The 922,746-nt window shown below is 65.4% G+C and carries 790 protein-coding genes, 33 tRNA genes, 9 pseudogenes and 8 riboswitches (1 of these 840 only partly in view); of the genes and pseudogenes, 362 read left to right on the top strand and 470 right to left on the bottom strand.

All coding sequences use genetic code 11. The features are described 5' to 3' along the window. Positions 1–291, bottom strand: the start of a protein-coding gene (locus KW830_RS04130; RefSeq protein ID WP_218332229.1) for an asparaginase. 699 nt of this gene lie to the left of the window's left edge; 291 of the gene's 990 nt are visible here — the first part of the coding sequence; the start codon lies at positions 289–291; its stop codon lies off the left edge, out of view. An 81-nt stretch (positions 292–372) separates the two neighbouring features. Between KW830_RS04130 and lexA the strand changes: the two genes are divergently transcribed. The 3 genes from lexA to pdxH all read left to right on the top strand — a co-directional run bounded on the left by lexA (position 373) and on the right by pdxH (position 2,542). Further along, a complete protein-coding gene (gene lexA / locus KW830_RS04125; RefSeq protein WP_066533294.1) occupies positions 373–1,044 on the top strand; it encodes a transcriptional repressor LexA in 672 nt (223 codons plus the stop codon). Positions 1,045–1,272: 228 nt separating this feature from the next. After that, positions 1,273–1,578, top strand: a complete 306-nt coding sequence (locus KW830_RS04120) for a hypothetical protein (protein WP_218332228.1) — start codon at positions 1,273–1,275, stop codon at positions 1,576–1,578. 301 nt (positions 1,579–1,879) lie between these two features. After that, complete coding sequence (pdxH, locus tag KW830_RS04115) at positions 1,880–2,542, top strand: pyridoxamine 5'-phosphate oxidase (protein WP_066531966.1); 663 nt, start codon at positions 1,880–1,882, stop codon at positions 2,540–2,542. A gap of 440 nt (positions 2,543–2,982) precedes the next feature. Here pdxH and KW830_RS04110 read toward each other — a convergent pair whose 3' ends face one another. Then, positions 2,983–3,933, bottom strand: a complete 951-nt coding sequence (locus KW830_RS04110) for an AEC family transporter (RefSeq protein WP_066533295.1) — start codon at positions 3,931–3,933, stop codon at positions 2,983–2,985. Between the two features lie 421 nt (positions 3,934–4,354). Between KW830_RS04110 and KW830_RS04105 the strand changes: the two genes are divergently transcribed. Both KW830_RS04105 and KW830_RS04100 read left to right on the top strand, forming a co-directional pair. Then, positions 4,355–6,511, top strand: a complete 2,157-nt coding sequence (locus KW830_RS04105; protein ID WP_218332227.1) for a TonB-dependent siderophore receptor — start codon at positions 4,355–4,357, stop codon at positions 6,509–6,511. 18 nt (positions 6,512–6,529) lie between these two features. Continuing rightward, the gene (locus KW830_RS04100; RefSeq protein WP_218332226.1) at positions 6,530–7,663 is read left to right on the top strand and encodes a PepSY domain-containing protein; all 1,134 of its coding nucleotides are present in this window, start codon (positions 6,530–6,532) and stop codon (positions 7,661–7,663) included. Between the two features lie 117 nt (positions 7,664–7,780). Here KW830_RS04100 and KW830_RS04095 read toward each other — a convergent pair whose 3' ends face one another. Then, the gene (locus tag KW830_RS04095) at positions 7,781–8,701 is read right to left on the bottom strand and encodes a LysR family transcriptional regulator (protein WP_218332225.1); all 921 of its coding nucleotides are present in this window, start codon (positions 8,699–8,701) and stop codon (positions 7,781–7,783) included. A 100-nt stretch (positions 8,702–8,801) separates the two neighbouring features. Here KW830_RS04095 and KW830_RS04090 point away from each other — a divergent pair, with 100 nt between their 5' ends. Continuing rightward, positions 8,802–9,536 (top strand): type 1 glutamine amidotransferase domain-containing protein, encoded by a 735-nt coding sequence (locus KW830_RS04090; protein WP_218332224.1) that lies wholly within the window; start codon positions 8,802–8,804, stop codon positions 9,534–9,536. A gap of 55 nt (positions 9,537–9,591) precedes the next feature. Then, positions 9,592–10,827, top strand: coding sequence for an L-dopachrome tautomerase-related protein (locus KW830_RS04085; protein ID WP_218332223.1), 1,236 nt, complete (start codon positions 9,592–9,594; stop codon positions 10,825–10,827). A gap of 85 nt (positions 10,828–10,912) precedes the next feature. Here the strand turns inward: KW830_RS04085 and KW830_RS04080 are convergent, their stop codons facing one another. The 9 genes from KW830_RS04080 to msrA (KW830_RS04040) all read right to left on the bottom strand — a co-directional run bounded on the left by KW830_RS04080 (position 10,913) and on the right by msrA (KW830_RS04040) (position 20,703). Further along, entirely contained in the window at positions 10,913–12,340 is a 1,428-nt protein-coding gene (locus KW830_RS04080; RefSeq protein WP_115594665.1) for a CsgG/HfaB family protein, read from the bottom strand. A gap of 32 nt (positions 12,341–12,372) precedes the next feature. After that, positions 12,373–13,011 (bottom strand): hypothetical protein, encoded by a 639-nt coding sequence (locus KW830_RS04075; RefSeq protein ID WP_066531995.1) that lies wholly within the window; start codon positions 13,009–13,011, stop codon positions 12,373–12,375. 52 nt (positions 13,012–13,063) lie between these two features. Continuing rightward, complete coding sequence (locus KW830_RS04070) at positions 13,064–14,203, bottom strand: hypothetical protein (protein WP_218332222.1); 1,140 nt, start codon at positions 14,201–14,203, stop codon at positions 13,064–13,066. Next, on the bottom strand, positions 14,194–15,372 hold the full coding sequence (locus KW830_RS04065; protein WP_255578062.1) for a hypothetical protein: 1,179 nt from the start codon (positions 15,370–15,372) through the stop codon (positions 14,194–14,196). The genes KW830_RS04070 and KW830_RS04065 overlap by 10 nt, the downstream gene beginning before the upstream one ends. A 626-nt stretch (positions 15,373–15,998) precedes the next feature. Further along, positions 15,999–18,221 (bottom strand): TonB-dependent receptor, encoded by a 2,223-nt coding sequence (locus tag KW830_RS04060; protein WP_218332221.1) that lies wholly within the window; start codon positions 18,219–18,221, stop codon positions 15,999–16,001. Positions 18,222–18,555: 334 nt separating this feature from the next. Next, entirely contained in the window at positions 18,556–18,987 is a 432-nt protein-coding gene (locus KW830_RS04055) for a hypothetical protein (protein WP_218332220.1), read from the bottom strand. 155 nt (positions 18,988–19,142) lie between these two features. Then, the gene (locus tag KW830_RS21520; RefSeq protein WP_370510805.1) at positions 19,143–19,322 is read right to left on the bottom strand and encodes a hypothetical protein; all 180 of its coding nucleotides are present in this window, start codon (positions 19,320–19,322) and stop codon (positions 19,143–19,145) included. A 205-nt stretch (positions 19,323–19,527) separates the two neighbouring features. Continuing rightward, positions 19,528–20,013: a transcriptional repressor gene (locus tag KW830_RS04045; protein WP_218332219.1), complete on the bottom strand. Its 486-nt coding sequence runs from the start codon at positions 20,011–20,013 to the stop codon at positions 19,528–19,530. A 153-nt stretch (positions 20,014–20,166) separates the two neighbouring features. Next, positions 20,167–20,703: a peptide-methionine (S)-S-oxide reductase MsrA gene (gene msrA, locus KW830_RS04040; protein ID WP_218332218.1), complete on the bottom strand. Its 537-nt coding sequence runs from the start codon at positions 20,701–20,703 to the stop codon at positions 20,167–20,169. Positions 20,704–20,862: 159 nt separating this feature from the next. Between msrA (KW830_RS04040) and KW830_RS04035 the strand changes: the two genes are divergently transcribed. The 6 genes from KW830_RS04035 to KW830_RS04010 all read left to right on the top strand — a co-directional run bounded on the left by KW830_RS04035 (position 20,863) and on the right by KW830_RS04010 (position 28,516). Next, positions 20,863–21,573 (top strand): TetR/AcrR family transcriptional regulator, encoded by a 711-nt coding sequence (locus KW830_RS04035; protein ID WP_066532019.1) that lies wholly within the window; start codon positions 20,863–20,865, stop codon positions 21,571–21,573. Further along, entirely contained in the window at positions 21,570–22,823 is a 1,254-nt protein-coding gene (locus KW830_RS04030; RefSeq protein WP_255578060.1) for an efflux RND transporter periplasmic adaptor subunit, read from the top strand. The genes KW830_RS04035 and KW830_RS04030 overlap by 4 nt, the downstream gene beginning before the upstream one ends. Before the next feature lie 9 nt (positions 22,824–22,832). After that, a complete protein-coding gene (locus KW830_RS04025; RefSeq protein ID WP_218332217.1) occupies positions 22,833–26,006 on the top strand; it encodes an efflux RND transporter permease subunit in 3,174 nt (1,057 codons plus the stop codon). A 47-nt stretch (positions 26,007–26,053) separates the two neighbouring features. Next, positions 26,054–26,743 (top strand): protein-L-isoaspartate O-methyltransferase, encoded by a 690-nt coding sequence (locus KW830_RS04020; protein WP_066532033.1) that lies wholly within the window; start codon positions 26,054–26,056, stop codon positions 26,741–26,743. A 14-nt stretch (positions 26,744–26,757) separates the two neighbouring features. After that, a complete protein-coding gene (locus KW830_RS04015; RefSeq protein WP_218332216.1) occupies positions 26,758–27,099 on the top strand; it encodes a rhodanese-like domain-containing protein in 342 nt (113 codons plus the stop codon). 64 nt (positions 27,100–27,163) lie between these two features. After that, complete coding sequence (locus tag KW830_RS04010) at positions 27,164–28,516, top strand: TolC family outer membrane protein (protein ID WP_218332215.1); 1,353 nt, start codon at positions 27,164–27,166, stop codon at positions 28,514–28,516. 209 nt (positions 28,517–28,725) lie between these two features. Here KW830_RS04010 and KW830_RS04005 read toward each other — a convergent pair whose 3' ends face one another. Both KW830_RS04005 and KW830_RS04000 read right to left on the bottom strand, forming a co-directional pair. Beyond that, entirely contained in the window at positions 28,726–30,045 is a 1,320-nt protein-coding gene (locus KW830_RS04005; RefSeq protein ID WP_218332214.1) for a 3-deoxy-D-manno-octulosonic acid transferase, read from the bottom strand. A gap of 48 nt (positions 30,046–30,093) precedes the next feature. Beyond that, entirely contained in the window at positions 30,094–31,482 is a 1,389-nt protein-coding gene (locus tag KW830_RS04000) for a phosphomannomutase/phosphoglucomutase (protein WP_218332213.1), read from the bottom strand. A 313-nt stretch (positions 31,483–31,795) separates the two neighbouring features. Here KW830_RS04000 and KW830_RS03995 point away from each other — a divergent pair, with 313 nt between their 5' ends. Continuing rightward, positions 31,796–34,930 carry a bifunctional diguanylate cyclase/phosphodiesterase gene (locus KW830_RS03995; protein ID WP_218332212.1) on the top strand — a complete coding sequence of 1,045 codons (3,135 nt, stop codon included), beginning with the start codon at positions 31,796–31,798 and terminating at the stop codon, positions 34,928–34,930. Positions 34,931–35,289: 359 nt separating this feature from the next. On the opposite strand, the gene KW830_RS03990 is transcribed toward KW830_RS03995, so the two are convergent. Both KW830_RS03990 and KW830_RS03985 read right to left on the bottom strand, forming a co-directional pair. Continuing rightward, positions 35,290–37,254 (bottom strand): propionate--CoA ligase, encoded by a 1,965-nt coding sequence (locus KW830_RS03990; protein ID WP_083520178.1) that lies wholly within the window; start codon positions 37,252–37,254, stop codon positions 35,290–35,292. 290 nt (positions 37,255–37,544) lie between these two features. After that, complete coding sequence (locus KW830_RS03985) at positions 37,545–38,156, bottom strand: isochorismatase family protein (protein ID WP_066532077.1); 612 nt, start codon at positions 38,154–38,156, stop codon at positions 37,545–37,547. Positions 38,157–38,428: 272 nt separating this feature from the next. On the opposite strand from KW830_RS03985, the gene KW830_RS03980 reads away from it, so the two are divergent. Then, positions 38,429–39,001: a C40 family peptidase gene (locus KW830_RS03980; protein WP_066532079.1), complete on the top strand. Its 573-nt coding sequence runs from the start codon at positions 38,429–38,431 to the stop codon at positions 38,999–39,001. Between the two features lie 61 nt (positions 39,002–39,062). On the opposite strand, the gene KW830_RS03975 is transcribed toward KW830_RS03980, so the two are convergent. The 7 genes from KW830_RS03975 to KW830_RS03945 all read right to left on the bottom strand — a co-directional run bounded on the left by KW830_RS03975 (position 39,063) and on the right by KW830_RS03945 (position 46,625). After that, on the bottom strand, positions 39,063–40,451 hold the full coding sequence (locus KW830_RS03975) for a sensor domain-containing diguanylate cyclase (protein ID WP_083520179.1): 1,389 nt from the start codon (positions 40,449–40,451) through the stop codon (positions 39,063–39,065). A 162-nt stretch (positions 40,452–40,613) separates the two neighbouring features. Next, a complete protein-coding gene (locus tag KW830_RS03970; RefSeq protein WP_066532082.1) occupies positions 40,614–41,255 on the bottom strand; it encodes a bifunctional 4-hydroxy-2-oxoglutarate aldolase/2-dehydro-3-deoxy-phosphogluconate aldolase in 642 nt (213 codons plus the stop codon). Continuing rightward, positions 41,237–43,066: a phosphogluconate dehydratase gene (gene edd / locus KW830_RS03965; RefSeq protein WP_218332211.1), complete on the bottom strand. Its 1,830-nt coding sequence runs from the start codon at positions 43,064–43,066 to the stop codon at positions 41,237–41,239. Before edd ends, KW830_RS03970 begins: the two co-directional genes overlap by 19 nt. Positions 43,067–43,163: 97 nt before the next feature. After that, a complete protein-coding gene (locus KW830_RS03960) occupies positions 43,164–44,183 on the bottom strand; it encodes a TRAP transporter substrate-binding protein (RefSeq protein WP_066533298.1) in 1,020 nt (339 codons plus the stop codon). Positions 44,184–44,231: 48 nt separating this feature from the next. Further along, positions 44,232–45,512 carry a TRAP transporter large permease gene (locus KW830_RS03955; protein ID WP_218332210.1) on the bottom strand — a complete coding sequence of 427 codons (1,281 nt, stop codon included), beginning with the start codon at positions 45,510–45,512 and terminating at the stop codon, positions 44,232–44,234. A gap of 12 nt (positions 45,513–45,524) precedes the next feature. Further along, complete coding sequence (locus tag KW830_RS03950) at positions 45,525–46,031, bottom strand: TRAP transporter small permease (protein WP_218332209.1); 507 nt, start codon at positions 46,029–46,031, stop codon at positions 45,525–45,527. A gap of 30 nt (positions 46,032–46,061) precedes the next feature. Then, positions 46,062–46,625 carry a gluconokinase gene (locus KW830_RS03945; protein ID WP_218332208.1) on the bottom strand — a complete coding sequence of 188 codons (564 nt, stop codon included), beginning with the start codon at positions 46,623–46,625 and terminating at the stop codon, positions 46,062–46,064. Positions 46,626–46,778: 153 nt separating this feature from the next. On the opposite strand from KW830_RS03945, the gene KW830_RS03940 reads away from it, so the two are divergent. After that, positions 46,779–47,897 carry a LacI family DNA-binding transcriptional regulator gene (locus KW830_RS03940; RefSeq protein WP_218332207.1) on the top strand — a complete coding sequence of 373 codons (1,119 nt, stop codon included), beginning with the start codon at positions 46,779–46,781 and terminating at the stop codon, positions 47,895–47,897. A 118-nt stretch (positions 47,898–48,015) separates the two neighbouring features. On the opposite strand, the gene KW830_RS03935 is transcribed toward KW830_RS03940, so the two are convergent. Further along, complete coding sequence (locus KW830_RS03935) at positions 48,016–48,906, bottom strand: LysR family transcriptional regulator (RefSeq protein ID WP_218332206.1); 891 nt, start codon at positions 48,904–48,906, stop codon at positions 48,016–48,018. A 104-nt stretch (positions 48,907–49,010) separates the two neighbouring features. On the opposite strand from KW830_RS03935, the gene KW830_RS03930 reads away from it, so the two are divergent. The 3 genes from KW830_RS03930 (at position 49,011) to KW830_RS03920 (ending at position 52,252) form a co-directional block, all read left to right on the top strand. Further along, positions 49,011–49,985, top strand: a complete 975-nt coding sequence (locus tag KW830_RS03930; protein WP_066532103.1) for a tripartite tricarboxylate transporter substrate binding protein — start codon at positions 49,011–49,013, stop codon at positions 49,983–49,985. A 71-nt stretch (positions 49,986–50,056) separates the two neighbouring features. Then, entirely contained in the window at positions 50,057–50,890 is an 834-nt protein-coding gene (locus KW830_RS03925; RefSeq protein WP_218332205.1) for a substrate-binding domain-containing protein, read from the top strand. 288 nt (positions 50,891–51,178) lie between these two features. Then, entirely contained in the window at positions 51,179–52,252 is a 1,074-nt protein-coding gene (locus KW830_RS03920; RefSeq protein ID WP_370626085.1) for a porin, read from the top strand. A 209-nt stretch (positions 52,253–52,461) separates the two neighbouring features. On the opposite strand, the gene rng is transcribed toward KW830_RS03920, so the two are convergent. Continuing rightward, positions 52,462–53,949, bottom strand: a complete 1,488-nt coding sequence (gene rng / locus KW830_RS03915) for a ribonuclease G (RefSeq protein ID WP_066532119.1) — start codon at positions 53,947–53,949, stop codon at positions 52,462–52,464. A gap of 95 nt (positions 53,950–54,044) precedes the next feature. Continuing rightward, the gene (locus tag KW830_RS03910; RefSeq protein WP_218332204.1) at positions 54,045–54,665 is read right to left on the bottom strand and encodes a nucleoside triphosphate pyrophosphatase; all 621 of its coding nucleotides are present in this window, start codon (positions 54,663–54,665) and stop codon (positions 54,045–54,047) included. Between the two features lie 431 nt (positions 54,666–55,096). On the opposite strand from KW830_RS03910, the gene katG reads away from it, so the two are divergent. Further along, positions 55,097–57,298 carry a catalase/peroxidase HPI gene (katG, locus tag KW830_RS03905; protein ID WP_218332203.1) on the top strand — a complete coding sequence of 734 codons (2,202 nt, stop codon included), beginning with the start codon at positions 55,097–55,099 and terminating at the stop codon, positions 57,296–57,298. Positions 57,299–57,466: 168 nt separating this feature from the next. On the opposite strand, the gene KW830_RS03900 is transcribed toward katG, so the two are convergent. The 5 genes from KW830_RS03900 to cbiT form a co-directional block, all read right to left on the bottom strand. Next, a complete protein-coding gene (locus KW830_RS03900) occupies positions 57,467–57,973 on the bottom strand; it encodes a DUF6882 domain-containing protein (RefSeq protein WP_066532136.1) in 507 nt (168 codons plus the stop codon). Between the two features lie 128 nt (positions 57,974–58,101). Next, entirely contained in the window at positions 58,102–58,896 is a 795-nt protein-coding gene (cobF, locus tag KW830_RS03895; RefSeq protein ID WP_218332202.1) for a precorrin-6A synthase (deacetylating), read from the bottom strand. Further along, positions 58,896–59,690, bottom strand: a complete 795-nt coding sequence (gene cobM / locus KW830_RS03890; protein WP_218332201.1) for a precorrin-4 C(11)-methyltransferase — start codon at positions 59,688–59,690, stop codon at positions 58,896–58,898. The genes cobF and cobM overlap by 1 nt, the downstream gene beginning before the upstream one ends. Next, positions 59,687–60,178, bottom strand: coding sequence for a cobalamin biosynthesis protein (locus tag KW830_RS03885; RefSeq protein WP_280024579.1), 492 nt, complete (start codon positions 60,176–60,178; stop codon positions 59,687–59,689). Before KW830_RS03885 ends, cobM begins: the two co-directional genes overlap by 4 nt. Then, positions 60,175–61,371, bottom strand: coding sequence for a precorrin-6Y C5,15-methyltransferase (decarboxylating) subunit CbiT (cbiT, locus tag KW830_RS03880; protein ID WP_218332199.1), 1,197 nt, complete (start codon positions 61,369–61,371; stop codon positions 60,175–60,177). Before cbiT ends, KW830_RS03885 begins: the two co-directional genes overlap by 4 nt. On the opposite strand from cbiT, the gene KW830_RS03875 reads away from it, so the two are divergent. Beyond that, a complete protein-coding gene (locus KW830_RS03875) occupies positions 61,370–62,116 on the top strand; it encodes a cobalt-precorrin-6A reductase (protein WP_218332198.1) in 747 nt (248 codons plus the stop codon). The two genes, cbiT and KW830_RS03875, sit on opposite strands and share 2 nt — an antisense overlap. 16 nt (positions 62,117–62,132) lie before the next feature. Here KW830_RS03875 and cobJ read toward each other — a convergent pair whose 3' ends face one another. From cobJ to KW830_RS03830, 9 genes are all read right to left on the bottom strand, one after another. Next, a complete protein-coding gene (gene cobJ / locus KW830_RS03870) occupies positions 62,133–62,930 on the bottom strand; it encodes a precorrin-3B C(17)-methyltransferase (RefSeq protein WP_255578059.1) in 798 nt (265 codons plus the stop codon). 16 nt (positions 62,931–62,946) lie between these two features. Next, positions 62,947–63,687, bottom strand: coding sequence for a precorrin-2 C(20)-methyltransferase (gene cobI / locus KW830_RS03865; RefSeq protein WP_066532175.1), 741 nt, complete (start codon positions 63,685–63,687; stop codon positions 62,947–62,949). A gap of 7 nt (positions 63,688–63,694) precedes the next feature. Beyond that, entirely contained in the window at positions 63,695–64,324 is a 630-nt protein-coding gene (locus tag KW830_RS03860) for a precorrin-8X methylmutase (RefSeq protein ID WP_066532182.1), read from the bottom strand. After that, positions 64,308–65,564 (bottom strand): nitrite reductase, encoded by a 1,257-nt coding sequence (locus tag KW830_RS03855; protein ID WP_255578058.1) that lies wholly within the window; start codon positions 65,562–65,564, stop codon positions 64,308–64,310. The genes KW830_RS03860 and KW830_RS03855 overlap by 17 nt, the downstream gene beginning before the upstream one ends. Positions 65,565–65,751: 187 nt before the next feature. Continuing rightward, positions 65,752–65,992, bottom strand: a riboswitch (cobalamin riboswitch). Positions 65,993–66,198: 206 nt separating this feature from the next. Next, positions 66,199–66,684 (bottom strand): VWA domain-containing protein, encoded by a 486-nt coding sequence (locus tag KW830_RS03850; RefSeq protein WP_083520229.1) that lies wholly within the window; start codon positions 66,682–66,684, stop codon positions 66,199–66,201. A gap of 176 nt (positions 66,685–66,860) precedes the next feature. Beyond that, positions 66,861–68,018: an ATP-binding protein gene (locus tag KW830_RS03845; protein ID WP_218332196.1), complete on the bottom strand. Its 1,158-nt coding sequence runs from the start codon at positions 68,016–68,018 to the stop codon at positions 66,861–66,863. Further along, positions 68,015–71,854 carry a cobaltochelatase subunit CobN gene (cobN, locus tag KW830_RS03840; protein ID WP_218332195.1) on the bottom strand — a complete coding sequence of 1,280 codons (3,840 nt, stop codon included), beginning with the start codon at positions 71,852–71,854 and terminating at the stop codon, positions 68,015–68,017. The genes KW830_RS03845 and cobN overlap by 4 nt, the downstream gene beginning before the upstream one ends. After that, positions 71,854–72,936 (bottom strand): cobalamin biosynthesis protein CobW, encoded by a 1,083-nt coding sequence (cobW, locus tag KW830_RS03835; protein WP_066533303.1) that lies wholly within the window; start codon positions 72,934–72,936, stop codon positions 71,854–71,856. Before cobW ends, cobN begins: the two co-directional genes overlap by 1 nt. A gap of 452 nt (positions 72,937–73,388) precedes the next feature. Then, positions 73,389–73,609: riboswitch (cobalamin riboswitch) on the bottom strand. After that, on the bottom strand, positions 73,607–74,191 hold the full coding sequence (locus KW830_RS03830; protein WP_255578057.1) for a GNAT family N-acetyltransferase: 585 nt from the start codon (positions 74,189–74,191) through the stop codon (positions 73,607–73,609). (Overlaps the previous riboswitch by 3 nt.) Positions 74,192–74,250: 59 nt before the next feature. Further along, positions 74,251–74,478, top strand: a riboswitch (cobalamin riboswitch). A gap of 133 nt (positions 74,479–74,611) precedes the next feature. On the opposite strand from KW830_RS03830, the gene KW830_RS03825 reads away from it, so the two are divergent. From KW830_RS03825 to KW830_RS03790, 8 genes are all read left to right on the top strand, one after another. Next, positions 74,612–75,619 (top strand): ABC transporter substrate-binding protein, encoded by a 1,008-nt coding sequence (locus tag KW830_RS03825; protein ID WP_218332194.1) that lies wholly within the window; start codon positions 74,612–74,614, stop codon positions 75,617–75,619. 87 nt (positions 75,620–75,706) lie between these two features. Beyond that, positions 75,707–76,795: an iron ABC transporter permease gene (locus tag KW830_RS03820; protein WP_218332192.1), complete on the top strand. Its 1,089-nt coding sequence runs from the start codon at positions 75,707–75,709 to the stop codon at positions 76,793–76,795. Further along, the gene (locus tag KW830_RS03815) at positions 76,792–77,619 is read left to right on the top strand and encodes an ABC transporter ATP-binding protein (protein WP_255578056.1); all 828 of its coding nucleotides are present in this window, start codon (positions 76,792–76,794) and stop codon (positions 77,617–77,619) included. Before KW830_RS03820 ends, KW830_RS03815 begins: the two co-directional genes overlap by 4 nt. Positions 77,620–77,630: 11 nt before the next feature. Beyond that, entirely contained in the window at positions 77,631–78,083 is a 453-nt protein-coding gene (locus KW830_RS03810) for a pseudoazurin (RefSeq protein ID WP_218332190.1), read from the top strand. Between the two features lie 63 nt (positions 78,084–78,146). Beyond that, positions 78,147–79,478: an OprD family outer membrane porin gene (locus tag KW830_RS03805; protein WP_218332189.1), complete on the top strand. Its 1,332-nt coding sequence runs from the start codon at positions 78,147–78,149 to the stop codon at positions 79,476–79,478. Positions 79,479–79,580: 102 nt separating this feature from the next. Then, positions 79,581–80,153 carry an antitoxin Xre-like helix-turn-helix domain-containing protein gene (locus KW830_RS03800; RefSeq protein ID WP_218332188.1) on the top strand — a complete coding sequence of 191 codons (573 nt, stop codon included), beginning with the start codon at positions 79,581–79,583 and terminating at the stop codon, positions 80,151–80,153. Continuing rightward, positions 80,146–80,637: an RES family NAD+ phosphorylase gene (locus KW830_RS03795; protein ID WP_218332187.1), complete on the top strand. Its 492-nt coding sequence runs from the start codon at positions 80,146–80,148 to the stop codon at positions 80,635–80,637. The genes KW830_RS03800 and KW830_RS03795 overlap by 8 nt, the downstream gene beginning before the upstream one ends. Positions 80,638–80,842: 205 nt before the next feature. Continuing rightward, on the top strand, positions 80,843–81,226 hold the full coding sequence (locus KW830_RS03790; RefSeq protein WP_218332186.1) for a hypothetical protein: 384 nt from the start codon (positions 80,843–80,845) through the stop codon (positions 81,224–81,226). A gap of 149 nt (positions 81,227–81,375) precedes the next feature. Here KW830_RS03790 and KW830_RS03785 read toward each other — a convergent pair whose 3' ends face one another. The 3 genes from KW830_RS03785 to KW830_RS03775 form a co-directional block, all read right to left on the bottom strand. Then, positions 81,376–82,350, bottom strand: coding sequence for a tripartite tricarboxylate transporter substrate binding protein (locus KW830_RS03785; protein WP_066533306.1), 975 nt, complete (start codon positions 82,348–82,350; stop codon positions 81,376–81,378). A gap of 240 nt (positions 82,351–82,590) precedes the next feature. After that, positions 82,591–82,857: a DUF2798 domain-containing protein gene (locus KW830_RS03780; RefSeq protein WP_218332185.1), complete on the bottom strand. Its 267-nt coding sequence runs from the start codon at positions 82,855–82,857 to the stop codon at positions 82,591–82,593. Between the two features lie 126 nt (positions 82,858–82,983). Further along, positions 82,984–83,742, bottom strand: a complete 759-nt coding sequence (locus KW830_RS03775; RefSeq protein ID WP_218332184.1) for an isochorismatase family protein — start codon at positions 83,740–83,742, stop codon at positions 82,984–82,986. A gap of 426 nt (positions 83,743–84,168) precedes the next feature. Between KW830_RS03775 and KW830_RS03770 the strand changes: the two genes are divergently transcribed. After that, the gene (locus KW830_RS03770; protein ID WP_218332182.1) at positions 84,169–85,233 is read left to right on the top strand and encodes an asparaginase; all 1,065 of its coding nucleotides are present in this window, start codon (positions 84,169–84,171) and stop codon (positions 85,231–85,233) included. A 121-nt stretch (positions 85,234–85,354) separates the two neighbouring features. On the opposite strand, the gene KW830_RS03765 is transcribed toward KW830_RS03770, so the two are convergent. Both KW830_RS03765 and KW830_RS03760 read right to left on the bottom strand, forming a co-directional pair. Then, positions 85,355–86,542 carry a M20 aminoacylase family protein gene (locus KW830_RS03765; protein ID WP_218332180.1) on the bottom strand — a complete coding sequence of 396 codons (1,188 nt, stop codon included), beginning with the start codon at positions 86,540–86,542 and terminating at the stop codon, positions 85,355–85,357. An 18-nt stretch (positions 86,543–86,560) separates the two neighbouring features. Continuing rightward, positions 86,561–87,904: a DUF3100 domain-containing protein gene (locus tag KW830_RS03760; RefSeq protein ID WP_218332178.1), complete on the bottom strand. Its 1,344-nt coding sequence runs from the start codon at positions 87,902–87,904 to the stop codon at positions 86,561–86,563. A gap of 199 nt (positions 87,905–88,103) precedes the next feature. Here KW830_RS03760 and KW830_RS03755 point away from each other — a divergent pair, with 199 nt between their 5' ends. Further along, entirely contained in the window at positions 88,104–89,018 is a 915-nt protein-coding gene (locus KW830_RS03755) for a LysR family transcriptional regulator (RefSeq protein ID WP_218332177.1), read from the top strand. A gap of 141 nt (positions 89,019–89,159) precedes the next feature. Here KW830_RS03755 and KW830_RS03750 read toward each other — a convergent pair whose 3' ends face one another. Beyond that, positions 89,160–90,233 carry an alkene reductase gene (locus KW830_RS03750; RefSeq protein ID WP_066532253.1) on the bottom strand — a complete coding sequence of 358 codons (1,074 nt, stop codon included), beginning with the start codon at positions 90,231–90,233 and terminating at the stop codon, positions 89,160–89,162. A gap of 267 nt (positions 90,234–90,500) precedes the next feature. After that, positions 90,501–91,916 carry a GntP family permease gene (locus KW830_RS03745; protein ID WP_218332175.1) on the bottom strand — a complete coding sequence of 472 codons (1,416 nt, stop codon included), beginning with the start codon at positions 91,914–91,916 and terminating at the stop codon, positions 90,501–90,503. A 348-nt stretch (positions 91,917–92,264) separates the two neighbouring features. On the opposite strand from KW830_RS03745, the gene KW830_RS03740 reads away from it, so the two are divergent. Continuing rightward, entirely contained in the window at positions 92,265–92,621 is a 357-nt protein-coding gene (locus tag KW830_RS03740) for a zinc ribbon domain-containing protein YjdM (RefSeq protein ID WP_066532258.1), read from the top strand. 100 nt (positions 92,622–92,721) lie between these two features. On the opposite strand, the gene KW830_RS03735 is transcribed toward KW830_RS03740, so the two are convergent. Further along, complete coding sequence (locus tag KW830_RS03735; RefSeq protein ID WP_218332173.1) at positions 92,722–94,368, bottom strand: carboxylesterase/lipase family protein; 1,647 nt, start codon at positions 94,366–94,368, stop codon at positions 92,722–92,724. 337 nt (positions 94,369–94,705) lie between these two features. Between KW830_RS03735 and KW830_RS03730 the strand changes: the two genes are divergently transcribed. The 3 genes from KW830_RS03730 (at position 94,706) to KW830_RS03720 (ending at position 99,044) form a co-directional block, all read left to right on the top strand. Then, positions 94,706–95,263 carry a sigma-70 family RNA polymerase sigma factor gene (locus KW830_RS03730; protein WP_370626084.1) on the top strand — a complete coding sequence of 186 codons (558 nt, stop codon included), beginning with the start codon at positions 94,706–94,708 and terminating at the stop codon, positions 95,261–95,263. An 88-nt stretch (positions 95,264–95,351) separates the two neighbouring features. Continuing rightward, positions 95,352–96,416, top strand: a complete 1,065-nt coding sequence (locus KW830_RS03725) for a FecR family protein (RefSeq protein WP_218332171.1) — start codon at positions 95,352–95,354, stop codon at positions 96,414–96,416. Positions 96,417–96,617: 201 nt separating this feature from the next. Continuing rightward, positions 96,618–99,044, top strand: coding sequence for a TonB-dependent siderophore receptor (locus KW830_RS03720; protein ID WP_218332170.1), 2,427 nt, complete (start codon positions 96,618–96,620; stop codon positions 99,042–99,044). 275 nt (positions 99,045–99,319) lie between these two features. Here KW830_RS03720 and lpdA (KW830_RS03715) read toward each other — a convergent pair whose 3' ends face one another. From lpdA (KW830_RS03715) to aceE, 3 genes are read right to left on the bottom strand one after another with little or no spacing between them, the layout of a single operon-like run. Next, positions 99,320–101,170 (bottom strand): dihydrolipoyl dehydrogenase, encoded by a 1,851-nt coding sequence (gene lpdA, locus KW830_RS03715; protein ID WP_218332169.1) that lies wholly within the window; start codon positions 101,168–101,170, stop codon positions 99,320–99,322. A 14-nt stretch (positions 101,171–101,184) separates the two neighbouring features. After that, on the bottom strand, positions 101,185–102,915 hold the full coding sequence (gene aceF, locus KW830_RS03710; protein ID WP_218332168.1) for a dihydrolipoyllysine-residue acetyltransferase: 1,731 nt from the start codon (positions 102,913–102,915) through the stop codon (positions 101,185–101,187). Between the two features lie 18 nt (positions 102,916–102,933). After that, positions 102,934–105,651, bottom strand: a complete 2,718-nt coding sequence (gene aceE / locus KW830_RS03705; protein WP_218332167.1) for a pyruvate dehydrogenase (acetyl-transferring), homodimeric type — start codon at positions 105,649–105,651, stop codon at positions 102,934–102,936. Between the two features lie 298 nt (positions 105,652–105,949). Here aceE and KW830_RS03700 point away from each other — a divergent pair, with 298 nt between their 5' ends. The 5 genes from KW830_RS03700 to KW830_RS03680 all read left to right on the top strand — a co-directional run bounded on the left by KW830_RS03700 (position 105,950) and on the right by KW830_RS03680 (position 113,293). After that, entirely contained in the window at positions 105,950–108,535 is a 2,586-nt protein-coding gene (locus KW830_RS03700) for a PAS domain S-box protein (protein ID WP_218332165.1), read from the top strand. Then, positions 108,532–109,170: a response regulator transcription factor gene (locus KW830_RS03695; RefSeq protein WP_192334065.1), complete on the top strand. Its 639-nt coding sequence runs from the start codon at positions 108,532–108,534 to the stop codon at positions 109,168–109,170. Before KW830_RS03700 ends, KW830_RS03695 begins: the two co-directional genes overlap by 4 nt. Positions 109,171–109,243: 73 nt before the next feature. Continuing rightward, a complete protein-coding gene (gene folD / locus KW830_RS03690) occupies positions 109,244–110,101 on the top strand; it encodes a bifunctional methylenetetrahydrofolate dehydrogenase/methenyltetrahydrofolate cyclohydrolase FolD (protein ID WP_218332163.1) in 858 nt (285 codons plus the stop codon). Positions 110,102–110,278: 177 nt separating this feature from the next. Further along, positions 110,279–112,327, top strand: coding sequence for a M3 family metallopeptidase (locus KW830_RS03685; protein WP_066533309.1), 2,049 nt, complete (start codon positions 110,279–110,281; stop codon positions 112,325–112,327). Positions 112,328–112,753: 426 nt separating this feature from the next. Next, the gene (locus tag KW830_RS03680; protein WP_218332161.1) at positions 112,754–113,293 is read left to right on the top strand and encodes a superoxide dismutase family protein; all 540 of its coding nucleotides are present in this window, start codon (positions 112,754–112,756) and stop codon (positions 113,291–113,293) included. A 181-nt stretch (positions 113,294–113,474) separates the two neighbouring features. Here KW830_RS03680 and rpiA read toward each other — a convergent pair whose 3' ends face one another. Further along, complete coding sequence (gene rpiA, locus KW830_RS03675) at positions 113,475–114,167, bottom strand: ribose-5-phosphate isomerase RpiA (RefSeq protein WP_218332159.1); 693 nt, start codon at positions 114,165–114,167, stop codon at positions 113,475–113,477. A 34-nt stretch (positions 114,168–114,201) separates the two neighbouring features. Between rpiA and KW830_RS03670 the strand changes: the two genes are divergently transcribed. Continuing rightward, entirely contained in the window at positions 114,202–115,260 is a 1,059-nt protein-coding gene (locus KW830_RS03670) for a quinone-dependent dihydroorotate dehydrogenase (protein WP_218332158.1), read from the top strand. A gap of 175 nt (positions 115,261–115,435) precedes the next feature. Here KW830_RS03670 and KW830_RS03665 read toward each other — a convergent pair whose 3' ends face one another. From KW830_RS03665 to KW830_RS03650, 4 genes are all read right to left on the bottom strand, one after another. Then, positions 115,436–115,789, bottom strand: coding sequence for a hypothetical protein (locus KW830_RS03665; RefSeq protein WP_272971516.1), 354 nt, complete (start codon positions 115,787–115,789; stop codon positions 115,436–115,438). Then, a complete protein-coding gene (locus KW830_RS03660) occupies positions 115,786–116,181 on the bottom strand; it encodes a phage holin family protein (protein WP_066532303.1) in 396 nt (131 codons plus the stop codon). Before KW830_RS03660 ends, KW830_RS03665 begins: the two co-directional genes overlap by 4 nt. A gap of 80 nt (positions 116,182–116,261) precedes the next feature. Further along, positions 116,262–116,573 (bottom strand): DUF883 family protein, encoded by a 312-nt coding sequence (locus KW830_RS03655; protein WP_066532311.1) that lies wholly within the window; start codon positions 116,571–116,573, stop codon positions 116,262–116,264. Positions 116,574–116,730: 157 nt separating this feature from the next. Beyond that, a complete protein-coding gene (locus tag KW830_RS03650) occupies positions 116,731–117,840 on the bottom strand; it encodes an NAD(P)/FAD-dependent oxidoreductase (protein WP_218332157.1) in 1,110 nt (369 codons plus the stop codon). 273 nt (positions 117,841–118,113) lie between these two features. Here KW830_RS03650 and KW830_RS03645 point away from each other — a divergent pair, with 273 nt between their 5' ends. Beyond that, positions 118,114–118,335: a hypothetical protein gene (locus tag KW830_RS03645; RefSeq protein ID WP_098066152.1), complete on the top strand. Its 222-nt coding sequence runs from the start codon at positions 118,114–118,116 to the stop codon at positions 118,333–118,335. Positions 118,336–118,433: 98 nt separating this feature from the next. Beyond that, positions 118,434–118,739 (top strand): helix-turn-helix domain-containing protein, encoded by a 306-nt coding sequence (locus tag KW830_RS03640; RefSeq protein ID WP_066532320.1) that lies wholly within the window; start codon positions 118,434–118,436, stop codon positions 118,737–118,739. A gap of 60 nt (positions 118,740–118,799) precedes the next feature. On the opposite strand, the gene KW830_RS03635 is transcribed toward KW830_RS03640, so the two are convergent. Next, positions 118,800–119,669 carry a fumarylacetoacetate hydrolase family protein gene (locus tag KW830_RS03635; RefSeq protein WP_218332156.1) on the bottom strand — a complete coding sequence of 290 codons (870 nt, stop codon included), beginning with the start codon at positions 119,667–119,669 and terminating at the stop codon, positions 118,800–118,802. A gap of 235 nt (positions 119,670–119,904) precedes the next feature. Here KW830_RS03635 and KW830_RS03630 point away from each other — a divergent pair, with 235 nt between their 5' ends. Then, positions 119,905–120,300 (top strand): hypothetical protein, encoded by a 396-nt coding sequence (locus KW830_RS03630; protein ID WP_066532322.1) that lies wholly within the window; start codon positions 119,905–119,907, stop codon positions 120,298–120,300. Between the two features lie 51 nt (positions 120,301–120,351). Here KW830_RS03630 and KW830_RS03625 read toward each other — a convergent pair whose 3' ends face one another. After that, entirely contained in the window at positions 120,352–121,110 is a 759-nt protein-coding gene (locus KW830_RS03625; protein WP_218332155.1) for an NAD-dependent deacylase, read from the bottom strand. Between the two features lie 78 nt (positions 121,111–121,188). Further along, the gene (gene rlmB, locus KW830_RS03620) at positions 121,189–121,947 is read right to left on the bottom strand and encodes a 23S rRNA (guanosine(2251)-2'-O)-methyltransferase RlmB (protein WP_066532330.1); all 759 of its coding nucleotides are present in this window, start codon (positions 121,945–121,947) and stop codon (positions 121,189–121,191) included. 323 nt (positions 121,948–122,270) lie between these two features. Between rlmB and sstT the strand changes: the two genes are divergently transcribed. After that, complete coding sequence (sstT, locus tag KW830_RS03615; protein ID WP_218332617.1) at positions 122,271–123,554, top strand: serine/threonine transporter SstT; 1,284 nt, start codon at positions 122,271–122,273, stop codon at positions 123,552–123,554. A gap of 70 nt (positions 123,555–123,624) precedes the next feature. On the opposite strand, the gene KW830_RS03610 is transcribed toward sstT, so the two are convergent. Then, complete coding sequence (locus KW830_RS03610; RefSeq protein WP_218332154.1) at positions 123,625–124,341, bottom strand: ABC transporter ATP-binding protein; 717 nt, start codon at positions 124,339–124,341, stop codon at positions 123,625–123,627. 22 nt (positions 124,342–124,363) lie between these two features. Here KW830_RS03610 and KW830_RS03605 point away from each other — a divergent pair, with 22 nt between their 5' ends. Further along, positions 124,364–125,020, top strand: coding sequence for an arylesterase (locus tag KW830_RS03605; protein WP_066533312.1), 657 nt, complete (start codon positions 124,364–124,366; stop codon positions 125,018–125,020). A gap of 158 nt (positions 125,021–125,178) precedes the next feature. Here the strand turns inward: KW830_RS03605 and KW830_RS03600 are convergent, their stop codons facing one another. From KW830_RS03600 to KW830_RS03590, 3 genes are all read right to left on the bottom strand, one after another. After that, positions 125,179–125,352, bottom strand: a complete 174-nt coding sequence (locus KW830_RS03600; protein ID WP_218332153.1) for a DUF1682 domain-containing protein — start codon at positions 125,350–125,352, stop codon at positions 125,179–125,181. 77 nt (positions 125,353–125,429) lie between these two features. Beyond that, entirely contained in the window at positions 125,430–126,311 is an 882-nt protein-coding gene (locus KW830_RS03595) for a DUF2189 domain-containing protein (RefSeq protein ID WP_218332151.1), read from the bottom strand. Between the two features lie 265 nt (positions 126,312–126,576). Beyond that, positions 126,577–127,281, bottom strand: a complete 705-nt coding sequence (locus KW830_RS03590) for a YebC/PmpR family DNA-binding transcriptional regulator (RefSeq protein WP_066532334.1) — start codon at positions 127,279–127,281, stop codon at positions 126,577–126,579. Between the two features lie 469 nt (positions 127,282–127,750). Here KW830_RS03590 and KW830_RS03585 point away from each other — a divergent pair, with 469 nt between their 5' ends. Then, positions 127,751–128,887, top strand: coding sequence for a PQQ-dependent sugar dehydrogenase (locus tag KW830_RS03585; RefSeq protein ID WP_218332616.1), 1,137 nt, complete (start codon positions 127,751–127,753; stop codon positions 128,885–128,887). A gap of 66 nt (positions 128,888–128,953) precedes the next feature. Here the strand turns inward: KW830_RS03585 and KW830_RS03580 are convergent, their stop codons facing one another. Continuing rightward, on the bottom strand, positions 128,954–131,425 hold the full coding sequence (locus KW830_RS03580) for a bifunctional diguanylate cyclase/phosphodiesterase (protein ID WP_255578054.1): 2,472 nt from the start codon (positions 131,423–131,425) through the stop codon (positions 128,954–128,956). A gap of 138 nt (positions 131,426–131,563) precedes the next feature. Between KW830_RS03580 and KW830_RS03575 the strand changes: the two genes are divergently transcribed. Then, the gene (locus tag KW830_RS03575) at positions 131,564–132,793 is read left to right on the top strand and encodes a nucleoside recognition domain-containing protein (protein WP_218332149.1); all 1,230 of its coding nucleotides are present in this window, start codon (positions 131,564–131,566) and stop codon (positions 132,791–132,793) included. 125 nt (positions 132,794–132,918) lie between these two features. Here KW830_RS03575 and KW830_RS03570 read toward each other — a convergent pair whose 3' ends face one another. The 7 genes from KW830_RS03570 to dnaE form a co-directional block, all read right to left on the bottom strand. Beyond that, entirely contained in the window at positions 132,919–133,569 is a 651-nt protein-coding gene (locus KW830_RS03570; RefSeq protein ID WP_218332147.1) for a DUF3617 family protein, read from the bottom strand. A 211-nt stretch (positions 133,570–133,780) separates the two neighbouring features. Further along, a complete protein-coding gene (gene sbcB, locus KW830_RS03565) occupies positions 133,781–135,235 on the bottom strand; it encodes an exodeoxyribonuclease I (protein WP_218332145.1) in 1,455 nt (484 codons plus the stop codon). A gap of 108 nt (positions 135,236–135,343) precedes the next feature. Next, a complete protein-coding gene (locus KW830_RS03560; protein WP_218332143.1) occupies positions 135,344–136,219 on the bottom strand; it encodes an NAD-dependent protein deacetylase in 876 nt (291 codons plus the stop codon). A gap of 6 nt (positions 136,220–136,225) precedes the next feature. After that, on the bottom strand, positions 136,226–137,680 hold the full coding sequence (gene cls / locus KW830_RS03555) for a cardiolipin synthase (protein WP_218332141.1): 1,455 nt from the start codon (positions 137,678–137,680) through the stop codon (positions 136,226–136,228). A gap of 213 nt (positions 137,681–137,893) precedes the next feature. Next, positions 137,894–140,233 (bottom strand): ATP-dependent Clp protease ATP-binding subunit ClpA, encoded by a 2,340-nt coding sequence (gene clpA, locus KW830_RS03550; RefSeq protein ID WP_066532370.1) that lies wholly within the window; start codon positions 140,231–140,233, stop codon positions 137,894–137,896. Positions 140,234–140,295: 62 nt separating this feature from the next. Continuing rightward, positions 140,296–140,661 carry an ATP-dependent Clp protease adapter ClpS gene (gene clpS / locus KW830_RS03545; protein WP_066532383.1) on the bottom strand — a complete coding sequence of 122 codons (366 nt, stop codon included), beginning with the start codon at positions 140,659–140,661 and terminating at the stop codon, positions 140,296–140,298. A 154-nt stretch (positions 140,662–140,815) separates the two neighbouring features. Beyond that, positions 140,816–144,352, bottom strand: coding sequence for a DNA polymerase III subunit alpha (gene dnaE / locus KW830_RS03540; RefSeq protein ID WP_218332140.1), 3,537 nt, complete (start codon positions 144,350–144,352; stop codon positions 140,816–140,818). Positions 144,353–144,517: 165 nt separating this feature from the next. Here dnaE and KW830_RS03535 point away from each other — a divergent pair, with 165 nt between their 5' ends. Continuing rightward, positions 144,518–145,312, top strand: a complete 795-nt coding sequence (locus tag KW830_RS03535) for an outer membrane protein assembly factor BamD (RefSeq protein WP_066533314.1) — start codon at positions 144,518–144,520, stop codon at positions 145,310–145,312. Positions 145,313–146,462: 1,150 nt separating this feature from the next. On the opposite strand, the gene KW830_RS03530 is transcribed toward KW830_RS03535, so the two are convergent. The 5 genes from KW830_RS03530 to zapE form a co-directional block, all read right to left on the bottom strand. Next, positions 146,463–148,118: an ATP-binding protein gene (locus KW830_RS03530; RefSeq protein ID WP_255578053.1), complete on the bottom strand. Its 1,656-nt coding sequence runs from the start codon at positions 148,116–148,118 to the stop codon at positions 146,463–146,465. Between the two features lie 13 nt (positions 148,119–148,131). Continuing rightward, positions 148,132–148,644: a HEPN domain-containing protein gene (locus tag KW830_RS03525; RefSeq protein WP_218332138.1), complete on the bottom strand. Its 513-nt coding sequence runs from the start codon at positions 148,642–148,644 to the stop codon at positions 148,132–148,134. A gap of 279 nt (positions 148,645–148,923) precedes the next feature. After that, positions 148,924–151,155 carry an ATP-dependent DNA helicase gene (locus KW830_RS03520; RefSeq protein ID WP_255578052.1) on the bottom strand — a complete coding sequence of 744 codons (2,232 nt, stop codon included), beginning with the start codon at positions 151,153–151,155 and terminating at the stop codon, positions 148,924–148,926. Positions 151,156–151,330: 175 nt separating this feature from the next. Beyond that, positions 151,331–152,050, bottom strand: coding sequence for a hypothetical protein (locus tag KW830_RS03515; RefSeq protein ID WP_218332136.1), 720 nt, complete (start codon positions 152,048–152,050; stop codon positions 151,331–151,333). A gap of 6 nt (positions 152,051–152,056) precedes the next feature. Then, positions 152,057–153,154: a cell division protein ZapE gene (zapE, locus tag KW830_RS03510; RefSeq protein ID WP_066533315.1), complete on the bottom strand. Its 1,098-nt coding sequence runs from the start codon at positions 153,152–153,154 to the stop codon at positions 152,057–152,059. Between the two features lie 314 nt (positions 153,155–153,468). Between zapE and KW830_RS03505 the strand changes: the two genes are divergently transcribed. After that, a complete protein-coding gene (locus tag KW830_RS03505; protein ID WP_218332134.1) occupies positions 153,469–154,308 on the top strand; it encodes a multidrug ABC transporter ATPase in 840 nt (279 codons plus the stop codon). A gap of 294 nt (positions 154,309–154,602) precedes the next feature. On the opposite strand, the gene lpdA (KW830_RS03500) is transcribed toward KW830_RS03505, so the two are convergent. The 3 genes from lpdA (KW830_RS03500) to KW830_RS03490 all read right to left on the bottom strand — a co-directional run bounded on the left by lpdA (KW830_RS03500) (position 154,603) and on the right by KW830_RS03490 (position 160,310). Further along, on the bottom strand, positions 154,603–156,030 hold the full coding sequence (lpdA, locus tag KW830_RS03500) for a dihydrolipoyl dehydrogenase (protein ID WP_066532398.1): 1,428 nt from the start codon (positions 156,028–156,030) through the stop codon (positions 154,603–154,605). Between the two features lie 92 nt (positions 156,031–156,122). Next, positions 156,123–157,367: a 2-oxoglutarate dehydrogenase complex dihydrolipoyllysine-residue succinyltransferase gene (odhB, locus tag KW830_RS03495; RefSeq protein ID WP_192334052.1), complete on the bottom strand. Its 1,245-nt coding sequence runs from the start codon at positions 157,365–157,367 to the stop codon at positions 156,123–156,125. Positions 157,368–157,430: 63 nt separating this feature from the next. Beyond that, positions 157,431–160,310, bottom strand: a complete 2,880-nt coding sequence (locus KW830_RS03490) for a 2-oxoglutarate dehydrogenase E1 component (protein ID WP_192334050.1) — start codon at positions 160,308–160,310, stop codon at positions 157,431–157,433. A gap of 230 nt (positions 160,311–160,540) precedes the next feature. Here KW830_RS03490 and KW830_RS03485 point away from each other — a divergent pair, with 230 nt between their 5' ends. The 12 genes from KW830_RS03485 (at position 160,541) to KW830_RS03430 (ending at position 175,918) form a co-directional block, all read left to right on the top strand. Further along, on the top strand, positions 160,541–161,602 hold the full coding sequence (locus tag KW830_RS03485; RefSeq protein ID WP_066533317.1) for an AI-2E family transporter: 1,062 nt from the start codon (positions 160,541–160,543) through the stop codon (positions 161,600–161,602). Between the two features lie 303 nt (positions 161,603–161,905). After that, positions 161,906–164,965, top strand: coding sequence for a formate dehydrogenase-N subunit alpha (gene fdnG / locus KW830_RS03480; RefSeq protein WP_115594661.1), 3,060 nt, complete (start codon positions 161,906–161,908; stop codon positions 164,963–164,965). 10 nt (positions 164,966–164,975) lie between these two features. Next, positions 164,976–165,905, top strand: coding sequence for a formate dehydrogenase subunit beta (gene fdxH, locus KW830_RS03475; protein ID WP_066532413.1), 930 nt, complete (start codon positions 164,976–164,978; stop codon positions 165,903–165,905). Continuing rightward, positions 165,902–166,528 carry a formate dehydrogenase subunit gamma gene (locus KW830_RS03470; protein ID WP_066532416.1) on the top strand — a complete coding sequence of 209 codons (627 nt, stop codon included), beginning with the start codon at positions 165,902–165,904 and terminating at the stop codon, positions 166,526–166,528. The genes fdxH and KW830_RS03470 overlap by 4 nt, the downstream gene beginning before the upstream one ends. A gap of 101 nt (positions 166,529–166,629) precedes the next feature. Continuing rightward, the gene (gene fdhE / locus KW830_RS03465; protein ID WP_066532422.1) at positions 166,630–167,604 is read left to right on the top strand and encodes a formate dehydrogenase accessory protein FdhE; all 975 of its coding nucleotides are present in this window, start codon (positions 166,630–166,632) and stop codon (positions 167,602–167,604) included. 99 nt (positions 167,605–167,703) lie between these two features. Further along, positions 167,704–169,176, top strand: coding sequence for an L-seryl-tRNA(Sec) selenium transferase (gene selA, locus KW830_RS03460; RefSeq protein WP_370626082.1), 1,473 nt, complete (start codon positions 167,704–167,706; stop codon positions 169,174–169,176). A gap of 127 nt (positions 169,177–169,303) precedes the next feature. After that, complete coding sequence (gene selB / locus KW830_RS03455; protein WP_218332132.1) at positions 169,304–171,226, top strand: selenocysteine-specific translation elongation factor; 1,923 nt, start codon at positions 169,304–169,306, stop codon at positions 171,224–171,226. A 203-nt stretch (positions 171,227–171,429) separates the two neighbouring features. Next, positions 171,430–171,525: transfer RNA gene (locus KW830_RS03450), tRNA-Sec, on the top strand. A 618-nt stretch (positions 171,526–172,143) separates the two neighbouring features. Then, positions 172,144–172,650 (top strand): hypothetical protein, encoded by a 507-nt coding sequence (locus KW830_RS03445; protein ID WP_218332130.1) that lies wholly within the window; start codon positions 172,144–172,146, stop codon positions 172,648–172,650. 449 nt (positions 172,651–173,099) lie between these two features. Continuing rightward, on the top strand, positions 173,100–173,669 hold the full coding sequence (locus KW830_RS03440) for a hypothetical protein (RefSeq protein ID WP_218332128.1): 570 nt from the start codon (positions 173,100–173,102) through the stop codon (positions 173,667–173,669). Positions 173,670–173,814: 145 nt separating this feature from the next. Further along, positions 173,815–174,234 (top strand): LexA family transcriptional regulator, encoded by a 420-nt coding sequence (locus KW830_RS03435; protein WP_218332126.1) that lies wholly within the window; start codon positions 173,815–173,817, stop codon positions 174,232–174,234. Positions 174,235–174,640: 406 nt separating this feature from the next. Continuing rightward, the gene (locus KW830_RS03430) at positions 174,641–175,918 is read left to right on the top strand and encodes a GGDEF domain-containing protein (RefSeq protein ID WP_218332124.1); all 1,278 of its coding nucleotides are present in this window, start codon (positions 174,641–174,643) and stop codon (positions 175,916–175,918) included. A 201-nt stretch (positions 175,919–176,119) separates the two neighbouring features. On the opposite strand, the gene KW830_RS03425 is transcribed toward KW830_RS03430, so the two are convergent. Beyond that, on the bottom strand, positions 176,120–176,947 hold the full coding sequence (locus KW830_RS03425) for an N-acetyltransferase (RefSeq protein WP_218332122.1): 828 nt from the start codon (positions 176,945–176,947) through the stop codon (positions 176,120–176,122). A gap of 189 nt (positions 176,948–177,136) precedes the next feature. Between KW830_RS03425 and selD the strand changes: the two genes are divergently transcribed. Together selD and KW830_RS03415 are read left to right on the top strand one after the other, a co-directional pair. Further along, complete coding sequence (selD, locus tag KW830_RS03420; protein WP_066532475.1) at positions 177,137–178,213, top strand: selenide, water dikinase SelD; 1,077 nt, start codon at positions 177,137–177,139, stop codon at positions 178,211–178,213. A gap of 239 nt (positions 178,214–178,452) precedes the next feature. Continuing rightward, positions 178,453–179,709, top strand: coding sequence for an NAD(P)/FAD-dependent oxidoreductase (locus KW830_RS03415; protein WP_370626081.1), 1,257 nt, complete (start codon positions 178,453–178,455; stop codon positions 179,707–179,709). Positions 179,710–179,850: 141 nt separating this feature from the next. Here KW830_RS03415 and KW830_RS03410 read toward each other — a convergent pair whose 3' ends face one another. Beyond that, complete coding sequence (locus KW830_RS03410) at positions 179,851–181,587, bottom strand: methyl-accepting chemotaxis protein (RefSeq protein ID WP_218332120.1); 1,737 nt, start codon at positions 181,585–181,587, stop codon at positions 179,851–179,853. A gap of 704 nt (positions 181,588–182,291) precedes the next feature. On the opposite strand from KW830_RS03410, the gene KW830_RS03405 reads away from it, so the two are divergent. Continuing rightward, the gene (locus KW830_RS03405) at positions 182,292–182,864 is read left to right on the top strand and encodes an FAD-dependent oxidoreductase (protein ID WP_218332118.1); all 573 of its coding nucleotides are present in this window, start codon (positions 182,292–182,294) and stop codon (positions 182,862–182,864) included. On the opposite strand, the gene KW830_RS03400 is transcribed toward KW830_RS03405, so the two are convergent. The 8 genes and pseudogenes from KW830_RS03400 to KW830_RS03370 all read right to left on the bottom strand — a co-directional run bounded on the left by KW830_RS03400 (position 182,848) and on the right by KW830_RS03370 (position 191,241). Next, positions 182,848–183,837, bottom strand: a complete 990-nt coding sequence (locus KW830_RS03400; protein WP_218332116.1) for a tripartite tricarboxylate transporter substrate binding protein — start codon at positions 183,835–183,837, stop codon at positions 182,848–182,850. The two genes, KW830_RS03405 and KW830_RS03400, sit on opposite strands and share 17 nt — an antisense overlap. A gap of 326 nt (positions 183,838–184,163) precedes the next feature. Further along, positions 184,164–184,374, bottom strand: a pseudogene (locus KW830_RS21245) (transposase); the annotation flags it as partial. A gap of 203 nt (positions 184,375–184,577) precedes the next feature. Continuing rightward, positions 184,578–186,302 carry a biotin carboxylase N-terminal domain-containing protein gene (locus KW830_RS03395; protein ID WP_218332610.1) on the bottom strand — a complete coding sequence of 575 codons (1,725 nt, stop codon included), beginning with the start codon at positions 186,300–186,302 and terminating at the stop codon, positions 184,578–184,580. Positions 186,303–186,314: 12 nt separating this feature from the next. Continuing rightward, on the bottom strand, positions 186,315–187,940 hold the full coding sequence (locus KW830_RS03390; protein ID WP_218332114.1) for an urea amidolyase family protein: 1,626 nt from the start codon (positions 187,938–187,940) through the stop codon (positions 186,315–186,317). A 5-nt stretch (positions 187,941–187,945) separates the two neighbouring features. Beyond that, the gene (locus KW830_RS03385; RefSeq protein WP_218332113.1) at positions 187,946–188,713 is read right to left on the bottom strand and encodes a LamB/YcsF family protein; all 768 of its coding nucleotides are present in this window, start codon (positions 188,711–188,713) and stop codon (positions 187,946–187,948) included. 180 nt (positions 188,714–188,893) lie between these two features. Then, positions 188,894–189,556, bottom strand: coding sequence for a pyroglutamyl-peptidase I (gene pcp, locus KW830_RS03380; RefSeq protein ID WP_218332112.1), 663 nt, complete (start codon positions 189,554–189,556; stop codon positions 188,894–188,896). A 15-nt stretch (positions 189,557–189,571) separates the two neighbouring features. Then, on the bottom strand, positions 189,572–190,525 hold the full coding sequence (locus KW830_RS03375) for a DUF979 domain-containing protein (protein WP_192334014.1): 954 nt from the start codon (positions 190,523–190,525) through the stop codon (positions 189,572–189,574). Continuing rightward, positions 190,522–191,241, bottom strand: a complete 720-nt coding sequence (locus KW830_RS03370) for a DUF969 domain-containing protein (protein ID WP_066532497.1) — start codon at positions 191,239–191,241, stop codon at positions 190,522–190,524. Before KW830_RS03370 ends, KW830_RS03375 begins: the two co-directional genes overlap by 4 nt. Before the next feature lie 434 nt (positions 191,242–191,675). On the opposite strand from KW830_RS03370, the gene KW830_RS03365 reads away from it, so the two are divergent. Further along, on the top strand, positions 191,676–192,236 hold the full coding sequence (locus KW830_RS03365) for a DUF4189 domain-containing protein (protein ID WP_255578160.1): 561 nt from the start codon (positions 191,676–191,678) through the stop codon (positions 192,234–192,236). Between the two features lie 91 nt (positions 192,237–192,327). On the opposite strand, the gene KW830_RS03360 is transcribed toward KW830_RS03365, so the two are convergent. The 4 genes from KW830_RS03360 to KW830_RS03345 are packed head-to-tail and all read right to left on the bottom strand — an operon-like array spanning position 192,328 to position 195,142. Continuing rightward, on the bottom strand, positions 192,328–192,804 hold the full coding sequence (locus KW830_RS03360; protein ID WP_066532503.1) for an Lrp/AsnC family transcriptional regulator: 477 nt from the start codon (positions 192,802–192,804) through the stop codon (positions 192,328–192,330). Positions 192,805–192,808: 4 nt separating this feature from the next. Continuing rightward, on the bottom strand, positions 192,809–193,618 hold the full coding sequence (locus KW830_RS03355) for an amino acid ABC transporter ATP-binding protein (protein WP_192334010.1): 810 nt from the start codon (positions 193,616–193,618) through the stop codon (positions 192,809–192,811). A gap of 3 nt (positions 193,619–193,621) precedes the next feature. Continuing rightward, positions 193,622–194,284, bottom strand: a complete 663-nt coding sequence (locus KW830_RS03350) for an amino acid ABC transporter permease (protein WP_192334008.1) — start codon at positions 194,282–194,284, stop codon at positions 193,622–193,624. A gap of 24 nt (positions 194,285–194,308) precedes the next feature. Beyond that, a complete protein-coding gene (locus KW830_RS03345) occupies positions 194,309–195,142 on the bottom strand; it encodes a transporter substrate-binding domain-containing protein (protein ID WP_066532512.1) in 834 nt (277 codons plus the stop codon). 453 nt (positions 195,143–195,595) lie between these two features. On the opposite strand from KW830_RS03345, the gene KW830_RS03340 reads away from it, so the two are divergent. Then, positions 195,596–196,327: a Crp/Fnr family transcriptional regulator gene (locus tag KW830_RS03340; RefSeq protein ID WP_172591799.1), complete on the top strand. Its 732-nt coding sequence runs from the start codon at positions 195,596–195,598 to the stop codon at positions 196,325–196,327. A 137-nt stretch (positions 196,328–196,464) separates the two neighbouring features. Here KW830_RS03340 and KW830_RS03335 read toward each other — a convergent pair whose 3' ends face one another. The 4 genes from KW830_RS03335 to KW830_RS03320 form a co-directional block, all read right to left on the bottom strand. Further along, positions 196,465–197,850 carry an HD-GYP domain-containing protein gene (locus KW830_RS03335; protein ID WP_218332110.1) on the bottom strand — a complete coding sequence of 462 codons (1,386 nt, stop codon included), beginning with the start codon at positions 197,848–197,850 and terminating at the stop codon, positions 196,465–196,467. A gap of 87 nt (positions 197,851–197,937) precedes the next feature. Beyond that, entirely contained in the window at positions 197,938–198,576 is a 639-nt protein-coding gene (locus KW830_RS03330) for a 3-oxoacid CoA-transferase subunit B (RefSeq protein ID WP_066532518.1), read from the bottom strand. A 30-nt stretch (positions 198,577–198,606) separates the two neighbouring features. Further along, on the bottom strand, positions 198,607–199,098 hold the full coding sequence (locus KW830_RS03325; protein ID WP_370626080.1) for a DUF3806 domain-containing protein: 492 nt from the start codon (positions 199,096–199,098) through the stop codon (positions 198,607–198,609). 6 nt (positions 199,099–199,104) lie between these two features. Then, entirely contained in the window at positions 199,105–199,803 is a 699-nt protein-coding gene (locus tag KW830_RS03320; RefSeq protein WP_066532529.1) for a CoA transferase subunit A, read from the bottom strand. A 74-nt stretch (positions 199,804–199,877) separates the two neighbouring features. Here KW830_RS03320 and KW830_RS03315 point away from each other — a divergent pair, with 74 nt between their 5' ends. After that, on the top strand, positions 199,878–200,420 hold the full coding sequence (locus KW830_RS03315) for a PAS and helix-turn-helix domain-containing protein (RefSeq protein ID WP_066532531.1): 543 nt from the start codon (positions 199,878–199,880) through the stop codon (positions 200,418–200,420). A gap of 77 nt (positions 200,421–200,497) precedes the next feature. Here the strand turns inward: KW830_RS03315 and KW830_RS03310 are convergent, their stop codons facing one another. The 6 genes from KW830_RS03310 to KW830_RS03285 all read right to left on the bottom strand — a co-directional run bounded on the left by KW830_RS03310 (position 200,498) and on the right by KW830_RS03285 (position 206,818). Continuing rightward, complete coding sequence (locus tag KW830_RS03310; protein ID WP_218332109.1) at positions 200,498–202,222, bottom strand: methyl-accepting chemotaxis protein; 1,725 nt, start codon at positions 202,220–202,222, stop codon at positions 200,498–200,500. Positions 202,223–202,531: 309 nt separating this feature from the next. After that, complete coding sequence (rlmH, locus tag KW830_RS03305) at positions 202,532–202,999, bottom strand: 23S rRNA (pseudouridine(1915)-N(3))-methyltransferase RlmH (RefSeq protein ID WP_066532532.1); 468 nt, start codon at positions 202,997–202,999, stop codon at positions 202,532–202,534. Further along, the gene (gene rsfS, locus KW830_RS03300; RefSeq protein WP_066532535.1) at positions 202,996–203,688 is read right to left on the bottom strand and encodes a ribosome silencing factor; all 693 of its coding nucleotides are present in this window, start codon (positions 203,686–203,688) and stop codon (positions 202,996–202,998) included. Before rsfS ends, rlmH begins: the two co-directional genes overlap by 4 nt. A 180-nt stretch (positions 203,689–203,868) precedes the next feature. Continuing rightward, positions 203,869–204,807 carry an oxygen-dependent coproporphyrinogen oxidase gene (hemF, locus tag KW830_RS03295; protein WP_218332108.1) on the bottom strand — a complete coding sequence of 313 codons (939 nt, stop codon included), beginning with the start codon at positions 204,805–204,807 and terminating at the stop codon, positions 203,869–203,871. An 11-nt stretch (positions 204,808–204,818) separates the two neighbouring features. After that, positions 204,819–206,102, bottom strand: coding sequence for a phosphoribosylamine--glycine ligase (gene purD, locus KW830_RS03290; RefSeq protein ID WP_066532540.1), 1,284 nt, complete (start codon positions 206,100–206,102; stop codon positions 204,819–204,821). Then, positions 206,099–206,818, bottom strand: a complete 720-nt coding sequence (locus KW830_RS03285) for a YebC/PmpR family DNA-binding transcriptional regulator (RefSeq protein ID WP_192334000.1) — start codon at positions 206,816–206,818, stop codon at positions 206,099–206,101. The genes purD and KW830_RS03285 overlap by 4 nt, the downstream gene beginning before the upstream one ends. Before the next feature lie 87 nt (positions 206,819–206,905). Here KW830_RS03285 and KW830_RS03280 point away from each other — a divergent pair, with 87 nt between their 5' ends. The 7 genes from KW830_RS03280 (at position 206,906) to KW830_RS03250 (ending at position 215,797) form a co-directional block, all read left to right on the top strand. Then, positions 206,906–208,441, top strand: coding sequence for a helicase HerA-like C-terminal domain-containing protein (locus KW830_RS03280; protein ID WP_218332106.1), 1,536 nt, complete (start codon positions 206,906–206,908; stop codon positions 208,439–208,441). A gap of 206 nt (positions 208,442–208,647) precedes the next feature. Beyond that, entirely contained in the window at positions 208,648–209,622 is a 975-nt protein-coding gene (locus KW830_RS03275) for a threo-3-hydroxy-L-aspartate ammonia-lyase (RefSeq protein ID WP_066532545.1), read from the top strand. A gap of 335 nt (positions 209,623–209,957) precedes the next feature. Beyond that, entirely contained in the window at positions 209,958–210,590 is a 633-nt protein-coding gene (upp, locus tag KW830_RS03270) for a uracil phosphoribosyltransferase (RefSeq protein WP_066532548.1), read from the top strand. Positions 210,591–210,789: 199 nt separating this feature from the next. Then, positions 210,790–211,971, top strand: a complete 1,182-nt coding sequence (locus KW830_RS03265; protein ID WP_192333995.1) for an imelysin family protein — start codon at positions 210,790–210,792, stop codon at positions 211,969–211,971. 66 nt (positions 211,972–212,037) lie between these two features. Beyond that, positions 212,038–213,507: a di-heme oxidoredictase family protein gene (locus tag KW830_RS03260; protein WP_098066162.1), complete on the top strand. Its 1,470-nt coding sequence runs from the start codon at positions 212,038–212,040 to the stop codon at positions 213,505–213,507. After that, entirely contained in the window at positions 213,507–214,565 is a 1,059-nt protein-coding gene (locus KW830_RS03255) for an imelysin family protein (protein ID WP_218332104.1), read from the top strand. Before KW830_RS03260 ends, KW830_RS03255 begins: the two co-directional genes overlap by 1 nt. Positions 214,566–214,567: 2 nt before the next feature. After that, positions 214,568–215,797 carry a DUF1513 domain-containing protein gene (locus KW830_RS03250; protein ID WP_218332102.1) on the top strand — a complete coding sequence of 410 codons (1,230 nt, stop codon included), beginning with the start codon at positions 214,568–214,570 and terminating at the stop codon, positions 215,795–215,797. A gap of 245 nt (positions 215,798–216,042) precedes the next feature. Here KW830_RS03250 and KW830_RS03245 read toward each other — a convergent pair whose 3' ends face one another. The 3 genes from KW830_RS03245 to KW830_RS03235 form a co-directional block, all read right to left on the bottom strand. Beyond that, complete coding sequence (locus KW830_RS03245) at positions 216,043–216,591, bottom strand: cupin domain-containing protein (RefSeq protein WP_218332100.1); 549 nt, start codon at positions 216,589–216,591, stop codon at positions 216,043–216,045. A gap of 252 nt (positions 216,592–216,843) precedes the next feature. Then, the gene (locus KW830_RS03240) at positions 216,844–217,509 is read right to left on the bottom strand and encodes a methionine ABC transporter permease (RefSeq protein WP_218332098.1); all 666 of its coding nucleotides are present in this window, start codon (positions 217,507–217,509) and stop codon (positions 216,844–216,846) included. Positions 217,510–217,512: 3 nt separating this feature from the next. Then, positions 217,513–218,571, bottom strand: coding sequence for a methionine ABC transporter ATP-binding protein (locus KW830_RS03235; protein ID WP_066532563.1), 1,059 nt, complete (start codon positions 218,569–218,571; stop codon positions 217,513–217,515). 818 nt (positions 218,572–219,389) lie between these two features. Between KW830_RS03235 and KW830_RS03230 the strand changes: the two genes are divergently transcribed. Continuing rightward, on the top strand, positions 219,390–225,092 hold the full coding sequence (locus tag KW830_RS03230) for an autotransporter domain-containing protein (protein ID WP_218332096.1): 5,703 nt from the start codon (positions 219,390–219,392) through the stop codon (positions 225,090–225,092). 123 nt (positions 225,093–225,215) lie between these two features. On the opposite strand, the gene KW830_RS03225 is transcribed toward KW830_RS03230, so the two are convergent. The 6 genes from KW830_RS03225 to mltG all read right to left on the bottom strand — a co-directional run bounded on the left by KW830_RS03225 (position 225,216) and on the right by mltG (position 230,504). Beyond that, complete coding sequence (locus KW830_RS03225; protein ID WP_218332095.1) at positions 225,216–225,683, bottom strand: pyridoxamine 5'-phosphate oxidase family protein; 468 nt, start codon at positions 225,681–225,683, stop codon at positions 225,216–225,218. A gap of 279 nt (positions 225,684–225,962) precedes the next feature. Next, entirely contained in the window at positions 225,963–226,658 is a 696-nt protein-coding gene (locus tag KW830_RS03220) for an ankyrin repeat domain-containing protein (RefSeq protein WP_225608660.1), read from the bottom strand. Next, positions 226,655–227,461, bottom strand: coding sequence for a TatD family hydrolase (locus KW830_RS03215; RefSeq protein ID WP_218332094.1), 807 nt, complete (start codon positions 227,459–227,461; stop codon positions 226,655–226,657). The genes KW830_RS03220 and KW830_RS03215 overlap by 4 nt, the downstream gene beginning before the upstream one ends. 305 nt (positions 227,462–227,766) lie before the next feature. Continuing rightward, a complete protein-coding gene (locus KW830_RS03210) occupies positions 227,767–228,792 on the bottom strand; it encodes a DNA polymerase III subunit delta' (RefSeq protein ID WP_172591798.1) in 1,026 nt (341 codons plus the stop codon). Positions 228,793–228,800: 8 nt separating this feature from the next. Next, a complete protein-coding gene (tmk, locus tag KW830_RS03205; protein ID WP_218332093.1) occupies positions 228,801–229,496 on the bottom strand; it encodes a dTMP kinase in 696 nt (231 codons plus the stop codon). A gap of 60 nt (positions 229,497–229,556) precedes the next feature. Further along, entirely contained in the window at positions 229,557–230,504 is a 948-nt protein-coding gene (gene mltG / locus KW830_RS03200; protein WP_370626098.1) for an endolytic transglycosylase MltG, read from the bottom strand. Positions 230,505–230,600: 96 nt separating this feature from the next. Between mltG and KW830_RS03195 the strand changes: the two genes are divergently transcribed. After that, positions 230,601–231,503 carry a folate-binding protein YgfZ gene (locus KW830_RS03195; protein ID WP_218332092.1) on the top strand — a complete coding sequence of 301 codons (903 nt, stop codon included), beginning with the start codon at positions 230,601–230,603 and terminating at the stop codon, positions 231,501–231,503. Positions 231,504–231,657: 154 nt separating this feature from the next. After that, a complete protein-coding gene (locus tag KW830_RS03190) occupies positions 231,658–232,353 on the top strand; it encodes a hypothetical protein (RefSeq protein WP_218332091.1) in 696 nt (231 codons plus the stop codon). A gap of 92 nt (positions 232,354–232,445) precedes the next feature. Here the strand turns inward: KW830_RS03190 and KW830_RS03185 are convergent, their stop codons facing one another. Both KW830_RS03185 and KW830_RS03180 read right to left on the bottom strand, forming a co-directional pair. Next, positions 232,446–233,300: a GNAT family N-acetyltransferase gene (locus tag KW830_RS03185; RefSeq protein ID WP_218332090.1), complete on the bottom strand. Its 855-nt coding sequence runs from the start codon at positions 233,298–233,300 to the stop codon at positions 232,446–232,448. Positions 233,301–233,341: 41 nt separating this feature from the next. Then, a complete protein-coding gene (locus KW830_RS03180) occupies positions 233,342–234,283 on the bottom strand; it encodes an alpha/beta hydrolase (protein WP_218332608.1) in 942 nt (313 codons plus the stop codon). Positions 234,284–234,608: 325 nt separating this feature from the next. On the opposite strand from KW830_RS03180, the gene KW830_RS03175 reads away from it, so the two are divergent. After that, the gene (locus KW830_RS03175) at positions 234,609–235,745 is read left to right on the top strand and encodes an iron-containing alcohol dehydrogenase (RefSeq protein ID WP_066532587.1); all 1,137 of its coding nucleotides are present in this window, start codon (positions 234,609–234,611) and stop codon (positions 235,743–235,745) included. Between the two features lie 87 nt (positions 235,746–235,832). On the opposite strand, the gene KW830_RS03170 is transcribed toward KW830_RS03175, so the two are convergent. From KW830_RS03170 to KW830_RS03155, 4 genes are all read right to left on the bottom strand, one after another. Next, entirely contained in the window at positions 235,833–238,409 is a 2,577-nt protein-coding gene (locus tag KW830_RS03170) for an AI-2E family transporter (protein ID WP_218332088.1), read from the bottom strand. 284 nt (positions 238,410–238,693) lie between these two features. Continuing rightward, a complete protein-coding gene (locus KW830_RS03165) occupies positions 238,694–239,491 on the bottom strand; it encodes an HDOD domain-containing protein (protein WP_066532589.1) in 798 nt (265 codons plus the stop codon). Between the two features lie 81 nt (positions 239,492–239,572). Beyond that, on the bottom strand, positions 239,573–240,439 hold the full coding sequence (locus tag KW830_RS03160) for a sensor histidine kinase (protein WP_218332086.1): 867 nt from the start codon (positions 240,437–240,439) through the stop codon (positions 239,573–239,575). A gap of 14 nt (positions 240,440–240,453) precedes the next feature. Continuing rightward, a complete protein-coding gene (locus KW830_RS03155) occupies positions 240,454–241,140 on the bottom strand; it encodes a response regulator transcription factor (RefSeq protein ID WP_255578050.1) in 687 nt (228 codons plus the stop codon). Between the two features lie 401 nt (positions 241,141–241,541). Here KW830_RS03155 and KW830_RS03150 point away from each other — a divergent pair, with 401 nt between their 5' ends. The 4 genes from KW830_RS03150 (at position 241,542) to KW830_RS03135 (ending at position 245,431) form a co-directional block, all read left to right on the top strand. Further along, a complete protein-coding gene (locus KW830_RS03150; RefSeq protein ID WP_066532596.1) occupies positions 241,542–242,012 on the top strand; it encodes a hypothetical protein in 471 nt (156 codons plus the stop codon). 107 nt (positions 242,013–242,119) lie between these two features. Beyond that, entirely contained in the window at positions 242,120–242,533 is a 414-nt protein-coding gene (locus KW830_RS03145; RefSeq protein ID WP_127446217.1) for a hypothetical protein, read from the top strand. 57 nt (positions 242,534–242,590) lie between these two features. Beyond that, positions 242,591–244,240, top strand: coding sequence for a DUF4384 domain-containing protein (locus tag KW830_RS03140; protein ID WP_192333976.1), 1,650 nt, complete (start codon positions 242,591–242,593; stop codon positions 244,238–244,240). Between the two features lie 9 nt (positions 244,241–244,249). Continuing rightward, positions 244,250–245,431, top strand: a complete 1,182-nt coding sequence (locus tag KW830_RS03135) for a tetratricopeptide repeat protein (RefSeq protein WP_127446218.1) — start codon at positions 244,250–244,252, stop codon at positions 245,429–245,431. Positions 245,432–245,520: 89 nt separating this feature from the next. Here KW830_RS03135 and KW830_RS03130 read toward each other — a convergent pair whose 3' ends face one another. Continuing rightward, complete coding sequence (locus KW830_RS03130) at positions 245,521–247,902, bottom strand: Tex family protein (RefSeq protein WP_218332082.1); 2,382 nt, start codon at positions 247,900–247,902, stop codon at positions 245,521–245,523. Between the two features lie 146 nt (positions 247,903–248,048). Here KW830_RS03130 and KW830_RS03125 point away from each other — a divergent pair, with 146 nt between their 5' ends. The 3 genes from KW830_RS03125 (at position 248,049) to KW830_RS03115 (ending at position 250,242) form a co-directional block, all read left to right on the top strand. Continuing rightward, a complete protein-coding gene (locus KW830_RS03125) occupies positions 248,049–248,477 on the top strand; it encodes a hypothetical protein (protein ID WP_218332080.1) in 429 nt (142 codons plus the stop codon). A 38-nt stretch (positions 248,478–248,515) separates the two neighbouring features. Next, on the top strand, positions 248,516–249,610 hold the full coding sequence (locus tag KW830_RS03120) for a DUF72 domain-containing protein (protein WP_218332078.1): 1,095 nt from the start codon (positions 248,516–248,518) through the stop codon (positions 249,608–249,610). A gap of 254 nt (positions 249,611–249,864) precedes the next feature. After that, positions 249,865–250,242, top strand: a complete 378-nt coding sequence (locus tag KW830_RS03115) for a hypothetical protein (RefSeq protein ID WP_127446219.1) — start codon at positions 249,865–249,867, stop codon at positions 250,240–250,242. 327 nt (positions 250,243–250,569) lie between these two features. Here KW830_RS03115 and KW830_RS03110 read toward each other — a convergent pair whose 3' ends face one another. Then, positions 250,570–252,948 (bottom strand): membrane-bound PQQ-dependent dehydrogenase, glucose/quinate/shikimate family, encoded by a 2,379-nt coding sequence (locus KW830_RS03110; protein WP_218332607.1) that lies wholly within the window; start codon positions 252,946–252,948, stop codon positions 250,570–250,572. A 307-nt stretch (positions 252,949–253,255) separates the two neighbouring features. Between KW830_RS03110 and KW830_RS03105 the strand changes: the two genes are divergently transcribed. Next, on the top strand, positions 253,256–253,987 hold the full coding sequence (locus tag KW830_RS03105) for a TetR/AcrR family transcriptional regulator (RefSeq protein WP_083520199.1): 732 nt from the start codon (positions 253,256–253,258) through the stop codon (positions 253,985–253,987). 167 nt (positions 253,988–254,154) lie between these two features. Here KW830_RS03105 and KW830_RS03100 read toward each other — a convergent pair whose 3' ends face one another. The 8 genes from KW830_RS03100 to KW830_RS03065 form a co-directional block, all read right to left on the bottom strand. Then, positions 254,155–255,627: an efflux transporter outer membrane subunit gene (locus KW830_RS03100; protein WP_218332076.1), complete on the bottom strand. Its 1,473-nt coding sequence runs from the start codon at positions 255,625–255,627 to the stop codon at positions 254,155–254,157. Continuing rightward, a complete protein-coding gene (locus KW830_RS03095) occupies positions 255,624–258,791 on the bottom strand; it encodes an efflux RND transporter permease subunit (RefSeq protein ID WP_066532625.1) in 3,168 nt (1,055 codons plus the stop codon). Before KW830_RS03095 ends, KW830_RS03100 begins: the two co-directional genes overlap by 4 nt. A gap of 18 nt (positions 258,792–258,809) precedes the next feature. Further along, the gene (locus tag KW830_RS03090; RefSeq protein WP_370626079.1) at positions 258,810–260,135 is read right to left on the bottom strand and encodes an efflux RND transporter periplasmic adaptor subunit; all 1,326 of its coding nucleotides are present in this window, start codon (positions 260,133–260,135) and stop codon (positions 258,810–258,812) included. A gap of 184 nt (positions 260,136–260,319) precedes the next feature. Then, complete coding sequence (locus tag KW830_RS03085; RefSeq protein ID WP_218332074.1) at positions 260,320–261,240, bottom strand: SDR family oxidoreductase; 921 nt, start codon at positions 261,238–261,240, stop codon at positions 260,320–260,322. Between the two features lie 94 nt (positions 261,241–261,334). Beyond that, positions 261,335–262,351: an NADP-dependent oxidoreductase gene (locus KW830_RS03080; RefSeq protein WP_066533330.1), complete on the bottom strand. Its 1,017-nt coding sequence runs from the start codon at positions 262,349–262,351 to the stop codon at positions 261,335–261,337. A gap of 123 nt (positions 262,352–262,474) precedes the next feature. After that, complete coding sequence (locus tag KW830_RS03075; RefSeq protein WP_066532634.1) at positions 262,475–262,912, bottom strand: PaaI family thioesterase; 438 nt, start codon at positions 262,910–262,912, stop codon at positions 262,475–262,477. 117 nt (positions 262,913–263,029) lie between these two features. After that, a complete protein-coding gene (locus KW830_RS03070) occupies positions 263,030–263,821 on the bottom strand; it encodes an SDR family oxidoreductase (protein ID WP_218332072.1) in 792 nt (263 codons plus the stop codon). Positions 263,822–264,162: 341 nt separating this feature from the next. After that, complete coding sequence (locus tag KW830_RS03065; protein WP_066532639.1) at positions 264,163–264,948, bottom strand: methylated-DNA--[protein]-cysteine S-methyltransferase; 786 nt, start codon at positions 264,946–264,948, stop codon at positions 264,163–264,165. Between the two features lie 129 nt (positions 264,949–265,077). Between KW830_RS03065 and KW830_RS03060 the strand changes: the two genes are divergently transcribed. The 3 genes from KW830_RS03060 (at position 265,078) to KW830_RS03050 (ending at position 267,587) form a co-directional block, all read left to right on the top strand. Further along, complete coding sequence (locus KW830_RS03060) at positions 265,078–265,383, top strand: hypothetical protein (RefSeq protein ID WP_066532642.1); 306 nt, start codon at positions 265,078–265,080, stop codon at positions 265,381–265,383. Positions 265,384–265,491: 108 nt separating this feature from the next. Beyond that, positions 265,492–266,514 carry a class I SAM-dependent methyltransferase gene (locus tag KW830_RS03055; protein ID WP_218332070.1) on the top strand — a complete coding sequence of 341 codons (1,023 nt, stop codon included), beginning with the start codon at positions 265,492–265,494 and terminating at the stop codon, positions 266,512–266,514. 53 nt (positions 266,515–266,567) lie between these two features. Continuing rightward, the gene (locus KW830_RS03050; RefSeq protein WP_218332068.1) at positions 266,568–267,587 is read left to right on the top strand and encodes an alpha/beta hydrolase; all 1,020 of its coding nucleotides are present in this window, start codon (positions 266,568–266,570) and stop codon (positions 267,585–267,587) included. Positions 267,588–267,709: 122 nt separating this feature from the next. Here KW830_RS03050 and KW830_RS03045 read toward each other — a convergent pair whose 3' ends face one another. Beyond that, a complete protein-coding gene (locus KW830_RS03045) occupies positions 267,710–269,320 on the bottom strand; it encodes a methyl-accepting chemotaxis protein (protein WP_218332066.1) in 1,611 nt (536 codons plus the stop codon). A gap of 411 nt (positions 269,321–269,731) precedes the next feature. On the opposite strand from KW830_RS03045, the gene KW830_RS03040 reads away from it, so the two are divergent. Beyond that, positions 269,732–270,652: a transporter substrate-binding domain-containing protein gene (locus tag KW830_RS03040; RefSeq protein ID WP_218332065.1), complete on the top strand. Its 921-nt coding sequence runs from the start codon at positions 269,732–269,734 to the stop codon at positions 270,650–270,652. 126 nt (positions 270,653–270,778) lie between these two features. On the opposite strand, the gene KW830_RS03035 is transcribed toward KW830_RS03040, so the two are convergent. The 4 genes from KW830_RS03035 to KW830_RS03020 all read right to left on the bottom strand — a co-directional run bounded on the left by KW830_RS03035 (position 270,779) and on the right by KW830_RS03020 (position 278,934). Beyond that, a complete protein-coding gene (locus KW830_RS03035) occupies positions 270,779–271,777 on the bottom strand; it encodes a tripartite tricarboxylate transporter substrate binding protein (protein WP_066532665.1) in 999 nt (332 codons plus the stop codon). A gap of 188 nt (positions 271,778–271,965) precedes the next feature. Then, entirely contained in the window at positions 271,966–274,485 is a 2,520-nt protein-coding gene (locus KW830_RS03030; RefSeq protein WP_218332605.1) for a CoA transferase, read from the bottom strand. 76 nt (positions 274,486–274,561) lie between these two features. Then, positions 274,562–277,879, bottom strand: a complete 3,318-nt coding sequence (locus tag KW830_RS03025; protein ID WP_218332064.1) for a carboxyl transferase domain-containing protein — start codon at positions 277,877–277,879, stop codon at positions 274,562–274,564. A gap of 59 nt (positions 277,880–277,938) precedes the next feature. Then, positions 277,939–278,934 carry a tripartite tricarboxylate transporter substrate binding protein gene (locus tag KW830_RS03020; RefSeq protein WP_218332063.1) on the bottom strand — a complete coding sequence of 332 codons (996 nt, stop codon included), beginning with the start codon at positions 278,932–278,934 and terminating at the stop codon, positions 277,939–277,941. A 396-nt stretch (positions 278,935–279,330) separates the two neighbouring features. On the opposite strand from KW830_RS03020, the gene KW830_RS03015 reads away from it, so the two are divergent. From KW830_RS03015 to KW830_RS03005, 3 genes are all read left to right on the top strand, one after another. Further along, positions 279,331–280,587, top strand: a complete 1,257-nt coding sequence (locus KW830_RS03015; RefSeq protein ID WP_218332062.1) for a cyanate transporter — start codon at positions 279,331–279,333, stop codon at positions 280,585–280,587. 87 nt (positions 280,588–280,674) lie between these two features. Continuing rightward, positions 280,675–281,709: a patatin-like phospholipase family protein gene (locus tag KW830_RS03010; RefSeq protein WP_218332604.1), complete on the top strand. Its 1,035-nt coding sequence runs from the start codon at positions 280,675–280,677 to the stop codon at positions 281,707–281,709. Positions 281,710–281,984: 275 nt separating this feature from the next. Next, positions 281,985–283,247, top strand: coding sequence for an MFS transporter (locus KW830_RS03005; RefSeq protein ID WP_218332061.1), 1,263 nt, complete (start codon positions 281,985–281,987; stop codon positions 283,245–283,247). A gap of 614 nt (positions 283,248–283,861) precedes the next feature. Here KW830_RS03005 and KW830_RS03000 read toward each other — a convergent pair. The 5 genes from KW830_RS03000 to KW830_RS02980 form a co-directional block, all read right to left on the bottom strand. Further along, complete coding sequence (locus tag KW830_RS03000) at positions 283,862–285,109, bottom strand: multidrug effflux MFS transporter (protein ID WP_370626078.1); 1,248 nt, start codon at positions 285,107–285,109, stop codon at positions 283,862–283,864. A gap of 268 nt (positions 285,110–285,377) precedes the next feature. Next, a complete protein-coding gene (locus tag KW830_RS02995) occupies positions 285,378–285,905 on the bottom strand; it encodes a MarR family winged helix-turn-helix transcriptional regulator (RefSeq protein ID WP_255578049.1) in 528 nt (175 codons plus the stop codon). Positions 285,906–285,980: 75 nt separating this feature from the next. Further along, positions 285,981–286,394, bottom strand: a complete 414-nt coding sequence (locus KW830_RS02990; RefSeq protein WP_218332060.1) for a VOC family protein — start codon at positions 286,392–286,394, stop codon at positions 285,981–285,983. Next, positions 286,391–287,380, bottom strand: coding sequence for an isopenicillin N synthase family oxygenase (locus KW830_RS02985; protein WP_218332059.1), 990 nt, complete (start codon positions 287,378–287,380; stop codon positions 286,391–286,393). Before KW830_RS02985 ends, KW830_RS02990 begins: the two co-directional genes overlap by 4 nt. 95 nt (positions 287,381–287,475) lie before the next feature. Further along, positions 287,476–288,498, bottom strand: a complete 1,023-nt coding sequence (locus tag KW830_RS02980; RefSeq protein WP_218332057.1) for an ABC transporter substrate-binding protein — start codon at positions 288,496–288,498, stop codon at positions 287,476–287,478. Between the two features lie 445 nt (positions 288,499–288,943). Between KW830_RS02980 and KW830_RS02975 the strand changes: the two genes are divergently transcribed. Beyond that, on the top strand, positions 288,944–290,821 hold the full coding sequence (locus KW830_RS02975; RefSeq protein WP_218332055.1) for a peptide transporter: 1,878 nt from the start codon (positions 288,944–288,946) through the stop codon (positions 290,819–290,821). Between the two features lie 30 nt (positions 290,822–290,851). Here KW830_RS02975 and KW830_RS02970 read toward each other — a convergent pair whose 3' ends face one another. The 12 genes from KW830_RS02970 to KW830_RS02915 form a co-directional block, all read right to left on the bottom strand. Then, entirely contained in the window at positions 290,852–294,613 is a 3,762-nt protein-coding gene (locus KW830_RS02970; protein ID WP_218332053.1) for an autotransporter domain-containing protein, read from the bottom strand. A 336-nt stretch (positions 294,614–294,949) separates the two neighbouring features. After that, entirely contained in the window at positions 294,950–295,867 is a 918-nt protein-coding gene (locus KW830_RS02965; RefSeq protein WP_255578048.1) for a LysR family transcriptional regulator, read from the bottom strand. 215 nt (positions 295,868–296,082) lie between these two features. Next, a complete protein-coding gene (locus tag KW830_RS02960) occupies positions 296,083–296,559 on the bottom strand; it encodes a nucleoside deaminase (RefSeq protein WP_218332051.1) in 477 nt (158 codons plus the stop codon). 233 nt (positions 296,560–296,792) lie between these two features. Continuing rightward, on the bottom strand, positions 296,793–297,377 hold the full coding sequence (locus KW830_RS02955; RefSeq protein WP_218332049.1) for a peroxidase-related enzyme: 585 nt from the start codon (positions 297,375–297,377) through the stop codon (positions 296,793–296,795). A gap of 106 nt (positions 297,378–297,483) precedes the next feature. Further along, positions 297,484–298,419 carry a hypothetical protein gene (locus KW830_RS02950; protein WP_192333952.1) on the bottom strand — a complete coding sequence of 312 codons (936 nt, stop codon included), beginning with the start codon at positions 298,417–298,419 and terminating at the stop codon, positions 297,484–297,486. 17 nt (positions 298,420–298,436) lie between these two features. After that, positions 298,437–300,383: an iron-containing redox enzyme family protein gene (locus KW830_RS02945; protein ID WP_218332047.1), complete on the bottom strand. Its 1,947-nt coding sequence runs from the start codon at positions 300,381–300,383 to the stop codon at positions 298,437–298,439. An 18-nt stretch (positions 300,384–300,401) separates the two neighbouring features. Further along, complete coding sequence (locus KW830_RS02940; RefSeq protein ID WP_218332045.1) at positions 300,402–301,337, bottom strand: fatty acid desaturase; 936 nt, start codon at positions 301,335–301,337, stop codon at positions 300,402–300,404. After that, entirely contained in the window at positions 301,338–302,114 is a 777-nt protein-coding gene (locus KW830_RS02935; protein ID WP_218332043.1) for a sterol desaturase family protein, read from the bottom strand. It abuts the gene before it with no gap. A gap of 170 nt (positions 302,115–302,284) precedes the next feature. Further along, positions 302,285–304,147 carry an acyl-CoA dehydrogenase gene (locus tag KW830_RS02930; RefSeq protein WP_192333944.1) on the bottom strand — a complete coding sequence of 621 codons (1,863 nt, stop codon included), beginning with the start codon at positions 304,145–304,147 and terminating at the stop codon, positions 302,285–302,287. A 370-nt stretch (positions 304,148–304,517) separates the two neighbouring features. After that, the gene (locus tag KW830_RS02925) at positions 304,518–305,693 is read right to left on the bottom strand and encodes an acetyl-CoA C-acyltransferase (RefSeq protein ID WP_192333942.1); all 1,176 of its coding nucleotides are present in this window, start codon (positions 305,691–305,693) and stop codon (positions 304,518–304,520) included. A 102-nt stretch (positions 305,694–305,795) separates the two neighbouring features. Further along, entirely contained in the window at positions 305,796–307,910 is a 2,115-nt protein-coding gene (locus KW830_RS02920; protein ID WP_218332041.1) for a 3-hydroxyacyl-CoA dehydrogenase NAD-binding domain-containing protein, read from the bottom strand. Positions 307,911–308,122: 212 nt separating this feature from the next. After that, a complete protein-coding gene (locus KW830_RS02915) occupies positions 308,123–309,628 on the bottom strand; it encodes a PLP-dependent aminotransferase family protein (protein WP_218332039.1) in 1,506 nt (501 codons plus the stop codon). 109 nt (positions 309,629–309,737) lie between these two features. On the opposite strand from KW830_RS02915, the gene KW830_RS02910 reads away from it, so the two are divergent. Beyond that, positions 309,738–310,373 carry a LysE family translocator gene (locus KW830_RS02910; RefSeq protein ID WP_218332037.1) on the top strand — a complete coding sequence of 212 codons (636 nt, stop codon included), beginning with the start codon at positions 309,738–309,740 and terminating at the stop codon, positions 310,371–310,373. 47 nt (positions 310,374–310,420) lie between these two features. Here the strand turns inward: KW830_RS02910 and KW830_RS02905 are convergent, their stop codons facing one another. The 8 genes from KW830_RS02905 to KW830_RS02870 form a co-directional block, all read right to left on the bottom strand. Then, positions 310,421–311,869, bottom strand: coding sequence for an MATE family efflux transporter (locus tag KW830_RS02905; protein WP_225608656.1), 1,449 nt, complete (start codon positions 311,867–311,869; stop codon positions 310,421–310,423). Further along, positions 311,866–312,462, bottom strand: coding sequence for a MarR family winged helix-turn-helix transcriptional regulator (locus KW830_RS02900; protein ID WP_218332035.1), 597 nt, complete (start codon positions 312,460–312,462; stop codon positions 311,866–311,868). The genes KW830_RS02905 and KW830_RS02900 overlap by 4 nt, the downstream gene beginning before the upstream one ends. A gap of 179 nt (positions 312,463–312,641) precedes the next feature. Next, positions 312,642–313,337 (bottom strand): ABC transporter ATP-binding protein, encoded by a 696-nt coding sequence (locus KW830_RS02895; RefSeq protein ID WP_218332033.1) that lies wholly within the window; start codon positions 313,335–313,337, stop codon positions 312,642–312,644. Between the two features lie 11 nt (positions 313,338–313,348). Then, positions 313,349–314,134: an ABC transporter ATP-binding protein gene (locus tag KW830_RS02890; RefSeq protein WP_066532753.1), complete on the bottom strand. Its 786-nt coding sequence runs from the start codon at positions 314,132–314,134 to the stop codon at positions 313,349–313,351. Then, positions 314,131–315,381, bottom strand: a complete 1,251-nt coding sequence (locus KW830_RS02885) for a branched-chain amino acid ABC transporter permease (protein WP_227657935.1) — start codon at positions 315,379–315,381, stop codon at positions 314,131–314,133. The genes KW830_RS02890 and KW830_RS02885 overlap by 4 nt, the downstream gene beginning before the upstream one ends. A 163-nt stretch (positions 315,382–315,544) precedes the next feature. Continuing rightward, positions 315,545–316,498 (bottom strand): branched-chain amino acid ABC transporter permease, encoded by a 954-nt coding sequence (locus tag KW830_RS02880; protein ID WP_066532757.1) that lies wholly within the window; start codon positions 316,496–316,498, stop codon positions 315,545–315,547. Positions 316,499–316,695: 197 nt separating this feature from the next. Next, positions 316,696–317,946: a branched-chain amino acid ABC transporter substrate-binding protein gene (locus tag KW830_RS02875; RefSeq protein ID WP_066532759.1), complete on the bottom strand. Its 1,251-nt coding sequence runs from the start codon at positions 317,944–317,946 to the stop codon at positions 316,696–316,698. A 297-nt stretch (positions 317,947–318,243) separates the two neighbouring features. Then, entirely contained in the window at positions 318,244–319,881 is a 1,638-nt protein-coding gene (locus tag KW830_RS02870; RefSeq protein WP_066532761.1) for a 3-(methylthio)propionyl-CoA ligase, read from the bottom strand. A 214-nt stretch (positions 319,882–320,095) separates the two neighbouring features. Here KW830_RS02870 and KW830_RS02865 point away from each other — a divergent pair, with 214 nt between their 5' ends. From KW830_RS02865 to KW830_RS02845, 5 genes and pseudogenes are all read left to right on the top strand, one after another. Beyond that, positions 320,096–321,703, top strand: a complete 1,608-nt coding sequence (locus KW830_RS02865) for a YdiU family protein (protein ID WP_218332029.1) — start codon at positions 320,096–320,098, stop codon at positions 321,701–321,703. Further along, positions 321,700–322,104: pseudogene (gene msrB, locus KW830_RS02860) on the top strand (peptide-methionine (R)-S-oxide reductase MsrB); the annotation flags it as partial. The gene KW830_RS02865 and the pseudogene msrB (KW830_RS02860), both read left to right, overlap by 4 nt. A gap of 351 nt (positions 322,105–322,455) precedes the next feature. Further along, positions 322,456–323,046, top strand: coding sequence for a septation protein A (locus KW830_RS02855; RefSeq protein ID WP_066532769.1), 591 nt, complete (start codon positions 322,456–322,458; stop codon positions 323,044–323,046). After that, on the top strand, positions 323,043–323,312 hold the full coding sequence (locus KW830_RS02850; RefSeq protein ID WP_066532773.1) for a BolA family transcriptional regulator: 270 nt from the start codon (positions 323,043–323,045) through the stop codon (positions 323,310–323,312). Before KW830_RS02855 ends, KW830_RS02850 begins: the two co-directional genes overlap by 4 nt. Positions 323,313–323,388: 76 nt before the next feature. Next, the gene (locus KW830_RS02845; RefSeq protein WP_218332027.1) at positions 323,389–324,174 is read left to right on the top strand and encodes a peptidylprolyl isomerase; all 786 of its coding nucleotides are present in this window, start codon (positions 323,389–323,391) and stop codon (positions 324,172–324,174) included. Between the two features lie 293 nt (positions 324,175–324,467). On the opposite strand, the gene KW830_RS02840 is transcribed toward KW830_RS02845, so the two are convergent. After that, the gene (locus tag KW830_RS02840; RefSeq protein WP_218332600.1) at positions 324,468–326,039 is read right to left on the bottom strand and encodes a fatty acid--CoA ligase; all 1,572 of its coding nucleotides are present in this window, start codon (positions 326,037–326,039) and stop codon (positions 324,468–324,470) included. Between the two features lie 179 nt (positions 326,040–326,218). Next, a riboswitch (glycine riboswitch) is annotated at positions 326,219–326,307 on the top strand. 25 nt (positions 326,308–326,332) lie between these two features. Continuing rightward, a riboswitch (glycine riboswitch) is annotated at positions 326,333–326,446 on the top strand. A 50-nt stretch (positions 326,447–326,496) separates the two neighbouring features. Between KW830_RS02840 and gcvT the strand changes: the two genes are divergently transcribed. The 12 genes from gcvT to KW830_RS02780 all read left to right on the top strand — a co-directional run bounded on the left by gcvT (position 326,497) and on the right by KW830_RS02780 (position 342,106). Then, positions 326,497–327,627 (top strand): glycine cleavage system aminomethyltransferase GcvT, encoded by a 1,131-nt coding sequence (gene gcvT, locus KW830_RS02835; protein WP_218332025.1) that lies wholly within the window; start codon positions 326,497–326,499, stop codon positions 327,625–327,627. Positions 327,628–327,794: 167 nt separating this feature from the next. Then, entirely contained in the window at positions 327,795–328,169 is a 375-nt protein-coding gene (gene gcvH, locus KW830_RS02830) for a glycine cleavage system protein GcvH (protein WP_066532777.1), read from the top strand. 49 nt (positions 328,170–328,218) lie between these two features. Beyond that, positions 328,219–331,122: an aminomethyl-transferring glycine dehydrogenase gene (gene gcvP / locus KW830_RS02825; protein WP_218332023.1), complete on the top strand. Its 2,904-nt coding sequence runs from the start codon at positions 328,219–328,221 to the stop codon at positions 331,120–331,122. Positions 331,123–331,235: 113 nt separating this feature from the next. Beyond that, positions 331,236–333,437, top strand: coding sequence for a PAS domain-containing sensor histidine kinase (locus KW830_RS02820; RefSeq protein ID WP_218332021.1), 2,202 nt, complete (start codon positions 331,236–331,238; stop codon positions 333,435–333,437). A 16-nt stretch (positions 333,438–333,453) separates the two neighbouring features. After that, on the top strand, positions 333,454–334,146 hold the full coding sequence (locus KW830_RS02815; protein ID WP_255578046.1) for an RluA family pseudouridine synthase: 693 nt from the start codon (positions 333,454–333,456) through the stop codon (positions 334,144–334,146). 490 nt (positions 334,147–334,636) lie between these two features. Further along, positions 334,637–335,758 (top strand): branched-chain amino acid ABC transporter substrate-binding protein, encoded by a 1,122-nt coding sequence (locus KW830_RS02810; RefSeq protein WP_218332019.1) that lies wholly within the window; start codon positions 334,637–334,639, stop codon positions 335,756–335,758. Between the two features lie 121 nt (positions 335,759–335,879). After that, positions 335,880–336,806 carry a high-affinity branched-chain amino acid ABC transporter permease LivH gene (gene livH, locus KW830_RS02805; RefSeq protein ID WP_218332018.1) on the top strand — a complete coding sequence of 309 codons (927 nt, stop codon included), beginning with the start codon at positions 335,880–335,882 and terminating at the stop codon, positions 336,804–336,806. Further along, on the top strand, positions 336,806–338,068 hold the full coding sequence (locus tag KW830_RS02800) for a high-affinity branched-chain amino acid ABC transporter permease LivM (RefSeq protein WP_218332016.1): 1,263 nt from the start codon (positions 336,806–336,808) through the stop codon (positions 338,066–338,068). Before livH ends, KW830_RS02800 begins: the two co-directional genes overlap by 1 nt. Further along, a complete protein-coding gene (gene livG / locus KW830_RS02795) occupies positions 338,065–338,829 on the top strand; it encodes a high-affinity branched-chain amino acid ABC transporter ATP-binding protein LivG (protein WP_218332014.1) in 765 nt (254 codons plus the stop codon). The genes KW830_RS02800 and livG overlap by 4 nt, the downstream gene beginning before the upstream one ends. Continuing rightward, positions 338,829–339,542, top strand: a complete 714-nt coding sequence (locus KW830_RS02790; protein ID WP_192333916.1) for an ABC transporter ATP-binding protein — start codon at positions 338,829–338,831, stop codon at positions 339,540–339,542. Before livG ends, KW830_RS02790 begins: the two co-directional genes overlap by 1 nt. A 200-nt stretch (positions 339,543–339,742) precedes the next feature. Further along, positions 339,743–340,504, top strand: a complete 762-nt coding sequence (locus KW830_RS02785; RefSeq protein WP_066532797.1) for an SDR family NAD(P)-dependent oxidoreductase — start codon at positions 339,743–339,745, stop codon at positions 340,502–340,504. Positions 340,505–341,119: 615 nt separating this feature from the next. Then, entirely contained in the window at positions 341,120–342,106 is a 987-nt protein-coding gene (locus KW830_RS02780; protein WP_066532800.1) for a tripartite tricarboxylate transporter substrate binding protein, read from the top strand. A 349-nt stretch (positions 342,107–342,455) separates the two neighbouring features. Here the strand turns inward: KW830_RS02780 and KW830_RS02775 are convergent, their stop codons facing one another. Both KW830_RS02775 and KW830_RS02770 read right to left on the bottom strand, forming a co-directional pair. Then, positions 342,456–342,893: a universal stress protein gene (locus KW830_RS02775; RefSeq protein WP_066532801.1), complete on the bottom strand. Its 438-nt coding sequence runs from the start codon at positions 342,891–342,893 to the stop codon at positions 342,456–342,458. Between the two features lie 103 nt (positions 342,894–342,996). Then, complete coding sequence (locus tag KW830_RS02770; RefSeq protein WP_218332012.1) at positions 342,997–343,770, bottom strand: 2OG-Fe dioxygenase family protein; 774 nt, start codon at positions 343,768–343,770, stop codon at positions 342,997–342,999. A 379-nt stretch (positions 343,771–344,149) separates the two neighbouring features. Between KW830_RS02770 and KW830_RS02765 the strand changes: the two genes are divergently transcribed. Then, complete coding sequence (locus KW830_RS02765) at positions 344,150–344,665, top strand: HugZ family protein (RefSeq protein ID WP_066532808.1); 516 nt, start codon at positions 344,150–344,152, stop codon at positions 344,663–344,665. A gap of 182 nt (positions 344,666–344,847) precedes the next feature. On the opposite strand, the gene KW830_RS02760 is transcribed toward KW830_RS02765, so the two are convergent. Beyond that, complete coding sequence (locus KW830_RS02760) at positions 344,848–346,557, bottom strand: long-chain fatty acid--CoA ligase (RefSeq protein ID WP_218332011.1); 1,710 nt, start codon at positions 346,555–346,557, stop codon at positions 344,848–344,850. A gap of 329 nt (positions 346,558–346,886) precedes the next feature. Here KW830_RS02760 and KW830_RS02755 point away from each other — a divergent pair, with 329 nt between their 5' ends. Continuing rightward, entirely contained in the window at positions 346,887–347,396 is a 510-nt protein-coding gene (locus KW830_RS02755) for a hypothetical protein (RefSeq protein WP_218332009.1), read from the top strand. Between the two features lie 30 nt (positions 347,397–347,426). Here the strand turns inward: KW830_RS02755 and KW830_RS02750 are convergent, their stop codons facing one another. The 3 genes from KW830_RS02750 to hrpA form a co-directional block, all read right to left on the bottom strand. Beyond that, positions 347,427–348,860, bottom strand: coding sequence for an MBL fold metallo-hydrolase RNA specificity domain-containing protein (locus tag KW830_RS02750; RefSeq protein ID WP_218332008.1), 1,434 nt, complete (start codon positions 348,858–348,860; stop codon positions 347,427–347,429). Between the two features lie 151 nt (positions 348,861–349,011). Continuing rightward, a complete protein-coding gene (locus KW830_RS02745; protein WP_218332007.1) occupies positions 349,012–349,539 on the bottom strand; it encodes a hypothetical protein in 528 nt (175 codons plus the stop codon). A 46-nt stretch (positions 349,540–349,585) separates the two neighbouring features. Further along, on the bottom strand, positions 349,586–353,653 hold the full coding sequence (gene hrpA / locus KW830_RS02740; protein WP_218332006.1) for an ATP-dependent RNA helicase HrpA: 4,068 nt from the start codon (positions 353,651–353,653) through the stop codon (positions 349,586–349,588). A gap of 266 nt (positions 353,654–353,919) precedes the next feature. Here hrpA and KW830_RS02735 point away from each other — a divergent pair, with 266 nt between their 5' ends. The 3 genes from KW830_RS02735 (at position 353,920) to KW830_RS02725 (ending at position 356,808) form a co-directional block, all read left to right on the top strand. After that, on the top strand, positions 353,920–355,098 hold the full coding sequence (locus KW830_RS02735) for a metallophosphoesterase (RefSeq protein ID WP_218332005.1): 1,179 nt from the start codon (positions 353,920–353,922) through the stop codon (positions 355,096–355,098). Between the two features lie 317 nt (positions 355,099–355,415). Next, on the top strand, positions 355,416–356,078 hold the full coding sequence (locus tag KW830_RS02730) for a zinc ribbon domain-containing protein (RefSeq protein ID WP_218332004.1): 663 nt from the start codon (positions 355,416–355,418) through the stop codon (positions 356,076–356,078). A 49-nt stretch (positions 356,079–356,127) separates the two neighbouring features. Beyond that, entirely contained in the window at positions 356,128–356,808 is a 681-nt protein-coding gene (locus KW830_RS02725; protein ID WP_218332003.1) for a hypothetical protein, read from the top strand. A 73-nt stretch (positions 356,809–356,881) separates the two neighbouring features. On the opposite strand, the gene KW830_RS02720 is transcribed toward KW830_RS02725, so the two are convergent. Next, entirely contained in the window at positions 356,882–357,133 is a 252-nt protein-coding gene (locus tag KW830_RS02720) for a hypothetical protein (RefSeq protein WP_218332001.1), read from the bottom strand. Positions 357,134–357,549: 416 nt separating this feature from the next. Between KW830_RS02720 and KW830_RS02715 the strand changes: the two genes are divergently transcribed. Beyond that, the gene (locus KW830_RS02715) at positions 357,550–358,809 is read left to right on the top strand and encodes an MFS transporter (RefSeq protein ID WP_218331999.1); all 1,260 of its coding nucleotides are present in this window, start codon (positions 357,550–357,552) and stop codon (positions 358,807–358,809) included. 23 nt (positions 358,810–358,832) lie between these two features. Here KW830_RS02715 and KW830_RS02710 read toward each other — a convergent pair whose 3' ends face one another. Together KW830_RS02710 and hmpA are read right to left on the bottom strand one after the other, a co-directional pair. After that, on the bottom strand, positions 358,833–359,975 hold the full coding sequence (locus tag KW830_RS02710; protein WP_218331997.1) for an HPP family protein: 1,143 nt from the start codon (positions 359,973–359,975) through the stop codon (positions 358,833–358,835). Between the two features lie 130 nt (positions 359,976–360,105). After that, on the bottom strand, positions 360,106–361,296 hold the full coding sequence (gene hmpA, locus KW830_RS02705) for an NO-inducible flavohemoprotein (RefSeq protein WP_218331995.1): 1,191 nt from the start codon (positions 361,294–361,296) through the stop codon (positions 360,106–360,108). Between the two features lie 174 nt (positions 361,297–361,470). On the opposite strand from hmpA, the gene norR reads away from it, so the two are divergent. Both norR and argA read left to right on the top strand, forming a co-directional pair. Further along, positions 361,471–363,114 (top strand): nitric oxide reductase transcriptional regulator NorR, encoded by a 1,644-nt coding sequence (gene norR / locus KW830_RS02700; protein ID WP_218331993.1) that lies wholly within the window; start codon positions 361,471–361,473, stop codon positions 363,112–363,114. 262 nt (positions 363,115–363,376) lie between these two features. After that, positions 363,377–364,723 (top strand): amino-acid N-acetyltransferase, encoded by a 1,347-nt coding sequence (argA, locus tag KW830_RS02695; protein ID WP_218331992.1) that lies wholly within the window; start codon positions 363,377–363,379, stop codon positions 364,721–364,723. A 163-nt stretch (positions 364,724–364,886) separates the two neighbouring features. Here argA and bla read toward each other — a convergent pair whose 3' ends face one another. Continuing rightward, complete coding sequence (gene bla / locus KW830_RS02690; protein WP_218331990.1) at positions 364,887–365,786, bottom strand: class A beta-lactamase; 900 nt, start codon at positions 365,784–365,786, stop codon at positions 364,887–364,889. Between the two features lie 108 nt (positions 365,787–365,894). Between bla and KW830_RS02685 the strand changes: the two genes are divergently transcribed. Next, a complete protein-coding gene (locus KW830_RS02685; RefSeq protein ID WP_066532845.1) occupies positions 365,895–366,758 on the top strand; it encodes a LysR family transcriptional regulator in 864 nt (287 codons plus the stop codon). 105 nt (positions 366,759–366,863) lie between these two features. Here KW830_RS02685 and KW830_RS02680 read toward each other — a convergent pair whose 3' ends face one another. From KW830_RS02680 to KW830_RS02670, 3 genes are all read right to left on the bottom strand, one after another. After that, positions 366,864–368,273 carry a diguanylate cyclase gene (locus KW830_RS02680; protein ID WP_218331988.1) on the bottom strand — a complete coding sequence of 470 codons (1,410 nt, stop codon included), beginning with the start codon at positions 368,271–368,273 and terminating at the stop codon, positions 366,864–366,866. A gap of 350 nt (positions 368,274–368,623) precedes the next feature. Further along, on the bottom strand, positions 368,624–369,439 hold the full coding sequence (locus KW830_RS02675; RefSeq protein ID WP_218331986.1) for an anti-sigma factor domain-containing protein: 816 nt from the start codon (positions 369,437–369,439) through the stop codon (positions 368,624–368,626). Between the two features lie 18 nt (positions 369,440–369,457). Continuing rightward, positions 369,458–370,042, bottom strand: coding sequence for a sigma-70 family RNA polymerase sigma factor (locus KW830_RS02670; RefSeq protein WP_218331985.1), 585 nt, complete (start codon positions 370,040–370,042; stop codon positions 369,458–369,460). Positions 370,043–370,746: 704 nt separating this feature from the next. On the opposite strand from KW830_RS02670, the gene KW830_RS02665 reads away from it, so the two are divergent. Both KW830_RS02665 and KW830_RS02660 read left to right on the top strand, forming a co-directional pair. After that, positions 370,747–371,301 carry a DUF3455 domain-containing protein gene (locus KW830_RS02665; RefSeq protein ID WP_066533340.1) on the top strand — a complete coding sequence of 185 codons (555 nt, stop codon included), beginning with the start codon at positions 370,747–370,749 and terminating at the stop codon, positions 371,299–371,301. 233 nt (positions 371,302–371,534) lie between these two features. Continuing rightward, positions 371,535–372,206: a glutathione S-transferase gene (locus tag KW830_RS02660; protein ID WP_218331984.1), complete on the top strand. Its 672-nt coding sequence runs from the start codon at positions 371,535–371,537 to the stop codon at positions 372,204–372,206. 65 nt (positions 372,207–372,271) lie between these two features. On the opposite strand, the gene KW830_RS02655 is transcribed toward KW830_RS02660, so the two are convergent. The 6 genes from KW830_RS02655 to KW830_RS02630 all read right to left on the bottom strand — a co-directional run bounded on the left by KW830_RS02655 (position 372,272) and on the right by KW830_RS02630 (position 377,922). Then, positions 372,272–373,087, bottom strand: a complete 816-nt coding sequence (locus KW830_RS02655) for a pseudouridine synthase (RefSeq protein WP_218331983.1) — start codon at positions 373,085–373,087, stop codon at positions 372,272–372,274. 99 nt (positions 373,088–373,186) lie between these two features. Continuing rightward, positions 373,187–373,687, bottom strand: a complete 501-nt coding sequence (locus tag KW830_RS02650; protein WP_098066403.1) for a disulfide bond formation protein B — start codon at positions 373,685–373,687, stop codon at positions 373,187–373,189. 71 nt (positions 373,688–373,758) lie between these two features. Next, the gene (locus tag KW830_RS02645) at positions 373,759–374,886 is read right to left on the bottom strand and encodes a sulfate/molybdate ABC transporter ATP-binding protein (protein WP_066532854.1); all 1,128 of its coding nucleotides are present in this window, start codon (positions 374,884–374,886) and stop codon (positions 373,759–373,761) included. 32 nt (positions 374,887–374,918) lie between these two features. Continuing rightward, positions 374,919–375,908 (bottom strand): sulfate ABC transporter permease subunit CysW, encoded by a 990-nt coding sequence (gene cysW, locus KW830_RS02640; RefSeq protein WP_225608653.1) that lies wholly within the window; start codon positions 375,906–375,908, stop codon positions 374,919–374,921. Beyond that, positions 375,905–376,804, bottom strand: a complete 900-nt coding sequence (cysT, locus tag KW830_RS02635; protein ID WP_218331982.1) for a sulfate ABC transporter permease subunit CysT — start codon at positions 376,802–376,804, stop codon at positions 375,905–375,907. Before cysT ends, cysW begins: the two co-directional genes overlap by 4 nt. A gap of 116 nt (positions 376,805–376,920) precedes the next feature. Further along, entirely contained in the window at positions 376,921–377,922 is a 1,002-nt protein-coding gene (locus KW830_RS02630) for a sulfate ABC transporter substrate-binding protein (RefSeq protein WP_066532858.1), read from the bottom strand. Between the two features lie 356 nt (positions 377,923–378,278). Here KW830_RS02630 and KW830_RS02625 point away from each other — a divergent pair, with 356 nt between their 5' ends. Further along, complete coding sequence (locus KW830_RS02625; protein WP_218331981.1) at positions 378,279–379,982, top strand: flagellinolysin; 1,704 nt, start codon at positions 378,279–378,281, stop codon at positions 379,980–379,982. A 208-nt stretch (positions 379,983–380,190) separates the two neighbouring features. On the opposite strand, the gene KW830_RS02620 is transcribed toward KW830_RS02625, so the two are convergent. Together KW830_RS02620 and KW830_RS02615 are read right to left on the bottom strand one after the other, a co-directional pair. Continuing rightward, complete coding sequence (locus KW830_RS02620) at positions 380,191–380,787, bottom strand: alpha/beta hydrolase (RefSeq protein ID WP_066532861.1); 597 nt, start codon at positions 380,785–380,787, stop codon at positions 380,191–380,193. Positions 380,788–381,016: 229 nt separating this feature from the next. Continuing rightward, positions 381,017–381,946 (bottom strand): LysR family transcriptional regulator, encoded by a 930-nt coding sequence (locus KW830_RS02615; RefSeq protein ID WP_218331980.1) that lies wholly within the window; start codon positions 381,944–381,946, stop codon positions 381,017–381,019. A 138-nt stretch (positions 381,947–382,084) separates the two neighbouring features. Here KW830_RS02615 and KW830_RS02610 point away from each other — a divergent pair, with 138 nt between their 5' ends. Then, positions 382,085–382,717, top strand: coding sequence for an FMN-dependent NADH-azoreductase (locus tag KW830_RS02610; RefSeq protein WP_218331979.1), 633 nt, complete (start codon positions 382,085–382,087; stop codon positions 382,715–382,717). Between the two features lie 126 nt (positions 382,718–382,843). Here KW830_RS02610 and KW830_RS02605 read toward each other — a convergent pair whose 3' ends face one another. From KW830_RS02605 to KW830_RS02570, 8 genes are all read right to left on the bottom strand, one after another. Further along, entirely contained in the window at positions 382,844–383,605 is a 762-nt protein-coding gene (locus KW830_RS02605) for a YdcF family protein (protein WP_066532868.1), read from the bottom strand. Between the two features lie 214 nt (positions 383,606–383,819). Beyond that, positions 383,820–384,512: an orotate phosphoribosyltransferase gene (locus tag KW830_RS02600; protein ID WP_192333892.1), complete on the bottom strand. Its 693-nt coding sequence runs from the start codon at positions 384,510–384,512 to the stop codon at positions 383,820–383,822. Beyond that, complete coding sequence (locus tag KW830_RS02595; protein ID WP_066532869.1) at positions 384,509–385,483, bottom strand: helix-turn-helix domain-containing protein; 975 nt, start codon at positions 385,481–385,483, stop codon at positions 384,509–384,511. Before KW830_RS02595 ends, KW830_RS02600 begins: the two co-directional genes overlap by 4 nt. 87 nt (positions 385,484–385,570) lie before the next feature. Beyond that, complete coding sequence (locus KW830_RS02590; RefSeq protein WP_218331977.1) at positions 385,571–386,830, bottom strand: hydantoinase/carbamoylase family amidase; 1,260 nt, start codon at positions 386,828–386,830, stop codon at positions 385,571–385,573. Positions 386,831–387,058: 228 nt separating this feature from the next. Then, the gene (locus KW830_RS02585) at positions 387,059–388,045 is read right to left on the bottom strand and encodes a TRAP transporter substrate-binding protein (RefSeq protein ID WP_218331976.1); all 987 of its coding nucleotides are present in this window, start codon (positions 388,043–388,045) and stop codon (positions 387,059–387,061) included. 854 nt (positions 388,046–388,899) lie between these two features. After that, complete coding sequence (locus KW830_RS02580; protein WP_218331975.1) at positions 388,900–390,234, bottom strand: ferric reductase-like transmembrane domain-containing protein; 1,335 nt, start codon at positions 390,232–390,234, stop codon at positions 388,900–388,902. 451 nt (positions 390,235–390,685) lie between these two features. Then, positions 390,686–391,264 (bottom strand): hypothetical protein, encoded by a 579-nt coding sequence (locus KW830_RS02575; RefSeq protein WP_218331974.1) that lies wholly within the window; start codon positions 391,262–391,264, stop codon positions 390,686–390,688. 67 nt (positions 391,265–391,331) lie between these two features. After that, positions 391,332–391,550 carry a CsbD family protein gene (locus tag KW830_RS02570; protein WP_066532883.1) on the bottom strand — a complete coding sequence of 73 codons (219 nt, stop codon included), beginning with the start codon at positions 391,548–391,550 and terminating at the stop codon, positions 391,332–391,334. A gap of 769 nt (positions 391,551–392,319) precedes the next feature. Between KW830_RS02570 and KW830_RS02565 the strand changes: the two genes are divergently transcribed. Then, complete coding sequence (locus KW830_RS02565; RefSeq protein WP_218331973.1) at positions 392,320–393,222, top strand: transglutaminase family protein; 903 nt, start codon at positions 392,320–392,322, stop codon at positions 393,220–393,222. A 485-nt stretch (positions 393,223–393,707) separates the two neighbouring features. Here KW830_RS02565 and KW830_RS02560 read toward each other — a convergent pair whose 3' ends face one another. The 4 genes from KW830_RS02560 to KW830_RS02545 all read right to left on the bottom strand — a co-directional run bounded on the left by KW830_RS02560 (position 393,708) and on the right by KW830_RS02545 (position 397,084). Then, on the bottom strand, positions 393,708–393,908 hold the full coding sequence (locus KW830_RS02560) for a hypothetical protein (RefSeq protein ID WP_218331972.1): 201 nt from the start codon (positions 393,906–393,908) through the stop codon (positions 393,708–393,710). A 143-nt stretch (positions 393,909–394,051) separates the two neighbouring features. Beyond that, positions 394,052–394,786 (bottom strand): retron Ec48 family effector membrane protein, encoded by a 735-nt coding sequence (locus KW830_RS02555; RefSeq protein WP_218331971.1) that lies wholly within the window; start codon positions 394,784–394,786, stop codon positions 394,052–394,054. Then, entirely contained in the window at positions 394,779–395,987 is a 1,209-nt protein-coding gene (locus KW830_RS02550; RefSeq protein ID WP_218331969.1) for a reverse transcriptase family protein, read from the bottom strand. Before KW830_RS02550 ends, KW830_RS02555 begins: the two co-directional genes overlap by 8 nt. Before the next feature lie 479 nt (positions 395,988–396,466). After that, on the bottom strand, positions 396,467–397,084 hold the full coding sequence (locus KW830_RS02545) for a recombinase family protein (RefSeq protein WP_218331968.1): 618 nt from the start codon (positions 397,082–397,084) through the stop codon (positions 396,467–396,469). 164 nt (positions 397,085–397,248) lie between these two features. Between KW830_RS02545 and KW830_RS02540 the strand changes: the two genes are divergently transcribed. The 3 genes from KW830_RS02540 (at position 397,249) to KW830_RS02530 (ending at position 399,635) form a co-directional block, all read left to right on the top strand. Continuing rightward, the gene (locus tag KW830_RS02540) at positions 397,249–397,635 is read left to right on the top strand and encodes a hypothetical protein (protein ID WP_218331966.1); all 387 of its coding nucleotides are present in this window, start codon (positions 397,249–397,251) and stop codon (positions 397,633–397,635) included. Positions 397,636–397,831: 196 nt separating this feature from the next. Further along, positions 397,832–398,401, top strand: coding sequence for a hypothetical protein (locus tag KW830_RS02535; RefSeq protein ID WP_218331964.1), 570 nt, complete (start codon positions 397,832–397,834; stop codon positions 398,399–398,401). A gap of 130 nt (positions 398,402–398,531) precedes the next feature. Then, on the top strand, positions 398,532–399,635 hold the full coding sequence (locus tag KW830_RS02530; protein WP_218331962.1) for a hypothetical protein: 1,104 nt from the start codon (positions 398,532–398,534) through the stop codon (positions 399,633–399,635). Here KW830_RS02530 and KW830_RS02525 read toward each other — a convergent pair. The 3 genes from KW830_RS02525 to KW830_RS02515 form a co-directional block, all read right to left on the bottom strand. Further along, positions 399,632–401,605: a site-specific integrase gene (locus KW830_RS02525; RefSeq protein ID WP_218331960.1), complete on the bottom strand. Its 1,974-nt coding sequence runs from the start codon at positions 401,603–401,605 to the stop codon at positions 399,632–399,634. The two genes, KW830_RS02530 and KW830_RS02525, sit on opposite strands and share 4 nt — an antisense overlap. Positions 401,606–401,688: 83 nt before the next feature. After that, positions 401,689–401,762 (bottom strand) — tRNA-Gly (locus tag KW830_RS02520). A gap of 66 nt (positions 401,763–401,828) precedes the next feature. After that, complete coding sequence (locus KW830_RS02515) at positions 401,829–402,746, bottom strand: pseudouridine synthase (RefSeq protein ID WP_218332598.1); 918 nt, start codon at positions 402,744–402,746, stop codon at positions 401,829–401,831. A gap of 446 nt (positions 402,747–403,192) precedes the next feature. Here KW830_RS02515 and KW830_RS02510 point away from each other — a divergent pair, with 446 nt between their 5' ends. Further along, positions 403,193–403,618: an NUDIX domain-containing protein gene (locus KW830_RS02510; protein WP_218331958.1), complete on the top strand. Its 426-nt coding sequence runs from the start codon at positions 403,193–403,195 to the stop codon at positions 403,616–403,618. Between the two features lie 611 nt (positions 403,619–404,229). After that, positions 404,230–405,351, top strand: a complete 1,122-nt coding sequence (locus tag KW830_RS02505) for an acyltransferase (protein WP_218331956.1) — start codon at positions 404,230–404,232, stop codon at positions 405,349–405,351. Here KW830_RS02505 and KW830_RS02500 read toward each other — a convergent pair. The 8 genes and pseudogenes from KW830_RS02500 to KW830_RS02465 form a co-directional block, all read right to left on the bottom strand. Next, positions 405,338–405,622 (bottom strand): annotated as a pseudogene (locus KW830_RS02500) (lysis system i-spanin subunit Rz); the annotation flags it as partial. The gene KW830_RS02505 and the pseudogene KW830_RS02500 overlap by 14 nt on opposite strands. A 12-nt stretch (positions 405,623–405,634) precedes the next feature. Beyond that, positions 405,635–405,868, bottom strand: a complete 234-nt coding sequence (locus KW830_RS02495) for a hypothetical protein (protein ID WP_218331955.1) — start codon at positions 405,866–405,868, stop codon at positions 405,635–405,637. Then, positions 405,865–406,335 carry a lysozyme gene (locus KW830_RS02490; protein ID WP_218332596.1) on the bottom strand — a complete coding sequence of 157 codons (471 nt, stop codon included), beginning with the start codon at positions 406,333–406,335 and terminating at the stop codon, positions 405,865–405,867. The genes KW830_RS02495 and KW830_RS02490 overlap by 4 nt, the downstream gene beginning before the upstream one ends. Beyond that, entirely contained in the window at positions 406,335–406,634 is a 300-nt protein-coding gene (locus KW830_RS02485) for a hypothetical protein (RefSeq protein ID WP_218331954.1), read from the bottom strand. Before KW830_RS02485 ends, KW830_RS02490 begins: the two co-directional genes overlap by 1 nt. Positions 406,635–406,692: 58 nt before the next feature. Continuing rightward, on the bottom strand, positions 406,693–406,986 hold the full coding sequence (locus tag KW830_RS02480) for a hypothetical protein (protein ID WP_218331953.1): 294 nt from the start codon (positions 406,984–406,986) through the stop codon (positions 406,693–406,695). Next, entirely contained in the window at positions 406,979–407,242 is a 264-nt protein-coding gene (locus KW830_RS02475; protein WP_218331952.1) for a hypothetical protein, read from the bottom strand. Before KW830_RS02475 ends, KW830_RS02480 begins: the two co-directional genes overlap by 8 nt. Next, complete coding sequence (locus KW830_RS02470; protein WP_218331951.1) at positions 407,239–409,533, bottom strand: hypothetical protein; 2,295 nt, start codon at positions 409,531–409,533, stop codon at positions 407,239–407,241. Before KW830_RS02470 ends, KW830_RS02475 begins: the two co-directional genes overlap by 4 nt. Positions 409,534–409,543: 10 nt before the next feature. Next, positions 409,544–410,362, bottom strand: a complete 819-nt coding sequence (locus KW830_RS02465; protein WP_218331950.1) for a hypothetical protein — start codon at positions 410,360–410,362, stop codon at positions 409,544–409,546. A gap of 37 nt (positions 410,363–410,399) precedes the next feature. Between KW830_RS02465 and KW830_RS02460 the strand changes: the two genes are divergently transcribed. From KW830_RS02460 to KW830_RS02450, 3 genes are all read left to right on the top strand, one after another. Further along, the gene (locus KW830_RS02460) at positions 410,400–410,990 is read left to right on the top strand and encodes a hypothetical protein (RefSeq protein WP_218331949.1); all 591 of its coding nucleotides are present in this window, start codon (positions 410,400–410,402) and stop codon (positions 410,988–410,990) included. Next, positions 410,953–411,228, top strand: a complete 276-nt coding sequence (locus tag KW830_RS02455; protein WP_255578045.1) for a hypothetical protein — start codon at positions 410,953–410,955, stop codon at positions 411,226–411,228. Before KW830_RS02460 ends, KW830_RS02455 begins: the two co-directional genes overlap by 38 nt. A 163-nt stretch (positions 411,229–411,391) precedes the next feature. Further along, positions 411,392–412,479, top strand: a protein-coding gene (locus KW830_RS02450; protein ID WP_218331948.1) for an IS3 family transposase whose coding sequence is annotated in 2 segments (ribosomal slippage) — positions 411,392–411,644 and positions 411,644–412,479 — 1,089 coding nt in all. Because the reading frame shifts where the segments join, the coding sequence is not laid out codon by codon here. Between the two features lie 33 nt (positions 412,480–412,512). On the opposite strand, the gene KW830_RS02445 is transcribed toward KW830_RS02450, so the two are convergent. Both KW830_RS02445 and KW830_RS02440 read right to left on the bottom strand, forming a co-directional pair. Further along, the gene (locus tag KW830_RS02445) at positions 412,513–412,590 is read right to left on the bottom strand and encodes a terminase small subunit (RefSeq protein ID WP_255578146.1); all 78 of its coding nucleotides are present in this window, start codon (positions 412,588–412,590) and stop codon (positions 412,513–412,515) included. Positions 412,591–412,744: 154 nt separating this feature from the next. Continuing rightward, on the bottom strand, positions 412,745–413,551 hold the full coding sequence (locus KW830_RS02440; RefSeq protein WP_218331947.1) for a hypothetical protein: 807 nt from the start codon (positions 413,549–413,551) through the stop codon (positions 412,745–412,747). 254 nt (positions 413,552–413,805) lie between these two features. Between KW830_RS02440 and KW830_RS02435 the strand changes: the two genes are divergently transcribed. Both KW830_RS02435 and KW830_RS02430 read left to right on the top strand, forming a co-directional pair. After that, positions 413,806–414,198, top strand: coding sequence for a MerR family transcriptional regulator (locus KW830_RS02435; protein ID WP_218331946.1), 393 nt, complete (start codon positions 413,806–413,808; stop codon positions 414,196–414,198). A gap of 61 nt (positions 414,199–414,259) precedes the next feature. Then, the gene (locus KW830_RS02430) at positions 414,260–414,847 is read left to right on the top strand and encodes an NAD(P)H-dependent oxidoreductase (protein ID WP_218331945.1); all 588 of its coding nucleotides are present in this window, start codon (positions 414,260–414,262) and stop codon (positions 414,845–414,847) included. Between the two features lie 228 nt (positions 414,848–415,075). Here KW830_RS02430 and KW830_RS02425 read toward each other — a convergent pair. The 8 genes from KW830_RS02425 to KW830_RS02390 all read right to left on the bottom strand — a co-directional run bounded on the left by KW830_RS02425 (position 415,076) and on the right by KW830_RS02390 (position 419,361). Next, a tRNA-Tyr gene (locus KW830_RS02425) sits at positions 415,076–415,161 on the bottom strand. A 417-nt stretch (positions 415,162–415,578) separates the two neighbouring features. Continuing rightward, positions 415,579–415,776, bottom strand: coding sequence for a hypothetical protein (locus KW830_RS02420; RefSeq protein ID WP_218331943.1), 198 nt, complete (start codon positions 415,774–415,776; stop codon positions 415,579–415,581). Positions 415,777–416,080: 304 nt separating this feature from the next. After that, positions 416,081–416,488, bottom strand: a complete 408-nt coding sequence (locus KW830_RS02415; RefSeq protein WP_218331941.1) for a hypothetical protein — start codon at positions 416,486–416,488, stop codon at positions 416,081–416,083. Between the two features lie 134 nt (positions 416,489–416,622). Continuing rightward, positions 416,623–417,036 carry a recombination protein NinB gene (locus tag KW830_RS02410; protein WP_218331940.1) on the bottom strand — a complete coding sequence of 138 codons (414 nt, stop codon included), beginning with the start codon at positions 417,034–417,036 and terminating at the stop codon, positions 416,623–416,625. After that, entirely contained in the window at positions 417,029–417,361 is a 333-nt protein-coding gene (locus tag KW830_RS02405) for a hypothetical protein (RefSeq protein WP_218331939.1), read from the bottom strand. The genes KW830_RS02410 and KW830_RS02405 overlap by 8 nt, the downstream gene beginning before the upstream one ends. After that, positions 417,358–418,014 carry a DUF6475 domain-containing protein gene (locus tag KW830_RS02400; protein ID WP_218331938.1) on the bottom strand — a complete coding sequence of 219 codons (657 nt, stop codon included), beginning with the start codon at positions 418,012–418,014 and terminating at the stop codon, positions 417,358–417,360. Before KW830_RS02400 ends, KW830_RS02405 begins: the two co-directional genes overlap by 4 nt. Continuing rightward, on the bottom strand, positions 418,004–419,005 hold the full coding sequence (locus tag KW830_RS02395; protein ID WP_218331937.1) for a YdaU family protein: 1,002 nt from the start codon (positions 419,003–419,005) through the stop codon (positions 418,004–418,006). Before KW830_RS02395 ends, KW830_RS02400 begins: the two co-directional genes overlap by 11 nt. 74 nt (positions 419,006–419,079) lie before the next feature. Then, entirely contained in the window at positions 419,080–419,361 is a 282-nt protein-coding gene (locus KW830_RS02390) for a YdaS family helix-turn-helix protein (RefSeq protein WP_218331936.1), read from the bottom strand. Positions 419,362–419,441: 80 nt separating this feature from the next. Between KW830_RS02390 and KW830_RS02385 the strand changes: the two genes are divergently transcribed. Further along, positions 419,442–420,059 carry a LexA family transcriptional regulator gene (locus KW830_RS02385; RefSeq protein WP_066532947.1) on the top strand — a complete coding sequence of 206 codons (618 nt, stop codon included), beginning with the start codon at positions 419,442–419,444 and terminating at the stop codon, positions 420,057–420,059. Positions 420,060–420,551: 492 nt separating this feature from the next. Here KW830_RS02385 and KW830_RS02380 read toward each other — a convergent pair whose 3' ends face one another. The 5 genes from KW830_RS02380 to KW830_RS21240 form a co-directional block, all read right to left on the bottom strand. Beyond that, positions 420,552–420,737, bottom strand: coding sequence for a hypothetical protein (locus KW830_RS02380; RefSeq protein WP_066532948.1), 186 nt, complete (start codon positions 420,735–420,737; stop codon positions 420,552–420,554). 203 nt (positions 420,738–420,940) lie between these two features. Beyond that, complete coding sequence (locus KW830_RS02375) at positions 420,941–421,192, bottom strand: RNA-binding protein (protein WP_066532949.1); 252 nt, start codon at positions 421,190–421,192, stop codon at positions 420,941–420,943. 57 nt (positions 421,193–421,249) lie between these two features. Continuing rightward, complete coding sequence (gene infA / locus KW830_RS02370) at positions 421,250–421,519, bottom strand: translation initiation factor IF-1 (protein ID WP_066532953.1); 270 nt, start codon at positions 421,517–421,519, stop codon at positions 421,250–421,252. 33 nt (positions 421,520–421,552) lie between these two features. Next, on the bottom strand, positions 421,553–421,771 hold the full coding sequence (locus KW830_RS02365) for a hypothetical protein (RefSeq protein WP_218331934.1): 219 nt from the start codon (positions 421,769–421,771) through the stop codon (positions 421,553–421,555). A 765-nt stretch (positions 421,772–422,536) separates the two neighbouring features. After that, complete coding sequence (locus tag KW830_RS21240; RefSeq protein ID WP_255503299.1) at positions 422,537–422,659, bottom strand: hypothetical protein; 123 nt, start codon at positions 422,657–422,659, stop codon at positions 422,537–422,539. 578 nt (positions 422,660–423,237) lie between these two features. Here KW830_RS21240 and KW830_RS02360 point away from each other — a divergent pair. Beyond that, positions 423,238–423,450 (top strand): hypothetical protein, encoded by a 213-nt coding sequence (locus tag KW830_RS02360; RefSeq protein WP_066532957.1) that lies wholly within the window; start codon positions 423,238–423,240, stop codon positions 423,448–423,450. Positions 423,451–424,072: 622 nt separating this feature from the next. Here KW830_RS02360 and KW830_RS02355 read toward each other — a convergent pair. After that, a complete protein-coding gene (locus KW830_RS02355) occupies positions 424,073–424,630 on the bottom strand; it encodes a DUF1003 domain-containing protein (RefSeq protein WP_218331932.1) in 558 nt (185 codons plus the stop codon). Between the two features lie 1,304 nt (positions 424,631–425,934). Here KW830_RS02355 and KW830_RS02350 point away from each other — a divergent pair. The 5 genes from KW830_RS02350 (at position 425,935) to KW830_RS02330 (ending at position 428,646) form a co-directional block, all read left to right on the top strand. After that, entirely contained in the window at positions 425,935–426,228 is a 294-nt protein-coding gene (locus tag KW830_RS02350) for a hypothetical protein (RefSeq protein WP_066532963.1), read from the top strand. Between the two features lie 271 nt (positions 426,229–426,499). Continuing rightward, positions 426,500–427,027, top strand: a complete 528-nt coding sequence (locus KW830_RS02345; protein WP_218331931.1) for a GAF domain-containing protein — start codon at positions 426,500–426,502, stop codon at positions 427,025–427,027. Between the two features lie 792 nt (positions 427,028–427,819). Next, a complete protein-coding gene (locus KW830_RS02340) occupies positions 427,820–427,966 on the top strand; it encodes a hypothetical protein (RefSeq protein WP_172591792.1) in 147 nt (48 codons plus the stop codon). Between the two features lie 360 nt (positions 427,967–428,326). Next, positions 428,327–428,494 (top strand): hypothetical protein, encoded by a 168-nt coding sequence (locus tag KW830_RS02335; protein ID WP_218331929.1) that lies wholly within the window; start codon positions 428,327–428,329, stop codon positions 428,492–428,494. Continuing rightward, complete coding sequence (locus tag KW830_RS02330; protein ID WP_218331927.1) at positions 428,491–428,646, top strand: hypothetical protein; 156 nt, start codon at positions 428,491–428,493, stop codon at positions 428,644–428,646. The genes KW830_RS02335 and KW830_RS02330 overlap by 4 nt, the downstream gene beginning before the upstream one ends. Positions 428,647–428,885: 239 nt before the next feature. On the opposite strand, the gene KW830_RS02325 is transcribed toward KW830_RS02330, so the two are convergent. Continuing rightward, positions 428,886–434,153 (bottom strand): autotransporter domain-containing protein, encoded by a 5,268-nt coding sequence (locus KW830_RS02325; RefSeq protein ID WP_218331925.1) that lies wholly within the window; start codon positions 434,151–434,153, stop codon positions 428,886–428,888. A gap of 503 nt (positions 434,154–434,656) precedes the next feature. Between KW830_RS02325 and KW830_RS02320 the strand changes: the two genes are divergently transcribed. The 3 genes from KW830_RS02320 to KW830_RS02310 all read left to right on the top strand — a co-directional run bounded on the left by KW830_RS02320 (position 434,657) and on the right by KW830_RS02310 (position 436,492). Beyond that, positions 434,657–434,977: a hypothetical protein gene (locus KW830_RS02320; protein WP_218331923.1), complete on the top strand. Its 321-nt coding sequence runs from the start codon at positions 434,657–434,659 to the stop codon at positions 434,975–434,977. A gap of 613 nt (positions 434,978–435,590) precedes the next feature. Continuing rightward, on the top strand, positions 435,591–436,109 hold the full coding sequence (locus tag KW830_RS02315) for an MgtC/SapB family protein (protein WP_066532969.1): 519 nt from the start codon (positions 435,591–435,593) through the stop codon (positions 436,107–436,109). 131 nt (positions 436,110–436,240) lie between these two features. Next, a complete protein-coding gene (locus KW830_RS02310) occupies positions 436,241–436,492 on the top strand; it encodes a hypothetical protein (RefSeq protein WP_218331921.1) in 252 nt (83 codons plus the stop codon). Positions 436,493–436,659: 167 nt separating this feature from the next. Here the strand turns inward: KW830_RS02310 and KW830_RS02305 are convergent, their stop codons facing one another. From KW830_RS02305 to tolB, 6 genes are all read right to left on the bottom strand, one after another. Beyond that, positions 436,660–436,983, bottom strand: a complete 324-nt coding sequence (locus tag KW830_RS02305) for a hypothetical protein (RefSeq protein WP_218331919.1) — start codon at positions 436,981–436,983, stop codon at positions 436,660–436,662. A 297-nt stretch (positions 436,984–437,280) separates the two neighbouring features. Beyond that, a tRNA-Lys gene (locus tag KW830_RS02300) sits at positions 437,281–437,356 on the bottom strand. Between the two features lie 62 nt (positions 437,357–437,418). Next, on the bottom strand, positions 437,419–438,252 hold the full coding sequence (locus KW830_RS02295; RefSeq protein WP_218331917.1) for a ThiF family adenylyltransferase: 834 nt from the start codon (positions 438,250–438,252) through the stop codon (positions 437,419–437,421). Next, the gene (gene ybgF / locus KW830_RS02290; protein WP_192334122.1) at positions 438,252–439,019 is read right to left on the bottom strand and encodes a tol-pal system protein YbgF; all 768 of its coding nucleotides are present in this window, start codon (positions 439,017–439,019) and stop codon (positions 438,252–438,254) included. The genes KW830_RS02295 and ybgF overlap by 1 nt, the downstream gene beginning before the upstream one ends. Before the next feature lie 2 nt (positions 439,020–439,021). Then, on the bottom strand, positions 439,022–439,552 hold the full coding sequence (gene pal, locus KW830_RS02285; RefSeq protein ID WP_066532984.1) for a peptidoglycan-associated lipoprotein Pal: 531 nt from the start codon (positions 439,550–439,552) through the stop codon (positions 439,022–439,024). Between the two features lie 53 nt (positions 439,553–439,605). Beyond that, positions 439,606–440,928 (bottom strand): Tol-Pal system beta propeller repeat protein TolB, encoded by a 1,323-nt coding sequence (tolB, locus tag KW830_RS02280; RefSeq protein WP_066532986.1) that lies wholly within the window; start codon positions 440,926–440,928, stop codon positions 439,606–439,608. Positions 440,929–441,066: 138 nt separating this feature from the next. On the opposite strand from tolB, the gene msbA reads away from it, so the two are divergent. Continuing rightward, positions 441,067–442,863: a lipid A export permease/ATP-binding protein MsbA gene (msbA, locus tag KW830_RS02275; RefSeq protein ID WP_066532988.1), complete on the top strand. Its 1,797-nt coding sequence runs from the start codon at positions 441,067–441,069 to the stop codon at positions 442,861–442,863. A gap of 410 nt (positions 442,864–443,273) precedes the next feature. Here msbA and KW830_RS02270 read toward each other — a convergent pair whose 3' ends face one another. The 3 genes from KW830_RS02270 to KW830_RS02260 all read right to left on the bottom strand — a co-directional run bounded on the left by KW830_RS02270 (position 443,274) and on the right by KW830_RS02260 (position 446,150). Then, on the bottom strand, positions 443,274–443,510 hold the full coding sequence (locus tag KW830_RS02270; protein ID WP_066532991.1) for a SlyX family protein: 237 nt from the start codon (positions 443,508–443,510) through the stop codon (positions 443,274–443,276). Further along, positions 443,503–444,699, bottom strand: a complete 1,197-nt coding sequence (locus tag KW830_RS02265) for a PLP-dependent aminotransferase family protein (RefSeq protein WP_218331915.1) — start codon at positions 444,697–444,699, stop codon at positions 443,503–443,505. The genes KW830_RS02270 and KW830_RS02265 overlap by 8 nt, the downstream gene beginning before the upstream one ends. A gap of 236 nt (positions 444,700–444,935) precedes the next feature. After that, positions 444,936–446,150, bottom strand: coding sequence for an acyltransferase family protein (locus tag KW830_RS02260; RefSeq protein ID WP_218331913.1), 1,215 nt, complete (start codon positions 446,148–446,150; stop codon positions 444,936–444,938). A 224-nt stretch (positions 446,151–446,374) separates the two neighbouring features. On the opposite strand from KW830_RS02260, the gene KW830_RS02255 reads away from it, so the two are divergent. Further along, positions 446,375–446,923, top strand: coding sequence for a hypothetical protein (locus KW830_RS02255; RefSeq protein ID WP_218331911.1), 549 nt, complete (start codon positions 446,375–446,377; stop codon positions 446,921–446,923). Between the two features lie 132 nt (positions 446,924–447,055). Here KW830_RS02255 and KW830_RS02250 read toward each other — a convergent pair whose 3' ends face one another. Then, the gene (locus KW830_RS02250) at positions 447,056–447,979 is read right to left on the bottom strand and encodes a LysR family transcriptional regulator (protein ID WP_218331909.1); all 924 of its coding nucleotides are present in this window, start codon (positions 447,977–447,979) and stop codon (positions 447,056–447,058) included. 66 nt (positions 447,980–448,045) lie between these two features. Between KW830_RS02250 and KW830_RS02245 the strand changes: the two genes are divergently transcribed. Together KW830_RS02245 and KW830_RS02240 are read left to right on the top strand one after the other, a co-directional pair. Further along, a complete protein-coding gene (locus tag KW830_RS02245) occupies positions 448,046–448,663 on the top strand; it encodes a LysE family transporter (RefSeq protein ID WP_218332594.1) in 618 nt (205 codons plus the stop codon). A gap of 238 nt (positions 448,664–448,901) precedes the next feature. Next, positions 448,902–449,291, top strand: coding sequence for a hypothetical protein (locus KW830_RS02240; protein ID WP_218331907.1), 390 nt, complete (start codon positions 448,902–448,904; stop codon positions 449,289–449,291). 8 nt (positions 449,292–449,299) lie between these two features. Here the strand turns inward: KW830_RS02240 and KW830_RS02235 are convergent, their stop codons facing one another. Next, the gene (locus tag KW830_RS02235) at positions 449,300–450,055 is read right to left on the bottom strand and encodes a hypothetical protein (protein ID WP_218331905.1); all 756 of its coding nucleotides are present in this window, start codon (positions 450,053–450,055) and stop codon (positions 449,300–449,302) included. 158 nt (positions 450,056–450,213) lie between these two features. Beyond that, the gene (locus KW830_RS02230) at positions 450,214–451,209 is read right to left on the bottom strand and encodes a DUF4917 family protein (protein ID WP_218331903.1); all 996 of its coding nucleotides are present in this window, start codon (positions 451,207–451,209) and stop codon (positions 450,214–450,216) included. Positions 451,210–451,385: 176 nt separating this feature from the next. Here KW830_RS02230 and KW830_RS02225 point away from each other — a divergent pair, with 176 nt between their 5' ends. Continuing rightward, positions 451,386–451,568 carry a phage integrase N-terminal SAM-like domain-containing protein gene (locus KW830_RS02225; RefSeq protein WP_218332593.1) on the top strand — a complete coding sequence of 61 codons (183 nt, stop codon included), beginning with the start codon at positions 451,386–451,388 and terminating at the stop codon, positions 451,566–451,568. Positions 451,569–452,031: 463 nt separating this feature from the next. Here the strand turns inward: KW830_RS02225 and KW830_RS02220 are convergent, their stop codons facing one another. From KW830_RS02220 to KW830_RS02195, 6 genes are all read right to left on the bottom strand, one after another. After that, positions 452,032–452,565, bottom strand: coding sequence for an O-acetyl-ADP-ribose deacetylase (locus KW830_RS02220; RefSeq protein ID WP_218331901.1), 534 nt, complete (start codon positions 452,563–452,565; stop codon positions 452,032–452,034). 40 nt (positions 452,566–452,605) lie between these two features. Beyond that, the gene (locus KW830_RS02215) at positions 452,606–453,106 is read right to left on the bottom strand and encodes a DUF2199 domain-containing protein (RefSeq protein WP_218331899.1); all 501 of its coding nucleotides are present in this window, start codon (positions 453,104–453,106) and stop codon (positions 452,606–452,608) included. Positions 453,107–453,308: 202 nt separating this feature from the next. Then, positions 453,309–453,578: a hypothetical protein gene (locus KW830_RS02210; RefSeq protein ID WP_218331897.1), complete on the bottom strand. Its 270-nt coding sequence runs from the start codon at positions 453,576–453,578 to the stop codon at positions 453,309–453,311. A gap of 314 nt (positions 453,579–453,892) precedes the next feature. Next, entirely contained in the window at positions 453,893–455,353 is a 1,461-nt protein-coding gene (locus tag KW830_RS02205) for an efflux transporter outer membrane subunit (RefSeq protein ID WP_255578043.1), read from the bottom strand. Then, the gene (locus KW830_RS02200) at positions 455,350–458,505 is read right to left on the bottom strand and encodes an efflux RND transporter permease subunit (RefSeq protein WP_218331895.1); all 3,156 of its coding nucleotides are present in this window, start codon (positions 458,503–458,505) and stop codon (positions 455,350–455,352) included. Before KW830_RS02200 ends, KW830_RS02205 begins: the two co-directional genes overlap by 4 nt. Positions 458,506–458,517: 12 nt before the next feature. Continuing rightward, a complete protein-coding gene (locus KW830_RS02195) occupies positions 458,518–459,810 on the bottom strand; it encodes an efflux RND transporter periplasmic adaptor subunit (RefSeq protein ID WP_218331893.1) in 1,293 nt (430 codons plus the stop codon). Positions 459,811–459,933: 123 nt separating this feature from the next. On the opposite strand from KW830_RS02195, the gene KW830_RS02190 reads away from it, so the two are divergent. The 5 genes from KW830_RS02190 (at position 459,934) to KW830_RS02170 (ending at position 466,428) form a co-directional block, all read left to right on the top strand. Continuing rightward, complete coding sequence (locus tag KW830_RS02190) at positions 459,934–461,430, top strand: ATP-binding protein (RefSeq protein ID WP_370626074.1); 1,497 nt, start codon at positions 459,934–459,936, stop codon at positions 461,428–461,430. Next, the gene (locus KW830_RS02185; protein ID WP_255578042.1) at positions 461,427–462,134 is read left to right on the top strand and encodes a response regulator; all 708 of its coding nucleotides are present in this window, start codon (positions 461,427–461,429) and stop codon (positions 462,132–462,134) included. The genes KW830_RS02190 and KW830_RS02185 overlap by 4 nt, the downstream gene beginning before the upstream one ends. 450 nt (positions 462,135–462,584) lie before the next feature. Then, the gene (locus KW830_RS02180; protein ID WP_255578041.1) at positions 462,585–464,969 is read left to right on the top strand and encodes a S1C family serine protease; all 2,385 of its coding nucleotides are present in this window, start codon (positions 462,585–462,587) and stop codon (positions 464,967–464,969) included. A 1-nt stretch (position 464,970) separates the two neighbouring features. Further along, on the top strand, positions 464,971–465,708 hold the full coding sequence (traT, locus tag KW830_RS02175; RefSeq protein ID WP_218331890.1) for a complement resistance protein TraT: 738 nt from the start codon (positions 464,971–464,973) through the stop codon (positions 465,706–465,708). Positions 465,709–465,963: 255 nt separating this feature from the next. Beyond that, on the top strand, positions 465,964–466,428 hold the full coding sequence (locus KW830_RS02170) for an NUDIX hydrolase (protein WP_218331889.1): 465 nt from the start codon (positions 465,964–465,966) through the stop codon (positions 466,426–466,428). Between the two features lie 122 nt (positions 466,429–466,550). On the opposite strand, the gene KW830_RS02165 is transcribed toward KW830_RS02170, so the two are convergent. Then, positions 466,551–466,718, bottom strand: a complete 168-nt coding sequence (locus KW830_RS02165) for a hypothetical protein (RefSeq protein WP_218331888.1) — start codon at positions 466,716–466,718, stop codon at positions 466,551–466,553. On the opposite strand from KW830_RS02165, the gene nth reads away from it, so the two are divergent. The 3 genes from nth to KW830_RS02150 all read left to right on the top strand — a co-directional run bounded on the left by nth (position 466,717) and on the right by KW830_RS02150 (position 470,048). Continuing rightward, positions 466,717–467,376, top strand: a complete 660-nt coding sequence (nth, locus tag KW830_RS02160; RefSeq protein WP_066533352.1) for an endonuclease III — start codon at positions 466,717–466,719, stop codon at positions 467,374–467,376. The genes KW830_RS02165 and nth overlap by 2 nt on opposite strands. Positions 467,377–467,658: 282 nt before the next feature. Further along, positions 467,659–469,407: a methyl-accepting chemotaxis protein gene (locus KW830_RS02155; protein WP_218331887.1), complete on the top strand. Its 1,749-nt coding sequence runs from the start codon at positions 467,659–467,661 to the stop codon at positions 469,405–469,407. A gap of 527 nt (positions 469,408–469,934) precedes the next feature. After that, entirely contained in the window at positions 469,935–470,048 is a 114-nt protein-coding gene (locus tag KW830_RS02150; RefSeq protein WP_218331886.1) for a nitronate monooxygenase, read from the top strand. A 701-nt stretch (positions 470,049–470,749) separates the two neighbouring features. On the opposite strand, the gene KW830_RS02145 is transcribed toward KW830_RS02150, so the two are convergent. Continuing rightward, on the bottom strand, positions 470,750–471,079 hold the full coding sequence (locus KW830_RS02145; protein WP_218331885.1) for a hypothetical protein: 330 nt from the start codon (positions 471,077–471,079) through the stop codon (positions 470,750–470,752). A gap of 162 nt (positions 471,080–471,241) precedes the next feature. Here KW830_RS02145 and KW830_RS02140 point away from each other — a divergent pair, with 162 nt between their 5' ends. After that, positions 471,242–471,487, top strand: coding sequence for a hypothetical protein (locus KW830_RS02140; protein ID WP_218331884.1), 246 nt, complete (start codon positions 471,242–471,244; stop codon positions 471,485–471,487). 161 nt (positions 471,488–471,648) lie between these two features. Here the strand turns inward: KW830_RS02140 and KW830_RS02135 are convergent, their stop codons facing one another. Beyond that, complete coding sequence (locus KW830_RS02135; RefSeq protein ID WP_218331882.1) at positions 471,649–472,887, bottom strand: DUF711 family protein; 1,239 nt, start codon at positions 472,885–472,887, stop codon at positions 471,649–471,651. A 109-nt stretch (positions 472,888–472,996) separates the two neighbouring features. Further along, on the bottom strand, positions 472,997–473,314 hold the full coding sequence (locus tag KW830_RS02130) for a helix-turn-helix domain-containing protein (RefSeq protein ID WP_066533055.1): 318 nt from the start codon (positions 473,312–473,314) through the stop codon (positions 472,997–472,999). A 143-nt stretch (positions 473,315–473,457) separates the two neighbouring features. Between KW830_RS02130 and gstA the strand changes: the two genes are divergently transcribed. Both gstA and KW830_RS02120 read left to right on the top strand, forming a co-directional pair. After that, complete coding sequence (gene gstA / locus KW830_RS02125; protein WP_218331880.1) at positions 473,458–474,087, top strand: glutathione transferase GstA; 630 nt, start codon at positions 473,458–473,460, stop codon at positions 474,085–474,087. Between the two features lie 165 nt (positions 474,088–474,252). Continuing rightward, positions 474,253–474,840 (top strand): dihydrofolate reductase family protein, encoded by a 588-nt coding sequence (locus KW830_RS02120; protein WP_218331878.1) that lies wholly within the window; start codon positions 474,253–474,255, stop codon positions 474,838–474,840. Positions 474,841–475,024: 184 nt separating this feature from the next. Here KW830_RS02120 and KW830_RS02115 read toward each other — a convergent pair whose 3' ends face one another. Next, positions 475,025–475,684 carry a TetR/AcrR family transcriptional regulator gene (locus KW830_RS02115; protein ID WP_218331875.1) on the bottom strand — a complete coding sequence of 220 codons (660 nt, stop codon included), beginning with the start codon at positions 475,682–475,684 and terminating at the stop codon, positions 475,025–475,027. Positions 475,685–475,810: 126 nt separating this feature from the next. Between KW830_RS02115 and KW830_RS02110 the strand changes: the two genes are divergently transcribed. Beyond that, a complete protein-coding gene (locus KW830_RS02110; protein WP_218331873.1) occupies positions 475,811–476,737 on the top strand; it encodes an NmrA family NAD(P)-binding protein in 927 nt (308 codons plus the stop codon). A gap of 325 nt (positions 476,738–477,062) precedes the next feature. On the opposite strand, the gene KW830_RS21235 is transcribed toward KW830_RS02110, so the two are convergent. Further along, complete coding sequence (locus tag KW830_RS21235) at positions 477,063–477,581, bottom strand: DUF2834 domain-containing protein (RefSeq protein WP_255578040.1); 519 nt, start codon at positions 477,579–477,581, stop codon at positions 477,063–477,065. A gap of 86 nt (positions 477,582–477,667) precedes the next feature. Then, positions 477,668–479,182 carry a PLP-dependent aminotransferase family protein gene (locus KW830_RS02100; RefSeq protein WP_218331869.1) on the bottom strand — a complete coding sequence of 505 codons (1,515 nt, stop codon included), beginning with the start codon at positions 479,180–479,182 and terminating at the stop codon, positions 477,668–477,670. Positions 479,183–479,295: 113 nt separating this feature from the next. Between KW830_RS02100 and KW830_RS02095 the strand changes: the two genes are divergently transcribed. From KW830_RS02095 to KW830_RS02085, 3 genes and pseudogenes are all read left to right on the top strand, one after another. Then, entirely contained in the window at positions 479,296–479,928 is a 633-nt protein-coding gene (locus KW830_RS02095) for an FMN-binding negative transcriptional regulator (protein ID WP_218331867.1), read from the top strand. A 63-nt stretch (positions 479,929–479,991) separates the two neighbouring features. Further along, positions 479,992–480,357, top strand: a complete 366-nt coding sequence (locus tag KW830_RS02090; RefSeq protein WP_218331865.1) for an antibiotic biosynthesis monooxygenase — start codon at positions 479,992–479,994, stop codon at positions 480,355–480,357. Positions 480,358–480,377: 20 nt separating this feature from the next. Continuing rightward, positions 480,378–480,707, top strand: a pseudogene (locus KW830_RS02085) (LysE family translocator); the annotation flags it as partial. A gap of 513 nt (positions 480,708–481,220) precedes the next feature. Here the strand turns inward: KW830_RS02085 and KW830_RS02080 are convergent. Together KW830_RS02080 and KW830_RS02075 are read right to left on the bottom strand one after the other, a co-directional pair. After that, positions 481,221–481,676 carry a GFA family protein gene (locus tag KW830_RS02080; RefSeq protein WP_218331863.1) on the bottom strand — a complete coding sequence of 152 codons (456 nt, stop codon included), beginning with the start codon at positions 481,674–481,676 and terminating at the stop codon, positions 481,221–481,223. A gap of 92 nt (positions 481,677–481,768) precedes the next feature. Continuing rightward, on the bottom strand, positions 481,769–482,248 hold the full coding sequence (locus tag KW830_RS02075) for a helix-turn-helix domain-containing protein (RefSeq protein ID WP_218331862.1): 480 nt from the start codon (positions 482,246–482,248) through the stop codon (positions 481,769–481,771). A gap of 234 nt (positions 482,249–482,482) precedes the next feature. Here KW830_RS02075 and KW830_RS02070 point away from each other — a divergent pair, with 234 nt between their 5' ends. From KW830_RS02070 to KW830_RS02050, 5 genes are all read left to right on the top strand, one after another. Beyond that, a complete protein-coding gene (locus KW830_RS02070) occupies positions 482,483–482,905 on the top strand; it encodes a hypothetical protein (protein WP_255578039.1) in 423 nt (140 codons plus the stop codon). 76 nt (positions 482,906–482,981) lie between these two features. Beyond that, positions 482,982–483,542, top strand: a complete 561-nt coding sequence (locus KW830_RS02065; protein ID WP_066533081.1) for a flavodoxin family protein — start codon at positions 482,982–482,984, stop codon at positions 483,540–483,542. A 120-nt stretch (positions 483,543–483,662) separates the two neighbouring features. Then, positions 483,663–484,187: a hypothetical protein gene (locus tag KW830_RS02060; RefSeq protein ID WP_218331861.1), complete on the top strand. Its 525-nt coding sequence runs from the start codon at positions 483,663–483,665 to the stop codon at positions 484,185–484,187. A 208-nt stretch (positions 484,188–484,395) separates the two neighbouring features. Further along, positions 484,396–484,716 (top strand): hypothetical protein, encoded by a 321-nt coding sequence (locus KW830_RS02055; protein ID WP_218331860.1) that lies wholly within the window; start codon positions 484,396–484,398, stop codon positions 484,714–484,716. A 35-nt stretch (positions 484,717–484,751) separates the two neighbouring features. Beyond that, entirely contained in the window at positions 484,752–485,303 is a 552-nt protein-coding gene (locus KW830_RS02050; RefSeq protein WP_255578038.1) for an RNA 2'-phosphotransferase, read from the top strand. 299 nt (positions 485,304–485,602) lie between these two features. Here the strand turns inward: KW830_RS02050 and KW830_RS02045 are convergent, their stop codons facing one another. From KW830_RS02045 to KW830_RS02030, 4 genes are all read right to left on the bottom strand, one after another. Next, positions 485,603–486,190, bottom strand: coding sequence for a peroxidase-related enzyme (locus KW830_RS02045; RefSeq protein ID WP_218331858.1), 588 nt, complete (start codon positions 486,188–486,190; stop codon positions 485,603–485,605). Between the two features lie 41 nt (positions 486,191–486,231). Then, positions 486,232–487,215 carry an MDR family oxidoreductase gene (locus KW830_RS02040; RefSeq protein ID WP_218331857.1) on the bottom strand — a complete coding sequence of 328 codons (984 nt, stop codon included), beginning with the start codon at positions 487,213–487,215 and terminating at the stop codon, positions 486,232–486,234. 48 nt (positions 487,216–487,263) lie between these two features. Next, on the bottom strand, positions 487,264–487,902 hold the full coding sequence (locus KW830_RS02035) for a TetR/AcrR family transcriptional regulator (RefSeq protein ID WP_218331856.1): 639 nt from the start codon (positions 487,900–487,902) through the stop codon (positions 487,264–487,266). Positions 487,903–488,023: 121 nt separating this feature from the next. Beyond that, complete coding sequence (locus KW830_RS02030) at positions 488,024–488,818, bottom strand: IclR family transcriptional regulator (RefSeq protein ID WP_218331853.1); 795 nt, start codon at positions 488,816–488,818, stop codon at positions 488,024–488,026. Positions 488,819–489,036: 218 nt separating this feature from the next. On the opposite strand from KW830_RS02030, the gene KW830_RS02025 reads away from it, so the two are divergent. The 11 genes from KW830_RS02025 to KW830_RS21515 all read left to right on the top strand — a co-directional run bounded on the left by KW830_RS02025 (position 489,037) and on the right by KW830_RS21515 (position 501,553). Then, the gene (locus KW830_RS02025; protein ID WP_218331851.1) at positions 489,037–489,294 is read left to right on the top strand and encodes a hypothetical protein; all 258 of its coding nucleotides are present in this window, start codon (positions 489,037–489,039) and stop codon (positions 489,292–489,294) included. Beyond that, the gene (locus tag KW830_RS02020; protein ID WP_255578037.1) at positions 489,291–490,337 is read left to right on the top strand and encodes an amidohydrolase; all 1,047 of its coding nucleotides are present in this window, start codon (positions 489,291–489,293) and stop codon (positions 490,335–490,337) included. The genes KW830_RS02025 and KW830_RS02020 overlap by 4 nt, the downstream gene beginning before the upstream one ends. Before the next feature lie 34 nt (positions 490,338–490,371). Next, positions 490,372–491,343, top strand: a complete 972-nt coding sequence (locus KW830_RS02015; RefSeq protein WP_218331848.1) for a tripartite tricarboxylate transporter substrate binding protein — start codon at positions 490,372–490,374, stop codon at positions 491,341–491,343. 25 nt (positions 491,344–491,368) lie between these two features. After that, positions 491,369–492,358 carry a tripartite tricarboxylate transporter substrate binding protein gene (locus KW830_RS02010; RefSeq protein WP_218331847.1) on the top strand — a complete coding sequence of 330 codons (990 nt, stop codon included), beginning with the start codon at positions 491,369–491,371 and terminating at the stop codon, positions 492,356–492,358. Between the two features lie 11 nt (positions 492,359–492,369). Then, positions 492,370–493,572 (top strand): CaiB/BaiF CoA-transferase family protein, encoded by a 1,203-nt coding sequence (locus tag KW830_RS02005; RefSeq protein WP_218331846.1) that lies wholly within the window; start codon positions 492,370–492,372, stop codon positions 493,570–493,572. Continuing rightward, positions 493,569–494,387 (top strand): citryl-CoA lyase, encoded by an 819-nt coding sequence (locus KW830_RS02000; protein WP_218331845.1) that lies wholly within the window; start codon positions 493,569–493,571, stop codon positions 494,385–494,387. The genes KW830_RS02005 and KW830_RS02000 overlap by 4 nt, the downstream gene beginning before the upstream one ends. Before the next feature lie 500 nt (positions 494,388–494,887). Next, positions 494,888–496,177: a GTPase-associated system all-helical protein GASH gene (locus KW830_RS01995; RefSeq protein WP_218331844.1), complete on the top strand. Its 1,290-nt coding sequence runs from the start codon at positions 494,888–494,890 to the stop codon at positions 496,175–496,177. Next, on the top strand, positions 496,174–497,142 hold the full coding sequence (locus KW830_RS01990) for a hypothetical protein (protein WP_218331843.1): 969 nt from the start codon (positions 496,174–496,176) through the stop codon (positions 497,140–497,142). Before KW830_RS01995 ends, KW830_RS01990 begins: the two co-directional genes overlap by 4 nt. Next, the gene (locus tag KW830_RS01985) at positions 497,135–497,974 is read left to right on the top strand and encodes a hypothetical protein (RefSeq protein WP_218331842.1); all 840 of its coding nucleotides are present in this window, start codon (positions 497,135–497,137) and stop codon (positions 497,972–497,974) included. The genes KW830_RS01990 and KW830_RS01985 overlap by 8 nt, the downstream gene beginning before the upstream one ends. Next, on the top strand, positions 497,974–500,442 hold the full coding sequence (locus KW830_RS01980; RefSeq protein ID WP_218331841.1) for an effector-associated domain EAD1-containing protein: 2,469 nt from the start codon (positions 497,974–497,976) through the stop codon (positions 500,440–500,442). Before KW830_RS01985 ends, KW830_RS01980 begins: the two co-directional genes overlap by 1 nt. Positions 500,443–500,446: 4 nt before the next feature. Continuing rightward, entirely contained in the window at positions 500,447–501,553 is a 1,107-nt protein-coding gene (locus tag KW830_RS21515; protein ID WP_218331839.1) for a caspase family protein, read from the top strand. 293 nt (positions 501,554–501,846) lie between these two features. Here the strand turns inward: KW830_RS21515 and KW830_RS01970 are convergent, their stop codons facing one another. Continuing rightward, positions 501,847–502,401: a TetR/AcrR family transcriptional regulator gene (locus KW830_RS01970; RefSeq protein ID WP_218331837.1), complete on the bottom strand. Its 555-nt coding sequence runs from the start codon at positions 502,399–502,401 to the stop codon at positions 501,847–501,849. Between the two features lie 211 nt (positions 502,402–502,612). Between KW830_RS01970 and KW830_RS01965 the strand changes: the two genes are divergently transcribed. The 4 genes from KW830_RS01965 (at position 502,613) to KW830_RS01950 (ending at position 509,448) form a co-directional block, all read left to right on the top strand. Beyond that, positions 502,613–503,815 (top strand): efflux RND transporter periplasmic adaptor subunit, encoded by a 1,203-nt coding sequence (locus KW830_RS01965; RefSeq protein WP_218331835.1) that lies wholly within the window; start codon positions 502,613–502,615, stop codon positions 503,813–503,815. Positions 503,816–503,880: 65 nt separating this feature from the next. Beyond that, positions 503,881–507,039 (top strand): efflux RND transporter permease subunit, encoded by a 3,159-nt coding sequence (locus KW830_RS01960; protein WP_218331833.1) that lies wholly within the window; start codon positions 503,881–503,883, stop codon positions 507,037–507,039. 34 nt (positions 507,040–507,073) lie between these two features. Further along, entirely contained in the window at positions 507,074–508,489 is a 1,416-nt protein-coding gene (locus tag KW830_RS01955; RefSeq protein WP_218331831.1) for an efflux transporter outer membrane subunit, read from the top strand. Between the two features lie 266 nt (positions 508,490–508,755). Then, positions 508,756–509,448, top strand: coding sequence for a pentapeptide repeat-containing protein (locus KW830_RS01950; protein WP_218331829.1), 693 nt, complete (start codon positions 508,756–508,758; stop codon positions 509,446–509,448). Between the two features lie 140 nt (positions 509,449–509,588). Here KW830_RS01950 and KW830_RS01945 read toward each other — a convergent pair whose 3' ends face one another. Both KW830_RS01945 and KW830_RS01940 read right to left on the bottom strand, forming a co-directional pair. Beyond that, on the bottom strand, positions 509,589–510,206 hold the full coding sequence (locus tag KW830_RS01945; protein ID WP_218331827.1) for a nitroreductase family protein: 618 nt from the start codon (positions 510,204–510,206) through the stop codon (positions 509,589–509,591). 128 nt (positions 510,207–510,334) lie between these two features. Next, positions 510,335–511,207 carry an EamA family transporter gene (locus tag KW830_RS01940; RefSeq protein WP_218331826.1) on the bottom strand — a complete coding sequence of 291 codons (873 nt, stop codon included), beginning with the start codon at positions 511,205–511,207 and terminating at the stop codon, positions 510,335–510,337. Between the two features lie 60 nt (positions 511,208–511,267). On the opposite strand from KW830_RS01940, the gene KW830_RS01935 reads away from it, so the two are divergent. Beyond that, positions 511,268–511,813 carry a MarR family winged helix-turn-helix transcriptional regulator gene (locus KW830_RS01935; protein WP_218331825.1) on the top strand — a complete coding sequence of 182 codons (546 nt, stop codon included), beginning with the start codon at positions 511,268–511,270 and terminating at the stop codon, positions 511,811–511,813. Positions 511,814–511,901: 88 nt separating this feature from the next. Then, complete coding sequence (locus KW830_RS01930) at positions 511,902–512,189, top strand: barstar family protein (RefSeq protein WP_218331824.1); 288 nt, start codon at positions 511,902–511,904, stop codon at positions 512,187–512,189. 246 nt (positions 512,190–512,435) lie between these two features. Here the strand turns inward: KW830_RS01930 and KW830_RS01925 are convergent, their stop codons facing one another. Together KW830_RS01925 and KW830_RS01920 are read right to left on the bottom strand one after the other, a co-directional pair. After that, positions 512,436–513,026 carry a hypothetical protein gene (locus KW830_RS01925; RefSeq protein ID WP_218331823.1) on the bottom strand — a complete coding sequence of 197 codons (591 nt, stop codon included), beginning with the start codon at positions 513,024–513,026 and terminating at the stop codon, positions 512,436–512,438. 804 nt (positions 513,027–513,830) lie between these two features. Next, positions 513,831–514,160, bottom strand: a complete 330-nt coding sequence (locus KW830_RS01920) for a hypothetical protein (RefSeq protein WP_218331822.1) — start codon at positions 514,158–514,160, stop codon at positions 513,831–513,833. 55 nt (positions 514,161–514,215) lie between these two features. Between KW830_RS01920 and KW830_RS01915 the strand changes: the two genes are divergently transcribed. The 4 genes from KW830_RS01915 (at position 514,216) to KW830_RS01900 (ending at position 516,729) form a co-directional block, all read left to right on the top strand. Continuing rightward, positions 514,216–514,353, top strand: coding sequence for a phage integrase N-terminal SAM-like domain-containing protein (locus tag KW830_RS01915; protein WP_370626072.1), 138 nt, complete (start codon positions 514,216–514,218; stop codon positions 514,351–514,353). 155 nt (positions 514,354–514,508) lie between these two features. Continuing rightward, positions 514,509–514,787 (top strand): hypothetical protein, encoded by a 279-nt coding sequence (locus tag KW830_RS01910; RefSeq protein ID WP_218331821.1) that lies wholly within the window; start codon positions 514,509–514,511, stop codon positions 514,785–514,787. A gap of 361 nt (positions 514,788–515,148) precedes the next feature. Continuing rightward, complete coding sequence (locus KW830_RS01905; protein ID WP_218331820.1) at positions 515,149–515,589, top strand: hypothetical protein; 441 nt, start codon at positions 515,149–515,151, stop codon at positions 515,587–515,589. Positions 515,590–515,820: 231 nt separating this feature from the next. Beyond that, the gene (locus tag KW830_RS01900) at positions 515,821–516,729 is read left to right on the top strand and encodes an alpha/beta hydrolase (protein WP_255578035.1); all 909 of its coding nucleotides are present in this window, start codon (positions 515,821–515,823) and stop codon (positions 516,727–516,729) included. A 268-nt stretch (positions 516,730–516,997) separates the two neighbouring features. Here KW830_RS01900 and KW830_RS01895 read toward each other — a convergent pair whose 3' ends face one another. The 3 genes from KW830_RS01895 to KW830_RS01885 form a co-directional block, all read right to left on the bottom strand. Next, positions 516,998–517,447 carry a hypothetical protein gene (locus tag KW830_RS01895; protein ID WP_218331819.1) on the bottom strand — a complete coding sequence of 150 codons (450 nt, stop codon included), beginning with the start codon at positions 517,445–517,447 and terminating at the stop codon, positions 516,998–517,000. Between the two features lie 610 nt (positions 517,448–518,057). After that, a complete protein-coding gene (locus tag KW830_RS01890; RefSeq protein WP_218331817.1) occupies positions 518,058–518,615 on the bottom strand; it encodes an HNH endonuclease in 558 nt (185 codons plus the stop codon). 65 nt (positions 518,616–518,680) lie between these two features. Continuing rightward, complete coding sequence (locus KW830_RS01885) at positions 518,681–519,247, bottom strand: hypothetical protein (RefSeq protein WP_218331816.1); 567 nt, start codon at positions 519,245–519,247, stop codon at positions 518,681–518,683. 528 nt (positions 519,248–519,775) lie between these two features. Between KW830_RS01885 and KW830_RS01880 the strand changes: the two genes are divergently transcribed. The 9 genes from KW830_RS01880 to KW830_RS01840 all read left to right on the top strand — a co-directional run bounded on the left by KW830_RS01880 (position 519,776) and on the right by KW830_RS01840 (position 527,986). Then, positions 519,776–520,441: an NAD(P)H-binding protein gene (locus tag KW830_RS01880; protein WP_218331815.1), complete on the top strand. Its 666-nt coding sequence runs from the start codon at positions 519,776–519,778 to the stop codon at positions 520,439–520,441. 464 nt (positions 520,442–520,905) lie between these two features. Next, positions 520,906–521,904 carry a LacI family DNA-binding transcriptional regulator gene (locus KW830_RS01875; RefSeq protein ID WP_218331814.1) on the top strand — a complete coding sequence of 333 codons (999 nt, stop codon included), beginning with the start codon at positions 520,906–520,908 and terminating at the stop codon, positions 521,902–521,904. A gap of 36 nt (positions 521,905–521,940) precedes the next feature. Then, the gene (locus tag KW830_RS01870; protein ID WP_218331813.1) at positions 521,941–522,954 is read left to right on the top strand and encodes an ABC transporter substrate-binding protein; all 1,014 of its coding nucleotides are present in this window, start codon (positions 521,941–521,943) and stop codon (positions 522,952–522,954) included. 18 nt (positions 522,955–522,972) lie between these two features. Beyond that, on the top strand, positions 522,973–523,806 hold the full coding sequence (locus KW830_RS01865) for an ABC transporter permease (protein ID WP_218331812.1): 834 nt from the start codon (positions 522,973–522,975) through the stop codon (positions 523,804–523,806). Positions 523,807–523,808: 2 nt separating this feature from the next. Beyond that, a complete protein-coding gene (locus KW830_RS01860) occupies positions 523,809–524,609 on the top strand; it encodes an ABC transporter permease (protein WP_218331811.1) in 801 nt (266 codons plus the stop codon). Further along, positions 524,599–525,654, top strand: coding sequence for an ABC transporter ATP-binding protein (locus KW830_RS01855; RefSeq protein ID WP_218331810.1), 1,056 nt, complete (start codon positions 524,599–524,601; stop codon positions 525,652–525,654). The genes KW830_RS01860 and KW830_RS01855 overlap by 11 nt, the downstream gene beginning before the upstream one ends. Before the next feature lie 14 nt (positions 525,655–525,668). Next, the gene (locus KW830_RS01850) at positions 525,669–526,502 is read left to right on the top strand and encodes a phosphodiesterase (protein WP_218331809.1); all 834 of its coding nucleotides are present in this window, start codon (positions 525,669–525,671) and stop codon (positions 526,500–526,502) included. Between the two features lie 818 nt (positions 526,503–527,320). Further along, positions 527,321–527,527, top strand: a complete 207-nt coding sequence (locus KW830_RS01845; protein ID WP_083520220.1) for a hypothetical protein — start codon at positions 527,321–527,323, stop codon at positions 527,525–527,527. Positions 527,528–527,638: 111 nt separating this feature from the next. Continuing rightward, positions 527,639–527,986 (top strand): RNA-binding protein, encoded by a 348-nt coding sequence (locus KW830_RS01840; RefSeq protein ID WP_083520221.1) that lies wholly within the window; start codon positions 527,639–527,641, stop codon positions 527,984–527,986. Between the two features lie 544 nt (positions 527,987–528,530). On the opposite strand, the gene KW830_RS01835 is transcribed toward KW830_RS01840, so the two are convergent. Then, positions 528,531–530,198 carry a 2-isopropylmalate synthase gene (locus KW830_RS01835; RefSeq protein ID WP_218331808.1) on the bottom strand — a complete coding sequence of 556 codons (1,668 nt, stop codon included), beginning with the start codon at positions 530,196–530,198 and terminating at the stop codon, positions 528,531–528,533. Between the two features lie 269 nt (positions 530,199–530,467). Between KW830_RS01835 and KW830_RS01830 the strand changes: the two genes are divergently transcribed. Next, on the top strand, positions 530,468–531,301 hold the full coding sequence (locus KW830_RS01830; protein ID WP_218331807.1) for a helix-turn-helix domain-containing protein: 834 nt from the start codon (positions 530,468–530,470) through the stop codon (positions 531,299–531,301). A gap of 77 nt (positions 531,302–531,378) precedes the next feature. On the opposite strand, the gene KW830_RS01825 is transcribed toward KW830_RS01830, so the two are convergent. Further along, positions 531,379–532,248 carry a LysR family transcriptional regulator gene (locus tag KW830_RS01825; protein ID WP_218331806.1) on the bottom strand — a complete coding sequence of 290 codons (870 nt, stop codon included), beginning with the start codon at positions 532,246–532,248 and terminating at the stop codon, positions 531,379–531,381. 243 nt (positions 532,249–532,491) lie between these two features. Between KW830_RS01825 and KW830_RS01820 the strand changes: the two genes are divergently transcribed. Further along, positions 532,492–533,487, top strand: a complete 996-nt coding sequence (locus KW830_RS01820; RefSeq protein WP_218332587.1) for an NAD(P)H-quinone oxidoreductase — start codon at positions 532,492–532,494, stop codon at positions 533,485–533,487. A gap of 141 nt (positions 533,488–533,628) precedes the next feature. Here KW830_RS01820 and KW830_RS01815 read toward each other — a convergent pair whose 3' ends face one another. Both KW830_RS01815 and KW830_RS01810 read right to left on the bottom strand, forming a co-directional pair. Continuing rightward, the gene (locus KW830_RS01815; RefSeq protein ID WP_218331805.1) at positions 533,629–534,048 is read right to left on the bottom strand and encodes a VOC family protein; all 420 of its coding nucleotides are present in this window, start codon (positions 534,046–534,048) and stop codon (positions 533,629–533,631) included. Positions 534,049–534,328: 280 nt separating this feature from the next. Next, positions 534,329–534,862 carry a DMT family transporter gene (locus KW830_RS01810; RefSeq protein ID WP_255578033.1) on the bottom strand — a complete coding sequence of 178 codons (534 nt, stop codon included), beginning with the start codon at positions 534,860–534,862 and terminating at the stop codon, positions 534,329–534,331. 89 nt (positions 534,863–534,951) lie between these two features. Here KW830_RS01810 and KW830_RS01805 point away from each other — a divergent pair, with 89 nt between their 5' ends. Then, positions 534,952–535,869: a LysR family transcriptional regulator gene (locus KW830_RS01805; protein WP_218331804.1), complete on the top strand. Its 918-nt coding sequence runs from the start codon at positions 534,952–534,954 to the stop codon at positions 535,867–535,869. Between the two features lie 139 nt (positions 535,870–536,008). Here the strand turns inward: KW830_RS01805 and KW830_RS01800 are convergent, their stop codons facing one another. Next, the gene (locus KW830_RS01800) at positions 536,009–536,890 is read right to left on the bottom strand and encodes a LysR family transcriptional regulator (protein ID WP_218331803.1); all 882 of its coding nucleotides are present in this window, start codon (positions 536,888–536,890) and stop codon (positions 536,009–536,011) included. A gap of 51 nt (positions 536,891–536,941) precedes the next feature. On the opposite strand from KW830_RS01800, the gene KW830_RS01795 reads away from it, so the two are divergent. After that, positions 536,942–537,880: a DMT family transporter gene (locus tag KW830_RS01795; protein WP_218331801.1), complete on the top strand. Its 939-nt coding sequence runs from the start codon at positions 536,942–536,944 to the stop codon at positions 537,878–537,880. 140 nt (positions 537,881–538,020) lie between these two features. Here KW830_RS01795 and KW830_RS01790 read toward each other — a convergent pair whose 3' ends face one another. Next, positions 538,021–538,419: a hypothetical protein gene (locus KW830_RS01790; RefSeq protein WP_218331799.1), complete on the bottom strand. Its 399-nt coding sequence runs from the start codon at positions 538,417–538,419 to the stop codon at positions 538,021–538,023. Between the two features lie 101 nt (positions 538,420–538,520). Between KW830_RS01790 and KW830_RS01785 the strand changes: the two genes are divergently transcribed. From KW830_RS01785 to KW830_RS01760, 6 genes are all read left to right on the top strand, one after another. Further along, complete coding sequence (locus tag KW830_RS01785) at positions 538,521–539,417, top strand: LysR family transcriptional regulator (RefSeq protein WP_218332585.1); 897 nt, start codon at positions 538,521–538,523, stop codon at positions 539,415–539,417. 259 nt (positions 539,418–539,676) lie between these two features. Beyond that, positions 539,677–540,219, top strand: a complete 543-nt coding sequence (locus tag KW830_RS01780; RefSeq protein WP_218331797.1) for a Chromate resistance protein ChrB — start codon at positions 539,677–539,679, stop codon at positions 540,217–540,219. Beyond that, on the top strand, positions 540,203–541,423 hold the full coding sequence (locus tag KW830_RS01775; protein WP_218331795.1) for an MFS transporter: 1,221 nt from the start codon (positions 540,203–540,205) through the stop codon (positions 541,421–541,423). Before KW830_RS01780 ends, KW830_RS01775 begins: the two co-directional genes overlap by 17 nt. Positions 541,424–541,588: 165 nt before the next feature. Further along, positions 541,589–541,897, top strand: coding sequence for a hypothetical protein (locus tag KW830_RS01770; protein ID WP_218331793.1), 309 nt, complete (start codon positions 541,589–541,591; stop codon positions 541,895–541,897). An 820-nt stretch (positions 541,898–542,717) separates the two neighbouring features. After that, a complete protein-coding gene (locus KW830_RS21510) occupies positions 542,718–543,245 on the top strand; it encodes a hypothetical protein (RefSeq protein WP_218331791.1) in 528 nt (175 codons plus the stop codon). Next, positions 543,245–543,976 carry a hypothetical protein gene (locus KW830_RS01760; RefSeq protein ID WP_218331789.1) on the top strand — a complete coding sequence of 244 codons (732 nt, stop codon included), beginning with the start codon at positions 543,245–543,247 and terminating at the stop codon, positions 543,974–543,976. The genes KW830_RS21510 and KW830_RS01760 overlap by 1 nt, the downstream gene beginning before the upstream one ends. A 1,017-nt stretch (positions 543,977–544,993) precedes the next feature. Here KW830_RS01760 and KW830_RS01755 read toward each other — a convergent pair. The 8 genes and pseudogenes from KW830_RS01755 to KW830_RS01720 all read right to left on the bottom strand — a co-directional run bounded on the left by KW830_RS01755 (position 544,994) and on the right by KW830_RS01720 (position 552,967). Continuing rightward, entirely contained in the window at positions 544,994–546,676 is a 1,683-nt protein-coding gene (locus KW830_RS01755) for a non-canonical purine NTP pyrophosphatase (protein WP_218331787.1), read from the bottom strand. Further along, a complete protein-coding gene (locus tag KW830_RS01750; protein ID WP_218331785.1) occupies positions 546,669–547,646 on the bottom strand; it encodes a hypothetical protein in 978 nt (325 codons plus the stop codon). The genes KW830_RS01755 and KW830_RS01750 overlap by 8 nt, the downstream gene beginning before the upstream one ends. Then, complete coding sequence (locus tag KW830_RS01745; RefSeq protein ID WP_218331783.1) at positions 547,643–548,398, bottom strand: hypothetical protein; 756 nt, start codon at positions 548,396–548,398, stop codon at positions 547,643–547,645. The genes KW830_RS01750 and KW830_RS01745 overlap by 4 nt, the downstream gene beginning before the upstream one ends. Then, the gene (locus KW830_RS01740) at positions 548,395–549,570 is read right to left on the bottom strand and encodes a DNA adenine methylase (RefSeq protein ID WP_218331781.1); all 1,176 of its coding nucleotides are present in this window, start codon (positions 549,568–549,570) and stop codon (positions 548,395–548,397) included. The genes KW830_RS01745 and KW830_RS01740 overlap by 4 nt, the downstream gene beginning before the upstream one ends. Before the next feature lie 332 nt (positions 549,571–549,902). Continuing rightward, the gene (locus KW830_RS01735) at positions 549,903–550,580 is read right to left on the bottom strand and encodes an alpha/beta fold hydrolase (RefSeq protein WP_255578031.1); all 678 of its coding nucleotides are present in this window, start codon (positions 550,578–550,580) and stop codon (positions 549,903–549,905) included. A gap of 200 nt (positions 550,581–550,780) precedes the next feature. Further along, a pseudogene (locus tag KW830_RS01730) lies at positions 550,781–551,254 on the bottom strand (aminotransferase class I/II-fold pyridoxal phosphate-dependent enzyme); the annotation flags it as partial. A 125-nt stretch (positions 551,255–551,379) separates the two neighbouring features. Then, complete coding sequence (locus KW830_RS01725; RefSeq protein WP_218331779.1) at positions 551,380–552,306, bottom strand: helix-turn-helix transcriptional regulator; 927 nt, start codon at positions 552,304–552,306, stop codon at positions 551,380–551,382. Positions 552,307–552,319: 13 nt separating this feature from the next. After that, positions 552,320–552,967: a YbhB/YbcL family Raf kinase inhibitor-like protein gene (locus tag KW830_RS01720; RefSeq protein ID WP_218331777.1), complete on the bottom strand. Its 648-nt coding sequence runs from the start codon at positions 552,965–552,967 to the stop codon at positions 552,320–552,322. A 397-nt stretch (positions 552,968–553,364) separates the two neighbouring features. Here KW830_RS01720 and KW830_RS01715 point away from each other — a divergent pair, with 397 nt between their 5' ends. Continuing rightward, complete coding sequence (locus tag KW830_RS01715; protein WP_218331776.1) at positions 553,365–553,775, top strand: VOC family protein; 411 nt, start codon at positions 553,365–553,367, stop codon at positions 553,773–553,775. Positions 553,776–553,957: 182 nt separating this feature from the next. On the opposite strand, the gene KW830_RS01710 is transcribed toward KW830_RS01715, so the two are convergent. Continuing rightward, a complete protein-coding gene (locus KW830_RS01710; RefSeq protein ID WP_218331775.1) occupies positions 553,958–554,890 on the bottom strand; it encodes a LysR family transcriptional regulator in 933 nt (310 codons plus the stop codon). A gap of 107 nt (positions 554,891–554,997) precedes the next feature. On the opposite strand from KW830_RS01710, the gene KW830_RS01705 reads away from it, so the two are divergent. Both KW830_RS01705 and KW830_RS01700 read left to right on the top strand, forming a co-directional pair. After that, positions 554,998–555,762: an SDR family NAD(P)-dependent oxidoreductase gene (locus tag KW830_RS01705; protein ID WP_218331774.1), complete on the top strand. Its 765-nt coding sequence runs from the start codon at positions 554,998–555,000 to the stop codon at positions 555,760–555,762. 24 nt (positions 555,763–555,786) lie between these two features. Further along, positions 555,787–556,173 (top strand): nuclear transport factor 2 family protein, encoded by a 387-nt coding sequence (locus KW830_RS01700; RefSeq protein WP_218331773.1) that lies wholly within the window; start codon positions 555,787–555,789, stop codon positions 556,171–556,173. A 317-nt stretch (positions 556,174–556,490) separates the two neighbouring features. Here the strand turns inward: KW830_RS01700 and KW830_RS01695 are convergent, their stop codons facing one another. The 9 genes from KW830_RS01695 to KW830_RS01655 all read right to left on the bottom strand — a co-directional run bounded on the left by KW830_RS01695 (position 556,491) and on the right by KW830_RS01655 (position 567,527). After that, positions 556,491–557,003, bottom strand: a complete 513-nt coding sequence (locus tag KW830_RS01695) for a CbrC family protein (RefSeq protein WP_218331772.1) — start codon at positions 557,001–557,003, stop codon at positions 556,491–556,493. Positions 557,004–557,258: 255 nt separating this feature from the next. Next, a complete protein-coding gene (locus KW830_RS01690; protein WP_218331771.1) occupies positions 557,259–558,260 on the bottom strand; it encodes an LLM class flavin-dependent oxidoreductase in 1,002 nt (333 codons plus the stop codon). Then, a complete protein-coding gene (locus KW830_RS01685; RefSeq protein WP_218331770.1) occupies positions 558,250–559,059 on the bottom strand; it encodes an ABC transporter ATP-binding protein in 810 nt (269 codons plus the stop codon). The genes KW830_RS01690 and KW830_RS01685 overlap by 11 nt, the downstream gene beginning before the upstream one ends. 14 nt (positions 559,060–559,073) lie before the next feature. Beyond that, positions 559,074–560,066: an iron ABC transporter permease gene (locus KW830_RS01680; protein WP_218331768.1), complete on the bottom strand. Its 993-nt coding sequence runs from the start codon at positions 560,064–560,066 to the stop codon at positions 559,074–559,076. After that, entirely contained in the window at positions 560,063–561,061 is a 999-nt protein-coding gene (locus KW830_RS01675; protein ID WP_218331766.1) for an ABC transporter substrate-binding protein, read from the bottom strand. The genes KW830_RS01680 and KW830_RS01675 overlap by 4 nt, the downstream gene beginning before the upstream one ends. An 11-nt stretch (positions 561,062–561,072) precedes the next feature. After that, positions 561,073–563,358, bottom strand: a complete 2,286-nt coding sequence (locus tag KW830_RS01670) for a TonB-dependent receptor (protein WP_218331764.1) — start codon at positions 563,356–563,358, stop codon at positions 561,073–561,075. Between the two features lie 127 nt (positions 563,359–563,485). Next, a riboswitch (cobalamin riboswitch) is annotated at positions 563,486–563,741 on the bottom strand. Between the two features lie 174 nt (positions 563,742–563,915). Further along, on the bottom strand, positions 563,916–565,106 hold the full coding sequence (gene zigA, locus KW830_RS01665; RefSeq protein WP_370626071.1) for a zinc metallochaperone GTPase ZigA: 1,191 nt from the start codon (positions 565,104–565,106) through the stop codon (positions 563,916–563,918). A gap of 287 nt (positions 565,107–565,393) precedes the next feature. Continuing rightward, the gene (locus KW830_RS01660; protein ID WP_218331760.1) at positions 565,394–566,368 is read right to left on the bottom strand and encodes a tripartite tricarboxylate transporter substrate binding protein; all 975 of its coding nucleotides are present in this window, start codon (positions 566,366–566,368) and stop codon (positions 565,394–565,396) included. A gap of 34 nt (positions 566,369–566,402) precedes the next feature. Beyond that, a complete protein-coding gene (locus KW830_RS01655) occupies positions 566,403–567,527 on the bottom strand; it encodes a mandelate racemase/muconate lactonizing enzyme family protein (RefSeq protein ID WP_218331758.1) in 1,125 nt (374 codons plus the stop codon). A 136-nt stretch (positions 567,528–567,663) separates the two neighbouring features. On the opposite strand from KW830_RS01655, the gene KW830_RS01650 reads away from it, so the two are divergent. Next, complete coding sequence (locus KW830_RS01650) at positions 567,664–568,548, top strand: LysR family transcriptional regulator (RefSeq protein WP_066533243.1); 885 nt, start codon at positions 567,664–567,666, stop codon at positions 568,546–568,548. A gap of 174 nt (positions 568,549–568,722) precedes the next feature. Beyond that, the gene (locus KW830_RS01645; protein ID WP_218331756.1) at positions 568,723–569,229 is read left to right on the top strand and encodes an arsenate reductase ArsC; all 507 of its coding nucleotides are present in this window, start codon (positions 568,723–568,725) and stop codon (positions 569,227–569,229) included. 215 nt (positions 569,230–569,444) lie between these two features. Here KW830_RS01645 and KW830_RS01640 read toward each other — a convergent pair whose 3' ends face one another. Then, complete coding sequence (locus tag KW830_RS01640; protein WP_218331754.1) at positions 569,445–571,886, bottom strand: membrane-bound PQQ-dependent dehydrogenase, glucose/quinate/shikimate family; 2,442 nt, start codon at positions 571,884–571,886, stop codon at positions 569,445–569,447. Between the two features lie 275 nt (positions 571,887–572,161). Between KW830_RS01640 and KW830_RS01635 the strand changes: the two genes are divergently transcribed. Genes KW830_RS01635 through KW830_RS01625 form a run of 3 tightly spaced genes read left to right on the top strand, consistent with a single transcriptional unit; the run spans position 572,162 to position 574,522 of the window. Beyond that, positions 572,162–572,833, top strand: a complete 672-nt coding sequence (locus tag KW830_RS01635; RefSeq protein WP_218331753.1) for a TetR/AcrR family transcriptional regulator — start codon at positions 572,162–572,164, stop codon at positions 572,831–572,833. Positions 572,834–572,851: 18 nt separating this feature from the next. Next, the gene (locus KW830_RS01630) at positions 572,852–573,529 is read left to right on the top strand and encodes a type 1 glutamine amidotransferase domain-containing protein (RefSeq protein WP_218331752.1); all 678 of its coding nucleotides are present in this window, start codon (positions 572,852–572,854) and stop codon (positions 573,527–573,529) included. A 15-nt stretch (positions 573,530–573,544) separates the two neighbouring features. After that, a complete protein-coding gene (locus KW830_RS01625) occupies positions 573,545–574,522 on the top strand; it encodes a zinc-binding dehydrogenase (RefSeq protein ID WP_218331751.1) in 978 nt (325 codons plus the stop codon). Positions 574,523–574,692: 170 nt separating this feature from the next. Here the strand turns inward: KW830_RS01625 and KW830_RS01620 are convergent, their stop codons facing one another. After that, positions 574,693–575,640 carry a lysozyme inhibitor LprI family protein gene (locus tag KW830_RS01620; RefSeq protein ID WP_218331750.1) on the bottom strand — a complete coding sequence of 316 codons (948 nt, stop codon included), beginning with the start codon at positions 575,638–575,640 and terminating at the stop codon, positions 574,693–574,695. Positions 575,641–576,621: 981 nt separating this feature from the next. On the opposite strand from KW830_RS01620, the gene KW830_RS01615 reads away from it, so the two are divergent. Then, the gene (locus KW830_RS01615) at positions 576,622–577,542 is read left to right on the top strand and encodes an alpha/beta fold hydrolase (RefSeq protein WP_218331749.1); all 921 of its coding nucleotides are present in this window, start codon (positions 576,622–576,624) and stop codon (positions 577,540–577,542) included. A 305-nt stretch (positions 577,543–577,847) separates the two neighbouring features. Continuing rightward, complete coding sequence (locus KW830_RS01610) at positions 577,848–578,321, top strand: cupin domain-containing protein (RefSeq protein WP_304516300.1); 474 nt, start codon at positions 577,848–577,850, stop codon at positions 578,319–578,321. Between the two features lie 161 nt (positions 578,322–578,482). Here the strand turns inward: KW830_RS01610 and KW830_RS01605 are convergent, their stop codons facing one another. After that, positions 578,483–579,376: a LysR substrate-binding domain-containing protein gene (locus tag KW830_RS01605; RefSeq protein WP_218331747.1), complete on the bottom strand. Its 894-nt coding sequence runs from the start codon at positions 579,374–579,376 to the stop codon at positions 578,483–578,485. Between the two features lie 112 nt (positions 579,377–579,488). Between KW830_RS01605 and KW830_RS01600 the strand changes: the two genes are divergently transcribed. After that, entirely contained in the window at positions 579,489–581,015 is a 1,527-nt protein-coding gene (locus KW830_RS01600) for an MFS transporter (RefSeq protein WP_218331746.1), read from the top strand. Positions 581,016–581,277: 262 nt separating this feature from the next. Here the strand turns inward: KW830_RS01600 and KW830_RS01595 are convergent, their stop codons facing one another. Next, positions 581,278–582,189 (bottom strand): LysR family transcriptional regulator, encoded by a 912-nt coding sequence (locus tag KW830_RS01595; RefSeq protein WP_218331745.1) that lies wholly within the window; start codon positions 582,187–582,189, stop codon positions 581,278–581,280. Positions 582,190–582,399: 210 nt separating this feature from the next. Here KW830_RS01595 and KW830_RS01590 point away from each other — a divergent pair, with 210 nt between their 5' ends. The 3 genes from KW830_RS01590 to KW830_RS01580 all read left to right on the top strand — a co-directional run bounded on the left by KW830_RS01590 (position 582,400) and on the right by KW830_RS01580 (position 585,244). Further along, positions 582,400–582,753 (top strand): cyclophilin-like fold protein, encoded by a 354-nt coding sequence (locus KW830_RS01590; protein WP_255578030.1) that lies wholly within the window; start codon positions 582,400–582,402, stop codon positions 582,751–582,753. A 45-nt stretch (positions 582,754–582,798) separates the two neighbouring features. After that, positions 582,799–583,914, top strand: a complete 1,116-nt coding sequence (locus KW830_RS01585; RefSeq protein WP_255578137.1) for an alpha/beta hydrolase — start codon at positions 582,799–582,801, stop codon at positions 583,912–583,914. Positions 583,915–584,035: 121 nt separating this feature from the next. Further along, on the top strand, positions 584,036–585,244 hold the full coding sequence (locus KW830_RS01580) for an MFS transporter (protein ID WP_255578029.1): 1,209 nt from the start codon (positions 584,036–584,038) through the stop codon (positions 585,242–585,244). A gap of 42 nt (positions 585,245–585,286) precedes the next feature. On the opposite strand, the pseudogene KW830_RS21215 reads toward KW830_RS01580, so the two are convergent. Beyond that, a pseudogene (locus KW830_RS21215) lies at positions 585,287–585,370 on the bottom strand (transcriptional regulator); the annotation flags it as partial. 121 nt (positions 585,371–585,491) lie between these two features. Between KW830_RS21215 and KW830_RS01575 the strand changes: the two are divergent. The 4 genes and pseudogenes from KW830_RS01575 to gorA form a co-directional block, all read left to right on the top strand. Then, positions 585,492–586,548 (top strand): annotated as a pseudogene (locus KW830_RS01575) (magnesium and cobalt transport protein CorA); the annotation flags it as partial. A gap of 18 nt (positions 586,549–586,566) precedes the next feature. Further along, entirely contained in the window at positions 586,567–586,623 is a 57-nt protein-coding gene (locus KW830_RS21505) for a hypothetical protein (protein WP_370626097.1), read from the top strand. After that, the gene (locus KW830_RS01570) at positions 586,614–586,874 is read left to right on the top strand and encodes a thioredoxin family protein (protein WP_370626096.1); all 261 of its coding nucleotides are present in this window, start codon (positions 586,614–586,616) and stop codon (positions 586,872–586,874) included. The genes KW830_RS21505 and KW830_RS01570 overlap by 10 nt, the downstream gene beginning before the upstream one ends. A gap of 76 nt (positions 586,875–586,950) precedes the next feature. Further along, a complete protein-coding gene (gene gorA / locus KW830_RS01565; RefSeq protein WP_218331739.1) occupies positions 586,951–588,306 on the top strand; it encodes a glutathione-disulfide reductase in 1,356 nt (451 codons plus the stop codon). Positions 588,307–588,647: 341 nt separating this feature from the next. On the opposite strand, the gene KW830_RS01560 is transcribed toward gorA, so the two are convergent. Beyond that, positions 588,648–589,556, bottom strand: coding sequence for a LysR family transcriptional regulator (locus KW830_RS01560; protein ID WP_192333689.1), 909 nt, complete (start codon positions 589,554–589,556; stop codon positions 588,648–588,650). A gap of 100 nt (positions 589,557–589,656) precedes the next feature. On the opposite strand from KW830_RS01560, the gene KW830_RS01555 reads away from it, so the two are divergent. Further along, positions 589,657–589,986, top strand: coding sequence for a nuclear transport factor 2 family protein (locus KW830_RS01555; protein WP_066533277.1), 330 nt, complete (start codon positions 589,657–589,659; stop codon positions 589,984–589,986). Further along, entirely contained in the window at positions 589,983–590,765 is a 783-nt protein-coding gene (locus KW830_RS01550) for an SDR family oxidoreductase (protein WP_218331736.1), read from the top strand. The genes KW830_RS01555 and KW830_RS01550 overlap by 4 nt, the downstream gene beginning before the upstream one ends. A 464-nt stretch (positions 590,766–591,229) precedes the next feature. Here KW830_RS01550 and KW830_RS01545 read toward each other — a convergent pair whose 3' ends face one another. Genes KW830_RS01545 through KW830_RS01535 form a run of 3 tightly spaced genes read right to left on the bottom strand, consistent with a single transcriptional unit; the run spans position 591,230 to position 592,998 of the window. After that, on the bottom strand, positions 591,230–592,072 hold the full coding sequence (locus KW830_RS01545) for an MBL fold metallo-hydrolase (RefSeq protein WP_218331734.1): 843 nt from the start codon (positions 592,070–592,072) through the stop codon (positions 591,230–591,232). A 34-nt stretch (positions 592,073–592,106) separates the two neighbouring features. Beyond that, the gene (locus KW830_RS01540; protein ID WP_218331732.1) at positions 592,107–592,430 is read right to left on the bottom strand and encodes a hypothetical protein; all 324 of its coding nucleotides are present in this window, start codon (positions 592,428–592,430) and stop codon (positions 592,107–592,109) included. Between the two features lie 16 nt (positions 592,431–592,446). Then, on the bottom strand, positions 592,447–592,998 hold the full coding sequence (locus tag KW830_RS01535) for a sugar ABC transporter (RefSeq protein ID WP_218331731.1): 552 nt from the start codon (positions 592,996–592,998) through the stop codon (positions 592,447–592,449). 157 nt (positions 592,999–593,155) lie between these two features. Between KW830_RS01535 and KW830_RS01530 the strand changes: the two genes are divergently transcribed. The 5 genes from KW830_RS01530 (at position 593,156) to KW830_RS01510 (ending at position 599,181) form a co-directional block, all read left to right on the top strand. Further along, the gene (locus tag KW830_RS01530) at positions 593,156–594,052 is read left to right on the top strand and encodes a LysR substrate-binding domain-containing protein (RefSeq protein ID WP_218331728.1); all 897 of its coding nucleotides are present in this window, start codon (positions 593,156–593,158) and stop codon (positions 594,050–594,052) included. Positions 594,053–594,242: 190 nt separating this feature from the next. Continuing rightward, entirely contained in the window at positions 594,243–595,334 is a 1,092-nt protein-coding gene (locus KW830_RS01525; protein WP_218331726.1) for a tripartite tricarboxylate transporter substrate-binding protein, read from the top strand. 181 nt (positions 595,335–595,515) lie between these two features. Further along, on the top strand, positions 595,516–595,989 hold the full coding sequence (locus KW830_RS01520) for an OsmC family protein (protein ID WP_218331724.1): 474 nt from the start codon (positions 595,516–595,518) through the stop codon (positions 595,987–595,989). A gap of 478 nt (positions 595,990–596,467) precedes the next feature. Then, on the top strand, positions 596,468–597,244 hold the full coding sequence (locus tag KW830_RS01515) for an SDR family oxidoreductase (protein WP_218331722.1): 777 nt from the start codon (positions 596,468–596,470) through the stop codon (positions 597,242–597,244). Positions 597,245–597,558: 314 nt separating this feature from the next. Beyond that, the gene (locus KW830_RS01510) at positions 597,559–599,181 is read left to right on the top strand and encodes a sensor domain-containing diguanylate cyclase (protein WP_218331720.1); all 1,623 of its coding nucleotides are present in this window, start codon (positions 597,559–597,561) and stop codon (positions 599,179–599,181) included. 114 nt (positions 599,182–599,295) lie between these two features. On the opposite strand, the gene KW830_RS01505 is transcribed toward KW830_RS01510, so the two are convergent. The 3 genes from KW830_RS01505 to KW830_RS01495 all read right to left on the bottom strand — a co-directional run bounded on the left by KW830_RS01505 (position 599,296) and on the right by KW830_RS01495 (position 600,974). Continuing rightward, positions 599,296–599,448 (bottom strand): hypothetical protein, encoded by a 153-nt coding sequence (locus KW830_RS01505; RefSeq protein ID WP_218331718.1) that lies wholly within the window; start codon positions 599,446–599,448, stop codon positions 599,296–599,298. After that, positions 599,445–599,600 (bottom strand): hypothetical protein, encoded by a 156-nt coding sequence (locus tag KW830_RS01500; RefSeq protein ID WP_218331716.1) that lies wholly within the window; start codon positions 599,598–599,600, stop codon positions 599,445–599,447. Before KW830_RS01500 ends, KW830_RS01505 begins: the two co-directional genes overlap by 4 nt. Before the next feature lie 450 nt (positions 599,601–600,050). Then, complete coding sequence (locus tag KW830_RS01495; protein ID WP_218331714.1) at positions 600,051–600,974, bottom strand: LysR family transcriptional regulator; 924 nt, start codon at positions 600,972–600,974, stop codon at positions 600,051–600,053. A 101-nt stretch (positions 600,975–601,075) separates the two neighbouring features. Between KW830_RS01495 and KW830_RS01490 the strand changes: the two genes are divergently transcribed. From KW830_RS01490 to leuD, 3 genes are read left to right on the top strand one after another with little or no spacing between them, the layout of a single operon-like run. Then, complete coding sequence (locus tag KW830_RS01490) at positions 601,076–602,041, top strand: tripartite tricarboxylate transporter substrate binding protein (protein WP_218331712.1); 966 nt, start codon at positions 601,076–601,078, stop codon at positions 602,039–602,041. Between the two features lie 2 nt (positions 602,042–602,043). Beyond that, the gene (leuC, locus tag KW830_RS01485; RefSeq protein ID WP_218331710.1) at positions 602,044–603,477 is read left to right on the top strand and encodes a 3-isopropylmalate dehydratase large subunit; all 1,434 of its coding nucleotides are present in this window, start codon (positions 602,044–602,046) and stop codon (positions 603,475–603,477) included. Further along, positions 603,470–604,117, top strand: a complete 648-nt coding sequence (leuD, locus tag KW830_RS01480; protein ID WP_218331708.1) for a 3-isopropylmalate dehydratase small subunit — start codon at positions 603,470–603,472, stop codon at positions 604,115–604,117. The genes leuC and leuD overlap by 8 nt, the downstream gene beginning before the upstream one ends. A gap of 250 nt (positions 604,118–604,367) precedes the next feature. On the opposite strand, the gene KW830_RS01475 is transcribed toward leuD, so the two are convergent. The 18 genes from KW830_RS01475 to folC form a co-directional block, all read right to left on the bottom strand. Beyond that, positions 604,368–607,199 (bottom strand): HD domain-containing phosphohydrolase, encoded by a 2,832-nt coding sequence (locus KW830_RS01475; protein WP_218331706.1) that lies wholly within the window; start codon positions 607,197–607,199, stop codon positions 604,368–604,370. 358 nt (positions 607,200–607,557) lie between these two features. Beyond that, positions 607,558–607,634: transfer RNA gene (locus KW830_RS01470), tRNA-Asp, on the bottom strand. A gap of 48 nt (positions 607,635–607,682) precedes the next feature. Continuing rightward, positions 607,683–607,758: transfer RNA gene (locus KW830_RS01465), tRNA-Glu, on the bottom strand. Positions 607,759–607,802: 44 nt separating this feature from the next. Next, a tRNA-Ala gene (locus KW830_RS01460) sits at positions 607,803–607,878 on the bottom strand. A gap of 9 nt (positions 607,879–607,887) precedes the next feature. After that, positions 607,888–607,964: transfer RNA gene (locus KW830_RS01455), tRNA-Asp, on the bottom strand. A 48-nt stretch (positions 607,965–608,012) separates the two neighbouring features. After that, a tRNA-Glu gene (locus KW830_RS01450) sits at positions 608,013–608,088 on the bottom strand. A 44-nt stretch (positions 608,089–608,132) separates the two neighbouring features. Then, positions 608,133–608,208 (bottom strand) — tRNA-Ala (locus tag KW830_RS01445). A gap of 9 nt (positions 608,209–608,217) precedes the next feature. Further along, positions 608,218–608,294 (bottom strand) — tRNA-Asp (locus KW830_RS01440). 48 nt (positions 608,295–608,342) lie between these two features. Beyond that, positions 608,343–608,418, bottom strand: a tRNA-Glu gene (locus KW830_RS01435). Between the two features lie 86 nt (positions 608,419–608,504). Then, a tRNA-Asp gene (locus KW830_RS01430) sits at positions 608,505–608,581 on the bottom strand. 48 nt (positions 608,582–608,629) lie between these two features. After that, positions 608,630–608,705: transfer RNA gene (locus KW830_RS01425), tRNA-Glu, on the bottom strand. A gap of 41 nt (positions 608,706–608,746) precedes the next feature. Beyond that, positions 608,747–608,822 (bottom strand) — tRNA-Ala (locus tag KW830_RS01420). 72 nt (positions 608,823–608,894) lie between these two features. Beyond that, entirely contained in the window at positions 608,895–610,301 is a 1,407-nt protein-coding gene (gene gltX / locus KW830_RS01415) for a glutamate--tRNA ligase (protein WP_218331704.1), read from the bottom strand. Then, positions 610,298–611,512 (bottom strand): O-succinylhomoserine sulfhydrylase, encoded by a 1,215-nt coding sequence (locus tag KW830_RS01410; protein ID WP_066533389.1) that lies wholly within the window; start codon positions 611,510–611,512, stop codon positions 610,298–610,300. The genes gltX and KW830_RS01410 overlap by 4 nt, the downstream gene beginning before the upstream one ends. Before the next feature lie 259 nt (positions 611,513–611,771). Continuing rightward, entirely contained in the window at positions 611,772–613,280 is a 1,509-nt protein-coding gene (gene purF, locus KW830_RS01405; RefSeq protein WP_066533392.1) for an amidophosphoribosyltransferase, read from the bottom strand. 83 nt (positions 613,281–613,363) lie between these two features. Continuing rightward, positions 613,364–613,858, bottom strand: coding sequence for a CvpA family protein (locus tag KW830_RS01400; RefSeq protein WP_066533394.1), 495 nt, complete (start codon positions 613,856–613,858; stop codon positions 613,364–613,366). A 20-nt stretch (positions 613,859–613,878) separates the two neighbouring features. Then, positions 613,879–614,781, bottom strand: a complete 903-nt coding sequence (locus KW830_RS01395) for an SPOR domain-containing protein (protein ID WP_218331702.1) — start codon at positions 614,779–614,781, stop codon at positions 613,879–613,881. A gap of 32 nt (positions 614,782–614,813) precedes the next feature. Continuing rightward, entirely contained in the window at positions 614,814–616,136 is a 1,323-nt protein-coding gene (folC, locus tag KW830_RS01390) for a bifunctional tetrahydrofolate synthase/dihydrofolate synthase (protein WP_218331701.1), read from the bottom strand. A gap of 48 nt (positions 616,137–616,184) precedes the next feature. Between folC and KW830_RS01385 the strand changes: the two genes are divergently transcribed. The 7 genes from KW830_RS01385 (at position 616,185) to KW830_RS01355 (ending at position 621,815) form a co-directional block, all read left to right on the top strand. Then, positions 616,185–616,547: an ArsC family reductase gene (locus tag KW830_RS01385; protein ID WP_066533962.1), complete on the top strand. Its 363-nt coding sequence runs from the start codon at positions 616,185–616,187 to the stop codon at positions 616,545–616,547. Between the two features lie 386 nt (positions 616,548–616,933). Further along, on the top strand, positions 616,934–617,680 hold the full coding sequence (locus KW830_RS01380) for a glycine zipper 2TM domain-containing protein (RefSeq protein ID WP_066533400.1): 747 nt from the start codon (positions 616,934–616,936) through the stop codon (positions 617,678–617,680). 203 nt (positions 617,681–617,883) lie between these two features. Further along, entirely contained in the window at positions 617,884–618,201 is a 318-nt protein-coding gene (locus tag KW830_RS01375; RefSeq protein ID WP_066533965.1) for a pyrimidine/purine nucleoside phosphorylase, read from the top strand. A gap of 134 nt (positions 618,202–618,335) precedes the next feature. Beyond that, complete coding sequence (gene argG, locus KW830_RS01370) at positions 618,336–619,673, top strand: argininosuccinate synthase (RefSeq protein ID WP_066533967.1); 1,338 nt, start codon at positions 618,336–618,338, stop codon at positions 619,671–619,673. 225 nt (positions 619,674–619,898) lie between these two features. Then, positions 619,899–620,387, top strand: a complete 489-nt coding sequence (locus KW830_RS01365) for a hypothetical protein (protein ID WP_066533403.1) — start codon at positions 619,899–619,901, stop codon at positions 620,385–620,387. A gap of 293 nt (positions 620,388–620,680) precedes the next feature. Further along, positions 620,681–620,998 carry a DUF4148 domain-containing protein gene (locus KW830_RS01360; RefSeq protein WP_066533405.1) on the top strand — a complete coding sequence of 106 codons (318 nt, stop codon included), beginning with the start codon at positions 620,681–620,683 and terminating at the stop codon, positions 620,996–620,998. Between the two features lie 121 nt (positions 620,999–621,119). Beyond that, complete coding sequence (locus KW830_RS01355; RefSeq protein ID WP_192333680.1) at positions 621,120–621,815, top strand: Crp/Fnr family transcriptional regulator; 696 nt, start codon at positions 621,120–621,122, stop codon at positions 621,813–621,815. 122 nt (positions 621,816–621,937) lie between these two features. On the opposite strand, the gene murB is transcribed toward KW830_RS01355, so the two are convergent. Next, positions 621,938–622,996 carry a UDP-N-acetylmuramate dehydrogenase gene (gene murB / locus KW830_RS01350; protein ID WP_066533413.1) on the bottom strand — a complete coding sequence of 353 codons (1,059 nt, stop codon included), beginning with the start codon at positions 622,994–622,996 and terminating at the stop codon, positions 621,938–621,940. 86 nt (positions 622,997–623,082) lie between these two features. Between murB and KW830_RS01345 the strand changes: the two genes are divergently transcribed. Continuing rightward, positions 623,083–623,568, top strand: a complete 486-nt coding sequence (locus tag KW830_RS01345; protein WP_066533969.1) for a YajQ family cyclic di-GMP-binding protein — start codon at positions 623,083–623,085, stop codon at positions 623,566–623,568. Positions 623,569–623,608: 40 nt separating this feature from the next. Here KW830_RS01345 and KW830_RS01340 read toward each other — a convergent pair whose 3' ends face one another. Genes KW830_RS01340 through KW830_RS01305 form a run of 8 tightly spaced genes read right to left on the bottom strand, consistent with a single transcriptional unit; the run spans position 623,609 to position 631,369 of the window. Beyond that, entirely contained in the window at positions 623,609–624,511 is a 903-nt protein-coding gene (locus KW830_RS01340; protein ID WP_218331700.1) for a TIGR01777 family oxidoreductase, read from the bottom strand. A gap of 32 nt (positions 624,512–624,543) precedes the next feature. After that, a complete protein-coding gene (locus KW830_RS01335; protein WP_218331699.1) occupies positions 624,544–625,242 on the bottom strand; it encodes an SDR family NAD(P)-dependent oxidoreductase in 699 nt (232 codons plus the stop codon). A gap of 20 nt (positions 625,243–625,262) precedes the next feature. Next, complete coding sequence (locus KW830_RS01330; protein ID WP_218331698.1) at positions 625,263–626,831, bottom strand: cryptochrome/photolyase family protein; 1,569 nt, start codon at positions 626,829–626,831, stop codon at positions 625,263–625,265. Then, the gene (locus KW830_RS01325; protein WP_218331697.1) at positions 626,828–628,135 is read right to left on the bottom strand and encodes a DASH family cryptochrome; all 1,308 of its coding nucleotides are present in this window, start codon (positions 628,133–628,135) and stop codon (positions 626,828–626,830) included. The genes KW830_RS01330 and KW830_RS01325 overlap by 4 nt, the downstream gene beginning before the upstream one ends. Further along, a complete protein-coding gene (locus KW830_RS01320) occupies positions 628,132–628,293 on the bottom strand; it encodes a DUF2256 domain-containing protein (RefSeq protein WP_192333671.1) in 162 nt (53 codons plus the stop codon). The genes KW830_RS01325 and KW830_RS01320 overlap by 4 nt, the downstream gene beginning before the upstream one ends. 20 nt (positions 628,294–628,313) lie before the next feature. After that, positions 628,314–629,384, bottom strand: a complete 1,071-nt coding sequence (locus tag KW830_RS01315; RefSeq protein WP_218331696.1) for an NAD(P)/FAD-dependent oxidoreductase — start codon at positions 629,382–629,384, stop codon at positions 628,314–628,316. A gap of 6 nt (positions 629,385–629,390) precedes the next feature. Beyond that, positions 629,391–629,999, bottom strand: a complete 609-nt coding sequence (locus KW830_RS01310; protein ID WP_218332581.1) for a lipocalin family protein — start codon at positions 629,997–629,999, stop codon at positions 629,391–629,393. A gap of 2 nt (positions 630,000–630,001) precedes the next feature. Further along, positions 630,002–631,369 carry a MerR family transcriptional regulator gene (locus KW830_RS01305; protein ID WP_255578027.1) on the bottom strand — a complete coding sequence of 456 codons (1,368 nt, stop codon included), beginning with the start codon at positions 631,367–631,369 and terminating at the stop codon, positions 630,002–630,004. Here KW830_RS01305 and KW830_RS01300 point away from each other — a divergent pair. Continuing rightward, positions 631,293–632,858, top strand: coding sequence for a methyl-accepting chemotaxis protein (locus KW830_RS01300; protein ID WP_218331693.1), 1,566 nt, complete (start codon positions 631,293–631,295; stop codon positions 632,856–632,858). The two genes, KW830_RS01305 and KW830_RS01300, sit on opposite strands and share 77 nt — an antisense overlap. Before the next feature lie 216 nt (positions 632,859–633,074). Further along, a complete protein-coding gene (locus tag KW830_RS01295) occupies positions 633,075–634,100 on the top strand; it encodes an HD-GYP domain-containing protein (protein ID WP_066533425.1) in 1,026 nt (341 codons plus the stop codon). A 133-nt stretch (positions 634,101–634,233) separates the two neighbouring features. Here KW830_RS01295 and def read toward each other — a convergent pair whose 3' ends face one another. Further along, positions 634,234–634,773 (bottom strand): peptide deformylase, encoded by a 540-nt coding sequence (gene def / locus KW830_RS01290; RefSeq protein ID WP_066533427.1) that lies wholly within the window; start codon positions 634,771–634,773, stop codon positions 634,234–634,236. A gap of 129 nt (positions 634,774–634,902) precedes the next feature. On the opposite strand from def, the gene KW830_RS01285 reads away from it, so the two are divergent. The 5 genes from KW830_RS01285 (at position 634,903) to KW830_RS01265 (ending at position 635,837) form a co-directional block, all read left to right on the top strand. Next, complete coding sequence (locus tag KW830_RS01285) at positions 634,903–635,319, top strand: YbaN family protein (RefSeq protein WP_370626070.1); 417 nt, start codon at positions 634,903–634,905, stop codon at positions 635,317–635,319. 84 nt (positions 635,320–635,403) lie between these two features. Continuing rightward, a tRNA-Asn gene (locus KW830_RS01280) sits at positions 635,404–635,479 on the top strand. A gap of 46 nt (positions 635,480–635,525) precedes the next feature. Continuing rightward, positions 635,526–635,601: transfer RNA gene (locus tag KW830_RS01275), tRNA-Asn, on the top strand. Between the two features lie 41 nt (positions 635,602–635,642). Beyond that, positions 635,643–635,718: transfer RNA gene (locus KW830_RS01270), tRNA-Asn, on the top strand. A gap of 43 nt (positions 635,719–635,761) precedes the next feature. After that, positions 635,762–635,837 (top strand) — tRNA-Asn (locus tag KW830_RS01265). 91 nt (positions 635,838–635,928) lie between these two features. Here the strand turns inward: KW830_RS01265 and KW830_RS01260 are convergent. Beyond that, complete coding sequence (locus tag KW830_RS01260) at positions 635,929–636,273, bottom strand: hypothetical protein (protein WP_066533432.1); 345 nt, start codon at positions 636,271–636,273, stop codon at positions 635,929–635,931. A 209-nt stretch (positions 636,274–636,482) separates the two neighbouring features. Here KW830_RS01260 and aat point away from each other — a divergent pair, with 209 nt between their 5' ends. The 3 genes from aat to KW830_RS01245 all read left to right on the top strand — a co-directional run bounded on the left by aat (position 636,483) and on the right by KW830_RS01245 (position 638,879). Beyond that, positions 636,483–637,238 carry a leucyl/phenylalanyl-tRNA--protein transferase gene (gene aat, locus KW830_RS01255; protein WP_066533433.1) on the top strand — a complete coding sequence of 252 codons (756 nt, stop codon included), beginning with the start codon at positions 636,483–636,485 and terminating at the stop codon, positions 637,236–637,238. Then, a complete protein-coding gene (locus tag KW830_RS01250) occupies positions 637,235–638,002 on the top strand; it encodes an arginyltransferase (RefSeq protein WP_192333663.1) in 768 nt (255 codons plus the stop codon). Before aat ends, KW830_RS01250 begins: the two co-directional genes overlap by 4 nt. 79 nt (positions 638,003–638,081) lie before the next feature. Continuing rightward, entirely contained in the window at positions 638,082–638,879 is a 798-nt protein-coding gene (locus KW830_RS01245) for an IclR family transcriptional regulator (RefSeq protein ID WP_066533436.1), read from the top strand. An 83-nt stretch (positions 638,880–638,962) separates the two neighbouring features. On the opposite strand, the gene KW830_RS01240 is transcribed toward KW830_RS01245, so the two are convergent. Next, the gene (locus KW830_RS01240; protein WP_218331690.1) at positions 638,963–639,670 is read right to left on the bottom strand and encodes an HAD family hydrolase; all 708 of its coding nucleotides are present in this window, start codon (positions 639,668–639,670) and stop codon (positions 638,963–638,965) included. 180 nt (positions 639,671–639,850) lie between these two features. Beyond that, positions 639,851–640,306 carry a Cd(II)/Pb(II)-responsive transcriptional regulator gene (locus KW830_RS01235; protein ID WP_098066181.1) on the bottom strand — a complete coding sequence of 152 codons (456 nt, stop codon included), beginning with the start codon at positions 640,304–640,306 and terminating at the stop codon, positions 639,851–639,853. Between the two features lie 39 nt (positions 640,307–640,345). Here KW830_RS01235 and KW830_RS01230 point away from each other — a divergent pair, with 39 nt between their 5' ends. The 11 genes from KW830_RS01230 to KW830_RS01180 all read left to right on the top strand — a co-directional run bounded on the left by KW830_RS01230 (position 640,346) and on the right by KW830_RS01180 (position 650,645). Beyond that, positions 640,346–642,466 (top strand): cation-translocating P-type ATPase, encoded by a 2,121-nt coding sequence (locus tag KW830_RS01230; protein WP_218331689.1) that lies wholly within the window; start codon positions 640,346–640,348, stop codon positions 642,464–642,466. Between the two features lie 334 nt (positions 642,467–642,800). After that, positions 642,801–643,457, top strand: a complete 657-nt coding sequence (locus tag KW830_RS01225; protein WP_066533442.1) for a YitT family protein — start codon at positions 642,801–642,803, stop codon at positions 643,455–643,457. 154 nt (positions 643,458–643,611) lie between these two features. Then, positions 643,612–643,803 (top strand): hemin uptake protein HemP, encoded by a 192-nt coding sequence (gene hemP / locus KW830_RS01220; RefSeq protein WP_192333659.1) that lies wholly within the window; start codon positions 643,612–643,614, stop codon positions 643,801–643,803. Between the two features lie 102 nt (positions 643,804–643,905). Continuing rightward, positions 643,906–644,469 (top strand): hypothetical protein, encoded by a 564-nt coding sequence (locus KW830_RS01215; RefSeq protein ID WP_218331688.1) that lies wholly within the window; start codon positions 643,906–643,908, stop codon positions 644,467–644,469. A gap of 94 nt (positions 644,470–644,563) precedes the next feature. Further along, positions 644,564–644,992 carry a hypothetical protein gene (locus KW830_RS01210; RefSeq protein WP_218331687.1) on the top strand — a complete coding sequence of 143 codons (429 nt, stop codon included), beginning with the start codon at positions 644,564–644,566 and terminating at the stop codon, positions 644,990–644,992. Beyond that, positions 644,989–646,425, top strand: a complete 1,437-nt coding sequence (locus KW830_RS01205) for a TolC family protein (protein ID WP_218331686.1) — start codon at positions 644,989–644,991, stop codon at positions 646,423–646,425. Before KW830_RS01210 ends, KW830_RS01205 begins: the two co-directional genes overlap by 4 nt. Position 646,426: 1 nt before the next feature. Beyond that, on the top strand, positions 646,427–647,818 hold the full coding sequence (locus tag KW830_RS01200) for a multicopper oxidase family protein (protein ID WP_218331685.1): 1,392 nt from the start codon (positions 646,427–646,429) through the stop codon (positions 647,816–647,818). 13 nt (positions 647,819–647,831) lie between these two features. Then, on the top strand, positions 647,832–648,341 hold the full coding sequence (locus KW830_RS01195; RefSeq protein WP_218331683.1) for a plastocyanin/azurin family copper-binding protein: 510 nt from the start codon (positions 647,832–647,834) through the stop codon (positions 648,339–648,341). Positions 648,342–648,362: 21 nt separating this feature from the next. After that, positions 648,363–648,875 (top strand): DUF411 domain-containing protein, encoded by a 513-nt coding sequence (locus KW830_RS01190; RefSeq protein ID WP_218331681.1) that lies wholly within the window; start codon positions 648,363–648,365, stop codon positions 648,873–648,875. A 17-nt stretch (positions 648,876–648,892) separates the two neighbouring features. Further along, a complete protein-coding gene (locus tag KW830_RS01185; protein ID WP_255578025.1) occupies positions 648,893–649,318 on the top strand; it encodes a copper-binding protein in 426 nt (141 codons plus the stop codon). A 178-nt stretch (positions 649,319–649,496) separates the two neighbouring features. Further along, complete coding sequence (locus KW830_RS01180; RefSeq protein ID WP_370626069.1) at positions 649,497–650,645, top strand: leucine-rich repeat-containing protein kinase family protein; 1,149 nt, start codon at positions 649,497–649,499, stop codon at positions 650,643–650,645. A gap of 147 nt (positions 650,646–650,792) precedes the next feature. On the opposite strand, the gene KW830_RS01175 is transcribed toward KW830_RS01180, so the two are convergent. From KW830_RS01175 to KW830_RS01165, 3 genes are all read right to left on the bottom strand, one after another. Beyond that, complete coding sequence (locus KW830_RS01175; protein WP_192333644.1) at positions 650,793–651,623, bottom strand: MetQ/NlpA family ABC transporter substrate-binding protein; 831 nt, start codon at positions 651,621–651,623, stop codon at positions 650,793–650,795. 360 nt (positions 651,624–651,983) lie between these two features. Next, entirely contained in the window at positions 651,984–653,015 is a 1,032-nt protein-coding gene (locus KW830_RS01170) for a porin (protein WP_192333642.1), read from the bottom strand. Positions 653,016–653,420: 405 nt separating this feature from the next. Further along, positions 653,421–654,248 (bottom strand): MetQ/NlpA family ABC transporter substrate-binding protein, encoded by an 828-nt coding sequence (locus KW830_RS01165; protein WP_066533467.1) that lies wholly within the window; start codon positions 654,246–654,248, stop codon positions 653,421–653,423. Between the two features lie 226 nt (positions 654,249–654,474). Here KW830_RS01165 and KW830_RS01160 point away from each other — a divergent pair, with 226 nt between their 5' ends. Next, positions 654,475–655,476, top strand: a complete 1,002-nt coding sequence (locus KW830_RS01160; protein WP_218332578.1) for a P1 family peptidase — start codon at positions 654,475–654,477, stop codon at positions 655,474–655,476. Positions 655,477–655,597: 121 nt separating this feature from the next. Here the strand turns inward: KW830_RS01160 and KW830_RS01155 are convergent, their stop codons facing one another. Next, a complete protein-coding gene (locus KW830_RS01155; RefSeq protein WP_083520250.1) occupies positions 655,598–656,593 on the bottom strand; it encodes a tripartite tricarboxylate transporter substrate binding protein in 996 nt (331 codons plus the stop codon). Between the two features lie 264 nt (positions 656,594–656,857). Then, entirely contained in the window at positions 656,858–658,519 is a 1,662-nt protein-coding gene (ettA, locus tag KW830_RS01150) for an energy-dependent translational throttle protein EttA (protein ID WP_218331677.1), read from the bottom strand. 263 nt (positions 658,520–658,782) lie between these two features. Between ettA and KW830_RS01145 the strand changes: the two genes are divergently transcribed. Both KW830_RS01145 and KW830_RS01140 read left to right on the top strand, forming a co-directional pair. After that, positions 658,783–660,687, top strand: coding sequence for a DEAD/DEAH box helicase (locus KW830_RS01145; protein ID WP_218331675.1), 1,905 nt, complete (start codon positions 658,783–658,785; stop codon positions 660,685–660,687). 166 nt (positions 660,688–660,853) lie between these two features. Beyond that, a complete protein-coding gene (locus KW830_RS01140) occupies positions 660,854–662,599 on the top strand; it encodes a M14 family metallopeptidase (RefSeq protein WP_218331673.1) in 1,746 nt (581 codons plus the stop codon). Positions 662,600–662,844: 245 nt separating this feature from the next. Here KW830_RS01140 and KW830_RS01135 read toward each other — a convergent pair. Both KW830_RS01135 and mntP read right to left on the bottom strand, forming a co-directional pair. After that, positions 662,845–663,534: pseudogene (locus tag KW830_RS01135) on the bottom strand (bifunctional aspartate transaminase/aspartate 4-decarboxylase); the annotation flags it as partial. A gap of 345 nt (positions 663,535–663,879) precedes the next feature. Then, positions 663,880–664,449 carry a manganese efflux pump MntP gene (mntP, locus tag KW830_RS01130; RefSeq protein ID WP_066533478.1) on the bottom strand — a complete coding sequence of 190 codons (570 nt, stop codon included), beginning with the start codon at positions 664,447–664,449 and terminating at the stop codon, positions 663,880–663,882. 599 nt (positions 664,450–665,048) lie between these two features. Here mntP and KW830_RS01125 point away from each other — a divergent pair. After that, the gene (locus tag KW830_RS01125; protein ID WP_172591785.1) at positions 665,049–665,207 is read left to right on the top strand and encodes a hypothetical protein; all 159 of its coding nucleotides are present in this window, start codon (positions 665,049–665,051) and stop codon (positions 665,205–665,207) included. Between the two features lie 337 nt (positions 665,208–665,544). Here the strand turns inward: KW830_RS01125 and KW830_RS01120 are convergent, their stop codons facing one another. Next, on the bottom strand, positions 665,545–666,105 hold the full coding sequence (locus tag KW830_RS01120) for a cysteine hydrolase family protein (protein ID WP_218331669.1): 561 nt from the start codon (positions 666,103–666,105) through the stop codon (positions 665,545–665,547). 598 nt (positions 666,106–666,703) lie between these two features. Here KW830_RS01120 and KW830_RS01115 point away from each other — a divergent pair. The 3 genes from KW830_RS01115 (at position 666,704) to KW830_RS01105 (ending at position 673,643) form a co-directional block, all read left to right on the top strand. Beyond that, on the top strand, positions 666,704–667,876 hold the full coding sequence (locus KW830_RS01115) for a two-component system response regulator (protein WP_066533480.1): 1,173 nt from the start codon (positions 666,704–666,706) through the stop codon (positions 667,874–667,876). Between the two features lie 112 nt (positions 667,877–667,988). Next, positions 667,989–672,095, top strand: coding sequence for a response regulator (locus KW830_RS01110; protein ID WP_066533482.1), 4,107 nt, complete (start codon positions 667,989–667,991; stop codon positions 672,093–672,095). A gap of 9 nt (positions 672,096–672,104) precedes the next feature. Beyond that, positions 672,105–673,643, top strand: a complete 1,539-nt coding sequence (locus tag KW830_RS01105) for a transporter substrate-binding domain-containing protein (protein ID WP_083520252.1) — start codon at positions 672,105–672,107, stop codon at positions 673,641–673,643. Between the two features lie 108 nt (positions 673,644–673,751). Here the strand turns inward: KW830_RS01105 and KW830_RS01100 are convergent, their stop codons facing one another. Both KW830_RS01100 and KW830_RS01095 read right to left on the bottom strand, forming a co-directional pair. After that, positions 673,752–674,258: a ClbS/DfsB family four-helix bundle protein gene (locus tag KW830_RS01100; protein WP_370626068.1), complete on the bottom strand. Its 507-nt coding sequence runs from the start codon at positions 674,256–674,258 to the stop codon at positions 673,752–673,754. Between the two features lie 21 nt (positions 674,259–674,279). After that, positions 674,280–674,639, bottom strand: a complete 360-nt coding sequence (locus tag KW830_RS01095; protein ID WP_218331665.1) for a hypothetical protein — start codon at positions 674,637–674,639, stop codon at positions 674,280–674,282. A gap of 322 nt (positions 674,640–674,961) precedes the next feature. Here KW830_RS01095 and KW830_RS01090 point away from each other — a divergent pair. Beyond that, positions 674,962–675,038: transfer RNA gene (locus KW830_RS01090), tRNA-Arg, on the top strand. Between the two features lie 130 nt (positions 675,039–675,168). Here the strand turns inward: KW830_RS01090 and KW830_RS01085 are convergent. The 3 genes from KW830_RS01085 to KW830_RS01075 form a co-directional block, all read right to left on the bottom strand. Next, positions 675,169–675,444: a hypothetical protein gene (locus KW830_RS01085; RefSeq protein WP_218331663.1), complete on the bottom strand. Its 276-nt coding sequence runs from the start codon at positions 675,442–675,444 to the stop codon at positions 675,169–675,171. A 161-nt stretch (positions 675,445–675,605) separates the two neighbouring features. After that, on the bottom strand, positions 675,606–676,073 hold the full coding sequence (locus KW830_RS01080; RefSeq protein ID WP_218331661.1) for a GNAT family N-acetyltransferase: 468 nt from the start codon (positions 676,071–676,073) through the stop codon (positions 675,606–675,608). A gap of 47 nt (positions 676,074–676,120) precedes the next feature. Continuing rightward, positions 676,121–676,690, bottom strand: coding sequence for an XRE family transcriptional regulator (locus KW830_RS01075; protein WP_218331659.1), 570 nt, complete (start codon positions 676,688–676,690; stop codon positions 676,121–676,123). 49 nt (positions 676,691–676,739) lie between these two features. On the opposite strand from KW830_RS01075, the gene KW830_RS01070 reads away from it, so the two are divergent. From KW830_RS01070 to arsH, 5 genes are all read left to right on the top strand, one after another. Further along, on the top strand, positions 676,740–677,645 hold the full coding sequence (locus KW830_RS01070; RefSeq protein ID WP_218331657.1) for a DMT family transporter: 906 nt from the start codon (positions 676,740–676,742) through the stop codon (positions 677,643–677,645). A 208-nt stretch (positions 677,646–677,853) separates the two neighbouring features. Beyond that, entirely contained in the window at positions 677,854–678,207 is a 354-nt protein-coding gene (locus KW830_RS01065) for a helix-turn-helix transcriptional regulator (protein WP_066533503.1), read from the top strand. A gap of 10 nt (positions 678,208–678,217) precedes the next feature. Next, the gene (locus tag KW830_RS01060) at positions 678,218–678,706 is read left to right on the top strand and encodes an arsenate reductase ArsC (protein ID WP_066533504.1); all 489 of its coding nucleotides are present in this window, start codon (positions 678,218–678,220) and stop codon (positions 678,704–678,706) included. 1 nt (position 678,707) lies between these two features. Then, positions 678,708–679,808 (top strand): ACR3 family arsenite efflux transporter, encoded by a 1,101-nt coding sequence (gene arsB / locus KW830_RS01055; RefSeq protein ID WP_255578024.1) that lies wholly within the window; start codon positions 678,708–678,710, stop codon positions 679,806–679,808. A 113-nt stretch (positions 679,809–679,921) separates the two neighbouring features. Then, complete coding sequence (gene arsH / locus KW830_RS01050; protein ID WP_218331655.1) at positions 679,922–680,704, top strand: arsenical resistance protein ArsH; 783 nt, start codon at positions 679,922–679,924, stop codon at positions 680,702–680,704. An 83-nt stretch (positions 680,705–680,787) separates the two neighbouring features. Here arsH and KW830_RS01045 read toward each other — a convergent pair whose 3' ends face one another. After that, a complete protein-coding gene (locus tag KW830_RS01045) occupies positions 680,788–682,041 on the bottom strand; it encodes an MFS transporter (protein WP_218331653.1) in 1,254 nt (417 codons plus the stop codon). 192 nt (positions 682,042–682,233) lie between these two features. Between KW830_RS01045 and KW830_RS01040 the strand changes: the two genes are divergently transcribed. Next, positions 682,234–683,172, top strand: coding sequence for a LysR substrate-binding domain-containing protein (locus tag KW830_RS01040; protein WP_218331651.1), 939 nt, complete (start codon positions 682,234–682,236; stop codon positions 683,170–683,172). A 13-nt stretch (positions 683,173–683,185) separates the two neighbouring features. Here the strand turns inward: KW830_RS01040 and KW830_RS01035 are convergent, their stop codons facing one another. Further along, complete coding sequence (locus KW830_RS01035; RefSeq protein ID WP_066533509.1) at positions 683,186–683,566, bottom strand: tautomerase family protein; 381 nt, start codon at positions 683,564–683,566, stop codon at positions 683,186–683,188. Between the two features lie 91 nt (positions 683,567–683,657). Between KW830_RS01035 and KW830_RS01030 the strand changes: the two genes are divergently transcribed. Beyond that, entirely contained in the window at positions 683,658–684,527 is an 870-nt protein-coding gene (locus KW830_RS01030) for a LysR substrate-binding domain-containing protein (protein ID WP_218331649.1), read from the top strand. 127 nt (positions 684,528–684,654) lie between these two features. Here KW830_RS01030 and KW830_RS01025 read toward each other — a convergent pair whose 3' ends face one another. Next, positions 684,655–685,290, bottom strand: coding sequence for a LysE family translocator (locus tag KW830_RS01025; protein WP_218331648.1), 636 nt, complete (start codon positions 685,288–685,290; stop codon positions 684,655–684,657). Positions 685,291–685,476: 186 nt separating this feature from the next. On the opposite strand from KW830_RS01025, the gene KW830_RS01020 reads away from it, so the two are divergent. The 4 genes from KW830_RS01020 (at position 685,477) to KW830_RS01005 (ending at position 690,919) form a co-directional block, all read left to right on the top strand. Next, the gene (locus KW830_RS01020; protein ID WP_218331646.1) at positions 685,477–686,514 is read left to right on the top strand and encodes a LysR family transcriptional regulator; all 1,038 of its coding nucleotides are present in this window, start codon (positions 685,477–685,479) and stop codon (positions 686,512–686,514) included. Positions 686,515–686,710: 196 nt separating this feature from the next. Beyond that, complete coding sequence (locus KW830_RS01015) at positions 686,711–687,235, top strand: sigma-70 family RNA polymerase sigma factor (RefSeq protein ID WP_218331644.1); 525 nt, start codon at positions 686,711–686,713, stop codon at positions 687,233–687,235. After that, a complete protein-coding gene (locus KW830_RS01010) occupies positions 687,232–688,224 on the top strand; it encodes a FecR domain-containing protein (protein WP_218331641.1) in 993 nt (330 codons plus the stop codon). Before KW830_RS01015 ends, KW830_RS01010 begins: the two co-directional genes overlap by 4 nt. Before the next feature lie 157 nt (positions 688,225–688,381). Beyond that, positions 688,382–690,919, top strand: a complete 2,538-nt coding sequence (locus tag KW830_RS01005; protein WP_218331640.1) for a TonB-dependent siderophore receptor — start codon at positions 688,382–688,384, stop codon at positions 690,917–690,919. Between the two features lie 128 nt (positions 690,920–691,047). On the opposite strand, the gene KW830_RS01000 is transcribed toward KW830_RS01005, so the two are convergent. After that, complete coding sequence (locus KW830_RS01000) at positions 691,048–691,416, bottom strand: DUF1428 domain-containing protein (protein ID WP_218331638.1); 369 nt, start codon at positions 691,414–691,416, stop codon at positions 691,048–691,050. Positions 691,417–692,072: 656 nt separating this feature from the next. Here KW830_RS01000 and KW830_RS00995 point away from each other — a divergent pair. Genes KW830_RS00995 through KW830_RS00985 form a run of 3 tightly spaced genes read left to right on the top strand, consistent with a single transcriptional unit; the run spans position 692,073 to position 696,855 of the window. Further along, positions 692,073–694,181 (top strand): hydantoinase/oxoprolinase family protein, encoded by a 2,109-nt coding sequence (locus tag KW830_RS00995; RefSeq protein ID WP_218331636.1) that lies wholly within the window; start codon positions 692,073–692,075, stop codon positions 694,179–694,181. After that, on the top strand, positions 694,178–695,833 hold the full coding sequence (locus tag KW830_RS00990) for a hydantoinase B/oxoprolinase family protein (RefSeq protein WP_218331635.1): 1,656 nt from the start codon (positions 694,178–694,180) through the stop codon (positions 695,831–695,833). Before KW830_RS00995 ends, KW830_RS00990 begins: the two co-directional genes overlap by 4 nt. A gap of 41 nt (positions 695,834–695,874) precedes the next feature. Then, the gene (locus tag KW830_RS00985; protein WP_218331634.1) at positions 695,875–696,855 is read left to right on the top strand and encodes a tripartite tricarboxylate transporter substrate binding protein; all 981 of its coding nucleotides are present in this window, start codon (positions 695,875–695,877) and stop codon (positions 696,853–696,855) included. 216 nt (positions 696,856–697,071) lie between these two features. Here the strand turns inward: KW830_RS00985 and KW830_RS00980 are convergent, their stop codons facing one another. After that, positions 697,072–697,473, bottom strand: a complete 402-nt coding sequence (locus KW830_RS00980) for a cupin domain-containing protein (RefSeq protein ID WP_218331633.1) — start codon at positions 697,471–697,473, stop codon at positions 697,072–697,074. Positions 697,474–697,521: 48 nt separating this feature from the next. Next, positions 697,522–698,400 (bottom strand): AraC family transcriptional regulator, encoded by an 879-nt coding sequence (locus KW830_RS00975; protein WP_255578023.1) that lies wholly within the window; start codon positions 698,398–698,400, stop codon positions 697,522–697,524. A gap of 279 nt (positions 698,401–698,679) precedes the next feature. Here KW830_RS00975 and KW830_RS00970 point away from each other — a divergent pair, with 279 nt between their 5' ends. From KW830_RS00970 to KW830_RS00945, 6 genes are all read left to right on the top strand, one after another. Beyond that, positions 698,680–699,381, top strand: a complete 702-nt coding sequence (locus KW830_RS00970; RefSeq protein WP_218331632.1) for an aspartate/glutamate racemase family protein — start codon at positions 698,680–698,682, stop codon at positions 699,379–699,381. Positions 699,382–699,918: 537 nt separating this feature from the next. Next, positions 699,919–700,416, top strand: coding sequence for a hypothetical protein (locus tag KW830_RS00965; RefSeq protein ID WP_218331631.1), 498 nt, complete (start codon positions 699,919–699,921; stop codon positions 700,414–700,416). A 477-nt stretch (positions 700,417–700,893) separates the two neighbouring features. Beyond that, complete coding sequence (locus KW830_RS00960) at positions 700,894–701,457, top strand: fasciclin domain-containing protein (protein WP_066533531.1); 564 nt, start codon at positions 700,894–700,896, stop codon at positions 701,455–701,457. A 311-nt stretch (positions 701,458–701,768) separates the two neighbouring features. Continuing rightward, positions 701,769–702,341, top strand: a complete 573-nt coding sequence (locus KW830_RS00955) for a DUF3455 domain-containing protein (RefSeq protein WP_218331630.1) — start codon at positions 701,769–701,771, stop codon at positions 702,339–702,341. A gap of 128 nt (positions 702,342–702,469) precedes the next feature. After that, a complete protein-coding gene (locus tag KW830_RS00950; RefSeq protein ID WP_370510804.1) occupies positions 702,470–702,994 on the top strand; it encodes a sigma-70 family RNA polymerase sigma factor in 525 nt (174 codons plus the stop codon). Beyond that, complete coding sequence (locus KW830_RS00945; RefSeq protein WP_218331628.1) at positions 702,991–703,734, top strand: anti-sigma factor domain-containing protein; 744 nt, start codon at positions 702,991–702,993, stop codon at positions 703,732–703,734. The genes KW830_RS00950 and KW830_RS00945 overlap by 4 nt, the downstream gene beginning before the upstream one ends. Positions 703,735–703,938: 204 nt before the next feature. Here the strand turns inward: KW830_RS00945 and msrA (KW830_RS00940) are convergent, their stop codons facing one another. From msrA (KW830_RS00940) to msrB (KW830_RS00930), 3 genes are read right to left on the bottom strand one after another with little or no spacing between them, the layout of a single operon-like run. Continuing rightward, complete coding sequence (gene msrA / locus KW830_RS00940) at positions 703,939–704,688, bottom strand: peptide-methionine (S)-S-oxide reductase MsrA (RefSeq protein ID WP_218331626.1); 750 nt, start codon at positions 704,686–704,688, stop codon at positions 703,939–703,941. Continuing rightward, complete coding sequence (locus tag KW830_RS00935; protein ID WP_218331624.1) at positions 704,685–706,505, bottom strand: cytochrome c biogenesis protein DipZ; 1,821 nt, start codon at positions 706,503–706,505, stop codon at positions 704,685–704,687. Before KW830_RS00935 ends, msrA (KW830_RS00940) begins: the two co-directional genes overlap by 4 nt. 27 nt (positions 706,506–706,532) lie before the next feature. Then, positions 706,533–707,048 carry a peptide-methionine (R)-S-oxide reductase MsrB gene (gene msrB, locus KW830_RS00930; protein WP_218331622.1) on the bottom strand — a complete coding sequence of 172 codons (516 nt, stop codon included), beginning with the start codon at positions 707,046–707,048 and terminating at the stop codon, positions 706,533–706,535. Positions 707,049–707,257: 209 nt separating this feature from the next. Between msrB (KW830_RS00930) and KW830_RS00925 the strand changes: the two genes are divergently transcribed. After that, on the top strand, positions 707,258–707,974 hold the full coding sequence (locus tag KW830_RS00925) for a response regulator transcription factor (protein WP_218331620.1): 717 nt from the start codon (positions 707,258–707,260) through the stop codon (positions 707,972–707,974). Further along, positions 707,971–709,458, top strand: a complete 1,488-nt coding sequence (locus KW830_RS00920; protein WP_218331618.1) for a HAMP domain-containing sensor histidine kinase — start codon at positions 707,971–707,973, stop codon at positions 709,456–709,458. The genes KW830_RS00925 and KW830_RS00920 overlap by 4 nt, the downstream gene beginning before the upstream one ends. Before the next feature lie 205 nt (positions 709,459–709,663). On the opposite strand, the gene KW830_RS00915 is transcribed toward KW830_RS00920, so the two are convergent. Beyond that, positions 709,664–726,151, bottom strand: coding sequence for an autotransporter-associated beta strand repeat-containing protein (locus KW830_RS00915; protein WP_255578022.1), 16,488 nt, complete (start codon positions 726,149–726,151; stop codon positions 709,664–709,666). Between the two features lie 156 nt (positions 726,152–726,307). Further along, a pseudogene (locus tag KW830_RS21500) lies at positions 726,308–726,439 on the bottom strand (ESPR domain-containing protein); the annotation flags it as partial. Positions 726,440–727,364: 925 nt separating this feature from the next. Here KW830_RS21500 and KW830_RS00910 point away from each other — a divergent pair. From KW830_RS00910 to KW830_RS00900, 3 genes are all read left to right on the top strand, one after another. Further along, a complete protein-coding gene (locus tag KW830_RS00910; protein WP_255578021.1) occupies positions 727,365–728,306 on the top strand; it encodes a peptidylprolyl isomerase in 942 nt (313 codons plus the stop codon). Between the two features lie 46 nt (positions 728,307–728,352). Continuing rightward, a complete protein-coding gene (locus KW830_RS00905) occupies positions 728,353–728,862 on the top strand; it encodes a YbjN domain-containing protein (protein ID WP_370626066.1) in 510 nt (169 codons plus the stop codon). Positions 728,863–729,162: 300 nt separating this feature from the next. Then, on the top strand, positions 729,163–729,564 hold the full coding sequence (locus KW830_RS00900) for a DUF1090 domain-containing protein (RefSeq protein ID WP_218331612.1): 402 nt from the start codon (positions 729,163–729,165) through the stop codon (positions 729,562–729,564). A gap of 196 nt (positions 729,565–729,760) precedes the next feature. On the opposite strand, the gene KW830_RS00895 is transcribed toward KW830_RS00900, so the two are convergent. Then, positions 729,761–730,414: a GIY-YIG nuclease family protein gene (locus KW830_RS00895; RefSeq protein ID WP_218331611.1), complete on the bottom strand. Its 654-nt coding sequence runs from the start codon at positions 730,412–730,414 to the stop codon at positions 729,761–729,763. 263 nt (positions 730,415–730,677) lie between these two features. On the opposite strand from KW830_RS00895, the gene KW830_RS00890 reads away from it, so the two are divergent. Then, a complete protein-coding gene (locus KW830_RS00890; protein WP_218331610.1) occupies positions 730,678–731,904 on the top strand; it encodes an alpha/beta hydrolase in 1,227 nt (408 codons plus the stop codon). 166 nt (positions 731,905–732,070) lie between these two features. On the opposite strand, the gene KW830_RS00885 is transcribed toward KW830_RS00890, so the two are convergent. Together KW830_RS00885 and KW830_RS00880 are read right to left on the bottom strand one after the other, a co-directional pair. Beyond that, positions 732,071–732,991, bottom strand: coding sequence for a DMT family transporter (locus KW830_RS00885; protein ID WP_218331609.1), 921 nt, complete (start codon positions 732,989–732,991; stop codon positions 732,071–732,073). Positions 732,992–733,221: 230 nt separating this feature from the next. After that, positions 733,222–734,166: a LysR family transcriptional regulator gene (locus tag KW830_RS00880; RefSeq protein WP_218331608.1), complete on the bottom strand. Its 945-nt coding sequence runs from the start codon at positions 734,164–734,166 to the stop codon at positions 733,222–733,224. A 163-nt stretch (positions 734,167–734,329) separates the two neighbouring features. On the opposite strand from KW830_RS00880, the gene KW830_RS00875 reads away from it, so the two are divergent. Further along, positions 734,330–735,247, top strand: coding sequence for an MBL fold metallo-hydrolase (locus tag KW830_RS00875; RefSeq protein ID WP_218331607.1), 918 nt, complete (start codon positions 734,330–734,332; stop codon positions 735,245–735,247). A gap of 191 nt (positions 735,248–735,438) precedes the next feature. Here KW830_RS00875 and KW830_RS00870 read toward each other — a convergent pair whose 3' ends face one another. Then, positions 735,439–735,930 carry an Lrp/AsnC family transcriptional regulator gene (locus KW830_RS00870; RefSeq protein ID WP_066533551.1) on the bottom strand — a complete coding sequence of 164 codons (492 nt, stop codon included), beginning with the start codon at positions 735,928–735,930 and terminating at the stop codon, positions 735,439–735,441. Positions 735,931–736,175: 245 nt separating this feature from the next. On the opposite strand from KW830_RS00870, the gene KW830_RS00865 reads away from it, so the two are divergent. Next, positions 736,176–737,201 (top strand): DMT family transporter, encoded by a 1,026-nt coding sequence (locus KW830_RS00865; RefSeq protein WP_218331606.1) that lies wholly within the window; start codon positions 736,176–736,178, stop codon positions 737,199–737,201. 62 nt (positions 737,202–737,263) lie between these two features. Here the strand turns inward: KW830_RS00865 and KW830_RS00860 are convergent, their stop codons facing one another. Then, complete coding sequence (locus KW830_RS00860) at positions 737,264–738,277, bottom strand: hypothetical protein (RefSeq protein ID WP_066533555.1); 1,014 nt, start codon at positions 738,275–738,277, stop codon at positions 737,264–737,266. Between the two features lie 437 nt (positions 738,278–738,714). On the opposite strand from KW830_RS00860, the gene KW830_RS00855 reads away from it, so the two are divergent. Continuing rightward, entirely contained in the window at positions 738,715–739,962 is a 1,248-nt protein-coding gene (locus KW830_RS00855) for an MFS transporter (RefSeq protein WP_218331603.1), read from the top strand. Between the two features lie 143 nt (positions 739,963–740,105). Here the strand turns inward: KW830_RS00855 and KW830_RS00850 are convergent, their stop codons facing one another. After that, positions 740,106–740,714, bottom strand: coding sequence for a TetR/AcrR family transcriptional regulator (locus KW830_RS00850; protein WP_218331601.1), 609 nt, complete (start codon positions 740,712–740,714; stop codon positions 740,106–740,108). Positions 740,715–740,865: 151 nt separating this feature from the next. Beyond that, positions 740,866–741,366 carry a flavodoxin family protein gene (locus KW830_RS00845; protein WP_218331599.1) on the bottom strand — a complete coding sequence of 167 codons (501 nt, stop codon included), beginning with the start codon at positions 741,364–741,366 and terminating at the stop codon, positions 740,866–740,868. Positions 741,367–741,745: 379 nt separating this feature from the next. Between KW830_RS00845 and KW830_RS00840 the strand changes: the two genes are divergently transcribed. Together KW830_RS00840 and KW830_RS00835 are read left to right on the top strand one after the other, a co-directional pair. Further along, complete coding sequence (locus KW830_RS00840) at positions 741,746–742,825, top strand: porin (RefSeq protein WP_218331597.1); 1,080 nt, start codon at positions 741,746–741,748, stop codon at positions 742,823–742,825. A 178-nt stretch (positions 742,826–743,003) separates the two neighbouring features. Then, a complete protein-coding gene (locus tag KW830_RS00835; RefSeq protein ID WP_066533559.1) occupies positions 743,004–743,195 on the top strand; it encodes a hypothetical protein in 192 nt (63 codons plus the stop codon). 423 nt (positions 743,196–743,618) lie between these two features. Here the strand turns inward: KW830_RS00835 and KW830_RS00830 are convergent, their stop codons facing one another. From KW830_RS00830 to KW830_RS00770, 13 genes are all read right to left on the bottom strand, one after another. Beyond that, the gene (locus tag KW830_RS00830) at positions 743,619–744,332 is read right to left on the bottom strand and encodes a hypothetical protein (protein WP_066533561.1); all 714 of its coding nucleotides are present in this window, start codon (positions 744,330–744,332) and stop codon (positions 743,619–743,621) included. Further along, entirely contained in the window at positions 744,329–745,333 is a 1,005-nt protein-coding gene (locus KW830_RS00825) for an MlaD family protein (protein WP_218331595.1), read from the bottom strand. The genes KW830_RS00830 and KW830_RS00825 overlap by 4 nt, the downstream gene beginning before the upstream one ends. Further along, positions 745,333–746,139, bottom strand: coding sequence for an ABC transporter permease (locus KW830_RS00820; RefSeq protein WP_083520267.1), 807 nt, complete (start codon positions 746,137–746,139; stop codon positions 745,333–745,335). The genes KW830_RS00825 and KW830_RS00820 overlap by 1 nt, the downstream gene beginning before the upstream one ends. 551 nt (positions 746,140–746,690) lie before the next feature. Then, positions 746,691–746,766 (bottom strand) — tRNA-His (locus tag KW830_RS00815). Between the two features lie 85 nt (positions 746,767–746,851). Continuing rightward, positions 746,852–746,927, bottom strand: a tRNA-His gene (locus KW830_RS00810). A 68-nt stretch (positions 746,928–746,995) separates the two neighbouring features. Then, positions 746,996–748,900, bottom strand: a complete 1,905-nt coding sequence (locus tag KW830_RS00805) for a peptidylprolyl isomerase (protein WP_218331593.1) — start codon at positions 748,898–748,900, stop codon at positions 746,996–746,998. A 405-nt stretch (positions 748,901–749,305) separates the two neighbouring features. Beyond that, a tRNA-Val gene (locus KW830_RS00800) sits at positions 749,306–749,381 on the bottom strand. Positions 749,382–749,397: 16 nt separating this feature from the next. Next, positions 749,398–749,670, bottom strand: a complete 273-nt coding sequence (locus KW830_RS00795) for an HU family DNA-binding protein (RefSeq protein ID WP_043387285.1) — start codon at positions 749,668–749,670, stop codon at positions 749,398–749,400. Between the two features lie 649 nt (positions 749,671–750,319). After that, positions 750,320–750,886, bottom strand: a complete 567-nt coding sequence (gene pgsA / locus KW830_RS00790) for a CDP-diacylglycerol--glycerol-3-phosphate 3-phosphatidyltransferase (protein ID WP_066533565.1) — start codon at positions 750,884–750,886, stop codon at positions 750,320–750,322. A gap of 176 nt (positions 750,887–751,062) precedes the next feature. Further along, a complete protein-coding gene (gene uvrC / locus KW830_RS00785; protein WP_218331591.1) occupies positions 751,063–753,009 on the bottom strand; it encodes an excinuclease ABC subunit UvrC in 1,947 nt (648 codons plus the stop codon). A 170-nt stretch (positions 753,010–753,179) separates the two neighbouring features. Continuing rightward, positions 753,180–754,115, bottom strand: a complete 936-nt coding sequence (locus tag KW830_RS00780; protein ID WP_255578133.1) for a tripartite tricarboxylate transporter substrate binding protein — start codon at positions 754,113–754,115, stop codon at positions 753,180–753,182. Between the two features lie 276 nt (positions 754,116–754,391). Continuing rightward, positions 754,392–755,372 carry a hydroxymethylglutaryl-CoA lyase gene (locus tag KW830_RS00775; protein WP_218331587.1) on the bottom strand — a complete coding sequence of 327 codons (981 nt, stop codon included), beginning with the start codon at positions 755,370–755,372 and terminating at the stop codon, positions 754,392–754,394. Then, positions 755,369–756,604, bottom strand: coding sequence for a CaiB/BaiF CoA-transferase family protein (locus KW830_RS00770; protein ID WP_218331586.1), 1,236 nt, complete (start codon positions 756,602–756,604; stop codon positions 755,369–755,371). The genes KW830_RS00775 and KW830_RS00770 overlap by 4 nt, the downstream gene beginning before the upstream one ends. 165 nt (positions 756,605–756,769) lie before the next feature. On the opposite strand from KW830_RS00770, the gene KW830_RS00765 reads away from it, so the two are divergent. The 3 genes from KW830_RS00765 to efp all read left to right on the top strand — a co-directional run bounded on the left by KW830_RS00765 (position 756,770) and on the right by efp (position 759,552). Continuing rightward, complete coding sequence (locus KW830_RS00765) at positions 756,770–757,675, top strand: LysR family transcriptional regulator (RefSeq protein WP_218331585.1); 906 nt, start codon at positions 756,770–756,772, stop codon at positions 757,673–757,675. 9 nt (positions 757,676–757,684) lie between these two features. After that, complete coding sequence (earP, locus tag KW830_RS00760) at positions 757,685–758,836, top strand: elongation factor P maturation arginine rhamnosyltransferase EarP (RefSeq protein WP_218331584.1); 1,152 nt, start codon at positions 757,685–757,687, stop codon at positions 758,834–758,836. A 161-nt stretch (positions 758,837–758,997) separates the two neighbouring features. Beyond that, on the top strand, positions 758,998–759,552 hold the full coding sequence (gene efp / locus KW830_RS00755; RefSeq protein ID WP_218331583.1) for an elongation factor P: 555 nt from the start codon (positions 758,998–759,000) through the stop codon (positions 759,550–759,552). A 175-nt stretch (positions 759,553–759,727) separates the two neighbouring features. On the opposite strand, the gene rimO is transcribed toward efp, so the two are convergent. From rimO to KW830_RS00735, 4 genes are all read right to left on the bottom strand, one after another. Next, entirely contained in the window at positions 759,728–761,128 is a 1,401-nt protein-coding gene (gene rimO / locus KW830_RS00750; RefSeq protein WP_218331582.1) for a 30S ribosomal protein S12 methylthiotransferase RimO, read from the bottom strand. A 196-nt stretch (positions 761,129–761,324) separates the two neighbouring features. Beyond that, positions 761,325–762,806, bottom strand: a complete 1,482-nt coding sequence (locus tag KW830_RS21455; RefSeq protein WP_218331581.1) for a methyl-accepting chemotaxis protein — start codon at positions 762,804–762,806, stop codon at positions 761,325–761,327. Between the two features lie 343 nt (positions 762,807–763,149). Further along, on the bottom strand, positions 763,150–763,668 hold the full coding sequence (gene phaR, locus KW830_RS00740; RefSeq protein WP_218331579.1) for a polyhydroxyalkanoate synthesis repressor PhaR: 519 nt from the start codon (positions 763,666–763,668) through the stop codon (positions 763,150–763,152). A gap of 315 nt (positions 763,669–763,983) precedes the next feature. Continuing rightward, positions 763,984–764,060: transfer RNA gene (locus tag KW830_RS00735), tRNA-Val, on the bottom strand. A gap of 149 nt (positions 764,061–764,209) precedes the next feature. Between KW830_RS00735 and KW830_RS00730 the strand changes: the two genes are divergently transcribed. Further along, positions 764,210–765,127 carry a Dyp-type peroxidase gene (locus KW830_RS00730; RefSeq protein ID WP_218331577.1) on the top strand — a complete coding sequence of 306 codons (918 nt, stop codon included), beginning with the start codon at positions 764,210–764,212 and terminating at the stop codon, positions 765,125–765,127. A gap of 175 nt (positions 765,128–765,302) precedes the next feature. Here KW830_RS00730 and KW830_RS00725 read toward each other — a convergent pair whose 3' ends face one another. The 5 genes from KW830_RS00725 to KW830_RS00705 form a co-directional block, all read right to left on the bottom strand. Continuing rightward, the gene (locus KW830_RS00725; RefSeq protein ID WP_066533683.1) at positions 765,303–766,568 is read right to left on the bottom strand and encodes a Zn-dependent hydrolase; all 1,266 of its coding nucleotides are present in this window, start codon (positions 766,566–766,568) and stop codon (positions 765,303–765,305) included. Positions 766,569–766,594: 26 nt separating this feature from the next. Then, positions 766,595–768,046, bottom strand: coding sequence for a dihydropyrimidinase (gene hydA, locus KW830_RS00720; RefSeq protein ID WP_218331575.1), 1,452 nt, complete (start codon positions 768,044–768,046; stop codon positions 766,595–766,597). A 71-nt stretch (positions 768,047–768,117) separates the two neighbouring features. Further along, a complete protein-coding gene (locus KW830_RS00715; protein ID WP_218331574.1) occupies positions 768,118–769,587 on the bottom strand; it encodes an NCS1 family nucleobase:cation symporter-1 in 1,470 nt (489 codons plus the stop codon). 238 nt (positions 769,588–769,825) lie between these two features. Then, positions 769,826–771,139, bottom strand: coding sequence for an NAD-dependent dihydropyrimidine dehydrogenase subunit PreA (gene preA / locus KW830_RS00710; RefSeq protein WP_066534014.1), 1,314 nt, complete (start codon positions 771,137–771,139; stop codon positions 769,826–769,828). Positions 771,140–771,173: 34 nt separating this feature from the next. After that, a complete protein-coding gene (locus KW830_RS00705; protein WP_218331573.1) occupies positions 771,174–772,541 on the bottom strand; it encodes an NAD(P)-dependent oxidoreductase in 1,368 nt (455 codons plus the stop codon). Between the two features lie 323 nt (positions 772,542–772,864). Between KW830_RS00705 and KW830_RS00700 the strand changes: the two genes are divergently transcribed. Next, positions 772,865–773,593, top strand: a complete 729-nt coding sequence (locus KW830_RS00700) for a TetR family transcriptional regulator C-terminal domain-containing protein (RefSeq protein ID WP_218331572.1) — start codon at positions 772,865–772,867, stop codon at positions 773,591–773,593. Positions 773,594–773,779: 186 nt separating this feature from the next. Beyond that, complete coding sequence (locus KW830_RS00695; protein WP_218331571.1) at positions 773,780–774,274, top strand: GNAT family N-acetyltransferase; 495 nt, start codon at positions 773,780–773,782, stop codon at positions 774,272–774,274. A gap of 131 nt (positions 774,275–774,405) precedes the next feature. On the opposite strand, the gene KW830_RS00690 is transcribed toward KW830_RS00695, so the two are convergent. The 3 genes from KW830_RS00690 to KW830_RS00680 all read right to left on the bottom strand — a co-directional run bounded on the left by KW830_RS00690 (position 774,406) and on the right by KW830_RS00680 (position 777,742). Next, a tRNA-Val gene (locus tag KW830_RS00690) sits at positions 774,406–774,482 on the bottom strand. Positions 774,483–774,516: 34 nt separating this feature from the next. Then, complete coding sequence (locus KW830_RS00685) at positions 774,517–776,694, bottom strand: bifunctional (p)ppGpp synthetase/guanosine-3',5'-bis(diphosphate) 3'-pyrophosphohydrolase (RefSeq protein WP_255578132.1); 2,178 nt, start codon at positions 776,692–776,694, stop codon at positions 774,517–774,519. 115 nt (positions 776,695–776,809) lie between these two features. After that, the gene (locus tag KW830_RS00680) at positions 776,810–777,742 is read right to left on the bottom strand and encodes an alpha/beta fold hydrolase (RefSeq protein ID WP_066533697.1); all 933 of its coding nucleotides are present in this window, start codon (positions 777,740–777,742) and stop codon (positions 776,810–776,812) included. A 67-nt stretch (positions 777,743–777,809) separates the two neighbouring features. Between KW830_RS00680 and KW830_RS00675 the strand changes: the two genes are divergently transcribed. After that, entirely contained in the window at positions 777,810–778,592 is a 783-nt protein-coding gene (locus KW830_RS00675) for a 3-hydroxybutyrate dehydrogenase (RefSeq protein WP_218331569.1), read from the top strand. Positions 778,593–778,722: 130 nt separating this feature from the next. Here the strand turns inward: KW830_RS00675 and KW830_RS00670 are convergent, their stop codons facing one another. Next, a complete protein-coding gene (locus KW830_RS00670; protein WP_218331568.1) occupies positions 778,723–779,460 on the bottom strand; it encodes an SIMPL domain-containing protein in 738 nt (245 codons plus the stop codon). Positions 779,461–779,675: 215 nt separating this feature from the next. On the opposite strand from KW830_RS00670, the gene ompR reads away from it, so the two are divergent. Together ompR and KW830_RS00660 are read left to right on the top strand one after the other, a co-directional pair. Next, positions 779,676–780,407, top strand: a complete 732-nt coding sequence (gene ompR / locus KW830_RS00665; protein ID WP_066533704.1) for a two-component system response regulator OmpR — start codon at positions 779,676–779,678, stop codon at positions 780,405–780,407. A gap of 96 nt (positions 780,408–780,503) precedes the next feature. Further along, the gene (locus tag KW830_RS00660) at positions 780,504–782,039 is read left to right on the top strand and encodes an ATP-binding protein (RefSeq protein ID WP_255578016.1); all 1,536 of its coding nucleotides are present in this window, start codon (positions 780,504–780,506) and stop codon (positions 782,037–782,039) included. Between the two features lie 99 nt (positions 782,040–782,138). Here KW830_RS00660 and ispF read toward each other — a convergent pair whose 3' ends face one another. Both ispF and KW830_RS00650 read right to left on the bottom strand, forming a co-directional pair. Continuing rightward, the gene (gene ispF, locus KW830_RS00655; protein WP_218331566.1) at positions 782,139–782,621 is read right to left on the bottom strand and encodes a 2-C-methyl-D-erythritol 2,4-cyclodiphosphate synthase; all 483 of its coding nucleotides are present in this window, start codon (positions 782,619–782,621) and stop codon (positions 782,139–782,141) included. A gap of 46 nt (positions 782,622–782,667) precedes the next feature. Beyond that, complete coding sequence (locus KW830_RS00650; RefSeq protein ID WP_066534019.1) at positions 782,668–783,486, bottom strand: 2-C-methyl-D-erythritol 4-phosphate cytidylyltransferase; 819 nt, start codon at positions 783,484–783,486, stop codon at positions 782,668–782,670. 94 nt (positions 783,487–783,580) lie between these two features. Between KW830_RS00650 and mfd the strand changes: the two genes are divergently transcribed. The 4 genes from mfd to serB all read left to right on the top strand — a co-directional run bounded on the left by mfd (position 783,581) and on the right by serB (position 789,956). Continuing rightward, complete coding sequence (gene mfd / locus KW830_RS00645; protein ID WP_218331564.1) at positions 783,581–787,072, top strand: transcription-repair coupling factor; 3,492 nt, start codon at positions 783,581–783,583, stop codon at positions 787,070–787,072. A 34-nt stretch (positions 787,073–787,106) separates the two neighbouring features. After that, positions 787,107–787,814, top strand: coding sequence for a hypothetical protein (locus KW830_RS00640; RefSeq protein ID WP_218331562.1), 708 nt, complete (start codon positions 787,107–787,109; stop codon positions 787,812–787,814). Between the two features lie 260 nt (positions 787,815–788,074). Continuing rightward, a complete protein-coding gene (locus KW830_RS00635) occupies positions 788,075–789,109 on the top strand; it encodes a tripartite tricarboxylate transporter substrate binding protein (protein WP_218331561.1) in 1,035 nt (344 codons plus the stop codon). 133 nt (positions 789,110–789,242) lie between these two features. Beyond that, positions 789,243–789,956: a phosphoserine phosphatase SerB gene (gene serB / locus KW830_RS00630; RefSeq protein WP_218331560.1), complete on the top strand. Its 714-nt coding sequence runs from the start codon at positions 789,243–789,245 to the stop codon at positions 789,954–789,956. Between the two features lie 211 nt (positions 789,957–790,167). Here serB and KW830_RS00625 read toward each other — a convergent pair whose 3' ends face one another. After that, complete coding sequence (locus KW830_RS00625; RefSeq protein WP_218331559.1) at positions 790,168–790,887, bottom strand: phosphoribosyltransferase; 720 nt, start codon at positions 790,885–790,887, stop codon at positions 790,168–790,170. A 77-nt stretch (positions 790,888–790,964) separates the two neighbouring features. Beyond that, entirely contained in the window at positions 790,965–792,041 is a 1,077-nt protein-coding gene (locus KW830_RS00620) for a BMP family ABC transporter substrate-binding protein (protein ID WP_218331558.1), read from the bottom strand. Between the two features lie 513 nt (positions 792,042–792,554). Here KW830_RS00620 and KW830_RS00615 point away from each other — a divergent pair. Next, a complete protein-coding gene (locus KW830_RS00615) occupies positions 792,555–793,043 on the top strand; it encodes an ABC transporter substrate-binding protein (protein ID WP_066533716.1) in 489 nt (162 codons plus the stop codon). A gap of 149 nt (positions 793,044–793,192) precedes the next feature. Here the strand turns inward: KW830_RS00615 and KW830_RS00610 are convergent, their stop codons facing one another. After that, a complete protein-coding gene (locus KW830_RS00610; RefSeq protein ID WP_066533718.1) occupies positions 793,193–793,429 on the bottom strand; it encodes a DUF3820 family protein in 237 nt (78 codons plus the stop codon). Then, the gene (locus KW830_RS00605; RefSeq protein WP_127446246.1) at positions 793,419–793,601 is read right to left on the bottom strand and encodes a hypothetical protein; all 183 of its coding nucleotides are present in this window, start codon (positions 793,599–793,601) and stop codon (positions 793,419–793,421) included. Before KW830_RS00605 ends, KW830_RS00610 begins: the two co-directional genes overlap by 11 nt. Positions 793,602–793,607: 6 nt before the next feature. Here KW830_RS00605 and KW830_RS00600 point away from each other — a divergent pair, with 6 nt between their 5' ends. Both KW830_RS00600 and KW830_RS00595 read left to right on the top strand, forming a co-directional pair. Continuing rightward, positions 793,608–794,393, top strand: a complete 786-nt coding sequence (locus KW830_RS00600) for a MetQ/NlpA family ABC transporter substrate-binding protein (protein WP_066533720.1) — start codon at positions 793,608–793,610, stop codon at positions 794,391–794,393. Positions 794,394–794,719: 326 nt separating this feature from the next. Next, positions 794,720–795,034 carry a hypothetical protein gene (locus tag KW830_RS00595; RefSeq protein WP_066533724.1) on the top strand — a complete coding sequence of 105 codons (315 nt, stop codon included), beginning with the start codon at positions 794,720–794,722 and terminating at the stop codon, positions 795,032–795,034. A 96-nt stretch (positions 795,035–795,130) separates the two neighbouring features. Here the strand turns inward: KW830_RS00595 and KW830_RS00590 are convergent, their stop codons facing one another. Continuing rightward, positions 795,131–795,784: a LysE/ArgO family amino acid transporter gene (locus KW830_RS00590; protein WP_218331557.1), complete on the bottom strand. Its 654-nt coding sequence runs from the start codon at positions 795,782–795,784 to the stop codon at positions 795,131–795,133. A 70-nt stretch (positions 795,785–795,854) separates the two neighbouring features. Between KW830_RS00590 and KW830_RS00585 the strand changes: the two genes are divergently transcribed. Further along, on the top strand, positions 795,855–796,772 hold the full coding sequence (locus KW830_RS00585; RefSeq protein ID WP_192333553.1) for an HTH-type transcriptional regulator ArgP: 918 nt from the start codon (positions 795,855–795,857) through the stop codon (positions 796,770–796,772). Positions 796,773–796,882: 110 nt separating this feature from the next. Here KW830_RS00585 and KW830_RS00580 read toward each other — a convergent pair whose 3' ends face one another. Then, positions 796,883–797,371 (bottom strand): DUF2721 domain-containing protein, encoded by a 489-nt coding sequence (locus KW830_RS00580; protein ID WP_066533730.1) that lies wholly within the window; start codon positions 797,369–797,371, stop codon positions 796,883–796,885. A gap of 238 nt (positions 797,372–797,609) precedes the next feature. Here KW830_RS00580 and KW830_RS00575 point away from each other — a divergent pair, with 238 nt between their 5' ends. Then, complete coding sequence (locus tag KW830_RS00575) at positions 797,610–797,750, top strand: DUF3149 domain-containing protein (RefSeq protein ID WP_172591783.1); 141 nt, start codon at positions 797,610–797,612, stop codon at positions 797,748–797,750. A gap of 107 nt (positions 797,751–797,857) precedes the next feature. Here KW830_RS00575 and KW830_RS00570 read toward each other — a convergent pair whose 3' ends face one another. The 15 genes from KW830_RS00570 to KW830_RS00500 all read right to left on the bottom strand — a co-directional run bounded on the left by KW830_RS00570 (position 797,858) and on the right by KW830_RS00500 (position 811,331). Then, a complete protein-coding gene (locus tag KW830_RS00570) occupies positions 797,858–798,856 on the bottom strand; it encodes an aldo/keto reductase (protein ID WP_218331556.1) in 999 nt (332 codons plus the stop codon). 267 nt (positions 798,857–799,123) lie between these two features. Then, positions 799,124–799,211 (bottom strand) — tRNA-Leu (locus KW830_RS00565). A 136-nt stretch (positions 799,212–799,347) separates the two neighbouring features. After that, positions 799,348–799,423 (bottom strand) — tRNA-Gly (locus KW830_RS00560). Positions 799,424–799,431: 8 nt separating this feature from the next. Next, positions 799,432–799,505, bottom strand: a tRNA-Cys gene (locus KW830_RS00555). 32 nt (positions 799,506–799,537) lie between these two features. After that, positions 799,538–799,613: transfer RNA gene (locus KW830_RS00550), tRNA-Gly, on the bottom strand. Positions 799,614–799,670: 57 nt separating this feature from the next. Continuing rightward, positions 799,671–799,746 (bottom strand) — tRNA-Gly (locus KW830_RS00545). Between the two features lie 58 nt (positions 799,747–799,804). Continuing rightward, positions 799,805–799,880: transfer RNA gene (locus tag KW830_RS00540), tRNA-Gly, on the bottom strand. Positions 799,881–799,937: 57 nt separating this feature from the next. Then, positions 799,938–800,013, bottom strand: a tRNA-Gly gene (locus KW830_RS00535). Positions 800,014–800,113: 100 nt separating this feature from the next. After that, positions 800,114–802,555, bottom strand: a complete 2,442-nt coding sequence (gene lon / locus KW830_RS00530; protein ID WP_066533734.1) for an endopeptidase La — start codon at positions 802,553–802,555, stop codon at positions 800,114–800,116. A gap of 152 nt (positions 802,556–802,707) precedes the next feature. Then, positions 802,708–803,970 (bottom strand): ATP-dependent Clp protease ATP-binding subunit ClpX, encoded by a 1,263-nt coding sequence (gene clpX, locus KW830_RS00525; protein ID WP_066533738.1) that lies wholly within the window; start codon positions 803,968–803,970, stop codon positions 802,708–802,710. Between the two features lie 100 nt (positions 803,971–804,070). Beyond that, positions 804,071–804,679, bottom strand: coding sequence for an ATP-dependent Clp endopeptidase proteolytic subunit ClpP (clpP, locus tag KW830_RS00520; protein WP_066533739.1), 609 nt, complete (start codon positions 804,677–804,679; stop codon positions 804,071–804,073). A 138-nt stretch (positions 804,680–804,817) separates the two neighbouring features. Next, positions 804,818–806,128, bottom strand: a complete 1,311-nt coding sequence (gene tig / locus KW830_RS00515) for a trigger factor (RefSeq protein WP_192333551.1) — start codon at positions 806,126–806,128, stop codon at positions 804,818–804,820. A 625-nt stretch (positions 806,129–806,753) separates the two neighbouring features. Beyond that, positions 806,754–806,840: transfer RNA gene (locus KW830_RS00510), tRNA-Leu, on the bottom strand. A 117-nt stretch (positions 806,841–806,957) separates the two neighbouring features. Further along, positions 806,958–810,122: an efflux RND transporter permease subunit gene (locus KW830_RS00505; protein ID WP_218331554.1), complete on the bottom strand. Its 3,165-nt coding sequence runs from the start codon at positions 810,120–810,122 to the stop codon at positions 806,958–806,960. Positions 810,123–810,137: 15 nt separating this feature from the next. Beyond that, on the bottom strand, positions 810,138–811,331 hold the full coding sequence (locus KW830_RS00500; RefSeq protein ID WP_218331552.1) for an efflux RND transporter periplasmic adaptor subunit: 1,194 nt from the start codon (positions 811,329–811,331) through the stop codon (positions 810,138–810,140). 82 nt (positions 811,332–811,413) lie between these two features. On the opposite strand from KW830_RS00500, the gene hpnC reads away from it, so the two are divergent. Both hpnC and KW830_RS00490 read left to right on the top strand, forming a co-directional pair. Then, on the top strand, positions 811,414–812,277 hold the full coding sequence (gene hpnC, locus KW830_RS00495) for a squalene synthase HpnC (protein WP_066534035.1): 864 nt from the start codon (positions 811,414–811,416) through the stop codon (positions 812,275–812,277). 119 nt (positions 812,278–812,396) lie between these two features. Then, positions 812,397–813,788, top strand: coding sequence for an L-serine ammonia-lyase (locus KW830_RS00490; protein ID WP_218331550.1), 1,392 nt, complete (start codon positions 812,397–812,399; stop codon positions 813,786–813,788). Between the two features lie 47 nt (positions 813,789–813,835). Here KW830_RS00490 and KW830_RS00485 read toward each other — a convergent pair whose 3' ends face one another. Continuing rightward, positions 813,836–814,066: a hypothetical protein gene (locus KW830_RS00485; RefSeq protein WP_066533824.1), complete on the bottom strand. Its 231-nt coding sequence runs from the start codon at positions 814,064–814,066 to the stop codon at positions 813,836–813,838. Between the two features lie 180 nt (positions 814,067–814,246). Beyond that, entirely contained in the window at positions 814,247–815,977 is a 1,731-nt protein-coding gene (locus KW830_RS21450; protein WP_304516299.1) for a methyl-accepting chemotaxis protein, read from the bottom strand. Positions 815,978–816,165: 188 nt separating this feature from the next. On the opposite strand from KW830_RS21450, the gene hpnD reads away from it, so the two are divergent. From hpnD to KW830_RS00465, 3 genes are all read left to right on the top strand, one after another. Beyond that, a complete protein-coding gene (gene hpnD, locus KW830_RS00475) occupies positions 816,166–817,005 on the top strand; it encodes a presqualene diphosphate synthase HpnD (RefSeq protein ID WP_218331548.1) in 840 nt (279 codons plus the stop codon). 16 nt (positions 817,006–817,021) lie between these two features. Further along, positions 817,022–818,371, top strand: a complete 1,350-nt coding sequence (hpnE, locus tag KW830_RS00470) for a hydroxysqualene dehydroxylase HpnE (protein ID WP_279999181.1) — start codon at positions 817,022–817,024, stop codon at positions 818,369–818,371. Positions 818,372–818,516: 145 nt separating this feature from the next. After that, on the top strand, positions 818,517–819,527 hold the full coding sequence (locus tag KW830_RS00465; RefSeq protein ID WP_218331547.1) for a tripartite tricarboxylate transporter substrate binding protein: 1,011 nt from the start codon (positions 818,517–818,519) through the stop codon (positions 819,525–819,527). Positions 819,528–819,673: 146 nt separating this feature from the next. Here the strand turns inward: KW830_RS00465 and KW830_RS00460 are convergent, their stop codons facing one another. From KW830_RS00460 to KW830_RS00450, 3 genes are all read right to left on the bottom strand, one after another. Next, a complete protein-coding gene (locus tag KW830_RS00460) occupies positions 819,674–819,886 on the bottom strand; it encodes a DUF2788 domain-containing protein (protein ID WP_066533829.1) in 213 nt (70 codons plus the stop codon). A gap of 12 nt (positions 819,887–819,898) precedes the next feature. After that, complete coding sequence (locus tag KW830_RS00455; RefSeq protein ID WP_115594635.1) at positions 819,899–820,759, bottom strand: DUF2189 domain-containing protein; 861 nt, start codon at positions 820,757–820,759, stop codon at positions 819,899–819,901. 68 nt (positions 820,760–820,827) lie between these two features. Then, a complete protein-coding gene (locus KW830_RS00450) occupies positions 820,828–821,532 on the bottom strand; it encodes an HAD family hydrolase (protein WP_255578015.1) in 705 nt (234 codons plus the stop codon). 204 nt (positions 821,533–821,736) lie between these two features. Between KW830_RS00450 and hemH the strand changes: the two genes are divergently transcribed. The 6 genes from hemH (at position 821,737) to KW830_RS00420 (ending at position 829,411) form a co-directional block, all read left to right on the top strand. Beyond that, positions 821,737–822,912, top strand: a complete 1,176-nt coding sequence (gene hemH, locus KW830_RS00445; protein WP_218331545.1) for a ferrochelatase — start codon at positions 821,737–821,739, stop codon at positions 822,910–822,912. A 592-nt stretch (positions 822,913–823,504) separates the two neighbouring features. Next, complete coding sequence (locus KW830_RS00440) at positions 823,505–824,743, top strand: MFS transporter (RefSeq protein ID WP_066533835.1); 1,239 nt, start codon at positions 823,505–823,507, stop codon at positions 824,741–824,743. Between the two features lie 255 nt (positions 824,744–824,998). Next, on the top strand, positions 824,999–825,943 hold the full coding sequence (locus KW830_RS00435; RefSeq protein WP_218331544.1) for a sulfurtransferase: 945 nt from the start codon (positions 824,999–825,001) through the stop codon (positions 825,941–825,943). Between the two features lie 69 nt (positions 825,944–826,012). Next, the gene (locus KW830_RS00430; protein ID WP_218331542.1) at positions 826,013–827,110 is read left to right on the top strand and encodes a YeeE/YedE thiosulfate transporter family protein; all 1,098 of its coding nucleotides are present in this window, start codon (positions 826,013–826,015) and stop codon (positions 827,108–827,110) included. Positions 827,111–827,125: 15 nt separating this feature from the next. Further along, positions 827,126–827,293 carry a hypothetical protein gene (locus KW830_RS00425; RefSeq protein WP_218331540.1) on the top strand — a complete coding sequence of 56 codons (168 nt, stop codon included), beginning with the start codon at positions 827,126–827,128 and terminating at the stop codon, positions 827,291–827,293. 450 nt (positions 827,294–827,743) lie between these two features. Next, positions 827,744–829,411: a methyl-accepting chemotaxis protein gene (locus KW830_RS00420; protein ID WP_083520283.1), complete on the top strand. Its 1,668-nt coding sequence runs from the start codon at positions 827,744–827,746 to the stop codon at positions 829,409–829,411. Positions 829,412–829,745: 334 nt separating this feature from the next. Here KW830_RS00420 and KW830_RS00415 read toward each other — a convergent pair whose 3' ends face one another. The 3 genes from KW830_RS00415 to KW830_RS00405 all read right to left on the bottom strand — a co-directional run bounded on the left by KW830_RS00415 (position 829,746) and on the right by KW830_RS00405 (position 832,937). After that, the gene (locus KW830_RS00415; RefSeq protein ID WP_218331538.1) at positions 829,746–831,269 is read right to left on the bottom strand and encodes a tripartite tricarboxylate transporter permease; all 1,524 of its coding nucleotides are present in this window, start codon (positions 831,267–831,269) and stop codon (positions 829,746–829,748) included. Continuing rightward, on the bottom strand, positions 831,269–831,838 hold the full coding sequence (locus tag KW830_RS00410; protein WP_066533843.1) for a tripartite tricarboxylate transporter TctB family protein: 570 nt from the start codon (positions 831,836–831,838) through the stop codon (positions 831,269–831,271). Before KW830_RS00410 ends, KW830_RS00415 begins: the two co-directional genes overlap by 1 nt. Positions 831,839–831,977: 139 nt before the next feature. After that, a complete protein-coding gene (locus KW830_RS00405; protein WP_066534037.1) occupies positions 831,978–832,937 on the bottom strand; it encodes a tripartite tricarboxylate transporter substrate binding protein in 960 nt (319 codons plus the stop codon). A gap of 170 nt (positions 832,938–833,107) precedes the next feature. On the opposite strand from KW830_RS00405, the gene KW830_RS00400 reads away from it, so the two are divergent. The 4 genes from KW830_RS00400 to KW830_RS00385 all read left to right on the top strand — a co-directional run bounded on the left by KW830_RS00400 (position 833,108) and on the right by KW830_RS00385 (position 836,755). Beyond that, positions 833,108–833,803 (top strand): response regulator transcription factor, encoded by a 696-nt coding sequence (locus KW830_RS00400; RefSeq protein ID WP_218331536.1) that lies wholly within the window; start codon positions 833,108–833,110, stop codon positions 833,801–833,803. Positions 833,804–833,807: 4 nt separating this feature from the next. Then, a complete protein-coding gene (locus tag KW830_RS00395; RefSeq protein WP_218331534.1) occupies positions 833,808–835,259 on the top strand; it encodes a sensor histidine kinase in 1,452 nt (483 codons plus the stop codon). 46 nt (positions 835,260–835,305) lie between these two features. Further along, entirely contained in the window at positions 835,306–835,746 is a 441-nt protein-coding gene (locus KW830_RS00390; RefSeq protein WP_218331533.1) for an RNA-binding S4 domain-containing protein, read from the top strand. 217 nt (positions 835,747–835,963) lie between these two features. Further along, a complete protein-coding gene (locus tag KW830_RS00385; RefSeq protein WP_272972237.1) occupies positions 835,964–836,755 on the top strand; it encodes a DNA/RNA non-specific endonuclease in 792 nt (263 codons plus the stop codon). A gap of 96 nt (positions 836,756–836,851) precedes the next feature. Here KW830_RS00385 and cobT read toward each other — a convergent pair whose 3' ends face one another. The 14 genes from cobT to KW830_RS00315 form a co-directional block, all read right to left on the bottom strand. Then, positions 836,852–837,931: a nicotinate-nucleotide--dimethylbenzimidazole phosphoribosyltransferase gene (cobT, locus tag KW830_RS00380; RefSeq protein ID WP_192335038.1), complete on the bottom strand. Its 1,080-nt coding sequence runs from the start codon at positions 837,929–837,931 to the stop codon at positions 836,852–836,854. 238 nt (positions 837,932–838,169) lie between these two features. Further along, complete coding sequence (locus KW830_RS00375; RefSeq protein ID WP_192335034.1) at positions 838,170–838,616, bottom strand: hypothetical protein; 447 nt, start codon at positions 838,614–838,616, stop codon at positions 838,170–838,172. A 125-nt stretch (positions 838,617–838,741) separates the two neighbouring features. After that, entirely contained in the window at positions 838,742–840,232 is a 1,491-nt protein-coding gene (locus KW830_RS00370; RefSeq protein WP_255578013.1) for a cobyric acid synthase, read from the bottom strand. 3 nt (positions 840,233–840,235) lie between these two features. Beyond that, entirely contained in the window at positions 840,236–841,240 is a 1,005-nt protein-coding gene (locus tag KW830_RS00365) for an aminotransferase class I/II-fold pyridoxal phosphate-dependent enzyme (RefSeq protein ID WP_218331531.1), read from the bottom strand. After that, the gene (gene cbiB / locus KW830_RS00360; protein ID WP_218331529.1) at positions 841,233–842,315 is read right to left on the bottom strand and encodes an adenosylcobinamide-phosphate synthase CbiB; all 1,083 of its coding nucleotides are present in this window, start codon (positions 842,313–842,315) and stop codon (positions 841,233–841,235) included. The genes KW830_RS00365 and cbiB overlap by 8 nt, the downstream gene beginning before the upstream one ends. A gap of 66 nt (positions 842,316–842,381) precedes the next feature. Then, complete coding sequence (gene bluB / locus KW830_RS00355; protein ID WP_218331527.1) at positions 842,382–843,170, bottom strand: 5,6-dimethylbenzimidazole synthase; 789 nt, start codon at positions 843,168–843,170, stop codon at positions 842,382–842,384. Positions 843,171–843,278: 108 nt separating this feature from the next. After that, positions 843,279–843,848, bottom strand: a complete 570-nt coding sequence (gene cobO, locus KW830_RS00350; protein WP_066533857.1) for a cob(I)yrinic acid a,c-diamide adenosyltransferase — start codon at positions 843,846–843,848, stop codon at positions 843,279–843,281. Positions 843,849–843,949: 101 nt separating this feature from the next. Further along, the gene (locus KW830_RS00345; RefSeq protein ID WP_218331525.1) at positions 843,950–844,627 is read right to left on the bottom strand and encodes an energy-coupling factor ABC transporter permease; all 678 of its coding nucleotides are present in this window, start codon (positions 844,625–844,627) and stop codon (positions 843,950–843,952) included. A gap of 59 nt (positions 844,628–844,686) precedes the next feature. Then, positions 844,687–845,472: an ABC transporter ATP-binding protein gene (locus KW830_RS00340; protein ID WP_218331523.1), complete on the bottom strand. Its 786-nt coding sequence runs from the start codon at positions 845,470–845,472 to the stop codon at positions 844,687–844,689. Beyond that, on the bottom strand, positions 845,472–846,521 hold the full coding sequence (locus KW830_RS00335; protein ID WP_218331521.1) for an iron ABC transporter permease: 1,050 nt from the start codon (positions 846,519–846,521) through the stop codon (positions 845,472–845,474). Before KW830_RS00335 ends, KW830_RS00340 begins: the two co-directional genes overlap by 1 nt. Beyond that, complete coding sequence (locus KW830_RS00330; protein ID WP_218332570.1) at positions 846,521–847,414, bottom strand: ABC transporter substrate-binding protein; 894 nt, start codon at positions 847,412–847,414, stop codon at positions 846,521–846,523. The genes KW830_RS00335 and KW830_RS00330 overlap by 1 nt, the downstream gene beginning before the upstream one ends. A gap of 104 nt (positions 847,415–847,518) precedes the next feature. Further along, positions 847,519–848,112: a bifunctional adenosylcobinamide kinase/adenosylcobinamide-phosphate guanylyltransferase gene (locus KW830_RS00325; RefSeq protein WP_218331519.1), complete on the bottom strand. Its 594-nt coding sequence runs from the start codon at positions 848,110–848,112 to the stop codon at positions 847,519–847,521. Between the two features lie 11 nt (positions 848,113–848,123). Next, positions 848,124–849,533, bottom strand: a complete 1,410-nt coding sequence (locus KW830_RS00320; protein WP_218331517.1) for a cobyrinate a,c-diamide synthase — start codon at positions 849,531–849,533, stop codon at positions 848,124–848,126. 25 nt (positions 849,534–849,558) lie between these two features. Further along, positions 849,559–851,433, bottom strand: coding sequence for a TonB-dependent receptor domain-containing protein (locus KW830_RS00315; protein WP_083520301.1), 1,875 nt, complete (start codon positions 851,431–851,433; stop codon positions 849,559–849,561). 66 nt (positions 851,434–851,499) lie between these two features. Continuing rightward, a riboswitch (cobalamin riboswitch) is annotated at positions 851,500–851,740 on the bottom strand. A 126-nt stretch (positions 851,741–851,866) separates the two neighbouring features. Between KW830_RS00315 and KW830_RS00310 the strand changes: the two genes are divergently transcribed. Further along, positions 851,867–852,082, top strand: coding sequence for a hypothetical protein (locus tag KW830_RS00310; protein ID WP_066533865.1), 216 nt, complete (start codon positions 851,867–851,869; stop codon positions 852,080–852,082). After that, the gene (locus tag KW830_RS00305) at positions 852,079–852,555 is read left to right on the top strand and encodes a cell division protein ZapA (protein WP_218331515.1); all 477 of its coding nucleotides are present in this window, start codon (positions 852,079–852,081) and stop codon (positions 852,553–852,555) included. Before KW830_RS00310 ends, KW830_RS00305 begins: the two co-directional genes overlap by 4 nt. Positions 852,556–852,854: 299 nt before the next feature. Here KW830_RS00305 and KW830_RS00300 read toward each other — a convergent pair whose 3' ends face one another. Genes KW830_RS00300 through hemN form a run of 4 tightly spaced genes read right to left on the bottom strand, consistent with a single transcriptional unit; the run spans position 852,855 to position 858,908 of the window. Continuing rightward, on the bottom strand, positions 852,855–855,308 hold the full coding sequence (locus tag KW830_RS00300) for an EAL domain-containing protein (RefSeq protein ID WP_218331513.1): 2,454 nt from the start codon (positions 855,306–855,308) through the stop codon (positions 852,855–852,857). Beyond that, entirely contained in the window at positions 855,305–856,747 is a 1,443-nt protein-coding gene (locus KW830_RS00295) for an HD-GYP domain-containing protein (RefSeq protein ID WP_255578010.1), read from the bottom strand. Before KW830_RS00295 ends, KW830_RS00300 begins: the two co-directional genes overlap by 4 nt. A gap of 46 nt (positions 856,748–856,793) precedes the next feature. Then, positions 856,794–857,522 carry a sulfite exporter TauE/SafE family protein gene (locus KW830_RS00290; RefSeq protein ID WP_066533870.1) on the bottom strand — a complete coding sequence of 243 codons (729 nt, stop codon included), beginning with the start codon at positions 857,520–857,522 and terminating at the stop codon, positions 856,794–856,796. Between the two features lie 3 nt (positions 857,523–857,525). Continuing rightward, positions 857,526–858,908: an oxygen-independent coproporphyrinogen III oxidase gene (gene hemN, locus KW830_RS00285; protein ID WP_066533871.1), complete on the bottom strand. Its 1,383-nt coding sequence runs from the start codon at positions 858,906–858,908 to the stop codon at positions 857,526–857,528. Positions 858,909–859,115: 207 nt separating this feature from the next. On the opposite strand from hemN, the gene fnr reads away from it, so the two are divergent. After that, positions 859,116–859,838: a fumarate/nitrate reduction transcriptional regulator Fnr gene (gene fnr, locus KW830_RS00280; protein ID WP_115594691.1), complete on the top strand. Its 723-nt coding sequence runs from the start codon at positions 859,116–859,118 to the stop codon at positions 859,836–859,838. Between the two features lie 170 nt (positions 859,839–860,008). On the opposite strand, the gene KW830_RS00275 is transcribed toward fnr, so the two are convergent. The 3 genes from KW830_RS00275 to KW830_RS00265 all read right to left on the bottom strand — a co-directional run bounded on the left by KW830_RS00275 (position 860,009) and on the right by KW830_RS00265 (position 866,917). After that, positions 860,009–860,269 (bottom strand): hypothetical protein, encoded by a 261-nt coding sequence (locus KW830_RS00275; protein ID WP_066533876.1) that lies wholly within the window; start codon positions 860,267–860,269, stop codon positions 860,009–860,011. Positions 860,270–860,441: 172 nt separating this feature from the next. Then, on the bottom strand, positions 860,442–862,985 hold the full coding sequence (locus tag KW830_RS00270) for a DUF349 domain-containing protein (protein ID WP_218331509.1): 2,544 nt from the start codon (positions 862,983–862,985) through the stop codon (positions 860,442–860,444). Positions 862,986–863,125: 140 nt separating this feature from the next. Beyond that, the gene (locus tag KW830_RS00265; protein ID WP_218331507.1) at positions 863,126–866,917 is read right to left on the bottom strand and encodes a DUF748 domain-containing protein; all 3,792 of its coding nucleotides are present in this window, start codon (positions 866,915–866,917) and stop codon (positions 863,126–863,128) included. 715 nt (positions 866,918–867,632) lie between these two features. Here KW830_RS00265 and KW830_RS00260 point away from each other — a divergent pair. From KW830_RS00260 to KW830_RS00245, 4 genes are all read left to right on the top strand, one after another. Next, positions 867,633–868,454 (top strand): lytic transglycosylase domain-containing protein, encoded by an 822-nt coding sequence (locus KW830_RS00260; protein ID WP_066533882.1) that lies wholly within the window; start codon positions 867,633–867,635, stop codon positions 868,452–868,454. 167 nt (positions 868,455–868,621) lie between these two features. Next, a riboswitch (ZMP/ZTP riboswitch) is annotated at positions 868,622–868,801 on the top strand. A gap of 34 nt (positions 868,802–868,835) precedes the next feature. Continuing rightward, positions 868,836–870,083 (top strand): serine hydroxymethyltransferase, encoded by a 1,248-nt coding sequence (gene glyA, locus KW830_RS00255; RefSeq protein ID WP_218331506.1) that lies wholly within the window; start codon positions 868,836–868,838, stop codon positions 870,081–870,083. A 27-nt stretch (positions 870,084–870,110) separates the two neighbouring features. After that, the gene (gene nrdR, locus KW830_RS00250) at positions 870,111–870,560 is read left to right on the top strand and encodes a transcriptional regulator NrdR (protein WP_066533885.1); all 450 of its coding nucleotides are present in this window, start codon (positions 870,111–870,113) and stop codon (positions 870,558–870,560) included. A 193-nt stretch (positions 870,561–870,753) separates the two neighbouring features. Beyond that, complete coding sequence (locus tag KW830_RS00245) at positions 870,754–871,728, top strand: VTT domain-containing protein (RefSeq protein WP_218331504.1); 975 nt, start codon at positions 870,754–870,756, stop codon at positions 871,726–871,728. 69 nt (positions 871,729–871,797) lie between these two features. On the opposite strand, the gene aroC is transcribed toward KW830_RS00245, so the two are convergent. Further along, entirely contained in the window at positions 871,798–872,895 is a 1,098-nt protein-coding gene (gene aroC / locus KW830_RS00240) for a chorismate synthase (protein WP_066533888.1), read from the bottom strand. 102 nt (positions 872,896–872,997) lie between these two features. Between aroC and KW830_RS21195 the strand changes: the two genes are divergently transcribed. Continuing rightward, a complete protein-coding gene (locus KW830_RS21195; protein ID WP_255578009.1) occupies positions 872,998–873,750 on the top strand; it encodes a PAS domain S-box protein in 753 nt (250 codons plus the stop codon). Further along, positions 873,689–875,230, top strand: a complete 1,542-nt coding sequence (locus KW830_RS00235; protein ID WP_255578008.1) for a bifunctional diguanylate cyclase/phosphodiesterase — start codon at positions 873,689–873,691, stop codon at positions 875,228–875,230. The genes KW830_RS21195 and KW830_RS00235 overlap by 62 nt, the downstream gene beginning before the upstream one ends. Before the next feature lie 83 nt (positions 875,231–875,313). Here KW830_RS00235 and KW830_RS00230 read toward each other — a convergent pair whose 3' ends face one another. After that, the gene (locus KW830_RS00230) at positions 875,314–875,784 is read right to left on the bottom strand and encodes a CBS domain-containing protein (RefSeq protein WP_066533890.1); all 471 of its coding nucleotides are present in this window, start codon (positions 875,782–875,784) and stop codon (positions 875,314–875,316) included. 253 nt (positions 875,785–876,037) lie between these two features. On the opposite strand from KW830_RS00230, the gene KW830_RS00225 reads away from it, so the two are divergent. From KW830_RS00225 to KW830_RS00210, 4 genes are all read left to right on the top strand, one after another. Beyond that, complete coding sequence (locus KW830_RS00225) at positions 876,038–877,336, top strand: O-acetylhomoserine aminocarboxypropyltransferase (RefSeq protein ID WP_066533892.1); 1,299 nt, start codon at positions 876,038–876,040, stop codon at positions 877,334–877,336. Further along, the gene (locus KW830_RS00220) at positions 877,336–877,758 is read left to right on the top strand and encodes a GNAT family acetyltransferase (protein WP_218331502.1); all 423 of its coding nucleotides are present in this window, start codon (positions 877,336–877,338) and stop codon (positions 877,756–877,758) included. Before KW830_RS00225 ends, KW830_RS00220 begins: the two co-directional genes overlap by 1 nt. A gap of 25 nt (positions 877,759–877,783) precedes the next feature. After that, positions 877,784–878,590 (top strand): alpha/beta fold hydrolase, encoded by an 807-nt coding sequence (locus tag KW830_RS00215; protein WP_066533895.1) that lies wholly within the window; start codon positions 877,784–877,786, stop codon positions 878,588–878,590. A gap of 105 nt (positions 878,591–878,695) precedes the next feature. Then, the gene (locus KW830_RS00210; protein ID WP_218331500.1) at positions 878,696–879,577 is read left to right on the top strand and encodes a PoNe immunity protein domain-containing protein; all 882 of its coding nucleotides are present in this window, start codon (positions 878,696–878,698) and stop codon (positions 879,575–879,577) included. A 25-nt stretch (positions 879,578–879,602) separates the two neighbouring features. Here the strand turns inward: KW830_RS00210 and KW830_RS00205 are convergent, their stop codons facing one another. Beyond that, positions 879,603–880,409 carry an alpha/beta fold hydrolase gene (locus tag KW830_RS00205; RefSeq protein WP_218331498.1) on the bottom strand — a complete coding sequence of 269 codons (807 nt, stop codon included), beginning with the start codon at positions 880,407–880,409 and terminating at the stop codon, positions 879,603–879,605. A 190-nt stretch (positions 880,410–880,599) separates the two neighbouring features. On the opposite strand from KW830_RS00205, the gene KW830_RS00200 reads away from it, so the two are divergent. Further along, the gene (locus tag KW830_RS00200) at positions 880,600–880,980 is read left to right on the top strand and encodes a DUF962 domain-containing protein (protein WP_218331497.1); all 381 of its coding nucleotides are present in this window, start codon (positions 880,600–880,602) and stop codon (positions 880,978–880,980) included. A 118-nt stretch (positions 880,981–881,098) separates the two neighbouring features. On the opposite strand, the gene KW830_RS00195 is transcribed toward KW830_RS00200, so the two are convergent. Beyond that, positions 881,099–882,454, bottom strand: a complete 1,356-nt coding sequence (locus tag KW830_RS00195; RefSeq protein ID WP_218331496.1) for a YhjD/YihY/BrkB family envelope integrity protein — start codon at positions 882,452–882,454, stop codon at positions 881,099–881,101. 21 nt (positions 882,455–882,475) lie between these two features. On the opposite strand from KW830_RS00195, the gene KW830_RS00190 reads away from it, so the two are divergent. Then, positions 882,476–882,889, top strand: a complete 414-nt coding sequence (locus tag KW830_RS00190) for a DUF2069 domain-containing protein (RefSeq protein WP_066533905.1) — start codon at positions 882,476–882,478, stop codon at positions 882,887–882,889. Between the two features lie 26 nt (positions 882,890–882,915). On the opposite strand, the gene KW830_RS00185 is transcribed toward KW830_RS00190, so the two are convergent. Beyond that, the gene (locus KW830_RS00185; RefSeq protein ID WP_218331495.1) at positions 882,916–883,863 is read right to left on the bottom strand and encodes a LysR family transcriptional regulator; all 948 of its coding nucleotides are present in this window, start codon (positions 883,861–883,863) and stop codon (positions 882,916–882,918) included. Positions 883,864–884,008: 145 nt separating this feature from the next. Between KW830_RS00185 and KW830_RS00180 the strand changes: the two genes are divergently transcribed. Next, the gene (locus KW830_RS00180) at positions 884,009–885,439 is read left to right on the top strand and encodes an FAD-binding oxidoreductase (RefSeq protein ID WP_218331494.1); all 1,431 of its coding nucleotides are present in this window, start codon (positions 884,009–884,011) and stop codon (positions 885,437–885,439) included. Positions 885,440–885,497: 58 nt separating this feature from the next. On the opposite strand, the gene KW830_RS00175 is transcribed toward KW830_RS00180, so the two are convergent. After that, the gene (locus KW830_RS00175; protein ID WP_083520302.1) at positions 885,498–886,055 is read right to left on the bottom strand and encodes a hypothetical protein; all 558 of its coding nucleotides are present in this window, start codon (positions 886,053–886,055) and stop codon (positions 885,498–885,500) included. Between the two features lie 244 nt (positions 886,056–886,299). On the opposite strand from KW830_RS00175, the gene KW830_RS00170 reads away from it, so the two are divergent. The 3 genes from KW830_RS00170 to KW830_RS00160 all read left to right on the top strand — a co-directional run bounded on the left by KW830_RS00170 (position 886,300) and on the right by KW830_RS00160 (position 889,074). After that, positions 886,300–887,127, top strand: coding sequence for a thymidylate synthase (locus KW830_RS00170; protein WP_066533908.1), 828 nt, complete (start codon positions 886,300–886,302; stop codon positions 887,125–887,127). A gap of 180 nt (positions 887,128–887,307) precedes the next feature. Beyond that, the gene (locus tag KW830_RS00165) at positions 887,308–887,811 is read left to right on the top strand and encodes a dihydrofolate reductase (protein ID WP_218332569.1); all 504 of its coding nucleotides are present in this window, start codon (positions 887,308–887,310) and stop codon (positions 887,809–887,811) included. Positions 887,812–887,994: 183 nt separating this feature from the next. Then, the gene (locus KW830_RS00160; protein ID WP_066533909.1) at positions 887,995–889,074 is read left to right on the top strand and encodes a metallophosphoesterase; all 1,080 of its coding nucleotides are present in this window, start codon (positions 887,995–887,997) and stop codon (positions 889,072–889,074) included. Positions 889,075–889,160: 86 nt separating this feature from the next. Here KW830_RS00160 and KW830_RS00155 read toward each other — a convergent pair whose 3' ends face one another. From KW830_RS00155 to KW830_RS00145, 3 genes are all read right to left on the bottom strand, one after another. Next, complete coding sequence (locus tag KW830_RS00155) at positions 889,161–889,514, bottom strand: YqcC family protein (protein WP_218331493.1); 354 nt, start codon at positions 889,512–889,514, stop codon at positions 889,161–889,163. A gap of 109 nt (positions 889,515–889,623) precedes the next feature. Next, entirely contained in the window at positions 889,624–891,387 is a 1,764-nt protein-coding gene (locus KW830_RS00150; protein ID WP_218331492.1) for a PAS domain-containing protein, read from the bottom strand. Between the two features lie 13 nt (positions 891,388–891,400). After that, complete coding sequence (locus KW830_RS00145) at positions 891,401–892,549, bottom strand: HD-GYP domain-containing protein (RefSeq protein WP_218331491.1); 1,149 nt, start codon at positions 892,547–892,549, stop codon at positions 891,401–891,403. Between the two features lie 524 nt (positions 892,550–893,073). On the opposite strand from KW830_RS00145, the gene xth reads away from it, so the two are divergent. Further along, positions 893,074–893,850 (top strand): exodeoxyribonuclease III, encoded by a 777-nt coding sequence (xth, locus tag KW830_RS00140; protein WP_066533913.1) that lies wholly within the window; start codon positions 893,074–893,076, stop codon positions 893,848–893,850. 222 nt (positions 893,851–894,072) lie between these two features. Here the strand turns inward: xth and KW830_RS00135 are convergent, their stop codons facing one another. The 26 genes from KW830_RS00135 to KW830_RS00010 all read right to left on the bottom strand — a co-directional run bounded on the left by KW830_RS00135 (position 894,073) and on the right by KW830_RS00010 (position 922,477). Further along, on the bottom strand, positions 894,073–894,990 hold the full coding sequence (locus KW830_RS00135; protein WP_218331489.1) for a hypothetical protein: 918 nt from the start codon (positions 894,988–894,990) through the stop codon (positions 894,073–894,075). A gap of 181 nt (positions 894,991–895,171) precedes the next feature. Further along, positions 895,172–896,740 (bottom strand): nitrogen regulation protein NR(I), encoded by a 1,569-nt coding sequence (ntrC, locus tag KW830_RS00130; protein ID WP_218331487.1) that lies wholly within the window; start codon positions 896,738–896,740, stop codon positions 895,172–895,174. 40 nt (positions 896,741–896,780) lie between these two features. Further along, entirely contained in the window at positions 896,781–897,851 is a 1,071-nt protein-coding gene (glnL, locus tag KW830_RS00125; RefSeq protein ID WP_066533917.1) for a nitrogen regulation protein NR(II), read from the bottom strand. A 341-nt stretch (positions 897,852–898,192) separates the two neighbouring features. Next, positions 898,193–899,608, bottom strand: a complete 1,416-nt coding sequence (gene glnA / locus KW830_RS00120; RefSeq protein ID WP_192334992.1) for a type I glutamate--ammonia ligase — start codon at positions 899,606–899,608, stop codon at positions 898,193–898,195. A 350-nt stretch (positions 899,609–899,958) separates the two neighbouring features. Beyond that, complete coding sequence (locus tag KW830_RS00115; RefSeq protein ID WP_255578006.1) at positions 899,959–900,795, bottom strand: EI24 domain-containing protein; 837 nt, start codon at positions 900,793–900,795, stop codon at positions 899,959–899,961. A 91-nt stretch (positions 900,796–900,886) separates the two neighbouring features. Continuing rightward, positions 900,887–901,873, bottom strand: coding sequence for a sterol desaturase family protein (locus tag KW830_RS00110; RefSeq protein ID WP_218331485.1), 987 nt, complete (start codon positions 901,871–901,873; stop codon positions 900,887–900,889). A 44-nt stretch (positions 901,874–901,917) separates the two neighbouring features. Continuing rightward, on the bottom strand, positions 901,918–902,766 hold the full coding sequence (locus KW830_RS00105) for a polysaccharide deacetylase family protein (protein WP_255578005.1): 849 nt from the start codon (positions 902,764–902,766) through the stop codon (positions 901,918–901,920). A gap of 26 nt (positions 902,767–902,792) precedes the next feature. Beyond that, positions 902,793–903,854, bottom strand: coding sequence for a YncE family protein (locus tag KW830_RS00100; RefSeq protein WP_255578129.1), 1,062 nt, complete (start codon positions 903,852–903,854; stop codon positions 902,793–902,795). Between the two features lie 518 nt (positions 903,855–904,372). Then, a complete protein-coding gene (locus KW830_RS00095) occupies positions 904,373–904,897 on the bottom strand; it encodes a phosphoribosyltransferase (RefSeq protein WP_066533924.1) in 525 nt (174 codons plus the stop codon). A gap of 50 nt (positions 904,898–904,947) precedes the next feature. After that, positions 904,948–906,324 (bottom strand): adenylosuccinate synthase, encoded by a 1,377-nt coding sequence (locus tag KW830_RS00090; protein WP_066533925.1) that lies wholly within the window; start codon positions 906,322–906,324, stop codon positions 904,948–904,950. Between the two features lie 29 nt (positions 906,325–906,353). Then, positions 906,354–907,508, bottom strand: coding sequence for an ATP phosphoribosyltransferase regulatory subunit (locus tag KW830_RS00085; protein ID WP_066533926.1), 1,155 nt, complete (start codon positions 907,506–907,508; stop codon positions 906,354–906,356). Between the two features lie 93 nt (positions 907,509–907,601). After that, entirely contained in the window at positions 907,602–907,793 is a 192-nt protein-coding gene (locus KW830_RS00080; RefSeq protein WP_066533927.1) for a DUF2065 domain-containing protein, read from the bottom strand. 29 nt (positions 907,794–907,822) lie between these two features. After that, the gene (gene hflC / locus KW830_RS00075; RefSeq protein ID WP_066533928.1) at positions 907,823–908,716 is read right to left on the bottom strand and encodes a protease modulator HflC; all 894 of its coding nucleotides are present in this window, start codon (positions 908,714–908,716) and stop codon (positions 907,823–907,825) included. A gap of 12 nt (positions 908,717–908,728) precedes the next feature. Then, on the bottom strand, positions 908,729–910,099 hold the full coding sequence (gene hflK, locus KW830_RS00070) for an FtsH protease activity modulator HflK (protein WP_218331483.1): 1,371 nt from the start codon (positions 910,097–910,099) through the stop codon (positions 908,729–908,731). Positions 910,100–910,168: 69 nt separating this feature from the next. Next, complete coding sequence (hflX, locus tag KW830_RS00065) at positions 910,169–911,338, bottom strand: GTPase HflX (protein ID WP_218331482.1); 1,170 nt, start codon at positions 911,336–911,338, stop codon at positions 910,169–910,171. Positions 911,339–911,410: 72 nt separating this feature from the next. Beyond that, positions 911,411–911,659: an RNA chaperone Hfq gene (hfq, locus tag KW830_RS00060; protein ID WP_066533936.1), complete on the bottom strand. Its 249-nt coding sequence runs from the start codon at positions 911,657–911,659 to the stop codon at positions 911,411–911,413. A 109-nt stretch (positions 911,660–911,768) separates the two neighbouring features. Further along, the gene (der, locus tag KW830_RS00055; RefSeq protein ID WP_066533937.1) at positions 911,769–913,103 is read right to left on the bottom strand and encodes a ribosome biogenesis GTPase Der; all 1,335 of its coding nucleotides are present in this window, start codon (positions 913,101–913,103) and stop codon (positions 911,769–911,771) included. 13 nt (positions 913,104–913,116) lie between these two features. Next, positions 913,117–914,241 (bottom strand): outer membrane protein assembly factor BamB, encoded by a 1,125-nt coding sequence (gene bamB / locus KW830_RS00050; RefSeq protein ID WP_066533945.1) that lies wholly within the window; start codon positions 914,239–914,241, stop codon positions 913,117–913,119. Positions 914,242–914,279: 38 nt separating this feature from the next. Then, positions 914,280–914,960, bottom strand: coding sequence for a tetratricopeptide repeat protein (locus KW830_RS00045; protein ID WP_218331481.1), 681 nt, complete (start codon positions 914,958–914,960; stop codon positions 914,280–914,282). A gap of 20 nt (positions 914,961–914,980) precedes the next feature. Continuing rightward, positions 914,981–916,276: a histidine--tRNA ligase gene (gene hisS, locus KW830_RS00040; RefSeq protein ID WP_218331480.1), complete on the bottom strand. Its 1,296-nt coding sequence runs from the start codon at positions 916,274–916,276 to the stop codon at positions 914,981–914,983. Between the two features lie 153 nt (positions 916,277–916,429). Beyond that, on the bottom strand, positions 916,430–917,713 hold the full coding sequence (gene ispG, locus KW830_RS00035) for a flavodoxin-dependent (E)-4-hydroxy-3-methylbut-2-enyl-diphosphate synthase (protein WP_066533952.1): 1,284 nt from the start codon (positions 917,711–917,713) through the stop codon (positions 916,430–916,432). A gap of 3 nt (positions 917,714–917,716) precedes the next feature. Continuing rightward, positions 917,717–918,724 carry a helix-turn-helix domain-containing protein gene (locus tag KW830_RS00030; protein WP_370626064.1) on the bottom strand — a complete coding sequence of 336 codons (1,008 nt, stop codon included), beginning with the start codon at positions 918,722–918,724 and terminating at the stop codon, positions 917,717–917,719. A 16-nt stretch (positions 918,725–918,740) separates the two neighbouring features. Further along, positions 918,741–918,983, bottom strand: coding sequence for a hypothetical protein (locus KW830_RS00025; RefSeq protein ID WP_218331478.1), 243 nt, complete (start codon positions 918,981–918,983; stop codon positions 918,741–918,743). Between the two features lie 387 nt (positions 918,984–919,370). After that, complete coding sequence (gene rlmN, locus KW830_RS00020; protein ID WP_066533956.1) at positions 919,371–920,495, bottom strand: 23S rRNA (adenine(2503)-C(2))-methyltransferase RlmN; 1,125 nt, start codon at positions 920,493–920,495, stop codon at positions 919,371–919,373. 90 nt (positions 920,496–920,585) lie between these two features. Further along, a complete protein-coding gene (ndk, locus tag KW830_RS00015; RefSeq protein WP_066533958.1) occupies positions 920,586–921,011 on the bottom strand; it encodes a nucleoside-diphosphate kinase in 426 nt (141 codons plus the stop codon). 101 nt (positions 921,012–921,112) lie between these two features. Beyond that, entirely contained in the window at positions 921,113–922,477 is a 1,365-nt protein-coding gene (locus KW830_RS00010; RefSeq protein ID WP_083520291.1) for a pseudouridine synthase, read from the bottom strand. A 3-nt stretch (positions 922,478–922,480) separates the two neighbouring features. Here KW830_RS00010 and KW830_RS00005 point away from each other — a divergent pair. Next, a partial coding sequence (locus KW830_RS00005) for a hypothetical protein (protein ID WP_218331477.1) occupies positions 922,481–922,746 on the top strand: 266 nt, incomplete at its 3' end.

The following is a 922,746-nucleotide window of genomic DNA, read 5'->3' as shown; positions in this document are numbered from 1 at the left end:
GGTGCCGTGGGTGATGACAATGCCCCCCACATCGGCACGCTCCAGCAATTGGCTGCAGCGCACTGCCAGCGCATGCCAGGTGGTGTGGTCCATGTCCTTGCTGTCCAGCTGGGCCACTTGTTCGGCCTGCAGTGGTGCTTTTGCAACGCGTTCCAGGTCGGGCACCGCCTGCAGCAGTTGCGCCACACCCAGCTGTGCCGGACGGTAGCCCACATGGGCCCCCGCAGAGTCCGCGACCCCGGCAATCGTGCCGCCGGTCCCCAGAATGACGATGGTTTTGCCACTTTCCACTTGCAGTCCTTTGCAAACTGGTCAAAAATACAGGTACTGGATGAACGCACAGTATTCATCCCCATTGATCGAGGAATGCCCATGGACCACCCCAAGCTCACCCCCCGGCAGCAGCAGATTCTGGATCTGATCCAGTCTGCCATCAGCCGCACTGGCGCGCCCCCAACCCGGGCCGAGATCGCCAGCACGCTGGGTTTCAAGTCGGCCAATGCCTCGGAGGAACACCTCAAGGCCCTGGCCCGCAAGGGCGTGATCGAGCTGGTCAGCGGCACTTCGCGCGGCATCCGCCTGTGCGTGGACACCGTGCGCAGCATCAACGCAGCCCGCGGCAACGTCTTTGCCCTGCCTCTGACCGCCATGCAGCCGCTGCTGCTGCCGCTGGTGGGCCGTGTCGCTGCAGGCTCGCCCATTCTGGCCCAAGAACACATCGACCAGACCTATTCGGTGGAAGCCAGCATGTTCGCCCACAAGCCCGACTACCTGCTGAAGGTGCGTGGCATGTCCATGCGGGACGCCGGCATCCTGGACGGCGACCTGCTGGCCGTGCAGTCCACCCATGAGGCCCGCAACGGCCAGATCGTCGTGGCCCGCCTGGGTGATGACGTCACCGTCAAGCGCCTGCGCCGCACCGGCTCGCAGATCGAACTGCTGCCAGAAAACCCCGACTACCCCGTCATCCAGGTCAATCCCGAGGAGCCCTTCGCCATCGAAGGTCTGGCCGTGGGCCTGATCCGCAACTCGGCGCACATGTAGCGCCCGGTCCTTCTACCGGGCTTCCCATGGCGCGCTCAGCGCTGCCACCCAGGCCCTTGACCGCGGAAGCGCCGCCCAGCCACTTCCGCCACTACCACGGTTCTGTACCGCGGCCTGCGCGGCCGCGCAGGGGCTGTTTTGCCCAGAATTTGTCTCTCCGATCAGGTGTGTGCAGCCTGAGGGAGTAGGTTTGCCCGGAAAACTGCACAACAGAAAGCGAGCTCCCCCATGCGCCTGTTCACCACTTCCAGCACCCCGGTCGGCTTTACCCTCACTGCCCCCTTGTCCATGCAGGTCCAGCGCCACCCGGGCCTGCGTGCCCATCGTGCGGCAGCGTCTGCTGGCACAAACGCAGCATCCACCGCCAGTGCCAACGACAGCCGCTATTTCAGCGTGGCCATGGACGACAAGGTGCGCGTCCTGCGTCGCGACGTGGGCGACCGCGCCCGCATGGTGCTCAGCGGTCGCATGGCCGATGTCTGCGCCGCCCTGGAACACATGAGCCGCGCCGAAACGGTGTCCTTGGCTGGCTGAGCCATGCCGCCCGGCGCCGCCATACGCGGCCCGTGTGCGGCACCAGATCCTGCACATTGCGGATTGCAGTGTCCGAACTTGCCAGGCCTGCGTGCACAAGGGGCGCAATCCCGGAACATCTGGCAGTCCGGCGGACTGCCCCCGTACTGCAGCGCATGCACCACGGCAACCGGTTTCAGGCTCGCCTACACGCCATCTCATCTGCCCCTGGACGTACCTCCCTGGTCTGCATTAGCCACAGCAGGCAGCGCACGGCCTGCACAAATACCGCACTGCTGCACGCAGGGGGCACAATGGCGGCATGAGCCAGATTTCTGCCCACATCGCCGACCTGCGCAAGAGCTACGAGCGCGCAGAACTCAATGAAGACGCATCCAAAGCGGATCCCCTGGCGCAGTTCGACCAGTGGCTGCAGGAAGCCGTGAGCGCGCAAGTGGCAGAACCCAATGCCATGACCGTGGCCACGGTAGGCAACGATCTGCGCCCCAGCACACGCATCGTGCTCATCAAGGGCTATGACGCACGCGGCATTGTCTGGTACACCAATTACGACAGCCGCAAAGGCAACGAACTGGCGGGCAACCCGTTTGCAGCACTGCAGTTCCACTGGGTGGAGCTGGAGCGCGTGGTCCGCATCGAAGGCCGGGTCGAACGCGTCAGCGACGAGGAAAGCGACACCTACTTCCACAGCCGCCCGCTGGACTCCCGCATTGGCGCCTGGGCCAGCCCGCAAAGCCAGGTCATATCCAGCCGCAGCGTGCTGGTGGCCAACGCCGCCAAATATGGCGCCCAGTTCCTGCTCAAGCCTCCGCGCCCCCCGCACTGGGGCGGCTTCCGTCTGGTGCCCGACCGCTGGGAATTCTGGCAGGGCCGCAAGAGCCGCTTGCACGACCGTTTGCGTTACCGCACCGAAAGCGGGCCAGACGACAGCCAGGTTTGGGTACGTGAACGACTTGCGCCCTGAATAGCGCTTTTTGAACGAAAACCGCTCAAGTCCCCGCAGCGTACGCCGATACAACACATATCGGTGTACGCGCCAAGTCTAGGCGGTGCGCCCAAGCCCCGGCGCTCGCGCAGCCGGGGCTTTTTCTATGTCCCAGACGCGGCCCCTGGGCTGCAGCGCATAGGCATCGCGGGACACTGGGCAGCGTCTCAGCCCCTCCCGCGCCCTTGCACCGCCAGCGGGTGCGTTGCCTTGCGCCATGTCCCACGGGCTGGCATCAGTACTGCCTGCTGGCTGTCTGCTGCATACGCCCCATACAACGCAGCAAACCCTGGAAGCCCGCTGCGACCAAGGCCATGGGAGCGAACGCGCCCCCGATATGTGTGCCCCCGATGTGTCGCAGCCTCACCAATAGCACAGCAGCCCCGCTGTGCCGCACGGTGCAGGCTCACCGCGGTGACCTAGGCCCAGCGCTGCAACACCGTCAGCACCACCGGCAGCGTGACCAGGGCCAGCGCGGTGGAAACCGCAATGCTGGCCGTGACTTCGTCCTCCCCCACTTCATAGCGCTGAGTAAACAGAAACACATTGGCGCCCACGGGCAAGGCCGCAGCCAGCGCCATGGCGGCCATCGCCGGGCCGCGCAGACCCAGCAGCCAGGCACAGCCCAGGAATACGGCGGGGTGCACCACAGTCTTCACCACGGCAATGCGCAGCGCAGCACTCAGGTTACCCCGTACCCGGCCATAGGCCAGCGTCACCCCCACCAGAAGCAGCGACATGGGGCCCAGCGCCTGCCCCATCAACTGCAGCGGCGTATCCACTACCTCGGGCACGGACAAACCGGTCTGGGCGTAGAGCACCCCGGCAATGATGGGCAGCGGAATCGGGTGCAGGATGCTGTTCTTCACCGCCTGGGCAATCGTGCGGCCCATGCCGCGCGCATCCGCTTGGCCTGCACGGCTGGCCTGGCGCGCGGCGGCCAGTTCAAAAATGATGGTGCCGCTGGTCAGCAGCACCAGGGCGTGCACCGAAATCAGGGTGAACAGCGTGACCAGACCCTGCTCGCCATAGGCCAGGCTCATCAGCGGGATACCGATCATCACCGTGTTGCTGAAGGTATTGGCCAGTGCGCGTGCTGCACCCAGCGTGGTGAAGCCCTGCACCAGCATGGTCACGGCGAACACCAGGGCCACGGCCAGAAAGTACACCCCGATGGGGGCAAAGTCCAGGTCCGTCAGCTTCACCTGCATCATGGTGCGAAACAGCAGCGCCGGCGTCAGCACATAGAACACCAGATTCGACAGATCCCGTACGGCAGCGTGGCGCACCCACTGCAGCTTGGCCAGGCAGATGCCCAGGCCAATCATCAAAATCACAGGCAACAGGGCAGAGAAAGCGGGAGAGTTCACCAAAGATTCCTGAAAAACAACGCAGCAGCGCCCTGCCGAAGACCGCCAGGACCTGCACAGCACCTTCACCGCATCCGCACAAAGCGTGCCGGCCCAGCGTTCCGCAAAGTCGCAGTCTTCCCACGGGGCACGGGGCACGGGGCACGGGCAACGCTACGGGGCTTGTGCTGCGGCCCGCATGATAGGCCACGGCAATCCCCTGCGAAGGCAGGATGCTTCGAGATCTGCAACGTTCTCGGCATCCGGGGGGGCCGCGACTTCCCCGGACAGCCACAGCGACTTTGGCGCCCTTATCGCCAAATTGCGCATCATTCCTATTTATAATCATTGTTGAGTTTTGTCACCAACCCTCTTTCTGCCGTGCCGCCGCCTGCACTGCTGACCGCAGCGGCCTGAACGCAGCCTCTCCCCCTTCTCTTTCATGTCCTCTCCCCAATCCCCCCGCACGGCCGGTGTGCGCTGTGCCGTGGCCGCTGCGGCCGCACTGGCCTGCCTGCCCGCCGCCGTCTACGCCCAATCCGCCGAACCTGTGGTGTCCACGCTGGACTCGGTCACCGTCACCGGCAACTGGCTGGACAACCCCAACCAGGAAAAGGTGCTGGAGCATGCCGGCGCCCGCACCATCGTCGACCAGCAACGCATCGAGGAAAGCGGTTCGGCCAGCGTGCGTGATGTGCTGCGCCTGGTGCCCGGCGTGCAGGTGCAAGACAGCAACGGCACGGGTGGCAGCGACGTTTCGCTGAACATCGGCGTGCGCGGCTTGACCTCGCGCCTGTCGCCCCGCGCCTATGTGCTGATGGATGGCGTGCCCGTCTCCTACGCGCCCTATGGCCAGCCCCAGCTGTCGCTGGCACCGGTATCGCTGGGCAACCTCAGCTCCGTGGACGTGATTCGCGGGGCAGGCTCGGTGCGCTTCGGCCCGCAGAATGTGGGCGGCATCATCAACTTCGTCACCCGCGCCATTCCCAAGGAATTCGAGGCCGATGCCAGCGTGGGCGCCGAGTTCTACAGCCACGGCGGCAATGTCAAGACCACGCCCAGTCTGTTTGTGGGCGGCACCAACGCGGCCGGCCTGGGCGGCGCGCTGCTGTACTCGGGCACGCACGGCAGCGGCTGGCGCGCGGGCAATGACAAGACCGACATCGACGATGTGCTGCTCAAGGGCAGCTACCGCCTGACGGGCCAGGACAACCTGAGCGCCTCGCTGCACCACTTTGAAGGCAAGGGCCGCATGCCCGGCGGCCTGACCACGGCGCAGTACGCGGCCGACCCCTTCCAGAGCACGCGCAGCTACGACCAGTTCACCGGCCGCCGTACCGACGGCTCGCTCAAGTACACCCACAACGACGGCCGCAACAACGTCGAAGTGCTGGCCTATTACGTGGATTCCTTCCGCGGCAGCTACATCGAGCAGGAAAGCGGCAGCCAGCGCCGCCTGACCGCAGCCCCCCGCAACTACAACTACCTGGGCCTGGAGCCGCGCTATTCGCGCATCTTTGAAACCGGCTCGGTGGTGCAGGAAGTCAGCGTGGGCTACCGCTACCTGAAGGAAAAGAGCTCCGAAGTGGCGCTGCGCACGGCCTACTACACGCCGGGCACCGAAGGCAATGCCATGGACCTGCCCATGAATGCCTACCAGAACAGCCATGGTGGCACCACGGCGCATGCCTTCTATATCGACGACCGCATCGATATCGGCAACTGGACCATCACGCCCGGTGTGCGCTTCGAGCGCATCCGTTCCTTCAACCACGTGAAAAACCTGGGCGCGGGCGGTGTGGTGACCAGTGCCATCACCCCCGAATCCGAGGCCGACGAATGGCTGCCCACCCTGTCCGTGCTCTACCGCATGAACGACCACTGGTCCGTGTTTGCCAACGCTGGCAAGTCCTTCGGGCCACAGCAGTATGCGCAGCTGGCACAAAGCGACCGCGGCCTGCACCCCGAATCGGCCAAGACCTATGAGATCGGCACACACTTCCAGGGCGAGCAATGGGGCGGCGAGCTGACGCTGTTCAACATCGACTTCGACAAGGAACTGCTGCTGACCCGCGTCGGCGTCGACGGCATCTGGACCGACCTGGGCGCCACCCGCCACCGCGGCCTGGAATCGGCCCTGCGCTATGACTTCGGCAAGGCCTTCCCCGCCCTCAAGGGCCTGTCCGCTGGCATGACCTACACCTACACCCAGGCCTCTTCGCAGGCCGGCGACTTTGCGGGCAAGGACCTGCCGCTGTACTCGCGCCACACGGCGTCGCTGTCGGCACGCTACAGCGTGGACCGCTGGACCTTCAACGCAGACCTGAACGCGCAGTCCAAGCAGCGCTCTCCCGGATCGGGCACGCAGTACGTGACGCAGGAAGACGCCTCTGGCCGCCTGGGCGATGTGCCAGGCTACGCCACCGTCAACCTGCGCACCGGCTACCAGATGGGCAAGGAAGCCCACAACCTGCGCCTGGCCGTGGGGATCAAGAACCTGTTCGACCGCCGCTACTACCTGCGCTCCACCGACAACAACGGTGGCAAGTATGTCGGCATGCCCCGCACGCTGTACGTGCAGGCCACGCTGCCGTTCTAAACCAGGGCCGCTGCAAGCATGACTGCACTGCGTTCTCTGTGGCTGCGGCTGCACCGCTGGCTGGCCCTGGGCCTGGGCTGGGTGCTGGTGCTGGCCGGCCTGACCGGCGCACTGCTGGTGGTGGCCCAGCCGCTGGACCGCCGGCTGCATGCCGAGCTGTTCACCGCCCCGGCACCGTCCGGCGCGGCCACGCCCACCGCCCTGGCGCCGCTGTACGCCCGGTTGCGGCAGGAGTTTGGCGACCAGACCACCGTCAGCTTCCGTCTGCCCCAGCAGCCCGGCGACAGCCTGTGGGCCACGGTGCGCGGCAGCTGGAACGGCACGCTCTACCTCAACCCCTGGACCGGGCAGGAACAAGGCCGGCGCGGCGCCACCGAGGGCTTTACCAACACCCTGTTCAAACTGCACAGCAGCCTGCTGCTGGAATCCACGGGCAAGGCCATCCTAGCCTGGGTGGCGCTGGCCTATCTGGTGCTGCTGGTCACCGGCCTGGTGCTGTGGTGGCCCCGGAATTGGGCCAACGCCTGGAGGGTGGAGCTGCGCAAGAACCTGGCCCGCTCCCTGTTCGATCTGCACCGCGTGGGCGGCGCCGCACTGGGGCTGCTGCTGGCCGTCTCCGTGGCCACCGGTGCCTACATGGCCTGGCGCCCGCTGGCCGGCGTGATCAATGCGTTCGCTGGAGCCAGCACCGTGGAGCCCCCCAAACTGCCCAAGCTCCAGACGGCAGCTGGCCCCCTACCCTCCGTGGATGCCCTGCGGGCAACGGCACAGCGCGCCTTGCCCGAAGGCCAGCTGCGCATGCTGCAGCTGCCTGCGGCGCCCACCAAACCGGTGCGCGTGCGCTTTCTGGTGCCGGGTGAACCCCATCCCAATGGCGTGAGTTCCGTCTGGATGGACCCACGCACCGGTCAGGTACTGGCGGTGCGTCGCTGGAACGAGGTGGATCCGGGCGCCGCTGCCGTGGCCGTGATCTACCCGCTGCACACCGGCGAGCTGGGCGGCTGGCTGCTGGAGACCGCCGTCGCCCTGGGCGGACTGGTGCTGGCAGGCCTGGGCATCAGCGGCCTGTGGCTGTGGTGGAAGCGCCGCCAGGCCCGACAGCGGACCCAGAAGACCCTGGCAGCGGCGCAGCGCCTGCGGTCGCAGGGCTGAGCTCACCGAGTTCAGCTCAGCCATCGCCATGGGCAGCCCGCCGCTGCCATGGTCATGCGCCCACCACAGCGACTCCCTGCAGACACGGCCATCCACGTATCCGGATGGCCATTGTCTTCAGGCCTGCCGGGCACCACCCTGCCCTTGCCCTGTCAGTTGGGCAATCAGCGCCCGCGCAGCGGCAGATTGCCGGCGGTGCGGCGCGTAAACCACCGAAAACGGCCGGCTGCGCCCGCGCAACTGGGGCAGCACTTCCGCCAGACGGCCGTCCGCGATGCGACTGTGCACAATGAAGTCATAGCTCTGGCAGATGCCCATGCCCTGCTCTGCCAGTGAAACCACCCCCAGCACATCGTCCGACACCGTGACGGCGGCCTCGGGCAGCCATTCCACATCCTCGCCCTGGGCACGGAACACCCAGGGCGCCAGCCTGCCGGTACGCGGCATCACAAAAGGCAGACAGCGGTGCTGCGGCAGATCGTCCAGCGTACGTGGCACCCCCATCTGCTGCAGATAGGCCGGCGCCGCCACCAGGCACAGCGGCGCATCCTCCAGCTTGCGCGCCACCAGACCGCTGTCCGGCAGCGGCCCCAGGCGGATCACCAGGTCAAAGCCTTCGGCTGCCAGATCCACATTGCGGTTGGTGATGTTCACCTCGATGCGCACCTGCGGGTACTGGGCCGTGAACGGCTGCAGCAGCACCGGCAGCCGGTAATGGCCAAAACTGGTGGGCACGCTGATGCGCACGCAGCCGGTCAGCGCCTCGGCGTCGCCCTGGGCGTCGCGCTCTGCATCGTCCAGCAAGGTGAAGGCCGCACGGACCTGTTCCAGATATAGGCGTCCGGTGTCCGTCAAGCTCAGACGGCGGGTGGTGCGATGCAGCAACTGCTGGCCCAGCCGCGCCTCCAGCCGCCCCACGGCACGGCTGAGCACCGAGGCCGTCGACGCCAGACTCACCGCACCCGCCGTGAACGAGCCCTGCTCGGCCACCGCCACAAAAGCCTCTACATCCGCCACATGGTCAAAGCGTCGCGCCATTCATCTTGTCTTTCAAAGAACAAATCAATTTCTTGAAAGCCAGTTTATCTCCTTGAAAGCAATCAATACAGTCCATTCCATCGTTCACCAAGGATCTGTCATGCACACCATCCCCGTCCTCACCGCCACTTCCACAGCAGCCAGCCCGGCCTCGTTCGCCGGCCGCCCGGTGCTGTTCGTGTTGACCAGCCACGCCCGCAAAGGCGACTCGGGCGAGCCCACCGGCTTTTACCTGGCCGAAGTCACCCACCCGCTGCAGCAGCTGGAAACGGCAGGCATCCCGGTGGAATTTGCGTCCATCCAGGGTGGAGAGCCACCGGTGGATGGCCTGGATCTGCAGGACAGCACCAACGCCCACGACTGGGCCGATGCGCAGTTCCGCCAAGCCATCCGCACCACCGCACGCCTGGAGGATGTGGACCCCGCGCGCTATGCGGCCATCTTCTTTGCCGGCGGCCATGGAGCGATGTGGGACTTCGCAGACAGCAGCGCCGTCCAACATGTTGCGCGCGCCATCTACGAAGCCGGCGGCGCCGTGGCCGCCGTGTGCCATGGGCCGGCAGCACTGGTCAACGTCACCCGCAGTGATGGCAGCTATCTGGTGGCCGGCAAGCAACTGGCAGCTTTCACCGACAGCGAAGAGCGCGCCGTGCAGCTCGAACAGGTCGTGCCTTTTCTGCTGGCCAGCACGCTGGTGCAGCGTGGTGCCCGGCACCTGCCTGCCGCCGACTGGCAGCCCCAGGTGGTGACCGACGGCAGCCTGGTAACTGGGCAGAACCCGCAGTCGGCCACCCGCGTGGGCCAGGCCCTGCGCGATCTCATACAGGCGCGCTGACCCCATGTCTGCCACCCACTCTCATCCGGCTCCCCCACCGCCCCGAAAGCCTTTCATGCCCCGCCACTCTCGTCTGTCGAGCACTGCCGCCGTGGCCCTGCTGCTCCACGTGTTTTCCATTGCTTCTGTCGTCCACGCCGCGGCACCGGAGCAACCACCGACCGCCACGCTGGAACGCTGGCGCAGCTACAGCGGCGTGACCTGGGAGGCGCCTGCGACTTCCCGCGCAGATGCAGCGCCCGCACCATCGCCCCATTCCGTCGGCGCACCCATTGCCGGCATCCATTTCGACGGCCAGGGCCAGGCCTTTGTCAGCACACCGCGCCTGGTATCGGCCCAGGCACCGGCCACCCTCAGCCGCCTGGACACCCGTATCACCAGCGGCCCGGCGCGTCTCACGGCCTTTCCGTCCATCTCCGCCAATGCCGTGCAGGCCGCGCCACAGCAGGCGCTGCGCAATGTGCTGGGCTTTTATGTGGACCAGCGCAACGGCTGGCTGTGGGCCCTGGACATGGGCTTTGTCGCCGGGGAAGCCCAGGCGCCCGAAGGGGCGCAGAAAGTGCTGGTCATCGACCTGGCCAGTGGCCAGACCGTGCGCCGCATTGCCCTGGATGGCGTGGCCGACCGCAGCGGCAGTTTCTTGAACGACATCGTGGTGGATGAAGCCCGGCGCGTGGCCTATATCTCCGACAGCGGGCTGCGCAGCGCGCCCCAAAACCAGGCCGCGCTGATCGTGGTGGACTTTGCCAGCGGCCAGGCCCGGCGCGTGCTGCACCGCCACCCTGCGCTGCTGCCCGAGCCCGGTGTACAGGTGTTTTCCCATGGCGAAGAAGTCTGGCCCGGCAATCCACTGCAGTTGGGCATCAACGGCATTGCGCTGTCGCCCGACCGAGCCACACTGTACTGGACCGTGACCACCGGCCGCCACGCCTACGCCATTCCCACCGCCGTGCTGCACGACACGGCCGCCACCGATGCGCAGCGCGCCGCACAGATCCAGAACCTGGGCGATGTGGGTGGCAATACCGACGGCATTGCCACCGACGCCCAGGGACTGCTCTACATCACCGATGTGACACGCAACGGTATCGTGCGCTACAACCCGCACCGCCGCAGCATGTCGCTGCTGGCGGCCGACGACGGCATCCGCTGGCCGGATACCGCCACCTTCACGCCGGGTGGCGACCTGCTCTTCACCGCCAGCAATCTGAACCAGCATTTCGCAGGCGCTGTGCAGCCCGGGCAGGAACGCTATGAGCTGTGGCGGCTGAAACTCTCGCCCCACCGTTGAACGCAAACCGCCACAGCGGCTTCTCGATCAGCCTGGCCATAAAAAAAGCGGCGCCCAGCGCCGCTTTTTACACAAGGTGATCACTTCACCATTTATCGTCTTTCTCAGCTGCCGCAGGCGCAGCGCTTGGCTTTACAGGCGGTGCTTTCGCCGGGGCAGACTGTGACTTGGTTGCCGAGGAAGATGCTGCAGCAGGTGCTGCGCTGGCAGAAACAACAGCTTGCTTGAGTTCATTGCGCACCTGCAAACCACCTTCCGGAATGCCATCCAGATCGGTACGCATATTCTCCAAATGCCCATAGGAGAGGTTTGGAGTCACACGATCAATGACCAACTCGCAGCAAGGCGACTCCATGCGTCCCAGACTTTGGCCGGTTTGCGGGTCTTTCATTTCCTTGCCTATTGCGGCCATCGCGTAGCGAGATCCTTCGCGGATGGATTGCCCGCCTTGGCTCAATACGACGTTGGTGCCGTCGCGTGCCACCACCATGACGGGGAAAGTCCGCTGCAAAATGGAGCCGACTATGGCGTTTGCGGCTTCATCGGTCATGTCTGCAAGCATCTTGTCGCCATCCACGCCGGTTCCCAAGGTGGTTGCCGCACGGTCTGGCGCAGCACCCCGCAGCGAGTCGGAGACAGTGACCTGGCGTGTGGCCACATTCACCATCTTCTGCGACAAGGACCAACCGCCCGAATAGCTCACCAACTCACGGTCGCTGGTGCGCAACTGGCGAGCGTGGCGGTTGTAGGCAAAGGTGTTGACACGGGCACTCCATACCAGATCAGCACTGGCAGCCTGGGACAGCTTCGCCAGTTCGGCGCTGGGCGCTTGTCCGCTCGCAATCATGTCCAGCTCTTGCTCGATTTCGGGGCTGAACTCACGGTCCAGCACCGCAAAGCGGCCTGTCTGCATCAAAGCATCACTGACGCGCTGGCGCAATGCGGCCGCCACCTGGGCCGATGGCACGGAACGATCCCCCATCGCCAGATGCTGCTGGCCAAATGTCACGGGACCGATCACCACCTTCAGCTTCTGCATGTCTGCAGAAGGCTTGAATTTGGCGATGCTGGCCTCGATCGTCGCCTTGTAGAGTTTGGGAGGCAGCAACGATGGCTCTTCCAGACTGACCACCTTCAGGTTCTGGATCACGCCGCCTGATTTTTGCTGAACCAGTTCGGCAAATGCATTTGCGCGCAGCGAAGCACTGTCCTGGTTCAGACTGACATCCAGGCCATATTTGGCCGTGACACTCTCTGTTTGTACAACGGCACCGTTGACTTGCAGCAAAGCCATCTTCATGGCCTCAGCCATTGCTTCGCCCGCCGTTTTGCCAAGACCCGTGGCCGTGGTACTCACACTCTCGAGTTTGCCTACATCAGGAACAGCAGGGGCAACCGAGCTGCTGGCGGGGGTGTTGGCAGAGGCCGCTGTGGCATTTGTCTCTTCAGACTTGGGGCCACAGCCGGCCACCACCATCAGGGCCGACAAGGCCCCGATGAGGTAGTAACGCATAGCTGCTTTCTTCGGGTTCCGTCGTCAGTCAATCACAGCAGGCTAGTGGCTTCTGCCGGCACCTCAATGCCATTGCTCTTGGCAAAGTCCACCGCGTTCTTCAGCGCTTTCAAGACCTCGGTCGTCGAAGTGGGGAACTTAGTCACCACGTAGCTGGCAGCGCCCAGCGAAGGCAGCTGGGTCAGAGGAGCACTCTTGAGGCCATCGCCCATGGCAGAGACATCCTTGCCCAGACCGGTGTAGCGCACCACACCCTTGGCCAGGCTCAACAGGCCCTGGGTATAAGTGGCCTTGGCTGCTGCATCCAGTGCAGGCTTTTCCGCCAGCTTGGCAGCGATGGCACCGCCGGTATCTCCCACGGCTGTGGCTGCCTTGGAAGCAGCATCCTTGTCAAAGGTCGAGCCAGACGACAGCTGTTGCGCAACGGCTTCGGCATCGGCGGCGGTGGCCTTCAGGCCCAGAGCTTCGCCCATCTTGGAGTTGGCTTTGAGCACATCCACGTTGGCTGCCACGAAATTCTTCACCAGAGTGGTTTGCTGGCCACCCAGGTCAGCAGCCGGGGCGCTGGACTTGCTGCCGCCGAAGCTGGGAATATTGAATTGTGCCGAGGCGGTGTAAGGGGTGGCCATGCCTGCGCACACCACAGCAATAGCAGTCAAGATCTTCTTCATTGCAATCTATCTCCTGAATCAAGAATCAAACAAAAATCGGGGAAAACAGAAATCAGCGCACACCCAGATTGGTGAGCTGACTGGTCAGTTCGCGCGCTGCATTGTTGGCAGCAAGCTTGAGGGCGTTGTTGCGGGCTTCGTCCTCTGTAGGGCCCACACCGGCGTACTGCACGGGGCCCACAGAAGCCAGGGTGTCGGGAATGGTCTGGCTGATATCCAGCAACTTGGCGTTGACGGTGACCGCCACACGCATCAAACCGGTGTTGCCGTCGGTGTCGGCAAGTCCAACATCCAACGTACCCAGTGCCACATAGGGAATCTGTGCGGCACGCATGCCACTGACCAGCGATGCCAAAGTGGCAGGCTTCAGATCCATGCCGGACTTGTAGTCGTTTTCCACGGTGGCCACTTTGAACTTGCCGTCCGTATATGGCTCCACCATGGCTGCTTCAGACACCTTGAATCCCGCACGGGTGAAGTTGGAGGTGAAAACCTGCGTCAAATTGGCACTGGGCAACAAACGGAAGGTCGATTCGCTGGCGCGCCGCGTCGTGCTACCGCCCGTTTCGATCGACGCTGAACGCTGAAGAGAGCCGTTCACGGAAGTCGATGTGGACGCATTGGTCTGGATCTGGCCGCGACCAAAGGACTCCCCTTCCGAGCCCTTTTCGGAAACCTGGACGTTGCCCTTCACATCGGCCTTCTGGTCTACACGCTTGTACACACGGTCGTCAAAGCTGCGGGTACTGTCCACCTGACGGGACACAAACATGAACGCCAGTGGCGACCGCGCTGCAGTGCCACCTTTGACCACGGCCGAATTCGATTTCACTGCATTGCGCAGGTTCGCCACGTTGAGCGCCACGCGCACGGCAACCGTATATTGTTTCTTGTCCTTGTTTTCTTCTTCTGCCAACACCGTCGTGTCGAGAATGTAGCGATCTGGCGCAGCCAGAATTTTGTCGCGAATCGCATCGAAGTTCTCGGCCTCGGACTGACCCGCTTCCGCGTAATAGAACTCCACCGCTTTCAGCTGTGCTGCCGAAGTGGCACGCGCTTTATCGTCTGCAGACGCCGACCACCCTTGGTAGCTCACGGTGGCTTTCCCCTTGGCCTGCTGAACCTGGGCCCAGGAACTTCCAGCAAACAAGGCAATAGATGACCAGACCAATAATTTTTTGATTACTTGCATAAATTCATCAACTTGATAGTTTTCTCGATTTGGCTGTCAATATCAGAGGCGGAAGCAGCCGTCTTTATCCATGGATTGCTTTTCCCGGCAATGGCTTCCGAAAGCTTGACAAACATTCCATTGGCAGAATCATAGTACGCGGGGAAATCGTCGACATAGGTTTGCGAAGCCGGTACCACTTTGGTTTCACCATTCTTCAACGAAGTCTGCAAGTACACGGCACCGGAAACTGGCTCATGGATCCGAATATCAGCGTACGTGCCATAGACGTAGGAAGTTCCGCCAGCACTTTGGCTGAATTTTATTTTCTTGACGTTTTTAAAATCAACTTCGATTTCGTAATCCGGCTTCGGTAGCGTGAGATTGAAAACTTCTCCGTCCATGACTTGCATGGACATCACATTCCCTACGGCATAGCCTTTGGTATATGGAACCATGGGCACTCCCACACGGGTGGAAATGGCCTCTGACACCAAATCAGCAGCCCAGGTTTCCTTGGCTCCGGGTGTCGACTTCAAGTAATCAGGCAGAACTGCGGCCATTTCGGCAGAGAGGCTGGCGCGGCTCACCTGCACATAGCGGCTCACTTGCTCTGGCAGTGTGGCGCCAGCCATTGCGCTGGCGTAACGGCCATAGATACCGGGCTTGTTGTCACTGCCCTCATAAACCAAACGCACGCGTTCCAGAATTTCCTGAGGACTGGGGTCGTGCTGGAAGTTGTCTACATAACCAAAGCTGATTGGATATGCGCGCACCACATTCATCGACTTGAAGTCGAAGAACAAGGCCTGACCACGCAGCAGAATGAAAAGCTTGCGAATATTTCCAAAATGCTCCACCGAAACAGTTTCGGAGCTCATGACCAAAGAGGCGACCAGCGCTTGATCACTTCCCTTCAAATCACCAACAGGCTGGGTGGATAAATTGAAATTCTTTGGCTTATTCACTGCAACGTACTCATACGTTCTTTTGAACAAGCTGCTTTTCGCCGCCTTCAATTGCTTGTCGTATTGCAACGAATAGGGAAACCGCTGCGTCAAACCTGCAGCCTCCCCAGCAAAAGCAACCCCTGCAAAAGCGACATCTTTTGTTTGGCCGATGGAGCTTTGCACCATGACCACCAATCCAAGTGCTACTCCCCAGCACTTGAACATCTTCAAAGCTTCCATTGATACCCCGCACTTATTTTTAGCCGCGAAGTATACATGCCCAGCTTCTCTCATACCCAATTTGGTGCAAGGAGCACGGCACCAAAAAAAAGAATCCACAAAAAATTCACATGTTTGTTAGCATTTACACTCGTTTAAATGATTGGTGAAATTGGACAAAAAATAAATTGAATTTATTCGCATAAATTGTCGCCTCCAAATCGCCTCACGACACAACACAGCGAAACTTTCCGCCGCGCTGATTCAGAAGCAGAGCGATGTCGGCGTTCATACCCACAGCATTGCCACCAGCTCCTTGCGCAGGTGCTCCACATGATCGAAGCGACATCAACAACATCATTCGATACGGCCTGCACCGCTGCAGCGCAGCTCTGCAGACGACCAACGATGGCGATCAGGTCTTCACCGCCAGCAATATGAACCCGCATTTCGCTGTTGCCGTGCAGCCCGGGCAGGAGCACTACGAACGGTGGCGCTTGCGCCTGCCAAAGGCACTGCCTGCAGGCCCCGGAACGCCACGAATACGGCCAGCCGCACCACGGCCCGGGCGCGCAGGCTGGTTCGCCACACTCACCACTCGTGACCACGGCCGCCGGCATGTGTGGCGGCCGTGGTCAGAAACAGGCTCAGAAGTCCATCTTCACGCCCAGGGTGATGTTGCGCCCCATCAGCGGCGCTGCGTCCTTGATGAAGCTGGTGTGCGCATAGGCCAGGCGGTTGGTCAGGTTGCGCCCCTGCACGAACAGCTCCAGCGGCTGGCCCTGGGGCGTGCGCAAGGTGTAGCTGATGCCCGCATGCAGCAGGCCGTAGCCCGGTGTGGGCGACTCCAGCGGCGCCACGCGCGACTGGCGGGCCGCCTGCACCCACTCCACATTGCCCTTCCAGTCTTGCCAGCTGGCATGCAGCTGGGCTCCCAGGCGGGCCGGCGGAATGCGCGGCAGGCGGGTGCCATCGGCCCGTTCGGCCCGCATGGCATCACCCCACAGACGCAGCGCCCAGGTGGCATTGAAGCGGTGGCGCAACTCGGCCTCCAGTCCGGTGAAGCGCGCATCCGCCTGGCTGTATTCCAGCAGCTGAAAGCCGTCGTGCACGTCCAGCGTGCGGCCGTAGATATAGCCATCCACTTGATGGCGGTACAGGCTCACGCCCCAGGTGGTGTCACCCGCCGTCTTGCGCAGGCCCAGATCCCAGGCGCGGGAATTTTCCCGGCCCAGCTGGCTGTTGCCGCGTTCGTAGGCGTTGGTGGCCAGGTGCACGCCGTCCGAAAACAGCTCCTCGGCCGTCGGCATGCGGCTGGCATGGGTGTAGCTCAGGCTGGCTTGCCAGCCGGGCTGGAAACGCCATACCGTACCCAGCGAGGCAGAGCTTCCGCTGTGCTCGCGCTCCTCCCCCGTTTCCAGTGCGCGGATGCGCTGGCGGTCGTGGCGCAGCGCGCCCTGCAGCGTCCAGTCGCCCACCTGGTAGCGCTCCAGCCAGAACATGCCCCAGCTGCGCGTGTCCGTGGGCTGGACCGTGGCCTCTTCCCCTTCGGTGCTGAAGCGGCGCTGGGCACTTTGCACCCCGAACACGCCACTCAAACCGGCCAGGCCAGGAATGGGCTGGTGCTCCACTTCCAGCCGCAGATCGTGGGCACGGTTGCGGAACTTGGTGGCAACTTCGCCTTCATCCAGCTCTTCGTGTCCATAGCGCGTCTGGCTGGCCGTCAACCGCACAGCAGCAATGCCGGCCACAGGATTGCGCCAGGCTCCGCGCAGGTCCCAGCGGTTGCTGCGCATATCCACCGTGGGAATGTCGGCCCCATCGCCGTGGTCATGGTCATGATCGTGGTCGTCGTGGCAATGCAGATGGTCGCCGTGTGCATGGCAGTCCACATGCTCGTGGCCGGGCAAGCCATAACGTGCCTCCTGGCGTGTGTAGGCCAGGCCCAGATAACCCTCGCTACCCACCCAACTCAGGCCCACGCTGCCGGTTTCGCCCTTGGAGAAACTGCCTCCCACGCGCGAACCACCGTCCCAACCGCGGCCCACACGGTATTCCTGGGCGTTGCGGCCCATGCCTTCCACATGCACCACCAGCGGACCCTGTCCACCAGTCAGCGCGAACGCACCGGTCTTGCCGCGGTCGGCCGAGCTGTAACGTGCCTGGGCGCTGCCCTGCACACCATTTTCCGGCACCGCCGTGGGAATCTTGCTGTCCAGCACATTCACCACCCCGCCCACGGCACCGCCGTAAAGCAAGGCGGACGGGCCGCGCAACACCTCGATCTGCTCGGCCAGCATGGAGTCGGCCATGACCGCATGGTCGGGACTGACGTTGGAAGCGTCCTGCACCGCACTGCCGCCACTGAGCACCTGCACGCGCGGTCCATCCATGCCGCGGATCACCGGTCGGCTGGCACCTGCGCCGAAATGCGTGGACTGCACGCCAGGCTCGCTGGCCAGGGTCTCACCCAATGTGGCGCTGCGGCGTGCCTCCAGGGCCTCGCCTTCCAGCACCTGGACTGGTGACGCCAGCGCTGATTGCTCCAGGGACCATGCACTCGATCGAATTTCGACTTCATGTAATGTAGATTCAATGCCAGATGCCGGCTTCGCTGCCACTGCATCGGCACCCTGTGCTGCCACGGTGGTGGGAGCAGGAGTCACTGCGCCAGCTTCTGCGAATGGCGTCTGCGCATGCGCGGCTGCGGTGCCTATCGCCAGGCACCAGCAGGCAAAGGCCACGCCGCGCAGACGGCTGCGCCCTGCTCCACGCGGTGCCTTCCAGGCGGGCTCGGCGCCATCGGGTACCGTGGTGGATGAATTGGCCCGGGATTGGGCCGGATGGGTCGATGCACTCAAAACGTTCATGGAGGAACTTTCCCTCTGCACTCCCCTGCTGCAGCGGCGCACAGCACCGTATGGGCTGCATGCGCAGACCGGCTGACCGCCGCAGTGGGAGCTTGCGCCGCCCTCCTCAGGCAGCGCTTTTCATATGGTCAGCAGTCCCATGCGCACTGAGTGCGCACAAGCTGCTCTGCTCTTGAACGGTTCTGATCCAGACGATAGGCCGGTGCGGCATGCGCGCTGCGCCATCAGCGGGCGCAAGGGGACCGCAGCCTTCCTGGGGTGCGGGACATGCGCCACAACACACCACCCACAGCAGGGACAGGCGTTGCGGATGCCTCCAGACGCACCAATCGGATCAGAAACCAGGGGGCAGGTGCATCCCGGGCGGCCCCCTGGCCAGCGGCGCCCACCAGCGCTGCTGCGCCAGGGCATGCACTGGCGCAGCCAGAGAAACCGCCGTAGCCCAGCATGCGGGCAGCCAGGAAAGAGAGGCAAGCGGCGCCTGACCATGCGCCAACTGGTCCAGCGCCTGGCAGTCCAGGCTGCCATGGTGACCGAACAGCGCCTGCACGGTGTGGCCCACCCCACCCGGGGATACCGCAGGCAGTGATGGTGCGGTCGTGGCAACGGCAGGCGCCAGGCCAGCACCAGGGATGTGCACCACCTGGTGCATCCGCGCCACCAGCGGTGCCAGGCACAACGCCAGCAGCAGCCATACTGCCAGCCAGCGGCGCAGTGACAGCGCTGCCGTGGTGCCGCCCGCGGAATGCATGGCCCGCTGGCGCATCACACTTCCTCCCGCCTGGGCTGGCGCACGGACGGAGCCCAGTGCTGATGCACCCACGCGTGCGGACCCGCAGCCCCCTTTGACAGGGAGCACGGGCATCCGGCTCGGTAGGCAAGCATGCAGTGCATCACGCAGCGTTCATTCCACCCGCAGGCTCAATGGCTGTGGCGCATGCCGCAGTTCTTGCCCAGGGCCAGGCCTTTGCAGGCCAGCTGCAACTGCTTCTGGCACTGGTCTTCGCCTTTGCCTGCTTCCAGGCATTGGGCGGCCTGGGCATGGGCACGTGCCATGGACTGGTGGCGTTCGATGTCCTCGCGCGTGTGTGCATCCAGCACCGGCTGGCCCGTGGTCGGCTTGGGCGCGGCTTCGGCCGTTACCGGCACAGGCTGTGGCGTGCGGGCGGTCGGCTGGGCCTGAACACCCACCGCCACCGTGCCGATGAGGGAAAAAACTGCGGCACAGGCCAGAAGACGGAATTGCATGGAGCTTCTTTCGGAAGAGAGGGTGGATGCCAGCGCAATGCCAGCCATGGAGCTGGACTCAGGCCGCACTGCACGGTGTACACAGGCCTTGCAGCTGCACTGCCTGCAACTGCCCCACTGCGGCCCGCTCCAGCGCGGCCGCCAGGGCCTGTACCGATGCCTGCATCGCAGGCGCGGCGTTGTCCACGGGAAGGTCCTGCGCGCAACGCAGGCAATGAAACTGTACCGGCGCGCGCGGTGCTACAGGCGCCGGCGCAGCGCTGGCCTGGGCCCGCGCTGCATCACTGCGCCATTGGAAACGGGTGATGCGGTCATCCTCCACCCGGCGCTGCAGCAGCCCGGCCTGGGTCAGCCGGTCCAGTGCGCGAAACACGGTCACCCGGTTGACGGCCACCCCCAGGCGGGCCAGCGCAGCCTCCACCTCGGCGGCCGACAGGCGGCTGGCAGCCTGGCTGCGCAGCAGCGCCACCAGCGCACGCGTGGCACGGGTGGCCCGCATGCCGGGCGGCAACGACAATTCCACGGAAGAAGCTGGGCGGGGCATGGGCACACTCAAGGCACACTGCAATTGCAGCGGGATTGCAATATTAACGCAATTCAATTGCAATACAGCGCATCACTACCGGATTTCTGCCTTCGCCTCCCGCCAAATCCTCTCCTGATGCTGCCCACTGCCAGTGGGTACGTCGAAGCCGTCTCAGTCAGGCTTCACGTAGCGGCCGAAGGTGGCCAGCAACTTGTGCACCTTGGGTGCCACCACATAGGCGCAATAGCCCTGCTGTGGATTGCGGGCGAAATAATCCTGGTGGTAGGCCTCGGCCGGCCACCAACTGCGCAGCGGCGCCACTTCCGTCACCACCGGCGCCCCGAAAGTCTTGTCCTGCCCGAATTCGCGCAGCAGATCCTGCACCACCTGCTCCTGCGCCGGCGTGGTCACATACACGCCGCTGCGGTACTGCGTGCCAACATCATTGCCCTGGCGGTTGAGTGTGGTCGGATCGTGCGTGCCAAAAAAGATCTCCAGCACCTGGCGCAGACCGATCACCTGCGGGTCGAACACCAGCTTGACGGCCTCGGCATGGCCCGTCGTGCCCTCGCACACCTGCTCGTACCGTGGATGGTCCACATGGCCGTTGGCGTAGCCGCTTTCCACATCGATCACGCCCTGCACGCGGTCGAACACGGCCTCGGTGCACCAGAAACAGCCGCCTGCCAGATAAATGGTTTCAGTCATGCCGCTGTTGTACACCAGCCTCAGCCGGCCGCCAGGCCTTGCCCTGCATCAAGTACGGATTTGCCGGCCGCCACCACCGCCACGGCAGTGTTTGACAGCGGTGCGCTGCCTTGGCTACATTAATGACCAATCAGTCATTAACTGGATCCCTACCCACCCATGCCCGACAGCAGCACCGACGCCCCACGCCGCAGCCGCCGCAAAGAAGCGCGTCCGGGTGAACTGCTGGAAGCGGCGCTGTCCCTGTTTCTGGAAAAAGGCTATGCCGCCACCCGCGTGGAGGCCGTGGCCGCCCGCGCTGGCGTGTCCAAGGGCACGCTGTTTCTGTACTTTCCCAGCAAGGAAGAACTGTTCAAGGCCGTGGTGCGCCACAGCATCAGCGGCTGCTACGCCGACTGGCAGCTGGAGCTGGACCGCTACCAGGGCAGCAGCGCCGCCCTGCTGGCCCGGGCATTCGAAGTCTGGTGGCAGCAGATCGCCAGCACCCAGGCCGGCGGCATCTGCCGCCTGATGTGGGCCGAGGCGGCACATTTTCCGGAACTGGCCGCGTTCTACCGCCACGAAGTAGATGAACCCGGCCACGCGATGCTCGAACGTATCCTGCAGCGCGGCATGGACAGCGGCGAATTTCGCCCCATGCCACTGGGTGAAGCCTTGTACCTGGTGCTGACGCCGATGACCTTTGTAATGCTGTGGCAACCCACCGGCACCCTGTGCCTGCCGATGGACCATGGGCTCACGCCGCACAGCTATCTGCTATCGCAATTTCGCAACTGCCTGCGCGGCCTGCTGCGCGAGCCGGTGGATGCAGACACCCTGCCCCTGCCCCAGCTGCATCCCACGCTACCCCTCCACACCACAGACATATGAGCTTGCTGCGCAGATCCTGGTTGCTTGGGGGCCTGATCGCCCTGGTCGTTCTGGCCCTGGGCTTCAGCGCCTGGCGGGCTGTGGTGGCCAAACGCCAGCAGCAGCAAGCCCTGCAGGCGCAGCAGCAAGCGCCCGCCGCCGTGCTGCAGGCCGGCGCAGCGGACTGGACCACGCTGCAGGTGCGCACACTGCCGCTGCAGGTCCCCGTCAGCGGCAGCCTGTCTGCGGTGGACAGCGCCCTGATCAAGAGCCGTGTGGCCGGTGCACTGCAGGACTTTACGCTGCGCGAGGGTGACAGCGTGCGCAAAGGCCAGGTGATTGCCCGCATCGATGCCACCGACAGCGAAGCCCGCTACCGCCAGGCCCGGCTCCAGGCCGATGCCGCCCAGGCGCAGGAAGCCATCCAGCTGCGCCAGCACCAGAACAACCAGGCGCTGGTGGACCGGCAGTTCATCTCGCCCACCGCCCTGGCCACCTCCGAAGCCAGCCTGCAGGCCGCCCGCGCCAACACGGCCGCAGCCCGCGCCGCAGCCGATGCCGCGCGCAAGACGCTGGACGACACCGTGCTGCGCAGCCCCATCGACGGTCAGATTGCCCACCGCTTTGCCCAGGACGGCGAACGTGTGAACGTGGAAGCCCAGGTCGCCGAGGTGGTGAACCTGTCCGCGCTGGAACTACAGGCTCCGCTGCCCCCCCAGGACTCGCTGCGGGTGCAGGTCGGCCAGACGGCCCTGCTGACGGTGGAAGGCGCCAGCACGCCAGTCACCGCCCGGGTGGTGCGCATCAGCCCCAGCGCCCAGAGCGGCAGCCGTGCCGTGCCGGTCTTCCTGCGCGTGCAGCCCGTGGCGGGCTTGCAGCTGCGCTCCGGCCTGTTTGTGCAGGGGCTGATCGCCACCGGCACGGTACAGACCCTGGCCCTGCCACTGGATGCCGTGCGCAACGACCAGCCCCAGCCCTACATCCAGACCGTGGTGAACGGCGCCGTCGCACACCAGACCGTGCAGCTGGGCGCCCAGGCCCTGCCGGAAGGGACCGACAGCACCGCGCTGTGGGTGGCCGTCCAGGGCGCCAGCGCAGGCAGTGCCGTGCTGCGCGGCAGCATGGGGCCTTTGCCGGTGGGCACCCGCGTCCAGCTGCTGCAGCAGGGCGCGGCCGGTGCGCCCATCGCCCCCGGTACACCCGGTGCGCCTGCAGCAGCCTCGGCCCCGGCTGCAGCCCCCTCCACCGCAACGACTGCGCCCGCACGCTGAAAGCCCGCCATGTGGTTCACCCGCGTCAGCCTGCGCAACCCGGTCTTCGCCACCATGGTGATGCTGGCATTTGTGGTGCTGGGACTGTTCTCCTACCAGCGGCTCGCGGTGGACCAGTTCCCGGACATTGACTTCCCGGTCGTAGTGGTCACGGTGGAATACCCCGGCGCTTCGCCCGAGATCGTCGAAACTGAAGTCACCCGCAAGATCGAGGAAGGCGTCAACACCATTGCCGGCATCAGTTCGCTCACCTCGCGCAGCTACCAGGGCCGCTCGGTGGTGATCGTCGAATTCCAGCTGTACGTGGACGGGCGCCGTGCCGCCGAAGATGTGCGCGAGAAAGTGGCCTCCGTGCGCCCCACATTGCGCGACGAGGTCAAGGAACCGCGCGTGCTGCGCTTCGACCCGGCCGACGCCGCCGTCTGGACACTGGCCGTCCTGCCCGATGGCCCCCAGCCTCCCTCTCCCGTGCAACTGACCACCTGGGCTGACCAGGTGCTGAAAAAACGCCTGGAAAACGTGCGCGGCGTGGGCGCCGTCAACCTGGTAGGCGCCACCAAGCGCGAAATCAATATCTACCTGGACCCGGCGGCACTGGACGCCTATGGCATCACCCCGTCCCAGGTGGTGTCTGCCGTGCGCAGCGAAAACCAGGACCTGCCGGTGGGCGCCATCCGCTCGCTGCAGCAGGAACGGGTGGTGCAGATCGACGCCCGCATGCGCAATCCCCAGGACTTTGCCGACCTGATCATCACCCGCAAGAACGGCGCCGCCATCCGCCTGGGCCAGGTGGCGCGCGTGAACGATGGCGCGCAGGAGCTGGAATCGCTGGCGCTCTACAACGGCCAGCGCACCCTGCTGCTCTCGGTACAGAAAGCACAGGAAGAAAACACCATTGCCGTGGTCAAGGGCCTGGACGCGGCCGTGCTGGCCATCCAGGCCGAGCTGCCGCCCGGCTTTCGCCTGGAAAAAGTCAGCGATTCGGCCCGCCCCATCCAGGTGGCCGTGGACAACGTGCGCCAGACCCTGATCGAAGGCGCCTTGCTGACGGTGCTGATCGTCTTCCTGTTCCTCAATTCCTGGCGCTCCACCGTCATCACCGGGCTGACGCTGCCGATTGCGCTGATCGGCACCTTCTTCTTCATGCACGCCTTCGGTTTCACCATCAACATGATCACGCTGATGGCGTTGTCACTGTGCGTGGGCCTGCTGATCGACGACGCCATCGTGGTGCGCGAAAACATCGTGCGCCATGTGCAGATGGGCAAGACCCCATTCCAGGCCGCGCTGGACGGCACCCAGGAGATCGGTCTGGCCGTGCTGGCCACCACCCTGTCCATCGTGGCCGTCTTCCTCCCCATCGGCTTCATGGAAGGCATCATCGGCAAGTTCTTCCACGAATTCGGCATCACCATCGTCGCAGCGGTGCTGATTTCGATGTTTGTCAGCTTCACGCTGGACCCCATGCTCTCCAGCATCTGGCACGACCCCAGCATCCACAGCGCCGGCCAGGGGCCGGACAAAAGCCTGTATGGCCGCACGCTGGGCCTTGTCACCCATGGCTTTGAGCGCGCCACCGAAGAGCTGGCCCTGCTCTACCAGCGCATCCTGGCTTGGTCGCTCGCCCACAAGCTGTGGACACTGCTGCTGGCCCTGGGCATTTTCATCGGCTCCATCCTGCTGCTGCCGCTGCTGGGCACGGAATTCGTGCCCAAGGCAGACTTTTCGGAAACCACGGTCAAGTTCAGCACCCCCCAGGGCACCTCCCTGGAAGCCACCGAGGCCCGCGCCCACCAGGTGGAGCAGGCCATCCGCGCCCTGCCCGAAGTGCGCTACACCGTCACCACCATCAACAGCGGCAATGCCCCCAGCAAGAGCGACGCCACCATCTACATCCGGCTGGTGGACCGCAAGCAGCGCAGCCGCAATGTGGAAGACATGGGCCGGACGCTGCGCCAGACGCTGCAGCAGATTCCAGGCATCACCGTCACCCATGTGGGCCTGCTGGACCCGGTGGGCGGGCAAAAGCAGATTGAGTTTTCCATCATGGGTGCCGATCTGACCGAGCTGGACCGGCTGAACCAGCAGCTGCTGCCCCAGCTGCGGCAGATTCCCGGTCTGGTGGATCTGGACAGCAGCCTCAAACCCGACCGCCCCATGGTGGACATCCAGGTGCGGCGCGATGCGGCGTCCGACCTGGGCCTGTCCGTGGGCAGCCTGGCCACCGCACTGCGCGTGCTGGTGGCCGGCGAAACCGTGGGCAACTGGCGCGCCACCAACGACGAGACCTACGACGTCAACGTCCGCATGGCACCCGATGCCCGCAGCCAGCCCAGCGACCTGGCGCGCCTGCCGTTTGCCCTGGCAGGCACCGACGGCGGCACCCAGATCGTGCGCCTGAACCAGGTGGCACAGCTGGTGGACTCCACCGGTCCGGGGCAGATCAACCGGCGCGGGCTGGCGCGCGAGGTGCAATTCACCGCCAACGTGGCGCTGCGCTCGGCAGGGGAAGTCTCGGGCGACATCCGCCGCCTGATGGGCAGCGCCGCCCTCCCGCCCGGCTACCGCTGGGAATTTGCCGGCTCCACCAAGAACATGAACGAATCCTTTGCCTATGCCCTGTCGGCACTGGCACTGGCCATCATCTTCATCTACATGATCCTGGCCAGCCAGTTCAAGAGCTTTGTGCAGCCGCTGGCGTTGATGACCTCGCTGCCGCTGACGCTGATCGGCGTGGCCCTGGCACTGCTGATGTTCCGCTCCGCCATGTCCATGTTCTCCATCATCGGCGTGGTGATGCTGATGGGCCTGGTCACCAAGAACGCCATTTTGCTGGTGGACTTTGCCATCCGCGCACGCGCCCCCCATACGGGAGAGGACGGCCAGCCCCACCCCGGCATGCCGCGCGAGCAGGCCCTGCTCACAGCCGCCCGCGTGCGCCTGCGCCCCATTCTGATGACCACGCTGGCCATGGTGTTCGGCATGGTCCCGCTGGCTTTTGCCCTGTCCGAAGGCTCGGAACAGCGCGCCCCCATGGGCCAGGCGGTGATCGGCGGGGTCATCACCTCCTCGCTGCTGACGCTGGTCGTGGTGCCGGTGATGTACTGCTACATGGACGATCTGGCGAACTGGGTGCGCCGCAAGCTGGGCAATGCCCCGGCAAACCCGGCCCAGGAACCTTAGAATCGAAGATTTTGCGATATAGCCATCCCTTGTGGAGGAGACCCCCGATGACATTGCCCTATAACCGCCCGGTTGATACCTCTGACGCCAACGCTACGGCCCGCTTCCACATGGTCCAGCAACAGATCCGCCCCTGGGTGGTGCAGGATGTGCGTGTGATCGAAGCCCTGGAAACCGTGCGCCGCGAAGACTTCGTGCCGCCGGCCTCGTACGAACTGGCCTTCATGGACGTGGAAATCCCCCTGGGCGTGGCCGGTCAGACCATGCTGTCGCCCAAGGTCGACGCCCGCATGGCCAACGACCTGGCCATCCAGGCCCACGAACGCGTGCTGGAAATCGGCACCGGTTCCGGCTACAGCGCCGCCCTGCTGGGCAAGCTGGCCAAGGAAGTGGTGACCCTGGAAATCAACCCCGAGCTGGCCGAAATGGCCCGCGAGAACCTGGAATCCGCCGGAGCCACCAACGTCACCGTGCGCGTGGCCGACGGCTCCAAGGACCTGCTGGCCGAAGGCCCGTTCGACGTGATCGTGCTCAGTGGCTCGGTGGAAGTGCTGCCCGAAGCCCTGCTGGACCACCTGAAAGACGGCGGCCGCCTGGGCGCCATCGTGGGCCAATCGCCCATGATGCGCTTCACCATCGTCAAGCGCCACGGCAACGAGCGCATCACCACCGAACCCTGGGACATGGTCGCTCCCCGTCTGTCCGGCTTTGCCACGGCAGAACGCTTCGTGTTCTGAGAAGAGTCAGACCCATGTTCACCCGCGTCTCTCCCACGCAACTGAACGACTGGCTGGCCCAGCACCCCGGGGATCCACTTCCCCTGGTGCTGGATGTGCGCGAACCCTGGGAATTCCAGACCGCGCACGTCACCGCCGAAGGTTTTGAGCTGCTGAACCTGCCCATGGGGCAGATTCCGTCGCAACTGGCCGCGCTGGATCCCGAGCGTCCCACCGCCTGCCTGTGCCACCACGGCATGCGCAGCATGCAGGTAGCGATGTTCCTGGCGCAGCACGATTTCGGGCAGGTGGCCAACATCGAAGGCGGCATCGACGCCTGGTCCCTGCAGCGCGACCCCAGCGTACCGCGCTACTGACAGACTGCCTGCCACCCGACCTGTTCGCCTTTTCCTGTCCCCCTGCCCCATCCTGAGGAGCTCCATGGTTCGCAATTTCCGGCACTCTCTGACGCACTGCGCGACCTTGGCAACCCTGCTGACGATGGGGCTGGCCGCGGCCCCTGCCGGTGCCCAAAGCCTGGTGGAAATGGTGGAACTGGCCCAGGGCTTTGATGCGCCCTGGCTGTCCAGCCGCGCCGCACTGGATGCGGCCGAACACAAGGGCGCCCAGGCCAAGTCCGGCCTGCTGCCCAGCGTGGGCGCCCAGGCCGGCGCCAACTACACCCGCACTGAGCTGCACCCCAACATTCCCGGCGTGCTGGGCAGTGCACACCAGCAAAGTGCGGCCATCCAGGCCAGCCAGCCGCTGTACCGCCCGGCCAACACCATCGCCTACCGCCAGGGTCAGCGCAATGTGGAACTGGCCCGTGCCCAGCTGGATGCCGCCACGCAGGACCTGCTGGTGCGCGTCAGTCAGGGCTACTTCGACGTGCTGGCCGCCCAGGACACGCTGACCACGGTGCAGGCCCAGAAACGCGCCGTGCGCGAGCAACTGGAATTCGCCCAGCGCAATTTCGACATCGGCGCCGCCACCATCACCGACCAGCGCGAAGCCCAGGCCCGCCACGATCTGGTGGAAGCCCAGGAAATCGCCGCCACCAACGACCTGCAGGTCAAGCGCCTGGCGCTGGAGCAGCTGGTGGGCAAAAGCCCGCTGCAGCCCCGCCCCCTGGCCCAGCCGGTGCAGCTGCCCGCCGTGCAGCCAGCCACGGTGGCGCCCTGGGTAGAGCAGGCCGAAAACGACCAGCCCCTGGTACGCCAGGCCCGCCTGGCCCTGGATATGGCCGAGCTGGAAACCCGCAAGGCCGAAACCGGCCACCTGCCCACCGTCGATCTGCAAGCCAGCTACGGCGTGCAGCGCAACCCGGATGGCACAACCACCATCCCCATCAAGAACCGCATCCACCAGGGCCAGGTGGGCGTGACGCTGAACATGCCGCTGTTCGCCGGCTTTGCCGTGCAAAACCGCGTCAAGGAAACCCTGTCGCTGGAAGAAAAAGCCCGCGCAGACCTGGACAACGCCCGCCGCCAGAGTGCCCAGGCCGCGCGCCAGGCGTTCTATGGCGTGCAATCGGGCACCGGCCAGGTCAAGGCGCTGGAAGCGGCCGTCGCCTCCAGCCAAAGCGCGCTGGAAGCCAACCAGCTCGGCTACCAGGTGGGGGTGCGCATCAATGTGGACGTGCTCAACGCCCAAAGCCAGCTCTACCAGGCCCAACGCGACCTGGCCCAGGCGCGCTACAACGTGCTGGTCGGCCAGCTCAAGCTGCGCCAGGCCGCAGGCCAGCTGCAGATGCAGGACATCCACGGCCTGAACCAGCTGATCGCCCGGCCCTGAAGACCGCAGCGGCCATAGCCGGGGCGGCCCCTGCCCCGCTGTGGTACTGGTGGCCTCCCATGCTTGTGTAAATCCAGCATCCGCCCTGCCTGTGGGTATGCCGCGTGGTTCACCACGCTAACGCAGCCTGTCAACAACGCCTTCTCGATGCGACAGTCACCCCATTAGAGAAGGCTGTGCACCGGGCTGCAGCGACTCCGTGTACACCTTCAGCCCGGCACGCCCTGGGGCCAGGCCAGCGCCAGCACGGCCTGTGCCGTGGCCTGGGCAGCGCCGCGGTGGGTGGAGGCAAAGGCCAGGGCCTGCTGCTGCATGGCCGCCAGCTGCGTGCCGTTCTGCACCAGCGCCGTGGCCTGCTGCACGGCCGCCGCCATATCTTCGACCCGTAGTGCCGCGCCGGCATTGCAGGCCTGCTCCGCCGCTTCGGCAAAGTTGAAGGTGTGCGGCCCCAGGAGCATGGGGCAGCCGCAGGCCGCCGCTTCGATCAGATTCTGACCGCCCAGGCGCTCAAAGCTCCCCCCCAGCAGACCGGCATGGGCCAGGGCGTAGTACAACGGCATCTCTCCCATGCTGTCACCCAGCCAGACATCGGCAGCGGCGGGGGACTGCGTGGCCGCCTCACCGGTCCAGCGGCTGCGGCGCGACACCGTCAGTCCTGCCTGCGCTATCAATTGCTGCACTTCGTCAAAGCGCTGGGGGTGGCGCGGCACGATCAGCCACTGCACCGGCATCCGTGCACCCTGCCCTTCGGCACGCAGGCGCTGCACGGCAGCCAGCCACAGCGCCTCTTCACCTTCGCGGCTGCTGGCCAGCAACAGCACCGGCCGTTCGCTGGCCGCGCGCCAGACATGGCCCTGCGCCAGTTGCTGGGCATCCGGCACGGTATCGAACTTCACGTTGCCAAACACCCCGCTGACCTGCACGCCCAGCTGGCGCAGGCGTGCGGCATCGTCCTCGGTCTGGGCCCAGATGGCGGCCAGTGACCGGTAGGCCGGCTGCGACAGCGCGGCCCAGCGCTGGGCGCCGGCCAGGGATTTGGCATTGAGCCGCGCATTGGCCAGGGCCACCGGCACGCCGGCTTCGCGGCAGGCAGCCAGCAGGTTCGGCCAGATCTCGGTTTCCATCAGCACCCCGGCCACCGGCTGGAACTGCCGTACAAAACGGCGCGTGGCGCCCAGGCTGTCCCAGGGCTGCCAGACCTGGATGTCGCCAGGTCGCAGCAGTTTTTTCCCTTCCGCCCGGCCGGTGGCCGTGCCATGCGTGAGCAGCAGCTTCAAGCCCGGGTGCTGGTCCCGCAGCGCCTGCAACAGAATGGCGGCAGCGCGGGTCTCCCCCAGAGAGACGGCATGCACCCACAGCCACTGGCCCAGGCCTTCGGCCCCCAGATCGGCCGGTTGGTAGTGGCCGAAGCGTTCGGGAATGGCCTCGGCATAGCCGGGTTCCTGCTGGGCGCGGCGGCGCAGCTTGCGGCGCAGCAAAGGCTGGGCCGCCCAGGTCAGGGCAGCGTACAGGGAGCGAACCAGGGTCACGGGCGGCTTTGGACGTTCAGAGACAGGACTGCGGGCACACAGCCGCCCTCAGTGGGCCGACGCGCCCAGCTGGGCATCGGGCTTGACGCGGCGCAGCAGCGCCAGCATCTCGCCTTCGATGCGGTGCAGCGCCTCCTGCGTCTGGCCTTCAAAGCGCAGCACCAGCACGGGGGTGGTGTTGCTGGCACGGATCAGGCCGAAACCATCCGGCCAGTCCACACGCAGGCCGTCGATGGTGCTGATCACCGCCGGGGCGCTGAAGGCGCTGGAAGCCAGCTGCTGCAGCTCGGCGGACAGACGGTGCGGTTCGCCCTCCTCACAGGCCACATTCAGTTCGGGGGTCGAGAAGCTGGTGGGCAGCGCATTCAGCACCGCGCTGGGGTCGGCGCTCTTGCTCAGGATCTCCAGCAGGCGTGCACCGGCGTAGGTGCCATCGTCAAAGCCGTACCAGCGCTCCTTGAAGAAAATATGGCCGCTCATCTCGCCGCCCAGGGGCGAGTCCACTTCCTTCATGCGGGCCTTGACCAGGGAGTGGCCGGTCTTCCACATCAGGGGTTCGCCGCCGGCCGCGCGGATGGCGGGCGCCAGGCGCTGCGAGCATTTCACGTCGAACAGAATCGTCCCGCCGGGCACGCGCGAGAGCACATCCTGCGCAAACAGCATCATCTGGCGGTCGGGGAAAATGGTCTGCCCGTCCTTGGTGACAATGCCCAGGCGGTCGCCGTCGCCGTCAAAGGCCAGGCCCAGTTCCGCATCGGTGTCGCGCAGCGCCTGCACCACATCGCGCAGGTTCTCGGGTTTGCTGGGGTCGGGATGGTGGTTGGGGAAATCGCCGTCCACTTCCGAGAACAGCTCCACCACCTCGCAGCCCAGCGCGCGGAAGATACCCGGGGCCGAAGCGCCGGCAATGCCGTTGCCGCTGTCCACCACCACTTTCATGGTGCGCGCCAGCTTGGCATCGCCTACGATGCGGGCGCTGTAATCGGCCAGCACATCCACATGGCGAATGCTGCCGCCAGGCTGCAGCTGCCAGGATTCGGCTTCCATGGTCCGGTGCAGGGCCTGGATCTCTTCACCGTAGATGGCACGGCCAGCCAGCACCATCTTGAAGCCATTGTAATCCTTGGGATTGTGGCTGCCGGTGACCTGGATGCCGCTTTCGCACAGCGTGGCTGCCGCAAAGTACAGCATGGGCGTGGTGCACATGCCGATATCGATCACGTGCAGACCGACATCCACCAGCCCTGCCATCAGCGCACCACTGAGCGCGGGACCGGACAGACGACCGTCACGGCCCACCGCCACGGTCTTCTGCCCCTCAGCCAGCGCGGCCATGCCGAAGGCACGGCCCAGCGCGCGGGCCACTTCCTCGTTCAGGGTACTGGGGACGATGCCCCGGATGTCATAGGCTTTGAAAATCGAAGGTGCTGCGTGCACGGTGGCGTCCTTGTATTTCGGTGCAATGTGTCCCGCCCTGTCGGCGGGCTGCCGGGGCAGTAAAGCCCGGATTGTAGGCTGCGCACCACAGCCCAGGCACCAAGCAGCTGCCTGCAGCGCACTACATTTGGTTACCTGGGGCAAGCCCCGAGGGAAACCCCACCCAGATCAATGCATGATCGCGCGTCCACACCTACAGTCGCCCGCGTGACGCCCCAGGCGGCACACCACACAGAACGACAAGGCGAATGATGCAGCAGAGGGAAGAAGGCGCGATGTACACCTGCGCGCGAACCACGCGGAAGACCCATCCATGAGCGCTTCCGACCGCAATCCACAACCCGTCCCCGCTGCCGCCGCGCGCGGAGCCTCTGCGCTGTGGACTGCCCGCGCGCTCTGGTCGCTGGCCATGGTGGCCGCCCTGCTTATCCCCTGGCTCTGGCATCTGCTGGGCCTGCCTTCCAGCCTGGGCCAAGTACTGCGTCTGCCCGCGCTGGACTGGTTGCACCTGTCCTGGCTGACGTCGCTGACACTGATGGTGTTGGCCGCCCGGCGCCTGCTGCCGGCCGCCGCTGCCCACGCCCAGCATGGCGATGCGCATGCCACCCGCATGGATGCCCTGTCGGCGGCCTACCGCATGCTGCCCGACCCGGCAGGCATCACCCGGGTGATGGACGGCCGTTTTCTGGACGTGAACCCCGCCTTCTGCCAGATGATGGGCATGCCCTGGGAACAGGTGATTGGCCGCACCAACTACGAACTGGAAATCTACGCCACCGCCCAGGAACGCCCGCGCCTGCTGGAGCACCTGAACCGCCACGGCAGCGTGGACCGCATGCCCATCTGCGTGCAAAGCGTGGCGCTGGGACGCACCGTGACCGGCCTGATCTCGGCCCGCATCCTGCCTATTGCCGGCGAAGACTGCATGATGTTTGTCTTCCGCGACACCAGCGAGGAAAAACGCACCCACGAAGAGCTGCATGCCGTCAACGGTCTGCTGCAGCAGGCGGGCCACCTGGCGCAGCTGGGCGTCTGGGAAGACACCAAGGGCTCGGGCCTGGTCTACTGGTCCGAGGTCTGCTACGACATCCATGGACTGCCCCGCAACGCGCCGCTGCCGCGGGAGTACATCAACACCTTTGTGGCGCCCGCCTGGCGCGGGCTGATGCGCGACAAGATCAAGCACTGCCTGCGCACCAAGAGCGACTGGAGCGCCGAGATCGAAATCATCCGTGCCGACGGCCGCATGGCCTGGATGCGTTCGCGCGGCGAGGTGATCCTGGACGCCCAGGGCCAAGTCACCGGCCTGCGTGGCGTGATGCAGGACATCGACGGCGCCAAGCGCATCCAGGAAAGCCTGCGCCAGTCCGAAGTGCGCTTCGAGCGCATCTTCGAGCTGGTCTCCACCCCCATGGCCCTGGCCCAGTGCCATGACGGCAGCTTCAAGACCATCAACACCGCCTGGGAAGACCTGTTCGGCTACACGCGCTACGAATGCATGGGCAAGAACGCCGAATCGCTGGGCCTGCTGCCCCCCGGGCGCTGGAAAGAGATGCCCCATGGCGACGCCGCCCACCAGGAAGCGCGCCTCACGGCCCGTGACGGCCGCCCGTTGACGGTGCTGTATTCGCTGCGCCGCACCCATTTCTTCGACGGCGACTGCTGGCTGGTGTCGGTGCTGGACATCACCGACCGCAAGGCCGAGGAAGAGCGCCTGCGCGAGAGCGAGGCCCTGATTGCGCTGACGCTGTCCGCCGCCGCACTGGGCCGCTGGGACTGGAACCTGGCCACCGGCATGATCTCGGGCGACACCCAGTGGCGGCGTCTGAACGGCATCGAACCCGACCACACGCCCACCGCCCTGGGCGAACGCATGGACCGGCACTGGACCGAACTGCTGGCCACCAGCGACATTCCCAGCATCAATGCCGAGCTGCTGCGCCACATTGAAGAACCGGGGGATGCGCCGTTTGACGCCACTTGGCGCACCTCCGAGACCGAATCCGGCCGCTGGCTGCGCAGCGTGGGCAAGATCGTCGATGTGGACGGCCATGGCCGCCCCGTGCGCATGCTGGGCGTGACCCAGGACGTGACCCACCAGCGCGAACAAACCCATGTGCTGGAGCAGATGGCCCATTTCGACGCCCTGACCGGTCTGGCCAACCGCCTGCACCTGACGGCGCGCCTGAAAGACAGCACCCGCATTGCCCGCCATGACGCCGGCCAGCTGGGCGTGGTCTATATCGACCTGGACGGCTTCAAGCCCATCAACGACCGGCTGGGCCACGATGTGGGCGACCTGCTGCTGGTGCAAGTGGCCAAGCGCCTCAAAAGCGCGCTGCGCTCCCAGGACTGTGTGGCCCGCCTGGGTGGGGATGAATTCGTCATCCTGCTCAACGGGCTGGAAAGCCGATCGCACTGCGAAGCCCTGCTGGAACGCATCATGCAGCGCCTGGCGGCCCCCTACATTCTGGGCGCGGACACGGCCCGCATCACGGCCAGCATGGGCTACACCCTCTATCCCGAGGACGATGCCGACGAAGACACGCTGCTGCGCCATGCCGACCAGGCCATGTACCAGGCCAAGCAATCGGGGCGCAACTGCGTGCGTGCCTTCGACTCCGTCACCGAACGCCAGATGCGCGCCCAGCAGGCCGATACCTTGCGCGTGCGCGAAGGGTTGGAGCGCGGCGAATTCACACTCTATCTGCAACCCAAGGTGGACATGGTGCGCAACCGCCTGGTGGGCGTGGAAGGACTGGCACGCTGGAACCACCCCACACGGGGCGTGCTGGCCCCCGGCGCCTTCTTGCCGCTGGTGGAAGGCTCTCCGCTGGACATCCCCTTTGGCGAATGGGCCGTGCGCGAGGCCATCCAGACCATTGCCCAGTTGCGCGCCCAGGGCCTGGAAGTGCCGGTCAGCGTCAACATCTCGGCAGGCCATCTGCAGCAGCCCGGGTTCGCGCACTGGCTGATCACCGAGCTGACCCTGCACCCGGAAGTTCCGGCCCGCCTGCTGGACCTGGAAATCACCGAAAGCGCGGCCTTGCAGGACATCACCCACGTGGCCAAGGAGCTGGAACAGCTGCGCGCCGTGGGCATCACCGTCTCGCTGGACGACTTTGGCACCGGCTACTGCTCGCTGACTTATCTGCGCCAGTTGCCGCTGGACACGCTCAAGATCGACCAGAGCTTTGTGCGCGACATGCTGGACGACCAGAGCAACCGCACCATCATCCAGGGCGTGGCCGGTCTGGCCGCCTCGTTCGGCTACCAGGTGATAGCCGAAGGCGTGGAAACACGGGAGCAAAGCCAGCTGCTGCAGACGATTGGCTGCGCGGTCGGCCAGGGCTACTTCTTTGCCCGCCCCATGCCGGCGGCACAGCTGCCGCAATGGCATGCGCTATGGCAGGCCAGCGCCATGGCGGCTGACACGCTGCCCGCCTGAAGCACCAGCCCCGCCTTCCTGCGCTCCCACGCGCCGAGGCCCGCCGCAGCCATTGCAGTGGCGCATGGACCGGCAAGCGGTGGCAAGACTGCGCTGCAACCGCAATTGAGAATGGCATCGTGCGCCTGCATACTGCAGAGTGGATGGCCGGCGCGCTTCCCCCACGCACAACGCGCTACGCTGGCGCCATGGACGCCAGCGGCCCCCAGCTCTCCCAGGCCGTGCCCTTTGCACGCCTGCCGGCAGAGTCCACGCACACCGCCAGCAGGTGAAGCGCGATGCGCCGGGACAAAAAAGCCCCGGGCGCAGTGCCCGGGGCTGGCAAGGCATCGCAGGCAACGCCAGAGCGCAAGCGGACTTCAGCCCTGCAGGACCAGTTCCTTGACCTGCTGCAGTGCGCCCGGGTCTTCCATGGTGGTCAGATCGCCCGGGTCGCGATTTTCGGCCACGGCCTGCAGCGCGCGGCGCAGCAGCTTGCCGCTGCGCGTCTTGGGCAAGGTGGTGACAAACAACACGCGCGACGGGCGGGCCACGGCCCCCAGCTGGCCGTCCACCTGCTTCATCACCTCGGCTTCCAGCTTGCTGCGCTGCTCAGCGGTTTCCACGCTGCGCGGGTCGCGCACCACGGCAAAGGCCATGGCAGCCTGACCCTTGAGCTTGTCGGCCACCCCCACCACGGCCACTTCGGCGATCGCCGGATGGCCGGAGATGCTCTCCTCGATCTCCCGGGTGCCCAGGCGGTGCCCGGCCACATTGATCACGTCATCGGTGCGCCCCAGAATGAAGTAATAGCCGTCGGCATCGCGGATCCCCCAGTCGAAGGTGCTGTAGACCATGCGGCCGGGAATGCTCTTCCAGTAGGTGTTCACAAAGCGCTCGTCGTCGCCCCACACGGTCTGCAGGCAGCCCGGCGGCAGCGGGCCTTCGATGGCCAGCACGCCCTTTTCGTTGGCACCGGTCAGCTCCTGGCCCGTGGCCTCATCGATCAGCTTGACGTTGTAGCCGTACACCGCCTTGCCGGGGCTGCCAAAGCGGCTGGCCTGCTTTTCCACGCCGTTGCACAGCGTCATGATGGGCCAGCCGGTCTCGGTCTGCCAGTAATTGTCCACAATGGGCACGCCGATGGCACTGCTGATCCACTGTGCCGTGGGCTCGTCCAGCGGCTCGCCGGCCAGCCACAGCGCCTGCAGGCTGGACAGGTCGTACTTGGTCAGGAAGGAAGGATCCTGCTTCTTGAGCACCCGGATGGCCGTGGGCGCCGAGAACATGTGCGTGACCTTGTACTTCTCGACAATGCTCCACCAGATACCGGCGTCCGGGCGCACCGGCAGGCCTTCGTACAGCACCGTGGCCATGCCGGCAATCAGCGGGGCGTAGATGATGTAGCTGTGCCCCACCACCCAGCCGATGTCGCTGGTGCAGAAATAGGTATCGCCCGGCTTGCCATGGAAGATGTGGTCCATGCTGGACGCCAGGGCCACGGTGTAGCCGCCGGTGTCGCGCTGCACCCCCTTGGGCTTGCCGGTGGTGCCGCTGGTGTACAGGATGTAGCTGGGGTCGGTGGACTGCACCCAGGTGCAGGGAACCTGGGCATCCAGGTGCAAGGCACGCAGCGCGGCCCAGTCGTGGTCGCGGCCGGCCTGCATCTGCATGGGGGCCAGACCGCGGTTGACCATCAGCACGGCGCCGGGCTTGTGGCTGCTCAGCTGCAGCGCCTCGTCCAGCAGCGGCTTGTAGGCCACCACACGGCCGCCGCGCGAACCGGCATCGGTGCTGACAATGACCTTGGGCTGGGCGTCGTCAATGCGCGAGGCCAGGGAACCCGAGGCAAAGCCGCCGAACACCACCGAGTGGATGGCCCCCAGGCGCACGCTGGCCAGCATGGCAAACACGGCCTCGGCCACCATGGGCATGTAGATCTGTACGCGGTCGCCCTTTTGCACGCCGAACGACTGCAGCACCGCCGCCATGCGCTGCACCTCGGCATGCAGTTCGCCATAGGTGTAGGTGCGCTCGGTATCGGTTTCGGTGGAAATGGCAATCAGCGCGGGCTGGTCCTGGAGCGCCGGAAGATGGCGGTCCAGCGCGTTGTGGCACAGATTGGTCACGCCATCGGGAAACCAGCGCGCAAACGGCGGGTTGCTGTAGTCCACCACTTCGGTGGGGGCAATTTTCCAGTCCACCAGCTTGGCCTGTTCGGCCCAGAAGGCATTGCGCTCGGAGTCGGAAATCGAGCGGGCGTGGAAATCTGCAAACGTGGTCATGGTTGTTGTCTCCTGCTTCGGATGCCGCCTGCACCAGGCGACCTGTAGTTCTGCATTCATAATTATGAGAACCCCCTCTTGCAGCCAACTGACACGCCCACCGATAGGCGCAGAAAGCCACCACCGCAGCGAATCCAGCGCGGCCCCCTGTCCGCTCCCCGCTTCCCCTGTTACTTCAGCCGGGGATAGGAGACGATCCACCATGGGTGGTCCGCGCCCCAAAACCGTACAGCCTCGGCGGCTTGCGATGCGCCCATCACCACGGACATAAAAAAACCGCCCCTCGGGGCGGTCTGGTGTGCAGGCAGCGGCGGCACCGCCGGGTCTTGGCGACTGCCCTGCGATGGGTCTTACTTGACCAGCGCCAGCATGTCCTTGAACGCCGGGTGCTCGCAGCTGCGCAGCCACTCGAATGCCACCATCTCTGTGGTCACCAGTTCGGCGCCAGCACCGGCCAAGCGGTCAAAGGCGGCATCGCGGTTGCGCTCGGTGCGCGAGCTGCAGGCATCGGTCACCACCCACACATCCATTTCTTCTTCCAGCAGCTCCAATGCGGTCTGCATCAGACAGACATGGGCTTCGCAGCCGGCGATGACAATGGTGCTGCGCTCCATCTCCGGCTGTGTCTGGACCGGCTTTTGCAGGTGCTTGGGCAGGCTGCGCGCATTGCGGCCTTGCTGGGGCTTGACGGGCGGGCGCAGCCAGTCAAGCAGGCCATCAGGCACGGCGCTGAAACTCATCTTCTGCAGCGTACGGTCGCACAGCTCCCGCACGGCAGGCACATTGCCGCCCAGGCGGCTGGGGTTTTGTTCGGTGCCGAACACCGGCACCTCCATCAGCCGTGCCAGCTGGGCCAGGCGCACGGCGTTGGCGGTGACCAGGGCGTGCTCGTGGATCACGGGCATCAGCTTCTCCTGGTAGTCCACCAGCACCAGTTGGCAGTCGTCGGCATCAAGCAGCATGGTTCTTCCTTCTTTCACTCTCTATATAGGTATGCGTATGAAGCGCTCTAGCGCTTCAGCGATGGCCCGATTGTCGCAGCTCGCCGCGCAGCGCTGCTGCAGGCGTCCCCTCCGCCGTATTCCCATGCAGATTTTGCGGGCATGCAGATTGCTTATCCCCACTGAATTTCGTGTCGATTCCAGCTTGTTTCATATCAAAAACAGATGTGCAGGCGTCGAATCATGACTTTTATGCCTGTTGGCATGCAACATTCGTGTTACCCTCTGCCCCCATGTCCAAGTGGTTGCCTGTCCTCCTACTCGCCTGTGCCGGTGTCGGCGCACACGCCGCCCCTGCCTCAGACAGTGCCAGTTCCGATGAACTGGGCCGTTTTATGTCGCAGCGCGGCTTTGTGTCGCAGATCCAGAACGCCGGCCACCAGGTCGCGGACAAGACCAGCCAGCTGCTGACCACCGCCATGGGCTTGATCGGTGTGCCTTACCGCCGTGGCGGCACCTCGGAAGACACCGGCTTCGATTGCAGCGGCTTTGTCCGTGCCATCTACCAGAAGACAGCCGGTCTGACCCTGCCCCGTCGCTCCGACGAACAGGCCGCCGCCACCGCCACCATCAAGAAACAAGACCTGAAGCCGGGCGATCTGGTGTTCTTCAACACCATGCGCCGCGCATTCAGCCATGTGGGCATCTACGTGGGCGAAGGTAAATTCATCCACGCTCCCCGCACCGGTGCATCGGTGCGCGTCGAAAGCATGGAAAGCAAGTACTGGGCAACCCGCTTCAACGGTGCCCGCCGCGTGGAAACGCAAGACAGCAACGCCGTCGCAGCCCTGGCACCGCAAAGCTGATCCGTACAGGCAGTCTGCCCGTCAGGCCTTCCCAAGAAAAAGGAGCTTCAAGCTCCTTTTTTCATGTCTGCAGCACGGGGCTGTGCGGCTGCGTACCCCTGTCCGTTGCAAGCCAGCGACCTGTACTCAACGTGTGCAGGTCTCTTCGGGCTGCACCGGAGGTGTCACGGGCTTCAGCCCCCCCGCCCTGCGCGGCCATTGTGACCCGATTGCGGCCGCGCTCCTTGGACGCATACAGCGCCGCATCAATGCGCTGCAGCAGGGACTCTTCCGCCTCGCCCAGCTGCCAGACCCCAACCCCCAGGGAAATGCTGCAATGCCCCGCATTCGGCACCGAGTACCCCTGGACGGAGCTCCGTATACGTTCGGCCAGCTCCTGCGCCATCTCCAGCGTCACATCCGGCAGGATCACCAGAAACTCCTCCCCGCCCCAGCGCACCACATAGTCCGTGCTGCGCACCGACTGCAGCAGCACCGCTGCCACACTTTTCAGCACCAGGTCGCCGGTGCGATGGCCCCAGCTGTCATTGATGCGCTTGAAATGGTCCAGGTCGCCCAGAATCACGCCAAAGCCCTGACCGGACGCCAGTGCATGCATCTGGCAATGCTGCAGTTCATACTCACCGGCATGCCGGTTCAGCAAGCCCGTCAGCTTGTCGCGTGAGGCCTGCTCGCGCAAAACCGTCTCGCGCTGCACCTGCGGCGTGATGTCTTTGGAAACCCCTACATAGTGGCTGATCTTGCCTGCGCTGTTGTGCAAGGCGGCAATGCTCTGCTCGGCGTAGTACAGGCTGCCGTTCTTGTGGCGGTTGATGAAGGTGCCGCGAAAACCCTCACCCCGCAGCAGGCAGGCTTGCAGCGCTTCATAAAACCCCGGCTCGTGCATGCCCGAGCGCAGCAGCATGGGGCTTTGCCCCAGCAGCTCGCTGCGGGCATAGCCCGTCAAGGCCTCGCAGGCCTGGTTCGCGTACACGATGGTCCATGTATCATCGGTGATCAGGATGGCGTCGTTCGATGCATTCAAGGCCTGCGCCAGCAGATTGCGCTCTTGGTCCGCCTGCACCCGCTCCGAGACATCGCGCTGTACCGAGACAAAATAGCGGATCTCTCCGGCCCCATCGCGTACCGGCGAGATGTTCCACTCCAGATGGTAGGCCTCGCCGTTCTTGCGGTAGTTGATAGCGGCCCCTTCGAAGAACAGGCCCTGCTCCAGGCAATGGCGCAGCCTGTCCAGCACCGCCCGGTCGGTCGCCGGCCCTTGCAGCATGCGCGGGGACTGGCCCAGCAGCTCAGCCTCGGAATACCCCGTCATCGCGCACAGCGCCGCATTGCAGTACACGATCACAGGTCCGCCGCCGCCGCGTTCGGCATTGGTGATCATGACGGCGTTGAACGACTGCTCCAGGGCCACTTGCAGCAGGTCGCTTTTGAAGGCGGGGAAAGTGTGCATACATCAATCACCAGACAGCTGTTGCCCAACCGGGCAGCACACTGTAAGCGCAATCCCACGCCTTGGCGATCTTTATAGCGACCGGCTGCTGCCGTCTCTGTGCAGGCGGGCGCTGCCAAGGCGCGGACAGGCAGCTCGGGCAGCTCGGGCAGCGCGGGTCGCTCAGACAGCGCGCAGAGCCACCGCCTCGCGGGCCAGCGCAGTGATGCGACTCCAGTCGCCCTGCTCCATCGCCTCCACCGGCACCAGCCAGGAGCCGCCGACGCAGACCACGTTCTTCAGTGCAAGAAACTCCCGTGCATTGCCCTGCGAAATACCGCCCGTGGGGCAAAAACGCACATCGCCAAACGGCCCCTGCCAGGCTTTGAGCATGGCCGAGCCACCTGCCTGCACGGCGGGGAAGAATTTCAGTTCGTTGAAACCATCGGCCTGGGCGGCCATGATTTCGCCGCTGGTGGCCACTCCGGGCAACAGCGGCAGCCGGAGCTCCTGGCAGGCCCGGCCCAGCGCACTGGTATAGCCCGGACTGACCGCAAAACGCGCACCCGCATTCGCACAGGCCTGCGCATCGCCCGCGCTGCGCACTGTGCCGGCGCCCACAATGGCCTCCGGCACCGCACGCGCAATCGCCTCGATGCAGGACAGGCCCTGGGGCGTGCGCAATGTGACTTCCAGCACACGCACCCCGCCCGCGACCAGGGCCTGGGCCATGGGTACGGCATGGGCCGGGTCGTTCAGCACGATGACCGGAATGACAGGGCCATCCTGCATCAGCTCCAAGGCGGTCAGTCGTTGTTGATCCATGTGCAGGCTCCCTCTTCTGCGCTGAGCGCATGGCGCCGGAATCCGGCAAACAGCTCACGGCCGAATCCCCGGCCATTGGCCTGCCGCAATGCCGGCGGCAGGGTGGCAGCGGTGCGCTGCTGCCATTGTTCTTCGCTCACCAGCACGGCCAGCGTGCCGGCCACTGCGTCCAGGCGCACCAGATCGCCGTCACGCAGGCGTGCCAGCGGACCGCCCACACAGGCTTCGGGTGAGACATGGATGGCAGCGGGCACCTTGCCCGATGCGCCGCTCATGCGGCCGTCGGTCACCAGGGCCACCTGGTAGCCCTTGCCCTGGAGCACGGCCAGCGGTGGCGTGAGCTTGTGCAGCTCGGGCATGCCGTTGGCGCGCGGCCCCTGCCAGCGCACCACGCAGACCACGTCGCGGTCCAGCTCGCCGGCCTTGAAGGCCTGCTGCAAATCGTCCTGTGAATCGAACACGCGTGCAGGCGCCTCGATCACATGGCGGTCCTCCGGCACGGCGCTGACCTTGATCACGCTACGCCCCAGGTTGCCGGACAGCAGCTTCAAGCCGCCGGTGGCACTGAACGGTGCACTGGCGGGACGCAGCACGGACAGGTCACCGGACACGGCGGCCTCGTGCCATGCCAGCTGCCCGGCCTGCACGGTGGGAATGCAGGCAAACGCCTTCAGGCCCGGCCCGCGCACGGTCAGCACATCGCCATGCATCAGCCCGGCCTGGAGCAGCTGACCAATCACATAGCCCGGCCCACCTGCGGCCTGGAACTGGTTCACATCGGCGCTGCCATTGGGATAGACGCGCGCCAGCAGCGGCACGACCGCCGACAGGTCGGAAAAATCGTCCCAGTCGATGGTGATGCCCGCCGCACGCGCCACCGCCACCCAGTGGATCAGGTGGTTGGTCGACCCGCCCGTGGCCAGCAGGGCCACCATGGCATTGACGATGCAGCGCTCGTCCACCACATGGCCGATGGGTGCAAAGCGCCGGTTCTTGGTGATGTCCAGCACCGTACGCATGGCTTCGCGGGTGAGCAGTTCACGCTGGTCATCGCCTGGGTTGATGAAGGCCGTGCCCGGCACATGCAGCCCCATGGCTTCCAGCAGCATCTGATTGCTGTTGGCGGTACCGTAGAAGGTGCAGGTACCCTCGCCGTGGTAGGCAGCCGATTCGGCAGCCAGCAACTCTTTGCGACCCACCAGGCCCTGGGCCGCCTGCTCCCGCACCTTGGCCTTGTCGCCATTGGACAGGCCTGATGTCATGGGACCCGCCGGCACGAAAACCGTCGGCAGGTGGCCAAAATGCAGGGCGCCGATCAACAGCCCCGGCACGATCTTGTCGCAGACACCCAGCATTAGCGCCGCATCGAACACATCGTGGGACAGCGCGATGGCCGCGCCCATGGCAATGGCATCCCGGCTGAACAGACTCAGCTCCATGCCCGGTGCCCCCTGGGTCACGCCATCGCACATCGCGGGCACGCCGCCCGCCACCTGGGCCGTGGCACCCAGTCTGCGGGCCTCGTCCTTAAGGACCTCCGGATAATGTGCCAGCGGCGCATGGGCCGACAGCACGTCGTTGTAGGCCGTGACGATGGCGACGTTGGGCGCCTTTTCCTCCACGATGCGGATGCGGTCACGGCCGGGAATGCCGGCAAAGGCATGGGCCACATTGGCACAGCCCATGGATTGGGCGCCTGGCGGCCTGGCGGCCATGGCGTCCACCTGTTCAAGGTAGGCGGCGCGCGACGCGGCGCTGCGCGCACGGATGCGGCGCGTGACCTGGTCGACGATGGGGTGGATAGTGCTCATGCGTGGTTCCTGCGATGCGCTCGGTGGCGCCTCTTCTCTGGTTCATGGGGCGTCCAGGACACGGCCCCCTGCCGTGTCCCGGAACACCCGGTGCGCCTTACTTGGCGGCGCGTGCCTGCTTGACGGCAGCCTGCACCTCGTCCCAGGTGCCTTGGCCCACGGTCTTGGCGATACCGGTGTTCACCGCCGTGAGCTTGTCGCGCATGCGGCCGGCTTCCGCTGCAGGCAGTTCGTTGACCTGCATGCCCTTGGCCTTGATGTCCGCCAGGGCCTTGGCCGCCTCCTCGCGGGTGTCCTTGCGCTCGAACTCGCGGCTCTTGATGGCCGCGTCCTGCAGCACCTTCTTTTCGGCGGCGCTCAGGGTGTCCCACCACTTCTTGCTGACAGTGACGATCCAGGGGCTGTAGACGTGGTTGGAGACCGTCAGGTACTTCTGCACTTCGTAGAACTTGCTGGACAGCACGGTGTTGAACGGATTTTCCTGGCCGTCAACGGCTTTGGTTTCCAGCGCCGTGAACAGCTCGGAGAACGGCAGCGGCACGGCATTGGCGCCCAGTGCTTTGAAGCTGTCGAGGAACACATTGTTCTGCATCACACGCAGCTTGACGTCGGCCAGGTCTTCCAGCTTGGCAATCGGGCGCTTGTTGTTGGTGAGATTGCGGAAACCGTTCTCCCAGTACACCAGGCCCACCATGCCCTTAGGCTCCAGCGTGGCCTTGACCTTTTCGCCCACCGGACCGTCGAGCACCACGTCAGCCTCCTTGGCGTTGCTGAACAGGAAAGGCGTGTCCCACACCGCCATCTCCGGCGACAGACCGACCAGCGTGGCCGTGGAGCCGACCATCATCTCCTGCGCCCCGCCGATCAGCGCCTGCTGCATCTGCGTGTCCGAGCCCAGCGAGGCATTGCCGATCGCCCGCACCTTCATCTTGCCACCCGTTGCTTTCTCCACCTCCTTGGCGAAGAAGCGCACGGCGCGCCCCTGGTTGGAATCATCGACCAGGCCATAGCCGAAGCGCACGATGCGCGGCTTGAAGTCCTGGGCCAGGGCCTGGCCGGTAGCGGCCAGCGTGGTGACAGCGGCCATCAGGCTGGCCAGTGCAAACGGAATACGCATGTTCATCTCCTTGGGTTATAGGTCGTTGGTGACACGGGAAAGACGTCGTCAATGCATCCAGCGCAACGGGGCCAGGATGATTTGGGGGAAAAGCACAAAAAGCACGGCCAGCAGCACGTAGACCATCAGGAACGGGTTGGTGCCTTTGATCACGGTCTCCATGCGCAACCGGCCCACACCCGCAACCACGTTCTGCACCGTGCCCACGGGCGGGGTGATCAGGCCGATACAGCCCACGTAGATGAACATGAAGCCGAAGTAGATGGGATCGATTCCGGCCTTGACCGCCAGCGGCGCACAGACGGGGCCGAAGATCAGGATGGTCGGCGTCAGGTCCATGGCGGTGCCCACCACCAGCAGGAACAGCATCATGGTGGCCATGAACAGCACCGGATTGCCCAGCAGGCCGGAGAAACTGTCTGCCAGCATATTGGGCAGGTCCGCCAGCGTGATCATGTAAGCCGTCACCGTGGCCGCGCCGCACAGGAACATCACCACGGCCGTGGTCTTGGCCGCGGCCAGGAAGACGGCGTACAGCCGGCCCCAGGTCATTTCGCGGTAGATCACCATGGACACGAACAGCGCATAGACCGCGGCCACCACGGCCGCTTCGGTGGGGGTGAACACCCCGCCCTTGAGACCACCCAGGATGATGACCGGCATCATCATGGCCCAGAAGCTCTGGGCCAAGGCCTTCAGGCGCAGCCCCCAGGGCATGCGCGGGCCCCGCGACAGGTCATATTTGCGGGCAATGGACCACCAGGCAAAGATCAGGAACAGGCCCATGATCAGACCCGGCACCACCCCGGACAGGAACAGCTTGCTGATCGAGGTGTTGGTGGTCACGCCATAGATCACAAAAGGCATGGACGGCGGGATGATGGGCGCGATGATGCCGCCCGATGCCAGCAGCCCGGCGCTGTAGCTGTCGGGGTACTTCTGGTCCCGCATCATGGGCAGCAGAATGGTGGCCAGCGCGGCGGTGTCGGCGATGGCCGAGCCGCTCATCGAGGCCAGTAACACCGCCGCGCCGATGGCCACATAACCCAGACCACCTCGGATATGGCCCACATAGGCGCGCGCCAGGTCGATGATGCGGCGCGACAGACCGCCCGCATTCATCAACTCGCCCGCCAGGATGAAGAAAGGCACGGCCAGCAGCGGAAAGTTGTCGAAACCGGCCTGCAGATTCTGCGCAAGCAACTGCGAATCGAAGAAATCCAGGTGCCACATCAGCGCCACGCCCGTGAGCACCAGCGCCTGGGCGATCGGCATGCCGATCACCATGCCGCCGATCAGCACCGCCAGAAAGATCAGGGTCACAACCATGGTGTGTACTCCTTACTCGACCGAAGTCTCGGCATGGTTGTCAGCCGGCGCACCGCGGCGCAGGTCGCGCAAGGTCACCACGATCAGGCCCACGGCCAGCACCAGGGTGGCCGCCGCGCCCAGCGCCAGCGGGTAGCCGAGCACCGTGCTGAAACTGTTCAGCCCGGCCTGGACCTGGTCCCAGGAGCCCGACAGCAGCAGGCCCATGCATGCCAGCACCAGCAGCTGCGACAGCCAGAACAGCAGCTTGCGTGCAGCGGGTCCCACGCGCGAGGTCACCAGATCGAAACCCAGGTGACTGCCTTCGAAGGCAGCGACGATGGCACCAATGGCCACCAGCCAGACAAAGAGCAGGCGCGAGATCTCCTCGTACGACACGATGCTGGTGTGAAACACATAGCGCAGCACCACATTGACGAAGACGGCAATGACCATGCCGGCCAGCGCCAGCACCATCAGCGCCTCGGCCAGCCGCTGAAGGCGCGGCTTGGGGCCGGCTGCGGGGGAATCGGTTTGCATGTGGGGTCTCCTGATGTTGTGTTTATGTTGTTAGGTGGTCAGTGCATGGGGCCGGCCCAGCCACGATTGGGTGCGTTGCACGATCTCGGTCAGCGGCAGCGTGGCATCCACGCAGAGCACGGCGCCCTCACCCTCGGGGCGCTCCAGGGTCGCAAACTGGTTGGCCACGAGTTCCGGCGAGAAAAAATGCCCGGAGCGGCCCTGCACACGCTGCAGCGCGGTGTCGTAGCCCAGGTCCAGGAAGACGAAGCCCACCGTACCGCTCGGGCCGGCATCGCGCAGGCGATCACGGTATTTGCGCTTGAGCGCCGAGCAGGTCAGCACCACACCGGGCCCGGGCGTTGCAATGGCCGAGTCCAGCAGGCGCGCCAGCGTGTCCAGCCAGCCGCTGCGGTCTTCGTCGGTCAAGGGCGTGCCGGACTGCATCTTGCGAATGCTTTCCTCGGCGTGGTAGGCATCCCCTTCATGCAGCGTCCAGCCCAGGGCATGCGCCAGCGACTGGCCCACGCTGGACTTGCCGCAGCCGGAGACCCCCATGACGACCAGCGCCTGGGGATTGCGTTCGGGTTTGGTTGTTCGGATAGCGCTATCCATGATCTTGCAAAAAAAACAGGCCAGGGCCTGCCTTGGATTTCGGTGTTTCTCTCGGCCATCTGCGGGTTTACACGCAGCAACCATGGTCTCGGGATGAATTGGTTAGCGCTATCATAACCTTCGCCCGCACAGCCTCCGACCTAGGACAATCCCTTGGCCCGACACCCTCCTCCCGCTTCACAGCCTGCCCCTCCACCCTCTTCTGCCGAGCCTGCGCGCCACCGCGCACCCTCTTCTGCCGAGCCTGCGCGCCACCGCGCACGCTCTTCCCGCGCCAGCGGCCGCGTCACACTCAGCGATGTCGCAGAAGCCGTCGGCGTCAGTCCCATGACGGTCTCGCGCGCACTGCGCGGCGAACGCCGCGTGGACCCCGCTCTGGTCGAGAAAATACGCGCTACCGCCGCGCAGATGGGCTATGTGCCAGACCCGGCAGCCCGCGCACTGGCTTCGCAAAAAAGTGCCCAGGTGCTGGTATTGGTTCCCATGCTGTCCAACACCCTGTTCGTGGACCTGATCGAGGCCGTGCACAAGGAACTGTTCGCTGCGGGCTACCACGCCCTGATCGGCGTGACCCACTACGACCGGGCCGAGGAAGAGCAGCTGTTGCGCACCTACCTGCCCATGCGCCCTGCGGGCCTGCTGCTCACCGGCTTTGACCGCAGCCCCGCCGCACGTGCACTGGTGGCCGCCAGCAAGGTGCCGTGCGTGCACCTGATGGAGTTAGGCGACGGCAGCGGCACGCCCAGCGTCGGGTTCTCACAGGCCGATGCAGGGGCCTCCATCACCCGGCACCTGGTCGAACGCGGCCACAGGCGCATCGCCTTTTGCGCCGGCCAGCTCGATGCCCGTGTGATGCAGCGGGCCACCGGCTACCGCCGTGCATTGCAGGAAGCCGGCCTGTACGACCCTTCTCTGGAACTACTCTGGCCCCGCCCCACGTCGATGGCGCTGGGCGCCGAACTGCTGGACGCCGCGCTGCGGCTGGAGCCCGCCCCTGATGCCCTGTTCTTCTGCAACGATGACATTGCCCAGGGCGCCTTGCTGGAAGCCCTGCGCCGGGGGCTGCAGGTACCGCAGCGCGTCGCCATCACCGGCTTCAATGACCTACCAGGCAGCGACCAGATGGTGCCGCCGCTGACCACCATACGCACGCCGCGCAGCCATATCGGCACCGAAGGCGCACGCATGCTGTTGAAGCTCATACGGGGTGAGCCCGTAGACCCGCCCAGCATGGATCTGGGCTACGAGCTGGTGGTACGGCAAAGCAGTTGAGGCTTAAGGCTCCAGGCTGCACGCCGTGGCTGTGGCTGCCGCCACCACCTGCTGCCCCCCGCACGGGCGCCCACCACCACGCCATTGTCCGACCCCGGCTGCCGGACAGGACGACCGTTCACAGCGCTTGAATCAGGCGCTGCCTCAGTGCGTGCGCCGCATGGCTCAGCACCCGGTCCCGCCGCTGCAGCAGACCCAGGGTACGCCACACGTCGGGCGCGGTCAGTGGCACACCGCAGATGCGCAGATGGTCCTGGCGCAAAGCCAGCTGCGGCACCACCGCCAAGCCCAGGCCGGCCTCCACCAGGGCCAGGGCGCCGGTGACGTGGTTGCATTCGTGCCAGGCCACGGGCTGTTCGGGCAGCCCGGCCATCACCTGGTCCAGCAAAAGCCTGTTGCCGCTGGTGTGGGATACGGAGATCAGCCGCTTTCCGGCCAACTCCGCCCACTCCACCTGGCTGCGATCGGCCCAGGCGTGGTCGCTCGGCGTGGCCAGCACATAGCGCTCGCGCGTCAGGGCCTCGAAGCGCAGCGCAGGCTCCTGACTGCCCGTGAAACTCAGGCCGAAGTCCGCTTCCCCGCGCAACACTGCCTCCACCACCTGCTGCGCGCTTTCGTCCACCACGCGCACCTGCACATCGGGCTGCTCCTGCGCGAAGGCCTGGAGCACGGGGGGCAGCAGACTGGTGGCAGCCGAAGGAATGCAGGCCACCGCCACACGGCCACGGCGCAGCTTCACCTGGTCGTCCAGGCGCTGCACAGCCTCATCCAGCACGGCCAATGCCCGGCGCGCCTCCTGCAGGAACTCCTGACCCACCTCCGTCAGCGCCACATGGCGGGTGGTGCGCTCCAGCAACCGAGCACCCAGCATCGACTCCAGCCGTTCCACACGCCGGCTCAAGGCAGGGGGCGAAAGGTAGAGCGCCTCGGCAGCCAGGCGGAAACTGGCCTTCTCCGCCGTGGTCACGAAGGCGAGCAATTCGCCCATCTCGAATTTAATGCTTTGCATGCAACAGTCCTTCTAAAAGTTGCAATTCACAGAATAACACCCGCTGCATACGATGGCGCCCTTGAAAACGCTGGCACCGGCCGGCATGCAATGGAGACAAAACAATGCAGCAACGCAGACTGATCGCGGGCAGCGCCCTGGCGGCCCTTTTTTCCCTGGCCGTGGGGACCGCACAGGCCCAGGTCTTCCCGCCCAAGAAGCCCGTGACCATGGTGGTCGGGTTCGCCGCCGGCGGCTCCGCCGACATCGCCGCGCGCGTCATCGCCAAGAAACTGGGCGAGAACATCGGCCAGAGTGTGGTGGTGGAGAACAAACCCGGCGCGGGTGGCAACCTGGCACATGCACAGGTCGCCAATGGCCCATCCGACGGCTCGGTACTGCTGTTTGGCTCCATCGGTCCGCTGAGCATCGCCCCGCACTTCATGAAAATCGGTTACGACCCGCTCAAGGACCTGGCCCCCATCACCATGGGCGTGAACTTCCCCAACGTGCTGGTCGTGCCGGCCAGCACGGGCATCAAGACACTGGGCGAATTTGTGGCCAAGGCCAAGCGTGAACCCGGCAAGCTCGACTTCGCCTCCACCGGTCCTGGTTCCGCCTCGCACCTGGCTGGCGAACTGCTCAACGATGTCGCCAAGATCGACACCCTGCACGTGCCCTACAAGGGTGGAGCGCCCGCCCTGCAGGACGTGTTGGGCAGCCGGGTCACCTCCTTCTATGCAGCACCGCCCACCGCCCTGCCGCATATCGAATCCGGCAAGCTGATCCCGCTGGCCACCACGGGGCTCACGCGTCCCGCCTATCTGCCCAACGTGCCTACCGTGGCCGAAAGCTTTCCAGGCTTCAACGCCACCAACTGGTATGCCTTCGTGGCGTCCGCCAAGACCCCCAAGCCCCTGCTGGACCGCTGGAACACCGAACTCGTCAAGGTGCTGAACACCCCCGAAGTACGCGACAACCTGCTCAAGCACGGCCAGACCGCCGCGCCCGGCAGCCGCGAAGAGCTGGGGCAGTTCATCGCCGCCGAGCATGCCAAGTGGGGCCGCATCATCCGCGAGCGAAAAATCACGGCCGACTGATACCCGCGCCCGGCGGCCGCCACGGCCGCCATCCGGAACCCGATACACACAAAAAATACAGGAGACACACCATGACCGCCATCGCTACCCACCACCACCCTTCTCAACTGCGCCGCCGCACCCTGGGTGCGCTGCTGGGTGCAGCCCTCTGCGCAGGCCTCGCCCTGGGCACCGCTGCGCCCGGTGCGGCGCATGCCGATGAGATCCGTGTCGTTACCTCCGGCGGCTTCTCGGCCGCCTATGACCAACTGGTGCCGCTGTACGAGCAAGCCACCGGGCACAAGGTCATCACCTCGCGCGGCGCCTCCATGGGCAACGCATCCGACTCCATTCCCAGCCGCCTGGCGCGCGGCGAGCAATTCGACGTGGTCATCCTCGCAGACGCAGCCCTGGACCAACTGGCCGCGCAGGGCAAGGTGGAAACAGGCAGCCGTGTGGACCTGGCACGTTCCATGATCGGCATGAGCGTGCGCAAGGGTACGCCCAAGCCGGACATCACCACGGTAGATGCGCTCAAACAGACCCTGCTAGACGCCAAGTCCATCGCCTACTCCGCCAGCGCCAGCGGTACCTATCTGGCCAACGAGTTGTTTCCGCGCCTGGGTGTGGCCGAGCAGATCAAGGGCAAGGCCACCCGCATCCTCAGCGAGCGCGTCGGCGCGGTCGTGCTGCGCGGCGATGCAGAGATCGGTTTCCAACAGGTCAGCGAACTGCTGCCGTTCAAGGAACTGGACTTCGTCGGCCCATTGCCCGACGAAGTCCAGCAGCGGGTGTTCTTCTCCGCAGGCGTGGCAGTCGGTGCCAGAAGCCCCGACACAGCGCGCCACCTGATCAGCTTCCTTGCGGCACCAGCAGCGGCACCCATCGTGCGCAGCACCGGCATGGAACCGGCAAAGAAGCCCTGACCACCTGAGCCCCCGCGCTGCCCCTCCTTCGTGTGCGGGAGGGACACTTTTCTCGGGACGGGACTGTGGGCAGCCCGCATCGCCCCCAGCCCGTGTCATAGGCCACGGTGACCGCACAGCGCCGTGTGCCGATCTGCACAGGCTTGCCCAGCCATTGCCTCCGCGCAGGGGCCTGCCACACCTTTCATCCGTCTCGGCATGCCGAGTTCCAGAATCCATTGCAGCAAGTCTGCAGCGGCGGGATAGACACGCCCTTGCCGTGTACCGCAGCCCGCCCCTTTCATTCCCATGTCTATGCACATCTCCACCTTGGTCCTGGCCGCCCTTGCAATGGCACCGCTGTCGGCACTTGCCCAATCCAGTCTCACGATCTACGGCATCGCAGATACCGGCGTGCGCTACACCCGCGGCCTTACCACCTCCAACGCTGCAAGTCCCTCCTCGAGCACCGCCGTTTCCAGTGGCGTCAACACCACCAGCCGTGTCGGCTTCCGTGGCCGCGAGGATCTGGGTGGTGGCATGTACGCCGTGTTCAACCTGGAGACCGGGCTGAACCTTGACACCGGCACCCCCATAAACTCCAGCAAGTTCTTTGACCGCGCGACCATCGTGGGCCTGGGCGGAGGCTGGGGTCAGGTCACGGCCGGCCGCCAGACCAACCTGCTGGCAGACGCCATCACCCCTGTCGACCCCGCCGGCATGCGCTTCGCCTCCTTCAACCCCAACATCGCCACCGCTGCACTCAGCAGCCACGGCCTGGGGTTGGAGTACGGTAGCGCGGGTACAACCACCGGCTCCTACCGGCTCGACAACTCCCTCAAATACACCGGCCGCTTCAGCGGCCTCACCGCACGCGCCATGTACAGCTTTGGCGAAACCGCACAAGGTGGCTCAGCCCGGTCCTCAACCGGTGCGGGCCTGGCCTATGGCACACCGACCTGGACGGTCTCGGGGGCCTACCAGCGCTTCAAGACAGCAGACCAGTGGGAGTTGGAGGCGGCCACCCTGGGTGCCTCCTACAAATGGGACAGCCTGCGTTTTGCACTGAACACGGCGCGCAGCGACGCCCAGACGTCTGCGACCAACGGCCGCACGGTGCAGCGCGTGCACTCTGTGGGAGTCACCTGGTCGCCCCACAGCACACTGGACCTGACGGCCGCCCTGTACCGCGTGGAGCGCGAGCGCAGTGGCCGGGTACCGGATGGCTACAACCGAGCCCTGCTGTTTGCGGAATACAAGCTCTCGCGCCGCAGCAAACTCTATGGAGAGCTGGACCGCACAAGTTGGAGCGGAGGGTTCCAGGGCCGGCAGAACAAGGACACGGCGACAGGGATCACTGCAGGGCTGATGCACAGCTTCTGAGCGCTGCGGTGGCGACAGCCCGCGTCCGAGTCCGCAATCGGGCCGGTCATTCACTGCTCGATGCAGTGCCCCCAGGAACTGCTGGCACTGCAGGCTTGCCCATCGAGCCCAGGGGGAAGATCCTGCTGCCGCTGATGCCTCGGAAAAGGGTGCGCCCCCCTTCTCCATGAGTGCACACTCCAGATGGGCCGTACCGGAGCACCCGACACTCACAGCAGCACAATGTCGTACTGCTCCTGGCCCATGCCGTTTTCGGACTGCAGCGAAATGGGCTTGCCGATGAAGTCCGACAGCCCTGCCAGATGCTGGCTTTCCTCGTCCAGGAACATGTCCACGACCTTGGCATTGGCCACGATGCGGAACTCCTTGGGATTGAACTGGCGCGCCTCGCGCAGGATTTCACGCAGCACGTCGTAGCACACGCTGCGCACGGTCTTGACGCTGCCCTTGCCCATGCACTGCGGGCAGGGCTCGCACAGCATGTGCGCCAGCGATTCGCGGGTGCGCTTGCGTGTCATCTCCACCAGGCCCAGCTGCGAGAAGCCCCCGGCCATGGTCTTGACCCGGTCACGCCCCAGCTGCTTGCGGAACTCGGCCAGCACCTCCTGCTGGTGCTCCTCGCGCACCATGTCGATGAAGTCCACGATGATGATGCCGCCCAGGTTGCGCAGACGCAGCTGGCGGGCAATGGCCTGTGCCGCTTCCAGGTTGGTCTTGAAGATCGTGTCGTCGAAATTGCGCGCACCGACAAAGCCGCCGGTGTTCACGTCGATCGTGGTCAGCGCCTCGGTCTGGTCCACGATCAGATAGCCCCCGGATTTGAGGTCCACCCGCCGGCCCAGTGCCTTGGCAATCTCCTCATCCACGGAATACAGATCGAAGATCGGCCGCTCGCCCTTGTACAGCTGCAGCTTGGGGACCGAGCTGGGCATGTACTCCTTGCCAAAGCCCATCAACGCCGCAAACTGCTCCTGCGAATCGATGCGGATGCTCTGCGTCTGCTCCCCCACCAGATCGCGCAGCACCCGCTGCAGCAGGTTCAGATCCTGGTGCAGCACCGACATGGGCGGCAGGCGCACGGACGCATCCTTGATGCGCGCCCAGGTCTTGCGCAGGTAGGCAATGTCCTCGCCCAGTTCGCCATCGCTGGCGTCTTCACCGTTGGTGCGCAGGATGAAGCCCCCGCCGCCGCCTTTTTCCTTGGTTCCCACCAGGGCCTGCAGACGGCCGCGCAGCGCATCGCGCTCTTCCGAAGGGATTTTCTGCGACACGCCAATATGGTCGTCCTGCGGCAGGAACACCAGCAGCCGCCCGGCAATGCTGATCTGGGTGGACAGGCGCGCACCCTTGGTGCCGATGGGGTCCTTGATGACCTGCACCATGATGGACTGGCCTTCGAACACCTGCTTCTCGATCGGTACCGGCGGCTCGTTCTTGCGCGCGAACATGGGCGCATCACCGTTTTCCTGGCGGTGCCACACATCGGCCACATGCAGGAAGGCGGCGCGCTCCAGGCCGATGTCGATGAAGGCGGACTGCATGCCCGGCAGCACGCGCGACACCTTGCCCAGATAGACATTGCCCACCAGGCCGCGTTCTAGCGGGCGCTCGATGTGCAACTCCTGCACCGCGCCACCTTCGATGATGGCGACCCGGGTTTCCTGGGGCGACCAGTTGATCAGAATGTCTTGTTGCATGGGGAGGTAACTTCCAGGAAATCAGAACCAGATCCGCCGCACCGGCCATGTGCCAGACGCTGCAGCCAATCTCAAACAATGCGCAGTCGTGCCGTTCAGAGCGGCCAGCCCGCCTGCCGCAGCAGCTGTGCGGTCTCGTACACCGGCAGACCCATGATGCCCGAATAGCTGCCCGCCATGTGCGCCACATGCGCGGCAGCCAGGCCCTGGATGCCGTAGCTGCCGGCCTTGCCCATGGGCTCGCCGCTGGCCACATAGGCAGCGATCTGCGCGTCCGTCATGGCCGCGAACGTGACCTGCGAAATGGACAGCGCAGCCCGCCGCTGCCCACCGTGCTGCAGCGCCACGGCAGTCAGTACCTCGTGCGTCTGGCCGGCCAGCTGGCGCAGCATCCGGTCCGCGTCGGCCGCATCAGCCGGCTTGCCCAGAATCTGCGTGCCCAGCGCCACCGTGGTGTCGGAACACAGAATCGGCGCCTGCGCCAGCTGCCGGCGCGCATGGCGTGCCACGGCAGCGTCCAGTTTCAGGCCGGTGACACGCACCACATAGTCACGCGGGGTTTCACCGGGCAGCACGGCCTCGATGGCCTCGGCATCCTCGGCCACATCGCCCTGCACATTGGGCAGCAGCAGGACATGGCGCACCCCCATCTGCTCCAGCAACTGGCTGCGGCGCGGGCTTTGCGAGGCAAGGTAGAGATAAGGCAAGGCGGTCATGGGGCTTCAAGTGAAATTGGCAGCTTCATGGCACCACAGAAGCGCAAGAAGCTATTAAATCGATAGTACCACGCAGCCGACGGCATTGCATGTCGGGATGATCCCCGCCACGCCATGCACCGCAGGGGACGCCCGGCGTGGTCCGGCCCTGCGCCCCGCTCACCCGCCTCCAGGCGGGCTGGGGCCCCTATCCCGACCTGGCCGGTGGCTTACCCCCTTCCCATCCGCCGCCACCTTGTGCAGCATCAAGCCCGGCAGAACACAAGCCGCTATGGTGGGTTTGCATTTTTTCAATCGCAACAGCCTTGTTCCTGCCATCAGCGGCACGGATAATAGACTCATTCGATAGCAAACAACTATTGAATTAACAAAGTCGATTGCTAATGCCTTTAGGTATCTGCCGTCCCAATCACGTTGAAACGGAGAACCCCATGACCACAGAATCCAAGTGCCCCTTCCATGCCGCCAACAGCGGCACCGTTGCGGAAGGTGGCGGCGCCAGCAACAAAGATTGGTGGCCCAATCAGTTGCGTGTGGACCTGCTGAACCAGCACTCCGCCAAGAGCAATCCCATGGGCGAGGACTTCCACTATGCCGACGAATTCAAGAAACTGGACTATGAAGCCGTCAAACGTGATCTGCGCACGCTGATGACCGATTCGCAGGACTGGTGGCCTGCCGACTTCGGCCACTACGGCCCGCAGTTCATCCGCATGGCCTGGCATGCCGCCGGCACCTACCGCATTCAGGACGGCCGCGGTGGTGCAGGCCGGGGCCAGCAGCGCTTTGCCCCGCTGAACAGCTGGCCCGACAACGTCAACATCGACAAGTCCCGGCGCCTGCTGTGGCCCATCAAGCAAAAGTACGGCAACAAGCTGTCCTGGGCCGACCTGATGATCCTGACCGGTAACGTCGCCCTGGAAACCATGGGCTTTCGCACCTTCGGTTTTGCCGGCGGCCGCGTAGACAGCTGGGAACCCGACCAGGACGTGTACTGGGGCGCCGAGAAGGAATGGCTGGCCACCAGCGACAAGCCCAACAGCCGCTACAGCGGTGACCGCGATCTGGAAAACCCGCTGGCCGCTGTGCAGATGGGCCTGATCTACGTGAACCCCGAAGGTCCGGACGGCAATGGTGACCCCATCTCCGCAGCCCGCGACATCCGCGACACCTTCGCCCGCATGGCGATGGACGATGAAGAAACCGTGGCCCTGATCGCCGGCGGCCATACCTTCGGCAAGACCCACGGCGCCGGCCCGGCAAGCCATGTGGGCGCAGAGCCCGAAGCCGCAGAACTGGAAGCACAAGGCCTGGGCTGGCACAGCAGCTACAAGTCAGGCACGGGCGGTGACGCCATCACCTCCGGCCTGGAAGTCACCTGGACCCAGACCCCCGCGCAGTGGAGCAACTTCTTCTTCGAAAACCTGTTCAAGTACGAATGGGTCCAGGAAAAGAGCCCGGCGGGTGCCATCCAGTGGGTCGCCAAGGACGCAGGCGATGTCATCCCCGACGCGCACGGTGGCCCCAACAAGAAGCCCACCATGCTGACCACCGACCTGTCGCTGCGCCAGGATCCCGCCTACGAAAAGATCTCGCGCCGCTTCCTGGAGAACCCGCAGGCATTCGCCGAAGCCTTTGCCCGCGCCTGGTTCAAGCTGACCCACCGCGACATGGGCCCACGTGCCCGCTACCTTGGCCCCGAAGTGCCGAAGGAAGAGCTGATCTGGCAGGACGTGATCCCCGCCGTCAAGCACCCGCTGGTGAACGACGCCGACATCGCGGCCCTGAAGTCCAAGCTGCTGGCCTCGGGCCTGACGGTATCGGAACTGGTGGGCACGGCCTGGGCTTCGGCCTCGACCTTCCGCGGCTCGGACAAGCGCGGCGGTGCCAACGGCGCCCGCATCCGCCTGGCTCCGCAAAAGGACTGGGCTGCCAACAACCCTGCGCAGCTGGCCAGGGTGCTCGGCAAGCTGGAAGAAATCCAGCGCGAGTTCAACAAGGCCGCAGACGGCGACAAGCGCATCTCGCTGGCCGACCTGATCGTGCTGGCCGGTAACGCCGGTGTCGAAAAGGCCGCAGCCGATGCCGGCGTACAGGTCACCGTCCCCTTCCACCCCGGCCGCGGCGATGCTACCGCCGAGCAGACCGATGCCGACTCGTTCAAGTACCTGGAACCCAAGGCCGACGGCTTCCGCAACCACCTGCAAGGCCCGTTCGCCGCACCGGCTGAAGCACTGCTGATCGACAAGGCCCAGTTGCTGACCTTGACGGCCCCTGAGCTGACCGTGCTGATCGGCGGCCTGCGCAGCATCAACATCAACACCGACGGCAGCAGCACCGGGGTGCTGACCCAGACCCCCGGCAAGCTGACGAACGACTTCTTCGTCAACCTGCTGGACATGGGCACGCAGTGGAAAGCCACACCGGACGGCCATTACGAAGGCGTGGACCGCAAGAGCGGCGCCCCCAAGTGGACCGGCAGCCGCGTGGACCTGGTGTTCGGCAGCAACTCCATCCTGCGCGCACTGGCCGAGGTCTATGCCGAAAAGGGCAACGAGCAGAAGTTCTACCAGGACTTCGTCGCTGCCTGGGCCAAGGTGATGGACCTGGACCGCTTTGACCTGAAGAAGTGATCTTGCCAAGAGGTGATCACGGGGTCACCCGATCCATTGATCCATTGATCGATCGATCCTGAGATCCATGAAGGCAGACCCGGCTCCCGCCGGGGCCTTGTCCGCCACGCAAAAGCGCCCTCCAGGGGCGCTTTTTTGTCCCGGTGCAGGCCGGCCGTGCCTGCAGGGTCAGTTCGGTAGTGGCGCGTCGTCCATCGGCGCCAGCTGGGCATGCAGGATGGTGAAGTACAGCGTCACATCGCCCTGCTGGTCGATGAAGGTGCCCATCGCACGCTGCAGACGGGCTGCAATGCACAGGCACTCGGTGGCTTCGGGGCGGCCGCCGGTGATGCGGGGCGTGGTCAGCAGTGCCAGGCCGTTGGCCCGGCCAAAGTCGTGCACCACTTCCAGCGCTTCGCCATGCTGCTTGGGAATCGCCTCGTTGCCCCAGCTCCACAGAAAGCTGCCCTCGGCCTCGCTGGTGGTCCCCACCAGGCACACCGTGGCCACCACCTCATGCAGCGGCCCCTGCAGCACCAGGGTGGCTGCGTCCAGGTCCCAGCGGTACTCGGGTGCCCCCACCAGGCCCAGCTTGCGCGGCCATTCGGCATTGCGCGCCACCATCATCTCCACCGCTTCACGGCTCCATGCGGCCCAGTCGGTCGGGGTCTGTTCGGTCGGGGGGACTGCACTCATTCGCTCTATCCTGCGTGTTTTCTGGAAGCCCTGGATTGTCGGCCAAGTCCCGGGCACTGCGAAAGGACGGGGTTTTCAATGCCAACGCCATTCCGCAGGCACGGCGGACCGCCCTTGCAGGCGCGGCATCAGCCTGCGGAGCGCAGCTTGTCCACCTCGCCCACCGCCACCGCGCCGTCCCTGCGCAGCAGGTAGATGTCCATGATCCAGCCGTGTTCCTGGCGCGCCTGTTGGCGCCTGCTGCTGATGACCTGCTGCATGGCGGCCAGCGGCCCCTGCAGCAGGATCTGCTGCGGCATCCCCAGATACGCCCCCCAGTAGATCACGGCGCCCGGCTCCGTCACCTGCTCGTAGGAACACTGGCCATCCAGCATCACGACCAGGGTGTCCACGCCCTGCGGCCAGCCGTTCTCGCGCAGCTGGCGGCCGGTGGTCACCAAAAAGGGCGCGCCGATGGCATTGAGCGCAATGCCATGCGCACTGCACAGCACCTGCATGGACGTGATGCCCGGCACCACCTGCACCTGCCCGGAGTCCAGACCCAGGCGGGACGCAATCCGCAGCGTGCTGTCATACAGCGCAGGATCCCCCCAGACCAGCAAGGCCACGCGGCCCGTGCCCGAGGGCAGATGGGCATGCAGGCAGTCCTGCCAGCGCCGGGCAATCGCGTCGTGCCACTCGTCCACCTGGCTGCCGTAGTCATCACCCTGCTGCCGGCGCAGCGGCATGTCGAAGTGCGCTATGCGCGCGTCACTGACGGACAGATCCTGCAGCAGCGCCAGGCGCACCTGGGCCAGCTCGGCCTTGTTGTCTTCCTTGTGCGGCAGCAGAATCAGATCGGCCCCGCGGATCGCATGTTCCGCTTCACGCGTCAGATGCCCGGGGTTGCCCGTGCCGATGCCCACCAGAAACAGCTGCAGCATCAGGCCCCCTCGGTGCCCGCCGGAAAGCGGGGCTCATCGCCGCGCGGGCGGTAACGGCGGTCGTAATCATTGGCATATAGGCGGCTCAGGCCAAAATCCTGCTGGCTCAGGGTGGGGCCCACCAGCATCAGCGCGCTGCGCTGCAGGGCATTGCTCTGTGCCGCCGCGGCCAGTTCGCCCACCCGGGTGCGCACAACCAGCTCGTCCGGCCAGGAAGCGCGCCACACAATGGCCGCCGGGCAGTCCGCGCCATAGTGCTGCAGCAGTTCCTGCTGCACCTCCTCGGCCACATGCACCGACAGGTGGATCGCCAGCACGGCGCCCGTGGCCGCAAAGGCCGCCAGCGTTTCGCCGCTGGGCATGCTCGACGCCCGGCCCGAGGTGCGCGTCAGCACCACCGACTGGCAGGACCCCGGCAAGGTCAGCTCCGCTTCCAATGCAGCCGCCACCGCACTGAAGGCCGGTACGCCGGGTGTGACGGTGTAGGGAATCTCCAGCGCCCGCAGGCTGCGCAACTGCTCGCCCATGGCCGACCAGATGCTCAGGTCGCCCGAATGCAGGCGCGCCACATCCTGCCCTTGCGCATGCGCCTGCTGCATTTCGGCCACGATCTCTTCCAGCGACAGTGGCGCCGTATTGACCAGGCGCACCCCTGGCGGGCAATGCGCCAGCAGCTCGGTCGGCACCAGCGAACCCGCATACAGGCAGACCGGGCAGGACGCCAGCAGATCGCGCCCGCGCACGGTAATCAGATCGGCAGCGCCAGGACCGGCGCCGATAAAGTGAACTGTCAAGAATGAACTCCGGTTGGGAAAGGAGGGGAAGACAGGCAGCCTGCGGCAATCGCCAGCGTGGCGCAACGGTCTTCGGAAACCAGGCGGGGCACCAGCAAACCGCCTGCGGCAGCTTTGCCCCGGGCGGGTACGGCATGGGTTTGCGCGGCATGCAGGGCCAGGGCTTCGGACACACTGCCGGTGCCAAAACGCTGCGCCACGCGCTGCGACACCGACGGTGTGGTGATGTGTGCAATCTCGGCGGCGTCCACCACCAGCCACTGCACCTGCGGCCAGCAGCCGGCCATCCAGCGCTGCAAAGCCTGCCAGGCGGGGGTGGCCAGCCGGGTCTTCAGCACCGCACAGCAAATGCCTTGTGCCGGCAGCGGCAGCGCCACCTGCTCCCAGCAGCTGGCAAACGACTGCGGCTGGGCATCGGACGTGAAGCCCCAGCCCAGGAACCAGTGGGTGGCGAGGGGCACATGCGCCCCGTGGATCGCGTGTGTCACGGGCAGCTCCATGACCACTGCACCAGCGGCCGCGCTGCATTCCAGGACTGCATGCTTCCCAGCGGCCGGGCCTCGCTCCATTGCAGCTGCAACAGCTGACCGCCATGGCTGCGGTGCAGCTCCATCAGCAAGGCCTGGGTTTCCAGCGCCACGGCATTCACCACCAGACGCCAGGGATGGTCCAGTCGCGCCCGCAGCGCCTGGAAAAGCGCCAGGGAGAAGCCGCCACCGACAAACACGGCCTGCGGCTGGGGCTGCAATGTGGCCAGCACGGCCAGGGAATCCCCCTGCACCACCTGCAATGCCACGGCATAGCGTGCGGCGTTGTGGGCAATATTGGCCACCCGCCCGGCATGCTGCTCCACACACACGGCCGTGCCACCGGCCAGACACCATTCCACGGCGACCGAACCCGATCCGGCCCCCAGGTCCCACAGGCACTCCCCCTTGCGCGGGGCCAGGGCCGCCAGCGTCATGGCCCGCACCGGGCTTTTGGTGATCTGCCCGTCATGCGCAAACGCATCGCACGCGCGGCCGGCCACCTGCGGCAGGCCCTGCCCGCCACGGGCCTCGAAGGCGGCCGCCACGGGCGCCACCACCGGCTGCTCCAGCATTTGCTGCGCCAGCTCGCTGGCCTTGCCAGTGCACACCGTCTGTGCCTCGCTGCCGGCATTCGACACCAGCCACAGGGGGCTCTCGCCCCAGTCCTGCCCGGTCAGCCAGGCGGCCAGGCGGTGCGCCGCCGGCGCATCCCGCAGCAGGCAGATGAAACGTTCGCCCTGCGCCAGCAGCGGCGTCAGAGTCTCCAGGCTGCGGGCATGCAGGCCCAGGCAATGCACCTGCTCCTGCGACCAGCCGAGCTCGCCCGAAATCCACGAAAATGTCGACGGCTGCGGATGGTTGCGCCACTCGCCGCGTTCCAGGTGCCTGGCCACCGAAGCCCCGCCGCCAAAGTGAAACGGATCCCCCGACACCAGCATGGCGACCTTCTGTTGACCGCGCAGCTGCAGCAAAGGCTCCACGCTGAACGGAACCGGCCATGCGCGGCCACGCTCCCCCACCTGGGCCAGCGCCAGATGCCGCGGGCTGCCGAACACCACCGCAGCCTGCTCCAGGTCCTGCACGGCCGCAGCGCTCAGGCTCTGCAGGCCCGAGGGATGAATCCCGATAATCGAAAGCCACGGATAGGCCATGACCCAAGTTCTCCTGTTAGGCGGCACTTTTGATGCCTACACACTGTCCACCCTGCTGCATGCAGCGGGCATTCCGGCCGTCTACTCCTACGCCGGCGCCACGCTGACGCGGCGCACCGCTCCCCTGCCCACCCGCGTGGGCGGTTTTGGCGGCGTCCAGGGCCTGGTGGATTACCTGCAGCAGCACCGCATCAGCCATGTGATCGATGCCACCCACCCGTTTGCCGCGCAGATGAGCCGCAACGCCCTGGCCGCCTGCACGGCGGCAGGCATTCCCCTGCTGTCGATGGAGCGCCCCGCCTGGTCTGCCCAGCCCCAGGACCGGTGGACACCGGTGGCCGACATGGCGGCCGCGGCCCAGGCATTGCCACCGCAGTGCCGCAATGTGTTTCTGGCCATCGGCCGCAAGCAGCTGGCCGCCTTTGCCGGCCAGGCCAGCGCACACCGCTTTGTGCTGCGGGTGGTCGACCGCCCCGAGGAGGCCCTGCCCCTGCCCGCCGCCAGTTACGAACTGGTGGTGGCGCGCGGCCCTTTTGCGCTGGCCGACGAAATCGCCCTGCTCCGGCACCATGCCGTCGACTGCATCGTCAGCAAGAACGCCGGCGGCGCCGATACCTACGCCAAGATCGAAGCCGCCCGCGCGCTGCAGATCCCCGTGGTCATGGTGGACCGCCCGCTGCTGCCCGCTCGCACGCAGTGCCAGACCCCGCAGCAGGCCATGGACTGGCTGGCCGGCCAGCGCTGAGCGGCGGGCACCGCCTTCAGCCATGCGCAGGCGCTCCATAGCTGCGCGGCGTGTAGACATGCCGGCCCACCTGACGGGTCAGGCTGTTGCCCACGATGACGACCGTGCGCATGTCCGCCATGTGCGGCGTCACCTGCTGCAACTGGCACACCCGCAGGGTCTCGTCCGGCCGGCTGACATTGCGGGCAAAGCAGATCAGGCGCTCGGGTTCGCAGTGCGCGGTCAGGACATTCAAAGCGCGCACAAAGCCCTGGGGCCGCGACTTGGAACAGGGGTTGTAGAACGCCATGGCAAAGTCGGCCTGTGCCGCAAGCCGGATCCGGCGCTCGATCACTTCGGCTGGCTTGAGGTTGTCCGACAGATTGATGGTGCAGAAATCATGGCCCAGCGGAGCACCCAATCTCGCGGCCGCCGCCAGCATGGCCGTGATGCCGGGCTGCACGTCCACCTCCACGGCCTTCCAGCGCAGCTGCTCCTGCGGGCTGGCGCCCTCCAGCACCTCGAACACGGCACTGGCCATGGCAAACACGCCAGGGTCGCCGGACGAGAGCATCAGCACCTTCCGGCCCTCGGCCGCCACATTCAGCGCCTGGCGGGCGCGGTCCAGTTCTTCCCGGTTGTCGCTGGCATGCAGGCGCAAATGCTCCAGCCCGCTCAGCCGTTCCACATAAGGAAAATAGCCAAAAGCATCGCTGGCGCCGGCAATCGACTGCCGGGCCTGCTCCGTCAGCAGCGCCGCGTCGCCGGGCCCCAGGCCCAGCACGCACAGCTGCCCCGTGATGGCGCCCTTGACCGCGTTCTGTGTGGTGTCCATGTCCATGCGGCTGCGCTCACATGTCATTGGCGGGGCGGCGGCCATTGCCGTGCACGATCACAATCGCAAAATACGGGCAGCGCTCCGGCGCATCGCGCAGCGGCATCACCTGCTCGTCGCTCATGGTTCCGTTGATCACCAGCCACGCCTGGTCCAGCTTGCCCTGCTCCGTCAGCAGCGAACGGATGCGGCCCAGATGGCGGCCGACCTTCATGATCACCAGCGCATCCGAGCGGGCCATGTGGGCGCGCAGCGGCTCGTCGGCCAAGGTGGCCGGCAGCACGCTCATCACATCGTCGCCCCAGGTCATGGGCATGCCCGTGGCATGCCAGCAGCCCACCATGCCGGGGATGCCGGGCAGCACCTCGACCGGCACCACCCCTTCCTGCTGCAGGCGCACATACAGGTGCATGAAGGAGCCGTAGAAGAACGGATCGCCCTCGCACAACACGATCACATCCTCGCCGCGCGCCAGCTCGGTCAGGCGCGCTTGCCAGCCCAGATAGAAATCCGACAGCTGCGCGACATAGCGCGGGTCGTCGTGCGGGATCTCGGTGGTCAGCGGGTACTCCATCGGGTACTCCGTGACCTCGGCGTGCAGCATGCCGTTGACCAGCTGCCGGGCCTTGCCCGGGTGGCCGCGCTTGCGGAAATACGCGACATGGCGCGCATTGCGCAGCAGACGGTCCGCCTTCACGCTCATCATGTCCGGATCACCGGGGCCCAGGCCCACGCAGATAATTTTGCCGCTGTTCATACGTTCCTCACTCCACCGACGTCGCCAGCGCATTGACTGCAGCCACCGTGATGGCCGATCCGCCCAGACGCCCCTGCACAATGGCGAAAGGAATCTGCCCCCATGCACGCAGCGCATCCTTGGACTCGGCGGCACCGACAAAGCCCACGGGGCAGCCGATGATGGCGGCCGGGCGCGGGCATGCCGGGTCCTCCAGCATGTTCAGCAGGTGGAACAGCGCGGTCGGCGCGTTGCCGATGGCCACCACCGCACCGTCCAGGTGTTCGCGCCACAGCTCCAGCGCGGCGGCACTGCGGGTATTGCCCATGGCCTGGGCCAGCCCGGGCGTGCGGGCATCCTGCAAGGTGCAGATGATGGCGTTGTCGGCAGGCAGGCGCTTGCGCGTGATGCCTTCGCTGACCATGCGCGCATCGCACAGAATCGGGGCGCCGCGCTGCAGGGCTGCTTCTGCGGCCTGCGCAAAATCTGCGGAGAAATGGATGTCCTGTGCCAGGCTCACCATGCCTGCGGCATGGATCATGCGGCAGGCCACCCGCTCCTCCAGGGGCGTGAAGCGGGCCAGATCGGCCTCGCTGCGGATGATGCGAAACGATTGCCGGTAAATCTCTTCACCGTGCATTTCATAGTGGTAGGTCATGAAGTAGTGTGGGGAGTTCTGCAGGCAGTGCCGATCCGGCCCGGTAAGGGAGCCGGACCGTTGGGCAGCCGGGCTGCCCGGCAGCGCCTGCATGGAGCCAGACCGCGTCCGGTGCGGACGTGCTGGCAAAGATCAGTGAGGTGGCATCGGACGACAGCGCGCAGAACTTGGCGCAGCCGCTGACGTGCAGATGCCCGCGCTCAGGCACATGGGGCGCCAGTTGCAGCGCCATGTCCTGGGCCGGCACATGGGCCTGCGCACAGCGCGGGCTTCCGGTGCAGGCCGACACCCGCAGGCGTGCATCCGCTGCATCGCTCATCCAGTGCCGTGCATCCAGGCGGGCCACCCGCGCCGGCGCATCCGCCGACATCAGCAGCAGCGAACGCCAGGGCGTGACGCGGATTTCCGTGTCGGCCGGCAGGCTGGCCGCCAGCGCCTGCATCGCCAGGGCATCGATGCGCCCCAGCGGAGCCCCCAGCACCCAGCCTTGCGCCAGCTGACCCGGCAGCACCGGTGCTGCAGCGGGCGGCTGCGCGCCCTGGGGCACCGCATCCTGCAATAGCGTATCCAGCGGCAAAGACGGCAGCAGCGCCTGCAGGCGAGTCGGCGGTGTACCGGAAACGGCCATCCGCGCGCGGGCGAACCAGGCGGCAATGTGGATCGCGGCATCAACCAGCTGCTGCACATCGCCAAAGCGGTACCAGTCACCGGCCTCGCCCAATGCCAGGCCATAGCCGCCGTCCGCATCCGCCCAAACCCGCAGATCAGAGGCCACGCCGCCCAGGCTGCGCGCTGCATCATCCACCAGCAAGCCGAACTTGCTGGGCAGCGCAGCCATGCCCTGGCGCTCCAGCGCACTGGGGCACAAGCGCTCCACCACCGCACGGCCCAATAGCGCGGCGAGCTGGTGGGTGCGGTCATGGACCGTGTAAAAAGGGGTGCAATGCACGGGCGGCGCCAGATCGGCATCCGCATCCGCCGGAATCAGCCGCGCCGCCACCAGCTGCGACAGCAACGCAGGCAGGTCCGCATCCGCCACCCCGCGCAGCTGCACATTGCCCAGCCGGGTCAGCTCGATCTGGGGGTGCGCCAGGGACAGTGCCAAAGCCGCCAGTGCGGCCCACTGCTCCGCGTTGATGGAGGCACAGACCGGGCGCACCCGGACAATCCATCCATCTTCCGACCGCATGGGTTTCCATGCCGTGGGACACCAGCCCTGGACCTTGATGGAATCAGCCATGGTGCGCAGCGCCCCCATCCAGAGCCGCTGCCCACACCGTCAAACCCAGAGCCTCTCGCGCCATGCTGTATCCGCAGTCGGTCAGGCCGATACCCGGGCCGGACGATTGAAACTTGCAGGGGGGATGGAAGATGGAAGCGATTGGCGGCGCGAAGATGCGAGCCCATCAAGCCACATGCACTCCCGCTGCGCCTTGTTCACGCCAGGCCGGTCTCCGGACTTACAGAGCTCAACTCGTGGAGTTGATCGCTGGACGCGCCTTCCCGCTTGCGCAGTGGCTGTCATTGCTGCAAGCAATGACGGGCGTCCCCTCTCTCTGATTACCGTTGCGGGTGCAGTGCAGGAATGGTGGCGAACCACGCACCTGCTTCTCGTTTCATTTCCTTGCGCGCAGTGCGCGGCGAAACACCTGGGATCAGCGCGAATTTTACGCGATATCTGCCCCCATCCCGCGCCCGATCCGAAAACTCCACCCCAGTATCGGCCGCCACTGATGCAACGCAGCAAATCACCGCTTTTTTCCGCCGCTCTGCGGCATGCAGCCTGCCGCAGCGGACAGCGCAGTGAGCGGCACGGTGACCAGCACAGCGGGGCTGAAAAAGCCGTGGCACGCCTGCCTGGGTGCCCACTGCACTCAGCCGGCAGTGGCAAAAAGCTCCGCCCGCACCCACTCCCCGCACCACATCGCCGCCAGCCGCTGGCACCGCCCCAGCGCCACCGCATCATTTTCAAAGTCGATGATGCAGCAACGGTCCACCCCCTCGGGGCGCACCGGCAGCGGATCAAAGCGTCCGTCCGTCAGCAGCCAGACCGTGGCCCGGGTGCCGGGCGGGCAGCGCCGCAGCGCACCCTCCACGGCGTCGACAGCGGGCTGGATCGGCGTTCCGCCACCGCCGCGCAAGGGCGCAATCCAGCCGGCATTGAAAGCCCCGGCTTTCGCCGGGGACTGCAGCCACCGTGCCTGCTCGCCCGCAAATCCGATCACCGCCATATGGTCGCGATCGCGGTAGAACTGCTCGGTCAGAGCCAGCAAGCACCCTTTGGCCCAGGCCAGCTTTTCACCGCGCAGCATGGACGCCGACAGATCCAGCAAGACCAGGTGCAGGGTCTTGCTCCCCACAGGCCGCGGGCGAAAACGCAGGTGTTCGGGCCGCAGCGCCCCGCGGCCCTTGGACGCCAGCGTGGACACCCAGTCCAGGCGCCGCCCTGCCGCCCCGTTCAGCCGGCCCTTGCGAGAGGTATTGCCACCGCGCCCCGCCTTGGCCTTTCCGGCCAGTCCCGCCACAGCGGAGCGCGTCAGGCTTTTTTTGGCAGCAAAGGCTTCAGCGACTTGACCGCCTTCATCGCCACCAGCTGGGGTGGCGGCATGGCGCCCCAGGCATCGGCCGGGGCGGCATGGTCCGGCAATGTATTCGCCGATGGTGCCGGCCCATGCCCGGACTGGCCGGACGGGGTACCTGCCCCCTGCGCCCCACCGGTTGGCGGCGGGGCTGGAGGTGGCGTCTGTTCCTCGGAACTCGGCTGCTGTTCCGGCTGCTGCGCCGGCTCACCCGACGCGGGCGGCTCAGCCGGTGCAGCCTGGGTGCGCCGGTGCGCCAGCGCCAGTTCCGCCACCGCCTGCACGTCCGCCGGCGTGACGGCACCGCGGCCGTGCAGCGCCGCATGCGCCCGCGCCGCGCGCAGCATCACCAGATCCGCCCGCACCCCTTCCACCCCGGCGTCCTGGCAGCGCTGGGCGACATCGTCGTGCACGGCATCGGTCCACGCCACAGCCGCCACGCGCTCGCGCGCCAGCTTCACCCGCTGCGCCAGATCGGATTGCGCCGCAGCGTGCTGCTCCACAAAGGCCTGCGGATCGGCATCGAAGGCCATGCGCGTCTTGACAATGGCCTTGCGCACCGCGGCACTGGGCACATTCTCCAGCCGCACGAACAACCCGAAGCGGTCCAGCAGCTGCGGCCGCAGCTGGCCCTCTTCCGGATTCATGGTCCCCACCAGGGTGATGCGCGCATCGTGCTGGTGCGACACGCCGTCGCGCTCCACCCGGTTGATGCCGCTGGCGCTCACGTCCAGCAGCAGGTCCACCAGCGCATCGGCCAGCAGGTTCACCTCATCCACATACAGGATGCCGCCATGGGCACGCGCCAGCAAGCCCGGGCGGAACACCACCGCACTGCGCTGCAGCGCGGCTTCCAGGTCCAGGGAGCCGGCCAGCTGTTCCTCCGTCGCCCCCAGCGGCAGGTTCACAAAGCGGCCGGCCGGCAGCAAGGCAGCCAGCGCCCGCGCACTGGTCGACTTGGCCGTGCCGCGCGGCCCCTCCACCAGCACGCCGCCCAGCAGCGGGTCCACGGCCGCCAACAGCAAGGCCGTCTGCAGCTGCGGCTGTCCCTCGATGGCAGTGAACGGAAAGCCCGCCGCCTGCGCGGGCGGTGCGGATTCGGTGGACGAGATCATCGCTTCTCCAACAATTGTTCAGCGGCCAGCAACTGCTGCTCCAGCAGCGCCTGGTAGTCCCCGCTGTCTTCCCACAGCCCCCGGTGGATGGCCTCCAGCAGCCGCTCGCACATGCCGTGAAAGGCCGCAGGATTGTGCTGCTGCAAAAAGTCGCGCGTGGCGGCATCCGCCACAAAGGCATCGGTCACGCGCGCGTACTGGTCGTCGCGCACCACGCGGGCCGTGGCATCAAAGGCAAACAGATAGTCCACCGTGGCCGCCACCTCGAACGCGCCTTTATAGCCATGGCGCTTGATGCCGTCGATCCACTTGGGATTGGTGACGCGGGCGCGCACCACCCGGCTGATTTCTTCCTGCAGCGTACGCATGCGCGGGGCATCCGGGTTGGCATGGTCGCCAAAGTACAGCGCCGGCTGCTGGCCGCGGAAATGCCGCACCGCCGCCGCCATGCCGCCTTGAAACTGGTAGTAATCGTCCGAATCCAGCAGGTCGTGCTCGCGGTTGTCCTGGTTGTGCACCACCAGCTCGATCTCGCTCAGGCGCTGCACAAAGCGCTCGGGCAGCGCGGTCCCGTCGTCCTTTTGCCCATAGGCATAGGCTCCCCAGTTCCGGTAGGCCGTGGCCAGGTCTTCGTCGCTGTCCCAGTTGCGGCCGTCGATCAGCCCCTGCAGACCCGCCCCATAGCTGCCGGGCTTGGCGCCGAACACGCGCAGCCCCGCCTGGTGGCGGGCCACCTCCTCGCTCAGGCCCTGGGCCTGCAGCTCGGCCGCCTCCTGCAGCACCCGTGCACGGACGGGATTGGTCCATGCATCCTCGTCTTCCAGGCTGGCCACTTTCTGCACCGCCGCGTCAAACAGGCGGATCACATTGGTGAAGGCATCCCGGAAGAAGCCGGAAACCCGCAGCGTCACGTCCACGCGCGGGCGGCCCAGCACGCTCATGGGCAGCACCTCGAAATCGCTGACCCGCCAGCTGCCATCCGCCCACTTGGGCCGCACGCCCAGCAAGGCAAAGGCCTGGGCGATATCGTCGCCCCCGGTGCGCATGGTCGCCGTTCCCCACACCGACAGGCCCAGCGCCCGCGGGTAGTCGCCATGCTCCTGGGTATAGCGCTCCACCAGCAACTGGGCGGATTTGAGCCCCAGGGTCCAGCTGGTGGGCGTCGGCACGGCGCGCGTGTCGACGGAAAAGAAATTGCGCCCCGTGGGCAGCACGTCCGGGCGGCCGCGCGAAGGCGCCCCGCTGGGACCGGCCGGCACAAAACGGCCTTCCAGTCCCCGGCACAGCTGCAAAATCTCCTGCGGGCCACAGGCCTGCAAGCGGGCACGCAGATCGTCCTGCACCCGCTGCAGCACCAGCCGGGTCTGCTCCCAGCCCGCATCCAGATCGGCGCTGGAAAGCCCGGGCTGCTCCAGCCATTGCAGCGCCAGCAGCTCCAGCCGTTCGCGGGTATCGCCCGCATGGCGCCAGGCCTGGCCATCCACCGCCTGAAGCAGCTGCGGGCGCGGCCCGGTCCAGGGCTGCTCCCAGGCCGCATCCAGCGGATCGAAAGCGGTGCCCGGCAGCAGATCGTGCGCCAAGGCGCGGATCAGGCTGTTGTTCGCCCCCTGGCCGTTGCCCACCGGGTGGCGGGCCAGTGCCAGCAGGGTGTCCCGCTCCAGGCGCCCCTGCGGGGACTGGCCGAAGACATGCAGCCCGTCGCGGATCTGGCTTTCCTTGAGCTCGCACAGATAGGCATCGGTCTTGTTCAGCAGTTGCTGCTCGTCCGCCTCGGTACGGGGCGCCGCCACCCCCAGGTCCTGGTGCAGATCGTGCTGCACGATGTGCGCCAGAATCTGCTGGCGCAGCAGCTGGGCGCGCCGGCGGTCCAGCGTCACTGCCTCGTAGTACTCGTCCACCATGCGCTCCAGGTCGCGCGTGGGGCCATAGCTCTCGGCCCGCGTCAATGGCGGCATCAGGTGGTCCACGATCACTGCCTGCGCGCGGCGCTTGGCCTGCGCCCCCTCCCCCGGGTCGTTCACGATGAAGGGGTACAGGTGGGGCATGGGCCCGAACGCCAGGTCAGGCCAGCAGGTCTGCGACAGCGCCACGCTCTTGCCCGGCAGCCATTCCAGGTTGCCGTGCTTGCCCACATGCACCATGGCATCTGCCTGCCAGGCGCTGCGCAGCCAGTGGTAGAAGGCCAGGTAGTAATGCGGCGGCACCAGATCGGGGTCGTGGTAGCTGGCCATGGGGTCCAGCTGGTAGCCACGCGCCGGCTGTATACCCACAAACACCTGGCCGCAACGCAGGCCCGCCACCATGAAGCGCCCCTGGCGCAGCATGGGGTCGGACGCGGGCGGGCCCCAGCGCTGCACCACGGCCTGCTGGTTCTCCGCCGGCAAGCTGGCAAAGAAAGCCTGGTAGCCGGCCAGATCCAGGCTCTGCTGCGCCGGCCGCACACCCCAGGAATCGGGATCGTTGGTGATGCCTTGCTGCAGCTGCTGCATCAGGGCATCGCCATCGGCGGGAATCTGGTCCAGCACATAGCCCTGCTGCTGCAGCGCCTGCAGGATGTGGATGACGGAAGCCGGCGTATCCAGCCCCACGCCATTACCCAGCCGGCCTTCCTGCGTGGGGTAGTTGGCCAGAATCAATGCCAGCCGCTTGTCGGGATTGGCTTTGCGCCGCAAACGGCACCAACGCTGCGCCAGCGCCACCACAAAATCCAGCCGCTCGGCATGGGCCTGGTACTGCACCACATCCGACTGCGTCAGCTCGCTGCGGTGCGACAGCCCTTTGAAACTGATGGCCCGCGTGATGATGCGCCCGTCCACCTCGGGCATGGCCACGTGCATGGCAATGTCCCGCGGCTGCAGCCCGTGGGCGTCGTCCAGCCAGCTTTGCTGGTTGCTGCCGGACATGATGACCTGCAGCACCGGGATATCGCCCGCCAGCGCATGGTCGCCCGGCGTTTCCAGCGACGACTGCGCAAACGACGTGGTGTTCAGAATCAGCGACACCTGGTGCGCACCGCACAGCTGGTGCAGCAAGGCCAGGCTGGTCGCATCCTTGAGCGACAGCAGCGCCAGCGGCAGCGGGTTCATGCCCTGCGCCAGCAGTTGCTGGCACAGCTGGTGAAACACCTGCGTATTGCCCGACTGCAGGTGGGCGCGGTAGAACACCACCATGACCACGGGCGCGCCGGCCTGCCACTGCCAAGGCCCGGGCTCCAGCCAGTGCGCGGCCGTCGCCGCATCGTGCGCGGGGTGGTACACCGCTGCGGACGGCAGCGGGCGCGGCGCCAGCGCCGGCTGCGCCCCTTGCAGAAAGCTGTGCCACAGATAGCGGAACATCTCGCGGGCATTGGCCACCCCGCCTTCGCGCAGATAGCGCCAGATGCTGCGGCATTGCTCCACGGAGGCCGTGCTCTTTTGCAGCAGGTTCAGGTCTTCCGTCGTATCCCCGGAAAACATCACCAGCACAATGCCGTTCTGGCGGCACACCTCGCGGATGCGCTCCGTGCCATAGGGCCAGTAGCTCTCGCCGCCCAGGTGGTCGACCACAATCACCCGGGCATGCTGCAGCACCTCGTCGACGTACAGGTCCACCGAGGCCGGCTGGCGCAGATGCATCAGATTGGCCAGCCGCACCGTCGGCAGACGCTCGCCGTCCCTCCCCGGCCCCAGGCCCTGCTGCGCGGCGCTGGCCTGCAGCTGGGCATAGGCCTCGGCCAGCAAGGCCAGCGTGGTGTCGGCTGCACTGAGCACCACCACATCGGCCGGCGACTGGCCCAGGCTGGAGACAAAGGCTTCGTCATCGACAAAGCCCCCGGGCTGGACGGCAAGCAAATGCATCAGAGCGCTCCGGCGGTCAGACCATTCAGCGCGGCACGGATGGGGTCCTCTTCCAGATCGTGGCCGATGAAGACCAGATGGGTCTTGCGCGCCTCGTCGTCGCGCCAGCGGCGGTCGAAATAGCTGTCAAAACGCTTGCCCACGCCATGCACCACCAGGCGCATGGGCTTGCCTTCCAGGGACACAAAGCCCTTGACGCGGTAGACCGTGTTCTCGGCCACGATGTCGGCCAGGCACGCCAGCAGGGCATCCCGATCCACCTCGGGCAGCTCGATCACCACGGAATCGAAGGCATCGTGGTCGTGCGCGTCGTGGTGGTGTTCCTCGCCTTCGCCATGCTCGTGGTGGCCCACCCGCTCATGGATGCTCTCTTCCGAGGCGCTGGACAGGCCCAGCACCACCCCCAGATCGATCTGGCCATGCTCGGCCGCCACGATCTTCACCTGGGCCGGCACCTCTTCCCGCACGATGGCCTCCACCTTGGCGCGGTCCTGCGCGCTGGCAAGGTCCAGCTTGCTCAGCACCACCAGGTCGGCGGAGATCAGCTGGTCTTCAAACAGCTCGTGCAGCGGGGATTCATGGTCCAGATTCGGATCCTGCTTGCGCTGGGCATCCACGGCCGCGGGGTTGGCCGCAAACTGGCCGGCGGCCGTCGCCGGCACATCCACCACCGTGATCACGGCGTCCACCGTGCAGGCGTTCTTGATTTCGGGCCAGTTGAATGCCTGCACCAAGGGCTTGGGCAGGGCCAGGCCACTGGTTTCGATCAGGATGTGGTCGATATCGTCGCGCCGCGCAATCAGCTGGCGCATGACCGGGTAGAACTCTTCCTGCACGGTGCAGCACATGCAGCCGTTGGCCAGCTCGTAGAGCTGACCGCTTTGCGGATTGGTTTCGTCTTCACAGCCGATGCCGCAGCCACGCAGGATCTCGCCGTCGATCCCCAGTTCGCCGAACTCGTTGACGATCACCGCAATGCGCCGGCCATTGGCGTTCTGCAGAATGTGGCGCAGCAGCGTGGTCTTTCCGCTGCCCAGAAAGCCGGTAACGATGGTGGCGGGGATCTTGTGGTGCGTACTCATGGTCAGAAACTCCTGTGCTCCGAAGAAAAAGAAAGCTGCGGCCTCAGCGCCCGCTGCCAGTGAAGGGGGTGCCGGCGCAGTGTGCGCGGCGTGGGCGATGTGAGGGCAGTGCAGCGGCAGGGCCCGCGACCGGCTGGCCGCCATGGCGCTCACGGCCTCGGCCGAACAACCGCTGCGGGCCACAGGTCAGGGGGTGCATGCGCCGGTCCTGCCCGGCAGGCCGTGCCATGGAGACATCCGCAGTGCAGCGCGCAGCCATGCGCACGCCCTGCACGGACGTTGGGACAGGCATGCGCCGGGCATGCCGATGTGTGAACGGTTGAACCATGCTCTCCCCGAGCCGCCACGCGACAAAAAGCATGCGGAGGGGAAGCGATGCGTGCGACAGGCCTGGGTCGCACCGCCAAAGCGGTGGAAAGGGCCAGTCAGCAAACAGCCCACACCCCGTGGCATACCACTGCAATCGAACAGGTCGGTATTCTGGCTCGCCGTCATACCGCACACACGGCCTTCCCAGGTAACGTACCCAGTGGCATCAACGTGTGGCGGTCAGGCTTACAGCAGCGGGGGCTGCGCCGGAATGCTTCCCACCCGAAGGCGAAGGTCACCGGACTTCCCGTTTCACCCGGCATGGGCATGCGCCATGCAGAGCTCCTGTTCAAAGCGCAAATTATAGGAGCGGCAGCACACCCTTCGCGCAACGGGGACAGCTAAGTGGACGCTGCAGTGGGCAGCACAGGCGGCAGCAGGCACTGCATGTGGATGGTCTGCCAGACCGGGTCGGCCTCGCGCTGCAGCACCGCAAACCCCTTGCCTTGCCAGAACTCCAGCGCCCCGGCAAAAACGGGTGGGTGTGCAGGTACAGCACCTCCACCCCGTGGGCCCGGGCGTGGGCCTGCAGCGTGGCCCACAAGGCCTGCGCCAGGCCCTGTCGCCGCCACACTGGCGCCACAAACAGGCGCACCACTTCCACCACGGCCAGCGGCCCGAAGTCCAGTTGCGCAAACCGGCCGTCGTACGGGCGGTAGGCAATGCTGCCCACCACACCCCGCTGCGCATCGTGGGCCGCCCACATCTGCCCGCCGCCGCCCCCGTACACCTGCTCGAAATGCAGCAGATCCGCCGGCGTGTCCTGGGCAGACACGCGCGCACCGAACATCTGCACGCGTGCATCGCGCAGAAAACCGTCCACCTCCTGCAGGCGCTCGACCGGCTGGATGGAAATCAGATGGGACAGGGACAAAGACAGGGTCATGCCAGCCTCGAAACCGCCATGCGCACAGGCTGCCGTGGGGGCTGCCGCTACAAAATCAGCTACATTAACCGAACTTTGGTTCCGCAAGGACATGCGCCGGCATACGCTGGCCGCATGAGGGAATCCAGTGCAGACCGCGCCCCTGGCGCTGCCTGCCAAATGGAACTGCCCCCGCAACTGTAGGCAATGAGCCCGCGACCGACACACCACTGAACGCCAGTTTGGGAAGGTGGCCGCGAGGCGCTGATCTGCCAGTCAGGAGACCTGCCAAAGCACCAACCATTCATTGCCGGCGGGGTGTCCGGGAAGTGAGCCATTTCTCGTGACTCTGTCGTTCCGGCGCCGCTGCGGCCCGCACGCACAGCGTGGGTTGTGCCTTGTCTTCCAGTGGTCCCTGCCCAACCTGGAAAGACGAGCCTGATGCTGATCCGAAGCCTTGCCTGCACCGCCCTGCTGGCCACCACCTTCACCGCCCACGCCACGGACTATCCCTTGCAGGTGCAGAACTGCGGCCACACCGTCACTTTCGACAAGGCCCCTGCTTCGGCCGTCACCATCGGCCAGGGCGGCACCGAGATGCTGTATGCGCTGGGCCTGGGCGACAAGGTGGCCGGCACGGCGCTGTGGTTCAACCCGGTGCTGCCGCAGTTCAAGGCCGTCAACGACAAGGCGCCGCGTCTGTCCGACAACATTCCCAGCTTCGAGTCGGTGATCGGCAAGCGCCCGGCACTGGTCGTGTCCCAGTTCGAATGGATGATCGGCAAGGACGGCGTGGTCGGCACCCGCGAGCAATTCCACGACCTGCGCATCGCCACTTACGCCATGCCCACCGACTGCGAGGGCAAGAACAACCTGGTGGGGTCGGACGGCACACGCACGGCCGGCTACGACGTGAAGTCCCTCTACAAGAGCATTCACCAGCTGGCCCAGATCTTTGATGTGCAGGCGCGCGGTGACAGCCTGGTCAAGGACCTCGGCACCCGCCAGGCCCAGGCCATCGCCAAGGTCAAGGCATCCAAGCTGCAAGACCTGTCGGCGGCGCTGTGGTTCTCCAGCTCCGATCTGGCGGCCGACCCGTACATGGCCGGCAAGAACGGTGTGGCCGGTTACATGATGCAGTCCATGGGCCTGCGCAATGTCGTCGGCTCCACCGAAGAATGGCCCACCGTAGGCTGGGAAACCATTGCCAAGGCCAACCCGTCCATTCTGATCATTGCCCGCATGGACCGCCGCCGCTTCCCTGCCGATGACTACCAAAAGAAGCTGGAATTCCTGAAGAAGGACCCGGTCACCCAGCACATGGATGCCGTCAAGAACCAGCGCATCGTCATTGTCGATGCGGATGCCCTGCAAGGCTCGATCCGCCAGGTCGACGGCATGGAGCAGATTGCCGAGGCCGTGCTCCGCCTGCAAGGCGCGGCCAAGTAAGAACAGCAAGCGCAACAAGCACCACAAGAGCAGCAAGAAGAAAGCTCCCCTGCCGTGCCGCCCTGCACGGCAGCCTTGCCTATTTCCATGCAAGCAGAGACTGCACTCCCTCGCGCAGACGCCGCCGGCACCGCTGGCGGCCGGCGGCGTCTGCGCACGGCCTGGGTAGCGGCTGCGGCCGCCGCCCTGCTGCTGATCGCCGTCGTGCTGGGCATCGCCATCGGCGAGACCGACATCTCCGCGCACACCGTCTTTCAGGTGCTGGCCCACCAGTTGCTGGGCCAGCCGCTGTCCGCCGTCGACCCCATCACCCAGGGCATCGTCTGGAACTACCGGCTGCCGCGGGCACTGGTAGCCGCCAGCTGCGGCGCGGGCCTGGCCATCTCCGGCGTGATCCTGCAGTCGCTGCTGCGCAATGCGCTGGCAGAGCCGTATCTGCTGGGCATCTCGGCAGGCGCCTCCACCGGGGCGGTGCTGGTCACCGTGGCCGGCCTGGGCGCCGGCGCCATCTCGATGACCACGGGCGCCTTCTTCGGCGCGGTGTGCGCCTTTGCCCTGGTCGCCCTGCTGGCCCACGCCGCCGGCAATGGCGGACTGCGCAACAGCGGGCAGATCGTGCTGGCCGGCATTGCCGGATCACAGCTCTTCAACGCCCTGACCTCGCTGGTCATCACCAAGTCCGGCAGTGCCGAACAGGCGCGCGGCATCATGTTCTGGCTGCTGGGCAGCCTCAGCGGCGTGCGCTGGCCGGATACGCTGCTGACCGCCACGGTCGCCGGTATCGGCACCCTCCTGTGCCTGCTGCATGCCCGCTCGCTGGACGCATTCACCTTCGGCAGCGAATCCGCCGCCGCACTGGGCATTCCGGTGCGCCGGGTGCAGCTGACCTTGCTGCTGGCGGCCGCGCTGATGACAGCGGTGATGGTCTCCATCGTCGGCGCCATCGGCTTTGTCGGGCTGGTGATCCCCCATGCCGCGCGGCTGATGGTTGGCGTCCGCCACCGTCGCCTGATTCCCGCCAGTGCACTGATTGGCGCGGTGTTTCTCATTGCGGCCGATGTCGTCTCGCGCACGCTGATCGCCGGCCAGGTCCTGCCCATCGGTGTCATTACCGCCCTGGTGGGCGCCCCGGTGTTTGCGCTCATCCTGCTCAAGGCCCAGGGGCGCCGGGCATGAACGCCCCCTTCATGTTCATGGCATCCACGCCCTCCACACCGCCTGCGGTGGCACTGCAGGCACGCCAGCTCGGCTGGCAGGTACAGGGCACGCCCATCGTGCAGAACGTCTCGCTGCAGGTGCACAGCGGAGAAATGCTGGGCCTGATCGGCCCCAACGGCTCGGGCAAGTCCAGCCTGCTGCGCCTGCTGTCCGGCGTGCTGCGCCCGCAAACCGGTGACGTGCTGCTGGGGGACCAGGCACTGCACCGCCTGCCACGCCGCAGCATTGCCCGCCAGCTGGCCCTGGTGGCGCAAAGCGCACACACGCAGGATGCCATCACCGTCTGGGACGCCGTGGAGCTGGGGCGCACCCCCTGGCTGTCGGCCCTGCAGCCGCTTTCGGCGCGGGACCGGGACATCGTGCACCAGGCACTGCACGCCGTCGGCCTGCAGGACAAGGCGCAGCGCACCTGGCACACCCTGTCGGGCGGCGAGCGCCAGCGTGCACACATTGCCCGGGCCCTTGCGCAGCAGCCCAGCGTGCTACTGCTGGACGAACCCACCAACCACCTGGACGTGCACCAGCAGCTGTCGCTGATGCAGCTGGTGCAGCACCTGCCCATCACCAAGGTGATTGCGCTGCATGACCTGAACCAGGCCCTGGCCTGCGACCGACTGGCGGTGATGCACCAGGGCCAGCTCGTGCACATGGGTCCGCCCGACGAAGTGCTCAGGCCAGAACTGCTGCAGACCGTCTTCCAGGTGCAGGCCCACAGCCTGACCGACCCCCTCGACGGCAGCCGCGTGCTGCGCCTGCGTCCCTTGACCACCCCCTTGCCCTGAAAGCCTTGCCCATGACCGTCTCCCTTGCTTCCCGCCTGGCCGCCCTGTGGCTGTGCTGCTGCGCCGCCAGCGGGGCCAGCGCCGAAACCTTTGAAGTCAAGATGCTCAACCGCGGGCCGCACGGCGCCATGGTCTACGAGCCCGAATTCATCCAGGCCGCCCCCGGCGACACCATCAAGTTCCTGGCGACCAGCAACGGCCACGACGCCGTCTCCATCGCCGGCATGGCTCCGGCGGGCGCCACCGCCTTTCGCGGCAAGGTCAATGAAGAGATTGCCATCACCCTGACCCAGCCGGGTCTGTACGGCATCAAGTGCCAGCCCCACTACGCCATGGGCATGGTCATGCTGGTGCGGGTGGGCGACACCCCGCTCTCCCAGCTGGTGGTACCGGAAGATGTACCGGAACAAGCCCGCCAGCGCTTTGAAGGCATTGTCTCGCGCGCTGCCGCCGCCGCCCGATAAACGCCCTCCCCGATACCCAGCGCACGCTGCGCCGGCCACCCTTCCCACCCACCCCGCCCCTCCATGCGCCGACCTACCGCCTCCCACCTTCTCAGCCTGGCCCTGCTCTGCACCACCGGCGCCGCCTGTGCCGGCGCCCAGGATGACGCCACCGGTTTCACCGAAGGCAGCAGCCTGACCCTGCTCAACCGCATGCTGTTCGAGCAGCTGGACTACCAGAAGGGCAGCAGCTTCCGCGCAGCCAGCGGTGTGCGCGGCCAGACCCAGGCCCAGGAAGCAGCCTACGGGCTGATGCTGAACTACCAGTCCGGCTATACCCGCGGCCTGGTCGGCGTGGGGCTGGACGCCCATGCCTATGGCGCCGTCAACCTGGGCACCGAGGCCGACAGTGCTCGCGCCACACCGCGCTACGTGGCCAAGGACGGGCAGGACATCCCCGACCGCTTTGGCCGTGCCGGCGGCGCCCTGAAGTTGCGCGTGTCCTCCACCGAACTGAAGCTGGGCGAGATGCGCACCAAGAACCCCATCTTCAGCTCCTCCGACACCCGCCTGCTGCCCGAAACCAACCGCGGCTGGCAGATCACCAGCAGCGACATTGCCAACGTCACGCTGCAAGCCGGGCGTTTCACCCGCTGGGCCGACCGCAATGCCCGCAGCAATGGCGGCCAGCTGCTGGCCAACTACTCCGGGGTGAATGGCGATTCCTTCAGCTTTCTGGGCGGCGCCTGGAACACCCCCATCCCCAACCTGTCGGTCAGCAGCTACTACGGCCGCTATGAGGACCACTGGAACACCTGGTACCTGGGCAGCTTCTACAAGCTGCCGCTGGCCGACCAGCGCAGCCTCTCCTTCAACCTGAATGTCTACCGCAGCGCCGACACCGGCAAGGCCCGGGCGGGCGACATCGCCACCACCACCTGGAGCCTGCTGGGCAGCTACGCCTTCGGCCCGCACAAGCTGGGACTGGGCTACCAGAAGGTCAACGGCGACAACCCCTTCGACTATGTGAACCGGGGCTCCATCTGGCTGGACAACGCCATGCAGCTGTCCGACTTCAACGGTGCACATGAAGCCTCGTGGCAGCTCCAGTACCACCTGGACCTGGGCAGCCTGCTCACCCCGGGCCTGAGCGCGGGCGTGGCCTACACCCGGGGCTCTGGCGTGGACAACCGCCGCCTCAACAGCGTCTATGCCAACTACCTGGGCTACACCGGCACCGGTGGCAAGCACTGGGAACGCGATCTGATCGTGCGCTACACCGTGCAGCAAGGCAGCGCCAAGGGCCTGTCGCTGCAGCTGCGCTATGGCGTGCACCGCACCAACAAGGCCCAGGGCGAAGCCAACATCGACCAGATCCGGTTGCAGGCGGAGATGCCGGTGGCCATCTTCAAATAAGGCAGCGCGCTGGCCCGGGTGGTCGGCCAGCGCTCCCCGCACGGCTTGCCCTTTTCTGCTCATTTGAGATAATCAAATCACCCAAATGAGCACCACCCCGCCATGACCCGCGCCACCCCAACGACCAGCCGGTCTAACAGCCCGTCCGCCAGCCGGGCATCCCCCATGCCGCCCCGCCCCGGCGCTGCGGCCCGTGTTCCGGGGCGTGCTTCCACCCGCCGCACAGGCCCTCGGGCAGGCGCTGCCACCGGCGTATATGCCGACGCGCTGGCCATGCCGGTGCAGGACCGCATTGCCGTCATCCGCCAGGGCCTGGGCGCCCAGGGCGTGTCCGACATGGCCTCGGCGCTGCAGCTCAGCGTGGACCGCACCATCCACATCCTGGGCTTTCCCAAGTCCACGGTGCTGCGCAAGATCAAGGGCGCCGACGTGCTGGACAGCGACCAGAGCGAACGCCTGTTCCAGCTGCAGCGCCTGATCGGCATGGTGCAGCAGATGGTGCAGGACTATGGCGACTCCCAGGGCTTCGACGCCGGCCAGTGGCTGGGCCAGTGGCTGGAGCAGGCCAACCCCGCGCTGGGCGGCGAGAAGCCGGCCGCCTACCTGGACACCGCTTCGGGCGTGGCGCTGGTGGAATCGCTGCTGCACCGCATGATCTCCGGCGCCTATGCCTGAGGCCGCGGCCCCACCGGTCTCGGTCTGGCGCATTGCCACCCAGGGCCCGGCCTGGAAAGCCACCGACCTGGACGGCAAAGGCATGGCCATCCACGGCGGGCGCTGGAACCGGCCTTCCGTACCCATGGTGTACTGCGCAAGCTCCGTCGCGCTGGCCTGCCTGGAGACCGTGGTGCACCTGAACGCCAGCGGCCTGCCGCTGCGCCGCTACCTGATCGAGGTACAGATTCCCGCCGCCGTGTGGGCGGCCGCCGAAACCGCCACGCCCCCGGCCCGCTGGAACGCACGCCCCGACAGCCCCAGTGCCGCCGACTACGGCTCCCGCTGGGCGCGCAGCCTGCGCAGCGCCGTGCTGCGCGTGCCCTCGGTCATCATTCCGCAGGAATTCAACTACCTGCTCAACCCCGCCCACCCGGATGCGGCGCAGATCACCGCCGTGGACCACGGGCGTTTTGTCTACGACGCACGCCTGCTGGGCCGCTAGCCCAGCTGACCACGCCGGTCACGGTCTGCCCCGGCCCGTGGCGCCCCCCTTCCACTGCCCTGGTGCTGCACAACACTTGCTTGCGCCTGTTGCATGTACAGCGCAGCGCCTGGCACCACGACGGAGCGAGATTTCCGAATGGGCCCCTGCTCTATGCGAAGCTTTACCCCGGGAGCCCCGGCCTATCCGTCAAAGGAGTCACTCCGTGCCGCGCTTGCTCACCACCAGTCTGGCCTGCCTGGGCTTGGTGGCCATCTACGGTTTTCTCGATAGTGCGGCCCCGCCGGATCTGGCGCACACCGGCAGCCAGGTGAACCAGGCCATACACCGGCTGCGTGTGCAAGTGAAGGCGCTGGACGACTCGCCGCTGTCCAGGGAAGTGGCCGCATGGGCCCGGCACGTGCCCGGCCCTCCGCCTGAGGACCTGCTGCACATCCCGGAACGGGTGGATCGGCTGCTGGCCGACCCGCAGGCCCCCAGCCGCACCTGGGCCGCATGGCAGCAGGACTACGCCGCCCTGTGCCAAGATCGGATCAACCCGCACCTGCCGCAGGCGCTGCAGTGCGGGCCTGCCCACGGGGTGCAGTAGACGCAGCGCCTGACGGTGCCGGAGCCCCGCCAGGGTTCACGCACTCTCAAACTCTCAAGCTTGTAAACCTGCAAGCCTGAAAGCATGCAATGGCCGCTTCAGCGCGCTGGCGGCGCCGAAGCAGCACATTGCTATAGAGCCAGCCCGGCTCAGGCCTGCGGGCCCAGCTTGGCCAGCGCAGCCTTTTCCTTGACGGTGGATTCCTGGGCAAACTGCTTGTAGCGCGCGCTGTCCATGTAGATGGGCAGCATCTCGAAGCGCTGCAGCATGGCCTGGTAGCTTTCCATCTCCATGGCCTGCTTGAACGCGTCGTGCAAGCGGGCCTGCACATCCTTGGGCAGACCCTTGGGCGCCACCAGGCCAAACGGCGAATACTGGGTCGTGGGCAGGCCCAGCTCAATCAGCGTGGGCGTCTTGGGCAGCGTGGGCAGGCGCTTTTCGGTCCACACATTCAGCGCCACCATGCGGCCCTGGTCCACATAGGGGATGACGGCGCTGGTATCGGCCGCCACCATCACCTCACCGGACATGGTGGCGCGCATCAGCTCGGCCGAGCCCTTGTAGGGCACATGCACCACTTCCAGGCCCAGTTGCTGGGCAATGATGGCCGAGGTCACGTGCGGCGAGGTGTAGGTGCCGGTGTTGCCAATGGTCAGCTTGCCGGGATGGGCCTTTGCCCAGGCCACCACGTCCTGCCAGCTCTTCAGGCCCGACTGGGTGCTGGCCACCATGCAGAACGCATAGCCGGTCACATTCAGGATATAGCTCAGGTCTTCCACCGGATTCCACTTCAGGCCGGTGGTGAACGGCAGGCGCATCACGCTCATCGGCAACTGGGCCAGGGTGTAGCCATCGGCCTGGGTGGACTGCAGCTGGGCCGCAGGCAGCGAGCCAGAGGCACCCGGGCGGTTTTCCACGATGACGGGCTGGCCCAGGACCTTGCTCGCGTTCTCTGCCAACTGCCGCATGGTCAGGTCGGTCGGCCCCCCGGCCGGGAACGCCACCACCAGCTTGATGGCACGGGTGGGAAAAGCCTTGCTGGCCTGGGCCAGCGACGGTGCGGTGCCCAGCCAGGAGCCGGCCACGGCCGACACGCCCGCCTGCAGAGCGGTTCTGCGCGAGATACTCATTGTCTTTGTCTTCCTAATAGTTATTTGGTGACAAAGAGTGTAGAAATCGATAGCGATTCCGCACTGACGCCTAGGCGACAAGACCTGCGTGAGCACCGGCTATCAGCACCCCAACAGTGCGTAAGGCCTCCGGCGTGCAGGCTTCCCACACCAGGAGGCAGCACGGAATGCGGCGGTTTTCGCCGTTTCGCAGCTGCCAGCAAGACGCCAGGGTGCAGAGTGCCCTGGCGATTTTCAGTGTCCGGTATGCACCGTCAGCGCCACCAGGCGCATTACAAAAGGCCGCACCACCATCACACAGCAGAACGCCACCGGCAAGGCCAGCGTATAGGCGCTCAGCACGCGGGACCAGTAGCCTGCGTCGAAACCGGTTTGCACCCCGACGATGGTGGCGCACATCAGCAACGCCATGATCATGGCCATGTAGAAGGCAAACACCACGGGGACAAAGCGGCGGTGCAGCTTCCAGCGGGACGGAGTGGGAGAGGAAGACGGTGTCATGCAGATATTGGTTGATTTAATCAATCAATTATCGCATTGAAATGTTGACTAAATCAACATTCTGCACAATTTTTACACCGTAGCAGCCATCCCTCAGCCCTGCCTCATCCCGGCATACCCTCTCCCTCAGGCCATCACCGGCTCGGTCTGCAAGGCGTCGCAAAACGCCGGCATCTGGCTGACCCAGCCAAAGAACGTCTCCACGTTGTACGCCGTGGCCTGCTGCATGCTGTCGCCCCCCAGCGCATGGGTGGCATCCTCCAGCAGCACGCTGAAGTACTCCAGGTGGAAGGCGTCGCGCAAGGTGGACTCCACGCACACATTGGTGGCAATGCCGGTCATGAACAAGGTGTTGATGCCCCGCGCACGCAGCACGCTGTCCAGCTGGCTGTGAAAGAAGCCGCTGTAGCGCACCTTGGGCACCACAATGTCTCCGGGCTGGGGCTGCATGCAGTCCATCAGCGCATAGTCCCAGCCTCCCTTGGCCAGGAAGCGGCCCGCCAGCTCGGGCTTTTTGCGCATGGTCTTGAGCGCATTGCTCTTGTACCAGTTGGGCGATCCAGGGCCGCCCGCCTCCACATAGTCGGCGTCCCAGCCGTTTTGCAGAAACACCACCAGCATGCCCGCCGCGCGCGCGGCGCTGATGGCCTGCAGGATCTTGTCGGCCGCGGCCTGCGCGCCGGCCACGCTGAAGCCGGCCTGGTCGACATAGCCGCCCACCGAGGCATAGGCGTTCTGCATGTCCACCACGATCAGCGCGGACTGCGCCGCCGCAAACGCCACCGGCTCCGGCCGCGCCGGCACCACACACGGCGCCGGGCTGCCGGCGGCGCGCGGAGCGCCCACCGGGGTAGTGGAAGTCAAAGTCACATGCTGAAGGGTCATGGCAGGCATTTACAAAGTGGAGGGAGAGATCAGCCTGCGCCGCTGCGGCCCAGGCCCCACCCTGTGCATTGCACAAAACATACCTGCGGAGGCACACGCCCACGGTGCCCCGCCACCGGCTGCGTCACCTGCAGGACACCGTTGCGATGGCCATAAAACCTGCTGGATATTCAGCCACTGCAATCGCAGACAGCTATCTAATCAGGAGCACCCTGTCGAAAACCAGGCTGCATGGCACCGCACGCCAGCCCCGCCAGACCCATGCGGCACAAGGCCCCGCCGGCTTGCCACACGCCGCGCCCCGGCGGCTGCGGGATTTCCACGAGGCCCAACTCCCCAAAACGGTGCATTGGCGTGCCAACAATGGCGGGGCCTGCTGCATGGCAGGCGCATTACAAGCCTTTACCCTCTCGGAGACACCCCCCTATGCAACGCTTTCGCCCCACTGCCATGGCCCTCGCCGTGGCGCTGTCCACCACCTTGCTGGCCGGCAACGTCCTGGCCCAGGCCAAACCCACGGTGCAGTTCATTGCCACCGGCGGCACCATCGCCATGAAGATCGACCCGGTCAAGAATGCACCGGTGCCGGCCATTTCCGGCGACGACCTGCTGGCCACCGTGCCCGATGTGGGCAAGTACGCCCAGATCCAGGTGAACAACCTCTCCAACGTGCCGTCGGACTATATGGACCCGGCGCGCTGGGTGCAGCTCAGCGCCGCCGTCCAGGCCGCGCTGGCCCGGCCCGAGGTGGCGGGCGTCATCGTCTCCCATGGCACCGACACGCTGGAGGAAACCGCCTTCTGGCTGGACCTGACCGTGCAGTCGCCCAAGCCCGTCGTGCTGATCGGTGCCCAGCGCAACGCCTCGGTGTCCGACTTTGACGGCCCGCGCAACCTGCTCAACGCCGTGCGCATTGCCGTCGACCCGCAGTCCCAGAACAAGGGCGCGATGCTGGCCATGAACAACCAGATCAATGCCGCACGCTATGTGACCAAGACGCACACCGCCAATGTGGAAACCTTCCGCTCCGGCGAATACGGGTTCCTGGGCGAGGTCTACCCCGACCGCGTGATCTACGGCAGCGCCCCCGTGCGCCGCCAGCACATCGCCATCCAGGCCCAGACCATGCCCGAAGTGGAAATCTTCCCCATGTACGGTGGCGCCAACGGTGAGGCGCTGCGCCAGGCCGTGGACCGGGGCGTCAAAGGCATCGTCATCGACGCGCTGGGCATGGGCAATATGAACGTGCCCATGCTGAACGCCGCCAAATACGCCATCAGCAAGGGCGTGCCCGTGGTGGTCACCACCCGCGTGCACAATGGGCGCGTGATGCCCAGCTACGGTTTTGAAGGCGGCGGCAAAACCTCCTTCGACGCCGGCGCCATCATGGCCGGCGACCTCAAGGCCCCCAAGGCGCGCATTCTGCTGATGCTGGCCCTGCAATCCGGCCAGGCACAGCGCGAACAGCTGCAGGCGCTGTTCGACAAGTAAGCCCCACACACGGCCATGAAAAAAGCCAGCGCACTGCGCTGGCTTTTTTTGAAGGTGCAGGGTTGTGCGGAAGGCCGCTATCACAGCCGTTCTGCAGCTCTGCTGCCCTGCCGCCTTGCGGTCAGACCGCGGCGGACGCCTGGGGCAGCTTGCCGTCGCGCAGCAGCGCACCCACCAGCTCCACCCAGTAGCGCACGCCAAGCGGCAGATTCGCGTCGTTGAAGTCGTACTTGGGGTTGTGCAGCGAGGCACTGTCTTCCCCATTGCCCAGCCAGATGTAGACACCGGGGCATTCCTGGGCCATGAAGGAGAAATCCTCCGAAGCCATGCTGGGCACCATGTCGCGGCGCACCTTGCCGTCGCCCAGCACGCTGTTCAGCACCTCGGCACAGACCTCGGCGTGCTGCGGGTTGTTGATGGTGGCCGGGTAGCTCACGCGGTAATCCAGCTTCGCTTCCAGCCCGTGCAGCGCGCAGGTCGCGTTGATGGCGTCGCGAAAACGCTGCTCGATGCGCGCGCGCTGGGCCATGTCAAAGCAGCGCACGGTGCCGCGCAGCTTGATGGCTTCGGGCATCACGTTGTAGGTGTCGCCCGCGTTGAAGCTGGTCACGCTCAACACGGCGGGCTTGTGCACCTCCTGCTCGCGGGCAATCAGCGCCGGCAGCTGGGTCACCAGCTGGCAGGCGGCCAGCAGCGCATCCTTGCCCAGGTGGGGCATGGCGGCGTGGCAGCCTTTGCCAATCAGCGTCAGGTCAAAAATGTCGAACGCCGCCATCACGGCCGTGCTGTGAACCGCCGCCGTGCCCACCGGCAGCCCCGGCCAGTTGTGCATGCTGTAGACGGCTTCCATGGGAAAGCGCTGGAACAGGCCGTCCGCAATCATGGCGCGGGCGCCGCCTTCGTTTTCTTCGGCAGGCTGGAAGATGAAGTGCACGGTACCAGCAAAGTCCGGGTGGGCCGCCAGCGTCTTGGCCGCGCCCAGCAGCATGCTGGTGTGGCCGTCGTGGCCGCAGGCGTGCATGCGGCCCGTGTGCTGCGAGGCATGCTCGCAGGTGTTCAGCTCGGTCACATGCAGCGCGTCCATATCGGCCCGCAGGCCGATGGACGGGCCCGCACCCAGCGCGCCCTGCAGCACGGCCACCACGCCGGTGCCGGCCAGGCCGGTGTGCACTTCCAGCCCGAAGCTGGTCAGCAGCTCGGCCACGCGGGCACTGGTGCGGTGCTCCTGGAAGGCGGTTTCCGGGTGGCGGTGAAAATCATGGCGCCAGGCTTGCAGCTCTTGCTGACCCGGCCATTGAATGGTTTGCATGCTCTGCTCCGGTGGTGCTTACAGCGTGTGCACAAAGGTCTGCGCGATCATCGTCGCGGCCAGGAACACGCCTGCATTGGCCAGCAGCGACACCACCACAATGCGCCAGCCCAGGCGGCGGAAAGCCGGAATGTCCTTGGCCAGCGACAGGCCGGCAAAGGTCAGCATCGGGGTGATCATGGCCAGGAAGTTGATCTTGCCGGTCAGTGCGGCCACTTCGGCCGCATACGGCGTGTGGGGGAAGGTCAGCGCCATGGCGATGAACGAGATCCAGCACACGGCAGGCAGCTTGCGCTTGGTGCCTACATAGATCAGGTCGCCCACCAGCACCGCCACGATGATGATGACCACGCCCGGCAGCGCATCCAGCACGGGAATACCGTAGCCGATGCGGTTGCCGATCAGCACCATCGCGCCCACCAGCACCCAGGAAGCCAGGCGCATGCCCAGGCCCAGCACGGGACCGTGCACCACTTCTTCCTCGGCATCGTCTGCGGCGGCCTTGGCTTCTTCCACGGCCACAGCCTTGCGGTTGCGGCCCAGCAGCGGCTCCAGCACGCGGTAGGCGTACACGGCCACGGGCAGCGAGATGAACAGCGTCAGGTAGGTGCCCACCGTGGTGGCAATCAGGTTGGCGGCAGCGGCAAAGGTGGCGATCTGGTCGCTCATCTCGGGGTGCTGTGCGGCAATGGCGCCCACGGCGGCGGCCGTCATCGAACCCGAACCCACGCCCGCGCCCATGCCCAGGGCCAGCGGATGGAAGATGTTCAGGCTGGAGACAAAGCCCGCCAGCAGCGAAATGAAGATCGCGCCGATCAGCGTGCCGGTGATGTACTCGGCCAGCACACCGCGGCCTTCGGGCGAATCCATGCCGAAACGCTCGCCGATGATGGCCAGACCCGGCTCACGGCCGATGGAGAACGTGGCGCCCACCGCCTCGCGCTTGATGCCCAGCAGCAGCGCCACCGGCATGCCCAAGGCAATGCAGCCCACCAGATTGCCCAGCTCCTGCAGCACCAGACCCCAGCCCACCTGGGCCAGCTGCGGCAGCGAACCGCCCACCAGCAGACCCAGCTTGGCGATAAACAGGAACAGCGCCGACGACAGAATCGCCGCCGACAGATGCTGGCTCTGCAGGCTGACCTGCAGCGGCGCCGGCATGCGCTTGCGCAGCAGGCCCAGCACCAGGCCGATCAGCAGCGCCCAGATCATCGGCAGCAACACCACCTTGCCCACGCCCAGGGCAATGGGCAGAGGCCCCAGCCATTCGGACAAGGCCGCAATCACCAGCGCCAGCACAAAAATCTGCACCACGCTGCCCATGTTCATTGCTGCCTTGGCTGGCCGCATCGCTGTACTCATCAATGTCTTTCTCTGCGCTGCAGCCCACGTTGTGCCGCGCAATGGATGGCTCGAAATGGCAGACCCAGCCGGCACCCCAGCCCCTGCCCATACGGGCGCCGAATATAGCAATGCGTTTATTGCATGTGGTTTTGTTTTCTGTTCTAAAAAAAAGAACATTAGTATTACCACGCATCAATCTACGCCCCTGGTGACCTCCATGCAAGCCTTCCAAGACTCCCGCGCACGCTATCTTTTTGAAGCGGTTTCCTGTGGCTCCGTGCGCGCTGCAGCCGAAAAACTGGGCATCGTGCCCTCGGCCGTCAGCCGCCAGGTCAGCCTGCTGGAAGAAGAACTGGGCCTGGCCCTGCTGGAGCGCCACCGCACCGGCGTGGTCCCCACCGAGGCCGGCCAGCTCATCCTGGACTACCACCGCCAGCAGACCGCCCACCAGCACGACATGCTGGCCAAGGTGGATGCGCTGCGCGGCCTGCACAGCGGCAGCGTCAGCGTGGTCAGCGGAGAAGGCTTTGCCCAGGAGCTGATCGACGGACCGATCCGCCAGTTCCGCCTGCAGCACCCGGGGGTCAGCGTGTCGCTGGAAATCTACGGCACCACCGAAATCATGCGCCGCGTGCGCGAGGACGAGGCCGAGATCGGCCTCGTCTACTACCCACCGGCAGACAGCCACATCACCGCCCGCGGCGCGGCGCGCCAGCCCATGCACGCCATCGTCCACCCCCAGCACCCGCTGGCCGATGTGCCGCACACCACGCTGCAGGCGCTGACACAGTGGCCCATCGCCCTGCTGCAGGGCGTCTACGGCATCCGCCAGCTGGTGGAATACGCTGAGCAGGCGGACAAGATCCGCCTCTCCCCGGCATTGACCAGCAATCTGATCAGCGTGCTGATCAGCTTTGTTGCCACCAACCAGGGCGTGACCCTGCTGCCGCCCTGCGCCATCACCACCGAACTGGCCCAGGGCCGCGTGCGCGCCGTGGCGGTGAACAGCACCCCGTTCCAGCAGGCCGAGATGCAGCTCATCACCCGCACCGGCCGCTATCTGTCACCGTCCGCCAACCGCTTTCTGCAGTACTGCATGCAGGGCATGCAGGCCTTCCACACGGGCGAATAACTGCGGCCCGCCGGAACGACAGCGACCTGTGCGGCACAAAAAAAGCCAGGCTGACAAGCCTGGCTTCGGGGTGGCACTGCACCGCTGCACTGCGGCACGCCGGGTAAGGCAACGCCGGGCGTGCAGCGGCAGTGGTCTGCCTCAGTCTGCGGTGCAGGCTTCCAGCGCCGGGTAGTCGTTGTACCCCGTGGCGTCGGGGCTGTAGATGGTGGAGGCATTCAGCGCATTCAGCGGCGCGCTCTGGGCAAAGCGGGCCGGCAGGTCCGGGTTGGCAATGAAGGTGCGGCCAAAGGCCACGGCATCGGCAGCGCCGCTGGCCAGCACGGCTTCGGCCTGCTGCTGGGTGAATCCGTCATTGGCAATGAACGTGCCCTTGAAGACCTTGCGCATGTGCTGGCCGATGGGCAGCACGCCGTCCTTGAGCTCTTCGCGCGAGAAGATGAAGCCCAGCTTGCGCGCCGCAATCTGTTCGGCCACATAGGTGAACAGCGCCACCGGGTCGCTGTCGCGCATGCTGTGCGTGTTGCTCATGGGGTTCAGGTGCACGCCAATGCGTTCGGCCGGCCATTCCTGGGCCAGCGCATCCAGCGTTTCCAGCAGAAAGCGTGCGCGGTTTTCAATGCTGCCGCCGTACTGGTCGGTGCGCTGGTTGCTGCCGTCGTGCAGGAACTGGTCGAACAGATAGCCGTTGGCGGCATGCACCTCGATGAAGTCAAAACCGGCTGCCTTGGCGTTGCGCGCGGCCTGCACAAAGTTCTGCACGATGCCGGCAATCTCGGCCGTCTCCAGCGCGCGCGGCACGGCATAGGGGCGCTTGGGGCGCAGCACATTCACCTCGCCTTCGGCGGCAATGGCGCTGGGAGCCACGGGCAGCTGGCCATCCAGCAGCTCGGGGTCCGAAATACGGCCCACATGCCACAGCTGCAATGCAATCTTGCCGCCTTCGGCGTGCACGGCCTCGGTCACCTGCTTCCAGCCTGCCACCTGCGCGTCCGACCAGATGCCCGGCGTATTGGGATAGCCCACGCCCATCGGCGTGACCGACGTGGCTTCCGTCAGGATCAGCCCCGCGCCTGCACGCTGGCGGTAGTGCGTCGCCTGCAGTGCACCCGGCGCACGGCCGTCAAAGGCACGCATGCGCGTCAGCGGGGCCATCACCACGCGGTTGGACAGAGTGACGGAGCCAATGTGGAAAGGAGTCTGGAGTGAGGTCATAAGAGCCAATCGAAAGAGGATGTCCGCCCGGCCGCAGCCGGGGAATGCATGCCAGCGGCATGCCCGGTCAACACCGCCGGACCGGGGGACATGCGGGCCGGTTTGCTGCATTGCAATAGGCGCGAACGGTTTTTCTGCACCGTTCGTTCTTTCCCTCTGTACGCCCTGCCCCCGGTGCCCCTGCTCCCCTCCTGTGCCCTTCGGCACGGAAGGCCCGGCAGGCAACGCAACCGACTTGGCAGGCCGCCCCCCTGGCATGGCACACGCTCAGAAGCTGCCTACCCAGGTGCCCAGCGCAATCACCAGCACCAGCGCCGGCAGCGGGAACAGCATGGTCACCGCCGCAATGTCGCCATAGGACTGGCGGTGGTTGAGCTTGCAGATCGCCAGCAAGGTGATGATGGCGCCGCAGTGCGGCAAGGTGTCCATGCCGCCGGCGGCCATCACCGCCACCCGGTGCAGCAGCGCGGGGCTGATGCCGGCCGCCTGGGCCATGGCCAGGTAATCAGCGCCCAGGGTCTGCAGCGCAATGCTCAGCCCGCCGGACGACGACCCGGTGATCCCCGCCAGCACATTCATGGCCACGGCCTCGGACACCAGGGGGTTGCTGGACACCTGCAGCACCGCATCGCGGATCAGCGCAAAACCGGCCAGCGATGCAATCACCGCGCCATAGCCCACTTCGGACGCCGTGTTGAACAGCGGCAGCATGAAGCCAAACACCCCCTGGTTGATGGTGTCCTTCAGGTTGTGCCACCGCCCCAGGCGCAGCAGCACCAGCGCCGTGCAGGCTGCAATCAGCGCAATCACCAGCGCCCACAGCCCCACCAGCCGGCTCGGGTCCAGCGCCGGAAAGCGCTCGGCCACAAAACCCAGGTCCATGCCCGGAAACACGCCATAGGTGAACAGCGCGTTCACGCCTATCACCAGCAGCAGCGGCAGCAGCGCCATCCACAGCGGAATCTGCGCATGGCGCGCGGCATCGGCCGCCAGTTGCTCGGGCGTCGGCGTTGCATCGGCGCCACCTTCGTCGTGCTCGCCATAGCCTTCGCCTGCGGCCTTGGCGGCGGCGGCCCGTCGGCTCAGCCACCACAGGCCGCCCGCCAGAATCAGCGCCGCAGCCAGAATCCCCAGCCCCGGTGCCGCGAACACATTGGTGCCGAAGTACGGAATCGGCATGGCGTTCTGGATGGCGGGCGATCCCGGCAAGGCCGTCATGGTGAAGGTGAACGCGCCCAGCGCAATCGTGGCCGGAATCAGGCGCTTGGGGATCTGCGCCTCTTCAAACAGATTGCGCGCAATCGGGTAGATGGCAAAAGCCACCACAAACAGCGACACCCCGCCATAGGTCAGCAGCGCGCAGGCGAGCACCACGGTCTGTATGGCGTACTTCTTGCCCAGGGTGCGCACAATCCAGTGCGCCAAGGTACTGGCCGCCCCCGAATCGGCCATCAGCCGTCCGAACAGCGCGCCCAGCAGGAACAAGGGCAGAAACTGCAGCACATAGCCGCTGAGCGCGGCCATGAAGGTGTCGGTATACAGCGGCAGCAACCAGCGCCCGTCGCCCGACAGCACCACCGCCACCGCCGCCATCAGCGGCGCCAGCAGCAGCACCGTCACGCCCCGGTAGGCCAGGAACATCAGCAGCGCCAGCGAAACGGCCACAGCCAGCACGCTCAGCATGGGCGCCCTTTCCACCAGGCCCCGGCAGCAGCGCCGGTGCGGATACGGTCAGCGGTACACGGCATGGCCTCTCCTGTCCTGCGGAAGCCGGCCATGCCAACAGCGGCACGGAACCGGCCCCAACAGGAAACAGTATGCCCGACGCATGCTGCAGTGCACAACACCACGACCGGTGCGATCGAGGCAGGGCCACCCTCCAAGCCCGCCGCCCGGGCCTCTTGCAGCCATCGCAACAATCTCGGCGCGCGCCAGCACGTCGCAGCGCCTGCCACAGCGCGCAATCCGCACTCCGGCAGTCCGCTACTGCGCGAGCCTGTACGCTCACACTTTTGTAACAACGAACGTGACATGAGCGATTCCACCCTGCCCGCCTGCCCCCAATGCGGCCTGGACCACACCTACCCCGATGGCGACCTGCTGGTCTGCCCCGACTGCGCCCATGAATGGTCGGCCCAGGCCGACGCTGCAGCCGATGAAGACAGCGGCCCGCGCGTCATCAAGGACGCCAATGGCACCCCGCTGGCCGACGGCGACAGCGTGCTGCTGGTCAAGGACCTGAAGGTGAAGGGCTCCTCCACCGTCATCAAGAAAGGCACCAAGATCAAAGGCATCCGCCTGGTCTATGACAACGGCGACCACGACGTGGACTGCAAGACCGACCAGGGTCCGTTCATCCTGAAGTCGGAATTCCTGAAGAAGGCGTAAGCCCGCCGCCTCGGCCCCTTCCGCACCTTCCCGCCCTCCGGAAGGTCCAGAAGGCGCAGGCCTGGGCCTCAATCAAGGCCGCAGGCCTGCGCGCCCGTCTTCAGTCCCGCACAAACGACACCGGGAAGCTGTACTCATACAGCGGCACCTGGGCCAAGGCCTGGCGGGCATGGGCTTCGGGGTTGCCCACCACCGTCCAGCTCTTGCCGATGCGGGCCGTGGTGCGCTGGCCGCGCTCGTAACGGCTCCAATGCTGCACGCCGGCGCGCTCGGAATTGGGGTTGCCGCTGCGGGCAAACTGCCCCCAGATGGCGCCGATGCGGTCACGCACCTGCAACTGGTCGGGGCTGTCCTGCACCAGATGGCGGGCCGCATCCAGCGTGCCAAAGATAAAAGGCACTTCGGACGTGTGCGCCGCCCCCAGCACGCCGTTGCGTGCGGGCGAAGTCCAGTCGAACGCATAGGCATGCACCGGCGCGCCGCCCAGGTCGGCCTGGCGGTCGGCAAAGGCCAGGGTGGGCAGCTTGTAGTTGTAGTCGCTGGCCACCGCAATCAAGCGCTGCGACGCGCTGCTGCCCGGGTACTGGGCCGCGTAGCTTTGCAACAGCTCCCTGGTGGCCGGACCGGACAGGCGCAGAAACTTCTGCACCCGTGCCTGCAACTGCGCTTCACTGAGCGCGAAGCTGGCCGGGTTGCCGGCCAGAAAGAACGTGGCCTCCTGCTGGGCATAACCCACCAGCACCGGCACCTGGGCCGCCAGCGGCGTGCCTGCGGGATCGTAGGGCTCCTGCGGGAACACCACGCCATCCAGCGTGGGGCGGAACTCGCTCACACCACCGGTCTTGGCCAGCAGCTTGCCATAGGCAGCCACAATCTGCTCGGCCGGCAGCTGCTGGATGCGTGCGGCATTGGCACGGTCCAGGCCCAGCTCCTGCAGCAGGCCATGGCTTGCCTGGGCCACCTTCTCGCGACTGGCCAGGCGCCACAGGCCCGAGCCGCTTTGCACAATGGCCTTGTGAAACAGGCCCTTGGCAGCAGGCGCGCCCAGCAGCGCCGTGACCTTGGCGGCGCCGCCGGACTGGCCAAAGATGGTGACATTGCCCGCATCGCCCCCAAAGCGCGCAATGTTCTCGCGCACCCAGCGCAGCGCCAGCACTTGGTCCAGCACACCCACATTGGCCGATTCCGGCGCAAAGCCCGGCGCGTCGATCAGCAGAGAACCAAACACATTCAACCGGTGGTTGATGGAGACCACCACCACATCCTGCGACTGGGCCAGGTGGCTGCCGTCAAAGCCGGGGGCCGTGCCGGCGCCGGTGGCAAAGCCGCCGCCATGCAGCCACAGCAGCACCGGGCGCTTCTTGCCGTCCAGCGCTGGGGTGAATACGGCCAGCGACAGGCTGTCTTCGCTGGTGGCCGCCGTGGGCCAGTACCAGGCGAACTCCGGCACCAGGGGCACGGCGGGCTGCGGTGCGCTGGCGCCATGCGCGGTGGCATCGCGCACACCCGCCCAGCCCTGCTTGGCCACCGGGGGGCGGAAGCGGTTGGCACCACCGGTGCTCTCGCCATACGGCACGCCCTTGAAGGCAAAGCCTTGCGCCGTGCGCAGGCCGCGCAGCTTGCCCGCCGCAGTGTCCACCACAGGCTCCTGCGTGCCCGCCGTACTGGCGCAGGCCACCAGGCCGCCGGGCAGGCTGATCACGGCACCGGCCTTCAGGCCGGACAGCAAAAACTCACGCTTGTTCATAGCACTCACACTCTCATTCCAGTCATTGCCGGGCACGGGGGTGCACCTGGTCAAGGAGCGCGACTCTAGGCGCCGGACAGCGGAACCCCAACAAAGCTTTGCGCATGAGCTCAAACGAAAAAAGCAGATCTACCGTCCCGCCGCACCAGAACGCGGCTCCGGCATGCAACGCCGCCTGCCCTCTGCCGCTGCCCCCCAGCCCACCGCCGGCTCCTCCCTGGCAACGCATCAAATGATATTGAATATCATTTACACGTATACTCGCCCCCCACGTGGTCACCGGTCGCCTCGCCCGGATGCACTGCGAAGACGCCGCCCTCCCTCCCTGATCTGCCCCGTGGTCGCACACTACTACCGAGAGTTGCTGAGGTTCCTGCAAGGAACGGTCAGAGACCGCGATACGGCGGCAGACCTGGCACAGGAAAGCTATGCCCGCGTGCTGGCCGTGCAGGAGTCGGGCGAAGCCATCGCCGAACCGCGTGCGCTGCTGTACCGCACCGCGCGCAATCTGGTCATTGACCAGTACCGCCGCAGCGAAGTGCGCGGCACCTACGCGGCAACCGAAGGCGATGCCGCCACCGACGCCGCCGACTGGACCGCTGGCCCCGAAGCGCTGGAACCAGAAGTGGCCGCCATGTCGTCCCAAACGGTCGACGCCCTGCTGGCCGCCATCGGCGAGTTGCCTTTGCGCTGCCGCGAGGCCTTCATCCTGCACAAGTTCGACGGACTGTCCCAGGCCGAAGTGGCCCGGCAGATGGGTATCTCCGTCACCATGGTGGAGCGCCATATCAAGCTGGGCATGCAGGCCTGCCGGGCCCGCCAGGAACAAATGCAGGGTGGCGGCACAGCCGCCCCTTCCACGGCTGCCACGGCCCCCCCCCGGAGTGGTCAATGAGAATGTGCGACTTCTTTGACTTTCCGGCGTTGGGTTTTGGCAGACTCGTGCGTCTACCTTTCTATGGCCCCTGGCTTTTCGCATCCGCATGACTGATCGCCCCACTGCCCAATCGCCACACAGCGACCTCGATGCCGAGGCCCTGGAGTGGTTTGCGCGCTACAGCGATGCCCCGGATGCGGCCTACGCCAACGCAGACTTCCGCCACTGGCTGGCGGAACGCCCGGACCGCGCCACCGCATTCCAGCGCTGGCAGGCCGATTGGCGCCAGCTCGATGCCCTGCCGGCCTCGGGCGTTGAACAACTGCGCCTGCAGCTGAAGAAAGACCTGGCGGAGTCGGCCCAAAAGGCCCAGGCCACAGAGCGCCCATCGTCCTGGTGGTCCGCACTGATCCCGCAGGCCATCCCGCGCGCGGCACTGTCCGCCGTGGCCATGGCGCTGGTCATCGGCAGCGGCTATATGGGCTGGGACCATTGGCAGCAGCAGCCCTTGTTTGCGCAGACCTACCAGACCGAGCGCGGGCAGCAACTGAGCGTGGAGCTGCCCGATGGCAGCCGCCTGAAGCTTGACACCGCCACACGCGTCGAAGTCAGCCTGTACCGCCAGCGCCGCGAGGTGAAGCTGCCGGAAGGACAGGCCGTGTTCGAGGTGCAAAAAGACGCCTCCAAGCCCTTCGACGTGCTGGCCGGCAGCACCCAGGTGACGGTGGTGGGCACGCGCTTTGCCGTGCGCAACACCGCAGGCAGCCCCGTGCGCGTTGCCGTAGAAGAAGGCAAGGTGCGCGTGCGCCCGCTGCCATCGGCGGGCGGCAACGCGCCCGAATCGGCGGCCGTGCTGCTAACGGCCGGCCAGCAGCTGGCCAGTGCCGATGGACATCTGGGCCCCGTGGCACCACTTGCCGCTGCCGGCATCGCCCCCTGGCGCGACGGCCGGGTCAACCTGGAAAACGTGCCGCTCTCCGCCGCTCTGGCGGAATTCGAACGCTACGCCCCCACGCACATGGTGGTGCGCGACCCGGCAGTGGGCGCGCTGCGCCTGTCTGGCACCTTCGATCCGCAGAGACTGGCCCATTTCCGCTCCGCCCTGCCCAAGGTGCTGCCCGTGCGTTTGAAGCAAAACGGGGATCTGACGGAAATCGTGGCAAGCCACTGACACCCACACACCCGCTGTGGGCACCGCCGCAGCACGGTCGCTGCACCGGGGCGGCTTTGTTGCTGCCCCGTTGCAGTCTCATTGTGAGCCAGGCCCTCCCGCCACGTTTTTAAAAAAATTTTGCGTACAGGTTGGGGTTTTGCATTGCCATGCGTCTTCCTGAGAACGATTCCTGTTTCGTGCCTTTTGGAGAAAGTTCGCATGTCCCGTTTCCGATTCCATCTTGCGCCGCTGGCAGCGGCCGTCACCCTGCTGGTGGCCACCACCGCCGCCCAGGCGCAATCGGGCAGCACGCCCGCCACACAGGCTGCACCGGTGGAAATCCAGATCACCGCGCAACCGCTGTCGCAGGCGCTGGTGGTGCTCGCACGCCAGGCCCATCTGGAATTGATGGTCCAGCCCGCCCTGGTCGAAGGCCGCACCGCCCCCGCCGTGCAAGGTCGCTTCACCGTGCCCGAAGCGCTCAATCGCCTGCTCGCAGGCAGCGGCCTGTACGCCGAAGTGGAAGGTACCTCGGTCGTGGTGCGTCGCCTGTCGCCCGGCCCGGGCGCAGCCACCCTGCCGCAGGTGACCGTCACCGCCCAGGAAGAACGCGGTGCCACCTCCGAAGGCACAAACTCCTTTGCCGCGCGTGCGGTGAGCATCAACAAAGGTGACCAGGCGCTCAAGGACATCCCCCAGTCCATCAGCGTGATCACGCACAAGCAGATCGAAGAACAGGGCATCACCGACCTCAAGCAGGCCGCCAACATCGCCACCGGCACCGTCGGCGTGACCGGTGTCGGACAAGGCATGGTGCTGGCGGCACGCGGCTTCCAGATCGACAACTGGCAGTACGACGGCGTCGCGATCCCCCGCAACATGTACTCGCTCGGCAACTGGGCTGCAGAAGGCATGGCCTTCTACGACCGGCTGGAAGTCCTGCGCGGCGCATCGGGCCTGCTGCAAGGCACGGGCAGCCCTGGCGGTGCGGTCAACCTCGTGCGCAAGCGCGGCCAGAGCGAAAAGACCGTGACGCTGACCACGCGTGCCGGTTCCTGGGACCGCTACGGCGTACAGCTGGACGTCGGTGGCCCCCTCAACGCCGAAGGCACGCTGCGCGGTCGCGCCGTGGTGGACGAAGCCCGCAGCCACTCGTTTGTCGACTACGTGAACGACCGTTCCCGGTCGCTGTATGCAGCGCTGGACTACGACATCAGCCCGGATACCACCGTGGGCCTGGGCGTGAGCCAGCTCGACAGCAAGGGACGCCCCTTCATCTACGGCGTGCCTCTGGCGGCTGACAGCCGCGATGTGGGTCTGTCCCGCTCCACGTTCACGGGCGCCTCGTGGAACCGTTCCAACCTCAAGCAGACCACGGTCTACGCCGATCTGAACCACCGCTTCAACGCGGACTGGAAGCTCAAGGTATCGGCCTTGCAGATGAACGAAACGAGCAACTCCACGCACCAGCGCATGCACGGCACCGTGGCGCCGGACGGCAGCGGAATGACCTACGCGGACTGGATCACCCACTTCGACTCCGACAAGGTCGGGCTGGACGCTTTTGTGAATGGCAGCTTCGATGCCCTGGGGCTGCGCCATGAAGTGACGCTGGGCGCCGATTACTCCAAGTACAAGTCCAGCGACAAGTACACCCGCAACTTCACGTCGGGCGGCAACCTCTTCGACATCGACCACAACCGTCCCAAGCCCACCGAGGAAAGCCTACTGGCGGCCGGTGGCCGGCAATCCGTCTCCTCCTACGACGTGCGGCAAAAAGGCATCTACGCCAGCTGGCGCGCACAACTCACCGAACCCCTGACAGCCATCGTGGGGGCCCGCGTCGCCTGGTATGACCTGTTCTACAAGGCATCGTTGTTCGACACACGCGAAGTCATGCACACCTCGGGCGAGGTCATCCCCTACTTCGGCCTGGTGTACGCCCTGAACCCCCAATGGTCGGCCTACGGCAGCTACACCAGCGTGTTCGAACCCCAGTCGGCACGCACGGCGGCAGGCAAGGTGCTGGAGCCCGTCATCGGATCGAACTACGAACTCGGCATCAAAGGCGAACTGATGGACAAGCGCCTCAACACCTCGCTCGCGGTGTTCCGCTACGACCACAAGAACCGTGCCGTCAACGACATCGCGTCCGGCTTTGAGTGCGACGGCTGGTACTGCTCCACGGCATCCGGCAAGGTCCGCAGCCAGGGCCTGGAAGCCGAGGTGAGCGGCGAGGTGCTGCGCAATCTGCAACTGATCGCAGGCTACACCTTCAACACCACCAAATTCCTGCGCGACCCCGACAACCAGGGCAAGGTCTTCAGCACCTGGACCCCCAAGCACATGCTGCGCGTCTGGGCCTCCTACCGCCATACCGGCGACTGGAACCGCCTCACCACCAGCGCCGGCTTCACCACGCAAAGCCACACGCTCGACTACGACCGCGCGAACGACATTCCCGGCTTCACCACCTGGAACATGCGATTCGCCTACCAGGCCACGCCCGAGGTCAACATCGCGATGAACCTGAACAACATCTTCGACAAACGCTACATCGTCCCTGGCTACACCGGCTACACCGGTGCCAACTACGGCGATCCGCGCAACGTCATGTTCACCGTGAAATACACCCCGCGCTTCTGACCACGCACAAAGGGAACCGGGCCGCAGGAGGGAATCCCTTCTGCGGCTTTTTTTGGCTTTTCCCAGGCGCTTGCAAGGCGCCCTCCCCACCGGTTCGCGTGCCGGGTACGCGGCACCGCCGGTACCAAAGGCACCGCACGCCAGGCACCCTGCCGCGCAGGTTCACGCCGTTGCACTCTCGCCCTCGGACAATCCAGGGCCATGTACAGACCATAAAAAAGGCAGCCCGCAGGCTGCCTTTTCTTGTCCCAGACCCTAAGGCCTGATCGCTTCGCTTACTTGCGTGCCGGTGGCACGTCGGTGCACGAACCGTGTGCCACTTCCGCCGCCATGCCGATGGACTCGCCCAGCGTGGGGTGGGGGTGGATGGTCTTGCCGATGTCCACGGTGTCCGCGCCCATTTCGATGGCCAGCGCGATTTCACCGATCATGTCGCCCGCATGCGTGCCGACCATGCCGCCGCCCAGGATGCGGCCATGGCCGTGGGCTTCGGGAGAGTCATCAAACAGCAGCTTGGTGAAGCCTTCGTCGCGGCCATTGGCAATGGCGCGTCCGGACGCAGCCCAGGGGAACAGGCCCTTCTTGACCTTGATGCCTTGCGCCTTGGCCTGGTCTTCCGTCAGACCCACCCATGCCACTTCGGGGTCGGTGTAGGCCACGCTCGGGATCACGCGGGCGTTGAAGGCGCTGGATGCCAGCTCCTTATTGCCCAGCAGTTCGCCGGCGATGACTTCGGCGGCCACATGCGCCTCGTGCACGGCCTTGTGTGCAAGCATGGGCTGGCCCACGATGTCGCCGATCGCAAAGATGTTGGGCACATTGGTGCGCATCTGGATGTCGACGTCGATGAAGCCACGGTCGGTCACGGCCACACCCGCCTTGTCGGCGCTGATCTTCTTGCCATTGGGCGTGCGGCCCACAGCTTGCAGCACCAGGTCGTAGGTCTGGGGTTCGGGCACGGTGACGCCATCCTTGGCCGGCTCGAACGTGACCTTGATGCCTTCGGGCGTTGCTTCGGCCGCCACGGTCTTGGTGTTGACCATGATGTTGTCAAAGCGCGGCGCGTTCATCTTCTGCCAGACCTTGACCAGATCGCGGTCGGCGCCCTGCATCAGGCCGTCCATCATTTCCACCACGTCCAGGCGTGCGCCCAGCGTGCTGTAGACGGTGCCCATTTCCAGGCCGATGATGCCGCCACCCAGAATCAGCATGCGCTTCGGAACCGCCTTCAGGTCCAGCGCACCGGTGGAGTCCACCACGCGCTCGTCCTTGGGCATGAAGGGCAGATGCACGGCTTGCGAGCCGGCGGCAATGATGGCGTTCTTGAACTGAACCACCTTCTTGCTGCCGGTCTTGTCCTGGCCGTCACCCGTGGTTTCTTCCACCTCGATGTGGTTGGCGCTGACAAAGTTGCCATAGCCACGCACGATAGTGACCTTGCGCATCTTGGCCATCTGGCCCAGGCCGCCGGTCAGCTTGCCGATGACCTTTTCCTTGTGGCCGCGCAGCTGGTCGATGTTCACTTCCGGAGCGGCAAACTTCACGCCCGCCACTTCCAGGTGCTTGACTTCGTCCATCACGGCTGCCACGTGCAGCAGCGCCTTGGAAGGAATGCAGCCCACGTTCAGGCACACGCCGCCCAGCGTCTTGTAACGCTCGACCAGCACCACCTTCAGGCCCAGGTCGGCCGCGCGGAACGCTGCCGAATAGCCGCCAGGGCCACCGCCCAGCACGACCACATCGCAGTCCAGATCCACCGTGCCGCCAAAGTTGGCGGCCACGGGGGCCGGTGCCGCCGCAGCGGCAGGTGCTGCCGGAGCAGGCGCCGCAGCCACAGGGGCCGCGCTCGGTGCCGGCGCAGCCGCCGGGGCTGCGGCAGCGCCCTCGCCCGCTGCTTCCAGCGCAACGATGACCGAGCCTTCTGCGACCTTGTCGCCCACCTTGACCAGCAGCGACTTGACCACGCCCGCGTGGCTGGACGGGATCTCCATGGAAGCCTTGTCGGACTCCACGGTGATCAGCGACTGGTCCACGGAGACGGTGTCACCGGGCTTGACCAGCAGTTCGATCACACCCACTTCGGCGAAATCGCCAATATTGGGGACCTTGATATCAATGGTTGCCATGTACCAGTCTCCCTTTACAGCAGGATGCGGCGGTAGTCGGCCAGCACCGCGCCCAGGTAGGCGTTGAAGCGGGCAGCGGCCGCGCCGTCGATCACGCGGTGGTCGTACGACAGGCTCAGCGGCAGCATCAGGCGGGGCACAAACTGCTTGCCGTCCCACACCGGTTGGATGCTGCCCTTGGACAGACCCAGGATGGCCACTTCCGGCGCATTCACGATGGGGGTGAAGTCGGTGCCGCCAATGCCGCCCAGCGACGAGATGGAGAAGCAGCCGCCTTGCATGTCGGCCGCGCCCAGCTTGCCGTCACGGGCCTTCTTGGCCAGTTCCGACATTTCCTGGCTGATCTGCATGATGCCCTTCTTGTCGGCATCCTTGAGCACTGGCACCACCAGGCCATTGGGCGTGTCCGCCGCAAAGCCGATGTTGTAGTACTGCTTGTAGACCAGGGTGTCGCCGTCCAGCGAGGTGTTGAACTCGGGGAACTTCTTCAGCGCCGAGACCACGGCCTTGATCACAAAGGCCAGCATGGTCACCTTGACGTCGCTCTTGGCCTTGGCGCTTTCGGCGTTGGTGCTCACGCGGAAGGCTTCCAGCTCGGTGATGTCCGCCAGGTCGTTGTTGGTGACGTGGGGAATCATCACCCAGTTGCGGTGCAGGTTCGCGCCCGAGATCTTCTTGATGCGCGACAGATCCTTGCGTTCCACGGCGCCGAACTTGGCAAAGTCCACCTTGGGCCAGGCCAGCACTTCCAGGCCGCCCACGTTGCCGCCGGACGACTTGGCCGGGGCAGCTGCCTGCTGTGCCAGCGTTTGCACGGCGCCTGCCATCACCGACTTGGTGAAGGCCTGCACGTCGTCGGCCGTGATGCGGCCCTTGTTGCCGGAACCCTTCACCTCGGCCAGCGGCACGCCCAGTTCGCGGGCGAACTTGCGCACGGAAGGCGATGCGTACGGCAGGCTGCCGGACGGTGCCACCGTGGGGTTGTGGGCAGGCACCGCCACAGGCGCAGCGGCCACGGGGGCGGCTGCGGCGGCAGGGGCCGCCTGGGCAGGTGCTGCCGCCACAGGCGCTGCCGCAGCAGGTGCGGGGGCAGCAGCCGGAGCCGCTGCAGCAGAGGCCGCAGGGGCTGCAGCGCCCTGCACCGTCATCTGGCCGACCACGTCGCCCACGTTCACGGTGTCGCCGATCTTCAGCGTCAGCGCGGTGATGGTGCCAGCGGCCGGCGACGGGATTTCCATCGATGCCTTGTCGGACTCCACGGTGAACAGCGATTGCTCGGCCGTCACGGTATCGCCCACCTTGACCAGCATCTCGATCACGGCCACATCCTTGAAGTCGCCGATATCGGGGATCTGGATGGCCAGCGTGCTGGAGGCCGCAGCCGCAGGCGCCGCAACAGGGGCTGCCTGTGCGGGTGCTGCCGGTGCCTCAGCGGCCACCGGAGTAGCAGCAGGCTGTGCCGCAGGCGCAGGCGCTGCTGCAGCGGGGGCAGGAGCGGAAGCGGCATCGGCCGTCTCCAGCACCACCACCACCGAGCCTTCGCTGATCTGGTCGCCCAGCTTCACCTTGACTTCCTTGACCACGCCAGCATGGCTGGAGGGGATCTCCATGGAGGCCTTGTCGCTCTCCACGGTCACCAGCGACTGCTCCACCTTGATGGTGTCGCCCACGTTGACCAGCACTTCGATCACGCCCACGCTGTCGAAGTCGCCGATGTCCGGAACCTTGATTTCTGTCATTGCCATTGTCTGTCTCCGGTCGTTTTAGGCGTACAGCGGGTTGATCTTGTCGGTCTTGATGCCGTACTTGGCAATGGCTTCGGCCACCTTGGTGACGGGCAGCTTGCCTTCGTCGGCCAGCGACTTGAGCGCGGCCACGACGATGTAGTGGCGGTCGATCTCGAAGTGCTCGCGCAGCTTGCGGCGGAAGTCCGAACGGCCGAAACCGTCGGTACCCAGCACCTTGAAGGTGCGGCCCTTGGGCATGTAGGGACGGATCTGCTCGGCGTAGGCCTTCATGTAGTCGGTCGACGCGATCACCGGACCTTGCGAGCCTTGCAGCTGCTGCGTCACGAACGGTACCTTGGCGGTTTCCAGCGGGTGCAGCATGTTGTGGCGCTCAGCGTCCTGGCCGTCACGGGTCAGTTCGTTGAACGACGGGCAGCTCCACACGTCGGCCGCAATGCCCCAGTCCTTTTCCAGCAGCTCTTGCGCAAAGAAGGATTCGCGCAGGATCGTGCCCGAGCCCAGCAGCTGCACGCGCTCGCCCGATTGCGGCACCTTCTGGCCGGGCTTGCACAGGTACATGCCCTTGATGATCTGCGCTTCCGTGCCGGCGGTCAGGCCGGGCATGGCGTAGTTTTCGTTCAGCAGCGTCAGGTAGTAGAAGACGTTTTCCTGGTTCTGCACCATGCGGCGCAGACCGTCCTGCATGATCACGGCCACTTCGTGTGCGAAGGTGGGGTCGTAGCTGATGCAGTTGGGGATGGTGTTGGCCAGGATGTGGCTGTGACCGTCTTCGTGCTGCAGGCCTTCGCCGTTCAGCGTGGTGCGACCCGAAGTGCCGCCCAGCAGGAAACCGCGTGCCTGCATGTCACCCGCAGCCCAGGCCAGGTCGCCAATGCGCTGGAAGCCAAACATCGAGTAGTACACATAGAACGGGATCATGATCCGGTTCGAGGTGCTGTAGCTGGTGGCCGCAGCAATCCAGCTGGCCATGCCACCGGCTTCGTTGATGCCTTCCTGCAGGATCTGGCCGGCCTTGTCTTCGCGGTAGTACATCACCTGGTCCTTGTCGACCGGGGTGTACTGCTGACCGTGCGGGTTGTAGATGCCGATCTGGCGGAACAGGCCTTCCATGCCGAAGGTACGGGCCTCGTCCACCAGGATGGGCACCACGCGGGGACCGATGTCCTTGTCGCGCAGCAGCTGCGTCAGGAAACGCACATAGGCCTGGGTGGTGGAAATCTCACGGCCTTCGGGCGTGGGCTCCAGGATGGCTTTGAAGGTGTCCAGCGCCGGGGCGGTGAACTGTTCGTCGGCCTTCACGCGGCGGTGCGGCAGGTAACCGCCCAGGGCCTTGCGGCGCTCGTGCAGGTACTTCATTTCCGGGGTGTCGTCGGCCGGCTTGTAGAACGGCAGGTCGGCGATCTGGCTGTCCGGAATGGGGATGTTGAAACGGTCGCGGAAGGCCTTGATGTCTTCGTCCGACAGCTTCTTGGTCTGGTGCACGGTGTTCTTGCCTTCACCGATTTTGCCCATGCCGAAGCCCTTGACGGTCTTGACCAGCAGCACCGTGGGTTGGCCCTTGGTGGAGTTGGCAGCGGCAAATGCAGCGTAGACCTTCTGCGAATCGTGGCCACCGCGGCGCAGGTTCCAGATCTCGTCGTCGCTCATATGCTCGACCATCTTCAGCGCGCGCGGATCGCGGCCGAAGAAGTTCTTGCGCACAAAGGCGCCGTCATTGGCCTTGAACGACTGGTAGTCCCCGTCGTTACACTCCATCATGATCTTCTTGAGGACGCCGTCCTTGTCCTTGGCCAGCAGCTCGTCCCAGCCCTTGCCCCACAGCAGCTTGATCACATTCCAGCCGGAGCCGCGGAATTCGCCTTCCAGCTCCTGGATGATCTTGCCGTTGCCGCGCACCGGGCCGTCCAGGCGCTGCAGATTGCAGTTGATGACGAACACCAGGTTGTCCAGGTTCTCACGTGCGGCCAGACCGATCGCGCCCAGGGATTCCACTTCGTCCATTTCGCCGTCGCCGCAGAACACCCAGACCTTGCGGTTTTCGGTGTTGGCAATGCCACGGGCGTGCAGGTACTTCAGGAAGCGTGCCTGGTAGATGGCCATCAGCGGGCCCAGGCCCATGGACACCGTGGGGAACTGCCAGAACTCGGGCATCAGCTTGGGGTGGGGGTAGCTGGACAGGCCCTTGCCGTCCACTTCCTGGCGGAAGTTCAGCAGCTGGTCTTCGGTGATGCGGCCTTCCAGGTAGGCGCGGGCGTAGATACCGGGCGAGACGTGGCCCTGGATGTACAGGCAGTCACCGCCGTGGTTTTCGCTCTCGGCGTGCCAGAAGTGGTTGAAGCCGGCACCGAACATATTGGCCAGCGAGGCGAAGGAGCCGATGTGGCCGCCCAGATCGCCGCCTTCCGGTGGGTGGTGGCGGTTGGCCTTAACCACCATCGCCATGGCGTTCCAGCGCATGTAGGCACGCAGACGGCCTTCCAGGTGCAGATTGCCGGGGCAGCGTGCTTCCTGCTCGGTCTCGATGGTGTTCACATAGCCGGTGGTGGCCGAGAAAGGCATGTCCACGCTGTTTTCACGGGCGTGTTCCAGCAGGTCTTCGATCAGCTTGTGGGCGTACTCGGCGCCTTCGCGGTCGATGACAGCGGAGAGCGCGTCCATCCACTCACGGGATTCCTGGGTGTCGATTTGGGGCTGGGCGTTGGCGCCGGCCTGGGGGTCGGTCTGAGCTGTCATGGTTGTCTCCTGGTCAATGGGCTACAGGGTCATTCGGGGCCTCAGAAGTCCGGTGGCGGGCTGGAGGGCTTCCGATGCAGGCGTTGTCAGAACAGCAACATCCTCGCACCAGGCACACAGCGCCCACAGGCCTTTGCGGCTTGTTAGCGGGGCGAGTGTCGCATATTTTTTTCATATTTCAAATGGTGCTTTTTGATTTCTTAATGTGAAAAAATGCTGCAATTGCACATCCCTACGCTTCCCTCTGAAACCTGCGGCGAGCACCGGGGAAGTCCCAGGATTCACCTACACTTTAGTCATGCATTCGCACCCCGATCCGTCCGCATCCGGCCCTGACTCGATTTCTCCGGGTTTCTACGAATCCGCCCCCCCCGTGCAATGGTGGCGGACTTGGTGGCGCAGCCTTTCGCCCACGCGCCAAGACCGTTTGGCGGCGCTGGCGCCCATGGCGGCCGTGGCGCTGTTCCTGGCTGCAATCCTGGTGGCTTTCTGGTATTTGCGCGCAGAAGAAGTCGACCGCGAGCAGGAAGCCCTGCGCCGCGACGTGGAATACGCCCAGCAACGCCTGCGCCTGCGCCTGCTCGAGCGCCAGGAACAAATCATGCGGCTGGCGCGCGATGCGGCCAATGCCGAAATCGGCCCGGCCGAATTCAGCAACCGCACCGAGGTACTGATCACCCAGTACCCCGAGCTGCAGTCCATCAGCTGGGCCACCATGGAGGGGCAGATCCTGGCCACCCATGCCGCCCCCACCGTCTCCAGCGAACAGCTGCGCCAGGTTGGCGAAGTGCTGCGCACCGGCGAGACGGCGGAAGCCTTCCGTGCCGTCAAGATGCAACTGCAGCCGGTCTATCTGCAGCCGCACAAAGAGGCCGGCGAGGTCAGCGCGCCCATGCTGCAGTTGCAGGTGCCACTCAACAGCTCGGGCGAATTCGGCGGCGTGATCCTGGCCGAGTATTCGGTGGACAGCCTGCTGCGCTACGGCATTCCCACCGAGGTGCTGGCCCGTTATGCACTGAGCCTGCGCGATGACCGCGGCCAGGTCCTGGCCGGCACGCCGCTGGTGGCGCCGGCGCCGCCCGCGCAGCGGATGGGCATGCGCCCCCAGGCCAACCAGTATGAAGTGGCCGTGGGGCCGGTCGGAACCTCGCTGGTGCTGCATGCCCAGGCCTACCGGGCCTCGCTGGGCATGGTGGGCAGCGCCCTGTTCTGGCTGGTGGGCACGCTCAGCGTGATGACGGCCTGGCTGCTGCTGGCCACCTGGCGCCACACGCGCCGGCGCATGCGCACCCAGGAAGCCTTGGTGGCCGAAACCAATTTCCGCCGCGCCATGGAAAACTCGGTGCTGACCGGCATGCGCGCGCTGGATCTGCACGGACGCATCACCTATGTGAATGCCGCCTTCTGCCAGATGACAGGCTGGAGCGAACAGGAGCTGGTGGGCCAGATGCCCCCCTACCCCTACTGGCCCGACACCGATTACGACACGCTGCGCGCCAAGCTGCACGATGAACTGGCGGGCAAGACCATCCACGGCGGCTTCCAAGTGCGGGTACGCCGCAAGAACGGCAGCCAGTTCGATGCACGCCTCTATGTCTCGCCGCTGATCGACGCCCATGGCCAGCACACGGGGTGGATGTCGTCCATGACCGACATCACCGAGCCCAACCGCATCCGCGACCAGCTGGCCGCCTCGCACGAGCGCTTCACCGTGGTGCTGGAAGCGCTGGACGCCTCGGTTTCCGTGGCCCCTCTGGGCAGCACCGAGGTGCTGTTTGCCAACAAGCTCTACCGCCAATGGTTCGGCTCCGACGCCGAAGGCCACCTGCGCCTGGTGGAACAGGCCGGCGTGCCCAGCGCCCGCGCCCACCAGCAAAGCAATATGGACGACGAGGACGGTCTGATGGGTCTGCCCACCGAGGAGCTGACCAGCTCGGTGGCCGGCAACGCCGAAATCTTTGTGCCCGAACTGGGCAAATGGCTGGAAGTGCGCTCGCGTTACCTCAGCTGGGTGGACGGCCGCCTGGCCCAGATGGTGATCGCCTCCGACATCACACCCCGCCGCCTGGCCGAAGAACAGAACGCCCGCCAGGCCGAGCGCGCCCAGTCCGTGAGCCGCCTGATCACCATGGGCGAGATGGCCTCCAGCGTCGCGCACGAGCTGAACCAGCCGCTGACCGCCATCAGCAACTACAGCAGCGGCATGCTCACCCGCCTGGCCAATGGTTCGCTGACCGAAGACCAGATGAAGTTCGCGCTGGAGAAAACCGCCCACCAGGCGCAGCGCGCCGGCCAGATCATCCAGCGCATCCGCTCCTTCGTGAAACGCAGCGAGCCCAACCGCGCCCAGGCCAATGTCAACGACATGGTCGAGGAATCCGTGGAGCTGGCCAACATCGAACTGCGCCGCCGCAACGTGAGCCTGACCCACCACGTCGCAGCCCGCCTGCCGGCGGTGATGGCGGACCGCATCCTGATCGAGCAGGTGCTGGTGAACCTGATGAAGAACGGGGCCGAATCCATCGACCTGTCCGACCGCCCGTCCGGAAAGCGCAGCGTCGAGTTGCAGGTGCGTCCGACCATGCAGGACGGCAAGGAAGGCGTGGAATTTGCCGTGACCGACAGCGGCAAGGGACTTCCGCCCGAAGTGCTTGATCGCTTGTTCGAAGCCTTCTTCACCACCAAGCAGGAAGGCATGGGCATGGGCCTGAATCTATGCCGCAGCATTGTGGAGTCCCATCACGGCCGGATGCGTGCGGAGAACCTCTACAATGGTTCAGAGGTCGTCGGCTGCCGGTTTTCATTCTGGCTCCCGCTGGCGTCCCCCAAGGACAGTGAGACACCCCCTCAGGCAAACAATCCAAATCCAAGGACACCTGTATGAACATGACCCCGAAAAAAGGCACCGTGTATGTAGTCGACGACGACGAGGCCGTCCGCGACTCGCTGCAATGGCTTCTCGAGGGCAAAGATTACAGAGTGCGCTGCTTTGAATCGGCCGAAGCCTTTCTGGCACGCTACGACCCGCGCGAAGTCGCCTGCCTGATCGTCGACATCCGCATGAACGGCATGACCGGCCTGGAACTGCAGGACCGCCTGCTCGAACGCAAGTCCCCCCTGCCCATCGTCTTCATCACCGGCCACGGCGACGTGCCCATGGCCGTCAACACCATGAAGAAGGGTGCACTGGACTTCATCCAGAAGCCTTTCAACGAAGACGAACTGCTGGGCACCGTGGAGCGCATGCTGGACCATGCCCGCGAAGCCTTTGCCGACCACCAGCAGGCCGCCAGCCGCGACGCGTTGCTGTCCAAGCTCACCGGCCGCGAAGCCCAGGTGCTCGAGCGCATCGTCGCCGGCCGCCTGAACAAGCAGATCGCCGACGACCTGGGCATCAGCATCAAGACGGTGGAAGCCCACCGCGCCAACATCATGGAAAAGCTCAACGCCAACACCGTGGCCGATCTGCTGAAGATTGCACTTGGCCCTACCAGTGCAACCCCCAAGGTCTCGGCGTAAAGTAATTCCTTCACCCGCAGCTGCCAGCGCTTGTGCACCAAGCCCTGGCAGCATTTTTTATTGAAGACAAGCAATGACAGCCCAACTCATCGACGGAAACGCCCTCTCCCGCCAACTGCGCACCGAAGTCGCAGCGCGCGCGGCCACGCTCAAGGCCCAGGGCACCACGCCCGGTCTGGCCGTGGTGCTGGTGGGTGACAACCCGGCGTCCCAGGTCTATGTCCGCAACAAGGTCAAGGCCTGCGAAGAGGCGGGCTTTCATTCCGTGCTGGAAAAGTACGACGCTTCCATGACCGAAGCCGAGCTGCTGGCCCGCGTCGAAGCGCTGAACAACGACCCCAGCATCCACGGCATCCTGGTGCAGCTGCCCCTGCCCAAGCACATCGACGACCACAAGGTCATCGAAACCATCTCCCCCGCCAAGGACGTGGACGGTTTCCACGTGGCCAGCGCCGGCGCACTGATGGTGGGTGAGGTCGGCTTCAAGGCCTGCACCCCCTACGGCTGCATGAAGATGCTGGAATCCATCGGCATGAAGGACCTGCGCGGCAAGCACGCCGTGGTGATCGGCCGCTCCAACATCGTGGGCAAGCCCATGGCCATGATGCTGCTGGCCGCCAACGCCACCGTCACCATCACCCACAGCGGCACCGCCGACCTGGGCGCCATGACGCGCCAGGCCGATGTGGTGGTGGCCGCCGTGGGCAAGCGCAACGTGCTGACGGCCGACATGGTCAAGCCCGGCGCCGTGGTGATCGACGTGGGCATGAACCGCAATGACGAAGGCAAGCTCTGCGGCGACGTGGACTTCGACGGCGTCAAGGAAGTGGCCGGTTTCATTACCCCCGTCCCCGGAGGTGTCGGCCCGATGACGATTACCATGTTGCTGGTCAACACCATGGAAGCGGCCGAACGCAGCGCTACCCGGTAAGCTGCCCGATGCACCTGGCCCAAGCCCCTGCCCACCCTGTGTCGCAGGGGCTTTTTGCTGGTGGGAACTTCGGTATGAAAACAGACTCTTAATTCGCTACAGTGCTGCACAAGCAGCTATCACCAAGATAGCTACCCTACACCTTGAAACATTGCCAGTTGGCACAAAATGCAAGCCATGACCAACGCCCTGCTTGAATCTTCCGGATTGCCGCGGTTTGACCGCATCACACCCGCCGATGTCGGCCCCGCCATCGACACCCTGATGCAGCAGGCCGATGCCGCACTGGAAACCGTCACCGCGCCGGACTTTCCCGCCGAGTGGAACGCCATCGCCAAGGTACTGGACGTGGCCACCGAAAAGCTGGGCATGTCCTGGGGCGCGGTCAGCCACCTCTCCAGCGTCGCCGACAGCCCCGAGCTGCGCGCCGCCTACAACGAGGCCCTGCCCAAGATCACCGAGTTCTGGACCCGCCTGGGTGCGGACGAACGCCTGTACGCCAAGTACAAGGCCATCGACACCGCCACGCTGAACGCCGAGCAGAAGAAGGCCCACGCCAACGCGCTGCGTGGCTTTGTGCTGTCGGGTGCCGAGCTGCAGGGCGCCGCCCGCGAACGCTTTGCCAAGATCCAGGAACGCGCGGCCGAACTGGGCCAGAAGTTCAGCGAGAACACGCTGGACGCCACCGACACCTGGGCCTACTACGCCACCGAAGCCGAACTCGACGGCGTGCCCGCCGACGTGGTGCAGGCCGCCCGCGCTGCCGCCCAGGCCGAGGGCAAGGACGGCTACAAGCTCACGCTGAAGATGCCCTGCTACCTGCCGGTGATGCAGTTTGCCAAGAGCAGCGCGCTGCGCGAGAAGGTCTACCGCGCCTACGTGACCCGTGCCTCCGAGCAGGCCGAAGGCGAAGCCGTGAAGTTCGACAACACGGCCATCATCAAGGAAATCCTGGCCCTGCGCCTGGAAGAAGCTCGGCTGCTGGGCTACCAGAACTTTGCCGAAGTCTCGCTGGTGCCCAAGATGGCCCAGTCGCCCCAGCAGGTGATCGGCTTCCTGCGCGACCTGGCCCACCGCGCCCGCCCGTTTGCCGAAAAGGACGTGTCCGACCTGCGTGCCTTCGCCAAGGACGAGCTGGGCATTGCCGACCCCCAGCCCTGGGACTGGACCTTCATCTCCGAAAAGCTCAAGGAAGCGCGCTACGCCTTCAGCGAGCAGGAAGTCAAACAGTACTTCACGGCCCCCAAGGTGCTGGCCGGCCTGTTCAAGATCATCGAGTCGCTGTTCGACGTCTCCATCCGCCGCGATGAAGCCGCCGTCTGGAACCCCGCCGTGCAGTTCTACCGCCTGGAGCGCGCCGGCAAGGTGGTGGGCCAGTTCTACCTGGACCAACCCGCCCGCGCCGGCAAGCGCGGCGGCGCCTGGATGGACGATGTGCGCAGCCGCTGGCTGCGCCCCGACACCGGCACCCTGCAGACGCCCGTGGCCCACATGGTCTGCAACTTCGCCGACGGCGTGGACGGCAAACCCGCCCTGCTCACGCACGATGACGTGATCACCCTGTTCCATGAATCCGGCCACGCGCTGCACCACATGCTCACCCAGGTGAACGAGAAGGACGTCTCGGGCATCAACGGCGTGGAATGGGATGCCGTGGAGCTGCCCAGCCAGTTCATGGAAAACTTCTGCTGGGAATGGGAAGTTCTGCGCCACATGACCGCCCATGTGGACACCGGCGAGCCCCTGCCCCGCGCCCTGTACGACAAGATGATTGCCGCCAAGAACTTCCAGGCCGGCATGGGCACGCTGCGCCAGATCGAGTTCTCGCTGTTCGACATGCTGCTGCACGCCGAGCACGCGCCCGACGCCGACTACTACGCCCTGCTCCAGCAGGTGCGCGACGAAGTGGCCGTGCTGCCCACCACGTCCTACAACCGCGGCACCAACACCTTCAGCCACATCTTTGCCGGCGGCTATGCGGCGGGTTACTACAGCTACAAGTGGGCCGAAGTGCTGAGCGCCGACGCCTATGCCGCCTTCGAGGAAACCCAGGGCGCCGACGGCACGGCCAGCCAGACAACCGCGCAGAAGTACCTGCACAACATCCTGGAGATGGGTGGCAGCCGCAGCGCCATGGACAACTTCAAGGGCTTCCGTGGCCGCGAACCGCAGCTCGACGCCCTGCTGCGCCACCAGGGCATGGCCGAAGTCGCCACGACGGCCTGACCCTCCGGCACTCCGCCACCAGGGCGTGCTCCCCAGCCGGGAGCGCGCCCTTTTTCATGGGTCGCACCGCAGACATCCCCGTGCGCCACTTCACCGATCGGCCCGCTGCCCTGGCTGGGCTGAGCCGGCCTCCAGCCTGCACGCCGAACACCGTCGCACACCTCCACGTCCACCGCCTCTCACCCCACCCCATTCACACCGGGTAACACCTCCGGGCCGCACCGCCTGGTGCCTGCCCTTGACTTTGAACGGCAATGCCCGTGCAATCGTGCGACGGGCCTGCCGCTCTGCGGCGCCCCCTTGATCGCCGCCTGCGTACCTGCCAGCCACGGTGCCCTGGGGCCCACGCCCCGCACCGTGCCAGCCCATGGGCGCAAGACCACCGGTTTTTGCAGATTCCGTCACCCACTACAAGGAGCGCATTCCATGTCCCTTCGCCTTTGCACCACCCTGGCCCTGATCACCACCGCCGCGCTGGCGGCCTGCTCCAGCTCACCCCATGACCCCATGGCCACCGGCGCCGTGGCCCAGGCCAGATTGCAGCCCACACAAGGCAGCAGCGTGCAAGGCATGGTGCGCTTCACCACGCAAAAGGACGGCAGCGTGCGCGTGCAAGGCTCGGTGCAAGGCCTGGCCCCCAACACCGAGCACGGTTTCCACGTGCATGAAAAAGGCGATTGCTCCGCCCCCGACGGCACCAGCGCGGGCGGCCATTTCAACCCCAACAACGTCCCCCATGCCCGCCACGGCAGCGGCCATGCCGGCGACCTGCCCAGCCTGCGCGCGGACGGCACGGGCACCGCCAGCTTCGACTTCAGCAGCCGCAGCATCACTGTGGGCCAGGGCCCCACCAACGTGGTGGGCCGCGGCGTCATCGTGCACAAGGATGCCGACGACTACATCACCCAGCCCACCGGCAATGCCGGCGCACGCCTGGCCTGCGGGGTGGTGGTGGCCACCAAGTAAACGCCCCACCTATGGCACCGTGGCCTTGTTGCGCCACTGCGCTGTGGGGATGTCCAACAGGGGCACGATCCGCTGCCCTACAAAAAAACCCGGCACCTTGCGGTCCGGGTTTTGTTTGTGCAGGCCGGGCAGATGCAGCCCTTGGGCTGCTGCCGATGCAAGCGCTGAATCAGCGGCTACATCAATAGTTGATGGTCTTCACGCCTTCGGCCGTGCCCAGCAGGCAGATGCTGGCCTTCTGGTGGGCAAACACGCCCACGGTCACCACGCCGGGCCACTGGTTCACATCGGATTCAAACGCCAGCGGATCGGCCACGCGCAGGCCGCGCACGTCCAGAATATGCTGGCCGTTGTCGGTGACCAGGGGCTGGCCGTCCTTCAGGCGTAGCGTGGCGGTACCGCCCAGGGCGGCAAAGCGGCGGGCAATCTGCTGCGCCGCCATGGGAATCACTTCCACCGGCAGCGGGAACGCACCCAGTGCGTCCACCAGCTTGGAGGCGTCGGCAATGCAGACAAAGCGCTCGGCCATGGCGGCCACGATTTTTTCGCGCGTCAGCGCCGCGCCGCCGCCCTTGACCATATAGCCGTTGCCGTCAATCTCGTCGGCGCCGTCGATGTAGACCGACAGGCTTTCGACTTCGTTGGCGTCGAACACCGTGATGCCCAGCGCCTTCAGGCGCTCCGTGCTGGCCACGGAGCTGGACACCGCGCCCTTGATCTGGTCCTTGATGGGGGCCAGCGCGTCAATGAATTTGTTGACCGTGGAGCCCGTGCCCACGCCCACGATGTCACCGGGCGTCACATAGCGCACAGCGGCCTGGCCGACCAGGGTTTTGAGTTCATCTTGGGAGAGAGGTGCAGTAGAGGTCGTCATGGGGGAAAATCCGGGTAATCCTCGAATTATCCCTATGTCCCTTATCCCCTACGCCCTAGTCCGCCCCTTCCTGTTCAACATGGACCCCGAAGCCGCCCACGACTTCACCATGAACACCCTGTCCCGTGGCCAGAACACCCCGCTGCAGGCGGTGTGGTCCAACGAAATGGTCAACGACCCGGTCACCCTGGCCGGCCTGACCTTCCCCAACCGCGTGGGCATGGCCGCAGGCCTGGACAAGAATGCGCGCTGCATCGACGCGCTGGCCGCCATGGGCTTCGGCTTTGTCGAAGTGGGCACCGTCACCCCCAAAGGCCAGCCGGGCAACCCCAAGCCGCGCATGTTCCGCATTCCGGCGGCCAAGGCCCTGGTCAACCGCCTGGGCTTCAACAACGACGGCCTCGATGCCTTCATCGCCAACGTCAAGCAGTCCACGGTGCGCCAGCAGGGCAAGTCCATGCTGCTGGGCCTGAACATCGGCAAGAACGCCGCCACCGCCATCGAAGACGCCACCAGCGACTACCTGACCTGCCTGGAAGGCGTCTACCCCCACGCCGACTACGTGACGGTGAACATCAGCTCGCCCAACACCAAGAACCTGCGCGCGCTGCAAAGCGACGAGGCACTGGACAGCCTGCTGGGCGCCATTGCCGAACGCCGCGAAGCCCTGGCCGCCGCCCAGGGCCGGCGCGTACCCATTTTTGTGAAGATCGCCCCCGACCTGGACGACGCCCAGGTGGAGGTGATTGCCGCCACGCTGCGCCGCCATGGCATGGACGGCGTGATTGCCACCAACACCACCATCAGCCGCGAAGCGGTCAAGGGCATGCCCCATGCCGAGGAAGCCGGCGGCCTCAGCGGCGCCCCGGCCTTTGAAGCCAGCAACCGCGTGATCCACCTGCTGCGCGCGGCACTGGGCAAGGACTTCCCCATCATCGGCGTGGGCGGCATCATGCGCGCCGAAGACGCCGTGGCCAAGATCCAGGCCGGCGCCGATGTGGTGCAGATCTACAGCGGCCTGATCTATGCCGGCCCCGAGCTGGTGGTGCAATCGGCCCGTGCGCTGCGCGCACTGGGCACCCAGGCCCGCTGACAACGCGCACAGGCACACACTGCCTCGCGCCCCGGCCCCTGCGTGCTCCGGCCTGCCCGGCCTAGGCGTGCCGGGCAGAAAAAAGGCCCATGGCACTATGCCATGGGCTTTTTGCATGGGAGTCGCCGCCAGCAGTCTGCTGCGGCCACCGCAACGGGCGCACCGCCCGTGAATCTCAGCGCCGCAGCTTGGCCAGCAGCGGCAGCACCGCCACGCCCACGCGCATGATCTTGCGCGGCCCCACCAGCAAGGCCGCCCCCACCAGAGCGGCCGACGCCAGCGGGTGCAGGCGGGCAAACGTCAGCACCCGGTCGATCAGCGGCGCATCGGGCGACACGGCCGACGCCTGGGCGCGCAGCGCCGCCACCTGCTGGTAGGTCGCCTTGCGGGCGGCCAACCGGTCACGCTGCTGGGCAATGCGCTGCAGCACCGCCCGCTCTTCCGGGCCGGCATGCTCCCAACGCGATTCCTTCACCAGCAGTGCCTGGGCCGGGCCGGTGACCACGGGCTTGGTCTTGGTTTCGCTCACAGCTTCTCCTTGATGCTTTGCCAGTCTTTGGCCAGTTCGGCACGGGTCTGCATGAACGGCGAGCGCGACTTGCGCAGCGCCGACAGCAGCGCCCACAGCACCCCACCCCAGGCAGCCACCCAGACAGCGGCAATCACCCAGGCCACCGTGGCACGGTCGGGGCTGTTCCAGAACTGGATCAGGATGGCCAGCGACAGCAGCACCATGGCCACCACCGTCAGCCCCCCCAGGGCAATGGCCAGCACCAGAATCGACTGCAGGCGGTTGCGCTGCAGTTTCCACTCCAGCTTGGCCAGCTCCACACGGTCTTCGGAGGCGATGGCGGCTTCGATCACGGCAGCCCGATAACGGGCGACCAGCGTATCCAGTCCCAGGGCAGACAACCAGTTCACAGTGGACGTTTCCTTTGGTGCGAGTTGGCAAAAAGGCGATGCGGGGGACCGGCCTGATGGCAGCCGGTCACCGGTTGCGCTCAGCGGCGGGCCAGCAAAAAGCCCACCAGCGCGCCCACGGCCAGCGCAGCACCGGCCACGCGCCAGGGTTCGTCGTGGGCGTAACGGTCGGCGGCGATGGCGGCGTCCTTGGCCTGGCGGGCGGCTTCCTGGGCAGCGCGCACGGCAGAGTCACGAGCGTGGCTGATGCCGTCGTCCAGGCGCTGGCGCAGCACATGGATGTCGGGCACGGCGTCCAGTTCCTTGCTGGCCAGCAGACCGCGCAGGTCGGTGACCAGCTTTTCCAGGTCGGCTTGGGCGGTGGAGACGGTATCGGAGACGGAGAACGACATAGCTAGCATCTTTCTAGTTCGACAAATAAAGCACCGGCAGCGGGCCACCGGTGGAAACGGAGGTGGAACCATCTTAACGAATGCCAAGACCCTCACCAAGCTTTGGCATAGCAGCGGGATCAATTCCCGCCAGCATTGCCGCGCCGTGGGCCCGTTTTCAGACGGCTGGCGCCAACTGCGCCACCTGTTCGGCCACGGCCAGGCAGCTGGTCAGCCCCGGCGATTCGATGCCAAACAGATTGATCAGGCCCGGCGCGGCATGCTGCTGCGGACCCTGGATGCAGAAGTCGGCCGAGGCCTCGTGCGGCCCGGAAATCTTGGGGCGGATGCCCGCATAACCGGCCACCAGGGCCCCTTCGGGCAAGGCCGGCCAGTAGCGGCGCACCTCGGCATAGAAGCCGTCACCGCGCGCGGGGTTGACCACCAGCTGGTCCGGATCGTCCACCCACTCCACATCGGGACCGAACTTGGCCTGGCCACCCATGTCCAGCGTCAGGTGCACGCCCAGGCCGGCGGCCTCGGGCACGGGGTAGATCAGGTGGCTGAAAGGCGCCCGGCCGCTGAGCACAAAGTAGTTGCCCTTGGCGTAGTACGCGGTGGGGATGTGCTCTGCAGCCAGGCCTTCAAAGCGGCGCGCCAGATCAGGCGCCCAGTAACCGGCGGCATTCACCAGCAGCGGTGTCTCCAGCTCGGTACCGTCCTGCGTGCGCACCAGCCAGTGACCGTCGTCCTGCAGCACGGCGCGCTCCACGGCAGCGTGGAACGCCACCATACCGCCGGCATTTTCCAGGTCGCCCTGCAGCGCCAGCATCAGGCCGTGGCTGTCCACAATGCCGGTGCTGGGCGAATGCAGCGCGGCCACGCATTCCAGCGCCGGCTCCAGTTCCCGGGCCTGCTCGCGTGTCAGGTGCATCAGGTCGTCCACGCCATTGGCGGCGGCCTTCTGGCGGATGGCTTCCAACTGCGGCACCTGCTCGGGCGAGGTGGCCACGATCAGCTTGCCGCAGCGCTGGTAGGCCACGCCGCGTGCATCGCAGTAGTCATACAGCATGTGCTTGCCCTGCACACACAGCTGGGCCTTGAGTGAGCCTTGCGGATAGTAGATGCCGGCGTGGATCACCTCGCTGTTGCGCGAACTGGTGCCGGTGCCAATCGCCTCGGCCTGCTCCAGCACCATCACTTCCCGTCCCTGCAAGGCCAGTGCACGCGCCACGGCCAGACCCACGACCCCCGCGCCGACCACGATACAAGCTACCCGATCCACCATTTCTGCTCCTGTTGTTGCTCTGTGTGCTGCACTGCAGCTTTGTCAGGATTGTGCGTGTTTTTTGACAGAAAGCCGCACAAAAACACCGGTGGTCTGCTCTGTTTTTTGGAGTGCGCCCAGGGGGCACCCCGGCTGCTGCGCGCAGCTTGGTGCTTTGTTGAGTTCTCGCTACAAACCGCTTTCATGGGATACAAAAGCCCATTTTTTTGCGCTTTCGCCTTGCAACAGAACTCCTACAGTCACACCCAATCGTTGATTGTCTGGGAGTTTGTTATGGATCTGTCTTTCGCCACCGCCGTTCGCAATGCCAGCAATGCCTGGGGAAACAACCGCGTCACCGATGCAGCCACCATGGCCGAGCTGACCAAGCGCCAATTCAACCAGCAGGAGCTGAACAAGGCGCTGTCCGGCCCCACTGCCGGACAAATGGCAGTGATCCAGCCCGAGCTGGCGCGCTATGGTCAGGTGGGCACGCGCCTCAACCTTTTCGCCTGAGCACTGGGGCCGCTGCATCGCTCCCGCCAGCACAGACCGGCTTTCCCCGCCTGCACTGGCAATGGCCCCACTCTTGGTTTTTTGCGAGAACCACCACCATGCCTGACAGCATTTCTTCACCGGTAACGGCCGCAGCCACACCCGATCCCCTGGTCGCCACCCTGGCACAGGCACGCAAACGGCTGCTGCTGACCCAGGCCGACCTGGCAGCCCAGGCCGGCCTGTCGCGCATGACCGTGCAGCGACTGGAAAGCAATGGACTGGACCCACGCCTGTCCACCTTGCATGAAATGGCCCGTGTGCTGGGCTATGAGCTGCTGGCCATCCCCCAGGCAGCACATGCCGACGTGCATGCCGCGCTGGCACGCCATCTGCCGCCGGCGGCCGGCCACACCGCCCCCTGATTTCTGTGCAGCGCGCCTCCGGTCTGCGCGCTCGCTCCCACGTGTTTTCGCACCGCCGCTTCAGCGGCTTTCGGTGTTCTCCCGCACCCAGGCGCGGCAGTGGATGCGCTGCTCGCCCAGCCCCTGGCCGCCCAGGCGCATCACATCGCCGTCCTGCAGAAAGCGGGGCACAGGCTTGTGCCCCAGGCCCACGCCGGCCGGCGTGCCGGTCAGCACGATGTCGCCCGGCTCCAGGGTCATGAATTCCGAGATATAGGCCAGCACCCGCGGCACCTGGAAGATGAAGTGGCTGGTGTGGCCGTCCTGCATCACCACCCCGTTGAGCTCCAGCCACAGCGCCAGGTTGTGCGGGTCTTCCACCTCGTCCGGTGTCACCAGCCAGGGGCCGACCGGCGCAAACCCATCGTGGGACTTGCCCTTGTCCCATTGCCCGCCCCGCTCCATCTGCCAGGCACGCTCGGAGATATCGTTGGCCAGCACATAACCCGCCAGGTGCTCCATGGCCCGCCACTCGGGCACATGCTGCATGCGCTGACCGATCACCAGGCCCAGCTCCACCTCCCAGTCCACCTTGTGGGCCTGGGGCGGCAGCAGCAGATCGTCTTCGGGACCGCACAGCGCAGAGGCCGCCTTGAGGAACAGCACCGGCTCTTCCGGAGGCGCCAGACCGGCTTCCCGCGCATGGTCGGCATAGTTCAGCCCCACACAGACGATCTTGCGTACCCGCCCCACCGGGCAACCCAGGCGGGGCTGCCCCGGCACCTGCGGCCACTGCTGCCAGTGCGCCTGCTGCAAGGCCTCCAGCGCCGCCGGCGCCAGGGCTTCATCCGCCCAGTCGTCGGTCCAGGCCGATGCGTCGCGCAGCACCCCCTGGGCATCCAGAAGGCCCGGTTTCTCTTGCCCAGGCGGGCCATAACGTAGCAATTTCATGGCGGTATCTTGGTTGCCGCCGGCCGCCCCATGGCCGGCTTCGCACTGCAGCATTCTTGCCCAGCCCTGATGCAACCAGGCAACTGTTTGAAGATGCAGCGCATCGCGGAACACGGATGTGGACTAGCATGTCCGATAACTGCACCAAATGTATGCTGATTTACATTTGGGTAACTTTTCTAACCGGTAGCTATACACAACAATTTCAATCAGCCCTGCCACTAACATAGTCGACATGCTGTCCACCTTTGAAACTCGCTTTTCCACGCTGCTGAAAAAGCTCGAAGCGGCCCCCAGTTGCGACAACGCGGAAGCGGCATTCACGCTGTTCCGAGATCTGTGGGTCGCCAGCAATGAGGAACACGCCAGTCCCAGCAGCGTGCTGGAATACCTGCGCAGCCGGCGCTTCTGTGCCGAACATGGCTGGCAGGGTCTGAGCACCGGCGTCTGCTACGTGGACAACAGCGAATCGCCGGATACGCGCCTGTATCTGCACCAGGACGGCAGCATCGTGATCCAGCGCCTCACGCCGGACAGCAGCACCATCCTGTTTTCCAAGCCCGGGCGCCGCAAGAAAACCGAGCAGGCGGCACCGGTGCCTGCCGACGCATCCCACGACATCGGACATTGAACCGCACGGTGCTTCGCCAGCTGGCGCCCGTGGTGCGCACCTGCCAAAGAGTCAACCCAGCAGCGCAGGCAGCACTGTGGTCGCCGGCCCCTGCAGCACGGCATCGGCCAGGCGGTCCAGTTCCGTGGACGCGGTGTTGACGATGACCACGCGCGCGCCCGCATCCCGCGCCTGAAAGACCAGGCCCGCCGCCGGGTACACCACCCCGGCCGTCCCCACCACCAGCATCAGATCACAGCCTTGGGCCGCCACTTCGGCCGCGTCCAGCGCCGCCTGGGGCAGACATTCGCCAAACCACACCACCCCGGGGCGGCGCAGATTCCCGCAATACGGACAGGCGGGCGGCTCGGTCGCCGTCAGCTGCCCGGCCTGCAAGGCCGGGGTGCACTGCGGACAACAGGCATCCAGCCATTGGTCGGCAAACAGATCGCCGTGCAAAGCCACCACATCGGGGCTGCCTGCACGCTGGTGCAGGCCATCTACGTTCTGGGTGACCAGGGTCAGCCGGCCCGGGTGCTGCGCCGCAAAGCCGGCCAGCGCATGGTGGGCGGCATTGGGCACGACGGCCGACACCAAGCCCCGCCGGTGCTGGTACCAATGCCACACGCGCGCGGGATGGGCGCGAAAACCAGGCTCGGACGCCATGTCTTCCGCACGGAACTGCGCCCAGTAGCCGGTCTGGGCGTCACGGAAAGTGGGCACGCCCGATTCCGCACTGACACCCGCGCCGGTCAGCACGCACAGCCGCCGGGACTGTGCGATCCAGTCGCGCACAGCCTCGATGGCATGGTCAGGCTCGGCAGCAGGCATGGGAGACGTCAGCAGCTGTGAAAAATCCAGAGATCCCGCCTGCTGTTCCGCCACCGGCGGGGCAGAGACGGAGGGGACTCAGGCCGGCTTGGGAATGCGCTGGCGCAGTGCCTCGTACAGGCACACGCCGCTGGCCACGGACACATTCAGGCTTTCCACCGCGCCCTGCATGGGGATGCTGACCAGCGCATCGCAGGTCTTGCGGGTGAGCTGACGCATGCCGTCGCCTTCGGCGCCCAGCACCAGGGCCGTCGGGCCGGTCAGGTCCATCTGGTAAAGGTGCTTGTCGGCATCGCCGCTGGTGCCGATCACCCAGATGCCGCGCTCCTTGAGCTCGTTGAGCGTGCGCGCCAGGTTGGTCACCATGAAATACGGCACCGTCTCGGCTGCACCGCTGGCCACCTTGGCCACCGTCGCATTGATGCCGGCCGCATGGTCCTTGGGGGCGATCACGGCGTGCACACCAGCGCCGTCGGCCACCCGCAGGCAGGCGCCCAGGTTGTGGGGATCGGTCACGCCGTCCAGCACCAGCAGCAGCGGGGCCTTGACGCCGGATTCCTCCAGATCGTCCAGCAGCTCATCCAGCGTGCGGGTGTCCCGGACCTCTTCCACGCGCGCAGCCACGCCCTGGTGGCCATGGCTGCCAGCCAGCTTGGCGATGCGCATGGCATCGGCTTCGATCAGACGGGCGCCAACCTCTTTGGCACGCTCCAGGAACTGGCGCATGCGCGCATCGCGGCGCGCGCTCTCGTAGTAGATTTCAATGATGGATTGCGGCGCGGTCTTCAGGCGCACGCCGACGGCATGGAAGCCGAAAAGCACTTTGGGGGACGACATAGGAGGGGCATTATCCGGCCAAGCCAATGTCCGAGGAGAAGACAGGCCGCTGTGGCGCGCGGTCCACACCCGGGCAGCCTGCCGCAGACCGCATCGACAGACACCGCCCGACGGCTCCGCCTCCCAAGCACCCTGCAAACGCCGGGTTTTCCCTGAAAGCCTACACTCACCCCGTGGTCGGAAGCATCTATCTTTGGGATGCGCTCCGGCAGACCCCAGGCACCGGCCTTTGAATTTTGCTGCACTGCGGCCAACTTCAAAGGCCGCTTTCATTTTGTACGCGGATGCCTTTGCCGGCGCCGCCCGGCTTTTTTTCCACCATGATGTTTCAACCCCTGCTGCACTGGCTGCGCCGCACCGGCCTGGTCACGCAAATCGTGATCGGCCTGATTCTGGGCATTGCCCTGGCGCTGCTCTGGCCGCAGGCCGCACTGTCGGTCGGCCTGCTGGGCACCCTCTTCATCTCGGCCCTCAAGGCCGTGGCACCGGTGCTGGTGCTGGTCCTGGTGATGGCGGCCATCGGCAACCACCGCCCGGGGGAAGTCACCCTGCTCAAGCCCGTGCTGTGGCTGTATCTGATGGGCACGCTGGCGGCCGCCATCGTCGGCGTGGGGGCCAGCATGCTGTTTCCCTCGGTGCTGCATTTCAAGGATGCAGCCACCGGCGTCGCCGCGCCCGGTGACATCCGCGAAGTGCTGATGGGCGTGCTGCTGAGCGCCGTGGACAACCCGGTGAATGCGGTGCTGAAGGCCAACTACATCGGCATTCTGGTGTGGGCCATCGGCCTGGGCGTGGCGCTGCGCCATGCCAGCGCCACCACGCAGAAAGTGGCATCGGATCTGGCCAACGGCGTGACCTTCATCATCCAGGCCGTGATCCGCTGCGCACCGCTGGGCATTTTTGGCCTGGTCGCCTCCACCGTGGCCACCACCGGCCTGGAAGCGCTGACCGGCTATGTCCACGTGCTGTGCGTGCTGCTGGGCTCCATGCTGTGCGTGGCCCTGGTGGTCAACCCCGCCATCGTCTGGTGGAAGATCCGCCGCAATCCCTACCCGCTGGTGCTGATGTGCCTGCGCGAAAGCGGTGTCACGGCCTTCTTCACCCGCAGCTCGGCCGCCAACATCCCCATCAACATGGCGATCGCCAAGCGCCTGAACCTGGACGAAGGCACCTACAGCGTCGCCATCCCGCTGGGCGCCACCATCAACATGGCCGGCGCGGCCATCACCATCAGCGTGCTGACCCTGGCCGCCGCCCACACCCTGGGCATTGCGGTGGACATCCCCACGGCCCTGCTGCTGTGCGTGGTGTCGGCGCTGTGCGCCTGCGGTGCATCGGGCGTGGCCGGTGGTTCCCTGCTGCTGATTCCGCTGGCCTGCAGCATGTTCGGCATCTCCAACGACATCGCCATGCAGGTGGTCGGCATTGGCTACATCATCAGCGTGCTGCAGGATTCGACCGAGACGGCACTGAACTCCTCCACCGACGTGATCTTCACCGCCGCGGTCTGCCTGTCGGAAGACGGCCGGGCACCGGCATCGACACCGGTATCCGATGCCTCGGCGGACACCGCCACGGCAGCGGATCCGGCACAGCGCCGCGCCTGAACCTTGCGGATTGGCGGGCTGCGCGCCCCCGCCACGCACGGCATCGGCCTTGCGGCCCGCCGCGCCGTGCTCAGCCCGGCTGCTCCAGCACGCCCTGCTCATCCGCCGCCACCGCGCCGGCGGCGATGGTGATGCGCCGGTCGCAGCGCGCAGCGATACCGCGGTCGTGGGTCACCAGCACCAGGGTCGTGCCCTGCTCGCGGTTCAGGGCGAACATCAGCTCCATCACCGCTTCGCCGGTCGCAAAGTCCAGGCTGCCCGTGGGCTCGTCGGCCAGCAGCACGGCCGGGCGCACCACAAAGGCCCGCGCCAGGGCCACACGCTGCTGCTCGCCGCCGGACAGCAGCTTGGGGTAGTGCTGCAGGCGCTGGCCCAGGCCCACGCGCTGCAGCATCTCGGTGGCCTGCACGCGTGCGCCGCGCACGCCGGCCAGCTCCAGCGGCAGCATCACGTTCTCCAGCGCCGTGAGATTGCCCATCAACTGGAAGCTCTGAAACACAAAGCCGATCTTCTGTACCCGCAGCGCGGCGCGTGCGTCTTCGTCCAGCGCAAACATGTCCTGGCCCTGCAGCCGCACCGTGCCGCGCGAAGGCACGTCCAGCCCCGCCAGAATCGACAGCAGGGTGCTTTTGCCCGATCCGGATGCACCCACAATGGCCACGGTCTCCCCGGGCTGCAGTGTGAAATCGATATCCCGCAGAATGTCCAGGCTGCCGGAAGAATCCGTCACGGACTTGAAGAGATGCTCTACCGCGATCAAGGGCTGCCGGGAAATCGTCTCAGTCATGAAAAAACCTCAGGAAAAAGCCATGCACCCTTTGCACCGCCACCGTCGCCACTGTATCGCGCTTGCGGGCGCCGCCGCTGCACTCTGGCTATCGCCGGCGCTGGCACAGGGCAAAACGACCGCCCGCAAGATCCTGATCCTGGGCGACTCGCTCAGCGCCGAATATGGCCTGGCACGCGGCACCGGCTGGGTCACGCTGCTGGAGCAGCGCCTGGCGCAGCAACACCCGAACGCCAGTGTGGTCAACGCCAGCATCAGCGGTGAAACCACCGCCGGCGGGCGCTCGCGCCTGCCCGCACTGCTCAAGCAGCACCAGCCGCAGATCGTGGTGATCGAGCTGGGGGGCAACGACGCGCTGCGCGGCCTGCCGCTGCAGCAGACCGAAGAGAATCTGCGCCTGATGCTGCAGGTCAGCAAGGAAAGCGGCGCCAAAGGCCTGCTGGTGGGCATGCAGATGCCCCCCAACTACGGCGCCAGCTACGGGCGTGACTTTGCCCAGATCTACACCCGGGTGGCGCAGGACACGCGCACGCCGCTGGTGCCGTTCCTCCTCAAAGGCGTGGCCGATATTCCGAATGCCGCCGCGCTGTTCCAGGCCGACCGCATCCACCCCCGTGCAGAAGCCCAGCCGCTGATGCTGGACAACGTCTGGCCCACCCTCCGAGGCCTGCTGGGCTGAACCCTGCGCCATCGGCGCGCACAACGACAAAGGCCGGGGGTGACGTCACGTCACCACCCGGCCTTTGTCCTTCACCACCCTGGGCGCGCTGGCTGCGCAGCAACGCCCACCCCACACTGCACAACGGCAGCTTCAGGCCATGGTGGAACAGCGCTCGCTCAGTTGACAGTCGGCCCTGCACCGTCACCCGAAGGTGCAGGCGCATCGCCCGCACGGGGGGCATCCGTGTCCGACTGCTTGCGCTGGGCCTTTTCGCGCAGTTTTTCTTCTTTTTTCTGCTTCTTGGCCAGCTCGCGCTGTCGTTTCTCGTATCCGTAGTTGGGTGTAGCCAATGCGTTCTTTCGTTATCAATGGAAGTTGTATGGGTGGATATTGCACCAAGTTGCCCGGCAGCGGGCCGCAGTCCATCTTAAGGCACTGCCTCCGGTGCTGGTGTTGCGGACGGTGTGTACGGTAGGGGCACCACCGCGCTGCGGTAGGCATGCCAGCTGGCGCAACCGAGCAGCGGCCCCACCAGCAGCAGCGGCAGCCCCCACAGCACCAGGAAGGACGCGCCCACCAGTGCGGCAATCAGCGCGCCCCAGACCAGCATCATGCCCAGATTGCCCAGCACCACCTGCATGCTGGTCAGGCCGGCCGTCAGCGCGTCCGTGCCCCGGTCCAGCATCATGGGCATGGACACGGCCGTGGTGCCGAACACCAGCAGCGCAAACGTGCCGCCCACCGCTGCGTACACCGCAATGAACTCCCAGTTCTCCGGCCGGAAGATGGCCTGCAGCACCCCGGTGGTGGACGGCATGCCGGTGTCGAAGAACACCGCAAACACCACCAGCGATGCCCGTCCCCACAGCAGCTCCAGCACGATCAGCACCAGCACCAGCATGCCCATGCCGCCCAGATTGCGGTCCCAGGCGGTGATGGAGCGGCCCAGATCCGGCGCCTCGCCCCGCTCCAGCCGGCGGCTGGTGTCGTACAGCCCCATGGCCAGAAACGGTCCCAGCAACAGGCAGCCGCTGGCCATGGACATCACATACTCCGGACTGGCGCTGAACACCCAGGCCAGGCACAGCGCCATGCCCCAGAAACACAGCCCGTAAAACAGCGCCACGCCCCAGGCACGCCGCACATCCCGCGCGCCGGCACCCAGCCAGCGCCACGGATCCCCCCAGCGCAGGGCCTGCAGCTGCACGGGTGGCGCCGCACCGGGCGCAGCCGCGCCGGACCGGGCCTGGCCGGGCCGTTCCTGGCCGGTCCGTTCATTGTGGGAATCCTCAGCGGGAGACAGGGGCATGGCACACCTCCTCAAGGCACAGGCCTTCCCGCACCGTCCACGGGGAATGGCCGCTGACACACAGGGCTGCCCCCACCTTAATCGGCCCGCCTTGTGTCCGCACTACGAAAAAACGCTAGTGCACGGTGCCGCACCCGCTGGATGGCATGGCGGTGCGGCCGGCCCGGGGAACCGCCCTCTGCACGGATACGCAAAGAAAAAAGGGAACCCGGCGGGCTCCCTTTCTTGGCGGTTGCCGGCTGGGCAGCCCCAGCGGCTGGCATCCTCAGTCCACCAGACCCACGAACACGTGTTGCACGTCGTCGTCGTTCTCCAGACCGGCCAGGAAGGTCTGCACTTCTTCCTGCGCTTCGGCGGACAGGCTGCCCATGCTGACGGGGTTCTTGGCCTTGTAGCCCAGCTTGGCGGACAGCACCTTGATGCCCTGGGCCGGCAGGGCCTTGGCCACGGTATCCAGGTCGGTGGTGTCGGTGATGAACAGGGTCACTCCCTCTTCTTCGCCGGCTTCAAAATCCTGGGCACCGGCTTCGATGGCGGCCATTTCCACGTCAGCGCCGCCCTCGGCTTCGCCTTCGATCATGCCCACGTGGTCAAAGTCCCAGGCCACGGCCGTCAGCTGGCCCTTGCGGAAGCACACGCGCATATTGGGGGCCGTGCGGTTGGGGTTGTCGGTCAGGCACTCGACCATCACCGGCACGCGCTGGGGGCCGTAGCCTTCGAACAGCACGCTGGAATAGTTCACCGCATCGGCGCCGGCGCCAGAGCCCTTCTTGATCGCACGGTCCAGCGTGTCCTTGGGCATGGAAGCCTTGCGGGCCGCTTCAATGGCCATGCGCAGGCGCGAATTGGAGCCGGGGTCGCCGCCGCCCAGACGGGCCGCGACGGTGATTTCCTTGACCAGTTTGCCAAACAGCTTGCCTTTGGCATCGGCGACCAGGGCCTTGCCCTTGGCTTTCCATTGCGCGCCCATGGGTGCGATTCCTTTGTATGCAGGGATGTAGAGGGGAACAACAAAGGCGCGTCCAGGAATTCCATGGCCGCGCCTTCGGTCAAGCGCCGCAGCGCTCTGTGCAGCCGACTTTATACACCCGCTGGCCCGGTGCGCGCGTGTGCTGCCGCAGCGATCCCCGGCGGCGACTCGGATTTTTTTACCGCTGCGGCCCTCCAACGCCGCCCCATCTGCCCCCCGGCGGGCGTATTCCCTGGCACGCCGCAGGCGCAATCCGCAAGGCCTCCACCGCGCGGCCGCCACAATGGGCCGACCTGCGTCCTGCGACATACCCTGTGCTTTTGGAGTGCCCATGACCCATCCCCGACCGTTTCCTTCCCCCTCTTCTCTCCCCTTTTCCCTCGCTTTTTCTGGCCCTGGTTCCCGACCGGCCTCCCGCCGGCGCCTGCTGCTGCCTGCGTTGTGCCTGGCCGGAGCCCTGGGCACCAGCATGGCGCAGGCCCAGCCCGTGGGTCCGTCCACGCCGGCGACCACACCCAGCTCGGCCGCCGCACGCGCGCTGCAGGCGGTGACCGTGGCCCAGGGACTGGAACACCCCTGGGCACTGGCCTTTTTGCCCGATGGCCGCTACCTGGTGACCGAGCGCCCCGGCCGCATGCGCGTGGTGCAAAGCGATGGCCGGCTGAATCCGCCGCTGGCCGGCGTGCCGCCCGTGGTGGCGCGCGGCCAGGGGGGGCTGCTGGACGTGGTGCTGGACAGCGGCTTTGCCCAGAACCGCCAGCTGTACTTCTGCTACAGCCAGCCCGGCACCGGCGCGGATGCCGGCAAGAACGGCACCGCCCTGGCCCGTGCCACGCTGAACGCCGACGCCACCGCCCTGCAGCAGGTACAGGTGATTTTCGAGCAGCAGCCCAAGTACGACAGCGCCCTGCACTTTGGCTGCCGCATCGTGGAGCGCATGGTGAACGGCAAGCCGGACGGCAGCCTGTTCCTGACGCTGGGCGAACGCTCCCACTACAAGGAGGAGGCACAGAACCTGCGCAGCCACCTGGGCAAGATTGTGCGCGTAGGCAAGGACGGCAGCATCCCCGCCGACAACCCCTTCGTTGGCCGCACCGATGCCCTGCCCGCCATCTGGAGCTGGGGCCACCGCAGCCCGCAGGGCGCGGTGCTGTCCCCCGACGGCCAGCTGTGGATGCACGAACACGGTCCCCAGGGCGGCGACGAAGTCAACCGCGTCCAGCCCGGCAAGAACTACGGCTGGCCGGTGATCACCTATGGCGAGAACTACGGCGGCGGCAAGATCGGCGCCGGCATCACCCGCCAGAACGGCATGGAGCAGCCGCTGCACTACTGGGTGCCGTCGATTGCCCCGTCCGGCCTGGCCTGGGTCAGCAGCAGCCGCTATGGCGCGGACTGGCAGGGCTCGCTGGTGGTGGGCGCGCTCAAGTCCCGCATGCTGGAGCGGCTGAAGTTCGACGGCGACCGTCTGGTGGCCCACGAAAAACTGCTGCCCGGCCTGGGCCAGCGCGTGCGCGATGTGCGCCAGGGCCCGGACGGCTGGCTGTATGTGCTGACCGATGCCCCGGATGGGCAGTTGCTGCGCTTGACAACGACGGCGCCGTAAGCCCGTGAAGGGGCGCGCCTGTGCCCGCCCCCTATCGGCCGCAGGCGCCGCAGGGACGGCCGGCCTTCATGCCGGCTCCAGAATGCCCTGGCGCAGCAGGCGCTGCGTCTCCTGCGCCGGCACGGGGCGGCTGAGGATGTAACCCTGGGCCGCATCGCAGCCGGCGGTCTTCAGGTAGACCAGCTGGTCGCGCAGCTCCACGCCTTCGGCCACCACCCGCATCTTCAGGTTGTGGGCCAGCGTGATGATGGACGTCACCAGCACCCCGGCCTCGGGGCTGGAGCGGATGTCGTCCACAAACGAGCGGTCCAGCTTGATGGTGTCGATGGGCAGGTGGCGGATCTGGCTCAGGCTGGAAAAACCGGTGCCGAAGTCGTCCAGGCCGATGCGCATGCCCATGCCCTCCAGCTGGTTGAGCACCCGCACCGCCAGGTCCACGGGCTCCACCAGGCAGCTTTCGGTGATTTCCAGCTCCAGGTCGCTGGCCCGCACGCCGTACTGCTGCAGATAGGTGGCCATGCGCGTGGGAAACGCCGTGTCGCGCAGCTGCAGGGCCGACACATTGACCGCAATCGGCACCGTGTCCAGCCCCTGCTGGCGCCAGGCCGCCGCCTGCTGGCAGCAGGCGCGGATCACCCAGTCCCCCAGCTCGGCGATCAGGCCGTTCTTCTCGGCCAGGGCAATGAATTCTCCGGGGTAGATCAGCCCGAAAGCCGGGTGCTGCCAGCGCACCAGGGCCTCGAAACCTTCGATGCGGCAGTCCTCCAGCCGCACCTTGGGCTGGAAATGCAGCACCAGCTGTTCACCGGCAATGGCCTGCGCCAGCTCGCGCTCCAGCTGCCAGCCGCGGTCGTCGGCCGGGTTGAGCTGGGTGTCGTAATAGGTGGCACGCCCCCGCCCCGCGCGCTTGGAGGCGTACATGGCCATGTCCGCGTGCTGGCACAGCGTGGCCACGTCATGGCCGTCGCGCGGAAAGAAGGCAATGCCGATGCTGGGGCTCAGTTGCAGGTTGTGCCCGTCCAGGCCCACATAGGGCTGGCTGAGCTGGGCCACCAGCTTGCTGGCCAGCTGGTCCATGTCGGCCAGCTGCTCCATGGCGGTGACCAGCACGGCAAACTCGTCGCCCCCCATGCGGCCGATGATGTCGCTGCCGCGCACCAGGGAACGCAGGCGCTGGGCCACGGCCTGCAGCAGCAAATCGCCCACATGGTGGCCCAGGCTGTCGTTGATCTGCTTGAAACGGTCCAGGTCCAGGTACAGCAGCGCGTAATGCTTGGGGCTGCGCCGCGCCAGCGCCAGGTGGCTGGCCACCAGCTCGTTGAACATGCGGCGGTTGTGCAGTCCCGTCAGGTGGTCGCTGCCCGCCAGCTCCAGCGCACGGATTTTTTCCTGCTCCAGCTGCTCGATCAGCGACTGGTTCTTGGCGTCCGCCACCGACAGCGCCTGGAACAGGTGGTGCTGCCGCCCCAGCACCCGGGCCAGCGCCAAGGTGGCCAGCAAGGTGATGGCCGTCAGCAGCGCCAGCAGTCCCCATGCACGCCTGCTGTTGGCGCGGTGTTCGGCCAGCAGCCGGGGCAGGTCCTGGCTGACGACCACGGTGAACGGGGTGCCGGCATTGCGCCGCCAGCTGACCAGATGCAGTTGCTGGTCGTCCAGCCGCAGCCGGCCGTGCCCCTGCACACCGGGCTGCTGGGCCAGCACCGCCTGGCGCTGACCGGGCGGCGACGCCAGCAGCGCACGGTCTTGCATGGCCGCCAGCACGCTGCCATCCGGCGCCAGCACCTGGATGAGGGTGCCCGTGTGCATGTCCGCGCCCCGGTACGGGCCCAGGAAATGCACCAGATCGATGGCCTGCAGCAAAAAGCCGCCAGGCGACGGCACCTGGCTCAGCGCATCGCCCTGCGCCGCCCAGGCCGGTGGCATGCCCAGCAGCAGGGACACGGGTCGCACGTTGGGCGTGTCGGGAACGAATTCCTTGCCCCCTGGCAACACCGGCAGCACCTGCACCTGGCGCGCGGCCGGGCTCTGCTGGCGCGCGGCACTGCGCAGCAGGGCCGGGTCCACCAGCGGCAGCTGCGCCACGCCGTCCTGTACCGGCGTGGAGCTGAGCAGGCGCTCGCCCTGCGCATCCAGCACCGCAAAGCGCAGCAAGGTGGGGTCGGCCGCCTGCATGGCCAGCAGGCGGCGGCGGGTCTGGGCCACCTCCTGCGGTGCACCGTCCAGCGCCTCCGCTGCAATCAGGGCCATCAGATGGCCTTTGTCCACCGCCTGCACCAGGCTCTCCTGCAGGCTGGCCGCCACGGCAGCCTGCTGGCTCAGGGCAGCCTCCCACAGCTGGTCCTCCTGCGACTGCAGGCGTTGGCTGGTGAACCACCAGGACAGCGCCAGCGCGGTCAGCACCAGCACCGGCGGTGCCCAGCGCAGCAGCGGCCAACCGGAAATAGCGCCCCCCACGCGGCCCAGCGCCGCGCCATAGAACCCACGGGGCCCGGCCCACAGGCGTGCGGCGGCAGGGAAAGAAGATGAAGCAGTGGTCAAGATCACAAAGGGAACGTTGCGCGTGCGCTGATTGTGAAAACTTCTTGTTACACGCCGGTGACGATCGGCAGTCCCTGTGCGCCGCGCGACAATGGCGGCGTCCAAGACCCATGACATCTGCCCTGAGGGAGAACTTCCATGCTCAACGCCCTGTGGCTGGGCTTTTTTGTGATTGCCGCCGTGGCCGCAGCCGCGCAGTGGCTGCTGGGCGGCCAGGCCCAGGTGTTTGCCAACATGGTGCAGGCGCTGTTTGCCATGGCCAAGCTGTCGGTCGAGGTGATGGTGCTGCTGTTCGGCACGCTCACACTGTGGCTGGGCTTTCTGCGCATTGCCGAACAGGCCGGCGTGGTGCAGTGGCTGGCCAAGGTGCTGGGTCCGCTGTTTGGCAAGCTGATGCCCGAAGTCCCACGCGGCCACCCGGCGCTGGGCCTGATCACGCTGAACTTTGCCGCCAACGGCCTGGGGCTGGACAACGCCGCCACGCCCATGGGGCTCAAGGCCATGCAGGAGCTGCAGACGCTCAACCCCCGGCCCGACACCGCCACCAATGCCCAGATCCTGTTCCTGGTACTCAACGCCTCGTCGCTGACGCTGCTGCCGGTCACCATCTTCATGTACCGCATGCAGCAAGGCGCTCCCGACCCCACGCTGGTGTTCCTGCCGATTCTGCTGGCCACCAGCTGCTCCACATTGGCCGGCCTGCTGGCCGTGGCCCTGGTGCAGCGCCTGCCGCTGTTCAGCCCGGTGGTGCTGGCCTATCTGCTGCCGGTGGCCCTGGGCCTGGCCGGCTTCATGGCGCTGCTGAGCACGCTGAGCGCCGCCGCGCTGGCCAGCCTGTCGGCGCTGCTGGGCAATCTGACCTTGTTCGCCCTCGTGTTGCTGTTCGTCTGCCTGGGCGCCTGGAAAAAGGTCGCCGTGTACGACAGCTTCATTGCCGGGGCCAAGGAAGGGTTTGACGTGGCCAAGGGCCTGCTGCCCTATCTGGTGGCCATGCTCTGCGCCGTGGGCGTGTTCCGAGCCTCCGGCGCGCTGGGCTATGCGCTGGACGGCATTCGCTGGGTCGTGGACGTGCTGGGCATGGACACCCGCTTTGTGGACGCCCTGCCCACGGCCCTGGTCAAGCCGTTTTCCGGCAGCGCGGCACGCGCCATGCTGATCGAGACCATGCAGACCCAGGGGGTGGACAGCTTTGCCGCCCTGGCCGCCGCCACCATCCAGGGCAGCACCGAAACCACCTTCTATGTGCTGGCCGTGTACTTTGGCGCCGTGGGCATACAGCGTGCACGCCATGCCGTGCCCTGCGCCCTGATTGCCGAGCTGGCCGGCGTGGTGGCCGCCATCGTGGTCTGCTACCGGTTCTTTGGCTGAGCCACATCACCCGCACGGGCGACCAGCCCAAGCCTCCCCCGGGCGGCAATCTTAGGACAGAGTGTGTAGAGCGTGGTGCGTGTAGAACGTGTAGTAGGTGGAGTGGGCCCCGGTGCGGCCCGCCCTTACTTGCCCCCGCCGAACAGCGAGCGCTCCTGCTGCCGCTGGCGGCCCACCTCGGCGGCATTGCCGCAGTCGGCGGCAATCCATTGGGCGGACGCGGTGATGATCAGCTGGCCCTGCGGGATCTTCAGCTCGGTGCGGGTGCTCAGCCGCTCGGGCGTGATGACCGATGCCACATGGCTGCCCTGCCCCCGTGGCTCGGTGCATTTGAGCTGGCCGCGCACAAAATCGGCACCGCGCTCCTGCAGGGTGAAGGTGCATCCCTCCTGCTGCTGGCGCTCGACCAGCCGTGCCAGCTGGATCTGGTCGGGCGGCACGCACAGCAACTGGCTGCGCCCCCGGTCCACTACCACCCCAGCGCTGCGCAGGTTGTCCTCCAGCATGCGGCGCACGCCGGGCTCCATGCCCAGCAACTGGGTTTCCAGCTGCTGGTTGATCTTCTGCATGTCCACCGTCTGCCCGCTGCTCTGGCGCAGTTGCGACTGCCGGCCTTCGAACTCCCACAGACCGGGGCGCACCGTCTGTGCCTGGACCTGTACCAGTACCCCGCCCAGGCAGACCGCCCCTGCGGCCATGCGCCATCCCGTCGCGCCAAGCGGCCGCACGGCCGTGGCCATGCGCGGCAACCACGTCAGGAACAAAGGACAGGACATGGAAACCGACTATAGAAAAGGCGGGCCTCCAAGGGAAATCCTATAAGACAAATGGCCAAACCGGCGTGGCCCTGCCCCCACACCCCGCCGCGGATGGCCCTGGACGGTTGTGAGGTTGTGGGGTGGTGGCGGCGCTGAGGGATACCCCACCCGCCTGGCACCGGGACCCAGCCTGCCCCCGGCGCACGGCGGCTGGGCACGGCCCGCCCGCTCACATTTCCGGGATGATGCTTTCGGCGTAGTCGTACAGCATGCCCAGGATCTCCTCCCCCTGCTCGCTGGCGTTTTCCGACAGATCGTCAATCTGGGCAAACATCTGCTCGGCCGTGCGGGTACCGCCCTGGCCTTCCACCAGGAAGGCCGCACGCAGCTGCTCCCAGCGGGCCTGCTCCTGCGGGTTCAGCGTCTGCGGCCAGTTGCGGGCGCGCCAGCGGAACACCAGCTCGGGCAGGCGCTTGTCGTCAAAGCCCATGCGGCTGACCGCCAGCTCCTGCGGGTTCAGGCCGCGCAGCTGGTTCAGGTGGCGGCGGTCGTTGGGGCCGACAAAGCCGTTGTACAGGTCCTGGTCCACATCCTGCGGGCCATGGCCGTCCTGGCGCTGGTACACCTGCTTCCACAGCGCACTCATGTCGGGCAGCGCGCGTGCGGCCACGGCATGTTCGATGCACTGCGCCATGTCCAGGCCCCATTGCGCGGCCATTTCGGGCGACAGCGTCTTCAGATTGCGCACCACCATCGGCGACTTGTTGATGTGGATGCTCTTGATCGGCAGGCGCTGCACGCCTTCCGGCAGATCGGCCTGGCGCGTGAACAGGCGCAGGCGAAGCTGCTCGGCGTCCAGGCTGGCCAGCTCGGACGGGTCGGCATTCAGGTCCCAGCAGATCACCTCGTTCTTGTTGGTCGGGTGCTGGGCCAGCGGCCACATCATGGCAATGCAGCCGCGCTCGGGGCGGATCATGCCGCTGACGTGCAGAAAAGGCCGGGCATCGACCTGCACGGCGGGCAGGCCCATCTCGTGCAGCACCCGGTCCTTCTTGCGCAGGGCAAAGGCAAATTCAAACAGCTTGGGCTGTGCCTGGCGGATCAGCCGCGCCAGCGCAATGGTGGCGCGCACGTCGCTGAGCGCATCGTGGGCCTGCGCGTGCAGCAGGCCGTTGGCGCGGGCCAGGTCTTCCAGCTTGAAGCTGGGGCTGCCGTCGTCCTTCTTCGGCCACTGGATGCCGTCCGGGCGCAGCGCATAGACCATGCGCACCACATCCAGCAGGTCCCAGCGGCTGCAGTCGTTCTGCCATTCCCGGGCATAGGGGTCGATCAGGTTGCGCCAGAACAGAAAGCGCGTCACCTCGTCGTCAAAGCGGATGGTGTTGTAGCCCACGCCCACGGTGCCCGGCTGGCTGAACGCGGCTTCGATGCGGTTGGCAAACTCCACCTCGGGCACGCCCTCTTCCAGGCATTGCTGGGGGGTGATGCCGGTGATCAGGCAGGACTGGGGATCGGGCAGGTAATCCGGGGCCGGCTGGCAGTAGAACATCAGCGGCTCGCCGACTTCGTTGAGCTCCATGTCGGTGCGGATGGCCGCAAACTGCGCCGGGCGGTCATAACGGGGATTGGCACCGAAGGTCTCGTAGTCGTGCCACAGAAAAGTGAGGGAAGCGGATTCAGCCATGGGGGCGAGTATGCCTGCAAGCGCAGGCGCTCCCGGCCTGCCGGGCGCTGCGCTGCACTGTGTCGGGAATCGGCCACGCCCCCGCCCCTGTCAGTGGAGTCAGCCGTGTCAGTTGCCCCCGGCCCCCAGCCCCTGGGCCAGCGCCTGCAGGGACTGCCCCACATCGGCCTGCAGCTTGGCCGCCAGCAGCGCATCAGCCCGCGTGCGCCCCTGGTTGATGGCCAGCACCGGCAGCCCCGCAGCGGCCGCCGCCTGCACAAAGCGAAAGCCCGAATACACCATCAGCGAAGAACCGGCCACCAGCACCCCGTCCACCTGGGCCAGGGTGTCCAGGCCGCGCTGCACCCGCTCGCGCGGCACGCTCTCGCCAAAGAACACCACATCGGGCTTGAGCACGCCGGTGCCGCAGTACGGACAGGGCGGAATGCGGAACTCGGCAAACGGCAGTCCGTCCAGATCGGCATCACCATCCGGCGCGGTACGGGCCTGCAGCTGCACCCAGTCGGGATTCAGGGCCTCCAGCGCCCGCTGCCAGTCGGCCCGCGCAAAGCGGTGGCCGCAGTCCATGCAGCGCACGGTGTCGATGCGGCCATGCAGGTCCAGCACCTTGCGGCTGCCTGCGGCGCTGTGCAGGCCGTCCACGTTCTGGGTCAGCAGCAGCTGCACATGGCCGGCGTCCTCCAGCGCCGCCAGCGCATGGTGGGCGGCTCCGGGCCGGGCATGGCCCATCACCCGCCAGCCCACCAGGCTGCGCGCCCAGTAGCGCTGGCGCACCAGCGTATCGCCCATGAAGGCCTGGTAGGTCACGGGCTGCGGGCGCTTCCACTGCCCGGCCTGGTCGCGGTAGTCCGGAATGCCCGCCTCCGTGCTGCAGCCTGCACCGGTAATCACCAGCCAGCGCGGGTGCTGGTGCGCCCAGTCCAGCAGCTGCGCGGGCGTCGCGGCGGGCACATCGACCGGCTGGTCTCTCAAAGCGTAGTGCATGGTGCGTTACAGCAAGGGGGAACACAGCCGCGCGGCGGAATCGAACAGCCGCTGCCAGAACGGCTGCGGCCGGGCATAGCCCACGCGGCGCGCCAGCTTCAGGTCTTCCTGGAACTGAGTGGCCAGCTTGCCGTTGAAGGCCTCGCCATAGGCAATGGCGCAGACCTCGTAGTTCAGGCGAAAGCTGCGGTTGTCGAAATTGGCCGTGCCGATGATGCCCATGAAGTCATCCACCAGCATGGTCTTGGAATGCAGCATGCTGGCCTGGTACTCGAACACCTTCACCCCGCAGCTGATCAGCTCGTCGAAATAGGACCGTGCGGCCGCCGTCACCAGCCGCGAATCGGATTTCTCGGGCACCAGCAGACAGACATCCACCCCCCGCAGCGCCGCATTGGTCAGCGCCAGCATGCTGGCTTCGGTGGGCACGAAGTACGGCGTGGTCAGCCACAGGCGCTTGGCCGCGGCATGGATGGCGGCCACATGCACGCGGTGGATGGCTTCCATGCTGCTGTCCGGGCCGGACGCCATGATCTGCACCACCTGCTTGCCCTCGGGCAGCTCGGGCAGGATGTTTTCGAAGTCACTGGGCTCGTTGCGGCGGTTGTAATCCAGCGCATAGGCCCAGTCCTCCAGAAACACGGTCTGCAGCCAGTTGACCACCGGCCCCTGCAGGCGCACATGCACATCGTGGTAAGCGTCCGGTAGGATGCGGCGGTCTTCCTCGTCGGTGATGTTAACGCCGCCGGTGTAACCGATGCAGCCGTCGATGACCACGATCTTGCGGTGGGTGCGAAAGTTGATCACCGGCCGCACGCGACGGCCCAGCTTGGTCGGGTGGAACAGGGCAAACTCCGCCCCGGCCTCTTCCAGCGGCTGGTAGTGCTGGCGCCCCAGATTCTTGGAGCCCAGCGCATCCACGAGCAGCCGCACCTTGACGCCAGCCCGGGCTTTTTCCTGGAGCAGCGCCAGCAGCGCCAGCCCCGTCTTGTCAGGCTCGAAGATGTAGTACTCCAGGTGCACATGGTGGCGGGCCGCGCGCACCGCGTCCGTGATGGAGTCGAACGTGGCCGCTCCGCCCACCAGCAGCTCCACCTCGTCGGCCGTGCTGATCGGGAAATGGGTGGACGCCGTGACCAGCTTGACCACCTGCTGCAGACGGTCCGGCGCCTGGGGCACTTTCTCGCGCAGGCGGGCAATGCTGCTGCGCGCACGCGACTTGCGCCGGCTGCGCAAGCGCCGCAGCCGCTGGCGCTTGAGCCGGCGTGGCCCCAGAAAGTAGTACACGCCAATCCCGACCACCGGGATCACCGCCATGGACAACAGCCAGCTCAGCGTGGCCACCGGCGCGCGACGCTGCAGCAAGATCCAGACCCCGACCACCACCACATACGCCGTCCAGACCACGGACAGCAGCAGCATCAGGTTGTGGTGCGTGAGGTACGACGCAATCCAATCCACACAAAGCTCCCAGGAGACAGGCGCACGGCACGCCCACAAGGCCGAAGCGGCGCAAGCAGACTGCACCGTGGCAGGCCAGAGTATGCCGACAAATCCGCAGTGCCAGTGTCAGCACCGTGCCGCCAGCCAGGCTGCACCGCCGCGCGTGCAGGCATAAAAAAACCGGCAGACCTGCTGCCGGTTTTGTAGCACGCTATACGCACTGGAGCTGCATCAATCCGCTGCAGCAGCCTCTTCCGGCTCGGCCGGCTCCGACTTGCTGCGCTCCTTCTTGGGCAGCGGAGAGATGTCCAGCTGGACATCGCCCTTGCCTTCGTTGGCGTCGGCAATCCAGTCCACCTCCAGGCGGCCACCGTCGGTCAGGCGGCCGAACAGCAGTTCGTCGGCCAGCGAGCGGCGGATGGTGTCCTGGATCAGGCGCTGCATCGGGCGGGCACCCATCAGCGGATCGAAGCCCGTCTTCGCCAGGTGCTTGCGCAAGGTGTCGGTGAACGTGACTTCCACCTTCTTCTCGGCCAGTTGCTGCTCCAGCTGCAGCAGGAACTTGTCCACCACGCGCAGGATGACCTGCTCGTCCAGCGGCTTGAAGCTCACCGTCGCATCCAGGCGGTTGCGGAACTCGGGGGTGAACAGGCGCTTGATGTCGCCCATCTCGTCCCCGGCCTGGCGCGGGTTGGTGAAGCCGATGGTGGCCTTGTTCATGGTCTCGGCGCCAGCATTGGTGGTCATGATGATGATCACGTTGCGGAAGTCGGCCTTGCGTCCGTTGTTGTCCGTCAGCGTGCCGTGGTCCATGACCTGCAGCAGCACGTTGAAGATGTCCGGGTGCGCCTTCTCGATTTCATCCAGCAGCAGCACGGAGTGCGGCTTCTTGGTGATGGCCTCGGTCAGCAGACCGCCCTGGTCATAGCCCACATAGCCGGGAGGCGCGCCGATCAGGCGGCTGACCGCATGGCGCTCCATGTACTCGGACATGTCGAAACGGATCAGGTCCACGCCCAGGATGTAGGCCAGCTGCTTGGCGGCTTCCGTCTTGCCGACCCCGGTGGGGCCGGAGAACAGGAAGGAGCCGATCGGCTTTTCCGGCTTGCCCAGACCCGAGCGGGCCATCTTGACGGCCGACGCCAGCACTTCCAGGGCCTTGTCCTGGCCGAACACCACGCTCTTGAGGTCGCGCTCCAGCGTCTGCAGCTTGCTGCGGTCGTCGTTGGAGACATTGGCCGGCGGAATGCGGGCGATCTTGGCCACGATCTCTTCGATCTCGGCGCGGCCGATGGTCTTCTTGCGCTTGCTGGCCAGCTGAATGCGCTGGGCAGCACCGGCCTCGTCGATCACATCGATCGCCTTGTCCGGCAGATGGCGGTCGTTGATGTACTTGGCCGACAGCTCGGCGGCAGCCTGCAGTGCGGCCGTGGCGTACTTCACGCCGTGGTGCTCTTCAAAGCGGCTCTTGAGGCCCTTGAGGATGTCCACGGTTTCCTGCACGGTCGGCTCGACCACATCCACCTTCTGGAAACGGCGCGACAGCGCAGCGTCTTTTTCGAAGATACCGCGGTACTCCGTGAACGTGGTCGCGCCGATGCACTTGAGCTGGCCGCTGGACAGCGCCGGCTTGAGCAGATTGGACGCATCCAGCGTGCCGCCCGATGCCGCACCGGCACCGATCAGGGTGTGGATTTCGTCAATGAACAGGATGGCGTTGGGCTTGTCCTTGAGCGACTTGAGCACGCCCTTGAGGCGCTGCTCGAAGTCCCCCCGGTACTTGGTCCCGGCCAGCAGTGCGCCCATGTCCAGCGAATAGACATTGGCTTCGGCCAGCACCTCGGGCACCGTGCCCTCGGTGATGCGCCATGCCAGGCCTTCGGCAATCGCCGTCTTGCCCACGCCAGCCTCGCCCACCAGCAGCGGGTTGTTCTTGCGGCGGCGGCACAAGATCTGGATCGTGCGCTCGACTTCGTACTCGCGCCCGATCAGTGGATCGATCTTGCCGTCCTTGGCCGCCTGGTTCAGGTTCAGCGTGTACTGCTCCAGCGGCGAGGCCTTTTCATTGCGCTCGCTGCCCATGCCCTCGTCGCCGTCCATGGGCGTGTCCGCCTTGGCGGGTTCCGGGGGTTCGCTCTTCTTGATGCCGTGGGCAATGAAATTGACCACATCCAGGCGCGTCACGCCCTGCTGGTGCAGGTAGTACACGGCATGGGAGTCTTTCTCGCCGAAGATGGCCACCAGCACGTTGGCGCCGGTCACTTCCTTCTTGCCATTGCCTGTGGACTGCACATGCATGATGGCGCGTTGGATCACCCGCTGGAAGCCCAGCGTGGGTTGTGTATCCACTTCCTCGGTGCCAGCCACCTGAGGCGTGTTGTCTTTGATGAAGTTGGTCAGCGAAGCACGCAGGTCATCGATGTTCGCAGAGCAGGCACGCAAGACTTCCGCCGCGCTGGGGTTATCCAGCAGGGCAAGCAGCAGGTGCTCCACCGTGATGAATTCGTGGCGCTGCTGACGCGCCTCGACGAATGCCATGTGCAAGCTGACTTCCAGTTCCTGGGCAATCATGTAGTGGCTCCTTTGCGCTTGCCAGTTGTGTAAATCTACTCTGAAATCGGGGCGATCGGCAGTTATTCAATAGGCTCGCTGACAGCCTGCAGCGGATGACCGGCCTTGTTGGCTGCCTGTAACACCTGTTCCACCTTGGTGGAGGCCACGTCGCGGGAATACACCCCGCACACGCCCCGACCGTCCAGGTGGATCTTGAGCATGATCTGGGTGGCCGCCTCGCGGTCTTTGCCAAAAAATTCCTGCAACACCACGATCACGAACTCCATCGGGGTGAAATCGTCGTTGAGCATCACCACCTGGTACATCGGTGGGGGGGCGACCTTCTGGGTGCGCCGCTCCAGCACGACCGAACCACCGCCCTCTTCGCGTGGAAGCTGCGGCTTGGGAGGTTGAATAGGAGGTTGTTCGGTAGCCATGGAATTCATTGTAGCGACGGCTTCGGGCGTATTTTGAGTCGCCTTCAGACCAAAAACAGAGGGACGACATGCAAGCATTTGTAGGACAGCACAAGCTCTCCTACCAACGGTGGCATGGCGTACAGATAAGGCCAATGGTAGCGCCGACAAGATGGCCGTTTTCTTACTCGTAGACGACCGTGCTGTGCCCGCTGCCAGCCTCGGCGCACCAGGCGGCCAGCGCCGCATCGCTGGGGAAGAAGCGGCTGTCATCGCCCAGCTGCAGCTCGACCAGCGCCGCGCCCAGCTCCGACTGGCAGCGCACCCCCAGGCGCACCTTCAGCCCGTGCTGGATGCTGCCGTGCTCGGTGTCCTCCCGTTTGGCGGGGAATTCACGCAGCAGGCGCTGGACATCGGGCATCTTTTCGGTGGTGCTGACCTGCAGGTAGCGGCCAAAGCGGCAGCGGGCATCTGCCAGGCCCCAGACCTTCTGCACCTTGGCACGCAAGCCGCCACTGAAGCGGTCCTGCTGCACCCGTGCCGTCAGCACCACGAACTCGTCGTCCTTGAGCAGGTCCTTGTGGGCGTTGAGCGTGGCTTCGTCCACCGATGCCTCGATCACGCCGGACTTGTCGTCCAGCTTGAACAGGCACAGCTTGCCGCGCTGGCCGTTGATCACGCGCAGATCGCTGACGATGCCCACCAGCACCTGCGGCTCGCGGCTGTCCCCCAGATCGGCCAGCGGGGTGCGCACAAAACGGCGCACCTCGGCCTCGACCTCATCGAACAGGTGGCCGGACAGGTAGAAGCCCACTGCCGTCTTTTCCAGGGTCAGGCGCTCCTTGATGCCCCAGGGCAGCACCTCGGCCAGCGGCGGCTCCTGGGTGCTGGAGCCCACGGCATCGTCGCCCATCATGTCGAACAGGCCGCCCTGGTTGGCATTGGCCAAGGTCGCATTGGCAAACTCGAACGCCGTGTCCACCGACGCCGACAGCGCCGCGCGGTTCCGGTGGATGGCATCGAACGCGCCGGCCTTGATCAGCGCTTCCAAGGTGCGCTTGTTCAGGCGCGAGCGGTCCACCCGCACACAGAAGTCGAACAGGCTGGTGAACGGGCCCTTGAGGTGGCCGTTCGGCCCCACGCCCTGGCCTTCGCGCGCCGCGATGATGGCTTCGATCGCCTGCTGGCCCGTGCCCTTGATGGCGCCCAGGCCGTAGCGGATCACCTTGTCGGTCACCGGCTCGAAGCGGTAGACGCCGCGGTTCACATCTGGCGGCTCGAAGGTCAGGCCCATCTTCAACGCATCCTCGTAGAGCACCTTGAGCTTGTCGGTGTCGTCCATTTCCACGGTCATGTTCCCGCAGAAGAACTCCGCCGTGTAGTGCACCTTGAGCCAGCCCGTGTGGTAGGCCAGCAGCGAATAGGCGGCCGCGTGCGATTTGTTGAAGCCGTAGCCCGCAAACTTCTCCATCAGGTCGAAGACCTCGTCGGCCTTGTCCTGGCTGATACCCTTCTTGGCCGCCCCCTCGCGGAAGATGCCGCGGTGCTTGACCATCTCCTCGACTTTTTTCTTGCCCATGGCGCGGCGCAGCAAGTCGGCGCCGCCGAGCGAGTAGCCGCCCAGCACCTGGGCCGTCTGCATCACCTGCTCCTGGTAGACCATGATGCCGTAGGTCTCGGCCAGCACCTGCTCCACCAGCGGGTGGGGATATTCAATCTCCTCGCGACCGTGCTTGCGGGCCACGAAGGACGGAATCAGGTCCATGGGGCCTGGACGGTACAGGGCGTTCAGCGCAATCAGGTCTTCCAGGCGCGACGGCTTGGCGTCGCGCAGCATGCCCTGCATGCCGCGGGATTCAAACTGGAAGACGGCTTCGGTCTTGCCTTCCTGGAACAGCTTGTACGTGGGGTAGTCGTCCAGCGGAATTTCTTCAAACTTGAAGTTCTCCTGCCCCTTGTGGCGCTTCATGATGAATTCGCGCGCAATCTCCAGGATGGTCAGCGTGGCCAAGCCCAAGAAGTCGAACTTCACCAGGCCGATCTGCTCCACATCGTCCTTGTCGTACATGGCCACGGCCGAGTCGCTGCCGGGCTGCTGGTACAGCGGGCAGAAGTCGGTCAACTTGCCGGGCGCAATCACCACGCCCCCGGCGTGCATGCCGATGTTGCGGCACATGCCTTCGAGCTTTTGCGCCATCTCGATCAGCATCTTCACGTCTTCTTCTTTTTCCAGACGTTCGGCCAGTGCCTGCTCATCCACCGCATAGGTGTACTTGTCGTTCTCCTTGCGCGGATTGGGCGGGTATTTCAGCGTGACGTGCAGGCCCGGCTTGTTGGGCACCAGCTTGGAGATGCCGTCGCAGAAGTTGTAGCTCAGGTCCAGCACCCGGCCCACGTCACGGATGGCCGCGCGCGCAGCCATGGTGCCGAAGGTGGCGATCTGGCTGACGGCATTGCGGCCGTAGCGGTCCTTCACGTAATCGATCACGCGGTCGCGGTTGGCCTGGCAGAAGTCCACGTCAAAGTCAGGCATGGACACGCGTTCGGGGTTCAGAAAACGTTCGAACAGCAGGTTGTAGTGGATGGGGTCCAGATCGGTGATCTTCAGCACATAGGCCACCAGCGAACCGGCCCCCGAACCACGGCCCGGCCCCACCGGGCAGCCATTGTTCTTGGCCCAGTTGATGAAGTCCGCCACGATCAGAAAGTAGCCCGGGAACCCCATCTTCAAGATGATGCCCAGCTCGAACTCCAGCCGCTCCACATACTGCGGGCGGGCCGCCTGGCGCTTGGCCTCGTTCGGGAACAGCAGCTGCAGACGCTCCTCCAGCCCCTCGTACGAGGCATGGCGGAAATAGTCTTCGGCCGGCATGCCGTTGGGTGTGGGGAAGTCCGGCAGAAAGTTCTTGCCCAGCAGCAGCGTCACGCTGCAGCGGCGGGCGATTTCCACGGTGTTTTCCAGCGCCGACGGCACATCGGCAAACAGCGCCTGCATCTCGGCGCTGCTCTTGAGGTACTGCTCCCGGGTGAAGCGCTTGTCGCGCTTGGTATTGCCCAGCACCTCGCCTTCGGCAATGCACACCCGCGCTTCATGGGATTCGAAATCGCCGGGCTTGAAAAACTGCACCGGGTGTGTGGCCACCACCGGCAGGTTCAGCCGTGCCGCCAGCTGCACGGTCTGCACCACCAGGCTCTCGTCTTCCGGGCGCCCGGCACGCTGCAGCTCCAGGTAGAAGCGGTGCGGAAACAGGCTGGCCATGCGCAGCGCTTCGCGCGCAGCCCCGTCCTTGTCGCCGCGCTGCAGGGCCTGGCCCACCGGGCCGGCATTGGCGCCGGACAGCAGGATCAGGCCCTCGCCCAGCTCCTGCAGCCATTCCCATTTGCTCAGTGCCTGGGCCTGACCGCGCGGCACATTGCCGGTCCAGCCCCTGGCCAGGATTTCCGACAGATTGTGGTAGCCCAGCTTGCTTTGCACCAGCACCAGCACACGGGGGCCGGGCGCACCGCCCTCGCCTTCCATGATCAGCTCGGCGCCCAGAATGGGCTTGACCCCTTTGCCCCGCCCGGACTTGTAGAACTTCAGCCCGCCGAACATATTGTTCAGATCGGTGATGGCCATGGCGGGCTGCCCGTCGGCAGCCGCCGCCTTGATGGCATCGTCAATACGGCAGGTCCCGTCGACGACGGAAAACTCGGTGTGCAGGCGCAGGTGAACAAACATGGACGCCATTGTAGGAAGGCCCGGCAGCCTCCACGCCGACACCGTGTCATAACCTGCGGCGAAGGGGCCCTTGGCCTGCCGCTACAATGCCTTCCAACCAGTGGCCCGCAACGGTGCCCTTGCCAGAAACTTATGTACACATTTCCTGTCCGCATGCTGTCTTCTCTGCCCCGTCACCGCCTGCCCCTGTTCGCCGCCCTGCTGGCTGCCGGCCTGCTGGCCGGATGCAATACGACCAAGGAAGACCCGACCGCCAAGTGGACGCCCGACCGCATCTACACCGAGGCCAAGGAAGAACTCAATGGCGGCGGCTACGACAAGGCCGTGCCACTGTTTGAAAAGCTGGAAGGCCGCGCTGCCGGCACCCCCCTGGCCCAGCAGGCCCAGATCGACAAGGCCTACGCGCAATACAAGGCCGGCGACAAGGCCCAGGCTATCGCCACGCTGGACCGCTTCATCAAGCTGCACCCCGCCAGCCCAGCCCTCGACTACGCGCTGTACCTCAAGGGCCTGGTCAATTTCAACGAAAACCTGGGCCTGTTCTCGTGGCTGTCGCGCCAGGACCTGTCCGAGCGTGACCAGAAGGCCGCCAAGGATTCGTTCGAAGCCTTCAACGAGCTGGTTAACCGCTTCCCTGACTCGCGCTACGCGGCCGATTCCCGCCAGCGCATGACCTATATCGTCAACTCGCTGGCACAGTACGAAGTGCATGTGGCGCGCTACTACTACTCGCGCGGCGCCTATGTGGCTGCCATTGCCCGCGCCCAGACCGCCATCACCGAATACGAAGGCGTGCCCGCCATCAAGGAAGCGCTGGAGATCCTGGTCAACTCCTACGACAAGCTGGGCATGAACCAGCTGCGCGACGACGCCAAGCGCGTGCTGGAAAGCACCTACCCTGCCACGGCCGAAACCACGGCCCAGCGCCGCAAGAGCGCGCCCTGGTGGAAGTTCTGGTAAGCCGCCGCGCCGCCACAGGCTAGCCAGCATTTCTCTGCACACCCCAAGCCCATGCCCTTGCGCATGGGCTTTTTTATTTCGCGCTGACTCTCCAAAGCGCAGTCTTAAACTGGACAGCGTAGGCACCAGATGCAACAGACTTACCTAGCACTTAGGTCAGTTAAACAGGTGCCGGCGCAATTCGCAATCTCATCCGCCATCCTCGCGGTCTGTTCGAGCTCTGACGCAAGCGAGCGCCGCCATCTCTCACTGAGAACTCACCGCCGCTTAGCCCTGCGCTTTCTGGATTAACGACCTGCAACCCGCTAGCAGCCACACCCATAGCCAGCTGTTCCAGGGTTGAAGAACAGAACCGCAAGTTCACATAGCACTACTGCATGCAGCGCCACAAGCCCAACACGCAGGAAGAACGTCGGGGTGCGATCAATATCAGCCTCATTCCCTTGATGATCCGCTTGCAATCCAGATTCGTGTACCGCTTCTAGGAAATCGCCTAGCTCCAATAGCAAACTGTTCGAGCCGCAACATCGCAGCGTCGTCTGACTCAGCATTAAGCCCAACGGCATGTCAAAACCCAGCAGCGAGGAAGCCTGCTGACGGCGGTCAGCGACACCACGCCGGGATCTGGATCTCGGCCTCCACGTGCCGCCGTCAACGAATGCCCGAACCAAGGTTCGACCAAAGAAGTAGAGCAGTTGAGGCTGAGCCGTCAAAGCCCAACGGCAGCGCATGCCAATATGCAAGGCATGCGCCATCAGTCGACGACCTGCATTGCCAATCTAGGCATTGCACCCAAGCTCGGCATGGCGCTAACGATTCACAAGACCGTGGTGGCAATGTTCATTTATACGCAAAGTACTCACCGAGGTTGACAAAGGAACACAGCCCGTTACCAATCGCCGTAACGATTCATTATAAAAACAAGGCTACTGCACAGAGAAACCGTTACCACGTGATAAAACAACCTGCGGCGTTGCATTCTGGTAGTAATGTGTATTGCAAGTTAACAGCCCACCTTCGCCATTTACAACTGGAAAGCCCCCTGCTTTTGGGTCACTAACGTCTACCAAAGTCAGTTTTCGGCCAACCTTGCAATCAGGCGTTCACCAGCTGGTCGGTAAGCCGCCAAATGTCTTTTTGCGAATACGCGTTATAAATCGTGCACAGGAAGAATAGAATCTGACAGGCGAGCCAAGTCGAGTATTGGAGCACGACGCAAGAGTGATACCAGCTTTAATACAGTATCTCCCACGCGTGCGGGCTCTGAGCTTCGAGTCCTTTTTAGAACCATATGACCTTTTTCAAAATCCAAAACGTAAAGATTTTGCTTAAGACGAGAGCCGGAATATTGACTTAGATCCAATAGATATACCTCGGACCGTTGTCCAGCATGATGCGGATCCGATAGACTCGCATTTATTAGATGGATCATTCTTAAATCTGCGAGGGCTTGCAATGCACGGTATTCGCCTTGATGTAATTCTTTATCACGAAACTCAATGCGGAAAAAAGTAATTTGCTGATCGCTTAGTAAAAATTCTCGAACAATATTTAGAGAAGCAACCAAAATGGCAGAGCGCCCTGAGGTCGCCGCAGCATCATCCTCGAGTTCCTGTTGTTTTGTCTGGCTTATAATACCGGCAGCGTTGTTCACATCTTGAACACCCACTGTTTTAGCATTCAACCGTTGCCTAGCTGTCTGAAGAGACGCGGCACAGAGTGTCAAAAAATCTCGTGGCACGCCACCAGAAGCTAGTACCAGTCTATCTACCGCCGAGGCACTCACTACGCTGCTCAATGGCAGGGCATTGCATTCTTCCGCATAACCTCGCAGAATTTTTTCGAGGAAAATTTTTGCCTTTTCTGGCTGCTCCAACGTCACGTCCAAGTTAATGATTGCGGCATCATGCCCTGTCTGAAGCCCAGTAGGTGGGTCGGGAATGAACCAACGAGTCTGGTGCTGTATACCTGCTACTTTGAGCCAGACGGGACAATCACGAGTGACTCCGTGAATGAGATCTAAGAACTTAGGAACATCGCTACTTTTTACGTAGTGAATATCATCAAGAAAAATGAAAAGCGATGAGCCAGATTGAAGACAGAATCTGGCACACACTTGTTGTAGCTGCGGCACCAAGAGCGCTACATCATCCAGTGATGCTGTATTCGGCTGAAACCATTGCTCGATCATGGCCCGCAAGAGTTTCAAGGATTCATGGCCTTGAGATGATTCGGAGCGACTAGCGTAGGTGCCGAGTATCAAGTCGCAAATCCTTAGTGCCACAGTAAGGAAAGCATGCTGTGCACCTAGCGATCGAAGCGATTGCATGTTCACCCAAAGCACGTTGGATCCTTGCAACTCCAGAACCCGCTTTGCTTCTAGCAGCAGTGCTGTTTTCCCAACTCCGCGTCTGCCGAAGATCAAATGATGCCGTGGCGATATCGCAAGGCTAAGCCGTTCCGCCACGTCTCCGATATATCGCAAGCTGGGCTGAGTTTCCGATGTACGTGAACGAGCGTTGAGCAATCGAATGAGGTCAGAGATTCGGTCGTCATGCACGCCGGATACGCGAGTATTTTCCGTTCGCTGCGAAACCGCCTTAGTTTGTCGGACAGTGACGAATCCATTATCAATTATTTCATCAATGCGCTGGGCAACGGACAGAGCAGCTTCATAATCTCTATCAACCTCAATGATTGCGATTACTTCGTTTGGAAACGTTCTAATTTGGACAGAAACTGGCTTAATTCCAGCAGCTCGAAGCTCATCTTCGATTATTTTCCGCGTTGTCGCTTCTAATGACATACAACTGTATTCTCTATGATTTCGCTTGGAGATAGGAGCGCGCCAGCTTTACCAGCATGCGAGCGTTTTGAAGCAATTCCCCGGCGGTTTCGCTGAATTCCACATCCCCCGCAGGATAGGGGTCGTAGTCTGCACGATTGCGTTCTAGTCTTGCCATCTTGAGTCTGTTCTTCCACTCGTCGCAATTAGGAAAATCTGCCGGGAGCTTTGTCGGAAGCACTGAGTGCTGCTCGTGATCGTCACCGCCGATAGAAATATACGTGGCAGCCCGAGCGGCGTGATACATCGCATAGTAAGCCCTACTTACCGTGCTTCGATTCTGAGGAAGCTTCGCTCGTGAGGCAGCGGTTGCTTGCTTGAGATGGAGATTCGCTAACTTTATGCGATCTAAAGCAACGCGCACTTGCAATTCATGAATTGTTTTGCCCGAGCGACTGGTCAACTGAGCCCCTCGGACAAATCCCTTCAGAGTCTCCTGATTGGATTTCGAAACCAACAACAGTTCATTTTCAGTGATCCTTGGCATGGGCTCGTGGGGTCAAAGTCTAGAAGAGGTTCTACGCAACAGTGTAAGCACAGCACCTCTAGATTAGCAGATACATTTTGAGATAGTAGATCCTGACCGAAGCATCTTGCCTGAAGTGCCGCCCTGGGATCGATTGCTGTCAATAGTCGACTATCGTCTGCCAGCTACGAAGACGCCGTCCTTGTTTCGTTCACGCAAACATGTGCAAAGCAGGGAAAGCAACGCCAGCTATGAAGTCATTCCCGTGCCTTGCAACATGCCCTCAGCTTGTCACTGGTTCTACATGGGCATCCGTGGTGCGAGTTGCTGAAGCGCCTGCAAGGCCTCTTTCCACGCGGCCTCCGTGCCCAGGCGGCGCATGGGCGGCAGCGCCTCGACCATGCTCCGGCCATAGCCCTTGGTACGCAGCCGGATATCGGTCACCACCAGGATGCCGCGGTCGGTTTCGGTGCGGATCAGGCGCCCGGCCCCCTGCTTCAGGGCCAGTGCCGCCTCGGGCAGCACATAGTCGGCAAACGGGTTGCGGCCCAGCTGCTCCAGCTGGCGCGAGCGCGCCTCGACCAGCGGATCGTCCGGCGGCGGAAACGGCAGCTTGTCGATCACCACCAGCTGCAGCGCATCCCCCGGAATGTCCACCCCCTCCCAGAAGGTGCTGGACGCCACCAGCACACAGCCTCGTCCGTTTACCGTGCCGGCACGAAAGCGCTCCATCAGCGCGTGCTTGGAGCCCTGCCCCTGCACCAGCACATCCATGGGCTCCAGCAGCCCAAAGCGCGCCCGCAGCTGCTGCCCGATCTGCTCCAGCGCACGCAGCGTGGTGGTCAGCACCAGGGTGCGCCCCCCCAGGGCTGCGGCACCGTCCCCGGCCAGCCGGGCCACGGCATCGCTGTGCTGCGCATCACCGGGCAGCGGAAAGCTTTCGGGCACATACAGCGCCGCCTGGTGCGCGTAATCGAACGGACTGTCCACCCGCAGCACCTGGGCGCCGTGCAGGCCACAGGGCTCGGTGAACCAGCGCAAGTCATCCCCCAGGCCCAGGGTGGCAGAGGTGAAGATCCAGGCCGTGTGGGCCGCCGCAGTGTCTGGTGCCGCCGGTGTGATCGGCGACGTCGGCGATGTGGTCGGCGGCCGGTCCGGCTGCACGGCATCGCCGCCCGGCTCCACCGATTCCGCAGCCCCCACCGGCACGGCCTCGTCCTCGTTTGCAGGCGGTTCTGCAGCAGCCGGTTCTGCAACTTCTGCCCAGGCCCCACCGGGTGCCAAGTCCGCATCGCTGAAGGCCCGCACCTCCAGCGCAGGATGGCCGGCCATCAACTGCTCGCGCACCAGGCGGGCAATGCTCAGCGGAGACTCCGTCAGCCGCAGGTGCTGGCGGCCCACGTCCAGCCAGCGCACTGCATCGTCCGGAGCCGGCCGCACAAAATGCGCCAGCCGCTGCAGCAGCAGCTGGCCGCGCTCCTGCAGGTGTACCAGGGCTGGCGCCATCTCCAGCACCCCGGCCAGCGCCTGCACCACGGCGCGCAAGGCCTGTCCCAGGTGCACCGTGGCCGCGCGCCACTGGGCGGCATCCAGGGTGTCCGGGGCCAGCCCCTGCCAGCGCAGGCGCGGCTGTGCGCTGCGGTGCGTGCTGGCAACCAGGCGCCAGTCGCGCACGGCCTGCTGCACGCGCGCGGCCAGTACCAGCCAGTCCGCCATGCCCCGGGCATGGTCGCTGGCATCCTGCATCACATCACGGGCATAGGCCAGCAGCTGGTTGCTGCTGAGCACCAGGCCGGCAAACTGGATCCCGGTTTCGTTCAGCTGGTGGGCTTCGTCGATCACCACCACCCCCGCCTGGGGCAACAGCTGCGCCATGCCGGACTCGCGCACCTCCATGTCGGCAAAGAACAGGTGGTGGTTGACCACGGCCACATCGGCCTCCAGCGCCTGCTGGCGCGCGCGGTTGACATGGCAGGCCTGCCAGTGCGCGCATTCGCGGCCCACGCAGTTGTCGCGCGTGGACGTCACCAGCGGAATCACCTGCGAATCCTCGGCCAGATCGGGCAGCTCGGCCATGTCGCCGCTGCGCGTGGAGCGCGACCAGTCCTCCACCCGCGCCACGGCACGCAGCACCTGGGCATCCAGCGGCTGCTTGCCCAGGCGCACCTGCAGCAGGCGCTGCTGGCACAGATAGCTGCTGCGCCCCTTGAGCCGTGCCATGCGCAGCGGCAGCCCCAGGCTTTGCATCAGCCGGGGCAGATCGCGCGCGAACAGCTGGTCCTGCAGCGCCTTGGTGGCCGTGGACACCACCACCCGCTTGCCGCTGAGCAGCGCCGGCACCAGGTAGGAATAGGTTTTGCCCACGCCCGTGCCGGCTTCCACCACCAGCACGCCGCAATCGACAATGGTCTGGGCCACGGCCTCGGCCATGGCAGTCTGTCCGGCGCGGGGGTGAAAATGCGGCTCCGCCCGGGCCAATGCCCCGTCGGCCGCAAACACGGCGCGCACGGCATCCATCAGGGGGGCCGTCATACCCGTGCTCTCCAACGCAGAAACAGCCCTGCGCTATGCCGTGCGGCACTGGCCAGGCGTCCCGGCAGATCCCCTTGCCCTCCCTGACGGCACCCACGCAGCAGCAGAAAGCGGTGGCTCACAGGCGCGCTCGCCGCTCTCATGCTGGAAACCGCTGCGCGCCGGCCGGTGCGGCTCAGGGCGCGCCCGGCACCGGCAAGGGTGCGCCCTTGCGGTCGGCCACGGCCTTGTCGCGGCGTGCCTTGGCCTTGGCCGCTTCTTCCCGGGTCTGCTTGGCGGCTTCCTGCGCCTTGCTGCGGCGTTCGGCCTCGGCCTGCACATGCTCGGCCTGCTGGCGTTGCTGCGACTGCGCGCGCTGCGACTGCGTCTGTGCACGCTGCTGGGCCTGCGCATCCATGGTGGCGCGGTCGTGCGCCACATCCTCCGGAGTGCGCTTGGGCGCCGGCTTGGCGGGCTGCGTCAAAGGCTGGCGCGGCGTGGCCTGTATGGCCGGTTGCTGGCGCGGCTCCTTCATCTTCTGGTCGATGCTGCGCAGGCGTTCTTCCGTCTTTTCCAGGCGCTCGGCATCGTTCAGGCGCAGCTCGCGTTCGCGCAGCGGCTTTTCCTGTTCGCGCGCCTGGCTGCGCAGCTTACTCAGGCAATCCTCCACCGCAAACTTCTGGTAGCAGGCGGCTTCCAGCGGCTTCTGGCGCTCGGCCAGGGCGCGGCGCTGCTGCTCGATGTCGTGGCGCTCGGCATCCCGCTGCTCCTTGCGGTGCTGCAGGGCGGCAGCGCGGGCCGCGTCCTCTTCCGGCAGAGGCGCGGCCGGCGCAGGCTGGGCCAGTGCGGCAGTGGCCGAAACGGCCACCACGGCAGCCAGCAGATGGGGCAGGAACATAGAAGCGCGTGTGTGCATGGTGTGTCAGGTCAGACCAGTATCAACCTCGCGCCGCTCGAGCGAGAGGAATTCCTGGGACTGCATTTCGTTCAAGCGGGACACTGTACGCGGAAATTCGTGGGCCAACGGCCCTTCGGTGTACAGCTGCTCCGGCGGCACCGCGGCCGACAGAATCAGTTTGACGCGCCGGTCGTACAGCACATCCACCAGCCAGGTAAAGCGGCGCGCAGGCGACGCCATGTTCACCGGCATGAACGGCACGTTCGACAGCAGCACAGTATGGAACTGGGTGGCAATTTCCAGGTAGTCATTCTGCGAGCGCGGTTCCATGCACAGTTCGCGGAAATCAAACCAGATCACGCCACCAGCTCGGCGCAGCGGCTTGAGCTGGCGCGACTCGATCATGAACACCGGCTTTTCTTCCGGCACTTCGGCCAGGCGCTCGAACGCTTCCTGCATGGCAGCGTCGGCCTCCGGGCCCAGCGGGCAGTGGTAGAGCTGCACCATCTCCAGCGTACGGCAGCGGTAGTCGGTGCCGTTGTCCACATTGACCACGTCCATGCGCTCGTTCAGCAGGTCGATGGCCGGCAGGATGCGGTCGCGGTGCAGGCCGCCCGGATACAGCCCATCGGGCGTGAAGTTGGACGTGGTGACAAAGCCCACGCCATTGTCGAACAGCGACACCAGCAGGCGGTACAGGATCATGGCGTCGGTGATGTCCGCCACGTGGAATTCGTCAAAGCAGATCAGCTTGTAGCGCTTGGCGATCTTGGCACCCAGCGCATCCAGCGGGTTCTGCGTGCCCTGCAGCAGGTGCAGCTCCCGGTGCACTTCGCGCATGAATTCGTGAAAGTGCAGCCGCACCTTGCGCCGGATGGGCACCGCATTGAAAAAGCAGTCCATCAGAAAGCTCTTGCCACGCCCCACCCCGCCGTACATGTACACGCCACGGGGAATTTCCGGTTTGGAAAAGATCTTCTTGATCGCGTTGGAACGCCGGGATTTGTAGGCGGCCCAATCGTCCGCACAGCGCTGCAGCGCATCCACCGCGCGCAGCTGCGCGGGGTCGGCCGTAAAGCCTTTGGCGGCCAGCTCGGCCTCGTACGCTTGTCTCACATTCACCATCTACCTCCAACTCGGATCCGAGGCTCAAGCATGCTGCTGTGCAAGGCCCAGTCGCGGAATGTATGGAGCGAGGAGGTCCCGACGCGTGGCACCACCAGGGGGCAGCGTCCGAGCAGAGTGTGCGAAAAAGTCTTTCGCCAAGGCTTGCAGGTATCATGTCGAGCCTGCGACATGCTGTCTATTCTATAGCGGCCCGCAACATGCCCTGCCGGCCTGCAGATATCTCTGCCTGCACCTTCGCCCGGCCTGCACGCCCCCGCCCGTTTCCCTTCCGTTCCCCTCCCGCACTCCAGTTGCATCCCCGCCTTCCCATGCAGTCCTTCGCTTTTCGCGCCCCTCTGCTGCGCACCCTGGGCTGCATGGCGCCCTGCCTGCTGCTGGCCACCATGGGCAGCGCCCTCTGGGCCGGCGAGCAGCCCCAGGCCTGCGCCCCCGCCACCGTCGCAGCCGTGGCGCGCTGGGCAGGTGTCCAGGGCAAACTGGTCAGCTGGGACCAGCCCGGGGGCCTGATTGCGGCAGCCAGCTGCAAGGCCATGCCCGATGCACCGGACACCACGATTGCCGCCATCGCGTTCGACAACTTGCTGGAAGGCCAGACCCGCGGCGACGGCAACAAGCTGCAGATCATCGCCCTGGTCGAAGCCGGCCAGGTCGTGGCCGCCCACCGCTCGCAGATCGAGGAGGACGCCACCACCGCCGTGGGCCGCTACGACATCGACACCGCGCGCTACCACCTGCGCCCCGGCGTGCGCGCCTTCGGCACCGTGTTCCACAGCGATGCGCTGGGCTCCCGCTGTCCCGACGCCGCTGCCGATAACGAGCTGACACTGTGGGTGCGCGAAGGCCGGCAACTGCGCCCGGTGCTCGGCACCAATCTGCGTGGCTGGGTCAACATCGTGGGCACGCCCTGCATCCTCAACGAAGAACTGAGCCGCAGCGAAGAAGCGCGCCTGACCGTCTCCGTGGAAAAGACCAGCAGCCATGGCTTTGCCGATCTGGCCCTGACCGCCCGCATCGTCCAGAGCGAAGTCCATGGCGACGCGGACGAAAAAACCAGCCAGCGCCGCGCACGCACCGTGCTGCGCTACGACGGCCACTCCTACGGCCACGACATGTTCCGCACCTTCTGGTATCCCGCAGACCTGCGCTAAGGCCTGCCGGCACGCGCCTTGCGCGGGCGCACAGGCCGTCTCTCAGGCCATCTCTCAGGCCGCCGCACCGGCCCTACGCACTTTCCCCCCCCTGCCGCCTGGCGTGACCTGCACGGCGCCCCGCCACGGAGCTGACCGCGTGCAGGCGACGCCACGCCGCAGGCTGCGTGCGTGCCCCCCTTGACCCGCTGTACCCGGTGCACGCCTACCGTACACACAAAAAAAAAGCTGCCTGCACCCTCTCGGGCACAGGCAGCGGTCTGAGCGCTCAGCCGTGCAAACGGCTCACGGCAATCAGAAGTTCAGCGTGCGCTTATCCACCGCCAGAGCCGCTTCCTTGGTGGATTCGGACAGCGAGGGGTGAGCGTGGCAGATCCGGGCGATGTCTTCGCTCGATGCCTTGAACTCCATGGCCACCACGGCTTCGGAGATCAGCTCGGACACCATCGGACCCACCATGTGCACGCCCAGAATCTCGTCGGTCTCGGCATCGGCCAGGAACTTGACCATGCCGGTCGTGTCGCCCAGTGCACGGGCACGGCCGTTCGCCAGGAACGGGAAGGTGCCAGCCTTGTACTTCACGCCTTCGGCCTTCAGTTGCTGCTCGGTGCGGCCCACCCATGCCACTTCGGGGCTGGTGTAGATCACGGAAGGCAGGGTCGCGAAGTTCACGTGACCGTGCTGGCCGGCAATGCGCTCGGCCACGGCCACGGCTTCTTCTTCCGCCTTGTGTGCCAGCATGGGGCCGCGCACCACGTCACCCACCGCCCACACGCCGGGCAGGTTGGTCTTGCAGTCGTCGTCCACCACGATGCAGCCGCGCTCGTCCAGCTGCAGGCCCACGGCTTCGGCGTTCAGGCCGATGGTGTTGGCGGTGCGGCCGATGGAGACGATCAGCTTATCCACGTCCAGCGTCTGGGCTTCGCCCTTGGCGTTGGTGTAGGCCACGCTCACGCCCTTCTTGGACGACTTGACTTCACCGATCTTCACGCCCATCTCGATCTTCAGACCCTGCTTGTCGAAAGCCTTCTTGGCTTCCTTGGCGATCTGCTCGTCCACCACAGGCAGGAAAGTGGGCATGCCTTCCAGCACGGTCACTTCGGTGCCCAGACGGCGCCAGACCGAACCCATTTCCAGGCCGATCACGCCGGCGCCGATCAGGCCCAGCTTCTTGGGGGTCTTGCCCAGGCGCAGCGCGCCGTCGTTGGACAGGATGTTTTCTTCATCGAAAGGCACGCCAGGCAGCGCGCGGGCGTTGGAGCCAGTGGCCACCACGATCTGCGCGCCAGTGATGGATTCCTCCTCCTTGCCGGCCACCTTGATCTCGTAGCCGCCTTCCACGGTGCGCACAAAGGAGCCGCGGCCGTGGAAGAAAGTGACCTTGTTCTTCTTGAACAGGTACAGGATGCCGTCGTTGTTCTGCTTCACGATGGCGTCCTTGCGGGCGATCATCTTGGGCACATCGATCTCGACCTTGCCGGTGGAGATGCCGTGGTCCGCAAAGTGCAGATTGGCATGCTCGAAATGCTCGGACGACTGCAGCAGCGCCTTGGAAGGAATGCAGCCCACGTTGGTGCAGGTACCGCCGGGGGCAGCGCCGCCGGCAGCGTTCTTCCACTCGTCGATACAGGCGACGGTCTTGCCCAGCTGGGCGGCACGGATGGCGGCGATATAGCCGCCAGGGCCGGCGCCGATCACGATAACGTCAAATTGCTTGCTCATGTCTCAAATCTCTTGTCTACAGGTGCTGAAAAAAACCCACCGTGGGCGTGTGGCCGAGGGTGGGTTTCGTCGAGGTGTGAACCCGGTGTGAATTACAGGTCGAACAGCAGGCGCGAAGGATCTTCCAGCGCTTCCTTCATGGCCACCAGACCCAGCACGGCTTCGCGACCGTCGATGATGCGGTGGTCATACGACATGGCGAAGTAGTTCATGGGGCGCACCACGACCTGGCCGTTTTCAACCACGGCACGGTCCTTCGTGGCGTGCACGCCCAGAATGGCGGACTGGGGCGGGTTGATGATGGGGGTGGACATCATCGAGCCGAAGGTGCCGCCATTGGAGATGGAGAAGGTACCGCCGGTCATGTCTTCGATGCCCAGCTTGCCGTCAGCCGCCTTCTTGCCGAATTCGGCAATCTTCTTTTCGATCTCGGCGAAGTTCATCTGGTCGGCGTTGCGCAGGATGGGCACCACCAGGCCACGGGGCGAACCCACGGCGATACCGATGTCGAAATAGCCGTGGTAGACGATGTCGTTGCCGTCCACCGAAGCGTTCAGCACCGGGTACTTCTTCAGCGCGTGCACGGCAGCCTTCACGAAGAAGGACATGAAGCCCAGCTTCACGCCGTGCTCCTTGACGAAATCGTCCTGGAACTTCTTGCGCAGGGCCATCACCGGAGCCATGTTCACTTCGTTGAACGTGGTCAGGATGGCATTGGTGGATTGCGACTGCAGCAGACGCTCGGCCACGCGGGCGCGCAGACGGGTCATGGCCACGCGCTGTTCGGGACGGCCCGACAGGTCTTCCTTCAGCGCAGGAGCAGCCACCTGGGGCAGAGCAGCCTTGGGAGCGCCGGTGGGGATGGTGGCGCCAGCCTTGATGGCGGACAGTGCGTCACCCTTGGTCACGCGGCCATCCTTGCCCGAACCGGCCACGTTGGCGGCGGACAGGTTGTTTTCGGCCAGCAGCTTGGCGGCAGCGGGCATGGCCACATCACCCTTGTTGCCGCCAGCGGCAGCAGGGGCGGCCACGGGGGCAGCAGCAGCCACGGCAGCGGCCGGAGCGGCGGCAGGCGCAGCAGCGGCACCGGCCACAGCGTCGGTGTCGATCTTGGCGATCAGTTGCTCGGCGATGACGGTGGCGCCATCACCTTGCACGATCTCGGCCAGCACGCCAGCGGCAGGTGCGGGCACTTCCAGCACCACCTTGTCGGTTTCGATCTCGATCAGGATTTCGTCCACAGCGACGGCCTCACCGGCCTTCTTCTTCCACGTCAGCATGGTCGCCTCGGCGATGGACTCGGACAGCTGGGGAACTTTGACTTCAACGATTGCCATTTTGAATTCTTTCCAAAGATGTTTTTGTGTACCCCTGCCCTGCGGGCAGGGGTCGTCCCTGTATTACTTGGTCAGGACAAAGCCCTTGAGCTTGCTGAACGCGCCTTCCACCAGAGCCTTTTGCTGCTCTTGGTGCAGGTGCGAGTAGCCCACCGCCGGCGATGCCGAGGCAGCGCGACCGGAGTAGCCCAGCTTCTGGCCTTCGACCATGTTTTCGTGGATGTTGTGCTGGATGAAGAACCAGGCGCCCTGGTTCTGTGGCTCGTCCTGGCACCACACGATGTCGGTGGCGTTGGGGAACTTCTTCAGCTCGGCAGCGAAAGCCTTGTGCGGGAAGGGATACAGCTGCTCGACGCGGATGATGGCCACGTCGTTGATTTCCTTCTCGACACGCTTCTTCACCAGGTCGTAGTACACCTTGCCCGAGCAAGCGATCACGCGCTTGACCTTGGCGGCGTTCTTCACCACGTTGGCATCCTGCTCGGCGATCACGGTCTGGAAAGCACCCTTGGTGAATTCAGACAGCGGCGACGTGGCGTCCTTGTTACGCAGCAGCGACTTGGGTGTGAAGATGACCAGCGGCTTGCGCAGCTTGCGCACCATCTGACGACGCAGCACGTGGAAGATCTGGCTGGCCGTGGTCGGCTGCACGATCTGCATGTTGGTGTCGGCAGCCAGCTGCATGAAGCGCTCCAGGCGGGCCGAGCTGTGCTCAGGTCCCTGGCCTTCGTAGCCGTGCGGCAGCATCAGGGTCAGGCCGTTGACGCGGCCCCACTTCACTTCACCGGAGGCGATGAACTGGTCGATGACCACCTGGGCGCCGTTGGCGAAGTCGCCGAACTGGGCTTCCCAGATCACCAGGGTGTTGGGATCGTTGGAGGCATAGCCGTATTCGAAGCCCAGCACTGCCTCTTCGGACAGGATGGAGTCGATCACGGTGAACGGAGCCTGGTTCTCGGCCACGTTGGCCAGCGGGATGTAGGTGCCTTCGCTCCACTTTTCACGCTTTTGGTCGTGGATCACGGCGTGGCGGTGGGTGAAGGTACCGCGGCCGCTGTCCTCGCCGGACAGGCGCACGGGATAGCCCGAAGCCACCAGCGATGCGAAAGCCATGTGCTCGCCCATGCCCCAGTCCACGTTGACCTCGCCACGGCCCATGGCGGCGCGGTCGTCATAGACCTTCTTCACCAGCGCGTGGGGGTTCACCGTTTCGGGCAGCGTGGTGATCTTCTCGGCCAGACGCTTCCATTCGGTCAGCGGGATGGCGGTGTCACCGGCATCGGTCCACTTCTGGCCCAGGAACGGGCTCCAGTCCACGGCGTACTGGCTCTTGAAGTTGGTCAGCACCACTTCCTGGGTGTGACGGCCTTCGTCCATGGCGGCGCGGTAGGCCTTGGCCATGTCGTCGCCCAGGGACTCGCCCAGACCTTGCGCAGCCAGCTTGTCTGCGTACAGCTTGCGCGTGCCGGGGTGGGCAGCGATCTTCTTGTACATCAGCGGCTGGGTCAGCGCGGGGGTGTCCTGCTCGTTGTGGCCCAGCTTGCGGAAGCAGACAATGTCCACCACCACGTCCTGCTGGAACTCCATGCGGTATTCCAGTGCCAGCTGCATGCACAGCGCCACGGCTTCGGGATCGTCACCATTCACGTGCAGCACGGGCGACTCCACCATCTTCACGATGTCCGTGCAGTAGGTGGTGGAGCCCTTGTCGCGGGGGTCGGAGGTGGTGAAACCGATCTGGTTGTTGATGATGATGTGGACCGTGCCGCCAGTGGAATAACCACGGGTCTGCATCAGCGCCAGGGTTTCCTGGTTCACGCCCTGGCCGGCAAAAGCGGCATCACCGTGCACCAGCACCGGCAGCACTTGCTTGCCGTGCGGGTCGGCGCGACGGTCCATGCGCGAACGCACCGAACCTTCGACCACGGGGTTGACGATTTCCAGGTGGGAAGGGTTGAAGGCCAGCGACAGGTGCACGGGGCCGCCTGCGGTGGACACATCGGAGCTGAAGCCCTGGTGGTACTTCACGTCACCAGCGGTCAGCTCTTCGGGAGCAGTGTGATCGAACTCGGCGAACAGGTCCTTGGGCATCTTGCCCAGGGTGTTGACCAGCACGTTCAGGCGGCCACGGTGGGCCATGCCGATCACGACTTCCTGCACGCCCGTCTGGCCGCTGGCGTTGATCAGCTCGTCCATCGCGACGATGAAGGACTCACCGCCTTCCAGCGAGAAGCGCTTCTGGCCCACGTACTTGGTGTGCAGATAGCGTTCCAGACCTTCGGCTGCCGTCAGGCGGTCCAGAATGCGCTTTTTCTTGGCAGCATCGAAGACGGGCTTGGAGCGGATGGTTTCCAGCTTCTGCTGCCACCAGCGCTTTTGCGCCTGGTCCGTGGCATACATGTACTCGACACCGATGGTGCCGCAGTAGGTTTCGCGCAGAGCGTTCATCAGCTCGCGCAAGGACATGGTTTCCTTGCCGAAGAAGGTGTTGCCCACGTTGAAAACGACTTCCTGGTCGGCATCGGTGAAGCCGTAGAACGCAGGTTCGAGTTCGGGAATGTCAGGGCGCTCGGTGCGCTTGAGCGGATCCAGATCGGCCCAGCGCTGGCCCACATTGCGGTAAGCGGCAATCAGCTGCTGCACGGCAGTGCGCTTGCGACCCAGCTCGGAATCGGCGCCGGAAGCCTGGACCACCTTGGTGCCGCCTTGCTTGGCGCGTTCAGCGAACGCATTGATCACCGGCAGGTGGGGAACGTCCTTGGCATTGGTGCCATCGGCGGCAGGCACATGCTGCAGCGCATCGAAGTATTCACGCCACGAATCCGGCACGCTGCCGGGATTGGCCAAATAGTTTTCGTACATCTCTTCGACATAGGGCGCGTTGCCGCCGAAGAGATAGGTGTTGCCTTGGTAGGCTTGGTAAACAGATGGCTGATCGCTCATATTCCGCTGACCTCCGCTTTCCTGGGGAAAGCCTTAGCTGGTTGGTAAACCTTCCGCGACACGGCTGTACCGGATGGCGGATGCGACTGTGGCTGGGGAAGGGCCTGTTGTTGCGTCCGTCATTGTGCCACCGAATGCCGCGTCGTTCCGAAAGGCGGACACAGCTTAAACGCTGCCTGCTTCGCTTACATTCCCATATCCCCTTAGTTTGCAGGCCCGCCTCCATGCACATGCGCTCGGAAAACGCCAACAAGTACACCTTTGCGCTGCTGCTGGCAGCCGTCACCCTCGGCTTCCTGACCATCCTCTGGCCTTTCGTGGGCGCGGTGTTCTGGGCCGTGGTGCTGGCCATCCTGTTCCAGCCGCTGAACCGCCGCCTGCTGGCCCGCATGCCCCGGTACCCGAACTCCGCCACCCTCCTCACCTTGCTGCTGTGCCTGCTGGTGGTGATCCTGCCGCTGATCGCCATCACCCTGTCGGTGATCCAGGAAGCCGCGTCCGTCTACCACCGCATGAGCTCGGGCCAGATGAATCTGGTCACCTATATCCAGCAGATCAAGGCCGCCTTGCCGGACTGGGCCCTGGACATCCTGGACCGGCTCAACCTCAGCACCCTGACGGAAATCCAGCAGCGCCTGGCGGTGGTGGCCGGCGAAGCCGCCAAATCCTTTGCCACCAAGGCCGTCAACCTGGGCCAGGGCACCCTGAGCTTTGTGGTGGGCTTCGGCATCATGCTGTACCTGCTGTTCTTTCTGCTGCGCGACGGCACCAAGCTGGCCCCACGCATCCGCGACGCCATTCCGCTGGACCGCGAGCACAAGACCCAGCTGCTGAGCAAGTTCACCACCGTCATCAAGGCTACCGTCAAAGGCAATCTGGCCGTAGCCGCTGCCCAGGGCGCACTGGGCGGCCTGATTTTCTGGATACTGGACATTGACGCCCCGGTGCTCTGGGGCGTGCTGATGGCCTTCCTGTCCCTGCTGCCCGCCGTGGGTGCGGGCCTGATCTGGGGCCCGGTGGCGATTTACTTCCTGGCCACCGGCAGCTGGAGCCAGGGCCTGATCCTGACCGCCTACGGCATTTTGGTCATCGGCCTGGTCGACAACATCCTGCGCCCCCTGCTGGTGGGCAAGGACACCAAGATGCCCGACTACGTGGTGCTGATCTCCACATTGGGCGGAATGTCCCTTTTTGGCCTGTCCGGTTTTGTCGTGGGCCCGGCCATTGCAGCCCTTTTCATGGCCACCTGGGATATTTACGCCCCGCCAGCCGCCGAAAATACGCCCAGATAGTTACACCTGATACGCGGGCTTATCACCGCACAGATGGAAATACCCTCTTCACCAGGCCGACCTCGGGACTTCCCTAGGTCGGCTTGTCTTTTTGTGGTCCACAGTCTTATTTGCAGCCTGGGCGTACTGGAAAGCCCAGAGCAGCAATGGAACCGGCAGCCATTCGCAGGAATACATAACCTACATAAAACACCGCGTGCAGCAATCCCGAGAAGAGTGACCGAGAACCTGAACTCCTGCGTCTTATATAAGTTGCCGGACCTAGAATGCGCCCCACAAGCGTCAAGTTAAAAAAGGTAACCCATGGTGCAATTCTCCAGACGCCAGTTCATGAAAGTGACTGGTTCGAGTCTGGCGGCATCCAGCTTGGCAGTGATGGGCTTCTCGCCCACCGCCGCCCTAGCGGAGGTCCGTCAGTTCAAGCTGGCCGCCGCCACCGTCACTCGGCAGACGTGTACGTACTGCTCGGTCGGCTGCGGCATTTTGATGTATTCCTACAGCGATGGCACCAAGAATGCCAAGCTGTCGGTCATGCACGTCGAAGGGGATCCGGACCATCCGGTGAACCGCGGCACGCTGTGCCCCAAGGGCGCATCGCTGCTGGACTTCGTGCACAGCCCCAACCGCCTCAAGTACCCCGAATACCGCGCCCCCGGCTCGACCGAGTGGAAGCGCCTATCCTGGGATGAGGCTCTGACCCGCGTCGCCAAGCTCCTCAAGGAAGACCGCGACGCCAATTTCGTTGAAAAGAACGAAAAGGGCCAGACGGTGAACCGTTGGCTCACCACCGGCATGCTGGCCGCTTCGGCCTCCAGCAACGAAGCCGGCTACGTTACGCACAAAGTGGCCCGTTCCTGGGGCCTGCTCGCACTCGATAACCAAGCACGTGTCTGACACGGCCCGACGGTGGCAGGTCTTGCCCCGACGTTTGGCCGTGGAGCGATGACGAACCATTGGGTCGACATTCGCAACGCGGACGTTATCTTGATCATGGGCGGTAATGCCGCCGAAGCACACCCCTGCGGCTTCAAGTGGGTGACCGAAGCGAAGGAGCACAACAATGCTCACTTCATGGTGGTCGATCCGCGCTTCAACCGCTCGGCATCCGTGGCCGATTTCTACGCCCCCATCCGTTCGGGCTCCGATATCGTGTTCCTGGGTGGTGTGATCAACTATCTGCTGACCAACGACCGCATCCACCACGAATATGTGAAGAACTACACGGACTTCACGTTCATCGTGCGCGAGGACTTTGCGTTCGACGAAGGCATCTTCTCGGGCTACAACCCCGAAAAGCGCACCTACGACAAGTCCACCTGGGACTATGAACTGGGTGAAGACGGCTTCGTGAAGGTCGACCCCACGCTGCAGCATCCCCGCTGCGTGTACCAGTGGCTCAAGCGCCACTACGCCAGCTACACCCCTGAGAAGGTGGAAAGCATCTGCGGCACGCCCAAGGAAAAGTTCCTGCACGTGGCAGAGAAGCTCGCCTCCACAGCGGAAGCCGGCCGTGTCGCCACCATCATGTACGCCCTGGGCTGGACACAGCACACCACCGGCGCACAGATGCTGCGTACCGGTGCCATGATCCAGCTGCTGCTGGGCAACATCGGTATCGCTGGCGGCGGCATGAACGCGCTGCGCGGCCACTCCAACATCCAGGGCCTGACGGACCTGGGCATTCTGTCTGCTTCGCTGCCAGGTTACCTGACGCTACCGAACGAAGCCGAACAGGAGTACGACAAGTACATCGCCGCGCGCACGCCCAAGGCACTGCGTCCGGGCCAGATGAACTACTGGTCGAACACGCCCAAGTTCCACGTCAGCCTGATGAAGGCGTGGTGGGGCCCTGCCGCCACGGCGGAAAACAACTGGGCGTTCGACTACCTGCCCAAGCTGGACAAGCAGTACGACATGCTGCAGGTCTTCGACCTGATGAACCAGGGCAAGATCAATGGCTACATCGCCCAGGGCTTCAACCCCCTGGCGGCGCTGGCCAACAGCAACAACGTGCGCAACGGCCTGAAGAAGCTGAAGTTCCTGGTGGTCATGGATCCCCTGACCACCGAGACTTCGGAATTCTGGAAGAACCACGGCGAATTCAACGACGTGGATTCCGCTTCCATCCAGACCGAGGTGTTCCGTCTGCCCACCACCTGCTTTGCCGAAGAAGACGGCGCTGTCGTGAGCTCTTCGCGCGTGCTGCAGTGGCACTGGAAGGCGGCCGAGCCCCCAGGAGAGGCCAAGACCGACATCGCCATCATGTCGGCCCTGCACCTGCGCCTGAAGAAGCTGTATGAGACGGAAGGCGGCAAGTTCCCCGACCCGATCACCAAGCTCTACTGGCCGTACGCACAGCCCGCACACCCGTCTTCCGAGGAAATCGCCAAGGAATACAACGGCCGTGCACTGGTCGACCTGACCGACGCCGAAGGCAAGGTCATCCGCAAGGCGGGTGAACAGCTGGCAGGCTTTGGTGAAATGCGCGACGACGGCTCCACCCTGGGTGGTTGCTGGATCTGGGCCGGCAGCTGGACGTCTTCGGGCAACCAGATGGCCCGCCGCGATAACAGCGACCCCACGGGCATCGGCAACACGCTGAACTGGGCCTGGGCCTGGCCGGCCAACCGCCGCGTGCTGTACAACCGTGCATCCTGCGACCGCGAAGGCAAGCCGTTCAACCCGAACCGCGTGCTGATCAAGTGGAATGGCAAGAACTGGGGCGGCGCCGACGTGCCCGACATGGGCCCGACCATGCCGCCCGAAACGACCAACCCGTTCATCATGAACCCCGAAGGTGTGGCACGTCTGTTCGCACGCAAGGGCATGAACGAAGGTCCGTTCCCCACCCACTACGAGGCGTTTGACAACCCGCTGGGCTACAACCCCATGTACCCGAAGAACAAGCTGGCTGTCATCAACCCTGCCATGCGCATCTTTGACTCCGTCAAGGATTCCGCCGGCACGGCTGCCGAGTACCCGCACGTGGGCACCACCTACCGCCTGACCGAGCACTTCCACTACTGGACCAAGCACGTGCACCTGAACAACATCGTTCAGCCCGAGCAGTTCGTGGAAATCGGCGAGGCGCTGGCCAAGGAGCTGGGCATCGAGACCGGCCAAAAGGTCAAGGTATCGTCCAAGCGCGGCTTCGTCAAGGCTGCGGCCGTGGTGACCAAGCGCATCAAGCCGATGCAGATCGACGGCAAGACCATCCACCACGTGGGTGTGCCTATCCACTGGGGCTTCTCGTCCCAAGGCCGCAAGGGCTACATGGCCAACAACCTGACCGCCTCGGTCGGTGACGGCAATAGCTTGACCCCTGAATCCAAGACCTTCCTCGTGAAGGTTGAGAAGGCTTAAGGAGTAGCTGATGTCTTCAACCATGTCCCTTGATATCAAGCGCCGCTCCGCGACGACCACCCCTGCCCCCAGTGCGCGCGAAACGCACAGCGGCGAGGTGGCCAAGCTGATCGACGTCTCCAAATGCATCGGCTGCAAGGCCTGCCAGACAGCCTGCATGGAGTGGAACGATCTGCGCGACGAAATCGGCACGGCAGCAGCCGGCGTCTACGACAACCCGACCGATCTGACCGATCAGTCGTGGACCGTGATGCGGTTCACCGAGTACGAGAACGAAGCGACCGGCAACCTCGAATGGCTGATCCGCAAGGACGGCTGCATGCACTGCGAAGACCCGGGCTGCCTGAAGGCCTGCCCTTCCCCCGGGGCCATCGTGCAGTACAGCAACGGCATCGTGGACTTCCAGCAGGACCAGTGCGTCGGTTGCGGCTACTGCGTCACCGGCTGCCCGTTCAACATCCCCCGCATCTCGAAGAAGGACCACAAGGCGTACAAGTGCACCCTGTGTTCTGACCGCGTGGCGGTGGGTCGCGAACCGGCCTGCGTCAAGACCTGCCCGACCGGCGCGATCATGTTTGGCACCAAGGAAGCCATGAAGGACCAGGCCGCCCACCGTGTGGTCGACCTGAAAAACCGTGGCTTCGACCAGGCAGGCCTGTACGACCCGCAAGGCGTGGGCGGCACCCACGTCATGTACGTGCTGCACCATGCGGACAAGCCCTCCCTCTACAAAGGCCTGCCGGACGATCCCAAGATCAGTCCCATGGTCGCACTGTGGAAGGGCGTGGCCAAGCCACTGGCCATGGCCGCACTGGGCGCCGCTGCCGTGGGCAGCCTGTTCCACTACATCACCAAGGGCCCGAACGACGTGTCCAAGGAACTAGAAGATGAAATGGAGCGCAAGGACGCCGAAGCGCTGAATAAGGAGTCTGGCAAATGAAACGCAATCCCCGCGACCTCGTGCGCTACAACGCATCGGAGCGCGCCAACCACTGGGTGGTCGGCATTTGCTTCATCTTGCTGGCCCTGTCCGGCCTGGCGTTCTTCCACCCGGCGTTCTTCCCGCTGACCCAGCTGTTCGGCGGGGGTCCGTGGAGCCGCATCCTGCACCCCTACATCGGGGTGGTGATGGCGCTGTTCTTCATCGTCATGGCCTGCCGTTTTGCCAAGCTCAACATCGTGGAACCCCGCGACATTGACTGGCTCAAGAACGTCAACAAGATGATCGACGGCGACGACCACGACATGCCCGAACAAGGCAAGTACAACGGCGGTCAAAAGCTGTTGTTCTGGGGCCTGGTCATCGGCATGGCGCTGATCACCATCACCGGCGTGCTGATGTGGCGCGCCTGGTGGAACCTGCCGGTGGGCGTGGTGCGTGCCGCTTCGGTGGTGCACGCCATTGCGGCCGTGTGGATGATCGGTCTGATCATCATGCACGTGTATGCGGCTATTTGGACCCGCGGCACCATCCGTGCCATGCTCTATGGCACAGTGACACGCGCCTGGGCCAAGCAGCATCACCGCGGCTGGTATCGCAAGATGACCGGCGACAACGACTAAAAAACAGGGGCACTCCTCCTCAGCCCCTCCTCATTGACGCTTGTTGACTGCCGCCGGCTGCCTTCACGGGCCGCCGGCGGCCTTCATTGAGAACCACACAAATGCAGCAACGTATCCTCCAACCCGGCGAAATCGAAGCGCTGGACAAGACCTCCTTCCCCCGCATCCTGCTGCCGCAGGTCGCCAGCCTGTTCAGCGAACGCGCGGCCCGCCTGCGCCAGCTGGCCGACGGCAACCCCATCGCCGACTACCTGCAGTTCGCCGCCAAGATCGTCGACGCCCAGCAGGCCGCCGCCAGCAGCGTGGAACTGGCCCCGCTGGACACCAGCACCATCGAACGGGCCCAGCAGCACTCCATGCCGCTGCTGCCCGCCGCCGAACATGTGGATCCCGCCTGGCACGCCGTGCTGCACAGCATGCTGGAAACCCTCTCCAGCGCCGAAGGCCTGCCCGCACCGCTGCAACCGCTGATCACCGAACTGCGCAACCTGCCGGACGCCGAGCGCAACGACATTGCCGCCAAGCTGCTGCAAAAAGAAGTGGCGGCACGCCACATCGGCATGGCGCCGTTCATCATGGCCGCGCTGCAGGTCACCTACGCCCGCCGCGCCGCTGCGCTGAACCCCGTGGACGTGCCCTACACCGACCCGGCCAGCATCTGCCCCGTCTGCGCCAGCGAACCCGTGGCCAGCGTGCTGCGCATCGGCGGCAAGGCCAACGGCCACCGCTACCTGCACTGCGGCACCTGCTGCACCGAATGGCACATGGTGCGCGTCAAGTGCTCGCACTGCGAATCCACCAAGGGCATCCACTACGAAACCATCGAAGGCAGCAAGGACGTGGTCACCGCTGAAACCTGCGATGAATGCGGCACCTACCGCAAGGTGGTCAACCAGGAGAAAGACCCGTTCGCCGAGCCGCTGGCCGACGACCTGGCCAGCCTGATGCTGGACCTGCTGATGAGCGAGCAGACCCGCTTCCAGCGCGCCAGCGCCAACCCGCTGCTGTATGTGGCGGTGGCCGAAGCGCAGGACGCAGACCAGCCCCAGGACGGGCTGATCGATCCGGCACAATAAGCCCCAGTCTGCGGCGGGAGCGCCTGACAAGGCTGCGCTCTCCCGCACACCACGCCGGGCCGCCCCGTGGCGGCCCGTTTTCATTTTCCCGACTGCACCTTGCCGAGACTGCCTGTGGCCGCACCATCCGCACCCCACGCTACCGCCCCCCTGGAACCCGCCCGCCTGCCGTCGGTAGACCGCCTGCTGCAATCGGCCGAATTGCAGTCCCTGCTGGCCGACTACGGCCGCATCGCCACCACCGACGCCGTGCGCCAGGTGCTGGAAGACCTGCGCCAGCAGCTGCGCGCCGGCACCGCGCTGGCTCCCGAAGCCGTGGCCACTGCCGCGCTGGCAGCGCAGATCGGCCGCCAGCTCGCCCAGCTGTTCGCCCCGCGCCTGCGCAGCGTCTACAACCTCACCGGCACCGTGCTGCACACCAACCTGGGCCGAGCCCTGCTGCCCCAGGCGGCGGTGGACGCCGTGGTGGAAGCGCTGACCACCCCCGCCAACCTGGAATACGACCTGGCCACCGGCGGCCGCGGCGACCGTGACGACCTGGTGGAAGCGCTGATCTGCCGCCTCACCGGCGCCGAAGCCGCCACCGTGGTCAACAACAACGCCGCCGCCGTGCTGCTGACCCTGTCCACGCTGGCATCCGGCAAGGAAGTGGTGGTCTCGCGCGGGGAGTTGGTGGAAATCGGCGGCGCCTTCCGCATCCCCGACATCATGGGCCGCGCCGGCTGCAAGCTGGTCGAGGTGGGCACCACCAACCGCACCCATGCGCGCGACTACGAAGGCGCCATCACCGCAGACACCGCCCTGCTGATGAAGGTGCACACCAGCAACTACGCCATCCAGGGCTTCACCAAGAGCGTGCCCGACACCGAAGTCACCACCATCGCCCACGCCAACGACCTGCAGATGGTGGTGGACCTGGGCAGCGGCACCCTGGTGGACCTGCGCCAGTGGGGTCTGCCCCACGAGGTGACAGTGCGCGAAACCATCGACGCCGGCGCCGACGTGGTCACCTTCAGCGGCGACAAGCTGCTGGGCGGGCCGCAGGCCGGCATCATCGTCGGCAAGAAGGAACTGATCTCCAAGATCAAAAAGCACCCCATGAAGCGCGCCCTGCGCGTAGGCAAGCTCACCCTGGCGGCGCTGGAGCCCACGCTGCGCCTGTACCTGCACCCCGAGGCCTTGGCCCAGAACCTGACCACGCTGCGCCTGTTCACCCGCCCGCAGGCCGACATGCGCGCCCAGGCCGAACAACTGGCCCCCATGCTGCAACACGCGCTGGGCGCCAGCTGGACGGTGGACACCGCCGAGCTGCACAGCCAGATCGGCAGCGGTGCCCTGCCCGTGGACAACCTGCCCAGCTGGGGCCTGCAGATCTACCCGGCCAGCGGCAAGCAGGCCGGACGCCAGCTGCAGCAGCTCGAAGCGCGCCTGCGCGCCCTGCCCCGCCCCATCATCGGGCGCCTGCACGACGACGCACTGTGGCTGGACCTGCGCTGCCTGGAAGCCGACGCCCTGGACGGTTTCATCGCCCAGTTCTTCCTGCTGCGCACCGACGGCTCGGCCCAGCCCTGACCCCCAGGCCATTCCCTACAGCGCTGCCAGCGTGCCCACGACACCATGGCACCCTGGCACCCTGTACGACCCCACATTGAGACATTGAACCAGCACCGCACAGACGGTACGGAAAGCAGAGACACCCATGATCATCGGCACCGCAGGCCATATCGACCACGGCAAGACCACCCTGGTGCGCGCCCTCACTGGCGTGGAGACCGACCGGCTGAAGGAAGAAAAAGCGCGCGGCATCTCCATTGAGCTGGGCTACGCTTACAGCCCCCTGCCCAACGGCGATGTGCTGGGCATCATCGACGTGCCGGGCCACGAAAAATTCGTCCACACCATGGCCGCCGGCGCCGTGGGCATAGACCACGCCCTGCTGGTGGTGGCGGCTGACGACGGCGTCATGCCCCAGACCATCGAACACCTGGAAATCCTGCAGCTGCTGGGCGTCAAACACGGCACCGTGGCCCTGACCAAGGCCGACCGCGTGCTGCCCGAACGGCTGGACGATGTGCGCGCCGAAATCCAGGCCATCCTGTCGGTCACCGCGCTGGCCGGCAGCCCCATCTTCCCCACCCATGCCGTCCAGGCCGACGACCCCGGCGTGGCCGCGCTGCGCGACCACTTGCATGTCCAGGCCCAGCTCATGCCCGCACGCGCGCAGGACGGGCTGTTCCGCCTGGCCGTGGACCGCGTCTTCACCCTGCCCGGCCAGGGCACCGTGGTCACCGGCACCGTGTTCAACGGCCGCGTGAACGTGGGCGATCAACTGCTGCACTCGGCCAGCGGCCAGTCGGTGCGGGTGCGCAGCATCCACGCCCAGAACCAGGCCAGCGACACCGGCGTGGCCGGCCAGCGCTGCGCCCTGAACCTGGCCGGCATCGCCAAGGAAGACATCCAGCGCGGCGACTGGATTCTGGACGGCCGCCTGCTGCAGGCCACCGACCGCATCGACATCCGCCTGCACCTGCTGGCCGAAGCCCCGCCCCTGGCGCAGTGGACGCCGGTGCATGTGCACATCGGCACCCACAAGGGCACCGCCCACGTGGCGCTGCTGCAGGACCAGCCCATCGACCCCGGCACCGAAGTGCGCGCCCAGCTGGTGCTGGATGCACCCGTGTTCGCCCTGCCCGGCGACCGCCTGATCCTGCGCAACGCCCAGGCCAGCCGCACCATCGCCGGTGGCATGGTGGTAGACCCCTATGCCCCGGCCCGCAAGCGCCGCAGCGCCGAACGCACGGCCTATCTGGATGCCCTGGAGCAGCTGGTGGCCACCGCCAGCCCCGCCGCCCTGATCGCCCAGGCCCCCCACGGCCTGCCGCTGTCGCAGCTGACCCGCCTGACCGGGCGGGCGCTGGACGGTGCTGCCCTGCCCGGCACGCTGCGCCTGCCCATGGCGGATGGCGACGCCCTGCTGCTGGATGCCGCACGCTGGCAGCCGCTGCGCGCGCGCGTGCTGGACACGCTGGAACGCTTTCACGCCAAGAACCCGGACGAGCCCGGCATCAACGCCGCCCGCCTGCGCCGCATGGCCCTGCCCGGGCTGGTGCACAACCAGCACGATGCGCTGTGGGCCGGCCTGGTGGAGGCGCTGCAGCAGGACGGCAGCATCACCGCCAGCGGCGCCTGGCTGCACCTGCCCGGCCACAGCGTGCAACTCACCGCCGCCGAGCAAACGCTGTCGGAACAGCTGCTGCCGCTGCTGCACGCCGGCCGCTACGACCCACCCTGGGTACGCGACCTGGCCGCCGACACCGGCACTGGCGAAGAAGCCGTGCGCCAGCTGCTGCGCAAGCTCGCCCGCCAGGGCCAACTGTTCCAGGTGGTCAAAGACCTGTTCTACAGCGCTGCGCGCATGGACGAGCTGGCCGACATCGTGCAGCAGCTTGCCGCCCAGGCCGCCCACGGCGAGGTCGAAGCCCGCGCCTTCCGCGACGCCACCGGCCTGGGCCGCAAACGCGCCATCCAGATCATCGAATGCTTCGACCGCCTGGGCTACACCCGCCGCGTGCGCGACGCCCACGTGCTGCGCCCCGACGCGCAATGGAACCGCAGCCGCTGACCGCACAGGGATAACGATGCGATGCGATGCGATGCGATGGGCTGGGCTGGGCTGGGCTGGGCTGGGCTAGGCTAGGCTAGGGATGAGATGGAGATAACGATGCAGGTTCCCAGCAGGGGCTGGGGCATTCCCTGTGCCCCACATCGCCACCACCTGCGCTGCACACAGGCTGTAACACGGTAGAATCGTCGCTTTCCTCCCAAGGAAGGCAATCGTGCCCGGTGGCGCGGCCGGGCTTCAAACCCGGTGAGGGGTGTCAGTCACTCCTGGGTTGGTTCGACTCCAGCTGCTTTCCGCCAGAACACCGGTTCGCGAGAACCCAAGAAGCCCCGGCCTTCACTGCTGGGGCTTTTTTCATTCTGACAGACGTATCCCTGGTTGGCTTTTGACGATCCGAAATGAGCCACCAATATCGGTACTCACACGCCGTCTTGATACCGTAGCTGGCGCTCTATTCAATGACACTGACTTAGGCAGTTGACAGCAAGTAGACGCGCATTGCGCATGAGAGGTCTCAGTTACCGGGTAGCTCAGGCGTAGACACTTGCACAGTGAGCCAAACACCGCTGGGAATCTGCACGAGCGATAGTGGTTGCCCGGATTTGTGTGTTGGATGACAGCGCTGGAAAAGCGATTGCTTTCAGCATCGACAAGGATGTGTAAGCAAACGCTGCATATACTTAGCCCCAGTACTGAATGAAAAAACAGCCACTATCAACACTTTAGGCGTGCATAAGAATGCCTTGCCTATGTGTATACATAGGCATTGACTGTCCATACTAATTCAAATACTTGCAACGGTATAGATTTAAGGCATTTCCGAATGCTGAGACATAACATCCCAACCATTCAGACGGCGTTATCAGTCTACCGCTGAATTCTAATGCCAGTTTTTCCACTGTCACAATGAGACCTATATGATTCTCCTACGTCGTTTCTTTTTTCTAGTTTTTTTCGCCTTTTCCACCACCGCATCGCAGGCCAACGGCCTCGGTCTCGATTTAATGCCAGATAAGGCAACGGCACTGGCTGGGGTTACAGTAAATGTGGTGGCACAAATGAATGGACAGAAACTAGACTACTCACCTGCAAGCCTGAAGATAATTGATCAGATCGTCCTGGGATTCCGAAAAGAAGGAAATACAATCGAATCAATGAATAAAACATTAATCATCTTCGGATGTTATGTGGGAGAAGTCATGGTCCGTAATCTCGGCTATAAATGGGACAACCCGACACAGAAAGAAATCTCTATAGGATTTGATGTAACTGGCGTTCGTGGGACGAATGATAGTTTCTCCAACCCTATTGGCAAAGTCTTTAAGCTCATGAAAAATGGACAAGAAGACAGTGTCGAACACTTCTATAGCGTCTTCTCAAAAGATCTCTCTGAAGTGGTGCCCGAAAAGGTTGGAAAAAATTGATAACTGGCCTTTTTACGAACCGGACCTCCATTCGTGGATCCAACTCTCTTCAACGTTGAGTGATCCTTTCAAGGAGCAGGCGGTGAAATTTGGGCTCCGGCTGTGGTCAAAAGTTATCCATTCGTAAAGTGAGAACGCAGCCCCCCAAAAGCGCTGGGGGCGGCACTCTTGAATGCAGACCGAGACTGAGTCTGCTTTGCCCGGCCTGGTCCACTACAGGCAGCACAAGGGCGTCCCCAGCGGCAAACCTTTTTCGCCAGAACACTGGTTCGCAAAAACCCGAAGCCCCAGCCTTCACTACTGGGGCTTTTTCATTCTGTGTGCGCTTTGGCGGTCGCTTTTTGGCGATCATCACCGCGTTACTGGCCGCAGTAAAGAAACCAAAGCTACAGATGGCAGACACAGCACCATCCAGGAAGTCACCAAGCCCAACAGACCCAGCCATTGCGGTGGACGCCAAACTGGCCGCCACCGCAATGGCCCACATGGACCAGACCAACGAAGGCGACATGCACTTCCTAGCCCGCCTGGCGCCCAAGTACGACGCCGTGGCCACTGTCAAGAAAAAGCACCTGCTGTTCATGCCCATCAACGGCACCACCATCAGCAAGGACAAAAGCCAGCACACCATCCACATCACCCGGGCCAGCGGGGACCGACACCGCTGGAGCAGCAGCACCCGTGAGGCATTTAATATGGCGTGCACGCCTGGTGGTCAGACCGCGTCAACGGCAAGCGCAAGGCCGTCATTGCAGGTGACAAGACCCACAACGTCAAAACCCAGAAGAAACCTACGCCAGCGAACAGGACGCCCTGACCACCGCCCGCGCCTGGAACGCGGCATGGCCACGTTCGAGCTGACCCTGGCCCAGGGCCGGCCAGAACTGATGCCCCAAAGCCCCGTGCGCGTGACCGATTTCAAGGAAGACATCGACGGTCAGAGCTGGCAGGTCAAAGAGGTCTGCCACACCCTCAGCGACGGCGGCCTGGGCAGCAAGGCAGGGGCAGTGAACGACTAGCCCATCATCAGCCCCGCCCTACTGATTCAGCAGCAGCCAACCCCGTCCCAAAAGCCGCAGACACACCCGGTCACCAACTGCGGCTGCATCCGTCTCACGACTCGCATATACTGTATGCATGTACAGCCATCGTTTTCTTGCCGGCATGCCCGTGCCCGCCACCATCACCGCCATGCCGCTGCCCATGCTGGCAGCGCCCGCGCGCGGCGGCCGTGCCAGTGCGGCGGAGCGCGGTGCGGTCACGCACCTCGACCTGGCCACAGAACTGGCGCAGCACCCGCAGTCCATCTTCATCCTGCGGCAGACGGGTGACAGCATGGAAGGCGCTGGCATGTTCGACGGCGACATGCTGGTGGTGGACAAACTCCTCCAGCCCGTGCACGGCGACATCGTGGTGGCCCAGGTGGATGGCGAATTCACCTGCAAGCGCCTGCATGTGCGCGACGGTCAGTTCGTTCTGCACCCGGAAAACCCGGCGTATCCGGACATCCATCCCCAGGAGGGACTGCACATTGAGATCTGGGGCGTGGTGACCAGCAGCGTCAAGCGCTTGCGCACAGCGTGAGGGCATGGGGCATGGGGCATGGGGCATGGGGCGTGCCCTGTCCGCACTGATGTTCGCGCCAGGTGACTGCCGCTTTCCGTTGCTGCCCCACAGCACCGCCATAGCCGCACACCGCACCTGCCGGGCATCCCCCGGTTCCACCACCAGCTCTACCGCCCATCCAGAAACCCTGTTCTGCATTACAAAACAGGGGTCTGCGCCATGCTGGATGCATGTCCAGACACCCGCATCCAGGGCCATTCAGAAAGCCGTCAACAGCTATCAAATACACAGCATCCTGACTTCATCTCGCCCGCATTCCACCCAGGTGCCTTGGTGGGCAATTGCCGATAGCATTTATTCGAATGCCGACAGGCTGCGCACAGAGAGGGTTCGATGTGGCGCACTGGGGGGATAGAAATAGATCATGCTGGATTTGACGACTGTGTCGATGATGATCGTTCTGTCCTCGGTCACCCTCGCTGCGCTGACGGGTTTCTGGGGCAGAAAATTCTGGAACGACGGTGGCAGCCAGCTGACACTGGGCCTGGTGCTGTTCGGCGTGGGCTTCAGCTGCCTGAGCTTCATGGGCTCCCCGCTACGGCCCCTGCTGTCCGGCATCGGCTATGTGGCGTTTGCCAGCGGCATCTGCGCCAGCATTGCCAGCCTGCACCGCTTCTACCGCATACCGCTCACCACCGCCTGGCTGTACGTGCTGCCGGTGTGCATTGCCGTGGTCTATGTGCTGTTGCTGGATCCGGCCCAGGTCGTGGCGCGCACGCGCACCGTCTGCGGCATGCTGATCCTGCACAACCTGTGGATGGCGCAGATCCTGCTGCGCCGCTACCACCATATGGGGCGCGGGGAATGGGTGTTCATGGCAGGCGTGGCGCTGCTCACCGCGGCCCTGGTGCTGCGCATGTTCTCGCCCCAGCTGTCGCTGACCGTGCTATCCCCTTCCAGCACCCGCAGCAGCTCTTCGCTGCTGCTGTCCTATGCCGTGCTGTTCATCGCCCTGCACCTCAAGGCCATCGGCTTTCTGATGATGGCCCAGGCGCGGGCAGACCAGCAGTTGCTGCGCTTTGCCAATGAAGACAGCCTCACCGGCCTGCCCAACCGCCGCACGGTCATGCAGGCCCTGCAGCACACACTGGATCTGCCCCACCACCAGCGCCGGCCCCTGGCCGTGCTGCTGATGGACCTTGACCACTTCAAGCGCGTCAACGACCAGTGCGGCCACCCGGCTGGCGACCAGGTGCTGGCCGGCATGGGGCTGATGCTGCGCCAGCAGCTGCGCCCGCTCAGTGTGGCGGGCCGCTATGGCGGGGAAGAGTTCATTGTGGTCTGCCCGGACACCACAGCCGAACAGGCCGTGCAACTGGCCAACCGCCTGTGTGAAGCCGCCTGCAACCAGTTGCGCGCCCACCATGCCAAAGGCAGCTGGCCGGTAACCATCAGCGTGGGCGTCAGCGCCCTGGCTGCCGACAGTGCAGACGTCTGCAGCACTGTGCTGCTGCACCAGGCCGACCAGGCCCTCTACCAGGCCAAGCACGCCGGGCGCGACCGGGTCTGCCTGTTCGGCGCACCCGCTGGCGACGACGCGCTGGACGGCCTGGACCTGCTGGGCCAGGGCTTGGGCCTGGGCGTGTTGCGCTTTCCGGAACGCTTTGTGCGCCCCCGCAGGGACGATACGGCCGAACGATAGACACCTTCACCTTGCCCGGCCGGCGCGCAGAAAACGCGCGAAAAACACACAGCACGCACGCGGCAAGGACACAGAAGGCACGTTCAGGAGGCACAGCCCCCCGGGTGCGCAGCGCTGCCGCGCACCGCCAGCCCCACAGCACTTCACCGATCGCTCACCGGCACCGCGTCCACACCGAAGCCGAAACTAAAGAGCCAGCTCCTAACGCTGCACCCGGTAGTGGTAGCCATAGACCGGTACAAAGCCCAGGCTGGCATACAGCTGCTCGGCCACCCGGTTGCCGCCGCGCACCTGCAGGTCCACCTGCTGCGCCCCCTGCGCCGCGGCCCATTGCAGCAGGCCGCTCACCAGTTGCCGGCCCAGGCCCTGCCCCCGGTATTCCGGCGCCACCACCACGTCGTACAGACCCGCAGCGCCACGCTCCAGCACCGCCAGGCCCCAGGCCACGCTGCGCCCGCCTTGCTCCACGGTGGCATAGGCGCAGTGCCCGCCAATGCCATCCACAATCCGCTGGTGCCAGGGCTGCTGCGGCGCCGCCAGGCCGCTGGCCTGGGCATAGCCGCCCAGCCAGGCCGGCGTGCAGCGGGGCTCCACGGGCACGGCGGGCAGCAGGCAGTCCGCTGGCGTGCCGTGGCGCAGCAAAAAACGGGAAGGCTCCACCAGGGCATAGCCGCGCGCGGCCAGCAGCGCATCGCACTGTGCATCCGCCAAGGGGGACAGCCGGAAGATGGCGGGCAGCTGCTGCCGCGCATACCAGGCTTCGATGGCCTGCAGCAAACCCTCGTCCAGCAAGGTACCGGCCTGCACTGCGTTGGCCGAATTGGCGCGCTTGGTGTAGCCACCGCTGCTGCGCAGCAGCCAGCCGTCCATGACCGCCGTGCGCACCGCCGGCCAGGCATTGAAGCTGCGCTGCTCCAGCCGCGCCACGCTGGCTGTGCCCGGCGCGGCCACCAGAGGAAGGGAACCATCGGCACCGGCTGGAACACCCGGAACAGGCGGCGCACCGGCCGCAGTGACAGAAGCATCCATGGACTAAAAAAAGCAGAAAAACGACCGCCGCAACCCTGGCTTCCTGGCCGCAGGCCCAGCTGCCGATAATAGGGGGAGTCGCCGCTGGCGCGCCGCCCCCCTCTGCCCCGCAGCATGACGGCGCCCACCGGCCCTGTTGGACCCTGCCCGCCCGGCCTGCCTGCGCCACGGGCTTTTTCACACGCTGCCATGACTGTCACCACCCCAGCCTCCACCACCGCCCCTGCCGTGCCCCGTTTGACTTCGCTGTCCCATGGCGGTGGCTGCGGCTGCAAGATCGCCCCCGGCGTGCTGTCGGAACTGCTGGCCAAGAGCAACCTGCCCAAGCAGTTCTTCCCCAATCTGCTGGTGGGCACCGAGACGGCCGACGACGCCGCCGTCTACCGCATCAACGACGAGCAGGCCATCGTCGCCACCACCGACTTCTTCATGCCCATCGTCGACGACGCTTTCGACTTTGGTCGCATCGCCGCCACCAATGCGCTGTCCGACATCTACGCCATGGGCGGCACGCCGCTGATGGCGCTGGCCATTGTGGGCATGCCCATCAATGTGCTGCCGCACGATGTGATCGCCAAGATCCTGGAAGGCGGTGAGTCCGTGTGCCGCGACGCCGGCATCCCGCTGGCCGGCGGCCACTCCATCGACTCGGTGGAACCCATCTACGGTCTGGTGGGCATCGGCATCGTCAACCCCAAGCAGATGAAGCGCAACGCCGATGCCCAGGCCGGCGACGTGCTGGTGCTGGGCAAGCCGCTGGGCGTGGGCATTCTGTCCGCTGCGCTCAAGAAGAATCTGCTCGACGACGCGGGCTACCGCGCCATGGTGGCCGCCACCACCCAGCTCAACCGCCCTGGCATGGAACTGTCCCAGCTGGCCGGCGTGCACGCCCTGACCGATGTGACCGGCTTCGGCCTGCTGGGCCACAGCCTGGAGCTGGCCCGCGGCGCAGGCCTGACCGCCCGCATCGACAGCCGCACCCTGCCCGTGCTGCCGGGCGTGGCAGACTTTGCCGCGCAAGGCGTGTTCACCGGCGCCTCCACCCGCAACTGGGCCAGCTACGGCGCCAGCGTGCAGCTGGCCAGCGGCATCAGCGATGCCCAGCGCGCCCTGCTGACCGACCCGCAAACCTCCGGCGGCCTGCTGGTGTCCTGCACCCCTGAGACCGTGCAGCAGGTGCTGGACCTGTTCGCCCGCCATGGCTTTGCCGATGCCGCCGTTGTGGGCCGCATGGAAGCCGGCGCCGCCCAGGTGGTCGTCGACTGAGCCTGCAGAACCCACCGGGCCACAGGCCAACGGGAGCCACCGCACTCCCGCACACTGGCACCTTCGGGTGCCTTTTTTGCGCCCGCAGCGCCCGCAGCCACCACCGTCGCTTTGACACGCCGTTTTGCCGATGTGACGCCGCAACACTGCCTGACTGCCCGCACGCAGGCGCACAATGGCAGACTCCTTCCGGGCAAGCCTTGCCCCCTCACCCCATCTCCCCCTCATCTGGTTGGACTATGTTGAATTCCCGCGTCGCCGTCCTGGGCGCCGGCATGGTGGGCGTTGCCACCGCCCTGGAACTGCAGCGCCTGGGCGCCCAGGTCACCCTGATCGACCGGCGCGATCCGGGCCAGGAAACCTCCTACGGCAATGCCGGCGTCATCGCCCGCAGCTCGCTGATGCCGTTCAACCACCCCGATCTGTGGAAATCGCTGCCCACGCTGCTGCGCAACAACACGGCCTCGCTGCGCTACAACACCGCGTTCATGCTGCGTAACCTGGGCTGGGGCCTGTCCTACCTGCGCCATGCCACCCACAGCGCGTTTGAGGAAACAACCACCGCGCTGGACGCGCTGATCCGCCTGTCCACCGCCGAACACCAGCGCCTGTTGGCCGAAGTGGGTGAAAGCCGGCGGCTGCGCGACAACGGCTGGCTGTTCCTCTACCGCAGCCAGGCCGCTTTCGACGCCGGCCGGCTGGGCCGCGCCACCATGGACCACTTTGGCGTGCGCACCCAGGTGCTGGATGCCCCGGCCCTGCACGCGTTGGAACCCGTGCTGCGCCCTTCCGTGTTCACCAAGGCGCTGTGGGTGCAGGACACCTATTCCGTCGACAGCCCCGGCCAGGTCACGGCCGCCTACGCCCGGGCCTTTGCCGCGCGCGGCGGCATCGTCAGCACCCGCCAGCTGCACACCCTGCAGCGCAATGGCGAAGGCTGGGATGTGCTGGACGACAGCGGCCAGGCCAGCTACTTCGACCAGGTGGTGGTGGCCCTGGGCCCGTGGAGCAAGCAGTTCATGGGCCGGCTGGGCATCCGCGTGCCCATGGCCTTCGAGCGCGGCTACCACATGCATTACGCCGCAGACCCCGCCAGCCCCGCGCGCCTGCAGCGCCCGGTGTACGACACCGGCGGCGCCTATGTGCTCTCGCCCATGGAGCAAGGCCTGCGCCTGTCCACCGGCGTGGAGCTGAACGACTGCGAGGCCGCTCCCCGCCCCGTGCAGCTGGAGCTGGCCGAAACCGCCGCCCGCCAGGCCCTGCCGCTGGGTGCACGCCTGGAAGCCGCGCCCTGGATGGGCAGCCGACCCACGCTGCCGGACTGCCGCCCCATCATCGGCGCCATGCCCGGCCGCCGCAATCTGTGGCTGGCCTTCGGCCACCAGCATGTCGGTTTTTCCACCGGCACCGGCACCGCCAAACTGCTGGGCGCGCTGATGAGCGGGCAGCCCGCTCCCATCGACGCCCACGCCTTCCGCGCCGAACGCTTCCTCTGAGCCGCCTCGTCCCACACCGCACCGCCGCAGGGCGTTCTGCCCCCCGGCCAGCACTACCGGAGAAACACCTCCAGTAGTCTTCGGAAGACGGCCAGTCTCAACATCTAAAGGTATGGAGGGCTCCGAAGCTGCTCTCCAGGGTCAAAAGCTTTCCCAATCGTTTTTGCTGCTATCCGCATCAACAAGCTGGGGCTGTTTAACAGGTGCCTTAGGGAAAGCAGAGGCTCCAATACGCGCAGGCTCCGTATTTTGATTTTTAGGCATAACCAGAGATTGCCCTGACGGCTGGGATAATGGAGCACGCACCGGATTCAGATGACTGGCTGACTGGGTGTGGTTCTCGCTCAGCGTAAAAACTGAAACTGCCTTGACGAGCTCCGCGGCCTGGTTGTTCAGTGCATTCGCGGCGGCCGCCATCTCTTCCACCAACGCCGCATTCTGCTGTGTGGCCTGGTCCATCTGTGTGACTGCTTCGCCAATTTGGTTCACGCCCGCACTTTGTTCACTGCTCGCCGCACTGATTTCACCCATGATCTCTGTGACGCTCCGTATCGCCTGAACGACTTCTGTCATGGTGACCCCGGCCTTGTCCACCAGGACGCTGCCTTGCCCTACTCGCTCCACGCTTGCAGTGATCAGTTCCTTAATTTCCTTTGCAGCGTCTGCGCTGCGCTGCGCCAGACTGCGCACTTCGCTCGCGACCACGGCAAAACCGCGCCCTTGTTCACCGGCTCGTGCGGCTTCCACGGCAGCGTTCAGGGCCAGAATATTCGTCTGGAATGCAATTCCGTCGATGACGGAAATAATGTCGGAAATCTTGGTGCTGCTGGCGTTGATGCTTTTCATCGTCTCAATGACTTCTGAGACCACCTCACCGCCTTGAGCCGCCACAGCGGATGCATTGACCGCCAGCTGGTTGGCAGCCCGTGCATTTTCTGCATTTTTCTGCACCGTGGAACCCAGCTCTTCCATGGAAGCAGCTGTTTGCTCCAACGCTGAAGCTTGTTCCTCCGTGCGTGCCGACAGATCATTGTTGCCAGAGGCAATCTGAGAGCTACCGGATGCCACGCCTTCCGCATTCTGGCGCACCAGGCTCACGGTATTTGCCAAACTCTTTTGCATCTGCTGCATGGAACGCAGCAGCTGGCCGGTTTCGTCATTGGACTCTACCGAGATGTGAGTGGAAAGATTGCCGCTGGCGATTTGATCCGAAACTGCAACAGCACGTCTTAACGGGCGGACGATCGACGCAATGATGCTTATCGCCATGAAAATGGCCGCCAGGATAGCTGCCACTGCGGCAATCAAAATATCGCGCGTGAGAGCTTCAGCACTCTCTTCAGCACGTTCACCAGCCTCTTTGGCTCTCTTATCCTGCAACACCATCTGCTCGGTGATGGCCGCTTGGTAGGCACGCTGTGCAGGTCTCAGGTCCTTCTCCAGAAACAACGTTGCTTCTGGCATCTGACCTTGCTCTACCAGCGACAAAAATTGGTTACCCGATTTCAAGAATTCTGTTCGAGTCACCTGCATTTTTTCCAGAAGAGCGATCCCTTCAGTCGAATTTATTTTTTCTTCTACTATTTTAAATTGTCTCTCAACTTCAGATCTGGCTTCGGTGATGCGATCAAGCGCGGATTTTTTAATATCGCTTGAACTGAAAATGACAAGATTGCGATTCTGAATTGCTTGTTCATTGACCTGGTCGAGAATGGTATTTAAAGCCTTGTTCAACGGTATGCGCCGCTGCAGCACGTCAGATAATTCAGCACGCTGGCTAGCTGAACGCCAGATTCCTATACCGCCTAGCGAAGCCAGGAGCAAAACCATAATACTGAAAGCTACGGCCAATCTTTGCGAGATTTTCAATTTTTTCATTTTTGATATCAAAGATATATTAATTCATCTTATGCCTATGCAAATATATTTGGATAGGCAACTGAATGAATTAGTGGTTTCCTCTTCAATGAGAAAGGGACAGCATAAATGCCAAGCCATTAAAATCCAGAATGGAAATATCAACACCAAGCCGTAATGAGTAAATTTTCAAAGGAATGACTACTTCAAATTATCAATCAATAATTTCGTAGCCAATTTCACAGCAGAAAAAGCTCCATATGCACGACAAAGTGTCGCAGGCAAATATCATTTATTTAACTTGAAGCGCGCCAGCTTCCACCAGGGATACGCAGAACGCGACAAATCTTTAGGATTTAAATTCCACGCTACCAATGGCGCCGCTTCACTGGACGTCATGCCGAATATGAAGCAACAAAGTTGACTGCTTATCTTCATAATTAATTTTTATCAAATAATTAAGCATGGCAACATAAATATCGTCACAGAAATTCGAAATCTATTCGAATAATTGGCACAATGCTTTATGCACGACTTATATTTCAATAAACAGAAATAATTACCAAGATATCAAATCGCATCTTACAAATGTATACAAATTTCATTCCCCTACATGATTGCTGTCAGCTTCTGTAAGTTTTAGAGAATCTCGCGCCCACCGCCTTGGCTCTCAGTCTTGCTAGCCGGTAGATTCCTCACTGCCAAGCCTTGTCTCTGGTTGGACCATGGTGAATTCACCCGTCGCCGTCCTGGAACTGCAGTGCCTGGGTGCCCAGGTCACCCTGATCGACCGGTGCGATCCGGGCCAGGAAACCTCCTCCGGCAATACCGGCGTCATTGCCCGCAGCGCGCTGATGCCGTTCACCCTGCGGAAGTCGCTGCCCGCGCTGCTGCGCAACAAACCAACGCCTGCTGGCCGAAGCGAGAGAAAGCCAGCGCAAGCGCGACAGCGGGTGGCTGTTCCTCTGCCGCAGCCCGGCCGCCGCAATCTGTGGCTGGCCTTCGGCCACCAGCATGTCGGCTTTTCCACCGGCACGGCCAAGCTGCTGGGCGCGCTGATGAGCGGGCAGCCCGCTCCCATCGACGCCCCCCCCCCTTCCGCGCCGAACGCTTTCTCTGAGCCACCCTGCACCGGACCGCGCCGCCGCAGGGCGTGCGCCCCCCGGGCAGCACTGCCGGAAAGACCTATCCGGGAGTCTTCGGAAAACTGCCGTTCTCAACAGCTCTCCAACAAAAAAAAACGCCTCGCAAGGAGGCGTTTTTTGCGCGGCGAGATCCCGCTCAGTTATCCAGCGTGATGTTGGCGAACTTCACCAGTTCGGCGTATTTGCCCATATCGGTGCGGATGACCTGGGCAAGGCTTTCCGTGCCAGTGGCAGGCGGCGTGCCTGCGGCTTCCAGTCGTTGGCGTATGGCGGGATCTGCCAGGCCGGCCTGCACCGCTTTTTGCAGGCTGGCGACGATATCTGCAGACAGGCCCTTGGGGGCTGCCAGCGCAAACCAGCCGCTCAGGGCATAGCCTTTGAGCGCCGGATGCTCGGCCAGCGCGGGCACGTTCTTCAGGCTGCTGATGCGCTCGGCCGTGGTGGCGCCCAGGATCTTGATCTTGCCCGATTGCACCAACGGGGCCGAAGCCATGGGCGAGAGAATCGCAAAGTCCAGATTGCCGCCGCCCAGATCGCCGGTCATCGCGGGCGATCCTTTATAGGGAATATGGACCAGGTGAACGCCGGCCGTCTTCTTGATCAGCTCGCCCGAGAAATGGGGCGTGGAGCCAATGCCAGGGCTGCCATAGCTGTACTTGCCGGGGTTGGTCTTGACCAGCTTGATGAATTCATCCATGTTCTTGACCGGCACATGGGCGCCCGCCACCCACAGATTGGGGGCCGAAGCCGTCAGTGCAATCGGTGTCAGGTCGACCGCCGGATCGTACTTTTGTGCCGCGTTGACAAACTTGGTGCCCGCCATCTCGTTGCTGGAGCCCGCCAGCAAGGTGTAGCCGTCGGGCTTGGAAGACACCACACGCTGAGCGCCCACCACACCCGCGGCGCCGGGCACATTCTCGATCACCACGGTGGTGCCCAGTTGCTTGGCCAGGATATCGCCAATCACCCGGCCCACCATATCGACCGAACCTCCGGGCGCATAGGGCACCACGATGCGAATGGGTTTGTTGGGATAGGCGGTTTGCGCATGCAGCGCGCCTCCCAGCAGGGCTGCGGTGCAGGCAAACAAGGTGCGTCGTGAGAGTGCGGCGGGGCTCAGATTCATGGCATCAATATGCAACGGGAACAAAAAGCAATCTTTCAACGATTAATAGCAGATTGCTCAACAAACATGCGAAATTGTCATTCATTCTCCCAATACAGGAATAAGGGAAAACCAGTAAGTTCGATGCAAGATTCGGGCCACGCACCGCCCTTCCCCTCACGCAGCCCCCTCTCCACCGCGTTACCAGAGCGTCTTGCGCTCCGCCCTTGCAGGGGACTGCACTCTCTTTTCCTTGTTGAACAATCTCGCATGCCTTGTCCTTGGCGCCACGGACACCGCCTGACCACGAAGGCGCACCCGCATGGCTTGGTGCAAGGCAAGCGCTACCAGACGTGACAGGCATTCCCTTCACGCAGGCGCCGCCAGCACGCCATGCCACGGCCCCTGCCCAGGGACGGGGGAGTTCTTCCCAAGGAATTCCGGTGTGCCACACGAACAGCATGCCGCTGATGGCGGCCCCATCGCCCACGCCGGGCTTGCGCGCTCCACCTTGGCGGAAGGTGGGCAGGCTGGAATCAGGGGCTGCAGGAGCTGCAGCTATTGCCACCGTGCTGTGCCAGCGGGTGGTCTATCTGTGGGAACCCACCATCAATCCATCTGCCGGCTCTGGCTCTGCACGGGCAGTGACGTTGGAAGCTCAGTGAGGCCCCATAAGGCTCAATGACGCTCTATGAGGCGCAATCACGCCCCATGCCCAAGACACGACTCACAAGCCGCGCCTTGGGCAAGGTCCACCATGGCTATCGGATGTGCGCAATCACGGCGCCCAGAGTCTGCGCAGTGCCCGGCTGCGCAGCCAGCGTGATGCGACCACTCTTGTGCGCCGCCACCTGCATCTCCATCTTCATGGCTTCCATCACGGCAATCACATCGCCTTCCTGGACTGCATCGCCATCCGCCACCTTCCAGGCGTGGAGGTTGCCCGCAATCGGCGAGCTCACGGCATCGGGATTCACCTCTTGCTGGGCGGCGGGCTGGGCGCCCGCCGAGGCCGGGGCAGACAGCCCCTGCAGCAGCATGGCGGGCAGACCCAGTTGTACGCGGCGTCCGTCTATCTCCATGGCCGTACGCACCAGGCTGGTGTCGACCACTGGCTCGGTACGGGCAGCCGCCGCCAGTGGCTCGGCAAACTCGGTCTCGATCCAGCGGGTGTGGACCTTGAAGCCGTCCGCCCCCACAAAATCAGGCTGATGGAGCACCGCCTTGTGGAAAGGCAGCACAGAGGCCACGCCCTCAATCTGGAACTCGGCCAGCGCGCGGCGCGCACGGGCCAGGGCCTGCTCGCGCGTTGCGCCGGTGACGATGAGCTTGGCCATCATGGAGTCGAAACTGCCGGGAATCACCGAGCCCGTTTCCACGCCCGAATCCAGGCGCACGCCCGGGCCGGAAGGCGGTGCAAAGCGCGTGATCAGGCCTGGCGTGGGCAGAAAGCCGCGGCCCACATCTTCGGCATTGATGCGGAACTCGATGGCATGGGCGCGTGGCGCCGGCGTCTGCGTGAAAGACAGCGGCAGACCATCGGCCACGCGCAACTGCTCCTGCACCAGATCGATGCCGGTGGTCTCTTCCGTCACCGTGTGCTCCACCTGCAGGCGGGTGTTCACCTCGAGGAAGGAAATGGCTCCATTGCCGCTGAGCAGAAACTCCACCGTCCCGGCGCTGATGTAGCCCGCTTCCGAGCAGATGGCCTTGGCTGCGCTGTGAATGCGTTCACGCTGCGCATCGCTGATAAAGGGCGCGGGCGCCTCCTCCACCAGCTTCTGGTTGCGGCGCTGCAGCGAGCAGTCGCGCGTGCCCAGCACCACCACATTGCCATGGGTGTCGGCCATGACCTGTGCCTCGATATGGCGCGGCTTGTCGAGGAATTGCTCCACAAAGCATTCGCCACGGCCAAAGGCCGTCACCGCTTCGCGCACCGCGGATGCATAGAGCTCGGCCACCTCGTCCATGCGCCAGGCGATCTTCATGCCGCGACCACCGCCGCCAAAGGCCGCCTTGATGATGATGGGCAGGCCATGCTGCTGGGCAAAGGCCAGCACTTCGTCGGCATCCTTGACGGGATCGGGCGTGCCAGCCACCAGCGGTGCGCCCACCTTGAGCGCAATCTTGCGGGCCTCGACCTTGTCACCCAGCTTGGCAATGGTGTCCGGGCGCGGGCCAATCCAGCTCAGCCCCGCGTCCAGCACGGCCTGCGCAAAGGCTTCGCTCTCCGACAGAAAGCCATAGCCAGGGTGCACGGCATCGGCCCCCGCACGCTTGGCGATCGCAATCAGCTTGGCGATGTTCAGATAGGTATCGGCGGGTTTGTCGCCATCAAGGCCATAGGCTTCATCGGCGCAGCGCGCATGCACGGCGTCGATATCGGCATTGGCATAGACGGCCACGGACTTCACACCGTAATCCGCACAGGCGCGCGCAATGCGCACGGCGATCTCGCCACGATTGGCAATCAGAACTTTGGTAATCATGGAAGGTCCTCACAAAGTGGGTGTGAGTTCTTCAAAAGAACGAACAGGGTTGAAACGAATCCAGGCCCCCACGGGGATCTGCCCCGCAAGATCCAGATGGTGAAGCGCCACACAGCCAATGACCGGGTAGCCGCCAGTCAGGGGGTGATCGGCCAGGAACAGCACGGGCTGGCCGCTGGCGGGCACCTGAATGGCACCCAGCGGCGTGCCTTCGCTGGGCAACTCGCTGCTGATGGCGCGCGTCAGGGCCTGCTCGCCAGCCAGGCGCAGACCCACGCGGTTCGACTGGGGTGTGACCTGCCAACGCTGCCCGGCCAGCAAGGCCAAGGCATCGGCAGTGAACCAGTCCGTGCGCGGGCCCAGTTCCACATCCAGCACGACTTCGCCGCCTGCGGCCGGCAGGTTCTGCACCGGCAACGCCGTATCGGCCACCATGGCCTTCTGGGCCGGTTGAACGACCAGCAGCTGGCCGCTGCGCAAGGCCGGCGGACCAACATGGGCCAGGGTGTCCGTGGAAGCGCTGCCCAGCACGGGGGCGACCTCATAGCCGCCACGCACCGCCACATAGCAGCGCGCACCGGCCGTGGGCTGGCCAATACTCAGCACGTCGCCATCCGCCAACGCGATCGCGGCATAGCGCGGCACCTGCCAGCGCTGGCCCTCCGCCGTGGTGATGCTGATGGGTGCATCCGCGCCTGTCACGGCCACCACGTTGTCTCCAACGCTCTGCAGCGACAGGCCTCCACCCACGGTTTCCAGCACCGGCACTTGGCTGGCATTGCCAACCAGGCGATTGGCGGTCTTGAACGCCGCCTGGTCCATGGCCCCCGAGGCCGAAACGCCTTGCCCGGCCTGGCCGTGGCGCCCCAGGTCCTGGAACAGCGTGAGCAGGCCCGTGGCGCGCACGCGCAATGCACTGCCCTTCAAATCGGTAGCGGCCTGCTCTTGTTCTTGCTCCGGATGGATCTCAGACACTTTGTGGTCTGGAATCGCATCCGGCAAAGCATCCGATGCGCTTTTTTGCGTGGCCGCATCGACGAACTGCACGCGATAACCGGGTTGCAGCAGTGCGGGCAGATCGCGCGCCAGATCCCACATGGCCGTATCCGTGACGCCAATAATCTGCCAGCCGCCGGGGCTGGCCTGCGGATACACGGCGCTGAAGGTGCCTGCCAGCGCCACAGCGCCCGCAGGCACCTTGGTGCGCGGCGTGGAACGACGCGGCACATTGAAGATGGCATCGCCGCCGCTGAGGTAGGCAAAGCCCGGCGCAAAGCCGGTGAAAGCCACCGACCACTCGCAGCCCGTGTGGCGGCGCACCACTTCTTCGGCCGTGATACCCAGTATCTGCGCCACCTCGGCCAGATCCTCGCCCTCATAACGCACGGGAATCTGCACCAGCACGTCCGAGCGTTGCACGCTGCCGCTCAGATCGCAGCCCGCAATGGCCTTGACCAGTTCTGCCGCCGTGATGAGATGGGGCGCGAACTGGACCAGAATGGTGCGCGCAGCCGGCACCAGCTCCTGCACGCCAGGGATGGACTTGGCCTGCAAGGCCCCCAGCAGCAGCAATGTCTGCTGCAGGTCGGCCAGCTCCACCAGAATGGCCTGGCGATGGACGGGAAGAAATCGCATGGCACTCATTCCGCAGCGCCCACAAACGAAGCAATCTGCACGCCTTCCTGCTCAAACCGCTGGCGGATGTTGCGCGCAATGGCCACCGCACCGGGGCTGTCGCCATGCACGCAGATGGAGTCAGCCTCCACACGCACCAGGCTCCCGTCCACGGCCTCGATGACACCATCGCGCACCAGGGTCAGCATGCGCTGGGCAATCAGGTTTTCGTCATGCAGCACGGCACCGGGCTCGCGGCGCGAGACCAGCGCACCCTCAGGCGTGTAGCCACGGTCGGCAAAGGCTTCCGCCACCACGCGCAAACCCGCATCGCGGGCCCAGCCAATCAGCGGGGCACCGGCCAGCGCCATCAACACCAGCTTGGGGTCGATGGCTTTGATCGCATGGATCACGTCCATGGCCTGGCGTCGATCCTGGGCAATGGTGTTGTAGAGCGCGCCGTGCGGCTTGACATACCGCACCGTGGTGCCCGCCGCCTGGGCCAGGCCTTGCAGTGCGCCGATCTGATAAATCACATCGGCCACCAGATCGGCGCTGGCCACATCCATATTGCGGCGGCCAAAGCCCGCCAGATCGCGATAGGCCACATGTGCGCCCACGACCACATTGCGCGCCTTGGCGGCCTTGAGGGTGGAGAGTATCCCCGCAGCATCGCCGGCATGAAAGCCACACGCCACGTTGGCACTGCTGACGATGTCCAGCATGGCCGCATCGTCGCCCATGCTCCAGGCGCCAAAGCTCTCGCCCAAATCGCTGTTCAAATCCATTTTCATCGTTTCTGTCCTTGTACCTGAGCCCATCAAGGGCCGGTCTTGGCGCCCTGACCTTGCCGCATCCCATCGCGCACGCCAGGCCTGCGCTACCGGGCAAAAGCCGCCTCGCGGCGAAGGCATCGCCGCCCCATCAGGAAACTGCGCAGCGGCTTAGCGGCGCAGCGGCCCAGGGGCTTTTTCTCAATGCAGCTGACCTGCGTTCTCCTGCAAGTCCTGCTCCACCGTCATCGCTGTATGGATGGCGGCACGAATGCCTTGCACCTGAAGGTCCAGCGCCATGCTGGGCATGCCGGGCTGGCGTGCGGCCTGCTGCGGCAGCGCGGGGATGTGAATAAAGCCGCCGCGCACGCCGGGGGCCGCGCGGCGCGACAGCCTGTGCATCAGGGCATAGAACACGTGGTTGCAGACAAAAGTGCCTGCCGTGTTCGATACCGAAGCCGGAATTCCCGCATCGCGCAGCTGCCGCACCATGGCCTTGATCGGCAGGGTCGAGAAATACGCCGCGGGCGCACCGGACACCACCGACTGGTCCACGGGCTGTTTGCCCGCATTGTCCGGAATGCGGGCATCGTCGATATTGATGGCCACGCGCTCCGGCGTGATGTCGCAGCGTCCACCGGCCAGGCCCAGGCTGATGATCAGCGAGGGCTGCAGGCCGGCCAATGCCTCATCCAGCGTCGCCATGGCTGCGCCAAACACGCAGGGCAGCTGCACGGCATGCACCACCCCATCCGCAATCTGCTCGCCGTCCAGCGCGCGCGCCACCTCCCACGAAGGGTTGACGCTGTCTTTATCGAAAGGCTCAAAGCCGGTCAGCAGGATTCGCTTGGCAGGGGCAGTCATGGCAACTCTCTCTTCTTATCGGAACATCAGGAAATTGAGCAGGAACACATTCACGATCAGCAGCGTGATGGCCGTGGGAACCTGCGCGCGTATCACGGCATTCTTGTCAATTTCCAGCAGTGCTGCGGGCACCAGGTTGAAGTTGGCCGCCATGGGCGTCAGCAAGGTGCCGCAGTAGCCCGACAACATGCCCACCGCCGCCATCACGGCCGGGTCGCCGTGGTAGACGCCCACCAGCACGGGCACGCCCACACCGCCCGTCATCACCGGAAAGGCCGCAAAGCCATTGCCCATGATCACGGTGAACAGCGCCATGCCGATCACATACACGGCCACGGCCACAAAACGCACATCCATGTTGATGTAGGTGGTGGTCACATACGCCACCGCCTTGCCCACGCCGGCATCCGAGAACACCAAGCCCAGCATGCCCAGCATCTGCGGCAACACCAGGGCCCAGCCCAGTGCGTCAATCAGGCGGTGCGACTCGCGCAGGCCCTGCGCGGGCGTCTCGCGTGTCATCTTGCAGGCCAGCACCAGCGCAATCACGCAGCCAATGCCCAGGCTGACCAAGGTGCTGTTCTTGGGATCGATCAAGGGCACACCGCCGAAGACCAGGTGCTTGGCCGACAGGGTACCCACCATGGTGATCAGCGGGATGGCCAGCGCCGGCACGAACAGCTTGTTGCCCAGGCGCTTGGCACTTGCCAGGTATTGCGCATCGGTGCGCGGCTGGTGCTTGCCGCCCATCACGCCACCGAAGCCTGCGATCAGCGCCATGACGACCGCGACCGCCCCCACCCAGGCGGGCGGCAGCAGATCACCGATGAGGAACACCAGCGCATACAGCGCCCAGAACAGGCCCGCCGAGAAACGGCGCGGGTTGCTGCTGTCGCGCAGCGTCATCATGGCCGTCACCGCCAGCACCAGGCCGACAAGGTAGTACAGGTATTGGATGGTGATGGTCATGCCGACTCTCCCTGGGCAACTTTCTTCTCTGCAGCAATGTCACGCGCCAGTTGCTTGTCCAGGCGGTGCAGGCGGAAGGCATGGATCGCAAATGCAGCCGTGGCGGTGGGAATGCCCCACAGCGCAACGTGGATCGGCTCAACCTCGATACCGGCCTCCTTCAGGAACGTCGTCATCAGCACGATCGCACCGAAGGCCACGAAAATGTCTTCACCAAAGAACAGGCCCACGTTGTCCGTGGCCGCCGACATGGCCCGCAGTTTCTCGCGCACCTTGCCAGACAGCTTGCCGTAGCGGTTTTCCGTCGCGCCTTCGGCCATGGGCGCCAGCAGCGGGCGCACCATCTGGGGATGACCGCCCAGGCTGGTCAAGCCGATGGCAGCGGTCAGCTGGCGCGCAGCCAGATAGACGATCAGCAGGCGGCCGGCGGTCGCCGACTTGATGGAGCTGATCCAGTTCTGCGCATGCTGGCGAAGGCCATGGCGCTCCAGCAGACCGATCACGGCCAGTGGCAGCAGGATGATCAGCGGCAGATTGCGCGTCTTGATGAAGCCAGCCCCAATGGCGGCCAGTACCTTGTCCAGCGGGAAGCCCGCGGCAAAGGCGGTGCCTATGGCGGTCACGATGACCACCAGCATGGGGTTAAAGCGCAGCGCAAAGCCCGCAATGATGATGAGCACGCCAATCAGCGGCCACAGGTTGAGATCTACAGGCATCAAGCCTCCGGGGAATCACGCCCATACCCGCTGCGCGGTGGGCCATAGGTACTACGCCAAAGGCGGGAGTCCTATCGGAATCCCGCCCAGCTCTTTCGAAAGGCTTCGCCCTCTGCATCAGAGGATGATGTCCATTCTATTGTTGAACAATCAATTGATATTGATAGGACAGACGTGATTTTTTTGCAGAACAGTCGTGCCAACACATAGTAGATACCCTTATTTTTGTCACACGCTGCGGCGTTGTTCTTCTTTGGAACGCCCTCTCCGCTCGGCAGCCGAGAACGCCCCAGCCAAGGCCGTCTCTGCAGGCAGCCATCCAGATGCAGCCCGCACCGCCGCAAGCCATGCCACCACCCCAGACTGATGCAACAGGCTTGCTGCCTTGTTTTTCCGCTGTGCTTTTACGCATAAGGAGAAACAACGTGAAGTGGATGGGCCACTGCCTGTTGGGCATGGCACTGGGCATGGGCAGCGCTGCCGCCTGGGCGGATTACACGGCGGTGGCCCTGTACGCACCCAAACAGGTAGGCGGCTGGGGCACCGGCGCCACCCAGGCCGAAGCCGAAGCCGAAGCCGCCGCCCTGGCCGTCTGCGCGCAGGCGCACACCCGCTGCGCCATCCGCTACACCGCCGCTGTGGCCGTGGCCACGAATTCGGAAATGCTGGCCAGCAGCATCAGCTACCACAGCCGTACCGAAGCCGAACGCGAAGCGCTGACAGGCTGCGGCGAGCCGGCCTGTGAAATCGCCGCCACCGTGGAGGCTCCGGGTCTGTACGCCCTGTTCACGGTGCACCAGGGCGAAGACATGGTCGGCCTGTACCTGCGCCACGGCCTGACCAGCCAGGAACAGGCCATCACCCAGGCCCAGCAGCAGTGCGAACAGCGCGACGGCCTGCGCTGCACCCTCAGCCGCTGGGGCGCCATCCGGGGCGAGCTGCCCAGCACCGGCACCCCGCGCGAAATCTACGCCGTGCAGACGGACGCGAACTGAACGAAGGCGCCCAAACAAAAAGCACCTCCAGGGAGGTGCTTTTTTCATGCGGTGGCGGCCTGGGGCCTGCAAAGGGCCCCGGCGCCGCGCCTCACTCCATCACCACCGGCGCCTGCAGCGGCGACGTGGTGCGCCGGTCGATCTTGCGGTTCAGCACCACCGAGGTATAGGTCTGCTGGATACCGTCAATCATGCCGATGCGGTCCAGCAGTGCGTCCAGCTTCTCGTTGCTTTCGCAGCGCAGGAACACCATGTAGTCGTACTGTCCGCTGACGGCGGAGACCTCTTCCACCTCGGTCAGGCGGTTGAGCGCCTGCATCACCGAAGTCGCGGTCTTGGGCTGCACCCGGATGCCGCAGTAGGCACGCACCGAAGCCTGCTCCATGCGCGGCCCCAGGCGCACGCCGTAGCCGGCGATGATGCCTTCCTGTTCCAGCCGCGCGATGCGCGCCACCACCGTGGTGCGGGCCAGGTCCATCTGGCGTGCCAGATGGGCGGTCGAAGCACGCGCATTGGTCTGCAGCAGGCGCAGCAGCTGGCGGTCGGTTTCGTCGAGTCGGTAGTCCATAGGCTCAGAGCGTAGCACCACAGGCGCTGCAATGTGGGGCGGCGTGGCTGCCCACCATCTTGCCCAGGAAGGCGCGGGTGGCTTCCTGCTGCGGGTGGTCGATGACCTGCGCCGGCGCGCCGGACTCCACCACCACGCCGTCGCGCATGAAGACCACCTGGTCCGCCACTTCGCGGGCAAAGGCAATTTCGTGCGTCACCAGCACCATGGTCATGCCCTCTTTGGCCAGCGACTGGATCACGCCCAGCACCTCGGCCACCAGCTCGGGGTCCAGCGCGGAAGTCGCCTCGTCGAACAGCATCACGCTGGGCTCCATGGCCAGCGCACGGGCAATCGCCACGCGCTGCTTCTGGCCGCCGGACATCTTCTCGGGCAGCATGTCGCAGCGCTCGGACAGGCCCACCTTGGCCAGCAGCTTGCGGGCCGTGGCTTCGGCTTCGGCCTTGGGCTTCTTGAGCACCGTGACCGGGCCTTCCATCACGTTCTGCAGCACCGTCATGTGCGGGAACAGATTGAAGTGCTGGAACACCATGCCGGTGCGGGCGCGAAAGCCCGCCAGCACCTTGTCACCCGGCAGGCAGTCGGCGCCGCCGGTGAACTCCAGCGCCTGCCCGCCCACGCGGATCTCGCCGCCATCGGGCACGGTCAGCAGGTTGATGCAGCGCAGCAAGGTGGACTTGCCCGAACCCGAAGGCCCGATCAGCGCCACCACGCTGCCGCGCGGCACATCCAGCGAGATGTTCTTGAGCACATTCAGCGTGCCGAAGGACTTGCGCAGCCCCCGGATGCTGATGGCAATATCGGAAGTGGACATGGCTCAGCCCCCCTTGGAATGTTGTTGTTCCAGGCGCTTGGCCCACAGCGTGGCCGGCAGCAGGATCACGAAATACGCCACGGCGATCAGGGTGTAGACCTCCAGCGGACGGTAGGTGTCGTGCGCAATCACCTGGCCCTGGTACAGCAGATCGGGCACCGCCAGCACCGACAGCAGCGAAGTGTTCTTCAGCTGCATGATGGACTGGCTCACCAGCGGCGGCACCATGCGCTTGAAGGCCTGGGGCAGCACCACGCGGCGCATCACCTGGCCGCGCGTCATGCCGATGGCCTGGCCGGCCTCGGTCTGGCCGATGTCGGTGGCAATCACGCCCCCACGGATAATTTCCGCATAGAAGGCGCCGCCATACAGCGACAGGCACAGCGCCGCCGCCATGGTGGCCGACATCTCGATGCCGGTCAGCACCGGCAGCGCGTAGTAGAACCACACCAGCTGCACCAGCACCGGCGTGCAGCGGAACACTTCCACATAGGCGCGCAGCGGCGCGCTGATCCACACATGGCGCGACAGCCGCCCCAGCCCGGCGAGCACACCGATGGCCAGGCCCGCCGCCACACAGATCGCGGTGAACAGCAGCGTATAGCCGATGCCGGCAATCAGCAGGCTGCGGTACTGCCACAGCGAGGCAAAGTCCCATTCGTACATTGACCTACCCTCAGCCCTGCCCGCTTAGAACTTCACCTGCTTGGGGAAGCTCTCGGGCTTCACGCCAGCCAGCTTCTCCATGTTGTGCACGATCACCTTCTGCACATCGCCCGCGGCACGGGTTTCCTTGATCCAGGCATTCACCTTGTTTTCCAGGTCCTTGTTGGCGCTCTTGCGCAGACCGATGTGCACGGTGGAAGTGCTGACCGGCTCGGGCACGAACATCTTGCCCATGTCGGGGCGCTTGGCCAGCAGCGGCTGGGCCAGCAGCACCATCAGCACCTGGCAGTCGGCACGGCCGGTCTGGATGGCCATGGTGGCCGCGCCCGAGCTTTCCAGGCGGGAGATGCTGGCCTTGGGCAAGGTCTTGGTGGCGAACTGGTCCTGGTTGGATCCCACATCCACCACGATCTTCACCTTGGGATCGTTCAGCTGCTCCCAGGTCTTGACTTCCGGATAGCCCTTCTTGCAGACCACGGTCAGCGTGTTGTTGAACAGCACATCGGAGAAGTCGATCATCTCGCGGCGCGCCGGTGTGGGGCCCATGCCGAACATCACGTCGATCTTGTTGGCCTGCAGGTCCATCACGGCATTGCCCCAGGTGGTTTCCACGCGTTCCACCTTGGCGCCCAGCTTGGTCGCCAGACCTTCGGCGAAGTCGGGACCGAAGCCCTGCCATTCATTGCGCACCAGATCCTTGTGGAAGTACGGCGTGGCGCCCGAGATCACGCCGATGCGCAGCACCTTGGTGCGCTCCACGCGCTGCAGCGTGGTTTCGTCCTGGGCCATGGCGGCCTGGGTGAGCAACAGGCTGCCGGCCACTGCCAGCGAGCGGAAAAGAGTGCGGGAGACGGTCATGGGAAATGCCTTGCGCGGCCGGGCCGCGCGTCAAAACAATCGTAGAGGGGGGAGAGGTGGGTGCAGCACCACCGCCAGGCCGCCGCACCCCAGGCCAGGGCCCCGGATGCGCGCAGCCCCACCGATGGGTGCCAAGCAGCACGCTGGGCAGTGTAGGTCCCGGCTTTGTCACCACGAGTATAAAAAGTGACAATCCGGCCAGCAAATGTCGTCACATCGTCATTTCACTGCTTTTATTTTCCCCAAACTGCTGAAATATCCGCGCATTTCTTCGATCTGCAGGGCGGCCGCGCTGAAATCCGAAGCCATCAAAAACCATAGCAACAAATACTACAGCAAAGCCATCTTCCAAGCGAAAGTACGCCAAACCACTGCGGCAATTGCGTATGCTGCAGCTGTCCGGACAAATGCCCGGCGGCCTACAATGACCGCCAAAAAGCGAGACAAGCTGCCATGCAACCCAGCCATAACGAACCTATCCTGAGCGTCACCGAGCGCGAGGCCATCAACGCCGGCCGGTGGTTTACCACCCTCTCCCCATCGCTGCGCCATGACATCCTGCGCCTGGCCACCGTCAAGCGCTTCAAGGACGGCGCGCAGATCTACGCGCGCGGCGATGCCCCGCACGACTGGTTTGCCTGCGCCAAGGGCGCGGTGCGCATGAGCTCCACCAGCCTGGCGGGGCGCCAGACCACCCTCACCTACCTGGAGCCCGGTGCCTGGTTCGGAGCCATGTCCACCTTCCTGGACGAACCCCGCACCCGCGACGCCCACGCCCACGGCGACACCACGCTGGTGTGCGTGAGCAAGGAGAGCTTTCGCACCATCCTGTCCAACCACATCGAGTTCTACGACGCCCTGCTGCGCCTGCAGGCCCAGCGCATCCGCCAGATCTACGGCCTGGTGGAAGACCTCAACACCCTGCCCCTGCGCGCACGCCTGGCCAAGCAGCTGATGCACCTGTCGCGCAGCTACGGCCTGCGCACCCACGACGATCCGCAGGAAATCCGCATCGGCCTGCAACTGGTGCAGGAAGAGCTGGCCCAACTGCTGGGCGCCTCGCGCCAGCGCGTGAACCAGGAACTCAAGCGCATGGAACGCGAAGACTGCATCCGCGTGGAACCTTCGGGCCTGGTGGTGCGCGACAGCGACGCGCTGCTGGCCATCGTCAACGAAGGCTGCTGAGGCACAGCGCCGACTGCACACCTGCTGCACGCTGGCGGCACAGCGGTGTGCGGTGCCCTGCTGCGCCGCACGCCCGTACGCCCCGGCCCCCTTCCCGTGCTGCACGCCGGCCTGGCACCGGCCTGTGCAGCCGACTTTCAGCCGAAGAACGCCGGCCGCCCGCCCGGGCGCTTGCCGGCCAGCACGGACTGGGCCTGGTTGATCCAGTCCATCACCGCCTGGGCCACCGCATCGCCCCGCTGCGCCACCTTGGGCCAGCGCCGCAGACAGGTGTGGATGAAGGTCTCCAGCTGCCACAGCGCCTCGCGGTTGATGACGGCCTGCTCGCTCAGCATGGTGGCGTCCCGCTTCATCAGGTGCAGCACGGCCATCTGCTGCTTGGGCAGCGATCCCGCCTCGGCCAGCGCGGCCTCCAGGGCGGCCACACGCACGTCCAGAAACAGCCCCGCCCGCCCGCTGGGCAGCAGCTGCCACTTCTCGGGCAGCTGGGCGCTGCGGCGCTTCCAGTGGTCGATCAGCATGGTCAGCATCACCAGGCTGTGGCGCACTTCGGCCGCCATGGGCTGCATCTCGCCTTCGGCCGCCATGCGTGGCTCTCGCTCCAGCGCCGGCTGCAGCAGCAGGTGCACATGCTCGATGAGGCGGGTATCAAAGCGCTCGCGGTTCAGGCGCAACATCAGCGACAGGCGCATGGCCGGCCGGTCGCCGGCATATTTTTCAAAGAAGGCGGCCACCACCTCGGCCACCATCAGGATGCGGCCCAGCGGTGAAATCTGCTCGCCGGTGACGTTGCGCGGGTAGCCGCTGCCGTCCATGCGCTCGTGGTGCTCCAGCACCGCCAGTTCCACGGCCGCCGGATAGGCGGCGGTGGAACGCACCACCAGCATGGCGGTGATGGAATGCACGGCCAGCTGGCGCCGCTCCTCGGGGGTCAACTTGTGCTGCGGATCGGCCCAGCTGGGCTCCATGAACAGCATGCCCACGTCGTGCAGCAAGGCAGCGGCGGCCAGCTGCGCCAGCTGGGTGTCGTCCAGCTTCTCGCGCACGCCCAGGAACACCGCCACCAGCATCATGCACAGGCTGTGCTCGTACAGCTGCGGGCGCTGGCTGCGCATCACCGTCAGCTTGAAGCAGGCCTGCGCCGGCCAGGCCATGTCGGCCAGCGGCGCCAGCAGGCGCCACTGCTGGCGCGGGCCCAGGGCCTGCATCAGCAGCCGGGGCAGCGCGGCGGATTCGCACAGCGTCATCGCCTCGGCCTCCAGCGTGGGCACATCCACCCGGTCGCGGATCTCCAGCAGATCGTCGATAGGAAGGCGCAGGCGCTCGTTCACCAGCTTGTCATACAGCACCGCGTCGATGCGCATGCCCTTGTCGGCCAGGCGCACCCCGTTGGCGGTGTAGATGGCATCGCGCAGCACCAGGTTCTGCTGCTGGCCCAGGGCCTGGATGGCACGCAGGAAATGCGCGGTTCCCTGGAGGCTGTCGGCCTCCAGTTGGGGAAAGGGATGCGATGGGAGGCTCATGCGGACCAGTACAGTTCTGTACGCCCATCATACGAAAGCCTGCACACGGCAGGCTTTCACAGCATTACGGGCGGCTTGCGCGCCGTATCACGACAGCAGCGTCACCCCGGTCTTGGACTGGATCTCCTCCAGCGTCACGCCCGGCGCCAGCTCCACCAGCTTCAGACCCTGTGGCGTCACATCCATCACGCCCAGGTCGGTGATGATGCGGTCCACCACCCCCACGCCGGTCAGCGGCAGGCTGCAGCGGGGCAGGATCTTCAGGTCGGTGGTGCCGTCCTTTTTCTTGGCCACATGTTCCATCAGCACGATCACGCGCTTGACGCCGGCCACCAAGTCCATGGCGCCGCCCATACCCTTGACCATCTTGCCGGGAATCATCCAGTTGGCCAGATCGCCCTGCTCGGAGACCTGCATGGCCCCCAGGATGGACAGATTGATCTTGCCGCCACGGATCATGGCAAAGGACTGGTCCGAGCCAAAGATGGCGGAACCGGGAATCGTGGTCACGGTCTGCTTGCCGGCGTTGATCAGGTCGGCGTCGACCTGGTCTTCCGTGGGAAACGGGCCGATGCCCAGCATGCCGTTCTCCGACTGCAGCCACACCTCCTTGTCGCCCGTGTGGTTGGCCACCAGGGTGGGGATGCCGATACCGAGGTTGACGTAGAAACCGTCTTCGAGTTCTTGGGCCGCACGTGCAGCCATCTGGTCTTGGGTCCAAGGCATAAGAGCCTCCTGAATAAATCGTGATTGACGTTATTGGTAGTCGCCGGAGTCGATCATGGGCTGCAGGTGGGAAGCCATACCATCGAGCAGTTGCACCAGATCGACCTCACGGCCGTCTTGAAGCCGTTTGAGGACCATGTCGCGCGCCCCGACCTGGATGCTGGATTCACGGTAGCGGACCACCGGGTCGGTGCCCCAGTCGTCGCTCACCATGTGCCAGTCCATGTCGTCCATTTCGCAGGTCAGCGCATCGCCCAGCACCACGCCCAGTCCGCGGGCCAGCAGCAGGTGGTCCGGCTGCACCAGGCCCCGGTCCAGCAGCGCCTGCAGCTGCACCAGGCCCGAACGGTCCATGCTCCAGTCGTTCAGCCCCAGCTCACTGGCGGCGACCTGGCACACCAGCAGGCGTTCGCGGTCCAGCTGCGCCTGCTCGTGCGCCGCCAGGGCGCGGAACACCGGCACGCTGGCCGCGGCCACCGCATCGGGTGCATCAGGCGCATCGGGCGAGTGCGACAGATCCACCACGGCTCAGGCCTCGCGCACGGTGCGCTTTTCGATGCGTTTTTCCGGATGGGCGTTGTGCACGATCCGGTTCACATAGATGCCGGGCAGGTGGATGTCGTCCGGGGCAATGTCGCCCACTTCCACCAGTTCTTCCACTTCCACAATGCAGACCTTGCCGCAGGTGGCCGCAGCCGGGTTGAAGTTGCGGGCCGTCAGGCGGAACTGCAGATTGCCGCTCTTGTCCGCGCGCCAGGCCTTGACCAGCGACACATCGGCCACGATGGCACGTTCCATCACATAGGTATCGCCGTCGAACTCGCGCAGCTCCTTGCCTTCGGCCACTTGCGTGCCCACACCGGTCTTGGTGAAGAAGGCCGGAATGCCGGCACCGCCGGCGCGCATCTTCTCGGCCAGCGTCCCCTGGGGGGTGAACTCCAGCTCCAGCTCGCCGGCCAGGTACTGGCGCTCGAACTCCTTGTTCTCGCCCACATAGCTGGCGATCATCTTCTTGATCTGGCGGGTTTCCAGCAGCTTGCCCAGGCCAAAACCGTCCACGCCGGCGTTGTTGGACGCAATGGTCAGCCCTTTGACACCGCTGTCCCGCAGCGCGTCAATCAGCGCTTCGGGAATGCCGCAAAGGCCAAAGCCCCCCACGGCGAGCAGTTGCCCATCGGCCACCACACCCTGCAGCGCAGCGGCCGCGGAAGGGTAGAGCTTTTTCATGCATGTCTCCTTGTTGTGCGATGCATTACGATACTACGTACGTAATTAAGTAGTTTTTCGTAAAGAGTTGCACCATGGAGATGGATTACAAGCTGGCGTTCGAGATGGCCCCTGTCGGGCTGGTGATCTCACGCAACCGCACCATGGTGGACTGCAACCACCAGGTCTGCGAGATGTTTGCCATCTCGCGCGAACTGATGATCGGGCAATCGTTCCAGATTCTCTATCCCAGCGCCGACGAATACGAGCGCCTGGGTGCCCGCATGGCCCCCATCCTGAACGCCAAGGGCCACTACTCCGACAACCGCATCATGAAGCGCGCCAGCGGCGAAACCTTCTGGTGCCATGTCAGCGGCCGCGCGCTGGACCGGGACGACCCCCACGCCTCCGGCATCTGGAGCTTTGAGGACCTGTCCGCCCAGCGCCCGGTGAAAGCCGAGCTGACCGGGCGCGAGCGCGAAGTGGCAGCGCGCCTGCTGGAGGGACTGACCTCCAAGGAAATCGGCAAGGCCCTGGCCATCAGCCACCGCACGGTGGAAATCTACCGTGCCCGGCTGATGCGCAAATACGGCGCCTCCACCGCCGCCGACCTGGTGCACAAGCTGGTCGCGGGCTGATACCCCGCAGCTGACCAGCGCAACGCGGCGGTGGTGCTGGTCACAACCACTGCACTCGCAGCCCCTGCAACACTCGGTCAGACTTCGGCCGGTGCCGCGATGCGGGCATGGCCGCGCGCGGGGGCACCGGTTGGCGCTGCATCCAGCGCCGCCATGCCCACCGGTGCCATCACCGGTGCCTGGCGCGGCGCAGCCACCCCACCCCATGCCACCGCATCCACGGACGCTGCGGACAGCGTGGTGCCACCGGGCATGGCAAAGCGGCGTACCGCGCCATCCAGCGCCAGCGCCTGTTCGCGCAGGGCCGACGAGGCGGCGGCAGACTCCTCCACCAGGGCCGCGTTCTGCTGGGTCATCTGCTCCAGCTCGGCCACGGAGGTGGACACCTCGCCGATCTGGCGGTCCTGCACCTCGCAGGCATGGGAGACTTCGGCAATCGTCGTGGCCACGCGCTCCACGCTGGAGACAATGGCCTGCATGGTCTGGCCGGCACGCTCCACCTGGGCGCTGCCGCTGTCGGCGCAGCGCACCGATTCGCCGGTCAGCTGCTTGATCTGCTTGGCCGCCTCGGCACTGCGCTGGGCCAGCACCCGCACTTCGCCCGCCACCACGGCAAAGCCCCGGCCCTGCTCCCCGGCACGTGCCGCTTCCACGGCGGCATTCAGCGCCAGGATATTGGTCTGGAAGGCAATCGCATCGATGGTGCCGGTGATATCGCCAATGCGGCGGGCGCTGGCGGTGATTTCCGCCATGGTCTGCACCACGCTGTCCACGGCCTGGCCGCCCTGCGCCGCCACGCTGGCGGCACTGTTGGCCTGGTCGCGGGCATGGGCGCTGGCCTGGGCGCTGTGGCGCACCTCCAGGCCCAGGTTTTCCATGGCCCGCGCGGTCTGCTCCAGGTGGCTGGCGGTCTGCTCGGTGCGCTCGCTCAGGTTGACGTTGCCGCCGGCGATCTCGCCACTGGCCACCGACACCTGGCTGGACGATTCCTGCACCTGCTGCACCAGGGTCCGCAGCGACTGCTGCATGCGGTCCATGGACAGCATCAGCTTGCCCAGCTCATCCCGCTGGCGCACCTGCACGTCCTGCGTCAGGTCGCCCTCGGCAATGCGCTGGGCCAGCGCCTGGGCATCGGCCAGCGCCCGCGTGATGTTGCGCACGCCGAAATAGGTGGTGGGCAGCAGCACGGCCACGGCCAGCAGCAGCAGGCCACCCAGCCAGAAGCTCATCTGCTTGGCGGCGTCTTCCACCGCCCGGCGGGTGAACTCCATGTCGGTGCGGGCGTTCTCGGCCGTGGTGGTCAGCACGGAATCCATTCCTTCGATGGTGCTGCGCTGGCTCTCGGCGTAGGCAGCGGCTGCCATGCTGTCCAGCAGCGCATCCTCCACCTTGCCGAAGAGCTCATCCATGGCCTTGGCGTAGTCGTTCAGGTAGGTCACGCCGGACTCCAGGTTCAGCGACATGTCCGACGGCGTGGTCGGCGACTTCTGCAGCTCTTCCAGGCGTGCGCGCAGCGCCGTCATGCCCATGTTCCAGCGCCCCCGCAGATCCTGCACCTGGGTGGTGTTGTTGGCGCTGATGATGATGTTCTTCTCCATCAGGCGCAGCTCGCCCAGGCGGTTGCGCACCTCTTCCATGTCGCTGAGCACCTGCACCTTGCTGCTGAACACCTCCTGCACCTGGCGGTGCGTGGTCTCCAGCGCCACATAGCCCAGCCCGCCCACCAGCAGCAGCATGACCAGAGAAAACAGCGTGCCCATATACAGGCGCGCACGGATGGAAAGCTTGTTGAGCCATTGCATGGATTGGTTCTCCCTCGCGTGTCATGCACCAGGGCCCTGTAGGACCGCCGGCGATTTGCATCATTCAGTAACAAGCATTAAGCAACAAGCAGGCCATGTGCGACAAGTCGATGGTCTGCATATGCTTAGAGGGTACGGGAGCAAGCGCTTTGCGCTCCATGGCGCCAACCCGAGATCGCGCTTACGCCTATTTACCGGCCCGCGCATCCGCGTTAATGCACCACAGCGGTGCAAAACAAAAAGCCCTGGCTCGGCGCACCGAAACAGGGCTGGGATCGCAGGGGGCGCGGCCTGGGCCGATGGCCAGGCTTATTCGCGGTGGTAAGGGTGGCCGGCATTGACCGACCAGGCGCGGTAGAGCTGCTCGATCAGCAGCACACGCACCATGGCATGCGGCAGGGTCAGGTCCGACAGGCGGATCTTTTCGTGGGCGCCCTGCTTGAAGGCCGGGTCCAGCCCATCCGGGCCGCCGATCACCAGGGCCACATCGTCGCCCTCCAGCTGCCAGTGCTGCAGGCGCTGGGCCAGCGCCTTGGTGGTCAGGTTGGTGCCGCGTTCGTCCAGTACCACGATGCGGGTGCCGCGCGGAATCGCGGCCTCGATGCGCTTGCGCTCGGCCGCATACAGCGTCTCTACCGTCTTCGAGCCGCGGGGCTCGGTCTTGACGGCCTTGAGCTCGACCTTCAGCTCCGGCGGAAAACGCTTGGCGTAATCGTCGTAGGCCGTCTGCGCCCAGTCGGGCACATGCTGGCCTACGGCCACGATCAGCAGCTTCATGCCTTGGCGCGGGGTGCGCGCTTGGCGGCAGGCTTGGCAGTGGTCTTGGCGGTGCGCGGCGTGCTGGGCTTGACCACCACGGTCTTGATGGGCGCAGCCGCCTTCTTGGCGGCGGGCTTCTTGGCCGCAGGCTTGGCGCCAGCAGCACCGGCAGCCGGCTTCTTGGCAGCCACGGTCTTCTTGGCGGCAGGCTTCTTCGCTGCGGGCTTGGCCTCGGCAGCGGCGGCAGCCTTGGGCTTGCCGGGCTTCTTGGCGGCCACGGCCTTCTTGGCCGGTGCGTCAGATTCCGAGCGTGCGACCGGCTTGGCCGCACCCAGCTTCAGGCGCACGGGCTTGTCGCCCCAGATTTCTTCCAGACGGTAGTACTGGCGGATGGCCGGCTGCATGATGTGCACCACGGCCTGGCCGCAATCCACAATGATCCACTCGCCGTTGTCTTCGCCTTCCTGGCGCGGCACGGGGAAACCGGCCTTCTTGACCGATTCGCGCACGCTGGAGGCCAGGGCCTTGGTCTGGCGGTTGGAGGTACCGGCGGCCACGATCACGCGCTCGAACAGCGGCGAGAGGTGCTCGGTATTGAAGACCTGAATGTCTTGCGCCTTGACGTCTTCCAGGCCATCAACGATGGCTCGCTGGAGTTTGGTCACGTCCTTCTTGGCAGCGGATTCCGATTGGGTGGTGGAGCTCATCAGGCAGTATGTGGTTGCGTTCCGGTCAATATAGCGCGGCAGCGCCGTACATGCCATGGGGTGGTTCTTGCCACGCCCACCATCCGGACTCAAAGGTTTTTTGAAGGTATTCACCAGTCCATCACGGACTGGCAGCTATCGAAATTATAGTTTTCCGGCAATAACAGCGTTGCAGGCAGATCAAATCCAGTCCCGACGGACCAAGAATTCATGCGCCAGCGCATGCTCGGGCGTGCCCGGTGCATCTTCGCGCTGGTAGCTCCAGCTGGCATGCGAGGGCATGGACAGCAGGATGGATTCGGTGCGTCCGCCCGACTGCAGGCCGAAATGCGTGCCCCGGTCCCAGACCAGGTTGAACTCCACATAACGGCCGCGGCGGTAGCGCTGGAACTCCACCTGCTGCGCGCCATGGGCCATGCCCTGGCGGCGCTCCACGATGGGCAGGTAGGCACCCAGAAAGGCATCGCCCACCGCGCGCAGCATGGCAAAGCTCTGGTCCTGGCCCAGCTCGGAAAAGTCGTCAAAGAAGATGCCGCCGATGCCGCGCTGCTCGTCACGGTGCTTCAGGTAGAAGTACTCGTCGCACCAGGTCTTGAAGCGCGGGTAGAGCTGCTCGCCAAAAGGCTGCAGCGCCGCATGGCAGGCGCGGTGAAAGTGCACCGCGTCCTCTTCAAAGCCGTAGACCGGCGTCAGGTCCATGCCGCCGCCAAACCAGCAGGTCTTGGGCTGGCCTGCATGGCCGGCCGCGATCATGCGCACATTCATGTGCACCGTCGGCACATAGGGGTTGCGCGGGTGGAACACCAGCGACACGCCCATGGCCTCGAACGGCGCCCCGGCCAGCTCCGGGCGGTGCTGGGTGGCCGAAGGCGGCAGCTGCGGGCCTTTCACATGGGAAAAGCCGCAACCCGCGCGCTCGAACACGCGGCCACCTTCCAGGATCCGGGTGACACCATCGCCCTGCAGGCGTTCTTCCGGGCCCTTGCGCCAGGCATCGGCCAGAAAACGGGCCCCGCCCTCTCCCTCCACCCCTTCCAGGGCGGTGGTGATGCGGGACTGCAGGTCCTCCAGGTAGGCACGCACGTTCTCGGGCGTGGCCGCCATGCTCGCAGTCGTCATGGACCCGCCCTTCAGTTCTTCACGGCGCGGAAGCCAATGTCGCGGCGGTACTGGGCACCATCGAAATGGATGCCACGGGCCACGTCATAGACCTTCTGCTGGGCCTGCTTGACGCTGTCGGCCAGCACCGTCACGCACAGCACGCGGCCGCCACTGGTGCGCACCTGGCCGTCGGCGTCCAGCACCGTGCCGGCGTGGAAGACCATGGCATCGTCCGCATCGGCGGGCAGGCCGCTGATGGCGTCGCCCTTGCGCGGTGCTTCGGGGTAGCCATAGGCCGCCATCACCACGCCCAGGGCGGTGCGGCGGTCCCATTCCAGTTCCACCTGGTCCAGCTTGCCGTCCACAGCCGCCAGCATGACCTCCACCAGATCGCTCTTGAGGCGCATCAGGATGGGCTGGGTCTCGGGGTCGCCCATGCGGGTGTTGAACTCCAGCGTCTTGGGGTGGCCGTTGCCGTCGATCATCAGACCGGCGTACAGGAAACCGGTGAACGGCACGCCGTCCTTTTCCATGCCGCGGATGGTGGGCAGGATGATTTCGCGCATGGCACGGGCGTGCACATCGGCCGTGACCACGGGGGCGGGCGAATAGGCGCCCATGCCCCCGGTGTTCGGGCCTTCGTCGCCGTCCTTCAGGCGCTTGTGGTCCTGGCTGGTGGCCATGGCGACCACGTTCTTGCCGTCGCACATCACGATGAACGAGGCTTCCTCGCCGGCCAGAAACTCTTCGATCACCACGCGCGCGCCGCCGTCGTTGTGCTGCACGCCGTACTTGTTGTCCACCAGCATGAAGTCCACCGCATCGTGGGCTTCCTGCAGCGACATGGCCACCACCACACCCTTGCCGGCCGCCAGGCCGTCGGCCTTGATGACGATGGGCGCACCCAGGCGGTCCACAAAGGCGTGGGCAGCCACCGGGTCGGTGAAGGTGTCGTAATCCGCCGTGGGAATGCCATGGCGGCGCATGAAGGCCTTGGAGAAGGCCTTGGAGCTTTCCAGCTGGGCAGCCGCCTTGGTGGGGCCGAACACCTTCAGGCCGTGGGCGCGGAATTCATCCACGACACCGGCGGCCAGCGGGGCCTCGGGGCCCACCACCGTCAGTGCAATCTTGTTGTCGATGGCCCAGGTCCGCAGTTGTTCCACATCGGTGATGGGTACGTTCTCGAACTTGTTGCTCAGCGCCGTGCCGCCGTTGCCGGGGGCCACGTACACCTTGCTCGCCTTGGGCGACTGCGCCAACTTCCACGCCAGCGCGTGCTCACGGCCACCGCCGCCAATCACCAGTATTTTCATAGTTCTGCGTTGTGATAGACGTCTTGAACGTCATCCAGGTCTTCGATCATGTCCAGGAGCTTTTGCATGCGCTCGGCGTCTTCGCCAGCCAGCTCAATGGTGTTTTCTGCGCGCATGGTCACTTCGGCCACTTCGGGCTTGAATCCCGCAGCCTCCAAAGCGTTGCGCACGGCTTCAAATTCACTCGGCGCGGTCAGCACCTCGATGGCGCCGTCCTCGTCGGTGATCACGTCTTCGGCACCGGCCTCCAGCGCCGCTTCCATCACTTTGTCCTCGTCCAGGCCGGGTGCAAAGATGATCTGTCCGCAGTGCTTGAATTGGAAGGCCACCGATCCCTCGGTGCCCATGTTGCCGCCGTATTTGCTGAAAGCGTGACGCACATCCGCCACAGTACGCACCCGATTGTCGGTCATCGTGTCCACGATGATGGCCGCGCCGCCAATGCCGTAGCCTTCGTAACGGATTTCTTCGTAGGTCACACCTTCCAGATTGCCGGTGGCCTTGTCGATGTTGCGCTTGATGTTGTCGGCCGGCATATTGGCGGCCTTGGCCTTGTCCACGGCCAGACGCAGGCGCGGGTTGGCCGTCAGATCGCCCCCTCCCTGGCGGGCTGCCACCATGATTTCGCGGATGATGCGCGTCCAGATCTTGCCGCGTTTCTCATCCTGGCGACCCTTGCGGTGCTGGATGTTGGCCCATTTGCTATGTCCTGCCACAGGAAATCCTTTGGTCTTGATTTAATCTATCGAATCCGATTTTACTTTTGATGCCTCACCCCACGAGGAAACCCGCATATGGCAGATATGGCAGCCCCCCTCCTGATTGCCCAGCATGGTGATATCCACTGTGACATCCTCCCCGGCCTGGCCAACCGCCACGGCCTGATCACCGGCGCAACGGGCACGGGCAAGACGGTCACCCTGCAGAAGATGGCCGAAAGCTTTGCCCAGGCCGGCGTGCCGGTGTTCATGGCCGACATCAAGGGCGACCTGGGCGGCATCAGCCAGACCGGCAGCATCGGCGACAAGCTGGCCGCCTCGCTGAAGGACCGCGGCATCGCCCTGCCCGCCCCCACGGCCTGCGCCGCGACCCTGTGGGACGTGTTCGGCCAGCAGGGCCACCCGGTGCGCGCCACCGTGTCCGACATGGGCCCGCTGCTGCTGGGCCGCATGCTGAACCTGAACGATACGCAGATGGGCGTGCTGAACATCGTCTTCAAGATCGCCGACGACAGCGGCATGCTGCTGCTGGACCTCAAGGACCTGCGCGCCATGCTCCAGCATGTGGGCGACAACGCCAAGCAGTTCACCACCGAGTACGGCAACATCAGCGCCGCCAGCGTGGGCGCCATCCAGCGCGGCCTGCTGCAGATCGAGAGCGAAGGCGGCGACCAGTTCTTCGGCGAGCCCATGCTCAACATCGAAGACCTGATGCAGACCGACGCCCGGGGCCATGGCGTGGTCAACATCCTGGCGGCCGACAAGCTGATGAACTCGCCGCGCCTGTACTCCACCTTCCTGCTGTGGATGCTGTCCGAGCTGTTCGAGCAGCTGCCCGAAATCGGCGACCCCGACAAGCCCAAGCTGGTCTTCTTCTTCGACGAGGCCCACCTGCTGTTCAACGACGCGCCCAAGGTGCTGCTGGAGCGCATCGAGCTGGTGGTGCGCCTGGTGCGTTCCAAGGGCGTGGGCGTGTACTTTGTCACCCAGAACCCGCTGGACATTCCCGACAGCGTGCTGGCCCAGCTGGGCAACCGCGTGCAGCACGCGCTGCGCGCCTTCACCCCGCGCGACCAGAAGGCCGTCAAGGCCACGGCCACCACCATGCGCCCCAACCCGGGCCTGGACATCGAAGCCGCCATCACCGAACTGGCCGTGGGTGAAGCCCTGATCAGCTTCCTGGACGAAAAAGGCCGCCCCTCCGTCACCCAGCGCGTCTACGTGGTGCCGCCGGGCAGCCAGATCGGCCCCATCACCGCCGCCCAGCGCCAGCAGCTGATGCAGCAATCGCTGGTGGCCGGCGTCTACGAAAAGGCCGTGGACCGCGAATCCGCCTATGAAGTGCTGCGCAGCCGCGCCGACTCCGCCCCCGCCGCCCCAGGCAAGCCCGGCGTGGCCGGTACGGCAGGGACTGCCGGCGCTGGCACGGCCCCGGCGGACAGCGGGATGATGGGCGAGCTCAACGACCTGCTCTTCGGCACCACCGGCCCGCGCGGCGGAAAGAAGGACGGGATTGTGCAGACCGTGGTCAAGTCCACCGCCCGCACCATGGGCACCCAGCTGGGCCGCCAGATCCTGCGCGGCGTGCTGGGCGGCATCTTCGGCGGCAAGAGCCGCTGAGCCCCGGGCTGCTGCGGTGCAGCGCCCCCGTACGCCCCCCGAATGGCCTGTGCCGCGTTCGCGCCGCCACAGGCCATTCCCATTCTCGACTCCCCTGCTACAGAGCACACCTGCGGTTTCCCTGTACGCGCCAGCCCTTGGCGAATGCGCTTTCGCAGCTATCATCTCTGTAACTGCAACATCCAGATACAGCCTGAAAGGCCGACATGAGCGTGGTCACCTTGCCCCTGCCGACGTTTGAAGATGTGGCAGACGCTGCCGAGCGTCTGAAAAACGTGGCCCACACCACACCCGTGCTGCGTTGCGGCACGGCCGATCGCCAATACCGGGCGCAGTTCTTCTTCAAGTGCGAGAACCTGCAGCGCTCCGGCTCCTTCAAGTTCCGCGGCGCCTTCAACACGCTGGCGCGCTTCACGCCCGAGCAGCGCAAGGCCGGCGTCCTCACCTTCTCTGCGGGCAACCACGCCCAGGCCATCGCCCTGTCGGCCCGCCTGCTGGACATGCCGGCACTGATTGTGATGCCCGAAGACGCTGCCGCCAGCAAGATGGCCGCCACGCGCGAGTACGGTGCCCAGGTGGTGACCTACAACCCGCGCACCGAAGACCGCCAGGCCATCAGCCGCAAGCTGGCGCTGGAACGCGGCATGACCCTGGTGCCCCCCAGCGACCATGCCGACGTGATTGCCGGCCAGGGCACCGTGGCCAAGGAACTGCTGGAGCAGGTGCCCAACCTGGACTACCTGTTTGTCTGCCTGGGCGGCGGCGGCCTGCTGGCCGGCAGCGTGCTGGCCGCGCAGGCGCTGGCACCGAACTGCCAGGTGATCGGCGTGGAGCCGGAAAACGCCAACGACGGCCAGCAGTCGCTGCGCAAGGGCGAGATCGTGGAGATCCCCTACCCCACCACCATCGCCGACGGTGCGCAGGCCCCGTCGCTGGGCAAGCTGAACTTCCCCATCATCCAGCAGGGGGTGGAAGAAATCGTCACCGTCTCCGACCTGCAGCTGATGCAGACCATGCGCTTTTTTGCCGAACGCATGAAGATCGTGGTCGAGCCCACCGGCGCCCTGGCCTTTGCCGGCGCCTGCAACGGCGGCATCTCCCTGGGCGGCAAGCGCGTGGGCGTGATCGTCAGCGGCGGCAATGTGGACCTCAAGCGCTACGCCCGCTTTCTGGCGGACTGACCCCCTGCCCCGGCCCATCCGCCGCTCCCCATGGGCTGCCGGCAGGGCACACACCACAAGCTCCTTCGGGAGCTTGTTCTTTTTTCGGCGGCCACACCACGGCCATGCCATGCCCCCACCGACCCGCGGCACTGGCACGCTCCTTGCGCCAGCGCAAACAGCCCGGCCAGCAGCCTTGTGCGGGCCGTGGACAGAAAAACCGAGCCCGCCACCCGCCTGCAAGGCCGCAGTACACTGCCTGCCGACGGCGCGTACCGCAGGTATTGCATGTACAGCATGTACGACGTGTACCGCGCCCACCCGATTTCACCGACACACAGACAAGAAGCCATTCCATGAGCCAAGTGCACCTCATCGACCACCCGCTGGTCCAACACAAACTGACCCTGATGCGCCGCAAGGAAGCGTCGACCAACAGCTTCCGCCGCATGCTGGGCGAGCTGTCCACGCTGATGGCCTACGAAATCACCCGCGACTTCCCGCTGCAGGACCTGGAAATCGAAACGCCGATGGAAAAGATGGTCGGCAAGGTCATCGACGGCAAGAAGCTGGCCCTGGTCTCCATCCTGCGCGCCGGCAACGGTTTCCTGGACGGCATGCTGAACGTGGTGCCCGGCGCCCGCATCGGCCACATCGGCCTGTACCGTGACCCCGAAACCCTGCAGCCCGTCGAGTACTACTTCAAGATGCCCGACAACATGGGCGAACGCGACGTGATCGTGGTGGACCCCATGCTGGCCACCGGCAACTCCGCCGCCGCCGCCGTGCAGCAGCTCAAGGACAAGTGCGCCCCCAAGTCCATCAAGTTCATGTGCCTGCTGGCCGCGCCGGAAGGCATCAAGACCATGCAGGCCGCCCACCCCGACGTGGACATCTACACCGCCGCCGTGGACCGCCAGCTCAACGACCACGGCTACATCCTGCCCGGCCTGGGTGACGCCGGCGACCGTATCTTCGGCACCAAGTAAGCACTGCCGTCCGGCCCTGCGGCCCGGATACCGCGGCCTTCCGCTCCAGCCTCCGCTGCCTCCGGCACCGGAGGCTTTTTCGTGGCCGATGCCGACACATGCAAGGCGAGATACCCCAGGACAGCGTGCCGATTTGCAAATAGGACACATTCTCAATGTTATTAGAATGTATCTTTTTCTTACGCTATCGACCTCTGACATGAACCACTACCTGTTCGCCGGACTGATTGCCCTGGGTGCCTCCCACATTGCGCACGCCCAGGCTCCAGCAGCCCCCCAAACCCAAGTGCAACTCAGCGTGAACCAGGTGGTGGCGCACTACAGCACGCTGGTGTCGGCCACGTACGAAGACAGCATCCGTTCGGCCCAGCAGATGCAAAAGGCCATCGACGCCTTCCTGGCCAAGCCCTCGGCCGCCACGCTGGCCACCGCACGCAAGGCCTGGCTGCACGCCCGTGAGTACTACGGCCAGACCGAAGCCTTCCGCTTCTACGGCGGCCCCATCGACGACGAGAATGGCCCCGAAGGCCGCATCAACGCCTGGCCCATGGACGAGTCCTATGTGGACTACGTGCAAGGCCAGCCCAAGGCCGGCCTGATCAACAACCGCAAGGAAGCCATCACCGCCGAGCGCCTGGCCGAGCTGAACGAGCACGACGGCGAGGAAAACATCTCCACCGGCTGGCACGCCATCGAATTCATGCTCTGGGGCCAGGACCTCAGCGCCACCGGCCCCGGCGACCGCCCCTACACCGACTTTGTCGACGGCAAGGCCCCCAACGCCGACCGCCGCCGCGCCTACCTGCGCACCGTCACCGCGCTGCTGATCAAGGACCTGCAATCCGTGGCCGCCCAATGGAAGCCCGGCGTGGCCGGCAATTTCCGCGCCGACTTCGAAAAGAACAGCAGCGACGCCGTGCGCCGCATCTTTGTGGGCCTGGGTTCGCTGTCGCGCGGCGAACTGGCCGGCGAACGCCTGGAAGTGGCCATGGCCAGCCGCGACCAGGAAGACGAACACTCCTGCTTCTCCGACAACACCCACCGCGACGCCGTGACCAACGCCATGGGCATCCAGAACGTGTGGCTGGGCAGCTACCAGCGCCTGGACGGCAAGGTCCTGCAAGGCCCCGGCCTGCGCGACTGGGTGGCCCAGCACGACCGTGGCGTGGCCGAGCAGACCACGCGCCAGATCGCCCAGTCCGTGAAGGCGGCCGAATCCATCCCGGCACCGTTCGACCAGGCCATCCAGGGTGCGCGCGACAGCGCCGCCCGCGCCACCATCCAGGCCACCATCGACAGCCTGGTGGCCCAGAGCAAGTCGCTGGTCGATGCCGCACACGCCGTGGGCATTGAACAGCTGAACCTGGTCGAACCCGAATAAGAACACCCAACCACCACCGCTGCCTGGGCCGCCCGCCGGTACGGGCAGCGGTTTTGCATTCGCCCCATGATGTTTCGCTGTCTGTCCCTCACCGCCGCGGCCTGTGCTGCGCTGCTGGCGGGCTGCTCCCTGCAGTCGCAGGATGCGCCCCCCGCAGCCGCCGCCACCCCGCCACCGGACCTGTTCGCCCCCGCACCGGCCGATGCCCTGCCCGGCGGCACCACCACCGTCTTTGCCACCGGCCGCAACGCGTTCTCGCTGCCCCTGGCCAACCTCAGCGATGAAGAGCGCACGCGCTTTGTCATCGGCAACTCCTTCTTCAAGCGCAACTGGGTGCAGGCCCCGGCCTCCACCACCGCGCGCGACGGACTGGGTCCCCACTTCCTGGCCCGCTCCTGCGGCGGCTGCCACGTGCAGGACGGCCGCGCCCAGCCCCCCGACTTCCACAACCCCCTGGCCCCGCAACCGTTTGCCGGCCTGCTGATGCGCCTGTCCGTGCCCGGCACGGACGCGCATGGCGGCCCCAAGCACGAACCGGTCTACGGCGACCAGTTCAACACCATGGGCATCAGCGGAGTGAAGGGCGAAGGCGCGGTGCGCATCCGCTACGAACACATCAACGGCCAGTTCGCCGACGGCACGCCCTACCAGCTGGAACGCCCGGTCTACGAGCTGCACGATCTGGCCTACGGCCCCATGGCCGCCGACACCATGGTCAGCCCTCGGATTGCACCCCAGGTCATCGGCCTGGGCCTGCTGGAAGCGATTCCCGCCTCCGAAATCCTGGCCAATGCCCAGGCGCAGGCCCTGACCGACGGCCCCATCAAGGGCCAGCCCAACTATGTGTGGGACGCCTATGGCCAGCGCATGATGCTGGGCCGCTTTGGCTGGAAGGCCAATGTGGCCAGCCTGGCACACCAGACGGGTGGCGCCTTCCAGGGCGACATCGGCATCACCTCGCCGCACTTCCCCCAGCAGACCTGCACCCCCACCCAGACCGACTGCCTGCAAGCCCCCCACGGCAAGGGCGGCGCAGGGGTGGAGATCGAAGAGCACGCCATCAACGATGTGATCTTCTACCAGAGCACCCTGGCACCACCGGCCCGCCGCAACACCAAGGACGCCCAGGTGCTGCAGGGCGAAAAGCTGTTCCATGCCGCCCAGTGCGCGCAGTGCCACCGCCCCAGCTACCGCACCGATGCACCGCTGTTCCCCACGCTCAGCAGCAAGGCCGTGTCCGGGCAAACCATCACGCCCTATACCGATATGCTGCTGCACGACATGGGTGACGCCCTGGCCGATGGCCGGCCCGACTTCCGCGCCAACGGCCGCCAGTGGCGCACGCCGCCGCTGTGGGGCATCGGACTGCTGGATGCCGTGAACAACCACCAGCGCCTGCTGCACGACGGCCGCGCCCGTGGCGTGCTCGAAGCCGTGCTCTGGCATGGTGGCGAAGCCCAGGATGCCCGCGACCGCGTGCTGCAGTTCAGCGCCGAGGACCGTGCCGCCCTGGTGAAATTTGTGGAGTCCCTGTAATGCCCGCCTGCCTGCCCCCTCCCTCCCGCCCACGCCTGCGCCGTGCGGCGCTCGCCATCGCCGCCAGCCTGGGCTTCTGGGCCGCGGCCCCCAGCCATGCGCTGGAAGTGGACGACCTGGCCACCATCGGCCACGCGCTCTACGGCCAGTGGTATCTGCCCCAGACCACCCAGGCCCTGGGCGCGGCGCAGGCACTGCAAGCCAGCCTGCAGGCCTACTGCGGCCAGCGCCCCGGCAAGACCGATGCCGCCCTGCTGGGCGATGCCCGCCAGCGCTTCCAGCAGGCCGCGGACGCCTGGCAGCGCGTGGCCGCCGTCAACATGGGCCCGCTGGTGGAACGCCGTACCGACCGCATGGTCAACTTCCAGCCGCTGCGCCCGGCCCGCCTGGCCGAAGCCATCCAGCAGGCCCCCAAGACCCTGGCCGACATGGAACGCATCGGCAGCCCCGGCAAAGGCTTTCCCGCACTGGAACACCTGCTGTGGACCCAGCCAGCCCCGCCCGGCAGCCCCAGCTGCAGCTATGCCGTGATGGCCGCCGCCTCGGTCACCGATGAAATCCAGGGCCTGCGCACCGCGTTCCAGACCACCGCGGCAGCCAAGCCCGATCTGCGCGTCACCGAGGAATTCCTGAACCAGTGGATTGGCGGCCTGGAGCAGCTGCGCTGGGAACGCATGGAAAAGCCGCTGCGCAGCGCCAGCACCACCTCCGGCAAGAAAAAGCCCCAGCTGATCCGCATGGACAGCGACAGCACGCTGGCCAGCTGGCGCGCCCAGTGGTCCGGCCTGCGCGATCTTGCCGTGGCCCCGGCCGGCGCGCCCGAGAACCAGGTCAGCATTGCCGGTCTGGTGGCCGCCCACTACCGCCCCCTCACCGCCGGCCGCTTTGCCAAGGCCGTGCAGGAAGTGGACAGCGCGTTTGCCGCACTTAACAGCACCGACCTGGAAAGCGTGCAAAAGCTCTCCACCGCACTCAGCGGCCTCAAGCGCTGGGTGGAAGCAGACATCGCCTCGCTGCTGCAGTTGAGCATCGGCTTTTCCGACGGCGACGGGGACTGAGCATGCCGTCCTCCTCCCCCACCCGGCGCCAGTGGCTGCAGGCGGTGGGCCTCACCAGCTTTGGCGGCTTCGGTGACCTGGCCGGCCTGAGCGGATTGGCACCGCTGGCTGCCTGGGCGACCCCCGCCGCAGCCCAGCCTGGACCGGCGGGCCCGCAGCGCCTGGCCGCCGCCTGGATGCAAGGCCACGACCTGTTTGCCGGCATCGTGCAGCTCACGCCGGATGGCGCACCGCTGCAGGTGCTGCAGTCCGAACGCATTCCCACCCGCGCCCATGGCATGACGGTGGAAGCCGACGGCGCCGTGGTCTTCACCAGCCGCCGCCCCGGCGACTGGCTGCTGCGCCTGCGCGCAGGATCGGCGCCGCAATGGGGCTGGATCGAGCCGGACCGCGCCTTCACCGGCCACGTGATCCACAGCCGGGATGGCCGCCAGCTCTACACCACCGAAACCGATCTGGAAACCGGCCAGGGCCTGATCGGCGTGCGCGATGCCGCCTCGCTGGAAAAAACCGCCGAATGGCCCACCCACGGCATGGACCCGCACCAGCTGCTGCTGGATGCCGACGGCAGCCTGGTCGTCGCCAACGGCGGCATTCCCAGCCAGATCGAGACCGGGCGGCGCAAGCTGCAGCTCACGCAGATGGACTCCTCCATCGTGCGCCTGCAGCCTGCCGCCCAGGGCGCGCTGGACGGCCAGTGGCGCCTGACCGACACCCGGCTGAGCCTGCGCCACCTGTGCTGGGGCCCGCAAGTGGCCTGGCAACCCGCACGCCGCTGGCTGGGGATTGCGCTGCAGGCCGAGCACGACGACCCCAGCACCCGCGCCCAGGCGCCGGTACTGGCCCTGTTCGACGGCCAGCAACTGCAGGTGCAGCCCTTGCCTGCCGGCACGGCGCTGGCCGGCTACGGCGGCGACATCGGCTGCGACGGCCAGCACTTTGCCGTCAGCTGCCCGCGTGCCGACCAGCTCACCTGGTGGCAGCCCCCGGCACGCGCCGGCGAACCCGTGCAATGGCACGGCAGCCGCCCGCTGCAAGGCGTGTACCCGGTGGCCAACCACAGCGTGTCCCCGCTGCTGCCCGCACCCTCCCCCGCCGGGCTGTGGACAGCCGGTGAAGCCGCCGCCACGCGCCTGGCGGATGCAGCCAGCCCCCAGCCTGCCCCCGTCCTGGGCACCACCCAGGGCCGTGTGATGGACAACCACTGGATTCCGCTGCCGGCCACGGCGTAAAGCCCGTGCAGCGCCACCAGCGGTTGCACTGCACCCGCGTTCAGTTTGCAGCTTGCGCCACACAAGCGCACCACCCCAAAACAAAAGCCGGATCCCGCAAGGCATCCGGCTTTTGATTGTGGGGGTTGTATACGCCCCGGTTCCTACAGCAGCTTGAGCCACTCCACCAGCGCATCCATCTCCGCCGTATTCAGCTGCAAAGCCTGGTGCCTGCGTACCGTGCTGAGCACATACTTCAAGCCGTATCAGGCGTCCACGGCCATCGGCCCGGCTTCGCGCGCGGTGTACTGCGCCACCCAGCCTGCGCTGTCGGTAAACAGACGCAGCGCCTTGATGCGGCGCTCCGCCGTCAGCGTGAAGCGGTGCTCTGCGCCGGCGGGCACACGCAGATAGTCGCCCGGACCCACCCGTACGGTGTGTTCGCGCCCCTGGGCATCAAAGAAGCCGAACAGCCCGGCGCCATCCACGATGTAGCGCACCTCGTCGTCGGCATGGGTGTGCGGGCGGTCAAACCGCGCCAAGGTCTCCTCCAGGCCCGGCGTGTCCGGGTGCAGCACCACCAGGTCCATGCTCTGGTAGCCATGGGCAATGCACACATCGATCAGCCCGGCGCCCAGCGCCTGCACCACCGTGGCCTTGGCGCCTTCATCCAGCGCCGTCTGGGCCAGCAAGGCCGCCAGGCCGGGCTCGGGCTGCAACGGCCGGTGCTGCCAGTCCACCCCCAGGTCGGTAACGGCGCTGCGCAGCGCAGCGGAAGCTGTCAGTCCTGCGGCAATGTTCGATGGTTCTTGCATGGCTTGTTCTCTTTTTTAAACAATGGTTCAGCATGCCGCGCCGGGGCCGCGCGGCGCTTGATGTGGCACAAGCTGTGCCGCGCCCGCCTGCTGGCACCCTGGCGCTGGATGGCGATCGCCACCAGCCAACACACCGACACACCGGTGCACCGCACAGACCGCATCAACGACCAAGAAAAAAGCCGCAGCGGCACGGTGCAGCTGCGGCTTGTGTGCATGACAGGCCCGCTCACGCGCCCGCCCTGTGCCAGATCACTTGTGGCTGATGCGGCGCACCACCCAGTCACCCAGACTCTGGATGGCTTGCACAAAGAAGATCAGGATGATCACCACGGCCAGCATGATGTCCGGCAGGAAACGCTGGTAACCATAACGGATACCCAGGTCACCCAGGCCGCCGCCGCCAATGGCGCCCGCCATGGCGGAGTAGCCAGTCAGCGACACAAAGCTGATGGTCAGGCCGGCCACGATGCCGGGCATCGCTTCGGGCAGCAGCACCTTCCAGACGATCTGGCTGGTCGACGCACCCATGGACTGTGCCGCTTCCACCAGGCCGCCATCCACTTCACGCAGCGCGGTTTCCACCAGACGGGCAATGAACGGGGCCGCCGCAATCGTCAACGGCACCACGGCCGCCCAGGTCCCGATGGACGAACCCGTGATGAAACGGGTGAACGGGATGATGGCCACCAGCAAAATAATGAACGGCGTGGAACGCACGGCATTCACAATCCAGCCCACGGTGCTGTTGAGCGCCGTGTTCTGCAGCACGCCGCCCTTGTCGGTCAGGCGCAGGAACACGCCCAGCGGAATCCCGATCAGGCCGCCCAGAATCCCCGAGATGCCGACCATGATCAGCGTCTCCCACAGCGAGTCGATGAACAACTCGATCATCATTTCCGAAAAGTTCTCGAACATCGCTTATCCCTTCACCGGCGCCGCCACGGGCACCACCTGCACCACCACACCGCTGCTGCGCAGGTGGCTGATGGCCGATTCAATCTTCACCGCCTCGCCGCTGGCATACACCGCCAGCGAACCAAAGGTCTGCTCCTGAATTTCGTCGATCTGGCCGTGCAGGATCGACAGATCCAGCCCCAGCGTGCGAATCAGGTGCGACAGAATGGGCTCATAGGCGCTCTCGCCCGCATACGACAGGCGCAGCAGCTGACCGCTGGTGCCGGCCGTCAGGCGCGCCGACAGGGCCTGCACGCGCTGCATCACGCTGGCAGGCAGCTCCTGGGGCACGATCTCGTCGATCAGGCTCTTGGTAATCGCCTGCTGCGGCTGGGTGAACACATCGATCACCGAACCCAGCTCGGCAATCCGGCCAGCGTCGATCACCGCCACGCGGTCGGCAATCTGCTTGATGACCTGCATCTGGTGGGTGATCAGCACCACCGTCACGCCCAGTTCGCGGTTCACCTTGCGCAGCAGATCCAGGATGGAACGGGTGGTTTCCGGGTCCAGCGCGCTGGTGGCTTCATCCGACAGCAGCACCTTGGGGTTGGACGCCAGTGCGCGCGCAATGCCCACGCGCTGCTTCTGCCCACCCGAGATTTGCGCCGGGTAACGGTCGGCCAGGTGGTCCAGGCCCACCAGCTTCAGCAGCGGATCGATGCGCTTCTGGATCTCGGCCTTGGACATGCCGGCCAGCTCCAGCGGCAGCGCGGCGTTGTCATACACGGTGCGCGAAGACAGCAGATTGAAATGCTGGAACACCATGCCGATCTCGCGGCGGGCTTCACGCAACTGGGAGTCGCTGAGCTTCAGCAGATCGCGGCCGCCCACGATCATCTGGCCGCTGGTGGGACGGTTGAGCAAATTGATGCAGCGCACCAGCGAGCTTTTGCCGGCGCCGCTGCGGCCGATGATGCCGAAGATCTCGCCCTGCTCGATGTGCAGGTTGATGTGTTGGAGAGCTTCGACCGGCCCCTTGGGGCCTTGGTAGGTCAGGGACAGATCCCGAATGTCGATCATGGAGTCAGCCAGGCGGCCGCAGGCACATCCGCACGCGCTTGCAGCACAGGGTTCAAGAAGGAAGTAGCGAAATGTAGCGCTCCGTTATAAGAACGCCAACTATCGAAAAATCAAGTAATAAGACATAACCGTTATAAGAGCATGTCTCGTGCAAACCCCTAATGATGCCCGAATTGCCGGTCTGTTACCGAAGGTGAACCCAAAACCTTGAGCGGCGCGCAGTGTGGGCCCTGGCCCTGGCGCTCACCGCACAGCACTGCGCATCGGCCGCAAGCGGGCATGCACGCAGACTTGCCGCCTGCAGCGTGGTGACCGCTTATGCCCAGTACAAGTGCCCGTCACCAGCACATGGCGCGCCAGGGGCTTTGCACTACCCCAGTGCCACCCACGCCAGGCGCACATGCGCCTGCCTCCCTGCTCTCTGCCGACTCCCACGCCCCTCCATTGCGGTGGAGCCACGCGCGTCCCCCCTGGCATGGCCTCCGGTATGCCATTGCAGCATTCTCAAAATACATAGCACAAGATTCCTGCAGGCGCTGCGGCGCATCCACTTACGCGGGTAAAAAATACCTGAAATCAGGGATTGCCTCACTCCTTATCTGGCACTAAATTGCATGTTTGTAAGAATTTGCTTACAAACGCAACACAATCCCCTCCCAACAGACTTCGCGCCAGAAGCATCTGGAACCTGCGTGCCTCCAAGGCTTTCGGCGCAGTGCGCCATCGCCCAGGTACAAGCGTCTTGCGGCCGCCCCAACGCTGTGCAGAACGTTGCCCTCTTCCGTTGCCGATAACGCGCTGTACAGCGCCACAACCCAATGAACCAGATCTACCGCGTCGTATTCAACGCCGTCACCGGCGCGTGGCAAGCCACCAGCGAAACCGCCCGAGGCCGCAGCAAAAGCAGCCGCAGCACCAAACGCCAGCGCCGCAGTGTCATGGCCAGCCATGCCATGGGTTTATTGCTCCTGACTGGAGTGGTGGGCAGCAACACCGCATGGGCCGCCTGCACCCCAGGCGCCCCGACCAACGGTGTCACCGTGACTTGTACCGGTAACGACCAGCAGAATTTCGGCAGTGCAGCCAGCAACCTCAACTTCAATATCGCCACGGGCAGCATCCTCAGCTCCAGCGGCAGTGGCGACCCGGTACTGCAACTGACCGGCAGCAACTACACCATCAACAACAGCGGGCAGATCTACCCGTCCAACAGTGGCCAGCAGTCGCAGTTGACCACCGGGCTCAAGGTCGGAAACAGCAGTGCCCAAAACATCGCCATCACCAACAACGCCATCGGCTGGATTTCCGGTACCAGTGCCAACCTCGGCGCCTCCATCGCTAACCTCAACGGCATGGCCCTGGATGTCCAGGCCGGCTCGGGTGGCAAGGTCACCCTCGTCAACTACGGCACCATCTTCGCCGACGCCATCACCGGGGCGAACCTGGAAGTTGCGGACATGCCCAACGTGGCAGTCTACGGCGGCGCCCAGGTCGAGATGACCAACACCAACCAGCTCTACGGCCGGGTCGCTTTCCAAGCTTCAAACGAAGGCAACATCTTCACCAACACTGGCACGCTGGCGGGCAGTCTTTCCATGGGTGCAGGCGGCGGTAACAACCGTTTTAACGCGCTTACCGGTTCGGTGGTACTAAATGGCGGAGCAACCGGCACCGGCTCAGTGACCGTCGACACCAACCCGAACCTGGTCTTCGTCAGGCCTGGTGTCGTGGATGGCGGCGCAGGCGGCTCCAACACCCTGGCCCTGCAGAATGACATCGGCGGCGGCAGCGGTACCGCCGGCTCCGGCTCGATCTCGGCAAGCAGCTACATCAACTTCAGCAACCTGCTGGTGCAGGCCGGCACATGGCAGGTGAGTGGTGCGCTGCTGACCGGCGCCACCACCAGCACCAGCCTGACCGGTGGCTCGTTGTCGGTGAACAACGACGCGGTGTTCGGCAGCGGGGACGTTAGCATCAGCGGCGCCAACCTGACTACCCACACGGCCACGGTCAATCTGGCCAACAATTTCCTGATCGGCAGCGGCGGGATGGCGCTCAGCGGCACCAACACCATCGTGCTCAACGGAGTGATCTCCGGTGCTGGGGCTGGCCGCCTGACCAAGAACAATGGCGGCATCCTGCGCATCAATGGCGTCAACACCTATGCTGGGGGTACCGCACTCAACGGCGGCACCACCGTGGTCAGCACCGACCAGGCCTTCGGCACGGGCAATATCGCCATCGGTGCCAGTGGTGCCCGGATCGATGCCTCGGGTACAGTCAACCTGGTCAACGACATCAGCCTGAGCGCGAACGGCACCTTTGGCGGCACCGGCAACCTGACCCTGTCCGGTGTCGTCAGCAACACCACCAGCCGGACACTGGCCAAGGTCGGCAGTGGCCAGTTGACCCTGGCCAACGCCAACACCTACCAGGGCGGTACAACCCTGTCGGGCGGTACTTTGGTGGTGGGTAACAGCCAGGCGCTGGGCAGTGGCTCGCTGACCGTTGCAAGTGCCTCGACACTGGCCAGCAGCCAAGCCGTGACCCTGAGCAACCAGGTCAGCCTGGCCAGCAATCTGACCGTTGCCGGCGCCAACGACCTGCGCCTCAACGGCGTTATTGACAGCACCGGCGCGTTCAAGCTGATCAAGACCGGCAGCGGCAACCTGACCCTGGCTGCAGCCAATACCTTCTCCGACGGTATCGATCTGAACAGCGGCACCCTGACGCTGGCCACCAATAGTGGCGTGCTGGGCAGCGGTACGCTGACCGTCACCGGCAACAGCCGCCTGGCGTTCGATGCGCCACTGAACACCAGCACGCCCATCGTGATCAACAGCGGTGCAACCCTGGACCTGGCGGTCAACCAGGACTTGCTGCTGTTCAACGGCATTTCTGGCGGCGGTAACCTGACCAAGACTGGCACTGCCGAAGCGACCCTGTTCCAGACCGGCACCCTCGGTGGACAGGTGGATGTGCAGGCCGGCAAGCTCACTGCCATGGCCAGCAATGCCCTGGGCAGTGGCACCCCGGTGAACATCGCCAGTGGCGCCACCCTCAGCCTGGGCGCGGACACGGCGCTCGGTGCCCTGACCGGCAGCGGCCAGTTGCAAGTCACCAGCGGGGCTATCAGCCTTGGCAACGGCAACGCCAGCTCCACCTTCTCAGGCGCCATCACCGGCAGCACCCTCTCCGGCATATCCAAGGTCGGCAGCGGCACGCTGACTCTGGCCGGCATCAATACCTTCACCAGCAACCTGGTCGTCAGCGCCGGCCGCCTGCACCTCAACAGCGGCGCCAGCCTGGCCAGCAGCCAAGTCACCGTCGCCAACGGTGCATCCTTGGGCGGTAGCGGCAGTCTGTCTGGTCATGTCACGGTGACCAGCGGCGCCACCTTGGCGCCTGGCGCCAGCAATGGCACGGGCAGCCTGACCGTCGGTTCACTGGACATGGCCCAGGGCAGCACCTTGGCTGTGGCGTTGGGGGCACCAGGTGCCAATTTCCAGACCCCTGGTCAAGGCACCAGCGTGAGTGTGACAGGCAATCTGACCCTGAATGGCATGACGCTCAGCATGACAGATGCTGGCGGCTTTGGCCCAGGGCTGTATCGCTTGTTTGACTATGGCGGGACGCTCACTACGAGCAATGGCGGCTTTGCTGCCATACCGACAAGCGCCACCATTCAGTTTCTGACTGCCGACAAAAAAATCAATCTAATCAACACACAGGGCTTCACGCTGAATTTGTGGAACGCCAATGGGCAGGCGACCAGCGCTACCATGGGTGGTGGTTCTGGCACCTGGAGCAACACGGCGGCGGCATGGACCGATGCCACAGCAAGCATCACCGCGGCCATGTCGCCCCAACCAGGCTTTGCAATTTTTGGCGGCGCGTCCGGCACGGTCACCGTAGACAGTGCTGCTGGAGCCGTCAAAGCCATCGGCCTGCAATTTGCCAGTGATGGCTACCGGTTAAATGGTGATGCACTGACCTTGGTGGCAGATGCCGGCCATGCAGTTCCGGTAGAGGTTCGCGTGGGAGATGGCAGCGGCCCAAGCAGCACATGGACAGCGACCATGGACAACGTGTTGGCTGGCACCGACGGTCTGAAGAAAACCGGTGCAGGCACTTTGGTGCTGAACGGCAGCAACACGTACAGCGGTGGCACCACCGTAGCAGCAGGCACGTTGTCGGTCAGTAGCGATAGCAACCTTGGTCACAGCTCCGGCGCGCTGACCCTTGATGGAGGCACTGTGCGAATCACTGGTACGGCCTTTGTCGACAATGGCGGCCGTAGCTGGGTACTTGGTAGCACGGGTGGTGGCATTGACATTGCCGATGCCGCAAACAGCTTCACCTTGAGCGGCGCTTTGACTGGCGCAGGCAACTTGCTCAAAACCGGCGCGGGCACGTTGACGCTAAACGGAACCAACAATTACGGCGGCACCACCACCATTGATGGCGGTAAGTTGGTAGCTTCGGTGACTAATCTGGGCAGCGGCGCCATCACCAACAATGCAGCGCTGGAGCTGAACCAAGCCAGCGATGCCACCTTGACCCAGACCATCAGCGGCAACGGCTCCTTCACCAAGACCGGCGCCGGTACGCTGACCTTGGCTGGAGCCAACACGGCGACAGGTGAGACCATCATCAGTGCAGGGGGGCTGGTCGCCTCCGTGGCCAACCTGGCCAGCGGCGCCATCACCAACAACGCGGTGCTGGAACTGAAACAGGCCAGCGATGCCACCCTGGCACAGAAAATCAGCGGTAGCGGCAGCCTGACCAAGACAGGCGCCGGCGTGTTGACCCTGACGGGCAACAGCAGCAACTACACCGGCAGCACCCTGGTTGCCAATGGCGGCCTGCTGTTGGGCAGCACCGGCAAGCTGGGTGGTACCGTGACGGTGACCAGCAGCGCCACACTGGCAGGTACGGGCAACGTGGGCAGCACGGGCTCGGTGGTCACCGTGCAAAGCGGCGCCACCATCGCGGCGGGAGATGCGTCCTCTGCCTACGGCACCCTGCGTATCGCTGGCGATCTGGTGCTGGAGCAAGGCGCCTCGTACCAGGTGCTGGCAGATCCCAATTCCTCTGCCAGCAGCCTGATCAAAGTGGCAGGCAAGGCCACGCTGGCTGGCAGTGTGCTGCATGTGGGCAATGAGTCCAATGCCACCACCGACTTCCAGGTAGGCAAGACCTACTCCATCCTGCAAGCCAGCCAGATCGAAGGGGCGTTTGGCTCCGCCATCTCCAACTTTGCCTATCTGGACACCGGCCTGGGTTACTCCGCCAACGAAGTGACACTGCAACTGCAGCGCAAATCCAGTGGTGGAGGCAACGGTGGAACAGGGGGCAATGGCGGCGGGCAGATGGAATTTGCCGATCTGGCAGAAACACGCAACCAGTCTTCCGCCGCCAACGCCATCAGCAGCCTGCCCAGCAGCCATGCGCTCTACCATTTTGTGGAGACCCTGCCTGCAGGCACACCGGCAGCCGTATTCAACAGCCTCTCGGGCGATACCCATGCCACCGTGGGCGGCAGCCTGGTGGGCCTGGGCGCTTATGCCCCCAGCGTCAGCGGCCAGCATCTGCGCAACAACATGACGGCGGGCTTGCGCCCTGGCGCTGCTGTGGCGCAAAGCGACGGTCCGCTGCCGGCATCGGCCTGGCCGTCGACCAAGGCCCTGCCCGCCTGGGCCGAGGTGGTAGGTCACTGGCAGCGTTATGACGGTGACGGCAATGCCGCGCAACTGAAGCAGCGCACCACCGGCCTGTTCCTGGGCATGGACGAGGAAGTGGGCACCAGCGGCTGGCGCCTGGGCGGTTCGCTGGGGTACACCAATGCCAGCGGCAAGGTGGCAGACCGTTCCTCCGAGTCGGATGTGAACAGCTACAGCGCGGCCGTGTACGGCGGCAAGAGCTTTGGCACCGGTACCGGCCCGCGCATCAATGTGCTGGGCGGTCTGGCTTACACCTGGCACGACATTGAGACCACACGCCGGGTGACCAGCCTGGGCCAGACCCTGAAGGCCGACTACAGCGCCCACACGGCGCAGTTGTTTGCCGAAGTGGGTTACGCCATTGGCCAGTACGACAAGGTGGGGTTTGAGCCCTTCGCAGGTGTGAGCCTGGGCCAGCAGCGCACCGGCAGCTTCCAGGAGCACGGCGGTTTTGCCGCGCTGCAGGGCCGCAGCAGCACCGACGACCTGGCCAGCACCACCTTGGGTGTGCGTGTGCACAGCGACTTCCAGCTGGCCGGCAAGGAAGGCCGCCTGCGCGCCACCGTGGGCTGGCGCCATGCGTTCGGCGATGTGACGGCCAAGAAGACCATGGCGTTTGAAGGCAGCCAGAACTTCACCGTGGCGGGCACGCCGCTGGCGCGCAACACTGCCGTGCTGGGCCTGGAGGCCGATGTGGCCCTGTCGCGCACTGCCGCTCTGGTACTGGGCTACCAGGGCGAGATGGGCAGCGGCCAGCGTGACCACTCTGCCAGCGTGAAGCTGCGCTGGGCGTTCTAAGCGCAGAGCGCATTGCGTAACAACCCCTGCCGGTGCAAACCGGCAGGGGTTTTTCATGGAGAAGCGAAAAGGGACGTGGCTTGGAAGCCGATCAGCCGATGCGGACCACGGCCAGGCCTGGGTTCACTGCGGCTGCACGCCGTAGCGCTGCATGGCGCCGGCGATCTGGCCTGCCTCGGTGGTGGTGGCGGGAAACAGGTGGTAGCTGGGCGCCACGATGGGCTGCACCGCATTGACGTCCATCAGCAGTACGGCGTGCAGCGGAAAGCGCGGCCCGAGCAGCGGGTACAAGGGCGCTGCCCAGCGTTCAAAGTCCGCATCCTGCGGGAACAGCACGCGGCCCGCGCCCTGGAGCTTGAATCCCTTCTGTGCAAAGACATCCACAAAAGACAGGCAGGCCCGGGGATTGGCTTGCACATTGCGCACAGACACCGGCGATGCAATGTGTGCCACCACCACATGGCGGTCATCCACCAGTGTCCAAATTTCTTTGGGAGAGACATTCGGTTGACCATCGGCATCCACCGTGGCCAGCCAGCACAGAACCGATGCCTTTGCCGCAGCATGCACCTCGGAAGTCAGCAGAGACATGGCGCCTTAAACACTTAGGAAGTCAGGAAGGCATCCATTCTATGCAGCCGGCGCCCCTAGCTGGCGCCCAGGATGAACTCCCCAAGACCAGGTCCGGCCAGTGAGTGCAGGAATGGGCGGGCTTGGGTGGTGCGTGGAGGATGAACAGGGTCGTCATCGGCGCGGCAAGCCGCCGTCTTGCGGTGGCGTGGCCGCTGCGTCGCGCAATCCTGCGGCCGACGTGAGCGGAGGAACCTGCGAGAGCTGTGGGCGCTGTCGAGGCTCAGGCGGCTGAGCGCCCTACCACTTGCCCTTGGCCGGCCGGTTGGCGCGCACGGCCGTGGACAGCAGCTTCACCATGAAATCGCGGTCGGAGCGGCGGGCAAAGTCCACCGCCGTCTGGCCTTGCTGGTTGCGCAGGCTCACATCGGCGCCCTCTTCCAGCAGCAGCTTGACCATGGCCTCGCTGGAATACTGGGCCGCCAGCATCAGCGGTGTGCTGCCGTTGGGCGAGGCGGCGTCGATGTAGGCGCTGTGCTCCAGCAGGTAGCTGGCAATGGCCACGCTGTGCTCCAGCCCGGCCGATGCCGCGTAGTGCAGCGGGGCCCAGCCTTCACGGTTGATGTCGGCGCCGCGCTCTACCAGCTTCTGCACCAGCTCCAGATTGCCCTTGATGGCCGCCATCATCAGCGGAGTTTCGCCCTGGCGGTTGGCCAGGTTCAGATCGATCCCCGGGGCCAGCAGAAGGGTGTCCACCACGCGCCAGGACTCCTGGCGCATGGCCAATGTCAGGCCAGTGCGGCCATACTCGTCCGGGGTGTTGGGGTTGAAGCCGCGCAGCAGCCAGGTCATCACATCGCGGTACTGGTCGCGCACGACGGCGGTGAAGAATTCGCTGGTTGCATCGGCCCGTGCCGGCAGCATGGGCAGCGCCACCAGCATGCCCCCGGCCAGCCGGGCTGCCATGCGCTGCAGCGCCTGGCGGCGGCGCATCATGCCACCACGCCGGCAAACAGCCGGTCAAAGTTGGCGCTGGTGATCCGGCCCACCTCTTCGGCACTGATGCCGCGCAACTGCGCCACCTGCTGCGCCACATAGGGCACATAGGATGGGTTGTTGGTCTTGCCCCGGTAGGGCACGGGGGCCAGATAAGGACTGTCGGTTTCGATCAGCATGCGGTCCAGCGGAACGTAGGCGGCAACATCGCGCAGATCCTGCGCGTTCTTGAACGTGAGAATGCCAGAGAACGAGATGTAATAGCCAATATCCAGTGCGGCCTTGGCGACTTCCATGGTTTCGGTGAAGCAGTGGAACACGCCGCCGGCCTGGGTGACTGAGCCATCTTCCCCCTCTTCCTTCAGGATAGCCAGGGTGTCGGCCGACGACGCGCGGGTGTGGATGACCAGCGGCTTGCGGCAGGCCTGGGCGGCGCGGATGTGGGTGCGAAAGCGCTCGCGCTGCCACTCCAGATCGGCAATCGTGCGGCCGCCCTTGCGGTCTTCCATGCCGTAGTAGTCCAGCCCGGTTTCGCCAATGCCGACCACGCGGGGCAGCGCCGCGCGCTCCAGCAGGTCCTGCACGCTGGGCTCGGTCATGTCCTCGGTGTCCGGGTGCACGCCCACGGTGCACCACAGGTTTTCGTGCCCCAGGGCCAGGGCATGCACATCGGGGAACTCTTCCATGGTGCAGGAAATGCACAGCGCCCGCGTCACCTGGGCCTGCTGCATGGCGGACAGAATCTCGGGCAGCTTGGCTTGCAGTTCGGGAAAGCTCAGGTGGCAGTGCGAATCGGTAAACATGGGGTTCCAACAGAAAGCAGGCCCGCGGCGGCAGCCGCGGGCAAAGCGCTATTTTCCACCGAGATGCGGTATGCCTGCAGGCGCGCCGCAGGCCGCCCCTTGCAACAACTCGGCAGGCATCGCCCTTGTGCCCCTGCCCTGCCGCCCTCGCTCAGGTGCACGCGGTGCGTCACGGCACAGCCCCGTGGTGACTCCGGGCGCCCGGGGTTGGCGGACAGCCCCAAGCACAAGCTCGAGCACAGCCCAGACACCACCCCGCAATCGGCCCGGTCAGCCCCCAGGGCACCAGCGGTCCGCTACAGGGCTCAGTGCCGCGCCTGCAGCACGCTGCGGGCCTGGGCTACCAGCGCTTCCAGCATCAGGCCGGCATTGAAGGGGTGTTCGGCCGTGCGCGCCTCCTGCGCCAGCGACTTGGCCCAGCGCGCCAGCACCATCTGCGACGGCGCCTTGGGCAGGTCCTGCGGCTGGAAATAGCGCGGCTGCGCACCGCTGGCCACGCTCATCAGGTCGTGGCACAGCTTCTGCAGGCTCTCCACCACCACGGGCGGCGGCATATCGGCCAGGGCCGTCACATCCCCGGCGGCCACGGCCTTGGGCAGGCGGGCCCAGGCCGCCACGTCGCGCCCGCTGCGCGACAGGGCCAGCGCATCTTCCGGCCGCCCGCCGGCGGCACGCAGCCAGGCACGGGCCGCATCCTCGGCCAGGCCCTGCTGTTGCAGCCAGGTCAGCATCTGGTCCTCCTGCGGCCAGCGCATGGTGTGCGACAGGCAGCGGCTGCGGATGGTGGGCAGCAACTGGTGCACCGCCTCGGTGGCCAGCACAAAGCGCACGTCACCGGGCGGCTCCTCCAGCGTCTTCAGCAGCGCATTGGCGGTGATGGCATTCATCCGTTCGGCCGGGTAGACCAGCACGGCCTTGCCTTTGCCGCGCGCACTGGTGCGCTGGCAGAACTCCACCGCATCGCGCATGGCATCCACACGGATGTCCTTGCTGGGCTTGCGCTTCTTGTCGTCGATCTCGGCCTGGGCCTTTTCCGGCAAGGGCCAGCCCAAGGCCAGCATGGCGGTCTCGGGCATCAGCACGCACAGGTCGGCGTGGGTGTGCACGTCAATGGCGTGGCAGCTGCCGCAGTGGCCGCAGGCGCCCTGCTCTCCAGGCTGGTCGCACAGCCAGGCCCGCACCAGGGACATACCCAGCGGGAACTGCCCCAGGCCCGAAGGCCCTTGCAGCAGCCAGGCATGGCCGCGCTGGGCCAGCAACTCGTTGCGCTGGCTGGCCAGCCAGGGGGCCAACTGCATGCCGTCCTGCACCACAGGGGTTTCTGCACTCATGCCAACGCTCATGCCAGCACTCCCGGCTGCAGCCAGCCTCGGGCCTGCAGCACATCGGCCACCTGCTGCCACACGGCCTCACGGCTGGTGTTGGCGTCAATGCGGGCAAAGCGCTGCGGCGCCGCCTCCGCGCGGCGGGCGTAGCCAGCGGCCACGGCGGCAAAAAATGCGCCGGGCTGGGCCTCGAACTTGTCGGGCACACGGGCCGTGGTCAGGCGCTCGGCAGCCACGGCCGCCGGCAGGTCGAACCAGATGGTCAGGTCCGGCTGGCGGATGGCCGCTTCCGGATGCTGCGCCCCCAGGCCTTCCAGCGCCGGCACGGCCTGCACCAGTTGTTCCAGCTGACAAAGCTTGTCCCAGTCAAAGCCGCGTCCCGCGCCCTGGTAGGCAAAGGTGGCGTCGGTGAAACGGTCGCTGATCACCACATCGCCCCGTGCCAGTGCCGGCTCGATCACCTGCACCAGGTGGTCGCGGCGGGCGGCAAAGGCCACCAGGGCCTCGGTCAGCGGGTCCATGGCGTCGTGCAGCAGCAGGGCGCGCAGCTTTTCGGCCAGCGGCGTGCCGCCGGGCTCGCGCGTGAGGGTGACGCAGCGGCCACTGTCGCGAAAGGCCTGGGCTGTGCGCTCGATGTGGCTGGACTTGCCGGCCCCATCAATGCCTTCAAAGGTGAGAAAAATGCCCTGCGGGAGCTGGGACGCTGTCATGCAAATAGCCAATCTGTGGGCGGCAGACCGCACGGGCCTGCCACCGGTTCATCGAAAAATTCAGTTCCCGCCACGCTGGTAGCGGTTGACGGCGCGGTTGTGCTCATCCAGCGTGGCACTGAAGTGGCTGCTGCCGTCGCCGCGTGCCACAAAGTACAGGGCCTTGGTGGCTGCGGGCTGCACCGCCGCCATCAGCGCGGCCTTGCCGGGCATGGCAATCGGCGTGGGCGGCAGGCCGGGGCGGGTGTAGGTGTTCCACGGCGTGTCGGTGCGCAGGTCGTTGCGGCGCAGATTGCCATCAAACTTCTCCCCCATGCCGTAGATAACGGTGGGGTCGGTCTGCAGCAGCATGCCCACGCGCAGGCGGTTCACGAACACGCCCGCAATCTGGCCCCGGTCGGCCGCGGTGCCGGTTTCCTTTTCCACAATGCTAGCCAGGATCAGCGCCTCGTCGGGCGACTTGAGCGGCAGGTCGGCCGTGCGCAGCGCCCAGACCTGGTCCAGGCGGCGATCCATGGCGTGGGCGGCACGCTTGAGCACGGCCAGGCCGCTGCTGCCCTTGGCATAGGTGTAGGTATCGGGAAAGAAGCGCCCTTCGGCGGCCACACCGGGCTTGCCCAGGGCGGTCATGATGTCTGCCTCACTCAGCGCGGCGGTGTCCTGCTTCAGGAATTCATCCTTGGCCATGGCGGCGCGCATCTGGCGGAAGGTCCAGCCTTCGACAAAGGTGATGGCGCGCAGGCTTTCCTCGCCGCGTGCCAGCTTCTGCAGCAGCTCGTACGGCGTGGTGCCCGCCGGGATTTCGTAGTTGCCCGCCTTGATCTTGCGGTCCTGGCCGGACAGGCGGAACCACGCGTACAGCAGGCGGGCATCGGTCTGGATACCGCTTTTGACCACCTCGCGGGCCACGCCGCGCGGCGTGGTACCGGGCTCGATCTCCAGCTCCGTGGTCTGCCCGTTCATGGGAAGAGGCTGGCCCAACCACCACGCAGCCACACCGGCGGCCATGACAGCCAGCAAAATCAGACACAGCAGCCCTTGGAGCAATCGACGCACAAGCCCTCACCGTCAAAAAGTAGGTAGACCGGGCATCATAATTCACCCATGACCGCTCCTTTGCAAGGCATTGCCACCCTCACCCACCTGGGCGTCATTCGCGCACAAGGTGCCGACGCCGCCAACTTTCTGCACGGCCAGCTGACCCAGGACTTCGCCCTGCTGGACACCCAGCACGCCCGCCTGGCCGCCTACTGCTCGGCCAAGGGCCGCATGCTGGCCAGCTTCATCGGCTTCAAGACCGGGCCGGAAGAAATCCTGCTGCTGTGCAGCCAGGACCTGCTGCCCGCCATGCTCAAGCGCCTGTCCATGTTTGTGCTGCGCGCCAAGTGCAAGCTCAGCGACGCCACGGCCGACTTTGCCCTGTACGGCCTGGCCGGCGACAGCGCAACCCAGGCCACGGGCAACGCCGCACCCTGGACGCTGCGCAGCGTGGACGCGGTCCATGTGGTGCAGCTGTATCCCGCTGGCGAGACCCCGCGCGCGCTGTGGGTCGCCCCGGCCGGCAGCCCCTTGCCCGCAGGCCCGGCCCTGGACAGCGCGGCCTGGCTGTGGAGCGAAGTGGCCAGCGGCATCGCCACCTTGAGCCTGCCGGTGCAGGAGCAATTCGTGCCGCAGATGCTGAACTACGAATCCGTGGGCGGCGTGAACTTTAAGAAAGGCTGCTACCCCGGCCAGGAAGTGGTGGCCCGCAGCCAGTTCCGCGGCACGCTCAAGCGCCGCGCCTACATCGTACACGCCGAACAGCCGCTTACCGTGGGCGCCGAAGTGTTTGCCGCCAGCGATGCCGAGCAGCCCGTGGGCATGGTGGTGCAGTCCGCCGCAGCCCCTGCGGGAGGATTCGATGCCATTGTCTCGCTGCAGATCGCCTCGACCGACGAAGCCCTGAACGCCGGCGGCGTGGCCCTGGCGCTGCAGCCCCTGCCCTACGAGCTGCTGGCAGACATCTGAGCCCCGGCGCGGGCTTGCTGCGCACCGCCGGGCGGCAGCAACTGCCGCCCAGGCCACCGATTCTGGCTGACACGCTTTGACAAGCGCCGCCTCCATGCGCACCCTGGCTGCCAGGGCAGACTGAAGCTGCCCCGCCTGCAGCCAAGGAGCGCGCATGCACCCCACCACGCACATCCCGCCCGCCACGCCGGTCACGCCCATTGCCCACACCGCCTGTGCGTTGCTGGCCCTGCGCACCTTCGGCCTGTACACCGACAGCCCCTTCCCCCAGCACGACTACCTGCTCGACCCCGTCTCGCTGGGTCTGGCCGGTCTGGTGGTGGCCCTGCTCACGCTGCGCTGGTGGCTGCAGGGGCCGCAGGCCATAGCGTTGTCGTCTGCACCTGCGTCTGCACCGACATCTGCGGCGCCTGCATCTGGGTCCTCCGCCACGTCGGCAGACACCGCGGCGCCAGCGCCCAGCCTGGACGCCCCGCTGGCCCAGCTGAAAACGGCCATGTTCGCCGGCTTCTGGTACCTGGGCTACCTGTTCCCGCGCCGCAAGATCGCCGCCATCCTGCAGGAAAACCACCCGGGCCAGGCCAGCACATTCGACACGCACTTCGGCCTGTACCAGGGGATTGTGCAGATCCGCCACTTTCTGCTGGCCCACGGACTGGCCCTGCTGATGGCCGCCTATGCGCTGGGCGAAGGCGAAGCATTCACCGGAGGTGCCGTGGTGCAGGCGGTAGGCCCCGGCTGGATGCTGCTGTGCTGGAGCGTGTGCATCTACAGCAGCTGCTGGCTGTTGCTGGGCGCCGGCATGGCGCTGCGCCGCCTGGTGCTGCGTTCACGGCCTCCGGCAGGCTGATTGCCGTCCCTGCAGCGCCCCCCAGGTTCCCCAACCTCCAGTGTCCCAGTCACCCACGTGCCTGGGCATCGCTGGGCCTGCCGGTGTCCGGCTTACAGCACCCGGCGCATGGTGATGTGGTCGATGCCGGCTTCGGCGTAGACCTCGCCTTCGGGTACAAATCCGGCGCGGGCGTAGAAGTTCTGGGCATGGCACTGGGCGTGCAGCACCACCTCGCGGTCGCCCCGGGTACGGGCGGCCTCGACCAGGCGGTCCAGCACCTGGCGGCCCACGCGGCTGCCGCGCAGCTCACGGGCCACCGCCATGCGACCGATGCGGCCCACGCCGGGGGCATCACTGACCAGGCGGCCAGTGCCCACCGCCTGGTTCAGGCGGTTGAACGCCACCACATGGCGACAGATGGGGTCGAACTCGTCCATCTCGATCTCGGGCGGCACGCCCTGCTCGCGCACAAAAACGTCTACCCGCAGGCGCTCAGCGGCACGGCCCAGGTCGTTCCAGCTGCCCGACTCCAGGCGCACCATATCTTCGCCGGCTTCAAACGCAGTGAGCAGATCGCGCAGCGCCTGGTGCACGGGCTGGGGCGTGCGTCCGGCGTCGGCAAACACGTACACCAGATGCAAGGTGTTCAGCAACTGGCGGCCCCGGAAGATGCCGCATTCAAACTGCAGCGAGGTGTTGCCTTGCTTGACGCAGCGTATGCCCACGTCCAGCACATCGCCCATCACGGCCGCAGCGTGGTAGGTGACTTCGGCCTTCTTCACATACAGCTCGCCGCCCAACAGGGCCCAGCTGGCTTCGTAAGGCATGGCGACCTGGCGCCAGTATTCGGTGACGGCCACGTCGGCATACATCATGTAATGCGCATTGAAGACGATTCTTTGCGCGTCCACTTCGGACCAGCGCACCACCAGACGGTGCTTGCAGCGGAAATCTTCGAGTTGCATGGCGATTCTCACAAAAAGGAAAGGGGGGAAAGTGCTGACTCTCAGTGTGCGCCCAAAGCCGCTTTCAGTGCTTTGGCCGCATCGGCCTGCGCCTGGCGGGCTTCGGGGATGGCGCGGCCCATCTTGATGAACTCGTGCGTCACGCCGCGGTAGATCTCCAGATCGACCGCCACACCGGCCATGCGCAGCTTGTCGGCATAGGCCACGCCCTCGTCCACCAGCGGGTCCAGCTCGGCCAGGCAGATGAAGGCCGGAGCTACACCGTCCACGTCCGGGGCCAGCAGCGGGGCAAAGCGCCAGTCGGCGCGGTCGGCGTCGTCGCGCACATAGTTGCTGAAGAACCAGGCAATGCCTTCCTTTTCCAGCAGCAGGCCGTGGGCAAAGGTCTCGTGCGAATCCGTGTCCTGGTGGGCGGTGGTGCCGGGGTAGATCAGCAGCTGCAGCGCCAGCGGCAGGCCCGCATCGCGCGCCAGGATGGCACAGCTGGCGGCCAGCGTGCCGCCGGCACTGTCGCCGCCCACGGCCATGCGGGAGGTGTCCAGCCCCAGCGCCGTGCCTTCGGCGGCCAGCCATTGCAGCGCATCCCAGGCATCGTTGCTGGCGGTGGGGAACTGCCATTCCGGCGCCAGGCGGTAGTTCAGCGACACCACGGCGCAGCCCGCCTGGTGGGCCAGGCTGCGGCACAGCTGGTCGTGGGTGTCGATGCTGCCCACGGTAAACCCGCCGCCGTGCAGATACATCAGCACCGGCAGCGGCCGGCCCTCGCCTACACCCTGTGCCTGCGCCTGGGGCGCATACAGGCGCACGGCCAGCAGGGCGCCGTCGCGGGCGGGAATCTGCAGCTCCTCCACCCGCGGCAGCGCGATCTTGGCGATCTCCAGCACGCCGGCACCGGCCTCATAGGCCGCGCGGGCCTGCTGGGGCGTGAGCTGGTGCATATGCGGGCGGTTGGCCCGTGCCATGCGGCGCAGCACATCGCGCATCGCAGGGGTCAGGGGGTACTGGGGCAGGAAGTCGGTGGCGTCGTTCACGGCGGACAAGGCAGTCAAGCGAGGGCAGCGCCACCACGCTTGCAGCGGCACGGCCTCCCTGAAGAGAGGGAAAGCTGTGCATCATGCAGCAAAAACACCGCCCTGGCGGGCAGACGGGTGTTGCCGCGGCGGGGGCTCCCCCTCTAACGCCCCTGCACTGTCGCGCAGTGGACGGTCTGCCCACCCGCCTGCGGGTTACAGCGCTTGGCAGCGCCCCTGCCCCGCCCTACATTGAAACGTTTTTCCATCTCTGGTTTGCTTTGGAGCGATTCCCCACATGGCTTTCATCAACTACGTCACCCAGATCCAGTTCGACTTTGGCGCCGTGAAGCTGCTGCGCCAGGAATGCGAACGCGTGGGCATCAGCAAGCCGCTGATCGTGACCGACCCTGGCGTCAAGGCGGCGGGCATCCTGCAAAAGGCCGTGGATGCGCTGGGCGACCTGCCCCACGCCGTGTTTGACCAGACCCCCAGCAACCCCACGGAAGCCGCAGTGCGCGCCGCCGCAGCCCTCTACCAGGCCCAGGGCTGCGACGGCCTGATTGCCGTCGGTGGCGGCAGCGCCATCGACTGCGCCAAGGGCGTGGCCATTGCCGCCACGCACGCAGGGCCGCTGTCCCACTACGCCACCATCGAAGGCGGCTCGCCCCGCATCACCGAACAGGTCGCCCCGCTGATTGCCGTGCCCACCACCAGCGGCACCGGCAGCGAAGTGGCGCGCGGCGCCATCATCATCGTGGACGACCACCGCAAGCTGGGCTTCCACAGCTGGCATCTGGTGCCCAAGACCGCCATCTGCGACCCCGAACTGACCTACGGCCTGCCCCCGCTGCTGACCGCCGCCACCGGCATGGACGCCATTGCCCACTGCATGGAAACCTTCATGTCCGCCGCGTTCAACCCGCCGGCCGACGGCATTGCGCTGGACGGGCTGACCCGGGGCTGGGCCCATATCGAGGCCGCCACCCGCAACGGCCAGGACGCCGAGGCGCGCCGCCAGCTGATGAGTGCCAGCATGCAGGGCGCCATGGCCTTCCAGAAAGGGCTGGGCTGCGTGCACAGTCTCAGCCACAGCCTGGGCGGCGTGAACCCGCGCCTGCACCACGGCACGCTCAACGCCATGTTCCTGCCGGCCGTGGTGCGTTTCAACGCCGCCGCCGACAGCGTGCAGCGCGAAGACCGCCTGAACCGCATGGCCCACGCCATGGGCCTGCGCAGCGGCAGCGACATTCCCGAAGCCATCCGCGACATGAACGCCCGCCTGGGCCTGCCCGCCGGCCTGGCCGCCATGGGCGTGGAGACCGGCTGGTATGCCCAGGTGATTGCCGGTGCGCTGAAAGACCACTGCCACGGCACCAACCCGCGCATCGCCTCGGCCCAGGATTACGAGGACATGCTGGCCACCTCGATGTAAACGGCCGGCGCAGGGCCGGCCGGGACCAGATGGTCCTGCGCTGGCCATCACACTGGCAACCCCAGCGCTGCCAGGTCCGCCTGCCCCCTAGCTCGTCTCACCTGTCTCACCCGCCGCACGCGGCCCGCCATCGGCCGGCGGCGATGGCGGCGGTGCCAAGGGCGGCGTACCCCCCGCACCGGGGGGCGCCGCGGCGGCGTCGGCCTGCACCGCCGCCATCACCTCCTGCGCCATCAGGCCCAGCAGCGTCAGTTCTTCCGCGCTGATGCCACGCAGCGCATCGTGCAGGATGCACAGGCTGCCCAGCACCCGGCCCTTGCCATCCACCAGCGGTACCCCGGCGTAAAAGCGCACCTGGGCGGCGGCCAGCACCGGGTTGTCGGCAAAGCGGGGGTCGCGGGCCACATCGTTCACCACTACGGGCGCATGGTCGTGCACCACATAGGAACAGATGGCCTGGTCGCGCGGCAGACCGGCCTGCTCGGGCGGCGTGCCGTCGGCCACCAGCAGCCCGCCCGGGGTGTGCACCCAGTCCCGGTCCACCAGCGAGACCTGGGCGTACTTCACGCCAAAGGCATGGGCGGCTTTCTGCGCCGCATCGTGGAACAGGCGCACCGGCGGGTGCTGCAGCAGGCCGCTGGCGTGCAGTGCCTGCAGGCGCTCCGCCTCGTCGTCGGGCAGCGCCGCGGGCACATGGCCGCCGGGCGCCGCCCCGTCGGCGGCTTCCAGCTGCTGCAGGCGCAGCACCAGCTCCTGCACGCTGGTGACCACGGCCTGCACCCCCAGGCGCTGGGCCGTGCCCTCGCCCAGCAGGTGGCTGGGGGCGTTCCACAGCGCCAGCACCACTTGGATCCGGGGCGTCTGCTGGTGCAGGCGGCGCAGCCGCCGCAGGATGAAGCGCACCTGGGCCTGGGGCTGCGGGTGCAGCACGGACAGCACCAGCCAGCGCACGTCCTGCCAGCCGGCGATTTCGGCCTGCTCGATGGCGCTGCTCAGCGGCTGTCCGGCATGGCTGGCGGCATAGCCATGCAGCGCCAGGCTGTGGGCGGCCATCTGGGCGGCCAGGGCGTCCATGTCCCAGCGTGCTCCCACACAGTGCACCCGGCCGCTGCGCGTGGCGGCGGGCGGCGGGAAGGCTTCGTACAGCTCCTCCAGCAGCTCGTCTAGGCCGGAAGACAGCCGCAGCCGGTGCTCGGCCGTGGCGACATCGGCATAGTGGTTGCTGACCAGGCGCAGCGTGGAAATGCCGCCGCTGTCGTAGAAGCCCTGCACCGCCGTGGCGCGGTCGGCAGCACGGGTGGCCGGGCTGTGCTGGCTGGATTGGGGGCGCTCCGGCACGGCCGCCTCGATGGTATGGACGGCCAGGTCCACGGCCTCTTCCACATCGTCGGCCAGCAGGCGCTGGTACAGGCGGTGGGGCAGATCCAGCAACGGCTCGCTGCCCAGCAGCACCTCCATGAACTGCAGCGACGGGATGTAGCGCCCCAGCACCAGCAGGCAGACCGTGAGCGGCGTGGACAGAATCAACCCGATGGGCCCCCACAGCGCCGTCCAGAACGTGGCGGCCAGAATGATGGACAGCGTGGACAGGCCGGTGCTGCTGCCATAGAGCCAGGGCTCGATGACGTTGTTGCTCAGAAGCTCCAGCAGCAGGATCAGGCCCAGCGTCCACAGCAGCATCTCCCAGCCCGGGGCCACGGCAAAGGCCAGCGCCAGCGGGAAGATGGCCGAGATCATGGGTCCCACATAGGGCACAAAACGCATCACCGTGGCCAGCACGCCCCACAGCACCGCCCCCGGCACACCGATGAACCACAGGCCCACGGCCATGGGAAAACCGTAGGTGACGTTGACGATGAACTGCATGCGCAGGTAGCTGCCGATGCGCTCGGACGCCTCGTCCAGCGCATCCGTGGCCACGTGCAGATTGCCCCCCATCAGCCGCAGCAAGCGGTCGCGCAGGCCATCGCGGTCCAGCAAAATCAGAATCACGAACAGCAGCACGATGCCGGCCGTGGCAATCGGGGCGCTGATCTTGGCCAGCCAGCCCAGCACCTGTTCCCAGGACCGGCCGTCCGGCCGCTGGATCTCCACCTTTTGCACCCGCTCCGGCGGGCCGGCGGCCACGGCGATCTCCTTTTCCACCGTGTCATAGGTCTTGATCGCCCCGTCCCACATGCTGGGTCCCTTGACCAGATTGCGCAGATTGCGCAGCTTCTTGCGGATCGTGCTCTGGTAGGTGGGCAGGTCGGCGCTGAGCTCGCTGACCTGGTTGGTCAGGTAGGCGCCCATGCCGCCCAGCCCGCCCAGCGCAATCGCCACCACCAGCAAGGTGGCCGCCATGCGCGGCAGCCCCCAGCGCTTGATGCGGCTGACGGCCGGGTCGAGCAGAAAACCCAGCAGCACGGCCAGAGCCAGCGGAATCAGGATGTCCCGCCCGAAATACAGGGCCGCTATCACCAGCGCGGCAATCAGCAGCCCCACCAGCAGGCGCAGCGCCGGCAACATGGCCGCCATGGCTCCCAGCGCATGGGCCGTGCCGTGCGGCAGGGCCTCCTCGTTGCGCCAGCGCGCGGCACGCGCCGCAGACGGGTCGCGCGCCATCCGGGGCGGCCCCGAGGGGGCGTCGGCGGCAGGAGATGGTGGGGGAACGTGCTCGGGCATGGGGGATTCGGCAGACAAGGAAGGTGACACTGGAATTGCACTGCGACCGGCGGGCCGCAGCTGTCAGCCGGTTGCCCGACTGTGGTCCGGCTATTTCAAGGCTTTTTGGCCGTTGACACAATCCACAGCGGCACCAGCAGCTATCACTTTAGGGGTTTGCCACATGCTGGGCGCCGATGGCCATGCCGGCAGGCTCCCGGGCTGCGGGGCTGCCTGTCGCCCGCTGGCGGGCCGGCCGCCCGCGCGCAGGCATCCCCGGCAGGGACAGCACTACAGCGTGCCGCTCAAAAACCGGAATGCATCCAGCGGGAAGTGTCCTGCTGCATCACCACATCCATGTCCAGCCCCATGGCCACCCCCACCTCGGAAGGGAAGGACAGCGCGGTGCTGCGCTCGTCCCACTGGGCGGCCTGGGTGCGGATGCGCCACACCGCCAGGTGCAGCACGCCGGCCATGGGTTCGAACTGGTCGAAGGCCAGCGGATTTTCCATGCACTGCAAGCTGTCCACCAACTCGCGCGGCAGACGCCACTGCTTGAGCAGTGCCGCCGTGGTGTGCGTGGCGCAGTGCCCCCAGTGCCGCTCCTCCATGCGCGCGCGACGCGGGTCCCAGATGTCCATGGCCTCGTCCAGCGGCGCGGTCGCCACCGACTGGGTGTGGTGCAGCATCAGTTGCCCCATGCCGTGCAGCAGCCCTGCGGCATAGGCGGCGCTGCCGTCCATGTGGGCCATGCCCGCCAGGGAGCGCGCCAGCTTGGCCGTCATCAGGCTGTACCGCCAGAACGGCTCCAGCGCCATGCCCTGCACCACCCGCACTGCCATGCCTTTCTGCGCCCCGTTCACCAGCATGCGCAGCTGCGACACCCCCAGCAAGGCCAGCGCCTGGGGGATGCCCCGCACCATGCCCGCCATCTGGTACTCCGGCGAATTGGCCAGCGCCAGCAGCTTGGCGGCCAGCACCGGGTCGCAGCCAAACAGCTGGTTGACGCGGCGCAGATTGGGCATGTCACTGAGCAGCTCGCTCAGCAGCAAGGCCACAACCCGCGGCTGGCAGGGCAAGGCAAGGTCTTCGGTGGTCTGCATGCAAAAAGTGAAGGGAAAGTGCGGACTGCGGCAAGCATAGCCGCTGTCTTTACATTTCTACACAAACTCATTGACCACAGATCAAGAAATTGCATCGGCGGGCACCACCACCCGCACGCAGGTGCCGCGGCCCGGGCTGCTCTCCAGCGCAAACTGCGCCCCGATGCGCTGGGCACGGGCCCGCATGCCGTCCACCCCCCAGCCCCGCCCGGACTGACTGCGGCCAGCGCGTGGCACGGGCGCGTCTTCCATGCCGCAGCCGTCGTCCGCCACCTCCAGGGTCCAGGAACCGACGGGCACGGGCTGCAGTTCTACGCGCAGAGAGGTCCCCTTGGAATGCTGCAAGGCATTGCTCATGGCCTCTTGCGCCAGAAAGGCCAGCTGCAGCCCTTTTTCCGCACGCGGGCTGGTGTCCGCCTCGTCCATCGGCATGTTCCACTGCATGACCATGCCACGTTCGCTCAGCAGCGGCTGCAGACGCCAGCGCATGGAGGCCAGGCGCTCGATCAGCGAGGCGTCCGCGTCGTCCAGTGCTTCCATCTCCACGCGCAGCGCAAACATGGCGTGTTCCACGGCCCGCCGCACCTGCGCCAGATTCGGCTGTGGCGTCTCCAGCAGCGCCAGCGCCCCGGACAGGTGGCTGCCTGCACCATCGTGCAGGTCCTGGGCAATGCGTTCGCGCTCGGCCCGCACTTCGGGCGAAACCCGCAGGCTGCTGCGGCGGCGCCAGCGCAACACCTTGGGCCACATCAGCCCGAACCAGGTGGCGGTGAGCAGGTGCAACACCACGATCACGGCCCAGTTCTGCCATTCGTACAGCGCATCCGGCGATGCTGCCCCCAGATGCCAGTACAGGATGGCGGCAATCTCCAGCAGCCACAGCGCCGTGCCCGCCCCCAGCATCCAGGCGGGATGGCGCTGCGACCTGCGCTGGTGACGCCGCGGCATTCCGGCTTCGGCCGCTACAGCAGCCCCTGCGTCAAGGCCGCACGCACCGCCTGCGCCCGGCTGCGCACCTGTAGCTTGCGGTAGATGTTGCGCACATGGGTGTTGACGGTCAGCAGCGCAATTTCCAGCCTTTGCGAGATTTCCTGGCTGGTATAGCCATTGGCCACGTGACGCAGGATGTCGCGCTCGCGCTCGGAGAGTTTTTCCGGCACACAGGCCTTGGCGTCGCGCTCCCCGCAGTTGCCGCGCAACCGCTGCAACAGCCGCCGTGCCAGGTGCGGCGTGATGGACGCGCCGCCATTGGCCACCTGCAGCACCGCCTGCACATAGCTGCCAAACCAGGAGTGCTTGACCAGATAGCCGGCCGCCCCCTGCTCGATCGCGCGCAGCAGCTGCGTATCCCCTTCCATCACCGAGATGATGACCGTCTCCGCCGCAGGGCGCAGCGCACGCTGCAGGCCCATCAGGTCAAAGCCAGTGCCGTCTTCCAGGTTCAGATCGGCCAGCAGCACATCGAAAGCCTCCGCCCGCATCAGGCGCCGGGCTTCCTTGACGCTGGCGGCCTGCCCGACCAGCAAAACGCGCGAATCCCCCATCAGCTCCCGCCCTACCACGCTGCGGATGTGCGCGTCGTCGTCCACCAGCAGCACACGCACCGGCTTCTCGCTCTGGCCCACCATGAAATCGGGCCACAAGGACATTTCTGCGGCACCGGCACTGCCCACCCTGAGCGTCGCAGGGTCGGAAACGTACGGAACTTCTTGCTCGGTCTGCATCGCGCTGCGCCCCCCATCACTGTCTTTCAATGCTTACATGTGGTCACTACCTATTTTTGTACCGCGTTTCCTGCCTCCCGCCTGTCAGCAGAAGCCTCGACCCCATTGCCACCGCACTCGGAAAGCGCGCGTTTTCCCGGAGGTGTGCAGACGTAGTACCCACTTACCAAATTTACGGGATTGGTTGTCAAAGCACGCAAACGGACACTTTCAACCAGGCCAGCAAGTGTTGCCAACCACGCGGACCAGCACCCACAGGCCGACCCGCAGAGATGGGCTCTGCGAGTCAACGGATGGACGTCACGAAATCTTCTAGGAGCGCAACCATGAAAAAAGTAATCGCAGTCGTTTCTCTGAGCCTGCTCGCCGCCTCTGCCTTCGCTGGCAAGCCCGGCGGCCACCCCGGCGGCCACGACGATGACAAGGACACCGGTCCCGCCATCTACCTGGACGGCAAGACCGTGCAAGTGACGTCGCTGAGCTGGAGCGCTGTCAGCAACAAGGCCTCATCCGGTGGCGATGCCCGCCAGAACATCTCGTCTAACACCGGCAACGTGAACGTGGGTGCCGCACTGACGCAGATGACGTTCGGCAAGCTGGCCTACATCGGCAACAAGGCTGAATCGGGCGGCGATGCACGCCAGAACCTGGCCACCAACGTAGGCAAGGTCGACATCGCCAAGCAACTGACCCAGGTGGTGGCGCTGAAGGGCTCGGCCGTGATGAACCACGCTTCCAGCGGCTCGTCGGCGGTGCAGAACATCTCCACCAACAACGGCTGCCAGACCTGCCAGTAAGGCCAGGCCCTGCCGCAACCCCGGTTGCGGCAGACGGCTGTCAGTGCGTGGAGCCACCACCCGGCTGACTCCACGCCCTTCCCCCTCATCGCCTCCCGGAGGTTCCCATGCCTGCTTCCCCTCTTTTGCGCAGCCTCGTGATGGCCAGCTGCCTTGGCGTGACCGGACTCACGATGGCAGCGCCTGGCGAAGACACCATCCAGTTGCAGAACCCGGTGGAACATCTGCAGCTGCCCACGGGCAGCACCACCAAGCCCCAGGGTCTGGGCAGCGATGCGGACGGCGTGCCCATGCACCTGCGCGCCAAGATCGCACGCTACGAAGCCCAGACCTTCAACGACCAGACCAGCGGCATCTACACCGATGGCGATGTGAACCGCATCGTCGGTGCACAGGCCAACCGCAAGACCTGCATCCAGGATGTGGGCAGCAACACCAATGCCACAGGCGCCACCCGCACGGGTAACGGACAGCAGCAGATCGTGGTGTTGCGTGGTGATTTGGTGAACATTTGCCGCTAAAAGCAAAGCAGCGCCCGAGCACCAGGGCGGCCACTAGGAAAACATCGAGAGGGAATCATGCGCACCACCTTCGCACCCAGGAACCTGTGTCGTCCTCGCCTGCTCGCCGTCACCAGCCTGCTCAGCGCAGCAGGCCTGCTGACAGGCTGTGCGCCCATGAATCCGGCCAAGGATGCGGGCTACCACGCGCAGGCCAACGAAATCAACCGGCCAGTCGTGCGCCCCACGCGGTCGATCTCCAGTTTCTCCGATTCGCTGATGTGCATGGACCACCTGTTCCGCGAAACCGGCATGAGCACCGTGCTGATCACCAGCAAGTCCATCCCCGACTACTCCGGCAAGATTGCCGTAGCCACCAAGGAAATGATCGTCACGGCGCTGTCGCAGATGTCGCGCGTCAGCAATGCCTTCCGCTTTGTGGACTATGAAGTCAATATCGCCCAGCAGGATACGGTGCAGAACCTGACCACCCTGCTGCTGAACAACAACCAGATCCGCCTGCAGCGCCCCGCCCTCTATGTGTCCGGCGCCGTGGCCTTTGTGGACCAGCAGGTCATCGCCAACAACGTCGACATGGGCACCTCGGCCTCCCGCCTGGAAACCGGCTACAGCCAGAGCCGCCGTTCCTCGGTCATCGGCATGGAACTGCACCTGGGGGATTTCCGCAGCCGCACCATCATTCCCGGCCTGGACTCGGCCAATGAAATCGTCATCGGCAGCGGCGGTCAGGGCCTGGACCTGTCGGGCCGCATCGGCAACTACGGCGTGCAGTTCAATGTGGGCCGTGATTACACCCAGGGCTCGGGCCCGGCCATCCGCACCCTGGTGGAGCTGGCCATGATCGAGCTGCTGGGCAAATGGGCGCGTGTCCCCTACTGGCAATGCCTGACGCTGGAACAGACCCACCCCGAATTCATGCGCCAGATGCGCGAATGGTATGAAGATGCCAGCCCGGCCACACGGGGCCAGCTGGTGCGCCGCTCCCTGCTGCGCCGCGGCTATCTGCTCACGGAGAACCCGGACGACGCAACCTTGCACACGGCACTGGCCCGCTTTCAGACCGATGAACGCATGGTCGTCACCGGCGTGGTGGACTTCCCCACCTATGAACGCAGCCTGCGCAATTTCGTCACCCTGTCGCCCGACGGCCACCTGCAGCGCATCGGCTGGGAAACGGCACCGAACAACAACACCACGGCGGCCGCCATCACCACCGACAAGCAAGGCCAGCCGCCCGAAGTGGATCTGCAGGTGGAAAACATCATGCTGGGCCGCTCCGGGTTCGAGCAGGGCGAACAGATCTTCCTGTCCGCCACCGTCTCCCGCTCCTCCTATCTGTCCTGCTACATGCGCAATGCGCGCAACGAAGTCATCCGCATCCTGCCCAATGCCACCAACAAGTCCGGCTGGGTGCCAGGCAACCAGGCGGTGCGCATTCCGGACTGGATGAGTCCCACCCCCGGTTTTGTGATGGATGCCGGCCTGCCGGGCCAGGAAACCGTGGGCTGCTTTGCCAGCGACAAGAACGTCAGCACGCAATTGCCGGCATCACTCCAGAAACCGGCCTTCCAGCCACTGCCCGGCATCACCAGCATGGAGCAGATTGCCGCGCAGATGCGTGAGGCAGCCGGGACCGGCTCCACCATCGGCCTGGCCCAGCTGCAATGGGAGGTCACGCCCAAGCGCCCCACCGCCCCCGGCAACTGAAAGACCGCCATGCGCCTTGTACCCACCGCCCATGGACAGACTGTCGGCGGCGGGGCCTGGAACACCTCCAGGCTCTGCGTGCCGCTCGGGCTGGGGCTCGCCCTGCTGTGCAGCCCTGCCTTCGCACAGCCCCGACAAAGCCCCAGCCCCACCATCACCTTCCAGGAAGCGCAGACACCGCCCCGCATCGATGCGGACCAACTGCGCGGCCGCCGCCCCGCCGTCCAGCTGGAGGCCGACCAGCTCGGCAAGTCCACTGCCATCCAGCAGCTGCAGGCACAGGCCACGGCACCGCTGCCCAAGGGCGAGCGCACCGAGGCCAGCATCCGCGCCCAGCGCGAAGCCGCCTGGCAATGGGGGCTGCTGCAACTGCACGGCCTGCACACGCCCCTGCAACCGGTACAGGCCCAGCAAAGCTTTGAGCGCGCCCAGGCACTGGGCCACCCCCTGGCAGCCGCCGGCCTGGCCTGGTGTGCCATCGATGGCTGCGGCCAGCGCCCCGAGCCCGAGGCCGCACGGCAATGGATCCAGGCACTGCGCAAAACCGCCCCGGGCCGCGCCGCCTATCTGGAATGGCTGCTGCTCGACGATGTGGCGCCGCTGGATGAGGCCGTGCCGTCCACTGCCCGGCGTGAAGGCATCAACACGGCCGGACGCAAACAGCAGCTGCTGCGCCAGGCGGCGGAAGCCGGCGATCCCAATGCCCGGGTGGAACTGGGCATGGAACTTGCCGCCCAGGGCAAGACCAATGAAGCCATGGAACAGTTCCGCAGCGCCGCCAAAAGCTCGCAAGCGGCCAAACACAATCTGAACGTGCTCAGCGACCAGAAAGGCACCTTCAAATCACGCCCGTCCGGCAACGCCGGCCAGGCCGGTGGTGCCTGGCAGACCTTCAAGCAGGCCCGGGTCTACCACCGCGGCGAAGGCGTGCCCGCCAACTACACCGAAGCGATCCGGCTGTACAAGCGCGCCTCCGACATGGGCAGCGAGCCGGCCAAGCGCATGCTGGCCCTGATCTATTCCCGCCCCACGCCCGCCGGCGGTATCGATATCGGGTGGATGCAGCAGCTCGCCTACATGGATGTCACCCAGGATGGCGCCATCCCGCTGACGGCACCGACCGCCCCCACCAGCCTGACCCGCGACCCTACCCCGCTGTGGGATTACATCGCCCCCAGGTGGCGCAACTGAACACGCCGCGTGCACCCCGGCAGCCGCGGACTGTCAGACCATGAAAAAAGCGGCCCAGTGGGCCGCTTTTTCTTTCAGAGAGCAGGGCTTTATTTCTTCAGGCCCTGCAGCTTGGCAAAGGCCGATGCCATGGCGTTCTGCTGCTCCGGCTGGTTGCCGCGCTGGGGCTGGGCATAGCCGCCGCGGTTGCCGCCGCCATAGTTGTTGCCGCGGCCTGCGCTTTCAAAGCGGTTGTCGCGGGGGCCGTCACGGCGTGCAGGTGCGGCGTCCAGCTTCATGCTCAGGCTGATGCGCTTGCGCGCCACGTCCACTTCCAGCACCTTGACCTTGACGATCTGGCCGGTCTTGACCACCTCGCGCGCATCCTCCACGAACTTGTGGCTCATCTGGCTCACATGGACCAGGCCGTCCTGGTGCACGCCCAGGTCCACAAAGGCGCCGAACTGGGCCACGTTGCTCACCGTGCCTTCCAGCGTCATGCCTTCCTTCAGGTCCTTGATGTCCTCCACCCCGTCGTTGAAGCGGGCCACCACAAAGTCGGGGCGCGGATCGCGGCCGGGCTTTTCCAGCTCACCCAGAATGTCCTTGATGGTCACGGCACCGAACTTCTCGCTGGCGAACTGCTCGGGCTTGAGGCCCTTGAGCACATCGGCGCGGCCCATGATCTGGTCCACCGGCTTGCCTGTGGCCACAATGATCTGCTCCACCACGGCATAGGTCTCGGGGTGCACGCCGGTGATGTCCAGCGGATTGTCGCCACCGCGGATGCGCAGGAAACCGGCCGCCTGCTCGAAGGTCTTGGCACCCAGGCCGGCCACCTCCATCAACTGCTTGCGGTTCTGGAACGAGCCATTGGCATCGCGCCAGCGCACCACCGACTTGGCGACCGCGCCCGACAGGCCCGAGACGCGGCTGAGCAGCGGGGCCGACGCGGTGTTCAGGTCCACGCCCACGGAGTTCACGCAGTCTTCGACCACGGCGTCCAGCTGGCGGGCCAACTCGCTCTGGTTCACATCGTGCTGGTACTGGCCCACACCGATGCTCTTGGGGTCGATCTTCACCAGCTCGGCCAGCGGATCCTGCAGGCGGCGCGCAATCGAGGCCGCGCCGCGCAGGCTCACGTCCACATCGGGCATCTCCAGCGCCGCAAACTCGCTGGCCGAATACACCGAGGCACCGGCTTCGCTGACCACCACCTTCTCAATGGCCTTGTCGGCCTTGGCGGCGATCTTGATCAGATCGGCCGCCAGCTTGTCGGTTTCGCGGCTGGCCGTGCCGTTGCCGATGGCAATCAGGTTCACGCCATGCTTTTCCACCAGGCGCGCCAGCACCGCCAGCGAACCGTCCCAGTCGCGGCGCGGCTCGTGCGGGTAGATGGTGGTGGTGTCCACCAGCTTGCCGGTGCTGTCGACCACCGCCACCTTGACGCCCGTGCGGATGCCCGGGTCCAGGCCGATCACGGTGCGCTGGCCCGCCGGGGCGGCCAGCAGCAGATCGCGCAGGTTGTCGCCAAACACCTTGATGGCCACTTTTTCCGCGTCTTCACGCAGGCGGCTGAACAGGTCGCGCTCGGTCGACAGGCTCAGCTTGACGCGCCAGGTCCAGGCCACGCACTTGCGCAGCAGGTCGTCGGACGCGCGCTTGGCATGGCTCCAGCCCAGGTGCAGGGCAATCCGGCCTTCGGCCAGGCTGGGCTGGCCGGGTTCCGGCTCCAGCGGCTGCACCAGCTTGGCTTCCAGCACTTCCAGTGCCCGGCCCCGGAACACGGCCAGCGCACGGTGCGAGGGCACGCGGCCAATGGGCTCGTCGTAGTCGAAATAGTCGCGGAACTTGGCGACCTCGGGGTCGTCCTCGTTCTTGCCCTCCACCTTCTTGGAGCGCAGCAGACCTTCCGCCCACAGCCATTCGCGCAGCTTCTGCACCAGGGTCGGGTCTTCGGCCCAGCGTTCGGACAGGATGTCACGCACCCCATCCAGCACCGCGAAGGTGGTCGAGAAATCAGGTCCAGGCTTGCCATCGTCCAGCGTGGTCGCCGGCTGGCAGAAGGCCTCGGCCTCCTTGTGCGGGTCCAGCGTGGGGTCGGCAAACAGCTTGTCGGCCAGTGGCTCGATGCCGAATTCCTTGGCAATCTGGCCCTTGGTGCGGCGCTTTTGCTTGAAAGGCAGGTAAATGTCTTCCAGCTCCTGCTTGGTCGGCGCCTGGGCAATGGCCAGACGCAGCACATCGGTCAGCTTGCCCTGCTCGTCGATGGCCTTGAGCACGGTCTCGCGGCGGTCTTCCAGCTCGCGCAGATAGGTCAGGCGCTCGTCCAGCGTGCGCAACTGGGTATCGTCCAGGCCGCCCGTGACCTCCTTGCGGTAACGCGCCACAAACGGAACCGTGGCGCCGCCGTCGAGCAGTTCCACCGCCGCGCTCACCTGCTGCGGCTTGACATTCAGTTCCTGGGCAATCTGGCCAATGATCTTTTGCATGCAATCGGGCGCCCCATGGCGCTGTAATTGGGAAACAAACGAGTGTGCCACAAGCATCCGGGCCCACCGCCGTCCCCGTGCCGCCCAGGCTGTGACCGAATGCAAATACGGATCGACGGCCTGCCGCGCCTTTCTAGAATGCAGCCATGCCCGCCCCCCGGCCGCCCTTCCAGACCCTGCAGCTGTTCCCCCTGCGCGTGCCCTGCCCGCCCGGGGCCTGCATCTGCGGGCATGCGGCGCTGCTGGAATCCGGCCAGGGCGACCACCGCATCCTGCTGCTGACGCGGGAAGAGGAAGCCAAACTTGCCGAGCGGCTGGAACAAGTCCAGACCCTGGCCGAGCTGCGCCAGCTGCAGCAGCGCATGGTCGACCAGTTGGGCCTGCAACTGCACCTCGCCCCCGGCCGCCAGGGCACGCAAGGCCTGCGCGGACTGGAGATCGAGCTCGCACCCATGCCCGGCCTGTGCCGCAAAACCCGCAAGGCCCTGCCCGAAGCCGTGCGCCGCTGCATGGAGCACCGCCCCGAGATCGCCCATGCCCTGCTGGATGAGGGCAGTCTGTTTGCGGGCTTGTGAATCCCGCTACAGTCCACAGGCCACTTCCGCAAGACGGCATGCAAGACGATCTGTTTGGCGCCCCGCCCGCGCTGCCACCCCCTTCCCCTCCAACTGCAGCGGCAGCCCCCTCGCCCGCTGCGCCTGCGGCACCCCGCAAGGCCGCGCGCGGCGTGCTGCCCGCGCCGGACGGGGAAAGCTGGCGTGCCCTGGCGGCGCAGCTGCCTGCGGGCCTGCGCATGGGCGTGTCCACCTGGTCCTACCCCGGCTGGGACGGTCTGGTGTGGGACGGCGTGTACGACGCCAGCACCCTGTCCAAAAAGGGGCTGACCGCCTATGGCCAGCATCCGCTGCTGCGCACCGTCAGCGTGGACCGCAGCTTCTGGCGCCCCCTGACCACCGAGCAGTACGCCCAGATGGCCGTGCAGGTGCCGCCGGACTTCCGCTTTCTGGTCAAGTGCCCCAATGTGGTGACCGATGCCCAGGTGCGCAGCGAAGACGGCAAGGGCCAGTCCCCCAACCCGGTGTTTCTGGCGCCGGAGCTGGCCGTGCAGCAGTTCGTCCAGCCCGCGCTGGACGGCCTGGGCGAAAAGCTGGGCGTGCTGGTGTTCCAGCTCAGCCCCCTGCCCTGGGACTGGCTGCGCCGCAGCGGCGCGCTGCTGGAGCGGCTGGCACAGATGCTGGCCGCGGTGCGCCTGGCCCTGGCCGCCCACCCGCAGGTGATTGTGGCCGTGGAAGTGCGCGACCCCGAGCTGCTGACCCCGGAGCTGGCCCGCGTGCTGAAGGCCCAGGGCTGCACCTACTGCCTGGGCCTGCACGGCAAGATGCCGCCGATCGAAGCACAGTTGCCCCTGCTGCGCGCACTGTGGCCCGGCCCCCTGGTCTGCCGCTGGAGCCTGAACCGCTGCTTCGGCGCCTACGGCTACCAGGACGCACAGAAAAAGCACGACCCCTTCAACGAAATCCGCTCCGAGGACCTGCACACCCGCAGCGTGCTGGCCACGACCATCGCCGGCATCACCGGCGCAGGCCAGCCCGCGTTCGTCACCATCAGCAACGATGCCGAAGGCTGCGCCCCACGCTCCATCGCGCTGCTGGCCCAGGCCCTGGTGGCCGGGCAGCCACAGCCGTCTCAGCCCTCTCAGTCGCCATAGCGCCACAGGCAGCACCAGAAGCAGTACCAGAAGCAGCACCCACGCCTGCTCCGTCACCTGCTCCATCGCCTGTGCCGCACTACCTACGGCGACACTGCGGGTGTGGCCCGCCACGCAGCCGGCGTCAGAACCAGCTTTGTGAGGCAGACCGGTCTCCCTCGGTGGGCCGCTTTTTTGCAACAGACTTGCCCTGCGGTAGAGCCTGAAGGCAATTGGCCATAGGATGTGTCATCACCCACCAGCGGATTGCCCACATGGAACACCACGTCAAAACCTTGAAGGGACTTTTGGGTCATCTCCAGAAAGCACTTGCCGTCAACCTCGATGGCTCCAGCGCATTCAAATACAGTGATGCCGTCATCACGGCCGACCCTGGATCCAACCACGACTACGCATCGTTCCTTCTCAAGTTCAGTTACCCGAACCTGCCGCTGATTTCGGTCACGCTTCATTTTGAGAAGGCGGAGTGCATCGAAGGCCAGTTCACCGTCAGACTCCCTGAATTGCGCATTTCATTTGGCAACTACTCGTTCGGGGCGTTTTCGGGTGCCGAGTCCGGGCTCATTCTGGCCAATGCCAACCAATTGCTGTGCGTCGTGGACGAAGCGGCCAAGGACTACTGCCGCAGTTGACAGCTGCGATAGATCGCAGATCGCAAGCAAGCCCGCACCAAGCGGGCTTTTCTTTGGCGGTCCCTGCCCCTGCCTCCTCCCGGTCCTCCCGCGCTGGCGCGCACGCGAGGGGCTCGCCATGGCCCAACGCGTCCGAGAGACTCCGGCATGGAATACGGCTGATGAAAGCGGGAGCACACAGCAAACCGCCCACCGCGAAAGACCTTCGGGGTGAGCGGCAGGGGCAAAGCAGATACAAGCACCCAGGCAGGCACGCGGCCTGCGCCTGGAACCCGCGCTGTGCGCCAGGGAACGGCCGCCATCCACCAGGGACGGCGGCCTGCAGGTTCAGGGCTTGGCCTTGGGCAGGGCGTAGCCCACCAGGTAGTCGCCCGGCTGGGTCTGCATCAGGTTGTGGCCGCCGGCGGCGATCACCACAAACTGGCGGCCGCTGTCCCTGGACACATAGGTCATGGGCGTGGCGTTGCCACCGGCAGGCAGACGGCCTTTCCACAGCACATCGCCGGTCTTCAGGTCCATGGCGCGCAGCGACTGTTCGCCGGACGCGGCCACAAACACCAGACCGCCCTTGGTGGTGATGGAGCCACCCAGGCCCGGCACCCCCATGGGGATGGGCAGGCGGGTGCGGATACCGGCCACGCCGGAATCTTCCGCCGTGCCGCTGCGGCGCTCCCAGATCACCTTCTGGGTGTTCAGGTCCACGGCCGTCACCAAGGCGAACGGCGGTGCAATGCACGGCGCACCCATGGGCGAGAGGAAAGGTTTCAGGTCAGCGGCATACGGCACGCCTTCCTGGGGCACGGCGCCACCCACCGAGGTGCCGGGCGAACCGTCGGCCGCCTTCAGGCCGCGCCGGTTGGCCTCCTCCCGGTCGATCAGCTTGAGCAGCATGGGCACGCGGTTCCAGTTGCCCACCATGATCTGGCGTTCCGGGTCAAACGACACGCTGCCCCAGTTCGATCCACCCAGCGAGCCGGGGAAGAAGAACACGGTATCGGTGCCGGCCGGGGTCATCGGACCTTCCCAGCGCGCCTTCTTGAACTGGATGCGGCACCACAGCTGGTCCAGCATGGTCATGCCCCACATGTCCTTCTCGCCCACGCCATAGGTTTCCTCGGCATCCAGGCCGGCAAACGTGGGCATGCCGGTGGAATGCGGCTGGGTCTTGGACAGGCGGGCCGGGTCTTCCACACCGCCCTGCGGCGCCGGCAACTCCTGCACGTCGAACACGGGCTTGCCGGTACGGCGGTCCAGCACAAAGTTCTGGCCGCGTTTGGTGGGCTGCACCAGCACGGGCACGGTCTCGCCCTGAATCTTCAGATCCAGCAGGCTGGGCTGGGACGCCACGTCGTAGTCCCACACGTCGTAGTGCGTGGTCTGGAAGTTCCACACCAGCTTGCCGTTGTCGGCATTGATGCCCAGCACCGAGCCGCTGAACTTGTTGTCCAGCTCGGTGCGGTGGCCCGCGTAGTAGTCGGGCGTGGCGTTGCCGGTGGGGATGTAGACCATGCCGAGCTGGTCGTCCGCACTGATCGGGCCCCAGGAATTGGGGGTGCCGCGGGTGTAGTGCTCGCCGGCGGCCGGTTCGCCGTGGAAGTCCGGCTTGCCCATGTCGAAGGCCCAGGCGAAGGCGCCGGTGGTGGCGTCGAACGCGCGGATCACGCCCGAAGGCTCGCCCGTCATCTGGCCATCCGACACCCAGCCGCCCATCACCACCTTGCCACGCACCACCTGGGGCATGGAGCTGACGTAGTAATAGCCGGGAATGATCTCGCCCATGCCCTTCTTCAGATCGACCTGGCCGTTCACGCCGAAGTCGGCGCAAGGCCGACCGGTCTTGGCATCCACGGCCAGCAGGCGCGCGTCCACGGTCGGGCCGTAGATGCGTTCCTGGCACACGCCGCCGGGCTGCGGTTCGGACAGCTTGGTGTAGGCCACACCGCGGCAGGCGGCCGAGCCGGTCACACCGCGCAGATTGACCTGGGCGTTGAAGCGCCAGCGCTCCTCACCGGTTTCGGCGTTCAGCGCCACGATGTCGTTGCGCGGCGTGCAGAAGTACAGGCTGTCGCCGATCTTCAGCGGCGTGGCTTCAAAACGGCGGTTCGGGCCTTCGCTGGGCGGATAGTCGCCGGTGCGGTAGGTCCATGCCACTTCCAGGCCCTGGACGTTGTCCGGCGTCAGCTGCTCCAGCGGCGAAAAGCGCTGGCCGCCCTGGTTGTTGCCGTAGTAGTGCCACTCGTCCGGGGGGGCTTCGCCCGCCACGGTCTGCTGGATCTCGGGCAGCGCCTGTGCGGCCTTGGTCTCGTGCTTGTCACCCCGGGCCATGCCCACCACCACCACGGCAGCCATGGCCACGGCCAGCGCGCCGGCAGCGGCCTTGCCGCCTTGGGCGGAGATGGGGCCGCGCACCACGGTGCGACGGTACAGCGGCGTCAGCAGCCACAGGCCCAGCACAAACAGCAGGGCCAGGCGCGGCAGCAGGGTCCAGAAGTCCAGACCGACTTCGGCCAGCGACCACACCAGCGTCCAGGCCAGCATCAGCGCATACAGCCAGCCGCCCAGCGCGTTGCCGCGCCAGACCAGCACGCTGCTGGCCAGCAGCGCCACGCCGGTGACCAGGTAATACCACGAGCCGCCCAGGCCCGCGAGCTGGCCGCCGCCGATGGCGAGGACCAGCCCCAGAAGAAAAAGAAGGGCCGGATAGATGCGGGCCGGGCGCTAGGCCGTGGCCCCGCCTGCCCTCGCCTGGCCTTGTTGTTGCTTTGTCATTGCTGACCTTTTGAGTGTGGATGTTCTGCCCTGCCCGCCGCTGCAGCGGCTGCAGGCCGGCGGGTGATGGCGCTTGCCCTGCCAGTTTTTGCCGGGCAGTCTTCGATAAGAGACAAGACTTGGGCGATTTTATTAAAAAGATACCGTAAGGTTAAATTTTGACACTTATGCCATCATGCGCGACCAAGAACATTTGCCTCTTTACCCACGCATGTCTAAAACGGGTATAAGCCCCCACGCTCCGATGACCGCGCGCCCTCCTGCCGCCGCACAGTCCCGCACCTGTGCCACCCCCACCGGCGATGCCGGTGGGACCCGCCGCCGCACCCCACGCGGCCCCAGCCCGCAAAAGACCGAAGCCACACGCCTGTCCATCATTGATGCGGCGTTTGCCGAATTTCTGGAACATGGCTACGCCCGGGGCACCACCGCATCGGTGGCCCGCCGCGCCGGCCTGTCCAAGGTCACGCTGTTTCGCTATTTCGACACCAAGGAAGCGCTGTTCGAAGCCGTGATGCAGCGCCACATCGCCTCGGCCACGCTGGCGCTGCAGTCCAGCCCCATGCAGGACAACGAGAGCGTGGGCGCCTTCTTGCTGCGCGCCGTAGCCCCGGCCATGGACGTGATCGACAGCAGCGGCCGCTCCGCCACCGCACGCCTGGTGATTGCCGAAGGGCTGGAATTTCCCCAGCTGGCGCAGATGTACCGGCGTACCGCCCATGAGCCGCTGGTGGCCCGCATCCGCGGCCTGGCCGAGCTGGCCCAGTCGCGTGGCGAGCTCAAGGAACCGGCCTTGCTGGACTACCCCGAGCTGCTGCTGGGCCCGCTGTGGCTGGCCATGATGAACAACACCGTGCTGCACCCGCAGATGCCGCTGGACGCCGGCCTGCTGTTCCGTCTGCAGGTGGGCCTGCTGTTTGGCAGCGCCCCGCAGCGCAGTCCTTCCGGGCGCCGCAAGGCGGCAAGCGGCGGCTGAAGCCCTGCCCCGCCGGTACGGCGTACGCAGCGCGTACACGGCATGCGCCGCATGCACAGCAACCGCCTGGCTGTGCGGCGGCCCCAAAGAAAACAGCGCCCGCAGGCGCTGTCATCAGTGTCCAAGACCCACCCTGGCCCTGAACGGACCCGGGGTGGCGCTGCGCGTCAGGACGCTGCGCCGGTGGGTGCCACGCCCGTGGCCGCAGCCCCCGGCTGCTCGCCGCCCAGCACCTTCCACAAGGTCACGCGGTTGAGCTGCTCCGACAGGCGCAGCCCGATCAGTGTCTGCTGCGCGGTGTACAGGCTGCGCTGCGCATCCAGCACCGTCAGGTAGTTGTCCACGCCCGCCTTGAAGCGCGCATCCGACAGATCGAACGCCTTTTGCGTGTTGGCCACCATGCTGGTCTGGGCCTGCAGGCGGTTGCCCCACTGGGCCCGGTCGGCCAGCACATCAGCGGTTTCCTTGAAGGCCGTCTGCACGGCCTTCTCGTACTGGCTGACGGCAATGCGCTGGTTGCTCTCGGCCACCTCGATATTGGCGCGGTTGCGGCCCCCGTCGAAGATCGGCAGCTTCACCAGCGGCACAAAGCTCCAGGTGCGGTTGCCGCTGCCGAACAGCGCATCCAGCTCGCGGCTACCCGTGCCCACGCTGGCCGTCAGGCTGATGGTGGGGAACAGCGCCGCGCGCGCCGCACCGATGTTGGCGTTCATGGCGCGCAGATTGTGTTCCGCCGCCTGGATGTCCGGGCGCTGCAGCAGCACGCTGGACGGCAGCGGCGTGGGCACCGGCAGCAAGGCCGCGCTGTCCGTACCGCCGGCCAGTGTCTGGGCCGATGGCAGCAGGTTCTGCGGCACCGGGCCGCCCACCAGCAGTTGCAGTGCATTGCGGTCGCGGTCGACCTGGGCGGTGTAGCTGGCCACATCACCCCGTGCAGTGTCCACCGTGGTCTGGTTCTGCGCCAGCACCAGGCCCGAGGTCGAGCCGATCTGGTGCATGCGCTGGGTCAGCGCAAAGGCTTTCTCGCGGCTGGCCAGCGTGTCCTGCGCCAGCTGCAGACGGGCCTGGTCGGCCGCCAGGGTCAGCCAGGCCGTGGCCACATCGGCCACCAGGCCCAGCTGCACATTGCGCTGGTTGTCCTGGCTCTGCAGAAATTGCTGCAGGGCTGCGTCGTTCAGGTTGCGGATGCGGCCCCACAGGTCCACCTCGTAGCTGGCAAAACCCAGCTGGGCGGTGTACTGCGTGGTCGTGGTGCTCGCGCCGGTGCTGCTCAGGTCGGCCGCCGTGCGCGCACGGTTGCCCTGGGCCTGGGCGGTCACGCTGGGCAGCAGATCGGCCCGGGTGATGCCGTACTGGGCACGGGCTTTCTCGATGTTCTCGATCGCCACGCACAGGTCGCGGTTGTGTGTCAGCGCCAGCGCCACCACATCCCGCAAGGGGGCCGACTGCAGCCACTGCAGGGCCTGGGCCTGTTGCAGCGCTGCCTCGCTGGCCACCACCGGGGTAGCCCTGGCCGTCACGGTGTCGGGCACGGCGCCCTGCGGCGTCTGGTAGCGCGGGGCCAGGTTGCAGCCGGCCAGCAGCGCGGTCAGTGCCGCAGCAGCCGCCACGGTCGAAGTCTTCATCATCAGGCGCTTCATGCTGCGCTCTCCTCGTTCACGGCCGGTGTGGCGTCTTGGCGCGAGCGGCTCTTGAACCAGCTGCGGACCAGCAGGAAGAACACCGGCACCAGGAAGATGCCCAGCACCGTGGATGCCACCATGCCGCCCAGCACCGCCGTGCCGATGGCATTGCGGCCGCCCGCACCGGCCCCGGTGCCGATGGCCAGCGGGATCACACCGAAACCGAAGGCCAGCGACGTCATCAGAATGGGGCGCAGGCGCAGGCGCACGGCTTCCACCGTGGCATCGAACAGTTTCTTGCCCTGTTCCTGCAGCTGCACCGCGAACTCCACGATCAGGATGGCGTTCTTCGCCGCCAGCCCCACCGTGGTCAGCAGGCCCACCTGGAAGTACACGTCATTGGTCAGGCCCCGCGTATAGGTCGCCGCCAGCGCGCCGATCACGCCCAGCGGCACGGCCAGCATCACCGACAGCGGCACCGTCCAGCTCTCGTACAGCGCGGCCAGGCACAGGAACACGAACAGGATGGAGATGGCATACAGCATGGGCGCCTGCGCACCCGACTGGCGCTCCTGCAGGGAAGCGCCCGTCCACTCGTAGGTGATGCCGGCAGGCAGCTTCTGCAAAATGGCTTCCACCGTTTCCATGGCCGTGCCCGAGCTGATACCGTGCGCCGCACGCCCTTCGAACTCGTAGGCGGGGCTGCCGTTGTAGCGCAGCAGCTGGGGCGAACCATAGGCCCAGTAGGTGCTGGAGAAGGCCCCGAACGGCACCATCTCGCCGTTCTTGTTGCGCACGGTCCACTTGGCAATGTCCTGCGGCAGCATGCGGTGCGGGGCATCGCCCATGATGTAGACACGCTTGACGCGGCCGTTGTTCAGGAAGTCGTTCACATAGGTGCCGCCCATGGCGCTGGACAGCACGCTGTTGACATCGCTGTAGGACAGGCCCAGCGCTGCTGCCTTGCGGTCGTCCACGTCCACGCGCAGCTCGGTGGCGTCTTCCAGGTTGGTGGTGCGCACCGCCGTCAGCAGCGGACTGGCCCGCATCTCGCTGAGCACCTGGTCGCGCGCCGCCAGCAAGGCCGCGTGGCCCACCGCATTCACGTCCTTGAGCATGAAGTTGTAGCCCGAGCTGGAGCCCAGACCGCGCACGGCCGGCGGCAGAATGACCTGCACACGGGCATCCCGGATGCGCGACAGGTCCTGCGTGGCCTTGTTGGCAATCGCCGCGGCCGACTGCGACGGCAAGGGGCGCGCGCTCCAGGGCTTGAGGCGGATGAAGCCGCGCGCCGAGCTCTGGTCGCCATTGAGGCCCGAGACCTGGTTGAAACTGATCACATCGGGCTGGGCGGCCAGGTAGTTGCGCACCTCGTCCAGCACCTCCTGCAGGCGGGCGTCGGACGCCCCGGCCGGCAGGTTCACGTTGACGTAGACAAAGCCCTGGTCTTCATCGGGCAGGAACGAGGTGGGCAGCTTGGCCATCAGCAGCCACACGCCCAGCAGCACCGCCAGGAAGATCAGCATCATGCGCTTGGAGCGCCCCAGGCTGAAGGCCACCGTGCGCTGGTAGCGGTTGGCAGTGGCATCGAAATGGTGGTTGAACCAGCGGAAGAACCGGTCGTTGATACCCAGCAGACCCGCCCGGATGGGACGCTCATGGGAGTCGCCATGCGAGCGGTCCGGCGCCTTGAGCAAGGTCGCGCACAGCGCCGGCGTCAGGGTCAGCGCCACGAACACCGACAGGCCCATTGCCGCCACGATGGTGATCGAGAACTGGCGGTAGATCACGCCGGTGGAGCCGCCGAAGAAGGCCATGGGCACGAACACCGCCGACAGCGTCACCCCGATGCCCACCAGGGCAGAGGTGATCTCCTTCATGGACAGGCGCGTGGCTTCCTTCGGTGAAAGCCCGGTCTCGTGCATGACCCGCTCCACGTTCTCCACCACCACAATCGCATCGTCCACCAGCAGGCCGATGGCCAGCACCATGGCGAACATGGTCAGGGTGTTGATGGAGTAGCCCGCAATCGACAGCACGCCAAAGGTGCCCAGCAGCACCACCGGCACGGCAATCGCGGGGATCAGCGTGGCGCGGAAGTTCTGCAGGAAGATGAACATCACGATCACCACCAGCACCATGGCTTCACCCAGAGCGTGCATCACCTCGTTGATCGAGGCGCGCACGAACGGGGTGGAGTCCGAGCTGACGAAGTACTCGATCCGGTTCGGGAAAAAGGGCTTGAGCTCGGCCAGCTTGGCGGCCACCGCATCCGACACCGCCATGGCGTTGGCTCCGTCGGCCAGGATGATGCCCATGCCCGCGCCGGGCATGCCGTTGAGCTTGGTCTGGATGGACAGGTTGTCGGCCCCCAGCTCCACGCGCGCCACGTCCTTCATCGTGACCACCGAGCCGTCGGTGGACGACTTGATCACGATCGCCTCGAACTCTTCCGGCGTCTTGAGCTTGGTGCGTGCCGTGATGGTGGCATTGAGCTGCTGGTTCTGCACCGCCGGCAGCGCACCGATCTGGCCGGCCGAAACCTGGGCGTTCTGCGCGTTCAGCGCCGTGACCAGGTCCGAGGGCATCAGCGCATACTTCTCCATCTTGGCCGGGTCCATCCAGATGCGCAGCGCATAATTGGTCCCGAACACGCTGATGTCGCCCACCCCTTCGATGCGGCCGATGATGTCCACCAGATTGCTGTTGATGTAGTCGCCGATGTCCACCGCGCTGATGGCTTCATCCGGCGAGTAGAAGCTGTAGGTCACCAGAAAGTCCTGGCCGCCCTTGTTGATGAACACCCCGCGGGTCTTCACCGCATCCGGCAGGCGGTTGATCGCCCCCTGGATCTTGTTCTGCACCTGCACCTGGGCCACGTCCACATTGGTGCCGGGCGCAAAGGTCAGGGTGATGCGGGCCTGCCCCGACGCATTGCTCGTCGAGCTCATGTAGAGCATGTTGTCGATGCCCTTGATCTGCTGCTCGATGATCTGCGTGACCGAGTTTTCCACGGTCTCGGCCGAGGCACCGGTGTACTGCGCGCCGATGGTCACGCGCGGCGGTGCGATGTCGGGGTACTGCTCCAGCGGCAGGGTCTTGATCGACAAGGCCCCGCCCAGCATGATGATGATGGCAATGACCCATGCAAAGATGGGCCGGTTGATGAAGAACTGAGCCATGTGCGCTGCCTCGCCGTCTTACTTGCTGGCAGGCTGGGCCGCTGGCGCGTCTGCGGCAGCTTGTACCGGGGGCTCGCCGCGCGTGCTCTTGCGGGCCGCCTTGGCCTGCATGTCCACTTCCACGGGCTTGACCTTGTCACCGGCCTTGACGCGCTGGAACCCATCCACCACCACGCGCTCGCCGGCCTTCAGACCGCTTTGCAGCAGCCACTGGCTGCCCACGGCACGGTCCAGTTCCACATCGCGTTTCTCCAGCACATCGCCTTCCTTGGCCACCAGCACGCTGGGGCGGCCGGTCAGGTCGCGCGTCACCGACTGCTGGGGCACCAGCAGCGCATCCGGCGCCAGTGCAGTGGGCAGCAGCGCCTGCACATACATGCCGGGCATCAGCAGGCCTTCGGGATTGGGCACCACGGCGCGCAAGGTCAGCGTGCCCGTGGTGTCGTTGACGATCACGCCGGCAAACGCCAGCTTGCCCTGGTGGGCGTAGTCGCTGCCGTCGTCCAGCTTGATGCGCACGGCAATCTTGTCACCGTCCACCTTGGCAAAGCGGCCGGCTTCCAGCTCCCGCTTGAGCTGCACCACATCCGCACTGGACTGGGTGAAGTCCACATACATGGGGTCCATCTGCACGATGGTGGTCAGCGCCGTGGTCTGGTTGGCCGTCACCAGCGCACCCGGGGTCACGGCAGACAGCGCAATACGCCCGCTGATGGGCGCCTCGATGCGGCTGTATTTCAGGTTGATGCGCGCCGTCTCCAGGCTGGCCTTGGCCACGGCCACATCAGACTGGGCCTGGAGCGCAGCGGCCTGGCTTTCCTCATAGGCCTGCTGGCTGATGGCGTCGATCTTCACCAGCTCTGCATTGCGGCGTGCGGTGGCGGCCAGCGTGCGCTGGCTGGCTTCTGCCTTGGCCACGGCCGCCGCGGCACTGCGCTCGGTGGCCTGCAGCGACGCCGCATCGATCTGGTACAGCGGCTGGCCCTGCTTGACCACCGCCCCTTCGGTGAACAGGCGCTTCTGGATGATGCCCGAGACCTGAGGGCGCACTTCCGCCGTCAGAAAGGCCCGGGTGCGGCCCGGCAGGCTGGCGTCCAGTTGCTGGCTCTGCGGCTGCAGGGTCACCACCCCCACCTGCACCGCCTGCTTGCCTGCGGGTGCCGCCGGTTCGCTGCCCTTGGAGCAGGCCGCCAGCAGCAGCGCCACGCCCACTGCGCACCACCACCCCCCATACGCTGCACGTTGCGGACCGTGTGAATCAGAATGGGGCACACGGGAGGCAGACGCCTGCGCTTGGTGCAGGCGTGCAGTGATGGCAGTCTTCATGGGGGAGAGGTCGATCATCAGAAAGGGGCCATTCTGGCCCCCTTATGTTTACGTTTCGTAAAGCCTACAAATGTAGGGCAATTCCTGCATGGGCGGCGGCAAAAGCTGTCGCACGCCCATGCCGCCATTGGGAGCCATCTGTCACCAGCAAGTTCCCTGCCATGGCGCAGACCGCATTCTCCCCGCGGGCCTGCGCCCTGGCTTACGCCGCCGCAGCAGCTGCGCGCAGTGCCTCGCGCAGCTGCTGCCCGACTTCGGGGCGGCCCGCGAATGCATCGGTCGGGTTGCGCAGCTGCAGGATGTCCTCCATCCGCGCCTGCACATTGCCCAGGGCATGGGGGTGGCTGAAGATGTAGAACTGCTCCTCGGCCATGGCCGCAAACACTTTCTCGGCAATGTGGGTGGCCGTGACCTTGCCCGAGCCCACGGCCTTTTGCGACATGGCCCGCGCCACCTTCTGGCTGCCGGTCAGCGTGGCATTGCTCATGTCGGCGGGGCGGTTGCGTTCGCTGTCAGCGATGCCGGTGGGCACGAAATACGGGCACAGCAGGCTGCAGTGCACCTGGTCGGTCACCAGACGCAGGTCCTGGTACAGGGTCTCGGTCAGCGCCACCACGGCGTGCTTGCTGACGTTGTAGACCGCCATGTTCGGCGGTGCCAGCATGCCCGCCATGCTGGCGGTGTTGACGATGTGGCCGCGCCACTGCGGGTCCTGGCGCGCGGCCTCCAGCATCATGGGCGTGAACAGGCGCACCCCGTGGATCACGCCCCACAGGTTCACGCCCAGAATCCACTGCCAGTCGGCCTCGGTCTGCTCCCACACCAGGCCGCCGCCGCCCACACCCGCGTTGTTGAACACGAAATGCGGCGCGCCAAAACGCTGCTTCACCTCCTGGGCCAGCGCCGCCATGGCCTCGCCGCTGGACACGTCCACGCGCCGCGCCAGCACATCGGCCGCCCCCAGCGCCTTCGCCTCGGCCGCTGCGCGCTCCAGCGCATCGGCCTGCACGTCCACCAGCACCAGCTTCATGCCGGCGCGCGCGCCGATGCGCACGCACTCCAGGCCGAAGCCGGAGCCGGCACCGGTCAGCACCGCCGTCTTGCCTTGCAGGTCTTTCAGCATCTTGTCTGTCTCCTTGTTATGGTTGTCACACGGGCGCCGAGCGCCCGGAAAAAAGGCGCCTGCCGTTGCCGGGGGCGCCTGGGGCCGGTCTGGTTCAGACCAGTTTGACCAGCTGTTTGCCGAAGTTCTTGCCCTTGAGCATGCCCAGGAAGGCTTCGGGCGCCGCCGCCAGGCCCTGCGCCACCGATTCGCGCGGGCGCAGCTTGCCCAGCTGCACCAGGTCCGACAGCTCGGCCAGGGCCTTGGGCCACATGCCCATGTGTTCGCTGACGATGAAGCCCTGCACCTTCAGGCGGTTGATCAGAATCAGCGCCGGATTGGCCATGGGCAGGGGCTGTCCGTCGTAGCCGGCAATCATCCCGCACAGGGCGATGCGGCCGAAGGCGTTCATGCGCAGCAGCACGGCGTCCAGGATATAGCCGCCCACGTTTTCAAAATAGCCGTCGATGCCGTCCGGGCAAGCCGCCTTCAGCGCCCCGGCCATGGACTTCACATCCGGGTGAGCGCGGTAGTCGATGCAGTGGTCAAACCCCAGCTCCTTGACGGCATAGGCGCATTTCTCCGGCCCGCCGGCAATGCCCACCACGCGGCACTTGCGCGCCCGGGCCAGGGCCGCGAACGCGCTGCCCACGGCGCCGGTGGCCGCGCTGACCACCAGGGTGTCGCCCTCCTTGGGCGCAATGATCTGGTCCAGGCCGTACCAGGCCGTCACCCCGGGCATCCCCACGGCGCCCAGGTAGTACGACAGCGGCACATGGGCCGTGTCCACCTTGCGCAGCATGCCCGGCGCATCGCCGTCCACCACGCTGTAGGTCTGCCAGCCGCCCATGCCAACCACGCTGTCGCCGGGCTGAAAGCGCGGGTGGCGGCTTTCCTCCACCACGCCCACGGTGCCGCCCTGCATGACCTGGCCCAGGGGCTGGGGGGCTGCATAGCTCTTGGAATCGTTCATGCGGCCGCGCATGTACGGGTCCAGGCTCAGGTAGTGGTGGCGCACCAGCACCTGGCCTGGGGCCAGGGCGGGGGTGTCGGCTTCCGTCAGGCGGAAGTTGTCGACTGTGGCTTCGCCCTGGGGGCGGTTGTCCAGCAGGATCTGCGGGTTACGGGGCATGTCATCTCCTTCGGTTGTGTTCGCTGCGTACGCGCCCATGCGGGTGCGCTGCAGCCTTTCTTACCTTGCAAAATCAACACCCCGCCGCCGCGCCGCCCCCTGGCGGGCGCCGCGCGCAGGGGTTCAGTCCGTGGCGATCACGGTGTCCTTTGTATCCTTGCTGCCCGGGCGCACGGTGCGCGGCATGTATTTGAACGTACCGGTGGCATGGCTGCACAGGCGACCTTCGCCGTCATAGACCTTGCCTTCGCAATAGGCCATGGTCTTGGTGCGGTGCAGCACCAGCCCCTTGGACACCAGCAGGCCGCGCGCCGGCTGCATGAAACTGGTCTTCATCTCGATGGTGACGCAGCCGAAGTCGTCGCTCTCCAGGCTGCGCGCCGCCACGGCCATGGTCACATCCAGCAGGGTCATGCTGGCGCCGCCATGGGTCACGCCAAAGGTGTTCAAGTGGTCGGGCTGGGCTTCGTAGCGCAGCTCGGACTCGCCGTTTTCCATCTTGTGCAGGGTGAAACCCAGATGTTCGACGAAGGGAATGGGGATGGCGCCAAAGCTCAACACAGGGAGAGTCTCCAAAAATTCGGGGGAAGTCCCCGAGCATAGCGGCGCTGGCCGCCCGCGCGGACCACATTGCTGTCACCTACGCGCTTGGACGACAGTCCCATTCCACACCGGCCGTCAGCCGCCCACCAGCGCGCTGACGCCGCCGTCCACCGCCATCCACTGGCCGGTGATGTGCTTGCCCGCCGCGCTGGCATACAGCAAGGTGATGCCCTTCAGGTCCTCATCGTCACCCAGGCGCTGCAGCGGCGCATGGCTGCTCATCTGCTCCTCGCCCAGGGTGTCGATCAGCACCTCCGCCATCTTGGTGCGGAAGAACCCCGGGCAGATGGCGTTCACCGTGATGCCGTAGCGACCCCACTCCCCGGCCAGTGCACGGGTGAAATTCAGCACCGCGCCCTTGGAGGTGTTGTAGGCAATGGTCTTCATCGCCACCGGGTTGCCGCCCAGCGCCGCGATGGACGCCAGATTGATGATGCGGCCGCTGCGGCGCGGGATCATGCTGCGCTTGGCAATCTGCTGGCTCAGCAGGAAATAGCCGCGCACATTCAGGTTCATCACCTTGTCCCAGGCGCTCAGCGGGTGGTCTTCGGCCGGAGCCCCCCAGCTGGCACCGGCGTTGTTGACCAGAATGTCCACGTGCCCCAGGCGCTGCAGGCTCTCGGTTGCCAGGCGCTCGATGTCGTCCTCGCGGGCGCAGTCGGCGGCAATCCAGCTGGCGTCAATGCCCTGGGCCTGCAGCGTGGCGGCGGCCTGCTCCAGGTCCACCGCCTTGCGCGAGCTCAGCACAATCCGGGCCCCCGCCTCGCCCAGCGCCTGGGCCATCTGCAGCCCCAGGCCGCGCGAGCCCCCGGTCACCAGGGCAGTCTTGCCCTGCAAATCGAACAATTGCTGCACGGTATGTGCCATGGTGTGTCTCCTTTTTATCCCCCTCCATACGCGCTGGCTGTGCCATGCGTTGGCGGGTGGTGGTTGTTTGCCAGGCATTGTGCAAGTGCGCTGCCAGCCCCCCTGTCACCTGTGCGCAAGCTGACAGGCACCCCCCATGGAACACGGACGCACCGCTGCGCGCGCCCGCCGGCGGCAGCCCCAAAGAAGACCAAAAGAAGACCAAAAGAAGATCGCGAGACGACCGCAAAAGGGTCGTGAATGGGCCGTAAAAGAGCCGCGGAAGAGCTGCAAAAAGGCCGCTAAAGGACGGCTAAAGGACCGCGCGGGGGTCGCGAGAAGCCGCGAAGCAGGCCGCGCGGCTATTCGAACAGCGAACGCGTGCCGCCCCAGGCTGCGCCCTCCAGCTCCAGCATGCGCAGCTTGGTCAGCGCCCCCTGCCCGCCGGAAAAACCGCCGGGCTCCCGCCCTGCAGCCAGCACGCGGTGGCAGGGCACCACGGGCGCAAACGGATTGGCCCCCAGCGCCTGCCCCACGGCCCGGGCCAGGCCGGGCCCGCCCAGATCGGCCGCCAGGTCGCCATAGGTGCGCGTCTGTCCCGGCGCAATGGCGCGTGCCAGCGCGTACACATTGCGGGCAAATTCCGGCACCCCCTGCCAGTCCAGCGCAATCTCCAGCAGATGGGGCAGCGCCTGCCTCTCGGCAGCGGTGGCGGGGAGCGGTGCCGCAGCGGGGTGGTAGCCCGCCCGCAGATCGCCCAGCACCTGGGCGTCGCCGGCGCCGGGCCAGTGCAGCGCGCTCTCCCCACCCTCGCCCTCTTCCGCCTCGCCCGCAGCGGCACGCCAGCCGGCCATCAGCTGCTGCACCCCGGCCACGGCCTGCACCGCGCACTCCGGCATCTGGGCGGCGCTGTGCGCCTGCAACCAATCCGCCTGCGGCGGCACATCGGCACCGGTCAGGCGCTGGGCCAGCTCCTGCAGCATGCGCGCCCGCGTGGACTGGCCGTCCACTTCGGGCAGCTGCAGCGCCAGCACGGCCTGGGGCTGCCAGGCCACAGCGCACACACCGATGCGGGTGGCAAACAGCGCATGGCCATAGCCAAGCGAGGCATCGGCCAGATCAACACGGAAAGCAGCAGCAGCGGACATCCCAGGCACCTCCACACGGAAGCCACCATTGTGCGCCGCTGCGATGCGGCATAAAAAACACAGACCACTGTACACAAGCACAGTGTTTAACTGTATATTTACACAGTCATCAACTCTTTTATCTGCAGCATGGACACCGCAGAAGCCTTTTTCACCGTCTCCCTGTGCGACTTTGATGGTTTGCCGGAGGCCGCTCGCGCCAAAGCCGAAGAACGCTACGCCAAGGTGCTGACCCGCCAGCTGGGCGGTTCGGACCAGGTCTGTGAAACCCTGCACTGGGTGCAGCAACTGGAAGAAGACCCGCCCGAGGAAATCACCGAAGAGGTCAAGACCGGCTTTGCCCGCTGGATGAAGGCCGTGCGCGCCGCCACCGAAGCCGGCATGCAGGGCCTGGGCGAAGGCGAAGGCTGCTACTTCGAGGTGCGCGGCGCCTGAACGCCGGGCAGCGACCGCAGCACCTGGCGCTGCGCTATTTCCGCCCGCGGCACCCTGCTGTCCTGGGCTGCATACACTGGCGGACTTTTCCGTGCTCCTGTTTTGTGTATGCAGCCCTTGCTCGACGCCATCGCCCAGATGGCCTACCCCACCGACGCCCAGCGCCTCTTCCATGGCCGTGGCGGCCGCTACCCGGGCTGTGAACAGCTGTCGCTGGACGCCTTCCCGCCCGCCCTGGTGCTGACCAGTTTTGCGCCGCTGGCCGACGAGGCCCTGGCCGCCGTGGGCGCTGCGCTGGCGCAGCGCTGGCAGCAGATCGCCCCGGCCGACCAGCCGCTGACCTGGGTCTTCCAGACCCGGGAAGCCGGCGGCAAGGGCGAGACCCGCACCATGGCCGGTGCCCTGCCCGAGCCCCATGTGGTGACCGAAAACGGCGCCCAGTACCTGCTGCACATCGGGCGCGGCCAGAACCACGGCCTGTTCCTGGACATGGCCGCCGGCCGCGACTGGGTGCGCCAGCAGGTGCTGGCCCACCCCCGGCCCGCACGCATGAAGGTGCTCAACCTGTTCGCCTACACCTGCGCGTTCTCGGTGGTGGCCAAGCTGGCCGGCGCCGGCCAGGTGCTGAACATGGACATGAGCAAGGGCGCGCTGGCCACGGGCCAGCACAACCACCAGCTCAACGGCGTCAAGGCCGGCGCCAGCTTTGCCGCGCACGACATCTTCAGCAGCTGGGGCAAGATCAACCGCAGCGGCCCCTACGACCTGATCATCGTGGACCCGCCCAGCTACCAGAAGGGCAGCTTCATCGCGACCAAGGACTACGCCCGCCTGATGCGCCGCCTGCCCGACCTGCTGGCTCCGGACGGCCAGGTGCTGCTGTGCCTGAACGCGCCCGAGCTGGGCACCGCCTTTCTGCGCGAGCAGATGAGCGAGATCGCCCCCGAGCTGCACTTCACGCAGCGCATTCCCAATCCGCCGGTGTTTGCCGATGTGGACGAGGAACGCAGCCTGAAGGTGCTGGTCTACCGCGCGCCCGGCCTGCCGGGCGCGAGTTCGGAGGCCACGGTGGCTTCGGCGGCCCCGGCCGCTGTGGTCGGTGCTGTCGGTGCCGCAGGCACTGCGGCCTGAATCCTGCAGACAGCCCCCTGTCCCGCCCCGCACGCCATCCCCCACCGAGTGCCATGACCGCTTCCACCTCTCCAGACCTTTCCGACCTTTCCGCGCTCGACCCGGCCCTGGCCCGCACCCTGCAGCGCTTTGCCCGGCTGGACGCCGACACGCCCACCCCGCAGCTGGACTACGCCGGGCGCCGCCGGCTGCTGAGCACCCTGCAGGCCCAGTTGCTGCGCAGCCCGCTGCCCGGCATGGTGCGCACCGACCATTTCGTGCCTGCACAGGGCCGTGAAATCACCGTGCGCAGCTACCAGAAAGGCAGCGCCCCCAGCCCGCAGACCCTGGTCTGGCTGCACGGCGGCGGCTGGATGGTGGGCGATCTGAACACCCACGACGACCTGTGCGAACACCTGGCGCAGTTCACCGGCCACACCGTGCTCAGCGTGCACTACCGTCGCACGCCGGAAAACCCGTTCCCGGCGCCGCTGGACGATGTGACGGCCGTGCTGCAGTGGCTGCACCGCATGCAGGGCGTGCTGCCCTTTGCCCGGGACAGCGTGCTGCTGGGCGGCGACAGCGCCGGCGCCCACCTGGCCCTGGCCTGTGCGCTGCGCCATGCGGCTGCGCCGCAGCCCGCAGACACCGCACTGTCGGCCCAGCTACATGGCCTGCTGCTGTTCTACCCGCCGATTGCGCCGGAGCAGGACCACCCCAGCATGCAGGCCTTCAGCGAAGGCTTTGGCCTGACCCGCAGCGCCATGGCCCGCTACTGGCAGGAACTGGGCGGCGCCGAAGGCGCGGATGCATGCTGCCGCCTGCCGGCCAGCTGCACCGACACCCTGCCCCGGCTGCCGCCCACCGTGGTCTGCACCGCCAGCCACGACATCCTGCGCGATGAAGGCGAAGCCTTTGCCCGCCAGCTGCAGGCGGCCGGCGTGCGCACCCGGCTGCTGCGCGCACCCGGCATGGTGCACGGCTTTGCCCGCATGCTGACCGCCAGCCCCCAGGCCCGCCAGCAGGTGGAACAGGCCTGCCATGCCCTGGCCGCGCTGCTGCAGGGCGCCACGGCCGACAGCGCAGCGGCCTGACATCGCAGCCACAGACCGGCCCAGGCTGGCGGCCAAACTCCCCACAAAAAACAACGCCCCTTTCCCAGGGGCGTTGTCGTTGGAGGACCTGTCGCCATCACCGGCGGCGGCCCTACCGGGGCCTAGCGCTCCCAGCGCGCGGTGTGCGCCAGGGCGGCCGGTGCTCGCGGCGCCGGCACGGCGGCCTGCGCCAGCCCTCCTTCATCGCTGTGCAGCTGGAACACGGCCACCGCCTGCACCAGTTGCTGGGCCTGGTTGCGCAGGCTGTCGGCAGCGGCCGCGCTTTCTTCCACCAGGGCCGCGTTCTGCTGGGTGACCTGGTCCATCTGGGTGACGGCGTCACCCACCTGGGCCACACCGCTGGCCTGTTCCTGGCTGGCGGCGCTGATCTCGTTGACGATATCGGCCACGCGGTGGATGGCGGCCACCACCTCGTCCATGGTGGCGCCGGCGCGGTCCACCTGGTCGCTGCCTTGCTGCACGCGGTCCACACTGGCCGTGATCAGGGTCTTGATTTCCTTGGCGGCCGTGGCCGAACGCTGCGCCAGCGAACGCACCTCGCTGGCCACCACGGCAAAACCACGCCCCTGCTCGCCGGCACGGGCGGCTTCCACCGCGGCATTCAGCGCCAGGATATTGGTCTGGAAGGCGATGGAGTCGATCACGCCAATGATGTCGGCAATGCGCTGGCTGGCGCCCTGGATATCGCGCATGGTGGCCACCACCTGGCCCACCACCTCGCCACCCTGCGCGGCCACGCGCGAGGCACTGGCGGCCAGTTCGCTGGCCTGGCGTGCATGGGCCGCGTTCTGCTGCACCGACGACGTCAGCTCCTCCATGGACGCCGCGGTTTCCTCCAGCGCACTGGCCTGCTGTTCGGTACGGGCCGACAGATCGTGGTTGCCGTGGGAAATCTGGGTGCTTGCCGAGGCCACGCTGTGCGCGTTCTGGCGCACGCCCTGCACCACCTGGGACAGGGCGGTCTGCATGCCGTGCAAGGCATTGAGCAGCAGCGCAATCTCGTCCCGCCCGGCGCTGGGCTGGGCCGCGGTCAGGTTGCCGTCCGCCACCGCCCGTGCCACCTGCACGGCGGCATCCAGCGGGCGCACCACCGCACGGCTGAACAGCAGGGCCGTGCCAATGCCCAGCACGCAGACCGTCAGCATCACCACCAGGCTGATCCAGATGGCGCGCGTGGCGTCCGTGCCGGCCTGCGCGGCCACGGCGGCGGCGCTGCGCTGGATCAGCGCACCGGCCTCATCCAGCAGCCGGGTCGGTTCCCGGTCGATGCCCTGCACCGCCTGGTCCCCCGCCACCGCATCCATGCCGGCGGCCTGGAAAGCCTGGTAGCCGCTGCGGTAGGCCTGGCCCATGCGCTGGTGGGCCTGGGCAAAGCCTTCCACGCGGCTGCGGCTGTCGCCGGCCGGCAGGCCCGCCAGCAGCGTGCGGGCAGCCTCCTGCACCACGGCCTCCTGCTTTACAAAGGCGCTCCAGTAGCGCGCACGCTGCGCCTCGTCCTTGCCGCGCAGCAGCACGTTCTTCCACTCCTGGGTCTGGAGCTTGAAGCTGTCGAGCATGTGGTTGACGGCACGCTCCTGGTCGGCATGCACGGCCACCGTGGTCTGGTAGGTGGTCAGGGCCTGGCGCAGCTGGGCAATGCCAAACAGCGCGGCGCCCAGCAGCACCAGCAGGGCGGCGGCAAACGCCAGGGGGAGCTTGGTGGCCAGCTTCATCGCGCGACCTCCAGACAATGCGCAGCGTGACTGCTGCCGGGGTTGCTGAACGTGTCCATCACTCACCTCTTCTCTTGGGTCCGCGGTGCCGGCCGCGCGCAGTCCCATCGAAAGGGTGGGTTGCGCGGGCCCTGCTGTTTTTTCAGATATGGCTCGGTCAGAGTGCACGCCGCTGCGTCGCCCAATCTCTGCCGGCAGGCGCACATCAGTAGCCGCACACTCCCCGGCCGGCGGCAAGGCTAAGGCCTCGCGCAAACCCTTAGCTTTCGCCAGTCTTTCGCCTGCCTTTCGGCCCACTCCGACCGCCCTTTTTCGCCACCCCGTCTGCGCGTTAAGCCCGATGGCCGCCGCCGCAGGCACATGAAATGCTTGTGCCCTTGTTGACATTCACTGCACGAGGAGCACTGTTTCATGCGTCACATGTTTTCTGCCATGGCCACCGCCTGCCTGCTGGCCCTGGGCGGCAACGCTTTTGCCCAGGAGGCCGAAACCTCCCCCACCTTCGACAAGATCAAGAGCTCCGGCAAAGTGGTGCTGGGCGTGCGCGAAAGCTCGGCCCCCATGGCCTATGCCCTGGGTTCCATGCAAAAGTACGTGGGCTACCACGTGGAGCTGTGCGAGAAGGTGCTGGACAAGATCGCCCCCAAGGCCCAGCGCGAATACATGGCGCTGACCGCGCAGAACACCCTGCCCCTGGTGCAGAACGGCACGGTGGACATCGGCTGCGGCCCCACCACCAACAACCTGGCGCGGCAAAAGCAGGTGGCGTTTGCCGTCACCACCTATGTCAGCGAGGTGCGCGCCGCCGTGCGCGCCGACTCGCCCATCAAGTCCTTCAAGGAACTGGACAACCAGACCCTGGCCGCTTCCGCCGGCACCACGGCCGTGCAGCTGCTGCGCAAATACAGCCGCGACCACAGCACCAAGTTCGACGTGCAGCTGGGCAAGGACCATTTCGAGAGCTTTCTGATGCTGGAGTCCGGCCGCGCCCAGGCTTTTGTGCTGGACGCCAACCTGCTGGCCGGCGTGATCGCCAACTCCAAGAACCCCACGGGCTACAAGATCGTCGGCGAGGTGCTGGGGGCCGAGCCCATTGCGCTGCTGTTCCGCCACGGCGACGCCCCGTTCAAGAAGGCCGTAGACGGCGCCATCGGCGAGCTGATGCAAAGCGGCGAAATGGCCAAGCTCTATGACAAATGGTTTATGCAGCCCATCCCGCCCAAGAACGCGTCGCTGAACCTGCCGCTGAGCCCCATGCTCAAGGGCCTGTTCCAGCAGCCCAACGACAAGCCCCTGGAGGCCTACCAGGACAAGGACGGCAGCGGCGCCTGAGCATCCGGCGTGGCACCGGGCAGCGTGGCGCGGAGCCATGCTGCCTGTACTTCCTTCCACCCCAGCATAAAAAAAGGTCCGCCAATGGCGGACCCAAACTTTCCCCGGTACCCCTGCGAGCGGAGTTCAGTCCAGTGACAGGCCTTCCCGCTGGATGGCGCCACCCCATTCCTGCACTTCCTTGTTGATGCGCTGGCTGAACTTGCCAGGCTCCAGCATCACCACCTCGCCCAGCGACGCCAGGGCGGCCGTGGCACGCGCATCCTGGGCCAGGCTCTTGGAGGCGTCGTACAGCTTCTGCACGATGGGCTGGGGCAGATTGGCCGGACCCAGCAGGCCCAGCCAGAAGATCACGTTGAAATTGTCATAGCCGGCCTCGGCCATGGTGGGCACATTGGGCAGCTGCTTCATGCGCTGCGGCGCCGTCACCGCCAGGGCCTTGAGCTTGCCTGCCTGGATCTGCGGCAGCGCCGCCCAGGTCTCGAACATGGTGTCCAGCTCGCCGCTCATCACCGCCATCTGCGCCTGGGCCGATCCCTTGTACGGCACATGGGTCATGCGCGTGCTGGTGCGGTTGCCCCAGGAGGTGAAGCTCAGGTGGGCGATATTGCCCGGGCCGGCCGAGCCGTAGCTGATGCGGTCCGGGTTGCGCTGGGCATAGCCGATCATGTCCTTGGGGTTCTGGATATTGTTCTTCTGCGTCCAGGCCGGGTTGGCGATCAGGATGAAGGGCGCATCCACCGCCACCGTGATGGGCGTGAAATCCTTGGCCTTGTACGGGCTCTTCTTGTAGAGCTGGGGGTTGATGGTGATGCTGCTGGAATTGGTGAACAGCAGCGTGTAGCCGTCCGCCGTGGCGCGCGCCACCTCCCCCACCCCCAGCGAGCCGTTGGCGCCGGGCTTGTTTTCCACCACCACGGGCTGGCCCAGGGTCTTGCTCAGGTGGTCGGACATGATGCGGGCCACCGTGTCGGTGATGGAGCCGGCGGGAAAGCCCACCACCATGCGGATGGGCTTGGTGGGCCAGTCGCTCTGGGCCTGCGCGGCGGTCAGCGGCAGTCCCAGGGCCAGGACGGCGGCGGCGCCCAGCTGCAGGCTGCGGCGGCGGGTGGAAATGGTTGGCATGGCGTTGTCTCCTTCTATATAGGTATGTGCTTGCCGCCAGGGCACGACCGATGCCACCGGTGCAAGTGATGCTCCTGGTACGTCTGTCGTGTCCAGGCAGCCCTGGGGCCGGGGCCTTGGTCCGCCCTGGCTCCCCGATGCGCTGCACCGCCCCGGCCTGTGCGGCCGGCGGGGTGCAGCGCCCCGTTTCAACCGCAAACTGCGGGCTTGGCCGGGCGGGCCTGCCCGCTCGGGGCAGTGTTTGCAGCGGCTTTGCCCGGTGCCTTGGCCCGGGCTTCGGTGCCGATCACGCCGCTGGCCTCCAGGGCCTGCAGCTGCTCCGGTGTCAGCTGCAGCAGCCGCTGCAGCACGGCGTGCGTGTGCTCGCCCAGCGTGGGCGCCACGCGCGGCATGGGCATGGGCCGTCCGTCCTGGCGGAAGATGGTGGTGCTGGAGATGTAGCTGCCCACATAGGGCCGCTCCACCGTGCGCCAGAACGCCCGCTGCTGCAGGTGCGGGTCCTGCAGCAGCTGGCCCAGGGTGCGCACCGCGCCGGCGGGCACGGCGGCCTGCTGCAGCGCCTGCATGGCGTCGTCGTCGCTGCGGCCCAGGGTCCACTGCGTGATGCCCGCATCCAGCTCCGCCTGGCGGGCGCGCCGGCCTGCGGCATGGGCCAGGGCCGCATCGGCGGCCCAGTCGGCCCGCCCCAGCAGCCGGCACAGGGCCTGCCACTGCGCGTCGTCCGCCACGCTGAGCACCAGCCAGGCATCGTCCCCGGCGCAGCGGTAGCAGCCATGCGGCGCGTGCACCGCGTGGCGGTTGCCCTGGCGCTCCGGCACGCTGCCGGTCAGCGACTGCTCGATCAGGAACGGCGAGGTCAGCGGCAACATGCCTTCCACCTGCGACATATTGATGTGCCGCCCCTGGCCGGTCGCCTGCTGCACCAGCAGGCCCAGCAGCAGCGCCGCCGAAGCGTTGAAGCCGCCCATGGGGTCGCCGTAGGCATAGGACGTCATGGCCGGCGGGCCGTCGGCATGGCCGGTGTACAGCGGCAGGCCGCTGGCCTGCTCCAGCGTGCCGCCGTAGGCGCGGGTATTGCTCCAGGCGTTGTCCAGGCCGAAGGCCGGCATGGACAGCATCACCACGCGCGGGTTCACCTGGCGCAGCGCCGCATAGTCCAGCCCCAGCTTGGGCAGCACCTCGGCCGAATAGTTCTCCACCACCGCATCGGCGCCATGCACCAGCTCCTTGAGCAGGCGCTTGCCTTCGGCCTGGGTCAGGTCCAGGGTGATGCCGAACTTGCCCCGGTTCATCAGGTTGAAATTCGACTTCTTCTCATACAGCCGGTCGCGGTAGAACTCTTCGGTGTAATTGGTGCCGCGCCACCAGTCCGGGTAGCTGGCGCTTTCCACCTTGATGACTTCAGCCCCCAGGTCGGCCAGCATGCGCGAGGCAAACGGCCCGGCCCAGCCCATGGTCAGGTCCACCACGCGCAGCCCGGCCAGCGGCAGCTGGCCTGCCGCCGCCGCTGCCCGCTCCGGCACGGCACGCTGCAGGCCCGCCGCGCGGTAGTGGGCACTGTCCGCCCCCAGCAGCGGCGCCCGGCCGCCCAGCAGCGGCCCGGCCGCATCCAGGCGCTGCGGCAGCACCGGCCCCTCGAACTGCGCCGCCCCCAGCTGCACCGGCACAAAGGCCTTGCGCTCGCGGTGCACCGCCTGCTCCAGCAGCTGCGCCATGGTGGGCACGATCACCGCCGGGTGCTTGTTCGCCGTCAGCAGCGCAAACCATTCCTGCGTGCTGCGCGACGGGAACACGTCTTTGAGCAATGCGTCGATCAGGTCGGCATGCGCCATGCGGTCCGGCCCGCTGAAAAAGCGCGGGTCGCTGCCCAGCTCCGGCCGGCCGATGGCATCGCACAGGCCGGCCCACTGCGCCAGCGTGTTGGTGAAGATGCCGATCCAGCCATCACTGGTCTGCAAAATGCTGGCCGGGTGCGTGGTGCAGAAACGGTTCACCCCCAGGCGCGGCGCATGGGCCTTGTCCTGCACCAGGCCGGCTTCCATCTCCACCACGCTGAAGGCGGCTTCCTGCACGCTCAGCACATAGCGGCGGCTGCCCTGGGACCGGCCCATCCAGGCGGCCACGGCCACCGTGAACGCGCCCAGCCCCGCCACGATGCCGGTGTGCACATCGTGGGGCATGTGGGGCGCGCCCTCCACCGGGCCGCTGCCGTGCACCGCACCGGCCAGCGCGCGGCAGGTGGCGTCGGTGGCCACAAAGTCCTTGTACGGGCCGCTGTCGCCAAACCAGGTGAAATCCACCCCCATGGGCGTCGGTGTGGCCGCACCGGCGGCCTGCCCCCAGGTCCACAGCGGCTGCTGCAGCGCAGCCAGGCCCTGCGCCAGCGCGCGGGCGTCCAGCACCAGATCGCAGCTGCGCGCCAGCGTGCCCAGCCAGGCCCGGTCGGCCGGCTGCGTCGCATCGGCCGCCACGCTGCGCTTGTTCGTATTCAGCCAGGCAAACAGCGCGCTTTCGGGCGCCATGCCGTCCTGCGGCGCCACCAGCGGCGGCATCTGGCGCCAGGCATCGCCCTGGGGCGGCTCCACCTTGATCACCTCGGCACCGAAATCGGCAAACAGCTTGCCGGCATAGGCCACGGCCGCGCCGCCGCCCACTTCGAGCACGCGCAGCCCTTTGAGGGCCAGCTGCGCCATGTCGGGTTCTTGCATCACGTTCTTGTCTCCTTGGGAAAGGTGGCTGCACCTTTCATCCCCGGGTGGACGGTTGCCCGCCCGGGGGCTTGCCTTACCAGGTGTCCACAAAGCGGCCGCGGGGCTTGGCTGCGTGCATGGCCGCGGCGTGGATGCCGGACACCAGCCACTTGCGCGTCTCGGCCGGGTCGATGACCGCGTCGATCTCCACATTGGCCGCCACGTTCATGGCGTGGCCGCGGGCGTACATCTGGGCCACCAGCTGGTCGTACAGCGCCTTGCGCTCGGGACCGTCGGGCACCGCCTGCAGCTCTTTCTTGAAGCCCAGCTGGATGGCGCCTTCCAGGCCCATGGGGCCGTATTCCCCGGTGGGCCAGGCCACGGTGAAGTGGCTGGCATGCCAGCCGCCGCCGGCCATGGCCATGGCGCCCAGGCCGTAGCATTTGCGCAGGGTGACCGCCAGGATGGGCATGCGCAGCTTGGCCGCCGCCACGAACATGCGCGAGACATGGCGCACCTGGGCCTTGGCTTCGATGTCCGGGCCGACCATGAAGCCGGGTGAGTCGATCAGCGAGATGATGGGCAGGCCATGGGCATCGCACAGCTGCATGAAGCGCGCGGCCTTGTCGCCGGCATCGGCGTCGATCGCGCCCCCCAGGTGGCGCGGGTTGTTGGCCATGATGCCCACCGGCTTGCCTTCGATGCGCGCCAGCGCCGTGTGGATGCCCACGCCAAAGCCTTCGCGCAGAATCAGCACGCTGCCCACGTCCGCCACGCCGTGGATGGCGGCGCGCGTGTCGTAGGCACGCAGGCGGTTTTCCGGCACCACGCTGCGCAGCGCCAGCGGATTGGGTGCCGTCCATTCGCGCGCCCGGCCCTGGAAGAAGGACAGGTACTGCTTGGCCACGGCCACGCCTTCGGCCTCGTTGTCGACCAGCACGTCGATCACGCCGTTGGCGTACTGCACCGGCGCCGGCCCCACCTCCTCGGGCTTGAAGATGCCCAGACCGCCGCCTTCGATCATGGCCGGACCCGCCAGGCCGATGTTGGACGACTTATCGGCAATGATCACGTCGCAGCAGCCCACGAAGGCGGCATTGCCCGCAAAGCAGCGGCCCGAGACAATGCCCACCACGGGCACCTCGCCGCTGAGCTGCGCGAACGCGGCAAAGGACGAAGTCTGGAAGCCCGAGATCGAGGGATAGTCCACATCGCCGGGGCGGCCACCGCCGCCTTCGCCGAACAGCACGAACGGCAGCTTGTCGCGCAGCGCCACTTCCACGATGCGGTCGGTCTTGACGTGGTTGCGCTTGCCCTGGGTGCCGGCCAGCACCGTGGCGTCATAGGCCATCACGGCGGCCCGCGCCCGCTCGGCATCGATCAGCGCGCCGTTGACATTGCCCACGCCGGTGATCAGGCCGTCGGCCGGGGTGTTGGCCACCAGGTCTTCCACGCTGCGGCGCTTGGTCTGGGCGGCAATCGCCAGCGCGCCGTACTCCACAAAGCTGCCGTCATCGTCCAGCAGATCGGCCACGTTCTCGCGGGCCGTGCGCTGGCCGCGCGAGCGGCGCCGGGCCACGGCCTCGGGGCGCTTGGCGTCCCACAGAAAAGCCTGGCGGTCGATCAGGCGCTGCAGGTCCGGGCGCACGGCCAGCGGATCCTGGGCCTGCACCTGGGCGGCGGCGTCCTCGGCCACGCCCCCCTGGGGCTGCAGCACGGCCAGAATGCGGCCCTGAGGCACAATCTCGCCCACGGTGCCGCGCACCTCCAGCACCTGGCCGGCCTGCTCGGCAGCCACCACGTGCTGCATCTTCATGGACTCGATCACCGCCACGGTCTGGCCCGCCTGCACCGTGCTGCCAGCCTCCACCAGCAGCTCGATCAGCACGCCATGGGTGATGGCGCGCACGGCCGACCAGCTGTCATTCTCCAGCGCCTCGTCTTCCACGGCTGCGGCCGGGGCGGACGTGCTGACCGCAGTCGGGCGCGGACGGGTCTTGGCACGGTCTTCGGCCTCGATGGCCTGCATGCGGGCCAGCAGGCTGTCCAGGTGTTCGGCCCAGTAGCGGGTGTGGATGTTCTGGCGTGCAAAGTCCTCGCTGCCCACCACGGCCCGCAGCAGCGGCAGATTGGTCTGCACGCCGTCGATGTGGAATTCGGCCAGCGCCCGCTCCAGGCGGCGGGCGGCATCGGCAAAACTGGCGCTGTGGCTGGTAACGATCAGCTTGGCCAGCAAGGTGTCGTAATGCGGCGAAGGCGTGTAGCCGCCGTAGCCGTGGGTGTCCACGCGCACGCCCAGGCCGCTGGGGGCGTCGAACTGCTGCAGGCAGCCCTGGGAGGGGTGGGACATACCTTTGGCGTCGGTGCTCTCGCCGTTGATGCGGGCCTGGATGGCAAAGCCCTGCACCACAGGCGGACGCTGCGGGTCCAGCCCCAACTCCTGCAGGCTGCGGCCCTGGGCAATGCCCAGCTGGGTCGCCACCAGGTCCACCCCGGTCACCTGCTCGGTCACCGTGTGCTCCACCTGCAGGCGGGGGTTGGCCTCGATGAACACCGCCGCCACCTGGTGGCCCTGGGTGTCCTCTTCCACCAGAAACTCAAACGTGCCCAGGCTGCGGTAGCCCACGCGCCGGGCCATGGTCAGTGCCGCCTGGGTGACCTGTTCGCGCAGCGCGGGCAGCAGCACCGGGCTGGGGGCAATTTCCACCAGCTTCTGAAAGCGGCGCTGCAGCGTGCAGTCGCGCTCGCCCAGGGCAATCGCCTGCTGGCCGTCGCCCACGATCTGCACCTCGATATGGCGGGCGCGCACCACCAGGCGCTCGCCATAGACCGCCTCCATGCCGAAGGCGGAACGGGCCTCGGCCTTGCAGCGCGTATACGCCTCGGCCAGCTCGGCGCGCTCGGTCACCACCCGCATGCCGCGGCCGCCGCCGCCGCCCACGGCCTTGATGACAATGCCGTTGCCGCCCTGGGCGTCGAAGAACGTGGTGATCTCCTCCAGCGTGGCATCGCCGCGCGTGGACGGCATGATGGGCACGCCGCAGGCCACCGCCAGGGCAATGGCCTGGGCCTTGTCGCCAAACTGCGCCAGCTGCTGCGGCGCGGGGCCGACAAAGGTCACGCCGGCATCGGCGCAGGCCTGGGCAAAGTCGGCCCGCTCGCTCAGAAAGCCGTAGCCTGGGTGGATGGCATCGGCCCCGGTGGCCTGCGCCGCGCCGATGATGGCCTGCACATCCAGATAGGCCGCCGGCCCGCTGGCCTGCAGCGCCACGGCTTCATCGGCCAGGTGCACATGGCTGCTGTTGGCGTCGTCCTGTGCATACACGGCCACCGAATGCAGGCCCAGATCCGCGACTGCACGGATCACCCGCACCGCAATTTCGCCCCGGTTGGCGATCAATACCTTTTTCAAAATGTCTTCCTAACTTCGCTGACTACACTGACAAGAGATACCGAGGGATGCCGCCCACGTCACAGGCGGATGTTGTTCTTGACCACGATGTCCTTGGTGACCCTGGCTTCCTCGGTCACGGACTGGGTGAATTGCGCAGCGCTCAGCCAGCCGGGGTTACCACCCTGGGCCTTGAGCTTGGCAATGAAATCGGGGTTGTTCAGGCAGGCCTGCAGCACCTGTTCGGCGTACTGCCGGGTGGTGGCGGGAACCTTCTTGGAGACGGCCACACCGCTCCAGGCGTCCATGTTGAAACCGGGCACGCTGGCTTCGATCTGGCGCACGTCCTTGAAGTCATCCGGCTTGGCGCTGCCGGCAATGCCGATGGCGCGCACCTTGCCGCCGCGCACATGGGGCGATGCGGCGGCGCCCGACTCCAGCACAAAGTCGATCTCGCCCGACATCAGGCCCATGATGCAGGGGCCGCTGCCCTTGTAAGGGGTGTGCACGGCCTGCAGGCCGGACAGGCTCTTGAGCCATTCGACACCGATGTGCTGGGGCGTGCCGATGCCGGCCGAGCCGTAGTTCAGCGAGCCGGGATTCTTCTTGTGCGCCGCCATGATGTCGTCGAAGGACTTGAAGGGCGAATCCGCCTTCACGATCAGCACCAGCGGGCTGGCACTGGCCCGCGCCAGCAGCGCCAGCTCCTGCATGGGCTCGAAGCTCATCTTCATCAGCAGCGGATTGGTGATGACCTGGCTTTGCGTCACGAACAGCCAGTTGCTGGGATCGGCCTGGCCGCGGACCACGTTGTCGGTGGCAATGTTGCCGCCGGCGCCGGGGCGGTTTTCCACGATCACCGTCAGGCCGGTGTATTCCCCCACGTAGACGGCCAGGGTGCGGGCGGTCAGGTCGGTGCCGCCCCCGGGGGGGTAGCCCACGATCAGCTTGATCGTCTTGCCTGCCAACTCCGGCGGCGCCGTGACCGCGCCCTTGGTTTGCGCCATCAGCGGCACCCACGCCATGCACAGGCCACCCACCACTGCTCTGCGCTTGAGATCTACACCCTTGCTCATCACCGTCTCCATAGCCGTCTCGTTGAAGAGACGCCATGAAATCACGCTGGGAAATGCAGCAGATCAGGGCAAACCCCGCGCTGCCGTCACACAGGCAGCAGCCTTGTCACGCAAGCGTCATACACCCCGTAGCCTAGGTGACAGGCCTGCGTGTGGCAGTCTTTACGGATAGGGTGCAGCGGCGTATAGGGCGGTGGTGCAGACACCCTGCACAGGGCGCCCGGCCGGCGATGGTGGCGGCAGGCTGCACGGCGTGCCAGGGTGCAGGACAATATGCCCCGCCAAGCCTTCATCGGGCTTACAGCTTCTACGCACTTTCCACATTTCCGCCCCTGCCGCTTTTACCGCTGTTACCGCCCCGCTGCGGTGCCGCGCCTGCCCGGCCTTGCCTGCTCCATGACCGACTCCTCCCCACCCACCGCTGCGCGCCTGCCCACCTGGCTCTGGTTGCTGGCGGTGGTGCTGATCACGCTGAACCTGCGCCCCTTTCTGACCGCCCCCGGCCCGCTGGGCCATGCCATCCAGACGGCCACCGGCATGGGGCTGCGCATGTTTTCCTGGATGACCCTGCTGCCCATGGTGCTGATGGGCGTGGGCACTTGGCTGGCCCCCGCCGCACTGCGGCGCCTGGGCCTGCGCCCGGCCATTGCCTGGGCCCTGCTGGCCATCGGCCTGGGCTGCGCGCTGCGGCTGGCCGGCGCCAACGCCTGGGTGCTGGTGGCCACGGCCGGCCTGTGCGGGGCCGGTGTGGCCCTGGTCCAGGGCATTCTGCCGGGGCTGATCAAGCGCCAGTCCCCCCACCGCATGGCGGTGATGATGGGCCTGTATTCGGCCGCCCTGATGGGGGGCGGCGCACTCAGCGCCCAGCTCTCGCCCTGGGCCATGCAGTGGGGCCTGGGCTGGCAGGCCGCCCTGGCCATGTGGGCCCTGCCCGTTCTGGTCACGCTGCCCCTGGCCTGGTGGGTGCTGGGGCGCCTGCCCGGCCTGCCGGCACCGGTGCAGACGGCGGCCGACCATGCCCAGGCCCATACGCCCGCCAATACGCCGGCCAGTGACACCGGCTGGCTGGTGCGCCGGCCGCGCACCTGGCTGCTGCTGCTGAGCTTCGGCCTGATGAATGGCGGCTACGCCAGCACCGTGGCCTGGCTGGCCCCGTTCTACCAGACCCACGGCTGGTCCGGCACCGAAAGCGGCAGCCTGCTGGCCCTGCTGTCGGTGGCCCAGGCGCTGGCGGCCCTGGCCGTGCCTGCGCTGGCCGCGCGCAGCACCGACCGCCGCCTCTGGATCATGGCCATGCTGGCCCTGCAGGTGCTGGGCTTCTCCGGCCTGGCCTGCTGGCCCGACGCGGCCCCCACCCTGAACGCCCTGGTGCTGGGCGTGGGCCTGGGCGGCTGCTTTGCCCTGTTCATGGTGGTGGCGCTGGACCACCTGCCCTCTCCCACCCAGGCCGGCGCGCTGAACGCGCTGATGCAGGGCGGCGGCTTCATCCTGGCCGCCCTGGCGCCCTGGATCGTGGCCCAGCTGCACCAGTCCAGCGGCAGCTGGACCCCGGGCTGGCTCTACCAGGCCGGCGTGGCCGCCCTGGTCGGCCTGCTGTCGGCCCGCTTCAACCCCCGCCACTACGCCCAGCGGCTGCGGGCCCCGGCAACCTGATCCCCGGCGGGGTCGGCAGGGCGCGCTGCCCGGCCGCCCGGCACCGGGGTCTATACTTTGCCGCCCATGACTGCACGTTTTCCCGGTATGCGTTTGAATGCATCTTTGCGCCTGGCGGCCTGCGTGGGCGCACTCGGTCTGGCCGCCTGCACCAGCAACCCGCCCCAACCCAGCACACCGGCCCCTGCGCCGCTGGCCTCCGCACCGGCAGCGCCGCCGGTGCGCATCGGCATTGCCCTGGGCGGCGGTGCGGCCAAGGGCTTTGCGCACATCGGCGTCATCAAGATGCTGGAAGCCAATGGCTTCACCCCCGTGGTGGTCAGCGGCACCAGTGCCGGCAGCGTGGTGGGCGCCCTGTATGCCAGCGGCATGAATGCGTTCGAGCTGCAGGAAAAGGCCGTCGCCCTGGACGAAACCAAGATCCGCGATCTGCAGCTGTCCTCCGGCGGCCTGGTGCTGGGCCAGAAGCTCGAGGACTATGTCAACGAACAGGTGGCGCGCAAGCCGCTGGACCAGCTCGCCAAGCCTTTTGTGGCCGTCTCCACGCGCCTGGAAGACGGTGAGCGCACCGTGTTTGCCCGTGGCAACACCGGCCAGGCGGTGCGTGCATCCAGCAGCATCCCTGGCGTGTTCCAGCCCGTCAGCATCGGCAAGTACCACTATGTGGACGGCGGCATCGTCAGCCCGGTGCCGGTGGACGCCGCACGCCAGCTGGGCGCGGACATCGTGGTGGCCGTGGACATCTCCAACAAGGCCCGCGGCAAGACCCCCGACAACATGCTGGGCGCGTTGAACCAGTCCATCGCCATCATGGGCCAGAAGCTGGGCCAGGCCGAGCTCTCGCGCGCCGACATCGTCATCCGCCCCAAGGTGCTGGACATCGGCGCTGCCGATTTCAGCCAGCGCGCCAACGCCATTGTGGAAGGCGAAAAGGCTGCCCTGGCCGTGATGCCGCAGCTGCGCGAACGCGTGGCCAAGCTCCAGGCCGAACGCACCAAGGCCACCCAGCTGGCCCAGCAGAAAGCGGCCGAAGCCCAGCACCTGAACTGCCTGGAACAGCGCTCGCAGATGCAGAAGCTGGCCGGCATGGCGGGCCTGGACAACTCCTGCCCCCGCCCCTGAGCCGCAAACACCGGCCTGCGCCACAGCAGGCCGGACTCCCCCTGCCGGGGGACACCCGGCGCGCGGCTGCTCCCTGCTGAACCGCCGCCCGCCACGGTAGGTGCCTGGCCGCACGGTCGCACCTGACCGACCGCACCGTACCCGCCCGCGTGCAGCCCCCCCCACTGCGCCTTGCAGCCTGGGCGACAGCACGCCGCCAGCGGGCCGCGTACCATGACCGCCTGCCCCCACTGCGCAAGCCCCTTGCGCGCGGGGCCTACGACCTCTGCTGCGCCATGACCACCTCCGCTCCCCCACCCCGCTGGTACTTTGGCTGGAACATCGTGGCAGCCGCCACCGTGCTGACCCTGCTCACCGTGGGCATGCGCCTGGGCATAGGGCCGCTGTTCCTGCCCATGGCGCAGGACCTGGGATTCAGCCGCAGCCTGCTGGCCTCCATCGTGGCCGTGGGCATGCTGTGCTATGGCCTGGCCATGCCGCTGGCCGGCTGGCTGGTGGCGCGCCACGGCACCCGTTTTGTCCTGCTGGTGGGCACCGCCATCCTGGTCACGGCCACGCTGTGGACGGTGAACACCCGCAGCCCCAGCGGCCTGTTGCTGAGCTTCGGCGTGCTGATGTCCATCGGCGCCGGCTTCACCAGCCCGGTGGCGCTGACGCCTGTCATCAGCCGCTGGTTCAACCGCCGCCGGGGTATGGCGCTGTTCTTCCTGTCCACCGGCTCCATGGCCGGCATCGCCTTCATGACGCCCGCCCTGGGCACGGCGCTGCAGCACTTCAGCTGGCAGGCCACCTTGCTGGGCTTTGCCGCCCTGTTCACCGCCATCACCGTGCCCATGGCGCTGTACATCGTCCGGGACGATGCCCCGTCCGACGGCGACGCGCCGCTGCAGCCGGCCGCCGCCCGCAGCGCGCCCGCCCATGCCCATGCCAACGCCATGGCCGGTCTGAGCCTGGGCCAGGCCATGCGCACGGCCACGTTTTTGAAAATCACGCTGGGCCTGTTCGCCTGCGGCTTCAGCATGAACCTGCTGGGCACGCACGGCATGCCCATGCTGATGGACCATGGCTTTGACGCCACCACCAGCTCACTGGGCATCGGGCTGATCGGACTGGTCGCCATTCCCAGCACCATGGTGCTGGGCCGCCTGGCCGACCGGGTGGAACGCAAAAAGCTGCTGGCGGTGATCTATCTGGTGCGGGGCCTGGGCTTTTTTGCGCTGCTGCTGGCGGGCAACCGGCTGGAGCTGTTCGGCACCTCGGTCATCGGCGGCATAGTCTGGGCCGGCAGCATTGCGCTGTCCTCGGCCATCCTGGCCGATGTGTACGGGGTGCAGAAAGTGGGCGTGCTCTATGGCTGGGCCTACCTGGGCCACCAGCTGGGCGCCATGGTCAGCTCCTGGCTGGGCGGCTGGGGGTATGAACACTTCGGCACGCACTGGCTGGCGTTCGGCCTGTCCGGCGTGCTGTTGCTGCTGGCCGCCGCCGTGGCCCTGGTGCTGCCGGCGCGCCGCACAGCGCTGCCTGCGGCTGCCGCCTGACGCGACCGCCGCCCGGGCCGCTCAGGCCCGCGCTGCGCGCTGCCGCCGTTCCGCTGCTCAGCTTCCCGTCGCGGCGAGGATGCTCCACCACAGGACCAGAGTGAACAGCGCAAAGAAGACGGGGTCGAAGCGACCGGACTCCGTCATGGGGTAGTAGCTCATGGCACCTCCTGCTGCAGACCCAGGGGGCAGCACGCCGGCAGACCACCTCGCGGCCCTCTGACGGACCACCCGGTGCGGGTTCTGGCACACCACCCCTCTCTGCAGGACAAAGTGTAACCACGCACCCGCATTCCGACAGACGGATGCAAGTAAGCATCGTTCGCGTTTGTGTGTCGGGGGCAAGGCCCCGTTCATCGGGATCGCTGCCCGGGCCCTGCAGACCGGCCTGGGGGCAGCCGTCCTGCCGCAACAGGCGTGAACGGGCTTGCACGGACGCTGCGCCGCTCCGTTTCCCGAAGCAGCCGGCCGCCGGGCATGGCCTGCAAAGCGCCTTGCGCAGAGCTTTTCTGCCCCACCCCGGGCTTGCGCCCTGCAGTGTTTTGTCACACTCCTGCCAACTTGGCGGGGCGTGCGCGGCGAGGCATGGGCGACAGGAGACGCCCTGCCGGCCTTCAGCGCGCCGGCTGCCCGCCTTGCACGGCCACCGGCTGCGCAGCGGCAAAGCGGTAGCTGGCCAGGGCCAGCCCGATGATGCAGATCTGCGTGACTGCGCAGGCCACAACCGGATTGTCGCCATAGCCCACCAGCTTGGTGCCCAGCGCGCCCATGGCCATCTGCCCGAAACCGTACAGGCCGGCGGCCGAACCCGTCAGCCACGGTACGGCAGACAGCCCGCGCGACAGCGCGGCCGGGCTGGACATGCCGGCACCCAGCGTCATCACCAGCGTCACGGCCACCAGGATGGGGCCATTCAGCCAGCCCGCCAGTTGCACCACCAGCAAGGCCAGCGCCATGCTCAGGCCGATGCCACCGCCCACATACAGAAAGCGCTCGGCCGGGTAACGCCCTGCCAGCCGCCGGGTCACCAGGGTGCCCAGGCTGGCGCCCACGATGGTGGCGGCCGCAAACCAGCCCACCATGGCAATCGGGTAGCCCAGCTGCCCGTGCACGATGTAGGGCGCCGTCGCCAGATAGGGGTACAGCGCGGTGGTGGAGCATGCGCCGCCCAGCATGAAGCCGGCAAAGCGCGGCGTGCACAGCAGGGTGCGGTAGTCCCGGGCAATGCCCGCTATGGCCAGCGGCCGGCGCTGACGGTTGGTCTCCGGCAGCATGCGCCAGGTGCACAGCACCATGGCCACGCCCATGCCCACCAGGAACAGGTAGATGGCGCGCCAGCCGAAATGCTCGGCCAGGTAGGAGCCCACGATGGGCGCCAGCCCCGGCCCCACCAGGGTCAGCAGATTCAGCAGCGCCAGGTCCTTGGTCACCCGCTCGGGCGGTGCGATGTCGCGCACAATGGCCCGGCCCAGCGTGATCCCCGCTGCGCCCCCCAGGGCCTGCACCAGCCGCGCGGCCAGCAGCCACTCCAGCGTGGGCGCGCACAGCGCCACCACGCTGGCCGACAGGTACAGCCCCAGGCCCACCAGCAAGGCCGGGCGGCGGCCCCAGGTGTCCGACACCGGGCCGTAGACCAGCTGGCCCAGCGCCAGCCCGATCACATACAGGGTGATGGTCTGCTGCATGCTGGCCGCCGGTGCGTGCAAGGCACTGCCCGCCACCGGCAGCGCCGGCACAAAGATGTGCATGGCCATGGTGCCGCTGAGCGTGACCAGCACCAGCAGCCACAGCGGCGCCGTCAGCACCGGCAGCGCGCCCGCGGGGCGGGCTACTGCAGGAGCCGCATCTGCTGCAGAGGCCACAGCTGCAGCCGGAGCGACCGGCACCACCGGGCTCACGGGCGGTGATGCCGGTGGCGATGGCGGCGATGACGGTGCTGTAGCGCCCTCCTGGCCGGGCCATGCCTTGGCGGCACCGGGCAATGGAACAGGCAAGGAAGACAGGTCAGCCGCTTCAGGCGCTGCCGTGTCCAGTGGGGAGTGGTGAACGTCCCGGGAATTCATAGCTTCTCAGCAGCAGCTTGCGCCCTGCTTTCCATGCCATGCCGGCCACCGCAGTGGCTGCACGGCGTCATAGGGTGTCAAAACGGCGGGAGATTTTTTCCAGGGCGCTGCGCAGCACCACCAGTTCCTCGGGCGTCACATCCACCAGGATGCTGCGCTCGATCTCCAGGCTGCGGGTCAGGATGCGGGCCACCGTCTTGCGCCCGCGCGGTGTCAGCGCAATGCATTTGGTGCGGCGGTCGTTGGGATCGCTGTCCCAGTCCACCAGGCCCATGCCGCGCAACTGGTCCAGCACGCGGACCAGGGACGAGGTTTCCAGCAGCAGCGCCTGCGCCAGCTCTTTCTGCCGCAACGGGCCGTCGGCCGCATGCAGCGCCAGCAGCGGTGCGCGGGTGGCGTCGGTCAGGCCCAGGTCCTTGACGCTCTGGTCCACCTGGCGGCGCCACTGGCGATACACCCCACCGATCAGGCGCCCCAGCCGGGCCCGCGCCTGCGGCGGCTCGGGCACATCGGGACCCTCATCCAGCCAGGAAGGGGCGGAGTCGGACGCCGGCGCGGTGACGGCATCCACCATGGCATGCGAATTAGTTTGCATGCCAATATTTTGCAAGAAAACAGTCTGTGCCCGCAGGCCCGGGCGCGACACCCTGCTCGCAGCAGGGCAATGCGCTCAGCCCCCGGCCGGTGCGGCCGCCACGGCGGCGCTCACCCGGAACACACGCTGCTCCGGGTCGTGCAGCACGGCCTGCCATTCCTGGTAGTAGGTGGCATACGGCGCCTTGATGACACCCCCACCCAGGGCCTGCACCTGCGCGGCAGCGGCGTCCACCGCCTGTGGGCTGTCCAGCATGAAGGTGGCATAGGCGGTGACCGGTGCGGGCGCCGCTTCGGCCGGCATGCGGTCGTCCAGGGACAGCAGGGCATAGGCCGCCTCGCTGTTGAAGCCCAGTTCCGCCTCCCCTGCATCCAGGGCGCGGTAGATGGGCGAGCGGCGCTGCGCCAGCTCAGGCAGGCCCAGCAAGGTGGCATAGAACTGCATCTGCCCTTCGGTGTCGCGGCAGAACTGGTTGACGAAGACCTTCATGCCGCCACCTCCGCGCCCGCAGGCGCATTGGTTTTCAGCTGGTAGGTCCGGCGGTACATCTCGCTCAGATGCTCCCCGGCCGTGCACGGGGCAAAGCGCGGCGCCTCACCCGCCGGCACCGTGCCGGGCACCGCTTCGATGCGGGCCATGAAGTCCGGTTCGTAGAAGAACGGAATGGAAAAGCGCGGCTGCCCGCCGGACTGGGTGTTGCGCACCCGGTGCGGATTGGAGTGGTAGAGCCCGTTGGTCCAGCGCGGAATCATGTCCCCCAGGTTCACCACAAAGCAGTCCGCCACCGGCGTGGCCGGCACCCAGCTGCCGTCGGGCATGCACACCTCCAGCCCGCCGTGCATGTCCTGGGCCAGGATGGTCAGCGCGCCCCAGTCGGTGTGCGCCCCGGCGCCAAAGGTCTGGGCATCGGCATCGGCCGGGTGCGCGGGGTAGCGCAGCATGCGCAGCGACAGCATCGGGCTGGCACTGGTCGCATCGAAGTAATCCTCCGGCAGTGCCAGCGACAGCGCCAGCAGCTGCATCAGCCGGCGCGACAGCGCCAGCAAGGCCTGGATATAGGCCTCGCACTGCGCGGGCGCCTGCGGCAGCTCCGGCGGCCACTGGTTGCCGCCATAGGTCTGGTAGCCGGCCTGCACATAGGGGTGGTCGTCCGGGTAGGCCATGCCGCAGTAGAAGCTCTCCTTCACGTCCGGGCGGGCCGACAGGTCCAGCGTCTGCGCGCCCAGCTGTTCGTAGCCGCGCTGCGTGGGCGAGTGGTGGATGGACAGGCGCTCGCGCGTCGCCTCGGGCACCGCCTCGAACAGCTGGCGCGCCAGCGCAAACTGCTGCTGCACCACCTCGGCGGCAATGCCGTGGTGGCGCACATAGAAAAAGCCCGAGCCCATGGCCGCCTGGCGCAGCTGCGCCGCCACCTCTGCGCTGCGGGGCGCGCCGGGATGCAGTGCATCCGTCAGATCCAGAATTGGAATACCCATCACAAAACCCGTATAAAAGAAAACACCAGCAGACAACATCGGCGGGCGCATGCGACGCATGCCGTGCATGCTGCCCCGCCGACAGACCCCTGCCCTTACACCGGCAGACGGCGTGCCGCGGCGGGCGGCAAAAAGGCATCGGTCCAGATCTGCGCCGTGGTCAGCGAAGACTGCAGATTGAAGGCCTCCAGGGTCTCGCTCAGCGTGGCCTGCAGGCGCTCGGGTGTGGCCGCCCCCCAGCCATGGGCCGCCGTGCCCGCCGACTTCATGCTGCCGTCGATAATCAGGCGCAGCCGCTCCAGCTCGATGGCCTCGTTCACCAGGGGCTCGCGCGCCTTCACGGCAGCCGCGCCGGCGCGGGGGTCGGCAATGGCATCCAGCCAGCCCCGGGTGGACGCCGCCACAAAGGCCTTCATCGCCCCGGCATTGGCCATGGAACGGGTGCTGGCCACCAGGCCGTTGCCGTACGACTGGATGCCGAAGTCCGCATAGCGGTAGACATCCAGCGTGGCCAGGTCCACACCGCGCGCCTTCAGGTTCAGCAGGCCGGTGAAGTAGAAATAGGCGGCGGCATCGAAGTCCCCCTTGGCAAAGCGCGTGTCGCCCACGCCCGGCTCCAGGTTCTCCCAGCGCACGCCGCTGGCGTCAAAGCCCTGGGCCTTGGCAAAGGCGGGAAACAGCTTGCGCGAGGCATTGAAGGGCTGGCCCAGAATGGTCTTGCCGGCCAGGTCGGACGCCTTGCGCACCGGGCCGCCCTTGCGGGTGATCACCGCATTCGGGTTCTGGTCGTACTGGATGGCCACCGCCTGCAGGCCCGCACCGGGGTTGCGCACCATGAACTCGATCATCGATGCCAGATCGGCCGACGCCGCATCGTAGGCACCGCTGGCCACCAGGCTGATCGCGCCAGTGGAGCCGTTGCCGGTGTCGATCACCACATCCAGACCGGCATCGCGGTAGTAGCCGCGCTGCTGGGCCAGCAGAAAACCGGCACCGGAGGCTTCCACCTTCCAGCCCAGGTTGAACTTGAAGCGGGTGGGGCTGGCCGCGCGGGCCAGGCCCAGGGCACCCAGTGCGGAACAGCCCAAGCTGGCTTGCAACAGTGAACGGCGTTTCATGGCAATACTCTCCGAGGTGTGGGGGGAAAACAATCGCAACATCCGGTCCTGAGCGAGATCAAAACACCGGCTTGGGATTCACTGTAGAGCGCCCACCCCGGTTCAGAAAGCACAGAATTTGCAGCAAGCCGCTCTCAAAAAGCGCACAGCACAAGCCTGATGCACGCCCCACGCCACCCTGGTGCAGCGGCGCACCAGCACAGGGCACTGCTGCCTGCCTCTGCCGCTCTCACACGGGAGCAAAACCACGGTACTTTCCATGCTTCCCGCGCGCAAAGATCTGGGGGTCTGCCGGCCAGTGCATTGCCTGCGAAGGCGAGCTTGCAGGCCAACATTGCCAACCCCTTTTGTGGCCTTTACCACTGCCCGTGCCAAGCGCCATCGCTGGTTCTCATGCACAAGAGACAACATAATGCCCGCTGCTCCTTGCTCCTGAGAAAGCACGATGACAGCCAGCCAAGACGATAGTTTCTCCCTGGAAAAATTCGAATACCTCTGCTATGCCCGCCAGCAGGAGCCGGGCGCACGCGAGCTGGTGCGACTGTTGGTCCTGATTGACCGCCAGTACGGCCAGCTGGCCAGAGAGTTTTCGCTCCATATCTCGCCGGCAGTCACCCAGGCAGAACTTGGGCAGCACATGCTGACCCGCGCCACCAGTGCCATATCGGCCTTGCTGTCAGACCCCGGCTTCCACATCAGCCCCAATGGCTTCGGCCAGCTCATCAACTTCCAGCGCTGGCTGGCAGCGCTCTTTGGCGCCAGTCATTTCATCAATGCCGACCACATCCTGCGCTCGCTCAACCTGTGCGGACCGCAAGCCGATGTGTTCGAGGTCACACCGCCGGACCTGGTGAAATTCTGCCTCCTCTATTCGCCCGAATCCGAGTTGCCGCTGGACGTCGGAGCACTGTGGGCGCAGAACAAGCCACTGGCCGCCGCGCTGTTCTTGGCGCTGATGTCTCCGCGCTTTCTCGGCACCCCCGCGGCCCATTCCAAACGTGAAGCATTGCTGAACTGGCTCCCCGATCGGTTGCAGGAGCTCGATTCCCTGGAAGGTCTGCCGGTGGAAGTTCTGCATGATGTCTACATGCATTGCAGCTACGCAGACCTGCCGCAGCGGCACCGCATCAAGGGCGCCATCAACCAGTTGCTATTGAAGAAGCTGCAGTCCGAAGGACTGACCGATTTGCAGCATGAGGGCAGTGGTCGAACCTATGGCAAGCCTGTAATGCTGGTGCTGCTGGAATGGTTCAATGGTGGCCACTCGATCTACCGCACCCATTCCAAGACGCTGGAGGCGGCGCGCCGCCACTTCCACCTGGTGGCCATGGGTTACGCAGCCAATATCGATGAGCTGGGCCGCGCCGTCTTCGATGAGTTCATCGTTCTCGATCAGCCGGCAGACCTGATAGGCTGCCTGCGCACCCTCCGCGAGACGGCCCAGGCGCGCCAGCCACGGGTGTTCTACATGCCCAGTGTAGGCATGTTCCCCATCACCATGTTTGCCGCCAATCTGCGTGTAGCGCCCTTGCAGGTGGCCGCCTTGGGCCATCCTGCCACCACCCATTCGCCACGTATCGACTACATCAGCGTTGAAGAGGACTTCGTGGGCGACCCCGCCTGCTTCAGCGAACCCCTGCTGCGCCTGCCTGCCGACGGCCAGCCATACCGTCCTACAGCCCTCCCCTTTGCCGTACCACAGTTGGAGCGGCGGGACCACCCCGTGGTGAATGTGGCCATTGCAGCCACTACCATGAAGCTCAATCCACGCTTTTTGACGGCCTGCCAGAAAATTGTGGAATTGTCCGCCCAGGCACCCGGGGGATCGGCCAGGGAGGTGCGCCTGCATTTCCTGATCGGGCAGGCACAAGGGTTGCTGTATCCGCAAGTGCTCCGCCTGATCCAGCGCTATGTGCCTGGCGCACAGGTCTACCCGCACCAGCCTTACCAGCAATACCTGTCGATCTTCAACCAGTGCGACATGTTCCTGTCGCCCCTGCCCTTTGGCAACACCAACGGCATCATCGACGCCTTCACCGTCGGCCTACCGGGCGTATGCAAGACCGGCCCGGAGGTATTCGAGCACATCGACGAAGGTCTGTTCCGCCGCGTCGGCCTGCCTGGCTGGACCATTGCCGCCACACTGGACGACTACATCCTGGCCGCCGTGCGCATGGCGACCAACTACGCAGCGCGCAGCGCGCTATACGCGCAACTGGCCGACCCACACGCTTTGCAGAAGCTCTTCGAGGGACGTCCCGAGTCGCTGGGCGATGCACTGGCAGCACTATGCAGCGCAGACCAGGTGCAACAAGCGTTCTGACGGCATTTTCCGGCTCCGCTGCTTGCATGTTCACCAGCTCTTGCGCACCCCCACCAGCAATGCCACACCCTTTTGCTTGCTGTTGAACTCTCCTTGCACATCCGCAAACAGCGACAACCCATTCCTCGCCTTGCCAGCCACGGTGACGCCCACAATCACGCTATCGCGTGGCAGGTCCACACCGTAGGTGGTAAAGCCTGCACCAGGCAGCCCCTGCAGTTGCGCCGTCAGGCCTTTGTTCACATCGCCGAACTCATGGGCCCAGATAGCGCGTGGCTGCACATGGATGCCATTGAACTCGAACAACGCGCGCGCCCCGAACAAGGTCTTGGTGGAGGTGGTGTTCTGTGCATCAGTCTGAAGATTCACAGCACCGGCGCCGGTTTCGGTAAAGCCATCATTGCGGTTGAGCGTTACCGACAAGCCGGCCAATGGCTGCAGGGTCCAGGTGGCCTTCGGCAGGTCATAGCTGGCTTCTCCGTAGACCGCTGCAGTCTTGCTGTCGAAGTTGGACCGGGCGGTACCGCTCCATGCTCCCACGGCCACGTTGCGCTTCATCGTATTGGCGTTGTGCGCCAGCACCAGATTCCCGTTGAAGTTCCACGGCCCCGAGGCATAGCTGACATAGGCGGCGACGGCGTTGCCGCGTGATTTGCCGGTTTCCGCATGGCTGGCACGCACATCCGAGGTACCGTGACTGAATGCAGCACCCACCAGCAGGTTGTTCTGGATACGCTTGTCGAAGCCGCCACTGACACCTCCTCCCTTGGTGTGCGTGCTGGCGGCATTGCCATCACCGTCCGTATCCTGGTCGAAGCCATAGCCACGCAGCCAGAAGCCACGCTGACCGTCGTCGACAGGAATGCTCCCCCCCAGGCTGAACTTGCCGGAGGGAGGCCCATCCGACACCGTGTTCTGCACCAGAGCGGGCATCAAATCGCCCAAACGGTCGTTGGCTGCCAGTTGCACGCCGTAAATGGACTGTGCCGTGCGGCCCACGCCAACCAACTGCAGACGCCCATTCAATTGACTGGAGAAATTGCCGGTGAAGTGCGTCCCGGTGCGCTGCAGCCCGACCAGACCCGCACCGCCCATGCTTTCGAAAGCCGTGCGCGCTTTGTCCGCCGACAGATTGTTGACGGCCGTGAGGACATCGCTCATTCCCGTGCTTACCCCTCCGGTGCCAGCACTCTGCAATGCAGTCGCGATACTGCGTTGATTGCGCGTCTGCGCCACATCGGCATAGTCGATATCGTTGCGACTCAGGCTCAGATAGACGTTGTTCGTGTCCTGTGTGAGGGCGGCATTCAGGAACGCCAATGAAGACGCAACAGTGCTATTGAAACTTCCGCTCAGAGCCTGGGCTGTCAGGATGGTGTACCGCGTATTGGCCTGATACGTGCCGCCGCTGTCCGCCAGCGCAACGACGTTACCGTTCAAGGTTGCGGTACCGGTGACAACGACCTGGTCGCTGTTCCGGGCCGCATCGGCTTCCACGCGGTACGTTGCCCCGGACTGGAAGGTGAGATCGCCGTTGACCGTCAATGTGCCAATCGAGTTGCCGGGACTGAGAAATCCGTTGGCATTGACGTTGACACTCCCGACCGTACCACTTCCACCCAATGTTCCGCCGTTGCCCACGTTGATCGTGCCGCCCAGGGTTCCATTGACACCCATTGATCCGCCGCTGATGTTGGTCACCCCGGTGAAAGCGGCGGAATTGCCAGTCAACAGCGTGTCACCAGCCAATTGGTTGATCGTGCCATTACCCGACAGCGCGGCACCCAGCGTGTAGCGTCCCCAGGCACTGCTTGCATTGTGGTTCAGGTTCAGCGTGCCGTTACCGGCGCCGAAGGCGATGTTGGACGTATTCAGAATGCCTGCGGCAGTTGCTGTGCTGCCCGCCGCCGCACCGATGTTCACGACGCCGGTGGCTCCGGCTGACGTCGCAATGGAGACCATCGATGCGCTCGCCATGGCGCCATCGGCCACCGTCAGCGTGCCATTGCCACTTGCGCCCACATGCAGGGCATTGGTTGCGGCCAGGGTGCTACCGCCACCCGTCAACAGTACGGTGCCGAAACTGCCTGCGTTATTGGCAATATAGATCCGGCCGCCCGTGACGGTCCCGCTGTCGGCCACGGTCAGCTTGCCATTGCCCAGCCGCCCCACGTTGACATCACTTGTGCTCGACCAGGTGGAGCCGCTGCCGGTGACCGTCATGTTGCCGCTTGCGCCGGCCAGATCACCCAGGATGCCTTGCACATCGCTGATGCTGCCGCCATTGGTGATGCGCACGCTGCCGTTGGCACCGTTGTTGTGGCCGACAAAGAAATCCCCCGAATTGACCCAGGCCGAACCAGCGCCATCGATCACGGCATTCGAGAAAGAACCAGACTCGGTTGCCACATAACCATCCGTGCTGGTGACCTTGCCACCGGCGCTGACGTTCAATGCTCCATTGCCAACATTGCCGACGTAGAGCACGCCATTGTTGGTCCACTGGCTGCCTACGCCACTGACATTGGCCGTGCCCGTGCTGCCGGAATTGTGGCCGACCAGCGCGCCGGCATCGGTCAATGTTCCGCCGCCGGTGATGGTCAGATTGCCGTGGCCGGTATTGCCTATGGAGGCCCGGCCGCTAGCCGTCATATTGCCGTTGTCGATGAGCAGCGCACCACGTGACCCCACGGTGACCCCCAGCTCTACCGAACTGGCCGTGGCGTTCGCCCCGCCCGTCACGCTCAGCCGCCCCTGGCCACCACCGCTGCCGCTGCCGGCATCGCCGCCGATGGTCAGATTGCCGGCCTGCAGCTGCGAACCGCCACCGCTGACCGTGACGGTGCTGTTGGACGTGCCCTGGCGGCCAATGAACGTAGCGGCACTGGTGACGTTGCCGCCGCCTCCGATGACCAGCGCGCCGTTGCCCGTGGCTCCCACATACAGCGTGGAGTTGTTGACCCACTTGCTGCCCGCGCCGCTGATATTGACCGTAGCGTTGGTGCTGCCGCCGCTGCCGATCACACCGACATTGTCGGTCAGCGTTGAGCCCTCTGAGACCGTGAGATGTGCCGCCCCTCCACTGCCGACAGTGAACGTGCCCGACGAGACCCAGTCCGAGCCACCCGACAAAGTCACATTGGCCGTCGAGCCGGAGCCATTGGCCAGCACCACTGTGGAGGTGTTGAGGGTCGAGGTGCCGTTGGCGGTAATGCTGCCGGTTGAACCATTGTCGCCGACGGTCAGGATACCGCTGGCGTTCATGACGGATCCTGCGGTCAGCGCCAGGCTGCCGTTGGCACCACTCGTATCGCCCCCCCCGATCCAGGACTGGCTCGCCAGCACGAAATGTGAGGCGGAGACGTTCAGCGTGGCCGTGCCATAGATGCCGAGATAGAGCGTGTTGACGTCCAGCAGCCCACCGCCATTGACCTCCAGGCTGCCATTGACGCTGCCAGCATTGGCCAGTACCAGCGCACTCGCCACATGCAGCGCGCCACCGCTCACCGTCAAGCGCCCATCGCTGCCGGCACCGATAAAGAGCTGGCCGGTGTTTGCCGCACCCGCAAGTTGCACGCTGTTACCGGCATCGATAATGGCGCGCGACCCGCTGGACGGAGCGCCATTGAGCCAGTTTCCGCCAACACTCCAATCGTTGTCGATAGTGCCGGTAAAGCGCGTATCTACGAACTGACCCCATGACGACGGGGATACCAACAACAGCACGGTCAATGCGCTGACTGGAAATGGTGCGGTATAGCGATTGGAAACTGGTTTGAAAAGACGTTTCATGAAGTACGTCTCCAAGAAGTGAGGGGCATATGCAAGCAGCCACCTGCGGCTTGCATACATGACAAACAAGGGGACAGCAAAGCGCGCGTACAGAAAGCCAGCGTGCCTGACGTTGACAACAGGCAGAATTAAACAGGGTGTAAAAAGTCTTGAACATCACTAGAAACCGGTATTTGGTGCCGTTTTTTGATGTTTATGACCAACCCGGCACGGTGCAACGCCGCCCTCCAAGGCGGGTTCACTGTCGCTGAGGCGTTTGCGCAAGCAGCTGCACGCTCTGAACGCTCTGAGCGCTTCCCCCCTCTCACAGAGGAGGTTCGCCACTCGGGCTAAGGCTCAGTGGCGCTCCTCCGCCCGCGCCACAGCCTCGGTCAGCAACCGCACAAAGGCATCCAGCGCCGGCGCCAGGGCGCGCCCGGCCCGCACATACACCCCCAGCTCGCTGACCAGCGCCCCCGGGGTGCGCAGCGGCACAAACACCAACTGGCCGGCGGCCAGCTCCCGCTCCAGCCCCAGCCGGGTCTGGAAGGCCACGCCCACCCCGTCACGCGCCAGGGTGCGCATCAGGTCGATGGAAGCCGACTCCAGCGGCACATGCAGCTGCCCGGCCAGCCTGTCCAGCCAGGGCTGCAGCAACCAGCGCACAGACAGCTCGGCCCCCGGCAGCAGCAAGGGGTAGGCCGCGCAGTCGGACAGGCTCACGGCGGCCCGCCCAGCCAGCGGATGCGCCGGCGTCACCACCGCCCCCAGGTCGAACCGGCCCATGGCCAGCTGGGTCAGCTCCGCATGGCGCGGCAGGGCAAAGCCCACGGCCACATCGGCCTCGCCCATGGCCACCGCCGCGGCCATGCTGGCCGAACCGCTGGAGCGGGTGGTCACCCGCACGCCCGGGTAGTGCTGTGCCATCTGGGCTAGCACCTGGGGCAGAAAGTCCGCATTCAGCCCCTCCACCGCCTGCAGGCTGACCTCGCCCCGGCGGATGCCGCGCAGCGCATCCAGCTCGCTGTCCACGCGGTGGGCGTCCTGCAGCACCACAATCACGTGGCGCGCCACCACCTCGCCCGCCGCCGTCAGCTGCAGGCCGGCAGGCAGACGCTCGAACAGCGGCGCGCCGATCTGGTCTTCCAGCTCCAGCAGCTGGCGGTTGACCGCCGACGAGGCCACATGCAGGCGCCGCGCCGCCTCACGGATGGAGCCGGCCTTGCGGATGGCATCGAAATACAGCAGTGCGCGGGCGTGCAGTCGCAGGGTCATGGTGGCAATGAGCGCACCGCCCCAGAGGGGTTCCGGGGATGGGCGCCAGGGTGACAAGGGCCTGGCATCCGTTGCAAGATCGGCGCCAGCCCGGGCCGTCGCCCTCCGGCAACCCGCAGCCCTGGCCGAATCCCCCCTCCCCCCACCCTCCCGCGTGCGAGACGCGCCAGGGTCAGGACGCAGGGCTCAGCGTTCGGACCGCAGGGCTGCGCAGTTCAGGCCTGCGCCTTGGCCTGCAGCACCTGTACGGCGGCATCGCGCTGCAGGCCGCCCTGCACCGTGACCGCCGGCGCCGCCGGGCCCAGCACCTGCGCCGCCGTGGTGGGTAGCACCGGGCCGCCCAGGGCCTGGGCAATGTCCTGGGTGGTGGCGGCATAGACCACGCGGCGCACGCCGGCCCAGAACAGCGCACCGCTGCACATGGCGCAGGGCTCGCCGCTCGCATAGACCGTGCCGCCCTGCAGCACCTGCGGGCCCAGGGCTTTCTGCACTTCCTGCACCAGCACGGTCTCGGCATGGCCCATGCAATCCTGGGCACTGACCTGGTTATTGCGCGCCACCCACAGCACCCGGCCTTGCGCATCGGTCAGCGTGGCGCCAAACGGCATGTCGCCGGCATCCAGCGCCTGGCGCGAGGCATCGATGGCCAGCGCCATGGCGTGGTGGTCGGCGGCGGAAAAATCGGTGGTCATAGAACAAACACTCCACATCACAAGCCGTGGAAGCTACCACCTTTGCGAGCGTCCCGGCAGCGATACCGGACCCAAAAAAAGGCCAACAAAAGGCCAACCCAAAGGCCAATGCAAAGCCCACAAAAGGGCAACAAGATGGCAACACAAGGGCAAGACCGGGCCGCTGCAGCGCCGGAGCCGCGCAGCGGCATACGCCGCACGACGCGGCCCCCTTGGTCCTGCGCGGGTGGTGCTCAGCGTCCCAGGCTGAAGAACTCGTCGTTGGGCCGCATGCTGGTGACATTCGCCATGCGATTGGACAGGCCGAAGAAGCTGGCAATGGCGGCAATGTCCCAGATATCGTCCTGGGTGAAGCCATGCGTCTGCAGCAGGGCAAAGTCCTCATCGCCCACGCCGTGGGCGGCCTGAGAGACCTTCATGCCAAAGTCCAGCATGGCTTTCTGGCGCGCACTGAGGTCGGCCTTGCGGTAGTTGATGGCCACCTGGTCGGCAATCAGCGGGTTCTTGGCGCGGATGCGCAAAATGGCCCCGTGCGCCACCACACAGTACTGGCACTGGTTGGCATTGCTGGTGGCCACCACAATCATCTCGCGCTCGGCCTTGGTCAGGTTGCCGGGCTTGTCCATCAGCGCATCGTGGTAGGCAAAGAAGGCGCGGAACTCGTCCGGGCGGTGCGCCAGCACCAGAAACACATTCGGAATGAAGCCGGATTTTTCCTGCACCGCCAGGATGCGCTGGCGGATGTCATCGGGCAGGTCATCGAGCTGGGGCACCGGAAAACGGCTGATGGCAGGGGCGGAAGCGGTCGGGGTGGTCACTGGGCAGGTCTCCTGGTTCTTTGCCCCAAGGGTAGCCGGCCCCGCCGGCGCAGACCAGCCCAGAACTACCCTGCCCTGCCGGCGCCCGCGCGGCGTCGGTGCAGATTCAGGGCACCGGGCCGGAGACCGTCTCCACCACGCGTTGCATGCGGGCGATCTCACGCGCCGGCACAGGCTGCTCGCCCGACGCCATGCGCATCAGCAGGCAGTGCAGCATCTCGGTGGACAGGCCGTGCAGCACCAGGCGGTGGCCGGCACGCAGCGTGGACAGCGGCACCAGCGGGTGCTTGTTGTTCAGCATCACCAGGTGCTCGGGCGTGGCCAGGATCTTGGCGCAGTAGATGGCCAGGGTCTCGTCCAGCTGCAGCGAATTGCTGGCCCGCCAGAAGTCGTGGTCGGTCAGCAGCAACTGGTAGACCGGGGTGTAGACCTCGATGGCGCTTTGCAGGTCCAGCTTGTTGAACGGCCCGCGCGGCATGTCTTCCAGCCGCAGCGTGGGCTCGGTCACCATGGTGAAATCCGGCTCGGCCACCGGCCCCAGCTCCTTGCCTTCGGCGCGCAGCGCCTGGTTCAGGCGGATCACGAAGTTGAACAGGTTCAGATCGTGCTTGAGGAACAGTTCGTCTTTGATGTCATCGATGCAGGCCGGCTCGATGGGTGCGGTCTTCACCGGCGTGGGCGCATTGGCCGCCACAAAGGCCAGGATGTGGGAGCCCAGGTGGAAGTGCCGCATGATCAGCCAGTTCGCCTCCGGCGAGACAAAGGTATTCATGCTGAAGGCCAGCACCTTGTGCAGCAGCCGGGAATGCGCCCAGCGCTTGGGCAGCACCACCTTCAGGATCTGGATGGCGATGATGCTCAGCCGCGCCAGCGGGCGCAGAAACGGCAGCAGGTACTGGCGCGAGCTGCTGCTGCAGTCCCGCAGCCACGCGGCCTTCACGGCGTCGGGCAGCGGCGTGCTCTGGTCCAGGTACAGCGCCAGCCAGGGGTCGGGGTCGCGCTCGTCCCAGGGCTGGTCCAGAAAATCCTTGTGCTTGTCCATATCGGGCTCCTGCTCTTTCACCGTGCCTGCGGCAGCACATGCTGGAACTGCATCAGGTACAGCTGGGCCGTGTGCTGCGCCGTCTGCACGATGGCCTGGGCCGCCGTGCCGTCGGCATCCAGCGCCAGCGCCATCTGCACCGCCATCAGCCAGCGCTCCAGGTGGTGCTCGTCGTTGGCACCGTGGTATTCCAGAAAGCGGAAGGCATCGGGCGGCAGCGGCAGGGCCTGGCGCAGCAGCGGCAGCAGGCTGGGCACGATGCGCTGGCCCGTGCCTTCGATGATGTAGATCGCGCCCAGCAGGCCGATGGGGTTGGGCGTGGCCGCCAGGCCGTGCAGGTAGGCGTTCAACGCCTCGCCGCCCGGGTTGCGGCGCAGCTGGCCGATGTCGGTGGCCGTGCCGCCGGCCTTCAGGTAGTCGCTGTGCAGCACCTTGAAGTCGTGCTGCTCGTCGTCGGCATGCAGATCGATCAGCCCGGCCAGCGCCGCGTACTCGCCGGTCAGCGAGGCCGCCCCTTCGCGCATCCACAGGCTGCCTTCGCGCACCTGGGGAATCCAGTGCCCCATCCAGCGCACATAGTCGGCCGTGTCCAGCTGGCGCGTGCGCATGCGCTGCAGCAGCGGCGTGCGCCAGACGCGCGAGCGGTAGTCCTGCCAGATGCTGGCCAGCTCGGTCAGCAACGGCGCCAGCGCCTGGGGCGCCGTGGCCGGATCGTGCGGCGCGGCAATGGTGGCCACATCGGGCAGCGCACCCTGGTCGGCCGAATCGGCTGCACCAGCGGCTGCGGCCTTGCGCGGCAGGGAAGCCTGGGGGGCGGCCTGCACCGGCGTGTCCGCCTCCACCTCCCACAGCATGAAGCCAGCCGTGAAACGCCCGGATTCGGGAATGAAGCACAGCACCGTGTCCCCGGCCTTCAGGCGCGCGCCCTGCTGCTGCAGAAACTCCGACAGCATGATGAAGATGGACGCCGCACCGGTGTTGCCGCGCCAGGCCAGATTGCTCCACCAGCGCTCGCGCGGAATGCCCAGCTGCGCCTTCTCCAGCAGCTCGTCCACCACGGGGATGAAACGCTCGGACGAGTAATGGCACAGGAAATGGTCGATCCCGCGCTCGGGCACCCAGCCCTGGTGGGCCAGATCGGCATATTCGTGGATGCAGACATCGAACAGGTGCGGCAGCAGGCGGATGTCCTGGCGCAGCGCCAGCGCGCCCGCGGCCTCGGCATCGCCCCAGGCGGGAAAGTCCAGGTGGCTGGTGCTGCGGTCCGGCGTCAGCCCCAGCTGCATGCAGACCGGGTAGTCGCCGGCAAAGCTGCGCTGGTGCGTCCAGCGCAGCTTCAGGCGCAGGCCCGGGGTGTGGGGCAGCGCCTGCGGCCCGCCCAGCAGCACGGCCCCCGCGCCGTCCGACAGCATCCAGCGCAGAAAGTGCGCGTCGAAATCGGTGTCATAGCCCTGGGCCGCAAAGCGCGAACGCTTGAACAGGCGCGAAGGCATCTCGCTGGCCACGGCCAGCGCCAGCGGGTGGGCACCGCCTTCCACCGCCTGGGCCGCCGCCTGCAGCGCGCCCACGCTGGCGGCGCACACGCCGTGCACGGACAGGGTCTCCATCGGCGGCGCGGCCATCTCGCCCTGGATCATGTTGGCAAAGCCCGGCATCAGCGCATCGCCCCCGGACGAGCCGCTGGACAGAAAGCCCACCTCGCCCAGCTTGCGGCCGGCCTGCGCCAGCGTGGCCTCGATGGCGGCCTGCGCCATCTGCGCGTTGCTGAACACGGTCTGCCCTGCGCCATCGATGGCGTAGTGCCGGGTCTGGATGCCGTTCTCCCCCAGGATGCGGCGCTTGAGGCGGTCGGAAATGCGGTTCAGCGGCGCCACATAGGCGTCCATCCCGGCGTTGTCCACCGGGGCGCCGGGCAGGAACATGCCGGCAGATTGCAGGTAGACATTGGAATAGGCAACAGGCATGGAAAGTTCAGTTCGGGTTCATCGAATGGATTCGGGCGGCATCAGCGGCTGCGTGCGCGCACGGCGTGCAAACAGCCCCAGCACGAACACCCGGCCCATATAGGGCAGCAACCCGCCCTCGTTCAGCGCCGGGTGCACGCGGTGGCGGTAGAGCCGCCGGTGCAGCCCCGTCAGCGCCGACCAATGGGCCTGCGGGTGTTCGTGGTGGGCCGTGTGCAGCCCGATATTGAACAGCAAGGGGTTCACCAGCCCCTCGAAATTGCGCGCGTAGTTCAGGGCGATACCGTCGGTCTTGCGCTGCGCCCTGGAAAGCGGGCGGCCGTCGGCATGGGCATGCTGCAGGTAGTTGGTGGCCAGCAGCCAATGCAGGCCATGCAGCTGCGGCACGATGACGAACAGCAGGGCCTTGCGCCAGTCCAGCAGCAGCAGGAAGGCCCAGCTGCCCAGCCACAGCAGGTACTGGCCCATGCAGTAGCGAAACGCCCCGGGCCAGTGCCGGCGCAGATTCGCCAGCCAGCGGATGAACAGCGGGTACAGCACGCACACCGCCTGCAGCGGGTGGACCAGATAGCCCCACAGGTGGTTGGTGTCGCCGCCGAACTCCGGCCGGTAGGTGCGCGCCACATCCCGCGGGCCATGGCGAAAGCGGTGGTGGTTGCCCACATGGGCGGGCCAGAACACGAAGGTGGGATGGCCTTGCAGCAGGGTCAGCACATAGTCCGTCAGCCGGTTGGCCCAGCGCCCCCGCCACATGCGCAGGTGCGTGTGGTTGTGGTGGATCACGCCCACGCCCAGCGTCAGAAACAGCGTGATGGCATACAGCCACCAGACAAAGCCATGCGTCCACTGCCAGACCACCAGGGCCGGCAGCGCCAGCAGATAGGCCACGGACTGCCAGTCGCGCCGGTGGCGCAGGCGCGGCAGAAACTGGGCCGGGGCTGCCGCTGGCGGCATTCAGTGCCGGCCCTCGGGGGTCTTCGCGGCCCCGGGGGACCCGGGGGACCGGGGGGCCGGTGCCTGCAGCTGGGTGCGCATCAGCTGGTCCATGAAGGCCAGCGCAAAACCATAGTTGCCGCGCGAACGCGCGTGGTGCAGGTGGTGGCGCCGGCTGGCCGCCAGCGGGTGGGCGTCGGACACGCGCGGGAAGAAGTCGTAATTGGAATGCCCGATCACGTTCAGCACCAGGCTGAGCACCGGCACCGCCGCCAGCGACCAGAAATAGAAGTCGTGCACCAGCATGGGCAGCAGGATGATGTTGCCCAGCATCAGCGCCTCCAGCGGGTGGAAGCTGTAGGTCGACCAGGGCGTGGTCACATAGGAGCGGTGGTGGTCCCCATGGAAGCGGACCAGGGCCTTGGCGTGCAGCAGCCGGTGGTTCAGCCAGAAGTGCACATCGTTCCAGACCATCAGCACCACGATCTCGGCCGCCACACGGGCGGCGCTGGCCGTGGGGGCCAGCTGGGCCCAGCCCAGCTGCAACAGGCCCCAGGGCACGACCATGCCGGTGCCGAAGAGCAGCACCGACAGCGCCGACTGGCGCCATTCGCGCGGCAGCTGGTCGGGCTGCAGGGCCCGCGTGTCCAGCACCTTGCCCACCTGGCGGCGCGCCAGCATGCGGGTCAGGGCCGTCATGCCCCAGCCGCCCAGCAGGTACAGCGCGCCAAAGAAGGCCAGGCCCACGGCCATCACCTGCCAGGCCGTGAGCTGGGTGAACCACAGACCGGCGTTCATGCGCCCTCCCCGCTGCCGTGGCAGGTGGCGGTTTCAGATGTATCCAGGCGTTCGTCCCTCGGCAGCATGCGGCGCATGATAACGGAGGGACTGCGCCGGCCCGCCAGATGAACAGAGTGTTACGACCTGCATCGCGCGCCGCGCCGCCTGCTCTCCCGGCGGGGCGGCCCTCAGAACGCGTCTTCGGGCAGCTCGGCGCAGGTCATGTCGCGCTGGCGCACCACCTGCAGCCAGGCGCCGATCCGGGGCAGCTCGTAGTGGAAGAAATAGCGGGCCGCGCCCATCTGCCCCGCATGGGCCGGGGCGGACAGCGCCGCATCCCGCGCCAGCACGGCCAAGGCCACGTCCAGCCACATCCAGGCCAGCACGGTGTGGCCGAAGGCCTGCATATAGGGCACGGCATTGGCCAGCGCCTCCTGCGGATTGGCCGTGGCCCAGGCGGCCTTGGTGGCCGCGCCCACATCCTGCAGGGCCTGGGCCAGCTGGTTGGCATAGCCTGCCAGCTGCGGCACCTGCAGCGCACGCTCGATGGTGGCGTTGATGGTGGCCGCCAGCAGCTGCAGGCCGGCGCCGTCCTGCATGCGCACCTTGCGGCCCAGCAGGTCCGCCGCCTGGATGCCGTGCGTGCCCTCGTGGATCATGTTCAGGCGGTTGTCGCGCCAGTACTGCTCCACCGGAAAGTCGCGCGTGTAGCCATAGCCGCCGTGGATCTGGATGGCCAGGCTGTTGGCCTCCAGGCAGAACTCGCTGGGCCAGCTCTTGCAGATCGGCGTCAGCACTTCCAGCAGCAGCTTGGCACGGGCCGCCACCTCGGGCGTGCCGGTGCGCCCGTCGTCCACCAGGCGGGCGCAGTACAGGTTCAGCGCCAGCGCGCCTTCGCCGTAGGCCTTCTGGGCCAGCAGCATGCGCTTGACGTCGGTGTGTTCGATGATGCGCACCTGCGGCCGGGTGGCGTCCTTGCCGGCTTCGCCGACCGGGCGGCCCTGCGGGCGGTTGCGGGCATAGTCCAGGCTGGCGTAGTAGCCCGCCAGGCCCAGCATGGTGGCCGCCATGCCGATGCCGATGCGCGCCTCGTTCATCATGTGGAACATGCACTTCAGGCCTTCGTGCGGCTGGCCCACCAGGTAGCCGATGGCGCCTGCACCCTGCCCGTCCAGCCCGCCGCCGCCGTCCCCGCGCACCGGGTACTTGCCTTCGCCAAAATTCAGCAGCGTGTTGGTGGTGCCGCGCCAGCCCAGCTTGTGGTTCAGGCCGGCCAGGGCCACATCGTTGCGCTCGCCGGTCAGCTGCCCCTGGGCATCCACCAGCTTCTTGGGCACGATGAACAGCGAGATGCCCTTCACCCCGGGAATCAGCTTGCCGTCCGGCCCCGGTATCTTGGCCAGCACCAGGTGGACAATGTTCTCGGTCAGCTCGTGGTCGCCGGCGCTGATCCACATCTTGTTGCCCTTGAGGCGGTAGCGCGCCCCCAGCGGATCACTCTCGAAACCGTCCCCGTCCGGCAGCGCGCGGGTGCTGATGTCGCTCAGGCTGGAGCCGGCCTGCGGCTCCGACAGGGCCATGGTGCCAGCCCAGTTGCCCTCCAGCTCATTGACGGCGAAGACCTGCTTTTGCAGCGGCGTGCCATGCACCAGCAGCAGGTTGGCGTTGGCACTGGTCAGCAGGTTGGAGCCCATGCTGACGGACGCGCAGGCAAAGAAGCTGTTGGCCGCCGCCTCCACCAGATAGGGCAGCTGCATGCCGCCCCATTCGGCGTCCTTGCCGGCTGCCAGCATGCCGGCCTCGGCATAGGCGCGGCGTGCGTCGTAGGTGCACTGGGGCAGGATCACCTTCTCGCCGTCAAAGCGCGGCTCTTCGGTGTCAACCGTGCGGTTGAAGGGCGCGTACTTCTCGCGCGCAATGCGCTCGCAAGTGTCCAGCACGGCGTCAAAGGTTTCGCGACTGTGGTCGGCGTAGCGGGTGCGGGCCGTCAGGCCCTCGCCCTGCAGCCAGTCGTAGACAAGGAACTCAAGCGTGGATCGCAGCTGGGACATGTTGTGAAGACCAAAGAGGCCGCTTGCGCCTGGGCTTACGCGCCCGCCATGCCGTGGCAACAGCCATGGCCCTGGCCATCGGCGCACTGAACGCAAGCAGCGGTGATGGAAGTTAAGGGGGATACAGCGCCCGCACCACGGGGGTCGGCACAGGGTTCACAGTAGCGGCAGCGGCGCGGTCTGCATGTCACCTGCGCGGCGCCAAACCGCCTGCCAGTCACCCAGGGGTCAGCGGGATTTCCCGCAAAGGGCGCACCGGCCCCGGGCCGCCTTGCACGCCCCGGGGGGCCGCAGTCCGTGGCAGGCTGCCACAGGCTGCGGGGAAAGCCACGGAAGCCGCATTGGCCACGAGGGCCGCAGCGGCCCGTGCTTACAGCACTTCGAAGATGCCGGCCGCGCCCATGCCGCCGCCGATGCACATGGTCACGCACACCCGCTTGGCGCCACGGCGCTTGCCTTCGATCAGCGCGTGGCCGGTCAGGCGCTGGCCCGACAGACCGTAGGGGTGGCCCACGGCGATGGCGCCGCCGTTCACATTCAGGCGGTCGGCGGGAATGCCCAGCTTGTCGCGGCAGTAGATCACCTGCACGGCAAACGCCTCGTTCAGCTCCCACAGATCGATGTCGTCCATCTTCAGGCCCAGCTTCTTGAGCACCTTGGGAATGGCAAACACCGGGCCGATGCCCATTTCATCGGGCTCGCAGCCGGCCACGGCAAAACCCAGGAAGCGGCCCAGGGGCTGCAGGCCCTTGCGGGACGCGTAGTCTTCGCTGGTCAGCACGCAAGCGCCGGCACCGTCGGAGAACTGGCTGGCATTGCCGGCCGTGATCAGGCCGCCGGGCAGCGCGCTGCGCAGGCCGCTGATGCCTTCCTTGGTCGTGCCTTCGCGGATGCCTTCGTCCTTGCTCACCGTCACCTGCTTGGTGATCAGGCCCAGGGTCTTGTCGGCCACGCCCATCACCGTGGTGATGGGGGCGATTTCGGCATCGAACAGGCCGGCCGCCTGGGCGGCCACGGCCTTTTGCTGGCTGGCGGCGCCGTACTCGTCCATGGCGTCGCGGCTGATCTGGTAGCGCTGGGCCACCTGTTCGGCCGTCTGCAGCATGTTCCAGTAGATCTCGGGCTTGAGCTTGAGCAGCGCCGGATCCTGGCTCATGTGGCGGTTGGCTTCCAGCTGCACGCAGGAGATGGACTCCAGGCCGCCGGCCACCAGCACGTCGTTTTCGCCGGCGATGATGCGCTGGGCGGCCAGGGCAATGGACTGCAGGCCCGAGGAGCAGAAGCGGTTGATGGTCAGACCGGAGGTGGTGACCGGCAGGCCGGCACGCATGGCGATCAGGCGCGCGACGTTGCCGCCGGTCGTGCCTTCGGGCAGGGAGCTGCCCATGATCACATCTTCCACCTCGGCACCGTCGATGCCGGCACGCTGCACGGCGTGCTGCACGGCGTGGCCGCCCATCGTGGGGCCATAGGTCATGTTCAAAGCGCCCTTCCAGCTTTTGCACAGCGGGGTACGGGCGGTGGAGACGATCACTGCAGAAGTCATGGATTCATCCTTTTCAGCGGGGGCTGCCACCAGGCAGGCCGCAGCGCAGGTGCGGCGGCAGGTGGCAAGGCAGCCCGGTCATTCGGTGGGGGGTGGCAGTCTTCAGGAGAAGGACTTGCCTTCGGCGGCCAGGCGGGCCAGCAGCGGCGCGGGCTGCCAGAACTTGCCGTCGTCCAGCGGGTTCTGGGCAAAGCGCTCCATGGCGCGGGCCACATTGCCCAGGCCGATCTCGTTGGCGTAGTGCATGGGGCCACCGCGGTAGATGGGGAAACCATAGCCGGTCAGGTAGACCATGTCGATGTCGCCCGACTTGCCGGCAATGCCGTCTTCCAGGATGTGGGCGCCTTCGTTGACCAGGGCGTAGACCAGGCGCTGCACGATTTCCTCGTCGGAAATCTTGCGCGGCGTGATGCCCAGTTCCTTGCGGTGGTCCTCGATCAGCTTTTCCACCAGGGCCGAGGGAATCGCATCGCGCTTGCCGGCCTGGTAGTCGTACCAGCCCGCGCCGGTCTTCTGGCCGAAGCGGCCCAGCTCGCACAACTTGTCGGCAGTGCGGCTGTACTTCATGTCGGCGCGCTCGGTGGCGCGGCGCTTGCGGATGGCCCAGCCGATGTCGTTACCGGCCAGATCGCCCATACGGAACGGGCCCATGGCAAAGCCGAACTTCTCGACCGCCTTGTCCACCTGCTGGGGCGTGGCGCCTTCGTCCAGCAGGAAACCGGCCTGGCGGCTGTACTGCTCGATCATGCGGTTGCCGATGAAGCCATCGCACACCCCGGAGACCACCGCCGTCTTCTTGATCTTCTTGGCCAGCTTCATCACCGTGGCCAGCACGTCCTTGGCCGTGGCCTTGCCGCGCACCACTTCCAGCAGCTTCATCACATTGGCGGGACTGAAGAAGTGCATGCCCACCACGTCCTGCGGGCGCTTGGTGAAGCTGGCGATCTTGTCCACGTCCAGCGTGGAGGTGTTGGACGCCAGGATGGCGCCGGGCTTGGCAACAGCGTCCAGCTGGGTGAACACCGCTTCCTTGACGCCCAGCTCCTCGAACACCGCCTCGATGATCAGGTCGCAGTCCTTCAGGTCGTCATAGGCCAGCGTGGTGGTCAGCAGCGCCATGCGCTGGGCGTACTTGTCTTCCTTGAGCTTGCCCTTCTTGACCTGGGCCTCGTAGTTCTTCTTGATCGTGGCCACGCCACGGTCCAGCGCTTCCTGCTTGGTTTCCAGAATGGTCACGGGAATGCCGGCATTCAGGAAATTCATGCTGATGCCGCCGCCCATGGTGCCGGCGCCGATCACGCCCACCTTCTGCACGTTGCGCACCGGCATGTCGGAAGGCACATCGGCAATCTTGGAGGCCGCGCGCTCGGCCATGAACAGGTGGCGCAGCGCACGGGACTCGGGGGTCCACATCAGGTTCACGAACAGCTCGCGCTCGAACAGCAGGCCGTCGGCAATCTTGCGCTTGGTGGCCGCTTCCACCGCGTCCACGCACTTGAGCGGCGCCGGGTAGTTCTTGGACATGCCGCCCACCATGTTGCGGGCAAAGCCGAAATAGGCATCGCCCAGTGGGTGCTTGCAGGGCAGATTGCGCACCAGGGGCAGCGGCTCGCTGCTGGCGGCATGGCGCTCGCCCACGTCCTGGGCCAGGGCCAGGGCCTCGGCCGCCAGGCTTTCGGCCGACGCGGATAGCTTGTCGAACAGCTTCTGGCCGGGGGCCATGGCCAGCATCTCGCTCTTGACGGTCTCCCCGCTGACGATCATGTTCAGCGCCGCCTCCACGCCCAGGGCGCGGGGCAGGCGCTGCGTGCCGCCGGCACCGGGCAGCAGACCCAGCTTGACTTCGGGCAGCGCAATGCTGGTGCCGGGGGACACGATGCGGTAGTGGCAGCCCAGGGCCAGCTCCAGACCGCCGCCCATGCAGACGGTGTGGATGGCGGCCACCACGGGCTTGGTGGACTGCTCCACGGCGGCGATCACGCTGTGCAGATTGGGCTCCTGCATCGCGCTTTCCTTGCCGAACTCCTTGATGTCCGCACCGCCGGAGAAGGCCGCGCCCGCACCGGTGATGATGATGGCCTGCACCGCGGCGTCGCCCTGGGCCTGCTTGACGCCCTCCACCACCGCACGGCGGGTGGCCAGACCCAGCCCGTTGACGGGCGGGTTGTTGAGCGTGATCACGGCCACTGCACCGTGGACCTTGTATTCAGCCGTCATGCCTGTGTCTCCTGTTTTGGAATGAAATAAAACGGTCGTTCGTTTTCCATTCTAGGAAGATGCAGGCGACAAAACCATGGCGGTCTGCCCCAGGTTTGACGCACATGGGACAGCATGCCGGCCCCGGCTTGACGCGCGTCATGCTGCCATGCAGCACGCACGCGCTTTCACGGGCGCCAACCCCGTGCAAACCCTGATCCCGGCGGGACGGATCAGCGGCGGCGTTCCTGCGCCACCAGCCGCGCCATCAGTTCCCAGGCGGGTGCATGCTGGGCCAGCGGCACCGACAGGCGCAGCATGCTGCCGGGCACCTGGCGCGGCGAAAACAGCACGCCCGGCGCCATCAGCAGCCCCTGCTCGGCCGCCCGCCGGGCCAGCAGCTCGGAATCCATACCGCAGTCGGCCCAGACGAACATGCCCGCCTGCGGCTCCTGCGGCACCTGCCAGCCCAGCGCCTCCACCCGGCGCAGGCACTGGGCGCGCGCCTTGTCCACCCGGGCGCGCAGGCGCTCCACATGGCGGCGGTACTGGCCTTCGCTGAGGATACGGTGCACCACCATCTCGCCCAGCTGCGGGGTGGTAAGACCCGCCAGCAGCTTCAGGTCCACCAGCTGCTGCAGCCGGTCCGCATGGGCCGCGATATAGCCCACGCGCAGGCTGCCCGCCAGCGTCTTGGCATAGCCGCCCACCAGCAGCACGCGCTGCAGCCGGTCCAGCGCGGCCAGGCGCACCGGCTGGCCGGGGTGGAAGTCGGCATAGGTATCGTCCTCCACCAGCTGGAAATCGTGCTCCTCCGCCACCTTCAGCAGCGCATGGGCCACGCCGGCCGACAGCGTCTGCCCCGTGGGGTTGTGCACCGCCGTGTTCAGGATGAACAGGCGCGGCTTGTGCTGGGCGGCCAGCGCCTGCAGCGCCGCAATGTCCGGCCCGCCCGGGCCGCGCGGCACGCCCACCACCTGGGCGCCCACGGCCTGCAGGCGGCCGAAGATGTGGAACCAGGCCGGATCCTCCACCAGCACCACATCGCCGGGCCGCACCATCAGGCGCACGATCAGATCCAGCCCCTGGGTCACGCCGGCCACCATCACCAGGTTGTGCTCCGGGTGCACCGGCACGTCCTGGGCCTGCAGATAGGCCGCAATCTGCTGGCGCAGCGGCCCGTAGCCCTGCGGCAGGCCGTAGCCCGACAGGCTGATGCCGGCCGAACGCCCCACGCTGCGGATGGCGGCGGTCAGCATCTCCGGCTCCAGCCACTGCGGCGGCAGCAGGCCGACACTGCCCGTGGCCTCGGGCACCGCACCCTGCTGGAACATATTGCGCAGCAGGTAGGGCGTGTCGATGGGCTGGTCCGCCGCCACGCGCATGGCCGCCTCCAGCGGCTGCTGCGGCGCGCCCAGATTGCGCAGCGCACTCACAAAGAAGCCAGCGCCGCGCCGGGAATGCACCAGGCCCAGCGCCGCCAGCCGGTCATAGGCCTGAACCACGGTGTCCCGGCTCACGCCGCTGTCCTGCGCCAGCTGGCGCACCGACGGCAGGCGCATGCCGGCGCGCAGGCCGTGGCTGCGCACCAGGCCCTCCACATGGGTCACCAGTTGCTCCACCAGGGGCACGCCGCTGCCGCGCAAGGGCTGCCAGTGCCAGGCGCTGCCGGCCTGGCGGCGCGGCGGCAGCTCCGCGTCGGCGGGAAGGCTGGAATCGGGTGCAGGCAGAAGTGTCATGGCAAAAGCAGCAGGCCAGTGTGTGAAGTGAACCGGCAAAGTGTACTGCTACTGTACCGCCAGCAGGCCGGACAATGTCCCCAGGCCACTGCCTCACTGCGGACGTACCATGGACCAACTGACCCCTACGCTGACCCTGACCACCCTGCTGCCGCTGGCGATGTTCGCCATCGTCAGCTCCATCACCCCCGGCCCCAACAATGTGATGCTGACCGCATCGGGCGCCACCTTCGGCTACCGCCGCACCCTGCCCCACATGCTGGGCATCAGCGCGGGCGGCGCCCTGATGCTGCTGCTGGTGGGCGCCGGCCTCGGCACCGCCTTCAGCACCTGGCCGCTGCTCTACACCCTGCTGCAGATCGCGGGCGGCATCTACCTGCTGTGGCTGGCCTGGAAGATCAGCCAGGCGGGCGGCATCCAGGAAGGCCGGACCCACGGCAAACCCTTCTCGTTCTGGCAGGCTGCCGCCTTCCAGTGGGTCAACCCCAAGGCCTGGATCATGACCGTGGGCATCGTCGCGGCCTACACCCCGCGCGAGAGCTTTGTCGCCAACCTGCTGCTGGCCACCCTGGTGCTGGCGATGGTGAACTTCCCCTGCATCAGCGTCTGGACCCTGTTCGGCAGCGCCGTGGGCCGGGCACTGCGCACGCCGCAGGCGCTGCGCTGGTTCAACCGCAGCATGGCCTTCTTGCTGCTGCTGTCGCTCTACCCCATTGCCCGGGAACTGTTCGCCCACGGCGCCTGAGCGGGAGCGGAACCGGAGGCACCGCCCCCGCACCCCAGTCCCTGGCCTCAGTCCCAGCGCGTGCGCCACACGGCCCAGGCCGTGCCCAGGCCATAGACCACCATGCCGGCGGTGACCACCAGGAACAGCGACTGCGCCGTCACGCCGGCCTGCTGGCTCAGCCACAGGCCCAGCCCGGCCACCACCACCAGCCGCGCCGTGCCGGCCAGCACCGGCCCCCAGATGCGGCCCGAGCCCAGCGCCGCGAAATACAGCGCCAACCCCATGCCAAAGAAGGCAAAGCCCGGCCCGGCCATGCGCAGGTACAGGTCGGCATGGTGCAGCACCTGGGCGTCGGTGGTGAAGATGCGCGACCACAGCTGCGGCCACAGCACCACCAGGGCGCCAATGCCGGTCAGGGCCACCGCCGCCACCCAGCCCGCCGCCCAGGCCACGCGCCGTGCGCGCTGCACCTGGCCGGCCCCCATGGCCATGCCCACCATGGGCACCGAAGCCACGCCCACGCCAAAGGCAATGGGAATCAGCAAAAACTCCAGCCGCTGGCCGATACCGTAGCCCGCCAGCGCCTGCGGCCCCAGCCGCGCCACCAGGCCGGTCATGATCAACGCGGTCAGCACCGACTGCACCGGCGACAGGCAGGCCAGCGCCCCCACCCGCAGAATGTCCCTGAACATCGGCCAGGACAGCTGCACCCCGCGCCAGGGGATGCGCACCCGGCTCTGGCCCCACTGCAGATAGGCCAGCAGCACCAGCACACCGCAGGCCATGGCCACGATATTGCCCACGGCCACCCCGGTCATGCCCCAGCGCGGAAACGGCCCCAGGCCCAGGCCCAGCGCACCGCCCACCGCAATCTGCAGCACCGCCACGGCAAACACCACCGAGGACGGCACGCGCATATTGCCGGTGCCACGCACCACCGAAGCCAGCGTGTTGCACAACCACACCAGCATGGCGCCGCTGAACAGCACCTGGCCGTAGCCGCTGGCGGTGTCCAGCACCTCGCCCTGCCCGCCCAGCCAGCCAAAGAACACCGGGCCGCACAGCACGAACAGCAGCGCATAGGCCAGGCCCACCCCGGCACCGATGGCAATCGCATGCAGTGCCAGGGTGCCCGCCTTGTTGCGGTCGCCCGCCCCCAGCGCCCGGCTGATGGCCGAGGACACGCCCCCGCCCATGGCGCCGTTGCTCATCATCTGCGTGAGCATGGCGAACGGGAACACCAGGGCCATGGCCGCCAGCGGCACCGTGCCCAGTTGGCCCACGTAATAGGTTTCGGCCACCCCCACCAGCACCGACATCACCAGCGCCAGCACATTCGGCACCGACAGCCGCAGCAAGGTGGGCAGGATGCGCCCGGTGAGCAGCGGCGAGCCGGCCGCCATTGCGGCAATGGCAGGCTGCGCGGCGGGGCCTGCCGCAGCATTTACAGACGTTGTCGCGGTCGTGGTCGTTGCCACTACCGGCATCGCGGTACGGGCCACCGGCGGTTTCATGGTGCCTCCTGCGCGGCGTCAGCGGCGGCCGGCGCACCGGCTGCGGGCGTACCGGCGGCGGACGTACCAACCACAGGGACACCGGCAGCGGGCGTGGCCGCCTGCAACTGCCCCAGCATGTGGTCCACCACCTGCTCCAGCTGGGCAATGGTGTCTTCGCCGCACAGTGCCCGCACCTGCTGCTGGGCCTGGCGCCAGTACTGTGCGCCAAGGCGGTGGGCCTGTTCGCCGGCCTCCGTCACCCGCACGCAGCGGCTGCGGGCGTCGACCCCGGCCACCACCTCGATCAGACCCTGCGCCTGCAGCGTCTGCAGATTGCGGGTCAGCGTGGTGCGGTCGGTGTTCAGCAGCTCCGCCAGGCGGGACACGGTCAGCGGGCCGTCCTTGGCACGGCGCGCCTGCCCCAGCAGATTGAACTGGGTGCCACGCAGGCCGCTGGGGGCCAGCATGTCGTCGTAGAACTGCGAAATCTTGCGCGACAGGCTGCGCGCCATGAAGCTGGTGCAGCGCGCACGGGGCGCCGGGGTGGCCGTGGGGGCCGACGATGGTGCCGGCGTGGCAGCGGGGGTGGAAGCAGACAGTGGGGGCGGCATGGGGTTCTCCGGCTGCAGCGCCGCCGGCCCGGGCCGGTACATGCGTGCAGCTACACGTATTCAATAAGTGTAGATGCACGTATTGCAGCGCGCTGTCCGGTGCGGGACGCCCCGGGCAGCGGCACAGGAACCGCTGCCGCGCAGAGCGTGCGCGCCGGCCGTGCCCGCTGGCCCCGGCCTCAGACCTCCAGCCACTCCTTGCGCACGCGTTCGTTGCGCAGCAGATCGGCCGGCGTGCCGTCGTAGACGATGGCGCCATGGCCCATCACCAGCGCCCGGTCCGAAATCTTCATGGCAATGGTCAGCTTCTGCTCGATCAGCAACACCGACACGCCGCGCTCGCGCAGCCGGCCCAGGTATTCGCCCACCAGCTCCACGATCTTGGGGGCCAGGCCCTCGGTGGGCTCGTCGATGATGATCAGGTCCGGGTCGCCCATCAGCGTGCGGCACAGGGTCAGCATCTGCTGCTCGCCGCCCGACATCACGCCGGCCTCGGTGTGCTGGCGCTCCTTCAGGCGCGGGAACATGGCGTACATGTCGTCAAAGCTCCAGCGGCTGCCTTTGCCCTTGCCTTTCTGGCCCAGCAGCAGGTTCTGGTGCACCGTCAGATTGGGGAACACATCGCGGCTTTCCGGCACATAGCCCAGGCCCAGGTGGGCAATCTCATAGGTCTTGCGCCCGGTCAGCGCCCGGTCCTTCCAGCGGATGTCACCCTCCCAGTCCACCAGGCCCATGATGGCCTTGGCCGTGGTGCTGCGGCCCGATCCGTTGCGCCCCAGCAGGGCCACGATCTCGCCCGGCCCCACCTGCAGGCTCACGCCGTGCAGCACATGGCTTTTGCCGTAATAGGCGTGCAGTTGGTCAATCTTCAGCATCCCGCCCCCTCTCAATGCGCGCCGGCCTGGGCATCGGCCACGCTGGAGCCCAGATAGGCTTCCTGCACCCGTGGATCGGCCCGCACCCGCTCGGGCGTGTCGAAGGCAATCACCTCGCCATAGACCACCACGGCAATCTTGTCCGCCAGACCGAACACCACGCCCATGTCGTGCTCCACCGTCAGCAGGGTGCGGCCCTCGGTCACCTCGCGGATCAGCTGGATGAAGCGGCCGGTCTCGCTGTTGCTCATGCCGGCCGTGGGTTCATCCAGCAGGATCACGCTGGCCCCGCCGGCAATCGTGATGCCGATCTCCAGCGCCCGCTGCTCGGCATAGGTCAGGTTCACGGCCAGCGTGTCGCGCCGTCGCTCCAGCCGGATCTGGGCCAGCAGTTGCTCGGCGCGCGCGTTCACATCGTCCATGCGCGACAGAAAGCGCAGAAAGCTGTAGCGGTAGCCCATGCTCCACAGCACGCTGCAGCGCAGGTTTTCGAACACGCTGAGCTTGGGGAAGATGTTGGTGATCTGGAAGCTGCGCGACAACCCGGCGCGATTGATCTCGAACGGCTGCTTGCCGTCGATGCGCTGGCCGTGCAGGTAGATCTCGCCGCTGCTGGGCGCAAAGCGCCCGCTGATCAGGTTGAACAAGGTGCTCTTGCCGGCACCGTTGGGGCCGATCACGGCCACGCGCTCGCCCGGGCGCACCGCCAGGTCGGCGCCGCAGATGATCTCGGCCTTGCCGAAGCTCTTGCGCACCGCGCGCAGCTCCAGTGCGTAGTGGGATGCCTGCTCGCTCATGCGCCCTCTCCCCGCTGGATGCGGTGTTCAATCTCTTCCTGGATCTGCCCCCAGTCCTGCACAAACTGGCGGCGCACCAGCTCGAACAGCGCCAGCCCGGTCAGCAGCACCGCCCCCGCACCCAGCCAGCTCGAGGCGCTGCGCACATCCAGCGTCATGCCCAGAAAGCGCAGCGTGTCGCCCAGCGCGGCATTGAGCTGCAGGTGGTAGATCATCTCGATCATCGCCGCCGCGCCCAGCAGCGCCGCCAGCGCCGTGCCGCCCAGCGCCAGGTAGGCGGCAACAATGCGCCCCAGCTTGCCGTACTTGGCCAGGCGCAGATTCATCATGATCAGGCTGGCAATGCCGCCCGGGGCATACATCACCATGAACAGGAAGATCAGGCCCAGGTACAGCATCCAGGCCTTGGTCAGCTCGGACAGCAGCACCATGGCCAGCACCATCAGCACCGCGCCGATGATGGGGCCGAAGAAGAAGGTCGCGCCGCCCAGGAAGGTGAACAGCAGGTAGGAGCCCGAGCGCAGCACGCTGACGCTGTCGGCCGCGGTCACGATTTCGAAATTGATCGCCGCCAGCCCGCCGCCCACACCGGCAAAGAAGCCGGCAATGACAAAGCCCATGTAGCGCACGCGCTGGGTGTTGAAGCCCACAAAGGCCACGCGCTCCGGGTTGTCGCGCACGGCGTTGAGCATGCGGCCCAGCGGCGTGCCGGTGAAGGCGAACATCGCGGCGGTGCAGATGAAGCAGTAGACCGCAATCAGGTAGTACACCTCGATGGCCGGGCCGAAGGTGATGCCCAGCAGCGGCTGGCCGTAGACCCGGTCGGTGGTGATGCCGCCCTCCCCGCCGAAGAAGCCGGGGAACATCAGCGCCATGGCCGCCACCAGCTCGCCCACCCCCAGGGTGATCATGGCAAAGGTGGTGCCGGACTTCTTGGTCGTCACCCAGCCCAGCAGCGCGGCAAAGAACATGCCGGCCAGGCCGCCCACCACCGGAATCAGCACCAGCGGCACCGGCAGGCTGCCGCCGCTGGCCAGGTTCATGGCGTGGATGGCAATGAACGAGCCCAGCCCGGTATAGACCGCATGGCCGAAGCTCAGCATGCCCCCCTGCCCCAGCAGGATGTTGTAGGACAGGCAGATGATGATGGCATACCCCATCTGGCTGAGCATGGTCAGCGCCAGGCTGCTGGTGAACACATGCGGGGCGACGATCAGCAGCAGCGCAAACACCGTCCACACCACCATGCGGCCGATGTTCAGCGGGCGAAAGCGGTACACCGCGCCCTTGCCCGGAGCGGCGGCCGCCGCTGGGACCGGCGCCTGGGCTGGCGCAGATGTCGGGGCCGGCGTCCGGTCCGCCACAGGCACGACTTCGTTCACGGCAGGGGAAGAGAGTTGGGACATGGCTTCAATCCTCCCGCGTACCCAGCAGGCCCTTGGGGCGGAAGATCAGCATCAGCACCAAGAACAGATAAGGCAGTATCGGCGCCACCTGCGCCACCGTCAGGCTGAGCACCGGCCAGCCGAAGGTCTCGGGCGTCGCCTTCAGGCCCAGCTGGGCCAACACATCGGCCCAGGAAAAATCGATCGCCACGGCAAAGGTCTGCACGATGCCGATCAGCAGCGAGGCCAGAAACGCCCCGGCCAGCGAACCCAGACCGCCGACCACCACCACCACAAAGATGATGGAGCCCACCGACATGGCCATGGCCGGCTCGGTGATGTAGGTGTTGCCGCCGATCACGCCCGCCAGCCCGGCCAGCGCGCAGCCGCCGCCAAACACCAGCATGAACACGCGCGGCACGTTGTGGCCCAGGGCCTCCACCATGTGCGGCTGTTTCAGCGCCGCCTGGATCACCAGCCCGATGCGGGTGCGCGTCAGCAGCAGCCACACGGCCACCAGCATGCACACCGCCACCAGCATCACGAACGAGCGCGACTTGGGAAACTGCGTGCCGTACAGCGTGAACAGCGGCCCCTGCAGCTGCGGCGGCAGGCCGTAGGGCACAGTGCCGCGCCCCCAGACCAGCTGCACCACTTCCAGAATCAGGTAGGACAGGCCGAAGGTGATCAGCAGCTCCGGCACATGGCCGAACTGGTGCACCCGGCGCAGACACAGCCGCTCGAACAGCGCCCCCAGGGCACCCACCAGCAGCGGTGCAATGAAAAGCGCCGGCCAGAAGCCGATTGCGCCCGAGAGGGTGTACGCAAAGTACGCGCCCAGCATGTAGAAGCTGGTGTGCGCGAAGTTGAGCACCCCCATCATGCTGAAGATCAGCGTCAGGCCCGAACTGAGCATGAACAGCAGCAGCCCGTAGCTCACGCCGTTCAGCAGGGAGATGGTGAAGAATTCCAGACTCATGGACGATCGGCCCGCGCACGCTTGACACTGACCGGCCCCGCAGGCCGGCCCCCTGTGCAGCACTGCAGCGCCTGCCGGCGCGCAGCCCTGCCCCTCTCATACCGCCCGCACGGCCTGCCCAGCCCGCCCCTTGCCAGGGGCAGCCGGGCCGCGGCGCACCGCGCACCGCAGGGGCCGTGTGGACCGTGCAGCCCCACTCAGCTGGGCCGCTTCATCTGGCAGGACGTGGGCGTGCTGGCCACATAGGGTTCGAAATATTTCACCGGCACGAAGGTGTAACCGGTGTTTTCCGAGTCTATCGGGTATTTGCCCCCGGCTTTTTCCCAGCGGCTGATGTACAGGCCCTGCTGCAGCTGGTGGTCGGTCTTGCGCATCTCCACCTCCCCGTTGAAGCTCTTGAACTTCATGCCCTCCATCACGGCGGCCACCTTCACCGGGTCGGTGCTCTTGGCCCGGGCCATGGCTTCGCTGAGCATGGCAAAGCCGTGGTAGACCGAGGCGGTGTACATATCGTCATTGAACTTGGCCTTGAAGTCCTTGACGATCTTGTTGATCGGGCCTTCGGCGTTCAGATGGCTATAGCCCACCATATAGACCTTGCCGGCCGCCGCCGCTCCCATGGCCGTGGGCGCGCCGGTGGCAATGCCGTAGTAGGTGTAGAACTTGACGTTGTTCAGGCCGGCATCGTTGGCGGCCTTGACCAGCAGCGCCAGGTCCGAGCCCCAGTTGCCGGTGATCACGCTGTCGGCACCCGACTGCTTGATCTTGGCGATGTAGGGAGAGAAATCGCGCACCTGGGCCAGCGGCGCCATGTCGTCGCCGACGATTTCCACGTCCGGGCGCTTGCGCTTGAGCATCTCCTTGGCGTACTTGCTGACCTGGTGGCCGTGGGCGTAGTTCTGGTTGATCAGGTAGACCTTCTTCACCTCGGGAAGGTCCTTCATGTAGGTGGTCAGCGCCTCCATCTTCATGGACGTGTCGGCATCCAGGCGGAAATGCCAGTAGCTGCACTTGCTGTTGGTCAGGTCCGGGTCCACGGCCGCATAGTTCAGGTAGACCACTTCCTTGCCCTTGTTGCGGGCGTTGTGCTTGTCCAGCGCATCCATGATGGCCAGCGCCGGGCCGGAGCCGTTGCCCTGCACCACATAGCGCACGCCCTGGTCCATGGCCGAGCGCAGCGCGCTGGTGGTTTCCTGCGGGCTGAGCTTGTTGTCGATGGGGACGATCTCGAACTTCACCCCGGCCGGATTGTTCTTGCTGAATTCCTCGGCCATGAACTGCCAGCTCTTCATCTGGTTGGTGCCCAGCGCCGCCATCAGGCCGGACAGCGGGTCCAGCCAGGCGATCTTCACCGTCTCGCCCTTCTGGGCGTGGGCGGGCAGACTCAGACTGGCCGTGAGGGCGGCCAGGGTCAGCGTGGCAAACGTGGTCTTCAGCGCGAACTGCATGCAGGACTCCTGTGAGGGCTACGTGGATCGGCCGGTATGTCAGCCGATGGCTTGCGCAAGCGTAGCCGGGCCGCACGGTCGTTCGCCCTGGGACTTGTACGGCAGGGATTGCCCCGGGGCCCGCAGGCCCGGCCCGCCACGCAGCAAAACGCCCGGCGCGCATGCACCCCGGGCCTGCGGGGATATCCCCCGAAACCCATGGTCCATGCGCACCAGGCGCTCTGTTTTGTGCAGCTACAGCCGCGCCGCCGGTCTGCCCCGGACGGTGCGCGGCCAGTGTGCGGCCAGCGCGGGGGCTTACAGCCCCGGCAGCTTGTAGCCGGCCAGTTGTTCGCGCAGCTTGGTCTTGAGCATCTTGCCGGTCGCCCCCAGCGGAATGGCGTCCACAAACACCACATCGTCCGGAATCTGCCACTTGGCCGTCTTGCCGTCGAAAAAGGCCAGCAGCTCCTCGCGCGAGACCTCGGCACCGGCCTTCTTCGCCACTGCCACGATGGGGCGCTCGTCCCACTTGGGATGGGGCATGCCGATGCAGGCCGCCATGGCCACCGCCGGGTGGCCCATGGCAATGTTCTCGATGTCGATGGAACTGATCCACTCCCCGCCGGACTTGATCACGTCCTTGGTGCGGTCGGTGATCTGCATATAGCCGTCGGGGTCGATGGTGGCCACGTCGCCGGTAGGGAACCAGCCGCGCCCTTCCTCGTCCTTGACCAGGGGGCTGGCACCCTTGTAGTAGGTGTCCAGAATCCACGGCCCGCGCACCAGCAGGTCGCCGCAGGCCTTGCCGTCCCAGGGCTGGTCCCGGCCGTCGCTGTCCACGATGCGCATGTCCACGCCGTAGATGGGACGGCCCTGCTTCTGCAGGATCTTGCGCTGCTGCTCCTTGGGCAGCGCCAGGTGCTTGTTCTTGAGCGTGCCCAGCGTGCCCAGCGGGCTCATCTCAGTCATGCCCCAGGCGTGCAGCACGCGCACGCCATAGGTGTCCTCGAAGGTGTCGATCATGGCCGGCGGGCAGGCCGAGCCGCCGATCACCGTGCGGTTGAGGTGGCTGAACTTCAGGCCGCCCTGCTGCATATGGGTCAGCAGCATCTGCCAGACGGTGGGCACACCGGCGGCAAAAGTGACGCCTTCGGCCTCGATCAGATCGTACAGCGACTTGCCGTCCAGCGCCGGGCCGGGGAAGACCACCTTGGCGCCGGTCAGCGCGGCCGAATACGGCAGGCCCCAGGCATTGACGTGGAACATCGGCACCACGGGCAGCACGGCATCGCGCGCCGACAGGTTCATCACATCGGGCAGCGCCGCGCCGTAGGCGTGCAGCACGCTGGAGCGGTGGCTGTACAGCACCGCCTTGGGGTTGCCGGTGGTGCCGCTGGTGTAGCACATGCTGGAAGCGGTGTTCTCGTCCAGCTGGGGCCAGCGGTAGTTCTTGGACTGGCCGGCAATCCAGGCCTCGTAGCTGACCAGGCCGGGAATGCCACTGTCGGTCGGCAGCTTGTCGGCATCGCACAGCGCCACCCACTGGCGCACCGTGGGGCACTTGGCGTGCACCGCCTGGATCAGCGGCAGGAAGGTGGTGTCGAAGCACAGCACCTGGTCTTCGGCGTGGTTGACGATCCAGGCAATCTGCTCGGGGTGCAGGCGCGGGTTGATGGTGTGCAGCACCCGGCCCGAGCCGCTGACGCCGTAGTACATCTCCATGTGGCGGTAGCCGTTCCAGGCCAGCGATGCCACGCGATCGCCGTGGGCCAGCTTCAGGCCGTCCAGCGCATTGGCCAGCTGCTTGGCGCGGGCCGTCAGGTCGCGGTAGGTGTAGCGGTGGATGTCGCCCTCCACGCGGCGCGAGACGATTTCGGCGTCGCCGTGGAAGCGGTTGGCAAATTCAATCAGCGACGAAATCAGCAGCTGCTGATCCTGCATCAAACCTTGCATACGGGGTCTACTCCTTGGATCCGGTCGGTGCCGGTGGTTTTGTTCTGGGCTCGCTGCACATCGTAGCCCAGGGCCGTTTGGGCGACTTTCCGTGCTTTCCAGCATGCCAGCCTGACACCTGGGTGACGCACGGCGCTGCGCGGCTGTGCACCAGCGCGCGCGCCGCTTGCCCCGCCGGCTGCAAGGGCAAGCGCCTGGGCCAACAATAAGCCGCATGCATGCACCAGCTTCCGCCCCTTCCGGCGCACCCGCCACCTCCGCTGCAGCCGCCGCAGCCACGGCCTGGCAACCCACCTGGAACCCCCAAGGATTTGCCAGCCTGGGCCCCGCTTTTGTGACCCGGCTGGAGCCCACGCCCCTGCCCACGCCCCAGCTGCTGGCCCACAGCCGCGACCTGGCCGCCCAGCTGGGCATACCGGCCGGCTGGTGGCAGACCGAGCAGGCCGCCCAGGTGCTGACCGGCAACCGCCTGCTGCCCGGCAGCCAACCCTATGCCACCGTCTACAGCGGCCACCAGTTCGGCGTGTGGGCCGGCCAGCTGGGCGACGGCCGTGCCATCGTATTGGGTGAGGTGCTGGGCGAGGCGCAGAAAGAAACCGTCGCAACCACCGACACCACTGACACTGCCGCTCCCTCCGTCCCCGGCTGGGAGCTGCAGCTCAAGGGCGCGGGCCGCACGCCATATTCGCGCCGGGGCGACGGGCGGGCCGTGCTGCGTTCGTCCATCCGCGAGTTTCTGTGCAGCGAAGCCATGCACGCCCTGGGCATTCCCACCACGCGCGCGCTCAGCCTGACCGGCAGCCCGGCCTCCATCTACCGCGAAGAGGTGGAAACCGCCGCCGTGGTCTGCCGCGTCGCGCCCAGCTTCATCCGCTTCGGCCACTTCGAACACTTTGCCGCACGCGGCCAGGAAGCCGAGCTGCGCCAGCTGGCCGATTACGTGATCGACCGCTACTACCCCGCCTGCCGCACCGCGCCCGGCAACCCCTACGCTGCCCTGCTGCGCACCGTGGCCGAGCGCACGGCCGAGCTGCTGGCCCACTGGCAGGCCGTGGGCTTTTGCCACGGCGTGATGAACACCGACAACATGTCCATCCTGGGCCTGACCATCGACTACGGCCCGTTCCAGTTTCTGGACGGGTTCGACCCCGACCACATCTGCAACCACAGCGACACCCAGGGCCGCTACGCCTTCCGCCAGCAGCCGCAGGTGGCGTACTGGAACCTGTTCTGCCTGGGCCAGGCGCTGCACCCGCTGATCGGTGAGGAAGACACCACCGTCGCCGCCATCGAGGCCTACCGCCCGCACTTCTCCGCCGCCTTTGCCGCGCTGATGCGCCGCAAGCTGGGCCTGCCGGCCCTGGCGCAGACCGGCACTGCCGCCACCACACCCGAAGAGGCCGACCCCGCCACGCCCGTGGTGGGCCAGCTGCTGCAGCTGCTGGCGTCGGAAAAAGTGGACTACCCCATCTTCTGGCGCCGCTTGTCCGATGCCGCCGCAACCGGGCAGTACGATGCGGTGCAGGATCTGTTGGTGGACGGCGCTGCCTGGCAGCGCTGGCTGTCCTCCTACCTGGCACTGCTGGCGGCCTCGGGCGGCGCGCCGGATGCCGCGGCCATGCAGCGGGCCAACCCCCGTTTTGTGCTGCGCAACCACCTGGGCGAAACCGCCATCCGCGCCGCCCAGGCCGGCGACACCAGCGTGCTGCAACAATTGCAGACCGTGCTGGCCGCACCGTACGACGCCCACCCGGCGCACAATGACTGGGCCGGCTTCCCGCCCGACTGGGCTTCCTCCATCTCCATCAGTTGCTCCTCATGACCTACCCCATCCAGAAGACCAGCGCCGAGTGGCAGGCCCTGCTGCAGTCCAAGCACGCCGAACCCGTGGCCTTTGAAGTCACCCGCCACGCCGCCACCGAACGCGCCTTTACCGGCAAATACGAGCAGTACTGGGCCGATGGCAGCTACCACTGCATCTGCTGCGGCGCCAAGCTGTTCGACTCCGACACCAAGTTCGACGCCGGCTGCGGCTGGCCCAGCTTCTGGAAGGCCGTACCCGGCGCCATCACCGAGATCGTGGACCGCAGCCACGGCATGGTGCGCACCGAAACCGTCTGCAGCCGCTGCGGCGCCCACCTGGGCCATGTGTTTGAAGACGGCCCGCTGCCCACCGGCCTGCGCTACTGCATGAATTCCGCCTCGCTGGACTTCCTGGGCGACGCCCCGCCCCCCAGCCCCACCGGCGTGGTCGACAACGGCAGCCAGGCGCCGGGTGAGGTGGCCGCGCCCACCTCGCCCGACGACACACCCAGTCGCACCGACGGCGGCCACCGCCAGGCCCAGGGCGGCCACAGCTAAGCAGGCGGCGAACGCACGCCCGCCCGCCGGTGTAAACGGGAGGCCGCCAGCGCCAGCAGGCCGCCCCCCCAACCCCGGTGGCGGGCCGCCTGTGGCCCCTGCCGCCCGTCCGGAACCCGCCACCCCGTCAGCAACCCTTGTCTGCGGGGTTTTTCGGATATGGCATGCTGCGTTCTTTCGCACCCGGCCCGCAGCGGCTGTCCGCACCGTTACATGAAATTTCTGCTCGATTTCTTCCCCATCATCCTGTTCTTTGTGGCCTACAAGGTCTGGGGCATCTACACCGCCACCGCGGTGGCCATCATCGCCACGGTGCTGCAGATCGGCTATCTGCGCTACAAGACCGGCAAGGTGGAACCCATGCAATGGGTCAGCCTGGGCGTGATCGTGCTGTTCGGCGGCGCCACGCTGCTCGCGCACGACGAGAATTTCATCAAGTGGAAGCCCACGGTGCTGTACTGGCTGATGGGTGGCGCCCTGCTGGTCGGCCAGCTGTTCTTCAAGAAGAACCTGCTCAAAAGCCTGATGGGCGCCCAGATGCAGCTGCCTGAAGCTGCCTGGCGCACCATGAACTGGAGCTGGACCGGATTCTTCGCCGTCATGGGCGTGCTCAACCTGTGGGTGGCCTACAACTTCGACACCGACACCTGGGTCAACTTCAAGCTGTTTGGCGGCATGGGGCTGATGCTGGTGTTCGTGCTGGCCCAGGCCGTGTACCTGAGCCGCCACATGAAGGAAGCCGGCGGCGACAACCCGGCCCTGCCCGGCGCCGACGCCCAGCAGACCCAGGACCGCCAGCCATGAGCGCCCTGCCCATCACGGCAGCCGCCCTCGAAGCGCGGCTGCGCGAAGTGCTGTCCCCGACCCAGCTCGAAGTGATCGACGAAAGCCACCAGCACGCCGGTCACGCCGGCGCCAACGGCACCGGCTTTGGCACCCATTTCCGGGTGCGCGTGGCCAGCCCGCTGTTTGACGGCAAACCGCGCGTTGCACGCCATAGGCTTGTGTATGATTCCTTGCAAGATTTCATCGACCAGGGCCTGCATGCCCTGGCGATCGAAGTGTTGTAAGCGCCAGCAACCCTCTGTTCAAGTCCCGCTGCCCTGCTGGCCGGTGGGCTCACCTATTTTCCTTTTTGGATCCCGCATGAAAAAACAGCTCTTGTCCAGCCTTGTGGCAGCCGCCCTGTTGGGCACGATGGCCTTCTCGGCAACCGCCCAGAACCTGGCCATCGTCAACGGCAAGCCTGTGCCCAAGGCGCGCGCAGACGTTCTGAAGCAGCAGTTGGAGCGCTCCGGCCGCCCCGTGCCGGCAGAAATGGATGAGCAGATCAAGGAAGAAGTGATCGCACGCGAAATCTTCCTGCAGGAAGCCGGCCGCCGCGGCCTGGCTGCTTCGCCCGAATACCGCCAGCAGATGGAACTGGCCCGCGAGACCATTCTGATCCGCGAACTGTTCGCCGACTTCCAGAAGAAGAACCCCGTCACCGACGCCGAAATCAAGGCCGAATACGACAAGTTCGCCGCTGCCAACGAAGGCAAGGAATACCACGCTGCCCACATCCTGGTGGACTCCGAAGACCGCGCCAAGGCCATCATTGCCGAAGTGAACGGCGGCAAGAAGTTCGAAGACATCGCCAAGAAGGAATCCAAGGACCCCGGATCCGGCGCCCAAGGCGGCGACCTGGGTTGGTCCAATCCCGGCAGCTACGTGCCCGAATTCAGCGAAGCCATGCTCAAGCTGAACAAGGGCGAAATGACCAGCGCCCCGGTCAAGACCCAGTTCGGCTGGCACGTGATACGCGTGATCGAAACCCGCCAGGCCCAGCTGCCTGCGCTGGACGACGTCAAGCCCCAGATCGCCCAGCAACTGGAACAGCAAAAGCTGATGCAGTTCCAGGACGGTCTGCGCGCCAAGGCCAAGGTGCAGTAAGCACCCGGCACGGTGCCGCTGACCGGTACCTGCGCCCCAAAAAAACGCGGCTTCGGCCGCGTTTTTTGATGGGGGCCTGCCGGGCAGCGATCGCCCCGCCCCTTCCTTCCGTACTTCCCGCCGGACTTCCCGGCGGACCTGCCCGCCGCCCGGGCATGTGCCCCGGTCAGAAACAGACAAGCCCCTGTCCGCGCCGTTCTCGGCGGCAGACAGGGGCTTGCCTTGGGGGCTTGCTTGAGAAGGTGACCGAGGGCTCAGCCCTGCTGCCTCAGACCCTCAACGCAGTGAGGCCCTCAGGCCGCGCACAGATCCGGCTGGCGCAGCAGATGCTTCTGGATCTTGCCGCTGGTGGTCTTGGGCAGGCTGTCGACAAAGTGGTAGCTGCGCGGGCGCTTGTAGCTGGCCAGGCGGTCGCCCTGCATCAGAAAGGCATCCAGCACTGCGGCCGTCACCACCGTGCCCGGCTTGGCGACCACATAGGCCGCCACCACCTGGCCCCAGCGCGCGTCCTTCTCGCCCACCACGGCCGCTTCCAGCACCTCGGCGTGCTCGACCAGGGCATCTTCCACCTCGCGCGGGTAGACGTTCTCCGCCCCCGAATTGATCATGTAGTCAATGCGGTCGCGGATCCACAGATAGCCATCGGCATCCAGGTGCCCCAGATCGCCGGTGTGGTACCAGCCGTGGGCCAGCGCCTTGGCATTGGCCTCCGGTCGGTTCAGGTAGCCGGCCATCATGCAGGGGCCGCGCACCAGTATCTCGCCCACTTCGCCCACCGCGCAGGCGTCGGACGGGTCGGTGGCGGCGCCGTCCTCGCGCACCCGCGCCACCACCAGATCGTGGTTCAGCGACGGCAGGCCGGCCGAGCCGGCATGGCTGAGCTGCTCATGCGGATACAGCACCGACATGCACGGCCCCATTTCGGTGGTGCCGAAGACCTGCACCAGGCCCGATCCCACCTGGCGCGTCCATTCGCGGATCAGGTGCGGCGCCATCGAGGCCCCGCCGTACTCCACCAGGCGCAGCGACGACAGATCGCGCTGCCCCAGGCTCGCGTCGTTCAGCAGCATGGTGACCATGGTCGGCGCGGCAAAGAAGAAGGTGACTTTTTCCGCCTCCACCAGACGCAGCGCATCGGCCGCATCAAAGCGGCGCTGCAGCACCTGGGTGGCGCCCACCTGCAGGCGCGGCAGAAAGCTGGTGTGCAGCTCGGCCGTGTGGTTCAGCGGGGCCACCGACAGGCCCACATCCTCGCGGCGGAACTGCATCACCTGGTGCATCATGGCGTTGTGCGCCAGCTTGCTGCGGTGGGTGTGCAGCACGCCCTTGGGGCGGCCGGTGGTGCCGCTGGTGTACATCAGGATGCAGGGCGCATCCTCGTCCACCCGCACGTCCACCGGCGTGGCGGGCTGGCCGTCCGCCAGCGCGGCCAGCTGCGCGGTGGCAAAGGCCGGTGCCGCGCCCGGATCGGCATGGATCCAGTGCTGCACCTGGGGCACCAGCAGCCTGGCCTTCTCGACCACGGCAGCGCCCTCGTCCTCGAACACCAGCGCCTTGGCACTGCCGTCCTGCAGGATGAACGCCAGCTCCTGCGCGGCCAGCCGGTAGTTGATGGGGTTGAAGATGGCACCCAGGCGCGCCGTCGCCAGCAAGGTGAACACAAAGGCCGGCGTGTTGTACAGAAAGGCCGCCACCACATCGCCCTGGCCAATGCCCAGCTGCTGCAGGCCATGGGCGTGGCGGTTCACCTCGGCATCCAGCTCGGCATAGGTCCAGGCACGGCGGCCCTGCGCGTCCGACACCACCAGCGCCTCCTTGCGCGGCAGATAGCGCGCCGGCCAGGCCAGCGTGTCGCCCAGGGTCAGCGCCGCACGCGGTGCCGGGACAGGGGCTGCGCCCGCGGGGGAAAACTGTGTGTCGACCAACTTCGTCTCCTTGAATCCATCGAAATTGGTAGACGAGTATAGGCAGCGCCTCAGATCGTTTGCATCTATGCATATGCATCCGGGTAGGCACCGCCCATCGGGCCGGATATACTGCGCGGATTCGTCAGGAGAGCGCGCCCGGCCAGCAGGCCCAGCGGCGCCGCCGAAGGCGCAGGGGCAACCCCGAACGCTCAGGCAAAAGGACTGGCAGCCGCCCGCCGCATCGACCGCGGGCGTACCTTGTTGGAGAGAGGCGCGGGTGCCGGCACCCCGTCCACCGAAGGAGCAAGCCCCACGCCTGGAAGGTGCGGGTGAATCTCTCAGGTAAAGCGGACAACAGGGCAAAGCGCAGGCGGCGCAGGCCGCCGGCATTTCTTTTGCTTTGCTCTGCGACACCATGACCGCTGACACCACCGACCTGCTGACCACCCCGCTGTACGCCCTGCACCTGGAGCTGGGGGCACGCATGGTTCCCTTTGCCGGCTACGCCATGCCGGTGCAATACCCCAGCGGCCTGATGGCCGAACACCGCCACACCCGCGACGCCGCCGGCCTGTTCGACGTCTCCCACATGGGCCAGCTGCGCCTGGTGGGTCCCGACGCCGCCGCCGCACTGGAAACCCTGCTGCCCGTCGACGTGCAGGGCCTGGGCCTGCACAAGCAGCGCTACGGCCTGCTGCTGAACGCCCAGGGCGGCATCCTGGACGACCTGATGTTCGTCAACCGCGGCGACGACCTGTTCCTCATCGTCAACGGCGCCTGCAAGGTGGCGGACATCGCCCACATCCAGCAGCACATCGGCAGCCGCTGCCAGGTCATCCCCATGCCCGAACAGGCCCTGCTGGCCCTGCAAGGCCCGCAGGCCGCCGCAGCCCTGGGCCGCCTGGCCCCCGAAGTGCTGGGCCTGGTGTTCATGACCGGCATGGCGGTGCAGATCGACGGCATTGCCTGCTACGTCACACGCAGCGGCTACACGGGCGAAGACGGCTTTGAAATCTCCGTGCCCGGCACCCAGGCCGAGGCCCTGGCCCGCAAGCTGCTGGCCCAGCCCGAGGTGGAACCCATCGGCCTGGGCGCCCGCAACTCGCTGCGCCTGGAAGCCGGCCTGTGCCTGTACGGCAACGACATGGACGACAAGACCACCCCGGTGGAAGCCGCCCTCACCTGGGCCATCCAGAAGGTGCGCCGCACCGGCGGCGCCCGCGCCGGCGGCTTTCTGGGCGCCGACACCGTGCTGGCCCAGCTGGACAACCCGGCGCTGCTGCAACGCAAGCGCGTGGGCCTGATCGCCACCGAGCGCGTGCCGGTGCGCGAGCCCGCCGTGCTCGAGAACATGGACGGCCAGCAGGTCGGCTACATCACCAGCGGCCTGCTCAGCCCCAGCCTGAACCAGCCCGTGGCCCTGGGCTATGTGCAGCCCGACTACACCGCAGAAGGCACGGAACTGTTCGCCATGGTGCGCGGCAAGCCGGTGCCCATGAAGGTGTCGGCCACCCCGTTCGTTCCGGCGCGCTACTACCGCGGCTGAACGGTCTGCGGCCAGCCCGCCTGCCGGCCCCCGGCGCCACAAAAAAGCACCGCCAAGCCCGGGTGCAGGCGCCAAGGCCGCTACAGTGCTGCCAGACCTGTCCCAAACACTGCGTGCACCGCCTGCACCAGCCCTTTTTTTCAGAAACTTACCCAACGGAGCTTCCCATGAGCATCAAGTTTTCCAAAGAGCACGAGTGGATCAACACCGCCGACACCAACGCCGCCGTGGTCGGCATCACTGTCCACGCGCAGGACGCGCTGGGCGATGTGGTGTTCGTCGACCTGCCCGCCGTGGGCACCACCTTCAATGAAGGCGAAGTGGCCGGCGTGGTCGAATCCGTCAAGGCCGCGGCCGACGTCTACATGCCCGTGAGCGGCGAGATCGTCGAAGTCAACGAAGCCCTGCGCGACGACCCCTCCCTGGCCAACAGCGACCCGCTGGGTGCCGGCTGGTTCTTCAAGGTCAAGCTGTCCGATGCATCGCAACTGGATGCCCTGATGGACAAGACCGCCTACGACAGCTTCGCGGCCGGCGCCTGACGCCCAGCCCGCAGCCGTACCGCCCCAGCTTTTGAGATAGGTCCCCTCCATGCTGATGTCTGCCCCCGCCCCTGTGGAATCGCTCCACGCCCTGGAAAACCACAGCGAATTCCTGCCCCGCCATATCGGCATCGACGCGCAGGATGAAGCGCACATGCTCAGCGTGATCGGCGAAGCCTCGCGCGCCGCGCTGATCGACTCCATCGTGCCCAAGGCCATCCGCCGCAGCCGCGCCATGCAGTTGCCGGCCGCGGTGACCGAGGCCGAGGCGCTGGCAGAGCTGAAGGCACTGGCGGGCCAGAACCGCGTGCTCAAAAGCTTCATCGGCCAGGGCTACTACGGCACCCACACGCCGGGGGTGATCCTGCGCAACATCCTGGAGAACCCGGCCTGGTACACGGCCTACACGCCCTACCAGGCCGAAATCTCCCAAGGCCGCATGGAGGCGCTGGTCAACTTCCAGACCATGGTCACCGACCTGACCGGCATGCCCATCGCCAACGCGTCCATGCTGGACGAGGCCACGGCTGCCGCCGAAGCCATGACGCTGGCCAAGCGTTCCGTCAAATCGAAGAGCAACCGCTTCGTGGTGGCGGGCGACACCCACCCGCAGACCATCGAGGTGGTGCAGACCCGCGCCGCGCCGCTGGGCATCACCGTGGTGGTGGCCAACTCCAAGGAGGAGTGGGACGCGGCACTGGCGGATGGCTTCTTCGCCGCGCTGATCCAGTACCCCGCCAGCAGCGGCTGGATCGCGGACTGGAAGGCCGATGTGCAGGCCATCCACGCCCAGCAGGCTGCGGCCATCTTCGCTACCGACCTGCTGGCCCTGACCCTGCTGACGCCGCCCGGCGAAATGGGCGCCGACATCGTGGTCGGCAGCACCCAGCGCTTTGGCATGCCCATGGGCGCGGGCGGCCCGCACGCCGCCTTCATGGCCTGCCGCGACGAATTCAAGCGCTCCCTGCCCGGCCGCCTGGTCGGCGTGAGCGTCGACGTACACGGCAAACCCGCCTACCGCCTGGCGCTGCAGACCCGCGAACAGCACATCCGCCGCGAAAAAGCCACCTCCAACATCTGTACGGCCCAGGTGCTGCCGGCGGTCATCGCCAGCATGTACGCCGTCTACCACGGCCCGCAGGGCCTGGCGCGCATCGCCCGCCGCGTGGCCCGCCTCACGGCCATCCTCAGCCGCGGCCTGACCCAGATGGGCTATTCCAGCCGCCACCACGGCACGGCCTTCGACACCATCTCGCTGCACACCCAGGGCGCCACCGATGCCATCGCCGCCCGTGCGGTCGCCCAGGGTGCGAACCTGCGCAAGGCCTGGAACGAATACCTGTGCATCAGCCTGGATGAAACCAGCACCCGCGCCGATGTGGAACTGCTCTGGAGCATCTTCGCCCAGGACGGCCAGGCCCTGCCCACGGTCGAGGCCATGGACGAAGGCGCGCCCTCGCTGATCCCCGAAGGCCTGCAGCGCCGCAGCAGCTACCTGACCCACCCGGTGTTCAACACCCACCACTCCGAAACCGCCATGCTGCGCTACATCCGCAGCCTCAGCGACAAGGACCTGGCGCTGGACCGCAGCATGATCCCGCTGGGCTCGTGCACCATGAAGCTCAACGCCACCAGCGAGATGATCCCCATCACCTGGCCGGAGTTCGCCCACATCCACCCCTTTGCCCCGGCCGACCAGTTGCAGGGCTATGCCCAGCTGGACGCCCAGCTGCGCCAGTGGCTGTGCGAAGCCACGGGCTACGCCGGCGTCAGCCTGCAGCCCAATGCCGGCAGCCAGGGCGAATACGCCGGCCTGCTGGCCATCAAGGGCTTCCACGCCGCACGCGGCGAAGCCCACCGCAATATCTGCCTGATCCCCAGCAGCGCCCACGGCACCAACCCCGCCAGCGCCCAGATGGTGGGCATGCAGGTGGTGGTCACCAAGTGCGATGACAACGGCAACGTCGATCTGGCCGACCTGCAGGCCAAGTGCGAGCAGCACAGCGCCAACCTGGCCTGCGTGATGATCACCTACCCCAGCACGCACGGCGTGTTCGAGACCCAGGTGAAGGAACTCTGCGCCCTGGTGCACCGCCACGGCGGCCGCATCTACGTGGACGGCGCCAACATGAACGCCCTGGTCGGCGTGGCCGCCCCCGGCGAATTCGGCGGCGACGTGAGCCACCTGAACCTGCACAAGACCTTCTGCATCCCCCACGGCGGTGGCGGCCCCGGCGTGGGCCCGGTCTGCGTGGTGGAAGACCTGGTGCCATTCCTGCCCGGTCACGCCGCAGGCGGCATTGCCGGCCAGGTCGGCGCGGTCAGTGCCGCCCCCCTGGGCAATGCGGCCGTGCTGCCCATCAGCTGGATGTACATCCGCATGATGGGCGCTGCAGGCCTGCAGGCCGCCACGGAAACCGCCATCCTCAGCGCCAACTACATCAGCGCCCGCCTCAAGGACCATTTCCCCACGCTGTACGCCTCGGCCAACGGCCATGTGGCGCACGAGTGCATCCTGGACCTGCGCGGCCTGAAGGACACCAGCGGCGTGATGGCCGAAGACGTGGCCAAGCGCCTGATCGACTACGGCTTCCACGCCCCGACGCTGTCCTTCCCGGTGGCCAACACGCTGATGGTGGAGCCCACCGAGAGCGAGCCGCTGGCCGAGATCGACCGTTTCATCGCCGCGATGATCGCCATCCGCGAGGAAATCCGCCAGGTCGAAGCCGGCCGCTGGGACCGCGAAGACAACCCGCTCAAGCACGCACCCCACACCGCCGAGCAGGTCGTGGGGGACAACTGGCAGCACGCCTACGGGCGCGAAACAGCGGCCTATCCGCTGCCCGCGCTGCGCCGCAGCAAGTACTGGAGCCCGGTGGGCCGCGTGGACAATGTCTATGGCGACCGAAACCTGTTCTGCAGCTGCGTGCCGCTGGACGCCTTTTCGGAGTGACTTTTCAGCGGAAATTCCACACCACCTAGGGATAGCCCTTGTAGCCGCCCCTGCGGGCGGCTTACACTGCCCCTCCCTGTGGCGTGACACACCCGCGCTGCGGCACCACTTCTATGAGCCGCCCGGACCTCTCCTTTCTGCTGCAACACGAAGATCCTGACGCCACGCAGGATCTGCTGCCCCCTGCGCCGTCGCTGGCGCCGGTCTATCCCAATCTGGACGCCTGGGAAGCCACCGAGCACAGCGCCGACGACCCGCTGGCCGCGCTGATCGCCGAGCTGCGCAACTACCAGGCCGAGCTGGAAATCCAGAACAAGGTGCTGGACTACAGCCAGGCGGTGGCAGAAAGCGCGTCCGAACGCTTCGAGGCGCTGTTTTCCAGCGTGCCGCTGCCGCTGCTGGTGATCGACGAGCACGACATCGTCATCCAGGCTAACGCCATGGCGCACAGCGCCTTCCAGTCGCCCAGCCAGGACCGGCTGCTGGCCTCCTTCATGCCCTTTGTGGTGCCCGAAGACGCCGACCGCGTGGCCCAGGCCTTTCTGGAAGCCCGCCAGCAAGGCCGCAGCGAAGTGCACGAAGTGCAGTTCTCGGTGGCCCAGGGCCATGCCATGCAGGGCGATCTGCACATCGCCTGCATCGAAATCCCCCAGCGCACCGGCCCGGCCTCGGCCCAGTTCATGTGCGCCGTGGTCGACCAGGGTCCGCTGCTGGCCGAGCGCCAGACCCTGCAGGAGCGCAACACCCAGCTGCACGCCAGCGAGCGGCGCCTGGAGGCGGTGATCAACACCTCCATGGACGCCATCATCTGCGTGGACAGCCAGCGGCGCATCACCGTCTTCAACCCCACGGCCGCCACGCTGTTCCTGTGCCCGGTGCAGGAAGCCCTGGGCAGCCGCCTGGAGCGCTTTCTGCCCGATGCGGCCTATGCGCTGGAGCTGGCCCCGCTGACCACCCAGGCGGTGCTGGGCGAGATGACCGGCCGCACCGCCAGCGGCCGCGACATCCCGGTGGAAGTCGGCATCTCGTTCGAGCGCTATGGCGAAGGCGAGACCACCACCGTCTTTGCCCGCGACCTCACCAGCCGCAAGCGCGCCGAAGCCCAGCGCGGCGAACTGGAAGTGCAGCTGCGCGAATCGCACAAGATGCAGGCCCTGGGCACCTTGGCCGGCGGCATTGCGCACGACTTCAACAACATCGTCGGCGCCATCCTGGGCAATGTGGAACTGGCCATGGCCGACTGCGCCCAGAACAGCCCGCTGCAGGAAAGCCTGCGCGAGATCGAAAAAGCCGGCAAGCGCGCCCGCGACCTGGTGCGCCAGATCCTGACCTTCAGCCGCAACCAGCCCCCCCAGCGCCGTGCCGTGCATGCCGGAGAAGTGCTGCGCGACACCGAGCGCCTGCTGCGCGTGTCCCTGCCTCCGGCCATCGAGCTGCAGACCCACGTTCACGCCCAGCTGCCCGCCTTGCTGGCCGACCCCACCCAGGTGGAGCAGGCCCTGTTCAACCTGGCCACCAATGCCATGCATGCCATCGGCGAAGTCCGGGGCATGGTGCGCATGGAGGTGGAGCTGCAGGACCCCGATCCCCGCCTGCGCGAGCGCCTGGGTCTGGCCAACAGCCCCTACATCGTCTACACCGTGCAGGACAACGGCCCGGGCATGACGCCGCAGACACTGCAGCGCATCTTCGAGCCCTTCTTCACCACCAAGCCCGTGGGCCAGGGCACCGGCCTGGGCCTGGCCGTGGTGCACGGCGTGATGCGTACCCACGGCGGCGCCGTGGATGTGCACAGCCAGCCCGGCCTGGGCAGCCGCTTTGCGCTGTACTTTCCGGTCACCGAAGGGGTGGAACTGCCGCCCGTGGTAGCCGAGCCGCCGCGCGCTTCGGTGGTCAACAAGCCGGCCGCCGGCGCCATGCTGGCCGACTGCCATGTGATGTATGTGGACGACGACGAAGCCCTGGTCTTCCTGGTCAAGCGCCTGCTCAAGCGCCGGGGCTACCGCGTCACCGGCTTCAGCGACCCGCACGAAGCCACGCAGGCCCTGCACGCCGCGCCCCAGGAATACCACCTGCTGGTGACCGACTACAACATGCCCGGCTACTGCGGCGTGGATCTGGTGCGCGCCGCGCTGCAGATCCGCCCCGACCTGCCCGTGGCCCTGGCTTCGGGCTACATCACCGCCGAGATCGAGCAACAGGCCCTGTCGGCCGGTGCCCAGGCGCTGATCCACAAGCCCAATGACGTGGAAGAGCTGTGCGCCACCGTGGACCGCCTGCTGCATGGCGCCAGCGCCGAGCCCCCAGCCTGCTGAGCACTGCCACCTGCCGATGACCGAGATGTGTGCCCAGGCCACCGCGCCGCTGCATTGCCTGTTTGAAGACCCGCACCTGCTGGTGCTGGACAAGCCCGCCGGCCTGCTGTGCGTGCCCGGGCGCGGCCCGGACAAGCAGGACTGCCTGAGCGCCCGCGCCCAGGCCCGCTGGCCCGACGCGCTGATCGTGCACCGGCTGGACATGGCCACCTCCGGCATCGTGCTGATGGCCCGCAGCCTGGACGTGCAGCGCCGCCTCAGCCTGGCCTTCGAGCAGCGCCGGGTGCACAAGAGCTATGAGGCCGTGGTCAGCGGCTCCCCGGACGCAGCGCTGCAGCAGTGGCAGGACCTGCACGCACCGATTGCCGCCGACTGGGAACGCCGCCCGCTGCGCGTGGTGGCCCCGGAAGGCAAGCCCAGCCATACGCGCTGGCAGCGGCTGGAGACCTGGCTGCAACCGGTGCAGGGGCAAGCACAAGCGCAAGAGCTGCCCGTCAGCCGCCTGCGGCTGGAGCCGGTGACCGGCCGCACCCACCAGCTGCGCCTGCACATGCAGCACCTGGGCCACCCCATGCTGGGCGACGCCCTGTACGCGCCACCGGACATTGCCGCCGCCACCCCGCGCCTGCTGCTGCATGCCTGCACGCTGGCGCTGCAGCACCCCATCACAGGGCAGGACATGCACTGGCACAGTGCAGTGCCATTCTGAGCCGCGCGCGCTTCCTGCGCCTTTCTGCCCCATCCCGCAGCCGTCCTGCGCCAGCCCTGCCCCGGGGAACCCGGGATGAACCCCAAGACCGGGCCGACACAGTTCAAACCCGGTTTGTCCCTGCGCAAAAAACCATAAGAAAAATACGCCTGTACGGCGCTCTGGAATTAAATAGCCTGCTATTCATTTCATAGACAGTAAGGGCTGACATCCGTCTGACGCAGGGTTTTCACTGCGGCGCTTGAAACCTGCACTTCAGCGCAAAAGCTTTTACAGATTTGCAATATTCCTGCAATCTTCCGCCTGCACAGCGCCCCTGCGGTGGGGGTATCAAATTTGCAGGCGCTTGCTCCATAGGCAAAAACCCTGTTGTTGCACCTACCCCGGCCGATAAGCTGTGCTCCTTGCCAATTTCCCCGCCTCGCATTTGGCATGGACATTGCAAACCCTCCGGATATCTCGACACTTCACCACAACAGAGAGGATTTTTATGCGCACTCCGTTCCGTATGCATGCCGTGGTTGCGGCACTGGGTCTTGCTGGCGCCGCGTTCCTGGGCACGGCCCACGCACAGGCCATCAAGATCGCCATGGTGATCCCCACGACCGGCCCTCTGACGCAATACGGTGACATGGTCAAGGAAGGCGCAACCACGGCCGTGGAAATGGCCAACGCCGCTGGCGGCATCAACGGCAAGAAGATCGAGCTGGTGCCGGTGGACGACGCCTGCGAACCCAAGCAAGGTCCCGTGGCCGCCAACCGCGTGGTCAACAGCAAGATCGGCTATGTGATCGGTCCCGTCTGCTCGGGCGCCTCCATCGCTGCAGCCCCCATCTACAACAACGAAGGCGTGGTCGTGGTCACCCCTTCCGCCACGTCGCCCGCGCTGACCGATGGCAAGAACTACCACTTCATCTTCCGCACCATCGGCCGTGACGACCAGCAGGGCCCTGCCGCTGCCAAGTTCATCATCAGCCAGGCCAAGCCCAAGAAGGTCGCCATCCTGCACGACAAGCAGTCGTACGGCCAGGGCATCGCCGCTTCCGTGCGCGACGACCTGAAGAAGGCCAACGTGCCCGTGGCCCTGTTCGAAGGCATCAACGCCGGCGACAGCGACTACTCCGCCGTCATCACCAAGCTCAAGGGCGCTGGCGTGGACTTCGTCTACTTCGGCGGCTACCACCCCGAAATGGGCCTGCTGCTGCGCCAGGCTGCCGAGCAAGGCCTGAAGGTCAAGATGATGGGCCCCGAAGGTGTGGGCAACCCCGAAGTCAACGCCATCGCCGGCGCCGCCGTCGAAGGCATGCTGGTGACCCTGCCGGCCGACTTCTCCGCCAACCCCAAGAACGCTGCCGTGGTCAAGGCCTTCAAGGATGCCAAGCGCAATGCGTCGGGCGCCTTCCAGCTGACCTCGTTCGCCGCCGCCCAGTCGCTGCTGGACAGCATCAAGGCCGTGGGTGACAACCCCGCCAAGGTGGCGGACCACCTGCACAAGGCCACGATCGACACCGTGATCGGCCCTGTGTCCTGGTCCAAGCAGGGTGACCTGAAGGCCTTCGACTTCCAGGTCTTCCAGTGGCACAAGGACGGCAGCAAGACGCTGGCCAAGTAAGCCGCTAGCCAGCTAGCACCACGGGGCAGGACAGCCGCACCCATCGGCGTTCCTGCCCCGTTTCTTTAACCCGGGCCTCCCGCCATCCTTGCCTGTGGCCCTCAACGGCGGAAGAGACACCATGTCTGACTTATTGCCCCAGCTGATACAGCAGCTTTTCAACGGGCTCTCTCTCGGAGCCATCTATGCCCTGATTGCCATCGGCTACACCATGGTCTACGGCATCATTGGCATGATCAATTTCGCCCATGGCGACATCTACATGATCGGGGCCTATGTCGGCCTGGTCACGCTGTCGGCCGTGGGTACGCAGGGCAGCCTGCCCATCTGGGCCGTGATCGGCCTGATGCTGGTGGTCGCCGTCATCATCACCGGCGTGTACGGCCTGGCCGTCGAACAGGTGGCCTACAAGCCCTTGCGCAACAGCCCCCGCCTGGTGGCGCTGATCTCCGCCATCGGCATGTCCATCTTCCTGCAGAACTGGGTGGCCCTGGGCCAGGGCGCGCGCGACATGGCCGTGCCCTCGCTGTTGCCCGGCGCCATCAACTTCCACATGGGTGACAACTTCGAAGTCTTCATCCCCTACGCCCGCATGCTGATCATCGTGGTGGCCGTGGTGCTGATGGTGCTGCTGACGCTGTACATCAAGCATTCCCGCATGGGCCGCGCCTCGCGCGCCTGCGCACAGGACATGCACATGGCCAGCATGCTGGGCATCAACACCAACCGCGTGATCTCGTTCACCTTTGTGCTGGGTGCCGTGCTGGCCGCTGTGGGGGGCGTGCTGATCGCGCTGGCCGTGGGCAAGCTCAACCCCTTCATCGGCTTCATCGCCGGCATCAAGGCCTTCACGGCCGCCGTGCTGGGCGGCATCGGCTCCATCCCGGGCGCCATGCTCGGCGGCGTGATCCTGGGCGTAGCCGAAACCTTTGCCGCTGCCTACATCTCGTCGGAATACAAGGACATCGTGGCCTTCGGCCTGCTGGTGCTGATCCTGCTGTTCCGCCCCACCGGCCTGCTGGGCAAACCTGAAGTGGAGAAAGTCTGATGCACCGCCTACGCCTTCAACTCGGGCCGGCGCTGCTGGCTGCCCTGGTGACCGCGCTGGTGGTCACCCCCATCTTCGGTCTGCACCTGGAACGCGCCGGCATGCGCACCACCCTGGTCCCGCAGTGGGACTACGTGCTCTGGGCCTGCGCCATCGTGTTCGTCTGGCAGCTGGTGCGCCCCGCCGTGCGCGGCGTCACCCGCACCTGGAGCCTGCCTTCGCTGCCGGCCATACCGGAGCGCCACCGCAACGGCCTGATCCTGGCCATGCTGCTGTTCGCCGTGTCCTGGCCGTTCTTTGCCGGCCGCAATGCGGTGGACATCGCCACCCTGGCCATGATCTACGTGATGCTGGGCCTGGGCCTGAACATCGTCGTGGGCTTTGCCGGCCTGCTGGACCTGGGCTTCGTGGGCTTCTATGCCGTGGGCGCCTACACCTATGCCCTGCTCTACCACTGGGCGGGCTGGAGCTTCTGGGAAGCGCTGCCGCTATCCGGCGCCATGTCGGCCCTGTTCGGCTTTGCCCTGGGCTTTCCGGTGCTGCGCCTGCGCGGCGACTACCTGGCCATCGTGACGCTGGGCTTCGGTGAAATCATCCGCCTGCTGCTGGTCAACCTGACCGACTGGACCGGCGGTCCGGACGGCATCTCCAGCATCCCCAAGCCCACGGTGATGGGCCTGCCGATGACCCGCTCGCCCCTGACCGAGGACGGCACCACCTTCCACCAGTTCTTCGGCCTGGAGTTCAACTCCATGCACATGGTGATCTTCCTGTACCTGATGGCCCTGCTGCTGGCGGTGGTGACGCTGCTCATCAGCAACCGCCTGATCCGCATGCCCATCGGCCGGGCCTGGGAAGCGCTGCGCGAAGACGAGATCGCCTGCCGCTCGCTGGGACTGAACCCCATGAAGATCAAGCTCTCGGCCTTCACGCTGGGCGCCATGTTCGCCGGCTTTGGCGGCGCCTTCTTTGCGGCGCGCCAGGGCATCGTCAACCCCGAATCCTTCACCTTCATCGAATCCGCGCTGATCCTGGCCATTGTGGTGCTGGGCGGCATGGGTTCGCAGATCGGCGTGATCGTGGCAGCCATCCTGCTGACCGTGCTGCCCGAGCTGGCCCGTGAATTCTCCGAATACCGCATGCTGATCTTTGGTCTGGTCATGATTTTGATGATGGTCTGGCGCCCGCAGGGCCTGCTGCCCATGAAGCGCCACCACGTGCAAGTGCCCCAAGCGCCCTCCGCCAAGGGAGACGCCGCATGAGCCATATCCTGGAAGTCAAGGACCTGAGCATGCGCTTCGGCGGCCTGCTGGCCGTCGACGGCGTGCAGCTGGCGCTCAAGCCCAAGGAAATCTTCGCCATCATCGGCCCCAACGGCGCCGGCAAGACCACGGTGTTCAACTGCATCAGCGGCTTCTACCAGCCCACCACCGGCCAGATCGCACTGGAGAGCCAGTCGATCGCCGGCCTGGGCAGCCACAGCGTGGCCCAGCGCGGCGTGGTGCGCACCTTCCAGAACGTGCGCCTGTTCAAGCGCATGACGGCGCTGGAAAACCTGCTGGTGGCCCAGCACCGCCGCACCAGCGCCTCGGTGCTGGGCGGGCTGTTCAACACCAAGTCCTACCGCCAGAGCGAACGCGATGCCATGGACCGCGCCCTGCACTGGCTGGACTTCATGGGCCTGCGCGAGTTCGCCAACCGCGAGGCCGGCAACCTGGCCTACGGCCACCAGCGCCGCCTGGAAATCGCCCGCTGCATGATCACCGAGCCCAAGGTGCTGATGCTGGACGAGCCCGCTGCAGGCCTGAACCCGCAGGAAAAGAAAGACCTGCAGGGCCTGATCGACCGCCTGCGTAACGAGTATGGCGTGGCCGTGCTGCTGATCGAGCACGACATGGGCCTGGTCATGGGCGTGTCCGAACGCATCATGGTGATGGAACACGGCAAGCCGATTGCCGAAGGCACGCCCGAGGAGGTGCGCAACAACGAACGGGTCATCAAGGCCTATCTGGGAGAGGCATGATGTCCAAGACCATGTTGGAGCTGGAGCACGTCTCCACGCATTACGGCGCCATCTGCGCGGTGAACCAGGTCAGCCTGAAGGTGAACCAGGGTGAGATCGTCACCCTGATCGGCAGCAACGGCGCAGGCAAGACCTCGCTGCTGATGACCGTCTGCGGCGGCCCGCGCGCCAGCAGCGGCACCATCCACTTCGAGGGCGAGGACATCACCTCCCTGTCCACCCACCACATCATGCGCCGCGGCATCGCCATCTCGCCCGAGGGGCGCCGCGTGTTCTCCGACCTCACCGTCACCGAGAACCTGCAGATGGGCGGCTTCTTTCTGAACAAGGCCGAGATCGAAGACGGCAAGGAGCATGTCTTCAAGCTCTTCCCGCGCCTGAAGGAACGCGCCAACCAGCGCTCGGGCACCATGTCCGGCGGCGAACAGCAGATGCTGGCCATCGGCCGCGCGCTGATGAGCAAGCCCCGCCTGCTGCTGCTCGACGAACCCACGCTGGGCCTGGCACCGCTGATCATTGCGCAGATCTTCGAGATCATCCAGACCATCCGCGCCGACGGTGTGACCGTGTTCCTGGTGGAGCAGAACGCCAACCGCGCGCTGCAGATTGCCGACCGCGGCTATGTGCTGGAAACCGGCAAGGTGGTGCTGGAAGACAGCGGCGAAAACCTGCTGAAGAACGACCAGGTGCGCAAGGCCTACCTGGGCGGCTGAACTAAACCCCGCCGGTCGCGCGCCACAGGCCCGGGCGGTTCGGGCAAGCCGGGCCACGCGGACAAACAGGGCAGTGCCACCATGCACTGCCCTTTTTTTGCGCCTGCCCGCCCGGCGGCCCTGGCCAGGGTGTCCCCCACCGCCGGTTTCGGCCCCTGATGTGACGCGGAGCTGCCGCCGCAGCCGCTACCATCGGCAGCATGCAAAACCGCCCCCTCACCATCCTCACCGGCGCTTCGCGCGGCATGGGCCTGGCCATGGCCGAACAGCTGCTGCAGCAAGGCCACCAGCTGATCACCATCGCCCGCCAGCGCAACGCTGCCCTGGACGATCTGGCCGCCCGCCTGGGCGTGCCGCTGCAGCAGTGGCAGCACGACCTGGCCGCCCCTGCGCAGGCTGCCGCCGCCCTGCGCGACTGGCTGCAGGCACAGGACGCCACGCAGTTCGCCAGCGCCACCCTGATCAACAACGCCGGCGTGATCCCGCCGATTGCCCCGCTGTCGCACAGCGACTGGTCGGCCGTCAGCAACGGCCTGCGCGTGGGCCTGGAAGCGCCCATGCTGCTGACCAGTGCCTTTCTGCAGGCCACCGAGCACTGGACGCAGCCGCGCAAGGTGCTGAACATCTCGTCCGGCCTGGGCCGCCGCGCCATTGCCTCGCAGGCCACCTACTGCGCCGCCAAGGCCGGCATGGACATCTTCTCCGCCTCGGTGGCACTGGACGAAGCCGCCAAGCCCCACGGCGCACGCATCTGCTCGCTGGCACCCGGTGTGATCGACACCGACATGCAGGTGCAGCTGCGCACCAGCGCCGCCACCGACTTCCCGGATGTGGAACGCTTTGCCCAGCTGCACGCCAGCGGCAGCCTGACCTCGCCCCAGGATGCGGCCGCCCGCAACCTGGCCTGGCTGGAGCGGGCCGACTTCGGCCAGCAGGTCGTGGCCGACGTGCGCCAGCCCTGAGAGTGTGGCGGCGATGGACCGGTTCGCGCCCCACGACCCAGGCCATCGCAAATAACGACACCTTCAAGCAAGGCCGCGCCCCTCACCCGGCCCGGGCCATGCCCGGCCCGGCGCCAGCGGCCAGAGCCACCACGCAGCGCGCCATGGCTAGCCAGTTATTCAGCCAGACTGCGCTTTTCTAGCGAATCCCACACCCCGCCCGGCGCGCTGCGGGCCAGCGCCGCCCACGCCCTCTGCCCGGCGTGCACCGCACCCACACGGGGCGGTGCGCATTTTGGTGCCCCGGTGCTCACCACAACGGGGAATGCCAGCTAATATGCCTGCCTTCCCCACGCAACTGCGTGCTTTGTGGGCCTTGTGGCCGCTGCTCCCGATCGGACAGATGCCACCAACCATCGCCACGCTGGCAACCCCGGCAGGCACAGCACGCATGTCCGTGGGGTCGCCCCGGCACAACCGCCTGGGCCTGAAGCTCCGAAACCCGGAGCAAACCCTCTTGATGGCGGACCCACCCTCCCCGATCATCGAAACAGCCCACTCTGTGATGGATCTGCACCTGGCCCTGTCCGGCCTGCGCAGTCCCAGTCTGACCCTTGTCACCGGAGCCTTTTTTCCATGTTTCGCCAACTGATCACCTGCACCTCCATGGCCTTGGCCCTGGGCGCCACTGCCACCCACGCATTCGCACAAGGCGGCACCCAGGACTACCCCAACAAGCCCATCCGCCTGGTGATCCCCTTCCCGCCGGGTGGTGGTACCGACATCCTCTCGCGCGTCATCGCCAACAAGCTGACCGAAGCCACCGGCTGGACCGTGGTGCCCGAGAACAAGGCCGGCGCCGGCGGCACCATCGGCATCACCGAAGCCGTGAAGTCCCAGCCCACCGGCTATGACATGGTCATGGGCCAGAAGGACAACCTGATCCTGGGCCCCTATCTGTACAAGAACCTGCCCTGGAACCCCACCAAGGACCTGACGCCGGTTGCGCACATCGCCTACACCCCGGTGATCATCGCCACCAGCGCCAACTCGCCCTACAAGACCATCGGCGACGTGATCAAGGCTGCCAAGGCCACGCCCGGCAAGATCACCTACGGCTCGCCCGGCAACGGCACCAGCATCCACATCGCCGGCCACATCTTCGAGAAGGCCGCCGGCATCCAGCTGACCCACGTACCCTACAAGGGCTCCAACCCCGCGCTGATGGACGCCATCGCCGGCAACGTGGACCTGCTGGTCTCGTCCATCCCCTCGGCCATCGGCCAGATCAAGGCCGGCAAGCTGCGCCCCCTGGCCGTGACCTCGGCCAAGCGCTCGTCCTCGCTGCCCGACGTGCCCACCATGCAGGATGCGGGCATGAAGAACTTTGACGTCAGCACCTGGTACGGCCTGTTCATGCCCGCCAACACCCCGGCCGCCATCACCCAGAAGATGAACGCCGAAGTGAACAAGCTGCTGGCCCTGCCCGAAGTGCGCGAAGCCATCCTGGCCCAGGGCGCCGAGCCCCAGGCCCTGTCCATCAAGGACTTCGACGCCATGTACAAGGCCGACTTCAGCCACTCCAAGGCCGTGGTCGAAGCCTCGGGCGCCAAGATCCAGTAAGCGCGTCCCCCGCGCTGGCGCACAAAGCCCTTGCCTTGCGGCAAGGGCTTTTTTCATGGGCAGCCGGCCGGCAGCAGACAGCCGGCGCGCAGCGGCAACGTCCTGCGGGGACGACCTGCGGGGCCACCAGACACGGTGGCACCCCACGGCATGGGCCCTCCCTGGCGCCTGCGGCATGCCGTCGCCCGCACAGCGGCTCCGCTCACGGCCACCGTGCTGCGGTGCTGCCGCACCAGCAACGCCCCCACCAACCCATGCGCTCATGCACCCATGCAAAAAGGCAGCCGAAGCTGCCTTTTGGGTTGGCTGCTGCATGGCCCAGGCCATGCAGCGCGGATGCCCCTGCGAATTACTGGCGCACCACCAGCACGGGGATGCGGGCTGCGCTCAGCACGCGCTGGGCCACGCTGCCCAGCACCAGCTTTTCCAGACCACGGCGGCCGTGCGAACCCATGACGATCAGGTCGGCGCCCACGGAGTCGGCCACACGCACAATGCCTTCGTGCACCGCGTGGCCCTCGCCCACCATGGTCTTCACGTCCACGCCGGCTTCGTCCATCTGCTTCTTCACGGCTTCCAGGGCGGTGTTGGCTTCGGCGGTGGCAGCGCTCAGGTACTGGGCCTGGCCGTAGGCGAAATCGGCGCCCACGCCGGTGAAAGGATAGGGGTCCAGCACGTAGACGGCCGTCACTTCGCTGCCAAAGGCCTTGGCCAGACCGGCGGCCTTGGCCACGGCATGCAGCGAGGTTTCAGAACCATCAACGGGAACGAGAATGTGCTTGAACATGGCAGAGAACTCCTGTTTTATTCCAATGGAAACGTTCCGGCGCGCACTGCGCGCCCTTGAAACACAGTCTGCAGCCTCGCGGCTGCGGGCGTCTTGACTTCCGTCAATCTTGAACGGATTGCAATTCCTTGTCACCCTGAAATTCACCACGGCGGCAGGTCACCACCAGGGTGTCGCGCACCCCGCCGTCCTGCAAGGGCTGGATGGGTGTGGACTCGTGGATCATGCGCGCGTCGTCCATCAGCATCAGCGACCAGGGCTCGGTCAGCGTGAAGCGCTGGCCGGCGGGGCCGTTGGCCTCGAACACGCGGGTCTCGCCGCCCTTGATGTGGGCGCGGTTCACCAGGAACACCGCCACCAGGTCCACACCGTCGCGGTGCGCGCCTTCGGGCGTGGGGCGGCCAATGCCCTGGGCCGTGTCGATGCGGAACTGATGCGCCTCCACATAGCAGGGGCCGGGCACAGGGGCAGGATCGAACAGCGCACTGGACAGCGCGGCCAGCTGCTCCACCAGCTGGTGCCACACTGGCAGCGCTACCGTGGCATCGGACATGGGGGCAAACATGCGCTGCATGCCGCCATGCAGCGCGTTGTATTCCACCGGCTGCCAGTGGGCACGGTGGGGTACCTGGCGCAGCACGCCCTGCTCCACCACAAAGCAGGAATGGCGGCGGAAGCGGTAGCGGCCGCCATCGCGCAAAAAGGCATCGGGCGGCAGGTCGGACCAGTCGGGGTCCATCTGGTGCAGCTCGCCCAGCGTGGTTCCCAGCCACAGCGCCACATCGGAAGGCTGGAGCACGGCAAAACCGTGGTCACGGATCTGCGCCACCACATGGGCAGGCGAGTGGTAAGGGGGGGCAAAGCTCAATTGGGACATGGTGGCCTACAGCTTACTCCGGCTGCAGGCCGGCTTGGAGCAGTTGCGTCAATCTGCCCGTCTTTTGCCTGCACGTGGGCGCCCCGTGTGGGACGCCGTCAGCCATCTCCAGCACCTTCTCACTGCGTTGCCCCCCCGCACCGGCGCCCGGGCTGCGCGCAGCGGAACACGGCCGTGCGCAGACGGTGTGCAGGCCATGCGCAAGCCGTCCGTGCCAGACACGCCACTCCCCGGCCCGGCCGCAGCACCCCGCACGCCCCCGCGGCACCCCACGGCGGCCCGCGCATCCCGCGGGGTCTGCGCACGCACATTGACATGGCCCCGCAGCCGCCTGCGCCGCCCTGCCTAGAATGCGCCATCGCTTTCGCTTCCCCTGACCATGGCCCACGAACCCCGTTTGATGCGCAGCCTGCGCGCCCTGCTGCACCACCACCGTACGGCGGCCCTGGCCACCCTCCAGCCGGCTGGTGACGGCACACCGGCCACGCCTTTCGTGTCGTTTGTGCCCTATGCCATCGACACCGCCCACAGCCAGTTGGTGCTGCACCTGTCGGGTCTGGCGGCCCACACGCAGCAGTTGCAGGCCCAGCCGCTGGCCAGCCTGATGGTGGTCCAGCCGGAGTCGGCCGACGCCCCGGTCCATGCGCTGGAGCGCGCCACGCTGCAGGTGCGCGCCAGCACCCCCGAGCGCGGCAGCCCCGCCTGGGACGCCGCCCGCAGCGCCTACCTGGCGCGCTTTCCCGATGTGGGCTTCATGATGGAGCTGGGCGACTTCCGCCTGGTGTGCCTGGCGCCGCTGGCCGCACGCCACATCGCCGGCTTTGGCGCCGCACGCGATGTCGCGCACGAGGAACTGCTGCAGGTGCTGCAGGCCCCGCCGCAGCCCGGGGACTGACAGCGTCCGCCGCGCACCCTGTCAGGCAGGGGCACGCGCAACGGCGCCCCTGCCCGGCCTACGCCCGTTTGGCAGCACCTCCTTCCGAACGTACCCACCATGCAAAAAGCCCGAAACCGGTTTCGGGCTTTTTTCTTTTGCGATGACAGGCTGCGGTGGCGGCACAGCGCCACCGCGCCGGGTCAGGCGTTGGCCGCTGCCGGGGCAGCGGCGGCCTCCAGCTCTTGCAGCTGGCGCCACATCACCTTACCGCTGCCGCTCTTGGGCAGAGCGTCGGCAAACTGCACAATGCGCGGCACCTTGTAGACCGCCATGTGTTCGCGGCACCACTGGACGATGTCTTCCTCGCTGACCTGACCCTTGAAGGCCTGGCGCAGCACCACCACCGCCTTCACGGTCTCGCCACGGTAGGCATCCTTGGCGGCGATCACGCAGGCTTCCTGGATGGCCGGGTGGCTGAACATCAGCGCCTCCACCTCGGCCGGCCAGACCTTGAAGCCGCTGGCATTGATCATGCGCTTGAGGCGGTCGGTCAGGAAGAAATAGCCTTCCTCGTCCATGCGCCCCAGGTCCCCGGTGCGGAAGAACTTCTTGCCGCCGATGTCCACGAACGCCGCGCGCGTGGCCTCGGGGTTGTTCCAGTAGCCCTGGAACACCTGCGGGCCGTGCACCAGGATTTCGCCGGTCTCGCCCTGGGGCATTTCCTCCAGCGTGTCGGGGTTGGCCACAAACGATTCCGTGCCCATGAAGGGAATGCCCAGGCACTGCTGCTTGGGGTGGTCATACGGGTTGTTGTGCGAGGGCGCGGCCGTCTCCGTCAGGCCGTAGCCTTCCTGGTAGGACAGGTCGAACTCGTCCTTGAGCCGCTGGGCCACGGCCTGGGGCATGGCCGCGCCGCCACCACCGATATAGACCAGGCTGCTCAGGTCGAAACTGCGGTAGTTGGGGCTGCCCATCAGGTCGATCACCATGGTGGGGATGTTGGTCCAGTGCGTCACCCGGTACTGCGAGATCAGGCGGCCCGCCACCTCGCGGTCCCAGCGCGGCAGCAGCACCATGGTGGCGCCCAGCACGATGTTGCAATGCATCATCGACACCATGCCCGTGATGTGGAACATGGGTACCACGGCCAGGGTCACGTTCTCACTGGTGCTGCCGCCCCAGACCGAGCTGGCCATGGCGTTGTGCATGATGGAGCGGTGCGTGTGCATGCAGCCCTTGGGCAGGCCGGTGGTGCCGCTGGTATAGGGCAGCACGCTCAGGTCGTCCGGTCCCACTTCCAGCGCCGGCACCGGGGCCGTGGTCGCGACCGCGTCCTTCCAGCTGCTGACGCTGCCGCCGTCCAGCGCAGGCAGGGCGCGTGTGGGCTTGAGCCAGGCTTCCCAGGCTTCGGGCATGGGTTCGCAGGCCGCGCCTTCGGGCAGGTAGTCGTTGAGCTGGGTAACCACCATGTGCGACAGGCGGTCAGCGGCCGCCAGTGCATTGCTGGCCTTGGCCAGCTCGGTCGCCAGATCGGCCGTGGTGATGGCCAGCTTCACGCCGCCATCGGTGATGTAGTGCTTGAGCTCTTCGGCCAGGTTCATGGGATTGACCGGCACCACCACCGCATTGGCGCGCTGGATGGCGAAGTGCCCGATCACCAGCTGGGCCATGTTCTGCATCAGCAGGATCACACGGTCGCCCTTGCGCACGCCCTGGGCATGCATGTGGGCGGCCAGGCGCTCGGCGGTATCGGCCATCTCGCGGTAGCTTATGCGGCGCCCGAAGAACACCAGGCCTGCCTTGTCCGGATAGCGGCGCGCGCTGATTTCCAGGTTGTCCCACAGGGAGGTGGCAGGCACAGTCAGCGCGTGGGGAAGGCGGCGAGGCCAGAAGGCGTGATGGGGACGCATGACGGAGAGATTCTTCTACGGGTTGGACACCCCATGAGACTAGGCCGCGCCAGCCCCCTCGACATTAGGACGGCACCCTAGCCCGCGTCGCTTGTGCGACCCGATCTGACCTGCACGTCAACCAAACACACCACCACCCCCTGGCGCCCGCCTGACCAGCCACTACCGGTACGCCCCACTGCCGGGCAGGCTGCTTTCCTGCCCGGCGTGTCAGCCGCGCCTGACAAAAAATGTCTTTCCAGGAAAAGAAACTTACAAAAAAACACAGGCATTGCAGCCCCCCGCTGCCGCCTGCCTACCGCCTTCCCGCCCTCGAACCAGGATCCCCCATGAGCCCCGCAGCCTTCGCCGACACCCGCCGCCCCAAGTCGACACGTGCCACCGAGCCGCTGCACCGCGAAGCCACCATTGGCCTGCTCTACCTTACCCGCTGGCCCGAGCAGCTGACACAGCTGACCGAACGCGACCGGCTGGTCCACCGCATCTGCACCCTGCTGTCCAGCAAGCCCCGTGCGTCCCACCTGATCCCCCCGCTGGTGCAAGCTCCGAAAGACGATGTGCAGGCCGCCCTGCGCGCCCTGCTGCAAACCGGCTGCATCCACATCGGCCGCAGCGCCACCGAGTCCTGCAGCGCCAGCCGCCCGCATCCCGTCCACGCTCCGGCTCCCGCCGCCACCCTGGACGAAGCCGCCTCCAGCATCCGCCCCTCGGCCACCAGCGCGCCAGCAACGCCTGTGTCGTCCGTATCGCCCCTGCACCCCGCAATGCCTGCATCGCCTGCATTGCCCACCACACCCGCCACCCGCTTAGGCAAGCTCTGGTCCCGGCTGTCGGCCTGACCGCCCACGTGCCGGCTGCGGCGCAGCCGCTTACAGCCGGTAGCTGTTGCCCAGGGCCGGAATCGTCACCTGGCCCCAGCCCGGCAGCGCCTGCAGCCGCTCGGACAGCGCGGTAGCCGACTTGGCTTCCCCATGCACCACAAACGTCTGCTTCGGCACCTGGGTGAACGCCCCGGCCCAGTCCAGCAACGCCTTCTGGTCGGCATGGGCGGAGAACCCGCCCAGGGTGTGCACCGAGGCCCGCACCGCAATGTCGTCGCCCATCAGCCGCACCCGTTTTTCCCCATCCACCAGGCGGCGGCCCAGCGACCCGGCAGCCTGGAAGCCGCAGATCAGCACCGCGCATTCCGACCGCCCCAGGTTGTTGTGCAGGTGGTGCAGCACCCGCCCGGCATCGCACATGCCGCTGGCCGACAGAATCACCGCACCGCTCTTGATGCGGTTGAGTTTGATGGAATCCTCCACATCGCTGATGAAGTGCAGCTGCCGCCACTGCGCCAGCCGCTGCGGGCTGCCCAGCAGCTGCCGAGTCTCGGCGTCAAAAGCGGCAAAGTGCTTGAGCGTGATGGCCGTGGCCGTCACCGCCATGGGCGAATCGACAAAAATCTCCATCGGCGCCAGCCGCTGCTGCGTCGCCAGCTGGGCAAAGTGGTAGAGCAGCTCTTGCGTGCGCCCCACGGCAAAGGCCGGAATCACCACATTGCCGCGCGGCACGGTGCGGTTGACCACCTCCACCAGTTCCTCCAGCGTGGAGCTGCTGTCCTTGTGCAGGCGGTCGCCGTAGGTGGATTCGATCAGCAGCACATCGGCATCGGCAATCGGCGTGGGGTCGCGCAGGATGGGCCGCCCGGGCTGGCCCAGGTCGCCGCTGGCCACCAGCTTGCGCGTGCCGCCCAGTGCGTCGCTGAGCCAGATCTCCAGGATGGCCGAGCCCAGGATGTGCCCCGCATCGCGCATGCGCACCTTCACCGCGGGGTGGGGAGAAAAGGTCTGGTTGTAGGGCTTGGCCTGCACCAGCGACACCGCCAGCTCCGCATCCTGCACGGTGTAGAGCGGCGGCTCCAGCGCCGGCTCCCGGCCGTGGCGCGGCTCCCGGGCAGCGTGCTTGCCGACCGATTGCTGGGCACGGCGCTGCTGCCGCTCGACCTCCATCATCTGGATGTGCGCACTGTCCTTGAGCAGCACATCCAGCAGATCGGCGGTGGCCGCCGTGGCATAGATGGGCCCGCGAAAGCCCCGTGCCGCCAGCTTGGGCAGCAACCCGCTGTGGTCGATGTGGGCATGGGTCAGCAGCACAAAGTCGATGCGGCGCGGGTCAAAGCCGAAGGCCTGCTGGTTGTGCTCCTGGGCGCCGTGGCCGCCCTGGGCCATGCCGCAGTCGATCAGAAAGCGGCAATCCCCCAACTCCACCAGAAAGCAGGAACCGGTAACCGTCTGCGCGGCCCCGTAAAACGTGATCTGCATCGCAACACCCCTCCCTGTGCACGCGCCCGTGCGGGCGCCCTGGACCTGGGGGCACTGCCCAGGCCATACTTGGACAAACTGTAACAGCCACGCGGACGAACGGTTGCACACCCGCCACAGCCGCGCCACCGGCGCGCTTGGACTTTGCGCTTCAGCGCCGGCGCAAGCGCCCGGCCTGCACCGCGCGGGCCACCCCTGCCCAAGCCGGGTCCGGCCGTCCCGCCACCAGGGCCTGCACATGGTCCTGCCACATCTGCGCCTGCTGCTCCACCTGGGCCTGCCAGAACTGCCGCAGCCGCGCCCTGGCGGAATGGCCGGCGCGGTAGGCATAAGGGTCCCGCCCGCCCAGCCACCCGGGCAGCAGCTGGCGCGCGTGCAAGGCTACGGCATGCCGCGTCACCGGCAGACCCTGGCTGCGCTGCAGCTGGTGCAGCAGCTCATGGGCGAACAGGCCCGCCACCGCAGCATGGTCCAGGCGCAGCGGCGCCTGCAGGCTTGCGCCGCCATAGCAGGCGCGCGGAAACGACAGCCAGCCACCGTTCAGGCACAGCGCCCGCCGCGTATCCCCCACCCGGCGCAGGCCCAGGCGCACCTGCTGCGCCAGCCAGCCCCCCTGTTGCGCACCGAAGTGCTGCAGCACAAAGCCCTGTTCAGCGGGCAGCAGGCGGCGCCAGAGCATGGGGCTTCTCATGGGGCTTCTGCGTGGTCGTGCCGCGCTCGGCGCATCAGTGCTGCAGCTGCTGCCAGACCTTGTCCAGCCGCTTGGTGCTGACCGGGTACGGCGTGCGCAGCTCCTGCGCGAAAAAGCTCACGCGCAGCTCTTCCAGCATCCAGCGGTATTCCTGCATGCGGGCGTCGACCTGGCCCTTGCGCTCGGCCACCAGGCGCCAGTAGCGCTGCTCCATGGGCTGCAGCTCCTTGAGCTTAGCGGCATCGCGGGCCGGGTCGGCGCGGTACTTGTCCAGCCGCGTGGTGATGGCCTTCAGATAGCGCGCGTAGTGGCCCAGCTGGCTCCACGGCGCCACGGCGATGAAATTCTTGGGCACCAGCTTGTGCAGCTGCTCGCCCGCATCCTTGGTGGCTTCGGGCGCATTCTTGGTGTCCTTGATCTTGCGCGCAGCGGCGGCGTACTCGGTCAGGATGGTGGCGCTCATGCGCGCCACTTCGTTGGCGATCAGGGTCAGGCGCCCCCGGCCATCCTGCACGCGCTGCTTGAAGTCGGCCTCGTTGGCCGGCAGCGGGTCCTGCAGGAATGCCCGGTCAATGGCCACGTCGATGATCTGGCCGCGCAGCTCTTCCTGCGTGCCCAGTGGCATATAGGCCACGGCCATCTTCTGCAGATCGGGAATGTTCTTTTCCAGGTACTTCAGCGCATCGCGGATCTGCAGCGCAAACAGGCGGCGCAGGCCCACGCGGTGCTTGGCGGCCGCCACCTCGGGCTCGTCGAACACCTCGATGCCGACGGCATCGCCATGGTCGATCAGCGCCGGGAAGCCTATCAGCGTGGTGCCGCCCTTCTTGATTTCCATCAGCTCGGGCAACTCGCCGAAACCCCATTCCTTGTAGCGGGTGTCATGGGCCTGCGCGGGCACGGTCTTCTCGGGCTTGCCGGCAGCGCCGCCCGCCTTGGCCGCAGCAGGTGCAGCGGGCCCACCGGCCTGGGTCGGGTGCGGCGCCTTCTGCGCGGACTCCGGCTGGCCCTGCACCACGGCGGCCACCTTCAAGGAGGCCAGCGCCTGGAACGCCCCGCGCGCCTTCACGCCCCACTCGGCCTTGAGCGCGCCCAGGTTGCGCCCCTGGCCCAGCTGGCGGCCATGCTCGTCCGTGATGCGGAAGTTCATGAACAGATGCGGGCTCAGCATATCCAGCTTGAAGTCGGCGCGCTTCACATCCAGCGAAGTCTCGTCGCGCACCTGCTTGAGCAGCACATCGATCAGCCCGCCCTGCGCCCAGCGCTCCACGCTGGTGAACAGCGTGGCCAGCCGCGCCGCGTTTTCGGGCAGCGGCACAAAGCGGCTGCGCGGGCGCTGCGGCAGGCTCTTGAGCAGGGCCTGGATCTTGTCTTTCAGCATGCCGGGCACCAGCCATTCGGCCCGCTCTTCCGACACCTGGTTCAGCACGAACAGCGGCACCGTCACCGTCACACCGTCGCGTGCATCGCCCGGGCTGTGCAGATAGGCCGCCGCGCAGTCCACCCCGCCGAGCTTGACCAGCTTGGGGAAGTTGTCGGTGGTGATGCCGGCCGCCTCGTGGCGCATCAGCTCATCCTTGGACAGGCGCAGCAGCTCGGGGTTGCCCTTGCTCTGCAGGCGGAACCAGTGGTCGAACGTGGCGCCGCTGTACACATCGCGCGGCAGCTGCTGGTCGTAGAAGGCAAAGATCAGCTCGTCGTCCACCAGCACGTCCTGGCGGCGGCTCTTGTGCTCCAGCTCCTCCACCTTGCGCATCAGCTTGAGGTTGGCAGACAGGAAATGCCATTTGGTTTCCCACTCCCCGGCCACCAGCGCCTGGCGGATGAACAGATTGCGCGCCTCGTGCGGATCGATGCGGCCGTAGCTCACGCGCCGGCCGTTGTAGACCACCAGGCCGTAGAGCGTGGCGCGCTCCAGTGCCACCACATCCGCCTGCTTCTTGCTCCAGTGCGGGTCCAGCAGCTGCTTGCGCAGCAGGTGCCCGCCCACTTCCTCCAGCCACTGCGGCTCGATCGCGGCAATGCCCCGGCCGTACAGGCGCGAGGTCTCCACCTGCTCGGCCGCCACGATCCAGCGGCCCGGCTTCTTGGACAGGTGGGCGCCGGGGTGGGGGTGGAACTTGATGCCGTGCGCACCCAGGTAGCTTTCGTTTTCCTCACCCTTGTAGCCGATGTTGCCCAGCAGGCCGGACAGCATCGACAGATGCACGGCCTCATAGCCGGCAGCCTCGTTGTTGAGCAGCCATTTCTGCTCCTTGACCACGGTGAGCAGCTGCGAATGGATGTCGCGCCACTCGCGCACGCGGCGGATGTTGACGAAGTTCTGGCGCAGCAACTGCTCCCACTGGCGGTTGCTGATCTTATGCGTGGCCTCCTGCGCCGGCTCGGCAGGGTTGAACAGCGCCAGCCGCTCCTCCACCGTGCCTTCCACCTGGGCGCCGCTGCCGCGCTGGCTCACCGGCAAAAAGGCCTGGCTGCGCGCGCTGGGCTTGGCAGCGGGCTGGTGCTGCGCCGCCATCTCGGCGCGGGTCTTGGCCACCACCTTGCCGCCACGCGCGTCCTGCAGCCATTTCCACAGCCGCAGATAGCCGGTGAACTCGCTTTTCTCGTCGTCGAACTTGGCATGCGCCTGGTCGGCCTGCTGCTGCGCTTCCATGGGCCGGTCGCGCACGTCCTGCACCGACAGCGCCGAGGCAATCACCAGCACCTCCGACAGCGCACCGCGCGCCCGCGCCTCCAGAATCATGCGGCCCACGCGCGGGTCCAGCGGCAGGCGCGACAGCTCCTTGCCCATGGCCAGCAGATTGCCGCGCTCGTCCACCGCGCCCAGTTCGGCCAGCAGCTGGTAGCCGTCGGCAATGGCACGGCCCGAAGGCGCTTCCAGGAACGGAAAATGCACCACATCGCCCAGGCCCAGTGACTTCATGCGCAGAATCACCCCGGCCAGCGAGCTGCGCAGGATTTCCGGGTCGGTGAATTTGTCGCGGCCGTTGAAGTCCACCTCGTCATACAGGCGGATGCAGATGCCGTTGGCCACCCGGCCGCAGCGGCCGGCACGCTGGTTGGCGGCGGCCTGGGAAATCGGCTCCACCAGCAGTTGCTCCACCTTGCTGCGGAAGGAATAGCGCTTCACGCGCGCCGTGCCGGCGTCGATGACATAGCGTATGCCCGGCACCGTCAGCGAGGTTTCCGCCACGTTCGTGGCCAGCACAATGCGCCGGCCCGTGTGGCCGTCGAAGATCCGGTCCTGCTCGGCCTGCGACAGGCGCGAGAACAGCGGCAGCACCTCGGCGCTGCGCAAAGTGGGCGAATGCTGCAGGTGCTTGCGCACATGGTCCGCCGCTTCGCGGATCTCGCGCTCGCCAGGCAGGAAGATCAGGATGTCCCCCCCCTTGCCGCCGGCCCACAGCTCGTCAACGCCCTCGGCAATGGCGTCGTTCAGGTCCTTGTCCTTCTCGCCCTCGAACGGTCGGTAGCGCATCTCGACCGGGTAGGTCCGGCCCGAGACCATGATCACCGGCGCAGGCCCGTCCTTGCCTTCAAAGTGCTTGGCAAAGCGGTCGGCATCGATGGTGGCCGAGGTCACCACCACCTTCAGGTCGGGGCGCTGGGGCAGGATCTGCCGCAGATAGCCCAGCAGAAAGTCGATGTTCAGGCTGCGCTCATGCGCCTCGTCGATGATCAGCGTGTCATAGGCCTTGAGCAGCGGATCGGTCTGCGTTTCGGCCAGCAGGATGCCGTCCGTCATCAGCTTGACCGAGGCGTTCTTCTGCAGCGTGTCCTGGAAACGCACCTTGTAGCCCACCACCTCGCCCAGCGGCGTGTTCAGCTCCTCGGCAATGCGCTTGGCGACCGAGCTGGCCGCAATCCGGCGCGGCTGGGTGTGGCCGATCAGGTGGCCGCGCACCACGCCCTTGTCGTCCGGCACCGCATTGATCTTGCCCCGGCCCAGCGCCAGCGCGATCTTGGGCAACTGCGTGGTCTTGCCCGAGCCCGTCTCGCCACAGACGATGATGACCTGGTGGCGGTCCATGGCCTCCATGATCTCGTCACGGCGGCTGGATACGGGGAGTTGCTCGGGGAAGGTGATCTTCAAAGACATAGGGGCGTGATTATCCCCGCGCGCGCGGCCCGCCGGCGCTGCCGCTGCAGATGGACCCACAGCAGGCTCTGCGCCCGCCCCGCAGCCAAGGCCCTGCGCGCCGGAACTAAATGGGTCACGGCATCCTCACACACAGTCGCTACCATGCGCCCAGCCGCCGCACACCCTCGCGGCCTGGCGCGTTCCGTCCCGCTGCAGCACCCTGCGGCGGGCTGCATTGACTGCCCCGCTGCCCCGGCGGCGGGCAACAGCCCTTCCCGCATTCCATGATTTTCTACTCCCTGATTCTGGTGCCCATCATCGCGCTGTGGCTGTGGTGGCCGCTGCACCGACCGGCCCGCCGCGCCTTCTGGTGGGCGCTGACGGCCACCATGGTGCTGGGCGCCCTGCCCGCGCTGCTGATCCTGGCCATGCGCCAGACCACGCTCAGCTACCAGGTGATTGCCCATCTGCAGGTAGGCAGCGGCCTGGTGCTGTCCGCCATCGTGCTGTCCATCCTGCTGGCCCTGCTGCGCGATCTGGCCTGGCTGCTGTCCTGGAAAGCCGGCTGGCGCCGCCTGGCCCAGGGCCTGCGCCAGCCGCTGTGGACCGTGGCCGGTGCGACCCTGGCCCTGCTGGTGTCCGCCTACGGCGTGCTGCAGGCGCTGAAGGTGCCCGAGGTGCGCACCCAGGAAATCACGCTGCCGCGCCTGCCCGCCGAGCTGGACGGCCTGCGCATGGCCGTGATTGCCGACATCCACGCCAGCCCGGTCAACAACGCCCGCTATGTGCAAGCCCTGGTGGACCGCACCCAGGCGGCCCGGCCCGACCTGATCGTGCTGCCCGGCGACATGGTGGACGGCGACGTCGCCACCCAGGCGGCCAACATCGCCCCGCTGGCCCAGCTGCAGGCCCCGTACGGCGTGTGGTTTGCCCCCGGCAACCACGAGTACTACAGCGGCTACAACGCCTGGGCCAAGGAATTCCGCCGCCTGGGCCTGCACTATCTGGAAAACCAGACCGAACGCCTGCAGATCCGTGGCCGCACGCTGGCCATCTCCGGCCTGGGCGACCCGGCCTATGGCCGCCTGTCCAACCAGAACGACAACCCCGCCGTGGCCGAAGGCCTGCCCCCCGACATCGCCGCAGTGCAGCAGCAGGCCCAGGGCGCCGACGTGCACCTGCTGCTGGCCCACCAGCCCAAGCCCGCCCGCGACTATGCCCAGCACGGCGTGGACCTGCAGATCGCCGGCCACACCCATGGCGGCCACATCCGGGGGCTGGACCAGCTGCTGATCGCACCGGCCAACAACGGCTATGTGCGCGGCCTGTACCAGGTCGGCCCGATGCAACTGTTTGTCAGCAGCGGCGCCGGGCTGTGGGCCGGTTTTGCCGTGCGCCTGGGCGTGCCCTCCAGCATCGACCTGCTGGTGCTGCGCAGTCCGGCTGCCACCGCCAAGCCCTGAGCCCCGGCCGGGGCGGCGGCTGCCAGGGCGGCGGCCCTCCACGCCCGGGCCGGTGCAGCCCGCCCCGACACCGGGCAAGGACGCCAGCCACGGCAGCGGCCCCGCCGCGCCGTGGATGTCAGCGCACGCTGCACGCGCTGCCGGCACTGCCAAGCCCCACGCGCCGCACACGACCCAACTCCACGGAAACCCTGTGTTTGTCGCATTTGGTTGCAGTTGGGCATGCGATGGCGCCATTTTCTGACACGAATGGCCGCCTCCATGCCGAAAAGCCAAGGGTAAGATTTCGTGCAATGGCCCCATCGCTCGCTGATCCTATGAATTGCCCTGTCTGCGGCACCTCCATACCTGCCCAAGCCAAGTTCTGCAGCCAATGCGGCTCGCCGCGCGCAGCGCCGCTGGGTTCGGTACCGCTGCGCCCACCCCGCTCGCCGCATGCGCCCAATGCCGCCACCCGCTGGCTGCTGGTCGGCGCCGCCCTGGTGGTGGCCGCTGCGGGCTGGCTGGCCTTCAAGCCCGGCATGCTGCCCACCGGCGGCAACGCGGACAGCCCGGCGGCAGACGCCCCCACGGATGCCAGCAAGGCCGCCACCCTGGTCGGCCCGCAGGGCACTGCGGGCGCTGCGGGCTCGGCCGGAACGGTGAGCCCCCCCGACCAGCCGGTCGCAGCCACCCCCACGGCAGCGCCAGGCACGCCACCGGGTACCGCGCCTGTGGCGTCCGGCGCGGCAGTGCCCGCCAGTACCGCTCCCGCTACCCCGGCACCGACCGTGGCCGCCAACCCGCCGCCCACCGCACGCCCGGCCGCCACGCCCCCCACAGCCCCCGTGGTCGCAGCCACCCCGGCGCCCGCTGCCGCGGTCAAGGCCGTGCCGGCCCCCGCCGTGTCGGGCCCGGTGGCACTGCCTCCATCCCCTTCACCGGCGGCGCCACGCCCGGCGCCCAAAGACACGCCCACACTGAATGACCTGCTGGACTGAGCTGGCGCTTTCCCGTCACACAGCCGATCTTGGACACAGGAGCCCTGCCATGCCGTATCTGAAACTGAGCCTTGTCACCGCCGCCGCCCTGGTGCTGGCGGGCTGCGCGGCGGTGGAATCCTCCACCACGTCCCTGGGCTGCATGTTCGGCCGCCTCACCCAGAACCCGCCGGCCGGTTGCGGCGCACCCGCCACCGCCACGGCGCCGGGCACGGGTGCTTCCGGCGCGGCGGCGGCGCAAGCGGGCGAGCGCTTCACCAAGCTGCAGTCCGTGCTGGACCAGGAAATCGAGCTGGCCCGTTCGGTCCAGACGGATGTGGTGTCGTCCATGCAGCACCTGCCGATCAAGCTGCGCTCCAGCGCCGGGCCGGTCAAGCTGCTGGACACGCCCATCACCGACAGCCAGTCGGGTCAGGCACGCAGCATGCGCACGCTGGAGTCCATGACGGTGCAGATGCCGCTGGCGGCCAAGGGCCGCCCGGAATACACCCAGTCCATGGCCGCGCTGAAGAACCTGGCCAACCGCCTGGCCGACAACCGGGGCCAGGCCTCCATCGTCGTGCACCAGGCCGCGGCCGATGTGCAGGCCCAGCGCGTGAACACCGCCACCGGTGTCAGCAAGACCGCCAAAGGCAGCCCGGTGAAGGTGGAAAAGATCGAGGACGCCGCGCTGGCCGCCGGCACCGAGCGCTACACCATCCAGGCCGGGCCGATCCGCGGCGGGCTGTGAGCTGCACGGGCTCCCGTACAGCCTGCACAGCCCGTACAGGCCGCGCAGCGCATGCAGCGCGTGCGGCCCAGGCCTAGCGCAGCACCCGGCTGCTCTCCACCCCCAGGCTGATCTGCGGCGGCCGGGCCGCCCGCTCCACGTCCTGGGTGCGCGGGCCTTCGTTGATCAGCACGAACAGGTAGAACAGGCCCATGCTGCCCAGGCCGCCGAACACCAGGCCGATGCTGTCCATCCACCGCCCCTCGGGCATGTGGAACACGAACAGGAACGACAGCGAAAACGCCGCCAGCACGGCGACAAACAGATAGATGATGGCTCCGTCCATGGGCCTGGCCTCCCGACAAGGGCCCTGGCACCTCGGTGTGCGGCCCTGCATGCTGCCGCCCGCCGCAGGCGGAGGCAGGGTTGAAGATGTGATCTCCCACAATCACTACCGGCGCCATCCTAGGAAGTCCGCTGCGCGCCGCTCTGATCTGGCGCAAATCCCGGGCACACCCTGGACACACCCTGATACAAACCCTAGGATGGAGGCCCACGCAGGGCGACAGACGGTATTTCGCACCGCCCTCCTGCCGGGCCGGCCGCCTGCGCTGCCCGCGCCGGACCATGGCCCATGATGAAAGCCGCCGCATGCCGTGCCCATTGCCTTGGGCAGTGCCGTGCCCCGCAGCCGCCGTGGCAGCCCCCCCGCACTGTCGGGGCCGTGCTGCACTCCGGTCTGCTCCCTTTGCTGTTTTTGCCATGTCTGCCCTGCCGCCCGCTGTCTCGCCTCCTGCCACACCTGCTGCCACACCCACTCCGCCTGCAGCACCTGCCGCACCCTCCCGCAACCTGGGCCTGCTGGTCGCCGCCCAGTCGCTGGGTGGCGCCTCGCCGCCCATCATCATTTCGCTGGGGGGGCTGGTGGGCCAGCAGCTGTCCAGCGACCCGGCCGCCGCCACGCTGCCGGTCAGCCTCTACCAGCTGGGCCTGGCCCTGTCCACCTTGCCGGCCGCGTGGCTGATGCACCGCTGCGGGCGGCGCACGGCCTATCTGCTGGGCGCCGTGATGGGCGTGCTGTCCGGCCTGGTCGCGGCCCAGGGCATCGTCCACTCCAACTTCCTGATGTTCTGCCTGGGCACGGCGCTGGCTGGTTTCTACGGCGCCTGCGTGCAGAGCTACCGCTTTGCCGCCACCGACTCGGTGAGCGAACCCAGCCGCCAGGCGCAGGCCATTTCGCGGGTGATGGTGGGCGGGCTGATCGCCGCCATCATCGGCCCACAGGTGGTGATCTGGACGCGCGACGCCCTGCCGATGACCCCGTTTGCCGGCAGCTTCTACAGCCAGGCCCTGCTGGCACTGCTGGCCCTGCCGCTGCTGCTGGGCCTGCGCCTGCCACCCCCGCCGCCCAAGGCCGTGGCCACCGGCGCCCGGCCACTGGCCCAGATCGCCCGCACGCCGCAGTTTGTCGTGGCCGCTGCGGCCGGTGTGGTGAGCTATGGCCTGATGGCCTTTCTGATGACGGCCGCCCCCATGGCCATGGTCGGCTGCGGCCACAGCGTGGGCGAGGCGGCGCTGGGCATCCAGTGGCATGTGCTGGCCATGTTTGCCCCCAGCTTCGTCACCGGCAAGCTGATTGCCCGCTACGGCAAGCGCCGCATCACGGCCCTGGGTCTGGTGCTGATCGGGGCGTCGGGCCTGATGGCCCTGGCGGGCCTGGAGCTGACCCATTTCTGGGGCTCGCTGGTGCTGCTGGGCCTGGGCTGGAACCTGGGCTTCATCGGCGCCACCGCCTTGCTGACCGAGTGCTACCGCCCCAGCGAACGCGCCAAGGTCCAGGCGCTGAACGACTTTCTGATGTTCGGCACGGTGGCCGTGGCCTCGTTCGGCTCCGGCCAGCTGCTGCACAGCGCGGGCTGGGGCGCCATCAACGCCGGCATGCTGCCACTGATTGCGCTGGTGCTGGTGTTGCTGGCCGCGTCAGGGCGTGCTGCCCGCGGCGGAGGGGCCGCGTCGGCTTAAGCCGCACTTCGGACACCGCCTCTTCAGCGCAGCAGGATGCGCATGATGTCGGTGCGGGTGATCAGCCCCGCCAGCTGGCCCTGGCGCAGCACGGCCACAAACGGCACGGTGTGCACGGCCAGGGTCTCCAGCAGCTCGGCCACCGGCGTGTCGTCCTGCACCGTCAGCGGCGCGGCCTGCATCAGATCGGCCGCGCAGGCCGGTGCCGCGGCCGGGGGCTTCTTGCCCCACAGCCGCCAGGTGCGGCGCTGGCGCCGGGCCTCGGCATCGGGCTGGCGCTGCTGCTGCCACAGCCAGTCGAACAAGGCCCCGCGCGCCACCACGCCCAGCAGGTGGCCTTGTGCGTCCACCACCGGCAGGCTCTTGATGGGGTGCTGCTGAAACTGCGCCGCCAGCTGCCCCAGGCCGTCCTGCGGGCCGCAGGTCCACAGCCTGGCACTCATCACCTGGCCGCAGCGCACGCTGCCAAAGCGCCGGGCAATGGCCTGCTCCTCGGCCGCACGCACCAGCTGGCCCAGTTCCTGGGCGGTCAGGTTGTAGTCCTGGTCAAAGCGCGCCAGCAGCGCCTGCAGATCGGCCTGGGACAGATCGTCCGACGGCAGGTGCTGGGCCTTGGCCACTGCGGCGGGCGCCGCCGGCTGCAGCGGATAGTGCTTGCCCCAGGCGCGGTGGTAGGCCACACCCAGCAGCACCAGCACCAGGGTCAGCAGACCGATGGGGGCGAAGGCATAGCTCCAGCCGTGGTGCACGCCGTGCTGGGCTTCCAGCGCCAGCAGCAGGGCCACGGCGCCGCCCGGCGGGTGCAGCGCACGCGTGATCTGCATCCAGGCAATGGCCCCGCCCACGGCGACTGCCGGCAGCAGCCAGCCCAGGGCCTGCTGCGGCCACCAGCGCACCACCAGCAAGGCCCACAGCGCCGCCACCGTGTTGCCCACCACACAGGACCAGGGCTGGGACAGCGGGCCGGTGTGCACCGCAAACACCAGCACCGCCGTCGCGCCCAGCGGCGCAAACAGGGCCCAGCTGCCCTGCCAGCCCGCCCACAGCGCCAGTTGCACCAGGGCCGCCGCCAGCAGCAGGCCCAGGCCCGCCCCCAGCCCCACCCGCAGCACATCCAGCCGCGCGGCCGGGGCCACGGCAGGCTTCCATCCATTTCCCAATTGCATCGTGTTCCAGACGAAGAAACCCGCTGCAAGAGCGGGTGCATTTCACCAAGGCCCCAGCATGCCACGCAGTGGGTAGCCGCGTGGCCGGCCGGGGTCTGTGCCGGTGTTCAGGCCAGCACGCAGACCGGTTTCAGGCCAGCGACTCGGCCGGGCCGAAGAACTCGCAGCGCGCCTGCGCATCCGGCACGCCGGCGCGTTGCAGCACCTGCTTGGCCAGGCGCATAAAGCCCACCGGCCCCAGGTAGTAGGCCTGCACATCGCGCACGGCCGGCAGCCAGCGGGTCAGCAGCGCGGCATCCGGAAGGCCCTGGGCCACTTCCACATCGGCCGCCGGGGACGGGCCGGCGTCCTGCTCGTAGCCAAAGCGCAGCCACAGCTGGGGGTGCTGCGCCGCCAGGGCCAGCAGCTCGCTGCGGAAGGCCTGCTGCTCTGGGCTGCGGGCGCAGTGGATGAAGGTGATGGGCCGGCCCGTGGGCAGCGCCTGCTGCAGCATGGCCATCAGCGGCGTGATACCCACGCCGGCGGCCATCAGCACCAGGGGCTTGGCGCTGTCGTCCAGGGTGAAGTGGCCGGCCGGCGGGAAGACCTCCAGCACATCACCGGTCTGCACCTGGTCGTGCAGGTGGCCGGAGACCACGCCCTGCGCCTCGCGCTTGACGCTGATGCGCAGGCTGCGCCCATCCGCCGCCTGGGACAGCGAATAGTTGCGGCGCTGCTCCTTGCCTTCCACCACCACGCGCAGACCGATGAACTGGCCCGGCTGGTAGGCCAGCACCGCAGCGCCGTCCTCGGGCTGCAGCGTGAAGCTGGTGATCTCCGGGGTCTCGGCCTGTTTAGCGGCCACCACAAAGCGGCGCACGCCCTTCCAGCCGCCCGGCGCCTGGGCATTGGCGTCGTAACTGGCCTTTTCGGCGCCGATCAGGATGTCCGCCAGCTGCCCGTAGGCGGCGGCCCAGGCGTCGATCACCTCGTCGGTGGCCACCTCCGCCCCCAGCACTTCGCGGATGGCCCGCAGCAGGAAGCCGCCCACAATGGGGTAGTGCTCGGGCTGCACCTGCAGCGACACATGCTTGTGGATGATCTGCGCCGGCAGATCGCCCAGGCCGGACAGATCGTCGATATGTTTGGCATACATCAGCACGCTGCGCGCCAGCGCACGCGGCTGGGCCCCCGTCTGCTGGTGCACGCTGTTGAACAGCGGCTGCACCTCGGCGCTTTCGGCCAGCATCAGCCGGTAGAAATGGGTGGTCAGGGCTTCGCCCCCGGTTTCCAGCAGGGGCACGGTGGATTTGACAATGGCGCGTTGGCGGTCGGTCAGCATGAAAAAATCACTCTCCAAAGGGATCCATGGGCAGCAGCCTCGGCGGGCCGCCCTGCATCGATAAGGGCAAACGGCATGCCAGCACGCAGGCCCTGCCGCGTCAAGCACTTACCGCCGACCATGTCTTTTTGACGCGCGTCAATTGCAGTCAATCTGACCGCATACGATGTCGCCATGACTGCCAATGCCCTGCTGCTGAACGCCTTGCTGCCCCTGGTGGCCGAACTGTCCAGCCAGCTGCCCGAAACCGAACGCTACCGCCGCCTGCTGGCCGCCCTGCGCACCGTGCTGCCGGCCGATGCCGCCGCCCTGCTGCGCTGCGAGCGCGGCGCCGACGGCAGCGACTGGCTGCGCCCGCTGGCCATCGACGGCCTCAGCCCCGACACCCTGGGCCGGCGCTTTCGCCTGCGCGAACACCCGCGCTTTGCCGCGCTGCTGGCCGCCGGCCGGGCCCTGCGCTTTCCCAGCGACAGCCCCCTGCCCGACCCCTACGACGGCCTGGTGGCCCACCACTCCGGCGCGCCGCTGCCGGTGCACGACTGCATGGGCTGCGTGCTGCAGGTGGACGGCCAGCCCTGGGGGCTGCTGACCCTGGACGCGCTGCAGCCCGGCAGCTTTGCCGGCGACGCCCCGCTGGCCGCACTCCAGGCCTTCAGCAACCTGGCCGCCGCCACCGTGGCCACGGCCGCCCGCCTGCGCCAGCTGGAGCAGTCCGTGCACAACGAACGCCAGCGGGCCGAGCATTTCCGCCGTCACGCCCCGCTGGCTGCCCCCCGGCTGCTGGGCCACAGCAGCGCCATGCGCGCGCTGCAGCGCGACATCGCCACCGTGGCCGCCAGCGATCTGGCGGTGCTCATCACCGGCGAAACCGGCGTGGGCAAGGAACTGGTGGCCCAGGCCCTGCACGCCCAGTCCACCCGGGCCGACCAGGCCTTTGTCAGCATCAACTGCGCCGCCCTTCCCGACCAGCTGGTGGAGAGCGAGCTGTTCGGCCATGTGCGCGGCGCCTTCACCGGCGCGGTGAGCGACCGGCAAGGCAAGTTCGAACAGGCCCACCAGGGCACCCTGTTCCTGGACGAGGTGGGCGAGCTGCCGCTGGCCACCCAGGCCAAGCTGCTGCGCGTGCTGCAAAGCGGCCAGATCCAGCGCCTGGGGCTGGACCGGGAACGCACGGTGGACGTGCGCATCATTGCCGCCACCAACCAGGACCTGGCCGCCGCCGTGCGCGACGGCCGCATGCGCGCCGACTTCTACCACCGCCTCAGCGTCTACCCGCTGCAGGTGCCGCCGCTGCGCGCCCGCGAAGGCGATGTGCTGGTGCTGGCCGGCTACTTTCTGGAGCGCACGCGCTCGCAGTTCGGACTGGACGGGGTGCGGCTGGAAGCCGCCGCCCAGGCCGCACTGCTGGCCCACCGCTGGCCGGGCAATGTGCGCGAGCTGGAACACTGCATCCGCCGCGCCGTGCTGCACGCCCTGCGCCGCCCGCGCCCTCCCACCACCCCGCTCGGCATCCACGCACAGGATCTGGCGCTGGTGCCCAGCTCCAAGGCGTCCACGCACCCCGGCGATCCCGCCGAGGACCCGGGCAGCCTGCTGCCTGCCGACCCGGCCGCCAGCGCCGCGGCCGATCCCACGGACACCGGTCTGCGCCAGGCCGTGGCCCGCTACGAACGGCAACTGGTGCAGCAAGCGCTGGAAGCCCATGGCTACCGCTGGGCGCCCGCCGCCCGCGCCCTGCAGCTGGACCGCGCCAATCTGCAGCGCCTGGCCAAGCGGCTGGGGCTGCACGCGCCCGGCAGCCCGCCTCCGCTGCGCTAGCCACCGCCGGTAACCGCCGCACCCACGGCCCGCTCCCCGGCCCGCGTCATAGCCCCCAAGGCCACCCCGCTGCGCCATCGCCGCAACAGACTGCCGCCTTGCCGTGAAAATTTGCCGCGACCGCGGCGCAGCGCCGCTACACTCGCGGCTGGATTGGCTCGCACTCCCCGGGATGCGGGCCTTTTGACCCTCTGAGGCCGGCAGCGCGCTGCGCATTGCCGGCGGACAGCACTCTCTCTCGCTCCCTCTGTCTGCACCCACCATGTCCACGGTTTTCAATTTCACCTTCGTTCCCTGGTTCCGGTCTGTGGCCCCGTACATCCACAAATTCCGCCACCAGACTTTCGTGGTGGGCATCACGGGCGAAGCCATCGCCGCCGGCAAGCTGCAGGGCATCGTGCAGGATCTGGCGCTGATCCAGGCCATGGGCGTGAAGATCGTGCTGGTGCACGGCTTTCGCCCGCAGGTGAATGAACAGCTGCGCCTCAAGGGCCAGGAGCCGCGCTACTACAACGGCGTGCGCGTGACCGACTCCATCGCGCTGGACTGCGCGCAAGAGGCCGCCGGCCAGCTGCGCTACGAAATCGAAGCCGCCTTCAGCCAGGGCCTGCCCAACACCCCCATGGCCGGCGCCCGCGTGCGCGTGATGTCGGGCAACTTCCTGACCGCCCGCCCGGTGGGCATCGTCGACGGGGTGGACTTCATGCACTCCGGCCTGGTGCGCAAGGTCGATGTGGAAGGCATCCGCCGCGCGCTGGAATCCGAAGCCATGGTGCTGATGTCGCCGTTTGGCTTCTCGCCCACCGGCGAGGCCTTCAACCTGAGCATGGAAGAAGTCGCCACCCGCGTGGCCTGCGAAATGAAGGCCGACAAGCTGATCTTCCTGAGCGAGGTGCCCGGCATCCGCATGAACCCGTCCGAGCCCGACAGCGAAGACAACCCCATCGACACCGAGCTGCCGCTGGCCGCCGCCCGCCAGCTGCTGGCCGAGCTGCCCCCCCCGCAGGTGCCCACCGACACCGGCTTTTACCTGCAGCACTGCGTGCGCGCCTGCGAACATGGCGTGGAACGCAGCCACATCCTGCCGTTTGCGGTGGACGGCGCGCTGCTGCTGGAAATCTATGTGCACGACGGCATCGGCACCATGGTGATCGACGAAAAGCTCGAAGAGCTGCGCGAAGCCACCATCGACGATGTGGGCGGCATCATCCAGCTGATCGAGCCGTTCGAGAAAGACGGCACCCTGGTCAAGCGCGACCGCACCGAGATCGAGCGCGACATCACCAGCTACACCGTGATCGAGCACGACGGCGTGATCTTCGGCTGCGCCGCCCTGCACCCCTATCTGGAAGCCAAGACCGCGGAAATGGCCGCCGTCACCGTCTCGCCCCAGAGCCAGGGCACGGGCGACGGCGAGAAGCTGCTCAAGCGCATCGAGCAGCGCGCCCGCGCCCTGGGCTGCACCAGCATGTTCGTGCTGACCACCCGCACCATGCACTGGTTCATCAAGCGCGGCTTCCAGCCGGTGGACCCGGAATGGCTGCCCGAGGCACGCAAGGCCAAGTACAACTGGAGCCGCAAGAGCCAGGTGCTGGTCAAGCAGCTCTAAACCGCCTCCGGCCACCCGCCCCCGGCCACCCGCCCCGCAGGGCACCTTACCCGCCTCCAAACACCAGGGCGGCAGTGGATCCGCTCCGCTGCCGCCCTGGTTTCTTTTGGGGGGGCGGCCCCGGCACACAGCCGGCAGCCGCCGCGCCTCCAACCGTAAAGGCTCAGAAACGCCGGAACCAGTGCGCCACCGCCTGGCCTACCTCGGCCAGCGCCGCATCGCGTGCGGCCGGCGCCAGCTGCGGCGTCTGCGTCAGATAGGCACTGACCACCAGCGGCTGCGGACGGTGGTGGGGCCAGACCAGCACCACATCATTGGCCGTACCGTTGTCGCCCGTTCCCGTCTTGCCGCCCACCAGCCAGCCCGGCGGCATGCCGGCGCGCAGCCGCTTGGCGCCCGTGGGGCTGGCCTTGAGCCACTGCAGCAGCTGCGCCTGGTGACCGGCATCCAGGTGCGGGCCCTTGGCCAGCGCCACCACGGCACGCGCCATGGACAGCGGTGTGGTCGTGTCGCGCTCGTCGCCCGGGGTGGCGCTGTTGAGCGCCGGCTCCAGCCGGTCCAGGCGGGTGTGCATGGTGCCCATGTCGCGCAGCCACTGGGTCAGCCCCTGCGGGCCACCCTGGCGGGCCAGCAGCAGGTTGGCGGCGGTGTTGTCGCTCAGCACCACGGTGGCTTCGCACAGCTCGGCCACCGTCAGCCCGGCGCCATCGGCATGGGCCTCGGTGGTGGGCGAATACGGCACCAGCGCGCTGCGCGGGTAGGTCACGCGCTGCTGCAGGCTGTCCAGCCCCTGCTGGTCGCGCTGCAGCATCTGGGCGGCCAGCAGCAGCTTGAAGGTGCTGCACATGGGAAAGCGCTCGCTGCCCCGGTACTGCCACTGACGACCGTTGGCGGTGTCGATCACCGCCACGCCCAGGCGCCCCCCGGTGCGGGCCTCGATCTGCGCCAGCGGGTGGGAGGCATCATCCGCCTCCAGACCCGAGTTTTTCTGCATACCTGCACACCCGGCCAACCAGGTGGCGCTCAGGGCCAGACTGCTTTGCAGCCAAATTCTTCTGTGCATAGCGTGCTCCTCTTCTTGATAACACCTGCTACCTTACCGGAGTGCGCCAACGCTGACCAACGTTAAGATGGCAGAACAAACCCTAGAAAAACTTATACCTCCACCCCCATGCACCTGCCATTGAATGCCCTGCGCGCGTTCGACAGTGCGGCCCGCCACCTGAATCTGACGCGCGCCGCCCACGAGCTGCACGTCACCCAGACCGCTGTCAGCCAGCATATCCGCAAGCTCGAAGAACAGCTGGGCACGCCGCTGTTCCGGCGTCTGCCGCGCGGTCTGGCCCTGACCGACGAAGGCCAGGCCCTGTGGCCCGTGGTGGCCGACTGCTTTGGCCGGCTGGAGCGCGCCCTGGGCCAGTTGCGCAACGACCGCCCGCGCGAGGTGCTGACCCTGGGCGTGGTGGGCACGTTCGCCGTGGGCTGGCTGCTGCCCCGGCTGGCCGACTTTGAGACCCGCCACCCGCATATCGACCTGCGCATGCAGACCCACAACAACCGCGTGGACCTGAATGCAGAAGGGCTGGACGCGGCCATCCGCTTTGGCGACGGTGCCTGGCACGGCCTGCAAGCCGATCTGCTGGTGCACGCGCCGCTGACCCCGCTGTGCGCCCCGGCCATTGCCGAGCACCTGCGCCAGCCGGGCGATCTGCGCGGCCAGACGCTGCTGCGCTCTTTTCGCACCGCGGAATGGGAGCAGTGGTGCCAGGCCGCCGAAGTGGCCACCCTGCGCGCCGCCGGCCCGCAGTTCGACAGCTCCATCGCCCTGGCCGAAGCCGCCGCCCAGGGCGCCGGCGTGGCCCTTCTGCCCCCGGCCATGTTCACCCACCTGCTGCGTGCCGGCCGGCTGGTGCAGCCGTTTGCGCTGACGGTGCCTGCCGGCGCCTACTGGTTCACCCAGCCGCGCACGCGCGCGGCATCGCCGGCGCTGGAGGACGTGCGCCAGTGGCTGCTGGCCCAGGCCCAGACGGCGTAAACCCCGCAGACCGGCACAACGCCTGCCCTCCAGACGCTCCAGCGTACCGAAGCACAACAGCACACAAGCACCAGCGCTCAGGTGTTCGGGCACTTGGGCAGTCGATCAGGCGCTCAGGCAGAAGCCATCCCGGCCATTTTCCTTGGCGCTGTACAGCGCCAGATCGGCCTTCCTCAGCAGCACGCTCAGCGTCAGCGTGTCGGTGGCATCCAGCGCCACCACGCCGATGCTGATCGTAGGGCGCAGCGTCTTGCCCTCGTCCACCTCGATAGTCAGAGCCCGGATGGCGGCGCACAACCGCTCGGCCGTCGCACTGGCTTCCTGGGCGTCGGCACCGGGCAGCAGCAGGGCAAACTCCTCCCCGCCCATGCGCCCCAGCAGCTCGTGCGGCCGCAGCGACTGCACCACCGTGCGGCTCACTGCCTGCAGCACCACATCCCCGGCCGCATGCCCATAGGTGTCGTTGACGCGCTTGAACCAGTCCAGGTCCAGCATCAGCAGGGCTACCGGTTGGCGGCCATGGGCCAGCCGCGCCAGGATGCGGTGGGCCTGCTCGCTGAAAGCCGCCCGGGTCAGCATGCCGGTCAGGTGGTCGTGGGTGGACGAATGCTCCAGCCGGGCCATGGCGTCGCCCCAGTGGTTGCGCGCACAGGCCACGGTCAGCAGGGTCACACTCAGCATGGACAGGCCCAGGCGCATGGACATGGCGGCTTCGGCGTTCTGGGAGCTGAAATCGAAGTCCTTGAGCACCAGCAGGAACACATGCCAGCTGCCGGCCAGAAAGCACAGCAGCGACACCGTGAACACCCGGTAGCTCAGCGCGCACAGCACCAGGCCGGGCAGCAGCAGCAGCGGTACCCCGGGCCCGCCGATGTACAGGCCCACGCCCATCAGCACCACCAGCACCGCCAGCGGCGCCACGGACCGCCCCCATGCCCGCTCGCCGCTGCGCCACAGGCGCCGGGCCGCGCCCAGCGGCGGCACATTCAGCAGCAGGGGAATGATCAGGCACATGTGCATCATCTCCGCACCAAACCACATCATGGCCGTGCGCTGCCAGCTGCGCTGCAGCAGGTACTGCATGGCCCCGCCCCCCAGCAGCGCACCCACGGCACTGGCGATGCACACACCCACCACCACATGGAACACCCCCACCGGCGAGCGCATCTGGACCACGCTCGCAGCATGCTGGCGCAGGTACAGCCAGCCGCAGGCGATCCCCCCCAGGTTGGCCAGCGTCAGCAGCAGCACCTTCAGAAACCAGCCTTCGCCGGCATAGCTGCCCAGCAGAAAGCCCAGCGTGGCCAGCCCCCAGCCCTGCGGCTGCGCCATGACCGGGAAGCGCACAATCAGTCCCAGCATCAGCGCATTGGACAGCCAGAAAAAAGACAGCAGACTGGGCGACTTGCTGGTGGTGGCCACCGCGCACGCCACCAGCACCGTGGCCCCCAGGACGGCATGCTCCAGTCTGAAGCCGGCCGCCACCCGATTGGCACGAATCTCGAATGCAGGCATCAACACCCCCTCGCCGGCAACTGCACCGGCCGCCATTCCATGTCGTGGTGTCCCGCATCGATGCACAAGCCACACGTAGCACTGAGAACCGGCTGTCACCCACCCCGATAGAACCACAATCTGTATCTACGTGTAATCAGATAAAACCGACAAATCGCCTGTTTCTCCCCCAAATATCGCCCGCAGGTACCCTGCACCCACCTGGCGCATGGCGGCAAAGTGCAGCCAATGTCGCACAGGGCCTGCGTCGCTGTGCGCCCTGTCGATGGACGGCACAGCGATGGACCGGGGACCGATGGACCGCGTACCGGCCCGCACCGCGCGGCGCGGCGAAGCGGCAGCTCCAGGCCTCACAGGTCCCGGCGAATCAGCGCCCCGGTGAACAGCACCGGCCCCGTAGGCCCGGTGGCGCTGGGCACGCCGCCCTTGGGCTCCAGGCTGATCGCCAGGGTTGGAACCGCCTTGACATCGGTCTCCTGCACCGCCAGCTGCGCCACCCGGCCCTCGCCCACCACGCCCAGGGAGCGCGGTGCGCCCTGCGGCGGCAGGGCCCACAGCTGCAGCGACTTGCTCTCCGCTTCCCGAAAGCCGCTGACCCGCTGCAGCACCAGCTGGTTGTGCCGGGGGTCGAAGGTCACCAGCATGGAGGCATCGGCCTTGCCGTCCGCCAGCACGGCCACATACTGAATCTGGGGGGCCGCCTGCAAGGCGGCCTGCGTGGTCTGCAGCTCGGTGCGCAGCGCCGACAGCTGCTGCTGCGTGCTCTGCTGCAGCCCGTGGTGCGTCCACAGCCCCACCGACACCGCCACCACCGTGGCCAGGCTGCCCGCCAGCGCCAGCCCGCGCCACCAGGACAGCGCCTGCCCCAGCTTCCCCACCTGGGGCGCGGCCTCAGCGGCACTGCGCTGCGCCCTCCATTGGGCCTGCTGTTGGTCGGCCAGCACCAGGTTGGCAATGCGGGTCCAGACCGCCGCGTCCGGCTGCACCGGCGTCTGCACCTCGGAAAACGCGGACCAGCGGCCCTGCCACAGCAGCGCGGCCGCCCGCACCTGGGCATGGTCGCGCGCCAGCTGCTCGAAGCGTCGGCGCGCCCCGCCGCGCAGCGTACCCAGCGCATAGGCCGCCGCCAGGCGGTCAAGCAGTTCAGGGTTGCGGGTCAGATGCATGGTGAACACTCCTCACACTCAGACATGGCGGGCCATGCACTTGCGCAATTGCTCCAGGCTGCGCCGCATCCAGGTCTTCACGGTGCCCAGCGGCAGCTTCAAGGTGCTGGCCAGCTCGCTGTGGCTCAGATCCCGCAGATAGGCCAGGCTCACCACCTGGCGCTGGGCATGCTCCAGCCGCTGCAGGCACTGGTGCAGCGCGGCCGCCTGTTCGCTGGCCTCGGCCCCCTGCTGGGGGCCCGGGGCCATCTGCTCCTGGGCGAGCGCATCGATCTCGGCCAGATCGTCGATCGCCACCTGCAGATGCAGGCGCTCGGCCCGGCGCCGGCGCAGGAAATCCAGGGCTCGGCTGCGCACCAGCAAGCCCATCCAGGCCAGCGGCGGGCTCAGCGAGGCACGGTAGGCCCCGGCATTGCGCCAGATGCCCAGAAAACTCTCCTGCAGCACATCCTCGGCCCACTCCCGGTTGCCGACGATGCGCAGCGCCAGCCCGTACAGCCGCGCAGCCGTCTGGTCGTACAGCAGCTTGAGCGCCGGTTCCTCCCGGCGGGCGACGCGGTCGAGTAAGTCCATCAGTTCGTGGTCCGGTGTAGATGCGCTCATACAGCCATTGTGCGCACAAGCACTGGCGGCATGCGGCGCTGTTGGATTGCCGCCAAGGCGGATTACCGGCCTTGCCTCTCCTCCTGTACGCAGCATCGCGACCAGTGGATGCGGCCCACGGGGGAATGTGCACACAAAATATTTTTCAAAAACCTGAATCCACGGCCTCCCCGCCTGCGTATAGCCAGTGTCGGGCACTGCCACCAGCGGCCTCCAAGCACTACCAAGTGCTCCCAAGCGCCGCCAATGGCCACCGCCCACCGTCCACAAGGAGTCACCGTGCCCCTCCACTGGTTTGCAGGCTGTCCTTCCCCCCTGGTCCCACGCTGCGGCGTTCCGGGCGCCAGCGGCGTGCGGCCCGCCACGGCGCCCGCCATGCTGCTGGGGAATGCGGCGCCGGCACAGGGCAGCGCTCCAACCCAGACCCTGGACACCTCTTCCCGCCCACAGTCCTGGGAGCCGGCACATGCCGCCGGCCCTGCCTGCCGGGACCTCCTTCCCTCTTTGGAGCGCCACGACCTCACCCAGGTCGCGCGCCATCCGGCCGCCGCTGACACCCTGCCCGCCAGGCGCACGGGTTTCAACGTTGGAACGCACCGTGCCCGCGAACGCACCGCCGTTCGGGGGCTGGCGCGCAGCAGTACCGGGGCAGCCAGCCCATTTGCCCGGTGCGTTTCTTGTCCACCTTGTTCGAGGAAATTCTCATGAAACCGCTACATGCATTCCCACTGGCCGCCGTCTGTGCCTCGGTACTGGGCCTGACCGCCTGTTCGTCCATGGGTCCCCATCCCATGTATTCGCAGTCCGCATTGCCCGCCCCCGTGCAGGTTCCGGCGGGCCACAAAGTGGCCATGGAAACCGTGGGTATCGGCCAGATCACCTATGAATGCCGCGCCAAGAAGGACATGGCCTCCGAGCACGAATGGGTGTTTGTCGGCCCCGATGCCAAGCTGCAGACCCGCAGCGGATCGGTCATCGGCAAATACTGGGGCCCGCCCGCCACCTGGGAGAACAACGACGGCTCCAAGGTCACCGCGACCCAGGTGGCCGTGGCCCCTGCCGGCATGGGCAACATCCCGCTGCAGCTGGTCAAGGCCAACCCGGCCATGGGCATGGGCGCCATGCAGGGCGTGACCTACATCCAGCGCGTGGCCACCAAGGGCGGGGTCGCACCCGCCATGGCCTGCAGCGCAGCCAACCTGGGCAGCAAGCAGGTGGTGCCCTACCAGGCCGACTATATTTTCTGGAAAGCCGCCTGACCGGGCTGCCCCGGGCGTACCTCCCCACCGCCAGCTAGGGGGTGCCCGGGGCCATCCCTGTCCATGGCGCCCTACCACTTTGGATGGGCTTGCGGAGGGCTGGCGGCAGGCTGGCAAGGTGCGGCCGCCCGCGCCAGACCTCCCGCCAAAACGCAGCGCCCCACAGGAGCGGCGCCAACCGGCTATCATCCCCGGCTTCCTGACTCGGGCCCTGTGCCCTCCCTGGCTCCTCCATGTCCACCACCTTGCCCGTTCTGTATTCCTTCCGCCGCTGCCCCTACGCCATCCGCGCCCGTCTGGCGCTGGCACATGCCGGGCTGGCCTGCGAACTGCGGGAAGTGAATCTGCGTGCCAAGCCCCAGGCGCTGTTGGATGCCTCGCCCAAGGGCACGGTGCCGGTGCTGGTGCTGGCCGACGGCACGGTGATCGACCAGAGCCTGGAAGTCATGCTGCACGCGCTGCGCAGCAACGACCCCGATGCCTGGCTGGCCCCCACCGCCGGCAGCCTGGACGACATGCTGGCCCTGATCGCCCGCAACGACGGCTTCTTCAAGCAGGCCCTGGACCGCTGCAAATACCCGGAGCGCTACAGCGCCGAGGAAGTGAACCAGGCCCAGGCCGACGCCATCACCTGGCTGGCCGCGCTGGACGACCAGCTGGCCGACACCGGCTACCTGTTCGGCCTGAACCCCAGCCTGGCCGATATGGCGCTGCGCCCCTTTGTGCGCCAGTTCGCCCGCATCGACGAGGCCCAGTGGGCCGAACAGCCCTGGCCCCACCTGCAGGACTGGCTGCAGCGCTGGATCGATTCGGCCCTGTTTGCCGAAGTGATGGAAACCTACCCCGGCTGGGTGGCCGGCACCACCGGCCCGCTGTTCAGCGCGGCCAGCGTGGAATCGGACTGAGCGCCCCGGGCCAGGCTGCGACTGCCTGCCCCCTCCTCGCCGGCGCAGGCCCTGCGCCCCTGCGCTCACTTCTTGGATGTGAACCAGCTGCCCGGCTGGCGGGTCGGCGCGGCATTGCGGCTGCGGCCGCCATTGCCATTGCCCTTCTCATTGCGCTTTCCATCCCCCGCCCGCGCACTGCCTGAATCGTTGCGACCGGCACTGCCTGCACTACGGCGGTCGCCACTGCGCGGCACGTCACGCGGGCGCTCGCCCGGGCTGCGGTAGCGCACGGCCACACCGCCGGCCGTCGTGCGGTCCGCCGGCGTGCCCGCCGCGTCCGTTCCCCAGTGGATATCTGCGCGCGCTATGGCCCTCCACTGCCCCGGCGCCAGATCCCCCAGCTCCAGGTTGGCAATGCTGCGGCGCTGCAGGCGCAGCGTGGGGTGGCCGATGGCGGCAGTCATCTTGCGCACCTGGCGGTTCTTGCCTTCCACCACGGTGATGGCCAGCCACCAGTCCTGCACGCTCTTGCGCACCCGCACCGGCGGGTCGCGCGGCGCCACCGCGGGTTGGGGGTCCAGCAGCTGCACCTCGCAGGGCAAGGTGGTGTAGTCCTCGATGCGCAGACCGGCCCGCATCTTTTCCAGCGCCGCCGCGTCGGGCAGGCGCTCCACCAGCACCCAGTAGGTCTTGGGCTTCTGGTAGCGCGGGTGCAGCAGCTGCTCGATCAGCGGCCCGTCATCGGTCAGCAGCAGCAGGCCTTCGGAGTCCTTGTCCAGCCGCCCCGCCGGGTAGACGCCGGGCGGCAGGTCGAACTCGGCCAGCGAACGGGCACCGTCCTCCGGCGTGAACTGGGACAGCACGCCATAGGGCTTGTGAAAAAGGATGTACTGGGGCATGGGGTGGAGATTGTCGCGCCAAGTGGGGCCGCTGCACGCGGCCACAAAAAAGCCCCGGCATGCCGGGGCTGTGCAGCGCGTGTCGCGTGCGGTCCGTGCTCAGCGGCGGCGCACCAGCAAGGTGGCAATCACCCCGAAGAACAGCACAAAGCAGACAAAGGACCAGTTGGCAATCGAGCCGCCCAGGAAGGTCCAGTCGATCGCCGTGCAGTCGCCCGAACCCCGGAAGATCATGGGGATGGCGCGGCTGAGGGAATAGTTTTCGATCATGCCGTAGAAATCGCGGCCGCAGCTGGCGAATTCGGGCGGGTACCACTGCAGCCAGCTCTGGCGCGCGGCCACGAAGGCGCCGAAGCCGCTGGCCAGCAGCGCCAGCACGCCCCAGCCCATCCACCAGCCCTTGTTCGGGCGCAGGCTGGCCAGGCCGGTCAGCACCGCCACCAGCACCAGCGCATAGCGCTGCACGATGCACATGGGGCACGGCTCCAGCCCCTGCACATGCTGCAGGTACATGCCAAACGCCAGCAGGGCCACACAGGCCAGGCTGATCAGGGCCAGCACGCGGCGCGGGGCCTGGCTGAGGGTATTTACAAACTGCATGTCCATCCTTGTCTGGCCAACTCCAGGCCCGGGGCCGGGCAGGCGCCCTGCCCCATGCAGGATGCCTACCCTCAGATACCGGCAGCGGCGTCCACGAACACCTTGGCGCGGCGCGGGGTGACCACCAGGGTCTCCCCTTCGCGCAGCGCCATCTCATGGAACTGCTGTGCGGGAATCTGGGCTTCGATCAGCTGATCTTCGCCACCATTGTCCGCTGCTTGGGTGCCATCGGCGGGAATAAGTTCCAGGCGTGCGATGGGGCCCACCACAATCGCGCGCGCCAGCTGCACCACGATGCCGGTGGGGCGACCCTGCAGGTCCACATTCTGCCCGGACGAATAACGCTCCACGTCCAGGTCGTGCGGGCGCACATAGGCAAAGGCGTTGGAGTTGGACGCGCCATTGGCCTCGGCACTCTCCAGCTGCAGGCCCTCGTCCAGGTAGACGCGGCCATCGCTGGCGCGGCCCTTGAACAGGTTCACATCGCCCAGGAAGCCGTAGACAAACGGGCTGGCCGGGTTGTCCCACACCTGCTGCGGCGTGCCTTCCTGTTCGATCTTGCCCTTGTTGATGACGACCACACGGTCGGCCACTTCCAACGCCTCTTCCTGGTCGTGGGTCACGAAGATGGAGGTCACATGCAGCTCGTCGTGCAGACGGCGCAGCCAGCGGCGCAGCTCCTTGCGCACCTTGGCGTCCAGCGCGCCGAACGGCTCGTCCAGCAGCAGCACCTTGGGCTCCACCGCCAGCGCGCGCGCCAGGGCGATACGTTGGCGCTGGCCGCCGGACAGCTGCGAGGGGAAGCGGTCGGCAATCCAGTCCAGCTGCACCAGCTTGAGCAGGTTCATCACCTTCTCCTTGATCTGGGCTTCGCTGGGGCGTTCGCTGCGCGGCTTCACGCGCAGGCCGAAGGCCACGTTCTCGAACACGGTCATGTGGCGGAACAGCGCGTAGTGCTGGAAGACAAAGCCCACGTTGCGGTCGCGCACATGCACGTCGGTGGTGTCAGCGCCGCTGAAATGGATGCTGCCCACATCGGGTGTTTCCAGCCCGGCGATGATGCGCAGCAGCGTGGTCTTGCCGCAGCCCGACGGGCCCAGCAGCGCGATCAGTTCGCCCGACTTGATATCGAGGCTGACATCGCGCAGGGCCTGGAAGTCGCCAAACTGCTTGCTGACATTGCGGATTTCGATGCTCATGGTGTTCTCGGATTCGGTTGCAGCGCCGGCCTTCAGGGCTGGACGGTCACGGGGGTCGGGCGCTCGGGCGGCAGCTCGGCGGCAGCCTTGCGCTGTTGTTCGGATTTCCACTCGGCCACGGTCTTGATGACCAGTGTCACCAGGGCCAGCAGCGCCAGCAGCGAGGCAGCGGCAAACGCGGCGACGGACTGGTATTCGTTGTAGAGAATTTCGACATGCAGCGGGATGGTGTTGGTCTGGCCGCGGATGTGGCCGGAGACCACCGACACCGCACCGAACTCGCCCATGGCACGGGCGTTACACAGAATCACCCCGTACAGCAGGCCCCACTTGATGTTGGGCAGCGTCACATGCCAGAAGGTCTGCCAGCCGCTGGCACCCAGCACGATGGCGGCCTGCTCCTCGTCATTGCCCTGCGCCTGCATCAGCGGGATCAGCTCCCGGGCAATGAAGGGGAAGGTCACGAACACGGTCGCCAGCACGATGCCTGGCACGGCGAAGATGATCTTGATGTCATGGGCCTGCAGCCAGGGACCGAGCCAGCCATTGGCGCCAAACACCAGCACGTACATCAGGCCCGCCACCACCGGCGAGATGGAGAACGGCAGATCGATCAGCGTGGTCAGGAAGGCCTTGCCCTTGAACTCGTACTTGGCAATGCACCAGGCCGCGGCCACGCCGAACACCAGGTTCAGCGGCACGGCAATGACGGCCGTGATCAGGGTCAACTTGATGGCCGACCAGGCATCGGGCTCGCGCAGACCGTCCAGGTAGGCGCTCCAGCCCTTGCGCAGCGCCTCGGTGAACACAGCAGCCAGCGGCAGCACCAGGAACAGGGCGATGAAGGCCAGCGCCACACCGGTCAGGATCCAGCGCACGGCGCGCGACTCGGTGGTCGTCACTTTCTCGGGCTTGGCGCCCTTCTTGGGGGCCGTCAGCCGGTAGGCCAGCAGCACCGCCACCAGGATGGCGCCCAGCACCTGGAACAGGAAATAGTGCTGTTCGTTGAAATTCAGATTCATGCGGGTGCTCCCGAATGGCGACGCTGCCAGGCCTGCAGGGCGTTGATGACCAGCAGCATGGCAAAGGAGAAGACCAGCATCACCACGGCCACGGCGGTGGCACCGGTGTAGTCGTACTGTTCGAGCTTGCCGATGATGATCAGCGGCGTGATTTCGGAGACCATGGGCATGTTGCCGGCAATGAAGATCACCGAGCCGTATTCACCCAGGGCGCGGGCAAAGGCCATGGCAAAACCGGTCAGCAAGGCCGGCGTGATGGCGGGCAGGATCACCTTGTAGAAGATCTGCCAGCGCGAGGCACCCAGGCTGGTGGCCGCCTCTTCCAGCTCCTTTTCGGAGTCTTCGAGCACAGGCTGCACCGTGCGCACCACAAAGGGCAGGCCAATGAAGATCAGCGCAATCACCACCCCGTTGGGGTTGAACGCCAGTTGGATGCCCAGCGGCTCCAGGTACTGGCCCACCCAGCCGTTGCCGGCCAGCAAGGCGGTCAGGGAGATGCCGGCCACGGCGGTGGGCAGCGCAAACGGCAGGTCCACCAGCGCATCGACAATCTTCTTGCCGGGGAACTGGTAGCGCACCAGCACCCAGGCCACCAGCAGACCGAACACCAGATTCACCAGGGCGGCCAGAAAACTGGCTCCAAAGGTCAGCCGGTAGGACGCCATCACGCGCGGGGCGGTCACGGCATCCCAGAACTGCGGCCAGGTGAGTGCAAAGGTCTTGAACAACAGGGCTGACAGCGGGATCAGCACAATGATGCTCAGGTAAAACAGCGTATAGCCCAGCGTCAGCCCGAAGCCGGGCAGAACGCGCTTGGCGCCCCCACCCCGTCGCGCCCCGGAAGGTGTGGAGGTGGTGGCGCCAGGCGCTGGGCTGGAAGGAATCGCAGCGGACATGAAGGTTCCCAAACAGCCAGAAGAATCGTTGTAGTTATCGGTCGCGCAGTGCCCACAGCATGCTCTCGGCGCTGGCAGTGCCCACCAGCCACCGGGGTGGCAGGCGGGTCCGGCGCTTACTTACCGGGGGTGTAGATCTCGTCGAACTTGCCGCCGTCGTTGAAGTGCACCTTCTGTGCCTCCGTCAGCGAGCCGAAGTACTTGCCCACCGTGAACTGCTTGAGCGGCTTGAACACGGCGGCGTGCTTCTTGAGCACCGCTTCCGAGCGGGGGCGCAGCGCATGCTTGGCCGCGATTTCCTGGGCTTCATCCGAGTACAGATAGTCCAGATAGGCCTTGGCCAGCTGGCCCGAGCCCTTCTTGGCGGCGGTGCGCTCGACCACGGCCACGGGGTTCTCCGCCACGATGGAGGACGAGGGGTAGACCGCATCCACCTTGCCCTGGCCGAATTCGCGGTCCACCGAGATCACTTCGGATTCGAAGGTGATCAGCACGTCGCCGATGTTGCGTTGCAGGAAGATGCTGGTCGCGTCGCGGCCGCCCTTGCCCAGCACGGGCACGTTCTTGTAGAGCTGCTTGACGAATTCCTGCGCCTGCGCGTCCGTGCCGCCGGCTTCACGCACCGAACCCCAGGCCGCCAGATAGGCGTAACGGCCATTGCCACCGGTCTTGGGGTTGACCACCACCACCTTCACGTCGGGGCGGGTCAGGTCCTTCCAGTCCTTGATGTTCTTGGGGTTGCCGTTGCGCACCAGGAACAGCATGGTCGAGGTGGTGGGCGATGCATCGTTGGGGAATTTCTTGGCCCAGTCCTTGGCGACCACACCGTTGGCGGCCAGGAAGTCGACGTCGGTGGTGGTGTTGAAGGTCACCACATCGGCCGCCAGACCGTCGTTCACGGCGCGCGCCTGGGCGCTGGAGCCGCCGTGCGACTGGTCGATCTTGATGTCCTTGCCGGTGGTCTTTTTGTAGTGGGCCGCGAAAGCCTGGTTGTAGTCCTTATAGAACTCACGGGCCACGTCGTACGAGACGTTCAGCAATTGGTCCTGCGCCGACGCCACGCCGCTGGCTGCCAGTGCGAGAGTGGCCAAAAGGGTCTTGAGCTTCAAAGAGGTCATGGTGTCTGCCTGCAAGAACGAACGTGTCGTTTTGTTTATGGATACAGCCATTGTGAAGACGCCTGTTTAAAACTCAAAAGAATATATTCTTTTAAATTTATCGAATTTTGAAATAAAGAGCCTATTGCGCCCACCGCCCAGGCCACAGCCACACGCCTTTCCTCATCGTTTTTCTCTATATGTCTCAATTTTTTTATAGACATGTCGAAACCCGTACAAACGTCTTTACGACTTGTTACGGTGAACCCTGAAAGGATCCGGTTGATGTCTGTGTTGTTTTTCCTCCCTTGCGGCACGCGGTACGGAAGGGCTGCGCCCTGCCGGACACCGGCCCTGCGCCGTAAACAGGGAGATGTATGGCCCTGAGCATTTCCACCAACATCGCGTCCCTGAACGCACAGCGCAGCCTCAGCCACAGCCAGGCGGGGCTGTCGACCACCATGCAGCGCCTGTCCAGCGGGCTGCGGGTCAACAGCGCCAAGGACGATGCTGCCGGCCTGGCCATTTCCGAGCGCATGTTCAGCCAGGTGCGCGGCATGCAGCAGGCCGCGCGCAATGCCAACGACGGCATCTCCATGCTGCAGACGGCAGAAGGCTCCATCAGCAAGGTCGGCGACATGCTGCAGCGCATGCGCGAACTGGCGGTGCAGTCCATCAACTTCACCAACAGCGACCAGGACCGCCAGGCCTTGCAAGGCGAGGTGGCTCAGCTCAAGCGTGAAATCGACCGCATCGGCATCAGCAGCCAGTTCAACGGCGAATACATCTTCGCGCCCAGCCGCACCAAGGTCGTCGGCTCCGGTGACCCCAGCATCGAGGCGGCGATCGACGGGCTGCAAGGCGGCTGGCTGGAAAACGCCGAAGCCATGATCAAGCAGTACTTCGGTATCGAGGCCACCGGGCAGACCATCAAGTTCGAGTTCACCGACAGCATCGATGGCGCGGGCGGCGTGGCGGCACGCGTATGGTCATCGGTCGGCGCCAGCGGGCCGGGGTCGAACATCCGCATGGAACTGGACATGGCGGACTTCACCAGCAGCACCTCGCTGGACGGTGGCAGCGGCCCGGTCTACTACGACCGCATCATCGCGCACGAGATGACGCACGCCATCATGGCCACGGGGCAAAGCTGGGGGGAGTTGCGTTCCGACACCAGCAACCTGTGGTTCATCGAGGGCGCGGCCGAGTTCATCCACGGCGGCGATGAGCGCATTGCCTCCCACCCCATCAACGACATCGTCAACGACGACCTCACGGCCTGGGGCTCCAGCAGCCTGGACTATGCCTCCGGCTACGCCGCGGTGCGGTACATGCACGAAGAGATCAAGGCCGCCGGGGGCGCCGGGATCAGCGACGTGCTCCAGGCCCTGCAAACCACGCCCGGCCTGACCCTGGATGCCGCCCTCGCGACATACAGCCACGGGGCATTCGCCGACCGTGCGGACTTCTACAGCAAGTACAACGCCGACAAGGCCGCGTTCATCGCCAGCTTCGACCTGGGCAACACCGATGTGGGCGCCGTCGGCGGCGCGGACGTCGATGGCGGCCCGGCCATGAGCCCGGAGAACGTCGTCAACAGCGTGGGCACGCACAGCGGTGAAGACGCACTGGCCGGTTTTGTCGAGGACTGGGGGGATGCCGTGAAGGGCAGCCGGGGCGACTATGGCCGCACACTGGGATTCCAGGTGGGCGCCAACTCCGGTGACTATGTCTACGCCAAGGTCGGCAGCATGAACCTGGGGGCCATGGGGCTGGAGGACCTGGACATCAGCACCGCCGCGGGCGCCACCAAGGCCTTGCGCCGCATCGACCAGGCGCTGGACTACGCCAACGGCCAGCGGACCAAGATCGGTGCCCAGATGTCGCGCTTCGACAGCATCGTGGCCCATCTGCAGACCAGCACCGAGCACCTCTCGGCCAGCCGGGGGCGCATTGTGGATGCGGACTACGCCCAGGAAACGGCGGCGCTGTCGCGCACGCTGATCCTGCAGAAGGTCGGCACGGCCATGGTGGCCCAGGCCAACCAGCGGCCCCAGTCCGTGCTGGCCCTGCTGGGCTGAGCACGCCCGGCAGCGGCGTGTGCCAAGGCCTCCATGTCCGCATGGAGGCCTTTTTTGCGTTCTGCACTCCGGCCAGCGTGCCCTGGTGTGCAGCGCCGGTATTGAAGGTGGTGCCGGTCTTCAGGGGGACGGGGTGGCGGAGTGATGGGGTAACGGGGTGATGGGGCTGACCTGCCTGCCCTCCCCCGCAGCTTTTCTGTCGCCAGGCTCAGGCCCGGGCCGACAAGGTCAGTGGCGCCAGCGCCGCCGACTGCAGGCCTTCTGCGGCCACGCGGGCATCTTCCAGCAGCGACTGCAGCAGACCCCAGCCCAGCGGCCAGTGGCCGTGGCCCGATTCCACATTGATGTGACCGGCGTTCTGCAGGCGCACAAATTCGCTGCCCCAGGCACGGGCATAGGCCCCGGCCAGACGCACCGGACAGTACGGGTCGGTATTGCTGGCCACCAGAATGCTGCGGTAGGGCAGCTGCGCATAGGGTACGGGGGCAAAGTCGGCCAGGGCGCCACGGCGTTCGGGGTCGGCGGGCGCCACCAGCAGCGCACCCTGCACCCGGGCTGCGGCCTCTTCGCCCAGGTGGGCGGTGGTGATGCAGCCCAGGCTGTGGGCGGCAATGACCACCGGTTCGGGCCGCGACAGGATCAGCCGCTCCAGGGCCTGCACCCAGGCATCCCGCCGGGGCGTGAGCCAGTCGTCCTGCACCACGCGCTCGGCCTGCGGCAGTTGCTCCTGCCACAGGGTCTGCCAGTGGCCGGGGCCGGAATCCCGCCAGCCCGGGACGATGATGATGCGTGTGTGCTGCGCCATAGCGTGTGCTCCTTGGGGCGCATTGTCGGCAGCACGGCGCACAAATCCAACGACGGATTTTTTCTTTCCATATAGGCATAAGCATCTGCCACGGCGATCGGGGCACCCGATACCTCCCCTGAAACCGGCTCAGTATGCGGGTCAGTGCCCGGGTCCCAGGCCGCGTCCGGCCCGGGTCAGCGCCCGGGTCCAAGGCCCTGTTCCACCGGATCGGCAGACCGCCGGTGGCCTAGATGAAGGCGCCGTCCTCGGCCTGCGGCGCGCTGGTGCCGGGCATGATCTCCCCCAGAAAATCCAGAAAGCTGCGCACTGCCGGCGACAGCCCGCGCCGCGACGGGAACACCGCGTGCACGATGCCGGGGTGCTGGCTCCACTGCGGCAGCAGCCGCACCAGGCGGCCGTCGTGCAGCGCATCGGTGCACATATAGTCCGGGATCACGCACATGCCCACGCCCTGCAGCGCGGCCATCTTCAGCGACAGCAGATCGTCGGCCACATAGCGCACCGGGTGCTGCACCTGCTCGCTCTGGCCGCGCGGGCCCACCAGGCTCCAGGTGCACAGGCCTTCCTGGGCCGACATGGCAATGGCCGGCAGGTCCTGCAGATCCTGGGGGTCCTGGGGCACGGACTGGCCCTGCAGCACCGAGGGGGCGGCCACCAGGATGCTGCGCGCCACATCCAGGCGCTTGACCACCATGGAGCCGCTGTCCTCCACCGTGTCCCGCACGCGCAGCGCCACATCGATGCCCTCTTCCAGCAGATTGACCGGGTGGTTGGCCACCCGCACTTCCAGCCGCACGCGCGGGTACAGGCGCAGAAACTGCGGCACGCGCTCGGCCAGCACGGTCTGCATCAGCGTCACCGGGCAGCTCACCCGCACCGTGCCGCGCGGCTCGGTCTGCACCTGGGCCACGGTGTCGGCCGCCGCCTCGGCAGCATCCCGCATGGCCTGGCAGTGGCGCAGATAGGCCTCGCCGATCTCGGTCAGCGCCAGCCGCCGCGTGGTGCGCTGCATCAGGCGCACGCCCAGCCGGGCTTCCAGCTCCGAGATGCGGCGCGACAGCCGGGACTTCGGGATGTTCAGCGCCCGGCCCGCCGCAGCAAAGCCGCCGCGCTCCACCACCTCGGCAAAGTACAGCATGTCATTGAGGTCATTCACAGCAAGGCTCCGGCTGATTGTTCCAAATACGAAACAATCTATCGCAAAAATGCAGGCTTATCAAAGATAGTGTCTGCAATCACACTCTATCCATCGCACACAAAGTGCTTCACACACCACTGGATACCAAGGAACACCATGCAACTGCTGCACATTGACTCCTCCATCAACGGTAACAACTCTGCTTCGCGCAAGCTGACGGCCCAGATCGTCGACGCCTGGAAGGCCAAGCACGCTGACACCCAGGTCAGCTACCTGGACCTGGTGGCCGAGGCCCCCAACCACTTCACCTCCGCCGCCATGGCCCCCCGCACCGGCCAGTCCGAAGGTCTGAGCGCCGAGCAAGTGACGGAAAACGCCGTGTCCGAACGCCTGGTGCAGCAATTCCTGGCTGCCGATGTGGTGGTGATCGGTGCTCCGTTCTATAACTTCAGCATCCCCACCCAGCTGAAGGCCTGGATCGACCGCCTGGCCCAGCCCGGCCGCACCTTCCGCTACACCGCCAACGGCCCCGAAGGCCTGGCCAAGGGCAAGACCGTGATCATCGCCTCCTCGCGTGGCGGCATGTACTCCACCAGCGCTGCCGCTGAAGCCATGGAACACCAGGAAAGCTACCTGAAGGTGGTGCTGGGCTTCTTCGGCATCACCGATGTGCGCATCGTCCGCGCCGAAGGCCTGGGCATGGGCCCCGATGCCGTGGCCGCCGCCTTTGCCAGCGCCACCAAGGACGTGCAGACCGTGACCACCGCCGAAGAGGCCGTCGCCGCCTGATGCACCGCACGTTTGTGCTCCCGGCGCCCTTGTGACGAGACCGCGCCTTTTTCCAGCCCCGCTCTGCGGGGCTTTTTTGTGCCTGCGTGCCAGGGCCCTACCCTAGCCGCCTGGCGGGCAGGCCCTTCAGCGCGTCACGCGGTAGGCCAGCAATCCCAGCCATTCGTGCAGCGCGACCTGCCAGCGCAGCAGGCCGTGGGCCAGCGAATACTCGGTCCACGGCGTGGTCTGCGCGGTCAGGAAGTCCACCGGGTACGGGGTGATCTGGCAGCCCGTGGCGGCAAACTCTTCCATGGCGCGCGGCATGTGCCAGGCCGATGTCACCAGCAGCCAGGGCTGCTGGCAGCGCGCGCCCAGCAAGGCGGCCACGCGCTGGGCGTTTTCGCGGGTGGTGCGGGCGCCGTTTTCCAGTTGCACGCGGCCCATGTCCAGGCCCTGCTCGGTGTAGAACTGGCCGGCCATTTCTGCTTCCGTCACCCCGGTGGTCAGCAAGCGCCCTTCACCGCCGGAAAACACCAGCTGCAGCTGGGGGTTGCGGTGCATCCAGCCCGCCGGTACGGTCATGCGTTCGGCGCTGTTCCCCAGCGGCACCTGCTGGTGGTCCAGCGCAATCGCGGGCCGCTCGAAGGAGCCTCCCAGCACAATCACGCCGGCCGCCTGGGCCAGTTGCGCTTCGGAAGGCACTGGGTACCGGTTTTCCAGCGGACGCACCAGGGCATCGGGCAGCGCCAGGAAACCCAGCAGCGCCAGCGCCGCCAGACCCGTCCACTGGAGCCTGCGCGCCAGCCGCTGCAAACGCCCCGGCAACAACAAGCTCAACAGCCACAGCAGCAGCAGCCAGAACGCCGGCTGGGTGACGGCCGACAGCAATTTGGACAGAACAAACATCTCACTCCCTCTCTTGGTAGGGAGGGATTCTGTCCCATGCAGCCCGTCCGTCGGACCTCAGGCCCCAAGGACTGCGGGCAGCAAGGCCGCGGGTTGGCCGAAGGGGCGCAGGGCCCGTGCCCTGAACATGGGCCACGCGCTCCTGGGCACAACACGGTCTCACCCCAGGCCCTGTGCGGCAGGGGCCGGTGGCCCCGGTCTTGGGAGGTGGCGCTTACTGCCCTACGCCGCCATGGGCGATCGACCATTCGGCCGGCGCCTGCAGAAACTCTTCCCAGGTCTGCAGGGCCGCGTCGCTGAACTGGCCGCGCGCGCGGGCCTGTTCCAGCACATCGCGCCAGTCGCACAGGGCGTGCACGCGCACGCCGTGCTGCTGCAGCACCGGGGCGGCCCCCAGGCAGCCGTAGTCGAACACCACGAACAGGTCTTCCACGCGGGCGCCTTCGGCGCGCAGCGCATCGATGAAGCTCAGCTTGTACTGGCCGGCGGACACCATATCGTCCACCAGCAGCACCTTGCCGCCCTGCTCCACCACGCCTTCGATCTGGCGCACCCCCACGGCACGCTTGCGCACGTACTGCAGCGGCAGGTCCATCTTCTCGGCCAGCCAGGCCGCAAAGGCGATGCCGCTGGATTCGCCGCCGGCCACGCCGCTGAGCCCCTGCAGCGCGCCCGCGTCCAGCAGGCGCTGCAGGCCTTGCTTCATCAGCTCGCGGCGGATGGTGGGGAAGGAAATCAGGCGGCTGCCGTCCATGTAGACCGGCGTGGTCCAGCCCGAAGGCAGACGGAACGGGTCGGTGGTGCGGGCGTCGACGCAGCCGGCATCCAGCAGCCAGCCGGCGGCCTGGCGGCGCAGAAACTGCTGGTTGGTCAGGGGGGAGGAAGCAGCGGAGATCGAAGTGTTCATGGTGTATCAGGGTAAGCAGTGGCCGGTGGCGAGGGCAAGGCAGTGGCCATGCGCGCCACCAGGGCGCGCAGCCGACGGGCCCCTTCGCGGCCCTTGCAGGCGGCGTTCCACAGGGTTTGGGTCATGTTTTCGTGCAAGCGCACGGCTTCGGGCGAGGTGGTGACCATGGCAATGCCGTTGCGCACATTGGGCAGCTCCCCCAGGCGGAACGGGCTGTGCAGCAGCACATGGTGCTGCGGCCCCCGCAGCAGCTGGTAGGTGGCGGACGGCATGGCGTCGTCCACCAGACCCACCTGCACCTGCCAGGGCTCGCTGTCCATCAGGTCGGCCATGCGCAGCACCTCGTCGCACGCCGCCTGCACGCGCTGGGCGCGCACGGCAGCGGGCAGATCGACGCGGCCGACCAGGCCGGTCAGCACAAAGCGCTCCAGCTCGCGCAGGCCCACCAGGCTGACGATCTGCGGCTTGCGCAGCGCAAAGTCGCGCCTGCGCTCCTGCAGCACTTCCAGCATGCGGGCGATTTCCCGGCGGCGCAGGGTCGCTTCATCCGCCAGCAGCGTGGCGGGCAGACCTTCGTACAGCATCTGCCCCAGGTGGCCCAGGTAGGCGTCGGAGGTGAGCAGCAGCGAGATCGGCTCGAAATGCGCCAGGATGCGGTCGGACTTCTCTTCCAGCTGGCGCATGCGCTCGAACAGCGCCAGCGCGCTGGCGTAGTACTCGGTCTCCACACCCAGCAGCGAGGCCATGCTGGTGCCCAGCAAGGCGGCCAGGCGCTCCAGCGTATCGATCTTGACGATCTCGCCCTTTTCCATGCGGTAGACCACCGCACGCGACACCCCCAGCTGCGCCGCCACATCGTCGGCCTGCAGGCCGGCGCCGATGCGGTAGGCACGCAGACGGTCGCCCAGACCGGCATAGTCGATGGCCGGGCGGGGACTGTCAGCGGAAAAAGGGGTGGCAGTGGCGGTCATGGAAGGTGCAGCAAATCACGGGCTGGCGCGCACTATAGCGATGCGTGGCGTGCGATGCGCAGCGTGCGGCATGCGATCGCAGTGCGTTCAGGCGGGCAGTGCCTCCAACATATCGGCCAGCACCTGCACGCCCTGCATGAAGTCGTCCATCTCCATGGCTTCGTGCGGATTGTGCGAGCCGTTCTGGTTGCGCACAAACAGCATGGCACTGGGCACGCCGCCGTTGGCAAACAGCGCGGCATCGTGGCCGGCACCGCTGGGAATGCTCTCATGGGCAATGCCGCGTGCGGCACAGGCGCGGGACAGCAGCTCGGACAGCTGGCCATCGGTGACCGCCGGGTCGCTGAGCAGGCGGCGGTCGGGCTGGAACTGCACGCCGCGTTCGCGCTCGATGGAGCGCATCTCCGCCTGCACCAGCTGGTAGAAGGCTTCCAGCGTGTCGATGCTCTTGCTGCGCGCCTCCAGGCTGAAGCTGGCATAGCCCGGCACGCGGGAGATGGAATGCTCGGCCGGGTTGGTCTGCAGCACGCCGCAGGTCACCACCAGGTCGGTGCCGCGCTCCAGCAGCGCACGCCAGTGGGTGTCCAGGCGCATGATCAGGTCGGCCACGGCAAACACCGCGTCATGGCGCAGCCAGCGCGGCACCACGCCGCTGTGCTGGGCTTCGCCCACGCAGCCAATCAGGTTGTGGCGCACATTGCCGCGGATGCCGCTGACCACGCCCAGCGGGATCTTGCGCGCCACCATCACCGGGCCCTGCTCGATGTGCAGTTCCACATAGGCGCGGATGTCGCCCGGGTTCAGCAGCTTTTCCTGGCGGGCAATGGCCTCCACATCGGCGCCGCTGGCCTGCATGCATTCGCGCAAGGTCTTGCCGTCGCCCCGGCGCTGCAGCTCCAGGTCGGACGCCGTGAGCTTGCCCCACAGCGCGCCGGAGCCCATATAGGCCTTGCCGAACCAGGCGCTTTCCTCGCCGCGAAAGCCCACCACCTTCAGCGGCACCGGCAGCTGTACGCCCGCACGGCGCGCCGCCACCTGGACCAGCAGGCCGGCCACGATGCCGGCCAGGCCGTCGTAGTTGCCGCCCTGCGGCACGGAATCCATGTGCGAGCCCACCCACACGGCCGGCACGCTCCGGGTGTCCGCCGGGTCGCTGAAGACGAGGTTGCCCGCGCGGTCGCGTGCCACCTCCAGGCCTTCGCCCCGGGCGAAGGTCTCCAGGTGCTGGGCCGCCAGGTCTTCACCAGGCCCGTAGCTGGCGCGGGTGACCCCCACGCCGTCGAAAGTCAGGGAACGGATGTCGGCGAACAGCTGCGTCGCCAGCGGCTGGAAAGTCTGCAATTCCATGGGGAGAGAGAGGGTGCGCACAGTGCGCGACCCGACAGGGGTTGCTAAGGCAACATGATAATCTCGAAAAAGATACCGAATTTGAATGACACAAACATCCGAAAGAATTCAAAATATCTTTTTTGATACAAACCGGGCGCAAAAAAGGCCTGCACGCGGCAGGCCCGGGTGGCAACAGCGCAGGCAGCACAGGCAGCGCACGCTCTGCGCGCACTGCGGCTGCGCCCCTCACTTGGTGGCGGCGATATCGTCCAGCGTCTTCTGGCCGAACTTCTTGGCGAACTGCTCGTAGGGCTTGTCCAGCGCCTTGCGGAACGCGGCGCGGTCCACGTTGTCCACCACGGCCATGCCGTGCTTGCGGGCCTCTTCCACGCCCTTCTTCTCCACTTCGTCCACAAAGGTGCGCGACGCCTTGCCGCCGATCTTGGCACCGTCGGTGAAGGCCGCCTTCTGCTGGGCGTTCAGGCCATTCCAGAAGCTGGGCGAGACCAGCAGCACCATGGGGGCGTAGACGTGGGCCGTCAGCGACAGGTGCTTTTGCACCTCCCACAGCTTGGCCGAGGTCAGCACGGAGATCGGGTTCTCCTGGCCGTCGATGGTGCCCTGCTGCAGTGCGCTGACCACTTCCGGCCAGGACATGGGCGTGGGCGAAGCGCCCAGCGCGCGGAAGGCGGTGATGTGCACCGGGTTCTCCGTCACGCGGATCTTCAGGCCCTTCATGTCGGCCACGTTCTTGACGGCGTGCTTGTTGTTGCTCAGGTGGCGGAAGCCCTGCTCACCCCAGGCCAGCGCGATCAGGCCGCGCTGCTGGAACTTGGCCAGCAGGTCGGTGCCGAACTTGCCGTCCAGCACATTGCGGGCATGGCCCAGGTCACGGAACAGGAAGGGAATGTCCACCACACCCACGTCGGCCACAAAGTTGCTCAGGGCGCCGGTGGAGACCACGGCCGCTTCCACGGTGCCCAGTTGCAGGCCTTCGATCAGCTCGCGCTCGCCGCCCAGGGCGCTGGAGGGGAAGTGCTTGAACTGGAAAGCATTGTTGGTGGCCTTCTCCACATAGCCGGACCAGCCTTGGGCGGCCGCGCCAAAGTGCGAAGCCTGGGCCAGGGCATAGCCGATCTTGACTTCCTTGCCGGCAGCGGCAGCGTTCAGGCTGGACAGGCCCAGCAAAGCTGCAGCCGAACTGGCCACCAGAGTGCGACGGGAAAAACGCATGACAGGGGATCTCCTTAGTTATAGCGACGGGACGTGCGGGGAGGATTCTAGAGAGGCCCGCCCGAAAAAGCGGACGGACGGTAGAGACTGTTTCGCTGGGCGATTACACCACTGCCACCGTTGCAGGCCATCCGGCCACGCCACGCAAACGCAGATGCCCCCCAACCCGAAGCACAGGACAGGTCGGCTGCCGCGCGCCCGCCGCAGCGCACAAATGGCACGCCGGGCGTGGGGTGCAGGCAGATAGCAGATAGCAGGTAGTAGTAGCGAGTGGTGCTGGGAGCGCCCCCTGGAGCTCCTTCATGCCCATGCCCGTGCTGTGTGCCCCGTGCCTCAGCACTCCACGGCGCGGCCGTTGCGACAAGGCTCCCGGCATGCCGCCCTCGATGCCCGCCGTACCGCCAACAGACGACCGCACCTGGCGCCGTGGCCCGCGCTGCCAGGTGAGTCCACCTTCAGCACGCGCCGACATCCCTGCTTGGCTCAGGGTTAATTGCGAATGATTCTCGTTATCTCATATACTTCATTCCAACGAGCGGCAACCTCTACTGCTGCTCGCGAGTTTCATCGTGGGGCGCCTCGCAGGCCTTCGGGTCTGCAAAGCGTTTTTGCTAGCCAGCGGTTCGCCCGGTTAGCCAAGCACTTTTTTCAAAGCACGACCGACTCCATCTCGCCAGCGCCAGCGCACCTCCCCTGCCGCGCCGCTTCGCGCGCACTTCCCCTCTTTGTCCCTGCCTGCCCGCCTGCGGCAATCCCGATGATGACCCTCTCACTGGTCCATCAGACCACCGTTGTGCTTGCATGCACGCAGCGCCATGCCCGCTCCTGCATCGGCCCGGCACCATCGCCGAAGCTCAGCGCATCTGAAACATCTCCTGGTGAAACCGTTCGGGCGGCAGGCCGTGGGCACAGAAGTCTTCGCGCAGCGCCTGGCCAAACCCTGCCGGGCCGCAGAACCAGATGCTGGCGGACCGCCACTGCGGCACCGCCGCCCGGATGCGCTCGCCGTTCAGGCGTCCATCCTGGCCGTCGACCAGCAGGTGCAGGCGCACATCCGCCGCTGCGGCATCGGCCGTCAGCTGGTCTATCGCAGCCTGCTCGTAGTCGGCCGTGGGGTGGAACAGATCCACCGTCCGGGTGTGCGGGTGGGCGGCGCGGTGCTTCAGGCGGGCCACAAAGGGCGTGATGCCAATGCCCGCACCGATCCAGATATGGTGCTGCAACCCATCCTCAAACGTGAAACAGCCATAAGGGCCTTCCACCGTGACCGGCATGCCGGGCTTCAGCCGCTCCCGCAGGCGGCTGGTGTGGTCGCCCAGCGCCTTGGTGATGAACGTGAGCCGGCCCTCTGTCGGGTTCCAGGCCGAGGCAATGGTGTAGGGGTGCGCGCCTTCCACCCGGTCCGAGGTGACAAAGGCAAACTGCCCCGCCGCATGGCCGGGCCAGCCGGCCTCCAGCGCGACCGTCGTTTGCAGCACGCGCAGCGCCGGGTACTCGGTCAGGGTCTCGATCCGGCCCTGCACCTTGCGCCCGGCACCGATCCGCCCTGCCAGGGCCAGTACCGCAGCCACGCTGCCGCCCAGCAGCAAGAGGGCCAGCACCACGCCGACCGGCTGCGTCCAGTAATCGGACTTGGTCAGCACCACGGAGTGGTAGGCCAGGGCCAGATAGGCCAGCGCCAGCACTTTGTGGGTCTTGACGAAGAGGTGGTAGGGAAAACGGTGCACCAGGGCAAGGACGATCAGCACGGCCGCCAGGTAGAAGGTCCACTCGCCCACGGATTCCGCCAGACCCCGCTGGCTGCGCAGCCAGGCTTCGATGCTGCCCATCGCCTCGGCGGCATGGGCCTTGCGAGCCGGCTTCTCCAGCCAGCCCCAGCCCACCATCCACTTGGTTCCCTTGGCCCACCACCAGTGCAGCACCGCCCACACCAGCGCGGTGATGCCCAGCCACTTGTGCAGGCGGTACATCTTGTCCAGGCCGTCCAGGTGCGGCTCCAGCCACTTCGGCCGCAATGCCAGCAGCATGGCAATGCTCATCAGGCCGATGGCCAGCACCCCGCTGTACTGCACGAACACGGTGCGAAACGAGAAATAGCTGAACGCCTCGGGGCGCAGCGTATCGGCGGCCAGCCACAGCGCGGTCAGCACCAGCAAGATGGCGACAAGAGCAAACTGGATGCGCTTCATGCATAACCTCCCTTCGGATCTGGGCAGCCCTGCCGCCATCTTAGGGACATGCCCTCCATGGCGCGTGCTTCCGCCCCACGGGCAGGCCCGCACAGGATCAACGGCACGCCCTGGCGGCTATGGCGAACCGCGTCGGCAGTGGCTGCCAACCATTGAAACCCAGAGTTTCTACCCGACTGCCGCAGTGCGAGAACGGTCTGTGACCAGGATCAAGCAGGCAGGCCTTAGCGCCTTCGCGCCCTGTCTCCAGCCGCCCACAGTCCTCTCCCGCGCGGCCATGCCACGGGAGGTGCCATCCATGGCAGAGGCCGTCAGTCCCCATACCTGTTACCTGCCCCCAGTTCCCTAGGGATGGGTCGGCGCAGCGCCAAGGCGGTCGGGGCGAACGCAACAAGGACACAAGCACAAAAAAAGGCCACCGCGGTGGCCCTGAAAACCTGTGGTTGCGCGCTTACTGGCCAAACCGGCGTTTGGCGTCCGTCACGCACTTGTCCTTGGCATCGCCGGACAGGGCGTCGCACCGCTCGGCCGCGGCCTTGTAGTCCGCTTCGCGCACGTTCTTGTCGGCCTCACGACGGACCGCAGACACATCGGCAGCCTTGGAGGTAGGGTCGGCGTTGGGCTCGTTGCGTACCTCGGCCACCTTGGCCGCTTCCAACGCCTTCACATGGGCGGCCTTGGCGTCCTTCTTGCAGACGTCCTTGGCATTGCCGGACTGGTCGTCACATTTCTCGGTGGCTACGTCATAGCCGGCATCCGCCCGGGCCTTGGCCGCCTTGTAGCGGTTGCTCTCGCTGGCATCCTTTTTGTAATCCAGCTCGGCCAGCGCCACCTTCTCGTGGCCCTTGGCTTCCTTCTCGCACACATCCTTGGCATTGCCATTCATGGTTTTGCAATGCGCCACAGCGGCTTTGTAGTCGGCACTGATACGGTCTTTTTCGGCCTTGTGCTCGGCAGGTGTCAGTGCGAATGCCGAGGTGGCCATCACGGCCGCCACGCAGGTGGCCAGGAGTTGGGGAAATTTCTGCATAGTCGGTCTCCTTGTGGGAGTGGGAGGGGCTGCCGGCTTGCCTGGCAGCCCCCGCAAGATCGGACGCTTATTCGTCCCAGCGGAAGTCGGGGTTGCGCTTTTGCCAGTCGGTCAGCTGCTGCTCAGCCACCTCCTTGGCAATGCCCTGGCGCTCCTGGAGCTTGCCCAGGAACTGATCGCGCTTGCCGGCAATGACGTCGAAGTCATCGTCGGTCAGCTTGCCCCACTGTTCCTTGATCTTCCCTTTGAACTGCTTCCAATTGCCTGCAATACGGTCTTCGTTCATATGGCCTCTTCTTGGGTTGGACGGAGAGTGGTTCCCCGTCGAAGTTGATGGCATCTACCGGTGCGGTAGGGGGAAGCCCTACTCTAAGAAGCGGAGCCCGCCCCCCTCGTCGGGCATGGGGGCACATGGCTGTGGGGGTGTACCTACCGCGTGTGGGACCTCTTGGAACGCTCCCCCAGGGGCAACCCTGTAGGACGAAACGAAGGGTTACGAGAGAAAAAATCCCGCTCCACGCCCCAAAAAAGGGCAAAGCCGAGCGCGCACTCCCCCAACTTACCCTTTCGCCAGTAGGGCCGGCCATTGCCTTGCACCGCGTGCAGGCAGACCATGGGCACTCCCTGACGCGTGCAAGGCTTGCCTATGAGTGGACAGACTCCCAATCCCAACTGGCCCAGCAAAACGGGCGCACCATCCGGTGGTGGTCGCGGCAACAACCCGCCCCCAGGCGGCGGGAAGAAGTGACGCCACTGGCCGATTCACTCCAGCCCCTTGCGAGGGGCTTTGTTGTGCCTGCCGCGCAGCACAGGAACCGCTCTGCTGCAGAGAATGGCAACACGCCTGTCGGCACGCAAAGGCCCCAAACTTCGGACCCCACACCGCGACACATGGTCTTTGCGAAGGGGCTCCGATCGGCAATGCGCACATACTGGTCCTAGTCCCGGCGCAGGTCACTGATGGCAATCCAGCCTGCTCGGCACAACCCTGCGCAAATCGGCGCATGCCGCCAGCGACAGGAATCCTTCTGCATGACAGGTTGCCGGAGACGACCATGATCAGACTCCAGCTGCAACTTGAATTGGCCTACACGGTGCTGCCACCGGGTGCCGACTTTTTCTTTTACTTCCATGCGGCGCGCACCGCCCACCAGGTGGTGCCGTATGAAAACCTCACCATCAGCCAGAGCGGCGCCACATGGGATGTGCAGCAAAGCCAGAACGTGGGCCAGCGCTGTCTGCGCCTGCATGCGCAACCCGGGCCGCTGCGCGTGCAGTACCAGGCCACTGTAGAAATCACGCACCACCTGGACGACCCGCTGCACATTGCCGAAGTGCCCGTGCACCTGCTGCCGCTGGAGGTGCTGCACTTCATCTACCCCAGCCGCTATTGCCAGTCCGATCGCCTGTCGAACTACGCGGTAGGACTGTTTGGCCAGTTGCCACAAGGCTATCTGCGTGCCCAGGCGATTTGCGACTGGGTGCGTCGGCATGTCACGTTCCGCTCCAACAGCTCCAGCGGCACCACGTCAGCCGTGGACACGCTGATAGAGCGCGTGGGCGTCTGCCGCGACTTTGCCCACCTGATGATCGCCCTGTGCCGCGCCATCAACCTGCCCGCGCGCTTTGTCACCGGTACCGACTACGGCGCCGACCCGACACTGGGCCCGCCCGACTTCCACGCCTACGTCGAGGTGTACCTGGGCGATCGCTGGTATCTGTTCGATCCCTCGGGTACAGCCGTCCCCATGGGCATGATGCGGCTGGCCACGGGGCGGGACGCCGCCGACGTCGCCTTTGCCACCATTTTTGGCGGTGTGGTCAGCGAGCCTCCCCATATTCAGGTGTGGACCGACCAGGACCCCGCACACGGTTGGGCGCAACCCGTGCACACGCTCCAGGCGCTGTCCACCGACGGGGTCACACCGGCACACGGCCAACCAGCAGTCACCAGCTAGGGCAACCAGGGCTCTGCCCCATCTGGCGGCCCCCTGTCTCTGGCTGCCCTGTGCGCATTCCGTGCACGCACCACGGCAGCGGGCTCTCTTGCCCGTCAGCGGCCCCTCGTGCGCAGCACAACCACACGGCCCCTGCAGCCGAGCCAATGAGGCAATCCGGGACATGTGGCTCAGTGCCGGCAACCCCAAGGATGAACAACGGTCAGGAGAGATAGCAGGCCAGGGCTGGCGATCCCTCGGCTCCGGCGCCATGGCGGCCGCAGAAAAAACAAAGGCCCTACAGGGCCTTGTTGAATGCATGAAAGCTGGAGCGGGTGATGGGAAGTGGCACACACTTTTGCGCCACTCTTGCAGCCCCTGTGACAGAGGTAAATCCTAGGTCAAAACGGAAGGCTTGTGTCACACCTTTGTGTCACCCCCTTGCAATAGTTGGCAAAGAAAAAGGCCGCATGAGCGGCCTTATGTGCAGGTTGGATGCAATCAGATCAGCAGGTGCTGACGGAGCTAGTCTTGTGAACGCGAGTGAAGGTGCCATCCTTGTCAAAGGCCAGCACCAGGGCATCGCCCTTGGCTCCCAGAGGGGTGCCCACAACGTGCTTCCACTGCATCAGAACTTCGCCGTCCTTATCCGTCCGGGTAGCCAGTGGCTTACCCAGCTTCTGGATCACTTCAGCCTTGGTGGTCACACCAGCCTAGAACGTGTTTACTGCGCCCTTGCCATAGGACTTCCCCACCACAGCGCAGCCCGTCACGACGAAAGCAGCCATCGAGATGGCGATGATCTTCTTGATTCTGTTCCTGCAATGCTTATTCTGCAAAGAATATTTAATCAATAATATTCTCTGGCTAGCAAATCTGGCAGTGATCCTGGCGCACAAAATGACTGACTAATACGCTGAATCAGCAAGAATAATTGCCTCTCCATTTCAAAATAATCATTTCGAGGGGCAAGATAAACTTGAATACCTGCTGGAGAAAGTTGATCCCTGATACGTTGCTGATGCTTTTTGTAATCAAAACCACCGGTCGCACCAATCTTGCACACATTATTGGAATCCTGAATAACCGAATTCAGCCCAACAATTAGGCCTCTAAATTCAGCAGAAACCGAGGTCTTCCCACTTCTCGATTGATCAAAAATAAATCCATATAACAATAGTGAATCGATTAATTGTTTAGATAGCCTATCTTTTCGCTCAATTTCCGCATCAATATATTCCCGAAATACTTTCAAATGCTCAATATGATTAGCCAGCGCTGCACTACCTGAAGAATTTATGTAGCTCAAAAGTGCCACAAATATACCCCCAATAGTCGCAATTGCCACACCAACATCAAGTGTTGCCTTGGCAACAATCAGGGATTCATCTATACTCTCAAAATAATATGAAACGCATTCCCCGGTAAAGCAGAAGTCCTTAGAAAACAATTTCTCTTCCAGAGAAGTGCTAACAAGAACCAACAAAGAAAAACCGATTCCAATAGAAAATACAAATATTAGAACTCCTCCCAAAACAACCAAGCCAAGGGATCTTCCAAGAAAATATTCTTTTATTTTATTCATACTTTCCAGAGGGTCGCATGACTATTAGCCGAGCTCTTAGCTCAGCTGCTTTCTTCGGAAAAGATCGCTTGAGGATACCCAACCTCTCCATGGCAACATAATATCTCTTATAAAACCAATATGTGCTTCTATAGTTTGGCTTTAAGAAATCAACCTCAAGCCTGTCAACTTGTCTCTCAGCTCTTTCAATATCTTTGTGAGATGGCAAAGGAAGAACACGCCGCACGCGCGCAAGAAGCTCTGAATGCTGATTGTGCTTAACACGCCCAAGCTTATTGACACGCCCCATACAGCGATTAAAGTCACGCCTATATGCACGTGATGCTCGATATCCAGGGCTATTCGCCATTAACTCAAGATTTTTTACCGCCGCACGAATATTCCGTGGCTCAGATGGCGGCAATCTAGGCTGACTAAAATCAACCCTTAGACCGTGGACAATCAAGGGCTGCATGGATGCATGCTGAATTCTAGTCTTTCCATCATTTAATGGAAGATCTGCACCATGCAGCATTTTTTCAACTTGCTTTAGCGAAAATCCAAAATCGTAATTTGCCAATTTACTGGAGATCGTTATGTCATCAACCAGCCGGGTATACACAAGCCCCTTGTGTCGCAAGCGCTTAACCAAATCGCCCTCAACGGCATGTAAGCACAAGGTTGCGATATAGCTTGAAGTCAATGCACCCTGAACAACATGCTCGCCTTTGCAGCATACATTGGCCAAAGCATCAGCCACATCCGCCGGATATTTCAAGAAGCTTTCAAATATACTAACGACTGCTTCATAATGAATATTATCGAAAAAATCCTTTATATCCACAGACAAAACGCTCTTCGCACAGCAATGCTGTCTCGCGCAATTGACGTAATCCTTATCCGATGCAGGGGATATAGAAAGGTCATCGTTTGGAATAGACCCAAAAACATGATCAGGCCAAGAAATTACATCCTGATCAGAAAAAATTCTTTTATTTATTCTTCGTTGAATTTTTCGAATTAAATGATGCGGATTGTTAATAATCCGATCAGATCCATCCTTCTTTGGAACCACCCCTGAAGTGTATCTTTGCTCAGGAGAAAGTTTCATCGCAGCAGTCAACTCTGCAACGCTAATATCCAATGCATCACAGAGATTATCGATATTAGAAATCGAGCTTAATGCTACCTTTTCAGGGTGAAGCTTAGCCGTATATGTCAAGACCACCCTCTATATTCAAAGTGGTTTGACCAACCCATAAAATAGGGTGCAGAAGGGTATGTTGCATTCATCGACAAGTCGTTGGTAACTGCCATACCCTTCATGGCCAAACCCTGCGACTAACTCTCTTCGAGGCGAAGAGGCGGACGGTGCCCCCTCCTCCCCACAAGCCAACCTGCGACAAAAGCACAAGTCAGCGTCTGGTTTACAGACTTACCCAACAACGAAAACTGTCGATTGCAGCAAACGGGCGATACACCCGCGCGATACAAGCTTACTATGCCATGCGCTTACATTTGCAATAAATTTTACATTGAGGCGATTAAGCGACACTCCTTTGCGCACTCACAATCAATGAACGTCATCACAAAGAGTTAGTTTGTGCGCACTATCAACTTCACTGACTGTGCTTAATAGAAGATTTAGACATTGACTTCAAAACCCCATGAGTCAAAGCTACGCTAGGAATTTCAGTGTGGTTAGTCTGTCGCAACAACTCGCTCACGTAACCGGCTCAGGGTGCTACGGCTGCACCCTGTAGCCTGCTGAATCTCGCTCCACTTCATACCCTTGGCCAGCATGGACACGATGGCAGCATTGCGCCCCGCATCCTCCCTGCGCCCCTTGTAGGCTCCTCCGGTCTTGGCCTTGGCGATTCCCTCTGCCTGACGACGGCGGCGGTCTGTGTAGTCCTTGCGGGCAATCGCGGCCAGCATGTCCAGCAGCATCCCGTTCACAGCGGCCAGAATGCGGGCCGTGGTTTCGTCCGTGGTGGCAATGCTCTGCCAGGACGTGGGCAAGTCCAGCGCCACGATGCGCACACCACGCACTCCAATCTCACGCTTCAGCACCTCCCAGTCCGCGTCATTCAGGCGTGACAGGCGATCCACCTGCTCAATCAGCAGCACGTCCCCCGCCTTGCAGTCCCCCAGCAGCCGAAACAGCTCAGGGCGCTTCAAGCTCGCCCCGGACTCGTTCTCCACATACCAAGCAGCCACAGCCAAGCCACGCTCTGCAGCGAAAGCCTCTAGGGCAGCACGGGCGCGGTTTGCGTCTTGTTCTTGGGTGGAGGCTCGGAGGTAGGCGCGGACAAACATACTCAGTTCGATATAGATGGTTCTTTGGAATCGGTTCGTTTTAGGTCGTCAAAGCCTATAAGCAAAACCAAGAAACAATGGTTCGCTTGAGGCATACCCAAAAAGTGTCAATACATTGTAGTTCTTATATGTGAGAGTCTTACGAAATTTGCTACAGTTTCTCCATGACTGAAAATGAAGCAAAAACACAGCGAGGCCGCAAGCCAATTGGAGGCAAGGCCATGACCGCCGCAGAGCGCATGCAACGCCGCGAGTCGAAGCTGAAAGAGCAAGGCGTGCGCACCTTCCGCATGCGTGTTGCCCCGCTCCACATGGAATGGATTGAGGCTGCCGCTGCACGGCAAGGCATCGCTGTGTCAGCTGCCCTTGGGGACGTGCTGGAGCGGGCGCTGGATCGCTATACCGGCGTCATGGCTCGCGCCAAGTTCCTGGAGGTCAACTGCGGCAACGTCGAAGCTGCCGCCGATTTCGTCAGCACTCAGCTCGTTCCCCCGCTGCCCTCATTCGATGAGCTAGCCGCCCAGTTTGGCCCTGCGCCCGCAAAAATTTGACAGGTTTTTGCACCACTTTTGCAGCGCATCGTCAGCCGACGCACGCACACCAATAGCGTCAACGCATTGAATCCAAATGGCTTTTGGCAGCGCGGTGCTGGTTGCCCCCCCTCGGACAGTCACGCACCTCCTAATAACTGCATAGATACACCTCTCCTAAAACAGTCCAAGAGACAGTCTTAGACAGACCAAGACAATGACAAAAAACACCGCGCCGGACGCCGTTGCCCAAGCCCTCAGCATGAGGGCGGCGGGCTACACAGTGACGGCCATTAGCCAGCAGCTTGGCATCGGCGTGCGAACCCTCGCACGCCTCTTCGCCAAGCATGGCACCGCCAAGGGCACAGCCCTGCCCGAAGTGATCGAGGCCAGCCGCAGCAAGCTGCTGGCCCTGATCACTTCAGACGATGCAATCCGACAGCAAGCAGCCCAGCTCCTGCAGGACGACCTTGCACACGTTCAGGCCATCCGCGAAGCGATGGCCGCAACGCTGGAGACCGTCACCGAGAAGCCTCCGACAACGCCCAAGGATGCGGCACTAACCATGCGGGCCATCGTGGCCTACTCAACGGCGCTGAAGAACACGGCGGACGTGTGGAGGCACAGCCTGCGCATGGATGAGCGTGCAGCAGACGACAAGCCTTTGCCAGAGCTGGTGATCCAAGAGCTGACCGCCGAGCAGATCGAAGAGTTGCGGCAACGCGAGTTCAATCCATACGAGGAAGCCGCACCGGCTGGAGCTGTCATAGAAATGGCAGAGTCCTGACCGAGCCAGCAGAGCGAAGTCCTAGAAAAATCGGGACTCCCTCAATACCTATCATTCAAAAAAATGGGTGCATTTTTGAAAATCGCACCCCACCAGGAAGGAGCTGCCGGATCACCACGGCGGCCTAGCGATGCATCCCGAAATCAACCTCAGCGACTTCAAGGCCACAGCCACCATCGACTGGCTGGACATAGCGGTCACGCTGGGGCGCACCACACAGTTCCAATACGTCCAAGCAGAGCTGCACGGCCTGCTTGGGCTTAGCCCATCCGATGCGGTCATTCACGTCACACCTCAAAACGTAGACAAGTGCACCGACGCAGCCACAGGCTTTGTGCTCCGGCTGCAAGAGCACCACCACGGCAACAACGCAGCCAAGATTGCCCACGTCGTGCTCGGCCTAGCTGCTCGCTTTGAATTCGCGGCACCAGCGCGGATCGCAGCGATTGAGGTTGCATTCGACCTGAAGCCGCGCCACGACCCCCAGGCGGTCTACGACGCCTACGCGTTGCTGCAGGGCGGTATCGCTGCCTATGGCGAGCACGCTCGTCAATACGCCCCTAGCGTGCGACACGGGGGCCAAGTGGTGCCACTCACCCTTGATCCCTTACTGGCCCCTCAAGGCACGCTGTATGTCGGGCACCATGATGCCAAGCACGGGCACCAACCAACACCCAAGGCCTACCGGGTCTACGCGAAGGTCACGGACAACAACGCTGCACCCCTGCCACCTGAACAGCACCGGGCGCGGGCAGAGGTGACGTTGCAGCTGGATGCGCTTGAAGAATACGGCCTCACAGACCCGCTGGCGCTGGCCTCCTACGACTTCACCAGACTGGCAGACCTGCTGCACTTCCAGCAGCTCAAGCCTGTAGAGGCCATCGTCCAGGCATCGCGCAACAAGCTAGCCACAGACCTGCGAGAGGCCATCAGCGCGATTGGCACCACCGGGCGCCCAACGTCGCCCGAAAAGCTAGCTCAGTTCCGCTGGCGCGTGAAATTTAGCCCCGTGAAGGCCGCTGCGCTTGCCAGTCTCCACAGGGGCACAGACCGCGTGATGGAGTGGCAGGGCGGGTGGCTTGGTTCTGAGGGACGAGCATTGCAGCACAGCAAGGACACCACGCCGGACGCCAAGCTGAACCGCAAGGTCAAGAGCGCCCTTCAGGCGCTTTCTCGGGGCATGGCCAGTGCGACCTACCCTCCTACACCGAAGAGGTGCGCCAGACCCCGTTAAGAGTCCTTTGCCGCAATCTTGGCCCGTGCCTTATGACGTGCAAGGTTTTCCCGCCGCTTCATGGCATCTAATAGCGCTCTCATGCCATCAGCGGTATCAAACGGGGCGATGTTAGGCAAGGCGAATCCAACCCTTGAAAGGGTGGCAATGTGCTCATCCGCCAGCCTGGACTTGATGTAGTGCAAATGGCCGGTGCTACCGACAGGGGCATGGCCCGCCAAGTCGTCGCGCATTCGATCTGGCATATCGATGCGATCACAGGCGGTTAGGAAGCTATGCCGGAAGCTGTGAAACGAAAGGCCGACACCGCGTTCAATCCCAAGCTGTTTGCCCAAAAAATGCTCATTGAACCACTGTCCGGCATATTTCCCATACCCTTTTTCCTTGTCATGCCTCAGCTCAGGGAACAGACGCACATGCCCTGCATCGCGTAAGGCAGCGACGTATTCCAAAAACCCCAAACGGATCAACCCCGGGTGCAAGGCAATGACACGCTGTGCGTTGATTGTCTTTAGCCGTTTGTCGCCGTCCGCGTCAATCTTCCCCTCGCCGTCAAGGTTGAAATCAAGATGCCATGTCCCCGCTTCGCTTTTCCTCACATCCCCAAGATAAAGCTGCGCCAACTCATTCAGCCTAGCGCCTGTATAGAGAGCGAGTAGCGGAATCCAATACTTGTATGGCGCGGTCTTTCTTTTCCCGCCAGCGGTCAGCTCACTACGTCCACTGCGCCACCAGCTCTGATTGAAAATTCGCCCAAGCATGGTGGAATCGAATAGCTGGCGCTTGTCCTGGTCTTTGACCCTCTCTGATGAACCAAGAGTGTCAACCATGCCTGCAGCCGGGTCGTCGCGCATGTAGCCGTTCTTGACCGCCCACTTAAAGGCCCCTCCGATTTTTTGGACATACCGCCCAGCACGCACCGGCCCTATCAACTCCACCTCGTCGGCCCCAGCCGCTTTTATCAGCCCCTGAATGTCCATGCCGTGATATTTCTTGCCAGGGCCACGGCACCGGTTTGAGCCATGAGGAACTCCGGCCACGCGCTCCATGTATTCACGCACCAGTTCCCGGTCAATGTCGCCCAATACGGGGTCACCCATTAACTCGACGAACAGCCCCAGCATGTGGCGGTTCTGTCCATTGGTGGATGGAGCCCAGCGGCCTTCTCTGGCCTTGTAATAAGCATCCAGCAAGGCGCTGCATGGCATGTCCCTGTGTTTGTATGCTTCGCCCATGGACACGCGCAAGGCGGCATCAGTTGCCGCGTCCTGCATTGCCTGGATCACGTCCGTGGCGGGTGCTGGTGGTCTAGCAGCGTCGCGCATCTCAGGCGTGACAGCCACCGCCAGCCGCTGCCGCACGCTCTCACAGTCGGCCCGCGTCGCCAGTAGCTCACCAACGGGAACATCCACGCCAGGCCAGTCCAGCACCACATGACGGCCCGCACTGTCCTTAAACACGCAGTCGGTGAAAATTTCGCCGCTTGTGAAGACCAGAGACTCAGGTCGCAGGGAAAGCGTCCCAAAAATGGGGCTAAGCCGCTTACCTGCCAGGCTCTCTCCCACATCAACACCGGGGCCACCATCCTCATAGCTCAGTTGCTGCACAGCGGCCCCCATCAAGCCGCCGACCTGGACGCTCAAGCCCTGTTTTCTGGCCTTGAACTGGTCGAATAGCTCCAGCACCGATAGGCCCATCTCTGGCGCAGCGTCGGCCAGCTTGACCAGCCCGCCCGATAGCAGCAGCGGACTACCCGCAATCAACTTTTCCAAATCCATACCACCACTGAGGCGGACAAATTCCGCCTTCCACTGCAATGCCGCAGCGAGCGCCAAATGGCAAGCCAAGGCGCGGTCAGTCGTGTTGAGGGATCGGCGTAACTCTTGGGTGCGGAAGTGAGGCAGTAGAGCCTCTGGCACTCGGATGCGGGCATAGTAGCGCCCGCTACTGCGGCGATAAAAATAGGCCATGTGTCACACTCTTGTGTCACAGGGCTGCCCCGAAATGGGCCATCACCGAATTATGCTATTGATAGCAACAGCTTAAGAAAACATGGAGCGGGTGATGGGAATCGAACCCACGTTATTTGCTTGGGAAGCAAGAGTCCTACCATTGAACGACACCCGCAGCGCTGCGGATTATAGGCATGGGCAACACGGCCAGAACGCGCCAGCGTGATTTTTTCTTGCGGCCTCACGCATCCGGCAAGGGCCGCAGGCTGCGCCGGCTTTCAAAGCGGCGCGGCACCCCGGTGACCGGGTCCACAAACTCCAGGCTGCGCGCCAACAGCTGTAGGGGCCGCGAGAAGTCCCCCGGCTCGGCATCGTTCACCACGGGGTACAGCGCATCCCCCCACAACCCCAGCCCCAATGACGCCATGTGCACGCGCAGTTGGTGGCGCTTGCCGCTGATGGGAGACAGGCGGTAGCGTGCCCAGTCGCCCTGGGATTCCAGCAACTCCATCTGCGTGCGGCTGTTGGCCTCCCCCGGCACCTCGTGCATGCGGATGAAGTCCCCGCTCTCGACCATGCGGCTGGCATGCTCGCGCGGGAAGACCACCTCGCTGCGCCACGGTGCCACGGCCTCATAGGTCTTGCGCACCAGCCGGTCGCGGAACAGGGCCTGGTAGGCGCCCCGGTCCGCGCGCTGCACGGAAAAAAGCACCAGGCCCGCAGTGTCCCGGTCGATGCGGTGGACCGGCGACAGATCGGGCAGACCCAGCTGCCGCTTCAGGCGCACCAGCAAGGTATTCTGCAGATAGTGCCCGCCCGGCATCACCGGCAGAAAATGCGGCTTGTCCGCCACCACGATGTGCGCATCCTGGTACAGCACCTGCGCCTCAAACGGCACCTGCGGCTCGGTGTCCACCTCGCGGTAATAGTAGATGCGCACACCCGGCAGAAAAGGCGTGTGGGCATCGATCCGCTGCCCGAACTCGCTCACCACCTCGCCCTGCGCCATGCGCCGCAACCAGTCCGCACGTGCCACCGCCGGCAGGCGCTGTACCAGATAGTCCAGCACCACGCCATCCCCGCGCGAAGGCAGCACCACACAGCTGGGCTTGATGCCAGCGCGCACAGGAAGAACTCGGGGATCGTGGGTGTTGTACATGGCCATGCGCGCGCGCAGCGCCCATCCATTCACACAGGGGAAAATGAAAAAAGCGCTGCAGCGTGTCAGCCGCAGTGCTTGTATGTGTGAAGGACTGCGGGATGCAACCACAGCACACCGGGGACGCTGCGCGGGTCTGCGCAAAATGAGGGGCCATTTTACCCGCGCAGGCAGCAGGCTACAGATAGCAGATAGCCGTTGTGCACGGGGCATCCAGGGCATAGCCCCGCAGAGGTTGCCGCCCCTGCAAGGCTGGGGCTCCGGCGCATGCATCCACACTCGGCGCCGCTGCCACCTCCCTCGATACGTCGTCAACCTGCCCTGTCGTACCAGGTGTATGCCTGCGGTCTCCAACCTCAGACCCCCGTCCTGGCCACACACCACGGTGCGCGGGGTCGTGTGCGCCGCTCTCCATCGAAGCTTGGCCCTGGATGAAAATCGTATCCATGCAATCCGTCATTTCACCACCACCCGGCAAGGCATGCCCGGTGGTCATCCGCGATCACGGCCACATCGAGATCCTGGCTTTCGAGCACCCCTTGGCAGGCCTGCAACTGGTCAAAGGCACCATCGAGCCGGGCGAGACTTCCGCTGCGGCGGCACTGCGTGAATTGCGCGAAGAAAGCGGGCTGCATGCCTCCCACGTCGCAGCGGACCTGGGCCTGTGGGCATCCGGCCACGCCAACCAGATCTGGGCATTTCATCTGTGCGAGGTGCACAACCCGCCCGACTCCTGGACCCACCGCACCTATGATGATGGCGGCCACGACTTCCGGTTCTTCTGGCACCCACTGTCGCAACCTCCCTCCGCGCAATGGCATTGGGTATACCAAAGGGCACTGCAGTACATCGCCAGCAAACTGGTCGTGTGACACCGCTGGAAGCAATATGCCAATCGCGGATACCAAGCGTGGCGAGCGTCCCCGCGCATTGAGCTTGGCAGTTGGCCTGCGGTGCACGCAGTACGACAGCGATACGCGAAATATCCACGAGGTGTGAACGGCTCCCGCCAACCCGCCAACTTCAGCCCAGAGTTGCCTCGCCCACAACCCTGATGTGACGTCTCGCTAAAGGAGCAAGCTCGCGCCCACATTCACGGCTTCGCCACCACTGACCCAAGCTGCAAGTAGCACCTGTCCATCTGCTAGCTCTGTCTAGGCTGGAATGCTATCTGGCAGCGGTGACCATGCAAGATCCAGGCGACAACTTGCCGCAGAAACCAGCGGCTGCCACACAACTACCCCTTCACGCCATCGAGCGCGGTCGTGCTGCTTCGGAGCTCAGCCCTGATCGCGCCCACCTGCGCCAGCGCGTTGTCTCCCTGCCATCGCCCTCGCGCCAGTGCTTGAGATTGCTGTTGCCTGCCTGGAATGGTGTCCAGATTGCAAATGAAATGCTACATTCCTGCACCTTAGCGGTGCAATTTAGCACATCGCCTGAAAAGAGTTTCAGCCCCAATTCTAAATAAAACAAATATTAGCGCATGTTTTTAGCAACGGATCAGACAGTCAAAATAAATACCCGATATGACTCCATCCAGGCACTGCGTGGAATCGCAGCATTGCTGGTTGTCTTCTTTCATTTCCGATCATTATTCAACCTTCCCAACTATCCTCTTGGAGATAATCTGTTTTCATATGGAGGGACAGGGGTAGCGTTATTTTTTATAATTAGCGGATTCGTCATGGGCCTTCCTGATTACAGGCCTGGATTGAATTCAATGCTTGAATTCTCTATAAAGCGGATAGCACGCATTGTTCCATTGTATTTGATAGCATCAATTGCCTGGTGCTACGTGACCATTCCTGACTTCAGATTAATATCTACTAGTCAAGACAACATAGAGTTAATTAAATCATTATTCTTCTACCCACTGTCTAATGATCATGCTCCAATGTATGGGGCAAAATTATTTGTTGGGTGGACTTTGAACTATGAGATTTTTTTCTACGGTATCGTAGCACTCAGCATATTGTTCAAATTTCCAAAATTAGTAATATTGCTTTTCTTTGGAACCACCCTGATTATTATACCTTTTTATTTTCGCGATATAACTTTATCTCCATATCTCGGCTATAAGTTCAATTCTGGCTACCTAAATATCGCCACGAATCCTATAATATGGAATTTTATTGTTGGATTTTTTATTGCAAAATTAGTGAAAATACTTCCAAAAATAAACCAAGAGCTAATTTTTTCACTATGCTTGATTTCTGGATTTTTGGTTTTTTGGCAGATGTTTTCTGGATATGGAACAGGCCACGGAATAACCCAATCCGGCGCGGGCTTCGCTGTAATGATTACAGCATTTGCATGGTATGAAAAGTACTATTCGCCCAAGATCAACAAGCATCTGGTCTATCTTGGAAATATATCTTTTTCGATATACATCTGGCATTTCATCGTACATTCATTTTTTGAAGATCTATTTCTTAGAATGGGAATGAGAAATTATCTTTATGGATTTCTTTATGGAACATCCATGGTAACAATTACCATTATTTTCTCTCGATATTCATACATATTAATAGAAGAAAAAATATCAAATTTTATAAAAAAATGGATGCTTAAGCTTGTCCAGCGTAAGCTGACTAATGGAGTTTGATGCTTTCTAACTGAATGCCTACGGCAAAACATTGCTTCACATACTCTTTCAAATAAGTCAACGCTGCGTCGTCTTCGGCGATAGCATCCCGGAGATCGAGAACACGCTCTGATACGCCTGCATCGAGCGTGATGGCGCCATCGCCCACGCCGCCGGTGGCGACATCTGTGGACCCTGGACCACCGGGTTGATCGACGTAGCAGGTGACGATGCGCACCCCGCAAGTGCCAGCGCGCACGCAATCACGCAGACGCTCTGTTTCAGCTTTTGCATTGCTTAGTTCCTAGGTGCTTTTCTTGTCGGCAGCAGCCAGCGCCAGGGCGGTCTGTCTTTCATAGGCCCGGACGGCTTCGGCTGCTGCCTGTGTTTTTGTGGCGATGTCGGTCAGCACACTGGTGTGCTCCTGGCGCAGTTGGGCCAGCGCGGCATCGGCACGCCAGCCCTGGGCCACCCAGCCGGTCCCTAAGGCTCCTGCCAGCGCCAAGGCGGCCAGAAGGACTGCGCAGTGTCCCGTCATGCCAAGCCCTCTTCGCAAAGTTGGCGCTCGGCTGCGCGTCGACGCACTAGGCCGGGCAACTGCTTGCCTCCGGCATGGGTCCAGCGGCTCAGTTCTGCGCAAGCACCCTCCATGTCCCCAGCATTAGCCTTGCGCACCAGGGTGGAGCCGCAGAATGCCCCCTCCCCCACATTAAAGGCGAACGACAGGAACGCGGCACTTTGGCCATCGGTCAGCGGTTGGCGAATGCAACCCAGCGCGTCGGCATGCCGGGCAAGGTCCTGGTACAGCATGGCTTCGCACTGCTCACGCGTGAAGGTCTGCCCCATGCGCAACTCGGGACCGGTGTGGCCGGTGCACGCCGTCGCGATGCCAATGGGGTCGCGGTACGTGAGCAGCATTGTGCCCTCATGCGTGGCCACAAAGGGCACCACCACTACGGCAGCCGCGGCGCCAATGGCCGCGATCAATTTCTGCTTGTAGTTCATCATTTCGGGTAGATCCCCCCGCGTGCAGCGTTCCATGCGGCTGTGAGCGCGACCCCCAGCGCCACGATGGCGGCCATCGGCCTGGCCAGCAGTCCCAGCCAGTGGAACACCTTGAATGCCCCCTTTATCGCGCCGAAAAACTCCAGCAGTTCCGTCAGCTGATGCTTGAGTTCATGCAGTTCCTGCCGTGTCTTGCCCAATTCCCTTTCGATTGCGGCCATGCGCTCGCTCCCCGTGTCAAAACGCTGATTGATCTGCTGCCTGGTCAGCGCCGGCAGCTCGTTTCCGAAGTCGTCCATCACCCCTCCCCGGGCGTAAAAAAACCCGCCGAAGCGAGTTCTGTGGTTTGCGTGCTGTTCAGCGTGTCATTTCAGCAATGACTGCAGCGTGACGTTCCCGCGTCAGAAATCCGCGCTGCTCCATGAATTCCAGGCCCAGCACCATTTCGGGGTCGTCGTATGTGATGTAGTCTGCGATAGTGAAACGGTCGTAAAACAGCTTCACATCCAGGTCCGTCATGGCCGCACCAGCTATAGCGCGCTGCTCTTCCGTCGTGAACAAATCAAATTTGGCCTTTCCGGTGTAGCGGGTATAAATTACTTGCACGGCTTCACCAATAGGCTTTTTGGTGTTCCAGTCAATATTACTCATTTGTAGGCACTCCAATATCCCCATCTTCGGCAATTACTGTGACATTTTTCAAAATGGTAGGGCACGCAATGGTAATTTTCAGTTCCCCGCCTTCTCGAGATATCGGTCCGATAATCCATGTACTAATTGCACTAACGCTATAGCCTTCAGGCAACGGGGAGAAATCGAAATCCTCTCCGTTGATAGTAAGCGTATCGCCTAGTTTTGATAATGCAATAGTATCAAAACGAGAATTGGGTGTAAACGTTATTTTCATGGCGTGTAACAATATCCATTAACGCAGCAGTTAAAAATAGTGATAAATTGCCCAGAGCCAGTATTGTTTATGACAGCCGATCCGACATTTACAGCAGAGGGCCAGCAGTATTTAACGAAATATTCTGAATGCGTTTGCGATGCTGTTGTATATGCAACGTCAATATATAGTGTGCCTACAAACGAAACAGGCAAAGGACAATCGAATCTGGAGTTACCAATGCCAACCGAAACGGAAAGTTGTGCCGAGTACGCGGTCAGGGTGCCATCTGCCCGGCGAATATATGAGCCGTTGGAATTACTCCCATGCTCTACTTGCCGGTCAAGCACCCAATTAGTACCATTGTATTTTGCCACCGTATCAACGTTTGTCCTGATGTATCCGGCAGGCAAAGCGGCACCTGTAATGGTGACTGCGGCAACGGCACCAATGCCGTCCATGTTTATGGTTACAGAACCCGTATTCGCGGCAGTAGCGCGGAATACCTTTGTTTGCCCACGTACCAACGCAACCTGCGGAACGGTGTTTGTCAGTGTGATTGCGTTTGCGGTGCCGCCATACGTAGCAAACGGAGCAGAGATGCTTCGAATAGTGGATTTTGCGGTTTCCGACAATTCCAGGTTACCGCCGACCCACAGATTTTTAGCCACGCCAACACCACCGGCAACATGCAGTGCACCTGTAGTCGTAGACGTAGCTTCCGTGGTGTCCGTTAGGTTGAGCCAACCGTCAATCTGGTTCTGCGTAGAACCAACGAGATGCAAACCCCACTTCACGCCATACGTTCCAGCCCCAGTATATGTGCCTCGATAGATGTACCCTGTGGCAATCGTGCCAGCAGTGTTCACCATTGCTGTGTGAACGCCTGTCGCACGAGTTAAGGTGCTGTTAACGTTGCTGTTGGACACCTGAGCCAAAACCCCAATGGATTCAGTGGTGGTTTTGGTGGCAGTCCCAGTGTGCTGGCTATTGAACCAGCCAGCGTAGGAGCCGTTTAAGGTCAGTGTCCGGGCAGAATTATCTGTGGCGTACCCCCGCACACCATACAGAAATGTGGCTTCCCCAACTCCATCGGTTGCAGAGGCACCCTCAGAAACTCCCTCCACGCCCGTGATAGCATTTGTGAACCCTGCCAATTGGGCGGCAGTGTTATTGCTGCGAACCCGGAGGTATGCGGCGCGGTGCGCGCGTGTGGCAGTAAGCGTGTCAGTGTTCGACGTGATGTCGAAATTGATACCCGCAATACTTCCATTAGCAGTGAATGTGGAGTCTGTGCAATAAATGCCTGACCCGCTACTCCAAGCGCCATTTACACCGATGCCTAATCGGTGAACGATTGCGCCATTATCAAAACGCTGTTGCGCCGTCCACGTCTGCGCCGTTGCAGTCAGAACAAATTGCCTCCATGTGCCCGTGGGAATATCTTCAAATCGCCCCGTATAGAATACAGGCTTTGCAGTGTCCCACCGCAGCGACATAAACGACCATGTATCTTGCGTCTTGCTGAAAAATCCGGGACTAAATCGCATTTCGATAGGGATATTGTCCCCATCCGCCCGATAGAATCCAGGACCCTTAGCCAAACACTGCGCGAAGAATTCCTGCAACGATGTTGCGTTGATTCTTACTGATTCGTTCTTGGTTGCCCCAGCCTCAACGCCATCCAGCTTCAGCCGCTCTGCTGGCGTCAGCAGGCGCGCAGGATCAATGGACACCGCCGACTGCGCAGCACTCTGCGCCGCCGCATTCGCCTGCTGGGCGGCCGCATTCGCCGTGGACGATGCGGCTTGCGCATCGCCCTTGGCCAGTTCTGCTGCGCTCTTGGCACTTTCTGCCGCCAGCTTGGCTTCGGCGGATGCCAGCGAAGCGCCGCGTGCTTCCTGCAATGCCTGGTTGGAATCGATCACCGCGTTCTGTGCTGCAGCAACCATGTCCGGGATGCCGGATGAATCCACCACATCCTGCGCCTGACGCGCCGCCGCCTGGGCCGCGGCAACCGCCTCGGCAATGGGGCCTGCCACCGTGATTTCCTCGGGGTCCTGCAGCAGCACCACATCGTCGTCGGTGATCGTGACACCCTCCACGGTAGTGCGCAGGCTATAGCGCCCGTTCACCGCGTAGAAATAGAAATTGCCCGAGCTGTCGGTGACCAGCGGATTCGGCGCGGCAATGGCGCCGGCGCGGTCCAGAAACAGGCTCGCCAGCTCGCCGGCCTCGTTCAGCACCGTCACGGGCACATTGCGGATCGCCGCGCCCGTGGTGCTGGTGATACTGGATTTGTACTTTTGCATCTGCCCTTCCTTATTTCACGCGCATCACATGGCAGCCGGTGGCGGCAATACCGCGCGCTTCGGTGCCGCCCTGCTTGGTCACCGACACCTCGTGCGTGTGCGATCCCGCTGCCGCCGCCGTACCGCTCACGTCGTGCGCATGTGCGCCTGCGTCCTGCAGCTTGGAATAGCGCACATAGCTGCGGTTGGTACCAATGGCGCCATAGGTGTCGGTGGCCCCGTCCGGGTTGCCCTGCCCCTCGTTGCCGGTATAGCCGTGGTTGTGGCTGCCGGCCTGGCCGGTGCTGCCACTGACCGTGTGCGAATGCGCCCCCGCCTGGGTGACCGCCGCCGCGTGGTCGTGCTCCTTGTTCTGGCTGTCCTGGATCAGCCCCGGCGCACCCGCAGACAAAGCCCCGTCACCGCGTTTGACGGCAGCGCCAAAGCTGTCCTTCTGCTTGCCGTTGTTGTCAGGCAGACGGAAGGTGGTGGCCCCGTCCCCGCTGGAAAAGCTGGCACGCTTGGCCTTGTCCGCCCACCAGTCCGCTTCCGCAACCAGCGGATAGCCACCGGTCGACACAAACTGCCACAGCGCCGGGTAATCCGCGCGCAGCAGCAGATCCCCATCCTCCGGCTTGAAATTGGCTTTGATCCTGGAACGCGCCCCGCCCCACCACATCGATCCGCCAAGGGGCATGCCAGCGGCGGCCACCTCATCGCGCAACTGCGCAATGCAGGCCGCGTGGAACCGGATGTAGTTGTTCAGGTTCGGAAAAACCGGCTCCGTGCCGGCGGGATAGTTCTCCGCCGAATTCGGCGAAAGCTCGTCTATGCTGTTGGGTACTGGCATGGATTGCCCATAAAAAAAGCCTCCACAAGGGAGGCTGGTGAATAAAAACCCGCTGCAGGCGGTTCAAGGAAGAAGCATGAAGGGCTGGAGAAAATTCTTTTACATCGTGGACAAAGGTTCCGATCTGCTTCTGATGTTCGCAGCTGTATTTATCTACTATGCTCTTGGAATTGGCCTTTTGATCAGTGGGTTTTTTCTTTTTTTCAGATGGGTTATCAGACCCACAGGTCTTCGCAGTGACTTCCCCCGCCTCATAGCCCAAATTTATGATCTGACCATTCAGTCCATCGACAAGATTACCGACTTATTCCATCAGTTCATTGAAACCATCGCCGGAATTCCGGATACCTTGCGCCAACTCAGCCTTGAAACCTTCACCCAATTCATCAGCGGGTGGCTGACCCGATCAGGATTCGCTCCCTCAACCCATGTCTCAATCATTGCCATGGCGGGCCTGACGATAATTTTCTTGATCGTGCTGCAATATTGGCCCCTAGTGCTCCGACAGGCACGCCACCCACTCACACCCCGGTGGCTTGACGCAGCCTGGGCCCGTACCGGCGGCCCACCCGTCCTTGACGTTCGCTGCCATGAGAAAAGCCTTTATCGTCGGAATTTGTTACGATAACGATACAAACACCACCTCAAGGGAGAACACTGCAATGGGAAGCTTCAGCATCTGGCACTGGTTCACTATGCTCATATTCGGACTCGTTGTCTGGCTTGCAGTGGCATGGCCCATTGCACGAATCCTGACAAGAACCGGCCATTCGAAATGGCTGGCCGTGCTGGCGTTGATCCCTGGTGTGAACTGGATTTCTCTCTGGATTTTTGCCTACAAGCCCTGGCCTCGCGAAGGCGAATAACGGTTCAAGCCGCCGTGCCAACCCAGGCCCGGCGGCGTTGGACCAATGCATATGGGCCCAGCAAAGCAGGCGGTACATGCAAACAACACCCGCCTGCCGCCGGTAATCCCCCCGCAAAACCAGCGCAGTGAGAAGTAGAAGTTTTCGAAGGAAAATTTCTACCATGAAGAAGTCCCGATTCACCGACAGCCAGATCATCGAGGCGCTCAAGCGCGTAGAGGCTGGTCTTGCCGTGCCCGAGCTGTGCCGCGAGATGGGCATCAGCACGGCCACGTTCTACAAGTGGCGCTCGAAGTTCGGTGGCATGGATGCCTCGCTAATGGCGCGTATGAAGGAGCTGGAGGAAGAGAACCGCCGGCTACGCAAGATGTACGTCGAAGAAAAGCTCAAGGCCGAAGTGGTCTCGGAGGCGCTCGCAAAAAAGTGGTGAAGCCATCTCGCCGCCGCGAGATGGCTCAAAAGGCTGTGCAGGAACGAGGCATGTCCATACGCGCGGCATGTCTGGCCTTCCAGATCAGCCAGGCTTGCTACCGATACGAAGCCAAGCACCAGGCCGAGAACGCTGAGATCGCCGACTGGCTGCTGCGCCTGACGGACAACAACCGTAACTGGGGCTTTGGGCTGTGCTTCCTGTACCTGCGCAACGTCAGAGGCTTTGCCTGGAACCACAAGCGCGTGTACCGCATCTACAGGGCGCTGGAGTTGAACCTGCGCATCAAGCCACGCAAGCGCCTGGTGCGCGAAAAGCCCCAGCCGCCATCGGTACCAGAGGCCATCAATCAGGTGTGGTCGATGGACTTCATGCACGACCAGTTGGAGGATGGCAGAAGCTTCAGGCTGCTCAACATCATCGATGACTTCAACCGCGAAGCACTGGGCATCGAGGTCGATTTCTCGCAGCCAACGCTGCGGGTGATCCGCACGCTCACACAGGTCATAGCCTGGCGTGGCAAGCCGCAGGTCATTCGCTGCGACAACGGGCCGGAGTACATCAGCGCGGCCATCGAGGCCTGGGCCAAGTCGTGGGGCATTCGCTTCGAACACATCGAACCGGGCAAGCCACAACAAAACGCCTATGTCGAACGCTTCAACCGGACGGTGCGCTACGAATGGCTCTCGCAGTACCATTGGACAGACCTTGATGAGGTCAGGCTGTACGCCACTCAATGGATGTGGATGTACAACCATGAACGCCCAAACATGGCCTTGGGCGGCATCACCCCCAAGCAGCGGTTGGCCATGGCCGCATAGCTCTACTTCTCAGAGCTCTGGTTAATGGGGGGATTACCCCGCAGCCTGAGTCGCGTTCAGGTCAATCAGGTACTCGGCCACAAAGCGCTCCTGCTTTGGGGTCAGTTCCATGTGTGTTTTCCAATAAAAAAGCCACCCGGAAGTGGCTGTGATGGTGTGGTGGCAGCGCCGATGTGCGCTGCCGTTTACGAAAGTGCGTGGTAAATCAAATAGGTGAAAAGAGGGCAACAAGTGATACGAAGGAGAGGCGGCTTCGCGGTATCAACTAATTGACCTTCATTGAGAATCGATCACCGTACGGATACTGGTCAGTATGTTCTTTGGGAACAGTGATGAAGCAACGATTTACAAGTAACTCGATACGCTCATCCGGGTCAAGCCCAGCTTCATTTCGCGTTTCTGCGGGAAGTGTCGAGAGATCGACCTCACCATCAACATTGAAGTGAAAAGTGTCACCGACATGGTAGTCGCGACGAAAATCTGTCCGCCATGATGAATTGCTACCCCAGCCATCTGCCAAATCTTGATGTGGCCGATTCTTTCTACGATAGGCCCAGTAAAGCGTGGAGCTGGCTGCGATCTCAGGGTGCATGATGCTGGAGCCCGCAGACACTGCTGCACCAGCTCGCATAAGGAGAAGCGGCCCCAGCATGAGGCATGGCCAGTGATGCTTGGTAACTTTCGGGCCTTGCGCAGGGTCTGGTGAGCACGTCAACTCAACGATTTCATGATGGAAGGGCGAATACTTCTCCGGGCGTATGACCTCCAGGCCAATGCTTTGCGAGAAGGATGCAAGTTCATCCTCTGAGATAAGCGGCCCCGGCCAATCGCTCCCATCGGCTCGGCCTTCTTGGAAAGGTAGTACCAAGAGCTCCGTCACCCGGCTTACCGCATAAAGCGACCAAAGGTCATCTTCAGACATCTTTGGGATGGATTCGCCAGACACTTTTCGGATGGATTTGAGCCATTCGATTTCTTCAGGGTTGTTTTCCAACCAAGGAACCAGCACGTCAACGAAGGTGTTCTTGCCTTCGTATTCCAACAGTTCGTGATGAAGAGAACGAAAAGACATGAATGGAAGTGCTCCAGCTATTGAACTAACAAGATCAGCATGAAACGGTTCTGCTTATCTTGAGCCAGCGTAGCATGAGGCCGTTGCCCGAGCGCATCCACCAGCAGCCAGTGTCCGAACATTGCTCGCGCCTCATCGCTGCCACCAATCCAAAGTTCTTCCGCCCCGCAAACAGTGTCCTTCACACATGCCCCGTCACCCACCCACCGACCTCGCAACAACGCGCCATCCATCCAAACACGCGGACGCCACCCATGCGCATCGGTGAACTCGCAGCCCTGACAGGCTGTACCCCCAAGGCGCTGCGGCTGTATGAAGCGCACGGCTTGCTCGGCACCGTGGCGCGCCAGGGCAGCTACCGTATTTACGGGCCGGAAGATGTGCAGCGCGTGCAGTGGATACGCCAGGCCTTGGCGCTGGGCTTTCGCCTGGCCGCGCTGCAGCCGCTGCGCACCATGGACACCCCGGCCGGCGCCGCCGCCGTCCTGGCCTTGCTGCAGACCCGGCGGCGCGCCATCGCGGATGAGCTGCAGCGTCTGCAAGCCGCCGACACCGCGCTGGCCGCTTTGGCGCTGGAACTGAGCAATTGCGACGCAGCCACCGAGTGGCCTGCGCCAGATCAACTCGGCATCCGACGCAGCGCTTGACTCTGCCCCACGGGACAAGGTGATGCTGGCGGCTTGTCTACTCAGCCCGCTTCCACCCTCCATGTCCCGCCGCATCCTCATCATCCTCGGACAACCCTCTTCCAGTAGCCTGTGTGCGGCCTTGGCCCAGGCCTATGCCGATGCGGCACGCCAATCGGGGGCCGACGTGCGCCTGCTGCAACTGGGCGACATGGCCTTCGATCCCATCCTGCACCACGGGTACCAGCGCATCCAGCCGCTGGAGCCCGATCTGCAGGCCGCACAGGCCGACATCACCTGGGCACAGCACCTGGTGTGGGTCTACCCCATCTGGTGGGGAGGCCTGCCTGCCCTGCTCAAGGGATTTCTGGACCGCATCTTCCTGCCCGGCTTCGCCTTCAAATACCGCCCCCAATCGGCCTTGTGGGACCGCCTGCTGGCGGGCCGTAGCGCGGAGTTGCTGGTGACCATGGACTCGCCGCCCTGGTACTACCGCTGGGTACAGCGCCAACCGGGCCACCGCCAGATGAAGCAGACCATTCTGGAATTCAGCGGTATCCAGCCCGTGCGCGTGCACAGCTTTGGCCCGGTGATCCGTTCCAGCGACACCACACGCGCCCGCTGGATCCAGCGCGCCCATGCCCTGGGTGCCCGTGCCGGCGCACGCTGAGCCGCGCCACAAGAATGCGCCGCCCGGCCTGCCGCACCACGTGGCACCAGAAACAGAAAAGCCCTGGCACGTGAGGCCAGGGCTTTGGAATTAGCGCCAGGGGCAAAGCAGCGTTTCAGCGGCCCGACCTGTTCCCAGCCACTGCATCTTGCCGCCGCTGTGTGACAACTTCATGGCAGTGCCGGCAAGAAAAAAGCCCCGACCATCGCTGGTCAGGGCTTTGTATGCTGGTGGATTGCCTGGGAATCGAACCTAGTTGCCTTGCGGGCGGCGGATTTACAGTCCACTGCAGTCACCAATGCTGCTCGCAATCCATGCCGTGATTCTATCATTTGAATAGCACCACATCCGTAAACAACAAAGCCCGCAGGCGAACCTTGCGGGCTTTGTGGCATCAGCGAATCCGGTCGCAGCCAACCCGGCGCAAATCGGGTTCGTTCTGTGCTGTTGCTAACGATGGACGTACGTTATCACAGTTTTTCTGGCTTCGCAAGCCATCGCAAACAAAATGTGCTGGCAGCCGCGACTGCCCTCACGACAGGCTGTAGCAGGCCAGATGCACACCCCACCAGCGCGCCGTGGCGGCCACAGCCCCAAGCGCAGCACAGGTGCCATGGCCCGCCGACGCTGGCAGCGCCCACAAAAAAGCCCCGGCAGACCCGCCAGGGCTTTGGTATGAGGGGCGGGCAATGGCTGCAGCACACCCGCTTGCACGGGCGGGCTACACAGCACTACACAAACCGCAGAAAAGACTTCAGCACCGTGGTCAGCAGACAGGCCACCCCGGAAAAATAAACCACCACCACCAGGCAGATCAGAAACACATGGCGGTGCGTGGAAACCGTCCAATGCCAGTCGTTGCGCTCCAGCCAGCCCCAGCTGACGGCGTACACACACAGAACGATGCTGGCGCCAATGACAAACAACATGGTGACCCCTCTTGCAGCGGGCACCCCGGTCCAGAGGTGCAAGGCCGCCGCGCCCATTGATTTCTGGGGCAAGCTTCACACACCGTCTCCGACAGCGTCATCAGCGCATTGCCCGTGGGGGACAAGCGGTCGGCAACACCCACCTCAACAGCTTCACCACGGCACCAGAGCCACTGGACCACACCCCAAAACACAAAAGCCCGCAGGCAAACCTGGCGGGCTTTTTGTTTGGTTGGAACCGGGGTCGCAGCCAACCCGGCGCAAACCGGGTTCGTTCCGTGCTGATGCTAACGATGCGCGTACGTTATCTGAAATCCTCCCTGCCGTCAACCGCCCGCAGGCGGTTGCACAGCATGGCGCGGCCTTCTTTCACCAGCTCGGCCAGGCGCGCCTTGCTTACCGCCGCCTGGCGGGCCGCTTTCGCTGGATTGCCGCTGTACACATACCACCAGCGGATTGCAAAGCGGTGCCGCTCCGGCAGCGCATACACCGCTTTCTCCATCAGGTGCCCGTCAATGGCATCCACCGCCAGGGTGATGGTGCCGCGCTCGCGCTCCTCTTTTTCCTTCAGGTGCCGCCACATGGGGTGCGCGGTCCAGGATGCGCCTTTGCCGGACACCCAGCGGCGCCAGTTCTGCAGCCGCTCATGGATGGCAGCGTGTTCGGGTGCAATGTGCTGGTAGTCCACATAGCCTTGGTTTGTTGTCTGCATGGGCTGTCTTCTCTTTCTTTCAGTCGCTTGAACCATCGGGTTGGATTGGCTTGGATTTGGTTGGGGGAATCAGGGTGGGTCGGGTTGGGTAGGCTTCCTGGGGGCGGGCAGCGTGCACGGTGCGCGTCGCCGGCTCATCCGCCCTCCCACAGGTCGTAAAACGTCACGCCCAGCTCGGATGCGGCATTGGCCTCCACCCGGGCGCAGAACGCGGCAAATTCGGCGGGACTCAGGCGCCTGGAGCTGGCGCCCACCACGGCGCCATCGGGCAGCTCCACCACGCCGATGAAGCGGCGCTTCAGCAGCTCGTGCCAGGTCTGCGCGTCGTACTGGCGGCCGTTGACCACCGCCTGCTGCGCAATCTGCGCCAGCACGCCCTGGCCCCAGTAGCGCCGGTTCTGGGCCCGGCTGCGCTTGCGGCGCGCCACCGTCAGCACCCAGCGGCCGGAACCCTGGAACGCCTGGGCCAGAAACGGGAACAGCTGCGCCCGGATGGCCACCCAGGCCTGCCGGCGGCTGAACAGATCGATCTCCAGTTGCTCAGACACGGGCCGCCCTCCACAGCAAAGGCGCCCAGGGGTTGCCCTGCAGGGCCTGCAGAAAAGCCGCCTGCACCCGCGGTGCCTCCAGCTGCTGGTGCGCCGGCGCGCAGCACAGCGGGTTGCCGCAGCGCTGGGTGATGCGGGCTTGCGCAGGCACCACCGTGCCTGTCAGCTCCAGCACCTGCTTTTGCACACGGCGGTTGAAGCGCACCCCGCCCTCGTGCACGCTCAGGTACGGCCGCTGGCGAATCAGCGCCCCCTGCCAGATCCAGCAGCCGCCATCGGCGCGGCAGCGCGCATGGATCTGCGCCAAGGTCACAGCGCCGCTCATGCCCGCACCTCCTGCAGGGAAGCGCCGGCCAGCAGGCGCATGGCCTGCGCAGGCAAAGTGGAAATCCGTGTCTTGCCTGCCACGCTGCCGTGCTGGATCACCGCCATGGCGCGCTGCGGGTCGCCCACCAAGGCTGGTCGCGGCAGCGGGATGCCCCGGCTGCTGTACTCATGGTCGGGCGAGCGGTCGCCCGCCAGGCGGCGCTGGTAGTCGCACTGCCCGCGCGCGGTGTAGGCGCGGTGGGCTTCCTGAAAGCGGTGCTGCAGATAGGACAGCTCCTTGGTGTCGGTGCGGCATACCTTGGGCCAGCCGCCCAGGTCTTCCACCACGGCGTGGATGGCCGGGTCGTCAAACACCACGTCGCGGTAGGCGCCCACGGCGCTCATGGCCTCGTGTACCTTGCCCCAGGCCAGCGCGGCCCGGTCGGTGCTGGTGCCCTGCAGCACCCGCACCAGGTCGGCCACCTTGGGGGCAAACTGGCCGCGCTCGGGGTCCATGGCATGGCGCTGCAGCGCGGTGGCCACCTGTTCCAGCTCGCAGCCCTGCAAAGCCCCCCACCACACAGTCAGCGTGAACGCGCTGCAGTCCTTGCCGTAGTACGCCATGGCGTCCGTCAGCAGGTCCTTGAACGCCGGCATTTCGTCAGCGCGCATGGCCGGCCCCCTGCGTCTGCATTTGCGTCTGCGTCGGTATTTGCACCTGCGCCTGGGCCTGCATCTTCCGCAGCCAGGCATCCCCCACGGCGCGGTTGCGCGCCTCCAGCGCCTCCTGCCGGTTTACCGGCTGCGCCGCCACCCGGGGCTTTTGCAGCTGGGCGCCCAGCGCCCGCGCCTCCCGCTCCTCGCGCTCCTCGCGCTCCACAATCCCCAGCGCATAGCTGAAGCTCTTGCCCGCCGCCAGGGCCTTGTGCGCGGCGTCCTCGAACTGGCCCACCCCCACCCCGGCGTTCAGCAGGGCGTTGAGCTTGGCATTGCCCGGGTTGACCAGCCCCACCCCCAGGCGCTTCATCAGCTGGCACACCGTGCCGGCCAGCGGGTGGCTGTTGTCGCCCGTGGGGCGTGGCAGCGCATGCGGTGCGGGCGGATCGACCGGGTCGGCCGGGTCGGCACGTCCGCTCGGATGGTCCGCATGGGCAGGATGGACAGGATGGCGCGGGGCCGCAGCAGGCGTCTTGGGCGGTGTGCCCCCACCCGCTGCCCCGTCGGGGGCCAGGGGGTGTTCTGGTTCCTGGTTTCTGGTTCTTGGTTCCTGGTTGCCTTGGGGCTGGGTTGCCGCCGCCACCCCGGCGCCCACCGGCGGCCAACCCTCCGGTTGGGGGTCGGTTTCCACGGCCTTCTTGGGCCGCCCGCCCTTGGCACCGTTGGCGCGGTTCTTGGCCAGCATCTGCTGGAACTGGGCAATCTCCTGGCCGCAACGCTCATGCACCCAGCCTTCGCCCGTGCGCACAAAAAAGTCCTGCAGCACGGTGTCCGGGTCCCGGGCTTCCACGCGCAGGCGCCGGGCCACCCACTGGGTGTCCAGCGGCAGGGGTTGTTCGGTGTCGTAGTACCAGTCCAGCGCGCGGCGGTAGGCCAGGTCCTCCGCATTGCTCAGGTGCATGGTCGCGCTGCGGTAGTCACCTATATGGAAGGGGTAGTAATTCATGGCCGTCCTCCTTGCGCCGCAGTGCTGCGCGCCGGTTCTGCGGCGGGGCAATCTGCCGGTGGCATGGCCGCCCCCTACCCCGCCGATCCCGGCAGCGGGCTGGTGGCCGGCCCACTGGCGGGCACGCTGCCGGGCTCGGCCAACTCCGGCCAGATCGCCTGCCAGTCATCCGGCCGCAACTCACGGCGCGTGACGGCATGGCCGCACAGCCGCTCGATCGCCGCACAATGCTCGATCGGCGTTCTGCGCCCAGGCTGCTTCCATTGCCAGACCGCGGCCTTGGTCACGCCCAGGCGGTCTGCCAGGGCTTTTTCTGAACCGGCGACTTCCGCCGCCTTCTCGATGGGATGCTTCATGCACGCAAGGCTAGTATTACTAGCCAGCAAAGACAAGCATTACTAGCCCATGAAGTATAGAAAATCTTTACTATCGCGCCATGGATATCAAAGACTGGATCAAGGCTGCCCGTAGCCACAAGGGCTGGACGCAGCAGCAGCTGGGTGAGGCCGTGGGCCGCACCAAGGCCAACGTCGGCCATTGGGAAACCGGCAAGCACGAGCCCAAGCTCGACCTGATTGAGGCCATATCCAGGGAAACCGGCTTCCCGCCCCCCGCCCTGGGGGGTGTGGAATCGAACGTGGAGCCGGCTCTAGAACTAAAAAAATCAAGGATGGTGCCGGTGACAGGGAGTGTGAAAGGTGGAGACGACGGGTATCTGGTGCAGGACCCGGTGCCGGATGGCTTTGTGGAATATTGGACGGGCGACCCCCAGGCGTACGCGCTGCGCATCAAGGGCGACTCCATGCACCCGCGCTACCGGGCCGGGGAATTTGTGGTGGTCACGCCCAGCATCGAAGCCCAGCCAGGCCGCGACGTGGTGGTCAAGCTCACCAACGGCAAATGCCTGCTCAAGCAGCTCAACTGGATGCGCGGCGACGAGGTGCAGCTGCTGAGCATCAACAACGGCTATGCCCCCATGACCATCTCCCGCGAAGAGGTGGAATGCATCTGCCGCGTCGCCGGTTCGGTGGGACCGGACTCCATGGTGTTTTAAAGGGGGATTTCACGCCGAGTGGATGGGCGCCAAGTGGGTGGGCGCCGAATGGATGGCCCCTGAATGGACAGGCCCGTGCGCAGCACCCACAGTCGGGCCCCTCTGCCATGCGTGCGGCAGCCCTGTGCCACCCCTGGCCCGGCGGCCACACAAGCCTTACCGGCCCGCTCAGCCCGCCTTGCGCGGGCTTTTTCATGTCCACAGCACCGCCCGCACCTGCCGGCGTCCTGGCAGGTGGATGCGCCGCCCTGTTGCAGCGCAGAGCGGGGCGATGCCACGCCCTCGCCCCGCCCATGGCACATCAATGTGCAGGCAAGCGCTTCAGGCCAGCCAATGCGTGGCCGCTGTACCGACCGTTGCATGGCCAATCGGACACAGGCGGTCAGGCCGGCTTCCCAGCCAGGCAGAACGGCCACCAGTCTCCCTGCCCTGCCAGCCAGCCGCGCAGGGCGTCGTCACCACCGCGCGGGCACTGCAGCCCGCTGCGCGCAGTCACTCGGTCTTGGTCCGGCCGCGGTAATCCAGGTCCTTGGCGGAATAGGTCTCACGCACGCGCCAGTCCATCTGGATCGGCCCCGCATACCCGGGTGGATAGGTGATGCGTTCTTGCGCGCGCTTGAGCTCCCATTCCTTCGGCGCCACGATGCGAGCGACGGTGCTATCTTTTTTTTTGCCCATAAGAATATCGCTTTCACTCAGATTGAAGGTCCGCGCATGCCTTGCATGCCTTCCGCGCGTTGCCGCAAGAAGGCAGTGCGGGCACCAAGGCAGCCCCTCGGCTGGCCAGTCGGCTGGCTGCGTGGCTGCATCCCAGGGGATGTGCATACGTGCAAAAGGCTCGCCCCCTTGCGGTGTGCGAGCCTTTGAGAAGACAGCCGGGCTTACTTGCGGGCGCGGGCAAGCGCCACGCCGATCATGCGCCCACCCAGGGGCTGCTCATGGAGCTTCTGGATGGCTTCTTGCGCTTCGGAGTCGGAGCCCATTTCGACAAAGCCAAAGCCGCGTGCGCGACCGGTATCCCGCTCGACAATGACCTGTGCCGAATTGACATGCCCGCAGCTTTCAAAGTGCGCGCGCAGTGCGTCGTCGGTGATGGTGTAGGCCAGATTGGTAACGTACAGATTGGATTGCATGGTGTTCTTTCAGTGACGGTCTGCATGGAAGCAGACCTGTAAAAATTCGACAAAAATCTATCGACGGGGTTTCTGTGGAGGGCGTGGGCCATTGGAGCCCGAGCGCGTCTCGATATGGCGGAACGTCACCCGCCCCTTGTTCAGGTCGTAGGGAGACATCTCCAGCGTGACCTTGTCGCCGGCCAGGACGCGGATGCGGAACTTGCGCATCTTTCCGCCGGTGTAGGCAATCAGTTGGTGACCGTTTTCCAGCGTGACACGGAAACGCGAGTCGGGCAGCACTTCGACCACACGGCCCAGCATTTCGATCAGTTCTTCTTTGGCCATGTATCTCCTTTGGATGTGGCGTAGCGGAGGGTCCTAATTCAGCCGATGGCTCTGCACCATGCTCCGTCCTTCGGACAGCGCGAAACTGGAGGCAAGCGATTCAGTGGCGAACTGGGGAATAAAGCGGAAAACGCGGTCGTATTTGCCGCGGCGTATGGAAACCGCGCCGACAAAGCCACCGCCTTCGGTGGCAATGGGAAACGGGGTGACCAGGTAGTGGCCAATCTGCTCTTTGGTTTTTTTATGCAGCATGCAGGGGATGGCACGCGAACGGGCGCATGCCACCAGCAAAAGGGGAAGAGATGCCCGGCAAGGGGCACACGAGGGGGGCAGATCCAAAACAGGGTGCGGGATCTGCGGGGGATTCGCCAGAGGGAGCGTGACCACCGCGGGCTTCATCAATGAAGGGGCGGATTCCAGCGGCCAGTGGGCGGCGTGGATGTCAGACAGGCGCTGCTGGGGCGAAAGACAGGACAGCGAGTGGGACCAGTGTACACGGCCGGGGGATCCATGCGCCAATGTCAGCACACTGGGCGCCCGCCCCATGGCGCAATCGGCCTGTGGTTCGCACGTCCAGCGCGCCAACGCACCAGGCCACCACTGCGCCACCATCCCACCGCGAACCTGTGTCACTGCCCCACCCTGGTGTGCGGCGCATGCCCACTGCACACCCACTGCACACCCGGCGACGGTGCCCGCTGCGCTGGCTGTCGCACCGCAGGCCCGCCCACCGAACGCCCACTCAAGGCCACAGACAAACGCCACAGACAAACGCATCACACAAGCACCGCAGCCCGGTGCTTGCCCATGGCCTGGGCTGCCGCATGCGGGCCCGCCACCTCCACCGCGCCAGTGGTCTGCCCCACCGGCGCGCACATGCGCATGGACCCATGGCAGCGCCCGCGCCGCTCCATCCCGGCCCCGTGCCATGCGGACGCAGCCCCCTGCCCTACACCGCCCTGTACAGCCCTTTATCGCCCTTTATCGCTCGGGACGGCACCTGCGCGCGGTGGGCGTCTACACGTTCGGCTTGTCCATGGGATCGCCCGGCAGCTCCACCGGTGGGGCATCGTCCGGCGGATCAATTGGCTCGGGCTTCGGGTCCTGGTCTTTGCTGGGGTCTTTGGGTGTTGTGGCCATGGGGTGTACCTCCTGCCGCAGGTATAGCGCCACCTCGGTTGTTCTGGCGTCAGCCTGGGCCTCAAAACGCAAAGGATAGAAATATTTTACTTTTAGGCTATTTTTACTTGACACTGAAAGACTAGCATTTCTATACTTCATCCATCGCAGCAACCCACTGCACCACACCCCAGGCCCGGTGATACACGGCCGCAGCCGACAGAACACCAAGGCGGGGGCAGCTCCCAAGGGAGCGCAGCAGGGGTTGCAGACGCGATCAAGCCAATGACGAGAGCAGCGAAGGAATCCCGGAGCTGAGCAGCCGCCGAGGTCTGCGCCTCTCCAGGCCGGGGGTGGAGGCCTGCAGCGGCCGGGAGAACCTGCAGTGCCAGCCGTCACGCGATACGGCCAAACCAGAGCGCTTTCCCCCGAGAGCGCTGTGGTTTAAGACCCTGCCCTCCCCGTGCACTGGGGCCGATGACAGTGCAGGCCACGGCGCCAATGTAAGAGTTTCCTGCAGAACGGTTTTCGGGCGGGAAAGAGAGTACCGTACAGGGATGCAATTGATCCCGATTGCTTCTGCAGGACCGGAGGTGCATATGTCGATCCTCAACAGAATCGTTGCCTTCCTAGGCAACCCCAGCACACAGCGCCCAGACACGGAAGACGACAGGTACACGGGCGATCATTTCACCTACCGTCCTGACAAAGAGGCATCGCTGGAGCCCCCGGAGTTCAGCCGGCACCCCCAGGAACTGGTGCAGGACGCCAGGGTTCCCCACCGGCGCAGAACGGCAGAGGAAGACTATTGACCGCTGCTGGCCGCGCAGGCCAGCAAGGAGTCAGCGCCATGGCTACAGCAACCGAAACGGCGTGGCCGCCGCCACTGGCCACGCCCCAAACGCAGCCGCATCCATCGCTTCCGCCACGCCCTGGCTACCCCGTCAACGACCAAGAGCCCGAACGGCAACAGGGCGACAGAGAACAAGAACCCGGAGTGAGAGAGAAGCAACAAAGCTAGTGCCTCAGCCAAGAAACCCATGCCCGCCCTGTGCGGGCATTTTTGTGGCCGCACAAGACGCCTCTCCCTGCGCGCGCCCCGTGCCACCGCTACCGCCATGGCAATGGCCGTGGTCAACAGCCAGCCACCGCGCAGCCAGCGCAGGGAATACACAGCCCCTGGGCACCCCACCCGGCAAACAGGCTCGGATCCGCACGCCCGGCGCCCCATGTCCCACGCCCAACGACACGGGCCCCTCTTTCCACGGAGATTTCAAAATGACCGCTACCGGCTAGCGTGCTGCCCGCGCACGCACCTGCTCCCGCAGGGTAAAGCGGGGCCATCAAGCAAGCCCCGAGGCTTTCTTGATGGTGCGGCTCTCCAGGTGGCCTGCACGGTCCGCCTGCATGGCCAGCAGCCAGCCGGCTCACCCTTCAGCGGCGGTCGTTCTGCTCGACCAAGACGGTCAGCAGGCGCAGTTGCTCACGCTGCAGGCCGATCAGCTCGCTCCACTGCTTTTGCTGCAGATCGTCCAGTTTTTCATGCAGCAGCATGATCTCCAGCTCCGCCTTCAGGTTGACCTCATAGTCGTGCTCGCCCCGGATGCGGTCCTTCTCGGACTGCCGGTTCTGCGACATCAGAATGATGGGCGCCTGGATGGCCGCCAGCATCGACAGCACCAGGTTCAGCAGAATGTAGGGGTAGGGATCGAACGTGTGCCCGCGCAAGACAAGCAACGCGGTGTTCAGCCCCATCCACACCAGCATCGTCAGAAAGAACAGCAGCACAAACGTCCAGGACCCGCCAAACGCCGCCACCGCATCCGCAGCGCGCTGACCCAGGCTGGGCGATGGAAGCTCCAGCTCCCGCGCCACATTGCGCGAGATGTGCTTTCTGTGGGCGATGTGCTCCGTGACCTTCCTGGCACTGGCGTCCAGCGCCCCCACGGCGCCCACGTCCAGCCGGGTCCGCAAATGCTCTTTGCTTGGCATCCTGGATGCTCCTTTATTGAAACAGCTGCAATCCGGCATCAAAGATAGACGGCTGCTGCCAGCTTGCCTAGTGGCAGTCCACACCGGCATTGGCTGCGCTACAACACCGGACACGCCCATGCTCTGGACACCTGAACACTCTCCCTCCTTGCTTCATCCGAAGTAAGTTAGCCCGCCCCGCTTCGGCCCGGCGGGCTTTTTTATGTCCATGGTGTGTGGATACGGGTCTGGATTCTGCCGGCCGCGGTGCGCACGCACAAACCGTTGTAGACGATCTGCCCGAATGACAGCAGCAGCAGCAGCAGCCGGACCGGCTCTGACCCCCAGGCCTGCACCCAGGCAATGCCCAGCTTGATTCCATCACTCCTTTCGCACCCCGTATCGCGGCGCCTGGAACGGTCCGGCATCGCCGATGCGCTGCGATTGCGCCCCCACCGGGCAGGCAGCGGTGGCATTGCACGCCAAATCCCAGTCACTGTGGCTGCGGCACGGCTCCGCGTTCGGTCGCGTCACATTGCGTCACGCCATGCGATGCAATCGCCATCCCAACCCTGCACGGGCCCTACCCAGCCAACCCTGCAGTCTGGCCGGTGCCGGGGACAGAGCATGTAACAAATACGCTCTTACATGCAGACGCATCTTCAGAAGATGTGTGGCGCGCAGCCCCTTCATGCGGCGCGCCACCAAGACCATAAAAAAGGATTGATCGCCCGCACAGCCAGTGCTGTGACCTGGACTCCCTGGCTCAACGGCGTGGCCCTTCGCTACCCGGACGGCTCTCCAGCCAATCCCAACCCCGGTCCACGGGCCGATCGCTCATGGAGACCAGGGTGGCATTGCCATCCTGGCTTCCCGTTGGGGGCGACATGCACCCCGTCAATGCCAGCACCGCCGCCGCGATCCCGGCGCGCGCCCATAAGCAATAGTTACACATCTGACAGTCCTTTCACATGAGAGGGGGCGGTCAGCTTCTGCTTCACTTGCAAGCACGTAAATGTGCTGCTTGTAAATCATGTAAACCCGGTGATTAAGGGCCGCTCAGCGAAATCCATCGCTCGCCCGCCCCACCACACCGGCACGGCAAGCTGGCGCAGCAACCTGGGACAGACGCAGGTGACTGCAGCAGCAACCGTCCTCCTGTCGGGGACACATCCAGCCCTTGCCTTCCGCATCCGTCTGCATGCCGCAAGGCAAGGCGCTCTTGCGCACACGGCCGCTGCATGTGACCGGCCTCCTATACCTACCCACACCTGCCCCGCCCGCGCACGCCGGGCGGTTTTTTTATCCTCACCACAGGAGCCCCCATGCACGCACGACTGCCGCTGCGCGCCATCCCCGCCGCTGCAGATGCCCTGCCGCCCTATGAACCCGACACGGTGCGCTTTCGGGTCACGGTCGAAGGCGTCACGTTGGACACCCTGGTCCACTACAGTGACGACTTTGACCTCTCGGTCCCCGCCATCTGGCACCGCGGCGTGAACATCGCCCCACTGCTGGAGCCCGGCATCGACGAGGCCATCCTCAACGCCTACGACGTGCACCGCCAGGCCCTGCGCCAGGATGCCCTGGTGGAACGCCATGCCGGCTTCAGCGACTGAGCAAGCCCCACCCACACAGCTCGCCCGCCCATTCCCTCTCTCACGCAACGGCCTTCTTGCCCGCTGACTCCCGCTGGCTGCACCGCCATATGAAACCCAGCCACACCATGCCGCCCCCACCCACGCCGATGCGCGCAGGAGCGATCAGACATACGGCTGTCAAGCGGTGCCGGCCAGCACCGCCGATCGGGTCCGCCCGTGTCCACGCCGAACGGCAAGCAGACTGCAGCGCAGCAGCGCGCAAAATTTCATGCCCGACAGGAGGTTGACCATGACGAACGCCACTACCGCGAACGATGCGCTTCAGACCTATACCAATATCCTGAAGGCAGACGGGCCTGCCGGCCTGGCCTTCCTCAACAAGCGTGTGCCCCACCGCTACACGGGCGTGTACCAGCTCAAGGACGGCATGCTGCGCAACCTCTACCTGTTTGACAAACAGGGCCAGCACATCCCGGCCGACATCATCGAAGTGCCGCTGCAAGACAGCTTCTGCCAGTTCGTGCTGCGCGAAAACGGCTTCTCCACCGCCAACACCTTGCGTGACCGCCGCCTGGACGGCCTGCGCTTCCAGGGGGCCCTGGGCTCCTACCACGGCCTGCCTATCCTGGACAATTACGGCGAGCTGTTCGGCACCCTCTGCCACTTCGACGTCCAGTGCCTGGCCCTGGACGATTCGGAATACGAATTCCTGCGCCAGGCCGCCCGCCTGCTACCGCGCTACATCAACACCCGCGCCCTGCGCGACGGCACCGCCAAGGTGGAACACCAGGTCAGCAGCGCCGCCCTGGTGGCCTGACCCGCAACACGGCGACGGCGACTGGGGCTGCGGCCACACCGCAGCGTTGCTGCGCTGTGCAGCCTCCCCGGCCTCTACCGCAGGTGGTCTGCAGACACCGGCCACACGCCACGGCGCAATGCGCAATCCAGCACCCGTGCTGTATGCGCGGCGGCGTCCCTGGCGGGCCGCGCGGGATAGGACGGGCGGCATGGCCCACCCACTGCGGCCCAACCACCTACCCCATCCGCATGGCCCGCTGCCCTGGCTGCCTGGCCTCCTGCACGAGCCGGCCTCGGCCCAACCCGGCGCAGGGCACCAGGCTCCGAACGCCAAGGCCGCGGCAGCATGGCGCATCAGGTTTTGGGGCATGGGAAGCTAGGTGCCGCGGCGCCATCCGCCACAGCGACGCCACACAGGACACCGCTTCACGGCACGCGCCAGGAATCGGCCAGTCCACCACCCAAAGGCCTCCGGTGTGGAATGTGTGTGGTGTGAGGCGATGTGTGCTGCGACGTTTGCGGAGCTGTGCGCACAGCGTGCCATGCACCTCATGCACTACCAACCGCAGCACTGCACCAACATCCCCTGGTGCAAGCCCACACCACATGCAGCCACAGGCAACCAGCAACCGGCAAGCACTGCACAAGGCCCGGGCCGCTGCGGACCTCACCGATTTCACCGCCCAGTCGTCGGAAAAAGTAACTCTTCGTTAACTGTCATGGTTCGTTCAAATAACTCGTCAACCATATGCGGACCGGAGACGTTCGATAAACACGACCCAGATATTGATACCAACCTTAGGAGCCCAGCATGACGCATTTTTCCGCCGCCCTCTACGAGCACCTCCAACCCCAACAGGTCATCCCCGAGATGCCTGAACCGCGCTCCCCGGAAGAAGTCATGAGCCTGTTGGCAGAGGAATTGCCCTTCGGCGAATACAGCGTTGACGCCTTCTGAGCACTCCCCCGCACCACGAACCGCCCACCGAGGCGGTTTTTTATGGGAGACCGCCATGGCACCCCCCATCCAGCTCCAGCGCCTGCCGCGCCGCAAGAAGAAGCCCGCCCTCAAGCGGGCTTTGCTGTTTCTGGCCCTGCTCATCGCCGCCGTGCTGGCCGCCACCCAGCTGTAAAGCACACCACCGCTCAAGCCTCCCTCCCAAGCCACCGCCACCAGGCGTGCCACCACAGGCAGCGCGTTCAGGGCCTTTCGCACGTCCTCAGCCCGTACGGCCAGGCAGCGCAGCAGCGCAACAACATATCGATGGTTGTGTCGGCGGCCTATCGACAGCGAATCGGCAGCACCCAGGAGCACCCCATGCACCCCATACGCTTCATCTACATCCTCAACGGCCAGCCCAGCCCCAGCACCTTCGGCACCCGCAACGCGGCCTACACCGCCGCCCTGCTGCACGCCGGCAGCGCCATGGCAGGCATCACTACCGTCGGCATACAAGCCATGGACAGTATCAAAGGTATTGCGTGAGCACCACCCCGTCACCACCCCACACCGCACCTCGCCCCTACCACCAGCCCGCTGCCTTGCGGGCTTCTCTTTTTCTGGCCCTGCTGCTGTGGCTGGCCATCAGCGCTCTCGCGCTGGCCGCGGCCGCCGCTATCGTTTTAGGCCAGAGCTGATCTGGCGCCCTACCCTATGCCCTGCCGGTACCACAACCTCGCCATCCATGCCCGAACAGGCATCGTCCAAGCCGTTCCAGGTCGATCCCTGCCCCATAGCACCCAGCATCCGCACTGCCGTCTGCCTCCCAAGCAGGCGGCACTGCACCATCAACTCTTATCCCTGCCCATAAAAAAACCCCTGTCGGTGCAAACCGGCAGGGGTTGGAGCACGGCGCGCTGCGCTGCGCGCTGTAGATTTAGAAAGCCCAGCGCAGCTTCACGCTGGCAGAGTGGTCGCGCTCGCCGCTACCCATCTCGCCCTGGTAGCCCAGTACCAGGGCGGCGCTGCGCGACAGGGCAACATCGGCCTCCAGGCCCAGCACGGCGGTATTGCGCGCCAGCGGCGTGCCGGCCACGGTGAAGTTCTGACCGCCTTCAAACGCCATGGTCTTCTTGGCCGTCACATCGCCAAAGGCATGGCGCCAGCCCACGGTGGCGCGCAGGCGGCCTTCCTTGCCGGCCAGCTGGAAGTCGCTGTGCACGCGCAGGCCCAGTGTGGTGCTGGCCAGGTCGTCGGTGCTGCTGCGGCCCTGCAGCGCGGCAAAACCACCGCGTTCCTGGAAGCTGCCGGTGCGCTGCTGGCCCAGGCTCACGGCCGCAAAAGGCTCAAACCCCACCTTGTCGTACTGGCCGATGGCGTAACCCACTTCGGCAAACAGCTGCGCCGTATGGGCGCTGTAGTCCGCCTTCAGGGTCTGGCCCAGGCTGGTCACGCGGCGCGTGGTCTCGATGTCGTGCCAGGTATAGGCCAGACCTCCCAGCACATTGATGCGCGGGCCCGTGCCTGTGCCAAAGCTCTTGCCGCCGTATACGGCTGCGCTGTAGCTGTTCACATCCGACTCGGAGGAGCGGTCTGCCACCCTGCCGTCCGCATTGGTGTAGCCCACCGATCCGCCCAGGCGCCAGCCGCTGGTGCCCACTTCCTCGTCCATGCCCAGGAACAGGCCGGTGGTGCGCTGCTTCAGCTGCGCGGCATTGCCGTCACCGTCATAACGCTGCCAGTGGCCCACCACCTCGGCCCATGCGGGCAGGGCCTTGGAAGACGGCCAGGCCGATGCCGGCAGCGGACCGTCGCTTTGTGCCACCGGGGCACCAGCACGGAAGCCCGCCGTCATGTTGTTGCGCAGATGCTGGCCGCTGACGCTGGGCGCAAAAGCACCCAGGCCCACCAGGCTGCCGCCCACGGAGCCGTGGGTATCGCCGGACAGGCTGGCAAACACCGCGGCCGGAGCCCCCGTGGCCAGGGTCTGCACGTACTTGTACAGCTGGTGGGTGCGCGGCAGGCTCTCGATGGCCGTCGCCGCAGACGCCTGGTTGGGCGTCTGTGCCTGGCTGGCAAAGGCGGTGTTGTTGCGCTCCAGGGTCAGCGTCACATCGGTGGTGGTGCCGCTGGTCTGCAGGTAGTCCAGCCCCACAGTCAAGTACGCAAAATTCGATGCAGCAGAGCCGAACGTGCCGTTGATCTGGTTCGCGTGCAGGATGGTGTAGGTCTTGCCCACCTGAAAATCGGTGCTGGCATTGGACTCAGTACCCACATGCAGCACACTCCCGGCCAGATTGGCAGTGCCTGCCACATCAATACGGCTGCTGGCGCCCGAATTCGGATCCACTTGGACGCGATAGGTCGAGCCTGCCAGGAAGTCCAGGCTGCTCACGGCCAATGTCGTGCCAGAAGCCACCTCCAGCGCAGCAGCGCTGCCTACGGTGACATTCCCTGTGCCCAATGCACTGTTGTGGGCAGCCACCAGCGTGCCGGCGTTGATGCTGGTGCCGCCACTGTAGGTATTGGCACCAGACAACGTCAGTGCTGCGGCCCCGGTCTTTCTGACCAAGCCACTGCCGCTGATGGCCTGGGCCAAGGTCGCGTCGCTGGCCTGCTTCAGTTCTAGTGCAGCATGGTTGGTGATGGCCCCGCTGGCCAGATTGGCGGCGGACGCCACCAAAGTGCCAGCGCTGATGACGGTCGTACCCGTGGAGGTGTTGGCGCCTGCCAAGGTCAGCGTGCCGGCACCGGTCTTGGTGAAGCTGCCGGCGCCGCTGATGGACTGGGTCAAGGTGCCATCGCTGGTCTGGCGCAGTTCCAACTCGGCATTGTTGGTAATGGCACCGCTGGCCAGGCTGCTGGCAGAAGCCACCAGGCGCCCCGCTGTGATCAACGTTCCACCCGTAGCGATGTTCGCACCGGTCAAGGTGACCGTGCCTGTACCGTTCTTGATGAGGTTCCCCGCGCCGCTGATCGCGCCACCCAGGGTCAGATCGTGGCTGCCCGCCAGCGTCAGATCCGCATCCAGCGCCACGGCATTGCCCAGCGCAACCGTGGTATTGCTTTGCAGCGTACCGGCACCGTGGACCTGCAGAGCGCCCGAACCCAGCGCGCTGTTGTGGCCCACCTCCAGGGTGCCGCCATCCAGGCGGGTGCCTCCGGTATAGCTGTTGTTGGCGTTGAGCACCAGGGTGCCGCTGTCCTTCTTGGCCAGGGTGGCAGTACCGGTCAGCGCCACATCCAGCGTGGCCGTGGTGCCCGGATCCACGCGGATGATCGCTTCTCCGCTGCCGTTGTTGAGCAGCTCCAGTTGCCCGCCAGCGCCGCCCGAATCAGCCACCAGGTGGTAGCCGTCGGCCGCAAACTGCATGCCTGTGGTGCCCTGTGTTCCTTCCACGGTCACAGTGCCTCCACTGCCCTGGAACACGGCAAAACTACCGTTCCACCCTTGGCTGAAGCTTCCGCCAGCGGTAGCCCAGCTCGAGTTGCTGCTGTTCCACACGCCGCTGCCACCTGTAACGCCGCCAGCGCCGGCAGTACCGCTACCGTTCCAGAAGCGCACATTGTCCTTACCGCCCACCACCAGATTGACCTGCTGGGCCACACTGGTCTGCACCTCCAGGTCAACAGCCTGTACCCCTGCAGGCAACGTCCCCAGGACCAGGCCACTGCCGGTCAAGCTGCCGCCGTAATCAAACAGGCGGTAAACCCCCAACCCGAAACCACCGGCATCGGTGATGTTGAGGGACCCGTTCAGCACCAGATTACCGGTGACGTTGGCCAGGCGACTGGTGCTAGCCACACCCAGCGCCGCATCCACGCTGGAGTTGGCGCTCAATGTCAGAGAGGATATGCCCAGCGCAGAGCCGGAAGCCAGGCTCAGGCGGCCACCATTCGCAACACTCACGCCCCCCCCCAGCACACCGCTGCCAGCCAGGGTGCCGCCACTCTGCACGGTCACGCTGCCGCTACCAAGGTTGCCGTCAACACGCAGGGTGCCGCCGCTGACCAATGTGTTGCTGGTGAGGCTGTTGTTGGTGCCTGTGAGCTGCAAGGTACCGGTGCCGACCTTTTCCAGATTGCCACCTCCACCCAAGATCCCTCCGAAAGTACTGCTGGTACCGCTGCCCACCTTCAAGGTGCCGGCTACCAGATCAACGCTGCCAGCGCCGCTGAGTGCGCCAATGGTGCCGCCATCTTGCAACTCCACCGTTGCAGCGGCGGCAATGTCGAGCTGACTGGAAGCACCCAGAGCGATCGCATTCGTACTGACCAGACGGCCACCCTGGACATCTACCGCACCGGTGAAGTCGTTGGCACCACCCAAGGTCAGGGTATTGGCCCCGGCCTTGTTCAATCCGCCCGTACCGGAAATCTTGCCCAGCAGGGTCAGGTCGTTGCTGCCGGTCAGGGTCAGGTTGCCGTTGAGCTGGATCAGGTTGGTCAGGGTCTGGGCGGTGCTGGTATCCAGCGCCCCCGTGCCACCGATACCGGCGGTGATGGTACCGCCACCGGTGGCCCCGGCATTGGCAAGAATCAGCTTGCCGGCGTTGATGTTGAGGCCGCCACCGAAGCTGTTGGCGCCGCTCAGGGTCAGGTCGGCGGTGCCGGCCTTGGTCAGTGAACCTGTGCTGCTGATCACACCGCTCAGGGTCAGGTTCGATGTACTGTTGACCGTCAGGTTGGCGCCATTGAGCGAGATGGCATTGGCCACGGTCATTGCCGACGTGGTGCTCAGCGTGCTGGCGCCGGTCACGTTCAAGGCGTTGGTGCTGTCGCCCAGGGCCGAAGCATTGCCCAGGGACAGGGTACCGGCGGTTAGGGTGGTGCCGCCGGTGTAGGTGTTGGCTCCGTTGAGAGTCAGAGTGCCGGTGCCCGTTTTGACCAGGGTACCGCTGCCGCTCAGAACGCCGTTGAGGGTCAGGCCCAGATCACTGGTCGCTGTCAGGTTGCCCGCCAGGCTGATGTTGCTGTTGACGATAGAGTTGGTACCGCTGGCGTTGCCCAGGCCACCGCCGTTAGAAGTGAGCGAGGAAACGCCGAGCAGTGCATTGGAGTCGACCCGCAACAGTCCCCCGTTCAGATTGACGCTAGGGCTGGAGGTACCTGTCTTGAACAGCTGGTTGGTCAGCGTCCAGGTGCCGCTGGAGGCTACGAGATTGTTGAAGTTGACGTATTGGGTGCCGTTGATGGTTCCCGAGCCATTGATTCCTGAGCCACCGCCAATGGCATTCATCAGGTTCAGGGTATTGCCGTTGTTGAGGGTACCGGCGTTGACCACGCCAGTTGGTGCATAGGCAATGCCCAGTCCACCAAGAACGCCCAAGTCGACACCAACCCCAGCGCCCCCGCTAAATACAGATCCCGTGACGGCATTGAAAGTGTTGGCCCCACTGCCCGCCCCCAGATTCACACTCCCAGTAACAGTCCCAGCATTGGTAAAGACGTTCCCTAGAGTGGAGGCCTGCATCGCCACGCGGCCGGTGATCGTGCCACCGGCATTGTTGGTCAGCGCATTTCTCGCACCGCCACGCAGCGCGACCACGGGGATGTCTTCTGCCAGTACAGCAGCATTGAGCAGCGGCGTGCCGCTGATCAGACCGGTGTTGTTGACGGTGGTGGTGCCGCCAGCACCGTTCTGTACCACCAAACCAACACCGCCAAGGTTCAGCAGGTTGGCCCCAAGCAGCGTCGAGGTGCCCATGATCTGGCCCGAGGCCAGGTTGTTGACCGTCACCGTGCTGCCGGCTGCGTTGCTGAGATTCAGGCCGGAAGCCAGGGAAACCAGGCCCGGCAGCAGCGAAGGGTCGATACGCCCGCCGTTGTTCACGGTGGTGCCGGTACCGATGAGCGACACCGCGTTGACTGCGTCGACAACGCCGGGATAGATCTGCGCGCCGTTCTGCACGTTGACCGTCAGGTTGCTGATCGAGGAGACCAAGCCAACCGTGATGCCGGTGCAGGAAATCGTAGGCCCGACAGTCGTGCACAGTGCATGGGCAGGGGTAGCGGCCATGCTTGCGCAGACGATGGCGATTGCGCCCGCAATGCCTCGCCAGTTCACCAACAGCCGATCGGCCGGCGACATGCCATGGCCTTCCACGGTGCTGGCAGCGGCACTGCCGCCGGGGCGTGCGGTTTCCGGTGCGGCCACCCAGGCCCCCAAGGTGGCGTTCCAAATGCTCCGATAAATGCGATTCATGCTGACGGTCCCGCAATGCGCTTGTTGTGGTCTCCCACAGGCATGGTGACGGGCACCGTCAGCACTTCTATGGGCAGGTAACATGCAATAGATAATTACAAATGTTTGCAATCTAGCGCATATGTATCCGAGTGCAAATCCCTGAATTTGGGTATTTTGATAAGCGAAGTCCATTCATGCTGGGCGTTGCAAGCGGTCACTCTTAAAATTTTTCCCTTTCAGCCTTCACACCCGCCCACCGGCACGCAACCATGGTCACAAGGCCCCACCGCAGCGTGCACACAACAAGCCAAAGAAGAGCCGCGGCATGGCTGCGGTGGCTTGTATGCTTTGGCAGGTTTCACGCGCCAGAAACATGCGCCCACCGCACGCAAGCGCCGCGTTCGCAAAGTGCAAAGTGCAGGCTGCCGATCTGCACACTATGGGTTCACCCCGACCGCTCTTGCACTGCTTGCTCTGCCTGTATGGCTTGCACGACTTGCATGCTCAACCCGAGAAACACGATGCGCCCCACCCCACCATTGCCCTGGCAATTGCTGCTGACGCTAATCCCCTCCTTGCTGCTGGCGCCGCTGTCGGCACAGGCGTCCTGCTACAAGCCATCGATGAGCTCCTATTCAGAGCCCTCCCTGCCTTCCAGGCCCTTCAAACCGTACTGCGCCGCCATCAAGACCTGCCTGCCATGGGAGGTCGACAAATACCAGCGCGAGATTGAGAACTACGTGGAAGAGCTCAAGCGCTACGTGCAGCAAGCGCACAAGGCCGCCCACGCCTACGCGGAGGACGCGGTCAAATACGCCAAGTGCGAATTGAACGAAGAGTGACGACGCCCTGCCCTGCAGCCCCCCTCCTCATCGGCACCTGTGTGATGGGAAGCGGCAGGGCCTGTTGCGGCGCCTGAAGGTGCCACGGACGGGACTGTCCCAGCCTGGCCTGGGCGGGAATGGCCTGTCCCGCACAGCCGCCCTGCATAGCACGGCTGCACAGGCAGGCAAAACCTCCGCACCGAACTGCCTCGATCTTGCATGCTTGCGGGCAAGGAGGCTTCACTGTCCTGTCATGGTATGTCTTAGCGGGCCTGCCGTCAGAGACTTGGAGGTACGCCGCACACCCGGGGTGAGGCTCCTGCACTGCCCGTCTGGGCCGCATGGCTGCGTGCAATGCAATGGCCGCCCCCATGTCCCCCACGCTCCCCCCATGCAAGGCAATTTGCTTAAAGCGCAGTTCACGCAATCCGCACATGCGCCAGATCTGCTTGCGCCCCTGTGCCCTTCCCTTACCCCCTCCCCACCAGCCCGCCCGACCCATGCCGCGTGGGCTTTGTCTTTTGGCGCCCTAGGCCTACCCCAGCATGTCTACAGCGCAACCAAAATGCCTTGGCATGCTTGCCAGCACCTTGCTTCAAGGTCGCTTGTGCGCCCATCCAAGGACCCATCCATGAATGACACGCTCCACGCCATCACCAGCACCATTGCCAGTGAGTTTTCCGATGTGCCAGACGCTGCCCAGGCCACCAGAATCGTGGTTCGCCTGTTCTTGGCCGCCGTCTTGGGCGGACTGCTTGGCTGGCAACGGGAGGCCAACGGCAAAGCCGCCGGATTGCGCACCCATATGCTGGTGGCCATGGGATCGGCATTGATCGTGCTGGTATCGCTGCAATCCGGGGTGGATACCGCGAATGCGGCACGCGTCGTACAAGGGGTCATCACGGGCGTCGGCTTTCTTGGTGCCGGAGCGATCCTGAAATCCGATGGCGAGAACGCAGCCCCCCATGTCAAAGGCCTGACCACTGCCGCCGGACTGTGGCTCACCGCCGCTATCGGTGTCTGTGCAGGACTCGGTGAAGAAGCCACCGCCGTCATCAGCACCATCTTTGCGCTCCTGATCCTGAGCGTGATTCCCATGCTCACCAAAAGCGGCCCATCCAGACAGACACCGAAATCAGACCAGCCCTGAGCAAAGGAGCAGGTCACACATCGGTCTCGCTGACAACCGAGATCACACAACCCCGACCAATCACTCCACAGACCCTTTATTAAAAGGAAACCCGTACTGGGATTTAACGGCCTGCATGTGAACGTCGTTGCATGACCGGACACACGCCTCACAACGTCCACGCCGACTCGGCCGACTTCATACGCGCCTTGGGCCCCGTGACCAAACAGGGGCTGGCTTTGAGCCAGCTGGATGCATCCAGGATTCGCGAAGGTATCGCGGCGGCCATCGGCATCAGCGATGCGAAGCTGGCCCACCAGCTGTCCAAGGCCCAACGGGCAAAAAGCCAGGCAGACATAGACGCAGAGACGACCAGGCTGATACAGGCCATGCAGTCTCACTGAACGCCCTCCCACACCACCCGCCCCGCCAGTCCCGCCAGTCCCGCCAGTCCCGCCACTTGCGGGGCTTTCTGTTTCTGCCCCGTGGCCACGCCACGCCCCAACAACCCCAGCAGCCACATCCATCCAGTGCTGCAGCGTGCTATCGGGTCTGGCGACCCGTGCGTCTGCTAACGCCCCACCAAGCCGCCGTACAGAACCAGTGACGCCAAAAGCAGTGCTGTCGCAACCACTACGGTCTTTGCGCTTCGCTGCCATACCACCGGACCCGCGTATCGGTCGGCAGCCTTCCAGGTCGCAGCCCACCATGCGAACATGAAGACGAAGAAATACACCCAGAGCATGGCTTTGAGAAACGGAACCATGGTGGCCGCGATGTACATGGCAGCAAGCCAGACGGTGAAACCACCCACACCGCCCCAGAACACAGTCCCCAGCGAATGGCTGCCAAAAAGATAGCCCGGAAGCAAACGTGAAGGACTTTGTGTGCGCATGGTACTCATTGGGTGGATGACGCAATCCAGCATACACAGGTCACACCGTTCACCGCTTTCACCACTTCCCAAACCCCGCCACTGCGGGGTTTTGCTTGTGAATGCCCGCATGACCACACCACGCTGCGACGCCGGCCGCGCCGCGCCCCAGCCGCCCGCAAACTGAGCGGCACCGGTCTCAGAAAACCGCAAGTACGCTACATCCAGCGGCATGCGCACCGGGTTTGCACATGGCACTTGCGCATGAAACATGGGCAAGAAAAAAGCCACTGTATTGCTACAGTGGCTTGTATTCTGTGGTGGGTCCTGCGAGATTCGAACTCGCGACCAACGGATTAAAAGTCCGCTGCTCTACCGACTGAGCTAAAGACCCACACGCCTTGCAAATCAAGAAGTTGTCTTGATCAGCGAAGAATTCGATTGTAGCATGAAGATTTAGGTGGTCTTGGAAGATCCGGCAGAAAGTTGCTCCAGCACCCAGCCCGCCGCGCACTGGCCGAACGTGGCGGTCACGGCCACTACGGAACCATAGCCGTGGCAGTTCAGGCTGCCATCGCCTTGCGCCAGCTGGCACGATGCATCGGGCGGTGCCACCGCCTCGCGGCTGAACACGCAGGTCACGCCCATCTTCTTGCCGTCGCGCGGCGCGCCATGCTCCTTGCGCAGGCGGTAGCGCAGCTGCGCCAGCAAGGGGTCGTGCGTGGTGGCGGACACATCGTCCACATCCACCTTGTGCGCCAGGCGCTTGCCGCCGGCGGCCCCCACCGCAATGAAGGGGTAGCGGCGCTTGCGTGCATGTACTGCCATGGCCAGCTTGGCCTTGACCTGGTCGCAGGCATCGATCACGGCATGGGCGCCTGCGGGCAGCAGCTCCAGCCAGTTCTCGGGCGTCACGAAATCTTCCACGCAGTGCACCACGCAGTGCGGGTTGATCTGTGCAATCCGCTGGCGCATGGCGTCCACCTTGGCCATGCCCACGGTGGATGTCAGCGCATGGATCTGGCGGTTGATGTTCGACTCCGCCACATTGTCCAGGTCGATCAGCGTCAAGGTGCCCACGCCGCTGCGGGCCAGCGCTTCGGCCGTCCAGGAGCCCACGCCGCCGATGCCCACCACCACCACATGGGCGGCGCGGATGCGCGCAGCGCCCTCTACCCCGTACAGCCGCTCCAGCCCGCCAAAGCGGCGCTGGAGATCGGCATCTTCCGGGGTCTCGGAAAAAGAAAGCGCCGCCGAAGACGGCAGCGCTTGTGCGAGGTTGTCGCCCATTACTTCAGTCGCGCCAGACGGTCTTTGGCCGCCACGGCGGCTTCCGAATTCGGATAGGCCTTCAGCAGGTCTTCCAGTGTCTTGCGCGCGGCCTTGGTGTCCTTCATCTCGATCTGGCAGTTCGCAATCGACAGCGTGGCTTCGGGCGCACGCTCGTGATTGGGAACCGCTGCCAGCATGGAGCGGAAGTTGGCAATCGCCTCCTTGTAGTCACGCCCGGCGTACTGCGTGTTCCCCAGCCAGAAACGGGCCGAGGGCACGTAGCCGCTCTTGGGGTAGGCGTTCACGAAAGCGGCAAAAGCCTTGCGCGCTTCAGGAAACTGGCCGCCACGGAACTGCGCCAGTGCGGCGTCGAAGTCCCGTTTCTCGGCCGGGTCGGCAGTGAACTGCTGACCATCCACCGTCACCTGAACCGGCTCGAACTGGCGCAGGCGTTCATCCACGCCTTGTGCAATGTCCTTTTGCTTGCGCTGCAGCTCCGACGCCTCACGCACCAACTGCTCGTTCTGACCGGTCAGACGTGCGACGTCCGAGCGCAAGGACTCGATCTGCTGCTGCAGATCCAGCACGCTGCGGCGCACCTGCGACATTTCGTCGCTGTGGCGCTGCTGCATGGCGTCCACGCGCTGGCGCACCTCCAGGATGGCACGGCGCGCTTCGTCGTCGGAAAAAAGGGCAGCCTGGGATGCGGTTGCAGTGATCGCCAGCAAAGCGGCGGCACACACACCACGCAGGCGCGGCAGACGGAGTTCGGAGCTAGCAGACATCATCAACGGTAGGACAGCTCAGCGCGACGGTTTTGGGCGAAGGCGTCTTCGGTGTTGCCGGTGGCAGCAGGCTTTTCCTTACCGAAGCTCACAGCTTCCATCTGGCTGTCGTTCACACCCAGCACGCCCAGTGCACGGCGCACGGCTTCGGCACGCTTTTGGCCCAGGGCCAGGTTGTATTCACGGCCGCCGCGTTCGTCGGTGTGACCTTCGATCACGACCTTGCGGTTGCCGCTTTCCTTCATGAAGCGTGCGTGGGCTTCGATCTGGGCTTGTGCGTCCGACTTGATGCTGTAGCTGTCAAAGTCGAAGTACACGATGCGGCTCACGCCCACGGGGCCTTGGCCGTTGGCCGCGGAACCGGACAGGTCCACACCAGCCACGCTGCTTTGGCCGGTGCCAGCACCGTTGGCGCCGCCAGAGGCCAGCGTACCGTTCTTGTTGGCCGAGTCATCCAGCTTCACGCCGGAGCTGCAACCAGCCATCAGGGCCACGACGGCCATTGCGAGGGAAAGACGTTTGAAATCGATCATTGGATTTTCTCCAAATATGGTTTGTTTTGAGGTTGCGAAAAAAGGTACTGATCTCAGTATTTTTGGTACGGGCCCCAATCGGGCTCTCGTATGTCTCCACTCTGACCCGCCAGTCGCGCCTTGATCTTTCCGTCGAGCGTTGTAGTCATGAGTGCTTCACGACCGCCCTGCTTGGTGGCGTAGACAATGAGTCGGCTATTCGGGGCAAAACTTGGGCTTTCATCTTCCGACGTATCGGTCACTGCCGTCACGGACCCGGATGCCAGATCCATCACATGCAGCTTGAAGCCTCCTCCCACACGCGAAATGTAGGCCAGCCATTTGCCGTCTGCGCTGACACTGGGAGAGATGTTGTAGTTGCCGCTGAAGGTCACGCGCTGCGCGCTGCCTCCGGATGCGGACACCTTGTAGACCTGGGGCGCACCGCCCCGGTCGCTGACAAAGTAAATCGTGCGGCCGTCGCTGGAGAAAGCGGGCTCGGTATCGATGCCGCTGCTTTGCATCAGGCGGCGCGGCTCTCCGCCCTGGGCGGAGATGGTGTAGAGCTGCGACGAGCCATCGCGCGTCAAGGTCACCGCCAGCGAGCTGCCGTCGGGCGACCAGGCCGGCGCACTGTTGGAGCCGCGGAAGTTGGCAATCAGCCGACGGCGGCCGGAAGCGATCTCATGCACATAGACCACCGGCTTGCGCGACTCGAACGACACATAGGCCAGCTGGCTGCCGTTGGGCGACCAGGCGGGCGAGATGATGGGTTCGTTGCTCGACAGGGCCGACTGCGCGTTTTCGCCATCGGCATCTGCCACCCACAGCACATAGCGCTTGCCGGCCTTGGTCACATAGGCGATGCGGGTCGAGAAAACGCCCTTCTCGCCGGTCAGCTTTTCATAGATGTAGTCGGCAATGCGGTGGGCCACCAGGCGCAGATCGGCCTGCGTCACGGCATAGCCCTGGCCGCCCAGGTCCTGGCCCTTGACCACATCCCACAGGCGGAAACGCACGTCATAACGGCCATCGGCCAGGCGGGTGATAGAGCCACCGGCCAGCGAATCTGCGCCCTTCTGGCGCCACACGCCCACGTCCGGGCGGGTGGTTTCATCCAGCTGCACGCCCGATGCATCCACGCTGCGGAACAGGCCGCTGCGCTCCAGGTCCGCCTTGATGATGGCGGCAATCTTTTGGGGCGCAGTGTCTTCGCCGCGGAACGCGGGCAGCGCAATAGGCAGTTGGGTCAGGCCCACCCCGGTCACTTCCACGCGGAATTGGGCGAATGCTGGCAGTGCAGAAACAGAAGCCATGGCAGCCAGAACGCTGCGGCGTGACGCCAGCGGCACCGCCGCTGTCAAAGAGGGGGTGGTTGGTGTACGTTCAATAGTCATTGTCAGCCATCAAGTGCCAGGGTTATCCCGGCCATCCAGATTGTGATGTTACACACAGAGCATGGAAGTGAAGACGGAAATGCCTGTGTCCATGTGTATCCCGCCATCATAGTACGGCCCCGTAGAATCCGCCCTCACATGCAGACACCCGACCACACCAAAATGTCAGTCCCCACCGATTTGACGCTCACTCAGCGGCTGCGCCGCATCGCACCTTATTTTGGAAACCAACGTCTTGCATGGGTTTTGGCCATCCTGGCCACCCTTGTGGGCGCGGGCACCGAGCCGCTGATTCCGGCCCTGCTCAAACCCCTGCTGGACAACGGGTTTACCGACGGCACCTTGTCGCTGTGGATGGTGCCCGTGGCCATCATCGGCGTGTTCCTGATCCGCGGCATCGCCCAGTTCGTGGGCCAGTACGCGCTGTCGCAGATTGCCAATGACGGCATGCTGCGCCTGCGCGAAGTGCTGTTCCAGCGCGTGCAGTCGGCCGATATGTCGCTGTTCGCGCGCCAGTCGTCCAGCGCGCTGTCCAACACCGTGGTGTATGAGGTGCAGACCGGCGCCACCCAGCTGGTGAACGCCTTCCTCAGCATCTCGCGCGACGGCTTCACCTTGATCGCCCTGCTGGGCTATCTGCTGTACCTGAACTGGCAGCTCACCCTGGCCGTGGCCTTTGTCGTGCCCGGCGTGGCCTGGATCATGAAGACCCTGTCCAAGCGCCTGTACCGCATCACCAAGAACAGCCAGGAAGCCACCGATTCCCTGGCCTATGTGGTGGAAGAAAACGTGCTGGCCCACCGCATGGTGCGCCTGCACGGCGCCCAGACCGCGCAGTTCAACCGCTTCTTCGACCTCAGCCGCCGGCTGCGCGGCATGGCCATCAAGTCCACCATCGCCTCGGCCGCCATGACGCCGCTGACCCAGCTGCTGGCCGCCTTCGCCCTGTCCGCCGTGATCTGCATCGCACTGTGGCAGGGCCGCACGGGCGGCGCTGGCAGCCAGGACGTGACCGTGGGCAGCTTTGTGGCCTTCATCAGCGCCATGCTGATGCTCATCGCCCCGCTGCGCCGCATGGCCAACGTGGCCAACCCCATCACCCGCGGCGTGGCCGCGCTGGAACGCGGCCTGGGCCTGCTGGACCAGAGCCAGCCCGAAAGCGGCGGCACCCTGCGCCCGGCCCCCGTCACCGGCCATTTCGAGCTGCAGAACGTGGGCGTCAGCTTCGGCCCGGACAAGGCGCCTGCGCTGGACGGCGTCAACCTCACCGTGCAGCCCGGCGAAATCGTCGCGCTGGTTGGCCCCTCCGGCGCCGGCAAGACCACGCTGGTCAATCTGCTGCCGCGTTTTCTGCAGCCCACGCAGGGCCAGATTCTGCTGGACGGCCAGCCCATCCAGGACTGGGACCTGGCCTATCTGCGCAGCCAGTTCGCCATGGTCAGCCAGGATGTGGTGATGTTCAACGACAGCGTCGCCGCCAACGTGGCCCTGGGCGCCGAAGTGGATGAAGCCCGCGTCTGGGCCAGCCTGGAAGCCGCCAACCTGGGCGACCATGTGCGCGCCATGCCCGAAGGCATCCACACCAACGTGGGCCACAACGCGGTCCAGCTGTCCGGCGGCCAGCGCCAGCGCCTGGCGATTGCACGCGCGCTGTACAAGAACGCGCCCATCCTGATCCTGGACGAAGCCACCTCGGCGCTGGACACCGAGTCCGAACGCCTCGTCCAGCAGGCCCTGCAGAACCTGATGCAAGGCCGCACCACCCTGGTCATTGCCCACCGCCTGTCCACCATCGAACACGCCGACCGCGTGGTGGTGATGGAACGCGGCCGCGTGGCCGAACAAGGCACCCACGCCGAACTGCTGGCCGCTGGCGGCCTGTATGCGCGCCTGCAGGCCCTGTCCGGCCATACGGGCCATACCAGCGGCAATTGACAGCAATTGACGGAAATTGACGGCCACTGAGGGCAGCTGACGGCAACTTGGGCCACGGCGGCAACCCAAGCCTCCCTCGAAAACTCCCTGCGCAGGCGTATCCCGCCCCATGAAAAAAGGCCCCTCGGGGCCTTTTTCTATTCCGTCAGCACACGGCTGGTGCGGCGTGCCATGCCGGCAGCGCCACCACACCCCTCTGCGCGCCCTGCACCTGACTTTCAGATACAAAAACAGCGGCCATCCGTTGTGCATGTGCCACAGCTGCTCCTGGTTTGGGAGTGCGCAGGCAGGGGGTACCGGCAGCCCCCCTGCCTTGTTCGCCCACCCACCCTCTGCCAGCAAGCCCGCCTGCGAGCCCGCCCGCAAGCAGGGATGCAGGCGGCCAGCAGAGCTGGCTGCCAGGTCGGCTGTCAGTAATGCGGCGGCAGCTCGTCGCGCAGATTGGCCATGTGCGTGGCGCCTTCGGCCGGGGCGGTCTGGCGGCGCAGATTGCGCACCTCTTCCACCAGCACATCGATCGCCTGCTGCTGGCGGTAGACGCTCACATTCAGCTGCTCCACCAGGTCTTCCATGTAGCTGAGCTTGATCTCCAGCTCCATCAGGCGCCCGTCCTGGGCCTCCTGGGCGTTGTGGTCCTGCTCAGGCATGCACTGCCTCCAGCGCGCGCTTGAGGCGCTGCACCCCTTCGCGGATGCGGGCTTCATCGGCCGTCGCAAACGACAGGCGCAGCGTGGCCGTGTCCGGGTTCTGGCTGAAGAACGGCGCGCCGGGCACAAAGGCCACGCCCTGCTCGATCGCCTGCTTGGCCAGCGCACCGGCGTCCGCGCCCTCGCCGGTCAGGCGCAGCCACAGGAACAGGCCGCCTGCGGGCGGCGTGAATTCCACCGCATCGCCCAGCTCGCTGCGCAGCGCATCCATCATCGCCTGGGCGCGGGCCGCATACACCTTGCGCACCTTGGCCAGCGCCGCCGGCATGTGGCCGGCCTTCAGGTACTGGGCCGCCGTGGCCTGGGCAAACGTGCTGGTGTGCGCATCGCTGAACTGCTTGCACATCACCGCGCGGGACAGCAGCTCGGGGTTGGCAATCAGCCAGCCAATGCGCAGGCCGGGGCTCAGCACCTTGGACAGCGAACCGCAATGCGCCAGCCACTCGCGGCTGCCCGGGACATCCTTGGACAGGGCCAGCAGGCTGGGGGGCGGAGCCGCATCAAAGTACAGATCACCGTAGGGATCGTCTTCCACCACCAGCACCTGGTACTGGGCCGCCAGCTCCAGCACGCGCTTGCGGCGCTCCAGGCTCAGGGTGGCACCGCTGGGGTTGCCAAAGGTGGGGATCAGGTACACCAGCTTGGGGCGGTGCTCCACGATCAGGCGTTCCAGCACATCTACCTGCACGCCTTGGGCATCCACCGGCGCGCTGATGACTTCCGCACCATACAGGCGGAAGCACTGGATGGTGGCCAGGAAGGTGGGGCCTTCCACAATCACCTTGTCGCCCGGGGAGATCATGGTCTTGCCCAGCAGGTCCAGCGCCTGCTGGCTGCCGGTGGTGACGATCAGCTGATCGGCCGCCACATCGGCCACGCCCTTGCTGTGCATGAAGCCGGCCAGCTGCTCGCGCAGCGGCTGGTAGCCTTCGGTGGCACCGTACTGCAAGGCGGCGCCGGGCTCTTCGGTCAGCGCGGCCTGGGCGGCGGCCTTCATGCCCTCCACATCGAACAGCGCCGCATCGGGAAAGCCACCGGCAAAGCTGACAATGCCCGGCTTGCCCAACAGCTTGAACAGCTCGCGGATGGCAGAGGTTTCGACGTTATTCAGACGCTCGGCGAATTGCATGGGGACAGACTTCCAGTCAAAAGAGGGTCGGTAGGGGAAAAAATGGGGGGCGCACTGCGCAGCGGGCATGCCCCGCCGCCACAGGCAACGGACACCATTGTCGGCCTTTCTGCCGCCGCTGCGCGCAGAGCGGCGACATATCCACGCCCGGCCGTACCCGCTGTTCAGCACCCCGCGCGTCGCCAGCGGCGATGCAGCGGCAGTCAGTAGCGGCCGGTGCAGACCCACTCCCCGGCTCAGGCCGTGGGCAGCGCTGCGCCCGGGCCCGGGGGGCGCCCATGGCGCTTGCCGTTCAACAGCAGGCCCACGGCGGTGGAGCGCACCAGCCAGTGGTAGCTGGCCAGGCTCAGCGCCGTGGTGGCCGCAATATTCACCAGCATCTTCACGCCGGCCGGCCACGGCAGGCCGAACAGCACCGCCCCGAAGCCGATGGTCATGGGCATGTGCACCAGGTACACCCAGTAGGAACTGTCGGCCAGGTAGCGCATGGCCGGGCTGTGCCGCCCCAGATGGGCCGTGAACAGACCTATCAGCGCAAAGCTCCAGCACCATGCCGCCGCGTTGTACGCCCAGGAAAAGGCCCAGCGCACACCCATGGGCAGGGTCTGGCGGGCATCGGCAGGCACCTGTTCCAGCACCCCGCCGGACGCCAGAAAACACAGCAACCCGGCCACGCCATACCAGGGCCAGCGCCGCACATAGTGCGCCAGCAGCACCTGCCGGTGGGCATACAGCGCCAGGCCGAACACATAGAACAGACCGTTGTGCGCCCACTCCATCCAGGGCGGCACAAACGCATTGCCGGGGCTGACCAGCCCCGCGCCATACTGCACGCCTATGCCCGCCAGCAGCGTGGTCAGCACGGCAATGCCCCAGGGCGTGCGCCCCAGCACCGCCAGCCACTGCCCCAGCGCGGGTGCCACCGCAGGCGCCCAGCGCTGCAGCGCCTTCTGCACCAGCGGCGTGAGCAGACTCATCCAGAGCAGCAGCCACAGAAACCACAGATGCAAGGTATTGGGCCCGGTGTGCGCCGCCATGCCGTCGGCGGCGGGCGCCAGCCCCGGGTCCAGCCCCCAGGTGCCGCGCGCCATGCGGTGCATGAACAGCATGGCCAGCACTGCGCAGGCGGCAAACAGCGGCGGCCAGAACAGCGCAAACGGCAAGGCCAGCCGGCGCAGCCGGTGCCGCACGGTGGCGGTGGCGCCTCGCTGGGCCAGCAGCAGGGCCACAAAGAACCCGGCCAGAATAAAGAACACCGGCATGCGGAACGCATGGATAAAGGCCACCAGCAGATCGGCCGCCGGCGTGGTCTGGTTGTCGCGCCAGGGCAGCAGCTGCGCCCCGGCCATGTGGATCACCGCCACATGCAGCACAATGCCCAGCCACATCATCGCGGCGCGCAGGTTGTCGAGTGCATACAGCCGGTCCTGGCTGCCGTCTGCCTGGGTCATGTGCCTGCCTCCCTGTCCTTGTAATGCGACCCACTCTAGCAGGCAGTCCCAGGCGCACCGCCACCGCCCTCCTCCAGCCACGACCTGGATCAAAAATCCCAGCCCCGGCAACCTGCGAAGGCCCCACCCAGGCCAGACAGACCTGCACGACCGTGAAGGCCGGCCCACATCGCTTGTAAGATTTGCGCCCTCAACACGCATGGGAGAACGCTCTGGTGAGACTGATGGACCACTATCTCGGCAGCTACCAATTCAGCGAGCGGCACGCCCTGGACATACCCGCCCCGCCCCATGCAGTGATGCCCGCCGTGCGCAGCTACGACGCTGGCAGCGACCCGTTTTTCCGCCAGATGATTGCCCTGCGCGAACTGCCCATGCGCGCGCTGGGCGCGCTGTCCGGCAAGAAGGTCAACCCGAGCAGCTTTGGCATGCAGAACTTCACCGTGCTGGAACAGCAGGGCGACGAGGAACTGGTGTTCGGCCTGATCGGCAAATTCTGGCAGCTGGACTACGGCCAGCACCCCTTTACCACTGCCGCCGAGTTCCTGGCGTTTGACCAGCCCGACTTCGCCAAACTGACCGTCGGCTTCCAGCTGGAACAGCTGGGCGACGACCGCACCCGGCTCATCACCGAAACCCGGGTCCACTGCCTGAGTGGTGCTGCGCACAAGAAATTCGCACCCTACTGGTATCTGATACGGCCCGTCAGCGGGCTGATCCGCCAAAGAATCCTGTCGTCCATCCGGCGCAGTGTTTTGACAGCGGCGGGTTGAGCGACAGCGGGGTGATGCACCACTTGAGGTGCGGCCTCCCCTGCCGCCCGCATCGGCTGGGTGACCGAGGGCATTCGGCCATGGGGCGCCATATCGGCGGGTCTGCCGGCCCCGGCATCGCGGGGGCGTTGGTCAGTCCATGTGCCTCAGCCATTCCAGCAGCGACGCCTGGGGGCTGTGCGCATCCAGAGCATGCGGCGAAAGCAGGCAGTAGTGCGAACCGTCTTCTACAAAGCCCAGCGGAGCAGCCAGCAAGCCGTTGTCGATATCGTCCCGCACCATGTGCCAGGAACCGATGGCAACCCCAAGGCCTGCGACCGCGGCCTGCAGGCTGAAGTAGAAGTGCTCGAAGCTTTGCCCCGTTCCCGCAGCCAAGGTCCGCCCGGTGGCAGCGGCCCAGTCCTGCCACGCACCCGGCCGGGTGCGCGTGTGCAGCAGAGGTGCTGTGGGGCCGGGCCCTGTTTTCTTACCCTTTGGGGTGCACCACGTCTTCACCTTGTCGGGGCGGCAGACCGGACCGACCCTTTCCGCAAAAAGCGGGGCCGCGTGGTAGCTCGCAGGCCATGCGAAATCGTCACGGCGTATCGCAAGGTCAATACCGCTGGCAAACGAGACCGGGCCGCCGCCAGCCACCAGATGAACGTCGATGTCCGGATGGCGTGACTGAAAGTCCGGCCACCGTGGAATGAGCCAGCGCATCAGCAGCGTGGGCTCGCAGGACAGGACCCAGCGTCGTTCCTGCCGTGCGCTGGCGCGCAGTTCGCCCACCGCATTCCGCATCAGGTTGAAGCCACCGCTGACCGCTTGCGCGAGGGTGCGCCCCGCGCCCGTCAGATACACCCGCCGGGCACGCCGTTCAAACAGGGCCACGCCCAGTTCATCTTCCAGCAGGCGCACGGCACGGCTGACCGCCCCGTGCGTCAGATGCAATTCATCGGCAGCACGGCTGAAATGCTCCAGCCGTGCCGCAGCTTCAAAGCAGCGCAGTGCCAGCAGCGAAGGTAGCCGCGAGTCATTCAATGGTGAGTCATGCTCACCATCTTTGTCAGAAAACATCGTTATTCATACGGCGCAAGCATCCATAGCATTGGTTATATCTCTAATTCTGTGGGTATCTCTGAAATGACTGAACTGATAGCTGTGATCACCATCACCTTGCTCGCCGTAGTGAGCCCTGGGCCCGACTTTGCAATGGTCACCCGCAACAGCCTGCTGCTGTCCCGGCGTGCCGGTGTGCTGACGGCGCTGGGAATCGGGCTGGGCGTGCTGGTCCATGTCACCTACACCCTGGTGGGTGTGGGCCTGCTGATCCTGCAGTCCCTGTGGCTGTTCAATGCCATCAAGTTGGCGGGCGCGGCCTACCTGGTCTACCTTGGCGTCAAGATGCTCAGATCCAGCCCGGCAGGCGAGCTGAACGCTACGCAGGCGGTACCCCTATCCGACCTTGCGGCCTTGCGCACCGGATTTCTGACCAATGCCCTGAACCCCAAGACCACCGTGTTCATCGTGAGTCTGTTCCTGCAGGTGGTGCGGCCCGACACGCCGATGGGCGTGCAAATGGGCTACGGGCTTTTCATTTCGGTGGCGCACATCGCGTGGTTTGCCTTGCTGGCGCTGTGTTTCTCGGCCGGGGCCATGCGTGCCCGTCTGCTTGGCGTGCGCCACTGGATTGACCGGGCCTTTGGCGGACTCTTGGTCGTTTTTGGAGTCATGCTGGGACTGGCCAGCGGCTCGCGGTGATGCACGCCGTGCGCAGCCAGCGACCCGCCGGTTTTTGAGAGAAACGAGGCAAGTCCCTCCCCCTGGCAACGCCTCGTCCGCAAAGACGGCACAACCACACAACAAGGTGTCGGCGGCGGCATTGGGGTATTGGAGGCACTCAGCAACCCAGTAGCATGCCAGTCTCACAGGGTGGCCACGCCCATCACCTGGGTCCACCCGGCGTTTTCGGGACACTATTTTCAGGGTCGATAGCGGTATGAAAACTGACTGGAATTTAATTCGCTCCATGATGGAGACTGCCATCAGCGCATGCGAACAAATGGAGGCCATGGGCTACAACGAATCCCATCGCCATCTGTCCATCGAAACCAGTCAGGGCCCTGTGACGGTGTTCGATTTGATGGTGAGCAGCTTCACCTATCCCGAAAGCATCCGCTATCAAATCATTCGTGAACGACACGATGCGGGTGCAGACCAACCCTATGTGCACGAGTTCTCCCGCCTGCTCGTGGCCATGGCCCAAGCTTCAACCGAGCTGGTTGGCGGGAAAGACGCCGCACTGCGTTCAGCCATAAGCTGCCGGAGACATTTAGGCAAAGCAGACATTCAACGTTTTATTCAAGCGGCGCCGAAGGCGTCCGCTTGAATCAATTGTTATGTGAAAACGTTCTCGAACATCCATTTATCAAATTGGAACTGGTTTCTTGGCTTTAAACCCAGATTAGCGGCATCGGCCAATGCTCTTTTTATTGCATAGTATGCATGATCGAAGACGTTAATTTCGAGCCACACATCATCTCTATGATCATGATGCTTTAGTCTGTTTTGATGCCAATTCCATTCGTTGAAAGCATCTTTCTTATTGCGATCTCCAGCAATATTTATTCCAGTGCTTCTGCGTGCTTGCTCAATACTCTCCCAAGTCTCTTCGGCAGCATTTTTCTTTCCATTTTGATTCAATAACCCAGAAAAAATACCGTCAGCTGCTGCCGCCAATGTGATCGAGGAAAGTCGCTTGCCGATAATAAATAGATCAATCGCATCTTCCAGTTGCGTGAGCGCCACATCGGCTTTGCTAATTTTTATGGGGTCTTCATGCCCTAATGATGGTACCGGTGAACGCTTAGGGGCTGCTTGATCCATTTTTGATAGATCGACAGAAATGCTCAACCATTTAAAGCATGACTTTATATCAGAAATAATATTATCAGTTTTTTTATTTTTTGAATTATCTGTAAAGGTGACTCCATCGCCTTCCGGGAATGCACTTACCCAATAACCAAGTTCTCGCAGCTGATTTATAGATTCATATATTTCTGACTCTAGGCCAATTGCGTTAGACGCACTCCATAACAGATTCCCCGTGTATTCATGGTGAGGCGGGAGCAATGTTGCGGGTAACTTTTCCATCAAGTTCAGCCTTTCACATAACGGCCAAGGTAAGCGGCGCCGGAGCACCAAAGGTGCGTAGGGTACCAACAAGGGCCATGAGAATGTCAAAGACATGACCCTTGCTGGCACCCGCTTGACCGACCAGGTAAGCCAATTTTCATGGCATTAAAATTGGGTTATTCGTTGTTCCAGCAGCCTTGGCTGCGCGAATCGAAGAAAAAAACATCGATATCTTGCTTCATATGCTGAGAAATGATTTGATATGTTCTATTACAGTATGCTTGATCATTTCCATAAACAGATATCGCCATTCTGGAGAGTAAGGGGTCGTAGAGTTTTCTAAGTATATGAATGTCATGCTCTCCAATAGCCCACCCATATATTGTTATGCTGTATTTCGGGGCCGGCAGCACCTCTCTGTAGACCGTTGAGAGATAGTGGCTACCCTGAATGGACCTGATTTTTTGCTCCATTGTCCCTTCGCTGACAAAAAGCGGGACGTACTCTTCGCTTTCCCACGCGGTTAACACTGACTCCAGGAGCCCTGGGCTTTTTGAGCGGAGCTTCGTTTCCTCTTCAATCTTATTTCTGCAAAAAACAAGATTTCCGTGTGGGTAGAATACCAGTGAGACTTTTTTTTCTCGCCCTATGGGCTGCTTGAAGCGTTGCCAATTGGAGTTAAATTTTCCTGAAATAAAGCAATCTTTGAAGGCATGACCGTCCTCGATGTCTAGGCCATACGTTGTAGCCCAATATGGGATGAGGTCGTAGTTTAAGGAAATTACTGTATCGAAGTTTTTTAAGTATTCGTATATTTTGGGAAGCGATTCAGAAACCTCATCATGCTCTGGGTGCACTTCTCTAACAGCCTTTATTAGGCACTCCCTGACCCTTATGTATGCTTCTTGTGTTCTTGCGTCGGCAATGCCTAACGATTTGTTTACATTGGTCGCTTGCCAAACTATTCTTAGTATGAGCTCAAAATCAGATGTGTTAAAGAAGCTAAACAATCTATTTATATCATCTGCCAATGCTTCTGACTGGGTGACATGGTCGAGCAGAGATTTATATGAAAATTTCTGACTTGTAGCCATGCTCGCCCCGTTGCCCAGAACGATTGTCCCGTTGAAATTTTCGCGGATATCCGCCCAGTTATTTATTTTGAACGTCATATGTCGTGTGAGGCCTAACGTAATGTAGACCGCACCAAGCCGCAGACCATATCTGGCACGTGCGGTCTAAATTGGCACGAAAAAAAATGGGGAAAGGGGCTTGTAGCCTTGCTTGACGACGGATGTACTGCATGAAAAAACAGAGCTGAATTTAGTCATGAAACCCGCCGCCCCTCCTGCGTTGCACGCCACACGGCTGTTGGAAGGACCGTGAGCGAATTCGTTACAAACACTATAGCCTGCGCACCGAGCAGGCCTACGTGCAAGGGGTGCGCATGTTCGTGAAATGGCGCGACTTGCGGCATCCACGAGACATGGGGGCAACTGGAAATCGAAGGTTTTTTAGCCATCATAGATGAATGACGGCTTTGGAGCTTCTAGCTGGACGGCGGCTCAAGGTCGGCTGCCGACTTTCACGGAGGCCTGTTATCAGCCCGAAGCAGCTATTCACAATTGCTGCAATGAGCGAAGATGAACCGGCTGATTGGTCCCCGTCTGACATCGCAGTACTACTCACAAAAACTCCGGCGTAACGTCGAACAATTGCACGCTGACACTCCAATTATTCGGTCGTAATCGCAAGCCACGCCAAGGCGCTCCCGGTGCCATCCAGCGTTCGCAGTACCGCCACCTTCAGCGTGCAGTCTTCATAGCCGTGCTCGTGCGTAGGCTGACAGATAACTCCAACGCCCCCTGCTATTAGCGTAGCCATCCCTTGCGCAAATGGAACTATGCCGCGTCACGATCGCTCAGTGAAATCTCTTGGGAGGCGACTTGCGGCCTCCACCGCGCGATGAGAAACAGCCAAAGGGCGCCCCCCAATCAAGTGTCCATCGGAGGCAGCGACGGATTCTTCAACACCTGCTCGTACGGCAACAGGTCCTCTGGGGAAAAACAGCAGAAGATTACCTCTGCGATCGGTGAATGCTCCGACAGGCTTTCCTGGACAGTGCTGACCGCGATGCGTGCTGCAAGATGGATTGGGTAGCCATATATGCCTGTGCTGATACTGGGAAAAGCGATAGAGACAACAGAACGCTCCTCCGCCAGCGCGATGCACCGGCGATAGCAATCCGCCAGCAATGCGGGTTCGCCACTTTTTCCGCCTTGCCACACAGGCCCTACGGTGTGGATGATGTAGTCGGCAGAAAGGCGATAGGCCTTGGTTACCTTGGCATGCCCCGTTTTGCAACCGCCAAGCAGCCGGCATTCATGGACCAGCTCTGGGCCCGCAGCACGATGGATCGCCCCATCCACCCCACCGCCGCCCAGCAGCGATGAATTTGCTGCGTTGACGATCGCTCCCACATGGAGCTTGGTGATGTCAGAGCAAATGGCGTGCAGTTGTGTGGGCATATGCGTACGGCTTCAAAAGGTGACGGCAGCTTATCTGTCTTTATCCATGCAACGCGCGCTCCACGATTTCCTGGGCCCTTGCCATGGAGATGCCATGGACCTGTTCCAGCGCCAACTGGTGCCCTTCCGATTGGATTTCAATCTCAGGCCGCTCGCCCAGCGGCATGGTGTGCACGGCAGTTTTCAGGCTGAGCGTGGATTCGTCGTAGGGCAAAGCGCTTTGCAGCCAGCCAAAGTACGGCGGCTCGGATTCACGCCCTTCCGTCTCCCACAGCTCACCCATTCTCTGGAAGTTGGCCGCGCTCAGCGATACCCAAACCAGCCAGACAAAGGAATCCGCGCCGCCCTCGACGGGAAGCACCACGCGGCCGCGCACAAAGAAATGCTCGTCATCGATGACGCATTCATCAGAGGACAGAAAGGCGCGTTCAGCACGCTCACCTTCAGGCAGCGCGTACCACAGGGCCGGCGCGTCTGCGCCCAGGCACATCGGCATTTCGGTGTGGCGTTGGCCACAGGTTCGACAATCAAATCCGCTCATGCATCAGGCCCCAGCGCTATATATCCCGCCGATCTTACGGGACCGGCAGAGCGGTGCGGGACACGTTGCGCATGCTTCTGCATGAAGCTACCCCGGGGCGCATGCCGTGCCTTGGCAACCGCCTCCGCACCAGGAAGACCCGCATGGCGGAGAGCAGGAACGCCCAGGCCGTCAGGAGCGCCGACGGAAAAGTCGGGGGGCGTCACAGCCCCTCCAATTGGCACAACTTGTCGGAGAGGCCGCCCACACTGTGAACCAGGTAGTGGGGCTTCATCTCGTCAATGATGACCGTTCCCACAAATCGCTCGAAGTCCGCATAGCTGCCGTAGCTGTTTTTTACGCTGACACTGCCACACATGGTCCATTCGCCGGGCTCCCGGCCGCGCTTGTACGTCACCTCTTCGAATTTGGCACTCGACGGGTTCTTCACCAAGAACTCCATCGCCTCCCGCAGCAAGGGCTGATTCAACATGGGCGCCTGTTGCGCCAGAGACAGAGACGAGATCGTGAGCCACACAGCCCCCACCAGCATTCGCATCGACAAGCCCCCTCAAAGTAATCCGGCGTATTAGACACGAACCACCTTTGCAGCCTGTTCTGGCGGGGAGCATCGACCACGGCCGGTCCACACAGCGTGCGCAGAGGATGGCGGCCGCCCCCTCCCGCAGCGCTGTGTGGACACCTGACCGTCGTTCACCGCGGATGCGCAGCGTGAGCGTGCCAAAGCCGCAAGCCAGCAGCCCCTCCCATGCCCCTCTGCGTAACTCCGCGGTGCCGGCCCCCAGCTCACACCGCGCCCAGCACCTTGTAGAGGGTGACCCGGTTGACCAGATCGCTGAGCTGCAGGCTGATCAGCGACTGGCGTGCGCTGTAGAGCGAACGCTGGGCATCCAGCGCCTGCAGGTAGCTGTTGACGCCGTTGCGCCAGCGCGCGTCGGACAGGTCGTAGTTGGTCTGCGCGGCCTGCACCAGGGCCTGCTGGGCATCCAGCTGCTCGGCCATGTGGCGGCGAGCGCTCAGCGCGTCGGCCACTTCGCCGAAGGCGCTCTGGATGCTTTTCTCGTACTGCGCCACATAGATGTTCTTCTGGATCTGCGCCACATCCAGCGAGGCCTTGAGCGATCCCGCATTGAAGATGGGCAGCGAGATGCTGGGCACAAACGACCAGGTGCGCGTTCCGGCATCGAACAGATTGCCCAGGGTGTCACTGCCATAGCCCGCCGATGCCGACAGCGACACCTTGGGGAAGAAGGCCGCGCGCGCCGCGCCGATGTCGGCGTTGGCGGCTTTCAGGGCATGTTCGGCCGCCATCACATCCGGGCGCTGCAGCAGCACTTCGGACGACAGCGCATCGGGCAGGCGCGCCAGCGCCACATCGCCGGTGCTGGTGGTGCGCGGCAGCAGCGCATCGGCCACGTGCGAGCCCACGGCCAGGTCCAGCGCATGGCGCGCCTGCTCCAGCGCCGTGGTGTAGCTGGCCACATCGGCGCGGGCGCTTTCCACGCTGGTCTGCACCTGGCTCACATCCACGGCGGAGGCCACGCCGAACTGGTGCTTGGCCTGCGTCAGCTCCAGCGTCTTGCGCTGGCTGGCCAGGGTCTCGCGGGCCAGCTCCAGGCGCTGCCCGTAGGCGCCCACATTCAGCCAGTTGCTCGCCACCTGGGCGATCAGGCTGATGCGGGTGCTGCGCCCGGTCTGGGCCAGGGACAGGTAGTTCTCCAGCGCCTCGTCCTTCAGGCTGCGCACGCGGCCGAACAGGTCCAGCTCCCAGCTGGTAAAGCCCACGCTCAGACCGCCGCTGCGGCTGGTCTGGCCCTGCGCCTCGCCCCCGGCCACCACCGCGCTGCGCGCATTGGTCTGGCTGGCGCTGGCCGCCACGCTGGGGAACAGGCTGGCCGACTGGATGCGGTACTGGGCCTGGGCCTTTTCCACATTCAGCAGGCTCACCCGCAGGTCCCGGCTGTGGGCCAGCGCGGCGTCGATCACCTGCTGCAGCCGCGGGTCGGTAAAGACCTGCTGCCACTGCAGCGCGGCCAGTGCGGCGGCCTGCTCCTGTGCCTGGGCACCACCCGCAGCACCATGGTCAGTAACGCCGCCTCCGACCTCGCCGCCCACGCTGGGCTGCACCGGCAAGGCCGGGCGTTCATAGACCGGCGCCATGCTGGCGCAGCCGGCCAGCGCCAGCAGCGCGGCGCAGGCCACGGCCTGCAGTGCACGCCGGGGCATGGGGTTTGCATTCACTTTCATGGGTTCACTCCCGTCTGCGTGCCGGCAGCTTGCTGCCCGGCCGCCTTGCGCTGGCCTGGCATCAGGCTGCGCACAATCACATAGAACAGCGGCACAAAGAAGATGCCGAACAGGGTCGAGGCCAGGGTACCGCCCAGCACGCCCGTGCCCAGCGAATGGCGCCCGCCCGAGCCCGCGCCCGAGCTGACCACCAGGGGCAGCACCCCCAGCATGAAGGCCAGCGAGGTCATCACAATCGGGCGCAGCCGCTGCTGCGCCGCCTGCAGCGTGGCCTGCACCAGGGGCATGCCATGCTTGTCCTGCAGCTCCTTGGCAAACTCCACAATCAGGATGCCGTTCTTGGCCGCCAGGCCGATGGTGGCCAGCAGCCCCACCTGGAAGTACACGTCGTTGGACAGCCCGCGCACCGCCGTGAACAGCAAGGCCCCGACCACGCCGATGGGCACCGCCAGCATCACCGAGAACGGGATGGACCAGCTCTCATACAAGGCAGCCAGGCACAGGAAGACGAACAGCAGCGAGATGGCATACAGCAGCGGCGCCTGCGAGCCCGATTGCTGTTCCTGGTAGGACAGGCCGGACCACGCCAGGCCAAAGCCGCCCGGCACTTCCTGCACCAGGCGCGCCATCTCCAGCATGGCCTCGCCCGAACTCACGCCCGGGGCGGCCTGGCCGCTGATTTCCATGGCCGATGTGCCGTTGAAGCGCGCCAGCGCGGCCGGGGCACTGCTCCAGCTGGTGGTGGAGAAGGCCGAGAACGGCACCATGTCCCCGTTGTTGTTGCGCACCGACCAGCGCCCCAGGTCCCCGGGCAGCATGCGGGCATCCGCCTCGCCCTGCACATAGACCTTCTTGATGCGGCCCCGGTTCACAAAGTCGTTCACATAGGTGCTGCCCAGCGCCGTGGCCAAGGTGCTGTTGATATTGCTTTGCGACAGGCTCAGCGCCCCGGCCTTGGCGTCGTCAATCTGCACATCGAAGGTGGGCGCGTCTTCCAGGCTGCCGTAGCGCACCGACTGCACCTTGTCGCTCTTGGCGGCGAGCGCCAGCAGCTGCTGGCGTGCGGCCACCAGGGCCTCGTGGCCGGCACCGCCCTGGTCCAGCAGCTGCAGGGTGAAGCCCGCGCTCTGCCCCAGCCCCGGAATGCCCGAAGGCGCCATGGCAAAGATCTGCGCGTCGCTGTACTTCTGCATCATGGCCATGGTGATGCGGTTACCGATGGACGTGGCATCGGCCTGGCGCTGGCTCCAGTCCTTAAGCCGCACAAAGGCCATGCCCGCGTTCTGCCCGGCGCCGCTGAAGCTGAAGCCGGACACCGCCATGGTGGAATCCACCTCGGGCTGCTGGCGCACATAGGCGGACACCTCGTCCATCACCTTCAGCGTCTGCTGCTGGGTGGATCCGGAAGGCAGCTTCACCTGCACAAACAGCGCGCCCTGGTCTTCTTCCGGCAGGAAGGATGTGGGCAGGCGCATGAACAGTACCGCCATCACGCCCAGCACCACGGCAAACACCGCCACCCCAGCCCAGCGGCGCCGGGTCAGCACGGCCACGCCGCGCGCATAGCTGTGGGACAGGCCGTCAAAGCGGGTGTTGAACCAGGCAAAGAAACGCCCCAGCGGGCCGCGCTGCGTGACATGGCCGCCTTTTTCAATCGGCTTGAGCATGCTGGCGCACAGCGCGGGGGTCAGCGTCATGGCCACCAGCACCGACAGCAGCATGGCCGAGGCGATGGTGATGGAGAACTGGCGGTAGATGGCCCCGGTGGAGCCACCAAAGAACGCCATGGGCAGGAACACCGCCGTCAGCACCAGCGCAATGCCCACCAGCGCGCCCGTGATCTGGCCCATGGACTTGCGCGTGGCCTCGTAGGGGGACAGGCCCTCCTCGCTCATCACCCGCTCCACGTTTTCCACCACCACAATGGCATCGTCCACCAGCAGGCCGATGGCCAGCACCATGGCGAACATGGACAGGGTGTTGATCGAATACCCCAGGCTGGCCAGCACGCCGAACGTGCCCATCAGCACCACCGGCACGGCAATGGCCGGGATCAGCGTCACGCGCCAGTTCTGCAGGAACAGGTACATGATGGCCACCACCAGCACAATGGCTTCCACCAGCGTCTGCACCACTTCCTGGATGGAGATCTTCACAAACGGTGTGGTGCTGTGTGCCACCTCGTAGTGCAGGCCGCTGGGGAAGTACGGCTGCAGTTCCTTGAGCTTGGCGTCCACCAGTTCCGACACCTTCATGGCGTTGGCACCCGATGCCAGCTCCACCCCCAGGGCGGCGGCGGGCTTGCCGTTGAACTTGCCCACCGTGGCATAGGACTGGCTGCCCAGCTCCACCCGCGCCACGTCCGACAGGCGCACCACGGCGCCCCGGCTGTCGGACTTGACCACAATGTTCTTGAACTGCTCGGGCGTCTGCAGGCGGTTGCGCGACTTGACCGTGGCGTTCAGCGCCTGGCCGTCCACCGCCGGCACCTCGCCCAGCGAGCCGGAAGACACATCGGCGTTCTGCGCCTGCAGCGCGGCGGTCACATCCGACGGCATCAGCGCATAGGTGCGCATCTTCTCGGGGTCCAGCCAGATGCGCATCGCATATTCGGCCCCCATGATCTGCACATTGCCCACGCCGTTGAGGCGGCTGATGGGGTCCTTGATGGAGGACGACATGTAGTCGGCAATGTCGGTGCCGTCCATGCTGCCGTCTTCGGAGTAGAAGGCCAGCACCATGGAGATGCTGCCCGAGGACTTGGTCACCGTCACCCCGGTGGACTGCACCGTGTCCGGCAGCTTGGACTGGGCCTGCTGCAGCTTGTTCTGCACCTGCACCTGGGCAATGTCCGGGTCGGTGCCGGAGGCAAAGGTCAGCGTGACCTGGGCCGAGCCCGAGGACGTGCTGCTGGAGTTCATGTACAGCAGGTTGTCCAGCCCGGTCATGTTCTGCTCGATCACCTGCGTGACCGAGTTTTCCGTGGTCTGCGCCGACGCACCGGTGTAGGTGGCGCGGATGGTGACCGAAGGTGGGGCGATGTCGGGGTATTGCTCCACCGGCAAGGTGGTGATGGACAGCAGACCCGACAGCGTGATGACAATGGCAATCACCCAGGCAAAAATCGGCCTGTCGATGAAGAAGCGTGACATGGAGGCTCCTTCTTATTGCGGCGTGCCGGTGGATGCGGTGGGCGCATCCGCTGCAGCGGATGCTGCAGCTGCCGTGGACGCAGCGGCCTGCGCTGCCTGCGGCGCCTTGGCATCCGTGGGCGCCGGCTGCTCCTGTGCTGCCTGCTCCGCCGGCGCGGTCTTCACCTGCTGCCCGCCCCGCACCTTGGTGGCGCCGCTGGTGATCAGTTGCTCACCCGCCTTCAGCCCGGTGGTGACCACCCACTGGTCCTTGATCGCATCACCGGTTTCAATCCGGCGCTCTTCCACCTTACCGTCCTGGCCCACCAGCTTGACCACCGGCTCCCCCTTGGTATTGCGGGTCACCGCGCTTTGCGACACCAGAATGGCCTGCTCGTTCACCGCGGCGGGCACCACCGCCTTCACATAGGTGCCAGGCAGCAGCAGGCCGTCGGGGTTGGGGACCACGGCGCGCAGCGACACATTGCCGGTGCCGGTGTCCACCGAAGTACCCACAAACTCCAGCGTGCCGCTGTCGGCCAGCTCGCTGCCGTCTTCCAAAATGATGCGCACCGCCACCTTGCCGTTGACGGCCTTCAGCGCCCCGCTGGCAATCTGCTTGCGCAGCCCCAGCAGCTGGGCGCTGGTCTGGGTCACATCCACATAGATCGGGTTCAGCTGCTGGATGGTGGTCAGCGCGGCCGTCTGGCCGGCCGTCACCAGGGCGCCGGGGGTGTAGGTGGAGGTACCGATGCGCCCGCTGATGGGCGCGGTGACCTTGGTGTAGTCCAGATTGATCTGCGCCGTCTTCACCGCCGCGCGCGCTGCCACCACGGCGGCCTCGTTCTGGCGCAGCGTGGCCAGGGCATCGTCGCCGTCCTGCTTGCTGATGGCGTCTATGCCCACCAGGTTCTGGTAGCGCTCGGCCTTGGGCTTGGCCGCCAGCACGGCGGCCTCGGCCTGCGCCAGCTGGGCCTTGGCGCTTTCCAGGCTGGCTTCATAGGTGCGCGGGTCGATCTGGTAGAGCACCTGCCCGGCCTTGACCTGCTGGCCCTCGTCGAACAGGCGCTTGAGGATGATGCCCCCTACCTGCGGGCGCACCTCGGAGACCATGTGCGCGGCGGAACGCCCTGCCAGCGACTGCTCCATCACCAGCGACTGCGCCTGGATGACCTGCACCCCGACCACGGCCTCGCCCAGGGGCGGCAGACCCTGCTGCTGGGGCTGGCAGCCGGACAGCCAGCCCGCGCTGGCCAGCGCAATGGAAACAACAGACAGGCGGCACCAGGACCGCTGGGGCGAAAAAGTGGATGCAGACAAAGCCATGGGAGATAAGACATCAATGCAGATGCCCCATGCTGGCCCGCAAATGTGCAGGAAATATGGAAGACCCGGCGCCCCTGCCTGCACCGGTCACGCCGGTTGACGCTGCCCCGGCGATGGCGCCCAATGGCGATCCCGGCTCCTACACCCACCGCCATCGCCCTGCCCCACCACCTTCCGCCACCCATCTGTCCCATGCGCATCAAGCTCAGGCTGTCCTTCAAGCTGTTTCTGGCCATTCTGGCGGCCTGCGTGCTGGTGCTGGTGGTCAACGCCGTCTTTGTGCGCATCTCCTTTGTGCGCGACTTCATGGGCTACCTCAACGAGCAAGGCGTGGCCCGCATGCAAGAGGTAATCCCCCGCATCAATGCCGCCTACGCCAGCCACGGCAACAGCTGGGAATTTGCCCGCCAGAACCCGGATGCCTGGTTTGCGCTGATGCGCCCGCCCGCCATGGGCCAGGAAATCACCGCCATCGTGCCCCCGGTGTCCGACCAGACCGGCGCCATCCTGCGCTTTGCCCTGCTGGACCGGGATGGCCACATCGTCATCGGCAACGCCAACGCCGCGGCGGCCGACGCCATACGCCTGCCGCTGCAGACCGCCCAGGGCGAGCGGGTCGGCTGGCTGGCCATGGTGCCGTTCGAAAACGCCATTGCGGCCGGCGATGTGCGCTTTTACGAAGCGCAGCTGCGCGCCCGCTGGCTCAATGGCGCGGCCTCGGTCGTGGTGGCGGCGCTGCTGGCCTGGCTGCTGACCGGCACGCTGCTGCGGCGGCTGAAGGTGATTGCCCAGTTTGTGCACCGCCTGGCCCTGGGTGACTATTCCCAGCGCCTGCCCATGCGCGACCGGGACGAGCTGGACCAGCTGGCCAGCGACATCTCGCAGCTGGCCGGCAAGCTGGAGAACATCGAACACAACCGCCGCGCCTTCATGGCCGATATCTCGCACGAGCTGCGCACGCCCCTGGCCGTGCTCAAGGCCGAGCTGGAAGCCATACAGGACGGCATACGCCCCCTGCAGGTGGACACACTGGCGCCGCTGCAAAGCGAAGTGACCCAGCTGAACAAGCTGGTGGACGACCTGCATGAGCTGGCCGTCACCCAGACCGGCGAATTCCGCTACACCTTTGAAGCGCTGGACCTGCACCGCATTGCCCAGCACTGCGCCATGACCATGCAGGCCCGCGCCCGCGACAGCGGCCTGACCCTGAGCTTCTCCAGCAACGGCCAGCCCCTGTTTATTCAGGGGGACGAATCGCGCCTGCAGCAGCTGCTGTCCAACCTGCTGGAAAACTCCATCCGCTACACCCATCCGGGCGGGCAGATCCGGTTGGCTTTGACCAGCAGCACCGGAACCGCAGGCAGCGCAGGCATGGCCGGTATGGCCGAACTCAGCATCGAAGACTCTGCCCCCGGCGTGGACGAAGCCGCGCGCCCGCACCTGTTCGAGCGCTTCTACCGCGTGGATGCCTCGCGCAACCGCAGCAGCGGCGGCAGCGGGCTGGGCCTGGCCATCTGCCGCAACATCGTCGAATCCCATGGCGGAGAGATTGTGGCGCACCCCTCCCCTCTGGGCGGTCTGCGCATCGTGATCCGCCTGCCTGCCCTGGTGTCGCCATGAATACCCCCGCCTCCCCCACCCCGGCCGCCACCGACGCCCTGGTCCTGGTCGTGGAAGACGAGCCCCGGCTGGCCGCCGTGCTCTGCGACTACCTGCGCGCCAGCGGCTACCGCTGCGAATGGATTGCGGATGGCGCCCAGGTCATGTCCGCCTATGCCCAGCGCCAGCACGACCTCATCCTGCTGGACGTGATGCTGCCCCACCGCGACGGCATCAGCCTGTGTCAGGAACTGCGTACGCACAGCCAGGTGCCCATCATCATGGTCACCGCGCGTGTCGACGAGGTGGACCGCCTGCTGGGCCTGCAGATCGGTGCCGACGACTATGTGTGCAAGCCCTTCAGCCCCCGGGAGGTCATTGCCCGCGTGGGCACCGTGCTGCGCCGCTACCGCCAGACCCCGGCGCCCCGGGCGCAGCCGCTGCAGATCGACGAACCCAACTTCCGCGCCCGCCTGCACGGGCGGGAGCTGGACCTCACCCCGGTGGAGTTCCGCCTGCTCTGCGCGCTGGCCTCCAGCCCGGTGCGCATCTGGCCGCGCGAACAGCTGCTGAACCACCTGTACCCCGACCACCGCGTCGTCATCGACCGCACCGTCGACAGCCACATCAAGAACCTGCGGCGCAAGCTGACGGAAACCGGCGGCCAGGAAGACCCCATCCGCTCGGTCTACGGCGTGGGCTACCGGCTGGACCTGGCGGTCTGATACCCACCGCCGCCGCAGCAGCCAGTGCGGCCTCGGCTGCTGCTGTGTGAAGCGGGCAACGGCACGGGAAATGGAAATGTGGCTGGAAATGGGACAGGGCTGGCTGCGTGCTGCCCTCGGCGGCCCTCCGTTTCGCTGCACCTCCGTTCCTCTACTTCCCCTGCACCCACCTGCGCCCGCCTCTGATCGCTGGAATGCCGCACTGGCAGCATCGGCCGCTTTTGGGGTCAAAACCCAAATGTCTTAAAATGTTTCCATTTGTGTACAAAATAAAGAAACTCTGAGCGGCTGTTGCTGGTGGACCAAGGCAGTGCGGGGGTGACATGGGCCGCAGCCGCAGCAAGACCGCAGCACGCGCCATCAGGGTCCACCTTGGCGAATTCTGTGCAGTCCTTTCTGGCATCGCGCGTGGGAGCACCCGCTCGGGGCAGTATCAGGAGGACCCATCGAATGCATCAGAACACGCCACGGTACTTTCACCTCGCAGCCCTGGGGCTGGCCATGAGCCTGGCCGGCTGCGTCACCACCCAAGGCGGCTCCTCTTCCCTGCTGCCCCAGCTCCAGCCCGTCAAGCTGGACCTGGCGAGCATCGGCAACTCCATCGGCGATGTGCTGAGCCCGCAGCTGCGCGAGTTCAAACGGCTGGTCAACGAGTCGAAGTTTGTCGAAGCCGATGAGTACTTCAACATGGAGGCCATCTATTTCGAGCAGCGCTACACCGGTGCCAAGCAGCCTCCCGAGGAGTTCACCAAGCTGGCCGAGTATGTCTGGCTGAAGAGCTACCAAGACAAGGCGGAGCAGGCCACCCAGGAACTCAAGGCCGTTGACAACCTGGCCAACCCTGCCAAGTGGTCGCAGGTCTCCAAGGCGCTCAAGAACGGCGAACAGGTGACCGCTTCCGTCAAGCAGAACTTTCTGTTCACCGTCGCCCAGTTCGGCGAGGCCCAGACGCAGGAGCTTGCACAGCAGATAGCACGCGTGGTCCAGCTGGCCGAGGCCAGCAAGCCCGATCTGCTCGCGGCCAAGATGGGAAGCATCCTGGCCACAGGCGAGCACAATCCCGTCTTTGTCGGCAAGGTCACCATCGACGCGAACGACTACCTGGCCTCTGACAAGTTCCAGGCCACAGCACTCGCCCATCTGGCGGCCCTCAGCGACCGCGACGCCTACCGCAAGGATGCCGTCAAGCTGACCCCGTACCTCACCGAGCCAACCCGCAGGCGCATCGACAGCGCCTATGTCGAGATGGTACGCACGCAACTGCTGGCCGATGGGCGGATCTCGCTGGAGGAAGTCTCCACGCTGGGCAGCGTGCGCGCCCCTTTCGGGGGCAGCACGGACGCCATCGCCAGCCTGGCCACCATAGGCTATGTCGACCTGACCAGCGCCAGCTTCAAAGGCCGCAACCTCTTCGACTTCGCGATCAGCTTCACCCAGGATTCAGACCTCAAGTTTGCTCCGGCCACCGAAGCGGTGTTCACCTCCGGTGATCTCTCCAGGTTCGACTACCTGTTCGTGACCGACCTGAACGCGGCCAAGGTGGCGCGCGAGTTCAAGAACAAGCGGGAGATGAAGAGCCGGATACAGACCGGGGTCTGGCAGGGGCAGAACCCCGAGTACATCGCCGCGCTGGCGGACTACCAGACGGCCATGGCCGAGTTCCAGCGTGCGCAGATCAGCAGCGCCATTCCCAAGGCCTGCGCAGCAGGCTGGGGCTGTGCGCTCCAGGGGTTTGCCGATGGCTTGTCCAACGCCACCGCCCGCCAGTCGGTCGAGCGCGCTTCCGCCCGACTGGCGGGCACCAGCCAGACAATCAGCCGGCCGGTGTATTCCGACTACACCTACCAGTCAGTCGACATCAGCACCACCAAGACCGCCGACGTCAACTACTACGTGATTGACGTCAAGCGAAAGCGCATTCTCAAAAACAGCTTCCAGATCAACGACAACGAGGTCTTCAACGTGGCCTACAACCTGCGGGACGACGATCCCGACAAGGCCAGCATTCAGCGCAATATCACGTCCGAAGCAGAAGTCACGGCCTGGGAAAAGCGCCCGGCGGCGGTGCCCATCAGCGCGCTCTTCAACGCCAAGAACCTCGGCTCGGCCACCACCACGCCGTACACGGACATCCAGGCCTTTCTCAAGACACTGAACACCCGCAGCTATGCGGCAGCGGCGCCCACCTATTCCAATGCCGGCGAGCGCAGCGCCAAGGCCGCACCGGCATCGGCACCCGCCCCCACCAGCAGCCGGTCTGCGACCAGCCAGACCATTGCCGATGCGCGCTTTGACAGCGTGCTGGTCATCGGCAACCCCAATAACGGCGGCATAGGGACCGGTTTTTATGTAACGCCCGAGCTGGTACTGACCGCCTACCACGTGGTCGAGGGCAGCTCGCTCGTCGAGATGAGCTTCTACGACGGCACCAAGACCTATGGCCGTGTGATCGACTATGACGTCCGGCTCGACCTGGCGCTGATCAAGGCCCAGCAGACGGGCAAGCCCCTGTCCATCCATTCCGGGCCGCTCAAGCTGGGCGAAACGGTCGAGGCCATCGGCCACCCCAAGGGCTACGCATTCACCATCACCCGTGGCGTCATCAGTGCCGCCCGCCGCCAGCGCAGCACCACCATTGCCTCGGACAACCTGGTCGAATTCATCCAGACCGACACCCCCATCAGCCCGGGCAACTCCGGCGGGCCTCTGCTGCTCAAGGATACAGTCATCGGTGTCAACGACTGGATCCGTGTGGACCAGGGCGCGCAAAACCTGAACTTCAGCGTCTCCTACAACGAGATCCGCTCCTACCTCGACCGCTTCAAGGGCAAATGACATGAGAGCCCGCCTGCTCCTGCCTCTGGTGTTCGTGGCCCTGGCCGGCTGTGCCAGCAGCGATTTCCGTGGTGGCAACGCATTCAAGATCGGCAGCGCCACCTCGCAGAACATCTTTGTCGACGCCAGCCAGTTCGCCAACCGGACGGTGAAAGTGCGGCTGCGCAATTCCTCGGGCGATCCCTCCATTGACGTCTCGCGCATCCGCGCTGACGTTGAATCGGGGCTGCGCGCGGCGGGCTACCAGATTGGCGAGCAGAACTTCGGCATCCTGGTCGACATCAACCTCTACTTCATGAACACCGTGGCCCAGGGCCGCCAGCGTGCCTCCAACGAGGTGGGGGCACTGCTGGGCGGTGTGGCCGGCTACGAGCTGGCCAAGCGCCCTGGCGGCATGGGAGCAGGTTCGGGCGCACTGCTGGGCGCCATTGCGGGCGCCACCCTGCAAGAGGTGCTGCGCGCCAACACCGAGTACGACACCCACCTGGTGCTGTCAGACGTCAACATCGGCGTGCTCAGGCAAGAGAACAAGAAGAAGGACTTCCTGGTCATTGGCGGCAACCGGATCGACCAGCGCGAAGAAGCCAAGGCCGACAAGGGCAATGGCACCTTCGAGTCGTTTGCCATGCGCGAAACCATCAAGGTGGCCGTCTATGCCGGCGACAAGCGCGAACACCGTGCGCAGGTGATGCACGCCATCCAGGACCGCCTGGCACGCGTGCTGTCCAACCTGATCTGAGAGCGGCCCACAAGGGTGGGGACCGGACCGTCCGGTCCGGCCACCCTGCTGCCGGGCTGTCTGGCTGGCACCGCTTGGGCGTACACCGCACAACCTTGACGGCGGCCTCGATGGGGCCTTGATAGGTGGAGCCCGGTCACTCCGCTCGCTGTCCGTTGCGGAAATCGGTCGCAGGCACCCATTCGCAGCGGCTTGCGGCGGCGAGAATTGCTTCATGGCAACAAGCAACCAAATCTGCAGGAGCGGGGGCACGCAATGGAGGTGACCCCATGGAGACCACCCCAGCACGTCAAGGTCAAGGCACTGGGACTGCACTGGCGCGACGGCAAGCTGCTGGCGGCGGAAGTGTTTGACGACCAGGGCCACCTGGTCGGCGTGCGCCCACTGGGCGGCGGTGTGGAGTTTGGCGAGCGCTGGCAGGCCGCGCTGGTGCGCGAATTCAAGGAAGAGCTGGGCGTGGACGTGCAGCTCACCGGCGCGCCGCTGGTGATGGAGAACATCTACACCCACCATGGCGCCACCGGCCACGAGGTGCTGTTCATTGGTGAAGTGCAGTTCAGCACGGACTGTTTTGCCGACCTCACCCGCATTGAATTCAACGAAGACAACGGCACGCCCTGCACCGCACGCTGGTTTGCGCTGTCAGAACTGGACCTGCCCGGCGGCCCGGCGCTCTTTCCGGCCGGGCTCAAGCACACCCTGCTCCAGGCTGCCGGATAACTGAGCAGTTGGGCAACTGAGTCACTGGGCAATGGGGTAGCTGGATAACTGGGACAGTGCCATCGCCAGAGCATGGCCCGCCAGAGCCGTCCATGCGGACCTTGGCGGGCATTGGCCGGTAGTCACGGACATGGGTGTGCGCCGGCCTGGAGTTGGAAATCGCTGAAGCAGGCCACGGCCACCGCCAAGACCAGCGCCAGGGTCAGCCCTTGCAGCAGCAGAGGCGACGGCAGCCCGGTGTCCCACCCCGTGCGCCGCCTGCCATGCTGCGCGACAATGCGCACCAGCATGAAAACCACGCAGATCGTCCCCTTCTTCCAAACCCTGCAAGCGGCCAACCCCCACCCGGAAACCGAGCTGGAATACAGCAGCGACTTCGAGCTGCTGGCCGCCGTGCTGCTGTCCGCCCAGGCCACCGATGTGGGCGTGAACAAGGCCACCCGCAAGCTCTTTCCCGTGGCCAACACCCCGCAGGCCATTCTGGATCTGGGCCTGGAAGGGCTGGAGAGCTATATCAAGACCATCGGCCTGTACCGCAGCAAGGCCAAGCACCTGATGGAGGCCTGCCAGATTCTGGTGGAGCGCTTCGGCGGCCAAGTCCCCCAGACGCGCGAAGAGCTGGAATCCCTGCCCGGCGTGGGCCGCAAGACCGCCAATGTGGTGCTGAACGTGGCCTTCGGCCAGCCCACGATGGCGGTGGACACGCACATCTTCCGCGTGAGCAACCGCACCGGGCTGGCACCAGGCAAGAACCCGCTGGAAGTGGAAAAGCAGCTGCTCAAGCGCGTTCCCGCGGAATTCGCGGTCGACTCCCACCACTGGCTGATCCTGCTAGGCCGCTATGTCTGCCAGGCCCGCACGCCCAAATGCTGGGAATGCCTGGTCACGCCCTACTGCGACTTCAAGCCCAAGACGCCCATGCCTGCCGCGAAAAAGCGCAGCAGCTGATCGCCTGCTGCACAAGGGCACAAGGGTTCCGCAGGACTGCCCAGGTTCCGGCCACCGCCGACGTGGCTGCCGCAGTGCCGGCCTGCGCTGAAGCTGCTTTCGGCCCCAGGCGGGTGCCAAGTGGTCTGTCCAGTCGCAGCCCGTCAGGTGTTCGCCAAGCGCACAGTGCCCCATCCAAGCTGCTTGTGCATCCGCAAAAAAATTTTGCAAAAACGCACTGCGCAGAGACATGGCGCTGTCTGGTGACCACAGAATGTATTTTTCAGTGCAAGGGGCTCAAGAATGAAAATTTCAACGCGATTGATATTGCTGGTGGGCGTCATGTCCATGCTGCTCCTGGGAGTCGGTCTGCTCGGCCTGCGTGGAATGGGGGGCAGCAATGACGGGCTGAGAACCGTGTACGAAGACCGGACCGTGGCCTTGGGGAAGCTGGGGCAGATCCAGAGTCTGATGATGACCAATGCCTATTTGGTCAGTGCGGCCACGCTGGATGCGAGTCCGGAGGTGGTGACCCAGCTCACCGCTTCGGTCGAAGCCAATATCGGCAGGATCACCAAGGGGTGGGATGAGTACATGGCCACCTACCTCACGCCGGAAGAGGCAGGCATTGCCAAGAAGTTTGCCGAAGCCCGTGGTAGATATGTCAAGGAGGGATTGAGGCCCGCTTTGGCAGCGTTGCGCTCCGCCGATATGCAGGAAAGCCATCGCCTGTCTACCAAGGTGCTGCCGGCGTTGTATGCGCCTGCCAAAGAGCAGGTTGATGCGCTGATCCAGCTGCAGCTTGATGTCGCCAAGTCGGAATACGACGGGGCAGTGGCGCATTACAGTTCGGTGCGCATGTATTCCACCGTGTCCATCGTGCTCGGACTGCTGTTTGCCGCCAGCGTCGGTTATTTCCTCATTACCGGGCTTGTGCGTTCGCTGAAGCAGGCCGAAGACCTTTCTCGCGCGATTGAAGCCGGGGACCTGAGCACGCCAGTGGCAATCACCGGCAAGGACGAGGTGGCGGGCCTGCTGCATACCCTGGTGGCCATGCGTGACAGCCTGATCAAAGTGGTGTCCAGCGTGCGCCAGGGCGCGGATGGCGTTGCCACGGCGAGTTCTGAAATCGCCCAGGGCAACCACGATCTCTCGGCACGCACCGAAAACCAGGCCAGCGCGCTGGAGGAAACCGCAGCGTCCATGGAAGAGCTGGACTCCACGGTCAAGCAAAACGCCGAGTCCGCCCGCCAGGCCAACCAGTTGGCCGTGAATGCCAGCCAGGTCGCGGCGCAAGGTGGCGAGGTGGTGGGGCAAGTGGTTGAAACCATGAAGGGTATCAACGAGTCCAGCCGCAAGATCGGCGACATCATCGGCGTGATCGACAGCATCGCCTTCCAGACCAATATCCTGGCCCTCAATGCCGCAGTGGAAGCCGCACGGGCTGGCGAGCAGGGACGCGGCTTTGCGGTGGTGGCCAGCGAGGTGCGTTCCCTGGCCGGGCGATCGGCCGAAGCAGCCAAAGAGATCAAGACACTGATCGGCGCCAGCGTGGAGCGGGTGGAACAAGGGACCACCCTGGTCGACAAGGCGGGAGAGACGATGACAGAGGTGGTGCAATCCATACGCCGCGTCACCGACATCATGAGTGAAATCAGTGCCGCCAGCACCGAGCAAAGCGCCGGCGTCTCGCAAGTCGGCGAAGCCGTCATGCAAATGGATCAAGTCACCCAGCAGAATGCGGCGCTGGTGGAACAGATGGCCGCTGCAGCCAACAGCCTCAGATCCCAGTCCCAGGACCTGGTGCAAGTGGTGTCCGTATTCAAGCTGGGCGATGGAGGGAGCCACGCCGCCCAGCGCCAGGCCTTGGGCGCCGCTGCGACGCCCATGCCCACCCGCACCTCAGCGCCGAAAGCAGCTCCTGCGCCACGCCCCGCTGGAAAGCCTGCCACCTTGGCAAAAAAGACTCCTGCTGCGATCGCTCCCGCCCCCGTTGCCAAAGCAGCGCCTGCAGCCGCCACGACCCATGACGATGATTGGGAAACTTTTTAACTGCTGAGGATCCCGATCCCGATCCTGCCTCCTTGCATAAAGCGCCTAAAACGCACAAGCAGCAATTGCGTGGGCCTGTGGAGACAATGCAGGGATGCACAGGGATACACGGATCGTCTTTCGCGGGTGCTGCAGGGCCATCGGTGTGGGCTCGATAGCCCTGGCCTTGCAGTCGACAGCGTGTTCAAGGCTGGTGCCCCCTCGGCCGGGGGCCATCGTGCGCATGGGCGGCGACTGCCTGGTGGCCCTGGCCCTCATGGCCTACCTGAGCTAGCAATACGGCCACGACCTGGCCACCCTGTGGGTGAATGCGCACCCGGACATCATGGGCGCAGCCCAGATGCAGAACGCACACGCCCATGTGCTGGGCATGCGCATGGGTGAAGGCGATCCCGACTTTGGCCGCCAAGTAAAACGCACCATCCGCTCACGCACGGCCGAGCCGCCTGGCCACCTTGTCTCAGGACAGCTCAAACACCCTCAGTCTCGACGATTAAATCCGCAAACTCGGCCGCCTCAGGCCCGGCATGTTGCTGGGCCAGATGGACGAAGGGATCATTTCCGTGAACACCGGCATCGACATCATCCAGTCCATCCCCAGCGTCCAGGAACTGGTCGATAGTTTGCTGGATGTGGGTTGAACCGGTCTCGCCTGCGCGGCACGAATCCACTATAAGTGGAGAGGCAGCTGACTTGCGTTCCACCGTACTCCGTCGCTCATGACCTCGACAACGGGGAAACGTCGCAGCTCCTTCCAGGATGGCTCCGTAGAAGTTTCATATTCCACAATTTCGTAATGACGTCCGCAGGTCCGCCAGCTCTGGCAAGGAGCCACGTTCGGCTCCACGTCCCACGGGATGCTTGCAAGCCGCCGCACTTCCGTCAGAGCTGCCTGAAAAGAAACAAAACCTTCACCAACGAGCTCTGCGTGAATTTCGTCTTCAATGCAAAATAAAACTGCCATTTCCTAAGTTAATTCAAAATGAACTAGCGCATAGTGCCAGAACTTACACTTTGCGGCCTCAATGTATGTGCTGACATGGTTGTTTAAAAGACAGGTACCCAAGTCGCAGATGTTGGTGCGCAGAGGTGCCTGCCATCGGCCAGACGCATTCCTTGGACATGTTGCCTCGCGCGAGGATTTCATATTTCCAGCATAGCTGCTTTGCGGCAGATCAGACCTATGCAAAAATCAAAAAGGCTTCGCCAAACCGCCCATATGGCTAGCGCTATTCGCTCGTGGGCAATGTGGAATATGAGAAGAGCTTCATTCCATTTTTTCCGAACCGCCGTATGTGTGCCTTCGGTGTGAAGGATGAGGCTACGGGACTCCTGTGTGGAATCAACGATCAGGAGCTCCTGGCAGGATATCTCTCTCCAAAGGCCAGCTAATCACTGCCTGAAAGTCCACACGCCAGATATCGATCTCAAACGGCTTACCGTCTTGATCGAGATTGAGCACCACGGAGACGGGGGTGCCATCTGCATCGTAGAAATGGCACTCCGCTGGCGATGCGCCTAGCTTGCGAGAGCTGTTGAATGGAGCGATGGAGAGGCTGCCCATTCCGCCCGACAGAAGTCGAACAATAAGTGCGCTGATTTCGAGAGATACCCCGGCTTGAGTGAACAGGTGTTGGACCAATGGGCGCTCATACTCAAAGAGGTGTCTCATGGCTGTCCAATGTAATGGCATCAGTGCCATCCCATACTCACTACTTTGGATGGGGAGCCTACGTTCGCCGAATTTTTCTATCGGCCCGGAGCTCCTTATTGGCCGCTTTGGACCGCTACACAATCTCAGAAAATCACCCAGATCGAAGATCCACTGCACCCCATGGGACGAGAGTACAAAATCAAATTTTCCGTGCCCGGCAACTACGACCCCGCTGCACTGCAGCGGAAGTTGCCCAGCCCGACCAGTAGCGCCACCGCGGCCGAAAGCTACCGCTTCGCCATCGAGCCGGACGGCTTCTATTTTGTTGACCACCTGGTGGACCGCACGGTGGCGGCCGTGGCGTTGCAATGCCTGCTGGATGAGGCGCTGGGGCTTAGCGATGCGGTGGAGCTCACCGAACCCTAGGCGGGGACCTCGCGCCGCCCGCCCTACCCTTGCTACGTCGTTGCCCCGCCTGGTCGCACCAGATGCATGGCCTGCGGCTTCACGTCTTGTCCAGGCCAGGCCGCGCCAATCTGCGGCCTATGCCGTGCCAGATCAGGCCAGGCACGACCGTGTGGGCCACTTTAAGGCAGGGCCAGCACCGCGCAGTTGCACAGGTCCGCGCTCTCAAAAGCGGTCAACTCACCGGCCTGCAGGCCGGGCACCGGGAACAGGCGCACGGTCAGCGGCTTGTTCAGGCGAAACGCCATGGTGCCGGTGTCGCGCATGACGGCGGCGATCTGGCTGGCGCTGGCATCGCCCGGCACGGGCACGGTATCCAGACCGATGCCACAGACACTGCTGTAGGTCAGCAAGGCGCGAATGTCGAAGTGGCCGTGTTGCGTGCCTTGCGCCAGACCGGTGTCTTCCGTCACGGCCAGCATCAGGCCGCTGAAGCCGATCTGCGGCATGTGCTGCACGGACTTGAACACGCGGGTCAGCAAGGCCGATGCCTCCACCGTGCCGGAGGCCCCGAAGAACGGCACCCCCAGCAGTTCATAGACCTGCACCATGGAGGCGCAGGATTTGGAGGGTGCGGCCGAGGTATCCATGCCGATGACGCGCCAGCCGGCATCCAGCGCGGTAGCGTTCACACAGGCACTGATGCGCTCCACATGGCTGGACAGTGCATCGCCCAGCGCCTGCGCGGCGCGGGCCATCCAGGCGGCATGGGGCAGGCTCTGGCGTTCTGGCTGCAGCGTGTGCAGCACATCGACCAGCAGGTCCGGCGTCTCCAGGCCCAGCACCAGACAGGCATCCAGCTCGCCACGGTGGTAGCCCGCAGGGAAATAGGGAATGCCGCTGACGCAGTTGAAATTGACGGTGAAGTTGAAATTGCCCTCGCCGCGCGGCGTGCACGCGGCGATCTCCTGCACGGCTTGCACGCTGCGCTCCAGCAGCTCGCCGCCCAGGTAGCCGGCCTCATCCAGATCGATGTTGACGCAGGCATTGCACAGGTCGCCATACGCGGCAATCAACGCGGGCAGCAGCGCGACTTCGGCGGTGGTACGCGCCTCGCCGATCGCAAAGCGGATGCGGCGGCTGCCGGTGTTCAGCTGGGCCAGCAGCTCGGTGATATGGGCCAGCCCGGCTTGCGCGCTGGCGGCGCTGCGGGTGTCCAGGTACTCACCAAACGGGTTGCTGACGATACGGATGGACTGCACCGCATAGCCTGCCTGCTCCTCCAGCGCCGTCGCCAGGCGATCACATTGGCGCTTGGCCTGCGCCAGCGCAGCGGGCCAGGTGCCGGGTTCAGGGCCCAGTGTGAGGAAGGCAGTGACAGTGCGAACGCGCACCAAGGGGTGCAGAGCAGAAGTGAGCATGGCGCCAGGGCAATCGAAGACAGCGCAGCATCTTAAGGGCTGCCTGAGCTGCCCCGATCAAGCGGGCGGCGGTGCCAATCCGGCGCCAGCCGCCTGCAAAGCCGAGGTGCTAACCCCGCTCCTTCAGCCACAGCCCGAACTCTTTCATCACAGCGACCACGGGTTTCAGGCGTTCGCCGTCCTGCGTGAGCGCGTAATCCACCCGAACGGGTGCTGTGGGCCACACCGTGCGTTGCACCAGACCAGATTCCTCCAGGGCGCGCAGGTCCAGGGTCAGCGAGCGCTGCGAAATACCGGGCATGTCCCGGCGCAATGCGTTGAACCGCTTGGGCCCGTCCACCAGGTAGGACACGATCAGCAGGCGCCACCGCCCTCCCAGCAGCCGCATGGCTTCTTCCACAGAGCAGCCACTGACACTCACTTTCATAGCACAACTTTCCAGGCGATCTTCTAGGTATCGTTTTTTAACCTATCTGCAGTTTTTTTGCCTTCTTCCAGTTTGATACCTGCCGGTGAACACTCGCGGCAGCGCCGTATGTCACGGCGTACGTCAACGATCGGAAGCCTCCCATGAAGCTGTACTACATCCCTGCAGCCTGCTCTTTGTCCCCCCACATCGTGCTCCACGAATTGGCGCTGGACTTCACCCCCATCCAGGTGAACTACAAAACACACAAGACTGCGGATGGGCGCAATTTTCTGGACCTCAACCCTTTGGGATATGCGCCGCTGCTGGAGCTGGACGATGGCAGCCTGCTGCGCGAAGGTCCGGCCATCCTACAGTACCTGGCGGACCTCCAGCCAGACGCGCAACTCGCCCCGGCACACACCAGCATGGCGCGTTACCGGCTGCAGGAGTGGCTCAATTTCCTGACCTCTGAAATCCACAAAGGCTTCATCCCCCTGCTCTACCCGGTGCAGGCCGGCAGGTATGCCACCGAGTCCGCCACGCCCAAGCTGGCGCAACGCTATGCCTGGATCAACGCGCAGCTTGCAAGCCAGGACTATCTGATGGGGCACTACACCGTGGCCGACAGCTACCTCTACGCACTCACCCAATGGGGGCAGGCCGAATGGCTGGTTCCCACCTACCAAGCCAATATCCGCTTCGATGGTCTCGAACACCTCAAGGCCTGGTACCTGCGCATGCGCGAGCGGCCTGCCGTGAGAAAAGCGCTGGACACCGAAGGCCTGAAATAACGCTGCACGCATGCGTACCTACTCACCAAGATCCAACCGGCTGAAGCCGGCACAGCGCATCCAGATGTGCTGTGCCCATGGGGCACCGGCGCCCTCTTCACCTGCCCGTGCCCCAAGCGGGCGGCATGCCGAACCGCCCCCAAACCGCTAACTACAATCTGGCGGATGAAGACCACCTACTACACCGCCACCAGCCTGGACGGCTTTCTGGCCACCGAGGACGACTCCCTGGACTGGCTGTTCTCCCTGGGCGAGCTGAATGAGTCCAGCTATCCGGAATTCATCTCCGGCGTCGGGGCCCTGGCCATGGGCTCCGCCACTTACGAGTGGATGCTGCGCAATGCGGACAAGGTGGCGGCCGAGACGGGTTCCCCATGGCCTTACACGCAGCCCACCTGGGTGTTCACCAGCCGCACCCTGCCTGCCATTGCCGGTGCCAACATTCAATTCGCCAGTGGCGATGTGCGCCCCGTCCACGCCGCCATGCGCGCGGCAGCGGGCGACCGGAACCTGTGGATCGTGGGCGGCGGCGACCTGGCCGGCCAGTTCTACGACGCCGGACTGCTGGATGAAGTCATCGTGCAGATCGGCTCTGCCACCCTCGGCACGGGCAAGCCGTTGTTCCCCCGGCAGGCACTTTACCCCGCGCTCAAGCTCCAGTCCGTGCAGCAGATGGGAAGCGGCATGGCGGAGCTGCGCTACCAGGTCCAGAACCCCGTGCAGAGCGACCCGGTTCCGGGCGCCACCGCCTGAAAAACTTCGCCAGGCTGGCGATTCACAGCCACGAATACGACCACCACGGATTCTATTTTCCAGCTTGACTGGGCTGCTGGTCATGACCGGCCGAGTTCGGCCAGGAGCAGCCGTTCGCGAACGCTACTTGGCCGACTGCTTCAAGCGGTGAGCTGACGTTAGTGGTCAGCCACGCCAAGGACGGCTATCGACCCATTGCACGCTTAGGCGTGGTGGCTTCTGTTGATGCACGTGTCCCAGTCAACATCAACATCAGCAAGTGGTCGACGACCTTAGCTAGACGCTCGGACGGAATTGGTGCACCTGCTGGTCCACCGTAATAGGCCACGAGCGCAATGACCGTGTCACCCAGGATGTCGAGCTCAACCTCGGACAAAGCCATGTAACCAGCATGAGTCGCGGTTGCAGACAGCTTGGACAGCTCTGCCCGGACGAAAGTGCTGTAACGCTCGGCTAGGGTTCGATAGAGCTCCGGGTGCAAACGCGCCATCTCCATGGTAGCGATGACGATTTCAGGGCGGTCGGTGCAGTTGCCGGCGTGATGCACCAACGCGAGAAGATCGTCCCGGAGCGACGTGCCTGGATAGCGGGGCGAGTTCAACGAGTCCAGCGTTGCAACAGCGTCGGCCACCAGATCAGCTTTTGCCGTCCAGCGCCTGTAAAGCGTTGCCTTTGATACCCCCGCATGCGCCGCTACGTCCGTCATGGTCAGGCTCTGGTATCCCTTAGTCCCCAGCAACTCCAGAGCTGCGTTGATGATGAGCTCGTCGCGGCTGGTGTCTTGATTGCGCCCGCGTTCTGCTGGCGGTAGGCGATGCGGGTGTCGGTTTTGCTGGTCGTTCATCTCCATCCAGGGTATCACAGAAATTCTAAACCATACAGTTCCGAAACTATTGCGTTTCGTATATTGTTGCATTGTTCTCCAGCGCCATCTTGGCGTTATGAGTGCTCAACAGACGAAAGGCTTCCCATGTCAAACTCCACCATCCGTCCCGTTCTGGTCACAGGCGCCACTGGCAAGCAAGGGGGCGCCGTTGTGCGTGCGCTGCTGCAGGCAGGCCACCCCGTGCGCGCTATGACACGCGATCCTTCCTCGGCCGCAGCTCAGGCGCTCAGCGCACAAGGTGTGGATGTTGTGAAGGGCGACTTCAACGATGCCGCCAGTCTGGACGCCGCGCTGGCGGGGGTGGGCGGTGTTTTCTCTATGCAGATGGGCTCACACCCTGGCGATCCGGATACCGAGGTTGTCACTGGCAAGGCTTTGATTGAGGCCGCTGGGCGTGCTGGGGTGGATACGGTGGTCCACACGTCAGTTGCCCGTGCAGGCGATCAGAAGAACTTCGTCGGCTGGGACGAAGGCCGCTGGGAGCCGCTGTACTGGAACAACAAGGCCGCTGTCATTGATATGGTCAAGGCGCAAGGCTTCCGCCACTGGGTCATCCTGAAGCCAGCCATGATCATGGAGGACATCGTGCCGCCGCAGGCGGACATGCAGTTCGCGTCGCTCCGTCAGCGCGGTCGTTTCGAGACTGCAATCGCGGCCGACTCCGGCATTGACTGGATCGCGGCGGACGACATCGGCGCGTTTGCCGCCGCCGCCTTTGCCGATCCTGCGCGTTTTAACGGCCATGAAATCGACCTGGCGGTGGAGCGCGCCACCTTGCCCGAGGTCGCCGCCAAGATGAGCGTTGCGACGGGCAAGCCGGTCTCGGCGATGACGTTGACGGACGACGAACTGCTCGACCGACCCTACGGTTCTCTGGCCACCCAGTCTGAATCGTGGAACAACGTCGAGGGATACAAGGTAGACCTCAATGCTGTGCGCAGTTGGGGCGTGCCGCTGACGACGCTAGACCAGTTCATTGCGCGCAACCGCGACAAGTTCGTAATCGGTTGAGCGCTGAAGCAGCAGGAATGGCAGAAATCTGCCGTTGGGAGCGAGCATGGCAAGCGGCTGCAATCGCTGCACAGCAGACATCTGCTGGCAAATCATGAACGGCAGCAACGGGTCGAATGCTGTCAGTGAGCAGTTCAAGCATGCCGTTCAACCCGGAGCAGAACGCCGGTCAAAGATGCCCCGGGACCTCATGCACAGCAAATTGCTACCGCGCTCATTCCCGAACCGACGCATGCGGATGCAGCGACCTGAAAGACTACCCAAAGCCAGCCGGCAACAACCGCAGTGCGCCCACGCACCGTCCGTGGACGCCACAGCACAGCCATCACTCCACACCCGCGCGCAGCCTGCCTGCCGCCAGATGCCGCTCCCGCAGCAGCAGGAACAACGGCAATGCCAGCGAAGGCCCGACGGCCAAGCAGCACAGCGGCAGCCACCACCGGGGCATGACCAGCCTGCGCCCTTCCACCACCACAAACACGGCGACCGCGATGCCCGAGACCAGCACATCCGCCCAGGCAAAGGCAGCAATATGGCTGGCGCTGGCCTGTTGCAGCAGCAGCGGCAGATCCGGGCCGTGCACGGCCAGCCAGGGCACAAACTGCGAAAGGGGCAAGGCTGCGCCCGCCAGGCAAAGAAGGAGGTAGATGGGTTGCACAGGGCGTTCTGTGTAGGCCTGACCGCGCCGGCCTGTTGACCGTACCGGAGCGCTTGCGACATGGATGCGCTGCACCCAGGTGCCCGGCCATGGTAGCCATGGCCACCGCCAAGGCCTGTGATCTGCATCACCCCACCTGCCCACCGGCTCCCTCCCTCCTTCAGCGCGCGCACTGCGTTCTGCCATGGCCTGCCCAGCCGCAGACGCGCCCATGGGCTTGCGGCCGTTGCGGCCAGTGCATGCCACGGCTGGGCTGTGCGGCCGTACACCGCTCATCCGCCCTGGCCGGGCCTGGTGCGCGCCACGGCCTCGGCCAGGCGTTGGATGCCTGCCGCGATGGTGTCCGGCTCCAGCAAGGCATAGCCCATCACCAGTCCGGCGGCGGGGTTCGCCTGGCGCTCGTCCGTGCCCGGGAGATACAGCGGGCTGATGGGGTAGACACGGACACCGCATGCGCGCGCGGCATCCACCAGCGCCGGCTCCAGGGCTGCAGGCACCTCCTTGAACCACACCACCAGGTGCAGGCCGCTGGCTGCACCTTGCACCGTGACCTGCGGGCCCAGGTGGCGCTCCAGCGCCTGCACCAGGGCATGCTGCCGTGCCTGTTGCAGACGCCGGATGCGGCGCACATGGCGGTCGTAGCTGCCGTCTTCCAGGATCCGCGCCAAGGCACGCTGCATGCCGGTTGCGCCGTGCCGGTCGCTGACGCGCCTGGCGGCCGCAAAGGTCTCGGCCAGCGCCGGCGGCAGCACCATATAGCCCAGCCGCAACTGCGGCGACAGCGTCTTGGAGAAGGTGCCGACGTGGATCACACAGCCGTGCGCGTCCAGCGACTGCAGGGTAGCTTCGGGGCGCACGGTGTAGCGGTACTCGCTGTCGTAGTCGTCCTCGATGATCCAGGCATGGTGCCGGGCCGCCCAGTCCAGCAACTGCCGGCGGCGTGCCATGGGCAAGAAGGCGCCCAGCGGGAACTGGTGGGTGGGCGTCACATAGGCCAGCTTCGCGTCGCCCGCTGCGGCCAGCTGCTGCGTGACCAGCCCCTGCGCATCGACGGGGGCAGACCACAGCCTGGCCCCGTAGGCTTCGAATGCGTGGTGGGCCATGCGGTACCCTGGGTTCTCCACGACTACCTGGTCGCCGGGATTGATGAGCAGGCGGGCGCACAGATCCAATGCCTGCTGCGAGCCGTTGACGATGAGGATCTGCTCCACCGCGCAGGTCAGCCCCCGGGACTGGCTGAGGTGCTTTTGCAGCGCACGGCGCAGTTCCAGGTTGCCGCGCGGGTCTTCGTACTCCAGCCTGGGCATGCGCTGGCGTTCCACGGCACGCAGGGCCTTCATCCAGGTCGATGTCGGGAAGTCGCGGCCCGCCAGCGGCCCGTAGACAAAATCGATCTCTCCAGGCTGCGTGGGCCGGGGGTCTGCCAGCTGCAAGGCCTGCATGTGCTGGCCGATGCGCGAGAGCCTTCCGGCCAGCCCACCCGCCGCCGTGGCGGTGACCGTTGCTGCGGCTGTGGCGGCGGCACGTGCCCGCCTGGGCGGGACCGGCGCCGCCGCACCGGCGGCCACGCGGCTGGCGGCCCCTGCGCGGCTGTCGATCAGCCCGTCGGCGGCCATCTGCTCGTACACCAGGGTCACGGTCGCCCGCGACAGCCCGCGCTCCGCAGCCAGTGCCCGGGTGGACGGCAGCACCGTCCCCGCGGCATAGGTGCCGTCCGCGATGCGGGCACGAAATTCTTCGTAGAGGGCCCGGCTCAGTCCGGTCCGTCGTTCGTTGTGCATGGCCATGGCGGTCAACTGGTCTGGTTGAATTGCTCAAAACTGGCTATTTTCCACCAGCCGCAATGGCGGCACAGTGGTGGCTTCGCGGGCGCTGCCCGCTGCAACCGCCATCAAGCGCCATGTACCTTCCCACGCAATTCACCGAACCTCGCACCGAGGAGCTTCACCGCATCGTGCGCGACAACGCGCTGGGCATGCTGGTGACCCACACCGCCAGCGGCCTGGAGGCGAACCACCTGCCCTTTCTGCTGGACACCAGTGGCGGCGGCGCCGGTGTGCTGCTGGCCCATGTGGCGCGGGCCAACCCGATCTGGCAGGAGGTGCGTGATGGCGAGCAGGTGCTGGTGGTGTTTCGGGGAGTGCAAGGCTATATCTCCCCCAACTGGTATCCCGGCAAACAGGAAACCCACCGGCGCGTGCCCACATGGAACTACGAGGTGGTGCATGCCCACGGCACCATCCACGTCCGCGACGACGAGAAGTTCGTGCGGGGAGTGGTCGGCCGCCTGACGCGGCAGCACGAGGCCGACCAGCCCGTGCCCTGGAAGATGGGGGACGCACCGTCGGACTACATGGCGCAGCAGCTGCAGCACATTGTGGGCATCGAGATCCGGCTGAGCCGGCTGGAATGCAAGCGCAAGCTCAACCAGCACCACCAGGTGCCGGACCGCGAAGGCGCCATCCGAGGGCTGGAGTCCGTGGGCCACCATGGCCTGGCGCAGGCTATGCACCACACCGCGTCCCAGCCATGAGGGCCCTGCCCCCGCCTGGTGGCGGCCAGGGCCGCCGCGCCCATGCACCGGATGGAGGGTGAGATGTACAGCGCCACCTTCACCTTCGCCCCGGGCGACTACGACGACGAATTTCACCGGCTCGACGCCATCATCGCCGACGTGGCCAAGGGTATCCCGGGCTATCTGGGCGAGGAAGCGTGGGAGAACCCTGCGGCAGGCCTGGTCTCCACGGTCTACTACTGGGAGAGCCTGGAAGCCTTGCAGCAGCTCATGCAGCACCCTGCCCACCTGGCCGCCAAGCAGCAGCAGGCGCAGTGGATCAAGGGCTACCAGGTCGTCATCGCCCAGGTGCTTCGCGCCCATGGCGACGGCGGCATTGCCCACCCGCTTTCAGCGGCAGCTGGGGCAGCAGGGGTAGCTACCGTGGCGCCCTCACACCACTCTTGAACCATCCTTAACCATCCGCCATGTCGTTGCTTGCTTTTCTCTTTGCCGCCCTGGTGCTGGCCATCACGCCGGGCCCGGGAATCGCCGATGTCGTCGCCCGCACCGTGGCCGGCGGCCGACCGGAAGGGCTGGCCTCCTGCCTGGGCACGGCGCTGGGCGGCCTGGTCCATGTACTGGCCGCGGCGTGGGGACTGTCCTTGCTCATCGCCCAATCCGCGTGGGCATTCACCCTGGTCAAGTACGTGGGCGCGGCCTATCTGGTCTATCTGGGCGTGCGCATGCTGGTGCGCCGCAGCCCGGCGGGTGCGCTGATCGACTTCGATATCGGCGTGCGGGAAGAGGTGCTGGATCCCGCCCATCTGTACAGCTGAGGCTACTGGCTCAAGCATGCATGCCGCTGCATCCAGGGGGCCGATCTGGCGCAGCGGTTTCCGGCATTCCGGCCCTCCCCCGCTATTGCCAAGGCCCTCAACGGCGACTCTGCACGAGTGCTGCAGGGCTACGCCGCGCGCATCGCCGGTGCGCAGGACCAGCACACCCTGCGGCGGCTGCCGAAAGAGGCGGCCCGCAAGCTGGTATGGGCCACCCAGGTGCTGCGCCCGTCTCAGACGGCTATTGGCCAAAGACTCTGGAGGATTACGCCAGCCACTTCGCCAGCCTGTGTCCCGGCAAGGCGGAACAGCTCGCGCTCTTTCTGGCGCATGCCCGCCCCCCCTGGGCGCCGGGCGATGTGTTCAATGCAAAGCTACTGCAGTTCACCGGCTGGATGCAGCACACCCAGCGCGCGCAGGCGTGCGCTTAGGGGCGGTCCATCGCCAGGGCCATCGGGCCGGGAGCTGGCGCTCCACCACCCGTCCACGGCGTCAGTCCCCGCCTGCCTCGGGGTTGGCCTGGTACAGGATCCAGCCGGCAACGTTCGACGCACCACCGGGCCGGTCCTTGGGATGCACCCGGCCTTCGCTCACCGGAACTTTGTCAAAGTCAAAGGGACTCATGCCTTCGATGCAGGCCACATTGATGCCGTATTGGTCCGGCGAAGAGCGGCGCTGGTGGAAGGTGTAGATGCCGCAGCGTGCGCAGAAATAGTGCTTTGCCTCGCCGGTGTTGAACTGGTACAGGGTGAGCGCATCCCGCCCTTGGGTCACGGTGAGGTCGCTCAGATTGGCGGACACCGCCACGGCACCGCGCATGCGGCAGTACGAGCAGTTGCATCGGCGGACCGTGCGCAGGCCATCGGTCAAACGCAGGGAAAAGCGCACCGTCCCGCAGTGGCACGCAGCCTGGTAGACGGGGCGTTCATCGGCATGGTTGTCGGTCATGCCGGCCATTGTCGCCGGGTTGCCCGCGTACGGCCAGGCGGCCGGTGCATCCCTGCGACAGAGCACCTGCGGCCGCGCCTTTCCCGTTCCGCTCAGAGCCGGTGCACGCGCTTTTGCAGCTCGGCCTGGCGGGCCTCTTCTGCGTCATAGGCGGCCTGTGCCGCGGCCACCGCATCCATGTTCTGCTCGGCCCAGTGCGCCAGCGCGGCCACGGTTTCCGTCAAGGTGGCCCCCAGGGCCGTCAGTGCGTATTCGACGGTGACGGGCTTGGTGGCATACACCGTGCGGGTGACCAGGCCATCGCGCTCCAGCTTGCGCAGGGTCTGGGTCAGCACTTTCTGCGTGATCTGCTTGATCTCGCGTTTGAGTCCATTGAAGCGCTGCGGGCCGGTTTCCAGGCGGTCCAGGATCAACAGCGCCCACTTGTCCGCCAGCCGCTCCAGTACCTGGCGGGTCGGGCATTTTTCTTCGTAGACGTTGTAGGCATAGCGGCCTGCATGCAGCCGCAGTGCGTCATCGGTCATAGGTTTCCTCCAGGGAATCTGGTGCCCTCCAGGTGCGTTCTTGGGCATGCACAGACAACGATGAAAAATATACCAAGTATCTGCTGAATACCTTTAAACCGATGCCCCAAGACAGCCCGCCACCGACGGGTTTGTGTGCCCAGAATCCGGATGTGTGCCCCGCCATGCAAGTGGCGGGCACATGGCGACTGGATGGGCCAGGTTCAAGGGCAGCACTACGGGTGAAGGCCGCGTTGTGCAACGCCGATGCGGTCTTTGAATCGCCATTCTGGAATCTGTCCCATGACCTTTTTTCCCAAAACCGCTGCTTCCCTGATCCTGGGCGCTGCGGCGCTGCTGTCGGCCCCCTGGGCCAGCGCCCAGACGCCCGCTACCGATCCCCATGCCGTCGCCATCGCTTCGGACAGCGAGTTCATTGCCGCCGGCAAGTCCTACTTTGTGGATTTCGGCGACCAGAAATTCCGCCTGGATTTCAAGTCCGCCCGGGAGATGGTGTTCACCTCTCCCGATGACAAGAACACCGCCAACGTACCCATCACGGTCACGCCGGTGGGTGACGGCGTCTACATGATCTATTGGTCGCGCCGCGCGGGGCAGCACGTGGTCCATGTGGACGACTTCCGCAACGGTGTGGCCTACACCAACATTTTTCTGCCCGATGGCTCTGCATCCCGCCGCAAGGGCAGTCTGGTGCAAATCCCCTGAGCCTGGCACCCCGGCTTGCGCCCGGCGCAGCCGCTTTCCCCAGCCCCATCTTCACCGCCAATCCGCAGGAGGACATATGGCAAAAACTGTAGTGGTCTATTTTTCCGGCTACGGCCACACGCAACGCATCGCTGAAGCCGTAGCACAGGGTGCACAGGCGCAACTGCTGCGCATCGACCCGGAAGGCAACCTCAGCGACGAAGCCTGGGACGCACTGGCCCAGGCCGACGCCATTGTGCTGGGCGCCCCCACCTACATGGGCTCCGCGCCCTGGCAGTTCAAGAAGTTTGCCGATGCCAGCTCCAAGGCATGGTTCACCCGCGCCTGGCAAGACAAGGTCTTCGGAGGCTTTTCCGTGAGCGCCAGCCTCAACGGTGACAAGCAGGTGACCTTGATCGGCATGCAGACACTGGCCTCCCAGCATGGCGGCATCTGGGTCAGCCTGGGCGTGCCTCCTTCCAACACCCTGGCGGCCACCCGCAACGATGTGAACAACCTGGGAGGCTCCGTGGGCCTGCTGGTGCAAGCGCCGTCGGATGCCGACGCAGCCGCCATTCCCGACGGGGACATCGCCACGGCACGCGGCTACGGGGTACGGGTGTCCCAGGTGGCGCAGCGGTTCAACCCGGGCGCTTGAGGCAGGCGGTCTGCGGGCGTGCGCAGGCCTTTTTTATTTGCGCCGGGCTGTTGACAGGTCGCTGCCAATCCGCAGAATCGCCACCCTTTTGACGATGGGAAGCCGTTCATGCAGAGGATTGTGATTTTGGGAAATGCAGGCAGCGGCAAATCCACACTGGCCCGCGCCCTGGGCGCGCGCCTGGGCCTGCCGGTGGTGCACCTGGACACCCTGTTCTGGGAGCCGGGCTGGGTGGAGGCCGATGCCGAGGTCTTCCGCGAACGGGTGCGCCACGCAGTGGCGCCCGATGCCTGGGTCTGCGAGGGCAACTACGCCCGCCGCACCTTCGATCTGCGCCTGCCCCGTGCCGATCTGGTCATCTGGCTGGACACCCCGCGTTGGACCTGCCTGCGCCGCGTGGTTGCGCGCAGCTTCAGCAAGCAGCCCCGCACCGACCTGGCCGCAGGCTGCCAGGAGCAGCACAACCGTGCGTTCCTGACGTTTCTGAAATATGTCTGGCACTATGACAACGCCAACCGCCCGGGCATCGAAGCCATGCGCCTGGCCAAGGGCCCCCAGGTGCCGGTGGTGCACCTGCGCGGCAACCGGCAAGTGGCCGCGTTCCTGAATGGGTTGCCGGTGGCTGGCGCAACGGTAGCCTGCTGACTTGGGTGTGACCGCAGAGCCCACCGCCACTCCCTGGCATGGAGAGCATGAAGCTCCAGCCACTGCGGTCGTCTGCAATGTCGGGAGAAAGGTGAAGGCTGCAGACGGCCCGAAGCTGACCTAGGGCCCCGCGCGCCCAGTCCGCCCGGCCCGCGTGCGGTGGCAGCCGCGCATGGGCACATGGGACCATGGGAAATAGAATCCCAAGATGCAAGAAACGGATTGGCTGGAACCCTGGACATCAACCACTGGCGCGAGGGACAGCTACCTGCGCACTTTCGCCGAGCAGCTGGCGCGCGAAACCAGTCCGGGCCATGCACTGCACGGGGTTCCCGTCCAGCTCATCGGCCGCGGCAATGGCGACGACGCGCTGTTCGCGTTGCTGGACGGTACCGGCCGGGTGGCCCTGGTCCACCTGGTCTGGCAAGGGCAGCAAACACCGCCCTGGCCAGCAACCGCCATCTTTGCCAGCCTGGAAGCCTGGCGAACGGAACACATGGTTCCGGAGAGCCGCGAGTGGCTGGAATAGAAGAACGTGGGAGCGATGGCATTGGAGCGATGGGTATGAGCAGCGTGGTGGAAAAGAGCAAGTTTTTGAGCCTGGTCCTTCGCCATGCACCAGAGACCATCGGGCTGTCGTTGGACAGTGCGGGGTGGGCGCAGGTTGACGCGCTTCTGGAACGCGCGAATGCCCACGGCGTGGCACTCGACCGCGCATCGCTGAGCCAGATTGTGGCCGGCAGCGACAAGCAACGGTTTGCCTTCAGCGACGACGGGCAACGCATTCGCGCCAACCAAGGCCACTCTGTTCCAGTGCAGCTTGCGCTGCCGCCCCAGGAGCCACCAAGTCGCCTGTTTCATGGCACTGCTTTGCGGTTCCTTGCGTCCATTCGCCGCCATGGCCTGCAGCCGATGCAGAGGCAGCATGTGCACCTGTCCACCAACGCGCTGACGGCAGAAGCCGTAGGCCGACGCCACGGCAAGCCCTGCGTGCTGTGGGTGGACGCGCAGGCACTGCACGCCAGCGGACAGGTCTTCTTGCGCGCCGAGAATGGCGTCTGGCTCACCACAGCGGTCGCGCCGGAGTTCATCGGCTTTCCCTCCGACGCAGTGTGACCGCCACCGCAGCGCGGGCAGGAACGGCCGCCCCGGAGGATGGCCTGGCTCGGGCGCCCAAAAAAGCGGCCACTAAGGCCGCTTTCTGTTTCCTGTTTCCTGTGCCTCTGCAGTCCGAGGCCACACCCTCTAGAGCGTGTGATGAACTTCCCGTCGAAGCCAATATCTGCGCCGCTGCCGGTCGCATGAGCACTGCAAGACCCAAAAGTGCAAGCCACCCAGAACCTGTGGCAGCCGCTCCCGCCTTGCGGCCCGTCTGCAGATACGCTCTCCAGTCGCGGAACCTGCCCCTGACCTCCTCAGCCCCGCCCCATGGCATAGAACTCCTTGTTGGGACGCATGCTGGTGACATTTGCCAGGCGGTTGGACATGCCGAAGAACGCCGACACGCCGGCGATGTCCCAGATGTCGTCCTCGGTGAAACCGTGCTGCTTCAGGGCGTCGAAATCCGCTTCACCGACCAGGTGCGCCGTGGCCGACACCTTCATGGCGAAATCCAACATCGCCTTCTGGCGGTCCGTGATGTCGGCCTTGCGATAGTTGGTAGCGACCTGATCGGCAATCAAAGGGTTCTTCGCGCGGATGCGCAAGATAGCCCCATGGGCGATCACGCAATACTGGCACTGGTTCACCGCGCTGGTGGCCACCACGATCATTTCGCGCTCGGCCTTGCTCAGGTTGCCGGGGCGTTCCATCAGCGCATCGTGGTAGGCAAAGAAGGCGCGGAACTCGTCGGGACGGTAGGCCAGGGTGAGAAAGACGTTGGGAATGAACCCTGATTTCTCCTGCACCGCCACCAGCCGCTCGCGGATGTCTGCGGGCATGTCTTCCAGTGGGGGCACAGGAAAGCGGCTGATGGCGCCAGCATGGTTTGGGGTCATGGTCATGGCTTGTCTCCAGTGGTTGTCAGGCGCTGAGGGGGAACGGGTCAGCGGTTCACATCGACAACGATGCGGCCCTTGACCCGCCCTTGCAGGAGTTCCGTCGCCAGCGGAATCACCTCGGTCAAAGGCACCTCGCGGCCGATGGTGCCCAGTTGCTTCAGATCCAGGTCCACCGCAAGCCGCGACCACGCTTCGAGCCGGTCGGCTGTGGGCCGCATGACGCTGTCGATGCCCGCCAGCGTCACGCCCCGCAGAATGAAAGGCGCCACCGTGGACGGGAAGTCCATGCCGGCGGCAAGCCCGCAGGCCGTCACCACGCCGCCGTAGCGGGTGCTGGCGCACAGATTGGCAAGGGTGTGGCTGCCCACCACGTCCACCGCCCCGGCCCAGCGTTCCTTGCCCAGCGGTTTGCCGGGTTGCGAAAACTGCGCGCGTGGCAGCACCTCTTTGGCCCCCAGGCCGACCAGGTAGTCGGTTTCATCGGTGCGCCCGGTCACCGCCACCACGGCGTAGCCCAGCTGGGACAGGATGGCGATGGCCACGCTGCCCACGCCGCCGGCGGCCCCGGTCACCACAATCTCGCCATCGCCGGGCTTCACACCGTGGCGCTCCAGGGCCATGACACAGAGCATGGCCGTGTAGCCCGCCGTGCCCAAGGACATGGCCTGCTGGGGAGTGAAACCGGCGGGCAAAGGAATCAGCCAGTCCCCATTCAGGCGCGCCATCTGCGCCAGGCCGCCCCAGTGGGTTTCACCCACCCCCCAGCCGTTGAGCAAGACCCAGTCTCCCTGCTTGAAAGCGGTATGGGACGAATGCTCCACCTGACCCACCAGGTCCACCCCCGGCACCATGGGGAACTTGCGCACCACGGGCCCTTGGCCGGTGATGGCGAGCGCATCCTTGTAGTTGAGCGTCGAATGGGAGACGCGCACCAGCACGTCACCCTCCGGCAGCAGCGACTCGTCTATGCGCTGTAGCTTCGCGTGGTAGCCACCGTCGTCTTTGCCGATCAAGATTCCACTGAACATCGCCACTCCTTCACATTTAGACTGATCGTCTATAAAAAGACCAAAAAATCAGGCCCTGGGCAGGCCCGCAGCAAAAAAACGGGCAAAGGTGTGCAGCGGCTGGGCACTTCGCTCCAGCTTGGCGCGCAGCACCGCCCCTTCCCATCCAATCCAGAATGCACAGGCCAGCTGGGCCGTATCCGCGCCGGGTGCAAGCTGGCCTTGGGCCTTGGCGGCGTCCAGGCAGGCGGCGGTGCGCCCCTCCCAGTCGCTGAAAACCTCGGTCAGCCGCTCCCGGAAGGACTCGGGCAGGCCGTTCATTTCCTGCCCCAGGTTGCCAATCAGGCAGCCCCGCTTGAAGTCGTACCGCTCCATACCGGCCACGGCATCCGCGACGAAGGCATCCAACCTTGCCAGCGGCGCAAGCGCCTCATTGCCAAAGTGGCTGTCCAGCTTGTAGGCAAAGTAGTTGGCGTAGCGTTCAATCAGCGCCAGGCCAAAGGCTTCCTTGCTGGGGAAGTAGTGATAGAACGAGCCTTTCGGCACCCGCACCCGGGCCAGGATTTCATCGATTCCGGCGGTGGCGAAACCTTTTTCGGTGAGCGTCTCCAGACCTGCACGCAGGAGCAGTTCGCGCGTGTCAACGTCCTCGACCCGGGGCCTTGGCGGCCTGCCGCGCCGCGGTTTCAGGAGTGGGTCGGTGTGCATGCGGCAAATATAGACTGGTTAGTCTATATTTTCAAGTGGCGACGGCCAGCAGCCATCCACCCTGCAAAACGGACCATCGCTTTCGGCCATCAACACCCCGTCTGCAGCCCATACGGCAGGCTCAGTCTGGCCTTGCTGCGCTGACGCTGTCCAGCTGGAGATGCTTGCCCGCAGTGAGCAAGCGGGCCGGATTTCCGCCGAAGGCAATCGTGGCGCGCACGGCCATGTCCAGCAGCGCACCCACGGCCGCATGCATGGCCTGCGGCACGCCCAGGCGCGACAGCGGCCCCGACACGGTCAACGCCCCCTTGAGTTCACCCAGGGCACCAAACACCGGCACCGATGCGGCGCAGGACTCTGCATCGCGTTCGCCATAGGAGGTGGCCCACAGGCGCTCGCGGACCGCCACCATGTCAGGCTGCAACTCGCTCTCGGTGAAGGCCAACAGCACCTTGCCCGCCGCGCCATGCCGGATGTCGAAGTCTTCCCCCACGCGGATGGAGACCCGCACCGCCCGCGCGGGCTCCACGCGGCTGACCACCAGGCGCCGCTCTGCCGCGCGCACATAGAAGGACGCGGTCTCGTTCAAGGCGGCGCTCAGCTCGGCCAGCAAAGGCTCGATCACGGAGTCCACCCGGAACGAGCGCTGGTAGATCGCGGCCAGGCGCATGGGCTGGGGGCCCACGGCATACAGACCGTCCTCCAGTTTGCGGATGAAGCCGCCATGCTCCAGCGCCACCAGCAGGCGCAGCACCGTGCTTTTGTACAGCCCCGTGCGCTTGGACAGCTCGGTCAGGGTCAGCCGGTCGTCCGCGGGGCTGAAGGCCCCCAGGATGGAGAACGCACGGTCGAGCACGGCCACCCCGCTGCTGGATTCAGCGGCGTCCGGTGCGGTCATGGGGGGTTCACTGGGCATGCGAAGGGCTCTGAGTGCGGTGTGGAGGCTGTTCTGCCTAGTAGAACATGATTTCGATTTGATTCAGATTTAGGTACTTACCCTGAATCGATTGGGCTTTCTTGGTTTTATAGTTCTTCTACACAGAACACAGTTCTACCAGATAGAACAAACAACCAGCACGCTGCACCTTGCAGATGCGCTGGCTGGATTTCAGGCAGTTGAAAGTGGAGACAGGAATGTTGCTTGCACCCGGCTACGGCACGGTCATCCCCCGCACGGTGCGGACCTTGGCGCAGCAAATGGCCGCCGTGGTGGCGCTGGCACCGGTACAGACACCGCTGCCCATGGCCCGTGTCCGTGCAGGTACCCGTGTGAACGCGTCACCGGATGCGGTCACCAGCACGGTGGGCCATGGCGCCACCCGCCTGGCGCCGGCCAGCACATGGCGGCTGGGCACGGCGATGCTGTCCGCCACAGAAGGAACGCGCCCATGAGCGCCAACTACCTTCCCGTGCGCGCAGACTGGCTGGCGCTGGGGGCGGAAACCGCCCTGGAGCCGCAGCTGCCCATCGTCGACGCCCACCACCACTTCTACGACCGCCCGGGCTGGTCGTACCTGAAGGACGACTATCTGGCGGACGCAACGTCGGGGCACCACATCCGCGCATCCGTCTACATGCAGGCGCTGACGCGCTACCGCCCCGACGGGCCCGAAGCACTGCGGCCGGTGGGCGAGACCGAATTTGTGGTGGCCACCACGCCGGCTGATCCCGTTGACTTCGCTGACCCCGCTCACTCCGCGCAACCCACCGAACCACAGATCGCCCAAGCCATCGTGGGCTACGCGGATCTGCGCCTGGGCAGCGAAGTGGCGGGCGTGCTGGAGGCGCACCAAATAGCCGGCCAGGGCCGCCTGCGTGGTGTGCGCCATCTGGCCACCTGGGATGCCGATGCCTCCCTGGCCAATCCCTTGACGGCCGCACCGCCCCACCTGCTGCGGGATGCCGGCTACCGCGCCGGTCTGGCGCAGCTGGCACAGCGCCAGCTGTCGTACGACGCCTGGCTGTTCTGGCCCCAGCTGGCCGAACTGGCCGAGGTGGCCGACGCCTTTCCGGAGCTGCCGATCATCGTGAACCACTGCGGCGGCATCGTCCGCATCGGGGCCTATGCGGACCGGGGCCCGGAGGTCTTCCACCACTGGCGCCAGGCCATGCAGGCGCTGGCACGCCGCCCCAATGTGTACGTGAAGCTGGGCGGCCTGGGCATGCGCATCAACGGATTCAGCTTCCACGAAGGCGCCCTGCCCCCCTCTTCCCAGCAACTGGCAGAGCACTGGGCGCCCTGGATGCGGGCGTGCATCGACCTTTTCGGCCCCGAACGCTGCATGTTCGAGAGCAATTTCCCCGTGGACAAGGGCTCCTACAGCTTTGTCAACGGATGGAACGCATTCAAAAGGCTGAGCCAGGATTTTTCGCCCGCAGAGCGACAACAGCTTTTTGAAGGCACGGCAAGCCGCGTGTACGGGCTGGGCCGGTAGCCGCGGCAACTACATCAACGAAGGAGACAAAACCATGGCCATTCTTTCCCGCATTGCAGGGGCGTGCGCGCTCGCCACCTTGGCGCTGGCAGCCCATGCCCAGCCTGCCTACCCCAACCAGCCCATCAAGGTCATCGTGCCGTTTCCGCCAGCGGGTGGCACCGACATCGTGACGCGCATGGTGCTGGAAAAGATCCGCCTGTCCACCGGCTGGAACCTGATTGTGGAAAACCGGCCGGGCGCCGGCGGCAACATCGGGCTGGACGGGGTGGCCAAGGCGCAACCCGACGGCTACACCTTGGGCATGGGCCAGACCGCCAACCTGGCGATCAACCCCTCGCTCTACGCCAAGATGCCGTACGACGCCGCCAAGGCCTTTGCCCCGGTGGCCACGGTGGCCGGCCAGCCCGTGGTGCTGGTGGTCAACAGCAACTCCAAGTACAAGACGCTGGCCGACCTGGTCAGCGCCGCCAAGGCCAAGCCGGAAACGCTGACCATGGCGTCGGCAGGCAACGGCACGGTGGGGCATTTGACCGGGGAAGTCTTCACACGCCAGGCCGGCATCAAGACCCTGCATGTGCCCTACAAGGGCGCAGGCCCCGCCGCCAATGACCTGCTGGGCGGCCAGGTGGATTACTACTTTGCCACGCCACAGACGGTGCTGGCGTTTCTGAAGGCCGGCAAGCTGCGCGCCCTGGCCGTCAGCGCGTCGGCGCGCCTGCCTGCGCTGCCGGACGTGCCCACCGTGGCCGAAGGCGGGTACAAGGACTTCCAGACCAGCGACTGGAAGATGCTGGTCGCCCCCGCCGGCACCCCGCCCGCCATCCTGACCAAGCTGCAGGCCGAAGTGGCCAAGGCCCTGGCCCGCCCGGACACCATCAGCATCTTGCAGGCCGAAGGCAGCACGCCCATGGGCGGCAGTTCGCAAGAGGCCGCCAAGCTGCTGGCGGCGGAGCAGAAACGCTGGACGGCCGTGGTCCGCGAAAGCAACGCCAAGCTCGACTGAACGCCACGCCATCCAGGAGAACACCATGATCTTCACCCGTGCCCTGGCAGCGGCTGCCACTGTCGCCACCGCCGTCACCACACTGTCCTTGTCTGCAGCGGCCCTTGCCCAGACGCCCGCCTACCCGACCAAGCCCATCACGGTCATCGTCCCCTATTCCGTGGGCGGCACCACCGACATCGTGGCCCGCCTGGTCACCACCCAGCTGGGCAACAGCCTGGGGCAGTCGCTGATCGCCGACAACCGCGTGGGCGGCGGCGGCCAGATCGGCTGGAGTGCGGCAGCGCGCTCGGCCCCGGACGGCTACACCCTGCTGACCACGGAGATGTCCTTCACCATTGCCCCGGGCCTGTTCCCCAAGTTGCCGTTCGATGGGCGCAAGGATTTCGCCCATGTCATCACCGCCGCCGCGGCGCCGCACGTGCTGGTCATCAACCCCAATGTGCCCGCCAAGAACGTGCAGGAGTTTGTGGCATTGGCCAAGGCCAAGCCCGGCAGCATGAATTACGGATCCGGCGGCAACGGCACCAACACCCACCTGGGCGGGGAGCTGTTCAAAAGCGCCGCCGGGGTGGAGCTGGTGCACGTGCCCTACAAAGGCGCCGGCCAGGTGCTGACCGATCTGATGGCAGGCCAGGTGCAGGCGCTGGTGACATCGCTGCCCACGGCGCTGCCGCACATCAAGTCCGGCAAGCTGCGGGCCCTGGTGGTCACCAGCGACACGCGCTCGCCGCTGCTGCCCGATGTGCCGTCCGCCAAAGAGGCCAACCTGCCCAGCTTTGTGATGGATTTCTGGGTGGGCTTTGCGGTGCGCGCAGGCACGCCGGCGCCCATCATCGACCAGCTGAACCACGCGATTGCGGCCACCCTCACCTCGGCGGACGGCAAGCGGCGGCTGGCAGAACAAGGACTGACGCCGGTGGCCAACACCCCTGCGCAGGCAGGCCAGCTGGCCGCGTCAGAAATGCAACGCTGGGCAGCCGTCATCAAGGCTGCCGGCATCAAGGCGGAATAAGGAATCCCACCATGGCTATCAAACCCCTGCACGGCATCCGCGTGCTGGATCTGACCAACGTACTGGCCGGCCCGTTCGCATGCCATCAGCTCGCCCACATGGGCGCCGATGTCATCAAGGTCGAAGCCTGCCAGGGCGGCGACTTGGCCCGGCAGCTGGGCGCAGACCCCGCGTTGAACCAGGTCCACATGGGGGTCTCCTTTCTGGCCCAGAACCCCGGCAAGCGCTCCATCACGCTGAACCTGAAGCACGCGCAGGGCAAAGAGGCGCTGCGGCGCCTGGTGCGCACGGCCGACGTGCTGGTGGAAAACTACCGCCCGGGCGTGATGCAGCGCCTGGAGCTGGGCTACGAAGACCTGCTGAAAGAAAACCCCAAGCTGATCTACTGCGCCATCTCGGGGTTCGGCCAGGACGGGCCCTTGCGGGACCTGCCCGCCTATGACCAGATCATCCAGGGCATGTCCGGCATGATGAGCATCACCGGCGCGCCAGAGAACGCGCCCTACCGCGTGGGCTACCCGGTGGCAGACACCATAGGTGGCATCACCGCAGCCTTTGCCGTGGCCAGTGCCCTGGCCGACCGCCACCGCACCCAGGGGGTGTTCATCGACGTGTCCATGCTGGAAGCCGCCATGGCCACCATGGGCTGGGCCGTCTCCAACCACCTGATCGCCGGGCGCGAGCCCCAGCCGCTGGGCAACGACAACGTGACCGCCAGCCCCTCCGGCACGTTCCGCACCGGGGACGGGCTGCTGAACATTGCCGCCAACAAGCAGGAACAGTTTGAAGCCGTCTGCCAGGTGCTGGGCCACCCGGAGTGGATCAGCGATGCGCGCTTTGCCGCCCGCCAGGGCCGTTTGCAGCACCGCGCGCAGCTCAAGGAACTGATGGAAGACGCGCTGGCCAGCCAATCCGCCCATGCCTGGTGGGCCTTGCTGAATGCGGCGGGGGTCCCCGCCGGGCCGGTCTACACCGTGCCCCAGGCACTGGACATTCCCCAGATTGCCGAGCGCGGAATGATCGGCACATTCGAGGATGTGCCGGGCGTGGGCCGCGACATCCGGGTGCTGCGCACGGGCTTCAAGCTCAACGGCGAAGCGCCGACCGTGGACACCCCGCCCCCGCAACTGGGCCAGCACACGGCCGACATCCTGGCCGAACTGGGCTATTCCCAGACCGACATTGACACCCTGGTAAAGGAGAAAGTGGTATGAGCACGCAAGACCCCCGCGTCAGCGACTGGTGGCGCACCTCCATCATCGACATGCAACCCGGCGTGATCCGCTACAGCGGCTACGCCATCGAAGACCTGATCGGCCGCGTGAACTTTGCGCAGATGATCTGGCTGATGACCCGGGGCGAGCTGCCCAGCGAAGGCCAGGGCCGGCTGCTGGATGCCGCGCTGATGTCGGCCGTGGACCATGGCCCCCAAGCGCCCAGCATTGCCATTGCCCGCATGGCCACCACCTGCGGCGTGGGCCTGAACAACGCCATGGCATCGGCCGTCAACGTGCTGGGCGATGTGCACGGCGGCGCCGGCGAACAGGCGGTAGAGATGTACCAGGAAATTGCCGCGCACCAGGCGGCAGGCGCAGACCTGGAAGCCGCCACGCGCCTGGGCCTGGACAGCGCCATCGCGCGCCACGGCAAGTTCGTGTCCGGCTTTGGCCACCGCTTTCACCCGGTTGACCCGCGCGCGCCGCGCCTGCTGCAGCTGGTGGACGAAGCCGCCCAGGCCGGCGTGGTGGACGGCAAGTTCGCCGCCATCGGCCGCGCGGTCGAGGCCGAGCTGGCCCGCCGCAAGGACGGCCGCCGCATCCCCATGAACATCGACGGCGCCACCGCCGTCATCTACGCCGAGCTGGGCTTCCCCGCCCCGCTGGCACGCGGCCTGTTCTGCCTGTCACGCTCGGTCGGCATCCTCTCCCATGCCTGGGAGCAGACCGGACAAGGCGGCCGAAACAAGGGCCCGATCCCGCGCGAGTATCTGTGGACCTATGAAGGGCCACAGCCGAGGGCGGTGCCCTGAGTTTTTCGGCAGGGCAACGCCCATAGCTTTGCAACGCGGGCCGCTGGGCGGCCGGCAGTTGGGCATTGCTGCATCAGAGCACTATGTGGATTTGGGTCCAACTTTTCTGCGCTGAAGCGAGTCGAGCGAAAGCTGTGTGCGGGGGTGACCTTCGGTTATCGCCAGTTGGCCATAAGGAGCCTTTGGCTGCGTCTTCTCCTGTGACTGCCATAGGCTGGAAGCGGTCCTTCGCAGTCCTGTGGTGGCTGACAGCTATGGACCCGAGGCAGCCCAGCGGCCAATTGATACAAAGTTCGTCTGCTTGGTCATTACGGCCTGGCGAGATCGTGCCCGAGTCCTTGCCTGCGAACAACAAGAAGCGTTTGCAGAAGCAGATTCATCACAACTAGCGAGGTCACATTGCATCCAACATGCGTGTGGCTCAGTGCCAGCGCTTCGCGGAGCTGCCAATCAGTACTGCAGTATCATCGTGCAAAAACTATGATCATCGAGGGGGGATGATGGGGACAAGCCTGCTCCAAGAATTTCTGAATTTGCGGCTTCTGGATATCGGGGCCGAGGACGCTCGCCTTGACAAGCTCGATAGCACCTGCGTCGAACTTGCCCTGTCGTACGCAACCAATCCTCAAAACGCTCTGCCACCGCTCCTCGCTGCGTGGGACCCAAATGCTGAAGCGGACCCCGCGCTGCTAGAAATTGCTACGGTCCTCCAAGGACACTGGCCAACATTCCGGGGGGCGTTTTCCGATGAACCGCTGACACTGTACCGAGCGGTGGTGCTCGAGTCGGTCATGCGGGCGATGGAATTGCAGTCCTCACTTGCAGTCGCCGTGAGCTTAGTTGCCGCCAACGTCCTCCCACAACTGAAGGTTGGACAAGAAACTCCCATCCTCAAGATTCTTGTTGGACGAGCAGAAGCCCTCACCTCTGTGCAGCTTGAACAAGCTTGGCCGCAACAGGATGGCGCGGTGACTAACCGGGCATCTATGGCTGTGCCGCCTATGAATAGCCTGAAGAAAATTGACGAGAGCACTTGGTTCGCGCAGGTAGCCGCTACGGCTGGCCCAAGTTCAAACAAAAGTGGCTTGACTCTCAACAATCCGAACCCACACTGGACGAATCAGACAGGGGGCTGGTCATATGAATTTGCTGACCGCATGGCCCCGGTACTTGCCGACGTGCATGACAAGGCCGCCGGAAGTGCGCTGCGAGTCGCTGGGACTGCTTTCAAAGCACTGGCGGATGCTGTAGCAGCTAAGCTCAACGAGTTCGTAGAAGCGGAACAGGCACGCGCCAATCAGCGAGAAGCAGCCAGTCGCCTCCTATGGTGGCGCCAAAGCCTCTACTCTGAAACTGCTAAGAAGCCGTACCGCAAACTGCCCGCGGCGCTTGTCGTCTGGCACATGGCACTGGACATCTCTGACCTCCTGCCAGAGGTGTACCCGCGTGCCGTTGAGTCACTGCTATTCGAGTCAGTGCTCGCGGTCACGGAAGCTCAGGGCGACGTCGAGCTGACTCTGAAAGAGCTGCTCCAAGTGGACGGTGCGACCTCGCAGCTGGCACAACTCCAATGGCTCATGGAGCAGCGAACGTCCGCCTCAAGGACTCTTCTGATTCAGGCGCTGGCGAACTCCTATGCCGCACGAAATCCCGAGTTGGCCAAGCTCGGGGTGGACACTGAACTCAAGATGCCGCCGGGCGATTGGGCAATTTGGCTCCTCCGTGAAATCAAAGCGCTCGAAACGCTGGCATCTCCCGGTGCGGTCAAACAGGAAGCGGAGGCGGCGTGAGCCTCAAATGTTCGCACAGCGCGTGCCTTGCCCCAGATGAGCTCGGCTGCAAGGTGGGAGAAAGCTCCTTGCAGCAGTGCAAGTATTGGCAAAGCAGCCGTGAAGTGCTGGAAAAAGCTGCGGTAGTCGAGATTGACGACAGCGCTCGGCTTCCCTGGACAGGGAATGCTATGGGCGCGGGCGACATCGGCTTCCTAGGTGGCGCAAGCCGCACACGCCTGGTAGGCGTCTTCGGGGTTGCAGAAAGTGGCAAGACTTCTCTATTGGGTGCGTGGTACCTGCTCTTGGGTCGCGGCATCGGCCCCAAGGGCATCTCTTTCGCCGGTTCACTGACTCTTGAAGGTTGGGAGAACATCGCCGGGAACCTGCGCTGGAACGCCACGCATGGACCATCGTTTCCGCCGCACACGTCCAGCGGCGCTGGCAGACATCCCGGGCTGCTGCACCTGGATCTGCAGGTCGACAGTGGCCGGCATGACCTGCTCTTTGCAGACGCGCCTGGGGAATGGTTTAGCCGTTGGTCAGTCCGCCGCGATGCGGAGGACGCCGCTGGTGCTGCCTGGCTATCAGGCGCCGCAGATGTACTCTTGGTGATTGCCGACTCCAAAGAGTTGGCTGGAGAGCGGCTAGGGACAGCTCGGGCGAATCTACTCAGTTTACTGCGAAGGGTGGGCGCTGAGCGGCATGGTCGCCCCGTGGCACTCGTCTGGACTAAGTGCGACGTTGCGGTCGGCGAGCAAATGCGTAGCGCCGTCAAGCATGCAGCCGACTTGACGCTAGGCACTTACGAGACGTTCAGTGTGAGCATGCACGCTGCCCCCGGGCAGGAGCCGTATAACTGCGGCCAAGGCCTGCTGGAATTACTCGATTGGCTTGTGCGCGTAGGTGATGTTACGTTCCCCAAGACGGTGTTGCCGAATCCGGAACAAGACTTGCTGCGTATCGTCGGAGGCGTCCATGTTTGAGGCAACCCTGAAGATTGCCGTATTCGGGAAGTCCAACGTAGGCAAGAGCCACTTTGGCGCACAGCTAATTGGGCGGCTGAATGCAGAGAGCGGGTTGTTACGGATGCGCGGTGCTGCTGCAGACCTAGGCGCCTTCGAGGAAGTGGTCCAGTCGCTCAGTAGTGGTGTACCCGGCGCCCATACTTCTGCTGGCACGTACATCGAAACACTTCTTCCTGTACAAACTGCCGACGGCACTGCAATCGATCTGAACTGGCCTGACTACGCGGGCGAGCAGGTCAGTCAACTCCTGGAGGAGCGGCGTGTTCCGGCTTCCTGGCAGGAACGGGTGGAGGCTGCCGATGGGTGGATTCTCATGGTTCGCCCCAGACACGTCCCTTTAGGCAATGACATCTTCTCCAAGCCACTCAGCGACTTGCAGGCGTCGCGATCTGGCGGCGCCGTCGAATGCTCGCCGCAGGCGCGGCTGGTGGAACTTCTGCAGATGCTGGTCTACACCTCCCGTGCACGAACCGGCAAACGAAAGCCCGCACTCGCAATACTGCTTTCGTGCTGGGACGAGCTTGAGGAGCCGCTGGGAGTCACTCCCGCCGCAGTGCTGCGCAAGAACTTGCCGATGCTGGCCGATTACGTCAGCAACAACTGGAGCGAGGAACGCCGAATCATTCTGGGGTTGTCAGCAACAGGAGTTGCGCTCTCCAAGGCGGCGCCCAATCAGGACTTTATTTACAAGGGCGCAGAAACGATGGGCTGGATTGTTGATGCTGATGGCGAACACTCCCCGGATCTGACGCTGCCTATCGCCAAGCTCGCTGTGGCAATCCAGAGCTGATGCGCATTCACAAAGCATGGTACGGCCCCAAGGGCGGGCACGCGCTGCTGTATTGCACAGACCCAGGCCTGCAGTCGACGTTCAGACAGGCTGCTTGGCTCACGGACTTACCGGGCAACGCTCCGACCGGGCTGACCTGGGCTCCCTACTTTCGCACCGCAATTCACGATGACTACTTCGTGCTGGTGCATACGCGACCCAGCCAAGCCTCAGACAGAGCGGGCATGGTCGATTCGGTGGCTGCATTCGTGCCACTGAACGAGCTACCTCAAGTTCCCGACCTGAGAGCGTTGGCTTCAAACGTGCGGGAGTCTCACGACAACCAAACACCGGCCCCCTTTGAGACGACCGCAGACGCGCAGGAGGTGACGGGCACGCCGCAGCCAATGCTTCTGAGCATCGCTGAAGCACTGATTTCGGCGGCCGCGCGGCCGGTGATGCATGTCGGACAAGAGGGTTTCGATGACATCATGATGGACCTTCTGCAACTGGTTCCAAGGCAGCTACGCAGGGAGATTCTGTTCAGCCTCAGTTTTTCTCCGGGAGAACCTGGCTCGCCATTCGCCGTGGCAACACCGCGTGAGCTGGCATCGCGCTTTGCGCCAGCGCAAGTGCTCAAGCCGTCTGAGACGGGCCCGACAACGCGTGTGGCGGCTCTTCTGAACCTGCAAGAAGGCAGGCCATTGCTGGAGTTCGTACAACAAGCCGGCTTTGACTTGCAGCCACCTGGCGCGTTTATCCTGTTGGAGCGGGCCTTCCAGCTCTGGACAGATTCGACGAGCGTAGAGAATGCAATCACCTTGGTGCGCCTTTTGGCAGCCAAGTCGTCCGATGTGCCAACAGCGCGCGAGCTTAGGGGAGCAGCACTCGGCCGGCTAATATCGACTTCGAAACAGTGGACGCCAACGGACGTTCTTGCAATGCGCAACCTGCAACTCGAGCGTTTCGAATCCGGCGCGCTGGCCCAAGCACTGCAGGATTGGATGGTGCGAAGGGTGGGCAGCATGCGTGACATGCTGCCTGAAGACCATCAGCTTCTTGCACAAGCGTCACGCGCAGCGGCGCAGCAGAATTGGTGGAACCAGCGGGCTCAAGGTGGGCTTGCGTTGGCGTGCAACGCAACGCCTGCCGCGATGAGCTCTCTCGCATGGGGCGCGATTGTGGCCTTGCCGCAAGACATCGAGCCGATTATCAGCTTCCTCTTAAAGCAAAAGTTGCTGACTGCGCTTTCGGAGAACACGCCGCCCACTTTGGCCACCGCGGTTGCCCAGAAGGTAGCGCAGGTCAGTGCAGGTCATCAAGCGTGGGAGCTTTGCGGCGCAGTTTTAGCCGCTGCATACCCCCCTGCCGAAGCACTACGCGAAGTCCTCAGGGTCGCGACGACGAAGGTCGCGCGGCGGGCTGCCATCGAACCGGCGCTCAAAAACGCAACGCCCACCGAGCTTTTGGCACTCGCAGTGAGCGAAGACCTAGAAGAGGTTACCGTCCTGGCGGCTAAGACCGTGGTGAGCCATCCCAGCCTGATTGGGGATTTCGATTGGACCTCTCCCGTCTGGTTTGACATCCTGCAGCGTGTTGTCGACAAGCGCCGCAGTGCCGTGGCTGATGTGCCCAACCGTGTAAAGGGGCTTCAGAGCATCATCACGGCGAGTTTGACTTCCGAGCGCATCTGGACTCCTCTGGTCAACATGGGCTTGGCGGACCTCTCGAAGGTGCCTAACCGAGCTGACGCTTGGGAACTCATACCCAACAAACTCCAGAGGGACACCCTCTCACTCACCGCCAAAGGCTGGATTGCCTCACTACTCGATGGCTCCGCACAAATGGCAGCACTGGAGGAACCACTAGGTGGCGAAGCGCGAAAAATGCTTCGAAGCTCCAATGTTCTGACAACGGTTGCTCAGAAACACCCCGCGCTTTTCATCAGTGTTATCAACGAGGTGCACCCGCGCAGCGACCACGACTGTGTCAGCCTGCTCGATTCCTTCGCCAGCAATGGACGATGGCTGGCACCTGCGCTAGCCGTGGCGATTGGTGCTCTTATCAGGGAGCGACTCTGGCGTTCAGCAGCTTCGCGTGCGGCGAGTTTGGCTCAAACGCGCGACGAGTTCCTTGCAGTTTGCAAAGAGTGCTTGGACGTTATGTCGTTGTGGGACAGGTTTCCATTGTCTCTGCGCGTTGGCAGGGCCTTACAGGTCCGTCAGGACGATGCCTGGAAAATTTTCGAGGAGACGCTGGCAAGGCTGTATCCCAGCGGCCCTACCGACCAAGAGGTCTGGAGCAGAAGCGGCGGGCGCAACGAGGAGCTAATTCAAGAAGGGAATGGCATCGCTCAGTGGCATCGCTGTCTCAAGCAAGTACGCTCGGGAAATGGGCCACTGCTCTCTAAGTTGCTGAACACGGCTCTTCAGGACTTCAGCAACAACTCCGTACTGCAGATTTTGCGCGACAACCGCGCGTTAGGCTAGAAACGTGAGCAAGTCTTTTCACTCGGGTCGCGCTTTCATCGTCGGAATCGGCGACTACGACAATCTTTCGGACCTGGGACTTGCTCCCGTTTACGACGCTGACGACGTCGAGAAGCTGCTGGTTAGCCCGAAGCACTGTGGTTACCCCACAGCCAACGTGCGGACTCTTCGAAATCGTGAGGCATCCCGCACTGCAATCATCGCTGGCCTCCAGGACTTGGCCGCCCAGTCTCAGCCCAATGACACAGTCGTCGTCTACTTTTCGGGCCACGGCGCGCAACGCACGGCAGGCCCAGATGTGGGGACATACCTGTGCCCGCCCGAATTCGACAGCATGCGACCGCGCGAGACAGGCATCGAAGCAGAGGAGCTTTCGGACCTGCTCCAGGGAATCAAGGCCGAGCGCCTGCTTGTCCTGATAGATGCCTGCCGCTCCGGAGCGGTGGCCCGCATCAAAGCCGAGGAAGGCGAGGATTTATTGAAGTGGGAGTTCGGCGGCCAGCGGCTTGACAAGCTCGCTGTTGGCAAAGGGCGCGTCATCATCTCTGCAAGCGAAGCACACCAGAACTCGATGATTCTTGGGCGCTACCGCAACAGCCTATTCACCCACTTTGTGCTCAAGGGGCTTCAGGGCGGCGTTGACGACCGCTCGGACGGCCTCATTCACGTCCTTGACCTTTTTCACTATGTCGCACAACAGGTCACTACCGAGCGTGGCGACCAGAACCCAGTGCTGACAACGAGGACGCAAGACAACTTCCCGGTTGCGCTGCGTAAAGGAGGTTGGCTCAAGTCCGAAGATGGGTCTGGCGACGACGCCAGGGAGCAGGAGCCTGGCAATGCGGGGATGGACCCAAAAGAAGTCGAAGACCTGATGGTGATCCTGTATCCGCAGGGCCCCACTGACCGAGAGATTTGGTCACGTGCTGATGGAGACATTGCAAGCCTACGTGCAGGCAGCACAGGGCGTGCCGCCTGGCATGCTGCACTGCGCACACTCGCCCTGGGCGGTGGCGGCGCTATCACGATGAACTCCCTCTTGAAAGAAGCAGCTGCTGAATACGGAAACAATCCTCAATTGCGCAGCCTGCTTGACGCCCGACGATCTTGAGCCCTAAGCGATAACATGAGGGAATAAAGTCAAGAGCCGCCGCATTTCAGCGACAGGGAAGATGTCGCTGAACGGGGGACAACGCCAAACCGGCGGCTACGTAGCGATCTGCTGCCCACAGCCACTGTGTGGTCGACTACTCGACGTAGTTGAAGGACAGCAACCACTCCCAGGACGAGGGAACAAGAAGGACCGCAATAGGTCGCAAGTAGGCATTACTCTTGACCCCCAGTGCTTCCCCAAAAGCTCACCCGTTGTGCCACCGCGATCTGGCTGCGCCTCCCCAGCGCCGCTTACGCCGACGCCCCCTTGAGGAACAGGGCTTCCAGCGTGGGCGCAATGCTGGCACGGGCCACACGGCCGTTACGTTCGGCGTCGACCAGGCCGCAGAACAGGCCGCCAAAGGCCTCGCTCAGGGCGGCGGCCGAGATGTCGATGCGAAACACCCCTTCGCGCTGGCCGCGCAGGAAGAAGGCGTCCATGCGGTGGGTGAACTCGTCCCACTGCGCGGCCTGGGCCGGGTTGTCCAGCGCGTCGGGCCGCCAGTAATAGATCATGAACGCCATCAGCTCGCGGTGTTCCAGCTGCGCCGCAATGAGCTTGGGCAGCACCTGGATGGGCGAGCCCTCTTCAATCTCCACCAGATCGGCCGTGGCGTGCAGCAGCGCCGTGCCGTGCGCCATCAGCCGGTCGATCAGCTCCTCCCGCGTGCGGCAGAAGCGGTAGAGCGTGGCCTTGCTGATGCCCACCAACTTGGCCAGTTCCTGCAGCGAAGCGCGGGGCTTCTGCACCAGCGCCAACGCCAGGGCGGCGAGCAAACGGTTGTCATCCGGTGCGGACACGGTCATCTCAAAGTTCCAAGGTGGTGAGGGAAAAGTCGCGGCAATAGGGGATCTGCGCCCCCAACTTTGCACACACGGGTTCAATTTTACGCCTTCCCACCCGCAATGACCTTACAAAGAATCATGTGAATCACATTTGATTCATTTGATGCAAATGAGTGATAATTTTTCCCTACCCGATTCACGGGTCCTGCACAGAACAGCATGAGGGAAGAAGATGGCGTGGAATGAACGGCGGTTGCCGGTGGCGGTGGCAGCAATGGCGGTGGCGGGCTTTTTGACGGCTTGCAGCCAGGGGCATACGGAAGCCGGAGGCCCGCCGGGCGGCCCGGCCGTGGTGGAGGTACAGGCCGCAGGCACGCGCGCCCTGTCCCTGGGTGAGGAACTGCCCGGGCGCGTGGAAGCAACCCGTGTGGCCGAAGTACGCGCCCGGGTGGCCGGCATCGTGCTGAGCAAGAACTTTGTGGAAGGCTCGGACGTGAAGGCCGGGCAGCTGTTGTTCAAGATCGACCCGGCCCCCTACCGGACGGCACTGGCCCGCGCCAAGGCCGAGCTGGCAAAAGCGGAGGCCGCAGTGGCCGATGCCGATGCCGTGGTGCGGCGCTACAGCCCGCTGGCCAAGCTGGAGGCCGTGAGCCAGCAGGAGTTCGACACCGCCCAGGCCACGCTCAAGAGCGCCCAGGCGGCCCGGCAGTCCGCCGTGGCCGATGTGGACACGGCGCAGCTGAACCTGGACTACACCAGCGTGGTGGCACCCATTGCCGGGCGTATTGGCCGGGGGCTGGTGACCGAAGGCGCCCTGGTGGGACAGAACGAGACCACGGCCATGGCCGTGATCCAGCAGCTGAACCCCGTCTACGTGGACTTCACCCAGGCCGCTGCCGAAGTGATGAAAGCCCGGGCACAGGGCGCCGGTACGGCGGCCACACGCCTGTCGGTCACCATTGAAGGCACCGACCAGACACGCGACGGCAAGCTGCTGTTTGCCAATGCCTCGGTCGACAAGACCACCGGCCAGATTGCGCTGCGCGGCGAGTTTGCCAACCCCGACGGCCTGCTGCTGCCCGGCATGTATGTGCGCGTGAAGATGGCCAACGCCGAGCCGACCCAGGCCGTGGTCGTGCCCCAGCGCGCCGTGAAGCGCGCTGCCGACGGCAAGCCGCTGGTGATGGTGCTGGGCCAGGACGGCAAGGTGGCGGCGATGCCGGTGGAGACCGGCCGCATGGTGGGCCCGGACTGGCACATCACCACCGGCCTGCAAGGGGGCGAGCGGGTGATTGTGGGCGGTGCCCCAGTCAACCCCGGCGATGCGGCCACCGCCGCCGGTGCGCCTGCGGCTGACGCCCCTGCTGCCGCTCCTGCAGCTGCGGCGGAAGCGCCCGCTGCACAGGCCGATGCCAAAGGATCTGCCGGCACCTGAGTCGTGACCCAGTCCCCGGGTTTCCGGGGCACGCGCCTGCGGGCGCTTTCAAGCACTGAGCATCCATGTCCAAATTTTTCATTGGACGGCCCAACTTTGCCTGGGTTGTCGCAATCTTCATCACGCTGGCTGGCGTGTTGTCCATCCCGTCGCTACCGGTGTCACAGTTCCCGGTGGTGGCCCCGCCGCAGATCACCGTGGCGGCTACCTACCCTGGCGCTTCGGCCAAGGACGTGTCCGAATCGGTGACCAGCATCCTCGAAGAGGAAATCAACGGCGCCAAGGGCATGCTGTACTTCGAGTCGTCCAGCTCCAATGGCTCGGCCGAGATCACGGTCACTTTCAAGCCGGGGCTGGACGCAGACCTGGCCCAGGTGGACGTGCAGAACCGGTTAAAGAAGGCCGAAGCACGCCTGCCGTCCGCCGTGACCCAGCAGGGTCTGCAGGTGGAGCAGGCCAATGCCGGCTTTCTGCTGATCTATTCGCTGCGCTACAAGGCCGAGGACAGCAGCAAGGACGTGGTCGAGCTGGCTGACTACGCGGCACGCCGCATCAACAACGAAATCCGCCGCATCCCCGGTGTGGGCAAGCTGCAGTTCTTCAGCTCCGAAGCCGCCATGCGCGTGTGGGTGGATCCGCAGAAGCTGCTGGGCTACGGCCTGTCGATTGCCGACGTCAACAGCGCCATTGCGGCGCAGAACGTGCAGGTGCCGGCGGGCAGCTTTGGCAGCCGCCCCGGCACGGCCGAGCAGGAGCTGACGGCCACCCTGGCGGTCAAGGGCATGCTGGAGTCACCCGAGGAGTTCGGCCGCATTGTGCTGCGTGCCAACACCGACGGCTCCGCCGTGCGCCTGGACGACGTGGCGCGCCTGGAAATCGGACGCCAGGACTACAGCGTGGAAAGCCGCCAGGACGGCCGCAAGGCCGTGGCCGCCGCCGTGCAGCTGGCGCCTGGCGCCAATGCGCTGCAGACCGCCGATGCGGTCAAGGCCCGACTGAACGAGCTGTCGGCCGCCTTCCCTGCCGACATCGAGCATTCCATCGCCTACGACACCTCGCTGTTTGTGAAGGTGGCCATTGAGAAGGTCATCTACACCCTGCTGGAAGCCATGGTGCTGGTGTTCCTGGTGATGCTGCTGTTCCTGCAGAACCTGCGCTACACGCTGATCCCGACCATCGTGGTGCCGGTGTGCCTGATGGGCACTTTCGCCGTGATGTCGCTGCTGGGCTTTTCCGTGAACATGATGACCATGTTCGGCATGGTGCTGGCCATCGGCATTCTGGTGGACGACGCCATTGTGGTGGTGGAAAACGTCGAGCGCATCATGACCGAGGAAGGCCTGTCTCCGGCCGCGGCCACGGTGAAGGCCATGTCCCAGGTCAGCGGCGCCATCGTCGGCATCACCCTGGTGCTGGCCGCCGTGTTCCTGCCGCTGGCGTTCATGAGTGGCTCCGTGGGAGTGATCTACCAGCAGTTCTCGCTGTCGCTGGCGGTGTCCATTCTGTTCTCGGGCTTCCTGGCCCTGACGTTCACGCCGGCGCTGTGCGCCACCCTGCTCAAGCCGGTGGCCATGGGCCACCATGACACCAAGCGCGGCTTCTTTGGCTGGTTCAACCGCAGCTTTGAACGCCTGACCGGCCGCTTCGAAGCGCTGAACCACCGCCTGCTGCGCCGCACCGGCCGCTACATGGTGATCTACGCCGCCCTGGTGGGCGTGCTGGGCTGGATGTATGTGCGCGTGCCGGAGTCGTTTGTGCCTTCGGAAGACCAGGGCTACATGATTGTGGACATGCAGCTGCCCCCCGGCGCCAGCTACGCCCGCACAGAAGCACTGGTCAAGGATGTGGAGCAGTACCTGGCGGAGCGCAAGACGCTGTCGTCGTCCTTCTCGGTGCTGGGCTTCAGCTTCTCGGGCACCGGGCAGAACGCGGCGCTGGGTTTCCCAACCTTCAAGGACTGGTCCGAGCGCAAGGGCGCAGGCGAGTCTGCGGCCGACGAGGCCGGCGCGCTGAACGCACGCTTTGCGGGCAACCCCGACGGCACGGTGATGGCGGTGACACCACCGCCCATCGAAGGCCTGGGCAATGCGGGCGGCTTTTCGCTGCGCCTGCAGGACCGTGGCGGCGTAGGCCGTGAGGTGCTGACCCAGGCCCTGGGCACGCTGCTGTACAAGGCCAACACCTCCCCGGTCATTGCCTACGCGATGATGGAAGGCCTGGCCGACGCGCCCCAGCTGCGCCTGGATGTGGACCGCGCCAAGGCGCAGGCGCTGGGCGTGGGCTTTGACACCATCAGCACCGCCTTGTCGACGGCCTTTGGCTCTGCCACCGTGAACGACTTTGCCAACGCCGGCCGCCTACAGCGGGTGGTGGTGCAGGCTGATGTGCGCGACCGCGCCACCCCGGAGAGCATCCTCACCCTGCACGTGCCCAACCGGGCCGGCGACCAGGTGCCGCTGAGCGCGTTTGTGACCGCGCAGTGGGAGAACGGCCCGGTCCAGATCTCGCGCTACAACGGTTACCAGGCCTTCAAGATCGGCGGCGACGCCCGCCCGGGATACAGCACCGGTGAGGCCATGGCCGAGCTGGAACGCATCATGAAAGAGCTGCCCGAAGGCATTGGCTACGAGTGGACCGGCCTGTCCTACCAGGAACGCTTTGCCGGTGCCCAGGCGCCCATTCTGTTTGCGCTGGCCATTCTGGTGGTGTTCCTGCTGCTGGTGGCGCTGTATGAGAGCTGGGCGATTCCCGCCTCCGTCATGCTGATCGTCCCCATCGGGGCCCTGGGCTCGGTGCTGGCCGTCACGGTGGCGGGCCTGACCAACGATGTGTACTTCAAGGTGGGGCTGATCACCGTGATCGGCCTGGCGGCGAAGAACGCCATCCTGATCGTCGAATTCGCCAAGGCGCTGCGCGAGCAAGGGCTTTCCCTGGTGGAAGCCGCCGTCACGGCCGCGCGCCTGCGCTTCCGCCCGATTGTGATGACCTCGCTGGCCTTCATCCTGGGCGTGGTACCGCTGGTGATTGCCACCGGTGCGGGCGCTGCCAGCCAGCGTTCGCTGGGTACAGGGGTGATCGGCGGCATGCTGAGCGCCACCTTGCTGGGTGTGGTGTTCGTTCCGGTCTTCTTCGTGTGGGTGCTGTCCCTGCTGGGCGACCGCAAGGGCAAGAAGCAGCAGGCTGATGCAGCCGACGGACAAACTGCCCCTGCGGCAGCGGAGTAACTAGGCAATGAACAAGCAACAGACATTTCAATCCATGCCCCTCGGGGCCCTAGCACTGGCGCTGACACTGGCCTTGGGGGGCTGCTCCCTGGCCCCGACCCTGCAAACGCCCGAAGCCCCCATTCCCTCGCAATGGGCCGGCAACGTGCCCACCGCTGCGGCCAGCGCCGCCGTGGACTGGCAGGACTTTGTGACCGATCCCACGGTGCGCAAGCTGGTGGAACAGGCGCTGCACAACAACCGCGATCTGCGGCAGACGCTGCTGAACATCGAGGTGGCGCGCGCCCAGTACCGCATCCAGCGGGCCGACCGCCTGCCGGGCCTGAACGCCCAGGCCGGCGGCACCCGCCAGCGCACCCCTGCCGACCTGTCGGCCGGCGGCGCGGCCAGCATCGGCAACACCATCCAGGCGGGGGTGGGCATCACCTCGTTCGAGCTGGACCTGTTCGGCCGCGTGAAAAGCCTGTCAGACGCTGCGCTGCAGGACTATCTGGCGACGGAGGAAGCCGGCCGTGCTGCCCAGCTCAGCCTGGTGGCCGAGGTGGTGCAGGCCTACCTGACCCGCGACAGCGCCCAGCGCCGCCTGGAGCTGACGCAGCTGACGCTGGCGGCCCGGGAACGTTCGCTGGAACTGATCGAACAGCGCCGCCGCAACGGCGCCTCCAGCGCGGTGGACTACCAGGAGGCCCTGGGCCTGACCGAGCAGGCCCGCGCCGACTTCGAGCGCAATGCGCGCGAGTTCAGCCAGGCCACCAATGCGCTGGCGCTGCTGGTGGGCGACCACCAGGCCGTCGCCGCCCTGCCGGCGTCGGCAGCCACCGGCCCGCTGGTGCTGCAGCAGCTGGTGCCGGACATGCCGGCCGCTCTGCTGACCCGCCGCCCGGACATTCTGGCGGCCGAACACCAGTTGCAGGCGCGCAACGCCAACATCGGCGCCGCGCGGGCGGCCTTCTTCCCCAGCATCTCGCTCACGGGGTTCTTCGGCAGCTCCAGCGCAGACCTGTCGCGCCTGTTTGAAGGCGGACAGCAGGCCTGGTCCTTTGCCCCACAGCTGACCTTGCCCATCTTCGATGGCGGCCGCAACCGCGCCAACCTGGACGTGGCCAAGGTCCGCAAGGACATGGCGGTGGCCAAGTACGAAGCCACCATCCAGACGGCGTTCCGGGAAGTGGCGGACGCACTGGCCGCCACGGACACCTTGCGCCGGGAAGAATCGGCCCGCCAGGCCTTGGCTGCCAGCAGCGCCGAGAGCATGCGCCTGTCCGAAGCACGCTACCGCGCCGGGGTGGACAGCCACCTGCGCTACCTGGATGCGCAGCGCAGCAACTACACCAACCAGGTGGCGCTGATCGAGGTGACCACCCAGCGCCAGACGGCCCTGGTGAGCCTGTTCCGTGCCCTGGGCGGCAGCTGGTCGGCCGCCCCCAAGGCGGATGCCGGGAACAGCTGATGGCGGTGCAGCACCCCGCTGCACGGGGTGGGATGGGTGTGGGGGTCGGGCAGCGCCCTGCCCCACTCCCCTACTGCCCCACTACCCCACAGACCCCATCCATGCAGCCTGCTGCATACAAGCTACGGCCTTCTGAAACACCGCAGGGGACCCGGCCAGGCGCCGGGTCTTTTTGCGATGACCCACGATGACGCGCGCTGGCGCACGATGGCACACCAACCCACCAGCAACGCGGTAACCTCACCGGCCCAGCCTGAACACACGATATGACCGATCTGCTGACACTGAAAGGCGGCCCGCTGGACCGCACTGACCTGCAAGCGCTGCAGCGCACCCGCGGCGGCCAGGGCGTTCGCCTGGAGGGTTGCGAATTGGACGATGCCGACCTGTCGGGCCTGGACCTGAGCGGGATGCAGTTCAACGAGTGCACGTTCTCCGGGGCCCAGCTTGAAAAGGCCGACCTGTCCCGCACCACCTGGAGCCGCTGCCGTGCGGCCTTTGCCCAGTTCGACATGGCCAACCTGACCGAAGCCCGGTTCGACGGTGGCGACTTCAACAATGCGTCATGGACGCGCGCGCGCCTGGCGGCCGCCACGTTCAGCGAGGTCAAACTGACCGGTGCGAAGTTCTACCAGGTGCAGTCTCTGGGGCTGACCCTCCAGCGCTGCCTGCTGGTGAATGCGAACTTGCGGGGCATGTCGTTTCGCAAGCTGCGCCTGGAAGGCCTGAACTTCGCGGGTGCCGACCTGGGCGGCTGCGACTTCTCTCAGGCCGTGTTTGCGGGCGGCAGCCTGCGTGATGCCAACCTCCGAAACGCCAACTTCACCTCGGCCGATGTGCGGGATGTGGAGCTTGGCAAGGTCCAGGTGGGGGACCTGCAGCACCACTTCAAAGGTGCCATCATGTCCACGGACCAGGCAGCGGCCATCGTCGCCTCTCTGGGCGTGACCGTGCTCTGACGGGGTGGCCCCTCCGCTGGGGCCGGATATTGGGGCAGAACGCCAGGGCAGCGGCCGCCCTGCCCTCTCCTGCCTCATTACCCGCCAGCGCCTCGCTAGCGCCTCGCCAACGCTCCACTGGTCGCTCGGCACGTGCCCGGTCAGACGATGGTCAGCACATCCGCCACCGGTTTGCGGGGCTTCTGGGGCCAGTTGCCAGGCTCTGGATGGCCCACCACCACGATCAGCACCGGCAGCTCCGTGCTTGCCAGGCCCAAGGCCTGCGCGACCTGTGCGGCGTCAAAGCCGCTCATGGCACACGAACCCAGGCCCATGCTTTCGGCCGCGAGCATCAGGGTCATGCCCGCCAAGGACGCGGAGCGCACGGCCTCATCCCGCTGCAGCGTGCCATTGCCCGCATGGCTGCGGTGCGCCTGCGACTGCCACGCTTCGGCCATGGCCTGCGGCATGAATCCCGCCTGCACGCTGGGCGCCAGGGCCGATGCCAGTTGGGTGTGCGCCTCCAGCGTTCCGCAGACCAGGAAGGCGGCCGAGGCATCGGCAATCTTCTGCTGCCCATAGGCCGCAGCCTGCAGGCGGGCCTTGGCCTCTGGCGAGCGGGCCACCACAAAGCGCCAGTTTTGCAGGTTGTAGGCCGACGGTGCTTTGGTGGCCAGGTCGACCAGCGAAGCGATGGTGGCATCGTCCAAAGGACGGTCGGGCTGGAAGCTGTTGACGGAAATGCGGGATGCGATGGCAGCTTGGACGGACAGGGTCATAGGGGTAACGGAAGAAAAAAGGGGTCGAGAAAAAATGATCGAAGTGATCGAGGGAGTGATCGGGAAAAAGTGATAGCGAAGGTGGTCGGATCAAAGGGGAAAAGTTGGCCGCGGCACTGCGCGCCGCTCTAGGGCCTGCGGCTTGAAGCCCATTGCACGCCGAAGACACTGGCCAGCACGACCAGCAGCCCCAGCAGCGAGGCCCCGGTCATGGACTGGGACAGCAAGGCCCAGCCCAGCACCACGGCGGTCAGCGGGCTCAACAGGCCCAGCGATGCCACGGCCACGGAAGGCAGGCGGGCCACACCGCGAAACCACAGCACATAGGCCACGAGTGCGCCCGCCCCGCTGAGGTAGGCATAGGCGGCCCATTGCGCCCCGGTCAGCGTGGGCAGCGGGGCATCCACCAGCCACGCCACCGGCGCCAGCATCAGGCCCCCCAGCACCAGTTGCCACCCGGTCATGGACAGCACAGGCAAGCCGATCTGCCAGCGCCGGGTCAACCAGACGCCCGTGGCCATGGACACCGCCCCCAGCAAGGCTGCAGCCATGCCAATCGGCTCAAACACCGTCTGCGGCGACAGCAGCAGCACGGCCATGCCGAACACACCGGCCGCAGCGCAGCACACCGCCACCACGCCCGGCGCACGACGGTCGACAGCCCAGGCCAGCAGCATGACCAGCAGCGGTTGAATCGCCCCCAGCACCGCCGCCAGACCACCCGGCAGGCGATAGGCCGCCACAAACAGCAGCGCCTGGAACACCCCGATGTTCAGCGCGCTCAACACCCACAGGCGCCACCAGTGCTGCCTGTGCGGCAGCTGCCGTGTGATCAGCAGCAGCAACAGGCCTGCGGGCAGCGCCCGGATCAGCGCGGCGGTGAAGGGTCGGTCCGGCGGCAGAAACTCGGACGTCACGATGTAGGTGGAGCCCCAGATGACAGGGGCGCATGCGGTCAGCAAAGCGTCGCGCCAGGGGTGGGGAGAAATGTCGGCAGGCATGTGTTATCTTCAAATCAAGACAATTCATTGTGCAAGTCAGTTATCTTGAAGTCAAGACAAATGAAAGACCATACGCTTTCTACGCCGCGCGATGCCGTGGACACCATCCTGGCCCAGTGGCGGCGCGAGCGCCCCGATCTGGATGTGAGCCCCATGGGCCCCATCGGGCGCATCAAACGTTGTGCGGCGCTGCTGGAGCAGCAGCTGGAAGCCGGCTTTGCGGAGTTCGACCTGAGCGTGTGGGAGTTCGACATGCTGGCTGCCCTGCGGCGGTCTGGCGCCCCTTACTGCCTCAGCCCCACGGAGCTGTTCTCCACCCTCATGGTGACATCGGGCACGATGACCCACAGACTCAAGCGCCTGGAGGCCCGGGGGTGGGTGGCACGCGTACCCAACGCCCAGGATGCGCGCAGCACCCTGGTGCAGCTCACCGCGCAAGGGCTGGCGCTGATCGAGCGCGCGGTGGAGGCGCACGTGGACAACGAACGCACGATGCTGTCGGTGGTGCCTGCGGAGGTGCTGCGCGACCTGGATGCGCAGCTGTCCCGCTTGCTGCGCGCCCTGGAGCCTTCCAGCCATGGCGCCGATGCGGCGCCGGCATCCTGAGCGGCATGGGCTCCGCAGCGGACCCCGGCCATGTGCTGGGTCTTTTTTGGGCAGGAGGCAGAATGGGACCCAAAGGAGTTCTGCACACATGGCACGCGCGCAGCAGGTGGTGGTCACTGTCGGCGATGTTTTCAAGACAGAGGAGCTGCATCAACGCCTGATGACGGCGCTGGCATTTCCGGGCTTCTACGGCCGCAACTGGGATGCCTTCTGGGACGCCATCACCGGGCTGGTGGAGATGCCCCACACGCTGCGGCTGGAGGGGTGGCAGGCACTGGAGGCACGCCTCCCCCGCGATGCCCGTGTGCTGCGCCAGTGCCTGGAGCGCATGCAGCAGCAGTTCCCCGCACTGGCAGCCCAGGTGGAATACGCGTAGCCCGGCTCACCTGCAAACGGTATGCCTGCTGGGATGGCCGGTACTGCCTGGCCTGAAGCCAACACAGGGGCGGATGCTGCGCCAACAGCGCGACGGCTGGAGCGCCCCTCCACCAGGCGATTCAGTGACGGTGGTGAGCAGGCCTGCCTGCTTTCGGCCAGAAGCAGCCAGTGGTGGCTGCTGCAAGCGAACGCTCAACGTTTGAATTCAGCAGCCGCCGAAGGGGCGGTCCGCTGGAATGAGGGTTTAGATATCACTCTCGGCATTCTGAAGAATTTGCCTTAGAGATTGCGCAAGCTGGATGTAGTTGTTCACCGCTTCAAAGTCGATCTCGAACTCTTCAGAGTGAGTTGCCTTATTCCTAAGCATCCGAAGTTCATGAAATAAGGAAATCTGCTGACCATCGAGGATTTCTAGCAACCCCAACTCACGGCCCAGTGCGGTTGGATTCAGTGGAGTCCGCAAGGACGTGACACTTGCTGAAGTCTCTCGGCGGGAAAGTCGGAGCTCGACAGCTCGCGCTGCCGAAAGTTCAACGTTCCGCCAAGCCTCGATGATTGCGGAGCGTGGAGAAACTTTGGCGAGTTCCAGCAATCTTGCTTCATCATCGCTGAACGTTCGGGCTGCTCTAGCTCCTGGAACTTTCTCCTCAACTTCCTTGCGCAGCTCCTCGACCTGCTTCGAAAACTCAGCTTCCACCGGGCCTGCCTTCACTTTCGTAAGGTCCTTCAGTTTTCCCTGAAGGTGTGGTGTGAGTCGCCACGCCGCGATTGCGGCAACCAGGGGCCAAGAAAGCGCCGTAATCACTTTGCTCCAGAAGTCGAGCCAGGGACTCACATCGCCATCGCCAACAGGTGCAGATGCATTGGGCGACGACTTGGGAGGTACTGGAGCAGAGCAGTAGACGACAACAGTCTGGCTGGGCGTCGAGTCCGCCTGAGAGCTCGCGGCATTTGCTGGCCCGCGGACAACGGTTGGGCTCTTTGGGAGAGGCTTTGGGGTGCATGCCCCTGACACTACTGGACTTGCTGTTTCAGCTGCGTCGACGGATACGCAAGCAAGCACAGTGAGTACCAACGCCAGTAGTGAGTTTTGTCGAGGGCTGATAAGGCGCATGCTTATTTTTGTGTGATGCCTAACGTGATGTATCCAGCAAAAACTTTCGAGCTAAATTGGCCCGTACGGGGTACTCTGAGCACTGGTTTCTCCTGGAAGTGGGCCGCAGCATGGTTTTGCAGGCGATTGCCTGTTTAAACATCAGGGACAAAAAACCTTGAAACCCGCAGGTGTTAACAAAGCGAACTATAGCTCGCTTTGAAGCTTGGACAGCGCACTCAAACAGCACGCTCTTGGACGGTCAGGCAGCGGGTAGCGAATGAACGGCAGCTTTTGGGTTGCATTCCCCAACGTCGACACAGGTCCCAAATCACCTGTTCGACAGAATAGTGCTAATGACGGCAACCACTGCTCAGCAGTCACTGGTCGGCGCGGCGTGAACGGCTGCAGTGGGTCGTTTTACGACATTGCACCGCTCGTGACCGACTGAGTTCGGCCATTAGCCGTCGCTGATGGAATCAAGAAGCAGACATTCAACGCCTAAGTTAAGCAGCACATCGAAGCGGCGTCGGTTTGAATGAATTGTTAGGCCGCGGCCGACGTGGCGGACTCATCAACTACGTCAAAGTCGGTGCCAAGTTGACCACGCAGCGTCTCTAGAAATTGTTGGGCCGCATTATTGAATCGGTCGCGCTCCGCGGCATCCCACGGGGATGGATCAGGCGGATACGTCCAATCAATGCTCGTGTCGAACCAGCTGCATAGGTGATAGGCAAAGCGCCACGTGTTCTCCGGAAGAGGAAGATCCCGTGTATCTATGGGGTAATCCCATTTATCCCTAGCAGCGTCATTCGCTGCCCAAAGGCAAATGCCGCTGCCGGGATCAAAGAAGAACCTGAGGATGTAAACGGACATTTTGAGTGGCCTAACGTAATGTAGAACGCACCAAGACGCAGGCCATATCTGGCGCTTGCGGTTGCTGGAGCAGGTCCGTGGGCGAATTCGCTACCAACACTATAGCCCGCGCACCGAGCAGGCCTATGTGCAATGGATGCGCCTGTTTGCGAAATGGAACGGTTTGCGGCATTTGCGAGATGGGGGGCAGTAAATAGAAATTTTTCTGTCCATGCTGGCCAATGAGTGACGGCTTTCGAGCTTCTAGCTGGATGGCAGTTCAGGGTCGCAACCTGCCTCAGGAGACGGCCACAAACAGCCTTGGTTGACGACACTCAATTCGGTCGAAACTCGACATCCACATCAACCATGAAAATTTGGCAAATCTGGCTCTTTGGTGAAGGATTTCACGTCAGAGGGATGAAGTTCAACTGCGAAATTTCGGGCTTCGTTGAGGCCGAAAGTGCCGATGCGGCGGCGAAAAAAGCGTGTGGCATTGCGACGCGGACTCACCCCGAACTGAGTCAGGCGGCAGGTTCATTTCCGCGCCCAGTAATCAACGCGAACGAAATTCAGGAATGGAGTGGTACCCATCCTCAGTCAATTGAAGTAGACCAAGTTGAACTTCATTGGATAGCCGCCACTTGACAGTTCTGGTTTGAAAGGCTGGCATGGGTCGCTAGCGGACGTCGCGGAGGCCTCTTCTCGGCCAGAATCAGCCGTTCGCGAAGGCTGCTTAGCCGCATGCCTCCAGCTGAGAGCTGACGCGGGGGTTTCAACACCGCATGTCGGCGGCGATCAACAGCCGAACTGGAGGGCCTCTGGCTGCAATCTTCCAGAATCGGCATTCCAGGATTTCCGCAGCCCATAGCCCTTGTTGGAGACCACCCCGCGCCGGCCCGGCCCATTGGCGGCGATTCACCGTGCCTTCAGGCAAAATCCAGAGGATTGGGGCAAGCTTGGCGTCAGGTCTGCCGGGAAGCCCACCTTGAAGAATGGAACAGCATCAATGGCACTGACGAAAAAGGGCGAGTTCTGGTACGGGACCACGTCCGGCGACACCCAAGCCGAGCTGCGCAGCTACAGCATTGCGAATGGCTATGAGGCCGTCCGGTTTGCATCGTCCAAATGCAATTGCGGGAGCCGGACTTTTGCGCTGCAGACGGATGAGGAAGCCGGCGTGGCAATCCGCACCTGCACCGACTGCGGGCAGGAACACCTGATGGGCGACAGCGCGGACCACATTGAAGAGGCCGCCCCCGAGGCGCACGAGTGCGTGTGCGAGAACGAGGTGTTCGAGCTGGTGTCCGGCGTCTCCGTGTACGAGGGCACACATGACGTGCGCTGGTACTACATCGCTTGCCACTGCGTGGAATGCAATCTGGTGGGGGTCTTCGCAGACTGGAAGTGTGAAGCAGGTGATGCGGCGGCCTTCCTCGCCAAGGTGTGAGCGCACTCCCCCCGCAGAGATCCTGCGCGCAAGCTTGAGCGGCCGGGGAGTGTCATGAGGTGGTGTGGTGGTAAGGCTGGCAGAAGCCCTTGGGCTGTGGGCGGAGATACCGGTCAGCAATGTGTCGCGGAGAGCGGCTCTTAGCGGTTGGTGGATGTTTCGGTTTCAGCACTAGCCCCACGTTGAAGTACACGTGTGAATCCAAAAGCCACTAAATGACGCATGGACTGCATGCCTATCTTTTCCAAGCTTTCCACACCGATGAACCGCCGCATAGGCCTCATGGGCATCGGGTCGGTCGTCGCGGCTTTGGTGTCAGGCTGTTCCGGTGCCCAGGTGCTCGACCATCTGGTGCCCCATGACACCTACCACGGCCCCACCGGCGTGTCCTACGGGCCCGATCCGCGGCATCTGCTGGATGTGTACCAGCCAGCCACGGATACCGTGCCCGGCAATGCACCGGTGGTGCTGTTTCTATACGGCGGCAACTGGACGAGCGGCGAGCGGGCCATGTATCGTTTCGTGGGCGAAGCCCTGGCAGCCAACGGCATCATCGCTGTGGTGGCCGACTATCGGCTGAGTCCCCATGTGCACTACGACGGTTTTCTGGGTGATTGTGCTTTGGCCCTGCAATGGACCTTGTCGCATGCCGCCAGCCTGGGAGGCAACCCCGAGCGGGTGATGGTGATGGGCCATTCCGCCGGGGCTTACAACGCTGCCATGCTCGCACTGGACCCGCGTTGGCTGGCGCCTTTGGACTTGACCCCTGATCGCCTGGCGGGCTGGATTGGTCTGGCCGGGCCGTACGACTTTTTGCCGATTGTCGACCCCGAGGTACAGCTTGCCTTCAGCTGGCCGCACACCCCGGCCAACTCCCAACCCATCTTCCACGCCAACGCCAAAGCTCCCCGCACCTTGCTGCTGGCCGCGCGCAACGACACCGTGGTAGATGCGCAGCGCAACACCGTCGGCCTGGCGAACCGGTTGCGGGCTGCGGGCAGCGAGGTGGAGATGCGGATCTTTGACCGCATAGGCCACGTGACGACCGTCGCAGCCCTGGCCCGCCCTCTGCGCTGGTTGGCCCCGATACTGCCGACCGTGGTAGCTTTTGTGCGCGGGGAATCACTGCCTCAGACATAAGGCGAGCGGGTACGACCGCTTTCCGGCCATTGAGCACTTGGCCACAGACCAATGGAGCCCGGCCACGCAGTGCAAGGACATGCCGGGCATGCCGTCGCCTCTATCTGCAGCACCGGTTCTGGCGGAGGCCATCCGGCCGGTGGTGACCGCTATGGCTACGGCCATGAGCCGTCGCTGATGGAATCAAGAAGCAGACATTCAACGCTTGAAATGAGCGGCCTGCCTTAGGCGGGTGCGCTCGATGGCAGGGTCAGGCGTTACGTGCGGGTCAGGTGTCATAGTCACCACTGTCCCAAGGCTCGAAGAACGCCATGTAGTTGCCCGGTTGCGCCTCAACGGCCCAGTCATCCTCTTCATCTTCGGGTGTGCGAAGAACCAAGCCAAAGGTGGTGCCGAACCTGTCGACCGAGAACGGTGCCACGCTGATTCTTTGGTACTTCACCGGCTCTATCTCGGACAAAAGCTTCTTGTGAGACGCTTGGCGCGCAGCTTCATCCATGGCATCGCGAGGGCCGAAACTGTCGATCTTGGCTTCGACAAGCGCCCCTTTCTTGTCGAACAGGTAGAGCGCAACGAATTCTTCCCCCGCTTTCCCTCTGATTGCAGGCTCAAACGGTGTCGTCAGGAAGAACTGACGACCGTCTGCCGTTTGTCCGACGAATGCCGCTGCATAGTCGTCGTGGTTGATAGCGATGAGCTTGGGTGGTTGAGTTGGCATGTTCTTTACGCCCAGGATTTGAATTCAGCGGCCGCGGGAGGCGGCCCGCTGGAATGAATGGTCAGGGCGCATTCATGGATAGCCGCTGTTTCGAAGGAGCAGCAAAACTATTGTTGATTGATAGAAGAACGAAATTCAGTCTGGCGCTTGCGGTCTAAATTGGCATGCAAAAAGAGCCGCAACAGACTTGTCGCCTGACTCGGTGGCAGGTGTTTTGAATGAAAATTCAGTACCGAATTTAGCTATGAACCCGTCGCCTCTCCTGTATTACGCACCACGCGGTTGCTGAATCAGATCCGCGATCGAATTTGTAACAAGCACTATATCCTACGCACGGAGCATGCCTACCTGCAATTGGTGCGGCTGTGTGTGCAATGGCACGGTTTGCAGCGTCGCGAGACATGGGGCTGCAGGAAGTCGAGGTTTTTCAGGGCATGTTGGCCAATGGGTGACGGCTTTCGAACTTCTAACTGTGTGGCGGCTCAGGGTCGCTAGCGGACGTCGCGGAGGTCTGTTCCCGGCCAGGAGCCGCCGCTGATGGAGTCAAGAAGCAGACATTCAACGCCTGAATTAAGCCGCGCCACGAAGCGGCGTCGGCTTGAATGAATTGTTAGACCGAGCCTCCGGACTCTTTGCGCACAAACGCTTTATCCAGCTTGCGGTACATGGTGAGAGCCTTTTCCGACTCCGACTTGATGTTGTCATAAAGAGCTTCCGCGATGACGCGGATTGCGTGCTTCTCTTGCTCGTTGAGTTCCGGATACTTGTAGCGACTCATGTGCTCAAGGATCCTTGCTTTCCTGCGCTCCGCTGTGCCGGGTGACTGTCCAGCGCAAACCTGCGTAAGGTGCTCCTGCCAGGAAACATAGCAATTCGCTTCATTGCGGCAGCGCTTGTTGCAGGTCTTGCACACCGGTACCAGGTTCCCTGGATGGTGCAACCCATACTCCGTGCGGTTAAACATGAGCAAATGTTCTATTTGAAGCTGGCCAGGTTGCTCGCAATAGGCGCACGCCCTGTTGAACTCAGAGCAGATCTGAGCCCAGGTTGCCTTGCCATAGCCAATCCCTGTATTGAACCTGCGACCGAGATAGTGCTCGCCCACGGACGTAAGGAACGACCGAACAGCGGTGTTTGCGGCGTCAGACGGGGTGTTGTAAATCGCCATAGCTCTAACGTTTGAAATAAGAGGTGGCGCCCGGCTTGCCGGGTGACGTCCTCTCGATGGAAGGGTTAGCCGTCATCTCGCACCTTCCGGACACGCTCTGACAAGTGCCGTTTGACCGCCTCACCCAACTTACCAACCTCCATCGCCGCCGCATGTGCCTCCGAAAGGCAGGAAGAACGATGGTCGACATTCTCGCCCTTCAAAGACTGATAAAGAACATTCTTAAAGTTTCCCCAAAAAATATTCATTTGACCATGCAACCTCTCCACCTCATCATGGATCGCTGGCTCGTGCAGATGGGCAAGTGCCCGCAGTTCATCAGCCTCACCACAGATCGCAAGATAGCGGTTGTCATAAGCCTCCTCCGTAGTCTTCGCTCGCCACAAGATGTCGAGGTTCGTAATGGAGAACTCGCGTTGAAGCTTACTCACCAACTTGTGCATTAGCGCAAGCCGGTTTAAAGAGTCCTGGCGATCGCGAGTCCGCTGTTCTCGGAGATGCTTGTCGGAATCCGATGTTGCAAGGAACGTTTGATTTCTCGCTTGGTTGCGCGACTGAACGTAGGCGGTCAGCGCAACCCCACCAAGCGCAGCAAGGGCGGCTACTACCGGAGCGATGGTCGATGCATCCATGACGGCTAACGTAATGTAGACCGCACCAAGCCGCAGGCCATATCTGGCGCTTGCGGTCTAAATTGGCACGCAAAAAATGCCGCAAGGGGCTTGTAGCCAGGCCTTGCGGAAGGTGCGCTGGACGAAAATACAGTACTAAATTCAGCCATGAAACCCGCCGCCTCTCCTGTGTTACGCGCCACACGGTTGTTGAATCAGATCCGCGAGCACATTTGTAACAATGCACTATAGCCTACGCACGGAGCATGCCTATGTGCAATGGCACGGTTTGCGGACTCGCGTGGCATTGGGCTGCAGGAAGTCGAGGTTTTCAGTCCATGCTCGCCAATGAGTGACGGCTTTCGAGCTGCTAGCTGGGTGGCGGCTCAGGGTCGCTAGCGGACGTCGCGAAGGTCTGTTCAAACGCCACAGGCGAAAGCCCTGCCGCCAACAAGTGACAATGATCCTTCTATCGCACGTTCCATGACTGGACCGGGCAGACACCCGACGGCGCACGCCAGTCCATGCGCCTGAACTGAGGGAAACCTTATGCACACACAACGAACCGTACTGCTGGCTGGGGCTACGGGCCTGGTCGGTGGCTTGATGATCGAAGCGCTGCTGGCCGACCCGCAGGTCACGACGGTGCATGCCTTGAGCCGCAGGGCGCTGCGTATCAGCCACCCCAAGCTGCGCGTGCATCTTGTCGACTTTCAGACGCTACCCGCGCTGCCGCAGGTGGACGAGGTGTATCTGGCACTGGGAACAACGATCAAGGTGGCAGGCAGCCAGGCCGCATTCCGCGCCGTCGACCTGGATGCCAATCTTGCGGTGGCGGTGGCAGCGGTGGCCGCCGGTGCGCGCCGCGTGGGGGTGGTCAGTGCGGCCGGTGCCGATTCCACATCGTCCGTGTTCTACAACCGCACCAAAGGTAAGCTGGAAGATGCGCTCAAGACCTTGGGCTTTGAGGGCTTGGTGATCGCGCGCCCTTCTCTGCTGCTCGACACACGAGAGCATCTGAATCAGCCTGCACGGCTGGGCGAGCGGATTGCGATTCCGGTGGCCAAGCTGCTCGCACCCATTCTGCCGGGCACCTATCGGCCCGTACATGCACGGGCAGTTGCTTTGGCACTGGTGCGCAGCGTTCCTGCTACACAAGGCATCGTGGAGCTGCCCTCTGACGCATTGATTCGGCTGGGCACCCCAGCCCCATGAGCACAGCCCGGTGAAAGCATGGGAGAGGCCTCGCTGAAGGGGTCTCCAACCTCCCCCCCCCCAGCTGGCGCGGTTGGCTGACTTGGCCTGAAAACAGGCATCTCCGGGAAGATGGCCTGATTCGCGCACGCTTCAGGCCGGCGGCTGGCGCGCAGCGGGAACGGCCCAAGAAGCCGCTGTGCGCGCCAAGCTGCCATCGACGCTATCTACTTCATCGGCACCATCGACACCACCCGCTGCCAAGTGGACTGCCCTGCTCCAACCGGTGAGCGCGGCGTCCATGGCTTTGCGCCAAGGGCCAGGCGCCTGCATCCTACCGGTCACCCGCCACTGTCGTCGCTTCGCTGCGCAGCAAGGGTGGGCGGACGCAATCGAGGCCGTGTCACAAAAGCTTCTTGAAAACATCACCCCCATGTCATGTGCGACGGGTGAAATGAAAACGTTTACAGAAAACGATTTCATTCATGAGCATTGCAGAAGTGGCGCGGCGTGCGGGGACATCGGTCGCAACGGTATCGCGGGTTTTCAACAACCCCAGCATTGTCAATGCACAGACCTGCAACACCGTTCTGCGTGCAGCGCATGAGCTGGGCTATGTGCCCAACAGCAGCGCCCGCACCTTGCGGACCCGCCGCAACAAAGTGCTGGGGGTCATGCTGCCCACCTTGGCCAATCCCGTGTTTGCCCAGTGCCTGCAAGGCATTGCGGAAGAAGCGGAAACACGTGGGTATGCCATTGTTCTGACGACGACGGAATACAACCCGGAGCGGGAGGCCGCAGCAGCGGAGCGGTTGCTGAATGCCGGGGTGGAAGGGCTGATCCTGGTGGTGTCCAACCCGGCCACCTCCCAGGTCTTGCAGCGCACCCAGCAAACGAAATTGCCTTATGTGCTGGCGTACAACCAGGCGCAGGAGCACACCTGCATCTCCGTCGACAACCATGGTGCGATTTTCCAGCTGATTGAGCGCCTGCATGCCGCAGGACACCAGCGCATTGGCATGGTCACGGGCCAGTTGCATGCCTCTGACCGTGCCCAACAGCGCTGCAAAGGCTATGTGGAGGGCATGCAGGCGCAGAACCTGTCGCCATTGCCCGTCTGGGAGCTGCCATTTGCCGAACAGGCACTGGAGCACCTGCAGCAGGACCTGATGAAGACCACCAAGCCGACGGCCCTGGTGTGCAGCAATGACGTGATTGCCATTCGCAGCATCCGCGCAGCCACGTTGGCCGGATTGCGCGTCCCCCAGGATCTGTGCGTCGTGGGGTTTGACGGCATAGGCCTGGGCCGCGACCTCACCCCCTCGCTCGCATCCATCACACAACCCAATGAGGCCATTGGCCAGCAGTGCGTGGCGCTTCTGTGCAACGCACTGACGGATGGCATTCCGCTTCTGCCTTCGCACAGCGTGCAGCTGCCATACGGCTGGCGTGCCGGGGAATCTTGCTCACCTTTGCCGCTGTGAGGCGGTGCTTTTACTTTTACCAACCGAGGAAATCTGATGTCTTTGCGTAAAGCGAACTTTCGTGCCCTGGTCGTGATGGCGGCTGCCACCACGATGTGCGGTGCCGTGCTGGCCCAAAACGCCATTTGCTACAACTGCCCTCCTGAGTGGGCGGACTGGGGCAGCCAGATCAAGGCCATCAAGGCAGATACGGGCATTACCGTCCCGCCGGACAACAAGAACTCCGGCCAATCGCTGGCGCAGCTGGTGGCCGAGAAATCCAGCCCGGTGGCAGACGTCACGTATGTGGGCGTGACGTTCGCCATCCAGGCGCAAAAGGATGGTGTGGTGACGGCCTACAAGCCCGCCACATGGAATGAGATTCCGGATGGCTTGAAGGACCCCAAGGGGGAATGGTTCACCATCCACTCCGGCACCCTGGGCTTCATGGTCAACAAGGCAGCCCTGGGCAACAAGCCTGTACCCAAGTCCTGGGCGGACCTGCTCAAGCCTGAATACAAAGGGCTGATTGCCTACCTGGACCCGTCGTCTGCGTTCGTGGGCTATGTGGGCGCCGTCGCCGTGAATGAGGCCATGGGCGGAAGCATGGACAACTTCACCCCGGCGTTGAACTATTTCAAGCAGCTCCAGAAGAACGAGCCGATTGTTCCCAAACAGACCTCGTACGCACGTCTGCTGTCGGGAGAGTTTGGCATCTTGCTGGACTACGACTTCAACGCCTACCGGGCCAAATACAAAGACCACGCGAATGTGGAATTTGTCATTCCCCAAGAGGGCACCGTGGTCATGCCCTATGTCATGAGCCTGGTCAAAAACTCTCCCAACGCTGAAAACGGCAAGAAGGTTCTGGACTACGTGCTCTCGGACAAAGGACAGTCGCTGTGGGCCAATGCCTACCTTCGCCCCGTTCGTGACGTGAAGATGCCCAAGGAAGTGGCCAGCCACTTCCTGCCGGCATCGGAATATGCACGCGCCAAGTCCGTTGACTACCGCAAGATGGCCGAGGTGCAGAAGAGCTTCTCGACACGCTATCTGCGTGAAGTGCGCTAAGGAACACGAGGCTGATTCATGACGCGCCACAGTATTTCGGGCTCTGTCTCTCCCCGTTTCCTTTTGATTGCCTGCAGTGCCCCTGCTGTGGCGTTCTTTGCCGCATTCTGGCTGCTTCCCGCCGTGATGTTGATTGCCTTGCCAGCCAGGGAGGGTTGGAAGACCTACTTCGCCACGTTCACCGATGTGCTGTATCTGCAAAGCCTGTTGCAGACCGTCGGACTGTCCCTGCTGGTCACGTTGGCCACCTTGCTCATCGGGGCCATCATGGGCATTGCCATGGCCCGCAGCCGTTTTACAGGGCGAGGCCTGCTGCTGTCATTGCTGACGCTGCCCCTGTCGTTCCCTGGGGTCATCATCGGCTTCTTCATCATTTTGGTGGGGGGCCGGCAAGGCGTGGTGGCCGATATCTCCGCCGCCCTGGGCATGGAGCGCATCACCTTTGCCTATGGATTCTGGGGATTGTTTCTGGGCTATCTGTATTTCTCGCTGCCGCGCGCCATCGCTTCGTACACGGCCGCAGCAGAAGCCATGGATGCCCACTTGGAGGAAGCCGCCCGCTCTTTGGGTGCCCGCGGCTGGGCCGTTGCACGTGATGTGTGGTGGCCGCAGCTGATGCCCACCACCATGGCTTGCAGTGCCATCGTGTTTGCCACGGCCATTGGGGCTTTTGGCACGGCCTTCACCTTGTCCAGCAAGTTTGAGGTGCTGCCCATCAGCATCTACAACGAATTCACCAACTACGCCAATTTCGCACTGGCAGCCAGCTTGTCCATCAGCCTGGGGCTGATTACCTGGCTGGTGCTCTGGCTGGCCCGACGCTTTGCAGGGCCGAATGCATCGGGGGTCTGACCATGCACCGCACTTCTCAAAAAATGCCACCACTCATGTGGGCCGTGACACTGGTCGTCACCGCCTTCATGCTGGCACCCATGCTGCTGTCCATTCTGGCGGGCGTGGTGGTCAATTACAGCCAGGGTATCTCCAGCGGCTTCACGAGGCGCTGGTTGCTTGAAGTCTGGACAGGCTATGGCAATACGGTACTCATGTCCTTGTTCATTGCATGCGCCTGCGTGGTGCTCGCATTGATTCTGGGCGTTCCGTGTGCCTATGCCCTGGCGCGCAGCCGCTCGCCCTGGGCCCGCCATTTTGAAGAGCTGCTGACGCTGCCTGTGGCCATTCCTGGTTTGGCAAGCGCCTTGGCACTGCTGCTGGCCTATGGCAGCGTCACCCACTTCCGCCAGAGCTTTGCGTTCATTCTGGTGGGCCATGTGATCTTCACCCTGCCCTTCATGGTGCGCATGGTGGGCTCTGCCTTTCGCAGGCAGGAGCTTGTTTCGCTGGAAGAAGCGGCACGTTCACTGGGGGCGTCCTTCTGCCAGCGCTTTGTCGGCATCCTCATTCCCGCCGTGCTTCCGGCCATCGTTGCCGCGTGCCTCATGGTTTTCACCTTGTCCGTCGGTGAATTCAACCTGACTTGGATGTTGCACACCCCTTTGACGCGCACCTTGCCCGTGGGTCTGGCGGACAGCTACGCCTCCATGCGCCTCGAAATTGGCTCGGCCTACACCATTATTTTTCTGATCGTCATCCTGCCTGTGATGTGGGCTCTGCAAGCGATTGGTCACGTTATTGAAAAGCACTATGGAAAATAAAAGCACCAGCATTGACATCCGCCAATGCGCCAAAACGTACGCCGACGGAACGCGTGGGCTGCAACCCACCGACCTGCATGTAGAGCCTGGAGAAGTGCTCGCGCTGCTCGGGCCTTCGGGGTGCGGCAAGACGACCTTGCTGCGCATCATTGCCGGCCTGGAGAGCGCGGATGCAGGCAGCTACATCGGCTTTGGCAGCCAGGACGTCACGCACATGCCGATCGAGCAGCGTGAGGTCGGCATGGTGTTTCAGCACTACGCCCTGTTCCCGCAGATGAGTGTCCAGGCCAATATCGGCTATGGCTTGCGCATTCGCGGCGCCTCCGCCGAGGAACAGCGCCGCACAGTCGGCGAGCTGGTGGATCTGGTGCGTCTGAACGGCCTGGAACACAAGCGCCCGGCAGAACTGTCGGGCGGTCAGCGCCAGCGTGTGGCGCTGGCGCGGGCCGTGGCCTCCAAGCCCCGCGTACTGCTGCTGGACGAGCCGCTGACGGCCTTGGATGCCAAGCTGAAGGAAACACTGCGGGATGAACTGGCCCAGCTTCTGCGGCAGTTGCGCATCACGGCAGTGCACGTCACCCACGATCAGCAAGAAGCGATGGCCATTGCAGACCGGATGGCGGTGATGAAAGCAGGACAGATTCTGCAGATCGGCGATGGGGAAAGCCTCTACCGCCATCCCTCCCATCCCTTTGTGGCCACGTTCCTGGGACGTGTGAATCAGCTGGAGCGCAGCGGCGAACTGCTCGCCCACAACCAGATCATGCTGGGCGATGTGGTGCTGCACTGCCCGGATTTCTGTGCAGGGGCTGCGCAAGTGCTGCTACGCCCGGAGGACATCGAAGTCTGCGCTGCAGGCACCGCTGGCGCCGTCACCTGTGCGGTGTCTCGCCGTGTGTTCCTGGGCGATCGCGTCCAGTTGACGCTGAACGTTGGCGGGCACAACCCCTTGATTGCCGATGTGGGCCGTGACCATGCCGCCCACGCCGGTGACCTGGTCGGCATCCAGATCGCCCACCACCACTGGATGGCCAGCCGCGTTTGATGGGGATGTTTGATATGACGACTTTGCTCCTGCAAATCACCGACCTGCATATCCGCGAACCAGGCAGGCTCACCTATCGGCGCATTGACACGGCGGACTATCTGCGCAACACGATCCAGGCGATCTTGCGATTGCCCCAGAAGCCGCACGCCATGGTGATCACAGGCGATCTCACGGACTTTGGCAGAGCGGCGGAATATGCGCACCTGCGTGAACTGCTGAGCCCGCTGGGGTCTATGCCTATCTACCTGCTGGCCGGCAACCACGACGAGCGCCACGGCCTGCGGGATGCATTTCCAGAATTTGCCTATCTGCCATCGGATGGAGAGTTTCTGCAATACGCGGTGGACATCGGTGATTTGCGGCTGCTGGCACTGGATACGGTCACGCCAGGAAAAAGCGAGGGCAGCCTGTGCGCCAAGCGCCTTGCATGGCTGGAAAATGAGCTGGCATCCTCCCAAGGTCGCCCGGTGGTGATTGCCATGCACCATCCGCCATTTCAGACACTTATTGGGCACATGGACCGCATTGGCTTGCTGCAAGATGCCCAGGAGCTGGAGGCCATCGTCAGCCGCCACCCCAATGTGGAACGTGTCATATGCGGCCACCTGCACCGCAGCATTCAGGTGGCATTCGGTGGCACGGTGGCCATGACTTCACCAGCGCCTGCACACCAGGTGTGTCTGGACCTGTCGGAGGATGCGCTTTCGGCCTGGACGCTGGAGCCCCCCGGGTTCATGCTGCATGCGCTGCCGGCGTCAGGGCGGATGGTCAGTCACACCGCATACAGCGGCGCCTTTGATGGCCCACACCCGTTCTGGGATAGCAATGGCAAGCTGATCGACTAGACCGTTTTCCTGCTGCACAGCTGATTTTTTTTCAGCAGAGTAAGCGTTCACAGGCCGGCTGCCATGTGCCACCGGCGCACAGCCAGTGACTGCGGCTCCCCCCGCCAAAACAACCGCCATTGAACTGAGACCGCCTTTCAGGGCGGCTTCACACCTCCAAGCTGTCACTCGGTCGCTGGGCATATGCCAGGCTCGAGTGACAGCTTTTGCGTTTCTGGAAGTGCCGCTACCGACCCGTTGCGGCCCTCTCCCCCTCATTACCGGCCGATTGCACGGCTGGCCCACACGGTCACCCTGGCGGGGGGAGTTATCGGTGGCGCAGGTGCGCGCCCTGGAGCCCGCCAGCCATGGCGCTGAAGCGGCACCAGCATCTTGACGCGCTTGACTGTCGGCAGCCCCTCTTGCGCTGGCATGCCATCACGGTGTGTGGAGCAGCACCACCTCCTGCGGGGCGCCGCAACGGTGGTGAACAGACCTGTCTGCAGTCGGCCAAGAGCAGACAATCGATAAGACAAGCGCTATCGCGGATAGAGCATTCGTCCATCGAAACGCAGACCATCCCAAAAAGAAAGAAAAATCCAAAAAAATAATAAAAGTTGTCTTTTTTATAAAAAAGACTTATGATAAACACCGTTGCGAAGCAGCTTCAACCAGCTTTCTCGCGACGTACTTCAGAGGTCAAAATTCCTCTGAAAAAATTTTCGCGAGGTTTCTCGCGCCGTTGGCTGTAGAGCTTCAGCCAATCGAGTTATCAAAAGCTCATGCAGGCCTCTTGGTCTGCTCTCAGATTGAACTAAATTCCACTTTCTCCTATTGCCATGGGCAAGTACTTTGTTACGCCCACATCGCTTAAGACCCATTGCGGTCGCTTCCAAGCTTCTTTCGCACTTCAGCGCACAAAGCAAAACAGCAGCTACTGCCGTATTTTTCGCTTTGACAAAACATTTGCCTCAACCGAAGCAGCAAAAATTTATGCTGTGACGCAAGGCTGGCTGCATACGTCCATGCAGCCCTCAATGAGCTGAGCTGTAGACAAGCGCTCAACTTTATCCGGTTGCTACGGACTCCCACTCCCACAGCCATATTCAAACGATGCGTCCATCATTGGCACATCACAAATAGAAAAGGCTCCTTCCATGAGCACCAAAATTTACGTGGGCAACCTGCCTTACTCCGTGACCGATTCCAGCCTGAAAAGCAACTTTGCTGAATTCGGAAGCGTTACCTCCGCCAAAGTCATGATGGATCGTGACAGCGGGCGCTCTAAAGGCTTTGCATTTGTGGAAATGGCATCTGCCGATGCGTCCCAAGCCGCTATTACTGCGCTGAATGGGATGTCCGTCGATGGTCGTTCGATCGTCGTCAACCTTGCAAAACCTCGCGAGGAAGGACGTGGATTCGGTGAAAAACGCGAATTCCGCGCCAGCTCTCGCCCGAATGTTGGCTATGGCAATGATGGCTATGGCGGTGGTTCCAGCTACTGATCTAGCAGCCACACACCACAGAAAAACGCCCCACGATTGAGGGCGTTTTTTGTACTTGGGAGTGTGCATTGCCGAGCAGGATTTATCGGCCTTTGGATGACTGCAATGGTTGCATCGATCTGCTGAATCCGCAGTCGGGAGCCGACGTTCAAGGTAGCCTGTTGTCAGCCACAGGCCTCCACCCGCACTGCTGACAGGATAGTTTCTGGCGGTGGATTCGCACGCGCCACACTGCCCTTGCCACACCGGCCCGCCACTTTGGGTTGAAGAGGCTTGCTCCACCTCAAAAGCCGCAGACAGGAACTGCGCCGCCGTAGGCACCCGCGGGCTGGAGCGCAGGGTCATGGCAATCCAGGCCTGCCATACCGGCACGCCGGCCAGGGTCAGAAAACAGCCCGCCTCCAGGCTGGAGCACACACCACCCGCGGGTTCCATGCCGGTGGTGCGCGAGCATGCCTAACTGCCTGTCTACCTGCTTTCTGCTGCTAAAAACAGCCGTAAATACTGCCCTGCACTTGCCAGTGAAAGGGCAGCATGCACCGCATCAGCCTGCGCCGTGGCCAAATCGCATGGCGGCGTTGAGCACTGCCAGCACAGAGGCTTTCACGATATTGGCATCCTTGCCCGCACCGAATCTGGAGCCCGGGACACCGGGGAAGGACGCTTCCACGATTGCGACGGCGGATGCTTCGGCACCGGTGCCCACGCTGCGCTCCTCGTAGCTGTCGATGCGGACAGGCAGGTTCAAGGCGGCCACAGTCGCCGCAATGGGGCCGTTGCCAGTGCCAATGCGGGTCTGCGGCTGGCCTTGTGCATCCAGCCACCGCAGTTCAATCCCTTGCCCCTGGGCGTCGTCAAACAGCCGGTGGCCCAGGTAGTGCATGGATGCCGCTGTCTGGTGTGGCTGCATATAGGTGGACTGGAACAAGTCCCATATCTGCTGGCTGGAGAGTTCGGCTTCGCTGCCGTCCGCCATGGCCTGCACAATCGCGCTGAATTCAATCTGCATACGCCGTGGCAGCACCATGCCATGGTCACGTTGCAGCAGGTAGGCGATCCCGCCCTTACCCGACTGGCTGTTGACCCGGACTATGCTGTCATAGGTACGCCCCAAATCCTTGGGGTCGATGGGCAGGTAAGGCACCCGCCACAAGGCATCCGGTTTTTGCGCGGCAAAGCCTTTGACAATGGCATCCTGGTGGGAGCCCGAGAACGCGGTGAACACCAGGTCGCCCACATACGGATGGCGCGGGTGGATGGGCAGCGCCGTGCATTCCTCGGCAATGCGTGCAATGCCGGAAATATCCGAAAAGTCCAGGCCTGGCGCGATGCCCTGGGTATAGAGGTTCAAGGCCAGCGTGACCACATCCAGATTGCCACTGCGTTCGCCGTTGCCAAACAGGCAGCCCTCCACCCGCTGGGCACCGGCCAGCAGCGCCTGCTCGGCGCAGGCCACGCCAGTGCCCCGGTCGTTGTGCGGGTGAACGGACAGGACGATGTGTTCACGCCGGGCCAGGTGTCTGTCCATCCATTCGATCTGGTCGGCGAAGACATTGGGCGTGGACACCTCCACGGTGGTTGGCAGATTGATGATCATGGGCCGCTGCGGCCCTGCGTCCCAGGCGGCAATGGCAGCGTTGCACACCTGCAGCGACACCTCCAGTTCTGCCATGCAAAAGGTCTCCGGCGAGTACTGCAGCACCCATTCGGTCTCCGGGTGTGCCTGGGTCAGGCGCTTGAGCAGGTGGATGTGGTGTTCCACCATCGCAATGATCTGCGGCACGTCCATGCCGAAGACGATCTCGCGAAAAGCCGGGGCGATGGCGTTGTAGAGATGGACGATCACGCGCCGGGCACCGGCCACGCTGTGCACCGTGGTGGTGATCAGGTTTTCGCGCAGCTGCGTGATGACCATGGGCGTCACGTCGGCCGGAATCAGCTGCGCATCAATCAGGTGGCGCACGATGTCGTAATCGGTCTGCGATGCCGAGGGGAAGCCGACTTCGATTTCCTTGAACCCCATCCCCACCAGTTGGTGGAACAGGCGCAGCTTGCGTTCACGGTTCATCGGCTCGAACAGGGCCTGGTTTCCGTCACGCAAGTCGGTAGAAAGCCAGATGGGCGCTTGCGCCAGCGTGCGGGATGGCCATTGGCGATCAGGCAGGTTGACAACAGGATAAGCGCGGTATTTTTGAGAGGGAATGGCCAGCATGGAAGCCTCAATGGGGGAGATGAATGTGCTGGTTTCCCTGCTCTCAGGAGCTTGGCTGCGGTCGGGATCTGGGGAAACCTGCATGCAACCATGGGCAGCCGCATGCGTGCAGACCCCGACCGGGTGTCAGGGCTAGCAGGGATAGCGGGAAGGTGTGCAAGGGGTTCACGAAGAAAGACTTGTGGGAAGCAATGCACACACTCTAGACTTCTGCCCCAAAGGCATCTATCAAAAAATTCCCATTCTTTTTATCAATTTGGACATACCCCATGGGCTTTGCTGCACACAGCCGTGGCGGCCACAGACTGGATCTGGACCCCGCACATGCCTCCCCACTGGCCGCAACCGGGGTAGTGGAGCGCTACCCCGCAGAGCATGTGGTTCCGTTCCACAGCCACCCGCGCGGACACCTGATTTACGCGTCGACAGGGGTGTTGCTGGTGCAGGCTTCGACCGGGCAATGGCTGGTGCCCCCCACCACGGCCGTATGGCTGCGCCCTTCCGTACGGCACCAGCTCAAGGCGATGACGGCCGTCACCGCCCATGGCATTTTTGTGGGCGAGCACCTGGAAGCGGGGCTGCCCCCCATCGATTGCGTGGTGCACATCTCCCCGCTGATGCGGGAACTCATCACCGCCCTGGTGCAGGTGCCCCACCAGGCGCCGTTCCAGCCGCGCGATGCACTCCTGGGTCAGTTGCTGGTGGAGGAGCTGAAAACGGTGGCGCACCTGCCGTTTCATCTGCCCTGGCCCGATGACAAGCTGATGGGCACCGTGTGTGAACACCTGGTGCGCCATCCGGCACAGGCCAGCACGGCCGAGGATCTGGCCCAACGCTATGCGATCACGTCCAAAACCCTGCACCGGCGCTTTCTGAAAAGCACGGGCATGAACCTGGGCCAGTGGCGGCAGAAGATGCGTTTGATGCAGTCCATCGAGAAGCTGCTCCAGGGCATGCCCATCACCCACGTCGCCCTGGAGAGCGGCTATGAAAGCCACAGCGCCTACTCTGTGGCATTCAAGAAGACTTTTGGATGCCCGCCATCGGAGTTTGTCGCGGCAGCATCCGGCATGCCAAAAGGTGCGCAAAGGCTGTCCGCCTAGGGTGGTGGATTCAGCCGGCGCACGCCCCCTGCCCCTGCCTCACTGTTGCGCGACCTGCGGCTTGCGGCTTGGCCGGCTTACTCCACCTCAAAGGCCGCAGACAGAAACTGCGCCGCTGCACGCACGCGGGCAGTGCGCTGCAGATCGGGGTGCATGACCTGCCAGACTTCGTAGTCGTTCGGGCGGCGGCGTTGCGGCCAGATGCGGACCAGGCCTTCGCGTTCACCCATCCACACGGGCATTTCCCCGAGGCCGATGCCGGCCGCCACCGCCTTGCGCACCAGCAGGCTGGAGCGCACGGTCATGGCAATCCGGGCCTGGCGTGCCGGCACGCCGGCCATGGTCAGAAACGGGCCCTGCTCCAGGTAGGGTGCGTAGACCACCAGGTGGTGGCCGCGCAGCTCGTCCTCCGGAACGGGTTCGCCAAAACGCGCCAGATAGGCTGGGCTGGCAAACAGGCCCACGGGCCAGGCCGCCACCCGGCACACCACCAGATCCGGGGCGTCGGGCCGGACATTGCGAAACGCGATGTCCACCTGCCGGCGGCTGAGGCTGAGCAGCTGGGTGGAGACTTCCAGGTCCACCCGGATGTTCGGCCACTGCTGCTGCAGCTGCTCCACCGCAGGCAGCAGCAGGTCGATGGCGATGGAATCGGTGCTGGTCACGCGCACCAGCCCGCCCGGGTGCTCGTCCTGCCCCTCGATCTTGGTGCGCAGCTCCAGCGCGGCGCTTTCCATGCGCCGCGCGGCGGCCAGTGCCGTTTCGCCTGCGGCGGTGAGCAGGTAGCCGTCCTTGGCGCGCAGAAACAGCTTGGCCCCCAGCTCGGATTCCAGCGCGTTCAGGCGCCGCCCGACCGTGGCCTGGTCCACCCCCAGGCTGCGCGCAGCGGCGCGCAGGGAAGGCGTGCGGGTCAGGGCAAGAAAGATGCGGGTGTCGTCCCAGTTCATGGTGATTGGCCTGCTGACTGACTGATGTTTGGCTGATATTTGACTGATGTGTGCCCGGTATTCTGCTGATGCAAATTTGCATCACTACAGAGCGAAATCGCTGCATCATAAAAGCAGGCGGGCGGCGTAACCTTCGGGGCCTCAAGATATTTTCAGCACATGCCTATGTCCACCCTTTCCGCCCCATCCACCTTGTCCCTCTCCGCCCTCCCCGCCTCGCAAGCCGTCCCACTGCCCACCACCATGCAGGCCATTGTGTTTGACGACTTTGGCGGCCCCGAAGTGCTGGTGCCCCGCGACCTGCCTATTCCCGAGGTGCGCCCGCACGACCTGCTGGTGCGCAATGCCTCCATCGGCGTGAACCGCGCCGACCTGCTGCACCGCAAGGGCGCCTACGGCCGCGCCTATTTTGGCGATGCCGACACCATGGGCCTGGAGATTGCAGGCACCGTGGAGGCTGTGGGCCCGCAGGTGCAGGGTTTCGCCGTGGGCGACCGGGTGATGGGCATTGTGGGCGGCGGCGCCTATGCGGAGCTGTCGCGCATCGACCACCGCATGGCCATGCATGTTCCCCAGGGCCTGGACCTGGTGGAGGCCGGTGCCGTGGCCGAGGTCTTTGTGACCGCGCACGAGGCGCTGTTTCACCTGGCGGGCCTGCGCGCCGGGGAATCGGTGCTGATCCATGCGGCGGCGGGGGGCGTCGGCTCGGCCGCCGTGCAGCTGGCCCATGCGGCGGGCGCCCGGGTGTTTGCCACGGCCAGCGGCGACAAGCGCGAAGCCGTTCTGGGATTTGGCGCGGATGTGTGCATCGACTACCGCAGCGAGGACTTCCAGACCGTGGTGGCCCAGGCGACCGAGGGCAAAGGTGTGGACGTGGTGATCGACTTTGTGGGTGCACCCTACCTGGAGGCCAATGTGCGGTCCCTGGCTGTGGGCGGGCGCATGGTGTGCGTAGGCCTGCTGGGTGGCGCGGCCAACGCCAGCTTGCCCATGGACGCGGTGCTGTACCGCCACCTGAAGATCTTTGGCACGGTAATGAAGTCACGCACACCCGAAGTCAAACAGGCCATGGTGCAGCGCTTTGCCAAGCAATGGCTTGCCGCCCTGGAGGCGGGCACGATCCGGCCGGTGATCGACCGCCGCTTTGCGCTGGCAGACGCCGCGCAGGCGCACCAGCACATGGAGTCCGGTGCCAATATCGGCAAGATTCTGCTGCTGCCCGCTGGCACGGAGCGCTGACGTACAGAGCCAGCACAGGCCCGGCCCAGGCCTGCCATGCCGTGGGCTGGCCGTGGACTTGCGTCGGGCCGGCCGTCAAGGCAGGTACAGCATCTGGCCGGCGATGGTGACAGCACCCCAGGGAAAGAACCTCCCCCTCAGTCACGCGGCGTTCGCCGGGCCTTTGAGTTCCACCCGGTTGTGGTCCGGATCGCTGCAGTAGAGGGAGGGCCCTGTGCCTTCGGCCCCCAGACGCTCCTCGGCTTTCTCTGCCGCTACGCCATGGCTGGCCAGATGCGCCAGCAGCGCGGCTTCGTCAAAAGGATCGATGCGCAGGCAGAAATGGTCGACGTTCCGGCGCTCGCCAGGCAAGGCGGGTCCACCGCCCGCACGCCCGAGCGGGCCTTGCACATCGACCAGATCGATCATGGATGCGCCGGCACGCAGATGGACCATGCCCAGGTCCTCGCGCCGCTTGACCAGTTCACAGCCCAGCACCTGCTGGTAGAAGCGGATGCTGCGCTCCAGGTCGCTGGCACGCAGCACGATGTGGTCGATACGCTGGATGCGGAATGGATGCATGGGAATCTCCTTTGAAAGCCTGGTGCGCTGTGGGCCGCGCGCCTTAGGGGCGTTCTCACCCCAACTCACACTGTCGCCTGGAGCCAGGGGACCCAGGTTTCATCCTGTACTTCACCCTGTGCATGATCCGGTGTGTACGCCGACTTGCCCAACCTTGTCGAGCAATATGGGAACGGGGCCGGCGAAGGTCACCCAGGGGGTGGTGTGCGCAGTGCGGCGTGGTGCGCGGTGGCTTACCCACCACGGGTCCCCAAGCGCTCCGCATGTTCTCTGTCCGCGCTCAGGAGGTGCCCAAGCCGGTGCTGGCAGGCACGGGCATGGCCACCGGCTTCACCGGCTGCTTGCTGCCCCCGCCCTGGATCAGAAACACCCCACCCAGAATCAGCAGCACGCCCAGCACACGCATGGCGTTGATGGGCCGGGGGGTCAGCCCCATCAGGCCGTAGTGGTCCACCAGCACCGCTGTGACCATTTGCCCGGCGACCACGGCCACCAGAAAGCTCCCGGCGCCCAGCTTGGGCGTCAGCACGGTGGCGCTGCCCACGTACAGCGCGCCCAGCACCCCGCCCACCCACAGCCACCAGGGGCCGTGCAGGGCGGCGCTGACATTCGGGCTGGGGGCTTTGACCGCCAGCAGCAGCGGAACGATCACGGCCACGCTGACGGTCAGCGAGGCCATGGCCCCCAACAGCGGGTGGCCCAGCGCGCGCCCCACGTTGGCATTGGCGGCGGCCTGAAAAGGCAGCACCGCACCGGCGGCCAGGGCCATGCCCAGTGCGGTCATCAAGGCCATCTTGCTGTTCATTTCGGTCATTCCTTGCATTGTTGTGAACCAGTGACTGCATGGTCACGCATCCGGTGTGTTTATGAAAATCGTTTATATGCACATGTACTATTCGCCGCATGGATGATTTACGCCGCATCGACCTGAACCTGCTGCTGGCGCTGCATGCCCTGCTGACAGAAAAACACGTGACCCGGGCCGCCTTGCGCCTGCACAAAAGCCAGCCGGCCGTGAGCCATTCGCTGGCGCAGCTGCGTGAACACTTCAACGACCCCTTGCTGGTCCGCAAAAGCGGCAAGCTGGAGCTGACGGCCCGAGGCAATGCCCTGCTGCAGCCCCTGTCGGAAGCGCTGGGCAAGCTCAACACCCTGCTGGGCACCGCCCCGTTCGACCCGCTGCAGGAGCGGCGCCGGTTCCGGCTGGCCTTGTCGGATTACGCGGCACGCCTAGTGCTGCCGGACCTGATGCGCTATGTGCGCGTACATGCGCCAGGGTTTGACTTCGCCATCAGCCAGGCCAGCCGCGACGCGATGCTGGCGCAGCTGGCCGATGGCGAGCTGGATCTGGCCTTGGGCATCTTTCCGGAGGTGCCGCAAGACATCCAGGTGCAGACCCTGTTTGAAGAGGACTTCATCTGCCTGGCCGACAAGACGGCCGTGCCGGACCAAAGCGGCCTGACCCTGGCGCAGTGGCTGGAGCGCCCCCATGTGATGGTGGCACTGCGCCCGGATGCCAACGATGAAATCGAGCGCGCTTTGGCGGCCATGGGCCTGCAACGCCGCATCACCGTGGCCCTGCCCCACTGGAGCGCCGCCGTGGAACTGCTGCCCGACACCGATCTGGTGCTGACCATTGCACGGCGTGCGGTGGGCCCGCTGCGTGCGTTCCGGCAGCTGCGGCAATTTCCGCCCCCGTTGCAGTTGCCCAAGCTGGCATACCAGCAGGCCTGGCACATCCGCAAGGACACGGACCCGGCGCTGACCTGGTTGCGGCAGGTGATGGCGGACTGCTGCACCACGGGCATGCCATCTGGCTGACTGGCTGACTGGCGGAGGGCCCGGCAGCGGCAGCGCTGCACGGCAACCGATGGCCCACCGCAGCGGCCCGTTCAGGGGGACTGCCGGGGCGACTGCATAGGCGTCAGTCAGCGCCAGTCCATCGCCAGCCCCCTCCCCCTCAGTCCATCACCCAGTGCTTGCGCGCCTTGCGGGTGGTCTCGACAAAGGCGGCAGCCGCCGGCGAGAGTTTGTCAATGCGCAGCGCCGCCAGGGCGATGGCCCGGCTGCGGCGCGGCTTCAGCGGGCGGTAGACCACGCCGTCCGGAGGGCTGGGCAGCGCCAGCCGTGCCGCAATGGTGAGCGCATTGCCCTGGGCCACAAAGCCCATCATGGAGCTGAGCTGTTCAAACCGGAACAGGGTGCGGGGCACCGCCCCCTCCTGCGCCAGAAAGGCGTCGATGTGCGGGCCGGAGCCGGCCGAGGTGCGGATAAAGGGCTGGCCATGCAGATCCATGGCGCGCACGGCGAACTTGGCGGCCAGCGGGTGGGCGGATGACAGCACGGCCACCAGTTCGTCCTCGGTCAGCGGCAAGGTGTCAAAGCGCTCGTCGGGCAGCACCACAAAGCCCAGTTCCACACGCCGCTCCAGCAGCCATTGCACCACCACCTCGTCGGTGGCTTCTTCGATCTGCACCTCCACCAGCGGGTGCGCGCTCTGGTAGCGCGCCAGCAACTGGGGCAGCAGGCGCAAGGACGAGGTGGCGCCGAACGAGGCAATGCGCAAGGTGCCCCGGGCCATGCCCTGCTCGGCATCGGCTTCCTGCTGCAGCGCCTCTTTCTGCTGCAGGATGTCATTGGCGCGGGCCAGCAGCCGGCCCCCCACCTCGGTCACCGTGGCGGCCGCCCCTTCGCGCAGGAACAGGGTGACGCCCAGCTCCGTCTCCAGCTGTTTGATGGCATGGCTGACCCCGCTTTGCGAGATGCCGAGCATCTGCGCCGCCCGGGAAAAGCTGCCCACCCGGGCCAGTGCGGCAAAGACTTCAAGCTGCGTGAAAGTCATGAGTATTTACTCATTCGACGATGAATATGAATGAGCAGATAGTACCGCGCCATGCAGACACACCGCACTTTCACACACCTTCAGTTGATCGGCATGGCCGCCCTGTGGGGCGCTTCCTGGCCCTGGGGCCGCGCCGTGGCGCAGGCCATGCCCCCGCTGGCCGCCGCCAGCCTGCGTTTCGGGCTGGCCAGCGCGGTATTGCTGCTGTGGCTGTGGCGCAGCGGCCGGCTGGGCAGCTTGCGCGCCCTGTCCACCCGCCAGTGGGGGGGGCTGACCGCCGCCGCGGCAGTGGGCGTGCTGGGCTATTCTGTGTGCTTTCTCTGGGCGCTGCAGACCGTGCCTGCGGGCAAGGCGGCCATGGTGGTGGCGCTCAACCCGGTGCTGACCCTGGTGTTTGCAGTGCTGCTGTTCCGCGAACGCTGCAACGCGGTGATGTGCCTGGGCCTGGGGCTGGCCGTGACCGGCGCGCTGTATGCCCTGGGTAGCGGCAATCCGCTGGCCCTGCTGTCGGCAGCATCCGGCGCGGGCGAATGGCTGCTGCTGGGCTGCGCCGCCTGCTGGGTGGCCTACACCCTGGTGGGCCGCACCGTGCTGACCCGGGTGGAGGCGCCGACCACCACCACGGCCACCGCCCTGCTGGGCGCGGTGCTGCTGCTGGCGTCCAGCCTGGTGCTGGAAGGCCCTTCCGGCTGGGGCAGCCTGGTACACGCCCCGGTCACGGCCTGGTACAGCCTGGTGGCGCTGGCCGTGGGCGCCACGGCGCTGGCCTATGCCTGGTACCTGCAAGGCGTGCAGGAACTGGGCGCTGGCGCCGCAGCCGCCTATATGGCACTGGTGCCGCTGTTCGGCATGCTGTTTTCCAGCGTCTGGCAGGGTGAGGCCCTCACCGCCAGCCTGCTGGGCGGGGGCGCCGCCGCCATCCTGGGCATGCTGCTGATGACCACCGGGCGCATGCGGCTGGCGGGCGCAGGACAGCAGGCCAAGGCCTGATGTGATGGGGCACCACCGCGCCCGCAATGCCCAGCCGGGCTACCGCCAGGTCCCGGGCGGCAAGCGCCCTCCTGGCCCGCCGCACGGTGCAGCGGCCATGGGCCCTGCCAGACACCGTTCATGCGCCTGTTATGCGCCTGTCATACACGCGTGGCGTTGGGCTGCAGGCGCTGGCGCGTGAGCAAGCCCACCACCATCCGGGCGCCAAAGGCCAGCGCCACCACGGCCAACGCCCCGAATCCCCAGATGGCCCAGGCCAGCACGGTCACCAGCCCCCCAAGCGCCGGCACCATGGTCAGCAGCCATTGCACCATCGGCCCGAACGAAGCCACCAGGGCCTGGAACAGTTCCACCATCTCGGGCGGCATCCAGATCTGCAGCCATGCGGGCACCAGTGCGGCGTCCACCACGGCGGTTCCGCCCGCCATCGTGCCCGCGCTGGTAATGGCCCACAGCGTGACGGCGTGCAGGCTCCAGCAGGTCAGCGACCACAGCGCCAAAAGTACAAAGGCAAGGCCCCAGGTGAGCGCAAAAAACATCCAGCTTCCTTCACAAATATCGGTCGAGCAGTATCGTTAGCTGGCACCATGCGATCTATCAGTTTTTACCGAATCAAGTATTCGGTTTTATCGATATGAGCATGCTGAACTTCCGACATCTCTATTACTTCTGGATCGTTGTCCAGGAAGGCGGCTTCTCGCGCGCGGCCGAGCGCCTGGGCATGGCGGTGCAGACCGTCAGCATGCAGGTGCGCGATCTGGAGAAAGCGCTGGGCCACCAGTTGCTCAAGCCGTCCGGCCGGGGGGTGGCGCTGACCGATGCCGGCCAGGCCGCGTTTGCCCGGGCCGACGAGGTGTTCCACCTGGGGCAACGCATCACCGATGAAGTGCGCGAAGCCGCTAGCACCGGCACCGTCAGGCTGTCCGTGGGCTTGTCTGACGGCATCTCCAAGCTGGCCGCGCATGCGCTGCTGGAGCCGGTGCTGGCCACCCCGCAGCTGCGCCTGGTGTGCCATGAGGGCGAGTTTGAGGAACTGCTCTCCGAGCTGGCCTTGCACCAGCTGGACGTGGTGCTGGCCGGCCAGGCCGCGCCGCCCAACCCAAACCGCCGCCTGCGCAGCGAGCGCATTGCCCGCTCCACCATCCAGTGGTTCGGCCCCACCTCCCTGGTGAAGAAGTCGGCGCGGGACCATTTCCCCCGCTCCCTGGAGCACCTGCCAGTGCTGTTGCCCACCTCCCATTCACCGCTGCGGGCGGCCCTGGACCAGTGGTTCCATGCCATCCACGTACGACCCCGAGTGGTGGGCGAGTTTGAGGACAGTGCCCTGCTGGCCGTGTTTGCGGCCAGAGGGCTGGGAGTGTTTCCGGTGAGCGAGCTGGGCGCCAAGGATGTCAGCCTGGTGCGCGGACTGCGCCAGCTGGGCAGCAGCCCCGACGTGGCCGAAGAGGTGCACGCCATCTGGTCCAGGCGCGGCCAGAACCATCCCTTGGTGCGGCAGCTGCTGGCCGGTGGGCAGGGGGCGGCGCCAGGGCCATGAGCTCGGCGACGGCATGGCGAGCCGATGCGACTAGGCGCGGAAGCCGTTCGCGCCGCGGTGGCCCGGGCCCAGTGGGCGCCCCACCCTGGGCATGCGGCCAATGACCGTCGTGGCGCATAGGTCGGACAGGCGCAGCACCGTAGAGCACAGCGCAGTAGGCCATGGCCTGATGGGGGCAAAGGCCGCGATCTGTCGCTTCAGCACCGAGAAGCAGAATTCATCATTAAAATGAAACGGTCGTTACTTTCACTTCAATGCGATGGATGCAATCAAGTGGCTGCTGCTGACCTACAAGGTGCCTGCCGAGCCCTCTTCCAAACGCCTGGCGCTGTGGCGCCGGCTCAAGGGCCTGGGGGCCGTGTACCTGCAGAACGGCGTATGCGTGCTGCCCAAGACCGATGAGCATGTGCGCCGCCTCAAGGTGCTGGAGAACGACATCGCCGCCATGGAGGGCGACTGCGTGCTGCTGGAAACCATTGCGCTGGACCGGCGGCAAGAGGACAAGGTGGTGAACCGCTTCAAGGCCGACCGCGACGAGCAGTACGGCGAATTGCTGGGGCGCTGCCGGGACTTCGAGACCGAGATTGCCAAGGAGATTGCAATCCAGAAGTTCACCTACGCCGAGCTGGACGAGGAAGAGACCGACCTGAAAAAACTGGAAGCCTGGTTCGACAAGATCCGCAAGCTGGACTTCTACGACGCCCCCCTAGCCGCCACCGCTGCCGAACGCCTGCGCGCCTGCAAGGCCCTGCTCGATGGCTACGCCCAGATGGTGTACGACGCCCATGAAGAAAACCGCTGAAGCGCCTGCCCCCGCTCCGCGTGGCGCCCGGGCCGTGCCCCGCAGCGTGTGGGCGCTGGGTTTTATCTCCATGTTCATGGACATCTCTTCCGAGATGATCCACGCCCTGCTGCCGCTGTACATGGTGACGGTGCTCGGCACCTCGGTGCTGGCCGTGGGCCTGATCGAAGGGCTGGCCGAAACCACGGCCTCCATCGTCAAGGTGTTTTCTGGCGCACTCAGCGACCGCTTTGGCAAGCGCAAGCTGCTGGCCGTGGTCGGCTACGGTCTGGCAGCGTTGACCAAGCCTGTGTTCCCTCTGGGCACGGGGCTGGAATGGCTGGTGGGTGCGCGGCTGGTGGACCGCATCGGCAAAGGCATCCGCGGTGCGCCACGCGACGCCCTGGTGGCCGATGTGACCCCGCCCGAACTGCGCGGCACCGCCTACGGCCTGCGGCAGACGCTAGACACCATTGGCGCCTTCACCGGCCCCTTGCTGGCCATGGTGCTGATGTGGTGGACGGCAGACAACTACCGGCTGGTCTTCTGGTTTGCGGTGCTGCCGGCCTTTGTGGCCGTGGCCGTGCTGGTGTTCTGCGTGCGCGAACCCCGGCTGCCTGTCGCACAGCGCCCACGCAAGCTGCCGCTGCGCCGCAGCGATCTGGTGGGCCTGGGGGCGGCCTACTGGTGGGTGGTGGGCATCGGCCTGGTTTTCACGCTGGCGCGCTTCAGCGAGGCGTTTCTGATTCTGCGTGCCGAATACGCCGGTCTGCCGCCGATGTGGGCACCGGCGGTGCTGGTGGTGATGGGCTTGGCCTATTCGCTGTCAGCCTACCCGGCGGGGGTGCTGTCCGACCGCATGCGCCGACTGGACCTGCTGCTGGTGGGGCTGGCTCTGCTGATTGCAGCCGATCTGGTATTGGCGTTGGTACCGGGCCTGGTGGGCCTAGCCATAGGCACCGCGCTGTGGGGCCTGCACATGGGCTTTACCCAGGGACTGTTCAACACCCTGATTGCGGACAACGCACCCGATGCGCTGCGCGGCACCGCCTTCGGCATGTACCACCTGCTGACCGGCGTGGCCCTGCTGCTGGCCAGCGTGATTGCCGGCGCGCTGTGGGATGCCGTGGGCTTTCAGGGCACGTTTGCCTTTGGTGCCGTGCTGGCATCGCTGACCGCCGCAGGGCTGTGGTCGCTGCGACGCTCCGGGCGCGCCATGCTCTGACAGGCTAACGTGGGCAAGGCGCTGTCCGATGTCGGCGAGGTGGGCCGCCTGGGCTACGGCATCGCCGTCCTGCATTTTCTGGGTCTGCTGGTAGGATGCATGGCCGTATTTTGCTACCTGAAGTAGCTGCCCGTATCCGAGACGTGCAGCCGCTATCTGCGCTCCATGGCCAACAAGACCAAGAGGTTTGCGGACGCCGACAGCGCTGGAGCCTATTACGACCGTCTGTTTGCCGTTCCGATCGATGGGCCTGATTTTGCGCCCCTTATCCAGACCGATGCCGAACTGGAAAATGTGGAGCAAGGCGCTCTGCAGGTTCACACCACCCTGCTCGGCTGCCCGGTGTGCAAGGCCCAGATGATCGAGGAAAAGGTCCAGGGCTATAACGGCCAGGACTGGAAAGACCTGCACCAGTTGCACCGCAAGGTACGTATTCCTGCGGAGGTCGATTTGGTGCCGGTGTTTCGGGGTTGAGGGCGGGAGATAGTGCGCGGGCTGCAGATGGGACGCCGCTAACAGCGTGCGCCATGACTTTGGCGGGCTACTGGGGCGTGGCTGGCCAGAGCAACGTCCTAGGCGGTAGGCTGATGAGCGCTGTTTCTGGTCAATCAAAGATCAGTCAGAAACAACTCATTGACTAGGCAATGTCTCCGCTAACCGCTTGAGGCGAACCAGAGTCATTCGCAGCCTGCAGTCTGAGCAGTTGCTTTGAGCAGCAACTATTATTCAATTGAAGGTACAAAGTATGACCGTTGCTCATCTGATACCAGTCGTCCGACAAGTGCCAACTGGTCTGGCGCGGCCAACTCGACGTAACCAGTCCACTACGATCTCCCACTTTGTAATTCTGCCCTTTAGGAACGGTCACTAAAGCTACGCTCCGTAGCAAGTCTGATCTTCATCCCTCAGTCTTACAACCATTTGGGCACCTCTTGGAACCTCTATTGCAACCAACTTGATGCGAATGCCTCCCGGCTAGTGGCTCCCATGATCAGCCAGCGCATCGAGCTCCTCAGCTTCTTCCCAGAACAAGCACTTGACGTCGGACTCCTGCCAAGGCCAAGCGGGCGGCCTCAGAGCTGCCCTGGGTGCGACAGCCGTACTGATTCCGTGGCAGCCGATAGACCCACTTGGAGGCGCTTGCCATACTGGCCTAATTAGGCGCTTTCTAGAAGTGCCCATGGAAGGGATGTAGAAGAGCAGTGCAAGGCTGATCTCGAACTGGGTCTACTGAGAAGTGATAATTCACGCTTGACAAGCGACTACGTGCAGATTTCAAAGACTGAGGACAACCGTGATCATTCCACCCAAAGCAATCTCCACAAGGAAGTGGTCATCGCCTATCTTGAATCTCTCCGAAAGAGAGCTTTTTGATCCAGAAGGTGTTGGCTTTGACCTTCGCTTGTCTGGCATCCACACCCTCCAAGGCAAAGGATCACTGTTGATCGAAACTCGGCAGACCCCCAAAGCAATCCCAATAGACCCAGATTCGGACGGTGTCTTCACCTTGGAGCCAAAGCGCTGGTATTTAGCAACAACGATGGAGAAGATGAATCTACCCGCGCACATGGCAGGCATGATATTTCCGAGAAGCACACTCTTTCGAAGCGGCGTAGAGTTACATACAAGTATCACACCGCCTGGGTACGAGGGGCCATTAACCTTTGGTCTTACCGTAAGCAACCCCGAGGGTTTTCGAATCGCACTAGGAGCACGCTTCTGCCATCTCGTGCTGATGCAGGTAAAAAAGGGCTCGACTCAATATCGTGGTCAGTGGAATCAAGGGCGTATCGACTCCCCGAACGAAGAGAGGCAAGTATAGTGAGTGTCGTACACATTAAAAATCGGGTTACTAGCGATCCGCAGTCTTTTTCCAATTACGCAGCGTCAGACAGAAGCCTACTTTGGCTTGCAAAGCATGAAAACGTAGACGCGTTCTCTATTGATCTGACAGTAGGCGATCAGTGGAGTGAGAAGTATGGCCCCACGTCCAACGAGATGCACAAAATTTCCGAAGAAGGTATGCGCATCTTAAGACACGGATCTATCGTAGTTACAGCAGCTGAAGAAATTCGAATACCACACAATATGTATGGAGTACTATTACCGACCGGCAGCTTGTTTCTCGATAAGGGTATCCTAATCGCACCTGCAAAAGTCGAGCCATCATTCTCTGGGAATCTAAAGCTTCGCTTATTCAATACCACAGCTCTCAAATACACTTTAAAAAAAGGTGAAAAGCTTGGCTCAGTCATATTTTTCTCGACTGAGACTACTCAGTTCCAATCTCCCGTCACCAAGAACAGTGTACTAGTTTCGAAGCCTACTCCATTCGTCGATCGTATTTCTCAATGGCTCGGGAGAAATGTTAATCAACTGGTCACATGGGTAGTTACTCTCTTGGGTGGCTCAATGATGGCAGCATTTTTAGTGCACTTCGTTCTGCAGCCAAATTTCCCAACAACACCCAAAACCTCCGCACCCCAATCCACCCCACCCAGTTCTCCATCGACGTCAGCAGCACCCGCGCCTTCGCAAAATAAAGCACCATGATAGTAGTATCCGATAACTTGGCCGGCATTGCCAAGTCATTTAGCATTTGCAGTGAAAATCTCATCGAAGAGTTTTCAATCCAGATTAAGTTAGATCGACAGATTCATCGCCTTCAGACACCTTCAGACAATTTATCCCCAATAAATTATGGGTCACCCATCGATCATAATTCATATTTTCGCAAATCAGAGCAAATTGCAGATAGTTTGATTCTTGGGCCGAGAGAGTGCGTACTTGCCTGTTCACAGGACATTTATACAATGCCCAAAGGCTATTTCGGTTTAATACAAACAAAGGGTAGCCTTGCCAGAATGTTTGTTTCGGCGACGGCGAATGATGGTCAAGTCGAGCCGGGATACTCGGGAAAAATTACTCTCGAGCTCATAAATCACTCGCCGTTCTCCGTAGCGCTTCGACCGGGAGCGGAAGTAGCGCAGATGTACATAATGAGATGCAGTAGCGAGGTCTCGAAGCCGTATAGTGGTCGCTATCAGGGTGCTACCGGCCCCACGATTCCAACTTTCGATTGACGCTAAACGTTCGTGCGAGAAGTAAGGTCGTTGTTGCATAAGTCAGCCGAGGCACGCGGGCGAGGTCCTACGTCCGAGCAGGACGGGGAGCGATGAGCAAGCACCCGCGGGCGAAGTTCCACACGAAGAACTGGACCTGACCTCAAACGCCGAGGCTCGCTGATAGTGTGACTTAAAGCTCTAAACCAGCCTTTCGGCCGGCGACTAACTTCGGGGGCGGCTACTAGGTAGCCACGACCGTTCTCACTAGACTCGCAGTTGAACGACCGCAAACGCTGCAAAGCTAACCTCAAAAGTCGGCTTCAGGCTGGCTCAGCCTCTAGAAGCTCTGAACGACGGCAATCGCCAACACAGTCCTTGAAGGCCGCGCCCTGATCGTCTGTAGATGTACCTCGGTGCGGCGTGGATGATCAATGCGCTGATGATTCCGCGGTAATGCTAACGTTGAGAAGACGCCGACACAGGCGGTCAGTTCGTTATCAGATGGTCAGACTTCAGGTGGAGGAAGAGCGAGCACCAGCTGCGTATTCTCGCTGCGTCCCACTCTGCGTATGCGGCTCTGACGAACTTCTGGTGCGGCATGCATTTGCATCGCACGACTGATACCAGTAGCTGACAGTCGATACTCGAGGACGCCAGTTCGTTTGCCATCTCGTTCCCGAAAGCGTAGTTCGTAATACGGATGGAACTCTTGGTTGAAGTACCGACTTACGTTGTTCTTGGACTTCACCTCATTGAATCTTCGATTCAGAGCTGCAGCAATCTCCGTCGTTGTGAGCCATTTTTCCATTGGTCGTTCGGCGAGTAACGTCCGCAGTATCAAGCCTTCAAGTTGATCTCGCTGCAGTTGCTGACGTTGCGTACGCCTTTCCTTATCGGATGTATAGACACGCAAGGCTTCCCTATATCGAGTGCGGACGGCAGCATAGAGCTCTCGCAAACTGCCCTCATTGTTTTGCCTTTCGACATTCGGCAACTCAGCAATGCCTGACACCCCCATCCGAACCTCCTGCTCGTCACGCTTCACGAATTTCTCCGGCGTGACGCCATCACGGCCTCGTTCAAGCGCGCGCTTCAATCGGATTGGGGCAGAAGCGTCCAGGTACATAAGTGCGAGTTCGATGTCAGACCCTACTTCTTGTTGGAATATTTCCACTTCTTTGGTAGAACGAAATCCCGTTATGACCGCGCCAGAGGTCCCGATTTCCCTAAGGAAGTGAGCAATAGGCTGCGCTACTATGCCCGGCTGTGTTTGGAGCGCCGCTTCCGCAAAGTTACCGATACTCACGCCTGGGTTCGGCCCATGGCGCTCCCAAAAGGCCTTGTACATGAAATCGCTGGCTTCAATGTGAAGCAATTCATACTTATCGCGCATCCAGTTCGCTGTTGTTGATTTTCCAGCGCAGCTCGGGCCGCATATGACAAAGATGGATGGATAGGTCGCAATGCCCGGAATTTGCAACTGATCGGCACCAGGCTCATCACGATTCGCTAGGAAACTAAGCTTTCCATGAAGTACCGAGGTAATTTTCTCGAAAGCGCGTGCCCGAAAATCGGAAAGGTCCGCCTCCTTGATGTCCAGCATACTGATCGGGCCGCTTGCCCCAACTGGTACAAACCATTTGTTAAACGTCTTGTCGTCTAGCCAGGGATAAACTAGGTTCGGCTGAATTTTTCGCTCACAGTCAGCTATCACTCCATGGGATTCACCTACCACAGAGAGATATCGATCAGTTGTATTCAGTAATGTTCGCCAACGCTGCGGCAAGTGCATCACAATATCCGAACGCACGATAACCTTGCGGTTATTCCCCGCGCGTTTGAGCAATGTATCCAGCTTTTCAAACGTCATGTCACGCATCCAATATTTGACATTGACGCCTGGTACCTCAGTATCCTTGCTTAAAGCTTCAATGACGACTGACGTATCTTCGAAGAAGAATGTACTGTGGTCATCTGCATTTGCGCCCTGGCGCTTGAGCCATTGCTCTAGTGCGCTTTCATAACTAAGCTTGAGTAGCTCCGACCGATCGTCGATCTTTGGCTCGTTGTAGCTGGCGTAATAAGTAGTTTCGTGGAACCCTTTAACTCGAACACCAACCTTCTCGCCCAAGTACCGAAAATGTGCGAGCTTTGACCGATTGGTCGAAAAGAAGACGACCTCAATCATGGGAGAGAATACGCCCCGTGTTGTCTGGACTGGTCCGAAACACTGCAGACGGACCATATTGGCATTCTGCAGCCGCAAATGCAACGTCAAAGTCACGGGCCCAGAAAATCAAGGCCGGACCGATGCTACTCATCGCCACAGCGTCACATCCGACCGACGCGAGATACGCAGCGCAGGTGCGAACTGTGTCTCCATAGAGGTCTATCTCGGCACGCTTCCATGCACAGCGTTGTAGGGCATTGATTGATGCACAGAAGGCATCGTAGTCGCGGGATTGGACTGCCGCCAGCGTGCCGAATATCGCGTGGTACGTAGTCTCGAAAACATCTGCGGCCGACAGCGGTAGCTGGTGCGAAAAAAACGCCTGTTCTTGCTCCGGGGAAGTTGCTGAGGCGCAGGGCGGAACAAGGACACCCATGGGCCAATCCACCATGTCGAGACGCGCCATCTCCAAGGGCAGCTCATCCACTTGATTGATGGCGTCCGACCCAACGATCGGCGCAGAATCAAAGCGTCGGCCCGCATCGAAAACGAAGCCACCCTTGAAATAACTACTCAACCCAATACCCGACGCGCCACCGCGCCCACAGTTAGCACGCAAGAACTCCGGACTCACACTCAGGCCGTTAAGCAAAAACAGCGATTCCAGGCTGGCCAGTGCCGCTGCGGTGCCAGTGCCAAACCCACCGTGTCGCGCAGGCAACTGGACGTCCTTTAGACGCAGCCCCTGCGTCAACTGCTGTTGGCTCATGAGACATTCCAAGCGCTTAGTTAACGACGCAATCTCGGCGGGGAGGTAGCCGTATGACTCCAGTGCACGCAGGTCAACAGCGGCATGGGGCGCAAAGGCGAAGGTCGAGCGCGGAGTGGTGATGCCGAAGCCCACTCCGCCATTGCGACGATAGCCTGTGGGCCCGAGATCGATCAGCGTAAGGTGTACGCGCGACGGGACGCTGACACGTACACTCATGGAGTGTTCCCCAATGGGGGCATCTGGCTCAACGGCTTAGCGGTCTTCCAAGTCTGCTCGAAATAGTTCAAATACGATGCGGCGTAGGGGCTGTGGTTGTATACATGCAATGCCGGTGTGTGCTTGCTCTCTACCCCCGGCAACAACGGGCCCACCACTAGCTCATGATCGACGCGCACAAACGCGGCGATGGGCGTGGTATCGAAATAACGAACTTCGAAGTTCGGATATATGCCAGCAATTGCCTCAAAACGCTTTCGGTTTACTGGGTATTTGTGTTGGTCGCTGGCATCTAGCCCCGCGGGAGTTGCCACGAGAATTCGCACCAACACACCTTTCTTCAGTGCTTCGATTAGCGCACGCTTCTCCCATCTCGGCGAGTTAGGATCAGCAAAGTCCACCATCAGCCGCGTCGCAGTTGACCCCAAAACATCCACCTGCGAGTGCGCCTTTTGAATGAGCTGACCAAAGTAAGCCTCCTCGTCGCGCGTTGTTAGGACGTTCTCAACACCCATGCGCCGGAAGCGATCGATGGCCTTGGCATCGGCCCAACTGAGACAAAATTGCGCGAGTGTGACGACCAAACCAGAAACTACACCAGATGCGAAGACCCACAACGGGCCTTCGTTTGCCAGAATGGCCTTGTCAGTCATGAGTATGCTGGTTGCACCAAAAGCCAGCAGTAACAGGATAGCGACAGCAACGATGGCCCATGGCATCGAAATTGAAAGCTTCTTGTTATAGAGACTCATGGTTCACCGATCAGCAATAGTTCAAAGAACTTGTTCTTGGACAACGCGCGGCCATAGGCACGGCGGGACAAACGCACGCGACTAAAGTTGTCGCTAAATAAAGCAAACAGCTCCGCCTCAGAGGGATGTTCGCCCGAGACGTAGGACATCGCGAATTTCGCCTGGCGATGTGTCTGGATCAGTGCCTCGATATTGCGTGTAAGGGCTGCCTTGTCCGTCCACTCACTGACCGTCGATGTTTGGATCCGTCGCAGACGATCACCTCCCTCAAGTAGATGAGGCCATTCCTCGTATCGTGCTAAGCCCTCGAGAAAGTGATAGCGCGACAGGTAGGAATCGGTACTCTTCGTCCGCTTGAAGTAGGGAGGATCTACGTAGACGAGGTCGTAGCCTGGGGCTATATCTTCGGCTGCTCGCCCAGCAGTTACGCTGATGCTCCCGCCCAAGCCCCGCTGCATCTGCCGCACTTCCTTGAAGGTGCTCAAGATATGCTCGGCGAAGCTTTTCTCCCAGGTAGTGCGGTTCCCAAACTGCACCTCGACCTTCGACTGGCGCAGCTTCAGGTTTGCGCGATGAAACAGGTTATAGGGACGCTTTTTGAGGCACGCTTGGAATAAGCAATGGAGGAGCAGGTCCTTGCAAGCCGGTTCAATGTTGGTGAGCGCGAGCATGAAACCGTCAAGCCACGCATTCTCCTCGTCAGTGAAGTAAAGATTGGCGAAGGTGGCGTGAATAAAGCCCTGGCACGGTTCGACCGCCTGCAAGATGGATGCGACGTCCGAAACTGAAAGCTGTACCTTCGCAGAGGAAAACAGGGCGCGCGCTGAAATTGTGTTGAACTGGAAGACGTCGTTATAGGTGACGTCCCAGCCCAATTGGGACAGCAGATGCGAGACCGCACCTGTTCCACCAAAAGCATCGAGCACAGTACGGCCTTCGAGCCCCCTAAGCTCCTCATGCAACCAATCCATTTGCCGCCGCTTACTGCCGTAATACCGCGTAGTGGGAAACGGACTCAACTGGCATAGCGCCACTCGCCCTCCCCGCGGCGGCAATCGCGCATCATCGCTGAACCGTCGCGATAACGTACTCGATGCAGGGATGATGGAAGACACCATGTCGCTGAGGACTAAGTCTTCGACCTCCCGTAGCTCGGCAAATTCGGTCTGCATTCGCATGGCCTTCCCGTATGCACCTTCCGCCGGCCATTAGTGTGAGCGCGACGCGGGTAGGCAATGGATTCCTAAGGATTAGTTATAGCTAAGAGTATTGCATAGGTCTCAATTGAAACAGCCTCCTACCAGGAGGCTTTGTCTATTTGAATGGCGGGTATGGGATGAGGACTTAACCCTCGCCTGCAAGTAGTGACCGGCAGCAATCACTGCACAGCAGACATAGGCTGGGCGACTTGGCGACAAGCGTCGCGGCCTTGTCCACTCCAAATAGGCTCCGCCACTCCACAGACAGGCCACTAGTCCACGCCTCAATAATGCTGTCCTTTGCGCTAATGCAGAAACCCCGCCAGCACGCCTTGCGTCTCGGCCGGCACCTCCATCGGGATCATGTGCCCGGCATCCAGCACTTGCAGTTGTGATCCCTGGATGCCCTGGTGCAGTTCCTGCGCTTCATCCAGGCTGCGCAGCCGGTCTTGCTGGCCGGCAATGACCAGGGTGAGACAGCGGATGTCGCCCAGGCGGTTGGTGTCGCCATCACGGCGGAGCTGGGCCTGGCGGCGGAAGGCGTCGCCGCCCAGGCGCACGCTCATGGCGTGGATGCGGTTGACCAACGCATCGTCATCCTCCCGCGCGGGCGCCAGGGATTGGCGGATGGAGCGTTTGCTCACCCCCGCAAAGGTTTGGGGTGCGGCCAGCACTGCGTCGGCCTTGCGGCGTGCCTGCAAGGTGGTATCGCCGCGCGACGAGGTGGCCATCAGCACCAGCTGCTGCACGCGGTCCGGTGCGATGCGGGCGATTTCGCGGGCCACGTAGCCGCCCATGGAGAAGCCGATGACGTCAAACACCCCGTCCGGCACCGTGCGCAGGACATGGGCTGCCATGTCTTCGATGGTGCTGGCGGTGCTGAGGTCTGCATACACCAAGGGGCCACGGGTCTGCAGATAGGGGTGGATGTCAGTCCATAAATCCTGGTCAAGCATGAAGCCAGGGATCAGAACGGTGGTCAATGGTGACTCCTGCTGTGTGTTGGAGGTGTTGTCCTATTTGCAGCTTTCGCCACTGCTACCGCTTCGGCCGTTTCTACCGCTTTCTTCGTGCTCGCCGTTTTTGCAATTCTTGCCATCTTCAGCCCGCTCTCCATCTTCGACCGCCTCGCCCTCTTCACCTTATTCACCCATCACCCTCTTCTCGCCGTTTGGGCCGTGCACTACCGGGACAGCGAGCGGCAGAACGCCTGTATGGCCTGGCAGGCCGTGTGGAGCGATGCATCGTCCAACGCATACGCCAGCCGCACATAGGGACCCAAACCGAACGCGCTGCCGTGCACGGTTGCCACACCGGCCTCGTCCAGCAGCGCGTTGACCACGTCTTCGTCACTGCCCAGCAAGGTGCCCGCCGGGGTGGTGGCGCCCATCAGCACTTCACAGGAGGCAAAGGCGTAGAACGCGCCTTGCGGCACTTGGCACTGCAGGCCGGGGGCCTGGTTGAGGGCGGCGACCACGGCATCGCGCCGGCGTTGGAATACGGCGCGTGATTGTGCAATGAAGTCCTGCGGCCCGGTCAATGCCGCCAGCGCGGCGTGCTGCGAAATGGTGCTGGCGCCCGAGGTCTGTTGGCCTTGGAGTTTTTCCATGGCCTCCACCAGCCAGCCGGGGCCGGTGCCAAAGCCGATGCGCCAGCCGGCCCGCAGCGAAGGCAAGGCTCCATATCGCAGCGCTGGCGCCTCCCGTCCCTTTCCTCTGTCTTTTCCCTCTGCGCTGCCTTGGCCCTGCTCGATCTCCCGCATCCGGTGCGATCGGCCGCAGATCAGCGCACGGCCGAAGGCAGATAGCCAAAGCGCACCTTAAAGCGTTCGGCAAAGCGGGCGCGTGACTTGTAGCCGCAGGCCTGGGCAATCTCCGGAACACTCCAGGACGTGGTTTGCACCAGCATCATGGCGTGGTGCATGCGCACGTCGATCAGCACATCCTCAAACCGGGCGCTTTCGCCCGCAAGGCGGCGGCGTAATGTGGCCTCGCTCACGGCCAGGGCTTTGCCCGCTGTCTGCGCCGTCCAGTGCTGGCTGGGTGCTTCGCCAATCAGGGCACGCAAACGCCCGGACAGCCCTGGTGCCTGTGGCGGCCTGAACACGCCCCCACGCTCGGCCAGTGCCGCTAGCAAATCCATGGCCCGGTAGCGCAGGCGCTCGTCACTGAGCTGCCCGTCTGCAGCGCTGGCCAGCAGATGCTGCAGCGAGGACGCCAGATCGGCATCCAGCGCAATCTGCTGGAAGGGTGCGCCCGCCTGCACCGCCTCCGCCCCCGTGGCACGGCCCCGGCGGAAAGCGTCCAGCAGCTTCGGCGACAGTGCTAGAAACACCGACCGAAAGCGCTGCTCCATGCCGCCGGGTGTCTTGCGCAAGTCGGCACAGGTGTTGGCATCCACCAGCAGCAAGGATGCAGGCGTATCGACACCGATGCTGTGGGTGCCGGAATCCATGTCCAGCCGCCCCGCCGCAATCAGCAGCACCGCCGCGTCCTGAAACAGGAACCGGGGCGTATGCTGCACCTGCTTCAGACACGGCTGGGCCACGGTGCACAGGCCACGCCGCCAGATGGGCGCGCCCGCAGGCAGCAGCCATGGCAGATTGCCCGCATCGGCTGCATCGGTGGCTGCCGCCAGTGGGGCTGCCGGGTGGGCTGCGTGGTGGGCTGCTTGCGGGACGGTCTGGAGAGCTGGCTGCGCAAATGCCATGGCCGACTGTTTCTTACTGCGCGCTGGTCTGCAGCGACACCGCAGGGTTCAGGCTGAAGACCCCGGTGAGGCTGGCCTGCCCCAGCACCTGGGCCGATGCCAGGGCGGCGCGCACATTCGCGCCCGTCAGCGGCCCGGTCACGGCCAGCGTGGGGGTTGCCAGCGCGTAGACGGTGAACACGTAGTGGTGCAGCAGCGTGTCGTTCCAGGGCGGGCAAGGGCCGTCGTAGCCGTGGTAGTCGCCCTTCATTTGTTCGTCCGCGGCAAACCATCCGGTGTAGTCGTTCAGACCGTGGCGCCAGCCTGCGGGTGCGGCGGGACCGGCTTTGCCCCGGGGGGTGACACCGTCCGAATGCGAGCCCGCAGCGATGTGCGTGACGTTAGCGGGAATGTCCAGCAGCAGCCAGTGAAAGAAGTCCACGCGCGGCAGGGAGAATGGAACCTCGCGGCCCTCCTGGTTCACATCGTCGCCCTTGCTGGGCACGTCCGGGTCATGGCAGACGATGACAAACGACTGCGTGCCCGCTGGCACATCGCTCCAGGCCAGATGCGGGTTGCGGTTGGACGACAAGGCCACATGGGATGCCGCATCCGGCACCGCAAACGCGAATTCACCGGGAATGGCCTGGCCGTCTTGAAAACTCTGGCTGATAAGTTGCATGGAAATCCGTCCTGCAGTGGTTTGGGCTGATGCGACATGCATCCACCGTCCTGCAGAAGTGTAGGGAGTCCAACGCACACCAAAGCACCAAATCCGATCAATCGAGGCAGCACAGGCTGTCAATTTGTATGTATTAGGTTCTGATGGGCAGTTGTTCCCCTTCGCGCATCAGCTTGCAGCATGTCTGCGGCCGGAGCTGCTGCGGGCCAGAAACAGGCCCCCCATGCATCCCTGTCAGTGAGGGCTTCCGGCTGGTGGCGGCCAGTGTCAGCCAGCCAGCCCGCGCCCTGAACGACAGCCAACGCCGTTCGCTGACACGGGTGCAGCGGGATACCCTGTTGACGTCGCTTGCCAATGCCCGAAGATGCCCTCTCCATGCAGACCTTGAAAGGCCCACATGCCCCAGAAAATCTTCGTCAACCTGCCCGTCGCTGACCTGCCAAAGGCCAAGTCCTTCTATGAAGCGATCGGCGCCGTCAACAACCCGCAGTTCACCGACGACACCGCCGCCTGCATGGTCCTCTCCGACAGCATCTACGTGATGCTGCTCACCCACCCGAAGTGGGCCACGTTCACCCAAAAACCTATCGTCGATGCGCACGCTGCCAGCGAAGTCATGCTCTGCCTGAGCGCCGACGACCGCACGGCGGTGGACAACATGGTGGCGGCCGCTTCCGCCCACGGCGGCAAGGCGGACGTGACCCCGCTGCAAGACCTCGGATTCATGTATGGACGCAGCTTCGAGGACTTGGACGGCCATATCTGGGAAATCATGTTCATGGACATGAGCCAGATGCCCCAAGGCTGACGCAAGTCGACCACAGGCAACGCCAGCGGAAGGCCCCCTCCTGGCCCTTGCCTCTGACGGTATGCACACCATCGGCCAGCAGGTGCTGATCGATACACTTGCCTGCTGGCCGGCTGCAGGCGGATTAGCCACATTCACAGGTATGCCGCGGGTGACGGCTACGCGCCTTAAGCCCCCCAGGACTATGCCGGTTCGTCGTACTGCGCGAATACCTCCGCCGCCCAGTCAGCGAAGGCCCGGATCTTGGCACTCAGCTGCCGGTTGCTGGGATAAACCAGCCGGATCGGATGCGCTGGGCGGGACCAGTCGGTCAGCACTTCCTGCAGGGTGCCGTCGGCCAAATACGGTGCTGCGGCGAAGCGGAAGGTCTGGCCAATCCCCAGGCCATGGACCAGTACGCTCAGATGGGCGGTGCTTTCGTTGACCAAGGTGGCTTCGTCTGCCTTGACCTGCACCCGTTCACCGTCCCGGTGGAATTCCAGCGCAAAGGCGCGGCCACTCAGGGACGAGAAATAGCCCGCTATCGTGTGCGCCGGCCCACCGCCCTGCGGCAGCCGGGCCAACAGGTCATCGGGGTGCCGAGGCTGTCCGTGAGCGGCCAGGTAGTCCTTGGATGCACAGGTCACCCATGCCAGATCGGCCAGGCGCCGCGCCACCAGGGTCGAATCCGGCAAGTCGCCGCCGCGGATCACGCAGTCCACGCCGTCGCTGATCAGGTCGGCCGGGCGGTCACTCACGCCCAGCTCAAGCTGCAGGTCCGGGTACCGCTGCCGGAACTGCGGCAGCGCCGGAATGAGGATGCGGTTGGCCAGCACCGATCCCACATCGACCCGCAGTCGCCCCCGCAACTGGGCATGTGCGCCGCCGGCCAACTGGTCCATGTCCTCCAGCTCGGCGATCAAGCGTTTGGCCCGCTCGTAGTAGGCCGAGCCATCGGCCGTCACGCTGACCCGGCGCGTCGTGCGCTGCAGCAGCCGCGCGCCAAGGTGCTGCTCCAGGTCCTGCACCAGCTTGGTCACGGTGGGCCTGGGGATGTTCATCGAATCGGCAGCCCGCGAAAAGCCGCCGGTTTCTGCGATGCGTACGAACACCTTCAATGCAAGCAACTGGTCCATGGCACCGATTATTCACAACCATGAATTGAGTTTCAATATTTATCCAGTTTATTCACTTATCTGAACTATCTAACCTTGAGGCTCCTTATCACTCACGGAGAAATCTCATGGTTCAGAAACTCGCAGGCAAGGTCGCTGTCGTCACGGGTGCAACCACGGGCATCGGCCTGGCCGCCGCCAAGGCCTTCGCCCAGGAAGGCGCCACGGTCTACATCACCGGCCGCCGCCAGGCAGAACTCGACGCCGCCGTGGCTGCCATCGGCCCGAAGGCCCGCGGTGTGCAGGCCGACTCCACCAAGCTCGCCGACCTGGATCGGCTCTACGCCCAGGTGCAGGACGAACAGGGGCGCCTTGACGTTCTGTATGCCAACGCCGGTGGCGGCAGCATGCTTGCGCTGGGCAGCATCACCGAGGACCATTTCGACGAGACCTTCGACCGCAACGTCAAGGGCGTGGTGTTCACGGTGCAAAAGGCACTGCCGCTGCTCGACAAGGCCACGGCGGGCGCATCGGTCATCCTGGCAGGCTCGACCACCAGCGTGCTCGGCACCGCCAACTTCAGCATCTACAGCGCCACCAAGGCAGCGGTGCGCAACCTGGCTCGCAGCTGGATCCTGGACCTCAAGGGCCGCGCCATCCGCATCAACACGCTGTCGCCTGGTCCCATCCACACGCCGGGCCTGGTGGAGCTGGCGGGACCGGGTGCCGCGCAGCAGCAGGGCCTGCTCGATTACCTGACCTCCCAGGTGCCGCTGGGCCGCATGGGCCAACCGGAAGATATCGCCAAGGTCGCCGTCTTTCTGGCGTCGGACGACTCCGCCTTTGTCAACGGGGTCGAACTGTTCGCCGACGGCGGCCAGGCCCAGGTCTGAGCGCACCACGCGCAGGAGCCCACCATGACCCAGCCCACCGCCACCGAACTGCTGCGTGCCTACCTCGACAGCATCCGTACACCCTCGACCGCCGCCGCCCTGTTCGCCGATGACGGCGTGCTGGAACTGCCTTGGATCCAGGTTCGGGCCCAAGGCCCCGAAGCCATAGGCCAGCTCGTCACCGGCCTGCTGGCCAAGGTACCGGACTTCGCCTTCAAGGACATCCGCGTCTGGATCGATACCCCCGACAGGACATTTGCCGAATATGCGGTGGAGGCGGAGGTCGCTGCCTCCGGCAAGCCCTATCGGCAGACCTATGCGGGCCTGCTCATCGCCGAGGGAGGGAAGATCAAGCTGCTGCGGGAAGCGTTGAACACCGCCGCCGCGGCCGAAGCGTTCCGCCCCTCCTGAGCCCGACCCAGGCTGAACGTGATTGCAAAGAACCTTGGTGCCGGGCGCTGTCAGCGCTGCCAGCGCTGCACCAAGGCTTGGGCGTGTGCCTTGGGCGTCTGCCGTCGTTTGAACCACATCTTCGATCGGCAGCGATCGCTGCATGGGCGTGGTTCACCAGTGGAATCCGTGCCCATGGCCCTCCCCCTCTCTGGCATCCATGCGCACGACGCTGTGACCCATGGGCATCCATCAGCCAATCACTTCGCAACGGGCTGCCGAGGACGGTGCAGGTGCATGCGCTGAATGACTAAGTCAGCCGAGGTAAAGGCCCAGGGTCAGTCCAGATCAAGCACCGCGCGATAGCGGTCACCGTTCACTTCCTTGAAGATCAGCAGGTAGGGGGAAGGCCCGACGGGCTCAGTCCAGCCGACCTCTGCGAAGGTTTCGCTGATAGCTGAGCACACTGCATCGATGGCCAGCAAGCCTTTATCTTCTCCGTAACCCAGAAACGCCATGGGCATGCCGTCCAGCACGGGCCATTCAAAGGGGTTGAAACAGGCGACCCCGGGCGTGCGCTCCAACAGTTCTTGCTCCAGCGCAGGCTCCGCGCCATCGAGTTCGATGTCGTGAAAACTGAAACCCTCTCCTTCCAGGAAAACATCCAGCCTGCCGTCCGCAATGCAGCATGCGCAAATGGTTGGACTGTCGGCACGCATGTAGATGTTGCCTCGGTACTTCCAGCCGCAGGGCTGCGCGCAGACGCCGCAGGTCTCGTCAGACGGCTCGAAAGCACGACCTTCTTGGTAGGCACCGGGGTTGAAACGGAAAAAGGGCTGTCTTTCGCTCATGGTGACTTGATTGTCACGCCGATTGCGGCGCCTTGACGCGTTGCATGCTCAGGAGCGGTCTGCTTGGTGCGCTGAAGTGGACACAGACCGGTGCCGTGAGAGCGGATACGAAAACTGAACCTGCGGTGCATTAGGAGCAGCGGCAGACCGGTTTATGCAGCCCCCTCAGCGGTCATGTGCGGGTGCGGTGTGGTCAGCGCACTTCCCTGCTGCCGCAACGTACCACCAAGTATTGCCGGATAAGCCCGCCCTCGCCTACCGCACCGCCGGCAGGACCTCTTGCGCAAACAGTTCCATGCCGGCCAAAGCGGTGGCGTTGCTCCACAGTCCGTTGGCGTTGAACACGCAGCGCAGCTGGTGGATGCCGGTGCGGGCTTCCAGCGCCTGGATCTGGGCGGTGCAGGCTTCGGGCGTGCCGTGGATGAACAGGTCGCGCAGCAGTTGCTCGCGATCGAGGGGCGGCACGTCGGCAGGAGCGATGCCGCGCTTGCCGGCGAAGTACACCCTGCGCTGGTAGTACGGGGCCCACAGCGTGTCCAGCTGGGTCTGCACTTGCGCCTCGGTGGCGCCTATGCACACGTACCGCGCCAGGGAGGAGCGGGCGCGCAGCGGCGTGCAGTCTCGCCCGGTCTGCTGGGCGACCTGCGCCAGGCGTTCCAGCTGGCCGGTTTCCGGGGGTTCCAGGCTCAGCAGCAGGGGCAGGTCTTCATTCAGCGCAAAGCCCAGGGTCTCGCTGGTGGAGCCGGCCACGTAGATCGGCGGGTGCGGGCGCTGCACGCCGGTGGACGCCAGGGTGCGCGGGGCGAATTGCCAGGGGTCCTGCGGGCCGCCCGCAATGGTCGCCCCACTCAGGCCGGCGCGGATCAGGCGGCATGCGGTCTCGAACCGCTCCCGCGTCTGCGAGGGGTCGATCTGCAGGGTCTGCAGCGACGCGGGTTCCGTACCGCGCCCCACTCCGATGTCGATGCGCCCGCCGCTCTGGTAGTCGACCTGCGCAATCTCTTCGGCCAGCATCAGGGGATGGTGCAGCGGCAGCACCAGCACCGATGTGCCCACGCGCAGCCGTTCTGTGCGGGCCAGCAAGGCGGAGGCCAGCAGCAGCGGCGACGGATACGGCCAGTGCGCGTCGGGCACGCGGAATTCGCTGAACCACACGCCGTCAAAGCCCAGCACGTCTGCACGTTCGAACAGCGCAAAAAAATCGCCGGGCTGGCCCAAGGTGGCCTCCCGGGTCCAACCCGCCAGATCAATTCGCACAGCCATCCTCCTTCTTGCGGCGCGCCCGCAGCAGGACCTGGGGCGGCGCGTCGATACGGTCAAATTCCACCTGGAACACGGCGTCCAGGGCAGGGTCGGTCAGCAGGTCCTGGGCGGCGCGGTCCTGCACCACGCGCCCGCGGTCCATGGCGATGACCCGGTCAAAATAGGCAAAGGCCAGGTCCAGGTCGTGCATGACCACCAGCACCAGCTTGTCGCGGCCTCTCTGGGCCAGTGCATCGACCAGCTCCAGCCGGTGGCGCACATCCAGGGCAGCGCCGGGCTCGTCGGCCAGCAGCACCGGCGGGTCCGTGGCCAGCACGGTGGCCAGCAGGCAGCGCGCCTGCTCGCCACCGGACAGCGAGTGCCAGCGCCGGTTGGCAAAGGCCTGCAGTCCGTGCTGCCGGAGCACACCGTCCATGTCCGCGGACGGCCCCAGGCGCATCTGCAGCAGTTCTGCCAGCGTGACATCCCAGTACGGCGAAAACCGCTGGGGCATGTAACCGATGCAGCGGGCACGCTCCGCGAAGGACAGGCGCTGCAGCGGCGCGCCGCGCCACAGCACCTGGCCCTGGCTGGGCGTCTGCAGCCCCGCCAGCATGGACAGCAATGACGATTTGCCGGCCCCGTTGGGGCCGATCAGCGCAATGGCGCCGCGTTCGGGCAGCGCCAGCGAGACCTGGTCCACCACCCTGCTGCCCCGGTGCTGCAGCACCATGCCCTGGGCGGTGAGTACGGGCTGTGCACCAGGTGTATCCGGCGCGGCAGCTGTATCCGGTAGGCCCTGTGGGTCGTGCATGGGAAACCTCGCGGTCATGACGCGCGCAGGCGCCGCGCCAGCAGGATGATGAAGAACGGGCCGCCGGCGATGGCGGTGATCAGCCCCAGCGGCACTTCCGCCGGGGGCAGCACGCTGCGCGCCAGGGCGTCGGCCACGGTGACGACGATGGCGCCCACCAGGGCGCTGGCAGGCAGCACCACGCGGTGCATGGGCCCCACCATCCAGCGTGCAATGTGCGGCGCGGCCAGCCCGACAAAGGCCACCAGCCCGCCGTAGGCCACGGCGGCCGCCACCACCAGCGAGCCCACCAGCACGGCCAGCGGAATGAAGCGCTCCGGGTTCAGGCCGAAGCCCTTGGCCACGGTGTCGCCCAGGCCCAGCAGGTCCAGGCCATGGGCCAGCGGGCGTGTGGCGACCACACAGCCCAGGGTGATGCCGGCCAGCACCAGCAGGCCGTTCCAGGACGGGGTCTGGATACCGCCCAGCACCCAGCTCATGACCACCTGCAGGCTGACGGTTTCATCGGACAGGGCCAGCATCAGGAAAGAACGCAGCGCGCCCAGCATGGCGGCCAGCGCCACGCCGGCCAGCAGCAGGCCGGCCGCATCCAGCGCGCCCGCCGCCCGGGCGACGGCCAGCACCAGCAAGGTGGAACCCCAGGCGCCGGCAAAGGCCAGCACCGGCAGCACCACGCCCTGGGGCAGGCCCATCGGAACCAGCAAGGCCACCGTGGCGCCCAGGGCTGCGCCGCCGGAGGCACCGAGCAGATAGGGTTCGGCCAGCGGGTTGCGGAACACGCCTTGGAAGATGGCCCCCGACAGGCCCAGCAGCGCGCCCACGCAGGCGGCGGCTGCCACACGCGGCAGGCGCCACTGCAGCAGCAGCCGGCTGTGCAGGGAGTCGTCGCCGCTCAGCGCGCGCCACAGCTCCGGAACGCTGGCCCACTGGTGGCCGGCGCAGGCCGCGCCCAGCAGGCACAGGGCCAGCACCAGCAGCGCGGCCCACCATGTTGTGCGTGAAGTCATATCGGGTGCAGTTGCCGGGCCAGCGATTCGATACCGTCAAAGGTGCGCGGCCCGGGGATCAGGAATTCGGAGCGGGACACGGTCCAGCAGTGGCGCTGGCGCAGGGCCCGCATGTCGCGCCAGCCGGGCTGGTGCAGCAGATCGTCCAGCCCCGCCTGGTTGCCGGCGAACAGCAGCACATCCGGGTCCGCGGCCAGCACGGCCTCGGGCGACACCTGGGCCAGCACGCCCAGCGCCGGCAGTGCGTGCTGGCAGCCGGCGCGCACCATGGCTTCGCCGGTGTAGGTGCCCGGGCGGGCCAGCAGCAGCATGCCGTTGCCCGCGCGCCCGGTGACCATCAGCGCCCGCAGGTGCGGCCGGCCGGCCACGGTGGCATCCACGGCCTGCAGCCGCGCATGCAGGGCTTGGGCCAGCGCGGCGCCGCGTTCGGGCTCGCCGCAGGCCTGGCTCACCAGGCGGATGTTGTCCAGCACCTCCTGCAGGGTGCGACTGAGCAAAACCATGATGGGCACTCCTATGCGTTCCATGGGTGCGACAAGCTGGGTGGCTGCCTGCCGCGCCGGGGTCACGATGACCAGATCCGGGCGCTGGGCCACCACGGCATCCACGGAAAATCCCAGCCGGCCGCCGACCTTGGGCAGGCCCAGCACCTCGGCCGGGTAGCGGGTGAAATCCTCGACACCGACGATGCGCTCCACCAGCCCCAGGGAGGCGACCAGTTCGGTGTTGGACGAAAAAATCGTGACGATGCGCCGGGGCGGCCGGGGCAACCAGACGGCGCGCCCCAGGGCATCCTTCAGGTGGATGCCCGAGGCCGCCTGCATGGCCTGCTCTGCAGCCCCCGCACCGGCCAGCACCGTGGGCATGGCAAGGCCGGGCAGCAAGGCGCCGCCCGCCGCCGCCACGCCCCAGCGGCGCAGCACGGCGCGCCGGGACAGTGCGTCCGGGAGTGCTTCCGTGCGTGCTTGCGGAAGGGGGCTGGCGGGCCTGTGCATGCAGCCTGGCCTCAGAAGTCGGCCTGCAGGCCGACCATCAGCTCGCGCCCGGGCATGGAGGTGCCGCAGCCGCCGTTCTGGAAGCGCGCATCCGCCAGGCAGGGCGAGCGGTCCTGCGCAATGAAGATGGGGCTGCGGTTCAGGTTGAAGACATTGTTCACCGCCGCAAACAGCTTCACGCTGCGGTTCACCCGGTAGTCGCCGCGCAGGTTCCACACCGTGAAGGCGCCCTTGCGGTGGATGTAGGTGCTGCTGGGTTCGCCCTGCGGCACCAGCAGGTTCTCTTCGGTGTCGTACCACATCGGTCCGCGCAGCAGCGCCGTGAGCTGCATGCTCCAGTCACCTGCATTGCGGTCCATGCCCTGGGCGTAGCGCATGCCGGCAGAGGCCTGGAAGCGGTACATGCGCTGCACGCGGTCGGTGTTGGCGGTGGCCGCCGCGCCCTTGTCGCGCATGTCGAAGTGGTAGTAGCCGCCCGCAAAGGCGCTGAGCGACTGGCCCGGCAGACCCAGGGCCAGCACCTGCTTGAGGTCGACGTTGGTGGTCAGCTCCAGGCCGCGCGCCACGACTTCTGCGGCGTTGTTGGCATAGTCCGAGGTGTTGGTGCTGGGGCCCCGGGACACGGTGGTGATGCGGTTGGAGATGACGTTCTGGAACAGCGCTGCATCCACCTTCCAGCCCGGCTGCGTGAAGGTGGTGCCCACTTCGATCTGGCGGCTGGTCTCGGGCTTCAGATTGGGGTTGCCGAAGGTGCGCCCGCCGCCCACGGCGGTGAAGTCGGCGGCCAGTTCGGTGGCGGTCGGCGCCCGGAAGCCGGTGGCGATGCCTGCGCGCAGGTTCCAGTCGTCGGTGGCCTTCCAGGTCGAACCCAGGGACCAGGTGTGCGTGTCGTACTTGCGCACATTGGACTGGGCAAACGCCAGGTTGGGCGTGGGATCGAACCGGGTCTCGCCCCAGGTCTTGCGCAGGCCGCCACGCAAGGTCAGGCGGTTGTCCAGCAGGGTGTGGGCGTCTTCCAGGTACAGCGCCTTGGTTTCTTCCGTCTGGTTGTTGTCGTACGGGGCCACCTGGCCCGCCGGGCCGCCGGGCATGGCCACGCGGAAGCGGTCCGAGCGCAGGTGGCTGCGTTCCCAGTCCACGCCCACCAGCAGGTCGTTGGCGGCAGACAGGCGAAAGCGCGGCTGCAGGCGGATGCCGGTGGCATCCAGCTTGCGGTCGTTGTAGTCGCGCGCCGTGCCCGGCACCGGGTTGGTGCCGCTCTTGATGACGGGGGACGCCCAGTTGAATTCGTCCTCGTCCACAAAGTGGTAGACCTGCGCCAGCCAGCTGACGGACTGGTCGGCCAGCGCACCGGTGTAGGTCAGGTCCAGCGAGCGGTTGTCGCGGTTGTCCTTGCTGTAGATGTTGGACCCGGATCCCCGGAAGCCGGCGTTGTAGATGCCGTCGGTGCGGGCCTGCAGCTCCACCCGGTTCAGGCTGTCGATCTGCAGCCCCAGGGCCGCCACCGCGCCGCGGCGCTTCCAGCCGGTGTTCTGCATGACGAAGCCGCCGTCGCCGGACTTGTAGTCATCGCGGGCGCTGGTGTTCAGGCCCACATACCAGTCCAGCATGCCGCTGGCGCCTGCCGTCTGGGCCTGGGTGCTCCAGCCGCCCCAGGAGCTGCCGGTCACCGTGACGCGGTTCAGCGGGCCGCTGGCACCAGTGCGCAGGATGATGTTGATCACCCCGCCCATGTTCTGGCTGCCGTAGACCACCGAGGCGGGGCCGCGCACGATTTCGATGCGATCCACATCCGTCAGGCTGAGCTTGGACAGATTGGCCGTGCCAGCGCGGCGGCCGTTGAGCAGCACCAGCACCTGGCCCTTGAAGTCGCGCCCCTGGCCGTCGGTGGCGGCGCCGCGCAGGTTCAGCGATGTCTGGGCTGCCGTCCATTCGCTGAGAAAGCCCACCGCATGTTCGGCCAGCAGGTCGGTGACCGAGCGGGCCGACGAGCGTTCGATCTCCTGGCGGTCAATGACCTGGGTGGTGGCGGCAATGCGGGCGCGGTCCTCGGGCCGGGCCGTGGCGGTGACGAAGACATCGCCCAGCGCCGCAGCCGGGATCGGGGCCGATGTCGATGCGGTGGCGGTGGCAGCAGTGGCGGCAGAAGCCGCGGTGTTGTCGGCCACGCCCTGGGCGTGGGCGCCCCACAGCGCGCAGCACAGCGCGGCGCCGGCGGTCACGGGCTTCAGGGCGGAAAGGGGAAAAGCGACAGGCCCGCAGAAGGGGCCCGGGGAAACACGGGAAGGGGTGCGCATGCGCGGCTCCAGATGGCCCTGCTCTCCCGCAAGGCCGATTCAAGAAAACATCCGCAGGCATGCATGCGCAGGCAGGACAGCTCGGCGCACGAACCCATCCAACCTGGACTGCGCGCTCACCCGCGGCGTCCAACAAAAGTGACAAGGCCGGTATCCGGGCTCGCGAAATGCCGACACTCCGGGACATCCGTCCTGGAACTTTCGGCCCACTCCACGCCTTCCCACGCAGTGCGCAGTGGCTTCAGGTCTTACCTGGGTGCAGAGGGTGATTCGCTTACCGTTGCGGGGGCAGCGCAGGCATTGCACTCCATGGAGCGCACCTGCTTCCCGTTTAACTCCAGTGGCCGTCAGGCCAATGCAGCACCTCGTAACAAGCATTGAAATGTATCTCAATGCAGCGAGGAATTATCGTTCAGGACACATGTCCGCAACGGACACAACACGCCGGACATATCCAGAATGCATGCCTTGGCAGCCGATGGAGCGCAGCGCTGCATAAAGGCTGCACAAAGGCGGCTCAATGGCTAAACCAGGGCTGCAGCCGGGCATGCACAGCGTCAGTCCCAGGCCGGGAACGGGTCATGAAAGCCGGTCCAGGCCTTGGGGGCCAGGGCCATTTCCTGGTCGGTCAGCAGGCAGGCATCCAGCCGCTGGCGCAGCGCGGCCTCGTCCATGCCGATGCCGATCAGCACCAGTTCCTGGCGGGCATCGCCCACGCGTTCGTCCCAGTGCTGGGTGATGGTGGCCAGCGCCTCGGGCTCGCGCGGCCACTGTTCCCGGGGCACGGCGGCCCACCAGCGCCCTGCCCTGCCATGGCGGCACACAGCCCCGGCCTGCGACCAGTTGCCCGCATAGAGGGGGCGGCTGGCCAGCCAGAAAAAGCCTTTGGAGCGTATGACCCCGGGCCATTCAGACCCCACCAGGGCGTGAAAGCGCCTGGGGTGGAACGGCCGGCGCGCGCGGTAGACAAAGCTGCCGATGCCGTATTCCTGGGTTTCCGGCGTGTGTTCGCCGCGCAGCTCTTTCAGCCAGCCCGGGGCCTTGGCCGCCTCGTCGAAGTTGAACAGCTTGGTGGACAGCACCGACGCCAGCGGCACCTTGCCGAAACTGGATTCCACGATGCGTGCACGCGGGTTCAGGGTCTTCAGGATGGCGATGAGCCGCTGGCGCTCTGCGTCGGTGATGAGGTCGGTCTTGTTGAGCACCAGCACATCGCAGAACTCGACCTGTTCGACCAGCAGGTCCACCACCTTGCGCTCGTCGCCTTCCCCCATTGACTCCCCGCGCCCCTGCAGGCTGTCCCGGGATTCGTAGTCCTTGAGGAAGTTGAAGCCGTCCACCACGGTGACCATGGTGTCCAGCACCGCAATGTCCGACAGGCAGGCGCCCGCCTCGTCGGTGAAGGTAAAGGTCTCGGCCACCGGCAGCGGCTCGGAGATGCCTGTGGACTCGATCACCAGGTAGTCAAAGCGCTTTTCCCGGGCCAGGCGGCGCACCTCCACCAGCAGGTCTTCGCGCAGGGTGCAGCAGATGCAGCCGTTGCTCATTTCGACCAGTTTTTCCTCGGTCCGGGACAGGTCGCTGCCGCCTTCGCGCACCAGCGCCGCGTCGATGTTGACCTCGGACATGTCGTTGACGATGACCGCCACGCGCAGGCCCTCGCGGTTGTGGAGGATGTGGTTGAGAAGCGTCGTCTTGCCTGCGCCCAGAAAGCCAGACAGGACGGTGACGGGGAGAAGCTTTGCCATCGCCGGTACCATGAACAAGATTTGATAATGATAACTCATTATCAAATATGAAGACAGAAAACAGCCGCAGCCGCGAACACGTCACCCCGCCCTGCTGTTGTTCAGCCACTTGCCGCACAGCGCCCTCCGGGCCCGCATGTCCCCGAAAGTGCTCGGCAGCGCAGTGCACCACCCGGCATAAAGCAAAGCCCCCGCTGTCCGAAAACAGCGGGGGCTTTGTATGTCAGCGCTACACGTAGCCGCCCGCCTACCCGCAACGGCCTGGGTGGCTGCGGCCCTACCCTGGTTCAGGCGTCCACCCGGATCCCGCGCGACTGGATGAGGTTGGCCCACTTGGCCCGCTCATCCCGCATGAAGGCCTCAAAGCGCTGCGGTGTTCCGCCGCCGTCCTCGGCCCCGAACTCTTCCAGCTTGCTCACCACATCCGGCATGGCCAGGATGCGGTTGACGTCGGCATTGATGCGAGCCACCACTTCCGCAGGCATTTTGGCGGGGCCGACCAGCCCGAACCAGATGCTGGCGTTGAAGCCGGGGTAGCCCTGTTCGGCCACGGTGGGCACATCCGGGAAGGCCTTCACGCGCTTGGTGCCGGTCTGCGCCAGCGCACGCACCTTGCCGCCCTTGATGAAGGGCGATGCGGTGGTCATGCCTTCGAACGCATAGTCGATCTGCCCGCCCAGCAAGTCCGTCATCACATTCGATGCGCCCTTGTAGGGGATGTGCAGGGCCGACACCCCGGCCGTCTGCTCGAACAGCGCCAGCGCCAGGTGCTGGGCCGATCCCGTTCCGGAGGAGCCGAAGCTGATTTCGCCGGACTTCTTCTTCAAGGCCGCCAGCAGCCCTGGCATGGAGGTGGACGACTTGGGGCTGGCCACCAGCACCTGCGGAGTCTGCCCCACCAGCGCAATCGCCGCAAAATCCCGCTCGGGCGAGAAGCCGAGCTTGGGGTTGAGCGCGGGGGCAATGCCCAGGGCGTTGATGTGGCCCATCATCAGCGTGTTCCCGTCGGCCGGGGCCTTGGCCACTTCGGCCGCCGCAATCAGGCCGGCCGCGCCGGGCTTGTTTTCCACGATGACGGGGATGCCCCACAGCGTGTTCAGCTTGTTGGCGATGATGCGCGCCAGGATATCGGTGCCGCCACCGGCCGAGAAACCGACCAGGATTTTGACCGGCCCCGCCGGGGGCTTGCCTTGGGCAAAGCCGGGCTGGGCACAGAGTGCGCCGGCTGCGGCGACCGTGGACAGAAATTGTCTGCGTTGCATGGTTTGTCTCCTTTTTTATATGAGCCGAGGGGTCTTACGCCACCTTGCTCCAGCGGCCGAACTTCGCCACCTGCGCCTCGTCGAAGTTGAAGCCAAGGCCGGGCGTCTGGTGCAGAACGACACGGCCCTTTTCCTGCGACAGCTGGCGGTCCAGCAGGCGGCGGAAGTTCAGGACCTGGTCATCCCAGAAGAATTCGACGTAGCGCGCGTTCGGCGTGGCGGCCACCAGCGGTGCGTGCACGTCGTGGAACCAGTGCGGGCACATCTGGATGCCGTAGCCGGCGGCCATGGCGGCAATGCGCTTCCACTCGGTAATGCCCCCGCACACCGCCGCATCGGTCTGCAGGATGGAGGCGGCCCCCATGTCCAGCAGGTGCTTGTGGTACCAGCGGCCATAGCCGATTTCCGCCGTGGCCACGGGGATGCGGGTGAGCTTGGCCAGGCGGGCGTGGCTTTCCACGTCGTCGGGGCTGAACGGCTCTTCGATGAAGTAGGGGTCGTACTGCTCCATGCGGCGCAGGTACTGCATGGCCTGCACGGTATCGACCCAGCCGTTGTTGCAATCCAGCATCAGCTCCACGTCGGGGCCAATGGCTTCGCGGGCGGCCTTCACGCGCGACTCTTCGCCCTGGGGCGACCAGCGACCGGTCTTCATCTTGACGGCCTGAAAGCCCAGCTCGACATAGCTGGCCATTTCCTCGCCCAGGTGCTCCGCCGTCTTGCCTTCCACGTAGTAGCCGCCGCTGGCGTAGGCGGCCACGGTGTCCAGCTCCACCGCGCCGAGGTATTTGTGCAGCGGCAGCTGGGCGGTGCGCGCGTTGAGGTCCCACAGGGCGATGTCCAGGGCGCTGAGCGCGCGCATCACCGTGCCCATGCGGCCTTGCAGCAGGGCTTCCTGGTACATCTCCTTCCACAGGCCTTCGACGGCCAGCGAGTCGCGGCCCAGCAGCACGGGGGCCAGCAGCTGCTCGACCGCCACGCGAAAGATTTCGCCTGCCGCGTTACCGACGTAGCAGAAGCCTATGCCTTCGACCCCATCGGTGCTGCGGATCTTGACCAGGCCGTAGTGGCGGTCCACCACGGTGCGGTTCGACAGGTAGGTGACTTTGTCCAGCGGCACGCGCGCGACGCAGACTTCGATGGATTGGATGGTGGGCATGCGGGCTCCTGAGGTGAGGTACGAAAAAAAGGAATGGCCTGAAGGAATGACCAAAAGGAATGGCCGCACTGTGCGCCGCATGGGGTCTACAAAAAAGATGGTGTTTGGTGGTTTAGATCACGCAAAATACGTTGTTATGGATTCGCGTTTTCTCCAGAGCTTCATTGCCGTCGTGGACTGCGGCTCGATGGCCGATGCCTCGCGCCGGCTGGACCTGCCCCCTACCACCGTGGCGCAGCAGATGCGTGCGCTGGAGGCCGATGTCGGCAGCGCACTGCTGACGCGGGTGGGCCGCACCGTGCGCCCCACCGTGGTGGGTGCGCGCATCGTGGACCAGGCCCGGGAGGTGCTGAAATCCGTGGAAAACCTGCGGTCCGTGGCCTCGGCCACCGAACTGCCGGCAGGCCCGCTGCGCCTGGGTGCCACGCCCACGGCGCTGATGGGGCTGGTTCCGCCGCTGCTGCGCCGCTGGATGCGTGCCCACCCTTCCATCCAGGTCTATATCGAACCCGGAACCTCGTCGCTGCTGCTGGACCAGGTGCTCGCCGGGAATCTGGATGCGGCCATGCTGGTGCACCCCACGTTCGCCATGCCCAAGACCTGCGAGTGGCGGCTGCTGCGCAGCGAGGCGCTGGTGCTGCTGACGCCCCAGGACATGAAGGTGCAGGACCCGCTGCTCACCGCTGCGCGCGAGCCCTTCATCCAGTACGACCGCAAGGTGGTGGCCGGCCGCATGGCCGACGAGTACCTGCGCGGCCACCACATCAAGCCCAAGGTGCGGTTTGAGCTCGATGGGATTGAGCACATCGCCCAGCTGGTGGCGGAAGGGTTTGGCGTGTCCATCCTGCCGGACTGGCCGGTCATCGGCCCTGCCGATCCCCGCATCCGCCGCTGGCCGCTGCCGGCCCCCTGCCCCTCGCGCGAAGTGGGCATGGTGTGGCAGCGCTCTTCCATCCGCTCGCCCCTGGCCGCCGCCCTGTTTGACCTGGTCGGCCCGCTGCAGTCCGGCAGGCCGGACTGAGCGTCAGCGCCGGGGCATTTGCGCCTTACGCCCTGGGCCTTGGGCGCCACCCGATGACATGGTGCAGGCCCCTGTCATCAAGCTGCAAACATTGCCCTGTCAGATGGTGCGGCGGGCGCCGGCATGTGGTATGCCTGCGCCCGCCTGTCCATTCCTGCTCCATCCCCAAGATCCATGACCGACACCACCGCCCCCCTGAATGTTCTGTTCCTGTGCACCCACAACGCGGGGCGCAGCATCCTGGCCGAGGCCTTGCTCAACGACATCGGCCAGGGGCGCTTTCACGCCTATTCGGCCGGCAGCAGCCCGCGCCCTGGCGAGCTGCCGCACCCGCTGGGCCTGCAGGTGCTGCGACGGGCCGGGGTGCCGGTCGACGGGCTGCGCAGCAAGAGCTGGGAAGAGTTTGCCGCGCCTGGTGCGCCGCACATGGACCTGATCATCACGGTGTGCGACGACGCGGCCGAGGAAGTCTGCCCGGTATGGCCGGGCCACCCCGCCACGGCCCATTGGGGCTGCCCGGACCCGGCCTCAGGCGATGCCCCGGACGAAGGCAAGCTGGAAGCCTTCCGCCAGACCCTGCACATGCTGCACCTGCGCCTGGAACTGCTGGTCAACCTGCCCACCGACAAGCTGGAAAAGGCCCGTCTGCAGGGCACGGCCCGGGACCTGTCCCACCACTGAGACGGCCCGTCTGCGCCCGCCGGGCGCTCCATGCCTGGTGCCGCCCTCCCTGACGCAGACACCCGACGCAGACACCCAACACGGACACAGGGGCACAACACCCCAGCCGGAACACCGCCCCGGATCGCCCATAAAAAAACCCCGGCACGGGCCGGGGTGGGATGGGAGCGCCCGCAAGGGCTGCGGCGCTCCACACAGGCGACTAGCGCCTTGCCTTACTTGCGGGGCAGCGCGTAGGCGATCACGTAGTCGCCACGGTCCGGCGAGTTGCGGGCGCCGCCGGCCGAGACCAGCACAAACTGCTGGCCGGTCACAGGCGACTGGTAGCTGATGGGCGTGCCCTGGCTGCCCACGGGCAGGCGGGCCTTCCACACTTCCTTGCCGGTGCCGGTTTCATAGGCGCGCAGGTAGTAGTCCTGGGTGGCGGCGATGAACACCAGGCCGCCTTGGGTGGCCAGGGTGCCACCGATGGTAGGCATGCCGATGGGGATGGGCAGGCCCATCTTGATGCCGAAGGGGCCGGTGTCCTTGACGGTACCGACCGGCACTTGCCAGGCGATCTGCTGGGTCTTGAGGTCCACCGCAGTCAGCGTGCCGAACGGCGGCTTCTGGCAGGGAATCTCCAGCGGCGACATGAAGCGCACCTTGGCGTTGATCGCGTAAGGCGTGCCGTCCAGGGGCACGGGCTTGGTGATGGCAGCGGCTTCGTTGCCGTCGGCCTTGGCGCCTGCGTCGGCCGGGTCGGCCTTGATCAGCTGCACTTCCAGGCCCACGCGCATGTCGTTGATGAACAGGTAGTTGTTCGTGGGATCGACCGACACGCCGCCCCAGTTCATGCCGCCCAGCGAGCCGGGCAGGTTCAGCGACGCATCGGTGCCCGGGGGCGTGAACAGGCCGGTGTAGCGCTTGGACTTGAACTTCACGCGGCACAGCAGCTGGTCGAACGGCGTGGCACCCCACATGTCCGATTCCTTCATGTCGGCAGCGCCGATGCTGGGCATGCCGACGGAGAAGGGCTGGGTGGGCGAGTAGGTTTCGCCTTCGATGTTGCCGGCGGGCACGGCACGTTCCTCGACCTTGGTCAGGGGCTTGCCGGTGGCGCGGTCCAGCACGAAGAGCTGGCCGGCCTTGGTGCCGAACACCATGGCCGGAGTGGTCTTGCCGCCTTCGCCAGGGAAGTCCACAAAGGACGGCTGCATGGGCACGTCAAAGTCCCACAGGTCGTCGTGCACGGTCTGGTAGACCCACTTTTCCTTGCCGGTGCTGGCATCCACGGCCAGCATGGAGGCGCCGTACTTGCGGTCCAGGGCCGTGTGCTTCACGCCCCACAGGTCCACGGCCGCGCTGCCCACGGGCATGAACACGGTGTTGGACTGGGGGTCATAGGACATAGGGGCCCAGACGTTGGGCGTGGAACGGGCGTAGGTCTTGCCTTCGGCCGGAGCGCTTTGCTGTTCGGGGTTGCCGGGGTCAAAGGCCCAGCGCAGTGCGCCGGTGACCACGTCGAAACCGCGCACCACGCCGCCAGGCATGTCGGTGCTGACGTTGTCGGCCACACGGCCGCCGATCACGATGGTCGTGCCGGCCAGCGTGGGAGCGGAGGTGGGGTAGTACTGGCCCTTGTCGGCGCCCTTGCCCATGCCGGCGCGCAGGTCCACGCGGCCGTGGGTGCCGAAGTCTTCGCAGAAGGCGCCGGTGTCGGCGTCCAGGGCGATCAGTTCGGGGGCCACGCTGTTCATCAGCACACGGCGCTGGCAGGCAGCACCGGCCGGCACGGACACGGCCTTGACGGGGGTGGCGCCGGCCACGCTGGGCTGCACCTGGGGCTGGGTGGCATCAAAGTACGCCAGACCGCGGCAACGCATCCACTTCTTCTGCTTGGCGTTGATCTCGGTCTTCCACAGTTCCTTGCCGGTAGTGGCGTCCAGGGCGATCACGTTGTTATGGGGCGTGCAGACAAAGACCTGGTTGCCGATTTGCAGGGGCGTCAGCTGGTCTTCGGCACCGCCGCCGCCGGGGCTGACGGGCACATCGCCGGTCTGGTAGGTCCAGGCCAGCTGCAGGTCCTTGACATTGCTGCGCGTGATCTGATCCAGCGCCGCAAAACGTGTGGCACCGGGGGTGCTGCCGTAGTATGCCCAGTCGGCAGGCGCCTGGCCGGGGGCCACGGGCTGCAGCACGGTGGCATCGGCCTTGGCGGACACGGAGGCGTGGGGCAGGAACATGCCGCCCACGGTGGCCAGACAGCCCAGCGCCAGCACACCCGCCACGGCGAACGATGCACCGCGCAGCGATGGCAGGGCATGGGCGCGGCGCAGCACGGGGAAGGTCAGGGCCACCAGAATGCCCAGGCCGGCCAGCAGCAGCACGCGCGAGACCAGGGGCCAGAAGTCCAGGCCGGCATCCGCCAGCGCCCAGACCACGGTGGCCACCAGGGTGGCGCCATAGATCAGCGCACCGCTGGGGCGCTGGCGCACCAGCTGCACGCCGGAGGCCACCAGGGCCACACCGCTGAGCAGGAAGTACCAGCTGCCCTTCAAGGCCACCAGCTGGTAGCCGTAGAAGGCGAAGAACAGGCCTGCCGCCAAAAGGCCCAGACCCAGAACGAGCAACCACACCTTGGCAGCCAAGGAGGGTGGCGTTTGTTGTTTTTTCATTTTTACATCCGATTGGGTGTGCAAGGCGCCGCACCGCCGTGGGTGGGACAGTGGGCGGGCCTGGGCAGTCGGCCACTCGCACAAGCTATGAGGTATCGGTCTTGATCTGCGTCAAGATCCGAGGCGGATTATTGCGCCCCCGGAAAATCATCTATTGACAAGGTGAATTCGATACGCAGAAACGCGTAGCCGCTGCCCGCCACGCACCAAAGACCCTGCCGTCATTGCTTTTGAATGAAATAGACGACCGGTCTATTTTTCATACAATGCACACCATGACACTGAGCAAGAAAGCCGAAGCGACACGCCAGCACATCCTGGACACCGGGTACCAACTGGTGCTGCACAAAGGGTTTGCGGCGCTCGGCCTGCAGGAGATCCTGAAGTCCTGCAACGTTCCCAAGGGGTCGTTCTATCACTACTTTCCGTCGAAGGAAGCCTTTGGCTGCGAGCTACTGCAGCAGTATGTCGACGGCTATGGCCGCAAGCTGGAAGGCCTGTTGGCCGCCGAGGGCAACGGCTGCGAACGGCTGATGCTCTACTGGGATGCCTGGATTGCCGCGCCCCACGATGCCGCATGCGGCTGGGCCGAGGAGTGCCTGGTGGTCAAGCTCGCCGCCGAAGTGGCCGACCTGTCGGAAGACATGCGCCGCGTGCTGGACACCGGGGTGCAGCGCCTGCTGGCACGGATTGCGGCATTGATTGATGCGGCCCGCGCAGACGCCTCCTTGCCGGCCGGCGCGCCGTCGCAGGCACTGGCCCGCGTGCTCTACCAGATGTGGCTGGGCGCCGCGCTGCTGGCCAAGCTGAGCCAGGACAAGACCTCTTTGGTGCAGGCGCGCGAGACCACCGTGCTTTTGCTGACCTGCGACGCCGCACGGGCCACCCACGCGCAGGCCGCCCACACGCGGGCCGCCCAGTCTCCCTCCCCCATCCCCCAACCCTGAACACCCAAGGAGCCACCCATGAAAGTTCTGTTTGTACTGACATCGCACGACCGTCTTGGCGACACCGGCCACAAGACCGGTTTCTGGCTGGAAGAGTTTGCCGCGCCCTACTACGTCTTCCAAGACGCCGGCGCACAGATCACGCTCGCCTCCCCCGCTGGCGGGCAGCCCCCGCTGGACCCCAAGAGCGACGCGCCGGATGCGCAGACCCCGGCCACCGAGCGCTTTCGCCGTGACCCCCAGGCGCAGGCCGCGCTGGCAGCCACCACGCCGCTGGCCCAGGTCAACGCCCAGGATTTCGATGCCGTCTTCTACCCCGGCGGCCACGGCCCCCTGTGGGACCTGGCCAACGATGCCGCATCCATTGCCTTGCTAGAAGCGTTTGAGCGCGCGGGCAAGCCGCTGGGCCTGGTCTGCCATGCGCCCGGTGCACTGATCCATGTGCATGCGGCAAACGGCCAGCCCCTGGTCAGCGGACGGCGCGTCACCGGCTTCACCAACAGCGAGGAAGCCGCTGTCGGCCTGAGCGCCGTCGTGCCCTTCCTGATCGAGGATGAGTTCACCCGCCTGGGCGGCCGCTTTGAAAAAGGCCCGGACTGGCACGAGCATGTGGTCACCGACGGCCGCCTGGTAACAGGCCAGAACCCCGCCAGCAGCGAGGGCGTGGCCAAGGCACTGCTTTCCCTGCTTGCTTGAATAAGGACATTCACCATGCGCAGCGCCATTCACACCACCTTCGGCGAACCCTCTCTTGTGCTGGAGGCTAGCGATCAGCCGGTCCCCCAGCCTGCCTCCGGCGAAGTCCGCATCAAGACCTTGCTGGCCCCCATCCACAACCATGACCTCTGGACGATTCGCGGCAGCTATGGCTACAAGCCGGTGCTGCCCGCCATTGGCGGCAGCGAGGCCGTCGGGGTGGTGGATGCCCTCGGCGAAGGCGTCGAAGGCGTCACCGTCGGGCAGCGGGTTGCGGTGGCCGGGGTCCATGGCACATGGGCGGAGTATTTTCTTGCCCCCGCCAGCCAGCTGGTGCCCATGCCCCCGGCCATACCGGATGAAGTGGCGGCCCAGCTGATCGCCATGCCCTTGAGCGCCTTGATGCTGCTGGAGTTCCTGCACGTCAGCCCCGGGCAATGGATCGTGCAGAACACCGCCAACGGTGCCGTCGGCAAAACGCTGGCCATGCTGGCCGGCGCACGCGGCATTCAGGTGCTGAACCTGGTCCGCCGCGATGAAGGCGTTCAGGAACTCACGGACCTGGGCGTGGCCCATGTGCTGTCCACGGCCCAGGCCGATTGGAAGCAGCGCGCCAGCGCCCTGCTCGGCCCCGCGCTGGCGGTGGCGGCCGTTGACTCCATCGGGGGCAAGGCCAGTGCCGCGCTGCTGGAGCTGCTGGGCGAAGGCGGCACGCTGGTGTCGTTTGGCACCATGGCCGGAGAGCCCATGCAGATCAGCTCCGGCGCCTTGATTTTCAAGCAGGCGACGGTCAAAGGCTTCTGGGGCAGCAAGGTCAGCCAAGCCATGGCGGCGGAAGACAAGCGACGGCTGCTGGGCGAGCTTTTGCAGCGCACGCTGAGCGGCGAGCTGAAGCTCCCAATCGAAGGCATCTACGATCTGGGAGACGCCGCCCAGGCCGCTGCCGCCAGCCTGCGACCGGGCCGCAAGGGCAAGATTCTGCTCAAACCCTGAAGCACGCGATGGCGCCCCAGGAGGTGGGGCCACCCGGCTTCAGATTGGGGGGCTGGGTGGCCGCCATGGGGGGGGTCTGCGACCGTCGCGGTTCGGCCAGGCGCGGACGTTGGTTGCGAGTAAAAGCGGACGCTCAACGTCCTCTCGATGGAAGGGTTAGGTTTCATCGCTCAGTCGGACATGCGCCTGTATGAGCGAAGTTCGTCCGTGCGACCTTTGACTAGCTCTGCCTCCGAGCCGGCGCGAACGGTAGGCCACATGGTTCCACCCTTCACCTCCATCGCGTCAAACTCAGCCCAAGCTGTGCAAGCCTCTTCCCAGGCGGCCTGCGCGTCATTGAAGGCCGCCAACTCATCTCCGGAAAGGCGGGCGCGCAGATCAGAGACTGCTTGCGCCATGCTCTGACGGGCCTCGGCAAGCAACTCTCCAGCCGCGACATTCATGTCGCTCTGAGTGAGCGGCGCCCCAGGATGAAGCGTCTCAGATACGAGTTCATCGGCCGCTCTCAGAAACGCGACGCAGCATTCAAAACAGCGCGCCACATCCTGGTACAGGATCTCGTGTGCCGAAGCGATCTCATGACAGATGATGTGTCGTAGCTCAAATGCTTTGGCAACACCGGCGAAGACCTCATCGGGATTTGAGAGGATCGGCCGTTCCGGCTCGCCGCGAACTTCATGATCCCATCTGTCTGAGATCATTCGCATGCGGTCCAGGAAGGATGCCCCAAGGAGGCTACTCATCGATGACTCGATATGATCGAGGCGGCTTAGCGGGACACTGTGGCCCACGAGTTCTCCGACTGTTATAGCCTTGCCGTGGATCGCTCTGACTACGGCGAAGTCAAGCTTTATCGAGGAAGCGGGGCGCTCAGCATTTGTGATGTACGGTTCGCCTGCATCAACTAGCTCTTTGATCGCCAGGCGAAAGTAGCCTTCTATGCAAGCGATCAAAGCAACAGGGAAGTAGCGTGTCAGCTCTTCGTTCTTTTGGTCGTGCTCTTTGAAGGCGCGTTCTAGTGCGAAAAGGCGGAGAGGTAGTTCGGCTATGGCTCGGCCAAACCTACGACGCTGGCGTACCTGGGCGATCTCTTCGATGATGTCGCGCGTTCTGGACATGGCTAGTGAAACCTAACGTCGAAAGTAAGCCGCCCGCCGAAGGCGGGTCGGCTTAACTGCCATGTTAGGGCTGTAATTTTCAATCCTCGAATAGCTTGAATAGGCCGTAGCCAATAGCTGTAACAACAGCAATTGGAGCTGCTGCTGTAAGTATTGCCCCTGTAGCCATGCCCCCTCCAACAACAGAGCCGATGGTTGCCATCCCGGACGAAATGGCAGCTCCTCCAGCAAGGCCCGAAGCACCAGCGGCAGAAGCGAGAGCCGCACCTGTAGTACCGGCAGTAGCCGACATGATCGTTGCAGCAGACCCACCAACTACCGCTGAGGCAGTACTCGCGGCAGTGCCCGCGGTGGCTAGAGTACCTACGGTGCCTACGACGGTGGATGCATTTGTTTTTTCAGACATTTAAATTACTCCGGTGTTAAACCGCTAACGTAATGTAGACCGCAAAAAAGCGCAGACCATATCTGGCGCTTGCGGTCTAAATTTGCACGCAAGAAATGCCGCAAGGGGCTTGCAGCCAGGCCTTGCGGCAGGTGCACTGGACGAAAATGCAGTACTAAATTCAGCCATGAAACCCACCGCCTCTCGGTGTTACGCGCCGCACGGTTGTTGAATCAGATCCCCGAGCGAATTTGTAACAAGCACTATAACCTCCGCACGGAGCATGCCTATGTGCAAGGTACGGTTTGCGACCTCGCGTGACATGGGCTTGCAGGAAGTCGAGGTTTTCAGACCATGTTGGCCAATGAGTGACGGCTTTCGAGCTTCTCGCTGGATGGCGGCTCAGGGTCGAAAGCGGAGGTCGCGGAGGTCTCTTCAGACGCCACAGGCGAAAGCCCTGCTGGCAACGAGGACGGTGCTGCTGTTGCAGAAAATCCTGTTTTAGCCAGCCATAGCTACAGCGCAGAAACAGCGCAAAGACAGCGCAGATAATGCTCAGCTTGTCCAGAACATGCCCTGACCACAGGGCCGACTTCATGCGTTTCTCCGCCCTGCTCGCAGCCTTCGGCCTCACCTCTTTACTGACCTCGGCTACGCTGGCCCAATCGACCACCGCACCACAAGGAGCCATGGTGGGCGACCGCATCTCGGTGGTGGTCCAAGGCAGCGGACCCGATATCATCCTGATTCCGGGTTTGGCATCTTCCCGCGATGTGTGGCGTGGTCTTGCCGCACGCCTGCAGCAAAGCCATCGCTTGCACCTGGTGCAGGTGGCGGGGTTTGCCGGCGCACCCGCAGCGCACCATCCGCAAGGTCTGGTGCTGGAGCCCACGGCAGCAGCCGTTGCGGAGTACATTGAACGCGAGCATCTTCAGGCTCCCGCTGTCATCGGTCACTCCCTGGGTGGTGAGGTCGCACTGATGCTGGGCGCGCGCCATCCTGAGCGGGTGTCGCGTCTGATGATCGTAGATGCATTGCCCTTCTACAGCCTGATGTTTGATCCCTCCGCAACCAGCGAGAAAGCCACACCGGGCGCGGCCACATTCCGCGCCACGTTGCTGGCGGCCACCGACGCTCAGATGGAGGCCATGCAATCCGCCGCCATCGCCCGCCTCACCAAGACCGAAGCAGCCCGCCCTTCCCTGCTCGACGCCAGCCTCCGATCAGACCGCCCCACAGTGGCACATGCCACCTACGAGCTGATGACCACCGACCTGCGCCCGGAACTCCACCGCATCACGGCGCCCGTGCATGTGGTGCACGCCTACGACACCAGCTATGGCATCCCCGCAGACCGCGTTGATGCCATGTTCCGATCCGCCTACGCGACCACGCCCCACGTCAGCTTTCAGCGCATCGATGGCAGCTACCACTTCGTCATGCTGGACCAGCCCGCAGCATTCGAGCGCGTCGTGATCGACTTTCTCCGCCCCACAACCCCTGTGAAGAGCCGCTAAAACGTAAAACGCCCCAGCAAACCGCAGGTGTGCGCTGGAGACGAGGCGCGAAGCCGCAGGCAGTACCAAAGTACGACAATGCGAAGCAACGACGTATCAAGGTGTGTGTGTGTGCGGCTCTCAGCGATAGAACCGACAAGGCTTGCGAGAGGTTCCTCCACAGGCGTTCCAACATCTGTTCCGCCTGGCCAGAAGCGGTCTCTGGCGACAGCCCACTGACGGGCGATTGACACCGTCAAAGCCAATGCGGCATTCTGGTCAGTTGGAACCGTTTCGCTCGTTGCGTGTTCATGGAGGAAACTGAATTGAATCAATCTCAGGATTTCATCGAGGCCGCCTCAGCGCCACTCCGGACAAAGCCTTCGAATTACCCGGAAACATTCGCACAAAGAATGATGGGGCGTGATAAGCGGCCCATTGGCGATGTATTTGGAATCACGCAGTTTGGCGTCAATCTAACGACTCTGCACCCAGGCGCTGTCTCTGCACTTCACCACCAGCACACGCTGCAAGACGAGTTTATTTACGTACTGGCAGGGGAAGTCACCCTCTACACGGGTACCCAGGAGCACATCCTGAAATCCGGTATGTGTGCTGGATTCAGGGCTGGCGGCCCAGCGCATCACCTTCGAAATTGCTCTGCATCCGATGCCACATACATTGAAATTGGAAGCCGGGTTGATGGTGATGCAGTGAGTTATCCCGAAGACGACCTGGTGGCCGTGATGGGGGCTGATGGGACGTGGTCCTTTGAACACAAAAATGGACAGCCGTACTGAGTTGTCCCGAACGGCTGCAATGGGCTGCATACCGGTTGCATACGGGTGAAAGCGGGTTGAAAGCGGACGCCGCTTTCCAGCGTGGATGCAGCCGGCAACGGTCGACAGAATCGGATGTCAGGGCCAGCGGGAAGTCCCGGCCAGGACCGGCCGCGGCACCATCACGCCTGCGCCGTCAGAAAGTTCCGAAGGTGGTCGATCAGCACCCGCACCTTCGGTGACAGGTGGCGGCCCGAAGGCCAGACCAGATGGAAAACCCCGCCGCCGTCGGTCTGCGCATCGAGAACCGGGAGCAGCCGCCCATCAGCGAGTGCTTTCTTGGCCAGGAAGTCTGGCATGCAGGAAATACCCAAGCCGTCGACCGTAGCCTGCAGCACCGCTTCCATGTTGTTGCAGACCAAAACGGTCTTCAGTTCAGGCGCTTCGTCAGGCGACAGGCCTGTTAACGGCCACACCTGCAGGCGGCCGGCATTGGGGTAGCGAAACCGGATGCAGGCATGGGCCCTGAGATCCTGGACGTAGCGTGGCGTGCCGTTGCGCTGCAGATAGTCCGGAGCGGCGCACAGCTGCATCCTGTACGGCGCCAGCGGCCGCGAGACCAGACTGGAATCCGCCAGGTCACCGCTGCGGATGGCGAGGTCGATGTTCTTGTCGATGAGGTCGACCAGGCGGTCGTTGAAGTCAATGTCCAGATCGACCTCGGGGTAGCGTTGGGTGAAGCTGGGCAGCGCTGGCAGCAGGAAATGGTGGCTGACGATGGGTGCGCTCAGCCTGAGATGGCCGCTGGGGCGCGCTCGCGACTCGGACAACATGGACTGTGTGTCGTGCCAGTCATCCAGCATGCGCCGGCCGCGTTCGTGCAGCAGGCGCCCTTCCTCGGTCAAGCTGATGCGCCGGGTACTGCGCTGCAGCAGCCGAACGCCCAGCTGCGCCTCCAGGCGCGCTACGGCCTTGCCAACGGCCGACGCCGACAGGCCCAGTACCTGCCCCGCAGCGACAAAGCTCCCCAGATCCACTGTTTTGACGAAGGCCGTGAGTCCATTGAATTTATCCATCCGTCAGCCCACCTATTCCAGCAATTTTTTCCGTATTCAACGGAAATATGGCCTGTTTCCATTTCATTCAGGCAAGTCTATCTTCTCCAGCTCCGCCACAGAAGACGTAGCCATGCCTCGTACAAACCATCCCGAAACCTTCTCAAGACCCGGTTGGGCCACCGCAGCCGTGTGCCTGGCGTCTGCCGCCATGCCCATGACCTTTACAGGCCCGGCGGTCGCCCTGCGGGAAATCGAGGCCCATCTGGGGGGCTCGCCGCTTGCACTCGCCTGGGTCACCAACGCCTTCATGCTGGCGTTCGGTAGCTGCCTGATGGCGGCCGGCGCCCTGGCCGACAAACACGGTCGGCGCAAGGTGTTCCTGGGGGCCATCGCCGTGTTCGTGGCCGCCTCATTGGCACTGATGGCATCGCCCAACCTGTGGGTGTTTGATGGATTGCGCGCGCTCCAGGGTATCGCCAGTGCCGGGGTGCTGGCGGCCGGTGCAGCCGCTCTGGCGCAGGAGGTGCAGGGGCAGGCGCGTGTGCGCGCTTTCAGCCTGCTCGGCACCAGCTTCGGTGCCGGGCTGACACTGGGCCCGGTGGCCGCAGGCTGGCTGACCACGGCCTTTGGCTGGCAGGCCATCTTCGTGCTGGTCATTGCCACAGCCTCCATTGCTTTCTCCATCGGCATGCGCGTATTGCGTGAGTCCCGCGACCCCGCTGCGCAGAAGCTCGATGTGCCGGGCGCGTTGGCCATCACTTCCGCGCTGACGCTGTTCACCTTTGCCATCCTGCAGGCGCCCGCGCAAGGTTGGTTGCATCCCATGACGATTTCCGCACTCTGTGGCACGGCCCTGCTGCTTGCCGCTTTCGTGTTTGTGGAGCGGCGTCATCCACGCCCACTGTTGGACCTGAGCCTGTTCCGCTATTCCCGCTTTGTCGGGGTTCAACTGCTTGCCGCCGCACCGGCATTCGGCTTTGTCGTGTTGCTGGTGCTGCTGCCCATCCGCTTCATTGGCATAGAGGGCGTTCCAGTGGCCCAGGCCGGGCTGTGGATGGCGGCCTTGTCCGCCCCGCTGGTGGTGTTGCCAGCAGTCGCTGGACGCCTGTCGCACTGGATATCTCCGGCGACCTTGTGCGCAGCCGGCTTGCTGATGGCAGCGTGCGGGCTGGTCAGCCTGTCTGTGTCCGCAGGCGGTGCTGCGGCACTGTTGCCCATGTTCGTCATCGGCGTTGGTATCAGCCTGCCGTGGGGCCTGATGGACGGTTTGGCCGTGAGTGTGGTGCCGACAGAACGCGCAGGCATGGCGACCGGCATCTTCAGCACCGTGCGCGTTGCCGGGGAAGGTTTGGCCCTGGCCATGGTGGGTGCGCTGCTCACCGCCCTGATAGCCCATGAGCTGCTGACCGCAACCCATCTCCCGTCTGACACCGCCGTTGCCGTGGCCCAGGTCCTGGTGAGTGGCAACCTGGCCGGAGCGCAGGCAGGCTGGCCTTCCATTGGCGCCGCGGAATTGATGCGGGCCTTCGAGGCCGCGTTCTCCACCTTGTTGATGGTATTGGCCGGTGGAACGGGACTGATCGCCCTCTTTGTGTTTCGCTTTTTGCGAACGCCCAATGTGCCGAGCCCTGCGAACTGCCTGGGTGAGTCTGCCTGATGTCCTGCAGAACATGGCAAAGGAGACAGCACATGGACAGAAACGGCGATCCTTCAGTGTCTGCCTGGGGGTCGATGGCTGTTCACGGTCAATCCCGCATGCATCACATGCACCACATCCACCGCCTCCTGCGGACATTGGCAGGTTCAACGCGCGGTGTGGACGGCGGTGCTGTGGAAATGGCCCCTCCCCCATCGCGCTGTTGGCGGGTGACGTATTCGTCCGCTGCCTGGGCCACTGGGGAAATCCGCATGCATCGGCGCTACCGCTTGGAGAGATGTGGCGTTGCCACCCTGAGCGCTTGAACCACCAGTGTGAATGCCGGTGATGGCTGGCGCCTGCTGGGATAGTACAAATGGTAGCCCTCGAACTTCGGGCACCAGTCTTCAAGCACACGCACCAGCCGACCATCTGCCATGTACGGACCGAGCTCTTCTTCCGGCAATAGCGTGATCCCCAGCCCGGCCACCGCCGCATCAATCTGGGGCTGGGTGGTGTTGAAGATCAACTGTCCATCCACACGGACATTCACCTGCTGACCTCGGCGCTCGAAGTCCCAGACATAAAGGCCACCGGAGCTTTGCATGCGCTGGTTGATGCACTGGTGTGCCGTGAGATCTTTGGGCGTCCTGGGAATGGGGTGGACGGCAAAGTAGCCGGGCGATGCCACCACCGCCAGGCGCATGGGCGGACCGATGGGCACGGCGATCATGTCCTTGTCAATGGTCTTGCCCAGGCGCACCCCGGCGTCGAAGCGGTCTGCCACGATGTCCCGGAAACCGTAGTTCACATCGAATTCTAGCTTGATGTCTGGATACTCCCGGAGCAACGGTGCCAGCTTGGGCAACAAGACGCTGTGCAGCACATGGTCGCCGCAGGTGATACGCACCGTGCCGGCAGGTTTGTCGCGCAATTCAGTCAAGGCGTCGAGTTCTGCCTCAATCTCATCGAAGCGGTTGCCAATGGCCTGCAGCAGCCGTTCCCCAGCAGGGGTGGACGAGACGCTGCGGGTGGTGCGAGTGAGCAAGCGGATCTGCAGGCGCTCTTCCAACGCACGGATGGTCTGGCTCAAAGCGGACTGGGTCACCCCCAGGGCAGCCGCTGCACGCGTGAAGCTGCCTTCACGCGCAACCGTGACGAAAGCCAGCAAGTCATTGAGGTTGCGCCGAGCCATAGACCGCATTCTCCCACGGGTACCAATTAGCTGGACTTATAAGCGATTTAAGAATTCATTAGATAGTCAACAGCACGTGGATTCGCAAAAATCGAGGACATGAAGCAGCCCATTCCACTCCTGCTCGCCAGTGCGCTGTGGGGACTGGCGGCTTGCGCACCGTACCTCGCTGTGGCCCAGCCGGCATCCAGCACCCCGAAGGACACGTTCATGAAAATTCGCCTGACTGTCGAAGGACAGACTGCCACGGCCACGCTGTATGACAACGCCACCGCACGCGACTTTGCATCCTTGTTGCCCCTGTCCCTCACGCTGGAGGACTACGACGTCATTGAACGGGTGTCCAGGCTGCCACGCAAGCTATCCACACAAGGCGCTCCCGAAGGGATGCAACCCATGGCCGGAGAGCTGACCCATTACGCCCCCTGGGGCAATCTGGCCATCTTCACCGAGCCGCGTTCCTATGCCCGCAGCTTGCTGCCCTTGGGCAAGGTGGATGAGGGCCTGCCGATCCTGGCGCGACCTGCCCCCTACCAGGTCCGGATCGAACGTGTCACGCCCTGAACTGGCCCCGAACGCTATCTGCAAGAAATCCCCAACATGACCAAGATGCTCAAGATGACCCAAACGAACGGCGATACCGGCCTGCCAACTGTTGCCGAGATAGACCGCCGCAGCTTGCTGAAAATGACCGGCAACGGAATCGCGGCATTTAGCTTAGCGGCGGCGGTCACAGGCCCGGCGACGGCACAACCGCAGGTCGAGCGCCAGGGAAAGTGGGACAAGACCTTCCCCCAGAGCGACAAGGTCCAGCACCAGAAGCTCACCTTCAAGACCCGCTATGGCATCACCCTGGCCGGCGATCTGTACCGGCCCCAAAATGCCCGTGGCCCGCTTGCGGCGCTGGCAATTGGCGGCCCGTTCGGCGCCGTGAAGGAGCAGTCCTCGGGCTTGTACGCGCAGACGATGGCCGAACACGGCTTTGTCACGCTGGCCTTTGACCCTTCCTACACCGGAGAAAGCAGTGGATTGCCGCGCAACGTGGCTTCACCCGACATCAACGTCGAAGATTTCAGCGCTGCGGTGGATTGCCTGGGTCTGCTGCCAGAGGTCGATCGCGAGCGCATCGGCATCATCGGCATTTGCGGCTGGGGTGGCATGGCATTAAGTGCTGCGGCCGTGGACAAACGTATCAAGGCCGTTGTGGCCAGCACCATGTACGACATGACGCGCGTCATGTCCAAGGGCTACAACGACAGCATGACCTTGGAGCAGCGCACCCGGGCTCTGGAGCAACTGGGCCAGCAACGTTGGAAGGATGTGGAGGCCGGACAACCCGCTTACCAGCCTCCCTACAACGAGCTGCACGGTGGCGAAGCACCGTTCCTGGTGGAATACCACGACTACTACCGTACCCCGCGCGGCTTCCATCCGCGCGCAGTCAACTCGGGCAACGCCTGGACGATCACGACACCGCTGCCGTTCATGAATCTGCCGATCCTGGCCCACATCAAGGAAATCTCGCCGCGCCCCATCCTCCTGGTGCACGGCGAGAAAGCGCACTCACGCTACTTCAGCGAAACCGCTTATGCGGCGGCGGCGGAGCCCAAGGAACTGATGATCATTCCAGGCGCCGTCCACACGGATTTGTATGACCGGACTGACGCGATCCCCTTCAACACACTGACCGCGTTCTTCCAGAAGAACCTGCCTGCCTCGGCGTAGCACCCGTGGAGCGGGGGCCAAGGCCTCCGCCCCCTTCACATTCACATCCACCATCGCGCATCCCCCCTGCGGATGGTGCGGCGCTGCTCCTGCTGAGCCCCCCCCAAGAGTCATCACGCCCATGGCCGTCAATCCTCCCCTGCCACCTCTACCCCCCCTGCCTACCGCGCCGCCGGCCTCCTGGAGCGCTGTCATTGCCATGTCGGTGTGCGCCTTTGTGCTGATCGCCTCGGAATTCCTGCCCGTCAGCCTGCTGTCCCCTATGGCCGCCGACCTGCATGTCACGGAGGGAATGGCTGGACAGGGGATTGCGATCTCAGGTGCTTTTGCCGTACTGACAAGCCTCTTCATCTCGCCGCTGGCTGGCAACCTCAATCGCAAGAGTTTGTTATTGGGGCTGACCGTGGCGATGGGTGTTTCCGGAGCCGTCGTCGCCATGGCGCCGAACTACGCCACCTACCTGCTGGGACGGGCACTGATCGGTGTGGTCGTCGGCGGTTTTTGGTCCATGTCGGCGGCAACCGCCATCCGGCTGGTGCCAACACCGGATGTGCCGCGCGCGCTGGCCATCGTCAATGGCGGCAATGCACTGGCCACCGTAGTGGCCGCACCGCTGGGAGCTTATCTGGGTACGGTCGTCGGCTGGCGTGGTGCCTTTTTCTCTCTGGTCCCGGTATCTCTGATCGCCTTGGCCTGGCAATGGAAGGCTCTGCCTTCCATGCCCCCTGCGGTACGCACGCACCGCATGGCGCAGGTATTTCAGGTTTTTACGCTGTTTCAGCGCCGCAGCGTCATTCTGGGAGTGATGGCCAGCAGCCTGTTGTTCATGGGCCAGTTCTCGCTTTTCACCTACGTGCGGCCATTCCTGGAGACGGTCACGGGAGTACGCAGCACCACGATTCCCCTGGTCTTGCTGGTGATCGGTGTCGCGGGCTTGGTTGGTACCGCATTCATCGGCAGACTTTTGCAGCGAGGCTTCTACCTGACGCTGACTCTCATCCCGCTGCTGATGGCGGCAACAGCCCTGGCTCTGGCGGTGTTTGGCAGTTGGACGGCTATCGTCATCGCACTGCTGGGCATATGGGGAATGATGGGAACTGCAGCGCCCGTCGGCTGGTGGGCCTGGATCGCCAAGGTCTTTCCGCACAACGCCGAAGCAGGTGGGGGTCTGTTTGTGGCGGTGGTTCAACTGTCGATTGCCTTGGGCTCCACCGTGGGAGGCCTTCTGTTCGACCACAGCGGATACCAGCACACCTTTGTGGTGAGCGCCGCCTTGCTCACGACCTGTGCCGTAATGACGCTGGTGACTTCGCGCACCGCAGCAGGCTGAATCCACAGAGCTGCTTGAGGCCAGTTCCGGGCGTTACCACGCAGCCAGCACAATGCCCGGGCCGTCGACGGCTGCCTGGAGCACCGCCGCCGAGTTGTTGATCCGCATGCCGCGTTCCGTGGCGATACCTGCGTGCGCCAGCCCGCGACCGGGCCACAAGGGCAAGATTCTGCTCAAACCCTGAAGCGCGCCATGGCGCCCTTGGAGGTGGGGCCACCCAGCTTCAGAGGGAGGCTGGGCGGCCGCCATGGGTGGGTCTGCGGCAGGCGCAGTTCGGCCCGGTGCTACCGGTGGTTGCGCCCTCACTCCCTCAATGGCGAGCAAGTTGCCGAGCGCCGAGAGGCGTTGCACGCTTTCGTCACAGCGGCATGGCACCATACGGCTTTTGGACAGCCTGGAGAGGGTGCTGATGCTGATCAACTGCGTTGCCTACGAAAAGGGATCCAAGCTGGCCGATATTCCGGTGGCGGATATCAGCGAATACATTGCGCGCCCTGGCTGCTTTGTCTGGGTGGCCTTGTCCGATGCGACGGCGGCTGAGCTGGACGAAATGCGTGAAGAGTTCGACCTGCACGAACTTGCGGTGGAGGACGCCCGCAATGGACACCAGAGACCCAAGATCGAGGAATATGGGCAATCACTTTTCGCCGTGATGCAGCTGCTGGAGCCTGATCCCGACCGACCGGGCCACTTCAATCAGGGGGAAGTGGACGTTTTTGTGGGCCCCAACTATGTCTTGTCGGTCCGCAATCGCAGCACCCAGGGTTTCCTGGGGGTGCGAGGCCGCTGCGAGAGAGAGCCCGAGCTGCTGAAGCATGGCGCGGGATTTGTGCTGTATGCACTGATGGATGCGGTGGTGGACCGTTACTTCCCCGTCATCGAGGCCTTGGAGGCCGAGCTGGACGCCGTCGAGCTGCAGATCTTCACGCACCGTGCTGCCCGCGACAACATCAAGCAGCTTTATGGTTTGAAGCAGCGCGTCAGTCAAGCACACCGTTGCGCCGCTGCTGGAGGCCGTGAGCAAACTGTACGGCGGGCGTGTGCCGCAGATATGCGCGGGCTCCCAGGAATATTTCCGCGATGTGGCGGACCACCTGGTCCGCATCAACGGGCTGATTGACGGGATGCGCGACACCATCGCAACGGCGATGCAGGTCAACCTCGCCTTGGTCGCCATCGATGAGAACGAAGTCACCAAGCGGCTGGCAGCGTGGGCCAGTATTTTTGCGATCTGCACCGCTTTCGCGGGCATCTGGGGGATGAATTTCGAGCACATGCCGGAGCTGAAGTGGCAGTACGGTTACCCCGCCGCCATACTGCTGATGGTCTGTGTCTGCAGCTATGTCTATCACCGCTTCCGCCGGGCAGGCTGGCTGTAGCCCTGGCATCGCCCTCTGCCGGCGCTTGCCGCGCCATTGCCCCGGCGCTCGATGCCATTGCGGCAGCGCGCCAGGGCAAGCTTGCGGTGTACAAGCTCCATGTGGATGAACACCCGGAGCTGTCTGCGGCCTTCCGCATCCGCAGCATTCCTGCCCTGCGCGTGTTCCAGGGCGGACAGATCGTGAAGGAATTTGGCGGCGCCATGTCCAGGCAAGCCCTGGAGCAGCAGCTGGCGGAATTTCTGCAATGAACAGCGCCATGCCAACCCCTGCGGGCGTCAACCGCCTGTACACGCAGGCTTGCGCTGCGTATTCTTGGAAGCAACTATGACCCAATACGACAAAGATCTTCTCGTTATCGGTGGCGGCTCCGGCGGTGTGCGTGCCGCGCGCATCGCGGCCCAGCATGGGGCGCGCGTCGCCATCGCTGAAAGTGCCAATTTCGGCGGCACCTGCGTCAACCGCGGCTGTGTGCCCAAGAAGCTGATGGTCTATGCCAGCCGCTTCCCCGAGCAGTTCCGCGCCAGCCAGGCCTTTGGCTGGGCGCAGGGCGAGCCGCCGCGCTTTGACTGGGCGCATTTCCTCCTGCGTAAGGACGCAGAGATCGCGCGGCTGGAAAGCATTTACGAGCGCAACTTGCAAAGCGCGGGGGTCGAGACCCTGGCCGACCATGCCGAGATCGTCGACGCGCACACGGTGCGGCTGCGCGACAGCGGCCGGGTGGTCAGCGCCGGCACCATCCTGGTTGCTACCGGGGGACGCCCATCGGTTCCGCAGTTCCCCGGCAACGAGCTGGCGATCACGTCAGACGAAGTCTTTCACCTGTCCGAGCGCCCCCAGCGGGTGCTGATCGTGGGCGGCGGCTACATTGCGGTCGAGTTTGCTGGCATCTTTGCCGGGATGGGCAGCGAAGTGACGCAGTTTGTTCGGGGTCCGCACCTGTTGCGCGGGTTCGACCAGGACATTGCGGCACTGCTCGCCACCCACATGGAGCAGCGCCATATCCAGTTGCGCTACGGACACGAAGTGCGCCGCATCGACCAGGTCGCTGGCGGGCTGCAGGTCAGCGCCAGCAATGGTGACGTGCTGGAAGTGGACGCCGTCATCCTGTGCACCGGCCGCCAGCCAAACACCTCCGGGCTGGGGCTGGCATCGACCGGGGTGGCAACCGCTGCCGATGGATCCATCATGGTGGATGACTTTGGCCGCACCAACATCGACTCCATCTATGCCATCGGCGATGTCACCAACCGCGTCAACCTGACGCCCGTGGCCATCCGGGAAGGGCATGCCTTGGCAGACCGGCTCTTCGGCGGAATGCAGGTGCCCCCGCTGAACTATGGGTTGGTGCCCACGGCCGTGTTCTCCACCCCGGAAATCGGTGTGGTAGGCATGACAGAAGCGGCCGCCCGGGCGCAGTTCCCCGCATTGCGGGTGCTCACCACCCAGTTTCGGGCGATGGGCCAGGCATTTGCCGGCTCCCAGGAGCAGGTCTTCATCAAGGTGCTGGTGGACGGCGCCACAGACCGCGTGCTGGGCATGCACCTGCTGGGCGACGGCGTGGCCGAGATGATCCAGCTGGCGGGTGTGGCCCTCACGGCCCATGCCACATGGAGCGACTTCCGTGCCACCGTGGCGCTGCACCCCACGATTGCGGAAGAGATCGTGACCCTGCGGGGCTGACCCGCGCCCTGCCTGCCCGGCCCATCCGGCGCCGTGCAGCGCCAGCGCACGGCAGGGGAGGCACGGCATGCGCCACGGACGAGGCACCCTGACCGAAAAGTGAAGGCGATGGTTGTAGCCGCCTACTGGGGCATGGTGGGTGGTCTGCGACAGTCACGGTTCGGCCAGAAAGAAGCAGCTGCTCGCAGCTGACCGCTTCCAGGAGGCCAGAACGCTCGCGTGCGACTAGCCGCCAGTAGCGGCGGGCGACAATATCGGCTGAGATGCCTACGTGCCAAGGACAGCCCCCGGCTGGCTGTTTGTCGTACCGAGGCATATCAGTCGGGGCTGCAGCCCCAACGCTATGAAGCGGGCATATCCCGATCCAGCAGGCAATCGATAAATGCTCCCAGCGCTGGCCGCGGATGCCGGCGGTTCGGGTAGTACAAGAAAAGCCCAGGCCTGCTGATGGACCAGTCGGCCAGAACTTGTACCAGTCGGCCCTGCGCAATGGCGTCGTCGATGCGGTCGTGATCGAAGGCATAGAGGATGCCAAGTCCCTGCAAGGCAGCTTCGGCTCCCAGATCGGCCTGGTTGGTCGTCAGTACCCCTGCCACGGAAACCTCAAGTCGCTTGCCCTTCTTCTCGAACTCCCAGCGATAGGGACTGCCGTCGGCGCGCAGGCGCCAGTTGATGCACGAGTGGTTGTGCAGGTCGTCGGGAGCGCGCGGCGTGCCTTTGTGCGCCAGGTATTCCGGCGAGGCCACGGCGATCATCTTCACGTCCGGCGTCAGGCGCACCGCGATCATGTCCTTCTCCAGCCGCCCGCCGACCCGGATGCCGGCGTCGAAGCGGCCGGCAACGATATCGCTCAATGCGTCATCGACCACGATATCGAGTACCACGTCGGGATGCGCCCGATGAAAGCGGGCCAGGCGGGGCGCAATGATCTGCCGCACGGCCATGCCCAGCGTATTGATGCGCAGCGTTCCTCCTGTCTGGCTTGCTGCAGCACAGGCCTGCGCGACCGCCTCGTCCATATCACGGATCAATGGAGCCATGCGCTCGTGCAATTGAGCGCCTGCGGCCGTGGGGGCCACGCTGCGCGTCGTCCGGTTCAGCAGCCGCACCCCCAGCCGCGCCTCGAGCTGGCGGATGGTCTGGCTCAACGCAGAGGGCGAAAGACCCAGGAATTCGGCAGCGCGCGCAAAGCTCGCCCGTTCGACCACGGCGACGAAGGCCTTCAGCTCGGCGAAATCAGAACCTCTCATTGTGTATTGATGACTACATAAATCAATCAGATTCTGAATTATTCACGAATACTTTCCGGAACGGCATCCTGAAAGCCTTCAAGCACAAGGCCTTCTTACCATGAGTACCCTGCACCTTCCCGATACTGTTACAGCCTATTTCGCTGCCGACCGACAAGGCGCCGATGCCGTCGCACGCTGCTTCACCATGCAAGGCGTGGTGAAGGACGAGGGCCGTACCTACACAGGCCCGGACGCCATCAAGGCATGGAAGCTCGCAGCATCTTCCGCCTATGCATACACGAGCGTGCCCCTGGCCGTGGAGCGGCACGACGGGGTCTGTCTCGTGACCTGCCGCGTGGCCGGCAATTTCCCGGGCAGCCCCATCGAGCTTCGCTATGGCTTTCGCCTTGAGCGGGGCTTGATCGCCTCGCTGGAGATCTCGGCTTGAGCTTCGATCTTCAACTGGCCGGCCTGCGTGCGCTGGTGAGTGGCGGCACCAAGGGTGTCGGCGCTGCCGTCGTGAAAGGGCTGAGCGAGGCCGGCGTCCAAGTCATCGCCACCGCACGGTCCCTGCCTCCGCATCCCATCGCAGGCGTGCGCTATCTCGCCGCAGACCTCTCAACCGCGCAGGGCGCTGCCGACGCGGCACGTTCGGTCCTGGAGCAATGGGGAGGCATTGACATCCTCGTCAACGTGCTGGGCGGCTCCAGCGCGCCGGCTGGCGGCTTTGCAGCACTGGACGACGCGCAGTGGTCCAAGGAACTGAATCAGAATCTGATGCCGGCGGTACGGCTCGACCGAGCCCTGCTGCCGGCCATGCTGGCTCAAGGCGCGGGCATCATCGTCCATGTCAGCTCGATCCAGCGCGTTTTGCCTTTGCCGGAGTCAACGATCGCCTATGCAGCGGCCAAGGCAGCCTTGTCTACCTACAGCAAGGCGCTCTCGAAGGAGGTGACGCCCAAGGGTATCCGCGTTGTGAGCGTTGCTCCGGGCTGGGTCGAAACCGAGGCTGCGGTCGCGCTGGCCGAGCGTTTAGCTGCTCAAGCCGGGACGGACTATGAGGGCGGCAAGCGAATCATCATGCAGGCGCTCGGCGGCATTCCATTGGGCAGACCGGCAAAACCGCAAGAGGTTGCCGACCTCATCACTTTCCTCGTGTCGCCGCGCGCAAGTTCGATCTCGGGGGCTGAATATCTGATCGACGGCGGCACCGTTCCGACGGTCTAGCAGCTTGCCAGACAGACGGATCCAAACCCAGGCGACAGTGGCCGGCAATGCTGCAAAACGCCGCACCCGGCCGTTCCAGCGTCAGCTCGACCCCTGCCGGCCACGGCAGGTTCTCGCGAATGTCCGGTTTTAGGACCGGATCGCGAGGGGTCAAATGTCTCCGATGGGTCGATTGCTATCCATGGTCACCTTTGCATACGCCCCATTGGCACTGGGCTGGTCCGTCACCGCCGGGCCTGTGGCACGCAGTTGATGCCTCAGCTTGAGAAGCAAAAATCTGGTCGGGGCAGCAAGGCCTCCAGCGCATCCATGCCCACGCCGTTGCGCTGTTTCAGCTTCATGAAGCGCACGGCAAAGTGCCTGCCACAGGCGGGGCCCAGGTGCTGCGCCTTGCACAGACAGCCCCTGATCCGCAGGGTCTCACTCAAGGTCTTGGGCGGCTTGCAGGGGCCGCAGGCCATGGTTCAGCTGCGGTCGTATTGCAGGCTGAAGCCGCTGCGCTCGCGCTGGATGCGGGCAAATCCCAGTTCGCCCAGGTGCATGCCGGCAATCAGCAGCTGGTCGGCACTGGCCATGTCCAGCATGCGCGAACGGGTGCTGGCAGACAGGGCAGCATCCTGGTCAAAGGCGATGGTGACATCGGGCCGCTGGATCTGGATATGGGGAAAGTGCACGATGTCCCCCCACACCAGCAGATTCTGCGCTGCCGAGGTCAACAGATAACCCGTGTGGCCTTGCGTGTGGCCCGGCAAGGGCATGGCCTGCACACCCGGGAGCACTTCTTCCGTGCCAAAGGTGCGCAGCTGCTGGTGGTAGCGTTCAAATACAGTGCGGGCGATCTGAAAATTGCCACGGGCGCGTTCGCTGGCGCGGCTGAGGTGGGCATCGTCCCGCCAGAAGTCCCATTCACTGCGGTGCACGATCAACTCGGCGTTGGGGAACACGCGCTCACCTGCTGCGTTGAGCAGCCCGCCCACATGATCGGGATGGGCGTGGGTCAACAAGATGGTGTCGATATCTTCGGGCGACACGCCCGCCAAGGCCAGGTTGTGTAGCAACAGGCCGCCCCATTGCTTGATGCCGCCGGCACCCGCATCAATGAGCACGGTGTGCCTGGCGCTGCGCAGCAGGTAGCAGTTGATGTGGATGGACTCCGGTGGCCGCTGCCCTGCGCGGCTTTGCATCTGCGTGGCGTCGGCAAGGTCGATGTTCGACAGCAGACCCAGCGGGGCCTGGAGGTAGCCATCGCTGATGGCCGTGATGTGGAAGTCACCCACGCGGTGACCGGGGAAGATGTGTTCGAGCATAGGTCTCTGCAATCTGGATCAGTAGGTCGGTAGATCAGTGGAGCGCGTGTATCTGGCCGGCGCCGTAGCCGAAGCACCGGATGCGCGCGGGAGATGCCGTGTGCTGCACGATGGATGCCTGCAGCTTCTGCATGAAGCGCTGCAGCACCTCGGGCGTGCGAAGCGGCTCCAGGCGGTACTGGACTTCCACATGTATGGGCAGCCCATGCCCTGGGCGGGCTGCGACATAGATCACATGGACGTTCTGCTGCTGCGCTGCCAGCACCCCGGTGCACAGCTGCATGCAGTCGGCAGACAGCTGTGCCAGATCAGCTTCGGACGGCATGGGCGCCGAGATATAGAAAGTCAGGTTGGGCATAAACAGCCTCACGGTCTCAGCAAGCGCCTTGGGGGGCCACGGTGCTGCGCAGCTGCTCTGTCATGGCTTCATAAGCCTGGATGTCCGGCGGCAATGTGGCCATGGCAGGGCGCTGCGCTGCAGGCAGCCTGGCCATCCAGCGTTGCGGTGGACAACCCTCCAGCGCCACCACCTCCATGGCTAGTGGGCTGAGGCCTATCTGCTGCAGGCTGCCCGGGCCCTGCGGGCTTACCAGCAACAGGTCCCCCGCCTGCAAGGCGGGTGCGACCTGCGCACAGGCATAGAGGTTGCGGTGCCAGTCCGTGATGTGCTGTTGCCAGCGTGCAAAGTTGCCGCCGCCTTTTTCCCGGTAGTCGTCGCCGGTCAGCACGCCTAGGCCATCGATGGTGTGCAGCGCCAGGTACACGGGCACCGCCACCGGCACACCTGCATCCAGCGCCTTGAAGCGCTGCGAGGTCTGAAAGCCGCCCACAGAGATCAGCGCGGGCAGTTTCTGCAGACTGTAGAAGTCATTCCATTCGGCTTCGGTCTGCGCATCGGCGTAGCTGCATTCAACGGTGTAGATCATGGTGGATTCCTTGGAGAGCGGTGGCTGCTTGCACTGGGCAATCGGTGTTTTAATTGCCATAAAGTCATGCTACCCAAAGGAATTCAGGCTATATAGCGATATAAAATCGATCTTCATTGATGTTTTGTCAAGCTGCGCTTGGAGCTTGCCTTCAGCCATGCGACGCAAGATTCCCAGCAATTCCGCCCTCCAGGCCTTTGAAGCCGCTGCACGCCACGGCAGCTTTGCGCGTGCCGCGCAGGAACTGGCGCTGACGGAAGGCGCCATCAGCCGGCAGATCGCCAGGCTGGAAGAGTTTCTGGGGATGGCGCTGTTTGAGCGCGTGGGCAACCGCGTGCGGCTGGCGCCCAGTGGCGTGCGCTATGCCGCACAGGTGGGCGAAATCCTGGATCGTCTGGAGCGGGAAAGCCAGTACCTGATGGGGCAGCCTGCAGGTGCGGCCAGCTTGCACCTGGCCGTCATTCCCACGTTCGCCACACGCTGGCTGATTCCGCGCCTTCCGCGCTTTCAGCAGGACCACCCGCATATCACCCTGCACATTGCCGAACGCATGGAGCCCTTTGTGCTGGCGGGCAGCGGCTTTGATGCGGCGCTGCATTTCGAGCACCCTGCCTGGGCGGGCATGCGCACGCACCGCTTGCTGGAAGAAGTGCTGATTCCCGTCTGCAGCCCCACGCTATTGGCCGGACACCTCCAGGATGGCGGGTTGGATGCCCTGCCCCGGCTGCACCGCATGCAGAACCCGGATGCCTGGCAGCGCTACGCCGAAGAGACGGGTATGGCGCTGACCAACCCCGCCGTGGGTTCGCGCTTTGACTTGCACGCCATGCTGATAGAGGCCGCGCTGTGCGGACTGGGCGTGGCCCTGGTGCCGCGTCTGTATGTGGAAGCGGAACTGGCGCAAGGCCGCCTGCTTGCCCCCTGGCCGCAGAGCCCGTCCGTTGCCAAGACTTTTTGTCTGGTGCTGCCGGAACCCCTGGGGCTGAGCGAAGCTCCGTTGCAGGCCTTTGTCCGCTGGCTGCTGGCGGAGGCGCAGACGGCCCGTTCTGCCTGATGCCCTCTCTGGGGATCCGGCGTCGCTATGTTCCTGATAGCAACTGTGGCGCAGCAGTGGCTTCAAAGACCCAGCGTGGGCCTGCGCCGGCAGGCAGTCACTGCAAGCGAGAGGAATAGAATTTGTCGCTTACGTCGCATGGGCTCTCGCCCATTGGCATGTATGCCATGTGCAACTGTTAGTGATCGTGATGAAAAATACTGCCCCACTTCTGGCGTCTGCTGCCGCAGCTGCCGATGCCATTTCCGCGTTGGTTTCCAACGCCTCCGTGCAGCCGCTGAATCGCCGCAAAGCCATGGGGCTGCTGCTGGCCGGTGCGGCCACAGCCCACCAGGTGCAGGCCCAGGTGCTGGCGCCCAGCACTGCGGGCGCTGCCAGCGCTGCTGGCGCCGATACCAGGTTTCCCCGCAACAAGATTGTGAAGATTGTGGTGGCCTACCCACCTGCCGGAGACACCGGCATTCTGGGCCAGTTGATTGCCGAATTGCTGAGTGCGCAATGGGGCAGCAACGTGATGGTGGAATACAAGCCCGGTGCCACCGGCATCATCGGTACGCGCGAAATCATTGCCAACGCCCCCGATGGCTATACCCTGCTGGTGGCCCCCAACTCGGTGGCCATTGCGCCGCACCTGACGCCGTCGTACGACGTGCTGAAAGACCTGACCCCCATTGCCAAACTGATTGACCAGCCCATCATTGCCGTGGTCAACAGCGCATCGGGCATTACGGATTTGCGCACCCTGGTGCAAAAAGCCAAGGCCGGTGCCCTGCCCGGTTATGCCAGCCCCGGCCACGGCTCCACCATGCACATCGTGGGTGAGCTGTTCAACCAGGTCGCAGGCATGCAGCTGCAAGAGATCCCCTACAAGGGCACCATGCCTGCCATCACCGACCTGGTGGGCGGTCAGGTGCCCCTGATGTACACCACACTCAACCCGGTGCAAAACTTCCTGAAGACAGGCCAGTTGCGCGCCATTGGCGTCATCGCACCCCAGCGGGTGTCGTTCCTGCCCCAGGTTCCCACCTTTGCCGAAAGCGGCTACCCGCAGGTGGATATCTCCACCTGGCAGGCGCTGCTGGGCCCGGCCAACATGCCAGCGGCGCTGGTGCAGCAAATCAACCACAGCGTGAACACTGCGCTGCAAACCCCCAAGGCCAAGGCCTTGCTGCAGCAATGGGCCATGCAGCCGGTGACCGAAAGCCCCCAGGCGCTGAAGCACACGCTGGAGCAGGACTACGCCCGCTACGGCAAGCTGATCAGCCAGCTGCACATTTCCTGAGGCGGGCGCCCCATTGCCTACGGGACAGGGCTTGGGACACAAAGCGCCTCCCTGCACTGTTCCCGCTCCTGTACCACTGACTGTGCCCGGCACCGAGCGCCCGGCCACGCCAGGCCCAGCCCTGCTTTCGCTGCTCTCTGTTCATTGCGCCCCACTGCGGGGCTGAGAAAGGACTTGTTCTATGGACTGCACCCTCACCTTGCTGACCGACGGCACCACGCCCTTCTTTCAGGTACAAAACTCGGGCCCCGAGCCCCTGCGCATTCGTGCCCCGGCCTTGCAGCAGGTGTCCACCACGGCGCCAGACGCTCCCGCGCCCGCTGGTGCATCCGGTACGGCTGCGCCGGTGCTGGCATCGCCGCTGGAAGTGATGCTCTCGGGCGCCACCGGCTGTTCGGCCTATGACATTAGCAATCGGCTGCAGGAGCGTGGCATCCACGTCACCGCCATGACGGTGTACACCCAGGCCGAGCGGGCGACGACGCCGCCCCGGGTCTTTACCTCGGTGCACCTGCATTACCGCATCACCGCGCCCCAGGCCGACCGCGAAGCGGTCGCCTCCGTGGTCGACATGTCGGTGCACGCACACTGCTCTGCGCTGGGCATACTCAAGCACACCGCCCAGATTGCCTACACCTTGGATCTGACGGTGTAACGCACCGCCCAGGATCAAGGGAAACCACAAGGGGCGCAATGCAGGGGGCACAGAGGGGGTCTGCCCCCACTGTGTGGGCTATGGCGTGAAGCCCCGTCGCCGCCTTCCGCCATCCATTGCCGCCACGGTCCGGCACCCGAGCGGCAGCAACCGCCGGCACCAGACCTTGCATGCGGCCTGTCTTGAACGGCCGCTTACGGCCAATTGGCCAATTGGCCAATTGACCACTTGGCCACTTCCCCACAGGAGCAGCCGCTCGATGGCGTGGTTCGACACGCACCGGCCCGCAGGGCCGCTTCAGGGTGTTGCAGCAGGCTCAGGTCGACCCGTTGCGGCCACCTGAGGTGGACCCCTCCACACCTGCCATGCCCCTCACCCGACTTCTGCGCTGTCAATTCTTAACAATTGAAATTAACAATCGAAATTTGAGTGTCGATATTCTTCAGCTTCCACATCACCTGTTTGTTGGAGAAAACTGATGACCCATCGCCATGCCATCAAAGACAAAGTTGCTCTCATCGCAGGAGGCGGCAAGAACCTGGGCGGACTGATTGCGCGCGATCTGGCGCAACAAGGTGCCAAAGCCATCGCCATTCATTACAACAGCGCAGCCAGCGAAGCCGAAGCCCTGGCCACGGTTGCGGCCGTCAAGGATCTGGGCGCCCAGGCCATTGCCGTGCGCGCCGATCTGACCAAGGCAGCGGCGGTGCAAAAGCTGTTTGCGGACACCGTTGCCGCCTTTGGCCGCCCGGATATTGCCATCAACACCGTGGGCAAGGTGCTGAAAAAACCGATGCAGGAAATTTCCGAAGCCGAGTTCGACGAGATGTCGGATGTCAACAGCAAAGCGGCCTTCTTCTTCCTGAAAGAGGCTGGCATCCATGTCAACGACCACGGCAAGGTGGTGACGCTGGTGACCTCCCTGCTCGGTGCGTTCACGCCGTTTTACGCCTCCTACGCCGGCACCAAGGCGCCTGTCGAACATTACACCCGCGCTGCCGCCAAGGAGCTGGGGGCCCGTGGCATCTCCGTCACCGCAGTGGGCCCCGGCCCCATGGACACGCCTTTTTTCTACCCTGCGGAAGGCGCAGATGCGGTGGCCTATCACAAGACGGCCGCAGCGCTGTCCGGCTTCAGCAAGACCGGGCTCACTGATATTGAGGATGTGGTTCCCTTCATTCGCCACCTCGTCAGCGACGGCTGGTGGATCACGGGTCAAACCATTTTGATCAATGGTGGCTACACCACCAAATAAGCCGGCAATCTGATCGCGCGGTGAACCCGCGGCTTGGCGGGGCTCAAAGAACTGGGGCCCCGCCAGGCCCATGTCGGCACCCCAAGCGGGCATAGCTTGACGTCAGCCAGGGATCGCCGCTTCCACGCTGGCGTGTCCTAAGCGCAGCATCGAAACAGGCCGGTGCCACGCAGCGGGAGTGCCCTGCCGCCCTGATAACCTGATGACCTTTCCTGACTGTTCGCTGGGAGGGTACTTGTTACCATTTGCTCATAACGGCCTGGAGGGTGTACGTGAGCAAGGCATTACCGCAGCAAGCCCAGCACAGACGGTCCATGCGATCCAGCGTGCGCATGGTGACGCTGGGGGTGGCGTTCGCCTGGCTGGCCTTGGTGGCCAGTATCGGGTGGTGGATGTCACAGCGAATTGTGGCGTCGGAGCTGGACCGTTTGGCGGCCAGCGCTGAATACGAAGCCAAAACCACCGCACGCATCATGGACCGGCTGTTCACCGAAATGGTGAGTGTGGCCAATATGGTGGCACGCCAGGGACTGGTGATCCAGCTCGCCACCCGCTATCGCACCGATCCGCCCGACCTGGCAGAGCTCACACGCCAACAGCGCGCAGCGCAATTCACGCAAGACCCGTTGGTGCGCAAAGTGGGCGACTTCATGAATGAGCTGTCTGGCGATCTGCGCTATGCCCGCATCTACATGAACAACATGTCGGATGACACGGTCACCGCCAGCAACTGGGCGGAGTCCGACAGCATTGTGGGAATGATCTACTCCGGTCGCCCCTATCTCGTCGACGCATTGCGTGAGGGCAATGGCCATTCCTTCGGTATCGCGCGCCTGAACAAGACGCCATCCTATTTCGTGGCAAGCCGTATTGAGAGCGAGGACGACCAGCCCCTGGGTTCCGTCACGGTCAAGTTCGATGCCCCGGATATGGTTCCCTACCTGTCAGGGAGCCACATTGCCCTGATCCTGGATCGCCAAGGTCGGGTGACCACCACATCTTCCGCGCCATTCATGCTGCGCAACGCGAGCGCGCTGCTGCCGCCTGGTTCTGCGCCGGCTGCAGCAAGGACCAACGCCTTGGACAGTGATGAGCAGCCAGGCGAGCCCCTGGATGCGCGTGCAGTGACCGGCTCGGATCAGTGGATCATTGACGGCAAGCCCTATCTGCTGCGGCATGAGCCGCTCTCCAACACCCAATACCAATTGATCACACTGGCGAGCCTGGATCACCTGCCAGCCATGCGCAGGCTGCACCTTGGGTTGGCCGGGCTGGTCGCGTCGGTGGGTCTGCTTTTCATTCTGCTCTGCGGTCACGTGATCGGACTGATGGTGGAGCGGCGGCAGGACGAGTGGTACGCGGCGAACCATGATGCATTGACCAATCTGCCCAACCGACGCAACGTGCTGGGTCACCTGGAGCAGTTGTTCGCCCAGGCCAAGAAAACGCAGCAATGGGTGGTGGTGGCTTTCGTGGATCTGGACGGGTTCAAAGCGATCAACGACAGCTATGGCCACGAGGTCGGCGACCAATTCCTGGTCGAAGTCGGTCGGCGCTTGACCATGGGCTTGCGTCAGAGTGACATGCTGGGACGGCTGGGGGGTGACGAGTTCGTCGTCATTGGACTGATCGATCCGCCAAGCCCCGCAGACCAGGACCAGGCCCTGGAGGCCATGCGCAGCCGCTTGGCCCCCCTGTTGATCGGGCGGTATGCGTTTCCGGAGTGCAGCCTCGACTATCCGGGTGCCAGCTTCGGCATTGTGAGTGTCGACCCCTCCATCAGCTCGACACAGACCGTGCTCAGGGAGGCGGATCTGCGCATGTATGCGGACAAGCAGGCCAGGCGGACGTCGCGACGGGATTCTGCAAAGGGTGACGCAGCCTGTGAAACAGGCGAACTGCCAGGGCACGATCCCCGGATGCCGCTCCCAACCTAGGTCCGGCCACCACACATTCGCCGGGCATGCCAAACTGACCCGCCGGGGGCTAGTGGGTCACTTCCGGGTGGAAATCAACAGGTTTGCTCCCTGTAGCGACCGCCTCCCATCGCATCACTTGCCCACCTTCTCGGCGAGCATTCGCAGCAGAAGCAAATAGATGATTGCGCCGGCGAGGAAGACCGGTCCGCTAACGAGCGCCTTGAGCGGCTCGTAGAAGAACGCGAACGGCACAACCCCGGCGATGTATACCCAAATCTTCTTCATTTGCGGCAAGTGCAATCATTCGTGCCACTGGCACCGGTGACTTGCTTTCCGATTGCTTTCACGCCGTGGAAGGCCACCTGCGAATCCACAACATCGGCAATGCTCGTCGCGTGAAAAGCAATGCGCGATTCAATCTTTGCGGCACGATTCATCGTCTGGGCGCGACTAAGCTGCTCGGAGAGGTTTGCTACTGCCCGCCCCGAATTCGCCGTTGTCTTTCCAACACCGAGCCACCCGGGTGCAATCGCTCCCACTGCTGCAGAAACTCCAGCGTCATAACAGTTGTAGTTCCTGACATCGAGGACATCACATCCGTTCCGATAGTTGATTGGTAGCACAGTGGCACCGCCAACTTGATTTCGCTGAATGCATCCAGCGTGAGCTTCAGAGGACCTAGCGTCAAGATGATTTCGCCAGATGGCTATGACCTTCTGCGGCGCATCGCGCCAGCGAGCTTCCAGTCCGGAATCGATTGCTGTCCACAATCAATTCCGCCCCTCCAGGCACAAGGCCGGCCATTGCGCATCCCATCACAGCCGGGCACGTGGTACCCAACGGATGCCTTAGCTTGGTAAGCCAAACTATGGCGTAACCCCAGGCGACTACCAGCAGCCCAGCAACTCCGTGCCCTTCTTGCGCATAGGCTCAAAGGCATCGACAAGTCGATCCACCATCGCCCGGACTTTTGCTGGCATGCGATTGGTTGTCTGAAAAACTGCATAGATGTCGGCCGCAGGTAGCTGCCAGTCTGTCAGAAGCGGAACAAGCCGCCCCGCTCTCACATGCTCTGCAATGTCCCACTGTGAGCGCAAAAGGATGCCTCGTCCCTCCAATGCCCAAGACAGAGCAGCACTGCCGTCGTTTGAACTCAGGTTGGAACGCACCTTGACGGTCTCCACATCGGCATTTTTTCTCAGGTGCCAGGTGCCAAAGGTCTCGTCGGCCTCGCGGATAAAAATGCAGTTTCGGCTCCCCAGGTCCCGAGGCGCCGACGGCATACCGTGCCTGGCAATGTACGACGGTGCGGCACAAAGCAGCCGCCGATTTTTGGCAAGCAAACGCGCCGTCAATCGACTGTCTGCGGCCTCGCCAAAACGGATGACCAGATCGAAGCCCTGGTCTACCAAGTTGATCGCTTTATCGGTGAGATGGAGTTGGATCTCCACTTCGCCAAATTCCTCGGTAAACCGCGACAACACAGGCGCAAGGTATGACCTTCCGAAGCCTAGCGTCGCGCCGATCCGCAGCGTACCTTGCGGCTGATGGCTGCCGCTTCCCAGCCGATGCTCCAGTCCCTGCAACTGCTCCAGGATCCGCGCACCGTCGGCAAGGTACACCTCGCCATCTGGGGTCAGGCTCAACCGCCGGGTGGTCCGGTTCAACAGCCGCACGCCCAGGCGTTCCTCCAGGGCCGCAAGCCGTCGGCTCACCACAGGCGGAGTCACGCCGAGCTCCTGCGCCGCTGCAGCCATGGTGCCAAGCTTGGCAATCAGCCCAAAGAGATGAAGATCTGAGATTGCGTCCATTGTTGTCTACAAAGCAATAAAGAATGAATTGTCAGTAATTTATTTAAATTTCATTCATTATTAGGATTACTCCTGCTACTTACAACTATCAGGAGACAACGATGAACCGCAGAGCCCTTGTGCTTTCCTTGGCAGCCTGTTTGCCACTGTCCCATGCGTTTGCGCAGAACCCATACCCCACCAAACCCATCAAGCTGGTTGTGCCATACGCTCCAGGAGGAAGTGCTGACATCGCCGCACGCCTGGTGGCCGATGAGTGGGGCAAGGCATTAGGCAATTCGATTTTCATTGAAAACAAGGGTGGTGCCGGCGGTAACTTGGGGGTGGATCAAGTGGCCAAGTCCGCACCGGACGGCTACACCATCGGTCTGCAGACTGTTTCGCTGGCCATCAATCCGGCACTGGGCACCAAGATGCCTTATGACACGTTGAAGGACCTGTCTCCCATCAGCACCGTCGCGACCTCGCAGCACGTGCTGGTCGTGAACAACGGCTTGCCTGCGAAGAGCCTGAACGAGTTGATCACGCAGCTCAAAGCCAAACCTGGCGGCATGAGCTATGGATCGGCAGGCTCTGGCAGCACCTTCCACATTGCAGCCGAGTTGTTCAAGAGCGTGGGCAACCTGGACGTGATGCACGTACCTTACCGCGGTGGAGGCCCCGCCTTGGTAGACACCATCAGCGGGCAGGTGCAAATGGCTTTTCCCGTGCTCTCCGCCGCACAGCCCCATGTTCAGGCGGGGAAGATCCGCGCTCTGGGCGTGACGGGAAAACAGCGTTCAGCACTGATGCCTGACGTCCCGACCATTGCCGAAGCAGGTTTGCCTGACTATGCATTCGAGACGTGGTTCATGGTGTTTGCGCCAGCCGGAACACCTGGCGCTGTCATCGAAAAACTCAATTCCGGCCTGCGCAGCGCACTGGCCAATCCTGCCATCAAGGCTCGGATGACTAAGGAAGGCTATGACCCCATGCCCTCCACGCCCGTGGAGGCTCGCACACGCCTGGAGCGTGAGCTGCCTCAGTGGGCCAAACTGGTCAAAGAGCGCGGCATCACCAGCGAGTAACTATGCCTCACGAAAAAACAAACACCCCACGAACGCTCTATCAAAAGCTGGTTGATAGCCACACGGTCCGCCGACTCGATGAAGACAACGTACTGCTGTACTGCGATCTGCATCTGATGAACGAGTACACCAGCCCGCAAGCCTTTGCCGGCCTGCACGAAGAAAACCGCAAGGTAGCCGTACCTGGTCAGAACGTCGCGGTGGTCAGTCACATCATCCCCACAGATGCATCCCCGATCCGGGTGATTCACGATGCCGCCTCTGCTTTGCAAGCCAGCAATCTGGCACGCAACTGCAGTTACCACGGCATTCCTTTGTTCGACACCAACGATGCCATGCAAGGCATCGAGCACGTTGTCGCACCAGAGCATGGAATGATCCGCCCTGGCATGGTCGTGATCTGTGGTGACAGTCACACCACGACCTACGGCGCGCTTGGAGCGCTCGGCTTCGGCATCGGCACTTCTGAGGTCGAGCATGTACTGGCCACGCAGACCTTGGTGTATCGCACGGCCAAGGACATGCGCATCCGCGTCGATGGAGCCTTGCCCACGGGCACCACCAGCAAAGACCTGATCCTGATGATCATCGGCCAAATAGGTGCGCAGGGCGCCCGAGGTTTTGTGGTCGAGTTCTGTGGCAGCGCCATTGAGCAACTTTCAGTCGAAGCGCGCTTCACCTTGTGCAATATGGCCGTGGAAGCCGGAGCACGAGGGGCGCTGATTGCGCCTGACCAGCTTGCATTGCAGTACGTACTCGCCAAGTGTCCAGACATCACTGGACCCGTTCAGGAGGCAGCACTGCATGCCTGGGCGCTGCTGCGCAGCGATCCTAGTTCCCGGTTCGATGTCGAACATGCCTTTGATGCCTCGCTCGTTGAACCCCACGTGACCTGGGGTACCAGTCCGGACCAGGTTGTGCCGATCTCGGGCCTCATCCCGTCCCCGGAAAGCCTGAACAGCGAAATGCGCCGCAGTGCCGAGCAAGCCTTGAGGTACACCGCCCTGCAACCAGGCGCCCCGCTGATTGGTACCCCTATCGAGCATGTATTCATCGGTTCGTGCACCAATGCTCGCATCGAGGATTTGCGCGCTGCGGCCAGCGTCGTTGCCGGCAAGCATGTGGCTCGCGGTGTACGAGCAATGGTCGTTCCGGGCTCCGGCGCCGTCAAATCGCAAGCGGAGGCCGAAGGCCTGGCCCAGATCTTCGTGGATGCCGGCTTTGAATGGCGCAAGCCAGGCTGCTCAATGTGCCTGGCCATGAACAACGATGTGCTCTTGGACGGAATCCGCTGCGCCTCCACCACCAACCGCAACTTTGAAGGCCGTCAAGGCCGCGGTGCTATCACGCATCTGATGAGTCCTGCGATGGCGGCAGCTGCAGCTGTCACCGGAAAAATTACTGATGTGAGAACCATGGAGCCAAGCCATGTCTGAAAGAAAACTGATCACCGGCCGCGCAGCTGCGGTGCGCATCGACAACCTGGACACCGACCAGATCATGCCCAAGCAGTTCCTGCGTGGCATCGACAAAGCGGGTTTATCCGAAGGTCTGCTCTATGACTTACGTTACGACAAGCACGGCCGGTTGCGCAGCGAATTTGTGCTCAACAAACCTCAGTTCGCAGAAACGAGCATCCTGATCGGGGGCTCCAACTTTGGCTGCGGATCCAGCCGTGAACATGCAGTGTGGGGGATGCTCCAGTACGGTATCCAAGCCATTGTGGCCCCTAGCTTTGGCGAGATCTTTTACTCCAATGCCATGGGCAACCGCCTGCTGCTGGTTCAGCTGCCTGTGGAGAAGATCGAGGCCATGATGAACTTGGCGGATGCGTCAGATTCTCCCCAGATGAACATCGATATCGCCAAGCGCCATGTCACCTTCGGCGGTGAGCAAGCTGACTTCGATATCTCGGCCAGACACCAGTCAATGTTCCTGCAGGGCGTGGATGTCATCGGACTGACCCTGACCTACAAGGATGACATCGAGGCCTTCCAGCGATCACACTGGGAACAGCAGCCTTGGATACACGATGTCTCCCGACGCATGAAAGAGCGGCTGACCCATCACATCTAAAGCGATGGCAACCCTCTGTGGTCTGGCTGGCAGCGATGCGGAGAAAGCCGTCATCCACCGCAATATCACCAGCGACCGCAATCTCTGCACAGCAGGCATTGACTCCCAAGGCGCTACTGACAGCAACGGGTCGATTGCGGTCCACGGCCAACTCCGAACACCCATCCCCTAGGCACTGGGCTGCCCGTTGCTGATCCCGTCACAGCCGGGCCTCTGGCACGCAACGGATGCCTTCGCTTAGAAAGCCAAACTATGACTGCGGCAGCAAGGCCTCCAGCGCATCCAGGTCCACGGTGTCGCGCTGCTCGGGCTTCATGAAGCGCACGGCAAAGGCTTCCCACAGGCGGCTGCGCAGGAAGTAGCGGAACAGGCCGTGGTCCAGGTGCTGCTCCTTGCACATGAAGGCCATGATCCGCAGGGTCTCGCTCAGGGTCTTGGGTGGTTTGTAGGGGCGGTCGGCGGCGGTCAGGGCTTCGAAGACATCGCACATCGCCATCACACGGTCCAGCACACCCAGGCGTTCGCCGGGGATGCGCCGGGGGTAGCCTTTGCCGTCCATGCGCTCGTGGTGCGTGGCGGCCAGCTCCGGCACCTGCTCCAACCCCGGCGGCCAGGGCAGGCCCTTGAGCATGATGTAGGTCTGCACCATGTGGTCGTTGATCTTGAAACGGTCCTCGTCGGTCAGCGTGCCGCGGCGGATGGCCAGGTTGTGGAGCTCGCCCAGGTTCTGCTGGTAGGACGGCAGCTTCATGTCGAAGCCGTATTTGTTGCGCGGATCGCCCGCCTCCACGGCGGGGCGGTCCTCGCCCCAGGGAATGCGGTGTTCGGGCAGGTCGGCCAGCAGGGCTTCGGTGGCGGGCAGCGACGGGGCTTCGGGCCGCAGCTGCTGCAGCTGGCGCAGTTCGGCATCGGACAAGCCCAGGCGGTCATCGAAATGGCGTTGCCAGCCTTGTGCCCCGATGGCCTGCAGCCGGGCGATGGAGTCGTCGGACAGGAATTCGCCACCCACATTGCAGGTGGCCACAAACGTGAAGTCGTCGATCAGCTGCTGCTGGCGGGCGGCCAACTGGGCGGCGTCGAGCTCGCCGCGCGCAGCCGCCAGTTCGGCGTCGCGCCACAGGATCTCGAAGCGCAGCCGCACTTCATGGATGCGGTTGCGGATGGCTTCCAGCTTGGTGGCCTTGTCGACGATGTGTTCCGGGCTGGTCACCTTGCCGCAGTCGTGCAGCCAGGCGCCCAGGCGGAAGGCATAGCGCTCGTTCTCGCTCATCTGGAAGTCGGCATACGGCCCGTCGGCCGCCGCGTGCAGGTGGTCCGCGAACGCGATGGCCATCTGCGGCACGCGCTCGCAATGGCCGCCGGTGTAGGCGCTCTTGGCGTCGATGGCGTCGGCAATCAGCTGGATGATGGCGTCGAAAAGGCGGCGCTGCGATTCCAGCAGCTGGCGGGTTTCGATGGCCACCGCCAGCATGCCCGAGAGCCGGTGCGCAAAGCGCTGGAAGGCCGCATCTTCGTGCGCGGCGTCGGCCTTGAATTCCAGCACCAGCAGGCCCTGCAGACCGCCCTGGCGGCCGCGCAGCTCCAGGTCCAGCCGGTTCACACCGCCCTGCGCACCACGGGGCCCGGCCGGCAGCGGCGGGTAGGCAAAGTGTTCCGGCAGCGGTGTGACCAGGCTGCCGGCTTCTGCGGCGCGCTGCATGCTGCCTGCCTGCGCATCCCACAGGTAGACGGCTGCGGCCTGCGATTGCGTGGCCTGCGTCAGCTGCTCCAGCACCTGCTGCAGCATGCGCTCCACCTCGGGCACTGTGGCCAGGCGCTCGGTCAGGCTCAGAAAGGCCTCGATGGTGTCGCCCATGTGCTGCATGGCCTGGGACAGCTCGCCCACCTCGCTGACACGGCTGGCCGGCAGGCGGCTGCCCGTGAAGTCGAAACGGGCGATGCGCAGGCTGCGTTCGCGCAGGCGGTTGATGCTGCGGCCTATGGCCTTGCCCGCCGCCCAGCCCAGAGGCAGCAGCAGCAGCGCCAAAATCACGGCCAGCCCGATGAAGTACAGCGCACGCTGCCGGGCCTCGGCGGTCAGCTCGTCCAGCGGCAGCATCTGCAGCAGCTCGAACACCCCACCCAGGCCGATATCGATCTGGGTGTGCAACCCCACCCATTGCCGACCATCGATGGTCAGGATCTGCGGTTTGCCGGTGTGCCGGGAGGTCTGCTGCAGGCGCAGCAGTTCGGGCTCGCCGATGGCGTCCAGCATGGGCTGGGTGTCGCGGTCGCTGCTGTTCAGGTTCACCGTGGCCGCCATCACCTGCCCGCTGCTGTGCAGCAGGGCCAGGCGCGTGCCCGGGGTGGTGCGCAGCCCCACCAGCATCTGCTCCAGGTCGTCAAAGGCCACATCAATACCGACCACGGCATCGCCCGAGGTGGCCTGCTGGCTCAAGGTGACACCCAGGCGCTGCGTGGTGGCAAAGCGGTAGGGATTGGACAGCTGGGCGGTGCCGGGATGTTCGCGCGCCAGCGCATACCAGGGGCGGGTGCGGGGATCAAACTGGTAGTCGGCCCGCTCCTGGCTTTGCTGCAGCCTGCCGTCTTCACCCAGAAAATGAAAACGGCCGACGCTGCGGCCATCGGGCTGGTGGCTGATGGTCTGCACCAGGTAGACCGCACTTTCCGGCACGTTCAGGCGCTGGCGGATGCTCGCCAGGCGCAGGGGCCGCCCCAGCAGAAAGTCTCCATTCGGGTAGGCCACATAGATGGCGGCTTCCAGCGGGTTGGCCCGCAACTCGCCCAGCAGCACATTCAGGGCTTGCAGCCGGGTGGCCTCGTCCGCCGCCAGCGGCAGACGGCCCGCGCCGATCTGGCGCAGCGCGCCCTGGGCGGGGATCAGCTGCAGGCGGATCTGTTCACGCAGCAGCAGGGTGTCGCGCACCGCGCGCTCGCCCGCATCCTGCACCAGTTGCCGGGTGGTGGCCACCCACCCCAGGCCGATCAGCAAAGCGGCCACCAGCCCCATACAGGCCATCGTCAAGGCGGCAATGTGCACGCGGATACGGAACTGCTGGGGGACAGACAGGATGCGGTTCATCAGACCGACTTTCCGCAGGTGGACGCACCTGCCATGGGCATTCAGTTTACGGTGCATCGCAGCAGACCGCGGAAGCTACATGCATGGATCGCCAGGGCTGCGTTGCAAAAAAGCAGCGGGGGCGGCCTGCAGCCCTTTGCAGCCGCCCTCTGCAGCATTCCGCACCGCGTGCCCTGCCCCCCGGCCTGCCGGGGGCGCCGTTTGATGAGGATCGCCTTGCGCCGGTGGCGGCGGGTCTGCCTGAGCCGAGCGCCTGCCCCCTTTGCTCGCGGCCCTGCCCACGCATCCGGCCCGCCCAGAAAGAGATACCGCAAAACAAAAAACCGCTGCAGCTTGCGCTGACAGCGGTTTTTAAATCTGGCGGAGTGGACGGGACTCGAACCCGCGACCCCCGGCGTGACAGGCCGGTATTCTAACCAACTGAACTACCACTCCTGGCAGGAAGCTTCGCTATTTTTTAGATAGCTACCAGCGCTTCAAACTTGGCGACCCTACGGGGATTCGAACCCCGGTACTCACCGTGAAAGGGTGATGTCCTAGGCCTCTAGACGATAGGGTCAATTCCTAGAACTTCTGGCTGTTACCAGCCAGCGTCTGATTTTTTGGTGGAGGTAAACGGGATCGAACCGATGACCTCTTGCATGCCATGCAAGCGCTCTCCCAGCTGAGCTATACCCCCAAAAATCTGTGGCGGAGTGGACGGGACTCGAACCCGCGACCCCCGGCGTGACAGGCCGGTATTCTAACCAACTGAACTACCACTCCTGGCAGGAAACTTCGCTATTTTTTAGATAGCTACCAGCGTTTCAAACTTGGCGACCCTACGGGGATTCGAACCCCGGTACTCACCGTGAAAGGGTGATGTCCTAGGCCTCTAGACGATAGGGTCAATTCCTAGAACTTCTGGCTGTTACCAGCCAGCGTCTGATTTTTTGGTGGAGGTAAACGGGATCGAACCGATGACCTCTTGCATGCCATGCAAGCGCTCTCCCAGCTGAGCTATACCCCCAAAAATCTGTGGCGGAGTGGACGGGACTCGAACCCGCGACCCCCGGCGTGACAGGCCGGTATTCTAACCAACTGAACTACCACTCCTGGCAGGAAACTTTGCTATTTTTTAGATAGCTACCAGCGTTTCAAACTTGGCGACCCTACGGGGATTCGAACCCCGGTACTCACCGTGAAAGGGTGATGTCCTAGGCCTCTAGACGATAGGGTCATACCTAGAATCTTTGCTTTTCAGCTCCGATTAAAAAAGCGCCTTCAGATTCAAAGGCGCTTTTTTAATCAAGCGACTGGCCAAACTGGCGGAGTGGACGGGACTCGAACCCGCGACCCCCGGCGTGACAGGCCGGTATTCTAACCAACTGAACTACCACTCCTGGCAGGAAACTTCGCTATTTTTTAAGTAGCTACCAGCGTTTCAAACTTGGCGACCCTACGGGGATTCGAACCCCGGTACTCACCGTGAAAGGGTGATGTCCTAGGCCTCTAGACGATAGGGTCAATTCCTAGAACTCTGACTGTTACCAGCCAGCGTCTGTTTTTGGTGGAGGTAAACGGGATCGAACCGATGACCTCTTGCATGCCATGCAAGCGCTCTCCCAGCTGAGCTATACCCCCAAAATTCTCACTCTTGACAACGCGACTTTTATTCAATCGCGTTGTGCAGAGCCTCGAATTATAGACAGGTTTTTAGCGGTTTTTCAAACGCGTAAGAATTTTTTCGCGACCGAGCAATTCCAGCACCGCATCCACCGACGGCGTGTGGGCCGTGCCCACGGTCAGCACGCGCACGGGCATGGCCAGAACGGGCATTTTTACGCCCTGGGCCTTGAGCACTTCCTTGATGGCGGCGGCGATGGCTTCCTTGGTCCATTCCACGCTCTGCATGGCGGCGGCGAAGGCATCCAGCACCGGGGTGGCGGCTTCGGTCACATGCTTGGCATAGTCTTCAGCATTGCGTTCCACACCATCCACATAGAAGACCTTGGCCCACTGGGCCAGGTCCACCAGGGTTTCGCAGCGGTCCTTGAACAGGGCCACGATGCGCACCAGGCGGTCGTCGGCCTGCAGCACGGCGGCGTCCACACCGGCCTTGACCACGAAGGGCGTGACCAGGGCGGCCAGCGCCGCATCATCCATGGCCTTCAGGTGCTGGGCATTGACCCAGCGCAGCTTGGCTTCATCGAACTGGCCGGCGCTGCGACCCAGGTGGTCCAGGTTGAACCATTCCAGGAACTGGGCGCGGCTGAAGATTTCATCGTCGCCGTGGCTCCAGCCCAGGCGGGCCAGGTAGTTCACCATGGCGTCGGGCAGATAGCCTTCGTCGCGGTACTGGGTCACGGCCTTGGCGCCGTTGCGCTTGCTCATCTTCTCGCCCTGCTCGTTCAGCACGGTGGGCAGGTGGGCGAACACGGGCACGTCGGCGCCCAGGGCTTCGAAGATGTGGATCTGGCGCGGGGTGTTGTTGACGTGGTCGTCGCCGCGGATCACGTGGGTGATGCGCATGTCCATGTCATCGACGCAGACGCAGAAGTTGTAGGTGGGCGTGCCATCGGGGCGGGCGATCACCAGATCGTCCAGCTCGGAGTTCTGGAACTCGATATGGCCCTTGCACTTGTCGTCCCAGCCCACCACGCCGTCCTTGGGGGTCTTGAAGCGCAGCACGGGCTTCACGCCTTCGGGGATGGCCGGCAGCACCTTGCCGGGCTCGGGGCGCCAGGTGCCGTCGTAGCGCGGCTTTTCCTTGGCGGCCATCTGCTTCTCGCGCAGGGCGTCCAGCTCTTCCATGCTCATGTAGCAGGGGTAGACATGGCCCTTGGCCTGCAGCGTGGCCAGCACTTCCTTGTAGCGGTCCATGCGCTGCATCTGGTAGAACGGACCTTCGTCATGGTCCAGCTGCAGCCATTGCATGCCTTCGATGATCACGTCCACCGATGCCTGGGTGGAGCGCTCCAGGTCGGTGTCTTCGATGCGCAGCACGAAGTCGCCGCCATTGGCGCGGGCAAAGGCCCAGGGGTACAGCGCCGAGCGGATGTTGCCCAGGTGGATGAAGCCGGTGGGCGAAGGGGCAAAACGGGTACGAATTTTGGTTGTCATTTCAAGGTATCCAGTCCGCGAGAAAGATCGGCCTTCAAGTCATCAAGGTGCTCGAGGCCCACGGAAATGCGAATCAGGCCCTGGCCGATGCCGGCGGCCTGGCGCTGCTCTTCGGTCAGGCGGCCGTGCGAGGTGCTGGCCGGGTGGGTGATGGTGGTCTTTACATCGCCCAGGTTGGCAGTGATGGAGCACACCTGGGTGCTGTCCACCACATGGAAGGCGTTGGCGCGCAGTTGCTCGGCGCCCTGCCCGATCACATCGAAGGCGATCACGGCGCCGCCCATGCCGTTTTGCTGGCGCATGGCCAGCGCATGCTGCGGGTGGCTGGCCAGACCGGGGTAGTACACGCGCGCCACCTTGGGGTGGGCTTCCAGCCAGGTGGCCAGCTCCAGCGCCGATGCGCTTTCGGCCTTGACGCGCAGGGCCAGCGTTTCCAGACCCTTCATCACCACCCAGGCGTTGAACGGTGCCAGGTTCAGGCCGCCGCTGCGCAGGAAGGTGCCCATGACCTTGTCCACCAGCGCCACGGTGCCACAGACGGCGCCGGCCATCACGCGACCCTGGCCGTCCAGGAACTTGGTGCCGGAGTGCACCACCACGTCGGCGCCCAGCTTGGCGGGCTGCTGCAGGATGGGCGTGGCAAAGCTGTTGTCCACGGCCAGCAGTGCGCCGTGGGCGTGGGCGATCTCGGCCAGCGCGGCAATGTCGCACAGGTCGGTCAGCGGGTTGGTGGGCGTTTCGGCAAACAGCATGCGGGTGTTGGGGCGGATGGCCGCCTTCCACTCGTCGATGTTGGTTTGCGACACAAAGCTGGTTTCCACGCCGAAGCGGGCCATTTCGGTGCCCAGCAGCTTGATGGTGGAGCCGAACATGGACTGCGAGCAGATCACGTGGTCGCCCGTCTTCAGCGCCGTCAGCGCCACCAGCAGGATGGCCGACATGCCGGTGGACGTGGCCACAGCGCATTCCGTGCCTTCCAGGGCTGCCAGGCGGCGCTCGAAGCTGGTCACCGTGGGGTTGCTGGTGCGGCTGTAGGTATAGCCTTCTTCCTGGCCGGCAAAGCGGCGCGCCGCCGTCTCGGCGTTGGGCTGCACAAAGCTGCTGGCCAGGTACAGGGCTTCGCTGTGTTCGCCCCACTGGCTGCGTTCCACGGCCTCGCGCACGGCGAGGGTCTCAGGGTGCAATCCCTGGGGCAGGGAGTGATCGGTCACGGTACTTGGTCCTTGCAGGTGGCACCGGCGGTCTTTCCTCCGCCGGTCGCGGCATGCACGCTTCCACACGAAGCGCGCTTGCACCGCATCTCAACAAAACAAAAAAATGAGCTGATTGCGCTGTCGTCACCAGACTTTTCAGCAAGAAACATTGTGAAAGTCTTGGTAATCCAGCGCAATTAGCTCATGTTTCTGAAGCTCTCGCTTCCGGACACAGTGTGCAAGGCGGCGCTGTCGCCCACCTTGCACACCGGGTGCATCAGCTTTCCTGGGCGTTGGGCAGCGACAGGCGGGAAGTGTCTTCCTGCTCTTCTTCGCCGCCGCGGTTGCGGCCTTCGTTCAGCGCCGTCACCTCGGCGCTCGAGATATCGCCGGTGATGTAGACGCCGTCGAAGCACGACGCCTCGAAGCCCTTGACCGCCGGGTTGATCTTGCCCACGGCCTGCTTCATGGCGTCCACGTCCTGATAGATCAGCGCGTCGCAGCCAATCACCTGGCGGATCTCTTCCACGGTGCGGTCGCTGGCCACCAGCTCGGAGCGGGTGGGCATGTCGATGCCGTACACATTGGGGTAGCGCACGGGAGGCGCTGCGGAAGCCAGGTAGACCTTGTTGGCGCCGGCGTCGCGTGCCATCTGCACGATTTCCTTGGAAGTGGTGCCGCGCACGATGGAGTCATCCACCAGCAGCACGTTGCGGCCCTTGAACTCGCTGCCGATGGCATTGAGCTTCTGGCGCACCGACTTCTTGCGCGCGCCCTGACCCGGCATGATGAAGGTGCGGCCCACGTAGCGGTTCTTCACAAACCCTTCGCGGTAGGGAATGCCCAGCAGCTGCGCCAGCTGCATGGCGCTGGGGCGGCTGGATTCGGGGATCGGGATGATGGCGTCGATCTCGCTGGGCGGCACCGTGGAGATCACGCGCTTGGCCAGCGTCTCGCCCATGTTCAGGCGGGCCTGGTAGACCGAGATGCCGTCCATGGTGGAGTCCGGGCGGGCCAGGTACACGTACTCGAACACGCAGGGGTGCAGCTCGCTCTTGGCGGCGCATTGCTCGCTGTGCACGGTGCCGTCGTTGCTGATGAACACGGCTTCGCCCGGCGCCACATCGCGTTCGAACTGGTGCAACGTGCCTTCCAGTGCCACGGATTCGCTGGCCAGCATGTGCGTGCCGTCCGCGCCCTTGCCGATGCACAGCGGGCGGATGCCATAGGGGTCGCGGAAGGCCAGCAGGCCGTAGCCGGCGATCAGCGCGATCACGGCGTACGAGCCCTTGAGGCGCAGGTGCACGGCACGCACGGCCTTGAAGATGTCTTCGGTCTTCAGCGGTGCGCCGCTGGAGGCACGGCCGATTTCGTGCGCCAGCACGTTCAGCAGCACTTCCGAGTCGCTCTCGGTGTTGGTGTGGCGATGGTCGGTCTCGGCCAGCTCGTTGCGCAGCTGCTTGGCGTTGGTGAGGTTGCCGTTGTGCACCATCACGATACCAAAGGGCGCGTTCACGTAGAAGGGCTGGGCCTCTTCTTCGCTGGAGGCGTTGCCCGCCGTGGGGTAGCGGACCTGGCCCAGGCCCACCGAGCCGGGCAGCGCACGCATGTTGCGGGTGCGGAACACGTCCTTCACCATGCCCTTGGCCTTGTGCATGAAGAACTTGCGTTCCTGCTGCGTGACAATGCCGGCGGCATCCTGCCCGCGGTGCTGCAGCAGCAGCAGGGCGTCATAGATCAGTTGATTCACGGGCGCGGTGCTGACCACGCCGACGATTCCACACATATTGCGTTTCCATCATGGCAGGACTGGGTCCTGCGTGTTTATGCGGGGCGGCTTGCGCTGCCCCGCGACCTTCTCAACTCTTGCTACACCGGGGCCGTCAGGTACTTGCCCAGCTCTTGCGGCAGCGACGGCACCAGCGTGCGCGCCAGATCGGCCAGCTGCGGCCCGGCCCAGGACTGGACCCACCAGTCCTGCTGGTGCAGCGGGGTGTTCACCACCACCAGCGTGACCACCAGCACCAGCACCATGCCGCGCAGCACGCCGAACAGCGCGCCCAGTGTGCGGTCGACCGGGCGCAAGCCCACGACCTCGATCAGTTTCTTGGCCAGGGCGCTCAGCAGCCCCCAGGCGAACACCGCCACCACAAAGACGGCGACAAATCCTGCGGCATAGCGCACCGTGGGGTCAAAGCCATCCACGGGCAGCCAGGCACCGACATCGCCTGCGAACAGGCGGGCAATCCAGAAGGCTGCGACCCAGCCCACCAGCGAAAACAATTCATACACCAGACCGCGCCACGCTCCCAGCATCAGGGAGGCGCAGCACACCACCAGCAAAACCGCGTCCAAGGTTGCCATGCGTCGCTATCGGCCCGCCATCAACCGGGCTGCACCGACGCCGGCAGACCCAGTCCCTTGATGCGGGATGCGGCCTTGTCCGCCTCGGCACGGCCGTTGAACGGTCCCACGCGCACACGCGTTACTTTGCCAGCGGCTGCATTCACAGTCTGGGTGTAGGCCTTCAGACCGGCACCGGCCAGCTTCTGGCGCACCTCGTTGGCCTTGTCCACATCGCCGAAGGCGCCGACCTGCACGATGAACTTGCCTTCCTGCTTGGCCGCCGCTTCGGGCTTGGCCGCAGCGGTGGATGCAGGGCGCCCTTCGAGCAGCGCACGGGCACGCTCGGCGTCGTCGTCGCGCGATTTCTTGGGTTCGGGCTTGGCCTCGACCTTGGGCTCCGGCTTGTGCTCCACCTTGGGCTCGGGCTTCTTCACCTCGGGTTTGGGCTCGGGCTTGGGTTCCGGCTTCTTCACCTCGGGCTTGGGTTCGGGTTTCGGCTCCGGCTTGGGTTCGGGCTTGGGCACCAGCTGGGGCTGCGGCGGCACCGGCACGGCCGGCGCAAACACTTCCTCGCCCGCTCCCAGGCTGTTTTCCGTGCGCACGGGCGCGGTGGGCTCAGGCGCTGGCGCGGCCGGCGCGGTGGCGCGCGGATTGGCCGCCATGGTCGTGTGCTCGCCGGGCACCACCATCGGGGCGACCTGGTTGCGATCCGGGATTTCGATGGGCACGTCCACCGCGATCGGGCGCGGCTGGGTGTCAAACAGCAGGGGGAAGCCCACCACACCGACCAGCACCAGCACCGCCGCGCCGATCAGGCGGTGGCGCGCACGGCGGCGCAGCGATTCGACGCTGTCCCCCTGTGCATTGCGGGATGAGCGCCGGGAAGATGGCTGTTCTGCCTCTTCTTTCTGGCCGGGCCAGCGGAACTTGAAAAATGCCATGGAGTGCGATGCGTGTGGGCCGTTGGAGGACGTCAGGCTTCCAGGTGCTTGGCGCCCAGTCGGGGAATGCCATGCTGCAGCACACCACCCACCGTATAGAACGAGCCAAAGACCACGATTCTATCAGCCGGCTCCGCCGCAGCGACGGCCGCCTGCAGCGCGGCCTCTGGGTTGGCGTGCAGGCTGGTACTGACTTGCCGCTGGCCGCCGGCCACCATCTGCACCGCATTCCATTTGGCCTGCAGGCTGGCGGCGGTCTCTGCCCGGGGGGTGGGCAGGTCGGTGAAGTACCAGCGATCGATCAGCGGGCCGACCTTGGCCAGCATGGGTGCCAGGTCCTTGTCCGCCATGGCGCCAAAGACCGCATGCGTGGTGGGGAAGTAGCCCATGGCATCCAGGTTGGCGGTCAGCGCCGCCACCGAATGCGGGTTGTGCGCCACGTCCAGCACCAGCGTGGGCTGGCCGGGCACGATCTGGAAGCGCCCCGGCAGCTCGACCATGGCCAGCCCGGTGCGCACCGCCTGGGCGGTGACGGGCAGGCGGTCGCGGATGGCTTCGAACGCCGCCAGCACGCCCGAGGCGTTCATCAGCTGGTTGGCACCGCGCAGCGCCGGATAGGCCAGACCCGCATAGCGGCGGCCACGGCCGGCCCAGCCCCATTGCTGCTTGTCGCCTTCGAAGTTGAAGTCGCGGCCGAAGCGCCACAGCTCGGCACCGATGGCCTCGGCATGGTCCAGCACGCTTTGCGGCGGCACCGGGTCGCTCACCACCACCGGGCGGCCGGCGCGCATGATGCCGGCCTTTTCACGGCCGATGGTCTCGCGGTCGTTGCCCAGGATAGCGGCGTGGTCGATGTCCACGCTGGTGATGATGGCGCAGTCGGTGTCGATCACGTTGGTGGCATCCAGACGGCCGCCCAGCCCCACTTCCAGGATGGCGACATCCAGCCTGGCCAGGCTGAGCATGCGCAGGATGGCCAGCGTGGTGAATTCAAAATAGGTCAGCAGCACTTCTTCGCCCTGCAGGCGGGCGGCCTCGACGGCGGCGAAGTGCGGCAGAAAGTCGTCGGCCAGCGCGATTTCGCCGTGGATGCGGCAGCGCTCCTCAAAGTGCACCAGGTGGGGCGAGGTGTAGACCCCGGGCCGATAGCCGGACTGCAGGGCCACGGCTTCCAGCATGGCACAGGTGGAGCCTTTGCCATTGGTGCCGGCCACGGTGATGACCGGGCAGTCGAAGCGCAGCTCCATGCGGCGCGCGACTTCCTGTACGCGCTCCAGGCCCATGGCGATGGATTGGGGATGAATCTGCTCGCAATGGGCGAGCCACTCGGTCAAGGTGTTCGGGGTGGTGTGCATACGAGGCTTTATTGTCGCCCACCCTCCGTATCCCTGATGATGGAGGGCATGAGTACCACGACCATTCTTTACGGCATTCCCAATTGCGACACCGTCAAAAAGGCCCGCGCCTGGCTGACCGAGCAAGGCATTGCCTATAGTTTTCACGATTTCAAGAAGCAAGGCGTGCCCGCCGACCACCTGCCGCGCTGGCTGCAGGCCGTGGGCTGGGAAAAGCTGGTCAACCGCCAGGGCACCACCTGGCGCAAGCTGGATGCGGCCGTGCAGGCCGCGGTGCAGGACGATGCCAGCGCCACCCGGCTGGTGCTGGACAACGCCAGCGTGATCAAGCGCCCCGTGGTGGAATGGGCAGACGGCCGCACCACCGTGGGCTTCAAGGCGGAAGATTGGGCTGCCGCCCTGGGCCGCTGACCAGGGTCCGGCGCCCGTGGCCCGGTGCACCCGCCCCCGGTACCGTGCGGCCGGGGCGCACGGGAACTTTGCGGGCTGCGCCCCACCCTAACGGGGGAAAGGACATGCAGGCAAAGGAGCATGCGCATGGGCATGGGTATAGCCCTGTGGGCAGCATAGACCGCCGCCGCCCGGGCGCACAGCAGCCCGGTTGCACACCCTCACACGGGCTTTGCGCAACTTTACCCCGGCCCGGGCAAGCGTTCACACACCGGGTCTAGACTGCAAGGCATGGGACAGCGCAAGCAGCGCCCATGTCAACACGGGGCTGGCGCCCTGCGTTGTAGACAGCCAAGGCAGCCGGTCTCCGGAGCGCCGTGGCACACAGATTGGACAAGGAGCATTCCATGAGGATCACACATTGGCTGACTTGGGGCACGCTGGCCGCCGCGGCAGGCCTGGCCTGCGGCACTGCCAACGCCCAGGAACGTGGCCGCGTGCTGCAATCCGTCCCCGTGGTGCAGCAGGTGGGCATACCGCAGCAGGTCTGCGGCGATGAACCCGTCTACCGCGGCCAGCAGACGTCGGGCGCCGGCGCTGTGATCGGCGCGCTGGTGGGCGGCGTCGCCGGCAATGCCCTGGGCACAGGCGGCCACTACGGCCGCCACGGCCAGTACTACGGCTCCAACCGGGGCGCCACCACGGTCATCGGCGCGGTGGCCGGCGGCCTGATCGGCAACCAGGTGGAAGGCATGAACGGCGGCACGCCGGCCTACCAGACGGTGCGCCGCTGCACCAACGAGACGGTGTACGAAAACCGCACCGTGGGCTACGACGTGACCTATGAATACGCCGGCCGCCGCTACACCGCCCGCATGGACCATGATCCCGGCCGCTGGGTGCCGGTGCAGGTACAGCCCCGCGGCAGCTACAGCAGCTCGTCGGTGACCGGCAGCGGCTTTGTCGGCCCCAGCGGCACCTACAGCTCGGCCCCGGCCGGCGTGACGGTGACCGAAAGCATCACCTACGAGGCGCCGCAATCGAACATCCCCATCGTGGTGGATGTGAATGTGGACCCGCGCTATCCGGGCTACCCCGCCTACCCTCCCTATCCGGGCCGCCCCCAGCCGCGCGGCTACGGTTACGGCTACTGAGGCGCAGGCACGGGGCGCGCAACACGCTGCGGCAGCCGCCCTTGCCCCGCCAAGACCTCCGTCAATCCCCCTGCTCATGCCCCATCCAGCCCCTGCTTTCCGGCAGGGGCTTTTTCTTGTGCGCCCCTTCGCGCCCGTCCAGCGCCACGCTGGCCTAAAATGGCCGGTTTCGACCACCTTTGTCGCACCGCGCGCATTACTCCATGAGCACCGACCAATTCTCCGGCGTCACCCTGACCACCAAGGCCAATGTCTACTTTGACGGCAAATGCGTGAGCCACAGCTTCACCCTGGCCGACGGCACCAAGAAGTCCGTCGGTGTGGTGCTGCCTGCCACGCTGACCTTTGGTACGGCCGCCGCCGAGATCATGGAATGCGTGGGCGGTGCCTGCGAGTACAAGCTGGACGGCAGCGATGAATGGAAGAAGTCCGTGGCGGGCGAGAGCTTCCACATCCCTGCGAACTCCAAGTTCGACATCCGTGTGGACGAGGCCTACCACTACATCTGCCACTACGCCTGAGCGCCGGGGGCGGCATTGCGACGCCCCTGCGATCGCCACAGCCGGTCGTTGCACCCGTTTTTGGCCGCTGGCACGCTGAGAGCCCCGAGCTCGCCGCGCGCACCAGCAGCTGTCTTTTGATTGAGAAGCACACCATGGAAACCATCCTGCAAAACGTTCCCGTCGGCCAGAAGGTCGGCATTGCCTTCTCCGGTGGCCTGGACACCTCGGCCGCCCTGCGCTGGATGAAGAACAAGGGCGCCCTGCCCTACGCCTACACCGCCAACCTGGGCCAGCCCGACGAAGAGGACTACGACGCCATCCCCCGCAAGGCGATGGAATACGGCGCCGAAAAGGCCCGCCTGATCGACTGCCGCACCCAGCTGGCCAACGAAGGCATTGCCGCCATCCAGGCCGGCGCCTTCCACATCAGCACCGGTGGCATCACCTACTTCAACACCACCCCGCTGGGCCGCGCCGTGACCGGCACCATGCTGGTGGCCGCCATGAAGGAAGACGACGTCAACATCTGGGGTGACGGTTCGACCTTCAAGGGCAATGACATCGAGCGTTTCTACCGCTACGGTCTGCTGACCAACCCGGCGCTGAAGATCTACAAGCCCTGGCTGGACAACGCCTTCATCAACGAGCTGGGCGGCCGCACCGAAATGTCGGAATTCCTGATCAAGGAAGGCTTCGGCTACAAGATGTCGGTCGAAAAGGCCTACTCCACCGACTCCAACATGCTGGGCGCCACCCACGAAGCCAAGGATCTGGAGCAGCTGAGCAGCGGCATCCGCATCGTGAACCCCATCATGGGCGTGGCGTTCTGGAAGCCGGAAGTCGAAGTGAAGGCCGAGGAAGTGTCGGTCACCTTCGAAGAAGGCCGCCCCGTGGCTCTGAACGGCCAGCGCTTTGACGACCCCGTGGCCCTGTTCCTGGAAGCCAACCGCATCGGCGGCCGCCACGGCCTGGGCATGAGCGACCAGATCGAGAACCGCATCATCGAAGCCAAGAGCCGAGGCATCTACGAAGCCCCCGGCATGGCCCTGCTGCACATCGCCTACGAGCGCCTGGTGACCGGCATCCACAACGAAGACACCATCGAGCAGTACCGAGTGAACGGCCTGAAGCTGGGCCGCCTGCTGTACCAGGGCCGCTGGTTCGACCCCCAGGCCATCATGCTGCGCGAAGCCGCACAGCGCTGGGTGGCCCGCGCCATCACCGGCACCGTGACGCTGGAGCTGCGCCGCGGCAATGACTACTCCATCCTGAACACCGAATCCTCCAACCTGACCTACGCGCCCGAGCGCCTGTCGATGGAGAAGGTGGAAGACGCGCCGTTCAGCCCGGTGGACCGCATCGGCCAGCTGACCATGCGCAACCTGGACCTGATCGACACCCGCGACAAGCTGGCCATCTACGCCAAGGCCGGCCTGCTGAGCGTGAGCAGCACCAGCGCCCTGCCCCAGCTGGGCGGCGACAAGAAGTAAGTTCTGCCAGCCCTGGTCCGAAAAATCAGGGTTTACACGGAAGCCGCTGCCCCTGCAGCGGCTTTTTTTATGAGCAGTCAGTGCCTGTGCAGCCTTGATCTCCAACAGCTTTGTCGTTGAAATGCCGCAAAACCGTACACAGGCCGCTACCAAAACGAAGAGTTACCCCGTGCACCCTGGCAGCGGCTACAGTGGCAACCAACGTAATTGCGCAAAGGAGCGCTGATGTCCCGTTCTACCCGCCGCTGGAGCCAACCGGCCCTGTTCATCCTGGCCGCTGCCCTGGCAGCCCCTGCTTTTGCCGCCGATCCGGCCCCTGCCGCTGCGCCCGCCCCGGCCGACGCTGCTGCACCGCAACAGCAACAGCAGCAAGCCCCCAAGCCCAATCCCGCCGCGGAAAAGGCACTGGGCCAACGCTTCCAGTCCATCTTTGCCGCCTTTGAAGGCAAGGCCGCCCTGCCGGACAGCAAGAGCTTCTCCGAAGAGTTCAACAAGCAGGTCACGCCCGAGCAGATGAAGGAAGTGCTGCAACAGGTGCACCAGAGCGTGGGCGCCTGCCGCGTGGCCGCCCAGATGCGCGTGCCCACCTCCTACGCCTCCGGCTACCTGCTGCAGTGCGACAAGGCTTTTGTGCCCATGGACATCGCCGTGGAAGAAAAAGCCCCTTACCGTATCCACAGCCTGCTGATCCGCCCCGGCTACTGGAAGAAGTAAGCCGCGCGCACGCTGCACGCCTGGGGCATGCAGCCGCCACCCCCGAAGCCGCCTGGCCCATGCCGGCGGCTTTTTTCATGGGCCCATGGGCGATGGCCCCGGGCTGCCGGCCCGGTATTCCGCCCAGCATTGGCTCCGGCATTTCGCCCGGCATTCTCTCCACCTGTTCCTCTGGTTCGCTTTCGCGCGAAAGTGTGCGTTTTGGCACATACACACGGGCACTGCGCGGTCGACACTGCAGCCATGCATGGAGGCCTCCCACGCATGTTGACCACCAGAACCGGAGAATCCTTATGCCATCCCCTCGCACCATCCTGACCCTGTCCCTGCTGGCCTGTGCTGCCGGCACCGCCTTTGCCGGCGGCCCTGCCGGTGAAGGCAGCGACTGGCCGCCACTGCCCCAGGGCGGCACGCCGCTGAGCCGCGCCCAGGTGCAGGCCGACACCCAGGCCGCACGCGACCATGGAACCCTGGCCATGCAGGGCGATCAGATGTACATCGCCCCCAGCGCAGCCAGCCACCTGGACCGCGCCACGGTGCGCGCCGAAGCGGCCCAGGCGCTGCGCGCCGGCCTGATCCCCAGCGGCGATGCCAGCACCTCGGTCCACTGACCCCGTGCCGGTGGCGCAGGCCGTGCAGCCCACGGCCTGCGCCACCGGCACGCCTTTGAGTCCATTCAGATCTTTCAGGTCTTTGCTTGCCTGCGCGCCCACGGCACGCGGGCTGGTCCCCATGCAGCCTTCGACCCCACGCTCCGGACTGGCCTTGCAGTCCATCGAACTGTTCCGCGGCCTCAGTCCCGCCTGCCTGCAGCACATTGCCAACCGCTGCGCATGGTGGGTGCTGGAGCCCCACACCCAGCTGCTGCAGAACCAGCAGGTGGCGTTTGTCTGCTCCGGCAGCCTGCGCATTGCCACCTATTCCGCCAACGGCAAGGAGGTGTCGTTCAGCGAACGCGGTGCGGGGTCGCACATCGGGGATATTGCCGTGCTGGAAGGCCACAGCGGCACGGCCTTCGGCACCACGCTGGAGCCCACGGTGCTGGCCACGCTGGACCGCGATGCCTTCACGGAACTGCTGCACCAGGAGCCCTTGCTGGCCCACCGGGTGATCCATTCGCTCACCGCCCGCATCCGGCGCCTGAGCGAGCGGGTGGTGCAGCTGAGCACCCTGGGCGTGCCCGCCCGCCTGCATGCCGAGCTGCTGCGCCTGTGCGAGGCCGCCGGCATCGACGCGCAGGGACAGGCCCACCTGCAGCCCCTGCCTTCGCACGCCATTCTGGCCAGCATGATCGGCGCCAATCGCGAACAGGTGACCCGCGCCCTGAATGCGCTGGCCAAACAAGGCCTGGTGCGCAAGACCGGGGCACACAGCCTGAGCGTGCTGGATGTGGCCGCGCTGCGCCGCCGGGTGATGGCCGGCGAATAAGGCGGCCGGCCCGGCCCCGGCACAGCGCCGGGCAAGGCCAGTTGGGTTGCGTTCAGCTCAGGGGCATGCCCCGCACACGGCGCGGCAGCCTGGAGATCAGGAGAGCTGGAAAGCACCCGCGCTTATACCACCACCGGCTCGGGTTCCAGCCGGATGCCGAAGCGTTCGTAGACGCTGGTCTGGATGGCGCTGGCCAGGGTCATCACCTCGCCGCCGGTCACGTTGACGCCGCCGGTGCCGCGGTTGACCAGCACCAGGGCCTGCTTGTCGTACACGCCGGCATGGCCCAAGGACTTGCCCTTCCAGCCGCAGGCATCGATCATCCAGCCGGCCGCCAGCTTGATGCTGCCGTCGTCCATGGGGTAGTGCACGATCTTGGGCTCGCGCGCCAGGATGTCGCGGCACTGGTCTTCGCTGACCGTGGGGTTCTTGAAGAAGCTGCCGGCGTTGCCGATGACGGCCGGATCGGGCAGCTTGGCACGGCGGATGGCGCAGACCCAGTCGAAGATCTGCTGCGCCGTGGGCTGTTCCACCCCTTCTTCCTGCTGGCGGCGCTGCAGGTCCAGATAGCTCAGCTCGGGCTTCCAGGGCTTGGGCAGGGCCAGGCGCACGGTGGTGATCACGGCGCAGCCCGCCAGCCCCATGCCCAGGCCGTTGCTGCTGGGCGCATGCTTGAAGACCGAGTCGCGGTAGCCGAAGGCGCACTGCCCTGCATCCAGCGAGAACACGGCGCCGCTGCGCAGGTCCACGGCGTCCAGCGAATGGAAGCGGTCCTGCAGCTCGATGCCGTAGGCACCGATGTTCTGCACCGGCGCCGCACCCACGGTGCCGGGCACCAGAGCCAGGTTTTCCAGCCCGGGATAGCCGTGGGCCACGGTCCAGGCCACCACATCGTGCCAGCGCTCGCCGGCGCCGGCTTCCACGATCCAGTGGCGCTCGGTCTCTTCCAGCAGGCGGATGCCCGGGATTTCCACCTTCACCACGACCGCGCGCACCACATCCCCGGTCAGCACGATATTGCTGCCGCCGCCCAGCACAAAACTGCGCCGTCCGCGGTAGACGGGACTGGCGGCAAAATCCTGGACATCGGCCACACTGCGCACACGCACCAGCGTGTCGGCACTGGCCACGATGCCAAAGGTGTTGCAGTCCTGCAGGGGGGTGTTTTTCTCGACTAACATCCCTGCAATTGTCGCACCGCCGCATGCCGCCCATGGCGCCGCCGGCGGATGGCCCCGTGAACCCCATTCAAGGAAAGAGTGACCCCATGCCTTCTTTTGACACCGTGCTGGAAGCCGACTTCGTCGAAGTCAAGAACGCCGTCGAAAACGCCTCCAAGGAAATTGGCACCCGTTTTGACTTCAAAGGCACATCGGCTGCCGTGGAACTGAAAGACAAGGAAATCACCATGTACGGTGATGCCGAGTTCCAGCTGCAACAGGTGGAAGACCTGCTGCGCAACAAGCTCACCAAGCGCAATGTGGACGTGCGCTTCCTGGACATCGAAAAGCCCCAGAAGGTGGGCGGCGACAAGGTCAAGCAGGTCGTCAAGATCAAGAACGGCATCGAGTCCGAGCTGGCCAAGAAGCTGCAGAAGCTGATCAAGGACAGCAAGATGAAGGTGCAGGCCTCCATCCAGGGCGAGAGCGTGCGCATCACCGGCGCCAAGCGCGACGATCTGCAGGCCGCCATGGCGCTGATCCGCAAGGACCTGGCGGACCACCCGCTGTCGTTCAACAACTTCCGCGACTGACACCCCGGTCGCTGACGGCGTCAGCGCCGGGGTGGCTGCCTCAGGGCGGGGCCAGCAACTGCCCAAGCGCTGCCGGCAGTTCCGGGTGGCGCCAGGAAAAGCCCGCTTCCCGGGCGCGCTGCGGCACCAGCCGCTGGCCGCCGAGCACCAGCACCGACATCTCCCCCAGCGCCAGACGCAGCGCCCAGGCCGGCACAGGCAGCAAGGCCGGGCGGCCCAGCGTCCGCGCAAGGATCCGGGTGAATTCGGCATTGCGCACCGCCTGCGGCGCGCAGGCGTTGTAGGGGCCGCTGCAGGTGTCACTGTGCAGCAGGTGGTCGATGAGGGCCACCTGGTCCTCGATGTGTATCCACGGCATCCACTGCCGGCCGTTGCCCAGCGTGCCCCCCAGCCCCAGCCGGAACGGGGGCAGAAGGCGCGCCAGCACGCCTGCGTGGGGCGCAAGCACGGGTGCCGTGCGCAACAGCACAACCCGCGCACCCCACTGGCGCGCGCGCTCCGCCTCCTGCTCCCACGCCATACACAGGCGGCTGCCGAAGTCCGTACGACCCGGCATGCTGTCTTCGGACAGCCATTGCTCCCCGCCGTCGCCGTACCAGCCCGTGGCAGAGCCCGAGATCAGCACCGGCGGCACCGTGGTCTGGCGCCCCATCCAGTCCACCAGGGTGCGCGTCAGGTCCACGCGGCTGCGCCACAGCAGGTCGCGCCTTGCCGCAGTCCAGCGATGGCTTGCAATGGGGGCGCCTGCCAGGTTGACGACGGCGTCCACTGGCGGTCTGCCATCCAGCGCCTCCAGCCTCGCGACGCCCTGTGCGCCGCTGCACAGCGCCGGCACCTGCTGCGGGTTGCGGCTCCAGACCCAGAGCTCATGGCCTTGGCGTTGCCAGTGCCGGCACAGGGCCTGCCCAATCAGGCCGGTGCCGCCAGTCAATAGGATACGCATGGTGTTCTCCTTGGTGGACAGTGGCGAAGACCTTACCAGGGAAGGCGCTGGCCATCGTAGGCCCAGAAGCCGCCGCTGTCTTCGGGTTGCAGGCCGTCCAGCAGCACCAGCAGGTCATGTGCGGCCTCTGCGGGCGGACGCCCGATCTGCGCCCCGCGAAACGGGGCCGACAGGGCCGAGTCCACGGTGCCGGGGTGCAGCGCGGCCAGCACGGCCTGGGGACGCGTGCGGGCGACCTCGATCGATGCGGTCTTGAGCAGCATGTTCAGCGCTGCCTTGGAGGCGCGGTAGCTGTACCAGCCACCCAGCCGGTTGTCGCCGATGCTGCCCACCTTGGCCGACAGCACTGCAAACAGGCTGCGCTCGCCGCGCGCCAGCAGGGGCGCGAAATGGGCCAGCACCAAGGCTGGGCCGATGGTGTTGGTGGCAAAGCTGGCCGCCAGGTGCACAGCGTTGAGGTCGGCCAGGCGTTTCTCGGGGCCGCCTGTCGGACCGCAGAGCATGCCGGTGGCCAGCACAATCAGGTGCCAGGGCCCGCGATGCGCCAATGCCTGCGCGGCGCTGGCGATGCTGTGCCCGGCGACCAGGTCGACCGCCGGATCGCTGCGGCGGCTGAGCGCACACACCTCGGCGCAGCGTGGATCGGCGCTCAGCTGCGCAGCCATGGCGCCGCCGATGGCACCGGAGGCTCCGATCACAATGGCACGGTAGGCAGTGGGAAGCGATTGCATGGCAGGCCTCGTGCGTGGGGTTACAGCGCATCCAGCCGCCCGCGCAGCTGACGGGCCTGCCCGCGCAGGGCCTCCTGCTGTTGCGGGGGCATCTTCTGCCACTGGCGGTACACCAGCGTCAGCCGGTGGTTGTCGCGCAAAGCGGTGCTGTGGCGGTCAAAGAAATCCCAGTACAGGGCGTTGAAGGGGCAGGCACGCGGGCCCGTCCTTTGCCGGGGGTCGTAGGCGCAGCCCCGGCAGTAGTCGGTCATGCGCTGCAGGTAGGCAGCCCCGCTGACATAGGGCTTGGTGGCAATCAGGCCGCCATCGGCGCTCTGGCTCATGCCCAGGGTGTTGGGCAGTTCCACCCACTCGAAGGCATCGATGTAGATGCCGAGGTACCAGCGGTGCAGCGCGACCGGATCCAGGCCGGCCAGCAGGGCGAAATTGCCAATCACCATCAGCCGCTGGATGTGGTGGGCATGCGCGGTCTGCAGCGACTGGCGTATGGACAGCTGCAGGCAGCGCATCCCGGTATCGCCCGTCCAGAACCAGCGCGGCAGCGGCAGGTGGTGGCCCAGAGCGTTGCGGTTCTCGTAGCCCGGCATGCATGACCAGTAGATGCCGCGCACGTACTCCCGCCAGCCCAGTATCTGGCGCACAAAGCCCTCCACCGCCGCCAGCGGGGCCTGGCCGCCGCGCCAGGCTGCTTCGGCGCGGCGGATCACTTCCAGCGGCTGCAGCATTTTCACATTCAGCGCAAACGAGAGCAGTGAATGGAAGAGGCGTGGCGCCTGGCTGGCCATGGCGTCTTCATAGTCGCCGAAGTGCGGCAGCGCCTGGGCGATGAAGGCTTCCAGGCAAGCCAGCGCCTCGGCGCGGTTCAGCGGCCAGCGCAGGGCTGCGGCCTGTGGCTGGCCCAAGCTGTCCACACCACAGCGCTGCAGCATTGCCCACAGCCCGCTGTGATCGTGTGTCGGGCGCCAGTCGGGCGGCTGCGGCGGAGTCCCCGGCCAGGGCTTGCGGTTGTCGTGGTCAAAGTTCCACCGCCCGCCTTCGGGCTGGCCGTCGGCATCCAGCAGCAGCCGGTGGCGGCGGCGCATGTGGCGGTAGAAATGCTCCATCAGCCACTGGCGGCGCCCCTGCATCAGTGCGGCCAGCTCGCCACGTGCCGTCAGAAAGTGTTCGCTGTCCACTATGTCCCAGGCCAGCGGCTGGGTGGCAGCCCAGGCCTGCAGTTGGGCATCCAGCCGCCATTCGTCGGGCTGCTGCCATTGCACGCTGCGGGCACCGTAGTGCCTGGCCAGCGCCTGCAGGTTGCCGGGGATGGACTGGCGGTTGCTGGCACTCTCCAGCGCTACATAGCGCACGCGGTGGCCGGCGGCACGCAGCTGGCGCGCAAAATCGCGCATGGCCGCAAAAATCGCCAGTATTTTTTGGGCGTGGTGCAGCACGTAGTCGGTTTCCTGGCGCACCTCCATCAGCACATAGACCACCTGCGCGTCCACCTGCTGGAACCAGCTGTGCCCGGGGTTGAGTTGGTCGCCCAGCACCAGCCGCAGGGTGCGGGCTGGCCAGGGGGCCGCGCGGGGGGATGTAGCGTGTGTCATGCTGTCCCCCACCGGCGCCGGTAGGTTCCCTGGGGATCCCAGGTGGCGGCCTGTCGCACAGGATCAAAGCGCCGGCCGCCGCGCGGGTCGGTGCCCCGGCCGGCGATGTAGAGCCAGTTGCCCTGGTTGCTGTAGACGTCATAGTCCAGTAGTTGCGCTTCGAACCATGCCGCCCCGGCACGCCAGTCGCAGCCCAGCTCATGTATGAGGTAGCTGGCTGCCACCTGGCGCAGGCGGTTGCCCAGGTAACCGGTGGCCGCCAGCTCGCGCATGGCCGCGTCCACCAGCGGCTGGCCCGTCTGTCCGGCGCACCATGCCGCAAAACGGCGGCCATCGTGCGGCGTGGCGCGCACGGGCCCCAGCCCGCGCGACCGGTACAGTGCGCGGCCGTGCTGCAGGTGCAGCAGACGGAAATAGTCGCGCCACAGCAGCTCGAACCACAGCCAGTAGCTGCCATCGCTGGCGCCGTGCATGGCCTCGAACTGCCGCAGCTGCGCCCACGCCTGCCGGGGTGAGAGCGCTCCCGTGGCCAGCCAGGGCGACCATTTGCTGGAAAAGTCCAGCCCGAGCAGACCGTTGCGCGTGCGCTTGTAGCTGTGGGGCAGATGCCGGGCCAGGTACTGCGCCAGGTGGGCCAATGCCGCCGCTTCACCGCCGTGCAGCCCGTGCTGCAGATAGGGGAACGCGCTGCGTCCATCGGCGGCAGGCACCGACCCGGCCAGCGCGGCCAGGGCCTGTGCCGGAGCATCGGTGCATTGCCCGGGCATGCCGGGTGGCCATGGCGGCAGCGCGGTGGGCGACGGCAGGGGCGCGGCAGGCTGCAGCCCGGCGCTTTCAATCGCCTGGCGAAACGCAGTGAAAACGGGGGGCAGTTGCAGTGGCGGCCAGGGCAGGTGGTCGGGATCGAGCAGGCTGCTGTGCCATACGGTCTGGACCTGCAGGCCTGCCGCACGCAGGTCGGTAACCTGCGCCTGCTCCTCGGGTGCTGCAATCTCTTCGCACACCACAGTGCGGGTGCCCACGGTCCGTGCGAGTGCCGGCAAGGCGCTGGCAGCAGGTTCGTCCAGTATCCAGAGCGGGCAGCCCAGATGCTGCAACTGCCGGCGCAGCTGCTCCACGGCGGAGGCCCACCAGGCAAGCCGGTGCGGGCCGATGCGCGCAAAGCCCCAGCGGGTGGTGGCATGCACATCGGGCAGGCACACCACGGGCAGCAGGTGTTTCGCCCCCAGGGCACACGCGCGCTGCAGCGCGCGCTGGTCGTGTAGCCTCAGGTCGCTGCGGAACCAGAGCAGCACTGTGCTCATGGCGGCGCTCCCGGCGATGGCGGCCGGTTGCGCTGGCGACGGCAGCGTTCCGAGCAGTACAGGACCGCATCCCAGACGCGGGCCCACTTTTTGCGCCATGCAAAAGGGCGCCCGCAGCGCTGGCAGCACTTTTGCGGCAGATGGGGCTTGCGGTGCATGGCGCCCTTTCGGTGGGAGCTCAGGCGGCGTGGCGCTGCCCTGCCGCATGGACGGCGCGTGCCAGGCTGCGGCCACTCAGCCAGGCTCCTTCCACGGTGCCGTTGTGCAGCCAGTCTCCGCACAGGCCCAGGCCAGACGCAGGGCTCCACCAGCAGTCCACATGCAGCGGCTGCGTGGCGTCGGCATAGCGCCAGCGGTGGGAGGTCGCCTGCACGCTGGCCGGGCTGGGGCCACCGAGCCGCGCGAAGGCCTGCAGCAGGGCTGCAGTGACCGTCTGGGCATCGTCTTCCAGGTGGGCCTCGCTCCAGCTGTGGGAGGCCTGCAGCAGCCAGGTTTCGGGGCCGCTGCGGCCGGGTTTGCTGCTGTCGCGCGCAATCCAGCGCAAGGGGCTGTGCTCGACGACGCAGCCGTCCACCGCCATGGGAACCGGCCCGGCGCAGCGCACCATGACCGACCAGCAGGGCCGCATGCGGGCGCTGCGGGCAAGCCGGGCCGCCTCGGGCGCCACGGCTTCCAGCAGAGCCACCGCCTGCGGCGCGGGCACGGCCAGCAGCACGGTCCGATAGCGCTGTGGTGCGGCGCCATGCTCGGGGCTGTGCAGCGCCCAGCCAGCGCCCTCCCCGGCCGCAGTCTGCAGCGGTTCAACGGTGGTCTGCCATTGAAAGCGCACCGGATCGGGCATGTCCTGCATGCCGCGCACCATGTGCGCGGCGGGGGACGTCATGCGCGGGGTGCCGACAAAGCGCTGCGGCGCGTTGTCCTGCAGCCGAAGACGTTCACCATCGTGGAGCCCTATCCTGCCTGGCCATGGGGCCGTGGCGCCCGCTTCCTGCCAGCTCCGGACCTGGGCGCGGAAATCGGCGTCATGGGCCTGGAAAGAGGGTGCACCATGGTCGCACTGCCAGTGGGCGCCGGCGTCGGTGCCGCGCCGCGTGCTCATCCGGCCCGAAGCCCCCCGGCTTTTGTCGAAGACGTGCACGCTGTGCCCGGCCCGGGCCAGAAGCTGTGCACAGGCCAGGCCCGCCAGGCCGGCACCGATGATGGCGATGGGACCGGACGGGGCCGAGGGGGAAGGAATCGGGATGGACATGGAACCTCAGGGCCGCCCGGTGGGGTCTGCATGGGTGTGGGACACCCAGATGAACGCATGCGTGTCGATGCCCAGTGCCTTGGCGCGCTGGACAATGCCATCCAGGGTCTCGGGCGGCAGGCTGGTGTCGCGCGCCAGAATCCAGGCATAGCGGGTGTTCTCGCCCACGACCAGGGCCCAGCGGTAATCCGGGTCCAGCGCCACCACGTGGTAGCCACCGTAGAACGGGCCGAAGAAAGACACTTTCAGCGAAGCCGTGCTGGCGGCCCCTGTGAACAGGGCTTTGCCCGTGGCCTCACGCCACACGCCGGTGGCAGCGATGCGGCCACGGTTGACCACCTGGACGCTGCCGTCCGGCTGGGGGGTGTAGCGTGCCGAGACATTGTCCATGCCGCGCTCGAACGCATGGTCCAGGCGCGCCAGCTCGTACCATCGCCCCTGGTAGCGTGCAAAATCGAATCCCTGGACGGGCTGCATCCCCTGCGGAGGATGGGTGTTGGCACAGCCCGCCAGCAGGGCCGTGCAGGCCAGACCGATTGCCAGCCAGCACAGCAGCCGTGCGTGCAGGGACCAGGCGGTCGGCACCCAGGGCCGTGTGCGTCGCAGAAGAAGCATGGTCATGTTCTGGTGGTCCTTGTGTTGTGTGTTTCAGTCTCCCGGCGCCGCCAGCGCGCCACCGCACCGGGAATGTTGGTCAGCAACCCCACTGGCACGACACCGGCGATGGGGTGCCGGTAGAGCGCGGGGCATGCGCCGCCGACCCACAGCCCGAGCGGCTGCGGCAGCTGGTTGCGCAAGGCCTGGAGGTTGTCCAGCACGAGGGATTCGGGGTGCACGCTGCTGAAGCTCAGGGCGATGAGATCCACGTGGTGGGCGTGCGCTGCATGCGCCAGATCCTCCAACGGTGTCTGCGTCCCCAGCGACACGCAGCAACAGCCTTCCAGCGTCAGCAGGGCTTCCACCATGAGCAGGCCCAGGCCGTGCTGCTCCGGCGGCAAGGTGGTCAAAAGCACTTTGGGACGCCGGGCGCTGGCCAGGGGAGCGAGCGAGGCAATCGTCTCCCGCAGCAGGGAACCGATCACCTCGGTGTAGAAATGCTCCTCGAACACCTTGAAACGCCCTTGCACCCAGGCTTCACCGACGGCCTGGTTCAACGGAGCGAGCAGCTCCGTAACAAACGGCGCCACGCCCATGCGCAACTGGGCATGTGCCAGGGCATGGCGCAATGCCTGGGGTGAATGCCCGGCAATCAGGTCCAGGAAGTCGGATACGGACTGGGCGGGCGGTGCGACAGCATTTTTTGTCCTGGACAAATCAGACAACTCGTTCACGGAGGTTTCGGCCAGCAAACGTGCCAGCGCCTCTGCGCCGAGGCCGACCACCTTGCCTGGACGCATGCCTGCATCCAGCAGCTGCCGAATCTGCCTGAGCCGGGCAACCTGGCTGGCGGCATACACCCTGTCTCCTGTGGTATCGCGCAAAGGCTGCGGAAAACCATAGCGTTTTTCCCAGACGCGCAGCGTGTCCTTGGCAATGCCGGTTTCGCGTTCCACTGCAGCGATGTGCAGCATGGAAGCGCCATCCTGCACGGATGGACTGCAATCGGACGGGGCAGAGATAGACATGGTCAATTCAGGGAATAGGTCAAATTGTCTAGGACAAACATGAGTTTGTCCAGTACATTGATTGTTACAAAGTTGGGCGCCACCTCGGTACGCGGTGCCCGCCGACAGCAGCGGAGGCCCTGGCACAACGGGGAAAAACCGCTGCAAGCCTGGCCCGCCATGCCCTTCTTTCAGGGCGCAGCGGAAGGCAGGTTGTACCGGTGAAGCCGGGTCCGGCCGTGGATATAGCGCTTTTTCAACCGTTCTGATGAACTGATTTTTTTCTTGAAGACCAGGTTTTCCAATGTCAATCAAAAACAAGTTGCTATTGTCTTTTGGTCTTTTGATGCTGATTCTGTTTGGACTTTCCGGGATGGCCATGCGCACCATCGCCTCCACCCAGGAAAGCTTCGAGCACTTTGTATCCAACGATTTCCGGCGGGCCGGTCTGGCGCGCGAGGTACAGGCTGCGGCCGATGCCCGTGCGGTGGCTGCCCGCAACCTGCTGCTGGTCTCGGAAGACGCCGATATCGCGGTGGAAAAGCAGGCCGTGGCGCAAGCCCACGAGCGGGTGCAGGAGCGTCTGGGGCGGCTGCGCACCCTGGTGCAAGCACCGGAAGTCTCCAGCGAGGAGCGCGCGCTGTTTGCTGCCATGGAGCAGATCGAGGCGCGCTATGGCCCCGTGGCACTGGCGATTGTCGAGCTGACCCTGCAAGGCTCGCGCGAAGCGGCCATCCGCAAGCTGAGCGATGAATGCCGCCCCCTGCTAGCCGAATTGATGCGCAGGACCAGCGCATACGTGGCCTACATCCGCGTCCAGGGCGATGCCAACGTGGATGCGGCAGCACGTACCTATGTGTCCGAAAAGACGTTTCTGCTGTCAGCCTGCGGCCTGGCCCTGGTGGTGGCGGGGGTGCTTGCCTGGCGCATCACCCGCAGCCTGACGCGTGCGCTGGGCGCCGACCCCTCCGAGCTGCGGGCGGTGGCCCAGCGCGTGGCAGCAGGCGAGTTGAGCGAGGTCGCGCTGGATGTGGGGGTGCACCACAGCAGTGTGCTGGCCTCGCTGGCAGATATGCAGATAGCCCTGGCACAGATCGTCCGCGGGGTGCGCTCGTCGGCAGAAACCATTGCCGCCAGCTCGGCGCAGATTGATTCGGGCAACACCGATCTGGCACAGCGCACCGAACTGCAGGCTACGCGGCTGCAGCACAGCGCGGCGACCATGGCACAGCTGCACGGCACCGTGGAGCAGAACGCAGAGCATGCCCACCAAGCCACGGCACTGGCGGCGACCGCCAGCCGGTCGGCAGAGCATGGCGGCCAGGTGGTTGGCGGCGTGGTGCAGACCATGGAGGACATTGCCGCGGGCTCGCGCCGCATCGGAAGCATCATCGGCGTGATCGACGGGATCGCCTTCCAGACCAATCTGCTGGCCCTCAATGCTGCCGTGGAGGCCGCCCGCGCGGGCGAGCAAGGGCGCGGATTCGCCGTCGTTGCAGCCGAGGTGCGCATGCTGGCACAGCGCAGCGCAGAAGCGGCCAAGGAGGTCAAGCAACTGATTGATGCCAGCATGGGCAAGGTGGCACAGGGGGTGGAGCAAGTCCAGGACGCCGGGGCAACCATGGGGCAACTGGTGCACGAGGTCAAGAGCGTGGCGGCCCTGATCCGCGAAATCAGCACGGCGTCGCGTGCGCAGACACAGGGGATTGGCGAAGTGACCGTCTCGGTCTCGGAACTCGATCTGGCGACCCAGCAAAACGCCTCGCTGGTGGAGGAAATGGCGGGAGCGTCGGGCAGCCTGCGTGATCAGGCGAACCGCCTGATGGATGCCGTTGCCCTGTTCCGTACCGCCCGCAATCCCATGGCATGAGCCGGATCGCCGTGTCGCCCGGCCCGCCATGGCGGCATGGCGGCGCACCGGCAGGCGAAAGCCGCCGTGGCTGCGCGGTGCGCCCGTAGCATATGCGGCAGTGGAGGCCGCAGCACCCGCCTTGGGTCCCGGCCGGCCAGAACATGCTGGCCGGAAGCCCCCTGCCGCGCGACAATATATGGATGGCGCGGGCCCCGCGCCCCGCCGAGCCGCACCATGCCCACTTCCGCCCTCCTGCCCGCAGCCCTTGCCACGGATGACGACCATTACGAAGACCTGCTGGGTCTGTGGTCCGATCTGGAAGCCAGTCTGCACCTGGTACTGACCTCGCCCGCCCTGGTGCCTGCGCTGCCGGCCAAGATCCAGCAGCTGGAAACCTGGATGCGCGACCTGGTGGCCCACGACACCGATGCGGCGCTGTACCTGATGTTCCAGCTGGCGGGCACCTCCACCGTGGGCTACAGCGCCTCGCACGCCCTGGTCTGCGCCACGCTGTGCCAGATTCTGGCCACCTCCTTGCAGCTGCCGCCGCACGAACGCCACAGCCTGGTGCGCGCCGCGCTGACCATGAACATCGGCATGACCACCTTGCAGGACCAGCTGTCCCTGCAGCGCGACCGCCCCAGCCCGGCCCAGCAGCAGGCGATCGACCAGCACCCGCAGGCCAGCCGCCGCCTGCTGGAGGAGCAGGGCGTGAACGATGCGCTGTGGCTGGACATCGTCGCCCTGCACCACGCGGTGCCGCCCACACAGCTGCCCCTGCTGCAGCAGCCCGTGGCCGAACGGCTGGCCCGGATTCTGGCCACCACCGACCGCTATGCGGCCATGATCAGCCCACGCAAGTCGCGCCCCGGGCGTTCGGTGGTGGATTCGACCCTGGCGGTGACCCAAGGGCCTTCGGGCGTGTTCGACGAAGCCGGTCAGGCGCTGGTGCAGTGCGCCGGCCATTACCCGCCCGGGGTGTTCGTGCGCCTGGACAACGACGAAACCGCCATCGTGCTGCGCCGCAGCCCCACGGCCCAGGCACCACTGGTCGCCCAGGTGCTGACGGCCCAGGGCTTTGCGCTGCGCCAGCCCCTGCTGGTGCATCTGCAAACCAGCGATGCGCGGATCAGCGGCGCACTGACCCACACCGAAGTCAGCCTGCGCGTGAACCACTTCGCCATGGTGCAGCTGGGCCTGTACGCCGCGCGCTACAGCGAAGGGCTGCAGCACCTGGTGCAGCTGCCGGGCACGCCCTGAGCGGCCCAGGCTGCAGCTCCCGGTCTGCTTGCTTATAGAGTTACAGAGTTATTGAGATTGAGCCATAGGGCCCAAACACCGGGCTGCCGCGGCAAGTGCCCAGCGCTCCGGTGCGGCTGCTGGGGCCCCGGCCTCAATCGTCCTCGGCCGCGCTGATGTCCGGAAACAGCACTTCGGTGAACCCGAAGCGGGTGAAGTCGCGCACCCGCATGGGATAGAGCTTGCCCCACAGGTGGTCGCATTCGTGCTGCACCACCCGGGCGTGGAAACCGTCGACCGTGCGGTCGATCACCTGGCCCAGCGGATCCCAGCCGGTGTAGCGGATGCGCTGCCAGCGCGGCACCCAGCCGCGCATGCCCGGCACGGACAGGCAGCCTTCCCAGTCGCCCTCTTCGGCATCGCCCAGCGGCGTGATGGAGGGGTTGACCAGCACGGTAGGCGGCACCAGCGGGCGGTCGGGGTAGCGCGGATTGCGCTGGTCCGAGCCGAAGATCACCACCTGCAGCCCCACGCCGATCTGCGGCGCCGCAATGCCGGCGCCGTTGGCGGCGCGCATGGTGTCGCGCAGATCGGCGATCAGCGCATGCAGCTGCGGGGTGTCAAAAGTCTGTACGGGTTGCGCCTGCTCCAGCAGCCGCGCATCTCCCATCTTGAGGATGGTGCAAATCGCCATGGCAAATTCTTTCAGTGGGGCCCGCCGCGTGCGCCTGCAGCGCGGAACCGCAGCGGGAATGGGGCAAAGCATAGCGCCAGGCCGCGCAACCCATGCACAATGCCAGCATCCCTGTTGACTGCTGTTTTCGTGCCCGATTCCGTCTCACCGCCTGCCACGCCGCCGCCCCACCAGCCTTTGGCCCACTGGCTGGTCCGCTTTCTTCTGCGTGCGCTGGCCGTCACCAGCCTGGCCCTGGGCATTGCCGGGGTCTTCATCCCCGGTCTGCCCACCACGGTGTTCATTCTGATCGCCGGCTGGGCAGCAGCGCGCAGCTCCCCGCGCCTGCACCGCTGGCTGTGGCAGCACCGCCTGTTCGGGCCCATGTTGGTCAACTGGAGCCAGGGTGGCAAGGTCAGCCGCCGGGCCAAATACAGCGCCAGCATCATGATGACCCTGTGCGCCGCCGTGCTGTGGCTGGCGCCCACCCCGCTGTGGGTGCGCTGGCTGGCCTGCGGCTGCATGGCCTGCGTGCTGGCCTGGCTGTGGTGCCGCCCCGAGCCCTGAGAGGGTCGCCCCAGGCGGTCTTTTGATTTTTTGTAGCGCTTTGTCCGGAGCGTATTTTTTCTATGTATATAATCTAGGTCTTGTTCCTCAATAGCTCAGTTGGTAGAGCGCCGGACTGTTAATCCGTAGGTCCCTGGTTCGAGCCCAGGTTGAGGAGCCACCGAATTGATCTGGTTGCGCAATCGCACGCAGCCATACCGAAATGTTCCCTGATAGCTCAGTCGGTAGAGCGACGGACTGTTAATCCGCAGGTCCCTGGTTCGAGCCCAGGTCGGGGAGCCACTTTTTCTGGCTGCGCAATCGCACGCAACCATACACCTTTTTCCTCAATAGCTCAGTTGGTAGAGCGCCGGACTGTTAATCCGTAGGTCCCTGGTTCGAGCCCAGGTTGAGGAGCCACAAACTTCGGGCTGCGCAATCGCACGCGGTCCTACCGAAATGTTCCCTGATAGCTCAGTCGGTAGAGCGACGGACTGTTAATCCGCAGGTCCCTGGTTCGAGCCCAGGTCGGGGAGCCACATGAAAAGGCTTGCAGCAATGCAAGCCTTTTTTCTTTGGCGCATGCGCACGGCCCCACACGGCACCCTATGCCGCCGCAGCGCCTGCAGCCTACGCCGCCCGCACAATGCCCACCGCTGCTGGCTGTGCAGGGGCCACCACCGGCGCCGCTTCCAGCTTGGGCGCTCCCATCTGCTTGGTTGCCGCCACACCCTCTTCACCATTGCGCTTGCTGCGGGCCGCATCGCGCTCTGCGTCCCGTTGCGCTTCCCAGTGTTCGAGTTCGGCTTCCAGCCGGCGGGCACGCTCGGCATACATGTCGGCTGAAGACTGGTAGTGCTCTGCCGCAATGGAGTGCTCCAGCATGGCCATGCGCGCCTCTTCCAGGTAGGCGCGGGTACGACGGATATAGCGCGGCTCCGTCAAGCTGCCACTGAAAATTTTGCGGAAGAACATACGCTGGACTCCTTCACAATTTCCGAACACAAGCATACCGACAACTGCCAGAAGCGATAAGGTCCAGCATACGGTTCGCCGACCGACTGTCTTGTCCCTTGACCGCACCTGCATTTGTAGGAACAGCCCTTACCCCACTACTGCACACAGCGTACAAACCTGAGCACGTGTTCTGTGTGACGATTTGAATCAGCGAAATTGATTGAGCCATGACCCACCAGCTGCCCTGGCTTTCGGAAAACGATGTCTTCCCCCCCGTGCAAAGCGCCTGGGGCCTGGATGACCCTCTGCCCGGCCTGCTGGCCGCCGGCGGTCGGCTGGATGCCGACAACCTGCAGACCGCCTATGCGCAGGGGATCTTCCCCTGGTTCAGCGAGGGCCAGCCCGTGCTCTGGTGGTCCCCCAACCCGCGCATGGTGCTGCAGGTGGCAAATTTCCGCCTGCACCCTTCGCTGCGCAAGACGCTGAAGAAATTCCGCAAAACGCCGGGCTGCGAGGTGCGCATCGACACCGCGTTCGAGCAGGTCATGCGCCACTGCGCCCAGACGGTGCGTCCCGGCCAGGACGGCACCTGGATCGTGGACCGCATCGTGGCGGCCTACACCGCGCTGCACCGCCAGGGCAAGGCCCACAGCGTGGAAACCTGGATCGACGGCCAACTGGTGGGCGGCCTGTACTGCGTGGCACTGGGCCGCGCGGTGTTTGGCGAATCCATGTTCGCCCATGCCAGCGACGCCTCCAAGATCGCGCTGGCGGCGCTGGTGGGCCTGTGCCGCCACCAGGGCGCCACGCAGATCGATTGCCAGCAGGCCACGCGCCACCTGGCGTCGCTGGGGGCGCATGAGATCCCCCGCAGCCTGTTCCTGATCGAGGTCGGGCGGCAGCGCAAGCTGCCGGATATGGATTGGCGGTTTCATTCCGTATACTGGGATGCCATCTTGTCGTCCTCTGTTGATTCCGCATGACGCATCCGAACGATCTTCCGCTGCACACCTTGCAGTTCTATGCCACGGCCCCGTACCCGTGCAGCTATATCGAGGGCAAAGAAGCCCGTTCGCAGGTGGCCACGCCCAGCCACCTGATCCAGACCGGCATCTATTCGGAGCTGGTGGCCCAGGGTTTCCGGCGCAGCGGCATGTTCACCTACCGGCCCTACTGCCGCGGCTGCCGCGCCTGCGTGCCGCTGCGGGTGCTGACCAATGAATTCCAGCCCAACCGCAGCCAGAAGCGGGCCTGGAAGCAGCATGCCCAGCTGGAGGCCAGCATCCAGCGGCTGAGCTATTCGGCCGAGCACTACGACCTCTACCAGCGCTACCAGCACGCCCGCCACAGCGGCGGCGGCATGGACCACGACAGCGTGGACCAGTACACCCAGTTCCTGCTGCAAAGCCGGGTCAATTCCCGCCTGGTGGAGTTCCGGGAGCCCGCCGTGGGCGATGCGCCCGGCGTGCTGCGCATGGTGTCCATTCTGGATGCGCTCGATGACGGCATCTCGGCCGTCTACACCTTCTACGAACCCGATCCCACCGCCAGCTATGGCACCTACAACGTGCTGTGGCAGATTGCGCAGGCGCGCAGCATGGGCCTGCCGTATCTGTATCTGGGCTACTGGATCGCACAAAGCGCCAAGATGCGCTACAAAGCACTCTTTCTGCCCCACGAGGTGCTGCACGACCAGCTGTGGGAGCGGGTCGAGACGTCGCCCGAGCGACCCCACACCGCGGATTGAGTGCCACGCACCGGCACAACTTTTGTGCGGTGCCGCAAACGCGGCATAGAATCCGCCCAACGCAGCATAACAAGAGCCCATGACCAACAAAACCGATCACGATTCCCTTGCCAAGCCCAGCGTCCAGGTGCTGGAGCGCATGTTCATCCTGATCGATGTCCTGGCCTCGCGCGAAGAAGCCGTTTCCCTGAAGGAAATCAGCGAAAAGACCGGACTGCACCCCTCCACCACCCACCGCATCCTCAACGACCTGGCCATCGGCCGCTTTGTGGACCGCCCCGAGTCGGGCAGCTACCGCCTGGGCATGCGCTTTCTGGAACTGGGCAATCTGGTCAAGGGCCGCCTGAGCGTGCGCGAAGCGGCGCTGGGCCCGATGCGCGCCCTGCACAAGCAGATCCACCAGCCGGTGAACCTGAGCGTGCGCCAGGGCGACGAGATTGTGTATGTGGAGCGCGCCTACAGCGAACGCTCGGGCATGCAGGTGGTGCGTGCCATCGGCGGCCATGCGCCGCTGCACCTGACTTCCAACGGCAAGCTGTTCCTGGCGGCCGACGACCCCCAGCGCGTGCGCGCCTACGCCATGCGCACCGGCCTGGCCGGCAACACCCACAACAGCATCACCCAGCTGCATGCGCTGGAGCAGGAATTGTCCAAGGCCCGCCAGTACGGCATTGCCCGCGACAACGAGGAACTGGAGCTGGGCGTGCGCTGCATGGCCGCCGGCATCTACGACGACCAGGGCAAGCTGGTGGCCGGCCTGTCGATTTCCGCCCCTGCCGACCGCCTGGACGAAGGCTGGCTGCCCAAGCTGCAGCAGGCAGCGCACGATATCTCGGCTTCGCTGGGTTTTTCGGGCGACCGCCGCCGCGATCTGTAAATCGCTCCCCCGCTGCGGCCCTGTTGCCGGGGCCTTGCCGCAACGCCCTGCCCTGCAGGGCGTTGGACTTTGGGGCCTGTGCCTTACAGGGACAGCGCCGGCTGCTGTGCCCCCACCTGGTGCAGCAGCTCGCCGTAGCCGGCATAGCGCAGCACCTGGGGCAGAGCCTGCACCCGGGCATCGCCATAGCCCACGCTGTGCCAGGCAAAGCGCACACCGGCCGCCTGGGCGCAGGCCGCATCGGCATGGGTGTCGCCAAAGAACAGCGTCTCCTGCGGGGCCACGCCCAGTTGCGCCAGAGTGCGCAGCAGCGGTTCGGGCGAGGGCTTGCCCACGCCATAGGTGTCCGAGCCGGTGATGGCGCCAAAGCCTTCGGCAATGTCCAGCTGCTGCATGCCGTCGCGCGCCAGGCGCTCGAGCTTGTTGGTGCAGATGCCCAGTGCCACGCCCTGCTGGCGCGCCCAGTCCAGCCACTGCGGCACCCCGTCGTACAGGCGGGCCTGGCTGGGGTTCTGGGCGGCGTAATGGGCTTCGAACTCGGCGCGCAGCCGCACCAAGTCGGTGGGTGCCGGGTAGCCGCGTTCCACGAACACGTCGCGCACCAGCTCTCCGGCGGTGCCGAACAGATTGGGCAGCTGGTAGCCTGCCGGCAGCGGGGCATGGCCGTAGTCCACCAGCGTGTCGCTGGCGGCGGCCAGAATGTCGGGCCGGCTGTCGAGCAGCGTGCCATCCAGATCGAAGACCCAGGCCTTCACCTGGCGCCACTGCACGGGCGATTGCGGCATGGACATGGGCAGCGCCCCTCCTGTCATGGGTTGAAAACATGGGCGGACGCGGGCGCCGGCCGCCACAGCAGGCAGCGCGCCGCCACGCATCCATGGTCAATTTTGCACTGCAACATGACGACCGCGTGGCAGTGCCGCCCATACCCGCGCGCGCCACTGCGGTGCCGGCGCCCCTGGCGCGGTCGGTCAGACGTGGCGCTTGCTGGCGCCGGCCGCCGGGGGACGGGCCTCTTCCAGCGGCGCATCGGCCTGGGCGTGCAGCGCTTCGATGATGTGGCAGTGGGCGTCGCTGCCGTCGCAGCGCCCGCGCAGCGCCAGCAGCTCCTGCTCCAGGATCTGCAGCTCGTGCAGGCGCTCGCGCACATGCTGCAGGTGGCCGTTGACCGTGGCATTCGCCGCCGCGCAGTCTTCCTTGCTGTTCAGGTCCAGCGCCAGCAGGGTGCGTACCTCGTCCAGCGACATGTCCAGCGCGCGGCACATGCGGATGAAGCGCAGCCGGTGCAGGTCGGCATCGGTGAAGAAGCGGTAGTCGTTTTCGGCACGGCCGCTGGGGCGCACCAGGCCTTCGCGCTCGTAATAGCGGATGTTGGCGGCCGAGACGCCGGACAGCCGCGCAGCTTCACCAATACGATACTGGGACATGCTTGACCTTGAAGTGGGTTTCAGGTTTCCAATCATCGCATGAGCAAGAACCACCCGCGCCACGAAGAGGCCTATGTCCACAGCTGCGGCTGCGGAGGCGGCAGCTGCGCCCCCCAGCCCTCTCCCTCCATCCCCCCGCAGGGCGCAGCGCGCCCCGCCCGGCATGACCATGACCATGACCATGACCATGACCACGGCGAGCATGCAGGCCACGACCACCGCCACGGCGAGGACCGCACGGACGCCGCTGCCGATACCCATGCCGGCCACGACCACGGCGTGCTGCCGGGCTGGCCGCGCATTGCCGCCGCGCTGGTGCTGGCCGTGCTGGCCGAGGCCGCGCACTGGGGCGCATCGCTGCACCCCTGGCTGAGCTATGGCGGCATGGCCCTGGCCGTGGTGGCCATCGGCCTGTCGGGCCTGGGCGTGTACAAGGCCGGACTGAAGGACCTGGCCCGCTTCAAGCTGGGCATACACGCGCTGATGGCCGTGGCCGTGACCGGCGCCTTTCTGATCGGCCAGTGGCCCGAAGCGGCCATGGTGATGGCCTTGTACGCCGCCGCCGAACGCATTGAAGACCAGGCCATGGACCGCGCCCGCCAGGCCATCCGCAACCTGCTGCAGCTGGCCCCGGAAACCGCCGATGTGCTGCAGCCCGACGGCAGCGTGGCCGCTACCCCCGTGGCCCGGGTGGCCCTGGGTGCGCGCCTGCGCATTGCCCCCGGCGCCCGCGTGCCGCTGGACGGCACCGTGGTGCAGGGTGAGAGCAGCGTCAACCAGGCCCCCATCACCGGCGAGAGCGCGCTGGCCGACAAGGCCCCGGGCGACGCCCTGTTTGCCGGCAGCGTGAACCAGCACGGGCAGCTGACCATGGAGGTGACGGCACCCGCCACCGACAGCCTGCTGGCGCGCATCGTCCACGCCGTGGAGCAGGCCCAGGCCACGCGCGCGCCCACGCAGCGCTTTGTCGACCGCTTTGCCCAGGTCTACACCCCCATCGTGCTGGTGCTGGCCGCGCTGCTGGCCGTGCTGGCGCCCTGGCTGCTGGGCTGGACCGGGCACGACGCCCTCTACCAGGCCCTGGCCCTGCTGGTGATTGCCTGCCCCTGCGCGCTGGTGCTGTCCACGCCCGTCACCGTGGTCAGCGCGCTGACCGCGGCGGCGCAGCGCGGCATTCTGATGAAAGGCGGCCGTTCGCTGGAAACCGCCCGCCTGCTGCGCGCCATTGCGCTGGACAAGACCGGCACGCTGACCAGCGGCAGCCCGGCCCTGGTGCACTGGCAGGCGGCAGATGCCGCCGCATCGCAGCCCGGCGATCTGGCCCGCACCGCCTGGCAGCTGGCCAGCGGCTCGGACCACCCGGTCTCGCGGGCGATTGCCGCCGGCCTGCCTGCCGGCACGGGCGCCGGTGCGGTGCAGGAACTGCAGGCCCTGCCCGGCCGCGGCGTGCAGGCCCGGATCGACGGCCAGCGCTGGACCCTGGCCAATCTGCGCTGGGCGCGCGAGCAGTCCCTGTCCACCCCGGCACTGGAAGCTGTGCTGGAGGCGCAAGAGGCCCAGGGCCGCACCGTGACCCTGCTGGCCGACGACCAGGCCGTGCGCGCCCTGTTTGCCGTGGCCGATCCGCTGCGGCCCCAGGCGGCCGAAGCCGTGGCCCAGCTGCAGGCCCTGGGCGTGACGCCCGTGGTGCTGAGCGGCGACAACCAGGCCACGGTGCAGACCATTGCCGCCCAGGTCGGCATTGCCGATGCGCGCGGCAGCCTGCTGCCCCAGGACAAGCTGGACGCCATGGCCGTGCTGCAGCGTGATGTGGGCCCCACCGGCATGACCGGCGACGGCATCAACGACGCGCCGGCGCTGGCCCAGTCGGACCTGGGCTTTGCCATGGGCGGGCGCCACAGCACCGGCATGGCCATGGAGACGGCCGACGTGGTGCTGATGAACGATGACCTGCGCCGCATTCCGGAGACCATCCGCCTGTCGCGCAAGTCGCATACCGTGCTGTGGCAGAACATCGGCCTGGCCCTGGGAATCAAGGCCGCATTCTTCGCCCTGGCCGTGGCCGGCATGGCCACCATGTGGATGGCCGTGGTGGCCGACATGGGCGTGAGCCTGCTGGTGGTGGCCAACGGTCTGCGGCTGCGCCGCTGGCGCGGTTGAGGGGCTGGAAGCCGGGTTGGCAGGCGGCGGCCCACGCTGTCGCCCCCACGCCACGGCCGCGGCGCCCCGGCTGTGTTTTGCATGAAAACTGCGCGGCACGCCAGCTAAACTTTTGCCAATCGCTATCAATAAAGTAGCAATCAATCCGACCCAGGCGGTGGCTGTGCCGTCGCTTTTTGGGTCGCTGTCCGCCCGCTCTCTCTGGCCCCCGCCCTGCTGCTGCAGTCCGGGGGCTTTGTGTGTTGCACGCCGCCGGGGCCCTCCGGCGGTGCGGTGCAGGGTCGGATCGCCCCGGCCGGGTTGGCTGCGCTTGCCGTTTCACACTGCCTCTGCCATGACCGCGCCCCGCCCTGCCACGGCCTCCGTGACACCGACCATTCCCGCTCCACCCACCCCGGCCGTGCCCCATACGCTGGTGGAAGACGCTGCCGCCCTGTTCACCGGCTGCACGCTGATTTCCGTGGGCATTGCCCTGTGCTCGGGTGCCAAGCTGCTGACCGGCGGCATGGTGGGCCTGGCCTTTGTGCTGCACTACGCCACCGACCTGCCCATAGGCCAGCTGTTCTTTGCGCTGAACCTGCCCTTCTACTGGCTGGCCTGGAAGAAGATGGGCCGGGCCTTCACCGTCAAGACCTTTGCCGCCGTGCTGCTGCTGTCGCTGCTGACCGATCTGCAGCCCCATGTGATGCAGCTGGGCCCGCTGCACCCGCTGTACGCGGCCATTGCGGGCGGCCTGCTGCTGGGCGTGGGCATGCTGGTGCTGTTCCGCCACCGGGGCAGCCTGGGCGGCATCGGCATTGCCGCGCTCTACCTGCAGGACCGCTACGGCTGGCGTGCCGGCAAGGTGCAGATGGCGCTGGACTGCCTGATCCTGCTGGCCGCCTGCGTGACGGTGGAGCCATCGCGCGTGGGCTGGTCCATCGTGGCCGCCATCACGCTGAACCTGGCACTGACCATGAACCACCGCCCGGGGCGCTACCAGGTGGTGTGAGCCGCAACGGTCGCATGAAGGGGGTTCTGGCCAGGGTGTCAAAGGCGGCGGCGATGGAATACGCCGCGATAAAGCCCGATTGTCAGCAGGGTGGTTGCGTTATCAAATAAGAATTATTATCATTCGCACAACTCAACCGTTTCGGGATCCCACCATGCACACCCAGCCTGCTCTGCGCACCACCTCTTCCTCCACCTCCATCCTGCCCGTGGCCGCGTCCCCGGCCCATATGCAGCTGGACAGCGCCGAACTGCTGCAAGGCCAGAAGGCCGTCACCATTGTGCACAACGGCTCTACCTACCGCCTGCAGGCCACCAAGCTGGGCAAGCTGATCCTGACCAAGTAAGCCGACGGTCCGCCCCCCTTGGCCGGACCCGGCATGCCGCACCGGGCGCCACGCCCCATTTTGGCCGTGCGGCCCCTGCCCACCGCCCCGATCACCCCGACCGTGGAACTTCCCGACGTGGGCGGTATCATTCCCTGCATGCGCCGCATGCTGTCCTTTTTCCTGGTGGTTCTGCTGGCCCTGCGGGGTCTGGCGGGCGATGCCATGGCCATGGGCACCTTGCCGGCCATGGGTGCCAGCACGGCGGCTGTGCACCACAGCATGCCGGGCATGGACCACGGCAGCCCCTCCCCCTCTTCTTCCCTTGCCAGCGCCGTGCAGGCGGATTCCCATGGCACCGCGCATGGGCCGCAGGGGCACCACACGGAGCATGCCGACCGCGATGCGGTGGCGCCGCACCATTCCGCCCCCTCTGACGGTACGGATCTGCATGCCGCACTGACCGCGGCGGACCGGTGTGCGGCCCCGGGGGCGCAGTCCGCTTCCGGCTGCGAGCACAGCCACGGCGCGCCCTGCGCCGCCTGTGTGGTCTGCCACTCCGCCGTTTCTCCCATGTCGCTGCCCCTGGCCGCGAACGACATCCCGCCCCACGCCCAACCCGTGGGCGGCGCTGCGCGCTTTGCCAGCGCCCAGCCGCTGCAGGCATCCAAACCCCCCATCTTCTGAGACCTGACGCCCGAAGTGCGTCTGCAGCCGCGCGGTGGCCTGGTGCACACCGCCCGGCAGGACGCCGTGTTTGTCACGTTGCAGGAGACTTTGCATGCGCTTTGCGCACTCTTTCACCCCGTGGTGTGTGGCGGCTGCCGCACTGACCACCTTGCCCTCCGGCGCCTGGGCCCAGACGGCCCCTCCCGCCCCTGCCGACCATACGGCCGCAGCCCCAGGCGCAGAGGCGGCCCCGCCGTCCCGCCTGCCGGACTGGCTGCAGCCCACAGCCCCCAGCCGGCCGCTGCAGCACCTGCCCCTGCCCGCCAGCGGCGGCGTGGAGCAGGCCAGCATGCCCTGGCAGGCGGCCAATGCCGCCGTCGCCCAGTTCCCGCGCGGCCATGCCGATGTGCTGCAGCGGGAAAAAGCCCAGGCGGGCACCCCACCCGCAGCGTCCGCCCACCACCCGCCCGCCCCGGCTGCGCCCACGGCAGCACCTGCGGCAGGCGAGCATCAGGGCCACCACCACGGAGGCCAGCCATGAGCCCACGCCTGCTTCGCCTCACCCCCGTGGTCGCGGCCCTGGTGCTGGCCGGCTGCGCCAGCGTGGCGCCGGACGGCCAGCGCAGCGCCGTCACGGCCCATACGGAAGGCAGCCTGCCCGCCGGCAGCCAGTTGGCCGACCCCGCCCCCCAGGCCCGCGCTGCCGCCCGCGCGCAGGTGGCGGCCTGGCTGCAGCAACCGGTGGATGCCGACACTGCCGTGCGCATCGCCCTGCTCAACAGCCCGGCCCTGGAAGCCCAGGTGGCCGCGCTGGGTGTACAGGATGCCCAGCGCGTACAGGCGCTGACCCTGCCCAACCCCACACTCACGCTGGGGCGCTTTGTCAACGCCCAGGAACGCGAGATCGAGCGCCAGCTCAGCTTTGGTCTGGTCAGCCTGATCACCCTGCCCTGGCGTGCCCGCTGGCAGGGCTGGCAGCTGGAGCAGGCCACGCTGACCACCGCCCAGCAGGTGCTGCTGCATGCCGCCGACACGCGCCGCGCCTGGCTGCGCGCCGTGGCCGCGCAGCAGCAATTGCAGACGGCGCAGACCCTGCACGAAGCCGCTGCCGCCGGTGGCGAGCTGGCCCGGCGCATGGCGCGCGTGGGCAACTTCAGCAAGCTGGAGCAGGCCCAGGAACTGCGCGTACAGCAGGAGGCCGCCGCCAACCTGGCCCGTTCCCGCCTGAATGCCGCGCTGGAGCGCGAGCAGCTGGCCCGGCTGATGGGCCTGTGGGGCGCGCAAGCGGACTTTGTGCTGCCGGCCACCCTGCCGCCGCTACCCGCCGCCGCCGCACTGCGCGCCGGCGACGATGCCGAAGCCACGGCCCTGCGCGAGCGCCTGGACCTGCGTGCCCTGCGCCGCGAGCTGGACACCACGGCCGAACGCAACGGCTTTGCCCGCGTAGGGGCGGTGTTCGGTGATGTCGGCGCCAGCTACAGCCGCAACACCAGCACCGAACGCGCCAGCGGCCATGACGACATCACGCGCGGCTGGGAGCTGGAGCTGCCGCTGCCGCTGTTCGACTGGGGCGGCGCGGCCAGCGCAGGCGCCCGCTCCGCCCTGCAGCGCAATGCCGCCCAGCTGCGCGAGACCGCGCTGCGCGCCCGCAGTGAGGCCCGCAGCCACTGGCTACGTTACCGCACGGCCTATGACCTGGCCCAGCAGCAGCAGACCGAAGCCGTGCCGCTGGCGCGCTTTCTGCAGGACGAAGCGGTGTACCGCTACAACGGCATGTTCATCAGCGTCTGGCAGCTGCTGGCCCAGGCCCGCAGCACCGCCCAGGCGGTGGCCACCGCCACCGAGGCCCAGCGCGACTTCTGGCTGGCCGACGTGGACCTGCAGCTGGCGCTGACGGGCACCTCGCCCGGAACGCCGCCTTCCCCCGTCACCCCCAGCGCAGCGCCTGCTGCCACCACCGAGGCAGGCCACTGATATGCAACGCCGATCCTTTTTCACCGGCGCCGCCACGGCCGTGGCCGCCGCTTCCGTCAGCCGCGTGGCCATGGCCGCGCTGCCCGAGCCCGTGATCCAGGCCAGCGCCGACACCGCTGCGCCGCTCACGCCCCCCAACGGCCGCCCCTACCACCCAGTGGTCACGCTCAACGGCTGGACCTGTCCCTGGCGCATGAACGCCGGGGTCAAGGAATTCCACCTGGTGGCGGAGCCCGTGGTGCGCGAGGTAGCGCCTGGCTTTTTCGTCAACATGTGGGGCTACAACGGCCAGTCGCCGGGGCCGACCATCGAGGTGGTGGAAGGCGACCGGGTGCGCATCTTCGTCACCAACCGCCTGCCCGAGCACACCACCGTCCACTGGCACGGCCAGCGCCTGCCCAACGGCATGGACGGTGTGGCCGGCCTGAACCAGCCGGCCATTCCACCCGGCAAGACGTTTGTCTACGAGTTCGAGGCGCGCCGCCCCGGCACCTTCATGTACCACCCGCATGCGGATGAAATGGTGCAGATGGCCATGGGCATGATGGGCCTGTGGATCACCCACCCCAAGGCCCGGCATCCGCTGATTGCCGAGGTGCAGCGCGACTACGCCTTTTTGCTGGCCGCCTACGCGGTGGAGCCCGGCGCCGCCACGCCCCGGGTCAACGAAATGACGGATTTCAATATCTGGACCTTCAACAGCCGTGCCTTCCCGGCGATCAGCCCGCTGGTGGCCAAACAGGGGGACCGGGTGCGCATCCGCGTGGGCAATCTGACCATGACCAACCACCCCATCCACCTGCACGGCCACGAGTTCGAGGTGACAGGCACCGATGGCGGCCCTGTGCCGCTGACGGCGCGCTGGCCGGAGGTGACCACCGATGTGGCCGTGGGCCAGATGCGCCAGCTGGAGCTGATGGCCGATGCGCCGGGTGACTGGTCGCTGCACTGCCACAAGAGCCACCACACCATGGGCGCGATGGGGCATAGCGTGCCCACCATGATCGGCGTCGACCACCAGGGTCTGGTGGGCAAGATCCAGAAGATCGTGCCCGACTACATGCTGATGGGCGAGCGCGGCATGGGCGACATGGGGTCCATGCAGATGCCGCTGCCCGACAACACCTTCCCGATGATGACGGGCCAGGGACCGTTCGGGAACATCGAGATGGGCGGCATGTTCACCACCTTCAAGGTGCGCAGCCAGCTGGGGGCCAACGACTACCGCGACCCGGGTTGGTACCGCCACCCCAAGGGCACGGTGGCCTATGAATGGCAGGGCGCACCACTGGATGCCCAGGCCCCGCGCCAGACCGCACCAGGCACGGCCCCGGGCGCTGCCAGCGTGCACAAACCCGAATCCCTGCCCCCGGCGGCAGGACATGCGCATTGAAAGGAAGACTCCCATGAAGACATTTCCCTGCATGGCGGCCCTGGTGCTGGCCGCCAGCGCGGCCGCCGGCGCCTTCCCGGCCTGGGCCCACGGCACGGACGCCCATGCGGCGCCCGATGCCAGCCGCCCCGCCCCCAGCCCGGTGCAAAAAGACTGGGGCCTGGCCGGCGATGGCCAGCATGCCCGGCGCACCATCACCCTGACCATGACCGATGACATGCGCTTCAGCCCCGACCACTTCCAGGTGAAGCGGGGCGAAACCGTGCGCCTGCGCGTGGTCAACCAGGGCCAGGTGATGCACGAAGCCGTGCTGGGCACCCGGGACTCGCTGGACGCGCATGCCCAGATGATGCTGAAGTACCCCGGCATGGAACACGCCGAGCCCTATATGGCCCATGTGGCCCCGGGCCAGACCGAAGAGCTGGTCTGGAACTTCAACCGTGCAGGCAGCTTCGACTTTGCCTGCCTGATTGCCGGCCACTACCAGGCCGGCATGCAAGGCCGTTTCACGGTCACCGAATAACCCCTCAACAAAGGACACACCATGCATACCACCAACACACGCACGAGCCGCCGCCACGCCCTGGGCCTGCTGGCCGCCAGCGGTCTGGCCGGCCTGGCCGGTCTGGGCACCCTGCCCGCACTGGCCGCCGCACCCGCCAAGACGCCGATGGAAGTCTGGAAAGACCCGAACTGCGGCTGCTGCAAGGACTGGATCGTGCTGATGGAAAAAGCCGGCTTTGCCGTGACCGTGCACGACAGCGGCAACAGCGCCGTGCGCGCCAAGCTGGGCCTGCCGCAGAACCTGGGCTCCTGCCACACGGCCCTGGTGGGTGGCTACCTGGTCGAAGGCCATGTGCCTGCGGCCGATGTGTTCAAGCTGCTCAAGGACAAGCCCAAGGCGCTGGGCATCACCGTCCCCGGCATGCCGGTGGGCAGCCCCGGTATGGACGGCCCCGAATACGGCGGCCGCAAGGACCCGTTCGATGTGCTGCTGGTCACCCAGAATCTGATGGGCAGCGGTGTCGGCACCCGCGTCTTCTCCAGCTACCGTTGATGCACCCAGGACCTGCCATGTTTGCTTTTTCCCCCTCCACACTGTCCCTGCGCACCCCCATCCTGGGCGCCACCGTGCTGGCCCTGGGCCTGGCCTGGGGCAGCGCCCAGGCCCAGGGTGCCGCCGCGCCCATGGACCACAGCCAGCATGGTGCCCACAGCGCTGCGGCGGCAGATAGCCCTGCAACCCCGCAGGCAGCGGCTGCGGCCGCCCCTGCTGCGGTGCTGACCCCCGGTGAAATCACCCGGGTCGACGCCCGCGGCGCCAAGCTCACCATCCGCCACGGCGAGATCACCAACCTGGGCATGCCGGCCATGACCATGGTGTTCGGACTGAAGGACAGTACCCAGCTGGCGCAGTTCAAGCCGGGCGACCAGGTGCGCTTTCATGTGGAGGACGCCCAGGGCCAGCTGCTGATCACCCACATCGAAGCCGCGCACTGAACCCGGGCCGCAGCCGCGGCCCCGGGCTGCGGTACATCAAGGCCGGCCCATACCGAGAAAAAAATCTGCGTGGGCCCACCCATCTTGCCGGGAAGGTGACAGGCGGGCGCCTACACTTGGCGCCCGCATGCATACCCTGGATCAATTAGAAAGTGGCGCGCTGGCCGGAGCGCGCGAGGTGAGACTCTGCAACCAGGGTCTGACGGCCATCCCGCCGGCCCTGTTCGCCCTGGCCGATACCCTGGAGCTGCTGGACCTGTCCGGCAACCAGCTCAGTTCCCTGCCCGCCGAATTCGCGCGCTTTGCACGGTTGCGCGTGCTGTTTGCCTCCCACAACCCCTTCACCGAGCTGCCGCCCGTGCTGGGCCAGCTGCCGGAGCTGGAGATGGTGGGCTTCCGTGCCTGCCGGATTGCCGAGGTGCCGCCGCACAGCCTGCCTGCGCGCCTGCGCTGGCTGATCCTGACCGACAACTGCCTGACCAGCGTGCCCGACGCGCTGGGCGAACGCCCGCGCCTGCAGAAGCTGATGCTGTCCTGCAACCAGCTGACCGCCCTGCCCGCCAGCCTGGTGCGCTGCAACCGGCTGGAGCTGCTGCGCATGGCAAGCAACCGCTTCACCGCCGTGCCCGAGGTGCTGCTGCAGCTGCCCCAGCTGGCCTGGCCGGCGCTGGCCGGCAACCCGCTGACCCAGGCCAGCGAGCAGCAGCTGCATGCCGCAGCCGCCGCCAAGGCCCTGCCCTTTGCGGATCTGGAGGTGGGTGCGCTGCTGGGCGAGGGCGCCAGCGGCCATATCTACCGCGCCCGCAACACGCGCAGCGGAACGGAGCTGGCGCTCAAGGTCTTCAAGGCAGCCCACACCAGCGACGGCACGCCCCAGTCCGAGCTGGCGGCGGGCATGGCGGTGACGCCCCATCCCCAGTTGCTGACCCCGCTGGCGGCCGTCAGCGGCCTCCCGCAGGGCCAGCTGGCCATGGCCTTGCCGCTGCTGCCCGAGGGCATGCAGCCGCTGGCCGGCCCGCCCAGCCTGCGCAGCTGCACGCGCGATGTCTATGCGCCCGGCGTGTCGCTGTCGTCCTGTGCGGTCCAGCACATCCTGGCGCAGATCAGCGGCGCCGTGCGCCACCTGCACTACAGCGGGGTGCTGCATGGCGATCTGTATGCGCACAACATCCTGTGGAACCCGCAGACCGGGGCCGCCATGCTCAGCGACCTGGGCGCTGCGCTGCTGACGCGGGGTCTGCCGACCGCCCAGGTGCGGGCACTGCAGCAGATCGAACTGCGCGCGCTGCACATCCTGCGCGACGAGCTGTACGCCGTAGCGCGCTGACAGCAGCGAGCACGGCTTTCGGTCCCGGCCCGGCGACCCGCTCGGTGCGGTTGCAGTGCACCGGCGGCAGCACGAACGCACCATGCAAGCAAAAAGGGACCGCATCGCGGTCCCTGGTGTACTTGGGCAAGCGCCTTGCGGCAGGGCTTACTGCAGGAAGCCTGGCTTGGCGTAGCCGGCGAACTTGCTGTCGACCACGGCCTTGAAGTCGGCCGAGCGGTAGGCTTCGGCCAGGTCCTTGGCCCACTGGGCGTCCTTGTCCTTGGTCTTCACGGCCACGATGTTCAGGTAGTGGTCGGGCACTTTTTCCAACAGCACGGCTTCGGTCAGCTTCAGGCCGGAAGAGATGGCGAAGTTGCCGTTGATGATGGCGAACTGCGTGTCATCCAGGGCGCGCGGCAGGTGGGCGGCGTCCAGCGGCACCAGCTTGATCTTCTTGGGGTTGGACGCCAGGTCCAGCTCCGACACGCGCAGCGGGTTCACGCCTTCCTTGATCTTGACCAGACCGGCCTGCTGCAGCAGCAGAATGCCACGCGCCAGGTTGCTGGGGTCGTTGGGCAGGGCCACGCGGTCGCCTTCCTTCAGGTCGGCCAGGCTCTTGCGCTGCTTGCTGTACACGCCCATGGGGGCGATGGGGCCCTGGGTCAGTGCCACCAGGTCCAGCTTGCGGTCACCCTTGAACTGGTTGAAGTAGACCTCGTGCTGGAAGAAGTTGGCGTCCAGCGAACCATCGGCCAGGGCCAGGTTGGGCTGCACGTAGTCGTTGAACTCCACCAGCTTGACCTTGTAACCCTTCTTCTGCAGCAGGGGCACGATGCCGTACTGCAGCTGGTCGATGTTGGAGCCGGCCGTGCCGCCGATCACCAGCTGCTTCTTGCTGGCGTCCTGGGCCAGCGCCGGGGCCGACAGGCCGACCGAGGCTGCAGCCAGCACGGCAGCGGCCAGGATGGAACGGCGGGTGGTGAACAAACGGGACATGGTGGCTTCTCCTGGGATCTCTCTGGCCGTCTTGCGGCGCGGGTCTTGAAAAACGGTCTGTCTGTGCAGGCGGTGCGGGTGTCGGGGGCTGGTTCAGCCCTCGCTTCTGTCACGAAGGAAACCGGTGGTGCCGGCCTGCTGCAAACGTCTGGCGGCAGTATCTCCAGAGTCGCTTCAATCTCCAACCAATAAAAATTCCAATCCTTATTCAATATTTCATATGAAGACTGCGCCATGGCCACAGGCTTGGCGGCAGGCATTCCGCAGGGGCCTGGAGGGCGTGCCTGCGGCGCGCAGACATAAAAAAACCCGGCCGAGGCCGGGTAGGTCCAGCAGGGCAGACGCAAGGTCTGCAACTGCTTAGAAGCGGTGGCGGATGCCCACAGCCAGGCTGGTGCCGGACTTCAGACCGGTGAAGCGGTCGTTCATGACCACGCCGTACACATCGGTGCGCTTGGACAGGTTGTGGTCGTAGCCCACGGTGGTGGTGGTGTGCTTGCCGTCCCAGGCGCCGGTGTCCATCTTGGTGTGGGCCACGGCGGCCTTGATGGTGCCAGCCTTGGAGACGGGGATGTCCAGACCCAGCGAAGCGGTCTTGCCTTCGTAGTTGTCGTTGTCCTTGGTCTTGGACTGGCCGTAGGTGCCGTAGAGCTTGACCACGCCGAAGTCGTAGGAGCTGCCCAGCATCCAGTTTTGCTTGGTGCCGTCAGCCAGCAGGCCTGCGCCGGGGTTGTTGACCTGAGCGCGCTCGTAGAAGCCGGTCAGCATCAGGCCGCCGGTGCGGTAGGTGGCATTCACGCCCACGTTCTTCTTGCTGTTGGCAGTGGCCACTTCACCGAACTGGTAGGCCACGTTGATCGTCAGGCCGCCGATGTCGGGCGTGGTGTAGCGGATCTGGTTGCTCCAGCCGGTGTCCGACGGGGTGGTGCTGTAGTTCACGCCGCCGTTGTAGAAGGACACGTTCTCGTGCAGGATCAGCGGCGAGACTTCGAACGAGTCGCCAAACGGGTTGGCAAACACGGAAGGCAGGAAGTTGGGGGCCGAAGTGCGACCCAGCAGCAGCTGACCGAAGCCGCCCGACAGGGTGACGTTCGCATCGCGGGCAAAGTAGGTATCGCCGGGGAAACGGCCCTTGGAGCCGTCATCGCCCTGGAAGAAAGCGCCCAGCATGAAGCCGGCCTTCAGGCCGCCGCCCAGGTCTTCCGTACCCTGCACGCCCCACCAGGAGGTGGACATACCGCCGGAATCGACCACGCTCTTGCGTTCCGAACCTGCCATCTTCATGGAGCCGACATACATGTCGACCAAGCCGGTCAGTTGGACATTGCTTTGTGCGTGGGCCGCGCCCAGGCATGCGAGCGCAGCGCCGAAGGCGATGAGAGTTTTTTTCATGTTGTTTCCTTGTGACAATGCGGCGATTCTCTGCTGTGTGCACAGAGTGCGTCACCATGCAAGAGGCTGGAGCCCGCTTTTTTTGCCCTGAACGGGAAAATTGAAGCAAAAAAGCAACAAATCGCGGTCAAAGCACCGACAAAGCCGCTGCTTGCGCACCAGCTTGGTGCAAACCACCGACCGACGACGCTGCGGATATTTCCCCTTGCAACGCCCTTTTCGCTGCTTATCTGCGTTCTTTCCGTACTCTTCAAGCACCGGCAGCGCCACACCGCCTGCGCGTCCTGCCCCGCGGCACAGCACCGCCCAAAACAAAGGGACTGCCCTGCAGTCCCTTGTTGGTGCCTGGTGCCTGGTGTCAGGCAGTCAGACCGGCAGGCCGCTGTTCGCCGCCCGTGCAGCGCCTTACTGCAGGAAGGCCGGCTTGGCGTAGCCGGCAAACTGGCTGTCCACCACGGCCTTGAACTCGGCCGAGCGGTAGGCGGCCGCCAGGTCCTTGGCCCACTGGCTGTTTTCGTTGCCGGTCTTCACGGCCACCACGTTCAGGTACTGGTCGGGGGTCTTTTCCAGCACCACGGCGTCGTTCAGTTTCAGGCCGGACGAGATGGCGAAGTTGCCGTTGACCACCACGTAGTCGGCGTCTTCCAGCACGCGCGGCAGTTGTGCGGCTTCCAGCGGCAGGAACTTGAGCTTGTGCGGGTTGGCCGCCAGGTCCAGCTCCGATATGCGGGCAGGGTTCACGCCCGGCTTGACCTGCACCAGGCCGGCCTGCTGCAGCACCAGCAGCGCGCGCGCCAGGTTGCTGGGGTCGTTGGGCAGGGCCACCTTGGCGCCGTTCTGGATGCCTTGCAGCGACTTGTGCTTCTTGCTGTAGACGCCCATGGGGGCCACGGGGCCCTGGACGATGGCGCTCAGCGCCAGCTTGCGGTCGGCGGTGAACTGGTCAAAGTAGGCGCGGTGCTGGAAGAAGTTGGCGTCCAGCGAGCCGTCGCTCAGCGCCAGATTGGGCTGCACATAGTCGTTGAACTCCACCAGCTTGATCTGGTAGCCCTTCTTCTGCAGCTGGGGCAGGATGCCTTTTTGCAGCAGGTCGTAGTTGGAGCCGGCGGTGGCGCCGATCAGCAGCTTCTTCTTGGCGGCGTCCTGCGCCAGCGCGGGCGTGCCCAGGGCGGCCACCAGGGCCAGGGTGGAAGCGGCCAGCACGGCGCGGCGGGAAACAAAGCGGGAGGTCATGGGAAAACTCGCAAAAGGGACAAAAGAGAGAATGGGGGGAGAGAATCCGGGCCACCGGACGGTGGCGGTCGCCCTTCAGTATCGCGCCGCCATGGGTAAACCCTAGAGATAAAAAAACTATTTGTTTATCACCCATCCCATATAAACCCGGCCATCGCCCTACCGGAACCTGCCTGTGACCGCTTTCTTCCCCGCCGCTTCTGCACCTTCCGCCGCCGTTCTCGACCTGTTGCAGCATCCCGGGCACATCGCCCGGGTGCAGGGCATCAGCGTGGGACACCACACCGACTCCCGCCGCCCCACCGGCTGCTCCGTGGTGCTGTGCCCGCAGGGCGCAGTGGGCGGGGTGGATGTGCGCGGCGCCGCCCCCGGCACCCGCGAGACGGATCTGCTGGCGCCCTCCAATCTGGTGCAGCAGGTGCACGGCATCACCCTGGCGGGCGGCAGCGCCTGGGGGCTGGATGCCGCCAGCGGCACGGTGCGCTGGCTGGAGGCCCAGGGCGCCGGATTGGACATTGGCGTGGGCCGTATCCCGCTGGTGCCTGCTGCCGTGCTGTTCGATGTGATGCTGGGCGATATGGCCATCCGCCCGGATGCCGCAGCCGGCTACGCGGCCTGCCAGGCCGCCACCCGCGAACGCCCGGCCGAAGGCAGCGTGGGCGCCGGCGCCGGCGCCGTGGTGGGCAAGATCTTTGGCTTTGCACGGGCCATGAAAGGCGGTATCGGCACGGCCAGCTTCACCGTCGACGGCGTTACCGTGGGCGCCCTGGTGGCGTGCAATGCACTGGGTGATGTCTACCACCCGACCACCGGCGAGCTGCTGGCCGGTGCACGCACGGCCGATGGCGCCGCTCTGCTGTGCGCCCGCGATGCCCTGCTGCGCGGCGACAGCCCACAGACCATTCTGGCCGGCAGCAACACCACCATCGGCGTGGTGGCCACCGATGCCCAGATCACCAAGCCCCAGGCCCAGCGCCTGGCCACCGTGGCCCACGACGGTCTGGCGCGCGCCATCAACCCGGTGCACACCATGAGCGACGGCGACACCCTATTTGCCTTGGGCACGGGCCAGTCCGGCCGGACCCTGGGCCTGATGACGCTGTTCACCCTGGCCGCCGAAGCCGTGGCCGTGGCCACGGCCCGCGCCATTCTGCTGGCCAGCGCGGTGGAGGTGCCCGGTCAGGCCAGGCTGCCGTGCTGGAGCGACGGGCTGCGCCCTACCCGCTAGCCCTGCAACCCTGTACCTCACAGCGGGCAGGGTGCAAGGCACACGCCGGCACCACGCATCCACCGCCTCCCCGGACAGACCGGGTGGGCTGTGGGGGTGGATTGGGGCTGGGAGGTGTGCCTCAGTCCACCTTGGCGCCCGAGGCCTTGACCACCGGCGCCCAGTTGCTGACTTCCGAGCGGATGAAGCTGCTGAACTGGGCCGGTGTGTTGTGTTCGGCCACGGCGCCCAGCTTGGCGTAGGCTTCCTTGACCTCGGGCTTGTCAAAGGCGGCGTTCATGGCCTTGTTCAGCTTGTCCACGATGTCCTTGGGCGTGCCCTTGGGGGCAATCAGGCCGAACCAGCTGCTCACATCGAACGGTGCCACGCCGCTTTCCTCCATGGTGGGCAGGTCCGGCGCCGAGGGCGAGCGGGTCTTGGTGGTCACCGCCAGCGCGCGCAGCTTGCCGCCCTGCACCTGGGGCCAGGAAGACGGCATGTTGTCGAACATGAACTGCACCTGGCCGCCCATCAGGTCGGTGAGCGCCGGCGCGCTGCCCTTGTAGGGTACGTGCTGGGTCTGCAGGCCGGTGCGCACCTTGAACAGCTCGCCCGCCATGTGGATGGAGGTGCCGCTGCCCGATGAGGCGTAGGACACCTTGTCGTTGTTGGCCTTGGCCCAGGCGATCAGCTCCTTCACATTCTTGGCCGGCACATTGGGCGTGACCACCAGCACATTGGGCACCTTGGCACCCAGGGCCACGGCCTCGAAGTCGCGGTTCAGGTCGAACTTCACATTGGGGTACAGGGTCTGGTTGATGGCGCTGGTCACGGCCACAAACAGCAGGGTGTAGCCATCGGCCGGGGCGGCGGCCACCAGGTCGGTGGCGATATTGCTGCCGCCGCCGGGCTTGTTGTCCACCATGAAGGTCTGGCCCAGGGCCTGTGTCAGCTCCTTGGCCATGATGCGCGCCACCACGTCGGTGGTGCCGCCGGCCGAAAAGCCCACCACCACGCGCACGGGCTTGTTCGGGTAGGCGGTCTGCGCGCCGGCGCCCAGCGCGCAGGTGGCCAGCAAGGCGGCTGCGGCGCGGGCAATGCCGCGGCGGGACAGGGGCAGTGAAGAAGAAACGGGCATGGGGAGAGTCTCCGGAAGATGCTAGGACGGTGCGGCGTGGCTGGGTGTTGCCCCCGCCTGAGGCCGCGGTACCCCGCGAATCTAGGCGGCCTGCGCCTTCTGCGGCACTGGGATTTGCCCCTGCGCCGGCAGCGCCCGGTCGCGCCAGCGACAGGGGGCGACCACGCCGCCCCTCGCGGCGTGTGCACGGGCTGCCGGCCATTGCTGCGTCCATCCCCCATGAAAAAAGGCTCCCGAAGGAGCCTTTTTGCTGCACCGCAAGAATTACTTGAGGGCCTTGAAGCGGAAGCGCTTGGGCTGTGCGCCCTCTTCGCCCAGGCGCTTCTTTTTGTCGGCTTCGTACTCCTGGTAGTTGCCGTCGAAGAACACCCATTGCGAATCGCCCTCGGCGGCCAGGATGTGGGTGGCGATACGGTCCAGGAACCAGCGATCGTGGGAGATCACCATCACGGTGCCCGCGTATTCCAGCAGCGCGTCTTCCAGGGCACGCAGGGTTTCCACGTCCAGGTCGTTCGACGGTTCGTCCAGCAGCAGCACGTTGCCGCCCTGGATCAGGGTCTTGGCGAGGTGCAGACGGCCGCGCTCACCACCGGAGAGGTTGCCGACCTTCTTTTGCTGGTCCTGGCCGTTGAAGTTGAAGCGGCCGGCGTAGGCGCGCGAGGCCATGGTGAACTTGCCGACGTTGATCATGTCCAGACCGCCGGAGATGTCTTCCCACACGGTCTTGTCGTTGGCCAGCGCATCGCGGTGCTGGTCAACGAAGGCCATCTTCACGGTCTGGCCGATGTCCACGGTGCCGGAATCGGGTTGTTCCTTGCCCGCGATCAGCTTGAACAGCGTCGACTTACCGGCGCCGTTGGGGCCGATGATGCCGACGATGGCGCCCGCAGGCACGTTCATGGACAGGTTATCGATCAGCAGACGGTCACCAAAGGCCTTGGAGACGTTGTTGAATTCGATGACCTTGGAGCCCAGACGCTCGGCCACAGGAATGAAGATTTCCTGGGTTTCGTTGCGCTGTTGGTATTCGTAATCGCTCAGTTCCTCGAAGCGGGCGATACGGGCCTTGGATTTGGCCTGGCGGCCCTTGGCGTTCTGGCGCACCCATTCCAGTTCCTTCTTCAAGGCCTTGGCGCGGGCTTCCTCACCCTTTTGTTCGGCTTCCAGGCGGTTGCCCTTCTGGATCAGCCAATCGGAGTAGTTGCCCTTGTAGGGGATGCCGTGGCCACGGTCGAGTTCCAGAATCCACTCGGCGGCGTTGTCCAGGAAGTAGCGATCGTGGGTGATGGCCACCACGGTGCCGCTGAAGCGGTGCAGGAAATGCTCCAGCCATTCCACGGATTCGGCATCCAAGTGGTTGGTGGGTTCGTCGAGCAGCAGCATGTCGGGCTTGGACAGCAGCAGCTGGCACAGGGCCACGCGGCGCTTTTCACCGCCGGAGAGCTGGCCGACCACGGCGTCCCATGCGGGCAGGCGCAGCGCGTCGGCGGCGATTTCCAGCTGGTGCTCGGAATCGGTGCCGGCGGCGGCGATGACGGCTTCCAGCTCGCCCTGCTCCTTGGCCAGGGCGTCGAAGTCGGCATCTTCCTCGGCATAGGCGGCATACACCTCTTCCAGGCGGGCCTTGGCGTTGTTCACCTCGGCCATGGCTTCTTCCACGGCCTGGCGCACGGTGTGCTCAGGGTTCAGCTGGGGTTCCTGGGGCAGGTAGCCGATCGACAGGCCGGCCATCGGGATGGCTTCGCCTTCGATTTCCTTGTCCACGCCAGCCATGATCTTGAGCAGCGAGGACTTGCCGGAGCCGTTCAGGCCCAGCACGCCGATCTTGGCGCCGGGGAAGAAGCTGAGGGAGATGTCCTTCAAGATCTGCCGCTTCGGCGGCACGGTCTTGGTGACATGGTTCATCGAAAAGACGTATTGGGCCATGGATGCTTACGAAAAAATTCTGGGTTTTGGTGAGAAATCTGGGCAACCGGAGGCTGCCGACCAACCATGATTATCGACGCATGCGACAATATGCATAGCCAAGAGCTCCAGTTGCCCTTGGCATCAGCATTTCAGCTGGGGACGACGGACGCTGCTCCAGGCTCCCATTCCTTGAAATCATCTGCCTAAGACTGGCCCGGCAACCAACGCAGGTTGCCCCGACAGGCTGATACCCAGCGCCCCGGACGGGCGTATCGACAAGAATGACATTTGAAGAACTGAACCTGGCACCCGCCATTGTCAAGGCCGTGCTCGAACAGGGTTACGAAAACCCGACACCTATCCAGGCACAAGCGATTCCCGCCGTGCTGACCGGCAAGGATCTGCTGGCTGGCGCCCAGACTGGCACCGGCAAGACGGCTGCCTTTTCGCTGCCCATGCTGCACCGCCTCACGCAAGGCGGCACCCAGGCCCCGGCCGGTGGCATCCGCGCTCTGGTGCTCTCGCCCACCCGCGAGCTGGCTGCCCAGATCAACGAAAACCTCATCAGCTACGCCAAGTACCTGGATGTGACCTCCACCGTCATCTTCGGCGGCGTGGGCATGAAGCCCCAGGTGGATCGCATCCGCAAGGGCGTGGACATTCTGGTGGCCACCCCCGGCCGTCTGCTGGATCTGCAGCAGCAAGGTCTGGTGGACCTGTCCCGGGTCGAAATCCTGGTGCTGGACGAAGCCGACCGCATGCTCGACATGGGCTTTATCCATGACGTGAAAAAGGTCTTGGCCCTGGTGCCCAAGGACAAGCAAAGCCTGCTGTTCTCCGCCACCTTCAGCGACGAGATCCGCGAGCTGGCCAACAGCCTGCTGAAGAACCCGCAGTCCATCCAGGTCACGCCAAGCAACACCACGGTGCAGCGCATCACCCAGGTGATCCACCCCGTGGGCCGCGGCAAGAAGAAGGAAGTGCTGCTGCACATCATCAAGGAGCACAACTGGAGCCAGGTGCTGGTGTTCACCCGCACCAAGTTCGGCGCCAACAATGTGGCCGATTACCTGACCAAGCACGGCATCAGCGCCATGGCGCTGCACGGCAACAAGAGCCAGAGCGCCCGTACCCAGGCACTGGCCGGCTTCAAGACCGGTGAGCTGCGCGCCCTGGTGGCCACCGACATCGCAGCCCGCGGCATCGACATCGACGAGCTGCCGCACGTCGTGAACTACGAAATCCCCAACGTCCCTGAAGACTACGTGCACCGCATCGGCCGTACCGGCCGCGCCGGCCGCGAAGGCCATGCCGTCAGCCTGGTGTGCATGGACGAAGAAGGCTTCATGATGGAGATCGAGCGCTTCACCAAGCAGGAGATCCCGGTGCAGGTGCTCGAAGGCTTTGGCCCCGAGGCCAACGAGCAGGCCGAACCCATCGCCATGGGCCGCCAGACCATCTGGGGCGGCGCCGGCAAGCCTCCCAGCCGCGACGTGATGCAGGCCGCCGCCAAAGCTGCACGCCAGGAAATGATGGATCGCATCCGCACCAACAAGGTGGCCCAGGGCGGCGACCGTGCCGCCGGCAAGGGCAAGGGCCCCCGTCCCGCCGCAGCAGGCGGCCAGGGTGCGGCAGCGTCGGAAGACGGTCAGCGCCGCCAGGGCCACAGCAGCGGCAGCAACCGCCGCGGCAACGACCAGGCCCGCGCACCACGTCCGGAGTTCGCCGGTGATGCCGACGCCCAGCAGCGCCGCAACGGCCAGGGCTTCAATCGCTCGCGCCAGCGCCCCTCGCGTGACAACCCGCGTGCCGATGCACCGCGCAGCGATTTCCCCCGCGATGAGCAGCCACGCGCGCCGCGCAGCCAGCCCCAGCGCCAGACCCGCGACGGCTACGAAGGCCCGAGCCGTTTTGACGACCAACCCCCTCGCGCCAATGCCCACCTGGGCACCCATGTGGGCGTGATCCGCAATGCCGCTCCCCGCAGCAATGGCGGCGCCGGCGGCAATGGCGGTCAGCCTGACCCGATGCGCACCAGCGTGGACAGCATGGCTGACCGCGGTCGCCGTGGCGGCTTCGGCGGTGGCAACCGCCGTGGCGGTAACGGTGGCAATGGCGGCGGCAACAGCGGCGGCTTTGGCGGTGGTGGCAACCGCCGTGGCGGTGGCGGCGGCTACAACCGCTGACCCCGCCCACCTGCAGGCCTGGCGCCTGCAGGTTTTCGAACTGCAGCAGCGCGCCCTGCGCTGACACACGGACTCCCCACGCTGCAGCTAGCATTGCCCCTGCGCCACCCGCACGCCCCTTGCGGCTGCGGAATGGCCTGACCGTGACCCGAGGTACCCGCACACCATGACCACGCCCTCCACTTTCGCCCCCTCCTCCCTTCAGGATCGTTCGGAAGCCCGTTCTGCCCCCTTGCGGTGGCTGAGCGTCCTGGGCGCCGCCACGGTGCTGGCCGGCTGTGCCAGTACCCCGCTGCCCGTGTGGCAACCCAGCCGCCCCGCTCCGGCCCCGGCGCGGACACCCGCGCCCGAGGCCGCCAGCGGCGCGCCCTCCTCCATTCTGTCGACGGCGCAAACCACGCCGATCGCCCCCACCCCCACGCTGGAAGCCCTGCCTTACGCCGGAGAAGTGGCGCTGCGCTTTCCCGATCCCGCCGTGCGCTATCAGACGCCCGGCCTGGAAAACGGCCGCCGCAGCTTCACCACCAATGAAGAGCTGAGCACGCTGCTGCAGACCCTGTCGACCAAGACACTGGGCCAGCCCGTGCGCCTGGGCCTGATCACCATCGGCACCAGCCAGCAAGGCCGCCCCATCCATGCGCTGGTGGCCGCCAAGGCCAATGCCATCAACCCCGAAGCCCTGGACGAAACCCGCCGCCCCACGGTGCTGATCGTGGCCGGCCAGCAAGGCACGGACTTCGCCCCCACCGAGGCACTGCTGGCCATGAGCCAGGAGCTGGACGCCGGTGGCCGGCTGCACCCCCTGCTGGCCCAGGTCAATGTGGTGCTGGTGCCCCGCGCCAACCCCGATGGCTTTGAGACCGGCAGCGCCGCCACTGCCGACGGCACCTTGCTGACACAGGACCACCTGCTGCTGCAGACCCCCGAAGCCCGCGCACTGGCCAAGCTGGTGCGGGACTACCGCCCCACCGTGGTGGTGAATGCCGAGGAATTTGCCGCCATCCACCCCACGCTGGAGCAGTTCGACGCCCTGCGCGCCGACGATGCCGGCCTGCAATACGGCCTGAGCCCCAATGTGCACGAGTTCGTTGCCAAGGCCGAACGCGAGTGGCTGCACCGCCCCATCACCGACAGCCTGACCCAGGCCGGCCAGCGCGTGGACTGGGCCTATACGGCCAGCCCCACCGACAAGGTGCTGAGCACGGGCAGCCCGGCCCCCACCAGCCTGTTCAACATGGCGGCACTGAAGAACCTGCCCAGCCTGACGGTGCAAAGCCGCGGCGCCGACCTGCAGCGCCTGCACATCCAGCGCCGGGTCCACACCCAGGTGACGGCGTTGACCGCCGCACTGCACGACACCATTGCGCGTGCCGACGATCTGGCCAAGGTGCAGTCCTTCGTGACCCGCGATGTGGCCTCCCAGGCCTGCAAGGGCCAGCTCACCGTGGCCGCGCAGGCACAGCAGACCCAGCGCGATGTGGTCATGCTGGACCCGCTGACCGGCGCCGACAAGACGGTGCGCGCCGTCTGGCGTTCCAGCCAGGAACTGCGCCCCACCCTGCAACGTCCCCGCCCCTGCGGCTACTGGCTGTCGCCGCAAAGCGACCGCGCGGTGGAGCGCCTGCGCCTGCTGGGCGTGCAGGTGCAGCGCGTGGCCGAACAGGCCCCGGTGCTCAGCGACGGCTATGCCGCGGCCCCAGGCGCCGATGCCAAGATCAGCGTGGTGCGCAATGCCATCGACGCCGTGCCCGGCAGCTACTTCATCAGCATGAACCAGCCCCTGGCCAATGTGGCCGCTGCCGCGCTGGAGCCCGATACGCCCTACAGCTATGTGAAGCAGGGCATCATCCCCACGCTGGGCGATCTGGCCCGCGTGATGGCGCCCACCACCCTGGTGTTTGAAGAGGACTGAAGCGGATGGAGTCGCACCGATGCACCGGCGCTGCGGCACGGCGCATCGGCAGCCCCTGGCAATTCCGCCCCAGCAAAAAGCCCCGGCGCTCAGGCTACGGGGCTTTTTTTATCGCTGGAGGGGCTGCGGGGCGACCGGCCTATACCGATCCACCCCGATCTATACCACCTCATTCAGCCTGACAGCCTGACAGCCGACCTTCCGGGCAGCCACGCATGGTGGTGCGCAGCAGGCCCGGGTCGGCATCATTTTTTCTTCTTCCAGGCGGCGTAGTACTCGTCGGCCATGCTGCGCAGGGCACGGCCGATGCGCGCATATTCGAACTCGTTGAGGTTGGCCAGCGAGGCACGGCCCGACGGGTGCGGGGTACCGAAGCCCCGACCCGGCAGCAGCACGATGCCGGTTTCGTCGGCAATGCGGAACAGCAGTTCGTTGGCAGCGAAGCTGGCCTTCACCCAGGCCGCAAACTCGGCGCCGTAAAGCTGCTCCGAGATTTTTTCCAGATCGAGCAGGGTGTAGTAGTCCACCGAGTTCTCGTCGTCCGGGATGTCGATGCCCAGCTCGGCATACATCGCGGCCTGCCGCCGGCGGATGACCCCCTTGAGCGCCGCCTTGTAGTGGTTGCTCTCGTCCATCAGGGCGAACAGCGAGAACAGCACCATCTGCACCTGCTGGGGCGTGGACAGGCCGGCCGTGTGGTTGAGTGCCACGGTGCGGCTGTCGGCCACCAGACGGTCGATGAACTTCAAGCCGGGGACATCGGTGGTGATGGACGCATACCGGTGCTCCAGCGAGGTCTTGTCTGCCGCAGACAGGGCCGCCAGCTTCTGGTCGATCACATTGTTCTGGTGCAGGGCAATGGTGCCCAGCCGCCAGCCCGTGGCGCCGAAGTACCTGGAGAAGGAATACACCAGGATGGTGTTCATCGGGCACACCTCCACAGTGCGGTGCATGCGCGTTCTGCCACGCCACCAAAATCACGCGAACCGACCACCTGCAATATGGGTCTGCTATAAAAAAACAAACCTCTATGCGAGAAAGCAAACCACGCAGCGTTGGCACTGAAAGCATTTCCTCCATAGAAAAACCCGCCGACAGCGGGATTTTTTGTAGGCGCATACCAATATCTCTTCAGCCCATTTGCGGCCCATCCTGCACATGCCCATCAAAAGCTGGATGGCGGCCGGGCACAGTCAAAAAATGGGACACATTCACACCTCCACGGAATCAGCGCCGCAGTGGATGGCTGTGCAGCGCTTGCCGTGGATATGGCTTCGCTCTCAGACGGCGGACAGGTGCTCGTACAGAATCAGCGAACCAATGGCGATCAGCACCAGGCCGCCCACCGCTTCTGCCCACCGGCCCGTGACATGGCCCAGCAGGCGCCCGACCATGACGCCCAGCGTCACCATGGCGAAGGTGGCAAAGCCGATGCTCAGCGCCACCACCGTGATGTTCACATCCAGGAACGCCAGACCCACCCCCACCGCCATGGCATCGATGCTGGTGGCAAAACCGGTGGCCACCAGCAGCCAGAACCCGTGCCGTGCCGGCTTGCTGATCTCCGGCGCATCCGTATGCTGGAACGCGCCCCGCACCATGCGCAGGCCCAGCACCAGCAGCAGGACAAAGGCAATCCAGTGGTCCCAGGATTCGACATAGTCGGCGGCGGCATAGCCCAGCGCCCAGCCGACCAGGGGGGTGATGGCCTCGATGACGCCAAAGATCAGACCGGTGCGCACCGCCTCTGACCAACGGGGTTTCATAAGGGCGGATCCTTTGCCAATGGCAGCAGCAAAGGCGTCGGTGGACATGGCGAGCGCCAACAGGGTGATGGAAGCAGCGTTCATCTGGGGTTCTGGGAATACGGTCGGGCCTGAGCACAACGGCATGCCACCACTGCCCGACCTGCGTCGCAGTGACATGCCGATGGTCTCGCCAACCGAAGAACGGATGCCTGCGCCACAGCATGAAGATGCCGAGTGTGTTGACGCAGACGCTTCCAGGGCGGAAGCAGGCTACTCCCCAAGGGAACCGAAAGTTTAAGCGCGCTGCGCCCATCTTTGGGAGGTAGCGCCAAAAGCCCTATTTCACGTTCGAAATGGATCGCATTGCACCTGCGAAAGCCGGTGCGAACGGTGAATGGCACGTGCAACTCTGCAGCACCTTTGCGACCCCAGCGCTGCGAAAGCTGCTGCCCGCCATGGCAGAAGCGCTGCATGGATACAGACCAGCCTCCCACCGGGCCCCGGCGCATTGCCCCGGCGCATTGCCCCAGCCCTGCCAGGCATGCCACCAGACACCGGCTTTGCATTCCGCAGCCACCCTGTAGGTGGGCGCTGCTGCGTGAGCAACCGCTGACCGACGCTGTCTTTACACAATTCTGTTTCAGTTTGATACAAACTAGCCGATAAACGGTAGACAGCAGATCACGTTCAAGGAGTCATCAATGAGGCGGTGCATTATCAAAGTCGAAGGGGCGTACTACACCGCCCTGTTCCCCAGCACCTGCGCGGCCCTTGAAGATGCCATGCGGCGCTTTCCCAGGGCATCTGCCATCAGCGTGCGGACCGTGCAGCGCCTGTACCGCTGCATGGCGGTGCACTGATTCCAGTCCAGGACCTACCGTTCACAGGCTTTACCTTTTTGCCGGGCCTGGGAGCGTCTCCTCCCTCCCTCTCTTCAGTTCCCACGCACGCCGCAAGGCACCGGCTTTTTTCTTCGGCATCAGCTGCCAGATGGGGGCAGCCACCAACCACAGGGAGCACGACACGCGATCGCACCCGACGGTCGCCGCGCGCATGGAAGCGATGCACCTGCGCCATCGCATGAGAACAGATACCCTGTTGAGCTAAACGCACGCCACACACCGCACCGGCATTCGGATACCGGCCCTGCGGCTCCTGGCGCAGAGCCGCAGGGCCGGAGGTGGCGTGGTTCGGGCCTCAGCGTGCCGGCACGGCAGTGCGCGCGGCCTGGGCTGGCACCGGGAAACTCCAGGCATCTGCAGGCACGACCGAGCAGAACGCGCCAGCCAACGTCGCGTTGTGGTGTGCCACGATCTGCTCGGCACGCAGCTGAGGGGTGTCCGCGCAGGTATGGCCATCGGCAATGAGCACGGCCTCCAGGCCCATATCGCGCGCAGCCCGGCAACTGGTGTCCACGCAATACTGGGTTTTCATGCCGGTGATGACCACGCCGCTCACGCCGCCAGCGCGGAATTTGTCCAGCAGCCCGGTCCCTGCAAAAGCGCTGGGACGGTGCTTTTCAAACACCACTTCACTGCCATCCAGCTGCAGCTCCGGCGCCAGTTCGGCCAATGGGCTGCCGGGGCCGATGGGCGTGCCCACGGGACCGATGTGGCGTGCCAGAAAAATGGGGGCTCCGGCGCGCCGGGCCTGGGCCATCAGCGTGTTGATGGTCTCCAGCATCTCGGTGCAGCGCCACATGGATTCGGGACCGTGGACCAGCCCGACTTGGACATCGAGGACTAACAGGGCAAACATGTATGCATTTCCTTGCGTGGTGCCAGCGGCGCAAGGGCATAAAAAAAGCCCTGTCCATTGCTGGCGGGCCTGGGAAGTGGATCGACTGATCGCTCACGGCACTTCACACGGTCCGCAATTAGCGGTCGTGGAGGTAGTGGTGGTGAGTGTGCAGCGAACCATGGAGCCCCACTGTAGCAAGTTTTTGCACTGCAGCATCTACAGCGACGCTGCCATGGCCGCTGTCGCAGTTGTGGCAGCTCACACAAGCCCCCCGCCGCCCCCAGCGCAGGCCACTCGCCAGCCACCACAGCAGGCCTTCCCTGCTGGCTGGCCTGAGCACGGGCCTGCCCTGCACGGCGCCAGCCCCCAGGGACACCGGAAGCCGGGCGCTGCCGATCGCCGGAGGCATGAGCGCCTTCCCGGGTGCCGGCAAGGCTGACAGCTGCTGGCAGGCGGCTGATGGCAGGCGGGCGCACTGCGAACCGTGCGGGCGAACGAGCACAACGATGTTCCTGCGCAACCTGAATGGGAGCCTGTCGGGAAAGTCTTGCCAAGGTGTAGGCAATGGTGGACATTCTGAAAAGAGAGTCTCGACACCCGTGACCAGGGAGATCTTATGCTTGCAGGAACCACAGAGAAGCCGCTTCGTCCGCAGATTCTGGCGGTGGACGATTCACCGGACAACCTGTGGCTTCTGTCTGGCCTGCTCAAAGCCAAATACCAGTTGAAGCTTGCCAGCTCCGGCGAGAAGGCCCTGGAGATCATTGCCCAGGACACACTTCCCGACCTGGTGCTGCTGGACGTGATGATGTCCGGGATGTCGGGCTACGAGGTCTGCCGCAGGCTCAAGGAGTCGCCCAGAACCCGGCACATCCCCATCATCTTTCTGACGGCCATGACCGGCACGGCCGATGAAACCACCGGGCTGGAGGTGGGCGCGGCCGACTTCATCAGCAAGCCCATCAATCCCCCCATTCTGCTGGCACGCGTGGCATCGCAGCTGCAGGCCAAGATCGGGGCGGACATCCTGCGAAACCAGAACGAGTTTCTCGACTTCGAGGTGCACAGGCGCACCCGTGAGCTGGCAGCCATCCAGGATGTCACCATCCTGGCAATGGCCTCGCTGGCCGAAACCCGTGACAATGAAACCGGCAACCACATCCGCCGGACCCAGCACTATGTGAAGGTGCTGGCCACGGCGCTGAAAGACCACCCGCGCTTCCGCCTGCACCTGGACGGCAATGTGATCGACATGCTGTTCAAGTCCGCGCCCTTGCATGACATTGGCAAGATCGGCATTCCCGACCGGATCCTGCTGAAGCCGGGCCGCTTCGAGCCGCAGGAGTTCGAGGTCATGAAGACCCACACCACCTTAGGCCGGGATTCGATACAGCATGCCGAGGACCAGCTGGGCATGGCGGTGGACTTCCTGAAATACGCCAAGGAAATAGCCTACGGCCACCACGAGAAGTGGGACGGCAGCGGCTACCCGCAAGGCCTCGTCGGCGATGCCATTCCCGTCTCGGCCCGGATCATGGCGGTGGCGGACGTCTACGACGCACTGATCAGCCGCCGTGTGTACAAGGAAGGCATGCCGCACGGAAAGGCGGTGGACATCATGCGCGAAGGGCGCGGCACGCATTTCGACCCGGATGTGTTCGACGCCTTCCTGGGCGTGCTGGACCGGTTTCAGGAGATTTCGCGGACCTATGCCGACAGCCATGCCGACATGCTGGAAAAGCAACGCAGCGTGGAGCTTGCCAAAGGCGACATCGGCTCCATTGCCTAGCCTGCGGGCGCCTTTACCTCGTTGCCCCATCATTGCCCCCTTGCCCGGCCCCTGCGGGCAGCCCCCCCGATAGCGGCCCCCTGCACTGCTCTTGAGAAGAGGCGCTTACTCCATGACTGGTCTGGTTCAGCACTACCACCGCTCTTCGTTGACGGCCAAGCTGGCCACCGCTTTTGCGGTGGTGCTCCTGATGGCGTCCCTGATCAGCATGCTCGGGCTGTACACGGTGGGAAAGGTGAGCCACCAGATCGAGGACATGTACGAGAACGAGCTGCAAGGCATCTCCGATGCGCGGGCCGTGCAGTTCTTCTATGCCGACATGGAGCGTTCCCTGCGCGATGCGCTGCTGACCAACGATGAAGCGGACCATGCCAATGCCATGCGGCAGCTGGACAAGGCGCATGCGGACATCAGCCGTGAAGTGGCGGAGCTGCGCAAACGCATCGTCCAGGAGGACAACCGGCGCAGGCTGGCGGCATTCGACCAGAACTATGCCGCGTACCGCCTGGCCCTGGAGCACATGCTGGAGCTGGCCCGCCAGGGCCGCCTGAACGAGGCCCGGCTGCGCATTTCCAGCCGGGAATTCAGGACGATGGGCGACACCGTGGGCCAGGCCATGGAGGCCATTGCCACCTCCAAGGAGCAGAGTGCCCGCGCCACCCTCAAGGCGGTGCAGGTGCTGGCCGATGAAACCCGGCTGCGCGGCATGGTGCTGCTGGCACTGGGCGGCTTGTCCAGCGTGCTTCTGGCCTGGCTCATCGTCCGCTCCATCCGCGTTTCTGCGGCGGAGCTGCGCACGGCCGTGGAACGTATCGCCGCAGGCGACCTGGAGCAGCAGGTGCCCCACACCGCCTACCAGAACGACGTGGGCGCCCTGGCGCGCGCCGTGACAGTGCTGCAGGGTTTTGCGCGCGAGCTGGAAGTACAGCGGTGGGTGAAGGCGCACACCGCCTCGATTTCGGCGGAGCTGCAGGCCACCCGCACCTTTGCCGAACTGGCGCAGCGCTTCTTCACCTTGACTGCGCCCTTGCTGGGCGTAGGGCATGGGGTGCTGTATCTGCACGAAAAGGCGCAGCGCCGGTTGCGCCTGCTGGGGGGCTTTGCGCAGTGCGCGGGCCAGTCCCAGGAGCCGTACATTCCGCTGGGCCAAGGGCTGGTGGGGCAATGCGCCGTGGAGCGCAGCCCCATTGTGCTGACCAATCCCCCGGCAGACTATGTGCGCGTGGGCTCTGCACTGGGGGAGGCGGCGCCGCGCTCCATCAACGTGCTGCCCGTCATGCGGGGGGATGAACTGCTGGGCGTTCTGGAGATCGCCAGCCTGGAGCCCAGCGCCCCCGGCCGCCAGGCGCTGCTGGATGCCCTGATGCCGTCGCTTGCGGCCAATCTGGAGATCATGGAGCGCAATCTGGCCACCCACCAGTTGCTGCAGGAAACCCAGGCCCAGGCCCGGACGCTGGAGCGGCAGGCCGACGAGCTGGCACGGCAGAAGGACGCGATCAAGGCCACCGAGACCTGGTACCACAGCATCATCGAATCCTCGCCCGACGGCATGCTGGTCCTGGATCCGGAAGGCTGCATCTCTTTGGCCAACCCCCTGGTGGGAACGATGTTCGGTTATGGGGAGGAAGAGCTGATCGGCATGCCCATTGCAACGCTGATCCCCTTCTATGCGCGGGATGGGTATGCCGCACAGCGGGATAGCTTTGCCCAGGAAGGCGGCTCCCACCTGATGGGCGCTGACGGTATCCGTGTGTACGGCCTGCGCAAGGATGGGACGGAAATCCCCATCGAGCTAGGGATCTCCCGCCTGCCCGATGTGGGCGGCCGGGGCGAATGCGTGTGCGCCTCGGTGCGCGATGTGACGCAGCGCCACCGCGCCGAGGACGAGGTGCGCCGCGCCCGCGAACTGGCCGAGGAAGCCACCCGCGCCAAAAGCGAGTTCCTGGCCAATATGAGCCATGAGATCCGCACGCCCATGAATGCCATCATCGGCATGTCGCACCTGACCTTGCAGACCACGCTGAACGCCAAGCAGCGCAATTACATCGAGAAGGTCAACCACTCGGCGGAAAACCTGCTGGGCATCATCAACGACATCCTGGATTTCTCCAAGATCGAGGCCGGCAAGCTGTCCATGGAGAAGGTCGACTTCAAGCTGGCGGACGTGCTGGACCATGTGGCCGACCTCATCGGCATCAAGGCCGAGGATCAGGGTCTGGAGCTGCTGTTCAATACGGCGTCCGGCTTGCCCGCCACCCTGGTGGGCGACCCGCTGCGGCTGGGGCAGGTGCTGGTCAATCTGTGCAGCAATGCGGTCAAATTTTCTGAGCGCGGCGAAGTCATCCTGGGAACGGAAATGGTGGCCCAGACGCCCGACGAAGTGGAGCTGCACTTCTGGGTGCAGGACTCGGGCATCGGCATGACGCAAGAGCAGTGCACACGGCTGTTCCAGTCCTTCAGCCAGGCCGACAGCTCCACCACCCGCCGCTATGGCGGGACCGGTCTGGGGCTGGCGATCTCGCGCACCCTGGTGGAGCTCATGCAGGGCCGCATCTGGGTGGAGAGTGCGCTGGGGCATGGCTCCACCTTCCACTTCCACGCCCGTTTCGGCCTGCAGCCCGACCCCACACCCCAGCGAATGTTCGACTCGCAGGAGCTGCTGGGACTGCGCATCCTCGTGGTGGACGACAACGCTGCCGCGCGCGAGATCCTCTCGACCATGGCCCGGAACTTCGGCCTGGAGGTGGATGTGGCCCGGGACGGCGATGAATGCCTGTCCCTGGTCCGGCAGGCCAACGAGCGGCAGCTTGCCTACGACCTGGTGCTGATGGATTGGCGCATGCCCCGGATGGACGGCGCCGAAGCCGTGGCGCGGATGCAGTCCTCCCACGGAGGGGACGCACCGGCCGTCATCATGGTCACGGCCTTCGGGCGTGAAGAGGCCATGACGGCCCTGCAGACCCGGGGAGCACATGTCAATGCTGTGCTCACCAAGCCCGTCACACCATCCACCCTGCTGGAAGCCGTGGGAGAGGCGCTGGGCAAGGGCCAGCTGGTGCAGTCCCGTGCCGCAACCAGGGAACAGGGGCAGAAAGAGCATTTGCAGCAGTTGCAAGGGACACGGGTGCTGCTGGTGGAGGACAACGAGCTGAACCAGGAACTAGCGCAGGAGCTGCTGCGCAATGCAGGCATCGACGTGGTGGTGGCCTGCAATGGCCAGGAGGCCTTGGACTGCCTGGCACAGGATCCACGCTTCGATGCGGTGCTGATGGACTGCCAGATGCCCGTGATGGACGGCTTTGTCGCCACACAGAAGATCCGCGCCCAGCCACGGTTGGATGCCCTGCCCATCATTGCCATGACGGCCAACGCCATGGCGGGGGACCGGGAAAAGGTGATCGAGGCCGGCATGGTGGACCACATCCCCAAGCCCCTGCGGGTGGGCGAGATGTTTGCCTGCCTGGCCCGCTGGATCGGCCGCCCGCTTACCGGCCCGGAGGCTGGTGCAGGCCCGCCACCGGGGACCCCAGGCGGGGCGCCCCCTCCGCCCCTGGCTGGAGCGCCGTCATTGCCGGCTGTGCCGAAACGCTCGGAACTGTCGGAGCTGCCCAAACTTCCCGGGGTGGATCTGGCAGCAGGTCTGCACATCGTGCAGCAGGACGCCCGCCTCTACCGCCGCCTGCTGGGCCTCTACGCCCATGAGCAGGCAGGTTTTGCGGCCGCCTTCACGGCAGCCGTGCAGGCAGGCGATGCCCCGCTGGCGACGCGCCTGGCCCATACGCTCAAAGGGGCGTCTGGAACCATTGGCGCCCAGGCCCTGGCCACTGCGGCTGCGGGGCTAGAAGCGGCATGCCAGACCACTCCTTCCAGGACCGGTGTGCTGCCTCTGCTGGGCCAGGTGGAGGCGCTGCTGCAGCCCCTGATTGCGGCCCTGGAGCAGTTGCCACGCCCGCAGGGTATTGCACAGGCAACGGTGTCCGCCGTGCAGCCCCCGCATACACGCTCCGCCGCCACGGCGACGATGCTGCAGGGCTTGCGTCAACTTCTGCAGGACAGCGATGCCGAAGCCGTCGACCTGCTGCAGGCGCTGACGCAGCGCCTGGCCGCGGAAGCCGATCCGCTGGCGGCGCAACTGACCCCGGTGGCGCGCGCGATCGACCGGATCGACTTCACGGCGGCCCTGGCAGCCCTGGACCAGGCCCAGGCCCAAACCTTGTAGGCGCACACCATGCACACGCTCCTACGCACTCTTCTGCCCGTGATGGCCGCTGCGGCCCTGGCGGGAGCGGGGTCCGCCCATGGCCGGACGCTGGCAGAGATTCGCAACACGGGGGAGCTGCGCGTGTGCGTGGCCGGATCCAGCGCGGACTTCTACCGCACCAACGCCCAGGAATTTGCCCGCTACCTGGGGGTGCCCGCCAGGGTGGAAAACCTGCCCTCCTGGGATGCGCAGTTCGTCAACGCCCAAGGCGTGGTCCAGCGCGATGCGCGTTACGAAGCCGCGCCGCTGGCCTCGGGCCGCTGCGACCTGTACCCCAACGATCTGCACATCACCCCGTGGCGCGAACAGAAGATGGTGCTGGTGCCGTATTTCTCGACCCGCAACGTGGTGGTGGCGCGGCCAGACGCGCGCACCATCCTGCGCAGCCCGGACGACCTTGCCGGGCGCACAGCGGCCGTGCAGGCCGGCACGGCGTATGAGGGATGGCTGCGCAGCTACAACGCCACCAACAAAAATACGCCCATCACCATCCACCCCCTACCGACCGCACAGGCCATGCAGGCGGTGGCACAGCGCCGTGCCGACTTCACCGTGATCGCCGCCGAGTCGGCCTTCAAATGGGTCCGTGACGATCTGGACAACCTCGATCTGCTGTTTCCGGTGGGGGAACTCACACAGGTTGGCTGGGGCATTTCCCCGAATACCCCGGATCTGGAGCAGACACTGAGCGCCTTCTTCAGCCAGAGCCGCCGCGTCGGGTCGGGCCTGGATATCTCCTGGCGCAACAAGTACGGTGTGTCGCTGATGGAGTACCAGATGTACTCAGCCTCCTTCGACACCGACCACCAGTGGCGCGATCTGCTCGTGACCTGGGGGATTCCTGCAGGTTCGGCACTGGCGGGGCTGCTGCTGGCCATGGCCTTCTGGGCCCGACGGCTTCACCGCGAGGTGGCCCGCCACCGCCTGACCGTACAGGCGCTGCGCGAGAGCCAGCAGCAGATGCACGACGAAGCCGCGCGCGGCCAGGCAGTTTCCGATCTGCTGCGGGGACTGCAACTGGTGGATTCGCTGGAAGCCTTCGGCCAGGTCACCCTCAGGGAACTGGCACGCCATCTGCCGCTGGGCCAGAGCCTGATTGCCGTGGTGGATGGAAGCGATCAGCGCCTGCAGGCCCTGGCGCACTATGCCGGCACGGCCGCCACGCCCTCCCAGGCGCTGGCCGATTTTCCGATGACCACCGGGCTGATGGCCCGCTGCGCCAGCACCGCCGAACCCGTGCTGGTGGAGGCCCCGGGTCCGCAGTACCTGCGCATCCGCTCCGGCCTTGGCCACTGCACACCAGCGTCTCTTCTGCTGGTGCCGATACGGCATGCCGGCCAGGTGGTTGCCGTCATCGAAATGGCCAGCACCCAGCCTTTGACCCCTGCACACCGGGAGCTGCTGGCGGCACTGGAGCCGATTGTGGCCACCGGCATCCACCGGCTGCAGAAAGAGACTGCCTCCGCACCACCGCACACCGACTCGCACCGTGAAGCATGCTGCTGAGCCAGCGCCCTGCCAGGGGGCGCAGCAAAAGCTGCAAGCCAACATTCCCCGTCGAATGCCTGCGGGCTGTACAAGATGGCGCGATCTGGCGCGGGCCAGCGAACACCCTCAGGCCAGCTGGTGCAGCTTCTTCCACTTGCGGATGCGGACCCGCGCATTGGCGTTGGGGGATGATGTGTTGAACTGGATCATGCGCCCCAGTGTGTATTTGCCATACCAGGGCGCGCCGTACAGCTGTGCATCGCTGCAGGCTTCCACCAGCGCCACGATGCGCGCGTGCACCTGGGCCAACTGCTGCAGCAGCGCCGGGTAGTCCTGGTGCGCGTGGTCGGCGTAGAACTTCTGCGCCAGCAGCCCCAGTTCATTCCACTGGTAGCCCGTCTCCGGGAAATCGACAGACTCCCCTTGGGCCTTGCGGTCACACCACTTGAGCACCAGCAGGTTCCAGCCGACCAGGTAGGCCACCAGATCCGCCGGGCTCATGCACGTGCCTTGGGCATGGCCTTCCATGGTGGCGTCATGGGCGCGCGCATCGGGGATGGTGCACAGGTCCGCCCACAGCCTGGCATGCGTGGTCTGGATGGCTTCTAGCAGTTCCTGCTTGTTCTGTGGCACGCCCACCCATACCCCCTGCGATCAGCCGCTGAAGGGAATGCGGTTCAGGCGGCTGGCATACACGGTCACGCCCATGAGCAGCACGGCGGTGACCACGACAGCTGCCTTGGCGCCACGCTGCCACACCAATGGCCCGGCATACTGGCCGGCGGACTTCCATGTGGCCCGCCACCACCCAAAGGCATAGAGCAAGCCGAATTGCCAGGCCGTTGCCTGCATATAGGGCAAATGGGTGGCCAAAGCGTACATGGCCAGCATGCACGCGCCGCCTCCGCCCAGGCCAAAGCCCCAGAACACGGTGCGCAGCGGGTAGTTGCCGGCAAGGTAGCCTGTCAGCCCCGTGGCGTTCTGGCGGGACTTTGGAAGTGCTTTGCTCCTCATGCGGGCAATGTAACAGGCGCTCACAAACAGCCGGGAAATCCAATGCACACAGCGACCACCGCTGCAGGCACCGTACAGCCTGGGGCCCCATCTCAGTCGAGGCATGCCGCAGGATCGACCGGCGTGATGGCCAACATTCCGGCAGGATGGGAAGGCCGTGGAGATAACGAAAGAGCGCATGGCGCTGCAAAGTCCCGCGTGCCCAATCGCTGGCATAATCAGCGGCTACCCTGAAAGCACGGGAGGGGGAATACGGCGCGCTGCGCTCCACCCACCGTGATGGCCATCCCCTAGAGGGCATTTCAGACAGTTAACCAAGCGTGTGGCGTTAGCTCAGTTGGATAGAGCAACAGCCTTCTAAGCTGTGGGTCACTGGTTCGATTCCAGTACGCCGCACCACCGCTGCCAAGCCGTACCGGTTCGCCGGTGCGGCTTTTTTCATGCCCCGGTCCTGCATACGGCGTAAGGGCCCGCACCAGGGATGCGGCTGCCCTGGCTGCAGCCGCGGTCGGCGTGCCGTGGCGCTGCCTTATGCGGTGGGCGCGTGCTCCACCAGGGGGTGCAGGCTGCCATCGGCCGCCACCAGCGCATTCACCGCAGCACCACCTTGCACCGGCACGCCCAGGAACACGGCTTCCCAGCCGGGGCGCAGCACGTAGTTCATGGTGTCGTTGACCAGCTTGCGGGTGTCGTTGAGTTCACGCAGCGCGGCGTCGGTCAGCTCAAAGCGCTGGGGATATTGTTGGCTGTGGGCGGTCCAGTGCTCCCGGAGCGCGGCGACCATGTGGTTGTAGAGGGCTGACATGGGGGCAAGTCTAAACGCAGACGCGGCGCCCCCTGGGAAATGAAGCACAGCTTCAGGCCGGTGCTGCGGCACGCCTGGCCACGGGCTGCACCACGGCACCGGGATGCCCCAGGTCGCAAAACAGGTCGCAGAACGGGGCGATTCGACGGTACTCCGCGCCGTCAGTTCTGAGCCACAGCAACGGGCGGCTTGAGCATCTCGATGTGGGGGATGCCGTCCTCGTCGTAGATCTCACCCACCGGCAGGAACCCCAGCGAACCATAGAACTTGTGGAGATGGGCCTGGGCCCCGATGCGGATGCCTGTTCCAGGGAACTTGGCTTCGGCAAACGCAATGGCTTCTGTGACCAGCGCACGGCCAATCTGCAGCTTGCGGTACTGCGCCACCGCCATGACACGGCCGATGGACGGCTCGCGGTATTTGACGCCGGGATCGACGACACGCGCATAGGCAGCCAGCTCGCCGTCCAACAGGACGGACAGATGCCAGGACTGGGTGTCTGCGCCATCTGCTTCCTGGTACGCACAGGCCTGCTCCACCACAAACACGGCTTCGCGTGCCTGGATGATGTTGTACATCTCCAGCGCGGAGAACGACTCCATGCGGTTCCATTTGAACTTCAGATCCATCTGTCTTCTTTCCTCTTTGCTCATTTTTTTGGGGGTAGCTGTGCCCATCACCGGTAGTGGCTCTTGATCACCAGGTAGCGTGCGGTCGCGTCCGCCGGGTTTTCAAACGTTTGTTCCTGGGTGGTGGACATCCTGGCGCAATCACCGGGCTGCAGCTCGTAGAGCACTTCTGCACAATGCAGATTCAACCGGCCCGCAAGCAGCAACACCTGATCGTCTGAATGCAGGCTTTCGGTGGCCGCGAAGGTCACGGTCTTGTGCGCGGGCAGCTCCACCGCCACGACTTCCGTGGCGCTGTCATCCCCTGGCGGCGATACCAGCCGACGGATATAGCCCGTCTCCGGATCCACCCAGTGCGGCTGCTCCAGCATCCTGCGCACGGCGGTGGTGGGGGTGCGCGGCTCGCTCATCAGAGCCGACAGGCTCAGCCCCATGGCATCGGCAATTTTGGACAGCAGCACGGCCGTGGGGGTGCTCTGCCCCCGCTCGATCTTGGAAATCATGGCGCGGCTGACGTCCGCCATCCCGGCCAGCTGGTCGAGTGTCAGCCCCCGTCGGTTGCGCTCTTCGCGGACACGACGGGGTATCAGGTGCTCAGGGGAGGTGTGGGTTGCCATGCCATCTACTATAGTAGAAAATCTACTTTAGTGGAATTCTCTGATTGTCATGTTGTCAAACTCAACCGTCGCTCCGGTGCTGGCACTGCTCCTGAACTGCGTGGTCTGGGGGGTCTCATGGTGGCCGCTGAAGCAGCTGCAGGGCATGGGGATGCACCCGCTGTGGGCCACTGCGGTCATCTACCTAGTCGTGGCGGTCGTGGTCGCTGTCTGGCGCCCCAGCGCGGTGCGCTTGCTGGCCCGAACGCCCGCACTGTGGTGGATATTGATGGCCTCGGGCTTCACGAACGCGGCATTCAACTGGGCGGTCGGAATAGGCGATGTGGTGCGGGTTGTCCTTCTTTTCTATCTCATGCCGCTGTGGTCACTGCCGCTGGCCAGACTGCTGCTTCAGGAACGCATGACGGCGCCAGCAGTGCTGCGTGCGGTGCTGACGGTGATCGGTGCGGCCTTTGTTCTGATGCAGCCCGGTGCCAGCACGGACACCAGCCCAGGCAGCACTGCCCAGCCGGTGCTTGCGGATGTGCTGGCGACGCTTTCCGGATTTGCATTCGCGCTGAACACGGTGATGCTGAGGCGCGGTGCCGCGTTGCCCAGCGAAGGCCGCGCCATTGCGATGTTCCTTGGCGGGGCGATGGTTGCGGGCACTGCGGCCATCGCCTTCTCTTGCGGAGCGGCTGCGGCAACGATGGAAGTGGGTTTTCCGTCGGCATCCGGCCCCTGGCTGGTGCTGGTGGCGGGCCTCGCGGTGGCTTTTCTCGCCTCCAACCTGTGCCTTCAATACGGGGCGGCACGGCTTACGGCCAGAGTGACCGCCGTGGTCATGCCGTGTGAAGTGGTGTTTGCGGCGGTCACCGCCGTATGGTGGGGCGGTGCCGCAGTGCATGCAGGGCTGATGGTCGGCGGGGCGCTGATCCTGTCGGCGGCGTTTGCCAGCGTTCTAGGACGGCGGTAAGCACGGCTGGCTGCGGAGCCTGTGCCCAGACACCCCGACGCAGTGCACTCAGGGCCCGCGATGCCGGGTGGTGCTGCGTCACCCCGATGCCCAAGGGGCGGTCTGACCGAACTCCGGGCCAGACTAGGCCCCACCCACGCCGCTACCTCCAGCGGTTGTTTTGGCAGCGGGCTTTGCTTCATTTCAATAATTCAAATATTATTGAAATATGAATGAAGACCAAGTCATCCAATCCCTGGCCGCACTGGCCCATGCGGTCCGGCTGCGCGTGTTCCGTGCGCTGGTGGTGGCCGGTGCAGGCGGGCTGACGCCTTCCGTGCTGGCCGAGCAGCTGGACGTGGCCGGCACCGCCCTGTCCTTTCACCTGAAGGAACTGGTGCGCGCCGGTCTGGTGACGCAGGAGCGCTGCAGCCGCAACCTGATCTACCGCGCGGCCTACGCGCAGATGGATGCCGTGCTGGGCTACCTGACCGAAAACTGCTGCGCCGGCGCCGACTGCGGCCAGTCCGTGGGCAGTTGCTGCCCCGGCGACGACGCCGCCACCTCCAACCCCTCCGCTTGAGGCTGACCCCATGACCACCCACATCCTGGTGCTGTGCACCCACAATTCCGCCCGCAGCGTGCTGGCCGAGGCCATGTTCAACCACTGGGCCCGGCAGTTGGGCATAGACGCCCAGGCCCACAGCGCCGGTGCCGCGCCCAGCGGCCGGGTGCACCCGCAGGCCCTGGCGGCGCTGCGCGCGGCCGGGGTCGATGTGTCTACCCTGTCCAGCAAGCACATGGATGCGTTTGCCCAGCCCGGTGCGCCGCAGATGCGCGTGGTCATCACGGTGTGCGACAGCGCGGCAGCCCAGCCCTGCCCGATCTGGCCCGGCGCCCCCGTGCGTGCGCATTGGAGCTACCCCGACCCTTCCGCCGCACCGCCCGAGCAGCAGGCCCAGCGGTTTGAGCTGACACGCCAGGCCCTGGCCTACCGCATGCTGCAGCTGGTGCAGCTACCGTTTGCCCAACTGGATTCCGCCGCACTGCAGCCGCTGGTGGCGCGCATCGGAGCGAACTGAGATGACCGCCCCGATGCCTGCTACCGAGACCTCCACCACAGCCGCCCCGGCCCCACGTGCAGCGGCCCGCCCGGCCCTGGGGGTGTTCGAGCGCTATCTGACTTTGTGGGTGCTGCTGTGCATTGCCGCTGGCGTGGCACTGGGCCATGCGCTGCCGGGGCTGACCGCCGCGGTGGCCCGCATGGAAGTGGCCCAGGTCAACCTGCCCGTGGGGGCGCTGATCTGGGTGATGGTCATTCCCATGCTGGTCAAGATTGACTTTGCCGCGCTGGCGCAGGTGAAGGCGCATGCCCGCGCCATGGGGGTGACGCTGTTCATCAACTGGGCGGTCAAACCGTTTTCCATGGCGCTGCTGGCGTGGCTGTTTGTGCGCCAGCTGTTTGCGCCCTGGCTGGATGCGGCGCAGATCGACAGCTATGTGGCCGGCCTGATTCTGCTGGCCGCCGCGCCCTGCACGGCCATGGTCTTTGTCTGGAGTCAGCTGTGCAAGGGCGACCCGTATTTCACGCTGTCGCAGGTGGCGCTGAACGACGCCATCATGCTGCTGGCCTTTGCGCCCATTGTGGCGCTGCTGCTGGGCATGTCGTCCATCACCGTGCCCTGGGACACGCTGCTGGCCTCGGTGGTGCTCTACATCCTGGCGCCGGTGGCCCTGGCGCAGGCGCTGCGCCGCCACCTGCTCAAACAGGGTGAGGCCGCCTTCCAGCGTGCCACGGCGGTCATGGGCCCGCTGTCCATGGCTGCGCTGCTGCTGACGCTGGTGCTGTTGTTTGCCTTTCAGGGCCAGTCCATCCTGGCCCAGCCCGTGGTGATTGCGCTGCTGGCCGTGCCCATTCTGATCCAGGTGATCTTCACCGCTGGCCTGGCCTACGGGCTGAACCGGCGGCTGGGGGTGGCGCACTGCGTGGCCGGGCCTTCGGCACTGATTGGCGCCAGCAACTTCTTTGAACTGGCGGTGGCCACGGCGATTGCCCTGTTCGGCCTGCACTCGGGCGCCGCACTGGCCACCGTGGTCGGCGTGCTGATTGAAGTGCCCGCCATGCTGGCCGTGGTGGCGGTGGTGAACCGCAGCCGCCGCTGGTATGAAAGCGGGGCCGCCTGAGCCAGTACCCGCGCTGGCGTCTTTCGCCCGGCTACCGGCATCCGCCCAGCCCATGCCCCGCCTGTCTGCCTGTCTGCCTGTCTGCCTGTCACCTGATCCTTGAGCACCGCCGCATGTCCACCATTGCCATTTCCGATACGCCTTCCGACATCACCTCCGACACTCCCCCCGACACTGCGTCATCTGCCGCAGTCCTCTGCCCCCAGCTCGACCCGGGCAGCTTCCGCGTTCCCACACAGCAGGCGCTGCACGCGGTGCAGCCGTCCACGCACGCACCGCGCATCCTGATGCTGTATGGCTCGCTGCGCGAGCGCTCGTACAGCAAGCTGCTGACCCTGGAAGCGGCACGCCTGCTGCAGGGCATGGGTGCCGAGGTGCGCATCTTCGACCCCGCAGGTCTGCCCCAGCCCGACGCCGCGCCGGCCGACCACCCCAGGGTGCAGGCCCTGCGCGAACTGGTGCTGTGGAGCGAAGGTATGGTCTGGACATCGCCCGAGCGCCACGGCGCGATGACCGGCATCATGAAGTCGCAGATCGACTGGATTCCGCTGTCCGAAGGGGCGGTGCGCCCCACGCAGGGCAAGACCCTGGCCGTGATGCAGGTCAGCGGCGGCTCCCAGTCTTTCAACGCGGTCAACCAGTTGCGCGTGCTGGGCCGCTGGATGCGGCTGTTGACCATTCCCAACCAGAGCTCGGTCGCCAAGGCCTATGACGAATTCACCGAGGCAGGCCGCATGAAGCCATCGCCCTACTACGACCGCGTGGTGGACGTGATGGAAGAGCTGGTCAAGTTCACCTTGCTGACACGCGATGCCGCCCCGTATCTGGTGGACCGCTACAGCGAACGCAAGGAGGCGCTGGCCCGCCAGCACGCCCAGACGCTGGCCAGCATGTGAGGTGGGCCGTGTCCCGTGCGCCTGCCGTGGGCCCCGGCCAGGACCACGGTGGCTGCGGCAGCCGCCGTGGCGTGCCGTGCCGGTCAGGCAGCGGCCGCTGCCGTGCGCGCCGGCAGGCGGGCTTCGCGGATCGGCAGGTTCACCAGCGCTGCCAGCAGGGCCAGCACCGCATCGGCCCACCACATCCATTCGTAGCTGCCGGTGGTGGTGATGGCGATGCCGCCCAGCCACGCCCCCAGAAAACCGCCCACCTGGTGGCTCAGCAAGGTCAGGCCAAACAGCGTGGCCAGGTAGCGGGTGCCGAACAGCTTGGCCGTCAGCCCCGCCGTGGGCGGCACGGTGGCCAGCCAGGTGGCCCCCAGCGCCAGCGCAAAGATGTAGAAGGTGGCCGGCTCCTTGGGCGCCGCCAGGTACAGCAGGATGGCGACCACGCGCGAGAGGTACATCCAGAACAGGATCATCTTCATGCGCACACGCTCGCCCAGCGCGCCGACGACCAGGCTGCCCGCCACGTTCGCCAGGCCGATGATGGCCAGCGAGGTGGACGCCACATTGGCGCTGAGCCCGCACAGATCGACCTCGCCCGGCATGTGCGTCACCAGAAAGGCGATGTGGAAGCCGCAGGTGAAGAACCCGGCGTGCAGGCACCAGTAGCTCTTGTTGCGCAGCGCCTGGCGCAGCTGCTCGCGCAGCGTGGTGCCGGCGGGCGCTGCCGCAGCGGCCGGTGCTGCTGTGGCGGAAGGGGCTTGCGGGGTTGCTGCAGCGGCCGCACGCGGCGTGCCGCGCAGCCACCAGGCCATGGGCGCGGTGGACAGCGCCAGCACGGCCATCATCCACATGGCAGACACCCAGCCGAATGCCGTCATCACCGCCTGGTTCAGCGGTGCAAAAATGAACTGCCCCATGCTGCCACCGGCATTGATCACCCCGCCGGCCACCGAACGGCGGTTGGCCGGGATGCGTTGTGCCGTCGCGCCGATCAGGATGGAGAAACTGCCCGCCCCGGCGCCGGCGGCGCTCAGCAGGCCCACGGCCACGATCAGCCCCCATTCGCTGGTGACCTGGGTGGTCAGCGCGCAGCCGGCCGCCAGCAGTGCGGCACCGATCACGATCACCCGACCCGGGCCCCAGCGGTCGGCCACGGCGCCAAACACCGGCTGCACCGCCCCCCACACCAGCTGGCCGATGGCCATGGCCAGGCTGATCTTGGCAATGCCCAAGCCGGTGGCCGAGTTGAGCGGCGACATGAACAGCCCCAGCGACTGCCGCGCGCCCATGGTCACCATCAGGATGGCGGCGGCGACCAGCACCAGGCCCCAAGCGCCCCGGGCCTTCATGCGTGCCCCCGTTGCAGGCGGCGCGCCATCACGCGTCCTCTCCATCGGCCCATCACTTGACCCACCATTTGCTCGCACTCCGACATACCAACTCCTCACGCCCACAGGCGATCCACGATGGCGAAATTGTCAAATCTCCGCGCCTGCGCGACAAACGATTTAAAAACTGCCATGGAATAGAATTTCTGCACCATGCCTACCCCTCTCCCCCTAAAGTCTCTGGCGGTTTTCGATGCGGTGATGAAACACCACAGCTTCACCATGGCAGCAGCGGAGCTGCATGTCACACCCGGCGCCGTGGGCCAGCAGATCCAGAAGCTGGAGGAATGGCTGGGACAGCCGCTGTTTGTGCGCAGCATCCGCCAGATCCAGCCCACGCCCGAGGCCCAGACCTACTGGGCCGCCGTACAACCGGCGCTGGCGCGCATCCAGCAGGCCAGCGACCAGCTGCGTCAGCTGGATGCGCACCAGGTGTGGCTGTCCATGCCGCCCACGCTGGCCGCCAAATGGTTTGCGCCGCGCATGGCGGCGTTTCTGCAGCGGCGCCCGGACATCTCGCTGCACCTGAGCGCCACCACCGACATGGTGGATTTCGAGCGCGACCGCGTGGACCTGGCGGTGCGCCACTTCGGCGGCCAGGCCCCGGGTCTGCAGGCCGAACTGCTGTACGCCGACAGCGCCCACCTGTACTGCGCGCCCGGCTACGCCCAGCGCCTGGGCCTGCACCAGCCGGACGATCTGGCCCGCGCCACCTTGCTGCACACCACGCTGCTGCCCTACTGGCGCGACTGGCTGCGGCGCTTCAGCAGCCTGGGCGATGCGCAGATTGCCCAGCTGCCCAGCCTGCACTTTGACCAGTCGATGCTGGCCATCGAGGCCGCGCGCCACCACCAGGGCGTGGTGCTGAGCAGCCCGCTGCTGGTCCAGCAGGAACTGCGCGACGGTGTGCTGTGCGAGCCGCTGGGCCTGCGCATGGCCGTGGACAAGGGCTATTACCTGGTGTCCCCACGCCACACGCCGCTGCGCCCGGCCGCCGCCGCCCTGCGCGAGTGGCTGCTGGAAACGGCTGCGCAGGAGCGGGAGGCCGGGGCGGACATGGGACTGCAGCCGGAGAGCAGGCCAGGGGCCTAGCCCCGGCGCCGGTTCAGGCGTACTGCGCCTCGCCATGGCCCAGCGACCAGTTGGCCCGGTCCACCTCGACCAGGCTGATGAACACATCCTCCGGGCGAACACCGGGGCTGCGGCCCAGGCGCTCCACGATCTGGCGGTACAGCGCTTTCTTCTGCGCCTCGCTGCGGGTGTTGTTGGCGGTGATCTGGATGATCACCAGATCGTCGCTGCGCGCCACGCCCAGGTAGGAGGCGTTGTAGCGGAAGTGGGAAGCCTCGCATTCCGCCATGGTGGCGAAGTGGTTGTCCTCGGGCACATTGAATGTGGCGTGCATGGCCTGGTGCAGGCTGTCGAAGATCGCCTGGCGGTAGGCCTCGGGCTTGCCGGCACGCAGGGTGATGTGGGTCAGTGGCATGAAACACCTCCGCAAGTGAAGAATGAAAGATGTCTGCATGCTAGGCATTTCAAATATTTATCAAAAGGAATTTCATTGATAAACTTTTGAAATGACAAAACAGCCTGTGCAACGCCCTCTGGACCTGGATGCCGTGGCCACTTTTCTGCAGGTGGCCGAGCTGGGCAGCTTCACCCGCGCCGCCGAAACGCTGCAGACCACGCAAGCCGCCGTGAGCCTGAAGCTCAAGCGCCTGGAAGACCGGCTGGGCTGCCGCCTGCTGGAACGCACGCCCCGCTACGTGGAACTGTCTCCCCAGGGCACGGCTTTTGTGGCGCATGCGCGTGCGCTGCTGGAGGCCCACCACCATGCCCTGAGCGCCTTCACCGGCGCGCGCCAGCGCCTGGTCATCGGCATCAGCGACCATGTGGCCGGGCCCGAGTTGCCGGCGCTGGTCGCTCGGCTGAACGCCCGGCATCCCGATCTGCTGATCGTGCTGCGCATAGGCTCATCCGGCGAGCTGCTGCAACGTTATGACCGGCGCGAACTGGATGCCGCCCTGGTGCGCCTGCACAGCGGGCGCACCGACGGCGAAGTGCTGACCGAAGAACCGTTTGGCTGGCTGGCGGCCCCGCACTGGCAGCCGCGTGCGGGCGAGCCCCTGCCCATCGTGACCCTGGCCGAGCCCTGCGGCGTACGCCAGATGGCCAGCAAGCTGCTGGATGCCGCCGCCCTGCCTTGGGCCGAAGTGTTTGTGGGTGGCGGGGTGGGCACCGTCAGCCAGGCCGTGATGGCCGGCCTGGGCATCGCCGCCCTGGCGCCGCGCATGCTGCCCCTGGGGGCCGTGGACGTGGGGGCCCGGCTGGGCCTGCCGGCCTTGCCCCGCCTACCGGTCCTGCTGCACAGCCACACCCGCGATGCACGGGCCTGCGCCGCACTGGACGAATTGGCAGCGGCCTACCGCAGCGCGATCCGCCCGTAAGCCGGGCCCACCACCCAGCCCAGGTGCGCGGGCGGGCAGCAGGGGTGGGGCCGCACCACGGCGGCCCGGGTGCGGGGAGGAAGATACCGCAGTGCCCTCGGGCAACGCACGCCGCCGTCCAGCATCATCACCCTTGCGGCCACAGCGCCTGCAGCGACCAGGCGGCCGCCAGCAGCGCCATGGCCAGCAGCGCCAGCAGGGACCACAGCGTCAGCACCCGCTGGTGGCGCTGCACGCGCGGGTGCTGGGCGGCAGCGATGTAGCCGGCCAGGATCAGCAGGTCCAGCCCCACCCAGATGGCGGCCAGCAGGCCCAGCCGCGCCAGCGGGTTGGCGGCGGCATGCAGAAACTGCGGGAACAGCGCGGCAAAGAACAGAATGTCCTTGGGGTTGGCCACGGCCACGCCAAAGCCGCGCCGCCAGCCGCCCTGGCGCCCGGTGGGAGCCCCTGCGGACGTGGTGCTATGCCGCCCTGCGGCGCCCCAGGCACGCAGGCCGCCCACGGCCAGCACGATCAGAAAGCCGCTGCCCGCCAGCCCCAGCCAGGCCAGGGCCTGCGGATGCAGCACCAGCACCCCGCCCACCACCAGCGCTGCCAGCGCCATCAGCACCAGCGCCCCGCTGCTGGTGCCCAGGGCCGTGCGCCAGGCCATGCCCCGGCCCTGCTGCAGCGCCACCTGGGTGATGTAGGCCACGACCGGGCCGGGGGTGGCGATCAGCAGCACGATGGACAGCACATAGGACAGCAACAGGGCAGCAGGCATGGGAGCGGGCAGAGGCAGTGGCAGTGGCAGGAGAAAGGACTCAAAGGGACCCAAATGGACCCAAACGGGGCCGGATTCTGGCGGGAGACGGCGTGCGCGCAAAACGCAAATAACGCATCTACACTGTGAGTTTTACGCACAATGCCCGCCCGGCAGACCGCTTGCGGTGGGGCGGGTCCCGCAACCATGCCCCTGCCCCCGCTGTATGCCCTGCGCGCCTTTGAGGCCGCCGCACGCACCGCATCCTTCACCCGCGCGGGGGAGGAGTTGCACCTCACGCCCAGCGCCATCAGCCGCCATATCCGCACGCTGGAGGCGCAGCTGCAGCGCCCGCTGTTCACCCGCCACGGCCCGCGCGTGGCCCTGACGGCCGAAGGCCAGCTGCTGGCGCAGGAGCTGAGTGCGGGCTTTCGCACCATCGAACGTGCTTGCGCCCGCATGCAGCAGCGCAGCGACGGCCTGCGGCTGAAGGCCCCAACCTCGCTCACCACCCGCTGGCTGCTGGCCGCACTGCAGGCCCACCGCCCCGCGCTGCCGCAGGAACGGGTGCTGCTGCACAGCCAGTGGATGGATGTGGACCATGTGGACTTTGCCAGCGAGCCGTACGACTGCGCAGTGCTGCTGGGCCACTTTCGCCCGCACCCGCAGTGGCACAGCCTGAAGCTGGTGGATGAATGGCTGCTGCCGGTGTGCAGCCCGGCCGTGGCGGCGCAACTGGGTCTGCAGCCCATTCCCCATGCACCGGGAGCGCCGGGGGCACCGGATGGGCCCGATGTTCCCGATCCCGCCGCATCGGCTGCGCAGGCGGAGCAGGTCACACCGGCCACACGGCTGCTGCAGCAACTGCCGCACACCGTGGTCATCCACCCTTCCCCCGACCGGCGCGACTGGCGCCGCTGGTGTGCCGGCCTGGGTCTGGCCCGGGAGCCGGACAGCCCCACGGCCCTGGTGTTTGACACGCTGGAACAAGGCATGGCCGCCGCCATCCAGGGCCACGGCGTCAGCATGGCGGACCTGGCCTTGGCCGCAGACGCCCTGCGCAGCGGACAGCTGGTGGCCGCCGTGCCCACGGCCGTGCCCACCGGCGACGGCTACCACCTGGTCTGGCCACGGGGCAGCGCCCACGACAGCGCCATCCGGGCGCTGGGACGCTGGCTGAAAGCGCGCGTGCCGCGCCTGGGGGATCTGGGTGTGGAGCGGCGCACGCTGCGCGAAACGGAATGAGCCGGAATAAGGGGAGACAACGCGGCGCGATGGCAAGTGGAAGCGCCATGGGTCGCTGGTGGGCGGTCTATCGACGGTGCAGTGCCAATAGCGCAGTGGCCGGTTCGCCACGGGATACCGCAAGGGCTTCTTGCAAATGAGAATTGATCTCATAATGACGCCCTTTGCCGACACCCCTCCTGCCTGCACTTGCGCCATGTCTGCCACGCCCACCGCCGCCCACCCCGAAGTCACCGCCCTGTACACCGCGCACCAGGGTTGGCTGCAGGGCTGGCTGCGCCGGCGCCTGGGCAATGCCTGGGAAGCGGCCGATCTGGCACAGGACACCTTTGTGCGCCTGCTGGCCACGCCTACGGGCCAGGCCGACCTGCAGACCGCGCCGCTGCGTGAGCCGCGCGCCTACCTGGCCACGGTAGCGCGGCGGCTGCTGATCAACCACCTGCGCCGCCAGTCGCTGGAGCAGGCCTATCTGGAGGCCCTGGCCGCCCTGCCCGAGGCCCAGACGCCCTCGCCCGAGCAGCAGCTGGTCATTCTGCAAAGCCTGCAGGAGCTGGATGCCATGCTGGACAGCCTGCCGCCCAAGGTGCGTTCCGTGTTTGTGCTGTCCCAGGTGGAGGGGCTGACCTATGCCGCCATTGCCGAGGAGCTGGGCATGGGCCTGCGCTCCGTCAAGCGCTATATGGCCCAGGCCATGGCCGAATGCATTTTGCTGGCGCCATGAACCGCAGCACCGCATCCGCTTCGGTGTCCGCTGCCGCGCAGCCCCCGCTGTCACGCGAAGTCGCCCTGCAGGCCGCCGAATGGTTTGTGCAGCTGCAAGACGGTGATGCCACGGCCGCCGACCACCAGGCCTGCGCCGCCTGGCGTGCCCAGGCACCCGCCCACGAACAGGCCTGGCAACGCGCCCTGGCCGTGAGCCAGCGCGCCGCCGGCGTGCCGTCCGCACTGGGCAGCAGCCTGCGCCGGCCCCAGCGTGTGGCGCGCCGCGATGCAGCCCGCGCCCTGGCCGTGCTGATGGTGGCCGCCCCTGCGGGCTGGCTGGCCTGGCGCACCGAGCCCTGGCAGCGCTGGACGGCCAGCCACGCCACGGCCACCGGCGAATGGCGCAGCTGGACGCTGGCCGATGGCAGCCGCATGACGCTGGACACGGCCACGGTGGTGCAGATCGAATTTGACGGCCACCAACGCAGCATCCACCTGCGTTCCGGAGCGGTGTTTCTGGAAACCGCTCCCGACCCGAATCCTGTGCACCGCCCCTTGGTGGTGTTAACACCCCAGGGGCGGGTGCGCGCCATCGGCACGCGCTTCAGCGTGAGCACCGAGGGCGACCGCAGCCAGGTGGCCGTGCTGCAAGGGGCGGTGGACGTGCAGCCGCGGGATGCCACCACGGCGCTGCGCCTGCAGGCGGGCGAGCAGACCGCGTTCGACCGGCACCAGGTGGCGGCCGCGCAGCCGGCCGACAGCGGCGCCGGCCAGTGGGCCCGGGGCGTGCTGGCCGTGGACGATGTGCAGCTGGGCGACTTTGTGGCAGAACTGGGCCGCTACCGCCATGGCCTGCTGCGCTGCGATCCGGCCGTGGCCGGCCTGCGGCTGACCGGCGCTTTCCAGCTGGCCGACACCGATGCCGTGCTGCAGAACCTGGTGCACCTGCTGCCGGTGCAGGTGATCTACCGCACCCGCTACTGGGTCACCGTGCTGCCTGCCGGTTGATTTTTGGGGGCCATGGGGCGTGGTGTGACCCCGGCCCGGCCCCGGTTTGGCCCTTTCTTGGAGCTGGTTTGGCCCCTTTTGCAAGACCGGTGTGTCCTGTTCGATGGAGCGCTTTTTTGCACTGCACTTTTCCATCGCACTTTCCCCAAGGAACACCATGGTCTCCCTGCCCCCATCCTGCGTGGCCCATACGCCCCACACGGCCCGCACTGCCCGCCTTCATGCGCACGCCCTGCGCCACACCGCCACCGCCCATGCCGTGCTCATCACCCTAGCGCTGGCAGCGGGCGCCATGGCACCGCTGGGCGTTCTGGCCCAGCCGGCCGCACAGGCTGCCGATACGGCCCGGAATTTTCAGGTCCCGGCGGGCCCGCTGGCTGCGGCCCTGACGGTGTTTGCTGCCGATGCCGGCATCAGCATCAGTGCGCCCCCGGCCCTGGTGCAGAACCGGAACACGCCCGGCCTGAACGGCCGCTACGCCGTGGACGACGCGCTGGTGCGCCTGGTGGCCGGCTCCAACCTGCAGGCCCAGGCAGCCGGCCCGGGCAGCTATGTGCTGCGTGCGCTGCCGGTGGTGGCACCGGGTGCCGCCGCCGGCCAGGGCGCCACCCTGGGTGAGGTGCGGGTGACGGCGCAGGCCGAGCGCGAATCCGCCTGGGGCCCAGCCGGCGGCTATGTGGCGCGGCGCGCTTCGACCGGCACCAAGACGGATGCACTGCTGGTGGAAACGCCGCAGTCGATCTCGGTGGTCACGCGCGAGCGTATGGATGACCAGGGCGTGCAGCACCTGGGTGAAAGCATGCGATATCTGGCCAATGTGCGGCCCGACAGCGGCGGTGCGCAGAATGCGGCGACCAATGTCTACATCCGGGGCTTCCAATCGGCCGATTTCTACGTGGACGGCCTGCGCTACCGGCCGCTGGGCTTCTTCGGCATGATGGCCGAAGAGCCCTATGACGTGGAACGTGTGGAGGTGTTCAAGGGGCCGACGTCCGGGCTGTACGGCCAATCCAACCCCGGGGGCATTGTGAACCTGGTGTCCAAGCAGCCCACCGAGTACCAGCGCGGGCAAATCGAGCTGTCGCCCGGCACGGACCGCCGCATGCAGCTGGCCGCCGATGTCAGCGGCCCTGTGAACGAAGACAAGACCCTGCTCTACCGCATGGTGGCGCTGGGCCGCAAGGCGGATGCGGTCATCGACCACCAGAAGGACGACCGCGTGTACCTGGCGCCCACCATCCGCTGGCAGCCCGATGCACGCACCAGCCTGGATGTGCGCGCTGTGTACCAGAAGAACTGGGCACTGGCGAGCACCAACGTGCCCTGGGCGGCCGTCAACGGCAGCAGCCCGTACGGCCGCATGCCCATGGACCGGTTCCTGGGCGAGCCGGGCTTTGACCGGGAGACCCAGGAGCAGAAATCGCTGGCCTATGAATTCCGCCACGAGTTCAACGACGACTGGAGCGTGCGCCAGAATTTCCGCTACGGTAATTTCGACAACCACGAGAACTATCTGGCACGCGCCAGCGGTCTGGTGAACGGCACGCAGTTGCTGCGCAACTACCAGCTGCGCCATGCCTACGGGGATGTGGTGGCGCTGGACAACCACCTGCTGGGCCGTGTGAAGACCGGCGCGGCCGAGCACCAGTTGCTGGTGGGCCTGGACTACAGCCGCAGCCATACGATCCGCAACGAGAAATGGGGCGTGGGCCCCGTGCTGGACAACGTGTTTGCACCCCACTATGGCGCGGCGGTGGACACCTCGGTCTACACGTCCTGGGTCAATGCATCCACCCGCACCACGCAGACGGGCGTGTACCTGCAGGACCAGATCAAGCTGGGCGGCTGGGTGCTGACGCTGGGCGGCCGCCATGACAAAGTGGATACCGAAGTGCAGGACCGCTGGACCGGCGAACTCACCACCAACCGCAGCTGGTCGGCCACCACCGGACGCGCCGGCCTGAACTATGTCTTTGACAACGGCCTGGCCCCGTACGTGGGGTACTCGGAATCCTTCACGCCGGTGACGGGAGCCACCTCTCCCGCACGGGGCAGCACCTCGTTCGACCCGGAAACGGGCAAGCAGGTGGAAGTGGGCATCAAATACCAGCCTCCGGGACAGGACAGCTTTGTGACGCTGGCGGCATTCGACCTGCGCCGCCAGAACGTGAGCACCATCGACCCGGACGATGAGCGCTACAACGTGCAGACGGGGGAAACACGCTCCCGTGGCATCGAGCTGGAAGGCGTGCTGCAGCTGACACGCCAGATGCGTGTGGCCGCGGCGTACAGCTACAACGACATCGTCGTGACCAAGGACAACGCATCGTCCAGCGGCTACACGGTGCAAGGCAAGGGTCTGTTCAAGGCACCGGCACACATGGCTTCGCTGTGGGTGGACCACCGTTTCGATGACGGCGTGCTCCAGGGCCTGGGCGTCGGCCTGGGTGCCCGCTACACGGGCAGCGCCTGGGGTGATGCGCTGAACACGTTCAAAGTGCCGGCCTACACCCTGTGGGACCTGTCGCTGCGCTATGACCTGGCCCAGGCCGATCCGCGCTGGAAAGGCTGGACTGCCAGCCTGAATGTGCGCAACCTGACCAATCGCTACTACGTGGCATCGTGCTTCTTTGCCCTGGCCTGCAATATGGGGGAAGGACGCACGGCGGTCGCCAAGCTGGCCTACCAGTGGTGACACCTGGCGGTGTGTGGTGAATGCCCACGGCCGCGCCCACGCCGGCGCGGTGCGTGTGCTATGACCCTGGCAAAGCAGGCGCGGGCCTGGGCTTGCTGAACAGGTGCTACCGCCCTGCCCCGGCCACTTCAGGCCTTCACTTCGACCACCGGCTCAAAGCCCCCGAAGATCATGCGTTTGCCGTCAAAAGGAATGGGTGGGTTGCCGGGGGCGGACGGGTCCATGCGCGGGTCTTCCATCATCTTTTTCATGCCGGCGTCGCGCGTGGCCTTGTCCGGCCATTCGATCCACGAGAAAGCTACCGTTTCCTCGGGCGTGGCCTGCACTGCGCGCCGGAAGTCGGTGAGCTTGCCATCGGGCACATCATCGCCCCACGCCTCGATCACCCGCAGGGCGCCCAGCTCCAGAAAGATGGGGTCCAGCGTGCGCGCATGGGCGATGAATTTTTCCTTGTTGGCGGTGGGCACAGCGATCACGAAACCATCGATATAGGACATGTATGCACTCCTGCTGGTTCAATCGGTCGGTGCTGACGCAGCACCGCTATGGAATACCCGCCAGGCCAGACGCTGCGGTGCCTGCAGCGCTGATCCCTTGGGTGCGAAGGCCCGGCTTCCACCATCCGCGCCGGGCATGGCCTTGCCACGTTGTCTGCGGCACACGGCACGCTGAGCGTGCCTGGCGTGGCTGAGCGCTGTTATGCGCATGCGCGCTGGCCTGCCTCTGTGCCCACCCCGCAGTTCATCCCGAAAAACGTGGCGTTGTGGGATGCCATGGTAGTGCTGCAGACCTGAGCGGGAGCAAAGGTTTGTGACCGACTGCATCCGGCCCGAAGCCAGCCCTGCGGCCGGTCAACCTGTCCCATAGCGCGAAGGACCCAGAGCGGCTCTACACACTGCTCACACGGCCCAGTCCACCGCAGGTTGATGGGCATGGCAAGGCGTGAAACCAGGGGCAGTCGCTGCGAAGAGCGCCGTGTAATCACGGCACATTGCGGTCCATTGCGGGATTACCCTTACAAAACAGTGACCAACATTTTCTTATTTCCGAACGCTATATCAACACCGATTGAATGACGCCTTAAACGTGTCCTTGCGCGCCACACCGCCCCGATGGCCGCCGCACAGGCACCGAAAAACAAGGAATAACAGTCATGTCGAAATGGTCCGTTGGTATAGACATCGGAGGCACGTTCACCGATCTGGTGGCCTTGCAACACGCCACGGGAACACAGCGCAGTTTCAAGGTGCTCACGACGCATGGTGACCCCTCCATGGGCGTCATCGAGGGCATACAACAGTTGATGCGCAACCATGGCATCCCTGCTGACAGCGTCGAGCTAGTAGTCCATGCCACCACGCTTTTCACGAATGCGCTCATTGAGCGCCGCGGTGCCTGCACCGGTTTGCTGACCACCCAAGGGTTCGCCGACATTGCCGAGATGGGCAACGAACGCAAATACGACCTGTACGACCTGCAGATCGAGCGCGCACAGCCTTTGGCGCCACGCCATCTGCGGGCCGAAGTGGCAGGCCGGCTGAACGCCCAGGGACAGGAAATCGAGCCACTGGACATCCCGCAGGCCTTGGCTGCGGTGGACACCCTGGTGCACGCCGGGGTCGAATCGCTGGCCATTTGCCTGCTGCACGCCTATGCCTCGCCGCAGCACGAGCTGGCATTGCAGGCCGCCATTCAGGCCCGCCACCCCCAGCTGACGCTCACGCTCTCCAGCCAGACGGCACCGGTGATCCGCGAGTACGAGCGCACCACCACCACCTTGGCCAATGCCTACATCAAGCCCATGGCACGCGCCTACCTGGACAAGCTGGCCGACGAGCTGGCCGCCATCGGTCTGCCGCGCGGCGTGCTGATGATGCTGTCCAACGGAGGGCTGGCACGCATTGACGATGCCCGTGAGTTGCCGATTGCCCTGCTGGAATCCGGCCCGGCGGCGGGCGCCGTCTCTGCCGTCCACCACAGCTTGCTGGAAAGCCACCGGGATCTGCTGGCCTTCGACATGGGGGGCACCACCGCCAAGCTGTGCCTGGTCACCCAGGGGCAGCCCTCCATCAGCTTTGGCTTCGAGGCAGCCCGCCGCCAACGGTTTGCCGAAGGCAGCGGCCTGCCCATCCACATCACCACGGTCGACCTGATCGAGATTGGCGCTGGCGGCGGCAGCATTGCGCACCAGGATGCCTTGGGCCTGCTCAAGGTGGGCCCGCGCAGCGCAGGGTCCGAACCTGGCCCCATGTGCTATGGACTGGGCGGCGATGCCCCCACGGTCACCGACGCCAACTTGCTGCTGGGCTACCTCAACCCCGATTTCTTCGCAGGGGGCACATTGGCCATGGACCGCCAGCAGTCTGAGGCCGGTTTTGCGGCACTGGGCCAGCAACTGCAGCACAGCGCCGTCGCCACGGCCTGGGGTGTGCACGACATCGTGGCCGAAAACATGGCCGCCGCGGCCCGCGTGCATGTGTCGGAGCGCGGACAGGACCCGCGCAAGTTCGTGCTGGTCGCCACGGGTGGCGGCGGCCCGCTGCATGCCTACTATGTGGCACGCAAGATCGGCATCTCCACCATCATTGCGCCGCCCGAAGCAGGCGTGGCCTCGGCCTTTGGCTTGCTGGTCGCCACTGCACGGTCCGATCGCTCGCGCACCATCAGCTTCAAGCCTGCTACCGGCGATCTGCGGGAGCTAGAAACCCAGTTCACGGCCCTGGAAACCCAGGCCCTGCCCCCTCTGCACGCGCTGGAGCAGGGCTTTGGCCCCATCCAGCTGCAGCGCCGGGCCGATGGCCGCTTTGTCGGCCAGGGCTTCAACCTCACGGTCGATCTGCCCAGCGGGCCCTACCACTTTGCGGACAGCGCCGGAGAAGCCGCATGGCGCTCCCAGCTGGACCAGGCATTCCGCAGCGAGTACCAGCGCAAGTTCGGCCGCGTCCCGCCCGATGTGCCGGTGGAGCTGGTCAATCTGCGCATCACCGGGGAAGCGCCACCGGTGGAGCCCTTCCACGCCGCACCACTGCCCGCAAGCCACAGCACCCCCGAGCCGGTGGCGCATCGCGATGTGTATTTCCATGAAGTGCGCGAATACGTGTCCACGCCCATCTTCCGGCGTGCACAACTGCGCCCGGGCTTTGCCATGGCGGGCCCCCTGCTGGTGGAAGAGCCCAGCACCACCGTCGTCGTCGGCCCGCTGGGCCGCATAACCATGACGGAGCACGCCAACCTGGTCATCACTGTGGAGACTGCGCAATGAGCACCACCCGCCCCACCCACGACAACACCGCCGACAACGCCATCTTTCTGGAGGTGTTCTGGACCCGCGTACGTTCCGCCGTGAACGAGGCCGCCAAGCTGATTGTGCGCACCTCGTTCTCCACCCTGTCGTCCGAGGCGAATGACTTTGCCGTCGTCATGACCGACTCGCAGGGCCAGACCATTGCCGAGAATGCCGGCGCCATTCCCTCGTTCATCGGCACCCTGGGCAACACCGTGCGCGCCATCATCGGCGCCATCGGCACGCAGGCCATGCGCGACGGTGATATCTACATCACCAACAACCCCTGGATCGGCACCGGCCACCTGAATGACGTGTGCTTGGTCAAGCCCATCTTCCATGCATCGCAGCTGGTCGGCTTCGCCGCCACCGCAGGGCATGTGCCCGACATCGGCGGAAAGATCCGGTCGGTCGATGCCCGCGAACTGTTCGAAGAAGGCTTCCACATTCCACCCATGCACTTCCTGCGGGAAGGCCGGGCCGATGCCACCTTGCTGAGCCTGCTGCGCACCAATGTGCGCACACCCGAGCAGACCGTGGGCGACATCTGGTGCCACGCCAGCGCCACCGAACTGATTGCCCGCCGCGTCAGTGACCTGCTGCACGAGTACCGGCTGACCGGTGTCGACGACCTGGCCGAGGCCTTGTTCAGCCGCAGCGAACAGGCCATGCGCGCCGCCATTCGCGCCCTGCCGGATGGCGAGTACCGCTACGGCATGGACACCGACGGCTTTGACGAGCGCTTCCGCTTCGAAGTCACGGTGCGCATTGCCGATGGCACGCTCACCTGCGACTTCACCGGCAGCTCCCCCCAGCAGCCCCGCGCCGTCAATTGCGTGCTGGCCTATACCCACGCCATGACGGCCTATGCCATCAAGAGCCTGCTGCTGCCCGAGCTGGCCAACAACCAGGGCTTGTTCCGGCCGATTCACACCGTCGCCCCGGAAGGCTCTTTGCTCAACCCGCTTTCGCCCGCCCCGGTCGGTGGCCGCTCCTGCACCGGGCACTATGTGCCCACCACGATCTTTGGTGCGCTGTTCCCGCTGCTGCCCGAACGCGTGATGGCCGGTGTCGGATCGCCCGTGTGGATCACCAACCTGACGGGCCGCCGTGCCAACGGCAAATCCTTTGCCAATGTGCTGTTCTACAACGGCGGCATGGGTGCCACATACGGCAAGGACGGGGCCTCCGTCATGTCCTGGCCCAGCAACATCTCGCCCACCCCGATCGAGGTGGCCGAGCGCGATGCCCCGCTGCGCTTTCTGCGCAAGGCCTTGATTCCCGACTCGGGCGGCACCGGCCAATGGCGCGGCGGCCTGGGCGAGGAAATCCAGTTCGTCAACCAGCACGAGGGGCCGTTGAATGTGGTGTTCCTGACCGAACGCCTGAAGGTGGCGGCACCCGGACTGGGCGGAGGCGACGACGGAGCCCCCGGCGCGGTCTGGATCAATGGCCAGCCCATCAACTCCCGCACCCCGCAAGTGCTGCAACCCGGTGACGTGGTCACGCTGCGCACACCCGGTGGTGGGGGCTACGGCCCTGCCACGGCCCGCAGCGCGGATGCCATTGCCCGCGACCGCCTGCTGGGATATGTCAGCGCCCTTCCCTCCACCGCTGTGTCTGCGCACTGATGGCGCACCCCGGCTCCCCCTCATTCCTTGAAAGTCGTTCCATGATTTCCCTGACCAAACGCTCGCTGGCTCGCTGGAGCCTGGCCTCCCTGGCACTGCTCGCCACCACGCACCCGGCACTGGCCGCCGCCTACCCCCAAAAACCGATCACGCTGGTAGTGGGATTCTCTGCCGGCAGCAGCATTGACATGGTGGCCCGCGCCGTCGGCAACAAGCTGTCGGACAAGCTGGGCCAGCCGGTGCTGATCGACAACAAGCCCGGCGCGGGCGGCAACGTCGCCGCCGGCCTGGTGGCACGCGCGCCAGCGGATGGCTACACCCTGCTGGTCGTGGCCAACAGCATTGCCATTGCCCCTGCGGTCTACCCCAACCTGAAATTCGACGTGCAGAAGGACCTGCGTGCCGTGGCCTACGTCGGCGTCGGCCCGGTGATCATGAAAGTCAGCACCCAGCGCGGTTTTCAAACACTGAACGACGTGGTGAGCTACGCCAAGGCCCATCCCGGTGCGTTGAACTTCGGCTCCTCCGGCATCGGCGGCACCCCCCACATGGCCACCGAGCTGTTCAACCACATCGCCGGCATCCAGATGACGCACATCCCCTACAAGGGTGGCTCCGATGCACTGGCGGCGCTGATCGGTGGCCAGATCGACGTGCTGATCAACCCCTTGCTGGGGGATGTGGCCTCGGACAAGGTGCGCTCCCTGGCCATCAGCGGCACCCATCGCTCCCATCTGGCCTCCGGCGTGCCCACCTTTGGCGAAGCCGGTTACTCCGCTTACGACCTGGGCGTGTACTACGGCGTGGTCGCCCCCAGCCACACGCCTGCCGAGGTGGTGCAGAAAGTCAATGCCGCCATCAACGAGGTGCTGAAAGACCCCAGCGTGGTAGAAGCCCTGACCACCCGCAGCGGCATCACACTGGCCCCCGGCACGCCGGCGGCCTTCCAGAAGTTCATTGACCAGGACATTGCACGCTGGAAGAGCGTGGTCGAAAAGAACCGCAGCATCGTCCAACCCTGACGCTGCCAGCCTCCCCAGCAAAAAAGCCGTGGCACCTTGTGTGTCACGGCTTTTTTGCTGGGTGGCGTTCTGGCGTACTCGCGCAGACGGCATGTTGCCTGCCGCGCGGAGCGATCCAGGCGCGCATGCGCCGTCGTCTTTTCGCCCATATCGGCCGAACCGTATCGGCCAAACGTTCACTCGCCATGCCGTGGCACATTGCCAGTGGGCCTGGTTCTAGATCCACACGTCATTGGGAGCCCTTCGCTCCGAATCGCTGTCCCCGGTGTTGGGAACCCCTGCAGGTTCGATCATCAGCAGTTTGGCTTCCGTTGCCGCAAACGTCTTGTGTTCAACCCCTCTGGGGACCACAGCCATTTCGCCGGCTTGCAGCTCGATGCTGTGGTCTCGGAAGTCGATTCGCAGCACGCCTTCCAGCACGATGAATGCCTCGTCGGTATCGCTGTGCGCATGCCAGATGAAGTCCCCGGCGATCTTCACGACCTTGAACTGGTAGTCGTTCATTTCAGCCACCACACGCGGCTGCCAATGGTCTTGGATCAGACCGATCTTGTGCAATAAGTTAACGGGCACTTGCTGCCCACGGTCCTGGGCAGGGGAAGAAATGCTTGCAGCCATGGCTGGTCCTTTATCCATCAAAGGCTCCAGCCTAGGCAAAGCAAGCCGTCAGATCTTGAACGTTTGTGCGCCGGAAGGCGTAGCTATGCGGAAGCGCATCATCCGCAACCACCGGCCAGGCGGCATACCAAAGGTCTGGGTGAAATGGCGTGTCATGTGGGCCTGGTCCGCAAACCCGGTGGATGCTGCCGCATCGGCGAGCGAAGCCCCGCAGAGCATGCGTTGCCGTGCCACATCCAGCTTGCGCAAGATGACAAATCGCGACGGGCTGGTGCCATAGAACTTGCGGAAATCGCGGGACAGACTCCAGCGATCCCGCCCGGTGACGGCGCTCAGTTCCTCCATGGAGATGGAGGACTGCCAAGCGTCACACAAAAAATCATGGGCCATTTTGGTGCTGTGGAAGTCTCTGGCAGGCAGCCCGCCGGCTCCACCCGTGCCGCCCGCTTCGGCATGGAGCGCGAGCGCAAGCTCCACGATGGCGTCGGTTTCTTCCATGGAATTGCTTGCCCCGAGTGGCTGGTCCAGCATGGCTCTGGTGGCGCTCTCAAGACGCGGGGATTGCGTGATGCCGCCTTCAATATAGGGAAGCGCGTGGCCTCCGAGCACCTCCTGAATCAGTGCAGGAGCCACATAGATCATGCGGTAGTGGAATCCGTCATCCGTTCCCGCTTGGCCGTCGTGCGCCTCGTCGGGATGCAGGACCATGGTGTGGCCTGGCAGACTCTGTCTGTGGGCGCCCCGGTATTGGAAGGCTTGCACTCCGGCCATCGTGCAGCCAATGGCATAAGTGTCGTGTCGGTGCATGCCGTAGGCATTGCCCTGGAAAAAAGCCTCAATGCGCTCCATTCCCTGTATCGCATCGCTGCGATGGAGCCAGCTTTTTTGATCCAGATGCATTACTTTCGTCATCGTGCTTTCTAACATGGGTAGAACGCTTCGTTGCGAAGGTCTGCTCCTGGCCGACAGTGCGCCGTGGCCATGCACCGCACAAGCAGATGCCCGGTGTGAAGGCCGCACCATCCAGTCGCTGCGTTCAGGGACGCGCGACATGGAGCGCTTGGCCACCAGCCCCCACAGCGGGCCGTTTCCGGCTCCGGCCGCTCCATGCAGCGGTGATAGCATCCAGACAAGCATTCTTCGATTGGCGCTTTCACACCATGCGGCGCCATATCAACGCCATACGTGTTCTCGATCCCGAATCCCATGAAAACTATCGGTCTACTTGGCGGCATGAGCTGGGAATCCACCATTCCCTACTACCGCCACATCAATGAAGCAGTGAAGGCGCGGCTGGGCGGGCTGCACTCTGCCAAGGTGGTGCTGTACAGCGTGGATTTCGCCGAGATCGAGCGCCTGCAGCACCAGGGGGACTGGGAGGCAGCGGGCGCCCTGCTCGCCAACGCGGCGCAGGCGCTGGAGCGTGCCGGTGCGGATGTCATCGTGTTGTGCACCAACACCATGCACAAGGTGGCGTCGGCCATCGAGGCGGCCGTGGCGATTCCGCTTTTGCACATCGCAGACCCGACCGCAGCGGAAATCCGCCAAGCCGGCCTGTCCCGCATCGGTTTGCTCGGCACGCGCTTCACGATGGAGCAGGATTTCTATCGCGGCCGCCTTGCGGAGCGGCACGGCATCGAAGTGCTTGTGCCCGATCAGGAAGACCGCGATCTGGTGCATCGCGTGATCTACGAAGAGCTCTGCCTCGGCCGCGTGGAAAACGCTTCGCGCCAGGCCTACCGCGACGTGATGCGGCGCCTTGTCGAACGTGGGGCCCAAGGGATCATCCTGGGCTGCACGGAGATTTCGCTGTTGGTGGGCCAGCAGGATGCGAGCGTGCCGCTGTTCGACACCACCGCGATCCATGCCGCCGCTGCGGCGGAGTGGGGTTTGCCCGATGCGTCCTGATTCCGGCTTCAATGAGGGTGCAAAAGAGCATGATTCCTGAGAACCATCAGCGGCTAAAGCGGGCATTCGCCCCAACACTCAGGCTGCGCGGGCGATTCTGAGCACATTCGATGCCACTGGATCAATGCAGATGGTGACCAGCGTGCGCGCATCCGCTGCTCCTTGTTGGCAATGGAAACAGCGATCTCAAAACCATCGATACAGCGCAGGCGTTCACGCCTGCTGAATCAATCGATCGGTGCTGGTGCAGCGCCGCTTCGGAATACCCACACGGCACTGCAAGTGGTGAACGACATACTGTGAAATCCATGCCACATGCGCATGTTTGTGGTCTTTCCACCAACGTCCAGCGAGCAGTTCACCCCAACTTGCACGACCATTTTCGATATGCCCCTAATGCGGTAGACCTTTACAGCAGTAAATGTTTGCGACCGACTGCTTCCAGCTATGAACGAGGCCATTGGAACTGCTTAATCACAGCGTATGGTCTCATGCGAGGCTAGCTAAGATTAATGACACTCTCTCATGTTGAGCATCATGAACGTCGTAATCCCTGCAACCGAATTCGAAATATGCGTATCAATGACAGACCTTATGACATGGTCGGAAGAAGATGGCCTTCCAGTGGGCCAACATCCCGAACTCAAAGCGTTGTTTGATGCTCTAGCGGCAAATATCGATCTATTGCCTATTGCGATCAAATACTTTGAAAACAGTAACCGTGCTGGCCACGGCGACATCTATGTGTTCACTTTTGATAACACCGACTCCACGGTCGTGGCACTGGACACACACTCGGAAATTACGGATCAGCTTGACCTAGTTTCGCTGTATATCAAATGCACGAAAGCGAAAAGCGCTGAGATATCACAGTGCGTACAGCGACTGTTCAATACAACATCTGTGCAGATACATGCTTCGCAGAAATCAGTCAGCAAGCGGCTCCGCAAAGCGATCGATCCACTCAGCTTTCCTCGGATGCATCCTGACAGCTCCTTTATGCAATCGCAGATCAGGATCCCAATTTTCCCGTGAGGTCGATAGACGGCACACACAGCATCAGCGATCACCAATCCCCGAACCGCTTTGGGTCCATAGCTGTCTCCACCAAAAGCTGCTACCTGCTACCTGCTACCTGCTACCTGCTACCTGCTACCTGCTACCTGCTACCTGCTACCTGCTACCTGCTACCTGCTACCTGCTACCTGCTACCTGCTACCTGCTACCTGCTACCTTCTATCTGCTGCACGCATTTGAAATGCATACAACCAAGCTGCGGACGAATGCAAAGACATATCTCCACCAAGACAAGGCCAGAGCCTGCAGCCCTCTCTCCACTGCCCAAGTCCGCGGCCTGCGGTCTTGGGGCATTCGGAACATACAACCGGACGCAAATCAGGAGCCAACAAAAAATAGGATGCGTTGAAATTCCTGAATCCAGTCGTGCCTGGGCAGCGTATTCACATCAGCCGCAGCGTCGCGGCGTTTGTTCCACCTTCCCAGGAGCTTTCCATGACTTCGATTCACAGCACACGCACACTGGCATCTTTCGGTCTGGCTATCGTGGTGTCCGCCACTTCGGTGGCCGCCATGGCGGATGTCATGGTCGGCGGTGCCCCCATGCTGCCGTCCAAGGACATCATCGACAACGCCGTCAATTCCAAGGACCACACCACGCTGGTTGCGGCCGTCAAGGCGGCGGGGCTGGTCGAGACCTTGAAGGGGCCCGGCCCTTTCACGGTGTTTGCCCCCACCAATGCCGCTTTTGACGCCCTGCCTGCCGGTACGGTGGATACCTTGCTGAAGCCCGAGAACAAGGGGACGCTGACAACGGTACTGACCTACCACGTGGTCGCAGGCAAATGGGATGCCGCGGCCCTGGGCAAGATGGTCAAGGACGGCAAGGGCATGGCCAGCATCAAGACCGTCAGCGGTGGCACGCTGGTGGCCAAGGCCAAGGGCTCGAAGATCACGCTCACCGACGAAAAAGGCGGCACGGCCACGGTGACCATACCGAACGTCTACCAGTCCAATGGGGTGATCCATGTGATCGACAAGGTGCTGCTGCCTAAGTAAGGGCAAGGGCTAGCTGCTGCAACGGGCTCAAGGCCAGCCCTTGCTGCAGCTGCAGGGTGTACCTGGCCGGTTGCAGCACAGGCGCCTTGCGAACCACGGGCAGCGGCCCTCTGAAGCGCTGCCTACCAAACGCCAGTCCACTGCGGCTCGGAAAGAGGCGTGGACCAGCAATGGGTGTCGCAGCGACGGATTCGCAGGAAAAAATATTTTTTGATCCCCTGCATCCAAACCGCTCGCTGGCGGGTAGTACCTGCAGCAGAACAAAAAAACTGCTGATCAAGTCCTTCAACCACCCTGTCAGGAGAGCCGAAATGTCCACCACACGCACTGCGCCCCGCCTCGCCGTCCTCGCCACCGTTGCAGGAGCTGCGGCCCTGCTCACTGCCTGCGGCACGATGCACCAGCCAGCCAGCACGTTTTCGCAAGCTTCGCTGCCCGCCCCCATCCAGGTCCCTGCGGGTCACAAAGTCGCCTGGGAAACCGTGGGCAGCGGCGACATCACCTATGAATGCAAGGACAAGGCCGGGATGCCCGGGCAGACCGAATGGGTCTTCGTCGGCCCGGAAGCCGTGCTGAAAAGCCGCGCGGGCAAGGCGGTAGGCCGCTATTTCGGCCCCCCTGCCACCTGGGTCGCCAATGATGGCTCCAAGCTCACTGCGACACAGCTTGCCGTGGCGCCTTCGGGCCCTGGCAATCTGCCCTACCAATTGGTCAAGGCGAATCCGGCCATGGGCAGCGGTGAGCTGGTGGGCGTGAGCTACATCCAACGTGTGGCTCTGCAGGGCGGTGTGGCGCCGGCAGACAAGCCCTGTACCGATGCCACCAAGGGCCAGAAAGCCGTAGTGAAGTACCAGGCTGACTACATTTTCTGGAAGCCCATGTAAGCCTTGGGGACGGCACGGATACACTGGGGAAGGAAAGCCCTTTACGTCCTCTACGTCCCTGGACCCTTCCTCTCTTCGTGCTGCCCTCCACCCTCAACGACGACGCCTTCGACCATGACGCAGCCCTGATGGCCTGTGCGCACGGTGACCGCGATGCCTTACGGCGCATCTATGAGCGCGAATCGCGCTATTTGCTTGGCGTGGCCTTGCGCATCGTGCGTGACCGTGCCGCCGCAGAAGATGTGCTGCATGACGCCTTTGTGTCCATCTGGAGCCGTGCATCCAGTTTTGATGCCAGCCGCGGGGCCGGTAGAGGCTGGATCTATAGCGTGGTGCGGCATGCAGCACTCAACCGGGTGCGGGACAGCGCCCGCGAGACAACCCTGGACGAGCCCGCCGCTGCACACCATGACACCCAGGCTGCGCTTGCGGCGTGGAACACCAGCGGCGATGAATTGGCGCGGCACGCTGCGCTGGGCCGCCTTGGCCACTGCCTTGACGGCCTGGAGCCGACCCGTCGCAGTTGCCTGCTGTACGCCTACATCGACGGTTGTACCCATGGCGAGATTGCGCAGCGGGTGCAAGCGCCGCTGGGTACCGTGAAGGCCTGGATACAACGTGGACTGCGCGCCCTGCGGGAGTGCATGCAATGAGCAACGATACAAGCCCGGAACCGCCGATGGGCAGCGGAGCTTACGACGACTTGCAGACCCAAGCCGGCGAGTATGTACTGGGCACGCTTGAGGCAGCCGAGCGCCGCGCCATCGAAGCCCGCCTGCCCCATGAGCCAGCCTTGCGCGCCGCCATCGAGGCGTGGGAGCAACGCTTGCTGCCGCTGACCACCTTGGCCAACCCCGTTGAACCCGGCGCTGGCTTATGGCCACGCATTGCAGCCAGCATTGCGCCGGCTCGCCGTGCACAGCCTGCCGCCGCAGGCCGCCACTGGTGGCAGTGGGACAGCCTCGCGCTGTGGCGCGGCCTGGCTGGTGGCGGTTTCGCAGCCGCTGCCGTACTTGCCGCCGTGCTGGTGGTGCGCGAAGCCGCTGCGCCCCCGGCACCCCGCTACTTTGTGGTGCTTGCCGCGCCACAAAGCCAAGCCCCGGGCTGGCTGGTGCAGGCACAGACCGAAGGCCGGCTGCGACTGGTACCGCTGGGCATTGATGCCGTGCCGGCCGAAAAATCGCTGCAGTTCTGGACCAAGGCCGATGGCTGGAGTGCGCCCGTGTCCCTGGGCCTGGTCAAGCCGGGTGAGGCAATCGAAGTGCCGGTCGACCAGCTACCGCCGCTGCAGCCCAACCAGTTGTTCGAGCTGACGCTGGAGCCTGCAGGCGGATCCCCCATCGGGCGGCCGACAGGTCCGATCCAATTCATCGGGCGGGCCGTACAGATATAGGACAGGCATGCCCCAGCTCGAAGCGACCGGGTTACCGCGATGGAGAGGGAGAGGGTCGAGCTTCGGTGCGTGCATGCAGCAACGCCCCGCAAGCCCTCACGCTCCGTGTTCAGTGCTGGGGGCTGGGTAGCTGGGTAGCTGGGTAGCTGGGAGCGGGGCTGGGTTACGGGGTTACGCGCACTGCGATGAAACCAGGCTTCGAGATCAGTAGCGCGCCTTCTTTACCAGCACAGGCTCCTTGCGGTAGCTGTCCGGGAACAGGCGCCGGAGATTTTCCACCTTGGGCAGGTCGTTGATGGCGATGTAGGGATGGCGCGGGTTCTCGGTCATGAAGTCCTGGTGGTAGATCTCGGCCGGATAGAAGCTGGGCTTGTCTTCCAGGCGGGTCACGATAGGCTTGCGGTACACACGTGCCCCATCCAGCTGGGCGATGTACGCCTGTGCCACCTGGGTCTGCGCCGGGCTGGTCGTGAAGATAGCAGAGCGGTACTGCGTGCCGGTGTCAGGCCCCTGGCGGTTGAGCTGGGTCGGGTCATGGGCCACGGAGAAAAAGATCTGCAGCAGCGTGCCGTAGCTCACCTGGGCCGGGTCGAACGTGACTTCCACGGATTCCGCATGGCCGGTGTTGCCCCGGCCGACAAGCTCGTAGGAGGCCGTGGATGCGCTGCCTCCGCTGTAGCCAGAGACGGCACGCTGCACTCCCTTGACATGCTGAAAGACGCCTTGCACGCCCCAGAAGCAGCCGCCGGCGAAGATTGCGCGTTGCGGTGCAGTGCCGCCCGGCGGCAGATCCTGCACCGGTGCGGGGATGCGGACCGCCTCTTCCGCGGAAAGCGCCGTGCGCTGCCAGAGCAGGCCGCCGCCCACCACGACGACACTGGCAGACAGGGCTTGGAGCAAGGTGCGCCGGCTGGGCACCAGGGGGGATTGGGTAAGCGTTTTCATGGCGGTCATCCAAAGGTAAAGGCGTAGGCAGAGACGCCAGGGTCCAGAAACTCGATGCTGAAGGTGCGTTCGGCAATGTCGCCCGGCTGCCGCACCAGTTGGTACAGCCGCTGCGAGGTCACGGTGCCGCTGCCGTCGGCAGCGACATCCATGCCATGCGCGTCACCCGGCGGCTTGCCGTCGATACGGACCTTGAAGCGCACAGGCTTTCCATCGGCCCCCGGACCCAGCACCAGGTGCAGGTCACGCGCCTGGAAGCGGTAGACGATGCCGCCGGACGGTGCCGACAGCGTGGCGCTTTCCGGGCCCACCAACCACCGGCCCTCCAGGCCCCAGGCGTTCAAGGCGGGGCGTGTGGGGCCGGCATAGAGCGTGGCTTTGTCGTGCACGGCTGGTGGGGTGGAGGCAAAGTGTTCGGCGCGTTCGTAACCCAGATAGGTTTCCGGCGAGCGCATTGCATCGGTGCTGGCGGCAAGCTGCACCCCCGTGGCGTCCACCTCCGTCAGGCCCATGGCGGTCTGCGCAGACCCGGCTTCCTGCAGGAGCTGCTGGATCACGCGTTCCGATTCCGCATAGCCGCCTTCGCCGAAGTGGTGGTGGCGGATGCGGCCTGTGGCATCGATGAAGTAATGCGCCGGCCAGTACTGGTTCTGGAAGGCGCGCCAGATCGCGTACTTGTTGTCCACGGCGACCGGGTAGGAAATGCCCAGGTCCTTCATGGCCTTGGTGACATTGCCAATGTCGCGTTCGAAGGCGAATTCGGGCGCATGCACCCCGACCACCACCAGGCCCTGGTCGCGGTACTTCTCTGCCCAGGCCTTCACGTAGGGCAAGGTGCGCAGGCAGTTGATGCAGGAGTAGGTCCAGAAATCGACCAGCACGACCTTGCCGCGCAGGTCCTGGGCGGTCAACGGGGCGGAGTTGAGCCAGTGCGTGGCCCCGTCCAGCGACGGCGCCAGTCCTTCGTCCGGCAGGGTCGGCGCTGCGGCCCTGCGCATGGCGCCGCCGGCGGCCATCATGGCCCCGTTCTCCGCAGGCGCCATGGCGGGCCCCTGCATCATCATGGTGGAGTTCCCGCGCATGGCCATGGCATCGCCGGCCTGTGGCTTCTTGAGGCGATCGACGAGCTTTTGCTCAATGCCGCCGGTGGAGGCGGTCGACAGCTGAGCCAGCACGCCCGTATCCAGGCCCAGGGCAATGGCGGCCACGCCGGCCAGCATGGCGGCGCCCAGGCCACGGCGCACCCATTCGCCAAAGCCCAGCGAGCGCTTGAGCGCGGCAAACACCTTGCCTCCCAGCAACAGAGCGGCTGCCATGGAGGTGGCGGCACCGGCGGCATAGGCCAGCAGCAGCAGTGTGGAGGTGACGTTGGCGCCTTCCAGTGCTGCACCGGTCAGGATCAAGCCAAGAATGGGGCCGGCACAGGGAGCCCACAGCAGCCCCGTGGCCACGCCCAGCAGGACGGAGGAGCCGATGCGGGGCGACCCTTCGGTCTGCGCCGTGTCCGACAGGCGCGACCCCATGGCCACGAGCGGCCGGGTCAGCCGCTCGGAAAGACCGGGCCACAGCAGGGCCAGCGCAAAGGCGGCCATGAGCGCCAGGGCCAACCCGCGCCCCAGCTGGTTGGCGGCCACCACCCAGCCGCCGCCAACGGCGGCCAGCGAGGCGACCACTGCAAAAGTGAGTGCCATGCCCGCCAGCAGCGGCAAGCCGCTGCGCATAAAAGGCTGGCTGGCGCGGGAGAACACAAACGGCAGTACGGGCAGGATGCAGGGGCTGAGGATGGTCAGCACCCCGCCGAGGTAGGCAAGAACGATGAGTAGCATGGCGTGCTCCTTTGGGCGGTCTGCGGCTCAGGCCGCTTTGGGCGTGAAGGTGAGCGCCACGCCGTTCATGCAGTAGCGCAGGCCCGTGGGGGGAGGACCGTCGTCAAAGACATGGCCCAGATGCCCACCGCAGCGCCGGCAATGCACTTCGGTGCGCACGGTGCCGTAGCTCCGGTCCTGGCGCGTGGCCACGGCGTTGTCCAGGGGCTTCCAGAAGCTGGGCCAGCCGGTGCCGCTCTCGAACTTGGTGGTGGAGGCGAACAGGGGCAGCGCGCAGCCGGCGCAGGCAAAGGTGCCGGGGCGATGCTCCTTGTTGAGCGGGCTGCTGCCAGGGCGCTCCGTGCCCTCGCGGCGCAGCACCGCATACTGCTGGGGACTGAGCCGCTCCCGCCACTGCGCATCGGTGTAATTGACTTCAAAGATTTCCGCCGCGCCCGCCGCCGTGGCGCGGCGGGGAAACAGGCTGGCGGACAGCAAGGCGGCGGAGGCAGAGGCAACGGAGGCGACAGTGCCCAGCAGCAGGTGGCGTCGGGTGGTGGTCATGGCATTGGCTTTCTGGATGCGATGTGTCCAGATTACGAAGCCGTCCTCGCGAAGTCCTCACGCAAAGTTAAAAGATTCGTGATAACTCCCTGCCCTGGTATTGCGGACAATAGGCGGACCAACAGGCCAACCAACAGACCCACACATGGACAGGCAGGCACCGGCAGCATTGCCATAGAGCCTTCCAGCCCGTCCCGGAACACACAGCCATGACCACCACCCGCCGCATCCTGCTGGTTGAGGACGACGCCCACATTGCCGATCTGCTGGCGCTTCACCTGCGGGACGAGGGGCTGGAAGTGGTGCACTGTGCGCGCGGCGATGACGGGCTGGCGCAGCTGCAGCGCGGCGGCTGGGATGCGCTGGTGCTGGACCTGATGCTGCCCGGCGTTGACGGGCTGGAGATCTGCCGCCAGGCACGGGCCATGACGCGGTACACGCCGATCATCATCATCAGCGCCCGTTCCAGCGAGGTGCACCGCATCCTGGGGCTGGAAATCGGTGCCGACGACTACCTGGCCAAGCCGTTCTCCGTGCTGGAGCTGGTGGCGCGGGTCAAAGCCCTGCTGCGCAGGGTGGAGGCGCTGGCGCAGAGTGCACGCATGGAGTCCGGCAGCCTCTTGATCGACGGCCTGGCGATGGACCCGGTGACCCGCGATGCACGGCTGCACGGAGACCGCCTGGATCTGACGCCGCGCGAGTTCGATCTGCTGTACTTCTTTGCCCGCCAGCCCGGCAAGGTGTTTTCGCGCATGGACCTGCTCAATGCCGTGTGGGGCTACCAGCACGAGGGCTATGAGCACACGGTCAACACCCACATCAACCGGCTGCGCGCCAAGGTGGAGGCCGATCCGGCGCAGCCCGTGCGCATCCTCACGGTCTGGGGCCGTGGGTACAAGTTCGCACAAGCCGGGGGCGGACAATGAAGCTGACGCAACGCCTGGCGATCGTGTTCGCCGCCCTGCTGCTGCTGTGCAGCGGCACTTCGGCCTGGCTGCAGGTGCGTTCCAACCGCATGCACGAGCTGGAGGTGGTGCAGGCGCTGTCCCGCGATGTGGCCGAGAGCATTGCCCGCAACGCCCAGCTCACCGACGCCAACGGCCTGATGCCCAATGCGGTGCGCGACCTGTTCAACCAGCTGATGATGCTGAACCCCAGCGTGGAGGTTTACCTGCTGGAGCCGGACGGGCGCATTGCCGGCCATGCCGCGCCTGACGGCCGGCTGCGCCGCGACCGCGTGGATCTGGCGCCGCTGCAGCGCTTTCTCGAAGGCCGGATGCTGCCCATTCTGGGCGACGACCCTCGAAGCGCCGATGGCCGCAAGGTGTTCAGCGCCGCCCCGCTGAGCGTGAACGGCCGGCAGGTCGGCTACATCTATGTGGTGCTGCTGGGGGAGGCGCACGACCTGCTGGCAGCCCAGGGGTCTGCGGATGCGGTGCTGAAGACGGCGCTGCTGTCGATCGGGATGGTGGGCCTGCTGTGCCTGGCCGCGGGCCTGGTGGCCTTCACCTTGATCACCCGCCCTTTGCGGCGCCTGACCGAGTCGGTGCGCCAGTTCGACATCCACGGCGCGCCCCCTGCCCTGCCGGTGCTTCCGTCCGATGCCCGTGCCAACAGCCGCGACGAGATTGCCGTGCTGGATGCCGCTTACCGGCAGATGGTGCAGCGCATCGGCGAACAGTGGACCGCCCTGACGCGGCAGGACCAGGAACGCCGGGAGCTGATTGCGAACGTGTCGCACGATCTGCGCACGCCGCTGTCGTCGCTGCATGGTTATCTGGAAACCCTGCTGCTGAAGGATGCCACGCTGACGCCCCTGGAACGCAGACGCTATCTGGGCATTGCGCTGGAGCAAAGCCGGCAGGTGGGTGCCTTGTCCCAGAGCCTGTTCGAGCTGGCGCGGCTGGAGTACGGCTTTGTGCAGCCCGCGCTGGAGTCTTTCTCGCTGGTGGATCTGGTGCAGGATGTGTTCCAGAAGTTCGAGCTGCGCGCGCAGGCGCGCCATGTCGCCCTGCACGCGCATTTTCCGCCGCAGCTTCCCTCAGTCAGTGCCGATCTGGGCATGATCGAACGGGTGCTGAGCAATCTGCTGGACAACGCCCTGCGCTACACGCCGGAAGGCGGCTCGATCACGGTCAGCATCGCAGTGGCCGGTGACGCGTGCGAAGTGACGGTGCGCGACTCGGGCCCGGGCATCCCGCCGGAGCTGCGGGAGGGCCTGTTTCGCCGGCCCTTCACGGTGGGCGGTGCACGCCGTGACGGCGGCCTGGGACTGCGCATCGTGCACAAGATGCTGGAACTGCATGGCCAGACCATCCAGTTGGTCGAAGGGGACGGGGACGATGACAGCAGCGGTGCAGGCACAGGCGCCACGTTCCGGTTCTCGCTGCCCCGGTCTGCGGCGGCCTAGCCCGGGCTGAACCTGGCTGGGTCGGAGCCATCGGCCCGCAGCGGGATGTCCCCGTCGCAGGCGGGAGGGACCGGGAGCGGACGTTTGCAGAACGTGCCTGCTTTCTGCTTGAGCCCCCCGCACGATGCTCCCCATTCCATCGCCCTGAAAAAAATCCCCTGCGGCCGCGGCTGCAGGGGATTTTGAGCGGAGGTGTGGGCAGGACTCAGAACGACCAGCGCACGCGCACCTGGGCGGAGTGGTCGCGGTTGCCGCTGCCGAATTCCCCCTTGTAGCCCAGCACCAGCGAGGTGCTGCGGTTCAGCGCCATCTCGGCCTCCAGGGCCATCACGGCCGTGTTGCGGGCCAGCGGCACGCCGGTCACCGTGAAGTTCTGGCCGCCGGCAAAGGACATGGTGGTCTGGTTGCTCACGTCGCCAAACGCATGGCGCCAGCCCAGCGTGGCACGCAAACGCCCTTCGCTGCTGCCCCAGGCAAAGCCGCTGTGCAGGCGGATACCCAGGATGCTGCTGCTGAAGTTTTCGCTGCTGCGCTGGCCGTGCAGTGCGGCAAAGCCCCCGGTTTCCTGGAAGCCGCGCGTGCGCTGGTGGGCCAGGCTGATGCCGGCAAAGGGCTCTATCCCCACCTCGCCGTATTCGCCCAGGGCATAACCGACTTCGGCAAACAGCTGGGTGGTGCTGCCGCTGTAGTCGGACTTGAGGGTTTGGCCCAGCGCTGCCACCTGGCGTTCGGAGTCGATGTCGTGCCAGGTATAGGACAGCCCGGCCATCACATTCAGCCGGCCGCTATCCATTTCATAGCTCTTGCCGCCGTATACAGCCAGGCTGTAGTTGTCCGTGGTGGCTTTGGAGCTGCGGTGCGACACCCTGGCATTGGCACGGGTGTAACCCACGGCCGCCCCCAGGCGCCAGCCGTTGCTGCCCACTTCGGTATCGGCCCCGGCGAACACCCCACCGATGTCCTGCTTCAGCCCTGCGGTGTCGCTGTTGCCCGAGAAGGTCTGCCATTGGCCCACCACCTCGGCCCAGGCCGGGTGGGTGGGCATGCAGGACCATGCCGACCCGGATGCCGATGCCTCTGCCGACACAGGCCGCTGCCGGTCACACTGGCCGGAGGTGGACGCACCCGAACGCGGGCTGGCGCTGAGGTTGTCGTGCAGCCGCTGCATGGTGGATGCGCCGAACATCCGGGCGCCCACCCCCATGCTGGCCTGGATGGAGGCATGGCTTTCGCCGGACAGGCTGTTGAACACCTGGGGCGGCGCACCGTTGGGCAAGCGCTCCACAAAGCTGTACAGCGCGTTGCCGGCCCCCAGGCTTTCCACCCCGTTGGCGACTGCGGCCTGGTTGCGCGTGGTGGCCAGATCGGCAAACCCGATCACCGAGCCGTCGCTGTTGGTCTTGCGTTGCATGAGCAGGTTCACATCGGTGGTGCTGTACTGCAACGTGGGCGACACAAAGGCGAAGTTGGACGAGACATTGCCGAAACTGCCGTTCAGCTGACCAGCACTCAGGATGGTGTAGGTCTTGCCCACCTCGAATGCCGGCTGCGACCCCAGGCCCACCGTGCTCCCGCCCAGGGTGGCGCTGCCGGCCACCTGCAGGCTGGTGCTGGCCGTGCTGCCCGCCGTGGCCTGCACCTGGTAGGTGGAGCCCTGCTGCAGCACCAGATCGCCGCCGATGGTCAGCGTGCCGCTGGCGTTGGACGCACCACCGGGGGCGATGGTGCCACCGCTTTGCACCGTGGTCACCGTGCCCGGCGCGCCCACGCTGCCGCGGCCTGCCAAGGTGGCCCCCTGCGCCACCGTCACCGTACCGCCCAGCTTGGCCATGGCGTCCAGTGCCAGGGTCCCGCTGCGTACCGTGGTTGTCCCCGAGAAGGCACTGCTGTCACCGCCCAGGGTCAGCGTGGCGGTACCGGTCTTTTCCAGGCTGCCACTGCCGATGATGGTTGGCGCCAGTGTTGCATCGGCGTTTTGCACCAGTGTCAGTGCGGCGTTGTTGACAACGGTGCCTGTACCCAGCGCACCGGCAGAGGCCGTCACCTGGCCCGCGTTGATGGTGGTGCCGCCGCTGTAGCTGTTGCTGCCGCCCAATGTCAGGGTGCCCGTTCCGTCCTTGGTCAGCCCGCCGGCACCGCCAATGCTGCCGTTCAGCGCCAGGTCGTGCGAGCCTGCCACTTGCAGCATGCCGTCCAGCACCACGGCATTGGAGACCGCCAGATTGGTGCTGGTGTCCAGCGTGGTGCCTGCGGCCGCCCGCAGCACACCGCTGCCCAGCGCCGTGCTGCTGCCCAGGATCAGCCCACCGGCTTGCAGCGAGGTTTCCCCGGCGTAGCTGTTGTTGCCGTTCAGGGTCAGGGTGGCGGCGCCCTGCTTGGTCAAGCCGCCGGGGCCCGTTACATCGCCGTTCAGGGTCAGCGCATGCGAGCCCGCCAAGGTCAGCCCCCCGGTCAGCGTCACGGCGTTGCCCAGGCTCATGTCGCTGAGGTTGTCCAGCGTGGCCCCCTGCGCTGCGGTCAGCCTGCCGCTGCCCAGCGCCCTGGCCGAGCCCAGCATCAGCGTGCCGGCATTCAGCGCCACCCCGCCCTGGTAGACGTTGTTGCCATTCAGCGTCAGCGCGGCGTTGCCGTTCTTCACCAGGCTGCCGCTGCCGCTGATGGTTCCGTCCAGCACCAGGTCGTGACTGCCCCCGACCGTCAAGGCGCCATTGAGCGTCACCGCATTGGACAGGCTGACCTCCGTACTACCGCCCAGCGGATTGGCGTCCAGCGTGGTGCCATTGGCCGCCGTCAGCGTGCCGGTGCCCAGCGCTGCATCATTGCCGACCACCAGCGTGCCGCCGTTCAGCGCCGTGCCACCGGTATAGCCATTGGCGCCGTTGAGTACCAGGGTGCCGGTGTCCAGCTTGGTCAACGTGCCCGTGCCGTTGATGGCGACGTTCAGGGTAGCGGTGCTGCCGCTGTCGACCCGTACATTGGTGGTGCCGGCCGTCAGCAGTTCACCGTTGACACCGCCGCTGAGCACATAGCCGTCGCCGACAAACTGCATGCCGGTGATGGTCTGCGCGCCATTGACGGTGACCGTGCCCGCAGCACCCTGGAAGACAGCGAAGGTGTCATTCCAAGCCTGGTTCGCGCTGCCAGCGGCATTGGTCCAGTTGGTGTTGGAGACATCCCAGACACCATAGCCGCCTTCGATGCTGCCGTTGCCGACGATCTGCCCGCCATCCCAGAACAGCACGTTGCTGGCGCCGCCCACCACCAGGTTGACCTGGTGGTTGATGGCGGTCTGCAGCTGTGCATCGCTCAGCGGCACGCTGCTGGGCAACGAGTTGATCACCAGACCGGTGTCGGTCAACGTGCCACCATAGTCAAACAGGCGGTACACCCCTGCCCCGAAGCCCCCCGCATCGGTCACGTTGAGCTGGCCGCCCAAGGTCAGGTTCCCTGCCACGCTGACCAGCGAAGGCTGGCCTGGCAGCGCCACGCCCAGGGCTGCGTTGATGGTGGAGTTCGGATCCAGCACCAGCGATCCAACGTTAAGGGTATTGCCCCCGGTCAGCACCAGCGTTCCTCCGTTGTTCACGGTCAGGGCCCCCGTGATGTCCCCGCTACCGCCCAGGCTGGCTCCGGTGCCCACCGTGACCGTGCTGCTGGTGAGCTGGCCATTGACTATCAGGCTGCCGCCACTGACGGTAGTTGCGCCGCTGTGGGTGCTGGCGCCAGCCAGGGTCAGGGTGCCGGCTCCGATCTTGTCCAGGGTGCCTGTACCGCCCAGCGCACCGGCAAAATTGCCACCGCCTACGCTCAGGGTGGTGCCTGTGTCAATTTCCACATCGCCGCTGCCGACCAGTTGGGCCAGGGTGATGCTGCCCCCCAGGTTGAGGGTGGCACCACTGCTCAGATTGATCTCCGATAGAGTGCCCAGGACGGTGCTCGTCACCGTGGACAAGGTCCCGGAGAAGATGTTGAAGATGCCCGTGAAGTTGTGGTTGTTGCCGCTGAGGGTCAGCTCCGCCAGCCCGTTCTTGTTGAGGGTACCAGCGCCGCTGAGAGTGCCGGACAAGGTCAGGTCGTTGTTGCCGGCGACGGACAGCACACCGCTGACATCGATATTGTTGGCCAGCGCCATGGGGTTAGTCACGTCCAGCTGCGAGGAGCCAGTGACACTCAGGGCACCGGTACCCAGGGCGCCGGCATTGCCCAGCGTCAGATTGCCGCTGTTGAGCACGACACCACCTCCGAAGGTGTTGGCGTTCATCAGCGACAGCCGTGCCGTACCGTTCTGGACCAGACCGCCCGCACCATCGATCACGCCGTTGAGGGCCAGGTCGTAGTTGCCGTCCAGATTCAGTGTCGAAGACAGCTGCAGGTTGTTGTTCAAGGACAGCGCGCTGCTGGTGTCCAGCGACGACGGGTTGCTGACGGTGAACGTGCCGCTGCCCAGCGCGCTGCTATTGCCCAGCCGCAGCGTGCCGCCCTGCAGATCCAGGCCACCAGTAAAACTGTTGACGCCGTTCAGGGCCAGGGTGTTGCTGCCTTGCTTGACCAGGCTGCCGGCGCCATTGACCTGGCCATTGAGCGTCAGGTCGTTGCTGCCGAGCAGGGTCAGTTCACCCGCCAGGTTGACGGTGTTGGCCACGGTGATGGCTGCACTGCTGTCCAGTTGCGTGCCATCGACCGCGTTGAGGGCACCCAGGCCCAGCGCCGTGTCGTTGCCCAGCACCAGGGTGCCGGCATTCAGGGCCAGCGGGCCGCCAAAGGTGTTGGCGCCATTGAGGGTCAGCACGCTAGTGCCATTTTTCGTCAGACCGCCCGTGCCGCTGACCACGCCATTCAAGGTCAGGTCGTAGCTGCCGGGCAGGCTCAGGGTACCGGTCACACCGATATCGTTGGCAAGGACCACGGCCTGGTTGCTGTCCAAGGTGGTGCCGTCGGCGGCGGTCAGGCTGCCAGTGCCCAGGGCACTGTCGCTGCCCAGCACGATGGTGCCACCGCTCAGAATGGTACCCCCCGTGTAGCCGTTGTCGCCGTTCAACACCAGGGTGCCCGTATCCAGCTTGTTCAGGGTGCCGGTGCCGTTGACATCCAGGTCCAGGGTGGCGGTCACGCCCGGGTCGACCCGCACGGCAAAGTCGCCGCCATTGCGGTTGACCGCGTTCAGCGCATCGCCGGTCAGCACATAGCCGTCGGTGATGAACTGCATGCCGTTGACCGTCTGGGTGCCGTCAACCGTGATCGTACCGGCCGCGCCTTGGAACACCGCAAACTGGCTTGACCATGTACCGTTTGCCGTACCGTTGAGATCGGTCCAGTTGGCGTTGGAGGAGCTCCACGTGCCGCTACCGCCTTCGACGTTGCCGTTTTGCAGGGGTCCGCTGCCATCCCAAAACTGGATGTCTTGACCGGGCGATGCCACGAGCAGGTTGATCTGGCCGGGGGTGACCGTCTGGATCTGCAGGTCAGCATTGGTCACCGCACCGGGCAAGTTGCCAAAGTCCAAGGTGTTGTTCACCAGCCCGCTGGTGTAGTCAAACAGGCGGTAGACGCCGTTGCCGAAGCCCCCCGCATCGGTGATGTTGAGGGTCCCGTCCAGGGTCAGGCTGCCATTGACCTTGAACAGCGCCGTATTGCCGGTGACCAGCGAGCCCAGGGCCACATTCACATTGGCGTTCGGCATCAGTACCAGATCGTTGGTAAAGGTCAGCGTGCTGCCGCTGGTGCCGGCCAGATGACCACCGGGGTTGATGATGGTTGTGCCTCCAATCGTACCGAGATGGGTGCCGATATTGTTACCTGTCAGGGTCGCGCCGTTGTTGACGGTCACTCCGCCGCTGTTGAACGCGCCGGTGACATTCAAGGTGCCAGCGTTGACCTGGGTGGAGCCAGCAATGGTGCTGATTCCGCTCAGTTCCAGTACACCGCCGCCGACCTTGGTCAATGAACCGTCTCCGCTGAACATGCCGGCGAATAGACTGTTGGCATTGCTGCTACCCACCGACAGCGCGCTGCCGATGCCAATATTGGTCTGGCCGCTGCCGCTCAAGGCGCCAATACTGGTGTTGCCATTGATGTTCAAGGTGGTGCCGCTGCCAAGGTTCACCGCCACCGGTGTGCCCAGGGCCGTATCGTTCAACGAGGTGACACTGCCGCTCTGGATATCCCAGGTTCCGCTGAAGCTGCTGTTGCCCGACAGAATCAGCTCGTCGCCACCGGCCTTGATCAGGTTGCCGCTGCCGCTCAATTGACCGGTGTACGCCAGCGTGGAAGGGGTGCTGATGGTCAAGTCTCCGTTGACCACGATGGCGTTGCCCACGATCGAGGCTGTGCTGAGCAAGATTGCGCTGCCGTTGGCGGTCAAGGCGCCGGAGCCCAGAGCGCTGCTGCTGTTGATCGCCAGGGTGCCGCCGCTCAGTGTCGTACCGCCAGTCCAGGTGCTGTTGTTGCCGCTCAGGGTCAGCGTGCCGGTGCCGGACTTGATCAACTGGCCGCTGCCACTGATCACGCCGCTCAGGCCCAGGTTATTGGCGCCGTTGACACTGAGGTTGGCGTTGAGGCCAATGTTGTTGCCCAGCACCACGGCACCGTTGCCGCTGTTGAGGGTGGAAGCACCGTTGACCTGCAATGCGCCGGACCCCAGTGCACCACTCTGCCCGGCGACCAAGGTGCCGGCGTTCAGCACGGTACCGCCGGTATAGGTGTTGGTGCCGCTGAGGGTCAGCACGGTGCTACCGTTCTTGGTCAGCGTTCCGGCGCCGTCGATAGTGCCGGCCAGAGTCAGGTTGGAGCTGCCCGCCAGCGTCAACCCACCAAGCAGGTGCAGGTTGTTGCCCACAGTCAGGGCAAGGCTGTTGTCGAGCACGGTGTTGTTGCCAGCGGTGAGGTCACCGCTGCCCAGCGCGCCGGTGCTGGCCAGGACCAGTTTCCCTGCACTGAGAGTGGCACCTCCGCTGTAGCTGTTGGTGCCGCTCAAGGTCAGGGTGGCCGCACCGTTCTTGGTCAGGCTGCCAGCACCATCGATGTCGCCGTGCAGCACCAGGTCCTGTGCACCGGCCAGGGTCAGGCTGCCGGTCAGGGTGAGGGCGTTGTTCAGGGCAAGCGTCGTGGTGTTGTCCAGCGTACCATTGGCGGCGGTCAGTTTGCCGCTGCCCAGCGCGGTGGCCGAGCCGATGGCCAGCGTGCCGGCGTTCAGTTGGGTACCACCCAGGTAGGTGTTGTTGCCGTTGAGGGTCAGGGTGCCGCTGCCGTTCTTGACCAGCCCACCGCTGCCGCTGACAACCCCATTCAGGCCCAGGTTATGGGTGCCGAGCACGGTCAGGTTGGCGCCCAGGGTGATGTTGTTGGCAGTGGTGATGGCAGCGCTGCTGCCCAGACTGGACGCTCCAGTGACATTCAGCGCGCCACTGCCCAGGGCAGTGGCGTTGCCCAGCACCAAGGTACCGGCAGCCAGGGTGGTACCGCCCAGGTATGTGTTGCCGGCGCTGAGGGTCAGCGTGCCAGCACCGGTCTTCAGCAGGCTGCCGCTGCCGCCGACCACACCGTACAGTGTGATGTTGTTGCCGCCATTGACGGTCAGCCCTGCCCCCAGATTGACTGCATTGGCCAGGGTCAAGCCGGTGCTGCCAGCCAGGGTGGACGCAGCACCCACATTCAGCGCACCCAGGCCCAGGGCCAGGCTGTTGCCCAAGGTCAGGGTACCGCCATTGAGGTTGGTGTTCCCCTGGTATCCATTGGCGCTGTTGAGCGTGAGGTTGCTGCTGCCATTCTTGGTCAGGCCACCGATTCCGTTGACCGCACCGTCAAGGGTCAGGTCGTTGCTGCCGGTGAGGTTGAGGTTGCCGGTCAGGTTGATGGCATTGGCCAATGTGGTGGCCGTCAGGGTGTCCAGCGTGGTAGCGCCAGCGGCGTTCAAGGCGCCCCCCCCTCCCAGCGCGGCACTGCCGCCCAGCACCAGGGTGCCTGCGTTGAGTGCCGTATCGCCGGTGTAGCCGTTGCTGCCAGAGAGCGTCAGAACCCCGGCCCCGTTCTTGATCAGCCCCCCCACACCGTTGACCTGGCCGGTCAGGGTCAGGTTGTTGCTGCCCCCGATGACCAGACCGCCCAGCAGGTTGACATCGTTGCCCAGGGTCACGGCGGTATTGCTATCCAGCGTAGTGTCGACCGCTGCAGTCAACAGGCCGGATCCCAGCGCCGTGTTGCTGCCAACCACCAGGGAGCCAGCCGCCAGGGTCGTGCCGCCTTGGTAGGTGTTGGCATTGTTCAGCACCAGGGTGCCGCTGCCGGTCTTGTTCAGGCCCCCGGAGCCGTCGATGGTGCCGTTGAGGTTCATGCTGGCATCGACGGGCAGGCTCAGGTTGGCGCCGAGGTGGATGGCATTGGCCAATGCCAGTGGGCTGGCGCCGCCGAGGCTGGATGCACCGGTGACGTTCAGGGCGCCGCTGCCCAGGGCGCCGCCGTTGCCGATGACCAGGCCGCCAGCGGCCAGAGTGGTGCCACCGGCATAGGCGTTGACACCATTCAGTGTCAGGTTGCTGGCGCCATTCTTGACCAGCGCTCCGGCGCCGCTGATGCCGCCGTTGAGGATGAGGTTGTTGCTGCCCGGTAGGGTCAAGGTTGCGCCCAGGTCGATCTGGTTGCCCAGGGTCAGCGGGGCGCTACCGTCCAGGGTGCCGTTGCCCGCCACGTGCAGGGTCCCGCTGCCCAGCGACTGGGCGTTGCCCAGCACCAGGCCACCCGCATTCAAGGTGGTGCCGCCCTGGTAGCCGTTGGCAGCGCCCAAGGTGAGGATGCCGCTGCCGTTCTTGACCAGGCTGCCAATGCCGTTGATGGCACCGCCAAGGGTCAGCGCGTTGCTGCCGGCGATGTTCAGCACACCCAACAGGTTCACGCTGTTGGCCAGGCTGATGGCGGTGCTGCTGTCGAGGGTGGTGTTGTTGGCTGCGGTCAGCGCACCGCTGCCCAGGGCGGTGTTGCTGCCCACCACCAGGGAGCCGCCGCTGAGGGTGGTGCCGCCGCTGTAGTTGTTGCTCCCGTTGAGCACCAGGGTGCCAGTGTCGGCCTTGTTCAGCAGGCCGGTGCCGGTCAGCCCGAGGTTGAGGGTGGCGGTCGCGCCCGGGTCGACACGGAAGGTGGCGCTGCCGCTGTCGCTGTTGACCAGGTTCAGCACGCCGGCCGTACCGCTGTTCAGCACATAGCCGTCGGTGACAAACTGCAGGCCGGTGACGGTCTGGGTGCCGTCGATCGTGACGTTGCCCGCCGTACCCTGGAACACCGCGAAGTAGCTGCTCCAGTCACGGTTGCCGGTGCCGTTGACGGTGGTCCAGTTGGTGTTCAGGGCATTCCAGGTCCCGGTGCCGCCCTGGATTGCGTTGTCGCTGGTCTGCTGGCTGCCGTCCCAGAATAGCACGCTGCCGTTGGCGCCCCCCACCAGCAGATTGACCTGGTTGGATATGGCGACCTGTACCTCGAGGTCGCCGGGCAACACGCCGCTGGGCAGGGTGCCGATGACCAGGCCGTTGTCGATCAGCACGCCGGTGTAGTCGATCACCCGGTAGATACCCGCGCCGAAGCCGCCGATGTCGCTGACGTTGAGCTTGCCGTCCAGGGTCAGGTTGCCGCCCACGGTGATCAGCGCATTGCCGCCGGTGGCGGGCGAGCCCAGGCCCAGATCGAGGTTGGAATTGCTGCTCAGCACCAGGGAGCCGAGACCCAGGTTGGCGCCGCTGTTGACTGCAAGGTGGCCGCCGTCGGCCACGCTGACCGCACCGGCAACCTGGCCACTGCCGGTCAAGGTGGCGCCGCTATTGACCTGCACCACCGGGCTGGCCAGCGATCCGCTGACGTTCAGCACACCGCCATTGACCTGGGTGCTGCCGGTATAGACATTGATCCCGGCCAGCTCCAGGCTGCCGCTGCCGAGCTTGATCAGACCCGCATCGCCTGCCACGGCACCGCTGAACACGCCGCTGAGATTGCCCGTGCCGACGCTGAGGTTGGCACCGCTGCCGAGGTGGATGGCACCACTGCCACCCAGGCTGCCCACACTGCTGCTGGCGCCCAGGTTGAGGCTGGCGCCAGCGCCGACATTCACCAGCGGCGTGTTGCCAAGCGCCCCTGCGCCCACGGTGGTCACGCTGCCGCTGAGGATGTTCAGCGCACCGCTGAAGCTGTTGCTGCCGCTCAGCGTCAGATCGGCCAGGCCGGTCTTGACCAGACCGCCGGTGCCGCTGATGGTGCCGCCAAGGCTGAGGTCGTTGCTGCCGGCCACGGTCAGGTCGGCGCCCAGGGCAATGGCGTTGCCTAGGTTGAGCGGCGCGCTGTTGTCCAGTGTCGCTGCCCCCGTGACGCTGAGGGTGCCGGCGCCCAGGGCCTCGGCGTTGCCCAGGGTCAGGGTCCCGGCGGCCAGGCTTGTGCCGCCCAGGTAGGTGTTGACGCCATTCAACGTCAGGCTGCCGGCACCGGCCTTGACCAGGCCGGCACCGCCATCGATGACGCCGTTGAGTGTCAGGTCGCTGTGGCCCACCAGGGTCAGGTTGGCCCCCAGGGTGATGGCGTTGCTGAGGGCAAAGGCCGAGGTGGTGTCCAGGTTGGCCGCACCGCTCACATTGAGTCGCAGCAAGCCGCTGCCCAGCGCGGAGGCATTGCCCAGGGTCAGGGTCCCGGCGGCCAAGGTAGTGCCACCGGCATAGGTGTTGGTGCCAGTCAGCGTCAGGTTGCCCGAGCCGGTCTTGATCAGGCTGCCGCTGCCGCCGATGACGCCGCTCAGGGTCTGGTCGACGCTGCCGCCGACAGTCAGGGCCGCATTCAGGTTGATCTGGTTGGCGAGGTTGATCACCGCGCTGCTGGCCACGGTGGCGGCGCCATTGACGTTCAGTGCACCGCTGCCCAACGACAGGCTGTTGCCCAGCGACAGGGTGCCCCCCAGCAGGGTGGTGTCGCCTTGGTAGGTGTTGGCCGCATTCAGGCTGAGGGTCGCCCCGCCCTGCTTGACCAGGCCACCGGTGCCGCTGACCACGCCATGGAGCCCCAGGTTAGCGCTGCCCCCAATGGTGGTGGTGCCATCCAGGTGGACCAGATTGTTGATGGCCACGGCGGTAGTGGCATCCAGGGTGGTGCCTGCCGCGGTGTTCAGGGTGCCCAGGCCCAGGGCGGTGCTGCTGCCCAGCTTGAGGATGCCTGCATCGAGGTTGGTGTTGCCCTGGTAGCTGTTGGTGCCGGACAGGGTCAGGGTGGTGCCGCCGGACTTGGTCAGGCCGCCGCTGCCGTTGATGCTGCCGGTCAGCGTCAGGTCATTGCTGCCCAGCACATTCAGGTTGCCGGCCAGGGCGATGGCGTTGGCGACGCTCAGCGTCTTGTTGGCATCCAGCGCGCCACCGGTGACGGTCAGGGCTGCGCTGCCCAGGGCCGTGTTCGAGCCCAGCACCAGGTTACCACTGGCCAGAGTAGTGCCGCCAGAGTAGGTATTGGCCGCGTTCAGGATCAGGCTGCCGGTACCGGACTTGGTCAGCCCGGCGCTGCCGTCGATCACACCGTTGAGGGTGAGGTTGGCGCTGCCCGGCAGGGTCAGGCCGGCGTTCAGATGGATGGCGTTGGCCAGCGCCTGGGCGTCGGCGCTGGTAAGGTTGGCGGCACCGGCAACCGTCAAGTCGCCCGTGCCCAGGGCCAGGCCGTTGCCCACGGTCAGGGTGCCGCTGTTCAGCGTGGTACCGCCCTGGAAGGTGTTGGCGCCACTGAGCGTCAGGTTGGCGGCGCCGTTCTTGACCAGACTGCCCGTGCCGCTGACCACGCCCGACAAGGTCAGGTCGGAAGACCCTCCTACCGTGACCGCACCGTTGAGGGTGACGGCGTTGCCCACCGCCAGCGCCGAGCTGGCGTCCACGGTGGTGCCAGCTGCCGCCGTCAGAGCGCCCTGCCCCAGCGCGGAAGCATTGCCCAGCACCAGGCGACCGGCGTTGAGCATGGTATCGCCCAGGTAGCTGTTGGCGCCGCTGAGCAGCAGGTCGGCGGTGCCGTTCTTGGTCAGACCACCGTTGCCGTCGATGGCGCCGGTCAGGCCCAGGTTGTTGCTGCCGCCAATGGTCAGTCCGGCATTCAGATGGATCTGGTTGCCGAGGTTGAGCGCCGCACTGCTGTCCAGCGTGGCCGCGCCGTTGACGCTCAGTGCGCCGCTGCCCAAAGCCAGCGCATTGCCCACCACCAGGGTGCCGGTGTTGAGCACGGAGCCGCCGGTGAAATTGTTGGCGCCGTTGAGGGCCAGGGTGGCGGTACCGTTCTTGGTCAGGCTGCCCGCACCGCTGACCACGCCGTTGAGACTGAGGTTGGCACTGCCGCCCACGGTGGTGCTGCCGCCAAGGATGACCAGATTGCTCAGCGCCACAGCGGTGCTGGCATCCAGGGTGGTGCCTGCAGCGGTATGGAGGGCACCCAGACCCAGCGCGGTGTTGCTGCCGACCACCAGGGTGCCGGCAGTGAGGTTGGTGTTGCCCAGGTAGGCGTTGTTGCCACTCAGGGTCAGGCTGCTGGCCCCGGCCTTGGTCAGGCCGCCGCTGCCGGTGATGTTGCCGCCCAGGGTCAGGGCATTGCTGCCGGCCAGGTTCAGGGTGCCGGTCACGCTGATGGCATTGCCTACGCTCAGACCTGCGGTGTTGGTATCCAGCGTGGTGCCATTGGCCGTACTCAGCGTCCCGATTCCCAGCGCGGTGACGTTGCCCAGCACCAGGCGACCGGCGTTGAGCAAGGTGCCGCCCTGGTAGTTGTTGGCGCTGCTGAGTGTCAGGTCGGCGACGCCGTTCTTGGTCAGGCCACCGCTGCCACTGATGACACCAGTCAACCCCAGACTGTTGCTGCCGCCGATGGCCAGGTTGCCGCCGCTGCCCAGGCTGACGGCGTTGCCCAGACTCACCGCCGTGGTTGCGTCCAGGGTGGTGCCTGCCACGGTGGTCAGTGTGCCGCTGCCCAGGGCCAGGGCATTGCCCACCAGCAGAGTGCCAGCGCTGAGCGTGGTGCCGCCGCCGTAGGTGTTGGCGCCGCTGAGAGTCAGGGTTGCAGCCCCGCTCTTGGTCAGGCTGCCCGTGCCACTGACCACGCCATTGAGACTGAGGTTGGCGCTGCCACCCACGGTGGTGCTACCGCCGAGGGTGACCAGGTTGGCCAGTACCACGGTGGTGCTGGCGTCCAGCGTGGTGCCCGTTGCAGTACTCAGGGCACCCAGACCCAGTGCGGTGTTGCTGCCGACCACCAGGGTACCGGCATTGAGGTTGACGCCGCCCTGGAAGTTGCTACTGGCTCCGGCAAGGGTCAGGGTGGTGCTGCCGTTCTTGCTCAGTCCACCGCTGCCGGTGATGTTGCCGCCCAGGGTCAGATCATTGCTGCCAGCCAGGTTCAGGGTGCCGGACACGCTGATGGCGTTGCCGACATTAAGGCCTGCGGTGTTGGTATCCAGCGTGGTGCCGTTGGCCGTGCTCAGGGTGCCGGTCCCCAGCGCATTGGCATGGCCCAGGCTCAGGCTGCCAGCGCTCAGCACAGTGCCGCCGCTGTAGCTGTTGTTGCCGCTCAGCAGCAAGGAGCCTGCACCGGACTTGGTCAGGCCGGCGGCGCCGTCGATCACGCCACTGAGGGTGAGGTGGGCGCTGCCAGGCAGGGTCAGGCCTGCGTTCAAATAAATCGCGTTGGCCAATGTCTGGGCACCGGTACTGGCGAGGTTGGCGGTGCCGGCGACGGTCAGGTCACCTGTTCCCAGGGCCAGGGCATTGCCAACGGTCAGAGTACCGCTGTTCAGCGTGGTCCCGCCCTGGTAGGTATTGGCGCCGCTGAGTGTCAGGTTGGCTGCGCCGCTCTTGGTCAGGCTGCCCGTGCCACCGACCACGCCGCTGAGGCCGAGGTTGGCACTGCCACCGATACTGAGGTTTCCAGCCAAGTTGACAGCGTTGCCCAGCGTCACTGCAGTATTGGCATCCAGCGTGGTGCCTGCAGCGGTATGGAGGGCACCCAGACCCAGCGCGGTGTTGCTGCCTACCACCAGGGTGCCGGCATTGAGGTTGGTGTTGCCCAGGTAGGTGTTGTTGCCGGTCAGGGTCAGGCTGGCGCTGCCGGCCTTGGTCAGGCCACCGCTGCCGGAGATACTTCCGCCCAGGGTCAGGGCATTGCTGCCGGTCAGGTTCAGGGTGCCGGTGAGGCTGATGGCGTTGCCAACGCTCAGGCCTGCTGTGTTGGTATCCAGCGTGGTGCCGTTGGCGGTGCTCAAGGTGCCCGTTCCCAGCGCACTGGCGTTGCCCAGTACCAGGCGACCGGCGTTGAGCAAGGTGCCGCCCAGGTAGTTGCTGGCGCCGCTGAGTGTCAGGTCGGCAGTGCCGTTCTTGGCCAGGCCGCCGCTGCCGCTGATGATGCCGCCCAGGGTCAGGGCATTGCTGCCGGCCAGGTTCAGGGTGCCGGTGACGCTGAGGGCGTTGCCAACGTTCAGACCTGCGACGGAAGTATCCAGCGTGGTGCCGCCCGCCGTGCTTAGCGTACCGGTGCCCAATGCGTTGGCATGGCCCAGGCTCAGGGTGCCAGCGCTCAGCACGGTGCCGCCGCTGTAGCTGTTGTTCCCATTCAGCGACAGGGTGCCCGCACCGGACTTGGCCAGGCTGCCGAGCCCGTCGATGGTGCCGGTGAGGCCAAGGCTGCCGCTGACGGGTGTGGTCAGTGCACCGCCCGCGTTGAGGTGGATGGCATTGCCCAAGGTCATCGCGCTGGGGCCCACCAGGCTGGCGGTACCGCCGACCGTGAGAGCACCGACGCTCAGCGCCCCCGCATTCGCGAGGGTCAGGGTACCGTTGTTCAGGGTGGTGCCGCCCGTGTAGTTGTTGGCACCGCTGAGGGTCAAGTTGGCTGTGCCGTTCTTGACCAGACTGCCGGCGCCGGTGACCACCCCTGACAGAGTGAGGTCGGACGTGCCGCCGATGTTCACCGCGCCATTGACGGTCACGCCATTGGTGATGCTGACCGCGGTGCTGGCGTCCAGGGTGCTGCCGTCTGCTGCCGTCAGCGTGCCGGACCCCAGCGCTCCGTTACTGCCAAGCACCAGCCGGCCGGCGTTGAGCTGGGTGCCACCGCTGTAGTTGTTGGCACCGCTGAGGGTCAGGCTGCTGGCTCCGGCCTTGGTGAGGCTGCCTGCGCCGCTGACTACACCGCTGAGGCCCAGGTTATTGCTGCCACCAATGGTCAGGTTGCCGCCCAGGGTGACGGCGTTGCCCAGGGTCACCGCCGCAGAGGCATCCAGGGTGGTGCCGGCTGCGGCATTGAGGATGCTCCCTGCCGCACCCAGCGCAGTGTTGCTGCCAACCACCAGGGTGCCGGCATTGAGGTTGGTATTGCCCGTGTAGGCGTTGTTGCCGCTCAGGGTCAGGCTGCTGGCGCCGGCCTTGGTCAGGCCACCGCCGCCGGTAATGTTGCCGCCCAGGGTCAGCGCATTGCTGCCGGTCAGGTTCAGGGTGCCGGCCACGCTGATGGCGTTGCTGACGCTCAGACCTGCTGTATTGGTATCCAGCGTGGTGCCGGCTGCTGCGTTGAGGATGCTCGTTGCCGCACCCAGCGCGGTGTTGCTGCCAACCACCAGCGTGCCCGTGGTGAGATTGGTGCCACCCTGGTAGCTGTTGTTGCCGCTCAGGATCAAGTTGCCGGCACCGGACTTGGTCAGGCCGCCGCTGCCGGTGATGTTGCCGCTCAGCGTCAGGGCATTGGCGCCGCTCACGGTCAGCCCACCGGAGCCGAGGTTGACCGCATTGCTCAGGGCCAGGCTTGTTGCGCTTGCCTGCAGGGTCCCGCCATTGCCGGTGATCTGCCCAGTGCCCATACCCAGGGCGTTGTCGAAGGACAGGATGCCGCCGTTCAGCGTGGTGGTGGTGGTACCGGTCAGCACTGGCCCCGAAAGAGTCCAGGTACCGCTGTTGACGGTCAGATTGCTGAAGTTGACGTAGGTGGTGTTGGAGATGGTGCCGGTACCCGTGGTGCCGGAGCCGGTACCACTGGCAGCGTTCTGCAAGACAAGGTTGTTGGCTGCGCCCGTACCGCCATCGACGGTGCCCGTAGCGGCAAAGGAGAGCTGCGGGAAGAGCGTGACCGACAGCACGGAGCCCACGCCCGTGCTCTTCAACACCTGGGAACTGGTGACTGCCGTGAAGGTATTGGCCACCGTGCTGTTGCCCATGTGCAGGCTGCCGGTCAGGGTGCCGGCGTTGATGAACTTGTTGCCCAGTGACGACCCCTGGAACGCGATACGCCCGGTAATGCTGCCTGTGGCGGCATTGGTGAAGGTGGTCGGGCTGCCACCACGCACGGAGATCACCGGGATATCGGCTTGCGCAATCGATACGCCGAGAAGTGCGGTAGACCCGATGATTCCGCTGTTGGTGATGACATTGGTTCCGCCTGCGCCGTTAGACACATCCAGGGCCAGACCGGTCAAATTTGCCAGCGGCAAGCCCAAGGCAAGGGTGGATGTGCCCTTGAGCGTTCCTGCGTTGTTGACGACCAGCGAGCCGTTGGTGCCGCTGCCGAGTTGCACCCCCGAGGTCAACAAGCCCAGCCCCAGGAGCAGGGTCGGGTCCACCGTCCCGTTGTTGATGAACGTGGTGTTGACGCCTGTCAGGTTCACCGCATACGGCGTGAGGAGAACAGGTTTGACTTCCGCACCAGCGCCAACGGTGACCGTCATATTGTTGATCGGCGAATCGATGCCGACCACCGCAAGCAGCCCGCTGCCTGTGCAGAGCACATTGGCGCCGTCACTAAACGCAGTGCAGGCGGCCTGCGCTGCTGGGAGAAAGGCCATGCCCCCCCACGCCAGTGCGACGGCCTGCACACTACGCCGCAAGCGTGGCAGGCTGCGCTGCACGCCGGAGGCATTGCCTCTTCCTGACGAACCACTGCTGCGCGCAATCTCTGGAGCCGCCACCCAACTGGCCAAAGCCGCATTCCAGATCGTGCGGTAAGTGTGATTCATCTTTTGGCTCCTCCCGATACAGATTGGCAAAGCACTGCAGAAGGACTGCAGAGCTTTCTGACCTATGGATCGATGGCGGACCTGCTGTGGCTGGTAACCGTTCAACCGAACGGTCGGCTCACTTGGGGGAAATCACACGAAGAAACTGCAAGGACGATGGATGGGCAGGTCCACCTGCTGCTGTACTGCGTTGCAGCACAACTGGATGGCACGAAAACAATGACGTTGAGACAAAAGCATAGAGAGCAGAATCATTTTGTCTAGGCAACCTGGCCGGAAACTGCACCTGCTTTGGCGGCAATCGATGAACGGTATCGATGTGCTATGTGCCGGTGATTTCTGTGAAATGCCCAGCCGTGAATATGTTGCGGCGCACATGGATCAGAGCGGCAGGCGCACTGCTTCACAGGTATCGCCTCTGCATGCCGAACGCCCCATGCATCCACTGCGGAGTCGGTCGGTCAAGGTCGTCGCAGTTGCATGCGACATCACCGCAGCCCACAGATGGGATGAACGAATGAGATGCCCATACGGGATGACTGCAGCGAAGGAGCAGGAGCGGTCCATCGATTCAGGGCACGCTGGGCTGGGAGAAGCAAAAGACAGCCAAGACGGGAATCTCTTTGGTACGGTATGCCCTGCCATGCAGGCGCCAAGTGGCCGGACAGTGCCCCGGCGATTGCCTATAAGATGCAATTTACAAGTTGCATGAACCTACGCACCAGCGCATTGCGTTTGAGGCCCAACGGGCAGCAACCAGGGACGGTTCCCCCTTTTGATATTGCCAACCGGGACATATCAAAAATACCCCGTATCGGCACAACCGTTGCTCTGCATGGCGCTGCGATCACCCGGCCTGTGCCTGAGTACTTGGGGTGCCTGCCGGGGGCAACAGCGTGCACATACTCCAAATGAAAGGAAACTCATGACATCTCTGACCCGCCGCAACGGATTCAGCACATGGGGTTTGGCACTGGCCGTGCTGATGGGCAGCGGCACCATGGTGCAGGCTGCCGCACCGGCGGCAAAGTCGTCCGAGCCCGCCGTGGCCACGCTGGGCGCCATCCACATTTCTTCTGCCGAAGTCCAGCAGCTCTTGCGTGCCATGCCCGAGAGCGAGCGCGCCAAGGTCAAGAGCAACCGCGAAGGGTTGGAGAACTGGCTGCGCCAACGCCTGGCTGGCGAGGCGGTGTTGCGCGAGGCCCAGCAAAAGAAGTGGGCAGAACGCCCGGAGGTGCGGGCACGCATTGATGCCGCCGTCAAGGACGTGACAGCCCGTGTGGTGACCAGCAGCTACCTGGAGTCGATCGTGCAGCTGCCTGCGGGCTTCCCCAGCGATGCCGAGGTCAGCGCCGCCTACGAGCGTGCCAAGCCGCAGCTCAACATGGCGGCGACCTACCGGGTGGCGCAGATCTTTCTGCCCGTGACGCCCGATGCGGATGCCGCCGCCATTGCAGCCGTGCGCACCAGGGCCGCCGAACTGGCCGCTCAGGCGCGTACCGGTGACTTTGCGGCATTGGCCAAAGCCCACTCGCAAGACGCGGCCAGCGCGGCCCAGGGCGGCGAAGTTGGCAATCTGCCGCTGGCGCAGTTGTTGCCGGAGACCCGCGAAGTGGTGGCCACCATGCAGCCCAACCAGATCAGCGACCCTGTGCGCTCCACCGCCGGCTTCCATGTGCTCAAGCTGCTGGGCAGCCAGCCCGCGCGTCCGGCCACCCTGGAGGAAGCCAAGCCCATGCTGCAAGCGGCCTTGCGCGAACAGCGCCAGCAGGAACTCATCAACGCCCACCTCAGCAAGCTGGCGCCCTCTTCCAGCGTGAGCATCGACAAGGCTGCGCTGGATGCCGCGCTGCAAAAAGTCAACTGAACGCTTCTGCAACGCCACCATCCCCTTCACCGACAAGGAACCGACCGTGAGCACCAACGAATCCACCCCAGCGACCCCACTCCCCACCGGAGAACTGCTGTTCTCGATGAACGCCGACCAGGTGGCAGAGGCCATCAAGGCATCGGGCTGCGCGGTCACGGCCGTCAACGACAACGGCGTGGTGCGCCTGCACAGCGCCAGCCAAGGCATAGGCTTCCAGGTGATGTGGGGCAATGCGCTGCGCGAAGGCGAATATGTGGACCTGACCTTGAGCTGCCCGCTGCGGGTGCAAGGCGGCACCTTGCCCGAAGGGTTGCTGGGCGAGTGGCACCGCAGCAAGCGCTTTGTGCGCGCCTCTCAGCATGGCGACTTTGTGGTGCTGGAGATGGATGTCCTGGCCGCAGGCGGCATCACCCCACAGCATCTGGCCATGATGGTGCAGCTGTGGAGCCAGATGATGGGCCAGTTCTTCCAGCATGTGCGCACCTACGCCGCCCAGGCTGGTGCACAGCAAGCCGCCCCCAAGCCGCAGCAAGAGGCGACGGCGGAAGCGTGAGCCCGCGCCGCCCTGGTGGGCGGCATGACGCGCTCGGCGCACTGAGCGGGATGGGTTCATGCCCGCCATGGGTGGCCGATAGCGTCTGCCCGCCCTCTGCAGTGCCGACTGACACAGGCCTGTCCAAAGACGGTACGGCCGTGGCCCACATTGCACAGCACCCGCATGGCTGCACCAGAACTTGTCCCGGGCCAAACTCATTGACCTTTGGCGGTCAGCCGCAGCTGCCATGCGGCATCCGCTGGCAACGCTGCCCGCTATTGCGGCATCATGGGCAGATCAACTTATGGAGATAAGCCCATGCGCACTTCTGCCACCTTGATTGCCATTGCGATGTCCGCCCTGGCCTCCCAAGCCGTTCTGGCGCAACCCGCACCACCGGCATCACCGGTACATGCCACGTGCGAAAGCAAGCGGGCAGAGATTGCACGCGATATCGAACATGCCAAGGCCAAGGGCCAGTCCAGCCGTGTGCGCGGCCTGGAAAAAGCGCTGCGCGAAAACCAGGAGCATTGCAGCGACGCCAAACTTGCGCAGGAACATGCCGCCAAGATTGCCGCACAGGAGCGCAAGGTGCAAGAGCGCCAGCGCGAGCTGGACGAGGCACGGGAAAAGGGAAAACCCAGCAAGATCGCAGACCGTGAAGCCAAGCTGGCCAAGGAAAGGGCCGAACTGGAAAGGTTGCGCCAAGGGGCGCGCTGAGCGGGGGAGAACTTGCCTGACTGGCCTCTACGCGATGGGGCCATGCATGCAACAGAGCTTGGGTGGCGGCCCTGCTTGCGGATGCGGGCTGCTGGCCACAAATGACCAGCCAGCGTTCTTGCTCAACAGACTATTTGAGGCTGATAGAGGACAGTCGGCTTGGAGCGCCAGATGATCCACAAGCGCGAAGCAGTTCTTACTCTTCGTCGCCGTGAAACTCTTCGTAAAGGTCCGCCAAGGATTGGCCATTGAACGACCAATACAACTTTGAAGCCACACCCCGTCCAACGATTTCAGGCATGAGCTTGAGGGAGACGCGCTGCAATGAGGATTCTTCATCTTGGTAGATCACCGTGTGCGGCCCGGCAATCGTTGCGGTCGCGACGCCATCCCTGAACGTGATGACATCGCCAACCTTTAAGCCAATCGCCACATAGTCAATCTTTGGACGCATTTTTCGCTTGTCCTTGACTGCGGATTCAAGTGCTTCGGGGTCTGTCTTGGCCTCCGCCTGTGCCTCCACTTGTGCCGTCACGACCTTGCCCTGGTGCAGCAACTCCAGAATGGCCATGACCTGACTGGGCTTGGTTCTGAAGAATTCGCGCGAAGGATTGATGCGGTCGGGAGCAAACGCACGATGCAGCGCCTGCTCGACTTTTTTGGCATCCGGCACATTGCAGGCATAGACACAATCGAAGGGAAGCGGAACCGCGCTGCTGCTCCCCAGGGATGCGATGCGCTCGCCCGCATCCGAAGCCCGCGTCATACCGATCTTGACGATACCGGGCATGGCCGGATTCGTAAGCACGTAGACCGTCTGAAGTTCCTGCTGTAAGTGCGCGTCGTCCATTTTTTCTTTCGGAGTTGTCGAACGGATTGTCGCAGCGCAGAAGAGGGACCGACAGACGACCTCGCATGCTGCCTTTGAGCACCCTCAATTGCACAACGCTGCCCTCTCGTTCCTGCAGCCCTCTTCCAAGGACGTTGCTTTTTGCCACCATAGCCGCCCAGTGGCGGACCACACCATAGACCGGGGGCTTAACCTCCTTACAGGGCGCAACACAACGTCACCAGAATCAGCAAACGACAGCCGCGCGCCGGAGGGAATTGAGCATGAATATCGACCGTGGTTTTTTCGTTCTTGCGGTTCTGTACGGACTGCTCGCGGGTTGTGCGACCAGCCCTGCTCCCGATGGAATCGCTTCCAATCAGCCTGTCACATCGCACCCTGCACCGAGCCCGGCACCCAGCCCTGCGCCAGCCCCAGGACCGGTGGTTGTGCTTCCGCCTGCACCAGTCGATAAAACGGTCGAAGGGATCGATCCCACCCAGCCAAGAGGCAAGACCGTGACGCTTTGGTATGGAACGAACAGAAAGCCCACACAGCCCTTTCTGATGTCCAACCCCTTTGGGTCAGAGCGTGACACCAAGCTGAACTACGGCGTAGCGGAAGTGTTCATCCCAAAGAGCCACGAGAGTGGATCGCTTGGCAGCTATTCCCTCCTGAAGCGCAAAAAAGATGAGCCCATACGCTTCAGCTTCGCCCGGCCGCTGGACGATGCCAGCTATTGGAGCAGCCTCAAAACCACGCTGAAAAAGATCAACCCGAACCATCGGGTCGTATTGGTTTTCATCCATGGCTACAACAACAGCTTTATCGACGCAGCCCGGCGCACCGCGCAGATCTGGGCAGACCTCAACCTGAAAGGCATCCCGGCCTTCTACAGCTGGCCTTCCAGAGCGAAAACATTGGCCTATACAGCCGACGAGGCCACGGTCGACTACAGCGAAAAGTACCTGGCTGAATTTCTGCAGCGCCTGCGCCAGGAAGTCGGTCCGTCGCAGCCGATTCACCTGATTGCCCACAGCATGGGAAACCGGGCACTGCTGCGGGTGGCCATCCAGTTGCAGGATCAATTGCGTTTTGGCCAGATCATTCTGGCCGCACCGGATGTGGATGCTGACTTCTTTCACGACATGGCGAAGGTGTACGCGAAGATTTCGGAGCGCACCACACTGTACGTGTCGAAAACCGACAAGCCCGTGAATTTCTCCAAAAAGGTGCACGACAGGAGCCGGGTCGGTGCCCCCCCGGCATTCGCCAGGGTGGATGGCATTGATACCGTGGAGGTCGTGACAAAGACGGGGCTCATGGAGATGGGCCACAGCTACTTTGCCGAGCATGAAGAACTGCTCGGTGAGATCGGTCACCTCATCACACACAACCCGAACTCTGGTTATACCTATGTCGGGACCCGGTTGGACCGCCGTTCGGATTGCGCAAAAGAGCAAGTTGGCGCGACGCAAGAGAGCTGCTGGCGCATCGTCGTCAAGAAGTAGGAACCGAAGTAGGAACCGCTCACGCCCCTCCCCCCGTGGCCAGGGGCACATGCAGAATCTCGCGGCCAGAAGTGTTTACCACGCCAAGGTCTGCGGCAGACACACCGCGGGAGCGTGGGGAAGCGCCAGTGTGCGTGCCTCCTGCGCTCCCTTATCGCGCCCTGCCTCAGGCCGGCCGGCGCCCCCAGTTCATCACCGCCGTGCCTGCCACCGCCATGGCTCCCCCCACCAGCATGGAGGCATCAACGGATTCGCCCAGCAGCAGCGCGGAAATCACCACACCGATCACCGGCACCAGGGTGATGTAGCCGGAGGCTGCGCCGGCGCCCAGGGCTTTGACACCGTCGAAATACCAGGCATAGGCCAGGGCCGTGGCGCCCCAGGACAGGAACAGCAGCGCACCCCAGGCGGTGCCATTGCTGTGCACGGCGGCCTGCAGACCGGCCGGGCCTTCCACCACCAGACTGGCCACCAGCAGCAGCACCGCGCCGATGGTGCTGGTGACGGCGGTGGTGGTCAGCGCGTCCACCCCGGTCAGCATCACCCGGCCCAGCAGGGTGTAGGCCACCCAGCAGGCCACACAGCCCAGAATCAGCAGCTCCCCCAGGCCCACGCTGCCGTGCAGGATGTCCTGCGGCCGCCCGTGCGAGATGACCACCACTGCGCCCGCAGCCGCCAGCAGCATGCCCAGAGCAATGGTGCGGTTCAGCCGCTCCTTGAAGATCCAGACCGCCAGCAGCAAGGTGACCACCGGGTTGAGCGTGATCACCAGCGCCGCCTTGCCGGCCGGCAGGTACTGCAGACCCGACAGGAAAAAGGCGGCATAGCCGAACACGCCGGTGGCACCGGCGGCCACCATGCCCAGCCAGCGCTGCGCGCTCCATTGCCGCAACTGGGCAAAGCCGCCGGCGTAGTACATCCACGGCAGCAACACCAGGGCTGCCAGCACAAAGCGCAGGCAGGCACCCGCCAGCGGCGGCATATTCTGCGCAATCACCCGGCCCGCCGGCCATGAAGCCCCCCACAAGACCGCCATGCCCAACAGGCGCAGATGGGGACCGAATACCGCTTGCTTGTTCTCTCGCATACCACTTTGCATTTCCATGGCGCCGCACTATGCACCATGCAGACCGGGGTTGCAGGCCATGGGCCCATGGCCCGCGACCTGCCGGCAGGTGCATGCGGCAGGCCTGAGCACGGCTCTGTCTCGATGCCGGTCGGGTCGTGGCGCCCTCTCCGACTGTTGCCGTGTGCGTATGCGACCCACTGCCAGCGGGTCAGGAGGTCAGGAGGTCAGGAGGTCAGGAGGTCAGGAGGTCAGGAAAGCGTGCCGGTTTGCTGTGCCACCAGGCACTCCACCAGCGCACGCACCTTGGCCGGGCGAAAGCGCGCGGGCGGAAACACCGCGTGGATGCCGCCCTGGGGCAAGGTCCAACCGGGCAGCACCTGCACCAGACGGCCCGCGGCCACGTCGTCGGCGATGGCGTAGTCCGGCAGCACCGACAGGCCGGCGCCAGCCAGCACGGCGGCGCGGACGGCCAGCGTGGCATCCAGCCGCATGACGGGCTGCCACTGCACGGTGTGGGGCGCAGCCGATGGCGCGGCCTGCGCACTGGTGAACTGCCAGCGCCCCGGTTCGCGCAAGGCGGTGTTGGCCACAAAGGGCAGCGCAGCCAGGTCCTGCGGGCCGGTCAAACGGTCCAGCTGCGGCTGCCACCGGGGTGCGGCTACCAGCAGTTGACGAAAGCTGCCGATCTGCCGTGCCTGCAGCTGCAGATCGGTGAGCCAGCCGACGCGGATGGCCAGCTCCACATCACCGGCCATGAGGTCGTGGGTCTGGTCGCTGAAACTGGCATCCACCTGGCACTGCGGGTAGCGTGCGGCAAACGTGGCCAGGGCCGGCACCACCACGCTGATGCCGTAGTCAAACGGAGCGGTCAGCCGCAGGGGACCGGCAATCTCGACCGCCGAGTCGGCCAGTTCGCTGAAGGCGTTTTCTGCATCGGCCAGGATGGCGGCGCAGCGCTGGTAGAAGGCCTGGCCGGCGGCCGTGGGCTGTACCTTGCGGGTGCTGCGCACCAGCAGTGTGCTGTGGAATTCGCGCTCCAGCCGTGCCACCTGCTGGCTGACCACGGCCTTGGTGATGCCCAGGCGTTCGGCGGCGGCCGTGAAGGAGCCGGTTTCCACCACGGCCGCGAAGTAGGCCAGGCGCTTGAGGTGGTTCCAGCCACCGGGCATGGTTTGATTGTTTGCTTCGGACATACAAAGTGTTTGCTTCGTGTGTATTTTTCAATCAATGCAGTCTACCTACCATGCAGACATTGCACCACCCCGCATGGGTTGCAGACGCAGCACTCCCCGGCACACCCGCTGGCAAACCTTGCCCGCGCTGCCGCACCCATGCCCTACCACCGAGGAGTTGAAGATGAGCACACGCCGCCACTTTGTTCGCACTGCTGGCCTGGCCGGCATGGCCACCGCCTGGGCCGCCACCGGCGCAGCCGCCTGGGCCGCCGCACCCCGTGCATCCGGCGCACCGCTGCGCTGGCAGCACTTTCCGGCCAATGAACAGGGCTTTTCCCGGGCCCCGGTGCTGCTGACAGGCGCACGCGATGCCGTGCTGATCGATGGCGGCTTCACCCTGTCGGACGGGCGGGCGCTGGCCGATGCCATCCGCGCCACCGGCAAGCGGCTGACCACCATCTACATCAGCCAGAGCGATCCGGATTACTACTTCAGCCTGGCGCCCGTGCGTGCGGCATTTCCGCAGGCCAAGGTGCTGGCCGCCTCCGACACCTTGCGCGCCATCCGCGGCAATGTGGAGAAAAAGCTGGCCACCTGGGGCCCGCAGCTCAAGGACAACGGCCCGCAGAAGCTGGCCGATGTGGTGATGCCCGAAGTGTTTGACGGCCGGGCGCTGACCCTGGAAGGCCAGCGCCTCGAGATCGTGCCGGCCGAAGGCCTGCCCAACCGCCGCTATCTGTGGGTGCCGTCGCTGCAGGCCATTTTCGGCGGGGTGATGGTGTTCTCCGGTCTGCATGTGTGGACGGCCGACACCCCGACACCGGGCGCCCGCAGCGCCTGGGCCCACACGCTGGACCGCATGCTGGAACGCCAGCCTGCCGTGGTGGTGCCGGGCCACATGGCCGCCGGCGCACCGCTGGGCGCCGCAGCGCTGGCCTACACCCGCGACTATCTGCGCCACTTCGAGCGCGAAGCCGCCAAGGCCGCCGACAGCAAGGCCCTGATTGCCGCCATGACGCAGCTGTACCCGCAGGCGGGTTCACCCATGTCCCTGGAACTGGGGGCCAAGGTGGCCAAGGGCGAAATGCAGTGGGGGTGATGCAGAGCGGGTTGATGCAGACCGAAACGCGGCCGTCGCAGCGGCCATGACGGCAAGGACAGCGCGACTTGCTGCGAAAGCTGCGGCAGCGCCGCCGAGGTTCAGCCGTTCAGCCCGCCGCTGCGCGCCCGGTCATGCAACCGGCACGGGTGGGTGCGCAGCGGCGCGCGGCGCCCGCCGAGTTCCGCTGCTCAGGCCTCCCGACCGACCACCAGACCGCCTTCAGGCAGCGGCAGCGCCGTCTTGTAGCGCACCTGCTTGAGGGCAAAGCTGGAGCGGATATTGGCCACACCTGGCGTGGTGGTCAGGTTGAGGATGAAGACCTCCAGCGCCTTGATGTCCGGTACCAGGACGCGCAGCAGGTAGTCGGCGTCGCCCGTCATCAGATAGCACTCCATCACCTCGGGGCGCTCGGCGATGGTGGCTTCAAAGTGCTGGAGTGCTCCCTGCACCTGGCGCTCCAGCGTGACGTGGATGAACACGTTCAGGTGCAGGCCCAGCAGGTCCGGGTCCAGCAGGGTGACTTGCTGGCGGATCAGGCCCATCTCTTCCATGGCCTTGACCCGGTTGTAGCAGGGCGTGGGCGACAGGTGCACGGCCTTGGCCAGCTCGGCGTTCGTAGTGCGCGCATCGGCCTGCAGCGCGTTGAGGATGCCGATGTCGATGCGGTCCAGCTTCTTCATGGGATAAAAATTCTCAGGTTCCGGCAAAGACCAGAATTATTCACCTGCTTGCACCACATTCTGCAGTGAATGCAGAAACAAAATCTGGGCCTACGTGCGCAGAATTCCGGGTTTTCCCGTGGTGCGTGGTGCACCGCGTTCCCCTCCCGCCCTGCGGCGCTGCTGCGGCGCACCACGACAGGGGAAACCGTCGTACCACGCACACCGGACCCCGGTTTTCCGCTTCCGTCTTTTGCGTCCGCTGCATGTCGTCCCGCCCCTCTGGTCTTGCTTCCGGCACCCCGTCTGCCACGCTTTCCGCCGCCTCCCACCTGCCTGCCGCGCGGCACTTCGCGCTGCCCACCGCCTGGAAAAGCCATGCCGGCCTGCTCACGCTGCTGGCGGCGATCGCCATCTGGGGTTGCAACTGGCCGGTGATGAAGGCGGGGCTGAACCATGTAACGCCCATCTGGTTCTCGGCGCTGCGCTTTGCCACCGGCGGGCTGTGCCTGTTCGCCATCCAGATTGCCGGCGGCACCCTCAAGCTGCCCACCCGGCGCGACTGGCCGCTGCTGGCCAGCATCGGACTGCTGCAGATGATGGCGTTCACCGTGCTGGGCGCCATCGCCATGACGCAGGTGCCTGCAGGTCGTTCGGCCGTGCTGGCCTACACCACACCGCTGTGGGTCACACCGATTGCCGTGCTGGTGTTCGGCGAGCGCCTGTCGCGCCTGCAGACCACCGGCCTGCTGCTGGGCCTGCTGGGCCTGGTGGTGCTGTTCAACCCGCTGGCCATGGACTGGAGCGACAGCGCCGGCGTGCAGGCCAATCTGATGCTGATGGGCGCCTCCTTCCTGTGGGGCATGACCATCCTGCACCTGCGCTACTACAAGGGCGACTCCAGCGCCTACCAGCTGGCCCCCTGGCAGATGCTGCTGGCCACGGTGCCGCTGCTGGTACTGGCCTATGCGGTGGAAGGCCCGTTCACCGGCGACGGCAGCTGGGCGTTGTGGGAAATCGTGCTGTATGTGGGCCCGGTGGCCACGGCTTTCTGCTTTTGCGCGGTGAACGCGGCCAGCATGCATTTGTCGGCCACGCGCATGTCCACCGCCATGCTGGGCGTGCCGCTGATCGGGCTGCTGGCGTCCACCTGGTTTCTGGGCGAAAGCCTGAGCCTGTCGCTGGTGCTGGGCGGTCTGGGGATTGTGGGCGGCATCGCCGTGGTCAGCCTGGGCGCACGCCGCGCGGTGGCACCGGTCGGCACACCCGCAGGCAAGGCCACACTACGCTAAGCCGAAGGGGGCAGTGGCCGCAGAACCGTGGTGCCCCTCTTCTCCTCACTCATCTTCGCCCCTTAAGCCTGGCTCTCGCCAGGCACCCCGGCGCCCAGGCGCCCCAGCAGGCTGCCGGCAGCAAAGCGTGCCCGCGCGCAGCGCAGCTGGGCGGCAGCCTGCTCCAGCTGCAGCTGGCCCACCCAGGAACGGGCGGGGTCGTCCAGGCTGATGCTGTGCAGCCCGCAGGCCATGTGCACCACCCAGCCCGGTGCGGGGCCGGCGCTGCGGTCCTGGCTTTGTGTGTGCAGCAGGGGGCGGCCCATGGCCTGCACCACCCCGCCCAGTGACACGCGCTGCGCCCATCCGTCGGCATTCACCCGGCATGACAGCAGCTGCAGCTGCAACGCCCCCTCCACACCGCTGCGTCGGCGCTCCGGCAGCACAAAGGCGGCCACCCCGGTTCTGGCCGTCTGGTCGTTGATGGCCCGGCACAGCTGGGCCAGCCGCTCGCCCCCTGATGCGGCGGCAGGCAAGGTGCCCAGCGCCACCGGTGGCTGGTCGCCCACGGCCAGGGTCAGCCCCGCCGCAGCGGGCAAGGGTGCCGCCACAGCGGCATCCAGCCCCCAGGACTGCACGGCATAGCGCAGGGCCGACAGGCTCTGCGCCCGCAGATTGGGCAGGCAGGCCAGCGCGACGCCGCCCGCCTGCCCGGCCAGGGTGTCCAGCAGCCCCTCCTGGCGGTGCAGGGCGCCGTCGAGCAGGCTGTGCCCGGCCACCACCGTGGTGCGGGCAATGCGGTCGATGTCCGCCACGCGCAGATTGATCTCCTGCTGGGCCCGGGCACGCGCGGGCCCGGCCACATCGCTGTTGCTGGCCTCCACGGCCAGCGCATGCATGCGGGCCAGGTGGGCCTGGACCCGGGCCATGGACTGCTCGGCCGTGTGGACCAGCACGCGGGCGTCCTGGCTGCGGTACACCGCTGCCATGAAGCCGTGCAGCGGCAGGCGCCGGTGGTGGGGGGCGTCCGCCCCCGGCCCGCTGGCTGCTGGCGGCAGTACAAAGCGGCCTGCGGGCGCAGGCGGGTTGATGGACATTGGCACGCTCCTGAAGACAAAAAACCGGTCGCTGCGGACAACCGCCGGAGGTGGTGCAGTGCAACCCCCATGGCGCCGGACGGGACGCATCGCGCCCTTGGTCTCGACTTGGAACCATCATGCCGCGCGCGGCCTGCCCGGCCCCTGCCTCCAATCCGGCCCACCGGGAGCAGTGGCCTGCTCTGCGACCGGCGGGCACAAGGCCACCGGCCACACCAGGTCCTGCGCCGCAGGGCAAACCCCGCAAGACCCGTAAGCCGCCCCACCAGGCCGGCACATCCCCCGCCCGCCTGTCCATGCGTGCCCCGCGCAATGTCCAGTGGCCGTCCACGGGCATTGCCTGTGTCTGGCCACCGGATTTGTCGTACATACGTACGATACGCCTTTTCGTACAAGCGTACGAACATGCGAATTATTGACAATGGAAAGTGGATCCCATGGCTGAAACGGCTGCGGCGCTGCCCCCGGTGCGCCGACTGAGCGGCGCCCTGTATGGCGTCTTTGTACTGATTGGCATTGCCACCTCGACTTGGGTCACACGCACCCCGGCGCTGCGCGATGCCCTGGGCGCCAGCACCGAGCAGATGGGACTGGTGCTGTTCGGCTTTTCCGTGGGCTCGATGCTGGGCATCCTCAGCGCCAACGCCGTCACGGCGCGGCTGCAGGCACGACGCACCATTCTGCTCGGCACCTGCCTGGTGCTGGGCGGCCTGGCGCTGATGGCGGCGGGCTCCGCCCTGGCCAGCCTGTGGTGTGCGTTTGCCGGCTTTCTGTGTTTTGGCCTGGGCATCGGCTGGTCGGACATTGCGATGAACGTGGAATGCGCGGCGCTGGAACGCCTGTACCAGCGCACGCTGATGACCACCTTGCACGGTTGCTTCAGCCTGGGCACGCTGCTGGGCGCGGCCCTGGGCATGCTGATGGCCTATCTGCAGGCCCCGCTGCTGCTGCACTGGCTGGGCGTGGCGGCACTGGCCCTGCTGGGCGTACTGCCGCTGGTGCGGCACATCCACAACCACAGCGCGGCACCCGCGCCTGGCGAGGCCGATCGCAGGCCCGAGCCCGAGCCAGCCTCCGGCCCGGTACTGGGCGCGCTGCGCGAGCGGCGCGTGCTGCTGATCGGCCTGTTTATTCTGGGCATGGCACTGGCCGAAGGCGCGGCCAACGACTGGCTGCCGCTGCTGATGGTGGACGGCCATGGCTTTGCCGAAGCCCAGGGCACGGTGATCTACCTGCTGTTCACGCTGGGCATGGTGGTGGGGCGTTTTTCCGGCCACCGCCTGCTGCAGCACTTTGCCCGCTTGCGCCTGATGCAGGCCAGCGCACTGGCCGCCGCCCTGGGTGTGGCGCTGGCCATTTTTTCCCCGCTGCCCTGGCTGGGCGCGGTATCGGTGCTGTTCTGGGGTCTGGGTGCGGCACTGGGCTTTCCGCTGGCCTTGTCGGCCGCGGGCGAAGGCCCTGCCGCCGACAGCGCGCGCCGCGTGGGCGCCGTGGCCAGCCTGGGCTATGTGGCGTTTCTGGTCGGCCCGCCGATGCTGGGCTTTCTGGGGGAACACTGGGGCCTGCGCCTGGGCATGCTGCCGGTGCTGGCCATGGCGCTGGTGGCTGCCGTGCTGGCCATGGTGCTGCAGGCCTGGGCGGAGCGCCGCACGGCCACCGGAGGGGTCGTGCAGCAGACGGCGTAACCCGCTGGCAGCATGGGCTCGTGGGCAACGTGAGGCCGCGTGACAGGGCATGGCTGGCGTGATTGGCGCGCGCCAGGGTGTCCATCCCTCCCGGCTGGGGCAACTGCAGGCAGCCCCAGCGAGGTGCCGTGCAACGGTCAGCGCTACGGGGAGCTGCTGCCGGGGTCTGCAGCGCCGGTACCCGCTCCGTCTTCTGCGCCTGTGGTCTGCCCCCCGCAATAGCCCGGCAATGCCATGGTGGTGATGTGGGCCTGGATCAATGCGCGCGGCAAGGGCTGGGCGCCCAGCACGTTGTGGATGGTCATGCCTTCGATGCAGGCATCCAGCAGCCGGGCCGTTTCAGCCTGGAACTGCAACCGCAGTGCGGACTGGCTCTGCGCCATCCAGCGGTGCATCACGGCGCGGTAGTCGGCGCTGCGCGCTGCCATGGCATAGAGCTCGAACGACAGCAGCAGGTGCGCCGTGGTGGGCCAGACCTCGCCGCAGATCAGGTCCACCACGGCCTCGCAGGCTTCAGGGGCGTTGCGTGCCGCCCGCATACGGGTGTGGAAACCGTCGCTGATGTGGTCGGTGAACTGGCGGAAGGCGGCCAGCAGCAGATCGTCGATGGTGGGGAAATGGTAGGTCAGCGTGCCCGGCGACAGCTGGGCCTGCGCCGCGATGCGGCGGTAGGTGGCGCCCTGCACGCCCCACTCGGCAATCACGTGGTAGGCGGCGTCAATGGCTTGCTGGCGGGTGTCGGTGGCGGGCATGCGGGGCGTTGCGCGGCAGGCCGCGGCGGGGAAACAGGTGGGGCCATGGTACTGCAGCACCCGAAGACCGCCACCGCTGGCGCGGATTGCGGCCGACGCTATGGTTTTGTGGGCATGTGCCCGACCGTTATCCAGGCATGCGGCCTGGTGTTCAGAACACCCCCAGCGCCAGCCCGGTGGCCAGCGCTTCGCCCAGTACGCGGCAGGCGGCCAGATCGTCTGCCGCGATCTGCTTGGGCGCCAGAATGGCTTCCGGCGTCTGCGCATGGGTGCAGACAATGAGCGGTTCGGCCACGGCTTTGAGCCGCCAGCCGGTGGCGATGCGCGCCATCTGCCGCGCGGCATTGCTGCCGTCACTGCCGGCGCAGACCAGGCTGGCATAGGGCCGGCCCTGGATGCGGTCCAGCACCCCGTAATAGCTGCGGTCGAAAAAATCCTTCATCAGCCCGCTGATGGCGGCCAGGTTTTCGGGCGTGGCAAACAGGTAGCCGTCCGCATCCAGCAGATCCTGCGGGCCGGCGGCGGTGGCGTGCAGCAGGCGCACCACCACCTCGCCACCGTCCTGGGCACCGTCGCGCGCGGCCTCCACCATCTGGAGGGTGCCACCGGTGAGCGAGTGGTAGACGATGAGCAGGGTCTTGGGCGTGGACATGGCTGCCAGCATACGCCGTCGCGGGCGCAACGGCGGTGCGAGGCGGCCTACATTCAGTGCGCAATCCGGTGCACGCCAGACAAGGAAGCGGGTGCGTGGCGGGGGGGCCGGCGCCGTGACAGGCAACGCGCGCACCTTTACGGGGCTGCAGCACGCTGCCCGGCGGTGCGCAAACCCGCAGCCCGCACGGCATGCGGCCCTGCATCCGGTGCGTCGATCCCGTGCCGCCCCCTTGACCATCCACATCCCCTCCCATATGCCCACCTGCTTTGCGGTGCGCCATGGCAGGGGGCCGTGCACTGCACCAAGATGGCACTGCGCAAGGTGGCACGTGGTTTGCATAGAGGCAGGCATCACAACCAACTGAGGGACTTGCCCCATGAAACTGACCCGACTGTCCGCCTGCCTGGCTGCAGCCTGCCTGTGCTCCACCGCCTTCGCACAATCGTCTGTGCAACTGACCGGCCTGGTCGATATGTACGCCGGCTCCATGCAACTGGCAGGTGCCGACCGCGTGAGCCAGGTCGGCTCCGGCGGCCTGTCCACCTCCTGGTGGGGCATGAATGGCACGGAAGATCTGGGCAATGGCCTGAAGGCCGGCTTCATGCTGGGCGCCTTCTTCCGCGGCGACACCGGTTCTCCCGGCCGATACGACCTGGCCTTTGGCGAGTCCTTCTTTGCCCGCGACGCCAATGTGTCGCTGAGCGGCAGCTTCGGTGCCGTGAAGCTGGGCCGTTCCTCGGCCCCCAACTTCCTGCCCAGCGTGTTCACCAACCCGTTCGGTGACTCGTTCACCCTCTCGCCGCTGATCCTGCACGGCAATATGTGGACGGGCTATACCGACGCTGCCCTCAAGACCTACAACACCACCGCTTCCGACACCGGCTGGAGCAACCAGATCGTCTACTCCTCGCCCAGCTTCGGCGGCCTGAGCTTCAATCTGCAGTACCAGTTTGGTGAAGTGGCCACGGCCAACAGCAAGAAGAACGTGGGTGCCAACGCCACCTACCGCAACGACGGCCTGATGCTGACCGGCTTCTACGAACGCGCCCAGGTGAAGAATCCCACTGGCGCCCTGCTCTACACCGATGGCGGTGCCAAAGCCAACTGGATGCTGGGTGGCTCCTATGACTTCAAGGTCGTGAAGGTCTACGGTACCTACGGTCAGTCCGAAACCAAGGACAACACCAGCTACGAAGGCAAGACCGCCACCTTGGGCCTGGATGTGCCTGTGACCAAGGCCGGCACCTTCAAGGCCGCCATTGCCCAGACCAAGATCGAAGCGCGCAACGCCACCACCGGCGTGCTGGTCTTCGACGGCAAGCGCACCACCACCACGCTGGGCTACGACCACTTCCTGTCCAAGCGCACCGACCTGTACGCTGCGCTGATGCACGACAAGCTGACCGGCTCCGATTCCGGCACCAGCTTCGCCGTGGGCATGCGCCACCGCTTCTGAGCCTGTGAAGCCTGGCCTGGTGCTGCACCGCAGCGCCTGGCCCTTGCCTCTACCGCCGCCCTGCCCTGCAGGGCGGTGTGCTTTGGGGACCTACAGGACCGTCAGGCGCTTGTCTGACAGACGACAGGCGGCATGCATGTTGCAATAAGAGGCCTAGCCATCACCCGTGAGGTGTGACATGCATACCCCCAACGCTCCCCCTCTGCACCGCAAGCCCGACCGCGGCCAGGGTCGCCATCCTGTGCTGCTGTTCATCCTGGTGGCCGCCCTGGCCCTGGGCGCCGCAGCCTCGCTGCTGTGGGTGGATGTGGTGGCCCAGTCCGCCGACGCATTGAACGTGAAAGACCCGGCGACGCTGCTGCCGCCGTGATCCGGGTGCGAGCCACTGCGCCACCCGCACAGGGACACCTCCCTGACCCCGCTCCCGCCGCCTTGCACCGGCACCAGGCGGTGCGCAAGCGCCCTATTGCTTGCGCCGTGCCATCTTGTGCACCCTGCCCTGACGGGTACCATGGGCCAAGCATGCGCGCACTGCGGCACTGTTGCACTGCCGTGGGGCAGTGAGACGGTGGCATTGCAAAGTTTTTTCAGCGCCTGAGCGCAGACCGGCACCGGGGATGGCGCTATGCCATGCCTACCCGGACCTCTCAGCTCCTGCTCCCGCAGTGCCGCCGGGCGCGCGCCCTGCCTCGGCTTTCCGCTTCACCTCATCCCCTGGCGCATACGGCGCGCTGGCGACTTGCTGGTGCATGCCAGCGCTTGGCCGCGGTGGTCCCCAACGGCGGCAGGCATCTCAGGGCCGGGTTGGCTTGTCCTGCAGCACATCCAGGCGCCGCGCCAGGGTCTGTGCGGCGGAGGTAGCGCCGGCCGACTCCAGCCGGCGGCGTTCCAGTTCCATCCAGGCCATCAGCGGGCGGCGCCAGCCTTGCGGCGTGGCCGTGGCATCCACCACCGGCCACAGCGCTTCCACGGTGGTGCGCCCGGCACGCAGCGCCGCACCGCTGGCCACCAGGCGGGCCGTAGCATCCGGCACGGCCTGCAGCTGGGCTGCAGTGACTGCCTCCCCCTGCGCCAGCGTGGCGGCCACGCCCTGGTGCTGTGCGGGCAGCAGTGCCATATCGCCGCTTTGCAGCGCACCGTACAGGTAGCGGTGGTAGGCCTGCTCCGCCGGTGCGGCGTCCTGCGCATACGGTGTGTAGCCGCTGCAGTCGTCCCAGTCCAGGCTGGCCACCTGCAGGGCGCAGCGCATCAACGCCAGGCGGGCCATCAGTGCGGGCTGGCCGGTCTGGGCGGCTTCGCTGCGGGCCTTGCCCCATTCCAGATCGGCCACCCTGCTGGCGCCTTCCAGCTGGGCCTGCATGGCGCGGCGGGCGGCGTCACTGGCGTTCAGCGACCATTCCGGCACCGGCTTGGTGCTGCAGGCGGCCAGGGCCGCACAGAGGGCGAGCAGGCCGGTGCACAACACCCGCTGCGGTGCACGGCAAAGGAAGCGGGTGGCGGTGCTCATGGCAGTTGCAACTCGGGTTGGCGGGCAAACGGCCATTTGCGCTGCAGGTCGGTCATCATGGTTTCGATCTTGCGCAGATTGGCTTCCACTTCGGTGCGCAGCTCGCCCAGATCCTGGGTGGCGCTGTTCACATTGCTGCCGATGCCCTGGGCTTCCACCAGCACGGCGTCCATCTTCTTGAGGCTTTGGCGCGCATCGGCCAGCAGGCCGTTGAGCTCCAGCACCGTCACCTTGACCTGGGGCATCACGCCATCGGCATCGAACACCTGCCGGTCGGCCCGCTGCACCATGCGGTCCATGCGTGCCAGCACCTGTTCGGCCCGCTCCAGCACCTGGCCCACGCGCCGGGCATCGGCCTCGTTGCCCATGACGGCGCCCAGCACCCCGTTCGGGCCCTGCATCTTGTCGGACAGGCTCTGGATATGTTCCAGCGACTGGCCCAGTGAGGAATCGGAGGCCGTCATCTGCGACAGATTGGCCAGCAGTTCCTTGGCACTGGCCATGATCTGCGGGATTTCGGCCGTGGCATCACCACGCAGCACCGGGCGCTCAGCGCCGGGCGGCAGCGGCGGATCGGTCAGGATGCCGCTGTAGGCCTTGATGGTGGTGCCGCCCACAATGCCTTTGACCAAGGTGAACACACTGCTCTCGCGCAGCCAGTGCGCGTCCTTGCTCTGCACATCGATCAGGATGCGCACCATGCCGTCCTTGGCCAGTTCGATCCGGTGGACCCGGCCTATGGGAAAGCCCGAGAAGGTCATGTCCATGCCCACCACCACGCCTTCGGAGTCATCGGCCGTCAGCACCAGCGACTGCGTGGGCTCGAACACGCCCCGGGCATACATCAGGTAGACCAGCGCACCCAGCACCAGCGCGCAGGTCAACAGCAGCAAGGCGGCGGCCTTGCGCTCCAGATGGGCCACGGGGCGCAGCGGCGGGGTGGAGGGGCCGGCAGACGGCTGGTCCGGCGTCGGGCTAGAGGAAGGCGGAATAGGTTGCATCAGTAGTAGTTGCCCATCAGCGAGGCCATTTCAATCACCAGCAGCACAGCGAACATGCGCGCCAGGCCCGAGAGCTCCTGCCCCGGCTGGCCGGCGCGCTGCGCCGTCTGCTCGTACAGGCCCGAGGCCATGGGAATCAGGGCAATCGCCAGGCTGAAAAAGAAGGTCTTGAGCACAAACAAAACGGTGACCGGGGGTGTGAACACCTGGCCGAACAAGCGCGTGAAGATCGGCAGGCCGGCGGTGTTGAAACCGTAGACCGCCAGATAGGCGGTAACGGTGGCCACCGCACAGGACAGTGCCGCCAAGGTGAGGCTGGCATAGATGCTGGAGAGTACCCGCGGCAGCACTTCCTCCCGCAGCGGATCGCGCCCGGCGCGCTGCAGCGCCTGCAGATGCCCGTTCTCGCGCAGCAAGGCCAGTGCCGTGCCGTTGGGAATGGAGCAGCGCATGGCCACGAACAGCGCGGCAGTCAGCGGAATCAGCTCCAGCACCAGCACCCGGATCACCATTTCCAGCGCATAGCGCGACAGCCCGTAGCTGGCCGCCGTGACCACCACAATGCGCGTGATGACCAGGCAGATCAGCGCCGCCAGCACCGTGAAGCCCAGCAGAATGGGCACCGTGTCGGCATACACCTGCCGCAGCAGCAACTGCCTGCCCGTACGGCCATAGGAAGACGGCGAGAGCAGCAGCACCCCGCTGGCCGCACCCAGATAGAAAATGCGCCCCCAGGCCCGCACCGTGCGCAGTGCGGCCCGCCACGCGTTCAAACCCAGTCGGCCTGTGCTCAGGTGATGCTGCATGCGCCCATCATAGGCAAGTTGTGTGCAGGTACCAGCCAGACAGGATGCCGTCCCCCGGCGCTGGGGCACAGGCAACGCCCTGCTCGCGATCGACACCGTCACAAAATCCTCAAGAAACGGCGCCGTGTGCCGAAATAAGAGGTAATTCGTGTTCGCGCCAAGTCTAGGCGGTGCACGCGGCCCCGGTGCTCATCCCATCGGGGCCTTTTTCTGTGCGCTGTGCCAGCGGAGCGCGTCCACACCGGCCTGCCCCGGCCTGGTCTAGCCCTGCAGCGGGCTCCTGGCGCGCACCGCTGACACACACAAGGCACCAAGCGGTAAAGCATTGGCGCGTTTCCATCTGGAGTGGCGGGAGGAAAAGCCGTTCAGTGCCCCGACGCCACCGAGCACCCGTGAAGCCTGCACACCCTTTCGGGGTATCCAATCGGCTCCAACAGGCAGGCGTTCCGCAGACCACCGCACGGAAACGCCACCGCATGTGCAGCATGGCTTGCGAACGAGGGAGGCAAAAACAAAAAAGCCCCTTGACGAATCAAGAGGCTTTTTCTATTTGGGGTGGCTGATGGGGCTCGAACCCACGACAACAGGAATCACAATCCTGGACTCTACCAACTGAGCTACAGCCACCGGAAGAGGTTTGCCAAGAAGAGGCTTCTTGGGATTTTCTTTTCAGAGCGACCTGCAGACAGACCGCGCGGGAAAGAAGAAATTTTGGGGTGGCTGATGGGGCTCGAACCCACGACAACAGGAATCACAATCCTGGACTCTACCAACTGAGCTACAGCCACCGGAAGAGATTGCTATTGTATCGCGCTTTTCAGAACCCCCGGAGAGATTCTGAAATCTTTTCCATTTCTCAAGGGCGCGGCACCTTGATCTGCACCTTGAAGCGGTTCTTCAGCGTCTCGTAGTAGGCCGCACCTTCGGCGGAAGACCACAGCTGCACGTACTGCTGGGCAGCCTGGCGTTCGAACTCGGCATCACGCTGCTCGGGCGCCAGCACCTTGTTGACCTTGACCACGGCATAGCCAGTCTTGCCCAGGGACACACCGGTCCAGGCGGCTGCACCGTCCTTGACCGGGGCCACCATGGCAGCATCCACCACTTCACGCGGCAGGCCCTTGGGGTCGTTGCGGGAGATCACCTGGGCAGCGGCCAGACCTGGCGCCTTGGCGGCATCGACCTTCCATTCGGCCAGCTTGTCTTCGCCGGCCTTCTTGGCCAGCTCGGCGGCCTTGTCGGCCACCCACAGGCGCTTGACGTCGGCTTCCACGGTGGTCAGGGGTTCGGTGTGCGCTGGTTCGTAGCGGGTGATGCGGCCGGCCACCATCTGGCTGGTGCCGAATTCCACGGCTTCGGTGTTGCGCTTGGAGTCCAGCGATTCGGGCGTGAACAGGGCTTCCAGGAAGCGGGCGCTGGCCAGAGGGCCTTCGGCGCCCTGCTTGGGTGTGCGCTGCACGCCGGTGGCCTTGACCACCTTCAGGCCCAGCTTGTCGGCCGTGGGCTGCAGGCTGTCGGCCTGTTCGTAGACCAGGTTGGAGAAGCTGTCCGCCACTTCCGCGTACTTGCGCTGGGCTTGTTGCTGCTGCAGCTCTTCCACGATCTTGGGACGCATCTGTTCGTAGCTGGGCACGGGCGGCTGCTTGGTGTCGGTCACCTGGATGATGTGGAAACCGAAATCGGTCGCCACCACATCGCTGATGCCGCCCTTGGGCAGGCTGAATGCCACTTGTTCGAACGGAGCCACCATGGCGCCGCGGCCGAAGAAGCCCAGGTCACCACCGTTGGCGGCCGAACCGGGATCCTGCGATTCCTTCTTGGCCACTTCGGCAAAGGTCTCGGGCTTGGCACGCACTTCGGCCAGCAGGGCCTCGGCCTTGGCCTTGGCCTTGGCGCGCTCTTCGGCGCTGGCGGATTGCGGGGCGTTGATCAGGATGTGGCTGGCGCGGCGCTCTTCCTGGACTCCGGCCAGGCGTGGCGCGTTTTCCTTGTAGTAGGTGCGCAGATCGTCTTCGTTCAGCTGGATGCCTTGCTTGACCGTGTTCAGGTCCAGCACCACGTATTCGATGTCGGCCTGCTCGGCCTTGCGGAACTGGGCCTGGTGGGCGTCGTAGTAGGCCTTGATCTCGTCGGCCGAAGGCTGCAGTGCGGCCTTGTACTGCTCTGCATTGAACAGGGCGACCTGGATTTCGCGGCGCTGCAGCACGGCGTTCATCGCGGCATCGGTGGTGGCAGGCGTAGTCAGGGAGGTTTCCTGCAGGCTGCCCAGCACCTGGTTCAGGGCCAGGTTGCGGCGCAGATTGGCTTCAAAGCCTTCGGGCGTCATGCCTTGCGAGGCCACCAGGGCACGGTAGCCGTCGGCGTCCAGCGTGCCGTCGGGCTTGCGCAGCGAGGCAATGGCGGGAATGCCCTGCAGGGTGCGCACCAGCTGGGCGTCGCTGGTGGTCAGGTGCATCTTCTGTGCGGCAGCGGTCAGCACGCGGTCGCGCACCATGCGCTCCAGCGTGGCGTACTTGGCTTCGGGCGAGTCGAGCAGCTTGGGGTCCAGGTTCGGCATCTCCGCACGCATGCGGTCGCTTTCCACGCGGTGCGCGTTGTCCCAGTCGGACTGCTTGATGTCATTGCCGTCCACGCGGGCCACGGTCGGACTCGACTCCGTGAAATAGCTGCGATCGATACCGACAAAAATGAACGAGGGAATGATCAGCAGGAACAGCAAGATCATCACGATCTTGGAGTTCTTGCGGATGGATTCGAGCATAGTCAAACTTTCTGAAGCTGCTGCAGATGCAAGAAAAAAGGCGAACCGCAGGGTCCGCCTTGGCCTGCCAACCGGTTCGGCATGAACCGGTGGCGAAAGGGAATCACCGTCGCACGCAGTGCCCGCAGCCAGCAAGGCCGCAAGCAGGTGAGCCGGGCTATTCTACTTGAGGGTTTTCGACTCCCCCAACAGCGGCGCATGGATGCCACCACGGGCGGACCTGCGGGCACCGCGCGGGAGCGCCTCCCGCAGCGCTGCGGCTTGGCAGCCGGCACCCTGCAGCCACACTGCGCAAGTGCTGTCCAACACTGGGCCAACGCTGCCACGCACCGCAACGCCTGCAGTACCAAAGGTGCAGACAAAGAAAAAGGACTTGGATCACTCCAAGTCCTTCCAGGATTTTTGTGGTGGGTCCTGACGGTCTCGAACCGCCGACCTACTCCGTGTAAAGGAGCCGCTCTACCAACTGAGCTAAGGACCCGACCGAAAACCTTGTATCAGTTCAGCGCATCCTTCAGGGCCTTGCCCGGACGGAACTTAGGCACCTTGGCAGCCTTGATCTTGATGGTGTCGCCAGTGCGGGGGTTGCGGCCGGTACGTGCAGCGCGCTTGCCGACGGCAAAGGTGCCGAAGCCCACCAGAGAGACTGTGCCGCCCTTCTTCAGGGTCTTCTTGACCGCATCGATGGTCGATTCCAGAGCGCGTGCAGCAGCTGCCTTGGAAATGTCGGCGTTGTTAGCAATGTGCTCAATCAGTTCTGTCTTATTCACAAGATGCCTCTCGAGAAAGTGGGTTTAAACGTCGTGAAAGCGGGCCACTCGTGTGACGCATGCTTTGCTACACCAGCGCAGCACAGAGTAACCTGACTGGCAGTACCGCGTTGGGGCAGATTCTAGACGCAATTTTTCGCGCTTTTTCGCAAGTGCCTCGGTTTTTTGCGCAAAAGGGTGACGCGTGACTTTCCGCATTGACAAACCGGCAGACCCCGCGTGCAGCAAGGATTTGTACAAACACAGCCCCTGCCGGTGGGGGTTGCAGCCGTTTTTTCGCCTGCAGCGCAGACGCCGCGCTGCACAAACCGCACCACATTGGAGCTTGCCGATGGCCCTGAAAGTCGCGGTTTGGTGCATGCCTGTGGGGCTTGGGGACGGGGTGCGCTGCGGGAGCGTGGCGCATCAGCGACGCTGCCACTGCCGTCTGTACAGAGCGTGGGGGCGGGTCGCTGCACCGGCTGGCCGCTGCAGGGCGGCTGGGTGCGGCCGGGGCAAGCGGTGGCCGCATGTGGTGGATGCGTGCTGAGGCGGGGTGCAGCGACCGTGTGCACGCCCCGGGATTGCTATTACATCAATAGCTGCCTGCACCCACCTGGAACGCCCGGGCGGTGCAGCGGCCTGTTTTCAGCGGCTCATTTGCAGCGACTTATCTGTCCACGCGGGCGCGGATCTCGGGAATGGCTTTTTGCAGGTAGTACACCATGGACCACACGGTCAGCACGGCGGCCAGCCAGATCAGCCAGTGCCCCCAGTAGCCGGTGTCCACGCCGGCGACCTTGCCGTCGTACAGCAAGAAGGGAATGGCCACCATCTGCACCATGGTCTTGACCTTGCCGATCATGTGCACGGCCACGCTCTTGCCTGCACCGATATGGGCCATCCATTCGCGCAGCGCGGAGATGGCGATTTCGCGGCCGATGATGATCAGCGCCACAAACACATCGGCCCGCTGCAGGTGCACCAGCACCAGCAGCGAGGCGCAGACCAGGAATTTGTCTGCCACCGGGTCCAGAAAGGCGCCAAAGGACGACGTCTGGTTGAGCCGGCGGGCCAGAAAGCCATCCAGCCAGTCGGTGGCCGCAAAGACAATGAACATCACCGCCGCAATCAGGTTGCGCGTGGCGGGATCAAAAGGGGCGTAGAACACTCCGACGATCAGCGGGATCGCGACGATGCGCGTCCAGGTCATCACAGTGGGGATGGTGAAAAACATGGGGGCGATTGTGGCACGCCACCGTGGCTTTCACCGGTAGCCCTTGCGCATGGGCCTGCAGCGTCCACTGCCGGGCCGCTGCAGGGCCGACTCGCGCGCCGAAACCACCACAAACGAAGCCTGGTACGGCGCGAACCGGTGTGAACCGATGTGTTTGCGGCCGCCGCCGCGCCGCTTCAGTGCAGGGCGCGGTAAATATCCTCGGCCAGTGCGGCGGAGATGCCCTCCACCGTCATCAGGTCTTCCACGCTGGCATCGGTCACGCCGCGCACACCGCCAAAGCGCTGCAGCAGGCGCGCGCGCTTCTTGGGGCCCACGCCGGGAATCTCTTCCAGGCTGCTGCTGCCGGTGCGCACCTTGGCGCGGGCCGCGCGCATGCCGGTGATGGCAAAGCGGTGGGCCTCGTCACGGATCTGCGCCACCAGCATCAGCGCGGCGGAGTCGTGGCCCAGGTAGACCTTGGGCCGGCCGTCGGCAAACACCAGCTCTTCCAGGCCCACCTTGCGGCCCTCGCCCTTCTCCACCCCCACGATGCGCGCCAGATCCAGACCCAGCTCGGTGAACACCTCGCGCGCCATGCTGACCTGGCCTTTGCCGCCGTCCACCAGCACCAGGTCCGGCAGGCGCGGTGCGCCGGCCGGCAGTTCGGCGCCGCCGGCTTCGGCCAGGGCCTGGGCCACCGGCTTGTAGCGGCGGGTCAGCACCTGGCGCATGGCGGCATAGTCGTCGCCGGGGGTGATGCCGTTGATGTTGAAGCGCCGGTATTCGCTGCCCTGCATCTTGTGGTGGTGGAACACCACGCACGAGGCCTGGGTGCTCTCCCCGGCCGTGTGCGAGATGTCGAAGCATTCGATGAGCAGGTTTTCCAGCCCTTCCTGCGGCAGGTCCAGGGCCTCGGCCAGCGCACGGGTGCGGGCCTGCTGCGAGCCTTCTTCGGACAGCAGCCGCGCCAGCTGGATGGCCGCGTTCTGCTGCGCCATCTCCAGCCAGATGCGGCGCTGGCCGCGCGGCTGGTGCTGGCTGCCGACCTTGTAGCCGGCCTGCTCCGACAGCGCCTGGGTCAGCTGCGGGTCCATGGCCTCGCTGACCAGCAGCACCGGCGGCACCGGTACGTCGATGTAGTGCTGCGCCACAAAGGCTTCCAGCACCCGCACCTCCACGGCCTGGGTCTGCTCGGCCTCGTCTTCGGTGGCGTAGACCCCCATGGCATCGTCCAGCTGGCTGGGGAAGTAGGCGCGGTCGCCCAGGTGGCGGCCGCCGCGCACCATGGCCAGGTTCACGCAGGCACGGCCGCCCTGCACCTTGACGGCCAGGATGTCCACATCCCGATCGTCGGCGGTTTCGATGGCCTGCTGGTGCAGCACGGTGGACAGCGCCGAAAGCTGGTTGCGCACCTCGGCCGCCAGCTCGAATTCGAGCTTGTCGGAATATTCCATCATGCGCCGCTCCATGCTTTTGAGCAGGGAATCGGTCTCGCCGCGCAGCATGGCTTCGGCATTGCGCACGTCCAGCGCATAGGCTTCGGGCGAGATCAGGTCCACGCACGGCCCGGTGCAGCGCTTGATCTGATACAGCAGGCAGGGGCGCGAGCGGTTGGCAAACACCGTGTCCTCGCAGGTGCGCAGGCGGAACACCTTCTGCAGCAGCTGGATGGTTTCCTTGACCGCCCAGGCGCTGGGGTACGGACCGAAGTAGCGGTGGCGCTTGTCCACGCTGCCGCGGTAGTAGGCCATGCGCGGGAACATCTGGCCGGCGGACTCGCCTGCCTTGCCGTCCTTGCCGGCCACGCCGGTGATCTTCAGATAGGGATAGCTCTTGTCGTCCCGGAACAGGATGTTGTACTTGGGGTGCTGCGTCTTGATGAGGTTGTTTTCCAGCAGCAGTGCCTCTGCCTCGGAGCGCACCACCGTGGTGTCCAGTCGCACGATCTTGCTGACCATGTGGCCGATGCGCGTGCCGCCATGGTCTTTCTGGAAGTAGCTGCCCACGCGGCGCTTGAGGTTGCGGGCCTTGCCCACATAGAGCAAGGTGTCCGCCGCATCGAAATAGCGGTAGACGCCCGGCAGTGCGGGCAAGGCGGCCACCTGGGCCAGGAGTTCGGCGGAATGCACATCAGAAGCCATGGCCCGTATTGTGCGTTGGCGCGCACCGCGCTGCCGCGTCCGCCGGCCATGGGCATGCGCCCGCACCCCTAAAAAAAGCTGGGGCAGCGCTTGGCATGCGCTGCCCCAGCTTTTGTTCAGCATTGGGGGTGTGGCCGTATGGGCCCGGCGGGATCTGCGGGACCCGCGGCTTATTCCGCCTGGATGTTGGCGGACTTGACCACGCCGGCCCAGTTCTTCAGATCGCCGGCCACCATGGTGCCCAGCGCCTTGGGCGCCATGTAGTCGGCCGTGGCGCCCTGCTCTTCGGCCTTCTTCTTGAACGCCGGGTCCTGCACCACGGTCTTCACGTCAGCCGTCAGCTTGTCGATCACCGCCTGGGGCGTGCCGGCCGGGGCAAACAACGCGAACCAGGAGGTGGCGTTCACGCCGGGGTAGCCCATTTCGGCCGTGGTGGGCACGTTCGGCAGGCTGGGCAGGCGTTCCTTGCCGGTGACGGCCAGCACCTTGAGCTTGCCGCTCTGGAGGTGGGGCATGAATGGCGGCGCGGTGCCGAAGGTCAGGTCCACCTGGCCGCCCAGCAGGTCCTGCAGCGCCGGGCCGGTGCCCTTGTACGGTACGTGCACCATGTGGATGCCGGCCTGCTGTTCCAGCATGGCGCCGGTCACGTGCTGCAGCGAGCCATTGCCCGAGGAGGCGTAGTTCAGCTTGCCGGCATGGGCCTTGGCATAGGCCACCAGTTCCTTCATGTCCTTGACCGGCAGGTCGCCGCGCACCACGATGATCTGCGGCGCAGACACCAGGTTGGCCACGGGCACAAAGTCGTTCTGCTGCCAGGTTTGGCTCTTGCTCAGGTGGGGCGAGATCACGTGGTAGCCTGAGTACTGCATCAGCAGGGTGTAGCCGTCGGCCGGCGCGCGCTTGACCTGGGCGGCCGCGAGGTTGCCGTTGCCGCCGCCCTTGTTTTCCACGATGACGCTCTGGCCGATCACCGGCGCCAGGGCCTGGGCCACCATGCGGCCCGACAGGTCGGTGGTGCCGCCGGCCGCAGCCGGCACGATGAAGGTGATGGGCTTGCTGGGGTAGTTGCCCTGGGCCCAGCCGGCAGCCGGCAGGGCCAGCGCCATGGCCGCAGCCAGTGCCGCACCATGCAGGCGGCGGCGGGTACAACGTGGGGACAGCGAAATGGAAGGCATACAAATCTCCTTGGGGTGTGCCGTTCAGGCTTGTTATCGGTGCAGGACGCCAGGGATCTGTTTCCCTGGGCACCTGCCGGTGCAGTGGCTGCTGGCCGGGTGGCTGCAGCTTCTTGGTGGAAGGCGGACAGTGCGTCCCTGCTCCATGCCCCCGCATGGAACCGGGCGTGCTGTCAGCCCATCAATGGATCTTAGGATCGCATCGGATCAGGCCCGCGCCAGGGCGCGCTCCCGCAGTGCGGCAAAGTCGGCCGGCGGCTGGTGCAGATCCAGGCGGCAGCCCGCCTTGGCAATCTGGCTGGGTGTGTCGTGGCCGATCAGCGCCGGCAGCGCACGCGCCGCCGCCACCACCTGCTCCAGGTCCACGCCGGTGTCATAGCCCATCAGCTCCAGTGCGTGCACGATCTCTTCGGTGCAGGCATTGCCGGAGGCGCCGGGCGCATACGGGCAGCCGCCCAAACCGCCGATCGATGCATCGAAGCGGTCGGCACCCGCGTCGATGGAGGCCAGCACATTTGCCAGCGCCATGCCGCGCGTGTTGTGGAAGTGCAGGGTCAGGCCCAGCTGGGGCCAGCGCGCCTTGTACGCGGCCACCAGGGCATGTACCTGGCTGGGATAGGCCATGCCCGTGGTGTCGCACAGGGTCACGCCCTGCACGCCCAGGTCGGCAAAGCGCTGCACCCAGGCCAGCACCTCGGCCTGCGGCACGTCGCCTTCCATGGGACAGCCGAAGCAGCAGGACAGCGATACATTCACCGGCACACGTGCCTGCTGCGCCGTGGCGATCACCTGCTGCAGCGCCGCGAAGGACTGGCTGCGCTGCATGCGCAGATTGCAGAGGTTGTGTGTCTCGCTGACCGACATCACCAGGTTCAGCTCGTCGGTGAGCGCTTCGATGGCGCGCTCGGCGCCGCGCACATTGGGCACCAGGGCGGTGTAAACCGTGCCGGGGCGGCGTGCGATCTCGCGCATCACCACCTCGCCGTCGCGCAGTGCCGGAATGGCCGTGGGCGAGACAAAGGCCGTGACCTCGATCTTGGACAGCCCGGCCGCCGACAGCGCATTCACCAGCGCAATCTTGTCTTCGGTGGGCACGAACGCCTGCTCCATCTGCAGGCCGTCGCGCGTGCCGACTTCATTCATGTAGATGCGGCGATCCGCACCCTGCCACAGGTTCTGGTTGTTCATTGGATGATTCCCTTGGCGCGCAGCTGCGCAATCTGGTCGGCCGTCAGCCCCACCTCGGCCAGCACGGCATCGGTGTCGTCGCCCACATGGGGGGCGCTGCTGCGCACGGTGCCGGGCGTGGCGCTGAGCTTGGGCACGATGCCGGGCACTTCCAACGCATGGCCGTCGCGGGTGTGCTGGGTCAGGATCATCTCGCGGGCGCGGTAGTGCGGGTCCTCGGCAATGTCCTTGGCGGTGTAGACCTTGCCGGCCGGCACGCGTGCGGCGCCCAGCTGGTCCATCACCTGCTGCACGGTCTGCTGCCGGGTCCAGTGGCCGATCACGCCGTCGATCTCGGCCACCCGCGCCACGCGGCCGGCGTTGTCGGCCAGGTCGGGCGCATCGGCCAGGTCCTGGCGGCCGATCACGCCCATCAGGCGCTTGAAGATGGAGTCGCCATTGCCCGCCACCAGCACCCAGCCGTCCTGGCAGGGATAGGCATTGGACGGGGCGATGCCCGGCAGCGCGCTGCCGGCGGCTTCGCGCACGGCACCGAAGGCGCTGTATTCGGGCAACAGACTTTCCATCACGTTGAACACGGCTTCGTGCAGTGCCACGTCGATGACCTGGCCCGGGCCGCCGTTCACCTTGCGGTGGTAGAGGGCCATCATCACGCCGATCACGCCATGCAGCGCCGCCAGGGTGTCGCCGATGGACACGCCCACGCGCACCGGCACGCGGCCGGGCTCGGCCGTCAGATGGCGCAGGCCGCCCATGGCTTCCCCGATCACGCCGAACCCTGGCAGATCGCGGTACGGGCCGGTCTGGCCGTAACCGGAGATGCGCAGAATCACCAGCCCGGGGTTGAGGGCGTGCAGCGCCTCGGGCGACATGCCCCAGCCTTCCAGCGTGCCGGGGCGGAAGTTCTCCACCAGCACATCGGCCTCTGCAATCAGCTTGCGCGCCAGGTCCTGCGCTTCCTGCTGGCGCAGATCCAGTGCGATGGAGCGCTTGTTGCGCGACTGCACCTGCCACCAAACGGAGGTGCCGTCCTGGATCAGGCGCCAGTTGCGCAGCGGATCGCCGGCGCCGGGCGCCTCGATCTTCACCACATCGGCGCCAAATTCACCCAGCGTCTTGCCGCAGAAAGGGCCGGCAATCAGTTGCCCCATCTCGACCACCTTCACCCCCTGCAGCGCGCGCGGCGTGGCAGTCTGGGTGGCGGGGTCCCGTATCCATTGCGTTGTGGACATCGCGTCTTGTCTCCATATCCCAGGCCCATGGTCTCCGGGCCTTTGAGCGGGCATCTTGCCGCCGGTCGCGCAGTGTGCAAAACGCTGAAATGCGAAGCTGCCATCGCATTTCGGCATAGCCGGACCGCGTGACGGGATAATGACACCCCTCTCCTGTTGCACCGTATGAAGCTCGACCCCGTCACCCTGCGCCTGTTTGTGGCCGTCATGGAAGAAAGCGCCATTGCCCGCGCCGCCGCGCGCGAGCACATTGCCCCGTCTGCCGCCAGCCGCCGCCTGGCCGAACTGGAAGCCCAGCTGCAGGTGGAGCTGTTCACCCGCAGCAACCGCGGCAGCCAGCCCACCGCCGCCGCCTATGCGCTGCTGCACATGGCGCGCAGCGTGCTCAACGAGCTGGACGGCATTGCCACCCAAATCAAGGACTACGGCCGCGACCACGGCAGCGGCCTGCGCGGCCATGTGCGCGTGGTGGCCAATATCTCGGTCATCACCCAGTTCCTACCGGCGCAGCTGCAGCGCTTTCTGGCCCAGCACCCGCAAGTGGATGTACGCCTGCAGGAGCGCGTGAGCACCGACATTGCCCGTGCCGTGGCCGACAACGAGGCCGATATCGGCCTGCTCAACAACGGCAGCTATGGCGAGAAAATCCAGCTGCGCCCCTACCGGCGCGACCGACTGGCCGTGGTCGTGCCCCATGGCCATGCCCTGGTGCGACGGCGCAGCGTGCGCCTGGCCGAGCTGGTGCAGTACGACTGGGTGGGCATGCATGCCGGCAGCGCGCTCAACCACCTGGTCACGCGCGCGGCCGCCGACCAGGGCCTGCAGCCGCGCCTGCGCATGAAGGTGACCGGCTATGACGCCCTGTGCCTGATGGTGGCTTCCGGCCTGGGCATCGGCATCCTGCCCGAAGGCAGCGCCCGCCTGTACCTGGGCACGCTGCCGCTGCACTGCATTGCGCTGCAGGAGCCCTGGGCCGAACGCGAGCTGATGCTGTGCGTGCGCGCCACCGAAACCCTGTCCCCCGTCACCCAGCTGCTGGCCGAGCACCTGTGCCAGCCGGCCGCCGACTGAAGTTCCTGCATGCCCGACTTTCTTCCGCTTTCCCCCTCTGCCGTCCCGGCCGCTGCTGCGCCACGCACCTGGGACCTGTTCTGCCAGGTGATCGACAACTTTGGCGATGTGGGCGTGTGCTGGCGCGCCGCGTCGGAGCTGGTGGCGCGCGGCCAGACCGTGCGGCTGTGGATGGACGACGCCAGCGCCCTGCAATGGATGGCACCGCTGCCGCACCCGCCGGGCCTCACGGTGCACCCCTGGCCTGCCAGCGCCGCCGATGTGCCCGCACGCGTGGGCGAGGTGGTGGTGGAAGCCTTTGGCTGCGAGATTCCCGCACCGTTTCTGCAGGCCCTGGCCGCCCAGGCGGCGGCCGACCGACCGCCGGTGTGGATCAACCTGGAATACCTGTCCGCCGAAGACTATGTGGCGCGCTGCCACCGCCTGCCTTCGCGCCTGATGAGCGGGCCGGCCAGCGGGCTGACGCGCTGGTTTTTCTACCCTGGCTTCACCGCCGACACCGGCGGGCTGATTGCCGAGCACGACCTGGCGGCGCGCCAGGCGGCCTTCGCCGCCCAGGGCCGCAGCGCCTGGCGTGCCGCCCACGGCCTGCAGGACGGTGACTGGGCCATCAGCCTGTTCTGCTATGAACCGCCGGCCCTGCCCCAGTTGCTGGCCCAGTTGCGGGAGCAGCCCGCGCCTGCACAGGCCGGCTGGCAGCCCCGGCTGCTGACCACGCCCGGCCGCGCCACGGCGGCGGTGGCCGCCGCCCGGCAGGCCGATCCGCACCTGGAAAGCCTGGACGTGCACGCACTGGACACCTGCCCCCAGCCGCAGTTCGACGAAATGCTGTGGGCCTGCGACCTGAACCTGGTGCGCGGCGAGGATTCGCTGGTGCGTGCGCTGTGGGCGGGCCAGCCACTGGTATGGCACATCTACCCCCAGGATGACAACGCCCACCACGCCAAGCTGGACGCATTTCTGGATTGGCTGCAGGCCCCGGCGGCATTGCGGTCTTTTCACCACGCGTGGAACGGGCTGGCGCCGGCCGATTCCCTGCCCCGACTCACCCCCGGTTTGCTGCGGGAATGGCAGGCCTGCACGCTTGCGGCGCGTCAAAAATTGCATGCCCAAACCGACTTGATCGCACAGCTGCTGCAGTTTGTGGCCGAAAAAAGTTAAAATCGACGTTTTGCCTTCTTGGGCCCGCCTTTTTTGAACAGGCTGTGGCCCTGAGGCTCCCGCCGCGGAACATGCGGCAGGCCCTCGTCATCGAACGCCATTGCAGCGCCACTGACGCCTTCGCCTGCCGCGTAGAGCGGCTCAACCTCCCGCAATCAGCTATGAAAATCGCTCAAGAAATCCGCGCCGGCAACGTGATCATGTTCGACAAGAACCCCATGATCGTTCTGAAGACCGAATACGCCCGTGGCGGCCGTGGCGCTGCCACCGTGCGCATGAAGCTCAAGAGCCTGATCGGCAACTTCGGCACAGAAAACGTGTTCAAGGCCGACGACAAGATCGACAACGTGATCCTGGACAAGAAGGATTGCACCTACTCCTACTTCGCTGACCCGATGTACGTGTGGATGGACGACGAGTTCAACCAGTACGAAGTGGAAGCCGAAAACATGGCCGACGCCCTGAACTACCTGGAAGACGGCATGACCGCCGAAGTGGTGTTCTATGACGGCAAGGCCATCTCGGTCGAACTGCCCACCACCATCGTGCGCGAAATCACCTGGACCGAACCCGCTGTGAAGGGCGACACGTCCGGCAAGGTGCTCAAGCCCGCCAAGATCGCTACCGGTTTCGAAGTGGCTGTGCCCCTGTTCGTGGCCCAGGAAGACAAGATCGAAATCGACACCCGCACCGGCGAATACCGCAAGCGCGTGTAATGGCGCTGCAGCCCCGGCGGCTGCACTCCATGCAAAAAGGCTTCCCTCGGGAAGCCTTTTTTTGTGCGCTGTGCTGGGCACAACGCGGTGGGAAGCAGGACTGAAGGACTGGAGGGCGGCAGCGCCTGTGCACCGCCTGCCTTCCGGCCATTCTCAGACCGCCCTCAGACCGTTTTCAGACCGGGATACCGACCAGATCGTGGCCTTGCGCGCCCAGGATGCGCACGCTGATCAGATCGCCCACCTTGTAGGTCTTGCTGGCCTTTTCGGGCGGCTGGATGTGGACCACACCGTCGATCTCGGGCGCATCGGCATAGGTGCGGCCCACGCCGCCCTTCTTGCCCAGGCTCACGGCCTTGTCCACCACCACCTTCATGACCTGGCCCACGCGGCGCTGCAGGCGCTTGGCGGACACTTCCTCGGCCACTTCCATGAAGCGGGCGCGGCGTGCTTCGCGCACAGACTCGGGCAGCATGCCGGGCAGCTCGTTGGCGGTGGCGCCTTCGACCGGGCTGTAGGCAAAGCAGCCGGCGCGGTCGATTTCGGCTTCACGGATGAAGTCCAGCAGGTGTTCGAACTCTTCTTCGGTCTCGCCGGGGAAACCGGCGATGAAGGTGCTGCGGATGACCAGCTCGGGGCAGATGGCACGCCATTCGCGGATGCGGTCCAGGTTCTTCTCGCCCGATGCGGGACGCTTCATGCGCTTGAGCACATCGGGGTGGCTGTGCTGCAGCGGCACATCCAGGTAAGGCAGGATCTTGCCTTCGGCCATCAGCGGCAGGATGTTGTCCACCGTGGGATAGGGGTAGACGTAGTGCAGGCGCACCCAGGCGCCGTGCTGCGCGGCCAGCTTGCCCAGCTCTTCGGTCAGCTCCAGCATGCGGGTCTTGACCGGCTTGCCGTCCCAGAAACCGGTGCGGTACTTCACGTCCACGCCGTAGGCCGAGGTGTCCTGGCTGATGACCAGCAGTTCCTTGACGCCGCCTTCGAACAGCGCCTTGGCTTCCTTGAGCACATCGCCGATCGGGCGCGAGACCAGATCCCCGCGCATGCTGGGGATGATGCAGAAGGTGCAGCGGTGGTTGCAGCCTTCGGAAATCTTCAGATAAGCGTAGTGCTTGGGCGTGAGCTTGATGCCTGCATCGCCAAAGCTGCCCGGCACCAGATCGACAAAGGGATCGTGGGGCTTGGGCAGGTGGGTGTGCACCGCATCCATCACCTCCTGCGTGGCGTGGGGGCCGGTCACGGCCAGCACGCTGGGGTGGATTTCGGCCACCATGGTGGCGCCGCCTTCTTTGCCGGCCTTGGCACCCAGGCAACCGGTGACGATCACCTTGCCGTTGGCGGCCAGGGCTTCACCGATGGTGTCCAGGCTTTCCTTGACGGCATCGTCGATGAAGCCGCAGGTGTTGACGATGACCAGATCCGCGCCTTCAAAGGTCTTGGAGGTCTGGTAGCCCTCGGCGCTAAGCTGGGTGAGGATCAGTTCGGAGTCGGTCAGGGCCTTGGGGCAGCCCAGCGACACAAAGCCCACTTTGGGGGCGCTGGCTACAGGGGTGTTTGCTTCGCTTGTCATGGTGTTTCCGTGTGGGGAGGATTCCGTCCGCCGCAAGAAGCTTGCAGGCACTTTCCGGCCCTGCCAGACAAAATCGAACCGGGCATTCTATCGGCTCGCCCCACGGCATGTGCAAAGCGGGGCATCCCGCCGGCCCTCCCCCTCTGATCTGCCCCGGCCGCCCTCAGCCCAGCGCCCGGCCAGAGGGCAGTCGGCGTCAGCCCGCGCGCGTCACAAACAGGGCGGCGCGCTGCTCCATCTGCTGGGTGTGGGCCTGCAGCATCTGCGCCGTGGCCAGCGACTGCTCGGCCAGTTCGGCATTCTGCGCGGTGGCCTGCTCCAGCTGGCCGATGGCGTCGCTGATCTGGGCAATGCCTTCGTGCTGCTGCACCGCCGCCTGGGCGATGTCCTGCATGCGTTCGGCGACTTCGCCGATGCGGCTTTCAAAGCCCTGCATCACGGACTGCACCTGGCCGCTCAGGGCCGCACCCTGGGCCACGGCCTGCACGGAGCGGTCGATCTGGCGGCGGATGTCCTTGGCGGCTTCGCCGCTGCGCAGCGCCAGGCGGCGCACTTCCTCGGCCACCACGGCAAAGCCGCGGCCTTGCTCGCCCGCACGGGCGGCTTCCACGGCGGCATTCAGCGCCAGCAGATTGGTCTGGAAGGCCAGGCTGTCCACCACGCCCACGATGCTGGCGATTTCGTCCGAGCCGCGCTGCACGGTCTGCATGTTCTGCACCAGCTGGTCCACCATGCTGCCGCCCTGGCGGGCGTCCTGCGCAGCCTGCCCCACCAGGCCATGGGCATGCTGGGCGATCTGCGCGGTGCTGCCCACGGTCTGGCGGATTTCGTGCGCGGCGGTGGCGGTTTCCTCCACGCTGTGGCGGGCTTGTTCGGTGCGGGCCGACAGTTCCTGGCTGCCCGCCGCAATGCGGGCACTGGCCGACTGCAGGGCCGCTGCGGTCTGCTTGACGCTGTCCACCGTGTCGTGCACGCGCATGAACATCTGCTGCAGGCGCTGGGCCACGGCGGTGGCCACGGGCGCAGCGGCCACATCCAGCACCATTGCCTGTGGCTGGTCCACCTGCTGCACCAGGGCATTGAGTTCCCGCCCTTGCGAGAACGCCTGGTTCATGCGGTAGACGATGAAGATCTCCACCCCGGTCTGCAGCACCACATAGGCGGCATGCAGCAGCACGCGCGGGAAGCTGGCTTCCGTCAGGCAGTACATGCCCAGGCCCCAGGCCTGCAGGCGGTCGAACAGCACATGGTGCACGGCAAAGAAGGCTGCGCAGGCCAGCACCACCCGCCAGTCGCGGTAGACCATGACCAGCGCCAGCGTGACGAAGACGCCGAAGTGGAATTCGATCATGCCCAGCGAGACCTGGATGTGCAGCGCCACGGTGGCGCTCAGCAGCAGCGGTAGCACAAAGCGCGTCCACTGCGAGCCACGGGCCAGGGCATAGGACACCAGCGCCAGGGCCGCCACCGCGCCCCCGGCCACGGCGGGCAGCACCGCCGTGGTCATCACCGCGCCGATGACCACGGCCACGGCGGCCGACACCAGGGTCAGCAGCAGCAGCAACAGATCCGCCTGCCGGCCGACCGCCTGCGCATCCAGCGGCACTTCCGCCTGGCTGCGCGCCTGTATCCCTGCAGAACCGCCGCGGGCCTGCTCCCGAATTTCAACACCATCCATATGACAACGGCGCCCGAAGGCGCCGACCTGCGTTCACCCGCGCACCGGCCCGCTGCCAGCACCTCCCGGGGTTCGTGTCAAATTGTATGAATACGGACAGAACCATCCGCAGGCCTGGCGCTTGCCCAATCCCTGCCTGGGCGTATGTGCCCCTGCGCTTGCACAGCCCGCGAAAATCGCCTATCGCGCGACTAATAGATACCTCAAAGAGGCAGAGCCAGGCTATCGACACCCATGCAAAACGGACCCGAAGGTCCGTCGTGTGGGAGCACGCATGCTCGTTCTGTGCCCGGTCTGAGCCCGGTCCGTGCCCAGACTGAGTCTGGCCGGATCACTGTGTCGGTCAGCGCTTGAGGCCGAACATGGACATCATCTGCTCGGTCTGCTTTTGCATCTGCTCCTGCATCTTCTGCATCTGCTCGGTGTAGCCCGCCGGCATCATGGGGTTGGGCATCTGCATCATCTTGGCCCAGGCATCGGTGCCGCCCACGCCGGACTGTTCGGACATCTTGTTCTGGAAGTCGGTGAACATCTGCACGTTCTTCTCGATGTAGCTGCCCATATAGCCCTGCATCGCATGGCCGTAGAAGCGGATGATGTTGGCCAGCATGGCTTCGCTGAACATGGGCGCGCCGCCAGCCTCTTCTTCCAGAATGATCTGCAGCAGGATGGAACGGGTCAGATCCTCACCCGACTTGGCGTCACGCACCACCACGGGTTCGCGCTCGATCACCAGCTGACGCACTTCGGCCAGGGTGATATAGGACGAGGTGTCGGTGTCATACAAGCGGCGGTTCGGGTACTTCTTGATGACGCGCTGCTTGGATGCGGACGGGTTGGTGCTGTTTTCTGTGGTGGTCATCTGGGACTCCTCCGGGCCCGGGCCCGCTGCCTGTGTCGGTCTGTGTGTATTTGCAGCTGCCGATTCTAAGGACGCCAGCGCCTCCGGCTGCGCAGGGCCAACCCTGATCCCTGGACATAGCAGCACAGAATGCTCTTTTCGTGATAGCAGCCCATGCGCTTGCCGTCTGGACAAATAAGCCGACAGCGCGCAAACTGTTGCTGCATGCCTTGCCACCGCTCCTGCTTTTGAGGGCAGTCACCATGCCTGCCTGCGCTTTGCCGGCGCACAGGCAACAAAAAAGCCTTTCATCTTGCGATGAAAGGCTTTTGAATTTGGTAGGCGCGATTGGACTCGAACCAACGACCCCCACCATGTCAAGGTGGTGCTCTAACCAGCTGAGCTACGCGCCTGTCGTTGAAGCTGCAAGTATAGCAGGCTGAAATGGGCACTTTGAAAAAATGCCGCAGATTTTCTGCAGGCCGCTGCAGCATTCGTGCGCAGCCCGCTGCGCCGCCGGGCCTGGGGCGACAATGACCGCTTGCCCCACGCTTTCTGAACCATGCAATTTACCCAACCCGGTGTCCTGGCCCCGCTGCCCGTTGTGGGCCGCTATGTCTTTTTCTCGCTGCAAGGCGATGCCGCCGCCCTGCGCACCGCGCTGGCACAGCTGCGCAGCCACGCCGATAGCGCGCGCACGGTGGTCGCCGTCGGCCCCTCCCTGGCCCAGGCGCTGGATGCCGATATCCCCGGCCTGCGCGATTTCCCGGTGCTGCAGGGCGTGGCTCCGGCACAGTCGGTCAGCACCCCATCGGCACTGTGTCTGTGGCTGCGCGGTGAAGAGCGCGGCGAGCTGCTGCTGCGCACGCGCCGCCTGGCCCAGCTGCTGGCGCCGGCGCTGGCCGTGGAGCACATCGTGGACGCGTTCCGCCATGGCCACGGCCCCAATGGCTACGGCCGCGATCTGACCGGCTACGAGGACGGCACGGAAAACCCGGTGGACGCCGAGGCCGAAGCCGCCGGCTGCCTGCGCTGCGCCACCATGGGGCTGCACGGCTCCAGCTTTCTGGCGCTGCAGCAGTGGGAGCACAACATGCCCGCCTTCCACGCCCTGGCACCGGACGCGCGCGACAACGCCATGGGCCGCCGCCTGAGCGACAACGAGGAGCTGGACGATGCGCCCGCCTCCGCCCACACCCAGCGCACCGCCCAGGAAAGCTTCACGCCCGAGGCATTTGTGGTGCGCCGCTCCATGCCCTGGTGGAGCACCAGTGCCCAGGGCCAGGACCGCATGGGCCTGATGTTTGCCGCCTTCGGCCATTCGCTGGATGCCTTCGAGGCGCAGTGGCGCCGCATGCTGGGCCTGGAGGACGGCGTGAGCGATGCGCTGTTCCAGTTCTCGCAACCGCTGAGCGGCAGCTACTACTGGTGCCCGCCCGTGCACCAGGGCCAGATTGATCTGCGCCTGCTGGGCGCATAACACCAGCGCACCACACCACCGCGCAACGCCAGCGCACCACCGCGCGGCGCCAACACCTCACGCACAGCGCGCTGAGAGCACAAAGGGCTTCCCACAGGAAGCCCTTTTGCATGGCGCCGGAGATGGCGGAGATACGCGATCTTGCGCGGTCTTGCGCCGCCTTGCGCGGGCACGCTCACACCACCTTGGCGCGCTCCAGCATGGCGTGCATCAGCACATTGCAGCCGGCAGTGATGTCGGCCGGCGTGGCGTCTTCGATCTCGTTGTGGCTGATGCCGTCCTTGCACGGAATGAAGACCATGCCTGCCGGGGCCAGCCGGGCCATGTAGACCGCATCGTGGCCGGCGCCCGACACCGCCGGCATGTGCGAATAGCCCAGTGCCTTGGCGGCCCGCGCCACCGCATCCACGCAGTCCGCATGGAAGGGCTGGGCCGGGTAGTTGGAGACCAGCGTGATCTCGATGGGCAGGCCGCTGGCCTGGCTGATGCGCGCGGCCACGGCGCGGATGTCGGCATCCATGGCGTCGCAGTCGGCATCGCTGGCATTGCGCAGGTCGATGCTGAACTTGACCTGGCCCGGAATCACATTGCGGCTGTTGGGGTGCACCTGCACCATGCCCACCGTGCCACGGCCATGCGGCGGATGGCGGTGGGCACAGGCCACCACTTCCTGCATCAGCTGCGCGGCCACCTGCAGGGCATCCTTGCGCAAGGCCATGGGTGTGGGGCCGGCATGGGCTTCCATGCCGGTGACCACACAGTCGTACCAGCGGATGCCCAGCACCCCGGTGACCACGCCGATGGTCTTGGCGTTGTCTTCCAGCACCGGGCCCTGTTCGATGTGCGCTTCGAAATAGGCGCCGATGGGGTGGTCGCCCGGCTCCTGGCTGCCCACATAGCCGATGCGCTCCAGCTCCCCGCCGACCGTCTTGCCTTCGGTGTCGGTGGCGGCATAGGCATGCTCCAGCGTGAAGGCCTTGGCGAACACGCCCGAGCCCATCATCACCGGGACAAAGCGCGAGCCCTCCTCGTTGGTCCAGAAGGCCACTTCGATGGGGGCTTCGGTTTCGATGCCGTGGTCGTTGAGGGTGCGCACCACTTCCAGGCCCGCCAGCACGCCGTAGTTGCCGTCGAACTTGCCGCCCGTGGGCTGGGTGTCGATGTGGCTGCCGGTCATGATGGGCGGCAGGCTGTTGTTGCGTCCGGGCCGGCGCATGAAGCCGTTACCGATCTTGTCGATGGTCACTGTCATGCCGGCCTCGCGCGCCCAGCCGGTCACCAGGTCGCGGCCCTGCTTGTCCAGGTCGGTCAGGGTCAGCCGGCACACGCCGCCCTTGGGCGTGGCGCCGATCTGCGCCAGCTCCATCAGCGCGTCCCACAGCCGGGGGCCGTTGACGCGCAGCTGCGCGATGTCTTGCTTCTGCATCACTGGGGTGTCCATGGTGGTTCTCCTTGTCCCGCCGGCGTTCAGCGCAGCACGGGCGTGGGTTGCAGGGTGGCGGCGCGGCGCTGCACCGCGTCGAAATTGGGACCGAAAGCCGGGCGCTTGATGTAGCGGCCCTTGCCCTGCACGGCGCGCAGATCGCCCTGGGCATAGGCCACCACGCCCTGGCTGATGGTGTGACTGGGCATGCCCTGCACGGTGCGCCCTTCGAAGATGTTGTAGTCGCCCTTGGAATGCTGGGTCTTGACCGACAGCGTGTGGCTGGCCTGGGGATCCCACACCACAAGATCGGCGTCCGCCCCCACGCCCACCAGCCCCTTGCGCGGGTAGATGTTGAACAGCTTGGCGGTGTTGGCCGAGGTGATGGCCACGAACTCGCTGGGCGTCAGCCGCCCGGTGTTCACGCCCGCATCCCAGATCACGGCCAGGCGCTCTTCCACGCCGCCCGTGCCGTTGGGAATCTTGGCGAAGTTGTCCTTGCCCATGGCTTTCTGCGCTGCGCAGAAGGTGCAGTGGTCCGTGGCGGTGGTGTGCAGCTGGCCCGACTGCAGGCCTTGCCACAGCGCTTCCTGGTGGCCCTTGGCGCGGAAGGGCGGGCTCATCACATGGGCCGCGGCCTTGGCGAAATCCGGATCGCGGTAGACGCTTTCGTCGATCACCAGGTGGCCGGCCAGCACCTCGCCGTACACGCGCTGACCGCGGGCACGTGCCGCGGCAATGGCCTGTGCCGCCTCCATGCAGCTGACGTGCACCACGTAGATGGGCACGCCCAGCACGCCGGCAATGGCGATGGCGCGGTTGGCGGCCTCGGCCTCCACCATGGGTGGCCGCGCCAACGGATGGCCTTCGGGCCCGGTGATGCCCATGCGCGCCACTTCCTGCTGCAGCAGGTAGACCAGCTCGCCGTTTTCGGCATGCACCGTGGGCATGGCGCCCAGCTCCAGCGCGCGCTTGAAGCTGTTCACCAGGGTTTCGTCGTCGCACATGATGGCGTTCTTGTAGGCCATGAAGTGCTTGAAGCTGTTGATGCCCTCCTCCCGCACCAGGATGCCCATGTCGGCGTGGACCTGCTCGCTCCACCAGGTGACGGCCACGTGGAAGGAATAGTCGGCGGCCGATTTCTCGGCCCAGCCGCGCCATTTCCGGTAGGCGTCCAGCAGCGGCTCCTGCGGATCGGGAATCACGAAATCGATGATGCTCGTGGTGCCCCCGGCCAGCGCCGCCGCCGTGCCGGTGTAGAAGTCATCGGCGGTCACGGTGCCCATGAAGGGCAGCTGCATGTGGGTGTGCGGATCAATGCCGCCGGGCATCACCAACTGGCCCGACGCATCGATCACCTCCGTCCCCGCCGGCGCCAGTGCGGCGGCATCGACCCCCACCGCAGCGATCACGCCGTCCACACACAGCACATCGGCTTTTTCCTGCCGGTCTGCATTTACCACCGTTCCGCCACGTATCAGCAAAGCTCCATGCATTCCCGTCTCCTTGGTATCCACACGCACACGCTGTGCACGCGGGAAGGCGCTGTGCCCTCCCGCGTGCGTCCTCAACCGGCTTGCTCCACACCCTTCTTGGCCGTCAGGTAGTAGTAGGTGCTGGCCACTGCCAGACTGAAGAACCAGCCAAAGTCAAAGATGCTTTTCCAGATCTGTCCCACGCTGTTGGCGTCCACCACGCCCGACACCGCCAGATAGCCCGGCAGGCAGGGCAGCACGCCCAGCGCAAAGGCGGCCACGGCATGCATGTTCCAGCCATTGGTGTACTCATAGCGGCCGCCGCGCACATACAGGTCCTCGACCTTCAGCCGGGTCTTGCGGATCAGGTAGTAGTCCACCAGTAGCACGCCGGCAATCGCGCCCAGCAAGGTGCCGTAGCCGCCCAGCCAGGTGAACAGGTAGCCGCCCGAAGTGGCCAGCAGCTTCCAGGGCATGAACAGCAGGCCGAGGACGGCGGCAATCATGCCGCCCATGCGAAAGCTCACCTTGGACGGTGCCAGCTGGCTGAAGTCATACGAGGGCGACAGCAGGTTGGCCGCCACGTTGGTGGTGAGGTTGGCCAGCAGAATCACCAGCAGGCCAATCCCCGAGGCGAAGCTGCCCATCTTGGTCAGCAGCGCATCGGGAAACAGTTCGGCCTTGCCATACAGGATGGCCGAGGCCGAGAAGCCGATGACCCCCACCATGGAGAACAGCGCCATCGGGATGGGCAGGCCCACGGCCTGACCGATCGTCTGGTCCTTCTGCGAACGCGCAAAGCGGGTGAAGTCCGGAATGTTCAGTGCCAGCGTGGCCCAGAAGCCCACCAGGCCGGTCAAGGCCGCCCAGGTCTTGGGGCCGCCCTCCACCACCTTGGCCGGCAGGTTGAACAGCTGGCCGGCCGGAACGCGGTACATCAGCACCGCCACGAACACGATGGAGGCCACCACCATCAGCGGCGCGGCAATCACTTCCAGCTTGCGGATGGACTCCGGCCCGTGCCAGATGAACCAGATGTGCACCAGCCAGAAGGCCAGAAAGCACATGAACTGGGAGGTGCTGATGGTTTCACCCGCCGCCGGCCCCGCCAGATTGAAGCCCAGAATGTTCAGAAACCCGTGCAGCGCCAGCGCGCCAAAGTAGCAGTTGATCGAGAACCAGCCGCAGCCCACCAGGCCGCGCAGCACGGCGGGCAGGTTGGAGCCTTTGACACCGAACGAGGCCCGCGCCAGCACCGGGAAGGGGATGCCGTACTTGGGGCCCACCCGGCCGATCAGCGTCATGGGCACGAGCACGATGCAGTTGGCCAGGAACACCAGCCAGACCGCCTGCTGCCAGGAAAAGCCCTGGTCCAGCATGGAGCTGGCCATGGTGTAGGTAGGCACGCAGACCACCATGCCGACCCAGAGCGCGGCGTAGTCCTGCCATCGCCAGGTGCGATGCGCCAGAGGGGTGGGAAGCAGATCCGCATTGGATAGCGCCTGATCGGCGGGTGCGGATGGGGTGGATGCGCCGAGGGCGCCACTTGCACTACTGTTCATCTCCGAATCTCCTGTGGGGGTTCACTCACGGAACGACAAGAAACCCAGCCCGGTGCTACCGACTGCACGACATATCCCCTGAATCACCGGGTCTGGATCGCAAGTTCTTCTTCAGCATGATGTGTGCCAGTTGACCGTGCCGCGCACGCTGGAACACACCCTCGAAAACACCGCCAAAAGGCGTGGATTGCGCCTGTTCTGCCACTGCGTTGCACCAGAACAGGCACACACGCGCACCTCACACGGGCACCACCGCACGATGCGGGTTGTTGGGATGCGTTGTCCAGTTGGCGTATTCCCCGGTGACCGTCTTTCCGGTGCGCAGATCCACTTCGCCCGGCTGCAGGCTGCGCATGGAAATGCACTCCGGCACCGGACAGATGGAGACGCAGAGATTGCAGCCCACGCACTCGGCTTCGTTCACCTCGAACTTGCGCACGCCGCCCTCTTTTTCGAAGGTGATGGCCTGGTGCGAGGTGTCTTCGCACACCACATGGCAGCGCCCGCACTGGATGCAGCTGTCCTGATTGATGACGGCCTTGTCGATGTGGTTGAGGTTCAGGTCTTTCCAGTCCTTGACCGTGGGCACGGCCCGGCCCTGGAAGTCCTCGATGCGCGCAAAGCCATGCTGGTCCATGTAGTTGGACAGGCCATCGCACATGTCCTGCACGATCTTGAAACCGTAGACCATGGCTGCCGTGCACACCTGCACATTGCCACAACCCAGTGCGATGTATTCGGCCGCATCCTTCCAGGTGGTGATGCCGCCGATGCCCGAGATCGGCAGGCCCGCCGTCTGCGGGTCGCGGGCGATCTCGGCCACCATGTTCTGGGCGATGGGCTTGACCGCCGGACCGCAGTAGCCGCCGTGCGAGCCCTGACCGTCGGTGCTGGGGTGCATCACCAGGGTATCCAGGTTCACCCCCATCAGCGAGTTGATGGTGTTGATCAGCGAGACGGCATCCGCACCGCCCGCCTTGGCTGCCCGCGCGGGATAGCGCACATCGGTGATGTTGGGCGTGAGCTTCACGATCACCGGCAGCTTGCTGTAGTGCTTGCACCAGGCCGTCACCATCTGGATGTATTCCGGCACCTGGCCCACGGCGGCGCCCATGCCGCGCTCGCTCATGCCGTGGGGGCAGCCGAAGTTCAGCTCCAGCCCGTCGGCCCCGGTGTCTTCCACCATGGGCAGGATGCGTTTCCAGCTTTCTTCCTCGCAGGGCACCATCAGCGAGGCGATCAGCGCGCGGTCCGGCCAGGCCTTTTTCACGCGGGTCATCTCCTCCAGATTGGTGCGCAGCGGCCGGTCGGTGATCAGCTCGATGTTGTTGAGCCCCATCACGCGCCGGTCCTGCGCCAGCAGGGTGGAGTAACGCGGTCCGTTGACGTTGACCACATGCGGGTCTTCACCCAGCGTCTTCCACACCACGCCGCCCCAGCCGGCTTCGAAGGCGCGGGTGACGTTGATCTCCTTGTCCGTGGGCGGGGCCGATGCCAGCCAGAACGGGTTGGGGCTTGCAATGCCCAGAAAGCGGGTGCTGATGTCTGCCATATCCATGCTCCTTGAAAAGCGCGGGCACTGCCGCTTACACCCCGGCACCCACGGCGCTGGTCAGCGCCTGGTGCATGGCACGCGCGGCCACTTTGCCGTGCTCCACGGCTTCCACCGTCAGATCCTGACCGCCGGCGCGGCAGTCGCCACCGGCCCACACGCGGGGCACGCTGGTCTGGCCTTCGGCATCGGTGTCGATGCGGCCGTCGCGCAGCGCGATCGCACTGCCGGCATGGGCGCTGACATAGGTCTGGCCGATGGCCTTGAGCACCATGTCGGCGGGCACATCGAACACCTCGGGCCCCACCTGCAACTTGCCGTCCTGCAGCTGGGTGTATGCCATGCGGATGCCGGTCACCTTGCCGTCCTGCACCAGCACCTGCTGGGGCGCGGCCCACAACCGCAGGTTGACGCCATGGGTCTGGGCCCATTCCTGCTCCACCCCGGACGCGGACAGCGCGTCCTTGCCCCGGCGGTAGAACATGGTGACTTCTTCGGCGCCCAGCAGCCTGGCCTGCACGGCGGCATCCACCGCCGTCATGCCGCCGCCGATGACCACCACGCGCCGGCCCACCGGCACCGTGGCCTTGTCGCTGGCCTGGCGGATGTCGGCAATGAAGTCCACCGCGTTGCGCAGGCCTTCGGCCTGGGGTTCGGTAATGCCCAGCGCGTTCACACCACCCAGGCCCATGCCGAGGAACACGGCGTCGTAGCTGGCCAGCAACGAATCCAAGGTGAAGTCACGCCCCAGCCGCTGGTTGTTGTGCGGCGTGATGCCGCCCACCGACAGCAGCCAGTCGATTTCCTTCTGCGCAAAGTCGTTGGGGGTCTTGTAGCTGGCCAGACCGTATTCGTTGAGCCCGCCGAGCTTGGGCCGGGCATCGAGCAGCACCACGTCGTGGCCCTGCAGCGCCAGCTGGTGGGCACAGGTCAGGCCGGCCGGGCCGGCCCCGACCACGGCCACCTTCTTGCCAGTGGCGGCGGCGCGCTGGAACAGCGGCGCACCGCCTGCGGCCATGAAGGCATCGGTGGCATAACGCTGCAGCGCACCGATTTCGACCGGCTTGTCTTCATTGGTGTTGCGCACGCAGGCTTCTTCACACAGCTGCTCGGTGGGGCACACACGGGAGCACATGCCGCCCAGCGGGTTGGCGGTCAGGATCTCCCGGGCGGCGCCGCGCACATTGTCCTGGGCGATGCGGGCGATGAAGGCCGGTACATCGATGCTGGTGGGACAGGCCGTGGTGCACGGCGCGTCATAGCAGTAGTAGCAGCGCTCGGCCTCGATCAGGGCCTGGGGGCGGTTGAGCGGGGGGTGGGCGTCGGAAAAATTGGCCGCGTACTCGGCCAGATTCAGTCGGCCGGCGGCAATGCCGCAGGTGCGGCTGGCGGGGCTGTCCATGGTGAACCTCCAAATTCAGGATTGAGAGCGTGAAGGGAACCCGGGCTCGCAGGGCGATGCCAGGCCATATCGAACAACGCAAGGGGGCGCGCAGGCGTATCGCCTGCGCCGCCCCGAATCCAACAACACAGTCTTCGGAGGTTTCATCGTGGTCCTCGTAGGTGCAATGTGGCGCCTCTTGCCGGGCGCACTGGGGTGGAGTTCAATGTACGCGGGTGAAAAAATTTACCAATCAGTAAAATCACCCAGAAAGTCGTGAGCAAGAAAGATGCCAGACAATCGCACCACAATGGCGCAACTTATCTCTACTTACCGCAGGCGCAATGGCGACTTTTTCTGACAACAGCCCCGTGAACAGCCCCATTAATAGCCCCGCCTCCCAGGCCCGATCGGCCACCCGCAAGCCCACCGCCGCACGGCTGCGCAAGGAGCAGCACATCCTGCAGATGGCGGAGCTGCACTTTGCGCAATACGGTTTCGAAGGCGCGTCGCTGGACCTGATGGCCCAGGACGCCGGCATCAGCCGCCACAACCTGCTGTACTACTTCGCCAGCAAGGAAGAGCTGTACCTGCGCGTGCTGGGCGATGTGCTGACGCAGTGGCTGGCGGGCATGTCCGATCTGCTGCGCGGCGATGACCCGGCCCAGGCCCTGCGCACCTATATCCGCGCCAAGCTGCAGTCCTCGCGCGAGCGGCCCCATGGCTCCAAGGTCTTCACCCGCGAGGTGATGGCTGGTGCGCCCCGTTTTGGCGACGCCATCCTGAGCCGGGTCGGCCCCGCGCTGGCGGCCGACACCCAGGCCTTCGAGCGCTGGGTGGCGCAGGGCAAGATTGCCCGCGTGGACTTCACCCACCTGATGTTCATCCTCTGGTCCGTGACCCAGGCCTATGCCGACCAGCAGGCCCAGTTCGCGTTGCTGCTGGGCCAGGATGCGCTGACGGCCCAGGACTACGACACGGCGGCCGAACTGATCTACCGTCTGGTGGTGCGCGGTCTGCAGCCAGACGGCCCGGCTGAAGGGCCGCTGCTGGCGCCAGCGCCAGCGCGCTAGGCGCCCTGCTGGCTGCTGGCTGCTGACTGCTGACTGCTGACTGCTGACTGCAAGCGGTGCAGGCCAGGGGGCATGGCGCAAGACGGTGGTGCATGGGCGGCGGCCCCGGCGTCTTGCCTTATCCTTGTGCGCTCTGATTGCTCCTGCACGGCGCCCTGCACCAGGGCCCGGACCCGATTGCTGCCCATGACCGACATCCGCCCCGCCCGCTTTCCCGACGATCTGGACGCCGTGGTCCGCATCTTCCGGGAATACGTGGCCAGCCCCAGCGTGAGCCTGGACTTCCAGGACTTCGAGTCCGAGTTCGCTGCCCTGCCCGGCAAGTACGCCGCCCCACACGGCTGCGTGCTGCTGGCCTGGAAAGACGGCCAGCCCGTGGGCTGCGCGGCCCTGCGGCAGGTGAATGCACAAATCGGCGAAATGAAGCGCGTCTACGTGCGCCCCGCGGCGCGCGGCGAAAACCTGGGACGCCGCCTGGTGGAAGGCATTCTGGACGCTGCGCGGCACAGGGGCTACACCCGCATCTGCCTGGATGTGCTGCCCGAGTTCCAGGCTGCGCAGCGGCTGTATGCGTCGCTGGGCTTCGAGGACGCGTCGCCGGTGAGTTTCAATCCCGTGCCGGGCACGCGCTACCTGGGACTGGATCTTCGGGCCATGCGCTCGCCCACAGACGTCCTGTAGCCTCCTATGGAGGCCTGCCATGCCCTCTAGCGCCTGCACGGCGCCTGGGGCGCAGCGATCAGCCATTGCCCACGGAAAAAGAAAAAGCCTTCTAGACCGTGGATCTAGAAGGCTTTGTACCAATGGTTAGTTGGTAGGCGCGATTGGACTCGAACCAACGACCCCCACCATGTCAAGGTGGTGCTCTAACCAGCTGAGCTACGCGCCTGTGTTTGTTCGAGAAAGCGATTCTAGCACGGTTTTCAGCGTCGCCGCGCCGAACGCACGCCAGCCACCCCGGAAACAATGCCCAGCACCTTGTTCAGGCGGCCGGAGTCCGAGACTTCCACGGTGAACGTCATCCAGGCCACGCCCTTGACAGACTGGGTCTGCACGCCGATCACATTGGTCTTCTCACGGGCGAACACGTCGGAGATGTCTCGCAGCAGGCCCTGGCGGTCGGCGGCTTCCACCGCCACATCCACCGGGTAGACCGCCGCTGTCGCGGCAGCCTTGGGCAGACCCCAGGCCACATCGATCACGCGCTCTTCGTAGCGCGCGGCCATTTCACGGAAATTGCTGCAGTCCGAGCGGTGCACGCTGACGCCCTTGCCGCGCGTGACAAAGCCGCGGATATCGTCGGGCGGCGCCGGCCGGCAGCATTTGGCCAGTTGGGTCATCAGCGAATCGATACCCACCACCAGCACGCCGCCCTTCTGGCCTTCGCCGCGGGGTTTGCGCACCATCTGCTGGATGTCCTCCTCGGCGGCCACCGGCTCGGGCGGCGGGCGCAGCACGGCTTCGATGTTGCGCAGGGAGTATTCGTCCTTGCCCACCACCTCGAACATGGCTTCGGCCGACTTGAAGCCCAGTTGCACCGCCAGCTCGTCCAGCTTGATGGCGGTCTTGCCTTCGCGCTGCAGCAGCTTTTCCACGGCCTCGCGGCCCCGGGTCATGGTCTCGTGCATGGCCTGGGCATTGAACCAGGCACGCACCTTGGCCTTGGCGCGGTTGCTGGTCAGATAGCCCAGCTCGGAGTTGAGCCAGTCGCGTGAAGGCCGACCTTCCTTGACGGTGGTGATTTCCACCGTCTGGCCGCTTTGCAGCGGCGTGTTCAGCGGCACCATGGCGCCATCCACCCGCGCGCCGCGGCAGCGGTGCCCCAGGTTGGTGTGCACGGCGTAGGCGAAGTCCACCGGCGTGGCGTTCTGCGGCAGCTCGATCACGGCCGCATCCGGCGTCAGCACATAGATGCGGTCGTCGAACAGGTTGCGGTGTTCCGGGCCTTCGGACAGGTCCTTGCCCCAGGCCAGCAGCTGCCGCAGCACGGCGATCTTGGCGTCGTACTCGCTGGTGGCCGACACCCCGGCATAGCCCTTGGTGCCCGCTTCCTTGTACGCCCAGTGCGCGGCCACGCCATGCTCGGCATGGTCGTGCATGGCCTGGGTGCGGATCTGGATCTCGATGGCCTTGCCCTGCTCGTCCCGCACCACGGTGTGCAGCGACTGGTAGCCATTGGGCTTGGGCTTGGCGATGTAGTCGTCGAACTCCGACTCGATGGGGGTGAAATGCTCATGCACCCAGGACAGTGCGGTGTAGCAGTCCTTGACGTTGGGCACCACCACGCGCAGCGCGCGAATGTCGAACACCTGGGCAAAGTCCAGCGACTTGCCGCGCATCTTCTTGACGATGCTGTAGATGTGCTTGGGCCGGCCCTGCACGGTGGCGCTGATGCTGTAGGCACGCAGCTCGGATTCGAGCCGCGAGCGCAGTTGCTCCATGTAGATCTCGCGCTCGGCCCGCTTTTCATCCAGGTTCTTGGCAATCTGGCGGTAGGTCTCCGGCTCCAGAAAGCGGAAGGACAGGTCTTCCAGCTCCCACTTGAGCTGCCAGATCCCCAGGCGGTTGGCCAGCGGCGCAAACACATGCAGCGCCTCGCGCGCCAGGGTGGGCGACACCGGGCGCTTGCTGGCGGCGTAGTAGCGCAGCGTCTGCAGGCGCGATGCCAGGCGCAGCAGCACCACGCGCACATCGCGGGAAAAGCCCAGCAGCATCTTGCGCACGGTCTCGGCCTGGGTGGCCGGATCGTCCACGCGCTGGCTGTTGCTTTCCGCATCGCGCGCCTGCTGCTGCACATGCATCAGCTTGGTGGTTTCCACCGCCAGGGTGGCGAAGTTGGCGCCAAAGGCCTTGGTCAGCACCTCCAGCGGCTTGTTCAGGTGCATGCTGGCGTATACCAGATACACGGCCGCCTGCATGGTTTCCGAGCCACCGATGCCATAGAGGATGGCAGCCACCGCATCGGCGTGGGCCAGCATGTTCTCGCCGGTGGTCATGGTTTCGCCGGACAGCAGCGGCTCCGCAAACGAGCGGGCGCGCACCAGCGCATTGGCCTGGTCGGGCATGGCCTCCGAAGTGGCGGCGATCAGCGCCGGTGTCATGGGTACCGTGCCATGGGTTGGCGCACCGGCCTCCACCGTGGTGGGAGGCAAAGACGTCACACTTCTCATGGCCGCACTCCCCTGCCGGCCTGGCTGTTTGGTTGTTGTTCTTGCGTCATTCCTGGGCCAATACAAAGTCCCGCACGACCGCCACTTGGTCGGCTGAGACCAATGTGGGGGCGTGCCCCACATTTGCAAGCACCGCACATTGTGCCCGTGGTCCACGCTCCTGCATGGCCTGGGCGGTGGCGGCCGTCAGCAAATCGGACTGTTCCCCCCGCAAAAGCAAAGTCTGTGCCGTGATCTGGTCGTACAGCTGCCACATCAGCGCCTGGCCCTGTTCGGCCTCCTCCCGTGTCATGTCCCGCAGTGCCACGCCGATCGCCGGGTCGTAGTGCAGGCCCAGGCCGCCGTCGGGCAAGGGGGTCAGCATGGGCTCGGTCAGGGCCCGCCATTCGGCATCGGTGTGCGGACCGAACCCTGCCGAGATGACGCGCAGCGTGGCTGCGGCCTGCTCCACGCTGTCAAAGCGCACCGGCTGGCCCACATAGCTGCCAATGCGCTGCAGCGCCGCCCACTCCAGCGTGGGCCCCACGTCGTTGAGCACCAGGCGCCGGATGGCCACCGGCAGCGGCAACTGGGCCTGGCCGGCCAGCGCCATGCCGATCAGCCCCCCCATGCTGGTGCCTATCCAGTCCAGGGTCTGCAGCGGTGCCTGCGCCTGCAGGTGCTGCAACAGCATCAGCATGTCCAGCGCGTACTGCGGCACGGCGTAATGCTGGGGGTCGGCCAGCCATTCGCTGCGCCCACGTCCGGCCACATCCGGGCAGATCACCCGCGCATGTGACGCCAGCGCGCGGGCCAGCACATCGAAGTCCCGCCCCTGGCGCGTGAGGCCGTGGACGCAGACGATGACATGGGGGTGGGCGGGGTTGCCGGTGGCGTTCCACTCCCAGTACGCCATGCGGTGTTCGCTGCGCTCTGGTTCGTCCGCTCGGCGGGCCGCAGGACCGGGACAGGTTACGTAGTTCAGCGTAGGTTCAATCATGCAGAGCAACTTTCCAGGCGCACCCCATAATGGGCTTTTGACCATCGTAATGGATTCGGAGACCTCTATGCTCAAAGGCAAGACGGCACTGGTGACGGGTTCCACCAGTGGCATCGGTTTAGGCATTGCGCAAGCCCTGGCACGCCAGGGCGCGAACGTGGTGCTCAACGGCTTCGGCGACGCCGAAGGCCCGCTGGCCGCGGTGCGCGAAGCCGGCAAGGCCCATGGGGTGCGGGTGGCCCACCACGGCGCCGACATGAGCAAGGTCGCCGACATCGAAGCCATGATGGCGTTTGCCGCCACGACATTCGGCCGGGTGGACATCCTGGTCAACAACGCCGGCATCCAGCATGTGGCGGCGGTGCAGGACTTTCCGGTGGACAAATGGGACGCCATCATCGCCATCAACCTGACCAGCGCCTTTCACACCACGCGCCTGGCGCTGCCGGCCATGCAGCAGGCCAACTGGGGCCGCATCATCAATGTGGCCTCGGTGCACGGCCTGGTGGGCTCGGCCCAGAAGTCGGCCTATGTGGCGGCCAAGCACGGCATCGTCGGCCTCACCAAGGTCACGGCCCTGGAGAACGCCACCAGCGGCGTGACCTGCAATGCCATCTGCCCCGGCTGGGTGCTGACCCCGCTGGTGCAGAAACAGGTGGACGCCAAGGCGGCCGCCCAGGGCATCTCCAACGAAGAGGCCACCCGGCAGTTGCTGGGGGAGAAAGAGCCGTCGCTGCAGTTCACCACCCCGGAAGAATTGGGCGAGCTGGCGGTGTTCTTCTGCTCGGCCGCCGCCAACAATGTGCGCGGTGTGGCCTGGAACATGGACGGCGGCTGGGCGGCCCAGTAAGCCTGCGCCGCTGCGGGGCGGAAAGCCAAAAACGGTCACCGCGCCCTACCCCCTACAAAAAAAGCCCCTGGCAGCTGCCAGGGGCTTTTTGCTTGGCCGAAGCCTGGAGCCGCCCCGAGGGGCGGCTGGGTTACTGCAGCTGCACCGCGCCCGAGACCTGCACTTCCACCTGGGTCTTGCCGGCTTCCACCGCCAGCGGGGCACTTTCCGCGCCATCCGCCGCCATGGAAGATTTCATCATGGCCCCCGCCATATAGGGACGCATGCCGACTTCATTGCTGTTGACCGAGACCTCACGCAAGGTGTAGCCGGTAAAGCCGAACGCCTTGGCCAGGCTGGCGGCCTTGGCCTTGAACTGGTCGATGGCCTGCTGCTGCGCCTCGCCCTCGACCTTGGCCCGCCCTTCCTTGGACAGACCGAAGGCCACCTGGCCCACCTGCATGCCCTGCACCTTGCCGGCGGTGCTGGTGATGCGGTCGAAGTCCTTGCCCTGCAGCACCAGCTGCGCACGCCCCTGCCAGCCGGCGATCTTGCCGTCCTTGCTGGTGGTTCGCGGGAAAACGTTGAAGCCGCTGGTGCGCACTTCCATGCCGCCGGGCTGCGCCTGGGGGCGCACCGTGGCCAGTGCCGCATCCACCACCTGCTGCAGGCGTTTTTGCACGGCGGCGGCATTGCTGCCCTCTTCCGTGGCGGACAGGGTCAGCACCAGCAGGTCCTGCGCCACCTCCACGCTGCCGGCGGCCGTCAGCTGTACTACGTTCTGCGGTGGGGCCATTACGACGGTCTGGGCCTGTGCGGCGGTGGCCGCAGCACCCCATACGATGGCGGCAGCCGCCAGGGCCTGGGTGTGACGGGGGATAAAAGGCATAGCATTCCTCCTTGACAGGTCAATGGGATGAAGACGAAATCGTCGGGAACAAGCGACCTTACCACCGCCTGGCGGAGGGGACTGCACTACGTCAATCAACACTTGCTCCGCAGGGCAACACTTGTAACACTTGGTCAAAGTACCGGGGTAATCCGGTTTTTCCGCCGCCAAGATGGTCAAAATTGGCTCTGTTACAAATTGGACTAGGGATATCCATGGCCTCTACGAACAACCGTACCGACAAGATCCTGGTGGTGGACGACGACGCCCGCATCCGCGATCTGCTCCGCCGATACCTGACGCAAGAAGGCTTTGAGATCATGATTGCCGAAGACGGCAAGGCATTGAACCGCATCTTGCTGCGCGAAACCGTGGATCTGATCGTGCTGGACCTGATGATGCCCGGCGAGGATGGACTGTCCATCTGCCGCCGCCTGCGCTCGGCCAACGACCGCACCCCCATCATCATGCTGACCGCCAAGGGCGAAGACGTGGACCGCATCGTCGGTCTGGAAGTCGGTGCTGACGATTACCTGGGCAAGCCGTTCAACCCGCGTGAACTGCTGGCCCGCATCCACGCCGTGCTGCGCCGCCGCCCCCCGGTGGAAGCGCCGGGCGCGCCGTCGGGCGAGAACGAAGTGGTCACCTTCGGCCCCTTCACCTTCGACCTGGGCACCCGCGTGCTGCAGAAGAATGGCGAAGAACTGGCGCTGACCACCGGCGAGTTCGCCATGCTCAAGGCGCTGGTGCGCCACCCACGCCAGCCGCTGTCCCGTGAAAAGCTGGCCCTGCTGGCCCGCGGCCGCGAATTCGAGCCGTTTGACCGCAGTCTGGACGTGCAGGTCTCGCGCCTGCGCAAGCTGATCGAAGAAGATGCCGCCGCTCCGCGCTACATTCAAACAGTCTGGGGCGTTGGTTACGTCTTCGTACCAGATGGTGCGAATTAAGCACCGTAAGATAGCGCTTCCCCTGACACCGCCTGCTCGCCACCATCCGACCGATGGTGGTGTGCTGCGTTGCGGTTCAATGGAAGTCTTCTGACCATGCGCGCTTTTACCGCCAGCCCACTTTCCTCTTCCGACTCTGCCGTGGCCGACGAGCCGGAACCACAACGCCGCCCCCGTGCGGCGCATGCGCGTTCGCGCATGGGCCTGAACCTGTTCTGGCGCACCTTCTTCCTGCTGGCCCTGCTGCTGGTGGGCAGCATCCTGGCCTGGCTGCAGACGCTACGTGCTTTCGAGTTCGAGCCGCGCACCTTGCACACGGCCCAGCAGATCGCCTCGCTGGTCAACCTGAGCCGCGCCGCCCTGGTGCACTCGGACGCGATCAACCGCGTCTCGCTGATCAAGACCATGGCCGACCAGGAAGGCGTGCGTATTCTGCCGCGCGAGCCGGGCGACAAGTTCGAGGAAATGGACCATACGCCGCTGGGCCAGCGCCTGACGGAGGAACTGACCCAGCGCCTGGGCCCGGGCACCATCGTGGCGCGCAGCGTCAACGGCGAGCAGGGTCTGTGGGTGGGCTTTTCCATCAACGGCGACCGCAACTGGCTGCTGATGGACCGCTCGCGCTTCAGCCCTGCCGGCGGCCGCACCTGGCTGGTATGGCTGATCACCGCCGGCATTCTGTCGCTGGCCGGTGCCGCCGTGATTGCCCGCCTGATCAACCAGCCACTCAAGCAGCTGAGCGATGCAGCCAACCGCGTGCGCGATGGCGACTTCGAGGCCAGCCAGCTCGACGAGCAGGCCGTAACCAGTGAAATCCGCGAGGTGAACATCGGCTTCAACCGCATGGCGCAGAAGCTGGCCAAGCTGGAGCAGGAGCGCGCCGTGATGCTGGCCGGCATCTCGCACGACCTGCGCACCCCGCTGGCCCGCCTGCGCTTGGAAACCGAGATGAGCGTGAACGACGATGTGGCCCGGGGCCACATGGTGGCCGACATCGTGCAGCTGGATGCGACCATCGACAAGTTCCTGGACTACGCCCGCCCCGACCATGTGGCGCTGGCCACGGTCAATCTGCATGCGGTGGTGTCGTCCTGCGTCTACGCGGTGCAGGACCACCGCGAGCTGCAGATCAGCATGTCGGTGCCGGAAGATGTGTATGTGATGGCCGACGAGATCGAGCTGGCGCGCGTGATCTCCAACCTGCTGGAAAACGCCCGCCGCTACGGCAAGACACCGGACACCGAGACCACGCATGTGGACATCAGCGTCAAGCAGCGCGAGGCCTGGGTGGTGGTGCGGCTGCGCGACCATGGCGCAGGCGTGCCGCCCGAACAGCTGGCCAGCCTGATCCAGCCCTTCTTCCGGGGCGACACGGCCCGTACCGCTGCCGCCGGCGCCGGCCTGGGCCTGTCGATCGTGGACAAGACGGTGCAGCGCATGGGCGGCGTGCTGTCGCTGACCAATGCGCCCGGTGGCGGTCTGGCGGCCCATGTGCAGTTGCAGCGCGCAGCCAGCGGTGCCGACAGCGACACGCCCCAGCGCCTGCAGCGCCCGCAGGTCAAGCGCCAGCTACCGCCGCGCCGCCGCAGCACCGACCGCCTGGACGAAGCGGAAGACCTGGGCGACGATTGACGCAGCGCCCTGCGCCCCTGCATGGAAAAAGCCGGCATCTGCCGGCTTTTTTTATGGGGTGACCAGGCCTGCAGGGCCGGCCGGGGCTGGTGCCAGCGCTCAGTCCTTGCGGAACAGCAGCGCCGCGGCCCGTGCCTCCATGGACTGCAGCTGGCCCACCGGGCCCAGTTTTTCGGCCGTCTTGGCCTTGACGTTCACCTGGTCCAGCGTCACCCCCAGGGCCTGGGCAATGCGTTCGCGCATGGCGGGAATGTGCGGCGCCAGCTTGGGGGCCTGGGCCACGACGGTGCTGTCCACATTGCCGATCTCCCAGCCTTTTTCCCGCACGCGGCGGGCAGCCTCGGTCAGCAGCAGCACCGAGTTGGCGCCGCGGAACTCGGGGTCGGTGTCCGGGAAATGCCGGCCGATATCGCCCAGCGATGCACCGCCCAGCAGGGCGTCGGTGATGGCGTGCAGCAGCACATCGGCGTCCGAGTGGCCCAGCAGACCGGTGACGTGGGGAATCTCCACCCCGCCGATGATGAGCTTGCGGCCCGGCACCAGGGCATGGGTGTCCCAGCCTTCTCCAATACGAAAATTCATAGCTTGCTCCGCAGGTGCTTCAGGCGCGACCTGCCCATAGTTGACATCAGAAAAACGGGTTGCCGCTGGCGGACGGCGGGTTGCGGCGCCCCTGGAAGCGCTCCGCCGTGGTGGCCCGGCCGCGCTGCGACAGCACGGCGGCGGCCAGCGCAAAGTCGTCCGGGTAGGTGACCTTGAAATTCTGCGCCCCGCCGGGCACCAGCTTGGGGCGCAGGCCCATGGCTTCCATGGCGCTGGCCTCATCGGTCACGGCCGCTCCGGCGCGGGAAATCGCATCCAGCAGCGGGCCGATGCGGAACATCTGCGGCGTCTGCGCCAGCCATTTGTCGCTGCGGTCCACCGTGGCCGCCACGCGCACCCCGGTCGGGCCGGTGACGGCGGTCTTGAGCGTATCGGGCAGCTTGTGGGCCAGCAGGCCGCCCACGGCATCGTCCACGCAGGCGTCGATCAGGTTGCGGATCTGCTGCGGCGTGATCAGGCAGCGCGCCGCATCGTGCACCAGCACCCAGTCATGCTGGGCTGCGCCCTGCGCCAGCAGGGCCTTCAGGCCGCCCCGCACGGTGTCGGCCCGGTTGGGGCCGCCACAGGGTACGACAAAGCAGCCGGTCACCGGGTGGTCGGCCAGAAACTGGTCGCCGGCCGCCACCGCCACCAAGGTACCCGCCAGCCCGGCCGTGCCGGCAAACGCGGCCAGGGTGTGCAAGACCATGGGCTGGCCGGCCACCAGCTGGTACTGTTTGGGCAGCTCCGGCGTGGGGCTGCCCGGCGCAATCGCCCGCAGTCCCACCCCTGCACAGGGCACCAGCCCCCAGAAACGGCCCTGGGGCGGATGGGGGACTGGGGAAGGGGCAAGCAGGTCGGTCATGGCAGGCATTCTAGAATCGGGATTTCCCCTTCGCAGACATCCTGGCGGCAAAAGGCCACGCCCATGGGGCCACCGTACCGCCACCTCCTCTCCCATGCAGCTGCCCACCCTCCGCTCCGGTCACCGTTTCACCCTCCCCCGCCCCACGGGCAGCGCCGATGCGCTGCTGCTGTCGCGTCTGGCGCAGCGCGAGCGGGCGGCGGGCCGCATCACGGCCATCGTCACGGCCGATGCGGGCGACGCCCAGCGGCTGATCGACGAGCTGGCGTTCTTTGCCCCCGAGCTGCGCTGCGCCCTGTTTCCGGACTGGGAAACCCTGCCCTACGACACGTTTTCGCCGCACCAGGACCTGATCAGCGAGCGTCTGGCCACGCTGTGGCGCATCCGCAGCCGCGAGCACGAGACCGGCGCCGACGTGGTGCTGGTGCCGGCCACCACCGCCCTGTACCGGCTGGCCCCCCCGTCGTTTCTGGCGGGCTACACCTTCCACTTCAAGCAGGGCCAGAAGCTGGACGAGGCCAAGCTCAAGGCCCAGCTGACGCTGGCTGGCTACCAGCATGTCTCGCAGGTGGTGAGCCACGGCGAATATGCGGTGCGCGGCGGCCTGATCGACCTGTTTCCCATGGGCTCGCCCGTGCCCTACCGGGTGGATCTGTTCGACGACGAGATCGATTCCATCCGCACCTTCGATCCCGACAGCCAGCGCAGCCTCTACCCCGTGCCCGAGGTGCGCCTGCTGCCCGGCCGCGAGTTCCCCATGGACGAGGATGCACGCGCCAAGTTCCGCTCCCGCTGGCGCGAGCTGCTGGAGGGCGATCCCACGCGCAGCCGCGTCTACAAGGACATGGGCAATGGCGTGGCGACGGCGGGCATCGAGTACTACCTGCCGCTGTTCTTTGACGCCACGGCCACCGTCTTCGACTACCTGGGCGACGACGCCACGCTGGTGCTGCACGGGGACCTGGAGCCGGCGTTCCAGCGCTTCTGGACCGACACCAAAGAGCGTTTCCGTCTGGTGCAGGGCGACCCCGAGCGCCCGGCCCTGCCGCCCGAAACCCTGTTCCTGACGGCCGACCAGTTCTACACCACCGCCAAGCCCTACCCGCAGCTGGCCTTGCGCCCGGGGGTGGAGGATGTGGCCGACAGCGCCCTCTTCCAGCAGCTGCCGCCGCTGGCCGTGGTGCGCGGCGCCGAGGAGCCGCTGGCCCGGCTGCAGGCCCATATCGCCCACGCGGCACGCCGCGTGCTGGTGCTGGCCGAAAGCGACGGCCGGCGCGAAAGCCTGCTGGACTTTCTGCGGGCCTCCAACATCAACCCGCCGGCCTTCGATTCGCTGGCGGAGTTCCAGGCCGACGACAGCGAGCGGCTGGGCATTGCCACTTCCAACCTGGCCCAGGGCTTTGCCTGGACGGAGGAAGGCATCGACTTCGTCACCGAGACCGAGCTGTTCGAGACCAGCGGCGGCACGCGCCGGCGCAAGAAGCAGGAGCAGGTCAGTGATGTCGATGCGCTGATCAAGGATCTGTCCGAGCTGAAGGTGGGCGACCCGGTGGTCCATGCCCAGCACGGCATCGGCCGCTACCACGGCCTGGTCAACATGGACGTGGGCCAGAAGAACACCGATGGTTCGCCCGCGCTGCAGGAGTTTCTGCACCTGGAATATGCCAAGGATGCGGTGCTGTACGTGCCCGTCAGCCAGCTGCACCAGATCAGCCGCTACACCGGCGTCACGCCCGAATCCGCGCCGCTGCACAGCCTGGGCAGCGGCCAGTGGGAAAAGGCCAAGCGCAAGGCCGCCGAGCAGGTGCGCGACGCTGCAGCCGAGCTGCTGAACATCTACGCTCGCCGCGCCGCGCGCCAGGGCCACGCCTTCCGCTACAGCGCCCAGGATTACGAGCAGTTCGCCCAGGACTTCGGCTTTGAGGAGACGGCCGACCAGAAGGCGGCCATCCACGCCGTAGTGCACGACATGATCAGCCCCCAGCCCATGGACCGCCTGGTCTGCGGCGATGTGGGCTTCGGCAAGACCGAGGTCGCCCTGCGCGCGGCCTTTGTGGCCGCCATGGGCGGCAAGCAGGTGGCCTTTCTGGCCCCCACCACGCTGCTGGCCGAGCAGCACTACCAGACGCTGGTGGACCGCTTCTCCAAATGGCCGGTGAAGGTGGCGGAGATGAGCCGCTTCCGCTCCACCAAGGAGATCAATGCCGCGCTCAAGGGCATCGAGGACGGGTCGGTGGACATTGTGGTTGGCACGCACAAGCTGCTGTCCGAGAAGACCAAGTTTCAGAACCTGGGCCTGCTGATCATTGACGAGGAGCACCGCTTCGGCGTGCGCCACAAGGAGGCCATGAAGGCCTTGCGCGCCGAAGTGGATGTGCTGACACTGACCGCCACCCCCATTCCGCGTACCATGGGCATGGCGCTGGAAGGCCTGCGCGACCTGTCGGTGATTGCCACCGCCCCGCAACGCCGGCTGGCCATCAAGACCTTTGTGCGCTCCGAGAGCAACGGCGTGATCCGCGAGGCGGTGCTGCGCGAGCTCAAGCGCGGCGGCCAGGTGTACTTTCTGCACAACGAGGTGGAGACCATCGAGAACCGCCGCCAGAAGCTGGAGGAAATCCTGCCCGAGGCGCGCATTGCCGTGGCCCACGGCCAGATGCCCGAACGCGAGCTGGAGCGCGTGATGCGCGACTTCGTGGCCCAGCGCTTCAACATCCTGCTGTGCTCGACCATCATCGAGACCGGCATCGACGTGCCCACGGCCAACACCATCGTCATCAGCCGCGCCGACAAGTTCGGCCTGGCCCAGCTGCACCAGCTGCGCGGGCGCGTGGGCCGCAGCCACCACCAGGCCTATGCCTATCTGATGGTGCCGGACATCGAGAGCCTGACCAAGCAGGCCGAGCAGCGGCTGGACGCCATCCAGCAGATGGAGGAGCTGGGCAGCGGCTTCTACCTGGCGATGCACGATCTGGAAATCCGCGGCGCCGGCGAGGTGCTGGGCGAGAACCAGAGCGGCAACATGATGGAGATCGGTTTCCAGCTCTATAACGAGATGCTGACCGAAGCCGTGCGCAGCCTGAAGAATGGCAAGGAGCCCGACCTGCTGTCGCCGCTGTCGGCCTCCACCGACATCAATCTGCATGCCCCGGCGCTGCTGCCCAATGACTACTGCGGCGATGTGCACCTGCGCCTGTCGTTCTACAAGAAGCTGGCCACGGCCAGGACCAGCGACCAGATCGACAACCTGCTGGAAGAGATCGTGGACCGCTTCGGCAAGCTGCCGCCCCAGGCCCAGACGCTGATCGACACCCACCGCCTGCGCGTGCTCTCCGAGCCCTATGGCGTGCTCAAGGTCGATGCCGCACCGGGCGTGATCAGCATCACCTTCAAGCCGAACCCGCCCATCGATCCGATGCAGATCATCCACCTGATCCAGAAAAACAAGCACATCAAGCTGGCGGGCAACGACAAGCTGCGCATCGAACGCGCGCTGGAAGACCCCAAGGCCCGCGCCCAGATGGTGCGCGATGTGCTGAAAAGTCTGGGACAACCGTTGCGCGCGGAAACACCCGCCACGGCCTGAAGCTGGTCATACTGCTCGCAGGAGGTAGTCCCCCATGCTGCAAGCCCTGCTGGAAGCGGCCTTTGCCCTGGTGGCACTGGGGGTGGCGCTGTCCATGCGCCCCTGGCGCCTGCTGGTCGACCGCACGCTGCCGGGGCGCTATGCCACGCCCCAGGACGTGCCGCGCATCGCTTCGCCGCTGTGGACGCCGCTGCTGGCCACGCTGGTGATCCTGCCCTGGCTGTGGGCCATGCCCACGCTGCACAAGATGCCGCTGCAGCTGCAATGGTCCGGCGCCTGCCTGGTGGTGCTGACCCTGGGCTGGCCCCTGGCCATGCCCACGCTGGCCCTGGTGGGGGTGATCGCCTGCCTGCTGTCGCCCGGGCTGGCCGGGCACGAGGCGCTGCGCCTCATCGTCTGGCACGGCATGCTGCCGGCCACGCTGGGCATGCTCTGGGGCGTGCTGCTGCGCCAGTGGCTGGGTACCAAGGTGTTTGTCTACCTGTTCGGGCGCTGCTTCATGGGCACCGTCTTCAGCCTGTTTGCGGCCAGCGTGCTGGCGAGCGCCACCGGCCAGCCGCTGCCGGGGGTCAACGAGGATCTGTCCCACATCGCCCACTGGCTGATGGCCTGGGGCGATGCCGTGGTCACCGGCATGATCTGCTCGGTCTGCGTGGCCTACCGTCCGGACTGGCTGGCCACCTGGTCCGACCGCCTGTACCTCTACGAGCAGGTGGCCGAGAAGCACGACCGCTCCACCTGAGCCGGCCTGCCGGCGTCCGCCACGCACGCGGTCACTGAACCGCCCGCCCACTCGCCGGCGCTGTGCGCAACCGGCGGCCGGCCTCTTTCCGCTGGCGCTCCCTCCGGCTTTCCCCTCTTTTGCGGCGCGGGGCACGGCATTGAAATTGCTTGGGTGCAGCAGGCCACGGCCCATGCGATTCCGCCGTGACGCCATTCCACCGCCAGTCCACCGCGTTACAGGCTCCGGCCTGTGCAGCGCCCATCCGAGCAAGGGGTTTCATGTCCGCACTGCATCTCCGCCATCTCCCGCGCCATTCCCTGGGTCTCTCCACGCGCCATGTCCCGCGCCTGCTCTGTCTGCTGACCTTCGGCGCCGCCGTCTGGAGCGCCGGCAGCCCCGCCGCCCTGGCCCAGGGCAGCTACCCCGAACGCCCCGTCAAGGTGATGGTGGCCCTGCCCGCCGGCGGCAGCGCGGACATGATTGCCCGCGTGGTCGGCCAGAAGCTGGCGGCCGAGCTGGGCCAGCCGTTCATCGTCGAGAACAAGCCCGGGGCTTCCGGCCAGATCGGCACGCCCCAGGTGGCGCGCGCGCCGGCCGACGGCTACCAGCTGATGGTCTCGCCAGCCTCGTTTCTGACCACCAACAAGAGCATCTTCAAATCCCTGCCCTATGACCCGGAGGTCGACTTCGCCCCGGTGGCCCAGCTGGTCAACCAGCCCATGGTGCTGGTGGTCAAGGACAGGCAGAAGTTTCCCAGCGTCGCCGCCGTGGTGGCCGCCGCCAAGGCCGCGCCCGGCAAGCTGACCTATGCCAGTTCGGGCGACGGCAGCCCCCAGCATCTGGCGGCGCTGATGTTCAGCACCCGCACCCATGCCGACATGCTGCACGTGCCCTACAAGGGCGGTGCTCCGGCGATCAACGACACGCTGGCCGGCAATGTGGACATGCTGTTTGCGGTGCTGCCCGAGGCCCTGCCCCACATCCAGTCCGGCAAGCTGCACGCCCTGGGGCTGATGAGCCCGCAACGCAGCAAGATGCTGGCCGGCACGCCCACCATGGCCGAGAGCGGCTTTGCCAACCTGAACCTGTCGGCCTGGGTGGGCCTGTTTGCCCCGGCCAAGACGCCGCAGCCGGTGATTGCCCAGCTCAACCGCGCCGTGCACAAGGTGCTGCAGGGCGAGGTGGTGGCCAAGCTGGGGGACAGCGGCATGGAAGTGGCGCCCGGCACACCGGAGCAGCTGAAGCAGACCGTCCACCAGGACATCCTGCTGCATGCCGAGCTGGTGAAGGCCGCTGGCCTGGTGCCGCAGTGAGCGCTGCCCGCAGTGGCAGCGCCGGATACGCCGTGACACCGCAGATTCCCCGGCGTACGGGGATAATGCGGCCTGCGCAGCCGCGCCCGGCGCGGCCTGCTCCTCCTTCTACCCCCCCTCGACTTGAGCTGCCATGAGCGTTGCCACCGAATTTGCCCCCGGCCTGACAATCCAGAACATCACCGCCCCCCAGAAGCTCAGCGCCTACAAGCTGATCGCGTTCGACATGGATTCCACGCTGATCACCATCGAGTGCATCGACGAGATCGCCGACGCCACGGGCAAGAAGGCCGAGGTGGCGGCCATCACCGAAGCCACGATGCGCGGCGAGATCACCGACTTCAAGGACAGCCTGCGCCAGCGCGTGGGCAAGCTCGCCGGGGTCACCCAGGCCGACATGGCCCGCGTGCTGGCCGAGCGCCTGCAGCTGTCGCCCGGTGCGCACACCCTGGTCAAGGCCGCCCAGAACGCCGGACTGAAGGTGCTGCTGGTCTCCGGCGGCTTCACCTACTTTGCCGAGCATGTGCGCGACCTGCTGCAGATCGACTTTGTGCGCGCCAATGTGCTGGAGATGGACAACGGCGTGCTGACCGGCGGCCTGGTGGACCAGCCCTGGGGCGATATCTGCGACGGCGCCGAAAAGCGCCGCACGCTGCTGGAAGTGGCCAGCCTGCTGGGCATCGATGCCGCCCAGTGCATCGCCGTGGGCGATGGCAGCAACGACATTCCGATGATGCAGGCGGCCGGTCTGTCCGTGGCCTACCACGCCAAGCCCCGCGTGCGCGCGGAGGCCAAGGTCTGCATCAACCAGGGCGGTCTGGACCGCCTGCTGGAAGTGCTGCAGTAAGCGGCCCTGCGGCCTGCACCACGGCGCGCACGGCCGCATGCACTGTCACACGGTGCAGCGCATCCGGCATAGCATCTGACACGACGGCAGACACCCTGATGGGTTCGCCGTGGTGCATGGTGAGGCCACGATGGCGGCGGCCACGGCCCAGCAGCCCCGGCGCCAACCGAGGTCCTGCCCACGACCAGCCCGAACGGCTTGGAACGAGCGCTTACAGCGTGCCTGCCATCGGCTGCCAGCGCCCGTCGCCTGCGGCTTCGAACATGGGGATGTGGCCCACCGCCCGCACGCGCTGGTCCCAGCCCGTGCCCAGTTCGCCCACCACCGCACGCCAGGCATGGCCTTCGCTCAGCAGCACGGTCAGGCCCACCACCTCGGCGCCGGCGCGCTCCAGCAGGCGCACGGCCGACAGCGCACTGACGCCGGTGTTGATGACATCGTCCACCAGCACCACGCGCTTGCCGCGCACCCGCGCCACCAGGGCCGGGTCCAGGTAGACACGCTTGCCCTGCGTGCTGGTGGACGAGGTGGCGGCTTCGCTCAGCGCCTCGTCGTACCAGAACTTGCGCGAGTGGCCCAGGGCCACGTAGTCAGCCAGCCCCAGGCCGCGCGCCACCAGGCGAGCGTAGTCCAGGCCCATGGTGGGCACGGCGGCAATCACCTCGGGCTGCAGGCTGGCAGCGGCGGCGGTCACCAGCGGGGCCAGCGCGTCTTCCACCGCGAACGGGGTCTGGTTGCTCATCAGCAGCGCAATCGCCTTGTCGCCGCCGGGCAGCACGCGCAGCGGCAGCTCCAGGGCGCTGCCGCCTTGCAGCGCCACGGTGTAGGTGCCGGAAAAAGTGGGCCCCGCCGGCGGCAGCGCGCGCGCTTGGGCGGCGGTGTACCAGCGGGCGGTGTAGGGGGTCAACAGGTCTGTGTTCGACATACTCATGTTCATCGTCATCCATGGCGGTGCACCGCCGCCCGGGAGGCCGCAGCGTTCCCGGGCGATCGGTGGTGCCGCACGGCTTACTGCGGCATGGCGCCGATCACGCCCTGCACCAGAAAGTTCATCTTCAGCTTGTCGGCGTCGGGCATGTCGCCGGCCTTGCTGCGTTCCTTGCCCGCCTGGTCGCGCAGCGGACCGTGGAACACCGGGCGCTTGCCCGAGACGATGTCCTTGCCGCGCTGCTCCACCGCAGCGCGCACCTTGGCCGGCAGGTTCTTGCTGAAGTGGTCGTAATGGATGGCGCCGTCCTTCATGCCGATCCAGACGTTGCCGGGCTTCCAGGTGCCGGCCATCACATCGGCCACGACCTTGCTGTAGTAGATGCTCCAGTCCAGGCGGGCGGCGGCCATCTGGGCATCGCCGCCCCACTGGGCCATGTCGGTGTCCCAGCCAAAGCCCACCTTGCCGGCTTCCTTGGCCACCTGCAAGGGGGCCGCCGAGTCGGTGTTCTGCATCAGCACGTCCACGCCCTGGTTCAGCAGGGTCTTGGCGGCTTCGGCTTCCTTGGGCGGGTCATACCAGGTGTTGACCCACAGGATGCGGGTCTGGATCTTGGGGTTCACCTCCTGGGCGCACAGGGTGAAGGCATTGATGTTGCGCACGATCTCCGGGATCGGATGCGGTGCGACCACCCCGATGGTCTGGGTCTTGGACAGGTGCCCGGCAATCGTGCCGTTCAGGCAGGCGCCTTCGTAAGTGCGGATGTCGTAGATGCCCAGATTCGGGCCGGTCTTGTAGCCCGTGGCGTGCTCGAAAGCCACCTTGGGAAAGTCGCGGGACACGCGCTCCATGCCGTTCATGAAGCCGAAGGCACCGCCAAAGATGACCTTCGCGCCCTGGGCAGCCAAATCGCGGGTCACGCGCTCGGCGTCGTTCTCGGCCACGTTCTCGACAAAGATGGTTTCGATCTTGCTGCCGAACTTTTTCTGCACTTCCTGGCGCGCCAGTTCGTGGGCATAGGACCAGCCGGCGCCGCTGGCGGGGCCGATGTAGAGGAAGCCGACCTTCATGGGGTCGGCCGCATGGGCCGTGACCAGCGCGGTGGCGCAGCCCAGGGCAACAGCCAGGGGGGTGAGGAGATGGCGGGGAGAGCGCATGGCAGTGTTCTTCGGAAAGGGGAAATGAACCGGAACCCGGCAGCCGTGGCGCGTGCTGCGCGCCATGCCGGGCACCCCTTGCACTTGCAACTTGCGTGCCACGGACATTGGCGGGTCCGGCAGCCTCTGCACTCGACCGAATGCTTCCTTTTCAAGAGCATCCGGCACACTTATCGCAGGCCTTTCGACGTATTCTTGTGGTGTGCCGCGGCAAGCGCGGCGGTACCTGTCCGCCCGTGCCGTGCACGGCACGCCCCCGGTTTATCCCTGCATTCACCCCGGTGGGGCGCCGCAGGGCCTCCAAGAGTTCCTACAATAGCTGTTGCAGCCCCATAACGTCACACAACCAGCGGCTGCCCTGGCGTCCTCCCCCGTTCGTTGCCAACGGTTGCACGGAGGATCGCTTGGAATCTCCTCCTCCACCCCTACATACATACCAGGTCGGCGCCGCCATGGCGTTGCGGCCTGGCGGGCCTGTCCGCCCTGTATGACAACCATGATTGGATACTTTCTGTGAAGACTTCGTACCGTGCCACTGCCTCCGTGATTGCCCTGGCAATCGCATCGCTGACCGTGCCTTCGCTGGCCCAGGCCAAGCGCATGGGCGGTGGCAAGACCGTGCGTCCCGCCTCCATCGGCTCGGCCCCCGCCAAGCCGGCCACACCCGCCGCCCCCACGGCTGCGGCCAAGCCTGCCACCCCGGCAGCCGCCACGCCTGCGGCCGCCACCGCCGCAGCACCTGCCGCGGCTGCCGCACCGGCCCGCGCCGGCTCCGGCATGATGGGCACCATGGCAGGTGCCGCCGTGGGCGCCGTGGCCGGTACCATGGCCGGTAGCGCCATTGCCGGTGCCATGAGCGGCCCGTCGGCCGACAAGGATGCCGAAGCCAAGGCCAAGGCTGCTGCCGACGCCAAGGCCGCCGACGCCGAAGCCGCTGCCCTGCAAAAGCAGCTGGACGAAGCCAAGGCCAAGGCTGCCGCTGCCCACGCCGCCGCCAAGTAAAGCACTGCGCGCAAGCCGTCCTTCAGCCGTGCAGGCGGAAGGGACCGGACACAACGCCCCGTTGGCTGACGCCGCGGGGCGTTGTGCATGGTGGGCAGCCCTGGGCGGTGTGGTACCGCCCCGGGCAGCGGGGCAGCAGAGTCACTCGGTCACACGCGGCGTGCCGATGCGCGCGGCGCCGTGCGCAACGGATCGAGCAGGCCGCGCAGGTTGTTGTGGTCCAGCTCGTGCATCAGCGCCAGCAGCTGGCCCAGGCGCCCGGCGGGAAAGCCTTCCCGCGCAAACCAGGCCAGGTAGTTGCCAGGCAGATCGGCCAGCAGCATGTCCTTGTGCTTGCCAAAAGGCATGCGCAGCTGCACCAGTGCCTGCAGGTCGTCAGGCTGCATAACAGGCCTTTTTCTTAATTTGCATAAAAACCACGTTTTTTATAACTGAAATTGAAATTCTGCTGTCCAGCCGCTCCAGGGCTGCACTAAACTTGCCTTCAGCCAACGTCGCATGCCCAGGGCGCAGACGCTGGAAACCTCTGCTGATTTTCACCTTTGCCAAGGAATTCACACCACCATGCTGAAGAAGACGCTTACCGCCGTGGCCATTGCCGCACTGGCCCTGTCCGCCCATGCTGCTGACGTGCTCAAGGTTGCCGCCACCGCCGTGCCCCACGCCGAGATCCTGAATTTTGTGAAGCCCCAGCTCAAGGCCCAGGGCCTGGATCTGGAGGTCAAGGAGTTCAGCGACTACGTGCAGCCCAATGCCGCCGTGGAAGACAAGCAACTGGACGCCAACTTCTTCCAGCACCAGCCCTACCTGGACAGCTACAACAAGGACCGCAAGAGCTCGCTGGTGCAAGTGCCCAACGGCAAGATCCACGTCGAGCCCTTCGGTGCCTATTCCACCAAGATCAAGAACATCAAGGACCTGAAGAACGGCGCCACCGTGGCCATTCCCAACGATCCTTCCAACGGCGGCCGCGCCCTGCTGCTGCTGGCCAAGCAAGGCCTGATCGAGCTCAAGGATCCCAAGAGCCTGACCTCCACCGCGCTGGACGTGGTCAAGAACCCCAAGAAGCTGAAGTTCAAGGAACTGGAAGCGCCTCTGCTGCCCCGTGCCCTGGCCGATGTGGACCTGGCCCTGATCAACACCAACTACGCCATCGAAGCCAAGCTCAACCCCACCAAGGATGCGCTGTTCATCGAAGGTGCGGATTCGCCCTATACCAACATCGTGGCCGCCCGTGCGGACCGCGCTAACGATCCCAACATCGCCAAGCTGATCAAGGCCCTGCACTCCCCGGAAGTGAAGAAGTTCATCCAGGACAAGTACAAGGGCGCCGTGGTGCCCGCGTTCTGAACGCAGCGGCCACGCTGAACCGCTTCCAAGGCGCCGCTGGTCGGCGCCTTTTTTATGCATCTACACGTTTACATAGCGTATGGCAATGGGCTGCCGCCGGCTGTCGCCGCCAACCCACGCGAATGGTGCGCCCCATGGCGCGGGGCCGCAAAGCCCGCTGTAATGTGGGATACAGCACAGCTCTGGTGCAGATCAAGCCCGTTGTCAGCAGGTGGAAATTCGGGTTTCGCCTGACGGCATCTGCGGGCATGATGTTGCTTTTCTGTGCGCATGAACCGGTTGCGCACCTGTGCCACCGGCATTTTTCAACCAGCACCTGCACGTCCATGAGCCAAGAAGCTCCCGCCACCCCTTCCCTGGACAAAGCCATCAAGGATGGCCAGAACGAAGTCACCCACCCCAAGACCCTGGAAGTGTTTGCCAAAAGGCATGGCGACGATCTGGGCAAGCACCACATCAACTTCCGCGGCGACATTGCCGAGAAGTTCGGCTACGACAAGATCTTCCCGACCTCCCAGCCCAAGTCGTCCGGCTATCTGGTCTACATCCAGGGCAAGAGCGGCAAGACCGGCCAGGAGGCCTTCTACCAGATCATGGCCAACCAATGGGGCCTGCTGGAAGTGCTGGCCCGGCTGGACTGATCCCCGCCGGCGCGGCCTTCCCGCCCACGGAAAAGGCGCACCAGCGATGCTGGTGCGCCTTTTTTTGCGGGGGTGCACGCCAAGTTCATACCTGGCTCACGCCAGGCTGCGGTCCAGCCCCTGCCACACCCACCAGGCCAGCGACAGCATCATGGCGCCGGTCAGGCCGTCCAGGATGCGCCAGGCCAGCGGCTGGGCAAACCAGTGCTTCAGGCGCCGGCCTGCGGCCGACAGGCCGGCAAACCACAGCGCACTGGCACTGGCCGCACCGGCCACGAACACCCATTTCAGGTCGCCTTCCTGGCGCGCACCGATGGAGCCCACCAGCAGCACCGTGTCCAGATAGACATGGGGGTTGAACAGGGTGATCACGGCCAGCGTACCCACCACGCGCCACAGGCTGCGCCCGCCTTCCCCTTCACCCTGCTGCACGCTGTGCTGGGCAAAGACCATGCGCCACAGGGCAAACAGGCCGTAGGCCAGCATGAACAGCACGCCGCCCAGGCCCAGCCAGTAGGCCCAGTCCGGGCGTTCGGCCAGCAGGCGGGCCATGCCGGCCACACCCAGACCGATCAGCAGTGCGTCGCTGGCCACACACCAGGCCACGCAGGCGCGCACATGCTGGCTGTGCACCGCCTGGCGCAGCACATAGAGGTTTTGTGCGCCGATGGAGACGATGAGGGACAGGCAGACCATGAAGCCTGCCAGCCATGCAGCCAGAAAAGGGGTGTAGAGAGTGCTGTGCGCCATGTCCCTGATTGTCCAAGGCGTACTTAAATTAGTAAAATTAAACTATCTGAACGATCTTCAATTTTTCTAAATGCTCGACTACGCTGGACTCGAAGCCCTGGCCGCCGTGCTGCGTGAAGGCAGCTTTGACCGCGCGGCGCGCAAACTGCATGTCACTCCCTCCGCGATTTCGCAGCGCGTCAAGCAGCTCGAAGAGCGCGTGGGCCAGGTGCTGGTGCTGCGCGGCCAGCCCTGCACCGGCACCGATGCCGGCCGCCGCCTGGTGCTGCATGTGGAGCAGGTGGCGCTGCTGGAAAACGAGCTGCGCCGCCATAACCCCGAACTGGTGCCGGAAGGCCAGGTGGCCCGCCCCACGCTGAAGCTGGCGGTGAATGCCGATTCGCTCAACAGCTGGTTCATCGATGCGATGTCGGGCTTCACCAGCACCGGCAACGAGCTGCTGGACATCAGCATCGACGACCAGGACCACACGGCCAAGCGCATCAAGGAAGGCGATGTGATGGCGGCGGTCACCGCCTCGTCCAGCCACATCACCGGCTGCAACACCTGGCCGCTGGGCCGCATGCGCTATGTGGCGGCCGCCAGCCCCGACTTCGTGGCGCGCTACTTTGCCGACGGCGTGAGCAAAGAGGCCATGGCCATCGCCCCGGTGCTGACCTATGACCGCAAGGACGGCATGCAGGACAAATGGCTGCAGCAGCAGGGCCTGGCCTCGCGCACGGCCCCGCCGCGCCACTGGCTGCCGTCGGCACATGCCTTTGTGCGCGCCTGCGAAGCCAGCGTGGGCTGGGGCATGCACCCCACGGTGCTGATCCAGCGCTATCTGGATGCCGGCACGCTGGTGGAACTGCGCCCCGACACCGACATGGTGGTGGACCTGTACTGGGCCCATGCCCGCAATGCCCAGGCCGGGCTGGAGCGGCTGACCCAGTGCGTGATTGCCGCCGCACGCAACTGGCTGGACCCGCTGCCGGCGGCGGGCGAATAGGCCGCACTGACGGCCTGTGGTCTGGCTGGCAGGCTGCCCGTCCGCAGCCTGCGGTGCAACGCGCACTGCGTATGAGCTGCTCAGGGCTTGTCAGCGCCTTTCAGGGATTTTCAGGACTTTTCCGGCGGGATCTGCTCGGCCACATCGCGCTTCATTTCCAGCACGTGGAAGTCCAGCAGCTGGGTGGCCAGCACCGTCTCCCACATGAAGCCGGCCAGCGCGGCCAGGAAGGTGCCGATGCCCAGCAGGAAGCTGATCACGGCAAACAGCTGCTCTTCGACGCCCCAGGCCTGGCCCATGAACAGGAAGATGATGGTCAGGCCGATCAGAAAGCCGCACAGCGTCAGCAAGCCGATGCTGACGTTGGAGATGCGCCCGCGCCGGCGCAGGTACTGCAGCTCGGTCAGGCCGCGCTGGATGAACTGCGCATCCTGGCTGGCACGCACCCGGTCTTCCACCACGCGTGCGCGGTCAATGATGCGCGCCAGCCGCCCGGCCACGGCGCCGATCATGCCGGCCACCGCCGTCAACAGGAACACGGGGGCCACGGCCAGCTGCACGCTGTGGGTGGCGGTGGCAACGTCAATCACTACGCTCATGGGAAAGCATTCAAAAGATGGGAACAGCGACATTGTGAGGGCTGTCCACCCTGCCCGGCGCCCTGCACGCCCGCAATATCGGCTTACCCCGTGCTAAACGAGCGCTCTGCGGGCGGTTTGCGGGCGGTTTGCGCTGGCACAAATCCGCCACCCCAGGCCTTTGACATGGCACAAACCGCAGGCCGGCAGCGCAGGCGATAGTCCTGCCATCCCATTGATGTAGAAAGGCTTTTTTTCCATGAAGATGCTGATTGACCTGTTCTCCACCGACTACGGCCTGATGAGCATTTCCGTGATTTTCATTGTGCTCATCATGGCGGTGTACTTCACCATGCTGTTTCTGAACAAGATCAAGCTGGACGCACCAAAATCCAAATAACAAGCAAGCTGGACTTCCGCGTTGTTGCACCTTGAGCCCGCCCTGCGCGGGCTTATTTTTTGGGGGCAAGGCGCTGCCGCGCCCTCCCCCATCGTGCCGCCCTGCCGTCAGCGGCGTGGCATCAGCGGGTAGGCCGGGTCGGTATAGCCCGGCGTGGATGGGTGGCCTGCCGGCACCAGATCGTCCACCATGCGTTCTTCTTCGGCGCTGATGTCCAGATCGACGGCGGGCAGATAGTCCGTCCACTGGGCCAGCGTGCGTGGGCCGGCAATCACCGCGCTCACTGCCCGGTGGCGCAGCACCCAGGCGGTGGCCCATTGCGCCAGGGTGACGCCACGCGACTCGGCACGGGCCTTCAGGCGCTGGGCGATCTCCAGTGATTCGGTGCGGAACTCCGTCTCCGTGATGCGCTTGTCGCCCCGACCCGCACGGCTGCCGGCATCAGGGGCCTGGCCGGGCAGGTATTTGCCGGTCAGCACCCCACGCGCCACCGGGCTGTAGGGCACCACGCCCAGGCCATGGAATTCGCAGGCGGGCAGTATCTCGACCTCGGGCATGCGGTTGAGCAGGTTGTAGTACGGCTGGCAGACCACCGGGCCGGCCATGTTCAGGCTGCGCGCACCATGCACCAGCTCGCCGATGCGCCAGGCGCGGAAGTTGGACACCCCCCAGTAGCGCAGCTTGCCGGCGCGCACCAGATCGTCCAGCGCGCGCAGCGGCTCTTCCAGGTCCATGCCGTTGTAGTCGCGGTGCAGGTAGAGGATGTCCAGGTGGTCGGTCTGCAAGCGCTGCAGGCTGAACTCGACCTCCTGCACCATCCATTTGCGCGAGTAGTGGCCCTGGTTGGGCGCATCGCCCATCTTGTTGCCCAGCTTGCTGGCCAGCACCCAGTCGTGGCGCTGGCCGGCCAGCAGGGGCGCCAGCATGCGTTCGCTGGCGCCCTTGGTGTAGACATCGGCGGTGTCGATGAAGTTGACACCGGCCGCCTTGGCATGGGCGACGATCTCGCCGGCCTCCTGCGCGCCGGTCTGGTCGCCGAACATCATGGCGCCCAGGCACAGGTTGGAGACTTGCAGATTGCTTTTTCCCAGTCGACGGTAGTGCATGGCGTGGCCTGTTGTGTGCAAAAGCCGCACTATGACGCATGCCGCAGGCGGTGTCATGCCACGGAGGGGACAAGCAGGCCGCCCTCCCCACCGCAGGCAGTGGGAACGTGCAGGGGGAGCCTGCCCACGGTGCACCATCGCACAGAGCACGGGGCGTGTGTACAGCGCTGCGAACAGCTCCAGGGCTGCTGCGTGACCCTGCCTGCGCCAGTCCTATGCAGGCACAAAAAAACCTGCCATGCATGCACAGGGCAGGTTTTTCGTTGTTGGTGCCTCGGACCGGAATCGAACCGGTACGCCCGTTACAGGCGGCGGATTTTAAGTCCGATGTGTCTACCAATTTCACCACCGAGGCCACGCCAGCCAGGCTGTCGTGTGTCTGGTTCAGACAGCGGCCAAGCATACCGCAGCATGCACCGGCTGTTGCCCTTCTGCCAACCTTCAGGACAGATAGAAAAAAGGGAAGCCTGAGCTTCCCTTTTTCAAAGACCTGGAGCGGGAAAACGGGTTCGAACCGTCGACCTATACCTTGGCAAGGTATCGCTCTACCAACTGAGCTATTCCCGCAAATTTTTTGGAGGCGCGAACCAGAGTCGAACTGGTCTAACCGGATTTGCAATCCGGGGCATAACCGCTTTGCTATCGCGCCATCGCAGGATGTTTGCACACCCTTGTCCAAACTGGAGCGGGAAAACGGGTTCGAACCGTCGACCTATACCTTGGCAAGGTATCGCTCTACCAACTGAGCTATTCCCGCATTCGGAAGACTTGCGCCTTCCGATGCGAACCTGTATTGCTACAGGTTCTGAAAACCTGGAGCGGGAAAACGGGTTCGAACCGTCGACCTATACCTTGGCAAGGTATCGCTCTACCAACTGAGCTATTCCCGCATTCAGAAGACTTTTCGCCTTCCGATGCGAACCTGTATTGCTACAGGTTCTGAAAACCTGGAGCGGGAAAACGGGTTCGAACCGTCGACCTATACCTTGGCAAGGTATCGCTCTACCAACTGAGCTATTCCCGCATTCGGAAGACTTGCGCCTTCCGATGCGAACCTGTATTGCTACAGGCTCTGAAAACCTGGAGCGGGAAAACGGGTTCGAACCGTCGACCTATACCTTGGCAAGGTATCGCTCTACCAACTGAGCTATTCCCGCGTTTCCGCCGAAGCCTTGCATTCTATAACGAAGCAACGCTGCGATGGGATGAATTGTAGCGTAATTTTTTGGCCGCATTTTTCAAATGCGGCCAAAAAACTCAATGCTTCACCGCGCCCGAAGGATCGGCCGCCTTTTCGGCCTTGTCGGCCGCCGCTGCGGCCGCCGCTGCGGCTGCTGCCACTTCTTCGTCCGTCAGGGGCTCGGGCATGCGCTCGAGCGCCACCTTCAGCACCTGGTCGATCCACTTGACAGGGATGATTTCCAGACCGCTCTTGACGTTGTCCGGGATCTCCTGCAGGTCCTTGACGTTCTCTTCCGGAATCAGCGCTGTCTTGATGCCGCCACGCAGGGCCGCCAGCAGCTTTTCCTTCAGACCGCCAATCGCCGTGACTTCACCCCGCAGGGTGATTTCACCGGTCATGGCCACGTCGCTGCGCACAGGAATGCCGGTCAGCGCCGAGACAAAGGCCGTGGTCATGGCTGCACCCGCGCTGGGGCCGTCCTTGGGCGTGGCGCCGTCGGGCACGTGCACGTGGATGTCGCGCTTTTCAAACAGCTCGTCCTTGATGCCCAGCAGTCTGGCGCGGCTGCGCACCACGGTGCGAGCGGCTTCAACCGATTCCTTCATCACGTCGCCCAGCGAGCCGGTGCGCAGGATATTGCCCTTGCCCGGCATCACCACGGCCTCGATGGTCAGCAGATCGCCGCCCACTTCGGTCCATGCCAGACCCACGACCTGGCCCACCTGGTTCTGCTGCTCGGCACGGCCATAGGTGTACTTGCGCACGCCCAGGTAGTCCGGCAGGTTGTCGGCAGTCACCACCACCATGGGCTCGAGCTTTTTGAGCTGGATGCCCTTGACCACCTTGCGGCAGATCTTGGACAGCTCGCGCTCCAGCGAACGCACGCCGGCTTCACGGGTGTAGTAGCGCACGATGTCGCGCACCGCGGACTCTTCCACCTTCAGCTCGCCTTCGCGCACGCCGTTGTTGGTCAGCTGCTTGGGCAGCAGGTAGCGGATGGCGATATTGGTCTTCTCGTCCTCGGTGTAGCCCGACAGGCGGATCACTTCCATGCGGTCCAGCAGGGCCGACGGAATGTTCATCGAGTTGGAGGTGGCCACGAACATCACGTCCGACAGGTCGAAGTCGACCTCGACGTAGTGGTCGCCGAAGGTGTGGTTCTGCTCGGGGTCCAGCACTTCCAGCAGCGCGCTGGAAGGGTCACCGCGGAAGTCCATGCCCAGCTTGTCGATCTCGTCCAGCAGGAACAGCGGATTGCGCGTGCCCACCTTCTCCAGGCTCTGCAGCACCTTGCCCGGCATGGCGCCGATGTAGGTGCGGCGGTGGCCGCGGATCTCGGCTTCATCCCGCATGCCGCCCAGGGCCATGCGCACGTACTTGCGGCCCGTGGCCTTGGCGATCGACTGGCCCAGCGAGGTCTTGCCCACGCCAGGGGGGCCGACCAGGCACAGGATGGGCGCCTTGACCTTGTCCACGCGCTGCTGCACCGCGAGGTATTCCACGATGCGGTCCTTGACCTTTTCCAGACCGAAGTGGTCGGCGTTCAGCACTTCCTCGGCATTGGCCAGGTCGTGCTTGATCTTGGTCTTCTTGCTCCAGGGCAGACCGGTCAGGACGTCGATGTAGTTGCGCACCACGGTGGCTTCCGCCGACATGGGGGACATCAGCTTGAGCTTCTTCAGCTCGGCTTCGGCCTTCTTGCGCGCAGCCACCGGCATCTTGGCCAGCTTGATCTTCTTTTCGACCTCTTCCAGGTCGGCGCCGTCTTCGCCCTCACCCAGTTCCTTCTGGATGGCCTTGACCTGTTCGTTCAGGTAGAAGTCGCGCTGGTTCTTCTCCATCTGGCGCTTGACGCGGCCGCGGATGCGCTTGTCCACATTCAGGATGTCGACTTCACGCTCGAGCTGTTCGAACAGGTTTTCCAGACGCTCTTTCACGTCCGACAGGTTCAGCACCTGCTGCTTGTTCTCCAGCTTCAGCGGCAGGTGTGCGGCAATGGTGTCAGCCAGACGGCCCGGCGAGTCGATGCCGGAGATCGAGCTCAGGATCTCCGAAGGGATCTTCTTGTTGAGCTTGACGTACTGGTCGAACTGCTGGGTCACAGCGCGGCGCAGGGCCTCCACTTCGCTGGACTGGACGGCATCGTCCTGCACATCCAGCAGGCGGGGCTTGCTGGTGAAGTGCGTTTCGTGGTCGGTCACTTCCACCACCAGCGCACGCTGCTGGCCTTCCACCAACACCTTCACGGTGCCGTCGGGCAACTTGAGCATCTGCAGGATGGTGGACACGCAGCCCACCTCGAACATGTCGTCCACCGACGGCTCATCCTTGGATGCTGCCTTCTGTGCCACCAGCATGATGCGGCGGTCGCCTTCCATGGCGAGTTCCAGCGCCTTGATGCTCTTGGCGCGGCCCACAAACAAGGGAATGACCATGTGGGGAAACACCACGACGTCCCGCAGCGGCAGCAGCGGCAGGTCGAGCGGTGTATCGGTCTCGGGAGTTGTTCCTGACATGGGATTCCTCAGTAATACCGCAGGCAGCACCTGCGGCAGATATCAGCTACACGGGCACCACCAGTGTGCCCCAGGCTGCACGGCTTGTGCAGCAATTGCAGACGGGCCGGCGCCTGGTGCGCACAGCCCCTGCCGTCAGGCATGTCGCCCGCTCAGGCAGTCTTGGCGGCTTCGCGGTACACCAGCAAAGGTGCCTTGCCGTCGTCGATGGTGGCTTCTTCCACCACCACCTTGGCGACGTTGTCCATGTTCGGCAACTCGAACATGGTGCCGATCAGCGCCTGTTCAAGGATGGAACGCAGACCACGGGCGCCGGTCTTGCGCACCAGCGCCTTGCGGGCGATGGCCTTGAGCGCGCCGGGACGGATTTCCAGCTCCACGCCTTCCATGCCCAGCAGCTTGCTGTACTGCTTGACCAGGGCGTTCTTGGGCTCGGTCAGGATTTCCACCAGCGCGTCTTCGCTCAGCTCGGCCAGGGCGGTCATCACGGGCATACGGCCCACCAGTTCGGGGATCAGGCCGAACTTGATCAGATCCTCGGGCTCGATCTCCTGGAACACTTCGGACAGCGAGCGCTGCTTCTTGCTCTTGACCGCGGCGCCAAAGCCGATACCCGATGCTTCGGTGCGGTTTTCGATGACCTTTTCCAGACCGGCAAATGCACCGCCACAGATGAACAGGATGTTGGTCGTGTCGATCTGCAGGAAGTCCTGGTTCGGGTGCTTGCGGCCGCCCTGCGGGGGAACGCTGGCCATGGTGCCTTCGATCAGCTTCAGCAGCGCCTGCTGCACACCCTCACCCGACACGTCGCGCGTGATGCTGGGGTTGTCGGACTTGCGCGAGATCTTGTCGATTTCGTCGATGTAGACGATACCGCGCTGGGCACGCTCGATTTCGTAGTTGCAGCTTTGCAGCAGCTTCTGGACGATGTTTTCCACGTCCTCGCCCACGTAGCCGGCTTCGGTCAGCGTGGTGGCGTCGGCCATGACAAAGGGCACGTCCAGCTGGCGCGCCAGGGTCTGGGCCAGCAGCGTCTTGCCCGAGCCTGTGGGGCCGACCAGCAAGATATTGCTCTTGGACAGCTCCACCTCATCCTTGCCCGCCTTGTCCTTGTGGCGCAGGCGCTTGTAGTGGTTGTAGACCGCCACGGCCAGTGTGCGCTTGGCCTGCTCCTGGCCAATCACGTAGTTGTCCAGGTTGGCCTTGATTTCTGCCGGCGTGGGCAGATCACCGCGCGCCTCGCGGGCGGTATTGCCCGGCAACTCATCACGGATGATTTCGTTGCACAGGTCGATGCACTCGTCGCAGATGAAGACGGACGGCCCAGCAATCAGCTTCTTCACCTCGTGCTGGCTTTTGCCGCAGAAGGTGCAGTAGAGGTTTTTCTCGCTGGAAGTGCCTTTTTTCTCGGCCATGGGGGCAGTGCCTTGTTACAAATATGGGAAAAAGGATGATACCAACAGGAAAAACGGCGCTCCCCGTGGGGGATAGCGCCGTTACCCGTTTTTCGCCGGTTCAGGCGCGTTTTTCAATCACCTGGTCCACCAGACCATAGTCCTTGGCTTCGGCAGCGCTCAGGAAATAGTCGCGTTCGGTGTCGCGCTGGATCTTTTCCAGCGGCTGGCCGGTGCGCTCGGCCAGGATGTTGTTCAGCTGTTCGCGGGTCTTGAGGATCTCACGGGCGTGGATCTCGATCTCCGTCGCCTGACCCTGCATACCGCCCAGCGGCTGGTGGATCATGACCTTGGAGTTGGGCAAAGCATAACGCTTACCCTTAGCCCCTGCCGCCAGCAGGAAAGCACCCATGCTGGCTGCCATGCCGGTGCACAGCGTGGACACATCGGGCTTGATGAAGTTCATCGTGTCGAAGATGGCCATGCCGGCGCTGACCGAGCCGCCGGGCGAGTTGATGTAGAAGGAGATGTCCTTGTCAGGGTTCTCGCTTTCCAGGAACAGCAGCTGCGCCACCACCAGGTTGGCCGTCTGGTCGTTGACCGGGCCCACCAAGAAAATCACGCGCTCCTTCAGCAGGCGCGAATAGATGTCGTAAGACCGCTCGCCGCGTCCGGACTGCTCGATCACCATGGGGACCATGCCCAGACCCTGAATATCCAATGCGCTCATAGGTTCTCCTGTCAATTTCAGCAATGTAGCCTAGCCAAGAAATGAAATGGGGCTTGTGCCGCAAAGCACAAGCCCCGGTGTGTAAAGCCTAATGGGGGCGTTGCACCTGTGGCCCGCCCTCCGTCAGGTCAAGACCGCTCAGGCCTGACCCATCAGCTCTTCGAACGACACAGCCTTGTCGCTCACCTTGGCCTTGCTCAGCACGAACTCGGTCACATTATTCTCGATCACAACGGCTTCCACTTCGGCCAGACGTTGGCGGTCGCCGAAGTACCAGCGCACGACGTCTTCGGGCTTCTCGTAGGAAGCAGCCAGCTCGTCCACGTGGGCCTTCAGCTGCTCGGGCGTGGCTTCCAGCTTGTTGGACTTGACCAGCTCTGCCATCACCAGACCCAGGCGCACGCGGCGCTCGGCTTGGGGCAGGAACACGTCTTCAGGGATTTCCGCCTTTTCAGCGTCCTTGATGCCGCGTTGTTGCAGTTCGGCGCGGGCGCCTTGCAGCAGACGGCCGACTTCGGCCTGCACGGAAGCCTTGGGCAGTTCCAGCTCGGCCACAGAGACCAGAGCGTCCATGGCGGCTTGCTTGTTGCGGGCCAGCACGCGGAACTTCACTTCGCGTTCCAGGTTCTTCTTGATGTCGGCGCGCAGGCCTTCGACGGTACCGTCGGCAATGCCCAGGGACTTCACGAAGGTTTCGTTCACTTCGGGCAGGTTGGCAGCTTCGATCTTCTTGACGGTCACCAGGAAGTCGGCGGTCTTGCCGGCCACGTCCTTGCCGTGGTAGTCCTCAGGGAAAGCCAGGGGGAAAGTCTTGGACTCGCCCGCCTTCATGCCGCGCACGGCGTCTTCGAATTCCTTGAGCATCTGGCCTTCGCCGACCAGGAACTGGAAGTCTTCGGCCTTGCCGCCGGCAAAGGTTTCGCCGTCGATCTTGCCTTCGAAGTCCACGGTCACGCGGTCACCGTCCACAGCGGCTTCGGCAGCGGGACGCTGGGCGAAGGTGCGGCGTTGCTTGCGCAGGATGTCCACGGTCTTGTCGATGGCGACATCGTCCACTTCGGCGGTCAGCTTGTCCACGGAAGCGGCAGCCAGGTCGCCCAGCTTCACTTCGGGGAACACTTCGAAGATGGCGTCGAACTGGGCTTCGCCTTCGGCAGCGCCTTCCTTCTCGGAAATGCGGGGCTGGCCGGCCACGCGCAGACCGGCTTCATCGACGGCCTTGGCGAAAGCTTCGCCGACCTTGTCGTTCAGCACTTCGTACTGCACGGAGTAGCCATAACGCTGGGCCACCACGTTCATGGGCACCTTGCCAGGACGAAAACCGTCCATCTTCACGGTGCGAGCAACCTTCTTCAGACGGGTCTCGACTTCGGACTGGATTGCGGCGAGCGGCACGCTCAGCGTGATCTTGCGCTCGAGCTTCTCAAGGGTTTCAACAGTAACGGCCATGGTTGTTCCTAAATCTCGGGGAAAGATGTGGACCGTGCCGGCTGCAGTACAGCCTGCACCGTATTCCGCAAAGTCTCACATGAAGAATGGTGCGCAAAGCCGGACTCGGCACACCAGAAAATTCAAATACTTAGCTGGTGTTCACGCCAACTCACCCGGAGCGAATCGGCGCTGACGGTCGCGCATTCAATCCAACATTATATCCAGCCGGGAACGGGCGAACCCTGTCCCCGCCCCGGACCACCCGCTTATCAGGGCTTGCTCCCACTGCAGCGCAGCGCCCGGGCAGCCCTGCAGGGCCGGTAAAAAAGTGCAAAGCGCGGTTTGCCAGGCCGCGCCGGCAGCAGGGTCCGGGTGCCTGACACCAGCGGCACAGGCTGCCCATTCCACGGTCTGCTGGGGGGGCTGGAGGGGCTGGAGGGGCTGGAGGGGCTGGAGGGGCTGGAGGGGCTGGAGGGGCTGGAGGGGCTGGAGGGGCTGGAGGCGTTGCCAGCCCTGCCGGCCCTGCCGCGCCCCATCCAGCAGCGTCCGGCAGCATCCGCCCCCTGCGCTCAGGCAAGAAAAAAGCCTGTCCCCAGGTAGGGACAGGCTTTCAAGGCTTCGCCTGGATCAGGCGATGTGTTCGTGGTGCGCGGAGCCGGACTCGAACCGGCACGGTGTTGCCACCGTCAGGACCTAAACCTGGTGCGTCTACCAATTTCGCCACCCGCGCGGTCTCTCCAACTACAAAGCCGGCAGGGTGCTACCGGCTTTGCGTTAGGGGTCAACCCTGGATTTTAGCGTGGAATCGCAAGCCACCATGCATTTTTTGGGCTTCCCTGGGCCAAATTTATGCACCGTGTTCCACCTCGGGCTTGCGCACGCGGAACCAGGCCGCATACATGGCGGGCAGTGCCAGCAGGGTCAGTACCGTGGCGACCACCAGACCGCCCATGATGGCCACGGCCATAGGCCCCCAGAACACGCTGCGCGACAGCGGAATCATGGCCAGCACGGCGGCAGCCGCCGTCAGCACGATGGGGCGCAGACGGCGCACCGCCGCTTCCACGATGGCATCCCAGGCAGGCACGCCCCGGGCGCGGTCCAGCTCGATCTGATCGATCAGGATCACCGAGTTGCGCTGGATCATGCCCATCAGCGCAATCACGCCCAGCAGGGCCACAAAACCGAAAGGCCGGTTCAGCAGCAGCAGCGCGGCGGCCACGCCGGCAATGCCCAGCGGACCGGTCAGGAAGACCAGCATGGCGCGGCTGAAACTGTGCAGCTGCAGCATCAGCAGCGTGAAGGTGAGGAACAGCATCACCGGCACGCCGGCCGCGATCGAGGACGAGCCCTTGGAGCTTTCCTCCACCGCGCCCGCTACTTCGATGCGGTAGTCCAGCGCGCCCTGGGCGTGCCACTGCGCTTCCAGCTTGCGCAGCTCGGGCAGCAAGGCGTTGGTTACGGTGGCGCCCTGCAGGCCTTCGCGCACATCGCCCTGCACGGTGATGGCGTAGTTGCGCCCTTCACGCCACAGCACGCCCGGCTCCCAGGCCATGGCGGGCTTGGCGATCTGGGTCAGCGGAATGGATTTGCCGCTGGCCGTGGGGAGGTAGGCGTTGGCCACATCGGAAATCGCATCGCGCTCGTGCTCCGGCACGCGCAGCAGGATGTCGATCAGCTTATCGCCTTCGCGGTACTGCCCGATGGTGGAGCCGCTGAACCAGATCTTGGCGGCCTGGGCAATCGACTGGCTGCTCACGCCCAGTGCGCGCGCCTTGTCCTGGTCCACTTCCAGGCGCATCACCTTCACGGATTCGTTCCAGTTGTCGTTCACGCCCCGCATGTCGGCGTTGGCGTGCATGACGTCCTTGACCGCATCGGCGTAGTGGCGCAACTGGACCGGGTCGGTGCCGATCACGCGGAACTGCACCGGATACGGCACCGGTGGCCCGCTGGGCAGCAGCTTGACGCGACCGCGCGCCTCGGGGAATTCCTGGGCCAGCAGCGCCGGGAATTCCTGCATCAGCCGGTCGCGCAGCTTCAGGTCCTTGGCCAGCACGATGAACTGCGAGACGTTGGTCTGCGGGAACACCTGGTCCAGCGGCAGGTAAAAGCGCGGCACGCCCGAGCCCACCCAGACGGTGACGCTCTCCACCCCCTGCAGCTGCATGAAGCGCTGCTCCATGCGCTTGACCACGGCCTCGTTGGCGGCATAGGCCGTGCCTTCGGGGAACCAAGCGTCCACCAGGATTTCCGGGCGATTGGAGTCCGGGAAGAACTGCTGCTGCACCCTGGTCATGCCGACGATGCCCAACGCAAACACCAGGGCCGTGGCGCCGATGGTCAGCCAGCGGTGTTCCACGCACCAGTACACGGTCTTGCGGAAACGGTTGTAGAACGGGCTGTCAAACACCTCGTGCGGGTCGGCGGTGATGCCAGGGTGGTCTTCGTGCTTGGGCTCCTTCAGGAACAGCGTGCCCAGATAGGGCACGAAGTAGACCGATGCGAACCAGCTGAGCACCAGCGCCACCACCGTCACGGCAAAGATGGCGAAGGTGTATTCCCCCGTCATGGACTTGGCCATGCCGATGGGCAGAAAGCCGGCCGCCGTGATCAAGGTACCGGTCAGCATGGGCTTGGCGGTGATTTCATAGGCGAAGGTGGCCGAGCGCAGCTTGTCGTAGCCCTCTTCCATCTTGCGCACCATCATCTCCACCGCAATGATGGCGTCGTCCACCAGCAGCCCCAGGGCGATGATCAGTGAGCCCAGCGAGATCTTGTGCAGCCCCACGCCCCAGTACCACATGACCAGGAAGGTAGCGGCCAGCACCAGCGGAATCGTCACCCCCACCACCAGGCCGGGGCGCGGGTCGATGTACCAGCGCTTCCACCACACGGTGGCCTGGGCGCGCTTGTGCAGGCCCAGGCTGACAAAGCTCACGGCCAGCACCACCACCACGGCCTCGATCAGCACCTTGATGAATTCGTTGACCGAATCGGCCACGGCCTTGGGCTGGTCCTGCACATTCACCAGCTGCATGCCTGCCGGCAGCGCGGTGCCCAGGCGTTCGACCGCCGCGTGCAGGTTCTTGCCCAGGCGGATGATGTCCCCGCCCTTGGCCATGGAAATGCCCAGCGCGATGGTCTCCTGCCCCTGGAAACGCACCTTGGTGCTGGGCGGATCCACATAGCCGCGCGTGATTTCGGCGATGTCGCCCAGGCGCAGCTGCGCGCCGGAGGCCCCGCGGATGGGCATGGCGCGCAAATCCTCCAGCGCCGTGAACTGGCCGCCCACGCGCACCTGGATCTGCTCGCTGGGCGTCTGCAGCACGCCCGTGCCTTCCACCGCGTTCTGCTGGCTGAGCTGGCTGAGCACCTGGTTCATGTCCAGCCCCAGCTGGGCCAGGCGCTGCTGCGACAACTGCACAAACAGCTTTTCGTCCTGCGCGCCAAACAGCTCCACCTTGGCCACATCCCCCACGCGCAGCAGCTGCTGGCGCACGTCGTCGGCCACGGTCTTGAGCTCGGCATAGCTGAAGCCATCGCCCTGCAGCGCGTAGATCACGCCATACACATCGCCGAACTCGTCATTGAAGAACGGCCCTTGCACGCCCTGCGGCAAGGTGTATTTCATGTCGCCGATCTTCTTGCGCACCGTGTACCAGAGCTGGGGCACGTCGGCGGGGCGGGAGTTGTCCTTGACCTGGAAGATGACCTGCGACTCCCCGGGCTTGGAATAGCTGCGGATCTTGTCGGCGTACGGCACTTCCTGCAGCGTGCGCTCGATCTTGTCGGTGACCTGCTCGGCCACCTGCTGGGCCGTGGCGCCGGGCCAGTAGGTGCGGATCACCATGGCGCGGAAGGTGAACGGGGGGTCCTCGTCCTGCCCCAGCTGGAAGTAGGCGATTCCCCCCAGCAGCAGGATGACGATCAGCAGATAGCGCGTGAGCGGAATGTGCTCCAGCGCCCAGCGCGAGAGGTTGAAGCCGGCTTTCGGTTCTTGGCGTGCCATGGTCGGTCCCCGCCCTTATTGCGCTGCTGCGGCCGGCTTGCCGTCCGCCTTGGCGGGTATGGCCGCTGTGGAGGGTGCGGTCGGCTGCTCTGCCGCCGGCTTGGGCGCGTATTTGTCCTGGTAGACCGTCACCTGCTGGCCTTCGCTCAGCACATGCACGCCGGCCGCCACCACCTGCATGCCGGGTGTCAGGCCCTCGGCAATCACGGCGTCGTTGCCGTCGGCCGTGGCCACGGTCACCTTGCGGCTGGTCACCGCCTTGGTCTGCGGGTCGTAGACCCACACCGCCGACTGCCCGCCCAGCTCGCGCACCGCGGCCGTGGGCAGCTTGATCACGTCCAGCCCGGCGGGGCCCATGCCTTCGGGCAGCACATGCACGGTGGCGCCCAGCGGCGGCACATTGCCCCCGGCCAGCGCCACCTTCACGGTGTAGGTGCGCGTCACCGGGTCGGCACTGGCCGCCACCTCGCGCACCTTGCCTTGCAGCAGGGCTTCACCATCCGCCCAGGGGCGCACCTGCACGGCCTGGCCGATGCGCACCAGGCTGCGCTTGTCCTCGGGCACGGCAAACACCACATCGCGCTCGCCGTCCTGGGCGATACGCACCACCGGGGCGCCGGCGGACACCACCTGGCCGGGCTCGGCGTCCACGGCCGTGACGATGCCGGCCACATCGGCCAGCAGGCGGGTGTAGCCGCTCTGGTTGGATTGGGAGCTGGCGTTGGCCTTGGCCTGGTCCAGCTGGGCCTGGGCGGATTTCAGCGTGGCGGAGCGGCGGTCCAGCTCGGCGCCGCTGATGAAGTTCTTGTCCTTCAGCGCCTGGTAGCGGGCAAAGTCGGCCGCCGCCAGATCGCGCTGCGTGGTGGCAGCCGCCACCTGGGCCTGGGCGGCCTGCGCGGCCAGGGCGTAGTCGTTGCCGTCCAGCTGGGCCAGCACCTGACCGGGCTGCACATGCTGGCCCACATCCACCTGGCGCTGCACCAGCTTGCCGGCGACACGGAAGCCCAGGCGCGATTCGATGCGGGCGCGTACCTCACCGGAATATTCCAGCACCGCCGTGGCCTGCGAACTGCCCACGGTGACCAGCTTGACCGCACGGACCGGCTCCTCGGCCGCCGGCTTGGGCGAACAGCCCACCAGCGACAGCGCCGCCACCACACCCACAAGCACACCAGACACAGGCATGCGCACCACAGCAGAAGACTTCATGGGATTTCCCACCCGAAAAATTACTGACTAACCGGTTATTAATTACCCGGCATATTAACTGGTGGCAGGCGACAATGACCAAGTGCCTACCTCCCCACCCGCTCCCACCTCGGCCGCACCGGTCACCCATTACGAGAATTTTCCGGTCGCCTCCATCCTGTGCCCGCCTGCGCTGCGCCCGCCGATCGCCGCGCTGTATGGCTTTGCACGCACCGCCGACGACCTGGCCGATGAGGGCGACGCCAGCCCGGCCCAGCGCCTGGCCGATCTGGCCGCCTACCGCCAGGAACTGCACGCCATGGCCGCCGGCGGCACACCCGACCCGCGCTGGGCGGCGGTGTTTGGCCCGCTGCGCCATGCCACCGCGCAGCATGGCCTGCCCGTGGCGCTGATGGACGATCTGCTCAGCGCCTTTGTGCAGGATGTGGACGTGACGGCCCGCGCCGCCACCTATGCCGACCGCGACCAGTTGCTGGACTACTGCCGCCGTTCGGCCAACCCCGTGGGCCGGCTGCTGCTGCACCTGTATGGCGTGGACGATGCGCGCAGCCTGCAGCAAAGCGATGCCATCTGCAGCGCGCTGCAGCTGATCAACTTCTGGCAAGACCTGAGCGTGGACCTGCCACGCGGGCGCCACTACCTCACCGACGCCGACCTGGCGCGCTGGGGCGTGGCCCGCACTGAATTGCTGCAGCCGCACACCACGGCCGCCAGCCGTGCGCTGGTCATGGACTGCGCTGCCTGGGCCCGCCAGCTGATGGTGTCCGGTGCGCCGCTGGTCCACCGCCTGCCGGGGCGCATCGGCTGGGAGCTGCGCCTGGTGGTGCAAGGCGGGCTGCGCATCCTGGACAAGGTGGACGCCCTGCAGGGCGACAGCCTGCTGCAGCGCCCCACCGTGGGCAAGGCCGACCTGCCGCGCATGCTGTGGCGGGCGCTGGCGATGTAAGCCCGGCTGCGCACCCGCACCGGGCCCAAAGCCCCCGCACATCCCTCCCCCTGGCGCGGCCCTGCCCACGCCCGCACCCGGCCATGCGTACCATGCCGGGACAAGGAGTTTTTTTCGTTATGCATGTCAGCGTGTTCGACCTGTTCAAGATCGGCATCGGCCCGTCCAGTTCCCACACCGTGGGGCCCATGGTGGCGGCCCAGCACTTTGTCCAGGCGCTGCCCGCCCGCGGCCAGTTGCAGCAGACCGCCAGCGTGACGGTGGAGCTGTTCGGTTCGCTGGCGGCCACCGGCATCGGCCACGCCACCGACACCGCCGTGCTGCTGGGTCTGGCCGGCCACAGCCCCGACAATGTGCCCCCCGAAGCCGCCCAGCAGCTGCTGCACCAGGTCCACGCCAGCGGCCAGCTGCCGCTGCTGGGATCGCACCCCACGCGCTTCACCACCCAGCGCCAGATGCTGCTGCGCCGCAAAAGCCTGCCGCGCCACCCGAATGCCATGCGCCTGGCCGCGCACGATGCGGCCGGCGGCTTGCTGCATGAAGCCACCTACTACTCGGTGGGCGGCGGCTTTGTGGAAGATGAAGCCGGCCTGCGCGTGGGCACCCCGCCCGGCCCGCCGCTGGCACAGCCCGACGCCGCCGTACCCTTCACCTACCGCACTGCCAGCCAGCTGCTCAGCATCTGCCAGGCGCACGGCCTGTCCATCGATGCGCTGGCCTGGGCCAATGAATGCGCCCAGCGCGAACCATCTGCCGTGACCGAGGGGCTGGACCGCATCTGGCAGGTGATGGACGGTGCCATCGTGCGCGGCTGTGCCACCAGCGGCCTGCTGCCCGGCCCGCTGCGCCTGCCCCGGCGCGCCGGGGCGCTGATGGCCCACCTCAAGACCCAGGCCGGCGAGCGACCGCCGGATCCGCTGGCTGCCATGGACTGGGTGAATCTGTATGCCATGGCCGTCAACGAAGAGAACGCGGCCGGCGGCCGCGTGGTGACCGCCCCCACCAACGGGGCGGCAGGCGTGATACCGGCCGTGCTGCGCTACTACCAGCGCTTCATCCCCGGGGCCGATGCCGCCGGGGTGCGCCGCTTTCTGCTGGCGGCCGGTGCCATTGGCGCCATCTACAAGCTCAACGCCTCGCTATCGGGCGCCGAAGTGGGCTGCCAGGGGGAAGTGGGTGTGGCCTGCTCCATGGCCGCGGCCGGCCTGGCCACGGTGCTGGGCGGCACGCCGGCCCAGGTGGAGAACGCGGCCGAGATCGGCATGGAGCACAACCTGGGCATGACCTGCGACCCGGTGGGCGGCCAGGTGCAGATTCCCTGCATCGAGCGCAATGCCATGGGCGCCGTGAAAGCCATCAACGCCGCACGCATTGCGCTGCTGGGCAATGGCACGCACTTTGTGTCGCTGGACCAGGTGATTCGCACCATGGTGCAGACCGGCGCCGACATGAAGACCAAGTACAAGGAAACGTCACGCGGCGGCCTGGCCGTCAACGTGGTCGAGTGCTGAAGCGGGACTGAAGCCGGGCCGGGCCGGGCCGGGCCAGGCCCGTCCGTTCAGGGTGCGCGGTGCAGGCGCGGCGCGGCCAGCATGGCGCGCTCTTCTTCCACAAACTGCTGCAGCTGGCGCAAGGCCGGCGTGGACGGCAACTGCTCCAGCAGGGCCTGCAGCCGCGTGACATCGCCCACCGTGGGCGCCACCTTGATCTGCGCCACCGCAGCGTCGGTGTTGCCGGAGCGCACCAGCATCAGCACCTTGTTGGCCCATTCGTTTTTGTTGCGTGCCATATTTGCCATAGTGTTGGCCGTCGACTGCGGCCCCTGCAAAGAAAGCGCGGATTGTCCCTGCCCTGGAGGCTTTGCGGGGCGCTGGGGCTTCTTTTTTTGTATGACCGGCGCTGCCTGAGCGCCGAAAGCCGCAAAAAAAGCCCCGCACAGGGCGGGGCTGGAGGGAGCTTGCCGCAGCCCTTACACCAGGGCCGCCGGCGCCTTGGCGGAAGACGGCGCCGCCGCCCGCGGCTGGGGCTGGGGCTGGGGCTGGCTGCGCGGGGCTGCCACCGACTGACCGCCACCACCACCGCCCAGACTGGCCGGGCCGCGCGGGCCGGCATCTACTGCCGGGCGAGCATAGCCCACCGCGCCGCCTTGCAGCACGAACTTGGCGGCCATGCCGGCCAGCTGGCGCGCCTGCTCCTGGAGCGAAGAGGAAGCGGCCGATGTCTCCTCGACCAGCGCCGCGTTCTGCTGCGTCACATCGTCCAGATTGGCCACGGCCAGGTTGATCTGTTCCAGCCCGCGCGACTGTTCGCGGCTGGCTTCGGCAATCTCGCCCACGATGTCGGCCACACGCTGGATGCCGCTGACGATGTCCTGCATGGTGGCGCCGGTGCGGTGCACCTGCTCGCTGCCCACACGCACCCGGTCCACCGAGGCGGTGATCAGCGCCTTCACTTCCTTGGCCGCTTCGGCGCTGCGCCCGGCCAGCGACCGCACTTCGCCGGCCACCACCGCAAAGCCCCGGCCCTGCTCGCCCGCACGGGCGGCTTCCACCGCGGCGTTCAGCGCCAGGATGTTGGTCTGGAAGGCAATGCCGTCGATCACGGCAATGATGTCCTCGATCTTGCGCGAGGAGGTGTTGATGTCTTCCATGGTCTGCACCACCTGGCCCACCATGGCTCCGCCGCGCTGGGCCACATCGGTGGCGGTGGAGGCCAGTTCGCTGGCACGCACGGCGCTGTCGGCGTTGTGCTGCACGGTGCTGGACAGCTGTTCGGTGGCCGCCGCCGTCTGCTCCAGCGAGGCGGCCTGCTGCTCGGTGCGGCTGGACAGGTCCTGGGTGCCGGCCGCCACCTGGGTGGATGCGCCGGCAATGGCGTCGGCCCCGCTACGCACCTGGGCAATGATCTGGTGCAGGTGGGCGCGCATGTCTTCCATGTGGCCCAGCAGGTCGGAGATTTCATCCTTGCCGCTGGCACGCACCTGCTGCGACAGATCCCCCTTGGCAATGGACTGTGCCGAAGCCTGGGCCTGCTGGAAGCCCTGGCGCATGCGGCGCAGCAGCGATATCGACAGCAGCGTGGCCGGCACGCCCCCCAGCACGATGGCGGCGATGAACACCAGAATGCCTACGTGGTAGTGCTGCTCGGCTTCCTGGTAGGCGATATCGGCCTTGCTCACCTGCAGGCCCTTGAAGGCCCCCACCAGGCCCACCAGCATTTCGCCCTGCTCACGGCCGGTGGCCAGGAAGCGGGCCATCAGATCGGGCGAGAAATCCCCGGCACCCATGCCGCGCACGTAGTCGGTCAGTTGGGCGGACCAGGCCTGGTCAACCTTCACCACCTCGTCCAGCATGGCCAGGTCCTGGGGGTCATCGGTCAGCGCACGCAACTCCTTTTGCACCGTGGCGCCGCGCTCCAGGCTTTCGCGCACCGTGTCCAGGTGGGCACTCACCGGGTGGTCGTGCAGGGCGGCCAGCGGGCTGTCGGGGGCATGCTGGTAGGCCAGCAGCAGCTGCGCACGGCTTTGCAGCGCGCTTTCGGTCATGGCATCGGCCAGCAAGATGCGCTGCAGCGACTGGTCGTGCAGATTGCGCAGGCTGTCGCGCGCGGACAGCAATCCAAACCAACTCATGCCAATCACGGCAATCAATGAAACCCAATAAGCCACAAACACCAAGGTGTAGCGTTGGGTCAACTTCAATGCATTGAAGCTCCACATGCGGATCGTTCCCTGTATCAACTTGTTGCTATCAGGACATCCTAGGAGGTCTTCCGCGCTTTCCCTAGGGCCTGCACACAGCATCTGCAGCCCGCTTGATGCACATCAAGCGACGAAAGCTTTGGCCGCCCAACGGCAATGCCATCCGGGCATGGGACAATGCCGCCCCTATGACACCGGAACAGTACGTCCAGCAAAAAGCCGCTTCCTCGGGAAGCAGCTTCTACTACGCCTTCATGTTTCTGCCGGCGCCGCGCCGCGCCGCCATCACGGCGTTCTATGGCTTTTGCCGCGAGGTGGACGATGTGGTGGACGAGGTGCACGATGCCGGTGTCGCTGCGACCAAGCTCGCCTGGTGGCGCAAGGAAGTGGCCCAGGCCTTTGCCGGCCAGCCCAGCCACCCCAGCATGCAGGCACTGATGCCGCATGTCCAGGAGTTCGGCATCGAGCCGCGCCACCTGCTGGCCGTGATCGAAGGCTGCGAGATGGACCTCGAGCAGACCCGCTACCTGGACTACCCCGGCCTGCAGCGCTACTGCCACCTGGTGGCCGGCATCGTGGGCGAGGTGGCGGCACGCATCTTCGGCCAGACCAGCGACGCCACCACCCAGTACGCGCACAAGCTGGGCCTGGCCTTCCAGCTGACCAACATCATCCGTGATGTGGGCGAGGACGCGCTGCGCGGCCGCATCTACCTGCCCATCAGCGAGCTGCAGCAGTTCGATGTGAAGGCGCACGAGATCACCAAGCGCGAGTATTCCGACCGCTTCACCGCACTGATGCGCTTTCAGGCGGCCCGCGCCCACCAGCTGTACGACGAAGCCTTTGCGCTGCTGCCCGATGCCGACCGCCGTGCGCAGAAGCCCGGCCTGATGATGGCCAGTATCTACCGCACGCTGCTGCGCGAGATCGAGGCGGACAACTTCCAGGTGCTGCACCAGCGCATTGCGCTGACGCCGCTGCGCAAGCTGTGGCTGGCCTGGAAGATGCAGGCCCTGGGCCGCATGTAAGCCGGTGGCCGCACCCGTGGCCGCTGCGCCCGCCCCCCATTCCCTGCACACGGCGCCCCGGCGTATCGCCGTGGTCGGCGGTGGCTGGGCCGGCATGGCCGCCGCCGTATCCCTGGTGCAGCGCGGCCACCAGGTGAGCCTGTGGGAGACCGCCCGCCACTGGGGCGGCCGGGCCCGCGCCCTGGTGGTGCAGGACCTGCAAGGCCTGCCGCTGACCGTGGACAACGGCCAGCACATCCTGATTGGGGCCTACACCGACAGCCTGGCGCTGATGCGCACCGTGGGGGTCGATGTGGAGCAGTCCCTGCTGCGCCTGCCGCTGGACCTGCGCGATGCCCATGGCCACGGCCTGCAACTGCCCGATCTGCCCCCGCCCTGGGACGCGGCCCTGGGCATTGCCCGCGCCCGGGGCTGGTCATGGCGCGACAAATACGCCCTGCTGGCACGCGCTGCGCACTGGAAGCGCAGCCATTTCCGCTGCAACGCCCATGCCACCGTGGCCGACCTGTGCCAGGGCCTGCCCCAGCGGCTGCTGCAGGACTTCATCGATCCGCTGTGCATTTCGGCGCTGAACCTGCCGGCGGCGCAGGCCAGCGGTGTGGTGTTTCTGCGCGTGCTGCACGACAGCCTGTTTGCCGGCCGGGGCGGATCGAACCTGCTGCTGGCGCGCACCGACCTGGGCACGCTGTTCCCCACCACCGCCGCCCGGTGGCTGATAGCGCAGGGCGCCACCTTGCACCTGGGCCAGCGCGTGCACAGCCTGCAGCCCCGGGGGCGCGATGCCCAAAGCGGCTGGCAGGTGGACGGCGAGGCGTTTGACGGCGTGCTGCTGGCCACCACCAGCGCCGAAGCCGCCCGCCTGGCGCTGACCGCTGCATCCGCCTTGCACGACACCCGCAGCGCCTGCGAGCACTGGGCGGGCCTGGCCGACGCCCTGCCGCACACTGCCATTGCCACGGTCTATGCCCAATGCCCCGCCGGCAGCGGCCTGCCGGCGCCCATGGTGGCGCTGCGCAGCGGGCCCGGGGCCCCGGCCCAGTTCGCCTTCGACCGGGGGCAATTGGGCGGGCCGGCGGGACTGATGGCCCTGGTCATCAGCGCCAGCGACGCGCTGCCGGTGGACCGCGTCACGCTGCAGGCCCAGACCCTGGCGCAGGCGCGCCAACAACTGGGTCTGCCGGGCCTGGAAGCACTGCGTACCGTGGTGGAAAAGCGCGCCACGTTTGCCTGCACACCCGATGTGCAGCGCCCTGCGGCCCATGTAGCGCCGCTCCTGTGGGCCTGCGGCGATTATGTGGAAGGCCCCTACCCTGCGACGCTGGAAGGTGCTGTGCGCAGCGGACTGGAAGTGGCCCAGGCTTTCTGAGCTTGCGAGCGGGCGGGGGAGTTCAGCCTGCGTTGCACTGCAGCACCGGGTATCTCCCGATCTGCCGGCACAGCGGATTGACAGCTTTCCGCGCCAAGATCGCTGCTGTGCGCCCGGATGCGGCGCTTTGCTGGAGACTGCCCCCATGGCCTTGCTGCCCACCTTGCCCACCATCCCGTCCCTCACCCGCCGCCAACTGCTGCAAAGCGGCAGCGCCCTGGGTCTGGCCGCCACCTTGCCCGACCTGCATGCCCAGGCCAACTGGCCGACCAAGTCCATCCGCTTCGTGGTGCCGTTTGCGCCGGGCGGCAGCTCGGAAATCGTGGCCCGCTCCACCGCCGCCGAGCTGAGCAAGAGCCTGGGCCAGAGCGTGTATGTGGAAAACAAGCCCGGGGCCGCCGGCAACATTGCCATGCAGGAAGTGGCGCGCGCCGATGACCAGCACACCGTGGTCCTGGGCCACATTGGCACGCTGGCGGTGAACCCCTACATCTTTCCCAAGCTGCCCTACGACCCGAACAAGGACTTCCAGCCCGTCAGCCTGCTGGCGAAGGTGCCCAGCCTGTACGTGGTGCATCCGGATGTGCCGGCCAAAAACCTGAAGGAGTTCGTGGCCTATGTGCGCGCCAACCCGGGCAAGTTCAGCTATGGCTCGGCCGGCAACGGCAGCGCCGGCCATCTGGCGTTCGAGTACCTGAAGATGACCGCCAATCTGTTCATGCTGCATGTACCCTACAAGGGCACCGGCCCGATGATGACCGACCTGCTGTCCGGCCGGCTGGATGCGGCGTCGGTGGGCGCGTCGGCCCTGCTGCCCTTCATCAAGAGCGGCAAGGTGCGTTGCATTGCCACCGGTTCGACCAAGCGCCTGGCCCAGCTGCCCGATGTACCCACCGTGGCCGAGCAAGGCTTTCCCGGTTTCGAGATGACGCAGTGGTACGGCATGCTGGCACCGGCCAACCTGCAGGCCGGCCATGTGGAGCGCCTGGCCGCCGAATGCAAAAAGGCCGTGCAGGCACCCGATGCGCTCAAGCGCCTGCAGGGCGATGCCGCCGATCCGATTGGCAGCTCCCCCGCCGAGTTTGCCCGCTTCATCGCCACCGAGCAGGCCCGCTGGAAACAGGTGCTGCTGCGCGCCCAGGTCAAGCCGGACTGAGACGGAGACAGTGCTGGCGCACTCCCACCCCGGGAGAAGCAGGGGGTGAGGGCGCCATGCAAGGAAACCGGGGAATCAGAGGTGCCCGATGCCGGGCAGGCCATTGCCGGGGAGCACGGCCAGCGGCGGAGGCGGCCGTTTCAGCGTCAGCGTTCCATCCACCACTGGATGACGATCTTGGCCAGGTAGCCGACAAAGCCCACGCCCAGGCCCAGAAAGATCACGAACGTGCCGAACTTGCCCGCCTTGGAGTCGCGCGCCAGTTTCCAGATGATGAACACCATGAAGGCGATGAAGGCGCCCACCCCGTAGGTGAGGAAAAAATGCGCCAGCTGCTCTTCCGTATAGCCAAAGATCACAACGTTCTTCTTCTACAAACCCCTGCTGCGGCCCTCCTCCTCGGCGGCTGACGGCCCGCGTGCTTCAAACGCGGAGGCGTCCACCAGAGCGCGGTAGGCATGCCAGCTGGCATGTCCCAGCATCGGCATGACCAGCACCAGTCCGATCAGCAGCGATCCCAGCCCCAACAGGGTAAACAACAAAATCAGACCCGCCCACCACGCCATGGCGACCGGGTTTTCCACCACCACCAGCCAGCTGGTCAGCACCGCCTGGAACACGCCGATGCGCCGGTCCAGCAGCAGCGGCATGGCCACCACGCTGGACGCAAAGATCGGCGCTGCCAGCACGCTGCCCAGGCCCAGCCACAGGGTGAACAAGCGGCCGTCGGGCGCCAGCACTACCTGCTGCAGAAAGTCCATCGGCGTGGCAATGCGCACCGGCGAGAGCACCGTGATCAGCGAAGCCGACACCACCACCCAGCCCGTAGCCGCCAGCGCCAGCAGCAGGCCAAAGCGCACCAGGCACCAGTAGCCTCCGGCCTGGCTGCCCCGCCCGCTTTGCCAGCGCGACCAGGTGCTGCGCACCGTCTGCCAGGACACGGCTTCCCCACGCTCCAGCGCGCGGCTGATGGCATACAGGCTGGTGGCGACCACCGGCCCCACGATCAGGAAACCGGACAGCGCCCCGGCCATCAACCAGAAGCGATTGTGCCCCAGCGCCAAAATGGCCAACCCGACCAAAGTCAAGAAAACGCCATGTGCCAGGCTAAGCCAGGGCGCGCGACAGATGTCTTTCCAGCCCAGCGCCAGCCATTCCAGCGGGGTGAGCATGCTGATGGAGCGCACCGTGGGCAGGTCCACGGTGGCTGTGGGTGTCAGGATACCGGGCATAGGCATTGTTCCTGTGGAGTGGCACACCACAGAGGCCGCCCGGGCCCACGCACGGCGGGGAACGGGTGTTAGCTGCCCTGCTCCAGCAAGCGGCACAAGCTGTGCAGGCTGTCCACCGTGGCGTGGGGGGCCGGCCCCTGTGCAGGCCAGTCTACGCCCTTGCGATTGAGCCAGACCGCGTGCATACCCGCACCCAGGGCGCCCACAGCGTCCAGGTGGGCGTCGTCGCCCACGTGCAGCACCTGCTCGGGCGCCACGCCCGCCGCCTGCGCCGCCGCATGGAACATGCGCACGTCCGGCTTGGCAAAGCCGGTGCTGCCCACATTCAGGCTGGCCTGGAAGTACCGGCCCAGGCCGATGGTGTGCACATTGGCGTTGCCGTTGGACAGGGCGATCACCGGCCAGCGTGCGGACAGGAATTCCAGTGCCGGCAGCGCGTCGTCGTACAGATCCACCTTCTGGCGATGGGCAAAGAACAGATCGAAGGCGGGCTCCGCCAGCGCAGTGTCTTCGCCGGCATGGCCCAGCGCCTGGCGGATGGATTCGCGGCGCAGACCGCTGAGGTCGTGGCGCAGATCGGGGCGTTCGCGCTCCACCTGCAGGCGGATGGCACGCACCGCCTCGGTGGTGCCGAGCATGGCGGCCGTGCGCGGCGCATGCGTGGCCAACCATTCCAGCAGCACGGCTTCGGCGCGGGCAATGGCCGGCCACACGGGCCACAGGGTGTCGTCCAGATCCAGGGTGACGGCGCGAATGTGTCGAGAGTCCAGCATAGCCGCGGAGCATACTGCAGCCATGCGGCCGGTGTGCGGGTGCCAACGGCCGCCCCTGCGGGGCGCCGGAGCGGCATTCAGAAGGGTTCCAGGAGGCTTCCAGGCGTGCTGATGTGTCAGCATATGTCACAAGACCCGGCCTCCTGCCCGGCTGCATGGACAAGCTTGTCCGACAGGCCCTCAGGATTTGCCACAATCGGGGCCATGCCCTCACGCTTTGCACCTGAACCCACCTTGCCCGCAGGACAGCCCGAACGTCTGGCCGTGCTGCTGTGCAACCTCGGCACCCCCGACGCCCCGACCCCCTCGGCGGTGCAACGCTATCTGGCTGAATTTCTGTCCGATGACCGCGTGGTGGAAATTCCCAAGCCGATCTGGAAGCTGATCCTGCACGGGATCATCCTGCGCAAGCGCCCCAAGGAGTCGGCCGCCAAGTACGCCACCGTCTGGGATACGGAGCTGGGTTCGCCCCTGCTGCACTGGACGCGCCGCCAGGCCGAGATCCTGCAGGAGTGGATGCAGGGCGCCGGCTACGACGTGCTGGTGGGCTTTGCCATGCGCTATGGCAAGCCGTCCATTGCCAAGCAGCTCGATGCCCTCAAGGCCCAGGGCGCCACGCGCATCCTGATTCTGCCGCTGTACCCGCAGTACTCCGGCACCACGACGGCCAGCGTCTGTGACGCGGTGTACGACTGGGCCAAGACCCAGCGCCACATTCCCGAGCTGCGCTTTGTGCACCGCTACCACAACGACCCAGGCTATATCCAGGCCCTGGCCCAGCGCGTGGTGCAGCACTGGCAGGCCCATGGCATGGGCCGCCACCTGGTGATGAGCTTTCACGGCGTGCCCGAACGCACCCGCGACCTGGGTGACCCCTACCAGTCCGAATGCCTGGAAACCGCCCGCCTGCTGGCCGAGTGTCTGGGGCTGCCGCAGGAACGTTTCACCGTGACCTTCCAGTCCCGCTTCGGCAAGGCCAAGTGGCTGGAGCCCTATACCGAGCCATCGCTGGTGGCGCTGGCCCAGGCCGGCATCCAGGGCGTGGACGTGATCTGCCCCGGCTTCACCAGCGACTGCCTCGAGACGCTGGAAGAAATCGGCCAGGAAGCACGCCATGCCTATCTGCAGGCCGGCGGCAAGCAGTTCCACTTCATTCCCTGCCTGAACGACACGCCGCACTGGATCGACGCGCTGCGCACGCTCACGCTGCGCCATACCGCCGGCTGGCCGGTGCAGCCCTACACGGCCCCCGTGCAGGAGCCCGCGCCCGCACCGGCCGCTGCCCCTGCGGCCGAGCACAGCGCTGACGCCGAGACCGCACAGGCTGCGCCCACCACGCCCGTGGCACCGTCGTCTGCCCAGCCGTCCACCGAGGCCTGATGCGATCGCGGGGCACCCGCCCCGTACCACCCTAGCCTAGCGCGCCCTGCCGCTCCCAAAGCCACAGCCCTTGCCCACCGGACAAGGGCTGTTTTCATTGCCGCCCACAGGGCCGCCCACCACCGCGGCACGGCCGTGCGCATGTGCACTGCCACGGAATGGCGCCGCGCGCAGCCCCGCTGCGGCATGTCCTCCTGCGGCGTAGCGGTGCCGCCTGCGCCGCCTGCAGGGCTGCGCCCGGCCTGCCAGAATCGCGCCCGCAACCATCGCTTGGTCCGTGCCCTCTGTGCACGCAAGTCGGCCATGGCCTGCCGGCACAGGACCAGGGCGGTCCCTGCCCGTGCACTGTCTGCGCCGCAGCGCGCAGGCTGCCACCGCTGCGTGGCCTGTTCCCCACCAACCCGCCCCTGTGAACCTGCCCGGCCGTGTCCGGGAGCAGCTGCTTTTTGTGAGGGCCGCGCATGCGCCGCCCCCTGCACCACGCCCTTTCCCTACCTGTCCATTGGCGCCTGCCGCGGCTTTGCCGTGCGCGGGCGGCTGCGGCGGGCGGTGAAAACGCATTCATGCCACAACACAAGGACAACGACACCCCATGAACGCAGTCTCCCCTGCTGGCACCGGCCAGCCCACCGAAATCAACGGCTACAGCTGGAAGGCCCTGGCCGGCTCCGCCGTTGGCTATGCCATGGACGGCTTCGATCTGCTGATCCTGGGCTTCATGCTCAGCGCCATCTCGGCCGATCTGCAGCTGACACCCGGCCAGGCCGGCTCGCTGGTCACCTGGACGCTGATCGGCGCCGTGGCCGGCGGCATCTTCTTTGGCGCGCTGTCCGACCGCTACGGCCGCATCCGCGTGCTGACCTGGACCATCATGCTGTTCGCCGTGTTCACCGGCCTGTGCGCCCTGGCGCAGGGCTACTGGGACCTGCTGATTTACCGCACCATCGCCGGCATCGGCCTGGGCGGCGAATTCGGCATCGGCATGGCGCTGGCCGCCGAAGCCTGGCCGGCACGCCACCGTGCGCGCGTCTCGTCCTATGTGGCCCTGGGCTGGCAGGTGGGCGTGCTGGCCGCGGCCTTGCTGACCCCGCTGCTGCTGCCGGTAATCGGCTGGCGCGGCATGTTCCTGGTGGGGGTGATTCCGGCCATCGTGGCCTGGGTGATCCGCAACAAGCTGCACGAGCCCGAGGCCTTTGTGCGCAAGCCCGCTCCCGCCAAGGGCCAGCGGTTTGCCGCCTTCAAGCTGCTGGTCAAGGACAGGGCCACCACCAAGACCAGCCTGGGTGTGATTGTGCTCACTTCGGTCCAGAACTTTGGCTACTACGGCATCATGATCTGGATGCCCAGCTTTCTGTCCAAGCAGCTGGGTTTCAGCCTGACCAAGTCCGCCATGTGGACGGCCGTCACCATCGTCGGGATGATGGTCGGCATCTGGGTCTTCGGCCAGCTGGCCGACCGCATCGGCCGCAAGCCCAGCTTTCTGCTCTTCCAGCTGGGCTCCGTCGTCATGGTGGTGCTGTACGCCCAGCTGTCCGATCCCACGGCCATGCTGTGGGCCGGCGCCGTGCTGGGCCTGTTCGTCAACGGCATGATGGGCGGCTACGGCGCCGTGATGAGCGAGGCCTATCCCACGGAAGCCCGCGCCACCGCGCAGAATGTGCTGTTCAACATCGGCCGTGCCGTGGGCGGTTTCGGCCCCGTGGTGGTGGGTGCGCTGGCCATGGGCTACGGCTTCCAGGTGGCGATTGCGCTGCTGGCGGCGCTGTATGTGATCGACATGGTGGCCACGGTGTGGCTGATCCCCGAGCTCAAGGGCCAGGCCCTGCAATGACCCGCTGAGGCGCTGCAACTCCCCTCCCCCGTCACGGCCATGCTGCAAGGGGAAGTTGCAGCACCGTTGCGCCACACGGCCGGGGGTACCTGCACCGCAAGTGCCCACTCCCGCCGCCCGCCCGATCCTGCGCAATGGCCCTGGCTGCATCTGCATCAAACGCAGGGTGCGTTGAAGCCTGGGCCCAGGGGTCGGACAATATCTGCCTCTTTCCACTCCCATCCGCAGCTGCCTGCGCGCGCTGCGGCGGATGCCATGAACCACAAACTGATTGCCCTGGCCCTCTCCCTGGGCAGCACCGGCTGGAGCCTGGCCGCCCAGCCCCTGCTGACACCGGCTGCGCTGCAGCCCCTGCTGAAAGACCCGCAAGTGCGCGTGATCGACATCCGCGAACCCAAGGGCTTTGACGCCGCCCACATTCCGGGCGCAGTGAACGCTCCCTACGGCAAATGGCGCGGCCCGGCCAGCAACCCGGGCGAGCTGCCCGACCAGGCCAAGCTGGTGGCACTGGTGCAGTCGCTGGGCCTGACGCCCCACACCCACGCTGTGGTGGTTTCCACCGGCAAGGACGCCACCGACTTCGGCGCCATGGCCCGGGTCTACTGGACGCTCAAGTCGCTGGGACTGACCGAGCTGTCCATCGTCAACGGCGGCATGCAGGCCTGGGATGCGGCCAAGCTGCCCACGTCGACCACGGCCGTGCAGGTCGCCCCCAGCACGTATGCACCCACTTTCGATGCGCGCTGGCTGGCCACGCGCGACGATGTGCAGCAGCATGTGAAGCTGAGCAACGCCGTGCTGGTGGATTCGCGCCCCGATGCCTTCTACCAGGGCAAGACCCAGGCGCCCGCCGCCAAGCTGGCCGGCACCCTGCCCGGTGCCGTGCAGCTGGACTTCAACCAGTGGTTCGTGCCCGGTTCCTCCACCTTCGTGGAGACCGCCAAGGCCAAGCAAGTGGCTGCCCACATCCAACACCCTGAGGGCCAAGACGCCGTGGCGTTCTGCAACACCGGCCACTGGGCGGCCACCGACTGGTTCGGCCTGAGCGAAGTGGCCGGCCTGCCGAATGTGAAGCTGTACGCAGGATCGATGGTGGACTGGACGCAGTCGCCCGACATGCCCCCGATGCAGAACATGCCCGGCCGTGGCGAGCAGCTGCTGCGCGCCACCCAGCAGTGGTGGCAGAAAAAGCTGAACTGAGCCCGTACTTCCCGCTGAAGCCGTGCACGGCTTCAGCCCCTGCACTGCCGATTCCCAGAACCACACTCTATGAAACGACTCCCCCTGGCCGTTCTGATGGCCCTCTTTCTTGGCTGGCTGCTGTGGACCGTGTCCCTGCGCCAGGCCGCACTGTTTGCCGTGGGCATCGGCCTGGGCGCCGTGCTGGCCGGCAAGCGCTTCGGCTTCACCACCGGCTGGCGCATGCTGATCGAAGACAAGGACCCTTCCGGGGTCTTCGGCCAGTTGCTGCTGCTGGCGCTGGCGGCCGCCATGGCCATGCCACTGCTGGGCCATTTTCCGGAACTGACCGCCGCCCTGGGCCCGCCCAGCATCAGCCTGCTGGTGGGCGCTTTTGTGTTCGGCCTGTGCATGCAGATTGCAGACGGCTGCGGCAGCGGCACGCTGTACAAGGCCGGCATGGGCATTCCCATGAACACGGCCATCCTGCCGCTGTTTGCCATTGGCAGCTTTCTGGGCAGCCTGCACCTGGGCTGGTGGCTGGACCTGGGCCGCGCCGCGCCCGTGGGCCTGGTCACGGTCTGGGGCTGGGATGCGGCCCTGGCCGCCACGCTGGCCGGTCTGGCACTGGTCGCAGCCGGTGTGAGCCTGTACTGCAAGCGCAGCAACCTGCAGGCGGGCATTGCGCCCAAGCCGCTGTTTGTGCGCAAGTGGGTGGTGGGCGCCGTGCTGCTGGCCCTGCTGGCCACAGCCAACCTGCTGATTGCCGGCCAGCCCTGGGGCGTGGTCTACGGCTTCGGCCTGTGGGCCGCCAAGGTGGCCAACGCCACCGGCGCGGTGGACCTGGCGCACAACTGGTTCTGGAGCCAGCCCGGCAATGCCGCGCGCCTGCAGGAGACGGTGCTGCTGGATGTGACCAGCATCACAAACATCGGCATTCTGGCCGGCGCACTGTGGGTCAGCGCGGGCAAGCCGGCATCTGCCAAGCCGCTGACCGGCACGCAGTGGGCCGTGGCCCTGACCGCCGGCCTGGTGCTGGGTTACAGCTCGCGCCTGGCCTTTGGCTGCAATGTGGGCGCCATGTTCTCCGGAATTTCCACCGGCTCGATCCACGGCTGGATCTGGGTGCCGCTGGCGTTTGCCGGCACCATCTTCGGGCTGCGCATCCGCCGCCGCTTCGGCTTCTAAGCAAGGGACTGCTCCATGACGCAAAAAACCATTCTGCGCACCGCTTTCTGGGTGGTCCTGCTGGGCTTCATCGCCTGGGACTACCACCATTCCAAGCCCGTGGACCTGCGCTTCGAAGCGCCACTGATCGCAGCCGGTTCCGGCCAGGCCGTGCAAGGCGGCCACTGCTCCATGCCGGACTGACAGACGCGCCCCGCTGGGGCGTGCCGGCACACACCGCCCCCTCGGCTGCGAGGTGGGCGGTTTTTTTATGCCGGAGCGAACCCTTGTCCTCTGCGCGCAGAGACGGACGAAAGCGCAGCGAGGCGCAAGGATTCGCACCGATCAGCACCCAATAGCGCCGATTCGCGCCAGCATCGCCAAAATACTGACAGCATCCTGACAAATACATAGCACCCGCAAACTACAAAAACAGGAGCATCAATCGACAGCCTCATAAGGAATTTAAAGCCGCCTCATATGAATTCTCTATCACGGAGTGTTTTTCAGGGGACAGATCAAATGTTTCATTTCGTGAATTGACTGACAGAATTTGCCGGCTCTATTGACGAACGGACTGGACAGACTTGCCAGCCAGCACCTGCCGCCACGCACCGGCCAGCCGTTCCCCCTCTCCCCCCTCAGGAATTCCGTATGAAACAAGTCAGCATCCGCGCCCGCCTGTGGCGTCTGGTGATCTCGCTTCTGGTTCTGGTTGCGACCTCCGCCCTGGCGTTGATGTGGCAGTTGCAGGTGGCCAACCAGCGCCTGTCCACCATCTACAACGACCGCGTCCTGCCCATGCAGCAGCTCAAGGTGGCGGCGGACAGCTACTCGGTCAAACTGATCGAAGTGGCCACCAAGGTCTATGTGCAGCAGATCCTGCCCGAACATGGCCAGCAGATGCTGGCCGAGCAGCGCCAGCGCATGGACGGTATGTGGGCCGCCTACCTGGCCACGGACTTGCTGGACAGCGAGAAAGAGCTGATCCAGCGCATCGAGGGCCTGAAGGAAGCGGCCCAGCCGCGCCTCAAGGAACTGGACTCCATCCTGACCAACTACGACATGGAGCGCATGAGCGCCTTCATCGAATACCGGCTGTTCCCCACCGTCACCCCGCTGGCCAAGGCGTTTGACGAGCTGATCGACATCCAGACCACCGAAGCCCAGGCCGCCTACGAACACGCCAACGCCGACTACCAGCGTCTGCTGGCCGTCAGCGCCGCCGTGCTGCTGGCCGCGATTGCACTGGCCCTGTGGACGGGTCGCCGCCTGATCCGCGCCATCATCGAGCCGCTGAACGAGGCGGTGCAGGTGGCGGAAACCGTGGCCCGGGGTGACCTGACGGCCCACATCAGCCACCAGGGCAATGACGAAGTGGGCCGCCTGCTGTCTGCGCTGCGCACCATGAACAGCAACCTCTCCCAGGTGGTGGGCCGCATCCGTGCGGGCAGCGAATCGATTGCCACCGGCGCCTCGCAGATCACCATGGGCAACAACGATCTGTCGCAACGCACCGAGACCCAGGCCAGCAACCTGCAGCAGACGGCAGCGTCCATGGAGCAGCTCACTGCCACCGTGCGCCACAACACCGATGCCGCCGCCCAGGCTTCCCATCTGGCGGTGCGCGCCGCCGACACGGCGCGCCAGGGCGGCGATGCCATGCAGCAGGTGACCCGCACCATGCAGAGCATTTCGGCCAGCTCCAGCAAGATTGCCGACATCATCGGCGTGATCGACGGCATCGCCTTCCAGACCAACATCCTGGCGCTGAACGCGGCGGTGGAAGCGGCCCGCGCCGGTGAACAGGGCCGCGGCTTTGCGGTGGTGGCCGGCGAAGTGCGCTCCCTGGCCGGCCGCAGCGCCGAAGCCGCCAAGGAGATCAAGGCCCTGATCCAGCAAAGCGTGGACCAGGTCGGCAGTGGCGCCCGTCTGGTGGACAGCGCCGGGGGCACCATCCAGGACATCGTGGAACAGGTGCAGCAGGTCTCGGCCCTGATCAACGAGATCAACAGCGCCAGCCAGGAGCAGGCGCGTGGCATCAGCCAGGTCAGCGATGCCGTGAACCAGCTGGACCAGGTGACGCAGCAGAATGCCGCGCTGGTGGAAGAAAGCGCCGCCGCCGCCTCCAGCCTGAACCAGCAGGCCCACCAGCTGACCGATGTGGTGGCCACGTTCACACTGGACCAGAGCCAGAGCTCTGCGCAGGCCGTGGAGCTGCCGGGCTCGGCCCTGCAGGCCCCGGCACTGGCTCCGGCCGCCCTGGCACCCGCCACTCCACGCGCCTTGCCGCGCCAGGAAGCGGTAACGGCCGAAGCCTGAACGCCGCGCTGGCAACTGCCAGCGCAGGCACCAAAAAAAGGGAGCGCCATGCGCTCCCTTTTTGTTGGGCCGTGTGCAAGGAATGATGCGGTGGTGGCGAGGGGTGCCCGACTGCAGCCCGACAACCCACACTCCCTGCACTGGCACTGGCACTGGCACTGGCACTGGCACTGGCACTGGCACTCATGATTAATCCCCTTGCCATCGCCTGCGCTGTGCCACGGCACGGCACGATCAGGACCAGGCTCTCAACCAGGGAACCCATGCCCCCGCCTATCCTCACATGAAAAAAGGGAGCGCCATGCGCTCCCTTTTGGTGGACTGCCGTGCCCCGCTACACCGTGGGGGTGGCGGCATGGTGGGCCATGCGCCGTTCGGCCCAGTGCTTGAGCGCACGCGGCAGGATCAGCACCATCAGCACGATGACGATCAGCGTCAGCGACATGGGGCGCTGCAGGAAGATGCTGAAACTGCCTTCGCCAATGGCCACGGCGTTGCGCATCTGCGCTTCGGCCAGCGGGCCCAGGATCATGCCCACCACCACCGGGGCAGTGGGGAAGTCGAAGCGGCGCATCAGCACACCCAGCATGCCGATGCCGTACAGCAGGAACAGGTCGAACGTGCTCTGGCGCATGCCGTAGGCACCCACGGTGGCGAAGATCAGAATGCCGGCGTACAGCTGCGGACGCGGCACGCGCAGCAGCTTGACCCATATCCCCACCATGGGCAGGTTCAGCACCAGCAGCATGATGTTGCCGATGTACAGCGAGGCAATCAGTGCCCACACCAGCGCTGCCGAGCTGGTGAACAGCTGCGGGCCGGGGTTGATGCCGTAGTTCTGGAACGCACCCAGCAGCACCGCCGTGGTGTTGCTGGTGGGAATGCCCAGGGTCAGCAGCGGGATCAGCGCGGCGGTCACCGTGGCGTTGTTGGCGGCCTCGGGGCCGGCCACGCCTTCGATGGCGCCCTGCTTGCCGAACTCGTTCTTGTTCTCGCCCTTGGCCAGCTTCTTTTCCATCGCATAGCTCAGGAACGTGGGGATCTCGGTGCCACCGGCCGGCACACAGCCAAAGGGCGTGCCGATGATGGTGCCGCGGATCCAGGCGGGCCAGGAACGCTTCCAGTCGCGTGCCGACATGTGCACCCGCGTCAGCTTGTTCTGCGAGTCCTCCACCTTGCCTTCATACAGGGCGGCGTACAGCACTTCGGCCACGGCAAACAGGCCCACGGCCACCAGCACGATGTCGATGCCGTCCAGCAGCTCCATGCGGCCGGCCGTGTAGCGTGCAGCGCCCGAGATCTGGTCCATGCCCACGCAGCCCAGCGCCAGCCCCAGGAACAGGGCGGTCATGCCGCGCAGACTGCTCTGGCCCAGCACGGCGCTCACGGTGGTGAAGGCCAGCACCATCAGCATGAAGTACTCGGGCGGGCCCAGCTTGACGGCAAAGTCGGCCACGGCCGGGGCGAACAGGGTCACCACCACGGTGGCGATCGTGCCGGCCACAAAGGAACCGATGGCCGCCGTGGCCAGCGCCGCGCCGGCGCGGCCACTCTTGGCCATCTTGTTGCCTTCCATGGCCGTGACCATGCTGGCGGTCTCGCCCGGCGTGTTCAGCAGAATGGAGGTGGTGGAGCCGCCGTACATGGCGCCGTAGTAGATGCCGGAGAAGAAGATCATCGAGGCCGTGATCTCCACCTTGCCGGTGATGGGCAGCAGCATGGCCACCGCCACCGCCGGGCCGATACCGGGCAGCACGCCCACGGCCGTGCCCAGGGCGCAGCCCAGCAGGGCCCACAGCAGATTGATGGGAGTGACGGCCGTGGCAAAGCCCGCCATCAGTGCATTGAAAAGTTCCATCACAGCCACCCTGTTTCCGTCAGTCCTGGCAGGTTGATGGCCAGGAATTGCGTAAAGGCCCAGAACACCGGCGCGGCAATCGCCAGGCCCACCAGCAGGTCTTTGAACAGACCCCGGCCCGACAGGGTGTGGGTCTGTTTGGCCGCGCGGCGCAGGCCCTGCACAGCCAGCAGGTAGCACAAGGTGCAGCTGAGGATGAAACCCAGGTGCTCAATCAGGCCGGCATTCAGCAGCATGCCGGCCGAGACCCAGACAAAGGCGCCGAGGTCGGCCTTGGCCTGTCCGCCCGGATCGGCCGCATGGCGGTAGCCGCCGGTCCTGGCTTCCCAGATCAGCCACAGGCCGCAGATGGCCAGCACCACGGCGCAGACCCAGGGGATGAAGCCCGGACCGACACCGCCATAGCCGGCATCACCGGGTACATGGCTGGCGCCCCAGCCCATGCCAATGGCCAGCAGCACCACAGCGCCGCCGACCCGCGCCTGCCAGGCCGCAGAAGGGATGGCGCCGCCTTCGTTGGGCGGTTCGGCGGACGGCATGGTGCCGTCCGCAGGATTGGTTTGGTTCATGAGAGATTCCCTCCTTCCACAGGAGTGCGCCAAGGCGGCCCGCAACGGGCGGGCGCGCCAGGCAGGCCTGCGCGGGACACACTGCGTGTCACCGCGCCCGGCCAAGGGTCCGGCAGGGCCTGCCGGACGGTTTCACCGGTCAGACCATGCCGGAGCGGGTCATGGTGTCGCGCAGGCTGGCGAATTCCTTGTCCACAAAGGCGGCAAAGGCGTCGCCCGCCAGCCAGGCCGGGGTCCAGCCGTTCTTTTCCATGGACTCGGCCCAGCTCTTGCTCTTCAGGGCCTTGTCCAGCTTGGCGATCAGCTCGTCGCGCTGCGCCTTGCTGATGCCGGGCGCGCCGTAGATGCCGCGCCAGTTGCCGATGGACACGTCAATGCCCTGCTCCTTGAGCGTGGGCACGTCGATGCCCTTGAGGCGTTCGTCGGAGGTGACGCCCACCGGCTTCATCTTGCCGGTGGTGATGTACTCGGCAAACTCGCTGTAGCCGCTGCCGCCGATGGTCACGTTGCCGCCCAGGATGGCGGAAATCGCCTCGCCGCCCCCACGGAAGGCCACGTAGTTGATCTTGGCCGGGTCCACGCCCACGGCACGGGCGATCATGGCGGCGGCAATGTGCTCGGTGGAGCCGCGCGAACCGCCGCCCCACTTGATGGAGCCGGGGTCCTTCTTGAGCTGTGCCACCACCTCGGCCATGCTCTTGAACGGCGAATTGGCCGGCAGAACAAACACGTTGTATTCGCTGGTCAGGCGGGCCAGCGGCGTGGCCTGGGACAGGTTCACCGGCGGCTTGCCGGTGATGATGCCGCCCAGCATCACCGCGCCCATCACCATCAGCGCGTTGGCATCGCCCTTGCTGCCGTTGACGAACTGGGCCAGACCGATGGCACCGGCCGCACCGCCCTTGTTGTCGTAGGTGACGGTGGAGGCCACGCCGGCATCGATCAGGGCCTTGCCCACGGCACGGCCGGTGGTGTCCCAGCCGCCGCCGGGGTTGGCCGGCAGCATCATCTTCATGGCGGTGGCGGCCTGGGCCGACAGTGGCAGGGCGCCTGCGGCGGCCAGTGCCATCATGGACTTGAGGAAGGTGTCGCGTCGCATGTCTGTGTCTCCTTTGTTGGTGTGAATCGCCCCGCTGACCGCATGCACGCAGGGGGCGCTGCATTGCATCATGCGCCGCCAGCCTGTCAAACCGCTGTCCGTCCGTCTCAGTGAAAACCCCAGCACCGCCACCCTGCCAGCCCCTCTGCGCGGTGCTATGTTCCTGCGCCATGCACATTCTCCTGGTCGAAGACGATCCCGCCATGCACACCACCTTGCAGCGCGCCCTGGCGCGGCGCGGCATGCAGGTGCACTGGGTGGGCGACGGCCTGCAGGCCCTGGCGCAGTGGACGGCCCAGCCGCCCGACGCCGTGGTGCTGGACCTGAGCCTGCCCGGCATGGACGGCCTGGATGTGCTGGCCCAGGCGCGCCGGCAGGGACTGCGCACCCCCGTGCTGGTGCTCACCGCCCGAGGTACCGTGGGCGACCGGGTGCTGGGACTGAACGCCGGCGCCGACGACTACCTGGCCAAGCCCTTCGATCTGGACGAACTGGAAGCCCGGCTGCGCGCACTGCTGCGCCGCAGCGCCCCGGCGGCGGCCGATGGAGGCGACAGCCAGGTGCTGCAGCTGGGGCTGATGCGCTATGAGCGCGACAGCGGGGCCATCTACCACCTGGGCGAGCCCCTGGAGTTCACCCGGCGCGAACGCGCGCTGATGCACGCGCTGCTGGCCAGACCCGGCCAGGCCGTGGCCAAGGAGCGCCTGTACGACCTGGTGTTCCCCGGCGCTGCCGAGGTGCAGTACGAGGCCATCGAGGTGGTGGTCTACCGCCTGCGCAAGAAGCTGGCTGGCACCGGCGTGGACCTGGTCACGCTGCGCGGCCTGGGCTATCTGCTGAAAGTGGCGGCTGCGCCTGCGGCCTGACCCCATGCCCCTGCGCACATCGTCCTCCACCGCCCGCACCACCTGGTCGCTGCGCCGCCAGTTGCTGGTGGGCATTCTGGTGCCGGTGCTGGCCTTCATCGGTTTCAACACCTACAGCCTGTACCGCGAATCGCTGCAAACCCTGCATACAGCCTACGACCGCACGCTGCTGGCCTCGGCCAAGAGCATCAGCGAACAGCTGGACGTGCATGGCTACGACCAGCAGGCCCAGCTGCGCGCCACCGTGCCCTATTCGGCGCTGGAGATTTTCGAGGCCGACAACCAGAGCCGCATGTACTACCGCGTCTCCAGCCTGGACGGCGCCCTGGTCTCCGGCTTCCCCGATCTGCCCATGTGGCGGGGCCGCATCCCGGCGCGCCCGCCCTACAGCGCGCTGGTGGATTTCTACGATGCCTCCTTTCGCGGCGAGCCGGTGCGCGTGGCCGTGCTGCTGCAGCCCGTGGCCAGCGCCACCGGGCGCAGCATGGCGGTGATCCAGGTGGCCGAAACCCTGCAGCTGCGCCAGACACTGGCGCTGCACCTGCTGCGCGACACGCTGTGGCGCCAGGCCCTGCTGGTGGCGCTGGTGGTGCTGACCGTGCTGGTGGTGGTGCAGCGCGTCACCCGGCCGGTGCGCCGCATCAGCGACGCCATCGAGCAGCGCCCGCAGGGCGACCTCAGCCCCTTGCAGCCGTCCGCCGTGCCGCGCGAGCTGCAGCCGCTGCTGAACGCCACCAACCAGGTCATGGACCGGCTGCGCCCGCTGCTGGCCCACCAGAAGCGTTTTGTGCGCGATGCCTCCCACCAGCTGCGCACACCGCTGGCCGTGCTCAAGACCCAGGTGCAATCCGCCCGGCGCGGCGACATGCCGCCGGAGCAAGCGCTGGCCGAAATCGAAGCCACGGTGGACCGCGCCACCCGTCTGGCCAACCAGATGCTGGCCCTGGCCAAGGTGGAACAGCTGCGCCAGCAGACCGAAGCACCCACGCCCCAGCCCTGGGAGCAGATCGTGCGCGATGTGGCACTGGACCTGGCCCCGCTGGTGGCGGACAAGGGGCTGGACTTCGAGCTGCAGGCCGACCAGCCGGTGCAAGTGGCCGCGCCGGAGTGGATGCTGCGCGAGCTCACCCGCAACCTGTTGCACAACGCCATCCGCCACGCGCCGCCGGGCACGCCGCTGCAGGTGCGGCTCACCCACAGCGCCAGCGATGCGCTGCTGTGCATTGCCGACAGCGGACCCGGCATCAGCCCCGAGCTGGAACGCCGGCTGTTCCAGCCCTTTGCCGCAGGCGACCGGCACAGCGGCTCCGGCCTGGGCCTGGCCATCTGCCGCGAAATCGTCCAGGCACTGCACGGCGAGCTGCGGCTGACCAACCGCCTGCATGCCACGCACGGCAGCGTGGTCGGCCTGGATGCCATGGCGCAACTGCCGCTGTACCACCCGGCCGGGCGCTGATGCACTGCAGCACCAACGCGCCCTCCACCCAGGCAAAATAAGGGCTATGAGCGAACTGCTTTCGATGCGATTGGACAAATGGCTGTGGTGTGCACGGTTTTACAAGACCCGCAGCCTGGCCGTGGAAGAAATCGGCAAGGGCCGGGTCAGCCTGAACGGCGCCCATGCCAAGCCGGCGCGCGAAGTGCGGGTGGGTGACACCATTGCCCTGCGCCAGGGCCAGGTGCCGCGCACCGTGGTGGTACGGGGCTTGAGCGGCATGCGTGGCCCGGCCCCCGTCGCCCAGCAGCTGTACGAGGAAACCGCCGACAGCCTGGCCCTGCGCCAGCAACTGGCCGAACAGCGCCGCCTGGCCCCGGAGCCGGCCGACGCCATTGCCGGACGGCACGACGGCCGGCCCACCAAGCGCGACCGCCGCAGCATCGACCAGGTGCGCAGCAGCTGGGGCGAGCGCTGGAGCGCCTCCCTGGACGATCTGAAACGCTGACCCCGGCCATGGCGGTCGGCACGGCCGCCGGTGCCGGACTGCCCCACAGCCCTCCCCACCCGAGCGGGGCCTGATCTGCTCAGCTTTGCATAGCTGCCTACACCGGATCGACAGGCCCTGGCGGCAATTCCTGTGCCCCGGAAGGAGAAAGCGATTGGTGTTCCAATCAGCGCTCTCTCTTCGCTTGTGACAAGGGGCCTGGTGCCCCAGGTATTCCGTGAAATTCGCTTTGCTGTGGGCGCGCCGGGTGCGCGCCATCGCCGCCGCCGCCCTGCTGGCCGCCGCACTCCCCTCCTCCCTGCTGCATGCCAAGACGCCGCTGCTGCCCGCCACGGCGGCGGCCATCAGCGGTGACTTTGCCGAATGCCCCAGCTTCTTTGCCAACGGCACGCCGCCGGCCGTGCAGCCCCTGCCGCGCCTGCGCGCCCTGTGCTATGACGCGTTTGCGGTGCTGCACAACGGCAGCACCAAGACGCCGATGTTTGTGGCCCAGCGCCTGAACCGCGCGCTGGTGGAAGACGCTGACGAAAAGCGCAGCAACCGCTTCTATGCCGATGCCCGCCTGCCCCGCGCCGAACGCGCCGAGCTGGAGGACTACAAGCGCTCCGGCTACTCCCGCGGCCACATGGCGCCGGCCGGCGACATGCCCACGCCCCAGGCCATGGCGCAGAGCTTTTCGCTGGCCAATATGGTGCCCCAGTCCATCGAGCAGAACGGCGGTCCCTGGGCACGCATCGAGCAGGACACGCGCCGCTATGCCCGCCGTGCCCAGGGCGATGTGTTCATCATCACCGGCCCGGTCTACCAGGGCGAGGAACATTCCGTGGGCGCCAACCATGTGCGCGTGCCGTCCCACCTGTTCAAGCTGGTGTATGACGCCCAGACCCACCGCGCCTGGGCCCACTGGCAGGCCAATGCGGACCACGCCACGGTGACCCGCCCCATCAGCTACCAGGAGCTGGTGCGCCGCACCGGCATTGAATTCCTGCCCGGCATCCAGGTCCGCTGAACCAGCCCCCTCCTCCGCCCAGGGCCGAGCGGAGGGTGAGGGATGGCGCGCAGCGCCACAGCGCGCCTTGCGCTGCGGGCGCCGGTCAAGCGCTTTTCAGGCGCTTTTGACGGACACCCCTGCCGTGCTGAAACTGGCCATCTCGCGCAGCACCGCACAGGCCGCCACCAGCAGCGGCCAGGCCGTGGCCGCACCCGAGCCTTCACCCAGGCGCATATGCCAGTCCAGCAGCGGCTCGGCCCCCAGCTCCAGCAGCATCAGCGTGTGGCCGCGCTCGCCCGAGCGGTGGGCATACACGCAGCGCTCCAGCACCGCTGGGCACAGCCGGCTGGCCACCAGCACGGCTGCCGAGGTGATGAAACCGTCCACCAGGATCACGCGGCGTTCGGCCGCGGCCTGCAGCACCGCCCCGACCATGGTGGCCACTTCCAACCCGCCCATGGCGGCCAGCACGGCCAGCGGCTCGGTCACCCCGGCGTGCAGATCCAGCACGGCGCGCAGCACTTCCACCTTGCGGCGCACGCCTTCGGCATCCAGGCCGGTGCCCATGCCGCTGACGCTGGCCACATCGATGTTGGCCAGCCGCGCCAGCAGCAGCGATGCGCAGGAGGTGTTGCCGATGCCCATTTCGCCCAGCAGCAGCGCATTGCCCGGGAGTTTCTTGACCAGCGCCATGCCGTTCTGGATGGCCAGGCGGCATTCGGCATCGGTCATGGCGGGACCGACCGAGCTGTCCTGCGTGCCATAGGCCACCTTGCGGCGCCACAGGCGCGGCTCGCCGGGCTTGGGCAGCTTGTCTTCCGGGTCCTGTTCGCGGCGGGCAATGTCGCGCGCCACGCCGCAGTCCACGATGTTCAGATGGATGCCGTTGGTGCGCGAGAGCACGCTCACCGCCGCCCCCCCGGCCAGAAAGTTCTCCACCATCTGCCAGGTGACATCGGTGGGATAGGCCGAAACGCCCCGCGCGGCCAGACCGTGGTCGGCCGCGAAGATCACCATCTGCGGGTCCTGCAGCAGCGGCTGGTCCTGGCCCAGGATGGTCGCCACGCGCAGCGCCAGGCGCTCCAGAACGCCCAGCGAGCCCACGGGCTTGGTCTTGTGGTCCAGCAACTGCTGCACATGCTGGGTGAAGGTGTCGTCCTGGATGGAGGGGATGGCGGGCAGAAAGTCGTACATGGCGAAGCGGTTCCTACGCGGGGCACGGGCTGCGTGCCACGCTCACAAAAGAAGCGTCCAAGTATCCTCCTGCGCCCGCACCGGCGGCTTTGCCATGGCACAAGACCATAAAAAAATCTCTTCCGCGCGGGCGGAAGAGATCGGGGGCCTGCGCAGGCAGCAGGCGGCAAGCGCAGGGGCCGGACCGGGCTGCGGGCTCACGCCAGCGCCCGTGTCTGCCCCATGGGGCTGCCGTGGCCTACTGCGGCACAGGGACCTGCTGGGTGTACTCGGTGATGGTGCCACCATCTTGCACCGAGCCGCTGACCTGACCGCTGCGCACACGGCCCACGCAGGCCTGGCGGTCCAGATCGGTCTTGAACACTTCGCAGCGCGCCAGGGCATTGCGCTGGAACTGGTCTTCCGGTGTCTTGGTGTCCAGCTTGCCGCGGCGGGCCTCTTCGCGTGCCGCACCCGCTTCGCGGGTGGCCGGATCGCGGTCCCCGGGGTGCTGTGCCTTGTCGCCGCGGTGGTGCGGACGGTGGTGCTTGCCCATGGGCGGTTTGTCAGGGGCCTTTTTCATCATCGCCGGCGGCGGTGGCGGGGCATCGGCCGGGGCGGCGGTTTGTGCGCCGGCCCAGCCAGCCATGCTCAGCGCCAGCGCGCTCAGGCCCAGTTGGACGGGACGAATCCAGGTGCGTGTCATCAGCAACTCCTTTCCAGAGTGGGTACACAAGAGTCAAAGCTTGCTGGTGTTTTCCCGGACGGCTTATCGGTCCAGCCCGTCAACGCATGCAGGCCACCGCCTACAGTGCGGCTGGCCGCCGCCGTTCATTCCACCGCCTGGAACCAGCGCCCCACCCCTTCGGCCATGCGCGCAAACACGGTCTCCAGCGACGGTGCGGCCGTGCCCCACAGCGCCTGCAGCACGGCCTGGTTCTCGAACAGGCCATGCCAGTAGCAGCCCAGGACGACACCGTCCGGGCTGTGCCACAACAGGCCGGGCACGGCCTCGACCACCGTCTGTCCGGCCGCCTGCATGGCGGTGTGCGGTGCGGTCCGGCCATGGTGGATTTCATAGACCGATGCCGCCATGCCTTCCAGGGCCTGCCAGGGTGCGGGCAGTGCCGGCAGCCGCACCTCGGTGCGCTGCACCGTCTTCTCCTGTGCGAACAGCGTGGTCACCGGCAACAGGCCCAGGCCGGCCGCATTTCCGTCCACGCCGTGCAGGTCGATCAGGGCCTCGCCCAGCATCTGCAGACCGCCACAGATGCCCAGCACCCGCTTGCCCGCAGCGGCATGGGCCACCACGGCGGCATCCAGCCCCTGGCTGCGCATCCAGGCCAGGTCGGCTGCGGTGGCCTTGCTGCCGGGCAGGATGACCCAGTCGGCCCCGGCCAGCTGCGCCGGTGTGCGTGCCCAGACCACGCGCACGCCGGGCACCTGCAGCAAGGGCTGGAATTCATCCAGGTTGCTGATGCGCGGATAGGCGACGATGGCGATGGTGGTGTGGACGGCCTGGCCGGCACCCGCGCTGCCGCGGTCGTCGAACACACCGTCTTCTTCCGGCAGGCCGTGCTGGAACTGCATGGGAATGCAGGCCACGGTGGGCACGCCCGTCCTGTCCTGCAGCATCTGCGGGGCCGGCGCCAGCAAGGCGGCATCGCCGCGGAATTTGTTGAGCACAAAGCCTTGAATGAGGGCCTGCTCGTCTGCAGGCAACAGCGCCCAGGTGCCGTAGAGGTGGGCAAACGCCCCACCCCGGTCGATGTCCGACACCAGCAGGCAGTGCGCGCCGCAGTGCCGGGCCACGCGCATGTTCACCACATCGCTGCTGTGCAGATTGATTTCGGCGGGCGAGCCCGCGCCTTCGATCACCACCACCTCGTTTTCGGCGCGCAGCGCATCCAGCGCCTGCGCAATCTGCGGCCAGACCCGCAGGCTGCGGCCGCGCCAGGGCAGCAGGGAAAGGGCCTCGTCCACCTGCCCCAGCAGCACCACCTGGCTGCGGGTATCGGCCTCGGGCTTGAGCAGCAGCGGGTTCATGCGCACATCGGGCACCACGCCGGCGGCCAGGGCCTGCAGGTACTGCGCCGTGCCGATTTCGCCCCATTTGCCGTCGGGCGTGGCCACCACGCGCGCGTTGTTGCTCATGTTCTGCGCCTTGAAGGGCGCCACCCGGTAGCCCTGTGCGCGGTACCAGGCGCACAGCGCCGTGGCCACCCAGCTCTTGCCGGCGCCGCTGCTGGTGCCCAGCACCATCACGCACAGCGCCGGGCGCTGGCCGGGCACGGGGCGCGGCAGTTGAATCGAGGCGGTCATGTTCTAGTTCTCCAGAAGGTTCCAGGCCTGCGCCAATGCGGCCTGTGATGCCGGCGGCAGCACGCCCAGGCGCACATGGCCGGGCAGCCCGAAGCTGGCACAGTCGCGCAGCTTGACGCCGTGGGTCCGCAAGGCGGCCAGGCTGCGCCCCAGGTCCTGCGGCGGCAGCGGCAGGCGTGCGACCAGGTAATTGGCCTGGTGGCCCGGAATCACCTGCCAGCCCAGCTGTTCGCACAGCGCCAGCTGCTGCGCTTTCCAGGCACGCAGCGTCTCCAGGCTCTGCGCCAGCCATTGCTGCACCGGCGGGGTCACCCAGGCCTGCAGCATGGTCACACCGTGCGCGCCCACGACCCACGACGGGGCCAGCAGGTGCAGGGCTTCCAGCTCCTGTGCCGCCGCATGCAGCGGCGCTATCGCATAGGCGGCGCGCACGCCGGTCATGCCCAGCGCCTTGTTCGGCGTCCACAGCTGCCAGACGGTGTCCAGATCGCGCTGCGGCGCGGTGCCTTCCAGCCACAGCGGACGGTAGGCACAGTCCAGCATGCGCCATGTGGGGCCGCCGGCCGGCGGCTGCGCCCAGTCGGGCCAGACCTCGTCCAGCACCCCCAGCGGGCTGGAGGGCTCGCAGGCCCAGTGCAGGCCCTGCGGCCCGGGGACGGAGCGGGACTGCGCCGCCAGCCCCCAGACCTGTGCGGCCTGCAGGTAGTCGCCGTAGTGGAGCGGGGGCAGCGTTGCACGGCGCGCTCCACTGCGCACGGCGTGCTGGGTGAAGCGGTGGATCAGCTCGCTGCTGCTGCCGCCCACCAGCACCCGTACCAGCGCCACGCCATGGAAGGCGGCCAGCTGCGCGCGCAGATCGGTATAGAGCGGATCGGGGTACTGCGCCGCATGCGCGGACTGCAGCGCCGCCACTGCCGCGGGGCAAGGCCCGCAGGCATTGCGGTTGGTGGAAAAATCATGGGCGGGCACGCCCAGCGCATCGGTGCCGCCGTGGGAAAAACTAGCCATGGAAAGCCGCCCTCCACAGCCAGAGGCCCAGGCAGGCCAGCGCTGCCAGCGCCATTCCCACCTGCAGTGTCACCACCCGGGAGGCCAGAGCCACGGCACGCTGCACATCGTCCGCCTGCGGCGCCCTGCCCGCCGGGTTGAGCTGGTAGACCCCCGGCTTGGACAGGTGCACCCCCAGGGCCTGTGCCATGCACCCCATGGGCCAGCCGCCGTTGGGCGACGGCGTCACCGCCGCATCGCGGCGCAGGCCGGCCCATGACACGCCTCCGGCCAGCAGCGCCAGCCAGGCGGCGGTGATGCGTGCCGGAATCCAGTTCAGCACATCGTCCGCGCGCGCCGCCCATTTGCCCGCCCATTGCCAGTGGCGGCGCTGGGCGCCCGTGCCGCGCCAGCCGGGGTAGCCCCACATGGCGTCGGCTGTGTTGGCAAAGCGGTAGATGGCTGCCCCCGGCAGGCCCGCCACCAGAAACCAGAACAGCGGGGCGATCACCGAATCGTTCAGATTTTCAGCCAAGGTTTCGATGGCGCTTTCGCGCACGGTGGAGGCATCCAGCTGCGCGGTATCGCGGCTCACCAGCCAGGTCAGGCGTTCGCGCCCTGCCGGCAGGGACTGCTGCAGGGCGGCTTCCACCGCCAGCACCTCGTCCTTGAGCATGCGCCAGGACAGCAGCGGCTTGAGCAGCACGCCGGCCAGCGCACCCGCCAGCCACCAGGGCTGGGGCGGCAGCAACAGCTGCAGCACGGCATAGATCAGTCCCACCAGGGCGGCCTGCGCGCACCAGGCCAGCATGCCGGCGGCAAACCGCATCCCGCCCCGGGACACCGGCGCGCGGGGCGCGATCCACCGGCCGGTGGCGCCCAGCAGGCGGCCCATCCAGACCACCGGGTGCAGCCACACGGGCGGCTCGCCCCACAGCCGATCCAGCGCCAGCGCCACCAGCACGGCCAGGGCGGCGCCCATCAGGTCCTGGGCCCACAGCTGGGGTGCACCGCCGCTGGCGGTGCACAGCTTCCACAGCCAGGCCAGCGGGCTCACGGCCGTGGCCAGTAGCTCGATCAACGGTATCGCAGTCATTCAGTCACAGATCACCCGCCCCCGGCAGCCAGGGCCGGGGCACAGCAAAGAAACAGGCATGCCGGCTCAGGGCTGGACGCCGTCCGGCGCGGCCTTGGGGGCGACCACCGATGGGGCGGCATCCGATGGTGCGGCACCCGACGGTGCAGGCGCTGGTGGCGTGGCCGTCACTGGCGGCGGACGCGAAGCATCCCACAGGTCGTCCATCAGCATGTCTTCCAGCGGTGCGCGGCAGGCCCACTTTTCCTGCTGCAGCATGGGCTCGGCGTAATAGGCATCCACCGGCCCCAGGCACAGCACGCCCAGCGGGTGGGCGCCTTCGGGCATCTGCAGCAGCCGGGCCAGTTCCTGGGGTTCGAAGATCGACACCCAGCCCAGACCCAGGCCTTCGGCCCGCGCGGCCAGCCACATGTTCTGGATGGCGCAGGCGGTGCTGGCAATGTCCATCTCCGGCAAGGTGCGGCGGCCGAAGATGTGCGCCTCGCGGCCCGGCGGCATGGCCACGACCAGCACCTCGGCCGCATCCAGCACGCCCTGCACCTTCAGCTTCATGAAGTCTTCTTCGCGCACGCCCAGGGCCTGGGCGGTGCGCAGACGTTCCTGCTCCACCAGCGCATGGATGCCCTGGCGCAGCGCCGGGCTGCGCACGCGCAGAAAGCGCCACGGCTGCATGAAGCCCACGCTGGGCGCATGGTGCGCGGCACGCAGCAGGCGCAGCAGCACGTCTTCGGCCACCGTGCCGCCGGCAAAGTGGCGCATGTCCCGGCGCTCATAGATCGCACGGTAGACGGCGGCACGCTCGGCCTCGGTGAACGGCGTGGCCGCAATGGTGGGGGTGGTGGGTGCTTCAGACATAGGGGGATTGTGGGCCTTTGGCGCAGCGACAGCCAGCGGCAGCGGCGCAAGGCCCAGGCAGCGCAAAAAATGCTGCGCTGCGGCCGGATGCTGCGCCGCTGGCGGCGTTCAGTCCTCGATGCCGCGCTGCGCCGGCACGCCCGCCTGGAAGGCGTGCTTGATCAGCTTCATCTCGGTCACGGTGTCGGCGAGATCGATGATCTCCTGGGGGCAGCGGCGGCCGGTCAGGCAGACATGCACGTCCTTGGGGCGGTTGCGCAGGGTCTCCAGCACATCTTCCAGCGGCAGCCAGCCGTAGATCAGCGGGTAGGTGATTTCGTCCAGCACCACGAGGAAGAACTCGCCCGAAAGGATGTCGGCCTTGGCCTTTTCCCAGCCGTCGCGCGCCAGCTGGCCCGATTGCTCCAGGTCCTTGCTCTTCCAGCTGAAGCCGTCCCCCAGGCCCACCACGGGCAGGTCCACGCGGTCGGCCAGGCGGTGTTCGCCAAAGCGGGCGGTCGGCACCTTCATGAACTGGTAGACCTTGACAGCCTTGCCCCGGCCGGTGGCGCGGAAGGCCAGGCCGAAGGCGGCCGTGCTTTTGCCCTTGCCGTCACCGGTGTTGACGATGACCAGACCGCGGCGTTCGCCCTCGGGCTTTTCGTAAGGCTTTTCGGAAGGAGGTGTTTCGATTTGCATAAGGCGAGAGTGGACGTTCAAGGTCCGGGAGATTCCCAAAAAAGGGGCCACCGCGGTGGCCCACGAGCAGGCAGCCGGCACCAGCGTTCCGGTCAGCCGAGTCAGGCAGCCTGGTACATGCGGCGCTCCACCAGGGCGCTGCCCTGCAGGCGCTGCCAGGCCTTGGCGATGGCCAGCACGCCCAGGTCGATCAGGGGCTCCAGCAGCACCACCGTCATATAGGCCCCGCCAAAGCGGCCGATGTCCGCCAGATTGGCGGCGCCGGCGCCCTGGCCATAAATGGCCCAGAAGCCCACCCACAGCACGATGCCGCCCTGGTAGGCCACCGACAGCTTGAAGGTCTGGGCGTAGCCCAGGTTCACATAGGCCATGTCGGCGGGGATCACCCGGCGCGCCAGCGCGGCCGTGGCGAACAGCGGCACCAGCAAGGTGGTCACGTTCATGCCGTACTGCGGCAGGTCCTGGGGCGCAAAGAACAGGCTCTGCACCAGCAGGCCCGCCGCCAGCCCGATCGCCGCCGGTGCGGCGCCGAAGATCAGCAGCAAGGTGGTACCCAGGATCAGGTGCACCTCCGACACGCCCACGGGGTGGTGCGGGAACACCTCGAAGAAAGCGAACACCAGCGCAGCGGCCACGGCCGAGCGCAGCAGCAGCGCCGACGGGCCGTTGTGCCGCAGCATGTCCCACGCCAGTTTGGCGGTGTAGCCCAGCGCGGCCGTGGCCGTGGCGTAACTCAGCAGCATCTTGCTTCCATCCACCAGTCCCGGTTCGATATGCATGGCAGGTCTCCTTCCAAGGGGCATTGCGGGCAATGCAGGTTAAAAAATCGGTGCGTCCATCAGCGCGGCAGTGCCATCCACAGGTCTTCCACCTGGCAAATGCGGATGCGGTGGTCGAACACGGCTTCCAGTGCCGCGTGGGTCTCGGGGGCCTGGCAGGCACCGTGGTGCACCACCTGCCCGGCCGCCATCACCACCATCTCATCGGCCAGCAAGGCAAACGAGAGCTCGTGCAGCACGCTGACCACCGTGGTGCCCTGCGCCACCAGGGCGCGCACGGCGTGCATCCAGTCGGTCTGGTGCGGTGGGTCCAGATTGGCCAGCGGCTCATCCATCAGCAGCACGCTGGCCTGCACGGCCATGGCCCGGGCCAGCAGCACCCGCTGGCGCTCGCCGCCCGAGAGTTCGGCCACCGGACGGTGGCGCCACTCCCAGGCCTGTGTCTGGCGCAGGCAGTGCTCCACGATCGCGTGGTCCGCGCTGTTGGGCGCAGCCAGCCAGGACTGGTGCGGCAGGCGGCCCAGCAGGGCCACGTCCAGCACAGTCAGGTCTTCGGTGACCACCTCGCCCTGGCCCAGCCAGGCCAGGGTCTGGGCGCGCTGCCGGCGCGGCCAACTGTGCAGCGGCCGGCCCTGCAGCGCCACCTGGCCCTGCAGGCTGTGCGCGGGCCACAGGCCGCTGAGCACCTTCAGTAGGCTGGATTTGCCAGCGCCGTTGGGGCCGACGATGCTGGTCCAGCGCCCCTGGGTGAAGTCCACGGACAGATCCCGCAGAATGGGTTGGGCGTGCACACTGGCATGGATCCGGTGCGCACTGAGCGCGAGGTTCGGCGAATGGGACGGCATCACATCGCCCCCCCTGCGCGCGTGCTGCGGTGCATGCGCCACAGCAGGTAGCTGCCACCCAGGGCCGCGGTGAGCACGCCCACGGGCAGCTCCTGCGGCGCCACCAGCCAGCGCGCCAGGATGTCGGCCGCCAGCAGCAGCACGCCCCCCATGGCAGCCGCCAGCAAGGTGCTGCGGCCATGGCCCACGCGCACCAGGCTGCGCACCAGGTGCGGGGCCGCCAGGCCCACAAAGGCAATCAGACCGGTCTGGGCCACCGAGGTACCGGTGGCCAGGGCCAGCACGGCGACCAGGCCATAGCGCAGCTGCGCCAGCGGCAGGCCCAGGCTAGCGGCCGTGGCCTCGCCCAGGGTCAGCCCATCCAGCACCCGGGCGCAGGCCCAGGTGGCCAGGCCGCACACCAGCAGCACCGCGGCCATCAGGACACAGCCCTCCCAGCCCACAAAGGCGGAGGTCCCCAGGGTGAAGGCCTGCATGGCCTGCAGGATGTCGGGATGGCGCAGCTCCAGCAGGTCACGCACAGCACCCAGCACCACGCCCACGATCACGCCGGCCAGCAGCAGGCGCAGCGTATTCTGCACATTGCGCGCCAGCACCACGGTCAGCGCCACGGCGCAGGCGGCGCCGACAAAGGCCATGCCGGTCATGCCCAGGCGGTACAGCAGGTTCAGGCTGGTCACCGACGAGCCCATCAGCACCAGACCCACGGCACTGCCCAAGGAAGCGCCGGAGGCGCTGCCCAGCAGGTAGGGATCGGCCAGCGGATTGCGAAACAGCCCTTGCGCCACGGCGCCGGCCAGGCCCAGCAACGCACCGGCCAGCCATGCCCCCAGGGAACGCGGCAGGCGGATGTCCACCACGATCTGCCACGACACCGGGTCGTCCCGCATGCGCAGCACGCTTTCCCAGCCGGTGCTGCCCACGCTGGCGCCCCCCATCAGCAGGACGGCGGTCAGCGCCAGCAGCACCAGGGCCAGCAAGGTGCTGCGGCGCTGGCCCGGGGCATGGCCGTGCCGATGTGAGGAAGAGGATGGCAGGGGCTGCACCATCAGCGGTTCACCCCCGAGGCCGGCGCTTTGGGCGCCTTGTCGATCAGGCAGCGCGCAATCAGCTGCGCGGCTTCGGCCATGCGCGGGCCGGGGCGCACGATGACATTGGATTCCTGTTCGCTGAATGTGCACACCTGGTTGCCGCGCACGGCCTTGAGGCTGTTCCAGCCGGGGTAGCTGGTGGCCACCTGCATGCTGCGGTTGCCCAGCATGATCACATCGGGCTGGGCGCGCAGCAGGAATTCGGGGCTCAGGCGCGGGAACGGACCCAGATCGGCCGGCACCACATTGCGCACGCCCAGCTGGGTCAGCGTTTCACCGATGAAGGACTGGGGCCCTGCCGCATACGGGCCGCGGCTCACTTCAAAGTACACACGCACCTGCTTGGCGCTGTCCGGCATCTGCCGGGCAATGTCGGCCACACCGGTCTGCAGTTCGCGCCAGACCCGGTCGGCGCCCTGGGCCTGGGGCACGCCCAGCAGCCGGCCGAGTTTGTCCAGCACCTGGTGCACGCCAGCCTGCGATTTCACTTCCAGCGCAGCAACCTTGATGCCCAGCGACTCCAGACGCTCCGCCACCTTGGAGGCGTTGGACAGCAGCACCAGATCGGGCTTGAGGGCGACGATGGATTCCACGCTGGGGTCCAGCCCGCCGCCCACCACGGGCAACTTCTGCACCGAGGCCGGCCAGTCCGAGTAGCGGTCCACGCCCACCAGCCGGTCGCACAGGCCCAGGGCGCAGGTGCTTTCGGTCAGCGACGGCAGCAGGCTGACGATGCGCTGCGGCGGCTTGGCCAGTTGCACGGTCTTGCCCCGGTCATCGGTGATGGGCAGTGGCGCCAGGCGCGCACTTTCGGCCAGCGGCGGCGGCACGGCAGCGGCCTGTACGGGCATGGACGGCAACGCCGCCCACAGGACCAGGCAGGCGATGGCCGCAGCCCGGCGGCGCAGCCCCTGGGCCGCGACGCGCGGCAGTGCCATGGAAGAAGCCATCCCGGTCATTTCAGCTGCAGCGGCAAACCCGCGGCCATCAGGGTCACGCGGCTGCAGGCAGCGGCCACGTCCTGGTTCAACACCCCGAGCGCATCGACAAAGGCGCGCACCTCGCGCCCCATGGGGATCACGCCCAGGCCGATCTCGTTGCCCACCAGCACCACCGGGCCGGGGCAGTGCACCAGCACCTGCAGAAACCGGCTGCGCTGTGCGCCCCAGTCCGGCGATGGCTCCACGGACGTGGAGGACGCGGCAGCCTCCATGGGCATCATCCAGTTGGTCAGCCACATGGTCAGGCAGTCCACCACCACCAGCGTCCGGGGGCTGCTGTGGGCCTGCAGGGCCTGGGCCAGCTGCAGCGGCGCTTCCACCGTCTGCATGCCCGGCACGCGCGCGGCCCGGTCCACCTGGTGGCGGGCAATGCGGGCGCGCATCTCGTCGTCCCAGGCCTGGCCGGTGGCCAGGTAGGTGGCGCTGCGCCCGGGTGCGGCATCCAGCCAGTCACGCGCAGCCTGTTCTGCACGGCGGGTCTTGCCGCTTTTCTGGCCGCCCAGGATGAGTTCCTGCCAGGCCACGGGGGAAGAAAGGGAATCGCTCATGGTGGCGTGGATTATGAAAGCTCTGCCGGCCCGTCCCAGCACACCGGCTCGGCCCCCAGCAAGGCGGCCACCGCACGCGGGTGCGAAGGGAACCAGGCGTGGAAGTAGCTGGCGTGTACGCTGCCTTGGCGATAGACCGCCTCGCCCTTGCCGGGCTCCACCGGCTGGCGTGCACGGCTGGTGCGCCCGACCTCCGCTGCGCTGCAGTCAAAGCGCGAGTAGTGGAAGGTGTGGCCGCGCAGCACGCTGCCTTGCAGCACGCATTGCTGCATGCCCAGCCCGGCCAGCCGGGTCTGCATCTGTGCCGTGCCCGGCAGGATGTCCCACAGCGGCCGGGATTGCCCTTGCGCATCGGTGATCTGCTGGCCCAGGGCCAGCATGCCGCCGCATTCGGCCCACACAGCCTTGCCTGCGGCCACGTGGGCGCGCAGATCGGCCTGCAGCCCGGTGTTGGCGGCCAGCTTGCCGGCATGCAGTTCCGGATAGCCGCCGGGCAGCCACAGGGCATCGCAGGGCGGCAGGCCTTCGCCAGCCAGCGGCGAGAAAAATGCCAGATTGGCCCCCATGGCCTGCAGGCAGTCCAGGTTGGCGGGGTAGATGAAGCTGAAGGCCGCATCGCTGGCCACGGCCACCGTGCGCCCCTGCAGCCAGGGCTGCAGCGCCTGCTGTCCGGCCGGCGGCTGGGCGGCAGCTGCGGCGGGGAATTCCACGCTCCAGCGTTGCCAGGCGGCCCAGTCCATCTGGCCCAGCGGGGTGTCGGCCAGCTGGTCGGCGGCGGCGTTCAGCCGCGCCATGGCATCGGGCAGCTCGTGCGCAGCCACCAGGCCTAGGTGACGCTCTGGCAACAGCTGTGCATCCCTGCCCTGGCCGATGCGCGCCAGCGCGCCCAGCCACAGATCGGGTTCGCGCAGGCTGGTTTGCAGCATCTGCGCATGCATGCCGGTGGCCACGCGGTTGGCCAGCACCCCGGCCCACGGCACCTCTGGTTGGTACTGCCGCATGCCCAGCACCAGGGCACCAAACGAGCCGGCCATCGCGCCCGCATCCACCACCAGCAGCACGGGCACGCCCAGTTGCTGGGCCAGATCCGCTGCGGTCGGGCTGCCGTCGAACAGGCCCATCACCCCTTCGATCAGGATGACGTCGGCCTCGCCGGCTGCGGCATGCAGGCGGGCCCGGACCTCGTCCATGCCCACCATCCAGCCGTCCAGGTTGTGCACCGGCGCACCGCTGGCCAGTTGGTGCCAGTAGGGGTCCAGAAAATCCGGGCCACACTTGAACACGCGCACCGTGCGCCCCTGGCGGGAGTGCCAGCGCGCCAGCGCGGCGGTCACGGTGGTCTTGCCCTGGCCCGAGGCCGGGGCCGCCACCAACACGGCCACGCAGCGGCGCGCAGCTTGGGCGGAAGTTTCAGTCAACATGCATGCTTTCCGGCGGCCCCGGCGGTCAGCGGGGCAGCCATTTCAGACCCACCCAGAAGGTGCGGCCCGGCGTGGCGTAATCCTGGGCCAAGGTATAGGCCCGGTCCATCAGGTTGTCGATGCGTGCGGTCAGGGTCAGGTCCCTGGCCACCTGCGTGGAGGCCGACAGGTTGAACAGGGTGTAGCCACCCAGGCTCATGACCTGCTCGTCCTTGGCGTTGTAGCGGCGGCTGGCCGCCTGCATTTCCCCACCCAGTGTCCACCCGTGCACGGCGGCATCCACTCCCAGGGTGGCAAACCGGCGCGAGCGGCGTTCCAGCAGCTTGCCGGTGGCCTCGTTCGTGGGGTTCTGGAAATCCACGGAGCCATACCATTTCAGCCGACCGGTGCGGTAGGCCCCGGTCAGGGTGATGCCCTGCAGCTGCGCACGCTCCACGTTCACATAGCAGGACGTCTTGCCGCAGCTGCCCAGGCCTTTTTCATAGGACACCAGGTTCTGCAGCTTGTTGCGGTACAGCGTCACTCCCAGGTGATTGCCCTGGTCGGCCCAGCGCAGACCGATTTCCTTGTTCAGGCTTTCCTCGGGGGCCAGTGCCGGATCGCCATAGTCAGAAAAGCGCTGATACAGGCTGGGCACGCGAAAGCCGGTCGAGGTGGAGGCGGTAGCGCGCCACTGGGGTGCAAACGCCCAGGCGTAGCCGATGCCGCCGGTGTTCTTGCGGCCGAAGTCGCTGTCCTCGTCGCTGCGGGCATTCAGCTGCACGCTGTGGGCACCGAATTTGGCGCCGTAGCCGATGGCCACGCCGGTCTGGTCGCGGTCCTTGTGGCTGGTGTTTTTCAGGCCGGTGTTCTCCAGCGTGTCTTCGCGCCGCTCCAGCGCCAGGCTCAAGGTGCCGGGGCCCAGCAGCCACTCGTTCTGCAGCAGCATGGTACGCAGCCGGGTTTCGGCTTCGTAGGTGCTGGTGCCCGAGGTCTCGTAGCGGTTGGTGGATTCGCTGACGGACAGGCGCGTGCGAAAGCGCTCCGTCCACTGGGCGGTCCAGCTCAGGCCATAGGCATCCAGCGCGCGCAGGCCGCGGTCGTCCTTGACCGACTTGCTGGCGTCATACCCGGCATTGGTGCGGCTGGTCAGGGCCGTCAGTTCCAGACGCTGGTCGGCATTCAGCTGCAGCCCCACGCGGGCGTTGGCCGATTTGCGCGTGTAGCCGTCACGGTCTTCGTTGTGCACGCCGCGGTTCTTGGAATCGAAGCCATGGCTTTCGGCATAGGACAGGCCCAGCGCGTAATCCACCATACCCTGGGCGCCGCTGATGCCGGCCTCGGCCTTGCGGCTGCCGTACTCGCCGGCCCCCACGCCCACAAAGGGCTGCACGCCGGCGGTTCCACGCTTGGTGAACACCTGCACCACGCCCGCCAGCGCGTCCGAGCCATAGACCGCGCCCGCCGGGCCGCGCAGCACTTCGATGCGCTCGATCAGGTCCACCGGCAGGGATTCCCACTGCGCTCCACCGGAGCCGTTCTGGACATCGACACGGATGCCGTCGATATAGACCGCCGTGTGCTGCTTGCTGGCGCCGCGCAGGTAGAGACCGGTTTCGGTGCCGGGGCCGCCGTTGCGGGTGATCTGCACGCCGGGCAGCTTGGCCATCACGTCTTCCAGCGACCGGCCGGCCTGCTGGTCCAGCTGGTCGCGGTCGATGACCGTCATGTCCGCAATCACATCCGACAGGCGCTGCTCGCTGCGCGTGGCGGCCACCACGGTCTCCTCCAGCGTGGCGCGTGCAGAGGGGCTCTCCTGGGCCTGGGCGGCTGCCGCCACAGCGCACAACACGGCCGCCGACACGGCAGACCACGGCAAGGCGGGCGCCACGGCACCGGCCTTCAAAACATTCGAGAACATGAGAAAAAACACCTAGTCGCCCGTACCAGCCTCCCCGCCAGTGATGGGCAAAACCATGCCCGCTCGAGCGGGCACACCAGTGTTGGCCGGTATCCGGGCTGGTCCTCCACACCATCGCCTTCCCAGACGCTTGTTCAAGGCATCCAGTGGCGGTATCAGATGGCGGGGGTGCATGGCATGCACCAGGGACTCACCGTTGCGGGGGCAGCGCAGGCTGGGCGGGTTCTGAAAAAACGAGGCCGTCCTGCTTCCCGTTGAACTGCTGCGCGTGAACCGCGCTGCGAGCACCAACAGCAGCGATTTTAGTTTCAGTCCTGCCGTTCGTAGAAAAACTGCTGTGCACCGGTGTTTTCCAACGTCATATGCAGGCTGATTCGGCCTTATTTCACCTGCTTACATTTAGGCACGCCTACAATTGCTACCCTCTATGTCTATGACCTCGCAGCCTTCCATGATCGAGCCGCTGGCAGAGCGTGTTGATCGCCTGCTGCTGCGCCACGCCGAGCTTCAGCGCACCAATGCCCTGCTGGCCGAGCAGGTGGCCGCGCTCACACAGGAGCGCGATTCCCTGCGCTCGCGCCTGCAGGCGGCCCGTGCACGGGTGGACGCACTGATTGAGCGCCTGCCCGCCAACCAAGAGGCACCATGAGCCAGATCGAAGCGCGCATCCTCCAGCAAGACTATGTGTTGACCTGCCCCGAGGGCCAGGAAGACATGCTGCTGGCCGCCGTGCAGCGGGTGGATGCGGACATGGAACGTATCCGCAACACCGGCAAGGTGCGCGCCCGCGAACGCGTGGGGGTGCTGGCCGCCGTGAATCTGGCGTTCGAGAGTGCATCGCTGTACACCCGCGTGCAGGAACTCGAGCAGGAGCTGGAGCTGACGCTGGAAAACGGCCTGGCACCTGCCGCCCTTGCGGCCGACGCACTGCCCGCAGCCCCGCTGGAAGACACCCCACGGGACGACACCCTGCAGCAAGCACTGCAGGCACAGGAAGAAGCCCAGGCATTGGCCGCGCAGTTGCAAGAGCTGCTGGCACTGCGCGAGCACGAATTGCAGCAGGCGCAGGCGCTGATCGAACGCCTGGAAGCCGCGCTGGAAGTCGACAGCAAGCTGCTGTAGAGGCCTTGCGGCAACGCCGAAACGGTGCTGCCGCGCAAATCCCCCTTTTCTCCATCCGGTCCACCACAAGCCGCCGGTCACGCGCTAAAATGAAGGCGTCTGCAAATCTGCCGTGCTTTATATTGCCTTGAACCAATGCTCCCTGAGCACGGGCTTGGTACATTGCCAGGCAAGCGTGATCGTCTCGCGTTAGACGAACCCAACGTCTGGTTGCCCTCGCCCACCTGAACCCCCGGTTCAGGATGACGGCGCGGTGGTTTTTGCAGACACCCCCACCCTCATCCCGGCGGCCAAGGCCGCTACATCGGCCGGTCTTCTCCCGGCACTCCGCCCCCCAGACTTCCTGCTTCCAGGCCTGCCGCCTGGGCGCGCAGCATGGCCTGGAAGGTAGCCGCCTCGACCCCCGGGGCACACAGAAACCCCTGGTAGAAGCCGCAACCCATGCGCATCAGCGTTTCACGCTGCGCGGCGGTCTCCACGCCCTCGGCGACGATCTCCACATCGAGCGCGCGCCCCAGGCCGATGACCGCCTCCACAATGGCCTTGTCGCTCATGTCCTGTGGCAGACCGCGCACAAAGGACTGGTCGACCTTGAGCTTGGAAATCGGCATGCGCTTGAGGTAGGCCAGGTTGGAATAGCCGGTACCGAAGTCGTCGATCACCAGCTGCACACCCAGGTCCGCCAGCTGTTCGATGCAGTGCACGATGACCGGCTCCTTCTGCAGCAGGGCCGACTCGGTGAGCTCCAGCTCCAGCCAGCATGCCGGCAGGCCATAGGCACTGAGCAGCGAGGCCACGCGCGCCGCATAGTCGGGTTGGTGCAGCTCCAGCGACGAGACGTTGACCGACACCTTCACGCCCAGGCCCTGCTTGACCCAGCGCATGGCTTCCTTGACCGCCTGCTCCAGCACCCAGGCGCCGAGCTTGACGATGTAGCCGGACTCCTCGGCCAGCGGAATGAACACCCCGGGCGAGACCACGCCCAGGCGTGCATCCGTCCAGCGCAGCAGCGCCTCGCAGCCGACAATGCTGCCGGTGTGCATTTCGACCTGGGGCTGGTAGACCACGCGCAAGGCGTCGCGGTCCAACGCCTGCCGCAGCGCATGCTCCATCTGCACCCGGCCCAGCAGCCCGTTGGACATGGCCGGCTCGTAAAAGCCGAAGCTGCCCTTGCCGCTGGCCTTGACCCGGTACATGGCGGTGTCGGCCTGCTTGATCAGCTCGTTGAGCGTGCGGCCGTGCTCGGGGTACTGGGCCATGCCGATGCTGCATTGCACCGAAAAGCCCAGGCCGTCCAGCACGAACGGCTCGCGCATCGCATCCTGGATGCGCCGGGCAATCCGCTCGGAATGCTGCTTCTGGCACGCGTGCAGGTAGAGAACGAATTCGTCTCCGCCCAGACGGCACAGCACATCCAGCGGCCGCAGACAGGACTGCAGGCGCTGCGCCACCAACTGCAGCACCCGGTCGCCGAACTGGTGGCCCAGGGAGTCGTTGATGATCTTGAAGCGGTCCAGATCCAGAAACAGGATGGCGAACTCGGCCTGCGTATCCTGGGTGATGGCCTGCTCCACATGTTGGCCCAGCATCAGGCGGTTGGGCAGGCCGGTCAGCGCATCGCTGAAGGCCAGCTGTTCGATCTTCTGCTGCGCCGCCTGCTGCTGGGTCAGGTCCCGGATGAAGCCCACGCTTTGCTGCACCTGCCCGCGCTCATCGCGCGAGACCACCCAGGACAGGCGCACGGCGCAATGGCTGCCGTCCACGCGCTGCAGTTGGCGGTTGCCTTCCCAGTGGCCGACCTCTTTCCACGCCTGCGCCACCGCGTCCAGCCATTCCGGCTCGGTCTGCGCAAACAGCGCGCTGGCCTGCGCACCGGGGGACAGGGCCGCACCCAGCATACCGTCGCAGGCCGGATTGGTCTGGAGGACGGCACCCTGCGCATCGGCAATGAAGATGGCGTCCAGGCTGCTCTCGAACACCTGCGCGGCCACCCGCAGGCCGCTTTGGACTTCCATCTCCCTGGAGATGTCGCGGAACGAAAAAATACGCCCCACGGCCATGCCGTGGCGCAGCAGCGGGACCGAGCGGCGTTCCACCACGCGCCGGTCCGCCAGATTCAGGATATCGGCCGTGTGCACCAGGGGGTCCTGGCCCAGTGCCTGCAGCTGCTGGTCGTACTGTGCAGGCGACAGCACCTGGTCCCGCATCCAGGCCATGATGGCCGCATCATTGCGCTGCAGCAGCAGCGCAGCCGGCATGACCCAGATATCGGCCAGCTTCTGGTTGAAGGCGCGGATGGCGCCATCGGCCGAACACACCAGCACACCATCGGCGGCCGAGTCCAGGGTGGCGCGCAGCTCGGCCAGCAGGCTCTCCAGCTCGCGCTCGTTGTGCTCCTGCTCGCTGCGGTCCAGCAAGGTCCACAGCAGCCAGTTCCCGCCCTCGGGGTCTTCGACTTCACGGATGCGCTGCTCCACCGGGATGGCCCGGCCGCTGGCATGCAGCACCTGGGTGTGGGTCACCTGCCCCCAGCTGACTTCCGCGACATCGTTCCAGCGGTACAGGTCCTGCGGCGCCGCCGCCAGATCGCGCACGTGGAAGCCTTGCAGGCGCGAGCCCGTCAGGCCCACCAGACGCTGCGCCGCCGAATTGGAATACGCCACGGTCAGGCTGTGGGGATCCACCAGCCACACCGCCTCGGTCATCCACTCAAACGCCTGGCACCATGCCTGCAAATGGGTGGACTGGCTCATGCCTCCCCTCCCACAGCAGACATCAGCGGCACGGCACGCTCGAAGAAGTAGCAGACGCGCTGGCGCGGCGACAGATAGTCCAGCACCTCGCGCGGCAGCTGCGCAGGGCGCAGGCTGCGCTTGATGACCACGCCGCGCAGCTCCGACAGCTCCACGGGCTCGGCCTTGGCCCGGTCTACATCCGGGTTGTAGAGCAGCACAGCTGGTTTCAGCGGCTGGTCGCTGCGCACGGAGGCCACCAGGCCATACCGTTCATCGCTCAGCTGCACCACCGAGCCCGGAGGGTAGACCCCCATCACGCGCACAAAGAGTTCGACCAGCTCGCGCGTGAAGCCGCCGCGGCGGCGCCCGAACAGGTCCGACAGCGCTTCGTGCGGGGTCAGGGCCACCGCATGCGCCAGCGGATTGCACAGCTTGTCGTAGCAGTTGGTCAGCGCCAGGATCTGGCCTTCGATGGACAGGTCTTCTTCCACCAGGTGCAGCGGAAAGCCCGTGCCGTCCGTCGCCTCGTGGTGCTGTGCAATCGCCGTCAGGGCGGCGGGCGACAGGCCCATGCGCTGGCCATAGGCCACGGAAGCACCCACATGGTCTTCGTACGCGGCTTTCTGCTCCGGCGTGAAGCTGGGCAGCAATTCGGTGCAGCGGGGATCGATGTCTCTTTTGCCCACATCGTGCAGCAAGGCCGCCAGACCCAGGTCCATCAACCGCGCCGAATTGAGCCCGTGGGACTTGCCCAGCAGCAGCGAGAGCACAGTGACATTGATGGGGTGAGCGCCCTGCTGTTCGCCCACGCTCTCGGACAACAGCCGGATGGCCGTCTGCGAGGCATCCAGCAGCTCCGCGATATACCCGGCCACCAGGCTGGAGCTGGCGCGCATCGCGTCCTGCGGGTCGTTGACCAGCCGGGACACGACTTCGCGGTAGCTGTGGGTGGCGGCAGAAAAGCGCTGGTCGCAGGTCTTGAGTGCGGCCACTTCGCTCGACGCCATGGCCGGCACATCGCGTGCCGCCAGCGTCGGAATGTGCAGCCCCGACGAGCCGATGGTGGCGGGCCGTGCCGGCTGTGGCTGCGTGCCATCAGCTGCGGGCGCCTCCCCCTCTTCATTTGTAAGAGGAGGTAAAAAAGTCAAAACACTGGGATCAGATTTTGCAGGAATGCAACGAATCTCGTCCAAACCCAGCGATTGCAGCACGTCAATCTGTTCCTGGCTGTTCACTCGAAAGCTGCTCACTGGAAATGGATGGCGCAACCAGCCAATGTCCAATTGGACATACATACCTATGCAGATGTCCCGAACGTCAATTAAAAGGGAGTGCGTCACGTTGTTTGGGCTGCAGCACGCCAGCAAGCCAGTCGATCCAAACCGCCCATTATGACGACTGCATGCGACAAATAAGTACTTACATAAAGGGGTTGCGCAAGCGGCGCCGCTGTGCATTAAAAAGCTACAGCGTATTGTGCCGCGTTACCGCTCCATGTCAGCCCTAGCGGCACCACTGTGACGGCACGTGCACCATGTCCATCCACAGGGCCCACAGCGAGACACCTGCCAGCAAGGCGCCGGCGGTGCGCAGCCCCCAGGCTTCGCGCCACTGCTGCAGGCGGCTGATGCGCTGCCACAGCCACGGGCCCAGGGCCAACCACAGGCCCCCGCCCACGCCGAACGCCACCATGGATGCAGCGCCCTGCCACACGCCACCGGCCAGGGCCGCCACCATGACGGCGGAGTACAGCAGACCACACGGCAGAAAAGCCCACAGGCTGCCAGCCACCCAGGTTCCCCCCGGCCCGCGCACACCGTGCTGCACCTTGCTCCAGAGCTTGCGCCCGCCGGACTCCACCCATTGCGGCTGACGGGCCTGCAGCAGCAGCATCAGGCCCCATGCCAATGCGGCCAGGTGCAGCAGCACCCACAGCGGATGCAGGGCGGAGGTGCGGTCGGAGAACCAGGCCACCGTCTCCATGGCATAGGCCGCCACGCCGCCCAGGGCGGCATAGCCCATCAGGCGGCCGACATGGAAGCCCAGCCAGCGCCCGGCATTGGCCGCCTCCGGCGGCTGCGCCGAAGCCCCTTCAGGCTGGATGGACACCACCCGCCCCCCGCTGCGCAGCGGCGAGACGATGGCCGCACAGGGTGCGGCGCACATCGCAAGACAATGGGGCCCACCCACGAGCCCCATGAAGAAAGCGGTTCCAAGCAACGACAGCCACATGGGCTAGATGATCCTGGAAAAGCGCGCCCGGTTCTTGCCGGCCTGCAAATGCCGGTCAAACGTCATGGCCACGCCGCGCACAAAGAACCAGCCCATGGGCGTGACCTTGATGCCGTCGTCGTCGATCACCACCAGGCCCTGCTCCTGCTGCTGGGCCAGCATTTCCAGCTCGGCCGCGAAGTAGCGCTGGAAGTCCAGCAGCCAGGACTGGCTCATGGGCTCGAACAGCACTTCGCCCTGGCACATCAGCGACATGATGACGGCGCGCCGCACCAGGTCGTCGCGCCCCAGCGCCAAACCCCGCACCACGGGCAGCCGGCCCTGGTCGAGGAAGTCGTAATACTCTTCCAGGGTCTTGGCGTTCTGGCTGTAGGTGGCGCCCACGCGGCCGATGGCAGACACCCCCAGGGCAATCAGGTCGCAGTCCGGCTGCGTGCTGTAGCCCTGGAAGTTGCGGTGCAGCCGTCCTTGCCGCTTGGCAATGGCCAGCGCATCTTCCGGCAGTGCGAAGTGGTCCATGCCCACATAGACATAGCCGGCCTGCATGAAGGCATCGATGGAGCCCGAGAGCATGGACAGCTTGTCCGAAGCCTCCGGCAGGTCTTCCTGCGCAATGCGGCGCTGCGGCTTGAAGCGCTCCGGCAGATGCGCGTAGGCATACAGCGCAATCCGGTCCGGCCGCAGCTGGCACACCTGCTCCAGGGTGCGCTGGAACGATGCCGCGGTCTGCTTGGGCAGGCCATAGATCAGGTCCACGTTGACCGAATGGAAACCCAGCTCGCGCGCCGCCTGCACCAGATCGAAGACCTGCTCGGCCGGCTGCTCGCGGTGCACCGCCTTTTGCACATCGGGGTCGAAATCCTGCACCCCGAAGCTCAGGCGGTTGAAGCCCAGCTGCGCCAGGTGGGCCAGACGTTCGCGGGTGACGGTGCGGGGATCGACTTCGATGGAATATTCGCCCACCGCTTCAAAACTGAAGTTGGCGCGCAGCGTGTCCATCAGCTGGGTCAGCTCGGCATCGGACAGAAAGGTGGGAGAACCGCCGCCCAGGTGCAGCTGGCTGACCGCCTGTCCCTTGCCACAATGCGCTACCTGCAGAGCCACCTCTTTTTCCAGGTACTGCAGATAGGTCTGCGCGCGTTCATGGTGCTTGGTGATGATCTTGTTGCACGCGCAGTAGTAGCACAGGGCCTCACAGAAAGGCACATGCACATACAGTGACATGGGAAGCGCCTTGGCCGCAGAATGGTGCTTGCGCTGTTCCAGCGCCAACACATAATCATCCTGACCAAATGCTTCAATAAAGCGATCTGCGGTGGGATAAGAGGTATAACGGGGCCCAGGCACGTCGTACCGACGCAAAAGCTCCGGCGTTACTGCTGTCATTGAATATTCCTTAGGTGCTGCCCAGCACTGTGCCGCACCCCGGGAAAATCAGCCTTGATGCAAATCAAGACATTCAAATACCATTCCTGAGACAATTGATTCATATCATTCGCACAACTGAGCACCCCCTCTCTCGCCTCCCAGCCCGATAACCTTTCTGCGTTACGTCCAATGGCCCGTTCAGCGGGAGCCCAAGGCGTCAGTGCCATGACACCACCCCCTATCAAAGTCACCTGCTCCAACTGCAATCTGCGCGAACTGTGCATGCCCACAGGCTTGAATGAGCAGCAGTTGCACCGTATTGACGATATTGTGGCCACGCGTCGCAAAATCAAACGGGGCAGCACCTTGTTCCGTAATGGCGAAGACTTCACGGCGCTCTATGCCATCCGCACCGGGTTCTTCAAGACCTGCGTGGCCACGGAAGATGGCCGCGACCAGGTGACAGGTTTTCAGATGGCGGGCGAGATCATTGGCCTGGACGGGATCGTGCACGACCACCACACCTGCGATGCCGTGGCCCTGGAAGACGCCGAAGTCTGCGTCATGCCGTTCGACCGCCTGGAAGAGCTGTCGCGCGAAGTGACGGCCCTGCAGTCGCATGTGCACAAGGTGATGAGCCGCGAGATCGTGCGCGAACACGGCGTGATGCTGCTGCTGGGCAGCATGCGTGCCGAAGAGCGCCTGGCCGCCTTTGTGCTGAACCTGGTGCAGCGCCTGCACACCCGGGGCTTCTCGTCTTCCGAGCTGGTGCTGCGCATGACGCGCGAAGAGATCGGCAGCTACCTCGGCCTGAAGCTGGAAACGGTCAGCCGCACCTTCTCGAAGTTTGTCGAGGAAGGCCTGGTCGAAGTGAAGCAGCGCCATGTGCGCATCCTGGACACCGAAGGCCTCAAGCGCATCGTCAACAGCCAGCACGCCTGCGAATAAGCGCGCCCGCCACCGCGGCGCGGATCCAGCACCCCAGCCTCCCTCCGGAGGCTTTTTTCATGGCGCCCGGGCCTTGCCGCACCACGGCATTCCTGTATTTCGGCATTGCGCGGGACTGCCCGCACAGCCCAGGAGGAGGACTCCCCCTCCCCCCACTTCACAGAGCCCGCTTATAGCGACGGGACGCGGCGCTCCCGGGCATTGAGCTCCTGCGGGGACAGCGCCAGCAGGCTGGTCATGGCCGATGCCATCATGATGATGGCCCAGAACAGGAAGAAGGCCACCGTGCACACGCCCAGGCGCGACACCTCGCCATAGGCCGACAGCCACTGCATTTCCAGCGGGTCGACCACGGCAAACACCAGCATCTCCATCACCCCGGCGGCCAGAAAGGCGGGCCAGGCAATCCACATCCAGCGACGCAACAGCATGGGTCTCTCCTTGTTGTGGCAGGCAGATGCCCCATTGTGCGAGCCTCTGTCTGCCGCGTCACCGCCTGCAGCGTCCCCACAAACCCTGAAAAAGGCATAAAAAAAGCCAGCCGGTAGGCTGGCTTGCTGCGGCTGCAGCGCAGGGACCGCAGGCCCTGCGCTGGCGCCCGGTTTACTTGCTGCCGCGCAGCAAGGCCTTGAGTGCGCTTTGCAGGCGCTGGGCCGCGCTGTCGCTGCGCTCCGCAGCCAGCACCGCCGCCACATCCTGCTCCCAGGTGGTGCGGGGGTCCGTGGCCTTGCGGTTGGTCAGCAGCTGCAACTGCAGTGCACGGCGTGCAGACAGCTGGTCGGCCGGTGTAGGCACGTCGGCAGCCATTTCCAGGCGCAGCAGCGACTCGGCTGCTTCGCCCTTGGCGGCAGCGCCCACGGCGGCATGCCAGCTGTTGCGGGAAGCATTGCTCAGCTTGCCCAGTTCCTGCGCGGGCGGCACCAGGGCCGCGTCGCGCTTGGACCAGGCCTCCATCAGCTGGGTCAGGGCTTCGCCATGGGCCTGTGCCGTCAGCTTGCGCAGCGCAGACTGGGCGTGTTCCTGGGCTTCACGCTGGGCGCGGAAAGCCGCATCCCCCAGGCGTGGGCCACGGGCCGGGCGCTCGAAACGGTCACCGCGATCGCCGCGGTCACCACGGTCCTGGCGGGGGCCGGGCTTGCGGCCACCAGCCGCCGCGGCCGGGGCTTCCTTGCGCATGCCGGGGCGGTCGTCGCCACGCACAGCCTTCACCGGGCGGTCGGTCGCCACCGGCGCAGCCGGTGCGGCCGCAGCGGCTGGCTGGGCGGCTTCGGCCGCAGGGGCGGCACGCAGGGCTTCTTCCAGCGCGGTCAGGGCGGCGCGGATCTTCTGCGCATCGCCTTCGGCATTGGCGGCTTCCAGCTGCTGCGAGGCTTCCAGCACCGCACGGTCGTGGGCGCTCAGCGATTCCAGATTGACGGCACGGCTGCCGCGCTCACCGCGCTCGGCCGGCTTGCGGCTGAAAGCCTCGTCCAACGGCTTGCGGAAGGCATCCCACAGCTTCTGTTCCTGGCGGCGGTCCACCGGCACTTCCTGGGCTTCTGCCTGCCAGCGCTGCTGCAGCGCCTTGATGGCTGCGATCTGCAGGGCCGGGGCTGCGCCCAGTGCCTGGGCTTCCTCGATCATGGCCTGGCGGCGCTGCAGGCTGTCCTTCTGGGCCTGCTGCAGCGGGGCTTCGGCTTCGTTGATGGCCTGGCGCCATTGCTGTTGCAGCTCGGCATACAGCTTCTCGCCCACATGGCCACCTTCGCGCCAGCGTTCGGAAAATTGGCGCAGGCTGCGGGCCATGCCCTTCCAGTCCTTGGAGTCCTTGACGGACTGCCCCCAGGCACGCAGTTCCTCGATCAGCGTGGTGCGCGACGCCTTGTGCTGGGCCGATTCGGTGCGAAGCTTGTCCAGCCAGCCTTCGACCAGCTTGTAGGCGGTGTTGCAGGCTTCATCGAACTGCTTCCACAGACCGTGGTTGGGCACCGCGCCCTGGTCCAGCAGCTTCCATTGTTCGCGCAGCTGGCGCAGCGTTTCCTGGACCTTGCGGCCACCCAGGGTCTGGCCTTCGGGGCGATCCACCAGGCCCTTGGCCTTGGCAATCAGGGCTTCCCGTTCGGCATCCACGGCCTGGGGCTTCCAGCCACGGGCGTCGCCAGCCTGCACCAGCAGCGCGTCCATCTGCTGGATCACTTCGGCATCCAGTGCACGGCCATGCTGGCGCAGTGCGGCGCGCAGACCGGCGATGGCGGCGGTCTTGTCCTCTTCGGTGCCCACCAGGGGCTGCAGCACCTGGGCAGCCTGCAGCACGACGGCAGCAGCCTTGACCGGGGCATCGCCCTTGGCCGGCTTGGCGGCCGGTGCATCGGCGGCCAGCTCGGCCGGCAGACCACGGCCCACGCGGATTTCATCGGCCCACACGGGCACGGGAGGCAACGCGGCTTCGGCGTTGTCGGCAGCCGCCAGGGTCACGGCCAGGGCCGAGACAAAGGCGTCCCACACCACGCGCAGCTGGTCGCGCGAGCTGGTCAGCTGCTGGGCCAGCCGGGCGTCCAGGCTGGGCCAGGCGGCGTCTTCGGTCAGCGCCTGGGCCTGTTCCTGCCAGCGGGCCACGTCGGCGCTCAGCGCTTCCTGCACGGCGGCAGCGTCTTTCCAGGACTTGGTGGACAGCACTTCGATGCGCTGGGACAGCAGCACGGCCGCTTCCTTTTGCACCTGCACACGGTGCTGCAGGTCTTCGGCGGCCTTGATGCGCTCGGCCAGCTGGGCCTTGAAACCGGCCAGCGGTTCACGCGACAGCGGCGCGCCGGCCTTGGCGGCGTCACGCTGCCAGGCGGCGGCGTCGGCCAGATTCAGCGCCGGCTGGGCCAGCAGTGCCTGGGCCTTGGCCACCCATTCCACGGCGATGGCGTCCTGGTCCTTGGCGCGGCGCAGCTCGTCCAGGCGCTCGCGCACGACGCGGGCAGCGCCCTTGTCGCGGGCATTCATTTCCTTGAACACTTCCTGCAGCACATCGTGGGCGGGCGATGTGGCCAGCCAGTCACGCAGGCGGGCTGCACGGTCGCCCGAGGTTTCTGCAGAAAAAGCACCGCCAGTCACTGCATCCAGCGGGTGGGCCTCGGGGGTTTTGGCCGGGGTCGGGTTCACTTCTGGGGCTTCAGACATTTTTCTGCTTCAAAAAAAGTTGGTACATGAGTTATGGATAACGGGCATGCCCGCCATAGGGCGGGCATGGCTCCTCGTGCACAGGCATGCGCGGAGCATGGGGCGTATTTTCCCCTTTATTGCTCCATGCCTGCAGCGAATTACTGAACTGCCAGACTCAGCTGGGCTTTTGCACCGGCTTCCTTGCCATCGGCCTTGGAGTCTCCCAGGAACAGACGGGCCATGTCGATGCCCTGCTGTCCCAGGTAGCTGCGCACTGCCATGGCACGGGCCGCGGCCAGTTCCTGCATGGCTGTGGGTGGCAGCGGCAGCTGCTCGACCAGCAGTTTGCGCATCTCCTCGGGTGGCAGGGATTTGGACAGACCGACCATGTTGCGGGGCTTTTCGATGTCCGCCTTGCGATAGATCGACTTCAGGCGGCTGTCGCGCTCCTTGTCGCTCAGCGCGGCGTCGTCCTCATCACCCTTGCCCTGCTTGGCGATCTGCGCCTCCAGGTTGGCGGCTTTCCAGCCCTGGGCTTCCTGCGCGGTGGAGGCACTGCCCGCCACCGTGAGTTTGAGGGCCGGGCGGTCCTTCAGTGACTTGGCAATCTTCTCCAACTGGCTCTTGGCTTCGGCATCCAGCGTGGCCACCCCGGCCGGGAACTTCACATCGCCGCCACCCTTCTCGTCGCCGCCGAAGGCACCGGCCAGCAAGGCGAAAGGCGCCGTGATCGCCTTGCGGATGATGTTGCCGATGATCTTGAAGATCACCGGGGCCAGGCGGAACTGCGGGTCGTTGAGCGATCCGCTGATGGGCAGGTCCAGGTCGATCACGCCATGGCTGTCGGCCAGCAGGGCCACCGCCAACTTGACCGGCAGCGAGGCCGGGGCACCCTGCACGGCATCCCCGAAGGTCAGCTGGTGCAGCACCAGCTTGTTGCTGGCGGTCAGCATGCCGTTGGGCTGCACCTCGTAGCGCACGTCCACGCTCAGCTTGCCGCGCTCGATGCCGTGGCCGGCGTATTTGACCGAGTAGGGGCTCAGCGGCGGCAGCTCCAGATCGCGCACCTTGCCGGTGATGTCCAGCGCCAGCGGCTTGACCAGCGGGTTGAGCTTGCCGGAGATGTCCAGACTGGCGGTGGACTGGGCCACGCCCTGTATCGACAGATCGGCCATGGAAGGCGGCTGACCGGCGGCAGGCGCCACCGAGGAGAAGGCACTGAGCGAGCCGGACAGCTCGGTCAGGTCGGCCGTGTAGTTGGGCTTGATGAAGAAGTCGGAGAACTTCACCGTACCGCCCTTGAGCTCCACCGGGCCCACGACGATGCGCGGCGCCATGGGGTCGGGTGCGGTCGCCGCAGGTGCCACCTGCACGCTGGCGGTGTTGGTTCCCCCCGTCTTGGATTCCACCTTTTGGGCCTCCGCATCGCCACCAGCGGAGGCATCGGCGACTTCGGTGTCCGGGGCTCCGGCCAGATCCTGCAGGTTAAGGCGGCCATTGGGCTGCACCACCACGCGGGCGAAGAAGTCGCGCAGCAGGGTTTTCTGCACCTGCACCGACAGCGGCTTGCGCGGCTGCATGTCCAGTGCCAGACCGGTCAGCTGCAGCTGTTTCCAGCGCAGCAGGTCTTCGCCGGCTTCCATGGTGGTCTTCTCGGCCGTGCCTGTGCGGTGCACGGTCTGCACATAGACATCGTGCAGGCCGGCATTGCCCTGCACCTGCACCGACGGGCTGCCGCCGGCGTCGGCATAGCGCACCTTGCCGTCAAAGCTGGCCAGCGCGGACAGCATGCGCATGTTCACCACGCCGTCCATATAGCTCTCGAACAGGTGCAGCGGCAGGCGCTGGGCCTGGACGCGGCCTTCTGCGGCCATCTGCGGCGCCAGGTGCAGCTGGCCGGTGAAGTCCAGTTTGCCGTCGGTCTTGCTGGGGCGCAGCAGGCCCCGGGTGTTGACCGGCAGCAGTTGGGTGCTCAGCTTGATGTCGATGGGGGCCTTGCCCATGCGGCTGTCCAGGCCCTTCACATCCAGGTTCAGGCTGGACAGGCCCACGCGCACGGGACGCGGCGCCTGGCCGTCTTCCAGCAGCACCACACCGTCGCGGATGCGGGTCTGCTCGGCCAGCACCGTCCACGCCGGTTCGGCCGCGCCTGCGCCACCGGTCTTGGGCTTGGGCGCCACCGCCGCGTCCTTGACCGGTGCCTTGCGCAGCCAGGATTCATACATCCACTGGCCTTTGCGGTCGCGCGAGACCTTGACCTGGGGAGCATCGAGTTGCAGCAGCTCGGTGTGCACCGTGCGCTGCGTCATGTCGACGCGGGCGTTTTCCACGGCCAGGCGCTTCCAGGCCGCCAGCGGTGTCTTGTCCTCGCCCAGGCTCAGGTTCTGCACGGCCAGCTCCGGCACCACGGCGAACAGACGGCCCTTGTTCCAGGCCAGACCGGCCGTGCCTTCGGCACGGGCGCGCAGCAGGGGCTGCAGGAACTGCGACACATAGGCGCGGCCCACCTCGAACGGCACGCCTTCGAGCACCACGCCCACCTGGCCCACTTCCAGCGTGCCGTGGCCGGACAGGCGCGCATGCGAGGCGCCTTCGAACCCGGCCAGCGCCAGACGGCCTTCAAACTGGCTGTCACCCTGCATGGGCCAGGTGACCTGGCGGCCGGACAGTGCCAGATCGCGCACCTTGACCTCGGCGGCAGGTTTCAGGGTTTCATCGGTCCAGCTGACCTGCCCCTGTTGCACATCCCACTGCGCAACTTCAATCTTCCAGGGTGTGGGGCCAGCAGCCGCTGCGGGGGCCGCCGCCTGGGCGGCGCCCTGGCTGGCGGCGGCCGGCGCGGCAGCGGCGGCAGGCGCGGCAGCGGCGGCAGGCACGGCCGCTGAGGCTTGCGCCGGGGCCGGCGCGGCACTGTCGGCCGTGGGCTTGGCGGGTTCCGGGAACTTCAGCAACTGGCCGTTGGCGTCCAGGCGCAGCGCCAGCGAGGGCTTTTGCAGGCTGACACGGCCGAGCTTCACCACGCCGGCCAGCGGCTGCACATCGGCCAGATCGATTTCCAGCGCTTCCCACTGCAGCAAGTCCTTGCCGGCCAGATCCTGCAGCTTGGCGCCGGTGGCCTGCACCTTGCCGGACAGGCGCACCACGGAGTCGGTGTGCTGCTCGAAGGCCACGTCGATCCGGGCCTGCAGCATGGCATCCTGCAGCTTCAGCGGCAGGCTGGCAGGCCAGTACGGCAGATAGGGCTTGAGGTCCAGGTCGTGCACCGTCAGCGTGGCGGCGGTCTTGCGGTCCTGCGCAAACGGGGTGCTCTGCGCCTCGCTGGCAAAGCGGCTGCCATTGAGGTCGAACGACAGCTCCGGCTGCACCTTGACCTGGCGCTTGGACGGCAGGCTGCTCACGAACGGCAGCTTCAGCTGCAGGTCCTTGAGCAGGTGGTCGGCGCCGGCCACCTTGTCCTGCAGGGCCAGGCGGCCGTCGCTGATCTCGATGTTGTACAGCGCAAAGCGCGGCAGGTCGCCGCTGCTGTCTTCCTTCTTGTCAGCGCTCAGCTTGTCCAGAATGTCCTGGATATCCAGTTTGCCGGGCTCCAGCTGGGCCAGGCGGATGTGGGGGGAGTCGAGCTGGATGGCATCCACCACCGGGCCCCAGCGCAGTAGAGAAGACAGCTCTGCATCTATATAGATACGCGCTATGGAAACCTGAGGTTCCGGTTGGCCGTCGGCTCCAGCCAGTGCGAGGTCGTGCAGGCTCAGCTCCATGGTCCAGGGGGAGAACTCCACCTTGCCCACGGTCAGCGCCCGGCCCAGGGCCTGGCTGCCTTGTTTTTCAATCAGCTGCTTGGCGGCCCAGGGGAAGCTCAGCCAGGTGAGCAACCACAACGCCACGACCGCAGCCGCACCCCACCCCAACCTGCGCCACAGCGTGGCACTGCGCCAAAATTGCAATTGCATGCTTATGCACCTTCTCCTTGTGCATGGAATCTATCGTGTTCGCCGTGTTTGCACCAGAAACTGCCTGCACTGGACAGTGAAAGAGTGCAAAAACACGAAAGCCCGGATGCCAGCTATGCCGGCGTCCGGGCTTCACGGCAGGCGCAAAGGCCGGTGCCGCTAGAGCATCAGGGAGAGGATCGTCCCCGCATGCCCGGAAGCAATGATTGCTTCCATGGTGCCTTTCTTCCTCTTCACCTGCCACTGGCACCTAGCTGGTCCATGGCAATCGGGTTCCGAGGTTTCTGGCGATGCCTGCGCGTTGCAGACGACTCCAATGTAATCACCGCCATCGGCGAAATCAATCGTTTCTGACAAACTCTTTCATCTGTTTGATAGCGAACGCTCACTGCAGCCTGATCTCCCGGACTTCAGGGGGCCGAGTACCACATCCGCCTCAAAAAACTGGATGCACATACAGTTTTTATATACATTAAAATCATAACAGATAATTTTGATAGTATTGACCTGGAATTTAGCACCCCACTAGAATCCGCCCACTTTTGCTTTGAGTCATTTTTTTGACGTTTTTTGCTGCTTTTTGATCGCGCTCTTTTTCGCGATCCTCCCGCGCTCCTCCTGCATGGACCGCAGCACCACCCCACTGGGCGCCACCCTGTGAGCCGCCGGACCTCCGAGTCCACGGTCGCATAGGCACCCCCACGAAAGGAATGCTATGCCTGCATCTGCACAGGTAGTTTCCGGCTTGCGCACGTTCGCCAAGGACGTTGCCGACGGATTCATTGAAATCACCCACAACGGTTTTGCCCTGCTGGGTCTGGCCGTGGCCTTTGCCGCCATCCTGCTGATCAGCCGCCCTGACCTGCGCCACTCCGGCGAGGCCCAGCTGCGCGACTGGCTGCAGGCGCGCCAGGTGGCCACGCTGGGCACGCCGGTCGAACCGGATGCCGTGGAACGTGCCACCGCCACCAACCCGACGGAGCTGCCCAAGGAGCAGGCCGCCGTGGCGTACTGGCTGAGCAAGAAGTACCGCGTGGCCGCCGAGCCGCTGGCGGTGCTGGTCTCCGAAGCCTATGAGCTGGGCGAACGCAACCAGCTCGATCCCACGCTGATCCTGGCCATCATGGCCATCGAATCCAGCTTCAACCCCTTTGCCCAGAGCTCCGTCGGTGCCCAGGGCCTGATGCAGGTGATGACCCGCGTGCACACCGATAAGTACGAACACTTCGGCGGCCAACTGGCGGCGTTTGACCCGGTGAGCAATCTGCGCGTGGGCGTGAAGGTGCTCAAGGAATGCATCGCCCGTGCCGGCTCGCTCGAAGGCGGTCTGCGCTACTACGTGGGCGCGGCCAACCTGCCCAACGACGGCGGCTACGCCTCCAAGGTGCTGGCCGAGCATGCACGCATCCGCCAGATCGCAGGCCGCCCTGCACCGGCAGCGGCCCCCGCCAAGCCGGCGCTGGTGGCCAAGGAAGCCGCGCCCAGCACCGTGGCTGCGGCCGATGTAGTGGCCGACGGCAAGCTGCTGGTCAACTGAGCCGCCCTCTGCTTTCACCTTTTCCAGCCGGCGCAAGCCGGCTTTTTCATGGGCGCGGTGCACGGGCTGCACAGGGCCACGCACCACCGCTGCGGCGGTACAAACCCAGGCCTGGAAACAGGCCCTTGCGGGTCAAGCCGCAAGGGCCGCGCTGGCTCCGCTACACTAATGGGGTACGCAACTGGCGATAGGCGCGGTTTATCGAGAACCGCGCTGACGTGGAACCACGGTGTGGCGCTCCTCCCCGATGAGCACCAGACCCGACAACCACCGGGGAGCGTACCGCCCAGGCTGCGCCAACACGGAATCGCCTGCCGCGTGTTTAGCCGTTCGCCTGGGCAGCCCTTGGATTCAAGGGAATATCAAGTTCACAGGACTGCCATGTTTCAACGCACCGATACCGTCGAGAAAGTCGACCCCGAACTGTTTGCCGCCATCCAGGCTGAAAACCATCGCCAGCAAGAGCACATCGAGCTGATCGCCAGCGAGAACTACTGCTCGCCCGCCGTGATGGAAGCCCAGGGCTCCCAGCTGACCAACAAGTACGCCGAAGGCTACCCCGGCAAGCGCTACTACGGCGGCTGCGAGAACGTGGACGTGGTCGAACAGCTGGCCATCGACCGCATCAAGAAGATCTTTGGCGCTGAAGCCGCCAACGTGCAACCCAATTCCGGCTCCCAGGCCAACCAGGCCGTGCTGATGGCGTTCGCCAAGCCCGGCGACACCATCATGGGCATGAGCCTGGCCGAAGGCGGTCACCTGACCCACGGCATGCCGCTGAACATGTCCGGCAAGTGGTTCAACGTGGTGTCCTACGGCCTGAACGCCGACGAAGCCATCGACTACGACAAGATGGAAGCCCTGGCGCGCGAGCACAAGCCCCGCATCATCATCGCCGGCGCTTCGGCCTACGCCCTGCGCATCGATTTCGAGCGCTTCGCCAAGATCGCCAAGGAAGTCGGCGCCATCTTCTGGGTGGACATGGCCCACTATGCCGGCCTGATCGCCGCTGGTGTGTACCCCAACCCCGTGCCCCACGCCGACGTGGTCACCACCACCACCCACAAGAGCCTGCGCGGCCCCCGTGGCGGCGTGATCCTGATGAAGGCAGAGCACGAGAAGGCCCTGAACAGCGCCATCTTCCCCGGCCTGCAAGGCGGCCCGCTGATGCACGTGATCGCCGGCAAGGCCGTTGCGTTCAAGGAAGCCCTGACCCCCGAGTTCAAGGCCTACCAGGAACAGGTGGTGAAGAACGCCAAGGTGATGGCCGACACGCTGACCGAACGCGGTCTGCGCATCGTCTCCGGTCGCACCGAAAGCCACGTGATGCTGGTGGACCTGCGTGCCAAGGGCATCACCGGCAAGGCTGCCGAAGCCGCGCTGGGTGCAGCCCACATCACCATCAACAAGAACTCCATCCCCAACGACCCGGAAAAGCCGATGGTAACCAGCGGCATCCGCGTGGGCACCCCTGCCATGACCACCCGTGGTTTCAAGGAAGAGGAAGCCCGCATCACCGCCAACCTGGTGGCCGATGTGCTGGAGAACCCCACGGACGAAGCCAACCTGGCTGCCGTGCGCGCCAAGGTGGCCGCACTGACCGCCAAGTTCCCCGTCTACAGCAAGTAAGCGGCTGCCCCGCCGACGGACTGCGCCATGAAGTGCCCTTTCTGCAGCCACCCGGACACCCAGGTCGTCGAGACCCGGGTCTCCGAAGATGGCAGCTTCATTCGCCGCCGTCGGCAGTGCGGGGATTGCGCCAAGCGCTTTACCACCTACGAACGCCCGGATGTGGCCTTCCCCGCGGTGGTGAAGAAGGATGGCCGACGCATAGACTACGACCGCAGCAAGCTGCAGGGTTCGTTCCGCCTGGCGCTGCGCAAGCGCCCGGTGCCGGCGGGCCAGGTGGATGCGGCCATGGAACGCATCGAGGAACAGCTGCTGACCTCGGGTGTGCGCGAGCTGCCTTCCAGCCGCATCGGCGAGCTGGTGATGAACGAGCTCAAGAAGCTGGACAAGGTGGCCTATATCCGCTTTGCCAGCGTCTACCGCAGCTTTGAGGACATCGAGGACTTCAAGCACCTGGTGGACGAAGTGCGCAACTGAAGCCGTTACGCCACCGCGCCCCGACCGGCCGCCCGCCCTGTGCGAGGCGGCTTTTTCTTGCCCGGGCCAGGGCCCGCCCCGGGATTGTTCCGCCGCTGGAACACAGTCTTCCATGCCAAACACCTAGGCAAGGCAGAAAGCCCCACGTAGCATGGCGGACTGCAGCCGCCCGCACGGCGGTCTGCCTGCTCCCATGGATATCGACACCTTCACACTTCGCACCGCCCTCACGCTCTACGCCCCCGGCGTGGTGTTTGCCAATGTGCTGCTGCAGCAACTGGGCCTGCCGGTTCCCGTGCTGCCCACGCTGCTGCTGGCCGGCAGCCTGGCCGCCAGCAGCCCGCGGCTGGCGCTGCTGTGGGGCACGGCCGTGCTCGCCGCCATGCTGGCCGACCGGGTCTGGTATCTGGTGGGACGGCGCTTTGGCACCCGCGTGCTGGCGTGGCTGTGCAAGCTCTCCCTGACGCCCGACAGCTGCATCAGCCAGACCGCCGACCGTTTTGGCCACTGGGGCCCCTGGTCGCTGCTGCTGGCCAAGTTCATCCCCGGTTTTTCGGCCGTGGCCGCCCCCATGGCCGGTGTGCTGCGCATGCCCGTGCCCCGCTTCACCCTGGCCGCGGCCAGTGGTGCCGGGCTGTGGGCCGGCGTGGCACTGGGCCTGGGCTGGCTGCTGCGGCGCCAGGTGGACGCGGCCCTGGCACTGCTGCACACCCATGGCCCGCTGCTGGCCGTGGTGGCCGTGCTGCTGCTGGGCCTGTGGCTGGGCTGGAAGCTGGTGCGCCGCCAGCTGTTTCTGCGCCTGGCCGCCATGCCTTCGGTCACCGCGGCGCAGTGGTGGCAGGCCCAGACCTCGGCCCAGCCGCCGCGCCTGCTGGATCTGCGCGGCCCGGCCCTGATTGCCGAGCTGGGCCCGATCACCGAGGCCCATGCCGTCACCCTGGCCCAGCTGCCGCGGCTGGTGCGCCACTGGCCGCGCGAGACGGCCATCGTCACCCTGTGCGCCTGTCCCCACGATGCCACGGCCGCCCGCGCTGCGCAGCGGCTTCGGCGCCTGGGCTTTGTCCATGCCCGCCACCTGCAAGGCGGCTTCGAGGCCTGGCAGGCGCTGCAGCCCAGCGCCTCCACCCCGGCCTCCACTGCCCCGGTGCTGGCCCCGGCGGCCTCCTGAAATGCACAACGCCCCACGGCGCAGGCCGGTGGGGCGTTGGGAGCAAGCGCGAAAGCCGCTGCCGCAGATTCAGGGTGCTGCGGCCGGGATGGGGTTCAGCGGCAGGCTGACATCGCCGCACTGGGCGCGGTGGCGCAGCGCATGGTCCATCACCACCAGCGCCAGCAGCGCTTCCGCAATCGGTGCCGCGCGGATGCCCACGCAGGGGTCGTGGCGGCCCTTGGTGATGACTTCGGTGCTCTGCCCGTGGATGTCGATGGATTCGCGCGGGCTGATGATGGAGCTGGTGGGCTTGATGGCGATCGCCACTTCCAGATCCTGGCCGGTGCTGATGCCACCCAGCACGCCGCCGGCGTTGTTGGAGCGGAAGCCTTCGGGGCTGAGCGAATCACCGTGCTCGGTGCCGCGCTGGGCCACGCTGGCAAAGCCGGCACCGATTTCCACGCCCTTGACGGCGTTCAGGCCCATCATCACATAGGCGATTTCAGCGTCCAGCTTGTCGTACAGCGGCTCGCCCAGGCCCACCGGCATGCCGGTGGCCTGCACGCGCAGCTTGGCGCCGCAGCTGTCGCCGGCCTTGCGCAGGGCGTCCATATAGTCTTCCAGCGCCTGCACATCGGCCTGCGGGGCGAAGAAGGGGTTGTGGGGCACATGCTCCCAGCTCTCGAAGGCGATGGGCAACTCGCCCAGCTGGGTCATGCAGGCACGGAATTCGGTACCGAACTGTTCCTTGAGCCATTTCTTGGCCACGGCGCCGGCGGCCACCGTGGGCGCCGTCAGGCGGGCCGAGGAACGGCCGCCGCCGCGCGGATCGCGCACGCCGTACTTGTGCCAGTAGGCGTAGTCGGCATGGCCGGGGCGGAAGCTCTCGGAAATGTTCGAGTAGTCCTTGCTGCGCTGGTCGGTGTTGCGAATCAGCAATGCGATCGGGGTACCGGTCGTCACCCCCTGGTAGACGCCGGAGAGGATCTCGACCGCATCGGGCTCGTTGCGCTGCGTCACATGGCGGCTGGTGCCGGGACGGCGGCGGTCCAGCTCGCTCTGGATGTCCGCCTCGCTCAGCTCCATGCCCGGCGGGCAGCCGTCGATCACGCAGCCGATGGCCGGTCCATGGGATTCACCAAAATTGGTAACGGTAAAAATAGTGCCAAGGGTATTGCCGCTCATGGGCGGCGATTATGCCCTTGCATCCGGCGCCCCCCTGGCGAGCATGGGCAGTCCCCCTGAACAGGGTTAGCATGTGCCATCCCGACGCCCTCATTCGCCCGCATGAACCAGCCCTCCGCGCCCGTGCCCGGCCCTGCCCTGCTTCAGCTTCTGGACAGCAGCGACGCCGCCTGGATCGTGACCGACACGCAGTACCGCACCTGCCAGGTCAATGCCGGCTTCGAGCGCCTGTTCGGCTGGAGCGCCCAGGAGGCCATCGGCCAGCGCCCGCTGCAGCTGCTGCAGGCGGATCCGCAGCATGCGCCGCTGCCGGCCCATGTCCAGGAGGCTTTGGACCGCCACGGCCGCTTTTGCGGCGATGTGCAGCTGCTGCACCGCGACGGCCATGCCATCTGGGTGGCGGCGGCCATCAACCGCCTGCCGCAGTCCGGTGAAGCCATGGTGTTCACCGACATCACCTTCTCCAAGCGTTTCGAGGCGCTGCAAAAGCAGGCGCTGGAGGACGCAGCCCATGAGCGTCCGCTGCCGCAGCTGCTGCACAGCCTGTGCCGGGACGTGGAGCGCATCGCCCCTGCGCTGGCAGTGGGCGTGCTGCAGGTGGACGAGCAAGGCTGCCTGCACCCGCTGGCCTGCCCCAGCCTGCCGCGCGCAGCGCTGGAGCGCCTGGACGGCATGCACAGCGCCCCCGACATGGGCGCCTGCAGCGCGGCCGCCTTCCTGGCCCAGCCGGTGACCGATGCCGATCTGCGCCAGGGCCCGCCGCAGCTGCAGGGCCTGCAGCAGAGCCTGGTCGATGCCGGCCTGCTGGCCTGCTGGCCTGCTGGCCTGCTGGGCCTCGCCCATCTTCAACCATGACCGCCAGGTGATCGGCGTGTTCGCCCTGTACTTCCGCGAGCCGCGCAGTCCCAACGCCTTGCACCATCGCATTGCACAGACCTGCATCCACCTGTGCACCGTGGCCATGGAACGCGAGCGTTCGCGCGAACGTATCCACCAGCTGGCCTACTACGACCCGCTGACCCAGTTGCCCAACCGCTGCATGTTCCACCGCAGCGCCACCGACGCCCTGTACGCCGCCCAGGGCCGTGCCGGCGCACTGCTGTTTGTGGACCTGGACCGTTTCAAGCTGGTCAACGACAGCCAGGGCCATGCGGCCGGGGATGCCCTGCTGTGCGAAGTGGCGCAGCGCATCCGCGCTGCGGCCCGCCCCGGCGATGTGCTGGGCCGCCTGTCCAGCGACGAATTCGCGCTGCTGCTGCCCCACTGCAGCGCCGCCGAGGCCGAAACCGTGGCCAGGCGCCTGCTGGAGCGCATTGCCGAGCCCTTCACCATTGGCGATGCCGTGAATATTCCGCACGCCAGCGTGGGCATCTGTGCCTACCCGGAAGACGGCACCGACATCCACACCCTGCTGCGCCATGCCGACCAGGCCATGTACATAGCCAAGCAGCAGGGCCGCCAGCGCTGGCAGCGCTTCACCCCGGCCATCAACCAGTTCACCCAGGACCGCGTGGCCATGGAGCACGCGCTGCGCGCCGCCATGCACAACGGCCAGCTGCAGCTGCACTACCAGCCCCAGGTGCTCAGCAGCCAGCCCGAGCGCCTGCATGGCGTCGAGGCACTGGCCCGCTGGAAGCACCCGGAATGGGGTTATGTCTCGCCGCTGCGTTTCATCGCCGTGGCCGAAGACGCCGGCATGATCCAGGAGTTCACCAGCTGGGTGATGGAATCCGCCTGCCGCCAGCTGGCCGCATGGCGTGCGGACCACGTGGAGGTACCCCAGGTGGCGATCAACCTGTCCACCAAGAACTTCCACGAACCGCAGTTCGCCCAGTCCGTGGCCGATGTGCTGCGCCGCCACGGCCTCACCGCCAAGGACCTGGTGCTGGAGATCACCGAGAGCGTGATGCTGGACGCCAGCCCCGCCACGCTGGCCAATCTGGATGCCCTGCACCGCCTGGGCCTGCAGCTGTCGCTGGACGACTTCGGTACCGGCTACTCCAGCCTGAGCTATCTGCACCGCCTGCCGATTTCCGAGCTGAAACTGGACAAGAGCTTTGTGCAGGACCTGAGCAACAGCGTGGCGGCCGAAGCGCTGATCCGCTCCGTGCTCGGCATTGCCCGCAGCCTGCACATGAAGGTGGTGGGCGAAGGGGTGGAAACCGCCGAGCAGCGCCAGTGGCTGCAGTTGCAGGGCTGCCCGGTGCTGCAGGGCTATCTGTTCTGCCGCCCGCTGGCGCCCGAGGCCCTGGTCACCTGGCTGCGGGGCGGCCATGCCCAGCCCCCCTTGGCAGCTCCCGCGGCACCCGCCACCGCCTACGATCCGGGCATCTGAGCGCGGCACGGCCCGGCAGCGCTCCATTGCAGATACAAAAAAGCCTCCATCCGGAGGCTCTTTTTGCATGGTGGAAACAGGTCTCAGGCCTGGCCCTGGGCCTGCTCGCGTTCGCTTTGCGCATCCGGCCAGTCGCGGATATAGGCCTTGAGCATGGTGTTCTCGAAGTTCTGGCTGTCCACCACGGCCTTGGCCACGTCGTAGAAGCTGATCACGCCCTTGACTTCACCCATCTCCATCACCGGCATGTAACGGGCGTGGCGCTCCAGCATCATGCGGCGCACCTCGTCCATCTCGGTTTCCAGGGTGCAGGTCAGGGGGGCATCGTCCATGGCGCTGCGCACCTGCAGCGTACCGACGGAGCCGCCGTTCTTCACAATGGCCTGGATCACTTCGCGGAAGGTGAGCATGCCGGCCACATCGCCGTGCTCCATCACGACCAGGGAACCGATGTCCTTGTCGGCCATGATTTCCACGGCGCGGGCCAGCGGCTCGTTGGGCGTGACGGAAAACAGGGTGCTACCCTTGACGCGCAGGATGTCGCTCACTTTCATGTTCTGTGTCTCCGATACAGGTGAATGCCATGGCCCACCACGGCAGGCCCTGCGGCGAAATATAGCCGACTCTGCCGCTGCTGCAGGGCTGCGGACCCGCAGGCGTTGCATGCCATCGCCATCCCAGTCGCCCAAGCGCGTGCTTTTTGCGCCACGTCATGCCACCATCGGGGGTTTGACTGCCGCAGGCAGCTTTTTTGACGGCCTGCAGCCGCCTTTTCCGGCCCCGCTGCCCCTTTGACGGAGACACACCATGCCCGGTTACTCAGACCCCGGCTTTGACACCCTGAGCCTGCACGCAGGCGCCCAGCCCGACCCGGCCACCGGCGCACGCGCCGTCCCCATCCATCTGACGACCTCCTTCGTCTTCGAATCCAGCGACCATGCGGCCAGCCTGTTCAACCTAGAGCGCCCGGGCCATGTGTACAGCCGCATCTCCAACCCCACCAATGCCGTGCTGGAGCAGCGCGTCTCGGCACTGGAAGGCGGCGTGGGCGCGATCGCCGTGGCCAGCGGCCAGGCGGCGCTGCACCTGTCGGTTGCGACCCTGATGGGCGCGGGCAGCCACATCGTGGCCAGCACGGCCCTGTACGGCGGCTCGCAGAACCTGCTGCACTACACGCTGGCACGCTTCGGCATCGAGACCACGTTTGTGAAGCCCGGCGACATCGATGGCTGGAAGGCCGCCGTGCGCCCCAACACCAAGCTGTTCTTCGGCGAAACCGTGGGCAACCCCGGCCTGGATGTGCTGGACATTCCCACCGTCAGCCAGATCGCCCACGAAGCCGGCGTGCCGCTGCTGGTGGATTCGACGCTGACTTCGCCCTGGCTGATCAAGCCTTTCGAGCACGGCGCGGACATCGTCTACCACTCGGCCACCAAGTTCCTGTCCGGCCACGGCACGGTGATCGGCGGCGTCGTGGTCGATGGCGGCAGCTTCGACTGGGAAAAGTCGGGCCGCTTCCCCGAGCTGACCCAGCCCTACGACGGCTTCCACAACATGGTGTTCAGCGAGGAGTCCACCACCGGCGCCTTCCTGCTGCGCGCGCGCCGCGAAGGTCTGCGCGACTTCGGCGCCTGCATGAGCCCGCACAGCGCCTGGCTGATCCTGCAGGGCATCGAGACCCTGCCGCTGCGCATGGAACGCCATATGCGCAACACCGAAAAGGTGGTGCAGTTCCTGGCCAGCCACCCGCTGGTCAGCCGCGTGGGCCACCCCATGCTGGAGACCCACTCCTCCCACGCCCTGGCGCGCAAGCTGCTGCCCCGCGGCGCAGGCTCGGTGTTCAGCTTTGACATTGCCGGCAACCGCAACCAGGGCAAGAAATTCATCGAGACGCTGAAGGTCTTCAGCCACCTGGCCAATGTGGGCGACTGCCGCTCGCTGGTGATCCACCCTGCCAGCACCACGCACTTCCGCATGAGCGATGAAGCGCTGGCGCAAGCGGGCATCGGCCAGGGCACGATCCGCCTGTCGATCGGCCTGGAAGATGCCGACGACCTGATCGACGACCTCAAGCGCGCGCTGAAGGCCGCTGAAAAGGCGGCGTGATGGAGATACGGCCATTCGACGCGGCAGATACCGAAGCGGTGGTGCAGCTGTGGAATGACTGCGGCCTGACCCGCCCGTGGAACGATCCCCACCGCGACATTGCGCGCAAGCGCAGCGTGGCGCCCGAGCTGTTCTGCGTCGGCGTGGACGCCGGCGGCCGGCTGATGGCCAGCATCATGATCGGCTATGACGGCCACCGCGGCTGGATCAACTACCTGGCCGTACACCCGGCCCACCAACGCCATGGCCATGCCCGCCGCCTGGTGCAGCACGCCGAGCGGCTGCTGACCGTGCGCGGTTGCCCCAAGCTGAACCTGCAGGTACGCGCAGGCAACGAGGCCGTGATCGCTTTGTACGAAAGCCTGGGTTATGCCGACGACCAGTCGGTCACCCTGGGCAAGCGTTTGATTGCGGACATCTGAGCCCTGCCCCCATTCGGAGAAAACTATGCGAATCCAAGTCCAAGGCGCAGACATCTACGCCTACACCGGCGGCAAGGCCTTTGATGCCGCCAAACCCACCGCCATCTTCATCCACGGCGTGCTCTGCGACCACAGCGTCTGGGCGCTGCAAAGCCGCTACATGGCCAACCACGGCTGGAACGTGCTGGCCCTGGACCTGCCCGGCCACTGCAAGAGCGGCGGCACGCCCCCCCGGTCGGTCGAAGACGCAGCCACCTTCATCGGCCAGCTGATGGACGCGGCCGGATTGCAGCAAGCGGCCCTGGTGGGCCACAGCTGGGGCAGCCTGATTGCCATGGAAGCTGCGGCCCGGCTGCAGGACCGCATCAGCCACCTGGTGCTGGTGGGCACCGCCTTTCCGATGAAGGTCGCGCCGGCGCTGCTGGATTCGGCGCTGAACACGCCAGAGAAGGCCATCGCCATGGTCAACACCTTCTCGCGCGCCACGCTGTCCCCACCCAACGGTGCGGGCAGCTGGGTGTTTGGCGCCGGCATGGCCCTGGGCCGCCGGGTGCTGGCCAGCAATGCCGATGTCAACCTGCTGCACGCCGGCTTCACTGCCTGCGACAGTTATGCCGGCGGCGAAGCCGCCATGGGCGCCATCACCGCGCCGGTGCTGTTTGTGCTGGGCGAGCAGGACCAGATGACCCCGCCCAAGGCCGCCAAGGGCCTGGTCGACGCGGCCAAGGCCGCCGGCAAGACGGTGAAGGTGCAGACGATTCCCAACGGCCACAACCAGATGACGGAATCGCCCGACCCGACGCTGTTCGCCATCCGTGACTTTCTGAAGTAAGCCCGGCCCGGGCCCTGCCTGCGGCGGGCAGGGCCCGGGGGCGGTGCGCAGCCAGGCACGGTGCCGCGGCCAAAAAGCCGTGCACGGTCTGCCACACTGCACGCCATGACCGCTGCCTTTCCCCGTTCCCATCCGCTCGCCGACACCGTGGCGCATGCCACCACCCTTGCGCTGACGAACCTGCAGCCGCGCCGCAGCCTGCATCTGGCCGACAAGCAAGCCGACTGGCAGGAGGCCCTGACCACGCTGCAGCACTTTGCCGCCAGACCGGGCTACCAGGCACCGCTGCAGTTCCAGGCCTACGCGGCGCTGGAGAACTACTGGCAATGGCAGTCTGCAGGGCACACCGCCTGCCGGTTGCTGGTCTATGGCATCGACCTGGGCCTGCCTGCTGCGGCGCTGCGCGCCCTCTACCCCGGTATTGCCGCGCTGTGGTGCGACATGGCCGCCGTGGCCGACCACGCCCGCTACAGCATGGCGCAGGCCACCGATGCCCCTTATGGCGTGCCCGCCCCCCTTGCCGCACGCACGGCGGCCTACCGCGATGCCGTGCTGCTGATGGCACTGGCAGTCCTCCTGGATGTGCCGGACGAGATACCCGCCCTGATGGAGCACGCCCTGGCCTTCGACACCGACCGCCTGCTGGACTACCTGAGCGCGGCGGCGCTGGGTCTGGAGCAGGCCAGCGACGACCTCTTCCACCAGCGCCCCTACGGCGCACTGGCAGCGTTCTTTGACCAGTTGGGCGACGCCCAGCCCGATCCGCTGGTGGACTATCTGCAGTCCCAGTACAGCGACTTCCACCGCCAATCCCCTGCGCGGCAAAAAAAAGGAGCCCCTTGGCTGGGCACCGGCTACTGGGCGCTGGAAGTGGGCGCCCTGTCGGTGCTGTACGGCTGGGACGATGCGGCGCTGCGCGCCTGCCCGCACTACCCGGCCGATCTGGTGGACTTTGCGCGGGACCAGATGGACACGGACGGCCTGTAGCGCGCGGCGCGAGCGCCCTGCAGCCTTAGGCCAGCGGCTGCAGGAACTGCGCAATGCGCGCCACGATGCGTTCGGGTTGTTCGCGGTGCGGCACATGACCGCCTCCGGCCACGATCTCCTGCTCCACCGGCCCCGGCACCCAGCGGGCCAGGTTGCGTGGATGCACCAGCGAGCCGTATTCGTCCTGTTCGCCATGGATGGCCAGCACCGGACAGCGCACCTGCTCCAGAGCCCCCTGCAGGCTGTAGCCGGCAAAGGCCGGCGACAGCCAGGTGTCCACCCAGGCCGACAGCACCCAGGCGGCCTTGTCGCCATGGTATTTGGACAGGCGATCGAGCTGACCGGGCTGGGCAAACTGGTCGCGCGCCACGCGGATGCCTTCCAGCGTGCGGTCCTCGACAAAGGTCTGGGCCGATTCCGTCACCAGCGCCACGCACTGCTTCGGCCAGGCTGCGGCCACATGGGCCGCCATGCCGCCGCCCACGCTGTGGCCCAGCACCACAAAGCCCTCCAGTGCCAGGGCTTGCCGCAGCGCGGCAAAGTCGCCCTGCGCTTCCCGGGCCACGAAGTCAGCCTCCAGCGGGCCCGGAGCTGCATCCGACAGGCCGAAGCCCAGCCGGTCATAGGCCAGTATCACGCGCTGCGTGGCGTTGGCCAGCTGCGCCGGAAAGTCGCGCCACAGCGCCACGGAGCCCAGCGAGTCGTGCAACAGCACGATGGGCGCAGCAGCGACAGCGCCCAGGTCGGATGCCACGGCAACCGGCTGCCAGCGCTGCACCTGCAGCCCGCCACGGGGCGTGGCAATGCGAAAGGATTGGGTGTTTGCGGTCATCACATCTGCACAGAAAAAAGCCACCGCACCCACGCTGCGGCGACCGAATGTCGGGGCCTGTGGTGCACCTGGGCAATGTCCCGCTGGTGCCGCCGGTCGGTCCGCCGTATAAGAAACCCCGGAGCGCCGGGGCGCATGTCCCGTCCACGAACCAGCATAGCCGCTTGCTGGCACAACCAGGAGCCCCACCATGGCCGACACCCCTGCCACACCACCGCCCGGCGTCGTCCCTGCGACCGACACGGGCAGCCCTGCCCCGGCAGTGGACCCGCGCAGCCTGCACCGCTTTGCCGACTTCTATCCGTTCTACCTGTCCGAGCACAGCGACAGCCGCTGCCGGCGCCTGCATTTCCTGGGCTCCAGCCTGGGCCTGCTCTGCCTGGCGGCGGCGCTGTGGTGGCGCCAGCCCTGGTTCGTGTTGCTGGGCCTGGTGCTGGGCTATGCCTGTGCGTGGATCGGCCACTTCGGCTTTGAGCACAACCGACCCGCCAGCTTCAAGCGCCCGCTCTACAGCTTCCTGGGCGACTGGCGCATGTATGCCGATATGTGGCGGGGCAAGGTGCCGTTCTGAGCGCTGCAGCGACCGCGTAGGTTGCGTCAGCCTGTGCGGCAGGCGTACCAGCCTCGGATTCCAGGGAGGCTGTGCGCCCCACCCCTCTTCAGCGGGGTGAATCGCCTCGGAGGCCGCTTCAGGGGGCCGTGGACGGTGTGGTCGACGCGCTGGATGTGGTGGCCACCGCTGCGCTGCCAGGGCCGGGCGCGGGCGTGCCCACTTCATCGCCCGGCAGGTTGCTGGGGATCTGCGGCAACGCCTGGCGCAGCGTCATCTCCTCCCAGCCCGCGCGCTGCCACAGTACGGCCGTGCTGTCGCTGCGCACCAGCAGCAACTGCGACAGCAGCGGCGCCAGCAAGGTGGTGTCGGGGTCGGCCAGCAGAACATAGCGGGGATCGCTCTCTTCCAGGTAGGCCGTGCCGTTATCGGGCATGGCCCCCACCCAGCGCAGGGCGGTCAGCGCCTCCAGCGCCGGCTCCAGCTGCAACCGGTCCACACGCAAGCGCTTGGCCAGGGCCAGACCGGGCATGCCGCGCTGCATCTGTCCGCGCAGCGGCTCCAGCGCCGCCATGACTTCCAGCGCCAGCTCGAAATCCCAGCCCTGGTCGTCGGCCTTGCGCGCCATGCCGGTCAGCAGGCTGGGCAGGTAGGCGGCAATCACCGCCCCCAGCAGAAAGATCACCCAGCACACATAGATCCAGATCAGCAGAATCGGCAGCGTGGCGAAGGTGCCGTAGATGACCGAGTAGGTGGGCACGCTGGCCAGGTAAAGGCCCAGCACCTTCTTGGCCAGCGCCATGCCCAGTGCCACAAACAGCCCGCCGGCCCAGGCGTGGCGCCATTGGACCGGGGTGTTGGGCACAAAGTGGTAGAGCGCGGCCATGGCGGCCGACAGCAGCATGAATTCGACGGAGTTGAAGGCCCACTGCACGGCCGCCGGCAGCTCGGCCACCAGGCCTTTGGACGCCGACAGCACATAGGAGGTGGTGGCAATGCTCACGCCCATCAGCAGCGGCCCCAGCGTCAGCACCGCCCAGTACACCAGCAGACGCTGGCCCAGCGGGCGCAGGCGCTGCACGCGCCAGATATCGTTGAGCGTGCGGTCCATGGTCAGGATCAGGCTGATCACCGTCACCGCCAGAAAGGCCAGACCCACAATCCCCAGCTGGCTGGCCTTGGAGGCGAACTGCATCAGGTAATTCATCACCTGGGCGGCAATCTCTTCGGGGATCAGGTTCTCGATCAGCCAGCGCTGCAGCATGCCCTGCAGCTTGGCAAAACTGGGGAAGGCGGTGAACACCGACAGCAGCACCGTGAAGAACGGCACCAGCGCCAGCAGCGTGGTGAACGTGAGGCTGCTGGCCGTCAGGCCCAGGTGGTCATGGTGGAAACGGCGCTGCAAGGTGGCCAGCGTGTTGCGCCACGGAAAGGTCTGGAGCGTCTGCAGCAGATGGCGCCAACGCATGCGAGCACGGTGAAGGGTCAAGGGCATGGCCCGTATGATGCCAGCCCCATGCAAACTGTCTCCCCACAAGAACCCGGCGGCGCGGTCGCCGCCACCCGCTGGCTTGCCGTTGGCAGCCTGCTGGGCCTGATCGTGCTGAGCGTGGCCTGGGAGCTCTGGCTGGCGCCGCTGCGGCCCGGCGGCTCCTGGCTGGTGCTCAAGGCGCTGCCGCTGTGCATCCCCCTGATCGGCCTGCTAAAGCGCCGCATGTACACCTACCGCTGGGTGAGCCTGGTGGTGTGGCTGTACTTCACCGAAGGCGTGGTACGCGCCTGGAGCGACAAGTCCCCCGGCAACTGGCTGGCCCTGGTGGAAATCGCCCTGTGCCTGCTGCTGTTTGTGGCCTGCGCCGCCCATGTGCGCTGGCGCCAGCGCGCGGCCAAGGCGGCGGCGGCTGCTGCCGCTGCACCGGCATCGGCGTAAAGCCCGTCCACTGCCGACGGGCTCGCCTACAACGGCGCCGGCTCCAGCACCATGCCGGCGTGGCTTGCCAGCGTCTGCACCTGCTGCACCAGGGCCTCGCACAGCAGTTGGGCGGCTGGTGACAGCGCCCGGCGCGGGCGCTGGATCAGCAGCGTGCGGCGCAGGATGTAGGGTGCATCCAGCAGGCGAAACCCCAGATCCCCCATGCCCGGGTGGCGTGCCGTCAGCGCAGGCACGATGGTCACCCCCAGGCCCAGGCGCACGGCTTCGAACAGCAGCGGTGGGTTGGACATGCGCAGCGGCGTCTGCAGCACATTCGCCGGCATGCCCGGCGCTGCCGCCAGCAGCTGGCTGATGGCCGTGTCCGTGGTCAGCCCCACAAACGGCCGCGCGGCGATATCGGCCGCCACCAGGCGCGGGGCCCGCAGCAACGGCTCGTCTTTGCGCGCCACCAGCCCCATCTGATCGCTGACCAGCGGCTGAGTCACCAGCTCGCCCCCGGCCGGGTGGGCGGCGCCCACACCGAAGTCCACCCAGCCGGCCTGCACGCGCTGGGCAATGCCTTCGGCGCTGTCTTCCACCAGGTCCACTTCGATGCCCGGGTACTGGGCATGCAAGGCAGGCAGCACAGGCAACAGCAACACCGCCAGCACCGACGGCGCTGCGGCTATGCGCACCTTGCCGCGCCGGTGGGCAGCCAGGTCGCCCAGGTTCTGTATGCCCTGCTCCAGGGTGTCGAAGGCCTGGCGCACGTCCTGCCAGAACGCCTGACCGGCGCTGGTCAGGCCCACGGTGCGCGTGGTGCGGTCGAACAGGCGCATGCCCACGGCCTCTTCCAGCTGGCGGATGGATTCGGACAGCGCCGACTGGGTGATGCACAGCTCCCGCGCCGCCGGGGCGAAAGCGCCCTGGCGTGCCACTTCGTCAAAGGCGCGCAGCTGGCGCAGGCTGAGATTGTTCGGAAAAACAGGCATAACCAAGCAATTTATTTCGATTGTGGTGAAGTCTGCCATGTTCTACGCTTGCGGCTTCGCGGTTTTCCCACTCCCACACCCCGGTGCCGGGCTTAGGATGCCCCTGTTTTCCCTTTGTGCCGCGACTGCCGCGGCTTTGCCAGCCATGACTTCCATTGATTTGCTCCACACCCTGCGCCAGACCCTTGGTGCCGCCCACGTTCTGACCGACGGCGATCTGACCGCCTATGAACAGGACTGGCGCAAGCGCGTGCGCGGCAAGGCCCTGGCCGTGGTGCGCCCCGGCAGCACGGCGGAAGTGGCGGCCGTGGTCAAGGCCTGCGCTGCCGCGGGCGTGCAGATCGTGCCCCAGGGCGGCAACACCGGCCTGTCGGTGGGCGCCACGCCCGACCAGACCGGCCAGCAGGTGGTGCTGAGCCTCACCCGCATGAACGCGGTGCGCCACATGGACCGCGACAATCTGAGCTTCACCGTCGAAGCCGGCTGTATTCTGCAGAACTTGCAGGATGTGGCGGACAAGGCCGGCCTGCTGTTCCCGCTGTCGCTGGCAGCCGAAGGCAGCTGCACCATTGGCGGCAACCTGGGCACCAACGCCGGCGGCACGCAGGTGGTGCGCTATGGCAATACCCGCGACCTGTGCCTGGGCCTGGAAGTGGTCACGCCCCAGGGCGAGGTCTGGGATGGCCTCAAGGGCCTGCGCAAGGACAACACCGGCTACGACCTGCGCAATCTGTTCATTGGCAGCGAAGGCACGCTGGGCATCATCACCGCGGCCACCATGAAGCTGTTTCCCCTGCCTGCCGCACAGCTGACCGCTTTTGCGGCCGTGCCCAGCATGGAAGCCGCCGTGCGCCTGCTGGGCCTGTCGCACCAGCACCTGGGCGCAGGCCTGACGGGCTTCGAGGTGATGGGCCAGTTTGCCCTGTCCCTGGTGGTCAAGCACATGCCGCAACTGCGCGTGCCGTTTGCCGACATGGGCGACACCGCCCCCTACTGCGTGCTGCTGGAAAACGCCGACAGCGAATCCGAACAGCACGCCCGCGAGCGCTTCGAGCACCTGCTGGAGCTGGCATTCGAAGACGGCTGCGTGCTGGATGCCGTGGTGGCCGAGAGCCTGGCCCAGGCGCACGAGCTGTGGCATGTGCGCGAAAGCATTCCGCTGGCCCAGGCCGAGGAAGGGCTGAACATCAAGCACGACATCTCGATCGCTGCCTCGCGCATTCCCGCGTTCGTGGAACATGCCGATGCGGTGCTGCAGCGCGAAATTCCCGGCGTGCGCCTGGTGAACTTCGGCCACCTGGGCGACGGCAATCTGCACTACAACGTGCAGGTGCCCGAGGGCCAGGACGGCAAGGCGTTTCTGCGCGACAAGGAAGCCCTGGTCAACCACCTGGTCTACGAGGCGGTGGCCGAGTTCGGCGGTTCCTTCTCGGCCGAGCACGGCGTGGGCGCCCTGAAGGCCGACAAGCTGGAGAAGTACCAGTCACCCGTGGCCCTGGGCATGATGCGTGCCATCAAGCACGCGCTGGACCCGCAGGGCATCATGAACCCCGGCGTGGTGCTGGCGCGCGACTGAGCGACTGACCTTCCCGCGCCAGCGCAGCCACCGGGCTGCGTTCCAGCGCCCGGCTTCGCTACACGCTGGAAGCCTGGTTGCGGCGCAGTTCCTGGCGGTTGCTGCGCATGGTGCGCACATCGCGCGGCCAGTTCAGCGTGATGCTGGCGGGGTCGCGCCAGTCGCGCTCCTGGCCGGCATGCACCAGCCACACGCGCAGCGCGTTCTGGGCAGGATCGACCACCACGGCCGCCTGCTCGTCGCCGCCTTCATGCGGCTTGTTGCCGGTGATGTAGAGCAGGTCGCCCTCCTGCACCAGCGGGCCGGAGGTGCCCAGATTGGTGAGCAGCACCGCGTAGTCGTCCCCCAGCAGGCGTTGCAGGCGTTCGGCCAGCGCGCCCTGGCGCAGGTAGTCGGCACGCTCGCCCGGGTAGCTGCCCACCAGCGGGCGCAGGCCGGCCAGCGTGGCCGGCGGGGCCACGGCCGCGCCCCGCTGCGCCGCCGTGGGCAGCGCAGGAGCCGCGTCCTGCGCCACGGGTTTGGGTTGGGTGGGCTCACAGCCCGCCAGCGCCAAGCCCAGCAGCACGGCAGCCAGTGCCGCCTGGGGGCGGGTGCGGTGACAACGGGAGCATGTCATAAGCGTCCTCCTGTGGTGCTGCGCATTCCGGGCTGCGGCCTCTCTCAAAAACCATAGCTACCCGTGCGCTCTGTGTTTGTACCATCCCCATTCTGAATACAAGCTCTTGCCGCATGCGCAGCAAGTTGCAAGCAGATGCAACGACTGGCTTGTCCGGGCTGGACGTGGCGGCTCTGCATCAATGGCACACTGACGCCCTGCTCCCGCCCGCGGGGGTTCACATTTGTAGACGATTCCTTCCGCCATGAGCCCTACCACCTCCTTGTCCCGCCCCGTGCGTTCCCAGTACGAAGACTTCATGCGCCATGTGTATGAACATGGCGTCAGCAAGGGGGACCGCACTGGCACCGGCACGCGCAGCGTGTTCGGCCACCAGATGCGTTTTGACCTGAGCGAAGGCTTTCCCCTGGTCACCACCAAGAAGGTGCACCTGAAATCCATCATCAACGAGCTGCTGTGGTTTCTGCGCGGCGACAGCAACGTGAAATGGCTGCAGGAACGCGGCTGCACCATCTGGGACGAATGGGCGCGCGAAGACGGCAGCCTGGGCCCGGTGTATGGCGTGCAGTGGCGCAGCTGGCCCAAGGCCGATGGCACGCACATCGACCAGATCGCCGAAGTGGTCAAGCAGCTCCAGCACAACCCGGACAGCCGCCGCATCATCGTCAGCGCCTGGAACGTGGCCGATCTGGACCAGATGGCGCTGATGCCCTGCCATGCCTTCTTCCAGTTCTACGTGGCCAACGGCAAGCTCAGCTGCCAGCTCTATCAACGCAGCGCCGACATCTTTCTGGGCGTGCCGTTCAACATCGCCAGCTATGCGCTGCTGACCCATATGCTGGCCCAGCAATGCAATCTGGAGGTGGGCGACTTCATCTGGACCGGCGGCGACTGCCACATCTACAACAACCATTTCGAGCAGGTCGAAACCCAGCTGGCACGCCAGCCCCTGGCCTATCCGACCCTGCACATCAAGCGCAAGCCGGACTCCATCTTCGACTACGCCTACGAGGATTTCGAGGTGGTGGGCTACGAACACCACCCGGCCATCAAGGCACCGGTGGCGGTGTAAGCACGGCAGCCTGGCTGCCGGACACCTTGCCAGCCTCCAGCCTGCCCGTTGCGGCAGGCTTTTTCATTCCCCCGCGGCGCGTGCCAACCCCGCCACAGGCCGCCGCGCCGCACCATCACCGACAATGCCGGCTGCGTGCACCCGCCGCCGCCCGAACCCGCAGAAAGCCACCCCATGTCCTTGACCGTGAACCTGATCTACGCCCGCGCCGCCAATGGCGTCATTGGCAAGGACAACGCCATGCCCTGGCACCTGCCGGAGGATCTGGCGCATTTCAAGGCACTGACCCAGGGTCACCCGGTCATCATGGGCCGCAAGACCTGGGACTCCCTGCCCCCGCGCTTTCGCCCGCTGCCCGGGCGCACCAACATCGTCGTCACCCGCCAGGCGGACTGGCAGCCGGAGCCGGCCAACGACAGCACGCTGCGCGCCGACAGCCTGGACGCCGCGCTGCAGGCCGCTGCCCGCCACGGCGACAGCGTGTGGGTGATGGGCGGCGCACAGATCTACGCCCAGGCCCTGCCCCTGGCCCAGCGCGTGGAAGTGACCATCATCCACCAGGACTTCGACGGCGACGCCCACGCCCCGGTGCTGGATGCCCAATGGACCGAGGCCGCGCGCAGCGACCATGTCAGCGCCAAAGGCCTGGCCTACAGCTTTGTGACCTACACCCGCCAGGGCTGAGCCGGCGCAGCCGCGCACAGCAGCCCACGCCCGGGCAGTGGCACGAAAACCGGCAGTTGTCGCCGTGGTTTCCTACGTGAAAACCCGGTGTCACCTGCAGGATCGCGGTGTCAATCGGATGACGGCACAATGTTATGCTGCATAGCAACATAACCAGAATTTCCATCGCCACCAGCCCGTTCCATGAGCCTGATCCACACTCTCCCATCCGGCCCACTGGATGTCGTGGGCGACATCCATGGGGAGCTGAGCGCCCTGCGCGACCTGCTGCGCCACCTGGGCTACGATCGCTGGGGTGACCACCCCCAAGGCCGCAAGCTGGTATTTGTGGGCGATTTCTGCGACCGCGGCCCCGACAGCCCGGCCGTGCTGGAATGGGTGCAGACCCTGGTGGAACGCGGCAACGCCTGTGCCGCACTGGGCAACCACGAAATCAATCTGCTGCGCGAAGACCCGAAAGACGGTTCGGGCTGGTACTTTGACGTGCGCTACCAGACCGACCAGGTCAAGTACGCACCCTTCAACCGCCCCTCCGATGGCCAGCGCGAGCGCATTGTGGATTTCCTGTCCACGCTGCCGCTGGGCCTGGAGCGCGAGGACCTGCGCATCATCCATGCCGCCTGGGTACAGCCCCAGGTGGATGCGGCGCGTGCCATGCCGGCCGGCCAGGTGCGCCACGAATACGACCGCTGGGAGCTGGAGGCGGCCCGCATCGCCCGCGAGAGCTCGATAGCGGCCCGCATGCAGCAGGAGCGCCGTGACTGGCCCCACAGCCTGGAAGACCGCGAGCATGTGCCGCCCTTCCTGCCCGCACACTCGGAAAACGAGTTGAACAAGGGCATGGTCAACCCCCTGAAGGTGCTGTGTACCGGCGTGGAGCGTGCGGCCGGCACGCCGTTCTTTGCCGGCGGCAAATGGCGCTTTGTGGAACGCGTGGCCTGGTGGAACCAGTACACCGAAGACGTGCCCGTGATTGTGGGCCACTACTGGCGCCGCCTGCACCCGCCGGAAAACCCGGTGCACGGCAAGCAGGAAGAAGAGCTGTTCGGCCACACCGCGCCCACGGCCTGGCATGGCGCCCGGCGCAATGTGTTCTGTGTGGACTATTCGGTGGGCGGGCGCTGGGTCTCCCGCCGTGCAGGCGAGCCGCTGCAGTCGCGCTTCAAGCTGGCGGCGCTGCGCTGGCCCGAGCGCGATCTGGTGTTCGACGACGGTACCGTGCTGCCCACGCTGGCCTTCCAGGACACGGCACAGGCCCTCTGAGCCTGGGCACGGTCAAAGCAAGGCTGTGCCGCAGCGTGCAGCGGAGCGCAGACCGCGACCACGCCGTGCCGCAACAGGCGGCTTTTTTACGCCGGCTTGCCGCTCAGCAGCGCATCGATCAAGGCCAGCTGCCGCAGCGCCGCCTGGTGCTGGGGCACGGTGCGCTGGGTCCATTCATGTTCGGCCAGGGGCTGCACGCTGCACTCGCCGGGCAGCGCGTGGCCGCCGTCGATCAGCGCGTGCAGGCGCGGCACAAACACCCATTGCAGCCATTCTTCGATCTGCAGGGTGTCGTACATGAAGGGCATGGTCGAGGCCATGGCCTGCTCGCTGGGCGGCAGGGCACCCCACAGACCGGCGCTGCGCATCTCGGCTTCGAGCTGCTGCAGCTGGGTGCGCAAGGACTGGTGTTGCGGGGTCAGGGAAGAGCTTGCATTCATGGTGACATTGTCGCGGCTTTGGCATGCCCTGATGGCGGGTGGGCATGCAGACGGTCGGTGGCCATCTCCCCTGCCCGATATCCGGCCGCCCGGGCAGGGGCGGCACGGACTACGCCTTAGTGGCAGGCTCGGGCGACGCCGCCTGGGCCTGTACCTGGGCGGCAGGGCTGGCTGCCGCCGCACCGGGCCCGATGCCGCCGCCCCCCGCCACGGCGGTCTTGGCGGGTTCGAAATAGTCCACCAGCTGGTTCAGTTCCACCGCCGTGCGCTTGAGCTCTTCCGAGGCCTGCCAGGCGCGCTGGGCTTCGCCCCGGTTTTCCACGATCAGCTCGGCCACCTGGCGCATGGCGCCGGCCACCTCGTCGGCGCCAAAGGCCGTCAGGCGGGTGGCGGTGGCCAGTTCGCGGGTGTCGGCCGCCAGCGCCAGCCCAGCATCCCCCTGCACGCTGGCCGCCAGGTGCATCAGGCGCTCGGCGCGCTCGCTCAGGTCGCTGGTTTCGGCCACGGCGGCGTCCAGCGAACGGATGGCGGAATAGACCCGGTCGTGCTGCTCCTCGGAGTGCTCCGTCACCTCGTACAGCGCGATGTTCAGCGTGGCGCAGTGGCGGTGGATGCGCCGCGCCGCCAGCGCGATCTCGTCGATCATCACCTTCAGGTGCAGCTGCATCACGGCAGCAGCATGGTTGAGCTGGCCGCTTTCACCGGTGCCGGACAGATCGATCTCGCCCTGCAGATCGCCCTGGGCAATGCGGTTCAAGCGGCGGATGGAGGCGTTGAGCGGGTTGACGATGCCGCGGATGAACATATGCCCCACCAGCGCCACCACCAGCAGCCCGAAGACGATGCCGGCGATGGCGAAGTGGCGGATGCGGGCGTTGCGGTCCAGCGTGTCGTCGTACGCGGTGCGTGCGGCCACCGTCAGCGCGTTGCGCAGCCCCCCGGCAGCGGCCGTGGCGGCCTGCTCCAGCGGCAGCACCGTCTGGGCCACCAGCTGGTCCACCCGGGCCGGGTCGTCGTGCGCCGCCGCCCGTTCCACCAGGCGCAGACCGTCGTCGGTGTAGCGGGTCAGCGCGGTGGCCAGCAGCTCTTTTTGCTGGGCCACCTGGGCGTCCATGCGGGTCAGCTGGCCCAGCAGGGCGTGGATTTCATCGCGGTTGGCGCGCAGCTTGGTGATCTGGCCGTCCAGGGCCTGCGGGGCGCCGCCCTGGGCACCTTCCCGCCGCGCCAGCCGGATTTCCAGCATGGTGGCGCGGCTGTCGCTCAGGCGGGCCTCGATCTTGCCGATGGCCGCCACCGGCTGCAGCTGGGCCTGGTAGAGCTGGGTCAGGGCGTCGTCGGCCAGTGTCAGGCCGCCAATGCCCAAGGCACCGCCAGCCAGCATCAGGAACGCCACGAACAGGCTGCCGGCGCGCATGCCGCTGCGTATACCCAGCCAGGCCGGCAGGCGGGCACGCGGCTGGAAGGTGCCAGCCGCCATGGTGCGGTACAGACCTTTGGCGGCATCGATGGCCGCCGCCGTCGCATGCTTGCGCACCGACATATAGCCGATCACCTGGTCATGCCGCGTGATGGGCACGACGCAGGCGTCCACCCAGTAGTAGCCGCCGTCCTTGCAGCGGTTCTTGACGATGCCGCGCCAGGGCTTGCCGCTTTGCAGCGTGCGCCACATGTCTTCGAAGGCGGCGGGCGGCATGTCCGGATGGCGCACGATGTTGTGGCTGCGGCCCAGCAGCTCGTCCAGCGTGTAGCCGCTGATCTCCACGAAGGCTTCGTTGGCGTAGGTGATGACGCCTTTCAGGTCGGTCTTGGAGACCAGGGTGACGCCGGGAGGAATCTCGGTATACCGTGTCGTCACGGGCAGGTTCTGCTTCATGGAGGAGGCTTTCTCAGGATTGCATCCACAGGCGCTTGAGCACCAGGGCGGCCGAGCGGCAGTCTTCGACGCGCAGCGAGCCGGTGATGTCGTGGGCCGGGTCGGTCGAGTCGCGGTACTGCGGCCGCAGGATGGGCATGCCGCTGCTGTCGTACAGGCTCCACAGATCGATGGATTCGTTGAGCTTCTGGCGCGAGCGCACCACGGCGAATTCGCCGTTCGCCAGCCGCACCAGGGTGCCCGGCGGGTGCATGGTCAGGGTCTTGATCGACAGCTGCACCAGCGGGTCGTCGTACAGGCGCACCCGGTCCAGGAACAGGGCCTTGAGCGCATCGCGCGGAAACTGCCCGGCGCGGTTGGGCCGGGGCGTGACCATGGCGGCATAGGAGTCGGCAATCGCCAGCAGGCGCGCACCGGGCAGGATGGCGTCGCCGCTGAGCCCGCGCGGATAGCCCGAGCCGTCAAAGCGCTCGTGGTGCTGGCGCACCAGCTCGAGCCACAGCGCGTCGGTCACACCCATCTCCACCAGCAGCGCGGCCGAGCGGTCGGGGTGGCTGCGCACCAGGGCCGCCTGCTGTGGCGTCAGCGCACCGGCCTGCTGGTCCAGCTGGGCCTGCACCGGCAGCAGCGACAGGTCCCGCGTCAGGGCGGCGCAGGCCAGCGACAGGCGGTCGGACTCTGCCAGGCCCAGCTCGCGTGCGGCCATTTCCACCAGCGTGGCGCCCAGCAGCTGCTGGATCACCAGATACGGGTGCTGGCGGTCCAGGTGCAGGGCGGCCAGCAGCGCATCGGCATCTTCGTCGCAGGCATCCAGAATGCCGTGGGCCAGGCCCAGGATGACCGGGCGCAGCTCGGTCTTGAGCGTGGCCGCCTGCAGGTGGGCGTGCAGGCGCTTGAGGGTCATGGCCAGCCGGTCGGCCCGGATGAACACCGGGTCGCTGGTGGGCACGGCCACCGCGCATTCGGGCAGGGCCAGCGTGGGCTGTTGCGACGGATCGGGCGGTGGCTCCGGGGCATAGGCGCCCCGCGCCAGCAAGGCGTTGATGTGGCGCGGAATGCTGAGCACATAGCCTTCCCGAAACAGCAGATTGCCATCCTCGTCGTACAACGGCCACGGCAGTGGCTCGTTTAGTACCAAATCGCTTTGGAGGATGCGTCGCATGTCAAAGATCAGCCCGTCAAAGATGAGAAGGCCGTTTTTTATGCGATCCATCAGCAACGTGCAGACACATTTATTAACAGTTTGATACTTATCAATATTGCGCCGCAACACGCATCAATACTGGCTATTGCGCTAGCGAAATTGATAGTTGCTGCGATTTTGGGTGCTGCAAAGGCCCATCCGGCGGGTGCTGCCGACCTGTATCCCGGCCCAGGAAGTGCCTTGACCGACCTGTTGCTGCCACGGTCCCCCGACGCCCTGCCGCAACGCAGGCAAGGCCCTTTTCGCCGAAAGCGGTAGTGCGCCGTGGACGCACTGCGGTGGCCGTCACTGCCCACAGCCCCACCACCCGGCAGGTGGCTGCGGGCTTTGCCCAAAGGCCGGCACCGCCTCCCTACAATGACTGGCAACGGGGTGGGCTGCAGCCAAGCGGCGCGGCCTCCTCCTCCACCATCTCTCTACGGCACGGGCCCCGGTACGCACAGCGTGCCCTGCCCGCCCTCCTCTTCCCGATTGAGCCCCCCATGAAAATAGCCACCTGGAACGTCAACTCCCTGTCCGTGCGCCTGCCGCAGGTGCTGGCCTGGCTGCAGGACAACCCGGTCGATGCACTGGGCCTGCAAGAGCTCAAGCTCACCGACGACAAATTCCCCTTCGACGCCTTGCAGGCCGCCGGCTACCACGCCGTGGCCCATGGCCAGAAGACCTACAACGGCGTTGCCATCCTGAGCCGCCATCCGCTGCGCGATGTGGTGCGCAACATTCCCGGTCTGGACGATGCCCAGGCCCGCACCATTGCCGCGACGCTGGACACACCCGAGGGCCCGGTGCGGCTGGTCAACGGCTACTTCGTCAACGGCCAGGCACCGGGCACGGACAAGTTCGCCTACAAGATGCAGTGGCTGCAGGCCCTGCACGACTGGGTGCAGGCCGAAATGTCCCAGCACCCGCAGTTCGTGCTGGTGGGTGACTTCAACGTGGCGCCGGAAGACCGCGACTCCTTCGACCCCGTGGGACTGAAGGACACCATCCACCACACCGTGGAAGAGCGCACGCATTTCCAGGCCCTGCTGAACCTGGGCCTGACCGATGCCTTCCGCATGTTCGAGCAGCCGGAGAAGAGCTACTCCTGGTGGGACTACCGCATGCTGGGCTTCCAGAAAAACCGCGGCCTGCGCATCGACCACATTCTGGTCAGCGAAGCCGTGCGCCAGCGCACCGCGGCCTGCCACATCGACCGCGCACCACGCAAGAACCCGCAGCCCAGCGACCACACGCCCGTGGTGCTGGAACTGCGCTAAGCCCAGTCCAGTTGCCCCCCTGCGCCCCAGCCAGCGGGGCGCACCACCGGCCAGGACACCACCACAACGCCTCCACAAGGCGCCACACCCTTGCGGGCACAGCCCGCCGGGGCGTTGTTGTCTGCGTTGCATGCAGCCGCGCAAAGACGCAGGGGGATAGATGGGGCGCAGACACCCGCGCCCCTCGCGCGGGGCGCTCCTGCCGCCCGCTGGCGCGGTGGTTCAGCCGCGTTCCATCCAGTGCTGGCGCACCCACTGCAGCTTGGCGTGGTGCAGCTGCAGGCGGTGCTGCTGGCGCTGCAGCAGGCTGGAGGGCTCCGGCGACAGCGCCACCGTGGCCAGCAAGACGGGGTACAGGGCCAGCATCTGCTGTTCGCGTTCGGCACACAGCTGCAGCACGCGCTCGGTGTTCACCTCCTGCACCCAGGAGCGCAGCCAGGTTCCGCCGTAATGCAGGCTGGTGCCGATGCGCAGCAAGGGATCGGCCCAATCCCGGACGCTGCGTGCAGCGGGCGCCAGTTCGCCGGAAAACTCCTGCAGCATGGCCAGATGGCGGTCCACGACCTGGCGCACAAACGCGGTCGGCGGAGGGTCGGCTCTGCCCAGCAGCAAGGTCAGATCATGGGCGGTATGCAGCTGCAGGCGGTAGAGGGGGCGCAGCAATGCGCCGTCCTGGCGGTCGTTGGCCCGCACAGCCATGTTGCGTCCCTGGCGCTGGCGGGCACGCAGCCAGGCCCCGTACACCGCATCGCGCACCTGCACCCACTCGAGCAGGCTGCTGGTGTCGTGCGCTTCCCAACGGCGTTCCAGCTCCTGTTCGATCTGGGTGAATTCGGAGGCCTTGAAATCGAAGGCGGCCTGCCAGCCCATGGCGTAGGCCGGGCGGTACTGGTCGTAGCCGCGGCCCGTCACGTAATACGGCGCATGGATGTAGGTGTCGTGCCAGAAGGCATCTTCCTGCACGGCGGCCGCACCGTCGCGCAGCGGGTGGTAGCGCCCATTGGCAGCCGGTTGCTCCACATGGCCTCCCAGCAGTCGGTGGCCGTCAGGCGCCACGATTCCGGAGCGAAAGCTCTGCGGTGCGCGTGCACCCAGGCTGTCCGGCTGGAATTTGTGCGGTAGAGGAAGGGCTTTGCCCATGGGGAAATGACTCCGAAACCAAATAAGTGCCGATGGAGTCGATATTGTCAAAAACTGTCCCTCTCCCCGGGGTCAGTCTGCGCTCGCAACCCTTGTAGGACAGTGTTGCGCTGCACGCACAGGGCGGGCCCCAAGGAGCAGCCAGCGCAGGCCGGCCGTCCGTGGGTGTGGCCCTTGGCGTTTATTCACCGGCGTCTTCCAGACCCAGTTCCTGGATCTTGCGGGTGATGGTGTTGCGGCCGATACCCAAGCGCTGTGCAGCCTCCATGCGGCGGCCGTGGGTCACGCCCAGGGCCGCGCGGATCAGGCGCGACTCGAAGCGGCGGCTGAGAGCATCCCAGACCTCGGTATGACCGGCCGCCAGCAGGCGCGTGGCTTCGGCCGACAGGCCGTCGTCCCACAGGGCCGCCACAGCCGCCTCCACCGCACCGGCACCGGCAGCTTGCGATGCGGGCAGATAGGATTCCACACCGCGTGCCGCCGGCAGCTCCAGCGTGTAATCCCCCGCAGCGCTGACCACGGGCGCCGGACGGTGTTCCGCCGCCACGGCCTCGACCGCCGGCGCGCTGGCCGGGGTGTGCAGCACTTCCGGCGGCAGGTCCTGTACGGAGATCACCTGGGCCGGGGCCATCACCGTCAGCCAGTGGCAGATGTTTTCCAGCTGGCGCACGTTGCCGGGGAAGCTGAACTGCGTCAGCCGCTGCAGCGCCTCCGGCGCAATGCGCTTGGGCTCCACGCCCAGCTGCTTGGCGCTTTTCTGCAGGAAGTGGCGCGCCAGCATGGGCACGTCTTCGCCGCGTTCGCGCAGCGACGGCAGGCGCAGCCGGATCACGTTCAGGCGGTGGAACAAGTCTTCGCGGAACACGCCGTCCTTGACGCGCAGTTCCAGATCCTGGTGGGTGGCGGCGATCACGCGCACGCTGGTCTTGACGGCCGAGTGGCCGCCCACACGGTAGAAATGCCCGTCCGACAGCACGCGCAGCAAGCGGGTCTGCAGCTCGAACGGCATGTCGCCGATTTCGTCCAGGAACAGCGTGCCGCCTTCGGCCTGCTCGAAGCGGCCGCGGCGCTGGGTCTGCGCGCCGGTGAAGGCGCCGCGCTCATGGCCGAACAGCTCGGATTCCAGCAGGTCCTTGGGGATGGCGGCGGTGTTGATGGCCACGAACGGTCCATTGGCCACGGGCGAATGCTTGTGCAGCGCGCGGGCCACCAGTTCCTTGCCGGAGCCAGATTCGCCGGTGATCAGCACCGTCACCAGGCTTTGGCTCAGGCGGCCGATGGCGCGGAACACGTCCTGCATGGCCGGAGCCTGGCCCAGCATTTCGGGCATGGCGGACTGGCGCTCTTCGGCCACCTGTTCGCGGCTGCTTTCCTCAACCGCACGGCGGATCAGGGCCACGGCCTTGGGCAGGTCGAACGGCTTGGGCAGGTATTCGAAGGCGCCGCTCTGGAAGGCGGAAACGGCGCTGTCCAGGTCGGAGTACGCCGTCATGATGATGACAGGCAGCTCCGGGTCTTTCTCGCGCACCTGCTCCAGCAGTTGCAGGCCGCTGCCGCCTGGCATGCGGATGTCGCTGACCAGCACCTGCGGGCCCTGGCGTGCCGGGTCCCCGGCGGGCAAGGCGCTCAGCGCCTCCAGCACTTCACGCGGGTTGGTGAAGCTGCGCGTGGCCAGGTTTTCACGGGCCAATGCCTTTTCCAGGACGAAGCGGATCGAGGGGTCGTCATCTACTATCCAGATCGGCTTCATGTTCGCGTAACCCTTTTCTTTCTATGTGAAACACCAGACCTCAAGGCAGAGGAATCAGGATACGGAAATCGGTGCGCCCCGGGCTGCTTTCGCATTCGATCAGCCCCTGGTGGCGTTGCACAAAGGTCTGCGCCAGCGGCAGTCCCAATCCGGATCCCCCATCCCGGCCTGTCACCAGCGGATAGAAAATCCGCTCCTTGATGTGCTCAGGCACGCCTGGTCCGTTGTCTATCACATGCAATTCCAATGCCAGCTTGTGGCGCTGGCGGCCCATCGTGACCTGGCGAGCCACGCGGGTGCGCAAGGTGATCTCGGCATCGCCCACGGCAATCCGGTCGGCCAGCACCTGGGCCGCGTTCTGCACGATGTTCAGCACCGCCTGGATCAGCTGGGCACGGTCGCCTCGGAACTCCGGGATGGAAATATCGTAGTCGCGCCGCACGGTCAGCCCCAGAGGGTGTTCCACCAGCACCAGCGAGCGCACGCGTTCGCAGACTTCGTGGATGTTGACGTCGCCCACCTGGTGGGGGTGGCGGTGCGGGGCCAGCAGACGGTCCACCAGGCTTTGCAGGCGGTCCGCCTCGTGGATGATGACCTGGGTGTATTCCTTGAGCTCGCGGCTGTCGAGGTCCATCTCCAGCAACTGGGCCGCGCCACGGATGCCGCCCAGCGGGTTCTTGATTTCATGCGCCAGGTTGCGCACCAGCTCCTTGTTGGCGGCCGCCTGTTCGACCAGCCGTTCCTCGCGGTCCTGGCGCACCTGCTGGTCCAGTACCCACAACTCCACCAGCACCTCGCCGCGCTCTTCCAGCGGCGCGATGGTGGCGTGCACCATCAGCGGCTCCTGCACCGGCGGAACCAGCGTGGTGTCAAAGCGCATGGCGGCGTAGTCCAGCCCCTTGCCACCCGCCAGGGCGTTGTCGAGCAGCGCAGGCTGGGCAATGAAGGTGGAGAAGCGGCTGCCGTCGAGCATGCGGCGCGACATGCCCAGGGTGTTTTCCAGCGCCGCGTTCGCAAAGATCACCTCGCCATGGCGGTTGAGCACCACGGTCAGTGTGGACAACAGGTCCAGCACGGCAAAGCGCTGGGCGGTCAGATGCGTATCGGTCATGCAAATACCAAGCAAGCTCAGTGCCTGGCCGGGGTGCGTTCAGGTAAAAACAAGAGCAGGCGATGCGCGCTGCAGAGGCCCTGCATCCCATTATGGGCATGAATCACGGCCGATGGGCCGGTGGCCCGCTTCGCCGGGGATGGACGCCGACACAGGCGACGGCCTGACAGGCCCAGCGGAGGTGACGGGGATGCAACCCGGCAGCACGCCACTGCCCTCTCCCCCCTCCCGGCAAGAAGCCCCCCAACCGATCGGGATGCAGACAAAAAAGGCGGCCCGGAGGCCGCCTTTTTTAGAGTGCCTGGAGGGCTCGTGCCGCGAGCGGCAGGCCCCCACAGGGCTTACAGGGAGTAGTACATGTCGTATTCGACAGGGTGCACGGCCTGACGGAAGCGGGTCACTTCGCCCATCTTCAGCTCGATGTAGGCGTCGATCATGCTGTCGGAGAACACACCACCCTTGGTCAGGAAGGCGCGGTCGGCGTCCAGGGCTTCCAGAGCCTGGTCCAGGCTGTGGCAGACGGTGGGCACCAGCTTGTCTTCTTCCGGAGGCAGGTGGTACAGATCCTTGGTGGCGGCTTCGCCGGGGTGGATCTTGTTTTCCACGCCGTCCAGACCGGCCATCAGCAGCGCTGCGAAGCCCAGGTAGGGGTTCATCAGTGGATCGGGGAAGCGGGCTTCCACGCGGCGGCCCTTGGGGTTGCTCACGTAAGGAATACGGATGGAAGCGGAACGGTTCTTGGCCGAGTAAGCCAGCTTCACAGGCGCTTCAAAGCCGGGCACCAGACGCTTGTACGAGTTCGTACCGGGGTTGGTAATGGCGTTCAGGGCACGGGCGTGCTTGATGATGCCGCCGATGTAGTACAGGGCGAAGTCGGACAGACCGGCATAGCCGTCACCGGCGAACAGGTTCTTGCCGTCCTTCCACACGGACTGGTGCACGTGCATGCCGGAGCCGTTGTCGCCAGCGTAGGGCTTGGGCATGAAGGTCGCGGTCTTGCCGTAGGTGTTGGCCACGTTCCAGATCACGTACTTCTGCAGCTGGGTCCAGTCAGCGCGTTCCACCAGGGTGGAGAAGCGGGTACCCAGTTCGTTCTGGCCAGCGCCCGCCACTTCGTGGTGGAACACTTCGACCGGAATGCCCAGGGATTCCAGGATCAGGGACATTTCGGCGCGCATGTCTTGCGTGCTGTCGACGGGAGGCACGGGGAAGTAGCCGCCCTTGACGCGGGGACGGTGACCACGGTTGCCGGTTTCGAACTTGGTGCCGCTGTTCCAGGGGGCTTCGTATTCTTCGATTTCGAAGAAGGGGTTGTGGGGTTCGGTACCCCAACGCACGCCGTCGAAGATGAAGAATTCGGGTTCGGGACCGAAGTAGGCGGTGTCGCCCAGACCGGAAGCCTTCAGGTAGGCTTCAGCGCGCTTGGCCACGGAGCGGGGATCGCGGTCGTAGGCCTTGCCGTCACCGGGTTCGATCACGTCACACTGCAGGATCAGCGTGGTTTCTTCAAAGAAGGGATCGATGTTGGCGGTGCTGGGATCGGGCATCAGCAGCATGTCCGAGGCTTCGATACCCTTCCAGCCGGCGACCGACGAACCGTCGAAAGCGTGGCCCGACGTGAACTTGTCTTCGTCAAAGTGCGACAGGGGCACGGTCACGTGCTGTTCCTTACCGCGGGTATCGGTGAAGCGCAGATCGACGAACTTGACGTCGTTCTCCTTCACAATGCTCATCACGTCTGCAACGGTCTTAGCCATCAGGTATCTCCTGGAAAAGCGCTTGAAAAAAGTACGGGGGATGCAAAGCAGAATGCGTGCCAGGGCCGCAGTTGGACTGCCTTCCCTGGGTGCAGTGGCGCCGCGCACCGAAAACCACTGCCATGCACCCCTCGATAATCACCGAGTTGGTGCAAAAAAGCAGAGTACGCCTGTCGAACTTCCGATTGCACTGTTTTGGTGCATTTAAGCACCTAAATAGTGCCGCTGTTCAACCACATGCTCCGCATCGCAGGCCGTCAGTGTAGCCGCGCCCAGGGCTGTAGCGAAGGCTTGCACCGGTTTCGCACGCCATTGCGCCGCCATCCTGGTGCGCTGCCGCCCAGCCTGGCTCAGGGCAAGCGCACTGCGTCCGGTGCCGCCCCCTGGGTGACGGCCTCGCGCCGCAGCTGTTCCAGTGCGGCCAGGCAGAAATGGGCAAACCACAGCGACGACAGCGCGAACACCAGTGCGTAGATCCAGATGGCCAGCGGCACCAGCAGCCAGAACAGCGCCACGAACACCACGCCCGAGGCCCAGACCACGCTGGGCGCAGCCCCCATCACCCCGCAGACCACGCCCATGCCCAGCAGCGGCATGCGAAAGCGTGTGAGCACCGCCTGGCGCTCGGCCTGGCTGGCATGTTCGGCCAGGGCATCGAAGGCCATCACGCGGTAGGTGAGCCAGCCCCACACCAGCGGCGGCACCACCAACACCAGCGGCGGAATGAACCACAGCGGGATGGACAGCACCAGCACCACCAGGGCAATCAGCGTGGAGCCCAGGGCCCAGGCCAGTGCCTGCCACCAGTGACCGCCCTGCTTGCGCTCCAGCAAGGGAAAGCGCCGCTCGGCCACCCATTCCACCAGCTTGGGCGTCATGAACAGGGACACCAGCATCAGCACCAACACCACCAGCAGCCCCGTGGCCGCCAGCACCAGCAGCACGGAACCCAGCACCTCGACACCCCAGCTCAGGCCGCGCTCCTGCATCCAGTGCCACACCGCGCCCAGCCAGCCCACGCCTTCCAGCGTCTGCACCGTCCAGTGCAGCGCCGGCTGCCAGAACAGCCAGGACAGCAGCGCGGCCAGCAGCGCCATCAACAGCAGCGGGAACAGCGACCAGGCAATCACCTTGCGGTGCAGGCAATTGCCCAGCGCGCGGACAAAGGAGGCTATCAGCAGGTTCATGCCCCGCAGCATAGCGGTCTGTGCGCACAATGCCATAGGACAGCGGCCACTTTGCCGCGGTGCATGCCGGGGCACCCTGCCCCCTGCCCGCTCAGGCGCGGTTCACCAGCCGCAGCAGGCCCTTCCACTGCTGGGACCAGAAGCCCTGGCCATAATCGCGCAGTTGGCCCTGGGCATTGGGCTGGACCTGGTCGCGCACGCCGGTGGGGTCCCAGCGCAGCTCGAAGTTGGCCGTGCCCCACAGCATGTCCCACCAGGGCAGCAGCACGCCAAAGTTGTTGCCATGGGCCTTCTGGTTGCGCACCGGGGCCCGCATTTCATGGCCGATGCCGATGGCGTGGTGGCGGCGGTGAAAACGCGGGCTGACCCAGAGGCGCTCGCCCACCGTGCCGAACCAGACGCGCAGATTGGCGTGCTGGAAGCTTTCGCTCAGCTGCGTCAGCGCCACCAGCAGCACGAACTGCGCCGGCTGCACCCCGATCAGCTGGGCCACCACCACGATGATGCTGTCGCGCACCACATCGTCCAGCAGGTGGTTGCGGTTGTCGCTCCACATGGTCATCTGCCGCTGCGAATGGTGCAGCGCATGCAGCTTCCACCACCAGCCCCAGCTGTGCTGGCCGCGGTGGATCCAGTAGTCCAGCAGGTCGAACACCAGCAGGTAGAGGATGAAGCTGATCCAGGCCTTGTCCGTCACGCCCGGCCACAGGCCTTCCAGCTGGAAGGTGGGCAGGCCCCAGACATGCAGCTGGCCGAACAGGTCGTTCCACAGCGGCTCGGTGGAAAAGAACAACGCCACCCGGAACAGGCCCAGCCGGTGCACCAGGGTGTAGAGCATGTCCACGCGGATGGCACGGCGGTCGGTCACCGCCTCCACCGGACGCCAGCGCTGTAGCGGGGCAATCACCAGCACCAGCACCAGCAGTTGCAGCAGTCCCACCAGCAGCCAGCCCGTGGCCTCAAAGGCGTCTTCCATCAGGCTGGCCATGCCGGCGTAATACAGCACCGGCTGGACCACGCCTTCGTACAGGCCTTGCTGGGCCTGGCCAAACCATTGGGACAATGTCTCCCACACCATGTTCTTCCCTCATTGCGGCGGATCCTGCTGTCCGCACTGTAGTCCTACGGCTGGCGCGCAGTCGCCGCCGCAGCGGTGTGACCCTGCACCCAGGCACGGTAGTCGGGGTGCTGGTCCAGCGTGCGAAAGCAAAAGCCCTTGGCCTGCAGGCCGGTGATCAGCGGCTCCAGCACCGCCGGTGCCCACGGATCCTTGCGCGACCAGATGCCCAGGTGGGCCAGCAGCACATCGCCCGGGCGGATGCGCGCCAGCGCCTGTTGCAGCAAGGCAGCGTTGCTGAACTTCTCGCTGGACAGCTCGTCCCCTAGAAAACCGGCCGGCGACCAGCCCACGTGCTTGAAGCCGCAGGCCTCAGCCGCCTGCAGCAGCTGGGGCGAGGTCTTGCCACCGGGTGCACGCCACAGCGGCAGCGGTGCCTGGCCGGTAGTCTGGCGCAGCCATTCGCTGGACTTGCGGATCTCGGCGCAGTACTGCGCGGCGCTGAGCGTGACGGTCTGGTCCTTGTGCGCGCCCTGCGAAGGCCGCACACGGAAGGAGCGGTCCGCCGCCGTGCCCAGGTCGCCACGCCAGTAGGTGTGGTCCCAGGTGTGGCTGGCAAAGCGGTGCCCTTCCTGGGCGCGCGCCTTCCACCACGGCGCCCAGTGCGTGCCCAGGCTGCCGTCGCCCTGCTGCGTGGTCTCGTTGGCGGCAAAAAAGGTGACGCGAACCTGGTGGCGGCGCAGCACATCGGCCACCAGATCGGCCACGCCCATGTGGCCGGTGTCGAAGGTCAGATAGACCGGTTTGTCACAGTCTTGCGGGGCGGGTGTGCTGCTGCCACTGGCGTGGACAGGCAGACACAACGCAACCAACACCCCGGCGGCCATGCGTGTGGCAGGCAGATAGGCGGCCATGCACCCTCCTCGCGGTCTGGCAGTGTTCAGCGCGGCGAGTGGGCCAGGGTCCACACGCCGTGGGGCGACTTGCCCACATTGACCTGGCGGACCACCTTCTTCTCCACCATGTCGATCACGCTGAGCTTGCGCGCCCAGCGGGAGGACAGGTAGATGTAGCGCAGATCGGTCGTCACGTCCATGCAGTCCGGACCGCCCGGTGCGGGGTAGTTGTCCACCACGGTGTGGGTGGTCATGTCGATCTTGCTGATGGTGTTGGCCACGCGGTTGCTCACCAGCAGGTGGCGGCCGTCGCCCAGCGCACGGAAGGCGTGTGCGCCCTTGGCCGTGGGGATTTGCCCCACGCGCTTGGCCGGCGTGGCCGTGGCGGCGGGGTTGATGCTGAACACCTCCACGCCGTCACTGCCGGTCAGGCCGATGAAGATGAACTTGCCGTCCGGGCTGCCGTACAGGTCGGCCGGCATGGAGCCCGTGGGCACGCGCCACAGCAGCTTCTGCGTGTGCAGGTCGATGGCAACCAGCTCGTCGCTGTCCTGCATGGTGGAGTAGATCGTGGTGCTCTTGGCGTCGATCCACAGGTGGCTGGGCGTCTTGCCCGTGGGAATGCGCTGCACCAGCTGCGGGTTGCTGCCGTCCCAGCGGTAGATGTCCACGTGGTTCAGGCGGTTGGCAGCGGTGATGAACCACTTCATGTCCGGCGAGAAGCGCAGGTGGTAGGGGTCGACGATGTCGCGCACCGTGCGCTGGATGACGGCCGTGCGCGGATCGACAAAGGTCAGCGTGTCGCCCGTGGCATTGGCCACGATGATGGACTTCTCGTCCGGCGTCAGGTACAGGTGGTGCGGCTCCTTGCCGGTGGGCAGGCGCGCGGTCTCGGTCCAGGTGGCGGGGTCGACCACGCTGATGGTGGCATCCAGCGAATTGAGCACGAACACCGGGGGCGGCTTGCCGCCGGCAGCCGGTGCAGTTGCAGTTGCAGCAGCAGTTGCCACGGGGGCGGGGTGTGCCGCCGCGCCGGATGCCGCCGAACCCGCGGACACCTTGGCGGGTTCAGACGCGCCGAACAGGTTGGAGAAGACTCCAGCCATGGCCGGTGTAGAGAGCGAACCCAGCAGCCACATCAGGCTCTGGCGCTTGGAACGGGAAACCGCCACAGGGACACCACTTTCAAAAATGAGCCCGCAGTGTATGCCTGCCGCAGGGGCTTGCAATGGCAGTGTAGTGCCGATGGGGGACATCACGCATTTTTGCGACACCGGCCCGGGGCCATATCCGACGCGGCACCTGCGCTGCAGCCGCAGCAACCACTCCCTCCAATCGCTCCCGGGACTTACAGCCACCAGCGCAGCTAGCTATATTTTTATGAGCACTCAACACCCAGCATATGGCGACTTCAAATAAATTATTGGCTTAGATCACCATTACACCTGTCTAAGGCGCTCACTTTTTGATATACGCAGCCTGCAATCGGAGGCTGCATACCGATAGCCACGCTATGGGCCTGACCAGACCCCAAGGCCCCGCAGGCACCATGCAAAAAGGCCCCTTGCGGGGCCTTGTGCGGAGGTGGAAGGCACCAGCCTTCAGACCGGTGCCGAGCCGGGGCTCAGACCTTCCACTTTTCCAGCAGCTTTTCGGGCGACAGGTTGTCGTAGCCTTCGAAAGGCTGGTGGATCCAGGGGTTGGTCGGCAGGTCTTCCACCGAGTAATCGGCCTGGAAGGTGGACACGCCCTTGGTCCAGATCACGGCGGTACGCAGCTCGGTGATGGGCTGGTAGTTTTCCTTGAGCATCTTGACCACGGCATTCAGCGTCACGCCGGAGTCGGCCAGGTCGTCGACCAGCAGCACGCGGCCGGCGATCTCACCCTTGGGAGTGGCGATGAAGCGGCCGATGTCCAGGTGGCCACGCACCGTGCCGGCTTCGGCGCGGTAGGAGCTGGTGGACATGATGGCCAGGGGTTTGTCGAAAATGCGGCTCAGGATGTCACCGGGACGCAGACCACCGCGTGCCAGGCACAGGATGGTGTCGAACTGCCAGTCCGACTGGTGGATCTTGATGGCCAGCTTTTCGATCAGGCCGTGGTATTCGTCATAGCTGACGTACAGGTGCTTTCCGTCTTCAGTCAACATAGGTTGGCTCCGGTCTCTCGCATGTGGGGTGGTTGGCTGGTGCACAACGCTCAGGCAGCGCTGTAGGGGTTGTGCATCAGGATGGTGTGATCGCGGTCGGGGCTGGTCGACACCATGGCGATGGGCACGCCCGTCACTTCGGCAATACGGTCCAGATAGCGGCGGGCATTCACCGGCAGCTTGTCGTATTCGGTCACGCCCACGGTGGAGTCGGTCCAGCCGGGGATGGATTCGTAGATGGGCTTGCAGCGCTCGATGTCGTCCGCACCCAGGGGCAGCAGGTCGATCGTTTCACCGTCCAGCTCGTAGCCCACGCACAGTTGCAGCTCTTCGATGCCGTCCAGCACGTCCAGCTTGGTGATGCACAGACCGGACAGGCCGTTGATCTGGGCCGAGCGCTTGAGCAGCGCGGCATCGAACCAGCCGCAGCGGCGGTAGCGACCGGTGGTCACACCCATCTCGGCGCCCACGGTGGACATCACGTAGCCGGGAGTTCCTTCCTTGCGCCATTCCAGTTCGGTGGGGAAAGGACCGCCACCAACGCGGGTGCAGTAAGCCTTGGTGATGCCCAGGATGTAGTGCAGCATGCCCGGGCCGACGCCGGCGCCGGCGGATGCATTGCCGGCCACGCAGTTGGACGAGGTCACATAGGGGTAGGTGCCGTGGTCCACGTCCAGCAGCGTGCCCTGGGCGCCTTCGAACAGCAGGTTGCCGCCTTCGGCGTGCACGGCATTCAGTTCGCGCGACACGTCGGCGATCATGGGCTTGAGCAGTTCGGCGTGGCGCATGGCTTCGCTGTAGACCGCGTCAAACTGGACTTCGCCGTCCTTCATATAGGGAGCCAGGGAGGCACCGAAGTCGAAGTTCTTGGAACCCAGCACGTTCACCAGGATGTGGTTGTGCAGGTTCAGCAGTTCGCGCAGCTTGGTGGCGAAACGCTCGGGGTGCTTGAGGTCCTGCACACGCAGGGCACGGCGGGCGATCTTGTCTTCGTACGAGGGGCCGATGCCCTTGCCCGTGGTGCCGATCTTCTGCGCACCGCCTTGTTCGCGGGCCGCTTCACGGGCCACGTCCAGTGCCTGGTGGAAAGGCAGGATCAGCGGGCAGGCTTCCGACACGCGCAGGCGCTCACGCACTTGCACGCCGGCCTTTTCCAGGCCTTCGATTTCTTCAAACAGCTTGCCGACCGACAGCACCACACCGTTGCCGATGTAGCACTTCACGCCGGGGCGCATGATGCCGCTGGGAATCAGGTGCAGCGCTGTCTTCTTGCCGTTGATCACCAGGGTGTGACCGGCGTTGTGACCGCCTTGGAAGCGGACCACGCCTTGGGCACTTTCGGTCAGCCAATCGACCAGCTTGCCCTTGCCTTCGTCACCCCACTGGGTGCCGACTACGACGACGTTGCGACCTTTGCTTGCTTTCATGTCTAAATCCGTTGAAATGGAAAAATGCCTCAGAAGGCTTGTACGACCCATTGCCCGGCACGCAGCACAAGCTCCCGATCGCAGTGGAATTCATCAACCTCGCTCTCGTGCCCAGGCAGCACGCAGACCACGGTTTCCCCTTGGGCGCGCAGTGCGGCAATCGCCTGCGCCAAACTGGCATCGCTGGCCCCCCAGGGCGCACGCACCGCCGCCTTGAGCGGTCGTGCAGGCACCACCGCCACCAGCTGCTTGATGTCCAGCGAGAAGCCGGCGGCAGGCCGGTTGCGGCCGTACACGGCACCCACTTCGTCGTAGCGGCCACCACGCACCAGCGCATCGCTGGCGCCCGGGGCATACACCGCATAGCGGGTGCCGCTGTAGTAGGCGTAGCCGCGCAGGTCGGCCAGGTCCACGGTCACCTTCACATCGGAAGGCAGCTGGGCGGCAAACCACTTCAGGTGGGCGATCACATGCTGGGCACCGGGCACGCGGGCCAGTGCCTTTTCGGCCTCGTCCAGCACCTGCACGTCACCGTACAGCTGCAGCAGGGCTTGCAGGCCCTCACGCGAAGCCTGGGGGAAATTCCGGGTCAGCTCAGCCAGGCCGGTGGCGTCCTTGGCGGCCAGCGCCGAGTGCACGCGCTGCAGCACGCTGGTGTCGACCATCACGCCCGCCAGCAGGCTGCGCACGATGCGCACATCGGCCAGGTCCACGCTGTAGTTGCTGACCTGGGCGCCCTTCAGGCAGGCCAGGGCCAGCTGCAGCGCTTCCAGATCGGCTTCCGGGCCGGCATGGCCGTAGATTTCAGCGCCGAACTGCAGCGGCTCGCGGGTGGCGCGGGGACGGTCCGGCGTGGTGTGCAGCACCGGGCCGCAATAGCACAGGCGCGCGACGCCGTCGCGGTTGAGCAGGTGGGCATCGATGCGCGCGACCTGCTGCGTCATGTCGGCACGCAAGCCCAGCGTGCGACCGGACAGCTGGTCCACCAGTGTGAAGGTTTGGAGATGGAGCGCTTCGCCAGAACCCGTCAGCAGAGACTCCAGGTACTCCAGCAACGGTGGCATGACCAGCTCGTACCCGTAGCTGCGGGCGGTATCGAGCAGTCCTCGACGCAATTCCTCGATGTGCCGTGCCTCGGAAGGCAAAACATCGGCGATGTGATCCGGCAGGACCCAAGCAGACATGGAAAAAGGGAGAGGCTGTTAAAAACGTGATTCTACCGGCTATCACTGCGCGCACCCAAAACCGGCCGCCGCAAGGCCCAGCCCGTACGCACGTTATTGCAACAACAGCAGCAGCAGCAGGCCAACTGCGATACCCAGCAGACCGATGAAACGCAGCTGGCCTTCACGCAGGGCCAGCATCTGGGAGAACGCCCGACGCCAGGCGCCAGGAAAAAGAAAAGGGCCTAAGCCCTCGATGACCAGCACCAGCGCCAGCGCCATGCCCAGGTGGTTCCAGAACTCCATGGGATGGCGTGGCGGTGGCTGGCGGAAAGTCAGCGTGCGGAGCTGCCGCCGCTGCTGCGCATGGCCTTGAAGAAGTCGGTGGACGATGGATCGACCACCACCACATCGCTCTTCTTGTTGAAGCTGGCCTTGTAGGCTTCCAGGCTGCGATAGAACTGTGCGAACTGCGGATCGCGGCCAAAGGCCTCGCCGTAGACGCGCGCGGCTTCGGCATCGCCCTGGCCCTTGATGATCTGGGCGTCGCGGTAGGCATTGGCGATGGTGATGTCGCGCTGGCGGTCGGCCTCGGCACGGATCTTTTCGCCTTCGGCCCCACCGGTGGAGCGCAGCTCGTTGGCCACGCGCTTGCGCTCGGCCTCCATGCGGCGGTAGACCGATTCGGTGATGGTTTCGGCGTAATCCACGCGGGTGATGCGCACGTCCACGATGTCCACGCCCCAGGGCTTGGCACCGCTGACGGACTCCGCCACTTCACGCTTCACATCGGCCATCAGCGCTTCGCGCTTGGAAGACAGCAACTCGCGCACGGTGCGGCGGTTGATTTCTTCCTGGAAGGCATTGCGCACCACACGGTTGAGCTGCATGGCACCAGCGGATTCATCCAGACCCACGTTGCGGATGTACTCCGAGGGGTTGGAGATGCGCCAGCGCACATACCAGTCGATCACCACGCGCTGCTTTTCGGCCGTCAGCACGGGCTCGGTGTCCGTGCTGTCGAGCGTCAGCAGACGCTTGTCGATGTAGCGCACGTTCTGGAACGGAGGCGGCATCTTCCAGTTGAGACCAGGCTCGGTGATCACTTCCTTGATCTGACCCAGGGCGTAGACCACGCCGAACTGGCGCTGATCCACGACAAAGAGCATGGAACTGAGCAACGCCACGACGACGAGCAAAGAGGAAACAAAAAATCCAACGCGGTTCACGTATTACTCCTCTTAGCGGGAATCTCGCTCGCGCGAGCGATTGGCATCGCGGGCACGGGGATCGATGGTATGGACCTGGGGCACGGCGGCCGGCGCTGCGGCGGCGGTGCCGGAAGCAGCTTCGGTGCCGGCCGCGGCATTCGACTGCTGCGAAACGCTCTGCATGATCTTGTCCAGCGGCAGGTACAGCAGGTTGGAGCCCTGGCGGGAATCCACCATGACCTTGGTCACGTTGCTGTAGACCTGCTGCATGGTCTCGGTGTAGAGGCGGTCACGCGTGACCTGCGGCTCTTTCTTGTACTCCGCCAGCAGCGAGCTGAAGCGCTGTGCATCACCTTGTGCCTGGGCGGTCAGGCGGGCCTTGTAGGCTTCCGCTTCTTCCTTCAGGCGCGAGGCGGTACCACCGGCACGCGGAATCACGTCGTTGGCATAGGCCTGTGCTTCGTTCTTGGCGCGCTCGCGCTCCTGACCGGCCTTGAGCACGTCGTCGAACGAGGCCTGCACCTGCTCGGGCGGGCGCACGCCGCCCTGCTGCAGATTGATGCCCACCACTTCCACGCCCACCTTGTAGCGGTCCAGGATGGTCTGCATCAGCTCGCGCACCCGCGGGGCGATCTGGTCGCGCTCTTCCGCCAGCGCGGAGTCCATGCGCATCTTGCCCACCACTTCGCGCACCGCGGTTTCGGCGGCCTGCACCACGGCTTCTGCCGGGTTCTTGCTCTCGAACAGCCAGGCACGCGCGTCGCTCAGGCGGTATTGCACGGCGAACTTGATTTCGACGATGTTCTCGTCTTCGGTCAGCATGGCCGACTCGCGCAGGCCCGTGCTCTTGATGATGTTGTCACGCCCCACATCGGCCGAGCGGATCTGCGACACATACACCAGCTCGTGGTTCTGCACCGGGTACGGCAGACGCCAGTTGAAGCCGGCACCCACGGTGGAGTGGTATTTGCCGAACTGGGTGATGACGGCCTGCTGGCCTTCCTGGACGATGAAGAAACCCGTTCCCAGCCAGATCAGCACGGCCACGCCGGCGATCAGGCCCACGCCCATGCCGGCATTGCGCATGTCCGGCGGGGTGCCGCCGCTGCGGCCGCCGGTGTTGCCACCCGATGGCGGTTTGCCACCGAACAGGCCCGAGAGCTTGCGGTTGAAGTCTTTCCAGATCTCGTCCAGATCCGGTGGCTGCGAGCCATTGGAACCGTCGCGACCCCGTGGCGGTTGTGGAGGCGGTGTGGGACGGTCCTGCTCCGGACGCGGGCTGTTGGCGTCTTCGGGACGGTCATCCCCTCCACGCCCCCAGCGGGGATCGTTCAGATTGAACATGCCCCGCAGTCGTTCCGGCAACACCGCCCAACGTGGGGCGCGATTCAAGAAATTCATGCGAAAAGTCTCAATTTTTGAAAAAGACACAGTTGCGCAACATTGTGCCCAATCCTGTCAGCCAGCCGTTTACAAATTGGCGTCGTCATCTGGGGTCATATCTGCAGCCCCTTCCTGGCGTGCCAGCAGAATGTCTGCCAGCAACTGGCGCAACGCAGGCAAGCCCTCGCCCGATCGGGCACTGACAAACACCCGCGGCACGGCCACCCCGTCCACCTCGTAACTGTCCTGCAACACCGCCGGACGCTGCCCGGGTTCCAGGGCATCCAGCTTGTTGAACACCAGCACCTGGGGAATGTCCTGGGCACCGATTTCCGCCAACACCTTGTGCACTTGATCCATTTGCTCCGGAAAGGTTGCATTGGATGCGTCGACCACGTGCAGCAGCAGATCGGCGTCCACGGCTTCCTGCAGCGTGGCCTGGAAGGCGTCCACCAGACCGTGCGGCAGGTCGCGGATAAAGCCCACGGTATCAGACAGCGAGACCGAAGCCCCCGCTTCCGTCAGATACAGCTGGCGTGTGGTGGTGTCCAGCGTGGCAAACAGCTGATCGGCCGCATAGGCGCGGGCCTTGACCAGAGCATTGAACAACGTGGATTTGCCGGCATTGGTGTAGCCCACCAGCGAGATGTTGAATACATCCCGGCGCTCCCGCTGACGCCGCTGCGTGGCACGCTGCTTCTTGACCTTCTGCAGACGTTCCTTGGTGCGCTTGATGGCGTCGGCAATCATGCGGCGGTCCAGCTCGATCTGCTTTTCACCGGGGCCGCCGCGGCCGCCGATACCGCCGGCCTGGCGTTCCAAGTGGGTCCAGCGTCGCACCAGACGGGTGGCGACGTACTGCAGACGCGCCAGCTCGACCTGCAGCTTGCCTTCGTGGCTGCGGGCGCGTTGGGCAAAGATTTCGAGGATCAGCAGCGTGCGGTCGTTGACCGGCATTTCCAGCGCACGCTCGAGGTTGCGCTGCTGCGCAGGACTGAGCGCCTGGTCGAACAGCACCTCTTTGGCGCCGTGCATCTGGGCCAGCATGCGGATCTCGTCCGCCTTGCCGCTGCCGACAAACAGTGCCGCGTCGGGCACTTTGCGCTTGCAGGTGATGCGCACAACAGGGTTCAGGCCGGCAGTCTGTGCCAGCAAACCCAACTCTTCCAGCTCTTGGTCGAAATGGGGCAGACCGAAGTCCACACCCACCAGCACCACTGGGGCGGATGCCGTGGCAGAGCGCGAAGTATCAGTCATGGACACTCCGCAGCACCGACATCACACCCCCACCCTGTGGCTGGCACAGGGAGGGAAACATGAAAAACCTAATCAAGCGGCAGGGGCTTCGCTGGTATCGGCCGTCGAGAAATTCACGGCGCGGCCGGGGACGATGGTGGAGATGGCGTGCTTGTAAACCATCTGGGTGACCGTGTTGCGCAGCAGCACCACGTACTGGTCGAACGATTCGATCTGACCTTGCAGCTTGATGCCGTTGACCAGGTAAATCGACACCGGCACGTGTTCACGGCGCAGTGCGTTCAGGAAAGGATCTTGCAGAAGTTGGCCTTTGTTGCTCACGATATTCTCCGTGTTCGGAAATGTTGTTGTAAACGTACACCTTAACACAGCCCTGGTATTCCAGCCTTGCGCATGGCTGGGACCGGGCTGTGAACTGACGATTCCGGCCTCAATCCGAGTAAGGATTGTGGGAGGTCTTCATCTCGATGCGCAAGGGGGTTCCAACCAGATTGAACTCCTTGCGGAACCGCCCTTCCAGAAAGCGCTTGTACGCTTCCGTCACATGCTCCAGCGAATTGCCGTGGATCACGATCAGCGGCGGATTCATGCCGCCCTGGTGTGCGTAGCGCATCTTGGGACGGTAGGAACCCACCTTCTTGGGGGTCTGGTACTGGATCGCTTCGAGCAGCAGGCGCGTGAGCACCGGCGTCGGCATCTTGCAGGTGGCCGACTTGTGTGCCTGCACCAGCGACGCCCACAGCGGGCCCAGGCCCTGGCGCTTCTGTGCCGAGATGAAGTGCAGCGGCGCAAACTTCAGGAACGACAGACGCGTTTCGATCGAACGCTCCAGCATCTGGCGCTGGTAGTCATCCACCGCATCCCATTTGTTGACCGCCACCACCACGGCACGGCCGCTTTCCAGCACATAGCCGGCGATGTGGGCGTCCTGGTCGGTCACGCCCTGTGTGGCGTCGATCAGCAGCAGCACCACGTTGGCGCCTTCGATGGCCTGCAGCGTCTTGACCACCGAGAACTTCTCGATGGCCTCGAACACCTTGCCCTTGCGGCGCAGGCCCGCGGTATCGATCAGCTCGAACTTCTGGCCATTGCGCTCGAACGGCACCGAGATGGCGTCGCGCGTGGTGCCCGGCATGTCGAACGCCACCAGGCGCTCTTCACCCAGCCAGGCATTGATCAGCGTGGACTTGCCCACATTGGGGCGGCCGGCCACGGCCAGACGGATGGGGGCTTTCTCCACATCGTCCAGCGTTTCCTCTTCGGGCTCGGGCAGGTTCAGCTGGCCCAGCGCCTGTTCCACCAGGCTGCGCACACCCTGGCCGTGGGCGGCCGACACGGCCACCACATCGCCCAGACCCAATTCATAGAATTCGGTCAGCTGTGCACCTTCGCGCATGCCTTCGGCCTTGTTGGCCACCAGCAACGCGGGCTTGCCCAGGCGGCGCAGGTAATTGCCGATTTCATGGTCCTGGGCCGACAGGCCGGCGCGGGCGTCCACGATGAACAGCACCACATCGGCTTCTGCCACGGCCTGGCGGGTCTGCTTGGCCATCTCCTTGAAGATGCCCTTGGATGCATCGGGCTCGAAACCACCGGTGTCGATCACGATGTATTCGTGCTTTCCCTGCTTGCCCTGGCCGTAGTGGCGGTCACGCGTCAGGCCGGCGAAGTCGGCCACGATCGCATCCCGCGACTTGGTCATGCGGTTAAACAAGGTCGATTTGCCCACATTGGGCCGCCCTACGAGGGCAATTACTGGCTTCATTCCGAAGAAAATCTCATTCCGGCCGGAAACCGTACACGCCACCATTGCGTGTCACGACCACCAGCGTATCGGCGGCAACCACGGGTGCAGCTGCCATGCCGGATCCATCTGTCTGCAGGCGGTTCAGGTGCGAACCATCCTGCTTGGAGAGCACGTGCACCAGGCCCGCATCGTCACCCATGATGACGGAGCGGCCCAGCAGCAACGGCGCCGTCAGGCGGCGGTGCTGGAAGCGTTCCACCGACCACAGCTTCTTGCCGTCGGCCCGGTCCCACGCCTGCACCACACCATTGCTTTCGGTGCCTGCCAGCAATTCTGCATCGCCGCCAACACCCACAGAGCCTCTGGCAGTTTGTGTCCACAGCACCTGGCCACGGGCAGCGTCCACGCAACCCACGCTGGCCTGGAAGGCGCGTGCGCACACCACATTGCCTTGCGTGAACGTGGGACCGACCAGATCCACCAGGCGCTCCACGTCGTTGGTGCCGCGCGGGCTGGCCAGCGGGGCCTCCCACAGCACGGCGCCGTTGTCGGGCTGCAGCGCCACCAGGCGACCGGCCATGCCCGTCACCAGGGTGTTGCCCACCGCCTGCAGCACGCCGGGCTGGCGCAGCACCAGCGGCTCGCCGGTGCGCGGCTGCGACCACAGGGCCTGGCCGGTGCGGGCGTCATAGGCCGCAATGGTGCGGTCTGCCGTCACCAGGAACACGCGAGCACCGGCCACCAGCGGCGCGGTGTAGGCACCGGCTTCCAGGCGCTTGCTCCACGCCTGCTTGCCGTCGATGATACCGATCAGTTCATTGGACTTGGTCACCACGGCCGTGGTCACGCCATCGCTGCCCACGCCGCTGGACAAGGGCTTGCCCACCGTGGTGCGCCACAGATCCTGGCCGTTGCGGGCATTGAGCGCCACCACCGTGCCGTCAGCAGCCGACACATAGACGGCATCGCCCAGCACATGGGTGCTCAGGCTCACGTCCTTGATGGCGCCCACACGGGCCGTCCAGGCCTGGCGGATGTCCAGCTTGACCACGTTCGGACCCAGATCCTGCGGTTTGGGCTTGCTGGTCCCGAACCAGGCACATCCGCCCAAGGCGGTCACAAGTGCGGCGCTGGCTGCCCAGCGGCCGACGGTCATCCATGTTGCTGCGCCCTCTGCGCGATGTGCCCGAATCTTCACTTTGCAGTCTCCGTGCCGCCAGCGGCAGCCATGGTTTGGGGTTGTACGCCCAGTGCGTTGAGCTTGAATTCCACCAGGCGGCGGTATTCGTTCTGTGGATCCAGCGCCTTGTAGGCACGTTCGTAAGCCTGCACGGCCTCTTCGGCCTTGCCCTGCAGCTGCAGCAGATCGCCCTGGCGGTCGGCCTGCACGCCGGCGAATTCCGCCGGGAAGCTGCCGGCCAGCACCTTGCCGGAGCCATCCAGGTCTTTTTGCTGCATCAGCACTGCCGCCAGGCGCAGGCGGGCGACGGCCTTGTGACCTTCGTCTCCGGCCTTCTCGCTGACCCAGGTCAGCGTGGCCTTGGCCTCATCGAGCTTGCCGGCATCGGCCTGGGCCTTGGCGGCAGCCAGTGCGGCCAGTCCGGCTTGCTGGGTGCTGGCGTATTTTTCCTGGATGTCCTTGAGGCTCTGGGCCACGCGGCCGTCGTCCTTGGATTCGATGGCCACCTGCACGGCATCGGCCAGGGCCGCCGCCTGCACGGACTGGCGCTGCTGCCAGTACTGCCAGCCATTCCAGGCGGCGAAACCGCCGAAAGCCACGACCAGCACACCGGTGATGGGCGTGCCCCAACGGCTCCAGAAATGCTTGAGCTGGTCGATCTGTTCTTGTTCTTCGAGGTCGAGATGCGTTGCCATAGCGTGTGTCTGCAATCAGGTTAAGCGTTCGATTGTAGGGTGGCAGCCCATTGGGCCACTTCGGCCAGGGCTTGCAGCTGCTGGCGGCCTTCGCCGTCACGCAGGGATTTGACGGTGACCTGGCCCTGGGCCAGTTCATCGCCGCCGAAGATCAGCGCATGGCGCGCGCCCGAGGCATCGGCCTTCTTGAACTGCGACTTCATCGAGCCCATGCCTTCGGCACCGGCGGTGTGCATCTGTGCACGCACACCGGCTTCGCGCAGCTGCTGCAGGGTGCGCAGCACCACGGGCATGGCGGCCGCGTCGGGCACGATGGCGTACACATCCAGCTGCGGTGCAGGGATGTCGGTGCCCAGTTCCTTGACCAGTTCCAGGACGCGCTCCACACCCAGCGCCCAGCCCACGGCGGGTGCCGGCTTGCCACCCACCTGCTCGATCAGGTAGTCGTAGCGGCCACCGGCGCAGATGGTGCCTTGCGAACCCAGCAGATCGGTCACGAACTCGAACACGCTGAGGTTGTAGTAGTCCAGGCCGCGCACCAGGCGGGGGTTGACCGTCCAGGGCACGCCATTGGCGTCCAGAATGGCCTTCAGGCCGTCGAAGTGGGCCAGCGAAGCTTCACCCAGGTAGTCCAGCAGCTTGGGCGCTGCGTTGACCATTTCCTGCATGGCCGGGTTCTTGGTGTCCAGCACGCGCAGCGGGTTGCTGTACATGCGGCGCTTGGCCTCTTCGTCCATGACCTCGGTGTGCTGCTCCAGGTAGGCAATCAGCGCCTCGCGGTGGGCCTTGCGTTCTTCGGGCTGGCCCAGGCTGTTGATTTCCAGGCGCCACTGCGTCAGGCCCAGGCGCTTCCACAGCGACACGGCCAGCAGGATCAGTTCGGCATCCACATCGGGGCCGGCGAAGCCCAGGGCCTCGGCACCGATCTGGTGGAACTGGCGGTAGCGGCCACGCTGGGGGCGTTCGTGGCGGAACATGGGGCCGATGTACCACATGCGCTTGCCGCCGTCGTACAGCAGATTGTTTTCGATGGTGGCGCGCACCAGACTGGCCGTGCCTTCGGGGCGCAGGGTCAGGCGTTCGCCGTTGAGCTTGTCTTCAAAGGAATACATCTCCTTTTCGACAATGTCCGTGACCTCACCGATGCCGCGCACAAACAGCTGCGTGTGCTCGACGATGGGGGTGCGCACATTGCGATAGGCAAAGCGCCCCATCAGATCGCGCACCTGCGCTTCCAGCCATTCCCAGCGTTCTGATTCGCCGGGAAGGATGTCGTTCATGCCTTTGACGGCGCTCAGTTTTTCGGTCTTTGCCACTTCAACGATCTCTTCAACAATTCGGATGTGTGCTCACAATTTCAGGAGCAACTTCTGCACTGACAACATGAATTTCAGGCTGAAACAAACCTGAAATTCATGGTGCACAAGCACAGGCAGCTATGGTTTTCTCAGGCGATTGTGCCAGCACGCTCAGCCGGGCTGGCCGTAGCGGCGCTCCACATAGGATTGCACCAGGGCCTGGAACTCCTGGGCGATGTGCTCGCCGCGCAGTGTCAAGGCCTTTTCGCCATCGATGAACACGGGTGCTGCTGGCGCTTCGCCATTGCCCGGCAGGCTGATGCCGATGTCGGCATGCTTGCTCTCGCCCGGACCGTTGACGATGCAGCCCATCACGGCGACTTTCATCGCCTCCACGCCGGGGTACTTGGCGCGCCAGACGGGCATTTCGCCGCGCAGGAAGTCGTCGATCTGTTTGGCCAGTTCCTGGAACGTGGTGCTGGTGGTGCGGCCGCAGCCCGGGCAGGCCGTGACGCTGGGCACGAACACGCGCAGGCCCAGGGCCTGCAGGATCTCGGACGCCACCACCACCTCCTGCGTGCGCGCTTCGCCCGGCTGGGGGGTGAGCGAGACGCGGATGGTGTCGCCAATGCCTTCCTGCAGCAGCACCGACAGCGCTGCCGTGGATGCCACCGTGCCCTTGGTGGCCATGCCGGCTTCGGTCAGGCCCAGGTGCAGCGCATAGTCGCAGCGGCGTGCCAGTTCGCGGTAGACCGAGATCAGGTCCTGCACACCGCTGACCTTGCAGGACAGGATGATGTTGTCGGGGTTCAGGCCGATGTTGCGGGCCAGCTCGGCGGAGCTGATGGCCGAGGTGATCAGCGCCTCGTACATGACCTGGCGCGTTTCCCAGGGCCGGGCACGCCGGGAGTTCTGGTCCATCAGCTCGGCCATGATTTCCTGGTCCATCGAGCCCCAGTTCACGCCGATGCGCACCGCCTTGTCGTACTTGGCGGCGATCTCGATCATCTGGCCGAACTGCTTGTCCTTTTTGTCGCCCTTGCCCACGTTGCCGGGGTTGATGCGGTACTTGGACAGCGCCTCGGCACAGGCCGGGTAGTCGGTCAGCAGACGGTGGCCGTTGTAGTGGAAGTCGCCCACCAGCGGCACATACTCGCCCATGCGGTCGAGCTGCTCGCGGATGTAGGGCACGGCCGCCGCCGCCTCCGGCGTGTTGACGGTGATGCGCACCATCTCCGAGCCGGCCTGGGCCAGCTGGCGCACCTGGATGGCCGTTTCCACGGCCTCCACGGTGTCGGTGTTGGTCATGGACTGCACGCGCACGGGCGCATCGCCCCCGACGGTGACCACGTTGTTGCGCCACACCACACGGGCCTGGCGCGATTTGCGCGGCAGCGGGCTGGCAATCGCGATCGGACTGCCACCTGTCTGCTGCAAATTTTGCGAGTCTTGCACTTCTTACTTCACCTCAAATCGGGCGACGTTCTCGCGGGCCACCGCCCCCAGATCGAACGCTGCCCCACCCACCTGCACCTCGGCCGCATCTGCGCGGCCAATCACCACCGACAGCGGCTTGGGTGCCTGGGTTTCAAAAAATTCGCCCGCATTCAGCGTCTTCTGCTCCAGCACCTTGCCACCGCCACGCACCTGGATCCAGGTCGCTGCACGGGCCTGGATGCGCAAGGTGGCATTGCCTGTGGCTGCAGCCACGGGCGCCGCAGGGGCCACAGCAGCAGCCTCCGCAGGCGCTGCCACCGCCGGGGCCACGGCAGCCGGTGCCGCAGACGCGGTGGTCGCCGCCGGGGCTTCCGCCACCGCAGCGGGCGCCGGGACGGCTGCCACCGCAGCGGGCGCCGGGACGGCTGCCACCGCAGGCGCGGCCGCTTCGGCGGCGGCCGGAGCCACCGGTTCCTGGGCGGCCACGGGTTCTGCCGCCGGGGCTTCCGGCGGCGCCACATCCACGGTATGCGCCGACTGTGACGTGCCCATGGCACGCTCGGAGCGCTCCTGCACCGAAGCCACCACCGCATCGCGCAGATCCTGCTTCTGGGCAAAGTACCACACCCCGCCGCCGGCACCCGCCAGCAGGGCCAAGGCCAGCCACTTCCAGGCACCGCCCGGGTTGGGCGTGTCGTGCACGGAGCGCACGGCCTTGTCCCGGAAAGGCTCGTTGATGCCCGGACCGGGCGCAGTGAACTTCTGCGTGGCGGCCGACTTGGGCAGCAAGGCCATGACCGGCGCCGCATCCACCTGCAAGGCCTTGCAGATGCTCAGCGCCACCGAGCGGGTGAACACCGCATCCGGCAGGGCCTGCCAGTCATCGGCTTCCAGCGCCTGCAGCTTGGCCACGGGCACCTTGAGCACATCGGCCAAGGAGGAAACATGCATGCCCGCCGCTTCACGGGCCTGGCGCAGCAGACTGCCTGCAGTCTGTTGTGCGGGTGGCGATTCGAGTTGTTCTGTCACTTCTGCTTCCTGGAGCTCAGCCATGGAAAGCCCCTTGCTCATAACGTTGCCATTCTGTGGAATCCGCTGACCGGCGCGGCAGCGGGCGAACCCGCTGTCGCGCGGCCGAGGTCGCATCCAATGCCCGCTCCACGCGGCTCCCCTCCCTCAGGGACTTGGCATTGGCGTACCCGCCGTTGTTCAAACGGCAAAAGGGAAAGCGCGCACGCCCTCCCCTTTGCCGCTCGAACAGCAAATCTGCCAGATGGTAGGCGATCACGCGATTGCCTGCATCTATCTCGTAAGCTTTTTCATAGGTCCAACCCGCAGCCACCGGGGCTGCGAACCGGCGCTGACCACTGCGGCCCCCGGGAGCCCCGGCCTGCCCACTGCCGTGCACAGTGCGGTAAAGGGCGCGTTGCAACCCGGTCTGGTGCGACGGGACTGCCTGCAAGTCACATGCCATGCCGGTGCGGACACGGGAGGCTGCAATGTGCGGGACCCGTGCCAAAGAGGTGCCGGCGCATCGCGCCACCGCAAATGCCCAAGTTGCTGCGCCGCTGGGGCTTATCGCCCTGCGCTGGCAACCTGTCTTGGCATTCCCGGAATGAAAGCACATCTGGAGGTCCCTTGTCGAATGGTGGTCTTGCCGCTCGCTCTGTGTGCTCTAACCTGCCGTCGGCTTGAGCATGATGGTGCGCTGCTTGGCCATGCGTTCTGCGGCGCGGGTGCGGTCTTTCACATCCCCCGCCAATTGTCCACATGCCGCGTCGATGTCGTCGCCGCGCGTCTTGCGCACCGTGGTCACAATCCCGGCGTCGCTCAGGGCCTTGGCAAAGGCCGTCACCCGTTCATTGCTCGAGCGTAACAGGCCGGAGGCCGGGAACGGATTGAACGGGATCAGGTTCAGCTTGCACCAGGGCCGGCCGTTGCCATAGCTGCGGATCAGTTCCACCAGTTGCTTGGCATGCTCCGGCTGGTCGTTGACCCCGTCGAGCATGCAGTACTCGAAGGTGATGAAGTCGCGCGGGGCAAATTCCAGGTAGCGCTGGCAGGCCTGCAGCAGCTCGTCCAGCGGGTACTTCTTGTTCAGCGGCACCAGATTGTCGCGCAGCGGGTCATTGGGCGCATGCAGCGACACGGCCAGCGCCACGGCGCAGTCCTGAGACAGGCGGTCCATCATCGGCACCACGCCGGAGGTGGACACGGTGACGCGGCGGCGCGACAGGCCGTAGCCATGGTCGTCCAGCATGGTACGCAGGGCGGGCACCAGCGCGCTGTAGTTCTGCAGCGGCTCGCCCATGCCCATCATCACCACATTGGTGATCACGCGCTCATCGGTCTTCAGGTGGGCGCGCAGGAAATGCTCGGCAAACCACAGCTGGGCCAGGATTTCACCCGTGCTCAGATTGCGGCTGAAGCCCTGGTGGCCCGTGGAGCAGAAACGGCAGCCCACGGCACAACCGGCCTGCGAGGACACGCACAGCGTGCCGCGGTCGTCTTCGGGAATGAATACGGATTCGACGGCATTGCCGTCACCCACATCGAACAGCCACTTGATGGTGCCGTCCTGGGATTCGTGCTGGGTGATCACCGGCAGCGGGCGGATTTCCGCCTCATGCTGCAGCTTTTCACGCAGCGACTTGGCCAGATCCGTCATCTGGCTGAAGTCCTTCGCACCACGCTGGTGGATCCAGCGGAACAATTGCGTGGCACGGAAACGCTTTTCCCCCAGTTGCTCGCAATAAGCAACCAGCCCCTGGAGGTCGAAATCAAGAAGATTGGTGGTCATATCTGCATGCCCAGACCACGGCATGGGCGGCACTCCCATGCAGGGGGTGCCGCCTTAGCAGCAGCCTCGGCCAGCATGGGAGTCATGGAATTAACGTGCGTAGACGTTCATGCCAGGGAAGAAGAAGGACACTTCGACGGCTGCGGTTTCGGCAGCGTCGGAGCCGTGCACGGCGTTGGCGTCGATGCTGTCAGCGAAGTCAGCGCGGATGGTGCCGGCTTCAGCCTTCTTGGGGTCGGTGGCGCCCATCAGTTCGCGGTTCTTCAGGATGGCGTTTTCGCCTTCCAGCACTTGGATCATCACGGGGCCGGAGATCATGAAGTCCACCAGGTCCTTGAAGAAAGGACGTGCGGCGTGCACAGCGTAGAACTGCTCGGCATCAGCGCGCGACAGGTGCACCAGCTTGGCAGCGGCGATCTTCAGGCCAGCGCCTTCGAAACGCGAGTAGATCTGGCCGATCACGTTCTTGGCAACTGCGTCGGGCTTGATGATGGAGAGGGTGCGTTCGATAGCCATTTGATTTTCCTAATCAGGTTTTAGTTCGTTTTTTGCCACACCGGCAAAACCCTTGATTCTACCGGGGTGGCACAAAGCCCTGGCAAGCAGGACCTATCCGCTCAGCGGCTACCGCCACGGCGGCCGCCGCCAGAGCCCTTCTTCTGCGTGGCGCGGTAACGCTCCAGGCTGTCGCGGCCGATATAGCCAGCGGACGTCTTCAGCGGATCCGGCTGCGCGCTGCGCTTGGCACGGGCCGCACTGCTGCGGGCGGCGCCTTCGTCACCGAACAGCGCGCCGGAGCGTGCCGGACGGTCGCGTTCCGGCCCGCCGCCGTCCTGGAAGCGGCGTGGCGCCTGCGGACGCGCGGCACCCGGGCCGCTGCGGCGGCCTGCACCACGGTCGGCGCTGGGACGGCGCAGGCCGGCCCCTTCGCGCGGCGCGGCCTTGGGGATGGCGGCACCGGCGGCCTGCATCAGGGCCTGGATGTCCTTGTCGTCCAGCTCCAGCCAGGCACCGCGCTTGAGCCCCTTGGGCAGCATCATGGCGCCGTAGCGGATACGGATCAGGCGGCTGACAGCATGGCCCACCGCCTCGAACATGCGGCGCACTTCGCGGTTGCGGCCTTCCGAGATGGTGACGCGGTACCAGCAATTGGCGCCTTCGCCGCCGCCGTCCTCGATGGAGCCGAAGCTGGCTTCGCCGTCTTCGAGCTGCACGCCGTCGAGCAGGCGCTGCTTTTCTTCCTTGCTCAAGGCGCCCAGCACGCGCACTGCGTACTCACGCTCCAGGCCGAAGCGCGGGTGCATCAGGTTGTTGGCCAGGGCGCCGGAGTTGGTCAGCAGCAGCAGGCCTTCGGTGTTCAGGTCCAGACGGCCGACGGACTGCCACTTGCCGGTGTGCAGCTTGGGCAGCTTGCGGAACACCGTGGGGCGGTTTTGCGGGTCGTCGTGGGTCACCACTTCGCCCACGGGTTTGTGGTAGGCGATCACGCGGGCAGGCGGCGGTTCGATGCGGAAGTGGATCGGCTTGCCGTTGACCTTGATCTGGTCGCCGAACTGGACGCGCTGGCCCACGTGGGCCGGCTCGTTGTTGACCGAGATACGGCCTTCCAGGATGAGCTTTTCCATCTCCAGGCGCGAACCCATGCCGGCCTGGGCCAGCACCTTGTGCAGCTTGGGCGATTCGGCCTGCGGTTGCAGCACGCGCTTGGCTGGCGCCAGGTCTTCGCGCGCTTCGTCGGCGTCCAGGGCGCCCGACACCACGTCTTCGAAGGCATAGCCTTGCGCTTCGAGGGCGGTTTCCGGGGTTTCAGCGGCATCCACGGCTTCATTCACCTCGGCGGCGTCCACCACCTGGGGGGCACGCGGTGTGGCCGCGCGCGGTTTGCGGGCGCCGGCAGCAGGTTTGGCGGCGCCACGGGGCGCCCGGTCTTTGGGGTTCATACGATCCATTCCCTGCGCCACCCGGGCGCAGTCTAGTGTCATTGCATGTGGCGAAGCCGGCCGGGCTTTGCGCACTTAAAAGCGGTTCTTCCAGATCCAGCTCTGGTTTCCACCATCGTCTTCTGGCTGCTCTGGCTGTTCTGGCTGTTCTGGCTGTTCTGGCTGTTCTGGCTGTTCTGGCTGTTCTGGCTGCTCTGGCTGCTCTGGCTGCTCTGGCTGCTCTGGCTGCTCTGGCTGCTCTGGCTGCTCTGGCTGCTCTGGCTGCTCTGGCTGCTCTGGCTGCTCTGGCTGCTCTGGCTGCTCTGGCTGCT

It is taken from the genome of Comamonas sp. CMM03, from assembly GCF_019218715.1.
Classification (GTDB): domain Bacteria; phylum Pseudomonadota; class Gammaproteobacteria; order Burkholderiales; family Burkholderiaceae_C; genus Comamonas; species Comamonas terrigena.
Note: the sequence above shows the minus strand (reverse complement) of the source record. Positions and strands in the feature narration are given on the sequence as shown.

Coding starts and splice junctions, on each gene's coding strand:
- KW830_RS03210 (WP_172591798.1), bottom strand. CDS start 228,792: ATGAGTGCAGAAACCCCTGTGGTGCAGGACGGCATGCAGTTGGCCCCC.
- KW830_RS01685 (WP_218331770.1), bottom strand. CDS start 559,059: ATGCACGACCCACAGGGCCTACCGGATACAGCTGCCGCGCCGGATACA.
- KW830_RS01955 (WP_218331831.1), top strand. CDS start 507,074: ATGCCCCTCGGGGCCCTAGCACTGGCGCTGACACTGGCCTTGGGGGGC.
- KW830_RS01770 (WP_218331793.1), top strand. CDS start 541,589: ATGGCCAACAAGACCAAGAGGTTTGCGGACGCCGACAGCGCTGGAGCC.
- KW830_RS01030 (WP_218331649.1), top strand. CDS start 683,658: ATGACAAAACAGCCTGTGCAACGCCCTCTGGACCTGGATGCCGTGGCC.
- KW830_RS02750 (WP_218332008.1), bottom strand. CDS start 348,860: ATGCAGATCACGTTTTACGGGGCCGCGCAGACGGTTACCGGTTCCTGC.
- KW830_RS02295 (WP_218331917.1), bottom strand. CDS start 438,252: ATGGGCGACAACCTCGCACAAGCGCTGCCGTCTTCGGCGGCGCTTTCT.
- KW830_RS01845 (WP_083520220.1), top strand. CDS start 527,321: ATGGGCAAGTACTTTGTTACGCCCACATCGCTTAAGACCCATTGCGGT.
- KW830_RS01295 (WP_066533425.1), top strand. CDS start 633,075: ATGCCCACTTCCGCCCTCCTGCCCGCAGCCCTTGCCACGGATGACGAC.
- KW830_RS02055 (WP_218331860.1), top strand. CDS start 484,396: ATGCAAGAAACGGATTGGCTGGAACCCTGGACATCAACCACTGGCGCG.
- sstT (WP_218332617.1), top strand. CDS start 122,271: ATGTTTCAACCCCTGCTGCACTGGCTGCGCCGCACCGGCCTGGTCACG.
- KW830_RS02165 (WP_218331888.1), bottom strand. CDS start 466,718: ATGCTGGTGCGCATTGTCGCGCAGCATGGCAGGCGGCGCACGGGGTGG.
- KW830_RS02350 (WP_066532963.1), top strand. CDS start 425,935: ATGCACGCACGACTGCCGCTGCGCGCCATCCCCGCCGCTGCAGATGCC.
- KW830_RS03140 (WP_192333976.1), top strand. CDS start 242,591: ATGCGCACCACCTTCGCACCCAGGAACCTGTGTCGTCCTCGCCTGCTC.
- KW830_RS03435 (WP_218332126.1), top strand. CDS start 173,815: ATGCCCGTGCCCGCCACCATCACCGCCATGCCGCTGCCCATGCTGGCA.
- KW830_RS02140 (WP_218331884.1), top strand. CDS start 471,242: ATGGGACGAGAGTACAAAATCAAATTTTCCGTGCCCGGCAACTACGAC.
- KW830_RS01035 (WP_066533509.1), bottom strand. CDS start 683,566: ATGCCACTGACCCACATCACCCTGCGTGCCGGCAAGCCCGAGGCCTAC.
- KW830_RS01900 (WP_255578035.1), top strand. CDS start 515,821: ATGCCTATCTTTTCCAAGCTTTCCACACCGATGAACCGCCGCATAGGC.
- rlmB (WP_066532330.1), bottom strand. CDS start 121,947: ATGTCGTCCCCCAAAGTGCTTTTCGGCTTCCATGCCGTCGGCGTGCGC.
- clpX (WP_066533738.1), bottom strand. CDS start 803,970: ATGGCCGAGAAAAAAGGCACTTCCAGCGAGAAAAACCTCTACTGCACC.
- KW830_RS01355 (WP_192333680.1), top strand. CDS start 621,120: ATGCAGCCTTCGACCCCACGCTCCGGACTGGCCTTGCAGTCCATCGAA.
- KW830_RS03400 (WP_218332116.1), bottom strand. CDS start 183,837: ATGAATCTGAGCCCCGCCGCACTCTCACGACGCACCTTGTTTGCCTGC.
- KW830_RS01345 (WP_066533969.1), top strand. CDS start 623,083: ATGCCTTCTTTTGACACCGTGCTGGAAGCCGACTTCGTCGAAGTCAAG.
- KW830_RS03795 (WP_218332187.1), top strand. CDS start 80,146: ATGCCTGAGGCCGCGGCCCCACCGGTCTCGGTCTGGCGCATTGCCACC.
- KW830_RS01805 (WP_218331804.1), top strand. CDS start 534,952: ATGGATGATTTACGCCGCATCGACCTGAACCTGCTGCTGGCGCTGCAT.
- KW830_RS03220 (WP_225608660.1), bottom strand. CDS start 226,658: ATGATGCGCCGCCGCCAGGCGCTGCAGCGCATGGCAGCCCGGCTGGCC.
- KW830_RS02335 (WP_218331929.1), top strand. CDS start 428,327: ATGCACCCCATACGCTTCATCTACATCCTCAACGGCCAGCCCAGCCCC.
- KW830_RS03230 (WP_218332096.1), top strand. CDS start 219,390: ATGAACCAGATCTACCGCGTCGTATTCAACGCCGTCACCGGCGCGTGG.
- KW830_RS00855 (WP_218331603.1), top strand. CDS start 738,715: ATGGCTGAAACGGCTGCGGCGCTGCCCCCGGTGCGCCGACTGAGCGGC.
- KW830_RS02190 (WP_370626074.1), top strand. CDS start 459,934: ATGGCGATCCCGGCTCCTACACCCACCGCCATCGCCCTGCCCCACCAC.
- KW830_RS03120 (WP_218332078.1), top strand. CDS start 248,516: ATGCAAGACGATCTGTTTGGCGCCCCGCCCGCGCTGCCACCCCCTTCC.
- KW830_RS02745 (WP_218332007.1), bottom strand. CDS start 349,539: ATGCTCTGGCGCCGCCTGCTGCCCGCTGAACAGGGCTTTGTGCTGCAG.
- KW830_RS03750 (WP_066532253.1), bottom strand. CDS start 90,233: ATGACCTCACTCCAGACTCCTTTCCACATTGGCTCCGTCACTCTGTCC.
- KW830_RS03745 (WP_218332175.1), bottom strand. CDS start 91,916: ATGCTGAGCGTGCTGGCTGTGGCCGTTTCGCTGGCGCTGCTGATGTTC.
- KW830_RS02030 (WP_218331853.1), bottom strand. CDS start 488,818: ATGCCCAGTGAACCCCCCATGACCGCACCGGACGCCGCTGAATCCAGC.
- KW830_RS02480 (WP_218331953.1), bottom strand. CDS start 406,986: ATGAGTAATATTGACTGGAACACCAAAAAGCCTATTGGTGAAGCCGTG.
- KW830_RS01815 (WP_218331805.1), bottom strand. CDS start 534,048: ATGCATCCATTCCGCATCCAGCGTATCGACCACATCGTGCTGCGTGCC.
- KW830_RS01020 (WP_218331646.1), top strand. CDS start 685,477: ATGCCCCTGCCCCCGCTGTATGCCCTGCGCGCCTTTGAGGCCGCCGCA.
- katG (WP_218332203.1), top strand. CDS start 55,097: ATGACCACAGAATCCAAGTGCCCCTTCCATGCCGCCAACAGCGGCACC.
- KW830_RS02530 (WP_218331962.1), top strand. CDS start 398,532: ATGCATCCCGAAATCAACCTCAGCGACTTCAAGGCCACAGCCACCATC.
- KW830_RS00325 (WP_218331519.1), bottom strand. CDS start 848,112: ATGAGCGATTCCCTTTCTTCCCCCGTGGCCTGGCAGGAACTCATCCTG.
- KW830_RS00275 (WP_066533876.1), bottom strand. CDS start 860,269: ATGCTGTTGCGTCGCTGGATGTGGATTGCCTGGCCCGCCTTTCTGGCC.
- KW830_RS02995 (WP_255578049.1), bottom strand. CDS start 285,905: ATGCAAACTAATTCGCATGCCATGGTGGATGCCGTCACCGCGCCGGCG.
- KW830_RS01705 (WP_218331774.1), top strand. CDS start 554,998: ATGGTTCAGAAACTCGCAGGCAAGGTCGCTGTCGTCACGGGTGCAACC.
- pcp (WP_218332112.1), bottom strand. CDS start 189,556: ATGACTGCCCCTGCCAAGCGAATCCTGCTGACCGGCTTTGAGCCTTTC.
- KW830_RS03215 (WP_218332094.1), bottom strand. CDS start 227,461: ATGTTTACCGATTCGCACTGCCACCTGAGCTTTCCCGAACTGCAAGCC.
- hrpA (WP_218332006.1), bottom strand. CDS start 353,653: ATGTCTTTGAAGATCACCTTCCCCGAGCAACTCCCCGTATCCAGCCGC.
- KW830_RS03810 (WP_218332190.1), top strand. CDS start 77,631: ATGACCGTCTCCCTTGCTTCCCGCCTGGCCGCCCTGTGGCTGTGCTGC.
- KW830_RS02570 (WP_066532883.1), bottom strand. CDS start 391,550: ATGAACGAAGACCGTATTGCAGGCAATTGGAAGCAGTTCAAAGGGAAG.
- KW830_RS01110 (WP_066533482.1), top strand. CDS start 667,989: ATGACTGGTCTGGTTCAGCACTACCACCGCTCTTCGTTGACGGCCAAG.
- KW830_RS02950 (WP_192333952.1), bottom strand. CDS start 298,419: ATGGACAAGCACAAGGATTTTCTGGACCAGCCCTGGGACGAGCGCGAC.
- KW830_RS03855 (WP_255578058.1), bottom strand. CDS start 65,564: ATGGCTGATTCCATCAAGGTCCAGGGCTGGTGTCCCACGGCATGGAAA.
- KW830_RS04010 (WP_218332215.1), top strand. CDS start 27,164: ATGGTTCGCAATTTCCGGCACTCTCTGACGCACTGCGCGACCTTGGCA.
- pgsA (WP_066533565.1), bottom strand. CDS start 750,886: ATGTTTTTCACCATCCCCACTGTGATGACCTGGACGCGCATCGTCGCG.
- KW830_RS01750 (WP_218331785.1), bottom strand. CDS start 547,646: ATGAGTGTACGTGTCAGCGTCCCGTCGCGCGTACACCTTACGCTGATC.
- KW830_RS02660 (WP_218331984.1), top strand. CDS start 371,535: ATGTCCACCACCTTGCCCGTTCTGTATTCCTTCCGCCGCTGCCCCTAC.
- KW830_RS00085 (WP_066533926.1), bottom strand. CDS start 907,508: ATGTCTGCTTGGGTCCTGCCGGATCACATCGCCGATGTTTTGCCTTCC.
- KW830_RS01635 (WP_218331753.1), top strand. CDS start 572,162: ATGACACTGAGCAAGAAAGCCGAAGCGACACGCCAGCACATCCTGGAC.
- hemF (WP_218332108.1), bottom strand. CDS start 204,807: ATGACGACTGCGAGCATGGCGGCCACGCCCGAGAACGTGCGTGCCTAC.
- KW830_RS02850 (WP_066532773.1), top strand. CDS start 323,043: ATGAGCGCCCTGCCCATCACGGCAGCCGCCCTCGAAGCGCGGCTGCGC.
- KW830_RS00100 (WP_255578129.1), bottom strand. CDS start 903,854: ATGGCTGGAGTCTTCTCCAACCTGTTCGGCGCGTCTGAACCCGCCAAG.
- KW830_RS01335 (WP_218331699.1), bottom strand. CDS start 625,242: ATGCAATCGCTTCCCACTGCCTACCGTGCCATTGTGATCGGAGCCTCC.
- KW830_RS02155 (WP_218331887.1), top strand. CDS start 467,659: ATGAAAATTTCAACGCGATTGATATTGCTGGTGGGCGTCATGTCCATG.
- pdxH (WP_066531966.1), top strand. CDS start 1,880: ATGAGCCAGATTTCTGCCCACATCGCCGACCTGCGCAAGAGCTACGAG.
- KW830_RS03820 (WP_218332192.1), top strand. CDS start 75,707: ATGCAAGCAGAGACTGCACTCCCTCGCGCAGACGCCGCCGGCACCGCT.
- KW830_RS01005 (WP_218331640.1), top strand. CDS start 688,382: ATGGTCTCCCTGCCCCCATCCTGCGTGGCCCATACGCCCCACACGGCC.
- KW830_RS00765 (WP_218331585.1), top strand. CDS start 756,770: ATGAAGCTCGACCCCGTCACCCTGCGCCTGTTTGTGGCCGTCATGGAA.
- KW830_RS02390 (WP_218331936.1), bottom strand. CDS start 419,361: ATGAAGCATCCCATCGAGAAGGCGGCGGAAGTCGCCGGTTCAGAAAAA.
- KW830_RS01640 (WP_218331754.1), bottom strand. CDS start 571,886: ATGAAAAAACAACAAACGCCACCCTCCTTGGCTGCCAAGGTGTGGTTG.
- KW830_RS02930 (WP_192333944.1), bottom strand. CDS start 304,147: ATGTCCCAGCTGCGATCCACGCTTGAGTTCCTTGTCTACGACTGGCTG.
- KW830_RS02770 (WP_218332012.1), bottom strand. CDS start 343,770: ATGTCCCAATTGAGCTTTGCCCCCCCTTACCACTCGCCTGCCCATGTG.
- KW830_RS00580 (WP_066533730.1), bottom strand. CDS start 797,371: ATGAGCGTAGTGATTGACGTTGCCACCGCCACCCACAGCGTGCAGCTG.
- tolB (WP_066532986.1), bottom strand. CDS start 440,928: ATGACTATTGAACGTACACCAACCACCCCCTCTTTGACAGCGGCGGTG.
- KW830_RS03265 (WP_192333995.1), top strand. CDS start 210,790: ATGAACCACTACCTGTTCGCCGGACTGATTGCCCTGGGTGCCTCCCAC.
- KW830_RS02665 (WP_066533340.1), top strand. CDS start 370,747: ATGAAACCGCTACATGCATTCCCACTGGCCGCCGTCTGTGCCTCGGTA.
- KW830_RS00220 (WP_218331502.1), top strand. CDS start 877,336: ATGGAGATACGGCCATTCGACGCGGCAGATACCGAAGCGGTGGTGCAG.
- KW830_RS01775 (WP_218331795.1), top strand. CDS start 540,203: ATGAAGAAAACCGCTGAAGCGCCTGCCCCCGCTCCGCGTGGCGCCCGG.
- KW830_RS00680 (WP_066533697.1), bottom strand. CDS start 777,742: ATGATTGAACCTACGCTGAACTACGTAACCTGTCCCGGTCCTGCGGCC.
- tmk (WP_218332093.1), bottom strand. CDS start 229,496: ATGACAGCGTCCCAGCTCCCGCAGGGCATTTTTCTCACCTTTGAAGGC.
- zigA (WP_370626071.1), bottom strand. CDS start 565,106: ATGGCAAAGCTTCTCCCCGTCACCGTCCTGTCTGGCTTTCTGGGCGCA.
- KW830_RS02215 (WP_218331899.1), bottom strand. CDS start 453,106: ATGAGCGGATTTGATTGTCGAACCTGTGGCCAACGCCACACCGAAATG.
- KW830_RS00215 (WP_066533895.1), top strand. CDS start 877,784: ATGCGAATCCAAGTCCAAGGCGCAGACATCTACGCCTACACCGGCGGC.
- KW830_RS02495 (WP_218331955.1), bottom strand. CDS start 405,868: ATGACGGGACACTGCGCAGTCCTTCTGGCCGCCTTGGCGCTGGCAGGA.
- KW830_RS00835 (WP_066533559.1), top strand. CDS start 743,004: ATGCATACCCCCAACGCTCCCCCTCTGCACCGCAAGCCCGACCGCGGC.
- KW830_RS02865 (WP_218332029.1), top strand. CDS start 320,096: ATGCATGCACCAGCTTCCGCCCCTTCCGGCGCACCCGCCACCTCCGCT.
- KW830_RS03350 (WP_192334008.1), bottom strand. CDS start 194,284: ATGTACGAATGGGACTTTGCCTCGCTGTGGCAGTACCGCAGCCTGCTG.
- KW830_RS03355 (WP_192334010.1), bottom strand. CDS start 193,618: ATGTCCACTTCCGATATTGCCATCAGCATCCGGGGGCTGCGCAAGTCC.
- KW830_RS02990 (WP_218332060.1), bottom strand. CDS start 286,394: ATGAAGGTCTTCGTCAACCAGTTCTGCCGCGACACCGAAGGGCAGATG.
- KW830_RS01965 (WP_218331835.1), top strand. CDS start 502,613: ATGGCGTGGAATGAACGGCGGTTGCCGGTGGCGGTGGCAGCAATGGCG.
- KW830_RS01985 (WP_218331842.1), top strand. CDS start 497,135: ATGTTTGAGGCAACCCTGAAGATTGCCGTATTCGGGAAGTCCAACGTA.
- KW830_RS00700 (WP_218331572.1), top strand. CDS start 772,865: ATGGCGACTTTTTCTGACAACAGCCCCGTGAACAGCCCCATTAATAGC.
- KW830_RS02170 (WP_218331889.1), top strand. CDS start 465,964: ATGGAGGTGACCCCATGGAGACCACCCCAGCACGTCAAGGTCAAGGCA.
- hflK (WP_218331483.1), bottom strand. CDS start 910,099: ATGAATTTCTTGAATCGCGCCCCACGTTGGGCGGTGTTGCCGGAACGA.
- infA (WP_066532953.1), bottom strand. CDS start 421,519: ATGGCCAAAGAAGAACTGATCGAAATGCTGGGCCGTGTGGTCGAAGTG.
- KW830_RS00230 (WP_066533890.1), bottom strand. CDS start 875,784: ATGAAAGTGAGCGACATCCTGCGCGTCAAGGGTAGCACCCTGTTTTCC.
- KW830_RS00490 (WP_218331550.1), top strand. CDS start 812,397: ATGCATGTCAGCGTGTTCGACCTGTTCAAGATCGGCATCGGCCCGTCC.
- KW830_RS00105 (WP_255578005.1), bottom strand. CDS start 902,766: ATGGCCGCCTATCTGCCTGCCACACGCATGGCCGCCGGGGTGTTGGTT.
- KW830_RS03080 (WP_066533330.1), bottom strand. CDS start 262,351: ATGCCCCGTAACCCGCAGATCCTGCTGGACAACCGCCCCCAGGGCGAA.
- pal (WP_066532984.1), bottom strand. CDS start 439,552: ATGATCGATTTCAAACGTCTTTCCCTCGCAATGGCCGTCGTGGCCCTG.
- ndk (WP_066533958.1), bottom strand. CDS start 921,011: ATGGCTATCGAACGCACCCTCTCCATCATCAAGCCCGACGCAGTTGCC.
- KW830_RS00870 (WP_066533551.1), bottom strand. CDS start 735,930: ATGAAGAAGCTGGACCGCATCGACATCGGCATCCTCAACGCGCTGCAG.
- KW830_RS00970 (WP_218331632.1), top strand. CDS start 698,680: ATGAAAACTATCGGTCTACTTGGCGGCATGAGCTGGGAATCCACCATT.
- KW830_RS02580 (WP_218331975.1), bottom strand. CDS start 390,234: ATGAAGCGCATCCAGTTTGCTCTTGTCGCCATCTTGCTGGTGCTGACC.
- KW830_RS00195 (WP_218331496.1), bottom strand. CDS start 882,454: ATGCCCTTGACCCTTCACCGTGCTCGCATGCGTTGGCGCCATCTGCTG.
- KW830_RS02535 (WP_218331964.1), top strand. CDS start 397,832: ATGACAAAAAACACCGCGCCGGACGCCGTTGCCCAAGCCCTCAGCATG.
- efp (WP_218331583.1), top strand. CDS start 758,998: ATGAAAATCGCTCAAGAAATCCGCGCCGGCAACGTGATCATGTTCGAC.
- KW830_RS02960 (WP_218332051.1), bottom strand. CDS start 296,559: ATGACCACCGATTTTTCCGCCGCCGACCACCACGCCATGGCGCTGGCC.
- KW830_RS02975 (WP_218332055.1), top strand. CDS start 288,944: ATGACAGCCAGCCAAGACGATAGTTTCTCCCTGGAAAAATTCGAATAC.
- KW830_RS03900 (WP_066532136.1), bottom strand. CDS start 57,973: ATGAGTGCAGTCCCCCCGACCGAACAGACCCCGACCGACTGGGCCGCA.
- mfd (WP_218331564.1), top strand. CDS start 783,581: ATGCAGCTGCCCACCCTCCGCTCCGGTCACCGTTTCACCCTCCCCCGC.
- KW830_RS02890 (WP_066532753.1), bottom strand. CDS start 314,134: ATGAGCGAGCAGGCATCCCACTACGCACTGGAGCTGCGCGCGGTGCGC.
- KW830_RS02710 (WP_218331997.1), bottom strand. CDS start 359,975: ATGCAATTGGGAAATGGATGGAAGCCTGCCGTGGCCCCGGCCGCGCGG.
- KW830_RS02435 (WP_218331946.1), top strand. CDS start 413,806: ATGCGCATCGGTGAACTCGCAGCCCTGACAGGCTGTACCCCCAAGGCG.
- KW830_RS03360 (WP_066532503.1), bottom strand. CDS start 192,804: ATGGACTACCGACTCGACGAAACCGACCGCCAGCTGCTGCGCCTGCTG.
- KW830_RS02005 (WP_218331846.1), top strand. CDS start 492,370: ATGGCTATCAAACCCCTGCACGGCATCCGCGTGCTGGATCTGACCAAC.
- KW830_RS03425 (WP_218332122.1), bottom strand. CDS start 176,947: ATGGATGCTTCTGTCACTGCGGCCGGTGCGCCGCCTGTTCCGGGTGTT.
- KW830_RS01000 (WP_218331638.1), bottom strand. CDS start 691,416: ATGTCCTATATCGATGGTTTCGTGATCGCTGTGCCCACCGCCAACAAG.
- KW830_RS00225 (WP_066533892.1), top strand. CDS start 876,038: ATGCCCGGTTACTCAGACCCCGGCTTTGACACCCTGAGCCTGCACGCA.
- KW830_RS00670 (WP_218331568.1), bottom strand. CDS start 779,460: ATGCCTTTTATCCCCCGTCACACCCAGGCCCTGGCGGCTGCCGCCATC.
- KW830_RS01385 (WP_066533962.1), top strand. CDS start 616,185: ATGAGTACCACGACCATTCTTTACGGCATTCCCAATTGCGACACCGTC.
- KW830_RS00300 (WP_218331513.1), bottom strand. CDS start 855,308: ATGAGCCAGTCCACCCATTTGCAGGCATGGTGCCAGGCGTTTGAGTGG.
- KW830_RS01080 (WP_218331661.1), bottom strand. CDS start 676,073: ATGGATCTGAAGTTCAAATGGAACCGCATGGAGTCGTTCTCCGCGCTG.
- KW830_RS01505 (WP_218331718.1), bottom strand. CDS start 599,448: ATGAAGAAGATTTGGGTATACATCGCCGGGGTTGTGCCGTTCGCGTTC.
- hydA (WP_218331575.1), bottom strand. CDS start 768,046: ATGCATGGAGCTTTGCTGATACGTGGCGGAACGGTGGTAAATGCAGAC.
- KW830_RS01315 (WP_218331696.1), bottom strand. CDS start 629,384: ATGTCCATCCCGATTCCTTCCCCCTCGGCCCCGTCCGGTCCCATCGCC.
- KW830_RS00200 (WP_218331497.1), top strand. CDS start 880,600: ATGGCCGACACCCCTGCCACACCACCGCCCGGCGTCGTCCCTGCGACC.
- KW830_RS02765 (WP_066532808.1), top strand. CDS start 344,150: ATGGCCCACGAACCCCGTTTGATGCGCAGCCTGCGCGCCCTGCTGCAC.
- KW830_RS01190 (WP_218331681.1), top strand. CDS start 648,363: ATGCATACCACCAACACACGCACGAGCCGCCGCCACGCCCTGGGCCTG.
- KW830_RS03310 (WP_218332109.1), bottom strand. CDS start 202,222: ATGCAATGGCTCAACAAGCTTTCCATCCGTGCGCGCCTGTATATGGGC.
- cobW (WP_066533303.1), bottom strand. CDS start 72,936: ATGAGTACGCACCACAAGATCCCCGCCACCATCGTTACCGGCTTTCTG.
- KW830_RS02345 (WP_218331931.1), top strand. CDS start 426,500: ATGACGAACGCCACTACCGCGAACGATGCGCTTCAGACCTATACCAAT.
- KW830_RS00925 (WP_218331620.1), top strand. CDS start 707,258: ATGACCACCACCCGCCGCATCCTGCTGGTTGAGGACGACGCCCACATT.
- KW830_RS01500 (WP_218331716.1), bottom strand. CDS start 599,600: ATGAATCGTGCCGCAAAGATTGAATCGCGCATTGCTTTTCACGCGACG.
- KW830_RS03945 (WP_218332208.1), bottom strand. CDS start 46,625: ATGGATAGCGCTATCCGAACAACCAAACCCGAACGCAATCCCCAGGCG.
- KW830_RS02210 (WP_218331897.1), bottom strand. CDS start 453,578: ATGTTGAATCAGCCCTTGCTGCGGGAGGCGATGGAGTTCTTGGTGAAG.
- rlmN (WP_066533956.1), bottom strand. CDS start 920,495: ATGACCACCAATCTTCTTGATTTCGACCTCCAGGGGCTGGTTGCTTAT.
- KW830_RS03035 (WP_066532665.1), bottom strand. CDS start 271,777: ATGCCAACCATTTCCACCCGCCGCCGCAGCCTGCAGCTGGGCGCCGCC.
- KW830_RS03410 (WP_218332120.1), bottom strand. CDS start 181,587: ATGAAAAAATTGAAAATCTCGCAAAGATTGGCCGTAGCTTTCAGTATT.
- KW830_RS01555 (WP_066533277.1), top strand. CDS start 589,657: ATGAGTACCCTGCACCTTCCCGATACTGTTACAGCCTATTTCGCTGCC.
- KW830_RS02260 (WP_218331913.1), bottom strand. CDS start 446,150: ATGACCCAGGCAGACGGCAGCCAGGACCGGCTGTATGCACTCGACAAC.
- hpnD (WP_218331548.1), top strand. CDS start 816,166: ATGACACCGGAACAGTACGTCCAGCAAAAAGCCGCTTCCTCGGGAAGC.
- KW830_RS03130 (WP_218332082.1), bottom strand. CDS start 247,902: ATGCAAAAGATCATTGGCCAGATTGCCCAGGAACTGAATGTCAAGCCG.
- KW830_RS02510 (WP_218331958.1), top strand. CDS start 403,193: ATGCAATCCGTCATTTCACCACCACCCGGCAAGGCATGCCCGGTGGTC.
- KW830_RS03340 (WP_172591799.1), top strand. CDS start 195,596: ATGCAACCCAGCCATAACGAACCTATCCTGAGCGTCACCGAGCGCGAG.
- KW830_RS00160 (WP_066533909.1), top strand. CDS start 887,995: ATGAGCCTGATCCACACTCTCCCATCCGGCCCACTGGATGTCGTGGGC.
- KW830_RS01400 (WP_066533394.1), bottom strand. CDS start 613,858: ATGGCAACCTTGGACGCGGTTTTGCTGGTGGTGTGCTGCGCCTCCCTG.
- KW830_RS03695 (WP_192334065.1), top strand. CDS start 108,532: ATGAACATGACCCCGAAAAAAGGCACCGTGTATGTAGTCGACGACGAC.
- KW830_RS00640 (WP_218331562.1), top strand. CDS start 787,107: ATGCTGCAAGCCCTGCTGGAAGCGGCCTTTGCCCTGGTGGCACTGGGG.
- KW830_RS00950 (WP_370510804.1), top strand. CDS start 702,470: ATGGCCTGTGCGCACGGTGACCGCGATGCCTTACGGCGCATCTATGAG.
- KW830_RS01810 (WP_255578033.1), bottom strand. CDS start 534,862: ATGACCGAAATGAACAGCAAGATGGCCTTGATGACCGCACTGGGCATG.
- KW830_RS01860 (WP_218331811.1), top strand. CDS start 523,809: ATGCACCGCACTTCTCAAAAAATGCCACCACTCATGTGGGCCGTGACA.
- KW830_RS03815 (WP_255578056.1), top strand. CDS start 76,792: ATGAACGCCCCCTTCATGTTCATGGCATCCACGCCCTCCACACCGCCT.
- KW830_RS03005 (WP_218332061.1), top strand. CDS start 281,985: ATGACCACCTCCGCTCCCCCACCCCGCTGGTACTTTGGCTGGAACATC.
- rpiA (WP_218332159.1), bottom strand. CDS start 114,167: ATGACGACCTCTACTGCACCTCTCTCCCAAGATGAACTCAAAACCCTG.
- folD (WP_218332163.1), top strand. CDS start 109,244: ATGACAGCCCAACTCATCGACGGAAACGCCCTCTCCCGCCAACTGCGC.
- KW830_RS03725 (WP_218332171.1), top strand. CDS start 95,352: ATGACTGATCGCCCCACTGCCCAATCGCCACACAGCGACCTCGATGCC.
- KW830_RS01630 (WP_218331752.1), top strand. CDS start 572,852: ATGAAAGTTCTGTTTGTACTGACATCGCACGACCGTCTTGGCGACACC.
- KW830_RS00895 (WP_218331611.1), bottom strand. CDS start 730,414: ATGGACGACGCGCACTTACAGCAGGAACTTCAGACGGTCTACGTGCTT.
- KW830_RS03775 (WP_218332184.1), bottom strand. CDS start 83,742: ATGACCCTTCAGCATGTGACTTTGACTTCCACTACCCCGGTGGGCGCT.
- KW830_RS03330 (WP_066532518.1), bottom strand. CDS start 198,576: ATGCCTTGGACCCAAGACCAGATGGCTGCACGTGCGGCCCAAGAACTC.
- KW830_RS00865 (WP_218331606.1), top strand. CDS start 736,176: ATGTCGTCCCGCCCCTCTGGTCTTGCTTCCGGCACCCCGTCTGCCACG.
- KW830_RS00305 (WP_218331515.1), top strand. CDS start 852,079: ATGAGCCAGATCGAAGCGCGCATCCTCCAGCAAGACTATGTGTTGACC.
- KW830_RS01615 (WP_218331749.1), top strand. CDS start 576,622: ATGCGTTTCTCCGCCCTGCTCGCAGCCTTCGGCCTCACCTCTTTACTG.
- KW830_RS03160 (WP_218332086.1), bottom strand. CDS start 240,439: ATGCCGCGGCGTCACCAGCGCAGGTCGCAGCGCCATCCCGCCTGGATG.
- KW830_RS03765 (WP_218332180.1), bottom strand. CDS start 86,542: ATGCAAACCATTCAATGGCCGGGTCAGCAAGAGCTGCAAGCCTGGCGC.
- KW830_RS02230 (WP_218331903.1), bottom strand. CDS start 451,209: ATGACGTTCAAAATAAATAACTGGGCGGATATCCGCGAAAATTTCAAC.
- KW830_RS02490 (WP_218332596.1), bottom strand. CDS start 406,335: ATGAACTACAAGCAGAAATTGATCGCGGCCATTGGCGCCGCGGCTGCC.
- KW830_RS02240 (WP_218331907.1), top strand. CDS start 448,902: ATGAAAACTGACTGGAATTTAATTCGCTCCATGATGGAGACTGCCATC.
- argA (WP_218331992.1), top strand. CDS start 363,377: ATGTCCACGGTTTTCAATTTCACCTTCGTTCCCTGGTTCCGGTCTGTG.
- KW830_RS00705 (WP_218331573.1), bottom strand. CDS start 772,541: ATGGACAGCCCCGCCAGCCGCACCTGCGGCATTGCCGCCGGCCGACTG.
- KW830_RS03030 (WP_218332605.1), bottom strand. CDS start 274,485: ATGCAAGAACCCGACATGGCGCAGCTGGCCCTCAAAGGGCTGCGCGTG.
- KW830_RS01930 (WP_218331824.1), top strand. CDS start 511,902: ATGGCACGCGCGCAGCAGGTGGTGGTCACTGTCGGCGATGTTTTCAAG.
- cobJ (WP_255578059.1), bottom strand. CDS start 62,930: ATGGACACCACACAGAACGCGGTCAAGGGCGCCATCACGGGGCAGCTG.
- glyA (WP_218331506.1), top strand. CDS start 868,836: ATGTTTCAACGCACCGATACCGTCGAGAAAGTCGACCCCGAACTGTTT.
- KW830_RS00845 (WP_218331599.1), bottom strand. CDS start 741,366: ATGTCCACGCCCAAGACCCTGCTCATCGTCTACCACTCGCTCACCGGT.
- KW830_RS02935 (WP_218332043.1), bottom strand. CDS start 302,114: ATGAACGCCGGTCTGTGGTTCACCCAGCTCACGGCCTGGCAGGTGATG.
- KW830_RS01075 (WP_218331659.1), bottom strand. CDS start 676,690: ATGGCAACCCACACCTCCCCTGAGCACCTGATACCCCGTCGTGTCCGC.
- KW830_RS01395 (WP_218331702.1), bottom strand. CDS start 614,781: ATGGCATTTTTCAAGTTCCGCTGGCCCGGCCAGAAAGAAGAGGCAGAA.
- KW830_RS02000 (WP_218331845.1), top strand. CDS start 493,569: ATGAGCACGCAAGACCCCCGCGTCAGCGACTGGTGGCGCACCTCCATC.
- KW830_RS00505 (WP_218331554.1), bottom strand. CDS start 810,122: ATGGCACGCCAAGAACCGAAAGCCGGCTTCAACCTCTCGCGCTGGGCG.
- KW830_RS03655 (WP_066532311.1), bottom strand. CDS start 116,573: ATGTCGTTCTCCGTCTCCGATACCGTCTCCACCGCCCAAGCCGACCTG.
- KW830_RS02395 (WP_218331937.1), bottom strand. CDS start 419,005: ATGAATTACTACCCCTTCCATATAGGTGACTACCGCAGCGCGACCATG.
- KW830_RS03645 (WP_098066152.1), top strand. CDS start 118,114: ATGGATCTGTCTTTCGCCACCGCCGTTCGCAATGCCAGCAATGCCTGG.
- KW830_RS01165 (WP_066533467.1), bottom strand. CDS start 654,248: ATGACCTCCCGCTTTGTTTCCCGCCGCGCCGTGCTGGCCGCTTCCACC.
- cbiT (WP_218332199.1), bottom strand. CDS start 61,371: ATGGCCTATCCGTGGCTTTCGATTATCGGGATTCATCCCTCGGGCCTG.
- KW830_RS03385 (WP_218332113.1), bottom strand. CDS start 188,713: ATGAAAATGGATTTGAACAGCGATTTGGGCGAGAGCTTTGGCGCCTGG.
- KW830_RS03975 (WP_083520179.1), bottom strand. CDS start 40,451: ATGCACACTTTCCCCGCCTTCAAAAGCGACCTGCTGCAAGTGGCCCTG.
- KW830_RS02385 (WP_066532947.1), top strand. CDS start 419,442: ATGGATATCAAAGACTGGATCAAGGCTGCCCGTAGCCACAAGGGCTGG.
- KW830_RS02755 (WP_218332009.1), top strand. CDS start 346,887: ATGAGCCCCGCAGCCTTCGCCGACACCCGCCGCCCCAAGTCGACACGT.
- KW830_RS01170 (WP_192333642.1), bottom strand. CDS start 653,015: ATGAAAAAAACTCTCATCGCCTTCGGCGCTGCGCTCGCATGCCTGGGC.
- KW830_RS02920 (WP_218332041.1), bottom strand. CDS start 307,910: ATGACGGCTGAATACAAGGTCCACGGTGCAGTGGCCGTGATCACGCTC.
- KW830_RS02725 (WP_218332003.1), top strand. CDS start 356,128: ATGCCGTATCTGAAACTGAGCCTTGTCACCGCCGCCGCCCTGGTGCTG.
- KW830_RS03040 (WP_218332065.1), top strand. CDS start 269,732: ATGCGTCACATGTTTTCTGCCATGGCCACCGCCTGCCTGCTGGCCCTG.
- KW830_RS03415 (WP_370626081.1), top strand. CDS start 178,453: ATGTTGAATTCCCGCGTCGCCGTCCTGGGCGCCGGCATGGTGGGCGTT.
- KW830_RS02135 (WP_218331882.1), bottom strand. CDS start 472,887: ATGCTCACTTCTGCTCTGCACCCCTTGGTGCGCGTTCGCACTGTCACT.
- KW830_RS21455 (WP_218331581.1), bottom strand. CDS start 762,806: ATGGATGGTGTTGAAATTCGGGAGCAGGCCCGCGGCGGTTCTGCAGGG.
- KW830_RS02360 (WP_066532957.1), top strand. CDS start 423,238: ATGTCGATCCTCAACAGAATCGTTGCCTTCCTAGGCAACCCCAGCACA.
- KW830_RS04025 (WP_218332217.1), top strand. CDS start 22,833: ATGTGGTTCACCCGCGTCAGCCTGCGCAACCCGGTCTTCGCCACCATG.
- KW830_RS02760 (WP_218332011.1), bottom strand. CDS start 346,557: ATGCGTCCCCATCACGCCTTCTGGCCTCGCCGCCTTCCCCACGCGCTG.
- KW830_RS01105 (WP_083520252.1), top strand. CDS start 672,105: ATGCACACGCTCCTACGCACTCTTCTGCCCGTGATGGCCGCTGCGGCC.
- KW830_RS01720 (WP_218331777.1), bottom strand. CDS start 552,967: ATGCAACTTATCAGCCAGAGTTTTCAAGACGGCCAGGCCATTCCCGGT.
- KW830_RS01545 (WP_218331734.1), bottom strand. CDS start 592,072: ATGCTCGAACACATCTTCCCCGGTCACCGCGTGGGTGACTTCCACATC.
- KW830_RS00625 (WP_218331559.1), bottom strand. CDS start 790,887: ATGAGTATGTCGAACACAGACCTGTTGACCCCCTACACCGCCCGCTGG.
- KW830_RS03805 (WP_218332189.1), top strand. CDS start 78,147: ATGCGCCGACCTACCGCCTCCCACCTTCTCAGCCTGGCCCTGCTCTGC.
- KW830_RS03670 (WP_218332158.1), top strand. CDS start 114,202: ATGTCCCTTATCCCCTACGCCCTAGTCCGCCCCTTCCTGTTCAACATG.
- KW830_RS03185 (WP_218332090.1), bottom strand. CDS start 233,300: ATGCAACTCGAAGATTTCCGCTGCAAGCACCGTCTGGTGGTGCGCTGG.
- gcvT (WP_218332025.1), top strand. CDS start 326,497: ATGACCGCTGACACCACCGACCTGCTGACCACCCCGCTGTACGCCCTG.
- KW830_RS02965 (WP_255578048.1), bottom strand. CDS start 295,867: ATGACCCTGCGACTGCACGCCCGCGCACTGCTGTATTTCGATGCCATC.
- KW830_RS02070 (WP_255578039.1), top strand. CDS start 482,483: ATGACCTTTTTTCCCAAAACCGCTGCTTCCCTGATCCTGGGCGCTGCG.
- KW830_RS02790 (WP_192333916.1), top strand. CDS start 338,829: ATGTCCAAGACCATGTTGGAGCTGGAGCACGTCTCCACGCATTACGGC.
- KW830_RS00725 (WP_066533683.1), bottom strand. CDS start 766,568: ATGGACACCCCAGTGATGCAGAAGCAAGACATCGCGCAGCTGCGCGTC.
- fdxH (WP_066532413.1), top strand. CDS start 164,976: ATGTCTTCAACCATGTCCCTTGATATCAAGCGCCGCTCCGCGACGACC.
- KW830_RS02115 (WP_218331875.1), bottom strand. CDS start 475,684: ATGAACGACCAGCAAAACCGACACCCGCATCGCCTACCGCCAGCAGAA.
- fnr (WP_115594691.1), top strand. CDS start 859,116: ATGACACCACCCCCTATCAAAGTCACCTGCTCCAACTGCAATCTGCGC.
- KW830_RS02340 (WP_172591792.1), top strand. CDS start 427,820: ATGACGCATTTTTCCGCCGCCCTCTACGAGCACCTCCAACCCCAACAG.
- KW830_RS00780 (WP_255578133.1), bottom strand. CDS start 754,115: ATGGCGCTGGCCCTGCCGGCTGCCGGCTGGGCCCAGGGCAACTACCCC.
- KW830_RS02040 (WP_218331857.1), bottom strand. CDS start 487,215: ATGTTCAGTGGAATCTTGATCGGCAAAGACGACGGTGGCTACCACGCG.
- KW830_RS00885 (WP_218331609.1), bottom strand. CDS start 732,991: ATGCGAGAGAACAAGCAAGCGGTATTCGGTCCCCATCTGCGCCTGTTG.
- KW830_RS03060 (WP_066532642.1), top strand. CDS start 265,078: ATGGACACCGCAGAAGCCTTTTTCACCGTCTCCCTGTGCGACTTTGAT.
- KW830_RS03255 (WP_218332104.1), top strand. CDS start 213,507: ATGCCCGCCTGCCTGCCCCCTCCCTCCCGCCCACGCCTGCGCCGTGCG.
- KW830_RS02625 (WP_218331981.1), top strand. CDS start 378,279: ATGGCCCTGAGCATTTCCACCAACATCGCGTCCCTGAACGCACAGCGC.
- KW830_RS02025 (WP_218331851.1), top strand. CDS start 489,037: ATGTTGCTTGCACCCGGCTACGGCACGGTCATCCCCCGCACGGTGCGG.
- KW830_RS00850 (WP_218331601.1), bottom strand. CDS start 740,714: ATGCCCGCCACCGACACCCGCCAGCAAGCCATTGACGCCGCCTACCAC.
- KW830_RS21240 (WP_255503299.1), bottom strand. CDS start 422,659: ATGGCCACAACACCCAAAGACCCCAGCAAAGACCAGGACCCGAAGCCC.
- KW830_RS01340 (WP_218331700.1), bottom strand. CDS start 624,511: ATGCGTATCCTATTGACTGGCGGCACCGGCCTGATTGGGCAGGCCCTG.
- KW830_RS00440 (WP_066533835.1), top strand. CDS start 823,505: ATGAACGCAGTCTCCCCTGCTGGCACCGGCCAGCCCACCGAAATCAAC.
- KW830_RS01820 (WP_218332587.1), top strand. CDS start 532,492: ATGCAGGCCATTGTGTTTGACGACTTTGGCGGCCCCGAAGTGCTGGTG.
- KW830_RS01060 (WP_066533504.1), top strand. CDS start 678,218: ATGACCACCCACATCCTGGTGCTGTGCACCCACAATTCCGCCCGCAGC.
- KW830_RS04015 (WP_218332216.1), top strand. CDS start 26,758: ATGTTCACCCGCGTCTCTCCCACGCAACTGAACGACTGGCTGGCCCAG.
- nrdR (WP_066533885.1), top strand. CDS start 870,111: ATGAAGTGCCCTTTCTGCAGCCACCCGGACACCCAGGTCGTCGAGACC.
- KW830_RS02320 (WP_218331923.1), top strand. CDS start 434,657: ATGCGCCCCACCCCACCATTGCCCTGGCAATTGCTGCTGACGCTAATC.
- KW830_RS02820 (WP_218332021.1), top strand. CDS start 331,236: ATGAGCCGCCCGGACCTCTCCTTTCTGCTGCAACACGAAGATCCTGAC.
- KW830_RS03780 (WP_218332185.1), bottom strand. CDS start 82,857: ATGACACCGTCTTCCTCTCCCACTCCGTCCCGCTGGAAGCTGCACCGC.
- KW830_RS02045 (WP_218331858.1), bottom strand. CDS start 486,190: ATGACCATGACCCCAAACCATGCTGGCGCCATCAGCCGCTTTCCTGTG.
- KW830_RS02680 (WP_218331988.1), bottom strand. CDS start 368,273: ATGCCTGCATTCGAGATTCGTGCCAATCGGGTGGCGGCCGGCTTCAGA.
- KW830_RS01015 (WP_218331644.1), top strand. CDS start 686,711: ATGTCTGCCACGCCCACCGCCGCCCACCCCGAAGTCACCGCCCTGTAC.
- KW830_RS02685 (WP_066532845.1), top strand. CDS start 365,895: ATGCACCTGCCATTGAATGCCCTGCGCGCGTTCGACAGTGCGGCCCGC.
- KW830_RS01360 (WP_066533405.1), top strand. CDS start 620,681: ATGCCATCCCCTCGCACCATCCTGACCCTGTCCCTGCTGGCCTGTGCT.
- KW830_RS03995 (WP_218332212.1), top strand. CDS start 31,796: ATGAGCGCTTCCGACCGCAATCCACAACCCGTCCCCGCTGCCGCCGCG.
- KW830_RS02575 (WP_218331974.1), bottom strand. CDS start 391,264: ATGCAGAAATTTCCCCAACTCCTGGCCACCTGCGTGGCGGCCGTGATG.
- KW830_RS01010 (WP_218331641.1), top strand. CDS start 687,232: ATGAACCGCAGCACCGCATCCGCTTCGGTGTCCGCTGCCGCGCAGCCC.
- KW830_RS01645 (WP_218331756.1), top strand. CDS start 568,723: ATGACCGACACCACCGCCCCCCTGAATGTTCTGTTCCTGTGCACCCAC.
- KW830_RS01300 (WP_218331693.1), top strand. CDS start 631,293: ATGTCAATCAAAAACAAGTTGCTATTGTCTTTTGGTCTTTTGATGCTG.
- KW830_RS00450 (WP_255578015.1), bottom strand. CDS start 821,532: ATGCTGGACTCTCGACACATTCGCGCCGTCACCCTGGATCTGGACGAC.
- KW830_RS02780 (WP_066532800.1), top strand. CDS start 341,120: ATGTTTCGCCAACTGATCACCTGCACCTCCATGGCCTTGGCCCTGGGC.
- KW830_RS00425 (WP_218331540.1), top strand. CDS start 827,126: ATGACGCAAAAAACCATTCTGCGCACCGCTTTCTGGGTGGTCCTGCTG.
- KW830_RS00685 (WP_255578132.1), bottom strand. CDS start 776,694: ATGACACCGGCGCTGATCGCCGCCACTTCGGAGGCCATGCCCGACCAG.
- KW830_RS00935 (WP_218331624.1), bottom strand. CDS start 706,505: ATGCTACTCATCGTTCTTGCCTACCTCGGCGGGGTGCTGACCATCCTC.
- KW830_RS01380 (WP_066533400.1), top strand. CDS start 616,934: ATGAGGATCACACATTGGCTGACTTGGGGCACGCTGGCCGCCGCGGCA.
- KW830_RS01895 (WP_218331819.1), bottom strand. CDS start 517,447: ATGCCAACTCAACCACCCAAGCTCATCGCTATCAACCACGACGACTAT.
- KW830_RS00390 (WP_218331533.1), top strand. CDS start 835,306: ATGAGCGAACTGCTTTCGATGCGATTGGACAAATGGCTGTGGTGTGCA.
- KW830_RS03740 (WP_066532258.1), top strand. CDS start 92,265: ATGAGCGATTCCACCCTGCCCGCCTGCCCCCAATGCGGCCTGGACCAC.
- KW830_RS02145 (WP_218331885.1), bottom strand. CDS start 471,079: ATGAGACACCTCTTTGAGTATGAGCGCCCATTGGTCCAACACCTGTTC.
- KW830_RS03245 (WP_218332100.1), bottom strand. CDS start 216,591: ATGCAAGAACCATCGAACATTGCCGCAGGACTGACAGCTTCCGCTGCG.
- KW830_RS01905 (WP_218331820.1), top strand. CDS start 515,149: ATGGCACTGACGAAAAAGGGCGAGTTCTGGTACGGGACCACGTCCGGC.
- cbiB (WP_218331529.1), bottom strand. CDS start 842,315: ATGACTGCGATACCGTTGATCGAGCTACTGGCCACGGCCGTGAGCCCG.
- KW830_RS02205 (WP_255578043.1), bottom strand. CDS start 455,353: ATGAAAGTGAATGCAAACCCCATGCCCCGGCGTGCACTGCAGGCCGTG.
- KW830_RS00715 (WP_218331574.1), bottom strand. CDS start 769,587: ATGAACAGTAGTGCAAGTGGCGCCCTCGGCGCATCCACCCCATCCGCA.
- KW830_RS03955 (WP_218332210.1), bottom strand. CDS start 45,512: ATGGTTGTGACCCTGATCTTTCTGGCGGTGCTGATCGGCGGCATGGTG.
- KW830_RS03875 (WP_218332198.1), top strand. CDS start 61,370: ATGACCCAAGTTCTCCTGTTAGGCGGCACTTTTGATGCCTACACACTG.
- KW830_RS04080 (WP_115594665.1), bottom strand. CDS start 12,340: ATGCGTTACTACCTCATCGGGGCCTTGTCGGCCCTGATGGTGGTGGCC.
- KW830_RS01205 (WP_218331686.1), top strand. CDS start 644,989: ATGAGCCCACGCCTGCTTCGCCTCACCCCCGTGGTCGCGGCCCTGGTG.
- KW830_RS00210 (WP_218331500.1), top strand. CDS start 878,696: ATGACCGCTGCCTTTCCCCGTTCCCATCCGCTCGCCGACACCGTGGCG.
- KW830_RS02475 (WP_218331952.1), bottom strand. CDS start 407,242: ATGAAAATAACGTTTACACCCAATTCTCGTTTTGATACTATTGCATTA.
- KW830_RS02120 (WP_218331878.1), top strand. CDS start 474,253: ATGAAGACCACCTACTACACCGCCACCAGCCTGGACGGCTTTCTGGCC.
- KW830_RS03155 (WP_255578050.1), bottom strand. CDS start 241,140: ATGTCCTTGTGGCCCGATTTCATGGTGGGCCAGAGCGAGAAGCCGGTG.
- KW830_RS00320 (WP_218331517.1), bottom strand. CDS start 849,533: ATGTTGACTGAAACTTCCGCCCAAGCTGCGCGCCGCTGCGTGGCCGTG.
- KW830_RS01885 (WP_218331816.1), bottom strand. CDS start 519,247: ATGGATGCATCGACCATCGCTCCGGTAGTAGCCGCCCTTGCTGCGCTT.
- KW830_RS02715 (WP_218331999.1), top strand. CDS start 357,550: ATGTCTGCCCTGCCGCCCGCTGTCTCGCCTCCTGCCACACCTGCTGCC.
- KW830_RS00245 (WP_218331504.1), top strand. CDS start 870,754: ATGGATATCGACACCTTCACACTTCGCACCGCCCTCACGCTCTACGCC.
- clpA (WP_066532370.1), bottom strand. CDS start 140,233: ATGATTGCCCAGGAACTGGAAGTCAGCTTGCACATGGCATTCGTCGAG.
- KW830_RS00375 (WP_192335034.1), bottom strand. CDS start 838,616: ATGACACGCACCTGGATTCGTCCCGTCCAACTGGGCCTGAGCGCGCTG.
- KW830_RS03985 (WP_066532077.1), bottom strand. CDS start 38,156: ATGCTGCTTGATGCCGACGACTGCCAACTGGTGCTGGTGGACTACCAG.
- KW830_RS02090 (WP_218331865.1), top strand. CDS start 479,992: ATGTACAGCGCCACCTTCACCTTCGCCCCGGGCGACTACGACGACGAA.
- KW830_RS02565 (WP_218331973.1), top strand. CDS start 392,320: ATGATCAGACTCCAGCTGCAACTTGAATTGGCCTACACGGTGCTGCCA.
- KW830_RS01855 (WP_218331810.1), top strand. CDS start 524,599: ATGGAAAATAAAAGCACCAGCATTGACATCCGCCAATGCGCCAAAACG.
- KW830_RS04100 (WP_218332226.1), top strand. CDS start 6,530: ATGACTGCACTGCGTTCTCTGTGGCTGCGGCTGCACCGCTGGCTGGCC.
- KW830_RS02420 (WP_218331943.1), bottom strand. CDS start 415,776: ATGTTGTTTGTCATTGGCGCCAGCATCGTTCTGTGTGTGTACGCCGTC.
- KW830_RS04070 (WP_218332222.1), bottom strand. CDS start 14,203: ATGCAAGTAATCAAAAAATTATTGGTCTGGTCATCTATTGCCTTGTTT.
- hemN (WP_066533871.1), bottom strand. CDS start 858,908: ATGACAGCAGTAACGCCGGAGCTTTTGCGTCGGTACGACGTGCCTGGG.
- KW830_RS03570 (WP_218332147.1), bottom strand. CDS start 133,569: ATGTCCTGTCCTTTGTTCCTGACGTGGTTGCCGCGCATGGCCACGGCC.
- KW830_RS00585 (WP_192333553.1), top strand. CDS start 795,855: ATGCTCGACTACGCTGGACTCGAAGCCCTGGCCGCCGTGCTGCGTGAA.
- KW830_RS04075 (WP_066531995.1), bottom strand. CDS start 13,011: ATGAAGAAGATCTTGACTGCTATTGCTGTGGTGTGCGCAGGCATGGCC.
- KW830_RS03530 (WP_255578053.1), bottom strand. CDS start 148,118: ATGTCATTAGAAGCGACAACGCGGAAAATAATCGAAGATGAGCTTCGA.
- KW830_RS00620 (WP_218331558.1), bottom strand. CDS start 792,041: ATGCGCTCTCCCCGCCATCTCCTCACCCCCCTGGCTGTTGCCCTGGGC.
- KW830_RS01325 (WP_218331697.1), bottom strand. CDS start 628,135: ATGAGCACAGTGCTGCTCTGGTTCCGCAGCGACCTGAGGCTACACGAC.
- KW830_RS00090 (WP_066533925.1), bottom strand. CDS start 906,324: ATGAAAGCAAGCAAAGGTCGCAACGTCGTCGTAGTCGGCACCCAGTGG.
- KW830_RS01070 (WP_218331657.1), top strand. CDS start 676,740: ATGTTGTCAAACTCAACCGTCGCTCCGGTGCTGGCACTGCTCCTGAAC.
- argG (WP_066533967.1), top strand. CDS start 618,336: ATGGAAACCATCCTGCAAAACGTTCCCGTCGGCCAGAAGGTCGGCATT.
- KW830_RS01305 (WP_255578027.1), bottom strand. CDS start 631,369: ATGGCCATCCCGGAAAGTCCAAACAGAATCAGCATCAAAAGACCAAAA.
- KW830_RS03470 (WP_066532416.1), top strand. CDS start 165,902: ATGAAACGCAATCCCCGCGACCTCGTGCGCTACAACGCATCGGAGCGC.
- KW830_RS00910 (WP_255578021.1), top strand. CDS start 727,365: ATGACATCTCTGACCCGCCGCAACGGATTCAGCACATGGGGTTTGGCA.
- KW830_RS00920 (WP_218331618.1), top strand. CDS start 707,971: ATGAAGCTGACGCAACGCCTGGCGATCGTGTTCGCCGCCCTGCTGCTG.
- KW830_RS02130 (WP_066533055.1), bottom strand. CDS start 473,314: ATGAAAGTGAGTGTCAGTGGCTGCTCTGTGGAAGAAGCCATGCGGCTG.
- dnaE (WP_218332140.1), bottom strand. CDS start 144,352: ATGTTTGTTCACCTGCGCCTGCACACCGAGTTTTCCGTCGTCGACGGG.
- arsH (WP_218331655.1), top strand. CDS start 679,922: ATGTCCACCATTGCCATTTCCGATACGCCTTCCGACATCACCTCCGAC.
- KW830_RS01310 (WP_218332581.1), bottom strand. CDS start 629,999: ATGCTTCTTCTGCGACGCACACGGCCCTGGGTGCCGACCGCCTGGTCC.
- KW830_RS03990 (WP_083520178.1), bottom strand. CDS start 37,254: ATGAATGCAGAACTACAGGTCGCCTGGTGCAGGCGGCATCCGAAGCAG.
- msrA (WP_218331626.1), bottom strand. CDS start 704,688: ATGACCGCCATGAAAACGCTTACCCAATCCCCCCTGGTGCCCAGCCGG.
- KW830_RS02525 (WP_218331960.1), bottom strand. CDS start 401,605: ATGGCCTATTTTTATCGCCGCAGTAGCGGGCGCTACTATGCCCGCATC.
- KW830_RS00180 (WP_218331494.1), top strand. CDS start 884,009: ATGACTTCCATTGATTTGCTCCACACCCTGCGCCAGACCCTTGGTGCC.
- KW830_RS01800 (WP_218331803.1), bottom strand. CDS start 536,890: ATGACTTTCACGCAGCTTGAAGTCTTTGCCGCACTGGCCCGGGTGGGC.
- KW830_RS00190 (WP_066533905.1), top strand. CDS start 882,476: ATGCAAACTGTCTCCCCACAAGAACCCGGCGGCGCGGTCGCCGCCACC.
- KW830_RS01850 (WP_218331809.1), top strand. CDS start 525,669: ATGACGACTTTGCTCCTGCAAATCACCGACCTGCATATCCGCGAACCA.
- mltG (WP_370626098.1), bottom strand. CDS start 230,504: ATGGCCGCCGGTGTGGCTGCGTGGTGGTTGGGCCAGCCTCTTCCCATG.
- KW830_RS03065 (WP_066532639.1), bottom strand. CDS start 264,948: ATGTCCGCTGCTGCTGCTTTCCGTGTTGATCTGGCCGATGCCTCGCTT.
- KW830_RS03560 (WP_218332143.1), bottom strand. CDS start 136,219: ATGCACTACGCTTTGAGAGACCAGCCGGTCGATGTGCCCGCCGCGACG.
- KW830_RS02735 (WP_218332005.1), top strand. CDS start 353,920: ATGATTTTCTACTCCCTGATTCTGGTGCCCATCATCGCGCTGTGGCTG.
- KW830_RS03515 (WP_218332136.1), bottom strand. CDS start 152,050: ATGCACACACGCGCTTCTATGTTCCTGCCCCATCTGCTGGCTGCCGTG.
- KW830_RS00985 (WP_218331634.1), top strand. CDS start 695,875: ATGATTTCCCTGACCAAACGCTCGCTGGCTCGCTGGAGCCTGGCCTCC.
- def (WP_066533427.1), bottom strand. CDS start 634,773: ATGGCGATTTGCACCATCCTCAAGATGGGAGATGCGCGGCTGCTGGAG.
- KW830_RS01950 (WP_218331829.1), top strand. CDS start 508,756: ATGACCGATCTGCTGACACTGAAAGGCGGCCCGCTGGACCGCACTGAC.
- KW830_RS01620 (WP_218331750.1), bottom strand. CDS start 575,640: ATGTCCAGAACGCGCGACATCATCGAAGAGATCGCCCAGGTACGCCAG.
- KW830_RS01870 (WP_218331813.1), top strand. CDS start 521,941: ATGTCTTTGCGTAAAGCGAACTTTCGTGCCCTGGTCGTGATGGCGGCT.
- KW830_RS01785 (WP_218332585.1), top strand. CDS start 538,521: ATGCTGAACTTCCGACATCTCTATTACTTCTGGATCGTTGTCCAGGAA.
- KW830_RS03100 (WP_218332076.1), bottom strand. CDS start 255,627: ATGAAGCGCCTGATGATGAAGACTTCGACCGTGGCGGCTGCTGCGGCA.
- nth (WP_066533352.1), top strand. CDS start 466,717: ATGAAAACCACGCAGATCGTCCCCTTCTTCCAAACCCTGCAAGCGGCC.
- KW830_RS03960 (WP_066533298.1), bottom strand. CDS start 44,183: ATGCGTATTCCGTTTGCACTGGCCAGCCTGATGGCCGCTGTCACCACG.
- KW830_RS02180 (WP_255578041.1), top strand. CDS start 462,585: ATGCATCAGAACACGCCACGGTACTTTCACCTCGCAGCCCTGGGGCTG.
- KW830_RS02050 (WP_255578038.1), top strand. CDS start 484,752: ATGAGCAGCGTGGTGGAAAAGAGCAAGTTTTTGAGCCTGGTCCTTCGC.
- KW830_RS02620 (WP_066532861.1), bottom strand. CDS start 380,787: ATGGCGCAGCACACACGCATCATCATCGTCCCGGGCTGGCGGGATTCC.
- KW830_RS04045 (WP_218332219.1), bottom strand. CDS start 20,013: ATGCCCCGCCCAGCTTCTTCCGTGGAATTGTCGTTGCCGCCCGGCATG.
- fdhE (WP_066532422.1), top strand. CDS start 166,630: ATGCAGCAACGTATCCTCCAACCCGGCGAAATCGAAGCGCTGGACAAG.
- KW830_RS01980 (WP_218331841.1), top strand. CDS start 497,974: ATGCGCATTCACAAAGCATGGTACGGCCCCAAGGGCGGGCACGCGCTG.
- gcvP (WP_218332023.1), top strand. CDS start 328,219: ATGCTGATGTCTGCCCCCGCCCCTGTGGAATCGCTCCACGCCCTGGAA.
- sbcB (WP_218332145.1), bottom strand. CDS start 135,235: ATGGCTGAATCCGCTTCCCTCACTTTTCTGTGGCACGACTACGAGACC.
- KW830_RS00095 (WP_066533924.1), bottom strand. CDS start 904,897: ATGTTGACTGAAGACGGAAAGCACCTGTACGTCAGCTATGACGAATAC.
- KW830_RS03195 (WP_218332092.1), top strand. CDS start 230,601: ATGACCGCTCCTTTGCAAGGCATTGCCACCCTCACCCACCTGGGCGTC.
- KW830_RS02880 (WP_066532757.1), bottom strand. CDS start 316,498: ATGAGTCTGGAATTCTTCACCATCTCCCTGCTGAACGGCGTGAGCTAC.
- KW830_RS02195 (WP_218331893.1), bottom strand. CDS start 459,810: ATGGCTTTGTCTGCATCCACTTTTTCGCCCCAGCGGTCCTGGTGCCGC.
- KW830_RS01995 (WP_218331844.1), top strand. CDS start 494,888: ATGGGGACAAGCCTGCTCCAAGAATTTCTGAATTTGCGGCTTCTGGAT.
- cobF (WP_218332202.1), bottom strand. CDS start 58,896: ATGCTGCAGCTGTTTCTGGTGGGCATCGGCACGGGCAACCCCGGGCAT.
- KW830_RS02600 (WP_192333892.1), bottom strand. CDS start 384,512: ATGAACACTTCGATCTCCGCTGCTTCCTCCCCCCTGACCAACCAGCAG.
- KW830_RS03935 (WP_218332206.1), bottom strand. CDS start 48,906: ATGCAAAGCATTAAATTCGAGATGGGCGAATTGCTCGCCTTCGTGACC.
- KW830_RS02555 (WP_218331971.1), bottom strand. CDS start 394,786: ATGAATAAAATAAAAGAATATTTTCTTGGAAGATCCCTTGGCTTGGTT.
- ntrC (WP_218331487.1), bottom strand. CDS start 896,740: ATGAAGCCGATCTGGATAGTAGATGACGACCCCTCGATCCGCTTCGTC.
- edd (WP_218332211.1), bottom strand. CDS start 43,066: ATGAGCACTATCCACCCCATCGTCGACCAGGTCACGCGCCGCATCCGT.
- KW830_RS03920 (WP_370626085.1), top strand. CDS start 51,179: ATGTCTATGCACATCTCCACCTTGGTCCTGGCCGCCCTTGCAATGGCA.
- KW830_RS01660 (WP_218331760.1), bottom strand. CDS start 566,368: ATGCAACGCAGACAATTTCTGTCCACGGTCGCCGCAGCCGGCGCACTC.
- KW830_RS01755 (WP_218331787.1), bottom strand. CDS start 546,676: ATGATTGAGGTCGTCTTCTTTTCGACCAATCGGTCAAAGCTCGCACAT.
- der (WP_066533937.1), bottom strand. CDS start 913,103: ATGAAGCCAGTAATTGCCCTCGTAGGGCGGCCCAATGTGGGCAAATCG.
- KW830_RS01605 (WP_218331747.1), bottom strand. CDS start 579,376: ATGGATAAATTCAATGGACTCACGGCCTTCGTCAAAACAGTGGATCTG.
- purD (WP_066532540.1), bottom strand. CDS start 206,102: ATGAAAATACTGGTGATTGGCGGCGGTGGCCGTGAGCACGCGCTGGCG.
- hemH (WP_218331545.1), top strand. CDS start 821,737: ATGCCCTCACGCTTTGCACCTGAACCCACCTTGCCCGCAGGACAGCCC.
- KW830_RS03860 (WP_066532182.1), bottom strand. CDS start 64,324: ATGACCTACCACTATGAAATGCACGGTGAAGAGATTTACCGGCAATCG.
- KW830_RS01840 (WP_083520221.1), top strand. CDS start 527,639: ATGAGCACCAAAATTTACGTGGGCAACCTGCCTTACTCCGTGACCGAT.
- rsfS (WP_066532535.1), bottom strand. CDS start 203,688: ATGAGCTCCACCACCCAATCGGAATCCGCTGCCAAGAAGGACGTGACC.
- KW830_RS04030 (WP_255578060.1), top strand. CDS start 21,570: ATGAGCTTGCTGCGCAGATCCTGGTTGCTTGGGGGCCTGATCGCCCTG.
- aroC (WP_066533888.1), bottom strand. CDS start 872,895: ATGAGCGGCAATACCCTTGGCACTATTTTTACCGTTACCAATTTTGGT.
- aat (WP_066533433.1), top strand. CDS start 636,483: ATGACCCACCAGCTGCCCTGGCTTTCGGAAAACGATGTCTTCCCCCCC.
- KW830_RS03240 (WP_218332098.1), bottom strand. CDS start 217,509: ATGTTCGAGAACTTTTCGGAAATGATGATCGAGTTGTTCATCGACTCG.
- KW830_RS00485 (WP_066533824.1), bottom strand. CDS start 814,066: ATGGCACGCAACAAAAACGAATGGGCCAACAAGGTGCTGATGCTGGTG.
- KW830_RS02545 (WP_218331968.1), bottom strand. CDS start 397,084: ATGTTTGTCCGCGCCTACCTCCGAGCCTCCACCCAAGAACAAGACGCA.
- KW830_RS00770 (WP_218331586.1), bottom strand. CDS start 756,604: ATGTCCACAACGCAATGGATACGGGACCCCGCCACCCAGACTGCCACG.
- KW830_RS00590 (WP_218331557.1), bottom strand. CDS start 795,784: ATGGCGCACAGCACTCTCTACACCCCTTTTCTGGCTGCATGGCTGGCA.
- KW830_RS01140 (WP_218331673.1), top strand. CDS start 660,854: ATGACCACGCCCTCCACTTTCGCCCCCTCCTCCCTTCAGGATCGTTCG.
- KW830_RS03050 (WP_218332068.1), top strand. CDS start 266,568: ATGACCGCTTCCACCTCTCCAGACCTTTCCGACCTTTCCGCGCTCGAC.
- KW830_RS03090 (WP_370626079.1), bottom strand. CDS start 260,135: ATGATCGACCTCTCCCCCATGAAGACTGCCATCACTGCACGCCTGCAC.
- KW830_RS00610 (WP_066533718.1), bottom strand. CDS start 793,429: ATGCAGCCTGACGACCTGCAGGCACTGGTGCAGCTGCGCATGCCTTTT.
- KW830_RS00980 (WP_218331633.1), bottom strand. CDS start 697,473: ATGGCTGCAAGCATTTCTTCCCCTGCCCAGGACCGTGGGCAGCAAGTG.
- KW830_RS02375 (WP_066532949.1), bottom strand. CDS start 421,192: ATGCAATCCAATCTGTACGTTACCAATCTGGCCTACACCATCACCGAC.
- KW830_RS02310 (WP_218331921.1), top strand. CDS start 436,241: ATGACCGGACACACGCCTCACAACGTCCACGCCGACTCGGCCGACTTC.
- livH (WP_218332018.1), top strand. CDS start 335,880: ATGTCTGACTTATTGCCCCAGCTGATACAGCAGCTTTTCAACGGGCTC.
- KW830_RS01520 (WP_218331724.1), top strand. CDS start 595,516: ATGGACTGCACCCTCACCTTGCTGACCGACGGCACCACGCCCTTCTTT.
- KW830_RS01920 (WP_218331822.1), bottom strand. CDS start 514,160: ATGTCCGTTTACATCCTCAGGTTCTTCTTTGATCCCGGCAGCGGCATT.
- KW830_RS01175 (WP_192333644.1), bottom strand. CDS start 651,623: ATGTCCCGTTTGTTCACCACCCGCCGTTCCATCCTGGCCGCTGCCGTG.
- bla (WP_218331990.1), bottom strand. CDS start 365,786: ATGCACAGAAGAATTTGGCTGCAAAGCAGTCTGGCCCTGAGCGCCACC.
- KW830_RS01145 (WP_218331675.1), top strand. CDS start 658,783: ATGACATTTGAAGAACTGAACCTGGCACCCGCCATTGTCAAGGCCGTG.
- KW830_RS03190 (WP_218332091.1), top strand. CDS start 231,658: ATGCACCCCACCACGCACATCCCGCCCGCCACGCCGGTCACGCCCATT.
- KW830_RS03430 (WP_218332124.1), top strand. CDS start 174,641: ATGCTGGATTTGACGACTGTGTCGATGATGATCGTTCTGTCCTCGGTC.
- KW830_RS02245 (WP_218332594.1), top strand. CDS start 448,046: ATGACTGAACTGATAGCTGTGATCACCATCACCTTGCTCGCCGTAGTG.
- KW830_RS03630 (WP_066532322.1), top strand. CDS start 119,905: ATGCTGTCCACCTTTGAAACTCGCTTTTCCACGCTGCTGAAAAAGCTC.
- KW830_RS02185 (WP_255578042.1), top strand. CDS start 461,427: ATGAATACCCCCGCCTCCCCCACCCCGGCCGCCACCGACGCCCTGGTC.
- KW830_RS02515 (WP_218332598.1), bottom strand. CDS start 402,746: ATGTACAACACCCACGATCCCCGAGTTCTTCCTGTGCGCGCTGGCATC.
- cysW (WP_225608653.1), bottom strand. CDS start 375,908: ATGAATCTGAATTTCAACGAACAGCACTATTTCCTGTTCCAGGTGCTG.
- KW830_RS01240 (WP_218331690.1), bottom strand. CDS start 639,670: ATGTCCATGCCGCAATCGCCCGTGCAGTGGCGCCAGGTGAAGGCCTGG.
- KW830_RS03315 (WP_066532531.1), top strand. CDS start 199,878: ATGGAGATGGATTACAAGCTGGCGTTCGAGATGGCCCCTGTCGGGCTG.
- KW830_RS04060 (WP_218332221.1), bottom strand. CDS start 18,221: ATGAACGTTTTGAGTGCATCGACCCATCCGGCCCAATCCCGGGCCAAT.
- odhB (WP_192334052.1), bottom strand. CDS start 157,367: ATGGCAATCGTTGAAGTCAAAGTTCCCCAGCTGTCCGAGTCCATCGCC.
- KW830_RS04065 (WP_255578062.1), bottom strand. CDS start 15,372: ATGGAAGCTTTGAAGATGTTCAAGTGCTGGGGAGTAGCACTTGGATTG.
- KW830_RS01910 (WP_218331821.1), top strand. CDS start 514,509: ATGAAAATTTGGCAAATCTGGCTCTTTGGTGAAGGATTTCACGTCAGA.
- KW830_RS02020 (WP_255578037.1), top strand. CDS start 489,291: ATGAGCGCCAACTACCTTCCCGTGCGCGCAGACTGGCTGGCGCTGGGG.
- KW830_RS03575 (WP_218332149.1), top strand. CDS start 131,564: ATGCTCAACGCCCTGTGGCTGGGCTTTTTTGTGATTGCCGCCGTGGCC.
- KW830_RS03760 (WP_218332178.1), bottom strand. CDS start 87,904: ATGAGTACAGCGATGCGGCCAGCCAAGGCAGCAATGAACATGGGCAGC.
- KW830_RS03485 (WP_066533317.1), top strand. CDS start 160,541: ATGCGCTCGGAAAACGCCAACAAGTACACCTTTGCGCTGCTGCTGGCA.
- KW830_RS02220 (WP_218331901.1), bottom strand. CDS start 452,565: ATGCCCACACAACTGCACGCCATTTGCTCTGACATCACCAAGCTCCAT.
- KW830_RS00660 (WP_255578016.1), top strand. CDS start 780,504: ATGCGCGCTTTTACCGCCAGCCCACTTTCCTCTTCCGACTCTGCCGTG.
- KW830_RS00430 (WP_218331542.1), top strand. CDS start 826,013: ATGAAACGACTCCCCCTGGCCGTTCTGATGGCCCTCTTTCTTGGCTGG.
- tig (WP_192333551.1), bottom strand. CDS start 806,128: ATGGCCGTTACTGTTGAAACCCTTGAGAAGCTCGAGCGCAAGATCACG.
- KW830_RS02035 (WP_218331856.1), bottom strand. CDS start 487,902: ATGCACACCGACCCACTCCTGAAACCGCGGCGCGGCAGGCCGCCAAGG.
- KW830_RS03020 (WP_218332063.1), bottom strand. CDS start 278,934: ATGAGCAAGGGTGTAGATCTCAAGCGCAGAGCAGTGGTGGGTGGCCTG.
- KW830_RS03335 (WP_218332110.1), bottom strand. CDS start 197,850: ATGAGCCTCCCATCGCATCCCTTTCCCCAACTGGAGGCCGACAGCCTC.
- KW830_RS00675 (WP_218331569.1), top strand. CDS start 777,810: ATGCTCAAAGGCAAGACGGCACTGGTGACGGGTTCCACCAGTGGCATC.
- KW830_RS03165 (WP_066532589.1), bottom strand. CDS start 239,491: ATGCAGACCACCGAAGACCTTGCCTTGCCCTGCCAGCCGCGGGTTGTG.
- KW830_RS02895 (WP_218332033.1), bottom strand. CDS start 313,337: ATGCTGAAGATTGACCAACTGCACGCCTATTACGGCAAAAGCCATGTG.
- clpS (WP_066532383.1), bottom strand. CDS start 140,661: ATGAATTCCATGGCTACCGAACAACCTCCTATTCAACCTCCCAAGCCG.
- KW830_RS02455 (WP_255578045.1), top strand. CDS start 410,953: ATGAGAAAAGCCTTTATCGTCGGAATTTGTTACGATAACGATACAAAC.
- clpP (WP_066533739.1), bottom strand. CDS start 804,679: ATGAGCGCATTGGATATTCAGGGTCTGGGCATGGTCCCCATGGTGATC.
- KW830_RS03010 (WP_218332604.1), top strand. CDS start 280,675: ATGCGTTTGAATGCATCTTTGCGCCTGGCGGCCTGCGTGGGCGCACTC.
- KW830_RS01710 (WP_218331775.1), bottom strand. CDS start 554,890: ATGGACCAGTTGCTTGCATTGAAGGTGTTCGTACGCATCGCAGAAACC.
- KW830_RS03375 (WP_192334014.1), bottom strand. CDS start 190,525: ATGACCATCACCATCCAATACCTGTACTACCTTGTCGGCCTGGTGCTG.
- KW830_RS01790 (WP_218331799.1), bottom strand. CDS start 538,419: ATGTTTTTTGCGCTCACCTGGGGCCTTGCCTTTGTACTTTTGGCGCTG.
- KW830_RS01830 (WP_218331807.1), top strand. CDS start 530,468: ATGGGCTTTGCTGCACACAGCCGTGGCGGCCACAGACTGGATCTGGAC.
- earP (WP_218331584.1), top strand. CDS start 757,685: ATGCCCGACTTTCTTCCGCTTTCCCCCTCTGCCGTCCCGGCCGCTGCT.
- KW830_RS02255 (WP_218331911.1), top strand. CDS start 446,375: ATGGACCACTATCTCGGCAGCTACCAATTCAGCGAGCGGCACGCCCTG.
- cobI (WP_066532175.1), bottom strand. CDS start 63,687: ATGAACAGCGGCAAAATTATCTGCGTGGGCCTGGGCCCCGGTGATCCG.
- KW830_RS02815 (WP_255578046.1), top strand. CDS start 333,454: ATGACCGAGATGTGTGCCCAGGCCACCGCGCCGCTGCATTGCCTGTTT.
- KW830_RS00110 (WP_218331485.1), bottom strand. CDS start 901,873: ATGGTGTGGGAGACATTGTCCCAATGGTTTGGCCAGGCCCAGCAAGGC.
- KW830_RS01475 (WP_218331706.1), bottom strand. CDS start 607,199: ATGAACCGCATCCTGTCTGTCCCCCAGCAGTTCCGTATCCGCGTGCAC.
- bluB (WP_218331527.1), bottom strand. CDS start 843,170: ATGTCTGAAGCACCCACCACCCCCACCATTGCGGCCACGCCGTTCACC.
- KW830_RS01210 (WP_218331687.1), top strand. CDS start 644,564: ATGCGCTTTGCGCACTCTTTCACCCCGTGGTGTGTGGCGGCTGCCGCA.
- KW830_RS00310 (WP_066533865.1), top strand. CDS start 851,867: ATGACCTCGCAGCCTTCCATGATCGAGCCGCTGGCAGAGCGTGTTGAT.
- traT (WP_218331890.1), top strand. CDS start 464,971: ATGAGAGCCCGCCTGCTCCTGCCTCTGGTGTTCGTGGCCCTGGCCGGC.
- KW830_RS01670 (WP_218331764.1), bottom strand. CDS start 563,358: ATGCGCACCCCTTCCCGTGTTTCCCCGGGCCCCTTCTGCGGGCCTGTC.
- purF (WP_066533392.1), bottom strand. CDS start 613,280: ATGTGTGGAATCGTCGGCGTGGTCAGCACCGCGCCCGTGAATCAACTG.
- KW830_RS03825 (WP_218332194.1), top strand. CDS start 74,612: ATGCTGATCCGAAGCCTTGCCTGCACCGCCCTGCTGGCCACCACCTTC.
- KW830_RS03595 (WP_218332151.1), bottom strand. CDS start 126,311: ATGCCCCTGTCTCCCGCTGAGGATTCCCACAATGAACGGACCGGCCAG.
- KW830_RS03635 (WP_218332156.1), bottom strand. CDS start 119,669: ATGAAATTGCTACGTTATGGCCCGCCTGGGCAAGAGAAACCGGGCCTT.
- KW830_RS02915 (WP_218332039.1), bottom strand. CDS start 309,628: ATGACACTTCTGCCTGCACCCGATTCCAGCCTTCCCGCCGACGCGGAG.
- KW830_RS00150 (WP_218331492.1), bottom strand. CDS start 891,387: ATGAAGCAGAACCTGCCCGTGACGACACGGTATACCGAGATTCCTCCC.
- KW830_RS03070 (WP_218332072.1), bottom strand. CDS start 263,821: ATGGCACATACCGTGCAGCAATTGTTCGATTTGCAGGGCAAGACTGCC.
- KW830_RS01495 (WP_218331714.1), bottom strand. CDS start 600,974: ATGGACGCAATCTCAGATCTTCATCTCTTTGGGCTGATTGCCAAGCTT.
- KW830_RS03250 (WP_218332102.1), top strand. CDS start 214,568: ATGCCGTCCTCCTCCCCCACCCGGCGCCAGTGGCTGCAGGCGGTGGGC.
- KW830_RS00860 (WP_066533555.1), bottom strand. CDS start 738,277: ATGTCCATCAACCCGCCTGCGCCCGCAGGCCGCTTTGTACTGCCGCCA.
- KW830_RS01865 (WP_218331812.1), top strand. CDS start 522,973: ATGACGCGCCACAGTATTTCGGGCTCTGTCTCTCCCCGTTTCCTTTTG.
- KW830_RS03235 (WP_066532563.1), bottom strand. CDS start 218,571: ATGATCGACATTCGGGATCTGTCCCTGACCTACCAAGGCCCCAAGGGG.
- KW830_RS00435 (WP_218331544.1), top strand. CDS start 824,999: ATGAACCACAAACTGATTGCCCTGGCCCTCTCCCTGGGCAGCACCGGC.
- msbA (WP_066532988.1), top strand. CDS start 441,067: ATGCAGACACCCGACCACACCAAAATGTCAGTCCCCACCGATTTGACG.
- KW830_RS01890 (WP_218331817.1), bottom strand. CDS start 518,615: ATGGCGATTTACAACACCCCGTCTGACGCCGCAAACACCGCTGTTCGG.
- KW830_RS01095 (WP_218331665.1), bottom strand. CDS start 674,639: ATGAGGAGCAAAGCACTTCCAAAGTCCCGCCAGAACGCCACGGGGCTG.
- KW830_RS01655 (WP_218331758.1), bottom strand. CDS start 567,527: ATGCCCACCATCCAATCCATCGAAGTCTGCGTCGCGCGCGTGCCGCTG.
- KW830_RS04095 (WP_218332225.1), bottom strand. CDS start 8,701: ATGGCGCGACGCTTTGACCATGTGGCGGATGTAGAGGCTTTTGTGGCG.
- KW830_RS03055 (WP_218332070.1), top strand. CDS start 265,492: ATGCAGCCCTTGCTCGACGCCATCGCCCAGATGGCCTACCCCACCGAC.
- KW830_RS02265 (WP_218331915.1), bottom strand. CDS start 444,699: ATGCAATTCGCCGAGCGTCTGAATAACGTCGAAACCTCTGCCATCCGC.
- KW830_RS02235 (WP_218331905.1), bottom strand. CDS start 450,055: ATGGAAAAGTTACCCGCAACATTGCTCCCGCCTCACCATGAATACACG.
- KW830_RS00170 (WP_066533908.1), top strand. CDS start 886,300: ATGAGCCCTACCACCTCCTTGTCCCGCCCCGTGCGTTCCCAGTACGAA.
- KW830_RS00330 (WP_218332570.1), bottom strand. CDS start 847,414: ATGCCCGTACAGGCCGCTGCCGTGCCGCCGCCGCTGGCCGAAAGTGCG.
- KW830_RS01590 (WP_255578030.1), top strand. CDS start 582,400: ATGAAAATTCGCCTGACTGTCGAAGGACAGACTGCCACGGCCACGCTG.
- KW830_RS03275 (WP_066532545.1), top strand. CDS start 208,648: ATGAGCGTGGTCACCTTGCCCCTGCCGACGTTTGAAGATGTGGCAGAC.
- KW830_RS00415 (WP_218331538.1), bottom strand. CDS start 831,269: ATGGAACTTTTCAATGCACTGATGGCGGGCTTTGCCACGGCCGTCACT.
- lon (WP_066533734.1), bottom strand. CDS start 802,555: ATGTCAGGAACAACTCCCGAGACCGATACACCGCTCGACCTGCCGCTG.
- KW830_RS02095 (WP_218331867.1), top strand. CDS start 479,296: ATGTACCTTCCCACGCAATTCACCGAACCTCGCACCGAGGAGCTTCAC.
- KW830_RS02110 (WP_218331873.1), top strand. CDS start 475,811: ATGTCAAACTCCACCATCCGTCCCGTTCTGGTCACAGGCGCCACTGGC.
- KW830_RS00365 (WP_218331531.1), bottom strand. CDS start 841,240: ATGGCTAGTTTTTCCCACGGCGGCACCGATGCGCTGGGCGTGCCCGCC.
- KW830_RS01525 (WP_218331726.1), top strand. CDS start 594,243: ATGAAAAATACTGCCCCACTTCTGGCGTCTGCTGCCGCAGCTGCCGAT.
- KW830_RS02585 (WP_218331976.1), bottom strand. CDS start 388,045: ATGCGTTTTTCCCGTCGCACTCTGGTGGCCAGTTCGGCTGCAGCTTTG.
- KW830_RS01585 (WP_255578137.1), top strand. CDS start 582,799: ATGCTCAAGATGACCCAAACGAACGGCGATACCGGCCTGCCAACTGTT.
- KW830_RS02150 (WP_218331886.1), top strand. CDS start 469,935: ATGTTGCTGGGCCAGATGGACGAAGGGATCATTTCCGTGAACACCGGC.
- KW830_RS01155 (WP_083520250.1), bottom strand. CDS start 656,593: ATGCCCGTTTCTTCTTCACTGCCCCTGTCCCGCCGCGGCATTGCCCGC.
- KW830_RS02925 (WP_192333942.1), bottom strand. CDS start 305,693: ATGACTTCTGCAGTGATCGTCTCCACCGCCCGTACCCCGCTGTGCAAA.
- KW830_RS00345 (WP_218331525.1), bottom strand. CDS start 844,627: ATGCATATCGAACCGGGACTGGTGGATGGAAGCAAGATGCTGCTGAGT.
- KW830_RS02380 (WP_066532948.1), bottom strand. CDS start 420,737: ATGGGCAAAAAAAAAGATAGCACCGTCGCTCGCATCGTGGCGCCGAAG.
- KW830_RS00045 (WP_218331481.1), bottom strand. CDS start 914,960: ATGGCAACGCATCTCGACCTCGAAGAACAAGAACAGATCGACCAGCTC.
- KW830_RS00595 (WP_066533724.1), top strand. CDS start 794,720: ATGAGCCAAGAAGCTCCCGCCACCCCTTCCCTGGACAAAGCCATCAAG.
- KW830_RS01225 (WP_066533442.1), top strand. CDS start 642,801: ATGACCGCGCCCCGCCCTGCCACGGCCTCCGTGACACCGACCATTCCC.
- KW830_RS01260 (WP_066533432.1), bottom strand. CDS start 636,273: ATGTTCTTCCGCAAAATTTTCAGTGGCAGCTTGACGGAGCCGCGCTAT.
- KW830_RS01115 (WP_066533480.1), top strand. CDS start 666,704: ATGCTTGCAGGAACCACAGAGAAGCCGCTTCGTCCGCAGATTCTGGCG.
- KW830_RS02305 (WP_218331919.1), bottom strand. CDS start 436,983: ATGCGCACACAAAGTCCTTCACGTTTGCTTCCGGGCTATCTTTTTGGC.
- KW830_RS00600 (WP_066533720.1), top strand. CDS start 793,608: ATGCTGAAGAAGACGCTTACCGCCGTGGCCATTGCCGCACTGGCCCTG.
- KW830_RS01530 (WP_218331728.1), top strand. CDS start 593,156: ATGCGACGCAAGATTCCCAGCAATTCCGCCCTCCAGGCCTTTGAAGCC.
- KW830_RS04105 (WP_218332227.1), top strand. CDS start 4,355: ATGTCCTCTCCCCAATCCCCCCGCACGGCCGGTGTGCGCTGTGCCGTG.
- KW830_RS01970 (WP_218331837.1), bottom strand. CDS start 502,401: ATGACCGTGTCCGCACCGGATGACAACCGTTTGCTCGCCGCCCTGGCG.
- ybgF (WP_192334122.1), bottom strand. CDS start 439,019: ATGTCTGCTAGCTCCGAACTCCGTCTGCCGCGCCTGCGTGGTGTGTGT.
- KW830_RS03105 (WP_083520199.1), top strand. CDS start 253,256: ATGACCGCGCGCCCTCCTGCCGCCGCACAGTCCCGCACCTGTGCCACC.
- ettA (WP_218331677.1), bottom strand. CDS start 658,519: ATGGCCCAATACGTCTTTTCGATGAACCATGTCACCAAGACCGTGCCG.
- KW830_RS03650 (WP_218332157.1), bottom strand. CDS start 117,840: ATGGTGGATCGGGTAGCTTGTATCGTGGTCGGCGCGGGGGTCGTGGGT.
- arsB (WP_255578024.1), top strand. CDS start 678,708: ATGACCGCCCCGATGCCTGCTACCGAGACCTCCACCACAGCCGCCCCG.
- rlmH (WP_066532532.1), bottom strand. CDS start 202,999: ATGAAGCTGCTGATCGTGGCCGTAGGCCAGCATGTGCCCGACTGGGCG.
- KW830_RS03015 (WP_218332062.1), top strand. CDS start 279,331: ATGACCGACTCCTCCCCACCCACCGCTGCGCGCCTGCCCACCTGGCTC.
- KW830_RS02100 (WP_218331869.1), bottom strand. CDS start 479,182: ATGGCCATGCACAACGAACGACGGACCGGACTGAGCCGGGCCCTCTAC.
- lpdA (WP_066532398.1), bottom strand. CDS start 156,030: ATGAGCAAGCAATTTGACGTTATCGTGATCGGCGCCGGCCCTGGCGGC.
- KW830_RS00335 (WP_218331521.1), bottom strand. CDS start 846,521: ATGGTGCAGCCCCTGCCATCCTCTTCCTCACATCGGCACGGCCATGCC.
- ompR (WP_066533704.1), top strand. CDS start 779,676: ATGGCCTCTACGAACAACCGTACCGACAAGATCCTGGTGGTGGACGAC.
- KW830_RS00410 (WP_066533843.1), bottom strand. CDS start 831,838: ATGAACCAAACCAATCCTGCGGACGGCACCATGCCGTCCGCCGAACCG.
- KW830_RS01230 (WP_218331689.1), top strand. CDS start 640,346: ATGAGCAAGAACCACCCGCGCCACGAAGAGGCCTATGTCCACAGCTGC.
- KW830_RS00260 (WP_066533882.1), top strand. CDS start 867,633: ATGCCTGCATCTGCACAGGTAGTTTCCGGCTTGCGCACGTTCGCCAAG.
- KW830_RS00960 (WP_066533531.1), top strand. CDS start 700,894: ATGACTTCGATTCACAGCACACGCACACTGGCATCTTTCGGTCTGGCT.
- KW830_RS02645 (WP_066532854.1), bottom strand. CDS start 374,886: ATGAGCATCGAAATCCGCAATGTCAGCAAGCAGTTTGGCGACTTCCAG.
- KW830_RS21195 (WP_255578009.1), top strand. CDS start 872,998: ATGAACCAGCCCTCCGCGCCCGTGCCCGGCCCTGCCCTGCTTCAGCTT.
- KW830_RS00370 (WP_255578013.1), bottom strand. CDS start 840,232: ATGACCGCCTCGATTCAACTGCCGCGCCCCGTGCCCGGCCAGCGCCCG.
- KW830_RS01825 (WP_218331806.1), bottom strand. CDS start 532,248: ATGAACTGGGACGACACCCGCATCTTTCTTGCCCTGACCCGCACGCCT.
- KW830_RS03490 (WP_192334050.1), bottom strand. CDS start 160,310: ATGAGCGATCAGCCATCTGTTTACCAAGCCTACCAAGGCAACACCTAT.
- KW830_RS02505 (WP_218331956.1), top strand. CDS start 404,230: ATGTTTTTAGCAACGGATCAGACAGTCAAAATAAATACCCGATATGAC.
- KW830_RS03770 (WP_218332182.1), top strand. CDS start 84,169: ATGCAACGCTTTCGCCCCACTGCCATGGCCCTCGCCGTGGCGCTGTCC.
- KW830_RS00115 (WP_255578006.1), bottom strand. CDS start 900,795: ATGAACCTGCTGATAGCCTCCTTTGTCCGCGCGCTGGGCAATTGCCTG.
- KW830_RS02430 (WP_218331945.1), top strand. CDS start 414,260: ATGTCCCGCCGCATCCTCATCATCCTCGGACAACCCTCTTCCAGTAGC.
- upp (WP_066532548.1), top strand. CDS start 209,958: ATGAGCCAAGTGCACCTCATCGACCACCCGCTGGTCCAACACAAACTG.
- KW830_RS02415 (WP_218331941.1), bottom strand. CDS start 416,488: ATGCAGACAACAAACCAAGGCTATGTGGACTACCAGCACATTGCACCC.
- aceF (WP_218332168.1), bottom strand. CDS start 102,915: ATGGCAATGACAGAAATCAAGGTTCCGGACATCGGCGACTTCGACAGC.
- KW830_RS01510 (WP_218331720.1), top strand. CDS start 597,559: ATGCGATCCAGCGTGCGCATGGTGACGCTGGGGGTGGCGTTCGCCTGG.
- KW830_RS02325 (WP_218331925.1), bottom strand. CDS start 434,153: ATGAATCGCATTTATCGGAGCATTTGGAACGCCACCTTGGGGGCCTGG.
- KW830_RS00820 (WP_083520267.1), bottom strand. CDS start 746,139: ATGCAGCATCACCTGAGCACAGGCCGACTGGGTTTGAACGCGTGGCGG.
- KW830_RS01680 (WP_218331768.1), bottom strand. CDS start 560,066: ATGACTTCACGCACAACATGGTGGGCCGCGCTGCTGGTGCTGGCCCTG.
- KW830_RS02980 (WP_218332057.1), bottom strand. CDS start 288,498: ATGAAACGCCGTTCACTGTTGCAAGCCAGCTTGGGCTGTTCCGCACTG.
- KW830_RS03950 (WP_218332209.1), bottom strand. CDS start 46,031: ATGCAAACCGATTCCCCCGCAGCCGGCCCCAAGCCGCGCCTTCAGCGG.
- KW830_RS01675 (WP_218331766.1), bottom strand. CDS start 561,061: ATGCACAGGCCCGCCAGCCCCCTTCCGCAAGCACGCACGGAAGCACTC.
- KW830_RS02675 (WP_218331986.1), bottom strand. CDS start 369,439: ATGCATCTGACCCGCAACCCTGAACTGCTTGACCGCCTGGCGGCGGCC.
- aceE (WP_218332167.1), bottom strand. CDS start 105,651: ATGACAGCTCAGACCGACCCCCAGGCCGGCGCCAACGCCCAGCCCCAA.
- KW830_RS00995 (WP_218331636.1), top strand. CDS start 692,073: ATGTCGAAATGGTCCGTTGGTATAGACATCGGAGGCACGTTCACCGAT.
- KW830_RS00975 (WP_255578023.1), bottom strand. CDS start 698,400: ATGTTAGAAAGCACGATGACGAAAGTAATGCATCTGGATCAAAAAAGC.
- KW830_RS03170 (WP_218332088.1), bottom strand. CDS start 238,409: ATGCCCGAGCACGTTCCCCCACCATCTCCTGCCGCCGACGCCCCCTCG.
- KW830_RS01045 (WP_218331653.1), bottom strand. CDS start 682,041: ATGAAGGCCCGGGGCGCTTGGGGCCTGGTGCTGGTCGCCGCCGCCATC.
- KW830_RS02655 (WP_218331983.1), bottom strand. CDS start 373,087: ATGCCCCAGTACATCCTTTTTCACAAGCCCTATGGCGTGCTGTCCCAG.
- KW830_RS00340 (WP_218331523.1), bottom strand. CDS start 845,472: ATGCCGTCCCATTCGCCGAACCTCGCGCTCAGTGCGCACCGGATCCAT.
- KW830_RS21235 (WP_255578040.1), bottom strand. CDS start 477,581: ATGGCAGAACGCAGTGCGCGCGCTGAAGGAGGGAGGGAGCCGGTGGGC.
- KW830_RS02845 (WP_218332027.1), top strand. CDS start 323,389: ATGAAAAAACAGCTCTTGTCCAGCCTTGTGGCAGCCGCCCTGTTGGGC.
- KW830_RS02590 (WP_218331977.1), bottom strand. CDS start 386,830: ATGGAATTGCAGACTTTCCAGCCGCTGGCGACGCAGCTGTTCGCCGAC.
- KW830_RS02910 (WP_218332037.1), top strand. CDS start 309,738: ATGGACCAACTGACCCCTACGCTGACCCTGACCACCCTGCTGCCGCTG.
- KW830_RS03280 (WP_218332106.1), top strand. CDS start 206,906: ATGGCAGCCCCCCTCCTGATTGCCCAGCATGGTGATATCCACTGTGAC.
- KW830_RS01740 (WP_218331781.1), bottom strand. CDS start 549,570: ATGCAGACCGAATTTGCCGAGCTACGGGAGGTCGAAGACTTAGTCCTC.
- bamB (WP_066533945.1), bottom strand. CDS start 914,241: ATGACCGTCGGCCGCTGGGCAGCCAGCGCCGCACTTGTGACCGCCTTG.
- KW830_RS00135 (WP_218331489.1), bottom strand. CDS start 894,990: ATGGGCAAAGCCCTTCCTCTACCGCACAAATTCCAGCCGGACAGCCTG.
- msrB (WP_218331622.1), bottom strand. CDS start 707,048: ATGACCACCACCCGACGCCACCTGCTGCTGGGCACTGTCGCCTCCGTT.
- hemP (WP_192333659.1), top strand. CDS start 643,612: ATGCACACCCAGCCTGCTCTGCGCACCACCTCTTCCTCCACCTCCATC.
- norR (WP_218331993.1), top strand. CDS start 361,471: ATGACTGCCAATGCCCTGCTGCTGAACGCCTTGCTGCCCCTGGTGGCC.
- KW830_RS03610 (WP_218332154.1), bottom strand. CDS start 124,341: ATGACTGAGACGATTTCCCGGCAGCCCTTGATCGCGGTAGAGCATCTC.
- KW830_RS00455 (WP_115594635.1), bottom strand. CDS start 820,759: ATGCCCGGTATCCTGACACCCACAGCCACCGTGGACCTGCCCACGGTG.
- KW830_RS02985 (WP_218332059.1), bottom strand. CDS start 287,380: ATGGGTATTCCAATTCTGGATCTGACGGATGCACTGCATCCCGGCGCG.
- KW830_RS00205 (WP_218331498.1), bottom strand. CDS start 880,409: ATGACCGCAAACACCCAATCCTTTCGCATTGCCACGCCCCGTGGCGGG.
- KW830_RS02775 (WP_066532801.1), bottom strand. CDS start 342,893: ATGTTCAAGCACATTCTCGTTCCCGTTGATGGTTCTGAAACCTCGCTG.
- KW830_RS04020 (WP_066532033.1), top strand. CDS start 26,054: ATGACATTGCCCTATAACCGCCCGGTTGATACCTCTGACGCCAACGCT.
- KW830_RS03845 (WP_218332196.1), bottom strand. CDS start 68,018: ATGATCTCGTCCACCGAATCCGCACCGCCCGCGCAGGCGGCGGGCTTT.
- KW830_RS02200 (WP_218331895.1), bottom strand. CDS start 458,505: ATGTCACGCTTCTTCATCGACAGGCCGATTTTTGCCTGGGTGATTGCC.
- rng (WP_066532119.1), bottom strand. CDS start 53,949: ATGCAACAAGACATTCTGATCAACTGGTCGCCCCAGGAAACCCGGGTC.
- KW830_RS00575 (WP_172591783.1), top strand. CDS start 797,610: ATGAAGATGCTGATTGACCTGTTCTCCACCGACTACGGCCTGATGAGC.
- KW830_RS01200 (WP_218331685.1), top strand. CDS start 646,427: ATGCAACGCCGATCCTTTTTCACCGGCGCCGCCACGGCCGTGGCCGCC.
- KW830_RS00465 (WP_218331547.1), top strand. CDS start 818,517: ATGGCCTTGCTGCCCACCTTGCCCACCATCCCGTCCCTCACCCGCCGC.
- cobO (WP_066533857.1), bottom strand. CDS start 843,848: ATGCAAATCGAAACACCTCCTTCCGAAAAGCCTTACGAAAAGCCCGAG.
- KW830_RS00945 (WP_218331628.1), top strand. CDS start 702,991: ATGAGCAACGATACAAGCCCGGAACCGCCGATGGGCAGCGGAGCTTAC.
- KW830_RS00880 (WP_218331608.1), bottom strand. CDS start 734,166: ATGTCCGAAGCAAACAATCAAACCATGCCCGGTGGCTGGAACCACCTC.
- KW830_RS02730 (WP_218332004.1), top strand. CDS start 355,416: ATGAATTGCCCTGTCTGCGGCACCTCCATACCTGCCCAAGCCAAGTTC.
- KW830_RS02440 (WP_218331947.1), bottom strand. CDS start 413,551: ATGTCTTTTCGTTCTCTTCATCACGAACTGTTGGAATACGAAGGCAAG.
- KW830_RS02970 (WP_218332053.1), bottom strand. CDS start 294,613: ATGAAACGTCTTTTCAAACCAGTTTCCAATCGCTATACCGCACCATTT.
- KW830_RS03685 (WP_066533309.1), top strand. CDS start 110,279: ATGACCAACGCCCTGCTTGAATCTTCCGGATTGCCGCGGTTTGACCGC.
- KW830_RS03605 (WP_066533312.1), top strand. CDS start 124,364: ATGCACCCTTTGCACCGCCACCGTCGCCACTGTATCGCGCTTGCGGGC.
- KW830_RS02670 (WP_218331985.1), bottom strand. CDS start 370,042: ATGAGCGCATCTACACCGGACCACGAACTGATGGACTTACTCGACCGC.
- KW830_RS00830 (WP_066533561.1), bottom strand. CDS start 744,332: ATGAGCACCGCCACCCGCTTCCTTTGCCGTGCACCGCAGCGGGTGTTG.
- KW830_RS01650 (WP_066533243.1), top strand. CDS start 567,664: ATGGATTCGCGTTTTCTCCAGAGCTTCATTGCCGTCGTGGACTGCGGC.
- KW830_RS01795 (WP_218331801.1), top strand. CDS start 536,942: ATGCAGACACACCGCACTTTCACACACCTTCAGTTGATCGGCATGGCC.
- KW830_RS04090 (WP_218332224.1), top strand. CDS start 8,802: ATGCACACCATCCCCGTCCTCACCGCCACTTCCACAGCAGCCAGCCCG.
- KW830_RS03525 (WP_218332138.1), bottom strand. CDS start 148,644: ATGCCAAGGATCACTGAAAATGAACTGTTGTTGGTTTCGAAATCCAAT.
- KW830_RS01185 (WP_255578025.1), top strand. CDS start 648,893: ATGTTTGCTTTTTCCCCCTCCACACTGTCCCTGCGCACCCCCATCCTG.
- KW830_RS00010 (WP_083520291.1), bottom strand. CDS start 922,477: ATGACACTAGACTGCGCCCGGGTGGCGCAGGGAATGGATCGTATGAAC.
- KW830_RS03970 (WP_066532082.1), bottom strand. CDS start 41,255: ATGGATCAACAACGACTGACCGCCTTGGAGCTGATGCAGGATGGCCCT.
- KW830_RS03680 (WP_218332161.1), top strand. CDS start 112,754: ATGTCCCTTCGCCTTTGCACCACCCTGGCCCTGATCACCACCGCCGCG.
- KW830_RS02445 (WP_255578146.1), bottom strand. CDS start 412,590: ATGGAACTGACCCCAAAGCAGGAGCGCTTTGTGGCCGAGTACCTGATT.
- KW830_RS01625 (WP_218331751.1), top strand. CDS start 573,545: ATGCGCAGCGCCATTCACACCACCTTCGGCGAACCCTCTCTTGTGCTG.
- lpdA (WP_218332169.1), bottom strand. CDS start 101,170: ATGGCAACCATTGATATCAAGGTCCCCAATATTGGCGATTTCGCCGAA.
- KW830_RS00155 (WP_218331493.1), bottom strand. CDS start 889,514: ATGAATGCAAGCTCTTCCCTGACCCCGCAACACCAGTCCTTGCGCACC.
- preA (WP_066534014.1), bottom strand. CDS start 771,139: ATGGCAGACATCAGCACCCGCTTTCTGGGCATTGCAAGCCCCAACCCG.
- KW830_RS01065 (WP_066533503.1), top strand. CDS start 677,854: ATGAATGAAGACCAAGTCATCCAATCCCTGGCCGCACTGGCCCATGCG.
- KW830_RS04055 (WP_218332220.1), bottom strand. CDS start 18,987: ATGCGCCAGCGGGCCATGCATTCCGCGGGCGGCACCACGGCAGCGCTG.
- KW830_RS02875 (WP_066532759.1), bottom strand. CDS start 317,946: ATGCAGTTCGCGCTGAAGACCACGTTTGCCACGCTGACCCTGGCCGCC.
- KW830_RS01560 (WP_192333689.1), bottom strand. CDS start 589,556: ATGAGAGGTTCTGATTTCGCCGAGCTGAAGGCCTTCGTCGCCGTGGTC.
- KW830_RS02315 (WP_066532969.1), top strand. CDS start 435,591: ATGAATGACACGCTCCACGCCATCACCAGCACCATTGCCAGTGAGTTT.
- KW830_RS00080 (WP_066533927.1), bottom strand. CDS start 907,793: ATGGAGTTCTGGAACCACCTGGGCATGGCGCTGGCGCTGGTGCTGGTC.
- livG (WP_218332014.1), top strand. CDS start 338,065: ATGAGCCATATCCTGGAAGTCAAGGACCTGAGCATGCGCTTCGGCGGC.
- gorA (WP_218331739.1), top strand. CDS start 586,951: ATGACCCAATACGACAAAGATCTTCTCGTTATCGGTGGCGGCTCCGGC.
- KW830_RS03150 (WP_066532596.1), top strand. CDS start 241,542: ATGAAAAAAGTAATCGCAGTCGTTTCTCTGAGCCTGCTCGCCGCCTCT.
- KW830_RS03720 (WP_218332170.1), top strand. CDS start 96,618: ATGTCCCGTTTCCGATTCCATCTTGCGCCGCTGGCAGCGGCCGTCACC.
- KW830_RS03405 (WP_218332118.1), top strand. CDS start 182,292: ATGGTGAATTCACCCGTCGCCGTCCTGGAACTGCAGTGCCTGGGTGCC.
- KW830_RS01085 (WP_218331663.1), bottom strand. CDS start 675,444: ATGTCAGCCCTCTACAACCACATGGTCGCCGCGCTCCGGGAGCACTGG.
- KW830_RS02720 (WP_218332001.1), bottom strand. CDS start 357,133: ATGGACGGAGCCATCATCTATCTGTTTGTCGCCGTGCTGGCGGCGTTT.
- KW830_RS02470 (WP_218331951.1), bottom strand. CDS start 409,533: ATGCAAAAGTACAAATCCAGTATCACCAGCACCACGGGCGCGGCGATC.
- KW830_RS04035 (WP_066532019.1), top strand. CDS start 20,863: ATGCCCGACAGCAGCACCGACGCCCCACGCCGCAGCCGCCGCAAAGAA.
- KW830_RS00990 (WP_218331635.1), top strand. CDS start 694,178: ATGAGCACCACCCGCCCCACCCACGACAACACCGCCGACAACGCCATC.
- selD (WP_066532475.1), top strand. CDS start 177,137: ATGACTGTCACCACCCCAGCCTCCACCACCGCCCCTGCCGTGCCCCGT.
- KW830_RS00185 (WP_218331495.1), bottom strand. CDS start 883,863: ATGCCTGTTTTTCCGAACAATCTCAGCCTGCGCCAGCTGCGCGCCTTT.
- KW830_RS03390 (WP_218332114.1), bottom strand. CDS start 187,940: ATGCGATTTCTTCCCGTCCATCGCCAGGCCATTCTGGTGGAGCTGGCC.
- KW830_RS00235 (WP_255578008.1), top strand. CDS start 873,689: ATGCCGGCCTGCTGGCCTGCTGGCCTGCTGGCCTGCTGGGCCTCGCCC.
- xth (WP_066533913.1), top strand. CDS start 893,074: ATGAAAATAGCCACCTGGAACGTCAACTCCCTGTCCGTGCGCCTGCCG.
- KW830_RS00265 (WP_218331507.1), bottom strand. CDS start 866,917: ATGCAATTGCAATTTTGGCGCAGTGCCACGCTGTGGCGCAGGTTGGGG.
- KW830_RS03830 (WP_255578057.1), bottom strand. CDS start 74,191: ATGACCCTGTCTTTGTCCCTGTCCCATCTGATTTCCATCCAGCCGGTC.
- lexA (WP_066533294.1), top strand. CDS start 373: ATGGACCACCCCAAGCTCACCCCCCGGCAGCAGCAGATTCTGGATCTG.
- uvrC (WP_218331591.1), bottom strand. CDS start 753,009: ATGGCTTCTGATGTGCATTCCGCCGAACTCCTGGCCCAGGTGGCCGCC.
- KW830_RS01940 (WP_218331826.1), bottom strand. CDS start 511,207: ATGCCTGCCGACATTTCTCCCCACCCCTGGCGCGACGCTTTGCTGACC.
- cobN (WP_218332195.1), bottom strand. CDS start 71,854: ATGCATTTGCTTGCCGTCCAGCCCGGGGGCTTTGTCGATGACGAAGCC.
- KW830_RS03125 (WP_218332080.1), top strand. CDS start 248,049: ATGCCCGCCCCCCGGCCGCCCTTCCAGACCCTGCAGCTGTTCCCCCTG.
- KW830_RS03980 (WP_066532079.1), top strand. CDS start 38,429: ATGTCCAAGTGGTTGCCTGTCCTCCTACTCGCCTGTGCCGGTGTCGGC.
- KW830_RS01700 (WP_218331773.1), top strand. CDS start 555,787: ATGACCCAGCCCACCGCCACCGAACTGCTGCGTGCCTACCTCGACAGC.
- KW830_RS01595 (WP_218331745.1), bottom strand. CDS start 582,189: ATGGCTCGGCGCAACCTCAATGACTTGCTGGCTTTCGTCACGGTTGCG.
- KW830_RS00270 (WP_218331509.1), bottom strand. CDS start 862,985: ATGTCTGAAGCCCCAGAAGTGAACCCGACCCCGGCCAAAACCCCCGAG.
- KW830_RS01935 (WP_218331825.1), top strand. CDS start 511,268: ATGAAAGACCATACGCTTTCTACGCCGCGCGATGCCGTGGACACCATC.
- KW830_RS02900 (WP_218332035.1), bottom strand. CDS start 312,462: ATGCCGCCCCCACTGTCTGCTTCCACCCCCGCTGCCACGCCGGCACCA.
- KW830_RS02870 (WP_066532761.1), bottom strand. CDS start 319,881: ATGCAAGGTTTGATGCAGGATCAGCAGCTGCTGATTTCGTCGCTGATT.
- KW830_RS00955 (WP_218331630.1), top strand. CDS start 701,769: ATGTCCACCACACGCACTGCGCCCCGCCTCGCCGTCCTCGCCACCGTT.
- KW830_RS02630 (WP_066532858.1), bottom strand. CDS start 377,922: ATGACCTCTTTGAAGCTCAAGACCCTTTTGGCCACTCTCGCACTGGCA.
- KW830_RS01235 (WP_098066181.1), bottom strand. CDS start 640,306: ATGTCCCAGTATCGTATTGGTGAAGCTGCGCGGCTGTCCGGCGTCTCG.
- KW830_RS03640 (WP_066532320.1), top strand. CDS start 118,434: ATGCCTGACAGCATTTCTTCACCGGTAACGGCCGCAGCCACACCCGAT.
- KW830_RS04085 (WP_218332223.1), top strand. CDS start 9,592: ATGCCCCGCCACTCTCGTCTGTCGAGCACTGCCGCCGTGGCCCTGCTG.
- KW830_RS02905 (WP_225608656.1), bottom strand. CDS start 311,869: ATGAAACCGCCGGTGGCCCGTACCGCGATGCCGGTAGTGGCAACGACC.
- KW830_RS01880 (WP_218331815.1), top strand. CDS start 519,776: ATGCACACACAACGAACCGTACTGCTGGCTGGGGCTACGGGCCTGGTC.
- KW830_RS01120 (WP_218331669.1), bottom strand. CDS start 666,105: ATGTTTGCCCTGTTAGTCCTCGATGTCCAAGTCGGGCTGGTCCACGGT.
- KW830_RS01535 (WP_218331731.1), bottom strand. CDS start 592,998: ATGATCTACACCGTTGAATGCAGCTACGCCGATGCGCAGACCGAAGCC.
- KW830_RS03800 (WP_218332188.1), top strand. CDS start 79,581: ATGACCCGCGCCACCCCAACGACCAGCCGGTCTAACAGCCCGTCCGCC.
- KW830_RS03225 (WP_218332095.1), bottom strand. CDS start 225,683: ATGTCTCTGCTGACTTCCGAGGTGCATGCTGCGGCAAAGGCATCGGTT.
- cobT (WP_192335038.1), bottom strand. CDS start 837,931: ATGTACGACTTTCTGCCCGCCATCCCCTCCATCCAGGACGACACCTTC.
- KW830_RS03910 (WP_218332204.1), bottom strand. CDS start 54,665: ATGACCGCCTTGCCTTATCTCTACCTTGCCTCGCAAAGCCCGCGCCGC.
- KW830_RS03095 (WP_066532625.1), bottom strand. CDS start 258,791: ATGGCTCAGTTCTTCATCAACCGGCCCATCTTTGCATGGGTCATTGCC.
- msrA (WP_218332218.1), bottom strand. CDS start 20,703: ATGACTGAAACCATTTATCTGGCAGGCGGCTGTTTCTGGTGCACCGAG.
- KW830_RS00875 (WP_218331607.1), top strand. CDS start 734,330: ATGAGCACACGCCGCCACTTTGTTCGCACTGCTGGCCTGGCCGGCATG.
- KW830_RS00500 (WP_218331552.1), bottom strand. CDS start 811,331: ATGAAGTCTTCTGCTGTGGTGCGCATGCCTGTGTCTGGTGTGCTTGTG.
- leuD (WP_218331708.1), top strand. CDS start 603,470: ATGTCTGAAAGAAAACTGATCACCGGCCGCGCAGCTGCGGTGCGCATC.
- folC (WP_218331701.1), bottom strand. CDS start 616,136: ATGCACACCACCCCGAACACCTTGACCGAGTGGCTCGCCCATTGCGAG.
- serB (WP_218331560.1), top strand. CDS start 789,243: ATGAGCGTTGCCACCGAATTTGCCCCCGGCCTGACAATCCAGAACATC.
- KW830_RS02365 (WP_218331934.1), bottom strand. CDS start 421,771: ATGCTGCATAAAAAAACCAAAGAGCAGATTGGCCACTACCTGGTCACC.
- gltX (WP_218331704.1), bottom strand. CDS start 610,301: ATGACAACCAAAATTCGTACCCGTTTTGCCCCTTCGCCCACCGGCTTC.
- KW830_RS03345 (WP_066532512.1), bottom strand. CDS start 195,142: ATGACCGTCTCCCGCACTCTTTTCCGCTCGCTGGCAGTGGCCGGCAGC.
- KW830_RS03135 (WP_127446218.1), top strand. CDS start 244,250: ATGCGCCTTGTACCCACCGCCCATGGACAGACTGTCGGCGGCGGGGCC.
- selB (WP_218332132.1), top strand. CDS start 169,304: ATGATCATCGGCACCGCAGGCCATATCGACCACGGCAAGACCACCCTG.
- murB (WP_066533413.1), bottom strand. CDS start 622,996: ATGTTAGTCGAGAAAAACACCCCCCTGCAGGACTGCAACACCTTTGGC.
- KW830_RS00295 (WP_255578010.1), bottom strand. CDS start 856,747: ATGCACAGCGGCGCCGCTTGCGCAACCCCTTTATGTAAGTACTTATTT.
- glnL (WP_066533917.1), bottom strand. CDS start 897,851: ATGACCGATACGCATCTGACCGCCCAGCGCTTTGCCGTGCTGGACCTG.
- KW830_RS01515 (WP_218331722.1), top strand. CDS start 596,468: ATGACCCATCGCCATGCCATCAAAGACAAAGTTGCTCTCATCGCAGGA.
- KW830_RS02270 (WP_066532991.1), bottom strand. CDS start 443,510: ATGCCTGAGCAGGACCACAACGCCCAGGAGGCCCAGGACGGGCGCCTG.
- KW830_RS03585 (WP_218332616.1), top strand. CDS start 127,751: ATGGCGCAGGCCCAGCCCGTGGGTCCGTCCACGCCGGCGACCACACCC.
- KW830_RS01025 (WP_218331648.1), bottom strand. CDS start 685,290: ATGCCTGCTGCCCTGTTGCTGTCCTATGTGCTGTCCATCGTGCTGCTG.
- KW830_RS00400 (WP_218331536.1), top strand. CDS start 833,108: ATGCACATTCTCCTGGTCGAAGACGATCCCGCCATGCACACCACCTTG.
- KW830_RS02010 (WP_218331847.1), top strand. CDS start 491,369: ATGATCTTCACCCGTGCCCTGGCAGCGGCTGCCACTGTCGCCACCGCC.
- KW830_RS01195 (WP_218331683.1), top strand. CDS start 647,832: ATGAAGACATTTCCCTGCATGGCGGCCCTGGTGCTGGCCGCCAGCGCG.
- KW830_RS03445 (WP_218332130.1), top strand. CDS start 172,144: ATGATTCTCCTACGTCGTTTCTTTTTTCTAGTTTTTTTCGCCTTTTCC.
- KW830_RS03320 (WP_066532529.1), bottom strand. CDS start 199,803: ATGAAAAAGCTCTACCCTTCCGCGGCCGCTGCGCTGCAGGGTGTGGTG.
- KW830_RS01250 (WP_192333663.1), top strand. CDS start 637,235: ATGACGCATCCGAACGATCTTCCGCTGCACACCTTGCAGTTCTATGCC.
- KW830_RS03755 (WP_218332177.1), top strand. CDS start 88,104: ATGCAAGCCTTCCAAGACTCCCGCGCACGCTATCTTTTTGAAGCGGTT.
- KW830_RS02650 (WP_098066403.1), bottom strand. CDS start 373,687: ATGCAGTTTGTAAATACCCTCAGCCAGGCCCCGCGCCGCGTGCTGGCC.
- KW830_RS00775 (WP_218331587.1), bottom strand. CDS start 755,372: ATGAACAACCAGAACCTGTGGCAGGGTGCGGATCGCCGCATCTACATG.
- KW830_RS00290 (WP_066533870.1), bottom strand. CDS start 857,522: ATGTGGCTGTCGTTGCTTGGAACCGCTTTCTTCATGGGGCTCGTGGGT.
- KW830_RS01245 (WP_066533436.1), top strand. CDS start 638,082: ATGACCAACAAAACCGATCACGATTCCCTTGCCAAGCCCAGCGTCCAG.
- KW830_RS00840 (WP_218331597.1), top strand. CDS start 741,746: ATGAAACTGACCCGACTGTCCGCCTGCCTGGCTGCAGCCTGCCTGTGC.
- KW830_RS02075 (WP_218331862.1), bottom strand. CDS start 482,248: ATGCCCAAGAACGCACCTGGAGGGCACCAGATTCCCTGGAGGAAACCT.
- KW830_RS03085 (WP_218332074.1), bottom strand. CDS start 261,240: ATGCTGAAAGACCTGCAAGGCAAGACGGCGGTGCTGACCGGTGCCGGC.
- hflX (WP_218331482.1), bottom strand. CDS start 911,338: ATGACTGATACTTCGCGCTCTGCCACGGCATCCGCCCCAGTGGTGCTG.
- gcvH (WP_066532777.1), top strand. CDS start 327,795: ATGAGCATCAAGTTTTCCAAAGAGCACGAGTGGATCAACACCGCCGAC.
- KW830_RS01490 (WP_218331712.1), top strand. CDS start 601,076: ATGAACCGCAGAGCCCTTGTGCTTTCCTTGGCAGCCTGTTTGCCACTG.
- KW830_RS00890 (WP_218331610.1), top strand. CDS start 730,678: ATGAATATCGACCGTGGTTTTTTCGTTCTTGCGGTTCTGTACGGACTG.
- KW830_RS02540 (WP_218331966.1), top strand. CDS start 397,249: ATGACTGAAAATGAAGCAAAAACACAGCGAGGCCGCAAGCCAATTGGA.
- KW830_RS01835 (WP_218331808.1), bottom strand. CDS start 530,198: ATGCTGGCCATTCCCTCTCAAAAATACCGCGCTTATCCTGTTGTCAAC.
- KW830_RS01780 (WP_218331797.1), top strand. CDS start 539,677: ATGGATGCAATCAAGTGGCTGCTGCTGACCTACAAGGTGCCTGCCGAG.
- rimO (WP_218331582.1), bottom strand. CDS start 761,128: ATGACAAGCGAAGCAAACACCCCTGTAGCCAGCGCCCCCAAAGTGGGC.
- KW830_RS01715 (WP_218331776.1), top strand. CDS start 553,365: ATGCCCCAGAAAATCTTCGTCAACCTGCCCGTCGCTGACCTGCCAAAG.
- KW830_RS00730 (WP_218331577.1), top strand. CDS start 764,210: ATGCAATTTACCCAACCCGGTGTCCTGGCCCCGCTGCCCGTTGTGGGC.
- KW830_RS02355 (WP_218331932.1), bottom strand. CDS start 424,630: ATGCCAAGCAAAGAGCATTTGCGGACCCGGCTGGACGTGGGCGCCGTG.
- gstA (WP_218331880.1), top strand. CDS start 473,458: ATGAAGCTGTACTACATCCCTGCAGCCTGCTCTTTGTCCCCCCACATC.
- KW830_RS02785 (WP_066532797.1), top strand. CDS start 339,743: ATGCAAAACCGCCCCCTCACCATCCTCACCGGCGCTTCGCGCGGCATG.
- KW830_RS03625 (WP_218332155.1), bottom strand. CDS start 121,110: ATGCCTGCTGCCGAGCCTGACCATGCCATCGAGGCTGTGCGCGACTGG.
- cysT (WP_218331982.1), bottom strand. CDS start 376,804: ATGTCCGCTGCGATTCCTTCCAGCCCAGCGCCTGGCGCCACCACCTCC.
- KW830_RS02080 (WP_218331863.1), bottom strand. CDS start 481,676: ATGACCGACAACCATGCCGATGAACGCCCCGTCTACCAGGCTGCGTGC.
- KW830_RS03590 (WP_066532334.1), bottom strand. CDS start 127,281: ATGGGCGCGCAATGGAAAGCCAAGGGCAAGGCCCTGGTCGCCGATGCC.
- KW830_RS03930 (WP_066532103.1), top strand. CDS start 49,011: ATGCAGCAACGCAGACTGATCGCGGGCAGCGCCCTGGCGGCCCTTTTT.
- KW830_RS01365 (WP_066533403.1), top strand. CDS start 619,899: ATGTCCCGTTCTACCCGCCGCTGGAGCCAACCGGCCCTGTTCATCCTG.
- KW830_RS01600 (WP_218331746.1), top strand. CDS start 579,489: ATGCCTCGTACAAACCATCCCGAAACCTTCTCAAGACCCGGTTGGGCC.
- KW830_RS02485 (WP_218331954.1), bottom strand. CDS start 406,634: ATGGACGACTTCGGAAACGAGCTGCCGGCGCTGACCAGGCAGCAGATC.
- ispF (WP_218331566.1), bottom strand. CDS start 782,621: ATGAATTTTCGTATTGGAGAAGGCTGGGACACCCATGCCCTGGTGCCG.
- leuC (WP_218331710.1), top strand. CDS start 602,044: ATGCCTCACGAAAAAACAAACACCCCACGAACGCTCTATCAAAAGCTG.
- KW830_RS01040 (WP_218331651.1), top strand. CDS start 682,234: ATGCCTACCCCTCTCCCCCTAAAGTCTCTGGCGGTTTTCGATGCGGTG.
- glnA (WP_192334992.1), bottom strand. CDS start 899,608: ATGGCTAAGACCGTTGCAGACGTGATGAGCATTGTGAAGGAGAACGAC.
- KW830_RS02595 (WP_066532869.1), bottom strand. CDS start 385,483: ATGACCGCCACTGCCACCCCTTTTTCCGCTGACAGTCCCCGCCCGGCC.
- KW830_RS04120 (WP_218332228.1), top strand. CDS start 1,273: ATGCGCCTGTTCACCACTTCCAGCACCCCGGTCGGCTTTACCCTCACT.
- KW830_RS03045 (WP_218332066.1), bottom strand. CDS start 269,320: ATGAAGCTGGCCACCAAGCTCCCCCTGGCGTTTGCCGCCGCCCTGCTG.
- KW830_RS01320 (WP_192333671.1), bottom strand. CDS start 628,293: ATGCACCGCAAGCCCCATCTGCCGCAAAAGTGCTGCCAGCGCTGCGGG.
- mntP (WP_066533478.1), bottom strand. CDS start 664,449: ATGAACGCTGCTTCCATCACCCTGTTGGCGCTCGCCATGTCCACCGAC.
- KW830_RS00825 (WP_218331595.1), bottom strand. CDS start 745,333: ATGCAACCTATTCCGCCTTCCTCTAGCCCGACGCCGGACCAGCCGTCT.
- KW830_RS02800 (WP_218332016.1), top strand. CDS start 336,806: ATGCACCGCCTACGCCTTCAACTCGGGCCGGCGCTGCTGGCTGCCCTG.
- KW830_RS01330 (WP_218331698.1), bottom strand. CDS start 626,831: ATGACACACGCTACATCCCCCCGCGCGGCCCCCTGGCCAGCCCGCACC.
- KW830_RS01745 (WP_218331783.1), bottom strand. CDS start 548,398: ATGAGTCTCTATAACAAGAAGCTTTCAATTTCGATGCCATGGGCCATC.
- KW830_RS01125 (WP_172591785.1), top strand. CDS start 665,049: ATGAGGCGGTGCATTATCAAAGTCGAAGGGGCGTACTACACCGCCCTG.
- KW830_RS00650 (WP_066534019.1), bottom strand. CDS start 783,486: ATGACCGACCTGCTTGCCCCTTCCCCAGTCCCCCATCCGCCCCAGGGC.
- KW830_RS00315 (WP_083520301.1), bottom strand. CDS start 851,433: ATGTTCTCGAATGTTTTGAAGGCCGGTGCCGTGGCGCCCGCCTTGCCG.
- KW830_RS02405 (WP_218331939.1), bottom strand. CDS start 417,361: ATGAGCGGCGCTGTGACCTTGGCGCAGATCCATGCGCGCTGCCGCGCC.
- KW830_RS01945 (WP_218331827.1), bottom strand. CDS start 510,206: ATGACCCTGTCCGTCCAAGCTGCCATCGCATCCCGCATTTCCGTCAAC.
- KW830_RS03145 (WP_127446217.1), top strand. CDS start 242,120: ATGCCTGCTTCCCCTCTTTTGCGCAGCCTCGTGATGGCCAGCTGCCTT.
- KW830_RS00405 (WP_066534037.1), bottom strand. CDS start 832,937: ATGCGACGCGACACCTTCCTCAAGTCCATGATGGCACTGGCCGCCGCA.
- KW830_RS02945 (WP_218332047.1), bottom strand. CDS start 300,383: ATGCCTGTTGCCTATTCCAATGTCTACCTGCAATCTGCCGGCATGTTC.
- KW830_RS01875 (WP_218331814.1), top strand. CDS start 520,906: ATGAGCATTGCAGAAGTGGCGCGGCGTGCGGGGACATCGGTCGCAACG.
- KW830_RS00805 (WP_218331593.1), bottom strand. CDS start 748,900: ATGCTCGAATCCATCCGCAAGAACTCCAAGATCGTGATGATCTTGCTG.
- KW830_RS02400 (WP_218331938.1), bottom strand. CDS start 418,014: ATGCGCGCTGACGAAATGCCGGCGTTCAAGGACCTGCTGACGGACGCC.
- KW830_RS01580 (WP_255578029.1), top strand. CDS start 584,036: ATGGCCGTCAATCCTCCCCTGCCACCTCTACCCCCCCTGCCTACCGCG.
- KW830_RS02940 (WP_218332045.1), bottom strand. CDS start 301,337: ATGCCGCCAGCGGCAGCCCCGGCCCAGTTTCTGCCGCGCCTGCGCCAC.
- KW830_RS00570 (WP_218331556.1), bottom strand. CDS start 798,856: ATGCACTACCGTCGACTGGGAAAAAGCAATCTGCAAGTCTCCAACCTG.
- KW830_RS02465 (WP_218331950.1), bottom strand. CDS start 410,362: ATGCCAGTACCCAACAGCATAGACGAGCTTTCGCCGAATTCGGCGGAG.
- KW830_RS01540 (WP_218331732.1), bottom strand. CDS start 592,430: ATGCCCAACCTGACTTTCTATATCTCGGCGCCCATGCCGTCCGAAGCT.
- KW830_RS02855 (WP_066532769.1), top strand. CDS start 322,456: ATGAAATTTCTGCTCGATTTCTTCCCCATCATCCTGTTCTTTGTGGCC.
- KW830_RS02810 (WP_218332019.1), top strand. CDS start 334,637: ATGCGCACTCCGTTCCGTATGCATGCCGTGGTTGCGGCACTGGGTCTT.
- KW830_RS00965 (WP_218331631.1), top strand. CDS start 699,919: ATGAACGTCGTAATCCCTGCAACCGAATTCGAAATATGCGTATCAATG.
- KW830_RS03180 (WP_218332608.1), bottom strand. CDS start 234,283: ATGCGCGATGTGCTGCGCCGCATGGCACGGGCCAACCGCCCGCATATG.
- KW830_RS00420 (WP_083520283.1), top strand. CDS start 827,744: ATGAAACAAGTCAGCATCCGCGCCCGCCTGTGGCGTCTGGTGATCTCG.
- KW830_RS03175 (WP_066532587.1), top strand. CDS start 234,609: ATGGCTTTCATCAACTACGTCACCCAGATCCAGTTCGACTTTGGCGCC.
- KW830_RS00635 (WP_218331561.1), top strand. CDS start 788,075: ATGTCCGCACTGCATCTCCGCCATCTCCCGCGCCATTCCCTGGGTCTC.
- KW830_RS02065 (WP_066533081.1), top strand. CDS start 482,982: ATGGCAAAAACTGTAGTGGTCTATTTTTCCGGCTACGGCCACACGCAA.
- KW830_RS03520 (WP_255578052.1), bottom strand. CDS start 151,155: ATGACGGCCCCCCTGATGGATGCCGTGCGCGCCGTGTTTGCGGCCGAC.
- KW830_RS03370 (WP_066532497.1), bottom strand. CDS start 191,241: ATGCCTGTAGATCTCAACCTGTGGCCGCTGATTGGCGTGCTCATCATC.
- KW830_RS02015 (WP_218331848.1), top strand. CDS start 490,372: ATGGCCATTCTTTCCCGCATTGCAGGGGCGTGCGCGCTCGCCACCTTG.
- KW830_RS01725 (WP_218331779.1), bottom strand. CDS start 552,306: ATGGCATTTGCGCAGCCAGCTCTCCAGACCGTCCCGCAAGCAGCCCAC.
- KW830_RS00145 (WP_218331491.1), bottom strand. CDS start 892,549: ATGCGACGCATCCTCCAAAGCGATTTGGTACTAAACGAGCCACTGCCG.
- KW830_RS03735 (WP_218332173.1), bottom strand. CDS start 94,368: ATGAACAAGCGTGAGTTTTTGCTGTCCGGCCTGAAGGCCGGTGCCGTG.
- KW830_RS00900 (WP_218331612.1), top strand. CDS start 729,163: ATGCGCACTTCTGCCACCTTGATTGCCATTGCGATGTCCGCCCTGGCC.
- hmpA (WP_218331995.1), bottom strand. CDS start 361,296: ATGCTGACCGACCGCCAACGCGCCATTGTCAAATCCACCGTGCCCCTG.
- KW830_RS03925 (WP_218332205.1), top strand. CDS start 50,057: ATGACCGCCATCGCTACCCACCACCACCCTTCTCAACTGCGCCGCCGC.
- KW830_RS02250 (WP_218331909.1), bottom strand. CDS start 447,979: ATGTTTTCTGACAAAGATGGTGAGCATGACTCACCATTGAATGACTCG.
- KW830_RS02605 (WP_066532868.1), bottom strand. CDS start 383,605: ATGTTTGTTCTGTCCAAATTGCTGTCGGCCGTCACCCAGCCGGCGTTC.
- KW830_RS00395 (WP_218331534.1), top strand. CDS start 833,808: ATGCCCCTGCGCACATCGTCCTCCACCGCCCGCACCACCTGGTCGCTG.
- KW830_RS03505 (WP_218332134.1), top strand. CDS start 153,469: ATGCAGTCCTTCGCTTTTCGCGCCCCTCTGCTGCGCACCCTGGGCTGC.
- KW830_RS03115 (WP_127446219.1), top strand. CDS start 249,865: ATGGAACACCACGTCAAAACCTTGAAGGGACTTTTGGGTCATCTCCAG.
- phaR (WP_218331579.1), bottom strand. CDS start 763,668: ATGACCACCACAGAAAACAGCACCAACCCGTCCGCATCCAAGCAGCGC.
- KW830_RS01375 (WP_066533965.1), top strand. CDS start 617,884: ATGAGCACCGACCAATTCTCCGGCGTCACCCTGACCACCAAGGCCAAT.
- KW830_RS00175 (WP_083520302.1), bottom strand. CDS start 886,055: ATGACATGCTCCCGTTGTCACCGCACCCGCCCCCAGGCGGCACTGGCT.
- KW830_RS03365 (WP_255578160.1), top strand. CDS start 191,676: ATGGGCCACTGCCTGTTGGGCATGGCACTGGGCATGGGCAGCGCTGCC.
- KW830_RS03700 (WP_218332165.1), top strand. CDS start 105,950: ATGCATTCGCACCCCGATCCGTCCGCATCCGGCCCTGACTCGATTTCT.
- KW830_RS00695 (WP_218331571.1), top strand. CDS start 773,780: ATGACCGACATCCGCCCCGCCCGCTTTCCCGACGATCTGGACGCCGTG.
- KW830_RS00915 (WP_255578022.1), bottom strand. CDS start 726,151: ATGACGGTCACCGTTGGCGCTGGTGCGGAAGTCAAACCTGTTCTCCTC.
- KW830_RS02885 (WP_227657935.1), bottom strand. CDS start 315,381: ATGGTGGTGTGGACGGTGTTTGCGCTGCTGCTGATCGTCGCCCCGCAT.
- KW830_RS01960 (WP_218331833.1), top strand. CDS start 503,881: ATGTCCAAATTTTTCATTGGACGGCCCAACTTTGCCTGGGTTGTCGCA.
- KW830_RS01695 (WP_218331772.1), bottom strand. CDS start 557,003: ATGAGCGAAAGACAGCCCTTTTTCCGTTTCAACCCCGGTGCCTACCAA.
- KW830_RS03260 (WP_098066162.1), top strand. CDS start 212,038: ATGATGTTTCGCTGTCTGTCCCTCACCGCCGCGGCCTGTGCTGCGCTG.
- KW830_RS02610 (WP_218331979.1), top strand. CDS start 382,085: ATGCAACTGCTGCACATTGACTCCTCCATCAACGGTAACAACTCTGCT.